This window comes from Pseudomonas taetrolens (assembly GCF_900475285.1).
Lineage (GTDB): Bacteria > Pseudomonadota > Gammaproteobacteria > Pseudomonadales > Pseudomonadaceae > Aquipseudomonas > Aquipseudomonas taetrolens.
The window spans coordinates 1945329-2868074 of record NZ_LS483370.1 but is presented as its reverse complement, the minus strand read 5'-3'; the positions used below and the strand labels follow the sequence as shown (position 1 = coordinate 2868074).

At 59.3% G+C, this 922746-nt stretch carries 773 protein-coding genes, 7 tRNA genes, 18 pseudogenes and 3 riboswitches (2 of these 801 running past the window's edge); of the genes and pseudogenes, 383 read left to right on the top strand and 415 right to left on the bottom strand.

Annotation, left to right across the window (positions count from 1 at the left end):
* Both DQN55_RS13060 and DQN55_RS13055 read right to left on the bottom strand, forming a co-directional pair.
* Positions 1-285, bottom strand: partial view of a TIM barrel protein gene (locus tag DQN55_RS13060; protein ID WP_048382074.1) — the start only. Its footprint begins 504 nt before the window's first position; 285 of the gene's 789 nt are visible here — the first part of the coding sequence; its start codon is at positions 283-285; its stop codon lies beyond the left edge, outside the window.
* Positions 286-296: 11 nt separating this feature from the next.
* Positions 297-1304 carry a Gfo/Idh/MocA family oxidoreductase gene (locus DQN55_RS13055; RefSeq protein WP_048382075.1) on the bottom strand — a complete coding sequence of 336 codons (1008 nt, stop codon included), beginning with the start codon at positions 1302-1304 and terminating at the stop codon, positions 297-299.
* 202 nt (positions 1305-1506) lie between these two features.
* Between DQN55_RS13055 and DQN55_RS13050 the strand changes: the two genes are divergently transcribed.
* Positions 1507-3513, top strand: a complete 2007-nt coding sequence (locus tag DQN55_RS13050) for a sigma-54-dependent Fis family transcriptional regulator (RefSeq protein WP_048382076.1) — start codon at positions 1507-1509, stop codon at positions 3511-3513.
* A gap of 18 nt (positions 3514-3531) precedes the next feature.
* On the opposite strand, the gene DQN55_RS13045 is transcribed toward DQN55_RS13050, so the two are convergent.
* Positions 3532-4002, bottom strand: coding sequence for a hypothetical protein (locus DQN55_RS13045; protein WP_048382077.1), 471 nt, complete (start codon positions 4000-4002; stop codon positions 3532-3534).
* Positions 4003-4559: 557 nt separating this feature from the next.
* On the opposite strand from DQN55_RS13045, the gene DQN55_RS13040 reads away from it, so the two are divergent.
* Positions 4560-5939, top strand: a complete 1380-nt coding sequence (locus DQN55_RS13040) for an NAD(P)-binding domain-containing protein (RefSeq protein ID WP_048382078.1) — start codon at positions 4560-4562, stop codon at positions 5937-5939.
* Positions 5940-6064: 125 nt separating this feature from the next.
* On the top strand, positions 6065-6949 hold the full coding sequence (gene yghX / locus DQN55_RS13035) for a YghX family hydrolase (RefSeq protein ID WP_048382079.1): 885 nt from the start codon (positions 6065-6067) through the stop codon (positions 6947-6949).
* Between the two features lie 5 nt (positions 6950-6954).
* Here the strand turns inward: yghX and DQN55_RS13030 are convergent, their stop codons facing one another.
* Together DQN55_RS13030 and DQN55_RS13025 are read right to left on the bottom strand one after the other, a co-directional pair.
* Positions 6955-7137: a DUF1289 domain-containing protein gene (locus DQN55_RS13030; protein WP_048382080.1), complete on the bottom strand. Its 183-nt coding sequence runs from the start codon at positions 7135-7137 to the stop codon at positions 6955-6957.
* Positions 7138-7497, bottom strand: coding sequence for a hypothetical protein (locus tag DQN55_RS13025; RefSeq protein ID WP_048382081.1), 360 nt, complete (start codon positions 7495-7497; stop codon positions 7138-7140).
* A gap of 623 nt (positions 7498-8120) precedes the next feature.
* Between DQN55_RS13025 and mqo the strand changes: the two genes are divergently transcribed.
* Positions 8121-9767, top strand: a complete 1647-nt coding sequence (gene mqo / locus DQN55_RS13020; protein ID WP_048382244.1) for a malate dehydrogenase (quinone) — start codon at positions 8121-8123, stop codon at positions 9765-9767.
* 58 nt (positions 9768-9825) lie between these two features.
* Here mqo and DQN55_RS13015 read toward each other — a convergent pair whose 3' ends face one another.
* The 6 genes from DQN55_RS13015 to DQN55_RS12990 all read right to left on the bottom strand — a co-directional run bounded on the left by DQN55_RS13015 (position 9826) and on the right by DQN55_RS12990 (position 13585).
* Positions 9826-10662 (bottom strand): CAP domain-containing protein, encoded by an 837-nt coding sequence (locus tag DQN55_RS13015; protein ID WP_048382245.1) that lies wholly within the window; start codon positions 10660-10662, stop codon positions 9826-9828.
* A gap of 139 nt (positions 10663-10801) precedes the next feature.
* A complete protein-coding gene (locus DQN55_RS13010) occupies positions 10802-11482 on the bottom strand; it encodes an N-acetyltransferase (protein ID WP_048382082.1) in 681 nt (226 codons plus the stop codon).
* 80 nt (positions 11483-11562) lie between these two features.
* Positions 11563-12117, bottom strand: a complete 555-nt coding sequence (locus DQN55_RS13005) for a UPF0149 family protein (protein WP_048382083.1) — start codon at positions 12115-12117, stop codon at positions 11563-11565.
* A gap of 121 nt (positions 12118-12238) precedes the next feature.
* On the bottom strand, positions 12239-12577 hold the full coding sequence (locus tag DQN55_RS13000) for a hypothetical protein (protein WP_048382084.1): 339 nt from the start codon (positions 12575-12577) through the stop codon (positions 12239-12241).
* Between the two features lie 124 nt (positions 12578-12701).
* A complete protein-coding gene (locus DQN55_RS12995) occupies positions 12702-13103 on the bottom strand; it encodes a hypothetical protein (protein ID WP_048382085.1) in 402 nt (133 codons plus the stop codon).
* A gap of 26 nt (positions 13104-13129) precedes the next feature.
* Complete coding sequence (locus tag DQN55_RS12990; RefSeq protein ID WP_048382086.1) at positions 13130-13585, bottom strand: GNAT family N-acetyltransferase; 456 nt, start codon at positions 13583-13585, stop codon at positions 13130-13132.
* 154 nt (positions 13586-13739) lie between these two features.
* On the opposite strand from DQN55_RS12990, the gene DQN55_RS12985 reads away from it, so the two are divergent.
* Positions 13740-13964 (top strand): hypothetical protein, encoded by a 225-nt coding sequence (locus tag DQN55_RS12985; protein WP_048382087.1) that lies wholly within the window; start codon positions 13740-13742, stop codon positions 13962-13964.
* 17 nt (positions 13965-13981) lie between these two features.
* On the opposite strand, the gene DQN55_RS12980 is transcribed toward DQN55_RS12985, so the two are convergent.
* The 4 genes from DQN55_RS12980 to DQN55_RS12965 all read right to left on the bottom strand — a co-directional run bounded on the left by DQN55_RS12980 (position 13982) and on the right by DQN55_RS12965 (position 16658).
* Entirely contained in the window at positions 13982-14668 is a 687-nt protein-coding gene (locus DQN55_RS12980) for an RES family NAD+ phosphorylase (RefSeq protein WP_048382088.1), read from the bottom strand.
* Positions 14668-15069, bottom strand: coding sequence for an MbcA/ParS/Xre antitoxin family protein (locus DQN55_RS12975; RefSeq protein WP_048382089.1), 402 nt, complete (start codon positions 15067-15069; stop codon positions 14668-14670). The genes DQN55_RS12980 and DQN55_RS12975 overlap by 1 nt, the downstream gene beginning before the upstream one ends.
* A gap of 95 nt (positions 15070-15164) precedes the next feature.
* The gene (locus DQN55_RS12970) at positions 15165-16277 is read right to left on the bottom strand and encodes a DUF1615 domain-containing protein (protein ID WP_126514211.1); all 1113 of its coding nucleotides are present in this window, start codon (positions 16275-16277) and stop codon (positions 15165-15167) included.
* Positions 16278-16316: 39 nt separating this feature from the next.
* Complete coding sequence (locus DQN55_RS12965; protein ID WP_048382090.1) at positions 16317-16658, bottom strand: FKBP-type peptidyl-prolyl cis-trans isomerase; 342 nt, start codon at positions 16656-16658, stop codon at positions 16317-16319.
* A gap of 215 nt (positions 16659-16873) precedes the next feature.
* Between DQN55_RS12965 and DQN55_RS12960 the strand changes: the two genes are divergently transcribed.
* From DQN55_RS12960 to DQN55_RS12950, 3 genes are read left to right on the top strand one after another with little or no spacing between them, the layout of a single operon-like run.
* Positions 16874-17164 carry a hypothetical protein gene (locus DQN55_RS12960; RefSeq protein ID WP_048382247.1) on the top strand — a complete coding sequence of 97 codons (291 nt, stop codon included), beginning with the start codon at positions 16874-16876 and terminating at the stop codon, positions 17162-17164.
* Positions 17161-18711, top strand: a complete 1551-nt coding sequence (locus DQN55_RS12955; protein WP_048382091.1) for a PepSY-associated TM helix domain-containing protein — start codon at positions 17161-17163, stop codon at positions 18709-18711. The genes DQN55_RS12960 and DQN55_RS12955 overlap by 4 nt, the downstream gene beginning before the upstream one ends.
* Positions 18701-19042: a DUF3325 domain-containing protein gene (locus tag DQN55_RS12950; protein WP_048382092.1), complete on the top strand. Its 342-nt coding sequence runs from the start codon at positions 18701-18703 to the stop codon at positions 19040-19042. The genes DQN55_RS12955 and DQN55_RS12950 overlap by 11 nt, the downstream gene beginning before the upstream one ends.
* A gap of 12 nt (positions 19043-19054) precedes the next feature.
* On the opposite strand, the gene DQN55_RS12945 is transcribed toward DQN55_RS12950, so the two are convergent.
* The 5 genes from DQN55_RS12945 to DQN55_RS12925 form a co-directional block, all read right to left on the bottom strand.
* Positions 19055-19744 carry an amino acid ABC transporter permease gene (locus DQN55_RS12945; RefSeq protein ID WP_048382093.1) on the bottom strand — a complete coding sequence of 230 codons (690 nt, stop codon included), beginning with the start codon at positions 19742-19744 and terminating at the stop codon, positions 19055-19057.
* Positions 19745-19747: 3 nt separating this feature from the next.
* Positions 19748-20476: an amino acid ABC transporter permease gene (locus DQN55_RS12940; protein WP_048382094.1), complete on the bottom strand. Its 729-nt coding sequence runs from the start codon at positions 20474-20476 to the stop codon at positions 19748-19750.
* A 74-nt stretch (positions 20477-20550) separates the two neighbouring features.
* Positions 20551-21357: an ABC transporter substrate-binding protein gene (locus DQN55_RS12935; RefSeq protein ID WP_048382095.1), complete on the bottom strand. Its 807-nt coding sequence runs from the start codon at positions 21355-21357 to the stop codon at positions 20551-20553.
* A 137-nt stretch (positions 21358-21494) separates the two neighbouring features.
* On the bottom strand, positions 21495-22883 hold the full coding sequence (locus DQN55_RS12930; RefSeq protein WP_048382096.1) for a sensor histidine kinase: 1389 nt from the start codon (positions 22881-22883) through the stop codon (positions 21495-21497).
* Positions 22861-23544, bottom strand: coding sequence for a response regulator transcription factor (locus DQN55_RS12925; protein ID WP_048382097.1), 684 nt, complete (start codon positions 23542-23544; stop codon positions 22861-22863). Before DQN55_RS12925 ends, DQN55_RS12930 begins: the two co-directional genes overlap by 23 nt.
* Positions 23545-23715: 171 nt before the next feature.
* On the opposite strand from DQN55_RS12925, the gene DQN55_RS22440 reads away from it, so the two are divergent.
* From DQN55_RS22440 to DQN55_RS12910, 3 genes are all read left to right on the top strand, one after another.
* Positions 23716-24048, top strand: a complete 333-nt coding sequence (locus tag DQN55_RS22440) for a YdcA family protein (RefSeq protein WP_053070930.1) — start codon at positions 23716-23718, stop codon at positions 24046-24048.
* A 123-nt stretch (positions 24049-24171) separates the two neighbouring features.
* A complete protein-coding gene (locus DQN55_RS12915) occupies positions 24172-24918 on the top strand; it encodes an SDR family oxidoreductase (RefSeq protein ID WP_048382098.1) in 747 nt (248 codons plus the stop codon).
* A 794-nt stretch (positions 24919-25712) separates the two neighbouring features.
* A complete protein-coding gene (locus DQN55_RS12910; RefSeq protein WP_048382099.1) occupies positions 25713-25979 on the top strand; it encodes a FecR/PupR family sigma factor regulator in 267 nt (88 codons plus the stop codon).
* Positions 25980-25982: 3 nt separating this feature from the next.
* On the opposite strand, the gene DQN55_RS12905 is transcribed toward DQN55_RS12910, so the two are convergent.
* The 6 genes from DQN55_RS12905 to pvdM all read right to left on the bottom strand — a co-directional run bounded on the left by DQN55_RS12905 (position 25983) and on the right by pvdM (position 35067).
* The gene (locus DQN55_RS12905) at positions 25983-27227 is read right to left on the bottom strand and encodes a D-mannose isomerase (protein WP_048382100.1); all 1245 of its coding nucleotides are present in this window, start codon (positions 27225-27227) and stop codon (positions 25983-25985) included.
* Positions 27228-27320: 93 nt separating this feature from the next.
* The gene (locus tag DQN55_RS12900; protein WP_048382101.1) at positions 27321-28184 is read right to left on the bottom strand and encodes a LysR family transcriptional regulator; all 864 of its coding nucleotides are present in this window, start codon (positions 28182-28184) and stop codon (positions 27321-27323) included.
* Positions 28185-28342: 158 nt separating this feature from the next.
* The gene (locus DQN55_RS12895) at positions 28343-30817 is read right to left on the bottom strand and encodes a TonB-dependent siderophore receptor (protein ID WP_048382102.1); all 2475 of its coding nucleotides are present in this window, start codon (positions 30815-30817) and stop codon (positions 28343-28345) included.
* A gap of 202 nt (positions 30818-31019) precedes the next feature.
* A complete protein-coding gene (locus DQN55_RS12890) occupies positions 31020-32684 on the bottom strand; it encodes a cyclic peptide export ABC transporter (RefSeq protein ID WP_269460139.1) in 1665 nt (554 codons plus the stop codon).
* Between the two features lie 133 nt (positions 32685-32817).
* Positions 32818-33702 carry a dihydropyoverdine dehydrogenase gene (gene pvdO / locus DQN55_RS12885; RefSeq protein ID WP_048382103.1) on the bottom strand — a complete coding sequence of 295 codons (885 nt, stop codon included), beginning with the start codon at positions 33700-33702 and terminating at the stop codon, positions 32818-32820.
* 15 nt (positions 33703-33717) lie between these two features.
* Positions 33718-35067, bottom strand: a complete 1350-nt coding sequence (gene pvdM / locus DQN55_RS12880; RefSeq protein WP_048382104.1) for a pyoverdine-tailoring dipeptidase-like protein PvdM — start codon at positions 35065-35067, stop codon at positions 33718-33720.
* Positions 35068-35278: 211 nt separating this feature from the next.
* Between pvdM and DQN55_RS12875 the strand changes: the two genes are divergently transcribed.
* Positions 35279-36145 carry a pirin family protein gene (locus tag DQN55_RS12875; protein WP_048382105.1) on the top strand — a complete coding sequence of 289 codons (867 nt, stop codon included), beginning with the start codon at positions 35279-35281 and terminating at the stop codon, positions 36143-36145.
* Positions 36146-36229: 84 nt separating this feature from the next.
* Here the strand turns inward: DQN55_RS12875 and DQN55_RS12870 are convergent, their stop codons facing one another.
* From DQN55_RS12870 to DQN55_RS12860, 3 genes are all read right to left on the bottom strand, one after another.
* The gene (locus DQN55_RS12870; RefSeq protein WP_048382106.1) at positions 36230-37411 is read right to left on the bottom strand and encodes an acetyl-CoA C-acyltransferase family protein; all 1182 of its coding nucleotides are present in this window, start codon (positions 37409-37411) and stop codon (positions 36230-36232) included.
* 161 nt (positions 37412-37572) lie between these two features.
* Positions 37573-40047 (bottom strand): sensor domain-containing protein, encoded by a 2475-nt coding sequence (locus tag DQN55_RS12865; RefSeq protein WP_074702951.1) that lies wholly within the window; start codon positions 40045-40047, stop codon positions 37573-37575.
* 34 nt (positions 40048-40081) lie between these two features.
* A complete protein-coding gene (locus DQN55_RS12860) occupies positions 40082-40987 on the bottom strand; it encodes a LysR family transcriptional regulator (RefSeq protein ID WP_048382107.1) in 906 nt (301 codons plus the stop codon).
* A 131-nt stretch (positions 40988-41118) separates the two neighbouring features.
* Between DQN55_RS12860 and leuC the strand changes: the two genes are divergently transcribed.
* The 25 genes and pseudogenes from leuC to DQN55_RS12735 all read left to right on the top strand — a co-directional run bounded on the left by leuC (position 41119) and on the right by DQN55_RS12735 (position 71147).
* The gene (gene leuC / locus DQN55_RS12855) at positions 41119-42537 is read left to right on the top strand and encodes a 3-isopropylmalate dehydratase large subunit (protein WP_048382108.1); all 1419 of its coding nucleotides are present in this window, start codon (positions 41119-41121) and stop codon (positions 42535-42537) included.
* Between the two features lie 10 nt (positions 42538-42547).
* A complete protein-coding gene (gene leuD / locus DQN55_RS12850; protein WP_048382109.1) occupies positions 42548-43192 on the top strand; it encodes a 3-isopropylmalate dehydratase small subunit in 645 nt (214 codons plus the stop codon).
* A gap of 27 nt (positions 43193-43219) precedes the next feature.
* Complete coding sequence (locus tag DQN55_RS12845) at positions 43220-43987, top strand: class I SAM-dependent methyltransferase (RefSeq protein WP_048382110.1); 768 nt, start codon at positions 43220-43222, stop codon at positions 43985-43987.
* Positions 43988-44048: 61 nt separating this feature from the next.
* Positions 44049-45131, top strand: coding sequence for a 3-isopropylmalate dehydrogenase (gene leuB, locus DQN55_RS12840; protein WP_048382111.1), 1083 nt, complete (start codon positions 44049-44051; stop codon positions 45129-45131).
* Between the two features lie 68 nt (positions 45132-45199).
* Positions 45200-46312 (top strand): aspartate-semialdehyde dehydrogenase, encoded by a 1113-nt coding sequence (gene asd / locus DQN55_RS12835; RefSeq protein WP_048382112.1) that lies wholly within the window; start codon positions 45200-45202, stop codon positions 46310-46312.
* A 147-nt stretch (positions 46313-46459) separates the two neighbouring features.
* Positions 46460-51148 carry a dermonecrotic toxin domain-containing protein gene (locus tag DQN55_RS12830; protein WP_048382113.1) on the top strand — a complete coding sequence of 1563 codons (4689 nt, stop codon included), beginning with the start codon at positions 46460-46462 and terminating at the stop codon, positions 51146-51148.
* Between the two features lie 198 nt (positions 51149-51346).
* Positions 51347-52357, top strand: a complete 1011-nt coding sequence (locus DQN55_RS12825; protein ID WP_048382114.1) for an aspartate-semialdehyde dehydrogenase — start codon at positions 51347-51349, stop codon at positions 52355-52357.
* Positions 52358-52518: 161 nt separating this feature from the next.
* Positions 52519-54963 (top strand): motility hub landmark protein FimV, encoded by a 2445-nt coding sequence (locus DQN55_RS12820; protein ID WP_048382115.1) that lies wholly within the window; start codon positions 52519-52521, stop codon positions 54961-54963.
* A 185-nt stretch (positions 54964-55148) separates the two neighbouring features.
* The gene (gene truA, locus DQN55_RS12815) at positions 55149-55973 is read left to right on the top strand and encodes a tRNA pseudouridine(38-40) synthase TruA (RefSeq protein WP_048382116.1); all 825 of its coding nucleotides are present in this window, start codon (positions 55149-55151) and stop codon (positions 55971-55973) included.
* 63 nt (positions 55974-56036) lie between these two features.
* Positions 56037-56660, top strand: a complete 624-nt coding sequence (locus DQN55_RS12810) for a phosphoribosylanthranilate isomerase (protein ID WP_048382117.1) — start codon at positions 56037-56039, stop codon at positions 56658-56660.
* A gap of 272 nt (positions 56661-56932) precedes the next feature.
* Positions 56933-57853: an acetyl-CoA carboxylase, carboxyltransferase subunit beta gene (accD, locus tag DQN55_RS12805; RefSeq protein ID WP_048382118.1), complete on the top strand. Its 921-nt coding sequence runs from the start codon at positions 56933-56935 to the stop codon at positions 57851-57853.
* On the top strand, positions 57850-59157 hold the full coding sequence (gene folC / locus DQN55_RS12800; RefSeq protein ID WP_048382119.1) for a bifunctional tetrahydrofolate synthase/dihydrofolate synthase: 1308 nt from the start codon (positions 57850-57852) through the stop codon (positions 59155-59157). The genes accD and folC overlap by 4 nt, the downstream gene beginning before the upstream one ends.
* On the top strand, positions 59141-59767 hold the full coding sequence (locus DQN55_RS12795) for an SPOR domain-containing protein (protein ID WP_048382120.1): 627 nt from the start codon (positions 59141-59143) through the stop codon (positions 59765-59767). Before folC ends, DQN55_RS12795 begins: the two co-directional genes overlap by 17 nt.
* Positions 59768-59873: 106 nt before the next feature.
* Positions 59874-60431 carry a CvpA family protein gene (locus DQN55_RS12790; protein WP_048382121.1) on the top strand — a complete coding sequence of 186 codons (558 nt, stop codon included), beginning with the start codon at positions 59874-59876 and terminating at the stop codon, positions 60429-60431.
* Positions 60432-60472: 41 nt separating this feature from the next.
* The gene (gene purF / locus DQN55_RS12785; RefSeq protein WP_048382122.1) at positions 60473-61978 is read left to right on the top strand and encodes an amidophosphoribosyltransferase; all 1506 of its coding nucleotides are present in this window, start codon (positions 60473-60475) and stop codon (positions 61976-61978) included.
* Positions 61979-62058: 80 nt separating this feature from the next.
* Positions 62059-63270, top strand: a complete 1212-nt coding sequence (locus tag DQN55_RS12780) for an O-succinylhomoserine sulfhydrylase (RefSeq protein WP_048382123.1) — start codon at positions 62059-62061, stop codon at positions 63268-63270.
* The gene (locus DQN55_RS12775) at positions 63267-64046 is read left to right on the top strand and encodes an SDR family oxidoreductase (RefSeq protein WP_048382124.1); all 780 of its coding nucleotides are present in this window, start codon (positions 63267-63269) and stop codon (positions 64044-64046) included. The genes DQN55_RS12780 and DQN55_RS12775 overlap by 4 nt, the downstream gene beginning before the upstream one ends.
* A gap of 144 nt (positions 64047-64190) precedes the next feature.
* Positions 64191-64266: transfer RNA gene (locus tag DQN55_RS12770), tRNA-Val, on the top strand.
* 55 nt (positions 64267-64321) lie between these two features.
* Positions 64322-64398: transfer RNA gene (locus DQN55_RS12765), tRNA-Asp, on the top strand.
* A gap of 101 nt (positions 64399-64499) precedes the next feature.
* Positions 64500-64576: transfer RNA gene (locus DQN55_RS12760), tRNA-Asp, on the top strand.
* 421 nt (positions 64577-64997) lie between these two features.
* A complete protein-coding gene (locus tag DQN55_RS12755) occupies positions 64998-65738 on the top strand; it encodes an AraC family transcriptional regulator (protein WP_048382125.1) in 741 nt (246 codons plus the stop codon).
* 191 nt (positions 65739-65929) lie between these two features.
* Positions 65930-67432 (top strand): efflux transporter outer membrane subunit, encoded by a 1503-nt coding sequence (locus tag DQN55_RS12750; RefSeq protein WP_048382126.1) that lies wholly within the window; start codon positions 65930-65932, stop codon positions 67430-67432.
* A pseudogene (locus tag DQN55_RS12745) lies at positions 67429-68579 on the top strand (HlyD family secretion protein). The gene DQN55_RS12750 and the pseudogene DQN55_RS12745 overlap by 4 nt, the downstream one beginning before the upstream one ends.
* On the top strand, positions 68572-70116 hold the full coding sequence (locus DQN55_RS12740) for an MDR family MFS transporter (protein WP_048382128.1): 1545 nt from the start codon (positions 68572-68574) through the stop codon (positions 70114-70116). The pseudogene DQN55_RS12745 and the gene DQN55_RS12740 overlap by 8 nt, the downstream one beginning before the upstream one ends.
* Positions 70117-70277: 161 nt before the next feature.
* A complete protein-coding gene (locus DQN55_RS12735) occupies positions 70278-71147 on the top strand; it encodes a DUF2242 domain-containing protein (RefSeq protein ID WP_048382129.1) in 870 nt (289 codons plus the stop codon).
* A gap of 253 nt (positions 71148-71400) precedes the next feature.
* Here DQN55_RS12735 and DQN55_RS12730 read toward each other — a convergent pair whose 3' ends face one another.
* Together DQN55_RS12730 and DQN55_RS12725 are read right to left on the bottom strand one after the other, a co-directional pair.
* A complete protein-coding gene (locus tag DQN55_RS12730; protein WP_048382130.1) occupies positions 71401-72441 on the bottom strand; it encodes an AraC family transcriptional regulator in 1041 nt (346 codons plus the stop codon).
* 4 nt (positions 72442-72445) lie between these two features.
* Positions 72446-73576, bottom strand: coding sequence for a carbon-nitrogen hydrolase family protein (locus DQN55_RS12725; RefSeq protein ID WP_048382131.1), 1131 nt, complete (start codon positions 73574-73576; stop codon positions 72446-72448).
* A 212-nt stretch (positions 73577-73788) separates the two neighbouring features.
* Here DQN55_RS12725 and DQN55_RS12720 point away from each other — a divergent pair, with 212 nt between their 5' ends.
* On the top strand, positions 73789-75825 hold the full coding sequence (locus DQN55_RS12720; RefSeq protein ID WP_048382132.1) for an NADPH-dependent 2,4-dienoyl-CoA reductase: 2037 nt from the start codon (positions 73789-73791) through the stop codon (positions 75823-75825).
* 48 nt (positions 75826-75873) lie between these two features.
* Here the strand turns inward: DQN55_RS12720 and DQN55_RS12715 are convergent, their stop codons facing one another.
* From DQN55_RS12715 to DQN55_RS12690, 6 genes and pseudogenes are all read right to left on the bottom strand, one after another.
* Positions 75874-76599, bottom strand: a complete 726-nt coding sequence (locus DQN55_RS12715; RefSeq protein ID WP_082150755.1) for an amino acid ABC transporter ATP-binding protein — start codon at positions 76597-76599, stop codon at positions 75874-75876.
* A 79-nt stretch (positions 76600-76678) separates the two neighbouring features.
* Positions 76679-77920, bottom strand: coding sequence for an FAD-dependent oxidoreductase (locus tag DQN55_RS12710; protein WP_048382134.1), 1242 nt, complete (start codon positions 77918-77920; stop codon positions 76679-76681).
* A gap of 49 nt (positions 77921-77969) precedes the next feature.
* On the bottom strand, positions 77970-78680 hold the full coding sequence (locus DQN55_RS12705) for an ABC transporter permease (RefSeq protein ID WP_048382135.1): 711 nt from the start codon (positions 78678-78680) through the stop codon (positions 77970-77972).
* Positions 78677-79396 (bottom strand): ABC transporter permease, encoded by a 720-nt coding sequence (locus DQN55_RS12700; protein WP_048382136.1) that lies wholly within the window; start codon positions 79394-79396, stop codon positions 78677-78679. Before DQN55_RS12700 ends, DQN55_RS12705 begins: the two co-directional genes overlap by 4 nt.
* 111 nt (positions 79397-79507) lie before the next feature.
* Positions 79508-80263, bottom strand: coding sequence for a transporter substrate-binding domain-containing protein (locus DQN55_RS12695; protein WP_048382137.1), 756 nt, complete (start codon positions 80261-80263; stop codon positions 79508-79510).
* Between the two features lie 13 nt (positions 80264-80276).
* Positions 80277-81151 (bottom strand): annotated as a pseudogene (locus DQN55_RS12690) (MurR/RpiR family transcriptional regulator).
* Between the two features lie 147 nt (positions 81152-81298).
* On the opposite strand from DQN55_RS12690, the gene DQN55_RS12685 reads away from it, so the two are divergent.
* The gene (locus DQN55_RS12685) at positions 81299-82327 is read left to right on the top strand and encodes an Ldh family oxidoreductase (protein ID WP_048382138.1); all 1029 of its coding nucleotides are present in this window, start codon (positions 81299-81301) and stop codon (positions 82325-82327) included.
* Positions 82328-82448: 121 nt separating this feature from the next.
* Here DQN55_RS12685 and DQN55_RS12680 read toward each other — a convergent pair whose 3' ends face one another.
* A complete protein-coding gene (locus tag DQN55_RS12680; protein WP_048382139.1) occupies positions 82449-83483 on the bottom strand; it encodes an AraC family transcriptional regulator in 1035 nt (344 codons plus the stop codon).
* Positions 83480-84400, bottom strand: a complete 921-nt coding sequence (locus DQN55_RS12675; RefSeq protein ID WP_048382140.1) for a GGDEF domain-containing protein — start codon at positions 84398-84400, stop codon at positions 83480-83482. The genes DQN55_RS12680 and DQN55_RS12675 overlap by 4 nt, the downstream gene beginning before the upstream one ends.
* Before the next feature lie 433 nt (positions 84401-84833).
* Here DQN55_RS12675 and DQN55_RS12670 point away from each other — a divergent pair, with 433 nt between their 5' ends.
* The 5 genes from DQN55_RS12670 (at position 84834) to DQN55_RS12650 (ending at position 91393) form a co-directional block, all read left to right on the top strand.
* Positions 84834-87368: a TonB-dependent receptor gene (locus tag DQN55_RS12670; protein WP_048382141.1), complete on the top strand. Its 2535-nt coding sequence runs from the start codon at positions 84834-84836 to the stop codon at positions 87366-87368.
* A gap of 45 nt (positions 87369-87413) precedes the next feature.
* Complete coding sequence (locus DQN55_RS12665) at positions 87414-89330, top strand: phytase (RefSeq protein ID WP_048382142.1); 1917 nt, start codon at positions 87414-87416, stop codon at positions 89328-89330.
* Between the two features lie 88 nt (positions 89331-89418).
* Positions 89419-90129: a protein TolQ gene (tolQ, locus tag DQN55_RS12660; protein ID WP_048382143.1), complete on the top strand. Its 711-nt coding sequence runs from the start codon at positions 89419-89421 to the stop codon at positions 90127-90129.
* A gap of 14 nt (positions 90130-90143) precedes the next feature.
* The gene (tolR, locus tag DQN55_RS12655) at positions 90144-90590 is read left to right on the top strand and encodes a protein TolR (RefSeq protein ID WP_048382144.1); all 447 of its coding nucleotides are present in this window, start codon (positions 90144-90146) and stop codon (positions 90588-90590) included.
* A complete protein-coding gene (locus tag DQN55_RS12650; RefSeq protein ID WP_048382145.1) occupies positions 90587-91393 on the top strand; it encodes a TonB family protein in 807 nt (268 codons plus the stop codon). Before tolR ends, DQN55_RS12650 begins: the two co-directional genes overlap by 4 nt.
* A gap of 119 nt (positions 91394-91512) precedes the next feature.
* On the opposite strand, the gene DQN55_RS12645 is transcribed toward DQN55_RS12650, so the two are convergent.
* The 7 genes from DQN55_RS12645 to DQN55_RS12615 form a co-directional block, all read right to left on the bottom strand.
* On the bottom strand, positions 91513-91884 hold the full coding sequence (locus tag DQN55_RS12645; RefSeq protein WP_048382146.1) for a Na+/H+ antiporter subunit G: 372 nt from the start codon (positions 91882-91884) through the stop codon (positions 91513-91515).
* Positions 91881-92159 carry a K+/H+ antiporter subunit F gene (locus tag DQN55_RS12640; RefSeq protein ID WP_016780538.1) on the bottom strand — a complete coding sequence of 93 codons (279 nt, stop codon included), beginning with the start codon at positions 92157-92159 and terminating at the stop codon, positions 91881-91883. Before DQN55_RS12640 ends, DQN55_RS12645 begins: the two co-directional genes overlap by 4 nt.
* Entirely contained in the window at positions 92156-92644 is a 489-nt protein-coding gene (locus DQN55_RS12635; RefSeq protein ID WP_048382147.1) for a Na+/H+ antiporter subunit E, read from the bottom strand. The genes DQN55_RS12640 and DQN55_RS12635 overlap by 4 nt, the downstream gene beginning before the upstream one ends.
* Complete coding sequence (locus DQN55_RS12630; protein WP_048382148.1) at positions 92641-94326, bottom strand: monovalent cation/H+ antiporter subunit D; 1686 nt, start codon at positions 94324-94326, stop codon at positions 92641-92643. The genes DQN55_RS12635 and DQN55_RS12630 overlap by 4 nt, the downstream gene beginning before the upstream one ends.
* A complete protein-coding gene (locus DQN55_RS12625; RefSeq protein ID WP_019829081.1) occupies positions 94323-94667 on the bottom strand; it encodes a Na+/H+ antiporter subunit C in 345 nt (114 codons plus the stop codon). Before DQN55_RS12625 ends, DQN55_RS12630 begins: the two co-directional genes overlap by 4 nt.
* The gene (locus tag DQN55_RS12620; RefSeq protein ID WP_048382149.1) at positions 94667-97573 is read right to left on the bottom strand and encodes a monovalent cation/H+ antiporter subunit A; all 2907 of its coding nucleotides are present in this window, start codon (positions 97571-97573) and stop codon (positions 94667-94669) included. The genes DQN55_RS12625 and DQN55_RS12620 overlap by 1 nt, the downstream gene beginning before the upstream one ends.
* Before the next feature lie 179 nt (positions 97574-97752).
* Entirely contained in the window at positions 97753-98610 is an 858-nt protein-coding gene (locus DQN55_RS12615) for a DMT family transporter (RefSeq protein WP_408634595.1), read from the bottom strand.
* A gap of 165 nt (positions 98611-98775) precedes the next feature.
* On the opposite strand from DQN55_RS12615, the gene DQN55_RS12610 reads away from it, so the two are divergent.
* Positions 98776-99339 carry a helix-turn-helix domain-containing protein gene (locus DQN55_RS12610; RefSeq protein WP_048382151.1) on the top strand — a complete coding sequence of 188 codons (564 nt, stop codon included), beginning with the start codon at positions 98776-98778 and terminating at the stop codon, positions 99337-99339.
* A 159-nt stretch (positions 99340-99498) separates the two neighbouring features.
* Here the strand turns inward: DQN55_RS12610 and DQN55_RS12605 are convergent, their stop codons facing one another.
* Positions 99499-99930 carry a hypothetical protein gene (locus tag DQN55_RS12605; protein WP_048382152.1) on the bottom strand — a complete coding sequence of 144 codons (432 nt, stop codon included), beginning with the start codon at positions 99928-99930 and terminating at the stop codon, positions 99499-99501.
* A 369-nt stretch (positions 99931-100299) separates the two neighbouring features.
* Here DQN55_RS12605 and DQN55_RS12600 point away from each other — a divergent pair.
* The 3 genes from DQN55_RS12600 (at position 100300) to DQN55_RS12590 (ending at position 109643) form a co-directional block, all read left to right on the top strand.
* Positions 100300-100373: transfer RNA gene (locus tag DQN55_RS12600), tRNA-Cys, on the top strand.
* A gap of 382 nt (positions 100374-100755) precedes the next feature.
* Positions 100756-108267 (top strand): type I polyketide synthase, encoded by a 7512-nt coding sequence (locus tag DQN55_RS12595; RefSeq protein ID WP_048382251.1) that lies wholly within the window; start codon positions 100756-100758, stop codon positions 108265-108267.
* Positions 108268-108287: 20 nt separating this feature from the next.
* The gene (locus DQN55_RS12590; protein WP_048382252.1) at positions 108288-109643 is read left to right on the top strand and encodes an aminotransferase class I/II-fold pyridoxal phosphate-dependent enzyme; all 1356 of its coding nucleotides are present in this window, start codon (positions 108288-108290) and stop codon (positions 109641-109643) included.
* 61 nt (positions 109644-109704) lie between these two features.
* Here DQN55_RS12590 and DQN55_RS12585 read toward each other — a convergent pair whose 3' ends face one another.
* The 8 genes from DQN55_RS12585 to DQN55_RS12550 all read right to left on the bottom strand — a co-directional run bounded on the left by DQN55_RS12585 (position 109705) and on the right by DQN55_RS12550 (position 120234).
* On the bottom strand, positions 109705-110748 hold the full coding sequence (locus DQN55_RS12585) for a phytanoyl-CoA dioxygenase family protein (protein ID WP_048382153.1): 1044 nt from the start codon (positions 110746-110748) through the stop codon (positions 109705-109707).
* A gap of 3 nt (positions 110749-110751) precedes the next feature.
* Positions 110752-112878 (bottom strand): capsular polysaccharide biosynthesis protein, encoded by a 2127-nt coding sequence (locus DQN55_RS12580; RefSeq protein WP_048382154.1) that lies wholly within the window; start codon positions 112876-112878, stop codon positions 110752-110754.
* Entirely contained in the window at positions 112875-113453 is a 579-nt protein-coding gene (locus DQN55_RS12575) for a GNAT family N-acetyltransferase (protein WP_048382155.1), read from the bottom strand. Before DQN55_RS12575 ends, DQN55_RS12580 begins: the two co-directional genes overlap by 4 nt.
* 3 nt (positions 113454-113456) lie before the next feature.
* Positions 113457-114956 (bottom strand): LTA synthase family protein, encoded by a 1500-nt coding sequence (locus DQN55_RS12570; RefSeq protein WP_172601057.1) that lies wholly within the window; start codon positions 114954-114956, stop codon positions 113457-113459.
* A gap of 7 nt (positions 114957-114963) precedes the next feature.
* Positions 114964-115740, bottom strand: coding sequence for an SDR family NAD(P)-dependent oxidoreductase (locus tag DQN55_RS12565; RefSeq protein WP_048382157.1), 777 nt, complete (start codon positions 115738-115740; stop codon positions 114964-114966).
* A complete protein-coding gene (locus tag DQN55_RS12560; protein WP_082150752.1) occupies positions 115737-117050 on the bottom strand; it encodes a capsule biosynthesis protein in 1314 nt (437 codons plus the stop codon). Before DQN55_RS12560 ends, DQN55_RS12565 begins: the two co-directional genes overlap by 4 nt.
* On the bottom strand, positions 116990-119011 hold the full coding sequence (locus DQN55_RS12555; protein ID WP_048382158.1) for a capsular polysaccharide biosynthesis protein: 2022 nt from the start codon (positions 119009-119011) through the stop codon (positions 116990-116992). The genes DQN55_RS12560 and DQN55_RS12555 overlap by 61 nt, the downstream gene beginning before the upstream one ends.
* Before the next feature lie 146 nt (positions 119012-119157).
* The gene (locus tag DQN55_RS12550) at positions 119158-120234 is read right to left on the bottom strand and encodes a phosphotransferase (protein WP_231995582.1); all 1077 of its coding nucleotides are present in this window, start codon (positions 120232-120234) and stop codon (positions 119158-119160) included.
* Positions 120235-120476: 242 nt separating this feature from the next.
* On the opposite strand from DQN55_RS12550, the gene DQN55_RS12545 reads away from it, so the two are divergent.
* Complete coding sequence (locus DQN55_RS12545) at positions 120477-121409, top strand: KpsF/GutQ family sugar-phosphate isomerase (RefSeq protein ID WP_048382159.1); 933 nt, start codon at positions 120477-120479, stop codon at positions 121407-121409.
* 276 nt (positions 121410-121685) lie between these two features.
* Here the strand turns inward: DQN55_RS12545 and DQN55_RS22725 are convergent, their stop codons facing one another.
* The 7 genes and pseudogenes from DQN55_RS22725 to DQN55_RS22645 form a co-directional block, all read right to left on the bottom strand.
* On the bottom strand, positions 121686-122249 hold the full coding sequence (locus tag DQN55_RS22725) for a KdsC family phosphatase (RefSeq protein WP_306768564.1): 564 nt from the start codon (positions 122247-122249) through the stop codon (positions 121686-121688).
* Positions 122247-122972 (bottom strand): annotated as a pseudogene (kdsB, locus tag DQN55_RS22720) (3-deoxy-manno-octulosonate cytidylyltransferase); the annotation flags it as partial. The gene DQN55_RS22725 and the pseudogene kdsB, both read right to left, overlap by 3 nt.
* 30 nt (positions 122973-123002) lie before the next feature.
* Positions 123003-123845, bottom strand: coding sequence for a 3-deoxy-8-phosphooctulonate synthase (gene kdsA, locus DQN55_RS12535; RefSeq protein ID WP_048382160.1), 843 nt, complete (start codon positions 123843-123845; stop codon positions 123003-123005).
* 126 nt (positions 123846-123971) lie between these two features.
* Positions 123972-126221, bottom strand: a complete 2250-nt coding sequence (locus DQN55_RS12530; protein ID WP_048382161.1) for a capsular polysaccharide export protein, LipB/KpsS family — start codon at positions 126219-126221, stop codon at positions 123972-123974.
* A complete protein-coding gene (locus tag DQN55_RS12525; protein ID WP_231995581.1) occupies positions 126221-127243 on the bottom strand; it encodes a CDP-glycerol glycerophosphotransferase family protein in 1023 nt (340 codons plus the stop codon). The genes DQN55_RS12530 and DQN55_RS12525 overlap by 1 nt, the downstream gene beginning before the upstream one ends.
* 103 nt (positions 127244-127346) lie before the next feature.
* Positions 127347-127742 carry an FAD synthase family protein gene (locus tag DQN55_RS12520; RefSeq protein WP_003446016.1) on the bottom strand — a complete coding sequence of 132 codons (396 nt, stop codon included), beginning with the start codon at positions 127740-127742 and terminating at the stop codon, positions 127347-127349.
* Between the two features lie 249 nt (positions 127743-127991).
* Positions 127992-129005, bottom strand: coding sequence for a CatB-related O-acetyltransferase (locus tag DQN55_RS22645; protein ID WP_169755324.1), 1014 nt, complete (start codon positions 129003-129005; stop codon positions 127992-127994).
* A 390-nt stretch (positions 129006-129395) separates the two neighbouring features.
* Between DQN55_RS22645 and DQN55_RS12510 the strand changes: the two genes are divergently transcribed.
* Positions 129396-131063, top strand: a complete 1668-nt coding sequence (locus tag DQN55_RS12510; RefSeq protein ID WP_157314787.1) for a glycosyltransferase — start codon at positions 129396-129398, stop codon at positions 131061-131063.
* Between the two features lie 180 nt (positions 131064-131243).
* Here the strand turns inward: DQN55_RS12510 and DQN55_RS12505 are convergent, their stop codons facing one another.
* The gene (locus tag DQN55_RS12505; RefSeq protein ID WP_082150753.1) at positions 131244-132074 is read right to left on the bottom strand and encodes a CatB-related O-acetyltransferase; all 831 of its coding nucleotides are present in this window, start codon (positions 132072-132074) and stop codon (positions 131244-131246) included.
* A gap of 724 nt (positions 132075-132798) precedes the next feature.
* Between DQN55_RS12505 and DQN55_RS12500 the strand changes: the two genes are divergently transcribed.
* Both DQN55_RS12500 and DQN55_RS12495 read left to right on the top strand, forming a co-directional pair.
* Positions 132799-133902: a NosD domain-containing protein gene (locus DQN55_RS12500; protein WP_053070923.1), complete on the top strand. Its 1104-nt coding sequence runs from the start codon at positions 132799-132801 to the stop codon at positions 133900-133902.
* A 184-nt stretch (positions 133903-134086) separates the two neighbouring features.
* The gene (locus DQN55_RS12495) at positions 134087-135220 is read left to right on the top strand and encodes an alpha/beta fold hydrolase (protein ID WP_048382164.1); all 1134 of its coding nucleotides are present in this window, start codon (positions 134087-134089) and stop codon (positions 135218-135220) included.
* Between the two features lie 112 nt (positions 135221-135332).
* On the opposite strand, the gene DQN55_RS12490 is transcribed toward DQN55_RS12495, so the two are convergent.
* From DQN55_RS12490 to DQN55_RS12475, 4 genes are all read right to left on the bottom strand, one after another.
* The gene (locus tag DQN55_RS12490; RefSeq protein ID WP_048382165.1) at positions 135333-136421 is read right to left on the bottom strand and encodes a polysaccharide biosynthesis/export family protein; all 1089 of its coding nucleotides are present in this window, start codon (positions 136419-136421) and stop codon (positions 135333-135335) included.
* A complete protein-coding gene (locus DQN55_RS12485; protein WP_048382166.1) occupies positions 136414-137520 on the bottom strand; it encodes a KpsE/RkpR family capsule polysaccharide export protein in 1107 nt (368 codons plus the stop codon). The genes DQN55_RS12490 and DQN55_RS12485 overlap by 8 nt, the downstream gene beginning before the upstream one ends.
* A 54-nt stretch (positions 137521-137574) precedes the next feature.
* Positions 137575-138171, bottom strand: a complete 597-nt coding sequence (locus tag DQN55_RS12480; protein ID WP_231995580.1) for an ABC transporter ATP-binding protein — start codon at positions 138169-138171, stop codon at positions 137575-137577.
* Between the two features lie 69 nt (positions 138172-138240).
* Positions 138241-139032 carry an ABC transporter permease gene (locus DQN55_RS12475; protein ID WP_074702945.1) on the bottom strand — a complete coding sequence of 264 codons (792 nt, stop codon included), beginning with the start codon at positions 139030-139032 and terminating at the stop codon, positions 138241-138243.
* 750 nt (positions 139033-139782) lie between these two features.
* Between DQN55_RS12475 and DQN55_RS12470 the strand changes: the two genes are divergently transcribed.
* Entirely contained in the window at positions 139783-139977 is a 195-nt protein-coding gene (locus tag DQN55_RS12470) for a DUF3649 domain-containing protein (protein WP_053070924.1), read from the top strand.
* A pseudogene (locus DQN55_RS22640) lies at positions 139974-140273 on the top strand (PepSY domain-containing protein); the annotation flags it as partial. The gene DQN55_RS12470 and the pseudogene DQN55_RS22640, both read left to right, overlap by 4 nt.
* A gap of 580 nt (positions 140274-140853) precedes the next feature.
* On the opposite strand, the gene DQN55_RS12455 reads toward DQN55_RS22640, so the two are convergent.
* Positions 140854-141756: a LysR family transcriptional regulator gene (locus tag DQN55_RS12455; protein WP_048382170.1), complete on the bottom strand. Its 903-nt coding sequence runs from the start codon at positions 141754-141756 to the stop codon at positions 140854-140856.
* Positions 141757-141864: 108 nt separating this feature from the next.
* Here DQN55_RS12455 and DQN55_RS12450 point away from each other — a divergent pair, with 108 nt between their 5' ends.
* Both DQN55_RS12450 and DQN55_RS12445 read left to right on the top strand, forming a co-directional pair.
* The gene (locus DQN55_RS12450; protein ID WP_048382171.1) at positions 141865-143259 is read left to right on the top strand and encodes an MFS transporter; all 1395 of its coding nucleotides are present in this window, start codon (positions 141865-141867) and stop codon (positions 143257-143259) included.
* On the top strand, positions 143256-144530 hold the full coding sequence (locus tag DQN55_RS12445; protein ID WP_048382172.1) for a glucarate dehydratase family protein: 1275 nt from the start codon (positions 143256-143258) through the stop codon (positions 144528-144530). The genes DQN55_RS12450 and DQN55_RS12445 overlap by 4 nt, the downstream gene beginning before the upstream one ends.
* 41 nt (positions 144531-144571) lie before the next feature.
* On the opposite strand, the gene DQN55_RS12440 is transcribed toward DQN55_RS12445, so the two are convergent.
* From DQN55_RS12440 to DQN55_RS12425, 5 genes are all read right to left on the bottom strand, one after another.
* Entirely contained in the window at positions 144572-145933 is a 1362-nt protein-coding gene (locus DQN55_RS12440) for a purine-cytosine permease family protein (RefSeq protein WP_048382173.1), read from the bottom strand.
* A gap of 5 nt (positions 145934-145938) precedes the next feature.
* The gene (locus tag DQN55_RS12435) at positions 145939-146616 is read right to left on the bottom strand and encodes a cysteine hydrolase family protein (RefSeq protein WP_048382174.1); all 678 of its coding nucleotides are present in this window, start codon (positions 146614-146616) and stop codon (positions 145939-145941) included.
* A gap of 91 nt (positions 146617-146707) precedes the next feature.
* On the bottom strand, positions 146708-146860 hold the full coding sequence (locus DQN55_RS22295) for a hypothetical protein (protein WP_162837535.1): 153 nt from the start codon (positions 146858-146860) through the stop codon (positions 146708-146710).
* Between the two features lie 59 nt (positions 146861-146919).
* Entirely contained in the window at positions 146920-147963 is a 1044-nt protein-coding gene (locus tag DQN55_RS12430; protein WP_048382175.1) for an LLM class flavin-dependent oxidoreductase, read from the bottom strand.
* Between the two features lie 171 nt (positions 147964-148134).
* Positions 148135-148620, bottom strand: a complete 486-nt coding sequence (locus tag DQN55_RS12425; RefSeq protein WP_048382176.1) for a flavin reductase family protein — start codon at positions 148618-148620, stop codon at positions 148135-148137.
* A gap of 322 nt (positions 148621-148942) precedes the next feature.
* Between DQN55_RS12425 and DQN55_RS12420 the strand changes: the two genes are divergently transcribed.
* Positions 148943-150349 carry a purine-cytosine permease family protein gene (locus DQN55_RS12420; protein WP_048382177.1) on the top strand — a complete coding sequence of 469 codons (1407 nt, stop codon included), beginning with the start codon at positions 148943-148945 and terminating at the stop codon, positions 150347-150349.
* Between the two features lie 91 nt (positions 150350-150440).
* Here the strand turns inward: DQN55_RS12420 and DQN55_RS12415 are convergent, their stop codons facing one another.
* From DQN55_RS12415 to ribBA, 5 genes are all read right to left on the bottom strand, one after another.
* A complete protein-coding gene (locus DQN55_RS12415) occupies positions 150441-151595 on the bottom strand; it encodes an ABC transporter ATP-binding protein (protein ID WP_048382178.1) in 1155 nt (384 codons plus the stop codon).
* 17 nt (positions 151596-151612) lie between these two features.
* On the bottom strand, positions 151613-152422 hold the full coding sequence (locus DQN55_RS12410; protein WP_048382179.1) for an ABC transporter permease: 810 nt from the start codon (positions 152420-152422) through the stop codon (positions 151613-151615).
* A 6-nt stretch (positions 152423-152428) separates the two neighbouring features.
* Positions 152429-153373, bottom strand: coding sequence for an ABC transporter permease (locus tag DQN55_RS12405; protein WP_048382180.1), 945 nt, complete (start codon positions 153371-153373; stop codon positions 152429-152431).
* Complete coding sequence (locus DQN55_RS12400) at positions 153370-154395, bottom strand: ABC transporter substrate-binding protein (protein ID WP_048382181.1); 1026 nt, start codon at positions 154393-154395, stop codon at positions 153370-153372. The genes DQN55_RS12405 and DQN55_RS12400 overlap by 4 nt, the downstream gene beginning before the upstream one ends.
* 263 nt (positions 154396-154658) lie before the next feature.
* Positions 154659-155768 (bottom strand): bifunctional 3,4-dihydroxy-2-butanone-4-phosphate synthase/GTP cyclohydrolase II, encoded by a 1110-nt coding sequence (gene ribBA / locus DQN55_RS12395; protein ID WP_048382182.1) that lies wholly within the window; start codon positions 155766-155768, stop codon positions 154659-154661.
* Between the two features lie 69 nt (positions 155769-155837).
* On the opposite strand from ribBA, the gene DQN55_RS12390 reads away from it, so the two are divergent.
* Positions 155838-156131, top strand: a complete 294-nt coding sequence (locus DQN55_RS12390; protein ID WP_048382183.1) for a DUF1330 domain-containing protein — start codon at positions 155838-155840, stop codon at positions 156129-156131.
* Positions 156132-156175: 44 nt separating this feature from the next.
* Here DQN55_RS12390 and DQN55_RS12385 read toward each other — a convergent pair whose 3' ends face one another.
* From DQN55_RS12385 to DQN55_RS12350, 8 genes are all read right to left on the bottom strand, one after another.
* Positions 156176-156739, bottom strand: coding sequence for an NUDIX hydrolase (locus DQN55_RS12385; RefSeq protein WP_048382184.1), 564 nt, complete (start codon positions 156737-156739; stop codon positions 156176-156178).
* Between the two features lie 2 nt (positions 156740-156741).
* A complete protein-coding gene (locus DQN55_RS12380; protein WP_048382185.1) occupies positions 156742-157494 on the bottom strand; it encodes a GntR family transcriptional regulator in 753 nt (250 codons plus the stop codon).
* A gap of 92 nt (positions 157495-157586) precedes the next feature.
* Positions 157587-157976 carry a 4-carboxymuconolactone decarboxylase gene (gene pcaC / locus DQN55_RS12375; protein WP_048382186.1) on the bottom strand — a complete coding sequence of 130 codons (390 nt, stop codon included), beginning with the start codon at positions 157974-157976 and terminating at the stop codon, positions 157587-157589.
* A complete protein-coding gene (locus tag DQN55_RS12370) occupies positions 157973-159448 on the bottom strand; it encodes an NAD-dependent succinate-semialdehyde dehydrogenase (RefSeq protein ID WP_048382187.1) in 1476 nt (491 codons plus the stop codon). The genes pcaC and DQN55_RS12370 overlap by 4 nt, the downstream gene beginning before the upstream one ends.
* Positions 159449-159553: 105 nt before the next feature.
* On the bottom strand, positions 159554-160039 hold the full coding sequence (locus tag DQN55_RS12365) for a flavin reductase family protein (RefSeq protein ID WP_048382188.1): 486 nt from the start codon (positions 160037-160039) through the stop codon (positions 159554-159556).
* 12 nt (positions 160040-160051) lie between these two features.
* Positions 160052-161533: an aldehyde dehydrogenase gene (locus DQN55_RS12360; RefSeq protein ID WP_048382189.1), complete on the bottom strand. Its 1482-nt coding sequence runs from the start codon at positions 161531-161533 to the stop codon at positions 160052-160054.
* The gene (locus DQN55_RS12355; RefSeq protein ID WP_048382260.1) at positions 161530-162363 is read right to left on the bottom strand and encodes an alpha/beta fold hydrolase; all 834 of its coding nucleotides are present in this window, start codon (positions 162361-162363) and stop codon (positions 161530-161532) included. The genes DQN55_RS12360 and DQN55_RS12355 overlap by 4 nt, the downstream gene beginning before the upstream one ends.
* Positions 162364-162409: 46 nt before the next feature.
* Positions 162410-163000, bottom strand: coding sequence for an amino acid synthesis family protein (locus DQN55_RS12350; RefSeq protein ID WP_048382190.1), 591 nt, complete (start codon positions 162998-163000; stop codon positions 162410-162412).
* A 372-nt stretch (positions 163001-163372) separates the two neighbouring features.
* Between DQN55_RS12350 and DQN55_RS12345 the strand changes: the two genes are divergently transcribed.
* The 3 genes from DQN55_RS12345 (at position 163373) to DQN55_RS12335 (ending at position 169459) form a co-directional block, all read left to right on the top strand.
* The gene (locus tag DQN55_RS12345; protein ID WP_048382191.1) at positions 163373-165370 is read left to right on the top strand and encodes a hypothetical protein; all 1998 of its coding nucleotides are present in this window, start codon (positions 163373-163375) and stop codon (positions 165368-165370) included.
* Positions 165371-165618: 248 nt separating this feature from the next.
* Positions 165619-167811: an autotransporter outer membrane beta-barrel domain-containing protein gene (locus tag DQN55_RS12340; RefSeq protein ID WP_048382192.1), complete on the top strand. Its 2193-nt coding sequence runs from the start codon at positions 165619-165621 to the stop codon at positions 167809-167811.
* A gap of 214 nt (positions 167812-168025) precedes the next feature.
* Positions 168026-169459 (top strand): hypothetical protein, encoded by a 1434-nt coding sequence (locus DQN55_RS12335; RefSeq protein WP_048382193.1) that lies wholly within the window; start codon positions 168026-168028, stop codon positions 169457-169459.
* A gap of 49 nt (positions 169460-169508) precedes the next feature.
* On the opposite strand, the gene DQN55_RS12330 is transcribed toward DQN55_RS12335, so the two are convergent.
* The 6 genes from DQN55_RS12330 to DQN55_RS12305 form a co-directional block, all read right to left on the bottom strand.
* Positions 169509-170591, bottom strand: a complete 1083-nt coding sequence (locus DQN55_RS12330) for a fimbrial protein (protein ID WP_053070925.1) — start codon at positions 170589-170591, stop codon at positions 169509-169511.
* Positions 170592-170655: 64 nt separating this feature from the next.
* Positions 170656-173166 carry a fimbria/pilus outer membrane usher protein gene (locus DQN55_RS12325; RefSeq protein WP_048382194.1) on the bottom strand — a complete coding sequence of 837 codons (2511 nt, stop codon included), beginning with the start codon at positions 173164-173166 and terminating at the stop codon, positions 170656-170658.
* A gap of 34 nt (positions 173167-173200) precedes the next feature.
* Complete coding sequence (locus DQN55_RS12320) at positions 173201-173953, bottom strand: fimbrial biogenesis chaperone (RefSeq protein ID WP_048382195.1); 753 nt, start codon at positions 173951-173953, stop codon at positions 173201-173203.
* An 83-nt stretch (positions 173954-174036) separates the two neighbouring features.
* The gene (locus tag DQN55_RS12315) at positions 174037-174594 is read right to left on the bottom strand and encodes a fimbrial protein (RefSeq protein WP_048382196.1); all 558 of its coding nucleotides are present in this window, start codon (positions 174592-174594) and stop codon (positions 174037-174039) included.
* Between the two features lie 269 nt (positions 174595-174863).
* Positions 174864-179891, bottom strand: coding sequence for an RHS repeat domain-containing protein (locus tag DQN55_RS12310; RefSeq protein WP_053070926.1), 5028 nt, complete (start codon positions 179889-179891; stop codon positions 174864-174866).
* 51 nt (positions 179892-179942) lie between these two features.
* Positions 179943-180395 carry a hypothetical protein gene (locus DQN55_RS12305; protein WP_048382197.1) on the bottom strand — a complete coding sequence of 151 codons (453 nt, stop codon included), beginning with the start codon at positions 180393-180395 and terminating at the stop codon, positions 179943-179945.
* A gap of 202 nt (positions 180396-180597) precedes the next feature.
* On the opposite strand from DQN55_RS12305, the gene DQN55_RS12300 reads away from it, so the two are divergent.
* The 4 genes from DQN55_RS12300 to DQN55_RS12285 all read left to right on the top strand — a co-directional run bounded on the left by DQN55_RS12300 (position 180598) and on the right by DQN55_RS12285 (position 191579).
* Positions 180598-182403: a hypothetical protein gene (locus DQN55_RS12300; RefSeq protein WP_053070927.1), complete on the top strand. Its 1806-nt coding sequence runs from the start codon at positions 180598-180600 to the stop codon at positions 182401-182403.
* Positions 182404-182479: 76 nt separating this feature from the next.
* A complete protein-coding gene (locus DQN55_RS12295) occupies positions 182480-184885 on the top strand; it encodes a carboxypeptidase-like regulatory domain-containing protein (protein ID WP_048382198.1) in 2406 nt (801 codons plus the stop codon).
* A gap of 96 nt (positions 184886-184981) precedes the next feature.
* Positions 184982-187795 (top strand): hypothetical protein, encoded by a 2814-nt coding sequence (locus tag DQN55_RS12290; RefSeq protein WP_048382199.1) that lies wholly within the window; start codon positions 184982-184984, stop codon positions 187793-187795.
* Between the two features lie 73 nt (positions 187796-187868).
* Positions 187869-191579 (top strand): RHS repeat domain-containing protein, encoded by a 3711-nt coding sequence (locus DQN55_RS12285; RefSeq protein ID WP_053070928.1) that lies wholly within the window; start codon positions 187869-187871, stop codon positions 191577-191579.
* A gap of 25 nt (positions 191580-191604) precedes the next feature.
* Here the strand turns inward: DQN55_RS12285 and DQN55_RS12280 are convergent, their stop codons facing one another.
* Positions 191605-192303, bottom strand: a complete 699-nt coding sequence (locus DQN55_RS12280; RefSeq protein WP_048382200.1) for a response regulator — start codon at positions 192301-192303, stop codon at positions 191605-191607.
* Positions 192304-192343: 40 nt separating this feature from the next.
* The gene (locus tag DQN55_RS12275; RefSeq protein WP_048382201.1) at positions 192344-192628 is read right to left on the bottom strand and encodes a response regulator transcription factor; all 285 of its coding nucleotides are present in this window, start codon (positions 192626-192628) and stop codon (positions 192344-192346) included.
* A 444-nt stretch (positions 192629-193072) separates the two neighbouring features.
* On the opposite strand from DQN55_RS12275, the gene DQN55_RS12270 reads away from it, so the two are divergent.
* Entirely contained in the window at positions 193073-194473 is a 1401-nt protein-coding gene (locus DQN55_RS12270) for a fibronectin type III domain-containing protein (RefSeq protein ID WP_048382202.1), read from the top strand.
* A gap of 10 nt (positions 194474-194483) precedes the next feature.
* On the opposite strand, the gene DQN55_RS12265 is transcribed toward DQN55_RS12270, so the two are convergent.
* Entirely contained in the window at positions 194484-195689 is a 1206-nt protein-coding gene (locus tag DQN55_RS12265; protein ID WP_048382203.1) for an NAD(P)/FAD-dependent oxidoreductase, read from the bottom strand.
* 346 nt (positions 195690-196035) lie between these two features.
* Here DQN55_RS12265 and DQN55_RS12260 point away from each other — a divergent pair, with 346 nt between their 5' ends.
* From DQN55_RS12260 to DQN55_RS12240, 5 genes are all read left to right on the top strand, one after another.
* Positions 196036-196605, top strand: a complete 570-nt coding sequence (locus DQN55_RS12260; protein ID WP_048382204.1) for an RrF2 family transcriptional regulator — start codon at positions 196036-196038, stop codon at positions 196603-196605.
* A gap of 147 nt (positions 196606-196752) precedes the next feature.
* A complete protein-coding gene (locus DQN55_RS12255) occupies positions 196753-197262 on the top strand; it encodes a sigma-70 family RNA polymerase sigma factor (protein WP_048382205.1) in 510 nt (169 codons plus the stop codon).
* Positions 197259-198209: a FecR domain-containing protein gene (locus tag DQN55_RS12250; protein ID WP_048382206.1), complete on the top strand. Its 951-nt coding sequence runs from the start codon at positions 197259-197261 to the stop codon at positions 198207-198209. The genes DQN55_RS12255 and DQN55_RS12250 overlap by 4 nt, the downstream gene beginning before the upstream one ends.
* 68 nt (positions 198210-198277) lie before the next feature.
* The gene (locus DQN55_RS12245; RefSeq protein WP_048382207.1) at positions 198278-200683 is read left to right on the top strand and encodes a TonB-dependent receptor; all 2406 of its coding nucleotides are present in this window, start codon (positions 198278-198280) and stop codon (positions 200681-200683) included.
* Between the two features lie 276 nt (positions 200684-200959).
* Positions 200960-201046: transfer RNA gene (locus tag DQN55_RS12240), tRNA-Leu, on the top strand.
* An 80-nt stretch (positions 201047-201126) separates the two neighbouring features.
* On the opposite strand, the pseudogene DQN55_RS12235 reads toward DQN55_RS12240, so the two are convergent.
* A pseudogene (locus DQN55_RS12235) lies at positions 201127-202044 on the bottom strand (site-specific integrase).
* A complete protein-coding gene (locus DQN55_RS12230) occupies positions 202045-202254 on the bottom strand; it encodes a DUF4224 domain-containing protein (protein WP_074702943.1) in 210 nt (69 codons plus the stop codon).
* A gap of 264 nt (positions 202255-202518) precedes the next feature.
* On the opposite strand from DQN55_RS12230, the gene DQN55_RS12225 reads away from it, so the two are divergent.
* Complete coding sequence (locus DQN55_RS12225) at positions 202519-202764, top strand: hypothetical protein (protein ID WP_048382208.1); 246 nt, start codon at positions 202519-202521, stop codon at positions 202762-202764.
* A gap of 39 nt (positions 202765-202803) precedes the next feature.
* Here the strand turns inward: DQN55_RS12225 and DQN55_RS12220 are convergent.
* Positions 202804-203325, bottom strand: a pseudogene (locus DQN55_RS12220) (DNA cytosine methyltransferase); the annotation flags it as partial.
* A 350-nt stretch (positions 203326-203675) separates the two neighbouring features.
* Between DQN55_RS12220 and DQN55_RS12210 the strand changes: the two are divergent.
* The gene (locus DQN55_RS12210; RefSeq protein WP_048382209.1) at positions 203676-203879 is read left to right on the top strand and encodes a hypothetical protein; all 204 of its coding nucleotides are present in this window, start codon (positions 203676-203678) and stop codon (positions 203877-203879) included.
* On the opposite strand, the gene DQN55_RS12205 is transcribed toward DQN55_RS12210, so the two are convergent.
* The 6 genes and pseudogenes from DQN55_RS12205 to DQN55_RS12180 all read right to left on the bottom strand — a co-directional run bounded on the left by DQN55_RS12205 (position 203880) and on the right by DQN55_RS12180 (position 207824).
* Entirely contained in the window at positions 203880-204191 is a 312-nt protein-coding gene (locus DQN55_RS12205) for a hypothetical protein (RefSeq protein WP_048382210.1), read from the bottom strand.
* 78 nt (positions 204192-204269) lie between these two features.
* Positions 204270-204461 (bottom strand): annotated as a pseudogene (locus DQN55_RS22435) (hypothetical protein); the annotation flags it as partial.
* A 78-nt stretch (positions 204462-204539) separates the two neighbouring features.
* On the bottom strand, positions 204540-204983 hold the full coding sequence (locus DQN55_RS12195; protein ID WP_048382211.1) for a nuclear transport factor 2 family protein: 444 nt from the start codon (positions 204981-204983) through the stop codon (positions 204540-204542).
* A 908-nt stretch (positions 204984-205891) separates the two neighbouring features.
* Positions 205892-206209: a DUF1634 domain-containing protein gene (locus DQN55_RS12190; RefSeq protein ID WP_048382212.1), complete on the bottom strand. Its 318-nt coding sequence runs from the start codon at positions 206207-206209 to the stop codon at positions 205892-205894.
* On the bottom strand, positions 206206-207054 hold the full coding sequence (locus tag DQN55_RS12185) for a sulfite exporter TauE/SafE family protein (RefSeq protein ID WP_088500029.1): 849 nt from the start codon (positions 207052-207054) through the stop codon (positions 206206-206208). The genes DQN55_RS12190 and DQN55_RS12185 overlap by 4 nt, the downstream gene beginning before the upstream one ends.
* A gap of 26 nt (positions 207055-207080) precedes the next feature.
* Complete coding sequence (locus DQN55_RS12180) at positions 207081-207824, bottom strand: GntR family transcriptional regulator (RefSeq protein ID WP_048382214.1); 744 nt, start codon at positions 207822-207824, stop codon at positions 207081-207083.
* A gap of 1036 nt (positions 207825-208860) precedes the next feature.
* Between DQN55_RS12180 and DQN55_RS22290 the strand changes: the two genes are divergently transcribed.
* Entirely contained in the window at positions 208861-209031 is a 171-nt protein-coding gene (locus DQN55_RS22290) for a hypothetical protein (protein WP_157314789.1), read from the top strand.
* Between the two features lie 1800 nt (positions 209032-210831).
* Here the strand turns inward: DQN55_RS22290 and DQN55_RS12170 are convergent.
* On the bottom strand, positions 210832-211209 hold the full coding sequence (locus DQN55_RS12170; protein ID WP_197714152.1) for a winged helix-turn-helix transcriptional regulator: 378 nt from the start codon (positions 211207-211209) through the stop codon (positions 210832-210834).
* A gap of 48 nt (positions 211210-211257) precedes the next feature.
* Here DQN55_RS12170 and DQN55_RS12165 point away from each other — a divergent pair, with 48 nt between their 5' ends.
* Positions 211258-212073 carry an SDR family NAD(P)-dependent oxidoreductase gene (locus DQN55_RS12165; RefSeq protein ID WP_048382216.1) on the top strand — a complete coding sequence of 272 codons (816 nt, stop codon included), beginning with the start codon at positions 211258-211260 and terminating at the stop codon, positions 212071-212073.
* A gap of 26 nt (positions 212074-212099) precedes the next feature.
* Here DQN55_RS12165 and DQN55_RS12160 read toward each other — a convergent pair.
* A pseudogene (locus tag DQN55_RS12160) lies at positions 212100-212434 on the bottom strand (IS66 family transposase); the annotation flags it as partial.
* Between DQN55_RS12160 and DQN55_RS12155 the strand changes: the two are divergent.
* From DQN55_RS12155 to DQN55_RS12125, 7 genes and pseudogenes are all read left to right on the top strand, one after another.
* Positions 212425-212829, top strand: a complete 405-nt coding sequence (locus tag DQN55_RS12155; RefSeq protein WP_053070929.1) for a hypothetical protein — start codon at positions 212425-212427, stop codon at positions 212827-212829. The pseudogene DQN55_RS12160 and the gene DQN55_RS12155 overlap by 10 nt on opposite strands.
* Before the next feature lie 303 nt (positions 212830-213132).
* A pseudogene (locus DQN55_RS12150) lies at positions 213133-213653 on the top strand (glycoside hydrolase family 19 protein).
* 114 nt (positions 213654-213767) lie between these two features.
* On the top strand, positions 213768-214031 hold the full coding sequence (locus tag DQN55_RS12145) for a lipoprotein (protein WP_048382217.1): 264 nt from the start codon (positions 213768-213770) through the stop codon (positions 214029-214031).
* Positions 214032-214707: 676 nt separating this feature from the next.
* Positions 214708-217119 carry a glucose/quinate/shikimate family membrane-bound PQQ-dependent dehydrogenase gene (locus tag DQN55_RS12140; RefSeq protein WP_074702941.1) on the top strand — a complete coding sequence of 804 codons (2412 nt, stop codon included), beginning with the start codon at positions 214708-214710 and terminating at the stop codon, positions 217117-217119.
* A 137-nt stretch (positions 217120-217256) separates the two neighbouring features.
* A pseudogene (locus DQN55_RS22630) lies at positions 217257-217408 on the top strand (carbonic anhydrase); the annotation flags it as partial.
* Between the two features lie 6 nt (positions 217409-217414).
* Positions 217415-217686, top strand: a pseudogene (locus tag DQN55_RS22625) (DUF4113 domain-containing protein); the annotation flags it as partial.
* 260 nt (positions 217687-217946) lie between these two features.
* Entirely contained in the window at positions 217947-218267 is a 321-nt protein-coding gene (locus tag DQN55_RS12125) for a hypothetical protein (RefSeq protein WP_048379592.1), read from the top strand.
* Between the two features lie 1583 nt (positions 218268-219850).
* On the opposite strand, the gene DQN55_RS12120 is transcribed toward DQN55_RS12125, so the two are convergent.
* Complete coding sequence (locus DQN55_RS12120) at positions 219851-220240, bottom strand: MerR family transcriptional regulator (protein ID WP_048379594.1); 390 nt, start codon at positions 220238-220240, stop codon at positions 219851-219853.
* 74 nt (positions 220241-220314) lie between these two features.
* On the opposite strand from DQN55_RS12120, the gene DQN55_RS12115 reads away from it, so the two are divergent.
* Complete coding sequence (locus DQN55_RS12115; protein WP_048379596.1) at positions 220315-221394, top strand: SDR family oxidoreductase; 1080 nt, start codon at positions 220315-220317, stop codon at positions 221392-221394.
* A 136-nt stretch (positions 221395-221530) separates the two neighbouring features.
* Positions 221531-222430: a DMT family transporter gene (locus tag DQN55_RS12105; protein ID WP_048379598.1), complete on the top strand. Its 900-nt coding sequence runs from the start codon at positions 221531-221533 to the stop codon at positions 222428-222430.
* Positions 222431-222627: 197 nt separating this feature from the next.
* Here the strand turns inward: DQN55_RS12105 and tcuC are convergent, their stop codons facing one another.
* The 8 genes from tcuC to DQN55_RS12065 all read right to left on the bottom strand — a co-directional run bounded on the left by tcuC (position 222628) and on the right by DQN55_RS12065 (position 231318).
* The gene (tcuC, locus tag DQN55_RS12100) at positions 222628-223929 is read right to left on the bottom strand and encodes an MFS transporter (protein ID WP_048379600.1); all 1302 of its coding nucleotides are present in this window, start codon (positions 223927-223929) and stop codon (positions 222628-222630) included.
* Between the two features lie 47 nt (positions 223930-223976).
* Positions 223977-225134: a tricarballylate utilization 4Fe-4S protein TcuB gene (tcuB, locus tag DQN55_RS12095; protein ID WP_048379602.1), complete on the bottom strand. Its 1158-nt coding sequence runs from the start codon at positions 225132-225134 to the stop codon at positions 223977-223979.
* Complete coding sequence (tcuA, locus tag DQN55_RS12090) at positions 225121-226575, bottom strand: FAD-dependent tricarballylate dehydrogenase TcuA (RefSeq protein ID WP_048379604.1); 1455 nt, start codon at positions 226573-226575, stop codon at positions 225121-225123. Before tcuA ends, tcuB begins: the two co-directional genes overlap by 14 nt.
* A 171-nt stretch (positions 226576-226746) precedes the next feature.
* Positions 226747-227682 (bottom strand): LysR family transcriptional regulator, encoded by a 936-nt coding sequence (locus DQN55_RS12085; protein ID WP_048379606.1) that lies wholly within the window; start codon positions 227680-227682, stop codon positions 226747-226749.
* Positions 227683-227884: 202 nt separating this feature from the next.
* Entirely contained in the window at positions 227885-229177 is a 1293-nt protein-coding gene (locus tag DQN55_RS12080; RefSeq protein ID WP_048379607.1) for a PQQ-dependent sugar dehydrogenase, read from the bottom strand.
* Positions 229174-229602 (bottom strand): DUF2231 domain-containing protein, encoded by a 429-nt coding sequence (locus DQN55_RS12075; RefSeq protein WP_048379609.1) that lies wholly within the window; start codon positions 229600-229602, stop codon positions 229174-229176. Before DQN55_RS12075 ends, DQN55_RS12080 begins: the two co-directional genes overlap by 4 nt.
* Positions 229603-229752: 150 nt before the next feature.
* Entirely contained in the window at positions 229753-230145 is a 393-nt protein-coding gene (locus DQN55_RS12070; RefSeq protein ID WP_048379611.1) for a helical membrane plugin domain-containing protein, read from the bottom strand.
* 27 nt (positions 230146-230172) lie between these two features.
* Complete coding sequence (locus tag DQN55_RS12065) at positions 230173-231318, bottom strand: NAD(P)/FAD-dependent oxidoreductase (RefSeq protein WP_231995689.1); 1146 nt, start codon at positions 231316-231318, stop codon at positions 230173-230175.
* 489 nt (positions 231319-231807) lie between these two features.
* Here DQN55_RS12065 and DQN55_RS12060 point away from each other — a divergent pair, with 489 nt between their 5' ends.
* Positions 231808-233481 (top strand): glycosyltransferase, encoded by a 1674-nt coding sequence (locus DQN55_RS12060; RefSeq protein WP_231995579.1) that lies wholly within the window; start codon positions 231808-231810, stop codon positions 233479-233481.
* A gap of 295 nt (positions 233482-233776) precedes the next feature.
* Here the strand turns inward: DQN55_RS12060 and DQN55_RS12055 are convergent, their stop codons facing one another.
* The 3 genes from DQN55_RS12055 to DQN55_RS12045 form a co-directional block, all read right to left on the bottom strand.
* Positions 233777-234364, bottom strand: a complete 588-nt coding sequence (locus DQN55_RS12055; RefSeq protein WP_048379615.1) for a hypothetical protein — start codon at positions 234362-234364, stop codon at positions 233777-233779.
* Positions 234365-234499: 135 nt separating this feature from the next.
* Positions 234500-235183, bottom strand: coding sequence for a DUF899 domain-containing protein (locus DQN55_RS12050; RefSeq protein WP_048380610.1), 684 nt, complete (start codon positions 235181-235183; stop codon positions 234500-234502).
* Between the two features lie 237 nt (positions 235184-235420).
* Positions 235421-236332, bottom strand: a complete 912-nt coding sequence (locus DQN55_RS12045) for a LysR family transcriptional regulator (RefSeq protein ID WP_048379617.1) — start codon at positions 236330-236332, stop codon at positions 235421-235423.
* Positions 236333-236517: 185 nt separating this feature from the next.
* On the opposite strand from DQN55_RS12045, the gene DQN55_RS12040 reads away from it, so the two are divergent.
* The 3 genes from DQN55_RS12040 (at position 236518) to DQN55_RS12030 (ending at position 240158) form a co-directional block, all read left to right on the top strand.
* Positions 236518-237393: an alpha/beta fold hydrolase gene (locus DQN55_RS12040; RefSeq protein WP_048380612.1), complete on the top strand. Its 876-nt coding sequence runs from the start codon at positions 236518-236520 to the stop codon at positions 237391-237393.
* 852 nt (positions 237394-238245) lie between these two features.
* Positions 238246-239079, top strand: a complete 834-nt coding sequence (locus DQN55_RS12035; RefSeq protein WP_048379618.1) for a hypothetical protein — start codon at positions 238246-238248, stop codon at positions 239077-239079.
* A gap of 23 nt (positions 239080-239102) precedes the next feature.
* On the top strand, positions 239103-240158 hold the full coding sequence (locus DQN55_RS12030; protein WP_048379621.1) for a linear amide C-N hydrolase: 1056 nt from the start codon (positions 239103-239105) through the stop codon (positions 240156-240158).
* Between the two features lie 107 nt (positions 240159-240265).
* On the opposite strand, the gene DQN55_RS12025 is transcribed toward DQN55_RS12030, so the two are convergent.
* On the bottom strand, positions 240266-241663 hold the full coding sequence (locus tag DQN55_RS12025) for a glutamate decarboxylase (RefSeq protein ID WP_048379622.1): 1398 nt from the start codon (positions 241661-241663) through the stop codon (positions 240266-240268).
* 169 nt (positions 241664-241832) lie between these two features.
* On the opposite strand from DQN55_RS12025, the gene glsA reads away from it, so the two are divergent.
* Positions 241833-242777, top strand: a complete 945-nt coding sequence (gene glsA, locus DQN55_RS12020; protein ID WP_048379624.1) for a glutaminase A — start codon at positions 241833-241835, stop codon at positions 242775-242777.
* Between the two features lie 33 nt (positions 242778-242810).
* Positions 242811-244337, top strand: coding sequence for an amino acid permease (locus tag DQN55_RS12015; protein WP_231995577.1), 1527 nt, complete (start codon positions 242811-242813; stop codon positions 244335-244337).
* A 175-nt stretch (positions 244338-244512) separates the two neighbouring features.
* Here the strand turns inward: DQN55_RS12015 and DQN55_RS12010 are convergent, their stop codons facing one another.
* Positions 244513-245415: a sterol desaturase family protein gene (locus DQN55_RS12010; RefSeq protein WP_048379625.1), complete on the bottom strand. Its 903-nt coding sequence runs from the start codon at positions 245413-245415 to the stop codon at positions 244513-244515.
* Positions 245416-245483: 68 nt separating this feature from the next.
* Here DQN55_RS12010 and DQN55_RS12005 point away from each other — a divergent pair, with 68 nt between their 5' ends.
* On the top strand, positions 245484-246572 hold the full coding sequence (locus DQN55_RS12005) for an AraC family transcriptional regulator (RefSeq protein ID WP_197714151.1): 1089 nt from the start codon (positions 245484-245486) through the stop codon (positions 246570-246572).
* A gap of 60 nt (positions 246573-246632) precedes the next feature.
* Here DQN55_RS12005 and DQN55_RS12000 read toward each other — a convergent pair whose 3' ends face one another.
* Complete coding sequence (locus tag DQN55_RS12000; protein WP_048379627.1) at positions 246633-246842, bottom strand: hypothetical protein; 210 nt, start codon at positions 246840-246842, stop codon at positions 246633-246635.
* 188 nt (positions 246843-247030) lie between these two features.
* On the opposite strand from DQN55_RS12000, the gene DQN55_RS11995 reads away from it, so the two are divergent.
* From DQN55_RS11995 to DQN55_RS11940, 12 genes are all read left to right on the top strand, one after another.
* Positions 247031-247585 carry a DsrE family protein gene (locus DQN55_RS11995; protein ID WP_048379630.1) on the top strand — a complete coding sequence of 185 codons (555 nt, stop codon included), beginning with the start codon at positions 247031-247033 and terminating at the stop codon, positions 247583-247585.
* A 161-nt stretch (positions 247586-247746) separates the two neighbouring features.
* Entirely contained in the window at positions 247747-248232 is a 486-nt protein-coding gene (locus tag DQN55_RS11990) for a hypothetical protein (RefSeq protein WP_126514209.1), read from the top strand.
* A 142-nt stretch (positions 248233-248374) separates the two neighbouring features.
* Positions 248375-248704, top strand: coding sequence for a hypothetical protein (locus DQN55_RS11985; protein ID WP_048379634.1), 330 nt, complete (start codon positions 248375-248377; stop codon positions 248702-248704).
* Between the two features lie 68 nt (positions 248705-248772).
* Positions 248773-249546, top strand: a complete 774-nt coding sequence (locus tag DQN55_RS11980; protein ID WP_048379636.1) for a ParA family protein — start codon at positions 248773-248775, stop codon at positions 249544-249546.
* A gap of 102 nt (positions 249547-249648) precedes the next feature.
* On the top strand, positions 249649-249909 hold the full coding sequence (locus tag DQN55_RS11975; protein ID WP_048379638.1) for a hypothetical protein: 261 nt from the start codon (positions 249649-249651) through the stop codon (positions 249907-249909).
* A gap of 166 nt (positions 249910-250075) precedes the next feature.
* Positions 250076-250321 carry a DUF6021 family protein gene (locus tag DQN55_RS22425; protein WP_074702937.1) on the top strand — a complete coding sequence of 82 codons (246 nt, stop codon included), beginning with the start codon at positions 250076-250078 and terminating at the stop codon, positions 250319-250321.
* A 142-nt stretch (positions 250322-250463) separates the two neighbouring features.
* Positions 250464-250655 carry a hypothetical protein gene (locus DQN55_RS22420; RefSeq protein WP_048379640.1) on the top strand — a complete coding sequence of 64 codons (192 nt, stop codon included), beginning with the start codon at positions 250464-250466 and terminating at the stop codon, positions 250653-250655.
* 250 nt (positions 250656-250905) lie between these two features.
* Complete coding sequence (locus tag DQN55_RS11960; protein WP_231995575.1) at positions 250906-251310, top strand: Ivy family c-type lysozyme inhibitor; 405 nt, start codon at positions 250906-250908, stop codon at positions 251308-251310.
* Between the two features lie 73 nt (positions 251311-251383).
* The gene (locus DQN55_RS11955; RefSeq protein WP_048379642.1) at positions 251384-252430 is read left to right on the top strand and encodes a DMT family transporter; all 1047 of its coding nucleotides are present in this window, start codon (positions 251384-251386) and stop codon (positions 252428-252430) included.
* A 52-nt stretch (positions 252431-252482) separates the two neighbouring features.
* Positions 252483-253070, top strand: coding sequence for a DedA family protein (locus DQN55_RS11950; RefSeq protein ID WP_048379644.1), 588 nt, complete (start codon positions 252483-252485; stop codon positions 253068-253070).
* A 195-nt stretch (positions 253071-253265) separates the two neighbouring features.
* Positions 253266-253814: a DUF4174 domain-containing protein gene (locus tag DQN55_RS11945; RefSeq protein ID WP_048379646.1), complete on the top strand. Its 549-nt coding sequence runs from the start codon at positions 253266-253268 to the stop codon at positions 253812-253814.
* Positions 253815-254043: 229 nt separating this feature from the next.
* Entirely contained in the window at positions 254044-254652 is a 609-nt protein-coding gene (locus DQN55_RS11940; protein WP_048379648.1) for a LysE family translocator, read from the top strand.
* On the opposite strand, the gene punR is transcribed toward DQN55_RS11940, so the two are convergent.
* The gene (punR, locus tag DQN55_RS11935; RefSeq protein WP_048379650.1) at positions 254649-255569 is read right to left on the bottom strand and encodes a DNA-binding transcriptional activator PunR; all 921 of its coding nucleotides are present in this window, start codon (positions 255567-255569) and stop codon (positions 254649-254651) included. The two genes, DQN55_RS11940 and punR, sit on opposite strands and share 4 nt — an antisense overlap.
* Positions 255570-255687: 118 nt before the next feature.
* Between punR and punC the strand changes: the two genes are divergently transcribed.
* Positions 255688-256869, top strand: a complete 1182-nt coding sequence (gene punC, locus DQN55_RS11930; RefSeq protein WP_048380616.1) for a purine nucleoside transporter PunC — start codon at positions 255688-255690, stop codon at positions 256867-256869.
* Positions 256870-256937: 68 nt separating this feature from the next.
* On the opposite strand, the gene DQN55_RS11925 is transcribed toward punC, so the two are convergent.
* Entirely contained in the window at positions 256938-257633 is a 696-nt protein-coding gene (locus DQN55_RS11925) for a pirin family protein (RefSeq protein ID WP_048379652.1), read from the bottom strand.
* A gap of 266 nt (positions 257634-257899) precedes the next feature.
* Between DQN55_RS11925 and DQN55_RS11920 the strand changes: the two genes are divergently transcribed.
* On the top strand, positions 257900-260386 hold the full coding sequence (locus DQN55_RS11920; protein WP_048379654.1) for a UvrD-helicase domain-containing protein: 2487 nt from the start codon (positions 257900-257902) through the stop codon (positions 260384-260386).
* Positions 260387-260528: 142 nt separating this feature from the next.
* Here DQN55_RS11920 and DQN55_RS11915 read toward each other — a convergent pair whose 3' ends face one another.
* Positions 260529-260807 carry a DUF1652 domain-containing protein gene (locus DQN55_RS11915; protein WP_048379657.1) on the bottom strand — a complete coding sequence of 93 codons (279 nt, stop codon included), beginning with the start codon at positions 260805-260807 and terminating at the stop codon, positions 260529-260531.
* Positions 260808-261061: 254 nt separating this feature from the next.
* Here DQN55_RS11915 and DQN55_RS11910 point away from each other — a divergent pair, with 254 nt between their 5' ends.
* The 4 genes from DQN55_RS11910 to DQN55_RS11895 are packed head-to-tail and all read left to right on the top strand — an operon-like array spanning position 261062 to position 264845.
* Complete coding sequence (locus DQN55_RS11910) at positions 261062-261880, top strand: helix-turn-helix domain-containing protein (RefSeq protein WP_048379659.1); 819 nt, start codon at positions 261062-261064, stop codon at positions 261878-261880.
* 49 nt (positions 261881-261929) lie between these two features.
* Entirely contained in the window at positions 261930-263336 is a 1407-nt protein-coding gene (locus DQN55_RS11905) for an NAD(P)/FAD-dependent oxidoreductase (protein ID WP_048379661.1), read from the top strand.
* Positions 263337-263369: 33 nt separating this feature from the next.
* Positions 263370-263711 (top strand): cupin domain-containing protein, encoded by a 342-nt coding sequence (locus tag DQN55_RS11900; RefSeq protein ID WP_048379663.1) that lies wholly within the window; start codon positions 263370-263372, stop codon positions 263709-263711.
* A gap of 54 nt (positions 263712-263765) precedes the next feature.
* Positions 263766-264845, top strand: a complete 1080-nt coding sequence (locus tag DQN55_RS11895; protein WP_048379665.1) for a polyamine ABC transporter substrate-binding protein — start codon at positions 263766-263768, stop codon at positions 264843-264845.
* Here DQN55_RS11895 and DQN55_RS11890 read toward each other — a convergent pair whose 3' ends face one another.
* The 5 genes from DQN55_RS11890 to DQN55_RS11870 all read right to left on the bottom strand — a co-directional run bounded on the left by DQN55_RS11890 (position 264846) and on the right by DQN55_RS11870 (position 270046).
* A complete protein-coding gene (locus DQN55_RS11890; protein ID WP_162199349.1) occupies positions 264846-265826 on the bottom strand; it encodes a 2-hydroxyacid dehydrogenase in 981 nt (326 codons plus the stop codon).
* Positions 265827-265840: 14 nt separating this feature from the next.
* The gene (locus DQN55_RS11885; RefSeq protein ID WP_048379666.1) at positions 265841-267136 is read right to left on the bottom strand and encodes an MFS transporter; all 1296 of its coding nucleotides are present in this window, start codon (positions 267134-267136) and stop codon (positions 265841-265843) included.
* A gap of 54 nt (positions 267137-267190) precedes the next feature.
* A complete protein-coding gene (locus tag DQN55_RS11880; protein WP_048379668.1) occupies positions 267191-268153 on the bottom strand; it encodes a sugar kinase in 963 nt (320 codons plus the stop codon).
* Positions 268146-268928: a sugar phosphate isomerase/epimerase family protein gene (locus tag DQN55_RS11875; protein ID WP_048379670.1), complete on the bottom strand. Its 783-nt coding sequence runs from the start codon at positions 268926-268928 to the stop codon at positions 268146-268148. Before DQN55_RS11875 ends, DQN55_RS11880 begins: the two co-directional genes overlap by 8 nt.
* A 92-nt stretch (positions 268929-269020) precedes the next feature.
* Positions 269021-270046 carry a LacI family DNA-binding transcriptional regulator gene (locus tag DQN55_RS11870; protein WP_048379672.1) on the bottom strand — a complete coding sequence of 342 codons (1026 nt, stop codon included), beginning with the start codon at positions 270044-270046 and terminating at the stop codon, positions 269021-269023.
* Between the two features lie 229 nt (positions 270047-270275).
* Here DQN55_RS11870 and DQN55_RS11865 point away from each other — a divergent pair, with 229 nt between their 5' ends.
* Positions 270276-277082, top strand: coding sequence for a TcdA/TcdB pore-forming domain-containing protein (locus DQN55_RS11865; protein ID WP_053070898.1), 6807 nt, complete (start codon positions 270276-270278; stop codon positions 277080-277082).
* Positions 277083-277115: 33 nt separating this feature from the next.
* Here DQN55_RS11865 and DQN55_RS11860 read toward each other — a convergent pair whose 3' ends face one another.
* Positions 277116-278750, bottom strand: a complete 1635-nt coding sequence (locus DQN55_RS11860; protein WP_048379674.1) for a methyl-accepting chemotaxis protein — start codon at positions 278748-278750, stop codon at positions 277116-277118.
* A 293-nt stretch (positions 278751-279043) separates the two neighbouring features.
* Here DQN55_RS11860 and DQN55_RS11855 point away from each other — a divergent pair, with 293 nt between their 5' ends.
* Both DQN55_RS11855 and DQN55_RS11850 read left to right on the top strand, forming a co-directional pair.
* Entirely contained in the window at positions 279044-279874 is an 831-nt protein-coding gene (locus DQN55_RS11855; RefSeq protein ID WP_048379676.1) for an undecaprenyl-diphosphate phosphatase, read from the top strand.
* Positions 279875-279954: 80 nt separating this feature from the next.
* Complete coding sequence (locus DQN55_RS11850) at positions 279955-280320, top strand: DUF1294 domain-containing protein (RefSeq protein ID WP_048380622.1); 366 nt, start codon at positions 279955-279957, stop codon at positions 280318-280320.
* A gap of 4 nt (positions 280321-280324) precedes the next feature.
* Here the strand turns inward: DQN55_RS11850 and DQN55_RS11845 are convergent, their stop codons facing one another.
* Together DQN55_RS11845 and DQN55_RS11840 are read right to left on the bottom strand one after the other, a co-directional pair.
* The gene (locus tag DQN55_RS11845; RefSeq protein ID WP_172601056.1) at positions 280325-280684 is read right to left on the bottom strand and encodes an MmcQ/YjbR family DNA-binding protein; all 360 of its coding nucleotides are present in this window, start codon (positions 280682-280684) and stop codon (positions 280325-280327) included.
* Positions 280685-280695: 11 nt separating this feature from the next.
* Entirely contained in the window at positions 280696-281604 is a 909-nt protein-coding gene (locus DQN55_RS11840) for a LysR substrate-binding domain-containing protein (RefSeq protein ID WP_048379678.1), read from the bottom strand.
* 130 nt (positions 281605-281734) lie between these two features.
* Between DQN55_RS11840 and DQN55_RS11835 the strand changes: the two genes are divergently transcribed.
* Positions 281735-282346, top strand: coding sequence for an FMN-dependent NADH-azoreductase (locus DQN55_RS11835; protein ID WP_048379680.1), 612 nt, complete (start codon positions 281735-281737; stop codon positions 282344-282346).
* Between the two features lie 88 nt (positions 282347-282434).
* Here DQN55_RS11835 and DQN55_RS11830 read toward each other — a convergent pair whose 3' ends face one another.
* The 3 genes and pseudogenes from DQN55_RS11830 to DQN55_RS22415 form a co-directional block, all read right to left on the bottom strand.
* Positions 282435-283622 (bottom strand): MFS transporter, encoded by a 1188-nt coding sequence (locus DQN55_RS11830; RefSeq protein WP_048379681.1) that lies wholly within the window; start codon positions 283620-283622, stop codon positions 282435-282437.
* Positions 283623-283782: 160 nt separating this feature from the next.
* Complete coding sequence (locus DQN55_RS11825) at positions 283783-285369, bottom strand: ABC-F family ATPase (RefSeq protein ID WP_074702935.1); 1587 nt, start codon at positions 285367-285369, stop codon at positions 283783-283785.
* Between the two features lie 12 nt (positions 285370-285381).
* Positions 285382-285615, bottom strand: a pseudogene (locus tag DQN55_RS22415) (hypothetical protein); the annotation flags it as partial.
* 69 nt (positions 285616-285684) lie between these two features.
* Between DQN55_RS22415 and DQN55_RS11815 the strand changes: the two are divergent.
* Complete coding sequence (locus DQN55_RS11815) at positions 285685-286248, top strand: AAA family ATPase (protein ID WP_048379685.1); 564 nt, start codon at positions 285685-285687, stop codon at positions 286246-286248.
* 14 nt (positions 286249-286262) lie between these two features.
* On the opposite strand, the gene DQN55_RS11810 is transcribed toward DQN55_RS11815, so the two are convergent.
* A complete protein-coding gene (locus tag DQN55_RS11810) occupies positions 286263-287207 on the bottom strand; it encodes a LysR family transcriptional regulator (RefSeq protein WP_048379687.1) in 945 nt (314 codons plus the stop codon).
* Positions 287208-287325: 118 nt separating this feature from the next.
* Here DQN55_RS11810 and DQN55_RS11805 point away from each other — a divergent pair, with 118 nt between their 5' ends.
* From DQN55_RS11805 to DQN55_RS11775, 6 genes are all read left to right on the top strand, one after another.
* Entirely contained in the window at positions 287326-287589 is a 264-nt protein-coding gene (locus DQN55_RS11805) for a DUF2798 domain-containing protein (protein WP_048379689.1), read from the top strand.
* Between the two features lie 498 nt (positions 287590-288087).
* Positions 288088-288504 (top strand): COG3650 family protein, encoded by a 417-nt coding sequence (locus DQN55_RS11800; RefSeq protein WP_053070899.1) that lies wholly within the window; start codon positions 288088-288090, stop codon positions 288502-288504.
* A gap of 500 nt (positions 288505-289004) precedes the next feature.
* Positions 289005-289547 (top strand): anti-virulence regulator CigR family protein, encoded by a 543-nt coding sequence (locus tag DQN55_RS11795; protein WP_048379692.1) that lies wholly within the window; start codon positions 289005-289007, stop codon positions 289545-289547.
* A gap of 326 nt (positions 289548-289873) precedes the next feature.
* A complete protein-coding gene (hdeA, locus tag DQN55_RS11790; RefSeq protein WP_048379695.1) occupies positions 289874-290191 on the top strand; it encodes an acid-activated periplasmic chaperone HdeA in 318 nt (105 codons plus the stop codon).
* A 248-nt stretch (positions 290192-290439) separates the two neighbouring features.
* Entirely contained in the window at positions 290440-290898 is a 459-nt protein-coding gene (locus DQN55_RS11785) for a hypothetical protein (protein ID WP_231995573.1), read from the top strand.
* Positions 290899-291465: 567 nt separating this feature from the next.
* Positions 291466-292617, top strand: a complete 1152-nt coding sequence (locus DQN55_RS11775) for a PQQ-dependent sugar dehydrogenase (protein WP_048379699.1) — start codon at positions 291466-291468, stop codon at positions 292615-292617.
* 43 nt (positions 292618-292660) lie between these two features.
* On the opposite strand, the gene DQN55_RS11770 is transcribed toward DQN55_RS11775, so the two are convergent.
* The gene (locus DQN55_RS11770) at positions 292661-292984 is read right to left on the bottom strand and encodes a DUF2834 domain-containing protein (RefSeq protein WP_048380629.1); all 324 of its coding nucleotides are present in this window, start codon (positions 292982-292984) and stop codon (positions 292661-292663) included.
* Positions 292985-293048: 64 nt separating this feature from the next.
* On the bottom strand, positions 293049-293531 hold the full coding sequence (eco, locus tag DQN55_RS11765) for a serine protease inhibitor ecotin (RefSeq protein WP_048379701.1): 483 nt from the start codon (positions 293529-293531) through the stop codon (positions 293049-293051).
* 261 nt (positions 293532-293792) lie between these two features.
* On the opposite strand from eco, the gene pgm reads away from it, so the two are divergent.
* Positions 293793-295433, top strand: coding sequence for a phosphoglucomutase (alpha-D-glucose-1,6-bisphosphate-dependent) (pgm, locus tag DQN55_RS11760; protein ID WP_048379703.1), 1641 nt, complete (start codon positions 293793-293795; stop codon positions 295431-295433).
* Between the two features lie 73 nt (positions 295434-295506).
* On the opposite strand, the gene DQN55_RS11755 is transcribed toward pgm, so the two are convergent.
* The 3 genes from DQN55_RS11755 to DQN55_RS11745 form a co-directional block, all read right to left on the bottom strand.
* On the bottom strand, positions 295507-295986 hold the full coding sequence (locus tag DQN55_RS11755) for a YbaK/EbsC family protein (protein ID WP_048379705.1): 480 nt from the start codon (positions 295984-295986) through the stop codon (positions 295507-295509).
* 80 nt (positions 295987-296066) lie between these two features.
* Positions 296067-297077, bottom strand: a complete 1011-nt coding sequence (locus DQN55_RS11750; protein WP_048379708.1) for a zinc-dependent alcohol dehydrogenase family protein — start codon at positions 297075-297077, stop codon at positions 296067-296069.
* 54 nt (positions 297078-297131) lie between these two features.
* Entirely contained in the window at positions 297132-297428 is a 297-nt protein-coding gene (locus DQN55_RS11745) for an ArsR/SmtB family transcription factor (protein WP_048379709.1), read from the bottom strand.
* Between the two features lie 233 nt (positions 297429-297661).
* Here DQN55_RS11745 and hemB point away from each other — a divergent pair, with 233 nt between their 5' ends.
* On the top strand, positions 297662-298636 hold the full coding sequence (hemB, locus tag DQN55_RS11740) for a porphobilinogen synthase (protein WP_048379711.1): 975 nt from the start codon (positions 297662-297664) through the stop codon (positions 298634-298636).
* A gap of 32 nt (positions 298637-298668) precedes the next feature.
* On the opposite strand, the gene DQN55_RS11735 is transcribed toward hemB, so the two are convergent.
* Positions 298669-299604: a LysR family transcriptional regulator gene (locus tag DQN55_RS11735; RefSeq protein WP_048379713.1), complete on the bottom strand. Its 936-nt coding sequence runs from the start codon at positions 299602-299604 to the stop codon at positions 298669-298671.
* Positions 299605-300030: 426 nt separating this feature from the next.
* Here DQN55_RS11735 and DQN55_RS11730 point away from each other — a divergent pair, with 426 nt between their 5' ends.
* A complete protein-coding gene (locus tag DQN55_RS11730; protein WP_048379714.1) occupies positions 300031-301320 on the top strand; it encodes a Wzz/FepE/Etk N-terminal domain-containing protein in 1290 nt (429 codons plus the stop codon).
* On the opposite strand, the gene modC is transcribed toward DQN55_RS11730, so the two are convergent.
* The 6 genes from modC to DQN55_RS11700 form a co-directional block, all read right to left on the bottom strand.
* Positions 301317-302405 (bottom strand): molybdenum ABC transporter ATP-binding protein, encoded by a 1089-nt coding sequence (modC, locus tag DQN55_RS11725; protein ID WP_048379716.1) that lies wholly within the window; start codon positions 302403-302405, stop codon positions 301317-301319. The genes DQN55_RS11730 and modC overlap by 4 nt on opposite strands.
* A 2-nt stretch (positions 302406-302407) precedes the next feature.
* Positions 302408-303088, bottom strand: a complete 681-nt coding sequence (modB, locus tag DQN55_RS11720) for a molybdate ABC transporter permease subunit (RefSeq protein ID WP_048379719.1) — start codon at positions 303086-303088, stop codon at positions 302408-302410.
* A complete protein-coding gene (modA, locus tag DQN55_RS11715) occupies positions 303089-303856 on the bottom strand; it encodes a molybdate ABC transporter substrate-binding protein (RefSeq protein WP_048379722.1) in 768 nt (255 codons plus the stop codon).
* A 140-nt stretch (positions 303857-303996) separates the two neighbouring features.
* A complete protein-coding gene (alkB, locus tag DQN55_RS11710) occupies positions 303997-304653 on the bottom strand; it encodes a DNA oxidative demethylase AlkB (RefSeq protein ID WP_048379724.1) in 657 nt (218 codons plus the stop codon).
* A 6-nt stretch (positions 304654-304659) separates the two neighbouring features.
* The gene (locus tag DQN55_RS11705) at positions 304660-304842 is read right to left on the bottom strand and encodes a hypothetical protein (RefSeq protein WP_048379726.1); all 183 of its coding nucleotides are present in this window, start codon (positions 304840-304842) and stop codon (positions 304660-304662) included.
* 36 nt (positions 304843-304878) lie between these two features.
* Positions 304879-305181, bottom strand: a complete 303-nt coding sequence (locus DQN55_RS11700; RefSeq protein WP_048379727.1) for a DUF1883 domain-containing protein — start codon at positions 305179-305181, stop codon at positions 304879-304881.
* Between the two features lie 201 nt (positions 305182-305382).
* Between DQN55_RS11700 and DQN55_RS11695 the strand changes: the two genes are divergently transcribed.
* Positions 305383-305733 (top strand): hypothetical protein, encoded by a 351-nt coding sequence (locus DQN55_RS11695; RefSeq protein WP_048379729.1) that lies wholly within the window; start codon positions 305383-305385, stop codon positions 305731-305733.
* Between the two features lie 78 nt (positions 305734-305811).
* On the opposite strand, the gene DQN55_RS11690 is transcribed toward DQN55_RS11695, so the two are convergent.
* The gene (locus DQN55_RS11690) at positions 305812-306093 is read right to left on the bottom strand and encodes a hypothetical protein (RefSeq protein ID WP_048379731.1); all 282 of its coding nucleotides are present in this window, start codon (positions 306091-306093) and stop codon (positions 305812-305814) included.
* A 23-nt stretch (positions 306094-306116) separates the two neighbouring features.
* Positions 306117-306305 (bottom strand): hypothetical protein, encoded by a 189-nt coding sequence (locus tag DQN55_RS11685; RefSeq protein ID WP_048379733.1) that lies wholly within the window; start codon positions 306303-306305, stop codon positions 306117-306119.
* A 275-nt stretch (positions 306306-306580) separates the two neighbouring features.
* Between DQN55_RS11685 and galU the strand changes: the two genes are divergently transcribed.
* Positions 306581-307420: a UTP--glucose-1-phosphate uridylyltransferase GalU gene (gene galU / locus DQN55_RS11680; protein WP_048379735.1), complete on the top strand. Its 840-nt coding sequence runs from the start codon at positions 306581-306583 to the stop codon at positions 307418-307420.
* A 133-nt stretch (positions 307421-307553) separates the two neighbouring features.
* Positions 307554-308912 (top strand): glutathione-disulfide reductase, encoded by a 1359-nt coding sequence (gene gorA / locus DQN55_RS11675; RefSeq protein ID WP_048379738.1) that lies wholly within the window; start codon positions 307554-307556, stop codon positions 308910-308912.
* A 247-nt stretch (positions 308913-309159) separates the two neighbouring features.
* Here gorA and bcsC read toward each other — a convergent pair whose 3' ends face one another.
* From bcsC to bcsE, 10 genes are read right to left on the bottom strand one after another with little or no spacing between them, the layout of a single operon-like run.
* Positions 309160-312417: a cellulose synthase complex outer membrane protein BcsC gene (gene bcsC / locus DQN55_RS11670; protein WP_408634594.1), complete on the bottom strand. Its 3258-nt coding sequence runs from the start codon at positions 312415-312417 to the stop codon at positions 309160-309162.
* Positions 312418-312451: 34 nt separating this feature from the next.
* Positions 312452-312691 carry a hypothetical protein gene (locus DQN55_RS22620; RefSeq protein WP_408634575.1) on the bottom strand — a complete coding sequence of 80 codons (240 nt, stop codon included), beginning with the start codon at positions 312689-312691 and terminating at the stop codon, positions 312452-312454.
* Entirely contained in the window at positions 312679-313791 is a 1113-nt protein-coding gene (gene bcsZ, locus DQN55_RS11665; protein WP_048379744.1) for a cellulose synthase complex periplasmic endoglucanase BcsZ, read from the bottom strand. The genes DQN55_RS22620 and bcsZ overlap by 13 nt, the downstream gene beginning before the upstream one ends.
* A gap of 4 nt (positions 313792-313795) precedes the next feature.
* Positions 313796-316117 carry a cellulose biosynthesis cyclic di-GMP-binding regulatory protein BcsB gene (gene bcsB / locus DQN55_RS11660; protein ID WP_048379746.1) on the bottom strand — a complete coding sequence of 774 codons (2322 nt, stop codon included), beginning with the start codon at positions 316115-316117 and terminating at the stop codon, positions 313796-313798.
* The gene (gene bcsA, locus DQN55_RS11655; protein ID WP_053070900.1) at positions 316114-318717 is read right to left on the bottom strand and encodes a UDP-forming cellulose synthase catalytic subunit; all 2604 of its coding nucleotides are present in this window, start codon (positions 318715-318717) and stop codon (positions 316114-316116) included. Before bcsA ends, bcsB begins: the two co-directional genes overlap by 4 nt.
* The gene (gene bcsQ / locus DQN55_RS11650) at positions 318714-319433 is read right to left on the bottom strand and encodes a cellulose biosynthesis protein BcsQ (RefSeq protein WP_048379748.1); all 720 of its coding nucleotides are present in this window, start codon (positions 319431-319433) and stop codon (positions 318714-318716) included. Before bcsQ ends, bcsA begins: the two co-directional genes overlap by 4 nt.
* Complete coding sequence (gene bcsR / locus DQN55_RS11645; protein WP_048379751.1) at positions 319430-319669, bottom strand: cellulose biosynthesis protein BcsR; 240 nt, start codon at positions 319667-319669, stop codon at positions 319430-319432. Before bcsR ends, bcsQ begins: the two co-directional genes overlap by 4 nt.
* Positions 319639-321282 (bottom strand): cellulose biosynthesis protein BcsG, encoded by a 1644-nt coding sequence (gene bcsG, locus DQN55_RS11640; protein WP_048379754.1) that lies wholly within the window; start codon positions 321280-321282, stop codon positions 319639-319641. Before bcsG ends, bcsR begins: the two co-directional genes overlap by 31 nt.
* Positions 321269-321469: a cellulose biosynthesis protein BcsF gene (bcsF, locus tag DQN55_RS11635; RefSeq protein ID WP_048379756.1), complete on the bottom strand. Its 201-nt coding sequence runs from the start codon at positions 321467-321469 to the stop codon at positions 321269-321271. Before bcsF ends, bcsG begins: the two co-directional genes overlap by 14 nt.
* Positions 321466-323019: a cellulose biosynthesis protein BcsE gene (gene bcsE / locus DQN55_RS11630; protein WP_231995571.1), complete on the bottom strand. Its 1554-nt coding sequence runs from the start codon at positions 323017-323019 to the stop codon at positions 321466-321468. The genes bcsF and bcsE overlap by 4 nt, the downstream gene beginning before the upstream one ends.
* Before the next feature lie 539 nt (positions 323020-323558).
* Here bcsE and DQN55_RS11625 point away from each other — a divergent pair.
* Positions 323559-323795 carry a YdcH family protein gene (locus DQN55_RS11625; protein WP_048379757.1) on the top strand — a complete coding sequence of 79 codons (237 nt, stop codon included), beginning with the start codon at positions 323559-323561 and terminating at the stop codon, positions 323793-323795.
* A gap of 26 nt (positions 323796-323821) precedes the next feature.
* The gene (locus DQN55_RS11620) at positions 323822-324118 is read left to right on the top strand and encodes a putative quinol monooxygenase (protein WP_048379759.1); all 297 of its coding nucleotides are present in this window, start codon (positions 323822-323824) and stop codon (positions 324116-324118) included.
* 65 nt (positions 324119-324183) lie between these two features.
* On the opposite strand, the gene DQN55_RS11615 is transcribed toward DQN55_RS11620, so the two are convergent.
* Positions 324184-325956, bottom strand: coding sequence for an acyl-CoA dehydrogenase C-terminal domain-containing protein (locus tag DQN55_RS11615; RefSeq protein ID WP_048379761.1), 1773 nt, complete (start codon positions 325954-325956; stop codon positions 324184-324186).
* A gap of 47 nt (positions 325957-326003) precedes the next feature.
* Positions 326004-327626 carry an acyl-CoA synthetase gene (locus DQN55_RS11610; RefSeq protein WP_048380635.1) on the bottom strand — a complete coding sequence of 541 codons (1623 nt, stop codon included), beginning with the start codon at positions 327624-327626 and terminating at the stop codon, positions 326004-326006.
* 179 nt (positions 327627-327805) lie between these two features.
* Between DQN55_RS11610 and DQN55_RS11605 the strand changes: the two genes are divergently transcribed.
* The gene (locus tag DQN55_RS11605) at positions 327806-329617 is read left to right on the top strand and encodes a PAS domain-containing sensor histidine kinase (RefSeq protein ID WP_048379763.1); all 1812 of its coding nucleotides are present in this window, start codon (positions 327806-327808) and stop codon (positions 329615-329617) included.
* Positions 329618-329620: 3 nt separating this feature from the next.
* On the top strand, positions 329621-330256 hold the full coding sequence (locus DQN55_RS11600) for a response regulator transcription factor (RefSeq protein ID WP_048379765.1): 636 nt from the start codon (positions 329621-329623) through the stop codon (positions 330254-330256).
* On the opposite strand, the gene DQN55_RS11595 is transcribed toward DQN55_RS11600, so the two are convergent.
* Positions 330253-331644 carry an aminotransferase-like domain-containing protein gene (locus DQN55_RS11595; protein ID WP_048379767.1) on the bottom strand — a complete coding sequence of 464 codons (1392 nt, stop codon included), beginning with the start codon at positions 331642-331644 and terminating at the stop codon, positions 330253-330255. The genes DQN55_RS11600 and DQN55_RS11595 overlap by 4 nt on opposite strands.
* Before the next feature lie 147 nt (positions 331645-331791).
* On the opposite strand from DQN55_RS11595, the gene DQN55_RS11590 reads away from it, so the two are divergent.
* From DQN55_RS11590 to DQN55_RS11575, 4 genes are all read left to right on the top strand, one after another.
* Positions 331792-332424 (top strand): LysE family translocator, encoded by a 633-nt coding sequence (locus DQN55_RS11590; protein ID WP_048379769.1) that lies wholly within the window; start codon positions 331792-331794, stop codon positions 332422-332424.
* A gap of 201 nt (positions 332425-332625) precedes the next feature.
* A complete protein-coding gene (locus DQN55_RS11585) occupies positions 332626-333471 on the top strand; it encodes a site-specific integrase (RefSeq protein WP_048379771.1) in 846 nt (281 codons plus the stop codon).
* A 90-nt stretch (positions 333472-333561) separates the two neighbouring features.
* Positions 333562-333759, top strand: a complete 198-nt coding sequence (locus DQN55_RS11580; RefSeq protein WP_048379774.1) for a PLD nuclease N-terminal domain-containing protein — start codon at positions 333562-333564, stop codon at positions 333757-333759.
* A gap of 450 nt (positions 333760-334209) precedes the next feature.
* On the top strand, positions 334210-335757 hold the full coding sequence (locus tag DQN55_RS11575; RefSeq protein WP_048379776.1) for a TerC family protein: 1548 nt from the start codon (positions 334210-334212) through the stop codon (positions 335755-335757).
* An 85-nt stretch (positions 335758-335842) separates the two neighbouring features.
* On the opposite strand, the gene DQN55_RS11570 is transcribed toward DQN55_RS11575, so the two are convergent.
* The 4 genes from DQN55_RS11570 to DQN55_RS11555 all read right to left on the bottom strand — a co-directional run bounded on the left by DQN55_RS11570 (position 335843) and on the right by DQN55_RS11555 (position 342169).
* Positions 335843-338266: a glucose/quinate/shikimate family membrane-bound PQQ-dependent dehydrogenase gene (locus tag DQN55_RS11570; RefSeq protein ID WP_048379779.1), complete on the bottom strand. Its 2424-nt coding sequence runs from the start codon at positions 338264-338266 to the stop codon at positions 335843-335845.
* Between the two features lie 401 nt (positions 338267-338667).
* Positions 338668-339420 (bottom strand): enoyl-CoA hydratase, encoded by a 753-nt coding sequence (locus DQN55_RS11565; protein WP_048379781.1) that lies wholly within the window; start codon positions 339418-339420, stop codon positions 338668-338670.
* 67 nt (positions 339421-339487) lie between these two features.
* Positions 339488-340105 carry a cupin domain-containing protein gene (locus tag DQN55_RS11560; RefSeq protein ID WP_088500012.1) on the bottom strand — a complete coding sequence of 206 codons (618 nt, stop codon included), beginning with the start codon at positions 340103-340105 and terminating at the stop codon, positions 339488-339490.
* Positions 340106-340207: 102 nt separating this feature from the next.
* Positions 340208-342169 carry an oxidoreductase gene (locus tag DQN55_RS11555; protein WP_048379782.1) on the bottom strand — a complete coding sequence of 654 codons (1962 nt, stop codon included), beginning with the start codon at positions 342167-342169 and terminating at the stop codon, positions 340208-340210.
* Between the two features lie 213 nt (positions 342170-342382).
* Here DQN55_RS11555 and DQN55_RS11550 point away from each other — a divergent pair, with 213 nt between their 5' ends.
* The 14 genes from DQN55_RS11550 (at position 342383) to DQN55_RS11485 (ending at position 359989) form a co-directional block, all read left to right on the top strand.
* The gene (locus tag DQN55_RS11550) at positions 342383-343432 is read left to right on the top strand and encodes an ABC transporter substrate-binding protein (RefSeq protein WP_048379783.1); all 1050 of its coding nucleotides are present in this window, start codon (positions 342383-342385) and stop codon (positions 343430-343432) included.
* A 44-nt stretch (positions 343433-343476) separates the two neighbouring features.
* Positions 343477-344265 carry a class II aldolase/adducin family protein gene (locus DQN55_RS11545; protein ID WP_048379785.1) on the top strand — a complete coding sequence of 263 codons (789 nt, stop codon included), beginning with the start codon at positions 343477-343479 and terminating at the stop codon, positions 344263-344265.
* 137 nt (positions 344266-344402) lie between these two features.
* On the top strand, positions 344403-345050 hold the full coding sequence (locus DQN55_RS11540; protein ID WP_048379787.1) for a TetR family transcriptional regulator C-terminal domain-containing protein: 648 nt from the start codon (positions 344403-344405) through the stop codon (positions 345048-345050).
* A gap of 91 nt (positions 345051-345141) precedes the next feature.
* Positions 345142-345861 carry a response regulator transcription factor gene (locus DQN55_RS11535; RefSeq protein ID WP_048379789.1) on the top strand — a complete coding sequence of 240 codons (720 nt, stop codon included), beginning with the start codon at positions 345142-345144 and terminating at the stop codon, positions 345859-345861.
* A 5-nt stretch (positions 345862-345866) separates the two neighbouring features.
* On the top strand, positions 345867-346643 hold the full coding sequence (locus DQN55_RS11530; protein WP_048379791.1) for a substrate-binding periplasmic protein: 777 nt from the start codon (positions 345867-345869) through the stop codon (positions 346641-346643).
* Positions 346640-348904, top strand: coding sequence for an ATP-binding protein (locus DQN55_RS11525; protein WP_048379793.1), 2265 nt, complete (start codon positions 346640-346642; stop codon positions 348902-348904). The genes DQN55_RS11530 and DQN55_RS11525 overlap by 4 nt, the downstream gene beginning before the upstream one ends.
* 210 nt (positions 348905-349114) lie before the next feature.
* A complete protein-coding gene (locus tag DQN55_RS11520; protein ID WP_048379795.1) occupies positions 349115-350527 on the top strand; it encodes an amino acid permease in 1413 nt (470 codons plus the stop codon).
* 318 nt (positions 350528-350845) lie between these two features.
* Positions 350846-351637, top strand: a complete 792-nt coding sequence (locus DQN55_RS11515; RefSeq protein WP_048379797.1) for an enoyl-CoA hydratase/isomerase family protein — start codon at positions 350846-350848, stop codon at positions 351635-351637.
* 60 nt (positions 351638-351697) lie between these two features.
* Entirely contained in the window at positions 351698-352858 is a 1161-nt protein-coding gene (locus tag DQN55_RS11510) for an acyl-CoA dehydrogenase family protein (RefSeq protein ID WP_048379799.1), read from the top strand.
* Between the two features lie 13 nt (positions 352859-352871).
* Positions 352872-354971 (top strand): acetate--CoA ligase family protein, encoded by a 2100-nt coding sequence (locus tag DQN55_RS11505; protein WP_048379801.1) that lies wholly within the window; start codon positions 352872-352874, stop codon positions 354969-354971.
* Between the two features lie 10 nt (positions 354972-354981).
* Positions 354982-356595: a 5-guanidino-2-oxopentanoate decarboxylase gene (locus DQN55_RS11500; protein WP_048379804.1), complete on the top strand. Its 1614-nt coding sequence runs from the start codon at positions 354982-354984 to the stop codon at positions 356593-356595.
* 24 nt (positions 356596-356619) lie between these two features.
* Positions 356620-357810, top strand: a complete 1191-nt coding sequence (locus DQN55_RS11495; RefSeq protein ID WP_048379806.1) for a pyridoxal phosphate-dependent aminotransferase — start codon at positions 356620-356622, stop codon at positions 357808-357810.
* A complete protein-coding gene (locus DQN55_RS11490; RefSeq protein ID WP_048379808.1) occupies positions 357803-359218 on the top strand; it encodes an aldehyde dehydrogenase family protein in 1416 nt (471 codons plus the stop codon). Before DQN55_RS11495 ends, DQN55_RS11490 begins: the two co-directional genes overlap by 8 nt.
* A gap of 60 nt (positions 359219-359278) precedes the next feature.
* Positions 359279-359989, top strand: a complete 711-nt coding sequence (locus tag DQN55_RS11485; RefSeq protein WP_048379809.1) for an NAD(P)H-dependent oxidoreductase — start codon at positions 359279-359281, stop codon at positions 359987-359989.
* A 205-nt stretch (positions 359990-360194) separates the two neighbouring features.
* Here the strand turns inward: DQN55_RS11485 and DQN55_RS11480 are convergent, their stop codons facing one another.
* From DQN55_RS11480 to yddG, 7 genes are all read right to left on the bottom strand, one after another.
* On the bottom strand, positions 360195-360716 hold the full coding sequence (locus DQN55_RS11480) for a MepB family protein (protein ID WP_048379811.1): 522 nt from the start codon (positions 360714-360716) through the stop codon (positions 360195-360197).
* A 647-nt stretch (positions 360717-361363) separates the two neighbouring features.
* On the bottom strand, positions 361364-361489 hold the full coding sequence (locus DQN55_RS22530) for a hypothetical protein (RefSeq protein ID WP_268876081.1): 126 nt from the start codon (positions 361487-361489) through the stop codon (positions 361364-361366).
* A 24-nt stretch (positions 361490-361513) separates the two neighbouring features.
* Positions 361514-362800 (bottom strand): beta-ketoacyl-ACP synthase II, encoded by a 1287-nt coding sequence (fabF, locus tag DQN55_RS11470; RefSeq protein ID WP_048379813.1) that lies wholly within the window; start codon positions 362798-362800, stop codon positions 361514-361516.
* A gap of 111 nt (positions 362801-362911) precedes the next feature.
* Complete coding sequence (locus DQN55_RS11465; RefSeq protein ID WP_048379816.1) at positions 362912-365989, bottom strand: efflux RND transporter permease subunit; 3078 nt, start codon at positions 365987-365989, stop codon at positions 362912-362914.
* Entirely contained in the window at positions 365986-367095 is a 1110-nt protein-coding gene (locus tag DQN55_RS11460; RefSeq protein ID WP_048379818.1) for an efflux RND transporter periplasmic adaptor subunit, read from the bottom strand. The genes DQN55_RS11465 and DQN55_RS11460 overlap by 4 nt, the downstream gene beginning before the upstream one ends.
* A 357-nt stretch (positions 367096-367452) precedes the next feature.
* Positions 367453-368079, bottom strand: coding sequence for a TetR/AcrR family transcriptional regulator (locus DQN55_RS11455; protein ID WP_048379819.1), 627 nt, complete (start codon positions 368077-368079; stop codon positions 367453-367455).
* Positions 368080-368161: 82 nt separating this feature from the next.
* The gene (yddG, locus tag DQN55_RS11450; RefSeq protein WP_048380639.1) at positions 368162-369100 is read right to left on the bottom strand and encodes an aromatic amino acid DMT transporter YddG; all 939 of its coding nucleotides are present in this window, start codon (positions 369098-369100) and stop codon (positions 368162-368164) included.
* A gap of 383 nt (positions 369101-369483) precedes the next feature.
* On the opposite strand from yddG, the gene DQN55_RS11445 reads away from it, so the two are divergent.
* The 10 genes from DQN55_RS11445 (at position 369484) to DQN55_RS11400 (ending at position 379165) form a co-directional block, all read left to right on the top strand.
* A complete protein-coding gene (locus DQN55_RS11445; RefSeq protein WP_048379821.1) occupies positions 369484-370773 on the top strand; it encodes an MFS transporter in 1290 nt (429 codons plus the stop codon).
* 143 nt (positions 370774-370916) lie between these two features.
* On the top strand, positions 370917-371885 hold the full coding sequence (locus DQN55_RS11440; RefSeq protein ID WP_048379823.1) for a LysR substrate-binding domain-containing protein: 969 nt from the start codon (positions 370917-370919) through the stop codon (positions 371883-371885).
* A 113-nt stretch (positions 371886-371998) separates the two neighbouring features.
* Entirely contained in the window at positions 371999-373465 is a 1467-nt protein-coding gene (locus tag DQN55_RS11435) for a 2-hydroxymuconic semialdehyde dehydrogenase (RefSeq protein WP_048379826.1), read from the top strand.
* A 17-nt stretch (positions 373466-373482) separates the two neighbouring features.
* Complete coding sequence (locus tag DQN55_RS11430) at positions 373483-374295, top strand: fumarylacetoacetate hydrolase family protein (RefSeq protein WP_048379828.1); 813 nt, start codon at positions 373483-373485, stop codon at positions 374293-374295.
* A 14-nt stretch (positions 374296-374309) separates the two neighbouring features.
* Positions 374310-375248, top strand: coding sequence for an acetaldehyde dehydrogenase (acetylating) (locus tag DQN55_RS11425; protein ID WP_048379830.1), 939 nt, complete (start codon positions 374310-374312; stop codon positions 375246-375248).
* Positions 375249-375259: 11 nt separating this feature from the next.
* Positions 375260-376279, top strand: coding sequence for a 4-hydroxy-2-oxovalerate aldolase (dmpG, locus tag DQN55_RS11420; RefSeq protein ID WP_048379832.1), 1020 nt, complete (start codon positions 375260-375262; stop codon positions 376277-376279).
* A 109-nt stretch (positions 376280-376388) separates the two neighbouring features.
* Entirely contained in the window at positions 376389-377174 is a 786-nt protein-coding gene (locus DQN55_RS11415) for a 2-keto-4-pentenoate hydratase (RefSeq protein WP_048379834.1), read from the top strand.
* The gene (locus DQN55_RS11410; RefSeq protein ID WP_088500013.1) at positions 377174-377599 is read left to right on the top strand and encodes a RidA family protein; all 426 of its coding nucleotides are present in this window, start codon (positions 377174-377176) and stop codon (positions 377597-377599) included. Before DQN55_RS11415 ends, DQN55_RS11410 begins: the two co-directional genes overlap by 1 nt.
* Before the next feature lie 10 nt (positions 377600-377609).
* Positions 377610-378182 (top strand): 3-hydroxyanthranilate 3,4-dioxygenase, encoded by a 573-nt coding sequence (locus DQN55_RS11405; RefSeq protein WP_048379838.1) that lies wholly within the window; start codon positions 377610-377612, stop codon positions 378180-378182.
* Positions 378179-379165 carry an amidohydrolase family protein gene (locus DQN55_RS11400; RefSeq protein ID WP_048379840.1) on the top strand — a complete coding sequence of 329 codons (987 nt, stop codon included), beginning with the start codon at positions 378179-378181 and terminating at the stop codon, positions 379163-379165. Before DQN55_RS11405 ends, DQN55_RS11400 begins: the two co-directional genes overlap by 4 nt.
* A gap of 162 nt (positions 379166-379327) precedes the next feature.
* Here the strand turns inward: DQN55_RS11400 and DQN55_RS11395 are convergent, their stop codons facing one another.
* The 6 genes from DQN55_RS11395 to DQN55_RS11370 form a co-directional block, all read right to left on the bottom strand.
* Positions 379328-380353, bottom strand: a complete 1026-nt coding sequence (locus DQN55_RS11395; protein WP_048379841.1) for a porin — start codon at positions 380351-380353, stop codon at positions 379328-379330.
* Positions 380354-380457: 104 nt separating this feature from the next.
* Complete coding sequence (locus DQN55_RS11390) at positions 380458-382212, bottom strand: LVIVD repeat-containing protein (protein ID WP_197714149.1); 1755 nt, start codon at positions 382210-382212, stop codon at positions 380458-380460.
* A 94-nt stretch (positions 382213-382306) separates the two neighbouring features.
* Entirely contained in the window at positions 382307-383632 is a 1326-nt protein-coding gene (locus tag DQN55_RS11385; RefSeq protein WP_053070909.1) for an OprD family porin, read from the bottom strand.
* Between the two features lie 131 nt (positions 383633-383763).
* Positions 383764-385179, bottom strand: coding sequence for an amino acid permease (locus DQN55_RS11380; RefSeq protein WP_048379843.1), 1416 nt, complete (start codon positions 385177-385179; stop codon positions 383764-383766).
* Between the two features lie 31 nt (positions 385180-385210).
* Positions 385211-386455, bottom strand: coding sequence for a kynureninase (gene kynU, locus DQN55_RS11375; protein WP_048379845.1), 1245 nt, complete (start codon positions 386453-386455; stop codon positions 385211-385213).
* A gap of 346 nt (positions 386456-386801) precedes the next feature.
* Entirely contained in the window at positions 386802-387707 is a 906-nt protein-coding gene (locus DQN55_RS11370) for a LysR family transcriptional regulator (protein WP_048379847.1), read from the bottom strand.
* A 119-nt stretch (positions 387708-387826) separates the two neighbouring features.
* On the opposite strand from DQN55_RS11370, the gene DQN55_RS11365 reads away from it, so the two are divergent.
* Positions 387827-388669: a type 1 glutamine amidotransferase domain-containing protein gene (locus DQN55_RS11365; protein ID WP_048379849.1), complete on the top strand. Its 843-nt coding sequence runs from the start codon at positions 387827-387829 to the stop codon at positions 388667-388669.
* 102 nt (positions 388670-388771) lie between these two features.
* Here DQN55_RS11365 and DQN55_RS11360 read toward each other — a convergent pair whose 3' ends face one another.
* Positions 388772-389419, bottom strand: a complete 648-nt coding sequence (locus tag DQN55_RS11360; RefSeq protein WP_048379851.1) for a dTMP kinase — start codon at positions 389417-389419, stop codon at positions 388772-388774.
* 103 nt (positions 389420-389522) lie between these two features.
* Complete coding sequence (locus tag DQN55_RS11355) at positions 389523-389858, bottom strand: ArsR/SmtB family transcription factor (RefSeq protein WP_048379853.1); 336 nt, start codon at positions 389856-389858, stop codon at positions 389523-389525.
* A gap of 48 nt (positions 389859-389906) precedes the next feature.
* On the opposite strand from DQN55_RS11355, the gene DQN55_RS11350 reads away from it, so the two are divergent.
* The gene (locus DQN55_RS11350; RefSeq protein WP_048379855.1) at positions 389907-390998 is read left to right on the top strand and encodes an NADH:flavin oxidoreductase/NADH oxidase; all 1092 of its coding nucleotides are present in this window, start codon (positions 389907-389909) and stop codon (positions 390996-390998) included.
* A 45-nt stretch (positions 390999-391043) separates the two neighbouring features.
* On the opposite strand, the gene DQN55_RS11345 is transcribed toward DQN55_RS11350, so the two are convergent.
* Positions 391044-392393 carry an ATP-binding protein gene (locus DQN55_RS11345; RefSeq protein WP_172601027.1) on the bottom strand — a complete coding sequence of 450 codons (1350 nt, stop codon included), beginning with the start codon at positions 392391-392393 and terminating at the stop codon, positions 391044-391046.
* Entirely contained in the window at positions 392390-393100 is a 711-nt protein-coding gene (locus tag DQN55_RS11340) for a response regulator (RefSeq protein WP_048379857.1), read from the bottom strand. The genes DQN55_RS11345 and DQN55_RS11340 overlap by 4 nt, the downstream gene beginning before the upstream one ends.
* 162 nt (positions 393101-393262) lie before the next feature.
* Between DQN55_RS11340 and DQN55_RS11335 the strand changes: the two genes are divergently transcribed.
* Both DQN55_RS11335 and DQN55_RS11330 read left to right on the top strand, forming a co-directional pair.
* A complete protein-coding gene (locus DQN55_RS11335; protein WP_048379859.1) occupies positions 393263-393547 on the top strand; it encodes a hypothetical protein in 285 nt (94 codons plus the stop codon).
* Between the two features lie 50 nt (positions 393548-393597).
* Positions 393598-394230, top strand: coding sequence for a DUF3313 domain-containing protein (locus DQN55_RS11330; RefSeq protein WP_048379861.1), 633 nt, complete (start codon positions 393598-393600; stop codon positions 394228-394230).
* 33 nt (positions 394231-394263) lie between these two features.
* On the opposite strand, the gene DQN55_RS11325 is transcribed toward DQN55_RS11330, so the two are convergent.
* The 13 genes from DQN55_RS11325 to DQN55_RS11265 form a co-directional block, all read right to left on the bottom strand.
* On the bottom strand, positions 394264-395712 hold the full coding sequence (locus tag DQN55_RS11325) for an efflux transporter outer membrane subunit (protein ID WP_048379864.1): 1449 nt from the start codon (positions 395710-395712) through the stop codon (positions 394264-394266).
* Complete coding sequence (locus DQN55_RS11320) at positions 395709-398888, bottom strand: efflux RND transporter permease subunit (RefSeq protein WP_048379866.1); 3180 nt, start codon at positions 398886-398888, stop codon at positions 395709-395711. The genes DQN55_RS11325 and DQN55_RS11320 overlap by 4 nt, the downstream gene beginning before the upstream one ends.
* Positions 398885-400051 carry an efflux RND transporter periplasmic adaptor subunit gene (locus tag DQN55_RS11315; RefSeq protein ID WP_048379868.1) on the bottom strand — a complete coding sequence of 389 codons (1167 nt, stop codon included), beginning with the start codon at positions 400049-400051 and terminating at the stop codon, positions 398885-398887. Before DQN55_RS11315 ends, DQN55_RS11320 begins: the two co-directional genes overlap by 4 nt.
* A 161-nt stretch (positions 400052-400212) precedes the next feature.
* Positions 400213-400743 carry an HvfA family oxazolone/thioamide-modified RiPP metallophore gene (locus DQN55_RS11310; protein WP_048379870.1) on the bottom strand — a complete coding sequence of 177 codons (531 nt, stop codon included), beginning with the start codon at positions 400741-400743 and terminating at the stop codon, positions 400213-400215.
* Positions 400744-401028: 285 nt separating this feature from the next.
* A complete protein-coding gene (locus DQN55_RS11305) occupies positions 401029-401799 on the bottom strand; it encodes an HvfC family RiPP maturation protein (RefSeq protein WP_048379873.1) in 771 nt (256 codons plus the stop codon).
* On the bottom strand, positions 401792-402652 hold the full coding sequence (locus DQN55_RS11300; protein WP_048379875.1) for an HvfB family MNIO-type RiPP peptide maturase: 861 nt from the start codon (positions 402650-402652) through the stop codon (positions 401792-401794). Before DQN55_RS11300 ends, DQN55_RS11305 begins: the two co-directional genes overlap by 8 nt.
* A gap of 53 nt (positions 402653-402705) precedes the next feature.
* Positions 402706-403230 (bottom strand): HvfX family Cu-binding RiPP maturation protein, encoded by a 525-nt coding sequence (locus DQN55_RS11295; protein WP_048379877.1) that lies wholly within the window; start codon positions 403228-403230, stop codon positions 402706-402708.
* 33 nt (positions 403231-403263) lie between these two features.
* On the bottom strand, positions 403264-403887 hold the full coding sequence (locus tag DQN55_RS11290) for a ferric reductase-like transmembrane domain-containing protein (RefSeq protein ID WP_048379879.1): 624 nt from the start codon (positions 403885-403887) through the stop codon (positions 403264-403266).
* A gap of 172 nt (positions 403888-404059) precedes the next feature.
* Entirely contained in the window at positions 404060-405367 is a 1308-nt protein-coding gene (locus DQN55_RS11285) for a sensor histidine kinase (RefSeq protein WP_048379881.1), read from the bottom strand.
* On the bottom strand, positions 405364-406104 hold the full coding sequence (locus DQN55_RS11280; RefSeq protein ID WP_048379883.1) for a response regulator: 741 nt from the start codon (positions 406102-406104) through the stop codon (positions 405364-405366). The genes DQN55_RS11285 and DQN55_RS11280 overlap by 4 nt, the downstream gene beginning before the upstream one ends.
* Before the next feature lie 170 nt (positions 406105-406274).
* Complete coding sequence (locus DQN55_RS11275) at positions 406275-407525, bottom strand: cytochrome c biogenesis protein DipZ (RefSeq protein WP_048380647.1); 1251 nt, start codon at positions 407523-407525, stop codon at positions 406275-406277.
* 82 nt (positions 407526-407607) lie between these two features.
* Entirely contained in the window at positions 407608-407871 is a 264-nt protein-coding gene (locus tag DQN55_RS11270; RefSeq protein ID WP_048379884.1) for a DUF2790 domain-containing protein, read from the bottom strand.
* A gap of 242 nt (positions 407872-408113) precedes the next feature.
* Complete coding sequence (locus tag DQN55_RS11265) at positions 408114-409484, bottom strand: aminotransferase-like domain-containing protein (protein ID WP_048379887.1); 1371 nt, start codon at positions 409482-409484, stop codon at positions 408114-408116.
* A gap of 136 nt (positions 409485-409620) precedes the next feature.
* Between DQN55_RS11265 and DQN55_RS11260 the strand changes: the two genes are divergently transcribed.
* From DQN55_RS11260 to DQN55_RS11250, 3 genes are all read left to right on the top strand, one after another.
* On the top strand, positions 409621-410907 hold the full coding sequence (locus tag DQN55_RS11260; RefSeq protein WP_048379889.1) for a hydroxymethylglutaryl-CoA reductase, degradative: 1287 nt from the start codon (positions 409621-409623) through the stop codon (positions 410905-410907).
* Between the two features lie 112 nt (positions 410908-411019).
* Positions 411020-411493 (top strand): hypothetical protein, encoded by a 474-nt coding sequence (locus tag DQN55_RS11255; RefSeq protein ID WP_048379890.1) that lies wholly within the window; start codon positions 411020-411022, stop codon positions 411491-411493.
* Positions 411490-412878 carry a tripartite tricarboxylate transporter permease gene (locus tag DQN55_RS11250; protein WP_088500014.1) on the top strand — a complete coding sequence of 463 codons (1389 nt, stop codon included), beginning with the start codon at positions 411490-411492 and terminating at the stop codon, positions 412876-412878. Before DQN55_RS11255 ends, DQN55_RS11250 begins: the two co-directional genes overlap by 4 nt.
* Before the next feature lie 95 nt (positions 412879-412973).
* Here DQN55_RS11250 and DQN55_RS11245 read toward each other — a convergent pair whose 3' ends face one another.
* The 3 genes and pseudogenes from DQN55_RS11245 to DQN55_RS22525 form a co-directional block, all read right to left on the bottom strand.
* On the bottom strand, positions 412974-414104 hold the full coding sequence (locus tag DQN55_RS11245) for a carboxylate-amine ligase (RefSeq protein ID WP_048380650.1): 1131 nt from the start codon (positions 414102-414104) through the stop codon (positions 412974-412976).
* A 103-nt stretch (positions 414105-414207) separates the two neighbouring features.
* A pseudogene (locus DQN55_RS11240) lies at positions 414208-414360 on the bottom strand (SAM-dependent methyltransferase); the annotation flags it as partial.
* A gap of 18 nt (positions 414361-414378) precedes the next feature.
* Positions 414379-414513 carry a hypothetical protein gene (locus DQN55_RS22525; protein ID WP_268876080.1) on the bottom strand — a complete coding sequence of 45 codons (135 nt, stop codon included), beginning with the start codon at positions 414511-414513 and terminating at the stop codon, positions 414379-414381.
* Positions 414514-414846: 333 nt separating this feature from the next.
* On the opposite strand from DQN55_RS22525, the gene DQN55_RS11235 reads away from it, so the two are divergent.
* Both DQN55_RS11235 and DQN55_RS11230 read left to right on the top strand, forming a co-directional pair.
* Positions 414847-415461 (top strand): Yip1 family protein, encoded by a 615-nt coding sequence (locus tag DQN55_RS11235; RefSeq protein WP_048379892.1) that lies wholly within the window; start codon positions 414847-414849, stop codon positions 415459-415461.
* A 38-nt stretch (positions 415462-415499) separates the two neighbouring features.
* A complete protein-coding gene (locus DQN55_RS11230) occupies positions 415500-415757 on the top strand; it encodes a hypothetical protein (protein WP_048379894.1) in 258 nt (85 codons plus the stop codon).
* A 142-nt stretch (positions 415758-415899) separates the two neighbouring features.
* On the opposite strand, the gene DQN55_RS11225 is transcribed toward DQN55_RS11230, so the two are convergent.
* From DQN55_RS11225 to DQN55_RS11190, 7 genes are all read right to left on the bottom strand, one after another.
* Entirely contained in the window at positions 415900-416346 is a 447-nt protein-coding gene (locus tag DQN55_RS11225) for a YybH family protein (RefSeq protein ID WP_048379895.1), read from the bottom strand.
* A gap of 507 nt (positions 416347-416853) precedes the next feature.
* Positions 416854-417189, bottom strand: a complete 336-nt coding sequence (locus DQN55_RS22410) for an RcnB family protein (RefSeq protein WP_048379896.1) — start codon at positions 417187-417189, stop codon at positions 416854-416856.
* Between the two features lie 200 nt (positions 417190-417389).
* Complete coding sequence (locus DQN55_RS11210) at positions 417390-418364, bottom strand: 5-oxoprolinase subunit C family protein (protein WP_048379897.1); 975 nt, start codon at positions 418362-418364, stop codon at positions 417390-417392.
* On the bottom strand, positions 418361-419233 hold the full coding sequence (locus DQN55_RS11205; RefSeq protein ID WP_048379898.1) for a 5-oxoprolinase subunit B family protein: 873 nt from the start codon (positions 419231-419233) through the stop codon (positions 418361-418363). The genes DQN55_RS11210 and DQN55_RS11205 overlap by 4 nt, the downstream gene beginning before the upstream one ends.
* Positions 419230-420603 carry an acetyl-CoA carboxylase biotin carboxylase subunit gene (locus DQN55_RS11200; protein WP_048379900.1) on the bottom strand — a complete coding sequence of 458 codons (1374 nt, stop codon included), beginning with the start codon at positions 420601-420603 and terminating at the stop codon, positions 419230-419232. The genes DQN55_RS11205 and DQN55_RS11200 overlap by 4 nt, the downstream gene beginning before the upstream one ends.
* A 10-nt stretch (positions 420604-420613) precedes the next feature.
* Positions 420614-420859 (bottom strand): acetyl-CoA carboxylase, encoded by a 246-nt coding sequence (locus DQN55_RS11195; RefSeq protein ID WP_048379902.1) that lies wholly within the window; start codon positions 420857-420859, stop codon positions 420614-420616.
* Positions 420860-420951: 92 nt separating this feature from the next.
* On the bottom strand, positions 420952-421710 hold the full coding sequence (locus DQN55_RS11190) for a 5-oxoprolinase subunit PxpA (protein WP_048379910.1): 759 nt from the start codon (positions 421708-421710) through the stop codon (positions 420952-420954).
* Positions 421711-421835: 125 nt separating this feature from the next.
* Here DQN55_RS11190 and DQN55_RS11185 point away from each other — a divergent pair, with 125 nt between their 5' ends.
* From DQN55_RS11185 to DQN55_RS11160, 6 genes are all read left to right on the top strand, one after another.
* Positions 421836-422753 carry a LysR family transcriptional regulator gene (locus tag DQN55_RS11185; protein ID WP_048379912.1) on the top strand — a complete coding sequence of 306 codons (918 nt, stop codon included), beginning with the start codon at positions 421836-421838 and terminating at the stop codon, positions 422751-422753.
* A 191-nt stretch (positions 422754-422944) separates the two neighbouring features.
* The gene (locus DQN55_RS11180; protein WP_048379914.1) at positions 422945-424363 is read left to right on the top strand and encodes an FAD-binding oxidoreductase; all 1419 of its coding nucleotides are present in this window, start codon (positions 422945-422947) and stop codon (positions 424361-424363) included.
* 53 nt (positions 424364-424416) lie between these two features.
* Positions 424417-425355, top strand: coding sequence for a LysR family transcriptional regulator (locus DQN55_RS11175; RefSeq protein WP_048379915.1), 939 nt, complete (start codon positions 424417-424419; stop codon positions 425353-425355).
* Between the two features lie 54 nt (positions 425356-425409).
* Complete coding sequence (locus DQN55_RS11170; protein ID WP_048379916.1) at positions 425410-426738, top strand: MFS transporter; 1329 nt, start codon at positions 425410-425412, stop codon at positions 426736-426738.
* 323 nt (positions 426739-427061) lie between these two features.
* On the top strand, positions 427062-428726 hold the full coding sequence (locus DQN55_RS11165; protein ID WP_048379917.1) for an MFS transporter: 1665 nt from the start codon (positions 427062-427064) through the stop codon (positions 428724-428726).
* Positions 428723-429874, top strand: a complete 1152-nt coding sequence (locus DQN55_RS11160) for an HlyD family secretion protein (RefSeq protein WP_048379918.1) — start codon at positions 428723-428725, stop codon at positions 429872-429874. Before DQN55_RS11165 ends, DQN55_RS11160 begins: the two co-directional genes overlap by 4 nt.
* Positions 429875-429911: 37 nt before the next feature.
* Here the strand turns inward: DQN55_RS11160 and DQN55_RS11155 are convergent, their stop codons facing one another.
* The 8 genes from DQN55_RS11155 to DQN55_RS11120 all read right to left on the bottom strand — a co-directional run bounded on the left by DQN55_RS11155 (position 429912) and on the right by DQN55_RS11120 (position 439527).
* Positions 429912-430289 carry a VOC family protein gene (locus DQN55_RS11155; RefSeq protein ID WP_088500019.1) on the bottom strand — a complete coding sequence of 126 codons (378 nt, stop codon included), beginning with the start codon at positions 430287-430289 and terminating at the stop codon, positions 429912-429914.
* Positions 430290-430358: 69 nt separating this feature from the next.
* A complete protein-coding gene (betT, locus tag DQN55_RS11150) occupies positions 430359-432587 on the bottom strand; it encodes a choline BCCT transporter BetT (protein WP_048379925.1) in 2229 nt (742 codons plus the stop codon).
* A 179-nt stretch (positions 432588-432766) separates the two neighbouring features.
* The gene (locus DQN55_RS11145; protein WP_048379927.1) at positions 432767-433456 is read right to left on the bottom strand and encodes an HAD-IA family hydrolase; all 690 of its coding nucleotides are present in this window, start codon (positions 433454-433456) and stop codon (positions 432767-432769) included.
* A 184-nt stretch (positions 433457-433640) separates the two neighbouring features.
* Positions 433641-434606 carry a c-type cytochrome gene (locus DQN55_RS11140; protein ID WP_048379929.1) on the bottom strand — a complete coding sequence of 322 codons (966 nt, stop codon included), beginning with the start codon at positions 434604-434606 and terminating at the stop codon, positions 433641-433643.
* Entirely contained in the window at positions 434603-435268 is a 666-nt protein-coding gene (locus DQN55_RS11135) for a c-type cytochrome (RefSeq protein WP_048379931.1), read from the bottom strand. The genes DQN55_RS11140 and DQN55_RS11135 overlap by 4 nt, the downstream gene beginning before the upstream one ends.
* A gap of 189 nt (positions 435269-435457) precedes the next feature.
* A complete protein-coding gene (locus DQN55_RS11130) occupies positions 435458-436654 on the bottom strand; it encodes a benzoate/H(+) symporter BenE family transporter (protein ID WP_048379933.1) in 1197 nt (398 codons plus the stop codon).
* 75 nt (positions 436655-436729) lie between these two features.
* Positions 436730-438070 carry an MFS transporter gene (locus tag DQN55_RS11125; RefSeq protein WP_048379935.1) on the bottom strand — a complete coding sequence of 447 codons (1341 nt, stop codon included), beginning with the start codon at positions 438068-438070 and terminating at the stop codon, positions 436730-436732.
* A 92-nt stretch (positions 438071-438162) separates the two neighbouring features.
* Entirely contained in the window at positions 438163-439527 is a 1365-nt protein-coding gene (locus tag DQN55_RS11120) for an OprD family porin (protein ID WP_082150729.1), read from the bottom strand.
* Positions 439528-439774: 247 nt separating this feature from the next.
* Here DQN55_RS11120 and DQN55_RS11115 point away from each other — a divergent pair, with 247 nt between their 5' ends.
* The 6 genes from DQN55_RS11115 (at position 439775) to DQN55_RS11090 (ending at position 445926) form a co-directional block, all read left to right on the top strand.
* Positions 439775-440947: an acetyltransferase domain-containing protein gene (locus DQN55_RS11115; RefSeq protein ID WP_048380654.1), complete on the top strand. Its 1173-nt coding sequence runs from the start codon at positions 439775-439777 to the stop codon at positions 440945-440947.
* A gap of 23 nt (positions 440948-440970) precedes the next feature.
* Positions 440971-441165, top strand: a riboswitch (cobalamin riboswitch).
* A 143-nt stretch (positions 441166-441308) separates the two neighbouring features.
* A complete protein-coding gene (locus DQN55_RS11110) occupies positions 441309-442322 on the top strand; it encodes an ABC transporter substrate-binding protein (protein ID WP_048379938.1) in 1014 nt (337 codons plus the stop codon).
* Positions 442323-442330: 8 nt separating this feature from the next.
* Positions 442331-443335, top strand: coding sequence for a FecCD family ABC transporter permease (locus DQN55_RS11105; RefSeq protein WP_408634593.1), 1005 nt, complete (start codon positions 442331-442333; stop codon positions 443333-443335).
* The gene (locus tag DQN55_RS11100) at positions 443332-444123 is read left to right on the top strand and encodes an ABC transporter ATP-binding protein (RefSeq protein WP_048379941.1); all 792 of its coding nucleotides are present in this window, start codon (positions 443332-443334) and stop codon (positions 444121-444123) included. The genes DQN55_RS11105 and DQN55_RS11100 overlap by 4 nt, the downstream gene beginning before the upstream one ends.
* 22 nt (positions 444124-444145) lie before the next feature.
* Positions 444146-444586: a pseudoazurin gene (locus DQN55_RS11095; RefSeq protein WP_048379942.1), complete on the top strand. Its 441-nt coding sequence runs from the start codon at positions 444146-444148 to the stop codon at positions 444584-444586.
* Positions 444583-445926: an OprD family porin gene (locus tag DQN55_RS11090; protein ID WP_048379944.1), complete on the top strand. Its 1344-nt coding sequence runs from the start codon at positions 444583-444585 to the stop codon at positions 445924-445926. Before DQN55_RS11095 ends, DQN55_RS11090 begins: the two co-directional genes overlap by 4 nt.
* Before the next feature lie 4 nt (positions 445927-445930).
* Here the strand turns inward: DQN55_RS11090 and DQN55_RS11085 are convergent, their stop codons facing one another.
* From DQN55_RS11085 to DQN55_RS11060, 6 genes are all read right to left on the bottom strand, one after another.
* On the bottom strand, positions 445931-446434 hold the full coding sequence (locus DQN55_RS11085; RefSeq protein ID WP_048379946.1) for a GNAT family N-acetyltransferase: 504 nt from the start codon (positions 446432-446434) through the stop codon (positions 445931-445933).
* A 14-nt stretch (positions 446435-446448) separates the two neighbouring features.
* Complete coding sequence (locus DQN55_RS11080) at positions 446449-446916, bottom strand: copper chaperone PCu(A)C (protein ID WP_048379948.1); 468 nt, start codon at positions 446914-446916, stop codon at positions 446449-446451.
* A 29-nt stretch (positions 446917-446945) separates the two neighbouring features.
* On the bottom strand, positions 446946-447551 hold the full coding sequence (locus DQN55_RS11075; protein ID WP_048379949.1) for an SCO family protein: 606 nt from the start codon (positions 447549-447551) through the stop codon (positions 446946-446948).
* 296 nt (positions 447552-447847) lie between these two features.
* Positions 447848-449191 (bottom strand): CDP-diacylglycerol--serine O-phosphatidyltransferase, encoded by a 1344-nt coding sequence (pssA, locus tag DQN55_RS11070; protein WP_048379952.1) that lies wholly within the window; start codon positions 449189-449191, stop codon positions 447848-447850.
* A 113-nt stretch (positions 449192-449304) separates the two neighbouring features.
* Positions 449305-450459, bottom strand: a complete 1155-nt coding sequence (locus DQN55_RS11065; protein ID WP_048379961.1) for a glycerate kinase — start codon at positions 450457-450459, stop codon at positions 449305-449307.
* A 176-nt stretch (positions 450460-450635) separates the two neighbouring features.
* Entirely contained in the window at positions 450636-451736 is a 1101-nt protein-coding gene (locus tag DQN55_RS11060; RefSeq protein WP_048379962.1) for a sugar diacid recognition domain-containing protein, read from the bottom strand.
* Between the two features lie 158 nt (positions 451737-451894).
* Between DQN55_RS11060 and DQN55_RS11055 the strand changes: the two genes are divergently transcribed.
* The 3 genes from DQN55_RS11055 to rarD (DQN55_RS11045) all read left to right on the top strand — a co-directional run bounded on the left by DQN55_RS11055 (position 451895) and on the right by rarD (DQN55_RS11045) (position 455494).
* A complete protein-coding gene (locus tag DQN55_RS11055; protein ID WP_048379967.1) occupies positions 451895-453208 on the top strand; it encodes an MFS transporter in 1314 nt (437 codons plus the stop codon).
* A 234-nt stretch (positions 453209-453442) separates the two neighbouring features.
* Positions 453443-454327 carry an EamA family transporter RarD gene (gene rarD / locus DQN55_RS11050; RefSeq protein ID WP_048379969.1) on the top strand — a complete coding sequence of 295 codons (885 nt, stop codon included), beginning with the start codon at positions 453443-453445 and terminating at the stop codon, positions 454325-454327.
* A gap of 285 nt (positions 454328-454612) precedes the next feature.
* Positions 454613-455494 carry an EamA family transporter RarD gene (gene rarD / locus DQN55_RS11045; RefSeq protein ID WP_048379971.1) on the top strand — a complete coding sequence of 294 codons (882 nt, stop codon included), beginning with the start codon at positions 454613-454615 and terminating at the stop codon, positions 455492-455494.
* Position 455495: 1 nt separating this feature from the next.
* Here the strand turns inward: rarD (DQN55_RS11045) and DQN55_RS11040 are convergent, their stop codons facing one another.
* Positions 455496-456791, bottom strand: coding sequence for an ATP-binding protein (locus DQN55_RS11040; protein WP_048379973.1), 1296 nt, complete (start codon positions 456789-456791; stop codon positions 455496-455498).
* A 4-nt stretch (positions 456792-456795) separates the two neighbouring features.
* Entirely contained in the window at positions 456796-457497 is a 702-nt protein-coding gene (locus DQN55_RS11035) for a response regulator (RefSeq protein ID WP_048379975.1), read from the bottom strand.
* A gap of 177 nt (positions 457498-457674) precedes the next feature.
* Here DQN55_RS11035 and DQN55_RS11030 point away from each other — a divergent pair, with 177 nt between their 5' ends.
* Genes DQN55_RS11030 through DQN55_RS11020 form a run of 3 tightly spaced genes read left to right on the top strand, consistent with a single transcriptional unit; the run spans position 457675 to position 462620 of the window.
* A complete protein-coding gene (locus DQN55_RS11030; RefSeq protein WP_048379977.1) occupies positions 457675-458829 on the top strand; it encodes an efflux RND transporter periplasmic adaptor subunit in 1155 nt (384 codons plus the stop codon).
* A 2-nt stretch (positions 458830-458831) separates the two neighbouring features.
* Positions 458832-461930: an efflux RND transporter permease subunit gene (locus DQN55_RS11025; RefSeq protein WP_048379979.1), complete on the top strand. Its 3099-nt coding sequence runs from the start codon at positions 458832-458834 to the stop codon at positions 461928-461930.
* 54 nt (positions 461931-461984) lie between these two features.
* Positions 461985-462620: a DUF1345 domain-containing protein gene (locus tag DQN55_RS11020; protein WP_048379981.1), complete on the top strand. Its 636-nt coding sequence runs from the start codon at positions 461985-461987 to the stop codon at positions 462618-462620.
* 51 nt (positions 462621-462671) lie between these two features.
* Here the strand turns inward: DQN55_RS11020 and hppD are convergent, their stop codons facing one another.
* The gene (gene hppD, locus DQN55_RS11015) at positions 462672-463748 is read right to left on the bottom strand and encodes a 4-hydroxyphenylpyruvate dioxygenase (RefSeq protein WP_048379983.1); all 1077 of its coding nucleotides are present in this window, start codon (positions 463746-463748) and stop codon (positions 462672-462674) included.
* A 326-nt stretch (positions 463749-464074) separates the two neighbouring features.
* Here hppD and DQN55_RS11010 point away from each other — a divergent pair, with 326 nt between their 5' ends.
* From DQN55_RS11010 to gloA, 3 genes are all read left to right on the top strand, one after another.
* Complete coding sequence (locus tag DQN55_RS11010) at positions 464075-465631, top strand: EAL domain-containing protein (protein WP_048379985.1); 1557 nt, start codon at positions 464075-464077, stop codon at positions 465629-465631.
* 245 nt (positions 465632-465876) lie between these two features.
* The gene (locus DQN55_RS11005; protein WP_048380656.1) at positions 465877-466236 is read left to right on the top strand and encodes a histone-like nucleoid-structuring protein, MvaT/MvaU family; all 360 of its coding nucleotides are present in this window, start codon (positions 465877-465879) and stop codon (positions 466234-466236) included.
* Positions 466237-466747: 511 nt separating this feature from the next.
* Positions 466748-467269, top strand: a complete 522-nt coding sequence (gene gloA, locus DQN55_RS11000) for a lactoylglutathione lyase (protein WP_048379987.1) — start codon at positions 466748-466750, stop codon at positions 467267-467269.
* 57 nt (positions 467270-467326) lie between these two features.
* Here gloA and ahpF read toward each other — a convergent pair whose 3' ends face one another.
* From ahpF to DQN55_RS10985, 3 genes are all read right to left on the bottom strand, one after another.
* Positions 467327-468889: an alkyl hydroperoxide reductase subunit F gene (gene ahpF, locus DQN55_RS10995; RefSeq protein WP_048379991.1), complete on the bottom strand. Its 1563-nt coding sequence runs from the start codon at positions 468887-468889 to the stop codon at positions 467327-467329.
* A gap of 128 nt (positions 468890-469017) precedes the next feature.
* Positions 469018-469581 carry an alkyl hydroperoxide reductase subunit C gene (gene ahpC, locus DQN55_RS10990; RefSeq protein ID WP_016780891.1) on the bottom strand — a complete coding sequence of 188 codons (564 nt, stop codon included), beginning with the start codon at positions 469579-469581 and terminating at the stop codon, positions 469018-469020.
* Positions 469582-469753: 172 nt separating this feature from the next.
* A complete protein-coding gene (locus DQN55_RS10985) occupies positions 469754-470692 on the bottom strand; it encodes a site-specific integrase (protein ID WP_048379992.1) in 939 nt (312 codons plus the stop codon).
* Between the two features lie 180 nt (positions 470693-470872).
* On the opposite strand from DQN55_RS10985, the gene DQN55_RS10980 reads away from it, so the two are divergent.
* The 12 genes from DQN55_RS10980 to DQN55_RS10920 all read left to right on the top strand — a co-directional run bounded on the left by DQN55_RS10980 (position 470873) and on the right by DQN55_RS10920 (position 482471).
* The gene (locus DQN55_RS10980) at positions 470873-471874 is read left to right on the top strand and encodes a DNA-binding protein (RefSeq protein ID WP_048379993.1); all 1002 of its coding nucleotides are present in this window, start codon (positions 470873-470875) and stop codon (positions 471872-471874) included.
* A gap of 441 nt (positions 471875-472315) precedes the next feature.
* The gene (gene arnC / locus DQN55_RS10975; RefSeq protein ID WP_048379995.1) at positions 472316-473326 is read left to right on the top strand and encodes an undecaprenyl-phosphate 4-deoxy-4-formamido-L-arabinose transferase; all 1011 of its coding nucleotides are present in this window, start codon (positions 472316-472318) and stop codon (positions 473324-473326) included.
* A complete protein-coding gene (arnA, locus tag DQN55_RS10970; protein ID WP_048379998.1) occupies positions 473323-475314 on the top strand; it encodes a bifunctional UDP-4-amino-4-deoxy-L-arabinose formyltransferase/UDP-glucuronic acid oxidase ArnA in 1992 nt (663 codons plus the stop codon). Before arnC ends, arnA begins: the two co-directional genes overlap by 4 nt.
* On the top strand, positions 475314-476198 hold the full coding sequence (gene arnD, locus DQN55_RS10965; RefSeq protein WP_048380000.1) for a 4-deoxy-4-formamido-L-arabinose-phosphoundecaprenol deformylase: 885 nt from the start codon (positions 475314-475316) through the stop codon (positions 476196-476198). Before arnA ends, arnD begins: the two co-directional genes overlap by 1 nt.
* Positions 476195-477844 carry a lipid IV(A) 4-amino-4-deoxy-L-arabinosyltransferase gene (gene arnT / locus DQN55_RS10960; protein WP_048380003.1) on the top strand — a complete coding sequence of 550 codons (1650 nt, stop codon included), beginning with the start codon at positions 476195-476197 and terminating at the stop codon, positions 477842-477844. Before arnD ends, arnT begins: the two co-directional genes overlap by 4 nt.
* Complete coding sequence (arnE, locus tag DQN55_RS10955; RefSeq protein ID WP_048380005.1) at positions 477841-478185, top strand: 4-amino-4-deoxy-L-arabinose-phosphoundecaprenol flippase subunit ArnE; 345 nt, start codon at positions 477841-477843, stop codon at positions 478183-478185. Before arnT ends, arnE begins: the two co-directional genes overlap by 4 nt.
* Positions 478182-478589 (top strand): 4-amino-4-deoxy-L-arabinose-phosphoundecaprenol flippase subunit ArnF, encoded by a 408-nt coding sequence (gene arnF / locus DQN55_RS10950; protein WP_048380007.1) that lies wholly within the window; start codon positions 478182-478184, stop codon positions 478587-478589. The genes arnE and arnF overlap by 4 nt, the downstream gene beginning before the upstream one ends.
* Positions 478586-479947: a UDP-glucose dehydrogenase family protein gene (locus DQN55_RS10945; protein WP_048380009.1), complete on the top strand. Its 1362-nt coding sequence runs from the start codon at positions 478586-478588 to the stop codon at positions 479945-479947. The genes arnF and DQN55_RS10945 overlap by 4 nt, the downstream gene beginning before the upstream one ends.
* A 108-nt stretch (positions 479948-480055) precedes the next feature.
* The gene (locus DQN55_RS10940) at positions 480056-480823 is read left to right on the top strand and encodes a sulfite exporter TauE/SafE family protein (protein WP_048380010.1); all 768 of its coding nucleotides are present in this window, start codon (positions 480056-480058) and stop codon (positions 480821-480823) included.
* Between the two features lie 125 nt (positions 480824-480948).
* The gene (pnuC, locus tag DQN55_RS10935; RefSeq protein ID WP_048380012.1) at positions 480949-481512 is read left to right on the top strand and encodes a nicotinamide riboside transporter PnuC; all 564 of its coding nucleotides are present in this window, start codon (positions 480949-480951) and stop codon (positions 481510-481512) included.
* Positions 481509-482033: an AAA family ATPase gene (locus DQN55_RS10930; protein ID WP_048380013.1), complete on the top strand. Its 525-nt coding sequence runs from the start codon at positions 481509-481511 to the stop codon at positions 482031-482033. Before pnuC ends, DQN55_RS10930 begins: the two co-directional genes overlap by 4 nt.
* 171 nt (positions 482034-482204) lie before the next feature.
* Complete coding sequence (locus DQN55_RS10920) at positions 482205-482471, top strand: hypothetical protein (protein WP_048380015.1); 267 nt, start codon at positions 482205-482207, stop codon at positions 482469-482471.
* A 98-nt stretch (positions 482472-482569) separates the two neighbouring features.
* On the opposite strand, the gene DQN55_RS10915 is transcribed toward DQN55_RS10920, so the two are convergent.
* From DQN55_RS10915 to cobW, 4 genes are read right to left on the bottom strand one after another with little or no spacing between them, the layout of a single operon-like run.
* Complete coding sequence (locus DQN55_RS10915) at positions 482570-483301, bottom strand: vWA domain-containing protein (protein ID WP_074702925.1); 732 nt, start codon at positions 483299-483301, stop codon at positions 482570-482572.
* Positions 483226-484227, bottom strand: coding sequence for an ATP-binding protein (locus DQN55_RS10910; RefSeq protein WP_048380017.1), 1002 nt, complete (start codon positions 484225-484227; stop codon positions 483226-483228). Before DQN55_RS10910 ends, DQN55_RS10915 begins: the two co-directional genes overlap by 76 nt.
* 47 nt (positions 484228-484274) lie before the next feature.
* Positions 484275-488045, bottom strand: a complete 3771-nt coding sequence (gene cobN, locus DQN55_RS10905; RefSeq protein ID WP_048380019.1) for a cobaltochelatase subunit CobN — start codon at positions 488043-488045, stop codon at positions 484275-484277.
* Between the two features lie 3 nt (positions 488046-488048).
* Complete coding sequence (cobW, locus tag DQN55_RS10900; protein ID WP_048380021.1) at positions 488049-489119, bottom strand: cobalamin biosynthesis protein CobW; 1071 nt, start codon at positions 489117-489119, stop codon at positions 488049-488051.
* A 93-nt stretch (positions 489120-489212) separates the two neighbouring features.
* Positions 489213-489410: riboswitch (cobalamin riboswitch) on the bottom strand.
* Positions 489411-489650: 240 nt separating this feature from the next.
* Here cobW and DQN55_RS10895 point away from each other — a divergent pair.
* On the top strand, positions 489651-490943 hold the full coding sequence (locus tag DQN55_RS10895) for a glycosyltransferase (protein ID WP_048380024.1): 1293 nt from the start codon (positions 489651-489653) through the stop codon (positions 490941-490943).
* Between the two features lie 144 nt (positions 490944-491087).
* Positions 491088-492257, top strand: coding sequence for a glycoside hydrolase family 5 protein (locus tag DQN55_RS10890; protein WP_088500020.1), 1170 nt, complete (start codon positions 491088-491090; stop codon positions 492255-492257).
* A gap of 4 nt (positions 492258-492261) precedes the next feature.
* Here the strand turns inward: DQN55_RS10890 and cobF are convergent, their stop codons facing one another.
* The gene (gene cobF, locus DQN55_RS10885; protein ID WP_048380028.1) at positions 492262-493017 is read right to left on the bottom strand and encodes a precorrin-6A synthase (deacetylating); all 756 of its coding nucleotides are present in this window, start codon (positions 493015-493017) and stop codon (positions 492262-492264) included.
* Positions 493018-493119: 102 nt separating this feature from the next.
* Between cobF and DQN55_RS10880 the strand changes: the two genes are divergently transcribed.
* From DQN55_RS10880 to DQN55_RS10845, 8 genes and pseudogenes are all read left to right on the top strand, one after another.
* Positions 493120-494055, top strand: coding sequence for an AraC family transcriptional regulator (locus DQN55_RS10880; RefSeq protein ID WP_048380030.1), 936 nt, complete (start codon positions 493120-493122; stop codon positions 494053-494055).
* 140 nt (positions 494056-494195) lie between these two features.
* On the top strand, positions 494196-495506 hold the full coding sequence (locus DQN55_RS10875) for an ABC transporter substrate-binding protein (protein ID WP_048380032.1): 1311 nt from the start codon (positions 494196-494198) through the stop codon (positions 495504-495506).
* 87 nt (positions 495507-495593) lie between these two features.
* On the top strand, positions 495594-496520 hold the full coding sequence (locus DQN55_RS10870; RefSeq protein ID WP_048380033.1) for a carbohydrate ABC transporter permease: 927 nt from the start codon (positions 495594-495596) through the stop codon (positions 496518-496520).
* A 10-nt stretch (positions 496521-496530) separates the two neighbouring features.
* Positions 496531-497361, top strand: a complete 831-nt coding sequence (locus tag DQN55_RS10865) for a carbohydrate ABC transporter permease (RefSeq protein WP_048380035.1) — start codon at positions 496531-496533, stop codon at positions 497359-497361.
* Positions 497362-497401: 40 nt separating this feature from the next.
* A pseudogene (locus tag DQN55_RS10860) lies at positions 497402-498506 on the top strand (ABC transporter ATP-binding protein).
* A 30-nt stretch (positions 498507-498536) separates the two neighbouring features.
* Positions 498537-500012, top strand: coding sequence for a mannitol dehydrogenase family protein (locus DQN55_RS10855; RefSeq protein WP_048380039.1), 1476 nt, complete (start codon positions 498537-498539; stop codon positions 500010-500012).
* Between the two features lie 96 nt (positions 500013-500108).
* On the top strand, positions 500109-501590 hold the full coding sequence (gene xylB / locus DQN55_RS10850) for a xylulokinase (RefSeq protein ID WP_048380042.1): 1482 nt from the start codon (positions 500109-500111) through the stop codon (positions 501588-501590).
* Between the two features lie 5 nt (positions 501591-501595).
* On the top strand, positions 501596-502534 hold the full coding sequence (locus tag DQN55_RS10845) for a carbohydrate kinase family protein (RefSeq protein WP_048380044.1): 939 nt from the start codon (positions 501596-501598) through the stop codon (positions 502532-502534).
* 111 nt (positions 502535-502645) lie between these two features.
* Here DQN55_RS10845 and DQN55_RS10840 read toward each other — a convergent pair whose 3' ends face one another.
* Positions 502646-503947, bottom strand: coding sequence for an OprD family porin (locus DQN55_RS10840; protein ID WP_048380046.1), 1302 nt, complete (start codon positions 503945-503947; stop codon positions 502646-502648).
* Between the two features lie 240 nt (positions 503948-504187).
* On the opposite strand from DQN55_RS10840, the gene DQN55_RS10835 reads away from it, so the two are divergent.
* Both DQN55_RS10835 and DQN55_RS10830 read left to right on the top strand, forming a co-directional pair.
* Positions 504188-506356 (top strand): ATP-binding protein, encoded by a 2169-nt coding sequence (locus DQN55_RS10835; protein ID WP_048380048.1) that lies wholly within the window; start codon positions 504188-504190, stop codon positions 506354-506356.
* Positions 506357-506401: 45 nt separating this feature from the next.
* Positions 506402-506677 (top strand): peptidylprolyl isomerase, encoded by a 276-nt coding sequence (locus tag DQN55_RS10830; protein WP_003445327.1) that lies wholly within the window; start codon positions 506402-506404, stop codon positions 506675-506677.
* Positions 506678-506906: 229 nt separating this feature from the next.
* Here DQN55_RS10830 and DQN55_RS10825 read toward each other — a convergent pair whose 3' ends face one another.
* The 6 genes from DQN55_RS10825 to DQN55_RS10800 form a co-directional block, all read right to left on the bottom strand.
* Positions 506907-508118: an amino acid deaminase gene (locus DQN55_RS10825; protein ID WP_048380050.1), complete on the bottom strand. Its 1212-nt coding sequence runs from the start codon at positions 508116-508118 to the stop codon at positions 506907-506909.
* Between the two features lie 45 nt (positions 508119-508163).
* Positions 508164-508553, bottom strand: coding sequence for a RidA family protein (locus DQN55_RS10820; RefSeq protein ID WP_048380052.1), 390 nt, complete (start codon positions 508551-508553; stop codon positions 508164-508166).
* 58 nt (positions 508554-508611) lie between these two features.
* On the bottom strand, positions 508612-510864 hold the full coding sequence (locus DQN55_RS10815; RefSeq protein WP_048380054.1) for an ATP-dependent DNA helicase: 2253 nt from the start codon (positions 510862-510864) through the stop codon (positions 508612-508614).
* Positions 510861-512510: a VRR-NUC domain-containing protein gene (locus DQN55_RS10810; RefSeq protein ID WP_048380056.1), complete on the bottom strand. Its 1650-nt coding sequence runs from the start codon at positions 512508-512510 to the stop codon at positions 510861-510863. Before DQN55_RS10810 ends, DQN55_RS10815 begins: the two co-directional genes overlap by 4 nt.
* Before the next feature lie 137 nt (positions 512511-512647).
* Positions 512648-514117 carry a hypothetical protein gene (locus DQN55_RS10805; protein ID WP_053070901.1) on the bottom strand — a complete coding sequence of 490 codons (1470 nt, stop codon included), beginning with the start codon at positions 514115-514117 and terminating at the stop codon, positions 512648-512650.
* A 325-nt stretch (positions 514118-514442) separates the two neighbouring features.
* On the bottom strand, positions 514443-515465 hold the full coding sequence (locus tag DQN55_RS10800) for a zinc-dependent alcohol dehydrogenase family protein (protein WP_048380059.1): 1023 nt from the start codon (positions 515463-515465) through the stop codon (positions 514443-514445).
* Positions 515466-515700: 235 nt separating this feature from the next.
* Between DQN55_RS10800 and DQN55_RS10795 the strand changes: the two genes are divergently transcribed.
* From DQN55_RS10795 to DQN55_RS10750, 9 genes are all read left to right on the top strand, one after another.
* Positions 515701-516615: a LysR family transcriptional regulator gene (locus tag DQN55_RS10795; RefSeq protein ID WP_048380061.1), complete on the top strand. Its 915-nt coding sequence runs from the start codon at positions 515701-515703 to the stop codon at positions 516613-516615.
* A gap of 345 nt (positions 516616-516960) precedes the next feature.
* Positions 516961-517260 (top strand): His-Xaa-Ser system protein HxsD, encoded by a 300-nt coding sequence (gene hxsD / locus DQN55_RS10790; protein ID WP_048380063.1) that lies wholly within the window; start codon positions 516961-516963, stop codon positions 517258-517260.
* Positions 517257-518744, top strand: coding sequence for a His-Xaa-Ser system radical SAM maturase HxsB (gene hxsB / locus DQN55_RS10785; RefSeq protein ID WP_048380065.1), 1488 nt, complete (start codon positions 517257-517259; stop codon positions 518742-518744). Before hxsD ends, hxsB begins: the two co-directional genes overlap by 4 nt.
* The gene (hxsC, locus tag DQN55_RS10780; RefSeq protein ID WP_048380066.1) at positions 518744-519979 is read left to right on the top strand and encodes a His-Xaa-Ser system radical SAM maturase HxsC; all 1236 of its coding nucleotides are present in this window, start codon (positions 518744-518746) and stop codon (positions 519977-519979) included. Before hxsB ends, hxsC begins: the two co-directional genes overlap by 1 nt.
* Positions 519976-520584, top strand: a complete 609-nt coding sequence (gene hxsA / locus DQN55_RS10775) for a His-Xaa-Ser repeat protein HxsA (RefSeq protein WP_048380068.1) — start codon at positions 519976-519978, stop codon at positions 520582-520584. The genes hxsC and hxsA overlap by 4 nt, the downstream gene beginning before the upstream one ends.
* Before the next feature lie 316 nt (positions 520585-520900).
* Positions 520901-522676 carry an SIR2 family protein gene (locus DQN55_RS10770; RefSeq protein WP_048380070.1) on the top strand — a complete coding sequence of 592 codons (1776 nt, stop codon included), beginning with the start codon at positions 520901-520903 and terminating at the stop codon, positions 522674-522676.
* A 46-nt stretch (positions 522677-522722) separates the two neighbouring features.
* Positions 522723-523079, top strand: a complete 357-nt coding sequence (locus DQN55_RS10765; protein ID WP_126514208.1) for a hypothetical protein — start codon at positions 522723-522725, stop codon at positions 523077-523079.
* Positions 523080-524003: 924 nt separating this feature from the next.
* On the top strand, positions 524004-524972 hold the full coding sequence (locus tag DQN55_RS10755; protein WP_048380073.1) for a toll/interleukin-1 receptor domain-containing protein: 969 nt from the start codon (positions 524004-524006) through the stop codon (positions 524970-524972).
* Positions 524973-525073: 101 nt separating this feature from the next.
* Positions 525074-525448 carry a hypothetical protein gene (locus DQN55_RS10750; RefSeq protein WP_048380074.1) on the top strand — a complete coding sequence of 125 codons (375 nt, stop codon included), beginning with the start codon at positions 525074-525076 and terminating at the stop codon, positions 525446-525448.
* A gap of 504 nt (positions 525449-525952) precedes the next feature.
* On the opposite strand, the gene DQN55_RS10745 is transcribed toward DQN55_RS10750, so the two are convergent.
* The gene (locus tag DQN55_RS10745; protein ID WP_048380075.1) at positions 525953-526876 is read right to left on the bottom strand and encodes an alpha/beta hydrolase; all 924 of its coding nucleotides are present in this window, start codon (positions 526874-526876) and stop codon (positions 525953-525955) included.
* A gap of 241 nt (positions 526877-527117) precedes the next feature.
* Here DQN55_RS10745 and DQN55_RS10740 point away from each other — a divergent pair, with 241 nt between their 5' ends.
* From DQN55_RS10740 to DQN55_RS10700, 9 genes are all read left to right on the top strand, one after another.
* Positions 527118-527921, top strand: a complete 804-nt coding sequence (locus DQN55_RS10740; RefSeq protein WP_048380076.1) for an RraA family protein — start codon at positions 527118-527120, stop codon at positions 527919-527921.
* Positions 527922-527923: 2 nt separating this feature from the next.
* The gene (locus DQN55_RS10735) at positions 527924-528370 is read left to right on the top strand and encodes a nuclear transport factor 2 family protein (RefSeq protein WP_048380077.1); all 447 of its coding nucleotides are present in this window, start codon (positions 527924-527926) and stop codon (positions 528368-528370) included.
* A gap of 1 nt (position 528371) precedes the next feature.
* On the top strand, positions 528372-529763 hold the full coding sequence (locus tag DQN55_RS10730; RefSeq protein ID WP_048380078.1) for an aldehyde dehydrogenase (NADP(+)): 1392 nt from the start codon (positions 528372-528374) through the stop codon (positions 529761-529763).
* Positions 529764-529776: 13 nt separating this feature from the next.
* Entirely contained in the window at positions 529777-530070 is a 294-nt protein-coding gene (locus tag DQN55_RS10725) for a Dabb family protein (protein WP_048380080.1), read from the top strand.
* 55 nt (positions 530071-530125) lie between these two features.
* The gene (locus tag DQN55_RS10720; protein ID WP_048380081.1) at positions 530126-531412 is read left to right on the top strand and encodes an MFS transporter; all 1287 of its coding nucleotides are present in this window, start codon (positions 530126-530128) and stop codon (positions 531410-531412) included.
* Positions 531413-531464: 52 nt separating this feature from the next.
* The gene (locus tag DQN55_RS10715) at positions 531465-532277 is read left to right on the top strand and encodes an NAD-dependent epimerase/dehydratase family protein (RefSeq protein WP_048380082.1); all 813 of its coding nucleotides are present in this window, start codon (positions 531465-531467) and stop codon (positions 532275-532277) included.
* Positions 532274-533365, top strand: coding sequence for a mandelate racemase/muconate lactonizing enzyme family protein (locus tag DQN55_RS10710; protein WP_048380083.1), 1092 nt, complete (start codon positions 532274-532276; stop codon positions 533363-533365). The genes DQN55_RS10715 and DQN55_RS10710 overlap by 4 nt, the downstream gene beginning before the upstream one ends.
* Positions 533366-533448: 83 nt before the next feature.
* Positions 533449-534318, top strand: a complete 870-nt coding sequence (locus tag DQN55_RS10705; protein WP_048380084.1) for an aldose epimerase family protein — start codon at positions 533449-533451, stop codon at positions 534316-534318.
* Between the two features lie 35 nt (positions 534319-534353).
* A complete protein-coding gene (locus DQN55_RS10700) occupies positions 534354-535607 on the top strand; it encodes an OprD family outer membrane porin (RefSeq protein ID WP_048380085.1) in 1254 nt (417 codons plus the stop codon).
* Between the two features lie 3 nt (positions 535608-535610).
* Here the strand turns inward: DQN55_RS10700 and DQN55_RS10695 are convergent, their stop codons facing one another.
* Positions 535611-537215 carry an IclR family transcriptional regulator domain-containing protein gene (locus DQN55_RS10695; protein ID WP_048380087.1) on the bottom strand — a complete coding sequence of 535 codons (1605 nt, stop codon included), beginning with the start codon at positions 537213-537215 and terminating at the stop codon, positions 535611-535613.
* 149 nt (positions 537216-537364) lie between these two features.
* Positions 537365-538060 carry a B3/B4 domain-containing protein gene (locus DQN55_RS10690; protein ID WP_048380089.1) on the bottom strand — a complete coding sequence of 232 codons (696 nt, stop codon included), beginning with the start codon at positions 538058-538060 and terminating at the stop codon, positions 537365-537367.
* Positions 538061-538221: 161 nt separating this feature from the next.
* Here DQN55_RS10690 and DQN55_RS10685 point away from each other — a divergent pair, with 161 nt between their 5' ends.
* A complete protein-coding gene (locus DQN55_RS10685; RefSeq protein WP_048380092.1) occupies positions 538222-538824 on the top strand; it encodes a helix-turn-helix domain-containing protein in 603 nt (200 codons plus the stop codon).
* Positions 538825-539090: 266 nt separating this feature from the next.
* On the opposite strand, the gene DQN55_RS10680 is transcribed toward DQN55_RS10685, so the two are convergent.
* Positions 539091-539984: a LysR family transcriptional regulator gene (locus tag DQN55_RS10680; protein WP_048380094.1), complete on the bottom strand. Its 894-nt coding sequence runs from the start codon at positions 539982-539984 to the stop codon at positions 539091-539093.
* Positions 539985-540084: 100 nt separating this feature from the next.
* Between DQN55_RS10680 and DQN55_RS10675 the strand changes: the two genes are divergently transcribed.
* Both DQN55_RS10675 and dctA read left to right on the top strand, forming a co-directional pair.
* On the top strand, positions 540085-541254 hold the full coding sequence (locus tag DQN55_RS10675; protein ID WP_048380096.1) for a mandelate racemase/muconate lactonizing enzyme family protein: 1170 nt from the start codon (positions 540085-540087) through the stop codon (positions 541252-541254).
* Between the two features lie 102 nt (positions 541255-541356).
* Positions 541357-542664, top strand: coding sequence for a C4-dicarboxylate transporter DctA (gene dctA, locus DQN55_RS10670; protein ID WP_048380098.1), 1308 nt, complete (start codon positions 541357-541359; stop codon positions 542662-542664).
* Between the two features lie 441 nt (positions 542665-543105).
* On the opposite strand, the gene DQN55_RS10665 is transcribed toward dctA, so the two are convergent.
* The gene (locus DQN55_RS10665; RefSeq protein WP_048380100.1) at positions 543106-544320 is read right to left on the bottom strand and encodes an aldose 1-epimerase family protein; all 1215 of its coding nucleotides are present in this window, start codon (positions 544318-544320) and stop codon (positions 543106-543108) included.
* Between the two features lie 475 nt (positions 544321-544795).
* Between DQN55_RS10665 and DQN55_RS10660 the strand changes: the two genes are divergently transcribed.
* From DQN55_RS10660 to DQN55_RS10640, 5 genes are all read left to right on the top strand, one after another.
* A complete protein-coding gene (locus tag DQN55_RS10660; protein WP_048380102.1) occupies positions 544796-545053 on the top strand; it encodes a hypothetical protein in 258 nt (85 codons plus the stop codon).
* A 133-nt stretch (positions 545054-545186) separates the two neighbouring features.
* Entirely contained in the window at positions 545187-545702 is a 516-nt protein-coding gene (locus DQN55_RS10655; protein ID WP_048380104.1) for a DUF4142 domain-containing protein, read from the top strand.
* 553 nt (positions 545703-546255) lie between these two features.
* Entirely contained in the window at positions 546256-546423 is a 168-nt protein-coding gene (locus tag DQN55_RS10650; RefSeq protein ID WP_074702923.1) for a KGG domain-containing protein, read from the top strand.
* 55 nt (positions 546424-546478) lie between these two features.
* Positions 546479-547036, top strand: coding sequence for an ATP-dependent Clp protease proteolytic subunit (locus DQN55_RS10645; protein ID WP_048380105.1), 558 nt, complete (start codon positions 546479-546481; stop codon positions 547034-547036).
* 177 nt (positions 547037-547213) lie between these two features.
* Positions 547214-548131: a LysR substrate-binding domain-containing protein gene (locus tag DQN55_RS10640; RefSeq protein WP_048380107.1), complete on the top strand. Its 918-nt coding sequence runs from the start codon at positions 547214-547216 to the stop codon at positions 548129-548131.
* A 41-nt stretch (positions 548132-548172) separates the two neighbouring features.
* Here the strand turns inward: DQN55_RS10640 and DQN55_RS10635 are convergent, their stop codons facing one another.
* Positions 548173-549849: a BCCT family transporter gene (locus DQN55_RS10635; protein WP_048380109.1), complete on the bottom strand. Its 1677-nt coding sequence runs from the start codon at positions 549847-549849 to the stop codon at positions 548173-548175.
* A 318-nt stretch (positions 549850-550167) separates the two neighbouring features.
* Here DQN55_RS10635 and DQN55_RS10630 point away from each other — a divergent pair, with 318 nt between their 5' ends.
* The 17 genes and pseudogenes from DQN55_RS10630 to DQN55_RS10555 all read left to right on the top strand — a co-directional run bounded on the left by DQN55_RS10630 (position 550168) and on the right by DQN55_RS10555 (position 566626).
* The gene (locus tag DQN55_RS10630; RefSeq protein ID WP_048380111.1) at positions 550168-551367 is read left to right on the top strand and encodes an aromatic ring-hydroxylating oxygenase subunit alpha; all 1200 of its coding nucleotides are present in this window, start codon (positions 550168-550170) and stop codon (positions 551365-551367) included.
* Entirely contained in the window at positions 551364-552803 is a 1440-nt protein-coding gene (locus DQN55_RS10625; RefSeq protein ID WP_048380112.1) for an aldehyde dehydrogenase family protein, read from the top strand. Before DQN55_RS10630 ends, DQN55_RS10625 begins: the two co-directional genes overlap by 4 nt.
* Before the next feature lie 10 nt (positions 552804-552813).
* Positions 552814-552975: pseudogene (locus tag DQN55_RS22405) on the top strand (rubredoxin); the annotation flags it as partial.
* On the top strand, positions 552964-554229 hold the full coding sequence (locus DQN55_RS10620; RefSeq protein WP_231995685.1) for an FAD-dependent oxidoreductase: 1266 nt from the start codon (positions 552964-552966) through the stop codon (positions 554227-554229). The pseudogene DQN55_RS22405 and the gene DQN55_RS10620, both read left to right, overlap by 12 nt.
* Positions 554230-554239: 10 nt before the next feature.
* Positions 554240-555571 carry an NAD(P)/FAD-dependent oxidoreductase gene (locus DQN55_RS10615; RefSeq protein ID WP_048380115.1) on the top strand — a complete coding sequence of 444 codons (1332 nt, stop codon included), beginning with the start codon at positions 554240-554242 and terminating at the stop codon, positions 555569-555571.
* Positions 555568-555936, top strand: a complete 369-nt coding sequence (locus DQN55_RS10610) for a cupin domain-containing protein (protein ID WP_172601026.1) — start codon at positions 555568-555570, stop codon at positions 555934-555936. The genes DQN55_RS10615 and DQN55_RS10610 overlap by 4 nt, the downstream gene beginning before the upstream one ends.
* A gap of 259 nt (positions 555937-556195) precedes the next feature.
* A complete protein-coding gene (locus DQN55_RS10605; RefSeq protein ID WP_048380119.1) occupies positions 556196-557896 on the top strand; it encodes an FAD-dependent monooxygenase in 1701 nt (566 codons plus the stop codon).
* Between the two features lie 4 nt (positions 557897-557900).
* Positions 557901-558095: a DUF2783 domain-containing protein gene (locus DQN55_RS10600; RefSeq protein ID WP_231995673.1), complete on the top strand. Its 195-nt coding sequence runs from the start codon at positions 557901-557903 to the stop codon at positions 558093-558095.
* An 83-nt stretch (positions 558096-558178) separates the two neighbouring features.
* Positions 558179-559525, top strand: a complete 1347-nt coding sequence (locus DQN55_RS10595; RefSeq protein ID WP_048380120.1) for an MFS transporter — start codon at positions 558179-558181, stop codon at positions 559523-559525.
* 98 nt (positions 559526-559623) lie between these two features.
* Complete coding sequence (locus tag DQN55_RS10590) at positions 559624-560433, top strand: response regulator transcription factor (protein WP_048380121.1); 810 nt, start codon at positions 559624-559626, stop codon at positions 560431-560433.
* A 103-nt stretch (positions 560434-560536) separates the two neighbouring features.
* Positions 560537-561091, top strand: coding sequence for a nucleotidyltransferase family protein (locus tag DQN55_RS10585; RefSeq protein ID WP_048380123.1), 555 nt, complete (start codon positions 560537-560539; stop codon positions 561089-561091).
* 213 nt (positions 561092-561304) lie between these two features.
* The gene (locus DQN55_RS10580) at positions 561305-562090 is read left to right on the top strand and encodes an endonuclease/exonuclease/phosphatase family protein (protein WP_048380125.1); all 786 of its coding nucleotides are present in this window, start codon (positions 561305-561307) and stop codon (positions 562088-562090) included.
* The gene (gene clsB / locus DQN55_RS10575) at positions 562087-563292 is read left to right on the top strand and encodes a cardiolipin synthase ClsB (RefSeq protein ID WP_048380127.1); all 1206 of its coding nucleotides are present in this window, start codon (positions 562087-562089) and stop codon (positions 563290-563292) included. The genes DQN55_RS10580 and clsB overlap by 4 nt, the downstream gene beginning before the upstream one ends.
* Positions 563289-564230, top strand: coding sequence for a lysylphosphatidylglycerol synthase domain-containing protein (locus tag DQN55_RS10570; RefSeq protein WP_048380129.1), 942 nt, complete (start codon positions 563289-563291; stop codon positions 564228-564230). The genes clsB and DQN55_RS10570 overlap by 4 nt, the downstream gene beginning before the upstream one ends.
* Positions 564231-564340: 110 nt before the next feature.
* Complete coding sequence (locus DQN55_RS10565) at positions 564341-564721, top strand: hypothetical protein (protein WP_048380131.1); 381 nt, start codon at positions 564341-564343, stop codon at positions 564719-564721.
* A 53-nt stretch (positions 564722-564774) separates the two neighbouring features.
* Positions 564775-565872: a DUF3182 family protein gene (locus DQN55_RS10560; protein ID WP_048380133.1), complete on the top strand. Its 1098-nt coding sequence runs from the start codon at positions 564775-564777 to the stop codon at positions 565870-565872.
* Positions 565856-566626 (top strand): alpha/beta hydrolase family protein, encoded by a 771-nt coding sequence (locus DQN55_RS10555; protein ID WP_048380135.1) that lies wholly within the window; start codon positions 565856-565858, stop codon positions 566624-566626. Before DQN55_RS10560 ends, DQN55_RS10555 begins: the two co-directional genes overlap by 17 nt.
* Here DQN55_RS10555 and mtlD read toward each other — a convergent pair.
* Positions 566605-568779 carry a bifunctional mannitol-1-phosphate dehydrogenase/phosphatase gene (gene mtlD, locus DQN55_RS10550; protein ID WP_048380137.1) on the bottom strand — a complete coding sequence of 725 codons (2175 nt, stop codon included), beginning with the start codon at positions 568777-568779 and terminating at the stop codon, positions 566605-566607. The genes DQN55_RS10555 and mtlD overlap by 22 nt on opposite strands.
* Positions 568780-569380: 601 nt before the next feature.
* Entirely contained in the window at positions 569381-570373 is a 993-nt protein-coding gene (locus DQN55_RS10545) for an alpha/beta fold hydrolase (RefSeq protein WP_088500015.1), read from the bottom strand.
* Between the two features lie 179 nt (positions 570374-570552).
* Between DQN55_RS10545 and DQN55_RS10540 the strand changes: the two genes are divergently transcribed.
* The 7 genes from DQN55_RS10540 to DQN55_RS10505 all read left to right on the top strand — a co-directional run bounded on the left by DQN55_RS10540 (position 570553) and on the right by DQN55_RS10505 (position 582876).
* Positions 570553-572742, top strand: a complete 2190-nt coding sequence (locus DQN55_RS10540) for a TonB-dependent siderophore receptor (RefSeq protein ID WP_048380140.1) — start codon at positions 570553-570555, stop codon at positions 572740-572742.
* A 220-nt stretch (positions 572743-572962) separates the two neighbouring features.
* Entirely contained in the window at positions 572963-574207 is a 1245-nt protein-coding gene (gene mexE / locus DQN55_RS10535) for a multidrug efflux RND transporter periplasmic adaptor subunit MexE (RefSeq protein ID WP_048380142.1), read from the top strand.
* Between the two features lie 15 nt (positions 574208-574222).
* The gene (locus DQN55_RS10530; RefSeq protein ID WP_048380144.1) at positions 574223-577402 is read left to right on the top strand and encodes an efflux RND transporter permease subunit; all 3180 of its coding nucleotides are present in this window, start codon (positions 574223-574225) and stop codon (positions 577400-577402) included.
* Complete coding sequence (locus tag DQN55_RS10525) at positions 577399-578808, top strand: efflux transporter outer membrane subunit (protein WP_048380145.1); 1410 nt, start codon at positions 577399-577401, stop codon at positions 578806-578808. The genes DQN55_RS10530 and DQN55_RS10525 overlap by 4 nt, the downstream gene beginning before the upstream one ends.
* A 317-nt stretch (positions 578809-579125) precedes the next feature.
* Complete coding sequence (locus DQN55_RS10520) at positions 579126-579380, top strand: DUF2790 domain-containing protein (RefSeq protein ID WP_048380147.1); 255 nt, start codon at positions 579126-579128, stop codon at positions 579378-579380.
* Positions 579381-579986: 606 nt separating this feature from the next.
* Positions 579987-581042 carry a tetratricopeptide repeat protein gene (locus DQN55_RS10510; protein WP_048380150.1) on the top strand — a complete coding sequence of 352 codons (1056 nt, stop codon included), beginning with the start codon at positions 579987-579989 and terminating at the stop codon, positions 581040-581042.
* A gap of 160 nt (positions 581043-581202) precedes the next feature.
* The gene (locus tag DQN55_RS10505; RefSeq protein WP_048380153.1) at positions 581203-582876 is read left to right on the top strand and encodes an ATP-binding protein; all 1674 of its coding nucleotides are present in this window, start codon (positions 581203-581205) and stop codon (positions 582874-582876) included.
* Between the two features lie 2 nt (positions 582877-582878).
* Here DQN55_RS10505 and DQN55_RS10500 read toward each other — a convergent pair whose 3' ends face one another.
* The 5 genes from DQN55_RS10500 to DQN55_RS10480 are packed head-to-tail and all read right to left on the bottom strand — an operon-like array spanning position 582879 to position 589407.
* Positions 582879-583256 (bottom strand): response regulator, encoded by a 378-nt coding sequence (locus DQN55_RS10500; protein WP_048380155.1) that lies wholly within the window; start codon positions 583254-583256, stop codon positions 582879-582881.
* Between the two features lie 9 nt (positions 583257-583265).
* Positions 583266-584510, bottom strand: coding sequence for a hybrid sensor histidine kinase/response regulator (locus DQN55_RS10495; RefSeq protein ID WP_048380157.1), 1245 nt, complete (start codon positions 584508-584510; stop codon positions 583266-583268).
* Positions 584501-585100, bottom strand: a complete 600-nt coding sequence (locus DQN55_RS10490; protein WP_048380159.1) for a chemotaxis protein CheB — start codon at positions 585098-585100, stop codon at positions 584501-584503. The genes DQN55_RS10495 and DQN55_RS10490 overlap by 10 nt, the downstream gene beginning before the upstream one ends.
* Entirely contained in the window at positions 585097-585912 is an 816-nt protein-coding gene (locus tag DQN55_RS10485; protein WP_048380161.1) for a CheR family methyltransferase, read from the bottom strand. The genes DQN55_RS10490 and DQN55_RS10485 overlap by 4 nt, the downstream gene beginning before the upstream one ends.
* Positions 585913-589407, bottom strand: coding sequence for a response regulator (locus DQN55_RS10480; protein WP_048380665.1), 3495 nt, complete (start codon positions 589405-589407; stop codon positions 585913-585915).
* Positions 589408-589665: 258 nt separating this feature from the next.
* Here DQN55_RS10480 and DQN55_RS10475 point away from each other — a divergent pair, with 258 nt between their 5' ends.
* The 5 genes from DQN55_RS10475 (at position 589666) to cobM (ending at position 592525) form a co-directional block, all read left to right on the top strand.
* On the top strand, positions 589666-590028 hold the full coding sequence (locus tag DQN55_RS10475; protein WP_048380163.1) for a response regulator: 363 nt from the start codon (positions 589666-589668) through the stop codon (positions 590026-590028).
* A gap of 52 nt (positions 590029-590080) precedes the next feature.
* A riboswitch (cobalamin riboswitch) is annotated at positions 590081-590294 on the top strand.
* Between the two features lie 93 nt (positions 590295-590387).
* Positions 590388-590579 (top strand): CbtB domain-containing protein, encoded by a 192-nt coding sequence (locus DQN55_RS10470; protein ID WP_074702919.1) that lies wholly within the window; start codon positions 590388-590390, stop codon positions 590577-590579.
* Positions 590580-590590: 11 nt separating this feature from the next.
* Positions 590591-591292 (top strand): CbtA family protein, encoded by a 702-nt coding sequence (locus DQN55_RS10465; RefSeq protein ID WP_048380166.1) that lies wholly within the window; start codon positions 590591-590593, stop codon positions 591290-591292.
* Positions 591289-591702: a cobalamin biosynthesis protein gene (locus DQN55_RS10460; protein ID WP_048380168.1), complete on the top strand. Its 414-nt coding sequence runs from the start codon at positions 591289-591291 to the stop codon at positions 591700-591702. The genes DQN55_RS10465 and DQN55_RS10460 overlap by 4 nt, the downstream gene beginning before the upstream one ends.
* A gap of 76 nt (positions 591703-591778) precedes the next feature.
* Positions 591779-592525 carry a precorrin-4 C(11)-methyltransferase gene (gene cobM / locus DQN55_RS10455; RefSeq protein WP_048380170.1) on the top strand — a complete coding sequence of 249 codons (747 nt, stop codon included), beginning with the start codon at positions 591779-591781 and terminating at the stop codon, positions 592523-592525.
* A 107-nt stretch (positions 592526-592632) separates the two neighbouring features.
* On the opposite strand, the gene nfuA is transcribed toward cobM, so the two are convergent.
* Both nfuA and DQN55_RS10445 read right to left on the bottom strand, forming a co-directional pair.
* Positions 592633-593217 carry a Fe-S biogenesis protein NfuA gene (gene nfuA, locus DQN55_RS10450; protein ID WP_048380172.1) on the bottom strand — a complete coding sequence of 195 codons (585 nt, stop codon included), beginning with the start codon at positions 593215-593217 and terminating at the stop codon, positions 592633-592635.
* A 111-nt stretch (positions 593218-593328) separates the two neighbouring features.
* Complete coding sequence (locus DQN55_RS10445) at positions 593329-595626, bottom strand: fatty acid cis/trans isomerase (protein ID WP_048380174.1); 2298 nt, start codon at positions 595624-595626, stop codon at positions 593329-593331.
* A 152-nt stretch (positions 595627-595778) separates the two neighbouring features.
* On the opposite strand from DQN55_RS10445, the gene metH reads away from it, so the two are divergent.
* Positions 595779-599489 carry a methionine synthase gene (gene metH / locus DQN55_RS10440; RefSeq protein ID WP_048380176.1) on the top strand — a complete coding sequence of 1237 codons (3711 nt, stop codon included), beginning with the start codon at positions 595779-595781 and terminating at the stop codon, positions 599487-599489.
* A gap of 57 nt (positions 599490-599546) precedes the next feature.
* On the opposite strand, the gene DQN55_RS10435 is transcribed toward metH, so the two are convergent.
* A complete protein-coding gene (locus tag DQN55_RS10435) occupies positions 599547-606503 on the bottom strand; it encodes an NEL-type E3 ubiquitin ligase domain-containing protein (RefSeq protein ID WP_048380178.1) in 6957 nt (2318 codons plus the stop codon).
* Between the two features lie 160 nt (positions 606504-606663).
* Here DQN55_RS10435 and DQN55_RS10430 point away from each other — a divergent pair, with 160 nt between their 5' ends.
* The 3 genes from DQN55_RS10430 to DQN55_RS10420 all read left to right on the top strand — a co-directional run bounded on the left by DQN55_RS10430 (position 606664) and on the right by DQN55_RS10420 (position 609471).
* Positions 606664-606879: a DUF2970 domain-containing protein gene (locus tag DQN55_RS10430; RefSeq protein WP_048380180.1), complete on the top strand. Its 216-nt coding sequence runs from the start codon at positions 606664-606666 to the stop codon at positions 606877-606879.
* A 455-nt stretch (positions 606880-607334) separates the two neighbouring features.
* Positions 607335-608993, top strand: coding sequence for a nitrite/sulfite reductase (locus DQN55_RS10425; RefSeq protein WP_048380182.1), 1659 nt, complete (start codon positions 607335-607337; stop codon positions 608991-608993).
* Positions 608977-609471 (top strand): DUF934 domain-containing protein, encoded by a 495-nt coding sequence (locus tag DQN55_RS10420; RefSeq protein ID WP_048380184.1) that lies wholly within the window; start codon positions 608977-608979, stop codon positions 609469-609471. Before DQN55_RS10425 ends, DQN55_RS10420 begins: the two co-directional genes overlap by 17 nt.
* Positions 609472-609538: 67 nt before the next feature.
* On the opposite strand, the gene DQN55_RS10415 is transcribed toward DQN55_RS10420, so the two are convergent.
* Together DQN55_RS10415 and sohB are read right to left on the bottom strand one after the other, a co-directional pair.
* Complete coding sequence (locus DQN55_RS10415; protein ID WP_053070902.1) at positions 609539-614653, bottom strand: NEL-type E3 ubiquitin ligase domain-containing protein; 5115 nt, start codon at positions 614651-614653, stop codon at positions 609539-609541.
* Between the two features lie 246 nt (positions 614654-614899).
* Positions 614900-615922 (bottom strand): protease SohB, encoded by a 1023-nt coding sequence (gene sohB, locus DQN55_RS10410; RefSeq protein ID WP_048380186.1) that lies wholly within the window; start codon positions 615920-615922, stop codon positions 614900-614902.
* Between the two features lie 206 nt (positions 615923-616128).
* Here sohB and DQN55_RS10405 point away from each other — a divergent pair, with 206 nt between their 5' ends.
* The 5 genes from DQN55_RS10405 (at position 616129) to DQN55_RS10385 (ending at position 620482) form a co-directional block, all read left to right on the top strand.
* A complete protein-coding gene (locus DQN55_RS10405) occupies positions 616129-616839 on the top strand; it encodes a histidine phosphatase family protein (RefSeq protein ID WP_048380188.1) in 711 nt (236 codons plus the stop codon).
* A 56-nt stretch (positions 616840-616895) separates the two neighbouring features.
* Positions 616896-617210 (top strand): SCP2 sterol-binding domain-containing protein, encoded by a 315-nt coding sequence (locus DQN55_RS10400; RefSeq protein WP_048380190.1) that lies wholly within the window; start codon positions 616896-616898, stop codon positions 617208-617210.
* A gap of 197 nt (positions 617211-617407) precedes the next feature.
* Entirely contained in the window at positions 617408-618466 is a 1059-nt protein-coding gene (locus DQN55_RS10395; protein WP_048380191.1) for a phosphotransferase family protein, read from the top strand.
* Positions 618467-618488: 22 nt separating this feature from the next.
* Positions 618489-619256, top strand: a complete 768-nt coding sequence (locus tag DQN55_RS10390; protein ID WP_048380192.1) for an SDR family oxidoreductase — start codon at positions 618489-618491, stop codon at positions 619254-619256.
* 119 nt (positions 619257-619375) lie between these two features.
* Positions 619376-620482 carry a Gfo/Idh/MocA family protein gene (locus DQN55_RS10385; RefSeq protein WP_048380194.1) on the top strand — a complete coding sequence of 369 codons (1107 nt, stop codon included), beginning with the start codon at positions 619376-619378 and terminating at the stop codon, positions 620480-620482.
* A 51-nt stretch (positions 620483-620533) separates the two neighbouring features.
* On the opposite strand, the gene DQN55_RS10380 is transcribed toward DQN55_RS10385, so the two are convergent.
* From DQN55_RS10380 to DQN55_RS10315, 14 genes are all read right to left on the bottom strand, one after another.
* Positions 620534-621607, bottom strand: a complete 1074-nt coding sequence (locus DQN55_RS10380; protein WP_048380196.1) for an NAD(P)H-dependent flavin oxidoreductase — start codon at positions 621605-621607, stop codon at positions 620534-620536.
* Positions 621604-622509 (bottom strand): enoyl-CoA hydratase, encoded by a 906-nt coding sequence (locus DQN55_RS10375; protein ID WP_048380198.1) that lies wholly within the window; start codon positions 622507-622509, stop codon positions 621604-621606. The genes DQN55_RS10380 and DQN55_RS10375 overlap by 4 nt, the downstream gene beginning before the upstream one ends.
* 14 nt (positions 622510-622523) lie before the next feature.
* Positions 622524-623321: a CoA-transferase subunit beta gene (locus tag DQN55_RS10370; RefSeq protein ID WP_048380200.1), complete on the bottom strand. Its 798-nt coding sequence runs from the start codon at positions 623319-623321 to the stop codon at positions 622524-622526.
* 11 nt (positions 623322-623332) lie between these two features.
* Positions 623333-624208: a CoA transferase subunit A gene (locus tag DQN55_RS10365; protein WP_048380202.1), complete on the bottom strand. Its 876-nt coding sequence runs from the start codon at positions 624206-624208 to the stop codon at positions 623333-623335.
* Between the two features lie 37 nt (positions 624209-624245).
* Positions 624246-625136 (bottom strand): VOC family protein, encoded by an 891-nt coding sequence (locus DQN55_RS10360; RefSeq protein WP_048380203.1) that lies wholly within the window; start codon positions 625134-625136, stop codon positions 624246-624248.
* A gap of 552 nt (positions 625137-625688) precedes the next feature.
* On the bottom strand, positions 625689-626633 hold the full coding sequence (locus DQN55_RS10355; protein ID WP_048380205.1) for a bifunctional OB-fold nucleic acid binding domain-containing protein/MaoC family dehydratase: 945 nt from the start codon (positions 626631-626633) through the stop codon (positions 625689-625691).
* 5 nt (positions 626634-626638) lie between these two features.
* Positions 626639-627850 carry a thiolase family protein gene (locus tag DQN55_RS10350; RefSeq protein WP_048380207.1) on the bottom strand — a complete coding sequence of 404 codons (1212 nt, stop codon included), beginning with the start codon at positions 627848-627850 and terminating at the stop codon, positions 626639-626641.
* 101 nt (positions 627851-627951) lie between these two features.
* Positions 627952-629619: a DUF1302 domain-containing protein gene (locus DQN55_RS10345; RefSeq protein WP_048380209.1), complete on the bottom strand. Its 1668-nt coding sequence runs from the start codon at positions 629617-629619 to the stop codon at positions 627952-627954.
* Positions 629620-629704: 85 nt separating this feature from the next.
* On the bottom strand, positions 629705-630790 hold the full coding sequence (locus DQN55_RS10340; RefSeq protein ID WP_048380211.1) for an MBL fold metallo-hydrolase: 1086 nt from the start codon (positions 630788-630790) through the stop codon (positions 629705-629707).
* The gene (locus tag DQN55_RS10335) at positions 630783-632645 is read right to left on the bottom strand and encodes a long-chain-acyl-CoA synthetase (RefSeq protein WP_048380213.1); all 1863 of its coding nucleotides are present in this window, start codon (positions 632643-632645) and stop codon (positions 630783-630785) included. The genes DQN55_RS10340 and DQN55_RS10335 overlap by 8 nt, the downstream gene beginning before the upstream one ends.
* Entirely contained in the window at positions 632642-633715 is a 1074-nt protein-coding gene (locus tag DQN55_RS10330) for an alkene reductase (protein ID WP_048380215.1), read from the bottom strand. The genes DQN55_RS10335 and DQN55_RS10330 overlap by 4 nt, the downstream gene beginning before the upstream one ends.
* Before the next feature lie 9 nt (positions 633716-633724).
* Complete coding sequence (locus DQN55_RS10325; RefSeq protein ID WP_048380217.1) at positions 633725-634354, bottom strand: nuclear transport factor 2 family protein; 630 nt, start codon at positions 634352-634354, stop codon at positions 633725-633727.
* 77 nt (positions 634355-634431) lie between these two features.
* A complete protein-coding gene (locus DQN55_RS10320) occupies positions 634432-635205 on the bottom strand; it encodes an SDR family NAD(P)-dependent oxidoreductase (RefSeq protein ID WP_048380219.1) in 774 nt (257 codons plus the stop codon).
* Positions 635206-635234: 29 nt separating this feature from the next.
* Complete coding sequence (locus tag DQN55_RS10315) at positions 635235-635969, bottom strand: SDR family NAD(P)-dependent oxidoreductase (RefSeq protein WP_048380221.1); 735 nt, start codon at positions 635967-635969, stop codon at positions 635235-635237.
* A gap of 324 nt (positions 635970-636293) precedes the next feature.
* Here DQN55_RS10315 and DQN55_RS10310 point away from each other — a divergent pair, with 324 nt between their 5' ends.
* From DQN55_RS10310 to DQN55_RS10295, 4 genes are all read left to right on the top strand, one after another.
* Positions 636294-637625, top strand: coding sequence for a spinster family MFS transporter (locus DQN55_RS10310; protein ID WP_048380223.1), 1332 nt, complete (start codon positions 636294-636296; stop codon positions 637623-637625).
* Positions 637626-637642: 17 nt separating this feature from the next.
* Complete coding sequence (locus tag DQN55_RS10305) at positions 637643-638470, top strand: alpha/beta fold hydrolase (RefSeq protein ID WP_048380224.1); 828 nt, start codon at positions 637643-637645, stop codon at positions 638468-638470.
* Between the two features lie 84 nt (positions 638471-638554).
* Complete coding sequence (locus DQN55_RS10300; protein WP_048380227.1) at positions 638555-640684, top strand: oxidoreductase; 2130 nt, start codon at positions 638555-638557, stop codon at positions 640682-640684.
* Between the two features lie 108 nt (positions 640685-640792).
* Positions 640793-641158 carry a VOC family protein gene (locus tag DQN55_RS10295; protein WP_082150731.1) on the top strand — a complete coding sequence of 122 codons (366 nt, stop codon included), beginning with the start codon at positions 640793-640795 and terminating at the stop codon, positions 641156-641158.
* Positions 641159-641849: 691 nt separating this feature from the next.
* Here DQN55_RS10295 and DQN55_RS10290 read toward each other — a convergent pair.
* The 10 genes from DQN55_RS10290 to DQN55_RS10245 all read right to left on the bottom strand — a co-directional run bounded on the left by DQN55_RS10290 (position 641850) and on the right by DQN55_RS10245 (position 653270).
* The gene (locus DQN55_RS10290; RefSeq protein ID WP_408634587.1) at positions 641850-643232 is read right to left on the bottom strand and encodes a DUF1329 domain-containing protein; all 1383 of its coding nucleotides are present in this window, start codon (positions 643230-643232) and stop codon (positions 641850-641852) included.
* 87 nt (positions 643233-643319) lie between these two features.
* Positions 643320-645008, bottom strand: a complete 1689-nt coding sequence (locus DQN55_RS10285) for a class I adenylate-forming enzyme family protein (RefSeq protein ID WP_048380232.1) — start codon at positions 645006-645008, stop codon at positions 643320-643322.
* A 37-nt stretch (positions 645009-645045) separates the two neighbouring features.
* On the bottom strand, positions 645046-646200 hold the full coding sequence (locus DQN55_RS10280) for an acyl-CoA dehydrogenase family protein (protein ID WP_048380234.1): 1155 nt from the start codon (positions 646198-646200) through the stop codon (positions 645046-645048).
* 11 nt (positions 646201-646211) lie between these two features.
* Complete coding sequence (locus tag DQN55_RS10275) at positions 646212-647402, bottom strand: acyl-CoA dehydrogenase family protein (protein WP_048380236.1); 1191 nt, start codon at positions 647400-647402, stop codon at positions 646212-646214.
* A gap of 139 nt (positions 647403-647541) precedes the next feature.
* Complete coding sequence (locus tag DQN55_RS10270) at positions 647542-648711, bottom strand: acyl-CoA dehydrogenase family protein (RefSeq protein WP_048380239.1); 1170 nt, start codon at positions 648709-648711, stop codon at positions 647542-647544.
* A 10-nt stretch (positions 648712-648721) separates the two neighbouring features.
* On the bottom strand, positions 648722-649900 hold the full coding sequence (locus DQN55_RS10265) for a lipid-transfer protein (protein WP_048380241.1): 1179 nt from the start codon (positions 649898-649900) through the stop codon (positions 648722-648724).
* An 18-nt stretch (positions 649901-649918) separates the two neighbouring features.
* Complete coding sequence (locus tag DQN55_RS10260) at positions 649919-650338, bottom strand: MaoC family dehydratase (RefSeq protein ID WP_048380243.1); 420 nt, start codon at positions 650336-650338, stop codon at positions 649919-649921.
* Complete coding sequence (locus tag DQN55_RS10255) at positions 650310-651443, bottom strand: acyl-CoA dehydrogenase family protein (protein WP_048380245.1); 1134 nt, start codon at positions 651441-651443, stop codon at positions 650310-650312. The genes DQN55_RS10260 and DQN55_RS10255 overlap by 29 nt, the downstream gene beginning before the upstream one ends.
* A gap of 9 nt (positions 651444-651452) precedes the next feature.
* Positions 651453-652430: a bifunctional MaoC family dehydratase N-terminal/OB-fold nucleic acid binding domain-containing protein gene (locus DQN55_RS10250; RefSeq protein ID WP_048380247.1), complete on the bottom strand. Its 978-nt coding sequence runs from the start codon at positions 652428-652430 to the stop codon at positions 651453-651455.
* Between the two features lie 54 nt (positions 652431-652484).
* Positions 652485-653270 (bottom strand): SDR family oxidoreductase, encoded by a 786-nt coding sequence (locus DQN55_RS10245; RefSeq protein ID WP_048380249.1) that lies wholly within the window; start codon positions 653268-653270, stop codon positions 652485-652487.
* Positions 653271-653413: 143 nt separating this feature from the next.
* On the opposite strand from DQN55_RS10245, the gene DQN55_RS10240 reads away from it, so the two are divergent.
* Positions 653414-654199, top strand: a complete 786-nt coding sequence (locus DQN55_RS10240) for an enoyl-CoA hydratase (protein ID WP_172601025.1) — start codon at positions 653414-653416, stop codon at positions 654197-654199.
* Between the two features lie 51 nt (positions 654200-654250).
* Here DQN55_RS10240 and DQN55_RS10235 read toward each other — a convergent pair whose 3' ends face one another.
* From DQN55_RS10235 to DQN55_RS10200, 8 genes are all read right to left on the bottom strand, one after another.
* Positions 654251-655855, bottom strand: a complete 1605-nt coding sequence (locus DQN55_RS10235; RefSeq protein ID WP_048380253.1) for a FadD3 family acyl-CoA ligase — start codon at positions 655853-655855, stop codon at positions 654251-654253.
* A gap of 19 nt (positions 655856-655874) precedes the next feature.
* Positions 655875-656906: a ferredoxin--NADP reductase gene (locus DQN55_RS10230; protein WP_048380255.1), complete on the bottom strand. Its 1032-nt coding sequence runs from the start codon at positions 656904-656906 to the stop codon at positions 655875-655877.
* A gap of 1 nt (position 656907) precedes the next feature.
* Entirely contained in the window at positions 656908-657669 is a 762-nt protein-coding gene (locus DQN55_RS10225; protein ID WP_048380257.1) for an SDR family oxidoreductase, read from the bottom strand.
* Between the two features lie 12 nt (positions 657670-657681).
* A complete protein-coding gene (locus DQN55_RS10220; RefSeq protein WP_048380258.1) occupies positions 657682-659376 on the bottom strand; it encodes an FAD-binding protein in 1695 nt (564 codons plus the stop codon).
* A complete protein-coding gene (locus DQN55_RS10215) occupies positions 659373-661118 on the bottom strand; it encodes an FAD-binding protein (RefSeq protein ID WP_048380260.1) in 1746 nt (581 codons plus the stop codon). Before DQN55_RS10215 ends, DQN55_RS10220 begins: the two co-directional genes overlap by 4 nt.
* 137 nt (positions 661119-661255) lie before the next feature.
* The gene (locus tag DQN55_RS10210) at positions 661256-662443 is read right to left on the bottom strand and encodes an acyl-CoA dehydrogenase family protein (protein ID WP_048380262.1); all 1188 of its coding nucleotides are present in this window, start codon (positions 662441-662443) and stop codon (positions 661256-661258) included.
* A 183-nt stretch (positions 662444-662626) separates the two neighbouring features.
* A complete protein-coding gene (locus tag DQN55_RS10205) occupies positions 662627-664201 on the bottom strand; it encodes an amidase (protein WP_048380264.1) in 1575 nt (524 codons plus the stop codon).
* A gap of 80 nt (positions 664202-664281) precedes the next feature.
* Positions 664282-665718 carry a coniferyl aldehyde dehydrogenase gene (locus DQN55_RS10200; RefSeq protein ID WP_048380265.1) on the bottom strand — a complete coding sequence of 479 codons (1437 nt, stop codon included), beginning with the start codon at positions 665716-665718 and terminating at the stop codon, positions 664282-664284.
* Between the two features lie 173 nt (positions 665719-665891).
* Between DQN55_RS10200 and DQN55_RS10195 the strand changes: the two genes are divergently transcribed.
* The 6 genes from DQN55_RS10195 to DQN55_RS10170 all read left to right on the top strand — a co-directional run bounded on the left by DQN55_RS10195 (position 665892) and on the right by DQN55_RS10170 (position 671954).
* A complete protein-coding gene (locus DQN55_RS10195; protein ID WP_048380267.1) occupies positions 665892-666872 on the top strand; it encodes a flavin reductase in 981 nt (326 codons plus the stop codon).
* Positions 666873-666922: 50 nt separating this feature from the next.
* Positions 666923-667696, top strand: a complete 774-nt coding sequence (locus DQN55_RS10190) for a glucose 1-dehydrogenase (protein ID WP_048380270.1) — start codon at positions 666923-666925, stop codon at positions 667694-667696.
* 75 nt (positions 667697-667771) lie between these two features.
* A complete protein-coding gene (locus DQN55_RS10185; protein WP_048380272.1) occupies positions 667772-668563 on the top strand; it encodes a fumarylacetoacetate hydrolase family protein in 792 nt (263 codons plus the stop codon).
* A gap of 22 nt (positions 668564-668585) precedes the next feature.
* Complete coding sequence (locus DQN55_RS10180; RefSeq protein ID WP_048380274.1) at positions 668586-669515, top strand: acetaldehyde dehydrogenase (acetylating); 930 nt, start codon at positions 668586-668588, stop codon at positions 669513-669515.
* 27 nt (positions 669516-669542) lie between these two features.
* On the top strand, positions 669543-670565 hold the full coding sequence (gene dmpG, locus DQN55_RS10175) for a 4-hydroxy-2-oxovalerate aldolase (protein WP_048380275.1): 1023 nt from the start codon (positions 669543-669545) through the stop codon (positions 670563-670565).
* A gap of 75 nt (positions 670566-670640) precedes the next feature.
* Complete coding sequence (locus tag DQN55_RS10170; protein WP_048380277.1) at positions 670641-671954, top strand: spinster family MFS transporter; 1314 nt, start codon at positions 670641-670643, stop codon at positions 671952-671954.
* Here DQN55_RS10170 and DQN55_RS10165 read toward each other — a convergent pair.
* Both DQN55_RS10165 and DQN55_RS10160 read right to left on the bottom strand, forming a co-directional pair.
* Positions 671927-673012: an NAD(P)H-dependent flavin oxidoreductase gene (locus tag DQN55_RS10165; protein WP_048380279.1), complete on the bottom strand. Its 1086-nt coding sequence runs from the start codon at positions 673010-673012 to the stop codon at positions 671927-671929. The two genes, DQN55_RS10170 and DQN55_RS10165, sit on opposite strands and share 28 nt — an antisense overlap.
* Positions 673013-673076: 64 nt before the next feature.
* The gene (locus tag DQN55_RS10160) at positions 673077-674636 is read right to left on the bottom strand and encodes a L,D-transpeptidase family protein (RefSeq protein ID WP_048380281.1); all 1560 of its coding nucleotides are present in this window, start codon (positions 674634-674636) and stop codon (positions 673077-673079) included.
* Between the two features lie 129 nt (positions 674637-674765).
* Between DQN55_RS10160 and DQN55_RS10155 the strand changes: the two genes are divergently transcribed.
* Positions 674766-675479, top strand: coding sequence for a murein L,D-transpeptidase catalytic domain family protein (locus DQN55_RS10155; RefSeq protein ID WP_048380282.1), 714 nt, complete (start codon positions 674766-674768; stop codon positions 675477-675479).
* 174 nt (positions 675480-675653) lie between these two features.
* Here the strand turns inward: DQN55_RS10155 and DQN55_RS10150 are convergent.
* Positions 675654-675728: transfer RNA gene (locus tag DQN55_RS10150), tRNA-Gln, on the bottom strand.
* A 339-nt stretch (positions 675729-676067) separates the two neighbouring features.
* Here DQN55_RS10150 and DQN55_RS10145 point away from each other — a divergent pair.
* Complete coding sequence (locus DQN55_RS10145) at positions 676068-676286, top strand: DUF6555 family protein (protein WP_048380284.1); 219 nt, start codon at positions 676068-676070, stop codon at positions 676284-676286.
* A 36-nt stretch (positions 676287-676322) separates the two neighbouring features.
* The gene (locus DQN55_RS10140) at positions 676323-676604 is read left to right on the top strand and encodes a hypothetical protein (protein ID WP_074702917.1); all 282 of its coding nucleotides are present in this window, start codon (positions 676323-676325) and stop codon (positions 676602-676604) included.
* Positions 676605-677035: 431 nt separating this feature from the next.
* On the opposite strand, the gene DQN55_RS10130 is transcribed toward DQN55_RS10140, so the two are convergent.
* The gene (locus tag DQN55_RS10130; RefSeq protein ID WP_048380289.1) at positions 677036-677377 is read right to left on the bottom strand and encodes a carboxymuconolactone decarboxylase family protein; all 342 of its coding nucleotides are present in this window, start codon (positions 677375-677377) and stop codon (positions 677036-677038) included.
* A 108-nt stretch (positions 677378-677485) separates the two neighbouring features.
* On the opposite strand from DQN55_RS10130, the gene DQN55_RS10125 reads away from it, so the two are divergent.
* The 3 genes and pseudogenes from DQN55_RS10125 to DQN55_RS22570 all read left to right on the top strand — a co-directional run.
* On the top strand, positions 677486-678397 hold the full coding sequence (locus tag DQN55_RS10125) for an AraC family transcriptional regulator (RefSeq protein WP_048380291.1): 912 nt from the start codon (positions 677486-677488) through the stop codon (positions 678395-678397).
* 234 nt (positions 678398-678631) lie between these two features.
* Positions 678632-678985, top strand: a complete 354-nt coding sequence (locus DQN55_RS10120; RefSeq protein WP_231995671.1) for a hypothetical protein — start codon at positions 678632-678634, stop codon at positions 678983-678985.
* A pseudogene (locus DQN55_RS22570) lies at positions 678972-679130 on the top strand (spermidine/putrescine ABC transporter substrate-binding protein PotF); the annotation flags it as partial. The gene DQN55_RS10120 and the pseudogene DQN55_RS22570, both read left to right, overlap by 14 nt.
* A gap of 258 nt (positions 679131-679388) precedes the next feature.
* Here the strand turns inward: DQN55_RS22570 and DQN55_RS10110 are convergent.
* Entirely contained in the window at positions 679389-680219 is an 831-nt protein-coding gene (locus tag DQN55_RS10110) for an alpha/beta fold hydrolase (protein WP_048380293.1), read from the bottom strand.
* 440 nt (positions 680220-680659) lie between these two features.
* Between DQN55_RS10110 and sodC the strand changes: the two genes are divergently transcribed.
* Positions 680660-681181 (top strand): superoxide dismutase family protein, encoded by a 522-nt coding sequence (sodC, locus tag DQN55_RS10105; RefSeq protein WP_048380295.1) that lies wholly within the window; start codon positions 680660-680662, stop codon positions 681179-681181.
* Between the two features lie 196 nt (positions 681182-681377).
* On the opposite strand, the gene DQN55_RS22245 is transcribed toward sodC, so the two are convergent.
* Entirely contained in the window at positions 681378-681578 is a 201-nt protein-coding gene (locus DQN55_RS22245) for a hypothetical protein (RefSeq protein ID WP_126514207.1), read from the bottom strand.
* Between the two features lie 42 nt (positions 681579-681620).
* Between DQN55_RS22245 and DQN55_RS10100 the strand changes: the two genes are divergently transcribed.
* The 4 genes from DQN55_RS10100 to DQN55_RS10090 are packed head-to-tail and all read left to right on the top strand — an operon-like array spanning position 681621 to position 684566.
* A complete protein-coding gene (locus tag DQN55_RS10100) occupies positions 681621-682055 on the top strand; it encodes a hypothetical protein (protein ID WP_231995669.1) in 435 nt (144 codons plus the stop codon).
* Positions 682052-683533 (top strand): ATPase domain-containing protein, encoded by a 1482-nt coding sequence (locus tag DQN55_RS10095; protein WP_048380297.1) that lies wholly within the window; start codon positions 682052-682054, stop codon positions 683531-683533. Before DQN55_RS10100 ends, DQN55_RS10095 begins: the two co-directional genes overlap by 4 nt.
* A 9-nt stretch (positions 683534-683542) precedes the next feature.
* Positions 683543-683821, top strand: a complete 279-nt coding sequence (locus DQN55_RS22395) for a hypothetical protein (RefSeq protein ID WP_231995667.1) — start codon at positions 683543-683545, stop codon at positions 683819-683821.
* Positions 683796-684566 carry a sensor histidine kinase gene (locus tag DQN55_RS10090; protein ID WP_231995665.1) on the top strand — a complete coding sequence of 257 codons (771 nt, stop codon included), beginning with the start codon at positions 683796-683798 and terminating at the stop codon, positions 684564-684566. The genes DQN55_RS22395 and DQN55_RS10090 overlap by 26 nt, the downstream gene beginning before the upstream one ends.
* Positions 684567-685092: 526 nt before the next feature.
* On the opposite strand, the gene DQN55_RS10085 is transcribed toward DQN55_RS10090, so the two are convergent.
* On the bottom strand, positions 685093-685962 hold the full coding sequence (locus tag DQN55_RS10085; protein WP_048380299.1) for a LysR family transcriptional regulator: 870 nt from the start codon (positions 685960-685962) through the stop codon (positions 685093-685095).
* Positions 685963-686095: 133 nt separating this feature from the next.
* Here DQN55_RS10085 and DQN55_RS10080 point away from each other — a divergent pair, with 133 nt between their 5' ends.
* The gene (locus DQN55_RS10080) at positions 686096-687118 is read left to right on the top strand and encodes a zinc-binding dehydrogenase (protein ID WP_197714163.1); all 1023 of its coding nucleotides are present in this window, start codon (positions 686096-686098) and stop codon (positions 687116-687118) included.
* A 403-nt stretch (positions 687119-687521) separates the two neighbouring features.
* Positions 687522-688532, top strand: coding sequence for a tRNA dihydrouridine(20/20a) synthase DusA (gene dusA, locus DQN55_RS10075; protein ID WP_048380301.1), 1011 nt, complete (start codon positions 687522-687524; stop codon positions 688530-688532).
* A 164-nt stretch (positions 688533-688696) separates the two neighbouring features.
* On the opposite strand, the gene rssC is transcribed toward dusA, so the two are convergent.
* From rssC to DQN55_RS10055, 3 genes are all read right to left on the bottom strand, one after another.
* Positions 688697-689179, bottom strand: coding sequence for an anti-sigma factor antagonist RssC (gene rssC, locus DQN55_RS10070; RefSeq protein ID WP_048380303.1), 483 nt, complete (start codon positions 689177-689179; stop codon positions 688697-688699).
* The gene (rssB, locus tag DQN55_RS10065) at positions 689176-690360 is read right to left on the bottom strand and encodes a two-component system response regulator RssB (protein ID WP_048380305.1); all 1185 of its coding nucleotides are present in this window, start codon (positions 690358-690360) and stop codon (positions 689176-689178) included. Before rssB ends, rssC begins: the two co-directional genes overlap by 4 nt.
* A gap of 344 nt (positions 690361-690704) precedes the next feature.
* Positions 690705-691394 (bottom strand): MlaA family lipoprotein, encoded by a 690-nt coding sequence (locus tag DQN55_RS10055; protein ID WP_048380306.1) that lies wholly within the window; start codon positions 691392-691394, stop codon positions 690705-690707.
* A 317-nt stretch (positions 691395-691711) separates the two neighbouring features.
* Between DQN55_RS10055 and DQN55_RS10050 the strand changes: the two genes are divergently transcribed.
* Positions 691712-691975, top strand: a complete 264-nt coding sequence (locus DQN55_RS10050; RefSeq protein WP_048380307.1) for a DUF4404 family protein — start codon at positions 691712-691714, stop codon at positions 691973-691975.
* A 52-nt stretch (positions 691976-692027) separates the two neighbouring features.
* On the opposite strand, the gene DQN55_RS10045 is transcribed toward DQN55_RS10050, so the two are convergent.
* Positions 692028-696884: an NAD-glutamate dehydrogenase gene (locus tag DQN55_RS10045; RefSeq protein ID WP_048380309.1), complete on the bottom strand. Its 4857-nt coding sequence runs from the start codon at positions 696882-696884 to the stop codon at positions 692028-692030.
* Positions 696885-697381: 497 nt separating this feature from the next.
* Between DQN55_RS10045 and DQN55_RS10040 the strand changes: the two genes are divergently transcribed.
* From DQN55_RS10040 to DQN55_RS09990, 11 genes are all read left to right on the top strand, one after another.
* A complete protein-coding gene (locus tag DQN55_RS10040) occupies positions 697382-697738 on the top strand; it encodes a hypothetical protein (RefSeq protein WP_048380311.1) in 357 nt (118 codons plus the stop codon).
* 19 nt (positions 697739-697757) lie between these two features.
* Positions 697758-698513, top strand: coding sequence for an amidohydrolase family protein (locus DQN55_RS10035; RefSeq protein WP_048380313.1), 756 nt, complete (start codon positions 697758-697760; stop codon positions 698511-698513).
* A 178-nt stretch (positions 698514-698691) separates the two neighbouring features.
* Positions 698692-699651 (top strand): AAA family ATPase, encoded by a 960-nt coding sequence (locus DQN55_RS10030; RefSeq protein ID WP_003444726.1) that lies wholly within the window; start codon positions 698692-698694, stop codon positions 699649-699651.
* A 3-nt stretch (positions 699652-699654) separates the two neighbouring features.
* Positions 699655-700599 (top strand): DUF58 domain-containing protein, encoded by a 945-nt coding sequence (locus DQN55_RS10025; RefSeq protein ID WP_048380316.1) that lies wholly within the window; start codon positions 699655-699657, stop codon positions 700597-700599.
* Positions 700596-701090, top strand: coding sequence for a DUF4381 domain-containing protein (locus tag DQN55_RS10020; protein ID WP_048380319.1), 495 nt, complete (start codon positions 700596-700598; stop codon positions 701088-701090). Before DQN55_RS10025 ends, DQN55_RS10020 begins: the two co-directional genes overlap by 4 nt.
* On the top strand, positions 701083-702159 hold the full coding sequence (locus DQN55_RS10015) for a vWA domain-containing protein (RefSeq protein WP_048380321.1): 1077 nt from the start codon (positions 701083-701085) through the stop codon (positions 702157-702159). Before DQN55_RS10020 ends, DQN55_RS10015 begins: the two co-directional genes overlap by 8 nt.
* Positions 702156-703895 (top strand): VWA domain-containing protein, encoded by a 1740-nt coding sequence (locus tag DQN55_RS10010; RefSeq protein ID WP_048380323.1) that lies wholly within the window; start codon positions 702156-702158, stop codon positions 703893-703895. Before DQN55_RS10015 ends, DQN55_RS10010 begins: the two co-directional genes overlap by 4 nt.
* Entirely contained in the window at positions 703892-705520 is a 1629-nt protein-coding gene (locus tag DQN55_RS10005; RefSeq protein WP_048380324.1) for a BatD family protein, read from the top strand. Before DQN55_RS10010 ends, DQN55_RS10005 begins: the two co-directional genes overlap by 4 nt.
* 97 nt (positions 705521-705617) lie before the next feature.
* The gene (locus DQN55_RS10000; protein ID WP_048380326.1) at positions 705618-706862 is read left to right on the top strand and encodes an exonuclease SbcCD subunit D C-terminal domain-containing protein; all 1245 of its coding nucleotides are present in this window, start codon (positions 705618-705620) and stop codon (positions 706860-706862) included.
* A complete protein-coding gene (locus tag DQN55_RS09995; RefSeq protein WP_048380329.1) occupies positions 706859-710500 on the top strand; it encodes an AAA family ATPase in 3642 nt (1213 codons plus the stop codon). Before DQN55_RS10000 ends, DQN55_RS09995 begins: the two co-directional genes overlap by 4 nt.
* Positions 710497-711105 carry a glutathione S-transferase gene (locus DQN55_RS09990; RefSeq protein ID WP_048380330.1) on the top strand — a complete coding sequence of 203 codons (609 nt, stop codon included), beginning with the start codon at positions 710497-710499 and terminating at the stop codon, positions 711103-711105. The genes DQN55_RS09995 and DQN55_RS09990 overlap by 4 nt, the downstream gene beginning before the upstream one ends.
* 51 nt (positions 711106-711156) lie before the next feature.
* Here DQN55_RS09990 and DQN55_RS09985 read toward each other — a convergent pair whose 3' ends face one another.
* Together DQN55_RS09985 and DQN55_RS09980 are read right to left on the bottom strand one after the other, a co-directional pair.
* Complete coding sequence (locus DQN55_RS09985; protein WP_048380332.1) at positions 711157-711696, bottom strand: cytochrome b; 540 nt, start codon at positions 711694-711696, stop codon at positions 711157-711159.
* On the bottom strand, positions 711693-712775 hold the full coding sequence (locus tag DQN55_RS09980; RefSeq protein WP_048380334.1) for a catalase family peroxidase: 1083 nt from the start codon (positions 712773-712775) through the stop codon (positions 711693-711695). The genes DQN55_RS09985 and DQN55_RS09980 overlap by 4 nt, the downstream gene beginning before the upstream one ends.
* A 185-nt stretch (positions 712776-712960) precedes the next feature.
* Between DQN55_RS09980 and DQN55_RS09975 the strand changes: the two genes are divergently transcribed.
* Positions 712961-713470, top strand: coding sequence for an RNA polymerase sigma factor (locus DQN55_RS09975; protein ID WP_048380336.1), 510 nt, complete (start codon positions 712961-712963; stop codon positions 713468-713470).
* Positions 713467-714231: an anti-sigma factor family protein gene (locus DQN55_RS09970; protein WP_048380338.1), complete on the top strand. Its 765-nt coding sequence runs from the start codon at positions 713467-713469 to the stop codon at positions 714229-714231. The genes DQN55_RS09975 and DQN55_RS09970 overlap by 4 nt, the downstream gene beginning before the upstream one ends.
* Positions 714232-714243: 12 nt before the next feature.
* On the opposite strand, the gene DQN55_RS09965 is transcribed toward DQN55_RS09970, so the two are convergent.
* From DQN55_RS09965 to DQN55_RS09925, 9 genes are all read right to left on the bottom strand, one after another.
* A complete protein-coding gene (locus tag DQN55_RS09965; RefSeq protein WP_048380676.1) occupies positions 714244-714423 on the bottom strand; it encodes a hypothetical protein in 180 nt (59 codons plus the stop codon).
* A 141-nt stretch (positions 714424-714564) separates the two neighbouring features.
* Positions 714565-715737, bottom strand: coding sequence for a lactonase family protein (locus tag DQN55_RS09960; protein ID WP_082150732.1), 1173 nt, complete (start codon positions 715735-715737; stop codon positions 714565-714567).
* Positions 715727-716026 (bottom strand): DUF5629 family protein, encoded by a 300-nt coding sequence (locus DQN55_RS09955; protein WP_048380340.1) that lies wholly within the window; start codon positions 716024-716026, stop codon positions 715727-715729. Before DQN55_RS09955 ends, DQN55_RS09960 begins: the two co-directional genes overlap by 11 nt.
* 73 nt (positions 716027-716099) lie before the next feature.
* Complete coding sequence (locus tag DQN55_RS09950; protein WP_048380342.1) at positions 716100-720833, bottom strand: dermonecrotic toxin domain-containing protein; 4734 nt, start codon at positions 720831-720833, stop codon at positions 716100-716102.
* A 113-nt stretch (positions 720834-720946) separates the two neighbouring features.
* The gene (locus DQN55_RS09945) at positions 720947-721912 is read right to left on the bottom strand and encodes a 2-hydroxyacid dehydrogenase (protein WP_048380344.1); all 966 of its coding nucleotides are present in this window, start codon (positions 721910-721912) and stop codon (positions 720947-720949) included.
* A 20-nt stretch (positions 721913-721932) separates the two neighbouring features.
* Positions 721933-723249 carry an MFS transporter gene (locus DQN55_RS09940; protein WP_048380346.1) on the bottom strand — a complete coding sequence of 439 codons (1317 nt, stop codon included), beginning with the start codon at positions 723247-723249 and terminating at the stop codon, positions 721933-721935.
* A 98-nt stretch (positions 723250-723347) separates the two neighbouring features.
* Positions 723348-724931, bottom strand: coding sequence for an aldehyde dehydrogenase (NADP(+)) (locus DQN55_RS09935; RefSeq protein ID WP_048380348.1), 1584 nt, complete (start codon positions 724929-724931; stop codon positions 723348-723350).
* A gap of 13 nt (positions 724932-724944) precedes the next feature.
* Positions 724945-725937 carry an AraD1 family protein gene (araD1, locus tag DQN55_RS09930; RefSeq protein WP_048380349.1) on the bottom strand — a complete coding sequence of 331 codons (993 nt, stop codon included), beginning with the start codon at positions 725935-725937 and terminating at the stop codon, positions 724945-724947.
* A 121-nt stretch (positions 725938-726058) separates the two neighbouring features.
* Positions 726059-727381, bottom strand: a complete 1323-nt coding sequence (locus DQN55_RS09925; RefSeq protein WP_048380351.1) for an MFS transporter — start codon at positions 727379-727381, stop codon at positions 726059-726061.
* A gap of 190 nt (positions 727382-727571) precedes the next feature.
* Between DQN55_RS09925 and DQN55_RS09920 the strand changes: the two genes are divergently transcribed.
* Positions 727572-729308 (top strand): IlvD/Edd family dehydratase, encoded by a 1737-nt coding sequence (locus DQN55_RS09920; RefSeq protein WP_048380352.1) that lies wholly within the window; start codon positions 727572-727574, stop codon positions 729306-729308.
* Between the two features lie 45 nt (positions 729309-729353).
* Here the strand turns inward: DQN55_RS09920 and DQN55_RS09915 are convergent, their stop codons facing one another.
* From DQN55_RS09915 to DQN55_RS09900, 4 genes are all read right to left on the bottom strand, one after another.
* Positions 729354-729833 (bottom strand): hypothetical protein, encoded by a 480-nt coding sequence (locus tag DQN55_RS09915; RefSeq protein WP_053070904.1) that lies wholly within the window; start codon positions 729831-729833, stop codon positions 729354-729356.
* Positions 729830-730336: an Hcp family type VI secretion system effector gene (locus tag DQN55_RS09910; protein ID WP_048380354.1), complete on the bottom strand. Its 507-nt coding sequence runs from the start codon at positions 730334-730336 to the stop codon at positions 729830-729832. Before DQN55_RS09910 ends, DQN55_RS09915 begins: the two co-directional genes overlap by 4 nt.
* Positions 730337-730471: 135 nt before the next feature.
* On the bottom strand, positions 730472-731089 hold the full coding sequence (locus DQN55_RS09905) for a hypothetical protein (RefSeq protein ID WP_048380356.1): 618 nt from the start codon (positions 731087-731089) through the stop codon (positions 730472-730474).
* Positions 731086-732234, bottom strand: a complete 1149-nt coding sequence (locus DQN55_RS09900; protein WP_048380358.1) for a DUF2515 family protein — start codon at positions 732232-732234, stop codon at positions 731086-731088. The genes DQN55_RS09905 and DQN55_RS09900 overlap by 4 nt, the downstream gene beginning before the upstream one ends.
* 263 nt (positions 732235-732497) lie before the next feature.
* Between DQN55_RS09900 and DQN55_RS09895 the strand changes: the two genes are divergently transcribed.
* Positions 732498-733214 carry a FadR/GntR family transcriptional regulator gene (locus DQN55_RS09895; RefSeq protein ID WP_048380360.1) on the top strand — a complete coding sequence of 239 codons (717 nt, stop codon included), beginning with the start codon at positions 732498-732500 and terminating at the stop codon, positions 733212-733214.
* Positions 733215-733317: 103 nt separating this feature from the next.
* Here DQN55_RS09895 and pepN read toward each other — a convergent pair whose 3' ends face one another.
* From pepN to DQN55_RS09865, 6 genes are all read right to left on the bottom strand, one after another.
* Positions 733318-735975, bottom strand: coding sequence for an aminopeptidase N (gene pepN / locus DQN55_RS09890; protein WP_048380362.1), 2658 nt, complete (start codon positions 735973-735975; stop codon positions 733318-733320).
* Positions 735976-735987: 12 nt separating this feature from the next.
* Positions 735988-736818 (bottom strand): DUF2797 domain-containing protein, encoded by an 831-nt coding sequence (locus DQN55_RS09885; protein WP_048380364.1) that lies wholly within the window; start codon positions 736816-736818, stop codon positions 735988-735990.
* Entirely contained in the window at positions 736815-737075 is a 261-nt protein-coding gene (locus tag DQN55_RS09880; protein ID WP_016780738.1) for a YeaC family protein, read from the bottom strand. Before DQN55_RS09880 ends, DQN55_RS09885 begins: the two co-directional genes overlap by 4 nt.
* Positions 737076-737197: 122 nt before the next feature.
* The gene (locus DQN55_RS09875; RefSeq protein WP_048380366.1) at positions 737198-738070 is read right to left on the bottom strand and encodes a rhomboid family intramembrane serine protease; all 873 of its coding nucleotides are present in this window, start codon (positions 738068-738070) and stop codon (positions 737198-737200) included.
* Positions 738067-739038 (bottom strand): metallophosphoesterase, encoded by a 972-nt coding sequence (locus DQN55_RS09870; RefSeq protein WP_048380368.1) that lies wholly within the window; start codon positions 739036-739038, stop codon positions 738067-738069. The genes DQN55_RS09875 and DQN55_RS09870 overlap by 4 nt, the downstream gene beginning before the upstream one ends.
* Positions 739038-739928: an NAD(+) kinase gene (locus DQN55_RS09865; RefSeq protein ID WP_048380370.1), complete on the bottom strand. Its 891-nt coding sequence runs from the start codon at positions 739926-739928 to the stop codon at positions 739038-739040. Before DQN55_RS09865 ends, DQN55_RS09870 begins: the two co-directional genes overlap by 1 nt.
* A gap of 103 nt (positions 739929-740031) precedes the next feature.
* Here DQN55_RS09865 and DQN55_RS09860 point away from each other — a divergent pair, with 103 nt between their 5' ends.
* Both DQN55_RS09860 and DQN55_RS09855 read left to right on the top strand, forming a co-directional pair.
* Positions 740032-740985, top strand: coding sequence for a DUF1853 family protein (locus tag DQN55_RS09860; RefSeq protein ID WP_048380372.1), 954 nt, complete (start codon positions 740032-740034; stop codon positions 740983-740985).
* Positions 740986-741092: 107 nt separating this feature from the next.
* Positions 741093-741641, top strand: a complete 549-nt coding sequence (locus tag DQN55_RS09855) for a cytochrome b (RefSeq protein WP_048380374.1) — start codon at positions 741093-741095, stop codon at positions 741639-741641.
* On the opposite strand, the gene DQN55_RS09850 is transcribed toward DQN55_RS09855, so the two are convergent.
* Positions 741638-742561: a 1-aminocyclopropane-1-carboxylate deaminase/D-cysteine desulfhydrase gene (locus DQN55_RS09850; protein WP_048380377.1), complete on the bottom strand. Its 924-nt coding sequence runs from the start codon at positions 742559-742561 to the stop codon at positions 741638-741640. The two genes, DQN55_RS09855 and DQN55_RS09850, sit on opposite strands and share 4 nt — an antisense overlap.
* A gap of 193 nt (positions 742562-742754) precedes the next feature.
* Between DQN55_RS09850 and mrdA the strand changes: the two genes are divergently transcribed.
* The 3 genes from mrdA to DQN55_RS09835 all read left to right on the top strand — a co-directional run bounded on the left by mrdA (position 742755) and on the right by DQN55_RS09835 (position 746955).
* Positions 742755-744647, top strand: a complete 1893-nt coding sequence (gene mrdA, locus DQN55_RS09845) for a penicillin-binding protein 2 (protein WP_048380378.1) — start codon at positions 742755-742757, stop codon at positions 744645-744647.
* A gap of 166 nt (positions 744648-744813) precedes the next feature.
* The gene (tauA, locus tag DQN55_RS09840; RefSeq protein WP_048380380.1) at positions 744814-745794 is read left to right on the top strand and encodes a taurine ABC transporter substrate-binding protein; all 981 of its coding nucleotides are present in this window, start codon (positions 744814-744816) and stop codon (positions 745792-745794) included.
* A 165-nt stretch (positions 745795-745959) separates the two neighbouring features.
* On the top strand, positions 745960-746955 hold the full coding sequence (locus tag DQN55_RS09835) for a GlxA family transcriptional regulator (RefSeq protein WP_048380382.1): 996 nt from the start codon (positions 745960-745962) through the stop codon (positions 746953-746955).
* 86 nt (positions 746956-747041) lie between these two features.
* On the opposite strand, the gene DQN55_RS09830 is transcribed toward DQN55_RS09835, so the two are convergent.
* Together DQN55_RS09830 and DQN55_RS09825 are read right to left on the bottom strand one after the other, a co-directional pair.
* Entirely contained in the window at positions 747042-748361 is a 1320-nt protein-coding gene (locus tag DQN55_RS09830; protein ID WP_172601054.1) for an MFS transporter, read from the bottom strand.
* Between the two features lie 230 nt (positions 748362-748591).
* On the bottom strand, positions 748592-749803 hold the full coding sequence (locus DQN55_RS09825; RefSeq protein ID WP_048380387.1) for a M24 family metallopeptidase: 1212 nt from the start codon (positions 749801-749803) through the stop codon (positions 748592-748594).
* A 250-nt stretch (positions 749804-750053) separates the two neighbouring features.
* On the opposite strand from DQN55_RS09825, the gene DQN55_RS09820 reads away from it, so the two are divergent.
* Both DQN55_RS09820 and DQN55_RS09815 read left to right on the top strand, forming a co-directional pair.
* Positions 750054-750491, top strand: a complete 438-nt coding sequence (locus DQN55_RS09820) for a YqaA family protein (protein ID WP_048380389.1) — start codon at positions 750054-750056, stop codon at positions 750489-750491.
* A gap of 140 nt (positions 750492-750631) precedes the next feature.
* Positions 750632-755887: a dermonecrotic toxin domain-containing protein gene (locus DQN55_RS09815; RefSeq protein ID WP_048380390.1), complete on the top strand. Its 5256-nt coding sequence runs from the start codon at positions 750632-750634 to the stop codon at positions 755885-755887.
* 18 nt (positions 755888-755905) lie between these two features.
* Here DQN55_RS09815 and DQN55_RS09810 read toward each other — a convergent pair whose 3' ends face one another.
* From DQN55_RS09810 to DQN55_RS09790, 5 genes are read right to left on the bottom strand one after another with little or no spacing between them, the layout of a single operon-like run.
* Positions 755906-756817 carry an SMP-30/gluconolactonase/LRE family protein gene (locus DQN55_RS09810; protein WP_048380392.1) on the bottom strand — a complete coding sequence of 304 codons (912 nt, stop codon included), beginning with the start codon at positions 756815-756817 and terminating at the stop codon, positions 755906-755908.
* 14 nt (positions 756818-756831) lie between these two features.
* Entirely contained in the window at positions 756832-757794 is a 963-nt protein-coding gene (locus DQN55_RS09805) for an ABC transporter permease (RefSeq protein WP_048380393.1), read from the bottom strand.
* Positions 757791-758795, bottom strand: a complete 1005-nt coding sequence (locus DQN55_RS09800; RefSeq protein WP_048380395.1) for an ABC transporter permease — start codon at positions 758793-758795, stop codon at positions 757791-757793. The genes DQN55_RS09805 and DQN55_RS09800 overlap by 4 nt, the downstream gene beginning before the upstream one ends.
* Positions 758792-760246, bottom strand: coding sequence for a sugar ABC transporter ATP-binding protein (locus DQN55_RS09795; protein ID WP_048380397.1), 1455 nt, complete (start codon positions 760244-760246; stop codon positions 758792-758794). Before DQN55_RS09795 ends, DQN55_RS09800 begins: the two co-directional genes overlap by 4 nt.
* Before the next feature lie 24 nt (positions 760247-760270).
* Positions 760271-761293 (bottom strand): ABC transporter substrate-binding protein, encoded by a 1023-nt coding sequence (locus DQN55_RS09790; RefSeq protein WP_048380399.1) that lies wholly within the window; start codon positions 761291-761293, stop codon positions 760271-760273.
* Positions 761294-761675: 382 nt separating this feature from the next.
* Between DQN55_RS09790 and DQN55_RS09785 the strand changes: the two genes are divergently transcribed.
* Together DQN55_RS09785 and DQN55_RS09780 are read left to right on the top strand one after the other, a co-directional pair.
* On the top strand, positions 761676-762911 hold the full coding sequence (locus DQN55_RS09785; RefSeq protein ID WP_048380401.1) for a GAF domain-containing sensor histidine kinase: 1236 nt from the start codon (positions 761676-761678) through the stop codon (positions 762909-762911).
* Between the two features lie 19 nt (positions 762912-762930).
* Entirely contained in the window at positions 762931-763674 is a 744-nt protein-coding gene (locus DQN55_RS09780; RefSeq protein WP_048380403.1) for a response regulator transcription factor, read from the top strand.
* Between the two features lie 32 nt (positions 763675-763706).
* Here DQN55_RS09780 and DQN55_RS09775 read toward each other — a convergent pair whose 3' ends face one another.
* Together DQN55_RS09775 and DQN55_RS09770 are read right to left on the bottom strand one after the other, a co-directional pair.
* Positions 763707-764891 (bottom strand): sugar transporter, encoded by a 1185-nt coding sequence (locus DQN55_RS09775; protein WP_048380405.1) that lies wholly within the window; start codon positions 764889-764891, stop codon positions 763707-763709.
* Between the two features lie 215 nt (positions 764892-765106).
* Complete coding sequence (locus tag DQN55_RS09770; RefSeq protein WP_048380683.1) at positions 765107-766237, bottom strand: metallophosphoesterase; 1131 nt, start codon at positions 766235-766237, stop codon at positions 765107-765109.
* Between the two features lie 362 nt (positions 766238-766599).
* Between DQN55_RS09770 and DQN55_RS09765 the strand changes: the two genes are divergently transcribed.
* Positions 766600-767838, top strand: a complete 1239-nt coding sequence (locus DQN55_RS09765) for an MFS transporter (protein WP_048380407.1) — start codon at positions 766600-766602, stop codon at positions 767836-767838.
* Here the strand turns inward: DQN55_RS09765 and DQN55_RS09760 are convergent.
* From DQN55_RS09760 to DQN55_RS09745, 4 genes are read right to left on the bottom strand one after another with little or no spacing between them, the layout of a single operon-like run.
* Positions 767756-768625 (bottom strand): sugar phosphate isomerase/epimerase family protein, encoded by an 870-nt coding sequence (locus DQN55_RS09760; protein WP_074702913.1) that lies wholly within the window; start codon positions 768623-768625, stop codon positions 767756-767758. The two genes, DQN55_RS09765 and DQN55_RS09760, sit on opposite strands and share 83 nt — an antisense overlap.
* 1 nt (position 768626) lies before the next feature.
* Positions 768627-769868: an NAD(P)/FAD-dependent oxidoreductase gene (locus tag DQN55_RS09755; protein WP_048380411.1), complete on the bottom strand. Its 1242-nt coding sequence runs from the start codon at positions 769866-769868 to the stop codon at positions 768627-768629.
* A gap of 17 nt (positions 769869-769885) precedes the next feature.
* Complete coding sequence (locus tag DQN55_RS09750) at positions 769886-770206, bottom strand: MocE family 2Fe-2S type ferredoxin (protein ID WP_048380413.1); 321 nt, start codon at positions 770204-770206, stop codon at positions 769886-769888.
* 37 nt (positions 770207-770243) lie between these two features.
* The gene (locus tag DQN55_RS09745; protein WP_048380415.1) at positions 770244-771350 is read right to left on the bottom strand and encodes a fatty acid desaturase family protein; all 1107 of its coding nucleotides are present in this window, start codon (positions 771348-771350) and stop codon (positions 770244-770246) included.
* Between the two features lie 180 nt (positions 771351-771530).
* Between DQN55_RS09745 and DQN55_RS09735 the strand changes: the two genes are divergently transcribed.
* Complete coding sequence (locus DQN55_RS09735) at positions 771531-772577, top strand: substrate-binding domain-containing protein (RefSeq protein ID WP_048380416.1); 1047 nt, start codon at positions 771531-771533, stop codon at positions 772575-772577.
* A gap of 30 nt (positions 772578-772607) precedes the next feature.
* Here DQN55_RS09735 and DQN55_RS09730 read toward each other — a convergent pair whose 3' ends face one another.
* Positions 772608-773639: a LacI family DNA-binding transcriptional regulator gene (locus DQN55_RS09730; protein ID WP_048380418.1), complete on the bottom strand. Its 1032-nt coding sequence runs from the start codon at positions 773637-773639 to the stop codon at positions 772608-772610.
* 159 nt (positions 773640-773798) lie between these two features.
* Between DQN55_RS09730 and DQN55_RS09725 the strand changes: the two genes are divergently transcribed.
* From DQN55_RS09725 to DQN55_RS09715, 3 genes are read left to right on the top strand one after another with little or no spacing between them, the layout of a single operon-like run.
* Positions 773799-774665, top strand: a complete 867-nt coding sequence (locus tag DQN55_RS09725) for an SDR family oxidoreductase (RefSeq protein WP_048380420.1) — start codon at positions 773799-773801, stop codon at positions 774663-774665.
* Positions 774662-775834: a phytanoyl-CoA dioxygenase family protein gene (locus DQN55_RS09720; RefSeq protein WP_082150733.1), complete on the top strand. Its 1173-nt coding sequence runs from the start codon at positions 774662-774664 to the stop codon at positions 775832-775834. The genes DQN55_RS09725 and DQN55_RS09720 overlap by 4 nt, the downstream gene beginning before the upstream one ends.
* Positions 775835-775894: 60 nt before the next feature.
* Complete coding sequence (locus tag DQN55_RS09715; RefSeq protein WP_048380422.1) at positions 775895-776818, top strand: substrate-binding domain-containing protein; 924 nt, start codon at positions 775895-775897, stop codon at positions 776816-776818.
* Here DQN55_RS09715 and nikR read toward each other — a convergent pair.
* A complete protein-coding gene (gene nikR, locus DQN55_RS09710; RefSeq protein WP_048380423.1) occupies positions 776797-777222 on the bottom strand; it encodes a nickel-responsive transcriptional regulator NikR in 426 nt (141 codons plus the stop codon). The genes DQN55_RS09715 and nikR overlap by 22 nt on opposite strands.
* A gap of 90 nt (positions 777223-777312) precedes the next feature.
* Here nikR and nikA point away from each other — a divergent pair, with 90 nt between their 5' ends.
* The 5 genes from nikA to DQN55_RS09685 are packed head-to-tail and all read left to right on the top strand — an operon-like array spanning position 777313 to position 782274.
* On the top strand, positions 777313-778902 hold the full coding sequence (nikA, locus tag DQN55_RS09705) for a nickel ABC transporter substrate-binding protein (protein WP_048380425.1): 1590 nt from the start codon (positions 777313-777315) through the stop codon (positions 778900-778902).
* A gap of 3 nt (positions 778903-778905) precedes the next feature.
* Positions 778906-779847: a nickel ABC transporter permease subunit NikB gene (nikB, locus tag DQN55_RS09700; protein WP_048380426.1), complete on the top strand. Its 942-nt coding sequence runs from the start codon at positions 778906-778908 to the stop codon at positions 779845-779847.
* On the top strand, positions 779844-780689 hold the full coding sequence (gene nikC, locus DQN55_RS09695; RefSeq protein ID WP_048380428.1) for a nickel ABC transporter permease subunit NikC: 846 nt from the start codon (positions 779844-779846) through the stop codon (positions 780687-780689). Before nikB ends, nikC begins: the two co-directional genes overlap by 4 nt.
* The gene (locus tag DQN55_RS09690; RefSeq protein WP_048380429.1) at positions 780686-781459 is read left to right on the top strand and encodes an ATP-binding cassette domain-containing protein; all 774 of its coding nucleotides are present in this window, start codon (positions 780686-780688) and stop codon (positions 781457-781459) included. The genes nikC and DQN55_RS09690 overlap by 4 nt, the downstream gene beginning before the upstream one ends.
* Positions 781456-782274: an ATP-binding cassette domain-containing protein gene (locus tag DQN55_RS09685; protein WP_048380431.1), complete on the top strand. Its 819-nt coding sequence runs from the start codon at positions 781456-781458 to the stop codon at positions 782272-782274. The genes DQN55_RS09690 and DQN55_RS09685 overlap by 4 nt, the downstream gene beginning before the upstream one ends.
* 127 nt (positions 782275-782401) lie before the next feature.
* Here DQN55_RS09685 and DQN55_RS09680 read toward each other — a convergent pair whose 3' ends face one another.
* The 8 genes from DQN55_RS09680 to DQN55_RS09645 form a co-directional block, all read right to left on the bottom strand.
* Positions 782402-783619 carry a fumarylacetoacetate hydrolase family protein gene (locus DQN55_RS09680; protein WP_048380686.1) on the bottom strand — a complete coding sequence of 406 codons (1218 nt, stop codon included), beginning with the start codon at positions 783617-783619 and terminating at the stop codon, positions 782402-782404.
* 125 nt (positions 783620-783744) lie between these two features.
* Positions 783745-785328, bottom strand: coding sequence for an aldehyde dehydrogenase (NADP(+)) (locus tag DQN55_RS09675; RefSeq protein ID WP_408634586.1), 1584 nt, complete (start codon positions 785326-785328; stop codon positions 783745-783747).
* 36 nt (positions 785329-785364) lie between these two features.
* Positions 785365-786906 carry a UxaA family hydrolase gene (locus DQN55_RS09670; protein WP_048380435.1) on the bottom strand — a complete coding sequence of 514 codons (1542 nt, stop codon included), beginning with the start codon at positions 786904-786906 and terminating at the stop codon, positions 785365-785367.
* Between the two features lie 435 nt (positions 786907-787341).
* On the bottom strand, positions 787342-788310 hold the full coding sequence (locus DQN55_RS09665) for a LysR family transcriptional regulator (protein WP_048380437.1): 969 nt from the start codon (positions 788308-788310) through the stop codon (positions 787342-787344).
* 199 nt (positions 788311-788509) lie between these two features.
* The gene (locus DQN55_RS09660; protein WP_048380439.1) at positions 788510-789205 is read right to left on the bottom strand and encodes a hypothetical protein; all 696 of its coding nucleotides are present in this window, start codon (positions 789203-789205) and stop codon (positions 788510-788512) included.
* 20 nt (positions 789206-789225) lie between these two features.
* Positions 789226-790119: a fumarylacetoacetate hydrolase family protein gene (locus DQN55_RS09655; RefSeq protein WP_048380441.1), complete on the bottom strand. Its 894-nt coding sequence runs from the start codon at positions 790117-790119 to the stop codon at positions 789226-789228.
* Between the two features lie 3 nt (positions 790120-790122).
* The gene (locus DQN55_RS09650; RefSeq protein ID WP_048380443.1) at positions 790123-790917 is read right to left on the bottom strand and encodes a 2-keto-4-pentenoate hydratase; all 795 of its coding nucleotides are present in this window, start codon (positions 790915-790917) and stop codon (positions 790123-790125) included.
* A gap of 5 nt (positions 790918-790922) precedes the next feature.
* Positions 790923-791717, bottom strand: a complete 795-nt coding sequence (locus DQN55_RS09645; protein ID WP_048380445.1) for an IclR family transcriptional regulator — start codon at positions 791715-791717, stop codon at positions 790923-790925.
* Positions 791718-792092: 375 nt separating this feature from the next.
* On the opposite strand from DQN55_RS09645, the gene DQN55_RS09640 reads away from it, so the two are divergent.
* The 4 genes from DQN55_RS09640 (at position 792093) to mgrA (ending at position 796814) form a co-directional block, all read left to right on the top strand.
* Positions 792093-793520, top strand: coding sequence for an MFS transporter (locus DQN55_RS09640; protein ID WP_048380447.1), 1428 nt, complete (start codon positions 792093-792095; stop codon positions 793518-793520).
* 225 nt (positions 793521-793745) lie between these two features.
* On the top strand, positions 793746-794495 hold the full coding sequence (locus DQN55_RS09635) for a shikimate dehydrogenase family protein (RefSeq protein ID WP_231995662.1): 750 nt from the start codon (positions 793746-793748) through the stop codon (positions 794493-794495).
* Positions 794496-794609: 114 nt separating this feature from the next.
* Complete coding sequence (locus DQN55_RS09630; RefSeq protein ID WP_048380451.1) at positions 794610-795608, top strand: Gfo/Idh/MocA family protein; 999 nt, start codon at positions 794610-794612, stop codon at positions 795606-795608.
* Positions 795609-795776: 168 nt separating this feature from the next.
* A complete protein-coding gene (gene mgrA, locus DQN55_RS09625) occupies positions 795777-796814 on the top strand; it encodes an L-glyceraldehyde 3-phosphate reductase (protein WP_048380453.1) in 1038 nt (345 codons plus the stop codon).
* Positions 796815-796881: 67 nt separating this feature from the next.
* Here the strand turns inward: mgrA and DQN55_RS09620 are convergent, their stop codons facing one another.
* Positions 796882-798315, bottom strand: a complete 1434-nt coding sequence (locus DQN55_RS09620) for an FAD/NAD(P)-binding protein (RefSeq protein WP_048380454.1) — start codon at positions 798313-798315, stop codon at positions 796882-796884.
* Positions 798316-798609: 294 nt separating this feature from the next.
* On the opposite strand from DQN55_RS09620, the gene DQN55_RS09615 reads away from it, so the two are divergent.
* From DQN55_RS09615 to DQN55_RS09600, 4 genes and pseudogenes are all read left to right on the top strand, one after another.
* The gene (locus tag DQN55_RS09615; RefSeq protein ID WP_048380455.1) at positions 798610-799506 is read left to right on the top strand and encodes a TauD/TfdA dioxygenase family protein; all 897 of its coding nucleotides are present in this window, start codon (positions 798610-798612) and stop codon (positions 799504-799506) included.
* A 35-nt stretch (positions 799507-799541) separates the two neighbouring features.
* A complete protein-coding gene (locus DQN55_RS09610) occupies positions 799542-800561 on the top strand; it encodes an ABC transporter substrate-binding protein (protein ID WP_048380457.1) in 1020 nt (339 codons plus the stop codon).
* A 6-nt stretch (positions 800562-800567) separates the two neighbouring features.
* Positions 800568-801428, top strand: coding sequence for an ABC transporter ATP-binding protein (locus tag DQN55_RS09605; protein ID WP_048380459.1), 861 nt, complete (start codon positions 800568-800570; stop codon positions 801426-801428).
* A gap of 17 nt (positions 801429-801445) precedes the next feature.
* Positions 801446-802311, top strand: a pseudogene (locus DQN55_RS09600) (ABC transporter permease).
* A gap of 69 nt (positions 802312-802380) precedes the next feature.
* On the opposite strand, the gene DQN55_RS09595 reads toward DQN55_RS09600, so the two are convergent.
* Entirely contained in the window at positions 802381-803154 is a 774-nt protein-coding gene (locus DQN55_RS09595) for an IclR family transcriptional regulator domain-containing protein (protein ID WP_048380463.1), read from the bottom strand.
* Between the two features lie 146 nt (positions 803155-803300).
* Here DQN55_RS09595 and DQN55_RS09590 point away from each other — a divergent pair, with 146 nt between their 5' ends.
* The 5 genes from DQN55_RS09590 (at position 803301) to DQN55_RS09570 (ending at position 809361) form a co-directional block, all read left to right on the top strand.
* Positions 803301-804116 (top strand): shikimate dehydrogenase family protein, encoded by an 816-nt coding sequence (locus DQN55_RS09590; protein ID WP_082150734.1) that lies wholly within the window; start codon positions 803301-803303, stop codon positions 804114-804116.
* A gap of 33 nt (positions 804117-804149) precedes the next feature.
* Positions 804150-805928 carry an FAD-dependent oxidoreductase gene (locus DQN55_RS09585; protein WP_048380465.1) on the top strand — a complete coding sequence of 593 codons (1779 nt, stop codon included), beginning with the start codon at positions 804150-804152 and terminating at the stop codon, positions 805926-805928.
* Positions 805897-806217, top strand: a complete 321-nt coding sequence (locus DQN55_RS09580; RefSeq protein ID WP_048380467.1) for an NIPSNAP family protein — start codon at positions 805897-805899, stop codon at positions 806215-806217. Before DQN55_RS09585 ends, DQN55_RS09580 begins: the two co-directional genes overlap by 32 nt.
* A gap of 73 nt (positions 806218-806290) precedes the next feature.
* Entirely contained in the window at positions 806291-807649 is a 1359-nt protein-coding gene (locus DQN55_RS09575; RefSeq protein WP_048380469.1) for an MFS transporter, read from the top strand.
* Between the two features lie 5 nt (positions 807650-807654).
* Positions 807655-809361, top strand: coding sequence for an FAD-dependent oxidoreductase (locus DQN55_RS09570; protein ID WP_048380472.1), 1707 nt, complete (start codon positions 807655-807657; stop codon positions 809359-809361).
* Between the two features lie 39 nt (positions 809362-809400).
* On the opposite strand, the gene DQN55_RS09565 is transcribed toward DQN55_RS09570, so the two are convergent.
* Positions 809401-810300, bottom strand: coding sequence for a LysR family transcriptional regulator (locus tag DQN55_RS09565; protein WP_048380474.1), 900 nt, complete (start codon positions 810298-810300; stop codon positions 809401-809403).
* Between the two features lie 128 nt (positions 810301-810428).
* Between DQN55_RS09565 and DQN55_RS09560 the strand changes: the two genes are divergently transcribed.
* The 9 genes from DQN55_RS09560 to DQN55_RS09520 all read left to right on the top strand — a co-directional run bounded on the left by DQN55_RS09560 (position 810429) and on the right by DQN55_RS09520 (position 821413).
* Entirely contained in the window at positions 810429-811268 is an 840-nt protein-coding gene (locus DQN55_RS09560; RefSeq protein ID WP_048380476.1) for an HTD2 family dehydratase, read from the top strand.
* Between the two features lie 69 nt (positions 811269-811337).
* Positions 811338-812501: an acyl-CoA dehydrogenase family protein gene (locus DQN55_RS09555; protein ID WP_048380478.1), complete on the top strand. Its 1164-nt coding sequence runs from the start codon at positions 811338-811340 to the stop codon at positions 812499-812501.
* Between the two features lie 10 nt (positions 812502-812511).
* Positions 812512-813861 carry an MmgE/PrpD family protein gene (locus DQN55_RS09550; protein ID WP_048380480.1) on the top strand — a complete coding sequence of 450 codons (1350 nt, stop codon included), beginning with the start codon at positions 812512-812514 and terminating at the stop codon, positions 813859-813861.
* Between the two features lie 80 nt (positions 813862-813941).
* Positions 813942-815141, top strand: coding sequence for a CaiB/BaiF CoA transferase family protein (locus DQN55_RS09545; protein WP_048380482.1), 1200 nt, complete (start codon positions 813942-813944; stop codon positions 815139-815141).
* A 103-nt stretch (positions 815142-815244) separates the two neighbouring features.
* Positions 815245-816069: an HpcH/HpaI aldolase/citrate lyase family protein gene (locus tag DQN55_RS09540; protein WP_048380484.1), complete on the top strand. Its 825-nt coding sequence runs from the start codon at positions 815245-815247 to the stop codon at positions 816067-816069.
* A 208-nt stretch (positions 816070-816277) separates the two neighbouring features.
* Positions 816278-817276, top strand: a complete 999-nt coding sequence (locus DQN55_RS09535) for a TRAP transporter substrate-binding protein (RefSeq protein ID WP_048380486.1) — start codon at positions 816278-816280, stop codon at positions 817274-817276.
* A gap of 102 nt (positions 817277-817378) precedes the next feature.
* Positions 817379-818011, top strand: coding sequence for a TRAP transporter small permease (locus DQN55_RS09530; protein ID WP_048380488.1), 633 nt, complete (start codon positions 817379-817381; stop codon positions 818009-818011).
* Positions 818011-819294 carry a C4-dicarboxylate TRAP transporter large permease protein DctM gene (gene dctM / locus DQN55_RS09525; RefSeq protein ID WP_048380490.1) on the top strand — a complete coding sequence of 428 codons (1284 nt, stop codon included), beginning with the start codon at positions 818011-818013 and terminating at the stop codon, positions 819292-819294. The genes DQN55_RS09530 and dctM overlap by 1 nt, the downstream gene beginning before the upstream one ends.
* A gap of 169 nt (positions 819295-819463) precedes the next feature.
* On the top strand, positions 819464-821413 hold the full coding sequence (locus DQN55_RS09520; RefSeq protein WP_048380491.1) for a sigma-54-dependent Fis family transcriptional regulator: 1950 nt from the start codon (positions 819464-819466) through the stop codon (positions 821411-821413).
* A 71-nt stretch (positions 821414-821484) separates the two neighbouring features.
* Here DQN55_RS09520 and aldA read toward each other — a convergent pair whose 3' ends face one another.
* Both aldA and DQN55_RS09510 read right to left on the bottom strand, forming a co-directional pair.
* Positions 821485-822921, bottom strand: a complete 1437-nt coding sequence (aldA, locus tag DQN55_RS09515; RefSeq protein WP_048380492.1) for an aldehyde dehydrogenase — start codon at positions 822919-822921, stop codon at positions 821485-821487.
* Between the two features lie 65 nt (positions 822922-822986).
* Positions 822987-825167, bottom strand: coding sequence for a PQQ-dependent dehydrogenase, methanol/ethanol family (locus tag DQN55_RS09510; RefSeq protein ID WP_048380494.1), 2181 nt, complete (start codon positions 825165-825167; stop codon positions 822987-822989).
* A 455-nt stretch (positions 825168-825622) separates the two neighbouring features.
* On the opposite strand from DQN55_RS09510, the gene glcD reads away from it, so the two are divergent.
* From glcD to DQN55_RS09485, 5 genes are read left to right on the top strand one after another with little or no spacing between them, the layout of a single operon-like run.
* On the top strand, positions 825623-827122 hold the full coding sequence (glcD, locus tag DQN55_RS09505; protein WP_048380495.1) for a glycolate oxidase subunit GlcD: 1500 nt from the start codon (positions 825623-825625) through the stop codon (positions 827120-827122).
* Positions 827122-828186: a glycolate oxidase subunit GlcE gene (gene glcE, locus DQN55_RS09500; RefSeq protein ID WP_048380497.1), complete on the top strand. Its 1065-nt coding sequence runs from the start codon at positions 827122-827124 to the stop codon at positions 828184-828186. The genes glcD and glcE overlap by 1 nt, the downstream gene beginning before the upstream one ends.
* A 3-nt stretch (positions 828187-828189) precedes the next feature.
* The gene (gene glcF, locus DQN55_RS09495) at positions 828190-829407 is read left to right on the top strand and encodes a glycolate oxidase subunit GlcF (protein WP_048380499.1); all 1218 of its coding nucleotides are present in this window, start codon (positions 828190-828192) and stop codon (positions 829405-829407) included.
* A 19-nt stretch (positions 829408-829426) separates the two neighbouring features.
* Complete coding sequence (locus tag DQN55_RS09490) at positions 829427-829828, top strand: heme-binding protein (RefSeq protein WP_048380500.1); 402 nt, start codon at positions 829427-829429, stop codon at positions 829826-829828.
* A gap of 46 nt (positions 829829-829874) precedes the next feature.
* Entirely contained in the window at positions 829875-832055 is a 2181-nt protein-coding gene (locus tag DQN55_RS09485) for a malate synthase G (protein ID WP_048380503.1), read from the top strand.
* A 66-nt stretch (positions 832056-832121) separates the two neighbouring features.
* Here DQN55_RS09485 and DQN55_RS09480 read toward each other — a convergent pair whose 3' ends face one another.
* Genes DQN55_RS09480 through nirB form a run of 3 tightly spaced genes read right to left on the bottom strand, consistent with a single transcriptional unit; the run spans position 832122 to position 835558 of the window.
* The gene (locus tag DQN55_RS09480; RefSeq protein WP_048380505.1) at positions 832122-832562 is read right to left on the bottom strand and encodes a CBS domain-containing protein; all 441 of its coding nucleotides are present in this window, start codon (positions 832560-832562) and stop codon (positions 832122-832124) included.
* Between the two features lie 57 nt (positions 832563-832619).
* On the bottom strand, positions 832620-832997 hold the full coding sequence (nirD, locus tag DQN55_RS09475; RefSeq protein WP_048380506.1) for a nitrite reductase small subunit NirD: 378 nt from the start codon (positions 832995-832997) through the stop codon (positions 832620-832622).
* A complete protein-coding gene (gene nirB / locus DQN55_RS09470; RefSeq protein ID WP_048380689.1) occupies positions 832994-835558 on the bottom strand; it encodes a nitrite reductase large subunit NirB in 2565 nt (854 codons plus the stop codon). Before nirB ends, nirD begins: the two co-directional genes overlap by 4 nt.
* A 752-nt stretch (positions 835559-836310) precedes the next feature.
* On the opposite strand from nirB, the gene DQN55_RS09465 reads away from it, so the two are divergent.
* Entirely contained in the window at positions 836311-837624 is a 1314-nt protein-coding gene (locus DQN55_RS09465) for an MFS transporter (RefSeq protein WP_088500016.1), read from the top strand.
* Between the two features lie 54 nt (positions 837625-837678).
* On the opposite strand, the gene DQN55_RS09460 is transcribed toward DQN55_RS09465, so the two are convergent.
* From DQN55_RS09460 to DQN55_RS09415, 10 genes are all read right to left on the bottom strand, one after another.
* On the bottom strand, positions 837679-838404 hold the full coding sequence (locus DQN55_RS09460) for a maleate cis-trans isomerase family protein (RefSeq protein ID WP_048380510.1): 726 nt from the start codon (positions 838402-838404) through the stop codon (positions 837679-837681).
* A 99-nt stretch (positions 838405-838503) separates the two neighbouring features.
* Positions 838504-839736, bottom strand: coding sequence for an OprD family porin (locus DQN55_RS09455; protein ID WP_048380512.1), 1233 nt, complete (start codon positions 839734-839736; stop codon positions 838504-838506).
* A 168-nt stretch (positions 839737-839904) separates the two neighbouring features.
* Positions 839905-840912 carry an asparaginase gene (locus DQN55_RS09450; RefSeq protein WP_048380514.1) on the bottom strand — a complete coding sequence of 336 codons (1008 nt, stop codon included), beginning with the start codon at positions 840910-840912 and terminating at the stop codon, positions 839905-839907.
* 3 nt (positions 840913-840915) lie between these two features.
* On the bottom strand, positions 840916-841284 hold the full coding sequence (locus tag DQN55_RS09445; protein ID WP_048380516.1) for a non-heme iron oxygenase ferredoxin subunit: 369 nt from the start codon (positions 841282-841284) through the stop codon (positions 840916-840918).
* 19 nt (positions 841285-841303) lie between these two features.
* The gene (locus tag DQN55_RS09440) at positions 841304-841861 is read right to left on the bottom strand and encodes a nuclear transport factor 2 family protein (RefSeq protein WP_048380519.1); all 558 of its coding nucleotides are present in this window, start codon (positions 841859-841861) and stop codon (positions 841304-841306) included.
* Complete coding sequence (locus DQN55_RS09435; protein ID WP_048380521.1) at positions 841858-843093, bottom strand: NAD(P)/FAD-dependent oxidoreductase; 1236 nt, start codon at positions 843091-843093, stop codon at positions 841858-841860. Before DQN55_RS09435 ends, DQN55_RS09440 begins: the two co-directional genes overlap by 4 nt.
* Positions 843090-843416 carry a hypothetical protein gene (locus DQN55_RS09430; RefSeq protein WP_197714161.1) on the bottom strand — a complete coding sequence of 109 codons (327 nt, stop codon included), beginning with the start codon at positions 843414-843416 and terminating at the stop codon, positions 843090-843092. Before DQN55_RS09430 ends, DQN55_RS09435 begins: the two co-directional genes overlap by 4 nt.
* Complete coding sequence (locus DQN55_RS09425; protein WP_048380523.1) at positions 843413-843829, bottom strand: hypothetical protein; 417 nt, start codon at positions 843827-843829, stop codon at positions 843413-843415. The genes DQN55_RS09430 and DQN55_RS09425 overlap by 4 nt, the downstream gene beginning before the upstream one ends.
* A 14-nt stretch (positions 843830-843843) precedes the next feature.
* On the bottom strand, positions 843844-844227 hold the full coding sequence (locus tag DQN55_RS09420) for a hypothetical protein (protein ID WP_048380525.1): 384 nt from the start codon (positions 844225-844227) through the stop codon (positions 843844-843846).
* 5 nt (positions 844228-844232) lie between these two features.
* Positions 844233-845519: an aromatic ring-hydroxylating oxygenase subunit alpha gene (locus DQN55_RS09415; RefSeq protein ID WP_048380527.1), complete on the bottom strand. Its 1287-nt coding sequence runs from the start codon at positions 845517-845519 to the stop codon at positions 844233-844235.
* Between the two features lie 238 nt (positions 845520-845757).
* On the opposite strand from DQN55_RS09415, the gene DQN55_RS09410 reads away from it, so the two are divergent.
* Positions 845758-846330, top strand: coding sequence for a TetR/AcrR family transcriptional regulator (locus DQN55_RS09410; RefSeq protein ID WP_048380529.1), 573 nt, complete (start codon positions 845758-845760; stop codon positions 846328-846330).
* 43 nt (positions 846331-846373) lie between these two features.
* Here DQN55_RS09410 and catA read toward each other — a convergent pair whose 3' ends face one another.
* From catA to DQN55_RS09395, 3 genes are read right to left on the bottom strand one after another with little or no spacing between them, the layout of a single operon-like run.
* A complete protein-coding gene (gene catA, locus DQN55_RS09405; protein ID WP_048380531.1) occupies positions 846374-847303 on the bottom strand; it encodes a catechol 1,2-dioxygenase in 930 nt (309 codons plus the stop codon).
* A 55-nt stretch (positions 847304-847358) separates the two neighbouring features.
* On the bottom strand, positions 847359-847649 hold the full coding sequence (catC, locus tag DQN55_RS09400) for a muconolactone Delta-isomerase (protein WP_048380533.1): 291 nt from the start codon (positions 847647-847649) through the stop codon (positions 847359-847361).
* A 37-nt stretch (positions 847650-847686) separates the two neighbouring features.
* On the bottom strand, positions 847687-848808 hold the full coding sequence (locus DQN55_RS09395) for a muconate cycloisomerase family protein (protein WP_048380535.1): 1122 nt from the start codon (positions 848806-848808) through the stop codon (positions 847687-847689).
* Between the two features lie 123 nt (positions 848809-848931).
* On the opposite strand from DQN55_RS09395, the gene DQN55_RS09390 reads away from it, so the two are divergent.
* On the top strand, positions 848932-849825 hold the full coding sequence (locus tag DQN55_RS09390) for a LysR family transcriptional regulator (RefSeq protein ID WP_048380538.1): 894 nt from the start codon (positions 848932-848934) through the stop codon (positions 849823-849825).
* A 308-nt stretch (positions 849826-850133) separates the two neighbouring features.
* On the top strand, positions 850134-850676 hold the full coding sequence (locus DQN55_RS09385; protein WP_048380540.1) for a DUF1523 family protein: 543 nt from the start codon (positions 850134-850136) through the stop codon (positions 850674-850676).
* A gap of 79 nt (positions 850677-850755) precedes the next feature.
* On the opposite strand, the gene DQN55_RS09380 is transcribed toward DQN55_RS09385, so the two are convergent.
* Positions 850756-851682, bottom strand: coding sequence for a LysR family transcriptional regulator (locus DQN55_RS09380; protein WP_048380542.1), 927 nt, complete (start codon positions 851680-851682; stop codon positions 850756-850758).
* Positions 851683-851815: 133 nt separating this feature from the next.
* Between DQN55_RS09380 and DQN55_RS09375 the strand changes: the two genes are divergently transcribed.
* The 3 genes from DQN55_RS09375 to DQN55_RS09365 are packed head-to-tail and all read left to right on the top strand — an operon-like array spanning position 851816 to position 854423.
* Positions 851816-852514 carry a CoA transferase subunit A gene (locus DQN55_RS09375; RefSeq protein WP_048380544.1) on the top strand — a complete coding sequence of 233 codons (699 nt, stop codon included), beginning with the start codon at positions 851816-851818 and terminating at the stop codon, positions 852512-852514.
* Positions 852515-852557: 43 nt separating this feature from the next.
* The gene (locus DQN55_RS09370; protein WP_048380546.1) at positions 852558-853217 is read left to right on the top strand and encodes a CoA transferase subunit B; all 660 of its coding nucleotides are present in this window, start codon (positions 852558-852560) and stop codon (positions 853215-853217) included.
* A gap of 24 nt (positions 853218-853241) precedes the next feature.
* Complete coding sequence (locus DQN55_RS09365; protein WP_048380548.1) at positions 853242-854423, top strand: acetyl-CoA C-acetyltransferase; 1182 nt, start codon at positions 853242-853244, stop codon at positions 854421-854423.
* A 116-nt stretch (positions 854424-854539) separates the two neighbouring features.
* Here DQN55_RS09365 and DQN55_RS09360 read toward each other — a convergent pair whose 3' ends face one another.
* The 14 genes and pseudogenes from DQN55_RS09360 to DQN55_RS09295 all read right to left on the bottom strand — a co-directional run bounded on the left by DQN55_RS09360 (position 854540) and on the right by DQN55_RS09295 (position 870489).
* The gene (locus tag DQN55_RS09360; RefSeq protein ID WP_053070906.1) at positions 854540-855826 is read right to left on the bottom strand and encodes an OprD family porin; all 1287 of its coding nucleotides are present in this window, start codon (positions 855824-855826) and stop codon (positions 854540-854542) included.
* Between the two features lie 54 nt (positions 855827-855880).
* Positions 855881-857197 carry an MFS transporter gene (locus DQN55_RS09355; RefSeq protein WP_048380550.1) on the bottom strand — a complete coding sequence of 439 codons (1317 nt, stop codon included), beginning with the start codon at positions 857195-857197 and terminating at the stop codon, positions 855881-855883.
* A 66-nt stretch (positions 857198-857263) separates the two neighbouring features.
* Positions 857264-857788 (bottom strand): gamma carbonic anhydrase family protein, encoded by a 525-nt coding sequence (locus DQN55_RS09350; protein WP_048380552.1) that lies wholly within the window; start codon positions 857786-857788, stop codon positions 857264-857266.
* A gap of 12 nt (positions 857789-857800) precedes the next feature.
* On the bottom strand, positions 857801-858991 hold the full coding sequence (locus tag DQN55_RS09345; RefSeq protein ID WP_048380554.1) for a CaiB/BaiF CoA transferase family protein: 1191 nt from the start codon (positions 858989-858991) through the stop codon (positions 857801-857803).
* Positions 858992-859016: 25 nt separating this feature from the next.
* Entirely contained in the window at positions 859017-859946 is a 930-nt protein-coding gene (locus tag DQN55_RS09340) for a hydroxymethylglutaryl-CoA lyase (protein WP_048380555.1), read from the bottom strand.
* Between the two features lie 105 nt (positions 859947-860051).
* On the bottom strand, positions 860052-860966 hold the full coding sequence (locus tag DQN55_RS09335; protein WP_048380557.1) for a LysR family transcriptional regulator: 915 nt from the start codon (positions 860964-860966) through the stop codon (positions 860052-860054).
* Positions 860963-861730, bottom strand: coding sequence for a transcriptional regulator GlcC (gene glcC / locus DQN55_RS09330; RefSeq protein WP_048380559.1), 768 nt, complete (start codon positions 861728-861730; stop codon positions 860963-860965). The genes DQN55_RS09335 and glcC overlap by 4 nt, the downstream gene beginning before the upstream one ends.
* A 348-nt stretch (positions 861731-862078) precedes the next feature.
* Entirely contained in the window at positions 862079-864205 is a 2127-nt protein-coding gene (locus DQN55_RS09325; protein WP_048380562.1) for a TonB-dependent siderophore receptor, read from the bottom strand.
* 195 nt (positions 864206-864400) lie between these two features.
* Positions 864401-865807 (bottom strand): GABA permease, encoded by a 1407-nt coding sequence (gene gabP, locus DQN55_RS09320; RefSeq protein WP_048380564.1) that lies wholly within the window; start codon positions 865805-865807, stop codon positions 864401-864403.
* 993 nt (positions 865808-866800) lie between these two features.
* A tRNA-Gly gene (locus DQN55_RS09315) sits at positions 866801-866876 on the bottom strand.
* A gap of 66 nt (positions 866877-866942) precedes the next feature.
* Positions 866943-867500, bottom strand: a complete 558-nt coding sequence (gene pgsA / locus DQN55_RS09310) for a CDP-diacylglycerol--glycerol-3-phosphate 3-phosphatidyltransferase (RefSeq protein WP_048380566.1) — start codon at positions 867498-867500, stop codon at positions 866943-866945.
* A gap of 32 nt (positions 867501-867532) precedes the next feature.
* Positions 867533-869355 (bottom strand): annotated as a pseudogene (gene uvrC, locus DQN55_RS09305) (excinuclease ABC subunit UvrC).
* Between the two features lie 3 nt (positions 869356-869358).
* Complete coding sequence (gene gacA, locus DQN55_RS09300; RefSeq protein ID WP_074703008.1) at positions 869359-869997, bottom strand: response regulator transcription factor GacA; 639 nt, start codon at positions 869995-869997, stop codon at positions 869359-869361.
* A gap of 132 nt (positions 869998-870129) precedes the next feature.
* Positions 870130-870489 (bottom strand): helix-turn-helix domain-containing protein, encoded by a 360-nt coding sequence (locus DQN55_RS09295; protein WP_048380572.1) that lies wholly within the window; start codon positions 870487-870489, stop codon positions 870130-870132.
* A gap of 81 nt (positions 870490-870570) precedes the next feature.
* On the opposite strand from DQN55_RS09295, the gene DQN55_RS09290 reads away from it, so the two are divergent.
* The 6 genes from DQN55_RS09290 to DQN55_RS09265 all read left to right on the top strand — a co-directional run bounded on the left by DQN55_RS09290 (position 870571) and on the right by DQN55_RS09265 (position 876233).
* Positions 870571-870813 (top strand): DNA-binding protein, encoded by a 243-nt coding sequence (locus DQN55_RS09290; protein ID WP_048380574.1) that lies wholly within the window; start codon positions 870571-870573, stop codon positions 870811-870813.
* A 619-nt stretch (positions 870814-871432) separates the two neighbouring features.
* Positions 871433-872521, top strand: coding sequence for a 3-deoxy-7-phosphoheptulonate synthase (locus tag DQN55_RS09285; protein ID WP_048380576.1), 1089 nt, complete (start codon positions 871433-871435; stop codon positions 872519-872521).
* 128 nt (positions 872522-872649) lie between these two features.
* Positions 872650-872931, top strand: coding sequence for a peptidylprolyl isomerase (locus DQN55_RS09280; RefSeq protein ID WP_048380578.1), 282 nt, complete (start codon positions 872650-872652; stop codon positions 872929-872931).
* A 121-nt stretch (positions 872932-873052) separates the two neighbouring features.
* Entirely contained in the window at positions 873053-873823 is a 771-nt protein-coding gene (locus tag DQN55_RS09275; RefSeq protein WP_082150735.1) for a 3-hydroxybutyrate dehydrogenase, read from the top strand.
* A 148-nt stretch (positions 873824-873971) separates the two neighbouring features.
* Complete coding sequence (locus tag DQN55_RS09270; protein ID WP_048380582.1) at positions 873972-875078, top strand: enoyl-CoA hydratase/isomerase family protein; 1107 nt, start codon at positions 873972-873974, stop codon at positions 875076-875078.
* Positions 875079-875081: 3 nt separating this feature from the next.
* Positions 875082-876233, top strand: coding sequence for an acyl-CoA dehydrogenase family protein (locus DQN55_RS09265; RefSeq protein ID WP_048380585.1), 1152 nt, complete (start codon positions 875082-875084; stop codon positions 876231-876233).
* Positions 876234-876345: 112 nt separating this feature from the next.
* Here the strand turns inward: DQN55_RS09265 and DQN55_RS09260 are convergent, their stop codons facing one another.
* The 7 genes from DQN55_RS09260 to selD form a co-directional block, all read right to left on the bottom strand.
* Complete coding sequence (locus DQN55_RS09260; RefSeq protein WP_048380587.1) at positions 876346-877119, bottom strand: enoyl-CoA hydratase; 774 nt, start codon at positions 877117-877119, stop codon at positions 876346-876348.
* Between the two features lie 16 nt (positions 877120-877135).
* A complete protein-coding gene (locus DQN55_RS09255) occupies positions 877136-878263 on the bottom strand; it encodes an acyl-CoA dehydrogenase (RefSeq protein ID WP_048380589.1) in 1128 nt (375 codons plus the stop codon).
* Positions 878264-878272: 9 nt separating this feature from the next.
* The gene (locus DQN55_RS09250; RefSeq protein ID WP_048380590.1) at positions 878273-879466 is read right to left on the bottom strand and encodes an acetyl-CoA C-acyltransferase; all 1194 of its coding nucleotides are present in this window, start codon (positions 879464-879466) and stop codon (positions 878273-878275) included.
* 10 nt (positions 879467-879476) lie between these two features.
* On the bottom strand, positions 879477-880244 hold the full coding sequence (locus DQN55_RS09245; protein WP_048380592.1) for an SDR family NAD(P)-dependent oxidoreductase: 768 nt from the start codon (positions 880242-880244) through the stop codon (positions 879477-879479).
* Positions 880245-880272: 28 nt separating this feature from the next.
* On the bottom strand, positions 880273-881937 hold the full coding sequence (locus tag DQN55_RS09240) for an AMP-binding protein (RefSeq protein WP_048380594.1): 1665 nt from the start codon (positions 881935-881937) through the stop codon (positions 880273-880275).
* A 202-nt stretch (positions 881938-882139) separates the two neighbouring features.
* A complete protein-coding gene (mnmH, locus tag DQN55_RS09235) occupies positions 882140-883231 on the bottom strand; it encodes a tRNA 2-selenouridine(34) synthase MnmH (RefSeq protein WP_048380695.1) in 1092 nt (363 codons plus the stop codon).
* A complete protein-coding gene (gene selD, locus DQN55_RS09230; RefSeq protein ID WP_048380596.1) occupies positions 883231-884265 on the bottom strand; it encodes a selenide, water dikinase SelD in 1035 nt (344 codons plus the stop codon). The genes mnmH and selD overlap by 1 nt, the downstream gene beginning before the upstream one ends.
* 658 nt (positions 884266-884923) lie before the next feature.
* Between selD and DQN55_RS09225 the strand changes: the two genes are divergently transcribed.
* Positions 884924-885253 carry a hypothetical protein gene (locus DQN55_RS09225; RefSeq protein WP_048380598.1) on the top strand — a complete coding sequence of 110 codons (330 nt, stop codon included), beginning with the start codon at positions 884924-884926 and terminating at the stop codon, positions 885251-885253.
* Positions 885254-885449: 196 nt separating this feature from the next.
* Here the strand turns inward: DQN55_RS09225 and DQN55_RS09220 are convergent, their stop codons facing one another.
* From DQN55_RS09220 to DQN55_RS09210, 3 genes are all read right to left on the bottom strand, one after another.
* Entirely contained in the window at positions 885450-886505 is a 1056-nt protein-coding gene (locus tag DQN55_RS09220; protein ID WP_048380600.1) for a YkvI family membrane protein, read from the bottom strand.
* Positions 886506-886602: 97 nt separating this feature from the next.
* Complete coding sequence (locus DQN55_RS09215; protein WP_048380603.1) at positions 886603-886980, bottom strand: RidA family protein; 378 nt, start codon at positions 886978-886980, stop codon at positions 886603-886605.
* Positions 886981-887009: 29 nt separating this feature from the next.
* Positions 887010-888146 (bottom strand): NAD(P)/FAD-dependent oxidoreductase, encoded by a 1137-nt coding sequence (locus DQN55_RS09210; protein ID WP_048380605.1) that lies wholly within the window; start codon positions 888144-888146, stop codon positions 887010-887012.
* Positions 888147-888324: 178 nt separating this feature from the next.
* On the opposite strand from DQN55_RS09210, the gene DQN55_RS09205 reads away from it, so the two are divergent.
* Positions 888325-888948 (top strand): helix-turn-helix domain-containing protein, encoded by a 624-nt coding sequence (locus tag DQN55_RS09205; protein ID WP_048380606.1) that lies wholly within the window; start codon positions 888325-888327, stop codon positions 888946-888948.
* 302 nt (positions 888949-889250) lie between these two features.
* Here DQN55_RS09205 and DQN55_RS09200 read toward each other — a convergent pair whose 3' ends face one another.
* The 8 genes from DQN55_RS09200 to DQN55_RS09165 form a co-directional block, all read right to left on the bottom strand.
* A complete protein-coding gene (locus tag DQN55_RS09200; RefSeq protein WP_074702911.1) occupies positions 889251-890180 on the bottom strand; it encodes an electron transfer flavoprotein subunit alpha/FixB family protein in 930 nt (309 codons plus the stop codon).
* A gap of 2 nt (positions 890181-890182) precedes the next feature.
* Positions 890183-890932 carry an electron transfer flavoprotein subunit beta/FixA family protein gene (locus DQN55_RS09195; protein ID WP_074702909.1) on the bottom strand — a complete coding sequence of 250 codons (750 nt, stop codon included), beginning with the start codon at positions 890930-890932 and terminating at the stop codon, positions 890183-890185.
* A gap of 83 nt (positions 890933-891015) precedes the next feature.
* A complete protein-coding gene (locus DQN55_RS09190) occupies positions 891016-892443 on the bottom strand; it encodes a purine-cytosine permease family protein (protein ID WP_048384174.1) in 1428 nt (475 codons plus the stop codon).
* 127 nt (positions 892444-892570) lie between these two features.
* Positions 892571-893713, bottom strand: a complete 1143-nt coding sequence (locus DQN55_RS09185) for an acyl-CoA dehydrogenase family protein (protein ID WP_048384172.1) — start codon at positions 893711-893713, stop codon at positions 892571-892573.
* Positions 893710-894870 carry a CaiB/BaiF CoA transferase family protein gene (locus DQN55_RS09180; protein ID WP_048384170.1) on the bottom strand — a complete coding sequence of 387 codons (1161 nt, stop codon included), beginning with the start codon at positions 894868-894870 and terminating at the stop codon, positions 893710-893712. The genes DQN55_RS09185 and DQN55_RS09180 overlap by 4 nt, the downstream gene beginning before the upstream one ends.
* Before the next feature lie 44 nt (positions 894871-894914).
* The gene (hutU, locus tag DQN55_RS09175; RefSeq protein ID WP_074702907.1) at positions 894915-896591 is read right to left on the bottom strand and encodes a urocanate hydratase; all 1677 of its coding nucleotides are present in this window, start codon (positions 896589-896591) and stop codon (positions 894915-894917) included.
* Between the two features lie 315 nt (positions 896592-896906).
* Positions 896907-897659: a histidine utilization repressor gene (hutC, locus tag DQN55_RS09170; RefSeq protein WP_048383421.1), complete on the bottom strand. Its 753-nt coding sequence runs from the start codon at positions 897657-897659 to the stop codon at positions 896907-896909.
* A gap of 161 nt (positions 897660-897820) precedes the next feature.
* The gene (locus DQN55_RS09165; RefSeq protein ID WP_048383419.1) at positions 897821-898528 is read right to left on the bottom strand and encodes a YoaK family protein; all 708 of its coding nucleotides are present in this window, start codon (positions 898526-898528) and stop codon (positions 897821-897823) included.
* Positions 898529-898789: 261 nt separating this feature from the next.
* Here DQN55_RS09165 and DQN55_RS09160 point away from each other — a divergent pair, with 261 nt between their 5' ends.
* Positions 898790-899461, top strand: a complete 672-nt coding sequence (locus tag DQN55_RS09160) for a hypothetical protein (RefSeq protein WP_048383417.1) — start codon at positions 898790-898792, stop codon at positions 899459-899461.
* Positions 899462-899639: 178 nt separating this feature from the next.
* Positions 899640-899864, top strand: coding sequence for a YgdI/YgdR family lipoprotein (locus tag DQN55_RS09155; protein WP_048383415.1), 225 nt, complete (start codon positions 899640-899642; stop codon positions 899862-899864).
* A gap of 26 nt (positions 899865-899890) precedes the next feature.
* Here the strand turns inward: DQN55_RS09155 and DQN55_RS09150 are convergent, their stop codons facing one another.
* From DQN55_RS09150 to DQN55_RS09140, 3 genes are all read right to left on the bottom strand, one after another.
* On the bottom strand, positions 899891-901180 hold the full coding sequence (locus tag DQN55_RS09150) for an NAD(P)/FAD-dependent oxidoreductase (RefSeq protein WP_048383413.1): 1290 nt from the start codon (positions 901178-901180) through the stop codon (positions 899891-899893).
* Positions 901181-901247: 67 nt separating this feature from the next.
* On the bottom strand, positions 901248-901901 hold the full coding sequence (locus DQN55_RS09145) for an amino acid ABC transporter permease (RefSeq protein ID WP_048383412.1): 654 nt from the start codon (positions 901899-901901) through the stop codon (positions 901248-901250).
* A gap of 60 nt (positions 901902-901961) precedes the next feature.
* Positions 901962-902723, bottom strand: a complete 762-nt coding sequence (locus tag DQN55_RS09140) for an ABC transporter substrate-binding protein (RefSeq protein ID WP_048383410.1) — start codon at positions 902721-902723, stop codon at positions 901962-901964.
* 173 nt (positions 902724-902896) lie between these two features.
* Between DQN55_RS09140 and DQN55_RS09135 the strand changes: the two genes are divergently transcribed.
* The 4 genes from DQN55_RS09135 to DQN55_RS09120 all read left to right on the top strand — a co-directional run bounded on the left by DQN55_RS09135 (position 902897) and on the right by DQN55_RS09120 (position 907390).
* The gene (locus DQN55_RS09135) at positions 902897-903673 is read left to right on the top strand and encodes an IclR family transcriptional regulator (RefSeq protein ID WP_048383409.1); all 777 of its coding nucleotides are present in this window, start codon (positions 902897-902899) and stop codon (positions 903671-903673) included.
* Between the two features lie 134 nt (positions 903674-903807).
* A complete protein-coding gene (locus DQN55_RS09130) occupies positions 903808-904863 on the top strand; it encodes a permease (protein ID WP_048383408.1) in 1056 nt (351 codons plus the stop codon).
* Positions 904864-905037: 174 nt separating this feature from the next.
* Positions 905038-905766, top strand: coding sequence for a carbonic anhydrase (locus DQN55_RS09125; protein WP_048383445.1), 729 nt, complete (start codon positions 905038-905040; stop codon positions 905764-905766).
* Between the two features lie 82 nt (positions 905767-905848).
* On the top strand, positions 905849-907390 hold the full coding sequence (locus DQN55_RS09120) for a SulP family inorganic anion transporter (protein ID WP_048383407.1): 1542 nt from the start codon (positions 905849-905851) through the stop codon (positions 907388-907390).
* 114 nt (positions 907391-907504) lie between these two features.
* Here the strand turns inward: DQN55_RS09120 and DQN55_RS09115 are convergent, their stop codons facing one another.
* The 13 genes from DQN55_RS09115 to DQN55_RS09055 all read right to left on the bottom strand — a co-directional run.
* Positions 907505-908518, bottom strand: coding sequence for an AraC family transcriptional regulator (locus DQN55_RS09115; RefSeq protein ID WP_048383406.1), 1014 nt, complete (start codon positions 908516-908518; stop codon positions 907505-907507).
* 80 nt (positions 908519-908598) lie between these two features.
* A complete protein-coding gene (locus DQN55_RS09110; protein ID WP_048383405.1) occupies positions 908599-909789 on the bottom strand; it encodes an MFS transporter in 1191 nt (396 codons plus the stop codon).
* A gap of 34 nt (positions 909790-909823) precedes the next feature.
* Positions 909824-910861, bottom strand: a complete 1038-nt coding sequence (locus DQN55_RS09105; RefSeq protein ID WP_048383404.1) for a Rieske 2Fe-2S domain-containing protein — start codon at positions 910859-910861, stop codon at positions 909824-909826.
* 177 nt (positions 910862-911038) lie between these two features.
* Positions 911039-911872: an SDR family NAD(P)-dependent oxidoreductase gene (locus DQN55_RS09100; RefSeq protein WP_048383403.1), complete on the bottom strand. Its 834-nt coding sequence runs from the start codon at positions 911870-911872 to the stop codon at positions 911039-911041.
* Between the two features lie 33 nt (positions 911873-911905).
* On the bottom strand, positions 911906-912673 hold the full coding sequence (locus DQN55_RS09095) for an SDR family oxidoreductase (protein WP_048383402.1): 768 nt from the start codon (positions 912671-912673) through the stop codon (positions 911906-911908).
* 101 nt (positions 912674-912774) lie between these two features.
* Complete coding sequence (locus DQN55_RS09090; RefSeq protein WP_048383401.1) at positions 912775-914019, bottom strand: helix-turn-helix transcriptional regulator; 1245 nt, start codon at positions 914017-914019, stop codon at positions 912775-912777.
* Positions 914020-914194: 175 nt separating this feature from the next.
* Complete coding sequence (locus tag DQN55_RS09085) at positions 914195-916612, bottom strand: efflux RND transporter permease subunit (protein WP_048383400.1); 2418 nt, start codon at positions 916610-916612, stop codon at positions 914195-914197.
* Positions 916613-916623: 11 nt separating this feature from the next.
* Complete coding sequence (locus DQN55_RS09080; RefSeq protein ID WP_048383399.1) at positions 916624-917598, bottom strand: WD40/YVTN/BNR-like repeat-containing protein; 975 nt, start codon at positions 917596-917598, stop codon at positions 916624-916626.
* A 306-nt stretch (positions 917599-917904) separates the two neighbouring features.
* Entirely contained in the window at positions 917905-919260 is a 1356-nt protein-coding gene (locus DQN55_RS09075; protein WP_048383398.1) for an MATE family efflux transporter, read from the bottom strand.
* Positions 919261-919339: 79 nt separating this feature from the next.
* Positions 919340-920548 carry an acetyl-CoA C-acyltransferase gene (locus tag DQN55_RS09070; RefSeq protein WP_048383397.1) on the bottom strand — a complete coding sequence of 403 codons (1209 nt, stop codon included), beginning with the start codon at positions 920546-920548 and terminating at the stop codon, positions 919340-919342.
* Between the two features lie 9 nt (positions 920549-920557).
* Entirely contained in the window at positions 920558-921028 is a 471-nt protein-coding gene (locus DQN55_RS09065) for a MaoC family dehydratase (RefSeq protein ID WP_048383396.1), read from the bottom strand.
* A gap of 9 nt (positions 921029-921037) precedes the next feature.
* Positions 921038-921823 carry an SDR family oxidoreductase gene (locus DQN55_RS09060; protein WP_048383395.1) on the bottom strand — a complete coding sequence of 262 codons (786 nt, stop codon included), beginning with the start codon at positions 921821-921823 and terminating at the stop codon, positions 921038-921040.
* Positions 921824-921898: 75 nt separating this feature from the next.
* Positions 921899-922746: the 3' portion of an SDR family oxidoreductase gene (locus DQN55_RS09055; RefSeq protein WP_048383394.1), read on the bottom strand. Its footprint extends 31 nt past the window's final position; only the last 848 of its 879 coding nucleotides appear in the window; the start codon falls outside the window, past its right edge; it ends in the stop codon at positions 921899-921901.

Sequence of the window (922746 nt, the reverse complement as noted above, 5' to 3'; positions counted from 1 at the left end):
GTTGAGGCTCGGGCAGTTCAATCGGGCGGCCACTGCCAGTGATTCCCGAGCGCTGTCGAGCAATTGCCGGATGCCGTCGGGCTCGGTCAGGTTGCCCGAGATGTATCCGGTCATGGAGGTAAAGTCGGCGCCTGTAGCCGCCAGCGCGGTAACGTCCTTGCAGGTCCAGTCCCATATTTCAGCACTGAAGCCCAGGGCATGGATGCGTTTGACGCGTTCGATGAAAGGCAGGTCGAGGAACACCATTTCTGCACTGATGGCCAGTTTGAACGGGCTAAAACTCATGGCGTTATTCCTCACAGACGGACAGGTGCGCCCCGTTGGACAGATTCGATGCAGGCGCGGGCAATGGCCAGTGCGGCGCGGGCGTCTTCACCGCTGGCGAGCGGTTTTTTACCGGTGCGCAGGCAATCGACGAAGTGAGTCAGTTCGGCAATGTACGCATCGCGCAGCAGGTCGGTGTCCATGCGCTGGGTGTCGGCCTGGATGCCATCCGCGAGGTAGCGGACCATGGACGAGCGGGTGATGCTGCCCAGCGTCAGCATGCCCGCGCTGCCGAAGACTTCGCCGCGAACATCGTAGCCGTACACCGCCTGGAAATTGGCCTCGGCCGTTGCAATCGCACCGTTATCGAAGCGGATCGTCACGACGGCAGTGTCCAGCAGGCCTTTGCTCTTGTAGGCCGGTGCCACCAGCGCATCGGCCATGACAAACACTTCAACGGCCTCGGCCCCCGGGTTCAAGTAGCGCAGGGTGTCAAAGTCATGAATCAGGGTTTCCAGAAAAATCGTCCACTGAGGCACGCCTGCCGGATTGCTCAGGCCGGGGTCGCGGGTCAGTGAACGCAGCAGTTGAGGCGTGCCGATACGCCCCTCCACCACGTCCAGGTGCGCTTCGCGAAAGCCGCTGACAAAGCGCCGGTTGAAGCCGACCTGGAGCGTCACATTGGCGCTGGCGGCAGCGGCGATGGCGCGGTCGGCCTCATCGAGGGTGATGGCCATGGGTTTTTCGCAAAAGATGCTTTTGCCGGCCTCGGCGGCGCTGATCACCAGTTCGGCGTGGCTGCGGGCAGGTGCGGCAATCAATATCCCGTCCACTTCAGGGTCGTCGAGCAGTTGTTGCGGATCGGTGTATACCCGCTGCACGCCCAGCGCGTCGGCCAGTCGCGCTGCCTGGCCCGGTGTCGGGTCCGCGATAGCCACCAGGCTGGCGCCGGGAATATGCCGGGCTGCGGTTTGACCATGAAAGCTGCCCATGCGGCCAGCGCCGATCAGACCGAGGCGGATGGTTTTAAGCGTACCCATGACGTAACTCCTTTTTATTGTGGTTCGCACGTGGATGACCATTGGAAGGAAGGTGTGCGCAATACGGCAGGAGCAAGGCCTGTGCCAATTTATAACGTGTTGATTTATATGGATTAAAAATATTATTTCAGCGTGGCTATGTGCATTTTGATGACATGTCTATGCTGACATGTCTAAAACATAGACATGGCAGTGCTGCCCCATGACAGTTGATCCATTGATGACCTTTAGCCCCGAAGACCTCAATTACATTTCGGCCCTGGGCCCCGCGTCGTTGAGTGGGGGGCCAATTGCCGATCTGGAACACGCGTGGCAGGCGTGCCTGAATGGCAGCGTGGTCCGACCCGAGTGTGTGCGGCAGGTAATATGGGACTCATGGCAGCGCAGCATGGCTGCGGGGATCGACCCTGACGACGGCGAATACCGGTTTATATCCCCGCAGGATCTGGCCTCCAGGCGTGCGCTCAATCGGCCGTTGATCGGTGCGGCGGCGCAAGTCATGACTGGCTTGCTGGCCTACAACCCGCGAGGACATATCAACCTCACCGATGCCGAAGGCGTCACGCTGCATTATTGCGGCCTGGATTTGACGCCGATCGGCAGTCGCTTGCTGGAGTCGGTACAAGGCACCAACTGCACAGGGCTGGCGATTGCCGAAGACCGTTTGGTGTACGTGCTGGCCGAGGAAAACTTCGCCGAAGGCCTGCGCAAGCGCCGCATGCATTGTGCTGCGGCGCCGATCCGTGATGCGCAGGGCAAAACCCTGGGTTTGCTGACCCTGACGGCTGAGCCGGGGTGGTTCCATTTTCATACGCTGGGCACGGTACAGGCGGCGGCCGAAGCCGTGTCGCGGCAACTGGCGCTGCAAGCCCTGCTGGAAGAGCAAAAAACCGTGCTCGAAGTGCTCAACGAAGGCTTGGTGGTGCTGGATGGCCAAGGCCGCATCAAGGCGCTGAATCATTACGCCCGGCAGTTGTTCCGGGTAGGCCTTGAGTTGCTAGGCTGCCCGTTCCAGCGTCTGGGGCAGAGCGAGTTGAGCGACGACATCATGCAGCATGCAGGGGAAGGTTTGCGTGATCTGGATTGCACTTTCGTGCTGCATGATCGTAGTCATCTGGCGTGTCTGGTGTCGGTCTGCTCCCTCGAGCAAGGTGGGCGAATTGTTTCGTTGCGTGAGAATCGGCGAATTCGCGAAATAACCCGGCGCATCATCGGCACCCAGGCGACCTACACCTTCGACACGATCCAGGGCCATTCACGTGCCATTCAGGACGCGTTGCATCTGGGGCGAATTGCCAGTCGCAGTGACTCAACCACGTTGATTCTCGGGGAAAGCGGCACCGGTAAAGAGCTGTTCGCACAGGCCATCCACAATGCGAGCGAGCGTGCCAACGGCGCATTTGTGGCGGTCAACTGCGGGGCCATTCCCCGTGAGCTGGTGCAAAGCGAACTGTTTGGGCATGTCGAAGGGGCCTTTACCGGATCGGCGCGAGGCGGGTCGGCCGGCAAGTTCGAACTGGCAGACGGCGGTACGATCTTTCTGGATGAAATCGGCGACATGTCATTCGACGCCCAGGTCAGCCTGTTGCGCGTGTTGCAGGAGGGTGAGGTGACCCGGGTCGGAGCGAAAAAATCGCAGCGGGTGGATGTGCGCATCATAGCGGCGACCCATCGCAATCTGAGTCAGGCGGTGGCTGATGGCACGTTTCGCGAGGACCTCTATTATCGGCTCAACGTATTGAACCTCACGGTGCCACCGTTGCGCATGCGCCGTGAAGACATTGCCCTGTTGGCGCAACACTTTCTGGTGCGTTGCGCCCGCTCGCTGCGCAAGGTGGTACAGGGCATATCTGCGCAGGCGTTGGCGATGCTCTTGGAACACACCTGGCCCGGCAACGTACGCGAGCTGGAAAACGTGATTGAGCGGGCTGCGAACCTGGCGACGACAAGCTGGCTTGAACCGCGAGATCTGCCGCTGGAGTTTGCCCCCGGCGCCCGTAGCCCGGCACCGGCAGCCCTGCAGATCGGCAACGGGGCGCTGGATCTGGGCACTCATGAAGCGAACGCGATCAGTGCGGCTCTGCGTAATACCCAAGGCAACATCCGGCTGGCGGCGCAGCAGCTACAGGTCTCTCGAGGTGGCCTGTACAACAAGATGAAGCGCTTTGGGCTCAGTGTGGATGCCTTCCGCAGCGGGACAGATTTATGACATGACCGAGCCCCGGCTTCACTCTGTCGGCAGTTTGGCCAGCGCTTCGCGCAGCTCGTCAGCATTGGAATACTCTTTTTCAGCGACCCATGTGCCGTTATCCAGTTGCAACCACAGCACCTTGTCTTCGGCACCAGGGTACTGGGCGACAATTTTGCCATCGCGGTCGAGCACCACGCGGTAGCTGTAGTCACGCATGGCCGGAATCGCGAAGAGCTTGCCGATCAACGATGGCATGCGCTGGATATCGGCGACGAATACGGCCTTGCGCGCTTCCAGGTAGCCTTTGGGCTGGTCTTGCAGGGCGGCCTTGATCAGTTTGGCGCCATCCATGTTGCGTGCCACCAGCAAGGTCTGGGTCCGGGTGTCCAGGGTGTAGGGCTGGTCATGCTGGTCGAGCAGGGTCCAGGGCGTCAGGCGCTCACCGACCTCGGCCGCCTGGGCCAGCATGGGCAGTGCGCTCAACAGCAATACACAGGCAATTCTCACCGTTCAATTCCTCCGGGTTCAGTGTGGGTGTCGACGTACTTCGACCCGGCAGAGGCCAGGCTCGCGGCGCATGGTAGCCCATCGCGCCTTTCAGCGGTGCGGGGCCCCGGTCCATTGCCAGGGCTGTTGCGGTGTGATGGCCCACCTGACGGCGGTCATGGATCTGCGGAGCCTGTTCCAGCTCAAACTTGTAATCCAAATCCCTATCCGTTATAGGTAAAAGGTAAATTCATAACCAATAAGAGGCTAAATAAGCTCGATGAATGAGACCACACGTATCTTTTGCCCTTCGGGCCTGCCTTCTGCGCAACGCAGTGAGGGCTACGGGCCGAGTCATAAACCCCCAGCTGCAACCCTTCTTTCTTCCGCGTCAATGCTGCCCACGCGTTTATATGCGGCACCGACAGCGCTACGTGATGCCCTCGTCACGGGCAAACGCAACCGTCCGGTCCCTCCGCCAGCTTTTTGATTTCTGAATGTTTTTCTCACCGCCGAGCCGTTGCTGTCAGGCGGGTGGGGGTCTGTTTTTTCAGTTTTCAATCTGTTGAGGGAATTCTATGTCTATTCGTGTCGCAATCATCGGTGCCGGTCCTTCCGGCCTCGCGCAACTGCGTGCCTTTCAATCCGCTCACGCCAAGGGTGCGCCCATGCCCCATGTGGTCTGCTTCGAGAAGCAGGCTGACTGGGGAGGCATGTGGAACTACACGTGGCGTACGGGTCTGGATGAGCATGGTGAGCCGGTTCACGGGAGCATGTACCGTTACCTCTGGTCGAATGGACCCAAAGAATGCCTGGAGTTTGCGGACTACAGTTTTGACGAGCATTTTGGTCGGCCGATTTCGTCGTATCCGCCGCGTGAGGTGCTTTGGGACTATATCCAGGGACGCGTGAGCAAGGCGGGCGTTCGCGATTACATTCGCTTCAATACGGCGGTCAAACAGGTCAGTTTCGATGCCGATACGCGGGAATTTACCGTCACTGCCCATGACTACGGGCTCCAGCAAAGTGTGAGCCAGGTATTCGATTACGTGATCGTGGCCAGCGGCCACTTTTCAACGCCGCATGTGCCGGAGTTTGAAGGCTTTGAGCGTTTTTCGGGGCGCATCATGCACGCCCATGACTTTCGTGAGGCCACCGAACTCAAGGGCAAGGATCTGCTGATTGTCGGCAGCAGCTATTCGGCCGAAGACATTGGCTCGCAATGCTACAAATATGGCGCCCGCTCGATTACCAGCACGTACCGCACCCAACCCATGGGTTACAAATGGCCCAAGGGATGGGAAGAGCGTCCGCTGTTGAGCCGGGTTGAGGGCGATATGGCCTACTTTGGCGACGGATCAAGCAAGCGGGTCGATGCGATCATTCTGTGTACCGGTTACCAGCACCACTTTCCTTTCCTGCCGGACGACCTGACCCTCAAGACGGCTAATCGCCTTTGGCCGCTGGGTCTCTATCAAGGCGTGGTCTGGGAGCAGAACCCGCAGTTGATCTACCTTGGCATGCAGGACCTCTGGTACAGCTTCAACCTGTTTGATGCCCAGGCCTGGTTTGTTCGTGACTACCTATTGGGGCGTATCACCTTGCCTGAAACGTCTGCAATGCAGGCCGACAGTGCGCGCTGGAGAGCCAGGGAAGACAGCCTGGAGTCCACGGCCTCGATGTATGAGTTCCAGGGCAGCTATATCAAACACCTGATCGAACAGACCGATTACCCGAGTTTTGATATCGACGCGGTGAATCAGATTTTCCTCAAATGGAAGACCGATAAAAAGCGCGACATCATGGGTTACCGCGACAAGTCCTATCGTTCGGTGATCACCGGTACTGCGGCCGTGCCTCACCACACGCGCTGGTTACAGGCGCTGGATGACTCGATGGAAGAATACCTGCGTGAAACGTCCGGCCAGGCCGGGGTTGATGCGCTGGCTCAACGCTAACTGCACGCCGGCAGCCTGGCAGGAGGGCGCCCCGCAGGCTGCCATTGAGCCATTTTCCCGTCGCTGTGCCGCGGGTTGTTCTATGGTTAGACGTCAACGCGAACAGCCCTGAAGGAAGCGCACAGATGACGCGTCTCACAGCGAAAGACTTTGCCCCTGAACTGCTGGAGCTCTATGACTTCTATGTCCATGGCAAGATCAACCGACGTGAGTTTCTAGATCGCGCCGCGGTGTTTACCCTGGGCGCGAGTGCGCTCTCGGTTCTGGGCGCACTGAGCCCCAATTACGCCCTCGCCGAACAGGTCGCGGTGACAGATCCCGATATCAAGGGTGAGTACATCGAGTACCCGTCCCCCAATGGGCATGGCCAGGTGCGCGGCTATCTGGTGCGTCCGGCCCACGCCCGGGGCAAGTTGCCGGCGGTGGTGGTGGCCCATGAAAATCGAGGTCTTAACCCCTACATTGAAGATGTCGCCCGGCGGTTGGCCAAGGCGGGCTTCATCGCCCTGGCGCCCGATGGTTTATCGTCAGTGGGCGGTTACCCCGGTAACGATGACAAAGGCCGGGAGCTTCAGCAAACCGTCGACCCTGAAAAGCTGCTGAACGACTTCTTCGCGGCCATTGAATGGCTGATGACCCACGATGCAACGACGGGAAAGGTCGGGATCATCGGTTTTTGTTATGGCGGCGGCGTGGTCAATGCGGCGGCTGTGGCTTATCCGGAACTGGCGGCGGCAGTGTCGTTTTACGGGCGTCAGCCGGATGCAGGGGATGTCAGTCGGATCAAGGCGCCGGTGATGCTGCACTTTGGTGAGCTGGACACGCGTATCAATGAGGGGTGGCCCGCCTACGAGCAAGCGTTGAAGGCCAATGGCAAGACCTTTGAAGCCTATATCTATCCTGGGGCTAACCACGGCTTTCATAACGATTCGACGCCTCGTTACGATGAAGCCGCGGCAACCCTGGCCTGGAGCAGGACGCTGGACTGGTTGCGCCACTACCTGAGCTAGCGGCGTCAGCTGTTCTTTTTTTGCAGGCTCTTCAAGCGCGTGCTGGCGCGCTGCACGGCGGCCATTTTTTCTGGCCGCTTCATGCGCTTCCACTTGCGGATATCGTCCTTGGTCCGGCCACAGCTTACGCACAGATCACCGCTTAACTGGCACACGGCGATGCACGGATTCTCTATGTCCTTGGCCATTTAGCGTTTGTGGGCCAAACGTTTTGGCCAGTTGCCGCCATTGGCGCGCTGGCACTCTTCTTCCGAGTCGAAGTACACGTGGTCGGCGACCTTGCGCACTTTGATGCCTGCGTCCTCGAAGGCCCTGGTCGTCAGTTCGACCATATAGCCTGCCTCACCATCCGCCAGGGCAAAGTCTTTACTGACCTGGGTGTCGAATACCCAGACTACCTTCAGGCTGACCGGGAAAGCTTCATAGTTGACGGCATGGGTCAGCCAGACAAAACCCGGGATTTGCCCTTTGGCCGTCTCGCAGACATCGGTCAGGGATTTGATCAGGCGGCGTTCGAACTGCGCCTGATGGCGATTGCTTAAAGACATGGTGAATCCTGTTGGAGAGCGGAGCAAAGCAGCAATGATAAGTCACAGTGGCCTGTGCCGGCATGCCCTTTCATGCAAGACCTGCATTCGGGAGGGCGGCAGCGGTCAAACAGGCTGTTTGCGGGGGCACGTTACACGCGTACTGGCGACAGGGTGCAAGGTGTAATGCCGCACAGTCACCCAATCGTTTCAGTCGGGCTAAAAACCCTATGAAAGATGCGTTTTTGCCCATGCCGGCACCTGAGGTAGAATGTCGCGGCTTAAAGGCTGGCCGCCCAGGATTTTCAAGTCTGTGCAGGTTCCCGGGAAGGAACCTTCAAGTGGCCAGAGACCGATGGAGTGGCAACAAAGTGGGCGGCGTGAAGGAGCTGGGCAGATCCAATCTGTCATGGGCCACGACTGTTACACACAACATAAATGTCACCCAAGTTGCTGAAGCCAAAACCAATAAGAGATCAGCGTCCAAGGTACATATCAGTGAGGTCTATAGTGAACATAGGCCTTATATATCTGCCCGCAAAAGGCCTGATGGCTGTTTGATCCCAGGCGACCTGCCTGGAATGAGTCGATTCAGTCATGGGTCGTATACCGGGCGGATGGCGTTTTATCTTAGGTACGACAAAATGTTAAAAAAGATGAACAAGGGGCTACTGGGCCTGGCACTGAGCATGGGGCTTTCGTCCGTGCAGGCTGCCGAGACCAAACACGTGGATGTTGTGCTTATTGGCGGCGGCATCATGAGCACCACGCTGGGCGTTTGGCTCAACGAGCTGGAACCTGGCATGTCGATGGAGATGATCGAACGTCTCGACGGCGTGGCACAGGAAAGCTCCAACGGCTGGAACAACGCCGGCACCGGTCACTCGGCCTTGGCTGAACTGAACTACACGCCGGAAGACAAGAACGGCAACGTTGAAATCCCGAAGGCCATTGATATCAATGAAGCTTTTCAGGTGTCGCGTCAGTTCTGGTCCTGGCAGGTCAAGAACGGTGTACTGAAAGACCCGCGCTCGTTCATCAACTCCACGCCGCACATGAGCTTTGTGTGGGGCGACGACAACATCAAGTTCTTGAAGAAGCGCTACGAAGCGCTGCAGGCGAGCCCGCTGTTCGCTGGCATGCAGTACTCCGAAGACCCGGTTCAAATCAAGAAGTGGGTTCCGCTGATGATGGAAGAGCGTGACCCGAACCAGAAAATCGCGGCCACCTGGTCCCCATTGGGTACCGACGTGAACTTCGGCGAAATTACGCGCCAGTTTGCGGCTCACCTGCAAACCCTGCCTAACTTCTCGCTGAAGCTGTCGAGCGAAGTCCAGGACATCAAGCGTAACGAAGACGGTTCGTGGCGTGTGGTGTACAAAAACCTGAAAGACGGTTCCGAAGCCCAGACCGACGCCAAATTCGTGTTCATCGGCGCGGGTGGTGGTGCACTGCACCTGCTGCAGAAGTCCGGCATTCCTGAAGCCAAGGAATACGCAGGCTTCCCGGTTGGTGGTTCGTTCCTGGTCACCGAGAACCCGACCATTGCTGAGCAGCATCTGGCCAAGGCGTACGGCAAGGCTTCGGTAGGCGCGCCTCCGATGTCGGTTCCGCACCTGGACACCCGCGTGCTGGATGGCAAGCGCGTTATCCTGTTTGGCCCGTTCGCGACGTTCTCGACCAAGTTCCTGAAAGAAGGCTCGTACTTCGACCTGCTGACCAGCACCACGACCCACAACATCTGGCCAATGGCCAAGGTGGGAGTCGAGCAGTACCCGCTGGTTGAGTACCTGGCCGGTCAACTGATGTTGTCCGACGAAGACCGCATGAACGCACTGAAAGAATACTTCCCGAATGCCAAGTCGCAAGACTGGCGCCTGTGGCAAGCCGGCCAGCGTGTTCAGATCATCAAGCGTGACGAAGAGAAGGGCGGCGTGCTGAAACTCGGCACCGAGATCGTCAGCGCGAAAGACGGCAGCATTGCCGGCCTGCTGGGTGCATCGCCCGGTGCGTCGACTGCAGCCCCGATCATGCTGACCGTGCTTGAAACCGTGTTCAAGGACAAGGTAGCGAGCCCTGAGTGGCAAGCCAAGCTGCACCAGATCGTTCCGAGCTACGGCACCAAGCTCAACGGTTCGCCTGAGCGCGTTGCTCAGGAGTGGGCATACACCAGCGAAGTCCTGCAACTGACTCCGCCACCGGCTATCCCGGCTGCAACCGCGACACAAGCAGCACCTGCTGCGCCGGCCACGCCTGCGCCAAGCAATCCAGCGGCTGACATGGCGCTGTAAAAAAAACGGCCCCGCCCGACAGGATCGGGTGGGGCTGCTTCCTCGCAGGTCAACGCATTCACTGCGTTCCGAGCAACGCCGTCCAGTAAATCCCCGCGTCACTTTTAGGGTCCACCGCATAGGCGGCGCCCAACTCCTTGAACCCCGGGTTCATCACGTTCGCACAATGTCCGGGACTGGCCAGCCAGCCTGCAACCACGGTGTTCGGCGTGTCTTGTCCGGCGGCGATGTTTTCACCGACCTGCTGCCCGATGTAGCCGGACAACTCTGCACGATCTCCCGGAGTGCTTCCCTCGCGACTCTTGTGATCGAAGTAGTTGTTATTGGCCATGTCCCGGGCATGGGCTTCGGCTGCGCTCGCCAGGGTGGCATTCCAGGTCAGCGCAGTGGCGGCGGCAAAGGCCTGGCTACCGCATTGACGTGGCTGGGTGCGCGCGATATTGATCAGCTCCAGTACTTTCTGACCCTCGACCTGCCAGTCACCCAGTTTCCCGGTCAACAGCGGGCGGGCCAGTACAATTTTCCAGTTGCGTTGGTCGCGACTGACACCGATATCGACAAATTGCGGGTCGAGCACAACTTTGCAGAAGCTTTCCTGCACCGCCTTCATGGCAGCTTGCGCATCCCGTGGCCCGGACAGGGTGATGGCCTGCACCGTGACCATCGGATAGCCGGCACGGCCGAGTGCGCCTTGCAAATCACCATAACTATTGGGCGCCAGCACCAGGCGCGGGTCGGCTGCCAGGGGGGGCAACTCCTGAGACACTTGCCCGGCGCAGTGCTGGACCTGGCTACGCCAGGCGTTGATCGACTCGACCAACTGCGTTTCCTCAGTGGCCAGGGCTGAAGTGGTGAACACCAGTCCCAGGGTTAACAGGGTGAATTGAACGCGCATGAAGGTTTCCTCTGGACGCAGGGGGCCCATGATGCGTTATTTTCCGGGCTGCGGGCCACTCACAAACGTACAGGCACCTTGGCCGCGCAGCCGATCGCCTTCGCGCTGGTGCCTGTCGCGTTGACCGGGTGCAGCGGTTTTACGCCAGGCGTTGAGCCACAAAGGCCCGGGCTTTGGCGGTCAGTTGATCGATCTGGCGGTCGCGTTTTTTCTCTGCCTCGAGCATGGCTTTCTTGCCGTTGCGCTGCAGCAGATAGGTATGAATCTGGCGTACTTCCGTCGAGCTGTAGATGGCGGCGACGTCGAGGATGCCCATCAAGCCGTCCGTGCTGTGATCACGGGTATTCATCAGCACTTGCGGGCCACGGGTGCCGATGACTTGAAAGCCCATGCCCTCGAGCGCCGGGACCTTGCTGACGCTGCAGGTCAGTTCGGTGTGGGGGTAACGGCGCACTACCTCCTGCAGCATGGCCCGGTTCACGCCCAGATGCCGGTGACTGGCCCGTTCAGCCATATAAGCAATGCCGCAGGCCTGTGGATCATCTTTGACTGGTAAATACAGGGCAAAGCCGATGACGGTGTCCGGGTCTTGTTCGTCCGTTGCAACAATCAACTCAACGGCGATCCCTTTTGCGCCACCGAGTGCCTCCAGATACAGATGCACTTCATAGCCGATTGCATACTGATAGACGCTGTACAGCAGATTGCTCGGGGCGATTTCCATCGCGCTGATGTCGCTGAGATGATCAACGACGAGTTGAAGGATCTGGCTGTTGATCGGCTCGCTGCACGGGGTGTCAAAGTGGGTGAGGGTGATCATGGGGCCTGTGTCCTGGCGAATGACTTAAGTAGGCACTGCCGCCGCGGCAGTGCCTGCAGAGTGTGAGTGCGCCTGCGAATTCAGCGCTGGCTCAGCCAGTAGTCATGCAATGCACGTACTGCAGGCGCAATGGCCGCCACACGTTGCTGGTGCGCAACCACGTCCAGGTCTTGCGGCAATTCGAAGTTGTCCTGCTCGGCGCAGTCGGAGATAGCCTGCAGCAATGTAGCCTGGATGGCCGGCAGTGGTGTCCAGTTGGCGACGGCCACGCCGCGCAGGTAACCGAAGCACCATTCTTCAGCCAGGGTCACGTCGTGTCCCAGGTGTTCCGTCTGTTCGAAGCGCGGCGCGAAGGCGGCGCTGTCTTCTGCCAGCTGGCGGGCCAGGGTATTGATGTGGCGCACACTCAGTTCGATGAACTGCTTGGCTTCATCAGGGGTTTCCCAGGCCGGATTTTGCCCGCCCCAGATTCCCGGAAACCATTCGGCAATATCCACTTGCTCAGGGCTGGACACCAGGGCAGTGAAATAACCGTCGAGTTCTGAAGGGTTAAGGACCGAATGGTCGTCGCCATATTTAAGCAGGGTGCTTTCGATGGCGTCGAAGTCGGCGGCGTTCAGGGGCTGGTCTTGCATGGACAGATTCCTTGGCTGGATACGCTCGGCAGGGAGCGACGGCTGCGCATTAAAAAGTCGCGGAGGATGCCCTGTACGGCGACGTTTAGCCAGATCCAATTATCCGGCGGCACCTGAAACCTTAGTCCACGGTGACGATGGACTCGACCACAAAATATTTGAAGCCGGCTTTGGCCAAGGCTTTTTTGGCTTCCTGCTCGGCATCGAACCGACTCAGGGTCTTGGCATCATGGACAAACAGGGTTTCTTCTCCGTCGTATACCTTGCTCACCTGCAACGTCACACGCAGCATCGGCCCACGGCGCTTTACCGGCGTACGGGGTATCGCCTTGGGCGGTGCTGTCACGGGTATGGAGGCTGCGGGTTCGATTTTGGGTTCGGCGTGGGGGGCAATAGCGGGTGCTGGTGTGTCAAGGCCGAGCGCTCTGCGCATTTCGTCCTCGGTGAATCCGGTGCTCATGTTAAGACTCTATTGAATTAAAAGACGCGCTTATAGGGTAGCTATCAAGGCGATAGCAAGTGAATTCATTGTAACGCCATAAAAAAGCCTGCTGCTATGGCTGTATGCGGGTTTCAGGGTTGATTCAGGTATCGCGCAGCAAGTCGTGACCGTCCAGTAGCTTGTAGGCGATTTCCGGGCGTTTCTCCAGGGCCCGGCGGATAGCAGCCGGGATCGACTGGCGGGTTTTTCGGCACAGCCCGGGTTGTTCAGCAATGCGGATGCTGATACCGCGCATGGTGCGCACCTCATTGAAACCAGGTTCGATCTGCACCTGGATGCCCAGTTGCTCGTACATCCGGCGCTGCATGTGTTCGAGGTCGCTCAGGCTTTGAACATTTTCCAGCCGCTCCAGCAGGATTTTTTCGGCCTGGCGGGTCAGGCTGAAGATCCGCAGATTGCCTTCGGACGTCGTCAACAGCTGCTCCCGCTCGCAAATGCAGGCGCCGGGAGGACAGGGTGAGCGCAACGCTACTGAGGGAATCATCGGCCTCAGCATAGTCGTGAGACGGTTTAAGCGTCCAGACGCAGGTGCATGATCACGGTGCGTTCCTCACCGTGGAATTCATCGCGGACCTTGCGAAAGCCCAGTCGGGCATAGAAAGACTCTGCAGTCAGCGAAGAGGGGACATGCAGTTCATCGAGATGTGCCGCCAGGGCGGCGTCCTTGAGACGTGCCATCAAGCGCTGGCCGATGCCAAGGCGCTGGCAATCCGGACGGATGAACACACTGCGTACCACAGCCTGATCAAGGCTGGCGGTGCCGACGACGTCTTGCCCGATGACGGCGACGTACATCTGGCGCTTGCCCATCAGTGACAGGATCGAGGTCGGGCAAAAGTGCTGCTCGACGTCGGCGATGATCTGCGGCGAATAGTCCCGCGCATTGGACTCACGCAACGTGGTGATGATGACCGCGCTGATGGCGGGCGCATCGGCCGGGATAGCCGGTCGGATCTGACACTGCATGGACACTCCCTCGATTCTGTAGCCGCTCTTGAAAGCCCTACGGCCCTTTTCGCAGCCTGCGGCAGCGGCTACAAAGGTAATCGTCAACGGCTACGGCTGCGCAGCGTCGTAAGGTAATCTGTCCCTTTTTACCCGGACCGAACAAGGCAATTCCATGCGCAGAGAAATAGGTTACTGGCACCGCGAAGGCCGCGAGCTGTTTTATTACCTGGAGTTCAAGCCCGAGACTGCCGAGTTTTACCTGACCTGTGAGCACACCCCGAGCGAAGGAGAAGGCAGTGTGCGCTCAGTGTTGCTCAGCGAAGCCCGGGGCGAGCGCTATTACGAAGACGCGTTATTGATTATCAAGGAAGAGCTGTTCAAGCACTACACCGTTTGACCCCCGACTGAACGGGTTTACCCGGCGGGTTTGAAAGCCACTTCACTGACTTGCAGCACCCATGCGATGTCCTGCGCCTTTTCGTCCCAGACATACCGCAAGTGCGGCCCCTGCACAGGGATGGACAGCGCCGGTGGACGGAACGCTGCAACGCATTCATGACCACTCAGGCGCACACTGTTGTAGAGCAGGCCCCAGGCGCCTTGTTCCCGATGGGGACGGGCGAAGGCCTGGGACACCGCGTAACCGGCCGTTGATGGCTGATGCAGGCTGGCGTCGTCGCGCACATCGATCATGGGCTTGAGCACCTTGTTGATGTAAGTGCGCAGGGTGATCTCAATGCTGGCTTCCTGCGTGGCGCGCCAGAATTGCGCCTGATGAAAGCAGGTTTCGGCAATCGCAGCTTCAAGGCTGCTGGCACAGTAATAAACGCCATAACTGCCATCAGTAAAGCGGCTGGCTCGACCGATATGAGTGAAGGCGGCCATAACCGGTGTCGAGCCCTCGCCGGACAGGCGATCCTCGGGCCTGACCCGGTCCAGCAGGCCGGCCTGGTCGCGCAAGCGGTCGTTGGTCAGGCTCTCAAGGGCATAGGCGATCTCCAGATCTGCCGGATCTACGGTGTCCTCAAACACCGAGATTGGCGGAAATGCGCTGTTGATCAGGCGGTAGGCCTTGTTCCAGCCCGGCAACCGCGCCGGCATCAGCCGCGTACCCCATCCAGATAACGACGCACGTCAGCCAAGTCGACGACCCGCCCGGCGAGCATGTACGCCATGGCACTGCGCCCGTTGAACGGCGGGGCGGCATTGGCCTTGTGCACCCATTCATAGGCGCGCTCAGGCTGATTGCTGAACAGAATGCGCAATGCCTTGTGCACACCCATCAGGTACGAAATACGCTCCAGCGTGTCGTGGGGCAACCGTACATTGGGCAGCTTTTTGTATTTGAAATAGGTGGTGTTGCCGATCGATCCCAGCAGCGTGCACTGCTGCTCCTTGCTGCAACCCCAATGTTCCATCAGGTTGAAGAAAAAAGTCAGGGCCACGCGACCTGCATCACCACTGGTGATGTCGGCTTCGGCATGACGGGCAGGGAGACCCATGGCGCGCTCCTTGGATGAGGTTAAGTTCTACGATACTCCGCATGCGGATTATTTCAAGCACCCAGTTCGGATCTGAACTGGGTGCTACGTTTGTTTCAGGGCTTGGGCAGCGTCTTTGCCCGGCTCATGCACCGCTGTCGACGATCATCCACCCGCTTGGCAAACCACGCAGTGGTCAGGTTGCGGGTGATTTTCGGGCTTTGCAGGGTGATCCCCGGCAGCATGGCGCGGGGTAGGGGCTTGCCTTGCTGGCGCTCTGCCAGGGCATAGACCCGCTGATAGACATCAGTTTCGTTGAAGTCCAGGCTGTCGCTCTTTTCCAGCTGGCGGCGGATGGCGTTGTCGCTGAGATCCAGTTGCGTGCGCAGCGCCCGGACCGCGCGTTCGGTCGAGCCCAGTTTGTAAGAACCGGGAATGGTCAGGTCGCCATCCAGCGTCAACGGGATGCCGGAGGCCAGGCTCACAGCATTCTGGAAAGCGGCGTTGCGGCTGGCATACCAGCCTGCGTTGAAATCGGCAAACCGGTACAGCGATTGGGTGTAATCGACCGGATAACCCAGCAAATGGGCGCTGCCGAAATACAGGCCGCCGCGTCGGGTAAACACTTCCTGGCGGATCGAGTGGGCCACCGGGTACGGGTAGTCCCGCGCCTGTTTCTCGGCGAAGGCGATGCTGACCTGCATCGGGCCGCCGGTGTGCACCGGGTTCAGGCTGCCAAACAGGCTTTTACCCAAGGGCACCATGCCAATGAAGTCATCGAAGATCGCGCTCAATTGCCCTTCGGTACGGGCGGCATCCAGGCGTTGGTTGTAGGTTTTGCCCGTGGGCGAGGTGATGTCGAGTGCACTGCGCACGAGGAAGGCAGGGATGTGCAGTTGGCTGGCACGACGGTTGATCTCGGTGCGTGCGATTTTGGGCAGGCCCGGCACGGGTGGGTCAGCCTGGAAGGTCGATTCCTGTTCGGTCACGGCCAGCACGGAACACAGGTTCTCGTCACTGGCCGCGAGCCCTTGTGCGGAAAGCGCTGCATAGAGATCAGTGGCCCAGCCCTGGCGATCCGGGGTTTTGGCCGGCATTAACTGCACAATGCGGGTGCGGGCTTGCTCCGGCGTCAGGTTAGGCAGGGGCTGGGTGTTCTGGCTGCTACAGCCCGCCAGTACGATCAGCGGTAGCACTGATAAAAAATGCCGGGTCACTTGATTAAGCACCGTTCAACTCCCTTGAAAATACAATAGCCGGCCAAGACCTCAGTCATCGCGTGTCAGCACTTCCAGCAGTTCGATCTCAAACGTCAGGTTTGAATTCGGCGTGATATGCGCGCCCATGCTTCTTTCACCATAGGCCAGGTGTGCCGGGACCTGCAGTCTGCGCTTGCCGCCCACCAGCATGCCAATGACCCCCAGATCCCAGCCCTTGATCACGCGCCCGGTGCCAATCACGCACTGAAAAGGCTTGCCGCGCTCGAATGACGAGTCGAACACCGTGCCGTCTTCGAGCCAGCCGGTGTAGTGGGTGGTGATCAGCGCGCCTTTGACTGCGGCTTTGCCGTCGCCTGGTACGAGGTCGGTGATCTGCAGTTCGTGAGTCATGATGCAAGTCCGGATAAATGAAGTAGAACAACGATTTCGCGCGGAGTTTCTCTCAAGTTGTGACGGATTATGCAAACACTTTGATTTATTTTTCCCGCAGCAAGCCCGCAAACAGGCCTGCAGTCACGGCAGAGAATAACAATGAGTGTCATATAGCCTTTACTCTTAAATGAGAGTGTTTATCATCGGCGTCCTGGGAGTCGAGGATGGACATCATGAAACTCGTTACATCGGCCTGGGTGCAGATCCTGTCGCGCACACTGGCTGCAGTGATCGGCGGCTATGCCTTTACCTACGCGTTTACCGCAGCACTGGCGCGCCTGTTGCCGCTGGACGACGTCGACTCGGTGATTGTCGCCGGGTTGTTGTCCTTCGTGATCTACACCTTCGCCATCCTGTGGGCGTTTGCAGCACGTCATCAATGGTCGGCGTGGATGGGGGCGGCCCTGGCGCTGCCTTTGGCCGCCATTGGTTTTTGGCCTCAATTGCTGGAGCGCCTGGGATGAAACAGACCCTGACCCAATCGATGGCCTGGCTGCACACGTGGGGCGGCCTGATTGTCGGCTGGTTGTTGTTCATGATTTTTTTGACCGGCAGCCTGGCTGTGTTCGATCAGGAGATCGACAACTGGTTGCACCCCGAACTGCCCGCGCATCACCTCACCGATGAGCAGGCTGTGCAACGTGGACTGGCGTACCTGCAGGCTCACGAGCCGGACGCCGGGCAGTGGGGCATCAGCCTGCCCACTGCGCGCACGCCGGAGTTGCAGGCTTCGACCGGCGGGCGCCGCGATGGTGTTTCGGTAACTCTTGACCCCGGCACGGGGGAGGTATTGCCGGTGCGTGAAACGGCGGGCGGCCGATTCTTTTTCCTGTTCCACTTCACCTTGCACATGCCCGGCATGATCGGGATCTACCTGGTGGGGCTTATGGCGATGGGCATGCTTGCGGCACTGGTCAGCGGCATTGTGATTCACAAGAAGTTCTTCAAGGAGTTCTTCACTTTTCGTCCCGCCAAAGGCCAGCGCTCCTGGCTCGATGCGCACAATGCCAGCGCCGTGCTGCTGTTGCCGTTTCACCTGATGATCACTTACACCGGGCTGGCGATTTTTTTGGTGATCTACATGCCTGCAGCCATGGACGCGATATTCGACGGCAACCGCGAGGCCTTCTTCAAAGCCCAGGATGGCGCGCCGCCGGTGCTCGAGGCCAGGCGTTCGGTGACCACCGAGCCGGCACCTCTGGTCGCACTGGAGCCTCTGCTGGTCAAGGCGCGCGAGGTAATGGGCCCGCTGAGGGGCGTGAGCATCACCAATCCGGGCAAGGACAATGCCGAAATCCAGATCCGGGCGCTGCTGGGCAACCGGATTGCCTTGACCAAGGGCTCGGGCATGCGCTTTGACGGTGTGACGGGCGAGCAATTGTCCGGGCCTCGCGAGATGCGCAACAGCGTCCTCACGCACCAGGTCATTTCCGGCATGCACTTCGCTCAGTTCGGCGGGTATTCGATGCGCTGGGTCTACTTCATTTGCGGGCTGGTCAGCAGCGCCATGATCGCCAGCGGGCTGGTGCTGTTCACCGTCAAGCGGCGACGCAAATACGCCAGTGAAAGCCGGGTTGCACAGGCGCTGTATCGCGGCGTCGAAGCCATCAACATTGCGGTCATGGCCGGTCTGAGCCTGGCCTGCATCGGTTTGCTGTGGGGCAACCGCCTGCTGCCGGTCGACATGGCACAACGTGCGGATGCCGAATTGAATGTGTTTTTTGGTGCATGGGCGTTGAGCCTGCTGCATGCCGTACTCCGCCCGCACATGAAGGCTTGGCGCGAACAGTTGGGGCTGGCCGGCGTGATGTGCCTGGGCTTGCCGCTGCTCAGCCTGTTGACGGTGGATCAACCCTGGGCGCTGCCTGGACGTTTGTGCCTGGAGCTGGTGACGATGGGATTGGGGGGCTTGCTGTTATGGGCGGCGTGGAAGGTATCGCAACCCGCAGTTGCACGGGCGCCTCGTAAAAAGACCGCTGCACTGGCCGAGGTGAACGGACATGCTGGCTGATTATTTTCTCGCCTGGGCATTTGCCTACGTGGGCATGCTCGCGCTCTGCCAGGGGCTGGAGCGGCACTACAAACAGGTCTGGCACACAGCGCCGTCAACCCGCTTGCGCCGCCTGTTTCGCGCAACCGGCTGGATCAGCCTGGGGTTGAGCGGGTATTTCTGCGGGCAGGCCTGGGGGTGGGGCATGGGCGCCATCGGCTGGTTTGGCCTGATCTCGCTGAGCGGCTTCGCACTGCTGATGCTGCTGCCTTACCGGCCACGGCTGGCGGTCTGGTTGCCGTTAGGCTTTGTACCGGTGTGGGCTGTGGTGCAGGCGTTCCTTTCAGCCTGAAGGGCGCCGACATTACCGCTGTCCGGGCACGTTCCTGGACTTGACCCAGCGATTGGCGATCAGGTCCAGGCTGCTGCAAAACACGAAATACACCACCGCCACAAACAGGAAAATCTCGGTCGGGTGCACCATCACCCGATTGCTGACCTGTGTCGCGACAAACGACAGTTCACCGACGCCGATCACATAGGCCAGCGAGGTGTCCTTGATCAACGAGATCCATTGATTGAGGAAAGAGGGCAGCATCATGGGCAATGCTTGCGGCAGGATGATCAGCCGCAGTACCTGCCATGGGCTCAGCCCCAACGCCTTGCCTGCTGCCCATTGCCCGGGCGGCAAGCTGCTGATGCCGGCATGTACCGAGTGCGCCAGGTAGGCGCCGCCAATCAGCGACAGGGCACACACCACGGTGGCGAGGGCTGGCACATCGACCTTGAACACGATGGGCAGCAGGAAGTAGCTCCAGAAAATCAACATCACCACCGGGATGGCCCGCAAAAAGCCGAGCACGCCGAGCAACACCCAGCGACTCCAGCCGCGCAGCATCACCAGTGAGATGCCCAGCAGCAGCCCCAGCAACGCCGAAATCACCCCTGACAACACGCTCAGCACCAGGGTCAGCGCGGCGCCTCCCAGCGGGCCGTTGGGGTAAGCGCCGATCAGGAAATACGACAGATTGTCGCTAATGACCGAAAAGTCCATGGGTTACACCACGCCCTGGCGATACCACTTGCTGCGTGCAATCAATTGGCCGACCACTTCGATCAGGGCAATGCTCAGCACGTACAACAGGGTTGCAAAACCGAATGCCTGGAAGGTCTTGAAGGTTTGCGTCTCGACCTGACGCGAGGCGTAAGACAGTTCGGCCAAACCGATGGCCATGGTCAGCGAGGAGTTTTTCAGCGCGTTCATGTATTGCCCCAGGAGCGGCCCGAGTGCGGTGCGCAGGGCTTGCGGGAACACAATGTAGCGCCACACCTGAGCCGGCCTGAACCCCAACGCCAGACCGGCGGTTCGCTGCTCAATGCGTACAGAGCTGACCCCGGCGCGGAACTCTTCGCTGATAAACGCGCTGGTGTAGAGCGTCAGCCCCCAGAATCCGGCAATGAACTCAAACGATGGCCATTCTATCTCCAGCCGCCCCAGCGACAGGCTGCGGGGCTGGTTCAGCCACATCACCAAGCCTTCGGGCAGCATCGCGGTGACCGCGAAATACCAGAAAAACAGCTGCACCAGCAGCGGAGTATTGCGGAACACGGCCAGATAGGCGCGTGCCGGCCATGACCAGAGACGGGTTGAAGAGATGCGCGCCAGGCACAACAAAAAACCGAGCCCGGTGGCCACCAGGCAGGTCAGGAGCGAGAGGATCAGGGTCAGGACAAAACCATCGAGCAGCCAGTGCAGGTAGAGCGGGCCAAGCAGTTCACCGAACATAAAACAGCGTCCATCCAGAAACGAACAAACCCGTCCGGTTAACCGGAACGGGCTTCAAGGTGCGGTGCGGGTGATCAGCTCTTGTCGCCAATCTTGTACAGGCGAGTCAGCGGGGTCTTGGTGGCTGGACCGAACCAGGTGTCATAAATGGCTTGTGCCTGACCTTTGCTTTCCAGTTCGGCGAGGGTCTGGTTAACCACTTCCGTCAGCGCGGTTTCACCTTTTGGAATACCCACGCCAATCAGGTCGTTGGAGATGGTGAACGGTGGCACTTCGTATTTGTCCTTGTCCGGCACGTTGGCCAGCAGACCAATCAGTTTTGGGCCGTCCTGGGTGATGGCCTGGACATTGCCGTTGCGCAGGGCGGTGAAGGCAAAAGGCGTGTCATCGTAGGCCACCACTTTGGCACCCGGGTATTTGGCGCGCAGGACACCTTCGTTCACCGTGCCTTTGTCGACGCCAACGCGCCATTTGTTCAGCTCTTCAGGGTTGTTCAAGGTGCCTTTCTTGACGATGAACTGCTGACCGGATGCGAAGTACGGGATGCTGAAGTTCACCTGCTCGGCCCGCTCCGGGGTGATGGTGAAGTTGGCCAGTACCAGATCCACCTTGTTGGCCACCAGCAGCGGTACGCGGTTGGCCGGATTGGTCGGTTGCAACTGCAGTTTTACCCCCAGCTTGTCGGCAATGGCCTTGGCGTAATCCACGTCCAGGCCCTCGATTTGCTTGCTGTTGGCATCTACAAAACCAAACGGCGGGTTGCTGTCAAACGCGGCCACGCGCAGCACACCGGATTTTTTGATGTCATCCAGACGATCGGCGTGGGCCAGGCCGGACAAAACGGCCAGGGTCAGAGCGGTGAGGGCAGTGATTTTTTTCATTTCGTTCTCATCATGAGTTGGAAGCGGTATGACGAGAGTCTTGCAGGTAAATTAACTTTTAAAAAAGAATATAAAACGATTTATATATTTCCTTTTAGAATAAAAATTGGCGGCATAATCCGTGCTGCGAACAGGGTTCAATTGACCTTGATCAGGCGTTGCCGGCAATGCAATGTCAGCCAGGCCCCTGAAGTCTCCCGGTTGCGTACATCCAGCGTAAAACCATGCAGATTGACGATGGCCGCGACGATGGACAGGCCCAGTCCGAAACCTCCGTGTTGGTCATCACAGCGATAAAAGCGCTGAAACACCGCCTCGCGTTCGGCTTCAGGAATACCGGGGCCGGTATCGAGCACTTCAATGCACGGGCTGGTGCACTCGCTGGCTGCACGCAGAATGACCTCACCACCGGGCGGGGTGAACTTGATCGAGTTACTGAGCAGATTGGCCAGCGCCTCAAACAACAAGGCCCGGTCGCCGTTGAGGCTGGGCAAGGTATTTGGTACGTCCAGCGTTAGCGTGACCTGGCCTTCCTCTGCCAGAGGCAGGTAAAAATCGTACAGTTCTTGAAGCAGCGGTAGCGGATCGAGTTGAAGGAAACCTGAGCGTCGTTGCTGGTCTTCGAGTTCAGAGATCCGTAACAGGCCGCGAAAGCGTGCCATCAAGGTGTCGGTTTCGCCGATGACCTGATCCAGCTGCAGCGCTTCGGGAGAGCCTTCGCCCGCTTGCTGCTGAATCCGGTACAGCTGAGCGCGCAAGCGGGTGAGCGGGGTGCGCAGGTCATGGGCGATGTTGTCGCATACACCTTTGACCTCGTGCATCAGCCGTTCGATACGGTCGAGCATGGCATTCACGATGGCGGCCAGCATGTCCAGCTCGTCACGTCGATTGGACAGCGGCAAGCGGTACGTCAGATCCCCTGCGACGATGGCTTCGGCACTGGCCTGGATCGCTCGAATGCGCTGGAGCGGGCGCCGGCGCAGCAAGTGCCAGCCTGCAATGCCGGGGATGATGGTCAGTGACAGCCCCCAGAACAAGGCATGCAAAATAATCCGTGTTACGGCAAACAGCGAACCGTTATCGCGTACAAGGATCAGCCAGCGACCATCGCCGGTACGCGTGGCCACCGCATCGCAGCTGTCTTGCGGCAGATTTGGATCGTCGGCAGTGATGCAGGTGCTCAGTTCGTGGATTTTGCCATCCAGTGGCAGGTCGTCGGGAATGGCCTGAATCGGCCCGCTCAGCGGTTTTAGTTGTGCATCGAACAGGCCGTAGGCATCTACGGTCCGCAAGTCAAAGGTCATGCTGGTGGCGAGCGCTTCGTCCAGCTGGGCGCCTTCGAAGCGTGCAAACAAGTGCTGGCGTTGCATGAGCGAGTGCTTGGCCAAATCAGCCAGATAAACCGATACCTCGTGGTACAGCACCCCCATCAGGATGCAGCTCCAGGCCACGAACAGAAAACTGTACAGCGCCAGCAACCGGCTGCTGGAAGAACGCCAGCCCTTAGAGGGGTTCAGCAATGACATAACCCGAGCCTCGAACGGTGCGAATCAGGGGAACCTGGCCCGGAGGATCGATTTTTTTGCGCAGGCGGCCAATGTGCACATCGATCAGATTCGTGCCCGGATCGAAGTGATAACCCCAGACTTCTTCGAAAATCATCATGCGCGAGAGGATCTGCCCGGTGTTGCGCATCAGAAATTCCAGCAATTTGTATTCGGTGGGCAACAGGCTCAATTGCTGTTCGGCGCGGCTAGCCTCGCGGCTGATCAGGTTAAGCTCGAGATCGGCCACGCGCAGCGAGGTTTCGTGCTTGTCAGTCGGGCTCTTACGGCGCAGCAAGACTTCGACCCGAGCAGCCATTTCGTCACTGGCGAAAGGCTTGGTCAGGTAATCATCCCCACCAGCCCGCAGGCCCCGTACGCGCTCATCGACATCGGACAGCGCGCTGATCATCAGAATCGGCGTGCTGACACCGATGGTGCGCAAGGTGGTGACAATCGCCAGCCCGTCCAGCTCGGGGAGCATGCGATCCAGGGTAATCAGGTCGTAATCGCCACTGACCGCGCGCACCAGACCTTCGCGGCCATTGGCAACCCAGTCTACTTCCAGGCCATGGCTACTCAACTCAGCCACAATCTCTTGCGCTGTTACGGCATCGTCTTCGATGGTCAAAATGCGGGTCATACCGTCACCTGATAAGCCTTCTCAGCAGTGAGCACATTTTGCTACGAAAAAGCTGAAACGTTTCTTAATAATGTTTCATGTTCAGCTTGGCGTCAGGAAAAAGTCATGGGTGGGGATCGAGCTGATAGCATGAGGCCACTACTTGAGGCTCACGTAATGAATCAGACAGCCATGATTATGGGCTTGAAGTCCCTGGTGTTGATTTGCGCAATGCTGTTCGGCGTCGTGTCGATGGCCGCCAATCAGCCGTGTTCGGGGAGAAAAGGCGGGATAGCGGGCTGCGATGGCGAGACGTTTGTGTGCAATGACGGGTCGATCAGTGCTTCCCGGAAAAGCTGCAGCAGGGTTATGGGGACACGCAATTCGCCCTCTGCGACGCAACGCCAGCCACTGTTGAACGCAGATCAGGACTGTTCGTGCGGCAGCGGTGGTTATTGCACGGGGCCGCGGGGCGGGGTGTATTGCCTCACGCCAAGTGGAAAGAAGAGCTACAAACGCAAATAAGCGTTCTGTCCTTTTCTGCTCTGAAACGGCCTGGGTCACGCCTTGACATAGGCCTGACAAAGCCGACCCTTCGCGGTTATTCTGGGCGTCAGTCTTACACCGATGAATGGGGAACGCGGATTTATGGATAAAGTGATCGTGATCACCGGTGGCAGCCGAGGGATCGGTGCAGCCACTGCCGTGCTGGCGGCGCGGCAGGGTTATCGTATTTGTATCAACTACCTGGCGGATGATGCGGCTGCCCATGAAGTGCTGGAGCAGGTGCGTGCATTGGGTGCTCAGGCGATCACCGTGCAAGCCGATGTCAGCGACGAAGATGAAGTCAACAGCCTGTTTGCCCGGGTTGACCTGGAGTTGGGGCCGGTGACGGCGCTGGTCAACAATGCCGGGACGGTGGGGCACAAGTCGCGCCTGGACGAGATGTCCGAGCTGCGCATCATGCATACCCTCAAAACCAATGTGCTGGGCCCGATCCTGTGCGCCAAGCATGCGGTATTGCGCATGTCGCCCCGATACGGTGGCCAGGGCGGCAATATTGTCAACGTGTCTTCGGTGGCGGCCCGCTTGGGTTCGCCTGGCGAATACGTTGATTACGCGGCCTCCAAGGGGGCGCTGGATACCTTCACCCTGGGGTTGTCCAAGGAGCTGGCAGGCGAAGGGATTCGGGTCAACGCGGTGCGGCCGGGTTATATCTTCACCGATTTCCATGCTTTGAGCGGTGATCCCGGGCGGGTCAGCAAACTTGAGTCGAACATCCCCATGGGCCGTGGCGGTCGTCCCGAAGAAGTTGCCGAAGCCATTGTCTGGCTCCTCTCCGACAAGGCCTCGTACGCCACCGGCACCTTTATCGACCTGGGCGGCGGTCGCTAAAACGCATGGGCTTTTTCACCGCAGCCCCCATCGCAGCCTTCGGCAGCGACTACAGAAGACCCTCAACTCTGTAGCCGTTGACGAGTGGAACGAGGCTACGTCGTTCTACGACTGCTGCGCAGCCGGACGCGGCCTCGCTCGGCTCGACCGCTGCTACGAATGGCTTTTTCGCCGCAGCCCCATCGCAGCCTTCGGCAGCGGCTACAAGATGCCCTCAACTCCGTAGCCGTTGACGAGTGGAACGAGGCTACGTCGCTCTACGACTGCTGCGCAGCCGGACGCGGCCTCGCTCGGCTCGACCGCTACTACGGATGGCTTTTTCGCCGCAGCCCCATCGCAGCCTTCGTCAACGACTACAGAAGACCCTCAACTCCGTAGCCGTTGACGAGTGGAACGAGGCTACGTCGTTCTACGACTGCTGCGCAGCCGGACGCGGCCTCGCTCGGCTCGACCGTTGCTATGAATGGCATTTTCGCTGCAGCCCCATCGCAGCCTTCGGCAGCGACTACAAGATGCCCTCAAATCCGTAGCCGTTGACGAGTGGAACGAGGCTACGTCGTTCTACGACTGCTGCGCAGCCGGACGCGGCCTCGCTCGGCTCGACCGCTGCTACGAATGGCATTTTCGCTGCAGCCCCCATCGCAGCCTTCGTCAACGACTACAGAAGACCCTCAACTCCGTAGCAGTTGACGAGTGGAACGAGGCTACGTTCAAGCTGGTAGCAGATCGCGATTGCAATTTTCGCTGCGTTGTCGATAATGCGACTTATTGTCATTTAAGTCTGGTTATCTATCGTGTCCAAGCCTACTCGTGTCGATGACGTTACCCGGGCAGCGGTTCGCTGGTTGCTGCGGCTGGAGTCAGGTCATGCCTGCGCGTCGGAGCGTCAGGTATTCAAGGCGTGGCTGGCAGAAAGCCCGAACCACCTGGCGGCCTGGAGGCAGGTGGCCGCAAGGGGGAACGAGGTACAGCGCGCCAGCAGCGTGCAATGGCTCAGAAGAACCCTCCCCATCGGCCTTGCGGCAGTGTTGCTGGGTCTGGCGCTGTGTTTCGCCACTTAAAGGCTAACGCCGCAGTTTAAGTGCGCTGGCCAGGCTGATCGCCAGCGGCAGGCGCGGTAACAGCGTGGCCTGGTAGGCATGGTAAAGATCAGGCTTGCCGGGCCAGATGGTTTCAGACGGCAGATTGTCCGGGCCCAGTTCATGGTGCCAACTGCCATCACGGCGATCGATCATGTGCAGGTCGATGTAATCCCAGAACCGTTGATACCAGTCTTCATAACCCAGCTCGCCGGTACGTTGCACCAGCGCGGCGGCGGCTGCTGCGGCTTCGGCCAGGGTCCAGTGCAGGCGCTCGCGCACCACCGGCCGGTTGTCCCAGTCCAGGGTGTAGACAATCCCGGTATTGCCATCGACATTCCAGCCATAGGTGCACGCGCTGTGGAACAGGTGCCGGGCATCCTCCAGCAGCCAGTCGGGGCAGGGCAGTCCCCGTTGCTTGCGTGCAGCTTCAAGGTGCAAGAGCAGGCGCGCCCATTCAAAGGCATGCCCCGGTGTTTTGCCGAAAGGGCGAAAACCATCGGCCGGGTTGTCTCGGTTGTAGTCGGGCAGGGGTTGCCACAGGGCATCGAAATGCTCAACCGGCAGGTAATCGGATTGAGCCGCCTGCTGGTGGATCACACGCTCGGCGATCCGCAGGGCACGATCGAGCCACAGGTCTTCGTCCAGCACGTCGGCCAGCGACAGAAAGGCTTCGGTGCCGTGCATGTTGCTGTTGGCTCCGCGATACGCTTCGCAGTCACTCCAGTCGTTGGCAAAAGACTCCAGCAAGGCGCCTTCCTCCTCTGACCAGAAATGCGCTTCGAGCACTTCTACCGCATCACCCAGCAAGTTTGCCGAGCCGCCACGCCCGGCCACGGCCGCCGAGCCGGCTGCCAGGGCCACAAACGCATGCAGATACGCGGCTTTGCGGGTGTTGCCGTCTTGAGCCCGGGGAGCGGCGAACCAGCCGCCATGTTCGGCATCGCGCAATGGCCCGTCGAGCGCCGCCAGCCCGTGATCGATCAGCGGCGCGCAGCCTGGCAGCCCCTGGATATGGGCGAGGGCGAAGCTGTGAACCATGCGCGCGGTGGTCACGGTATCTGCAGGGGCGTCATTTGGACGTTGGCCGAATCGGTCCAGGCTGGCAAAACCGTCAGGCACGCGGGAGGCCTTGGCGAAGTCCAGTAGCGCCTGGCCCTGGTCCTGCAGCCATTGTTGATGGGATACGGAGCTTAGCCAGCTGTCGCGGGCATGGGGGAGATCGGTCATGGGCCACCTGTGCGGTTGAACAGCCTTGTTGATCCAGCGTTCGCAGCCTAAGGGATTGGCTGCAAAGTGAAAAGCTGAAAGCTTTAATCCCGCTTAAATCTCCGGTCCCCAGCGCTGCGACCAGTCGCCGTCTTCCTTGACCATTTCCCGCAGCAGCTCAATGGCCTGTTGCAAGGCGGCGCTGTCGCGTTCGCGGGAGTACACCAGATAGGTCGGATAGCTGAACTCCGGGGCCTTGGGTACGCGTTCGAGCACGCCGCTGTCCAGGTAGCTCTTGACCACGCGTGTACGGAAATAGCCACTGCCGCCGTTTTCCAGAATGTAGTGCAGGGCTACCGGTCCCAGATTGAAACTGATGGCCGCCCGTGACTTGTCGGGCAGGGCCGCGTCGTGCCGCAGACGAAAGTCTTCACCCCAGTCCACATACACATAAGGCTCGGGCAGAGCAGGTCGGCGAATCTGGATCAGTTTTTCTTCGAGCAACTGCTCGACCTGCACCCCGGGCCAATAGGTCGGCTGGTACACCAGCGCGGCGTCCAGCAGGCCCATTTCAACCTGTCGCAGCAACTGCTCGCCGTCACGGATCTGCACTCGCAAGGCGTGGGTGGCGAGGTGTTGACGCAAAGCTTTGGCCCAGCTCAGGATCAGTGGATTGCACAGGCTGACTTCACCGCCGATATGCAACATCTGGTGCATTCCTTCGGGGCGGGGAAGATCACGTCGCGCGGCTTCCCAGGTGTGCAACAGTTGATTGGCATACACCACGAAGGCTTCACCGTCGGAAGTCAGGCGGGCGCCGGCCCGGTTACGCACAAACAGTGTTACGCCGAGCAAGGCTTCGAGTTTTTGCACCCGCGCGGTTACGGCCGTCTGGGTGACATGGAGTTTCTCTGCGGCGCCCGCGAGGCTGCCGTAGCGAACGATTTCGAGGAAGGTACGGGCCAGGTCGAGGTCCATGATCGCGCCAGTGTGCAAGGGGCCATCAGTGTAAGGGCTGGAGGACGGCGCGGCACGTATTGACCCGCTAATAAGTTGCGCAGCGCGAGTGCTTGAGGGCCCAAACGCCAAAGCCCGGGGCAAATGACCCGGGGCTTTGGCTGGAAGCGGACGAACGCTTAGAAGGTGTATTTGGTGGTGAGCATCAAGCTGCGTGGCTCGCCGTAGTAGGTGGTGTTGAAGTTGCCCAGGCCGGACAGGTACTTCTTGTCGAAGACGTTGTTGGCATTGAGGTTGAAGGCCAGATGTTCGTTGTACTCGTAGCGGGTCATCAGGTTAACCAGCGCATAGCTGTGCTGTTCGATGATGTCGTAGTCGCCTTTCGCATCGTTGTAGATCTTGCCGTAGAACGGGCTCTGCCAGTTCACGCCACCGCCGACGGTGACTTTGTTCAGCATGCCCGGCAGGCGATAGGTGGTGAACACCCGCGCCACGTTTTCCGGCTTGGTGGTTTCCAGCGGGTAGCCATACAGACGATCGCCATCAGCGGTTTTGGTCTGGGCATAGGTGTAGCCGGCCATGACGTTCCAGTCCGGCAGCAGCTCACCGGCCAGTTCAAATTCGACGCCCTTGGTGGTGGCACCGTCAATGCTCTCGTAGATGCCTTCGTTGGTGTTGACGTTGGTGCCGATCTGCACTGGCAGTTTTTTCTGATCGGTACGGAACACCGCCGCGCTGGCATTCAGGCGGCCGTCGAAGTACGCCGCCTTCAAGCCGATTTCGTAGCTGTTGCCTTCAGTGGGGGCGAGGGTGGTGCCGGAAGCGCTTTTTTCGGTGACCGGTTTGTAGATCGAGGTGTAGCTGCTGTAGAGCGAGTAGGTGTCGTTCAGGTCGTACACCACACCGGCGTAAGGCGTCACTCGGCCGTGTTGCTTGGAGCTGGTGCGGTTGTCCTGGAAGGTAGAGGTTTGTACGTAATAGCTGTAAGTGTTGTCGTACTTGAAGTCGCTCAGACGGCTGCCCAGGATCAGCGACAAGTCGTCAGTAGGCTTGAAGCGGGCCGCAAGGTAGGCGCTGTTCTGCCGTTCGTTGGTTTCATACTTGCCGTTTTTCGGGAAGTCCGGCTGCGGGTAGTGGCCGGTCCAGTCAAAGATGCTGCCAGGTACCAGGCCGAATTGGGAGCCGTCAAAGGTTGCCCCGGTTTGTCTGGAGGCTTGCGAGGTGTAACCCACCACCAGTTCATGTTCACGGCCAAACAGGCTGAACGGGCCGCTGGCATTGATATCGGCGGTGTTCTGTACGCGATGGCCTTCCCACTTGCCCCAGTAGAAGAACATGCCTTCACCGGTCACCGGATCAGGTCGTCCGCCGCTGGCCGAGCCCAGTTGGGTGTCATGGTCATTGGTCTGCTGGGTCAGGGTGCCTTTGACTTTCCAGTCGTTGGCAAAGCGGTGCTCAAGGGAGGCGAAAACGGTTTGGGCTTTTACGTCACGGCGGCTCCAGTCGGTGGACGGGTTGAACGAGCGGCTGAAGTCCGTTTTGCTGTAGTCGGAAAAATAATACGGATTGCCGGTCCAGGATGAGCCGCGCGGCTTGATGTTCTGGTAGTCCATGCCGAAGGTGAACAGTGTGTCGGGGGTGATGTCGGCTTCAACAATGCCGTAGAACACCTCGTTCTTTTTCGAGTAGTGGTCGAGGTACGAATCGGCATCCTGATAGGCTGCCACCAGTCGCCCGCGCACGCTGCCATCGTCATTCAACGAACCGGAAATATCGCCTTCGGTACGGTAGTTGTCCCATGAACCGACGCTGCCGGTGATCGAAGCCTTGAACTCGCGGGTCGGTTTTTTGCGGATCAGGTTGACGGTGGCAGAAGGGTCGCCGGAGCCGGACAGCAGGCCGGTCGCGCCCTTGACGATATCGACGCGGTCATACAACGCCATGTCGACCTTGGTCGCGCCTTCATCGAACACGCCGTCATACAAGGAGTTGACACCGTCGTACTGGAAATTGGTGATGGCATAGCCGCGCGCCGAGAACTCCATGCGGTCGCTGTCGTAGGCCTGCGTGGAAATCCCCGGCGCATTGCGCAACACATCGCTGATGCTCTGCGCACCTTGATCGTCCATGTTCTGGCGGGTGATCACGGTCACGGTCTGCGGTGTTTCGCGGATCGACAGCGGCAGTTTGGTCGAGCTGTTGCTGGCACCGGTGGTGTATGAACCGGTGTCTTCAGTGGTCAGCGCTGTTCCAAGCCCTTGTCCGGAAATGGTTGTGGCACCCAGCTCCAGACCATTGCCTTGCCTGGCCTCGAGAGTCACCGTGTCACCATTGAGCTGGTAGGAGATGCCGCTGCCTTGCAGCAGGGTTTCCAGGGCCTTGACCGGCTCCAGCGAACCCGACACCGAGCGCGAGTTGATACCCTGAACCTGATCCGGGCTGTACAGAATTTGCAGATTGGCCTGTTTACCCAGTTCATGCAGGGCGCTGCTCAACGATTGCGCCGGAATATTCACGTTCACCGCAGCCGCCTGGGCAATGGATGATCCCAGCAATACAGACGCCATCAGGGCACTGGACAACAGAGTACGGCGCAGGCGCTGAGGCTGCGTGGCGATCGAAAGGGGGGTCCGGCTCAAGTGTGGTCGTTGCATTGCGTGCCTAGGCTCCAGGAAAGGAAAATTCTTTTTTGTTAATGGGAATAGTTATTAGACGCAGCACGATTGATAAACCGGAAACAGTTCCGCGAATACTTGATTTTTTTTGCAAGACGCCCCGAAACCCCGGTGGCAATGAGCATGCTCACGACGCAATACGGTCGTGTTCAGCACAACCGTATTGCGTCTGCGGGAGGGCTCAGGCGATGTCGAGCGCGGTGCTGACCTTGCCGCTGTCCATGCGCACCAGTTGGTCGGCCACATCGAAGTAGCGGTCGTCGTGGGAGATCACGATGATGGTTTTGCCCATCCGCTTGAGGTCCGGCAGCAGCTCGGTGTAGAAAATCCGGCGGAAGGTCGGGTCCTGATCGGCGGCCCACTCATCGAACACCAGCACCGGGCGCTCTTCGAGCCAGGCATTGATCAGTGCCAGGCGTTTGCGCTGTCCGGTAGAGAGGTCGGTGGTACTGAACTGTCCGTCGGTAATACTGACCTTGTGCGCAATTTCCAGGCGCTTGAGGTATTGCTCGGCATCCTGGGGGATGCGCATGTCGCCTTGCACCACGTCGTCGAACAGGTAGTAATCGGCAAACACCGTGGTGAATAGCTGGCGATAGTCATCGCGTGTTTCGGCGGTCACGGGCTGCCCGTCAAGGCGGATTTCACCCTGTTGCGGTGCATACAGCCCCAGCAGCAATTTGATCAGGGTGGTTTTGCCGCAGCCGTTTTCGCCGACGATAAACACGATGTCGCCCTGATTGATCGTAAGGTTTACCGGCCCGAGCCGGAACGGCGCGCTGCCATCCACCGCCGGGAAACTGTAATTAACGTCGACCAGCGCCAGGTTCTGCACCGTTTTGCCCTGGGCACCTTGCTCATTGAGCAGCAAGTGCGGTTCGGGGGAGTTGAACTGTTCGGACAAGTCCGCAATGCGCCGGAACGCGATTTGTGCCCGGCTGATGATCGGCAGGGTGCTGATCAAATGCTCCAGCGGGCCTTTCATGTACAACAACACAAGCACAAAGCCGCTGATGACCCCCGGGTTGGCGCTGGGCCACAGTGACTGCATGGCCAGCGCGAGGCCGATGACCACGAAAAACAGCATCGAGCCCAGGCTTTTGGCGATCACAAAGGTGTTGATCGAGCGCACCTGGATGTCACAGATTTTTTGCGCGGTGCGCTGAATTCCCGAGACAAACATGCGTTGGCGGCGAGGGCGGTGGATGCGCAGCTCCTTGGCACCCTCGGCAATCGCGTTGTAATGCTTTTGCAGTTCGTCTTCGGCTTCCCGGGCTTCGGAGAAACCGTTCAGGCCATAACCGCGGGCGATGTACTGAATGACCGTGCCGATCACGATGGCCACCAGCATCATTAAAAACATCGGCCACGAGAGCATGGCCAGGTACCCCATGCAGCCGAGGGTTACAGTCAGTGAGATGGCCAGTGGCGCGAACGCAAAGGCAAAGTCGCTGATGGTGTCGACGTCATGGGTCAGCACCGGGATCAGCCGATGGCTGCGATAACGCTCGATTTGCGAGATCGGGGCCGAAAGCACTTTTTCGCCGAGCGTTTTGCGCAACCGGGCGATGATGTGCTGGCCCACATAGTTGCTGCCGATGTCCGAGCAAATGCTGCTGAGCAAGGCCAGTACGCACAGCCCGGCAAACAGCGCGACAACCTGTGAGGTCAGACCGCTTTCGGCATGCAGGGCGCTGTTGATGGTTGCAAGCAGCACCGTCACGCTCAACCCGCCGATCATCCCCAGCAGGACGGACAGGCTGACAATGAGCCGGAACGGCTTGAGCAGGGTCAACAGTTCTCTCAGAACCCCGGGCGAGGTCCGGGGCATAGCGGGCTGGCTCATAAACAAGAGTTCCTTGGATCAAGGGAAGGGCAGTCTCTTGTGAACGAGTGGTTGGCGCGGGGATTTAGCGCAGCAATGCGGTTGGCCTGCCGCTGCGACCAGGGTCGCGGCGGCAGGCATTGTTCAGCGGGACTTAAAGATCACGTTCAACCCGGAAGCCGATCCAGTCGCCACGGGTGTGCGGATAAATGTCGTTGCGGTTGCCCGAGCGTGAGAATACCGGTGCTTCGCCCCAGTCATTGCCGCGGATCTGGCGCAGTTCGCAGGTACTGCCGGTGATCCAGGCGCTGCCATCCACCGGGGCCCCGACGTAATCAGGGTGTTTGCAGTCCGCCAGCCATTCGTAGACGTTGCCATGCATGTCGTACACACCGAATGCATTGGGCGGGTAGCTGCCCGCCGGAGAGCTGTAGCTGTAGCCATCCGTCGGGCCATAAGTGTTGGCGTGCCGGGCAATGCTGTAGGTCTCGCCCGGGTCCATCGGGAACGGGAACGGCCCTCTCGAACCTGCCCGGGCGGCATACTCGCGTGTGGCTTCGCTGACCATGCGATACGGTTTGCCGGTCTTTTTCGAGATCCAGGCTACGTAGTTCTCGACATCGGCAAAGTCCATGCATACTGCGGGTTGACGAGGGCCTTGGGGGTAGCGTGGTTTTCCGGCAATGCATGCGCGCCCCGGCCGGTCGTCACCGTCGGCGATCCTGACGCCGGTCTCCTTGATATAGGCGTCAAACTCCCCGGCAGTGACCTGGAAGCGGCTGATGGCCACGGGTTTGCTGAAGGTCACGGTGTGCATAGGCCCTTCATCGGGCTCACGACCGACTTCATCGTCCGGGGTGCCCATCACGAAACTGCCCGTCGGCAGGACCACCATTGGCGGGCAGTCCTTGCAGTCCTGGAACACGGTACCCGGTTTGGCATCGACGCTGACCGGGGCATTGGCGTGGGCGATGGAGGGCAGCAGGCTGGCGAAAGCAAAGGCGAAAGGCAGGCGAAACAAAGCAGGTAACGTTGGCATGGTTGGCGGCTTCACTTAATGAGTAGGTGTCGGCTTGGCGGCTTTTTGCACGGTGTCCCACACCCGCAAGAAGTTGCCGCCCCAAAGTTTGGCAATATCGGCCTCTGAATAGCCGCGCTGCAGCAACTCAGCGGTGACGTTGCGGGTCTGGCTGACATCCTTCCAGCCCTCCAGGCCGCCGCCATCGTTAAAGTCGGAACTGATGCCGACATGATCGATGCCGATTTTCTTGACGGCGTAATCAATGGCGTCGCCGTAATCCTTGAGCGTGGCTTTGGGCTCTTCCTCGACGATCCCATACAGACCGCTGGCGTATTCGCCGAAGCGCTGCTCGGGCCACACGGTGATGATCGCATCGCCAGGCATCAGGGCCATTTCCAGGCTGCGCAAAGGCTGCAGGTCAAACTGGCTGCGCAGGCTGTTGAGCTTGTCCTGGCTGGGCTGGCTCAAGGGTCGCAGGTAGGTGGGGAAACCCACGATCTGCACCACGCCGCCGCTGTCCTTGATCAGTTGCATCTCCTTGTCGCTCAGATTGCGCGGGATATCCACCAGGGCACGGGGGGCCGAATGCGAAGCCACCATCGGCGTGCGGCTGAGCTGGCTGACTTGCTCCAGGGCTTTGCTCGACATTTGTGACACGTCGATGATCACTCCCAGGTCGTTCAGGCGCTGAACGGCCTGTTTGCCAGTGTCGGACAACCCGTTGAGTGCATCCGGCGTGTCATTGAAAAACGGCAGCGGGCGTGATGAATCGGCCCAGTCGTTATTGCCTACGTAGCTGAAACCGAACATGCGCATGCCGCGCGCGGCCCACAGGTCGAGCTGGTTGAGGTCGTTGCCTAACGGATAGGCATTGAGCATGCTGATAAACACCGCGAACTTGCCTTCGCCATGCAGGCGCCGGAAGTCATCCGGGGTGTAGGCGATCCCGACCCGCTCAGGAAAATCGCGCACCATGCCGGTGATGATGGTGTAGCGCGCTTGCTGCTCGTTGCGTGCGGCCTCGACAAAGCCAGCGGTCGGACGATGGGGGGCATTGGGGCCGTTCCAGATTTCCGGCCAGCCAAAGACGGTCAGCGCGGCACCCGACAAGCGTCCCTTGGCCGCTTTGACCAGATCGAACTGACCGGGGCCATCCTTGTCGGCTTCATTGCCGGCAGTGCCGAACTCAAGGGGCACGGTGATATGGCTGTCGAACGAAAGAATACGGTCCTGCAACGCATCGGCCTGCTTGATGACCTTGAGCGGATAGCCCGCATTGCCCTTGTAAAAGGTCTCCCAGATTAGAAAACCGCCACCGATGGCAGCCGCCAGAGCCAGGAGAAGTCCGATCACCAAGGCTTTTTTTACACGTGGTTTAGTCATTGCCATCTCAATAGAAATTCGCCGTCAAGGGCTGGAGCGGGGCCTTTGCTATCAGGGAAGAACGAGGGGCTGGAAGAGGAATTTAGGCCGATACTTCACCCAGCGTCGGCATGAGCTGTTCTATATGTGGAACGAACAGTGCTGAAAATGCCATCTAGTGCGATAGATGGGTCGAATCTATGATGGCGTCATGACTTACAGGAGGTGCAACATGAAAAGCATTCTTGGCATTTACACGGCGCCACGTCCGCATTGGGTCGGCGACGGCTTTCCGGTCCGCACATTGTTCTCCTACGACAGCATGGGCAAGCACATCAGCCCGTTCCTGTTGCTCGATTACGCGGGCCCGGAAGAGTTCACCCCAACCTCGGCGCGTCGTGGCGTGGGGCAACACCCGCACCGGGGTTTTGAAACCGTGACCATCGTCTACAAAGGCGAGGTCGAACACCGTGACTCCACCGGTAATGGCGGGGTGATCGGGCCTGGTGATGTGCAATGGATGACCGCCGCATCAGGGATCCTGCATGAAGAGTTTCACTCAGAGGCGTTTGCCCGAAGTGGTGGCACTCTGGAAATGGTGCAGCTGTGGGTTAACTTGCCGGCCCGGGACAAAATGTCCGAGCCCGGTTACCAGGGCATTGTCGATCGCGAGATTCCTGATCTGGCGCTCAAGGATGAGGCCGGTCGCTTGCGACTGATCGCCGGCGAGTTCGATGGCCAGCGTGGCCCGGCACGGACCTTCACTGAGATCGACGTCTGGGATATCCGTTTGAACGCTGGAAAATCGGCTGAGTTCAAGCTTCGCGAAGGCCGTAATACGGCACTGGTGGTGCTGCACGGAGCGGTTGAAGTCAATGGTCAGGAAGTCGTGCGCGAAGGGCAGTTGGCGCTGTTCGAGCGCGACGGCACCCAGGTGCGACTCGAAGCCAGTGGCGATGCGGTGCTGTTGATCCTGAGCGGTGAGCCGATTGACGAACCGATCGTGGGGCACGGCCCGTTCGTGATGAATACAGAAGCCGAAATTCATCAGGCTTTTGTGGACTTCCAGTCAGGCCGGTTTGGCAGGATGCCAACCTAGTCTCGAGAGGGGGTAACCTTGGAAACCCGGCCATGAACGTTCATGGCCGGTTTTTTTGTGCCCGCTCAAAACAGCAAACCCGCGTCACACCCGCTCGAAAATCACCGCAATCCCTTGTCCGCCGCCAATGCACATGGTTGCCAGGGCATAACGGCCCTGTATCCGGTGCAATTCGTGGATGGCTTTAGTGGCGATGATTGCACCCGTGGCACCGACCGGATGCCCCAGGGCGATCCCGGAACCATTCGGGTTGACCTTGGCCGGGTCCATGTCCAGTTCTTGCATCACGGCACAGGCTTGTGCCGCGAAGGCGATATTGGCTTCGATGACGTCCATGTCCGCCATGCTCAGACCGGCCCGTTTGAGCGCCAGACGCGTGGCCGGGATCGGCCCCAGGCCCATCAGTTCCGGTTCAACCCCGGCATGTGCATACGCCACCAGACGCGCCATGGGCGCGAGATGGTTGGCATGTACAGCCGCGCCGCTGGCCAGGACCAGGGCCGCCGCACCGTCATTGAGCCCCGACGCATTGCCCGCAGTCACGCTGCCGTCTTTTTTGAACGCAGGTTTCATCTGCGCCAGTTGCTCCAGGCTGGCCGCACGCGGATGTTCGTCGATGTTGAACAGGCTGCTGCCTTTACGGCTACGGACTTTAACCGCTGCTATCTGGCGATCGAAATAACCCTCGGCGATGGCCCGGGCGGCCCGCTGCTGGTCTTCAAATGCCAGGGCGTCCTGGGTTTCGCGGCTGATGTTATTGCGCCGGGCAATGTTCTCGGCAGTGATACCCATATGGATGCCGTGGAACGGGTCGTGAAGGATCCCGAGCATGTAGTCCAGCACCTGCGCATCGCCCATGCGCGCGCCCCAGCGGGCCGCAGGGAGCAGATAGGGACCGCGGCTCATGGCCTCGGCACCGGCGCCGATGGCGAACTCGGCATCACCGAGCATCAAGGTGTGGGCGGCAGAGATGATTGCCTGCAGGCCCGATCCGCACAGACGATTGACGTTGTAGGCCGGTGTTTCCTTGGGGATCCCGGCGTTGATCGCTGCGACCCGGGCCAGGTAGGCATCCTGGGGTTCGGTGGGAATCACGTTGCCCATCACCACATGGCCGATGCGCGCTGGCTCGACCTGGCTGTCAAGCAGCGCGGCCTTGACCGCAGTGGTAGCCAGGTCGCACAGGGGCACATCTTTCAGCGCCCCGCCAAAGGTGCCGATGGCGGTACGTTTGGCACTGAGGACGAAAATCTCGGAGGTTGGCATGGTGGATCCTTATTATTCTGATGAGCCAAAATCTATTGGATTATTCCATGATGGCTGGAGGAATGGAGTAGTCCGTATGAAGGAATAAACACTTCACTCAGGTCGATCCCCCGTGCCGACGGTGTCGCGAAACACACTGCGCGGACAGCCGCGGGCTGTGTCTACTTTGTCAGCAATGCCCGGAATTCGGCCAGCGGCAGGGGCTCACTGTGCAGGAAACCCTGGTAAACATGGCAGTCCAGGCTCTGTAAAAAGGCGAGTTGTGCCGGTTGTTCGACACCTTCGGCCACGACCTTGAGCTTGAGGCTGAGGGCCATTGCGACAATGGCGCGGATGATTTCCGCATCGTTTGGGTCGTGAATGGCATCGCGGACAAATGACTGGTCGATCTTGAGGGCATCCACCGGCAGGCGCTTGAGGTGCGTCAGCGAGGAGTAACCGGTGCCGAAGTCATCCATCGCAAAGCTCACCCCCAAGGCCGTCAGCTGGTGCATTTTGGCGATGGTATCTTCCAGGTTCTGAATCATGATGCCTTCGGTGATTTCCAGCTTGAGCATCGAGAAGGGCACCTGATGCGTCAGCAGGCTGCGCTGCACGTGTTCAACAAAATGAGTTTGTCGAAACTGCCGTGGGCTGATGTTCACGCACAAGCTGAAATGTCCGGGGTCGATCAGGCCTTCGCGCAACAACGGGCCGAACGCACGGCATGCCTCATCCAGAATCCAGCCGCCTACCTCGACAATCAGGCCACTCTCTTCGAGGATCTTGATGAAGTCGGAGGGGCATTGTTGCCCGCGTTGCGGGTGCTGCCAGCGCACCAGGGCCTCCGCGCCGACAATGCGATTGTTCCGGGCATCGACCTGCGCCTGGAAGCACAGGCTGAATTCGTGGCGTGCCAGGGCCGTCCGCAGGTCGCTTTCCATTCGCATGCGTTCGCTGGCGGCAGTTTGCATGTCTATATGAAACAGTTGAGTGGTGTTGCGCCCGAAATCCTTAGCCCGATACAGCGCGATATCGGCCCGTTTTAGCAGGTCGGCGGGGTTCGATCCGTGATCCGGAATCAGGGCGATACCGATACTGGGTGTCACTTGCAGGCGCTGGCCATCGAGAAACATGGGTTCTGCCAGCAGCTCGCGCAGCGTATCGGCGGTATGCCGCACGGCGCGGGTGACGGCTTCGAGCGAACCTTTGAGCCCGGTCAGCAGCACCACGAACTCGTCCCCTCCAAGGCGCGCCACGGTATCTTCGTGGCGTACGCTGGCTTCCAGGCGTGCGGTGATGACCTTCAGTACCGAATCGCCCACCGGATGGCCCAGGGAATCGTTGATGTGTTTGAAATGGTCGAGGTCTAAAAACAACAGCGCCCCACGCAGGTCATGACGCTGCAGCAATGAGGTCAGCTGACTCAGGCGGTCCATCAGCAAGGCGCGGTTGGGCAGGTTGGTCAGGGGATCATGGTAGGCCAGGTGCCTGATCTGGGCCTGTGCAGCCTTGAGCTGGCTCAAGTCGCGAGCGGTAAGCAACAGGCAGGCGGTGTCATTCAGGGTAATGGGCTCGATCGACACTTCAACGTTGAGCAAATCCCCCCGGCGTGAGCGCCCCAGCATTTCGCGGTGGCTGATGCGTCCCTTTTCGGCCAGTTCCTCCAGCAGCGCCCTGCGCTGAGCACGGTCACCCCAAATCCCCAGTTCATAAGCGCTGCGGCCAATGACTTCGCTGCTGCTGTAACCGGTCAACCGGCAGAACCCGTCATTGACTTCAAGGTAGTGACCGGTGGTGAACTCGCAAATGGTGATGGCGTCGGGGCTGGAGTGGAACGCCTTGGCGAATTTTTCTTCACTGGCTTTAAGCGCCGCTTCAGCTCGCTGCTGCTGCGTAATGTCGAGCAGTGTCCCGGCCATGCGCAGGGGCTCACCCTCCGTATCGCGGTACAGGCGGGCCCGACTTTCGAGGTAGCGTGAGGTGCCGTTTTCAAGCGGCATGCGGTAGGTCAGCCGGCAATTGCCGGCGAGGTCTTCACGCAGCATGCGATAGGCATTGCGCATGTGGTGACGCTCTTCTTCAGGCACCCCTTCAAAAAACGCATCGAATGAGTCATTGAAGGGCACGGGCTGCAGGCCGTGTAACTGCGCGGCGCGGGCCGAGCCGTAGAACCGGCCGCTGGGAATATGCCAGTCCCAGGTGCCCAATTGTGCGGAGTCGAGTGCCAGGTCCAGACGCTCCTGGCTGTCGATCAGTGCCTGTTCGGCTTCCTTGCGCGTGCTGGTGTCAAGGAAGTGGCTGATCAGGTAAGCCTCGCCCTCCAGCTCGACTTTCTGGGCGCTGAGGATACCGTCATGAAGCTGGCCGTCACGACCGCGCAATTGCACCTCCATATGTACCGGGGCACTGTTGTTGCGGACCGCCTTGATCAGGCGCGTGCGCTGCCGCGGATCAGGCCACAGGCCCAGCTCCAGCGTGGTACGGCCGATGACTTGCGCCGTCGGCCAACCCAGCAGGCGCTCGAAAAATTGGTTGGCCTCACTGATCAGCCCGTCTTCGAGCCGTACCAGCAGCACCAGGTGCGGGGACAGATGGAAAAGCGTGGAAAAGCGCTTCTCCGAGCTGTTGAGCGCTGTGTCTGTCGTCGTTGGCATGGACTACGATCCTTGAGCAGGGCTCCGGAAACTGTCAGGTGGACGCTTGGGAGGCCTCAGTGTGCGGCGTATCAACTTGAGCATCCAGCAGGGTCATGAAGGCATGCGCGGCATTCGACAATGTCCGTTCGGTATGCGCGATGTAGCCTAGCTGGCGCGTCAGTTGAATGCCCGGCAAGGTGATCGAGGCCACCTGTTCATCAAGCATGGTGCGCGGTAATACACTCCACGCCAGGCCAATGGAAACCATCATTTTGATGGTTTCAAGGTAGTTGGTACTCATGGCGATGTTGGGCGTCAGGCCCTGGGCTTCAAACAAATGCTGCACGATATGGTGAGTAAACGTATTGCCGCCGGGAAACACCGCCGGATGGTGCGCAATGTCGGCCAGGCTGATCGGGCCCTGGCGAGTGAGGTCATGCTCGGGTGCCACGACAAAATCCAGCGGGTCATTCCAGACCGGCACAGCGCGTATCAGAGAGTGCGGGTCGGGAGCGAGAGTGATGACCGCCAGTTCGGCACGGCCATGAAGGATTTCTTCGTAGGCCACCTCTGAATCCAGAAACTGAATATCCAGCGCAACCTTGGGGTAGGTGCGGGTGAACTCGCGCAGCAGAGGCGGCAAGCGGTGCAGGCCAATATGGTGGCTGGTTGCCAGAGTCAGGCGGCCGCTGACCTCGCCGTTGAGATTGTTCAGTGCCCGGCGTGTGTCATCCAGTACGTTGAGGATCTGATACGCCCGGGGTAACAGGGCACGGCCCGCTTCAGTCAGGCTGACTTCACGACCCAGCCGATCGAACAGCCGCAGCTTGAGTTGCTGCTCGATACTGGCGATGCGTTTGCTGATGGCGGGCTGGGTCAAGAACAGCCGTTCGGCGGCCCCTGAGAAGCTTCCGGTTTCGGCAATCGCGATAAAGGCATTGAGATTCGCGAGATCCATCTTTTGAATTCCTATTGGTTATCCAAAGCATAAAAATTATGAATTTGAGTTATTAACTGTAACCCCATAGGATCGACCTCACAAGCCAAGTGGTTATTGGCACAGAAAGTAGCTGATGAGGAAACCGTCTGATGGCCGGCAAAACGCTCTACGACAAACTCTGGGACTCGCATTTGGTCAAGCAGCGCGACGATGGCTCGGCGCTGATCTACATCGACCGTCACATCATTCATGAAGTGACGTCGCCGCAGGCCTTCGAAGGCCTGCGTCTGGCCGGGCGCAAGCCTTGGCGCATCGATGCCAACATCGCGACCCCGGACCACAACGTACCCACCACGCCAGAGCGCAAGGGCGGGATCGAAGCGATTGCTGACCAGGTTTCCCGCCTGCAGGTGCAAACCCTCGACGACAACTGCGACGAGTACGGCATCACTGAATTCAAGATGAACGACGTGCGTCAGGGCATCGTTCATGTGATCGGCCCGGAGCAGGGCGCGACCTTGCCCGGCATGACGGTGGTCTGTGGCGATTCGCACACATCGACTCACGGTGCATTTGGCGCACTGGCCCACGGCATCGGCACCTCTGAAGTCGAGCACGTGCTCGCGACGCAGTGCCTGGTGGCGAAAAAAATGAAGAACATGCTGGTGTCGGTGGAAGGTCAATTGCCATTTGGCGTGACCGCCAAGGACATCGTGCTGGCGGTCATCGGCAAGATCGGTACCGCGGGCGGCAATGGGCACGCCATTGAGTTTGCCGGTAGCGCGATTCGCGACTTGTCCGTCGAAGGCCGCATGACCATTTGCAACATGTCGATCGAGGCGGGTGCCCGTGTGGGGCTGGTTGCTGCAGACGAAAAGACCGTGGCTTACGTAAAAGGGCGTCCGTTTGCGCCGAAAGGCGCTGAATGGGAGCTGGCAGTCGAAGCCTGGAAAGACCTGGTGTCCGATGCCGACGCGCAGTTCGACACCGTGATCGAGCTCGACGCGACGCAGATCAAGCCGCAGGTCAGCTGGGGTACCTCGCCGGAAATGGTGCTGGCCGTTGATCAAAACGTGCCTGACCCGGCGCAAGAGGCCGATCTGGTCAAGCGCGGTTCAATCGAACGTGCCCTGAAATACATGGGCTTGAACGCCAATCAGGCGATCACCGACATTCAGCTGGACCGTGTGTTCATTGGTTCCTGCACCAACTCGCGGATCGAAGACCTGCGCGCTGCCGCGGTGATTGCCAAGGGCCGCAAAGTGGCTTCGACCATCAAGCAAGCAATCGTTGTTCCGGGCTCGGGCCTGGTGAAAGCCCAGGCCGAATCGGAGGGTCTGGACAAGATTTTCCTTGAGGCTGGCTTTGAATGGCGCGAGCCAGGTTGCTCGATGTGTCTGGCGATGAACCCGGACCGCCTGGAGTCGGGCGAGCATTGCGCATCGACCTCCAACCGCAACTTCGAAGGTCGCCAGGGTGCCGGTGGACGTACTCACCTGGTCAGCCCGGCCATGGCCGCCGCCGCCGCGGTGACCGGTCGTTTCGTCGACGTCCGTGAATTGATTTAAGGAGCGCAGCATGAAAGCTTTTACTCAGCACACTGGGCTTGTCGCGCCTTTGGACCGTGCCAACGTTGACACAGACCAGATCATTCCCAAGCAGTTCTTGAAGTCAATCAAGCGCACCGGTTTCGGGCCGAACCTGTTTGACGAGTGGCGCTATCTGGATGTGGGGCAGCCGTATCAGGACAACTCCAAGCGCCCGCTGAACAAGGATTTTGTGCTCAATGCCGAGCGCTATCAGGGTGCCAGCGTGTTGTTGGCCCGTGAGAACTTCGGTTGCGGCTCCAGCCGTGAACACGCGCCCTGGGCGCTCGAAGAGTACGGATTTCGCAGCATCATCGCGCCGAGCTATGCCGATATCTTCTTCAACAACAGCTTCAAGAATGGCCTGTTGCCGATCATTTTGAGCGACGCCGAGGTGGATGAGCTGTTTGCCCAGGTGGAAGCCGAGCCGGGTTACCAGCTCACGGTCGACCTTGAGGCCCAGACCGTGACACGTCCTGACGGCAAGGTGCTGAACTTTGAAATCGATGCGTTTCGCAAGCATTGCCTGCTCAATGGCCTGGACGATATCGGCCTGACCTTGCAGGACCATGAAGCGATTGCCACGTTCGAAAGCAAGCATCGCGCAAGCCAGCCATGGTTGTTTCGCGACGCATAAGCAGCCCGTCAGACAAAGGAAACCAGCATGACCAGCTCCGCGCGCCACACTCAGGTTGTACAAAAGCAATTCGGTGAGCAGGCCTCTGCCTATCTGAGCAGCACGGTGCATGCTCAGGGCGTGGAGTTCGATCTGCTGAAAGCCGAGCTGGCAGGCCAGCAGCAGGCGCGGGTGCTGGATCTGGGCTGTGGTGCCGGGCATGTCAGCTTTCACGTGGCTGCCCTGGTCAATGACGTGGTGGCCTATGACTTGTCGCAGGCCATGCTCGATGTGGTCAGTGCCGCCGCTGATGAACGTGGCCTGGGCAATATCCGTACGGTTCGGGGGGCTGCCGAGTGCCTGCCGTTTGCCGAGGGCGAGTTTGATTATGTGCTGAGCCGTTATTCGGCTCACCACTGGAGCGACCTGGGCCTCGCGTTGCGAGAAGTGCGTCGGGTACTCAAGCCCGGCGGTGTTGCCGCGTTTATCGACGTGACGTCACCGGGCAGCCCGTTGCTCGACACCTACCTGCAAAGTGTCGAAGTCCTGCGGGACACCAGCCATGTGCGCGATTACGCCACGGGCGAGTGGCTGCGCCAGGTCAGCGAGGCCGGCTTGCATACGCGCAGCACACAGCGCCAGCGTTTGCGTTTAGAGTTCAGCTCCTGGATCGAGCGCATGCGTACGCCGCCTGTCATGAGCGCAGCCATTCGTGAGCTGCAGCAGTCGATGGGGGCAGAAGTCCGCGATTACTTTGAAATTGAAGCCGATGGCTCGTTCAGCACTGATGTCGTGGTGCTGTGGTGTGAAAAATAACAGCTCGACCCCATTTTCGGATGCGCCTGCGGGGGCATCGACAGACAAGACAGAGGAACCCATGAGCAAGCAGATTCTGATTCTCCCAGGCGACGGTATTGGTCCGGAAATCATGGCCGAAGCGGTCAAGGTGCTGGAATTGGCCAACGACAAGTTCAACCTGAACTTCGAGCTGACCCATGACTTGATCGGTGGTGCAGCCATCGACCAGCATGGCGTGCCCCTGGCGGATGAAACCCTGGAGCGTGCCCGCGCCGCCGACGCGGTATTGCTCGGTGCTGTAGGTGGACCGAAGTGGGACAAGATCGAGCGTGACATTCGCCCGGAGCGCGGTCTGCTGAAAATTCGTGCGCAACTGGGCCTGTTCGGGAATCTGCGCCCGGCTATTCTGTATCCGCAACTGGCTGATGCTTCGAGCCTCAAACCGGAAATCGTTTCGGGGCTGGATATCCTGATCGTTCGTGAACTGACAGGCGGTATCTACTTCGGCGCACCACGCGGGACTCGCGAGTTGGAAAACGGCGAGCGCCAGGCGTATGACACGCTGCCCTACAGCGAAAGCGAAATCCGTCGCATCGCTCGTGTAGGCTTCGACATGGCCCGTGTGCGTGGTAAAAAGCTGTGCTCGGTAGACAAGGCCAACGTGCTGGCTTCCAGCCAGCTGTGGCGTGAAGTGGTCGAGCAGGTTGCCAAGGACTACCCGGACGTCGAGCTGAGCCACATGTACGTCGACAACGCCGCGATGCAACTGGTGCGTGCGCCTAAGCAGTTCGATGTGATCGTGACCGAGAACATGTTCGGCGATATCCTCTCCGATCAGGCTTCGATGCTCACCGGGTCTATTGGCATGCTGCCGTCGGCGTCCCTGGATACCCACAACAAGGGCATGTACGAGCCGTGCCACGGCTCGGCGCCGGACATCGCGGGGCAGGGTATTGCCAACCCGCTGGCGACCATCCTCTCGGTCTCGATGATGCTGCGCTACAGCTTCAATCAGAGCGCTGCGGCCGACGCCATCGAGCAGGCAGTAAGCCTGGTTCTGGACCAGGGATTGCGTACCGGTGATATCTGGTCGCAGGGCTGTACCCGTGTCGGTACACAGGAAATGGGCAATGCAGTAGTCGCGGCGCTGCAGAATCTGTAATCTCTCGGGCCCGTTACTTCCTGTTGGTGGAAGTAACGACCCCACTTTTTGTTAAAGGTGTAGTTGCGATGAAACGTGTAGGTCTGGTCGGTTGGCGCGGTATGGTCGGTTCCGTGCTCATGCAGCGGATGCTGGAAGAGCAGGATTTCGATCTTATCGAGCCGGTGTTTTTCACTACTTCCAATGTCGGTGGACAGGGTCCGTCAGTGGGCAAGGATATTGCCCCGCTCAAGGATGCTTACAACATTGAAGAGCTGAAAACCCTCGATGTGATCCTGACCTGCCAGGGCGGCGACTACACCAGCGAGGTGTTCCCCAAGCTGCGTGAAGCGGGCTGGCAAGGTTACTGGATCGATGCGGCGTCGAGCCTGCGCATGCAGGATGACGCGGTCATTATTCTGGACCCGGTCAACCGCAGGGTGATCGACCAGCAGCTGGATGCGGGCACCAAGAACTACATTGGTGGCAACTGCACCGTCAGCCTGATGCTGATGGGCCTCGGTGGCCTGTTTGAAGCGGGTCTGGTGGAGTGGATGAGCGCCATGACCTATCAGGCGGCATCGGGTGCCGGCGCCCAGAACATGCGCGAGCTGATCAAGCAAATGGGCGCGACCCATGCGGCAGTTGCAGATCAACTGGCGGATCCGGCCAGCGCCATCCTCGATATCGACCGTCGTGTGGCCGAAGCCATGCGCAGCGATGCCTACCCGACCGAGAACTTCGGCGTACCGCTGGCCGGCAGCCTGATCCCGTGGATCGACAAGGAACTGCCAAACGGCCAGAGCCGTGAAGAATGGAAGGCCCAGGCAGAAACCAACAAGGTATTGGGTCGCTTCAAGAACCCGATTCCGGTGGATGGCATCTGCGTGCGTATCGGTGCGATGCGTTGCCACAGCCAGGCATTGACCATCAAGCTGAACAAGGATGTGCCAATGGCTGATATCGAAGGGCTGATCAGCCAGCACAACCCGTGGGTCAAACTGGTGCCGAACCAGCGTGAAATCAGCATGCAAGAGCTGAGTCCGACCAAAGTGACGGGCACCCTGAATGTGCCGGTGGGACGTCTGCGCAAGCTGAACATGGGCTCGCAGTTCCTCGGTGCATTCACTGTAGGTGACCAGCTGTTGTGGGGCGCAGCTGAACCGTTGCGCCGCATGCTGCGGATCCTGCTGGAACGTTGATTCGCTGATGTATCGAAAAATCCCGCGCCTTGAATGAGGCGCGGGATTTTTTTTGCCCGGCATATTTAACTACCGCTCGATGTCGAGGATTCCTGGCGTAAATGCGCTACCGGTCATATGACCCACTGCGGTTTAAAAGGAATGCTCATGTCTGATCCGACCTCAACCTTGATACGAGTGCCTACGGTAAGCGCCGTCAGGGCACAGTTTGCCAGCCGTCCAACCCTGGAAAACGCTACCCGGCAAGCACTGGCATCAGCCATTGCCGAAAAATACCCCACACTGGTGATCGATGTGTCCCGCGTCCGGCTGGCCACGCCGGACTCGGACGGGACCTGGAGCTTGTCGCCATTGATGCCGCGGGTGCTGGATTACCTGGCCAGCGGTACGAAGCTGGACCTGCGTCCGCGTTTCAACCGGTCTTTCTACCTGTCCAGCGAAACCGGTGACTGGCTGGCTCCTGCCGACGGCAGTGTGGACATGCAGGTCATTGAAGCACTGATCGAAGAATTGCCCTGGCGCTTGCCCATCGTCCTGCAGAGTGCCTTGAGTGATTACTGGAGTGAAGCGTCGGATGCCGGCGTCAGCCGTTGGCGCTGGTTCAGCGATGTGCTCAAGGACACGCTGAGCATCTGCGCTGTTCGCCAGCAGGATCTAGGGGGCGGGGCACGGGAAATGATCGACCAGATCACCCAGTGCCCCGAACGCGCCGAACGCATGCGCCGCTACAGCGTTGATGCAACCTTTGCCTATTGCCTTGAAACCACGTTGGGCGGCAAGGGCGTGTCCAGTACCCGCTTGAGTACGACACTGGTGCTTGCCAGGGCAAAACAGGTTCTGCTGTGTCAGCCAGACGGCCAGATCAGGTCTTTCCCTTTTCTGGATGAAGCCATGCGCTATGAGACGCAGCGCATCAGCCAGAAATTCGCACTCGAGCAGATTGTCATCAGGCGTTACGAACCCGACGGCAACCTCTTCGATACCCTGGCTGCAATCATTCTTGACCGGCAGCTGGAGCGCCTGGGTACCCTTCAACTGCCCGCCCGTGTCGGGTTGCCAGCCTTGCAAGCGGTGTACACGGAGTTGACCGATCCTGCGCAGGCGCTACTCGATGCTCCTCAGGTCAGCGCGCAAGTGCTCGATACGCTCAGGGCGGCGGTGCCCGACTGGCTACAGCAGGCTCCGCTCGCCGATCAGGCCAGCTACCGGCGCTACAGCCTTGAGTTGGCCCTGGCGAAAAAAAGCAGCCGGGGCCAGACCTTCCTCTCCGGTATTGCAGATATCCACCAATTCACCGTCGAAGCCCTGACACGGCAGATGCAGCAGGATCAGGCGCGACTGGAGACGCACCTGCTGGAGCACATACCCGGCGCGATGTACCACCCGGACGATATTGAACTGACGTTCCAGAGCGTCATCGGCTCACCCGGCAGGTTCGGCAATCCAAGCCCGGTCGGCATCGTCGAGCGGGTGAGCATGAGCCTGACGGAGCTGGCGCTGAAAAACCTGTCGGGCAGGCCGCAGGGGCATATGACCCTGCGCCATCGCCTCGGTCTGGCCCTGCCGGCCTGGCTGACCCCGGAATACATCACGCGCCGCGGTGGCTTGATCGAACAGGTCGATATCGGTCGGGTATACCCGCAGCAGCTGCAGACAATGCTGCTGGGCGATACGCCGGATGCGCTCAGGCGCGAACAGTTTTTTTCCGATCAGGTCAGTGTGCAGTTGCCCTTGCAGGCACTGGAATTCAGCCTCAAGGGTGAAAACGGCCTGACCCCGCTTGGCGCGCGCTACGTCGCCGCACTGATGCATCCTGAAGCGCAAGGACGCGAGGTTGAGGGTGTGCCAGTCGTCATTCGCCATTTGGCCCTGCTGCGCAAGCCCGATGCGCGTGCGGACGTGGTCAGCAACATGTTTGTGATTGAACCGGCAGACCAGACTGTCGGGCCTCACCTGTTGTATCGCCCGCTGTATTCCCCCTCGCTGCACGAATTCAGTTCCCGCGCAGCATTACTGGATGCCATTGCCACGCCAGGGGCGTTGCAAACCAGCGTGTTGATCTGGTTGAGCGACCTCGCTCGGCCCATTTATGCCAATGGTGGTTTTCAAGAGCCGCATTACGTACGTTTTGGTCAGGGCAGCGATTTCTCTACGCTGGAAGCACCGCTGCCAGCCAGCCTGGCCATTGACGGTAGCAGCGATGAGTTATTGCAGTCGCTGCAGTACGGCAAGTTGCTGGAATACCTCTACGGCAGCAACGCCCGGGCCCTGGTAGATCAGGCGAACAGGGAGTCCGTGTCCAACAGTGAAAGCCGCTGGGAGGTCCTGCTCGAAGGGGGAGGCCTGATTTTCAATACCTTGTTGCTGCCCGTCCTGCGGGGGCCGGCAATGCTCACAGGCTGGTTGCTCAGTCTGATAGCGTCTGCCGTGCGGGACATTCCGGCTCTGCACAGCACTGACCCGATCCAGCGAGAACTGGCCATGGTCGACCTGCTGCTCAACCTGGGCATGCTGTTGTTTCAAATGGCGCCGGGCGGGCATGGGGCGGCCTTGCCATTGGATCGCGGTGTCAGGGAGCAGGTGGTGCGTAGCCGGGTGTCTGAACGTGTCACCGAACAATGGCCGGTTCCTCCATCACCGAGCGTCATTGACGGGACCGTTGCCCTGGCAGGTGAATTGCCCCGGCCGGAAGCCACCACCCTGGATTTCAGCTTTGTCAGTGCCCGCCAGCGACTGACCCCAAGCCAGCGCACCAGGTTGTCACGTCTTCAGGTACAGCCTTCCGGAGCTTTGCCCGCGCCGTCACCTGACGGGATCTACCTCATGAACCAGAAGCGGCATGTCCAGGTGGAGGGCAATCTGTACCGGGTTGAAAGTGAAGAGGGTGGAGGACTTGTGATCGTCGACCCGAATGACATCAATCTCCGCGGTCCCGGTCTGCAGTGGGCAAACGGTCAATGGACGCTGGACTTGGGGTTGCGTCTGAGAGGGGGCATGCCGCCCAAGCGACTGGCCGCCCTGCGCCAGCAAAAAGCGGAGCGTAAACACCAGCTGCAAGTCGAGTATGACCAGTTCCTTGCGCAGCAGGTGACACAGCAGCAAGAGATCGACATTGCACAATCGGTCATGGAGCGTGCCGCTGAAGACCCTAGGTTCACTGCCGAACAACGTGCCACTTTCCGGCAGCGGTTCGACAACCTCCTGCAGAAACAGACGGCCGTTTACCAGCAGTTGCTGGAGAGTCATCAAGAGCGTACCGAGCTGCAGATCCCGATTCCCGTTGCGACGCGGGCGATTTTGATGGAAAACCTGATCAACAATGTACGCAAATTGGTGGTCATCTCGGAGCTGGATCGCAAGGCTCACTATGAAAAAGGGGCCTCTTTCAACGGTCGCGGTCCAGAGCTTGAAAAAGCCATCGCGGCCCATCACGAGCAATACCCGGAGTACGTCAAGGAACTGGTAGAAATCAATGAGCGCTCCATCCATTGGCTGGAGGTGAAGGATCGCTGGCTCGCGGAGTTGTTTGAGCTGGGTGAAGCGGGGGGCGAGCGCTATGCGCGCCTGACCAGCGACCGTCCGGTCGAAGAAATGAGTGCGCTGTGCGTCAAGGGCATGCAGCTGCATGCAATCGTCTTGCCTTGCATCAAGGTGTGGGAGCGGACGCTGCCGGAGAGCCTGAATGCCTTGCTTGAACCCATGCAAGAACAGGTGCGCACGCACACCGATCTCGATGCGCTGGATTTTACGACCAGCGAACGGCTGGAGGTATTGAGCAGTCTGGTGGAGCGCTACGGTCGGGTGCTGGATGCCTTGCAGGGTATTGCCATCGTCAATGTCGACGAGCTGGACCACGCCTACTTCAACCGGCTGCTCAAGCTGGTGGAGGATCTGTACCAGAATGTGGCCCGGCAACTGGAGGTGGCAATGAAACCTGCTGTCGAAACCCGCAGGCACGCCCCCAGGCGGACACCGCATCCCGTCGGCGCACCGCACAAGCGTGTGATCAGGACCCGTCACCGCGGCAGATTGATCGGCCAGACGCGATTGCCAACCAGAGACTGGCCGCTCGAAGTGGTCGAAATCCGCTCTGAATACAACAACGAATTGCTGGCTACGTACTCAAGGCATGGAGACGTATGGGATGAAGTTCAAGGCCTCAAGCCCGACGAGGTTCGCCCGCCCGCGCGCCCGCTCGACCAGATCAAGGGCGAGGCGCGCAAGCTTTTCAGTCAGCTCGACAATCATGTGAAGCGGGCTGACAGTTACAGCAAGATTTCCAGATACCCCCAAGAGCTGGAAGAGGTGCTCGCTCACGAGGCGGAGCGCCTGGAACATATGGCGACGGAACTTGAACAGGCGATCCAGGCTACCGCGCATAGCTCACGTCAGGAAGCTGATCTGGCACTGGTGAGCGACATGCGTGCGGGTGCTGCCCGTCTGGCCGGCAAGGGGCGTGAACTGCGGACCCAGGCCAGCCTGGACTTGCCCCCTACCCATGGCAACCTGCAGCATTTGCTCGAACATGATCTGGTGCAAATTGCCCGCTTGGGCGAGCGTATAGCCCTGCGCGGAGAACGTCGCGATTTCATTCAGGAGTACGCCGTGAACCACAAGGGCGGCGCGCCCCTGTGGTATGCCCATTTTCATTACACGGCGGCTGACACGCCCAAGCAGAACTACACGGTGGCGCACCTGAAAACCGCTGCTCAACGCAAGCAGAGCTACTACACGCTGCTGTCCGACGCTCAAAGCTCGCAAGCAGCTGTCAACGTTCACCGCGGGCAGATCGGCAAGGGCCTGGCGCAACGCTGGTTCTTGCCGTTGGCGCCCTGATTCAGCAGCATGAGGGCGAACCAGGCTCGCCCTCATGTTTGAGCGGCAGGTAGCGTCAGGTTGAATCCGGCGCTGCAGATCGCCCCTCCAGCCATTACGCAATCACCGTCAAGGCTGCGTCTTGCATGCCGCTTAAATTGCCTGACTCTTCTCGGACGGTTAAAGTGCGCCTCCCCACGTTTCGCCTGAGGTAGATCCATGAGCCAGTCCTTTGATATCGCCGTCGTCGGCGCCACCGGCACTGTCGGCGAAACCCTTGTACAAATACTCGAAGAGCGCAGTTTTCCGGTGGCTGACTTGCACTTGCTGGCCAGCAGTGAATCCGCCGGGCATTCGGTGCCTTTTCGAGGCAAAAACGTAAGAGTGCGTGAAGTCGACGAATTCGATTTCAGCAAGGTCAAGCTGGTGTTCTTCGCGGCAGGTCCTGCCGTTACCTTGAGTTTTGCATCCAAGGCCAGCTCTGCCGGTTGCGCAATAATCGACTTGTCGGGTGCGTTGCCGGCGGGCCAGGCACCGCAGATCGTGCCTGAAGCCAATGCACAGGTGTTGGCAGGCTTGGAAAAACCGATTCAGGTCAGCAGCCCGAGCCCGTCAGCCACGGCTCTGGCAGTTGTACTCGCGCCATTGCGTGGTGTGCTGGATATTCAGCGGGTCAATGTGACCGCATGTCTGGCGGTGTCTGCCCAGGGCCGTGAAGCAGTGTCCGAACTGGCGCGTCAAACCGCCGAACTGTTGAACTTGCGCCCGTTGGAGTCCACGTTCTTTGACCGGCAGATGGCGTTCAATCTGCTGGCTCAGGTCGGCAAGCCTGATGCACAGGGTCACGTGCCTCTGGAAAAACGCCTGGTGACCGAATTGCGCCAGTTGCTGGGAATGCCAGCATTGAAAGTATCGGTGACCTGCATTCAAGCGCCGGTATTTTTTGGCGATAGCTTTAGTGTGTCACTGCAACTGGCGGCACCGGTGGATCTGGCTGCAGTCAATGCAGCGCTCGAAGCGGGCGACAGTATCGAACTGGTGGAGGCGGGCGATTATCCGACTGCGGTCGGTGATGCTGTGGGTCAGGACGTGGTGTATGTCGGCCGTGTTCGTCAGGGAGTGGACGACGCTTCTGAACTTAATCTGTGGCTGGCGTCAGATAACGTACGCAAAGGGGCCGCACTGAACGCCGTTCAACTGGCTGAGTTGTTGATAAAAGACCAGCTGTAAAAGATACTTGGCGTCAATTTGCAGAATGGTTCTAGGCTGCTGTCGGGGCTTAAAAGTGTAACAGGGCAAAATACCTGGCCTTCAATACAGCAGGTACCTGCCTTCAGGCAGCAGCCACACAGGTCTCGGGGGACGGGACTTGCACCAAAAAGGAAGAGGCTATGGTTCAGGTTCGCAAATTAGTGTTAGCAATAGCCGCCGCATCGGCGCTTTCGTCCGGCCTGGCACAGGCGCTTGGGCTCGGTGAGCTGACCCTTAAGTCGACTCAGAACCAGCCACTGCTGGCTGAAATCGAGTTGCTGGATGTCAAGGACCTGACCGCCGCTGAAGTGGTGCCGAGCCTCGCACCGGAGCCAGAATTCGCCAAGGCCGGGGTGCCACGCCCAGCGTTCCTTGATGATCTGCGCTTTACTCCGGTGATCAACGCCGATGGCAAGAGTGTGCTGCGCGTCACCTCCAGCCAGCCGTTGTCCGAACCTTTCGTCAAATTCCTGGTGCAGGTCATGTGGCCAAGCGGGCGTCTGCTGCGTGACTACAGCGTACTGCTCGATCCGGCCAAGTTTTCGCCCCAGACCGCTGCGGCGGCTTCGGCTTCGGCCGCTTCCTCGGCAGCCTCTACGCACACCACCACGGCGCGTGACACGCTGTGGGAAATTGCCGCCAAGGCGCGCAACGGTGGCTCGGTCCAGCAGACCATGCTGGCGATTCAAGCGCTTAATCCCGATGCCTTTATCAACGGCAACATCAATCGTTTGAAAACCGGTCAGGTATTGCGCTTGCCGGATGCCACGCAAAGCGCCCAGTTGCCCCAGGCTAAAGCTATCGCCGAGGTCGCTTCGCAGAATGCCGACTGGCGCAGCGGTCGTCGCACGGTGCCACTGGCCCAGCAGTTGGACGCTACCGGTCGTGCAGCGGAGGCTGCTCCCGCAGTGGCCAGGCCGGCAACGGATGGCCTGAGCCTGGTGTCAGGCCAGGCAGCCAAGGCCTCCGCTGAGGGGGCGGCCGGGGACGCGAAGAATTTGAGTGACAAGCTGTCGATGGCCCAGGAAGGACTGGATTCCAGTCGTCGAGAAAATGCCGAGCTGCAAAGCCGGATGAATGATTTGCAAAGCCAGCTGGATAAGCTGCAACGCTTGATCGAGTTGAAAAACGATCAGTTGGCCAAGCTGCAGGCTGATGGCGCAACGGCTGCTGACCCGGCGGTGTCGATCCCGGCCCAGTTGGCCGGACAGGCGCCGGATGCGCCTGAAGCCGATATTGCCCCGGCGGCGGAGGGTGTGCCGGCGACGGCAGTGCCACCATCTCCGGCGCAGGACGAGGAGGGTGCGAGGAGCGCCGAGCAACAACTTCAGGATTTGCTGGGTAGTCCGCTGTTTTGGGGGCTGGTCGGTGGTGCTGCTGTATTGCTGCTGCTTTTGTTGTTGCTACTGGTGCGCCGTCGCAAAGCGCTGCAAGCGGCAGAGCGGCATGCGCGAATGGCGCGGGAGCTCGAAGATGAGACCGGTTTTCCGGAAGATCTCGACCTGCCGCAAAGCAGCTTCGAGGGGCTTGAAGTGCCGGCGCCGACCGTCAAGCTCGAACCTGCACCTGCACCTGCACCTGCACCTGCACCTGCACCTGCAGCGGTTGCTGCACCGGTGGTGGCGACAGCGGTTGCCGTTGCAGCCCCTGCAGCGGTGTCGCTGGTCAAAACACCGGCAGATGCCCTGATTCAGGCCGAGCACTTGATCGAGCAGGGCCAGTTCAATGAGGCGTCCGAGTTGCTCAAGGCTGCTATCGAGCAAGCGCCTCAGCGCAGTGACCTGCGTCTGAAGTTGATGCAAGTCCATGGTGAGCTGGGGGAGCGTGAGGCCTTTATTGGCCAGGAGCGCCAGTTGGTCGCCAACGGCAAGAACTTCGCCGAAGTCGAGCAGCTTAAAAGCCGTTATCCTTCCATGGCAGCCGCCGCTACCGGGATTGCTACTGCAGCCGTTGCCGCTCAGCTGGAGGCGCAGTTCGTCAAGGACATGCTGCGTGACGAGTCGCCGGCAAAACCTTACACCGATAAATTCGATCACGACTTCGACCTGAGTCTTGATGAGCTGGAGTCGGTGTCGCCTGCCGAGTTGTCCTCCAGTCCGGCGTCCGCCCCATCGACGACCGACAATGCCCAGAGCTTCGAAGCCGTCCTCAAACAACAGGCCGAAGCCGAAGCCGCGGGCGAAGACCCGTCGACATTCGATCTCGACCAGCCGGCAGACTTCGATTTGTCACTGGCCGACAAGGAGGTGCCACCTGCGGCAGCACCCGACAGCTTTTCTATCGAGCTGGAGAAGGTGAATGCCGAGCTGCGACGCCTGTCGAAAAGCTTCGAGCAGCCGCCGATCGCCCAACCCTTTGCCGATACGGCCAGGTTTGACGCCGACGATGCGGTGGAGCAAGGTGATGAACCTGAGTTCGACTACCTGGCGGGGAGCGATGAAGCCGCCACCAAGCTTGACCTGGCCCAGGCCTACATCGACATGGGTGACAGTGATGGCGCCCGGGACATCCTGGCTGAAGTCATGGCCGAGGGTAATCCGGAGCAACAGGCTGAAGCCCGGGAAATGCTGGCCCGCCTGAATTAGAAAGGACGCGTAGCCTCCAGCGGCAGCCATCAGGGCTGCCGTTGTCGTTTGTGGGGATTGCTGCTTGCGGGTAATTCCAGAAACGAGCGTGCCTCGCTTGTGCAGGAATTACCCTATAATGCCCGCCTTTGCGTTTATGAGCAGGCTGTAAGTCCTTGGCAAATATAGATAACGCAGCCGCTGAAATGGCTGCTGAAGGTTTTTCCCGCATTGCATTGGGTGTGGAGTACAAAGGCTCGCGTTACTGCGGCTGGCAGCGTCAGGCCAGCGGTGTGCTAACGGTTCAGGAAACCCTGGAAAATGCCTTGTCGAAGGTTGCCGCCTCGCCGGTCAGCTTGCTGTGCGCCGGGCGTACCGATGCCGGGGTGCATGCCTGCGGGCAAGTGGTGCACTTTGATACCCGGGCCGAGCGCTCCCTTAAAGCCTGGGTGATGGGCGCCAATATCAACCTGCCCCATGACATCAGTGTCAGTTGGGCCAAGGTCATGCCCGCGCACTTTCATGCGCGCTTCAAGGCCATTGCCCGGCGTTACCGTTATGTGATCTACAACGATCAGATCCGGCCGGCGCACCTGAACCAGGAAGTGACCTGGAATCATCGCCCGCTGGACGTCGAAAAGATGGCCGAAGCCGCCCGGTACTTGCTGGGCGTACATGATTTCAGTGCCTTTCGCGCCGGGCAGTGTCAGGCCAAATCGCCGATCAAGGAAATGCACCATCTGCGGGTGACCCGCCACGGGCAGATGATCGTGCTGGATATCCGCGCCAGCGCGTTCCTGCATCACATGGTGCGCAACATCGCCGGGGTACTGATGACCATCGGTGCCGGCGAACGACCGGTGGAGTGGATCAAGGAAGTGCTGGAGAGTCGAGCCCGCCGTTCGGGGGGTGTGACGGCCCATCCTTATGGCTTGTATCTGGTGCAGGTCGAATACCGCGATGAGTTCGAGTTGCCGCAACGTTACATCGGCCCGCACTTCTTGACCGGTTTTACCGAACTGGACGGCTGACGCCCGGATAAGCATTTGTTACCATCCGGGGCTTTCGCATTTAAGCCTTGGGGTGCAACTGACATGTCAGCCGTTCGCAGCAAGATCTGCGGTATTACCCGCATGGACGATGCGCTGGCAGCGGTTGCTGCCGGGGCTGACGCGCTTGGTTTTGTGTTCTACGAAAAAAGCCCGCGGGCCGTAACGGCGCAGCAGGCGCGAGCAATCATTGCGGGCTTGCCACCATTTGTGACAACGGTGGGGTTGTTCGTCAATGCCAGTGCCTGTGAGTTGAATGAAACACTCGATGCCGTACCGCTGGACATGCTGCAGTTTCATGGTGACGAGACCCCGGAGCAGTGCGAAGGGTATCACCGGCCGTACATCAAGGCCTTGCGGGTCAAGGCCGGGGATGACATCGCTGCAGCCTGCAAGGCCTATGCCGGTGCCAGCGGTATTTTGCTGGATGCCTATGTAGAAGGTGTGCCCGGGGGAACCGGTCAGGCATTTGACTGGTCTTTGATACCTCAAGGCCTGAGCAAGCCGATCATTCTGGCGGGCGGCCTGTCTGCCGGGAACGTCAGGCAGGCCATTGACCGGGTTCAACCTTACGCAGTGGATGTAAGCGGGGGCGTCGAAAAGAGCAAAGGCATCAAGGATCACGATAAGATTCGTGCCTTTATGCAGGCGGTACGTGCAACAAACTGATGCGCGATGTGACGGTTGGCAGTCTGCCACCGTCCATCATTACCGCTGTACAAAGCAGGCGGGCCCGGTGGTTTGACGGGCAGAAATTAAAGCGGCGGCCGCTCTGGGGCGTGTTGTCGGGAAGGCTGAGGGTTTCGGGGGGGTACGCTGGTTTGCTGTGTGCTGACCGCTGCGCCCGATAACCATCGCCATACACCTAATAAATTTAGCTCAAGGGCATACACGGGGCTTGGACCTGAGGGTTCGAGTCACCGGTACTGGAGAAAGAAAGCATGAGCAACTGGTTGGTAGACAAGCTGATTCCTTCGATCATGCGTTCCGAGGTCAAAAAGAGCTCGGTACCTGAAGGCCTGTGGCACAAATGCCCGTCTTGCGAGGCTGTGCTTTATCGTCCAGAGCTGGAAAAGACCCTGGACGTTTGCCCCAAGTGCAACCATCACATGCGCATTGGTGCGCGTGCCCGTATTGATATCTTCCTGGACGCCGAAGGCCGTGCCGAGCTGGGTGCCGATCTGGAGCCGGTTGACCGTCTGAAATTCCGCGACAGCAAGAAGTACAAGGACCGTCTGGTTGGTGCGCAAAAGCAAACCGGCGAGAAGGACGCACTGATCTCCATGAGCGGCAAGCTGCTGGGCATGCCGGTGGTGGTGTCTGCGTTTGAGTTTTCGTTCATGGGGGGGTCGATGGGCGCCATTGTGGGCGAGCGATTCGTTCGTGCGGCCGACTATGCACTGGAAAATCGCTGCCCGATGATCTGCTTCGCAGCCTCCGGTGGCGCGCGGATGCAGGAAGCCCTGATCTCCCTGATGCAAATGGCCAAAACCTCCGCGGTACTGGCGCGTCTGCGTGAAGAGGGCATTCCGTTCATCTCGGTGCTGACCGATCCGGTCTACGGTGGTGTTTCGGCCAGCCTGGCGATGCTCGGCGATGTGATCGTGGCTGAGCCCAAGGCGTTGATCGGCTTCGCCGGTCCGCGGGTTATCGAGCAAACCGTACGTGAAAAACTGCCGGAAGGTTTCCAGCGCAGCGAGTTCCTGCTGGAGCATGGCGCAATCGATTTGATCATTGCCCGTCAGGAGTTGCGTCCACGCCTGGGCAACCTGCTGGCTCAAATGATGGGGCTGCCGACACCTGTATTCATCGCGGCACCCGTAGAGCCGATCGTTGTTCCGCCGGTACCCGCAAACATATGACTCAGCGCACCCTTGGCGAGTGGCTCGCCTATCTTGAACAGTTGCATCCAGCGGCTATCGACATGGGCCTGGATCGCTCGCGAGAGGTGACGAACCGCATGCGGCTGCAAAAGCCTGCGCCTCGGGTGATCACGGTCACCGGCACCAATGGCAAAGGTTCGACCTGTGCGTTTGTAGCTGCTTTGCTACGGGCGCAAGGGCTCAAGGTCGGGGTCTACAACTCTCCCCATCTGGTGCGTTACAACGAGCGCGTGCAGATCGACGGTGCCGAGGTTTCGGATGCGCAGTTGTGCGAGGCCTTTGCCGCGGTTGATGCCGGGCGCGGTGAGACATCCCTGACCTACTTCGAGATGGGCACGCTGGCCGCGTTCTGGCTGTTCGAGCGCGCGCAACTGGATGCCGTGGTGCTCGAAGTTGGGCTTGGCGGGCGTCTGGATGCGGTCAACCTGGTTGATCCCGACCTGGCGCTGGTCACCAGCATCGGGGTCGACCACGTTGAATACCTGGGCAATACCCGCGAATCTGTCGGCTTTGAGAAGGCCGGTATTTTCCGTGCTGGCAAGCCCGCCCTCTGTGGTGATTTGAACCCTCCTCAAACATTGCTCGACAAGGCCCGGGAACTGGACTGCCCGCTGTTTGTCCGTGGTCGCGACTTCGATCTGGCCAGTACCGACCAGGCCTGGCACTGGCGGGGCAGGGATGGGCAAGGGCAAGTCGTAGAGCTACGTGGCTTGCCCTTGCTGGACTTGCCCATGGAGAATGCCGCCCTGGCCTTGCAGGCCTACGCGCTTATGGATCTGCCGTGGCTGCCAGAGCAGATCGTCAGCGTGTTGTCGGCAACTCGTGTCATCGGTCGTCTGGACCGGCGCCAATTCAACTGGCGGGGCAAACCCTTGAATATACTGCTGGATGTGGGTCACAACCCGCATGCGGCTGAGTACCTGGCGCGGCGTCTGGCGCAGCGTCCGGTGGCGGGCAAGCGTCTGGCCGTGTTCGGACTGCTGGCCGACAAGGACCTGAATGGCGTAGTGTCACAGCTTGTGGGGGCGGTTGAGTGCTGGGCCGTCGCCCCGCTGAATACCGGGCGTACACGTCCGGCGGCGGAGATTCAGGCGGTACTGCAAGGTCTTGGGGCATCCGTTGCCAGTCATGACTGTGTGGCGGCCGCGCTCGAAGCGCAATGCGAACGGGCCACGCCTGAGGACGAAATTCTGTTGTTCGGATCATTTTATTGTGTCGCTGAAGCGCTCGAGTGGCTGGAGCGGCGTGCCACGGAGGAGACTGCAAATGGCTTTGCTGGATAAGGTGTTCAAGCAGCGGATGGTCGGTGCTCTGGTCTTGGTGGCCCTCGCCGTGATTTTTCTGCCGATGCTGTTTTCGCGTGAAGACGAGCAGCGTCAGATCCAGGTTGATGCACCGACCGCTCCGCAGGTGCCGGTCATGCCTCGGGTTCAGGTCGAGCCTGTGGCTGTGCCTGAACCGCAAGTTATCCCGGAAGAGCCAGCTCCGGCCGGGCAGGAAGTTGTTGTGCAGCAGGAACCGGCTCTGGTCGCGCCTCCCGTGGTGAAACCGGCCGCACCTGTGGCCAAGCCGCCAGCCGTTGCGCCGGCACAGACGGTCGCACAAGCACCTGCCAAGCTGGATACCACGCAAAAGCGGATAGATCCCAACGGTCTGCCTGTCAGTTGGTCGATTCAGTTGGTGAGCCTGTCCAATCGGGCCAGTGCTGACAATCTGCTAAAAACCCTTCGTAATCAAGGGTATAACGCTTATGTGCGGACGTCGGGCGGGATGAATCGGGTTTTTGTCGGCCCATTGCTTGAACGTGCCGAAGCCGATCGCTTGCGTGATTTGCTCGGCAAGCAGCAAAATCTCAAGGGTTTTGTGGTGCGCTTCCAGCCTGAGCGGGGCTGAGACTGTAAAAAGGTTCAATCTGATTGCCAAAGCGCTGATAAATCGCCTTACCTGAGCGGCAGCGCTCTGCTAAAATGCGCCGCCTTATCTGTCTGTAGGCTGAACTGTGCCATTTACCTGGGTTGACTGGGCGATCGTTGTCATTATCGCCATCTCCGCTTTGATCAGCTTGAAGCGCGGCTTTGTTAAAGAGGCCCTGTCGCTGTGCACCTGGATCATTGCCGGGATCGTTGCCTGGATGTTCGGTGGTTCACTGTCTCAATACCTCATCCAATACATCGAAACACCTTCCGCCCGTGTCATCGTCGGGTGCACCATCATGTTTGTCGCCACCTTGCTGGTAGGCGCAATGATCAATTTTCTTATCGGCGAACTGATTCGCGTCACCGGGTTGTCCGGGACCGATCGTTTTCTCGGCATGGCTTTCGGCGGTGCGCGTGGCGCGCTGCTGGTGGTCGTGGCGGTCGGGCTGCTCAGCCTGGGGCCGGTACAGCAAGACTCATGGTGGCAAGAGTCGCGGCTCGTGCCACAATTTCTATTGGTTGCCGACTGGTCCAAAAACCTCATTCTGGGGTGGAGCAGTCAGTGGCTGGCCAGCGGAATCAGCGTATCCGCTGATATTCCGTTCAAGGAGCATCTCTTGCCGGCTACCCAGCCCAAGTGAGCGGTGTTCAGTTCAGATCCATTAAGTAGGGGTTGCGTCGCATGTGTGGCATCGTCGGTATCGTCGGTAAGTCGAACGTCAATCAGGCGCTGTATGACGCGCTAACCGTCCTCCAGCACCGCGGCCAGGATGCTGCCGGTATTGTGACCAGTCATAATGGCCGGTTATTCCTGCGCAAGGACAACGGGCTGGTTCGCGATGTATTTCATCAGCGACACATGCAGCGCCTGGTCGGGCACATGGGCATTGGCCATGTGCGTTATCCGACCGCGGGCAGCTCGACTTCAGCTGAAGCCCAGCCGTTTTATGTCAACTCGCCATACGGCATCACCCTGGCGCATAACGGTAACCTGACCAACGTTGAACAGCTGGCCAAGGAGATTTACGAATCTGACTTGCGTCACGTCAACACCAATTCCGATTCGGAAGTATTGCTCAACGTCTTCGCCCATGAGCTGGCTCAGCGCGGCAAGTTGCAGCCGACTGAAGAAGACGTGTTCGCGGCAGTCACCGACGTGCACAACCGTTGCCGTGGCGGCTACGCCGTGGTGGCGATGATCACCGGTTACGGCATCGTCGGTTTCCGCGACCCTAACGGCATTCGCCCGATTGTCTTCGGTCAGCGTCACACCGATGAAGGCGTCGAGTACATGATCGCCTCCGAAAGCGTGTCGCTGGACGTGCTGGGCTTCACGCTGATTCGCGACCTGGCACCGGGCGAAGCGGTTTACATCACGGATGATGGCAAGCTGTACACCCGTCAGTGCGCCGTCAATCCTCAGCTCACTCCGTGCATCTTCGAGCACGTGTATCTGGCACGTCCGGATTCGATCATCGATGGTATTTCGGTGTACAAGGCACGTCTGCGCATGGGCGAAAAGCTCGCCGAGAAGATCCTGCGCGAGCGTCCGGATCACGACATCGATGTGGTAATCCCGATTCCGGACACCAGCCGCTGCGCTGCGCTGGAACTGGCCAACCACTTGGGCGTCAAGTTCCGCGAAGGTTTCGTCAAGAACCGCTACATCGGCCGTACCTTCATCATGCCCGGCCAGGCCGCACGTAAAAAGTCCGTGCGCCAGAAGCTCAACGCCATTGATCTTGAGTTCCGCGGCAAGAACGTGATGCTGGTGGACGACTCGATCGTGCGTGGTACCACGTGCAAGCAGATCATTCAGATGGCCCGCGAAGCCGGGGCGAAGAATGTTTACTTCTGCTCGGCGGCGCCGGCTGTGCGCTACCCGAACGTGTATGGCATTGACATGCCGAGCGCGCATGAGCTGATTGCTCATAATCGCAGCACCCAGGAAGTGGCTGAGTTGATCGGCGCCGACTGGCTTGTTTACCAGGACTTGCCTGACTTGCTCGAAGCGGTCGGTGGCGGCAAGATCAAGATCGACAAGTTTGACTGTGCAGTGTTCGACGGCAAGTACGTCACCGGTGATATTGACGAAAACTACCTGGAACGTATCGAGCGTGCGCGCAACGATGCCTCCAAGGTGGTTGCTCAAGGTGTAGGCGCAACCATAGGCCTGTACAACAATTAAGTCTTCACCCAACCGGCCCTGATGGGCCGGTTTGCATTTTCTTATACAAAGCGACCAATACACAGCAAGGAGTGGGCAGCATGAGTCAGGATTGGGATGCCGGTCGGCTGGACAGCGACCTGGAAGGTGTAGCGTTCGACACCTTGGCAGTGCGTGCCGGGCAGCACCGTACGCCGGAAGGCGAGCACGGTGATGCAATGTTCCTCACCTCCAGCTATGTGTTCCGCACGGCGGCCGATGCCGCAGCGCGGTTCTCGGGTGAGGTCGCGGGCAATGTTTATTCGCGTTACACCAACCCCACTGTACGGGCCTTTGAAGAGCGTATTGCTGCGCTGGAAGGTGCCGAGCAAGCCGTGGCGACCGCTACGGGCATGGCGGCCATCCTGTCGGTGGTGATGAGCCTGTGCAGTGCCGGTGATCATATTCTGGTGTCACGCAGCGTTTTCGGCTCGACCATCAGCTTGTTCGAGAAGTACTTCAAGCGGTTTGGTGTTCAGGTCGATTACGTCCCGCTGGCCGAACTGGCCGGGTGGGATGCGGCGATCAAGCCCAACACCCGGTTGCTGTTTGTCGAATCCCCATCCAATCCCCTGGCCGAACTGGTCGATATCGCCGCTCTGGCGGAAATCGCCCACGCCAAGGGCGCCATGCTGGTGGTCGATAATTGCTTCTGCACCCCGGCGCTGCAGCAGCCATTGAAGCTGGGTGCGGACATCGTGGTGCATTCGGCGACCAAGTTCATCGACGGCCAGGGTCGTTGCATGGGCGGTGTGGTGGCCGGTCGCGGCGAGCAGATGAAAGAAGTCGTTGGTTTTCTGCGCACTGCCGGGCCGACGCTCAGCCCATTCAATGCCTGGATATTCCTCAAGGGGCTGGAGACCCTGAACCTGCGTATGCGAGCCCATTGTGCCAGCGCCTTGGCGCTGGCCGAATGGCTGGAGCAGCAGGAGGGCGTTGAGAAGGTCCACTATGCCGGCCTGCAAAGCCATCCGCAGTATGAGCTGGCCCAGCGTCAGCAGCGTGGCTTTGGTGCAGTGGTCAGTTTTGAAGTCTCTGGCGGCAAAGAGGGCGCCTGGCGCTTTATCGATGCCACGCGCCTGATCTCGATCACGGCCAACCTGGGTGACAGCAAAACCACCATCACCCATCCGGCGACCACGTCCCATGGTCGATTGGCACCTCAGGAGCGCGAAGCTGCCGGCATTCGCGACAGTTTGATCCGTATTGCGGTCGGCCTGGAAGACGTGACTGACCTGCAGGCTGACCTGGCGCGAGGCTTGGCGGCGCTGTGACCGACTGGACGCTTCAGGCGCCGGTAGCCGGTAATGGCCGTGTAGCGCTGGTGACAGGCGCTGCACGTGGCATTGGTCTGGGTATCGCGGCATGGCTGGTCAGTGAAGGCTGGCAAGTGGTGCTGAGTGATATTGACCGGGCCCGTGGCTCGAAGGTGGCCAAGGCATTGGGTGACAGTGCCTGGTTCGTGGCCATGGACGTTGCGATCGAGACGGATGTCACACAGTGCGTGGCTCAGGTGCTCGGTCAGTTCGGGCGGCTGGATGCGCTGGTGTGCAACGCTGCAATCGCAGATCCGCGCAACATCACCCTTGAAAGCCTTGATCTGGAACACTGGAACCGGGTCATGGCGGTCAACCTGACCGGGCCCATGTTGCTGGCCAAGCATTGCGCGCCTTATTTGCGTGCGCATTGTGGTTCGATCGTGAACCTGACCTCTACCCGGGCCCGTCAGTCAGAGCCCGACACCGAGGCTTATGTGGCGAGCAAGGGCGGTTTGCTGGCCTTGACCCATGCGCTGGCCATCAGTCTCGGGCCGGAAATCAGGGTCAATGCGGTGAGCCCGGGCTGGATCGACGCACGTGACGCTTCTGCGCGGCGTGCCGAGCCATTGACCGACGCCGATCACGCCCAGCATCCTGCGGGTCGTGCCGGAACCGTGGAGGACGTTGCCTCCATGGTTGCCTGGCTGCTGTCGCGCAACGCCGGGTTTGTGACCGGGCAGGAATTTGTGGTGGACGGCGGCATGAGCAAGAAAATGGTGTACGAAGAGTAGGGGATGAGTCATCCGTGTGTTTGCGCGCGGATTGCTCGCTATTGTCAGGGCTTATCGGGTTTTGCTTATTTTAAAAAAAGTTCAATCTTGTCCTTGACTTAGCTTCGATAGGTGCGTAAATTTCGCGGCCTCAACGAAGTAAAAGGGTGATTAGCTCAGCTGGGAGAGCATCTGCCTTACAAGCAGAGGGTCGGCGGTTCGATCCCGTCATCACCCACCACTTCTTGAGTTTCTCGAAAGAGAAGGGTGTTCTGAAAAGAACAGCCAACCGACGCGCAGCGGTAGTTCAGTCGGTTAGAATACCGGCCTGTCACGCCGGGGGTCGCGGGTTCGAGTCCCGTCCGCTGCGCCATATTTGTACAAGTCAGGTTTTCCTGGCTTGCGATTGAAAGGCACCGAAGCCCTTCAGTCACAGGTTTAAAAGTTTCAAACGGACGCAAGTCCGAGCGATACGCAGCGGTAGTTCAGTCGGTTAGAATACCGGCCTGTCACGCCGGGGGTCGCGGGTTCGAGTCCCGTCCGCTGCGCCATATTTGCTTCAGAGCCCTTGAACTCTCTGAAGCTACAAAGAAAGCGACCTTAGGGTCGCTTTTTTTGTGCCCGGAATTTGGTTCGCCTCCTGCTGCTCGGCAATCGCAGCCAGGTGTAGCCGCGAGAGAATCCTCCCTGGTGCGTAGCAGCCGTCGTAAAGCCCGGTATCCGATAAGGCGTGCTGTAAATCACCAAAAAATCCAGCCAGACGCGATTATGGGTGATTACCGAGACGTCCAATGCCGGATTACGCAAGAGGTTGCCACCTTATTTCGTTTAATATTGGATCCAGTCTTCAGCCGGGCAGCGTCTTCCCGGCTGGCCGCAGCCGAAAAAAGAGAACCGTCATGTGCTTAAGGGTCCTGCACGCCACTGTCCTTATCTCATACGAATGGCCGGCCGTTCCGGTGCCTTCTTGAGATGAATGCCCATACCGCCCTGGCGGCACTTGCCGGCAACTACGCTCACGGCGACATCGTGGCTGCGCATCGGCATGCGGAAGGTCAGCTGGTCTACGCCATTAATGGTGTGATGCTGGTGTCGGTGGCCGGGACAACATGGGTGGTGCCTTCCGGGCATGCGCTCTGGGTTCCTTCGGGTGTGGAGCATCAGATCCGCATGACGGGCGAAGTGCGCATGCGCACCTTGTTGATCACCCCGGGTGCGCCCTGTGCTCTGACCGGGGAATGTCATGTCATCAAGGTTTCACCGCTGCTGCGTGAGTTGATCGTCGCGGCGGCCGATGAGTCCGACAGCGAATCGGCCCTGGTGCGGCACATACAAATCGTCGCACTGATCTTCTCGGAGCTCGGCAGGGCGCCGCGGGTTCTGGCCCACGTTCCGCTGCCTGACGAGCCGCGACTCAAGTCGTTGTGTGCCGACTTTATCGACAACCCCTCGCAGGAATCGAAACTGGAGAGTTGGGCGGTGAAACTCAACATGAGTTCGCGCACGCTGGCCCGGCTGTTCCAGAAAGAACTGGGCATGAGCTACGGCGAATGGCGCAAGCGTACCCGGCTGCTGCTCTGTATCCAGCGACTGGCCTGCGGCGTATCCATTCTGGAAGTGGCACTGGAGCACGGTTACCAAAGCCCCAGCGCCTTTAGCGCCATGTTCAAGCGCACGATGGGTTACACCCCAAGCACCTGCCGTCAGGCCTGATTGCGCGCAATGCATCCTCCCAAGCTCTCGAATACGCTCTGCCTGCGCCTGCGGGGCACCTTGGGCTGTGCTCAAGACCGCGGCTGAGGCTACGTTGTCCCAATCGAAACGATGGTTGTCTGGAACTCGGGAGAAGCGCAGTCCGGCGTTCTTTTACGCTGCGCTTCTCCTTGGCACTCTGGATTCCTGTGATGTGTTCGCTTTCTTTTTCCGCGTGGCCCGGCCGTCTTTCGTTTCTGGGCGGGGCGCTCGTCTTGTTGGCCGGTTGCTCCGCATGGGTGACTCATCCTTCGGCCCGACCACATCTGCAGCCAGCCGATGCATTGAGTCGCCTGCCGCAAGGTGTTTCAGCCCGGGCTTTGCCCGAGCGCTGGTGGCAGTTGTACAACGATCCTGAGCTCGATGAGCTGGTGCAGCAGGCGTTGGCGCATAACCGTGACCTTGCGGCGGCTCAGGCCCATGTGCAAGCGATGCTGGCCGGTATCATGCAGGCCGATGCCGAACGCTGGCCGTCGACTCGGGCGTCGCTGGGCGCTGCTTATGGCAGGACCGCCGACGATCAGACCCTGGCCGAGGCGACCGAGCGTCAGGCCCCGTCACAGTGGGCGTTCAACCCAGGCTTTGAACTGGCCTACCAAGTGGACGTTTGGGGCCAGGTGCAACGTACCCTCGAGCGGTCTCAGGTGCAGGCGGCAGCGGCACAGGATGCCGAAGACCTGTTGCGCGTCACGGTGGTGGCGCAAACCACCCGGGCCTACGTGAACGCGTGTGCCCTGGGGGCGCGGGCGAAGGTCCAGCGCCATTCCCTGCAAGTGGTCGGGCAAAGCCTGGCGTTGACCGACCGCCAGCGCCGCGCCGGTGTGGCCACGGATCTTGAGTACCGCCGAATGCAAGCATTGCAAGGCGAAACCCGGGCCCTGCTGCCCATGCTTGAGGCGCGTCGGCAAGCGGCGCTTTACGAGCTGGCGATGTTGACCGGGGTGGCTGATCTGGAGCAGGGCACCGGCGTTGCTGCTTGTGACGTTGTGCCACAACTCAACGCTGAACTGCCGGTGGGCGATGGATGGCAGCTGTTGGCGCGCCGTCCGGATATTCGCAAGGCCGAGCGAGTGCTGCAGGCAGCTTCGTTACAAGTGGATATCGCCCAGGCCGATCTGTACCCGAAGGTGACCTTTGGCGCTTCGGTGTCTGCATCCAGTCACAGGCCCCATGAGTTGGGGGACAGCAGCGCGGTGATGTTCGGCATTGGTCCGCTGATGACCTGGCAGTTTCCCAACTGGCGTGCCAATCGTGCGCGGGTTAACCAGGCCCGGGCACTGGAGCAGGTCGAGGTGGCGCAATTCGAGGCCAGTGTCCTTAACGCCCTGAAGGAGGTGCGTCAGGCTCTGGCGTTGTATGACGGCGAGCGGCAACACCATGCGGCCTTGAGCCAGGCCCTCGACAGCAGTCGCCAGGCCTGGACATTGGCACAGATCAATTACAACGCCGGGTCTATCGGCTTTCTTGACGTGCTGGACAGCGAACGCGAACTGGTTCGTCTGCAAGCCGCACGCGCCGATGCCGATGGCCAGTTGCTGCAACGCCAGATCGCCCTGTTCCGGGCGCTGGGTGGGGGCTGGCAGTCCTCTTCGGTCGCTGCCCCGGTCGATTCGTTCTCACACGCTAGCGTCACTTTTTCCGGTACCCGTCCATGAATATTGCCGTTGATGAAAAAACCGTTCTCCAGGACGAGCAAGCGCATGCGCGCAAGCAGCGCCGCAAGCGGCACTTGATCCTGCTCGCAGGTGCTGCACTGTTGCTCGGGGCGGTGGCGTTCGGGGTGTACTGGATGACCGTCGGCCGCTACCTGGAGCAGACCGATGATGCCTATGTGCGCGCTGACTGGATCCCGATCAGTCCACGGGTGTCCGGATACGTGGCCCAAGTGCTGGTGGAGGATGATCAGCCGGTCAAGGCTGGGGATGTATTGGTGCGTATTGAGGATCGTGATTATCAGGCCCGGCTGGAACAGGCGCGTGCTGAATTGGCTGAAACCGAGGCATCTGTCGCAGCCCGACAGGCGAACCTGCATGTCACCGACAGCCTGATTGCCCAGCAGAAGGCCGCTGTTGCCCAGGCGGATGCCCATGTCCGTGGCGCGAACGCAGAGAGACGTCGGGCGGCCCTCGATCAGCGCCGTTACGAAGGCTTGGCCCGCGAGCACGCCGCCAGTACCCAGCGCCTGGAAAGTGCTGCCGCCAGCTACACCCAGGCCAATGCTGCGGTGGACAGTGCGCAGGCGATGCAGCGAGAGCAGAAAACCCGGCTGAGTGTCGCGGTCACCCGGCGCCAATTGGCGGAAGCTTCGCTCAAACAACAGATTGCCCGGCGGCGCCAGGCGCAGGCCCGGTTGAACCTGGCGGTCCACGCACTGGACGATACGTTGATCCGCTCACCGATAGACGGCGTCGTGGGGCAGCGCAAAGTGCGGATTCGCCAATATGTCGTGCCGGGTTTGCCGCTCTTGGCGGTGGTCCCGTGCAGCAGGCCTACGTGGTGGCCAATTACAAGGAAACACAGCTGCGTGACATGCGCGCCGGGCAGGCGGTGGACATCAGTATCGACAGCTATTCGGGGCGCAAGCTCAAAGGTCATGTCGTGAGTTTCTCGCCCGGTTCGGGGGCGGTGTTCGCCCTGTTGCCGTCGGACAATGCCACCGGCAACTTCACCAAGATCGTGCAGCGTTTTGCGGTGAAGGTTGAAATTGATCAGCATGATGAAGGCGGCCCCATTTTGCCGGGCATGTCGGTGATTACTCGCGTGGATACCCGGCCACAGATGCAGGGCGCCGCCCATGAGTGAGGCAGGTGAAAAGGCCGTCTCCATGCGTGCCTGGGTTGCGGTCATCGGCGGGCTGTTCGGCTGCTTCATGGCGGGCATGAACGTGCATGTGACGAGTGCTGCGCTGCCGGAAATCGAAGGTTCCCTGGGCGCAACCTTCGAGGAGGGATCGTGGATTTCAACCGCGTACCTGGTCGCGGAAATCGTGATGATCCCGTTGACCGCCTGGCTAGTCCAGGTGTTCTCCCTGCGCCGGGTGATGCTCATGGGGTCATTTGTTTTCCTGGTGGCATCCGTAGCCTGCTCCTGGGCGCCGAACCTGCAGGTGATGATTATAATCCGGGTGATCCAGGGGGCGGCCGGTGCGGTGCTGATCCCCCTGTCGTTCCAGCTGATCATCACTGAATTTCCACCCAGCAAGATCGCCATGGGCATGGCGTTGTTCGCCTTGTCCAACAGTGTCGCCCAGGCCGCCGGCCCGTCCATTGGCGGGTGGCTTACCGACGCCTACTCCTGGCGCTGGATTTTCTATCTGCAATTGGCGCCGGGCATTCTCCTGCTGATGGCGGTCGCCTGGTCCATCGATGCCAAACCCATGCAGTTGAGCCTGCTCCGGCGCGGGGACTGGGGTGGCATTGCCGCCATGATCGTGGGCTTGGGCGGCTTGCAGATCGTTCTGGAAGAAGGGGGGCGCAAGGACTGGTTCGGCTCCGGGTTCATTGTCTGGATGTCGGTGATTGCAGGCATTGCCCTGGTGTATTTCGTGCTGTCACAGCTGTATGGTCGGCGGTCCTTCATCAACTTGCGTCTGCTCAAAAGCTATAACTTCGGAGTGGCCAGCGCTGCGATGTTCATTTTTGGCGGCGCCACCTTCGGTCTGGTGTTTCTGGTGCCCAACTACCTCTCCCAATTGCAGGGGTATAACGCACGGGAAATCGGCGTCAGCCTGATTGCCTACGGTATGGTGCAACTGGTACTGGCGCCGTTCATGCCGCGCCTGATGAAATGGCTCAACCCGAAGCTGATGGTTGCCAGCGGTTTTTTCATCATGGCGCTGGGGTGCTATCTGGGCGCGCACCTGAATGTCGATAGCGCCGCCAACGTGATTATTCCTTCCACGGTGGTGCGAGGCATCGGGCAGCCGCTGATTATGGTGGCGCTGTCAGTGCTGGCGGTCTCCGGGCTGGCCAAAGACGAGGCCGGCTCTGCCTCCGCCTTGTTTTCCATGTTGCGCAACCTCGGCGGTGCCGTGGGCACGGCGGGGTTGACCCAGGTGGTGGCGATACGCGAGCGTTTTCACTCGGAACGGGTGGGGGAGTCCATCACCCTGTTTTCCCCTTCGTTGCAGGAGCGCCTGCGCGCCGGGGTGGCTGGCAGCGAGGATTTTGTCTTCAATCAATTATTGCCCGCTCAACAGCTTGTGATCGAAAGCCTGATGCACACCGTGCGCCGCGAGGCTTACCTGATGGCATACAGCGATGCGTTCTACGTTTCCTGTGTTGCGTTGATTGTGTGTGGCATGGCCGCTTTGGCATTACGCCAGCAAGCCAGGAGCTGAGCACGGTTCCAAAGGCGTGGGGCGCAGCAGTGATCGAGGGGAGCGAGGCCGCGTCCGGCGGTGCGGCCGTCGTAGGCAGTAAGCGGTATGGAATCAAACCGCGCGCGAGCCTCTCGAACTGATGCACAATACGCCTCGCACCGTTCTCTTCAGGATGTTCAATGTCTATGCCATTCCACTTGCGTACCACGCTTGTCGCCCTAGTGCTGACGGGACTCGCAGGTTGCTCATCGCAGAAAACCGCGATTTACGAGCATGAAAACTTCGATGACTCTGGTACGTTCTCGCGCAATTACCCGGTTACCGACAAGGCCTCGTGCGAGGCTGCGCGCCGTGCCTTGCTCAGTCAGGGCTACATCATCACCAGTAATGACCCGACCATGATCAGCGGCCACAAAAGCTTCCAGCAAACTGGTGAAAGCCATCTGGAAATCAGCTTCAACGTGGTATGTGCCGTGGACGGCGGGACAGAACACCATTCAACAATGTTTGCCAATGCGCTTCAGGACCGTTATGCGCTGAAGAAAGTGAATAACTCGGCCAGTCTTGGCGTGGGTGTATTGGGTTCGGTGTCGATGCCGATCGGTTCTTCCGATGATTCGATGGTTAAAGTCGCCAGCGAAACCGTGTCCTCACCGCAGTTCTATGAGCGTTACTTCACCCTGGTAGAAGTCTTCCTGCCCAAGGAAGTGAAAAAGACTGCCCACATCCCTGAAAAGCCCAAGGCTGACCTGGGTGTTCCTGAGCCTGCACCCGTTGACGTCGATGCGGCCCCTGCGCCCAGGACGCTGGCACCGGTACCGGCAGCACCTGAACCGGCTCCGGTGCCTGCCAGCGAGGCAGTAGTCGAGCCTGCCGGCTCACAGCCGGTGGTGCCACCCGCAGCCGCAGAGCCCATCATTCCAATCGAGGTTCAGCCTGTGCCGGACACTGCGCCTCCGGCCGCTGCGCAACCTGCGTCGGATGCCTCGGCGCCTGAAGCTGTACAGCCCTCTGCACCCGCCAGCACAGAGCCTGCGCCGGCGCAATAAAGGTGCGCTAAATCCGAAGCGATCTGCTACGTTTTACTGTGAGTACCGGAGGCCGATGAAGCTGTCATTTTTTCTTCATGCGGGCACTTTATGCTGGCGCTCACTGTCATTGAACAATGATCAAAACCACCAGACGATGAGGATGTAGCCATGGATGACTATCAGGAAGAGTTGCTCGAGTATCAGGCATTTGAACTGGACCCGCTGGAACCTGCTGACGACGCCACCGAGCTTTGACTCGGCGGCGTTGCATTCACGCCGAATGACGCTGGCGACGTCGGAACTCTCCCGGAGTTTCGGCGTTCCAGCGTTTGAATGCCCGTTGAAACGCCTCGGCTGAGGCAAACCCCAACAGATAGGCAATTTCGCCAAAGGCCAGCTCCGTGTCACGGATATAGGTCATGGCCAGGTCGCGGCGCGTGTCGTTGAGAATGGCGCGAAATTGAGTGCCTTCTTCGCTGAGCTTGCGCCGCAGCGTCCAGGTCGGCAGCTTCAGACGTGCCGCCACTTCTTCCAGGTCGGGCTCCCGACCGCCATTGAGCAAAGGTCCCAGCAATTGAGTGATGCGCTCGCGCAGGCTGCGGGTGCGGGTCAATTGCTCCAGTTCACGCTCGCACAATTGCAGCAGGTAGGCCCAGGTGCTCGGGCAGTGCTGGGGATTGCGCAGGTCGAGGGTGGCATGGTTCAGGCGCAGTTGATTGGTGTCGGCGCGAAAGTGCACCGGTACCTGGCACAGCGAGGCGTAATGCCCGGCATAGTCAGGTTCGCTGAATTCAATGTCGATCTGTTCGCAGCTCAGGGGTTGGTCTGCGACGGATGACAGCTGCTGCAGCCATCCGGCAATGATCGAGTCCACCACAAAGCGGTTATAGGCGTTGTACGGGCTGATGGAATAGAAGCGCAGCCACGCGCCCCGGGCGTCCTCGTGCAGGCTCGACTGGCCGCGATAATTGGAACCATACAGGGGCTCGAAGCGAATCAGGGTGCGGGCTGCTTCTCGTACGGTCGGGGCCTGGGCGGCGGTGACACCGGCGAGTCCGAGCTGGCTCAGGCGACTGAGACGGCCCATGCACAAACCCAGGGCCGGGTTACCGGTCAATGCAATGGCTGCATGACCCAGGCGCATGTAACGCGGGATCGACAACCGTGCCAGTGGCTGGGCGAGACGGGCAGGATCAAGGCCGAACTGTTCGAGCAGCGGCCGGGGATCCTGACCGCAGCTGATCACCGCGTCCGCGAGGGTTTGCACAAACCCCACCGACAGGTCCCCCAGGCGCATCGGCAGCGGTTTCATCGCCTTACAGCCAGAGGTTCAGCAGTCGGGCACCGGTCGCCGGCATGTCCGGGCTGGTCTGGCCATTACGACTGATAAAGCCTTGGCCGGCACTGTGTTTGTCCCAGAACTTGCCCCGCAGGAACACCGTGACACCGGCTTCGGCCGAGCTGGTGGGCAGGCTGCTGATCAGGGTCAGGCGGTGCCAGGCTGCGCCTTCGCTGACCTCTCCGGGGCGCAGGCTGATTTCGCTGGGCGTGGAGACGCTTTTGTAGCCGCCCCAGGGATTTTCCCACGTGTTCTTGCCCACAATGAACGCCGGTACGGCGATCAATTGTGCCCCTTGTTCATTCAGGGACCGGTAGTTTTCGGGGTACCAGCTGTCGCTGCCCACCAGGATGCCCAATCGGCCGGCGGGGGTGTCGATGACACTCAGCTGATGATCCGGGCTGGGCATGATGTAGCTTTGTTCTTCGTACGTTGGCAACAGCTGGCGTTGCGGCTTGCCGAGCGGTGCACCGTCGCGGCCAAACACGATGCTGCTGTTGTACAGCGGACCCGAGCCGGGGAGTAGCTTGCCGTGCTCGATCCGTGGTGCCGGCAACGCAATGCTCCCGGCCACCATGGTCACGCCAAATTCCTTGGCCAGGCCGCCAAACAGCGTCTGGTAATCGGCAGCCATGCTGTCGGCTTTCATGCGCAGGTGCGCATCATTGACCCGGCTTTCGCCATCAGCCCGCAACCATGCGCCAGCAAAATCCAGCGGGTTGCTCAGCGCCAGCCAGCGCATGGCTTCGTTCAGGTTGGCAGCCTGGTACAGCTCATTCTTTTCGCCCTTGAACATCAGCCAGGTGCCGATGTGCTCAGGCAATACCACGATGGTTTTGTCATTGAGCAACCCGGCGTCGCGGGCAGCATTAAGGTAGGCGGCGAGTTTCAGGTGCACCAGGGCCAGGCTTTGAAAGTCGCGCGGTGACAAGTCGGGCTCGATACCGAGCAGATTGCCCCGCTGATTGTCAGCCCCATCATTGATGGCCAGATTGACACGTAAATCCGACAGGTAATGGCCGACATCACGTTGAGTGGTCCAGTACCCGTAAGCACCGGCAGCGGCGACAAGGGCGGTCAGTAAGGTGCAGCCAATGAGTTTACGCATGGGAAATAGAGCAGGCAGCCGTATTCAGGATTCGGCCTCTAGGGTAGGTGGCCCATGCCTGCTTGCCAAGGGGGGCTGCGCATTTGGGTTAATAATTTGTAATTTTGGGTCATTGAGTGGGGGGGGATGAGCCTTTACTGTGCCTGACATCCAACGACGGGAGCCGCAGAGCATCCCGCGTTCCGTGATTCAGACTGTTGTGGAGCTCCCCGATGACCACCTCTCACTACCCGAATTTAATGGCCCCGCTGGACCTGGGTTTTACCACCTTGCGCAACCGCAGCCTCATGGGCTCGATGCACACGGGCCTGGAAGAGCAGCCCGGTGGCTTTGAACGCATGGCCGCCTACTTCGCCGAGCGCGCCCGGGGCGGTGTGGGCTTGATGGTGACCGGCGGCATTGCGCCCAACGACGAAGGCGGAGTCTACAGCGGAGCCGCCAAGCTCAGCACCGCCGAAGAGGCCGAAAAACATGTGGTCGTGACCCGGGCGGTGCATGAGGCCGGTGGCAAGATCTGCCTGCAGATCCTGCATGCCGGGCGTTATGCCTACAGCCCGCGGCAAGTGGCGCCGAGCGCGATTCAGGCGCCGATCAACCCGTTTACGCCAACAGCGCTGGATGAAGACGGCATCGAGAAGCAGATCAGCGACTTTGTGACCTGCGCCAAACTGGCCCAGAGCGCCGGGTACGACGGTGTCGAGATCATGGGCTCGGAAGGGTATCTGATTAACCAGTTCCTCGCCGCGCACACTAACCAGCGCACAGACCGCTGGGGCGGCAGTTACGAAAACCGCATGCGCCTGCCGATCGAGATCGTGCGCCGTGTGCGCGAAGCCGTTGGTACGGACTTCATCATTATCTATCGCCTGTCGATGCTCGATCTGGTGGCGCAGGGCAGTGTCTGGGAAGAGATCGTCCAGTTGGCCAAGGCTGTCGAACAGGCCGGAGCAACCCTGATCAACACCGGTATCGGCTGGCATGAAGCGCGTATCCCGACCATCGCCACCAAGGTTCCACGCGGTGCGTTCAGCAAGGTCACGGCCAAGCTGCGGGGCTCGGTCAACGTGCCGTTGATCACCACCAACCGTATCAATACACCGGACATCGCTGAACAGATTCTGGCCGAGGGCGATGCTGACATGGTGTCGATGGCGCGTCCGTTCCTGGCCGACCCGGATTTCGTCAACAAGGCGGCCGCCGGCCGCAGTGACGAGATCAACACCTGTATCGGTTGCAACCAGGCGTGTCTGGATCACACCTTCAGCGGCAAGCTCACCAGTTGCCTGGTCAACCCGCGGGCTTGCCACGAAACCGAACTCAACTACCTGCCGACCATTGCCGTGAAGAAAATCGCCGTGGTCGGTGCCGGCCCTGCGGGGCTTGCTGCTGCAACCGTGGCGGCCGAGCGCGGGCATCAGGTGATGCTGTTTGACGCTGCGAGCGAGATCGGTGGCCAGTTCAATGTCGCCAAGCGCGTGCCGGGCAAGGAGGAGTTCTTTGAAACCCTGCGTTACTTCAAGCGCAAGCTGCAAACCACCGGGGTCGAGCTGTGCCTGAACACCCGCGTGGACGTAGCGCAACTGGTAGCCGGCCAGTTTGACGAAATCATTCTGGCCACCGGGATTGCCCCGCGTACTCCGGCGATCCCGGGTGTCGAGCATCCCAAAGTGTTGAGCTACATGGACGTGATTCTCCAGCGCAAGCCGGTGGGCACCAAGGTGGCAGTCATTGGCGCCGGCGGGATCGGGTTTGATGTGTCCGAGTTCCTGGTGCATCAGGGCGAAGCGTCCAGTCAGGACCGCGACGCTTTCTGGCGTGAGTGGGGCATTGATACGCAGTTGGAGGCCCGTGGTGGTGTTGCCGGAATCACGCCGCAGGTGCCGGCCCCGGCACGTCAGGTTTACCTGCTGCAACGCAAGGCATCAAAGGTCGGTAATGGGCTGGGCAAAACCACGGGCTGGATTCACCGTGCGGGGCTGAAGAACAAGCGCGTGCAGATGCTCAGCGGTGTGGAATACCTGAGCATTGATGACGCCGGGTTGCACATCCGGGTGGGCGAGGGCGAGCCGCAGCTGCTGGCGGTGGACAACATCGTGATCTGCGCCGGGCAGGATCCGTTGCGCGAGTTGCAGGACGGGCTGCTGGCAGCGGGTCAGAACGTGCACTTGATTGGCGGCGCTGACGTTGCGGCCGAACTGGACGCCAAGCGCGCGATCAATCAGGGCTCGCGTCTGGCGGCGCAGCTGTAACAGCCCTGTTGAACGGTAGGCGCGAGCAGGTACGCGCCTACCGGGTTCTCAATGCACGATCTGCGCAAGGAATGCCTTGGCCCGCGGGCTTTTCGGCGCATTGAAGAAGTCGTTCGGCGGTGAGTCTTCGATGATCATGCCGCCATCCAGAAACAGCACGCGCTCCGCCACTTGTCGGGCAAAACCCATTTCGTGGGTGACGCAGAGCATGGTCATGCCGCTGCCTGCCAGGTTGACCATCACGTCCAGCACTTCGCTGACCATTTCCGGGTCAAGCGCCGAAGTGGGCTCATCGAACAGCATGATTTTCGGCTCCATGCACAAGGCCCGGGCAATGGCCACGCGCTGCTGCTGGCCGCCGGAGAGCTGGCTCGGGTATTTGTCGGCCTGGCTGGCGATGCCGACCTTGTTCAAGAAGTGCTGCGCCAGCTCGATGGCCTTTTTACGCGACAAACCCCGTACCGACATCGGCGCCAGAATGCAGTTGTCGAGCACGCTCATGTGGGGGAACAGGTTGAAATGCTGAAACACCATGCCGATTTCGCTGCGCACCTTGGCCGCTTCGCGGGTGGTCTGCGACAGGTCGGTGTTGTTGATCAGGATGCTGCCTTTTTCGGCAATTTCCAGGCGATTGATACAGCGGATCAGGGTCGACTTGCCTGAGCCGGACGGCCCGCACAGAACGATGCGTTCACCTTCGCGTACTTTGAGGTCGATGCCCTTTAGAACGTGAAAAGCGCTGTAGTACTTGTTCAGACCGGCGATATCCACCACCACCTTGCGAGTGTCAGTGACTGGCGACACATGGCTGTGAACCTGGGCAGTTTGAGCGTGCATAGTGTGTCTCCAATGATCAGTTAAAGCGCTCGGCGCTGTAGGGAGTCGGGTCGGTGAAAGGTGTTTCGCCGGTCATCATCTCGGCCAGCAGGCGCCCGCTGACCGGACCCAGCGTCAGGCCGTGATGAGCGTGGCCAAAGTTGAACCACAAGCCCTTGTGGCGACTGGCCGGGCCGATCACCGGGCACATGTCCGGCAGGCAAGGACGACGACCGAGCCACGGTTCGGCATCCACGCGTTTGCCCAGGGGGTACAGGCGTTGGGCATGGGCTTCGCAGCGACGCAGCTGGATTTCGTTGATCGGGTCATCGCTGTCAGCAAATTCGATACCGGTGGTCAGGCGAATGCCGCCCACCATCGGGGCCAGGACGTAGCCGCCCACCGAGTCGAGAATAGGATGCTGCATGGTCTGGCCATCCCGTGCGGCGTAATGCATGTGGTAGCCGCGCTTGATTGCCAGGGGAATCGGGTACCCCAACGGCTCGAAAATCTCACGGGCCTGTGGGCCGAGTGCGATCACCGCTTCATTGGCCACGATCAGGCCTTTCTGGCTTTCGACCTGCCACTGGCCGGCCGTTGAGCGCAGGCGAGTGGCATCACCGATCACGAAGTGGCCGCCACGCTTGATAAACAGTTCGGCGTAGCCGCGGGTCAGGCCGCCGGGATCGCTGACGGTCTTGGGGTCGAGCCAGTGAATGCCGCCGATGACATCGGAGTGCAGGCCCGGCTCCAGTGCGTGGACTTGCTGCTGATCCAGCACCCGGTAGTTGAGCTTGTACTCAGCCAGGGCGGCGGCATCGCGCTGGGCTTTGTCGAAGTCGGCCAGGGTGCGGTACACCTCGATCCAGCCGCTGTCTTGAATCAGGCCGCCCATGCCGGCTGGCTCGGACAGCAGGTCATGTTCGCTGACGCACTTTTCAATCAGGGGCAGCATCGCTTGCGTGGCTTTGGCCAGCCCTGAGGGGCCGGACTCGCGCCAGTAGTGCATCAGCCACCGGCCGGCCTTGGGCAGGTGCTTGAGGCTGTAGCGCACATCGGATTGTTGATTGAGGCCATAGCGCAGCAGCCGGGCGATTTCCCGGGGGAACGAGTAGGGAATAACACTGGCGCGCTCGATCAGCCCGGCGTTGCCATGGCTGGTTCCTGTACCGGGTTGGGCGCGGTCGATCAGCACCACGTTGCGGCCTCGGGCCTGGAGTTGCAGCGCGGTACTGACGCCGACGATGCCGGCCCCCAGAACGATAGTGTCGCAATGCATAAACAAATCCTTAACGCAGAGGGCCGTGTTTGCAGCCCGAATAATGGGCTTACTGCACGTGACGTCCGAGGCGGCCTTCGATCAGCTTCAGGCTGCGGCGCACCACTTCCACGATTAACAGGTACAGCACGGCGGCCCACAGGTAGACCTGGAAGTCGAAGCTGCGGGAAAAGGCCATTTTGGTGACGCCCATCAAATCGTAGATGGTCACCAGCGAGGCGATGGCGCTGGCCTTGATCATCAGGATCAATTCATTGCCCAACGGGCCGATGGCCACCAGCAGTGATTGCGGCAGGATGATTTTGCGGAATGTGGTCCAGCGCGACAGGTTCAGCGCCTTGCAGGCTTCGCGTTGGCCCTGGGCCACCGACAGGATGCTGCCGCGCAGAATTTCGGCTTGATAAGCCGCGGTGTTCAAGGTGAAGGCGAGCAGGGTGCAGAACCAGGCATCGCGGAAAAACCACCACAAGCCGACGTCTTGCCAAAAGCCTTTGAACGAGCCCAGGCCGTAATACAGCAGGAACAATTGCGCCAGCAGCGGCGAGCCGCGGAAGAAGTAGACGTAGGCGCCGGTGAAGCTGCGCAAAAAACGGTTGCTGGACAAGCGCCCGAGGGCAATCAGCAAGCCGAGCAATGCGCCCAGGGTGAACGAAATCGCCACCAGCTTGCCGGTCACCAACAGCCCGTCGATAAAGCGCGGGCCATAGCGTTCCAGCAGGTCAGGGCTGAGAAACATGTTTTGCAGGTCAGTCAGGCTCATGGGCGCACGCTCCGTTGGTGGCGGCTGAAGTAGCGTTCAAGGAAGCTGAACAGCCGCCCGGAAATAGCCGAGAAAAACAGATAGCCCAGGCAGGCGACGCTGTAGAACAGCATCGGTTCTTTGGTCACGCTGACCGCCAGATTGGTCTGGCGCATCAGGTCCACCAGCGAGATGGTCGACACCAGAGAGGTGTCCTTGAGCAGCGAAAGCCAGTTGTTAGACAGGCCGGGCAGAGCGATGCGTGCCAGCTGTGGCAGCACCACCTTGCGGAATGTGGTGAATCGGGACAGACCCAGTGCAGACGCCGCTTCGAACTGGCCCTTGGGAATGGTTTTGAACGCCCCCAGCCAGATTTCGCTGGAAAATGCGGCGAATACCAGGCTGAACGCAACCATGGCGGCCACAAAGGTATTGATCGTGACCTGCACGTCGTAGCCCATCAGGGCCAGGACTTTTTGCGCAGCAATCTGGCAGCCGTAGTAAATAATCAGCAGTGTGAGCAATTCGGGCAAGCCGCGAAACACCGTGGAAAACGTGGTGGCCCAGGCGCGCGCCCAGCGGTTTTTCGAGCGTGCCGCCACGGCCACCAGCAGCCCCAGGGGCAAACCGATGGGCAGGCAGCTTAGCGCCAGGGCAATGGTCACCAAGGCCCCGGCGAGCAGCGCCGAACCCCAGCCACCACTGGCGAAAGAGAGAAGTGAGAGTTGATCGAGCATGCTCGAATCCCCGGGCAGAATTGGGCCGACATTCAACCGCTGCGTACGGCGTGTACGCAGGGCAAGGTAATTGGGCAGGGAGGCCCTCAGCCTTGGCCGAGGGCGGGCGACTTAATAAATATCGAAGTCAAAGTACTGGCTGGAGATCTTTTTATAGGTGCCATCGGCGACGATTTCGTCGAGCGCCTTGTTAAAGCGTTCGCGCAGCGCGTTGTCTTCCTGGCGCACGGCAATCGAGGCGTCCGCCATGGTGCCGTCGACATCTCCGATGATCTTGCAGCAGTCATCGCTGGACTTGTTGATCCACTCCAGCAACGGAAACTTGTCGGCAATCACTGCATCGACCCGACCTGATTTCAACTCGCTGTTGGCTTCGTCCAGTGTCGGGTAGAGGTTTAACTTGGCGCCGGCCTTTTCGTAGTGATCTTCGGCGTAGATGCCTTGGGTGGCTGCGCCCTGGGCGCCGATGGTTCGGCCCTTGAAGTTGGTCTGGGCATCGGTGATGTCCGAATCCTTGGGCACGGCGATTGACAGCGGTGTGCGGTAGTAATGATTGGTAAACGCGATTTTCTTTTTGCGCTCATCGGTCACAATCATCGAGGCCACGATAGCGTCGTACTTTTTCGCCATCAGCCCGGGAATGATGCCGTCCCAATCCTGCGCCACGATCGTGCACTGGGCATTCATGCGTTCGCACAAGGCCTTGGTGATATCCACGTCAAATCCGGACACCGTACCGTCTGAGTTAATGGTGTTGAACGGAGGGTAAGCGCCTTCCGTGGCGATTGTCAGCGTGTCTGCGTGCGCATTGGACGCGACGGCAACAACCATGGCACAGGCACTGGCAAAGCGAATGACGTTTTTCATCTGGCACCTCGTTTTATTGTTTTGATCCGGGTGAGGATGTGTAGCCCACGAACTCATTGTGTAAGGCCGCGGTTGCCTCAAGACGTTTTTCCACGTCCGGTCCCAGTTGTTTGACACTTCGTTGATCAGCAGATGCACCAGCGACAGCATGGCTGCCGTGGATTCCCAGAACAGATTGAATTCGGTGGGCACTCGGAAGACTTCATCGGCGACCGAGTCTGCCCAGTCGCAAAACGTATCGGTAATCAGCGTGACCGGGATCCCGGCTTCGCGCGCCTTGCGGCATAAGTGCTGAGCATGGCGTGAATAGCGCCGCGCTTCGAACACCACCAGCGCGCAGTCTTCTGCCGGGCACAGCAGTACGTCGGCGTAATGCCCGGCCGAGCCATCGACCAAGTGCACGCCGTCGCGCAGGTATTGCAGTAAATGCACCATTGAGGCGGCGATCCCGCGCTCGGTTTGAAAGCCGGCCACAAACACCTTGCGCCGGGTGGCCAGACGCTGGCTGACCGTTTGCCATTCAGGGGTCAGGCTGTATTCATAGACCTTGACCAGCGCCCCGACTTCCAGCTCAAAACTGCGCGGCAGGCCTTGCGGGCTCTGGCTCGACTGCTGGCGAAATTCCTGCAGGCGATCACCGACCAGCCACGGGCCATCACCCAGGTCTTCCTTGAGGTCGTTTTTCAGGTCCTTGAAATGGCTGTAGCCCAATGCGCGACAAAAACGCCCGACGCTGGATTCGCTGACCCCCAGCTTGCTGGCGATGTCGGCGGCGGTCTGAAAGGGCAGTTCGTAGAGATTGGCCAGCATGTAGCTGGCAATCGCCCGGCCCGAAGGGGCGGCGGTTGACAGACTGCTCTCGAGGCGTTGCTTGATGGGCTGGCTCACAACTGTATTTCCTGTTTTTATTTTCAGCGCGGGACAGAAAGTGAATGTTTTCTGTCATTAAGTCAACAATTGACAGATAACTGTCATCGCAGGATAGTTGGCCCCACCATTGCACATCGACAATAACAACTAGATTGGAGCGCCCGCATGTCTCAGACCCCTGCCACTCAGCCCGTAGAGTCGTTGTCCCTCAGCGAACTGACTGCCTTGCTGCAACGCATTTTCGAACGTCACGGTACTTCAGCGGCTGTTGCTCAAGTACTGGCTGACAACTGCGCCCGGGCCCAGCGCGATGGTTCTTACAGTCACGGGGTGTTTCGTATTGCGGGGTATCTATCGTCGTTGGCCAGCCATTGGGTCGACGGTCAGGCGACGCCTGTGGTTGAAGACGTGGCGTCGGGCTTTATTCGTGTCGATGCGGCCAATGGCTTTGCGCAACCGGCGTTGGCCGCGGCCCGCCAGTTGCTGATCGAAAAGGCCCGGAGTGCCGGGATTGCCGTACTGGCGATTCGTAACTCGCACCATTTTGCCGCGTTGTGGCCCGATGTTGAGCCGTTTGCGGAGGAAGGCCTGGTGGCCTTGAGCGTGGTCAACAGCATGACCTGCGTGGTGCCCCACGGTGCACAAAAACCCTTGTTCGGTACCAACCCGATCGCCTTTGCTGCGCCGTGTGCGGACGGCCACCCGATCGTATTCGACCTGGCCACCAGCGCCATTGCCCACGGCGATGTACAAATTGCTGCCCGCAAGGGGCATTCGTTGCCCGCCGGTATGGGCGTCGACAAGCTCGGTGCACCGACCGAAGATCCGAAAGCCATCCTTGAGGGCGGTGCCTTGCTGCCCTTTGGCGGGCACAAGGGGTCGGCCTTGTCGATGATGGTCGAACTGCTGGCGGCCGCGCTGACCGGGGGCAACTTCTCATTCGAGTTCGACTGGTCCAAGCACCCGGGTGCACAAACCCCGTGGACCGGGCAATTGCTGATCGTGGTCGATCCGACTAAATCCGGTGGCAACAGCTTCGCCCAGCGCAGCGCGGAACTCGTTCGACAAATGCACGCCGTCGGCCTGGAGCGCCTGCCCGGCGATCGTCGATTCAACCAGCGGGCCAAATCCCTGGAAGACGGTATCCCGCTGGCGGCCGATGAACTGGCTAAATTGCGGGCGTTGGCAGGGTAAGGTCCCGCTCGAAACCCGTAGCCGCTGACACGCTGAGTGATGAGGCTTTACGTCTGCTGCGCAGCCAGTCGCGGCCTCGTTCTACTCGTCCACTGCTACGTAATGGCGGGATGCCCCAGGGTTACAACGACAAGAACTGGCGAATCAGGTTCGGTGTACACCCGGTCCAGCGCTTGAGGGCGCGCCTGAAGTTGGCCGGGTCATTGAAGTTGAGGTACTCGGCGACCGCTTCGTTGCTCATGCCCTTGATCTGATACAGATACAGCGCCATGTGTTTGCGCGCCTGATCCTGCTGGGCCTGGAAATGGGTGCCGTGCTTGTTCAGTTTGCGCTTGAGTGTCGCCTGGCTCATCGCAAAGTGCTGCGCCGCCTGCTCCAGCCCCGGTGCCTGTTGCGCGCTGTTGCGCAAATACACATATAAACGGTCGAGCAGGCTGGCACTGAAACCCAGACTATGCAGCTGCTCCCGGGCCTGTTGCAGCGCGACCTGGCGTGCTATCGCCGAGGCATTGGGCCAGGGCCGGGTCAGGTATTCGCGGGGGATGCGCATCATGTCGAGCTGGCTGGCGAATTGGGTGTTTTCACCTAGGTGCACCCAGTACTGCTCCACATAGCGCGGTTCTGCATGGCTGAAGCAGCACTCCCACGGCAGGCGTTCGCCGCTGAGCCACTGACTCATGGCCATTAATGCTGTCATGCTGGCCTCCAGCACAAAGCGCAAGTGCTCTTGTGCGCCGCAACTGTCGAGCCAGTATACGTAGGCGTACTTCTCATCCAGCAGCAAGCGCGGTGTCAGCCACGGGCTGAGCAAGGCCCGGTGGTGGACTACGGTTTCCAGAGCCTGATGCAGGTTCTGCGCCTGTTGCAGGGCATGGCTGGCCGGGCCGTAGTGTCCTGGCAGCAAGCGCTGGCCGAACAGAAAGCTGCTGTCATCGGCCTCGAGCAAACGCTGGGTATTACCGATCAGGCTGAAGCACTGCTGGGGGCTGAGACGCGTGTGGCCGGCCACAATATCTTCGTAAAACAGCCCGGTGCCCCGCAGCAGTCGATGACTGTCGATACCTCGCGATAACGCCAGATCAATCAGCGTTGCCGGCTGGTAATGCCCGGCGATAAAACGGCTGTCAGTTTCGTACCACGTGGTTTTAAGCGTCATGCGCGCTTGATCCGCAGGGGTTTGGCACGTGCCAGGGCCAGATTAAGGCGTTTGAGCAGCGCGTCGGGCGCTTCATCCATGGCCATGACCACCGCTGTACTTGCCGCCAGGTGCACGCGCTCGCCATGTTGGCGGGTTTTGTGCGCCAGGCTCTGCACCGCTTGTTCCAGCTCCAGTGCCAGCAGGCGCGCCTGACTTTCGCCGGTGTTGGGCAGCAGGACCACAAAGCGGTCGCCGGCCAATCGGCACAACAGATCGTGACGCCGCAGGTTGAGCAGCAATAACTGGCTGAGGGCTTGCAGCACGGCGTCGCCTTCGGCATGCCCGTATTGCCGGTTGATGGCCGCGAAATGGTCAAGATCCAGCGCCAGCAACGACAGCGGTTGTTGCTGCTCAAGGCTATGGGCCAGACAGTCGCTGACCTGATGTTTGAGATAATCGGCACCGCCCAGCGGCGTGAGTTTGTCGAACAGCCGATGCTCGCGAAACACGCGCTCGCGCTTCTCCATCTGCTGGCTGATTGCCAGTTGTTCGCGGTGCCAGTGGTACAGGCCGATGGTCAGCAGCACCATGCCGACAGGCATCGGTCCGGATTCCAGCCAGTGATCCCAGTGAATGTGCTCGGGCAGGCGAATGAACTCGTCGAGCAGGTCCATCCACCACGAGAAAAACAGGCAGCACAGACCCAGCGCCAGGTAGTTGGTGACGCGCCCGGTTGGACGGCTTTTAAGTACCAGCGCCAGCCACAGCAGGATAAACAGCGCAGTACCGCCTTCGCCGACCATGTCCAGCCATTGCCATTCAGTGAGCGCTTTATGGGCACCAAAGGCGATGTTGAGCCACAGCCCGATATTGGCGGCCACTATCAGCAGAGCAAGTTTCCAGCGATGGTGCTTAAGCACGTTGAGCCAGGTCATGACGGTTCTACCAAAACGTATTGCCGCCCAGCAGAGCAGAGCCATGTGACAAGGGTGTTACGGGGTATGCAGGTCGAATCAGCTCACCGTAAATGTTTAAAGCCGCGAAGGAATTTCATGTCCTGACCGTAGCCATTGAGGAGCGGAGCGAGGCGACGCCCAGCCGTTGATCCTGAACAGGGAAGCAGGGCACGACGACTGCTGCGCAGCGGGCGCGGCCTCGTTCGGCCCGACCGCTGTTACGGGCAGCGGTTACGGCCGGGGTTTTAAGGTCAATTCAGCTCACTTTGCGCGTAATTACCGCGAAAACACCTCTGTTCCGGTGCTTCCGGGAATGACTGTCACAGCACTGTCATTCACCGACCCTAGGTTTCGCTTCCAGGTTGTCGGGCCATTTGCCCGGCCTGAAACGGGATTCTGGGGGAGAACAAGCATGTACAAGTGTCGGAGCAGGGCGCAGTGGGTCGGCTTTACCGTGAGTGCGCTGGCCATGGCGATTGCCAGCGAACGCCTGAGCGCTGCGGAGCCGGTGGCCATTGGCGCCACTGAGCACGTTGAGGTGGTAGGCCAGGCCGCCAGCCTTGATCAGGCACTCAAGCAGCAACGCAACTCAGACTCGGTCGAAAGCGTGGTGCATGCGGACGGTGTTGCCCAGTTGCTGGATGCCAACGTCGCTGAAGCCGTGCAGCGTTTGCCGGGCATCAGCATCGAGCGCGACCAGGGTGAGGGGCGTTTCGTCAGCGTGCGAGGCCTGGGTCCGGACCTCAACAGCGTGACCATCAACGGCACGCTGGTGCCATCTCCGGAAAGTGCCCGCCGGGCCGTGGCCCTGGATGTGCTGCCATCCGAGCTGGTGCAATCATTGTCGGTGATCAAAACCCTGACCCCGGACATGGACGCCAACTCCCTGGGCGGCACCGTGGACGTGCGTAGCCTGTCGGCTTTTGACCATGAAGGCCTGTTTTATACCGGTAGTACCGAAGCCGGTTACAACAAGAACACCGATCAAACCAGCCCCAAGGTTTCGGGTGCCATCAGCGACCGCTTCAGCCTCGGAGACGGCATCGACAACTTCGGTGTGGCGGCCGCCTTGAGCTGGAATAAACGTGATTTCGGCTCGGACAACGTCGAAACCGGCGGTGACTGGGATTTCACCGACGGCGCGCGCCTGAACAGTTTCGAGCAGCGGGTATACGACATCACCCGTGAGCGGACCGGTGGCGGGTTGAACTTCGACTACAAGCCCGACGACGACACCAGCCTTTACCTGCGCACGCTCTACAGCCGCTATAAAGACAGCGAAACCCGCAACTCCACCAGCCTTGAATTCGACCCGGGGCTAGCGGCAGGCGAGCGGGGCAAAGCCAAGGCCAAGCGCAAGCTCAAGCAGCGCGAAGAGACCCAGGAAATCCAGTCCTATGTGTTCGGCGGTGAGCGGATGATGGGGCTGTGGACCCTGAGCGGCCAGGCTGGCTACAGCAAGTCCAGCGAAGACAGCCCGGGACATATCGCCGGGGCTACGTTCAAGGGTAATTCCAGTTTTGCCGACAGCGGCTTTTACGACACCGAAAAGCCGCGTCCGATCATCGGCCCGGGTTTTTATGACCCGACCCGTTTCACCCTCGACAAAGTGGACTGGGAAGAGCAGCACACCCAGGACACCGAGAAGAACATCCGTCTCGACCTGGCCCGTGATTACGACGTGCAGGGCTATGCCTCACAGGCCAAATTCGGCGGCAAAGTCAGCCGTCGCAAAAAAGACAACGACCTCAATGCCTGGGTGTACGAAGACTTTTCTGATCTGGGCTACAGCGACGCACAGCTCAACCTCGACCAATTCAACAAGGGCAATGTGCACTACTCGCTGGGACAGTTCGGCCCTGGCATTAGCGGCAGCGCGATCAAGGACCTGATTGGCGGGCTGAACCCCGGCGCTTACTACGATGAAGAAGAGTCGCGGGCCAATGACTTCACCCTGCACGAAGACATCAATGCCGCCTACGTGATGAACACGGTCGATATAGACGACTGGCGCTTTATCGCCGGGATGCGCTACGAGGGCACGAAATTTGAAGCCAAGGGCACCGGCGTACGCGATGGTGCGTTCGAGGCCCAGGACACTCGGCGCGATTACCATCATTGGTTACCGGGGCTGCACGCGCGTTACCAATTGGATAAAAACACCCAGGTACGCGCCGCCTGGACCAACTCTGTGGTGCGCCCGACTTTTGGCCAATTGGCGCCGGGCTTTGTCATCGATGATGACGTGGCGGAGTTCGGCAACCCGAACCTCAAACCACTGGAGTCGAGCAACTTCGACCTCGGGATCGAACACTTCATGGGGCATGCCGGGACGGTCTCGGCGTTCCTCTTCTACAAAGACATCAAGAACTTCGTCTACAACAACGATCTGGCCGGCAGCGGTGTGTGGGCGGACTTCACTGAAGCGCACACCTACGCCAATGGCGACAGCGCCAAGCTGTACGGGCTCGAACTGGCCTACTCCCAAAAATTCGACTGGCTACCAGCACCGTGGAACGGCGTCATCCTGGGCGCCAACACCACGTTCAGCCGTTCAAAGGCCAGCATCGAAGGGTTTGATGCCGCCTCGGGCGGGACGCGCAAGCGTGATATCGACTTGCCAAACCAATCCGATACCGTCGGCAACCTGATGCTCGGCTGGGAGGACGACACGCTGAGCCTGCGCCTGTCGGCCAACTACAAGTCGGACTACCTGTACGAGTTGGCCGGGATCAACGACAAGGCCCATGACCTGCATGTCGACTCCCAGACCTTTGTCGACTTCAGCGCCCGCTATTCGCTCAGCAAAAACCTGCAAGTCACCTTTGATGCACAGAACCTCACCGATCAGCCGTACTTCGTCTACAGCGGTAACAGCCGCTTCAACAATCAGTACGAAGAGTACGGCCCGACCTATTCGCTGGGTCTGACCTTTACCCACTTTTAAGCACGCTTGCGCGCCCGGCGAGGGCGCGAGAAGGATGAACGACGCATGACTTTTTTGTTTAAGCGCAAACCCCGGTTGTTGCCTTTGCTGGTGTGCCTGACGGCAGGCAGCGTGCAGGCGGCCGTAGAGATCAGCCCGCCGCTGCTGCGATCGTGGACCGCCAGCAAGGCTCAGGCCCTGAGTTATCTGCCTGCCGGAACCGCCGATGAGCGCCTGGCCGCCAGCAAGCGTGAAGGCCTGTTGTTGCTCGACAAACAGGGCAAAACCTTAAGTCGGGCAACGGGTTCGTTTGTCGGGCTGGACAGCCGGGCATTGGGCGATCAGGTACTGGTCGCCAGTCACGATGAGAAGAAACAACAGGTAGCGCTGTTCAGTGTTAATCCGCAGAGCCATGAATGGCAGTCGCCCATCTACCTGCCGGCGCGGGACTATGCGGTCAATGGCGTGTGCCTGTATCGCGATGAGGCGAACACTATTTACCTGTTCACGGTCGGTGAAGAAGGCAAGGGCGAGCAATGGCTGGTGGCCGCAGACAGCCAGCGCCTGAATGAGCCACGGCTGGTCCGCAGTTTGCCGTTACCGCCGAATGCTGAGTTCTGCCAGGTCGATGACGCGACACAACAGCTTTTCGTCAACGAAGAAAATGTGGGCTGGTGGGCGTATCCGGCTCACGCTGAAGCCGAGGCGTCACGTGTCCCGGTGGCGATGATCGAACCCTTCGGCGAGATCAAGCAAGCCGCAGGTGCCATGGCGCTGGTGCCGGGCGGGTTGCTCGGGCTGGACCCTGAAGCGGCGCAGCTGCACCTGTATCAGCAGCAGGGCAAACGCTGGGTGCCGGTAGCCGGCTTGTCCTTGAAAGGCCTGGTAGAGCCCGAACATCTGGCCCTGCGCCAAACGCCACAGGGCTTGCAGGTGCTGGTACAGGATGGTGACAACAACCAGCTGTTCGAAGGCGCACTGGACTGGAAAGTCACCCCGGTTGCCGTCCCTGCGGCCCTCCCGGTGGTCAGGCCCATCGTACAGACTGACCCGGTTGTCAGCCAGGGTGATGCTGCCGATGACCCGGCGATTTGGTTGCACCCCCAGCAACCGGAGCTGAGCCGGGTGCTGGGCACCAACAAGAAAAACGGTCTGGAAGTCTATGACCTGCAAGGGCACCGCGTGCAGCACCTGCCCGTGGGACGTTTGAATAATGTGGATGTGCGCCCGGGCTTTGCATTGGGGGGCCGCACTGTAGATCTGGCGGTGGCCACCCATCGCGATCACAACAGCTTGAGTGTGTTCAGCATCGACCGTGCCAGTGGTGAAGTGCGGGAGGTGGGTGAGATCGCCACCTCACTCAAGGACATCTACGGCCTGTGCCTGTTCAAGGCGCCTTCGGGCGATATCTACAGCTTTGCCAACGACCAGGACGGGACCTTTGTGCAGCATCGCCTGTTCGCTAAAGGTAGCCGGGTTGAAGGTGAGCAGGTGCGCCAGCTCAAGGTGCCGACTCAACCTGAAGGCTGCGTGGCGGACGACCGGCGCCAGCGGCTGTTCCTCGGTGAAGAGGATGTAGCGGTGTGGGCCGTCGATGCCCGTCCGGACCAGCCTGCCACGTTGAGCAGTGTGATCAAGGTGGGGGACAGGGTGCATGACGACATTGAGGGTCTGGCGCTGTATCAGGGGCAAGGGCACGACTACCTGGTGATTTCCAGCCAGGGCAATGACAGCTATGTGGTGCTGGATGCCGAGCCGCCCTATGCCGTGCGCGGGGTATTCCGGGTGGGGGTGAATGCCGTGGCCGGGATTGATGGTGCTTCGGAAACCGATGGTCTGGAAGTGACTTCGGCCAACCTCGGTGGCCCCTGGAGCCAAGGGATGCTGGTGGTGCAGGACGGCCGCAAGCGCATGCCCGAACAAAGCCAGAACTACAAATTCATCCCGTGGGCCGAAGTCGCCAAGGCATTGCAGTTGCCTTGACCCGGTCATCAAGCGGTCACTCGAATCGATTTCAATTCTTTAACGGCGCCCACCCTTGGCGGGCGCCGCTTTCAGCCAGGAGCGCAGCATGCACGCAACCATGGAACACATGACGATCTGGGGCCTGATCAGCGACGCGAGTTTGCTGGTGAAGGCGGTAATGCTGACCTTGCTGATGGCTTCGATGCTCAGCTGGTTTTTGATTGTGCGCCGCAGCGCCATCCTGCGCCGCAGTGAGCGCGACATTGAGAGCTTCGCCCAGCGTTTCCGTGCCCCTGGCGAGTTGAATAGCCTGTACCGCGATAGCCGTGAGGCAGGCAACGAAGACGCGGGCGCCGAGCAGGTATTTACTGCGGCCTACAACGAGTATGCGCAGCTCAAGCAGCAACCGGGTGTGGATGCAGAAGGTGTGATGCAAGGGGTGGAGCGGGCACTGTATGTCGCCATCAGCGAGCAGGAAATCCGTCTGGAAAAGGGCCTGCAGTTTCTCGCCACCGTAGGTTCGGTCAGCCCCTACATCGGCCTGTTCGGCACTGTCTGGGGGATCATGAACTCTTTCATCGGTTTGTCCCAGGTTCAGCAGGCGACCCTGTCGACCGTGGCCCCGGGCATTGCTGAAGCGTTGATCGCTACGGCCATTGGCCTGTTTGCGGCGATTCCGGCAGTGATTGCCTACAACCGTTTTTCGGCCCGCAGCCAGACCTTGCTGACCCGCTATTACAGCCTCGGCAATGAAGTCCAGATGCGCCTGTACCGCAACCTGCATGCCGGCTCGCGGAACATGGCTGCTGCCGCTTAACAGGGAGTTTGAACATGCTAGCTCGACCGCAGCGCAAACATGGGCCCAAGGCCGAAATGAACGTAGTGCCTTACATCGACGTGATGCTGGTGCTGTTGGTGATCTTCATGGTGACCGCGCCGATGCTGACTCAAGGGGTCAAGATCGAGCTGCCCAAAGTCGCCAGTGAAGCGTTGGTCAATGACAGCCAGCAACAAATCCTGACGTTGTCAGTCAAAGCCGAGGGTGGGTATTACTGGAACCTGGGCAGTGAGCTGGATACCCGGAACCAGACCGACAGCGCACTCAACCTTGAAGAGCTGCAGGCCAAGATCGCGCAGGTGGTGGCGCAGAACAGTGATACCCAAGTGTACATTCGCGCCGACAATGAAGCGGGTTATGGCAGCGTGGTCAAGGCCATGGCGGCCTTGCAGCAAGGGGGAGTCAGCAACCTGGGGCTGGTGACCGAGGCCCCGCAATGAGTACGGCGCTGATGCACATCTCCTCACCGCCCGGGCAACCGTTACGCTGGGCCACGCTGTGGCGCAACGGTCAGGCCCTGGGATTGACCGTGGCTTTGCACGGCGCGGTGGTGGCCTTGCTGGTGCTGGGCTGGAGTGTCGAACACGCTCCGGATCCGGCTGCACCTTCGACGCTGAAGACTCGGCTGGTCATGATGCCCGCCGAGCCCCGGGTGGTTACGCCACCCGCTGATCCTTTACCCGTCGTGCCATCGCCGTCGGAGAGGGAGGCCAGGCCCGAAGTGGTAAAGCCCAGCGTTGACCCACAGCTTCAGGCCCGTCAACTGGAACAGGCCGCCCTGGCCCGCAAGCGGGTTGCGCAGCAAAAACAACGGCGAGAAACGCAACAGCTCGAACAACAGAAAATGGCCCGGCAGCGCGCAGAGCAGCTTGAGGCCCAGCGTCAGCAAGCACAGGCTGACGCGGCGGCCCTGCAGGCGCGTGCTGCCGCTGATAACGCCCGGCGTGCTCAGCAGGCCGCGGCGGCGCTGGACACCCGTCAATACTTGCCTATCAGCAAACAGGCCCCTGACTACCCGCAGCGCGCACTGGACAAAGGCATACAAGGTGACTGTACCGTTGAGTATTCGGTGACACCGCAGGGAAAAGTCGAGAATCCCAAGGTGGTGGGCAGCTGCCACCCGGCCTTTATCCGGCCGTCCTTGATAGCTGCAGCGACCTTCCGCTACCAACCGCGCGTAGTGGATGGCCAGCCGGTCAGCGTGCCGGGGGTACGCAACACCTTTCACTACAAGATTCAGTGAGGGGGAGCCGTTTTCGAGCGGTAAAGAATGGGTGTGAAGCGTTCGACTGGCGTCTGCCCCTCAGCCAGCCCTCTCCCGGAGAGCGTGCTGGCTGAGGGCGTTTGTTTTCTGTGCTCGTGTCAGCTGCCACCTTCGCTGCGTCCGCCGCTGCTGACTTCAGCCGGTACGTCTTCGCCCGCCATGCGTTTGCGGAACAGTGAGGTACGCGCCAGCAAAAGGGTGGTCACCGGCACGGTGATGGACAGCAGGATTGGAATCAGCCATGCGTGAAGCACGAGCGTCGATTTAAGGGCCGAGAAGTACAGGATCGAGGCCAGTGCCACGCCCCAGGCGCCGAGGGTGGAGGCCAGAGCCGGTGGGTGCATGCGCTCAAAGAAGTCTTTTAGGCGTAACAGACCGATCGCGCCGCACAGGGCAAACAGGCTGCTCAGTACCAGTAGCAGCGCCACCGGAATTTCAATCCAGAGAGAGAGCTCGCTGACGGAATTCATTCGATCACCTCGCCACGCAACAGGAATTTGGCCAGCGCAAACGAGCCGACAAAACCGAACAGGGCTATCAGCAATGCACCTTCAAAGTAGGTGTCACTGGCGTAGCGGATCCCCAGCACCAGCATCATCAGCATGGCCAGGATGTACAGGTAGTCCAGCGCCAGAACCCGGTCCTGGGCAGACGGCCCCTTGAAGAGCCGGATCACGGTCAGGACCATGGCCAGGCTGAAGATGAACAGGCTGAGCAGGATCGCATTGGAGAGCAGGGCACTCATTCAAAGATCTCCATCAGAGGGCGTTCGTAGGTGGCCTTGAAGTGCTCAATAAACTGCGCTTCGTCATCCAGGTCGAACACGTGCAGCAGCAGGATGCTGCGGTCCAGCGCCAGTTCCGACCAGATGGTGCCGGGCACCACGGTGGTGATCATTGACAGGGCAGCCAGGCCGTTGGCGTCGTGCAGGTCCAGGGGGATCTTGATGAACCGCGAGCGTGGCGGCTTTTTGCCGGCATTGAGCACGCCCCAGGCGACGGCAATGTTGGAAATCACCACGTCACGACCGACCAGAAAGAACAGCTTGAGAATCACCCCGGGACGTCGAATGCGAATCGGCAATGGTCGCAGCGGGGCCATCATCAGCGGGGCCGCAAAGGCCAGCGCGGCGCCCAGCAGCAGGTTGCCGGCGCTCAACGAAAGGTTGAGCAACAGCCACAGCAGCCACAGCGCAAGGGACAGCCAGGGAGCCGGAAACAGGCGCTTCATGGTTGCACCTCCTGCAGAGCGGCCCTGGCTTCAGGGCTGGGTACCGGGCGCGTGCCAAGTACCGCCATCACATAACGCTCGGGGGTGTTCAGGGTGTCGGCGGCGGCCTGAGTGTAACGCAGCACGGGCTCTGCCTTGAAGGTCAGCACCACGCACAGGCCAAGCAGGATCACGATGGGGATGCATTCGAAACGACGCAGTAGCGGCGAAGGGCGCTCAAGGGGTGTCCAGAAGCGTTGAATGCCCATGCGTGAAAAGGCGATCAGCGATGCCAGGCCCGAGAGGATCAACAGCACCAACAGGCTCCAGGCGCTGCCGGAGATCGGTGCTCCGGTGTCGTTACCCAGGCCCATCGGATTGAGCAGGGCATTGAGCAGGCTCAGTTTGCCAATGAACCCGGACAACGGCGGCATACCGATAATCAACAGGGCGCAGGCGATAAAACTCAGCCCCAGGAACGCCATCGTCCACGGAATGATCAGACCGACCACGGCTTTCTGTTCGTCATCCAGGTTGGTGCCGCGCGGTGGGTTCAATGATTCCATCAGGCTGGGCAGGGGTTCTGCATCGTCTTCAAGGATCGGTTCGTTGGAGGAGCGCGAACGCTCGATCAGCTCGCCCAGCATGAACAATGCGCTCAGGGCCAGCGTCGAGCTGACCAGATAGAACAGGGCGGCAGCGGTCAGGTTGGGTTGGGCGAAACCGACCGCCGACAGCAGGATCCCGGCCGAGACCAGGATGCTCAGGCTGGCCATGCGCTCAAGACGCTGGGCGGCGAGGATGGCGATGGCGGCGCAGACGATGGTCGCCATGCCGCCGTAGATCAGCCAGTCGCTGGCAAAGTAGGCCGAGGCCCCGGCCTGACCGGAAAACAGCAAGGTCCATAACCGCAGCACGGTGTAGATCCCGACTTTGGTCATGATCGCGAACAGCGCGGCAACTGGTGCGCTGGCCGACGAATAGGCCGGTACCAGCCAGAAGTTCAGCGGCCACATGCCGGCCTTGGCCAGGAAGGCGATGGCGAGAATGGCGGCACCGGCGTGCAGCAAGCCGCGATCAGCTTCCGGCACCAGGGGGATTTTCAAGGCCAGGTCGGCCATGTTCAGGGTTCCGGTGACACCGTAGATCAAGGCCGCACCAATCAGGAACAGGGACGAAGCCAGCAGGTTGATCGAGATGTAGTGCAACCCCGCCGAAACCCGCGCCTTGCCCGAGCCGTGGAGCATCAGCCCGTAGGAAGCGGCCAGCAGCACTTCGAAGAACACAAACAGGTTGAACAGGTCGGCTGTCAGGAAGGCCCCGTACAGGCCCATCAGCTGGATCTGGAACAGGGCGTGAAAGCTGGCCCCGGCACGGTCCCAGCGGGCCATGGCGAACAGCAGGGCGCAGCTGGCGATGATGCCGGTCAGGACCAGCATCAGCGCAGCCAGAGGATCGACCACCAGGGCAATCCCGAAGGGCACTTGCCAGTTGCTGGGCAGGTACACGCCAATGGCTGCCGGTGTGCTCTGCTGCTGGGTCCACACCAGCAGCAACACGGCAATGCCGAGGCCGAGCAGGGTCGAGACCAGATTGATCCGAGCTTTCAGCGGTCGGTGTTTTTCCCCCAGCAACAGCATGCAGGCGGCGGTCAGCAGCGGTAACAGAATGGGCGCGACGATCAGATGCGGCATCAAATTCATTCTTTAGGCTCCCGGCCATCTACGTGGTCGGTACCGGTCAGGCCCCGGGAGGCCAGCAAGACCACTAGAAACAGCGCGGTCATGGCGAAACTGATGACGATGGCGGTCAGAACGAGCGCCTGGGGCAGCGGATCGGTGTAATTGAGCAGGTCCTGAGGCACGCCGTTCTTGATCACCGGCTCCTTGCCGATAAACAGGCTGCCCATGCTGAAAATGAACAGGTTGACCCCGTACGACAGCAGGCACAGGCCCATGACTACCTGAAAGGTCCGTGGACGCAATACCAGCCAGGTGCCTGAAGCGGCCAGAACGCCGATAGCGATAGCGATGACTTCTTCCATCAGGAGGCTCCAGTCTTGTTTTGAAGAGCGGGTCGATGGGCGCGCACGGACTGGTGAGCCAGTGCAGTCAGGATGAGCAGGGTGGCACCGACGACCACCGCGAAGACGCCAATGTCGAAGAACAGGGCGCTGGCGACATGAATATCGCCCAGCAACGGCAGGCTGAAGTGTGCGGTGTGAGTGGTCAGGAACGGATAACCCAAGGGAATCGCGCCCAGGCCGGTGAGTGTGGCGCACAACAAACCGGTGCCCATCCAGCGCAAGGGACGCAGGCTCATCTGGGCTTCAACCCACTGTGTACCGGCAACCATGTATTGCAGGATGAACGCCACCGACATCACCAGGCCGGCAACAAATCCGCCGCCCGGCTGGTTGTGACCGCGCATGAACAGGTACATCGATACGATGAAGGCCACTGGCAGCAGCAGGCGCACCAGCACCGCCGGCACCATCATGAATCCCAGTGCGGTATCGCTGGCGCTGCGCGGGTTGACCAGATCGGTGACCACGTCCTTGGCCAGCAGGCGCTGCTGGGCCGGTAGCTCCATGCTTTCCTTGGGCGGGCGGAAGCGGCGCAGCAGGGCAAATACAGTCAGTGCCACGGCGGCCAGTACGGTGATTTCACCCAATGTGTCGAAACCCCGGAAATCCACCAGCATCACATTCACCACATTGCTGCCGCCGCCTTCCGGCAGGGCACGGCTGAGGTAGAACGAAGAGATGTCGTTGGGAGTCTGACGAGTCAGCATTGCGTAGGACAGCAACGCCATGCCGCCGCCGACGGCAAAGGACAGCAGCAAGTCGCGCAGGCGACGGGTCCGTGCCTTGCGCAAGGTGCCGGGCAAGGGCGAGACGTCTTCGATCCGGCGTGGTAGCCAGCGCAGGCCCAGCAGGATCAGCACGGTGGTCACGACTTCGACCACCAGTTGAGTCAGGGCCAGGTCAGGTGCCGAGAACCAGACAAAGGTCACGCAGGTCATCAGGCCGCACACGCTGACCATGGTCAGGGCCGCAAGCCGGTGATATTTCGCTTGCCAGGCGGCACCCAGCGCACAGGCAATCGCCAGTAGCCAAAGGGTGACGAATACGATCGACCCTGGGATTTTCGGCCGGTCGCCCCAGGTGAGAACGCTGTAGAGCATCGGGATCAGACCGGCAATCACGGCGGCCAGGATCAACAGGAACAGCTGGGTTTGCAGGCGCTGAGTACTGATGCGTCGCTCGATCCGGCGCGCGCCGCGCATGATCACCACCAGGCTGCGCTCGAAAAAGCGCTTGCCGTCGAAGTAGCGGGTCAGCGGCGGCCGCGGGAAGCGCCCGAGCTTGAGCTGCTTGCGCAGCAGGACATAGAGCACGATGCCGCCCGACATGGCGATCAGGCTCATGATCATCGGTGCATTCAAGCCGTGCCAGATGGCCAGGCTGTATTCCGGCAACTCGCCACCCACCACCGGTTGCGCGGCGGCCGCCAGCAACGGACCGATGGTGTGTGCCGGGAAGATACCTACCATCAGGCAGGTGAACACCAGCAGTTCAACCGGTGCGCGCATCCAGCGCGGCGGCTCGTGCGGGGTATGCGGCAGGTTGGTCGCGGGTGGACCGAAGAAGACGTCCACAGTAAAGCGCAAGGCATAGGCCACGCTGAATGTGCCGGCGATGGTCGCGATCACGGGCAGGGCGATTTCAACCCAGGCCGTGGAGTTGATGAACACGGTTTCGGCAAAGAACATCTCTTTGGACAGGAAACCGTTGAGCAGCGGCACCCCGGCCATCGAAGCGCTGGCGACCATGGCCAGGGTTGCGGTGTAGGGCATGAGCTTGAACAGGCCGCTGAGCTTGCGGATATCCCGGGTGCCGCTTTCGTGGTCGATGATGCCCGCGGCCATGAACAGGGACGCTTTGAAGGTTGCATGGTTGAGGATGTGGAACACCGCGGCGACCGCGGCCAATGGGCTGTTGAGACCCAGCAGCAGGGTAATCAGGCCGAGATGGCTGATGGTCGAATAGGCCAGCAGGCCTTTGAGGTCATTTTGAAACATCGCGCAGTACGCGCCGAGTACCAGGGTGCAGGCGCCGGCACCGCTGACAATCCAGAACCACTCTTCACTGCCGGACAATGAGGGCCACAACCTGGCCAGCAAGAAGACCCCGGCCTTGACCATGGTTGCCGAGTGCAAGTAAGCCGATACGGGCGTTGGTGCGGCCATCGCGTGGGGCAGCCAGAAGTGAAACGGAAACTGCGCGCTTTTGCTCAGGGCGCCGATCAGGATAAGGGGGAGCAAAATCGGATACAGGCTGTGTGCGCGGATTTGATCGCCGGCCGCGAGCACTGTATCCAGATCATAGCTGCCGACGACATGGCCGAGCAGCATGACCCCCGCCAGCAGACACAACCCCCCGGCGCCCGTGACCATCAGCGCCATATAAGCGCCGCGTCGAGCGTCCGAACGGTGGTGCCAATAACCAATCAGCAAGAATGAAAAGAGGCTGGTGAGCTCCCAGAAGAAAACGATCTGAATCAAATTGCCTGAAAGCACGAGGCCAAGCATGGCCCCCATGAACGCCAGGAAAAACGCGAAGAACCGCGGCACCGGGTCTTCGGGTGACATGTAATAGCGCGCGTACAGCGACACCAGCGTGCCGATGCCAAGCACCAGTATGGAGAACAGCCAGGCGAATCCGTCCAGGCGCAGGACGAAATTCAAGCCGAGACTGGGCAGCCACATGAACTCTTCGCGAATCACGCCGCCATGGGCTATTTGCGGGTAGAGCAGGGCTACTTGAACGGTACCGATCAGTGCAATCAGACCGGCCAACAGTGATTCACTGTTGCGGGCGTTGTGCGGCAAAACAGCCGCCAGACAGCTGCCGATAAAGGGCAGAAGCAGTAGAACTATCAGGGACATAGGCTTCTAATCTGCAGGAGTTTGTGAGCGATCATACGTGGCCGTTAGTGGATCACCAACAACGAGTCTGCAGAGGAATCCTACAAAATGTGTGCAACCCGTTGCTGCGTGTTCCGGTTTCGTCCTTGTATGAACGCTCCTGAATATGATTTTTCACATGGCAGGTCAGGGCAGTGGCTTTAGTCGCTGGCTTCGTCGCCTAGCCTTTCCTGATCGGCGGCGAGGGGCTTACCCTTGGTTTTTAACTCACTGACGATCACCGCTGCAACAATCAAGGCCGCCCCGAGCAAGGCAATCCCTGGCAGCCGCTCGCCCGCCAGACGCCCGGCGATGCCGGCCCATACCGGCTCACCTGCGTAAATCAGCGTGGCCCGAGTGGGGGATACGCTTTTTTGCGCCCAGTTCATGGCAACTTGAATCACCGCACTGGCGGCACCCAGCCCTACCGCACTGGCTAACAATAGCCATGAAAAGTCGGGTATGGCTTCTTGTGTCGGCACAATCATCAAAAAAGCCAGAATCGAGGCCGTACTCAGTTGCACCACGGTGACCCTGCGCACATCCACCTGGCCGGCATAGGCGCTGATCAGAATGATTTCTGCGGCGATGGCAATGGCGCTGACCAGCGTGGCGATTTCACCCGGGCTGAACTTCAGCGACGCGCCGCCAGGCCCGGATAACAGCATCAGCCCGGTAAACGCCAGAATAATGCCCAGGCTTGGCATCAAACCGGGGCGTCGCCCCAGGACCAGCCATTGCAGCAACGGTACAAAGGGGACGTAAAGCGCAGTAATAAAAGCAGACTGGCTGCTTGGGATGGTTTGCAAGCCAATGGTTTGCAGCCCGTAACCGAGCATGATCGAGACACCGATGAACATCCCGGCCTTTAACTCGAGCAGCGTAATGCCACGCAAACTGCGCATCGAAAAAAGCGCGACGATACAGGCCGCCGCGGCAAAGCGAAGGCCGACAAAGAACATTGGCCCGCTGGCCGTCAGCGCATGTTGCACCAGCAAAAAGGTGATGCCCCACACCATGGTGATCAGCACCAGTACGCATTCCGCTTTGCTGAGGCGGGAACTCAAAGACAACAGTCTGGAAAATTTCAAGGGCGTCGCAACCTTGCGCACTGGGTTAAGGGGGACGCACAATGCGCCAAAGCTGAGCAGTATACTGCGCAGTCCCATAAGGTGAGCAATATAGTGCCCAAAGAAAATTCACAACGCGCCTCGGTCTTGCAGCATGTCAGCCAGAACGTCCGGCGCTTGAGGCAAGCGGCGCAACTCAGTCAAAGCGCTCTGTCCGAATTGTCCGGTGTCAGTCGGCGGATGCTGGTGGCGATCGAGGCGGGTGAAAAGAATGTCAGCCTGAGCACGCTGGACCGGGTCGCCGAGGCCCTCAATGTCGCGTTCAGTGATTTGATCCAGGCGCCAGGTTCGCCTGATCCCAGCCGGATCAATGAAGTGGCGTGGACGGGTGCCATTGCCGGGAGCAAGGCCGTGTTGCTGGCCAAAGCCGTCGCTTGTCGCGAGGTTGAGCTTTGGGAGTGGACGCTGCAGCCGGGCGAGACTTATTTCTCGCAAGCGGATGCCGAGGGCTGGAATGAGCAGCTCTACGTGTTTGACGGTTGCTTGACGTTAGTGATCGACGATCAGGTACTGACATTCAGCGCGGGCGAATTCTATATGTACGCCAGTGACAGGCCGCATGCTTACCGCAATGACGGCGAGCGTGCGGTACGCTTCATTCGCAATGTGGTGATTTGACGGCAGGTGGCGGGACACGCGTCCCGCCGAACCCGCTGGGCGATCAATCGGTCGCTCGTAACCCTGGCAAATCATCAGGGCTTTGCCAGGGCAGGGCATGTGCTGACTGGGGAATCAGCCCGAGCGACCTCAGGCGTGCCGCCGGGTCAACGATTCGACTTAGCGAATGGTCTTGATCGTACCTTTGCTACCGGTCACGGTCACATTGACCTTCTTGAAGATGAAGTAGTCTTCAACTGAAACGGCGTAGCGTGGAGCGACGATCAGATCCGAGCCCGAGCTCTTGACTGCTTTATAGGCAGCGGCAGCCTTGGTCGCCGATACCGGATCCGGCAAGCTGAAGGCGGGTGCCGGGCCGCCGTAAGTCACGCCGTCCGCGAACTCGCTGTCGCCGCTGATCTTCAGCACGCCAAACAAGATATTCGAGGACGATTGCCCGGTAATTTCGCTGCCCACTTCAATGTTGGCTTTCAGATCAGCAGTCACCGTGCCGGCGATCGGAGCATTGGGCTGGCTTACGTTGTGGCTCATGCAGCCGCTGGTTGCCAAAACTACTGCAGCGACAGCGGCAGTCTTCCATATCGTTTTCATCATAAAGCTCCAATAAGTTCGTCAGTCCGTTCGTTAACGGCGGCGAGACTGTACGTGAGCATCTCTGGCGAAGAAGTCGGCCAAATCTTCTGATGGCGAGGGCATAAGTAGCACAAGCGGTAGGACGCTTGATTGCTTGGCGAAGGATAGTGCTCTAGCGCAGACAGGCCGGAGCATTCAGCGGCCCTCGGCATTCACTAAAAATTATTAGAATTCAGGGGGTTGCCAGCTTCCATGATCTAGTACATAATGCGCGCCATCAGCCCGGGCAGCCACCTGAAGTGCTGATGAATCAAAGGCTTGCAGCGATAGAGTCGCCGAGCAAAGTTTCTTGTTTTTGATGTTTCTAATGAAGCCTCAAGCACAATTGGCCGAATAGCAAAATGGTTATGCAGCGGATTGCAAATCCGCCCACGCCGGTTCGATTCCGGCTTCGGCCTCCACATTCAAAGCCCCGCAGATTAACGTCTGCGGGGCTTTTTTGTGGGCGCGGGAAAGTCAGGGGGCCACGCTTCAGCGGGTGGAGTCTCGTGTCCAGGGGGGCTTTCGTCACTCTGTAGCGTGTCACTGGGCAGTAAGTCGCCGTGTGGCGCTCAAGACATTTTGCCTCATGGCCTAGATCGCGTATTATTCCGACACTAAATATAGGCATTTCCTAAGACAATTCGGCAATAGACCTTATTCGTCACGTGTACGCAGCAAGTCAGTCGCAGATACATCGACAACCTCCAGGTGACGCTTAACAACTTGCCAGCATTTAACCCGCTCGGCATGCAGCCATCGACAGGATGGGATGGTGGTCATGAGTATTTTTAAGGAATGGTTTTGACAAAACGTAGACAGGTAGCAATTGTTGGTAATTCTTTCCGTTTTCCCGGTTCCACGGCCAGCAGCTTCTGGCAGAACCTGATGGAGGGGCGCGACCTGGTGACTCAGGTCGATGCCTCGCGCTGGGAACATGCCGAGTTTCTACACCCTGACAAAGCCAGTCCGGCCACCACGTATACCTTCGCCTCGGGCTCTCTGGGCGATATAACCGCTTTTGATGCGGGTTTTTTCAGTATTTCGCCGCGCGAAGCCATGATGATGGATCCGCAACAGCGCATGCTGCTCGAAATGTGCTGGGAAACCTTCGAAAACGCCGGGGTTAAACCGTCCAGCCTGCGCGGCAGCAACTGTGGCGTTTACTTGGGTATTGCCAGCGTCGAGCAGGCCTACCGTGTGGTCGATGACATGGCGTCCATCGACGCGGCCACGGCCACCGGCAATACCATGAGTATTGCCGCCAATCGTCTGTCCTTCTTTTACGATCTGCGTGGCCCCAGCATGGCCATCGACACCGCGTGTTCGTCCTCACTGGTGGCCTTCCATCAGGCGTGTCAGGCGATTCTCAGCGGTGATATCGATCAGGCCGTGACCGGCGGCATTAGCCTGCACATGCATCCGTTCGGTTTCATGATTTTTGCCAAGGCCTCGATGTTGTCGCGTACCGGGCGTTGCCAGTCGTTTGACCAGAACGGTGATGGCTATGCGCGTTCGGAGGGCGGTGGACTGTTCCTGCTCAAGGACTACGATCAGGCGCTGGCGGACGGCAACCCGATTTTGGCCGTGGTAGCGGCCAGTGCGGTCAATACCGATGGCCGCAAGTCGAGCCTGACGCTGCCCAGCGCTGAAGCGCAGGCGGCGCTGCTCAAAGGCATCTACGCCAAGGTCGGTATCGACCCCTCGCAGCTGGACTACCTCGAAGCCCATGGCACAGGCACCGCAGTGGGTGACCCCATTGAGAGTCGTGCCATTGGTGAATCATTGGGTCAGGCCCGCGGGGCGGGTAACCCGCTGCCGATAGGGTCTGTCAAAAGCAACATGGGGCATCTCGAGGCGGCATCGGGCGTGGCGGGGTTGATGAAGGCCCTCAATTGCCTGAGTGAGCGGATGGTACCTGCGACCATCGGCGGCGATGCACTCAACCCGACGATTCCGTTTGCCGACCTCAACCTGCAGGTGGTTACCGCCAATCAGCCGCTCAAGGCTGAAGGGCAACTGACTGTCGGTATCAACTCTTTCGGGTTTGGTGGCGCCAACGCTCACGTTATTTTGCAAAGCGCCGAGCCGCTGGCCGTCTCGCGCGCGTCAACACCTGGCCGCCGTCTGCCGTTGATGCTCAGCGCCAAAGACGCCGACGGCCTGCGTGCAACCGCTCAGGATTACGCTGAATATCTGGCGTCCAGGCCGGAAGCCGATTTTTACGACGTGGCCTATCAGGCCCTGTTTCGCCGTGATGCCCACAGCCATCGCTTGCTGCTGATTGGCTCCGATTGTGCCGAAGCTGCGCAAGCGCTGGCCGACTACGCCCAAGATCCGAGCCTCAGCGAATTGAGCTCCGTGGTCGAAGCCGGTCAGGCGCTGGACAACGCTCAGGGCCCGGTCTTTGTCTACTCGGGCAACGGTTCGCAATGGCAAGGCATGGGCCGGGCGATGCTCGGCGACCCGGTGTTTGAAGCGGCCGTGGCCGAAGTCGATGCACTGTTCCAGCCGTTGGCCGGTTATTCGCTGCGGGCTGAACTGTCGGGCGAAAACGGCGACGACCGTTATGTGCGTACCGAGATTGCGCAACCTGCGCTGTTTGCCTTGCAAGTTGCAGTCACCCGCGTGCTGGTGGCGCAAGGTTTTCATCCATCCGCGGTGATCGGGCACAGCGTCGGCGAAGTCGCGGCCGCCTGGGCCAGCGGCGCCCTGAGCCTCGAAGACGCGACCCAAGTGATTTTCCATCGCAGTCGTCTGCAAGGGCTGACCCGGGGTACTGGCCGTATGGCCGCCGTCGGCCTCTGCGCCGAAGCGACCTCGGCAGTGCTGGTGGAACTGGGGCTGGAGCAGTTACTGGTGATCGCGGGCGAAAACAGCTCCCGTGGCGCCACGGTGGCCGGTCCGCTTGAAGCGTTGACTCAACTGGAGCAAGTGTTGAGCGAGCGCCAGGTGTTTATCCGCTTGCTGGACCTGGACTACGCGTTCCATTCCCCGAGCATGAACCCTATAGAGCAGCAAGTGATTGCTGATCTGGCGCACATCCGTCCGCGCAGTACCACATTGCCGTTTTATTCCACTGTGGTCGGCGCCCAGCTGGAGGGTGAGCGTCTGGACGGCCACTACTGGTGGCAGAACATTCGCATGCCGGTGTTGTTCCAGGGTGCGATGGATGCACTGGTGGCGCAGGGCTTCAACCTGTTTGTCGAGGTGGGCCCGCACCCGATCCTGCGCTCCTATGTCACGGATGCACTGACCAGCGCCGAGCGCTCCGGCCAAGTGATTGCGACACTGTTGCGCATGGATAACAGCGTTTTCCTGCTGGAGCGCAGCGTTGCCAAACTGCTGATTGCCGGTGCGCAACCACAGTGGCAAACGCACTTTCCGGTCACCGGGCGCCATGTAAAGCTGCCGAACTACAGCTGGCAGCGCGAACACTTCTATCTGCCGGTCAGCGCCGAGTCGCTCGGGGTGCTGCAACGCAAGCGCGTGCACCCGTTGTTGGGCCACTTGCTGCCTGATCGTGCACTGACCTGGGAAAACCGCCTCGATACCCAGGTGTTCCCTAGCCTGGGCGATCACAAGGTCGGTGAAGCGGTACTGTTTCCGGGCGCTGGCTTTAGCGAGCTGGCACTGGCGGCGGCCTTGCAGCATCAGCCGGGTGAGTTCGTCGACATCGAAGAACTGGAAATTCACAACCCGCTGCTGCTCAGCCATGACGGCAGTAAAAAAATCCGGATCAATATCGAACCGGCTGATGGCACTTTGCATATTGCTTCCCGTGGCCTGGCCCAGCACGAAGAATGGGTACAGCACGTGGTGGCGCGGCTGCCCGGTGAAGCTCGAGGCGTGATGCTGGGCGGGCGTGCACCGGCTTTGCCGTCGCGTCCGGCGGACTTTACCGGTGCGCAACATTTGGCGCTGACCTGTGCGGTGGGCCTGAACTACGGCCCGGCTTATCAAACCGTCGCGGCAGTGTGGGTCGAGCCGGCGCGCATCCTTGCGCAATTGAGCGTTCCCGAGGTCATCCGCCCTGAAATGGACGACCTGTATGTGCACCCGGCGTTGCTGGATGGCGCGTTCCAGCTGATTACCGAATTGCTGGTGGGCCAGCCCGGCACGAACAAGGGGCTGGCGTTTATTCCGGTGAAACTGGGACGCATCGCCTACGCCAGGGCGGGCGGCGTGCCATGCCTGGCGGAAGTGCGCCAACTCAAGCGTACCGAGCATTCATTGCTGGTGGATTTCACCCTGTTCGACGCCACTGGCGCTGCCGTGTTGTCGATAAAGGACGCGCGCTTTCGCGGTGTGCGTCTGCAGCGTGATCGCAACGGCGATATCAAACACATGGCACATGTGGGCCTGGCTGCTCCCGGTCAGGTCACCCCCGTGCAGCGTGAAGCCATCGGCAGCACGCCGCTGCTGCCGCATTTCCAGACGCTGGCCGATGAGCCTGTGCAGTTGTGCTACCTGAACGAAGTCGAGCCGTTGCTGGATGTGTTGTGCACAAGCTTTGTGCAGGACCTGATCGAGCAAGCGGGCGGTCAACTGAGTGCAGAGCAAATTGACCTCTGGTCGCAACAGGAGGGCGTTTCCAGCCACTACCTCAGCACCTTGCTGCGTCTGGGCCTGGAAGACGGCAGCCTGAGCCGCGATGCCAATGGCTGCGTGAGCGTTGTCGATGCTGCTGAGCGTCCTTCCAGCCAAGCCATTTGGCAAGAGCTGTTCCAGAGCTACCCGGAACATTTCCAGCTGATTCATTCGGTGGGCCGCATCGGCCGCCATTTGCAGGCATTGCTTAACGGGGAACAAACCCTTGAGCAACTGCTGCCCCGCGAAACCAGTGGCGCCAACCTGGTGCGTCTGGTGCTGGGTGCAGTGGGCCAGCAACGTTTGTTGGCCGGTGTGCGCGATACCCTTGCGCAGCGTTTGGCAGCGTTGCCTGACGGCCAGCGCCTTCGGGTGCTGGAACTGGGTCTGGGCGGGCCGTCGTTTGCCGAGTCGCTGTACGCCGGGATCGATTTTGATCGCGTCGATTACACCTATTGCGTAGCGGAGCCGGAGTTGGCGCAGATGCTGCGCGTTGATTGCCCGGCGCTGAACCTGATTGATTTCGCGCAACTGAGTGCTGCCGGCAACTTTGACTGGGTGCTGGTGCCCAGCGATCTGGCGGCTCTGGATACCGTGGGCGAAGCACTGCGCCAGGCCGGTAGCCATCTCAACCCGCATGGCGAAGTGGCGCTGCTGGCCCAGCACCCTGCGCGCTGGGCCGACTTTGTGTTCGGTGCCCAGAGTGACTGGTGGCTGGCAGGTCCGGAACAGGCATTGTCGCGCCAACAGCGCCCGTCGTTCTGGCAGGTAGAGCTGCAACGCCACGGTCTGAACCTGACCCATACCCTTGAGGCCTTGCCGGGCAATGCCTGTGGCAGTTATCTGTTGCTGGCCGGCAAGCTCGACAACACGGGCAGCGTTGCACCTGAAGTCACCGTGCAGCACTGGGCGTTGCTGGCGCAAGCTCAGCACGCGGGCGCAGAGCAACTGGCCTACGCCTTGCGCGAGCAAGGGCAGACGGTGAGCCTGCTGGTGCCGGGGGATGTTCAGGCGGTGGCGCAGCAATTGCTGGCGCTGGATCAAGCCCCTGATCATGTCGTGCATATGGCCGGTCTTGATGCGGCACACGGTCTGGACGCACAGGGTGCCCGCTGCATGCAGGCGGCTGCGTTGGTCCAGGCGTGCGAATCGTTGGGCATGGCCCCGACGTGCTGGCTGCTCAGCCGTGGTGCGGCGGGTCACTGGTACGGTGCCGAACCTGCGACGGATGTGGATGCCATTGCCGATGCGGCCTTCTGGGGCTTTGGCCGAACCCTGGCCAATGAATCCGCCAACTGCCGCATCCGCCTGCTGGATCTGGCACTCAACGCACCTTTAGTCAGTCTGATCCCGGCGCTGTTGCATGCCGATGCCGAGACCGAGATGGCCATCACGGCTGACGGTCAACGCTATGTGCCGCGTCTGCGGGTGCTGGCGGAACGGGCCCAGCCAGTTGACGCCAAGGACAGCCGAATCAGCCTGGGCTTTGACCTGCCGGGTCAATTGCGCAACCTGCGTTGGGAAGTGCGCGATCCAAGTGTGCCGGCGGTAGATGAACTGGACATTGCCGTACGCGCCACGGGCCTCAACTTCCGCGACGTGATGTTTGCACTGGGGCTGTTGTCCGATGAAGCCATCGAGAACGGTTTCTCTGGCCCGACTCTGGGTTTCGAATTTTCCGGTGTGGTGCAAGGCAAGGGCGCTGAAGTCTTGGGCGATTTTGCCCCCGGCGACCGGGTCGTAGGCTTTGGCCCCTGCAGTTTTGCCAACCGTCTGGTGACCAACGCCAACGCCGTGGCGAAAATCCCGACTGGGATGTCGTTCGAAGCGGCCGCGACTATTCCGAGTACGTTCTTCACCGTGTACTACGCGTTGCATTATTTGGCGCGTCTGGAGCCGGGCGAGAAAGTCCTGATCCACGGTGCTGCGGGCGGTGTCGGTATTGCCGCAATTCAAATCGCCAAATGGTGCGGTGCCGAGATCTATGCCACCGCTGGCAGTGACGAGAAACGCGATTTCCTGCGCCTGCTGGGTGTTGAGCACATCTTCGATTCCCGCTCGCTGGCGTACGCCGATGAAGTGCTGGAGGTGACTGGCGGACGGGGTGTCGACGTGGTGCTCAACTCGCTGGCAGGTGAGGCGATCAACCGTAACCTGCGAGTCCTTAAACCGTTCGGCCGCTTCCTGGAGTTGGGCAAGCGCGACTTCTACCAGAACACCCGTATTGGTTTGCGGCCGTTTCGCAATAACATCAGTTATTTCGGCATCGACGCCGACCAGTTGATGAGCGAGCGCCCGGACCTGACCCGACGTTTGTTCGGGAACATGATGGAGCTGTTCGAACAAGGCATCCTGCACCCGCTGCCGTTCCGCGAATTCGACGCCAACCAGGTGGTCGAAGCGTTCCGCTACATGCAGCAGGCCCGTCAGATCGGCAAGATCGTCGTGACCTATGGCAACCCCATCGAGCACTTGGTGGAAACCCGTGTCCAGCCAGAAAAGGCGCTGCAACTCAGTGGCGAAGCGACTTACCTGGTCACGGGCGGGGTGGGTGGCTTTGGCTTGCGTACCGCGCAGTGGCTGGTGGACAAGGGCGCACGGCACCTGGTGCTGCTGGGTCGCCGTGGCGCGGCCAGTCTTGAGGTTCAACCAAGCCTTGCCGTGTGGCACGCGCAAGGTATTGATGTGCAAGCAGTGGCGTGTGACATCACTGATGAAGTGCAACTGCGCGGTGTCTTTGAGCGCATCGCCGCCAGTCCGTACCCGCTACGGGGCTTGGTGCACGCGGCCACCGTCATCGACGACAGCCTGATCCGCAATCTCGACGCCGAGCAATTGCAACGGGTGCTGGAACCCAAGGCCAAAGGTGCACAATACCTGCACCAACTGACCCGTGAGCTGGCGCTGGACTTCTTTGTGATGTTCTCTTCGGCCACCACACTGTTCGGTAACCCTGGACAGGCCAACTACGTGGCGGCCAACCATTGGCTTGAAGCGCTGGCGCGATATCGCCGTGCTCAAGGGCTGGCGGCAACCGCCGTGCTGTGGGGCGCGATTGACGATGTCGGCTTTCTGGCCCGCAACGAACAGATCAAGGATGCGCTGCAAAGCCGTATGGGCGGCGCTGCGTTGCGAGCCGAAGTCGCGTTGTCGCACCTGGAGCAGATGTTGCTCAACGGCGATGACGGTACCGGCGTGCTGGAGCTGGAATGGAAAGCCTTGTCGCGTTTCCTGCCAAGCGCCGCGTCCCCGCGTTTCCTGGAGTTGGTGCGCGCTCACGGCGGAGATCAGGAAGACGACAACGACGCCGAAGACATTCAACGCATGCTCGTCGAGCTGGACGATGACCAGCTGCTGGAGCGTTTTGCTGAACTGCTCAAGCACGAGGTGTGTGAAATTCTGCGCCTGCCGGCATCGCGCCTGGATACACAGCGGCCGTTGCAGGAGCTGGGGCTGGACTCATTGATGAGTGTCGAGCTGATCGTGGCCCTGGAAGAGCGCTTTGGCGTTCGCCTGCCGGTCATGGAACTCAGCGAAAGCTCCAGCATTGACAAGCTAAGCGTGCGTATTTTGAGCCTGTTGCGTGGTGAGGCGTCGGCCAACGAGTCGTCGGCACCTGCAGCGATGGCTGAAAGTGTCCTGGCTCGTCACGGCACGCACATGACCCAGGAACAAGTGGCCGAGCTGACCGAAAGTGTCGCAACACCTAACCGTTTGATTCAGTGAGTGATACCTGCTTGAGTGAGATAAGTGCAAAAACCCCCGGCGGTCTGAGTGGGGGTATCAAGCAACGGTTGATCCAGCAAGCACTGGAGCGCCGTCGCAGCGGTGCAGAAGCAGCAGACAACAATGGCGCGACCCTTGAGCAGGCGCAGCAGGCGGCACTGAAAGTACCCGAGGCGTTTTACCGGTTCGATCAGTATCCCGGCTATCAGCAGATGCAGTTCATGCAGCAAAGTGCTGCGCGCATGGGGTTGGGCAACCCGTTTTTCCGTTTGCATGACGGACTGGCGGGGGCTGAAACCTGCATTGGCGGTCGGGACTACGTGAACTTTGCCAGTTACAACTACCTGGGCTACTCCGGGCATCCGGCCGTGGCCCAGGCGGCCAAGGACGCGATAGATCGTTACGGCACCTCGGTATCGGCCAGTCGCGTGGTGTCCGGTGATCGACCGTTGCACCGTGAGCTGGAGCGCGAGTTGGCCAGCTTTTACCAAGTGGATGACGCGGTTGTGTTCGTCAGCGGTCATGCCACGAACGTCACCACCATCGGCTATCTGTTCGGCCCTCGGGATTTAGTGCTGCATGATGAGTTGGTACATAACAGTGTGTTGCAGGGCATTCAGCTCTCGGGTGCCCGTCGCCTGAGCTTTGCTCACAACGACTGGCAAGCGCTGGACCGGATTCTGGGTGAGCAGCGCCAGTATTTTGAGCGAGTGCTGGTGGTGGTCGAAGGCATTTACAGCATGGATGGCGACTATCCGGACTTGCCGCGATTCGTCGAACTCAAGCGCAAGCACAAAATCTTCCTGATGGACGATGAGGCTCATTCCCTGGGCGTCATGGGTGTGACAGGCAAGGGTATACGTGAACACTTCGGCCTGGCCGGGGATGACGTCGATATATGGATGGGGACCCTGAGCAAGACCCTCGCCAGCTGCGGTGGCTACATTGCGGGTAATACGGCGCTGGTGGAGCATTTGAAGTTTCTGGCGCCGGGTTTTCTCTACAGTGTGGGTATGCCGCCGTCCGTCACGGCATCAGCTTTGGCGGCACTGCGCTGCCTGGTCAATGACCATGAGCGAGTGCAGACCGTCCAGGCTCGTGGCGAGCAGTTTTTGCGATTGGCCAAGGCGGCCGGGCTGGATACGGCAACCAGTACCGGGCTGGCCGTGATACCGGTGATTACCGGCAGCTCGCTCAAGGCGGGACGGCTGTCCAGCGCCTTGTTTGAGCGCGGGATCAACGCTCAGCCGATCCTCTACCCGGCAGTACCGGAGCAAGCCGCGCGGGTGCGCTTTTTTGTGTCGTGTGAACACACCGAAGAGCAGATCAGCCGGACCGTGGCCATCGTGGCCGAAGAAATGGCGCGACTGGGCTGAACCGCCAACTCGGCGCCTTCAAAAAATTTGAAGGCGCCGGGCTTGCTTGCTGCCTGAAATTTTAGATAAACGGCTTTTCGTAGGCATTGAGCTGTTCGATGAACCGCCAATGAGTGCGTTTATCAAACCCCATCATGCGCTTGAGACGAATGTCCCAGCGCATGTGGTGGTTGGCGATCCATGGCAGGGCGAACAGGTGGGCGCCGCGCCAGGGGATAAACGGGTTGCGGCGCAGGCTTGCGTAGATTTCCACGCGGTGGCTCGGGCGCAAACTCGGGCAACGGGCGTGGAATCCCGATGTGTCGGCCACCACCAGCGTATTGGCGGGAACCGAGAAACGCCGCGGCGGCGGTAAACCCAGCCCGGCCAATTCATGCTCATAAATCCGGAACGAACCCTCGCGGTGCATTTGCTCGGGTGAGCGGGCTGCACCCAGGCTCTGGCGATACTCCCAGGCTAACCGCTCGGGCGTCAGGCGATGAGACCCTGGCACATAGCTGAACGGCCCCTGATCGTCGGCCACGTCATCCAGAAACAACCAGGCCTTGGCGGTCGGGTGGAACGTGTCAGCGTGCAGGCGGGTTTGCGGGTCTTCGTCGGCATTGACCGCGTCGATCACGATTGACTGCAATTGATAGGTGATGCCGCCCGTGTTCGATGACGCATAGGAAATCAGATCACGCACGCCGCGGTCAGCGATGAAGGCAGCGGTGGCCGGGTTTTGCGCCAGCACGTCCTGGTCCAGGCTTACGCGCCGGGTCACAGCCTTGCCCTGACGCATTTCCCAGCCAGTGCTGCGCAAATCACCCAGTTCGGCACGCAAGGCCGCAAATTGTTCGGCGGGCAGGGCATTTTCGCGCACGAAGAATCCCTGCTCCTCGAAGCTTGCCAGTTCGGCCGGGTTCAGCTTCGACGCCAGTGCCCGGCGGCGCATTGCTGCCATGCTCATCGCCATTTGGCGACGCTGCACGTGCAAGCCCATGGCATTGAGGCGGGCGCTGCCCAACACCGGGTTGTTCTCAAACGATTTAGCGTGGGTCAGCAGTTGCAGGCAATGCCATGGCAGCGCTGCATAACGGCCCAGATCCTTCAATGAAGCAGACATGGACTAATCCTTTAGCGGAGCCACTGCTCGGCGAAATCCGAGCATGGTCCGGGTGTAATTGAGCAATGCCCGAACGCGCGGCCGGTGGCTCAGGCGTGGCGGGCGAGGGTTCGACAGGCATGTTAGCGCATGCCACGCATCGCAGGGCAGCGCGGTGTGGGGGTCGTTATAGCGTGCATAGCGCAACAGGACACCGGCGACCAATTCATCCAGGCTAAGACGCCGGGTACGGTGGGTCAACGGCTGCTGGTCCTGAGTCAGACCCCAGCCGGCATAAAACGGGGTGCCATAGGTGACGACGGTCAAATTGCGCAGCAAGGCTTCGAAGCCGGCAGTCGAACTGAGGGTATGCACTTCATCGACCTGGGCGTAGAGCCGGGTGATATCGGTACTGGGCAACACTTGGTCGGCCAGTCCGTGCAACTCGGCGTCGCTCACGCGGCCACAACGTTTGCCTGCTTCGACATCCGGGTGCGGCTTGTACACGATCCAGGCATCCGGCGCAGTGCTGCGAACATGCCTGAGCAGCGCCAGATTGTCGTGCAGGGCAGTAATACTGCAGCGCAGTGAGGCGTCATCTTCCACTTGGCCGGGTATCAGAATCCGGCGCTGGCCTGGTCGTGCCCGTACGCGGTGATCGGCGTCACTTTTGAGGTTGAACTTGCTGGCGCCCAGAGCCACGATCCGCTCGCGCAGTCGGGCGGCTTCTGCCAGCGTAGCAGCGTCAAAGTCGCCGTGTTCGAGCAGGGTTTCCAGGTCAGAAGGTGCGCCGGCATCGTAGTGGATGCCGCTGCGGTCGAGTACCAGCGACACTGCCGGGGCATTGAGCGAGCCCAGCCCGCTGGAACGCAAAAAGCCATCTTCGATACGCCATACCGGCACGTTCGCGGCCTGAGCGCGGGCCTTGAGGCTGGCCGGTTCACGGGCTGCCCACACCAGCAAGGTGCCGCGCTTGGTGGCCAGGTTCTCCAGGAGCGCCGGGCTGTCTGTGGTGAACGTCAACTGACCCCAGCGGCTGCTGAAAAAACGCCGCAGGTTGTGCTGTTTATGCCGTTTGATCCCGAGCACCGTGATGTTCCCGGCAAACTCGGCATCTTGTGCTTTCTGTCGGGCCAACTGACGCGCGATGGTCAGGGCATCGGTCGGCAGACTGGTGAGTGGATCGACATAGCGGCTGTAGCGTATGTAAGCGGCTGCCACCAGTTGCACCAGGTCCGGTCGGGCCTGGCGCCGTGGGATGGGCATGCGGTCGTCCGTGAGGCCCCAGCCTGCATAGAAAGGCAGGCCAAAGCAGGTCACGGGCACGCCTTGAATCAGGGCTTCAAGCCCCGCCTGACTGGTACCGATGTAGACCCGGCGCGCACGCCGCGCCAACGAAGCCCAGGACACCGGCCGGCTTTCCAGCGGGACACCCCGTGCAGTTGCGGCGGCGAGCAGGCAACTGGGCTTTTGCCCGCCAATGCAGTCCGGATGAATGCGCACACGGACGTCGGCGTCCGGGTTTTCGGCGATTGCCACGTCAAGCATGCGCACATAATCGGCTTCGCACAGCCCGCCACCCGGAATCGAATAATCGCCGGCGGTCTGATCCACCACCAGTATTAACGGCTGCTCGCGGCCCAGCGGGTCGGCGGGGTCAAGGTCGGGCGCGTTGTTGTATTTGCCGATACCGGTACGACGCATCAAATCGATCAGTTGGCGGGCACTTTGAAGTTCATCAGGATGAAGGCTGTCGGGGTTCTGAAGAATATTTTCCAGCAGGGAAGGGCGATCAGCCAGGTAGTGGATACCCACCGGGTCGACCACCATCGACATCGGCGTGTCACCTTCGATACCCAGTGACGAAGAGCGCAGAAAACCGTCTTCCAGTGCGATGTAGGTCAAGCCCCAGCGCTGGCACAGTACCCGCGCGTGAGCCGATGACTGTTTGTAGCCAATCCCGGCGATCGCTTTCAGGTCTTTGGGCGCATGCCGCCCGCGCTGCCACAACCAGAATGGCTCGCCTTCCGGGCCGAGAAACTGCGGCAAATGCAGCACCTTCCACGCTACCCATTGCGACATGATGCCGATCCAGCCGGGCCCTTCAACCAGCGGCTGCAAAGGGCTGACGGGGGTGTCGAGACCGCTCATGGCTGAGCCTCCACGTCGCGGCGCATGCTGCGCACCGGCGGCCACGGCACCCAGCGCTTGCGCAGCAGGCTAAAACCGTTTTGCAGGTACAGATGGCGTGCGCGGTCATTGGCCAGCGGCACTTCCAGATAAACAGCTGTAAATCCACAGGCCGCTGCCTGTTTGCTGCACGCCTGCAGCAGCGCGCTGGCGATGCCGTGATTGCGCGCCGATTTGCGGACCCGCAAGCCATACAGCAAGAACGGGTAACGCCATTCGCGCCACTCGCTCAAGCAGAACGCGGCAAACCGCAGGGTGCCGCTGAGCCAGCCAAATTCGTGAACAAACGGTTGGATGCGCAACGCAAACGGTCCGCGCATCCGGTACTTGAGCGCGGCATAGCCCACGGCGTGTCCGTCTTCGAAGGCCAGCAGTATACGGTCCCAGTGAATGCTGGCGCTCAACAGGCGCTGGCGTGAGGCAGCATTGCCGAGGATAAAGGACAGCGACCCCCGGCCATCGGTCACCAGGCGTGACAGCTTGGGATCGGCGAGCAGGTCGGGCGTCAGGCTCGATCCCGGCACGATGGCAACCATGCTTCATTCGGCTCCGCTGATGGGGCGTGTTTGAGCAGCACAGGCCAGTAAACGACTGGCCAGCGCATCGACCCGCAGCGGGCTTGGGGTGACGTTGAACGGGCGGCGGTTGGACCAGATCAGGTAATCGGTATCGCCTGCGGGCTCGCCAACGGCCTGATAAACATTGGGCAGGATGGGCACATGGTCGCCAAAGAAACACAGCAGCGTTTCGTTGGCTTGTTCCTGGAGGGTCGTGCGCAGCTTGCCGAGCATCAGGTCGGCATTGGCGATATGTCGCAAGTAGGGGGCCAGATCGTCCATGCCTGGCAGCAGAGGCTGGTCAAACCAGGTGGGCAGTTGCGCCGCATCAACCTGTTCAAGGTGCAGCGGCCCATGGTTTTCCATGGTCACGGCGTGGATGAACAGGGGTTGAGTGCGGGTCGGGTCTTGCAGCAGTTCGCGGATTTTGTCCGCCACGGCGCAATCACCGATAAAGGGTCCGGCTTTCTGCGACTCATCAAAGCTGCGCACGTCGATGAACTCGTCGAAACCCAGGGCGGGCAACACCTTGTTGCGTCCATAAAAGCTGCCATGGAACGGGTGAATACAGACCGTGCGGTAGCCTTGCGCCCTGAGGTGGCTGGCAATACTCGGCAAGCCCTTGCGCGCCAGTACACGGTATGGATTAAAGCGGTGAACCCCTAAGCGTTCGCCGGGAATGCCCGTCAGGTAAGCGAATTCGGTGCGCACGGTATTGGCACCCCACGCGGCTACCTGCAGCTTGCCACGTGCCAGAGCTTCTTCTGCGAGGCGGTCGTACTCGGTCAATACCTGAGGTTTGACACCGGACCACAGTTCGCGCACGTCAAAAAAAGACTCGCTCTGCACCGACACCAGGTCGGGTAATGGCGCGGTAGACGCTGCGATGTTGCCCTGATCGAAAGGCGAGGCCAGGGTCGCCGGATCAACCGGTGCACGGGCGGCCCAAAAATAGCGCCACAGGCTGGCTGCCAGCCCCCAGCGCTGCACATCGGCACGCGCATCAAAGCTCGGTACATCGCGACGATGGCCCAGCTTCAGCAGGATCACCCCGGCCAGGCCCAGCCATAGCGCATCAAGCCGGCCCCCGGCCACTTGTGGTTCAAAGGTCAGCCCTGCCCAGAGGTAGATGACAAAGCCGATGGCCAGCAGGGCGGCTTTACCGATGCCGAAAAATGGCAGGTACAGTCGCGGGAAACGTACGGCGTCGCTGAAGTACTCGAAATCGGCGCATACGAACGGCTCGCGCAGCGAGTGGTACTTGGCGTTGCTGACCATCACAATCAACAACCAGCCCAGTACCACATTGATCCCGCTGAACAGCGGGCGCGCGGTCAAACCGTACAGCAGCGCCAGGCTGACGCACCAGATACCCGCGTGCAGCGACCAGCAGCTCAAGGGGCGGCGCAGCTCAGGCCGCGGAATCAGCAGGCGTTCGAGCAAAACGGTGATCAGCAGGCCAACAATACTGATGTGCAGAATGGAAAACTCACTCACTGTAATTCAGACCGCGCAAGATAAACGAAGAAAGGCGCTGCGGAATCACCCCCAGCAGCCAGGTGCCAAGGTTCAGCGGAAAGGGGAAGCTGATACGCGCCTGGTTTGCCGCCAGACCGCGCTTGATGCGATTGGCCGCTTTTTCAGCGGTCCATAGAAAAGGCTTGGGCCCAGGCATTTCAAAACACATTTTCGACTCGACATAACCGGGCACGATCACATTGATCTTCACGCCTTCGGGGGCCAGCCAGTCGCGAATGGCTTCGCCATACACGCGGATCGCAGCCTTGCTCGCGCTGTAGCTCGGCGTCACCGGTAATCCGCGCCACCCGGCCAGCGAGCTGAACAGCGCAATTTGTCCATGACCACGGGCGCGCATGGCAGGCAAGGCGGCCTCCACCGTGGCGAACGCGGCCATCACGTTGATTTCCAGTAGGGCGCGGGTTTCATCCCACTGCTCACCTTGACCCTGAGGGCCGATGTCGATGTTGATGCCGGCACCTATCACGACCAGATCGGGTTGTTCGGCGTCACTGATGCGTCGCACCATGGCGCGCAATTCGTCGAGTTCGCGTACATCAATCGGTTCAAGCAAGACACGGGCACCGCGAGCGCGGCACTCGGCGGCCATTTCTTCCAGGCGGTCCAGGCGACGGCCTTGCAGGATCAGGGTCACCCCTGGTGCAGCATAGGCCGGAGCCAGTGCGCCGCCGATTCCGCCAGTCGCACCAGTGATGAAAATACAGCGGGGCGTAGAGCGTTGGGTCATAGGAAGCTTTCAATTCTCGATGTTTTTGCCATCAGCACGTCCAGGCATTGGTTTACGGCCAGGTCGATACCACTGCGGGAATAAAAACCGCCATTGATCTGTGTGGTGTGAATCACCGTGTTGCGGAAATGATGAAACAGAGCCATGTCCGGTTCGATCGGGTGTGCCCAGAAATCGTCAAGACTGCCGGGTTGTGTCAGGCCGTGCAGGGCGTAGATCGGGTTGGCCAGGGCGAAGGTCGGGCGCTTGTGCAGCAGCGCCGAAGCGCCGGCAGTACTGTTGACCGTGATCATCCCGGCAATGTGCGACAACAGCGTAGGCATATGCCCGCTGTCGAGAAAGTCCACCCGGTCGACTACGTCATAGTGTCTGGCGAGGGTCTTGGTGATGCGCTGATAGTTCACCAGCCCCGGTGTCAGCGGATGATCCTTGACCACTAACCGTGCGTCGCCCGGCGCATGCGCGGCAAACGAAGCCAGCACATGGTCGATCACTTCGGACATGTTGTTGAAGGGGGAGTGATCCTTGATCTGTGCATCGCTGTCCAATTGCAGCGGCAACAGGAACGTTGGGTTGCGCTCGCGCGCGACTTGCGCCACCAGAGCATCATCGCGAGCCCCTGAAAGCAACAGGCGCGCACCACGGCGAATATACCCGACGTACTCAGTGGCGGCCGTAAAGGGGGCGTGGGTGCGGTAGTTCGGAAAGCACAGCTTGTTCAGCGCGCCGCCGCAGTGATACAGCACGTCATGGGTGGCCCGGGTCAGAAACGACTGCTTGAAGGCCGTACCATTGTCGTAGCGCGGAATGAACTTGCCGACTTCCCGATACCAGTCCGGGTCATTCGGCAGTTGCGAGTTGTTATTGACGCCGTCGCGCTCCAGGGTGATCCAGTACGGACGGAAATAGCCTTCTTCAAACACGTGGACCCGAATGCCCAGGCGCCGGGCCAGTGCGATGGCGGGGAGATGCACGGGGCGACAGTCGCCGAACAGCACCAGGTCGGTGACATCAAGCTGGTGGAACGTACGGCTATAAAATGCTTCCAGTTCCCCGGCGTGCGCCGAACAAAACGTGCGTGCGCCAGGGCTGTACAGCACGTCGCCCACATTGAAGTTGACGCATTGCACTTGTTGACCGATTTCGCGCAGCGATTTGGTAAGCCGCGCGAAGAACGGGGAGCTGACGCCTTGCAGGAACAGAAAGCTGTGAGAAACCGGAGTAAGTGAGGGATTTGGTGCCCGCGCTTTCAGTTTCTCAGGCGCATTTTGCCCAACAAACTGTTCAAGCGCTGTATCAAATCCTGCCATTTGGTGGTTGCTCCAGGCTGCGGTGATGCACGCCAGTGTTGTAGTTCGTGAAGAGTCTGCTCAGCGGTGGTAAAGCAATCTGTGATGCGGCTGACGTAGGTGGGGTACAACAGCAATGTGCCCGCCACCAGTTGATCCAGGTTCAAGGTGCGTGTGCGTCGCGCTCGCACCCCGGGGTGCAGGTCTTCGTCCTGGGTCAAGCCCCAGCCGGCATAGAACGGCTGGCCATACGTGGTCACAGGGACTCCGCGAAGCAAGGCTTCAAAACCGGACTGGGAGGTCAGTACGTGCACCTCATCCACGGTGTCCAACAGGTGTTGCAGCGGCGTGTTACCGATCACTTCGTCACACCATTCCACCGTTTGCTCTTCGTCCGGGCCACGGGCGCGGGTGCCGGCGAGTACTTCAGGGTGCGGCTTGTACAGAACCCAGGCATCGGGATGACGTTCGCGCACCGCCTGCAGTAATTGCAGGTTGCTGCGGATGCGATTGGCCCCAAAGCGGATCGACGCATCGTCTTCCACTTGTCCTGTGACCAGAATCACCCGTTTTGCTTCAGCGGGTCGCAGCCACGGATTGCCGGGCAAGTTGTACTTGGTGACCCCTGTACGGCAAATAGCCTCGCGCAGGGCCTGCGCCCGCATCTGCAATGGAGCCTCAAAGGGATCTTCAAGCAAGATGCGTTCCAGGCGCGACGGGCGGGTGGCGTCGTAGTAGATCCCCAGATCATCCACGACCCAGGACAGCGGCCTGGTCTTGCCTGCGCCGAGGCCGACCGAGCGCAGGAAACCGTCTTCAACCCGGCTCACCGGGTGAGGGTGCGCCATGAGTTCGGTGTCGTGTTTACAGCCCCAGGACACCGTAGGCAGAAGCGGATCCAGCGGCAGCTCGGGTTTGACGAACTGAATGGATGAGCCCTTGAAAAACAGCATGACCAGCGGTTCTTTCCAGCGGCTGAAACCCATCATTTGCACCGACGCTGGCAGCGCACTGCGATGGCGGCGCTGCAGACCCAGCCAGTGCATCAGCACCTCTGGCGTGCACGGCTGCCCGGTTTCGGGGCTGACATAACGCGTATAGCGCACGAGGCTGGCATGTACCAGTTGCTCAAGGCTGACCGGGTGGCGACGGGGCGGAGGCGGCAAGCGATCCTGTGTCAGCCCCCAACCGGCATAAAACGGCATACCCCAGGTATGCACGGGCACATTCCACATCAGGGCATCGAAGCCCAGCTGCGAGGTCATGACATACACGGCCCGCATGCGCGGCAGTAATTCGGCCGGATGAACAGGGCTCGCCAGCACCTGCACCCGAGGGTGGGTGGCCAGCGCCGCCAGATCAAAATGCCCTTGCTTGCGACCCGCGACTACATCCGGGTGAACCTTGAGCAGCACAGTGCTGGTGGGATAATGCGCCAGGGCCGCGTCGAGCATGGCGTTGAACGCTTGCGGGTCAGCACCTTGCAGTGATGCATCGCCAAAGGTTTGATCCGCCAGCAACACACAATCATCCGGCAGATCAGGGTGTTCGATCCGTGCGTCGTTGTATTTGGACACGCGCTGCTGCTGCCACAGTTGTTGCAGCGCCTGGGCGCGACTGGTTTCGTCCGGGCTCAGTGGGGTGCCAATCAATTGCTCCAGGCGCGAAGGCGCGCTGGCGTCGTAATAAACACCGATGTCATCGACAATCAGCGACAGCGGCGGCTCATCAGCGCCCAAACCCATGGAGCGTAAAAAACCGTCTTCCAGGGTGACGACCGGCAAATTGGCCTGCGAGGCGATCGCCATGGCTTTGATTGCGCTCGGCTTGCGTCCCCAGGCCATCATGCAATCGGCTTTGCGCACGTCGGCCACGGTGCCGTTTCGCAGCACGTAATCGGGCAGCAGCGAGGGCAGGGTGGGTATGCACTGAGCACCTTTGGACAGGATCAATAAGCGCGGTAGAGGAGTGGCTTCATCCATAAACGTGGAGCAATAATCCGTTTGAAGTATCGTGCGGAATAAGCCGCCAAGCAGAGCTGGACGACTAAATATTAGGCGCGAATATTAATACAGATTAAGGATGGGAAGCCTGATTTTTCGCAACTATATGTAGGGAAATCCTTAAATTAGACGGAATGCGTAATGGCAGTCTGCCTTTGATCATCCAGCAAGCCAAGCAGATAATCGTACTTCTGTCGCAGCAATGGCATGCGTTTCTTCTCCTGGTACTCGCTGATGGTTTCCGGGCGCAGGCAGTGAAACAAAGCATTAAGCAGGAACATGTAGTGAAGGTTGCAGAGCGCTTCATCAGGGTCGAAGTGCGCCGGCAGCGCTTGGCGATAAGTGTCTATAAATTGCTGTTGGGCTTTGAGGAACAGCGGCATATCCTTTCGTCGGAATAGCGCGCTCAAGTAAGCCCCACCATCAAATCCCACGCGGCCGACCTTGACCTCACTCCAGTCGATCAACAACAGTTGGCCTTTGTCGACAAACAGGTTCTTGCGCAGGTAATCCATATGGCTGATGCACTTGGGGCTGCGGCGCGCAGCCCGGGCCAGGCGTGCCAGTACTGGGGTAAAGGCCTTGAATTTATCCACCAGCCCGCTGAAGCGTTCATCGCTGCGTCCGAGCCGCTCAAGTTCGGGCAGACAGCGCGCAAAGTTGAACCGCGGGCGCAGTAGAAACCACGGGCGATAAAAGTCCATGCTCCAGAACAGGGGGGCCTTGTGTGCAGGCTGGCGGCTTAAGTAGTCGTGGCTCAGGGTTTCCTGTTCGGCAATGGCAAGGGCCAGTTGTGGTGCGATGCTTGGCATTCGCGGCGGCTTGCCGCGCACAAAGTCAGTGAAGATCAGGCTTTCCCACGGTGTTTCAATCACCCCCAGGCAAGCCGGGTACTGAAACTGCGTGCTGGCGCCGAGCATGTCCAGCTGTCGATAAAAGCGCGCTTCCTGGCTGCCAATAAAAAATACCTTGCGGATGGACTTTTCAACCAGTTCCACGGTCAGACCCGTGCAGGGATCAGTTATTTGATGATGGCGCACGTAGTTGACGAATGAGGCGTTGGAGTCCAGATCCTGGCTAACGACTGTCAGTGGGTGTTCCCGCCATTGCGGCAACAGTGCGCGCAAATGGTCCTGCAACTGGCCGTGCTGCCAGCGGTAAAGTGTTCTGCGACCCTGCAGAGGATGTAGATCCGAATTCATGGTTTCAACTTAGGCGAGTGCCGTACGTCCGACTCGTTGCGGTATGGGGAGCAATATGCTGAGTGATAGAGAACACAGGTACAACGAAAAGTTTGCTCATCAGGCCGTTTTTTATGGCCTGGACAGAAATCCAGCCAATAAAAGTCAATGGGTGTATGTGACGTGAGTTTGCTAATTGTTTCAAAGAGCTTAAAATTCCTTGCCCCATCCTTTCCATCTCTTCAAGGACGAAAGTCAAAAAGATGAATCACCTCGCTATCGCAAAAGAAGCCCTCATCGCCCAGGCACAAGCGGTCACCCAAATGGCCGAGCGTCTTAATGGTGAATTTCAGAGCGCTGTCGAACTGCTCCTCGGTTGTAAAGGACGCACCGTGGTCTGCGGCATGGGCAAGTCAGGCTTGATCGGTCAAAAAATGGTTGCGACCTTCGCTTCCACGGGCACCCCGAGTTTCTTCCTGCACCCGGCTGAAGCCTTCCACGGCGATCTGGGCATGCTCAAGCCAATCGACGTGCTGATTCTGATCAGCTACAGCGGTGAAACCGAAGAACTGATCAAGCTGATCCCGAGCTTGAAATCCTTTGGCAACAAAATCATTGCCATGACCGGGAATGGTAAATCCACCCTGGCCAAGCATGCTGACATCTGGCTCGACATTTCCGTCGAACGTGAAGTGTGTCCGAACAACCTGGCACCGACCACTTCAACACTGGCCACCATGGCTATGGGTGATGCACTGGCCGTCGCCATCATCGCAGCCATTCAGTTCAAGCCGATGGACTTCGCCCGTTACCATCCGGGCGGCAGCCTGGGCCGTAAATTGCTGACTCGCGTCAGTGATGTGATGCACTCTCCGGCGCCTATCGTGTCCCCGTCCACCAGCTTTCACGATTGCCTGCTTGCCATGACCGAGAGCCGCATGGGTCTGACCGTGGTTCTGGACGAGGGTGTACTGGTAGGTATCGTCACTGACGGCGACCTGCGTCGCGCACTGCTGCAGAACCAGGGTGTCACCGGCAGCACGGTTGATCGGTTCATGACGCGCAACCCGCACACCATTGAGGAAAGCTCGCAGCTGTCCGAGGCCGAAACCTACATGATAGATAACAAAATCCGCGCCCTGGCCGTGACCAATCACGCCAATGCCATCGTGGGTGTGGTTGAAATTTTCGACTGATTCGCCACGGCCAATACTGGGGGCAGTTGTAGCTGCTGCCGAGGCGCGAAGGCTGCGATCGGTAATTGATAGCCGTTACGCAGCTGGACGCGGCCCGCTTGCTCGTCCGCTGTGCCGGAAGGACTCACGGTCCAGCGCCTGAGGCAAATGAAAAACGCGCCTGCCTGATGGCAGGCGCGTGCTGTTTTCATAGCGCGATCAACTGGCGCCTTACGCTGAATAAAAAAACGGGGCCTGCTAGAGGCCCCGTTTTTTATTCAGGCGCAAGTCGTCGACTTATTGCGCCATCTTGGCCATGACCTGCGCATAACCTGCCGCAGTGCCCAATACCGCGTCCTTGCCCTGGGCAAACAAAATACTGTCTGCCACTTCGCGGAAAGCACCCGTGCCACCTGCTGCCGTGAGTACGTGAGTAGCGGCTGCTTTTACGTACACAGGAGCATCTGCGACCGCAAACGACAGGGCGCATGCTGCGAAAGCAGGCAGATCGATGCAGTCATCACCGATGCACGCTGTATTGGCAGCGCTGACACCGGCTTCGGCCATCAACTGATTGCATGCAGTCAGTTTATCCTTCACCCCAAACTGGCACAGGGTGATGCCCAGATCCGCAACGCGCTTGCGCAGCGTTGGCGAATCACGACCGGACAACACCGCCACGCGCACACCGTTTTCTTCCAGCAAGCGCATACCCATGCCATCACGCACATGGAAACGCTTCAGGCATTCGCCAGTTGCGTCGTAGTAGATGCCGCCATCGGTCAGCACGCCATCCACATCGGTAATCACTAGGCGAATGTCGTTCAGTGTGGTGCGAGGAGCCGGTGTTTTCCCGCTCATCAGGGCGCGTACCTGCTCCAGGCATTCAGGCGTATCAACGCCCGGCCCGGTGGGTTCAACCACGTAGGCCCGAATGCACACACCGGCAGCCATCAGCCGCAGTTGCTCAAGTTTCTCGGCGTTTTCCAGCATCGCTTGCGGCAGGCCGCTGTAGTCCGCCAACACGTCGCGACGATAACCGTACACGCCGACATGCTTGAGGTAAGTGGCTGCTTCGCCATCCCGCGGGTACGGGATGGGCGAGCGGCTGAAGTAGAGCGCATTGCCATTATTGGCCAATACCACTTTCACGGTGTTGGGATTGGCGGCTTCATGAGCATCGATAACATGGCACAGCGTACCGACTTTTACCTGTGCGTCGGCCAGCATGCCGGTAGCGAGGGCTTCGATATCTGCCGGGCGAACCAGCGGCTCGTCGCCTTGCAAGTTGATGTAAATATCTGCATCAACTTTCGCCATGACTTCTGCCAGACGATCCGTGCCTGACGGGTGATCCGGCGAGGTCATGATGTATTGACCGCCAAACGCCTCTACGGCTTGCGCTACGCGCTCGTCGTCAGTTGCGACAACGACCACGTCAGCGTTTACCACTTCCAGCGCGCGTTCGTACACGTGCTGCACCATAGGTTTTCCGCAGATGTCCGCCAGCGGTTTGCCCGGCAAACGAGTCGAGCCGTAGCGGGCCGGAATAACAATCGCGACCCGTTGTTCTGTGCGTGCCATGTTCAGAATCCTTGCTTCAAAAGGCCGGGCTTAACCAATGTTCAGCGCTGGGAACGACTTGACCAGATCATCCAGTGCTTTGATCTGAGCCAGGAACGGCTCCAGTTGATCCAGTGGCAGGGCGCTTGGGCCGTCGCACTTGGCTTGATCCGGGTTCGGGTGAGCTTCCAGGAACAGGCCGGCCAGGCCGACGCCCATGCCTGCACGTGCCAGTTCAACCACTTGCTCACGACGACCGCCGGACGCTGCACCCGATGGATCGCGCTGCTGCAGGGCGTGGGTCACGTCGAAAATGATCGGCAGGTTGTCACAGGTGCGCTTCATTACGCCAAAACCGAGCATGTCGACCACCAGGTTGTCGTAACCCAGGCAGGTGCCGCGGTCGCACAGGATCAACTGATCGTTACCGGCTTCCTTGAACTTGTGCACGATGTTCTGCATCTGCGACGGGCTCAGGAACTGAGGCTTTTTGATGTTGACCGGCTTGCCGGTTTTGGCCAGCGCCACTACCAGGTCAGTCTGGCGGGCCAGAAACGCAGGCAGTTGCAGCACATCGACCACTTCGGCGACAGGCGCGCACTGATAGATTTCGTGGATGTCAGTGATGACCGGCACGCCGAACGCCGCTTTGACGTCCTGGAAAATACGCAGGCCTTCTTCCATGCCCGGGCCACGGTACGAGTGAATGGACGAGCGGTTAGCCTTGTCGAAGCTGGCCTTGAACACATACGGAATGCCCAGCTTGTCGGTCACGCGCACGTATTCTTCGCAGGCGCGCATGGCCAGATCGCGGGATTCCAGTACGTTGATGCCACCGAACAGAACGAAAGGGGCATTGTTGGAGCATTCGATTGCAGGGGTGATTTTGATCATGGTTACAAGTCCATTTTGAAAATGATGAAAAAGGTCAAGCAATGCACGGATGTCAGATCACAACAGGTGTGACTGACATCCGGCGCGGGTATAAAAAAGCACGACCGGGCCTGGCATCAATCGCGCTCAACCGTTTAGCCAGCGGGCGAGATTGTTGTGAATGCCGGCTTCGTCATTGGCGGCCATCGAATACGCATTAACGTAGTGATGAAGAAGCTTTTGGGTGCGCTGCGCGTCATAGACGAGCTCGCTGTCGAGGCGCGTCTTCAGCTCATCAATGCTGCGCGGGTATGCAGCAACGGCGTAGGAGTAGTCGCATTCACCGGTCACAACAACGGGGCGGCGATGCAGCAGCGCTTCCAGTCCAACGCCGGAGTTAACGGTAAAGACGGCTTTCGCACCCGATATGAGGTCGTGGACCGAGGCGTCCGACATCTCGATGGCTCCACGGCTTGAAAGGGCTTCGAGTGTTTTCTGTACCGTCATGCTGTTGCAGTAGGGGTGGCGCTTGACCCGCACTTTTGTGGTCGTGCCCGCGTAGTACTCGGCGACGGTACGCACCAAATCTGCGCCTGTGATTTCTGCAAGGGCGGCAACAGTATCGGTGGGTATCTGCAGGGCGACGAAAACGTACTCATCTGTGTACGTGATGCGCTCTGCGCTCTGCGCATACTTGGAGACGTTGTTATGGATATACGCTTCGCGCAACGCCTCTTCATTCGCCGCCAGCACCTCGGCCGTGACCTCGGTCGTCGATTGCTCAATCGGAGCATGGATCGTGGCGAGAGAGGAGTAACCTGCAAACCCCTGGTGGTCCATGCTGCAACGACCGGCTAGCGGAACTTCCTGGATGTGCAGGTGGTTGTCGCTCAGAGGGGCATTGGTGTGGTAGCTGACAATGCGGGCGCCTGGAATTCGAGGGTCACAGTTCCTCCAGTTCCATTGGTGGCGTGGTACCAGAATCAGGTCTTTACGAGACAGAAGGTATCCGTACACGTTTGACAGGAATTCGCGAACAGTCGCGTAGCTTGGTTTTTCTTCGTTGGGAGCAGCGAAAAATACCGTTGGAATGAAGACTTCGACGACCTTCGAAAGATCCATGGTGCTGGGTTCGATGTCAACGATCGTGCCATTGCTCCAGCCGTACAGATGCTGAGACACCTCGTTGGTATTGGCGATTTCAGCAAGTACTCGGGACTTGCCCAGGTTTCGGATCACGGCATCCAGCCAGGCCTGATTTTCCTCGGAAACGGGTTGGGTGCCGCCTTTGTTCCGGTTGATGATCAGCTGCGCTTCGTGTAGCCAGCGGCATTTCACCGCGACCTTGACCTGGTCGTTCGGGTTGATGCCTTTCTTGCCTTTTTCCGCAGAAAGCAGCGACTGTGCGAGATTCCGCGCCGCTTGGGTTTTTTCGTACAAATCAGGAAAGAAAGGCGTTGCGCGGTTAATCATGGGCATGAACTTCATCAGCGTTTCGCGAGGAAAGCTCAAAATGCCCAATAATGTGTTGCGCGCATCATCGTACAGCGCGTGATCAATCTCGAAAGACAGGCGCTTGACTGATCCAAAGGCCGGATAACAGGCTTGGGCGCCACACAGATAAGAATAGGCTCGGGCGACCTGAGCATCGTCACGCAACATATCGCTGATTCGCATCAGCAGTTTGCGTTCAGAAGGGTAGTTGACTTGTGCCGCCAGCAGCACATCCAGTGCCGCTTCTTGATTGCGTGCCATTTGATAGGCTTTGGACAGCATCAGGCGGTAGTTAAGTGTCGATGATACGTGCTCGGGAAACGAGTTAATCGTCTCAATCAGTGCTTCATGCTGATTCAGCTGGCTGTATACGCGCGTCAGAATACTGAAGTTGGTCAGGTTCAGTGGGTCAGACTTGATGGCTTGACGCGCTTGGGTGGCGATGATGTTGAGCCACGATTCGTCGTTCCCGGCCAGCAGGAATGACTTTTCCAGGTCGCTGGTCGAGACCAGCGGCTTGGGCTTGGTAAAGGTTTCTTTTGTTTGCTGTGCAAACAGCGGCGAGCGATAAAGTGCCAGCATTTCGGAAACCTGGCTGCACGAGGGTGCTCGCTTCAGTATTTCGATGGCTTCTTCTTCGTCGCCGCGACCGCCCAGGATCTTGGCTTTTTCGATGTAGCCAAACGAGTTGGACGGGTACTTTTCAATCGCGCTGTTTGCATAACGCAGTGCCGACGCCTGATTGTTATGCAAGTTGGCAGTGACAACCGCCTGGCGCAATTGGCTCAGGGAAACATTCAGCCGGAGCAATCTGTCAGTGCAAGCCAGACTGGCACGATGTGCCCCCATTTTTGAAAGCAGGAAGATTGCCTTAACAATGATGTGTCGCTGGATGGATATCATTATTTTTTCACGCTCTGCTTTTTCTTGGCGATCGCCAGCTGCCGCTTGGTTTTGTAGAACTCTTTCAATTCCTTGCGCACATAGGATTGAGGTTGAGTCGGTGTGAACTCACCTTTCCACAGTTTTATCAGCGCATCGCGAGCCAGACTCAATGAGTCTTTGGTATCAGTGAAGAGAGAGCTGCGCAGCGGTTCATACAGCTGGACATACTTGTCAGCGTTCTCGGCCAGCTCGGTGATGCCGGCTGCCAACGCTTCGGGTGTCTGGATGGTCAGACCCAGTTCGCTCCGGCGCGAGTACTCAAGGCTGTACCCGTCAATTTTTTTACCGCCCATCTGCTCGGACAGGTCGGTATCCAGCAGCGCAATGGGCTTCTTGCAATACATCGCGTCGAAGATCGCGCCGCTGTAATCGGAAATGACGACATCGCAGATGGACAGCAACTCCAGAAGGTCATCATTCGCTCCGAAATGGCAAATGGCTCCCATGTCCATCTTGTCTTTGCGAGCGCTTTCGAGCAGTTCGGTGTTGTGGTGCATTTTCATCAAAACGTTGAAGTTATCAGCCAGCTCGTAAATAGAGCTCACGAACTGGTCAACGCTGGACAGATCGCCCCAGGTTGGCAGATACAACACTGTTTTTTTGTTCGGGTTCAGTTTGGCTGCGTGTTTTGATTTGGCGGCCTGATGAAAACTCTCCAGATGCCAATCATCGTAACGAGGATTGCCAACGGAAGCCGTTGGACTGAAATAATCGATACGCTCTGACGCATAAGGGCCGTAAGTCAGACACAGATCTGCAAATGCACGCCATGGGCCGTAGTTATGCGGCTCTTTGGCATAGCCATACTGGATCATGGCGATCTTTGATTTTTCAAACGCTTCGATACGTGAAAAAGGTGTCTGGCATACGATGATGTCAAAGACGCCATCGAGTGTGGCCATTTGTGCGCGATCCCACACCATAATTGGGGTGTGGGGGTTTTTCAGGATGTCATCGCTGAATTCAGCGATGAAATCCATTCGCTTTTCAATCACAAAGCATGCGCCAGGGAAGGTGCTGGCCAGCTTTTGAATGTGAAGGAATTGAAACGGGTTCCACCCAACGAAACCGATTCTGGGTGACTTACCCATACTTTTTGATCTCTGCGATCAATTGGGTCGTGGAGATACCTTCGGTGCGCGGCAGGTAGATAACTTCGCACAGCGACTTGAATTCATCGAAACGGCCTTCCCAGTCATTGCCCATGACCAAAGCGTGAGCGCCGAACTCTTTGATGTACTCACCCTTGAGCTCAAGAGACTCTTCGATGAAAACTTCGTCCACGCATCCGAGTGAGGCGATGATGTCGCGACGCTCGCCTTCGGGGTAAACCGGGTTGCGTTGCTTTTTCGAGAAGTTCAACGCATCCGAAGAGATACCCACAACTAGCCGATCCCCTTGGGCGCGGGCGCGCTGCAGGATTTTTACGTGACCGATGTGCAGCACGTCGAAGGTACCGAAGGTGATGATAGTTCTCATATATATCCTTATCGCGTTGGCGGTTGCGTCGCATGTAACGGGGTGGAAAGGGTAGCTTTCGGGCTGTTGTCTCGAGGTTCAGCTTGTCGGTAAGGTGATCTCGTTGTTTCTCAGAGAGGCTGCAGGTTTCGTGATACCGGGTGTAAATCCTGTGGCGTCTGCGCATGCCTCACCTTTCAAAGGTGGGGCATGATGCGTTCACAAAAGCCCGCCATTGTACCGGGGGCTTTTGTGGTTCGGATACGGGTTTTATTCCGCGTTGCCGCGCGGTTGGGTCGTACCGAGTTTGAAACTGAATTTTTTGCGAGCCAGTTTTCCTTTGAACGGCTTGCCATCCACCAGGAAAGTCAGGCGATACCAGCCACGCTTGGCGTCGAACGACGTGCTCTGGATCGGATAAACGCCAGGTGCAACCAAAGCCGAGGTGCTGTCTTTTCCTGGTTCGTGCGAAATGACTTCGATCGAGGTAAAGCGATCCAGGGCATTCATGTCTGCATAGGCAGTAGGTGTTGAGATCCAGACAATGCCGGAGCTTGTACCGCTCGCGGAGTTGTCGACAGTGCCGGCCAGCACGCTGCGGTTTTTCAGGCCCATGTGAAGCTTGATCGCACCGATCTTTTCGAGCGCTTCGGGCACGTTCGTGAAGTCGACGTCAACCATGTCTTTAGGTTCAAGGTCCCACCACTGGCTGGCCAATAGCCGCTCAATGGTCGTTTCGTCGAAACGATAGCGGATCACTTGAGCGGGAATACCGCCCACGATTGCATAAGGAGGTACGTCTTTTGTAACCACCGCTCCACCAGCAATGACGGCACCAGTGCCGACGGTTACGCCTTGGCAAATCATTACGCCGGCACCAATCCATACGTCGTGACCAATCACTGCCGGGTTAGCAGTCGGGCCCTTGACGCGCTGATGAGCCGAGTAGTCTTTAAAGTCAGTGAAATGATTGTTGTTGTACTGGAAGGGGTGGCAGCTCAGATAATCAGTCGGATGATTGATAGGGCTAATTTCTGCGTTGCGTGCTATGGAACAGAAATTCCCGATAGTAACGCCTCGACCAACATAGCCTCCGTTGCCAATGTAAGTGTATTTGCCTATCTGGGCTTTCGCATTGACAGTGACAGCGCCATAAAGTTTCACTGGGTCCATTAAAATAGCGTCCGGTGAAATATTGGCAAGTTTCGATATCAATGTGCTTTCCAAAATCAATGCGCTCCGTAGTATTGCAGTGCCATCACTTAGGTGTTTTAGTGCCACCATGTGACTATCAAGAGATATTCATATGGCGCGTCTTAAATGCCTTGATGCCGGGTTGGGAAACTGGGGATCTTATCGGCGAGCCATGCTTGTGTCAAGATGTGTAGCGAGTGGATATGGTAATGGCCAACTGAACTGTAATTGCAGTCGTCAACTCTGTGCTGCTGCAATACAGGGCGGTCAATATGCGGAGATTTCTGTTCAGGTAATGTATTGCTTTGATAACTACAGGATTGGAAGCCGGTAGATCCGAAACCTTGAATATGAGTACTATCGTGCCATGTAGGTGGCGTGTTCATTAACGGTGCAGCCTGCCAGGCTGGCGGGTAGTTTTGGTGCGGATGCTCATAGGTAGGTATGATGTCCAGAAAGTTCGGGTCAAGGGGGTTTGCCGTGCAGCAAGTAATATCTGTCTTGTATGAGTTGGCGGAGCAGGGTGGGGGAGTAACACGTGTTTCGCTAGGCAGAACAGCTGCACTGGTCGAGGCGGGAGTGAATGCGCGCATAGCCGTATTGGACTTTGATGAGCGGCTTGATACAACGATCAGGAACCTTGTTGATCAGGGGCGTATTCCTGAGACGGTTAAAGTCTTGAATTTCTATAAGTGGTTTGCCTGCAAGGCTTTGGAAGTTATAAGTCCGGGTGTTGCAGGTGGTATTGATTCGAATATTGAGCATTTGCAAGTTAAGGTCGGCAGGCGTATTGATCATATCAATGGCGCGAATGTCAGTGTTGTTCGCTATATAACGATCAAGGGCTATGTGTATTTAGAGGAATTCCAGAATCACCTGACGGGTGGTGTGATGGTTGTGATTTCCATGCCCGGCAAGAGGCCGCTCAAGTTCAACTCGCTCGACGCGGCCCATGCTTACTGGTTGAAGTGCCTGTCAGTCGAGTGCTTGCCCAGCTTTATCGTTGCGGATTCCATTGGTGCTGCGGATGCAGTATGTAGTGTAGAGGGCGATGATATTTACAGAGTGCTGATGATGCACAGTAATCATTTGCTTAAGCCGTACCGTGTCGGTGGTGCTATTGCGCCTAAATACCACGGTGTTATCAGGGGTCTTCCTCACTGTGACCGGCTGGTTCTTTTGACCCGTGGACAGCTTCACGACATGCAACAGCAGTTTCCGTCAGGGCGATATTCAGTGATCGGCAACCTGGTCACCCTTGAGTCGCAGGATGAGCCGGTTCTGCGTGAGGCTAATCTCGCTGTTATCGTGTCGCGGCTTCACGGTGTCAAGCGTATCAAGTCGATGGTCAGTGCATTCGCCAAAGTAGTGGCGATAAATCCTGATGCGCGCCTGGAGATCTGGGGCTCGGGAGATCAGGAGGAAGAGATAAAGGCATTGATTCTCAAGCTCGGCATGCAGGACTCCATTCAGGTGATGGGTTTTGCAACGAGCGTATCCCGCATTTTCAGGCGAGCCAGTGTCAGTCTGGGCATGTCGGCCACTGAAGGCTTTGGCATCAGCTTTGCTGAGTCCTTGGGGTATGGCACTCCGCTTGTGTCCATGCGTACCAACTATGGGCCCCAGGAAATTGTGGCTGATGGTGAGGACGGCTTTATCGTAGATGCCGAAGATGAGTTTGTAGAGAAGATCTGCCTGTTGCTCGGTGATAGCGCTCTGGTTTCGTCCATGGGCAGTAAGGGCGCGCTCAGTGCGCGAAGGTTCACGTCTCAGTCGATCGTTAAGCTCTGGCTCGATCTGTTTGATGGCTTGGCTGGTGGGTCGACTGGGCGCGAAGCTCATGCCAGGCCCGAAGGAGAGGTTCTCCAGAATCGGGTGTCGAGTAAAGTTGGCTGGATTTATCTGCCGGAAGCGGCCAGTGAGCAAAGTGCCGAATGCTATCGATCGGCCAAGAAGGCCTGGGTGCTGGAGGTCTCTGCTGAGCGTGAGTTTATGGGGGAAATTGCCAGGGTGCAGCCCGGGGCGTACGAAGTCGACGAAATGGTCTTCGATGAGGTTAAAGGAAGGTACCGTTTTCGCTTAATGAAGGAGGGGGTGTCTTTTCGGGGGGCTATTGCAAGTCGGGCGATAAAATTTATGCTTTCTTGAGGGCGGGGCTGGTCTCTTGAGTGAAAGGGCATCATTTCTTATTTGAGGTGATGACACTATCGAAGCGGGCGCCCCGCCCCCTGGAGCTGGTTAATGCCCGGCTGAAGGGGTGGGGCTTTGTTTTCGCGGGTACTGGTCATTGCAGTCCATGGAGTGACTGCATTTCAGCGTGTACTGAAGTCAGCCTTTGGTTGGCAGATCATTGATTGTTCTGAAGGTGAACGTCACGGTCCCTTTTGGGATGGTTTTTGGAGCGCCATCGATTTTCAAGGCGAAATGATTTTTCTCTGGGTTGTGCCAGGCCTTTTCAATCTTGAAATTCCCTGAACCGAAGGCTGACTCGATGATGTTCACGCTGTCAAAGTCTTTCAGGATTTCAGGTTCTGCATATGACTTTTCGATGTCAAACCAGATGACACCATTTTTGCTGGTGGACGAATTCTTGAGGGTGGTGAGCAGTGTCTGGTTTATCAAGTTCTTGTAATCGGCTCGGCGGGCTTCTATCTCGTTGAGCGCTGCATCAATGTCATTAAAGTCGACGCCGTTCATGTCGGTAGGGTCAAGTTCCCACCAGCGCGACTCTAGCAGGCGTGAAACGGTCTCCTCATCAAAGCGCATTCTTATTTCTTTTGCTGGCGCTCCGGCAACAATGGCGTAGGGTCGAACGTCTTTTGTTACGACTGAGCTCGAGCCAATCACTGCGCCATGACCAATGGTGACCCCGCCGCGGATAACAGATTTTGTTCCGATCCAGACGTCGCTGCCAATTTCAGTCACATGATCCCGCTTGCGAGGCTGTTTTACCTTGGTTATCTGGTATTCAGGCTGATTGGCGAAGTGGTTGTTATTGTATTGGAATGAATGTGAAGACAGCATGGTGAGTGGGTGAGCTTTGGCACCAATTTCAATGTCTCGGGCTATTGAGCAATAGTTTCCGATATGGGTATGTTGTACGTAAGTGCTCGTTCCGATGTATGTGTATTTGCCAATGCTCGAGGTTTTATCTACCACAACTACGCCATAGAGTCGTACGGGTGCAACGAGGGTGGCTTCTTCCGAGATTCTGCAGCCGGGCCCTATTATGTTTCTGCTTTTATGTCTGGAACTGTTCAAATCTAACTCCGGAGGACTTATGGTTGGAGAGTCTTTGGTGTGCAACTAAGTATTCTTCAGTTGTGGTTCAATGCTTTCAATGTCGCTCGATGTTATTTTATTTTCGGAAAAAATTCCAGAATTATGGAGTCGAAAGCATGGAGTCCTTCATTGCGTATTACTCATTCTGTGACCGAGGTCCGGTAGAGTTGGGTTGTTGGGAATGGGGGGGTGGGCGGAAGGGTGTGAAGGCGCTGGATGGTTTGTTCGTTTTGGTAGGGTTTGACAGGTATTTCTGTGGTCGGTATTGCTGTTCGGAGTCGACAAAAGGATCTTGGTCAATAAGTGGGGGGTGAGGGTGGTGGGGTGTTGAGTCTGTTAGTGGGAGTCCTGACATCAACTCGCAGACCTGTTTCTGATTGAAAAGTTCCGTGAGTTTTCGTCTGTGCTATTCGGGCATGCTAAGTAGCTGCTGTTCAATCTGTCCCTGGTGATGCGAGTCAGGATGGCGCCTGCGTCGGAGTGATGGTCAGGCACTTCATCGTATGGAGGTATTCTACAGTCAAATTTCTATGCCTGAGCGGTACGACTTTGCTTTCAGCGTGTATTCTAGGATCTCCATATGAGGCAGTGAGCGGAGACAATGAAGATGAATAAAAGTTCTGGATTGAAACGAGGTCTGAACTGTTTTTTTTCGTTATTAGTCACTTGCCCGGTTGTGGTCTTTGCCGCAGAGGGCGGGACTTGCAAGCTGCCGGCGCAGAGTGCTTTGAGCGGCAAGGTCGAACTGGACGGTTCTTGTACCTATACTCAGTCTCTCCGGCTCCCCAACAGTAATACGCATCTGGATTGCAAGGGTGCAACGCTGGATGGTGGTAATAAAATTCCTATCGGTATTGTTGTGGGTGGGGGTAAAAAGAAGATCGAGAATGTGACGGTTGAAAACTGCCGTATTCAAAATTTTAAAAACCGTGGCATAAGTATTACTTCCGGTTTTCATATTAAAGACCTTTCCGCCGACAGGGATGCTAACTACAAAATGGCACCCAGCCATATTGTGATCGATAATGTCACGGTGTCTAACAGCGGCCGGGGCGGTGTGTATTTTGACAGCTACACGACGGAATCAACGCTGAAAAACTCCACTGTTCAAGGTTCGGGTAACGTCGGTGTCTATCTGGAGCAGGGGACGCAGCGCCTGAATATTGTCAACAATACCATTCAGGGCAATGGTAAGGCGGGAGGGCGTGAAGGACTGTCCGTCGATTCCTCTGCGCACAATACAATTGAAGGGAATCGGTTTATAGGGAACACCCGTGGCGGCGTGCTGATGTACAAGAATTGCGGGGAGCACTATCGGGCTGGGAAGTCTGCACTCCGTTGGCAGTCGAGCGACTTTAACACCATCAGGAATAATACCTTCACCAATGAGCGTGTCGGTGTCTGGATTGCCTCGCGTCAAGGCAAGGACTTGAGCACGTGGGGATGTGGCGATCCTGCGGTGGACCCGAACGGGAAGTACTACAAGGATTACGCCAATAATAATATTGTCGAGGGTAATCAGTTTTGCAATACCAAGACGGCTGTTCGCGTTGAGGGTGACAACAATAAAATCATGAGAAATCGAATTGATAGCAGGAGTCGGGAGTCAGTGCTCGAGCCTTACAAGCATGCGAAAAAGCCTGATGGCCAGAACACAAAGGGCAACACGGTCGAAAGCAATGACAAGGTAGAGTGCTCGCGCTGAAGGCACGGGGTGGTGGTGGAGAAATCTCCCATTTTGATGTAAAAAGACAGGCCTTCTCAGGGTGTCGGCAGGAAGATCTCCCTTTTCTGGGGTGAGATCAGGTGCCGACACTCCTGTGTGTTGCTTGTGCGTATGTGAGACGCATTCCAGGTCTCGACTTTTATCAAATAATAGGTTTGTTGTTATGGACACGTTTTCGGAGATGGAAGGCAAGCATTTCAAGATCGTTGAACGTGCTGGCTCCAAGCGTCTCATGGTTTTTTTGGCGGGCACTGATAAAACCGATGGTAAATTCGATTTTTGGCACGTGGCGAATGCTCAGGCGTCTCACTTGCTGTTCTTTAACAATGGTCGAAACGAATGGTACCAACAGGGTATTCCTGGTTTTGGTGACAGCCATGAAGGGACTGTCGAAAAGCTCAAGTCGCTTGTTCAATATTTACAAGTTGATGAGGTGTTTTTTGTCGGCGTCAGTATGGGCGGCTATGGCGCTGTCTTATATGGCGCAGCGTTGGACGCAAAAGTACTTGCTTTTGGTTATGACACCAAACTGAAGATTAAGGGCAGTCGCAGTCAGAAGCGAATGCCTAAAAATGTGCCCCTTGCATTTCCCGATCTGCGCCCAGTGATTGAAGCCTCGAAAGTTGAAGTTTTGCAAATCGCCGGAGAGTGTGACTCTCTTGATTTGCTTGCAGCTGCGCACATTCAGGACATGAAGCAAGTCAAGACCATCACTTTAACGGGGGTGGGTCATGGTGGTGCACCTTTTATTAAAGATCACTACGGTTTGTCTGAATTCATCACGCTATGGGCTGACGGTCAGCCGCTTCCGGACATTATCGAGTCCGGTGCCTCGGTGACGAATGGGCCGCTTGTCAGGGCGCTGTATAAAACGTATCTGGCTTTTCAGGAAAAGGATTGGTCAAAGGTTGAGCTCGAAGCCGCCATTGCACTTGAACTTGATCCGCGGCATGAGTATTCAAACTACCTGCTTGGCACCAGTCTGTTAGAGGTTAAGCGGATAGCAGAGGCTCAAGCGCCATTGCTTATGTCCGTTGGCTCGGCGCCGCATTACATGGGTGCGCGCTATCGTCTCGGTCGTGCACTGATGCTTAATAAGCGTCATTCGTATGCGAAAGTGCACTTTATGGCCTATCTGAAGCGCAATCCAGCGGCTCACACTGTGTTGATGATGCTGTCGGATATTTATGCGAGAGAGGGCGATCTTCAGCGTGCAAGGCAGTACCTGCTCGATGCTCTTGAGCATGGTGGGAATGCCGAGAAGATAGAGCCTCGCCTGGCCAGGCTGGCAGCTTGATCCTTGGGCCATCGTGAGAGATAAGTGTTCAGGGTTGTAAAGGGTTTCCGCAAACAAAAACGCCAAGACGTAGTGTCTTGGCGTTTTTGGTTTAACGGTAATATTTCGCCGCTTACTGAATACCTGCCACTCGGCCCACCATCATCGTCTGTACAACAGGGCTGATGATTTTTTGCCATTCATGCACAGCCGCGTTGGTGACATAGATGGTGTCATCCGGCTTGATCACGACCTGGCGAGCGTAGAAGATCGCGGCCGGGTCGCGCATGTCGAGGCGCAGAACGGTAGGTTTTGCCTGGTCGCCTTCGCCCATGCGGAACACGAACACGCCTTCAGGGTTGGCGCTGCCTTCTCTCAGTCCGCCGACACTGCTCAGGGCATCCAGCAAACTGGTGTTTTGCGCTGGCAGATCTTTCAGTCCCGGCTCACCGACGGCGCCCATGGCCACGAAGCGCTGACGGGCGCGTTCGAGTACGACTTCCGAGTTCGGGCGCAGCACCATGTTGTTGCCGGCCAGGATGTCTTCGTAGTTGAACTGTTGAACCTGGTTGCCGGTACGCACGGTAACGTTGACCAGGTGCGGCTCCATTACTGGACCGCCTGCCTGGTTGACGGCGTCGAGCAGGGTCAAAGGCCCTTGCAGGGTGCTGAAGCGCCCCGGGGATTTGACCGCGCCCGCGACCAGTACCGAGCCTGACAGGTCGCCAACCAGTTCGACGTGGGTCTGTACGTCGGTGGTCATGCCTTTGAGTTGCTTGACGATCAGTGCCTCAACCTGGCTGAGGGTCATGCCTGCCACAAACGGCTGACCAACGTAGGGCAACGAAATCTTGCCTTGGTCGTTGATGCGGGTTTTAAGCTGAGTGCCACCAGTTGACAGCGGGGCAAACAGCGCCGAGCCCTCGGGGGCGTTGTCTGTGATCAGGATGCTCAGGACGTCGCCGGGCATCAGTCGCGCCGAAGGGGCGACGGGTTTGGCGATGCTGGCTTGCATCGGGCGCGCGGCACTGCGCATATAAGGTGCGATCGTGTTGGCGTTGATCTCGACCAGATTGTAGGTCGTGTTCTCGGACTCGATGGCACCCTTGTAAGGGCCTGCGCCGGATATGACGCCACTGCAGCCCGAGAGGCCGAGGATCGCCAAGGCCACTGTTGCCAGTTTCAGATGGAACGAGTGGGAGACAGTAAGGGATTTAATCACGATGATCCTCGATCGAAGCCAGGATGAAGCGGGTAATGCCATACAGCATGAGCAGGCCAAGCAAGATAGTTGCCAGGTTATACAGGCGCTCCGGGTACAGTGCCAGTTGCGGGGTGTTCGGGCTGACGACCGTCACCAGGGTGCGGATCTTTTTGCTGGCTTCAATCCGTGCATTGTCCAGTGCAGCCACCGCTGTTTTGTAGCTGGCTTCAGCGATGCCTGCATCCAGTGTCAGTTGCTGGAAAGCAGAGGCGACTACGTTCAGCTGGGAGCCGTCAGTTGACGACACCAGCAGGCGTTTTTCCTTGGCCAGTTGCTGGGCAATGGCGTTAACCCTTTGCTTTTGCTGTTTCACTTGCGGCGAATCGGCGCGCAGTTTGAACTGCATCTCGGTCAATACGGCCTGTTCTTTGGTGTGCTGGCCTTCGAGGTCGGCAATGATGGTGGCACGGCTTTGTGCGGTGTTTGCACCATCGAGTACTTTGTTGGTGTTCTGGAAGTCGATCAGTTCAGCTTTGCGATCCGCGTATTGAACCCGGGCAGTTGCCAGTTCGCTTTTGGCGAAGGTCATTTGTTCGCGGGCAATGCTGTGGCTGACTTCGTTAACGAAGTTCTCGCTGGCGGACAGTATGGTGCGCAGCATTTGTTCAGAAAGCTCGGGGGTGAAGGCTTGTACTTCAACCCGCAACAGGCCGGTAGTTTCGTCGTAATGGGCCGTTACCATGCGCTGGTAGTATTTGAGCAGGTCCTCGCGTGGGGCATCCTTGTTGATCCAGAAGAACATGTCGCTGTGCTGGTCGGCGTATTGCTCGATCCAGTGCAGGCGCTCTTCGAGCAATAGCATCATGTCCATGGACCCGATGTATTCGCGCAGGTAGAGGGTCTCTTCCCGGGACGCGGGGTTGGTACCGGTCAGCAGGGTCGAGAGGCCTGGCATGGCGGCGGCCTGGTTGCCACCGTCCTGGCGGACGACGACCTGCGCACTGCTGACATAGCGATCGGTGGCGAAAATGCCGTAGTAAATGGTCGCCAGAACCATTGGCAAAATCACCAGGCCGATAGCCAGGCGCCAGCGTCTGAGTTTACCCTTGCTGCTCATATATGATGCATCCTTGAAGTCGAACGGTTCTGCTTTATAAAAGAGAGTATGAAGTCAGGAGTTGTAGGCTTTGATGCCTTCGGCGACGTCTTCGTAAACCTGGATCTCGCCATTGCGAACCAGCAGGACGATGTCGCAGATCTTTTGAACTTCATTCATGTTGTGGGTCACCAGCACGACTTTTGACTGCTGTAATTTTTCCTGGAATACGTCGGCACATTTACGTTTGAACTGTGCGTCGCCGACGGACATCACTTCGTCGATCAGGTAGTAATCAAAATCGAAGGCCATGCTCAGGCCGAAGGCCACCCGCGAGCGCATCCCGGAGGAGTAAGTCTTGATGGGCTCATCAATCCAGTCGCCGATTTCAGCAAATTCCTGAACGTAGCGAATTTTTTCGCGCATGTCGTCACCCACTGCGCCGTAGACGCGGCAGACAAACTTGATGTTTTCGCGGCCGGTCATGCTGCCTTGAAAACCGCCCGTCAAACCGACCGGCCAGGAAATGCTTTTGTCTGTGACGACTGAGCCGGAGTCAGGAATGTCGGCAGCGCCGAGCAGGCGCATCAAGGTCGATTTGCCTGCACCGTTGCGCCCGATAAGGCCAATATTCTTGCCTGGCGGAATCGACAGCGACAGGTTGCGGAACACATACCGACGTCCCTTTGGAGTCAGGTAGGATTTGGTAACGTTTCTAAGCTCGAACACGTTGGCCTGTACTCATCCGTTCTTCGTGGAAACAAGGTGCAAGCGGCGTGCGCGGTAGCTACCCATGGCAATAAACAGCAACACCGTGGTCAGGACTATCACGTAGCCCTCCGACACACCGTCCACAGGGGTGTAGTGCGGCAAAACCTGAGCGCGGATCAGCTCGACAATGTGCAGGAAAGGGTTGAGCAGCAACACCGGCATCATCGCTTGCGGCAGGTATGCAGCAGGTACCAGTACGCCGGAAATGAAATACAGCGGGAAAAAGGCCATGCGAATGACCACTTTCAGGCTGGGCAGGGCATGGGTAATCAATGCCAGCACCATGCCCAGGCTGAACGCGAACAACAATCCCAAGGCCAGTGTCACCACCCACATCAACGGGTTGGCTACCGACATGTCGAAGCCGTACCACGCGAAACCAAATACCAGGATCGCGTACACCGTGGCACTGATACAGGCTTCCACCAGCACTCGGGCGACATAGGTGTCCAGGGGCTTGATCTGCTTGTAGCCGAACAGCGAGCGGTTTTCCCGCAGACTGTCCATCAGGCGCAAGGCGGTATTGCGGTAGAGCAGGAAAGGAGCCATCGCGACCAGGACAAATACCGGGTACTCGACGTCAGAGACCGTACGTCCACGAATGACCGCGAATAAAATACTGAAGATAAGCAAGTGGCAAATGGGCTCGACCAGAGTCCATACGGCGCCCATGCGGCGCGCGCCAAAGCGTGCTCGGGCTTCGCGCAGGATAAGGGCGAAGATCACCGATTTTTGAATCTGGAGCGAGGAACGAGGCTTCAATATGTTTACCGCAAGCAGAGCCGCGCAAATGAATGCGCCGGGGAATTCATTTTCAGGAAATGCATAATCCCGCGCGGTAAAGCCGGGACTCGATAGTATTCCATGTTCTAGGGGCAGGAAGACTAATCGTTTCGTGGCATAAGCGTCAATGAAGAAGTCCTGCCTTCTGTAGGGCAACTCCTGAATTTTTAGAGAAGATCGTATCTTAAAACGTCGGGGATTTTTCGAGGAATAAGGAATTATAAGGTGTTGAGTGCAATATCCAAAAGCCACCACCTGTAGGGGAGCGGAGTTGTTTTTTTTTGGAGTTTTATCGGGGGGCATCACCTCTTTGCAGGAAAAGAGGCCAGTACTGAGGGGGTGCTGCTAGAAACGGCGGTGCGGTTTGCTTCAAATCAAACAAGCGGTATTTCGGCTGTGGTCTTACCTGCGGTCGCAGTTGTCACGAGCGCCTGCTTGTCCATCAATGAAGTTCCAGGTTTTTATTGAGGTGGATCCGCCAGGCATTTATCAGAGCGCCAAGAAGAGTGACGATTACGACAGTGCAGATAACGGTGATCCAGATCATTTTTGGATTCCTTTTGCTGTACTACCCGTATAACCCTCGAAAGTTACAAACTCGCGACGGTCTCTGCGCCTTTACATTCACTGACCATAGCCCGGTCTGCCGCTATTGTTGCGGTTTCAGAAAATATAGCCCGCAGGCCCCATGTTCCGGCACATGGAGCCCTTCGGGCGAGGCGCTTTTGATTGGGACGCCTGTTGCCGCTGGACAAGGTCGATGCCCTGATAACGGCCACGTTGTTGTCATTTGTGGTGTACCCGCTGTTCATTCTCTGGGTGTTCTGCTGTCACAGCGTGTGGCGTGCGTGGGCCGGGCTGTCGTTAGCGCTGCCCTTGGGTGTGATCGGCCTCTGGCCGCAGTTGCTGGAGACGCTGACATGAAACAAAAGCCCCTGACCCAGTCACTGTCCTGGTTGCACACCTGGGATGGCCTGGTGTTCGGCTGGATTCTGTTTTCGATTTTCCTGACCGGAACCCTGGCGGTCTTCGACAAGGAAATCGACGGCTGGATGCGCCCCGAGATTCCTGCGCACTCATTGGACAAAGCGCAAAGTGCGCAGCGCGCACTGGATTACCTGCAGCACCAGCACCCCGATGCCAGCGCCTGGAATATCGGCTTGGCCACTGAGCGTTCACCGAGCCTGACGGTGTCTGCGGGCGAGCAACGGCGTGGCGGCTGGGAAGTCCGGGTATTTTTTGCGGTATGGCTGCTGAGTTTGGGGTATGCCGTGATTCGCCCTTGGCTCGATGCCTGGCGCGAGCAACTGGGCCTGACTGCGCTGCTGTGTATCGGGTTGCCAGCCCTGAATCTGCTGGGAGGCAATCGTGGCGATCATGTTTACCTGGAGGTGACCACAGTGCTCATGGGGCTCCTGCTGGCGTGGACATGCTGGAAACTATCGCAGCCCAAGCAAGAGCGTGATGCTCTGGGGGTGGGCCATGGGGCCGGTGGCATGGTTCGGACTGATCTCCCTGGCGGGACTGGGGGTGGCTTTTGTGCTGCCCTATGCCGCCGCGGTGGCGTGGTGGTGCTAGGAGGAGCCTGGGTGTTGTTGGGGCTCATGTACCTCCTTGGACCCTGATTCCGGGGGATTACTGCGAAAAAGGCCGAAGGACCTTCAGGCCGGGGGCTCTGCGCAACCCATCGCAGCCTGCGGCAGCGGCTACAAAGGTTGTAGCAGCCGTCGTAAGCCCGGCGTACCTGTTTCCGGAAAGGGCGGGAGGATCGAAAACCCGAACGCAGCCTCGCTCCGCTCGTCAACCGTCCCAGCCCTCACGCACCGCCCGGCGTATGGCTTCGAGCAACATGGCAAATGCCGGGTTGTCATTGTTCTCGCGCCAGATCAGGTGCAGTTCGCTCTGCACCCCCTCGCCCAGATCAATGTCCCGAAACACCACGTTCTTGAACACCACGCTGGACGCGCAACGCGGTACCAGCGCCAGGCCCATGCCGGCATTGACCAGCGCCAGAATGGTCAGTGAAGAACCCAGCCATTGCACGTATTCCGGGGCCACGCGGGCGGAGCGGAGCATGCCGGTGAGCAGTTCGTTGAAGGGAGGATAGGCGGCATGGGAGTACATCAGGAACGGCTGCGCATCGAGATCCCCGACTGACAGGCGGGTGGCACTGGCTAGTCGATGCTGGCTGGGGACGGCCAGCACAAACGGTTCACGCACCAGGCATTCAGTGGCATAGCCAGGTTCGAGCAGGGGCGCGCGGGCGATCCCGAGGTCGACCCGCCGCGCGCGCAACGCTTCATGCTGCTGGTAGGTGTTCATCTCCGACAGGTCGATTCTGACATGGGGCTGCTTGAGCCTGGCTTCGGCGATGACCTTGGGTAAAAACTCGTACACCGCGCTGCCGACGAAACCGATATTGACCGAGCCGATGTCGCCCTCTGCAAAGCGCCGGGCCGTGGTAGCCGCTTGCTGTGCGCGCTCCAGCAGGTTTTGGGCCTCGACAAAGAAAGCCCGGCCGGCGGCTGTCAGCGCCACGCTGCGGGTAGTGCGGGTCAGCAACTCGACACCGAGGTGATGCTCCAGCAATTGAATCTGCCGGCTGAGAGGCGGTTGCGTCATGTTCAGCCGTTCGGCGGCACGGCGAAAGTTGAGTTCCGTCGCCACGGTGGTGAAACAACGCAGTTGAGTCAGCTCGAACATTGATCTAATCCAGGTATCAATCGAATGCCAAGTTAGATTAGACGGGAACAATGTGCGCGTCCATGATCGGTTCGTCCCTAAAAACAACAATGATCGGGAGTTCCGCCTGTGAACACACTCCACCTTTCACCCGACCCCACGGTACTTGCCCGTGCGGCGTCCAAGGTCAAGCGCCATGTGCTGCCCTTGTTTGTGGTGATGTTCATCGTCAACTACATCGACCGGGTCAACATTGGTTTTGTCCGCAGCCATCTGGAAACCGACCTGGGCATTGGTGCTGCCGCCTACGGGCTCGGTGCCGGGCTGTTTTTCATCGGTTATGCGATTTTTGAAGTGCCCTCCAACCTGCTGTTGCAGCGTTACGGCGCCCGGGCCTGGCTGACGCGCATCATGTTCACTTGGGGCGCCGCGGCAATGGCCATGGCGTTCGTGCGCGGCGAAACCAGCTTTTATGTGCTGCGTTTTATTCTGGGGGCCGCTGAAGCGGGCTTCTTCCCCGGGATCATTTACTACTTCACCCAGTGGCTGCCGTCGACCGAGCGGGGCAAGGCCATAGCGATCTTTCTCAGCGGCTCGGCCATTGCCTCGGTCATTTCCGGGCCGGTGTCCGGGGCGCTGCTGCACGTCAGTGGCATGAGCCTGCATGGCTGGCAGTGGATGTTCCTGATTGAAGGATTTGCCTCGATCGTGCTCTGCGGGTTTGTCTGGTTCTGGCTGCAATCGCATCCCCGTGAAGCGAAATGGCTGAGCGAAGAAGAGAAGGGCGCGCTGATCGCGGCCATCGCCCAGGAACAGCAGGCCCGCGAAGCGGTGCAGACGGTCAAACCGTCGATGTTCAAGCTGCTGGCCGACAAGCAGATTGCGCTGTTCTGTTTTATCTACTTCTCCATCGCGCTGACCATTTACGGTGCGACCTTCTGGCTGCCGAGCATGATCAAGAAGATGGGCAGTTTCGGTGATTTTCAGGTGGGGCTGTTCAACTCGATCCCCTGGCTGATCTCGATTGTTGCGATGTACGGTTTTGCCGCCATGGCCGGCAAGTGGAAGCACCAGCAAGCCTGGGTGGCGCTGACGCTGGTGATCGCATCCGTGGGCATGTTCATGTCCACCACCGGTGGCCCGGTATTCGCCTTTGTTGCCATCTGCTTTGCCGCTATCGGCTTCAAGGCCGCGTCGGCCTTGTTCTGGCCGATTCCTCAGGGCTATCTGGATGCGCGCATCGCCGCGGCGGTGATTGCCCTGATCAACTCCATCGGCAACCTTGGCGGTTTCGTCGCGCCCACGGCGTTCGGTTTTCTGGAACAGACCACCGGCTCGATCGAGGGTGGCCTTTACGGGCTAGCCGCCACCTCGCTGCTGGCGGCCGTGGTGATCTTTTTCGTGCGCACCACCCCTCGCAGCCAGACGTCGCCGGCAGGCCAGCAGCCCGATGCCGCGATCGTCCGATCTTCGTCAACCCATCATCACGCCTTGAAACCTGGTCCAACGGGAGCCGCCTCTTGAAAATCAAACGAGTCACCGTCACCCCCATTGCGTTCCGTGATCCGCCGCTGCTGAATGCCAGCGGCATCCACGAACCGTTTGCCTTGCGTTCGATCATCGAGATCGAAAGCGACAATGGCTACATTGGCCTGGGTGAAAGCTACGGCGATGCTCCGGCGCTGGCGATCCAACAACAACTGCAAACACAACTGATCGGCCTCGACCCGTTCAACCTCAATCAGCTGCGGGCCATCGTTCAGGCCACCGTAGCCGCCTGCAAACCGCAGAGCATTGCCGGTGCCGAGCTGGCGCCCGGGTCCCATGCCAGCAAAGCCGTGAGCAATGCCTATTCGGCGTTCGAAGTGGCGTTTCTCGATCTGCAGGCACACGCCCTGAACGTTCCTCTGGTGGACCTGCTGGGCGGGGCAGTGCGCGATGAAATACCGTTCAGCGCCTACCTGTTCTTCAAATACGCACGGCACATCGACTCGCCATACCCGGCCGACTCCTGGGGCGAAGCCCTGAACGAAGAACAGATCGTCGCCCAGGCGCGGCGCATGATTGAGGCCTACGGCTTTAAAAGCATCAAGCTCAAGGCCGGGACGCTGCCTCCCGAGCACGAAGTGTCTTGTATCAAGGCGCTGAAGAAGGCCTTTCCCGGCTACCCGCTGCGGATCGACCCGAATGGCAACTGGTCACTTGAAACCTCGATCCGGATGGCCGAGTTACTGGGCGATGATCTGCAATATTACGAGGACCCGACCCCGGGCCTCGAGGGTATGTCCGAACTGCACAAGCGCACCGGTCTGCCGCTGGCGACCAACATGGTGGTCACCGATTTCGAGGAGTTTCGTCGCAGTGTCGCGCTCGACAGCGTGCAGATCGTGCTGGCGGATCATCACTATTGGGGTGGCCTGCGCGACACCCAGACGCTGGCCAAAATGTGTCAGACCTTTGGCCTGGGGGTGTCCATGCACTCCAACTCGCATTTGGGCATCAGCCTGATGGCCATGGCCCATGTCGCCGCCGCAGTCCCTAATCTGGACTTTGCCTGCGACACGCATTACCCGTGGCAGGAGCCGGATGAAGAAGTGATAAAGGGCGGAAAGCTGCCCATTGTCGACGGGTGTGTGAAAGTCACCCGGGCACCGGGATTGGGACTTGAGCTGGATTACGAGCAATTGGCCAAATTGAACGACCAATACCTGAGCTGCGGCATTCGCCAGCGCGACGACGTGAAGCAGATGCAGCGCTACAAACCGGACTGGAAAGCCCTCAAGCCGCGCTTCTGAAGGCCTGGCCCTCTCCCGGGAGAGGGCCAGGCTGAGGAGGGTCACGACAGGCCGGCGACGCCGTGGGTGCGCTTGTCGAGTTTCATCAGCCAGTAATAGCTCAGCGCAGGTACCAGCAAGCCAACCAGCCAGGCCAGGTCTACGCCGTCCAGTGCCGTGGCGACCGGGCCAATGTACAAGGTGGTGTTCATGAAGGGGATTTCGAGGGCGATCGCCAGTACAAAACAGCCGCAGGCAATCCAGTTGATGCGTCCGTACATCCCGTTCATGTCGAAGATATCGTCAATCCGGTACTGACCTTTGCGCAGGCAGTAGTAGTCCACCAGATTGATCGCCGTCCATGGGATCAGGAAGTAGCTCATGAAGAAGATGAAATTGAGGAAAAAGTTGATGAAGTTGTCCTGGCTGATGGTGCACAAGGCTGTCGCCACCAGGCTGATCACCAGCATGAACAGGCCACGCACCCGTGGCGTCACCTTGAGCCGGGCAAAGGGTTCGATGACGGTGATGGTCGACATGAACGCGCCATACAGATTGAAGACGTTGATCGACACCTGACCGTACAGGATGAACGCGAACAGCAGCCATGCGCCGCCGCCAAACAACCCGACAACATGCCCACCGACATTGCTCGAAAAGTCACCGATACCCACGCTGAGCATGGCGCCCAGAATCATCATCCAGGCGCCACCGCTGACCGTGCCGGCATAGCTGTACCAAAATACTTTCGCCGACGAGGTGTTGCTCGGCAGGTAGCGCGAATAGTCAGCGACATACGGTGCGTACGACAGCTGCCAGGTCACGGCAATGCTCACCGCGACCAGAAACTTCGACAGCACGAAGCCCGTCGGCAGCCATTGTTCGGGTGCTATCGGGAGCTGCAAAGCGAGCAACGTGGCGGCCGCGAAGATCAGCAGCGACAGCAGAGACAGCAGCTTCTGCAGACGATGAATCAGGCGATAGCCATACAGCGCGACGACGAAGCACAGCGCGCCGATCAGGTAGATGTTGCCGGTGGCCGGCAACGGGCTGACGGACTCCAGCGCCTGGGCGGCGAGCAGGGTGTTGCTGACAAAGAACCCCAGGTAAATCAGCATCACGAACAACAACGGCAACACCGCACCCAGCACGCCGAATTGCGCCCGGCTCTGGATCATTTGCGGGATTCCCAGCTTCGGGCCCTGTGCCGAGTGAGAGGCCATGAAGATTGCCCCCACCAGCGAACCGATAATGATCGCCAGAGCACTCCAGAACAGGTTCAGCCCCATCACCACCGGTAGCACGCCGGAAGCGATGGTGGTGATGTTCATGTTGGCGCCAAACCAGATAAAGAACAGCGAGCCGGGATGACCGTGACGCTCGGATTCAGGGACGAAATCGATGCTTCTTTTTTCGACTTGCATGGCGATTACTCCTGAGTCCGGGTGAGGTGCGCCTGCAGGCGGGCGATGGTGCTTTCGAACGCGTGAGGCGGGTGGGCGAACTCATCCGGCCCTTCGGTGATCAGACTCAGGTGAGCAAGCCCTTGCAGCGCGCGCTGGCATTGGTCGGTGGTGAGGATTTCGAGGGCATACACCCAATTAGCCATTATCAACAGCGCCGCATAGTGGCCAGCCAGCGTGGTGGTGGTGCAGGCGTCGCTGACCAGGCGAATGCGATAACCCAGGGCGAAGGCATCGAATACGCTGCTGAGCACGCAGACATCGGTCAGCACGCCGCTGATAATCAGGGTATCAACCCTGAGAGTCTTGAGCCGGGCATCCAGGTCGGTGCGGTGGAAGGCACTGTAACGACCCTTGTCGATGACGCATTCATCCGGCAGAGGTGCCAGATGCTCGATGATTTCCACTTGACGGGTGCCGGCGCGGTAGCCACTCGGTCCTCCGTCGGCGTCGCGGGGTTCGCCATGAGGCATGTCACTGCCGTCAGCCTGATTGACATGACGGGTATAAATGACCGGGATCCGCTGGCTGCGGGCGGTCTCGAGCAAGGCGGCGGTGTTGGCCTGCACCGCCTCGAAGTTTTTGAGGACGAAACCGTCCTCCTGTTGCATGTCGATGATCAACAGCGCGTTGTTATTGTTCATTGGGCAAACCTGATCATGAGCCGAAGCGCAATGCACGGGCACGCCGGTTGAGGGCGCGGCGTGGCGTGCGTTTATGTTAGTTCGGGTCGGCTCAGTGAACTATTTGCCAGAAACCATTCTGCTTGGCTGCAACGCTGGCGCGCAGGCGTTTGAGGCGGATGTGTGAAGCGGTCCATTCACCGCGCAGGTAAACCTGCTCGGCACTGCAGGGAAGGGTGAGCAATGGGAGGCGGTGAGTGATCATGGCTTCGACCCTGCAGGTCAGTTACCCCCGGCCTGCATGTCCGGGGCTGGTCAGTGGTTTCAGCGAAACGCTGGAACCACGTGTTTGATAAACAGTTCCAGGGACTTTTTCTTTTCCGCGTGGGGCAAGCTGTTGTCACACCAGAAGCTGAACTCGTCCACACCCAGTTCCTGATAGTGCTTGATGCGCGGAATTATTTCTTCGGCGGTGCCGATCATCGCGGTTTTGCGGATGTTTTCCAGTTGGAATTCCGGGCGCTCGGCGAACTTATCCTCCGGGCTGGGTGCCAGGAAACCATTGACCGGCACTTGCTTGTTGCCGAACCAGGCATCGAAAGTGCGGTAAAAACGCGAAATGGCCCGGGCCCCGATTTTCCAGCCTTCGGTATCGTCCGGCGCGTGAACGTGGGTGTGACGCAGCACCATCAGTTGCGGGCGCGGGACGTCCGGATTGTTGTCGAGCGCGGCCTGAAACTTGTTCTTCAGGTCGAGGACTTCTTCGTCGCCTTTCATCAGCGGCGTGACCATCACGTTGCAGCCATTGGCGACGGCGAAGTTGTGGGAATCCGGGTCGCGCGCGGCGATCCACATCGGCGGGTTAGGCTTCTGGATCGGCTTCGGTACGCTGGTGGACGTCGGGAATTTCCAGATATCGCCATCGTGGGCGTAGTCGCCTTGCCACAGCGCACGCACCACCGGGACCATTTCGCGCAAGGCCTGACCGCCGGACGAAGCCGGCATGCCACCGGCCATCCGGTCGAACTCCACCTGATAGGCGCCACGGGCCAGACCGACTTCCATGCGTCCGTTGCTGATCACGTCGAGCAGCGCACACTCACCGGCCACTCGCAGCGGATGCCAGAAGGGCGCGATGATGGTGCCGGCGCCAAGGTGAATGGTGGTGGTTTTGCCCGCGAGGTACGCCAGCAGCGGCATGGGACTCGGTGAAATGGTGTACTCCATGGCGTGGTGTTCGCCAATCCATACTGTGCTGAAGCCAGCGGCTTCTGCCATCAGGGTCAATTCGGTCAGGTCTTCGAACAGCTGACGATGGCTGATGCTTTCGTCCCAGCGCTCCATGTGTACGAACAGGGAAAACTTCATGACGCTTACCTCAAATCTTTTATTGGCGGCCTGTCGACTGCAGACCTGTTTTCTGGAAGGAGCGCTGGACGCTCCCGGGTGTTCTGGCTGCTTGAGGCGCTCGGCGCAAGAGCGTAGAGCGGCTGCGGGTTTTGCGGTATTCCATAATACGTAAAGGCCACGGTCTTGCCATCAGGCGAGGGCGGGCAGGGCACCCATCTTGCCGTGGCAATAGACCAACGGTCCGGCGTTGTGCCGGGGCACGATCAGGTTCTTCACCGAGCCGACCATGATGGCGTGATCGCCTCCTTCATATTCGCGCCACAGCTCGCATTCGATGACCGCCGTGGCATTGGCCAGGATCGGGTTGCCCAGCGCGCTCAGTGTCCATTCCAGGCCTTGAGCCTTGTCTTTGCCCTTGCGTGCAAAGGCATAGGCCTCATTTTGCTGGCCGCCGGAAAGGACGTGGATGGCAAAGCGTTTATTTTTGATCAGTACCGGGTAGGAATCCGAGCTGTAGTTGGGGCAGAACAGTACCAGTGCCGGATCCATCGACAGCGAGCTGAAAGCGCTGGCAGTCAGGCCGACGACCTGGCCGTCGTCATCCAGGGTGGTGATGACGGTGACCCCGGACGGAAACGAACCCATTACTTGTTTGTAGATGGCGGCATCAATCATGGGACGGTCCTCGAACGGTGGGGCTGGTTTTTATGATTTGTAGGTCTGATGGTATACCGTAATACGTTCTTTGCAAGGTCTTTTTTAGTGAAACGATAAACGTACACCATCGGTCTTAAAGTCAATGTTAACGGGGGTTTTAACTGGAAGATCCCGGCATTGATGCGTCAGGATTGCGGATCAGATGAGCGCTCAGGGACCGGATCAGTCTTGTTTTAAGTTTGGAATACCATAATATGGTACTCATCTGAGGGGTTGCCAGAGAGCACCTCCGGTTTGGCTTCATACAACTATAAGATCAGACAAACTTGAGTTCATTCCTATGTCCCAGATGTCCCGGCAAGACCCCCTGATCGAGAACCACACGGTCGACTACGTCCCACTCGCGGAACGCCATGGGAAGGCCCGCGACCTGTTCACCCTATGGTTCAGTACCAATATTGCGCCCCTGCCCATCGTGACGGGCGCAATGGTGGTGCAAGTGTTCCACCTCGACCTGTTTTGGGGCCTGCTGGCGATTGCCTTGGGGCACATGGTCGGTGGCCTCGTGATTGCCCTGGCGTCAGCCCAGGGGCCGCGCATGGGGATCCCGCAAATGGTCCAGAGCCGTGGCCAGTTCGGCCGCTATGGTGCGCTGTTGATCGTCTGTTTTGCGGCGATCATTTATGTCGGCTTTTTCATCTCCAATATCGTACTGGCCGGCAAATCCATTGTCGGGATTGTCCCGTCGGTACCGGTGCCTGCGAGCATTCTGATCGGTGCCTTGAGCGCAACAGCGATTGGCGTGATCGGTTACCGTTTCATTCATACCCTCAATCGCATTGGCACCTGGGTCATGGGCAGCGCCTTGCTGGCCGGCTTTCTGTACATATTCGCCCATGACTTGCCGGCCGACTTCCTGACCCGTGGCGGTTTCAACCTTTCCGGATGGCTGGCAACGGTGTCACTGGGGATCATCTGGCAGATCAGCTTCTCGCCGTATGTCTCGGACTATTCGCGGTACCTGCCGGCCGACATCGGCTTTGCCAAACCATTCTTTGCTACTTACCTGGGGGCGACCCTGGGCACGATACTGTCCTTTTCGTTCGGCGCGGTCGCGGTACTGGCGACCCCCGAAGGGACTGAGGCAATGGTCGCGGTCAAGCAGTCGACGGGCTGGCTTGGGCCGATTCTGATGGTGCTGTTCCTGCTCAATATCATCAGTCACAACGCGTTGAATCTGTACGGTGCGGTGCTGTCGATCATCACCTCGATCCAGACGTTCGCCAGCCAGTGGACACCCAGCATCAAGGTGCGGGTGGTGTTGTCGGCTATTGTGCTGAGCGGTTGCTGCCTGGTTGCCCTGAGCGCCTCGGCGGACTTCATTTCGCAGTTCATCGGCCTGATCCTGGCGCTGTTGCTGGTGCTGGTGCCCTGGGCTTCGATCAATCTGATCGACTTCTATGTGATCAAGCGCGGCAACTACGACATTGCCTCGATTTTCAGTGCGGATGGCGGGATCTACGGGCGCTATAACCTGTACGCAATCGTGGCGTATTTCATCGGCATCATTGTGCAACTGCCGTTTGCCAACACCTCGCTGTATGTTGGCCCGTATGCCAACCTGGTGGAAGGTGCTGACCTGTCGTGGCTGGTCGGGCTGGTGGTTACATGCCCGCTGTACTACTGCCTGGCGACGCGTGGACAGGCACAGGGCGTCAAATCCGCAACGCTGGTCTACAGCGACTAGAAACTTATCAGCCACGCCTGAACCCGACACAAAAACGCCCGGCAAATGCCGGGCGTTTTTGTGGGTGTGCAGTCGCTGGTCTTGGCGGGGTTCAGGAGTGAGCGGCGGCTTTGTTCAGATCGCTTTCCGCCCAGTCGGTGTATACGCAGGCGTCAGCCGTGGCCCAGCGTACTTGCACCGGGTCGCCGGCCTTGAGCGGCATGCCGGCGGCAGACAGCGCCTTGACGGTCATTGCCGTGCCGCCGGCCGTAACGACGCTGCAGGTCTGGCTTTCGCCCAGAAACAGTACTTCCAGCACTTTCGCCGATACGGCGTTCCAGCCGCTGGCCAAAGGCTCCTGGTGAGCTTGCTGCAAGCTCAGAGCCTGGGCCTTTTCCGGACGGACCATCAGTAACACATCCTGATCGTTGTGCAGGCCGGCGGTGAGGCGAATCGACAACGGCTGGCCTTCAAAGCTTGCAGCACCACTGCCCCGGGCCTTGAGCCTGAGGAAGTTAGAGTTGCCGAGGAACGACGCGACAAAGGCGTTGGGCGGGTTCTGGTAAAGGTCGTACCCACTGCCCAGGCCGACAATCTTGCCGTGACTGAAAATGGCGATGCGCTGGGACAGGCGCATGGCTTCTTCCTGGTCGTGGGTGACGTAGACGATGGTGATGCCCAGACGTCGATGCAGTTGGCGCAGCTCGTCCTGCAAGTCTTCGCGCAGCTTTTTGTCGAGGGCCCCCAGGGGCTCATCCATCAGCAGAATGCGTGGTTCATAGACCAGCGCCCGGGCGATGGCCACGCGTTGCTGCTGGCCACCGGAGAGTTGGGACGGACGGCGATGGGCGAACGTATCCAGTTGGACCAGTTTGAGCATGGCGTCGACCCGGCGGTCGCGCTCGGCACTGGACAGCTTGCGAATCGCCAGCGGGAACGCGATGTTGTCGCGCACTGACAAGTGCGGGAACAGTGAGTAGCGCTGAAACACCATGCCGATGTCGCGCTTGTGGGGCGGCACGTTGACCAGCGATTGGCCGTTGACCAGAATCTCGCCGCTGCTCGGTGTTTCGAAGCCGGCAAGCATCGACAGGGTGGTGCTTTTACCTGACCCGCTGGACCCGAGGAAGGTGAGGAATTCACCCTCCTTGATGTCCAGCGAGATGTTGTCCACGGCAGCAAAATCGCCGTAGTGCCTGTTCAGGTTACGCAGGCTGACAAGGGGCAGGTCGGTGGGTTGTTCGAGGTTTTTGATCACAGCACTCATGTCGTTCTCCTGGGCGCTTAAGCGCTGATTGGGTTGCGTCTGCGAAGGGCGGCGGCGATCACCATGACCAGCACCGAAAGGCCGATCAGCAGCGTTGAGGCCACAGCAATAACGGGGGTCAGGTCCTGCCGCAGCGTGGTCCACATTTTGACCGGCAAGGTTTGCAGGGTCGGGCTGGCCATCATTACGCTCAGCACCACTTCATCCCACGACACCAGAAATGCGAACAGGGCGCCGGCAATCATGCCGGGGCGAATCGCCGGAAAGGTCACTTTGAACACGGCTTGCAAGCGTGACGCACCACAAATCACCGCCGCATCCTCGATCGATTGATCGAACAGCTTCAGAGAGTTGATGATCGAGATGATGGTGAACGGTAACGCCACAATGACGTGGCTGACCACGAAAGCGAACAGGGTGCCGGTGTAACCCAGCTTGAGAAACAGCGCGTAGACCGCCACCGCGATAATCACCAGTGGCACGATCATCGGCAGGGTAAACAACCCGTAGAGCATTTCGCGTCCCGGGAAGCGCCCGCGCACCAGTGCAAACGCGGTGGGCAGGCCCAGCGCCACGGCGAAAACGGTGGTCAGCAGTGCGACCTTGAGGCTGGCCAGCGCCGCATTCATCCAGTCGGCATTGGAGAAGAACTGGCCATACCATTTCAGTGTCCAGCCAGGGGGCGGGAACACCAGCCATTGGGATGAACCAAATGAAAGCAGGACGATGAACACGATGGGCAGCAGCAGGAACAGCGCGATCAGCCCGGTGGTGGAATAGAGTCCGAAACGCATGCGTCGGCTCATCGCATTGGGGGTCAGCAGCATGATGGCTTACCTCGCGTTACTGGCGCCAACCGGGGATTCCGGCTGGAGCTTCAGGTAGAAGTAGAACAGCACCAGAGTGATGGCGATCAGCAATGCGGCGCCGGCACTTGCCAGGCCCCAATTGAGGAACGACTGCACCTGCTGAATGATGAACTCGGGCAGCATCATGTTTTGCGCGCCGCCCAGCAGGGCCGGGGTCACGTAGTAACCGAGAGACATCACGAACACCATCAGGCCGCCCGAGAACAGTCCCGGCCGGCACAGCGGCAGGAACACCCGGAAGAAGTTGCTCCAGGGGCTGGCGCCGCAGATCGATCCGGCCTGCAGGATCATCGGGTCGATGGCCTGCATGGTGGCCTGCAGCGGCAGGACGATAAACGGGATCATGATGTAGCTCATGCCGATCACCACGCCAGTCAGGTTGTGCACCATTTCCAGCGGCTGATCGATAATGCCCATGGCCATCAATGCCTTGTTGATGACGCCGGAGGCCTGCAACAGCACCAGCCAGGAGTACGTCCGCGCCAGGAGGCTGGTCCACATCGACAGCAGCACAATGTTGAGGATCCAGCGCCCCCAGCCACGGGGTACCAGGGTGATTGCCCAGGCAAGCGGAAACCCCAGCAGCAGACTGAACAGGGTCACCAGCCCGGCGACAGAGAACGTATTGAGCAACACCCGGCCATAGGCCGAATTGGCAAACAATTGTTCGTAGTTGCCCAGGCCCGGTGTCGGCTCAAGCACACCGCGCAGCAGCAGGCCGATCAGAGGCGCCAAAAAGAACAGGCCAAGGAACAGCAGCGCGGGCACCAGGTTGCCGGCCCCTCGCCAGCGCTGAGCCAGCGAAGAGGATGACTTGAGCATGGTACGCGTGACAGGAGGCGAGCCGGTGACGCCCGAGGCTCCACCGCTTGCTGTGGACGAGTTGGATGCGGGGGCTGTCATTTTCATTTCACCAGCCATTCGTTCCACCGCGTCGCGATGGCCGAACCGTTTTTGGCCCAGTAGGCGAAGTCGAGGGTAATTTGATCGTTGGCATACGCCGTTGGCAGGTTAGGCGCGAGCCCGGTGTCCAAAAGCGCCACGCTGTCCAGGTTCACCGGCGCATAGGCGGTCAGGTTGGAGAAGTCAGCCTGGCCCCGGGCGCTGCTGGCATTGGCCAGGAACTTCATTGCAGCGGCTTTGTTTTTCGCGCCTTTGGGGATGACCAGAATATCGGCCATGACCAGGTTCTGTTTCCAGCTCACCCCGACCGGAGCGCCATCTTGCTGCAGGGCATGCACCCGGCCGTTCCACAGTTGGCCCATGCTGACCTCGCCTGAAGCCAGCAGCTGCTGCGACTGAGCACCGCCGCCCCACCAGACAATATCTTTCTTGATGGTGTCGAGCTTCTTGAACGCGCGATCGAGGTCCAGCGGATAGAGTGTCTCGGCAGGTACGCCATCGGCCAGCAGCGCCAGCTCCAGTACGCCGGGGCTTGGCCATTTGTAGAGCGCACGCTTGCCGGGATAGGTTTTGGTGTCGAACAGAGCGCTCCAGTCCTGTGGCTTGGCCGTGCCGAGGCGGTTTTCGTTATAGCCGAGCACGAACGAGAAGAAGAACGAGCCCACGCCATGATCCGAGACAAATCGCGGGTCGATTCTGTCGCGCGGGATCACCGAAAAATCGAGGGGTTCGAGCAGGCCTTCAGCGGCGGCGCGCAGGGCGAAGTCGGCTTCGACGTCGACCACGTCCCACTGCACGTTGCCGCTTTCGACCATGGCCTTGAGCTTTCCGTAGTCGGTCGGCCCGTCCTGGACCACGGTGATGCCGCTGGCCTTGCTGAAAGGTTCGGCCCAGGCCTGCTTTTGCGCATCCTGGGTACTGCCGCCCCAGCTGACGAAATTCAAACTCTCGGCTGCTACGGCCATGTGACTGACGGTGGTCAGGAAACCTGCAAGCAGGACTGCGGTTGCACGTGTATTCAACGCCATTTTTACGCCCTCATTTGTTGTGTTTTTGAGCGGGCTTTGCAGTGCCCGCCTATCGGGAGCATCAGGTCCATCTGGCCGTTAAAGGTGGCCGGGCCTCGGGGTTTTATTGTTGTTATGCAGGCGCGGCACCGGGGGAGAGGTGCTCGGCCTATGGGATGTCATATTATGGTATTCCAAACTTTCTACAAGTCTTTTGCCTGACCGGCCATCCGCCGGGAATGGCCTGTGGGCAGTGAAATTCTGCCTGCCGGTCAGTCTCGGGCTCAGCCGGTAAAGGCAATGCTCTCCACCACTTCGAGGTCATATCCGGTCAAGCCGGCGTACTTGAGCGGGGGACCGAGATGACGCAGCTTGCCCACGCCGAGGTCCTGAAGGATTTGCGCCCCGGTGCCCACTTCTGAATAAATTCGCGATTGCGAGCGATTGAACTGACGAGGAGGCTGGGTCAATTGCGGCACGCGCTCAAGCAGCGCCTGGGACGATTCATGGTTGGCCAGCACCACCACCACACCCCGGCCTTCTTCAGCCACTCGCTGCAGTGCGGCCCACAGCGTCCAGTTCGAAGGGCCGCTGTATGCAGCACCGACCAGATCGCGCAACGGATCGATTACATGCACCCGCACCAGAGTCGGATCGTCCCGGTGCAAGGTGCCCATGACCATTGCCATGTGCACGCCGCCTTCAATGCGATCTTCAAAGGTGATCAGGCGGAAGTTGCCATGCACGGTGGGCAGTTCTCGTTCGCCGATGCGTACCACGGTGCGTTCGGTGCTGAGACGGTAGTGAATCAGGTCGGCAATGGTGCCGATCTTGATGCCATGCTTGCGGGCGAAGACTTCCAGATCAGGTCGACGGGCCATGGTGCCGTCATCATTCATGACTTCGACAATCACCGAGGCCGGGGTAAAACCGGCAAGGCGCGCCAGGTCGCAGCCGGTTTCAGTGTGGCCGGCGCGGGTCAATACGCCGCCTTCCTTGGCCCGCAACGGGAAAATGTGCCCGGGCTGCACCAGGTCGGCTGGCCCGGCATTGACGTTCACGGCTGCGGCCACAGTGCGCGCACGGTCAGCGGCGGAAATGCCGGTGGTCACACCCGTCGCGGCTTCGATGGACACGGTGAAGGCGGTACTGAAGACACTGCCATTGCTGGGGACCATCTGCTCCAGGCCCAGGCGCTGGCAATGTTCGTCGGTCAGGGTCAGGCAAATCAGACCACGGGCTTCCCGGGCCATAAAGCTGATGGCCTCAGCGTTGCAACAGTCGGCAGCCAGCAGCAGGTCGCCTTCGTTTTCCCGATCTTCGTCGTCTACCATGAGCACCATTCTGCCGAGCTTATAGTCGGCGATGATTTCTTCGATGCTGTTGAAGGCCATGCTGGATTCTCCGGATATGATGCGCCTGAATATGGTATACCATAATACAAAATAACCCGAGAGGTCACTATGAAGGCGTATTGGATTGCACACGTGGATATCACCGACCCCGAGCAATACAGTCACTACACTCAGAGGGCACCGGCGGCCTTTGCGTTGCATGGCGGACGTATCCTCGCCCGGGGCGGGCGCAGTCAGGCCATGGAAGGCCGGCCAACCCCGCAGCGCAGTGTGGTGATCGAATTCGACTCCTACGAACAGGCACTGGCCTGCTACGAATCCGAGTTGTATCAAGACGCGAAAGGGCACCGCGAGGGCGTGGCCCGGGCCGAGGTGATTATTGTCGAAGGCGTGGCGCCCTAGCGCGGCGGGAGATGCCGCAGGCCGCGAACATCCGGGCTTGCGGCTTAGCGGATGAAGTGGATCTTGCCGGTGTCGTCGTTGCCGGTATAGAGGCCATAGACACCGGCCTGACGTTCCTCGATATAACGCTCGAGGATCTGCCGGATCGCAGGGTAGTAGATGCTGTCCCAGGGGATGTCCTGAGGCGCGAAGAACTGGCAGGCGAGGGTTTCAGGTCCGAACTGGCCGGTGATTTCCAGGGCGACGGCGCGGAAAATGATATACACCTCGCTGATCGTCGGCACACTGAAGATCGAATAGGGCGAGAGGATTTCAGCGCGTACGCCGCTTTCTTCCCAGACCTCGCGCAGTGCAGCCTGCTCGGTGGTTTCGCCACCTTCCATAAAGCCCGCCGGCAGCGTCCAGGTACCGGGACGCGGGGCGATGGCGCGCTGGCAAAGCAGGTATTTACCGTCCTGCTCGATGATGCAGCCCGTGATGATTTTTGGATTCAGGTAATGGATGTAGCCGCAACCGCGGCACATCAGGCGCTCGTGCGTATCGCCCGGCGGAAGCTGAGACTTGAGGTCCTGGCAGCCGCACTGTGGACAAAAGCTCGGGCTGAACATGTTCAGCGACCTATGCGCGGTTCTTTAAGCGCGATCGGCAGCGTGATCTGAGGGATCTCGCCGGTTTCTTCCTGCTTGCGCTTGAGGTATTCCAGAGCCACGGTTGCCGCAGCACGGACGTGTTCGACACAGGCCTGGTGAGCCGCCAGGGGATCACCGCTCTTGATCGCATCGACGATGCGTTCCATTTCCTGATTACTCGCGCCGCGGCGGTTTTCCTGAGACACCGAAGTTGCCCGCAAATAACTGATGCGTGCTTGCAATTGACGCAACTGAGTGGCCGCCACATGGTTGCCGGAACCTTCGAGCAGCACGTCATAAAACCCCTGAACCGAGTCGATGACCTGTTGCAGCTCGCCATCCTTGAGGGCCTTGCGGTTTTCCTCGAGGGCTTTTTCCAGGGCCTTGATGTCCTTGGCCTTGGCACGCAAGGTGAAGAGCTGGACGATCAGGCCTTCAAGCACGCAACGCAGCTCATAAATGTCGCCGGCATCGGCCAGGGTAATGATCGCAACCCGTGGCCCCTTGGCGTCGGCAAATTCCACCAGACCTTCGGACTCCAGGTGACGCAAGGCTTCGCGAACCGAGGTGCGGCTGACGCCAAGCCGGTCGCACAGGTCGCGCTCGACCAGGCGATCTCCCGGCAGGAGCTGGAAGTTCATGATGGCGCTTCGTAGTTTATCCAGCACGATTTCGCGCAGGGTAACGGGGTTGCGATTGACCTTGAAGCTGTCGTCGAGGGGCAGACGTTTCATGGGGGGCTGCTCTGAGTGTGGCTGTCCATTGCAAAAAGAGCACTTCGATCATTCAGATCATCCGTGCTCCGGTCAGATCAAACAGCCAAGGGTTAACTGGAGGCCTCGGCATCGGCTTCGGCAAACGCTTCACGGGCAAGCCGGAAACTGTCTACGGCAGCGGGTACACCGCAGTAAATGCCGACCTGAAGCAGAATTTCGCGTATTTGTTCACGACTCAGGCCGTTACGCAAGGCACCACGTACATGCAGCTTGAGTTCGTGTGGCCGGTTGAGGGCCGAAATCATTGCCAAGTTTATCATGCTGCGCTCTTTAAGCGACAAGCCATCACGGCCCCAGACGTGGCCCCAGCAGTACTCAGTGACCATTTCCTGAAGCGGGCGGGTGAAGTCGTCTGCGTTCTCGATAGAGCGATTGACGTAGGCTTCACCCAGGACCTGAGTGCGGATTTTCAGCCCTTGTTCATACTTTTCATGACTCATTGCGGTGTGCTCCCAAAGTCATCCAACCCACCCATCAAGGTGTATTTGAGTTCCAGGTAATCCTCAATTCCGTACTTGGAGCCTTCACGGCCCAGGCCGGAAGACTTGATCCCTCCGAAAGGGGCCACTTCGGTGGAAATCAGCCCTTCGTTGATCCCGACCATGCCGTACTCCAAGGCCTCGCTCATGCGCCAGGCACGACCCAGGTCGCGGGTGTAGCAATAGGCCGCAAGCCCGAATTCCGTGTCATTGGCCATATGGATCGCCTGGGCTTCGGTCTCAAAGCGGAAGACGGCGGCCAGCGGACCAAAGGTTTCTTCTTTGGCCACTTTCATCGAGGCGGTAATGCCGGCCAGAACCGTAGGCTGGAAAAAACCGTGGCCCAGGGCATGGCGCTCGCCGCCGCACAGCAACCGGGCGCCGTGGGCGAGGGCGTCTTGCACATGGTCTTCGACCTTGGCCACCGCCCGTTCGTTGATCAACGGGCCCTGGGTGCTGCTTGCCTCGAAACCGCTGCCCACCTGCAGTTGGGCGACACGCTCGGCCAGGCGTGCAACAAAGGCGTCATGAATACCGGCCTGTACCAGGAAACGGTTGACGCAGACGCAGGTTTGTCCGGCATTGCGAAATTTGGCAATCAGCGCGCCTTCGACCGCACGCTCCAGGTTGGCGTCGTCGAACACGATGAAGGGGGCATTGCCGCCCAGCTCCAGCGAAACTTTTTTCAGGGTCGGCGCGCACTGTGCCATCAATAGTTTGCCGATGGCGGTAGACCCCGTGAACGACAGTTTGCGTACCAGCGGGCTGGCTGTCAGCTCAGCGCCAATGGCGATGGCGTCGCCGGTGATGACGTTGAAAATGCCCGGCGGAATACCGGCCTGTTCCGCCAGTGCAGCCATGGCCAGTGCCGAGAACGGTGTTTCGGGAGCCGGTTTGACGATGCACGGGCAACCGGCGGCCAACGCCGGGCCGGCCTTGCGGGTGATCATCGCCGCCGGGAAGTTCCACGGGGTGATGGCCGCGACCACGCCGATCGGCTCCTTGCTGACAACGATGCGCGCATCGCCTTTATGGCTGGGAATGGTGTCACCGTAGACCCGCTTCGCCTCTTCGGCGAACCACTCGATAAAGCTTGCGGCGTAGAGGATTTCGCCTTTGGCCTCGGCCAGTGGCTTGCCCTGTTCGAGGGTGAGGATGGCGGCCAGTTCATCGGCGTGTTCCAGCATCAGTGCGTGCCAGCATTTGAGCAGGCGGCTGCGCTCTTTGGCGGTCAGTGCACGCCACGCCGGCCAGGCTTTGTTGGCCGCGGTGATGGCGGCGCGCGCGTGTATTGCGCCAAGCGCGGGAACCTGGCCGATGCGCTCGCCGGTAGCCGGGTTGAAAATCTCCTGATACGCGCCGTCTGGCGCATCCAGCCATTGGCCGTCGATATAGGCCTGCTGGCGAAACAGTTGCGTGGCTGCAGGGGGCATGGGGGCTCCAAAAGAAAAAAGTGTTCGTGAGGCCTGGCCATTCAGGTTTTGCGAGGGCGGCGATCATCGATCGCAGTCCTCGCACGCCCGACAGCGGCGACCGTGCTACGCGAGGGTGGGCAGAGGGCCTAGCTTGCCTTTGTGGTAGATCATCGGCGTGACGGGTTGCTCGGGCAGAATCAGGTTCTTAACCGCACCGACGATGATCGCGTGATCGCCACCGTCGTATTCGCGCCACAGTTCGCACTCGATGATGGCCGTGGCTTCGTTCAGCAACGGATTGCCCAGAGCACTCAGTTGCCACTCGATGCCTTTGGCCTTCTCCTTGCCTTTACTGGCAAACGCGTAGGCTTCGGCGGTCTGCCCGGCGGACAGCAAATGAATCGCGAATTGCTTGCTGTCACGCAGGATCGGGTAGGTGTCGGAGGCGTAGTTCGGGCAAAACAGCACCAGCGCCGGGTCAATCGACAGCGCACTGAATGCGCTGGCCGTGATGCCCACGATGCCACCGTCAGGGTCCAGGGTGGTGACCACCGTCACACCGGACGGGAACGAGCTCATGACGTCTTTGTAAATGCCGGGTTCGATCATGTCGGTTGCCTCCTAGCGCATCACGAACGGATCAGGCATGGGGGCCTGGGAGAGGTTGATCCATACCGTTTTGAGTTCGGTATAGGCCAGCACCGAATCGATGCCGCTCTCGCGTCCATAGCCGCTGTTTTTGAAACCGCCGATGGGTGCCATGGCTGACACGGCGCGGTAAGTATTGACCCAAATGATGCCCGAACGTACATCCCGGGCCAGTCGATGGGCGCGTCCCAGGTCTCGGGTCCAGATACCGGCGGCGAGACCGAACTGTGAGTCGTTGGCAATCGCCAGTGCCTCGGCCTCGTCCTTGAATCGAATCACGGAGGCCACCGGGCCGAACACTTCTTCCTGCATGATCTTCATCGAGTTGCTGTCGCATTCGAACAGCGTCGGCTCGTAGAACCAGCCGTCGCCCAGGTTCTGTGGCCGTTTACCGCCAAGCCGCAAGTGCGCACCTTCGGCGATGGCATCGGCCACCAGTCCTTCGACCACGGCCAGTTGCTGGGCGGTGGCCATGGGGCCCATTTCGCTGGCGTCATCTTGCGGGTTGCCAATGCGGATACGCTTGGCGCGCTCGACCAGACGTTCGACAAACTCATCGTAGATTTCGTCTTGCACCAGCAGCCGCGAACCGGAGACGCAGCTCTGGCCCGATGCCGCGTAAATGCCGGCAATAGCCCCGTTGATGGCGCTGTCGAGGTCTGCATCGGCAAAAATGATATTGGGTGACTTGCCGCCTAGTTCCAGCGACAGTTTGGCGAAATTCTCGGCGCTGCTGCGCACCACATGCCGGGCAGTGGCGGCGCCGCCGGTGAAGGCGATTTTGCGCACCAGCGGATGACGGGTCAGCGCCGCGCCGGTACTCGGGCCGTAGCCGGTGACCACGTTGACGACACCCGCCGGGATGCCGGCTTCGAGCGCCAGGCGTGCCAGTTCGAGAATGGTCGCGGAGGCATGCTCCGATGGTTTGATCACGATGGTGTTGCCAGCGGCAAGCGCCGGTGCCATCTTGATTGCGGTCAGGTACAACGGGCTGTTCCAGGGGATGATCGCGGCGACCACGCCCATGGCTTCGTGCACCGTGTAGGCAAACAGGTCGGGCTTGTCCAGCGGCAGGGTGCCGCCTTCAAGCTTGTCGGCAAGGCCTGCGGTGTAGTGGAAAAACTCTGGCAGATAACTGACCTGGCCGCGGGTTTCGCGAATCAGCTTGCCGTTATCGCGGCTTTCCAGCTGCGCCAGGTGCTCCTTGTTCTCGGCGATCAAGTCACCCAGGCGGCGCAGCAGCTTGCCGCGCGCGGTGGCCGTCAGGTTGCGCCAGGCCGGGCTGTCGAAGGCGCGCTGGGCGGCCTGGACGGCACGCTCCACATCGTTTTCGTCGGCATCCGGCAGTTGCGCCCAAGGTTGGGCCAGAGCCGGGTTAAGGCTGTCAAAGGTCTTGCCGGATAGGGCATCGACCCATTCGCCGTCGATGCACATCTGGAAACGTTCGAGTGTCATGCAACAATCCCCTTTATTAGATTTTGTCGGGAGTGCGTTGTGTCGAGAAATTCCAGCAACAGCTGGTTGACCAGACGCGGCGATTCAACGGGCATCATATGCCGTTGCTCGGGGAGCACAGCAACGCGTGCGCCGGGAATGCGCTCGGCCAATTGCATGGCCATTTGCGGGGTTGAACCCGGGTCCAGCTCGCCGGTCGCGATCAGCGTCGGCACTTGAATATGGTTCAAGTCATCGGCGCGGTACATGTCCTGGGTTGCGAACAACTCATAGGTGGTCAGGTAACCCTGTGGGTCGTTATTGGCCAGGGTCTGACGCAAAGCCGCGATCTGGGCCGGGTTGGCCGCCTGGTACTCGCGGCTGAACCAACGTGACAGTGCGGCTTCGGCGTTGGCATCCGGACCATGTTCGGCCGCTTGCGCGGTTCGGGCGATAACGCCTGCACGCTGTTCCGGGCTGCGGTTGAATACGCTGTTGAGTACCACCAGGCCATGCAAACGCTGCGGGTAATGCAGGGCAAACGCCCGTGCTACCAGCCCGCCCATGGAAAACCCGATCACCGTTGCCTGGGGCAATTGCAAATGATCGAGCAGTTCCAGCAACTGGTCAGCATAGCCAACCAGCGGTGTGCCACTTTCAGGGCGAGGGCTGGCACCATGACCCAACATGTCATAAGCAATGACGCGGTACTTCGTGGCCAGGCCAACGACCTGGCCACCCCACATTTCTTTATTCAGGCCCACGCCGTGGATCAATACCACGGGCTGGCCCTGGCCGGTCGCCAGGTAACTGGTACCCGCCGGTGTGTGTTCAGCGGTGAGCCGAATCATGGAGCGCTCCTGCATGCCTTTTTTGTTGTAGTAACGCACATCGACATTACTGGGCTTTTTCGGCTGCCAGTTCTTCCAGGTCGATGTAGCGGTTGCCAATGCGCGGGTGCAGACGGCCGCCGTCGGCACAGCCCAGGACCACAACGATTTCGTCGGCACGGGGTGCGTCTTCGATTTGCATTTCCAGGGTGATGTAGTGCGAACGCAGGCCCTCATCATCCTTGTGCATCATTGGGATCTGGATCGAGGTACCAGGGCCGCCGCGCTTGTTGGTAAAGCTCAGATAGCTCTTGGCTTTAACGGCTTCGCGGTAGTGGTTGCCAAAGCGCAGGGTGTGAATGACGGCAGAGGCGTGCTCGATTTCGCCATCGGCACCGACTACCGCGGCCTTGCCGTAGGCTTCGATTTTCTCGGCACCGCCAATGAGCTTCACCAGGCGCTCTACCATCATGGCGCCGAGGTCGGAGCAGTTGGCACGGATTTGCGGTTTCAGGTCTTCGACAAAGCCATTGCCAACCCAAGGGTTCTTCATCACTACAGCCAGGCCGACCATGGTCACGGGGGTGTCGGTAGCCTTGCCGCCTTCAATGAGGGTTTCTTCAACATAGCTGACGATCTTGCGGATTTCGAAACTCATGAGCTGCTCCTTGAGGGGGTGAAAAGCGTTTGTGCGTCTTATGGTATACCATAATACACAAGTCGCAAGCCCCCGCATGCGTTTCTGTCCGATGAACCTGGAAAGTGCAGGGCGGGCGCGTGTGTCAGCCGTTGAGCAGCGCGTCCGAAGATCCCTGTCCCGTGTCAACCTGTGCCCGGCCGGACTGCCCGCGCACTGTCAACTTTGACAGTATCGGGGTTGTGAAAACTGTTGCTTAATTCTTCCAAGGTCATGTGGTGCAGAGCTTTGGGCATGATCCTTAGGTCGCCCTTGCAGTGTTCAAACCGCCGCACAGCCTCGATAGCCACCGCCGTTCTCACGGCTACTATTGATCGCGTGGAGAGTGAAAACATGGCAACCCTGGATTCCCGCAACCGCTCAAAGGAGGCGCGTGATGCGTACCGCAAGGTTCGTACCCAGCGTCATCTGACCCATGCGGCCAAGCTCGACGACCCGCTGCCTACGGCGACATTTGCCGCGATACTCGACCCGGTCGACGGACTGCTCAATGGTCCGCTGATCAAGCTCAACGGCCTGGATACGGTGATTCCGATCTGGTCCAACACCGGCAGTACGCCGGGTGACACTCAAGATCTGGAGCTGTTCATCGCGCCTGGTCATGTCACCGATCCGCAGGCCCCGTCGTTCGTCCGGGTCTTGAGCCAACAGTTTGTCTACCCGTTCGCCGATACCTGGACCGGGGATTTCAATATCCCGCTCAATCACCTGCAGCCGGACGGCGCCTTTACGTTCAAGCATGAAGTGATTCAGTACACCGGCCAGGTGTCCACCAGTGCCCTGGTCAATCTGACCAGCGACACCACCGCACCCAATGAACGTTCTGCGACTCCTGAGCCGGGGGCCATGGTGTTCAACACCAGCGAGCTGGATGACAGCAATATCGGCAGCGTCACCGGGGTTATCCCCGACTACCTCGACAAGGCCGCGGGCGATTCTGTGGTGTATTGGTACGCCAAAGACCCGTTGCCGGATGACCCGACCACGCTTCCTCCGGTGGAGGCTGCGCGGGAAGTGCCGGCCAATAACCAGATCACCATCCCCCAGGCGTATATCGAGACCCGGCAGGACGGCATTTTTTATGTGCTGTATACCTTGTTCGACCGGGCGCTGAATCGTAGTCGCCTTTCGGGTTACAAGCGCTTTACCGTCACCCTAGGCGCCTTGCCGAATGTGGTGGCCAAGCCTGAGGTACCGGTCGGAGCCAATGGCGCCGTGATCGATCTGGAAACAGCGGCCGGGGGTGTTTTTGTCGAGATCCCGACGTACACCGGCTGGAAGTCCGGGGACATGATCCGCGCCACCTGGGGCGGGCTGGATTTGCCCGCGGTGATTGCGCTGGAAAACACCGTCACCGAGATTCCCGTCCCGGCGCAGACACTGCGCACGGCCTATGTCGGCGCTACCGGGCAAAAGACCACGACGGTCAGCTACGTGGTCGATCGGCAAGGGCGCGTATTTGGCCCGCAGCAGGACGATTTTCTGGTTGATTTCAGCGTCATTGGCCCACCGTTGCCTGATCCCGATCCGGACTTTCCAGATCCGACCAATCCGGTGTTGCTGGCCGGGGTGGTCAAAGGAGGTGGCGGCGATAACCTCCTTGACATCACGGATGCGAATAAACCGGCTGATTTCGAATTCACGATCTACGACCCGGTGAACGCCGGTGAAACCCTGGAGTTCTGGTGGGAAAACACCCGGGTGACGGAAGCGACTTTCACCATCACCACAGAAACCGCCGGCTCTACCAAAACCATCCAGATTCCCTGGGACTATATCCTGGCCACGGACAACGGCCCGGGCAAGCAGGTCTATTACACCATTGGCGACCCTACGGTGACGCCTAACCGGCAAAAGTCGCAGGTCACTTTGGTGGATGTAGTGGATGCCATTGTCATTGAACCCAATCCGGCGACTTTCCCCCATATGACCAGTCGGGGCTGGCTGGTGTGCTCTTCATTGCAGGCACCGGACAACGCCATTGTGGTGAGCGTGCCTGATCTATCGGCCTGGCTGGCGCCGGGGGATACGGTGGAGATGTCGTGGAGGCTGTTTCAGGACCGGACCGGCACCACCGAGATTACTTCCGCGGCGTTGATCGACACCGTCACCCTGGGCGATGCGTCGAGCCCATTCCCGGTGACCGGGTTCAATTGGCGGGTCCAGCCATACGTGACTCATATTGCCCCGGCCTATAACCCGCCCGACCATCCGGAGGCCAATACGGTGGTGACGTATTCGTTCACCTACAAGGGTAAACGCGTCACCTCTTTGCCGGCCCCGGCCCCGGTGGGCATGTTCATGGGCAGTGGTGGTTGCATCATTCCTTGAATACGGCTTGATCCATGCGATGAACACTCCGGGGGCTGATTGCCGGAGTGTTCATCATTACGGCTGTGACAAGTGCGGGTTAACGTTCCAACACTTGCTTATCAACAATTCCCTGTTTGATTTGGGCTTTTTCCTACATTCAATACGGAGGGTTAAAAGTAGCATCCGCACCTTTGTAAGTTTCGGCCTATTTCCAAGTAAGAGGATGGGCGTTAACAACGGTTAGTGAACCAAGGGTGAACCACAATATGTCAGCTACCAATCTGTTTAACTTGACCCCTCTAGCCAGCGCGATGAAGTACATCGTACTGGCTCAGTTTCTGGTGATCGCCCAACAAGCGGTTGCGGGCCCTATTATCAACGACGATGTCGTGATTGATCAGAACACCCCGCCTGACAGTTACACACTCAATACCCAAGCCACGTTAACTGCCAATAACGCCTCTACCTGGAATATCCGGGCCCAGAACGGGTCCACAGTCAATCTCAATTCCAGTTCGGTCACGACCAATGGCTCGGGCACTGCACTGGAGCTGTTCAACAGTTCGGGTGTCATCAACAACAGCCGTATATCCGGTGCCACCGCCGGCATGTTGCTGGGTTTCACTGCCACCGGCACCGGCTCAACGGCCGAGGTCAATAACAGTGTGATCAGCGGTGGCAGCCGGGGCGTGCATATCAGTGCACGCAGCAACCTGACGTTAAACAACAGTGATGTGGTGGGCACCGATGCCAATGGTATCGGCCTGCTCATGTTTGATGGTACGGCCAGCGCCACGGGTGGCAGCATTGTCGGAGGCATGACCGGGATTGTGGTCCGCGACGATCCGAGCGAGGCGGGCGGTTCGCGTCTTGAACTCAATGGCACACGGGTTGAAGGCCAGGAGGGCTCGGCCATTCTCGTTCAGGGCGGTGCTGCTGACATTTTCGTGGGCAATGGCGCGAGCCTGACCGGGGGTAACGGCGCACTGCTGGAGGTCAAGAGCAACGGCTCCGCCAACTTCACCGCCAGCGACAGCGCTACGCAACTGGTGGGGGACGTGATCGTTGAAAACGGCAGCACGGCAGACGTGACGCTGACCCGCGGCGCCAGCCTGACCGGTCGCCTGGAAAACCTCAGTGCACTGGCGGTCAACGACAGTGCCAAATGGGTGATGGTCGGCAACGGCGAGGTGGCCAACCTGGCCATGGACGGCGGAGCGATCCAGTTTGGCAGCCCGAGCGAGTTTTATCAGTTGTCCGTGGGCAACCTGTCGGGCAGCGGCACATTCATCATGGATGCCGATTTCACCACTGGCCAGGTGGACACCCTGAATGTCACCGGTACCGCTACCGGGGCGCATAAGGTCTTGATGGGCAGCAGCGGCGCCGACCCAACGGCTGACGGGCAGGTTCCGGTGATTCATATTGCTGCCGGTGATGCCACGTTTTCGCTGTTGAACGGTGCGGTTGACCTGGGGGCGTACTCCTATGACCTGATCCAGCAGGGCAACAATGACTGGTACCTGAACACGGCCAGCCGCGTTATCAGCCCCGGCACGCAGTCGGTCATGGCGCTGTTCAATGCAGCCCCCAGCGTCTGGTACGGTGAACTCAGCACCCTGCGCAGCCGCATGGGCGAAGTGCGTATGGATCATGGCAAAGCGGGGGCCTGGAGCCGTGCCTATGGCAACAAGTTCGACGTGAGTGCGAGCTCCGGTCTGGCGTATCAACAAACCCAGCAAGGCCTGTCATTGGGTGCCGACGCGCCGTTGCCGGTGGGGGACGGGCAATGGCTGGTTGGTCTCATGGCCGGCTACAGCACCTCAGACCTGGACATGAGCCGTGGCACCAGCGGCACTGTCGACAGCTACTATGCCGGCGCATACACCACCTGGATGGATGAGCAGAGCGGCTACTACCTGGACGGCGTGCTCAAGTTCAACCGGTTCCAGAACGAGTCCAGGGTCCAGCTCAGCGATGGCCAGCAAACCAAGGGCAGCTTCGACAACAATGGTATCGGCGCGTCTCTGGAAGTCGGCCGCCATATCAAGCTGGACGATGGCTACTTTGTCGAGCCTTACACGCAACTGTCCGGCGTGATCATACAGGGCAAAGACTACGATCTGGACAACGGCCTGAAGGCTGAAGGTGATCGCACGCGCTCCTTGCTGGGCAAGGTCGGGGCCACCGCCGGGCGCAACTTTACGCTGGACGATGGCACAGTGCTGCAACCTTACGTGAGGGCGGCCTATGTGCATGAGTTCGCCAATAACAATGAAGTGCAGGTCAACAGCAATGTCTTCAACAACGACCTCTCCGGTTCCCGTGGCGAACTGGGCGCCGGCCTGGCGATGACACTGACCGACAAGGTCTCGGTGCATGCCGACTTTGACTACAGCAACGGCGACAAGATCGAGCAACCGTGGGGTGCGAATATCGGCATGCGTTACAGCTGGTAATCACGCGTCCAGCTCATGTCAAAAGCGAAGAAAGCGCGGGCCACCGGTGTGGCCCGCGCTTTTTTTGGGCTGTCGAAATCCATGCTTTGCGGGGTTTACCTGTCAGGTTTGACAGTATACGAGCGCGGGGGGCTGGGCATTAATAGTCACTTCATGCACCGGGGCGGGTCAGCTGTCGAGCTTGCTCGCCACGGGCCCCAGGAGGAGATCAGAAATGTCCAGAACCACGCGTTTTATCGATCAGAATATCCGTCGCATTCGCCCCAAGCCGTTCACCCTGGCGATGTTGCAAGACATCCCCGGCGGGCAGGTCGGCTTGCTACCGGCCAACATTCAGGGCAAACCGTTGAAAGTCGAATTTGCCCCTTGGGACAACAGCAATCCAACCCCGGAAAATCCCGAGAGCGTAGAGCTGTTCTGGAATGACGTATCGGTCGGGATCAAGTCCTGGAGCAGCCGAATCGAACCGGACGATTTTTTCATTGAGGTGCCCGCCCTGAATTTGAGCCAGGGCCGGCATGAGGTGGATTACCAGCTGATTCTGGCCACCGGGCAGGCCGAACCCTCGGACATCCGGGTCTTGACCATTGATTTGCAAGCCCCGGCGCTGAATAACCCCAGCGAACTGCTGTTTCCCGCAGAGGTCCTGACCGCAGGTGTCACCAAGGACTATCTCGCGGCGTACGGCGACAGCGTAAAGGTCAATGTGCCGTTCCATAAGGTCGCCGCGCCGGGTGACGTGATCGTGGGTGAGTGGAAAAACCTCAGCAACGGGGTGTCCCACTCTTTTCGCAGCCAGCCATTGACAGAAGACGACTATGAGGATCGGGTGCAACTGACGTTCAGCGGTGATTTCTTTCGCGACACGGTCAAGGACGGCCAATGGCAGGTGACTTACCGGGCCGAGGACCGGGCCGGCAATTCGAGCCCGGTATCGACGCCGGTCCCGATAACGATTGCGGTCCTCAGGCCACCGCGTGTAGCGCCTTCCCCATGGGTTGTTGAAATCGGCGACACGCCAGCCGAAAGCGGTGTGCTTAAAGCATTGAGTGCGCTGGACGGAGCCACAGTGCGCATCCCTGAAGAGGCGGTGTACTTTGATGACGACACCGTTGAACTGCAGTTTGGCGAGCCGGGCAGCCACGGGGCCATCAGCGTGCCGGTCAGTGCCCAGTCACGGGATGTACATATTCCCAAAGAGAACATTGCCGCCTGGATGAAAAAGACCTTGCCGGTGTATTACACCATTCACTTGCCCGATGGCTCCAGCGTGCCCTCGACACCGCTGACGCTGACCATCAGTGAAGTGGACAAATACAGTTACCCGGTTCCGCAACTGGCGGCTCCCTTTTCGGACCCGGTGTCGAGCGGGGCCATCCCCGGGACGGGGCTGCCGATTTCGCAACGCAAGTGGGCGTTCATCAGCACCGACTGCCTGATCAGCATCAGCGTGGAAGGCATCGGGATCATGGACAAGCACCGTGTGACTGCGGCGCAAACCGAGGCCGGGGTGGTGGTGACGGCGCCGAAAAGCCTGATGTCTGGCTTGCCCGTCAACCAGCGATTCATCGTGCAGACCGAGGTCAGTTTTGACGATGGCGCCACCTGGTTCTCTTTCGTTGAGCTGCGACCCATGCTCAAGCCCTGAGGATGTCGAGCCCCGGGTTCAAGCCCCTGTTGCAAGGGGCTTGAATGACTCACTGATAGGTGAGGGTGAACGCCAGGGCGCCTTCAGCGTTGCCGCCGTTGATCTCGCTGCGTTCTGCGGTCTGGTAAAACCGGGCGGTGAAGCCCAGAGTTTTGTCTTTATTGTTCTCAATCGTACCGAATGACACGTCGGCGCCCAATGGCACCGGGGTAACCCCGTCCTCGTGCAGAATTTGTATCCCCATGCCGGCAGCCGCCGAGCCATTGCTCAGGCTGAATACCCCGTCGCTGCCATCACCGACCGGCTGCGAGCCGTTGGCGCCGTCGAGCCGGATGTACGCGGTGGCCTGATCGGTGTCGGTCGGATCTGCCTCGCAGCTCGACAAGGTGATCGAGAAGCGCGTGGGGGCCGTGGTGAAACCGGGATGGGTGAAGTCCGACGTGTTCCAGTCGCCCAGCGGCACCGGGTCGACACTGACCGGGTTAGCGCCCACGGCGCATTGCGACTGGATAATGGTGCCATGCAGGCCATAGCGAAGGCCCAGGCCCAGACCGGTAAAAAAGCCGTCGAATAATTGCCGGTTCAGGGTATGGGCTCCCGGAGCAATGGGCCCGGTCTTCACCAGCGTGACTTTGTTGCGCAGGCGCCACAGCAGGAACGGGCTAATCATGCGTCGGATCGTTACCGCGTCGAATGGCACGGTGGGTACGCCGTTGACCGGGTAGAAGGTCGTGCTCCCGGTGCCGTTGAACGGAAACTCCAGGGTGATGCAGACACCCACGCCATCAATGTTGGTTTGAAAGATCTTTGTCGGGTCGGTACAGGCATTGATCCCGCTGACCATGGGCGAGGTCGCCCGTGCATTGAATTCCAGTACTACGCTGCCGTCGGTGCTGCAGCGGATTTCTGCGCTGTTCTGGCTGTTGGTGAACAGCAGTCTTTCTTTGGGCCCGAAGATACTGCCGATGGCGGCGTCGCGGGGTACATAGACGTTGCCAACATCGGCCTGGAAGTCCATTGGCCCCGGTGGGGTGTTGTCCCAGCTGCAGGTGTTCGCCACAGCGGGCAGGGCCAGTTGCCATCCGAGCAGAATGCCCAGCAAGCTGAGCCCGCGTCGCAATAATGATGTCATGGGTGTAGTCCTTCAAAAACGAAGTGGCGCGCCGCGGGCGTCGGCGCCACGAGATGGGGTGGTTTCACTGGCAGACCAGGGTTTGCACGCGGTAGCCCCGATTCTGGGCCATGCTGTGCGGATCGACCTGCAGTCGGCATTGCTCGGTGCTCTCATCCCCCCAGCGCACGTCAAGTGTCTGGGGACGGTCATGGGTGCTGAGCAGGATCTGGCCGCCCTGGCCGACAACCCCGATTTGTGCACCTTCGACGTCGATCACCTGGGCACCGAAAGGCAAGGGCTGGTCGTTGAAACGGGCACTGATGAGCAGGCGTCGCACCGAGCGTGCGTTGAACGTGGTTTTGACCACCGCGCCGCGCCGGGGCACAACCTGGGCGGTGCCGTTGTCGATGTCGATTTCGGGGCCCAACTGGTCGGTTTCGAGTTCGATCTGATTGACCCGATAAGGGCGCAGATAGGGCATCAGGGCATAGCCGCGGGCATTGGTGCGAACCCCCGGAACGTTACTCACACCGACGCCCTTGACGTCAGGCACATGGACCAGGCCGGCGGTTTCCCCCAGATAAGGGCCGAGCTCAATACCCTCAGCGTGCAGCAACACGGCGCCATTGGCGCTGAGCGAGCGGCTGCTGTAGCCCGACCCCTGGCTCAACCCGGCGCTGAAGTTGCCGTAAGGGGTCTGGTAGCCCGCCGAGAACTCGGCTGATTTTTGCTTTCCGTTGTCATTGGCCAGTGCCGCGCGGTAACTCAGGCGATGCTGATCGAGGCTGCCACTGAGGCTGCTGCGCTGACTGAACGAGTCACCGTTGTGTTGCATGTCGAAGGTCGCCGAGGCGCTGTGGGCGAAGTCCAGCGGCACCGAAATGCTCAGCCCGAACTGGCGGTCGATGCGCTCGCTGCGGGTGCTCAGGGACTGGCTGGCGAACAGGGTGTAGGTGACATCCCGGTAGCGGGTATTGAAGTTGAATTGAAACTGGCGCCGCTCGTAATCACTGCGCCAGAAGTCTTCCTGGGAAAAGGTCAGATTAAGGGAACTGCGCGTGCCGATATTCTGGTAGACCGCCGCCTCGAGCCGGCTGCGGCGACTGCCGTAAAAACGCACGTCCTGGGCGCGCTGGCGCACCGCTTCATCGAAGTCACGGTAGCCCTCGGTGGAGTAACGATACCCGGCAAAGCGCAGGCTGGTACGGGTCGGGAAGGTCTTGCCGTATTTGATGGCGTAACTCATGCCCTGCACCGAGTCCAGGCCGGGGATGCCCAGTTCGGCATCGGAGCGGGTCACGTCCAGGGCCATTGCTCCGATGGCACCCAGATCCTTGGCCACGCCGAGGCTCACGGCCTGATAAAAGTCAGCGCTTAACAGGCCGCCATACAGGGTCGAGCCCCAGCGGGTACCCACGCTGAGGGTGCCTTGCCACAAAAGCGGATCTTCCGTGTCGCTGGCGGCGTTGTATCGACCAAGGGCGGCGCTGTAGCGCCAGGTGCCCTCGCGCAACAGATTGCTCAGGGTGGCATAGGGCTGGCTGAAGCGGCGGACCTGCCCGTCGGCTTCGGTCAGCACTACTTCCAGCTCACCGCCACCGCCGCCGGTACTCAGATCATCGATTTCATAGGGGCCGGCGCTGACGTAGGTGGAGTAGATCGGGTAACCGTTTTGCAGCACTTCGAGCCGTGCCCAGCTCAACGCGACCCCGCGGATGACCGGTGCATAGCCTTGCATCGCATCGGGCAGCATCCCCGCGTCCGAGCTGACCAGTGCCCCCTTGAGCGGGAGGCTTTTGAATACTTCACCACCGGTGAAGGCTTCGCCCAGGGTCAGGTTGGCGTTCATCCCCGGCAAGTCGCGCTGGGCATAGGTGTAGGCGCGGGTCCATTGACGCGCGCCTCTGGTGCCCTGGCGCCCGCTCTGGTTGGTGCGCAAACGCCAGGGGCCGAGATTGATCCCGGCATTCAGATACAGATCCTGGTTGTCGTTTTTTCCGCCATACCGGCTGGAGCCTTGTTGCGCTGACACCTGATAGCTGAGGAAGGCCGCGTTGATCCCGTGATCCCAGCGGGCCGGGTCGACATAGCCGACCACGTCACGGTGCATGGCAATCTGCGGGATGGAGACCGACAGCTGCAATTCGCCGCCATTCAGGGTGGTGCTGGCACCGGGGATCAGCGAACTCAGGTTGACGCACTGATTGTTCAGTTGTTCGGGCTCGGCGATAGCGTTGAGACGCACACCGAACTGCTCGAGCAGGGTCGCCGTCAAACACGGGGTCAACCCTGTGGAATCGTCCTGGATGAATTCGATTTCATGTGGCCCCAGGTAGTCCTGGTTGACCCGGACCTCGACTCGATAACGCCCGGGGCCGAGGTCGGGGGTATCGGCCAGCGCCTGCAGCGCCAGTCGCCCGGCATCGGCTGGCTGACCGGCACTCTGAAGCATGAAACCGGGCTGGAACGCCAGGCCGGGACTCGCCTGTGCCGGTACCGGCGCGATGCACACAGCACCGCCGCTGCCGATCAGCAGCCAGTGGCCAAGGCGCAGGCGAGCAGGCGAGCGCCATCGTCCTGAAAAAAGGATCATGGTGAGGTTCCTGGCAAACGGAGTGAGTGGGCGATCAGGGGGCCGACTGAACCGGCACGGTCATCTGCGCGGTGGTTCCGCCGTAATCGTTGATCGTGGTGAAGACCACTTGCAGGCCGGGGCCTGGGGGGAGGTTGTCCAGCGCATAGACGGTGCGCTCCAGCGGGGCGGCCATCACCGGCCGTTCAATGCGCCGTGGCTGGCCGTCGACCATGAGCTGCAGCTGCTTGAAGGTGTAGTGAAAGGGCGTCGGGTTGTTCAGCACCAGATGGGTCTTGCCGTCACGGCGTTGTATCGACCATTGCAGGTCCTTGAGCCGGGCCTGAGGTTTGTCCTTGAGCTGGCTGGGGCGATAGAAGAACTTGATTCGGGTGCGAATCGCTATGTTCAGGACGTTGCTCTGCCGATTATCGACCTGGGGGATTTCCTGGGCATTGAAGTAAAACAATGACTCGCGATCGGTCGGCAGCGTATGGGGCAAGCCATTGATCTGGACTTGCTGTTCTTTGCCCGGATTGACCCGGAACAAGGGCGGCGAGGCCATGAACGGTACGGCGGTAGTCGTGTCGTCGGCCTCGGTGTTGACCCAGGTCTGCACCGCGTAGACTTTATCGCTGGGGTTGGCGATCACCAGGGACACGCTGCGCTTGTCACCGTCGAACACCACACGGCTGCTGCTCAGGGTCAATGAGGCCTGGCTCAAGGGTGCGTAGACGGACAGAAACAGCGCGCCCACGGCGCCGATGCGCACCGTGCGGCGACGTAACGCATTGATGGATTCGAACATGAACATTCCTTGGGGCGACACCTGCGGGTGCGCAGAGCCGGGCGCGCCTTTTGAGTGCGTGGCCGCACTCAAAAGGCCGGGGTTTACGGGAGGGCGACGACGAAGTTGATGTTGGCGATCACCGGCCCGCCGACGACGTTTGCCGTGGTAGAGCGGTATTTGGCGTTGAACACCATTCGGGTTTCGCCGGTCTCGTTGAGCGGGTACGCCTTGGAGTCGGTGCCGTGATCGACGTGGGTGCTGTCGTTGTCCTTGATCGCCAGCGCCACACCTTCGGCCCCGCCGGTCTGGATGCCGTAGTACTTGCCGTCGGTACCAGCATTGCCGTGAGTGCTGGTGAACTGGACGGTGGCGGTTTCACCGGCGGTAAACCCGCAGGCCGCGCCGTCTTTGATCCGCAGGGCAAATTCGCGCCCGCCGGCTTCCTGGTCGGCGTTGCCGCCGAAGTCGGCAACGGCTACATCGCCCATAAAGATCGGCCCGGGTGCACCGGTGCTGGGATCGATCGGGTCAATCGGACAGGTGTTGGTGTTGATGTTGCCGGTGAAGTTGATTTGCCCGGTGCTTGGCGCTGCAACGGCTGAAGTGCCCGCCAGGCCTGCAGCCAGCCCAAGGGTCAGCGCAAGTAAAGACTTCGTCATGTTACGTATCCTTGAATAGTTGACCGGCACGCCGAGGTCGAGACGGCGCCGGTGTGACACTCCGATAAAGTGCCGACGACATTGAGGGGTTGGTACGGTGTCTCGACGCGGGAATGTTAAAAGCGGCAGGCAGGGGGATATATGAGAGAACTCTCAGTTATCGAGGGCGCAAGGGGGATGCGGTTCGGGGAGGGCAGGCAGCCAGTGGCCGGGCACACCTTTGCGGTGTACCCGGCCATTTCAATCATCATCGGTCATGCAGCGCACGCTTAAATCACGGGCAGCACTCTGGGTTTGTGCACATTCTGCCGGCCCCGGAAATAATCCTGGCCTTTCAAGACTGTATTGTCCGGCACATACCGTTCGAGGGCGGGTGTCGGGCTGGGCGGGGCAACGGCTTTCTCGCCCAGTGAAGCCAAAATACCTTCCTGCATGGACTTGCTCGGCGTGTGCGCCGGGAGCCCGTAAGTTCGTGGCGCCTGGACACCTCCGGATTTCGCTGCTGCCGCCAACCGCCAATTGCTCTGCACAACACCACTCATTGCTCCGGTGATATCGCTTTCTGTCAGGAAACCGAAGGTGCGCGAGGTATCGGTGCCACTGGATGACGAACGGATACTGCCGCTGCTGGAGGCGCTTGAGACACTGGCGCTGGAAGCGCTGCTGCGCAGGATCGGGGCCGGGCTGGCCGAGTGGATCACTGGTTTGGGTGCCGGGGGTTTGAAGGCCTTGAAGTTCGGTAATGCAATCGCACTGAGGCCTAAGCCGATCCAGCCGAGGGTCTCGCGGGTGCGTTGGTCCCGGGTGAACATGGCGACGCCTTCGACGCCCATCGCTGCCGCCGTTGCGCCCCAGGTGATCGCTGCCGGTGCAGCGGTGACTGCGGCAGTAGCCACTGCCCCGGCCATGGCCGCGACGCTGGCACTGGCGCCCAGAGCCAGGGCTGTGGTGGTCGCGGTTGACGCTGCGGAGGCGATGACCGCGCTGATCAGGGGGCCGGGATTCCACGTCACGATCGACAACACAATCCCCAACACCGTGGTCGCGGCCGCGACGCCGGCATTGAACCAGGGGTTATTGATGATTTGACTGCGGCCGGTGGGGTCGCTGAAGGCGATGGGGTTGCCGGTGCAATACATGTAGCAATTGATCCCGCCAGCGCCAAAGGGACTCAGCGAGTCCGGGCTGTGAAAGCGCATAAGTCCGGGGTTGTAGGCGCGGTAGCCACGACCGAGCAAATACCAACCGCTGGCCGGGTCGCGCACCTCGCCGTTGAACCCTGGGAGGCTGTTCAATGGTTCATCGCTGCTGCGTTCGCCATAGGCGCTGTAGACGGCCGTGCGCAGGTCGGTGCCCTCGAGTTCACCGATCACGCTGTGTTTGGCGTCGGTGAGCAACAACAGGGTTTTAGAGGGGTCGCCGGGGGTCTGTTGCCCCAGTGGCTGGGTACCGTGGTAGAGCCACTGCGTGTGGTGGCCGTCTTGCACGGTGTGGCTGACGTTGTCTGCCTGATAGAAGCGCAAGGCTTCAGCGCTGCCTAGCGCGGTGACCCCCAACAGATGGTTGTGCGCGTCATAACGGTAGGTGCTGAGCGCTTGACCGGCGGCGGTTTTCACCGCCAGCAGACGGCCCTGGCTGTCGTAGTTCAATTGCTGGCCAAGCTCGTCAAGCGCCAGGTTGCCGTCGGCATCGTAGGCGTAGTCGCTGCGCAAGGCCTGATAGCTGGGATGGCTGTGGCTGGCGCTCACCAGTTGGCAGGGATCTGCGCTGGCAAAACCGAACTCGGCGATGTCCTGGCTGCCGTCGGCGAAATCGGTACGGGTGTAGATGATGTTGTCCAGCGCATCGAATTCGTAGAACTGCCTGACGATGGCATTGGCGAAACGGTCTTCGGGCAATTCGGTGCCGGCGCATTCATACAGTTCGAGCCGCCCGCGCAGGTCGTAATGGTAGGTTTCCAGCAGCACCGTCTGGCCCGCGATCTGCCGATGACAGGTGGCCAGGTTGCCGTCGGCCAGGTACGTCAGGTCTATCTGCTGTTCGGGTTGCAGCGGTTGGCCCTGACGGTCGCTCAGGGTCAGCGTGCGCCGGGTTTCGCGACCGATATCATCGAAGTCCAGTGCCGTGGTCAGGGTATTGCCAGTGCCCAGGTCGGTGCGGGTGGTGCGATGCAGGCGCCCGCAGGTGTCGTACTCAAAGTCCCCTTGCAGTTGGCCTTGGTTAATGCGCAACAGCCGCCCAGTGTTTGCGCTGACGTCGTATTCGGCAACGGTGGTCTGCCCGGCGATGTCGGTGCAGGACAATTGCCGGCCCTTCAATGAACTGATGTAGCGGGTGTGCCACGTCGTCTTGCCCGGCTCGGTCCAGGTTTCATCAGTCAGATGGCCGGTTGCACTGTAGGTGAACGCATAACTGCCCTGAGTATTGCTCGACCGGTCGAGATTGCCGTTGGCCGGGTCATAGTTGAACGTGGCGTTCTCATCCGGTGCTTCGATCACGGTGGGTTCGGTGGTCAGGCCGTGCCGGTATTGGTAGGTGAGCTGTTTGCCGCTCGGTGTTTGCCGTCGGCTGGGTTGCAGGCGTGCGCCTTCATACTCCAGTTGCTCCACGCGATCCCCGACGGTGAGCCGGGTCAGACGGGAGAGGCCGTCGAAGCGCTGCTCGCCCACCGTGACGGCCGGGCGCAGCTTGTTGCCGGGTTTGACCGCCAGCGAGGTGGCCAGCGCGGCAGTGCTGTGGGGCGCGTAGGTATGGTTGATAACGGTCAGGTCGGGCAGCGTGCTGCTGAGCAGACGCCCCCAGCTGTCGTAGCGATGGCGGCTGACCCGGCCGAGCGGGTCGATCTCTTCCGTGCAATTGCCCAGCCCGTCGTAACGGTACCGCTGCAGGCTGAGGCGGTTCCCGGCCAGGTCCTGTTGTTCGGTACTCAGTGGTTTGTCAAAACGATTGTTCAGGGTAATGGTCTTGCCCATGCCCTCGGTCCATTGTTCGTGGATAAAGGTCAGCGGGTTGTTGTGGCTATGGCGGGTAATGCCATCAGCTCCGGTCACGCTGGCCTGCTGCCCCCACAGGTCGTAGCTGAAGCGGCGGGTCAGGCGCAGGTCGGTTTTTTCCAGCCAGTCGATCTCGGTTTCTTCGCTCAATTGCCCGAGGGCATCGTATTGCGCGGTGTAGATGTCCCGGTAGACCGGCGGGTTGCCATCGGCATTGTCGTGGTCTTGCAGGGCTTCGCGCACGGCGCGGCTGAGGCCGTCGAACCAGGTTTGCGTCCTGACACCCTTGACGTCCTTCAGCTCCTGGCCGGGGAGATCGGTCACCGGTGTCTCACCGCGGCCCGCCGGGCGGATCAGGCGATAACGAAAGGTGCGGGTGGCGGCGTACTCGGTGTCGGGGGCTTCCGTCTCGGTGAGCACCCGGCCCAATGCATCGTAGGTGAAGCGCAATTGCTCATCCTGGTCGCTCAGGAGCAGGGGTTCGCCGTTGAGCAACGAACGCTCCTCGGTGGTGTGTTTACTGACGTTATCGAAAAGGCTGCTCAGGGTCTGCTCGGTGACCAGCACCGTCTCACCGTCGACAGTGGCATGGGTCGGTTTTTTTTTGCTGTAGCGATAGTCCGTGACCAGTGTGTGGTCAGGGTTATCGGCGAAGGTCAGGGCTTGCTGTTGACGCCTGCCGTGGCTCAGCGGATCGGCGGGGGTGTTGAAGTAGCGATAGGCGCAACGTTGCAGCAGGCGTGCTTGCGCGCTGTCGAGTTCCTGCAACTGCTCTTCGGCCAGTGCCACCCACGGTGTCTGGCTGGCACTGGCCGCGATGGCCGGTTGCGAGATGTAACGGTAGAGGGTCTGCAAGATTGGCGCACCGTCTTGCAGTTCAGGGATCAGCGTCGCGTCGCTGGCGGGGAACACCGTGCGGCTCTGCAGGTGCCGCACAAACCCGTACGGATCGGGCGGACAGTCACCAGGCAGACCGTCGGCCGGGTACCAGCTGGAGACTTCACGAATGCCGTTGGCTTGCACCTTGAGGGTCTGGTTACCGTGAATGTCGTACTCGTTCAGCTCTTTGTCATGCCGCCAGGTTCGCGGATCATCGGTGAGGTCCCACAGGGTGGCGACCCGTTTGGGTAACTGACATTGGCGCACCTGATTGTCAAAGGTGTCTGTGTCGTTGGCGTAATAGGTGGTGGTGACGGTTTTTCGGTGGTTGCCCTGGGTCGTGAGGAGCGAGGTCTGCAAATGGAAGCGGTTGAAGGTATGGGTCGTGGTGCGCACCGCGAGCTGATTGACCATCAGGCGTTCAGTGACTTCATAGGTGTAGTCGCCGATGACCTTGTACAGGTTGTCGAGGCCATCGTCGGTCCAGTCGATCGGTGAGTTGTAACCGAGGAAATTGTTGCTGCTGTAGGTGTAGTCCACCGTGGCGACAGGCTGGCCGGCGCCGGGGTCGGTGACGTGGCGGGTGACCCGGGCCACGTTCTGTTGTCCGCCGTCGCCGGGGAACGCATGGCCTGCATCGCCATATTGCAGGGTTTCACGGCCGCCCATGGGGGTCCACACATCCTTGATGCACAGCAGCTCGCGTACGGGTTCGTAGTCGAAGCGCCAGCCGGCATCGTTGTTGGTGGGCAAGGTGATTCTGCTGACCCGGTCACCTTCCAGGTGCATCAGCACGCGTTCCGAGGGTTCTCCGCCGACCGCCGGGAGGTGGAACTCAACGGTTTTTGCCGTCGTATTGCGGATCACCGCCAGTAGCTGGCGCTGATCGTCTCTGACGGTGCGTAGCATCCGTGGCAAGTTGCCCTCGCCGTAGCTCAAGGTCACGCCGTGCCCCTGGGGTGAATACTGATGAACCGGCATGGCAATTTGCGGAGTGGGGCCCATGAGCTTGAGGATTTCTACCAGGCCGGATTTGTGCACCACCTTGAAGTCGCCCCGGGGGTCGCCACTGATGTCGTAGAGCTGAAAGTTTTCGATCTTTTGCTCTTTCATCAGCATGCGTGCAGGGTTGCCCGGGGCGCGTGAAGTGACCTTGAAACTTTCCCCCGAATGCACCGATAGCACCTGATTGCTCGGCGTGTATTGGGTCAAGGCCAGGTTCCAGCCCAGGCCAAAACCGCTGTCGAGGGTATTGAGCGGGTTGAAGGTGAGTGTCAGCGGGACGGCCGGGCCGCTAAGGTCGTTGGTTTTGACTTCGGGCAACGACACGCTGACGGTATATAACCCGGTGCGCGGATCGACGCCCGTTTGCACAAAACTCAGAAAATTGAACGCGTTGGAGTGAACAGCCGTCGCGGCAGTCATAGGGGCAAACCTCGATTACTTTAAACACAGTCGCCGTTAAATTACAGGTACTTACTTGCGCTCTATTCGAATGCACGAAAGATGCCCGTGAATAGTGCCGCCTGAAAGGAATCGGACTTTGCGAACCCCCGGCACAACAATTTCGCCATTGGGCACGCCGGCCAGCGCTTCAATATTCAAGTATTCCAGGGGCGGTGTCGTCGTGGGTTGTTTAATGGTCAGTATTTCAATTTCCCAGCCTTGGTTATCTAAACAGCCACTTGAACTTTTATCATCGAAGTACGTAATGCTCAGGGCAGAGTCCACATTCAACAGGCGCGTGGTATAGGCCTGGTCATTGGTGCAGCCGTAGTTGCTCACTACATGATCGCCCACGGTGGCCGGAATCGCACATTCCACGCTGACGTCTTTTTCCCTGACGTAAATACTGCCTGCGGCTTCCACCGTCAGGGTAATACCCAGGCTGATTAAAAGACTGGCAGACAGAGTGCTTGAGAGATTCATAGTAAACTCCTGAATGTTTACGGGGACAGGTACAGGGGCCGCATGGCGGCATGGGAATAAACACTAACAGCCTTTTCAGCGACGCAAACCTAGCAGTTCTGCTAGTACCCAAGTGCGGACTTGAGGGGTAAAAATTGTGCTCACTGAACGCGCCTCGTTTATTACGCCGGAGGCGACTATTTGAATGCAGAGAACCTTCCTCATGATTGAATTGAATCCTGTCCCGACAATTCCCGCATTAGAGGCTGACAATGCAATTGATCTGGTGAAGTTGGGGCATTCAGCACTCCAGACTTATATTTGTTATCCGGGCATTGAAACCGGTGAAGGCGATTTGATTAATTTGAATTGGCGCGGCTGTGCCCACGATGGCGCGGTGGTGGATGAACTGATTGCGCCGATTGAAGTAAAAGTGGTCGATTTGACCCCTGAGGGGGTGTTGGCCCAGATCGAAAACAAAACGCTGACCGATCTGGATCAGGGCTGGGTGTTTTATTCGTACAGCGTCAAAAAAGCCGCTGAGCCGGATTACGGCGACGAGTCACGGCGGCTGTTTTTCTATGTCGGCAAGCGGCCAAGGATCAGTGCGGATTTGCCAGTGTTGCAGATCAAGGAATCCCATGACCTGCACTATGACTTGAACACCGGCTCGCGGGCCCAGCCTACTGTCATGCTGGTGCCTTACCAGGCGATGGCGGCAGGCGATGTGGTGACCTTGCACTGCCGGCGCTTCAATGCCGACGGCAGGGAGCTCCTGCCGCCGATTGCCAAGGACACATCGGTGAAGGCCGTGCACGTCGGCAAGCCGCTGGCCTTGCCGCTCACGCGTTCGGATCTGCTGCGTGTCGACGGGGGGCGGGTCGAGATCAGCTACGGCATCCAGTACGCCGACACCTCGCTGGAAAAGACCGTATCTGCTTCCCAGACCCTGCAATTGCTGCCGCCGCCCACGGCGTTGCTGCCGGCATTGACGATTGTCGGCCATGGCGGTGGGCCGATTAATCCGGTGCACTTCCCCGAGGGCTTGCCGGTGCGCATCGAAGGTTACCCCGGCATGAGCATGGGTGATGACGTGCTGTGCCACGTTCACTCCGATGCCTCGGCCGTCGAGCCGCTGGTGCTGCCGATAAGGGTTGATGCCTCGACCCTCGACAAGGGCTTTATTGACAGCCGGATTGACCCGCAATGGCTGCTCGCCAATAACGGTCAGGTCATCAGCTTGCAGTATCAGTTTGCCTGGATCGGCAGTGCAGGTTCTTCACTCGAACACGCGGTGACCATCCGCGAGCCCCTTGAACTGGAGATGCCCATCGTGGCGGGTGCGCGTCCGGGGCAAGAGCCGGTGGAAGGCGAAGGCGAACTGGAGGTGCTGAACCTCAGTGTCACGGGGGTCGATGTGCGCATCGATTCCCGTTACGGAGCCAACGACAAGGTCGAAGTGTTCTGGGCCGGGTATGGCACCACGGGTTATGCACGGGTTGATACGCCGACGGCGCCGGACAGCAAGACATTCAATATCGCGCCGCAGTTCATCCCGGCCAACCTCGGAAAAACCGTGCAGGTGTACTACTGCGTGACCCCGGCGGGAGAGAGCGTGGCAATCAAGTCACCGGTGTACGGGCTGAGGGTGCTGGCCATAGCGCTGGATTACTACCTGAGCATTCAGTCCAGGCAGGCGCAACAGACCAACGGCCGGATCCTGCTGAGCAAGATCCCTGCTGAAGGTGAGCTGTTCTCCCTCAGGGCCTGGGTCTATATGCGTGAAGGGCACACGGTCAACGCAATGATGACCGGCAAGGACATCAACAACCAGCCCCTGACATTGCCCCTGTTTAACGACTACCGCGTCACCGCCGCCGATGTCGCCAACAAGCAAGTGTCGACCCATGTCAGCGCGGCCATCCTGCGGCAGTTTCAAACGGGGCCGGTCACGGTGCAGGTCAGCGTGATCTATGAGCCAGGGGCTGAAACCAACTACCGCGAAGCGCGTTTCACACTGGAAGCATGAGGCTGAGGGATCAAGAGGTGTCCGGGCACACGGTGTTCGGCTTACGACGTCATTTCATACGATGAGGGGCAATGACATGCCTGCGAAGCGAGTTACCCAACGTGAATATCTGAACTGGATGGCATTGTCGCCACGCACGAACAAGTGGAGTGCGTTCGTGGCCTATGACCGCGACAAGTGCAATCAGCTGCTGATGCAGGAGTACATCGAGAAGTTCGACAACGACTCTTATTTGCCACCGATCGATGAACCTTACGCCACCGGGGAAACCACTTGGCATTGGCAGCTGGATTACGTCACCGATGTCCCGCGGTTAAGCTTTGAAAATAACTCCAACGATGATACGTCCGCTGAAGTCAACATGAGCATGGCCGTGGTCGGTGGCACCCAGGTGTACCTCAATGATGCGGGGGGCACGCCGGAAGTGACCATGATCAGTTCATTCGATCCGCTCGATCATCCGGAACTCCAGGCCAACCGGGTGGCGTTGAAGGACGTCAAGGGTGAAGTGAACGGTGCCGGCAGCGTGACCCTGGACCTGGGTGACCCGGACGTCCAGAAGTACATCTGGGAAGTCAGCGGGTCGAGGATCGAGCATGAACGGCGCGTGGCCGGTGCGTTTTTCAAACGCAAGTTCCGCGAAGCCGAACCCAAGCGCAGATCGTTCAAGCTGGGCACGCTGGCCTACACCGAGCAGGAGTTCTTGAAACCGGCGGTGTTCAAGATCCGCACGGTGATGGAGGAGGGTGCGCAGAATATCTCTGCGGCCAACTTTGGCAGCGGTGCGGTTGAACTGCGGATTGCCATGAAAGACGAACTGGAAGGCGGGTTGCCCGGTGCAGACTGGTTGTATCCGATCCCCAACGATATGCCCGGGATCAACTCATCCCTGATGTTCAGTCATGAGCAACTGATGCTGAATATTATCGGCCAAGGGACGGCGCTGGCGTTTGGTGCGAGTGAACCGAGGTTCGATACGGTCAAAAACGTAGAGGGATTTGTCGAAGTCATTAAAGTGAAAAGTGGCACCTCGGGGTATTTCAGGCTGCCCCCTCAAGAGCATGTCATCCCGATAGGTGAGGGCGTTCGCATTAGCCTCGGTGAAATTCGCATCCCTATTTATATTGATGAAGATGAGCGCTTGACCGTGAGTCATGTCGGGAATGGCCGTTTTCGAGTGGGCATGGGTTCTAGCATCCCGTCTCACCCTGTCGATTGCACAATTGACGGTCGTGCGCTTAACGCAAAAGTGTCCTTGGCGCTGAATGCGGACTGTGCGTTCACCGTCGATCTGGAGCAGCGAAAAATTGTATATGAACTGCAAGACCTGAAAGCTCCGATGTTACTTTCAAGTCCGGATATTGAAGGTCAGGAATGGCTATACAGGCTGTTGTTGCTTTCGGAATTTACAAGATTAGTCAAGGAAGAAGCCCGCAAGACCGCCGAATCTTTTTTCGGCCATCTCCAGTCCATCGATGCCTTTGTGTTGAACAGCCTGTTGTTCAACAGCACCGATGCGGTGCAATTGAAGAGCGTGGACACGCCCGGCGACCTGGTCAGTTTTGGCTCGATCAGCCCCAGGCTCACCACGTTTGCCATTTCGCCCATGGAGCACCTGATGGGGTATGGCGAAAGTTACAGTTTTACGGTGAACCCGGCACAGTCCTCGATCACCTGGAGCGTGGCTAACCTCGACGGTTCCAGTGCCGGTGCCGGTACCATTGACGCCAGCGGCCGATATACCGCGCCGGGCCTGAGTGAGATTCCGGGTACCTATAAACGGGTCAAGGTCACGGCCACCAGCGGCGAGCATGTCAGCAGAGCCCTGGTCACGGTCGCCGCCCGGGCCATTACCCTTAATCCTCTGGTTCAGACGTGCCCGGCCTCAACCGAGGGCAGTCCGGTGCAGACCCGGAAATTGACCGCCAATGCCCTGAGTGGTGGCTTGCGCTGGTCGGTGAAAGGCGATGGCAGCGTTCCGCCTGAAGCGAGTCCGGATCGCAGCAATGTCTACAGCGCCCCCCTGAGACAGGAGGTCGGGACGATTAAAAAGACCTTCACCATTGATGAAGTCATCGTCACCAACACCGGCACCTCCCAGACCCAGAACTCACTGGTGGTAGTCACTCATGGCAAACAGACCGTGGCAATGGAGGTCGTTATGGTGGGTGACAAGGCACAGTTCTCGGCCACCTCCAATGGGCAGGATTTACCACCGGGGACTGAGAAGTGGGGTTGTATTCCCGCAACGGGTGCGGGATCGATTGATCAGCAAGGTCTCTATACCCCTGACCCGAACAGCCAATACCAATTCGTGATCATCACGATCAAGGGCGAGATAGATATACCTGAAAGGGACCCATATTTTTTGGGCGACGCCTTTTACATTCAACCGCTGCCGCTCATTGCGTTACCGCCCAAGCCACAGCCCGAGGAGCCTCAAGGTTTTTTTGAAGAAACCCCAGGCGAGTTCCAGCTTTAACCCAAGGTGTTGCCCCTTTAAAAAACCGTGCCGACGTTTGGCTGCCGGGTGCAGAAACGTCGGTGCGTTCCCTGACTGTCGCCTAGGAGAAAGCCAATGGCCAGTAATTCCCTTGCCAGTATTCTGGAAAAAATGAAGTCGGGCTCCATTACTGAAAAATGGGGTGCCGTGTGTGCCTTTGACCGCGAACGGTTGAATCGGGTCCTGCAACAACAATGGATCGAGATATATGACGGCACACAGTATCTGCCAGTGTTTTCCGGTCAGATGGACTTGAACGAGTCGCGCACTGAATTCGGCGTTTTAAAAGATGTGTTGCTGGGCAAGCCTCTGTTGTCGTTTGAACCGGCAGCCCTGGACAACTCGCGGGCGGTGTTGACCCTGAGCATTCTGGGCGGCACGTTTACCGCCAACGAAATAGACGCAGGTGTGCTGTACAGCTACACCATCACCGAAGCGCAGGGTTACACGCTGAAGGTGGTGCTGGATTTGTCGCTGGTGGTCGGGGTCGTCGATCGCCTGGGGCGGGTCACCCTGGACCTGTCCAAGGGCACACAGTTCATGTGCAACCTGGCCGGGCCGGCGGCGAGCCAGAAAAAACTCGGTGAGTTTTTCAATCAGTGCTTCCAGGAACTGCCGCTTGAGCGGCAGGTGTACGAGCTGGGGATTCTGGACCTCAAGGGCGGCAGCGATCTGACGCCCACCAATTTTATTGTGCTGACCCAACGAGCCCCCGGCGCCGAGCTGGCCGGTGCTGCGAACTCGGCAGACGGTGCCGTGGTGGTACTGGTGCAGCTCAGGGGCAGCCCTTTGGGGGGAGACATCCCGTCCAAGGATTACTTCCCGTACCTGATCCCGGATGACGAGGAAAATGGTGTCAAAAAATATTCGGCCACCCTGGTCCTGGCCAGGGAATATGTGTCGCGTTCCGATGACGAAAAACTGGAGCTGATCCGCAGCCTGTTGTTTCCGGGCGAGAAAAACGTGTTTGTCGAGCATTCGCGCCACGTTCCCTATGACATGGTGAGTTTCGGCAGCCTGGATCCTTCACGTACGACGATCACGATTGAACCGTGGATTCACAGCCTCAAGGCCGGCGCTGAACCTTTGCAGTACAGGGCTTTGCGCGATGGCATGCCTGTCACGGGAGTAACCTGGAGCGTCAGCAGCCTGAATACCAACGGCTCATCCGGCCAGATCGACCCGGGCAGTGGTTTGTATCGCCCGGTCTCTGCGCAGGCGATCGGCAAGGACTCGGTGCGCAATATTGTCACCGCCAGCTACGTCGACCCGGTCAACAACCAGACACATCGGGTGTCGGCCTTGCTGCTGGTCACTCCCGAAGCCATGACCGTCTCACCCGGGTATGTGTCCCGCCATTTGGGGGACGATGACAAGGTCACGTTCGTGGCGACGGCCCTCAGTGGCAGCACATTGACCTGGAGCACCCCGGAGTACGGAAGCCTGGTGGCCACTGGCAATACGGCGGTCTACACGCCGCCGGCGAAAGAGGCTCCGTTTCCGGACAATTTTGTGCTGCAGACAATTGAAGTACGGGATCAGACCGGCGAAACCGTTCAGGCCTGCGTGATGCTGTCGAAGTTTGACGCGACCCTGGCCATCGATCCTCCCTTTGTCAGCTCCCTGGCCCGTTCCGCGACGGTCACACTGAAGGACCTCAGCGATGATGTCCCGGTCGAGTTTGAGCGCCGCTGGCAGGTACTGGGTGAGGGAAGCGTCGTAGACGGCGTATTTACCGCGCCGGCAAATCCCATCCGAGCGTTCAGTGCGGTGAAGTGCGAAATCTGGTGGGGTACTTATCTGGTCAAAACCGGCTTCAGCGTGGTCCGGCTCTCGAATATCGATGTGGAGGCGAGCTGGACTGAACTGACCCGTTTCTCATTGTCTGCCCTGCGTTCAACCAAGGCATTCGCCAACGGCTATCAGCAACTGCCGCTGGAAGCACGGATCGAAACCGATGGCGCGCGCCTGACAAAGGATGAGGAAAATTCGCTGAAGCTGGTCTATGTCGGGTCCAACCAGGAAGTGGAGGCTGTGCCGGCGCTCCAGCTAGGCATCGAGTACGACCCGGGGGGATTGGTGCGATGGGCGCAAACGCGCGAGGAAAACCGCTTCAAGCCTTTTCCGGGGGTGGCGGCGCAGGCTGAACCGGATGAGGAGGCACGTGCCGAGCTGCCGAACAGGGTCAACCTGTTTGTGGTGACGCGAGCGTCTCAACCCGAAAAATTCTATGCGCAGTTTACACGGGCCGATGGCGTTCCCAAGCGCTCGGATGTTCACCCCGGGGCCGAGGACGGCATTATCGAACTGGTGCCGGAACCCGCCCCGACACCGGTCCTCGAGGATTACACCCTGAGCCGCCGACGGGTTGCGGGAGGCTCCGGGCCCGGCGGGCCGGACACCAACGATGACTTCGACTGGCACCTGAACACCACCGATTATTGGGACTTGTCGTATAAGCGTGGCGGAACGGTCGGCGTAACCTTTGAAACTGCCGATGTTGCAGGCTTGAATTCAATCGTCCAGTGGGAAAGCACGTTCGAGAACGAACGAATGTTCAGTTACACCGGCTTTGCCTATAACAATCTGCTTCTGCCCGGCGATCAGAACCTGATGAAGTACGACTTCACGCTCACCACCCAGGCCGGGATGGCACCGTCGTTCCTGCTCAAGACGGATCTGGAACAACCGTTGGCCGAAGGCCGTTTTCTGATCGGTTTGTTTCGCCGGGATGATGTACTGCAGAGCGCGAAATCCGGGCTGACATCACTGAAAAGATCGCCGATGCGGGTGGTGCTGACCGACAACGAAGGCAACCGGCATGCCCTGGCCGTCAGGTTCGAGAGTTCGGACCGCAACCGGCTAAAGCTCGGCTTTCTGGATGAGTAACTGAGCGTCCTGTGCAATGGGCCCGGTGGCGTATTGCACAGGCGGATCCACTTGAACACTCGAGGTTGCAGACATGACCGTTTCTACATCTGTGCATTCCAATGCGTTCAACTTTCTCAGTTTCGTGCAGTCCGGGGTCGATCCGCGTACTGGACTTAATACCGTCGGCCTGGCCCTGGACGAAGTGCTGAGCAACGACCTGCGAGGGCCGGCCGTACCGCTGGCTTTGAGCTATAACCCGCTCAACACCCTCGACAGTGGCTACGGCCTGGGCTGGGACCTTGCCTTGACCCAGTACACGCCGAGCAATCAAGTCGTGTCGTTGCACTCGGGTGAACGTTTCAAGGTCACCGGGCGCGACCCGGGCAACCCCGCGCGCATGCTGATGAAAGAACAAAAGATTGAAGGCTTTCAGCTGTACGACATCAGCGGTGATCCACGGGGCGACTATAAGGTGGTGCACAAGTCGGGCGAGGTCGAGATTCTCAAACTCATGGGCGCGACCCCGCAAGTGGCCATGCCGGTCAAACTGTATTCGCCCCAGGGCCATGGGGTGAGCCTCGCCTACCGTGCCGATGGGGGCGACGGGCGAATGCTCGGCAGCGTCAGCGACAGCCAGGGGACGCTGCTGGAAGTGGTTCCGGACACGGCCGCCAAGACACTGGAAATACGCTTGAAACCAGTCAATGGCGTGGCCTCGGCGGTGTTTGTCCTGCACCTGAGCGGTGGCCGGGTGACGCGCATTGCTTTACCCACCGACAATGCTGCCGGTTGGCGTTTTGAGTACGAAACGCTGCGCGGGCTGTTGTGCATCAAAGACGTGTGGACCCCGCTCGGAGGCCATGAAACGTTGCAGTACCTCGATGAGGGCCATGGTTTTCCGGGAAGCAGCGGGCATCAGAACATTCCGCGGGTCACCGATCACGTCCTCGACCCTGGCGCTGGCCAGCCGCCGATCATTGTGAAATACAGCTACAGCAGCAATAACTTCCTGGGCTACAACGCACCGATCACCTGGACGGACGATGGCCTGGACAACCTGTACAAAGTCATCGGTGCCTACACCTACGAATCCACCGAAAGCTTGATGGTCAATGACATTGCGGTACGCAGCGTGAACCGCCGCTTCAACCGTTTCCACTTGCTGACGGCGCAAACCACCACCCGGGGCACGCATCGGCAAACGGTGACTACCACCTATTACGCCAACGACACTGACACCTTCGACAATCAGGTGCGCCAATGCCAGTTGCCGAAGCAGGCGGTCACGCGTTGGGAATTGACCGATGACCCTCGCCAGTGGCGCGAGGATCAGGTGCTGAGTGAGTATGATATTTACGGCAACCTGACCCGCAGCGTCCAGGCCAACGGCATTGCTGAAACCACCCTGTATTACCCGGCCGAAGGCGTGCCCGGCGACTGCCCGCCAGACCCTTATGGCTTCGTTCGCCACAAACGGGAAAGCACCGTGACGCCGAGTGCCGATCCGGACAAGGTGGCCGATCTGCAAGGCGATGCGCCGACGTTAAGTACCCGTTACCGGTATGTCATACAACAGCCGCTTACGGGCGGCGATGCACCGTGGGTGGCGCTGGTCGAAGAACAGTTGCTGGACATCAGCGGCGGCGCCGGGCAAGTGCTGGAATGCAGTGTCTATCGTCTCTACGACGAACCGGGCAACCCGCTGATCCACGGCTTGCGTGAGCAAGAAGCGCTGACGCTGGGCACGGCTCCGGGCCGCACACTTTTCACGGACTACACCTACAGTAAACCGGCTGCCACCTACGCGACCTTTGCCGGTGAAACCGTGTTGCGCACGCAACAGGTGCTGAGCACCGATTTCGATGCGGTCAGCCAGAGCATCACCGAAGAACGTTCGTTGCTCAACGGCGAACCGCTGCTTGCCCGGGACCAGGATGTCGATATCCGCTACATCTACGATGCGCTGGGCCGGGTACTGAGTGAAACCGTGGCGCCGGACACGCCGAACGCGGCCACCCGCACTTATCGCTACAGCTTGGTCCGCCCGGCAGGTCCGGGGGAGCCACCTCCCGGCGAACTGGCCAGCCAGACCCTGGAAAACGTCAAGCAGGAGCGCACCCGAACCTGGTTCGACGGGCTCAACCGTGCCGTCAGGGAAGCCCGGCACGACGTCGACAACGCCGAGGGCAACCCGGCGATGTACCGCGATATTTACGCTGCCCGCTACGATGCCTTGGGGCAACTGACCGAGGAAACCGAGATCGACTGGCTGGAAAAAGCCGACCTGACACTCACAAGCCAGTTCACCTACGACCTGTGGGGTCAGCAAGCCAGCGTCACCGGCCCGGACGGGGTCACGCGGCATACCCACGACAATCCCGTGACGTTTACGCGGGCGGAGTGGAGCGAGGGCATGGGCAAGACCATCACCCTGAGCAATCGCTTCGAGAAGCCAGTGACCGTGGAGCGGCTGGACCTGGATGGCGAATCGCGCCTCAGCCTGCATCGCTATCGTTATGACGGGCTGGGTCGCACCACCTACGAGCAAAACGCGGCGGATTACGAAACGCTGTATACCTACGACGTTTATGACCGTTTGATTGAAACCGGCTTGCCCGACGGCAGCAGCGTGGTGCGCGAATATGCAGGGCACAGTCGCGAAGACTTGCCGACCCTGATCAGCGTCAATGGCATTGAACTGGGTACCCAGGCGTTCGATGGCCTGGACCGCAGGATCGAGTCGACCACCGGAGGGCGCACCACCACCTATGTCTACGACACCAGCCAGCAGCAGCCGGATCGGGTGATCCAGCCGGACGGCAGTGTGATTGCATATGCCTACATGCCCGAATTGACCGACGAACCGGTCAGCCGCAGCGTCGTCCCCGCTACGTCCTCACAGGCGCCGATTGAGGCCACCTACGCCTACGACCCGCACAATGCACGGTTGCTGGAGACCGCCGAGCCCGGCATCACCCTGGCCCGGCGCTACAACAGCAATGGCGAGGTGGTCAGCGAAACCCGCACCGGGGCCGATGACCAACCCCGTGAGATGACGTCGCTCTACAGCCGTCAAGGTCGGTTATTGCGCTACACCGACGTCCTCGGTCAGGTACAGCGTTACGTGTATGACGACGCAGGCCGCTTGCATACCACTGCGCTGGGTCTGCCCGGGCAGGTCGATGCGATCAAGACTGACTTTACCTACACGGCGCAGGGGCAAATGGCGAGTATCGACACCGTGGATGTCACGACCGGGCAGCATGTAGCGGTCAGGCTTGAATATGACGCACAGGGTCGCGAGTCCCGGCGAGTGTTTGACCTCAATGGCACGCTGTCGACCCTGACCCAGTACTGGACCGGCGTCGACCAGCTGGAAAGAAGGCTGTTGACCGAAGGTGAAGGAGAGGGCGGGGCGCTGTTGCGCGACGAAAGCTATTACTACGATCCTCGCGGACGGCTGGAGGAGTATCTGTGCGAGGGGCCTCAGTCCCCTGTTGATCCGTACGGTAAAACCCTCGTCGGGCAACGCTTCTTCTTTGATGCACTGGACAACCACGAAGAGGTGAAGACCTACTTCGGGCCGGACTCCAGGGCCGATGTCAACACCGCAACCTTTGAGTACGATCCTCTGGACCCGGTGCAGTTGAGGCGTATCAATAACAGCCACGTCGATTATCCGCCCGTTGTCGAGCTGAGCTATGACGCCAACGGCAATCTGCTCCAGGATGAAGCAGGGCGCACGCTGAGCTATGACAGCCTGGGGCGGCTGGACAGTGTCGGTGCTCCGAGCGGCAGCTAGACGCCGACATGCAGCGTGCCCGGTATCAACTCGATGCCGGGCACGTCGTCGAGCAGGTGGCCGAAGGATGATCGTGGCTCAACCCGTTGATCAGGGCAAACTCCACCAGCTCGCTGTCATGAATCACCCCCAGCTTGTCCATGGCGGTGCGCTTTTGTCGGCTGATGGTTTTTTCGCTGCGGTTGAGTTGCCCTGCGATCTGGCGGCCTGAGAGTCCCTGGACGAACAGGCGCACCACTTCGATTTCGCGCTTGGTCAGGTAGACCTGCGCCGCGGCATCAGGGGCACAGGCGAGCGTTCGGGCCTGAAGAATACCGGCGAAAGAAGGACTGAGGTAAACACGGCCCTTGTTCACGGTTTGCACCGCCCGAACCAGCTCGCCCAGCGGGCTTCGTTTGTCGAATATGCCGCATACGCCCCCGTGGAGCAGGGCTTGCAACAAGGACGGGTGGCGCAACATGGTCATCACGATCACCTGTACCTGAGCGAAATGCCGTTTGAGGTAACCGGTCAGGGCCAGGCCGTCAGGGAAGCGTCCATAAGGCATTGAGTAATCGGTGATCAGGATGTCACAGGGCGTACATTCCAGCTGTTCGATCAACTCATCGGCAGTGTGCGCTTGTGCGACGATCGTGTAAGGGGCCAGGGCCATTTTGGCCCCCATCAACACCACCGGGTGGTCGTCAGCGAGGATAATGCGCAGTGGCGTGGGGGAGGCGCTCATGGGCAGTCCACCACGCGGTACGTCACTGCGCCCGACCGGCTCAGGGCAGATGAATCAAGCCTTGTTCCAGGGCCCTGATCACGGCAGTCCAGCGTGAGCTGACGCCGAATTTGCGGCGAATGTTGCAGAAGTGATAATTGACGCCGGCCTCGCTGCAACAGCAGATCTGGCCGATTTCCCAGGACGATTTGCCCCGGGCACTCCATTGCAGGACTTCTTTTTCGCGTTTGGTGAGTGTGATGCCTTGCAGGTCCTCGTTGGTCGTTACCTGAAATGACGACCGGGCTGTGGCGGATCTGTCGGCGATCTGATTCGAACGGTGCATGAGAAGCTCTCCCGTTTATCACTCTATGATGTGGGCGCAGCGGATCCTTCCTGTCTCAAGTGGGCGTGGTTCGCGCGACCTTGCTTACAGATGCGTATGTCTGTGTTGTAGGGACGGGCCATTTATAACGCTATATTTCGATCTTGAAACCTGTAAGAAATAACAGGTGCAGCACTTTAATTCGCTCCGGCTGGATGTTTATGTCATCTGTGCGGGCTCAAACATGTAGGCATATTCGCTGCATAGGCGCGACAAAGTACCGTTCGCGGATGTGGCTCTAACACGGGTTCATGGCGCTGAACCGTTGGTCATTTTCGTTTGTCTGCAGCATTCGTCCAAGGGCCATACGCGCGCCGTACACCCCGCGCAACTAGCAGTTCTGTGAGGTGCGTGAACCTGCAAAGGAGGGTAAAAAAGCGTTGCCAACGATACGGAGCGCGCCCCATGACCCAACTTTCCAAGCCCCCCGTGCAACTCCGTCCCATTTGCAGCCCCGGGAACCTGCAAGGCACCAGAGCCGGCCTGACGTCCCTCACGCTGACCTGGGATGAGCCTTATGCAACCTGCAAGCTGTGCCCGAATGCCTCGCACTACCGGATAACAGGCCCTGATATTTATGTGGAGGTCACACGACCGCCTTATACCCTCACCGGGCTACACCCGGATCAGGACACCCTGATCGAGGTCCGTGCGGTCACGGCCGAAGGCGTCAGCTCCGGGCCGGAGTCGTTTCGTCTGTTGCGGTTGCCGCCTCCGGGCAAACCCGGGGTTCCCGAGTTGAGTGACATCACGGATACGTCGGCCACTGTGTCCTGGACGCCCGCGAGCGGTATCGACATAGCGCTCAGGTACAGCATTACGCTGTATGGAACGCTCGTCGGGTATACCCGGGACTGCCACTTCACGCTCACCGGGCTGGAGAATCATGCGCAGCATCGTGTTGAAGTGCGTGCGGAGTATGAGGACAGCGGGTTGGTGTCCGAGATCTCGCAGGCCTGGTTCAAAACCTTGTTGAGCCCGCCCGCCGGGCTGACTTTTAGCCAGCACAACGGCCTCTGCCGACTGGCCTGGGACAGCAACCCTGCCGGCCCGTGGTACGAGGTGTGGATCAATGGCCAGATTGTCACCGATCAGGCGTATTTCAGTTACAGCTTCGAGCTGATAGATCAGTCATCCGGTCCGGGGCCGCATGTCTTCAATTTTAAGGTTCGGGCCTACGTGGAGGTTGAGTACTCAGCGGTCAGCGAGCTGCAGGCAACGGTGCTGGACGGGGTGCGCCCGACGCAGCCCGGGACGCCAGTGGTCACCGATATCAGCGAAACGTCTGCGCAGTTGCGGTGGGCGCCGTCGAGCGATGAAGACCGCGTGGGCGGCTACCGGGTGCTGGTGAATGGCTTGCGCATGCTCGAAGTGCAGGAACCCGCCCTGGCGCTCACCGGGTTGACCGGGGGCAGCCTGCATTACATAGACGTACGGGCCTGGGACAGTGCGGGAAACGTCTCGACTCCCGCCACCACCACGTTCAAAACCCAGGGGCCGGCGCCTTCACCTCCGCCTTGTGCACCATATGTAGAATTGCTCGCGTACTCCGCCACGTCGATCTTGCTGAAGTGGACTTTCGTCGACGATGAGTCAGCCGGGGCCGGGGTGAAAGTCATGCTGGACGGGCACCACAATCAAACGATCTTTATTTATCCCATAACCTATGTGGCTAACCTGAAAGTCAACGTGGAGTACACCCTTGAGGTGTTTGCATTTGATGTGTACGGGCAGTTGTCCGAGCCGACGGTTCTGGTCTTTACCCACACCGGGACTGATCCTCGCGTGGGTAAAGACCAGGCATGAGGATTTCGACTTATGCGACCACCGGAATCAATGGATCGGCCGCAGCCAGCGCTGAAACCCGCTCGGCTGCCGGCGGATAGATCCAGACCGAGTTGATCGTGGTTTTCAATTGCTTGGCTTCCTCCCGGATCAGTTTCACCTGACGGTCCCAGCCTTCGGTGTACACCGCGCCCCATTCCCCGAGGTCGAGGCACGTGACGTACTTGAGCTGGCTGTAAGGGATGGGCGCTTCACCCAGCAGGTCGGCGGCGACGTTGTTACCGGCGGAGCGGCCCAGGGCGATCGCATGCTGACAGGTCATCATGGCGAAGTTGCCCAGGTCATCCGTAGCAGCGTAGGCCGTATCACCCGTGGCGTAGACGTCTTGCTGGCCGATCACCTTGAGGGTGCGGTCCACGTGCAGGCGTCCGTAGCTGTCACGTTCACCGGGTACTTGTTCAGTCAGGGCGCTGGCACGCACACCGACAGTCCAGACCACCGTGTGGGCGGCGATACGTTGCCCGTCGGCAAGGGTGACGCCCTGCGGATCAACGGCCACCACCGATGCGCCCAGTTGCCATTCGATGCCCAGTGCCTGACTGGCTTCGACGATTGAAGGGCTGATGTTTTCACCCAGGGCTGCACCAATTTTGGTGCCGCGGTCGACCACGATGACCCGCACCTTCGCCGTGTTGCCAAGGGCAGCCCGTAGACGGGCCGGCATTTCTGTTGCCGTCTCGATTCCGGTGAAACCGCCGCCCGCCACCACGACGGTATTGCGCGCCGCAGACTCAGGTTGTTGAGCGAGGCTCTTGAGATGATTTTCGAGGCGGCTCGCTTCGGCGATCAGGTCAACGTCGAATGCATGCTCGACACCGCTCACCGCGGCAGGGCGAACCACGCGGCTGCCAGCGGCCAGTACCAGCTTGTCGTAGTTGAACACGGACGCGCTGCCATTGGCGTCGGTGAAACCGACCGTTTTCCCTGCCACATCGATGGTGTCGGCTACGCCGCGGATGAAGTTCACCCCGACCGAGTCGAACAGCGGACCCAGTTCAGCTTTCATCGTGTGCACGTCCGGCTCATAGAAGCGCGGCCGTACGGCAAGGCTGGCCTCAGGCGCAAGCACGGTGATCTGTACGTCCTCACGTTCATGTTTATCGAGCAGTCGCGCCGAACTCAGCGCACTCCACATACCGCCAAAGCCCGCACCGACGATCAGGATTTGTTTTTTCATTGTGTGCTCCAAAGCAGTCATTTCAGGTTGGGTAAACAGTGGCGGGCATCGTGATGCGGGCCATGGCTGGATCGTTTCGTTCGGAGTTGCGGAGCGCGCCGAACAACTACGACTCTATTGGTCGTAGATTGTTTGTGCAAGAATTTTTTATCAACCGGCCGGTCCCGTTGCCGGGAAAATCTGTGGAATAGTGCTCAAACGCCCAGACCACGGCGTGGTTACGGTCGTCGTGCAGCGTTCTGAACCGATTGACTTGCTGCAGGAAAGCTTCGGTTTTCAGCGAGTCCTTGCTACGGCTGCAGGTAAGCGGTTAACTGTGAGGCGAATACATAAGTCGGAGATGCAGATGGCTCTTTACAGTGCCGGGGTTGAGTACGGCATTCATTGCCTGTTGCTGCTGCTGGATGAGCGGGGCGAGAGTCGTGAGGCCAGCGTGCGCGACCTGGCTGAATTGCAGGGTGTCCCGCTGGAGTACCTGGCAAAAGTCTTTACCAAGCTGGCAAAAGCCAAGCTGGTGCTGGCCACCGAAGGGGTACGCGGCGGTTTCAAACTGGGCCGGCCCTCGGACGAAATCACCCTGCTGGACATCGTCAATGCCATTGACGGTCCCAAGCAGATATTCGACTGTCGGGAAATTCGCGGGCGTTGCGCGGTGTTCGGCGGTTCGGCCCCGCAGTGGGCGCTGGAGGGCATGTGCGGTATCAATGCGGCAATGATGACCGCTCAAAAACGCATGGAAGAAGCCCTTGCACAGCAAACCATTCTCGACCTGGGACGGCGCACCGGGCGCAAGGCTCCTCCCGAGTTCAGCACGCAGATCAATGGCTGGCTCAATGATCGCCGCGACCACAAGGCTCCCGGGACCATAGCCCTGGTCGATGTCAGCGGGTCTGCGCTGTCCTCAACGGACGAATAATCAGCGGCGTGATGCCAGAGGCAGGAGGGGAGTGGCGCGGTTCAGGGGCGGAGGGGCGTAACGCGTCGAAAAAGAGCGTGGTCAAGTGGTGGAGTACTAATTAGAATCAGTCTCATTTACCGCCGCTTTCCCACAGGGTCTCTTGAAATGACTGACGCATCGACGCCAACGGAGCAGACCCTGCATGCCCTGTACCGCGATCACAGCAGTTGGCTGGAAAACTGGCTGCGACGACGCATGGGCAATGCCTGGGATGCGGCAGACCTTAGCCAGGACACCTTTGTGCGGGTACTTGCCAGCTCCCGGCAACTGTCAGATCTGCGTGAACCGCGGGCTTACCTGCTGACGGTCGGCAAACGTCTGCTCAGCAATTTTTACACGCGCCGAAGCCTGGAACGGGCCTATCTGGAGGCCCTGGCGCAGTTGCCTGAAGACTGTGTGCCGTCTGCGGAGCAGCGTTGGGTGCTGCTGGAAACCCTGCAGGCCCTGGACGAATTGCTCGATGGCATGCCGGCGGCGGTACGTCGTGCGTTTCTCTGGAGCCAGCTCGAAGGGCTTGGCTACCGCGAAATCGCTGAACGGTTGCAAGTCTCGGAGCGTACGGTCAAACGCTACATGGCGCAGGCCTACGAGCATTGCCTGCTGGTGGACTGTTGAACGCTGGCGGCCACTCGCCCGAAGCCCGCAAAGTGGCGCGGGAGGCTGCGCAATGGCTGGCGTTGCTGGAGTCGGGCGCGGCCCGTGAGCAGGATCACCTGCAGTTGCAACGCTGGCGCGACAGCCACGGCGCCCACGAGTCTGCCTGGCAGAAGGTTCAGTTGTTACGCCAGCGTTTTCGTGGCCTGCCCTTGGCGCTGGCGATGGCTACCCTGGATCGTCCGGATCCGGGACGGCGCAAAATCCTCAAACAGGCCTTGTGTGTGTCGGCCCTGGTGCCGACCGCCTGGTTGCTGGGGCGCCAGTTGCCGCTGGAGGTCTGGCAGGCTGACCTGCACACCGCCACCGGTGAACACACGCGCTCATCGCTGGCCGATGGCAGCACGCTGCAGCTCAATACCGACAGTGCAGTGAATGTCGATTTGCGTTCCCGGCTCATCACGCTGGTTCGCGGAGAAATCGCCCTCAAGGTTCCAGGCTCGGCCGCGTTGACCGTCCAGGCGCCCTATGGGCGTTTCACGCTCAGCCGTGGCGAAGTCTGCGTACGTCTTGATCGTGAGGATTGCCAGGTCTCGGTGGTCAGTGGCACGGCGCAGTTACAGCCCCTGCAAGGGCCGCCGTTGCTGTTGCCGGAGGGCCGGCAGGTGAGCCTGCGGGCGAGCGGGGCAGGCCCGGTGAGTGCCTTCGATGCCTCGCTGCCGGGCTGGCGTGAGCGGGTGCTGATGGCGCAGAACCAGCCCCTCGGGGATTTTCTTCGTGAGCTGGGCCGTTATCGCCCCGGCGTGCTGCGTTGGGATCCGGCCCTCGAAGCGCTGCGCGTCACGGGCAGCTTTCGACTGGACGATACCGATCGCATTCTTGCACTGCTGGCTGCCAGCCTGCCATTGCAGGTGCAGACACGCACCCGTTTCTGGGTCAGCCTGGTGCCGCGACATAAAAGTGTGTGAAGTCTGTCCCTTTTATTCACTTCACCGGTCATTCCACCTAAGTGAATAAAATACGAGAGCTTCCTCCCATGCCTGCAGTACCGTCTTTGCGCGTGCACCCGTTGTTGCGATTTGGTCTTGTGTTGACCCTCAGTTCCAGCCCTTTATTGATCTCACCCACATGGGCCGACACCGGCGAGCGCCGCAGCTATCAGGTGCCGGCCGGTAGCCTGGGCGCCGCATTGACGCGCTTTGCCGGGTTGGCGGGGGTCAATCTGGCGGTGGACCCGGCGTTGGTCAGTGGCCGCAACAGCAACGGGTTGTCCGGGGAATATGCGGTGGAAGAGGGCTTCGACCGATTACTGCAGGGCTCCGGCCTGCAACTGTTGCCTGCGGGCAGTGAGGCCTACACGCTGACGCGGGTGGCCGCCGACAGCGGCAGCGTGCAATTACCCACGACCTCGGTACTGGGTGCCGACGGTGCAGCGGGTGCCGAGGTCTTTGCCGGCGGGCAGGTCGCACGCCGGGGGACGCAGGGCTTGCTCGGTTCCCGAGATTTCATGGAAACCCCGTTCAGCATGACCACATACACCCAGGAAGTGGTCAAGAATCAGCAGGCCCGGACCCTGGGTGACCTGATCGCCAATGACCCCTCCGTTCGGGTGACCAATCCGGCCGGAGGCCGCTACGAGCAGTTCACCATTCGCGGCTTTAGCCTGTTCAACAGCGATGTCTCTTACAACGGCCTTTACGGCATCCTGCCGACCTATACGATCGATATGGAAATGGTCGATCGGGTAGATATCCTCAAGGGCCCCAGCCAGCTCATCAATGGCATCTCGCCCCGCGGCAGTGTCGGCGGGGGGATCAACGTCGTGCCCAAGCGCGCTACCGACCAGCCGATCACCGAATTCACCGGCAGCTACGCCTCCAATAGTCAGGTCGGCGGCGCCGTGGATGTCGGGCGTCGGTTCGGTGACGAGAACCAGTTCGGGATACGCTTCAATGGCGTAAAGCAGTCGGGTGACACCGAGTGGGACCATCAGAGCGTCGACCGTGAGATGGCGGTCGTGGGGCTGGACTTTCGTGGCGAACGCTTGCGGCTTTCGACTGATATCGGGCACACCGAACGCGATACCGATGCCCCTCAGGAGCGGGTGCAGGTCGGTCCGAACGCCAAGGTCCCGAATGCCAATGATGTGCGCCATAACTACGCTCAGGCCTGGAGCAAGGCCCGCACCCGGGACACCTTCGGCACGTTGAACGCTGAATATGACGTCAGTGATTCGACCCTGCTATACGGCGCAGTGGGCGTGCGTAAAAGCAACCACGATTTCCTCCGCCATGCCGTGTCGGTCACCAACGATGCAGGGGATTTCAGCGTGCAGCCGCGGGACTTCACCCGTGACGAAAATGTCAGGACAGCCACCGCCGGGGTACGTACCTGGTTCCACACCGGGCCGGTGAGCCATGAAGTCAATCTGGCGGCCAACGACTTCTACATGGACTTTGAAAATGGCGGTGCTCGCTATGCCCCATCATCCAGCAATCTCTATCACCCAGTACAAACACCCAAGCCCGACACACCGACGCGAATTGACCCTAAGGTTTATACCGAGAACCGCTTCAGTGGCGTGGCTCTTTCCGACACTCTCGGTTTCTTTGGTGACAGGCTGCTTCTGACACTGGGCACGCGCTGGCAGCGGGTCAAGGTGGATGACTGGAGCAATGGCATCAAAGGTGCCACAGCCTATGACGAAGAAAAGGTCTCGCCCTCGGGCGGCATCCTCTACAAGGTGACCGACGAACTGTCGCTGTATGCCAATTACATGGAAGGCCTCAGCCAGGGCAAGATCGCCCCGTCGACAGCGGTCAACGAAGACCAGATATTCCCGCCTTTTGTCAGCCGTCAGGTCGAGGTGGGCGCCAAGTATGACCTGGGCTCGCTGGCGATCACCGCCAGTGCGTTCCGCATCAAGCAGCCTGCTTACGAGACCAACGCCACGACGCGGGTGTTTGGCCCTAGCGGCAAGCGGCAGAACAGCGGCGTGGAACTGAGTGTCTTTGGCGAACCCCTGAGCGGATTCCGCGTTCTCGGCGGCGTGATGTACATCGACAGCAAACTGACCGACACCACCGGTGGCGCCTTCAACGGCAACCAAGCGCCTGCCACGCCGAAGTACAACGTCAACCTGGGGGCCGAATGGGATGTGCCTGCCGTCCAGGGGCTGACCTTGAACGGGCGGGGCATCTACACCAGTTCGCAGTACCTGGACCAGGCCAACACCAAGGAAATCGATGCCTGGGAACGCTTTGACGTGGGCGCGCGCTATGCCTTCAAGGTCGACAGCACCGCCGTAACACTGCGCGCCAACATCGAGAACGTCCTCGACAAACGATACTGGAGCTCGGCCGGCGCCTCGGATGACAGCGAACCGGGCCTGACCCTCTCAACACCCAGAACCTACCTGCTTTCAGCCACCGTGGGCTTCTAACGGCGACTCAAATACAGCAGCGACAAGGATCGTCGCTTAAGCAAAAGACATGCAAGGAGGCAGCCGGATTCGGCTCGAAAACTCGCAGCCCGGACCATAGCCCTATGATTTTTCGAGTGTTTTATCCTGGGACTGAATAAAAAAATCTCCATGAATGAGCACTAACCAACTTGCCTCATTGGCGCAGGCTCTATATATTCACCCACCTGTCACGCAGGCGCTTGAGCACACAGATTGCAAAAGCCACGTCTGCCTGACCCGCTTCACAGCGCTACCGCCCGAATGGCGAAACTGGTAGACGCATGGGACTTAAAATCCCCCGCTCGTAAGGGCGTCCCGGTTCGATTCCGGGTTCGGGCACCATCTATATCAAGGGCTTGCAGGCGATCCGCGTGCAGGCCCTTGTTGTTTTCCGGGCCGCAATTATTTATCTGGGCCGCAATTCACTTTGTCGGCGTGACCTTTTTGCCAATTCGCTTGCGGATATAGTTCTCGGTCATTACGACAGTTGTGTGTCCCAGTTGATCTCGCGCTTGCAGGATATCTCCGCTCGATTCTGCCTTGTCGGTACCGGCCTTTGCGCGCAGGTCCCGCATCTGGAAGTCAGATTTTTCAACCCCCGCAGCTTCACGAGCACTATCTAATCTCCCACGCAACATGCTGCTGGTCATTGGTTGTCCGTTGTCCATCACGATCAGCTTGCTGGTTCGGATTTTGTGGCCGGCTTTCCTGGCTAGTATCCGGTCAATTACGACCTTCAATTCTCCCACAACCTATATTCGTCGCTTGGTCCTGGTTTTTCCTTGCTGAACGGCCAGCTGGTTGTCTCTGATGTCGCGCTCGTCCATTTTGAGTGTGTCAGCGATACGCTGGCCCGTTAGATAAAACAGGTCGAGAGCGTCCTTTAGAGGCTGGTCGGCGTGCATGTAAACCATCGCAAGCATTTCATCTTCGACATAGATGTCACGGCCGCTTTCTTTGTTTCCTTTAACGCCTGCACATGGGTTTGCCAAGGCTGTGTAACCGCTGGTTCTGGCAAAATTCCAGATTGCACTGAGTAATGCCTTCTCTCTATTCGCACGAACAGGTGCAGTTTTCCCGCGATGGCGTAAATACTGACCAACATGCTGTGGCTCGATAGCTTCAAGAGGGGCGGGCGGGTCATTGAAGAAGCTCAATAGCTGTTTCAATTCTCGGGCATTGCCTTTCTGCGTCGCAGGTGCTTTTGTCGGAACAACTTCCTGCATGTACTTTCCTTGCGAGGAGTTCCGCCAGTGTCATAAAGGTAATACGTTGTGGCGCCGCGCTTTCTTTCGCGTAGCCGGGGAATGCTCCCCCGGCCTAGTTGGCTTTCTTCCCATCTATCCCACCAGCCGAGGCTGCCATTTAGGTTTCTCTGTTGCTGTAACGGTCTCGCCGATCAGTGCAGATGCGATGACGCATGGCCAACCACTGCGCTTAATAGTGTGGCGTATGCCGTTCCTCTTAAGTACTAACACCTGACCAGCCTTTGTCTTTGCGCCGGTGAGCGTGCATACCTCTTCACGTGACAGAAAATGTATTCCGTTCATACTCTCTCCCGGGCGCGCCGCTCAGCCGCTTCGGCCTGGCGCAACTTGCTGTATTTGGTGTGGTTGCCGTGGGCACGCGATCTGTCGCACTTGTAGCAGATCGTTTGCAGGTCGAGCGCCTGTATGGGCGCACCGCGAATCTTTACGGTTCGGCGGAGGGCGGTCATGGGGTGTCCTTGGCCGGGTCATGCTAGGGCGGTGGATAGTGAGATTTGAAGGCGGCTTGGAGTACACTCCCGGACTTCAAACAAAGGGAGTTGAACTATGTTTTCGAGAATTATTGTCGGTGTGCTAATAGGCGTTGCCGCGGCGTTTATTTTCAACGGAAGGCTGTCGATTGACCCCAAGACACTGCAAATCCTTCAAGGATTTGTAGGAGTGGTAGCGATAGGCTTTATCGCCGCATCCTTTATGTTTGGAGCAGTATTTGGGTTGATGGCCGTCGGCGAGATCGCTATTGGCTATTTCGCTTATACGAAGCTGTTTCAAAGCGGCTCCACGAGATCCTGAAAGCACCGGGGGTCAGGCTGCTAAACGCTGATATAGCTTGATGATGTCTGGCACCTGCACGACCTCGGCCAGCGCGACCCGATCTTTCGTCGGTAGGGTATGCATCGGCTCGGTGAGCGAAATGCCGTCCTTCTCGTTTCCGTAGTACTTCACCAGGTACGCGTTGACTAGGCGCTGATTGGAACCTGACTGGCAAATGGTCGAGATTGGGTCAAAAGCTGATCGGCCGTCCCCTTTGTAGAACCCACCGTTTGTTTGTTCGAAGAACGCAGCCGATACCGCGTGATGCCCGGTACTGGTGGCAACTACTCCGAGCGGGCCTGCAACTGCTGCGCCAACCGAGCCCTTCCGCAATGTCACCATGTTCGCCGCAACCATGGCGAAGTGGCCGCCTTTCACCTGTGCCACCTGCGTGCGCAAGGGCTCCTGTACATCGAAATTGCGCTGCGATGATCCATTGGCGCACTCGGTTAGGAACGGAGCTGTCACTGGCTGCACAAGCGCGTGGTGAGTTCCGCCGGCACTGATGGTCGACAGTGCCTCGTCTACGCCGTGAGTGCTGGCGCTGTAGCTCCACTTTTCTCCTGTGCCATTGCATTTAGCGCAACCGGACACCCAATACCACGCGTCATCGATACGCTCTGCGTACAGACCGGCTTCCGGTGGCTCTAACCGAACCTCAGCTAAACCGTTGACGTGAGGTCTACCATGAATGGCGTGATTCCAGATGTTGGTTTTTCCGGAGCGAGTGCGGTCAACCCAATCGCCGGGGATTTCTGGGATCAGGATCTTTGTGTTCTTGTCCATGGATTCTCTACAGTCAGGGGCCGCCCTCCGTGGCTAATGGTGGCAATTTGGCATCATTTGGGGTATTACTGATGGCGGCATGTAGCCGGATCAAGGAGAAATGCGTGAATAAAAATGAAGCAAATTTGGCTGACGCTGCGGTAGCAATAATTCTGGCTGCCAGAAAACAGCACATTGATTTAAATTTGCTGGAAATTGATGCGGAATCAGTCGTCATGGATAGTGGCCGGATGGCCGTGAGCCACGATGATATTAAGGATGTCCACGCAATAATTAGACAAGTGATGGAAGAAGCAAAAAAACGCTAATTAGTCATGGCGACCAATCCTCAAAGCCTCACGCTGGTAGGCCAGCTCCAATTTCCGCGACACGTTTTCGCTAATCGCGGTTTTGTGTCGCGGTGGCTTTAGGAATTGCGCAGATCCAGCAGGACCGAGGGCATGTAGGTGATGAATCATCAAGGTCATTGCCTCGCCTTGCTCATCAATCCCGTTCCAGGCCATCAGCTCAGACAAGGCTATTCGCGTGCCTTCCAGGGCATGAAGCCGTAATTCCTCCTCGCCGCGGGCCTTTCGCCTCGCAGCAGTCTTTGCTGATCGTTCTTTCTGCTGGGCAGCCATGGCCTACTTCTTCAATTCCGCTGGCCCGCAGTGCCAGCCATGTTTGACGTTTGCGTTGCTGGATGCGGGATATGCGTTTCATGCCGCAACCTTTTGCTGGCTCCAGGCGCCGACTGCTTCAAAGATCCGCGCTGCGTGATCTTCATCGAGCGATATCGACTCTGGAATAGCGATCCACCCCGAAGCCACCATCTGGTTGTGGTTGGCTGACTTGCGTAGCTCTGTGTAGCAATGCTCGATCACATCTTCTAGGTGGTCGGAGAGATAGATGGACTGCCCCCCGCATCATAGACATCTCCAGCCTATGCTTGGACTGCGACGACATCAATCGGCCGAGTACGTGGGGATCTAGCCCTTATAGCCTTTTAGATGAAATCTCATGTCGCCTGTGAACTCCAGCAGTGAATAATCGCGAAAGGAGAAACGCCACGTCTGGCCGACACACTCGAATTCGTCGTGGTAACGGCCTGCAGCGATTGGCTGAAGGGAGAGTTCGGTGGTTTCCTGAAGGACTGTGTAGTAAGAGCGTATCGTCGCCTTGCCTGAGGCCTCATCGATTTCGATTATCGGATTACTGATGACATGTTTTGTCCGTGGAGTCCCGCAAGGATAAATTTTTATGTGTTGCTTCCAGATGAGCAGCATTGCAGCCGAATCAAGAAAATCTTCGCAACTCGTGACTTTGATTTGCGCATGTCGGAAGAGAGCGGCGGCACCCTCCAAGTCACCCCCGTCCATTCTTTCGGCATAAAGGTAGAGCAGATTGGTAATTTCGATAGCGCTGTCGCTCATCACTAATCCTTGCTCACGAATGGATACTGGGTTTGGTAGGCAGGGGCACTCGATTAGGCCTGATGCGGAATGAACACTTAGGCAGCATCAAATACACAGTGAAACGCTACATCGTCCTTTTGGACGATCTTTCGGCGAACTCATCGGGTGTTTTTGCCTCCAGTTCCGCTAGATCTGGTTCTGGGATCACTCCTCAAGTGACAGCCACAAAAAAGCCCGCCTGTGGGGGGCAGGCGGGCCAGTACCGAGAGGGTGGAGCCTCAACCCGGCGTTTGGAGTCTAGGCGGGGGAGGGGGATTGCAAAGACGCCAGATACAAGAAGCCTGCGCTGGTCTTAGTCTGCTTCTGGGGTTAGTGCCCACCCAGCGACATATAGGGCGTGATAGGACTGATTGTTTTCGAGGGGCTGCGTGTGTGAGTCTATCCTAACTTGGTCGCGACGTACTTTTTGAGTTGGGGGCAGAATGCTGTCGATGCCCAGGCCAATTTTGGGTTCGGCCAAGCGTTCTTTCGCCTTCACTTCAATGGACGACTCATATACGCGCTGGTAGGGAGTCGAGCCGAGTCGTCTTGATCGATTTCTATCTTTGCGCTGGAGCTTTCTCGCAAGTTTTTGTGACAGTGAATGCCTTGGGTCAGACACTCGTAGTTTTTGGTAAAAGTTTAGATAGCTGTCAAGGCGGCTGGTCAGGACTTCAAGGCCTTCGCTATTCTTTAGCTCTCGCATTGAGGCGTATAAGGCGTAGCCTGAAAGCAGTCGTTTTGAAAATGTTCTGAGTTGCGCCTAACGCTCCCTGGCTTGATCCAGAAACTCTGCCCAGACCTGTGCAGGGATGTCTAGGTCGCGCTTTAGGTCTTGGTTGGGCTGGATTATGCGGCCGCTCAGGAGGAGCTTTGATTTGCTTCCGTTAAAGTCCAATTACGATTCCGGCCGCGATAGTTACCAAGACTAGCGCTGAAATTGCCGCGTAAGCAAAATCACGCTCGCGCAAAAAAATCGCCAGCATCAACACCACACGCGCCACTGGCAAAAGAATGAATAGCGCCACACCAATTTTCACGATGTTATAGCTGCTAAAACATGCGCTAAGCGAGACCTCGAGCGGCCGAAGGGCATTCAAGGCCATACCAATAGCAATAATGACCGATGCAAGCCAAGTACCATACCAGAGCAACGTGGCGATGATTTCTTCACTGCGTTCTAAATTGTCGATTGGGGATTTCATGCGGATCCTCCTGGTACATGCACGCCCAAAGCGCTCAGAAGCATTTGAACAGCGAGTAACACCAAGATAATGACAAAGAAAATACGCAGCTTGTCAGCGGGTAGCCAAATCAACAGGCGCGCTCCCAGTAGTGCCCCTGCTACGGAGCCCAAGGCGACAGGGCCTGCAATGCCGATATCAATGTCTCCCCGCACGAAGTAGGCCCCAGCGCTCGCCGCAGCTGTCACGCCGATCATGAAATTCGACGTAGCAGATGAAACCTTGATAGGCAGCCGCAAGGCAGTGTCCATCGCAGGGATTTTGAGTACGCCGGAGCCGATGCCGAGCAATGCCGAGATTAGGCCCGCGCCATACATCAGCGATAAGCCGAGCGGCACGCGACCGACTTGATACGGTACGTCTCGATCAAGGACTCGGTCGGGAAAGCTCGAATGCAGGCGCAGCACCGTACCCCAACTCTTTACATTGGGCGCACTGGTATCAATCATCTCACAACGGCGCGAAAGCATTTGTTTTGCGGAGACAGCCAGAATGACGGCAAACAGGCCATAGAGGAAGGGCGTTGAGGCAATACCGATCAGGAGCACACCGGTCACTGCTCCAAGAGTGGTGGCCGTTTCTAGAACGATAGCGAGCCGAATGTTGGTCAGGCGCCCTTTCAAAAATGGAGCTGCACTACCACACGAACAAGCGATGACTGAGATGATGCTCGCACCAATGGCCACGTGAATATCCACGCCAAATAGCAGCGTAAGAATCGGCACAATAAAAATGCCACTTGCCATGCCCAGCACGCCCCCCAAGGCACTCGCGCCGAAGGCAGCCACGAATAGCCAGAGAGTCATTGAGTTTTCCATTCCTGCGATTCCAGTCACGTGCGCGTGCGCGTACGCCTGGACAACCGAGTGGAAAACCGGATCAGATCGCCACGGTAGTAAAGCCTTTCGTAATCGATTGGGCGATCCCCCTCGGTGTAGGACGTGCGTTCGATAAGGAAAATCGGACTTCCGACCTCGATTCCTAATGCATGAGCGACATGCTCGTTTGCTTTGGCGGCTTCGAGTTGATACTGGGCTTCGATCAGGGGCAGCTCGTACTTGTTCTCCAGAAGGTCAAAGATAGGCTCTGCCTCCAGATCGTTACTGACTATCTTCTCGCCAATATCGAGCGGCAAATAAGTCTCATCGAACGACATGGCCACGCCATCAGCCAAACGAACACGCTGGATTCGGTATACCTGTGTGCCGGGTGTGACGCTTAAGTGCTGCGCGACCTTTTTTGTGGCGGGCAGAGGGCGTTTGTCTAAGAGTCGAGCGGTAGGGTGGCGGCCGAGCGCCACCATATCTTCAACGAATCCGCTTAACTCATTCAATTCTTGGGTGAGCTTCGGCTCCGTGACGAAAGTGCCTTTGCCCCGTCGGATCTCAACAAGCCCACGAGCCACTAAATTCTCAATCGCTTTTCGCACTGTTGTTCGGCTGACCTCAAAGCGCTCAACTAGGCGGTTTTCAGAGGGAAGCTGGCTGCCGCAAGGTAGGATAGCCGTAGCAATATCTGCAGCGATTGCTATCTCGACTTTAGAGTAAAGAGGTGAGTTTTCAAGTTCAAAGTTCATCTATACATCGTGAGGTAATGACATCATGATGTCAAACGATGTGATGTCTCGTAAACGGTCGATATAGTTGAGCTTTCGAGCCGCCGAGAATGGGCTTCACGGTTTTAAAGAAATCGAAGGTCTTGGTTGGATAGGCGCCGAGATGATCAGAATGAAGCTCGATTACAGCGCGTGCCCTCCGGATATCGAGGATGCACTCGCTGACTTAGTTGGGCATTACGGATTTCAGGCCATGAAACTCTCAGAACGAAATATTCGATACCTAGTGAGGACTTGGTCCTGAAAATGAGAGGAAGGGTTGTAAATACCGCACTGGAGTCTGCTTCTGACAAGGTTCGGAAAACTTTAGTGACAGTCGATTGACTTCCCGCACGGCTGGCGGCATCGTTTCGCCATAGTTAGTATTTTGCCTAAGGCAACTTGCTCTGAAAGCCCGGCCATTGCGTCGGGTTTTTTATTGCCCAAAGAAAACCGATCCACTGCAGCCAGAGCAGCCGGCGGGACGTCTGGACACAGATAAGCCGGTAGTGCAGAGCTACTGAGCCTGATGAAAATTGCCGCTCCTCAAGCGAGGTTAGTTTTGCAAAAGTCAGACTCTACAATTTCTTGGGCTTTAGTCGGCCAATCGGCATTAGGGGTATCAGGAGTACCCATTATCTCTTCTGTCGCTTGGTTGGTTATATTGGTCAGTTCTTTATAGGTTCTTTCGATTCCGTGTCTATGCATGTAATTGAATATCACTTTTTCGGACCGGGCGAGGACTGATGGGTCGGAGTTTGCATCCAAACTAGCTGCCACTCCGCACCGTGCTAGCTGGAATATGTGATCATGCTTGCTTTCGCATCCCAGAAGGAGCAGGCAGGTTACAGCGGCCAAGGCCGAGCAAGATTTATTCACCTTCATTTTTTACCCTTGTGTTCTGAAGCGTTCCCATTCGATTTTATACTGCGACGGTTCGAGTCCGCACCTATTCATAGCCTCAGCAGTTGCTGGGGCTTTTTCGTTTCTAGCTCCCTGAGCAGGGGAGGAACCCGAGATGCCACACATACCAGAGAAAGACCCTTCATTCTGCGTGTTGGTAATAACAAAAGGTGAGGTCACCGTATTCGGGCTGGGACCTAAGTGCGACGACTTGCAGTGCTTGGGCGCTATGCGCCTGGGTGAGCAGAAGCTGATCGATGTGCTGCTGGATGGCGGGGAAGGCTGAATCAGTTGCTCAGTGTATTGCAGGGTTTTTAGTACACAGGTAGAGCTGCGCTGCTATGACCCGCATGCGAGTAAGCTCGTGCTTTTCCTTCAGCTCGTAGTAATCAGCGTTTGCTACAAAGCCTGAGCTTCTGATTTGTTCGCAGAGTACAAGGTATCTCTCTGACTCTTGACGCGTGAGGCCCACTAAAAGCTCTCTACCATTTGCGTCGGTGTAGAGGGAGAGAATTTTTTTTAGATATGTCCTGTCCCCAGCGGAGAGGTTAAGCATTGCAACTGGCAGCCACAGCCGCACTCCTTGGAGCAGAGGTCGCGCTCTAGAATGGTGGCAAATTGCCATTATCGTTCCTGCCGCAGGAACGATATAGATAATTTGTGACAGTTTTGTTATCTGGCTGGGAGGTAGGATAATCAGCCCCTCTCTCCATCATCCCTGGTAGAGCTATCCGACCTCACCATTCATCTGACCCCAGCTATTGAGGTATGGGAATGTCTTCAAGACGAATAAGTAGAGTCCCGAGATGGGTATTAGTTCGGTAAGGCAGAAGAGTTGATCGCTAAGCGCCATTCAGTACGCTAATGATCCGCAGGGCAGAGGGCAGAGGGCAGGCGTGCCGCAGGTGAGTGCGGCATATCAAACCACTGGTTTTCTAGCCTAGCTCTCTTTGCAATGCTTCCCTGTAACAAACAAGGTCAGACGATCGTTGATTCGCCTTGTACGTCACTTGGTAATGATCAGCACTTTGATCGCAGTTATAACCAGGATTGCCCCCGAGCTCTCGTTCAAGAGCCTTTTGATAGCAGACGAAGTCGCCAGCTCGCATTGTCGACTCGTAGCGCTCTTGGTATGACTGAGCGCGTTCGGAGCAAGAACCGTAAGGCGTATTGGCAGCGAAGGATGCAGTGCTTGCAAGGGCGAGTGCGCAAACAACAAACAAGGATTTGAGCGAGATCATCCATGAGTCTCCGTGTAGGTATGGCTTACCAATACCGACAACTCGCTATTATTTCAAGCTTAAGGTGAACCATGGACAGGCCATACCCTCCATCGTCATTGCTTGAGCTGTCCGAGCTTTCCTACTTAGGCATCCGCCTGACCCCTTCGCCAGAAATACGGTAAGCGGCACAGTATTCTCTGTGCCGTCCAAGCTGGCTCTATCGCCCGATCCATTCAAGTACATTGATATGTACTTGAATAACGGAGGAACACCGTTACTGCTAGGCTCATATCCTTCGATGGAGCGGGTTAATCAGGTACAGGACAGCACCCAGTTCGCTATCGAAAATGCTATCCCGAAGAACTTGTCAGATACGCACCCTTGGGCGCTCTGATAAAGGGTGAGCCATGGCTGCCAACGGCCTGTGTAGAGGCCGTGCGTTCTGATACGAAAGTTCTTCTGCGATTTAACGTGCCTGAAGGCCCGCTGGCGATTGATACCGTAAACGTCTTGGACCCCGGCTTCTGGGGGCTACGCTGGATCGATAGCACTGACAGCGCCACGATCACAGCTGTTCAACTGACCGGCTTTAACACCCTCGAGGTGACGCTGAGCAACGCGCCAACCGGTGCGCAGCCAATGATCGGTGTCGCTGGTAATCGCGCAGGACCTAACACTGATCCCCGTACTTGCATCCGCGACAGTAGCTCTTTGTTGGACTGCTCCGGGCTACCTGTCTTCAACTGGGCGTGCCATCAGCGCATCGCAGTCACTACTATTTAAATGGAAAAGCTCATGCAAATGCGCGGTCAGCTCATTGTTCGTAAGCGTCTGCGGATCACACCTTGCTTTTTGATTGCAGTTTAGGACAGGTGGCTTACCGAAAACTTTCGCATAGCTATGAGCACGGGTAGAAGCTGCCTACCCATTTCCGAGAGCTGATATTCGACCCTGCGAGGCAACTCGCCGAAATCAATCCGCTCAATCAAACCATCATTGGCTAGCTGCCGCAGTTGTTCCGTTAGTACTTTTTGCGTAACGCCTGGCAAGTCGCGCTTTAGCTTCAAAGTACGCATTGAGGGATCGGCGTAGAGCCTGAAAAGAATGGGCAACTTCCAGCGCCCCTGGATCATGCGGATCACACGCGTCACGTGCGCTACCGAACCATTGGCCCCAAGGCAGATCTCGCGCTCCTCATGAGGGATAGGCACAAAAAGGTGCGTACTGGTTTTGTCCATCATCTCGCCCTACCTTGGGAAGTTAACGGCATTGTAAAAGAGGAACGGCACGTGGACTTGAGTTTGAGCGGTAAGAATGCACTGATAACCGGCAGCAGCAAAGGGATTGGCGAAGCAATTGCCAAGAAACTCGCCCTTGAAAAAACCACTGTCATTGTCCATGGTCGCGACGCGGCTCAGGTGGAAAAAGTGGCCAATGAGATCATTGCCTCAGGCGGATGTGCCCATACAGTGGTGGGTGATCTGACGCACGATGACCAGGTGCAGCAGTTGATCGAGGCCGCGCAAAAGCTCGTTGGATCGATAGATATATTGATAAATAACGCTGGTGGCTCAGGTGGCGCAAAAGAGAGCTGGTTGGATACACAGCCTGCCTCATGGGCATCGGCATATGACCGAAATGTTCTTGCGGCCCTCAGGGTCACCACACATCTACTGCCCCGAATGCAGAAAGCGAAATGGGGCCGGGTGATCAATATCTCCAGCCTTGCGGCAACGATGCCGCCGCCCACTGCGCCAGATTATTCCGCCTGTAAAGCGGCGATCAACGCAATGACTGCATCCATGGCCAAAGCAGTCGCGGCTGACGGGGTGACCGTCAATGCCATCTCTCCTGGCACCATACACAGTTCGACCCTTGACGCACGTTTTCGCGAGGTGGCCGAGGAGCGAGGCCTGTGCAGCAAAGATGCGCCATGGGAAGAGATCGAACGCCATGTCCTGCCACTGTTTGCCCAGGTTCCTGTAGGTCGGGTAGGTCAGTTGGAGGAAATCGCAGCAGCCGTGGCATTCCTTGCGAGCCCGATTGCGGGGTACATCACGGGCACCAATCTAAGGATCGATGGTGGCCTTTCTCCAGTTCTCTAGTTCTCTAGTATTGCTGCTAGACGATGTTAAGCGGGCGCCCACTTATGCGGCAGCAATTTCTCGATCTCACTTGCCCGCTGCGTCGGCAACCGCGTCAGCGCTACCCAGCGTTTAAGACTGAAACCAAGACCTTAGCCGTGGCGCACCCTCGGGCACAAGTTCGCGTTGAGCCAGCATCCACTCATGCAGTTTTTCAGAGATGGGTACCGCTGTTTCCTGGCGTAAGCCAATGGTCTTCGTCGCTCATCTCCTTGGCGTGTCGTTCGACTTCGTACAGCCCGCCAATCGAGTGAAGCGCCTGCTCCGCCAACTGGCTTTTATTGGCTACATGCAGGTCGGAGAAATTGCGCCATGCAGCCGCCGATCGCGACAGTGCTGCGTTACGACGTCATGGTAGGCTTTCCAGAAGTGAAAAGACTGTTGTCATATGGTGGGAGCAATACGCCTCCTGTTACCGAAACCCCAGTAACAGCGGGCGTCTGGGCGGTAGTCGTGGCCGACGACGATAAGACGCGAAAGGTGTCCCTTGCGGTCAACCAGGTTGATACATTTGCCGAAATAGTTAAATCCGCAAATCACCTGGTTGAGCCTACAGGGTACTTCGAGATCGGCTACCACACCTCCGGCAACAGCTTGCGCCTGGCAAAGGTAGGGGACACCTACTTGTTCAGTGAGTCTCTGCGCACTAGCCCGGACGGCTTGGCGAAGCTGGGCCAGTTGGTGGCAGCACTGAAAGCCGAGTATGGGATCGCCTGATCCTAAGTCGCAGAACCATTGACCGCCTAGAGCGTTTTTTTTGTGCTTGTGATTAGGCCCCAGCAGGGTTTAGTGGAGCTCCTCGTTTTTTTTGAGGTGAACTCTCCAAGCATTTATCACTGCGCCAAGGAAGGCGACGGTTGTGGCGGTGCAGATAATGGCGATCCAGATCATGTTGACTCCTTCAGCGACCGAGTGCGTATGTATCACCATAGTTGCACATTGCCATCTCGTCTCTACTTATTGAGGTTGTTTACTGAGACCCCCCCCTAGTACGGGCTTTTGATCGCCTGGAGAAAAGTAATGCCCATCACCGCGCAGCAACTGCTGCAGATTCTCCCGAACGCCGGCAAATCCGCCGGCGTTTTTGTGTCCGCATTAAACACCGCCATGAACCACTACCAGATCGTTGGCCTGAAGCGCGTGGCGGCGTTCATCGCGCAGGCCGGTCATGAGTCTGGCCAGCTCAAGTACGTGAAAGAGATCTGGTGTCCAACCAAGGCCCAGGCCAAATACAAGGGCAGGGCAGACCTGGGCAATAGCGTTCCGGGAGACGGCTCCAAATATCGCGGCCGTGGCCTGATCCAGATCACTGGCCGTGCCAACTACGCCGAGTGCGGCGAAGCCCTGGGCCTTACCCTGAGCTGTTGGAGAAGCCTCAGCACTCCTTTATGTCTGCCGCGTGGTTCTGGTCGAGCAGAGGCCTGAACGCTTTTGCCGATGCGGGCAAGTTCGACACGATCACTCGGCGCATCAACGGCGGTCTGAACGGCGCAGCGGATCGGCGGGCACTGTACGTCCGGGCGCTGAGAGTGTTGGCATGAGCTTGCTTGCAGCGAAGGCTGCACGTATTTCATACCGACCCTATTGCTGCAGGAACTGACTGGCGGTGATCCTGCTCAGCCTGCTGAGGAGATCATTGATCAGGAGTTGGGGTTATGAAGTTGCTGCTGATTGGGATGGCGGTGATTCTGGCGGGCTGTGCAGGGCGTGAGCCTGAAGTGCGTACCGTGAGAATTGAGGTTCCAGTGTTGGTGTCGTGCTATACGCCGGAGGTGGAGGTGGAGGTGCCTCATTGGACAGCAGCCAGCCTGAAGAAATCCGATTCGCTGGAGGTGAAGGTGAGGGCGCTGCTGGCCGAGCGCCGGCAGCGGATGGGGTACGAGCGGGAGCTGGTTGCAGCGTCGACGGCCTGCCGTTGAATCAGGGCGCTAATTTTGGTACCTACATTTGTGGTCGTAAAAATTAGCACGACCTCATTTTCATGTAGGAAAAATGGAATAGGTGGCCTGCTCGGAGCGAATCCCGTTATTTGGAATTCGTGGCGGAAAATCCCGTTTTGGCTGGTTCGGCCTTTTGTCACCCTGACTTCATTGCGGCTTAGCTGATCTGTCAACCATGCGTACAACTAAATGTCCGGCCGAAATATCCTGAATGCCTTTATTGGCTTTCAAGGCATTTCTGTTCAGCTTGAGTAAATATTGGGTCAATTATAGTCGGGGAAATTTGTTGTTGATCGGTGTGGACAATGTTTGGATTACAGCTGCCTGAGCTATTGGGCGTGCTTGGGGTTATCTGGATCGGAGTCGTGGCGGCGCTGATTGTATGCTTGCGAAAATAGCTAAAAGCAAAGCCCCGGGGTTTCGCGGCTCCAGGGCTTCTATTTTCGCCTCCATCCCGAAATGTCTGGCGAACGTGGCGCCGCTGTACGCAGCCGCGAAACTGGGTTGTCTCGTTTTCATGGGGCCGTAGTGCGGCCTCTATACTTCGATAACACAAAAACCTAGCACTGGGTGCTGATGGTCTAATATTCACATAGATTTTACCTCGGTACTATTGAGAGAGACCTAACTGTATTAGGTCTTGGAGGATAAATTTGTGAGTACGCAAGCGAAAGGCTCAGGATTCAGGATTTTCACAGTAGTGATAACGACCATTTTTTCGCTTGTTTTATTGATAGGCGGTATATGGCTGGCATCATTGGGTGGTTCTTTGTATTACATCATCGCCGGCATTGTGCTGCTCATTTGTGCGGTCTTGCTTTGGCGACGATCCGCAGCGGCGATCTGGCTTTACGGGGTGCTGATGCTGGCGACCGCCTTATGGGGGCTATGGGAGGCCGGCTCGGATTTCTGGGCATTAGTACCTCGTTTCGATATTCTCGGCCTCCTGGGTATCTGGCTGCTGATTCCGGCAGTGACGCGCGGCATCGATGCGCGTTTGAAAGCCAGCAAAATGTTTTTGTCGGCCACGCTGGCTTTCGCGATCGCTGTTTTGGTCTACTCGATCTTCAACGATCCTCAGGAGATCAACGGCAGTCTGACTGCGGCCCAACCTGCGCAAGCCCAACCGGTTGACGGTATTGCCCCAGCCGACTGGCCTGCCTATGGCAGAAGCCAGGCAGGAACCCGTTATTCGCCACTTAACCAGATCAACGACAGTAATGTGAAAGACCTCGAGGTCGCGTGGACTTTCCACACTGGTGAGTTCAAAACTGAAAATGACTCGGGTGAAACCACTAACGAAGTGACGCCGATTAAGATCGGCGACAACATGTATATCTGCACTACCCACCAAATACTGGTGGCGCTTGATCCAGCGACCGGTAAGGAGAAGTGGAGATTCGATCCGAAACTCATCTCCGACCCCTCGTTTCAGCATCTAACTTGCCGTGGTGTTGCGTATTACGACCAGGCTAACACGAAGGAATTTGCCACCAGCTTGAAAGGTGTCGCCCAGGTCCAAACCAGCTGTCCGCGTAAAGTGCTGCTCCCGGTCAACGATGCTCGCCTGTTCGCAATCAATGCCGACAATGGCCAGCGCTGTTCAGACTTCGCGGAAAATGGCGAGCTGGACCTCAAAAAAATGCAGCCCTATACCTTTCCGGGCGCTTTGATGCCGACGTCTCCACCTGTGGTGACTGGAACAACTATTGTTATCGGCGGCTCTACCACCGATAACTATTCCGTACATGAGCCTTCTGGCGCCATTCGCGGTTATGACGTCAACAGCGGTGCTTTGAAATGGGTGTTCGATACCGGCGCAGAGGATCCAAACGCAATTCCTGGCCCTGGTCAGACACTGGTCCACAACTCGCCTAACGCTTGGCCTCCACTGGCTTACGATGCCAAGATCGATATGGTCTACGTCCCGACCGGGAACCCTACTCCTGACATCTGGGGCGGCAACCGTACCCCTGTGATGGAGCGTTATGCTAGTGCGATTGTGGCGTTGAATGCTTCAACAGGTAAGTTGGCTTGGAGCTTCCAGACTACCCACCATGATCTGTGGGATATGGACGTACCGTCGCAACCGACCTTGGCGGATGTGAAAACTCCGGCGGGTGACACCGTTCCTGCGATATATGTGCCTACTAAAGCGGGCAACATGTTCGTTTTCGATCGTCGTGACGGCAAGCCAATCGTACCTATCACTGAAATGCCAGTGCCTGCGGGTGAGGCAGCTCCTGGCGATTGGGTCAGTCCGACACAGCCACGCTCCGCACTGAACCTTACCCCGATCCAGACATTGACCGACAAGGACATGTGGGGCGGCACAATGTTTGATCAGTTGATGTGCCGAGTGATCTTCAAGCGGCTCAACTATAACGGCCAGTACACGCCTCCCTCAGAAAATGGCACGCTGGTTTTCCCAGGTAATCTCGGTGTATTTGAATGGGGCGGTATTTCGGTCAACGCTGATCGCCAGATAGCGCTAATGAATCCGATGGCGCTGCCTTTCGTATCCAAACTGATTCCACGTGGGCCCAACAACCCGCTGTGGCCTAAAGAAGGAGCGACCGGATCTGGCACTGAAATGGGTATTCAACCTCAGTATGGCGTGCCGTATGGGGTTGAGATCAATGCATTTCTCTCGCCGTTGGGGCTGCCTTGCAAAGCGCCTGCATGGGGTTACGTTGCTGGTGTGGATCTGAAAACCCACGAGGTCGTGTGGCGTAAGCGTATAGGTACGGTGCGGGACAGCCTTAAGGGAATCCAGTTGCCGCCGATGAAGATTGGCGTGCCAATGTTGGGCGGCCCGATTTCGACTGCCGGCAACCTCATGTTTATCGCGGGCACTCAGGACAACTACCTGCGCGCTTATGACGTCACCAATGGCGATCTGCTTTGGCAGGCCCGTTTGCCCGCTGGTGGTCAGGCGACACCGATGACCTATGAGTCTAACGGTAAACAGTACGTTGTGATCATGGCCGGCGGCCATGGCTCGTTCGGTACGAAGATGGGCGACTCGCTGATCGCTTACGCGCTGCCCGATTCTAAAGAGAAATGATGTAGGCCCAATCGCTGATACAAACTAGAGACCTCTGGGTGGCCAGTTGTGTAGACCACAACTGGCCACTTTGGGGTCTTCTAGTTGGAGTCACGATAATCTTCATTGCTCTGTCCCGCATGCAGAAGTTGAGTAAGGCGAAATACAGCTCGATGGTGCGCGAAAATTTGCTCGCACAACTGGCGAACATGCAGATCCATCCGAGCGTTCGGAGGGCACAAGAAAAGGTTTACTGAGTCTACGCGGCTGGGTGTACGACATTGACACCGGTTCGATTGGTGCGCTGAATCATGTCTCCCAACCCGGGTTCAAATACAGCAAGGCGGAGGTCTTGCTGTTGGATCTTCGTCAGCCAGGTGAGTTTTCGGATGATCTGTTTACAGTTATCCAGCCTGCAGAAGTTTCAAGGGTGATGGCGGTTCTGGATGAGATTAATGGGCGCGGGGGAAGAGGCACCCTGCGTGCCGCAAGCGTGCCGAGCAAACCGGACTGGGGTATGCGTCGGGAAATATGAGCCAAAGCTACACTGCTCGCCTGGATCAGTTATGGCGGGTTACATGTCACTAAGAAAAGAGAGTGTCGGGTCCAGCGTCCTAGTCCGAAACCATAGATTTTTGCCATCCTCGAAGGGCAGTAACCGGCCAGAAGCAGTCATTCTTCTTTCATTTCCGACGATTAGCACACTGTTTCTCCTCGCTATAGGAGACACCGGCCGCAGATCGTTGTCGTAGCACCTGCAGGCACACCGTTACTATCAAGACGCTGATACGGTGGCTACGGGAAAGCTTGGCCTGCCGCGAAGTGTCTTTTATTGCAGAGGTGGTGAGATGAGCGTGAGACCCATGCTTGGTATGTGGGTGGTGGCTGCAATTGGCTCAGTCATGTTGACGCCAGCGTCAGCGGATCACTGGCGAGGTGAGCGCGAGGGTGGCGAATGGAAGGACGAGTACAGGGACGGCCCATGCAAGGTAAAGATCGAATCCAAAGACGATGAATACAAGGAAGAGATCAAATGCCCGAATGGCCGCGGCGCCAGTTGGCGTCGCGGCGAGTGGAAAGACGAATTCCGGGAGCACGGCTGCAAGGTCAAGATCGAAGCCAAGCGAGATGAGTACAAGAAAGAGATCAAGTGCGATGGCGATGATTGACCGGTTGCTCGGGCAGCGCGTGAAACGGCGTAGGCTGCCTTTCGCGATGGGCAGCTATGGGTTGATTGCCGTCCTTTTCTGTTCACTCCGGCGGCATGATGGCGGCTTCAAGGTCGAGCTGGTTTTCGTAGATCTTCGATAGCAGGGAAGGGAGCAAGTCTGAATTTAGCATCGCGAATCCTCCGTAGAGTATTCAGCGTTGCAGCAGGGATTGGGGGTTGTGTACGTTGGCAGGACGCCTGGGGAGGGGAAAAGGTGCTGCGTGACTTTTGCGTGGCATTCTCACGAACCTATATGCATCTATGGCTATTCGATTGCAGCGAGCACCAGAGATAGCGGCCATGTTTAAAGGGTTTGCAATGCCACTGCGGGCAAGGGGTGCTAGGGGTTGGGCTTCTGTCGGCAACACGGCATAAATTTCCCAGTCACGATAAAATAGTACATGGAAAAGTACATCAGGCTCGTAATTGTTCGGTTTAACCAAGTAGATACTGTGGCCTTTATCGTTAATTAGGTTCCGGGTTGGGGCACCATCTATATCAAGGGCTTGCAGGCGATTCGCGTGCAGGCCCTTGTGGTTTTCGATCCGCAAATGCCAAGACCGCTACGCAACTCACTTGGTAGGCGTGATTTTTTTCCTATCCGTTTTCGGATGCAGTTCTCGGTCATCACTCCAGTGGTTTGCCCAAATTGATCCTGTCACGGTTTCGCCGATCAACGCTGAAGCTATGACGCAGGGCCATCCACTGCGTTTAGTCGCAGAGGTCACGCTTATAGCGTGTTGTCGCCGTCGATGCTTAGCCCGCGGCGCCGGAGCGCACTGACCACCTCATTTCTATCGAGGCTTTGATCCTCGAGGACAATGCATATTCGGCGGGATCTTCGTCGCTCATTTCAGCCAGTACTTTGCGGGATCCCCTTCATTCGTCGCGGCTACATCGTCCAGATCACCGACCTGGTAGCACTTCAAAACAGTTTGCTCAGGCATGACTTCGTCCTTGCCGCTATAGCGGCCGGCTTTAGAGTGGAGCGGGGTATTACTTAAGGATTGTCCTACAGACGAAGGTCCCCTAAGCCGTCAAGCTTGTCAGGTCAGCCCACTCAGCAGGGGGCTGCACACAGGAGTTGGCTGAGTGGACGGGCATCTATTTTTAGCTTGGTCGGTAGCCAACTCATGGCTTCACCGTGCTCAGTCTGGTGACTTCCAAATCTGGCTTATTTGCCAAAGCGCAGGACTGAGCTGCCCCCCTTTTTGATCAACTTAAGGATATCCCCATGGGAAGGCTACTGATCACCTGCATCAGTATTGTCATTGTGCTTCTGGTTTGTGTGGCTGTTCCGCTGTGGGCTTTTGTGCGGCATGTAGAAGCGTGTGAAGAGTGATCGCCATGAAGTGGAGCCATTCACGCGGATCAGGATTGTGGTTTGCAATCCTTTACGTTCTCAAACGAGAAGCTTACGACCGCAGAAACATTTGGTTCTTCGCCCTGAAACTCAGCTGAAATCTCGGCAAGGTTTTACAAATGCCTGAGTGACGGATTTGAAAATGGCAGGCGCCAGCTTGCGTTTCCCCGATGCTGAGTTCAGGTGGAAGCGTTGCGCTGTTGCTCAAGCGCAAGTTGCTTGGCAGCACTGGCTTCGAGGGTTGCACGCTCTTCATCCAGATAGCGATAAATGCTTTGGAGGTTGGCGATTTTCTGTTTGATTTCTGACATCTTCTTTTCAATCAGCTTCGCGCCGTCAGCACAATCGATCAGCTTGTTCCGCTGCGCATCCAGAATCTCGCCTATTTCCCCCAGAGAAAAACCCATGCTTTGCGCGCGCTGGATAAAGTCCAGATCCTGCAGCGTTTGCACTGTGTAAACGCGATAGTTGTTAGTTTGCCGCAGCGGTGAGATCAGGCCGATTTGCTCGTAGTAACGCAGGGTATGGCGGCTGGCGCCGCTGCGGGCCTCGAGTTCGCCGATTTTCATGAAAACACCGCTTGACTATAGAGTTGGGTCGATAGTTTACGCTTGATTTTTCACCTTAAACAAGGAACAGGGAAATGAGCGTGGAGTGCTTTGTCACAGGGGGTACCGGCTTCATCGGTCAACATTTGGTGGCGTACCTGAGTGCAAAAGGTCACACCATTCGAGTGTTGATGCGCCGCCCGGAGCGACTGGCTGCACTGCGGGAGCAAGTCGATAATTTGGGAGGGTGTGCAACCCGGGTATTTGCTGTAGCGGGCGATCTGGTACAGAACAACCTCGGGCTGAGTCTTGCTGACCGAGACGTGTTAAAGCACGCCAGCGTCATATTCCACCTGGGCGCCCACTTCGCATGGGGGCTTTCAATGGAGCAATCTCGTGCGGTGAATGTGGAAGGGGCAAAGAGCGTGGCGCTGTTGGCAGCTGAACAAAAAAGCCGTTTAGTGATGATTGGCGGCTACATGTTGAAAAATCATGAACATCTGCAACGCATCGGAATTGACCCTCATCATCCGGAGCTGACGAATTGGCCTGCCGTCTACCGGCATGTCGGTGGTTACGAGGGAAGCAAACTGGAGGCGCATTTTGCGACCCTGGAGGTCATGTCCGCCAAGGGCGGGGAGGTTACCGTTGTTCACCCTGCGACTGTCTGTGGCCATAGCCGCACGGGGCATATCCTGGATGGTCAGCCGCTGGTGGCACTGATACGCAACCTTGTGCAGGGAAAGCTGACTGCAGTGCCCGGTACCGCCAAGCACTGGCTGCCACTGGTTACCGTGGATTACCTGGTTGAACTGGTGGCAGTTTGCGCTTTTGATCCTGCCATGGAGGGCCGGGAACTGCTGGCGCTTGACGACCAAACGCCAAACTTGCGAGAACTCCTGGCACAGGTGGCACAACCTTTGGGCTTAAAGTCTCCCAAACATCACATTTCACTTCGATTGCTGAAGTTGCTACTGAGTATTCCTCCGATCGCGTGGTTTTTGAATACAAAACCCGAAGCCTTGGACTTTATCCAGACCACTCGTTTTAATACAACGGCGGTCGAGCAATTTGCCAGCATGCATGGAATAGCCAAACCGGATATACGCCAGTCTTTGCAGCACACTGCAACCTTCGTCAACTCATATTACCTGGCCAAGGGCCAGGCAATATGAGTTCTCCGTGGGTGCTGACATAAAGGCGAATAGCACCCTACTGGGGTTGGTGGGAGCTTCTTATCCTCAAACTTTGCGCCGTCGATACCGGGCGGCATTCTATCGAACGACAATTCAGCGACAGGGATCGTCATCAATGCAATCCACTTTCAGCAAAGGCGTCATATTTGCACTCTGCGCTGCGGCACTGAACGCAACGATCGGTGTGCTCAGCAAAATACTCATGAGTAATGGTTTCACCGCTAGCAGTGTTGCTGTCATCAAGACCGTACTGGGTTGCGTGCTGCTCTCGATCTTATTGTTTTTTCTCAAGCGCTCTACGACGTCGACCAAATGGACTCAGGCAGCCATCTGCGCATTCCTTGGCATCTTTGTGCTGTTCCATTTCGAAACGTCGGCCTATCGACACTACGCTGCCGCAGGTGTGGTGGTGGTGCTGATGGCCAGTGCCTCAATTTCCTCGATCATTCTGGGGCGCATTTTCCTCAAGGATGCCATCACCGCGAACGCAACCGTGGGTGCCGCATTGGCGATCGCCGGTATCTCGGTGATCTTCGGCGGCGATCTGCAGCAGGGCTTTACCCTGCAAGGTGCTGCACTCGCCTGCGTGGCCGGCTCCGGCTATGGGGCCTTTTCGGTTGCCATGAAGCATATGGGGGTGTCGGGGGGGCTGCACTTCACCCGACAATTGTTGTTCTTTGGCAGCCTGTACTTGCTGATGCCGGCTGCGGCCGATGGTTTCGCGGTAGGCGAGCTGACGCCGCTGGCGATCGCCGCGCTGTTGGCGCTGGCCACGCTGCCGACAATCCTGGGCTTTTTCTGCACCACCAAGGCCATCGAGTACCTCAAACCGTCCCAAGTGCAAGCACTGGAGCTGACCGAGCCACTGTTCGCCGCGCTTCTGGCGTTTGTGGCGCTCAACGAAGTTCCGCGCGAAAGCCTGTACGCGGGAGCGGCACTGATCATCGTCGGCTTGTGTTTCTCCAATGAACTGATCCGCCTGGGCAGCAAAGCGTCCGTCTCTTCTACCGAGTGAGCTATTGCGGATTTTGGCACTCTACACATCAAGGGCTTGCAGGCGATTCGCGTGCAGGCCCTTTTTGTATTCCGCTGCGCAACTCACTGTGTTGGGGTGATCTTTTTGCGTGTCCGAACACGGTGGGGAATATTGGAAAAGCCCTGGCGGTGCAGGGCTTGGATGAGTGATTCCGGCTGGTGGTGATCGAGCCGGAACTAGACGAGTTTGACCGCTAATTTTTTCTTCTGACGATATAGAATCGTTGTCGCCGTGAAGCCGCACGCCGCCGCGAACATAAGCCAGTAGGCTGGCGATGCTTTATCCCCTGTGGCCTGGACAAGCAGGGTTGAGATTGCCGGAGTGAAACCGCCAAACACAGCCGTTGCCAGACTGAACGCCAGCGAGAAGCCAACCACCCGTACGTTCTGAGGCATCACCTCAGTTAATGCAGCAACCATAGCGCCATTGTAAATACCGAAAAAGAATGAGAAGTAGAGCAGGACGGCCAGCAGTCGTTCGAAACTGGCCGCCTCTGCCAGCCAGTGCATAGCGGGGTACGAAGTGAAAATGCACAACAAGGAGATTGCGAGCAGCAGGGGGCGACGGCCTATGCGATCGGAAAGCGCACCGCCGATTGGCAACCACAAAAAGTTACTGACACCGACCAGCAATGTGACCACCAGGCTATCGGTGGTGCTCAGGTTCAGTACGGTTCTGCCAAACGTCGGTGTGTAGACCGTAATCAAGTAGAACGTGGTGGTGGTCATGGAGGCAAGCAGTCCACCCGCCAGCACGGTGCGCCAGTTGTCACGCATCGAACGGAAAACTTCACGAGTTGTAGGACGGTGCTGACGTGCGGTAAATGCCGCGGTTTCTTCAAGTGAGTGGCGGATAACGAAAATGAACGGGATGATCACGCAGCCAATGAAGAAAGGAATACGCCAGCCCCAATCGGCGATTTCAGCGGCTTGCATCGTCGCGTTGATGGTGTATCCCAAGGCGGCCGCGACGACGATTGCAACCTGCTGGCTGGCCGATTGCCAACTGGTATAGAAACCGGTGTGCCCGGGCGTCGAAATTTCCGCAAGATACACGGAAACACCACCCATCTCTGCGCCGGCGGAGAAGCCTTGCAGCAGCCTGCCCAACAACACCAGAATCGGGGCCGCTATGCCGATGCTGGCATAGCCCGGCACCAGGGCGATCAACACCGTGCCTGCGGCCATTATCGACAGGGTCACGATCAGCCCCTTACGACGGCCAACCTTGTCGATGTATGCCCCAAGTACAATCGCACCCAACGGACGCATCAGGAATCCAGAGCCGAACACCGCAAAGGTCATCATCAGCGAAGCAAATTCGCTGGTGGCTGGAAAGAAGGTCTGCGAGATGTAGGTTGCGTAGAACCCGAAAAGAAAGAAATCGAACTGCTCCAGGAAATTGCCGCTGGTGACCCGAAAAATGGCCCCTAGCTTGGATCCCTTGGACCGGGTTGTTGCCGTTGTGGTTTTCATCATGGCTACCGTTATGCTCACTATTGTTTTTGGAATGAGTGTTTAAAACGTTATTCGCTGCCGGCGTTGATCGGATTGGGTTGGCGTTTTTCGATGGCGTGTTTGAGCAGAGCTGCGCTGCGGAAGAACCCATGAGCGAACTTGCTATAAGGCATGGTCAGGAAGAACGCCATGACCAGGCCGAGATGAATAGCCAGCATCAAACCCAGGGCGCTGGTTTCACGGAGCGCCAGCAGCGCCAGGCCGCTTGAGCTGACCAAAAACAGCAAAGCGATGAAACCGCGATCCATAGGTTTCTGGTTCTCATCGCCGTGTGCAGGGTTGCGGCGCAGGTTCAGCCAGAGCAGGCCTGCAGGACCGATCAGCAGACCGATACCGCCGACAACGCCCAGCATCACCGGCAAACTGAAAATCGGATAAGGTGCCGACCAATTCAGCAGGTAGTGAAACAGCGTGGCCACACCCGTGGCGGCGAAGCACAGCATGAAGCCGTAGAAGGTGAGGTGGTGGAAACGACGCCGCCAGAGGGTAAATTGATCGTCGGCATTGTTGCAGCCCTTGCCATGACCACCATCGAGATACTTGAGTTTCGCGACGCTGGCCGTCGCTTCCAGTGCTGCGGACGTTTTTACCGGCAGAGAGGCTGCAGCGGGTGAAACATTGCGCCAGAAGCGCCGCACGCCCATGGTCAGGGCCATCACCGCAAAACCGAACACTGCACCGAACATCAGCGCCAGAGTGTTATGCGGGAAAATTTTGTAGAAGTCCCCACCCGGAATGACGGTGAACAGGTTTCCCATAAGTATCAGGGTCAAGCAAAGAAACAATGCCAGGCCAGCCCCAGAAGCCAGCGCCAGAGTCAATCCGTTGCGTTGATATAACTTGCCCATCACCTGTGGCCATGCGTATTCGGCGTAGGTATCAAGGCGTACCTTGGCCATTGCCTTGGGTACATTGACCCCGAATTCATGGGGGGCGGCGTACTGGCAGGCGTGCAGACATGCACCGCAGTTGTGGCAAAGGTTCGCCAGGTAATGGATGTCCGCCTGAGTGAACTCCAGGCGCCGGGTCATCGCCGGAAATACCGCACAGAAACCTTCGCAATAACGACAGGCATTGCAGATGGTCATCTGTCGCTCGACTTCACTTTCGTCAAGATTCAGCACCGGGATCAAGTCGCCCGAGGCCTTGGGATCAAACAGTTGCATGCGAAGACTCCGTATTCACAGATGAAGCGCCAAAGCCCACTGCGGCGGCGGCTTGTACACCGGCTATGCGGCCGAACGCTGTACCAATGGCCATGCCGATACCCGCGGTATAGCCCTTGCCCAGCACATTACCGGCCATCATTTCTCCGGCTACGAACAGGTTAGGGCTCGCCTTGCCATTGAAGTGCACGGCGGCGGTTTCATCGGTGGCTAGGCCGAGGTAGGTGAACGTGACACCCGGTTTAAGCGGGTAGGCGTAGAAAGGCGGTTTCACCAGTGGCCGTGCCCAATGGGTTTTGGCCGGGGTCAGTCCTTGGGTGTGGCAGTCGTCCAGTGCTGTGTGATCGAACGTGCCGACGCGGCAGGCGCTGTTGTAGTTCTCAACAGTCTCGACGAATTGTTTTTCTGGCAACTTCAATTGCTGTGCGAGTTCTTGCAGGGTGTTGGCGGTAGTCCCGGGAAAAACGGGCGGCATGAAACGACCGATGGCTTGTTGATCGATGATCGAGTAGGCCTGCTGACCTGGTTGTCCGGCGACCAGGCGCCCCCAGATTGCATAACGTTTCGGCCAAAAATCCTCACCTTCGTCGTAGAACCGTTCGCCGTCACGATTGACCACTACACCCAGCGATACGCAGTCGATTCGCGTACAGATGCCGCCGTCATAGAGCGGCGCGCGGGCATCGATCGCCACCATGTGTGCTTGGGTCGGGTCGCCGATCACGTCAGCTCCGAGATCAAGCATGCGACGCAGCAAAATACCGGTGTTGAATCGGGTGCCGCGGATCAGGAAATTATCGGACGGCCACTCACCGCGCTCGTTTTGGCCCCAGGCTTCGCGTAACCATTCACGATTGGACTCGAAACCACCCGCTGCCAACACGCAGGCCCGGGCTTCAATGCGTTCTGCGGCGATGCGCTGACCGTCCACCTCATGCTCGCCAATGTGGGCCGCGACGAATTTTCCATCGTCCAGTTCAATGTCGGTGACCTGGGCGTTGTAGCGGATTTTCACACCTAACTGTTCGGCGCTGCGGAAGTACGCATTGACCAGCGCCTTGCCGCCACCCATGAAAAAAGCATTGGTACGCGCTACATGCAGTGCACCGGACAGAGGCGGCTGAAAATGCACCCCATGTGAACGCATCCAGTCGCGGCAAGAAGACGATGCCCGAATGGCAATGCGTGCAAGCTTTTCATCAGTGAGACCACCGGTGACCTTCAACAAATCTTGCCAGTATTCTTCTTCCGGATAGGCGTCGATCAATACGTCTTGCGGTTGGTCGTGCATGCACCGCAGGTTACGGGTGTGTTGGGAGTTGCCACCGCGCCAGATTTTTGGAGAGGCTTCCAGCAGCATCACGCTGGCGCCAGCCTCTCTCGCCATCAGAGCGGCACATAAGGCTGCGTTGCCGCCCCCTATAATTAATACATCGATCATCATCGCTCCTCGATCTGCAAGGAGGCTGTAACCGGGTGCTCCTTGCGAGTGGGGGAACGATAGAGAGGGAGGTCGAGCGTCGAAAGGCTGCTTTTGACACGAGGTGTTTATTTTTTCTAAACACTTTGGGTGCACGAAGCGCGTGTTTTTGTGATTGAGCGCACGCTATGACTACAGGTCTGGCTCTTCAATCCATGTCGCGCCTGGCCACTGCTTGTCGAGAACCAGTTGGCGTGCGACATCGACGATGACCAACCGGGTTGCCAGTGCCGCCGGAGACAACTCGTCATCAGCCAACGTAGCCAGCAGATTACGCCGGCCCACATGGGGGTCGGCAATTTTGACCAGTGAAAGTCCTGACTCGTCCTTCAATGCAGCTGCTGCCCCCGGTTGTATCGTTGCAGCATGACCGGCCCGCACGGCGTTCATCAGCACGGCGAGACCATCCACTTCCATGATGACATTGGGCGTCAACCCGACCCGCTCGAACGCACTCATCAATGCCGAGCGTAAACCATGCTGAGCACTGGGCATCACCAGCGGCAAGCCGCCCAGCTCGGTTAACAGCACATTGTCGCCACGAGGCGCTTGTGACAGGTTTGGCGAGGCAATAACAAACAGTTTTTCATCCAGCAGAGGGGTCACGCTCCAGCGTTTACCGCCTTCGAGCTGAAACAGAATTGCCAGGTCAATCTGTCTGGCATTGAGCTGGGCAGCCAGGTGCCCGGAGAGCATTTCTACCAAGTGGAGTTGAATGTCCGGATAACGGGCACGCATTGCGTTGATCAACGGCAGAGCGAGCACTGTCGCGGTGGTAGGTGGCAGGCCGACACTGACATAACCACTCATTCGCCCGCGATGGGCGGCCATGATGGCGTTTTCAGATTGGCGCAGGGTCAGTTGGGCATGGTGTAAAAATGCAAATCCGGCGCTGGTAGGTGTCACGCCCGTGGTACTGCGATTCAGGAGGCGAGTGCACAACTCGCTTTCGAGTTTGGAAATCTGCTGACTGAGGGCTGATACGCCTACGTCCAGTTCAAGTGCCGCCCGGCCCAGGCTGCCATGTTCAATGATTTTTACAAAATAACGCAGTTGTCTTAATTCCAATGTTGTCGCTTCCCGCCAAATGGTTAATCGGAACCTGAAGGTGGCCACACACTACGCAGCGACAAACAAGGCGGCAGTTGTTCCTTCCTGCAGACGTCACAAAGCCCCGGAGGGTCGCGGCTCCAGGGCTTGTATTCTTATCTCCAACCGCTGGTGTCTGGCGAACGTGGCGCCGAGATTATCAGCGCCCGCGTCTCCTGCTTCATTGGTTGCGCGTTACCCGCCACACGGTGTTTGCGAGGTCGTCCGCGATGAGAAGGGCACCGCGTGGGTCGACGGTTACACCGACCGGCCGCCCGCGGGTTTTGCCGTCTTCACCCCTGAAGCCGGTCGCGAAATCGACGGCCTCACCGGCTGGCTGGCCGTTGCTGAATGGCACGAAAATCACCTTGTAGCCCACTGGGTCGGGGCGGTTCCAGCTACCGTGTTCACCCACAAACACGCCTTCGGCAAATGTCGCCCCCATGGCAGGGACGGAGAAGTCGACGCCAAGCGCCGCCACGTGCGCACCCAGGCTGTAATCGGGCTTGATTGCAGCGGCTACTTTCTCCGGGTTCTGTGGCTGCGCGCGTGAATCGACGTTTTGTCCCCAATAGCTATAGGGCCAGCCGTAGAACCCGCCTTCGCGAACCGAGGTCAAGTAGTCTGGCACCAGGTCTGGTCCCAGCTCGTCGCGCTCGTTGACCACCGCCCACAACTGCCCGGAATCAGGCTGAATCGTCAACGCTGTCGGGTTACGCAGGCCGGTTGCGTACGGCTTGTGGGCGCCAGTCCGGGCATCAACCTGCCACACCTGAGCCCGATCAACCTCAGCGTCCATGCCGCGTTCGGTAATGTTGCTGTTGGAACCTATGGCGACATACAGCTGACGGCCATCGGGGCTGATGGTCAGCGCCTTGGTCCAGTGGTGGTTTATCTGCGAAGGCAAGTCGAGGACTTTGACCGGTGCAGCGCTAGCCTTGGTTTGGCCGTCTTCATATGCGAAGCGCACAATGGCATCCTGGTTGGCCACGTACAGATTGCCATCCGCGTAGGCCAGGCCATAAGGCGCGTTAAGGTTTTCGGCAAATACCGTCTGCAACTCGTAGCTGCCATCACCGTCGGCATCTCGCAGCAAGGTCAGGCGGTTGCCACCTTTGACCTTGGTGTTGCCCTGAGCCTTGATGTAACCAGCGATCACATCCTTGGGCTTGAGCTTGGCGGCGCTGCCGCCACGACCTTCAGCCACGAGAATATCGCCATTGGGGAGCACCAGGGTCTGACGCGGAATCCCCAGACCGGTGGCAATCGCCGTGATGCTGTAGCCCTGCGGCACAGTCGGTTTGCGGTCACCCCACTCAGCAGGCTCGGCAATCTTCATCGTGGGCACGAGACCACGATGCTGTTCCGGCAGCTTAGGGTCGGGACCGAGAGACAGATCGCCGTTTCTTTCGCTGTCACAGGCACTCAACAGCAAGGCCAGGCTAAGGGGTGTCAATGCGCTGGAATATTTCACTTCACATCCTCCGAACGCAGATTGGTCAGGCCTGTCCAGGCTGCAACGATAGCCAGCAAGGTGACGATAACTGACAGGACCAGGCCTGTGGGCATGATTGCGAAAGCATCTTTGGCATGCTCAAAGGCATTGATCAGTCCCAGTACCCAGCTCGCTAACAACAACAGTAAATACACCACAGGCCTGCCAGCCTTGCGCTTGGCCTGGAACAGATTGGCCAGCGCGAACAGCAGAGCAAACCCGGAGAACACCAACCCGCCGACGATCAGCCAGGAAGCGAAGTTGCTCCATTGAATCTGGAAGGTCCTGAAATAGGTGATGTCACTCAGCAAGGCGCCGAGGAACAGAGGGATGGCTCCAGCCAGAAAAATCGCATGAAGGGGACTTGGCGTACATCGGTAGGCAGAGGAGGTGATAGAGGTCACAGCAGGCTCCTTAGGGCTTAGTGAGCCTCTACTGTAGCCCGATGCCAACACAAAGGGCCAACAGACTCGCACCGACAATGTGCCCTCCGGCATAGCAGACAGTGTCCAGCCTCGCACTGAGGCTGGATGTGGCAGGTCAAACTATTCAGCTCACAGTTGCCTTCCGAGAACGTTCAGCGTTCTGAGTATCAGTGCCGCACCGCGGCGGGTATCCGTTTCGCGGAGCAGTGACAGCAGTCCATAGAGGCTGGGTGGAACCGCCTGTGCTCTGGTTTCGGTCGCGGCCATGCGCAGCGCATTGCCAAGACTCCAGGAAGCCGCCGTGGCCTCTTCAAACAACCCGGCCAGCTTTTCCACCATGGCAGGGTCCAGCAGGTCTACGAGGTCGGAAATCAACGCCAGTACATCGATGATATTGTCCATGCGACCGCCGTCCAGCAGCGGTTGCAGCTTGCCAAGCAGCGCTTCGAGCCCCGCATTGTGGCCAGGTGAGGGAGCATTGGCGTCCGGGCTGATTGTTGACGACACTTCTGGGGTATCCATATGGCGTTCACTCCTCCTTAAGCAGGGTCAAAGCATGCCTCGAGCCATGGCCCAATACAGTCCGCGGTTGAATCCATTGCGCAACAGCCCTCCCAGCTTGCTCGGCGGGGTAGGCAACACATCGTGGGTGTAGTCGTACCACAACGGCATTCCCGCATTGAGCCCCATTTGCGCCACCGCTTGGACGCGACCGTCATACATCGCGTTAGGTGCCCCCAGACGGATTTCGGCTGTGATGTTATTGGCGATGACAGGGGCCTGATTGTGGCAGGCTCCTCCTGCCTTGCTGACAGGAAGATCGACCGTATCACCCATCACATAAACGCCGTCGAGCCCATAGACCTGCAGCGTTTCATGATTGGTTGGCAACCATCCTTCACGATTCTCGGCCTGTGAAGCGCCACTCTCCAGAACCACATCCACTGCACGAATGGGAGGTGTTGCCATCAGAATATCGAAGGGTTGCGCGTCACCCTCTTCGGAGTAGGCAATGCGCCGATCCGGATCGACCTTGTTCAAGGTAAAGCCGCGCTGAAAACGAATGTTTTTCTGCTCAAAGATACTGGGAAGAATCTCGCCGGTAGGCCGCTGCAAGAACAAGCAGTTTCGCAACAGCTGGGCAGTAGTGGGGTAGGTATAAATGATTTCAACCTGCTCCCGCACACCACGACGCCGCAGAAAATCGTCCAGCATCAAGGTTGTTTCCACCGGAGCGATACCGCATTGATGCGGCACGTTGGGTGTTTTGGGAAAGGACACGGTGATGAAAATCCGGCCCTTTTTTATAGTGCTCAGTCGCTGGGCCAATTGCCGGGCCGCCTGATATTGATAGAAGTGATCACCGGCCTCTTTCAGGCCTTCAATCCGCTCGGGAGCCGGGACGCAACCTGTGGCAATGACAAGAAAATCATAGCCATGACGTTTGCCGCTGCGGGTCTGCACATGTTGTCCAGAGAAGTCGAAGCGAGTGACTTCGTCCACCTGGAAGTCAATTTCCGGGCGCAACAATGAACGCTCCGGACGCTTCAGTTCCTCTTCAAAAAACTGATTGAAAGCCACGTACATGAACGCCGGTTTATAAAAGTGATCAGGCGAATTCGACAGGAGAGTAATGCGTACTTCACCACGCTGGATCTCCGGATAGAGTTTCTTGACCAACTGGTTAGCGAGCATCGTGCCGCCAACACCTCCACCGACAATAATTATTCGCGTGCTCAATTTTTACCTTCCTTGGTCCGGGTGAGTTCCACTGCTTGGAACCTAGTCGGGATTGGAGGGCAGGTCAGAACTAAACGCGATAACGACGACATCGTTAATCACGAGGTGGCCGTGAAGGGGCTGAGCCCATTTTTCAGGGAGGAAGGGCAGGGAGGGCTACATATGACCTGATATTTTGTAGGTAATCGATGAGCGAACAGTGCGTAAACCACCTGCGTCGTCAAGATGCTCTCCAATCTATCAGGTGAGCGGTGATTAAAGTAAAAGAGCAAGAGTGTCTATGGCCTGATGCTTCAAAGCAGAGGGATTATCACTTGAAGTGATGGTTTTGGAAGGGCTTACTATGAGGGCGCTATCAGGGGGATTTTCCGGGCCACTATTGCCCCTGTGATCCCAATCTCGCCATAATGCCTGCTAAATCACCTTATTCAGGGATGAACTTAAGTGTCCGGTTTCTTTTTCAAACGCAAAAAAAACATTCAAATAATATCTGTTTTAAATAAGCTCTCCTCGCAGTCGGGAGGCGTTACCCGTGTCTCCTTGGCCAGGGCGAAGTCACTGGCTGAGCGCGGTTTTCGCTCGATCATCGCCACCGTAGAATATGATCCTCTATTGCTTGATTCGATCAAAGCACTACGCAGTGATGAGCGATTGGGTGACGCGGTCGGGATCATGAATTTTTTCATTTACTTTGCAAAACTCTCCAGGGCCAGTGCAGGCGCGGGGTCTATTTCAGACTATTTTGCTGACCCGGAAGTGGTAGAGCTTGCAAGGCGTTCCAGGTATGTAGGGATTTCTGGGCTTCGCTCAAATGAGTACTTGAACTCGGAAGGTCGGGTATTTGCACGGGAAATCGTTGATTTAACGGGTGAAATAGTCAGTATTCAGCTAGATATCCCCGGCAGGGAAACAGTTAACTTTTTGACAAGAGATGACGCTTATAGCTATTGGCTTGACGAAGTGTCGGGTTATGGGAAATTCACTGTTTTCATAGCAGATGCCTCAAGCCGGGCTGAGGTTGTGTCCAAGCTGACAGCAGTCAATGCACGGACCGTTTTAACGTTGCATGGCAATCATTTTGCCAGACCTTTTGTGTTTGGCAGCAACGTGACAGGTATCAGCGGGAAGATTATTGATAATGCCAGGTTTTGTGATTCGTTGGTTGTTTTGACTAACGCCCAGAAAGCGGATTTGGTTAAACAGTTTCCATCCTTGAATCATCTGGAAGTGATACCTAACTCGGTGAGCAGGGATGTTCCGCCATCGCTGGCTCGCTCAGGCAACAAATTTGTGGTCGTTTCACGTCTGGAATCCGTTAAAAACATAGATATGGTGGTCAGGGCATTCAAGATTGCATTGGCCGAAAATGATAGCCTCTGCCTTGATATATGGGGGCATGGCAGCAGGGGAGGCCATATTCAGGCGCTAATCGATGCTAACGGCATGACTGGGCGTGTCGTTCTACGAGGTTATGCAAACCCGGTGTCTGAAGTTTTTATTCAGGCGAGGGCGTCGCTATCCGCTTCGGTTTCTGAGGGTTTTGGTCTAAGTATCCTTGAGTCAATGGCGTTTGGCTGTCCCGTCATATCGCTATCTTCGAATTATGGCCCTGTTGAACTCATTAAAAATGATGTAAATGGCTATTTGGTACACGATGAGCGGGAGATGGCTGAAAAAATTCTTCGCCTGGCAAAAGACGATGTCAGTCATGCGTCAATGTCTTCAGGTGGAGTTAAAACTGCGGATGAACATAGCCCGTCAAAAGTGGCGGACAAGTGGGTTCGCTTGATAAATAAATTGACGGCGCCTGGATGGGTATCGAAAACCGCGAGAAGTTCTGTCAGTCTTCGTAATGCCTCTCCAAGTATTGGTGGAAATATTATAATTAAATCGTATACCCAGGAAGAGTTGTCTGTTTACAGACGGCTTCAGGTCATGCGGGTTGATCGATCGAAAAAGATCGGCGGCGTGGCGTGCCTGATCGAGTCGGGCATATATGATATTCATCATATGCAATTTGAAGAGGATGGGCGCGTACTACTAAAGTTTTCTCAGGGGGCCAATGTTTATAAGGGTGTTGTTCCACGAGATTCGGTCGAATTCAGGCTTCTATCCTGATATTTCCCGCTCGCTGGCCAGCCTCAGCCTCAGTCCCCGCTCCGCAGCATGCTCCAGTCGGCTCATTGAACAGGAGTAACAGAGCAGGGCGCGACTGTAATAAAAGTGGCGCTCTTGACCCTTCAGCTGGGGAAATATAGTCATCGGCCACATAAGGGTTTTGCAGGTGATTTACCTGCAGGCCCTTGCTTGTTTACGTGTTGTAATTATCAATCATGTTCATCACTCACTGGTCAGACGATATCTTTTTGCCCATTCGTTAACGGATGGTTTCATGGATGTGTGCGTGAGCCCATCAAAGAATGACATACAGTCTCAAGATCCAGCTGACCTGATAGCTAATGGCGGCGAGCACCAGGATCATCTGGAGTTTCTTTGATGTGATCAGTACTGCGGCGATGGAAAGAACAACGAACGCGACCTGGCGGATCAGGTATTCGGTCCCGAGTGATTGCAGGTAGTCGTCACCCTTGATGAGGGTATCGCCAATATCGAGCAGGAACGCGAGGGCGAGGAGGCCGAAGAACCAGCGTTTGCGCTGCTCGAAGTAGTCCTCGAATCCCTTGTATTCATACATGTGGTCGGGAAACAGCAGGGCGGTGAGTGCGGCGAATACCATTGCGTAGAAGAGCAGGAATCCATAGAGCGGGAAGGTCCAGACGGAGATCCTGGATAAATGGAATTCGTACCACCAAAAGTGCACGATCGTGATGAAAAGGAAGATGACCCAGCCCAGGTGGACAGGGTAAATCTTAATGGTTCCGGGGTGTTGTACGAAGCGTGTCAGGCCATTGACCAATCTGGCAAGACTCAGGCCCAAGACCATGCCGATAATCGTGCGCACATGCGCAAAGTACTCTGGATGACCCGCTGTCACGTCCATTGATAATTCCATCCTGTCGACCTTTGTTATGCGCAATATTCATGGGGGGAGATGGAATCGCTGCAGGGAACGGCGCCCGTGCCTGCGGGGCGCCTCAATGACCATTTGTCCCGGATATGTCAGGTGCGGCAGCTCTCAGTCGTCATATTCGTCATGCCGGCGCAGCCAGGTGTAAGGCTCGGTTTGCGGCCATCCTTTGGGAGAGTCCTCCCAGTTCTCCTGGCGGCCCCAGGGCGTGAGGTCCAGGTAAGTCCAGTGGCTTCCCAGGTGCTCGACGCCGCGGGCGCCTGTGAAGTAGGTGCGGTAGAGCTCGCCACCGTCGCGCAACAGTATGCTGACGCCATGCTTTTCGCCCTGTTCGGTGGTCACGCCAAAGTCGGCATTGAAGCTGCTGTCGAAGGACGAATACCAGGGCAGGTCCCAGCCCATGCGTTTTTCATAAGCCGCAAGTTTTTCCAGTGGCGCCCTGGAGACCAGGACCAGGGACGTATTGCGTGCATGCAGATGGGCCGGGTGAGACATGGCATCCACAACCCAGGAGCAGCCCGTGCAGCCCTGGGACCAGTCCGGGGCGAACATGAAGTGGTAGATGATCAGTTGCCGGCGGCCCTCGAACAGATCGAGCAGGCTTACCGGACCCGTTTTTCCGGCGAGGGTATAAGCCTTGTCGATCTTGACCATTGGCAGACGGCGGCGCTCGGCGTTGAGCGCATCGTGGGCGCGGGTCAGGGCTTTTTCCTTGATCAACTGTTGATCGAGCGCGGCCTGCCATTGTTCGGCAGAAACGATTTCAGGGAGTGCCTGATTAGAGGTTTTCATCATCGAGCCCTCTTTTTTAGGGTGACGACAAGAATAGTCAAAGATCCGGGGCTTCGCGTCGTCGAATAACTGAGGCGCAGGTCGGTGCCAGCCTTCAAACGCTCAAACGCGGAGATTCCAGCCCTTCGTAACCGGTAGCCGTTGGCTCAAAATTGATATCGGGTCGTTATGTTCATCAGGCAAAGCCATTGTCCACGGTGGGAGCTGTTGACGCATTCTGATGGCCACTCAACAATGTTAAGCACTGTTTTTTTCGACATGTAGATCGTGCCTCAGGGCATTGACACAGAAGTCCACAAAGGATCGTACTTTGGCGGAAGCACGGCGGCCTTCCGAGTAGACAACGTGAACCGGCTCAGCTGCGATTTCAAAAGTTTCGAGTACGCATTTAAGTCTCTGGGCCTGCAAGTGCTCCCGTATTTGGTAGTGCGGCACTTGAGTCAGCCCCCAATTTTGAATCGCTGCATTGATTGCCGCCTGGAAGGACGTCATGGTAAGCCTTGAGCCCACGTTGACGGAGCAGGCTTGCCCATGGATTTGAAACGCCCACTGAGGTGGGCGTTCTGACGCAGAGGTTGAGATTGTTGCGTGCTGCCTGAGATCGTTTGGATGCTGTGGAACGCCATGCGCCTCCAGGTATGCAGTAGATGCACATACCATACGCCGCACGCTGCCCACAGGAATAGCCGTGAGCGATGAATCGGGCAGTGCGCCAATTCGCACTGCCACATCGACCCCTTCGTCGAGCATCGATATGACTCGATCCACGAAGATGGCGCGAATTTCTACAGATGGGTATTGGCTGAGAAAACTCGTCAACACAGGCGTGACATGCAATGCGCCAAACATCTGAGGAGCCGTTACCGTTAATAATCCGCCTGGAACTGCATGCAAACCGCCGGCTGCATTTTCGGCGGCTTCGAGTTCTGCAAGTAATCGGCGGGAATCAATCGCGAACCGTTGTCCTGCTTCGGTAAGGCGCATATTGCGTGTAGTGCGCACGACCAACAGAACACCTAAACGATTCTCCAGGCTGGCAACTGCACGAGTCACTGTGGCGGTGGACAAGCCAAAATCGCGGGCTACGCTGGCGAGGCTAGTATGTTCGGCCAAGGCCGCAAAAAGTGTCATCTCTTGAATTCGGTCCATCGTGCGTCTACGTCGTATTCGGGCCAGGGGGTGTCCGGGACTTTACCAGCATTGCAAAAATAGAAATGGTGATTTGAGTTTCTTGGTTATTCCCGGTGTTTGGCGCAACGAATAGGATTGAGGTGAATTCATACAGTCCTGGTCCCGATATGAACAGTTCCGATCCAGCCAATACCAAATACCTGATGACTTTCGATAATGCTTCCCGTGTCACGTTCCATACTCAGAGCGTCGGTGATGTGGAGGTTTTCTATCGCGAAGCCGGCCCTAAGGATGCGCCGGTACTCCTGCTGCTTCACGGCTTCCCGACATCCAGCCATATGTTCCGTGACCTGATGCCTTTATTGGCCAGCCAGTACCGCCTGATTGCGCCTGACTTGCCCGGTTTCGGTCACACTAAAGCACCGCCGCGCGGACAACTCGATTACACATTTGAAAACCTCTATAAGGTGATCGAGGGGTTTACCGAGGCGTTGGCCTTGAAGAAATATGCCTTGTACATATTCGATTACGGCGCGCCCGTCGGCTTGCGACTTGCCGCCGCGAACCCGGAAAACGTGACGGCAATCATCACCCAGAACGGTAATGCCTACGTGGAAGGTTTCAGCGATCAATGGGGTCCATGGCAAACCTATTGGGGCAACCCTTCGGTGGCCAATCGCGAGCGTTGCCGCGCTTCGTTGGCGCCGGAGACGATTCGTGACTGGCAGTACGGCACGGGGGCCGATCCTGAGAGGCTTTCGCCTGACGGCTACAACCTGGACATTCTGTACATGGCGCGGCCAGGTGCAGATGAAATACAGCTGGATCTGATTCTGGATTACCACACTAACGTAGCGGCGTATCCCGCATTCCAAGCGTATTTACGTAAATACCAACCGCCTTTACTCGCCGTATGGGGCAGACATGACCCCGCCTTTATCCCGCCAGGTGCGCTGGCGTTTCGCAAAGACATTCCGACAGCTGAAGTGCATCTTCTGGATGCAGGCCACTTCGCTTTGGAAACGCATGCGCCAGAGGTGGCGCAGTACATCCGCGAATTCCTTTCGCGAAGATTATAAAATCAGGGCGCCTGGATACTCAGTTGGCACTCACTCCACAACGCCGTGCATCCAGGCTGTGCTGCTCGTCGATGCGGTAGCCGTTTTTCGCTCTTGCCGGTCCGCTGCGTAACTCTCGCCGAGAATGAGGTTAAGTATAAGGGCGACTCAGCTCGTCATCATCAAATAGGGCAGTGAACCGTAGCGTTGAGAATGAGTTGATCACAAAGATATTATTTTGCTTTCGGCTTACGGAACTCTATAAATCAAGGGCTTGTTCGAGAATGCAGTACGCGCCTTGTTTGTTCGCGGGGCACAATTTATTGTGTTGGCGATACTGTTTGCCGTTGCGTTTTTGGAGGTGCGCTTCGGTCATCACTTGGCTATCTGTCGACGTCGATCTCTGGTCTGTGACGGGGCCGTACTTGGTTTGCAGTGGAGTGGGCCGTGGCTATTGCATGCGCCTTGTTTTTTTGATTAAGTCGATAACTCATGAGCCGTCATAGTGTAGTTTTCAAGGAGGAAACATGAAAAATAGAATAAATAAAAAACACGTCATAACGTTTCTCTTGGTGGGGTTTGCCGTCTTTAGCTTTCTAATGACTAACGGGGATCAATCATTGTGATCGGTATTTGATGCCGTGCGGTCAGGAGGCAACGCTTCATTGCCGTGGCTGCGACAGGCCACGCCCATCACCAGAGCCTGTCAAAATGCTTAACGATATCTACGGTGATCGGGTGACTCTGTGCCGTGTGGCGTAAAATACGCCCTGGAAAATGTGTGTGGTCTACCCCAGCAGGCAACCGTTCGTAAACCGGCTATCCTCTTTTTGACTTTGGATGTGTTACTTGTCACCCAGGACGACTCAATCAATGTTACTGAATCCAGTTTCAGTTAGGCCGTTTGTAATAATTCTACTGTCAGTGGGCTCATTATCAGGGCTTGCTCAACCTGTTATTGCCCAAGAGACTGTACTTAAGCCAACGCCTGAAAGAGATGAATGGTTGGTACTGGTGAGTCCATTTGTTTGGGCTCCGAGCATGAAGGGGCACGTTGAGCTCGGTGGCGTTCGCACAAAAGCGGATGTTGGTTTTAACGACGTCTTTCATGATCTGGACTCTGTCTTTATGGGCAACCTTGAGGTGACGAATCGCACCGTGGGTTTTTTCGTCGATGGGGTTTACGCAAAGACAAGCCAGTCTGAACGGGTCTTTGGGCGCAAGGTAGGCCTCGATATCACTCAAACCACCTTGGCAATAGGTGGCTATTATCGTGCCTTTGAATATTCACTGGACGGCACCACTCTATTTAATGAACCCCGCACCTGGCGTGTAGAGCCCATGTTAGGCGTGCGCTGGACAAAACTTTCGACCACTGTGGATATTGATGCTCTGGGGTTCAGCACGAAGAAAAAAACCCATTGGACTGACCCGTTTATCGGGTTGCGCACGCAGATTGACTTGACCGATCACTGGACGCTGTCGGGCACGGCAGATACAGGTGGCTTCGATACCTCATCCAAGAAAACTTACAACGCCCAAGCATATCTCGGATACCGACTGTACCTGATGGATAACCCGACGATAGTTCGTGTCGGTTATCGTGTGCTGGCGCAGGACTACCGTACCAAAGACTTCACCGGTAATGAGTTTAAATACGATGTTACTCAACGAGGCCCCGTACTCGGACTGTCCATGCGTTTTTAACGTGTATTGAAAGGAACAATGGAATGAAAAAACAACACACGAAAACCCTTGGTCTGGTACTTGCGGGGCTTCTCTGCTCTGTGCCGATTGCTCATGCCTGCACACGACTGGTTTACCTCGGAGACAATCAGAACGTGATCACGGCGAGGTCCATGGACTGGAAGTCAGATGTGGGGACCAACTTGTGGGTTTTCCCTCAAGGCATGCAGCGCAATGGCGAGGTGGGCGCCGACTCTATCAAGTGGACATCCAGATATGGCAGCGTAATCGCCACCGGCTACGATATTTCCACCACGGACGGGGTAAATGAAGCCGGGCTGTCTGCAAACCTGCTGTGGTTGGTGGAGTCCGAATACCCAACGTTTACCAAAGGCAAACCCGGCTTGAGTATTGCTGCGTGGGCCCAATATGTGCTCGACAACTTCAGCACGGTCGCTGAAGCTGTCGAGGTTCTTAAAACTGAGCCTTTTAATGTAGTGACTGCAGCGGTACCGGGTGAAAGCCGTTTGGCTACGTTACATCTTTCAATGTCGGATGCGTCCGGTGATAGTGCGATTATTGAATATATTGATGGCAAGCAAGTTATTCACCACGATCGCTCTTATCAGGTGATGACTAACTCGCCGGCGTTCGATGCGCAGCTAGCCATGAACGCCTACTGGCAGTCCATTGGTGGAACCGTGATGCTTCCAGGTACGAATCGCTCAGCGGATCGCTTCGCTCGAGCGTCTTTTTATGTGAACGCCGTACCTCAATCACAGGACCCGCGCCAGTCACTGGCCAGTGTGTTCAGTGTCATTCGCAACGTCTCTGTACCCTATGGAATCACGACACCCGGTGAGCCAAATATTTCTTCGACACGATGGCGCTCGGTCATTGATCACAAACAGCGACTGTACTTCTTCGAGTCTGCCATAACGCCCAACACCTTTTGGGTCGATCTTAAGAAACTGGATTTTTCAAAAAATACGGGCGCGATCAAGAAACTGGATCTGGGACCGAATCAAAGCACGATTTTCTCAGGAGAGGTGTCGAGTCAATTTGAAGTGGCTCCCGCTTTTCAATTCGAAGGTGCATAAGGCCAGTTGAAGGGATGAGCGATTTTCCCAATGAAAACCTTTAGTCTGCCCTTGTTACTGCGTTCGGTTATATCACCGGGGCAGTAACAAGGGCAGGGGGAGGGCAATTATCGTCCGCCGTGATTTCCAGCCTCAGCCTCACGGCCTTTAAAGCCGTGAGGCGTATGCTCGTCGAAGAATTTGATATCCCGCTCAAAGTCTGCCAAGAGCAATTTTGCCATGTCGATGGACATTCCCTGCCTTACCAGAATTCGCTGTACCACGATATTTTCCACATTGGCAGGCAAGCTATAAGCAGGTACTAACCAGCCGCGAATGCGCAGTCGATCAGCCAGGTCATAGAGTGAGTAACTGGTATTCGCATCTGGTTTCAAACGCCATGTCAGCGCTGGAATACCCAATTGCGGGTCGCCGTTGTAGAGCATTTCGAAAGGCCCCACCTTGATCAGCTCCCTGGCCAAAAACTGCGCTGTTTCGTAGCATGCTGAATGAATACGCTCATATCCTTCACGGCCAAGCCGCAGAAAATTATAGTATTGCGCAATGATTTGCCCGGCCGGACGGGAGAAGTTCAAGGCGAAGGTTGGCATGTCTCCACCCAGATAGTTCACATGGAAGATCAACCCTTCGGGTAGCTCCTTCGCATCGCGCCATACAACCCAGCCTGCACCCAGCGGGGCAAGCCCGAATTTGTGCCCGGATGTACTTATGGATTTAACTCGCGGTACTCGGAAGTCCCAAAGCACATCGGGCGCACAAAACGGTGCGAGCATCGCACCACTTGCGCCGTCGACGTGAATATCCACACTCAGGCCCGTGCTTTTTTCCAGATTGTCCAGCGCATCCGAGAGCGGTTTTACCGTTTCATACAAACCGGTGAAAGTTTGTCCGAAAGTGGGCACCACCACGATGGTGTTCTCATCGACTCGCTCAAGCATATCTTCAGGGGACATGAACCAATGCCCTTCAGACATAGGCACTTCACGGATTTCTACGTCCCAATAACGGGCAAATTTATGCCAGCAGACTTGCACCGGGCCGCACACCATGTTCGGTGTTGAGGTTGGTTTACCAGCCGCTTTGCGCACGGCACGCCAGCGCCACAACGCAGCCAGACCTCCGAGCATGCAGGCTTCGCTGGAACCTACGGTCGATGTGCCTAGCGTGCTGGATGCATCAGGCGAGTGCCACAGGTCGGCCAACATATGAATACATCTATTTTCCAACTCTGCTGACTGAGGGTATTCATCCTTGTCGATCATGTTCTTGTCGATGGACAAGTCCATGAGTTTATGGACTTCATCCTCTTCCCACGTTTGGCAAAAGGTCGCGAGATTCTGGCGAGAATTACCATCTAGATACAACTCATCGTGAACCAGTTGAAAAACGTCTCGTGCGGATTGCTCAGCCTCGGGAAAACGCTTAGTGACAGCAGCGTGCGCCAGAGTAGAAGAACCAAATACGGGATCCGTGCTCGTGTTGCGTGTCACGCGGTGCAGTGCCATATGAACTCTCCTGGACAAATGGACAACAGCGAAGCCTAACTTCCTTCCTTTACTTCGCTTTGACCAAGCCAGCATAGCCAAGTATTTTGAATGTGCGCCCCCATTTTTAATGGGTGCTCTTTTTCGATCTATAGTCTCTGTTCCTGAACGTATTCATGGAGGAATCGAGATGCAGCAAAAACCCACTACCGTCGACGATGTGGTGAAGCAGGTTTTAAACGAAAGTCACCAACGCTTTTCTGCTAATCACCATGGTAAGAATGCCAGTTACATTCCTTATCTGGCTTCAGTTCCCTCCCATCTTTTTGGTCTCAGCATTATGTTCTGTGATGGCAGTCATGCTGAAATTGGACACAGCGATTACCCCTTTGCTATTGAGTCGATCTCCAAGGTTTTTACCCTTGCCCAAGCGATGGAAGAAGTTGGCCCGCAGACTCTGCGCAGCAAGATTGGGTGCGATCCGACTGGTGAACCATTCAACTCGGTTGTCGCGCTGGAACTGCATAAAGGTCGGCCTCTCAATCCTTTTGTAAACGCCGGCGCTATGGCAACTGTCAGCCTGCTCAATGCTCAAACCTCCCAAGCACGCTGGGATAAAATTCATGCGATTTACAACGCCTTTGCCGGGCGTGAACTTAGCGTCAACGAAGAGGTTTATCAGTCTGAGGCCAGCAGCAATCAGCACAATCGAGGCATCGCCTGGCTACTTAAGAGTTACGGTTATATGTATGCGGAGCCGATGGAAGTGTGTGATGTCTACACCCGACAATGCTCCATTGAAATAACTTGTAATGATTTGGTCTGCATGGGCGTGACATTAGCTAACGGAGGCGTGAACCCAGTCAGCGGAGCGCGAGTCATGGAAGCTAAAAACGTGCCGCAGATTCTTGCCGAAATGATGATGAACGGCTTGTACGACACGACGGGGGACTGGCTGTACAAGGTTGGCTTGCCAGGAAAAAGCGGAGTCGGTGGCGGGATTCTGGCCGTGGTCCCCGGCGTATGTGCCATCGCTGCCTTTTCTCCGCCTTTGGACCCTGCGGGTAATAGCGTGCGCGGTCAGTTGGCTGCCGAACATCTCAGTCGCACGCTCAATCTGAGCCTGCTTCATTAATACGAGTTTGAACCGCTAAGCATGGAGGCAATTATGTCTGGGAATAACGCTAAGACTTATATGTCCTGGCTGACCATTTGTTTCATGATGGTTGCTGCTGTCGCAAGTATCCGCTCACTGCCGAGCATGGCTGTTTATGGGTTAGGCTCGGTTTTTCTTTATGTGATTCCAGCGCTGTTGTTCTTCATTCCTGTTTCCCTTGTCGCGTCTGAGTTGGGAACCGGTTGGAATGGGGGCATTTATGGCTGGGTCCGTCAGGCTTATGGTGATCGTTCCGGTTTCTTCATCATGTGGTTCATGTGGGTCCAGGTGGTGGTTTGGTATCCCATCGTGCTCGGCTTTGGCGCAAGTACGATGGCGTATCTGATTAACCCCGAACTGGCCAAGAGCGGTGTGTTTACCGCTGCTGTGATCATCGTACTCTATTGGTTATCGACGTTTGTGGCTCTGAACGGGCTGAACACCCTGTCCAAGCTGACGTCCTGGTTCATGTTGCTGGGCACTGCCTTGCCTGCTGCACTCTTGGTCCTGCTGGGAGTGGCCTGGTTGGTATTGGGTCATAAGTCTGCGACGCCTCTGACATGGGATGCCCTGATCCCGACGATTTTCGATACACACACCACTGCCAAAGTAGGTTCGCACAACTTGCACCCGGACTTGTGGCGGGAGTTTACTGGGGCGATTACCGGTTTAGTGTTGATTGTCAGTAATTTTCTGGCCTTCGCCGGTATCGAGATGAACGCCATTCACGCCCGCGAATTGCGTAATCCGCAAAAAGAAATGCCGCGCGCCATCCTTCTGGCATTTTTCATGATCCTGTTGGTGTTCATTCCACCCACTGTAGCAATCTCACTGGTGGTGCCAGCAGACTCCACAAGCCTCACTGCCGGAGTAATCCAGGCCTATGCCGCTTTCTTCGAAGGTTTTGGGATGCCGTGGGCAACGCCCATCATGGCCATTCTGCTGATTATCGGCGCTTTGGGTGGGGTTCTGGCATGGACGGCCGGCCCTTCAACAGGGCTTCTGTTCGTCGGTAAGGCCGGTATGCTGCCGCCAGTTTTGCAAAAAGTTAACGCCAAAGGTGTACAGAAGAATATTTTGTACTTGCAGGCCGTGATCGTTACTTTGCTGTCGAGCATCTACATTTTTCTCGACAATGTCTCGAATGCGTTCTGGATGATCAGTGCCATGGCTGCGCTGATGTACCTGATCATTTACGTGTTTATGTTTATGGCCGCAATGAAGTTGCGCAAGACACAACCCGACGTCAAGCGTGGCTATGTGCTCAAAGGGCTGCATGGCTGGTGTTGCCTGGGGCTGTTCTCGACATGTGTGGCGCTGATTTTCGGTTTCATCCCACCGAACAATTTTAGCAGCATGCCTTTTTATGAGTACGCAGGGGTCTTGTTATTGGGGTTGGTCGTGGCTGGTGTACCGCCTTTTATCTTCTACGCCGCGCGCAAACCTTCATGGCAAATGGTGCCCAAGGCTGAGTCGGATCAGTACTCAGCAGCACTTCAAGACCTGCAAAACGCGGACACTAACTCACCGGCGGGGTAATTCCGGGGTGTTGGCGTTCGATTCACTCAATGCTCGGTGCGACGCACTTTGATACGTTCCAATACAGCGATGGTCAATAATCTTCCAAGCCTTGCTCAAGGCTTGGAAGTACCTGCAATACTTGGGATCGATGCATTCGGGGAACTGTTGCAGCATCAATAGGCACTTGGCGGCGTCAAGCCGGGTCACGTTCAGACCTGACCTCACGCTCATGTTCCGGCGGTGCCCACAGGTGTTTCAAGCGTTGCATCACGCTTCCCGGCTGCGCCACGTCGCGCCACATCGCAAGGAATTCGTGGAAGTTGAGGGTCAGCGGATTGTGGCTGTAGACCTGACGCTTGATGCCGTAATCCACGGTTTCCCGTTCTTCCACGTAGGTGCCGAACAGACGGTCGAAGATGATCAGCACACCGCCATAGTTCCTGTCGATATAGCAGTCGTTGCGGCCATGGTGGGCGCGGTGATTACTCGGGGTGTCGAACAGGTACTCCAGCACCGGATGCAGCTTGCCGACGCTCTCGGTGTGGATGAAGAACTGATACACCAGGTTGCAGGCATACAGGATAAACACCACCGCCGGATGTACGCCCAGCAATACCAGCGGCATGAAAAACAGCCACCAGCCGGTGATGGAGTAGAGCATTGACTGGCGCATGGCGGTCGTCATGTTCATGTGCTCGCCGCTGTGGTGCACGACATGAGCGGTCCAGAACCAGCGCACGCGATGGCTGCAGCGATGGAACCAGTAGTAGCAGAACTCGACGCCGAGAAAAATGGGCAGCAGGGTCCAGCCGTTGACGGGAATCGTAAAAAAGCGCTGGTCCCAGAACCAGAATACGGCGGCGCCCACGAATATCACATGGGCTGCCAGTTCGAACAGTTGGTAGCTGCTGCCCAGAGTGAGGTTGGTGAGGATGTCTTTCCAGTAGAACTGCTGGCGCGCCCCGCGTTTGCGCATGATCTGCCATTCAATGGCAAATCCCACCAGAAACAGCGGTGTCATGCCGATCAGCACCACTTGTTTCCACTCGATATGAGCGCCAAACGTGGCTTCCATCCAGACAATCAGATCATTCATGACGCAGCGCTCCAGACACTTGGCCGATACGCTGGATGTTGCCCGCGGCAAAATTGAAAGGCTTGACCGTGTCAGACAATCATTTAACACTTCTCGCCATGCACCCAACTATTGCGCAACAGTCACCCCGGGGCGTTGTCCCCAGCACCTATGTGCGGCTGCTGTATGAATACCTTGAACATCAGGGGGTGGCCGCTGCGGCCTTGCTCGGCGTTGCCGCGCCGCAAACAACGGATCGCGACGCGATGCGTTACCCGGTGTCGGCCTGGCGTGCCCTGCTGGAGCGCGCTGCCGAGTACTTGCAGGACCCTTTGCTGGGGTTGCATCTGGGCCAGACCATCACGCCGGCCCATTTTGGCGTCATGGGTTATGTGTTGCTGGCCTGCCCGAGTCTCGGCGCGGGGCTGGCCCGTGCCTTGCAATATCAACGCCTGCTGTATGACGTCAATCCAATGCGCAGCACTCTGGAGGGCAACGATCTGCTGCTGGAATGGGGGGCGGATCAGGGGCGTCCCGGACCACTGGTGGACGAGTGCGCCATTACGGCGTTGCTGCAACTGACGCGCAACATGACGGGCCGACCTATCGTTGCCAGCGAAATCCGCTTCCTGAACCCGGCCCCGGATGACATTCAGCCTTATCGGGACTGGTTTGGCTGCCCCGTCCTGTTCGACCAGCCGCAAACATCCATCCGTTTTGCCCGGGCACTGCTGGCTTTGCCATTGCGACAGCCGGATCAAGTGCTGTTGAGTATCCTGGAAAGACAAGCTGATGACTTGCTGGCGCAATTACCGTCCAGCGACGATTTCGAGCAGGCGGTTCGGCGCAGCATCGCCCGATTGGTGCGAGAAGGCCAACCGGAGCTGGAGCAAGTCGCTCGTGAGTTGCACGTGTCGGCGCGCACGTTGCATCGTCGACTGGCTGCCGGCGGCATCAATTTCAGAGAGCTGCGCGAGAGCATACGTCAGCGTCAGGCCGAGTACTATCTGGCCGATCCGCGCCTGCAACTGGCTGAAATCGCCCAATTGCTGGGCTACTCCGAGCAAAGTGCATTTACCCGGGCATTCCGACGCTGGAGCGGGCAGACGCCCTATGCTTATCGTCAGCATGTGCTCAGGCCCACCCCAGAATCAGAGGCATCATGCGACAAGGCTTGAGGGGAGGGGGCAGACGTACAGCGGTGTCCGGCTCCGGGCTTAACCGATTCCAGGCAATCGTCAGTGAAGGGTGACAACTCGGCGATTTTCGCCGATGCGGATCCTGTCCAGCGCGCGGTTCAGGGCATCCAGGGCATCGAGCAGGGCTTTCGCTTCAGCTTCTCTTCCCTCTCCCCATAACCGTTCAGCCATCTTGTTCAAGGCCTGAATGGATCGTTCTATATCAGCAGCTGTCGCGGTGGTGGCCTGTGCAGGCGGCTTCTCGGGCATTGTTGAACCTTTTGCGGTACCGGATGGGGAGGCACGCATGGCATGCCTGCCCATTATCCGCGTGACTCTAGAGGATGCAGCGTCCGCGAGCAAATCTGGCAGGTTTATCAGTTTGCCGGGCAACGCCAAGGCTGCACACCTGGATTTCGCTTAACCTAAGTCACTCAATTTGCCAGAGGAATATGTCCATGCATCGTGCAGTAAAAATGCTCTCCTTCGCACTCCTGACCCTGACAAGCAGCCAGTTACTGGCCGAAACCGTTCCCGGATTCTGGACAACGCCCACCATACAAGGCTATGGCAAGATTCATTCGTTGCCCGATGCGGCCTATCAACCCGACAAGGCCGCCACCTATAAAATCGTCTTTGCTCTCACCAAGGGCTCCAAAACCCCGGCAGACGTCAATCCGTCTCTGGATCACGTCGCCCGGACCGTCAATCTTTATGTGGCATCGGGTGTACCGTTGTCCCAGTTGAAGTTTGTCGCCGTCGCCTCAGGTGAAGCCACCACTCTCGCGCTGAATGATGAAGCCTATCGCTCGAGGTATGGCAGTGCCAACCCGAACCTGCCACTGATCGCGGCTTTGCGGCGTGCCGGTGTGGATATCGCTGTTTGTGGTCAGGCTGTTGCAGAACGCCAGTTTGCCTACAGCGAAGTTGATAAGTCTGTCACGACGGCACTCTCGGCGCTGACCACCATCACCACCCTGGAACACAAGGGTTATAGCCTGATGCCGATGTGAAACAGCGCTGACCAGATTTGCCAGCACCCTGTTTCCTTGCCTTGGCATACGGTGCAGAGGAGCTGGCTTGAATATCAGGTGGACACATGGATACACGGCGTTTGGTCTCTGTTTACGGATGGTGGTAAATTGCCATCACTGGACGAGATTGGTGTTGAAAATTGAACAAAATCATTATGTTAGCGCTTACTTCTGTGGCGCTTTCTGGGTGCGATGAAGCAAGGCAAGGCACAGGACCTTTTGGTACGGCCAAAGGAATGAGGGCTCAGGGCTTGCGGCACTTTGCTGTGCTTGAGCATTTATCGACCAAGGATGGCAGGACCACCTACTTATCAAGCCAGGCTCCCGACACTTCAGGGTATGCAGACAGTTACTACTACGTGATCGGTAGCACGACTGGCCTGTGCGCTGTTTCGGCAGCCGTGAATAATGTGAGGACCTCACCAGGCTCAATTTTGCATACGCTGACGGAGAAGTACGGACTGCCTGTAAAGGATGAATCCACGCCCTGGGGTGTTATTTGGTCAGCTGACCAGTACACGCTCGACGAAGACCTGGAGTCGATTCGCGTCGTGTTTTCAGGTGCCGAACCTGAAGTTGGCATCATGATTCAGGCAAATTACATCAGTGCGCAGAGCTGCCGCTGAATGACACCGTCAATCGCTCAGCGCCCGCAGGATCCTTGAGCGAATACCTGAAACATGAGCCTGGCAGGCATTTTGCTGGCCCCCGGAGTTTCATTTGGCTGGCACAGTCGCCGGCTTATCAGAAACTTAGGTAACGGGGTGTATGAGAATCGTCGTCTGCTCACTGGCATCGATACTATTAACGGGCTTTACGCTTTCGGCTCAGGCACGGCACTTGAGTGAAAGTGAGCGCTATATGTGCAGTTGGGGATCAGGAGTCGCCGGGAAGGCGCAATCCAGCAAGTTGTCCGGTGTGTCGCGCTACGCGGTACGCAAACAACTGCAAGCCCAACGATTTCCCAAACAGTGGATGCGCAGGATGGCCCTGGGGATTGCCGAGCAAACCTATGACAGTGAATCGCGTATGAAACCTGAGCGGGTGAAGAGGGTTTATTACGATGATTGCATCCAGCACGAACTGGCGCGTAGATGATGCGATGGACTGTCACAAAAGCTTAACCTGAGCATCGCAAGATACCTGTTTTCCCGGCAGGTATTTCCGTGCGTCGAGCAGTGTTTAATCAGAAGGGCGGTGTCGGTAAATCCAGCATCGCCTGTAACCTTGCCGCCATCAGCGCCGCCGAGGGCTACCGGACACTCTTAGTGGACCTTGATGCCCAAGCCAACTCGACCTGTTATCTGACGGGGCTATCGGGCAATGACACGCCGATGGGGATCGCCGATTTTTTCAAGCTCACCTTGTCCAGTGGCCCGGCCAGCAAGCAAAACCGGGTGAATATCGTAGAAACGGCCTATGACAATTTGCACCTGATTACCGCCAGTGCGGAGCTTTCAGGCTTGCAGTCCAGGCTTGAATCCAAATTTAAAATCAACAAACTTCGTCGCTTGCTGGTTGAACTCTCGGAAGATTACGAGCGCATCTATATCGATACACCGCCGGCGATAAACTTCTATTCCTTGAGTGCGCTGATTGCCGCTGAACGGGTGCTGATTCCTTTTGATTGCGACAGTTTTTCCCGTCAGGCGATTTATAGCGTCATTGCCCAGGTCGCCGAACTGCAGCAGGATCACAACGAGTCGCTGGTCATCGAAGGCATTGTGGTCAATCAGTTCTTGAGCCGGACTCGTTTGCACAGGCAGCTCGTCGAGGAGTTGATTGCTCAGGCGTTACCGGTGCTGCCGGTGTACTTGAACCGCTCCGTGAAGATGCGGGAGTCTCATCAGGCGTTTTCTCCGCTTATCCATCTGGAGCCGCGACACAGGTTGACGTTGCAGTTTGTGGAGCTCTTCAACGCACTGGAGCAAGCGGCTTGACGGGATAATAGAGTCCCCAGCCTTCATCCGGCGCTGCTCGTGTGTGCGTCAAGCAATCCGGGTCTATAGTGAAATTCCCCTGCCTTAGAAAGCGAGAGCACTATGAAACGGTCAGTGATGTTCCTTCTAGCGAGCCTGGTCGCCACTCCACTATTTGCTGCCGATGATTTGTGTACCGTTAACCTGAAAAAGCTGTCTGATTACAAAGCAACTGCCAGCACGCTGGGGCAGCCGCTGCTCGACCAGATCCGCGATACGAGAATCGAGGCACAAAAAGCTCAGGCTGCAGGTGATACCCAGAAGTGCATCAGCCTGACAAACAAAGCGCTGCAGGATGTCGTGAACTCACAAAAGGGTCATTAACATTCGGAGCGGAGCGGCAGCGTCGCTCTGCTCACCCTTTACGCCGGGCATCGTTCAGTGATTCAGGAGGCGATGGTGTCCCATTCGTCGATTGCCCTGCACGATTCAGGTGAAAAGGGCTCCATATTTCGGGAGAGAGGTTTCAAACCAAAATGTGGAGGTGAACATGAGTTCCAAGACCCCGCAAGGGCCACGATCAACGGACCATGGCACGGGGAAGAATGATTCGGGATTCGATCCTGACTCGCCGGATCTCGCAGATCCCCGGCTCGATCCGGCCGGGCCTGCCGTTGCACCTCACAAACCCAGGCCTGATCCTGAGGCCAAAGAGAATGCCTACAGTCCGGATTTCAAATCCCGCCCTGAGCCTAAGCCCCATCACGACGCAGACATCGATACCCCAAGCGGCTGAGTGGAGGCGGGGCAGCAGCGTGTAACCGCGAGCTGTCTGCGGATCAACCACCTGCCATGCGACACTCGGTTCGCACAACGTCGAAAAGCAGGTGTAAGGTGAATCGGACATCCCTGGATTATCTCTACGAAAGGAGATGACTATGAGTGTTCCAGCCCTGACTAAAATGCACATCAATGGCTATGACGTGCTGAAAGTGAATAACGGGCCCTGGAGGGTCTGCACCCATGCTGACCGTCTCGGTTCCTTTGGTTCCCGAGATGAGGCTTTTGCCTACGCTGCATCCCTTCCCACGAGAGTGATACGGGCTGACCGGCCCAGCAATACCCAGTAACGGGTGACAAAACGCTCCTGGCCTCGGCAATTGCCGAGGCTTTTTTATGTCCAGGGTATCGTTACGCGGCTTGCTCATTTACGGCAGGTCCCCGGCGCGGTTTCGGAGCGTTATTTATCGCTTTTCAGGATGATGGTCTATGGTTTCGCTCTTGAGAGCGAGTCACGGGTCAAGGTGAGTGACACGCTTTAAGCAGGGCACTGGCCAGGCATTACGCGTATTTTTTCAAGGAGCAGGGGACATGAGGACAATGGGTTTTTCAAAATCAGGTGCTTTTCTGCTGTTGGTTGCAACCACCGCGTCAGCTGAATCCTACCTATATGAAATAGCCAAGCAGGAACCCTACAAAACAGCCTACAAAGAGATGCTCAGTTTCCCAGAGTGGGTCAGCAACGCTCAAGGGACGTCGACGCCCATCGAGCGTGTAACGGCAGATGGAAAGCGCTACATGCTGGGACACATGTGTAAACCCCACGACTGTGCAGATCATCAGCTAAGTGTCGTGTTCAGCGCAGACGGCAAGCAGTCCTGGGGGCTTCTGGCAACGCGCTCGGCAGATGGAAAAACCTTCTATAAGCAGTTGCTGGGGCATCCCGACCGCGCTGTGGAGGCACTGCTGAACACGTCATTTGCGGATAACAACCCCGAAGACTGATCAACCCGCATCAGCGCGCGTGTTTCGCAGGCTGGGCTAGGCTGCTTGCACGTGCGATACAGAAGTGGGTGAGATGAATACGAGCGTCATTTACGCATTGACGGCCGCTGCGCTGTTTGGTGCAAGTACACCGCTGGCCAAGTTGCTGGGGGCTGAAATCCCTCCTGTGATGCTGGCCGGGTTGCTGTATTTGGGCAGTGGCGTGGGATTGCTGATGGTGCGCTGTATCCGGGATCGTGGCTGGAAAGCTTCCGGATTGCAGGCCAGCGAATGGCCTTGGCTGATGGGTGCGATTGTCTTTGGCGGGGTGCTCGGCCCCGTCGCCCTGATGGCCGGCCTGAGCTTGACCAGTGGCGCGACGGCCTCGCTGATGCTGAACCTCGAACCTGTGCTGACAGCGCTGCTGGCCTGGGTGGTGTTCAAGGAAAATGCTGACCGCAGGATTGTGCTCGGGATGCTGGCGATCATCGTTGGGGGCGTTGTGTTGTCATGGCCGTCGGGGCAGGCGTCGAATGGGTCGCAGTCCTGGCTTGGACCGCTGGCGGTGGCGTTTGCCTGCTTGTGCTGGGCGGTGGACAACAACCTGACCCGCAAGGTGTCGGCTTCGGATGCTCTGTATATCGCAGGTGCCAAAGGGCTGTTCGCCGGGCTGGTGAATTGCACCATAGCCTGGGGGATGGGAGCCGGTTCTGTAAGGCTCGAAGTCTTGAGCCCGACGCTGCTGATTGGTTTTCTCGGCTACGGCGTGAGCCTGGTGCTGTTCGTGCTGGCACTGCGCGGGCTGGGCGCGGCGCGAACTGGCGCGTACTTCTCGACAGCGCCTTTTTTGGGGGCTGCCATTTCCATCATGGTACTGGGCGAATCCGTTTCGCTGCTGTTCTGGCTGGCGGCGGCATTCATGTTGCTTGGGGTATGGCTGCACCTGACCGAGCAGCATGAACACAGTCACCGGCATGTAGCGCAGGAGCACACCCATCGCCACACGCACGATGAACACCACCGGCATGAACATGCAGAGGGTGTAGCCCCAGGCGAACCTCATAGCCACACACACCAGCATCTGCCCATTCAGCATAGTCACCCGCATTTTCCGGATATACATCATCGACACCGGCACTGAAAGCAAATCCGGCACCGGATAATGTCACCTCACAGGGAGCGACAGAGCGCGCATGTTTGAACACATCGACTTCACCCACTTGTTGGCGACCTATGGCTACCTGGCCATATTTGTCGGCTGTTTACTGGAAGGTGAAACCATCCTGATTCTGGGGGGCATGGCGGCTCATCAGCATGTACTCAAACTTCTGCCAGTCATCGGCTACGCGAGCCTGGCAGGCATGCTGGGGGATCAGTTGCTGTTCTGGACTGGCCGTTACTCTGGCGCACGGCTTTTACCAAAGCTGCATAAACAACAGGCCACCATTGACCGCGTCACTCAACTGATCAATCAGCACCCGACGGTGTCGATTTTCTCGGTGCGCTTTTTGTATGGCATGCGCCTGCTTGGCCCGATGGTGATTGGTGCGTCCGGGGTTTCACCCCTGAAATTTGCCAGCATCAATTTTTTGGGCGCCGTCACCTGGGCCACATTGTTTGCCAGCGCAGGCTATTGGTCCGGAGAGTTTCTGGAGGGCATCCTGGGGGACCTTAAACCTTATCGTCTGTCGATCGCGCTGGGGGTTGTCGGGCTAATGCTGGTGCTGGCACTGGTTCGCCACTTCAGGGTGAAAACACGGGCAGCGCTCAAACACCCTTGACGGTCTGGCCATGCCGGCCAGCGACATTTCGACCCGGACGCGGTTGCAAAACATAAACGTGAAAGGCAAAGTCCGGGTACCCGGTTGCATGATGAAACCCTTGGCCTACGCTCTAAATGGCAGGCCTGAGCACAGGATTTCAAGGCGTAGGTATACGCCCAGTGACCTGGCCCGATGATAAAAAAGGAGGTCTGGATGTTTATCCGTTTGTTGATCCTCGCCAGTGTGCTGGTCTGTGGCACGGTGCAGGCTGTTGAAGTTCCAAGCCCTCTCGAACAGGATCGCGGCAAGTTTCGCCCGTTAGTGGTTTTCGCCCGTGCAGACAGTGACCAGACATTGTCCAGCTTGAAAAAAGCCCTGGAAGACCCGGCCAATCGACAGGGGTTCGAAGCACGCAACATGGTGCTTTATACGATTGTCGGCATTACCGGCAAGCGTGATGGCAAAGACCTTGAGCCGCAATCGACCATGTCGCTGATTCGTGGGCTCAAGCCGGGGATGATCATTGATAACAAGGCCAAAGTGATTCTGATCGGCAAGGATGGCGAGAAGAAAAACGAGACAGTGGGCGAGGCCGATCTCAACGCGTTGTTTAAAACCATTGATGAAATGCCGGTGGCTGAGAAAGAAGCCCAGGCCTCCGCAACGGTTGAAACGCCAGACAAGGCCTCTGCGCCAGGCAAAGCAGCTGCGTCAGGCAAGTCAGCCAGGCCCGTGAAACCGGCCAAGCCACTGGAAGACTGACGGCTGCTGAGCGCCGCCCAAAAAAAGGCCCGCTGGGGAGCGGGCCAAATGGGATTCACTAAAGGAGTGGGTTCAATCTAGGCTCATTGATGTGAAAGTGACGTGAAAAGCATGTCGTGAAAACGCAACCCTTCCAATGTGTGCGGTAAAAATAACGCCCAGCTGTAGTGCAATGCCGACGTGGCAATCCGATAGGGTGGATCGATTGCTCCTACAGGCCACACTCCCCATGCCATTCTCCCTCGAATTACTTTCTGCATTTGCGCTGTTTGCGTTTGTCTCCTCCATCACCCCGGGGCCGAACAACACGATGCTGCTGGCCTCGGGCGTCAACTTCGGATTTCGCCGCACCATTCCCCATGCGCTGGGGATCAGCGTCGGTTTCATGTTTCTGGTATTGGCGGTCGGCTTGGGACTGGGCGGGGTATTCAAGGCGGTACCCATGGCCTATACGGTTTTGCGCTATTTGGGGGCGGCCTATTTGTTGTACCTGGCCTGGAAAGTCGCCACCTCAGGACCTGTTTCGCAGTCTGATACCGCAACTGGTGTGCCCCTGGGATTCTGGGGGGCAGCGGCCTTTCAATGGGTCAACCCCAAGGCCTGGGTCATGGCCGTTGGTGCCATCACTACCTACACGCCGTCTCAGGGGTATATCGCCAATGTGTTCATCATTGCGCTGGTGTTTGCCCTGATCAACCTGCCCAGCGTCTGTGTCTGGGCAGGTTGTGGCAGCGCATTGCGCAACGTACTGACCAAACCCAGGTGGTTGCTGGCGTTCAACCTGTCTATGGCGTTACTGCTGGTGGTGTCGCTGTACCCGATCCTGTTCGAGCACTAATCCTCGACGTCACTTTCATTGAGCCATTCCTGGCTCAGGGTCGGCGTATCCCCCAGATACTCCAGCAGCCAGCTCATGGCCGGCGAATGATGGTTCTGGGCCCAGGCGATACACGAAGGGCTGGCCGGGAAGGGCCGTTGCAAGTGCAGCGCCACCAGTTGCCCTTGTGCAATCAAGGGCTGGGCCAAGTGTGCGGGCACCATGCCCACGCACAGGCCGTCACTCAGGCATCCCAGCCCGGTTGACCAGTCGGGTACCATCATTCGCCGTTGATTATCCAGGGTCCAGGTGTCGCGCTTGGGCAGGCTGCGGGAGGTGTCGTCCATGCACAAGGACGGGTAGGGGCGCAGTTGTTCATCGCTCAGCAACCCTTCAATCGATGCCAGCGGATGCTGCGGGCTGGCGACGCACAGCCAGTGCAGGAAGCCCATGTCGCGAAAGGCAAAGCTGCCCGCCACCGGCACCGCGCGGGTAGCGCCGATAGCGATATCGGTGCGGCCGTCGACCAGTGCATCCCAAACGCCGTTGTACACCTCGTAGTGAACGATCAGTTCCACGTCCGGGAAGTGCCGATAGAAATCGATCACCATCTGCTGGCAGCGTGGCTGCTTGATGATGGAGTCCACCGCGACCCGCAACTGGCCGCTCCAGCCATTGGCCACTTGCTGGCACAAACGCCGTGTGCCGAGCATTTTTTTCATGACATCCCGGGCTTCCTTGACAAACATTTTGCCGGCCGGGGTCAGTTCGACGTCTCGATGACGGCGTACAAACAGCGGTACGGCGAGCCACTGTTCGAGTTGGCGCACGGTATAGCTGACGGCTGAAGGCACGCGGTGCAGCTCTTGCGCGGCGCCACTGAAGCTGCCGTGCCGGGCGACGGCATCAATCACATCCAGGGAGTATTCTGACCACATGTACTTGCCTTCAAAATATTTGATGCCAGTCGGCAATTATTATCGCTTCACAAGCAAATGGTCAGCTGGATAATGCACGCCAGTCAACAAATTGTTTGATGGCAAGTTTTGGATGACCATGAAGAACTCTTTTGGATTTACCTGTTATCTCGCCGGGCTCAGCATGCTGGGCTACCTGGCGATGGATATGTATTTGCCCGCTTTCGGTACCTTACGCAGTGAATTGCAGCTCTCGGCCGGTGCTGTGGGGGCAAGCCTGAGCATCTTTCTGGCGGGTTTTGCATTTGGACAGTTGTTGTGGGGCCCGTTGTCGGACCGTCTGGGCCGCAAGCCGGTCTTGCTGGCAGGCCTGTCGCTGTTTGCGCTGGGTTGCCTGGGGATGCTGTGGGTCGAGAGCACCGCGCTGCTCCTGAGCTTGCGGTTTATTCAGGCGATTGGCATTTGCGCCGCGGCCGTCACATGGCAGGCACTGGTGATTGACCGTTATCCGGCGGACAAGGCAAACCGGGTGTTCGCCGGCATCATGCCGTTGATGGGCCTGTCACCTGCACTGGCGCCGCTACTCGGTGCCGTGGTGCTGAGCCATTTTGGCTGGCAGGGCATATTCGCGGTACTGCTGGGGCTGGCGGTCATGCTGATCGTGCCCACGCTGTTGCTTAAAGAAAAAGCCCGTGTGACGCCTTTGCGGGTGAAGAGCGGGGTGACTTACTGGCAATTGCTGCGCACTGCCAGTTTCAGCGGCAATGTGATGATCTTTGCCGCTTGCTCGGCGAGCTTTTTCGCCTGGCTGACCGCTTCACCCTTCATTCTCGGTGATATGGGCTACAGCCCGAGCGATATCGGTCTGAGCTACGCGTTTCCGACCCTGGCCTTCATGCTGGGCGGTTATGGTTGCCGCAGCGCCTTGCAGTACATCAAGGGTCGCAAGCTCTTGCCCTGGCTGCTGCTGGCTTACTGCGCAAGCATGGCGGGGTTGTACTGGGTCGCCACACAAACCGAGCCGACGCTGGCCACTTTGTTGATTCCGTTTTGCCTGATGGCGCTGGTTAACGGGGCGAGCTATCCGATTGTGGTAGCAAATGCACTGATGCCGTTCGCGGAGAATTCCGGCAAGGCTGCGGCGCTGCAAAACACCTTGCAGTTGGGGTTGTGCTTTCTCGGTAGCCTGCTGGTGTCGAGTTATATCAGCCAGCCCTTGCAAATCACCGTGGAGGTGATGCTGGCCACGGCGCCGCTGGCAGTGCTGGGTTATCTGATACAACGTCGTCAGGCCCGCCGGGAAGCACTTGCTACCCGTTGAGCCTGTTTTGCCGTTGACATGAAAAGGCCGGTCACCCTTGAGGTGACCGGCCTTTTTAGTGCCTTGCTTCAGGCGACATCCACCAGCACGATCTCGCTGTCTTCGATCGCGGTGACCCGCAGCACCGCTTCATCGACGATGGCCACACCGTCCCGGGCGCTGGCCCGCAGGCCATTGATCTCGATCACTCCGGTGGCGGGCACCAGATAGGCACGACGGCCGCTGTCCAGTCGATACTCCGCGCTTTCGCCGGCCTTGAGGTTGGCTGCCACCAGTCGCGCATCGGCGCGAATTCGCAGGCTTTCGTCGTCACCTTGCTTGCCGCTGGCCAGGGTCACAAAGCCTCCGCGTCCGTCTTTTGGGAAGGGTTTGGCGCCCCAGGCAGGTACATCACCCTGCTGATTGGGAATGATCCATATCTGAAAGATCTTGGTAGGGATCGGCTCGAGGTTGTACTCGCTGTGGGCAATCCCGGTGCCTGCGCTCATGACCTGCACGTCACCGGCTTCGGTACGGCCTTTATTGCCGAGGTTGTCCTCATGGCTGATCGCGCCTTCACGAACGTAAGTAATGATCTCCATGTCACGGTGCGGGTGTTTTGGAAAACCGGTTCCCGGGGCGATGACATCATCGTTCCACACGCGCAGGTTGCCCCAGTTCATGCGTTGTGGGTCGTAGTACTCAGCGAACGAAAAGTGGTGATGGGCGTCCAACCAGCCATGGTTTGCACCGCCCAGGGTGCTGAAAGGTCTGAGCTCAAGCATGATTCTTCTCCGGTTCAGGTCAGCCGTACGGTTGAACGGTGGCCAGTGGTTGATGGAGTGATTTTGCATCAAGGATATATCGATAAAAAGGTTAAAAAATGCTTCAAAGCAATCGATTAAATAGATGGTTATGCAGCGCTAGCAAAGCTGAATCACCTTTGGTTCAGCGCCTAAACAGCTGATGCCTAAGCAATTAGCTAGATATCCTCGCCCATTGCGGCGACCATAGCCCATCCTCCCGAACAACCTCACACCCTGGAGTCAGCGTGCCGCAACACACCCCCGAACTGCCTGTCGAACTTGCCCCTGTCACTCAACTGCCATTGCTCAAGCGCCTGGCCGCACGATTGTTTGGCAGCGGCCTTAACCGTTTGCGCGCGCAACATGCGGCGTCCTGGTTGCAAGGTCAGGCGGACGGGTTTCGCAGCGGCCACAGCGCAGGGATTGATTACGGCTTCCAGGAGGGACATGCCGAGGGGCTGGAAGAGGGCCGCCAGGTGCTGTTTATCAGTGACACCCGTGCACAGGAGCTGCGAGCCCCCGGCATCGACGACAACCTCTTCGACGACTGGCGCTTGCCGCTGACCCCCGAACTGAAAAAGCAGATCAAGGCCGATGTGGCCGCGCTGCTGCCTGCCCATGCCCAGCCCAGTGCAGCCCAATGGAAGATGATCTTCAGTGATACACCGTCAACCTCCGTCGTGGCCGGGGCCGGGGCGGGCAAATCGACGTCACTGGTGCTGCGGATTCTATTGCTGACGCATTACCTGGGGTTTGAGCTCGGGTCGATGACGGTCGTGACCTTCACCCGTGAGTCGCGCAAGGATTTCATCAGCAAGTTGCAAGAGGTTTTTGCCCTGTGGGGCAGGAACCTGAGCCTTAAAGAGGCGCGGGAGGTGGTCCGTACCTTCCACTCGCGTATTTTGCCCCTGGTGCGCAGCCTGCCTGGTTACGGGCAGTTGCAGGCCTTCGAGACGCTCAATAGCCGCAGCCTGTTCAACGATGACGACACCGACAGCAACCCCTTTGACTTGCGTATCAATGATGCGCAGCGTCAGCAGCTCAATGCGTGCTATCACGGGCTGTATACCCGGGATGAGCGTTTTCGCCAGGCGCTTGCACCGTTGTGCCGGCATGCCCTGCAGCTCAAGGAACTGGAGCGCGATCACCCGGACGTGCAAAAGCGCATGGCAGTGACTGAGCTGGCCGCCAAGCGCGACGAAGAGTTGTGCGACACCCTTGAAGACCTGTGGTTTGCTGCAGGCGCCTGGCCCATCAAGGGCATCGAACCCAACCGCGAAACCCTGGAAATCAACGGTTCGCACTTCCACTGTCACGGCTATATCCCGCAACTGGATGCCTGGGTCGTGCTGGGCTTCGACCCGCAGGAAAACCCGCAGATCTGCCGCCCAGGCGCCAAGCTGAGTGTGCGGGCAGAGTGGGCGGTCAAGCGCACACTGTTTCGAGCTTTCTGTAACAAGCCTTTGATCTGGTTGGAAAACTATGACGCTGCTAAGCGCGTCATTGCCTCGCTGGCGGGGGATGCGAGCGCCGGGCCGGGGTTCGACTACAAGCTCAAGGGGGAACTGAGCTCGGCCCCCTTGCTCGACTCGTTTGTATCCGCGGCGAGCTTTATCGAGAACCTGGGGCTTGATGTGGCGGCAGCAGTCGGTGACATGCGCTTTGCCAAGGACGATCCGGACCGTTTCTTTTTCGAGGCCCTGAGTCTTTACTGGCGCGCTCTGGAAGATCACCTGTTGGCCCAAACCCCGCCGGTCATGACCTACAACCGCATGTTCTCGTTGTTTGGCGAGAACACGCCACAAAACTTCAAGCTCTTGAGTCACGAGCAGTTGCGGCCGTTGTCGCACTTGATGATCGATGAATTCCAGGACGTTTCGCCACAAATCGTGTCGTGGTTGCGGGCCAGTCTGCGGGAGATTCGCAGCCGGGGCCCTGCGATGCATGTCGGGCGGGGAGCCCAGCGTTCGTCATTGCTGTGCGTGGGGGATGACTGGCAGTCAATCTACGGCTGGCGTGGCAGCTCGCCGAAATATTTCATGGCGTTCAACAAAGAGTTCCCGTCGCCCGCCACGACCCGGGTCATGCTCAGCGACAACTTCCGCAGCCACCAGCACATCATTGATGCAGCCGAACATATCGTGCGCGCTGCGCCCTCGATTGCCGGAAAACGGGCCAAAGCCAGCGGCGAACCCAAGGAACTGGTGCCGGTGACGGTCTTGCCGCGTGACGAGCAGGATCTCGCCACACGCTTGATCGAGCATTACCATGCCGGTGATCGGATCTTAATGTTGTATCGAAAAAGCAGCGATAAAACATTGATTGAAAAGGAAATTCAATCTGTAGTTAATGTTGATTCTAGATTGACGCCTGAAGACCGCCGGCTCAAGCAACTGACGTATCACAGCGCCAAGGGCTTGCAGGCGGATGCAGTTTTCCTGCTGGGCGACTGCCAGCACCTGACATCTTCGCCGTACAAGAACCAGGTGTACCGGATGGCAGGTCTGGGCAAAGATGGCGATCCTGATCCGTACGATAACGCGCAAAAAGACGAAGTATTGCGCCTCGCTTATGTCGGCATCACACGGGCAGTCAAACATTGTTACTGGTACCTGGAGAAGCAGGATGCCCAAGGCCCCAACATCCCCAAGGCCTCTGATCGTATTCCCGCCGGCAAGGCATTTTTCGAGGATTTACGAGGGGTGGATACACCTCTTTTGGCGAACCCTTAACGTAGCGGTGGACGAGTCGCACGAGGCCGCGTCCCGGCTGCCCAGTCGGGCGTAGCCCGCTGTGCTCGCAACGACTACTGCCTGTAGCCGCTGCCGAGGCACGAAAGCTGCGCAGCGAGACACCTGTTGCTCGGCAGCGCTATCAAGCCAGCGCCTGCCATGCCCGGGGTGGCACGAAACTTTCGAGCTCGTCCTCCACCGCCTGGATGATCCGGGCCACTTCGCCGGTATTCATGACGGTTGCACAAGGGATACCGGCAATGGCGATCAGGGTTTCGCCGCTGGCACGGTCAAACAGCCGGGCAATCATGCTGCGCGGGGCGTCCATGCTGGCTTCGAAGCCCATGGGGTGGAAATGCCAGCGCATCAGTTGGCAGGCGTTGGGAAAAGAAACTTTGTTGACACTGTTTGATGTGTTCATAGAGCGATTCCTTTTGCTCTGGGCAAGTACGGCACGGGTAACCCGGCCGCGCCATGTTTACGATTGTTTCGTGTTCAAAGCTATCATCCCGAAGTAGTGGCGATAAGCCTTTTTTTAACCGAAGCCCACTTGTTTCAACAGGTTTTGATGCACGTCATGGGCTGAAGCGGTTTTTCTGCAGTTGTCGGGCATCCGATGAGTGTTGAAGCCGGGCCCCTGACGCGGCACTCTCATGTTTTGTTTTCGAGCATCTTATGTCAGCCCCAGACGACTGCCCTGAGCAGACCCGCGCCACTGGCGAAACCGTGTTGCGTTATCACCTGTGCTGGAAACACCGGGACTTGGAAGGGGTGATGGCGCTGTACCACCCGGACGTGCGCTATCACGACTTTTTCCAGAACCGCATGATGGTACTCGATGAGCTGCGCGAGTACGTGCAATTGTCCATGCCCAGAGAACCCGACGAGGCGCTGGAGCATAGCGACCGCATTCGTCTGGATGGCGACACCGCATTCATTCAGTACCGCATGACCCTGCGAGGCAGCCAGGGTCTGGTGTCGTTCCGCGCCAGCGAAGCGATCACGGTGCGCGACGGGTTGATCTGGTGCGTGAATGAATATGCCTCTCTGGTCCACGAGGAGGCGCAAAATACCGTACGCCCGCCGTCGCTACGGCCTGCGGCAAGTCGATTGGGGCTGTCGGCACGGCAATTGAGTTTTATGGCTCAGGACCTGCAAACTTATTTTGAACAGCAACAACCCTTTCTCGATCCCGATCTGGACCTGCAGCAAGTGGCCAAGGCCTGCGGTTACACGCGTAACCAGATGTCGTATTTGCTGAACCAGGTGCTCGGACAAAGCTTTTACCGGTATGTGAACCAGGCACGATTGCGCCATGTGCTGGCGGCGATGGACGCGGCCCGGTCTCCGGTCAAAGTCGATGACGTGGCCTTCGCGGCGGGGTTCAATTCCCTGTCGGCGTTTTACAGCTGTTTCCGTCAGCACACCGGGCAGTCGCCCAAGGCCTACGCCAGGCAAATTTCTCTGCGGGTACGCGCGCAAGACTCGCCCTGAGGCCCGGAGATAGGATCGACCCATTCTTGATCAAGGTTTGGAGTCGGCAATGCCTGCATGGCGCACTATCAGCCTGTGGATGGACCAGCTTGGGGACGATCTGGCACCACGGCCTTCGCTGGCCCATGACCTGGATGTCGATGTACTGATCATCGGCGCCGGTTATACCGGACTCTGGACCGCGTATTACCTCAAGCAGCACGCCCCTGAGCTGAGCGTTGCCATCGTCGAGGCACAAACAGCCGGGTTTGGTGCTTCGGGGCGTAACGGCGGCTGGTTGATGGGGAACTTGCTGGGTGAGGACCGGCTATTGGCAGGGCTTTCTCCTCAGCAGCGGCGTGAATCATTCGGCTTGCTGCATGGCATTATCGATGAAGTGCAGCGCGTTACTGAACGGGAAGGCATCGACTGCGATTTGCGCAAGGGGGGCGCGCTCTATTGCGCCGCGCGCTATCCCGAGCAAGAGGCCAGCTTGCGCAGTTATCTGGCTTCGCTCTACGCCCAGGGATTGAGCGAAACGGATTATCACTGGTTGAACCCGGCGCAACTGGCGCAGCAGATTCGTGTCGCACGGCCCTATGGCGGCATTTTTACCCCGCATGTGGCCACCCTTCATCCGGCCAGACTGGTGCGCGGCCTGGCACGTGCCGTTGAGCGGCTTGGGGTCACCATCTTTGAACAAAGCCCGGTTCTCGAGTGGCGCTCCGGTCATGCCCGTACGGCCAGGGCCGACGTCCGCTGCCGCTGGGTGGTGCCCGCGGTAGAAGGGTATGCCAACACGCTGCCGCCCTTGGGGCGTTATCAACTGCCGGTGCAAAGCCTGCTGGTGGCCACTGAACCGTTGTCCGAGAGCCAGTGGAGCGATATTGGCCTGTCGCAGGGGCAAGCCTTCAGCGAGAGCAGCCGACAAGTCACCTATGGCCAGCGTACGGTCGATAACAGGCTGGTGTTTGGCGCCCGGGGTGGCTATCAGTTTGCCGGACGCTTGCGGCACAACTTCGACCTGACTCAAAGTGAAATCGACCTGCGCCGCTACCTGTTTGGCGAACTGTTTCCGCAGCTCAAAGACGTACGCATCAGTCACGCCTGGGGCGGCAACCTGGGCATGTCCCGGCGTTTTCAGCCGCACATGCTGTGCGACCGGCAGCACGGTATTGCGCTGGCCGGTGGCTATGGCGGTGAGGGCGTGGGCGCGAGCCATCTGGGCGGGCGAACCCTGGCGGACTTGATCCTGCAACGCGACACCCTTGAGGTCCGGCAGCCCTGGGTGTTGACCGGTGGCGGCCTCGGAGCACTCAAGGCATGGGAACCGGAACCCTGCCGCTGGTTGGGTTACAACGCGATTATTCGTAGTTTTGTGTACGAAGACCAAACCTTGGCCAACCCGAACAGCTCGCCCTGGCGTCGGCAACTGGCCAGCCGTTTGGCCGGGTTTATGGAAGGTTTCATGCAGTAACCCCCTTGGCCTTTATCTGATCAGGAAACACCCATGAGCATTACTCACTTTAAAAATACCGCCCACATGACGCTGGACGCGTCCTCACCCGTGGCGGTGCCGCTGGGCACCCCGGTGGCCGTGACTTCGGTGACCTGTGTCGAGTGTCATGACGGCGTCGAAACAGGCATCTGGGCGTGCACGCCCGGGCGCTGGCGCCGCCAGATCGTGCAGCAGGAGTTTTGTCACTTTATTCAGGGGCGCTGCACCTTCACCCCCGATGACGGTGAAACCCTGACGATAGAAGCGGGCGATGCACTGATGTTGCCTGCCAACAGCACCGGGATCTGGGATATCCAGGAAACCGTGCGCAAGACCTATGTATTGATCCTTTGATCACCGAAACCTGCCAATAAAAACAGCTGCTTAAAAACTGCAAGGAATCGAATCATGATCCGCATGGCCCTGTTGCCCCTCATGCTTGCCGGTACGCTGTGTCAGGCTGGCGAGACAGTGAAAATCTACAATTGGTCGAGCTATATCGCGCCGGATACGCTGAAAAACTTTCAGCGCGACACCGGCGTGGCTTCCAGTTATGACGTCTATGACAGCAATGAAACCCTGGACGGCAAGTTGATGACCGGCAACTCGGGCTACGACGTGGTGTTTCCGTCCAACCACTTCATGGCGCGACAGATCCAGGGGGGCGCGTTGAAGAAACTGGACAAGAGCCAGTTGCCTAACTGGAAGAACCTCAACCCGGTGCTGCTCAAGGCGCTGGAGGTCAATGATCCTGGCAACCAGCATGGCTTCCCGTATCTGTGGGGCAGCACGGGTATCGGCTACAACATAGACAAGGTCAGGGCGGTGCTGGGAGAGGACGCGCCCCTGGATTCGTGGGACCTGATTTTCAAGCCGCAGTATATGGAGAAGCTCGCCAAATGCGGGGTGGCGATTCTTGATAATGGCCCGGAACTGTTGCCTGTCGCCCTGAACTATCTCGGGTTGCCCCACCACAGCAAGGACCCGGAAGATTACAAAAAAGCCGAGGCATTGCTGCTAAAAGTCCGGCCGTATATCAACTACTTCCACTCATCCAAGTACACCGGTGACCTGGCCAACGGCAATATCTGCGTGGCTGTCGGGTTCTCCGGGGATATTTTGCAAGCCGACAGCCGCGCAAAAGAGGCTAAAAATGGCATCAATATCGGGTATTCGGTACCCAAGGAAGGTTCACCCATCTGGTTCGACATGGTGGCCATGCCCGTGGATGCGCCGGACGAGAAGGCAGCCTACAGCTATATGAACTACTTGCTGCGCCCCGAGGCAATGGCAGAAATCACGAACTACGTGCATTACGCCAATGGCAATCAGCAGGCGGATGCCTTGGTCAACCCGCAGATCAAGGCCGACACCAAGGTGTATCCAACCCCCGCGATGATGGACACCCTGTTTGCGCTGCAAGCCATGCCCTTGAAAGTCGATCGGGTCCGCACGCGGGTGTGGACCCGAATCAAGGCCGGTGGCTGATTAACGGATAGCGTGCGGGTTAACCAGGTTGGCCGGGCGTTCACCCGCCAGTGCGGCCAACAGGTTATCCACGGCACAGCGCGCCATGGCTTCACGGGTTTCAAAGGTGGCCGAGCCAATGTGGGGCGTGGCCACAACGTTATCCAGTTGCAGCAGCGGCGATGCCGGGTCCACAGGCTCACGTTCAAACACATCAAGCCCTGCGCCGCGAATCTGACCGTCTTGCAAGGCCTGAATCAACGCCGCTTCGTCAACCACTTTGCCCCGGGAGATATTGATAAAGATGCTCTCGGGGCGCATCAGGGCAAATTGTTCGGCGCCGATCAAGCCTTCCGTTTGCGCCGTCAGCGGCAAGGTCAGGCAGATAAAATCCGCTTGCTGCAGCAGTTGTTCCAGGCTGCGGTACTGCGCATTGAAACGCGCTTCAACAGCCGGTTTTGGTGAGTTGCTGTGATAGATCACCGGCATGCCGAAGCCAAAGTGTCCGCGCTGTGCAAGGGCTTCGCCAATGCGGCCCATGCCGATAATGCCCAGGGTCTTGCCATGCACGTCGGTGCCGAAATGCTCGGGGCCGACGTTTTTTTGCCAGAGCCCGTTACGCACCCGATTGGCCAGTTCCACTACACGCCGGGCGCTGGCCAGAATCAGCGCAAAACCGGTGTCTGCTGTGGTTTCGGTCAGCACGTCCGGAGTGTTGCTCAGGAGGATCTTTCGTTCGGTCAGGTAGTCGATGTCGTAGTTGTCGACACCGACGGACACGCTGGCGATGGCTTCGAGCTGCGGGGCCAGGTCCAGAAACTGTGCATCCAGCTTCAGGCTTGCGCCCAGCAAACCGTGGGCTTGGGGCAGGGCAGCCCGCAGCTGGTTCAGGCCTTCAGCATCAAGGCGCTCGATCAGCGTGACCCGGGCATTGGCCTCAAGACGTTGCATCAATGGCTCGGACAGTTTCTTGTACAGCACGACATTCTTTTTCAAGGTCATCACTCACATTGCAATCAGGAATGGGCCAGACGTTGCTGGGCATTGAAAGTCGGTGTCACCGGGTCTTTGGTCGTGGGCTTGAGCATCAAGGTCAACAGCACGGAGATCAGCAATGCACCGCTCATCAACAAGTAAGACGCGCCCGGCGAGCCGGTTTCGCTGTTCAGGTAGCCCACCAGATACGAACCGCCGAAGGAACCCAGCGCGCCCATGCTGTTAATCAGCGCCATGGCACCGCCTGCCACGTTGGACGGCAGGATTTCCGGAATGATGGCGAAGAACGGGCCATAAGGTGCATACATGCAGGCACCGGCAATCACCAGTAGCGCATAGGACCACCAGAAGTGTTCGGCCCCCAGTGCGTAGGAACCATAGAAGGCGACTGATGCGATCAGCAGCGGCGGCCAGACAAAGCGTTTGCGCTTTTGCAGCTTGTCCGAGCCCCAGGACACCGCCAGCATCGCGATCACGGCAGCCAGATACGGCAGGGCCGACAGCCAGCCGGCTTCGATCATGTCCATCTGCGCGCCTTGCTTGAGAATCGAAGGCAGCCACAACACAAACCCGTAGACCCCGATGCTCCAGCAAAAGAACTGCAGGGCCAGCAGGATGACTTTTGGCGAACGGAAGGCGGCAGCGTAGTTCTTCACCGGTTTCATCCCGACCTGCTCGGCATCCAGCGCACTTTGCAGGTCTTGTTTCTCCTGACCAGTGAGCCATTTGGCATCACTTGGACGATCATCGGCCAGACGCCACCAGATGAATGCCCACAATACGGCTGGCAGGCCTTCGACGATGAACATCCAGCGCCAGCTGTAATGCTGCACCAGGTAGCCCGAGACCACCGACATCCAGAGCATGGTCACCGGGTTGCCGAGGATCAGGAAAGTGTTGGCGCGCGAGCGTTCGGCGCGGGTGAACCAATGGCACAGGTATACCAGCATGGCCGGCATGACGGCGGCTTCAACCACTCCGAGCATGAACCGGATAACCACCAGCCACCACGCGTTGGAAACCACGCCAGTCAGGGTTGCCAGGCTGCCCCAGAGTATGAGGCTGACAAAAATCAGTTTTTTAACGCTGTTGCGCTGGGCGTAAATCGCTCCTGGCACCTGGAAAAAGAAATACCCGAGGAAGAACAGCGCCCCCAGCAACGACGAAAGCCCCGGGGTGATGTTGAGGTCCTCGGCCATCCCGGACGCCGCCGCAAAGCCATAGTTGGCGCGATCCAGATAGGCCAGGCTGTAGGTGATGAACACGATGGGCATGATGTACCACCACCGACGGGCGGCGAGTTTTAGCGAGTGCATAGTGGTGCTCCTGATCTTGTTGTTTTTGTCGCAGCAGGTAACAGGTCAAGCTGATCACGGTGTGGGAACAGGTTCGGCGTGTGTGGTGTGGCGCGTCAGTTCGGCGCGGGTCGGCAGACCTTCCATATCGCCCCGGCTTTGCACGGCCCGGCTGCCAATCCAGTTGCCGCGTTGTACTGCTTGGGCAAACCCGAGGTTTTCCAGCAAGGCGCTGATTACGCCTACGGCAAACCCGTCACCCGCGCCGACGGTGTCAATCACACGGCTTACCGGTACAGCGGGAATGAACTCTTCGGTCCGCGCAGTGCGATAAAACGCACCCTTGGCGCCCAGTTTGATCACGACGGCTTCCGCGCCTTGATCGAGATAGAACGCGGCAATGTCGGACGGATCGTCGTAACCGGTCAGTAGCTGGCCTTCGCTCAACCCCGGCAAGACCCAATGGGCATGGGCGGCGAGGGCGTTGATGTCACGGATCATTTTTTGCTCGCTGGCCCACAGGGAAGGCCGCAGATTCGGGTCGAACGACACACTGTTGCCGGCGGCGCGCATCGACTTCATCAGCTCGAAGGACAATGCGTTGCAACTGTCCGACAGGGCAGGCGGGATCCCGGTGGCATGTAAATGGCGGGCGCTGAGCAGGGGAGCGCTGAGCGCGTCAAGGCTCAGGTGGCTGGCGGCAGAGCCACGGCGGAAGTATTCGACCTGCGGGTCGCTGCCATCGTCGACTCGGGACTTGAGCTGGAAGCCTGTCGGGTGCTGCGGGTCGATTTCGACATGCTGGCAGTCCAACCCTTCAGTTTGCAGGGTGTTGAGTACAAAGCGGCCAAAGGAGTCCGCGCCGACACGGCTTAGCCAGGCCACGTTGAAACCGAGCCGAGCCAGGCCAATGGCGACGTTGCTGTCAGCACCGGCAATGCGCTTGTGGAATTGCCCGACCTGAGCCAGCTCGCCCGTGTGTTCGGCCACCAGCATGGCCATGGTTTCGCCAAACGACAGCACATCAGGCTTAGACATGGCTCAGCTCCTGTTGCTTTTGGCTCAAGCGGGCCAGAGCGGCCACGTGTTCCTGGGTCAGGCCGTCCAGGTCGGTACCCTGCAGCGGGTACTCGATGGCGCGCGTCAGGCCGTGGCGCATATGACTCATGAGGTGCTCCCAGCTGTTCAGGTCGGCAGCCGTCGGCGGGGTGGCGACCAACTTGCCGTCCGGACGGCGTACAACGCCTTTGCAGTGCAGGTAAGTGACATGGCGACCCAGCAGGCGGGCGGCGGTGCTGGCCGATTGGTCTTGCCACTGCCAGTTGCCAATGTCGAAGGTCATGTGGATTGGCGCTTGCTGCTGCTCGACTTTGTCGAAGAAACGCTGCATCGGTTCGATACGTCCGCCCTGGCAGGTCTGGTCGTTCTCGACCAGCAAGTGCACCGGCTGCTGGTTGAGGCAGGCGGCAAGGGTTTGCAGATCGCAGTGTTCGGTGAAATAGCCGAGTGACACTTTCAGCCATTTGGCGCCAAAGGCGTGAGCCCTGTGCAAGGTGGTGAGCAACTGCGGGTTAGGCCGCGATTGCCCGGCTTCCCACAGTTCCAGAGGCGAAGAAAATACGCACTCGAGACCGTGTAGCTGTACCGCCTCACTAAAGGCAACGGGCTCTTCGTGGGTCAGCAGCTCTTCACGCAACTCGATGCGCGATGCTCCGGCGTTGGCCAGAAGCTCGATAAAACTACCTTGCCCGCGCTGGCGTACCAGCTCGGCGCCATAGCTCGACAGGCTGATGGATACGGGGAATGTTGTCATTATTGTTAACCTCTGAAACCGGTTTCATTTTTTATTGAAAGTGTTGTGTAACAGGCAGGACACCCATCTGCGGGTGTCCTGCCGGTAAAGCGTCAGGCAGTAATGGTCTGGGTGGAGCCGCGAACGATCAGCTGCGCCGCAAAGTCCAGCGCCCGTGCCGGTGCTTTATCGCCGCTCAGGCGTTGCAGCAGGCAATTAAAGGCATTGGCGCCGATCTGTTGCGTCGGTTGGGCGAGAGCGGTAATGCCGCTACCGACCAGGGGGAACCATTCCAGATCATCCAGCGCAATCAGGCCCACGTCGTCGAACAGGCGGCAATTCAACGCACGCAACACCTGCATGCATGCCAGCGCGGCAATGCCGTTGGCGCAGAACAGCGCTTTGGGGCCGGCCCCGGGGGTATGCAGGAAGGTTTTGATCTGGTCATGCAACTGGCTGCCGGTCTGAGCCACAGCGCCTTTCAGGGCCGGGCGTGCCGCCAGTTGCGCGGTAAAACTGTTGATACGCTCGACGCGGGAGCTGGTGCCATCGACCGGCTCGCTGACCATCAGCAACTCGCGGTAACCCTGCTGCTGAAGATGCTCCAGGGCCATGCGTACCGCCCCCGCATTGTCCAGGCCCACCAGATCGGCGTGCAGTTGTTCGACTTTGCGGTCGATCAACACGATGGGCATTTCCTGATGCAGCGCTTGCAGTGCGTCAGGATGATGGCCAAGGGTATTGAGGATCAGACCTTCGATGTTGTAGGAGCGCAGGGCGGCGAGGTGTTGATGTTCTTGCTCGTCATTGCGGTCGGTGTTGCACACCACCAGGTTGTAGCCGTGCTGGCGGCAGGCAGTTTCGACGCCATGCATGACCGCGATGGAGTAGGGGTTGCGGATGTCGGCCACCAGCATACCGATCAACCGCGTGCGCCCGCGCTTGAGGCCGCGGGCCATTTGATTCGGGCGATAACCCAGGTCGTCGATGGCGCGCTCGATACGAAGCGCCGTGGCCTCGGAGAGCAAGGCGCGGTCTTCGCCAATAAAGCGCGACACGCTGGCCTTGGACACGCCGGCACGTTGGGCAACATCAAGCATGGTCACGCGGGAGCGCTGGGCAGCAGAAAAACTGTTCACGGCCTGAAACCTTTTATTTGAGTTATCGCAGGCGATTGAGTGCATTGCACTGAAACCGGTTTCAGGAAAACTCAAATCACCCGTCGGCGTCAAGTGCCGTTTATAAACTGGTGTTTAAAAAGCGCCTGCTGCACCTGTGCAAAGGCTTCGTTCCGATAAACGATATCTATCTACTCCCGGGCAGGCGACCCGAATCCGCATCATCAGGTCTTTGTTCCAGGCCTCAGTCATGCCCAACGTCCCGCAAAGCGACAGTTACCGTTCTCTTCTCGAATTCGCCCGCCAGGTGTTTAACCGCGTGTGCAACACGCCCGGCATCAAGGCCTTGGTCCTCGCGCTGAAAAAGCCCGCCGATACCCCGTGGACGGCCCCGGACATTGCCGATTACCGGAGCCTCGAGCAGCGGTTGGCGCGCGCGGCCTACGCGCACTACTGCAACGCCGGGGCGGCAGGCAGTGACGCGGCCGCGGGTGAAAAACGCCAGTACTTCGATTACCTGCTGGCACTGGATGCTCACACCGCCACGATCGAGATCCGCGAATACGGGGCAGAGGACAGGCCGCTGCATTCACTTCTGCCGGATGCGTGGGATACGCCACGGGATCTGGTCATGACGCCCAGGCGTACCGGCGATCAGCCTGTGCGTTCCAGTACGGGGGCGCAACTGACCCTCAAGGTCGACCCGCTGTACATCAACACACTGGCCCTGGCCCTAGCTCACATGTTCAGCGAGGACGCCCAAGGCTGGCTGGTACAGGCCCGGATTCCCGGGCCTGTACGCTTGGGCAGGGGGGACGTGTACGCCGTTGTCGATCTGTCGGTTGCCGGAAGCGGGCAGGTGTCAGCCGTCGCAGCAGGGTTCGCCGGGCGCTTGCCCGAGACAATGCGCGTCGATCATGCGCCGCCCGGCATGTATCGCGTGGCAAAAGGGATTTTCTATGCCGAGACGATCGAGAGCGGGTCCGGCAGTTACGGCCAGGCCCTTGCGGGGCGGGTTGCCACGGCCTGCGCCCGGGCGATGCTGACCAACTCGCCGATTGAACAGACCTTGCCCTATGCCTTGCTCGTGCGCGGTTATGACGTACACACCCCGGCAGTGCTGGCCCAAGCGGTATGGGACCGGCAACTCAAAGGCGGGCTGATACCCACGAGTGGCGGGTACGCATCCCGCCCGGGCAGCGACGATATTCATCGTTTCATTGCGGACCCTGTGGCGTTTGCCGGTGCCAATGTGTTCAGCGCCGAAAGCCTGGGCAGGTCGGTGCGAAGGCTGCCGGCCGAAGGGCACGCGCAACTGGTGAAGGTCGGGCCCCGGTTGTACGAAGTTGAACCGGCCACGTCCGGGTCTGCTGCCAATAGCGTGCCGGCGTATTTTCTCGGGTACGAGGGCGCCAACCAGGATAATGCGCAGCCTGCTTATGTCGATATTCCCCGCCAGGCGCCAGCCGGCAGTCTTGTGTTTACCGGGACGCTGTCCGGCTGTTCGGTGGTGGTCACCCGGCTGAGCCCCACGATGTACCGGGTTTACCACGACGGCCGGGTCAACAGCTCGCTGCTGTATGACGATGTGGTGTGTGCCGTCGATTATCTGGACTACCAGGTGCCGGGTACGGCAGAAGGCCTGGCGTCGGTCTTTATGCATTACACCCAGGGTGACTGGCAGTTGGTACTTCAGCGTCAGGCGTATCAGCGCGTCGGCGATCATGTCTGGCCGATGCTGCGCAGTAACGGGTCGACCGTGTCGGTTCATGGGCCAGAGCCCCGCGTGCTGCAGCGCAAACAGCTTGAGTTCACTGCTTACCGCGAGCAGGTTCATCGTCAGTTGAGGCGCTTGGCCGGCAAGTTTCAACTGCCAGTGCCTGCGGCCATCGAGGGGGTGTACAGCGGTGGCGCGTTCAGCCCCGAGCATCCGGCGCTGGCGGGCTGGAATGCTTTGCGCAGCGAGCTGTACGGCAGGCTCGATACTGACCTGCAAGGGGTGCTCGCCAAGCGTCAAAGCCTGTATGCCGAGCGCCCGGGGTCAGGCCGAAAGGGTTTCGTCGACGAGCAGATCAGCCGGCTGAACGACACGATCGATTACTACCAGGCGTATTTCTATACCGTGCTGGGGGAGGCGCAGAGTGTCGAAAAAACCTGGTTGTGGCAGCAGATCAAGGCCAGCGGTGGCCTGTCAGCCGTGTTGTTGAGTGATGACAGGTCGCTGCAGAGTGCAGGACGGGTACCCGCTGACCGCCAGGCTGACTATCTCGAACAGGTGCTCCGGCAGTCGGCTGTGTTGTGCGAGCATTTTCAGCAGGCCGGGAGTCGTTTCGAGCGTCTTGTGCCGCAGGATATTTACCTGTCGCGTGTGGGCGACCCTTTCGGAGGCCGTTGCTATCCCTTGGTGAGGGCCATGGCTGTTGCGCTGGCGATCGGCGGTGAAACTGGCGCGGACGCCCTGGTGCAAAAGCTGTTCCTGGCCGCCGCCGATCCGACGGGGGGCAGCGCCACGTTGTTCAAATACAGCCTGCAAACGCTGCATGCCAATCTGGCGGCGGTTCAAGCGTCCAGCAGCACCGGTACCTTCACCTTGCCCGAGGTGGCGTCACGGTTCAAAGCCGCCGGCAGCACCACGATGTTTGCGCTCAATACCCGCACTCACTCGATGCTGCTGGGCTGTGTGGTGGGGGCAGGTGTGCGCCGTGACTACTTCTATGACCCCAACCTCGGGGTTTTCGCATTCGATGAGACCGAGCGCCTGTTCCAGGCCTTGCAGCAGCACTTGCTGGAGGCCGGGCTGGCGGGTTTGTATGCCGCTTACGGCAGCCTTCCGCAGCCCGGCTTCAGGCTGGTCGAAATCGATACGCGCAAGATGGCCTCCATTCCGTTGGGCTATGGCTTGCAGGTCGCTGATCTGAGCCGGCCGGATGAACTGGCCGATATCGTCGGACAGCGGCAACAGGTCGACACTGCAGTCGCCGCGCATGTCCGACTGGCCGAGGATCTGCCCATGCGCAGGGCGCTGGCGATGCTGGAGGCAGAGCGTTGGGGGGCGCGTTTTCATGCGGCCAGCAGTCGGTTGAAGCACGAAGCGGGCCTGGACCACCGCTGGTTCCCCGTGCTCGATAACACCGAGCATCACGGCGAAGACCGCTACCGGGTGCAGTTTATCGACAGTGAATACCCCGGCCGGACCCGTTGGGTGAACAGCGAAGCGTCAGTCTTTGCCGAATTTTGCCGTTACCTCGATACGCAGATGCGCCGTCTGCGCCCGCCTTCCGGTACAGCCGTGTCACGGAACATGACCGATGCGCACGTTGACGGTCTGAATGCCGGGTTTGCGATCAAGGCGCTGATTCAATGGTTTGCCGATAAGAAACGCCAAGGGCCAGTGCAGCCCTTCGTTTCATCGGAGCGCGCAGCACTGCTCAAGATTCACAGCTATTTCACGGCGGTGCAGATGGCACAGGGCGCCGCGCAGGATGCAATCCGTGTGCTGGAGCTGGCACGTACCGCCTTGCGTGAGGACGTGCTGAGTACCGGGGAATCACTCAAGGGCGTGGCCGCGCTCCTGGCTCGGACAAATGAAGAGGTCAGCCTGGTCTTCGCAGAAGTCATGGTCGGCCTGGACATCTACGAGCTGGCTTATGCCGGAAATGAGCTGCAACGGGCGGTTCACGGCACTCTGCTGGCGTTCGATTCGGCAAGCCTGGTCACTGGCGTCGCCGGGGTTACCAGCGGCTTGATGGGCGCCTCCACGGCCTCTGCGGTGTTGGGTAGCACAGTGACGATCCTGGGCGGACTGTCGGTGGGATTTGTGGCGCTGGCACAGGCATTTGGCGCTGTGGCAGACGATGCCAGAGCGGTGGGTCGCTATTTCCTGCAGGTCGACAGCGCCTACAAGGCCAGGGGTTATCGCTATGACGACACGCGCCAGGTACTGGTGCCGCTGGCGGGCGCGGTGATCAGCCGCCTTGACCTGGTTGAGGGGAGTGTGACCTTTGGCAGCCAGTACATCTACAGCACGCAATCTGCCTGGATCGGCGACCTGCCACAGATTGACCTTGACCGTGAGCATGCCATCGAGGTGCGCAGCGGCATTGGGTATGTCGCCAGCCGGCAGCCCTTGGCGTATAGCGATGCCCGGTCGATCATCCTGCCGGCGACCCCCATGTCGTGGATCGCTCACGACTACGGGCTGCTGCCTTTTGCCACTTTTCGTGATGATCCGGGCTTCGAGGTGATTCGCAGGCTTGAAAGCGAGCGGTTCGCTTACGACTTTTATGTCTTCCCGGGCGAGCAGATCATTCGCCGGATACGCCAGGAATATGTACCGACCACGGTCGATGTGATCCTTGGCCCGGGTCCCCGGCACCTGCTGGTGCCCGAGCTGCCCGAAGCGTTGCAGGGTTACCTGACCTATTCCTTTACGGGTGCGGGTGATACAGGTGACTACCTGCTTGAACTCCGGGAGGGTGTGAGCGTGCGACTGGTCAGTGGTCTGCCCTCGGAGTGGCTGATCGATACCCGCCAGTTGCACAGTGATGAACTCCTGTTCCTGGCGCCTCAACTGCAAGCCGACGGTGTGAGTGTCCGTCAGTACCGGCTGGTGGCAGGCGGGGTACTTATCGAGCTGGATCCTGTACATGCCTGTTGTCTGCGGGTGCTCAAGCATAACCGTGAAGGTCATCGCCTCAACTGCATGACTCAAACCAGCGAAGTGGAGAGCCTGGATGCCGCTCAGTGGGGCGCACAGGGCACGCGCTTCGAGCAGCACCTGCAGGCCCTGGCAAGTGCCCACCAACTGCACGGGCAATATGTGCAGGTTGAGAACTACCAGCATCAAGGGCGGCCTGTAGGCCGGGGGTTTTACGACGTGAGCAAGGCGCGAATGCTGTTCACCGACAGCCCGCAGGCAGTGACCCGGGATGCCTGGCTGGGTGCTGTCACCGATAAGCATGCCTATTTCCATAGTGCTCAGGCCGGGATCGCCTGGCGGGTCGATGTCGCCAGCGGACAGTTGCGCGGGCAATTCCATCCCCAGAGCCGGTTGCACGGCGCGCAGGCGATCCGGCTCTGGCAGGAGGGCGACAAGGTCTACCTCACGCAGCGCCAGCCACCTTCAGGCACCCCGGAAACCGAGCTGATCTACCAGATCCAGGGCCCTGAAATGGCGCTAGTACGCATGAAGGGGGATGACCATCTGCTCAAGCAACTGGCGCTGCGTTCGCAGTATTCGGCCATCCTCAGTGGATACCGGCACAGTCCGCCGGGGCAAACCCTCGACCGCTTGATTGAGCCGGCCATTGCGCCGCTGGTGCTGGTATATGGCACAGATGCCGAAAGTGTTGATCATCGGTACTGGCTACGCACTGCGGACAGTGTGCTGATCAAGCCCAACCTTGAACCCCCGGCAGGTCATGCCGGGCACCAGAGCGCAAGCCAGCAGCCCCGCAGCGCGTGGCCGATCCCGTCTGATCTGGTGCTCGCGGGCAATCTGACCCGCTCCGGCGGTGGCGAGGTGTTTTTCTTTTACAGCAAGGCAGAGCAGGTGCTTTTCCGCCAGGTCGGGCCTGGCGCGGAACGCCTTGATGCCAACCTGCCCAGTACAAGGCGGATCATCTGTCCGCCGTTGGCGAATTTGCTGCAGGCAGACGGCAATTTGATTGCCATCACCGCAGACGGGCGAGTGGCCCGTGTCGATGAATGGGGCCGGCTGCACACTGAAGCGGTCAATCCACATTGGCTCAAGGGGCAGGCCTGCTGGTGGGAAGCGCTTGATACCGTCACGGACGCTAGTGCCACGCTTGCGGTATTCGGTGTACAGGCTGCCGAGGGCATGCAGGTGCTGCCGGTGTGGTACCACAAGGGCCAACTGGTCGTGGCCGCGCCGCCCCTGCAAGACAAGGCGCTGCAGTTCCTCGGATTCGAAGCGGACGGCAGCAGTGCCCGCCTGTTTGAACCCGAGAGCGGCACGTTGTATTTTCAGCCGCCGCTGCCTCTGGATGACAGGGCAAAAGCTTTTGGAGCCGGCACGGTCCTTAAAGCCGGTGTACACCTTCCTGCGCCCCGTGAGTTAGTGCCGTCATTGCGGTTGAAAGCGGTCCAGCAGGTTGACGCCGGGTTGCGGCTGACCACGCGCCAGGGCGAAATTGTCGTGCGTACCCGCAGCGGCGAGCTGCAACTGACAGGGGTCGACCAAGCCTGGCAGTACGAGGCCGTTGAGCCAGGGCGGCGAGGGCAGGCATACGATGCCGAATGGCAGCAGGCCAACTTGCCCGACTTGTCAGAGGCACTCGTGGCACTTGCCCGACGTTGGCGATGTACGGGCGTGCTCACCTTGCAGGGCACTGGCCGCTGGTTTGAAGCGGGTAGCGGTTTGCTGGTTTCGGCGGGGGGGATTCCCCATGCAGACACTCTGCAATTTGTCGGGGCGGGAATCAGCAACAAGGACGCCTACGTGTACAGTCCCGTTGCTGCGGCGCTGTATCACATCGACGGGAACGGCACGGTACAGCACGTGAGTCGCTTTGGTCGTGTCCAGCGCGTGGGGGCGGTGTTGTTGCTTCAAGGTGCTGGCCCCGGAAGCATCAAGCCCTTGAAGTTGAGAGGGGTCGACAGCGTGGTGATCGGTGCTGGCAGTCATGGCGATACATTTTTCTTCAGCAAGAGCGCCTGGGCGCATTACCGTACGCTGGTGATCGAGTACACGCCGCAGGTTCAGCACCTGCACCGTCTGAGCCTGCCAGTGGATGATCCCGGAAAGATCCGGGTCAGTCGTCATGACGACGATCTGGTCTTGATGGATGCCACAGCGCAGACCTTGCTCGTGGTGCGCCAGGCATTTCATCGTCAGGCAGGCGACCTGTTGATCGAGCTGCCTGACCCCGGGTTTGTCGTGCCGCTCAGTCAGCTGCTTAAAAACATGCTCAAGTATGCGGGGCAGCGTGACGGGCACGTTGACTCGGGAGCCAGTCGGCAATGGCGGGGGGTGGCCAGTGCCGTCGACCGTTCCCGAGGCCCCAGCCTGGCGGCGTTGAGCGGGGCTGTGGAATGAGTGCCAGCAGCGGGCTGGCACGGGCGCAAGCGTTTACGCTTTGAATTGACGCAGCAACCCGCTGAGCTCGGCACTCAACCCCTTGAGATGAAGGCTGGCGGTACTCGATTGCTCGGCGGCCAGCGCGGTACTCTGCGAGAGCCCGGCCGCCCGGGTGACATTTTGATTGATGTCTTCCACGACATGGGCCTGTTGCAGCGTGGCGCTGGCAATCGAAGCGTTCAGTCCATTCAAAGTGCTCAGGGCCTGGCCAATGCGGGTCAGGCTGTCTCCGGCCCGGGACGCTTGCTCAATGGTTATTTGCGAAGCTCGATTGCTGCTGCCGATCACATCGACTGCCGCCTCGGAATGAGCCTGCAAGCCCTCGATCATGGTCTGGATTTCGGCGGTCGATTTTTGCGTGCGCTGTGCCAGCAGGCGCACTTCATCGGCCACGACGGCAAATCCCCGGCCTTGCTCGCCGGCACGTGCTGCCTCTATCGCCGCATTGAGCGCCAGCAGGTTGGTTTGTTCGGCAATGGAGCGGATCACCTCCAGCACGCTGCCAATTTCGCTGCTTTGGCTCGCCAGTGTACGAATGACCTCCACGGCTTGGCCGATGGTGCCTGACAATTGATTGATCTGCTGCAGGCTGCTGTCGATGTTCTGTTGGCCTTGCTCCGCCTGGCTTTGGGCTCCGCGCATTTCGCTGGCGGCGTGCTCGGCATTCCTGGCCACTTCTTGCACGGCGTACGTCACTTCATTGATCGCGGTCGCAACCTGATCCATTTCCAGGGCTTGCTGCTGGCTGCGTTGTTGCGCGTCCGTGGCGTCGCTGCCCAGCGTGGTTGAAGACTGGTCCAGTGCAATGGCGGTGGCTTGCAGCTGGCTGACCACGCGGCGCAGCTTGGCGACAAAATCATTGAAGTGCCGGGCCAGTGCCGTGACCTCATCCTCCCCATGGGTATCGAGGTTGCGGGTCAGGTCGCTTTCACCGCTGGCGATATTGGCCATGGCATGGACGGCCTCTTGCAGGGGGCGCACGATGCTGCGGGCGATGACCGTCACCAGTGCTGCCATGATCAGCGCAATCCCCAGGCCCGCCCAGCAGGCCTTCCACACCTGGGCCCGGAATTCGGCCTGCATGTCGTCGATATACACGCCAGAGCCGATGACCCAACCCCAGGGCTCAAACAATTGCACGTAAGAAGTTTTTTGTACCGGGGCTTCAGCGCCAGGCTTGGGCCAGCGGTAATCGACCATGCCACCGCCCTTGGTCTGGGCGAGCCTGGCCATTTCATTGAAAATTGCAAAGCCGTCAGGGTCTTTGATCGCGGACAGGTCTTTACCGTCGAGCGTGGGGTTGGTGGGATGCATGACCATGAAGGGACGCAGGTCGTTGATCCAGAAATAGTCGTCGTGGTCGTAACGCAATTGGCTGATTGTGGTCAGTGCCTGCTGCTGCGCCGCAGCCCGTGTCAGCGTGCCGGTACTTTCCAGTCCCTGATAGTAGGTGAGTATACCGCTGGCGGCTTGCACCACATTCCGGGTCTGTTGTGCCTTGCCTTGATAGAGATCGTCATGGAGCTGTTTGAGCATCAACAAACCCAACGCCAACAACATGGCCATTGCCACGATCAAAATCAGCCACAGCCGCTGGCTGATGGACAGTCTGCGTAAGGTATTCATAAAGCAGTCACCCCTGTTTTTTATTCTTGTTGTCATCCATGAGCAGGTACCCGGCAGTCAACGACAGAACCCGTCATGAAAATTGCGTCATGTGTCATAGCAGCGAAAGTGCAACGTGTCTGATAGGATCTCGGCCGCAATTCGTAAAGCTGCATCTTTATTGATAATCCGACGGTTTTTCACTCTGCTCGGGTGAAAACGTACACCTGCAGGCACGATCCCTGTGGCAGCGGTTGCACACACCTATTTCTGACTAAGCAGCTCGGCATGATGCTGAGCTTTATGGGGGGACGATGGATCTTTGGACAGCCGTACAGGCATTGATACTCGGTATCGTTGAGGGCCTGACGGAATTTTTGCCAATCTCGAGTACCGGTCACCAAATCATTGTCGCGGACTTGTTGAACTTTGGCGGCGAGCGCGCCATGGCGTTCAACATCATCATTCAACTGGGTGCGATTCTGGCGGTGGTCTGGGAGTTTCGCCGCAAGATCATCGACGTTGTCGTCGGTTTGCCGACTCAACCCCAGGCACGTCGCTTTACCGTCAACCTGATCATCGCGGTGCTGCCGGCTGTCGTGCTGGGGGTGATTTTCGCCGACATGATCCATGAATACCTGTTCAACCCGATCACCGTTGCCACTGCACTGGTTATTGGTGGGGTCATCATGTTGTGGGCCGAACGCCGTCAACATGTCATCCGCACCGAAACAGTGGATGAGATGAACTGGAAAGATGCGGTGAAGATCGGTTTTGCGCAATGCCTGGCCATGATTCCCGGCACTTCGCGTTCGGGTTCGACCATCATCGGCGGTTTGCTGTTCGGTTTGTCCCGCAAGGCGGCCACCGAGTTTTCCTTCTTTCTGGCGATGCCGACCATGGTGGGCGCCGCGGTGTACTCGGGCTACAAGTACCGTGACCTGTTCCAGCCTGACGATCTGCCAGTGTTCGCGATTGGTTTTGTGACCTCGTTCATTTTCGCGATGATTGCCGTACGGGGCTTGCTCAAGTTCATTTCCAACCACAGCTATGCGTTGTTTGCCTGGTACCGCATCGGCTTTGGCCTGCTGATTCTGGCCACCTGGCAGTTTGGCTGGATTGACTGGACAGCGGCCGCAGCGTGAAAAAAACCGTCAATGAAAACCCGGGGCAACGCCGGGAGCGTACGGGCAAACCGGCACAACGGAGCTCGCAGGTTCGCGGGCTGAAGTTCAAGTTGCCGCTGTTCGCACTGTTGTGCGCGTTACCGATAGGCGGCGCGCTGAGCCTCTGGCTTAACGGTGTTACCCGGGTTCCTCTGTTGGCTTATGGAATCGCCAGCGGCGTTGCGTTCGGCCTGTATTGGTACGACAAGCATCAGGCAAGTACCGGTCAATGGCGTACCCCGGAAAAGGTCCTGCATGCGGTTGAGCTGCTGGGGGGCTGGCCGGGCGCCCTGGTGGCGCAGCAGCTATTGCGCCACAAGACTCGCAAGGTGTCTTATCAGGTGATGTTCTGGCTGATAGTGACCGTGCACCTGGTGGTCTGGATTGACGTCCTGTTCTTGAAGACGGCCTTTTCCGGGCTGTAGCAGTTTAGAGCAGCAAGCCGATCTGGCGCTTTTTCGGCAGCTTGCTCACCACCAGTTGATGAGAGCGGCGTAGTAAATCCTGCAGCTCTTCAGCACCCATGGGGTAGGGTGCCTGCATGTTGATCCAGTACGCCCGCGCCAGATACGGCGACGGGCGTATGCCCGGGCGATCGACATAGCCCAGGAACAGATCTTTTTCGACCTTGAACGACAAACCGTCGGTGTTCAGGTTGAACAGGGCAAACATCTTGCTCTGGTCGATAAAGAACACCTCGACGCCGCCCCATTTCACATCCTCTTGCACACCCGGCAAACTGCGGCAGAACTCGGCCACGTCTTGTTTGCTCATGCTTGCCTGTTTAATCGGAGCGCGGGTCATAGCAATTTGTCTCCACAGCGTTCGAATGACACGACCAAATGTTCGATCCAGGCCCGTACGGCAGGCATTACCCCGCGTCGATGCGGGTATACCGCATGCAGCCAGCCACCCGGCAATGACCATTTGGGCAACAGTTGTACCAGTTGACCCTCCTGCAGTTCCTGCTCGCAGTACATCATGGGTAATACCGTGAACCCGATTCCTGACAAGGTACAGGCCTTGCGCACAATAAAGTCATCGATACCCAACCGTGCTTCCAGTACCAGGTCGCTTGGCTTGCCCTGTTCGTCGAGCATGCGCAGATGAACCATGCGGTCGGCTTCCAGTGCCCCCAGCAGTGGAACATTCTTCAGGTCTTCGGGGCTATTGATCGGCCATTGCCGGGCAAATTCCGGGGTGGCGACCATGACAGTCTGGGCCTGGCGCAAGCGCCGTGTCACCAGTAACGGGTCTTCATCCCCCAGTTCACGCACACGCAGGGCTACGTCAATGCCTTCGGTGATCAGGTCGACCCGCCGGTTCAGCAGGCTGACGTCCAGTTGCACGTGCGGGTAGGCCTGCAGAAAAGAGCTGATGACCCCGGGCATGATTTCATGGGCCAGGCCCACAGGGCAGGAGACGCGCAAGCGACCTCGGGGTTCACTCGACATGCTGGCAACGGCCTCATCGGCCATTTCGGCTTCAAGCAGCATCGCCTGGCAATGGCGCAAGTAGCGTTCGCCTACCGCCGTCAGTTTCAGTTGGCGCGTGGTGCGCTGTAGCAAGCGGGTACCTAGACGCTCTTCGAGTTCTGCAACACGGCGTGACAAGCGGGATTTTGGAATGCCGAGTACACGGCCGGCGGCGGCGAATCCACCGGCTTCGACAACCTTGGCGAAGTAGTACAGGTCGTTAAGGTCTTGCATGGGGGTTTGGCTCACTGTCCTGCAGATAGGACGAACTATCGCATATTGGCTGACTTATCGTCGATTGGATTCGCCGGTAGTATCACCTCCACTTGATCGCCGGCGGCGATCCTCACCTCTGGAGATCACCATGAAACTTTTGCATATCGATTCAAGCATCCTGGGCGATAACTCTGCTTCGCGTCAGTTGAGCAGCGAAGTAGTCAAGGCATGGCAGGCCGCAGAGCCAGGCGTTGAGGTCAGCTACCGTGACCTGGCGGCCGAAGCCATTGAACACTTCTCGGCCGCCACGCTGGTCGCTGCAGGTACCCCGGCTGAATTGCGTGACGCGGCACAGAAGCATGAAGCCGATGTCAGTGCCCAGACGCTTGCGCAGTTTCTGGCTGCCGATGCACTGGTCATTGCGGCGCCCATGTACAACTTCACCATTGCGACCCAGCTCAAAGCCTGGATTGACCGTGTGGCTGTCGCTGGCCAGACCTTCCGCTATACCGAAGCCGGCCCGGAAGGCCTGTGCGGCAACAAGAAGGTGATCGTGGTGTCGACCGCTGGCGGGATGCATGTTGGCCAGGCCACTGGTGTGGCCCACGAAGACTACCTGAAGGTGATGTTGGGCTTCATGGGCATCACTGACATCGAGTTCGTCCGCGCCCACGGCCTGGCGTATGGCGATGAAGTCCGCAGCAAGGCGATGAACGATGCCCAGGCGCAGATCAGCCAGGACTTGTTCCGCGCCGCCTAAGCAGCCAGCACCGTTACGTGCATCAAGCCCTGTATTCCCGAGACTTTAAACGGCTCGGGATGCAGGGCTTTTTTGCGTCTGTCCTGAGTCAGGCGCGCGACCGGCGGGACAGCCCCAGCGTTAGCAGCAGTCCCAGGCAGCACAGAAGCGCGGCAACGAAGAAGATCCACGAGTAACCCATGTTCAAGGCAATGGCGCCCATGACGGGCCCCGCAATGGCCAGCGCCAGATCAAAAAACACTGCATAAGCGCTCAGCCCGGCACCGCGGCTGGGGGTAGGGACCTGCTTGACCGCTTCAACCCCAAGCGCCGGGTACACCAGCGACAGGCCAAAGCCCGCCAGGCCTGCCCCGACAAGGGCAAACGCAGTCGATGGCGCCAGCCACAGTAGCGTCAGGCCAATAGCCTCAATGGCCATACAGGCAATGGCCACGGTATAGCCGCCCAGGTGGTTGATGCTATTGGTGAAGATCAAGCGGGCGAGGATAAAGCACACGCCAAATACCGTCAGGCAATAAGCGGCCCCGACCCAGCCACGATCGAGATAAAACAGGGTAATAAACGTGGTCAGCGTGCCGTAACCGATGGAGGCCAGTGTCAGGCTGATACCGTAGGGCGCGATAAGGCCGAATACGGACCAAAAAGGCAGGCGTTCGCCGCGAATCACCGGGACCGAAGGCTTTTTGCGGATCAGCAGCAGCGCCAGCAACGCCAGCAGCAACAGGGTCACGCCCAGACTTAAGAACCCCAGCCTGTCGACCATCACGACCCCCAGCGGTGCGCCAATGGCAATGGCGCCATAGGAAGCGATACCGTTCCAGCCGATAGCACGGGCGGTATGTTCGGAGCCGACCTGCGCAATTCCCCAACTGATCGTCCCTACACCTATCAGTCCTTGGGCGATGCCGAGGAAAATCCGTCCGCTGATCAGGATCAACAGGCTCAGTAATGGCCAGTCTTCAAGTGCAACCGCCAGGAAGGTGAGCACGCCGCTGATGGCGATACCGATCAGGCCGTAGACGATGGCGGGTTTGGTCCCGAGGTTGTCGACCAGGCGCCCGGCAGAGGGACGACTGAGGAGGGTAGCCAGGTACTGGGACGCAATGGTCAGCCCCGCGACCACGGCACTGAAGCCCAGTTGGTCATGCACGTAGCCGGGCAATACCGCAATCGGCAGCCCGATACAGATAAAGGCAATGAAGGTATAGAACACGATCGACAGGATTTGCAGGGTGACCGAGAAGGAGCTTGCACGGGAAGGGTGTTGCGCAGGCATAAACGGAGCGTCCGGCTGACAATCGATGAACGCATGATGGCGCGGGCGCGCCGTAAAAGGAAGCAGGCTAACGAATGTGAAGGGAACAGGCATGAAAAACCCCGTCACCAGGACGGGGTTTTCAGTATGACGTCTTGCTCAGCTCACGCCGTGTCTGAAATCAGAACACAACGCCCTGGCTGCGCAGGTAGTCATCGTACGTACCGCTGAAGTCGATAACACCGCTTGGGCTCAGCTCGATGATACGAGTGGCCAGCGAGGACACGAACTCACGGTCATGGCTGACGAAGACCAGGGTGCCCGGATAGTTTTCGAGGGCCAGGTTCAGCGCTTCGATGGATTCCATGTCCAAGTGGTTGGTCGGTTCGTCCATGATCAGTACGTTCGGCTTCTGCAGGATCAGCTTGCCGAACAGCATGCGGCCTTGCTCACCACCGGAAATGACCTTGACCGACTTGAGAATGTCGTCGTTGGAGAACAGCATGCGGCCCAAAGTGCCGCGAATCATTTGCTCGCCTTGAGTCCACTGGCCCATCCAGTCGAACAGGGTGTAGTCATCTTCGAAGTCGTGCGCGTGATCCTGGGCGTAGTAGCCCAGCTCGGCGGCTTCAGTCCACTTGACCGTACCGGCATCCGGTGTCAGTTCGTTGACCAGCGTACGCAGCAGGGTGGTTTTACCGATACCGTTCGGGCCAATGATCGCCACGCGCTCACCGGCCTCAATGGTAAAGCTGAAGTCTTTGAACAGCGTCTTGCCATCAAAGCCTTTAGCCATATGCTCGACGATCACCGCCTGGCGGTGCAGCTTTTTGGTCTGCTCGAAACGGATGAACGGGCTGACACGGCTAGAAGGCTTGACCTCGGCCAGGGTGATCTTGTCGATCGCCTTGGCGCGGGAGCTGGCCTGCTTGGATTTCGAGGCGTTGGCCGAGAAGCGGCTGACGAACGCTTGCAGTTCGTTGATCTGGGCTTTCTTCTTGGCGTTTTCCGACAGCAGTTGCTCGCGCGACTGGGTCGCAACGGTCATGTACTCGTCATAGTTGCCCGGGAACAGGCGCAGTTCGCCGTAATCCAGGTCAGCCATGTGGGTGCAGACGCTGTTCAGGAAGTGCCTGTCGTGAGAGATGATGATCATCAGGCTGTTACGCTGGGTCAGCACGTTTTCCAGCCAGCGGATGGTGTTGATGTCCAGGTGGTTGGTCGGTTCGTCGAGCAACAGGACTTCCGGATCGGAAAACAGCGCCTGCGCCAGCAATACGCGCAACTTCCAGCCAGGCGAGACTTCACTCATCGGGCCGTTGTGTTGCTCGATGCCGATACCCAGGCCCAGCAGCAGTTCACCGGCACGGGATTCAGCGGTATAACCGTCCATTTCAGCGAACTCGGTTTCGAGTTCGGCTACGGCCATGCCGTCTGCTTCGGTCATTTCCGGCAGCGAGTAGATACGATCGCGCTCAGCCTTGACCTTCCACAGCTCTTCGTGACCCATGATCACAGTGTCGATCACGGTGAATTGTTCGTAGGCGAACTGGTCCTGACGCAGCTTACCCAGACGTACGTTCGGCTCCAGCATGACCTGACCGCCGGACGGATCGAGATCCCCGCCGAGGATTTTCATGAAGGTGGACTTGCCGCAACCGTTGGCGCCGATCAGGCCATAACGGTTACCTGCGCCAAACTTTACTGAAACGTTCTCGAATAGCGGCTTTGCGCCGAACTGCATCGTGATGTTAGCTGTGGAGATCAATTACTTTACCTATCAATAGCTTAGAGTTCGCTGGTTTAAGCCGATACCAATGTGTGATACCAAGTCGGAGCTTTCCAGCTCGCTCCAATCTGAGCTTGAGTTGATCCAGCGCGCATACGTCGACAGCAACTTTTGGGCGCTACGGCCAAGCTGCTGGGAAATGAAGGCGGGATTCAAACCGGACATTGAGCGTATTGTCGCATAGGTGTGACGACAGTTGTATGGTGGTCTGTGCCGTATCTTCAGGCGCTGATGGTCGGCAGGGCTGTTTCTCCCGGGGCAAGCCCCTCGATAACTCCGACGGTTCAACGTGAAATGACCCAAGACACGGCCCGTAAAATCCTGATTACAGGTGCCGCAGGCACCGGTACCACGACCTTGGCGCAGGCTTTGGCAGCGGCGTTGGGCGCAACGCACCTGGAAGCGGATGACTTCCTGTGGTTACCAACCCGTCCGCCGTATCAACATCTGGCAGACAAGGCTCAGCGCGACAAACGCCTGCTGCAGACAATACGCTCCGTTGGCCACGCGGTAGTTGCGGGCTCCGTCATGGGATGGGGGCAGGCGCTTGAGGATGAATTTGATCTGGTGGTGTTTCTTTATCTGCCTGTCGAACTCAGGCTGCAAAGGCTTGAACGACGGGAAATACAACACTTCGGTAGTGCCCGGCCGGAGTTCCTGGCCTGGGCGGCTCAATATGACGCTGGAAACGATGCCGGGCGGAGCTTGGGCAAACATCAACAGTGGCTGTCTGAACGCGCTTGCCCTGTGCTCAGGCTGGAAGGGGACATGTCCATCGCGAAGCGGTTGCGCCACATACTGGATGCCGTTGAAGGCCTGGGCCCTCAACGTGACCCGCGAATCGATAGCGTGACGTAATCGTCCTGGTTGCCCTACGTCCCTGGTCGTAGCAGGGCCCTGGCCTGAGGTTCGCGTTGCAACTCATGCTCAAGAAAGTCGATAAACGCGCGCACCTTCGCATTCAATGCCGAGTGCTCGGTCACGCAGGCATAGATATTCATTGGCTCGGGTTCAGGAGCGGCGGCGTTACTGTTGCTTGAGTTGAACAATGGCAGCAGTCGGCCGCTTTCGATGAGGGGCTGAGCGATGAAGCTGGCGAGTCGTGCGATCCCGCCACCGTTGACTGCGATCTGGGCGATGATATCAATGTCATCGCAGACGAAGCCCGGTCTCAGCTTGACCTCGAAGCGCTGGCCGTTGTGCACAAAACCCCATGGCAGAAAGCGACCATCCGTTGGATACCGAAAAACCAGGCAGGCGTGCTGTTCGAGCTCTTGCGGTGTGGCAGGTGTTCCCGCGCGCTCCAGGTACGCTGGCGATGCGCAGATGACGAACGGGCGCGAGGCGACAGGACGGGCGATCAGTTGATCGTTCAGCTGCGCTTCGATCCGAATACTGACATCAACGCCCTCCAGCCGATGGTCAACTCGACGGTCAGTGCTGATCAGCTCAATCTCGATGCGTGGGTAAGTGTCTTTAAACGCGGGCATTAGCGGTGCAAGTACGTGACGACCAAATGCCGCCGTAGTGGCAATGCAGAGAGGTCCCTGCGGCTGGGTTGCCACAGCAGCGGATTGCGACGCGAGCTCGATATCGCGGGGGATGTGCCGCACTTTCTCGAAATAACGCTTGCCGCTTTCGGTGAGCGCCATGCTGCGGGTTGTGCGCGAAAGCAAGCGCACACCCAGGTGTGCTTCGAGTCGCTTGATGCTCTGACTCACAGCGGCTGCGCTCATGCCGTGGGCACGGGCTGCTGCGGCAATGCTGCCGTTTTCGACGACGCGAATATAGGTATTGATCAAGCCCAGAATGTCCATTCGAGTCCCGGTACACGATTCGTAAGATTTACTTAAGGATGTTTCAAGTGTAACGCGTCTACCGACGTGCAGGAGCGCTTGCTAGGTTAGTTGCTCTTTCTCCCCCAAGGACTTGTCGATGACCGAGAGAACAGCCGGAAACACGCCCCTGCGTTTGTTTCCAAAGCATGCTGCACCCTACGTTTCTGCTTTTTACATGGCGACCATCATGGCGTTTCTGATGTGCCTGGTGATCACTGTCGCCGAGTTCGGCGTGAATGACCGTTACATGGAAAATGTGATGAATGCGTATCGCGTGGCTATGCCGGCGGCCTTTGCCTGCGTACTCGTCGTACGGCCGATTGTTGCCCGGCTCGTTGCGTGGACAGTCCATCGCCACTGAGGCAGCCTTCAGCGGTAAAGCAGTCCCCTGTTTCGCCTGTCACAGACGAAACAGGGCAATCAGTCAGTGGGATGCGTTCAGGCGTGCAACATGTTCACGCACCGAGAGGCACCCGTTACTCTTCGCAGGTTTAATCTTCGGAAGAAGCAGTCTGTTTCTTCCTGTTTTTTGAATGGCTTGTCACGGACTCTTGATCCTTGAACATCACCAGATAAGCTCTTACCCCAAGACCTATAAAACAAAAGATCATGCCGGTTAGAAATTGAAAGGTAGTCATATCGGCTCTCCTAAACAATCAACCGTCAACTTTCTCATTTATAGCATATATAAGCAAGTTATAAGGTCTGCCGGAGAGCGTTGCGAGTTGTCATGTGCGCAAAAGAGAACATGTTTTGAGTGTGCTCTGAGCGGCGTATATACTGGTCGCCCAGTATGGGTTATTTCCTCCGGAATTAAATTATTTTGCCGGGTTATTATTAAAGTCAAAGGAGCCGCCTCATGAACAGGCCTGTATTTTCATTGTCGGGCATTATTTTATTAGGGCTGGCTGTCACGGCCTGCAGCCAGTCAAGGCCTGACGTCTCGTCGGCGTCAAAAGCCGTAAAGTCGGCGGTTGACGGGGGCGGGGTGCACTTTGTGGCAAGAGGTAATGAGCCGTTCTGGACAATCAAAACCAGCCAGTCCACGTTAACCTGGATAACCCCTGAGCATTTACAGGGCAAGCAGCTCAACGTGGATCAGGTCATTGCGAACGGTGATGTTAAATACAGTGGTGTAGACGGGGATAAAGCATTCACGTTAATCATCACGCCAGCACCGTGTACCGACACCATGTCGGGAGAGACTTTCGGGCATACGTCTGTCTGGACGTATGCAGGAGAGTCCAATACAGGGTGCGCGACAGGCGGCAACTGAGCTGCACAGGGTGCCATGAACAAGGCAACCACCTTGACGTGACAGGGTGCGTGCGATGCTGGCCTTGTCGGTTCATCAGAACAAAAAAAAGCCCGCAAGGGCGGGCTTGAAATGCTGATGAAACAGCTTGCCTGAATCAAAGCTCGGCGCCTCTCCGGCGCTCAATAACACTGCCAAATCCTTCTGGCTGATCCCACTCTCTCTGATGGGTATTGCTGAATGATGACAGGCCAATAAAAAAGCCTGCCTGTTGGGGCAGGCAGGCCAGTACCGAGGGAAGGAGCCTCACTTCGGCGGTTCGAGTTTAGGTAGCCTGTGAGGGATTGCAAGCCTGAAAAGATGTGCCCCTGCCCCCGTGCTGACATGCTCTTTTGTGGCTTCTAGCGTGTTCACATGCTGTTTTGGACGAGTGGCGAATAGACGGCTGTCCCGGATCACGGAACTATAATTGACTTTAACCTCTATATTTAAGGGAGCATTCCCTTTCTGAGAGTACGGCCATGTCCAAATCACGTATTTTGGTAACCGCTATCACTTGTCTGGCATTGGCTGCGGGTTCTGCGCCGGCTCTGGCAGATCCGGGCGGTGGGAACGGCAAGGATCAGGGTAATTGGAAAGGGAATTCTCAAGGCGGAAAAGCCAATGTAGGCCAGGGCAAGCAAGGTCATCAAGGTAAGAGTCAGGGCAATCAGGGTCACCAGGGTAATCAGGGTCACCAGGGCAATCAGGGCAATCAGGGCAATATGTCGGGTGACAGTGACTGGAGGCACGGCCCCAGTATTGATCGAGGCATCATTCTCGGGGTGCTGGGTGGTTATCGGGACTACTGGAATCCAGGCCCGGCATTGCCGCCCGGCATACAAAAAAACCTGGCGCGGGGCAAGCCGCTGCCACCTGGCATCGCCAAGAAGCTGGACAGCCGTCTACTTGGCAGGCTGCCCCATTATGATGGTTATGAATGGCGTCAGGCCGGCACCGATCTGATATTGGTTGCGATCGTGACCGGGATTATTTACGAGGTGCTGAACGGGGCGCTTGATTGACGCATATGCAAAGCCTGCCTGGCGGTGTATCAGGGGCTGATATACCGCCAGGCGAGTGACAGCTGAAAACTTAAATATTGCTCATTGAATCGTTCACTTTAAAAGACTCACTCCATAAAGGCCGTCTATCAGCCTTGGTGGGCGAGTGCAAGATTTAATGAGTTACATGTTTTTGTATTGAATTGACCGTTGTCAATCTTTTGAAGCTCGCGCGAGCGTCGGGCTATTCTCTGGTGGCCATTTCTTTGACAGAACAGACTTCTCCAACTATGTTTTTTTCCGGCACACGAAAAGTAACGTTAACTCGAGTATAAGGAAATATTCTCATGAAAAAACATTGCTTGATGATGGCAGCAGTAAGTTTGGCTGCACTTTCTACTTTGGCTCAGGCTGCCGACACTAAACAGCCTGTTTCACAGTGGACCTGCGAAGATTTCCTGGCCGTTGATGACAGTTTCAAACCGACAGCTGTCGGCTTGGGTGAAGTCGTTAACAAGAGCGGCAAGGTTGAAGATGCAGTGCTGGATGTGGATGGCGTCGAAAAAATCACCCCTCTCATCGTAACCGCGTGCGAGAAGGATCAAAAAACCAGTTTTGTACAAAAACTCAAGGAAGAGTGGTCTAAAGTCAAAAAAGACGCCTAACCCTTCGTTCAATGGCCTGTACTTGAGCAAAGTACAGGCTCAACCTGGGTCCTTGCCACGTTGTGGCGAAAAATCTACTGCCCCCTTTCTGAATTTCCTGCCCGGTTAGTCCTCTACATGGAGCAGACCTGTCTTTTTGGTCTGCAGGCCATAGTAGACTGCGTTGGTTTTATCTCTATCTGTCGGGGAATCTTATGTTAATCAGGTCATTAGCCGAGCTTGATCGCATTCGTGACGAGTGCAGGACCATGGTCACCAAACGTTCGGCCGTGTCGGCGGGGGCTGCTGCAATCCCGTTGCCCGGGCTGGATATTGGCACCGATGTGGCACTGTTGGTCGAGATGCTCCCGGCCATCAACAGCAAGTTCGGTTTGACGCCCCAGCAAATCGAGCAATTGGACACACGCTCCAAGCGTTTGATTGTGGTCGCGGTGACCAGCATTGGCAGTGAGGTGATCGGTAAGTTCATCAGCCGTACTCTGGTCATGTCGTTGTTGCGCAAGATGGGAACCAAGGTCGCGACCAAATCGGTGGTACGTTTTGTGCCATTCGTAGGGCAGGCCGTCGCGGCAACCATTAGCTTCGGGGTGATGAAAATGGTCGGTAACGGTCATATCGAAGACTGTTATCAAGTCTGTCGCCAGGCCCTTCTGGAAGAGGCCCGGCAGTCGACAGTGATCGAGATCGGGCCTGAAGTCGCGGAGTGACAGCCAGTACCCGTTCTGCCAGTGCATGCAGGCGGGTTTAAGGCGCTCTGGTGCCAAATGCCAGTGATCGCGTAACACCACGTCACATTTCAATTCGTGTACATGCCCCTGGTTTGGCCGTAAAACCGAACCTGCTGGCCAATACCTCGTCAAAGGTGGACGACCTGTCAGCATGCGGAGGGCATCATGAATATTGCCGGATCCAGTCTTTTTTTGCTTTTGCTGGGAAGTGTGAGTGCCTCCCCGCTACTGGCGCAGCCTCATGCCCGTGAGGACTTGCAGCCTTTGGGCCAGACCCTTCAGGTCGCCCGGAATACACTCCCCACCGATTCCCGGCCCGGGAACGATACGATCCGTCGTATCAACCCCAACAGCCGACAAGGCTCCGTTCCCGTCACGCCCCCCGTGAGAGGCCCCTCGACGGCTCCCACGCAGCGCCAGCCCTCCATCGAGAACGGTGCCATCGGCAACGGTTATCCCCGTAACCCGCCATTGCCCGAAACGCTCAAGCCAACCGCGCCCTCGCTACAACCCAGGGACAAACGTTAATTGCAGAAGGAATCGCACATGTTGAAAAAAAACATGCTGGCCACGTTGTGCGCCACCTCGTTGCTCACTGCGGCTATCGGTGCCCATGCAGCCTCTGGGGAGTCCGCTCCAGTCTTGCCCGCTTCAGTCAGTGTCGACAAGGTGGTTGAAGACCTGGATCACCCATGGGCGCTGGCGTTCTTGCCCAACAAGCAGGGCATGCTGGTAACCGAGCGCTCGGGCAATCTGCGAGTGGTCAGTCCGGGAGGCAAGCTGTCGGCGCCTTTATCAGGCGTGCCGCAGGTCTGGGCCAAGGGGCAGGGTGGTCTGCTGGATGTGGTGTTGTCCCCCACTTTTGACAAGGACCGGCTGGTGTACCTGTCATATGCAGAGGGTGATAAAGAGGGCGACAAGGCCGGTACAGCAGTCGGACGTGGTCGTTTATCTGCGGACATGACCAAACTCGGTAACTTTGAAGTGATTTTCCGTCAGGAGCCGAAGCTTTCTACCGGCAACCACTTTGGCTCACGTCTGGTGTTTGATCGTGAGGGTTATCTGTTTATCGCCCTGGGAGAAAACAATCAGCGCCCGACGTCTCAGGACCTCGACAAGCTGCAGGGCAAAATCGTGCGTATTTACCCTGATGGCCGTGTCCCGACCGACAACCCGTTTGTGGGGCAGCAGGGCGTCCGTCCGGAGATCTGGTCGTACGGGCACCGCAACCAGCAAGGGGCGGCGTTGAACCCCTGGACAGGAACGCTGTGGACCCATGAGCACGGGCCGAAGGGCGGGGACGAAGTCAATGTGATCACAGGCGGCAAAAATTACGGTTGGCCTTTGGCAACTCATGGCGTTGATTATTCATCGCTGCCCATTTCCGAAGCGAGGGGCAAGACCCTGGAAGGTACGGTCGTACCGCACCACGTCTGGGAGAAGTCTCCCGGCATCAGCGGCATGGCCTTCTACGATGCAGAGCGCTTCAAACCGTGGCAGCACAGTCTCTTTGTGGGATCGCTGGTCGATAAATCGCTGATTCGCCTGCAACTGGATGGCGGTAAGGTGGTGCAGGAGGAGCGTTTGCTGGGCGATCTGGGTGAGCGAATTCGTGATGTGCGCCAGGGCCCGGATGGCTATGTGTATGTATTGACCGATGAGGATGACGGCGCGGTGTATCGGGTGGGTTTGAAGTAAGCCGATGAGAACCGGCCGGGGCACTCCCGGCCGGTCCGTGTCATTAAAGCGAGCGGGCTGCCTTGTGCTCTTGCAGACCACGCACCACCAGATACAACAATGGCCCCATGGAAACGAATAGCGCAGTGATCAACCAGTACGGGATCACTGATGCCATGGTCTTCCCGCGGCCGCGGGCATCCTTGTACATCCAGATACAGGCCAGGGCCGCGAGCAGGTAAAGGTCGATGACCACTTGTGCGGTATCCGGTTTCGACATCAGTCGAATGCCGAAGTCGAGCAGGGATTCCTGTGCCTGGAGCATGACGCTGAAGGTATAGGCGGCAAAAATGATCAGGGCCAGCAATGGCAGAAAGATACGTTTCAAGTTGAACATTCCTTGTCCGGGGCGGGAGATACCGGGGTGCGGTGTGCGAGAGCGCTAAACGGTCTTATTCGCTGCTGGCCTGCCGGATCTGTTTGGAGGCTGACCAGATCCGATAACGCACTTCGATGTCGTTGGGCACATACACCACGATAGGGAGTTTGCTGTTGTAACGCAGCATGAAGCCGTCACCGACCACGGGCACGAATTCAGGATGGGATTTGCCTTGCGGGCAGGCCATCAAGGTGCTCATGGGGCCGCTGACCTTGCTCAGGCGATACATCGGGTAACCCCAGCCTTGCAGCGTTTGCTCCTCCAGCTTGCCGCCCAGGCGCTGTTTATTGCAGTCGACCTGCAAGGTCTTGCCGGCGATGACCTGAACTTTGTAGTCGTCTTCGTTCTTCTGCTTTGGCAGGTGGATGACCTGGCGGCTAAAGCCTTTTTCGGCTTGAGGATAGGGCGCCACATCTTCCAGTTTGGCGGCGCTTGCCACGCTGCAAAGCGTACTCAACGAGATGAGTAACGCCGCGCTGATAACGAGTGGTTTCATGCTGCTTCCTTATTTCAGGGCTGAATATAAGCATCCGGATAAAATCGGTGCATTGGCATAGTTTGGCTGCGCGCAAGGGCTGGATGCAAACACCTTGGGTGTCGGGTCTGCTTGAAGTATGCAAAATCCTCCGGCACCGAGCCCAATTGTCTGTTTAAGTGCAAAACAGACGACCCGGCGGGGATAGATTGCTTCACGCCATGGTCTTACTGCCAGTAAGCTGCGTTTTTTCTTCGTATTACTTATTTCCAGAGGTTTTGCATGACACTCAGTCCTCTTGCGGGCAAGCCGGCTCCGACTCAGTTGCTGGTCGATGTTGCGCGACTGGTGACCGCCTACTACACCGGTCAACCTGATGCCGCCATTGCCAACCAGCGCGTGGCCTTTGGTACTTCAGGGCATCGAGGCAGCTCGTTTGAGCTGAGCTTCAATGAGTGGCATGTGCTGGCCATCAGTCAGGCCATTTGCCTCTATCGCCAGGCACAGGGCATCAACGGCCCGTTGTTTGTCGGCATCGATACTCACGCCCTGTCCACCCCGGCAGGCGCCAGTGCGCTTGAAGTGTTTGCGGCCAATGGCGTCGAAACCATGATTGCAGCGGGCGACGAGTACACGCCGACCCCGGCCATTTCGCACGCGATCATTTGCTACAACCGCGGTCGTACATCAGGCCTGGCCGATGGCGTAGTGATTACGCCGTCGCATAACCCGCCCGAAAGCGGTGGCTTCAAGTACAACCCGCCCAATGGCGGTCCGGCCGATACCGATGTCACCAAATGGATCGAAGCCAAGGCCAACGAATTGCTGGCCGCCAGGCTTGCGGGCGTGAAGCGTGTCAGCTATGAGCAGGCGTTGAAAGCTGGTACCACCCACCGCCACGACTACCTCAACACCTATGTCGCGGACCTGAAAAACGTCATCGACATGGATCTTCTGCGCGACTCCAATCTGCGCCTTGGTGTTGATCCATTGGGTGGTGCGGGCGTGCGCTACTGGTCTGCGATTGGTGAGCATTACGGCTTGAATCTTGAGGTAGTCAACACGGCGGTCGATCCGACGTTCCGCTTCATGTGCGTGGATTGGGATGGCCGGATCCGCATGGACCCGTCCTCCAGCTACGCCATGCAAGGACTGATCGGGCTCAAGGAGCGCTTCGACGTCGCTTTCGCCTGTGATCCGGATCACGACCGCCACGGCATTGTCACCCCGTCGGGCGGCTTGCTGGCCCCCAACAACTACCTGGCCGTATCCATTGATTATCTGTTCCAGAACCGGCCGCAATGGCGGGCAGACGCCGCAGTCGGTAAAACCGTAGTCAGCAGCGGCTTGATCGATCGCGTCAGTGCGCGCCTCGGCCGCCGCTTGTACGAAGTGCCGGTAGGCTTCAAATGGTTTGCCGATGGCTTGTTTGAAGGTTCTCTGGGGTTTGGCGGCGAAGAGAGCGCAGGGGCTTCATTCTTGCGTCGTGACGGCACTGTCTGGTCGACCGACAAGGACGGCCTGATTCCTTCGCTGCTGGCCGCCGAGATGACCGCGCGCACCGGCCGTGATCCTTCCCGGCTGTACCAGGCCATGACCGAAGAGTTGGGCCAGCCGTTCTCGACGCGGGTCGATGCCAAGGCCACCGCGCAGCAAAAGGCTCAATTGAGCAAGCTGTCGCCTGAGCAGGTCACGTCGACGACCCTCGCCGGCGAATCCATCACCGGGATTCTCAGCCATGCGCCAGGCAACAATCAGGCCATTGGCGGGCTGAAAGTCATGACTGAGAACGGCTGGTTCGCTGCACGTCCTTCGGGCACTGAAGACATCTACAAAATCTACGCCGAAAGCTTCATTGGCGATGAGCACCTCAGCCGTCTGGTCGAGGAAGCCCAGGTGCTGGTGGATAACGCCATCGCTTGATTTCGTGAGCACTGAACAGGGCCTGACGCTCAATCCTGATTGAGCGTCAGGCTTTTTTATTGCCCGGAACCGCTCAGGCGCAGGCGGTTTCGGTGGGCTGGCACACATCGACCCATTGAGCATTGACCAGTTCAGCCATGCGTGTGGGGCAGATGCGCACGGCTGTATGCGTCGCGCCGGCTGCGGGCATGACTTCAGTGAAGGCCTGCAGGGAAATATCACAATACACAGCAAGATCCGTCGCCAACCCAAACGGGCAAACCCCGCCGACCGGATGGCTGGTGAGGGCTACGACAGTTTCGGCATCCAGCATTTTGGCTTTGCTGCCGAGCGCATGTTTGATCTTCTTGTTGTCGATGCGGGCGTCGCCGCGGGCTACCAGCAGCACATTGCGTTCACCGACCCGAAAAGCGAGGGTCTTGGCGATCTGGCCGGGTTCGACCCCGTGGGCTTGTGCCGCCAGTGCCACGGTCGCCGTACTGGTGGCCAGTTCGATGATGTGCAGGTCTGGGGCGTTTGCGGTGAAGAAAGCGCGTACGGATTCAAGGCTCATCAGGCTCGACTCTTTGGGCAAAAGCCTGAATCTAGAGAAGCTCCGAGCGCATTGTCAATGCGCCCGGAGGCTGTTGCAGCTTAGATGTCCAGGCAGATCTTGCCGAAGTGCTGATTGGTTTCCTGGTATTTGAAGGCTTCGACGATCTCGCTCAGCGGGAAGTGACGATCGATCACCGGGCGCATGCCATTGGCATTGATGGCGCGGATCATGGCTTGTTGCTGGCTGCGGCTGCCCACCAACACGCCTTGCAAGCGCACTTGCTTGATCAGGGCCGGGACGAAGTTCATCTCGCCGCTGACACCGCTCAAAATACCGATGATCGAAATATGCCCTGCGACCCGCACGGCAATCATCGACTGTTCAAGCGTCGAAGGGCCGCCAACCTCGATGACGTGATCGACACCGCGGCCGCCGGTCAGGGCGCGGGCAGTCTCGCCCCATTGCGTATCCTTGCGGTAATTGATCACGTGATCCGCACCCATAGCCTTCAGACGCTCGAGTTTTTCGTCGCTGGAGGAGGTGGCAATCACCGTAGCACCGGCCATCTTGGCGAATTGCAGGGCGAATATCGACACCCCGCCGGTACCTTGCAGCAGCACCGTGTCCCCCGGCTTGAGCGAGTCATCGACCATCAGGGCGCGCCAGGCTGTCAGGCCTGCCGTGGTCAGGGTCGAGGCCTGGGCATGGCTCCAGCCCGCAGGGGCGAGGGTGAACGAAGTGGCCTTCGCCGTGACCTGTTCGCGGGCATAACCATCGATGCCGTCACCGGGTACAGTGCCGAAACCTTCAACCAGCGGCGTGCCGTCAATCCATTCCGGGAAGAAGGTGCTGACCACCGAATCGCCTACCTTGAATTCGCTGACATCAGTACCGACGGCAATGACTTCACCGGCACCGTCTGCCATGGGAATGCGGGGTTCAGTAGGCCCCCACATGCCGCTAACGACTGCAAAGTCATGGTAATTCAATGAGTTGGCATACAAACGTACAGTGATTTCTCCGCTGGCCGGTGCACGCACTTCGCGTTCGCCGATGACGACATTGTCATATCCGCCGCCAGGTTGGACGATGATGGTTCTGGTGCTCATGGGAGGTCCTCATGTTTTCACATTACGTAAAATAACGAAATGTAAGGTTAAAAATTACAACTCGTGTTTCAGCTTAACTGCAAATTCATCGATCGCCTGTTCATTACGTCGGTAATACGTCCATTTGCCAATGCGTGTCGTCAGCACAAAGCCGGCGCGCTGCAAAATGGCCAGGTGGGCGGAAGCGGCAGAAGGGCTCAGGCCAGCCTTGTGTTGCAAATGGGTCACGCACACACCGATAGCAGGGTCGCCGTGACCCTGAGGCGGGAAATTATTGGTCGGGTCTTTGAGCCACTCCATCATTTGCATGCGGGTGTCATTGCCCAGCGCTTTAAGCTGTTCGAGAATCATGGGCGCAACGATACGCCTTTTTACGAAATGTTCAATAATTAGCCTGGGAGCGGTGTAACGCAAGCACGCCATCGGCTGTTTTTTGTAGCATCGAAGCCACCGGTAAACGGGCCGTGGCAAGAGGCCGCAGGCGTCCGGAGTTTTGCAATTGTAGAATCAATCCTGTATTTGTTGCGCCATTGAGCCTTGGCCAAGGCTCGTTTGTATTATGAACTTGCCCATCAGGAACCATGATGCCTAACCAGTTTCCCTCCGTACGTCCCCGTCGCTTGCGCCGTTCACAGACCTTGCGCGATGTGTTTCAGGAAACCGAATTCAGTCTGAACGACCTGGTGTTGCCGATTTTTGTCGAAGAAGAAATCGATGACTTCGTGCCGATCAGCAGCATGCCGGGTGTGATGCGTATCCCCGAGTCGAAACTGGCGGGCGAAATTGAGCGGTATGCCCGTGCCGGGATCAAATCAGTGATGACCTTCGGTGTGTCGCATCATTTGGATGCCACCGGCAGCGACGCCATGCGTGAAGACGGCCTGGTATCGCGCATGGCGCGTATCTGCAAGGACGCCGCGCCTGAAATGATTGTCATGAGCGATACCTGCTTTTGTGAGTACACCTCGCACGGTCATTGCGGCGTGATGCATGACCACGGTGTCGACAATGACGCAACGCTGATCAACCTGGGCAAGCAGGCGGTGGCCGCTGCCGCAGCAGGCGCTGACTTTATTTCACCTTCGGCCGCAATGGATGGCCAGGTCCAGGCGATCCGCAGCGCGCTGGATGGCGCGGGCTTTTCCGACACGGCGATCATGGCCTATTCGACCAAGTTTGCATCTGCCCTTTATGGCCCGTTCCGTGAAGCCGGTGGCAGCGCACTGAAAGGCGACCGCAAGTCATACCAGATGAATCCGATGAACCGGCGTGAGGCCATTCGCGAGTCGCTGCTGGACGAGCAGGAAGGTGCTGACGTACTGATGGTCAAGCCGGCAGGTGCTTACCTGGACATTATTCGCGATATACGCGAAGCCACGCACTTGCCATTGGCGGCGTATCAGGTCAGCGGTGAGTACGCGATGATCAAGTTCGGTGCTCAGGCGGGCGCCATCGATGAAGCGCGCGTGGTCCGTGAAAGCCTGGGCTCGATCAAGCGTGCCGGTGCCAACATGATCCTGACCTACTTCGCCATGGACCTTGCCTTGCAAGGGATTTGAGCCAGGCGCGGGTTCCCGCGCTTACTTAACCGTTACGCCCAATGCGCCGGGTCATCCACGATGGCCTGGTGCCCTTCGAGGACTTTCGGGATTTCGAGCTTCAAGAACTCGACCCAGGTCTTGACCTTCGCATCCAGAAAACGTCGTGAAGGGTAGAGCGCATAAATGCTTTTCTCATGCAGGCGATACTGCGGCAGCACACGTACCAGCGCGCCACTCCGATAAGAGCCCACCGCGACATAATCCGGTAGCAGACACACGCCTAGCCCGGCCTCGGCCGCTTGCGCCATGGCTTCGGCCACATTGACCTGAAACACGTTGCCAGGGCGGATCGACTGCTCGCCGTGTTCATCATGGAAGGTCCAGCTGTCGGTAAACAAGGGATCTACCAGGTGCAGACAGCGGTGATCGTTGAGATCGCTGGGGGTTTGCGGGATGCCCTGGCTCTTGAGGTAGGAGGGAGCAGCACTGATGACGCTGAAAATGCTTCCCAGCGGTTGCCCGATCATTTCCGAGTCAGGCAGGCTGCCCGACAGCGTGATGACTACGTCATGGCCTTCTTCAAGCAAGTCAGGCTGGCGCTGGGACAAGGTCAAGTCGACATTGACCTGCGGATAGAGCTCGGCGTAACGGGCCACCAGCGGTGCCAGCAGTTGGATGCCAAGCCCGGTAGTGGACTGTACCCGCAAGTGGCCACGGGGAATCAGGTGTGCACCGGCGGCTTCGGCATTGGCATCCTCGATCTCGCCGAGGATCATGCGGCAGCGTTCCAGATAGCGCATGCCGACTTCGGTCAGCGCCAGGCGGCGCGTGCTGCGCTGCAACAGGCGGGCTTGCAACGAGGCTTCCAGCTCGGACAGCAAGCGTGAAGTTTGTGCCGTCGAGTAGCCCAGCGCCTGAGCGGCTGCAGTAAAACTCCCGGTCTCGACTACACGGACAAACACCCGCATTGCCTGATAAATGTCCATGTTGATTCTTACCCCACACGTAAGCGTGCTTTTTTGTGGCGGTAATAATTACACAGACTGTCGGAAAAATATCCTGTGTTGAAAGCTGTCGACTGGCTGCGCGCCCCCTTGTAAGCAGGCCTCGGCAGACAAAACGGGCATGGCACGGCCAAATATAAATACGAATTGTATATTCGTGTACGGGCGAAGGTTACGTTTTATGCAAGAAACGTATTTCAGCAGCGAATCGACAATGTTTATTTGAAAATGTGAATGGTGTCTCTTTGTCATCACTTGCTTTTGTGAAGCTATGTGCTTGATTCTTATGGACGGGAATTATATTTGTAATAGTCTGTCACAGCGTTACCTTAATTCTGGGTAGAGTGCCCGTGTTTAAACCGTCAGCGGTGAACTTGCCAAAAAGTTTTGCTCACAAGGTGCCTATTTTTGAAAGCTATTGAACCTCCGCCAGCTGCAACTTCACACGCTGATATTGACCTGTTTGACCTGTTCCACTCGTACTGGAAACAAAAAAAGCTGATTGCTGCCACCACGGTTGTAGCGGGTGGGGTTGCTTTGGCCTATGCATTGCTCGCGCAGCCGGTCTACCTGGCGAGCAGCGTTCTGCGTCCCGCTGCAATCAACGAACTCGATGCTCTCAATCGATCGGAGGTCTATAAGCTGCCGCCGAAAGAGGCCTTGCTTAAAGTGGGGTCTGCGCTTGAGTCGTATGACACGCGCTTGAACTTTTTCCGTGACCATCAGGAATTGTTCAAACCGCTTGAAAAAGACGGTATCTCGCTTGAACAGAGTTTTGAGATATTTAACCGTGATGCCATCCACTTGACTCAGCCAGATCCGAAAAAGGCTGATTCGTTGAGCCCTTTCATACGGCTTGAGCTGACTTATCCAGACACGGTCAATGGCGTACAAATTCTCAATGGTTTTGTGGAATACGCGATCAACAACCAGCGGGAACAGATCAGCGCCGACCTGAAAGTCATCATCAATAACCGTCTCAGAGAGCTCGAAGAGAAAATCAACGCTGCCCGCTCGGGTTATCACGCGGATAAAGAGGGCAAGATTGCAACTCTGGTCGAGGCTGACACGTTGCAACGGGCAAAACTGAAAGATGAGTTGAAGGCCTTGCGCCTGCAACTCAGAACCGAGCGCGACGACCGCATTGCACAACTCAATGAAGCGATTTCCATTGCCAGTTCTTTGGGTATTGTGCATCCGACCACACCTTCAGCGATGGCAGATGCGGCCCAGGGTTCGTCTTCCAGCGTGATGCGGACCGAAATCACGTCACAGAGCATCCCGTTATATTTCATGGGCACCAAGGCCCTTCAGGCTGAGCGTGCGGCACTGCTCAAACGCACGTCTGACGACTTCACCGACAAGAAGATATCGGACATCGGCAGGCAGTTGCAGCTGCTGGAAGTCAACCGCCAGGTAGAGATGCTTACCAAGCGCTCGAACGAAGACCTGTTTCTGAAGAACATTGAACCTTTACGGGCCGAAGTGGTGCGGTTGGGCAACCTGAGGACTGATATGAGCCATCTGGGGTTGGTCAATATTGACCGCAAGGCCCAGACGCCGATCAGTCCGATCAAGCCGAAAAAAGCCATTATTGTCATCCTGGGCTTGTTCCTGGGCGGCTTGCTGGGCATGGGCATTGCCACAGCCCGTTATTTCCAGGGACGTCGCCGGCAAAGCCTAAAGTCGTCGGTTTAAGCCAGGACAGCAACCGATTTGATATTGGCCCAGAGCACTTGTCCGGGGTACAGGCCAAGCTGATCGCGTGAGTAGCGGGTAATACGTGCCAGTAAGGCGCTGCCCGCCAACTCAAGGCGCACCAGTACATGGGCCTGGTTGTCGGCTTCGGCTTCTTCGATAACCGTCACCTGCAAGCTGTTCAGTATGCTGCTGTGCTCCCCTTGGGACAGGCTCAAGCTGACATCACGGGCTTGCACCCGCACATGCAGCGTGTTGCCGATTGCCATTGGCGTGTGCGCGACTCGCAGGCGCTGCCCCCCCGGCATCAATTGCAAGGACAGCAAATGGTAGTGGGGGTCGTAATCACAGACTTTGCCGATGATGACGACCCCGGCGTCATCACCTTGTGCCAAAGGCAGGTCTAGCCTGGCAAGGGTTTCGCTGATCGGGCCACTGGCCAGCGCCTTGCCATCGCTCAACAGCACAATATGGTCTGCCAGCCGCGCAACTTCGTCCTGGGAGTGACTGATATAAAGCACCGGAATCTCAAGTTCAGCGTGCAGGCGCTCCAGATACGGCAAGATTTCGCGTTTGCGCGCGTTGTCCAGAGCGGCAAGCGGCTCATCCATCAATAAAAGCCTGGGGCTAGTCAGAAGTGCGCGGGCAATGCCGACCCGCTGGCGTTCGCCTCCTGACAAATGATTGGGCATACGCGCCAGCAAGTGCGAGATGCCCAGCAATTGGCTGGCATGTGCCAGCTCGACATGCCGGTCCTTGGGGGCAACACGCTTCAAACCGAACTCAAGGTTTGCCCGCACCGTTAAATGAGCAAACAGGCTTGCCTCTTGAAAAATGTACCCCAGCGCACGCTTGTGTACCGGGACAAACACGTTGTTGCGGGTATCCTGCCAGACTTCATTATTGATCTGTACGAAGGCTTGGCTGGCACGTTCCAGGCCGGCGATACAGCGCAGGCAGGTGGTTTTCCCCGAGCCGGAGTGCCCGTAAAGCGCTGTCACCCCCTTGCCAGGCAGTTGCAGGTCCAGGTCCAGGGTAAACCCGGGATAACGGTGTTGCAGGCGCAGCGTGATCGGTGTCGCCATGTTCAGCTCCAGCTGGTTTGAGCCTTGCGGCTGGAATACAAGGCCAGTAGCACCAGGAACGAGAACACCACCATGGCACCTGCCAGCCAGTGGGCCTGGGCATATTCCAGCGCTTCCACATGGTCGTAGATCTGAACGGAGACGACGCGTGTCTTCTCGGGGATATTGCCCCCGATCATCAGCACCACGCCAAACTCACCGACGGTATGAGCGAAGCCTAAAATGGCCGCCGTGATAAACCCCGGTCTGGCCAGCGGCAGGACGACGCTGAAAAAGGTGTCCCAGGGGTTGGCGCGCAAGGTAGCGGCAACTTCAAGCGGCCTTGGGCCAATGGCCATGAACGCGTTCTGCAAAGGCTGTACGACAAAGGGCAGGGAGTAAATCACCGATCCGATCACCAGCCCGGCAAAGCTGAAGGTCAGCGTGCCCAGGCCCAGTGCTTGAGTGAGCTGGCCGACATACCCGTGCGGGCCCATGGCTAGCAGTAAATAGAAGCCGATGACCGTGGGCGGCAATACCAGAGGAAGGGCAACGATCGCCCCGATGGGCCCGCGCCAGCGCGAGCGGGTATGGGCAAGCCACAGGGCGATGGGAGTGCCGAGCAAAAGCAAAATGAATGTCGTCACTGACGCCAGTTTCAAGGTCAGCCAGATTGCAGAAAAGTCAGCACTCGAGAGCGGCATTTAGAGTTGGTAACCGTAGGATTTGATGATGGCTGTGGCTTTCGGGCTTTTCAGGTAATCAGCCAGGGCTTTGGCGGCCGGGTTGTTCTTGCCCTTTTTGAGGATCACCGCCTCTTGCCGGATTGGGTCATGCAGCGCAGCTGGGACAATCCAGGTCGAGCCGCTGCTGACTTTGCCGTCTTTGTAGATCTGCGACAAGGCCACGAACCCCAGTTCGGCATTACCGGTAGAAACGAACTGGTAGGCCTGGGTAATGTTCTGGCCTTCGACAATCTTGCCTTTGACGCTGTCGGTCAAGCCCATCCCGGCCAGCACCTGGGTCGCCGCCAAGCCGTAGGGGGCGGCTTTAGGGTTGGCAATGGCCAGGTGGTTGAAGGTGTTTTCTGTCAATACCTTGCCGTGATCATCGACATAACCTTCTTTGGCGGACCACAGGGCCAGCGTGCCAACGGCATAGGTAAAGCGTGAGCCAGGGACAATCTCGCCTTCTTTTTCGAGTGTTTTTGGCGTGCTTTCATCCGCAGCCAAAAACATTTCAAAGGGAGCGCCGTTTTTAATCTGCGTATAAAACTGCCCGGTAGCGCCGTAGGCGGCGATCAGCGTGTGCCCGGTGTCTTTTTCAAAATCGCGGGCAATGGCCTGGATCGGCGCGGTGAAATTGGCAGCCACTGCCACCTGCACCTCATCGGCTTGCACGGAGCCCAGCGCAAAGCAACCGGTCAATGCGGTGATCAAAGACAAAACCTGGGAACGCGCACAAACATTCATGACCAAACTCCGTTAACGCTAGGGGCCCCCTTATCCATGAGGGGCGGACATGAGGAAGATAATCGGTATATAAATAAATATATAGCGCTTTATGCGCAAGCTGATCGGGTCAGAGGCGGGGCTGCAGGGGCTGCAGGGGCTTAGCGGGCTTTGCGCAACGTGAGGTTGATCCGTTGTTCGCCGAGCAATGGATGATGCCCGGGCTGAATCGGCAGCACACCGTGATAGCGCAAGCGGTCGACACCGCCCCAGACCACAATGTCGCCATGAAACAGCGAGACGCGTTGTGCGGGGGCATTGCGCTGAAATCCGCCGAACTGGAACACCGCAGGCAACCCCAGCGAAACTGAAACAATCGGTGCGGTGCAGGAGCGTTCGTCCTTATCCTGGTGCAATGACATTTTGGCGCCCGGCGCATAGGCGTTGATCAGGCAGGCATCCGGGACAAAATCTTCAAACCCTGCCGTGCTGGCCGCCGCCCTGGCCAGCGCCAGGAAGGCCACTGGCATCGCCGGCCAAGGCTGGGCAGTCAATGGATCAGTAGCGCTATAACGGTAGCCATTGCGGTCGGTGTACCAGCCCCAGTCACCGCAACTGCTCAAGCGTGCAGACAGGGCGAACCCTGCGGGCGTCTGCATCTGGCGCAGGGGGGCGCAGTTCAGAATGTTCGCCAGCGCGGTCAGCAGCTCATCAACCTGGGGCAGGGCGTGTCCGCGCAACACAAACGCCTGCTCACTGATCCTCTCGACCCGGGTCGGTTGTTGCAGGTCGTCTTCGGCAAACAGGTCAAGAGACATTGGGGCTTAGAGCGCCTTGCTCGCCTTGATGTCGGTGATGACATCGTCCGCATCGCCGTGGATGCGTTCAAGGGCGGAGCGCGCTTCCTCTTCAGAGCCGGTTTGCAGCTGAGCAAACTCAAAACGACGTTCGCCGTTCAGTTTGTACTTGATGACGAACTTGGTGGTGTCGTGACGGGTGGTATCCACGGTATTTCCTGTCTTTGAAGGCTATGGGTGTCAGGCTTAGCGGAGTTTCGAGCTTGAGCGACGCACGATCTTGATGGTCGGTTTGAAGCTAGGCTTACGGGTCACACTGATTGCCCGGCTGGTGACGGTGTCAATGGTGATATTCCAGAAGCCGGTGCTCGGTGCGGTAATGCGTGCCGGGAAGTCCTTGAAGGCACCGCCGTGGTAGGAATGACGACCGCCGTTCTTGAAACTGCGAAAGTGCGCATCACTCATCAGGCGGATGTTGCAGGGTTGGGAGCACTCAATAACGACGATGTCATCTTCGTTAAGGTGCTCACGCTGGTGAATAAATTTCATGGGGGCTCCAGAATGGGGGCTTTTGCTGAAAAATCAGCACGATAACATGTGCTTTAGTCCAAGCAGGGGGCCAAAGACGCTTATTATGACGCGATGCAGGTGAGTCTGACGTAAAACTCTGATAAATCGCCACAATTGACGCAGGCCCCGGGGATAAATTCTGAATATCCATTGTCGTAGGGTCTTTAACGGAGGTTTTGTATGAAGTGGGGCGTATTGGTGGCCGTGCTGGCGTTGGGGGGCTGTGCATCAGTCACGGACATAGAGCAGACATTGCCGACAATGAGTGTAATCTCGGGCAAGAAGCCGCAAGCTTATGCGGAGTGTCTGGTGCAGCAACTCGAAAGTACTCGCAAGCCTCCTCAGATTGAGCCGCACAAAGAGGGGCTGCGGATTATCATCCCGCAAAAAATGACATCCGGGCCGACTGCGGTCGTTGATATTGAAGAACGCTCAGGCGGCAGCAGCATCAAGGTTTATGAAAGCATGGCCAACGTTCCGGTACGTCCCAGCGATATCCGTAACGCAGCAACACACTGCATTTCCGGTTGAATGCGGTCACAAGCGATCTGACCGCCTCACCCCCTCAAACCTGACGAACGCTCGCTGCGGCGTCAGGTTTTTTAACGCCTACTTGCAGGTCACCACGATATTGCGGGCGTTGAAATTGCCCACGTCAACCCCCAGCGTCTTGTCGCGCTCTTGCACGGCCGGCGTTCCGTCCGTGCCGACGATGTCATAGCCGGTGCCCGCGCAGGATGCATCGGCCTTCTCGTAGCATTTGGCCCATGACATGGCTTCGCCCGAACAGTCGATGCTCAATCCTTGTTTGCCATTCGCCAGGTAAGTGCTGGACGTTGTAGCGCAACCGCCCAGTGATGCCAGTGCAAGTAATGTCAGAAGTTTATTCATTGAAGGGGTCATCAAGAGTAGGGTTAGTCTTTCTTGGCGCGTCGGCGTGCGGGAGGTGCAGGCTGATCCTGGAATACCGATGCAATTTCAACGGCCGCCTGTTCGCTCGCAAAAGGGCCCGCGACCTGTTCGTTTGCCCCATCGAGCATCCACCACTCGCCGGAATCGTTCTGCTGGATCGTGTAGCCGTTGACACTGTTTGCTGTGGACATCGAATAACTGCCTTTTAAACTCAAATAATGGCGATATGATAACGCCTGTCGTGGATTTGGCATTCAGGTATTTTTTACGGCTTCAAGCAGGCAGGGAAGGTGTTTGGCGGGTTCCAGTCGCGTTTCCAGGTGTCGAAAAACACCGTTAAGGGAACTTACCGGAACAAATTTCCTCTATGTTGGCATCAGTTTGCTACCGCAGGCATTGTAACGTCGATGTCGCCTGATTAGACTGCGCCAAAAATTCGAACGTAAAGCCCTTTGTAAGGACTCATATGATCAAGAAATGCTTGTTCCCAGCAGCCGGTTACGGCACTCGCTTTTTGCCCGCGACTAAAGCCATGCCTAAAGAAATGCTGCCGGTGGTGAACAAGCCACTGATCCAGTACGGGGTTGAAGAAGCACTGGATGCGGGGTTGACCGAAATCTCCATCGTGACGGGCCGCGGCAAGCGTGCGCTGGAAGACCACTTCGATATCAGCTATGAACTGGAAAACCAGATCAAGGGCACCGATAAAGAAAAGTACCTGGTCGGTATCCGTCGCCTGTTGAGCGAGTGCTCGTTCTCTTACACGCGTCAGACCGAAATGAAAGGCCTGGGCCATGCGATTCTGACTGGCCGCCCGCTGATCGGTGACGAACCGTTTGCTGTTGTTCTGGCAGACGACCTGTGCGTCAACCTGGAAGGCGACGGCGTCCTGACGCAAATGGTCAAACTGTACAACCAGTACCGTTGCACCATTATCGCGATCCAGGAAGTCGATCCTCAGGAAACCAACAAGTATGGCGTTATTGCCGGTGACCTGATTGGTGACGACCTGTACCGCGTGCGCAACATGGTTGAAAAACCGGCGCCGGAAGATGCACCGTCGAACCTGGCGATCATCGGTCGCTACATCCTGACCCCGGACATCTTCGAGCTGATCAAGCAGACCGAGCCGGGCAAGGGGGGCGAGATCCAGATTACCGATGCCCTGATGAAGCAGGCGCAGAACGGTTGTGTGATCGCCTACAAATTCAAAGGTCAGCGTTTCGACTGCGGTGGCGCTGAGGGTTATATCGAAGCGACCAACTTCTGCTTCGAAAACTTCTACAAAACAGGCAAGGCTTACTGACAGGGCCTGTTTGTAGCACGCTTCAAGACAAAGCCACCCTCGGGTGGCTTTTTCGTATTTTTGTTTTCAGCGAACCCGGCGCTGGTCAATCGCGCCGTAGCGATTATGCTGATGGGCTGCCAAGGAGAAAGAAATGGCCTACGAATTTGATTTGTTTGTGATTGGTGCGGGTTCCGGCGGTGTGCGTGCGGCACGCTTTGCGGCGGGTTTTGGCGCAAAAGTAGCGGTGGCTGAAAGCCGTTACCTGGGGGGAACCTGCGTGAACGTAGGGTGTGTCCCGAAAAAGTTGCTGGTCTATGGGGCGCACTTTGCCGAAGACTTCGAGCAGGCTTCGGGGTTTGGCTGGAGCCTGGGGGAAGCGAACTTTGACTGGGCGACCCTGATCGCCAATAAAGATCGCGAGATCAATCGCCTCAACGGCATTTACCGCAATCTGCTCCTGAACAGCGGCGTCACCCTGATGGAAGGCCACGCCAAACTGACCGGGCCGAACGAAGTCGAGGTGAATGGTCAGCGCTACACTGCCAAACACATTTTGATCGCCACCGGTGGCTGGCCGCAGATTCCAGAAATCCCTGGCCATGAGCACGCCATCAGCTCCAACGAAGCGTTCTTCCTCAAAGCGCTGCCAAAGCGGGTACTGGTGGTGGGCGGGGGTTATATCGCGGTTGAGTTCGCCGGGATCTTCCAGGGCCTGGGCGCCGAGACATCGCTGTTGTATCGCGGCGAAATGTTCTTGCGCGGGTTTGACGGCGCGGTGCGCAAGCACCTGCACGAAGAACTGACCAAGCGCGGCATGGACGTGCAGTTCAATGCCGATATTGCGCGCATCGACAAGCAGGCTGACGGCAGTCTCAAGGCGACACTCAAGGATGGTCGAGAGCTGATTGCCGATTGCGTGTTCTACGCCACGGGCCGCCGTCCGATGCTGGACAACCTGGGCCTGGAAACCACCGGCGTGAAGCTCGACAAACGCGGGTTTGTTGAGGTCGATGAACTGTACCAGAGCGCCGAGCCTTCAATTCTGGCCATTGGCGACGTCATTGGTCGCGTGCAACTGACGCCTGTGGCATTGGCCGAGGGCATGGCGGTTGCACGTCGCCTGTTCAAACCTGAGCAGTATCGCCCGGTGGATTACAAGATGATCCCGACCGCGGTCTTCAGCTTGCCCAATATCGGCACCGTGGGCTTGAGCGAAGAGCAGGCGATTGAAGACGGGCACACGGTGCAGATCTTCGAGAGCAGCTTCCGCCCGATGAAGCTGACGCTCACCGAATGCCAAGAGCGCACGCTGATGAAGTTGGTGGTCGATGCCGACACCGACAAGGTTTTGGGTTGCCACATGGTAGGGCCGGAAGCAGGGGAGATCGTGCAGGGGTTGGCGATTGCCTTGAAGGCCGGGGCTATCAAGCAGCATTTCGACGAAACCATCGGGGTTCACCCGACCGCCGCCGAAGAGTTTGTGACCATGCGCACCCCGGTAAAGCGCTGATCGGTAGAGCCAGAAAGCCCTTCTAGGCGTGAGCTTGCTCGCCATGGTCGTTAACGATAACGCGCGTGTGCTGGGTAAACGCGGCGTTTTCGAAAGCATCGCGAGCGAGCTCGCTCCTACAGGTTTTGATGGGGATTTGTGCGCCAAAGCCCTTGCTCGCGATGGTCGTTAACGATAACGCGCGTGTGCTGGATAAACGCGGCGTTTTCGAGAGCCTCGCGAGCAAGCTCGCTCCTGCAGGTTTTGATCATCTGAAGTCGGCGTATGGCACCAGTGGTTGTACCGGCAACGGCAAGTTGCCTTGCCAGGTGTCGAAGGTGTAGCGCAGGTAGAGCATGGCCCGGCTCGGGGCGTAGCCTTCACTGTGCTGGAAGAGCACGCCACCACCCAGCACCAGGTTGTCTGACAGCCTGCGCTCTACCAGCCCTTGCAGGCGCACGCCGATACCACTGCTGCTGCCTCCTGAAGTCTGCCCCAGCCCGTCAGCCAGCTTGAAGCCGGCATCGTCGACGGCACTGAGGATTTTGTCGTTCAGGCCACTGAGCGGGTACAGGTCATTGGACTTGGTTTTGGCATATGACCAACCGACCGAGCTTTCCAGTGCCACCGACCAATTGGCCGTGCGCCAGGCATAGTTGAGAGGCACGCCCACCGAGAAGTACTGCTGGGGGCTGTAATAACCGCCCTGGCCCAGGGTGTACTCGCTCAAGTCTTTGTCATACCCCCAATACATCACGGTCAGGCCGGTCCGCATGCGTTCGTCGGCTCGTTCGACCAGACGATAGTAATAACCGGCCATGGCGGTGTTCTTGTGGTTGTCCTCTACGTTCTTGCCCCGCAACCAGTGCTGCCCGAAGCTGGCCCAAACCCCGTCCACGCCACCTTCGTCGTGACTCAGGCTGAGGGTCACGCCGTTGGACGTCACGCCGCCCCAGGTCACGCCGGTATTGGGATCGACCGCCCCGGAATAGGACAGGATCGAGTTGCTCAAGGGGCGACGCGAGCCGGTCAAGGTCCAGCCCAGGGAACCAAAGTTGCTGCTATAGGCAACACCGCCCAACCAGTTGGAGACTTTGAAGGTTTCGGGTGTGCGACCGATATCTACATTCCATGTCTCGTTCTTCCAGCCAGCCGCCAGGGTGGTGCCGCGAGCGGATTGAGAGCTGTCGGCACAACCTGAGAAGTCAGGGCCGTCGGTGCCCTTGCGATTGACCGCAACCGCACAGGTGCCGTATTGCTCACGCACCAGGCCATCCGGGTCGGCATCGAAGTGCCCGGCATCCATGTTGATTTGCTCGGCCCGGATGAAACCCGTGCCATCGGCAACGGGCAAATCCAGCTGCAGGATCGTGGTCCGGGTATCGGTATCAGACGTGCCTTGCGATGCGCTGTCGGAGCGCCACCCGTAGTCGGTGTACAGGTGCAGCGCCGGGTTTTGGCGTTGGTACAGCTCATCCACGTCGCTGCGCAGACTGCTGGCGAGCCAGTCGTCGTTGTCCTTCTCGCGGCTGGCCAGGGTCATGGCGCGGTTGTCCCGCGGCGCGGCCTGTTCGGGCGTGAGCAAACCAGCGGCGGCCATGCTTTTGGCGTAGGTGTCCAGCGCCTGCTGCGGTTGTTTGGGCGCCATCAGGCGCGCCGCATCGCGGTAGATCAACGGGTCGGTCTGCGGCGTTTTCAACAACTCGGAGTACAGGGCTGTGGCTTTTTCCGGTTCGCCTGCTGCTGCCCAGGCATTGGCGACACGGCGCTGATCGGATGCGGTCAGTGGTGTGTCGCTGCCAGGCTTGAAGCGGCCAAGGGCCTGGCGAGCGGCCTCAAGCTGTTGCAAGGCGATCAGGGTTTCGATGTGCCCCAGTTGGGCCTGCGTGTTGTCGGGCTGTCTTTGCAGCACCAGGTCATACAGGCGCTGCGCTTCGCGGTGGTCATCACGCTCCTGGGCCCAGCCGGCCAGGGTCAGCCAATCTTCAGGAGTGGCTTTTTGCAACAACACGGCAATGGCCTCGGGTTCCTGACCGGCTTTTCGCAAGCTTTCAGCCCGTGCTACCCGCACGTTGCGCTGCAGGCGCGTATCGAGCTCGCGCATGTCGTCGCTCCATTGCGCCGCCGGCAGTTGCTCCAGAACGCCCAGGGCACTGGCGTCACGATCGGTGCCCGACAGGTAGAGCGCATACGCATACAGCGCTTGCGGATTCTGTCCCTGGAGCTGCATCAGTTGCTTGAAGCTGTCGTCGGCGGCGCCGGGCCGATTGATCTCGCGTTGAGCATTGGCCAGGCGGTAGGTCAGCCAGGGCTCGTCGGGGGTCAGGCTGCGGATTTTGCTTAGCAGGGCCACCACCTGTGGCCAGTCCTTGCGGGTACTGGCCGCATCGGCCTGCTGATTCAATTTGTCGAGCTCCAGGCTTTGGCGCAGTCCGGCGAACTCTTTTTGGCTGGAAGCGGGCAGGTTATTGAGGAACGCCTTGGCCTTGTCCGGGGATTGCGCCGTGTATAGGCGCACCAGTGCGCGCACGGCGCTGGTATTGCCGGGCTCCAGTCTGCGGGCCTGCAACAGCAGGGCTTCGGCCTGGATGTCATCGTGTTCGGCACGGGCCACGCTGGCCAGGCCGATCAGCGCATCGGCATCGCCCGGTTTGGCTTTGCGTGCCTGCTGATAGGCGCTGCGGGCAACGGCAAGCTCCTTGCGTTCCAGTGCCTTGTCGCCTTTGGCCAACAGCATTCGGTAATGACTGGACGCCATCAGGTCTTGCCAGCGACTGATGGAGGAGGTGTCCTGCTCTTTGCTACGGGCGGTGCTGAACGAGGCATAGGCTGCGTCATAGCGGCTCTGGCGCATTTGGGCCAGCCCCAGTGCGCCGTACAGGCTCGCATCATCGGGGTAACGGGTAATGGCGCGGCGCAACAGGGCTTCGGCGGCGGCAGGATGGCGCGACTGCTCGATCATCTGCTTGCCTCGAGCGCCCGCGACCCAGCTCGGGTCATTGAGCAGACGTTGCTGGGCTTGCAGATTTTTATTGGCTTCGATGGTTGTCGGTGAACCCGGGTAGCGTTTGATGAACGCCTGCCAGGCTTGCTCTGTGCGGCGATCCACCGGCAACGTGTTGAGGTACTCGTATTCGCGGTTGGCCGCCGCGTTGCTGGCTTGCGGGTCGCTCGCCAGTTGTTGCAAGACCGCCAGGGCTTCAGGTGCCCGTTGCTCTCTGAACAGCAAGTCAGCCAGGGTTTGGCGCAGACCAATATTGCCGGGGTACTCGGCATCCAGTGCTTTTAGCTGCTGGATCGCTTTGGGGCGCTGGCCGGGGATGTTACTGCGGATACGCAGGTATTCCAGGGCGGTGGCGAAATCCGGAGCGTCGTTGCCGAACAGCCTTTCAAAAATCACCGCAGACTCTTCGGGCCGGCCTGCGGCTGCAAGCAGTCGGGCCTGCTGCAAGTCTTTCTGACTTTGTGGGTCTTGCAGCTTCATCAGGCTGCGGGCCTGGCGCAGCGCGGCGGAATCAGGGGCCAGGGTCTGAAGCTGGGCAAGACGCTGTTGCGCCAGTTCAGGTTTTTTTTTCCAGTAACGCCTGACGAATCGATGCGGCGAGGGCTTGCGGGTTATTCGGTGCGATCAGCTGCAAGCGTGCCAGCGAGTCACGTACCAGGTCTTCGCGGTACAAGGCCTCACCGATGCGCACCTGCTCCAGCAGCCACTGTTGCTGCTCCTGCACGTTGACGGGTTGTGCGATGGCCGTCGAGGACAAACCGCCGAGCAAAAATGCCCATGTCGTTAGTTTTTGCATGTGTTTGCCCACGCCGGTAGCAGTTGCCCATCCTTGTCAAAGCGATAGCGTTGGTCAGCCCAGCCTTTGCCGAACAGCAGCAGGGACTGGTTGTAATAAGCATCGGCCGCAGGCGGTTCCTGCTGCACGCGCGCCTGCTGGACGGCGAGTGCGGGTGAATCGGCACTGGCGAGCAATGGCAGCATGGCTGCGGAGAAGCCCGCAGGCCCGGTGCCGCTGTACTTCCCGGTCAGTGCATCCACGGTTTCTGGCGGATGGCCCAGGGTCTGGGTGAGGCTGACCATCGGCGCAAAGTGCTTCTGCAGCGACTGGGCGTTGACCGCCTCTTTGGCCAACATGCCAACCCACAGGTAGACACGAATCGCGTCATAGTCTCCGGCGCTACCGTCCTGGGTGTCGGGGGCCCAGCCAGATGCGGACTTCCAGAGCAGCCAGTCAGGGGCAAAGCCTTTGGGTGAACCTTCGATCAACACGCGCTGCTGGTTGGCCGCCAGTTCAGCCCAGACCGGTGAAATCCCGGCAAAACGCGCCAGCAGTTGAGGCGGCAGGTAGCTGGGGTTCAAGCGCCAGCCTTCAGGGCTGTCGAACCCGACATCGCCGGGCAACAGCATCAGGCCCAGCCCGGGCAATTTGCGCAGGCTTTGCGCGGCACTGCGCCAGAGCATGTTTTGGCCCAGTGCCAGATACGCCGGCTGTTGCCAGAGCCGTCCGGCCTCGAGCAGGCTGTAGGCAATCCACAGGTCTGCGTCGGTGGCGTTGTTGGTGTCAAGCACCTGCCATTTGCCCGATTCGGAACGGCCCCAGAGCCAGGCGGGCAAATGCGCTTCAAGGTTGCCTTCGGCCAGGTTGTTGCGGGTCCAGTCGAGAATCCGCGCGAAGCTTTGCTTGTCATTGCCCAGCAGCGCAAAGAACAGTCCGTAGCTCTGCCCCTCCGAAGTGGTGATCAGCTTTGGCGATGAGCGATCGATGATGCGCCCGTCGTCACTCATCATTGCCTGCTTGTAGCTGTCCCAGGCGGGCCAGCTGCAGGTGGCAGCGCTCGCCAGCAAGGGGAGGCTGCCAAGGGACAAGGACAAGGTCAGTGCTGCAAGGCGTCGCATGGCGTCAGTCATCCTTGTGCAGACGACGATTGGCTGCCCAGCTCAAGGCACGCCACAGCAGGAACGCAGTCAGCAGGACGCTGATCACAGCCAGCACGGCCAGCAGGACCGGGTGCTCTGATAGTTGGTACCACAACAGCAAGTACCACGGCAGGTTGCCCACGAAGTACTGATCGCCCACCAGCTGGCTGTAGACACCGCTGCTGCGAATCAAGGCCACGGAGCCTGCAATCGCTTCCAGCTTGCCACTGTCGCCCAGCGTTTCGCGCAGCAGGCTGTAGTCGGCATCGTCATTGCCCAGCAGGGCCACGATGCTGCGCTGATTATGGGTGGGGGACTGCATGCCGACGATAGCGGCAATCGGAGCCTGAGCGGTCACTTCGACACGGTTGGCCGGCAGGTTGCGGCCATCAGCAGACGGGCCGCGGCGATTGTTGGCATCGATGCGGGTAGTGCCCACGGGCTGTACCAACATGTCGCGCTGGCGTTGCAACAGGACGCTGAGGTCAGGGTTGTCGCGCAGCTCAGGTGCCATCTCTCCCAGCAACAGCAGGTCGGCATCTTCTTGCGAGGCGGTTTTCCAGTCGTCGCTCAAGCGCAGGCCGAAGGCCGGATAGCCGGAGCGGGCGGAAATACCGGCGACCGCTTCGAGCAAGGTGCTGATTTGAGTCGGGGAGCTTTTGCCGGGTACCACCACGATGGATTCGGACATGTCGGCCATGCGGCTGAACGGGAAACCGCTGCGGGCAAAGGCCTTGAGGTCGGGCATGCTGATGTAGTGGTGATAGCCGGAAAGATCAATGGTGGAGTCTTCGTCAATGATCGCCTGGGTGTTGGCCGGCAGAATGGTCTGGCAGCGATCGCGCTGGGCACTGCTCAGGGTGCTGGCAAAGTTGAAGTCAAAGCGCAGACGGTTGCGGTCGCCAATTTTCAGCGAGGGCACGATCAGTTTGTCATTGGCGTTTGCCGAGTCGTTGGACAGCACCGCGAGCCGCAGTTCTTCCAGGCTGCTGGTGTCCTTGCGCAGCAAGGGCAGGCTGGTCATGAACTGGTCGTTGAGGCTGATGTTCAGGCGGGAATCATCGTTGCTCGACGGGGCGGTGTAGCGAAACTGGGTGCGCAGCGGAATGCCCTGGTTGCGCCAGACAAACAGGTCGGGCGGCAGGTTCACGTCGAGGATGATCGGACGTGGTTGCAAGCCATTGACCTGCAGTTGCTGCGGGTAGGCGATCAGCTCGGCAAAGCGCACGGGGCGATCGGTGCGCATCCAGGCCGGGGCATCGTAGGGCTTGCGCGGTTGCAGTGTTTCAACCTTGTCGATGGTTGCCCGCGAGCCACGCAACAGATGTCCACCCAGGGCAAGGGCCTTGGCTGCGACGGCGAGGTCTTCATCGTTGCGGCCCATCACCAGCAGGATCTTGCTGTAAGGCGCATCCGGATGGTCGATCATCTCGACCAGGGGCGCAGTCACGGCGGGGAATTTCTCCAGGTCGCTCATAAAGGCCGGACGGTGATCGTTGGTCGCGAACACCACCGTTGGCTGGATCGCTTCTTTGCTTTGCACGGCCGGCAGGGTATCGAACAGCACCGGGAAGTTCGCTCCGCGCCAGTTGGCCTGGCTGCCGAAGTACGAGGCCAGGATCGCCGCGGCTTTTTGTTCTCCCAGGGTCGGGTTGGCGGCGAACACGAACGGCAGCTCCAGCTTGCCGCTGTTGCGCGGGTCAAAAAACGGCAGCGGGAAAAACGCCAGGTCGTTTTGCAGGCTCAAGGCTTGCTCTTGCACGGTAATTCCGCTGGAGCGGCTGATATTGACCCACAACGTGCTGTTGGCCGGGTCTTCGCAGATATCGGTGTAATGCCCGATAAATTCCAGGCGAACCCGGTTGAAGTCAGAAATCAGCCGTGGATCAAGCGCCAGTTTTTGCGTGGTGGTCCGCCCCAGTTGGTCTTTTTCGATGGGCAGCACCCCCATCAGCACATCATTGAGGTAAACCCGTAGATGAGAGAGGGTCGGGGTCAGCGAAGGCGAGGCGGTATACGACAGTTGCAGGCTGGCATCACTGGCGATCCGGTCGCGACGCAGATTGAACTCCACTTGCTCAGTGTTGTTGATGCCCAGCAGCAGGGTGTCTGAGTCGCGCCCCAGTTGTTTGAACGTGTAATTCACCGGCCAGCTGGGCAGTGCCTGTTCCGTTTGCTCAAGGGCAGGTTTTGGCAGTGGCGCAGACGTGCTGCCCGGTAAAGGCAACGGAGCCGACATCAGCTGTGAAGCGAAGGTCATCAGCGCAAGGCTGGCGAATATTTTGTTTTTCGATGAACGACTCATGACTTGCTCACTGGCCGGGAGATAAGAGGGGTGGACGCTTTGGGCATGCGCGGCAAATAGCTGCCCAGCCACTGAAAGACGCTAACGATCGGATGCGCTATCTGGCGTATCCATTCAGGCAAGTATTCGTAAAGGCGGTAATAGCCCTTGACCCCCAGCGCGAGAATTTCCTTCAGGCTCTGGATCGGTTTGTCGGCTTCGAACCCGCTGTTATGGTCGAGCCAGGCATCGGCGCGACCGAAGGTGCATTGAACGAATTCGATTTTTTGTTCTGGCGGCAACTGGGCAAAGCTCAGGCCCATGAACAGCTCATTGGAGCGTGTCAGGATCCCTGGGAACACAAACTCGCGGGTGCCGCGCTGGAGAATCAGCGACACCGGTGTCCCCACGGAGAGCTGCAGCGCCTGGCTGACTTGCAGGCCAACCCCGCCATCGGAGTAATCCACCAGTTCACAGGGGTAGCTGTGCCCGTTGGCCAATTTGATGGCGCCGGGCAAGCGGGTCTGCACGCGATGAGTGTGGCGAACCTGGCGCACTTCCGCCGCGACCGCCACGGCTGCACCGATGATCAGCAGGTTGTAAATCACCCATAGCACGCTGACCAGAATGGTGATGATTTCATCCTTGGGCCCGGTAAATATTCGCCAGACAGCAAAACCCAGTCCGAGCACATTGAGCACCGACAACACCAGGTACGGTTTGGCTGTCTGCCAGTCGAACTGGTTTTCTTCCATCATGCCGCCTTTGGCCGTCACGTTGAATTTGCCCCGTGACGGGCTGAACAGCGCCACTGTGGTCGGGCGCGCGATGTACCAGGCCAGTACCGTTTCATACACTTCGCCCCAGAATGTCTGGCGGTAGGCGCCTTGCATCCGTGAGTTGGTCAGGCTGGCATGGATCATGTGCGGCAACACGTACAGCAGAATCATCACGGCCGGGGCATAGATGATGTAAGCGTGCAGCAGCAGGAAGGCCAGCGGCGCCGTGAGGAACACCAGGCGAGGCAGTCCCACCAGAAAGTGCATCATGGCGTTGGTGTAGCAAATGCGTTGAAAGATGGTCAGTCCCTTGCCCAGCAACGGGTTGTCGGTGCGGAAGATCTGCACCATGCCGCGTGCCCAGCGGATGCGCTGGCCGATATGCGCAGAAAGGCTTTCCGTGGCGAGGCCCGCGGCCTGCGGGATGCGCAGGTACGCCGAGTTCCAGCCATTGCGGTGCAAGCGCAGTGCCGTGTGGGCGTCCTCGGTGACGGTTTCGACGGCAAACCCGCCAATTTCGTCAATGGCGCTGCGTCGTACGATGGCGCATGAGCCGCAGAAGAACGCCGCGTTCCACATATCGTTACCGTCCTGCACCAGGCCGTAGAACAGCTCGCCTTCGTTGGGTCGATTGCGGAAGGTACCCAGATTGCGCTCGAAAGGGTCCGGCGACAGAAAATGGTGCGGCGTTTGCACCAGGGCCAGCTTCGGGTCACGCAGGAACCAGCCCACTGTCAACTGCAGGAAAGAACGCGCGGGCATGTGGTCGCAGTCAAAAATCGCCACCAGGTCGCCGTCAATCAATGTAAGCGCATGGTTGAGGTTGCCGGCCTTGGCGTGGCGGTTGTCGGTGCGGGCGATGTAGTTGATGCCCACTTCCTCGGCGAACGTCTTGAAGCTGGGGCGGTTGCCATCATCGAGCAAATGGATGCGCAGCTTGTCTTTCGGCCAGTCGATGCCCAGCGCAGCGTAGACCGTGCCCCGGGTTACCGAGAGCTCCTCGTTGTACGTCGGAATCAGCAGGTCGACCACCGGCCATTCGCGGGTATCGGCGGGGAGTTGGGCCGGACGCCGGTTCAATGGCCAGGAGGTCTGGATATAACCCAGGATCAGCACCATCCAGGAATACGTCTCGGCCAGCAGCAAAATCAGGCCGCAGACCAGATCCAGGGTGTTGTTCCAGTTCAGGGTTGAGGTGTAGCGCCACCACAGATAACGGCACGAGACGATGACCGACAGGGCGATCAGCAGCAAGGTCGGAAAACGCCCCGGCATGCGCCGGACCAGCATTGCTATGGCCCACAACAGCACCACGAACACCAACTGTGCAAGATAGCCGAACGGCTCGGTCACGCAGATGAAAATCAGCACGGCGGCCAGCACGCCGATGGCGATGTACAGGACCTTGCGCAGAGGCCATTGCACCGCGCTCCACCAGCGTGAACCCTGGGTGACCTGCGGGCCGATGGCGGCGGGCAAGTGCTCGAAGGAGTTGGACAGCAACTCCCACGGGCGCAGCACCACATTGAGCATGGCCTGCACATGGCTGCGCAGGCGTCGGCGCCTGCGCAAACGGCGGGTCGGATCAGCCTCGATCGGACGGACCAGCAGTAGCCAGACGGTCTGGATCACATAGCGCAGAGGGTCGCCGATGGTCGGACGCTTGTCGATCAGGTGCGGATACAAGCGTCGCCGCTGTGCACGCAAGGCTTTCCAGTTGGGTGACTCGAGGCGCAGGCATACCCAGCCCAGGGCTTGAATCACTGCCAGGATGAAAGCCGTAAAGCGGGTGCAGTTCTGCTCGCGTCGCAAATACGTATAAGGGAACCAGCGCTCGCTCATTCAGGCCTCCTGCCGCGCAGCAGGCACCAGCTGGCAAGGCTGATGACATCCTGGGCAATCAGGCTGCCCGGTGCATAGCGGCCCACGGGCTCGCGTCGGGCCAGGGCTTCGTTCATGGCTTCGTCGGCATGCAGGCTGATGGGGACCAGCGTTTGCGCATAGCGATGTTGCCAGATCAGCACCAGATCCCGTTGCAACTGGCAGGCGACGTCGTAGCGATTGATCAGCAGCGGCATCGGTTCAGGTTGGCGCTGCAGCAACACATGACAAGCAGCATCCGCGTTCACCACCGTGATGGAAAAGTCGCATCGCGGGTTTGCGGCGTGGCCGGGCAAGCGTTGCGGCAGGTCAAACAGTATCCAGTCAAACCCCTCGGTCAGCGCCACCTGACGCTGGCTCCACAGCTGCGGCTGTGTCAGCAGCAGCGCATCAAGCCGGTCTTGCTCATGGGCATGTAGTTCACCGTAAGGCAGCACGCACAGTCCCGATTCGATGCTCCAGGCCGATTGATGCCAGGGTTGTTGATCGAGGGTCGCGCGGGCCCAGCCCGCGTGTTGCGCAAAATCCAGATTGAAATGCAGGCCCAGGGCGTTCTCCGGGCACATGTCGACTACCAGCACTCTTTGACCCAGTGCATGCAGGGCAAAGGCCAGGCCGGCCAGGGTTGAACTGGTTCCCACACCGCCGCGTACCCCCCGCAGACTCAACGCAATCATGGGGCTTCCTCAAGGCTTTGTTGCGCGTCGGGCCGAGGCGGGCGCGACTGCATCTTGAGGTGCGCCAGTAGCGGCCAGCGCTCAAAGGCCTGTAACAGCTCCATGTGTGCCGAGACATCGACGTACCCGAGTTCGGGTAAATCCATCATCGACTTGAGTCGTGCGATGTCATCGGCCCGCTCATTGCGCGAAAGGATATCGGCACTTATTTGAAACGCTGTGGGTAAGGTAGCCATCCACCGTCCTCCTTGATTCGCACGTAAGGCTTGCCGTTGTAGTCGAGCACGACGGTTCCGGAGTTCTCCGAAACTTTTTGTGTTTGCGGCAGATCCGTCAGCAGCTTCGACCAATCCATGCTCTGGCCATCGCTCAAGGCCGGGTCGGCATACAGCCGCGCAATGATTTCTGCGACAGCCAGATAGCTGCTGGGCTGGGTGATATGCACCGGTGCTGCCTGGCCGTTGCCGCCCATGTTGATCAGCTTGATGCCCACCGGGACATGGGTGATGGACTCGCTCGGGATTTCACGCATGCCGGAAATCTGCATCCGGTCACCGTGCAGTGCAGCGCCATGCTCGGGCACGATCGCCACGACCACTCGGCGGCCACTCTTTTCCAGTTCCTTGATGAAGGCGTTGAGGTCATCGAGCAGCACCTGCGCCCGGCTGCTGTAATCAGCCGGTTTGGTGCCGCCATCGCGCTGCACCTGGCGATTGCCGTCATGCAGGCTGGTGGTGTTATAGAACAGCGCCATGTTGGGCTTGTCTTCGCTCAGGCGGTGTTGCCACCACTTGCTCAGCACGTCGCGGTCGCGCCAGATCGGTGAACCGTCAAAGCCCACATAGGTGCGTGGCAGGGCCGAAGGCACAACGCCCAGTGCAGGCGGTGGCAACTGGCCCTGATCACGGACTTCCTGGAGGAAGCCATCGAACTCGCCGGTGTGGTTGAGCATTAGCTCGTCCGAAAAGCCCAGTTTGCGCAGGTCGTCAAACAGGAAGCACTGATCCGGCGCCGGCTTGTACAACTGTGTGTGGGCTGTCTGGCCACAGCTGGCGCGCAACAGGCGGATGGCCGCCGGGCCGCTGTAAGCCGTGGCCGAGTTGAAGTTGTCGAAGATCACGTCCATCTGGCTGAACAGCGAGTTTTCACGCAAGCCCACGGCATCCAGGTCATCCCAGGCCATGGAGCAGATGTTGATCACCAGCAAGTCAAAGGGTGGCGGTGTGACAGCTGCCGTCTTGAATTCGACTTGACGTTGCGCCTCTGTTTTGTAAAAAGTTTCAAGGTAGCTATTGAGGGTGGCGTCGTCCGGCTCACCGGCATTGCCTTGTGTCACCGCGCCGGTTTGAGTGCCGGCCACCAGCGGGGCCGCTGCCGGTGGCAGCAGCCATTGCAGGTTGCCCATGCTGAGCCAGGCAAAACCGACAACGGTGAGTGTGGTCAGGCGCAGCCATTGATTGACGAAGGCATAGCCAACAATTAACAACAGCAGCAAGGCGCACACTTGCCAGTCGATGAAACGCCCCAGCAGTTCAACCACGTAGTCGAACGAGAAATCCAGCACCCCCGGCTGTGCCAGCAAGCGGCTGAATGGCGGGAACCAGGTGTCCTGGTACAACAGCGCGACCGCCACAGGGATGGCGATCAGCGTGCGAAGGCGGGACCAGACGGGACGCCCGAGAGGAATCAGCAGCGCCACGGCGAAGATCAGGTTGGGCAGTACCTGGAAATTCAGGTGGCCGGTCCAGGTCAGCAGGAACTTGCCCAGAAAATACAGGTTCCAGGCGCCCAGGCCTTGCCAGGCACCGGCAATTTTGTAGGCCGGTGAGGCGGGCTTAAACAGACTCATCAGGCGCTCTCAATGAAGGACTGGCAGGCGCACGGCGTCGCACGCCGCAGGATTTCAGATACCGGGGCGACAGGTATTGCTCCAGATGGCTTTTCACAAACGCCCGTATGCGCTGCCAGAACAGCGTTAACAGTACGGTGACGACGCCAGTCAAAACGATGACATCGATCAGTTCCAGGAACGTCATGGCTGTGGCTCACGCAGGGGTAAAGTGATGGGTTGAGGTTTGAGCGGTGTGCGGCTGTTGCTCCCGGGGGAGGGAGTGACGAAGCTCTCGACGGGAATATGCCAATGTGCAGCCCCCGGCGGAGCTTGCATGAGGGCGTCTTCGGACAGGTCGGCGATACCGCTCAGCACCTGTCGCTCAACAAACAGATCATGCCAGGGCAGGCGACAGATATTGCCCAGGGCAGGGTCCAGACCATCGGCGCGGCAGGCGAACAGGAACAGGTACAAGTCGCCGTTCAGCAGGCACGCGATGTCGCCAAAGCGTCGAAGGCACATCTGGTTCAGGAACACGTCTTCGTCCAGGCCCTGTACGGGCTGGAACTTGACCAACTGGTGGGTGACTTCACCCAGGCTGTCGGCATAGATCTGTTCGACGGTCTCATAGAACTCGCGGGGATTGACCAGGCCACGGATCTGCGGCGGGCGCTGGCGTTCGAGCAGCGTGGCGAAGTCGCTGTTGCGGGTATGTTGCCAACGCTGACCCTGGACGCTCTCGATCAGGCTCAGAAACCGCGAGAGCAGAGTGCCGTCGGGAACAATGATATTGGCGCCGCAGGCGAGCAGCAGACGCTCATCGCGATAGCGCACGGCGGGCTCCATTTCGCGCACGACAATTTTCAGTGCAGGTCCACAGCGCTCTCGCAAGTCGTGCAGTTGCTGCGCCAGTTCGAGTAATTGGTGGCTATTGTCTATACCCACGATGATGGTCGCCGCGCGTGCAGTCCGGGCTTGTTCAAGCAACGCTTCACGACTTTCAAACAGGTACCAGTGCCTGGACAGCGAGGGCGTGCCCTCCAGCACGGCGCGTTCAGCCAGGTAGACATGCTGGTCGTCGGCCACGCGAGGCTGGGTGTCGACAGCCGTTTGCGGAATCAGGGTCAGGGTCTTGTCCTGAATCGACAGTTTGAACTCCTGGCCGGCGCTGACACCCATAGCGTTGTGCCAGAAGTGCAGCTGGTAACGAATGTCGCCATTGTGGCGATACAGCCGGCTCAAGCCGGACAGGGTTTCGTTGAGTTGCAACAGGCTGGCATGCAATGGGGAGGCTTCGCCGTGGGCGATCACCAGCAATGTTGCATCGCGAGCCTTCAACCATGGGCGCAGGCGTTCGCACCAGCGTTGCAAGTGGCTGACGGATACAGTGTCGGCCCAGCTATTCGAGGGGGCCACCAGTGCTATCTGGCAGCCCTGTTCAATGCCTGTCCGGGCCAGATCTCGCGGCAGTGTCGCCAGCCCCTGTTCGATGACCTTTGGGGCGATCTCGAACAACCTGAGCTTGTCGGGGCCACGATCAGGGGCAAGATCGCTGATGAGAGGCTGCACAGAGCCAGCACCACAGACCAGTGTGGCGGGTACGTGTTCGGGTATGGCTTCAAGAAACTGCCTGACGAGCAGACGTGCATCGGCCGATTGATCGATCGTTACCCAAAAAATCCCGCCCGTACGTAATGCAATCTGTTGATCCAGCAATCCCTGGATACCCAAGCTGATATGAGCCAAGCGATACATCCCCCCCGGGAAATTGATGTGGTCAGGCGCTAAAGACGGGCAGGCAAAAAAGTTCGCTTGGCACGCATCGAGTATTGCCTTGCGGCAGCAGCTTTTTATGGCGTCAATAATGTGACGCTGAATTTGATGTGCAGCTGGCCTTAACCTGAATCCTTTAGGTTTAGCATCCGGACAGATTGCGATTAGCGTAGCTGCTTGTAAAAAGGATGTCGGAATTTGTACATACTATCACCGGGAAATGCCGGCAGCCCATGATTTTGAGCTGGAAATGTCAAAAAAATATCATATACATGATTGAGGTCATTAAATTGACATGCCTATTGAGGCGGTAACGATTCAGCTGTTTAACAGCCTGTTTATTCAATAAACAGGGATTAAATCGGCCCGGAGAGAAGAGGGTGGATGAGTAAACTTCACGCATGGGTTTCTGAGTGACCCAATGCATGCTATTGGTTAGTAGGGTGTACGTGTGACATGCGTACCCCGATCGGACTCGTCCTCGGAGTCTGACCCTTCACCCTAACGAATGAGGTGCAGATATGCCCGTTAAGCACGACTTGTTACAGGATTTGGGTCTCACTAAGGAAGCTGTCAGCCAGTCTCGTAGCGCAGATCCTCATCTCGACAAGCTATTTGTGCAGTACAACGAGAAGGATGCCGAAGTGGTTGAGGCTGAGGCGAATGACGCTATCGGTGTTTCAGATGATGTGTTGCGCAAGCTCAAGGAGCAGCGGCTTCAGATCAAAGATAAAATCGCGCAACGCTTGAGCGTTTAAGTCACCGCAAGATTCAGGAAGTTGAAATGTCCAACGTCATCAAAATTGTCGCCACGTTGCGTGCCAAGCCAGGTCACGGGCATACCGTCGAACAGGCCTTGCGTGCCTGTGTCCCGGGATCACGCGCTGAAGCCGGTTGCCTGTTCTACGACTTGCACGTGGATCGTACCGACCCTGAGCGCTTTGTATTTATCGAAGGCTGGGCGGACATGGAGGCCATAGAGCAGCACAAGACCACTGCACACTATGTGACGATGGTTCAGGCCGTTGGCGAACTGCTGGCGCACCGTGAAGTATTGCTGCTGGATGAAGTCAGCATTTGAGCGTCAATTAAACCGTGCAGCATGACGCGGCGGCCCTGAACAGGCCGCCGCATTTGTTTCAGCGTCTAAAAACTGGCGGTTTCAAGACCGTACAGCGATTCACTGCCGGCCCGGATCGATTGTTCCAGGCTCAATGTGCGCGGTAGCAGACGGCTGAAGTAGAACTGCGCCGTTGCCAGCTTGGCGCGGTAAAAGTCAGGATCGGCGTTCAGCGAATCTTGCGCGACATCGGCCATGCGTGCCCACAGCCATGCGTAGGCGACATAACCAAACAGATGCAGGTATTCGACTGACGCGGCACCGATCTCGTTGGGGTTGAGGCGCGCCTGCCCTTGCAGCCAGTCACTCACGTCTTCAAGACGCTGTACGGCATTCAGCAGTTCACCGGCATAAGGTTTGCCAGGTTCGGCGGCAAAGGCGCGGATCTGGGATGTGAATAGACGCAAGGCCACGCCGCGGTTGGCGATGACCTTGCGCCCCAGCAAATCCAGCGCCTGGATTCCGTTGGTGCCTTCATAGATCTGGGCAATCCGCACATCCCGCACCCACTGTTCCTGTCCCCACTCCCGGATGTATCCATGGCCCCCGAACACTTGTTGGCCCAGTACGCAGCTGTCAAAGCCGGTGTCGGTGAAGAACGCCTTGGCCACAGGGGTGAGCAGGGCGACCAGCTCGCTGGCGGTTTGTTGTTCATGCGCGTCGGTGGAGAACTTGGCCAGGTCCAGTTGCTGGCCGACGAAGCTGGCGAAGGCCCGGCCGCCTTCGGTCATGGCTTTCATGCTCAGTAGCATGCGGCGCACATCGGGATGAACAATGATTGGGTCAGCGACCTTGTCGATGGCGACCGCGCCGGTCGGCGCACGACTTTGCAGGCGTTCGCGCGCATAGGTACGGGCATTCTGGTAGGAGGTCTCGGCGCTGCCGATACCCTGGATGCCGATCGACAAGCGCTCGTAGTTCATCATAGTGAACATTGCCGCCAGCCCTTTGTTCGGCTCGCCAATCAGCCAGCCGCAAGCGCCATCGAAGTTCATCACGCAGGTGGCTGAAGCCTTTATCCCCATCTTGTGCTCAATCGAACCACAGCTCACGGCATTGCTTGCACCTAGCGAACCATCGGCATTGACCTGGATTTTCGGCACCAGAAACAATGAAATGCCCCGTGGTCCGGCGGGTGCATCGGGCAATTTGGCCAGCACCAGATGAATGATGTTCTCGGTCAGGTCCTGCTCGCCGCCGGTAATGAACATTTTGCTGCCGCTGATGCTGAAACTGCCATCTGCCCGGGGTTCGGCCCGGGTACGGATCAACCCCAGATCGGTGCCGGAATGGGCTTCGGTCAAGCACATGGATCCGGCCCAGCGTCCTTCATACATGGGCGGCAGGAAGGTGTTTTTGAGTGCTTCGCTGGCGTGGGCATCAATGGCCAGGCAGGCACCGGACGTCAATGCCGAATACAGTGCGAAGCTGGAGTTGGCGGCATAGAGCATTTCTTCAAACTGCACGGCCAGCATCTTGGGCATGCCCAGTCCGCCAAATTCGGGGTTGCCCGACAGGCCTACCCAGCCGCCCTGAATGTACGTGTCATAGGCGGACTTGAAGCCCCGGGGCGTACTGACGTTTCCGGCCTCCCACTGCGCGCCTTCCTCGTCGCCACTGCGGTTGAGCGGTGCAAGCAGCTGGCCGGTGACTTTGGCGGCTTCTTCGAGAATCGCATCGGCGGTGTCGGCGTCCACCTGACCGGCCAGGGCGGGCAAGCGCGCCCACAGGGCTGGCGCTTCAAACACTTCGTGCAGTACAAAACGCATGTCGCGCAGCGGTGCATTGAATTCAGGCATCACAAAACCTCATTGTTGTTATAGGTGCATGGATCGTGCGCGATGATTTACAGGGCCTTGGCCATGTCGCGCAGCACGTATTTCTGAACCTTGCCCGTCGAGGTCTTGGGTAGCACGGTGAACACCACCGTACGCGGGACTTTGAACCCGGCCAGATGCTCGCGACAGAAGGCGATGATTTCACTCTCGCGCAGTTGCCGGTGATCCGCTTTGAGGGTGACGAAAGCACAAGGGGTTTCGCCCCACTTTTCATCCGGTCGGGCGACCACGGCGGCTTCCATGACGCCGGGGTGGCGATACAGCACGCCTTCGACCTCAATGGTCGAGATATTCTCGCCGCCGGAAATAATGATGTCTTTGAGGCGGTCACGTATTTCAACATAGCCGTCGGGGTGGCACACCGCCAGATCACCGGTATGGAACCAGCCGCCCTCGAACGCCTCGGCGGTGGCGCTGGGGTTCTTCAAGTAGCCTTTCATCACGGTGTTGCCGCGCATGAAAATCTCGCCCATGGTTTCGCCGTCCCATGGTGTAGGGCGCAGGGTTTTCGGGTCAGCCACCATGACGCCTTCCAGTGTGGGGTAGCGCACGCCCTGGCGGGATTTGATCCGGGCACGCTCGGCCAGCGGTTGATCGTTCCATTTGTCGTGCCAGGCACAAATGGTTACCGGGCCATAGACCTCGGTAAGGCCGTACACATGGGTGACCTTGATACCCATTTCTTCAACCGCGCCGATCACTTTGGCCGGAGGCGCCGCACCGGCGACCATGGCATGCACCGGATGATCGATGGCGGCCTTGGCAGATTCCGGCATATTGACCAGCGCATTGAGCACAATCGGCGCACCGCACAGGTGGGTCACCTGGTGTTCGCGAATCAGGGTCAGGATTTTTTGCGGGTCCACCCGACGCAGAAACACGTGCACCCCTGCCAGGGCGGTGATGATCCACGGGTAACACCAGCCGTTGCAGTGAAACATCGGCAAGGTCCATAGATACACCGGGTGGTTACCGATGGCCCAGACCATCTGGTTGCCCAGCGAGTTCAGGTAAGCCCCGCGATGGTGATAGACCACGCCTTTGGGGTTGCCTGTGGTGCCCGAGGTGTAGTTGAGGGCAATGGCTTGCCACTCATCCGCTGGCCATTGCCAGTCAAACTCCGGGTCGCCCTCGGCCAGTAGCGCTTCATAATCCAGTGAGCTGACAGGAAGGCCTTCGCCGTATTCGGGGTCATCGACGTCAATGATCAGCGGCGGATGATCAAGCATGGCCACCGCGGCATGAACCACATCATGGAATTCGCGGTCGGCGATCAGTACCTTGGCTTCGCCATGGGCCAGCATGAATGCAATCGCCTCGGCATCGAGGCGTACGTTCAGGGCGTTGAGCACGGCACCGATCATCGGCACCGCAAAATGAGCTTCCAGCATGGCCGGGATATTGGGCAGCATGACGGCCACGGTATCGTTCTTGCCAATGCCGCGTCCCGCCAGGGCGCAGGCCAGGCGCCGGCATCGGCTGTAGGTCTCGGCCCAGGTCCGGCGGATGGAGCCGTGGATCACGGCGGGGTAGTCGGGGTAGACGCTGGCGGTGCGCTCGATGAAACTCAAGGGGGAAAGGGCAATATGGTTGACAGCAGAAGGCTCCAGGCCTTGCTCAAAAATCGACATGATGGTCATTCCGGTGGCTGATTGTTAGCTCTATGGCTGCCTGTTCTACCTGGGGTGAACGGGCAGTTTGATGTCCGGTCTGATTTATAGCCCACTCCGGGTTTGATATGGAAGTAATACCTAAGCAATATAGTATATGTTCTATATCTCAATGCTTTGTTCACCCGCCAGGAACGCGTATGCCTGTTTCCCTGATGACTCACGACCCTCAACCGTCTGTTGTGCTGGGCGCAGACGCATCGCCGCGGGGGGCCAATCCTGCCTTTTCCCGCCTGCTGGCCGGCGGGCCCTTGAGCAGTGTCCGCGCATGGCTGCCGGGCAATTTGTCGGCGCTGGTACGCGCGTGTCTGCAACAGGCTCGGGCGATTGAGCAGGTGGAAGCTCACTACAACGATCAGGTATGGCTCTGGACATTGATCCCTGACCTGGACAATCAATGCGTCGTGGCTCGCGGGCGTGAGGCAAGTGCTGAACTGCTGGCAGAGCGCGAGGCGGTCAGAGCCCGGCGTCTATATCGATTGATCACCGAAAACACCACGGATCTGATCTCGCGGCACACCCCTGACGGGCGCTTTCTGGATGCGTCCCCGGCCTCCTGGACCCTTCTCGGGTATTGGCCCGAAGCGCTGCGCGGCACCCTGGCGCAACGTCTGTTCCATCGCAATGATCTGGCCTGCGTGATGCGCCAGGCCCGGGATGCGCTGGAGCTCGACGGTTATCACACCATGACTTACCGCATTCGCCATCAGGCCGGGCATTACCTGTGGTTTGAGACGGCCAGCCGGGCGATCCGTGAAACCTACACCGGGGCAGTGGTCGAGGTGATCAGCGTGTCGCGTGACATCACCGCACGGGTTCAGGCCGAAGAGAACAAGCGGCGCCTGGCCGAAGTGGTGGAGGCCAATCCGGATCCCGTGTTGTTTATCGACCCGGAAGGAGGTGTGTCTTACCTGAATCCGGCGGCCCGGCGCATGCTCGGGGTACCGGCGACGGCCGTCATGCCCGCGCTGGCGGCGTTTTTGAATTCACATGACCTGGCTCGCCTGGAAACCATCGGCTGGCGCCACGCGGAACAAGAAGGCCTGTGGACCACCGAGACGCGCCTGCAACCCTTGAACGGCGAGCCCTCCGTACCGGTGTCATTACTGCTGCTGGCGCATCGTTCCACCGCAGGCGAACGGTTTTTCTCGCTGGTGGTCCGTGACATGCGTGAGCGCGAGTTACGTGAAGCCGAGCAGCGTCATCATCAGGATGAAATGGCCCATACAGCGCGGCTGGTCACCCTGGGTGAGCTGGCCTCGGGAATTGCTCATGAAATCAATCAGCCGCTGGCAGCCGTGGTGAATTACGCCAATGCCAGTCAGCGTTATTTGCAAACTCTGGGCAGTAATCCCGACGCTGTCGAGCGGGTTGCCCAGGGGTTGGCGAGGATTAACCTGCATGCCAACCATGCCTCGGAAGTGATCAAGCGCCTGCGTGGTTTTCTGCGCAAGGGGCGCCGTCATCTGCAAGCGCTGGATGTCAGCGCGGTGGCACGCCAGGCCGTGAACCTGTGTGCCTGGGAGGCGCGTGAGCAGCAGGTCAGCATTGACCTGCAATGGCCGGAAAACCTGCCCCGGGTGTATGCCGATCGGGTATTGCTAGAGCAGGTGTTGCTCAACCTGTTGCGCAATGCCATTGACGCCAACGCTGAGCAACATCCCGGGCAACCTTCGCGTATTGCATTGCAGGTCCAGCCACTCGCCACTGGCAGGTTGCAGATCCGCGTGCAGGATCAAGGCCCCGGCGTCAGTGCCGACCAGCTTGAGCAACTCTTCACGCCGTTTTACACCAGCAAACCGCAAGGGCTGGGGCTGGGGTTGTCGATGAGCCGCAGTATCATCGAAGGCTTTGGCGGCGAACTCGAGGCCTGCCCACAGTCCGGCGGCTTGTTGATGTGCTGCAGCTTGCCGCTGATGATTTCACTCAACTCACAGGAAGAAGGTCTCTAACCCATGGCAATCCCGATGCAACCAGTGGTGTATGTGGTCGACGACGATCAGGGCATGCTCGACTCGACCGTCTGGCTGCTGGAATCTGTGGGGCTGGCTGCGCAGCCATTCACCAGCGGGCAGGCGTTTCTGGAAGCCTGCGATCCGGTACGCAGTGCCTGCGTGGTGCTGGATATCCGCATGCCGGGCATGGGCGGGCTGAATGTGCAGCAGGCTTTGCGCGAGCGCGGCATCACCATGCCGGTGATTTTTGTCAGCGGGCATGCCGATGTGCCTATCGTGGTTCGCGCCTTCAAGACGGGTGCCTATGACTTTATCGAAAAACCCTACAACCAGCAGTTACTGCTCGACAGCGTGCAGCAGGCGCTGAGCGGCGGTAACGCCCGGCAGTCTGCAGGTCAGGAGCACGCCGAGCTTGACGCGCGCCTGCACAGCCTGACACCCCGCGAGCGGGACGTGCTCTTGCCGCTGGTCAAGGGCTACACCACCCGTGAAATGGCTGAGCTTTTGGGGGTAAGCCCCAAGACCATCGACCTGTACCGGGCCCGGGTCATGACCCGCATGCAGGCCCGGCACTTGCCGGATCTGGTGGGCATGGCAATCGCTGCAGGGCTTGTCGATCCGCTCAACCTGGGTTAGGCGAGCAAGGCCTCTACAGCAGCCATGACCTGTGGGTTGTCGGTGTAGGCCACGTTAAAGCGCAGCGACTGCCGCAGCGCCGGCTCAAAGCCGAACAGGCTGCCGGGGGCGAGTACCACATCCCGGGTCAGCGCTTTGCGAGCCAGCTCCTCTGCATCAAACCCCGGGGGCAGCGTGGCCCAGATAAACAACCCGCCCTGATAGGGGCCACTCAACTCGAACCCCAGCCCCTGCAACCATTCGGCCACTCGCGGACCGGCGGCCTGCAGGCCTTGCATCACCCGTTTGCGGTGCTTGTGATAACTGCCATCGTTGAGCATCGAGGTGACCACCTGTTCAAGCATTTGCGAGGTAATGCCACCGCACATCAGCTTCATTTGCGTGAGGTTGGCCGCCACTTGCGGTGCAGCGACCACAAAGCTCAGGCGCAGATTGGCACTCAGGGTTTTGGAGAAACCGCTGAGGTATGTCACCTGTTCTGTACCGGCCAGGGCTGCGAGGCGCGGAGGCGGATTGGGGTGCAAGTCGCCATAGAGGTCATCTTCGATGATGTGGCAGTCATGGCGCTTGAGCAGCTCCAGCAGCCCGTAGGCCTGGCTTGGGGTGAACGAGTGCCCGGTCGGGTTGTGCAGCAGGCTGGTGGTTACGTACAGGCACGGGCGCTGTGCAATCAGCAACTGTTCCAGCGCTTGCAGGTCGAGCCCTTGTGCGCTGCGCTCAAGGGTGACTACACGGGCACCATGTAATGCCAGATTGGCGTGAAAGTTGAAGTAACAGGGGGCATCGAGCAGCACGCAATCCCCGGGTCGCAGACGCAACCGCAGAAGCATGTCCAGGGCATGCACGGTATTGGCGGTGGTGATGATCTGCTCCACGGGTACTTCGATGCCTTGCCCTGCCAGCTTGTGTTGCAGGGCCTGGCGCAAGGGCAAGTAACCGCTCGGGTCGCCATAACCCGTCAGTTGCAAGGCGGCAGAGCCGGCAATTTGACGCACGCTGGCGCGCATGGAACTGGACTCCAGCCAGCTTTCAGGCAAATGCCCGCCACCTGGTCGCATGCCACCGCTGGCGCCAATCAGTGAACGGCGCAAGATGCTGGTCAGGTCTTGCGGCAGCAGGTCAAGTCCGGTGGTCTGCGGCTGCACCGGCCTGGCCGCGACAAAGTAGCCAAGGCCCTGGCTCGAGGTGATGCGATTTTGTCCGCGCAGGCGGTCCAGCGCTTCAATCAAGGTGAATTTGCTCACGCCCCAGGCCTGCGTCATTTCCCGGGCGGAGGGCAGTTTGCTGCCGGGGCCCAGCAGGCCTTGGTCGATAGCATCGTTCAAGCATTCGACAATCTGTTGAACCTTGGATTTGCCAGGCTGGAACAGCAGGGTGGGTATGTGCATGCAGGACCTCGTACTTGACCGGTCATGCTACCAGTAAAGGTCGGTCAAGTCGGTGTGTGCTTGATCTGCCAAGGCTGAGACCTGCTGGCTAGACTGCGTGACCGCTCGCGTGTGTTCGAGCGATCAGATCAGGATGTACGGCGCGCCATGACCACCCAACTGACACTTGCTTCGTTTACTTACTTTTTGCTGTTCTGCGCCACGATGACCTTTAGTCCAGGCCCCATGACCCTGTTGTTGATGGGGCTGGGCATGCAGGAGGGTCTGAAGCGCTCGATGCCTGTACAACTCGGCGCGAGCGTGGCGTACCTGGTTTCGATCCTGATTTTTGCTGTCGGTTTCGCTGAGCTGGTGAAGGGCAATCCACTGATCAGCCGGGCCATTCAGTACATCGGCGTGGCTTACCTGCTGTACCTGGCCTACCGGCAGTGGACCAGCCCGGGTCTGGCGCTTGATAACCCTGCTACCGCAGTCCAGGACAGTTTCAAGGGGCGTTTTGGCAAAGGCTTGCTGACCGGTTTTTCCAACCCGAAAACCATCGTCATGTTCAGCGCGGTGTTTCCACAGTTTGCCGGGCAGGGTGGGGATACCCGGACGCTGGATGTGGCGCTGCTGGGACTGGCCTTTCTGTTGTTGCAATTTGTCAGTGGCTGCCTCTACTGCTATTTCGGCCAGCGCATTCGCCGCGTCCTGCAAAGCCCGGCCCGCCAGGTGTTATTGCGCAGGGCCACAGCGGTGATGTTGCTGGGCGTCGCGTTGATGCTGGCGCGGGGATTTTGATCGGGGTTCAGTCAAAACGCTTTAAGTGCACGGGAAACAGGCTGTCATAGGTTATATTGAGACCTGTTTCTGCCCGTATCGAGATTGGTTTTGTCGAGTCATCACTCCGTCGCCCCGCAGCCTTCAACTGTCCAGCTACATCAGGTCCAGGCACCTGTTGCGCTCTATCTTGAGCGACTTGCGCCCTCAAGCCGTCAGACCATGCGCTACGTACTCCAGGATGCAGCGGATCGACTGGGCGTCGAAGATGTGGCGATCGATGAGTTTCCCTGGCACGAACTGCAGCCGGGGCATATCACGGCCCTGGTGGCTACGCTGCGCACTGACGGTTACGCCCCCAACACCTCATCGTTGTATGTGAACGCCATTCGCGGTGTGATGAATCAGGCCTGGCAGCAAAGCCTGATCACCCAGGATCACCTGCTGAAAATCCGTGCGGTGAAGGCGGGCGGCGGGACGCGCCTTTCCAAGGGCCGCAACCTGCGCCGCACCCTGATTCGGGAACTGATGGATGTCTGTGCCGCAGACCCGCGGCCGCAGGGGCTCAGAGATGCTGCGATCATTGCCATCCTGTATGGCTCCGGGATGCGCAAGTCCGAATCGGTGAACATGGACCTGAGCCAGGTCAATGTTGCAGAACGCAGCTTGCAAGTGCTGGGCAAGGGCAACAAGGAGCTGATCAAGTTTGCCCCGGCCTGGGCCTTTGAGAAGCTCGAAGCGTGGCTGACCTTCCGCCGGGATAATCTCCCGCAAGGGGTCAGCGATGACGACTTCTTGTTCAATCGCATCCGCCGCGGCAATCACATCACCCGTGAGCGCATCACCAAGCATGCGATTTACTACATCGCCAAACAGCGGGGCAAGCAGGTCGGAGTCAATATCATGCCCCACGACTTCCGGCGCTCGTTCATTACGCGGGTGATCGAGGAGTACGACGTGTCGATTGCACAAAAGCTGGCGCACCACGCCAACATCGCCACCACCGTCAGCTATGACATGCGTGATGACAACGAGCGGCGCAATGCAACTGATCGTTTTATATTGTGATCGGTGTCTGCCCGGCGGGTTACCGGTCAAAACTTACTGAACCCTCACGCCATGACCTCACCTAAAGCTTTACAACTTTGGAGGTGAAGCATGCAAACCGAATACATCTGGATCGCACTCGCAGTCATTCTGTTGCTGGCCGAATTCTGGGCCATCCGCAGTGTCCTCAGGAGCGGTGCGTCGAAGAACAGTCGTTGCATGTGGATGGCGGTGATCATATTCGCGCCGCTGTTCGGCATGCTGGCGTGGTGGGTGGCAGGCCCCAAGCCCGAGACTCAAACCTCGTGATCCAGTGCCCCGCTTGTGCGGGGCAAGCAGTTCCCAGGTATTCATGACAGGCCCCAGCAGTGATCGTCGCCCGGGTGTGGCGGTCACGGGCATGACCGCTGGCCGAAGCGCCTATTCATCGCAGGGGGCCTTGTGGATGTAAAACCTTGTAATAACTATCCTTGTTTAGCCGGGTAAAAATCGAAGTAGGATTGCATCCCCAATCTACTAAAGGTTTGTATGAACACCCTCCTGGAACCTCCCAGTCGCGGCTACCTACCAGTTGCCACGCTTCGCTTGATCGCCGTTATCGAGCCTGTGTCACGCTTCCCAAGCCTGATATCCCCCGACGTACCCTTGTCCATTTCGCCGAATACCATGCCCCTGAATCGAATGCCTTCGAGTCGGGAAATGTTCGCTTGCGCGTGGCAAACGTTCGGCCTGAACCCGCGAGAGAGCGAATAATTATCTATGGAATGGATTGCTGATCCCACGGCCTGGCTTGGCCTGCTGACCCTGATTGTGCTGGAGCTGGTGCTCGGCATCGATAACCTGGTGTTTATTGCCATCCTGGCGGACAAACTGCCGCCCGAGCAACGTGACCGTGCCCGCGTCATTGGTCTGTCCCTGGCGTTGATCATGCGTCTGGGCCTGCTGGCCAGTATTTCCTGGATGGTGACCCTGACTCAGCCTCTGATCGAGGTGTTTGACAAGGTGTTCTCGGGACGAGACCTGATCATGCTCTTCGGTGGTCTGTTTTTGCTGTTCAAAGCCACCATGGAACTGCATGAGCGACTCGAAGGCCATGTGACCGAGCGTACGGGCTCGATGGGCTATGCCATGTTCTGGCCGATCGTTGCGCAAATCGTGGTACTGGACGCAGTGTTTTCGCTGGACGCGGTCATTACTGCCGTGGGCATGGTCGAACACCTGTCGGTGATGATGATTGCGGTGGTGTTCTCCATCGGCCTGATGATCCTGGCCAGCAAGCCGTTGACGCGCTTTGTGAACAGTCACCCGACCGTGATCATGCTTTGCCTGGGCTTCCTGATGATGATTGGCTTCAGCCTCACGGCTGAGGGGCTGGGCTTCCATATTCCGAAGGGCTACCTGTATGCGGCCATCGGCTTCTCGATCCTGATCGAGTTGCTTAACCAGCTTGCCCGCCTGCGCCGCAAGAAAAGCCTGCAGGGGCTGCGCCCGATGCGCGAACGCACGGCTCATGCGGTCATGCGCTTGCTGGGCGGTCGCCAGTTGAATACGGATGAAGTCGGCGAAGACATTGCCGACCTGATGGAGGGTGGCGAAGAGGAGCAGGTTTTCCATCGCCGCGAACGCATCATGATCAGCGGTGTTCTGCAACTGGCGGAGCGGCCGATTCGCGGTGTCATGACCCCGCGGGGCGAGGTGGACTACATCGACCTGTCGGATCCTGCAGAGGTGATTCGCGAGAAGCTGATGCATTCCTCCTATTCCAGATTGCCGTTGATTCGGGAAGGGGGCATTGATGAACCGCTGGGCTTTGTTCACAAAAAAGAACTGTTGAAAGAGCTGTTGGCGGGTCATGAACCGGATCTGGAAGCCATGGCGCGCAAGCCTCTCAACCTGCTGGAGAGTTTCACGATCCTCAATGCCCTGGAACAGATGCGCAAGGAGTCGACGCACATTGCGTTCGTGGTCAACGAGTTTGGAGACTTTATCGGTGTCCTGACCATGACCGACATCCTGGAGTCCATCGCGGGCGAGTTGCCGGATGCCAGTGAGATCGAGGGCCCGAACATTGTGTCCCGGGAAGACGGCTACCTGGTAAGCGGTGCCCTGAACCTGAGTCAGGTGCGCCAGCAGACCGATTTTCCGGCCAGGGCCACGGATGACTACCAGACCCTCGGCGGGATGGTCATGAGCCTGCTGGATCGGCTGCCGACCATTGGTGACACGCTGATCTGGGAAGGCTGGCGCCTGACAGTGACCGAAGTCGAGGAGCGTCGGGTGAAGAGGGTGCTGCTGTCTGCGTTGTAATCCCTGCGCAGTGAAGGACAAAAAAAGACCCGCTGTTACCGTAAAGGTGACAGCGGGTCTTTTTTATTGCAGGTGTTAAGGGCTGTTACTGGCTGTCAGGCAGCGCGTAAGCAATCACATAATCACCCCGATCAGCGGACTGGCGAGCACCACCGGCGGTGATGACCACGTATTGCTTGCCGGTTTTAGGCGAAACATAGGTCATGGGACCGCCTTGGCTGCCCACAGGCAAACGGGCTTTCCAGGCTTCTTCACCGTTGGCCGAGTTGAACGCACGCAGGTAGTAGTCCTGAGTCCCGGCGATAAACACCAGCCCGCCTTGTGTCGACAGCGTGCCTCCCAGGGTTGGCATGCCGATCGGCAACGGCAGGTGCATTTTGACACCCAGCGGGCCGGTGTCCTGGACCGTACCGACCGGAACCTGCCAGGCGATTTTTTGGGTTTTCATGTCGATTGCGGTCAAGGTGCCGAAAGGCGGGGCCTGACACGGAATACCGGCGATCGACAGGAAGCGGTTCTTGTTGACCGCATACGGCGTACCTTTGAGCGGTACTGCGCCCATGCCCGTGTTCAGCGCTTCGCCACCCGAAGAGGCCTTGGCATCTTTTTCCTGCGGCACCATCTGGACCCACAGACCCAGGCGCATGTCGTTGACAAAGATGAAGCCGTGGACCGGATCCGTCGACAGGCTGCCCCAGTTCATTCCGCCCAGCGAGCCAGGGAAGCTCAAGGACACGTCAGTGCCCGGTGCGGTGTACAAACCTTCGTAGCGCATTTTTTTGAACGAGATGCGGCACAGCATCTGGTCGAACGGCGTCGCGCCCCACATGTCCGATTCGGTCAGTGTTTGCGCACCGATCTGCGGCATGCCGACAGATTTTGGCTGGGTCGGCGAGTACGGTTCATTGGGAATATTGGACGCTTTGACCGGCACTTCTTCAACGGTGGTCAATGGCTGGCCGGTGTGACGATCGAGCACAAAAATCTGCCCGGCCTTGGTGCCGATAACAATGGCAGGCACGGTGTTGCCGTCAGATTTGGTGAAGTCGATCAGGCTGGGTTGCATCGGCAGGTCGAAGTCCCACAGATCGTTGTGCACGGTCTGGTAAACCCACTTTTCCTCACCGGTGGTGGCGTTCAGGGCCAGGATCGAAGCCCCGTATTTGTGGTCGAGTGCAGTCCGGTCTACGCCGTAGATGTCCGTGGACGAGCTGCCCATGGGCAAGAACACGGTGTTCATCAGCGGGTCATAAGACATCGGTGCCCAGCTGTTAGGCGTGCTGCGTACGTAGGTCTTGTCGCCGGTTGGCGCTTGTTTGTCTTGCGGGTTACCCGGGTCAAAGGCCCAGCGCATGGCACCCGTGACCACGTCGAAACCACGGATCACGCCACCCGGCATATCGCTCTGAACGTTATCGGCGACGCGGCCACCCACCACGACCGTGGTACCCGCCATCAGCGGTGCCGACGACAACTGGTAGTAGGAGTCTGGGACATTGCCCAGACCGGCTTTCAGGTCGACCTGGCCGTTGTTGCCAAAGTCTTCGCAGAACTTGCCGGTGTCAGCATCGACAGCAATCAGGCGGGCATCAATGGTGTTGGTCAGCAGCCGACGCTGGCAAGCAGCACCGGGTGCAACCGTCACTGCTGCGGCAGGAAGGCTGCCATCAGTGGGCGCAGCGATGGGCGCCGAGGCGTCAAAGTAGGCCAGGCCGCGGCAACGTTGCCATACCGCAGATTTGGCGTTGATCTGGTTTTTCCACAGCTCTTTGCCGGTGTCGGCGTCCAGCGCGATGAGATTGTTGTGCGGTGTGCAGATAAAGACCTTATCGCCCACTTGCAGCGGGGTCAGTTGGTCTTCCGCGCCATTGCCGTCGCTCAGGGCAATGTCACCGGTCTGGTAAGTCCAGGCAGGCACCAGCGTGGAAACGTTTTCGCGGTTGATTTGATCCAGCGCGGCAAAGCGGCTGCCACCTTCGTCATTGCCATAGTGCGCCCAGTCTTTCTGCGCATTAGCCGGATCAACCTTGGTCAGGCCAGGGCCATCACCGGTTGCCGAAACGGTGGCGTGAGGCTGGAACATGCCCCAGACACCCGCGGCCATCGCCACGGCGAGCACCGCGCTCAGGGCATATCCACCCATGCCGGGCTTCAAGCCGTTTGCCTTGCGCAGCGTCGGATAAACCAGCGCCACCAGCAGACTCAATACGCCCAAGGCGAACAGGCGAGAGACCAGCGGCCAGAAGACCAGGCCGGCATCGACCAAGGCCCAGAGGACGGAGGCAAGCATGACGGCTGCAAATAGCCAGGCGCCCGACACGCGCTGTTTGAAGAGCAGTATGGCGGAGGCAATCATGGCCAGGCCCGCGAGCAGGAAGTACAGACTGCCTCCGAGCGTCGCCAGATAACCGCCACCAGCGGTGAAGAGCAATCCGAATACCAGCACGCCCAAGGCGGTGACCCAAACGGGCCAGCGGCTTGCAGATGCCGAAGGTTGAGAGTTAATCATGGTGCGTGACCCTACTGATGCATGAACGTTGTGGGGAGGTTGCAGGCAAACAGACTTGATCCTGAATCAGGTATAGCTGTTTCCCGGACAGAACGAGAAGGGTGGCTGGGTCGCTGGAGTCCGTCTTAACGGGAAAACGGATGATCGTCAGCACGCAGTCACATTGTTAACTAAATGGTTAGTTTTGCCAGAATATCAAAAAAAGAACGGCTGCGACAAATTGTCCGCCGACAGGGGGCAGGAAGGACTTTTGTGGCAGCCGTAATAATCCAGACTGCAAACCCGTGACGGGTTTATCAGCGGGACAAGGGAATGGCGAGAATCGAGAAGGCCGGCAGGGGCGACTCAAGTGCAATGACGGGCCTGGAAGTCATGCGTCCGGCCCGGCTATATCTGCCCCGTCACTGGATACGTTGCAGCATGGCGTTCAGTGCCGTTTTGGCCTCGTGGCTGTTCAGACGCTCGATAAACAGCAAGTTTTCCCTGCGAAGGGTGTCTTCCAGCTCTTTCATCACGGGCTGTTTAAGCAAACGCTTGGTCTGCAACAGGGCCTCATTCGGCAGGGCCAGCAGTCGCTCGGCCATATGCTGTGCGGCAGCCAGGCATTGTTCGCCGTCGTCCAGCACTTCATTGGCCAAGCCCAGGGCCACCGCTTGGGTGCCGTCCAGGGCGTCGCCCCACAGCAGCAACCGTGCCGCTCTGGCATGACCCAGCAGGCGCGGTAGCAGAAGACTGGCACCGAATTCCGGGCACAATCCAAGGTGTACGAAAGGCATGCGCAGCTTGGCATTACGGGTGATCAGCACCTGATCGCAATGCAGCAGCAGGGTGGTGCCGATGCCAATGGCGGCGCCGCAGACCGCTGCAATCAGCGGTTTTTCCAGATGGATGACCGCCTGCATGAGACGGAACGCCGGGCTGCCCAGATGGGTCGGCGGGTGCTGGAGAAAGTCCTGCAGGTCATTGCCACTGGTGAAGCACTGTTCGCCCCCGGTGATGATGATCGCGCGGACATCGGGATCTTCGTCAGCGGCAAGCAGCAGGTCGGCCAGACGGGTGTACATGCTGTTGCTCAGGGCATTGAGCTTGTCCGGGCGGTTGAGGGTCAGGGTCAACACGGCGTCGCTTTGAGTGCTCAGGATCACAGGGTTCATCGGGCTGCCTTTTCTGGATTCACTGGCCGGACACCGGGTTCCGGCAGTTTTTTTATTGTTGTGCAGGTCAAAAGGTCGGCGGTGTGATGATCCAGATCACCACGGCATCGACCTCGCCGGGATTGCCGTAACGGTGCGGTTCCTGGCTGGAAAAACTGAAACTGTCGCCTTCATTGAGCTGGAAATGACGGTCGCTGACCCACAGTTCAAAACTGCCAGTGAGCAGGTACCCGGCTTCTTCACCCTCATGGCTGTAGCTTTGTTGACTGTAAGTGCCGGGCGGGAACCGCGAGTGCAGGATTTCCAGCTGACGATTGGGCTGCGGGGTCAGTAACTGGTCAACGATACCGTCCTCGTAATGCACGCTCATGCGGCTGTTCTTGCGCACCACGTAGCCACTGTCCTCGGGCGCTGAGCCTGCTTCGCTGGCGAAAAACCATTGAATGGTGACCCCCAGGCTTCGGGCGATATTGAACAGTGCCGGAATGGAGGGATAGGCCAGATTGCGTTCAAGCTGGCTGATATAACCCGCCGTCAGTTCGCTCATTTCTGCCAGGGCGGTCAATGTCATGCCCCTGCGCTTGCGCAAACCGCGAATCCGCGTGCCGAGGAAGTGCGGCTCTGTTGCGCCGCCCTGTTTGACGGGCGCGGTGCAGCCCGGCGGCAGTTTGCTGCTATTGCTCATTGCGTGCTCCGAACCGAGTCTGGGCTGAACGCGTTGAAGCGGTCAGCCTGAAGAGGGTATGTCTGCGACGATGCTGACAAAGGCCCGGAGTATAAAGCAGCGTCAAAGCTCCCAGGCAACCTTCAATCCTTCATAAATGGCTTCTTCGACGGTACGCGGTGCGAGGCAGTCGCCGATGCGGCGAAACTCCACCAGCCCCTGCAGCTCCGCGCCCAGGGTATCCACGGGCTGGTGGCCCTGGCACAGGACTAGCGTGTCGATTTGCTCAAACAGCATCGGCTCGCCACTGGCGGTGTGTTGCATGTACACCGTGCTGTCGTCGCAACCGTAAAGACGCGCATAAGGCGTGACTGGAATCCCCAGTCGATGCAGCTCGCCCGCCAGTTGATCACGCACGTACAGCGGCAGATTTTCCCCGCAATGGGTGCCGTTGACGGCCAGTTGCACCTGATGGCCGGCGCGCATCAGGCGTTCGGCGATGCCGGGGCCTATCCAGTCACAGCGCCAATCGACCACGAGCACTGAGCGGCCGGGTTTGACCTCGTCGCGCAGTACCTGCCAGGCATCCACCACTTGAAGTTCGCCGCCGCGTTCAAAGGCCGGCCAGTAGGGCTCTGCACCGGTTGCCACGATGACCAGATCCGGTCTTTCGCGCTCGACCAGCGCGCGATCCACGCGTGTGTTGCGCACAACACGTACGCCGGCCAGTTGCATTTCCCGCTGCAAATTGGTGCTGGCTCCGCCGAACTCACTGCGCCGGGGCAGCAGTTGTGCCAGCAAGACTTGCCCACCCAGTTGCGAACTGGCTTCGTAGAGTGTGACGTCATGCCCGCGTTCGGCGGCGATGGCTGCCGCCTTCATCCCGGCGGGCCCGCCACCTGCGATCATGATGCGTTTACGCTGTACGGTCGGCTGTACTGAGCCGAATATCAACTCCCGACCCGTTTCCGGGTGCTGGATACAGGAGATTGGCAGGCCTTTGTGGAAATGCCCGATGCACGCCTGATTGCAGGCAATACACGCCCGCACATCTTCGCTGCGCCCGGCATCGGTCTTGTTCGGCATTTGCGGATCGCAGATCAGCGCGCGGGTCATGCCGCACACATCGGCCTGACCGCGGGCAATGATCAGTTCGGCTTCCTGTGGCTGGTTGATCCGTCCCGTGACAAACAATGGAATCGACAGGCTGGCCTTGAAGGTTCCGGCTTCCTTGGCCAGATAAGCCGGTTCGATGGCCATTGGCGGTACGATGTGCACGGCACCGGCCAGGGAGGCCGAGGTGCCCGCGACGATGTGGATGTAATCCAGCTGTTGTTGCAATGATTTCACCGCCGCCAGCGACTCGTCTTCAGTCAGGCCTTCGGCATCGCGTTCGTCGGCGGAGATGCGCATGCCGATGATGAACTGGTCATCGGTGTTGGCACGCACTGCTGCGATGACCTCACGCAAAAACCGCAGGCGCTGTTCCAGGTCACCGTTGTAACCGTCGGTGCGTTGATTGATCCGCGGGTTGATGAACTGCGCGGGCAGATAACCATGACTGGCGACCACTTCCACACCGTCCAGGCCGGCTTGATGCAAACGCCTGGCGGCTGCGCCGTAGCCTTCGACGATGTCGTCGATCATGGCCTGATCCAGCGCGCGCGGCATGACGTGAAAGCGCTCGTTGGGGACGGCTGAAGACGAGTAGGCAACCGCCAGCAGGCCATCGCTGGACTCCATGATTTCCCGCCCGGGATGGAAAATCTGCGAAAGCACCAGCGTGCCGTGGGCATGACAGGTGTCAGCCAGTTTCCTGTAGCCCTCGATGCACGCGTCGTCGGTGGCCATCAACACATGGGAGGTATACCGCGCGCTGTCATGCACCCCGGCCACCTGCAGCACGATCAGCCCCGCCCCCCCTTCGGCACGCGCCCGGTGATAGGCGATCAATTGTTCATTGACCAGATTGTCGGTGGGCATCGACGTGTCGTGACCGCTGGACATGATGCGGTTCTTGAGGCGCTTGCCACGAATCTGCAGCGGCTCGAAGAGGTTCGCAAACCCGTGGTTTGAAGTCGGCATGGTGCGGTACTCCAGGCTGGCCGAGCCATTTACAGGGTGTTCGGCGTTGTTATTATTACCCTATAGAAATTTACCCTCAGTAAAAAATCAACTTGTTTTTTTAATATCGCTTGAGTAGCTTCAGTTCATACCCGGCCCTCGGGTTAACCTCACCAACAATAAAAAAGGGTCATGACAGCGGCCGCTGATCAGTACCCGCATGAGGAACCACTGATGAAGTCGAATACACTCAAGCATGGTTTTTTCCCATTGATCCTTACCTTTGCCTTGGGCTCGGGTGGCGCCCAAGCCGCGCCGGACATGGTTGTCGTGGGCTATGGTGGCGCCGGTCAGAAAGCCCAGGACGTGGCCTTCTTTCAGCCGTTCAGTGCGGCAGACGGCAGCAAGTTGATCCAGAGTGAATACAACGGTGAGATGGCCCGGATCAAGGTGATGGTCGACACCGGCAGCGTCGATTGGGATGTGGTCCAGATCGAAGGCCCGGACCTGATGCGCGGGTGCGATGAGGGCATGTACGAGCGACTGGCCTGGAAGACCATCGGCAACGCGGATCAACTGATTCCCGATGCGGTTCAGGACTGTGGTTCAGCAGCTCTGGTCTGGAGCGTGGCCATTGCTTATGACACCGATAAGCTCGCGCAGGCACCTGCCTCCTGGGCAGACTTTTGGGATGTCAAAAAAATCCCCGGCAAGCGCGGGCTGCGCAAACGTGCGGTGTATAACCTCGAATTTGCTTTGCTCGCGGATGGGGTGAAAGTCGAAGACGTGTATTCGGTATTGAGCACACCGGCGGGTGTCGACCGTGCGTTCGCCAAACTGACGGAGCTCAAGCCTTACATCCAGTGGTGGGAAGCAGGCGCGCAACCGGCGCAATGGCTGGCGTCAGGTGATGTGGTCATGACCTCAACCTACAGCGGCCGCATCGCCGCCGCGGTGCAGAATGGCAGTCGTCTCGGAGTGGTCTGGCCGGGCAGCCTGTATGGCATGGACTATTGGGCAATCATCAGAGGCTCCAGGCATGTCGATCAGGCGCAACGTTTCATTGCCTTTACCAACCAGCCCGATGCGCAAGTAAAGTACGTCGAGCAGATCCCTTACGGCCCTACCAATACCCTGGCCGCAGCGCGACTGGACTCCAAACTGGCCGGGTGGGTGCCGACCTCGCCACAGAACCTGATGGGTGCGTTACCGATGAATGTGCCGTTCTGGGTTGATCACGGTGAAGAACTCGAAGAGCGCTTCAACGCGTGGGCATCCAGGTAGGCGCGATTGTCCGCGCAACCCCCTGAGCAATAGGAGCCAACACCATGAATGAGATTGCACCCCCGGTCACTGCCGAGCAGGCCATGACGGAACAGCGCCTGCGTGAAGAGCTGGCCGCCTGTTATCGACTGATCGCGCACTTTCGCATGAGCGACCTGATTTTCACCCACATCTCGGTGCGCCTGCCCGGACCGGAGCATCATTTTCTGATCAACCCGTACGGGCTGATGTTTGATGAAATTACGGCGTCCAGTCTGGTCAAGATCAACCTGGAGGGACACAAGGTGGAGTCGTCGCCTCACCCGGTCAATCCGGCAGGGTTTGTGATTCACAGCGCGATTCACAGCGCTCGTGAAGATGCGCAGTGCGTGTTGCATACCCACACGAAAGCTGGCTGTGCAGTGGCCGCATTGAAGTGCGGGTTGTTACCGGTCAATCAGATTTCCCTGGAGTTCTATGGCAGGGTTGCTTATCACGACTATGAAGGTATTGCGCTGGATCTGGACGAGCAGAAGCGGCTGGTACACGACTTTGGCGACAAATCAGTATTAATGCTGCGCAACCACGGCTTGCTCACTGTCGGTGAAACTCCAGGGCAGGCTTTCATGCGTATGTACTACCTGGAAAAGGCCTGTGAGATCCAACTGGCTGCACAAGCCTGCGGTGAACTCATTCTGCCACCTGCAGCTGTCTGTGAGCACACCGAGCGACAGTTCAACGACCCCGGACGTCCGTTGCAGGAGGGTGAATTGAATGACCCGGATGCCATGCAGTTAGCGTGGGCAGCCTTGCTCCGGTTGCTGGAGCGCGTGGCGCCTGACTACCGGAGTTGAGTTGCTTGCCGCGATCTGTGTCCAGAGACGGGAGATTGAGCTGAAGACGCTGGCAGCGCTCTTGTTGTACAGTCGTTCAGCGCTGCCAGACAGGTCGCGAGCTCAGCCCCAAGACTGAATCCAGGAGATTGACCGCAATGACTCAGGAAACCCGTTTTTCCCGAATGGAGCCGGAGTTGCGTAAGGCCAACTTGATCGAGGCGACGCTGGTATGCCTCAAGCGCGATGGCTTTCAGGGCGCTTCGATTCGCAAAATATCGGCTGAGGCGGGGGTTTCGGTAGGGCTGATCAGCCATCACTACTCAGGTAAGGATGAACTGGTCGCCGAAGCCTATATGGCGATCACCGGCAGGGTCATGAGCTTGCTGCGCGATGCAATGGAACAGGCCGCACCCAATGCCCGCGAACGGTTTTCGGCGTTTTTTCGTGCATCGTTTTCCCCTGAGATGCTTGACCCGCAATTGCTGGAGGCCTGGCTAGCGTTCTGGGGGGCGATGAAAACCGCTGAGGCGATCAATCTTGCCCATGAGCACTCTTACGGCGAATACCGTGCCGAGTTGCGCAAGATCCTCAACCAGTTGGCGCAAGAGGAGGGCTGGGAGGGATTTGATGCCGATCTGGCCGCCATCGGCTTGAGCGCCTTGCTCGACGGCTTGTGGCTGGAGTCAGGGCTCAACCCGGGCACCTTTACGCCAGATAATGGCATCCAGATCTGCGAGGCCTGGGTCGATGGCTTGCAAGCCGGCGGCCGCCGTCGTTTCCGGCTGCAGACGGAGGGCTGTTGATCGATCGTTCAGCGATGGATACTCTCTGGCACTGATGCACCCATAACTCTAATAAGAAACGCGCCTTCGGGCACATGCAGGACATCAAGCGATGACACCTCGGGTACTGATCGTCGATGACGATCCGCTGATTCGCGAACTTCTACACGCTTATCTTTCGCAGGAAGGCTATGAAGTGCACTGCGCCGCCACGGCGGAGCTGGCCGAAACCTTCCTGGCTTCGCAGGCTGTCGATCTGGTGATGCTCGACATCCGCCTTCCGGGCAAGGACGGTCTGACCCTGACTCGCGAACTGCGTGTACGTTCGGAAGTCGGCATTATTCTGATTACCGGGCGCAACGACGAAATTGATCGTATCGTCGGCCTTGAGTGCGGCGCCGATGATTACGTCATAAAGCCCCTGAGCCCACGGGAGCTGGTGTCCCGGGCGAAAAACCTGGTGCGCCGGGTTCGCCATGCGCCCTTGCAGGAGCCCACAGCGTCATTGCCCCGCCAGCAAGTCAAACAGTTCGCAGACTGGGCACTGGACACCGACCGTCGGCGCCTGATCGACCAGGCGGGTGGCGAAACGCTGCTGACCCATGGTGAGTACCAGTTGCTCAATGTGTTTCTGCGCAACAGTGGCCATACCTTGAGCCGCGACCAGTTGATGGATCAAATACGCAATCGCGAATGGGTGCCCAGTGACCGTTCCATCGATGTCCTGGTCGGGCGCTTGCGGCGCAAGCTGCATGACGACCCCGCCAAGCCGCACTTGATCATCACCATCCATGGCGCCGGTTATCTGTTCACCGCCAGCGTAGCGGCCTGATTGGCATGCTGCGGCTGCTCTGGCTGTTATGGGCGCTGGCCGCCGGCACTGGAACCGTGGCGGCCGAACGCATTCGCTATTGCGATTATCCGGTCTACCCGCCGATCTCCTGGAGCGATGGAAAACAGGTGCGCGGCCTGGCACCCACCGTGGTGAAGCACCTGTTTGCCCGTCTCGGGTATGAGGTCGATATTGTCGTGCTCGGCAACTGGAAACGCTGTTTGCTGGACGCCGCCGAAGGCCGTGTCGATGTAGTGCTGGCCTACAGCACGGCGCAGCGTGAGCAGAGCATGCATTTTTCGACCGTGCCGGTGTTGCGTGAAGAAGTGGCCGTGTTCATCAATCGCAAGCACCCCGTGAAGTTCGAGCAGCTTGAAGACCTCGGCCACTATCGTGGCGGCCTGTTGTTCGGCGAGAGTTATGGGCCGGACTTCGATCGCTTCGTTATTCAGCACAACAATATTGAGTGGGTGTCTGACAGTCGACAGAACTTCGGCAAGCTGATCCGTGGGCGTATCGATTTCATTACTCAGGAGCGGCGCACCGGGGAGCTTTACGTCGAGCACCTCCCGGGGGCAGACAGTATTACGGCGCTGCCTCGCTCGTTGAGCGTGGACTACTTGCGCGTTGCCGTGTCACGTCATTCGGCCCTGGCCGAGCGCATGCCGCAAATCGATACCGAGCTGCAACGCATGGTCGACGCCGGCGAGATTGAACGCTGGTTGAACGAAAGCGAAGCCACCTACCGGGACATGATCAACCTGCCGGTGAATACCCGATGAAACGCGCGGGCCACAATGGTTTGGTGCGCCGTTTGCTGCTGTTCATTCTGTTGTTCAGCCTGTGTTTCACCGTACTGGCCAGTTGCGTGCAGTTGTATTTCGAGTACCGCCGGGAAATGCGCGATATCGACTCACGGATGGAACTGGTTCGTGCCGGGTTTCTCGGAAGTCTGGAGCGCAGCCTATGGGACCTGAACCAGGAGCAACTGAATGTGCAGTTGCGCGGACTGGTGGATTTTTCCGATGTGGCCCGGGTGCGCTTGAGCAGTACCGACTTTGAACTGATACAAGGTGAACCCTCACCGCTCGGACCTTTACGTATCGAGCGCTTCGAGCTGACGTATCAACCCCCCGGTGGCGAGCTTCGACATCTGGGTGAGCTGGAGGTCAGTATCGATCTGGGGGCGGTTCATCAGCGGTTATACGCCACCGGGCTGGCCAGCGTGTTGTGGATGAGCGTGTTCCTGTGCGGTCTTGCCGTCACGCTTTCAGTGTTGTTCTACCGTCTGGTGACCCGACATCTGCAGGTCATGGCCGATTTTGCCCGGCGAGTGGCTGCCGGTGACTGGCACGAGCCTCTGCGGCTGGACAAAAACCGCAGCGGCACCGAGGACGAAATCGATACCGTGGCCCATGCGCTGGATGACATGCGTGAGGCAATCCTCACTGATATTGACCGGCGCGAAGTCGATCGCCTGGCATTGCAGGACAATCGTGACGAACTGCAAAAAATGGTCGAGCGGCGCACGGCCAGCCTGTTGCGTGCCAAGGAGGAGGCTGAGGCAGCGAACCTCGCCAAATCACGCTTCCTGGCCACCATGAGTCATGAGCTGCGTACGCCACTCAACGGCATCCTGGGCATGGCCGAATTGCTACGCGGCGCCCGCCTTGAAGCGCTCGACGGTAAGCGCCTGGAGGCGTTGCACAAGGCGGGCGAAGGTTTGCTGACGATTCTGAATGAAGTCCTGTATTTCGCACGCCTGGAAGAAGGTGAAAGCCATCCGGAGCAGGTCGATTTCTCTGTCAGGCAACTGATCGATGAGGTGTTGACGCTGCTGGAGCCCCTGGCCCTGAGCAATGGTAATGAACTGCTTGCCCGGATTGATCCGCAGATCGCACAACGCTGCCAGGGTGCCGAACAGTTTTTGCGTCAGGTGTTGAGCAATCTGGTGGCGAATGCCATCAAGTTCACCCAGGCGGGGCAGATCACGGTCGAAGTCGCGCTGTTGGCCACTGACGCCGAACCCCCGGGGCAGCGCCTGCGGTTCAGCGTGACCGACAATGGCATCGGTATCTCGCCGGCGGTTCAGGCAAAGATTTTCGAACGCTTCACACAAGCCAGTGAAGACGTGAGGCAGCGTTATGGGGGCACGGGACTCGGCTTGGCGATCAGCAAGCATCTGGTGGAAGTCCTTGGGGGGTGTATTGGCGTCGACAGTCAGGAGGGGCAGGGCAGCCGCTTCTGGTTCGAACTGACCCTGAAGCCAGCCACCCACGTTATTGCCAATGCCCCGATCGCCAGCTTGCCGGGCCACGGGCTGAGTGTTCTGGTGGTCGAAGATGTGGCGTTGAATCGCGAAGTGGTCAGGGGCTTGCTTGAACGCGACGGGCATCAGGTCTGCCTTTGTGAAGAGGCTGAGCAGGCAATGGAGATCTGCCGCAGGCAAACCTTTGACTTGATACTGCTCGATGTGTACCTCCCGGGAATGAGTGGCGTCGAATTGTGTCGACTGATCCGTAAAACCTCCGGGCCCAATCAACACAGCCGTGTTTTTGCCCTGACCGCGAGTGTGCAACCGGCGTTGGTCCGCACTTATCTGGACGCGGGCATGCAAGGTATTCTCGCCAAGCCGCTGAAGCTCGACAGCCTGCGGCGGATTCTGGCCGGGCAATCGCCGATCCCTGGATCCGCCGGAACAGATGAATTGATGGACTGGCAATTGCTGCACACCCATCGCACCTTGCTCGGTGAGCAGAAGCTGAAAGGTTTGCTTGGCGTGTTGCGTGACTCAATCGCTCAGCACCATTCGGCGCTGATTGAAGCCATTGAAGCGGGTGACCATACGGAAGTCAGTCATCTGTCCCATCGCCTCGCCGGGAGCAGCGACTCGCTGGGGTTCAGCGCCCTGGCTGAAGCCTTGCGAGGTTTTGAGTCCGCAGCGCTGATCAACGATAGCGCTGCAATACAGGCGTTATTACCGCACTTCCAGCGCGTATTGCAGCGTTCGCGGGCGGTGCTGGAAGACACGCTGAGCAGCTGACATACAACTTTGTTACGACTTCGTACATCTTTGATCCTGGTGTACAACGCGAACTTACATGGCTTTCCAATAATCGGGATAACCGCGCTGGCCGCGGTCTTCGAAGCTTATTGGAGATAATAATAATGAACTGCCGTAAAGCTGATCTTTCCCCGCGTGATGACATCCTGTTATCCGTCCTGCACCTCTCCCGATACTAAGAGGTGCGCCATGAGCGAATCAATCGAACGTAAAGGCATACACCTCACCCGCGCCTTGAAAAGCCGGCACATTTTCATGCTGTCGCTGGGCGGGGTTATCGGCACCGGTCTGTTCATGGGATCGGGGGTCACCATCAACCAGGGAGGGCCTTTGGGGGCAGTTTTGGCCTATCTGGTGGCCGGTTTCCTGATGTACCTGGTGATGGTCTGTCTGGGCGAGCTGTCCGTGGAAATGCCGGTGTCCGGCTCGTTCCAGACGCATGCAACCAAATACATCGGGCCTGCCACCGGCTTTATGATCGGCTGGGTTTACTGGATGAGCTGGGCGACCACTGTCGGCCTTGAGTTCACCGCCGCCGGCATGTTGATGGTGCGCTGGTTCCCGAGTGTCCCGATCTGGTACTGGTCAGCCCTCTTTGTGGTGGTGCTGTTTGGTTTGAACGCCTTGGCAACCCGGGCCTTCGGTGAGGCGGAGTACTGGTTTTCCGGGATCAAGGTGGCGGCGATCCTGGGCTTTATCATCGTCGGTGTACTGGTGATCTTCGGTGCATTGCCGCTGGCCAATGGCGATCCTGCCCCCATGATGAGCAACCTGATCGGCGACTCCCTGTTTCCCAACGGCCTGTCGGCAGTGTTCGCGATGATGATGACCGTCGTGTATGCCTTTCAGGGCTGCGAAATCATGGGCGTGGCGGCTGGCGAAACCGATCAGCCGGAGAAGAGCATCCCCAAGGCGGTGCGCAACGTGGTGTTCCGCGTATTGATCTTCTATGTGCTGGCGATTGTGGTGCTGTCCGCCATCGTGCCCTGGGAGCAGGCCGGGTTGATGGAAAGCCCGTTTGTGCAGATGTTTGACATGGTCGGCATTCCTTATGCCGCTGACCTGATGAACTTCGTGATCCTGACGGCGATTCTCTCGGTCGGTAACTCGGGTCTATACGCCTCTACGCGAATCCTGTGGGCGATGTCGAAAACCGGGATGGCGCCGAAAGTGCTGTCGCCACTGAGCTCTCGCGGTGTGCCCTTGCGCGCCTTGAGCATCACGCTGTGCTTTGCCCTGGTGTCGCTGATGACCAGCTTCATCGCCGCTGACACCCTGTTTATGGTGTTAATGGCCGTGAGCGGCATGTCCGGCACTGTGACCTGGATTGTGATTGCCCTGGCGCAGTACAAATTCCGTCGGGCCTACATCAAGGCTGGCGGCAAGGTCAGCGATCTCAAGTACCGTGCCCCGTGGTACCCGTTCTTGCCGCTGCTATGCATCGCCATGTGCTGCTCACTCTTCGTGTTTCTGGCCCTGGATGAGACCCAGCGTCCGTCGCTGTATTGGGGCTTTGGTTTTATTGCCATTTGCTACGGCGCTTACTTCCTGACCCATCGCAAACGTCAGGCGGATCTGGCGCAGGCGCTGCAGACCGTTTGACCCTTCACCCAAAGCAGGCGCGGGCGGGTTCGCGACACGCACATATCGCGAACTCGCCCGTCACCACTTTGAGTCAATACGCTTCAGCGACTTTTTCCGGACAAACAAACACGCTCGTAGTCAGTTGTTCAAAGATGTAACAGCGCTTCAGGGAATGAAGCGCGCCATTGTTTTTTCTTCATACAAATCAATCAATTAGAAAAAGTTTAACGCTGTTACAGGCGATCGGCCCCAGGATTGCCGCCTTACTGAACGGTCGTTTAGTATGGCGCCATGTCGGTCCCACCTCATGACAAACACAACAATCAGAGGACTCATATGACTACTCAAATGTCTCTGCTCAGCCAGGTTGAAGCAGGCGTTGCATGGATCACGCTTAACCGCGTGCCGCAGCGTAATGCGCTGGATATCCCAACCCTGAAAAACCTTCACGCGTTGCTCGATCAGTTCAATCTCGATCCTTCTGTGCGCGCTGTGGTTTTGACTGGGTCCGGTCGCAGCTTTTGCGCGGGTGCCGACCTTGCCGAATGGGCCGAAGCCGAGTCTCGCGGAGCGCTGGAAACCTATGGCTGGACCGAAACCGCCCATGCCTTGATGAGCTGCCTGTACCACTTTGATAAACCGACCGTCGCGGCCATCAATGGCACCGCCGTGGGCGCCGGTATGGACTTGACGCTGTGTTGCGATTTTCGCCTTGCGGCCCAGTCCGCCCGATTCAAGGCCGGTTACACCAGCATGGCGTACTCGCCTGATGCCGGTGCCAGCTGGCATCTGCCGCGCCTGATAGGAACCGAGCAGGCCAAGCGTCTGCTGTTTCTCGATGAGCTCTGGGGCGCCGACCGGGCCCTGGCGGCCGGTCTGGTCAGCGAAGTGTGTGCCGATGAGCAACTGTTGGCCGCGGCGGCTGAGCTGGCGTCGCGCCTGGCTAGCGGCCCGACGTTCGCCTTTGCCCAAACTAAAAAACTGATGCGCGAAGGCGCTCAACGCAGCTTGCCGGAACAACTGGACGCAGAACGGGCTGCCGGTTTGCTCTGCGGGCGCAGTCGAGACGGCGCTGAAGCCTTGCGGGCGGCCATGGAGAAACGCGCCCCGGTCTTTTCAGGCAATTAAACACGGCACCCACGACTCAACAGCCCCAGAACACTCGGTTATCGAAGAGCAGGTAGCGCAATGAATTTCCAGCTGACCCAAGAACAAGAAATGTTGGTGGATGCCGTACGCAGTTTTGTTGCCAAAGAACTGCTGCCACATGAAGAAGCGGTAGATCGCGCCGATGAGGTCTGCCCTGAACTCGCCGCACAGATTCGTGGCAAGGCCCTGGCAGCAGGCTTCTATGCCTTCAATATGCCGGAAGAAGTAGGCGGCGGCGGGCTCGACTACCTGTCCCAGGCGCTGATCGAACGCGAACTGTCCAAAGTGTCGTGGGCTCTGCATGTGTTTGTCGCACGACCGTCGAAGATTCTCATGGCCTGTACCGGCCAGCAGATCCAGGACTACCTGCTGCCGTGCATTCAGGGTGAAAAAACCGACTGCTTCGCACTCACCGAGCCCGGCGCCGGGTCTGATGCCAATGCGATCAAAACCCGAGCGGTACGAGAGGGCGATGACTTTGTGCTGAACGGCAGCAAGCACTTTATCAGCCATGCCGGGCACGCTGACTTCGCCATTGTGTTCGCGGTGACCGATACCTACGTACACAACGGGCGCACGCGTAATGCCGTGACCGCCTTTCTGGTCGACCGCGACACGCCGGGCATGACCATCCGCCGTGGCCCGAAATGCGTCAGCAACCGCGGCTATCACACTTACGAAATGTTCTTCGACGATTGCCGTGTGCCGGCCTCCAAAGTGCTCGGTGAAGTCGGCAAGGGTTGGGACGTGGCGAATGCCTGGTTAACGGCCGGGCGGGTGATGGTGGCTGCCAACTGCGTGGGTCAGGCCCAGCGGGCGCTGGACGTTTCGCTGCAATGGGCGGCGGATCGCAAGCAGTTCGGTCAACCCATCGGGACCTTCCAGGGGGTGTCGTTCAAGCTGGCCGACATGGCCACGCAAATCCGGGCGGCGGAACTGATGACCCTGCACACCGCCTGGAAAATGGATCAAGGCAGCATGACTGACGGCGAAGCCGGCATGGCCAAGTTGTTCGCCAGTGAAGTGCTGGGGCGTGTGGCGGATGAGGCGGTGCAGATTTTCGGGGGCATGGGCTTGATGGACGAAGGCCCGGTGGAGCGCATTTGGCGCAATGCCCGGATCGAGCGGATCTGGGAGGGGACCTCCGAAATCCAGCGTCACATCATTTCACGCGAACTGCTGCGGCCGCTGCTGCGCTGACCGGAGAACGCACATGTCTCAACACATTCGTGACAACTTCAAGCGCCTGCTCGCACCGCGCCATGTGGCGTTTATCGGCGGGCGCAGCATGGCCCGCGCGCTTCAGCGTTGCGCAGAGGGCGGCTACCTGGGGCAGATGTGGCTGGTCAATCCGCAGCATGACAGCCTCGAAGGCGTGCCATGTGTGCGCAGCGTCGCAGAGCTGCCATGTGGGCCGGACGCGGTATTCATTGCCACCAATCGTGATCTGACCTTGATCTGCGTCGCCGAGCTGGCGGCCAAAGGCGCAGGCGGCGCGATCTGCTATGCCTCCGGTTTTGCCGAGATCGGACCGCAAGGCCAGGCCTTGCAAGATCAGTTGCTTCAGGCCGCCGGCGACATGGCCTTGCTCGGCCCCAACTGTTACGGCGTGCTCGACTACCTGCACAGCTGCGCATTATGGCCGGTCGCCCATGGCGGCAAGACGGTGGAGAAGGGCGTGGCAGTGCTGACCCAGAGCGGTAACTTCGCCTATAACCTTTCCATGAGTGATCGCTCGCTGCCTGTGGCCTACATGGTTTCAGTCGGCAATCAGGCGCAACTGGGCATCGCCGAATTGATGGATGTGCTGCTCGATGAGCCGCGTGTCACGGCGATCGGTTTGCACCTTGAAGGGCTGAAGAACGTTCCGGGATTCGCCCGCGCTGCGCACAAGGCGCTGGAGAAAGGGATTCCGATCATTGCCCTGAAAACCGGTGTGTCGCAAATCGGTGCAGAACTGGCGCTGAGCCACACCAGTTCGCTGGCCGGCTCCGATGCGCTGTACGACAGTTTGTTCGACCGCCTCGGGGTCATTCGGGTCAGTGGTCCGGTGAGTTTTGTTGAAACACTCAAAGCCGCTGCCTGCGGCAACTTGCCAGCGGGCAAGAGCCTGATCGCCCTGGCGTGCTCGGGTGGCGATGCCGGGCTGATTGCCGACTACGCCGAACGCAATGATTTGAGCCTGCCACCCCTGGACGAGGGGCAGCGCCTCGAACTGGATAAAGTCCTGCCGAGTTACGCCAACCTGGTCAATCCTCTGGACTTCACCACAGCGATTTGGGGGGAACGCAACGCTCTGGAACAGATGCTCGACAGTGCCCTGCGCACCGAAGCAGACGCCGCGGTGCTGGTACTGGATTACCCCTCTGAGGCGACCGGAGAACGCAAGGAATGCGACCTGCTGCTGGAGCTGTACTGCTCGGCGCTGAGCCGTCATGGCAAGACCGGTTTTGTCTCCTCGGCCTTCCCTGAATTGCTGCCGGCCAGTGCCCGTGAGCGCCTGCATGCCCACGGCGTAGCGGCGCTGCAAGGGGTTGAGGATGGGTTCGCCGCGTGGGGTGCCATTGCCGGTTACCAGCAACGACGCCAGGCATTGCTGGCACTCGGTGAGTCTGCGTTGCTGCCGCTTGCGCCACACGCGCTGGAAGGCAACGGGCAGTTGCTGGATGAGTGGCAGTCGAAGCAGGCCCTGCAAGCCTTTGGCTTGCCGACCCCGCGAGGGGTATTGACGACACCCAGCGAGGCTCTGGATGCGGCGAACACGCTGGGTTATCCCTTGGCGCTCAAGGCGGTCAGCGCCCGATTGCCGCACAAGACCGAAGCCGGTGCGGTGGCATTGAATCTGCGAGATGCCCAGGCCTTGAGTGCCGCCCTGGAACAGATGCGCGGGCGGATTGCCGACTACGCGCCGGGGGTGCCGTTCGACCAGGTGTTGCTGGAAAGCATGGCGTCGCCACCACTGGCTGAGCTGATTGTAGGGGTCAAGCGTGAAACCGGCTTTGGCCTGGCGCTGGTCATTGGCACCGGCGGGATTCTGGTTGAATTGCTCAAGGACAGCCGCAGCCTGTTGCTGCCGACCACCGATAACGCCATTCGCGGCGCAGTGCTGAGCCTGCGCAGTGCCCCGTTGCTGCAAGGTTTTCGCGGCCGCGAAGCCGCGGACATGGACGCGCTGGTCGCCGCCATCCGGGCGGTGGCGGACTACGCCTGCGAAAACGCCGGGCAATTGCTCGAACTTGATGTAAACCCATTATTGGTCGGTGCCCAAGGCACGACTGCGGTCGATGCGTTAATTCGTCTCGGCCACGCCTGAGGACATGAGCATGCAAAGCAAAACCTTGACCGGTGGCCAGGCGTTGGTGCGTCTATTGGCAAATTACAACGTCGACACCGTGTTCGGCATTCCCGGAGTGCATACCCTGGAGTTGTATCGCGGCTTGCCTGGCAGCGGCATTCGCCATGTCCTGACCCGGCACGAGCAGGGCGCCGGGTTCATGGCGGACGGCTATGCGCGCGTCAGCGGCAAACCGGGCGTGTGCTTCATCATTACCGGCCCCGGCGTGACCAACGCGGCTACGGCTATCGGCCAAGCGTACGCCGACTCGATTCCGATGCTGGTGATTTCCAGCGTTAACCACACGGAGAGTCTTGGCAAAGGGTGGGGGTGCTTGCACGAGACCCAGGATCAACGTGCCATGACCGCACCCATCACCGCGTTTTCAGCGGTGGCATTGACTGCCGAGGACATCCCGCAGCTGATTGCCCGGGCTTACGCGGTGTTCGACAGTGAGCGGCCGCGTCCGGTGCACATTTCGCTGCCGCTGGATGTGCTGGCTGCGCCAGTGGCCCGCGACTGGAGTCATGAGGTGGTGCGCCGTCCCGGACGCGGTGTCCCGTCGAGCGAGGTGCTGGATCAGGCCGTGGCGAAACTGAAGGCTGCACGACGACCGATGATCATTGCCGGCGGTGGCGCCTTGCAGGCGGCTCAAACGCTGCAAGCCCTGAGCACGCGCCTGGCTGCACCGTTTTTCAGTAGCGTCGCCGGCAAGGGATTGTTGCCGCCGAACGCGCCATTGAATGCGGGCGCAACGTTGTGTATTGAGCCCGGTTGGCAGCTGATTGCCGAAGCGGATGTGGTACTGGCCGTTGGCACGGAGATGGCGGATACCGATTATTGGCGTGAGCGTCTGCCACTGAATGCCGAACTGCTGCGGGTGGATATCGATCCGCGCAAGTTCAATGACTTCTACCCCTGTGCCGTGGCGTTGCAGGGCGATGCCCAGCAGACCGTGGCTGCGTTGTTGGCGCGCCTGCCCGAGGCGGCACGTGATGCCAGCGCGGCCATTCAAACCGTCAGTACGTTGCGTCAGGCCGTCAAGGCCGGGCATGGCGCTTTGCAGTCGATTCACCAGGCGATTCTCGACCGGGTTTCAGCAGAGCTGCCGGCCAACGCCTTTGTCAGCAGCGACATGACTCAGCTGGCCTACACCGGTAACTACGCGTTCAGCAGTCATGCGCCGCGCAGCTGGTTGCATCCGACAGGCTACGGCACCCTGGGCTACGGTCTGCCGGCGGGTATCGGTGGCAAATTCGGCGCGCCGGACCGGCCCGGGTTGGTGCTGGTCGGCGACGGCGGTTTTCTCTACACCGCACAAGAGCTGGCAACCGCGGTAGAAGAGTTGGACAGTCCATTGGTGATTCTGCTCTGGAACAATGACGCGTTGGGGCAGATCCGTGATGACATGATCGGCCTGGATATCGAGCCGATTGGTGTGCTGCCGCGCAACCCCGACTTCGCTGCGCTGGCCCGTGCCTTTGGTTGCACCGTGACCCAGCCGCAGAACCTGAATGAATTGCAAATGGACCTGCGTGCAGGATTTAGCCGAAACGGCGTCACCCTGATCGAACTCAAGCACGCGTGCGCGCTGGTCGGTTAACCCCACTATAAGGAACAAACCATCATGCGTTTTTCCGATCTGACTCAACGTATCGCCGGTGACGGCGCGGCAGCCTGGGACATTCACTACCGCGCCATCGCACTTCAGGAGCAGGGCCACGACATTCTGCTGCTATCGGTAGGCGATCCGGATTTCGATACCCCGGCCCCCATCGTGCAAGCGGCAATCGACAGCCTGCTCACAGGCAATACCCATTACGCCGAAGTCCGCGGCAAGCGTGCCTTGCGTGAAAGCATTGCCCGGCGCCATCAGCAACGCAGTGGCCAACAGGTCGATGCCGATCACGTCGTGGTGCTGTCCGGTGCGCAATGTGCGTTGTTCAGCGTTGTGCAGTGCGTGCTCAACCCGGGTGATGAAGTGATTGTCGCCGAGCCGATGTACGTCACCTATGAAGCTGTGTTCGGGGCCTGTGGTGCGGTGGTCATTCCGGTGCCGGTGCGCTCCGAAAATGGCTTTAGGGTATTGCCCGAAGACGTCGCTGCGCGCATTACACCGCGCACCCGGGCGCTTGCACTTAACAGCCCGCATAACCCCTCCGGTGCCAGTTTGTCCCGCTCCACCTGGGAGGCGCTGGCCGAGCTGTGCATTGCCCATGATCTATGGCTGATCTCCGATGAGGTCTACAGCGAATTGCTGTTCGAGGGCGAGCACATCAGCCCGGCCAGTTTGCCTGGCATGGCGCAGCGCACGGCGACCCTGAACAGCCTCTCGAAATCTCACGCCATGACGGGCTGGCGTGTTGGCTGGGTGGTTGCACCGCAGGCACTCGCCGGGCATTTGGAGAACCTCGCGTTGTGCATGCTTTATGGCTCTCCGGATTTCATTCAGGACGCGGCAGTGGTCGCGCTGGAAGCGGAGCTGCCGGAGCTTGAAGCCATGCGTCAGGCCTATCGCCAGCGCAGGGATCTGGTGTGCGAAAGCCTGTCTGCGTGCCCGGGGCTGCGTGCCTTGAGACCGGATGGCGGCATGTTCGTGATGGTTGATATCCGTGAAACCGGGCTTAGCGCCCAGGCCTTCGCGGACCGTTTGCTGGACAGGCATGGTGTTTCCGTTCTGGCCGGTGAAGCATTTGGCCCGAGCGCGGCCGGGCATATTCGTCTGGGCCTGGTGCTGGGTGCGGCGCAGTTGCGTGATGCCTGCCAACGTATCGCCCGGTGTGCCCATGAGCTGATGGAGGAGCGGGTCGATGCGTAACTACACGGCTTTATTCATCAACGGTAAGTGGCAGGCACCTGCCGGCCAGGGCATGGCTGAAGTGATCAATCCGGCAACGGAGCAGGTCGCAGGGCGAGTGCCCATGGGCGACGAACGTGATGTCGACCGGGCCGTGGCCGCCGCGCGACAGGCCTTTGGCCCGTGGTCGCGAACGTCATCCGCCGAGCGCGCAGGTTATATCCGGGCTTTGGCAGAACAGCTGCGTGCAAGAGCAGACGAGATGGCGGGCGTCATCACGGCCGAACTGGGCATGCCGGTGCAATGGTGCCGCTCGGTACAAGTCGAAGGGCCGATTACCGGGCTTGAGCAGTACATCGAAATCGCCGGGCTTATGGATGAAGTGCGCGAGGTCGGCAGTTCATTAGTGGTCCGTGAACCGGTTGGCGTTTGCGCGTTCATTAACCCTTGGAATTACCCGCTGCATCAGTTGATAGGCAAATTGGCCCCGGCACTGGCCGCAGGTTGTACCGTCGTGGTCAAACCGAGTCAGGAAACCCCGCTTCACGCGTTCTTGCTGGCTGAAATGATCGAAGCCATCGGTTTGCCTGCCGGGGTCTTCAATCTGGTCAGCGGGCCGGGCTCGAAGGTCGGTGAGGCACTGGCCAGGCACCGTGACGTGGACATGGTCTCGTTTACGGGGTCTACCGGTGCGGGCATTCGTGTGGCGCAGGCCGCAGCGCCGTCGGTCAAGCGGGTCTGCCTTGAACTGGGTGGCAAATCCCCGTTGCTGATCGGTGAGGATGCCGACCTGGCTGCCGCCGTGCGTTATGGCGTGCAAGACGTGATGATCAACTCCGGGCAGACCTGCACGGCGCTGACGCGCATGCTATTGCCTGCCAACCGCTATGCCGAAGCACTGGAGTTGGCCGTGGCCGAGACTCAAAGCCTGCGCCTGGGCGATCCGCTCGACCCGCAGAGTTTCTTGGGGCCGATGTGTTCGGCCGCGCAGCGGCGTACCGTACGTGACTACATAAACGTCGGCCAGGAGGAGGGCGCTCGCCTGTTATGTGGCGGCGGTACGGCAGAGGAGTTTGAGCGCGGTTTCTACGTCAAGCCAACGCTGTTTGCCGATGTCGACAACCGGATGCGTATCGCTCAAGAGGAAATCTTCGGGCCGGTGTTGTGCCTGATCCCCTATACCCACGAGGCCGAGGCCATACACATCGCCAACGACTCACCGTTCGGCCTGTCCAGTGGCGTATGGGCCGGTAGCCGAGAACGGGCTGTCGACCTGGGTCGGCAGCTCCGTGCTGGCCAGTGCTTTATCAACGGCGGAGCGTTCAACTACCAGGCTCCGTTTGGCGGCTACAAACAGTCCGGCAATGGCCGCGAGTGGGGCGAAGAAGGGCTGGCCGAATTCGTCGAAGTGAAAGCGTTGCAACTGTGATCCTGACCTGACGCCGTCCGTTCTTCGCCTCAAACACTTGAAAGCATCCAGGGAATTACCATGAACGTATTGATCGTCCACGCACATCCTGAACCCAACTCTTTCACCGCAGCCTTGCGCGACCAAGCGGTTGAAACCCTCAAAACCCAAGGGCATGAAGTGCAAGTCAGTGATTTGTATGCCATGAACTGGAACCCGGTAGCCAGTGCCAATGATTTCTCAGCGCGTGAAAACCCGGACTACCTGGTTTATGCACTGGAGCAGCGCCTGGGGGTCAAAAAACAAGCACTGGCAGCGGATATCCAGCAAGAACTGGACAAGCTGCTGTGGGCCGATTTGCTGATCCTGAATTTTCCGATTTTCTGGTTCTCGGCACCGGCGATACTCAAAGGCTGGATTGACCGGGTATTGGTATCCGGCATTTGTTACGGCGGCAAACGCTTCTACGACCAGGGCGGACTCAGCGGCAAGAAGGCGTTGGTGACGGTGACCCTGGGCGGGCGCGAGCACATGTTCGGTGAAGGTGCCATTCACGGCCCGCTGCAAGACATGCTGCGGCCGATTCTGCGTGGCACTTTGGCTTATGTCGGCTGCGAAGTGCTGGAACCGTTTGTGGCCTGGCATGTGCCATACATCACTGACGAGGCCCGTGCGGATTTTCTGCGCAGTTACCAGCAGCGTCTCATTCATATCGCCGACGATCAGCCCATAGTGTTTCCTTGCCTGTCGCAGTTCGATGAAGCGCTTTATCCGTTGGCGGGGAATCGCTGAGCCGGTGATCGGGCCGCGGCGGGCGATTTATACCGGGCTGAGGGCAGGGAGCAGAACGGTGGGGATGGGGGATGTATCAGCGTCGAAACGGCGTGGCCGAACCTCACTGTGGATCTGTTTTGCTATAACTCAACTAAACAGACATTTAGTTGAGTTATAACTTGAGGTTATTAGCCGCTTTTTTTAGCCTGTCAGTCGAGTACTGTCACCCGCACTTGAATAACACCTTGGCGCGCAGTACTGAGGCCTCGTCAAAGGGCTCAATCGCCAGAAAATACGCCATTTGCCAGCGTTGAGTCTGTAACGCTGGCCTGGATGCAGGCTGGCTCCACGGAGGGTAAACACGCATGGCACGCTTACCGCCGACACCGTTTATGGACGTCACGCCGTGGGCCAACAGTGCATCACGGTCAAAAACAAATTGGCCACTCTGCGAGGCGCTGGCCACATTGACCACCACAAAGTCGATGCCATCTGCGTGATCCAGAGGCGCAATAACACTGTCGATACAGGGGCGTTTCCATAATGTAACGAACTGTCCAACCTTGGTCGGCGTCGTTTTGGCAACACGGAACAGTACTCGACGACCCGCCAGATTGAATTGGCAGCCTCCGTATTCGCGAGCCTCAGCGTGTGGCGAAATATCGCTCGGGCTTTTCAAACCGGCAGGCAGATAAATCGCATCAACCGCAGTGAGTAAAGCGCGAGGCAAAACAGATATGGGCATCTGAAGATCGATCCTTGATCAGAGGCAAGCGCTGCGAGTGTAATGAGTCGCCATCAGCATTGCATCAAACCCGTGGCTGAAACCCGGCAGCGTTTGATTTCAGAGACAGCATCTCCAATCTGTGATGACCCATACACGATGCACCAGATGAAATTGTTGCGCGTAAAGCATCGCAGCGCACAGAAAATGAAAACCTGCAGACCGCAGCGTGATGTGGACGAACAGTCGCCAGTAGATTGTCTCCGTTGTGGGGGCCAAGGCCGGTACCTGGTGACTGCGGTGTAAAATGCCTTCATGTGGAGCTTGAAATCTGACCTCCACTGACCCTGACACTCCAATACGAAGGTTCGCATAATGTATATTATGTTAAATCATGTGCTAGGTCAGAGACTCATCTGGCGTCCAATCTCTCAACGGGCCATGTCCTTCGTGTTCATGGCGCGTCATTGAATGAGGTGGCTGCCGATGAAGCTGATTCAGTGCCGTTTCTCTTCAGGTCAGCGTGTACCGCTGCTCGTGCTGACTGGAGATGCGGCGCCATTGCCCATGCTTGTTCCATTCATCTACGTTCAACTCCTGGTGTGTCACCCGATACATCCCGCGCGCTCGTCAAAATTCAACCACCCTGGCTAACATCGAAGTTGTATTTACAAGATGTCGCCGACGTCATTGAACGGCGCTTTGAGATCCACATCATCAACGTTCGGCCGGACCGTGCTCGTTACCGCAGCCTGACGGTCACGCCATGAGCCAGGGCGACGGTCCTGGCTCATGGGTGCTCAAGGCTGCACACGGGATTAATCATGCCAGCGTCTGAATAGAAGGCTGGCGTTAACGCCACCGAAGCCGAAGCCATTGGAAAGTGCGTAGTCAATTGGCAGGTTGCGTGGCTGCAGAGCAACGAGGCTAAGCCCGCTGGCCGCTTCATCGGGGTTCATCAGGTTGAGGGTCGGGGGCGCGATCTGGTCACGAAGCGCCAGTACCGTGAAGATGGCCTCGACGCCTCCGGCGGCTCCCAGAAGATGCCCGGTGGCGGATTTGGTGGCGCTGATCGCTACGCCGGAGTCAGCCCCGAACAACGAGTGAATGGCTGCCAGCTCTCCTCTGTCACCGACCGGGGTGGAGGTGGCGTGGGCGTTGATATGCTGCACGTCGGCGGGGCTCACAGCCGCCTGGCGCAACGCCAGTTCCATGGCGCGTCGTGCACCGCTGCCGTCCGCAGGCCCCGCGGTCAGGTGGTAAGCATCGGCGCTGGTGCCATAGCCGACCAGTTCCGCCAGAGGCTTGGCTCCCCGCGCGAGGGCGTGCTCGAGTGTCTCGATCACCAGCAACCCGGCACCTTCGGACATCACAAAACCGTCGCGATCACGATCAAAAGGGCGTGAGGCCTGCTGCGGGTGCTCGGCAAACCCGGTCGACAGCGCGCGGGCCGCCGCAAAGCAGCCCAGAGTCACTCGATCTATCGCCGCTTCGGTCCCGCCGCAGATGGCGATGTCTGCCTCACCGCTTCGGATGATTCGCGCCGCATCACCGATGGCCTGCACGCCAGCGGCACAGGCGGTTACCGGTGCGCCGAGCGGGCCTTTGAAGCCGTAGCGGAGGGATAGGTGCCCTGCCGCCATATTGGCGAGGAAAGACGGCGCAGTGAACGGCGACAACCGACGGGGGCCGCGTGTGTCAGTGGTTCGTACCGCATCGGCAATTGCGCCAAACCCGCCCACGCCCGAGGCGATGACCGTTGCGGTTCGCTCCTGCTCTGCGGCGGTTGTTGGCCGCCAGCCAGCCTGCTCCAGCGCTTCATGGGCGGCCACCAGCGCAAACTCGATGAAGCGGTCCATCTTCTTGCGGTCCTTGGCCGAAATGACGCGTTCCGGATCGTAGCCGGCAATGGCGTCCTCCTCCAGAGACGGCACTTGACCTCCTGCGCTAACCCCTGTGTCCTGGGTGATATCGCCTGGCAAGTGACGGATGCCGGAACGTCCAGACAGCAATCTGTTCCAGACTTCTTCTGCTCCGCATCCCAGAGGCCCGACTATTCCGACGCCTGTCACTACGATTCGCTTTTGACCTTCAAGATTAATCATTGGAACCTCTTCATTTATCAATCGACGCCCCTGAAAAGCAGCGTACTTAAACCCGGGGCCATACCTTTATGGCGAGAGGACGCAGGCGCCCTCTCCACCAGGTTCGTGTGATCAGGTTGACGTGTTGCCCGCGGTGTCAGGGCGGATCCTGAACCAGATGGCGTACATCGCCGGCAGGAACACCAATGTCATGATGGTCCCCACGAACGTTCCCCCGATCAGGGTGTAGGCCAGCGTCCCCCAGAACACGGAGTGCGTCAGGGGGATGAACGCCAGGATGGCCGCCAGCGCTGTCAGCAGTACCGGGCGGGCCCGCTGTACCGTGGCCTCGACCACTGCGTGAAACGGATCCAGCCCTTGTTGTGCGTTTTGATGGATTTGCCCGATCAGAATCAGCGTATTGCGCATCAAAATGCCCGATAGCGCGATCAGCCCGACCAGCGCATTGATGCCAAACGGCTGCTGGAAGATCAGCAGCGTCGGCACCACGCCAATCAAGCCCAGTGGCGAGGTGAGAAAGACCATGACCATCGCCGAAATAGAGCGGACCTGCACAATGATGATCAGCAGCGTCAAGGCAATCATGATCGGGAAGAGTGGCAACATCGCTTTGCCAGCCTTGCCCGACTCCTCGATGGCCCCCGCCTGCTCGATCCGGTATCCGTCAGGCAATTGATCGATCACCGGCTGCAATGCCTTGATGATCACGCTCGATACGTCTGGTGGCTGCAGGCCTTCGGCGATGTCGCCGCGCACGGTGATGGTCGGCGTACGGTCACGACGCCTCAGGAGCGGATCCTCCATTCGCACATCGACCTCTCCCACCTGGGACAGCGGAATCCGCTGCCCCGCCGTGCCTGCCAACGTAAAACCTTCTATCTTGGCGGGATCGAGCCTGACAGAACCCGCTGCGCGCCCCACCACCTGCACTGCGCGAATGTCCTCACGCACGGTGGTGATCGGTACGCCGGTCAGCAGGAACTGCAGTTGCTGTGCAACTGAAGCAGACGTTAGGCCCACCGCCTGCAGGCGATCTTGATCGAGAGTGAAATGCAGCGTCGGCGTCAGCGGTCCCCAGTCGGTATTGACGGTTCTCATCAGCGGGCTCGACTGCAATACATCCTGCACCTGCCCCGCTATTTCACGCAGTTTTGAAGGATCTGGCCCCATTACCCGGTAGGCAACAGGAAATGGTGAATAGGGACCAAACACCAGTTGCGTCACCCTGATCCGCGCTTGCGGGGCAAGCCCTTCAGCGGCAGCCTCTCGAAGACGCACCTTGAGTGCCTCGCGCTGCTCTTGGCTATCGGTCAGCACCACAATTTTGGCGAACGATGGATCAGGCAGTTCCGGAGCCATCGCCAGATAGAAGCGGGGGGCGCCCTGGCCGATGTAAGACGTGATGATTTTTGCCTCATCCTGCTTTTGCAGCCAGGCCTCCAGGGTCGCAGCGGTCGCGCTGGTCTGCTCGATGGCGGTCCCATACGGCATTTGCACTTCAACCAAGACTTCTGGACGGTCAGAGGTCGGGAAGAACTGCTTTTTAACCAGGCTCATGCCCAGGACCGCTGCGACAAAAGACACAACAACAGCCCCGGCTACCAGCCATTTGCGCGCGATAACCTGCGCCAATACCTGGCGAAATCGATTGTAGTTAGGGGTGTTGTAGATGGCCGCGTGACCGCCCTCGACCTTCTTGATATCCGGCAACATCTTCACCCCCAGATAGGGGGTAAACACGACCGCAACCACCCAGGAGGCAATCAGGGCGATGCCTACGATCCAGAACATGTTGCTGGTGTATTCGCCCGCGGTTGATTGCGCGAAGCCGTTGGGCATAAAGCCAATTGCCGTCACCAGCGTACCGGACAACATCGGCGCGGCCGTGTGACTCCAGGCGTACGCGCAAGCCTTGAGGCGGTCGTAGCCCTCCTCCATTTTTACTACCATCATTTCGATGGCAATAATGGCGTCATCGACCAGCAGGCCAAGTGCCAGAATCAGCGAGCCGAGGGTGATACGGTCAAAGTTCTTGCCGGTGGCGGCCATCACCACAAACACCACGGCCAGCGTTAGCGGAACAGCCGCCGCGACCACAAAACCCACACGCCAGCCCATGCTGAGGAAGCACACCAGCATCACCACCAGCAGCGCAACGAAGAACTTGACCATGAACTCGCCGACAGCCGAATCAATATTCACAGATTGGTCGGTGACCTTGGAGAGCGTCATGCCCAAAGGCATGTCTTGGTTGATCTTGAGCGTTTGCGCGTCCAGTGCCTTGCCGAGGTCAAGGCCATTCCAGCCCTCACGCATCACAATCCCCAGCAGCAGCGCGTCTTCACCGTTGTTACGCACGAGGAAGGTTGCGGGGTCCTCATAGCCGCGTTCGATGGTCGCCACATCAGAGAGCTTGAGCGTCCGCCCCTGAACCGTAATGGCGGTGTCCCGGATTTTTTGCAGTGTGTCGAAGGCGCCATCCAGTCGAAGGAACACCTGCGGCCCTGCGGTATCGATCGAACCGGCAGGTGTGAGCACGTTCTGGTCATTCAGAGCAGCAAAGATAGCCTGAGGGGATACGCCCAGGGTGGCCAGCCGGTCATGGGCAAAGGATACAAAGATACGCTCGGGTTGCTCCCCTATGATATTGACCTTCTTCACCCCCGGGACATGCAAAAGGCGCTGGCGTAGCAACTCGGCATCACGCACCAGCAGCCGCTGCGGCTCGCCCTTGGCTTTCAGGGCAAGAAGCGCAAATGTCACGTCCGAAAACTCGTCGTTGACCATTGGCCCGATAACACCCGGCGGTAGCTTTTTGGCTTCATCGTCGAGCTTTTTGCGCGCCTGATAGAACTCTTCCTGCACCTCAGCCGGTGGCGTGCTATCGAGCAGTGACAGCATCGTGAAGGCAAGACCGGGACGGGTGTAGGTTTCCGAGCGGTCGTACCACTTCAATTCTTGCAGGCGTTTTTCCAGTGGCTCGGCGACCTGATCCTGCATTTCCTGCGCAGTAGCCCCCGGCCAGGCAGTAATGACCGTCATCTGCTTGACCGTAAACGGAGGGTCTTCTGCTCTACCCAGCTGGAAGAACGACAGGATCCCTGCAACGGCAATCAGGAAGATCAGAAATACCGTGATTGAGCGCTCGCGAACGGCAATCGCGGACAGATTAAAACGCCCCTCGCTCATGGACGACTCCCGGCAGCGTTGGCGTGTTCTTGTTGAGGCACTCTCACCGCCTCCCCCTCGTGCAGCAGATGTGCGCCCAGCGCAACGATCTGCTCACCCACCTTGAGATCACCCGCGACTTGCGCAACGTCGTCGCTCAGGCCCAACACCTGAACGGGTCTCCAGCTCACTTTCGCCGGTGTTCCGGCGATAACCCACAGGCCAGTGCCCTGGCCGGGGTCATAAACAGCGGTGATCGACACTTGCATCGTTGGCCGTTGCACGGCGCCTTCAGCGATCCGGAGGGTAACGGTCGAGCCTATGGGTGCATTGGCCAGCGCCCCCTCAAGCACATACCGCGCCTCGAAGGTGCGGGTCATTCGGTCGGCCGAATCGGACAGCAGCCTCAGCTTCGCGGTAACAGCCCCGGTCGTATTGCCATAAAGCGTCGCCTGCGCGGTGGAGCCTGCTGCGGGACGCAATGTCTCGGGCAAGTGCACGATGGCTTCGCGCTGGCCTGCACGTGCCAGACGCAGCACGGGCTGCCCGGGGCTGACGACTTGTCCGGGCTCGGCGAGCGTCTCCACCACAACGCCATCGGCATCCGCCAACAGCACCGCATAACCAGAAGCATTGCTCGCTACATCGGCCTGCGCTTGTGCGGCGCTAAGCTGCGCCTTGGCGGTATCCGCTGCGGCTTTGATCTGGTCATAGGTCGATGCAGAAATAGCACCTGCGGCGACCAGATTGCGATATCGGGCCTCGTCATCCGCTGTCTGTTTGGCTCGGGCCCTGATGGCGATGACTGACGCGTGCTGCGCTTGCGCCTGCAACCTCAGGTCGATGGGGTCCAGGCGCATGAGGGGCTGACCCCGTTCAACGCTCTGGCCGGTGTCAACCAGACGCTCGAGCACTTTGCCTGATACACGAAAACCCAGATCGCCCTGGACACGGGCAGCCACCACTCCGGTGAAAGAACGTGAGACGTCGGAGGCTCCCTGAACAGCCGCGGACCTGACCAGGGGAGCATGCGTGCGCGGATCATCAACGCTGGATGAGTCGCCACATGCCGTCAGGACAAGAGGCAGCAAGCAAGCGGCAATGGGGAAAGGTCGAAGCCGGCGCATAGGTTCCCTTACTGAAATATAGGACGAGCGCCATATTCTCAGCATAGTGACCAATTGTGTCAATGGTCACCAGTCGTAAAACGTTCAGCTTCTCGGTATCGACTAAAAAGCAATAAATGCTCAAGTTATGGCGGTTGAGAGGGTGTGACTTATGCTTGATATGGTCACGTGTGCGCCTGCCGAAGGACACGCAATGTCTCCGCCCTTCCCTCGCTTTTATCGGCCCGGACGACCATCGTCCAGAGGCTCCGCTTGCGGATCGTGACTGGGGGCAGCGTTCTGTCGCACAGCATCATGACGCGACGCCCAGACGCGGGCCGGGCGGATAATGGAAGAAGAAAAAACGCAGCCCAACAGTCAGGGCATAAGGCTGCGCAAGATCAGATTGGTGGTCAGGGTGGGGGCTTCGTCGACAAAATCGAGGTTGTACTGCAACTGCAAAGGGTTAACGAATGGCCGCAGCGCTAAGTGTATAGCGTCGACAGTCTCGTCCAAGGGTGTCTTGCGCTCAAACTCACCTGCCTCTCGCCCTTCCCGTACTATTTGCAGCACGAAGCGCTTGATCTGTGCCTCATACGCCTGGGAGACGGGCCAGCTTTCCGACGCTGCAAATGCTGCGATGTCATAGAGCTTTCTATCGTTGAAGAACAGGTCAACACCGGTCGAGATCAAGGTCTTGACCAAACGTCGAAAGCGCTCGGTAGGCGACAGGTTTGCAACATTGATCGCTTGATCCACTGCCGCGACGATTTGAGCCAGACAGTTTGCGCAGATGGCCTCACCTATCGCCTGTTTGGAATCAAAAAACTTGTAAATGTAAGCCTTGGAAAATCCAATGGCCCTGGCCAGTTCGGAAACCGTGGTTTTACCGTAGCCGTACTGGCTAAAGTGCTGGTTGGCAGCCGCGACAATCTGATCTCGAATGTCGTGATCGGCTGGACCACGGGCGCTGGTTGAAGATGAAAATAGGGATGACTGACTCATCGGATCAGCTTACTCACCCTGGCGACAACTGACAACGTGTGACCACCGGAGATACCGTCGTGTATTTACGTCTGTAGCCTGTTCAGCGCGGGTTTTCGTCAGCACAGACCTGTATCGGTAGCGGCTCAAGAGCCGCCCGCTGCCGGGTTGCGTGCCAACACAGCAGCGATCCCGCCGTCACAAGCACTGCACCTTGCCAGAACTGTGCCTGCAGACTGACGCCCAGCCATGCCGCAGCGAACGCCGATGACAGCACGGGGGCTGAATAGGATGAGGTCGCCAGCAGCGTCAGATTCCCCCGCAGGATGCCGATATTCCATAGTGCGTAACCACCCGCCATGGCGACTCCGGCAGCCAATAGCTCAAGGGAGTTGGCCCACCTGAAGGCCGGGAACTGTTCGTCGCTCACAAACCACTTCAGCCACAGCACCGCGGCCGCCAGTACAAAAAACAGGACCACCAGATTCTGCCCGCCCGCATAGCGGCGGGTGACATTGCAATACAGCGCAAACGTGATCGCACAGGTCAGTGCCAGGCTGTAGCTGAGCGGATTCGACTGCACGTTGCGCACAATGCCCGGCAGGGATAAGCCGTCACCACTGACCACCCACAAGATGCCGAACAGCGCGAGGGCGGAGCCCGGAACGATGAACCAGCGGGTTTTCTGACCATTCATGAAAATCGCCAGCACCACGGTCAGGCAAGGCCACAGGTAATTCACCACGCCCAGTTCGATGGCTTGCTGACGATCACTGGCAAACCCCAGCGCCAACGACAGGCACACTTCGTAAGCGACAAACAAGGCGCTGCCGAGCAGCAGGTAGAGCGTTGATGTCGAGCGGATTCGCGGGCGCCCCAGCAACACGAGCAGCATCAGGGCACCCAACGAATAAATCAGCGCGGCGCCACCCAGCGGGCCGAAATGTTCGCTGACACCCCTGATCAATCCGGCGGCAGTGCTCCACAACACAATCGCTACCAGACCACACGCTGTGGCCGCCCGCTCACCCCTGATCTGCATCATGACCCCATGTTCAAAATGGTAACTCGACCGCGCAGGCTAACCAGCGGGAGAGGCGGGATAAAGCGATATTTTCAGTGAGCTAACGATGACCTGTCGTTATGTGAGGGGCCAGGGCTCGCCTGCGTCGTAACGTCGCAGCAGACAGCTATTGGAAAATCCTGCACAAGCCTTAGAATCCCGCGCTCATTTGCAACCGCCTGAGCCCTGAGTGGGCGCGGCAGTGACCCAAGCGCGTCGCTCAATGGCTGGCCACACCTCGTCGACGTGTGCCCGACTCAACCGCCCTGCCCGTACGGTGGGCATTAGCACAACACACTCTTCGGCTTGGCAATCGCATGCGCAGAGGCGCACGGTCCGCTGTTCGATTTCCAGAGGTTTATATGTCTCCGCGTTTGCTGGCCCTGGCGCTGGCGCCCCTGCTCGGGCTGTTCATTGTTGCATTGGGCAACGGCTTTCTTTCATCCCTGACTACCCTGCGCCTGGATGCTGCCGGCACGTCGGCCACGATGATCGGGGTCGTTTCATCAGCCTATTTCATCGGGTTGACCCTGGGCGCCGTCTTTAATGATCGCTTGATTCTGCGCATCGGTCATATCCGCGCCTACGGCAGTTTTGCCTCGCTGATCGCCGTGACCATTCTGCTCCAGGGCCTGATCTACGACACATGGGGCTGGTTCGTGCTGCGTCTGATCAACGGCTGGGCCACGGTCGGCGTATTCCTGGTGATCGAAAGCTGGTTGCTGCTGGCAGGCGACGCCAAGATTCGCGGGCGCTTGCTCGCGCTGTACATGATCGTGCTGTATGGCGCCGGAGTGCTGGGTCAGGCAGCGTTGGGAACAATCACTGGCTTGAGCGACAGTGCGCCCTTCATGGTGGCCGGCATGCTCGCTTCGTTGTCGGTCCTGCCGATTGTGATCCTGCCACGGGTGTCGCCACTGCTGGACCAGGTTGAGCCACACAAGCCCCGGCAACTGCTGGGCGTGACGCCCACCGGGCTGATCGGGTGTTTCGGCTCGGGTGTCAGCATCGCCGCGATTTACACTTTGCTGCCGCTGTACCTGCAACGCGCGGGCCTGGACGTCGGTGAAGTCGGCAGCATGATGGCCTGGACGATCCTCGGCGCCATGCTCCTGCAATACCCCGTTGGACGCTGGTCCGACCACAAGGATCGCTTGCAGGTGCTGACCCTTCTGGCAGTGGCTTGCACCGTATTGTCGCTGCTGATCGTGCTGCTGCCCTTGTCTTCGACACTGCTGGCCGCGCTGCTGTTCCTGCTCGGCGGCGCGGTGTTTGCGCTATACCCGGTTGCCGTCAGCCATGCCGCCGACCGCGCCCCTGCCGAAGCGTTGGTCCCAATGATCCAGGGCCTGCTGCTGATCAACTCGCTGGGCTCGGCGATCAGTCCGATGATGATCTCGCCGGTGATGAATTCGTTCGGCGCAAACGGCCTGTTCTGGGTCTTCGCGTTGGTTAACCTGTGCATGGTCACGTTCTTCTTCTGGCGCCGTGGCAAGCGCCCGGTACCGGCCAATCCCGCGCCTTTTGCGGCAGCCGCCACCTTCTCCCCGACCGGCGCCGAGCTGCGGGTTACCGAGGATTTGCGCCAGGCGGCTCAGGATCATCCGGCCATGGTCGATGCGTTGAGTGGAGAGCCTGCGCCGCTGAATTAAACCGATGAGGGGCATTTCTAAAAGTAGAAATGCCCTGAATCCACCGTCATACCCCCCTCTTCCCTCCAGATCGTGATTACTATAGCGTCCACCGCCCAGGGTTCAGAAAGCCCGCTGTACCCGAGCCTGAGTTGAGACTCCGAATGAAGTTCACCACGATTTCTGTTGCGCGAAAGCTCAAGTTTTACCAATTGGTAGTGTTCGATCAGGTGCTGCAAAGTGGCTCGCTGGTGCGTGCTGCGCATGCACTCAACCTGACTCAGCCAGCGGTGACGAAGATTATTCATGAGCTGGAGTCGTACTTCGATGCGCCTTTGCTGATTCGTGGCAATCGCGGCGTGACGGCCACTGAGCTGGGGGAATTGGTGGTTCGGCGGGCCAAGTCATTGTTGGCGGAGTTGCGCTCGCTGACGGACGAGGTCAATGCCTTTCAGGAAGGTACTTCCGGGCATGTCATGGTGGGCACCTTGATTTCAGCTTCAACCTCGTTGCTGCCAAGGGCCATGCAGTTGCTCAAGCAACAAGCCCCCGGTGTGCTGGTGTCGCTGCGAGTCGGGCAGATGGACCAACTGTTTCCGGCACTGGCAGTCGGTGAAGTCGATCTGGTGGTGGGCCGCGTGCCTGACGATTGGCGCTGGCGCAATGAGTCACCCATGCTCGATGTCGAGGTGTTGTATGCCGAAGAGTTGAGCGTGGTTGCTGGAGCCGGTCATCCATTACACGGGCGCTCGCCGATCAGTCTCGCCGATTTGCTTGAGTACCCGTGGGTGCTGCCGACCCGTGATTCGCTGCTGCGGCGTACTGCCGACGAACTGTTCGCCGAGGCTGATCTTGCCCCGCCGGGCAATGTGGTCGAGTCGCTGTCGATCCTTACCAACATCACCCTGATGCAAGATCAGCAAACCGTTGCGCTGATGCCGTTCGAAGCCGCGCAACAGTTTGTCAGCGCCGGTTTGCTCAAGGCGTTTGACCTCGGTAAGCCGCTGCAGTTTGGCGATATTGGCTGCTTCTTCTCCAATACGCGGGCGTTGGGGCCTGCGGCACGATTATTTCGCGAGTGCCTGAATCAGGCCCGCTGCGAGTCCAGTGAACGCCTTCCCTCCAAGGCTTGAGGTGCCCATTCAGGTATTCCGATTCAGCATAGCAAGGCGCGACTTTTTTATTATTCACTAATATCCGTTCTCCCTACACTTCCTCCGACTACCCCAATTTTCCGGAGGCTGATGTGTCTGCACCCTTGCCGTTGCTGCGTAATTACATCTCGGGCGAATTCGTCGCTTGCGAGCAGACCTTCCCCAATATTTCGCCCATTGATGGCCGTACGCTCAGCCATGTCTGCGAAGCCGACAACGCGCTGGTCGACCGTGCTGTCGCGGCTGCAAAAGCCGCACAGTACGGGCCTTGGAGTGAGTACAGCGCCAGTCAACGGGCTGCGCTGTTACAGCGTATTGCCGATATTATCGAGCGCCGTTTCGAAGAGTTTGTCGCCGCCGAAGTGTCCGATACCGGACGCCCGGTGCAACAGGCGCGCACCCTGGATATCGCCCGCGGGATTCACAACTTTCGCACTTTCGCCGAGCTGATCAATCAGGCCGGCAGTGAATGTTTTGAGATGCGAACTGCCGATGGCAGTGATGTGTTCAGTTACTCGGTGCGCAAGCCCCACGGTGTGGTGGCAATCATCTCGCCGTGGAATCTGCCGATGCTGTTGATGACCTGGAAAGTGGCCCCGGCATTGGCGTGTGGCAACTCAGTGGTGATCAAACCGTCGGAGGACTCACCGTCCACCGCGACCCTGCTCGCCGAAGTCATGCACGAAGCGGGGTTGCCTGCAGGCGTGTTTAACCTGGTGCACGGCTTCGGGCCGGGGTCGGCCGGCGAGTTTCTGATCCGTAACCCGGATGTGGATGCCATCACCTTTACCGGCGAGTCGCGCACCGGCGAAACCATCATGAAGGTCGCCGCCGAAGGCGTGCGTGATGTGTCGTTCGAACTGGGCGGCAAGAACGCAGCCGTCGTGTTTGCCGACTGTGATTTCGACGCCGCGGTGGCCGGTGTTTTGCGCTCCAGCTTCACCAATGCCGGTCAGGTGTGCCTGTGCTCGGAGCGGGTGTATGTCGAGCGGCCGATCTATGAGCGCTTTGTGGCGGCCATGAAAGCCGGTGCCGAAGCATTGAAAATCGGCTACCCGGATGAAGATGGCGTGAACATGGGGTCGCTGATTTCGCATAAGCATCGCGACAAGGTATTGGGTTACTTCGAATTGGCCCGCAACGAAGGTGCAACCGTCGTCACTGGTGGCGGCGTGCCGTGTTTTGGTGACGAGCGCGATAACGGTGCCTACGTGCAACCGACCATCTGGACGGGCCTCAACGATGACGCGCGGTGTGTGCGTGAAGAGGTATTCGGTCCGGTTTGCCACATTGCCCCGTTCGACGCGGACGATGAAGTCGTGCGACGCGTCAACGATTCGCCTTACGGCCTGGCCACTGCCTTGTGGACCCGCGACTTGAAGCGCGCGCATACGGTCTCGCGGCGGTTCAAGGTCGGCATGGTGTGGGTCAACACCTGGTTCCTGCGCGATCTGCGCACCCCGTTTGGCGGTACGCGCCTGTCAGGCCTGGGCCGTGAAGGCGGCCGCCATTCGCTGGATTTCTACTCGCAAATCACCACCATCTGCGTCAACCCTTGAGCCTCGGAGTTTCGCCCATGCATGCAGCTCTTATAGAAGCGGCCCGTCGGCTGCGCCAGGCCGAACGCGACGGGAAACCGTGCGCTCCGGTGCGCGAACTGATCGCCAGCGCCCTCGCCGCAGACCCTTCAATCGATCCGGTCGCCCTCGCCTACGCCGTGCAGCAGTACAACAATACGGCCGCCATCGAGGCTGGCCAGCGTCCGGTCGGGCGCAAAGTCGGCCTGACTTCACGTGCGGTCCAGCAACAGTTGGGCGTCGATCAACCGGACTTTGGCCAATTGTTCGCCAGTATGGCCCGTGGTGACGATCAGCCGATTGCCTGGAGCGACACCCGGCAACCAAAGGTCGAGGCGGAAATCGCCCTGGTGCTGGAACACGACCTGTGCCACGAGCGCCATACCGTCGCCGATCTGATTCGCGCGACCGCATTCGCCTTGCCTGCCATCGAAGTGGTCGGCAGCCGGATCGCCCAGTGGGATATCCAGCTGGTCGACACCATTGCCGATAATGCCTCCTCAGGCCTGTTTGTGCTGGGCACTCGTCCGGTGCAGCTGTCGCGGCTGGATCTGGTGCGCTGCGGCATGAGCATGACTTTGGGCGCAGAGCCGGTATCGGTTGGCGCCGGTGCCGCCTGCCTGGGCAACCCGTTGAACGCCGCCGTATGGCTGGCCGACACCCTGGCGCGGCTGGGGACGCCATTGCGCGCTGGCGACATTCTGCTGACCGGTGCCCTCGGCCCGATGGTGGCGGCGCGGCCGGGCAATGTGTTCACCGCCCATATCCAGGGGCTGGGCAGCGTCACCGCTGCCTTCGACCTGCAATCGTGATCGTGGAGCCCTGCATGAATCAGAAACTGAATATCGCCATCGTCGGTTCCGGCAACATCGGTACCGACCTGATGATCAAGGTATTGCGCAACGCCCGGTATTTGCAGATGGCGGTCATGGTCGGTATCGACGAGCATTCCGACGGCCTGGCCCGTGCCCGGCGCATGGGCGTGGCGACCACCCATCAGGGTGTCGAAGGGTTGATTGAAATGGCGCAGTTTGCCGACATCGATTTCGTCTTCGACGCCACATCGGCTACTGCCCACGTGCACAACGCGGCCTTGTTGCGCAAAGCCAGGCCGGGCATCCGCCTGATTGACCTGACACCGGCGGCTATCGGCCCGTACTGTGTGCCCGTGGTGAACCTGGATCAGATCATGGATCAGCTCAATGTCAACATGGTCACCTGCGGCGGGCAGGCCACTATCCCGATGGTGGCCGCGGTATCGCGCGTCGCCAAAGTGCATTACGCCGAGATCATCGCCTCGATTGCCAGTAAATCTGCCGGCCCCGGCACCCGCGCCAACATCGATGAATTCACCGAAACCACTTCGCGGGCAATTGAGGTGATCGGCGGCGCAGCCAAGGGCAAGGCGATCATCGTGATGAACCCAGCCGAGCCGCCGTTGATGATGCGCGACACCGTGTATGTGCTGTCCGAGGCTGCCGATCAGGCCAGCGTCGAGGCGTCCATCGAGCGCATGGCGCAAGCGGTACAGGCTTACGTGCCGGGGTATCGCCTTAAACAAAAAGTCCAGTTCGACGTGATCAGTGCCGACGCGCCGCTGCTGATTCCCGGCCACGGGCATTTCAGCGGGCTGAAGACGACGGTGTTCCTCGAAGTTGAAGGCGCTGCCCACTATTTGCCTGCTTATGCCGGCAACCTCGACATCATGACCTCCGCTGCCTTGGCCACCGCCGAGCGTATGGCGCAGTCGATGCTTAACGCCTGAGGAGATTTGCGATGACGTTCAACCCCGGCAAAAAGCTCTACATTTCCGATGTCACCCTACGCGACGGCATGCATGCGATCCGGCACCAGTACTCACTGAGCCAGGTGCAGGCCATCGCCCGTGCGCTGGATCAGGCACGTGTTGATTCGATCGAAGTCGCCCACGGTGACGGTTTGCAGGGTTCAAGCTTCAACTATGGCTTTGGCGCCCATACCGATCTGCAATGGATAGAAGCCGTGAGTGATGTGCTGACTCACGCCAAAGTCGCAACACTCTTGCTGCCTGGCATTGGCACCCTGCATGACCTCAAAAATGCGTATCAGGCCGGAGCGCGCATTGTGCGGGTGGCCACCCATTGCACCGAAGGCGATGTCTCGCGCCAGCACATCGAGTATGCCCGCACGCTGGGTATGGACACTGTCGGTTTTCTGATGATGAGCCACATGATCAGCCCGCAGCAATTGTCCGCTCAGGCATTGTTGATGGAGGGCTATGGCGCCACCTGCATCTACGTGGTCGACTCCGGTGGCGCGATGGGCATGCAGGATATTCGTGAGCGTTTCCAGGCCCTCAAAGCCGTGCTCAAGCCCGAGACCCAGACCGGTGTGCATGCCCACCATAACCTGAGCCTGGGTGTGGCCAATTCTATTGTTGCGGTTGAGGAAGGCTGTGACCGCATCGATGCCAGCCTTGCCGGCATGGGCGCGGGTGCCGGCAATGCGCCGCTTGAAGTGTTTATTGCCGCTGCGCAGCGCATGGGCTGGAACCACGGCACCGACCTCTACACCTTGATGGACGCCGCCGACGATATCGTGCGCCCACTACAGGATCGCCCGGTACGCGTTGACCGCGAGACCTTGGCCCTTGGCTACGCCGGGGTGTACTCCAGTTTCCTGCGCCACGCCGAAGTTGCCGCGCACAAATACGGCCTCAAAACCGTGGATATCCTCGTCGAGCTTGGCAAACGGCGCATGGTCGGCGGCCAGGAAGACATGATCGTCGATGTCGCTCTGGATCTGCTGAAACGCTAACCCGATACCCCCTGGCGCAGCGGACGTGATCGCGATCAATCGCGAGCATGCCCGCTCCTGCCCGGAACATCGCGCTGGACCCTCTGAAATCGTGCAAGGAGCTACACCCATGAGCACCGATATCGCTCACATCGCCAAGGCCCTGGACCAGGCAGCCCGTAAAGCCGAAGCCGTGGCGCAATTCAGTACCCATACACCGTTTAGCCTCGACGAGGCCTACCTGATCCAGCGTGCCTCGATGCAACACCGCTACGCTGCCGGCGAGCGCCAGATCGGCCTCAAACTGGGCTTTACCAGCCGCGCGAAGATGATGCAGATGGGCGTCGACAGCCTGATCTGGGGCTGGCTCACCGACGCCATGCTCGAAGAGGATGGCGGTGTCGTCGACCTGCAGCGCTTCATCCACCCGCGGGTTGAACCGGAGGTGTGCTTTATCACTCGGCGTACCATCGACCGACCGCTGACCGCACTGGAAGCGGTCGACTACCTGGAAGCCGTAGCGCCTGCGATCGAGATCATCGACTCACGTTACCAAGCGTTCAAGTTCAGCCTTGAAGACGTGGTCGCTGACAACTGCTCTTCATCCGGCCTCGTGGTTGGCGCCTGGTCCAGAGACTTCGCCCAGTTGAACAACGCCGGGGTGCTGATGCGCATCAATGGCCGAGTGGTTCAGGCCGGCTCAACCGCCGCCATCCTCGGGCATCCGCTACGCAGCCTGGTGCAGGCTTCGCAGTTGCTGGCCCGGGCAGAAATCGCCCTGCCCGCCGGCAGTTTGATTATGGCCGGTGCCGCGACCGCTGCAGAGGCCTTGAGTCCTGGTGCGTGTGTCAGCGTGGAAGTTGCCGGCTTCGGCGAGTGCGGTTTCAGCGTGGCAGCCAAACAAGGAGAGGCATGATGAACATTAACCGATCCACCGTTGTGCCCGGAAAAGCCACACCTCGCGGGCGCTTTCCACATATCAGGCGTGCCGGTGACTTCCTCTACGTGTCAGGCACTAGTTCGCGCCGTCCGGACAATAGTTTCGAAGGCGTGGAAGTCGACGCCATGGGCACGACACGCCTGGATATTCGCGCGCAAACCCGGGCCGTGATCGAGAACATCCGCGACATTCTCGAGAGCGAAGGTGCAGGCCTTGGCGACCTGGTCGAGATCAGCAGTTTTCTCGTCGACATGAACGACTTTGACGGATACAACCAGGTCTACGCGCAGTACTTTGACGAGACCGGTCCCACCCGCACCACCGTAGCCGTGCACCAATTGCCACACCCGCACTTGCGCATCGAAATCAAAGCCGTGGCCTACGCCCCCCTCAACGCTTAAGGACAATTCAATGGACAAGCATCATTTCAGTCCACCCCTGAACTTCAATCGCTGGATCGAAGAGTACGCGCACCTCCTCAAGCCACCGGTGGGCAATCGTCAGCTGTGGAAAGACAGCGACACCATGGTCACAGTGGTCGGTGGCCCTAACCAGCGCACGGACTTTCATGACGACCCGGTGGAAGAGTTCTTCTATCAGTTCAAAGGCAATGCCTACCTCAATATCTGGGACCGCGGTCAATACGAGCGCATTGATTTGCGTGAGGGCGACATGTACCTAATGGCCCCGCATGTCATCCATTCGCCCCAGCGGCCTGAGCCCGGCAGCCTCTGCCTGGTAATCGAAAAAGCCCGGCCTGAGGGTCAGTTCGACGCCCTGCAATGGTCTTGCGCCCACTGTGGCACGCTGGTCAAACGCTATGAGTTACAGCTGCAGAGCATCGTCAACGATCTGCCGCCCGTCTATGAACAGTTCTACGCCACCAGCGACGCTGAACGACGCTGCAACGGCTGCGGTGAAATCCACCCGGGTCGTGACTGGCAGACGTGGCACCGCACCCTCGAAGCGGTAAAACGCCCATGAAAATCGACATGCATTCACACTTTTTCCCCACCATCAACCAAGCCGAAGCCGCTCGTTTGAGCCGTGATCGCGGGCCGTGGTTACACACCAGTGGGCGCACCGGCCAGATCATGATCGGCGATAAGCCGTTTCGTCCGGTGCACGACGTGCTGTGGGACATGAACCGCAGGATAGAGCACCTCGACGAGCAAAACCTGGACGCACAGATCATGTGCGCTACGCCGGTGATGTTCGCCTACGATGCGCCCATTGAACGTGCCCTGCCCTGGGCGCAATTGATGAATGACCGTGCACTGGAAATGACTGCTGTGGCACCGGACCGGCTCAAGGTGCTGGCTCAAGTGCCCTTGCAGGATATCGACGCCGCGTGCCGCGAAGCCAGCCGTGCCAAAGCTGCCGGCCACGTGGGCGTACAAATCGGCAACCACGTCGGCAATCAGGACCTGGACCACGAAGGCCTGGTGACGTTCTTTACCCACTGCGCCCTGGATGGTATTCCGGTGCTGGTGCACCCGTGGGACATGATGGGCGGCGAGCGCATGCGCAAGTGGATGCTGCCGTGGCTGGTAGCGATGCCAGCGGAAACCCAGTTGGGCATCCTGTCGCTGATCTTGTCGGGAGCCTTTGAACGTATTCCAGCCTCACTGCGGCTGTGCTTTGCCCACGGCGGTGGCGGTTTTGCGTTCCTGCTGGGCCGTGTGGACAACGCCTGGAAACACCGCGATATCGTGCGTGAGGACTGTCCTGAACTGCCGTCGAGTTACGTCAAACGCTTCTTCGTCGACTCCGCCGTGTTCGATCCGCGCTCACTGAAGTTGCTGGTGGACGTGATGGGCAGCGACCGTGTGATGCTCGGCTCTGACTCACCCTTTCCGCTGGGCGAGCAACGTATCGGTTCCGGTGTGATCGAGCATCCGGAACTGACCCCGCAGTCCAAGTCGCTTATTCTGGGAAGCAACGCGCAGGCGTTCTTCGGGCTCTGAGGCGATTCAAGCGGCACCAAGCCCTGCTGCGAGTGATCGCAGCAGGGCTTTTTACGCGGTGATTCGGGGGGAAGTCGCTGGCGGGAAAATCGGGGGCGGGAATCGAGGCGGCTCAGTCAAGTGCCTCTGCCTCTCACTTGACTGAGCCGAAACAGCAAACCATCAGAACCTGTAGCGCACGCCCATTTGCAATCCTTCGGGGTTTTCGTTGCGCAGCGGGCTTTCCAGGTTCCAACTGACCGGGTAGCGCACCTCGGAATCACGGTTATGGTGAACGTACCCATACACGGCGTAGAGGTCAGTCTGTTTGTTGAGGTTATAGATGTAGGCCAGGTTGATACCGCTTGCGTCGCTCAATGCTTCGTTCTTGCGGTCATCCTTGTAGACCACGCTGAACGCAACGTTCTGGTTGCCCCAGAAGTTGTGGCGGATGCCCAACTGCAGGTCGCTTCCGTTGGACTCGAAATCGACCCAGGGGGCATAGGCGTAGTAACCGGTATAACGATGATAGACCGCCGTCAGGTCTGTGGTGCCCATGGTGTAGACCAGCGTGAAGTAGGCATCGGTCGCCTGCTCCATGGTGTGGTTATCCCACAGGTTGCGCTGGTATTTGCGGTCCACGGCGGCGGCGAAATACCACGGGCTGTCCGCCCAGTAATCGATGCTGGTGCTGTAGACCACGCCGTCGCGGCTGCCGTCGTTTTCGCCCAGGGTGGCCATGCCGCGAAATTGAAAACCCTCGTACCGCGGGCTGATGTACATCAGCGAGTTGTCCTCTCGCCACGGTGCATAAAACACCTGGACGTTATTGATCAGGCTGTAGTCGTTGCCGTACAACGGGTCGGCGTAGCCGTAGCTGTTGGCTGACGGCGTGTCCTGGCGACCCGCGCTCAGCGTCCCCCAACGTTCGGAAATGATCTGGTAATAGACTTCGCGTTTGCCGGTCGAGTCGTCGGAATGAGGGTTGTACATGGCTTCGTAGACAGCATTGAGCTTGATGTCATCGTTCACCGCCTGGGTCCACTTGAACTGAATGCGGTTGGCGCTGAGCCCCGCACCTGTCAACCGGTCCACGGTATCGCCTCCCGAATGTGCCACTTCATACGTCAGGTCAACCACCCCGGACACCTTGAACTCCGCGTAGCAAGCACCACTCAGCAAAGGAATGACGAACAATAGTTTACGCATGAAAAACTCCGGACACGACGAAAGTGCTGGTCGGTGGCTTGTCGCCAAGCCACCGCCAGACTTTTCTTAATTATTTTTATGTTGAGGCGTCAGTTACGGCGTGTTCAGTCTCGGGCCGGCCACGGTTTGCTCGGCGCGGTGAAGCTCGGCGTGCCCAGCAACGGCGTCGACAATGCGTAGAAACCATGATTGGTGAAGACCCAGATCAAATTGCGGTCGTACTCGGTGTAGGTCCCGTGGGTCAGGTTGCCCATGGCGTAACTCGCCACGTTCTTGGTATCGAACGGCGGCACGAAGTACGCACCGATGGTCGGCTTGCCGGGTTCGCGCACATCAAATACCTGCACCCCAGCGTTGTAGAACGCGTAGGGCAGGATCCCCTCCCGCGAGATCCCCGGCTGGGTGTAGTAACCCGAACGCTTGGGCCCAAAGCTGCCTTTGCGCTGGCAATAATCGGTGAACGCAGCGTCTTTAGGTGGCATCGGGCGGGGCAGTACAGACTCTATGACCGGTTTTTTCGGGTCGCTGACGTTGACCGCGAAAATGTCTTTTTTGGCCTCGAAGCAATCTTCCGACAGCGGGTAACCACTGAAATAGAGGATGCCGGTCTTCTCCACTTGCGAGACGTCAATGCTGTCGCCTTCGGTGCCCGCTACGCTTACCGGAAACTCCAGATGGCTGACCACTTTCATGTTGTCGGCCTGGGTAATGTCCACCACATAGAGCCCCATCCCGCCCATTGCCGCATAGCCATACTTGCCGCCCTGCTCGACGGGTGTCGGAATGAACAGCGACATGCGTGCGCCCATCCATGAAGCCCGGTTGCCGGCACGCGGGTTGGCCTTGAACACGGCTTCGTGCTGTGGATCGCCGACGATTTGCCCTGGCACGGTGAGCATCTGCAACAGTTTCGGGTTGCTTGGGTCCGACATGTCCCAGGACTGGTAACCGGCGTTGTACAAGTCGTTGGGGTATTCGGTCAGCGCATATTTATCGCTGGGTGCGGCGGCCACGTACATGACGTCGCCACCGAAGTAAGCCGGGATGTCGCGTACACCGGAGCCCTGTTGCTCGCCAATCGGTGCATCGGGATGCTCGATGTCGCTGGTGCGGGTGGCGATCAGTTTCCAGTCGTTGGGCAGCGGTCCGTTCATCTCATAGACCTTGAAGCCCTTGAGGTGCCTGGATTTGCGGATGGCTTCGACTTTGTCCGGTTCGCGGTATTTATCATTCAGTACGCCAAAACGCCGTACTTCGAAGGACTGGACCATGATGTTTTTGCCCAGTTTCTTGTTCCACTGCACCGTTGCTGCACCAAACATATCGTCGGGGGCGTAGGGGTTTTCTTCGGCACTCGGGCCTTCAGGGCCCCAGGTCGAACCCTTGGTGAACACCAGCTTCACGTCCTTGGGATGAGTGATATCGAAGATCTTCAGATTGCGCCGAACGTACTGGTAGAGGTAACGCTTGCCGTCGAAGTCGACGATATTCTGCCAGGTGTGGAACGGCTCGACCGTGATCGGGTAGTACGCCTCGACGGTCATGTTCTTGATGTAGCTCTTGGTGTCCCAGTAATCCAGCTCACCGGCAAACGGCTCGCCTTCGTGACTGAATGGCGTCGCCACAGGGTGGGTGAACTTGCCCGTCGCTTTGTCCATGCCATAGCTGCCGGGTGCGGGCATGGCCGGGATCTTGTCCACGGACAACGCCGTCTGCTGTTTGACGAACGGATCGGTGATGTTGACCGGGGCCGAACTGTCAGCGTGGGCTGTGGACCAGAGCGCCAACATCACACATGTGGTCAGCGTGCCTTTGAGGAATGGCGCACTGGATTTGAGGGGGAGTCGCATTGTTTTCATTATTCACTCCAGGGGGTGGTGCCCGGTTGGGCCTTACAGGTCATTGCCAAGGGTGGTGGGTTGAAAAAACACAGGCCGGTGCCGCGCACCGTCCTCACAAAATGTCGATGGGGTAATCGGTAATCAGCCGGAAGTCGTCGAGGTTGCCCGAGCCCTGGTCGCTGTTCGCCCGATGCCAGGCTTGGCGCGCCCGCACACTCAAACCTTTGGCGGGGCCGGACTGGACGATGTAGCGCACTTCCAGATTGGTTTCGTGATGTTTGCCATCGTCGCCGTAGCGCCCGGAATAAGGGCCTGTGGCGGCAATGTGGCTGCCATCGATGCCCCACCCGCGCACGTAGCGGCTCATGAAGGTCAGGCCGGGCACGCCGTAAGTCGCCAGCGACACGTCGTAACGCACCTGCCAGGATTTCTCCTGCGGGCCGTTGAAGTCGGAAAATTGCGCAGCGTTGGGCAACTGAATCGAGGCCCCCTGATCGTTGCCGTTACGACCATTGCGGTCGTTGTCGCCCACGCCCAGGTAATCGAACGGCGTGTCGCCATCGATTTTCTGCAAGCCCAACAGCCAGCGGTGTGCGCCATGGCGCCAGAAGGTCGACAGACCGACACTGGTGTTGTCGATCTCACCGGCCCTGGCCCGCCCCGTATCCAGGGTGCGATACGCGCTAAGGCCTAGCCCGAACTGATTCAGCGTGTCGATATCGGTACGGCTTTCGAGGTTGACGTAGTACTGGTTCCAGATGTCCTCGAAACGCGAGCCGTACAGGCTGACGCTGACCTGCGGCGTCAATTGATAGCTGCCGCCCAGGTAGTCTGCGGTTGGCGTCGTCACGCCGGCCATGACAGCCCACAGATCACCATCGGCATGGGTGGTGACGGGGCTGGTAGCAGCAGTGAAGTGCCCGGCCTGAACTTCAAGCCCTTCGACTTCGCGACTGATCAGTGACAAACCAGTGGCGGTCTGCGGCACGATTCGAAAATGGCTGACGCCAAACACCGGTGTCTGCGGTCGTTGTTCGCCCACCTTCAGAACGCTGTTGGACAAACGCAGCTTGAGCGCAGCGCCGACTTTGGAATAGTTGTCCGCCGGTTGGCCATCATCATGCACGGGCAAGTTGCCCGTGCCGGATTTGTCGGCGGGTGCATCCAGCTTCAAGCCCAGGTACGCAAACGCTTCTACGCCAACCCCAAGGGTGCCTTGGGTAAAGCCGGAGTTGAAGTGGCCGAGTACGCCCTGGGTCCAGTCGCGAGCGTCACGGCGACCGTCTTCCTTGCTGCGATTGAAGTAGGAGTTGCGCAGCAATACTTCGACATCACTGCCTGCGATAAACCCGTCCCCAGGTGCCGTTAGCTCAGCGCCGAATGCAGGCAGCGCGCAGGCGCTGGCCAACAACAGAACAAGGGCTCTGGTGTTATTCATGACAATCCCCAAGGTGGAAGGCGCGCCGAAACCTGATTTATCGGCACGCGCAATCGACCAGGGCAAGCCGGTGCCCGGTCAATGCATCAGCAGAAGAAAGTGCCGGACCGTCCGTGGTCAGGCATAGCCACTCAGCGTTGCAGTGGCAACGGCTTGGGCGCGTCGGTCAGTACGAGGTTTTTTTGCCGAAAGCGCAGGAAGTAGATCAGCAGGATCACCGCCAGGAACGGCACGCCGCAGAGCAAGGTCGGGGCAAACTCTTCAGTGAAAAGCGTGGTGATCATGACTGCCAGCATCAACAACAACCCGCCAAGGCTGGTCCATGGGTAGCCCCACAGTTTGAAAGCCAAAGGCTGGCCAGCCTGACGCCGACGGAAGAACAAGTGCGTGAGGAAAATCCCGGCCCAGGTGAACATTGCACCGAACATCGCAATGGACATCATCAAGGTGAAGGCTTTTTCCGGGTAGGCCAGGTACAGCAGCGTAGCCAGACCGATCCCTACCGAGGACAACAACAGTGCCGGCAGCGGTACACCTTTACTGTTCACGCGGCCAAATACCGAGGGCGCCTGACCGGCCCGCGACAAGCTGAACATCAATCGCGTGGTGATGTAGAGCTGGCTGTTCATCGCTGACAGCGCCGCGATCAGAATCACCGCGTTAAACACTGCTCCTGCATAAGGCACGCCGGTCGCTGCCATCACCGTCACGAACGGGCTCTGGCCCCCGCTGTTCTGGCCCCAGGGCACAATCGCCAATACCAGCGCGATGGTCAGCAGGTAAAACACGACCAGGCGCACCACGGTGATCCGGAACGCACGCGTGACTGCGCGTTGCGGATCCTTGGCCTCGCCCGCCGCCACCGCGATCATCTCGATGCTCAGGTAACTGAAGAACGCCACAATCACCGCCACCCAGGTACCCCACCAGCCGTTCGGGAAAAATCCGCGGTCATTGGTGTAATTGGCAAAACCGATGCCGGTATCGGCCGGAGCGCCGTATACCACATAAGCCCCCAACAGAATGAACACCACAATCGCGCACAGCTTGATCAGCGAAAACACGTATTCAATGGCGCCAAACACCTTGACGCTGAAGGCGTTGGCGATGATCAGTGCCATGGAAAACGCAACCATCCAGTAACCGCCCGGCACGTCCGGATACCAGTACTTCATGTACATCGCCGCGGCGGTGATTTCGGTACCCACGGCGAATACAATCGACGACCAATAGGCGTAGCGAATCGCGAACCCGAACCAGGGCGCCACGTAAAACTCGGCGAACGAACCAAACGAACCCGACGTGGGATGGCGCACGGTCATCTCCGCCAGACAGCCCATCAACAACAGGGCAATCAGGGCGCCGATGCCATAGCTGACCAGCACACTGGGGCCGGCAAAACCAATGGCAAATCCGCTGCCCAGAAACAGCCCGGTGCCGATGGCGCCACCAATGGCGATCATCGACAACTGGCCGCTGGTAAGGCTTTGTTTCAAGCCTTTTTCACGATCCATCAAGTGTTCGAAGGTGCTAGTTGTTTTTGTCATTGCACAATTGCTCCGAATCGGTGGGAGGGGCTCAGGTCACTGACTTGCGGGCCAGAAACTCAGGGCGATCCCATTCTTTTTGTTCGAGGATTTCTCGCAAGGCGACCACGCTGTCCCAAATGTCCACATAGCGGATGTACAGCGGTGCAAAACCAAACCGCAGGATGTCGGGCGCACGGAAGTCGCCAACGATGCCGCGGGCGATCAATGCCTGCATCACGGCGTAAGCCTGTTCATGGGCCAGCGACACTTGGCTGCCACGCTGTTCGCCGTCGCGCGGAGAGCGCAACTCGACGCCCAGGCCGGCCAACTGCTGATCGCACAGCGAAATGAACAGGTCGCCCAAAGCCACGCTTTTTTGTCGAAGCGCATTGAGGTCGACGTCATCGAATACCTCCAGCGCCGCTTCCAGTGCCAATACACCCAGTTGCGGCGCAGTGCCTGCGAGCATGCGGCCGATGCTGGGGTGAGGCCGGAAGTGATGATCGAAATCGAACGGTTTGGCATGTCCATGCCAGCCCGTGATCGGTTGGCGCATATGGGGAATATGACGCTCGGCAACGAACACAAATGCCGGAGCACCCGGACCGCCATTGAGGTATTTGTAGCCGCAACCCACGGCGAAGTCGGCATTGACCTCGTTCAGCGCAATGGGCATGGCACCGGCCGAGTGGCACAAGTCCCATACCACCAGCGCGCCGACCGCATGGGCCCGCTCAGTGATGCGCGCCATGTCGTAGCGCTTGCCGGATTTGAAGTTGACATGTGTCAGCGACACAATCGCAACCTCTTCATCCAAGGCATCAAGGATGTCGTCCGGCTCGACGCAGCGTAATTGGTTGCCCGTCAATTCGGCCACACCATCGGCAATGTAAACGTCAGTCGGAAAGTTGCCGCGTTCGGCCAGAATCACCCGACGGCCAGGCCGCAAGCGGGTGGCGGCGACCAGCACTTTAAACAGATTGATCGAGGTCGAGTCGGCAACAATGACTTCGTGGCCTTGTGCGCCAATCAACCCGGCAATTTTCGCCCCGGTACGCTGGGGTGCCGGGTACCAGTCGGCATCATTCCAGGAACGAATCAGGCCATGAGCCCATTCCTGCTTGATCACTTTCTCAATCCGCGCCGGAATGTGCGCAGGCATTGCGCCCAACGAGTTGCCATCGAGGTAGATTTCGCCCTCAGGCAAGTCGAAACGCTCACGGGAGCTGCGCAACTCATCCCTCTGATCAAGGTATTCAAAGTCCGCTCGGGTGCCGGGGGTGGACGTGGACATAAACGCTCCTTCTCAATTGTTCTTATACGGGTGGGGCTAACGGGCCGCTTGCTGATCGGGCCCGCAACGGGCAGCGATCCTCCTTGCACTGCAAACCGGTAGACAGGCCGCTGCGAAGTGGCTTGATGCTAACCGCACATGCCATTACCCGAAAATAGAAAAGCCTGCGCCAAGTATTCTGGACTGTTATAGCTGGCGATCATCAACCGCCCCTGCGCCACGCGTTGGCTCTGATCGTCAGTTTTGTCGCGGCAGATTCTGGCCCTGGCTCGGGCATTGATGCGCAGGTCAGTCGGGGGCTACGGGATAACTCCTGCGCGGCGCAGGCGCGTGTCATCCAGCACGGTCAGGACGGGGTGTTGTCGAGGATGAACTCAATCAATGCTCGGGATGCGGCCGACAATTGTCGGTGAGGCGGGTAAATGATCGAGAATGGCCGGCTGCGCCCGCTCAGGGCTGGAAGAATTTCCACCAGTTGCCCGCTCTGCACTTTACTGCGCACGATGAAGTCATAGGTCTGGCAAATGCCCAGACCGCTTTCGGCCAGGGAAACAATACCCAGGACATCATCCGACACTTGTACATTGGCCTGCGGTAGCCATTCGATATTTTTCCCGTCAAGGCAGAACAGCCAGGGCCCGATCTTGCCACTGCTGGGCATGATGAACGGCAGGCAAACGTGCTTGCGTAACGTTTCAAGCGTGGTGGGAACGCCGGCACGCGCCAGGTATGCAGGTGAAGCGACCAGGCATAGCCGTGCATCTTCCAGCTTGCGGCCCACCAGACCGCTGTCCGGCAAATGTCCAAGACGAATTGCCAGATCGTAGCCTTCGGCGACCAGGTCGACATTACGGTTAGTGATGCTCAGCTCAACCCGCACCGCCGGGAATTGTCGGGTGAATGCACTGAGCATCGGCGGCAAACGATGATGACCGTAAGTGGTCGGCACACTGAGCCTGACGCCCCCGCTTAACTCGCCTTCCTGGCCGCGGATGTTGCGCTCGGCTTCTTCAATCCGGGTAAAGGCAGAGCGCATTTGTTCCAGGTACAGCTTGCCGGCATCGGTCAGGCTGAGCTTGCGGGTGGTGCGTCGCAATAATTGCACGCCAAGACGTGATTCAAGCCGGCTCAATGCACGGCTGAGCACCGAAGGCGTGGTTGCCAGGGCCACGGCAGCAGCACTGACAGTGCCCTGTTCAACCACACGAATAAAGACTTCCACATCCCCAAGATGGTCGAATCTGCGTGACATTATTATTGCTTCCAAAGTCCAAATGAATTGCATTGGCGGTTGTTTATCGCCATCTGACACATCAATAGAGTATCCGGGCAGCGGCGGCAACTGTTCGCCCGATTAACTCTGGAACCGACATGAAAACACTGACCCGTATCGCCCTGGCCGCAGCCCTCGCCAGCACCAGCCTGGGCGCCAGCGCCGGCAACGTACTTGTGGTGCTTTCCGATTCGCCGAAGCTCGATTTGAAGGACGGTAAGGTGTTTGCGACCGGTTTCTACCTGAACGAGCTTTTGCAACCGGTGAAGCTGCTGCTTGACGCTGGCCATCACGTCACCTTTGCGACTCCCAACGGCAATGCCCCGACGGTGGACAAAACGTCCATCGATAAAATGTACTTCAACAACGATGAAGCCGAACTTCAGACGTATAAGGACTTGCTTGCTCAACTGAAATTGAACCTGCCGGAACAATCACCGGTCATCAGCCTTTCCCGTGTAGAGCAGCTCGGTTATGCGCATTTCGACGCGGTGTACATTCCCGGCGGGCATGCCCCCATGCAGGATCTGCTCCACAGCCGCCCACTGGGGCGTTTGTTGAAGGACTTCCATGAGCAGGGCAAGACCACTGCGCTCGTTTGTCATGGCCCGATTGCCCTGCTGTCGACCTTGCCGGATGCCGAGAACTTCACGCGCCAACTCCAGCGTGCGAAACCGGTCAAAGGCAGTGCCGACTGGATTTATGCGGGTTACAAGATGACCGTGATCAGCAACAAGGAGGAGGAAGAAGCCAAAGGGCTGCTCAACGGTGGCGCGATGAAGTTTTACCCGCAGACCGCGCTGGAACAGGCCGGGGGGCTTTACCGCAGCAACGCTTCGAACTGGACCCCTTATGTGGTCATCGATCGCGAATTGATCACGGGCCAGAACCCGTCCTCGGCCAATCAGGTCGGCAAGGCATTGCTTGATCGGCTGAAATGACCCACCTGCGGTGACAAGCCGGTTTCGCGTCTGAATACACGGCTGAAGTGCGACTGTGCGAGTGGCGCCTCCCGTTAAAAGAGGCGCTGTAGCCGTTGATCGTCAGGCAGGCGAACGCTCACCGTCACCTGGATCCTGGCATTGAAGGGCCCTGTTGATCTCAGAAACGACCTGGCTCGTGGCGTCTTCGAGGGTTCCTTCATTACGGCATAACACCCAGCCGTGATCTGCAACCGCTCGCTCGAACGCGGTGCTGCACGCGGCATGTTCTTCCAGCGTATGCAGTACCGTGCTGCTCAGACCGCGGGTTCGTGCCGCTGCCCTCGCCCATGAAATCTCAGGGCTCGTGACAACCCCGACATGCAGGTCTGGCACCTGCACGTGTCGGTCCATGTTCAACTGCAGAATGTCTGCAAACGGGACAATCCGGCGAAACGCAGCATCCGACGGGTACCAGCGATCGATCAGGATGATGCAGCCGGGCGGCTGTTTAGCCAGCACGTGTCGGGTCATCCAGGCACGGCTATCCGCCAGGCGTTCACACACCTGCCACTCCAGTTCCGGTGCGGGGTTTCTCACAAGCCTGTTGACGAGGGCCATTGTTTCAGCCCTGTAGGGATCGCTTTTTTTCTCGCAAAGCCGGATCACTTTGTTGTTGCCAGCCCTCAGTACTTTCGTAACGGCTTCCAACAGTGTGGTTTTACCGGTGCCTTTGGGCCCATCCAGGGAAACAAACAGCGGACGATTCATGCTTCCCTTAACGATTGATTGACGATTTTTATGCCCGGACCGTTCGCTGGAGGCGCTGGGTGTGACCCAGCGAATCGAGTGGATGCAGGGGGCTTTGGGGAACTTACGCTTGGGAAAGGATGCAATCCAGCAAACCCGGGAAACGCAGGTTCAGTTCCTCTGCCCGCAGTGAGTTCATATGGGTCGTTCCCACGTTTCGCGTGTGAACCAGCCCGGCATCGCGCAATACCCGGAAGTGATGGGACATGCTGGATTTGGGCCGGCCGCCGTCGAGCTCGCCACACGATGCTTCATTGACCCCCGCGAGATACCGAACAATCTCCATGCGTACAGGGTCGCTCAAGGCGTAAAGCAAACGCTCGAGGATGAAATCGGATGGGAGGGGATGTTTGAAGGCTCGCATGAGCGGATGATAACGAAGGGTTTCAATGAGCGCCATATTTCGATTACTATCGAACAAGCGAATCAACCTATGAGGAACTTACCGATGTCAGCCCTGTTCGAGCCATTCACTCTGAAGGACGTCACCTTAAGAAACCGTATCGCCATTCCGCCGATGTGTCAGTACATGGCAGATGACGGCATGGTCAATGACTGGCACCTCGTCCACTTGGCAAGTCTGGCACGAGGTGGCGCAGGTCTGGTCGTTGTTGAGGCAACAGCCGTCTCCCCTGAGGGACGCATCACACCCGGATGTGCAGGTATCTGGAGCGACGCCCATGCCCAGGCATTTGTGCCCGCCGTCAAAGCGATCAAGGCTGCTGGCTCCGTGCCTGGTATTCAAATTGCTCATGCCGGACGCAAGGCGAGCGCTAACCGTCCCTGGGAAGGCGATGACCACATCGCAGATGGCAACCCGAATGGCTGGGACACGATTGGCCCCTCCCCCATAGCGTTCGGCGCCAACCTGCCGAAGGTTCCCCAGGAAATGACCCTGGAAGACATCGCCCGCGTTCGCCAGGACTTCGTTGATGCTGCGCGCCGGGCTCGCGAAGCGGGTTTTGAATGGATCGAGCTGCATTTTGCGCACGGGTATTTGGGCCAGAGTTTCTTCTCCGAGCATTCCAATCAGCGCACCGATGCATACGGTGGCAGCTTTGAAAACCGCAGCCGGTTCCTGCTGGAGACGTTGGCCGCCGTGCGTGAAGTGTGGCCAGAGAACCTGCCGCTCACTGCCCGCTTTGGCGTCATCGAGTATGACGGCCGCGACGAGCAAACCCTGACCGAGTCGATTGAACTGGCGCGGCGTTTCAAGGACGGCGGGCTTGACCTGTTGAGCGTCAGTGTCGGGTTCACCATCCCGGATACCCATATTCCCTGGGGCCCGGCCTTTATGGGCCCTATCGCCGAGCGCGTGCGTCGGGAGACGGGTTTGCCCGTGACTTCTGCATGGGGTTTCGGTACTCCGCAGCTGGCACACGCCGCCATCGAGTCTCGCCAGCTGGACTTGGTGTCCGTAGGACGGGCTCACCTGGCTGATCCACACTGGCCGTACTTTGCCGCCAAAGAGCTGGGCGTTGACAGGGCATCCTGGACACTCCCGGCGCCGTACGCCCATTGGCTTGAGCGCTACCGATAACTTGACCCGAAGATTGCCGCGCTGTGGGCGGCAATCTTTGACACTTCAGGATGGCTTCAACGGCGCATGCGGCAACTCGATCTGTGCGAAGAGCCCGCCGCCCTTGCGGTTTTGCAAGAGCAGGTCTCCGCCGTGCTTGCGTGCGATTGCCCGCGCGGAGGACAGGCCAAGCCCTACGCCACCGGTATTACGGTTGCGTGAGGGTTCCAGGCGGAAGAACGGGACGAATACATTCTCCAGCTCCGACTCGGGAATCCCCGGCCCTTCATCGCTGACTTCGATGCGCACCGTGCGTAGGTCATTGATCAATTCAATGCGCGGATGCCGGGCATACTTCACGGCATTTTCCAGCACGTTGGCGGTGATTCTTTTGATGTCTACCGGGCGGCCGAAATACACCAGGTGGGCGGGCCCTGAAAAATCGACGACGATGCCCTGATCGCTGTAGTCATCGATCACCGTTTGCAGCAATTCAGAGAGGTCGAAGGTGGTGGCGGGCTCCTGACGGGCCTCATCGCGAAAAAAGCCCAGCGCGTAGTTGATCATCGATTGCATTTCATCGGTGTCGCGGATCAGCTTGCGTTGTTGATCGATGTCCTCGAGGAATTCACATCGCAGACGTATGCGGGTCAGTGGCGCCCGCAAGTCATGGGAAATGGACGCCAGCATGTGCGTGCGTTCGGCAATGAACTGCTGGATTTTCGCCTGCATGGTGTTGTAGGCAATGATCGCCTGGCGAATTTCATGGGGCCCTTCGACTTCAATGGCCGGTGCGTTCAAGTCAGTACCAAAGCGTTGCACGGCATTGGTAAAGCGCTGAAGGGGGTCAGCCAGTTGCCGTGTGGCGAACCAGGCAACCAGCCAGGTGGCCACCAGACCCAGGGCAATCACCACCGCAAAGCGCAACGCTGAGCTCATTCCCCAGCTCCGTTGCGGAGGGGTAAACGACAACCAGCTGTTGTCGCTCAATTGCAACAGCATGACATAGCGCGCCTGCGGGCTTTCGGCGGGCCAGTTGGCGGGCTGAAAAACTTCTATCTTGTGCTGGGCGCCCTCCAGCAACTCATGCAGAACCGGCGAGTTGTTCAGGTCTATCGAGGTGCCCGGCCCCGGAAGCTCGAAATCACCTCGGTGCTGGCTCCAGAACACACCCAGGGTGGGGTTGCTCGCAGCGGCGGCCAATTGTGGCCGTATGTGCGCCGGGGCCGCCTGGATGATGCGTGTCGTGGCCGCGACCTGATCCAGCAAGCCGATTTGATCGACGGGCGGTTTTGCCCAGACTCCCGCGACCTGGACAAACAGGGCATAGAGCAAGAGCGAAGCCAGCATCGCCGTGACAATGGTCAGGGCAATCCGGCGTCGAAGCGTGTCAACGTGGGGAATCAGCCTCATCATGTTCGCGTCACCTTGGCGTCAAACATGTACCCGCCATTGCGCACGGTCCGAATCAGGTCCGGGCGCTTGCTGTCCGACTCTATTTTTCGTCTCAGGCGGCTGACCTGCACGTCAATGCTGCGATCAAAGGCTTCGTGGTTCTGCCCGCGGGTCAGATCGATCAATTGTTCCCGGGTGAGGATGCGTTCGGGGTGCTCAAGGAAGACCACCAGCAGATCGAACTCACCGCCGGAGAGCGGAATCATGACATCGGCAGACGAGCGCAACTCGCGACGGGTAACGTCCAGTTGCCAGCCCGCAAAGTGGATCACCAGACGTGCGTCTTCATTGCGCGGAACGACCGGATCGCTGGCCCGACGCAGTACAGCCCGCAGCCTGGCCAGTAATTCGCGAGGATCAAAAGGTTTGGTCAGGTAGTCATCGGCACCCAGCTCCAGGCCTACGATGCGGTCACTCAACTCGCCCATGGCGGTCAGCATCACAATCGGGATGCCGGTGTTGAGGCGTAGTTTCTGGCACAGGCTGAGCCCGCCTTCGCCGGGAAGCATGAGGTCGAGAATGATCAGGTCCGGCCGCTGACGCCCAATGGCCGCCCACATGGCTTCGCCGTGGGTGGCCAGTTCGACGTCATAAGCATGCAAAAGAAAGAACTTCTCCAGCAGCAATAGGATTTCTACATCGTCGTCGACGATCAGTAACCTGCTCACATTCAGCGGTCCATGGGCAAAAGGGAGGGTATCTAAAACCATTCTGCAGCCAAGGTCATATATTTCAATCGAGAAATATCTTTGCCCGGCGGACATCAACCAGACATCTCCCGGCAAAACCGCTCATGCACACTGCAGGCACTTCATTGCGGGATGCTCTCGATGCCGACCTTTAGCGACAAGGCCCAAAGCGCTGATGCTTTTATTCTGAACCAGCGTACCAGCAACGTCTGTGGCACCGGCCCGGTACTTTTCCAGGAGTCTCGCCTGGCGCTTTCCAGCGACCTGGACCGTATCGTTCTGGTCCGCTACATCGAGCACTACAGCCCGGAGTGCGAACAGTGGGTGGAGTACTCCCATTCGGTATCCGTTGCCGAACTTACCCAATGGTTAATGGCCAACGGTCAATTGAACGTCGTCAGTTCTGATGGCAGCGCAGGCGCTTGAGTACTGCGAACAACACCCATGACACCCCTCCTCTCAGGAATGCCGATTACATGCCAAGAAACCGCTCACTGCCGCTACTGATGGCCCTGGCGATGTCGCTCACCGCGTGTGCGAACAAAACCGTTGCTCCCGAAGAATATTCGGGGTTTTTGCAGGATTACAGCAAGCTCACCGAGAAACAGGTGGCGTCAGGGCAAAGCGTACTGTCCTGGGTAGACCCGACGCTTGATATCAAACACTACACCCGTGTGTATATCGAGCCGAGCCAGCTTCATACGCAGCAACAGCCCACTGAACGGCGTTCAAAGGCCATGCTTGCGGACATTCGTCATTATTACGATGCCGCGCTCAAGCACGAGTTAGGCAAAGTCATGACGGTTGTCACCACCCCGGGGCCCAACACATTGATCGTCAAACCCGCCATTATCTCGGTGTCGGCCTCCACCCAGAGTTTGCGGTTTTATGAGTGGTTGCCCGTGACCCTGCTCGCCGCCGGAGTCAGTACCGCCACCGAAGTCGCGGTGCTGGATGCCACCAATCAAGTCGTTGTCGCGCAGGTAATCCGCAAAGGAACCGGGTTGACGCTGCCAAATGACAAGCAGGCGATGACCCTGGATGATTTCAAACCGGTACTCGACGGCTGGGCCTGCGACATGCGCCTGGCCTATTTGTCCGGCAAGTAATCGATCCAGAGCCAGCCTGACCTCAGCCGTCCATCATCGTGGCTGGCAATCTTGACCCTCCCGTGTACACATCTCCCAGCCACCGCCCAATGCTTTGTAGAGGCTGACGATGGCAAGCCGCTGGTTGGTGCGCGCGATGGTCAGGGCGCGGCGGCTGGTAAAGTCGGATCGTTCGGCTTCGAGCACATCCAGGTAAACACCCTCGCCTTCGGAAAACTGTAAACGGGCAAGTCGTGCCGCCTCACGGTTCGCCGTTGATGCCTGCAGCCGCAGCTTCAGTGTGCTGCCCGCGGCGCTATTGGCCTTGAAGGCGTTATCGGTTTCCTGCAGGGCACGCAAGACCGTCTGGTCGTAGACGATCAATGCTTCCTGGGCCCGCGACTCACTGGCGGCGATCCGGGCGCGCACGCGGCCAATATCGAGCAGGTTCCAGCGAATCATCGGGGCGATGAAGCTGGACTGCGTGCCCCCGCTCCCCAAGGCATCGAGACTTCCCGCTACAAAGCCAATCGAACCTTGTACCTGGATCTCGGGGTACAGACCCGCGGTTTCAACCCCGATCCGGGCTGTCGCCGCCGCAAGCGCCCGTTCGGCGGCGGCAATATCGGATCGGCGGGCGAGCAGTCCGGCAGGATTGTCCACCGCGATCGTACGGATGGTCAGCGCTTCACGCTGCGGTGGGGTGGCAGGCAGCTTGAACAGTTGCGGGGCTTCCCCAAGCAGAATGGCCAGGGCGTTGACCGAGGTCGCCCGACGCCGCTCCAGTTCGGGCGCTACCGCCTCGACACTGCGCAACAACGACTCGGCGCGGAGCCGGTCGAGTTCGGTGGCAGATTGCGCGCTCACCCGACGCTCGACCATCTCCAGGCTCTCTCGCTGGCTACGGCTGATGTCGTTCACCACGGCCAGTTCAGCCTCAAGACCACGCAGTTCAAACCAGGTGGCGGCCACCTCGGCAGCGACGCCCGCTTGTACACCGCGCAACAGCGCTTCGCGAGAGCCCGCGTGGGCCCTGCCCGCTTCCACGGACCTTCTGACCCGCCCGAAGAGATCGATTTCCCAGGAGGCATCGAGTGCGCTGCGGTAGGTTTCGTTCTGCCGAGACTGGCCTGGCGACGTTTCGACGTCACTGCCACGGCGGTTCTCATAGCCCAGCGCGGGCCCCCCGCGAGGCAGAAAACCCTGTCGGCTTTCGCGCAACATGGCCTGTGCCTCTTCTAGCCGTACGGCAGCGATGCCGATGTCGAGATTTGCCACCAGCGCCCGCTGGATCAACGCCGTGAGCGCGGGTTCGTCGAAGACCCGCCACCACTCGACCTCGACATTCCCTGGAGCCAGCCCCGCCGGGAGCTCGCCAAAGCTCGCCGGAAACTGCGACGACGGCTGCGAAGGCGGTGTGTAGTCGGGCCCCACGCTCATGCATCCAGCCAGCAGGATCAGCGCACTTAGCGGGAGCATTACCGTTCGATAGGTGTTCTTCATGATGCGCTCTCCGCCCTGCGGGTCGCCGTTGTTGTTGACCTGTGCTGCGCGAAGCGTGCTGCCAGGCCGCGTACCACCCCATAAAACACCGGTGTCAGGAACAACCCGAACAGCGTCACGCCGAGCATGCCGGCGAAGACAGCAATGCCCATGGCATGGCGCATCTCCGCCCCGGCGCCACTGGCCAACACCAGCGGTACAACGCCGGCAACGAACGCCAGTGAGGTCATCAGGATCGGTCGCAGCCGCAGTCGACACGCCTCGATAACGGCCTCCAGTGCGGTTGCGCCTTCGGCTTCACGGCTTCGCGCAAACTCGACAATGAGGATGGCATTCTTGGCGGCCAGACCGACCAGCACAATCAACCCGATCTGGACGAACACGTTGTTGTCGCCGCCCACCAGCCACACGCCAATGATCGCGCTCAGCAGACACATCGGGACGATCAGCATGACCACCAGAGGCAGCAACCAGCTGTTGTATTGCGCGGCAAGGATCAGATAAGCGAGCAGTACGCACAGCGGGAAAATGAACAGCGCCGAGTCTCCGGCGAGCTTTTGCTGATACGTCAGGTCGGTCCACTCGAAGCTCATGTCTTCAGGCAGCACTTCCTGCGCCAGGCGCTCCATGGCAGCCACCGCCTGCCCCGAACTGATGCCCGGCATCGCGCCGCCCGTGATATCGGCCGAAGGATAGCCGTTGTAGCGAATCACCCGGTCCGGTCCTGAGCCTGGCGTGACCGTGACAAACGAGGATAAAGGCAGCATGTCCCCGGCAGCGTTGCGCACCTGCAAGCGGGTAATGGCTTCGGCTTGCATTCGATGCTCGGTATCCGCCTGGGCCATCACTTTGTAGGTGCGGCCGAAGCGGTTGAAGTCGTTGACATACAACGAGCCCAGATAGACCTGGAGCGCTTCGAATACATCTGCCAGCAGGACACCCTGGCTTTTGACCCGGGTCCGGTCGATAACCACGTCGAGTTGCGGGGCATTGACATCAAAACTGGTCATGAGGCCGGCCACCAGTCCTGATTCAGAGGCTTTGGTCATCAGGATATGGGTCTGTTGGACCAGGGCTTCGAGCCCGGCCCCGCCGCGGTCTTCAATCTGCATTTTGAAGCCGCCGGTGGCTCCAAGACCGGGCACCGGGGGTGGCGGGAACACGCCGAGAAAGCCGTCCGGGAGGCTGCTGAATTGCGCTTGCAGACGGCCCGTGATCGCGCTCGCGGACAGATCGGGCGTCGTTCGAGCTTTGAACGGATCAAGCATGATGAACATCACCGCCGCGTTGGGCACATTGACGAAACCGTTGATCGACAGCCCCGGGAAGGCGACAACGCTTTCGACACCCGGTTCGGCCAGCGCGATCCGGGTCATCTGCTTGACGACTTCTTCGGTTCGATCCAGCGATGCCGCATTGGGTAACTGGGCGATCGCCACCAGGTAATATTTGTCCTGCATCGGCACGAACCCCGGGGGCACCGACTGGAACACGAAGAAGGTCAGCACGAGCAGTCCGCCATAAACCACCAGCGCCCCGCCCCGGCGTCGCAAAACCTTGCGTACCGTCTTGCTGTAAGCGTCAGGCGCACGCTGGAAGGGTCGGCTCAGGGCTTGCAACACACGATCAGCGCGCCCTCGCAGACTATTCGGATCAAGCTCGACAGCGTCGAGACGGGGTCGCAACAGCATGCCGGCCAGCGCCGGACTGAGGGTGAGCGAGTTAACCGCCGACAGGAGGGTCGAGATCGCGATGGTCAAGGCGAACTGACGATAGAACTCACCCTGCAGACCGCTCAGGAACGCGGTCGGAATGAAAACGGCGGCCAGCACCGAGGTGATCGCAATGATCGGGCCGGTGACCTCCGCCATCGCGCGCTTGGCAGCTTGCGTGGGCTCCTCGCCATTGTCGATGTGACGCTCTACGTTCTCGACCACCACGATGGCGTCGTCCACCACGATCCCGATCGACAGCACCAAGCCAAACAGCGACAACGTGTTGAGCGAAAAACCCAGCAGATGCATGACCGCAAAGGTCCCGACCAATGACACCGGCACCGCCATCAGGGGGATAAGCGAAGCCCGCCAGTTACGCAGGAACACCACGACCACGATCACCACCAGCAGAATCGCTTCCAGCAGTGTGATCGCAACCGACTCGAGGGACGCCTGGACGAAGACTGTCGGGTCATAGGCGATGCGCGAGACAAGTCCTTCCGGGAAGTGGGTTTCAAGCCGCTGCATGGTGTCGCGTACCGCCCGGGAAACATCCAGTGCGTTGGCGCCTGGACTCTGAATGATCTGCAGCGCAACGGCCGGTTCGCCGTCAAGCAGGCTGCGCAGTGCGTAACCATCAGCGCCCATTTCGATGCGGGCGACATCGCGTAAACGCGTGACCTGCCCTTCGCTGCCCGTACGAATGATGATGTCGCCGAACTGCTCCTCGTCGGTCAACCGCCCGAGCGTGTTCACCGTCACCTGGAATGCCGCACTGGAATTGGGCGCCTGGCCCACGGAACCGGCGGCGACTTGCACGTTCTGTTCGCGCACGGCGGCAATCACGTTGCCGGCCGTCAGCCCGCGTGCGGCGATCAGATCCGGATCGAGCCAGAGCCGCATGCTGTATTCGCCGGCGCCCCAAACCAGGACGTCGCTGATGCCCGGGATGCGTGACAACTCATCGCGCACCTGGAGGTAGGCGTAATTGGAAATGAACAGCGGGTCGAAGCGCTTGTCGGGCGACAACAGGTGAACCACCATCAGAATGTCCGGCGAGGTTTTCTTCGTGACGATGCCCTGGCGCTGTACCTCTTCAGGCAAACGCGAGAGCACGCGCGAGACCCTGTTTTGCACCTGGATCTGAGCCATATCGGCATCGGTGCCCTGTGCGAAGGTGACCGTCAGGGTCATCTGGCCATCCGTTGCCGACTGCGACGACATGTACAGCATGCCCTCGACCCCGGTAATCGCCTGTTCCAGTGGTGCTGCCACCGTGTCAGCAATGACCTTGGGGTTGGCGCCCGGGTAGGCGGCGGTCACTTGCACGGTGGGCGGGGTGACTGCCGGATATTCGCTGAGCGGCAACTGAAAAAACGCAACGATTCCAGCGATCATCATCAAAATCGAAAGGACGATGGCAAACACCGGGCGATCAATAAAGAAGCGTGGAAAATTCATTTCGCGGCCCCCACGGTTTGCTGCACCGCAACGGGTGTACCGTCAATCGCGACAGGCTGCGGCGTGACGTGCATGCCCGGACGCACCAGCCCCTTGACGACGATGCGTTCGCCCGGCTGCAGGCCGTGCTCGATCACGCGCAAACCGTCGAGCATGTTGCCGGTTTCGACGGCGCGGTATTGGGTCGTATCGTCCTTGTCGACCACCAGCACATAACGGCTGCCCTGGTGGGTACCGATCGACTGATCGGACACCAGCACCCTGGTTTGCGGCGCCCCGGTCTCCAGTTTGACCCTGACAAACAGTCCGGGGGTCAATTGCCCGTCGGGGTTATCGACTACCGCGCGGACCCGCATGGTTCCGGTCCCGCGGTCCGCGGTGTTGGAGATGAAGTCGAGGTGAGCGGTCCGTGAATACGTCTCGTCGGTGAGCAGCGCTACCCTGACGTTTGCCGGCCGGGCCCCATAGGGCTTGGCGTTGCTCCGGCCTTGGGCAAGGGAGTGTAGATAGGTGCGTTCATCGACATCGAAATAAACATGCAGGGGATTGTTCGACACGATGGTCGTGAGCGGTGTCACACCACTGGCGACGTAATTGCCCTCGGTGACGAGGGTTTGGCCCACACGGCCACTGATCGGGGCCGTGATACGGGTGAAACTCAGGTCCAGTTGTGCAGCCTCCAGTGCGGCCTTTGCGGCGTCGACCTGTGCTCTGCTGGCATTGAGGGAGGCTGTTGCGGTGTCGAGCCGATCACGGGCGACGACCTTTTGAGCGAACAGCCGTTCGGCCCGCGCGTATTGCGCCTGCGCAAGCCTGGATGCCGCTTTGGTTTCACGCAGGTGAGCCGCAGCGGCGTTTGTCGCGGCCTGAAACTCCCGGGGGTCGATGACAAAAAGCCTGTCCCCTTTCTTGACAAAGCGGCCCTCCGGAACGCTGACATCCTGAAGATAGCCGGCGACCCGCGGACGCAGCTCAACCCGCTTGATCGCTGTCAATGAACCGGTGAACTCAAAAAAGGGTGTCACGGGGCGAACGCTCACCGTGGCTACCGGCACGCTCGGTGGCTGCACAGGAGTGGCGGTAGACACCGTCTCCCTGCATCCGGTCATAGTGAGCGCGACGCTTATCGCCGCAGTGATCAGGATGACGGGTTTTACTTTCATTGTTTTGCCCTTCGCACGGGAGTCGACATGGTTTGCATGTACTTATCCGACTTCCCACTCTTGGAAGGTCAAGCAATTTTTCAGTCTCAACGGCGGGGCAGAAAACTAACCGCCCTCCCCATCTGTAACCGCAGAAAGGGAGAGCGGTGCACGTGCCGGGATCAGCTCCGGGCTTTGCTCAGACGGGTGAACAGTTCGGTGGGGACTTTTTTGCCGTTGGCGGTGTACTGGTTGCTCCTGAACGAGTAGACCTCGGCTTCGGAGAGGTAACCATCGTTGTTCGTGTCAATCGCTTTGAATTCCTCAGCGCCTTTCGGGGCTACGGTGAGGAGTTCCTTGAGCGAAACCCGGCCATCACCGTTGGTGTCGGTACGGGTGAAGGACGCGTCGCCGCATTTGCCTTCCCCGCACTTGCCTTCAGCCGCGGCGGACTTGCCACTGGCTTCGCTGGCCCCGCATTTGCCTTCTCCGCACTTGCCTTCGGTGGTAGCGGCCTTGTCAGTGGCTTCACTGGCACCACATTTGCCCTCACCACACTTGCCCTCCCCGGTTTTGTCCGCTGCGGCCAATTGATAGCCCTGAGGCAGGGGGGCTGCAGCAAAGGCTGCAGATGACGCCAGGCTCATGCCCCCGGCTAACGCGATAGCGGCAAGGCCGAGGGATTTTTTATTCGATAACGGGATACGGTACATAGTGTTTCTCCAGAAGCTGTGTGCGGCCAGGCCGCGGGTCGTGCCACAAGGGCTGGGCTGCCTCAGGGAAGCACCCGGCGAAGAGGTAAACCGGGAGTTGCGCAGCGACATGCGCGCAAACAACCTTCACCTCGATCGGGCAACTTCATTCGGGCAAGACCATTTAGCCGCAGCCATGTATCCCTGATGTATCCCGTGGCAAACGCATTTGTAAGCCAACCCCGGGATACGTCCCGCCGATACACCGCGATACAAAGGCAGGGCCGCGCTTGATAGAAGGCACGGTCACGCCTCCACCACGCCGACGACGGCCTGCTCATGCAGCTGGTCCAGGAGCACCCGTGCATCGGCCATGAAGCGGGGCAAATCTGTCGCGCCGGCCTCCCCGGCCAAACCCTGCAACTGCGCCTGACCATTCAGTTCAGGGAATTGCTCGATTCGCTGCAGCAGACGCCATGCCAGCGGACTGAGTTCGCAGAACCGCACCTGCCCTGCCGGCAAGCGCCGGATCAACAGTAAGGTTGGCTGTTCCGGCGCTACGTCCGGCAGGTGCCCGGGCCCGAGGCGGTGTACGGCCCAGGTGTAGGCCAGCGGCCAGGCGAGCGGTGATAGCCTGAGCGGGCGATCAAGCATGTGCTCGATATCGCCCCCCTGAAACGGCGGCGCTTCGAACTGTTGCAAGGCCATCTCCACCCACTCGTAATGGGCGAGCTCAGGCAGGAACGGATACCCGGGTTGTGCTTGATCTGACGACACCTCCAGGCAGGCGACAAATGCCACAAACTCCTGCGCGATTTCACCGAAATACGGTGTTTTCGCCCGGTGCTCACGCAGGAATCGTCGTATCAGGTCACGCCAGCCAGCCTCACCCAGCACTGCAATCAGCACCGGAAATGTTCCGCCCAGCACGCCCGACAGATTGTTGAATACCAGGTCGAGGTAGATGCTCGCCCTCGCGGCATCCATCCCCGCAGGCGGTGCATGGCGGTCCGGGTCGCGCAGGTAACGGGTCAACGCAAGCTGCTGGCTGTGCAAGTCCGGCGAGATGTCAACCATTGTGGGCCTCCCGCACCAGTGCGTTTGCCTCGCCTTGCAGCCGCCGGATGGTATCCAGCTCGGCGACCAGCGCTGCGTAAGGAGGGAAATTGAAATCGCGTTCAAGCAGTGTCGGCTTCGTACCAAACAGCCCATAGGCTTGCGCCAGCAGCGACCAGACCACGGGTTTCACCGCAGCGCCATGACTGTCGATGATCAAGTCGTCGGCTTCATCATAATGACCGGCCACATGCATGGCGATCACCCGGCCGGGTTCCACGCCCGCCAGAAAAGCCTTAGGGTCAAACCCGTGATTCACCGAGTTAACGTACACATTATTGACGTCGAGCAAGAGGTCGCAGTCGGCTTCGCGCAGTACCGCATTGGTGAAGGCCAGTTCATCCATGTCCTGATGGGCTGCAGCGTAGTAGGAGACGTTCTCCACCGCCAACCGTCGCCCGAGGATGTCCTGTGCGCAACGGATCCGCGCCGCGACATGAAAAACCGCCTCTTCGGTGAATGGCAAAGGCAACAGGTCGTACAGATGCCCGTCGTCGCTGCAGTAGCTCAGGTGCTCGCTGTAAAACGGCACGTTGAAACGGTCGAGAAATCCGCGAATCTGCTGCAAAAAGTCTGTGTCGAGCGCAGCACTGCCCCCGAGCGACAGGGACAGGCCGTGGCACGACAGCGGGTAGCGTTCGGCAAGCGACTGCAGGGCGTCACCGTGAGCGCCACCGATGCCGATCCAGTTTTCCGGGGCCACTTCCAGAAAGTCGAAATCACCGCTGGGGGCGTCACGCAGCATATTCAGCAGTGCACGGCGTAGTCCGAGCCCTGCGCCTGCCGGCATGGATGGTGAGAGAGTTGTTCGCATACGTTGAATGCTCCGATTCTGTATCAGGAAAATGAGCTTCCGAGCCCCCAGAGTTACTTCGCGCCCAAGGTCGTCGCCAATCTGAAATATCGTGCGATGAGCGCGTCCAGGCTCAGCTTTCCTGCGCCGGTAAAGAGCAGCGGCACGAGCGCCACAAGGTAAATCAGAGGCAGTTTGTAGTTGCCGTAGCCTGTGTTGCTGATGGCGTAGCCCCGGGCCAGTTCGCTGAATGTCGACCAATCGGCTGGCCAGTGGACGGTTGCGGTCGCCACGAGCGTGACCACGATCAGGATAAAGGCCGAGAGACGTGTTCCCAGGCCTGCAAACAAGGCAATGGCGCAGAGCAGTTCGGCCCACATCGAGAGCTGCCAGTTCAGCGTCGCCGGGACATGGTTGAATGGAAAAGGAAAAGCGGACTGGATGTCCTGGAACCAATTTTCGCCGTTCCACTTTTGCAGGCCAGCCTCGAAAAACTCCCACGCCAGGAACACTCGCAGGCTGAGGGGGGCAACCCAGCCTGCGGCGCGATCAAGGTTCAGGTGAAGCCACTTCAGGGCGGATGTAGGGGTTGCGTGCATGGTTTGATCCTCTGTGATCGGTTCGGATTCGGGCTAGGCTGCAGCCCTTGCGGGTTGCTGGCGGCGCTTGTTGGCCTGGGCCAACTTGCCCACCAGGCGAATGGCGACCGCGGCACAGACCATGCCGAACGGCAGGATGTACCAGGCACTCATGGGGATGCGTTTGAAGTTGGCGTAGGCGAACACGGCAACGATGATCCACAGGCCGGTGGTATGCAGGGTCTTCCAGGCTTTTGCTCCCAGCAGTTGTGCCGGACCTTTGAACGAGGTGATCGCCATGAGCAGAATGAATCCATAGGCGACCGTGCCCGGGGTGTTGTCGATGAGCGAGCGCATCGGCCAGAACCCGGTGTTCAGTTGCCCGTAGGCATAGATCAATACGGCATGAACGGCATGGGAAAAGGCGAAGGCCAGCCCGATAAAACGTCGCTCGCGCACCAGGGCTTTAGTGACAGGCGAAGGGATCAGGACAGCAAAGGCGGAGGCGGTAAAAGCCGTGAGAAACAGGACAAAGGATGAGCGTGCAGTGGCGCGAATGGCGCTGCGCAGTCCCTCGATCAGGTCTGGCTGCAGCGCCACGGCCAGCGCGCTCATTATCAGGATGAACACTGCAAGCAGGCTGAACAGAGGCCAGCCTTTGAAGGGTTGGGGCGTCATGGCAAAACTCCTGTGGCAATGGCCTTGGCCATCCGGGGCGTCCGGATGGCCAGCCGACCGTTGGGAGTCTTGCAAGTGCGTGTATGTCCGTGATGTCTGAAACCCGCCGTTGTGCAATGTTGTGTGTGCACGGCAGTGGTCGATACAGTGCCATACAAAAGCCGCTGATGTATTACCGGGCCGTCAGACGCAACGTCACGCAGAGCCCCCCGCCTTCGCGGTTGCTCAGGGTCAGCGAGCCACCAATGGCCTCGGCCAATTGCTGAGCGATGGCCAGCCCCAGGCCGGTACCGCCGGTACTGCGGTTGCGGGAGTTCTCTACGCGATAGAACGGTTTGAGGACTTCGTGCAACACGTCCTCGGAAATCCCCGGGCCACGATCCAGTACCTTGATCGACAGGCCGGCAGGGCTCTGCCCTTCCACCCGCACTTCGGCGGCACCGGAGAACTTCACCGCGTTGTCCACCAGATTGACCAGAATCCGTCGCAGGGCATGGGGGCGGGTGTCGATGATTGCGCCACTTTTCCCGGCCAGGGTCACGGCCTTGCCGGTGTCCTGATAGTCAAACACCAGGCTGTCGAGGAACGAATCAAGATTGATCCGGCAACTGGCCTCGGTCGCTCCATGAATGCTCCGCGCATAGGCAATGCCTTCACGCACCAGGTGTTCTATTTCGTTGAGGTCATGGACCAGTTTGTCCTTCTCGATTGAATCGTCGGCGAACTCCGCGCGCAGCTTCATGCGGGTAATCGGCGTTTGCAGGTCATGGGAGATGGCCGCGAGCAGTTGCATGCGTTCCTTGAGGTAGGCCGCGATACGTTCCTGCATGGTGTTAAAGGCCTTGGCCGCATGTGCCACTTCGGTGGGGCCGCTTTCATCCAGGCGCACCGGATGCGCATTGGGGTCGAGCTTTTCGACCGCCTCGCTCAGCCGGGTCAGTGGCCGAACGGCAATTCTGACGGCGAGCCAGGTGCAGCCAATCATCAGGACGAACTGACCGAACAGGGCAATGGGTAACCATGGCGACAGTGGCATCATCGCGGGCCAGACGTCGAGGGTGACAGGGTTGCCGTCGCTCAGCTGCAACTGCGCCTGGAAATGTTGTCGGGGACCGGGAATTTCCTCGAACGTCAACTCATAGTCATGGCCGAGGGCGTCTTTGATCGAGTGTACGGCGATCGGCAGATTGTCCCGGTCCATGGGCACGCCGGGGTCGCGCTCTTTCAACAGATAGCCGTAGTTAGTGCGTTGCAGGCGCTCGAGCCAGCCCGGGCGCTCAGCCGCGGGCAAACGGTCGAGAATGGCGATGGAGGTCGAGACGTCGGTTTCGAGGTTACCCAGCATCATCGACTTCGCGCTCTCGTAGCGCTCGTAATACTGGGCTCCGAATGACAGGGCCTGCGCGAGAATCAGGCCGACAAGAAAGATCAAGGACAGGCGTGAGGCCAGCGTGCGCGGCCAGTGCAGCACGCGATTCATGGTTGCTCCGGCAGGATTTCGACGGCAAAGGTGAACACGTACCCCTCACTGCGCACCGTCTTGATGTAGGCCGGGTCACGGGCGTCATCCAGCAAGCGCTGACGCAGACGGCTGACCAGCAGGTCGATGGAGCGATCGAACAAGTCGGCGTCGCGACCCTGGGTCAGATTGAGCAATTGATCGCGACTGAGTACCCGTTGTGCGTGATCGAGGAAAACCCGCAGCAGACGGTATTCGGCCCCGCTCAGGGCGACCAGGGTGTCGTCCTGGTCAAGCAGGTGGCGAGCGGTGGTATCGAGACGCCAGCGACCGAACCCCAACAGCCGGCCGCTCTCGCTGACCACCAGATTGGGCGGCAGCATTCGCGTGCGCCGGAGTACGGCGTTGATTCGTGCGAGTAACTCACGGGCAGAGAACGGCTTGCTCAGGTAGTCATCGGCGCCCATCTCCAGGCCGATGATGCGGTCGGTTTCATCGTTGCGCGCGGTCAGCATCAACACCGGCGTCTTCTTGTGCTTGCCGGCCCGCAGTTCGCGGCACAGCAAGAGACCGTCATCGCCCGGCATCATGATGTCGAGCACGATCAGGTCAACCTGATTGGCGTCCAGAAAAGCGCGCATCTGGCGGCCGTCTGCCACCACCGTGGTGCGCAATCCGTTTTTCGTCAGGTAGTTGCCCACCAGTTCTCTGATCTCGCGATCATCATCGACGATTAACACATGATCGATGTGTTCCATCCCTTCAACCTCTCAGTGTGTGCAGTTTCCCAGCATACCGAGGCACGAGGCATCTGCCCGCCGGGCTTTGTATTGCAGTGTATCGAGCGCCGCATGGATACACGCAGATGCAAATCCCGGGCTGATCGTTTTGCTAAAGCCTTCGCCCCGGGTGCCGTGAAACACACCATTCACCGATGGGGCTGCGACGGGCTGGCATCCGGCATCTGAGTAGTGTTCCCGGATTTCGCCTCCGCCAGTAATGTCTGAATCTGCTTCTCCTGAGTGTCATAGCCCCCTTCACCGAAGTGGGTGTAACGCACCTGCCCCGTGGCGTCGATCAGGTAGTGAGCAGGCCAGTACTGGTTACCATAGTTATTCCAGATCGCGTAGTTATTATCGATGGCCACCGGATAGGTGATGTCGAGCTTCCTGACCTGATCCTTGACGTTGTCAATGATCCGTTCATAGCCGTATTCCGGGGTATGGACGCCGATGACCACGAGACCGTCCTTCTCGTACTTTCTCGCCCAGCCTTTCACGTAAGGCAGCGTGCGCTGGCAATTGATGCAATCGTAAGTCCAGAAATCCACCAGCACCACTTTGCCCTTGAGCGACTCACTGCTCAGTGCTGGCGAGTTGAGCCAATCGACCGCGCCGGATAACGACGGCATCGCGCGCTGTGCAGGAGCAAGGCGCATGTCGGCCCTGCCCTTGCTGACCAGGTAATCGAGCATTTTCGGTACGGCACTCAGTACCCTGTTCTCGATACGGCTGACGCTTTCGGATGAGGTGCCGGCCAGCAAGGTTTTGTCGGCTCCGGTGAACATCACCGATACCGCAGCCAGTACCGCGACTCCGGCCCCGCGACGTAACACGCCAGTGATCGGGATTGACGCTTTCAGACGATTGACCAGGCCGCGACCGGCGAAGATCAAGGTTCCAAGAGACAACGCGCTGCCCAGGCCATAGGCCACCAACCACAGGCTGGTGTGTACATTGGCACCTTGCAGCATGGCCCCCGTGAGGATGACCCCTAGGATCGGACCAGCGCACGGCGCCCACAGCAGCCCCGTGGCGATACCGATCAGCACTGACCTCAGCGGGGCGGACATCGTGCGCGTGTCGGGCGAGATCCGGTTGCCCAGCCATACGAATGGCCGGGCCAGCCAGCCGCCGATACGCGCCGAAAGCAATGACAAGGCGAACAACGCCATCACGACCAGAGCGACCTGACGGCCGCTGTGACTGGCGTGCACCACCCACTCACTGCTCACCACCGCCAGGCTCGAGATCAGGGCGAAGGTCAAGACCATGCCGCCCAGAGTCAGCAGGATCGAGGCGCGAGAGCGGTCAACACCCGCGAACAGGAACGGCACGACGGGCAGGATGCAGGGGCTGAGAACGGTCAATATGCCGCCCAGAAACGCGATAAGTAGCATGCGGGTCACCGTGTAAAACAGGTGAGGCTGTTCATGAGTGGCTTCCTGTATCAAAAGGCAGTGTCGGCAGGTCAACCAAGACTCAGTTTTCCCCGATGCAGCCGTCAGCAAATGTTCGGTAGCTCATAACCTGGACCTTGTCGTGAGAATCCAGGTAGGTCATGCGGGCATCGACAATGCCGCAGCCCGTTGTGGCCTCTTGCTTGAGCGACAGCACTTTCTTGATGTCCAGCTGCGAGCCGTAGCTGTAGGGCTTCGGGGTGACACTGGTTTCGGCCCGGGCTGAAAGCGTGCACAGGCTCAGGGCGGCAAACAGGAAGGTGGCGTAGATGGCTTTGGTGTTCATGGCGGTTCCCTCAAGGCTTCAATAGGCAGTTCGTTGGGTTGAACCGAGGCGGTGCAGATTGGCCTCGATGAACCTATTAAAAGCCTGCGAGGTATCTTGTCTGTGTCGAGAACACGCACGTGTAAATCGCCACGTATCAGAGCCGCCTGCTGATACGTAGCGATACAAACCGCGTCGTTGAATACAGAAACCCTGGCAGTCTCAGCAAAAATCACAGCCGCCGGGTCCGTATCGGCCAACCCTCACCTGGAAAGCGCCGCCTTCAACAACGGGTTGTTCAGATAGGCGACATTCAGTCTCGTCCATGGGTTAACGTCTGATTGCACAGGCGAAAAAATATGCCCGGGGGCAATCATGAAACCTTTGGGCAGCAGCTTTCGCGTCAGCTCTCTTGCATCATCAAACGATGGGAATCTTGCCCACAGGTAAAGGCTTTGTTCGGGGCGGGCAAAAACCTCGGCGCCGATGTCGTCAAGTAACTGCAAGCTCTGGGCCGTCGCTGTTCTGGCGCGTTCCTGCAAGCGCATCAGATGTCGCAGGAAATGCCCCTCGCCAAGGATGACATCCACTGCGCGTTCGCAGAACTCCGATGAGCTGGTGTGCAAGAGCATCTTCAAGTCACCCAGTTCATCAATCACCTCTTTGTTGCCGGCAATGAAGCCTACGCGCAATGCCGCTGATATCGACTTGGAAAAACTGCCGACATAGAGCGTGCGCTTGAGCTGATCCAGTGCCGACACCCTGATTGCCGAGGTCGGTTTGTAGTCGGCGAGCGCATCGTCGTCGACCAGTATCAGTTGGTGCTCTTCAGCAATTTGCACCAACTGATGGGCCTTGCTGGGGGAAATATCCGAAGCGGTTGGGTTATGCCCGACCGACTGAATGAAAAAGAGCTTGGGCCGCTGTGTTTTCAGCACGTGTCTGAGCACATCGATGTCTGGCCCGTCGGCCAGCCGCGGAACGGCCAGCATGCGTGCGCCCTGCAATTGCAATTTGCCAAACAACGGGTAGTAACCCGGGTTTTCAACCAGTACGCAGTCGCCGGGGGCCACGAAACGGCGAATGATCAAATCCAGCGCGTGGTTGGCACCATGGGTCGTGACAATCTGCCGGGGTGTGGCTGCGATGGTGTAGCCGGCAAGCTTTTGCACCAGATGCTGACGTAGCCCGGGGTTGCCCAGGCGATTGCCGTAGCGAAACAGGGTGGTGACACCGGTGCGCATGATCTGTCGGGTAAACCGGTCCAGGCGCATGTCCATCAGCCATTCGACCGGCGGAAAGCCTTCGCCCAACGGGGAATGTCCCGGCTCGCGGACAAATTGCTGGCGCATTAACCAAATCGTGTCCATGGCTCGCGCATAGGGCGGCGGATCTTCGGGTTCGGCGCTTTTTGCCGTCCCGGTTTTGACGAAAAAGCCCTGACCGTGCCGGGCCTCGACATAGCCTTGGGTCGTCAGCAACTCATAAGCGTTGATCACTGTGTTCTTGGAGTATCCGTGCAGGCGCATGCACTCGCGAAGGGACGGCAAGCGGTCGCCGATGCGATAGGTGCCGTTGACGATCTGCTCGACAAACGTGGCTGAAAAACGCTGGGCAAGGGTTTGATGCGCCATGACGCAAGCTCCGCGATTCGAAAGACAGTTGAGGGTACAGCTTGGGTACTGTCTGTCAAAACTGTACCTTCTTTGTCGACGAGAGGCGGTTTAAGTTAGGTTCATCAACAATAAGAACCGCTACAGGACCTCTTTCATGACTATCGATTCCCGCCTCCCGATGTTCCGGGGCATGTCCCCTTCTTCGCGCCTGGATCACTTGCAAACAGTACTGAACCTGCCGGAAGCCGATGTCGCGTTGCTGCGTGATCCGGGGGCGCTGTCACTGGAAATCGCCGACGGCATGATTGAAAACGTGATTGGCACATTCGAGTTGCCGTATGCCGTGGCCAGTAACTTTCAAATCAATGGGCGCGACGTGATCGTACCGCTGGTGGTCGAGGAACCCTCGGTGGTGGCGGCGGCGTCGTTTATGGCCAAGCTGGCCCGCGACGCCGGCGGTTTCCAGACTTCCAGCAGTTTGCCGCTGATGCGCGCCCAGGTGCAGATCGTCGAGGTGTCGGATCCGTACAACGCGCGCTTGAGCCTGTTGCGCCGCAAAGATGAAATCATCGAACTGGCTAATCGCAAGGATCAACTGTTGAACACGCTGGGCGGAGGCTGTCGTGACATTGAAGTCCACACCTTCGCCCAAAGTCCTCGCGGCCCGATGCTGGTGGCACATCTGATCGTCGACGTCCGGGATGCCATGGGCGCGAACACGGTCAACACGATGGCAGAAGCCGTGGCACCGCTGATTGAAGAAATCACTGGCGGCAAAGTACGCCTGCGCATCCTCTCCAACCTTGCCGATCTGCGTCTGGCCCGCGCACAAATCCGGATTGCACCTGCCCTTCTCACCACGCCCGAGTTCAAGGGTGAGGACGTGATTGAGGGCATTCTCGATGCCTACAATTTTGCCGTGATTGACCCGTACCGTGCGGCGACCCACAACAAAGGCATCATGAACGGCATCGATCCATTGATCGTCGCCACAGGCAACGACTGGCGCGCTGTCGAGGCCGGCGCACATGCCTACGCCTGCCGCGAAGGGCATTACGGTTCACTGACCACCTGGGAAAAGGATGGCCAGGGGCATCTCGTCGGCACACTTGAAATGCCGATGCCGGTTGGACTGGTCGGTGGCGCGACCAAAACCCATCCGCTGGCTCAACTGTCGTTGCGTATTCTCGGGGTAAAAACGGCCCAGGAACTGGCAGAAATCGCAGTAGCGGTAGGCCTCGCACAAAATCTCGGCGCGTTGCGTGCGCTGTCCACCGAAGGTATCCAGCGTGGCCACATGGCGTTGCATGCCCGTAATATCGCGCTCTCTGCCGGTGCTCGTGGCGACGAAGTGGATTGGCTGGTCAAGCGCATGGTGCAAGCACGGGATGTTCGTGCCGATCACGCCAGCGAACTGCTGAAAGAAAAACGGGCGCAGTGACGGGGGCACCCAGGGCGAACGCCGCGCCGAACGGAGGTCGGTGCGCGGGGCTGAGGCTTGTCTCTTCACGTTTATAACAACAACAGCCCATAAGGGCAGTGGGAGAATTACTTTGAAGGCCGATCTATATGAAGTATGGGGCGACACGGTCAATAGTCGTCACCTGGTGTGCGCCATCCTCATTGGTGCTGTCATCAGCCTCGGCGCATTTTTCCTGGCGCAGCATATCCTCCTCGGCCTGGTTGCTTCAGCCCAGATGGCCCGGGCGTATGCAATGCTGATCGGCATCCTGGGATGCCTGGCAGGAGGCGCTGTCAGTGCTGCGCTGTTCAAGCCCAAGCGTATTGTGGTTGAGCACCAAGCCGATCCCGCCTGGCGGGCCGAAGTGTTGATGGACTTGCAGCGGGAGTTCGGCGACCTCGGCAAGATCTCCGATTTGCCACCCCAGGTGGTCGCCGAGCTACGTGAAATGGATCTGCTGGACCTGTTCGTCGATCACGAAAAAGCCCAGCACACCGCAGCGGTCACTCCGCGGCCTGTGCCAGAGTCTGTCCCCGGGGTGTTTGGCAAAGGAGCCCGGCAATGATGGCCGTGCTGATGGATCAGGTTCTGATCGCCTTGGGCATGGGCGTTCTCGGTGCCGTGATTTTTGCCGGCATCGGCCTGATTTCGGGCAGTGACGAAACCACTACCCTCGCCCCGCTTACTCTGCTGGTGGTGTTGCTGGGCGTGCCAGCGCCGGGAGTGTTGACGTTTTTCCTTGCCGGCGCTGTCGCCAAGCACATGACCCACGCCGTACCGACGGCATTGCTGGGCATTCCCGGTGACACCATGGCAACACCGTTGATGCGCGAAGCCAACTTTTTGCGCAACCTGGGGGTGCCGCACATTGCACTGCGCAAGATGATCTCGGGAGCCGTGATTGCAGCGTTGATCGCTGTACCGATGGCCGTGCTGTTCGCAGTGCTGCTGGCACCGTTCGGCGATGTGATCAAGCACGCTGCACCGTGGGTCTTCCTTGCTGCCGCCATCGCCATCGCCTACTTCTCTGCCGGGCGCTGGGCCGCGGTGCTGACCCTGATTCCGTTTGTCATGGTGATTGTCGGCTTGCAAAGCTTTACCGGGCAATACGGAGTCAAACTCAGCGTCAGCTATTTTCTGGGGATCGCGATAGGCCCGTTGATCGCCGCCCTGTTTTCGATGCTCGCGCCCGCTGAACGGGCAAAAATGCGTCGCGATCAGGTTCGTACCTTCTCTCTTTCATCTGATGTCAAAAGCTGGGGCGGTTTTTTCCCTAATCCACTCAAAGTACTCGACCGCCAGCAAAGCACCTGGACGGCCATTACCGCAGTGATTTCCAGTGCAACGTTTGTCTTCAGTCCCGTGGCCATGACTGTGATCATGGGCGAGATTGTCGGGGCCCGGATCAAGCACGTTTACCACCGCCTGACCACGGTCATTACCGCGCGCAATGGTGTGACCGAGTCGACTTACATTGCTGAAGCGCTGATCCCGTTGATTGCCTTTGGCTTGCCTCTGAGCCCGGTTGCGGCAGGCCCCGCCGCACCGCTGTTCAATGCCCCACCGCGCTTCAGCGTCGACAGTGCAACAGGCCAGGTGCACAACCTCCACTCACTGCTCAGTACCTGGGAGTTTCTGGGCTATGGGATGCTGGCCGTGGTGGTTGCCATCCTGATCGCCTACCCCTTCACCATGAATTACGCCCACCGCGCGGCGTCTTATGTCTCGCGCAAAATCAGCCATGAAGCGGTCATCGCCACGTTTGTCGGGTTGATCCTGGTGATCGGCATTTGGGAAGGTGGCGCGCTTGGTTTGTTGGTGATCATTACCGTGGGACTGCTCGGAGGTTTTCTGTCGCGCTTCCTCGGTTTCAACATCGGCGTGCAATTCATGGGGTTCTATACTGCGGTGCTGACCGTACCGGCGATGATTGCGCTGCTGAGCGTCTGACCCCCTCTGCATGTCACAACGAACGAGTGCCCTAGACGTTACAACCCTACGGCCATGGCACTCGCGCCCCTCCTTCGCGGCTCGTGCCCCTGCTTTCAACCCTCTGCGCTCTCTTCGAGCAAAAGATCAACCACCGCTTGCCGACGCACCAGCGCTGAAGTGTGTGGCCTGTCGAAGCACCGCACTTGACGCTCGGCACTGGTGCCGACCTGCAATATTTGCCGGGCCTGGTCAAAAACACCGTCTTCACCCAGTATTCGGGCCGTTGCAGCAAAGGTCTGCTGAGCCCGATCGAGCCATTGCGCCAACGACATTGGTGTCGTATCGGGCAGCAGCACGAAGCGCCCATAAGGGCCCCAACGCCGGGCCTGAATGCGGTTTTCCTTGAGCATCCAATGACTTTCGGGACGGTAATGGCTACCGGGGGCCGGCAACAGGCATGCGTGCTTGACCATCACCCGGTACAAGCTGGCGAGCATCAGGGCGTCGATCAGCCGTGGACAGGCATCGGTCATGCGTAACTCCAGCGTGGGGTAACGCAGCGAAGGCCGACAGCCCCACCACACATCGACTTCCTTGTCCGCCGCGCGGGTCTGATGCAGCAACGCGAGGTAGTGCTCAAAAGCCTGATCGTCGGGCAAATACTCAGGAACGCCCATGCGTGGCCACTCATCACATGCCACTTGTCGATAACTGAAGTAGCCGGTTAATTGCCCTTGCCAGAAAGGCGAGGAAACACTCAGCGCCAGCAGCATGGGGAGCCATGGCAACACTTCGTTCATGACCGCAACCCGATCGACTCCGCTCGGGATCTCTGCATGCACATGCAGGCCGCACACCACGCTGCGTCGAGCGACGATTTCGTACTCTCCAAGCAACTGCTGATAGTGCGACTGGACCGTGATGCGCTGGGCTTTCCACTCAGCCAGCGGGTGCGAACCGCTGCAGATAACGCCCAGGCCATGCTCGGCCAGCGTCTGATTAAGGTCACGCCTCACCCGGCTCAAATAGGCTGTTGCTTGAGCCGCACTGTCAAAGATCGGCGATGCCACCTCGATTTGCCCCTGGAGCAATTCGTAGGCGAACCCTTGCCCGATGGCCTCTCGGCAAGCATCAAGCACCCAGGCAGACGGTTCGGCGACCATACGCCGGCTGCGCAGGTCGGTGATGAAATACTCTTCTTCGATGCCGAAGCGTTGCAGGCAAGGGTCATTTGAAAGCGGCATGTTGATCATGGGCGATCACTTCAGGCAGGTGACGGTAAGGAGCACCACGGCAATTCGCTCAACCTGTTCATAACCGGGGTTTTCCAGTTCTTTCATGGCCGGTACGTGCATTGACGCGTTGATGGGTCAAGGGCGTCGGCGTGATAAAACGATAGCCGTCAGCCTGCAGGCGTCGGCCCAGATGCAACAGCGCCTGATCCGCGCGGGGCAGCGTTGCAGGCAAGGGTGCCGGAGAAGAGAGCGTCGAGTCGACCATGACGGGTTTCCTTTCAAGTCAGCGCAAGCAGCCGCGCAGTTCAATGAAACGTCGGGTGGCGAACAGACCGGCCGGTCGGTGATACAGGCTGCGCAGTGGACCGCCGTCCTGCCTGCGCGCGGGTATGCCTCGCAAGGACTCGAACACACTCATGGCGTCCACCGCCGGATATACGTACGGGACAGGTGCGGATGGCCAACGACTGAGTTGTCAGGGGGGACTCGGGATAAAAACACAGGGTAAACATTCAGTACTGGCATGACAGGCTCCGACCACGAATACGTGTGAGGCATCAGGCGCTTCTATCCGGAAGAGCCGGCCAGAGACAAATAATTCCATTCTTTTGCTTCAGGCCCGGACCAGTGGCAGTGCTTCGCAAGGCTTTGAACGGCGCAGTGAACGCGCCGTATAAAACTTGAACCTCTTGTGGCACGGCCTCCTCCATATGTGCAGGGCCCTTGCGATATTCGCGAACTGGAGGCAGCCATGAGAACGCACATCGTAAAACTCCTGACCCACCCGGATCATGCCTGGGTCGATATCCGTACCGAAGAGGATCAGCAGCCCCGGCACTATCTTCCCCATTTGTTGCTCTGGGCCTTGCTGCCCAGTGTGTGCCTGTATATCGGGGTTACCTGGCTTGGCTGGAGCCTGGCCGGCGAAGAGCGGGTTCGGCTCAGCCCCGTCAGCGCCCTGCAACTGAGCGTATTGCTGTACCTGACGACCCTGATTGGCACGCTGTTGATGGGCGGATTCATTCGCTGGATGTCGCGCTCCTTCGAGGCCCGCCCCACCCTGAACCAGTGCATCGGCTTTGCGGCCTACACCGCCACCCCGTATTTCCTTGCCGGAATCACCGGGCTCTACCCCAGCCGCTGGCTGGCCGTGGCGGCCTTGATTGCGGCGGGGGCCTACGCCACGTTTCTGTTGTTTGTGGGCTTGCCGAAGTTCATGCGCCTGACTCAAGACCGAGGCTTGCTGTACGCGGCTTCGGTTTGGGGGGTTGGCGTACTGGTGCTCGTTTCCGTTCTGGTGTGCATGATTCTGTTCTGGCTCAACGGGTTGACGCCGGAGTACATGCGTCCGCTGACAGTGCCCTAGCCCACCCGAGGCGTAATCGGGACCTGGAGGATCAGCCAATGATTGTAGGTGCGCACTTGAGTTACTTGCGTGACACTCTTTTTGGGCCGGTTGCCCACAGTATTGATTGCGACGTGATCATCACATTCATCAGTGCTGAAACTTTTCAAGTGCAGGTGTTATCCCCCGTCACACAGGATCTGCACAAGGCTCACGCCTTGAACATGACTCTTTCTTCGGGGGAACACTTGAACGGAAGGGTTGTTCATGTGCCTGCCAAGGACAATAAACGTGTGGTGTTACAGGTTGACACTTAAGTCGCTGCGATAGCGATACACGATGAAGTACTTGGGCGCTGAGGTGAATAAATATAAGCACGCGGCCGAATAGAGGTAAGCGTCTGGCAGACACACCTTGCTGATCGCTAAACTGCCGCCTTTCGTTTGTGGGTGATGGAGCCTACTTGCAGGAGGTAGGCACTACCCTTTTGATGTCCTGCGATCCGACGACGCTATCAAGTAGCGTCGTCCCATAGGAGTTGTCCACTACGCATAGCCACTTTTCCGAGATTTGTCGAAACACGTAGGTCGCCCTGCGCGAAATCTCAATTTTCACACCGGCCTTATCCGTGGCCTGTAGCAAGGTCTCCATGATAACGAGAGCTACATCACCTCCTTGTATAACTTGGATCTCACCCTGTGTGACAACGATGCTGTTATTGAAATGATCCGCAATGGCGACAAAAGCTCGGCGGATGCTCTCTTTGCCTGAGACGGTCAATCCTGGTTTGACCACGAGACTGGCGTCATCCGCATAAAACTTCATCAGTTCGTCGAAGTCTTCGGCTGTGATAGCGCGATCAGCGGCTTCGATTGTCTCTTTGAGAGTTCGGGTAAGTGCGTCCATTCCTGTGCTCCTGTATGAGCCTCAGAAGCAGGAATGAAAAACCCCGCTTTTGAGGCGGGGTTCGGCAGATCGTACGCAGCCCCACCACCTATGTGAAGGCGATAATAATTGAACTTGCGCAACGGAAACTGTAATTGTTCATGGCATGAATCTGCCGCATAAAGCCAAGAAAATCAATTGATACAATCCTGTATGGACACACCGTTTGCCACTATACCGGTCTCCACTGATGCGGCAGCTCCGCCCCGGCCATCGGCTCCCCAGCGTGTGGAGCCCACGCTCAAAAATGATGCGAAAAACCTTAACGACACGGATGTGCCGACCCACCCTTCGATGGACCCGCGTATTCAGGGAAATGATGCAGGCCGTCAAGGCGGCATGAACACGGATGGCAATGGGCCTCAAAACAGGGACGACAGCACCACGACCCTGCCTGGGCCTCAACCGGATACGCCTGAACCCTGAACGCCAGAGGCTGTCCAGGCTGCGGGACCTAGACAGCCTCTATCAGTGGGTCAAGACCTTGGCGTTCGGGGTACGGATTTCCTTGATCACGGAATTCGCGCGATTGACCAGCACATAGTGCCCGCTCATTTCGACCCATTGCGTATGTTCATCCGGCTGCGGCAGGCCTTTGGACTTCCAGTTTTTGATCGCCATCTCTTCACGGATAAATTGATCCGGTGCCTTGTCGCCGTTTCCATAGCAACTGGTCAGGTCCATGGAATCGGCCAGTATTTGCCCTGGCTTGCAGTCACTGGCCACTTCGTCGGCGGCTTGCGAGGCCAAAGGCACCGCGCACAACAAGCCGGCAATAATTGATGCTGATAGTAGATTGCGCATGTTTACCTCAATGTGGATGACCCCGTGAATCCTGTCGCGGGGGAATCAGATGACAGGTAGTGAGAGGTTCACAGTCAGGCAGGAGTTCCGTCTGTTTCGCGGACGGTCGGGTTGCAGGCATCCTGTGCAAGCACACAGGCCGCTGCAGTGACGTGCAACGGCCTGTCGATTGAAGCGGCCCGCGGGAGGCTCGGGCAGAATCAGGAAGGAAACAGCGTGCTCAGGCAACTGAGCTTTTTCTTGTAGGAACGCCGTGCTTCCAGCGCCTCTTCTAGGGTGACGGCCACAAACCGGGCCTTTTGGTTGGGTTGCATCTGGCCGACCAGGTCGAGGTCGGCACTGATCACGGTGCCGATCATCGCGTAGCCACCACCGGACACCGCGTCACGCAGTAACACGATGGGCTCGAGCCCGGCCGGAACCTGGATTGAACCGATCGGGTAGCAGCTGTCGACGATGTTCGACGGATCAGAGCCGGCGCCAAAGGGTTGTTCACGGGGTTGAAAGTCCAGCGGGCTGCCACCCTTGACACGATAGCCGATGCGATCGGCTTCCGAGCCGACGGTCCAGGACTCGGCGAAGAAGCTCTTGGCTGCCGATTCGGTCAAGCGGTGGTAGTACAGGCCCGGCACGACGCGCAGCGTGATCTCACCACCCAGAGATTGTCGCAGCGCCATGGGCAGGCTGGCGCCTGCACGGCCCTTGCCACTGGCAACGCCGATCGGCAGTTCATCACCTGCGACCAGCCTGCGTCCCTGATAGCCACCCAGTGCGCCCAAGGCATACGTGGAGCGACTGCCAAGCACCACAGGCACATCGATCCCGCCGGCCACGGCTATATAAGTGCGTGCGCCCGCCTTGGGGAAGTCAAAGCGCAGCACTTGCCCGGCTTTCACCGAAAATGCGGTGTCGTGGTGCATTTCTGCGCCGTCGAGCCGTGGTGTCATGTGCGCGCCACAAATTGCCACCAGGGCGTCCTGCTGAAACTCCAGTTCAGGCCCCAGCAACGTGCATTCCAGCGCCGCCAGGCCGGCCGGGTTGCCGACCAGTTGATTGGCTGCACTCAGGGCATACTGATCAAGGGCACCGGAAGGCGGAATCCCCAAGTGGTAATAGCCTTCGCGGCCCAGATCCTGTACCGAGGTGGCGAGACCTGGCTTGATAACCTTGATCATGGCAATACCTCCTGCAGCGATTTGGGGTAGCCGACCGGGTCGGCCAGAAACGCATCCAGCGAAAACTCCACCGGGCGAATCCGCAGGTCGAAGCGCCCCGCTTCCACTTCGGCCACGGCGTGGTCATAGGCCTCACGGTCCATGGGTTTGAACTGCACGATGTCACCTGGGCGAAAAAACACCATGTGTTCCTTCAGGTAGGCCAGGTTCTGTTCCGGGTCGTAGATCGGTGCCGGAGTAACGCCAAACATCTGATAGCCGCCGGCGCCGCGCACCGAGTAAATGCAACCAAAACAACCGCCGTGACCCAAGGTCAATTTCGGCGTGTCGGTGCGGGGGCGCAGGTACTTGGGCACCTGCAACTGACGTTCACGCTCGACCATCTGGAACATGAATGGCAAACCCGCGACGAAACCGACCATCGAAACAAACCACGGGGCCCCGCTATGGGCTGCAATGAATGCCTCGACATCCGCCAGGCCGTTGATCCGCGCAGCGTATTCCAGGTCGGTGGCGTCCGGATCCTGATGACGGTCGCGAAAGCGCATCAGGGTTTCGTGGGTCCAGGGATCGTTGTAGAGCACCGGGATTTCGATGATCCGGGTCTGCAAGGTGCGCTCTGCCACCGCCTCGGCTTCAGCACCTTTGACGGCTTCGAGCAAGGTATGGGGAGCAATGCGGTCCGGGTCAAAACGAATCTGGAACGACGCATTGGCCAGGCACACATCGAGGACGCCATCCAGCGCCAGACGCTCCACCGCACGGGTAACGGCCAACCCCTTGAAAAACGCATCCAGGGACATGCTGTCGCTGACTTCGGCGAACAAATGTTCATCGGCGCCAAAGCTGTAGCGGATGGGTTCGCTCATGCTTCACCTCCAGCGCGGCGCTCGGCCAGCCAGGTTTCCAGGGTGCCCGTGTTGAAGTCGGCGCTCTGCAACCACGGTTGCTCCAGCAGTTCGCCGTGCAACGCCAGGGTGCTGGCCATGCCGGTCAGCGTGGTTTGCTCTACAGCGATTCGTGCTCGGGCCAGAGCTTCGGCGCGATCAGCGCCGTGAACGATCAGCTTGGCCAATAGCGAGTCATAGTAAGGCGGCACGCGGTAGCCTTGATACAGATGGGTGTCGACGCGAATCCCATCGCCTTGGGGCCAGTTCAGCGACTCGACGGTGCCCGGGCTGGGGAAAAAATCCCGGGCCGGGTCTTCGGCATTCAGCCGCATTTGCAAGGCTGCGCCGTTGAGTTGAATGTCGCGTTGCGTGTAGCCCAGCGGCTCGCCGCCAGCAATGCGCAACATCTCCTGCACCAGGTCGACGCCCGTGATCAATTCGCTGACGGGGTGCTCGACCTGAATCCGGGTGTTCATCTCGATAAAGAAAAACTCGCCTGTCGCGTCGTCGTACAGGTATTCCAGGGTTCCGGCACCCTTGTAATTCAGGGATTCGGTGAGGCGCACGGCGCTGGCGCAGAGCGTTTCGCGCTGTTGCTGGCTGAGGACCGGCGATGGTGCCTCCTCAAAGATTTTCTGTCGACGCCGTTGCAGCGAGCACTCGCGCTCGAAGAGATGCACCGCGTGCTGGCCATCCCCCAATACCTGGACTTCGATGTGCCGCGCCTTGCTGATAAAACGCTCCAGGTAGACGGCGCCATTGCCGAACGCTGCCTGGGCTTCGCGTTGTGAACGAGGAAACTCTTCAGCCAGCTGTTGAGCGTTTTCTGCCAAGCGAATACCACGCCCCCCACCACCGGCAGAGGCTTTGATCAGCAAGGGGAAACCCACCGACTCAGCCGCTTTTAACGCAGCACTGACGTCAAACAGTTCACCGGGGGAGCCTGGTACCACGGGGACCCCCGCCGCTTGCGCGGTACGCCGTGCCTCGGCTTTATCACCCATGCGGCGGATCGTATCGGGGTCTGGGCCGACGAAAATCGCTCCGGCGGCCATCACCGCTTCCGCAAAGTCGGCATTCTCCGAGAGAAAACCATAACCGGGGTGTACGGCATTGGCGCCAGTGGCTTTCAAGGCAGCCAGCAACGCCTCGACGTTCAGGTAGCTTTTATCCGCACGGGCCGGGCCCAGCAGGTGAACTTCGTCCGCGATCCGTGCCGCCAGAGAGTCAAGGTCCGCCTCACTGCAGGCCGCGACGGTAGGAATGCCCAGTGCTTTGGCTGCATGAATAATGCGCACGGCAATCTCGCCACGGTTGGCGACCAGCAATTTATGAATGGCTTGAGTCATGATCGCCCCCTCATATCAAATCGAGTGAAGCAACAACCTGGCCCGGTTCAACCGGATCACCGTCTTCGACCAGGAAGGCGTTGAGGCGACCGGAGGCCCCGGCGGTCAATTCGGAAAACTGCTTCATGACTTCGATCAGGCCAATAACTGTATCGGCGCCGACCTGGTCCCCCGCTTCGACGAAGTTCGCCGATTCCGGAGTGGCTTTACGGTAGAAGGTCCCGGGCAACGGGGTAATGACGTTATGTTCGGCCATGTCAGTTCCTTTTTGGAATACTTGTAGAAAGGCAGGCAAAAAATGAAGAGCTGTTCAACGGCGGGTATCTGCGTACCCGTCTTTCTTGGGTATCAGCGTGGTGCGCGCACCTTGATCCCGGCATTATCCAGCGCATGACGCGTGGCTTCGACCAGCGCCAGAGCCCCCGGCGTGTCGCTGTGCAAACAGATGGAATCGAATTCAATGCTCAGGTCTTCGCCTTCGACCGTGCGCACCACGCCCTCCTGACAGGCGCGCAGCACCCGTGCGGCCACGGTGGCCGGATCGAGGGCGCGTACATGACGGGTGAACACGATGGAGCCGCTGAGGTCGTACTCACGGTCGGCATAGAACTCGCGAATCACGGGCTGGCCGAGCGCTTGGGCGACCCGGCAGATCACTGACCCCGGCATGCAATACAGCAGTAACCCGGGTTCCAGGCGCTGGAGGTTTTCCACCAGTAATCGGGCCGCTTCTTCATCCCGGGCCAGGTGCATGTAAAGCGCACCGTGGGGCTTGATATGTTGCAGGGAGACACCTTGTGCCCGGGCGATTTCACGCAGGGCACCCAACTGATAAAGAATGTCGTCGACCAGTTCCTGCGCAGGCGCATTGATGTGCCGACGGCCAAAGCCGACCAGATCTCTGAACCCCGGATGGGCGCCGACAGCCACCCCCAGGCGCCTGGCCTGCTCGACGGTGCGGCGCATGGTGCCAGGGTCGCCGGCGTGAAAGCCAGTGGCGATATTGGCTGAACTGATAAAGGCCATCAGCTCATCGTCAACACCGTCACCGATGGTCCATGGGCCGAAGCCTTCGCCCATGTCCGAATTGAAATCTACTGCTTGCATGCTGCTTGCTCCTGACGCTTGTGACTTCATGCAGGCCACGTTAGATTCCTGCTTGCCCCTTGGGAAGATCTATTAACAGATAGGGTATCTTCTGAAAAACAGATACCTTGTCGGCCGGAGTCCTCATGTCACTCACCTTGCGCCAGGTCCGCTATTTCGTTGCCACTGCCGAGGTCGGGCAAATTTCTCAAGCAGCCCTGCACCTGAACATTTCACAATCGGCGGTCACCACTGCGATCAAGGAGCTGGAAGCCTTGCTTGGCACGCTGTTATTTCAGCGTTCGGCCCAGGGTATGAACCTGACCGATGCCGGTCGGCACTTTCTGAATCGGGCCTACGTGATTTTGCGCAGCGTCGATGACGCGCTGAACAGCCCGCTGCCGGATATACGCGCCAGTGGCCTGTTGCGGTTGGCGGCCAGTTACACCGTCATCGGTTATTTCTTGCCGCATCATCTGCAACGGCTGGAGCACTGGCACCCGGATGTGGCGATCGAAGTCCATGAGCAAGAACGCAGCGCCATCGAGCAAGGCCTGCTGGAGGGCCGATTCGACATGGCGGTTGTGCTCACCGCCAACCTGACGCACCCGGATATCATCTCGGAGACCCTTTTCAACTCCGAACGCCGATTATGGCTGCCCAGCCATCACCCTCTGTGTGAGCGTACCGCGGTCAGCCTCGATGACGTGGCGAAAGAGCCCTACATTCTGCTGACGGTCGACGAAGCCGAACAAAGCGCCATGCGTTATTGGGAGCATGCCCAGCGTCAACCCAACGTGCGCGTGCGTACCAGCTCGGTGGAAGCGGTTCGCAGCATGGTTGCCAATGGCAGCGGCGTGGCGATCCTGTCGGACCTGGTGCACCGGCCTTGGTCACTGGAAGGCAAACGCATCGAAACCCTGACCATCACCGACGAGGTAACGCCTATGAGCGTGGGGCTGGCCTGGCACCGCGAGCGTGAGTTCAGCCCGGCCATGCAGGCGTTTCGTAACTACTTCCACGATGCATTTCTGGCGCCGCAACAACTCTCTGCCCGGCGCTGAACACCCACTCCGGCGGAATACGCACCGAGGTGCATGCCCGGTCATTTTTGACATTAATGGCCATCTCTTTTCCAGATGGCTCCATCTGAAATCAGCACTACGAGTGTTGACCCAAGGCTGCCTAAGATGAGCGATAACTCCCTACAAATGCCGCAGGCTTTACGCCGCGAACAATAACCGGAGATTGCTCGATGACCTTCCCTGCTGCTTGTGACCGCCCGGCCCTCCCGCAATCATTGCGCGATGAGCTGTGCCAATTGCTCGGCACACGATTTTCTACCGCGGCCAGCGTGCGTGAGCACCATGGCAGCGATATTTCCGCACTCGACCCCATGCCGCCGGACGCCGTGGCGTACGCCAACAGCCTTGACGATATCGTCGACATCAGCGCCGCCTGCTATCGCAACGATGTCCCCATGATTGCCTATGGCAGCGGCACGTCCCTGGAGGGCTGGTTGCAGGCATCACACGGCGGTGTGAGCATTGATGTTTCGGGCATGAACCGAATTCTCGAGATCCGTGTCGACGACATGGACGCCACCGTGCAACCCGGCGTGACCCGCAAGCAGTTGAACGCCGCATTGCATGGCACAGGACTGTTCTTCCCGATCGATCCGGGCGCAGATGCCTCCCTGGGCGGTATGGCGGCGACTCGGGCCTCCGGAACCAACGCCGTGCGCTACGGCACGATGCGCGAAAACGTGCTGGGCATGACCGCCGTGCTGGCTGATGGCCGGGTGATCAATACCGGCGGACGGGCACGCAAGTCCTCGGCCGGCTACGACTTGACGCATTTGCTGGTGGGCTCAGGCGGTACGCTGGCGACCATCGCCGAGCTGACCGTCAAGTTGCACCCGATTCCCGAAGCGATCTCGGCGGCCGTCTGCCGATTTCCAAGTGTTGATCTTGCTGTCCGCGCGGTCATTCAGACGATTCAGCTCGGCGTGCCCATTGCCCGTATCGAACTGCTCGACGCGTTGACCATGGGCGCACTCAATGCCTACAGCAAAACACAACTGCGCGAGGCGCCCTCGCTGTTCTTCGAATTGCACGGCTCTGAAGCAGGGGTAAAGGAACAGATCGAGACGGTGCGGATGGTGGCCGACGAGCATCAGGGGCTGGACTTTGAGTGGGCAGTGCACCCGGAAGACCGCAGCCGTTTGTGGCAAGCACGGCACGACGCTTATTTCGCGGCCCTGGCCCTGCGTCCCGGTTGCCGCGCCCTGACCACCGATGCCGTGGTGCCGATTTCGCGGCTTGCCGACTGTATCGAGGCCACTGCCGCCGACCTTGCCGAAAATGGCCTGCTCGCTCCGATTTTCGGTCACGTGGGTGATGGCAACTTCCATGCGTTGATTCTGGTTGATCCCGAGGATCAGGGTGAAGTCCAGCGCGCCGAAGCGGTGGCTCATCGGCTGGCCGAGCGTGCGATTGCCATGCACGGCAGTTGCACGGGCGAACACGGGATCGGGTTGACCAAACAGCACTACATGGCCGTTGAACACGGCGAGAATGCCGTGGACGTCATGAAAGCGATCAAGGCGGCCCTCGACCCGAAACAACTGATGAACCCCGGGAAGATCTTTCCTCGCGGGCACTCGAAAGGCTGACGCGCTGTACCATCACCGGCCCCGTATGTACGAGCCCTGCAGGAAGCGCCCCCATGGAAATCCGCCAGATCAAATATTTTGTCGCCGTGATCGACTGCGGCAGTCTGTCCCGGGCCGCTCGCCAGGTGCATGTGGCGCAATCGGCATTGAGCAAGCAGATGTCCGCGCTGGAAGACGAACTGGGTGTGCAGTTGTTTCATCGCAGCCACAACGGGGTGACTCCCAGTGAGGCCGGCAAGGTCTTTTATGAATATGCCCTGGGCATGCTCAAACATCTGGTCGATGCCCGCGCCGCCGTCAGCAGCAGCCCGGAGTTGGTCAGCGGATCGATCATTGTTGCGCTGCCGCAAAGTGTTGCAACCCTTCTCGCCATGCCATTGCTGCGCGCGGTGGCTGCGCGTTACCCGCAGGTGTCATTCCATCTCAACGAAGAGTTGACCGGTAATGTCATGGATCAACTGACTCGTGGTCGCGTAGACCTGGCACTGTTTTCCTCTCTCGATTTGCCACCGCAGGTGCTGTTCAGTCCGTTGATCGAAGAGGATTTTTACCTCATCCACCGGGCCAATGCCCCCGACGCACCTGCTGCGGGCGAGGTTTCGCTGGCGCAAGCGCTGGCCCGGCCGCTGGTGTTCCCCAGCCAGGCCCATGGCCACTGCACGCGCACCCTCGTCGAGCGTGCGGTGAAAGAGCGCGGATTGGCAGCGGGTGATATCGCCATGGAGGTCAACTCGGTACACATTCTCAAAAGTGCGGTCGAAGCCGGCATTGGCCACACCATCATGCCGTTGAATCTGGCCATGCGTGAAATCGAAGACGGGCGCCTGGTTGCGCACCGGATAGCCGTGGACGGATTTTCCAGAACCCTGGGTATCTGCAGCTGTGCCTCGATGCCCGCCAGCCCGCTTAAAACACTGATCAGTGAGTTGATCCGCGAAGTCGTGCGCAGCATGTGCGAATGCGGTGACTGGCCGGGAGGCCGCGCCCTCTGAGGTGAGCCCTGCCATTTCAGGAACGCCCCTACAACAACAAGAAAGAGGCTCGAGATGAACACGTTATCGCCGCAACCCGGTGACATGCCGGACCATGCCCTGCAATCGGCCTACCGAAAAACCGCGTGGCGGGTCATACCGCTACTGATCGTCTGCTATCTGGTGGCTTACCTCGACCGGGTGAATGTCGGCTTTGCCAAATTGCAGATGCTCGATGACTTGAAGTTCAGCGATGCCGTTTACGGGTTAGGCGCCGGTGTGTTTTTTGTCGGTTACCTGATGTTCGAGATCCCCAGCAATATTGCACTGCACCGGTTTGGCGCCCGGCGCTGGATCGCACGGATCATGATGACCTGGGGCCTGCTCTCGGCCGCCATGATGTTTATCGAAACGCCGATGAGTTTTTACGTGCTGCGCTTTCTGATTGGCGTCGCCGAAGCCGGTTTCTTCCCCGGGATTATTTTCTACCTCACCACCTGGTTCCCGAGTCATCGGCGCGGGGTGATGATTTCATTGTTCATCGCTGCCCTGCCGATCTCGAGCATGCTCGGCTCGCTGATTTCCGGGCTGATCATGCAGTCGCTCGATGGCGTCGCAGGTTATGCCGGCTGGCAATGGCTGTTCGTGATTGAAGGCCTGCCGGCAGTGGCGCTGGGGGCTGCAGTGTTCTTCCTGCTGCGTGACCGCATCGCCGATGCCCCCTGGCTCAGCCCCGAAGAAAAGCGCGGGATGCAGGCGGCCCTGGACCGCGAAGCCATGGATAAGCCCCGAAATTCGGTGCGCGACGGTTTATTGAATCCGAAAATCTGGCTGCTGGGCGCGGTTTATTTCTGCCTGGTCTTGGGGCAGTACGTGATCAGCTTCTGGATGCCGACCATCATCCGCAACAGCGGCGTGGCCGAACCGTGGGCCATCGGTGTACTGACTGCAATCCCCTACTCCGTGGCGACCCTGAGCATGGTACTGGTGGGACGCAGCTCCGACCGCCATCGCGAATATCGCTGGCACCTCGGTGTCTGCGCCTTTATCGGCGCTGGCGGCGTCGTGTTCGGCACCTTGTTCGGCGACAGCCTGTTGCTGTCGATGATCGGTCTGACCATCGGCACCGCAGCCATGATCAGCAGCTTGCCCGTGTTCTGGGGCATGCCCACGGCTGTGGTCGGCGGCGCTGCGGCGGCGGCCGGGATTGCGTTGATCAACTCACTGGGGAATGTCGCAGGGTTCTTCAGCACGATTGTGGTCGGCTGGTTGACGCAGCTCACCGGCAACACCCAGGCGGCCATGTACTTCATGGCAGGGGCACTGGTGATCGGCGGACTTCTGGGGCTGAGCGTGTCGCGCCCGCGAAATCCCCAGCTTGCGGACATGAAAACGGTGGCATGAAAAAGTAACAACCCGGACTCGACCCGCTTATGCGTGATACCGCACCGCCTTGGCCGGCCCTTTGCCAGCCGAAACGCTGCAAGCGAGAAATTTGTTGGGTATCGTGCGTTTCACGCCAGTGCATTGAACCATTTGGCCCGCGCTGCTTTTTACGACCGGTGCCTGGCTGCTGCGTGCCGTCTACGTCGTGCACATCTGGCGACGGCACAGCCGTTGAGGCAATATCGGGCATGGTGCAATCCTTGGCGATAATCATGAGAAGATAGTGCCACTGAGCCCGGCTGTCGCGCTCATGAGTCCAGCCGTGTTTTTAAGGCCTTTGAATGAAAGACTACACCCCGCGTGACTGGCTGCCCCATGAAAAGCCGTCCCTTCCGGGCTCGCCTTCAACGCCTGAACACCCATCCTTAAAACGTTTGGCCTTTGCGCTGGTAGGTTTACTGGTGGCGTTGACCGGTGGCCTGGGTAACTCGCTGGTGATTGCCAACCTGCCTTATCTGCAGGGTTCACTCGGCGCAACCACTGCGGAAATGGCCTGGCTGCCGGCCGCGTATGTCATGACCAACGTCTCGATGAACCTGCTGCTGGTCAAGTTTCGCCAGCAGTTTGGCCTGAGGGCATTCACTGAGGTGTTTCTGGTGCTCTATGCGCTGGTCACCTTCGCTCACTTGTTCGTCAACGACCTCAACTCGGCGATTGCCGTACGGGCGGCCCATGGCATGGTGGGTGCGGCACTGACCTCGCTGGGCCTGTACTACATGATCCAGGCGTTCCCGAGCAAGTGGCGGCTGAAGGCGCTGGTGCTGGGCCTGGGGGCTTCGCAGTTGGCCTTGCCGCTGGCCCGGTTGTTCTCTGAAGATCTGCTGCAGATTGCCGAGTGGCGCGGGCTCTACCTGTTTGAGCTGGGTATGGCGCTGCTGTCGCTGGGCTGTGTGTTCCTGCTCAAGCTGCCACCGGGCGATCGCTTCAAGACCTTCGAGGCCCTTGATTTTCTCACCTTCACATTATTGGCCAGCGGCGTGGCCCTGCTGTGTGCCGTGCTGTCCCTGGGGCGCATCGACTGGTGGCTCGAGGCAACCTGGATCGGTTATGCGTCGGTGGGGTCAATAGTGCTGATCATGGCGGGGCTGGCCATCGAGCATAACCGCGACAATCCCATGTTGATGACCCGCTGGCTGGGCAGCGGGACCATGATCCGTCTGGGCCTGTCAGTGATTCTGATCCGCATGGTGCTGTCGGAGCAGTCCACCGGAGCGGTTGGCTTCATGCAGACGCTGAACATGAGCAGCCAGCAGTTGCACAGCCTGTATGTGGTCATGCTGCTGGGCAGCGTGGCCGGTCTCGTCATCAGCGCGCTGACGATCAACCCGAAACACCTGTACCTGCCCGTGATCATTTCGTTGGCGCTGATGGCCACCGGTTCAGTGATGGACAGCTACTCCAACAACCTGACGCGCCCGGGAAACCTCTATATCAGCCAGTTTCTCCTGGCTTTCGGCGGGACATTTTTCCTCGGCCCGACCATGATCTATGGCATGGGCAATGTATTGAGCAACCCGCGCAACCTGATCAGTTTCTCGGTGCTGTTCGGGATCTGCCAGAACCTGGGCGGCCTGATCGGTGCAGCGCTGCTGGGGACGTTCCAGATCGTGCGCGAGAAATTTCACTCCAGTCACATCGTCGAGCACCTGACCTTGCTCGATCCTCGTGTCGAAGCGCGGGTGCAGAGCGGCGGTTCGGCCGTCGGTTCATTGATCGCCGACCCAAGTCTGCGCAACCTGCAGGGCATCCGCAGTCTGGCCGCGGCCGCCACCCGTGAGGCCAATGTGCTGGCCTATAACGATGTGTTCATGCTGATTGCCGTCATAGCCATACTGACCATGATCTGGATCTCCATTCGTGCGTTATGGTTGAGGTGCACCACCAAGGCTGTCGCCCCGACTCCCGCCATTCCTTCCGTACAACCCAGCGGTGCCACCTCTACATGACCGAACCGACGACCACAACCACCAACGCCATTGCCGCCACGCCTGAGGGCTCCGAGCCGCCGCCCACTGCGAACACTGAACCTCGTTCTCGGCCTGTGCGCATTATGTCCAGCCTGGGTTTTGCGGGTGTTGCCCTGGCCGGGGTGCTGGTGGTGTTGTACGCCTGGCAATTGCCGCCGTTCAGCAGCTCGATCGAAACCACGGAAAACGCCCTCGTGCGCGGTCAGGTGACCATCATCGGCCCGCAGCTGAGCGGCTATGTATACGAAGTGCCGGTGCAGGACTTTCAGTTCGTGAAAGCCGGTGACCTGCTGGTGCGCCTCGACGACCGGATCTACAGGCAGCGCCTTGATCAGTCCCTGGCGCAACTGGCAGTGCAAAAAGCCGCGCTGGCCAACGTGGTGCAGCAACGCAACAGTGCCGAAGCTACGATCAAGCTGCGCCAGGCCGGTGTTGCCGATGCGCAGGCGCAGGCGCGTAAAAGCGCGGCCGATCTGCGACGTAACCAGGCGCTGGTCGATGACGGCTCCGTGTCCCGGCGCGAGCTCGACGTTACGCTGGCCGCGAACGCTCAGGCCATAGCCGCGGTGGCCCAGGCCCAGGCAAACCTGGAAATTGCGCGACAGGACCTGCAAACCGTCATCGTTAACCGGGGCTCGCTGGAGGCCGCCGTGGCCAGTGCGGAAGCGGCCGTTCAACTGGCCCGGATCGATTTGTCCAACACCCGCATCATCGCGCCAAAGGACGGCCAGCTTGGACAAATCGGTGTGCGTCTGGGGGGCTATGTGAACTCCGGTGCGCAGTTGATGGCATTGGTGCCCAACCAGTTCTGGGTGATTGCCAACATGAAGGAAACCCAGATGGACAACGTGAAGGTCGGCCAGCCGGCGAGCTTCACTGTGGATGCGCTGGGTCACCGCAAATTCCAGGGCCGGGTGCAGCGTATCTCACCGGCAACCGGGTCGGAGTTCAGCCTGTTGCAGGCGGACAACGCCACCGGCAACTTCGTCAAGATTTCACAGCGGGTGCCGGTGCGTATCACCGTGGATGAAGGCCAGGAGCAGAGCGAGCGGCTGCGTCCGGGCATGTCGGTGGTGGTAAGTATCGATACGGCTGCGCAAGAAGATGCCGCTGACAAGCCTCAGTGACAGCCTGGGTTGACGTCGAGGCGCACGAGGCTCGACGTCAGGCCTTTTCGGCAATCTCGATCAGGTTCAGGTCCGGATCTCTCAGGTACACCGAACGAATGGGGCCTGTGGCCCCGGTTCGCGGTACAGGCCCCTCCAGAATGGGCCAGCGCTGTTCATTCAAATGCGCGATCACACGATCCAGCCCTTCACTGGCGATGAAGCAGAGATCCAGCGAACCGGGGACGGGTAAATGGGCTTTGGGGTTTATCTCATGTCCACGCTCGTGGACGTTGATTTTCTGCTCGCCGAAATGGAACGCCAAACGACCGCTGCCAAAGGTCTCGGCACGCATGCCCAGGACCCGGGTATAGAAATCCTTGCAGGCGTCGACGTCGCAGGTCGTCAATACCAGGTGGTCAAGATGGTCGATCAACATACAGGCTCCAGTGATTGGTAAGGGCTGCTTGCACAGCAGGTAGCCGTTCGGGGACAAGTTGCCAGCTTAAGACCCGGCTTGTTCCCCTGCCCCCTTCGGCGGTGTCAGGACGGATGCAGTATCGGTCTGCGAGGAGAAAGTGAGGAATGCAAGGTGTGCCTCGTATCGCTCGAGGACGTCGTCAATGATCTGCTGTTTGGTCAGGCCCATCAGGTCATAGCCTCCAGAGCCGGTCTGGGTGTAAACCTCCAGCCGGTAGTAGACATCGGTTTCACGCGACATTCGGCCACTGAACATCGGTACCGGCGCTTCGACAACGGCGACGTGGTAGTAAAAATCGCGAAAAGCGTCCATGGACACTCGCAGCAGGGGTTCCTCGATACCGTTCACATTGGTAGTCGTGTCCTGCTCGATGTTGTAGCCCTGATTCCGGAACTCCGCAGCGACTTCGTCGAGCGCCGGGCGTACGGTTCGATCAAGGAACTGAGTCACCTGGCGCAGCGACGGGTAGGCGCGCAGCTGTTCAAGCCGCTGCTTCCACGACCTTTCCGGGACATGCCCACCGATTGGCGCTATCGAAGGTCTGCGCAGCACCCGCCCTTCACGTTCGGCCCGCTCCATTCTCAGCACCTTGTAGAACGATGCCATCACCAGATAGGCAACAATCGTCACCGGAAGCGCGAAAATCAGCGTCGCGTACTCCATGGTTGTGACTCCGCCGGCGAACAGCATCGCGATTGTCAGCACCGCCGTGAGGATTGCCCAGAAGATACGTAGCCAACTGGGTCCGTCGTGCGACGGATCCGGAATTGAGGCCGAGAAGTTGGACATCACCATTGCCCCCGAGTTTGCGCTGGTGAGGTAGAACAACAGCCCCGAGAGCGTTGCCAGCCAAATCAGGAAAGTCGAGCCGGGAAACATCCCCAGGAGTGCGTACCAGCCTTGCTCTGGACTCTGGACCGCAAGCTCGGCAAATGCCGTGTTGCCCTGCAGCACCTCGAACAGCGCCGAGTTGCCGAACAGCGAGACGATAATGAAGTCGCACAGGACCGGGGCAGTGATTGCTGCAATCACGAATTCGCGCAGCGTCCGCCCGCGCGAAATACGGGCGAGGAAAACGCCAACAAAGGGCCCCCACGCAAGCCAGAACGCCCAGAAGAATAGCGTCCATCCGCCCATCCACTCGGCACCCTCAGGCTCATAGGCGAAGGTTTGCAGCGTGCGCGCGGGGAACGTGACAATGAACTGGCCGATGTTTTCGACCAGAGCGTTCAGGAGAAATGCCGTTTGCCCGGTGAAAAGGATGTAAAGCATCATCGCCACCGCGCTCCAGAGGTTCAGCTCGGCGATCCAGCGGATGCCGCGATCGACACCGGAGGTGGTGGCGGCGATGGTCAGGATCACAGCGCCGATGACCAGCGCGATTTGCAGCGTGAGGCCCTGTTCAAAGCCGAAAATCAGCGAGAACCCGACGCTTAGCAACACGACGCCGATGCCCATTGATGTCGCCACACCGAACACGGTGCCCACCAGCGCAATGATGCTGATGCCGTCGCCCAAGGGGCCACGTACACGTTTGCCGAGCAGCGGATAGAGAGCCGCACGGATCGACAACGGCATGTCCCAGCGATAGGCGAAATACCCCATGGCCATACCGAGTAATGCATACATTGCCCAGCCTGCGATGCCGTAGTGGAACATGGTCCAGACCACTGCATCCTGCCTTGCTGCCGATGTACTGCCCTCGCCGGAGGGTGGGTAAAGGTACTGCACCACCGGCCCTGTAACTGAGTAGAAGAGCATGTCGATCCCGACACCGGCAGCAAACAGCATCGCGACCCAGGTCACGAGCTTGTACTGCGGCCGTGAGTGGTCGGGGCCGATTCGCACATCGCCCTCCTTGGAGAACGCCACCCAAAGTACGAAGCCGATCACTAAGGTGATCGTGACCACGTAGTACCAACCGAGGTTGATCGCAATCCAGTCGACGGCTGTTTTCATCGTCGTGCGTGCTTCATCGGGCATGACAATGGCCCAGATCGAGAACGCCAGGATCACCAGTGACGAGATCAGCAGAACGCTCCAGTTGATATGTGCTTCGCGGTCCTCAAGCACTTCCTCAGGGCCTTTGCTGAGGTCACTGCGTGACACGGGTGCGTCGTCTTCGTCCGGGCGCTCATGGCGACGTTGCGTACCGCCGAACCGGCTGCGTTCAAGTGGCGCAGGTATCTTGACGGTTTGCTGCCCGTCCGGAGCGGCTGTGGTGTTTTTGTTGTCGGATGGCTCGATCGGCATGGGTTTGCTCCTGCATTACAAGGGCATCAGACTTCAGTAGTTGCGCGGTCAATCTTGAACAGAGGAGCAACGCTAATCCACTATAGAAGAGCACCGGGGGAAATGCGTATGACGTCATCTCCCCAGCGCTGACGGTTACTTCTCTGAGCTGGCAACAGGTGCCGCTGCATCAGTGGCCCTTATGCCTGCGCCGGCAGTCCGTAGGAGGCCAGGTTGAAGTCGGCCAGCTTGCGAATGACCTGGTCGGCATGGAGGTACTTGCTGTCGGCCATGGCTTCGTCCGGCACGGCGATAGCGGTCATGTGCGCCGCTTTGGCGGCGGTGACGCCGAAGGGTGAGTCTTCGAAAACCAGGCAGTCTTCGGGCGCTACGCCCAATCGGCGGGCGGCGGTGAGGAAGATATCGGGTGCCGGCTTGGCCGCCCCGACCTCGGGATCATCGGCGGTGACAATAGTGTCGAACAGGTCAAACCATTCACGGTGCAAGGTGGTCTTGTGAGCGAATGAGTGGCTCGATGAACTGGTGCCCACGGCGATCGGAATATTGTGCGCTTTGAGATGCCGCACCAGGGCTTCAGCGCCCGGCATGCCCAATGCCTTGGGGAAACGCTCGCTGATCAGCGGTTCGCGGATTTCCAGGAACTCGCTGGCCGTGATCGGTAACTCCAGCGCCGTGACGATGTACTCGGCCAGATCCATGGCCCCACGGCCAATGATGTGCTGCTTGATTTCCCAGTCGTAGGTACGGCCATAACGTTCGGCAATGATCCGCGTGACTTCGGTGTAGATACCTTCCGTGTCCAGTAACAAGCCGTCCATATCGAAAATCACGGCCTTGATTGGGCTATTAGCAGTTCGCGGTGCATTCATCAACAGATCCGTAGGTGCAGCAAGGCACCGGTGACGTGGAGGACTAAAAGGATTCAGCCAGAGAGTCGCCCTAGACTATAAGCAACGGATAAGTCACGGCAATGGCGCGTGGGAAATTCCCACAATCAGCAGCACCTGCAGGAGCGCGCTCCTGCAGGGCTATTAGTCGCTTACCGTCAGGAGGTCAATCAGTGCCCTGCCCCAGCAGTACGCCGTTGACGGACTCGCCATACAAGTTCACGCCATCGCCTTCATGGAACTTTTTACGGGTCTTTTCAACGGAGCCGTCGACAAGGCGCGGGTCCTGAGGCCTTTCATGGCTGTTGACATAGGCAGCCACGTGCCAGGCCTCTTCATCGCTCAGGGTATTGCCCTTACCGAGGGGCATGTTTTGCTTGATGAAGCCGGCTGCCGTATTGATGCGGTGCATCCCGGCGCCCCAGTTGTAAGAGTCTTTGCCCCAGAGCGGCGGGAAGACAAATTTGCCTGCGGACTTTTGCCCCTGCCCTTCATCGCCATGACAGATCGCACATTGCTCAGCGTAGATCTGTTTGCCTTTGGCCAGATCGTAGCCTTTTTCAGGCGCGGGAATCACAGGGTAAAGACGGCCAGGAAGGCTCTCACCGATGGGGGCCTGAGTCGCCAGCCAATACGCATACGTGCTCAACGCCTTCATGACGTGGCTGTCACTGGACGGTGCCTTGCCATTCATACTGAACTCAAAGCAGCCTTGCATCCGTTCGGTAAAGGTATTGACCTTGTCGTTCTTTTTTCGATAGGCCGGGTACATGCCATAAGCCCCCCACAGGGGAGCGGAATCCGCCTTACGGCCCTGGTCAAGGTGGCAGTTACTGCAGCTAAGCCCGTTACCGACGAATTCGGCAGCATTTTGCGGTGTGTTGACGAAAATATTTCGCCCCTGCAGCGCCAGTTCGCCAAAGGCATTATCCGGCAGTTGAGACTCATCCGGCGGTGTAAAAACCCCGCTGGACGGTTTTGCCGAGGGCGCTGGCGTGTCTGCAGCCACGGTCGGCTGCACCGCTGAAGGCGCCGGGAGCGGTTTCATATCCCGCTCTTCGTAGTACGTTTTGGCCGCGAGCAGTGGCACCGCAATCCCGACAGTCAGCAACACTTTCACTGGGAAATTCATTGGCTCGCCTCCCCGTTCAGGCTGTCGAAATACGTGGCGATGTCTTTCACCTCAGTGTCGCTCAGCGAGCGGGCGACATGCCCCATCAGGTCATTGGGGTCATTTTTGCGGGTGCCGCTGCGCCAGGCATTCAACTGTGCCGCGAGGTAAACACCGGATTGCCCCATCAACGGCGGGAAGCTGCTGCCCACACCGGTATTGCCCTCTCCATGGCAGGCGACGCAGGCAGGAATGTTCCGGCTCCAGTCGCCTTGCTTCACGATTTTTTCTACCGCGCTGGTGACAGGTCCTGTCGGGTCGAGTGCCGTGCTCGCAGCACCGGGGCTCATCCCCGCCATATAGGTGGCAACAGCATCGACTTCGGCATCGCCAAGGGCAACGGCGATGGGTTGCATCACGCCATTGGCCCGCTTGCCAGAGCGAAAATCCTCAATCTGCTTGGACATGTAGCCGGCGGGCAGACCTGCCAGGCGCGGAAACCCGGCGCTGGCGGTACCCATACCGTTGGCACCATGGCAGGCAGCGCAAGCCATAGCGGCCGGCGACGCTCCTCCCTGGGTGTAGATTTTCTGTCCTGAAGTTTCGGCATGGGCGGGTATCGACAGCATCAAAACAGCGGTGCTCACACTCGCGGTGAGGCTGAATCTCTTTGCAAGATTCATATTTCTTATCTCCTTCGGCTAATGGCAGCGTCAATGGCCATCATGTCCCTGAGGACAGACAGGCATTTGGCCATGTGCTGCTTTTATGGAATAAACTTATACCGAAAGGTTATATTGTCAAATGGTTTGTCCGGTTTGGAGACAGAGGGTATTTGCGGGCAGGCGCAGGGCTGAACGTCGCGGGCGGTATCAGTTTTGTGGGGAGCAGGCAGCGGTCACCGGTCGCCGGGCAACGATCAAAAAGTGGGCGAGCAAACCAAACATCAGCCCCCAGAACGCGGCCGACATTCCAAGAAAAGACACGCCCGACGCGGTGACCAGAAAGGTGAACAACCCGGCGTCGCGCTCCTTGGGCTCAGCCAGGCTACGCACCAGTGCATCACTGATGGCACCGTAGAGCGCCAACCCCGCCAGCGCTGCGATCAAGGCGGCCGGGAATGCGGCGAACAGCGATACCAGCGTAGCCCCCGCAATACCGAACACCAGGTAAGTCGCACTCCCCGACAGCGCGGCGATATAGCGCCGCTTTGGGTTCTCGTGGGCTTCCTTGCCCGCACACAGGCTGGCAGTTACCGCTGCCAGATTCAGGCCATGGCAGCCAAAGGGTGCCAGCAGCATTGCGCCAAGGGCGCTGGCGCTGATGATCGGGCTGGCCGGCGTGTTGAAACCTGCATTGCGCAACACCGCCATGCCCGGCATGAATTGCCCTGTCAGCGCCACGAGGACAAGGGGTAGCGACAGATTCAGGATGGCCGCAAGACTGAATTCGGGGGTGATCCACTGGGGAGTCGCCAAGGCGAACACCAGCGCTTCGCTGCGCAAATGCCCGCCCAGCAGGGTGATCGCGCCGCCCACCAGCAGCACTGCCGCCACCGCATAGCGTGGCCATGCCCGGCGCATCACGATGTAGGTCACGAACATCGACAGCACCAGCATGGGCTGCACCGGCAAGGCACGGAACACCTCGGTGCCGAATGAGAACAGGATGCCGGCTTGCATGCCGGCAGCAATTGAACCGGGCAAGCGCGCAATGATCCGGTCGAAGGCACCACTGAGACCGATAAGCAGCAAGATCAGGTTGGCCACCAGATAAGCGCCTATCGCCTGGTTCAGCCCTGTGTGTGGCAGAGCCGTGACCAGAAGCGCCGATCCCGGGATTGACCAGGCAATCACCACCGGTACACGCCAGCGCAAACTCAGTACTGCCCCGAGCACGCCGCTGCCGATGGAAATCGCCCAGACCCAGGATGAAAGTGTTTCAGGAGACAAGGAGGCGCTTTGCGCGGCATGAAAGATGATAACCAGTGGGCCGGCATAGGAGATGAAGGTGGCGATCATCCCGGCCACAACAGCCGATAACGAACAATCTTTGAGCAGGTTTTTCATGATGACTCGCACAAGGCAGTGGGCAATGACAGGTCGTAAGCGCCCTGCTCCCACGCGGGAGCAAGGCGCCAGGGGCTACGACTTGGCGGTGATCAGGACGCTCGACACGGCCTGGTGACGGTGACTGCTGAGGATAAACAGCGCCATGGCCAATGCGGCCACCGCGCCAGGGACGGCGAAGGCGATGAAGTTCAATTGCAGGGGCAGGTTCATGCCCATCAGCGCACCGCCCAGCAACGGCCCGAGGATGGCGCCGTTACGGCCGATACCGGACGCCCAGCCCAGGCCTGTCGAGCGTATCGACAGACCGTAGAACTGAGCCGTACCGGCATAGAGCAGGATCTGGGTACCGATGGTGGTAGCGCCCGCGACGAAGATCAGCAGGTACAGCACCACCGGTGCACTTTTGAAGCCCAGCAGGCTGATGGACAGCGCCGCGGCAATGAAGAACACGCCCATAACCTTGCCCAGATTCAAGCGGTCACCCAGCCAGCCGCCCAGAATCGCGCCGGCCATGCCGCCGAAATTCAGTACCAGCAGAAACGACAGACTCGAGCCCAGGCTGTATCCCGCGCTGGCCATCAGTTTCGGCAGCCAGGAGCTCAGGGCGTACACCATCAGCAGACAGCAAAAGAATGCGACCCACAGGCACAGTGTGCGGGTTGCGCGACCGTCGCGGAACAGTTCCAGTACGGCCACCCCGCGGCCTTTGGTGTCGGCCATGTGCAGCGTGTCGGTTGCATCCAGCGCCAGCATTGGATCGATCCTGTCGAGGATCAGCCTGGCCTTGGCAGTCTGCCCTTCACGCACCAGAAAGCCGACCGACTCAGGCAGCCACCAGAGAATCAGCGGCAGGAGCAGCAAGGGGACGGCGGCGGCAAAAAACATGGATTGCCAGCCGAACGTTGGCAGCATGTAAATCCCTACACCCGCCGCGAGCATGCCACCCAGCGAGTAGCCACTGAACATCACGGCCACCAGGGTGCTGCGCAGGCGTTTTGGGGCATATTCACTCATCAATGCCACCGCATTAGGCATTAATCCTCCGCACCCCAGGCCGGCAATGAATCGGCAAATGCCGAATTCGGTGGGGTTGCTGGCGAAACCGTTGACCAGGGTCGCCGCCGAAAACAGCGTGAAGCAAATGGCGATACCTTTCTTGCGGCCTATCTTGTCCGCCAGCGTGCCGAATGTCAGCGCACCGAACATCATGCCAAACAGCGCATAACTGCCCAGGGCCCCCGCCTGCAAAGGGGTCAGCCCCCATTCCTGCATGATTGCCGGCAGTACTACGCCGAAAATGAAAAGGTCATAACCGTCGAAGATCAGCAGCAGTGCGCAGAGGGCTACGACCGTCCAGTGGAATCGGCTGAAGCGTGCGTTATCAATGATTGGGTGAACGTCTATTGCTCGCATGGCATCGTTACTCTTGTTTTTATCGTCGAATCTGCGTGCTCAGGCGCTTGCCTGGGCAGCAGACCTCTTTTCATGGCGGGCGGGCACCACGGTCACCAGAATTTCCAGGTGTACGTGGTGATCAGGCGGTTTTCAGTGAAATCGGCGCCGTAGCGGGACTTGACCTGGATGTTGCGTGCGTCGAAGCCAAGCCCTTGCAAGGGTCCGCTTTGCACGACGTAGTTGAGGTAAATATTGCGCTCGCTCTCAATGTTGTTCTGCTGCCCTGCTCCGCGATCGATATCAGTGCCGCGCAGGTAACGGGTCATGAACTTCAGCCCGGGCACCCCCATGGCGACGAAGTCGTAGTCATAGCGCAACTGCCATGAGCGTTCGCCTGCCTTGTAAAAGGCAACGGCGGACCAGTTGACCAGGTAAGGTTGCGGCGCATAGCCGTTGAGCAAGGGAAAGGCGTCGTCACCACTCATGTGCTGGTAGCCGACGGTGAAGGTATGTGCGCCTTTGCGCAGAGCGGTCATGAGGCCCAGCGCCTGGTTGTCGAAATCGCCGGAGAGCCTGGCGCCCTCCTCGCGGGTGTTGTAATAGCGAACATCGGTTTTAAGGCTGTAGCCCTCACCAAACTGGGTGGTGTGGGCCGCAGCCAGATAGTGCTGGCGATAGATGTCTTCGAGTTGGGCTATATAGTAAGTAGCGTTGAGTGTCGGGCTGAAGTCATAGCGGGCGCCGGCAAAGTTGAGTCCGTCGCTGCTTTGTTGCGGTGTATCGCCGAACAGATAGATATCCTCGCGATTGCTGGACTCGCGGGTCGCTATTTTCCAGAAGCGCCCCGCATTGAGTGTCCACCCGGCCCAGTCCTTTGATTCCAGGGTCGCGCCTTCATAGGTGGTGACCAACTGCCGGGAGTCGTCGGTGTATGCCACCGGCAGCGTGGGTCGATGCTCACCGACACGGACCTCGGTGTTGGCGAACCTGAGCTTGCCGGTCACGCCGGCTCGACCGTAATCGGTTACCGGTCGGCCCTTGCTGTCGTCGTAAGGCAGGACGGCATCCGGGCCTCGTCCGCCGCCACCATCCAGGCGGTAGGCATACTGACCGGAAGCATCCAGCCCCCACTGCACCGGTCCTTCGGTGAACCCGGACCTGAATACCAGATCGAAGCCCTGGCTCCAGCTGCCCACCCGGGATTTGGGGGCATCATTCTGCTTGAAGTCGCGGTCCAGATAGAAATTGCGCAGGCCGAGGCTTAGATGACTGTCCTCCACAAAATCGGCCTGTGCCGGAAAGCTGATGGCCAGTACCAGTGAAGCGCCTGCTATGTTGATTTTTTCGGCACGTCCGCGCCTTGATTGTGGTGCGAGAGCTGTCGTCTGGCGGTGTGTGCAGTCATTCCTGAGTGCTGGCCAGAAATCGGCAAAACGAGGGGTACAGCGGACCGCATGAACGTCTACTTCTCGCATGGCATCGTTACTCTTATTTTTATTGTCGAAACTGCTTTTTCAGCCTTAGTCAGACTAGGGAGACGGATTTATGGGGAATAGCCGAATCCTGCAGATCGATATCCATTTCCTGCGAAGCGTTCTGTTAACGAGATCTGCGCCTCGCACACCACCAGCTCATTTACCGCGTTCAGCCTCTGGCGCTGAAGAATAGAAACGTTATAAGATAACGAAATACTGTTAAATGCCCTCTGCCAGCGATCCTTCCATGACTTCCGTTCTCCACGCTTCCGCCGCTCCTCCAGCCAGCCAGCGCCTGTTGTCCATTGATGCCCTGCGGGGTTTGGTGATCATCTTCATGTTGCTGGACCATGTGCGCGAAACCTTCTTTCTGCACCGTCAGGTGGTCGATCCGATGAGCATCGACGCCACCGATCCTTCTCTGTTTTTCAGCCGCACGCTTGCGCACCTTTGCGCACCGGTATTCGTGCTGCTCACTGGGCTTTCGGCATTTTTGTACGGCGAAAAATATCAGGGCAAACGCGATGTATCGGCGTTTCTGTTCAAGCGGGGCCTGTTCCTGGTCGTGCTGGAATTCACCCTGGTCAATTTTGCCTGGACCTTCCAGTTCCCGCCGACGGTGATCTACCTGCAAGTGATCTGGGCGATTGGCATCAGCATGATCGCCCTGGCTGCGCTGGTGTGGCTGCCGCGACCGTTGCTGCTGGTACTGGGGGTTGCAATCATTGCCGGGCATAACCTGCTGGACAGCCTGCACTTTGCACCCGGATCAGTGATGCATGTGCCGTGGGCGATACTGCATGACCGTGGCTGGATCGAATTTTCGGACAGCTTGCGCCTGCGCACGTCCTATCCGGTATTGCCATGGATCGGCGTGATTGCCTTGGGGTATTGCATGGGGCCCTGGTTTGCCCGGGCTGCCAGTGCAACCACCCGCCAGCGCTGTTTATTGCTCGCCGCTGCAGGTGCGCTGTCGGGCTTTGTCGCCTTGCGCCTGCTCAATGGTTACGGCGAGGCGCAGTGGTTCACCCATGCCCATGCCATCCAGACCCTGATGAGCTTTTTCAACATCACTAAATACCCGCCGTCCTTGCTGTTCCTTGCCCTGACGCTGGGCGTGGGCCTGCTGCTGTTGCTGGGTTTTGAACGCGCCGGGCAACGCAAGTGGATAAGCATCCTGGCGGTATTTGGCGCCGCGCCGATGTTCTTCTATTTGTTGCACCTGTATGTGCTCAAGTTGCTGTACCTGGCGAGTGTTGCGCTGTTCGGGCTCAACCATGGCGACTATTTCGGCTTTGACAGCATCGGGCCGGTCTGGCTGACCTCGGTGTTACTGGCGGCTGCGCTGTATGTGCCGGTGCGCTGGTTTGCCGGACTGAAGGCCCGCCGCCGGGATATCCAATGGCTGAAATACTTCTGATGCGGACACCCGGCTGTGTGTTCGTTTAACATGCCGCCGCCGGTCCCCGCATGGGATTAAAAGGGAATCCGAGGTGCTCGCAGAGCATCAACCGGAACTGCCCCCGCAACTGTAGGTGCTGAGCCTGCTCCTTGATTGCCACTGGGATAACCCCCGGGAAGGCTGGAGCCAGGCGATGACGCATCAGTCAGGAGACCTGCCGGCGAACACAAAAACTAACCGGCGGGGTGTCCGGGGAGGACATCCTTGCTGCGTGGCACTTCGGTGACCGGCCTTGCACTGCCTTCGTTGCAGTGCTCGATGATGTGTTTCCAGGCTGTACACCCCCCTGTTCTGTGTACGATCAAATGGAGATTGCATCATGCTGTTGCCTCGCCTTGTCACCCTCATCAGCGGTCTGGGTTTATCCGCTCTCGCCCAAGCAGCCCCGACGCATTACCCCCTGACAGTCGAAAACTGCGGTACTCCCCTCACCTTTCAGCACGCACCGAGCCGGATCGTGACCATCGGCCAGGCCGACAGCGAAATGTTCTATGCCCTGGGCCTGGGTGACAAACTGGTCGGCACTTCACTGTGGTTCAACGATGTACTGCCGAAGTACAAGGCCCAGAACGACAAGGTTGAACGCCTGGCTGATAACGACCCGAGCTTTGAGGCCGTGATCGGCAAGCGCCCGGAACTGGTGACGGCGCAACTGGAATGGATGGTGGGCCCGCAGGGTGTGGTGGGTACTCGTGAGCAATTTCAGGAACTGAATATCCCCACCTACCTGATGCCTTCCGACTGTGAGGGCAAAGACAACCTGGTGGGCGCCGATGGCACCCGCTTGCAGCCCTTCACGCTTGATACGGTCTACAAGAGCATCAACCAGCTGGCCGAAATCTTTGATGTCCAGGCCCGGGGCGAACAGCTCAATGCGGAACTCAAGGCTCGTGTGGCAACGTCGACCGCAGCGCTGAACCGTGACGCCCTCAAGCACACCAGCGCGCTGTTCTGGTTTTCCAGTGCCGACCTGGACATCGACCCCTATGTTGCCGGCCGCAAAGGCATCCCCGATTTCATGCTCAACACCCTGGGGGTACGCAATGTCGTGGCGTCCGACGAAGAATGGCCAACCGTAGGCTGGGAAACCATCGCCAAGGCCAACCCTACGTTCCTGATCATTGCGCGCATGGATCGCCGTCGCTTCCCGGCTGATGATTACCAGAAGAAACTCGAATTCCTGCGTACCGACCCTGTGACCCGCAACATGGATGCGGTCCGACACAACCGCATCATTATCCTCGACGCCCACGCCATGCAGGCCAGCCTGCGGATGTTCGACGGCCTTGAAACGCTCGCGACAGCGATCAACCGCTTCGACCTGCCGAAATGACGGCACGGCTGATCCACACCCTGTTGGCCGGCGCTACGCTGTTGTGCATGCTGCTCGCCGGTGTCGCCATCGGTGAAACCGCCATTGAGCCGCGTGTGGTCTTGCAGGTGCTGGCCAACAAGCTGTGGAGCGCCGGGCATGTGCTGGACCCGATTGACGAAGGCATCGTCTGGAACTACCGGCTGACCCGGGCACTGGTGGCTGCGGCCTGCGGTGCGGGCCTCGCCACGTGCGGGGTGATCCTGCAGTCGTTGCTGCGTAATCCGCTGGCCGATCCTTATCTGTTGGGTATCTCCGCCGGGGCTTCGACCGGCGCGGTGCTGGTGGCGCTGCTGGGTTTGGGGGCCGGGGCGATCTCGCTGTCTGTGGGGGCCTTTGCCGGTGCCCTCGCCGCCTTCGGCCTGGTGATATTGCTGGCCCGTGTCAGCGGGCCGGCCAGCGGCACCGGGCAGATCATTCTCGCGGGTATTGCAGCCTCACAGCTGTTCAATGCCATCACCGCCTTCTTGATTACCAAATCGGCTAGCGCCGAACAGGCCCGCGGCATCATGTTCTGGCTGCTGGGCAATCTCAGTGGCGTGCGTTGGCCCTCCGTAGGGCTGGCGGTGCCTGTCGCGCTGTTCGGCCTGGCGGTTTGCCTGTGGCACCGACGTGCACTGGATGCCTTCACCTTCGGTGCGGACTCCGCGGCTTCGCTGGGCATCCCGGTACGGCGGGTGCAGTTCACGTTGATCAGCTGTGCGGCATTGGTCGCCGCCGTGATGGTTTCGATCGTCGGCTCGATTGGTTTTGTCGGGCTGGTCATCCCCCATGCCGCCAGACTGTTGCTGGGTACCGGCCACGCGCGTTTGCTGCCTGCCAGCGCCCTGGGCGGGGCTTTGTTCCTGATCGCCGCCGATATCCTGTCGCGCACCCTGATCAAGGGTCAGGTGATTCCGGTTGGCGTGGTGACGGCACTGGTGGGCGCCCCGGTATTTGCCTTGATCCTGATTGGCCGGAGGCCTGCCCGATGAATGCCATCGCGTCCCTGGTTGGTGAAGCTGTGCTGAGTTGCCGAAACCTGGGGTACCGGGTTCGAGATGTTGAACTGCTGCACGGCATCGACCTGAATGTCCGGCGCGGCGAGACGCTGGGAATCGTCGGGCCGAACGGTGCGGGCAAGTCCACCCTGCTCAAGTTGCTGGCCGGTTTGCGTGCGGCCAGCCACGGCAGCGTCCAGATGCAGGGGCAATCGTTCAAGCATCTGTCCCGACGCAGCATTGCGCAAATGCTCGCGGTGGTTGAGCAACAGGCCGACACCCATGATTCGATCAGTGTCTTCGACGCGGTTGCCCTGGGCCGCACGCCCTGGCTCTCGGCGCTGAGCCCGTGGTCGCGCAATGACGATGCCATTGTGCAGCAAGCACTGAGTGATGTGGATGCCACACATTTGCGCAGTCGCACCTGGGGCAGCCTCTCGGGGGGCGAGCGCCAGCGTGTACATATCGCCCGGGCACTGGCCCAGCGTCCACAAATCCTGTTGCTGGATGAACCCGCCAACCACCTGGATATCCAGCATCAGTTGGCCATTCTCAAAGGCGTCCAGGCCCTGCCGGTTACCACATTGATTGCGTTGCATGACCTCAATCAGGCATTGAGCTGTGATCGACTGGCAATCCTCGACCGGGGCCGGCTGGTGGCCCTGGGCGAACCACTGGCCGTGCTGACGCCACAGCGGTTGCTGACCACGTTCGGCGTGCAGGCGCATTACCTGACCGACCCTTTTGACGGTGCGCAGATTCTGCGATTTCGTTCCTCTTGATCGTTTTTATGGATGGCGACACATGCGAATTTCTTCTCTGACACTATTACTGGCCTCGGCCGTTCTTTGCTCGTCTGCGCTCGGACAAGTCCATGAAGTCAAGATGCTCACCCGCAGTGCTCACGCGGGCATGGTGTATGAGCCGGACTACCTGCAGATTGCCCCCGGTGATACGGTCAAATTCATCCCGACCCAGAGCGGTCACAACGCCGCCAGCCTGCCGGACGTGCTGCCTGAAGGCGCACAGGCGTTCAAGGGCCAGATCAACCAGGAGACAGAGCAGACCTTTGCCGTCCCGGGCCTCTACGGCATCCAGTGCATTCCACACCTGGCAATGGGCATGGTGATGTTGATCCAGGTCGGCGCACCTTCAGCGACAGCCCCTGTGTTGCCTGCCACGCTGCCCAAGCGTACGCTGGATCGCCTGAACCTTGCCCTTCAGTCCCGCCAGGTCGCGAAATGACTGCCGTTGCCAGCCGTTCCGCGCTGTTGATTGCTCTTGTCAGCCCGATGGTCATGGCCGACTCCGACCAGTCCAGCGCCAACGGTTTTATCGAAGACAGCACCTGGAGCGTGCTCAATCGCACGGTCTACGACAGTCGTAAATATCGCCACGGCGACCGTAACGGTGCTGCACGCAATGCTTACAAGCCTCGCTCAGAGCGCAATGACGCCGCCGAAGAATGGGCCTACGGCCTGATGGGCACCTGGCAGTCGGGTTTTACCCAGGGCTTGATCGGGGCAGGCGTCGATGCCCACGCCTACCTCGGGCTCAAGCTGGACAGCGGTGGTGGCCGGGCCGGCAAAGCGCGCTTGCTCAGTCTGGATAATGACGGTCACCCCAAGGACAATTACAGCCGAGGGGGCGCCGCGTTAAAGCTGCGCATCTCTTCAACCGTTGTCTCTTACGGCGAACAGCGGGTGAAAACACCGGTGTTCAGCTCATCTGACAGCCGATTACTGCCAGAAACAGCGACCGGTGTGTTCCTCACCAGCAACGAGTTCAACCACCTGAAGATGGTTGCCGGGCATTTCACCGAGAGCACCGACCGCAACGCCAGCAGCCATAACCAGGGCTTTGCGGTGAACTACTCGAATGCGCTCAAGGGCGATGCATTCGACCTTGCCGGGCTGGTGTACACCCCTGACAAGCACCTCAGCGCCAGCCTTTATAGCTCGCGCTATGAAGACACCTGGAACCAGCATTACCTGGGCGGCACCTTCAGCCACGCCATTGACGATAACCGTTCACTGACATTCAACCTCAACCTTTATCGCACCACGGATGAAGGCAAGGCACTGTCAGGACGCATCGACAACACCACCTGGAGTTTGCTGAGCACCTATGCCCAAGGCCCGCACAGCTTCAGCCTGGGTTATCAGAAAGTTCACGGTGACACCCCGTTCGACTACGTGACCCGCGGCGCCATTTTCATCAGTAACGCACTGCAATTGTCTGACTTCAACGCACCCAACGAGCAATCGTGGCAAGCACGCTACGACCTTGCAATGACGCCCTGGGGCATGCCGGGCCTGATCTTGAGCGCGGCTTATGTGCGCGGCAGCCAGATTGACGGCAGCCATGTGGACCCACGGGGCGGTTATGCCTATCTGGGTTACGGAAAAGGAGGCAAGCACTGGGAGCGGGATCTGGAAGCGCGCTATGTGGTACAGAGCGGTGCCGCCAAGGGCGCGGTCGTGTCGTTGCGACACAACGTACATCGGGGGAACACAGCTCAGGCAGAGCTGGACACGGATCAGATCCGCCTGGCCGTCGAATACCCGTTGAGTGGACGGTTCTGACCTGTCAGGCGACTGGCAGGCGGTATTCCATGTGGGTGGTTTGCCATACCGGATCGGTTTCCACATCAACCACCGTAAACCCCTGCCGCCCCCAGAACTCAATGGCGCCGGGCAGAAACGGATGAGTGTGCAGATACATCACTTCAACCCCGATGTCGGCAGCCAGCGCTTGCACTGCACGGTACAGCGCTCGCGCCAACCCCGCACGACGGTATTCGGGCAGCACAAACAGGCGTACGACCTCCACCACCCTGGCGCCACGATAATCGAGCTGCGCAAAGCGCCGGTCGTAGGGTAGATAGCCGATAGAGCCGATTATCCGGCTGTTTTCAACGGCGATCAGAAAACGCCCCTCGCCCTCCAGGTACACCTGGCGAAAATCAGCCAGGTCAGCCGGCAAGCCCCCGGCGCTTAGCGCCGGGAACAGTCCGGCCCGGGCCTGCATGACAAAGTCCAGAACATCAGGAACCTCGGCAGCCGTCACTGCACGGATAGTGTGCAGGCCCATGTCCGGTTGACCGGTCAGTGCATGGCACCGTGGTCATGGTGGTGCATGGGCATGCTGTTGAGGGCACGGGCCTTGGCCGTGACTTCGATCGACTCTTTCTCGCCCTTGGCATTTTCCACCACCAGCGTCAGCGGCACATCCTGGCCATCCTTGATCTGCCCGACCAGGTCCATCAACATCACGTGATAACCCTCAGGGTCAATGTTGACGGTCTTGCCGGCCGGCAACGCCACGGAGGCCACTGACTTCATGCTCATGACGTCGTTTTCCATGGTTGATTGATGGATTTGCACCGTTCCGGCAACCGGGGATTTGACGTCGATCAGCTTGCTGTCGGTGGTCGAGGTGATGTGCATGAACGCACCGCTCGAGGGCTGTCCGGCGACCGTTGCACGGACCCAGGCATCCTCTACCACTGTTTGTGCAGAAACCTGCAGGCTCATGCCCAGCAACGACAGCAACAGGTATTTAACAGGCTTCATGGTTTTGTCTCTCGCAAGGTAGGCGTTGATTAGCAGACCGACATCACGGTCAGCAGGTCTTCGGTGCACTGTTTGGCCGAGAGCGAGGGCGAGAGGCCCAGGCGCAACACACCGCGGGAATCAAAGACGAAACTGGTCGCGGTGTGGGACATCGTGTACGAGGACCCGGTCGGGATCTTTTCGTAGAACACCTTGAACTCTTTAGCCGTTGCCGCGGTTTCTTCCAATGTACCGGACAGGGCAATAAAGCTCGGGTCGAAGGCTTTGACGTAGGCATCGAGCATGGCCGGCTTGTCGCGTTCAGGATCGACGGTGATAAACACCACCTGCAGCCGGTCACCGTCCGGGCCCATCATCTTCTTGATCTGCGCGGCACGGGCCAGCGCCGTCGGACACACGGCCGGGCACTGGGTGAAACCGAAGAAAATCATCGGCATCATGCCGCGGAAGCTGCCAAGCATCATTTCGTTGCCTTCGGCATCCCTGAGCTTGAACTTGCGGCCCAGGATTTCGTTGCTCAAATCTTTACCGTACTTGTACGACAAACCACTGCTTGGATCGCAACCGGCGAGCAGACCGAGACTGAGCAAGCCAAGACCTGCCACGACGTGGCGGCGAGTCAGTAATTCATTCATGGAAGGTTCCTTTAAGCGGCCCTGCTCCGAAGAGAAAGCCTTTGCCCTGCGCACTGTGTGGCAGGTGTGTACGTGTCTTGATCAATGGCTGGCCATTTCAAGAACGCACGATTGCTGTGGGGTCACGCGTTTCATGGGCGCTGAATTTACCACTCTCCCCCCGTGTGCGCACGGCGAGTGCGCCCCAAACCAGTGCGCTTATAGGCGGTCAGCCAGTAAAACCGGGCGACACAGCGCCGCTGCGACAAATTGCCTCAGCCCGGTGTTGCAATGGAGGGCGTCCTGAAACAGGCAGATCAGAGGATCCGGTACAACAGTCGCTCGATGCGAACCCGGCTGACCCGTCGCAAGAACCTGGCCACTGCTGGCGGATAGTCGACCAGTGTTTCCAGATCCTTGAAACTGCTGATGCGCTGGGTATGGACAAAAATGGCCTCCAGCTCCTTGCTCCGCGGCTCCAGCAGTTCACGCCGCGGGTCATCGATCAACAGACCGTTTTCCAGATCAAGCCGGAAGGCCCGCGGATTCAGGTTGTTGCCGGTCAATAACGTGTAGCGATCATCCACCCACATACCTTTAAGGTGATAGGTGTTGTCGCCGTCACGCCACAGGTGCAGGTTCAGCAAACCGCTGTCGATCATGCGCTGATGACGTTTGGCAAAACGGCGCAAGCTCAGCTCATACAGATACGGCAACGCCGCGATCACTTTGAAGGGTTCGCTCGGCGGGATGTAGAAGTCATTGGCCGTCTTGTCACCGACCACGATATCGATTTTCACCCCGCGTTCCAGGGCCCGATTGATCTCACGGGTCACCGGTAACGGCAGGTTGAAGTACGGCGTGCAAATGGTCAGTTGTTGCTGGGCACTGGCAATCAGCTCACAAATCACCCGGCTCAGCGGGTTGTTCTTGCCCACGCCCAACAGCGGGCTGACTGACAGGCCAAAGTGCCCAACCGTACCGCCGTGGGTGTCATAGCTGGCTTTTTTCAGGCGGCTGCGCAAATCGCCGATGGCACTGCGCAAGCTGCGGGTGCTGGGCAGCGAAGGCAGATCAAGGCGGTGCACAGCCTTGGTGGCGAGCAGGTTTTCCTGGATGAAACCCTGCATCGAATCCGCCAGCGCCTTGTTTTGCAGCACGTGGTAGCGGTCGAAACGGTATTTGTCGAACTTGTGCAGGTACACGTTGTTCAGGCTGGCACCGCTGTAGATGACGCAATCGTCAACGATAAAGCCTTTAAGGTGCAGCACCCCGAACAGTTCCCGGGTTTGCACCGGCACGCCATAGATCGGCACTTCGGTATCGTGGGCTGCGGTTTGCGCCTGGTACCAGGCCGCGTTGCCCGGCTGTTTGCCAGCACCGATCAACCCGCGCTGGGCGCGCAGCCAGTCAACCAGTACAACGATTTCCAGTTCAGGTCGTGCTGCCTTGGCCGCGTGCAGGGCATCGAGGATTTCCTGCCCGGCTTCGTCCTGTTGCAGATACAAAGCCACCAGCGTGATGCGATGACGGGCACCGGCAATTTTTTCCAGCAGGCAACGACGGAACTCGGCCGCACCGGACAAGATGCCAAAGGCATCGGCGGACAACGGAAAGCTGCGTAATTTGGGCAACAAGGAACGCTTGAAGAACGACGGCATAGGGCTCGCTAAGGGTCGAATGCGAAGAGCCCGAAAGCTTACACGATTTTTGCGCGGGCTTGCTCGTGATGAAGGTTGCGCGGCAACCATGCTGTCACGAGCAGGCGCGAGGTTTACAGTGGCGCTGAGCCTGCCGCCGGGCTCAACGCCCACACACGGGCGATATCCCGCGCCCGATCAGTGAGCAATTGCGCGGTCCGGATACAGGCTTCTTCGAGGGTCATCGGGCCACTGGTCAAGGCAAACGCTGCATTGACCCCGTGTTCGTACATGCTTTGATAGCCCTCACCGAGCGTGCCGGCCAGGACGATAACCGGTACGCCCTGCTGCTGTGCAATCCGCGCCACCCCAAAAGGCGTTTTACCGCGCAGGGTTTGCGCGTCGAATCGTCCTTCGCCGGTGATCACCAGATCGGCCCCTTTGACGGCGTCCGCCAGCCCGACCAGTTCGGCAACCACCTCCACACCCGCCCGGAATTGCGCACCAAAAAACGCCTTCGCAGCAAAACCGAGGCCTCCGGCGGCACCCGATCCCGGCTCTTGACGTACATCCCTGGGTAAAACCCGCGCACAGTGATCGGCAAAGTGACCCAGCGCTCGGTCGAGCTCAAGCACCTGCTCGGGAGACGCGCCTTTTTGCGGACCGAAAATCGCCGAAGCACCGTGGTCGCCACACAGCGGGTTGTTGACGTCGGCGGCGATTTCAAAGCGTACGTCGGCCAAGCGCGTATCCAGGCCTGCCAGTTCAATGCGCGCCACCTTGGCCAGGGCCAGGCCACCACGCGCCAGGGCGTTGCCTTGATCATCGAACAGCCCCAGGCCCAGCGCCTGCAGCGCACCCGCGCCAGCATCGTTGGTGGCACTGCCGCCGATGGCCAGGATAATGCGTTGCGCGCCTTCGTCGAGCGCCGCCTTGATCAACTGGCCGGTTCCGAATGTGCTGCTGGTGCACGCATCACGCTGCCCCGGGGCCACCAGTTGCAAGCCGCTGGCTTCAGCCATTTCGATGATGGCTGTGCGGCTGTCAGGCAACCAGCCCCAATGCGCGTCAACCGGAGTGCCCAGTGGCCCCTGCACCTGATGACGGCGCAGTTGGCCATTTCCCGCGGTGACAATTGCCTCGACCGTGCCTTCGCCGCCATCGGCCATCGGACATTTGACCAGGTGCGCACCGGGCAATGCTTCGGCCAATCCTTCAGCAATGGCATCGGCCACCTTTAGGGCGCTCAGGCTGTCTTTGAACGAGTCGGGGGCAATCACGATTTTCATGGGCGAGTCTCCAGTTCTTATGCTGTCCATGCTGCCAGTAACCACCGCCAAACACGCCAGTCTGGTGCACAAGCATTCACGGGGTTTGTTGTTCATTGTTACAAGACTGCCGGACTGAAGGGCTCCGACGCCTCCCCCTGTTCGCCCAAAGCCCGAAACTGCGGACTTAATGGGTTCTACGGCTGCATGGGCAACAACTGCACCCCCAGGTACAACGCGAGCATGCCATTGAGGCTCAGCGGATCGACGCCACTTAACTCAGCGATACGTTCCATGCGGTAACGCAGGCTGTTGCGATGAATACCCAGGGCATCGGCGCAGGCCTGACTTTGACCATCGTGTTCACACCAGCTGCGCAGGGTTGCGATCAATTGGCCGTTGCTGTCCTTGGCCACGACTTTGTGCAAGGGCCCGAGCAACTCTTCAAGCGCATCATCATTGCGATGGCGCCACAGCATCACGGGCAACCGGTAGCGATCGAGGGGCAGCAGGCGTGCCTGGGGCAACACATCTCGACCATAGGCCAGCAAGTCTCCAACCCGCCGATAGCAACGGCGCAAACCTTTAAGGGCATCGGCCTGCCCGCCCGCGGCAATACGCAACACGTGCCAGCCCTGCGCATCCAGCTTTTCGAGCAAGCGCAGATCGTCAAGGGCGGCAGTTGCAGGTCGACACCAGAGCAATGAAGCGGTCGCCGGGGTCACGCACCAACTGTCCGGATAGCGCGATTGCAGCCAGGTACTCAAGGCTTCGGCACTGTGCCCCTTGCCCAACTCAAACAGGTACGGAATCCGTGACAGCTGCGGCTTGAGCCCCAGCTGCTGGGCTTCGTCGATCAGCCGCGGGGAATCCCCGCCTTCGCTCAGCAACAAGGCCACCAGATCGTCGCAGCGTTGTCGCCGCCACTGTTGTTCGGCCTGCTGATAACGCTGCCCGACCAGCATTTCTGCGGTCATGCGCACCAGTTCGGCGTAAGTGCGCAGCGCTTCGGGATCGCCGGTGAGCCCCAGCACGCCAATCAACCGCTGATCGAGGAGCAGCGGCAAGTTGATGCCGGGCTGCACGCCTTTCAGGCATTTGGCGGTCTGTACGTCGATCTCCACCACCCGCCCGTTGCTCAGCACCAACTGCGCCCCCTCATGCCGGGTGTTGATGCGGTCGGGCTCACCGCTGCCCAGAATCAAGCCCTGGCTGTCCATGACATTCACGTTGTACGGCAAGATGGCCATCGCGCGATCAACGATGTCCTGCGCCAAATCATGATCCAGTTCAAACATAGGGTGTCTATCCTTGGAGGCATTTGTTCACGAGCACAGGCAACCCGGGCAAAAGCTGTGCAGCAGCACAAAGACAGCAGCGCCGGTGTGACCGAGACTCACGCAGCGATCAACGTTAACTCCGGATCGCCAGAAAACATAATAAAGAGAGACATAGAATGTCACATAGCGCGAACACGCCACTGATAAGCGATGACGATAAAAACGCCATCTACAAGCGCATCACCCTTCGATTGATCCCCTTCATTTTCATCTGCTATCTGTTTAATTACCTTGACCGGGTAAACGTTGGCTTCGCCAAGCTACAGATGCTCGACGCGTTGAAATTCAGCGAAACCGTCTATGGCCTGGGTGCCGGAATTTTCTTCATCGGTTACGTGCTGTGCGGCGTGCCGAGCAATCTGGCGCTGACCCGATTCGGCCCGCGACGCTGGATCGCGGTGATGATGATCACCTGGGGCCTACTGTCGACCTGCCTGATGTTCGTCACGACACCCACTCAGTTCTATACCTTGCGCCTGCTGACCGGCGCGGCCGAAGCCGGTTTCTTTCCGGGTGTGGTGCTGTATCTCTCGCAGTGGTTCCCGACGTTCCGTCGCGGTCGCATCATGGCGCTGTTCATGTCGGCCATTCCAGTGTCTGGACTGATCGGCGGCCCATTCTCTGGCTGGATCCTCAATCACTTTGCCGCAGGCCAGGGTGGCCTTGCGGGCTGGCAGTGGATGTTTTTGCTGCAGGGTCTGCCCACAGTCCTGCTGGGTGGCCTGGCGATCTTCTTGCTCAGCGATAATTTTGCCAACGCCAAATGGCTCGGCGCGCATGAGCGTGCCGTGCTGGAAGCCGATCACCGGCTGGATACCGACCGCAAGCCGGCAACCACCAGCGACTCGCTGGGGGCGGTGTTCACAAATCCGGCGATCTGGGCGTTTGGCCTGATCTATTTCTGCATCCAGAGCGGCGTGTACGCGATCAACTTCTGGCTGCCATCGATCATCAAGAACCTGGGTTTCAGCGATAACCTGGTGATTGGCTGGATCAGCGCGATCCCCTATTTGCTGGCAGCGGTGTTCATGTTGCTGGTGGGGCGTTCAGCAGACTTGCGTAAAGAACGCCGTTGGCATTTGGTGGTACCGATGTTGATGGGCGCCGCGGGCCTGGTGATTGCCGTGAACTTCGCCACCCAGCCGGCCATCGCGATCATGGGGCTGACCCTGGCCACCATGGGCGCGCTGACAGGCTTGCCGATGTTCTGGCCAGTCCCGACCGCCATGCTCAGCGCCGGTGCGGCTGCAGGCGGCCTGGCAATCATCAATTCAATGGGGCAAATGGCCGGCTTCCTGAGCCCGTATCTGGTGGGTTTTGTGAAAGACGCTACCGGCTCGACCGACGTGGCCCTGTACATGTTGGCCGGTGTCATTGTCGGCGGCAGCCTGTTGGCATTGCACATGACCAAGGGCATCCGCCACGCATGAGGTGACACACGCTCATCGTCGTTTCCGCAAGCGACGTCCGATTGCCAGACACGCGCAAGTCCCGGGCCTTCGTTTCATCTGAAACGCTTTGCCATGGGACTTTGCGCAGGCTGCGCTGCCGGACGTAGCCTTCGGCAACATCTACGCGCTACACATTCCGATTTGCCCTACAGCACTCTGAGCCTCAAGCTACGCACTTCTAATAATCAAAATGCGTGTTTCAACGAGGCTGTTGTGTCTAAAGGTATTGTCTTATCGGTTCTGGCATCGAGCCTGTTCGGTGTCATGTATTACTTCACATCCCTGCTCTGGCCCTTGAGTGGTGAAGAGATCTTCGGCTGGCGGATGCTTCTGACCTTGCCCTGCATGACCCTGTTCATGTGTTTCTCAGGCGACTGGCGACGGGTACCCGTGATTTTCTCCCGTGTGCGTCAGCAACCCGCCCTGTGCGGCGTGCTGATCGTGTCCAGTGCGCTGGTCGGGGTGCAACTGTGGCTGTTCCTGTGGGCGCCGCTCAACGGGCACAGCCTCGATGTATCGCTGGGGTATTTTCTGTTGCCGCTGACCATGCTCGTGACCGGGCGCCTGGTGTATGGCGAACATTTGTCCCATCTGCAAAAAATCGCCGCAACGCTGGCCATCCTCGGCGTCGCTAACGAGGTCTATCGGGTCGCAGGCTTCTCCTGGACCACGCTGGTCGTCGCCATCGGCTATCCCCTGTATTTCGTACTGCGCAAGCGGGCAAGCACTGACAACCTGGGCGGACTATGGATCGACATGCTGTTATTGCTGCCGATTGCCTGGTGGTTTGTGCAAAGTGGCGAGCAAGGGTTTGATGTGGCCAGCCATCGACCTGCGTTATACGCGTTGATTCCGTTGTTGGGCGCCATCAGCGCGCTGGCCTTGATCAGCTACATCCTGGCCAGCCGGATGCTGGCATTCAGCCTGTTCGGCTTGCTGAGCTATGTCGAGCCGGTATTGCTGGTCTTTGTGGCATTGCTGTTGGGCGAAAGTATCAGCGCGGGCCAATGGCTGACCTATCTTCCTATCTGGCTGGCGGTAATGGTGCTGGCGTTTGAGGGATTCAAACACCTGGTACGTCAACGCCGACCTGTATAGCGCTGCGCTGAAACAGAATGTGCAGCAGGCGCTGAGCGGCTTCGCCCCCCGCTCCCGCCCTTGCAGCCTCCTGCGGAGCTACCGTTGATCTTTTTTTCATCCAGCACGAACGCCTGTTTAAAACGGCTTTGGCCCAGTATTTGCTAGGAGAATTTAAGGCTGATGGTTTTTGCCAAGAGTTTAGGCCAACTAATTGGTTTAAAAGACATTTGCCAACGACCCCCAAGAGCCTCAAGCTATGTACCCACTCTAAATGAGTAACGTAGTAGATCCATTGAGGTTGTCGTGTCTAAAGGCATTGTTCTATCGATTTTAGCTTCCTGCTTGTTCGGCGTTCTGTATTACTTCACTTCCCTTCTTTGGCCCCTTGATGGCCAGGAAATCTTCGGCTGGCGAATACTCATTTCGCTGCCCTTCATGACACTCTTTATCTTTCTTTCAGGCGACTGGAAATGGGTCCCCCTCATATTTCAGCGTTTGCGCCAAACCCCCCTCTTGATCCCGTGCGTCATGCTCACCAGCTTTCTGGTCGGCCTGCAGCTGTGGATGTTTATGTGGGGACCGCTGAACGGGCATGGTCTTGATGTGTCGCTGGGTTACTTCCTGCTGCCACTGACGATGATTCTTACCGGTCGTATCGTTTACGGCGAACACCTGTCGCACCTGCAGAAAATAGCCACCGCACTCGCCGTCATCGGTGTAGCAAACGAACTGTATCGCACAGGCGGTTTCTCCTGGACCACGCTGGTCGTCGCCATTGGTTATCCAATGTACTTCGTACTGCGCAAAAAGATCGGCATCGACAATCTGGGCGGCCTGTGGCTGGACATGCTGTTGATGGTGCCAGTGGCCTTGCTGTTCGTACTGGCAGGCGGTCACAACAACCTGGGTGAACAGCGCGAAGCTTTGTACGCGCTGGTACCATTGATGGGCATCATCAGTGCGGCTGCGGGCTTTGCCTATATCCTGGCCAGTCGCCTGCTGCCGTTCAGCCTGTTCGGTCTGCTCAGCTACGTGGAGCCCGTGCTGTTGGTAGCCGTCGCCCTGTTACTGGGCGACAGCCTCGAAGAAGGCCAGTGGCTGACCTACGGCCCGATCTGGCTCGCCGTTGGCGTGCTGGTCATCGAAGGCTTGAAGCATGTAAGCCGTCAACGCCGCTCGATGTGATTCAAGCCGGTAACCACAGTCTGAAACGAGCACCGCCCAAAGGTGACTGCTCAATATTCAAGGTGCCGCCCTGGGCTTCCAGGGCGCGTCGACTGATAGCCAGTCCCAGCCCAAAGCCTCCTGTCGCCCGGTCGCGACTGCGGTCCAGCCGATAGAACGGCTCGAAGACGCGCTCGCGCTCTTGCTCGGGAATGCCGATACCATCGTCATCCACGCACACCTCACACCCCTGCGCGGTGACCTTGACTTCCACCTGGATGCGCCGCTCGCAGTAACGCATGGCATTGCGCAGCAAGTTTTGCAGGGCGCGGGCAGTCAGCCGCGGGTCCAGGGCAAAACGTTGCTGGGCGCCCTCCAGTCGCACGTCGAGCACGATCTCCGGGGCTTCGAGCTCTTCATCAAAACTGCCGAGGATACTGTCGACAAATTCGTCCAGTGCCACCTCTACCCGATCAGGAACCAACGCCGGGTTTTGCAGGCGACTGAACGAAAGCAACTCAAGCACCAGTTCATCCAGTTCTCGAATATGTCCGACCAGCACCTGCAAGCGCTCACGACTGGCCTCGGGCAAGTCGTCGCACATGACCAGTGCCAGGCCAAAATCCAGTCGGGTCAGAGGGGTACGCAGTTCGTGGGATACCGCATTGAGCAAGTCACGCTGCTGATTGAGCAGGTTTTCAACGTCTTGCGCCATGGTGTCAAACACCGTAGCCAGCCCGTGGATGTTGGAACTGCGCGGTATCTGGGTCCGCACACTCAGCTCTCCATGCCCGATCCGTTCGGCCGTGCGCTTGAGTCGCTCCAGATCCCGCCAGTGCGGGCGCAACCACAGCAACAGACCACCCAGCAAGGCTGCACCGATCAGTACGTTGATACTCCAGTACAGCACGTTCATGTCGAACGGGTCAGGCGGCATGACCAGCTCAATGGCCTGATTCCCGTCAAGCGGCGATACCACCCGCGTCCGCCAGCCCCATTCGCCGATGCGTAATACACCCTGCCCTTGCTGTAACTGGCGCTGCTCATCGGCCGTGAACCTGGGATCGGCAATGGGCAACAAATTAACCCGCAACGGCGAGAACTGAGCGTCGAGATCCCGCGCAAGGCCGGGCCACTGCTCGGCCGGCAACGGCTGGAACTGTTTCACCAGCAGGGTCTGCATCCCGCGGGACATGTCGACGTTGTAGCTCATGAAGCGGTCGTGGAACAGGGCCACAATCAACTCGGGAACCACATAAATGGCGGCACCAAAGGTGACTATCGTGACCAGATACAGTCGAATCAGTAGCTTGAACATGGGGCTAGCATTCCCATTCCGAGCGACTGAACAGGTAACCCTTGCCCCACACGGTCTTGATCTTGCGCGCTTCGCCGGCGCAGTCATCGAATTTGCGCCGCAACTTGGAGATCGCCACGTCTACCGAGCGGTCGGTACCATTGAACTCAATACCGCGCAATCGCTGCAGGATCTGATCGCGGCTCAACACTTCACCGGCATGCCGGGCCAGTACCACCAGCAGGTTGTACTCACCGCTGGACAATTCGATGGCTTGTCCGCGCCAGGTCACGGTACGTTCCGACAGGTCGATGCACAGGTTGCCGATCAGGATCCTGTCGCTGGCCACTTGCGGTTCACTGAGGCTGCTGCGGCGCAACAAGGTGCGAACGCGGGCTAACAGCACCCGTGGATCGCAAGGTTTTGTCACATAATCATCGGCCCCCATCTCTAGCCCCAGCACCTGATCATGACTATCGTCGCGTGCAGTCAACATCAGGATCGGCAGGCTTGCAGAGTCGGCCCGCAAAAGCCTGCAGACTTGCAAACCATCCAGTCCTGGCAACATCAGGTCAAGAATCACCAGGTCCGGCGGGGTGTTTCGTGCCCTGTCCCGTACCTGATCACCCCGGGCTATCACGCTCACTTGATAGCCATTGCGCTCCAGGTAGCTGGCAATCAGTTCCGAAAGTGCGACGTCATCTTCGACCAGCAAAATAGTGGGCATAATAAATGGTTACAACCGGGGGAAAACCCGAAGGATATACAACCTGATGCGAATAGGAGCGCATCCTTCACACTTTTTAACATACCTCCTACATAGCTTCACAACGCCTCTTGCGTGCTGCGCTTAGCATGCCAAGAACTTTTAAGAAACAACCTGCATATTCAGAAGGCATGATCGTTGAAAAAGCTCTTCGCCCCGCTATGTCTTACAGCGTTGGCACTGACCATCAGTGCCTGCGACAAAAGCCCCGTGGCTGAAACCAAGCCTCCCTTGGTCAAGGTCCGAACCGAAGTGGTTGCCTCCGCCCCCGTGTCCATCAGCAATGAGTTGAGCGGGCGGGTCGTCGCACCTCGGGTCGCGCAAGTCAGTGCACGGGTCGCGGGTGTCGTCCTCAAGCGCGTGTTTGCCGAAGGCAGCGAAGTCAAACAAGGCGATGTGCTGTTTTTGATCGATCCCGCCCCCCTCAAGGCTGAGCTGGACAGTTCGCTGGCTGCACTGCGCAAGGCGCAGGCGCTGGCAAAGCAGGCCAGGCTGCAAGACCAGCGCTATGGCGAGCTGATTCAAATCAACGCGATCAGCCGTCAGGAGTACGACAACGCACGCGCTGTCGCTCAGCAAACCAGCGCCGATGTCGCCGCCAACGAGGCTGAGGTTCAACGGGCACGCCTGAACCTAGGCTATGCCACCGTTACCGCCCCCATCTCCGGGCGTATCGGCCGGGCGCTGGTCACAGAAGGTGCGCTGGTCGGCCAGGGTGAAGTGACCGCATTGGCGCGGATCCAGCAACTGGACCCCATTCATGTCGACCTGACGCAGTCCACCCGTGACCTGGATAACCTGCGCGAATCATTCCGTGCCGGCGAGTTGCAGCAAGTGGGTAAAAATCAGGCCAAGGCCACGTTGATCCGTGACAACGGCAACCTCTATCCGCTGCCCGGCAAGCTTCTGTTCACGGATATCAGTGTGGACCCGAGCACCGGCCAGATCATCGTGCGCAGTGAATTCCCCAATCCCGACTATGACTTGCTGCCTGGCAGCTTTGTGCGTGTACGTGTGGAACAGGCCCTCAATAAACAGGGGATCACCGTGCCGCAACGGGCGATCTTGCGCGACAGCGCGGGCATCGCCCAGGTGCTGTTGCTCGATGCCGAGAACCGGGTCAAGCAACAGCCGGTGCAACTGGGCAACGTGTTGAATGACCGCTGGATCGTCAATGCAGGGCTGAAGGCCGGCGACCGCATCGTTGTCGAGGGCCTGCAGCACGCTCGCCCCGGTGAATACGTGCAGATCGATGACCCGACCCTTCCCCTCGCACATTCCACGGATCAGTGAGCATGCCGCAGTTCTTTATCGACCGCCCGATCTTCGCCTGGGTCGTTGCACTATTCATTCTGCTGGCGGGAGCATTGGCTATCCCGCAGTTGCCAGTGGCCAAATATCCGGTGGTTGCACCGCCACAAGTTGAAATCTACGCCGTCTACCCCGGCGCATCCGCACAGACCCTGGATGAAAGCGTTGTCAGCCTGATCGAGCAAGAGCTCAACGGCACCGATGGCCTGCTGTACTTTGAATCCCAGAGCAGCCTTGGCAGCGCCACCATCACCGCCACCTTCAAACCGGGCATCGATCCCGAAATGGCCCAGGTCGATGTGCAGAACCGCCTTAAAACCGTGGAATCGCGCCTGCCCCAAGCGGTCATGCAGCAAGGTTTGCAGGTCGAGAAAGTGTCGTCGGGCTTCTTGATGCTGGTGACCCTGACGGCCAATGACAGCCCGCTCGATGAAACTGCACTCAGCGATTACCTTGCGCGCAATGTCATGAATGAGATCAAACGCATCGAAGGTGTCGGCAAGGCGCAATTGTATGGCGCCGAACGTGCGATGCGGATCTGGATCAATCCACAGAAGCTGATTGGTTTCAACCTGACACCCGCCGACGTCAGCCAGGCCATTGCCAGTCAAAACGCCCAGGTCTCCGCAGGCAGCATCGGCGACTTGCCGGGGCGCCCGACCCAGGAAATTACCGCTACCGTCCTGGTCAAAGGCCAGCTTTCGACGCCGCAAGAGTTTGCCGAAATTGTCCTGCGTGCCAACCCGGATGGTTCCACAGTGCGCATTGGCGACGTGGCACGGGTCGAAATCGGCAGTCAGGAATACCAGTACGGCACACGCCTGAATGGCAAGGCGGCCAGTGCTTTCAGTGTCAAGCTGGCCCCCGAGGCGAATGCCTTGAGCACGGGCAACCTGATCCGCGCCAAAATGGATGAGCTGAGCCGCTACTTCCCGTCGGGGGTTGAATACAGCATCCCTTACGACACAACACCTTTCGTCAAAGTCTCCATCACCAAGGTGATCTACACCCTGGTCGAAGCCATGGTGCTGGTATTTGCCGTCATGTTCCTGTTCTTGCAGAACGTGCGCTACACCCTGATCCCGACCCTGGTGGTGCCGGTTGCCCTGATGGGAACCTTTGCGGTCATGTTGGTGCTGGGGTTCTCAATCAACGTGCTGACCATGTTCGGCATGGTGCTGGCCATCGGGATTCTGGTGGACGATGCCATTGTGGTGGTGGAGAACGTCGAGCGGATCATGGTTGCCGAGGGGCTTTCTCCCCGTGAAGCCACGCGCAAAGCGATGACCCAGATCAGTGGCGCAATCATCGGCATTACCTTGGTGCTGGTGGCCGTATTTATTCCGATGGCCTTTATGCCCGGCTCGGTCGGGGTGATTTATCAGCAGTTCTCGCTGTCGATGGCCACTTCGATTCTGTTCTCGGCATTCCTCGCGCTGTCGCTGACCCCGGCGCTGTGCGCCACCCTGCTCAAGCCCATCGCCAAAGGCGAACATCATGCCAAGGGCGGCTTTTTTGGCTGGTTCAACCAGCGCTTCGAGCAACTCTCGCAAGGCTATGAGCACTGGGTGGTGCACCTGATCAAGCGCAGCGGGCGTTACCTGCTGGTGTACGGAGTGTTGCTGCTGATACTGGTGCTGTGCTTTGCCCGTCTGCCCTCCTCCTTCTTGCCGGTGGAAGACCAGGGTTACACCATCACCGACATTCAGTTGCCGCCCGGAGCCAGCCAGGCACGCACCATCAAGGTGGCCGAGCAGATCGAGGCACACAATGCCGCTGAACCCGGTGTCGGCAACACCACGATGATTCTCGGCTTCAGCTTTTCGGGGAACGGGCAAAACGCCGCGCTGGCCTTTACCACCCTTAAGGACTGGTCGGATCGTGGCGCAAAAGACTCGGCCTCAGCCATTGCTGAACGGGCCAATACGGCCTTTGGCGAGCTCAAGGACGCGATTGCCTTTGCCATCCTGCCGCCCCCGGTCAGCGGCCTGGGTACCTCCAGCGGATTTGAGTTCCGCTTGCAGGACCGTGGCAGCGTTGGCTATGACGCGCTGATGCAGGCCCGCACCGAATTGCTGGCCCTGGCCGAGAAAAGCCCGGTCCTGGCCAATGTGCGTGAAAGTGCACTGGCCGAAAGCCCGCAAGTACAGCTCGAAGTGGATCGCAAGCGCGCCAATGCATTGGGCGTTTCGTTTGCCGACATCGGAAATGTACTGTCCACCGCCGTGGGTTCGGCCTATGTGAATGACTTCCCGAACCTGGGGCGCATGCAGCGGGTCGTGGTCCAGGCCGAGGGGGATCAGCGCAGTCAGGTCGAAGACTTGCTGAAGATCAATGTGCGCAACAACCTTGGAAAAATGGTACCGCTGTCGGCCTTTGTCGAAGCCCGCTGGATTCAAGGTCCGTCACAGCTTTCACGCTATAACGGCTATCCTGCGATCAGCATCTCCGGTGAGTCGGCGCCCGGCCATAGCACCGGCGAGGCCATGATTGAAGTGCAGCGCCTGGTCGATCAATTGCCGGCCGGCCTGGGCCTTGAATGGACCGGTCTCTCGCTGCAGGAAAAACTCTCGGGGGCGCAGGCGCCGATTCTGCTGGGCCTGTCGCTGCTGATTGTGTTCCTGTGCCTCGCAGCACTCTATGAGAGCTGGTCAATCCCTACGGCGGTATTGCTTGTCGTTCCGCTGGGGGTGCTGGGTGCTGTGCTGGCCGTGACGTTCCGCGGTATGCCCAACGATGTGTTCTTCAAGGTAGGACTGATTACCATTATCGGGTTGTCGGCGAAGAACGCCATTCTGATCATCGAATTCGCCAAGACCCTTTACGACGAAGGTCATGATCTGGTGGACGCCACGGTACAGGCGGCGCGCTTGCGTCTACGGCCCATTGTGATGACATCCCTGGCCTTCATTCTCGGCGTATTGCCGCTGGCCATGGCCACTGGCGCCAGCTCGGCCAGCCAGCAAGCCATCGGTACCGGCGTGATCGGAGGCATGATCGTCGCCACCCTGGCCGTCGTGTTTGTGCCTGTGTTCTTTGTCGTGGTGATGAGACTGGTGAACAGACCATCGCCAAAGCCATGAGCCGTTGTTGTAGATGCTAAGGTTCTGTAGACCTTTTCTTTACAGGAACTGTTTATGCCGCACCTTGCTCGTACTCATCCGCGCCTGACGGTCGCCACCCTGCTGGGGGTGGCAATCGGGGTCTTTGCGCCCGCTGCGACGCTCACCACCAAGTTTTTGCTGGGATGGAACGCAGGTGTCTGGCTGTACCTGATACTCACCCTGTGGCTGGTGATGCGATCCAAGGCCTGCGACGTCAAGCGCACCGCTGAAATAGAGGATGAAAATGCCGGCCTGGTGCTGTTTACCGTCAGCATTGCGGCGATTGCCAGCCTCGCAGCCATCATGCTCGAGCTGTCCGCAGGGAAGCTCAATGCTGGCGACCGCTTGGTGCATTACAGCTTTACCGGCCTGACCGTCGTGGGATCGTGGCTGATGATCGGGGTTATTTTCGGCCTGCACTATGCGCGGCTGTTCTATAACAACCCGGGTACGGAGCCGGCCTTGCGCTTTCCGGAGGGGGAACTTGATCCGAACTATTGGGATTTCATGTACTTCTCATTCACCTTGAGCGTTGCGGTGCAAACCTCGGATGTCTGTATCGCCACCCGCGAGCTGCGCAAAGTGGTGCTGGCGCATTCGTTATTGGGGTTTTTATTCAATACCGCGGTGCTGGGGTTCTCGATCAATATCGCCGCAGGCTTGTTTTAGGCCAAAAAAAACGGCAACCCGAGGGTTGCCGTTTTTTTTGTACTGCCAGGCTTAATCGGTGCTCAGCACACCACGACGAACCTGGTCACGCTCAATGGATTCGAACAGCGCCTTGAAGTTGCCTTCGCCAAAGCCGTCATCGCCCTTGCGCTGGATAAACTCGAAGAATACCGGCCCCATAAGGGTTTCCGAGAAGATCTGCAACAGCAAGCGCTTGTCACCGGACTCGGAAGAACCGTCCAGCAGAATGCCACGAGACTGAAGCTCGCCCACCGGCTCACCGTGATTGGGCAGGCGGCCTTCAAGCATTTCATAGTAGGTGTCTGGTGGCGCGGTCATGAAACGCATGCCGATTTTCTTCAGCGCGTCCCAGGTCTTGAGCAAGTCATCACTGAGGAACGCAACGTGCTGGATGCCTTCGCCGTTGAACTGCATCAGGAACTCTTCGATCTGCCCTGCACCCTTCGACGACTCTTCGTTCAAGGGAATTCGGATCATGCCATCCGGGGCGGTCATCGCCTTGGATGTCAGACCCGTGTACTCGCCCTTGATATCGAAATAACGAATCTCGCGGAAGTTGAACAGTTTTTCGTAGAAGTTGGCCCAATAGGCCATACGTCCGCGATACACGTTATGCGTCAGGTGGTCGATGATCTTCAAGCCTGCGCCCACCGGGTGGCGATCGACACCCTCGATAAACACAAAGTCGATGTCGTAGATCGAGCTGCCTTCGCCGTAACGGTCAATCAAGTACAGCGGCGCGCCGCCAATGCCCTTGATGGCTGGCAGATTGAGTTCCATCGGACCGGTCGGAATTTCAATCGGTTGTGCGCCCAGCTCCAGTGCACGGGAATAGGCCTGTTGTGCGTTGCGCACGCGAAAGGCCATGCCGCACACAGACGGGCCGTGTTCCGCTGCAAAATAAGAAGCGACGCTGTTCGGCTCGTTATTGAGGATCAGATTGATCTCGCCCTGACGGTAAAGATGCACGTCTTTGGAGCGATGGGTGGCAACCTTGGTGAAACCCATTATTTCAAAAATAGGTTCAAGGGTATTGGGTACAGGGGACGCGAATTCGATGAATTCAAAGCCCATCAGGCCCATAGGGTTTTCGTATAGATCGGCCATTTTGGCGCCTCATCATGGTCATTTTTAGAGTTAACAGACGGTTACTTGCTAAGAATGCCGAGGCTTGCGGGCGGCGCGCAGGAAATCCCGCGTACACTGCGCGCAAGGAAATCGCCGTAGATCAATTGGAACCCGAATATCTTCATTTCGACCCATCTCGTACGCGGTGGGGCTTCTGCTTGCAGAAGTCATTATTCTTGTATGCGTAAGCCGATTCTACATGGCGTAATCATGTTTGTCTCAGCACCGTGTGAAATAGCCTGTCCCGATGCTAGCCTTGCATGACCCTTTTGCTGAAGCCCTCTCTTGCATGGTCAGGATCCTGAATGCCTCTCACGTTAAAAATGAGCCGTAAATTGACTGATCGCTACGCATTGATCGTGCTTAGCGGGTTACTGCCAATCGTGCTGGGCATCTTCATTCTTTATTGGCAAGCCAACCGTTCCCTCGAATCAGTGGCCACCCGAACCGCCGAAGAGGCCGTTCGACAATTTGATTTGATGTTAAACAATGCCGTGCTGTCTGCCGACATCGTCTTGCCAATGGCAGGCCAGGATTGCCATCAGGTTGAGCTGGCCTTGCGTGACCAGGTAACACGCAGACCTTTCGTTCGCTCAGTCAACCTGGTGTGGGACAACCAGATTTACTGCACCTCCCTGTTCGGAGAGTTTAAAGAAGCGGTCAACCCGAAGAATTACACCAACGGTACCTTGTGGCTGATGGAAGGCAATACGGTCACACCCGACGAACCGTTGCTGGTTTACCGCAAGCAAAAGGGCAAGAGCAGCGTGCTGGTCAGCCTTTATGGCTTTCACCTGGTAAACGTTCTGGGTCTGATCAACCAGAAAACCCGGTTATTGATTCAAGTGGGAGATGCCTGGGTTGATCGATACGGCAAAGTGCAGAACGTTCCGCTGCCGCACTATCCGGTTGGCCAAAGTTCCGTGGCCTCGCCTCAATTTCCTTACCGTGTTGTAGCGGGTTTTGGCAAGGATGAAGTCTGGCGCTCTATCTGGTTTGAATACCCCGGATTACTGGGGTTGCTGGTATTCCTGGGCTTAATGTCCGCGACGACTGTCCATTGGCTTAAAAAGCGTTCCTCTTCACCGACCCATGAATTACAGCGCGGTCTGGACGCAGGCGAGTTTATTCCCTACTTCCAGCCGGTCGTGCTGAGTGAAACCAAACAATGGGCGGGAGCCGAAGTATTGATGCGCTGGCAACACCCTAAAGAAGGGCTGGTGCGCCCGGACTTGTTTATTCCTTTCGCAGAACATTCGGGATTGATCGTGCCCATGACACGGTCGCTCATGGCGCAAACGGCCCTGTTGCTGGCGCCTCACGCCAACAGCATGGAGCCCGGTTTTCACATGGCCTTCAATATCACGGCCCGTCATTGTCAAAGTCTTGAACTGGTGGAAGATTGCCGGGACTTTTTACAGGCATTCCCGCCAGGGCATATCCGTCTTGTACTGGAACTCACCGAGCGCGAATTAATCGTGCCAAGTGCGGCCACCCATGCCCTGTTTGCAGCGCTGCACGGCCTGGGCGTCATGATTGCCATAGATGACTTCGGTACGGGCCATTCAAGCTTGAGTTACTTGCGCGAATTTAACGTCGATTATTTGAAAATCGATAAAAGCTTCGTCGCCATGATCGGTGTCGATGCGCTGTCCCGGCATATTCTAGACAGCATCATCGAGCTCAGTGCCAAGCTGGACCTGGGCATCGTGGCTGAAGGTGTGGAGACCGAGGAGCAAAGCCGCTACCTGACGCTGCAAGGGGTCAAGTTTTTACAAGGTTATCTATTTGCCCGTCCTTTAACCGCAACCGACTTCATCACCTCATTACAGGCGCGCCCGGCAACCGCCGATCACCTATAAACGGAATACAGGTTTGTATCGACGTAAAACGGATGTTTTTTAACATCGGTGAGTGGCCCGACATTGGCAATACGGTATTTAGCTATTACAATTTTTTTGACTGTTTGGCCATGCCTGAATATTGTGTATAAGAAACCTTCGTGTGGGCTGAACGCATTAACTGTCGCACTGTCTATTGCGTGTAATTCAATCATCGCTAATTCGCTTCGGTTCCGACAACCAAGCCTACGAATGGAGTAATGACTTTGTCCAGACTTGCTGAATTTCGTGCTGCTGAGAAAGCGCTTCAAGAACAGATGGCACAGCTGGAAGCGCTGAAAAATGACGCGGGCTTGAAAAAGGAAATCGAGTTCGAACAAAAACTGCAAGGACTGATGAAATCCTATGGCAAGAACCTGAGGGATATTATTGCCATTCTGGATCCAAAGCCCACTGCCTCGAAGATGACGGCCGCCCCAAAACAGCGCAAGGCGCGGGTATTGAAGGTTTACCAGAATCCTCACACCGGTGAACTAATCGAAACTAAAGGTGGTAATCACCGCGGCTTGAAAGCCTGGAAAGAAGAGTACGGCGCTCAGACAGTAGATACTTGGCTACGCCGCTGAAACAGCACCGCTAAAAGCCCTGGCTCTGCCGGGCTTTTTTAGCGGTGAAGTTGCACTCGATGCAGTCTCTGCGCACAGGCATAACGGCGCAAACTGATATAACAGCATTCACTGGTGTTATCCGTTCCCTCGCTCCCGCCTGAAATCCGCGGTAACGGCGGACAGCCTGTTTATACAGCCGTCCGGCATTTTCGATTAAGACCAGGCCCGGCTTGCCCGCCATTATTAACCTCTCGGCGGAAACACCACTGGGACGGCACGGATTCACATATTTTTCACACGCCAGGTAACAGGATGAATGCAGCTAAAGGACTAGCGCCCCATGCCCGCTTCGGCGGGCTTCTTTTTGCCTGTAATTTGACACAAACCCCACAGTGTCAAATATCGGTCAGCCACCATCCATCCCCGCTGATTGGAAAAACAGGTTTGGCGCCGGGCGCCGGGTTCCGTATCATTCTTCCATCACGCTCATTGCAGCGATTGACCACACACTTGTCATTTCGGAGGGGCCATGAGCCTGCAGGATCTGAATACATTCCCCGGTGTTACTGCTGAACCAGATAGCGCTACCCAAAATTTCGTCTTCAACCACACCATGTTGCGCGTCAAGGACATCACCAAGTCCCTGGACTTTTACACACGGGTGCTGGGCTTTTCGCTGGTAGAAAAGCGCGACTTCCCTGACGCCGAGTTCAGCCTGTACTTCCTGGCCCTGGTCGACAAGGCGCAAATCCCGGCAGACGACGCCGCTCGCACTCTATGGATGAAGTCGATTCCAGGCATCCTTGAGCTGACCCATAACCATGGTTCGGAAACTGACGACAGCGTGGTCTACCACAACGGCAACACCGACCCGCGCGGCTTTGGTCACATCTGCATTTCGGTACCGGACATTCGTGCTGCCTGCGAACGCTTTGAAGCACTGGGCGTTGATTTCCAGAAGCGCTTAAACGATGGCCGCATGAAGTCGTTGGCCTTTGTCAAAGATCCTGATGGTTACTGGGTCGAAATCATTCAGCCGCAACCGATGTAAAAATCGAACGCGAAAAAAACCCCATGATCACTCATGGGGTTTTTTGTTTCAGGCCGGTTATTCCGGTGCTGAAGTGCGGATCAGGTGATCGAATGCGCTCAACGAAGCTTTAGCGCCCTCACCCACTGCAATCACGATCTGCTTGTAAGGCACGGTAGTGACGTCGCCGGCAGCGAAGATGCCCGGGATCGACGTCTCACCGCGTGAATCGACAACAATCTCGCCTCGTGGCGAAAGCTCGATCGTGCCCTTGAGCCAATCGGTGTTTGGCAGCAGGCCGATTTGCACAAAGATGCCTTCCAGCTCAACGTCACGCACATCACCCGACTGACGATCCTTGTAACGCAGGCCGTTGACCTTCTGCCCGTCACCCGTCACTTCGGTGGTCTGAGCGTTGGTAATGATGGTCACGTTCGCCAGGCTGTGAAGCTTGCGCTGCAGCACTGCATCGGCACGCAGATGCGTATCGAACTCAAGCAGGGTCACGTGAGACACGATCCCGGCCAGGTCGATGGCCGCCTCAACGCCGGAGTTGCCGCCGCCGATGACCGCAACGCGCTTGCCTTTGAACAGTGGGCCGTCGCAGTGCGGGCAGTATGCCACGCCACGGTTGCGGTATTCCTGCTCACCGGGAACGTTCATCTCGCGCCAGCGGGCACCGGTGGCCAGGATTACGGTCTTGGCCTTGAGTGAGGCACCACTGGCAAACTTCACCTCGTGCAACTCGCCTGCCTTGCCTGCAATCAACTGGTCGGCACGCTGCAGATTCATGATATCCACGTCGTATTGCTTGACGTGCTCTTCAAGAGCCGTGGCCAGTTTCGGCCCTTCTGTTTCCTGAACCGAGATAAAGTTCTCGATCGCCATGGTGTCAAGCACCTGGCCGCCGAAACGTTCGGCTGCAACACCGGTGCGGATACCTTTACGTGCAGCATAAATGGCTGCCGCTGCACCGGCCGGGCCGCCACCGATCACCAGCACGTCAAAGGCTTCTTTGGCGCTGATTTTTTCGGCTTGGCGCTCAATGGCGCTGGTGTCCAGCTTGCCAAGGATTTCTTCCAGGCCCATGCGGCCCTGACCGAAATTCACACCGTTCAGGTAGACGCTAGGTACCGCCATCACTTGGCGTTCAGTGACTTCATCCTGGAACAGGGCGCCGTCGATGGCCACGTGGCGAATGTTCGGGTTCAGTACCGCCATCAGGTTCAGCGCCTGAACCACATCAGGGCAGTTCTGGCAGGACAGCGAGAAATAGGTTTCGAAGTTGAACTCACCTTTCAATGAACGGATCTGCTCAATCACTTCGGCACTGGCTTTCGATGGGTGGCCGCCGACTTGCAGCAATGCCAGCACCAGCGAAGTAAATTCGTGGCCCATTGGGATGCCTGCAAAGCGCAGGCTGATATCGCCGCCCGGGCGGTTCAACGAGAACGATGGCTTGCGCGCATCGGTGCCGTTGTCCAGCAAGGTGATCTGGCTGGAAAGGCTGGCGATCTCTTTCAACAAATCAAGCATTTCACGGGATTTCGCACCGTCGTCGAGAGACGCAACGATCTCGATCGGCTGTGTGACCCGCTCCAGGTATGACTTCAACTGTGCTTTTAGATTGGCGTCCAACATACGGGGCGATCTCCTTTAAAGATTAATGCCGTGTAAAAAAAACGCCCGAGCGAAGGTCGCCCGGGCGTTTTGAGGGCGATGATGCAGCAATTCAGGTGCGGATCACCGCCCTTGGCTGGTTCACAGGCTTAGATCTTGCCAACCAGGTCCAGCGACGGAGCCAAGGTGGACTCACCTTCTTTCCATTTAGCCGGGCAAACTTCGCCTGGGTGGGCAGCAACGTATTGAGCAGCCTTGATTTTGCGCAGCAGCTCGGAAGCGTCACGGCCAACACCGCCATCGTTCAGTTCAACGATTTTGATCTGACCTTCTGGGTTGATCACGAACGTACCGCGGTCAGCCAGACCTGCTTCTTCGATCAGAACGTCGAAGTTGCGGGAGATGGTCAGCGTAGGGTCGCCGATCATGGTGTACTGGATTTTGCCGATGGCTGGCGAAGTGTTGTGCCAGGCAGCGTGAGCAAAGTGGGTGTCGGTCGACACGCTGTAGATTTCAACGCCGAGTTTCTTGAACTCTTCGTAGTTGTCAGCGAGGTCTTCCAGTTCGGTAGGGCAAACGAAAGTGAAGTCAGCCGGGTAGAAGAACACGACAGACCATTTGCCTTTCAGGTCGGCGTCCGACACTTCTACGAAGCTGCCGTTTTTGTAAGCGGTTGCTTTGAAAGGTTTTACTTGGCTGTTGATGATAGGCATCGTTGTCTCTCCGTCAGGGGTGAAAAGTTGATGGGGTGAATCTTAACAACACATTTCGTATCTGGCTCATTGGCAAAGCTGATGCCGCTGATTAGTTTTAGCTATCAGACGACACTATAAATAGCAGAAATCTAAATATGGGTCACCTGCCAGACTTTCAACCTGATGCAAGTCAATGGCCGATGGGCTTTTCGCGTGTGAGGCTCATCCCGGTAAACGGGGAAGCTTCAACATAGCGCATGGCGGATTTGATGTCTTTCCAGCCGACGTAATTCATCAGCGACTTCAAGTCCCAACCACTTTGATGGGCCCATGTTGCAAAACCGCGACGCAGTGAGTGACTGGTGTAATGTTCTGCGGCAATTCCGGCGCGTTCCAGCGCCTGGCGCAATAGCGGGATGATGCTGTTGGCATGCAACCCCTCTTCCCCCAGATTGCCCCAGCGGTCGATTCCGCGGAACACCGGCCCGCGCACCAGCGCTGAAACCTTGAGCCATTCACTGTAGGCGCGTACTGGGCACAAGCGCTGCAAGGCCGGGGTCTGGTATGTCTTGCCGAGGTTGTCGCGGTCACTTTTGCTGCGCGGCAAATACAAGGTAATCCCTGAACCCTCAACCGCTTGGACGTGCTCGATTTGCAAGCGGCACAGTTCATCGCTGCGAAACCCTCGCCAGAAACCCAGCAGGATCAGCGACGCATCACGCCTGGCGCGCAATAAGCCGGGCTGGTCGGCGCTGGCTTGTGCGGCCAGGGCTTCGCCCTCAAGCCAGTCGATCACTTGCTCCAGGTGCTGCAATTGCAGTGGCTCGGCCTGCTTCTCTTGCGCCGGGTGCAGCGCGCGAATGCCCTTGAACACTTTGCGCACCACCGGTGCCTTGGTCGGGTCGGCGAACCCCTGGCTGTTGTGCCACTGGGCAATCGCCGACAGCCGCAGCTTCAAGGTGTTGATCGAAAGCTGCCCGGCATGCGCAACCAGATAACGCGCCACGCTATCGCTCGTCGCCGGAAGGAATCCACCCCAGGTCACTTCAAAGTGCTCGATGGCTGCCCGGTAGCTGCGGCGGGTGTTGTCGCGGGTCGCGGCGCTTAAGTAGCGATCCAGCTCGCTCATTGCGGCAGTTCTCTTGATTGGCGTACTGAAAACAGGCCTTAAAAGCAGTTTTAAGGCTCTGGCACGGGATAATACCAGTATATCCCGCATGTTTCTAAACCTATAAAGACAAATAAATCCAACCAATGTAGTATGTAAATACATGATACATACCACAGTACATAATCGTAGGAGAGAGCCATGGCTCGGGGCGGCGTAAACAAGGCGGTGGTTCAAATTGCACGCACGGCAATCCTGGCTCGTGGAGAACACCCGAGCATTGATGCCGTACGTATCGAGATGGGCAATACCGGGTCAAAAACCACGATCCATCGGTATCTGAAGGAGCTGGATGAAGCGGACACCCGCCGTGGCACCCCTCAAGAGCAGATCAGCGACGAGCTGACCGATCTGGTCGCCCGCCTTGCTCAACGCTTGCAAGAACAGGCGCAAGAGCCAATCGACCGTGCAGAAGCCCATTACCGCCAGCTGCAGAATGAACTTCAGGGGCAACTGGAGCTGGCCGGGCAGACCCAGCTGCAGCTGCAGCAACAACTTGAGATCCAGACCACTGCCTTGAACCAGGAAAGTGCCAGCCTTGAATCCACCCGTTCGATGCTACAAGCCGAACAGACCCGCAATGCTGCCCTGAATCAGGCGTGCAGCGATTTCGAACTGCGGCTCCAGGACCGTGACGAGCAGATACGCTCACTGGAAGAAAAACACCTGCACGCCCGAGAAGCGCTTGAGCACTACCGTAGCGCGGTGAAAGAACAGCGCGAGCAGGATCAGCGCCGTCACGAAGGCCAGCTGCAGCAGGTGCAGATGGAGCTGCGTCAGGCACAACAGAGTGCGCTGGTGCGCCAGGATGAAATCACCCAGCTGCACCGCGATAACGAACGGGTACTCAGCGAGAGTCGAAGTCTGGGCAAAGAACTGAATCAGGCCAAAGACCAGCAGCACGCACTCAATAACCTTAATACCCAGTTGAACCGCCAATTGAGCCAGCTCGAAAGCGAACGCACCCTGCTCCAGGAGCGCCTGAGGGTCGCGACGCAAGAAAGTGAAGGCTTGAAACAGGCCAACAGCGAAGCCCGTGAAAGCAACACGGCGCTGGCCTTGCGGGCCATCAGAGCCGAGACGGCGCTGGAGAGCCTCAAAGCGGTGCAGAGCGACGACGAGACGACGCCCGACAAGACCTGACCCTGCACGCATCAGGCCGTGGTGATTGCAGGCCGGACTTGAGTCACAACAGGGCTTTTATTGCCTGATTGCATGGCGGGCTGACAGCCAGGCCGATTAACCATCGGCCAAAAGCTGCACAGGCTCAAAAAAGTCGCGCACGCAGATGAAGTTTCAAGCCGCGTACAACTTTCCTGAATCCCGCCTGTCTAGCGCTCGGAAAACACGGCTCCTTCACCTGTCTTTCATAGGCATTTCATCAAACAGCGTTTACCGTACGCACAGCCTTGATGGAGAGCCCAAAGACTTTGCTGAAAAATCATGCAGATAACGGCGTCTGGCAGCTTTACCTTTATCCGCAATGGTCTTTAATCCCACCGAGAACATGCCGTCACCGCGGCCGAGCAGATAGACGTTAAGGCGCAATGTCTTGTGCCATTGAAACTGACTGGAACAACTACTTTGAAACCCTACCCTATTCAGTGCGTGTCGATCGTCATTCCGGTCTTCAACGAAGAAGAAAGCTTGCCCGAACTGCTGCGCCGCACCGAAGCGGCCTGCGCACAGTTGACCCAATCTTATGAAATCGTCCTCGTCGATGACGGCAGTCGCGATGCTTCTGCGCAGATCCTGGAAGAAGCGGCCGCGCGTGAAGGCAGCCCGGTAGTCGCGGTGATCCTCAATCGCAACTACGGGCAGCATGCCGCCATCATGGCCGGCTTTGAACACTCCAAGGGGGATGTCGTCATTACCCTTGACGCCGACCTGCAGAATCCGCCTGAAGAAATTCCGCGACTGGTTGCACAGGCCGCCCTGGGCTACGACGTGGTCGGCAGCGTACGCAACAATCGTCAGGATTCGGCCTGGAGGCGCTGGCCATCACGGGTGATCAACCTGGCGGTGCAGCGCTCCACCGGCGTCGCCATGAGCGACTACGGCTGCATGCTGCGGGCTTATCGCCGCACGATCGTCGACGCCATGCTCAACTGCCGTGAGCGCAGCACCTTCATTCCGATTCTGGCCAACAGCTTTGCCCGGCACACCACGGAAGTGCAGGTCGAACATGCTGAGCGGGAGCATGGTGATTCCAAATACAGCGCGATGCGGTTGATCAACCTCATGTTTGATCTGGTGACCTGCATGACCACCACTCCATTGCGGCTGCTGAGCATCATCGGCTTCAGCATGGCGGTTCTGGGCGTGAGTTTCGCCATTGTCCTGGTCGTGCTGCGCCTGATATTCGGCGCTACCTGGGCCGGCCATGGCACTTTTGTGCTGTTTGCCGTGCTGTTCGTGTTCACCGGCGGCCAATTTATCGGCATGGGGCTGCTGGGTGAATACCTGGGCCGCATGTACAGCGATGTGCGAGCCCGCCCGCGCTTTTTTATTGAAAAGATCGTGCGTGCCGAACCCGCCACCGCAACGTCTTCACCTTCACCTTCACCTTCTACGTCGACACAGGTTCAATCATGAGTTTGAAAGCCATTGTTTTCGCCTATCACGATATTGGTTGCACAGGCATCGAAGCCTTGCTCAATGCAGGCTATGAAATTACCGCCGTGTTCACCCATGCCGACGACCCGAAGGAAAATAACTTTTACGGTTCTGTGGCCCAGTTGTGCGCGCGCAAAGGCATCCCGGTGCATGCGCCGGAAGACGCCAACCATCCACTGTGGGTTGAGCGCATTCGCAAACTGAACGCCGACTACATTTTCTCGTTCTACTATCGCCACCTGTTGGGCGAAGAGCTGCTGGCCAGCGTCAGCCAGGGCGCGTTCAACCTGCACGGCTCGTTGCTGCCGCGCTATCGTGGCCGCGCCCCGGCGAACTGGGTGTTGGTCAATGGCGAAACCGAAACCGGCGTGACCCTGCACCGCATGGTCAAGCGTGCCGATGCGGGCGCCATTCTGGCCCAGCAAAAAATCAGCATTGAGCGCTCCGACACCGCCCTGAGCCTGCACGCCAAGTTGCGCGAAACCGCAGCCAGACTGTTGGCCGAAACCTTGCCGCTGCTGCCTGAAGGCACGCTCAAAGAAACCCCGCAAGACGAATCCAAAGCCACGGTTTTCGGACGCCGCACCCCGGCCGATGGCCTGTTGCAGTGGGCACGCCCCGCTGAAGAACTGTTCAATCTGGTGCGTGCGGTTACCCAGCCATACCCAGGCGCTTTCTGCGCAGTGGGCGAGCACAAACTGATTGTCTGGGGCGCCGAGGTGATCGCTGGCAATCAGGGGCAGGCGCCCGGCCAAGTGATTAGCTGTGATCCGCTGCGCATTGCTTGCGGGCAGGATTCCCTGGTCATTACCGCCGGCCAACGTAACGACAACGGGCTGTACCTGAGCGGCCCGCAATTGGCCAATGAGCTGGGCCTGGTGGAGGGTTCGCGCCTGCGCGGCAGCGAATCCGGTCGTCCGGCACGCCGCACTCGCGTACTGATCCTGGGGGTTAACGGCTTTATCGGTAACCACTTGTCCGAGCGTCTGCTGCAAGACGACCGCTACGAGGTGTACGGTCTGGACATTGGCTCCGACGCCATCGATCGCCTGCGCAGCCACCCGAACTTCCACTTCGTGGAAGGCGATATCAGCATCCACACCGAGTGGATCGAGTACCACATTAAAAAATGCGACGTCATCCTGCCGCTGGTGGCCATTGCAACACCGATCGAATACACCCGTAACCCGTTGCGCGTGTTCGAGCTGGACTTTGAAGAGAACCTCAAGCTGGTGCGGTACTGCGTCAAGTTCAACAAGCGCGTGATTTTCCCCTCGACCTCCGAAGTGTATGGCATGTGCCAGGACAAAAACTTCGATGAAGACACCTCCAACCTGGTGGTCGGGCCGATCAACAAACAGCGCTGGATTTACTCGGTGTCCAAGCAATTGCTTGACCGTGTGATCTGGGCCTATGGCCAGAAAGGCCTGAAGTTCACCCTGTTCCGCCCGTTCAACTGGATGGGCCCACGCCTTGACCGTCTGGACTCGGCACGGGTCGGCAGCTCGCGCGCCATCACTCAGTTGATCCTGCACCTGGTGGAAGGTACTCCGATCCGCCTTGTGGACGGTGGCGAGCAAAAGCGTTGCTTTACCGATGTCGACGATGGCATCGAAGCCCTGGCGCGAATCATTGAAAACCGTGACGGCAAATGCGACGGGCAGATCATCAACATTGGCAACCCGGACAACGAAGCCAGTATTCGTGAGCTGGGCCAGGAGCTGCTGCGTCAGTTTGAAGCGCATCCGCTGCGTGACAACTTTCCGCCGTTCGCCGGTTTCCGCGATGTTGAAAGCCAGTCGTTCTACGGCACCGGTTACCAGGATGTCAGCCATCGCAAGCCGAGCATTGAAAACGCTCGCCGCCTGATCGACTGGACGCCGAGCATCGAACTGAGTGAAACCATTGGCAAGACCCTGGACTTCTTCCTGCGCGAAGCCATGATCGAAATTGCGGAAAAACGCTAATGCAAGCAGGCCTGCGCATTGACGTCGACACGTACCGGGGCACCCGTGAGGGGGTGCCCCGGTTACTCGAACTGCTCGACGAAGCTCAGATCAAAGCCACCTTTTTCTTCAGTGTCGGTCCGGACAACATGGGCCGCCATCTGTGGCGGCTGGCCAAGCCCCGGTTCTTCTGGAAGATGATGCGCTCCAAAGCCGCCAGTCTGTACGGCTGGGATATTTTGCTGGCCGGCACCGCCTGGCCCGGCAAACCCATCGGTCAGGACCTGGGGCACTTGATGCGCCAGACCCTGGCCGCCGGCCACGAGGTGGGCTTGCACGCCTGGGATCATCATGGCTGGCAGGCCAATGCCGGGCGCTGGAGCGAAGCACAGTTGATCGAACAGATCCGCAAAGGCGTCGACACCCTCAGCGACATCACCGGGCAAGCGGTCGAGTGCTCAGCCGCCGCGGGCTGGCGGGCCGATGAACGTGTGGTTCAAGCCAAGCAAACTTTTGGCTTTCGCTACAACAGCGACTGCCGCGGGCACAGCCTGTTCAGGCCCCGCCTGACTGACGGCAGCCCGGGGACCGCGCAAATCCCCGTGGACCTGCCCACGTTCGATGAAGTGGTCGGGCCAGCGCTGAGTGCCGCCGATTTCAATGCCTACATTCTTGATCGCTTCAGCCCGCAAAAGCTGAATGCGTACACCATTCACGCAGAGGTAGAAGGGATTCTGATGGCCAACGATTTCCGACAATTACTGGCAGAGGCGCACAGCCGAGGCATTCACTTCGGCCCATTACGCGACTTGTTGCCCCCTGACCTCGACAGCCTGCCCGTCGGGCAATTGAGCCGTGGCGTGCTGGACGGCCGCGAAGGCTGGCTGGGAGTGCAGCAACCATGACTCAACGCTGGGCACTGCCGCTGCTGATCCTGGCCTTTATCGCTTTTTACCTGGTGCCGCTGGGCACCCATGGACTGTGGATTCCCGATGAAGCGCGCTATGCGCAAATCAGTCAGCAAATTCTGATCGATGGCAATTGGGTCACGCCACACTTCATGGATTTGCGTTACTTCGAAAAACCGATTGCCGGCTACTGGATGATTGCCATCGGCCAGGCCATTTTTGGTGAAAACCTGTTTGGCGTGCGCATCGCGTCGGCTATCGCCACCGGCTTGAGTGTGTTTTTGGCCTATGCCGTAGCCCGGCGTTTGTGGAATGACCCGCGCAAGAGTTTTGCCTGCGCGCTGGTGTACATGACGTTTTTCCTGATTGCGAGCCTGGCGGGCTATTCGAACCTTGATCCGCAGTTCACCTTCTGGGTCAACCTCAGCCTGGCAGCCTTATGGTTTGCCATCGACAGCCCGTCGCAACGTCAACGCCTGATGAGTTGGGTGGTGCTGGGCTTTGCCTGCGGCATGGGTTTCATGACCAAAGGGTTTCTGGCGCTGCTGCTGCCGGTCCTGATCGCCCTGCCCTACATGATCTGGCAAAAGCGTTTCCGCGAGTTGGTCAAGTACGGGCTGGTGGCAATCCTGGTCGCCACCGTGGTGTCGTTGCCCTGGGTCCTGGCGGTGCATGCCCAGGAACCCGACTATTGGCGGTTTTTCTTCTGGCACGAGCATATCCGTCGCTTTGCCGGAGCAGACGCCCAACACGGCGAGCCGTGGTGGTTCTACCTGCCGCTGATGGTGGTCGCCAGTTTGCCATGGGCCGCACTGCTGCCTGTGACCTTCAAGGACGCCTGGCGCAACCGGCGAGAGGTCGGTGTGGTGTTCCTGCTGTTGTGGCTGCTGCTGCCGCTGGCCTTGTTCAGCCTCAGCAAAGGCAAGTTGCCGACCTACATCCTGCCTTGTCTGCTGCCGCTGGCCTTGTTGCTGGGGCACGCCCTGATGCAGCGGGTCGAACGTGCCAGCACCACGGCATTGCGCAGCAACGGGCTGGTCAATCTGCTGCTGGGCAGCGCCGGATTGCTGGCCCTGGTTTACTTGCAGAACAAAAAACCGCTCTATCACGACGAACCCTGGCACATGACGCTACTGATCGTGGTGCTGCTGACCTGGATTGCCTGCAATGCGCTGCTTGTGTGGCGGCCACTCAAGCTGTGGAGTCTGCCGGCACTGGGCATGGGCGTGGCGGTGATGCTGGTGCCGGCCAGCCTGCCCAACAGCGTGGTCTACAACAAGATGCCCGATCAGTTTGTCCTTGAGCACCTCCAGGAACTGTCGCAGGTCAACACCTTGCTGAGCAATGACCTGGGGGCGGCTTCTGCCCTGTCCTGGCGTCTGCGCCGCCCCGATATCACGCTGTACAACACCTCGGGAGAGGTTGCCTACGGTCTGGCCCATGCTGACGCCGAGGGCAAAAGCATCACCCTTGCGCAGATCGGACAATGGATGACCGAGGCGCGTCGCAAAGGCTCCGTGGGGGTACTGATGCGGGTCAAAGACAGTGATGAGAGTCACGAAATGGATCTGCTGCCCCAGGATGCCCGGCGCTATGACGAAGGCAACATGGTAATCCTGATCATCCCGCAGAGCGCGCCATGACCCTGGCGCTGTTGCTGATGGCGTGCGTGCTGACCTGCGTCGGTCAAATCGCCCAGAAATACGCCGTCGAAAGCTGGCGTGGAACAGCCCCTGGCTTGATACAGGTACTGCGCACTCCCTGTCTGTGGCTGGCGTTGGCATGCCTTGGCCTGGGTTTGCTGGTGTGGCTGTTCGTGCTGCAAAGGCTGGAGGTCGGGATTGCGTATCCGATGCTCAGCCTGAACGTTGTCCTGATCACCCTGGTCGCGCGTTATCTGTTCAAAGAAACCATCGACCTGCGCCATTGGTGTGGCGTGGGCCTGGTGATTGCGGGTGTGGTGTTGCTGGGGTCGAACGCATGAGCCTCAAACGTGGACTGGGCTTTGCCGCGGGCAGCGTATTGCTGGTCAGCACAGCTCAATTGGGCATGCGCTGGAGCATGACGCGCTTGCCCGAACCGGCCCAATGGCTGGACGCATTCCACCAGGGCGACGTATCCCTGTCAGCGCTGGCGGTGGTGGCAAGCGCCATTGTTCTTTACGCACTGTCGATGGGGGCCTGGCTGCTCGCCTTGCGCGACGTGCCACTGGGACGGGCGTATTCATTGCTCAGCATCAGCTATGCAGCGGTGTACCTGCTGGCGGCCAGCCTGCCGATATTCAACGAGAGCTTCACCCTTTCGAAAACCCTCGGGGTGACACTGGTCATTCTCGGCGTGTTGACGATCAATTTACGACGTACCCCAGGTTCCAGGAACTGCGCATGAAAATCAGTGTATTTGGTAGTGGTTATGTAGGCCTGGTGCAGGCGACGGTGCTGGCCGAGGTCGGTCACGACGTGATCTGCATGGACATCGACCAAAACAAGGTCGAGTCACTGCAGCAGGGGCATATCAGCATTTTTGAACCGGGGCTGGCTAACCTGGTACGCGACAACCTTGAAACCGGGCGCCTGCGTTTTACCAGCGATGAAAAGCAGGCCGTGGAGCACGGCCAGGTGCTGTTTATTGCCGTGGGCACCCCGCCGAGCGACGACGGTTCGGCGGACCTCAGCGCCGTGTTTGCCGTGGGTGATGCCGTCGCCCGGCACCGGGAAGAACCCTTGATCCTGGCGGAGAAATCCACGGTTCCGGTGGGCACCGGTGATGCCCTGACGCTGCATATCAACAACGCCCTGAACGCGAGCGGGCGCTCGCTGCAGTTTGATGTGGTCTCCAACCCCGAGTTTCTCAAGGAGGGTTCGGCGGTCACCGATTGCCGGCGTCCGGACCGCATCATCATCGGCTGTGAGCGCGATGAAGTGCGCGAAACCATGCGCGACCTGTACGCGCCCTTTAACCGCAACCATGACCGCATCATTTTCATGGACCGGCGCAGTGCCGAGCTGACCAAGTACGCTGCCAACGGCATGCTTGCGACCAAGATCAGCTTCATCAACCAGATCGCCGAGCTGGCCGAACACCTGGGCGCAGACATCGAAGCGATCCGCCTGGGAATCGGCGCCGATGCGCGCATTGGCTATCACTTTATCTACCCGGGCTGCGGCTATGGCGGCTCGTGCTTCCCCAAAGACATGCGCGCATTGATCCACAGCGCCCAGCAGGTCAACTGCTCCAGCGATTTGCTGCAGGCGGTCGAGGCCATCAACGAACGCCAGAAACACAAGCTGTTCGATCGCATCAATGCGTTTTACAACGGCGATCTCAAAGGCAAAACCTTTGCCCTCTGGGGGCTGGCCTTCAAACCCAACACCGATGACATGCGCGACGCACCCAGTCGCGTGCTGATGGAAGCCCTGTGGGCAGCCGGTGCCCATGTCCGCGCCTTCGACCCGGAAGCCATGCAGGAAACCCAGCGCTTATACGCGGACGAAGCACACCTGAGCCTGATGGGCACGCCTGAATCAACCCTTAACGGTGCCGATGCCCTGGTGGTGTGTACCGAGTGGCAGCAATTCAAGGCGCCGGACTTCGACCTGATCAAACAGCGCCTGAAAAACCCGGTCATTTTTGACGGACGCAACCTGTACGACAGCGAACGCCTGGCCCGCAAAGGCCTGCAATACTTCCCGATGGGACGCGGAGAGTCCTGCAACCTGCCGGTCTCACAAGGCTCAACGCACTGAGCGATGCCTGTCCTGTGACGCCCTGAACACGCCGCCTTTGCCCACAATGGCGGCATTGTTTTGTGCGCTCTATGATGACCACTGATACAACCCGCATGGATGCTCTTTATGGATTTTGATACCGCTCTGGTGACCTTGGGTTTTTTTGCGTTTTGTGGCGGTCTGATTGATGCAGCCGTGGGCGGAGGTGGGCTTGTACAAGTGCCAGCACTCTTGCACGCCTTACCACAGCACAGCCTGGCAACAGTGTTTGGCACAAACAAGCTGGCCGTTCTGGCTGGCAATATGTCTTCTATTTTTCGCTACCTGAAAAGAATAAAAATCGTCTGGAAGCTTATGCTGCCAACGGTTGTTTCCGCCTTTTTATTTGCCTTCCTCGGGGCTTTTTCTGTTTCGCTCGTTCCCAGGGAGATGATGGAATATGTGGTTTTCTTCGTCCTGATCGCGATGGCCGGTTATACATTCGCCAAAAAAGATCTGGGGCTGGTGCATTCACACATTCAATGCGGCACAAAAGAGATGCTGCTGGGTATATTTTTCGGCGGTCTGATCGGGTTCTACGACGGGGTGTTTGGACCTGGAAGCGGAAGCCTCCTGCTTTTTATTTTTGTTAAATACTTCGGCTTTGACTTTTTGAATGCATCGGCGTCAGCAAAGCTGGTGAACCTGGGCACGTTCAGCGCGGCCCTGCTGTTTTTCATCCCTTCGGGCCATGTGCTCTGGACAATTGGCGGGGTGGTGGCCGCCTGCAATATTGCAGGTTCACTCACCGGTGTGTTCCTGGCATTGCGTTTTGGCAGCGGTTTTATTCGCGTGTTTTTCTTGATTCTGTTGTTGTTTCTGATTGGCCGAATGGGGTTTTCCATCTTCTTTTGAGAGGCTTGATCCTGTCCGTTGTGAACACCCTGGCACCCGCCAAACCTGCGCAGGGCATGCTTGGGTAGCTGCTGCTCACGGCTGCGGTTACAATCCCGGCCCTTTCACCTTTCCAAGGAATCCCAATGTCAGGGCTTGAGCTGTTCGCCGCCGCACTCGGCGTGATCGCCGTCTGGTTGACAGTCAAACAAAACCCCTGGTGCTGGCCTATCGGGTTGGTGATGGTGTTGCTGTATAGCTGGATATTCTTCGAGGTGAAGCTGTACTCCGACATGCTGCTGCAAGGGGTATACGCCGTACTGCAAATCTATGGCTGGTGGCAGTGGACCCGCGCCGGGGCCTTGCATGAAGGACGTCAGGTAACATCGCTCACCCCTCACGAAATCAGCACCGGCCTGGCTTACGGCGCGGTCGGCAGCGTAGTGCTCGGCGCGCTCATGGCGCACTGGACCGACGCGGCACAGCCGTGGCTCGATGCCGCCCTGACCGGCTTCAGCCTTGTTGCTCAGTGGTGGATGGCACAAAAACGGTTGCAGTGCTGGGCCTTGTGGTTTGTCGTCGATGTGATTTTCGTCGGTTTGTTCGTCTACAAGGGCTTGTACCTGACCGCCGGTTTGTACGCCCTGTTCACCGTGATTGCGATTCAAGGCTGGCGTGACTGGCGGGCCGATCCGGCGCTGCGCACATGAAAGTAGTCGTACTGGCCGGGCCAGAGTCGAGTGGCAAGAGCTGGTTGTCGGCTCAATTGCAGCAGCAGTTTGGCGGGATTCTGGTGGGTGAATATGTGCGTCATTTCATCGAACAGAACCCTCGCGACACCTGTCTGGCCGACATTCCGCAGATCGCTCGCGGGCAATTGGCCCAGGAAGATGCCGCCCGCGCCCTGCAGCCGGAATTGCTGATTCTGGACACCCATTTATTGAGCAACATGCTCTGGAGTCAAACCCTGTTCGGTGATTGCCCTGACTGGCTTGAGGCTGAGCTGTTGCGCCGCCATTACGACTTGCACCTGCTGTTGTCGCCCGACAATGTCGAATGGACGCCGGACGGTCAGCGCTGCCAGCCCTCGCTGAGCGAGCGTCAGGCTTTTTTCAGCGCCAGCCGGCAATGGCTTGAACAGCATCACCAGCCCACGCAAGTGATCACGGGCGACTGGCAAGCACGTCAGCAACAGGCCTTTGCCGCAGTCGAGCATCTGCTCGGGCGCTGATTGCAGCACCTTTTAAAGTTGATCTGGATCAGGTCCATAAAAAAATCTTTAAAAATTTTCTCAGTATGTGTGACCTGGAGCGGGTCTGAAGTCATCAGTACAAGTAACCAACCGAACGGTAAGCCCAGCCGACGGTTAATCACTTGATGGGCATATTTGAGAGACGACCTTATGAACGCCCCGCTCCGTTTCAACGAAGCACTTTTGATTGCCGGCCACGCTTTTGAACCCTTCCAGTGCGTTGCCTGGGCAGCCCAGGACGGTCACGGCGAGTTGAGCCTGACGGTCATTGACCGCACCAGCACGCCTATTGGCCACAAACAGATCCCGCGCAGCGTCTGCGCTGATGCCGCCCAACTGGAAAACCTGCTGGCCCAGGCCCGCGCCGAGTTGAGCCGCGAAGGCTACGCCCTGCAGCCTTGGGTCATGCCAGCCTGAAGTCCGTTGGGGTAAACACCTCGACGCGATGACTGCGATCTTTTGATGCGCCCGGCAATCGCCGCAAAAGATCGCAGCCAGCCCTTGCTCCAGCCGTATCACGCCCCATCGATGTGCCGATAATCGGCATTCAGTTCTGCCGCCAGTTGCCGCGCCCGGCCAAGGCGTATCGGGCCGCGCTCGATGTCGATCAGTACGCTGGGGCATTCAACCTGCGGCAATATCCCCCATGCTTTCAGGCGGCCATCGGTCAGTACCAGCAAGCGTTGCTGCTCATCTGGAAAGCGCTGGCGACGCGCGCTCAACCACCCTGCCATCTCTTCCAGCGCCTGCAGCAGCGGCGTGCCGCCACCGGCGCCCAGTGTTGCCAGCCAGTCATTCAACGCCGTGGACACCTTGCTCCCGCTGACGTGCCATTCCGGCGCGTTGCCACTGGCGGTCATGACCGCCACACGTGCACGCTGCCGGTAAGCATCCTCGAACAGCTGTGCCAGCAATCCCTTGGCATCACCCAGTGCCTGATGGCGGCGAGTTGAAGCCGAAGCGTCCACCACCACCATCCACAACTCCTGAGCCGTCCGCTGTCGGGTTTTGAACGCCAGGTCTTTGCGCTCGCGGGGCCGCCCGCGCAACAAGGTCGCCACCCAGTCCACTGCACCCCGACCGGCCGGGCGACTGGCGCCCTGTTTGCCATGGCTGAGCGGGCCTGCCTCGGGTTTGGCATCCGCCCCCTCGGCCGATCGGGGGCGAATGCCTAAGGCTTTTTTGGCCAGCTCGGCACTTCCCGTCGCTCGCCCGTGGCCTGAGGTTGTGCGGGCATTTCGCCCCATTGACCTTGCCCGGCACCGGACGAAGCCGAGCCGGATGGCGCTTGCGGCTGATCCGGCGTTGGGGCTTGCGCCGACTGTTCACGGCGTCGGTGACGCAGGGCAAATTCGGCCACAGCCTCGATATCTTCCGCACTGATTGCCTGCACCCCGCGCCATGCTGCATGGGCTCGCGCCGCCCGCAGCCACACAAGGTCAGCGCGCATGCCGTCGACGGCGGCCGCAAAACAGCGTTCGCTGATGGCGGCCAATGAGACGTCATCCAGCGCAATCTGGGGCAATAACTCGCGGGCCCGTTGGCAACGTTGTCGCAAGCGGTCCTGCTCATCTGCCCAGCGGGCACAAAACCCCTGGGGATCGGCATCAAAATCCAGTCGCCGACGAATGATGTCGCTGCGCTCGGCCGGTAGCGGCTGCCCGCTCATGGCCACATTCAGGCCAAAACGGTCGAGCAGTTGTGGGCGCAACTCCCCTTCTTCAGGGTTCATCGTGCCAATCAGCACAAAGCGTGCGGCATGCCGATGGGAGATACCATCGCGCTCAACCACGTTGGTGCCGCTGGCGGCCACATCCAGCAGCACGTCTACCAAATGGTCCGCCAGCAGGTTCACTTCATCGACATACAGCACGCCGCCATCGGCTTTGGCCAGTACCCCCGGCGAGAACTGAGCCTTGCCCTGCCCCAGCGCCGCGTCGAGATCCAGTGTGCCCAGCAGTCGCTCTTCGGTGGCGCCCAGCGGCAAGGTGACGAACTGGCCACTGGCAAGCAGATCCGCCAGGCCACGGGCCAGGGTCGACTTGGCCATGCCGCGCGGGCCTTCGATGAGCACACCGCCAATTTTCGGGTCGATCGCCGTCAGGTACAGCGCCAGCTTCAACGCGTGCGCGCCGACCACCGCCGATAACGGGAAATGCGGGGTGTCAGTCATGTTTTAGGGTTCCAAATGGCAGAATGTTGATCACTTCAAAAAGCCCGTCACTCTTCTTCTATGTCCAGCAGCAGGTTTTCCAGCGCTTCGCGGTATTCGCCCGGCTCGCTCCACAACCCGCGCTGCTGAGCTTCAAGCAGGCGTTCGGTCATGTCGCGCAGGGCATGCGGGTTATGCTCGCGGACAAACTCGCGGGTGTCCGGATCCAGCACATAGGCATCAGCCAGCAAGGCGTATTGATGGTCGTCGATCAACTGGGTGGTCGCATCGAACGCGAACAGGTTGTCGAGGGTCGCGGCCATTTCGAACGCGCCTTTATAACCATGGCGCTTGACCCCTTCGATCCACTTCGGATTGGCTGCCCGGGAGCGTATGACCCGGTTCAGTTCTTCCTTGAGCGTACGGATTTTCGGCAGGTCCGGCTGGCTATGGTCACCATGATAGCTTGCGGCTTGCTGGCCACTGAGGCTTTCGACAGCCGCCAGCATGCCACCCTGGAATTGATAGTAATCATTGGAGTCGAGCACATCGTGTTCGCGGTTGTCCTGGTTCTGCACCACCGCCTGCACCTGGCTCAAGCGCCGGGCGAACTGGCCACGGGCCGCGGTGCCTTCATCGGCAGCGCCATAGGCATAACCGCCCCAGTTGAGGTACACCTCGGCCAGATCATCACGGCTTTCCCACAAACGCCCGTCAATCGCGCCTTGCACGCCTGCGCCATAGGCGCCGGGTTTGGCCCCGAACACACGCCAACCCGCCTGCCGCGCCGCGGCCTCGGGTGTCAGCCCTTCACGTTCCAGTTGCTCGCGCTCACTGCGTACCTTGGCGGCCAGTGGATTCAGTTCGTCCGGTTCATCCAGCGCTGCCACGGCCTGTACCGCCGCATCAAACAGGCGGATCAGGTTGGCAAAGGCATCGCGGAAGAACCCCGAAACCCGTAGCGTGACGTCAACCCGAGGGCGATCCAGCAGGCTGACCGGAAGGATTTCGAAGTCATCCACCCGCTGACTGCCCGTGGCCCACACCGGGCGCACGCCCATCAGCGCCATGGCCTGCGCGATATCATCGCCGCCGGTGCGCATGGTTGCGGTTCCCCACACCGACAAGCCCAGCTGAAGCAAATGCTCGCCGTGATCTTGCAAGTGCCGCTCAAGGATCAGGGTGGCCGACTGAAAACCGATGCGCCAGGCAGTGGTGGTGGGCAGGTTGCGCACATCTACCGAGAAGAAATTGCGCCCGGTCGGCAGTACGTCAAGCCGCCCGCGACTCGGCGCACCGCTGGGCCCGGCAGGTACAAACCGCCCGCTCAGGGCATCCAGCAAACCTTGCATTTCAGCCGGGCCGCAAGCATCCAGTCGCGGTGCCACACCGGCCAGCAGTTCGGCAAAAATGGCCCGCACATCGGCCCATTGTTCGCTCTCGGGCAAACACAGCGTTCCGTTCAGGGCCTGTTCAATCAGCTGTGCGGCATACAACTCCAGGCGTTCACGGGTATCGCCGGCGGTGCGCCACACTTCGTCGTTGAGCCGCTGCAGTTCACGGGGCTGGTGCGCCGTCCAAGGCTCGGCCAGCGCACAGTCCAGCGGGTCGAAACACAGCTCGAACGCGTTGGCCAGCGCCCGCAAGACACTCGATTGGGCGCCGCGCCCGTCGCCACGGGGAATTCGCAACAAGGCCTGCAACGTATCGATGCGCAAGCGCCCGGCTGGCGATTCGCCGAAAATATGCAGGCCGTCGCGGATTTGCGACTCTTTGAGGTCGCACAAGTAAGTGTCCAGGCGAGGCAGCCAAATGGCTGCATCTGCGTCACTGCCCAGCGACTCATCCAACTGCAACTCACGGTCGATACGGGTTTCGCGCACCAGTTTGAGAATGTCCCGTTGCAGCTCCTGCGCTCGACGCGGATCAAGCAATTGCGCTTCGTAATATTCGTCGGCCAGCAACTCCAGATCGCGCAGCGGGCCATAGGTTTCGGCACGGGTCAGCGGTGGCATCAAATGGTCGATGATCACCGCCTGTGTGCGGCGTTTGGCCTGAGCGCCCTCGCCCGGATCGTTGACGATAAACGGATACACGTTGGGCATCGGGCCGAGAATGGCGTCAGGCCAGCAATGCTCCGACAGCCCGACGCCCTTGCCGGGCAGCCATTCCAGATTGCCGTGCTTGCCGACGTGCACCACGGCGTGGGCGCCATAGGTGTTGCGCAGCCAGAAGTAGAACGCCAGATAGGCGTGTGGCGGCACGAGGTCCGGGTCGTGGTACACCGCGCTGGCATCGACCTGATAGCCGCGGGCCGGCTGAATGCCGACAAAGGTCAGGCCAAAGCGCAAACCGGCGATCATCAGGCGACCATTGCGGAACATCGGATCGTTTTCCGGTCCGCCCCAGCGCTCAAGCACCGCCTGGCGATTGACTTCGGGCAAGCGCTGAAACATCGCCCAGTAGTCATCCAGGGCCAGGCTTTGCTGGCAAGGCCGCAGATCCAGGGTATCCAGGTCATTACTGACGCCGCCCAACAAGGCTTGAATCAGCGCCGTGCCGGTTTCGGGCAACTCCGCGTCCAGCGGATAACCCTCCGCCTGCAAGGCCCGCAGGATATTCAGCGCGGCTGCCGGGGTGTCGAGTCCCACGCCATTGCCAATTCGACCATCGCGGGTCGGGTAGTTGGCCAGAATCAGGGCGATGCGCTTTTGCGGGTTCGGGAGGCGGGCCAGCTCGATCCAGCGGTGTGCCAGCTCAGCGACAAAGTCCATGCGTTCGGGGTGGGCGCGGTAGCACACCACATCCGACTGGCTGCGTTCGCTGCGCCATGCCAGGTCCTTGAAGCTGATCGGGCGGCTGATGATCCGGCCATCCAGCTCGGGCAAGGCAATGTGCATGGCCAGGTCACGGGGCCCCAGGCCCTGCTCGCTGGCTTCCCAGCCGGGCTGATTGTCCTGGGCGCAGATCGCCTGGATCACCGGGATATTGCGTCGAAACGGTCGAAGATGCGGCGCTTCGGGGCTCGACTGGGCAAACCCGGTGGTGTTCAGAATCACCCCGGCCTCGACCTCGTCGAGCACATCCTGAACCATGTTCAGACAACCCGGTTCTTTCAGGCTGGCCACGGCAATCGGCAAGGGATTGAGCCCGGCTGCCAGTAAACGCTGGCAAAACACATCGACAAAAGCGGTGTTGGCTGCTTGCAAGTGCGAGCGATAAAACAGCAGTGCTGCCACGGGTTGCCCGGCGTGCCAGTCGGCCTGCCAGTCCTGGAGCCCAGGGCTGGTGTGTACCGGATGATAAATCGCCGTACGCGGCAACGTGCGCGGCTCCTCCCACGGATAATCCCGGCCCAGCCATTGGCTGGCCAGGCACCGATAGAGTTGCAGCGCGTTGTGTCGTCCGCCCTGGCGTAAAAAGTGCCAGAGCCGCTCGGCGTGCTCGGCCGGCACCGTACTCAGGGCGCTGAGCTCCGGGTCGGGACGATCGTCGCCCGGCACCAGGATCAGCGTCACTCCGCGCTCGGCCAACTGCACCAACCGTTCGATGCCGTAACGCCAGTAGCCAATACCGCCATGCAACGACAGCACAATCACTTTGGCGTGCTGCAGCACCTCATCGACATACAAGTCGACCGAGCCATGGTTTTGCACCTGCATCGGGTTGGCCAGACGCAGGCTTGGATAATCTTCAGGCAACTGCTGCGCAGCGTCTGCGAGCAGTGCCAGGCTTGAATCACCGCTGCACAGGATCACCAGCTCGGCGGGGGTCTGGCCGAGGTCGGCAATATTGTCGTCCGCTACAAAGCCACCGGGCTGGGTCCTGAGCAAATGCATGGTTTAAGCACTCAACGCTGTGCGCAAGGTGGACTCAAGCAACGCCGCGTCCAGGTCTTGACCGATCAGCACCAGTTTGGTGGTACGCGGCTCGTCTGGCGCCCAGGCGCGGTCAAAGTGCTTGTCAAAACGCGTGCCCACCCCCTGGATCAGCAAGCGCATCGACTTGCCCGGAATGGCGGCAAAGCCTTTGACCCGCAGAATGCCGTGGGCGACCACCAATTGGCTCAGGGCCTGCATCAGTGCGCGCTCTTCAGCCTGCGGCAGTTCGATGGAAATCGAGTCGAACGCATCGTGATCGTGATCGTCGTGGTCATCATCGCCATCGTGGTGATGGTCGTGGTGACTGTGGCGGGCGTCGATATGGTCTTCCGAACCGGCATCCAGGCCCAGCAGCACGTCCAGCGGCAGCCGTCCGCTGCTGGCTTCGATAACTTTCACGGCTGGCGGCAGCTCTTCAGCGACTTCAGCACGAACCTTTTCCAGGTCGGCCGGGCTGATCAGGTCGGTTTTGTTCAGAATCACCAGGTCGGCGCTGGCCAGTTGGTCAGCGAACAGCTCATGCAGCGGCGATTCGTGGTCCAGGTTGGGATCGAGCTTGCGCTGGGCATCGACCTGATCCGGGAACGCGGCGAACGTCCCGGCAGCAACGGCCGGGCTGTCGACCACGGTGATCACCGCATCCACCGTGCAGGCGCTGCGAATTTCCGGCCACTGGAAGGCTTGAACCAACGGCTTGGGCAAGGCCAGGCCCGAAGTTTCGATCAGGATATGATCGATATCGCCACGGCGCGCCACCAGCTCGCGCATTACCGGAAAGAACTCTTCCTGCACGGTGCAGCACAAGCAGCCATTGGCCAGCTCGTAGACACGACCGTTGGCTTCTTCTTCCGTGCAACCGATGGCGCATTGCTTGAGGATTTCGCCATCGATACCCAGCTCGCCGAATTCATTGACGATGATCGCAATGCGACGGCCCTGTGCGTTATCGAGGATATGACGCAGCAAGGTAGTTTTGCCCGAACCGAGAAAACCGGTAACGATGGTGACGGGGGTTTTGGCCAGTGTTTTCATCGGATGCCCTTTGGCAAAGCGGCGGGCATACGGGACGACGACCGCACGTGCACGCGGTCAGTCTTCGCCACCGGATCACCCCGCCCGGTTGAAGTAAGAATCTGTCACGAGGCAGGTCTCCTGGCTTACGGCTGGGCATCAACCTGGGCTGACACCGGCCCTGCGCCTTCCCGCTGGTTCAGCAGTGGCCTGGCAGGGCAATTGACCGTTTACAGTTGCGGGGGCAGCCGCGGCTTACCGCGTTCCCTTCTTAGCTTCGCATCGCGAAGAACCTCGAACGCGCAAGGCTACGCAGTGCTTTGTAACAGGTCAATGGGTGGCGGACGCGGCCTCACGCCACTCGACCGCTGCTGCCCATGATCTTTGCAGCCGCTGCCGCAGACGGCGAAAAGGGCCGAAGGGCCTTCAAGAAGCGAGTGACTGTGCCCCCTCTCGCAGCCAGCGGCAGCGGCTACAGCACATACAAACCCGTAGTACATATGTGTTTTAATTGCCGCTTTTTTTCAGCCTCAGCGCTTCAAGGATCTGTTCATGTCGTCCACTCGCCCTACCCGTGTCCTGATTATCGGTTACGTGTGGCCCGAGCCGCGCTCTTCGGCCGCTGGCGGGCACATGATGCAAATCATCGAGAGCTTTTTGCAGTGCGGCTGGCAGATCACCTTCAGCAGCCCGGCCGGGGTTGGCGAACACAAGGCTGATTTGGCAGCGCTGGGTATCGATGAAGTCACGATCGAGCTGAATAACAGCAGTTTTGACGGGTTCATTCGCGAACTGGCGCCGGACATCGTCCTGTTCGACCGCTTCATGATGGAAGAGCAGTTCGGCTGGCGCGTCGAAAAGCACTGCCCGAACGCCTTGCGCGTGCTGGAAACCTCGGATTTGCAGAGCCTGCGCGACGCCCGCCAGCAGCAGCTCAAGGCACGGCTCAAGCACACCCCCGACCAGGACGACTTCAGTAGTCTGTTCGCCCCGGCCCGGGGCGAAACCTTTGAGCAGATGGCCGGCACTGACCTGGCGCAACGGGAAATTGCCGCGATCTACCGCAGTGACCTGAACCTGATGATTTCCGAATACGAAATCGAGCTGCTGACCGAGCAATTCCAGGTGCCCAAGGCCCTGCTGCACTGGTGTCCGCTGATGGTTGACAGCGTCCCCGAAACATTCGTGCCCTATGACCAGCGCCAGCACTTTCTGAGCATCGGCAATTTCCGCCATGCCCCCAACTGGGACTCCGTGCTGTGGATGAAGACCAGCATCTGGCCGCTGATCCGCCAGCAACTGCCCGGTGCGCAGTTGCATGTGTATGGCGCCTATACCCCGCCCAAAGCCACCGCGCTGCATAACCCGGCTCAAGGCTTTCATGTCCTCAACTGGGCCGAAGACGCCCTGGCGGTGATGAGTAACGCCCGAATCTGCCTGGCGCCCCTGCGTTTTGGCGCGGGCATTAAAGGCAAGATCGCCGACGCCATGCTCTGCGGCACCCCCAATGTCACCACCCCCGTGGGTGCTGAAGGCATGCACGGCGACCTGCCGTGGGCCGGTGCCATCGAGCAAAGCGCGGGCGCCATTGCAGCCCGCGCCGTCGAGCTGTACCAAAACCCCCAGGCCTGGCATCAGGCCCAGCAGCACGGCCGGACCCTGTTGACCGAGCGCTACCTGCAAGCGACTCATGGTCCGGCACTGGTACAACGCATCGAAGCCTGTCGCGCCCACCTTGAGCAGCACCGGCGCAACAACTTCACCGGGGCCATGCTGCGTCATCACCAGCACAAAAGTACGCAGTACATGTCGCAATGGATCGAAGCCAAAAACCGTACGGTTTGAACCTGCACAAACACGTGGCCAGCGTTGAAGTTTCGGACGCGACTGACAGACACTTTACCTGCAACTGACTAAGTTCGACCCCTGGACCGTCTTCTCAGGAGTCACGTCATGCTTAGAACCTTGCAGGTGTCAGCACTCGCTCTGATGCTGCTGAACAGTAACGCCCTGGCCGGTGAAACCATCGATTTCTGGAACACACCGCAACACGGCGGCAACAGTTTCAATCGCCTGCCGCCTTCACTGGACTATTTCCAGGCCCTGAAAGGCTATGGCGCCACCTGGGTCCGACTGTCCTATGACAAATGGCAACCACAGCAGCGCGACTTCCTGCTGGGCACGGCAGACCGCTATACCGGGCTGATGCCCGCGGATCTGGCAACGCTCAAGGCCACGCTGGACCGGGCCCAGGCGGCGGGGCTCAAGGTCGTGGTCACGCCGTTGTCGCTGCCGGGCATGCGCTGGCGGCAAAACAACGGCGACCGTTTCGATGACCGGCTGTGGCAAGACAAAACCTATTGGGATCAATCGGCGCAATTTTGGACGGATCTGGCCCGCGCCCTAAAGGACCACCCGGCCGTGGCCGCCTACAATCTGGTGAACGAGCCGGCACCTGAACGCCAGGCCCGGCTACCGGAACATGCGTCGCCCGCGGCCATGCGCACCTGGTATGCCCGCCACCAACAGACCGCACGCAACCTGCCGGCCTTCTATAACCAGGTCATCCGCGCGATTCGCCGGGTGGATTCGCGCACGCCGATCATGGTCGATGCCGGCTGGTACGCCGCAGCTGACGCCTTTGCATACTGGCCCGGCCTGCTCGACGATACGCACGTGCTGTACAGCGTGCACATGTACGAACCCTATGCCGCCACCAGTGCGCCCAACATCAACCGTCCGATTCCTTACCGCTACCCCGGAAGAGTCGAATTTGCAGGCAAGCAACGTCTTTGGAACAAAGCACGCGTCGCCTCGTATCTGCAGGTGCCGGTGCAATGGGCCGAAAAGCACCGGTTGCCCGTCAACCGGCTGGTGGTTGGCGAGTTCGGTTGCATGCGCAGGCTCCCGGACTGCCGGCAGTACCTGGAAGACGTCCTCAGTGTGCTGGACGAGACCCGATTGCATTGGGCCTTCTACAGCTTTCGCGAAGACACCTGGGATGGCATGGATTACGAGCTGGGCACAGCCAAGGTGCCCTGGGCCTATTGGGAGGCCATCGAACGCCGGCAACCCGATCCTGTGCCACGTCGGGCCACCGGTGTGTTCGAGCCCATCCGTGCGCGGTTGGCAGCACGTCCGGCATCCTCTGCCGAGTAATGCGCTATGCCGAAGGCCGCCTGCGTAACAGGTAAGTGTCCATCACCCAGCCTTTGCGCAGTCTGGCCGCCTTGCGCAGCTGCTTGATCGGTTCGCACACATCGGCCAGCTTGCCCGCCATCAGCAGCTCGTCAGGGATACCCAGGTAGGCGCCCCAATAGATATCGACGTTTTCATCGATAAACGCCTCGAACGCGCAGTGGGCATCGAGCATGACCACTACATTGTCCAGGTCTTCGGCCACCAGGCGCCGGCCGGTGGTGATGCGAATCGGTTGGCCGATCAGGTTCAGGGGGATGCGATGCCGGGCGGCAAGTGCCTGGACGCTGCTGATGCCGGGGATCACTTGATAGTCGAAGTCGTCGCAGCCCTTGGCCCGCACCCGATCGAGGATACGCAAGGTGCTGTCATACAACGTCGGCTCGCCCCACAACAGAAAGGCCCCGCACTCGCCGTCGGCCAGTTGCTCTGCAATCAGCTGCGCGAACACCTCCGCCCGTTGAACGTGCCAGTCCTCAACCCCTGCGGCATACGACGCTGATGCGCTGTTGCGCTGCGGGTCGTCAACCTGGACCAGCCGATAACCCGGCGTACGGATGTAACGTTCGCAGATCTCCAGGCGCAGCCGGACCAGATCTTCGGTGAGCGGGCCTTTGTCCAGCACAAACAATACCGATGCACGATTCAGCGCATTGATGGCCTGCACGGTGATCTGCTCCGGGTCACCCGCGCCCATGCCGATCAATAACAGTGTTTTCATGGGGTCTTATCCTCGAACAAGCAGGAAGTTTAGTCGTAGCTGGTAGGAATATTGAGAAGGCGGCATGATCAGCCGTACAAGAACAGCACAAGTGCCCGGATCATGACGCGACTCGCCAGAGCTACAGACCCGTCTTACGAACTGATGGACGACCACAATGGCCTGTCGATCATCTATCGTGAGCATGGTTTCCCCTGCCCGCTGGTGCGCTGGCACTTTCACAAGGAATACGAACTGCACTTGATTGTGGCCAGCAGCGGCAAAGTCTTTGTGGGTGACTATATCGGTAACTTCCACCCCGAAACGCTGTTTCTCACCGGCCCCAACCTGCCCCACAACTGGATCAGCCAGGTGGCTGACGATGAAGTGGTGCCCACCCGCGACATGCTGGTGAATTTCACCGATGAGTTGCTGGGCAGTGCGAGCTCGGTGTTTACCGAACTCAAAAGCCTGGCCCCGATGCTGGAGCGGGCGCATTACGGCATTGAGTTTCGCTGTAAACGCACGATTCGCCAGGCCACGGACCTGATGCAGGCCATTGCCGGGTCGACAGGCGTTACCCGGCTCGGGCATTTTCTGATCTTGCTGCAGTTGCTGGCCGACTGCGATGACTATCAATTGTTGTCCGGGGTGACCGCGGTGCAACTGGCCGACGAGCAGACAATTGACCGTACCAACCGGGCCGTGGATTACATTTTCAGCCATTACGCACGGGAGTTGTCGCTGGAAGAAGTGGCCGAACACATGGGCATGAAACCTACGTACTTTTCCAGGGTGTTCAAACAAGCCACCGGGCGCAGTTTCGTCGAGTTCGTCAATCGTTTGCGCATCAGCAAATCCTGCGAATTGCTGGTCGATGGCCGCAAGCATGTCACTGACGTGTGTTTTGAATCCGGGTTCAACAATATTTCCAACTTCAACCGGCGTTTTCAACAACTTAAAGGCATGACCCCGTCGCACTATCGGCGCCTGGCCGTACAGCGTTTGACCGAGCAAAACATAGCGCTGAAAAGCCCCGGCACGAGCAGTGCAAAATAGTATCGATTTGAGTGTTGCCAGTGATTTGTCACGGCGGAGATTGAGGGCTGTAATCGGCCCACGAGCTTGCTCCAGGCAAGCAGCTATAAAAACAATAACCGTCCTTCAGACGCCGCGAGGCCGACGAAGAGGAGTGCTCAATGAACAGGCCTGTCAAAGCGCTGGGTATTGCCGCGTGCATGACCCTCAGCAGCATCAGTTACGGCGCGCAAACCTTGACCATCGCTACGGTCAACAACAGCGACATGATCCGCATGCAAAAACTCGCGAAGATCTTCGAGAGTGAACATCCCGACATCAAGCTCAACTGGGTGGTACTGGAAGAGAATGTGCTACGGCAACGCTTGACCACTGATATCGCCACCCAGGGCGGCCAATTCGATGTGCTGACCATTGGCATGTACGAAGCTGCACTCTGGGGGGCAAAGGGCTGGTTGGAACCGATGACCGATTTGCCCGCCAGCTACGCGATTGACGATGTATTCCCCGCCGTGCGTGAAGGTTTGTCGGCCAAGGGCACGCTGTATGCGCTGCCGTTTTACGCCGAAAGCTCGATGACCTATTACCGCACCGACCTGTTCAAGGACGCCGGGCTGAGCATGCCCGAGCGCCCGACCTGGGAACAGATCGCCGGGTTCGCCAAGCAACTGCATCATCCCGAAAAAGAGCAGTACGGCATTTGTCTGCGTGGCAAAGCCGGCTGGGGTGAAAATATGGCGTTGATTACCACCATTGCCAATGCCTATGGCGCCCGCTGGTTCAACGAGCAGTGGCAACCCGAGTTCACCGGCCCCGAGTGGAAGAACGCCCTGGACTTCTACGTGCAAACCCTTAAGGACTCCGGCCCGCCGGGCGCCACCAGCAATGGCTTCAACGAAAACCTGGCGCTGTTCAACAGTGGCAAATGTGCGATCTGGGTCGATGCCAGTGTCGCCGGCTCGTTTGTCACCGACAGCCGTCAAAGCAAGGTGGCTGAGCATGTGGGCTTTACCTTTGCGCCTCATCAGGTCACCGACAAGGGCAGTGCCTGGCTGTATTCGTGGGCGCTGGCCATTCCAACCAGTTCCAAAGCCAAGGACGCAGCCAGAACCTTCAGCACCTGGGCCACATCCACCGAATATGCTGCACTGGTCGCTGAAAAAGACGGAGTCGCCAACGTGCCGCCAGGCACCCGCGCGTCAACCTACAGCGACGCTTATCTCAAAGCCGCACCCTTCGCCAAAATCACCCTCGAATCGCTGAAGGTGGCGAACCCGAAAGACCCAAGCCTCAAGCCCGTGCCTTATGTCGGTATTCAGCTGGTGACCATCCCTGAGTTCCAGGCCGTGGGCACACAGGTCGGCAAGTTGTTCAGCGCGGCCCTGATCGGCCAGACCAGCGTCGATCAGGCACTCAGTGCCGCCCAACAAACCACCGAGCGTGAAATGAAACGGGCCGGTTACCCCAAATAACATCAGCCCCTGCAGGAGCAACGCGGCCCAGCTGTTGGGTACGCCCGCTCCTGCTGTCAGATCTGAGCCTATTTCCAGGTACTTACCATGACGACTTCGACTGTTATTGCAGCGAATGACGCCCCGCTGCCGGTGCGCAAATCTCGGCTGTCCAACCCCGGCTGGTTTCTGGTATCGCCTTCAGTGGCGTTACTGCTGCTATGGATGATCGTACCGCTGGGCATGACCCTGTACTTCTCGCTGATTCGCTACAACCTGCTGTACCCCGGTGAAAACCAGTTCGTGGGGCTGGAAAACTTCACCTACTTCATCACCGACTCCGGGTTCCTGCCCGGTGCTACCAATACCCTGTTGCTGGTGGGCAGCGTGCTGCTGATCAGCGTCGTGCTCGGGGTGTTGATCAGTGCCTTGCTGGAAGCCAGTGAATTCATGGGCCGGGGCATTGTGCGGGTGCTGCTGATCTCGCCATTTTTCATCATGCCTACCGTGGGCGCACTGATCTGGAAAAACCTGATCTTTCACCCGGTGTCCGGCGTACTGGCTGCCGTCTGGAAACTGTTCGGCGCCCAACCCGTCGACTGGCTGGCCCATTACCCGCTGCTGTCGATCATCATCATTGTGTCGTGGCAATGGCTGCCCTTCGCCATTTTGATCCTGATGACCGCCATGCAGTCACTGGACCAGGAACAGAAAGAAGCCGCCAGGCTCGACGGTGCCGGGCCCATTGCGATTTTCTGGCACCTGACCCTACCGCATCTGGCACGGCCGATAGCCGTGGTGGTCATGATCGAAACCATCTTTTTGCTGTCGGTGTTCGCCGAGATCTTCACCACCACCAACGGTGGCCCCGGTTACGCCTCCACCAACCTCGCCTACCTGATCTACAACCAGGCACTGGTGCAATTCGACGTGGGCATGGCCTCCGCGGGTGGTTTGATTGCCGTGGTCATCGCCAACATTGCCGCCATCATTCTGGTGCGCATGCTGGGCAAAAACCTGACAGACAAGCCGTGAGGGCCGCGCCATGACACTCAATCAATCTCGTCGCCTGCAAAGCCTGCTGCTCGGCACCCTGGCCTGGGCCATCGCGATCCTGATTTTCTTCCCGATCTTCTGGATGGTGCTGACCAGTTTCAAAACCGAAATCGACGCGTTTGCCACGCCACCGCAGTTCATCTTCACCCCGACCCTGGAAAACTACCTGCACATTGAAGATCGCAGCGGTTATTTCCATTTCGCCTGGAACTCGGTGGTGATCTCATTCACCGCCACCGCACTGTGCATGCTGATTGCGATCCCGGCGGCGTACTCGATGGCGTTCTACGAAACCAAACGCACCAAAGGTACGCTGCTGTGGATGCTCTCCACCAAGATGCTGCCACCGGTGGGCGTGCTGATGCCGATTTATCTGCTGGCCAAGAGCTTTGGCCTGCTCGATACCCGTACGGCATTGATCATCATCTACACCCTGATCAACCTGCCGATCGTGGTCTGGATGATTTACACCTACTTCAAGGACATTCCCCGGGACATCCTTGAAGCCGCGCGGCTGGACGGTGCCAGCCTGTGGCAGGAGATGGTCCGGGTGTTGCTGCCCATCAGCAAGGGCGGGCTGGCATCGACCCTGCTGCTGTCGTTGATCCTGTGCTGGAACGAGGCCTTCTGGTCGCTGAACCTGACGTCTTCCAGCGCCGCGCCATTGACTGCGCTGATCGCCTCGTACTCCAGCCCTGAAGGTTTGTTCTGGGCCAAGTTGTCTGCCGTCTCCACCCTCGCCTGTGCGCCGATCCTGATTTTCGGCTGGATCAGCCAGAAACAACTGGTACGTGGTTTGTCTTTCGGGGCGGTCAAGTAACCCGCGCTCACTTCATGAACACAACGATTGGAGGCCCACCATGGCCAACCTGAAGATCAAGAATTTGCAAAAGGGTTTTGAAGGCTTTTCGATCATCAAAGGGATCGACCTTGAAGTGAATGACCGCGAGTTCGTGGTATTTGTCGGGCCGTCGGGCTGCGGCAAGTCCACGCTGCTGCGGCTGATCGCCGGGCTCGAAGAAGTCAGCGACGGCACCATTGAGCTGGACGGTCGCGACATCACCGAGGTCAGCCCGGCCAAACGCGACCTGGCGATGGTGTTTCAGACTTACGCCTTGTACCCGCACATGAGCGTGCGCAAAAACATGTCGTTTGCCCTCGACCTGGCGGGCGTCCCAAAAGTCGAGATCGAGAAAAAGGTCAACGAAGCGGCGCGGATTCTTGAGCTGGCGCCGCTGCTGGAGCGCAAACCCAAGCATTTGTCCGGCGGACAGCGTCAGCGTGTAGCCATTGGCCGGGCCATTGTACGCAACCCGAAAATTTTCCTGTTCGACGAACCGCTGTCCAACCTCGATGCTGCGCTGCGGGTACAAATGCGCCTGGAACTGGCGCGCCTGCACAAAGAGCTGCAAGCGACGATGATCTACGTGACCCATGACCAGGTAGAAGCCATGACCCTGGCCGACAAGGTGGTGGTGCTCAATGCCGGCAAAGTCGAACAGGTCGGCTCCCCGCTGGAGCTGTATCACCAGCCGGCCAACCTGTTTGTCGCGGGCTTTTCTCGGCACGCCGAAAATGGGTTTCCTCAAAGGCAAGGTCAGCCGCCTCGATACCCTGGGCTGCGAAGTCGAACTGGACGCAGGGACCCGCATTCAACTGCCCCTGAGCGGCGCCTCGCTGAGCCTCGGCAGCGCCGTGACCCTGGGCATTCGTCCCGAGCACCTGAACCTGGCCAGGCCAGGGGACTGCACCCTGGCCGTCACCGCCGATGTTGGTGAGCGCCTGGGCAGCGACACCTTTTGCCATGTGATCACCGCCAGCGGTGAACCCCTGACCCTGCGGATCCGTGGCGACATGGCCAGCCAGTATGGCGAACAGCTGCAATTGCATCTGGACCCTGAACACTGCCATTTATTTGATGCACAAGGACTGGCCATCACCCGTCCACTGCGCGCTGCAGCCTGACGCATACGATCGTTTCCTGAGAGCGAAACCATGAAGTTAAATCGCCATAACCTCGACAACCTGACGGACAAAGTGGCCAAACCCGCCTACCTTGCGCGCGATACCCGCCACGGGATTGCCCACATCGGTGTAGGCGGGTTCCATCGCGCTCACCAGGCGTACTACACCGACGCTCTGCTGAATCAGGGACGCGATCTGGACTGGAGTATCTGCGGAATCGGCCTGCGGCCAGAAGACCGCAAGGTCCGCGATGACCTGGCGGAGCAGGATTATCTCTACACCTTGTTTGAACTGGACGACGGAGACGACAGCCAAAGCCGCATCATTGGCTCGCTCACGGACATGCTGTTGGTGGAGGAAGGGATTCAGAGGGTGATCGACACACTCGCCAGCCCCGGGATTCGTATTGTCTCGCTGACCATCACCGAAGGTGGCTACTGCATCGAAGACAGCAGCGGCGAATTCATGGCTCATCTGCCCACCATCCAGTACGATCTGGCGCACCCGAGGACACCAAGGACGGTATTTGGCGTGCTCTGTGCTGCCCTCGCCCAGCGCCGGGCTTCGGGCACCCCCGCCTTCACCGTAATGTCCTGCGATAACCTGCCACATAACGGTCGCGTGGCGCGCAAAGCCTTGCTCGCCTACGCCGCGTTGAGCGATGCGCACCTGTATGACTGGATTGCAGACCATGTCAGCTTCCCCAACGCCATGGTCGACCGCATCACCCCCATGACCAGCAACGCCCATCGCCTGCAGCTGCACGACCAATTCGGGATCGACGATGCATGGCCGGTGGTGTGCGAGCCATTTGTTCAATGGGTGCTGGAAGACAACTTCGTCAATGGCCGCCCCGCCTGGGAGCTGGTGGGCGTACAGCTGACCGATGACGTTACGCCCTATGAAGAGATGAAAATCAAACTGCTCAATGGCAGTCATCTGGCGCTGACGTACCTGGGTTTCCTCAAAGGCTACCGCTTCGTCCACGAAACCATGAACGACCCGTTGTTTGTGGCGTACATGCGGGCCTACATGGACATCGATGTCACACCGCAACTGGCAGCGGTCCCCGGCATTGACCTCACGGCATATAAAAACACTCTGGTGCAGCGCTTCTCCAATCAGGCGATTGCCGACCAGTTGGAACGGGTATGCTCCGACGGCTCATCGAAGTTCCCCAAATTCACGGTGCCGACCCTCAATCGCCTGATTACTGAAGGCCGCGAATTGAAACGCGCTGCCCTGGTCGTGGCAGCCTGGGCGCTGTACCTCAAAGGGGTGGATGAAAATGGCCAGACCTACGCCATCCCCGACCCCAGGGCCGCGTTCTGTCAGGCGCTGGTGGCCGACGACAGCCTGATCGTTCAGCGCCTGTTGGCAGTCGAAGCCATCTTCGGCACTCTCATTCCGCAATCGGCCGAGTTCGTCGCCGCATTCGAGTGGTGCCTGAACAGCCTGCGCGAAACCGGTGTCAGTGGCACTCTGGAAAAACTGGCGAGCCTGTAACCCGCTCTGCACGCCCCCCCGAGCGGCCCCTTCTCGCGCCAGAAGCGGGTTCGCTGAGGGGGATTTTGATGTTGATTTGAATAAGGCTGACTCCTGATGAGTAACCTGTTCCTCGGTATCGATTGCGGCACTCAGGGCACTAAGGCCCTGGTGCTCGACAGCCAGTCCGGACACGTTCTGGGACTGGGCTCGGCCCCGCACACGTTGATCCAGGGCGATCACGGTCGCCGCGAACAAGAGCCCGAGCAATGGCTGCAAGCCCTGAAGCTGGCCACGGCACAAGCGCTGGCGCAGGCCGGGGTCAGCGGCCAGCAGATCCGCGGCGTAGGGGTTTGCGCCCAGCAGCACGGGCTGGTGCTGCTGGATGAACACGGTGAAGTGCTGCGTCCGGCCAAGCTGTGGTGCGATACCGAGTCCACCCCGCAAAACCGGCAACTGCTGGACTGGCTGGGCGGTGAAGCCGGTTCACTGGAACGCCTGGGGCTGGTGATCGCTCCGGGCTACACCGTGTCCAAGCTGCTCTGGACCCGACAGCAGCATCCCCAGGTATTCGAGCAAGTCGCGCATATCCTGCTGCCCCATGACTATCTCAATTACTGGCTGACCGGCCGTTACTGCAGCGAATACGGCGATGCGTCCGGCACCGGTTATTTCAATGTCCGGACCCGCCAGTGGGACCTCGACATCCTGCGCCATATCGACCCTGCCGGACACCTTGAACGGGCGCTCCCGGGCCTGATCGAAGCCCACGCTGCGGTCGGTACGCTGCGTCCGGAGGTTGCCCGCCTGCTGGATCTGAATCCCGGGGCCGTGGTGTCCAGCGGAGGGGGTGACAATATGCTGGGGGCCATCGGCACCGGCAATATCGAGCCGGGGATCATCACCATGAGCCTGGGCTCCTCGGGAACGCTGTATGCCTTCGAGCCGCAGCCACACGTCAGCCCCGACCCTGCGGTGGCCAGTTTCTGCTCGTCCAGTGGCGGTTGGTTGCCCTTGATCTGTACCCTAAACCTGACCAATGTCACGGGCGCCGTGCGGGAACTGTTCGGGCTGTCGCTGGAGGTCTTCAACCAGTTGGCCAGCCAGGCCCCGATCGGGGCTGAAGGGGTGAGCCTGCTGCCGTTTCTCAATGGTGAACGGGTGCCCCCCTTGCCTGCGGCCACTGGCAGCTTTCAGGGCCTGACACTGGGCAATCTGACTCAGGCCAACCTGTGCCGGGCGACGCTTGAAGGCACTACGTTCGGCTTGCGCTACGGTCTGGACCTGCTGCGTCGCAATGGTTTGCAAAGCCACACCATCCGCCTGGTGGGCGGCGGTTCGAAAAGCCCGTTATGGCGCCAGATGGTGGCGGATATCATGAACACCCCGGTCATCTGCACCGAACAAAGCGAAGCCGCCGCATTGGGCGCGGCGATCCAGGCCGCATGGTGTGTCAGCGGCCAGCCCCTGACGGAACTCAGTCAGCGCTGTGTGCGGCTCGATCCGAGCAGTGAAACCCGGCCCGATGCCAACCATGTCACGGCCTATGAAGCGGCCTATCACCGCTACCGTCAACAGGTCGCGGCCTTAACCGAGTGAGTGCTATGTATCTGGTATGTGGAGAAGCATTGTTTGATTTTTTTGCCCCGGCCAACTGCAACGGCCAAGGCAACCAAGTGGACTTCAAGGCGCTTGCCGGAGGCTCGCCGTTCAATGTGGCAGTGGGTTTGCGTCGGCTGGGGGTCGAGACGGCGCTGTTTGCCGGACTGTCCACCGACTACCTGGGCAGGCGCCTGAAGCAGGTACTGGCCGATGAAGGTGTCAGTGACCGCTACCAGCTGGACGTCGATGCGCCCACGACCCTGGCCATGGTCGCGCTGGACGCCAGCGGCTCACCGGCCTACAGCTTTCGGGGCGAAGGCTGTGCCGACCGGCAACTGCAGCCCCATCACATCCCGGAGCTTGGCCCCGAGGTACGCGGAATCCATGTCGGGTCTTTTTCGTTGGTGGTCCAGCCGATTGCCGATACGTTGCTGGCATTGGTCAAGCGGGAAAGCGGACATCGACTGATCAGCCTCGACCCCAATGTACGCCTCAACCCTGAGCCGGATATCGAGGTGTGGCGCCAGCGGATCAATCAGTTGATCCCTTATGCCGATGTGATCAAGGTCAGCGATGAAGACCTTGAGCTGCTGTACCCGGAGCAGGACCCGCAGCAGATTGCCCGATCCTGGTTAAGCCAGCGTTGCCAACTGGTGTTCTTGACGCAAGGTGCTCAGGGCGTACAGGTGTTCAGCCGGGCGCACGGCCAGTGGTCGGTGGCGGCACAGCCAGTGAAGGTCGCCGACACCGTGGGCGCGGGCGATACCTTTCAGGCGGCGCTGATCGCCTGGCTGACGGAACAGGGCCTGGACTCCATCGACGGTTTGCAACAGCTGAGCAAATCCGGAATAGACGCCCTGCTCGATTTCGCCACCCGCGCCGCAGCGCTCACCTGCAGCAAAACCGGCCCGGATCTGCCCTACCGCCAGCAATTGCTCTAAAGGCACCATAGCTGCCCTGTAGCCTCGGCTGCAGGCAGCGAGGGGTTACGTAGCGACCCTGTTTCTGATATCGCAGCCTGCGGCAGCGGCTACAGGGTTAACGGAGCAGCCTTACCAAATCGACAGGTTGTAGCTGACGATCAGGCGGGTTTCATCGACATCTCGGGCGAATTTCTCGTAGTTGGTGCGGTAGGTCGCGTTACGGAAACGCAGGCTGACATCCTTGAACGTGCCGCTTTGCACGATGTATTTGACCTCGCTGTCACGTTCCCACTCTTTGCCTTCTTCGGCGCTGCCTGCCACTTTGATGTGATCACCGTTCACGTAGCGGGTCATGAAGGACAAGCCGTCAATGCCCATGGCCTTGAAGTCATAGTCGTAACGCAGCTGCCATGAACGCTCCTGGGCGTTGGCAAAGTCGTTGACCTGCAGGTAGTTCACCAGATAAGGGTTGCTGCCATCCAGGTAAGGCATGGACGTGTCGCCGTTCATGCGCTGCCAGCCGGCGCTGACCTTGTGGCCGCCCAAGGAGTAGGCAAGCATGGCGCCCAGCGCGCGGTTATCAATGGCATTGGCCTTGGCCGAGCCGGCGTCATCACTTTTCAGCACGCGTACATCGGCCGAGAGCTTGCCCGGGCCGACCGGGTGACTGGCCAGCAGACCGACGAATTGCTGGCGGTAGATGTCTTCCAGTTCGGCGTAGTGATACTGCGCGGTCAGGTGTTCATTCACCTTGTAGTCCAGGCCATACAGGTTGAACTGATCCGAGGTGATATTGCAGGCATAACGCTTGTTCTTGCAGTTCAGGCGCAGGTCCTGGGAGTCGGTGGAGTCCCGGGCGGTGTAGCGGTCAAGGCGCGAGGCGGTGAACGTCAGGTCCTTGATTTCCCTGGACACCAACAGGGCGCCATTGAACATGTTCGGCAACAAACGACCGTCGTTGTATTTGAGCAGCGGCAGGTCGGGCAGCAACGCGCCGTACTTGAGCACCGTGTCGGACACGCGCATTTTTGCGGTCAGGCCAAACTTGGCGTATTGATCCTTGGAACGACGCGGGTCACTGCCCGTCGAAGGCAGCAGGCCGCTGTTGCTGTCGGCAGGACTGGAGTCCAGTTTCAGGCCGAGCATGCCCAGCGCATCGAGCCCGAACCCGACGGTGCCTTCGGTGTAACCCGATTGCAGGTTGAGGATAAACCCCTGGGCCGTCTCATCGCGCTTGGAGGCGCCTTGCGGACTCGAACTGCTGCCATCCCGGAAGTCGCGATTGAAGTACACCGTACGCGCTTCCAGCTTGGCACTGCTGTCTTCAATAAAGCCGCCAGCCTGTGACTGTGCGGCAAACCCGCCACACATTACCAGCGCACTGAAGTGCGCGATCCGGCGCCGGGACAGCCGCGAAAAAGGAACAACCATGAACAAGCTCCAGCAGCGAATCATTGGCGAATCTAAACCGACTGAAGGTTCGTCCCAGGCTAAACACGCAAGGGCGTACCTTCAGATCAAAAAGGGCCGCAATTGTACGAAAGGCTAAGCTTGTGCCTCATTCGACCTTAGTCGCAGGCAAGCGACGGTCGGTGAAACATCATTGATAACCTTGCAACTGCATCCGGCCTTAAATAGCCTCACGCGTTGATTCACACTCAGGACACCCCCATGAGCGCTGCATTTTCCACCGAATCGTTCGCCACGCTGGCCCAGCGCCTGGACTGGAAACGCAACCCCTTGGGCGAAATGGCGCACTGGCCACAGAGTTTGCGCACCTGCGCGCAAGTGGTCATGAACTCACCCATGCCCATGTTGCTGCTGTGGGGAGCACAACTGACCCAGCTGTATAACGACGGCTTTGCCCGCCTGGCAGGTGACAAGCACCCGGCCGCGTTCGGTCAGAGCGTGCACGAGTGCTGGCCCGAGTACCGCGAGTTCATCGAGCCCATTCTCAAGGACGTGTTCCAGGGCCAAAGCCATACCTATATCGATCAGTATTTCCTGCTCCCGGATCAGCAGCATGCGACCGAGCTATGGCTCGACCTGACCTTCTCCCCGGTGTGCGACGAACAAGGCCGGGTAGCCGGCCTGTTGATGATGGCGGTCAAGACTTCACGGCGCAGGCGCACGGCAATCAAGTTGCGTCAGCGTTCACTTGCCAGCCGCAGGGCCCAGCATGATTCCGAGGAACGCCTGCAACTGGCGCTCACCGCCACCAACGGCCTCGGCACCTGGGACTGGAACATCGACCAGGACCTGTTTGTCACCGACAATCGCTTTGCCCAAATGCATGGCATCGCCCCACAGCTCTCCGGGCAACTGCCCATCAGCGCCTACATGCAGAGCGTCCACCCCGAAGACCGTGCGCTGCTGATCCATGCCATCAAGGGCTGTGTCAGCCGCAATGCCGAGTTCTCTCACGAATACCGCCTCCTGGGGGCCGATAACCGGCTGCGCTGGATTTTCGCCCACGGGCGTTGCTTCTCGGCCCAGGACGGTCGGGCTCAGCGTTTCATGGGGGCGGCGCTGGACATTACCGAACGCAAAAAAACCGAACAGGCCTTGTTACACCTCAACGAAACCCTGGAAGAGCGTGTCGCTGAGCGCACCCAGGCACTGGCCGAAGCCAACCAGCAGTTGCAGTGCGAAATGCTCGAGCGCGAACGCGCCGAAGACGCTCTGCGCCATGCCCAGAAGATGGAGGCCGTGGGCCAGTTGACCGGGGGCATTGCCCATGATTTCAACAACATGTTGACGGGCATCATCGGCAGCCTCGACCTGATGAAACGCTATATCGCCGCCGGGCGCAGCGCCGAGGTGGGCCGTTTTACCGATGCGGCGGTCTCTTCCGCGCAACGGGCGGCCGCCCTGACCCACCGTTTACTGGCGTTCTCCCGGCGTCAGTCACTGGATCGCAAGCCGCTGGACCCTAATCACCTGGTGAGTTCCCTGGAGGAGCTGTTCAGGCGCACCAAGGGCGCGCACATCGAACTGTGCGTTGAACTGGGCAAGGACATCTGGACCGTCAACACCGATACCAGCCAGCTGGAAAGCGCCCTGCTCAACCTGATCATCAACGCCCGGGATGCCATGCCCGAAGGCGGAAAACTGGTGGTCCGAACCGAAAACAGCTACCTCGACGGCAGTGATATCAGCACCCTGGAACCGGTCAGGGCCGGTGACTACGTGATGCTGGAGGTGCGGGACAATGGCGCGGGCATGACCCCGCAAATCCTGGCTAAAGCCTTTGACCCCTTTTTCACCACCAAGCCCATCGGCCAGGGCACCGGCCTGGGGCTGTCAATGATTTACGGGTTTGCCCAGCAGTCCGGCGGGCATGTCAGCATCAGCAGTGAAAGCGGCAGAGGTACCTGCGTGCGACTGTACCTGCCGCGGCATCACAGCCTGGAGCAAGTGGCGCGCAAACCTTCCCCCAGCGTGGATGCCCCGTGCGCCATTGCCGGCGAATGTGTGTTGCTGGTCGAGGATGACCCGACGGTTCGGGCCCTGGTGCTCAATGTGCTCGATGAGCTGGGTTATACCGCGCATCAGGCGGGCGATGCGAAAACCGCCTTGCCGTTGCTGGAGTCTTCGCTGCGTATCGACTTGCTGGTGACGGACGTGGGCCTGCCGGGCATGAACGGTCGGCAACTGGCCGAAATCGCTCGTCAGCATCGTCCGGGGCTGAGCGTGTTGTTCATGACCGGCTACACCGAAAATGCCGCTGAGCGACAGGGGTTTCTGGATGACGGCATGGACATGATCGGCAAGCCGTTTTCCATCGAAAGACTGGCCACCATGATTCGCAACATGATCACAGTCAAAACTCAGGCATAATCCGCGCCCTCGCACTGCGCCCCACAGTTCCAAGGTAAAGGTCCCATGAAAGCTCAAGCGCGCCATATTCTGGTGAAAACCGCCGAAGAAGCCGAATCACTCAAGCAACGCATCGCCAAGGGCGAAGCCTTCGATGTGCTGGCCAAAAAATTCTCCACCTGCCCTTCGGGCAAGCGCGGAGGCGATCTGGGTGAAGTACGCCCGGGTCAGATGGTTGGCGTGATCGATCAGATCATCTTCAAAAAACCGCTGCGGGTGGTACACGGCCCGATCAAAAGCAAGTTTGGTTATCACCTGGTTCAAGTGTTCTACCGCGACTGACCGGCTGCCAGGAACCGGAAGCCGCCGTAAATCCTTGTGTACATATCCGTTGGACGCGGCCTCGCTTCGCTCGACCGCTGCTACAGATGGTGGGGGCTCCTTGTAGCAGCGGTCGAGTAGCACGAGGCCGCGTCCGGCGGCGCAGCCGTCGTAAAACCGGGTGTACATGTCCGTTGGACGCGGCCTCGCTTCGCTCGACCGCTGCTACGGATTTGGGGCGGTTCCTGGGTCAGAACTCGATGTCCAGGCGTTCCACGACGTTGAACTGTTCATCGACCAGGCAGCCGGTGCGCCATTTGTCGAAGGTCAGGCAAGGGTGCGATGTGCCAAAGCTGATGACGTCGCCAATCTGCAGCTCACAGCCCGGAGCGAGGGTCATGAAGGCATGCTGATCCATCACCGCCGTTACCGTACAGCCGCTGACATCATCGCCCACCGCAGGCAGCACGCCTTCACGGTAGCGTTTTAGCGGTATGGGCAGACCGGCATCGTAGGCCACGTCGCGCTTGCCCATGGCGATGACGGCAAACCCCGGCTCAGGCAGCGATTGCACCTGGGCCCAGACTTCCAGGGCCGGACGCAGGCCTTCGTGCAAGTCCGTGCGTCGATCCAGCACGCAACACTGCGCTGCTTTGTAAATGCCATGGTCGTGAACCACGTAACTGCCCGGGCGCAATACGCTCAAAAACCGCCCGCTGGCCGCTTCGGCTTCGAACGCCTCGGCAATCAGGTCGTACCAGGCCGACCCCGAGGCCGTCACAATCGGCCTGTCCCGCTCAAACGCGCCGTCGCGTTGCAATTCAAGCGCCAGGCGAACCAGCGAAGCTGCAAACTCGCGAATCCCGTCAACCGCCCGCTCACCGTGGATTACCCCTTCGTAGCCTTCAATACCGGTCAGGGCCAGGGCCGGGTGCGCCTTGATCGCCAGGGCCAGGTCTCGCACCTGTTGTTCGGTTCGGCAGCCACAACGTCCACCAGGCACACCGTATTCGATCATCACGTTCAGGCGCTGGCCGCGCCCGGCAAAAAACGCCCCCAACGCGGCGACGTTGTCCGGGTGATCGACCATGCAGTAGAACTCGAAGCCGGGGTCGGTCTGCAACTCGGCAATCAGCGCCATATTGGCTTGCCCTACCAACTGATTGGCCATCAATACCCGACGCACACCGCCCGCGTAGGCCGCACGGGTTTGCACAGCGGTGGCCAGCGTCATGCCCCAGGCGCCCTGCGCCAATTGACGGCGAAACAGCGCCGGGGCCATGCTGGTTTTGCCATGGGGCGCCAACTGCGCACCGCTGCGGGTGGCGAAGGCCTGCATCCAGGCGATATTGTGTTCAAGCGGCTCCCGATGAATCACCAGCGCGGGCAGGCTCACATCCCGCAGCAGGTTATCGGCGGGGTTCGCGGCACCCTTCTGTACCAGGGCGTTGTTCAACGTCATCGCCACACTCCTCTCCTTTTGACCCGCACGGGTCGTGACAGCGGTTTAGCCCTTGGCTTTGTAGGCGATACAGTCGATCTCGACCTTGCAGTCGACCATCATCATGGCCTGAACACAGGCACGGGCCGGGGCGTGCTCACTTTTGAAGTACGAGGCAAAAACCTTGTTGAAGCTCCAGAAATCCCGCGGGTCTTGCAGCCACACGCCGGCGCGGACCACGTCTTCAAGGCCGTAACCGGCTTCTTCGAGGATCGCGATCAGGTTTTGCATGGTTTTGTGGGTTTGCTCGACGATACCACCGTTGATGATTTCGCCATTTTCCATCGCCACCTGACCCGAAACATGCAGCCAGCCATCGGCTTCGACCGCACGGGCGAATGGCAAGGGTTGGCCACCAGCGCCGACGGCACCGGTACCGAAACGTTTGATACTCATAGGAAAGTCTCCATGCTGAACAGATACAGGTCAGGCAGTGTGACACAACCCGGTTCTTTCAACCCAGGTGCCACCAGCGTGGCAACAGCTGTTGCACCTTGCTTTCGGCAAAGCGGTCATCGATCAAGAACAGCGTGCCTTGATCGGTCTGTGTGCGGATCACCCTGCCCGCAGCCTGCACCACTTTTTGCACGCCTGGGTACAGGTAGGTGTAGTCATATCCGGCACCAAACAGCTCAGCCATCCGCAGCTTGATCTGCTCGTTGACCGGGTTGAACTGCGCCAGTCCAAGTGTGGCGACAAAGGCCCCGATCAAGCGTGCGCCGGGCAAGTCGATACCCTCGCCAAAGGCACCACCCAGCACGGCAAAGCCGATGCCCTGGCTCGACATCGTGAAGCGGTCGAGAAACTCCTGGCGTGCGGCTTCGTCCATACGCCGCGATTGTAGCCACTGGGTGATCTGCGGATGCTCCTCGGCAAGCCGCCCGGCGACTTGCTGCAGGTAGTCAAAACTGCTGAAAAACGCCAGGTAATTGCCTGGTCGTTGCTCGAACTGGCGGGCCATCAGTTCCACGATCGGCCCCAACGAGGCCTGGCGGTGAGCAAAGCGGGTGGAGATCCGGCTGGCCACATGCACGCTCAGCTGCCGGGCCTGAAACGGCGACTCGACATCGATCCAGACCGCGTCCGTCGGCAGCCCCAGCAGGTTGGTGTAATAAGTGCGGGGGCTGAGCGTGGCCGAAAACAGCACGTTGCTCTGTGCACACGCCAGGCGCGGCCCGATAAACCCGGCGGGGACAATATTGCGCAGGTTGAGGCAGGATATGCGCCGCTTGCCGGATTCGCGCAGACTGACGTCGAATAAATAGTGCTGATCGAACAACTCGGCCACCCGGCTGAACTGCAGGGCCTCGAAGTAGAACGCTTGCAGGTCAACGCTCAGCCCCTGCGGATGATCGTTGAGGTAGTCACCGATGGCGGTGATGCAGGCGGTCAGCGCATTCAGCCATTTACCCGGCAGCTGCGGGTGAACGTCATAAGGTCCGATTTGCGCCTTGTGCAGGGCGTTCCACTCGCGGTTCAGGCGCTTGAGCGGTTTGTCGAGGGCAGCAGGCGCTGAATGACGCAGGCTGCTCAGGCTGTGCTGGTCAAGGCTCGCGCTGTACATCTGGCGTGCACGTTCGACCAGGTTGTGGGCTTCGTCCACCAGCGTCGCGAGCCGCCACTGGTTGGCCTGGGCGAGCCCAAAAAGCAAGGCACTGAAGTCGAAGTAGTAGTTGTAATCGGCAATCACCACGTCAGCCCAGCGGGCCATTTCCTGGCTCAGGTAATAGGGACAAACCTGATGCGCCAACGCAACCGCCCGCAGGGTTTGCTGGTCGAGGGGCGACTGCACAATCGCGGCCTGACGCGCCGCGGGCAAGCGGTCGTAAAAGCCTTTGGCCAGTGAGCAGCTGTCACCATGACAGGCGTTTTGCGGGTACTCACAGGCCTTGTCCCGTGCCACCAGCTCCAGCACCCGCAACGACACCGCCGGGCTGCGCGGATAGAGCACCTGCACCGCATCCAGCGCCAGTTTTCGGCCGGGGGTCTTGGCCGTCAGAAACAGGACTTTATCCAGTGCCTGAGCTGGCATGGCCTTGAGCATCGGAAACAGGGTGCCGACGGTTTTGCCAATCCCGGTGGGCGCCTGGGCCACCAGGCAACGGCCGGTGCTGGCGGTCTTGTACACCGCTTCGGCCAGTGCCCGTTGCCCGATGCGAAATTGCACATGGGGGAACATCAGCGTACGTGCGGCCTGATCCCGGCCTTCGCGGTGAGCCATCTCCTGCTCGGCCCATGCCAGAAACAACGCGCATTGCTGATTAAAAAAATGCTGCAAGTCGGTGGCCGCCCAGACCTCCTGCACCCGGGTTTCCTGCTCAGTGGCGATATCGAAGTACACCAGTGCCAGATTCACTTCTGGCAATTGCAAGCGTTGGCACAACAACCAGCCGTAGATCCTGGCCTGCGCCCAGTGCAATTGCCGATGATTGGCCGGGATGGCGGAGAAGTCGCCCCGGTAGGTTTTCACCTCTTCGAGCACATTGCCGGCCGGGTCGTAGCCGTCTGCCCGACCGCGCACCGTCAGGCCGGCATACTGCCCTTCCAGGCTCAACTCCGGCAGATACCCTGCACTGCGTCGCGAAGCCACCGTGCGGTGTCCGACAATACCTTGCTGTGCAGTGGGCGAAGGGGTGAAGCGCAGGTCCAGATCACCGGCCTTGGCCGTGAACTCACACAGGGCGCGCACTGCAATGCGATAGGTCACGCGTCCGGCTCCTGCCATTGCACGTAACACACTGTCACGGGCATTTGATGCTGCTCGCAGAACGCCAGCCAGCGCAGCTGGTTGTCTTGCAGGCGATCACCCGGGCCTTTGACCTCGATCATGCGGTAGGTGTTTTGCGCCGGCCAAAACTGGATCAGGTCCGGCATGCCGGTGCGGTTGGCTTTAATGTCTTGCAGCAAACGCCGGAACCACAGGTTCAAATGCGCAGGCGGCAGGCACAGCAGCGCTTCTTCGAGCAGCGACTCGCTGAGATAACTCCAGGCGACAAAAGGCGACTGCACCCCGTACCGGCTGGCATACACCGCGCGAATGGTGGTCTGGTAGCGCCCGTCTTCCAGCTGCGCCAGGCAGTCTTCGAAGATAGCGGCCCGGCGCTGATAGAAATCGTCTTCCAGCAAATCAGCCGGCCCGCTCTGGTACGGGTGGAAAAACGCCCCGGGCAGCGCGGCAAAAATCGCAGGCCAGCACAACAAACCGAACAGCCCGTTGATCAGGGTGTTTTCAACGTAATGCACGGGCGCTTCAGCACGATGCAGGTGCGCAACCACCTTGAGTTCGACCGGGGTCGACTCTTCGCGGGCTAGCGTCAGCTCCAGGCGCTCGGGCGGTCTGGCCCGGGGCCTCGCGAGCGCAGCCAGACCGACCTTGCGCCGCAGCCGCGGAATGCTGCGCAACAACTGCTGATGCTCGGCGTCGGCAAGCGGGGCCTGTTCGGCAGCCTCGGCCAGTGCCAGGGCCTGGGTGCAATCGCCCAGCAACTCCAATACCCGGATCACCCGCAACCGTGCTTCGGGATACTGGCTCTGTCGGTACACGTTCAGGGCCTGGCTCAACTCCCCTGCCCGTTCAAGGTGCTGGCCCAGCTGAAACAGCAGGCGCGCCCGACGTCGTTGCAGCCAGCGGTTATCTGCCGCGTAGTCAAGCACCTGCTGCAGCACTTCGCCCACCTCGGCACCGGCCTCGAACTGCTCGCGGCAAGCATACAGATGCAGATAGCCGTCAATGTCCGCCCGACAACGCAAGGCACGTGATTGCGGGTTGAAATCCACTTTTTCGTAGGTGAACAGCCCCAGATCTGCCAGCACCAGATCTGACCAGCTCTGGCTGAGGTTGCCAAAAAACATCAGCCGCAGACGATCGCCCAGCGCCCTGTTGTTCAGGGTGTAAAGCACGTCACTCAATGCAGGGTGCCAATCGGCGAAGCTTTGCGGCTGGGGGAAATCGCCGGCAAGGCCGTCCAGCCACGCTGATTTCCTGGCCTTGGGCAACACGATATTCGCGCCAAAGCGGGTCAGAATTTCAGGCTTTTGCAAGACATCGAACAGCTCGGCCAGGGTTAACGGCGCCCGGTCATCGATCCAGCCTTGCGCCACCAGAGGCGCAGCGGCCTGCAGCGGATCACCGATTTCCGGGTAATTGAGCTTGCTGGCCCTGAAATGCCGGCCCTTGCGCATCAGCATACGGACCCACAGCGCTTGCGAGGGCCCGGGCAACCGGGCAAAACCGCTGATGAACTGCTGCTCCTCGACACTCAAGACATCGTCATAGCGAGCAGCGATCCAGTCGAGCACGTGCTGGAAGTTTTTCAGGTAATAAAACGGGTCTTCAAGGGGATTGGAAATCACAAGCAGAACAAACCATCGGTATCGGACACTGGATATGCGTACAGATAGCAGTTAGCCCACTGCCCTGGCAAATCTTATTGGATGAGCGGTTCGCCCGCGCCAGTGCACGGCATTCGCCACAAGCACACGGCAACCTGCTACACCTGACCTGCAAGCCTGGCCTGCGGCGCAGGTTTGCAGGGATCGTAGGCCCACAAGGTGCCTATCAGGGAACTGTCACGATCGAAGTCGATGTCCGACATCTGGTACAGCGCCTGAAGCGACACCAACGGCAGCCCGCTGACCGCTTCGAGCCATGACGCCAGATCCGCCTGAGAGGCCGTCGCCTGATCCATCAATACCTGCCGCAGCTCGATGATCGAATGCAGCTTGTCCGGGTAGCGATGCTTCAAGAAGGTTTCAAGGCCACGGCCCTTATTCACAAAGGGGGAATAGATAAAACAGCCCAACTGCTCATCGTTGACACCGTGCAACTGTCCCAGGTAACGGGTTGCCAGCCCCCGCAATTTGTCGATCCTTTTCGGTGTATTAAAAGCCGCTGCCAATTGCTGTATCAACTGACCTTTGTAGCCGCTGCGGGCTTTGTATTTTGACGCGATACCTTGCCAGAACGCGTCCACTCCTGCGCTGTAGTCCAGCCCCTGCCGATAGGCACCCTGCAAGCCGTTCAAGTGCGCATTGACTAACACCGCGGCGGTCAAAGGCTCTTCGATATCCAGCGAGGGGGTACTCCTTGTCCCCTCCATGAACAACAGCACCTGAGACTGAACGATGTCCATGTCCCGTGACAGGCAATCAAACACGTTGATGATACTGATGTCATTGCTGCTGCAGATCACCGAGGCCAACGGCGCGGAAGACGCTGACAGGCGCAGCAGTTGCCGGTAATCCTCATGCAGCCGCGAACACAATTTGACGGCCGTTTCGAAGCTTTCCCGATGCGTACCATTCAGCGCATAGCCCTGCCGGAAGGCCACCCTGCGTATCCAGGCCGAGTATTGATCCAGGCAAGCCGGTGGACGACGGTCAATCAACGCATTCACCGCGCCACCCCACGTGCAGGCACTGCGGTACAAGGTGGCTCGCGACAACAGATCGGTATAAAAGAACGTGGCCCGGGCATCACCCCGGGTCAGATGCCCCGACATCAGCACCTGGGTGCGGTCAAGAAACGACGACCGTTGCGCAACCGGTAGCGGCTTATGCTGGCGGCTAATCCCCTCGTCATTCACCAGCAGTAACTCCACACGCGGGTCATCGTACATAAACAGTTCGGCGCACTGAGTCTGAATACGCGCCATGACATTGGCCGTCACCCGTGGCTGGCATAACACCGCGACACGCAAGACAAATGTATCGGGAGAGCGCCCGGCAATACTGAGTTGAGCGGCGCGCAAAAATGCCAGGGTGTAGGCGCATTCTTTACCGCCTTCATGCACGAGCAGTACCCGGAAATGCGCGATGCGCTCAATGCCCCCGGCGGCCACTAATAAACGCTGAATCAACAGTTGCAACGCGATGCGTTCGGGGCGACTGAAAAAACCCAGTAGCCGGTGCAGCACTTGCTGATAAACAAAACTCATGGCTTGTTCATGGAAGTTGCTCATGGGGAATCCCTCCGGTTCGAGCGAGGTATTATCAGCAGCGCTTTTTTACACGCCACAGTTACCGTTACTCTTTGGCCCATAACAGACGGGGCTTACACGCTCACAAGAGAAATCCTACAAAAACACACTCAATAAAATACCAAACGTAATTAACGCCATTCGTATGGATGCCGCTCATAGCTTGAGCTTTCTTGATCCGTTCACACTGCAGGGCGACGTATGGGCCCCTGTCGACGCGGTCAAATCAGGCCCATGCAAAAACGCCCCTGAACAGAGCGTTCAGAGGCGTGTTTAACATCGGTCAGTCATGTTTACTGCAGCGGCATCAGGTCGGGGACAATTGCAGCGCCACGCGTCCACGGCACGGGCAGCTGTCCATGTAGCGGTGCGCTTCGACAAACGCCTCAAACGGGAACACCCGCACTTCCAGAGGCAACAGCACACGATCAGCCGTCAGCTGGTTGATCTCGCGCAGGGCACGCTGCATTGCTTCTTCGTCCTGGGCAATCCCCAGCTCCGGCTTGCCGGTGAAGTTGCCAATGCAGTGCACAAAGAACTGGATGTTCTTCTGGAAGGCTGCACACGCAGGAAACGGCGTTTGATTACCGCCCTGCAAGCCGTACAGCACCAGGCTGCCACGGGGGGCCAGGACGTCACCGAGCACTGACATCTGCGGGCCACCAAGGCCGTCAAGCACGATATCCACGCCTTTGTTCTGGGTGATCTTGTTGACCTGCATCAGCAAGTCCTGTTCCTCGGTCACGATCACCTTGTCAGCCCCCAGGGCCAGCAGGCAGTCGCGCTCTTCAGGGTCTTTGGTCGCGGCAATGACCGTGGCGCCCAAGGCCTTGCCCAGCTGTACAAATGAGGGCCCGGCACAGTGACTGGCATCGGTGATCAGCACCGTTTGCCCCGGTTTGAGCCGCGCCAGGTCGACATACGCAAAGTAGGCCATCAACAACGGTGTGTAGTGCACGCTGGCTTCAACCGGCGTCAGCACATCCGGGTAACGAGTGAGGACAGAGCGCGGCATCACGATCATCTCACCGTAGGTGGGGTAATCGTTGGCACTTTGACCGGGGAAGCTGGCAACCTTGTCACCGACGGCAAGGTCATGCACGCCTTCCCCGAGCGCAGTCACAATGCCGGCCATTTCATGGCCGATACCCGCTGGCAGCCGCGCCTGGCTAGGGGCAAGGTTCTGCCGCCACAGCACGTCATACCAGCTGATACCAATGGATTCGACACGCACCTGCACCTCGCCGGGCGCAGGCGCAGCGACCTCGTGCTCTTCGCACTGGAGCACCTCGGCCGGGCCAAACTTGTGAAAACGGATCGTGCGCGACATCGCAAACCTCGCCAAATTAATCGCTAATACCACGGGACTTTATCCGGGCTTTGTGTACAAGACTAACAGACAGCATTAATAGTCGACATGCCTGACATTGATCCTTCGGCAGATTGATTGCTGAATCGTCTCGCCCGCTGACGTAAGAAAGCTAATCTACCGAGTGACGATTAATCTGCTTTGCCAGTAAGATCCATTACCTCACTACAGCTGACCCGCCTGTGATGCCTGCCAGATGAATCGTAACGACTTGCGCCGCGTCGATCTGAATTTGCTGATCGTCTTTGAAACCCTGATGCATGAACGCAGTGTGACCCGTGCCGCCGAGAAGCTGTTTCTCGGGCAGCCGGCCATCAGTGCTGCACTGTCACGCCTGCGCAATTTGTTCGACGACCCTCTGTTCGTGCGTACGGGTCGCAGCATGGAGCCCACGGCCCGGGCTATTGAAATCTTTGCACTGTTGTCGCCCGCGCTGGATTCGATTTCCACCGCAGTGAGCCGTGCTGCCGAGTTCAACCCGGCCACCAGCACCTCGGTGTTTCGCATCGGTTTGTCGGACGACGTTGAATTTGCCTTGCTGCCCATGTTGCTCAAGCGCTTGCGCGCAGAAGCACCGGGTATCGTGCTGGTGGTGCGCCGGGTCAACTACATCCTGATGCCACCGTTGCTGGCCTCTGGCGAGATTTCGGTGGGCGTCAGCTACACCAGCGACCTGCCGGCCAACGCCAAGCGCAAAGTATTGCGCCGCAGCAAACCCAAACTGCTACGTGCCGACACCATGCCCGGCCCGCTGAGCCTGGATGACTTCTGCGCCCGCCCCCATGCCCTGGTGTCGTTTGCCGGGGACCTGAGCGGCTTTATCGACACCCAGCTGGAAACCCTCGGGCGCAAGCGTCATGTGGTACTCGCCGTGCCTCAGTTCAATGGCTTGAGCACCCTGCTGGCCGGCACCGACATCATCGCCACCGTCCCCGACTACACCGCCGAAGCCCTCACCGCCGCCGGCGGCGTACGGGCCGAAGACCCGCCGCTGGACGTCAACAGCTTTGAACTGCACATGGCCTGGCGCGGCGCCCAGGACAATGACCCCGGCGAACGCTGGCTGCGCTCGCGGATCCAGATGTTCTTCGGCGATCCTGACAGTCTTTAGGGATCGTCTGGCAGGCTGTTTAGCTGAGCATTTCTGGCTTTCCACAACCATGGAGCTCCATCCACTTCCCGTGGATTGCTACATTGGGGGCACAGCTAGGAGCATTCTTTGGATAGTTTGAAAAGGATGCCCCCTGCCTGAGGCCAAGCAAGCTATTGATGAGGATGGGTGGACTAAGGGAGATATGAACCCTCGGCCCTACCCCGTATCAATGGCCGAGCCGTAGTGAGCGCACCACCCACCACGCTGGACAAATGCGTGCAAATGTAAAAAATTATGATGGCATAATGCCTTGACAACCTGCAAAATCCACACGTTTCCAACGGATTTGAAGGAGCGGTTCCGATGACATGGCCAGTTACGCTGAAACTCGACAGCGCAGCCTACCCGCTCAGCGTGGTGCAACGCGCCGCTTATTCCCTGGCCGACACTGTCGCGGTCCAGGTCGGTATTGAAACCAATCAGATAAGCCTCACGGCCCACCCCGCTGAAGCAAGGCTAACGCTTTCCCCGGAGCAGGCTCACTCGCTGATCCTCCAGCATCTGAACGACTTCGCCCTACGCGACCATATCAACCGCGAAACAGCAGGGTTGCGCGAAGTCCTGGCCCGAGCCGCGCTCGCTGGATGTGGAGTTTCGCAGTGACGCTGATAGCGACAGACGCAAAGCACTACCGCTTGCTGCCTTTTCGATTCATGCGCATGAACACGGGACATGACTGTGACATCCTACTCACCTCCGATACCGGTGAGTACATGCACGTGAACGACGCGCAATTACGAGCCCTCAGTTACTTCGACGTTCAAGCAAGTACGCCTTTTTACAAGGACCTGCTGGCCCGCCACTTCATCTACGAACCAGGCCGCCACGACCCGTTCCCGGAAATGGCCGCGCAGTATCGCAGCCGCAAGGACTTCCTCTTCCAGGGCCCAGCACTGCACTTGTTCGTAGTGACATTGCGCTGCAACCACACCTGCCAGTACTGCCAGGTGTCGCGTGCCCCTCTGGGAGGATCCGGCCACGACCTGTCGGAAGCGGATGCACAGGCGGCGGTCGATCGCCTGTTCGAATCGAACGCTCCCGCCCTGACTGTGGAGTTTCAGGGTGGCGAGCCGCTTCTGGCCTTCGAGCGCGTCCGCCAGATTGTCGAATGGATCGTTGAACGAAACGTGGTCGAACAACGGGATATCCAGTTCGTCATCACCACCACGCTGCACCACCTGACGGAGGAAATACTCGACTTCGCAGAACAAAATCGCATCCAGTTTTCGACCTCGCTCGATGGGCCGGCGCCCTTGCACAATGCCAACCGCCCTACCCCGTCACGAGACTCCTACGAACGCACTGTAAAAGGCATCCAGTGGGTCCGTGAACGCCTTGGCCATGATGCAGTTTCCGCGCTGACCACGCTGACTTCAAGAAGCCTCGAACAACCTGAAGCGATCATCGATGAGTATGTAAGCCAGGAATTTTCCAGCATCTCGCTTCGGCCTCTGAGCCCTTATGGGTTTGCCACCAAGATTGCTCATCGACTTGATTACCCTATTGAGCGATACCTGGCCTTCTACAAGAAGGCACTGACCTATTTGCTGCATATCAACCAACAGGACGTATTCCTCTCAGAGAGTTATACGAGCCTGTTGCTGAAGAATATCCTGACACCCTTCTCCTCCGGCTATGTAGACCTGCGCTCCCCCGCTGGCGCAGGCACTGCGGCGCTGGTCTACAACTATGACGGTTACGTCTATCCCTCGGACGAAGCCCGAATGTTGCTGGAGATGGGTGAAGACGGCTTGAGGCTCGGCACCGTGCAGCAACCCTTGTCTGAATTGCTCGCATCGCCCGTTATGAATGCGTTGCTCGCCAGTGGTGTAGCAGAGGCGCTGCCGGGCTGCTCCGATTGCGCACTTGTCCCGTACTGCGGTGCTGACCCCATCGAACACTACGCCCGCCAAGCTGACCCGATCGGACACCGAGTGTTCAGCAGCTTCTGCAAGAAGAACATGGGGCTGCTGAAGCATCTTTTCGGCCTGCTTTGCGATGGCGACGACAACGTACAGAGAGTGCTGCTGTCTTGGTTGAACAGGCGCTCTTACAACGATATTCGATTTCCGGGTTACAGGGGCTGATGGCGATGCTGCGCAAAGATACCCGCTTCGAAATCCATCACCTGAATGAGCCGAAACTGCTCAAAGTCATCACTCTGGATGAATTCATCGAACAAGGCCTGGCTGTTTGTGCCGGAAGCGCTGAATTCGGTGACCTGCTGCTTTGGCTGCCAAACGAAGAACGGCTACGGAGCCCGCATCTGCTCTCATTACCAGTGGGTGGATTCCTGATCCCGGAGCCATTGATCGGCGACTTCGACTGCGCGCGGCCATACCTGCACACCCCCAAAGATGCGGATGTCGTGCAGCCCGGCGATGTCATTGCCATCACACCAGGCAACGCGTTGGTGCGAGTGCTCTATCGACGAGGCTCAGACAGCAACCTGCTGTTCATGACCGATCGTTGCAACAGCCTCTGCCTGATGTGCTCGCAGCCGCCCAAAGATATCGATGACCGCTGGCACATCGAGGAGAACCTACGGCTGATCGGCCTGATGGACCCGGGCGAAGAAAATCTGGGAATCAGCGGTGGAGAACCAACGCTTTATCGCGACGGCCTGCTGGAAATCCTGGCCAAGTGCAAAGCCGTTTTGCCACAGAAATCCATTCATGTACTCAGCAACGGGCGTCTGTTCCAAGACCCGAGCTGGATCGCAGCGCTCTCTGCAATCGGCCACCCTCAGTTGAGCTGGGGCATCCCCCTGTATGCCGACAATGCCGAAGACCATGACCATGTGGTGCAGGCTCCAGGCGCGTTCAGCGAAACCCTGCAAGGTCTTTACAACCTGGCGCGCGCCAACCAGATCATCGAGATACGCGTGGTACTCAATCGCCTGACCACGCCACGCTTGCCCGAGCTCGCCCACTACGTGTTCAGGAACCTGCCCTTCGTGCGGCATGTTGCGCTGATGGGTATCGAAAGCACCGGCCTAGCCAGGAAAAACTACGAAGAACTGTGGATTGACCCGCTGGACTATCAGGAGTCGTTGAGCCAGGCCGTGTATTTCCTGTTCAACCGCGGAGTGCCGGTTTCGATCTACAACTTGCCCCTGTGCCTGATCCCGGCCCACCTCTCGCGTTTCACCCGCCAGAGCATCTCGGACTGGAAGAATCTGTTCATCGATAACTGCCAACAATGCGCTGCCGTTAAACATTGCTCTGGCTTCTTCAAATCCCACACCGACCGCTGGCAGAGCCGCGGCGTGCAACTACTATCGACCGAGGCCTTTAGTGCCTATGCAAGGAGTGCACAGTGAAATTGCTCGACCGCTGGAAAGTCCTGATCAGTGGAATCAGCTTGCTGCCAATGGCAGGTACCACCCTGGCACAGGCGGGCCATCTGTCGCTCGCCGATGCGAACTGGCAACCCAACGACAAGCTACAGCCCCCGGTATTTGCCGATACGCTCAATGCGCCAAACACCGTCAACATCTATGCGGCGCATCGCTCGCACAGTTCTCATCGGTCCCACAGCTCGCACAGTTCTCACTACAGCGGCTCGGGTGGCTATAGCGCACCTCGCTACTACAGCCCACCCGCTACTAGTACCCGAAGCTACAGCGCGCCGAGTGCTTCGAGCAGTCCTCCAAGCAGCAACAGCCTTTATCAGTCGTCTGGCACTACCAGCGGGACAAGTTCGAGCACTTCTAAGAGCCGCGCGACCAATGAGCAGAAAAGCAACATGGTCACCCGTGTGCAGACCGCGCTGATGGTGCGCCAGTATTACCAAGGCGCCATTGATGGGGTGATGGGCAAAGCAACACGTGGTGCGTTGATGGCCTTTCAGATGGACAGTGGGCTGACCGTGAATGGCCGGATGGATACGGCATCGCTGAATGCGTTGGGGATCAAGATTCCATAAGTTGTTGGCGCTGATGCGATTTTTGACGCCGGCTACCGAAACTCATTGACCCACCCGAGTACTCAAGAAATGATTACCTTGCGGGTGATTTCGGAGGCAGCGTGTGGGTCAGTCAAAATCAGCAACCTAGGTCAAAATCGCATCAGCGCCGACAATCATGGGCTTATCTTGCACCGCAATTAGGTCATTGGCTGGAGATGCAGCAAGTCGTCACCAGCCACCGTCGCTGCCACCGACCGACACGGATCTGACTACTCTTAGATAAGCCGATGCTCGCGCAGAAACCTCACCTCCCCGCTGAAATTTAGGAATGTGCATGACTGCTGCCATCAGTGATTCAACAGCCCAAATCGCGTTTTCAATGTTTGAAAACAAAGGCGTCTACGCAGTGCTTCTTGGCTCGGGGGTATCACGCTCGGCGGGAATACCGACCGGCTGGGAAATCACCATGGAGCTGGTGAAACGATGGGGCATAGCGTCTGGTGCCGGCGAACAGGAAGATTGGCTCGCATGGTACGTAGGTCAAACAGGAGAGCAGCCCAATTACTCCACGTTGCTCGAACGCCTGGCGACAACCCAGACTGAGCGGCGAGCGATCATTCAAGGCTTTCTGGAACCTAGCGAAGGCGAGTTAGAGGATGGCCTTAAACTGCCTACCCCCGCACATCGAGCGATCGCTGCGATGGTCAAAGCGGGTTATGTGCGCGTGATCATCACGACGAACTTCGACCGACTCATGGAAAATGCGCTGCGCGATGTCGGCGTTGAGCCAACTGTCGTCAGCTCAGAAGACACCCTCGCAGGAGCGGAGCCACTCACTCATGCGTCCTGCTACATCCTGAAGATCCATGGTGATTACAAGGATGCCAGGATCCTCAATACCGATGGGGAGCTGGGCAAGTACCCGCCAGCGTTCAATACGTTGCTTGACCGCATCATCGATGAGTTTGGGCTGATCGTCGCGGGCTGGTCAGGTGAGTGGGATCATGCGCTGAGGGCGGCGTTTTTGAGGGCGCCCTCCCGTCGCTACCCGACCTACTGGCTTTCGCGAGGAAAATTGAGCGAGCGTGGCCAAGAGCTCATCACTCAGCGGCGCGCCAACGTCGTGACGGGCCTGGATGCCGACACCTTCTTCGATGGGCTGAACCTCAAACTGGAAACCATCCAGCAATCCCGCCTGCAGAACCCTGCCGGCATCGAGCTGACTCTCGCTATGGCCAAACGCTTTATGGCCAGACCCGAACACAGGATTCAGCTCGATGATTTAGTGACCAGCCAGGCTCATCAAGCGATCAGCCATCTGGCTCCTCTCTTCGCAGAACGACCTCAGGGCAGCACGTCCAAGGATTTTACCGACCTGGTTGAGATCTACGAAGCGGCCATCGAGCCACTAGCACGCCTTTGTGCAGTGCTAGGGCGATGGGGTGCAGGTGTTGAGCATACGATCGTTTTGGATGCGATCAAGGGCCTGCACGCTGCGTCTCAGGTCGAGCAGTCAGGGTGGGTAGCTGGACTTGCATTGAAGAGTTACCCGATAGCACTTGTTACCTATGCGTATGGCATGGGACTTGTGCGGGCCAATCGCCTGAGCGAGCTAAACGAGCTGTTTAACACGACACTTATCAACCGGCGCGAAATGCCTTTCCCTGTGGGACTTGATCTATCACCGTTCTACGTTGAGGGAGCCAATGGCCTGTTTGAATTATGGAAGAGCTTCGAAGACCAAAGTAGAGCTCTTACCCCCTTGTGCAACCGACTCCATGACCGTCTTACGCCTCGGTGGGCGCCTGACTTCGCAGGTCTGCAGGATCACGGGCTGCTTTACGAACGGTTTGAGTTTTTCAGTTTCCTGTTCTTCTGCGAGCAACGCGGAGTCAGTGAAGAATCACTCGCGGATGCGGTGAAAAACCACGGTTTCAAGAAAATCGCATTGGGCCGGCTTTCCTGGCATTCAGAGACCATCAACCGCTTCGCTCACGAATATGCGACCGAAGAGTACAGGGCCCCGCTGCTGGCAGCAGGGTTCGCACTTGGGTCGCAAAGCTACCTGGAGCAAATGCTTGAAGGACTGAAGCGGCTGTCCAGGTACTGACGCCTCACGCATTCCAATTAATGCAAATACGATTCAAATGGGGTACATGCGTTTGCTGGTGAAAACCCAGGACAAGTTTGGATTCTGGCAGCGGGCATCGAGGGAGGTGATTTACGCGTTCTTCATCGGGTCACTGCCACTCCTGGCCACCACCTCACCAGAAGAGGTGAGCGTTTTGGTGACCGCGCTACTGACCGCACCCGAGCTCATGGCTTACTACGTGTACCTGCTCATAGCATTCGCTATCGTCAGCATCTTCACGCTTAGGGTGACGTTTCGATCCTTTCACCTCATTGGAAGGTCGCGGGAAGTGCACACGTTCTTTATCAACGTAGGAGGTAGCTTGCTGACTGCCTGTAAGGCTGCGTTGGGGGCGATGATTGGTGATCTGCTTGTATGGTGATACCGAGCAGTTGATGACGTGAGTGCAGGAGGAGTACATGCAGTGATCAACTACGCCTCCTTGACCCTGATGTTCTGCATTGGCCTTGCGTGGACAGATGAGACCCTCAGAGACCCGCATACCGTTAGTAGCTACAAATGATGGTGGCTGCCAGCAACTCCAGCACAAATGCCTGGCGCGCGGTCATCACGTGGGTTAACCCAACGGCAGACTGAGAAGCTCTGATGACCAAAAACCTCTGTCCCTGCAAGCCCGAGTTTTCGGCCAATGGCTACTGTTTGGCCTGCGACGGTACCAAAATCAAGAATGCTAACAGAGAGAAAACGCTGAATAGCAATCTGCTCCGGCGCATTCCTAGCTGGGAGGAATACCTGAGCTTTGATGGCGCCCATTGCCACCAGCTATGGGCGAAGCTTGATGATCATTGGCGATGCCCGTGCTGCGAACGGATACGATACCAATTGCTACGTTGGACGATGCTTTACCCGAACAAACCGCATAGGCGAGAAGGCTGGGCTGTAGGTCTCCATACTCACCATGACCATGGAACCGACCTTTACGTACGAAATCCGCGTCCTGGAGAACATCATCGGATCACCACATTTGCTCCCGCCATCATCTGCGAGCAATGCAACAGTGCTGACGGCGCGGTTAAGAGACGCCTAGGCCTTCCACCTTCCTTTACATTTGCGCCACTTGAGATCCGTCAGTTCGTGTGGCCAACGCCTCACGGCAAGCACATCATTCATTACGAGCGAGCCCAAATGATCTACCACCATGTTACGACTCGAGCACCGTTGTTTTTTGGCTGACCGGTTCAACTGAAGGGCATCCAAACAGCAGTCAAGCCAGCCCACGTCTGTACTTCGCAGCCAAGCTGCCCGTAAGATCGACATCGCACCTATCCGAGTAGGAGTGACCCTTTTGCCGAACGTGTTCTTTTCTTATTGCCATGCTGACGAGGCGCTGCGCGACCAGTTGGAAAAGCAGCTTTCGATGCTCAAGCGCCAAGGCGTCATTGAGACTTGGCACGACCGCAGAATCGGAGCAGGCCAAGAGATCGATGCTGCCATTGATGATCACATCAACAGCGACGAAATTATCCTGTTGCTGGTAAGCCCGGATTTCATCGCTTCCGACTATTGCTACAACATCGAGATGGCTCGCGCGATGGAGCGCCATGCCGCTAAAGAAGCGACTGTCATTCCTGTGATTCTTCGCCCATGCGATTGGCATCATGCCCCCTTCGGCAAGCTGCTTGGTACGCCCCAAGATGGTAAGCCAGTGACCCTTTGGCCTGATCGGGACGAAGCATTCTTGCAGGTTGCGAAGGAGGTTCGGAAGGCCGCCGAGCGACGCAGCCGTGGCCAACAGAACACTGCTCCGCGAGCCGAACGCAACGATTTCAATGGAGGTTCAGCGCCCTCCCTTATCGCCCCGGATGGCCCTAGGTCGAGTAACCTTCGAATGGCTAAGAGCTTCACCCAGCTGGACAAAGACCGCTTCTTGCTCGACAGCTTCGAGTACATCGCCCGTTATTTTGAGAACTCGTTGCTGGAGCTCCAAGCGCGCAACTCAGGGTATGAAGGGGTGTTCCGTCGAATAGACGCAAATCGCTTTTCTGCGAATATCTACAAGGACGGCCACGACGTTGCAAAAGCGGCAGTGTTCACCGGCGGCCAGATGGGCGCCGGTATCTACTACAGCCATGGAGACTCGTTTGGCGGCGGCTCGTACAACGAGGCGCTCACCGTAAATACGGACGACCAATCCATGTACCTGAAGACCTTCGGCATGGCGTTCCAGACTCGGCAAGACCAGAAGCTTTCCCAAGAAGGCGGCGCCGAGACGCTTTGGGGCCTTCTCATCGCACCGCTACAACGCAATCGGTAAATCATTGTTGGGTGCGAATTAGAAAGAACCCAGAGGGGGCACTTGGCCTTGACGCTGCCCCCTACGACAAAGAAGTAAGACTCACATAGAAGGTTCAGACCATGGAAGTAGTCCTGCTCGCCCACATCACATTTAACCGAATAGGCTCGGCCAGTGGCGGAGGCTTTCAAAGCCAACGCCAGGTCAAGTTTTCCGCAGAGCTACCAGACACCGACCAATCGGCCTTAAGGGAATTGGTGATCGAGATCGCCGAGGCAAATGGTGAAGCGGCGGGAGCCTTGAGAGAATTGAGGTACGAGCGAAGCGACGGAGGGGAATTGGTACTCAACATCCAAGGCCCGAGCACCTCATACGGCACCACTTATGCCCAATGTCGCATCATCCATGCGCTGAAAGCCAAAGGGCAGTACTTCAAGCTTCAGGCGGTAGAATACAGAGACGTCACACCATATGTCTCATCTCGGTGGGCTAAGTAGTTCGCATATCGACTCATCGAACCACCAGGGATTTGCCGGATTCGGGTTGGTCATCCAGTATACGGAGGCGCACTGAATACCTGTCACGTCCACCCCGCCCCGCTTCAGAAATCGCCGTTCGCGATCGCTTGAACACCCGATGCGAATGGGGGCAAAAATGGGGGCATAATTTTATTTTTTCTAGCTGAAAGCATCGTCCTAGAGCTAAGTCAAAATGTTTTTTGGCGATCCTGACAGTCTTTAGGGATCGTCTGGCAGGCTGTTTAGCTGAGCATTTCTGGCTTTCCACAACCATGGAGCTCCATCCACTTCCCGTGGATTGCTACATTGGGGGCACATCTGAGGGCATGCTTTGGATGGTTTGAAAAGGATGCCCCCAGCCCGAGGTTCGGCAGTCCCATTCTCGAAAAAGTCACTCTGGTGGTGGGATTGTTGGGCCATACCCGGCTGAGGATTTTGCCGTGCCAGCGTCTCACTCAGTGAGACTCTCCCAAGTGTAGAACCTTATAACAATGCAGCGCGCAAGGCGGCGGCAACTGCGTCATAGAAACTCTCCACTGCCGCAACCCCACTCGCACGCAGGCTAGCGTGCACTAGCCCTTCACCGACGTACAGTTCGGCAGGCACCTGGGCCTGCCTTAACATCGCCACGTAGGCCCGGCCTTGATCACAGAGCGGATCCCACTGCGCCACGCCAACAAATGCCGGAGCCAGTCCAGTGGCGGCCTCCTGCTCCAGTGCCAAGGCCTGGGGGTCGCGCTGACTAGACTCGTCTGGCACATATCCGGCAAGCGACGCCATCAGCCCTTGCGTGGTGAGCATCGGGGCGCAGGCATGTTCGTGCATGGAGGCGAACTGCTGATGTGCACTGAGTACCGGGTACACCAATGCCTGCAGGTACGGCTGGGCTAAGCCTCGCTCACGCAGCGCAACACATAACCCTGCCGCCAAGGTCCCACCGGCGCTGTCTCCTGCCACTGCCAGGCGCTCAGAAGAAAGTCCGGCCAACCGTCCTTCGCGCAAGTGCAACCACACCATTAACGCATCCTCCAATGGCGCGGGAAACGGATGCTCCGGCGCCAGTCGGTAGTCCACGGCCACCAGTGCTACCTGCAGGCGCCGGGCCAGGGCGAAGGCAAACCAGTCATGGGTGTCGTGCGCACCCATGCTCCAGCCGCCGCCGTGCAGGTACAACACCGCGGGCCAGCCGCCGTGAGGTACATCACCCGCCGGGAAATAGATTCTCACCTGCCGCCCGCCCACACACTGATCGTCAATCAGCAGGTGCGCCGGGGCAGGCGGTGTGAAATGCCGACAGGCCTCGGCAAACGCTGTGCGTCGCGCAGAAAGCGTGTCGTTGCGGGGAGTGAAACTGGCACTGGTATCAACATAGGCCTGCAAGGAGGGATCAAGCGGGTACAGGGGCATCGGGGCAATCCTTGGGAAAGACACCGGCCCAGACTACCGCGCAGCGGCGTTGCCCTCGCATGACGCCGTTCGGCTGCGCCGAGGCGAGTCCCGCGATGTGAGACAGCAAGCCCTCAGCATACGCCGCGGCGTTTTGCCACGGCCGAGGTTGCGCCTAGCATCGGCCCATCGCTCGCCTCGCCAGATGATTGTCACCGCGAGCAGAACTTACCCCGTCGTCACGGGATGCCAGGAGAACCGAATGGCTATTCACCAATACGCTGAAGCAAACGAAAACACGGCCAAGCGCGACGTAACCGTCAGCGAGCAGACACTGGAAAAACTGGCCCGTTGCTCCAGCGGTTCGTTGACCACCCAACTGTTCAAGCGCGGCTATCGTCAGCCGGCATTTGTCGGCCTCAAGGCCATGAGCCGCACCGCAAAGCCGTTCGCTGGGCGTGCTTTCACCATGCGTTTTATCCCGGCCCGTGAGGACATCGACACCTACGGCACCATGACCACCAAACCCAACGGCGACAACCTGCAATGGCAAGGTGTGGAGCAGATCCAGCCGGGCGACGTGCTGGTGATCGACAGCCGCAATGACGCCGCTGCCGCGTCCGCTGGTAACATTTTGGTGACCCGCCTGCTCGCTCGCGGTGCCCGTGGCATCGTGACCGACGGCGCATTGCGCGACGGCAGCGAGATCGCTGAACTGCCACTGCCCGCCTACGCTCGCGAGATTGTCGCCACCACGCGTATTTCCTATCACCACGTGGCTGACCTGCAAGTGCCGATTGGTTGCGCCGGTATCGCCGTGTATCCCGGCGATGTGATTGTCGGCGACGCCGATGGCCTGACCCTGGTCCCCGCGCACCTGGCTGAAGAACTGGCCGAGGTGTGCCTGGAACAGGACGACATCGAAAACTACCTGGCCATGCGCATCGCCGCCGGTGAAGCACTGTGGGGCGTGTACCCGCCAAACCCCGAGGCCGTCGCGGCCTACCAGGATTGGGTAGCCTCCGGTCGCCCACACATCCCGTCAATTATCGACACAGGCGTTTGATCATGGCCGAGCACAAACACGCCCAAACCATCCGGCGCTACTTCGACGCGTGCAATGCAGCGGACTACGACGCACTGGTCAGCTGCTTCACCCCGGACGCCGTGCATTATTTCCCCGATGGTTTGCCGGAAATCCCGTGGCGCACCGCCGACACCATCGCGCGCAAGTGGCAGTGGTGCGTGGCAAACCTGGGGTCGCAGTGGACCATCGAGAAGATCCTGGTGAGCCACGACAGCGATGAAGCGGTGATTGAGTGGACCCACTGGAAAAGCAAGCTGGGCACCGCCCTGCGTGGAGACGAGTGGTACATCTTCGACAAGGACACCGGCCTGATCAGCGAGATCCGCGCCTATTACGCCTCCCCTGCCAAGCAGGACGTGACCATCAACGAACTGGTGGCCTTTGACTACGAAGGTCGTGGCTATCACTTAAACCCCCTGGAGGCTTGAGATGAGCGAATATTCCGTAGTCGACGCCGCCGTTGCCCAAGCTCACGCTGCCGCACCGCTATGGGCGCAAGCCAGCGCAACGGTACGTGCCTCATTGCTGCGCGGCCTGGCTGAAGCCTTGGAGGCGCAAAAGGACAGTCTGATTGCCTTGGCCGACGAAGAAACCCACCTGGGTGCCGGACGCCTGGGCGGTGAAATTGCGCGCACAGCTTTCCAATTGCGCGGGTTTGCCGATGGCCTTTCCAGCGGGCCCGCCTATACCCGCGTTGTTGACGAAGCCGTGGCCGGCACACCGCCTGCCGGTCGTCCGCAACTGACTCGTGTACTGCGCCCACTGGGCCCAGTAGCAATGTTCTCAGCGAGCAACTTCCCCTTCGCGTTTTCCGTACTCGGCGGCGACACCGCATCGGCCCTGGCGGCAGGATGCCCGGTGGTGGTCAAGGCCCACTCCGGTCATCCGCGCCTGTCCCAGGTCGTGTTAGATCTGGCCCGTGAGGTGGTGCGTGCCCAAGGCTTGCCTGAAGGTTTGCTGACCTTGGTGGATAACGCCAGCCGTGGCGCCGGTGGCTATCTGGTGCAACACCCGGACATCGCCGCCGTGGCATTCACCGGTTCATTCCAAGGCGGTACCGCGTTGTGGAAACTGGCCAACGAGCGCTCACGCCCGGTGCCGTTTTTTGGCGAGCTGGGTTCCATCAACCCGCTGGTGGCCTTGCCTGCCGCGCTGGAGCAAAACAGCGCCGAACTGGCCAACACACTCGCCACCTCGATCACCATGGGGTGCGGTCAGTTCTGCACCAGCCCGGGCTTGATTGTGGTGCTTGATAGCACGACCAGCGAGCGTTTCATCGGGCAACTCTGTGAAGCACTGGCGCCGATCCAACCTCACGCCATGCTCACCCCAGGCATGCGCCAGGGTTTTGAGGCGGCCAGCGCCCATGTGGCGGGCCATGCTACCACTCTGCTAGCCCCCGGCCCGGATGCACACGGCCCTGCACCACGGGTGTACGCCACCGATGCGGTGACCTTTATTCAGAACCCGGCGCTGCGCGAAGAAATGTTCGGCCCCGGCGCACTGGTCGTGAAGGCGCGTGATCAGGCGCAGGTCCACCAGGTCTTGCAGGCCGTCGGCGGCACGTTGACTACCACGTTGTGGGGGGCCAACGAAGACACCCCAGCCAACCGCGCATTGGTACAGGTCGCTGAAGCGGTGTCGGGGCGCGTGCTATTCACCGGCGTGCCTACCGGTGTGGCGGTTTGCGCCGCTCAGCAGCATGGAGGTCCATGGCCGAGTTCCACCACACCACAGACCACCTCGGTCGGCTACGCCGCCATCGAGCGGTTCCTGCGCCCGGTGGCCCTGCAAGACGCACCGGCCTGGGCCCAGGCATAAGGAGGCCAGCGCCATGATGCGTCATCTCGTGATGTTCCGCCGCCTGCCTGAGGTGGCTTTGAACAGGGATCTGGAACAGCAACTGGTGCAGCGTATGCAGCACCTGCCGGAACAGATCGACTTCATCCGCGACTGGACCGTCGCGGCCAATGAGCTGGATCGTCCTATTTGCTGGGACTACCTGCTTGACTCAAGCTTCGACGATGCTGACGCGGTGGAGCGTTACCTGCCCCACCCGGCCCACCAGGCGCTCGTCAAGGACCTGAAGCAGTACTTCGAATGGGTTGCTGTGGACTACACCTGCTGAAACCCGCTCGACCACAACAATAGGCGCGCCCCAACGAGGGCGCGTGGAGACAGCGATGAATAACAACAAACCCTATCGTTGGGTGATCTTGACGATGCTGTTCCTGGCCATGGTCATCAACTACGTTGACCGTGCTGCACTGTCGATTGCAATGCCCTTCATCACCCAGGATTACCACCTGACACCGTCGGAGAAGGGCCTGATCTTCTCCAGTTTCTTCTTTGGTTATGCGTTGTTCTGTTTTGTCGGGGGCTACCTGGCCGACCGTTTCGGACCCAAGCGTGTGCTTACCTGGTCGATGGGGTTCTGGTCGGTACTCTGCGGTTGCACGGCCCTGGCGTTTAACTTCTGGTCGTTGCTGATCGTGCGCGCATTGTTTGGCGTGGGCGAAGGCCCGGTCAGTACCACGGCCAACAAAGCCATCAACAGTTGGTTCCCCATCAAAGAACGTGCCCGCGCCATTGGTTTTGCCCAAGCTGGCGGCCCGTTGGGTGGTGCACTGGCGGGGCCGATCGTTGGTTTCCTGGCCCTGTGGTTGGGCTGGCGCGTCGCATTCGTGGTGATTGCCAGCATCGGTATCCTGTGGGCAATCGCCTGGTTCCGCATGGCTGCTTCCACGCCCAAGGAACACCCCAAGGTAGGCCCCCAGGAACTGGCCTTGATCAACGCCGACCGTGAAGTGCCAGTGCAGGCGACGGCAGATGCGCCCCGCACACCCGTGATGCAGATCATCATGCAACGCGCGGTGCTGGTCACCGGTGTCTCACTGTTTTGCTACAACTACATCCTGTACTTTTTCATGACCTGGTTTCCCAGCTACCTGATCGACGCTAAGGGCATCGACCTCAAGTCCATGAGCATCGTCACCGCCCTGCCGTGGTTTGTCGGCACCCTCGGCTTTATCGCGGGCGGGGTGTTGATCGACTGGGTCTTCAAGCGCACAGGCCGCCGGTTGTTCTCGCGCAAGGTAGTGCTGGTAACTTGCTTGCTGATCGCTTCGTGCTGCATCGGTATCACAGGGCAACTGGAGAGCGTGACATCGACCGTGGTGGTGATGACCGCAGCGATTGGTTTCCTGATGCTTTCGGCGCCGGCCTACTGGTCGTTGATCCAGGACGCGGTGCCGGATCATCAGGTGGGCACCGCCGGTGGCTTCATGCACGGCCTGGCCAACCTGTCCGGTATCGTCGCGCCGACCCTCACCGGGATAATCATTCAGAGCACCGGCACCTTTGCCAGCGGTTTTGGCCTGGCGGGTATCCTTGGCATCTTCGGTGCCTTGATCGTGGCGTTCTTCGTGACCGCCCCCAAAGCCCCGCTGGCTGTCGCAGCAACCGTCTGATTTTTTCGCTGCCCGTGCGCGGGCGGCTCTGACAAGCATTCGAGTATTGGCTATGCAAACACTTCTGATCACAGGTGCCGCCGGCATCGTCGGCACCGCCCTGCGTCCTTACTTGCGCCAGAAATACCAGCTGCGCTTGCTCGACCGTCAACCGATCCTTGGTCTTGAAGCAGGCGAAACCGCATTGGCGGGTGATCTGACCGACCCGGCCTTTGTCAATCAGGCCGTCGTCGGCAGCCATGCGGTGCTGCACCTGGCGTGCGCCCACGGCACCGGGATCGCCTTTGGCAGCACCGTGGAGCCGAACTATCACGCCACCCTTTACCTGCTCGAAGCGGCAGAACGCCATGGTGTGCAACGTTTCATCTTTACCAGCAGCCACCATGTGCTCGGTCAGTACCGCACTGACGCTGCCGAGACCTTCGACGATATGCCGGCTGCCGCCGACAGCTACTACGCCTTGAGCAAAGTGTTCGGTGAAGCCGCCTGCGCCGCCTGGACCCTACGGTATAAGCTGCCAACCTTTGTGATCCGTATTGGCAACGCTGATGCCAAGGTCAGCGATGCCCGCCGCGTGCGCCTATGGACCAGCGCACGCGACTTGGCACAACTGGTACGCATCGGCCTGGAGCATCCACAGGTCAACCACGAAATTGTCTACGGTGTGTCTGAGTGCCCTGATGCATTGTTCAGCAATGCCCGTGCCCGCGCGCTGGGTTATGCACCTCAGGATAACGCCGCCGACCACCTGGCCGCCGACTTCCTGCCCTACGACGCAATGGACCCTGTTCACTCCGGACGTGACCACGTCGGCGGCAGCTACGCCGGTGCTGCGCTGACGGCCTTGCTGGGGGCTCGCTCATGAAAATCACCCGACTGGACACTTACATTGTCGAGATACCCTTCACCGATGGTGGCAAAGGGCACGATGTCACTCCGACCACTTGGAACACTCTGGAAAACGTGCTGGTCCGGATAGAAGACGAATGCGGCAACGTAGGCTGGGGTGAGGCATTCGGTTACTTCGTCGCCGATGCTACCCGCGCACTGATCCAGCGCTTGTTCATGCCGTTGCTGGTCGGACGCGACGTGCATGACATCGCCCAGTGGAACCTGGACACCCAACTGGCGCTGCATCTGTTTGGTCGCTATGGCGTCACCACCTTTGCGCTCTCGGGCGTGGACATGGCGCTGTGGGACCTCAAGGCACGCCGTGAAGGCGTACCTCTGCATCGCTTGCTGGGCGAAGCAACCCGCACCTCGATTCCCGCCTATGCCAGCCTGGTGCGCTACGGTGAGAACAGCGTGGCGCCCATGATTTGCCAAAAAGCGCTGGAGCAAGGCTTCAAGACCATCAAGCTGCATGAAGTGAGCATCGACGAAATCGCCCGTTGTCGTGACGCCATAGGTGCCGATACACCGTTGGCCACTGACGTGAACTGCGCCTGGAAGGAGGAGGATGTACACACTTGGTTGCCGCGCCTGGCAGGCCTGAAACTGGCGTGGCTGGAAGAGCCGATTTTCCCGCCGGAAGACTTCGCTACCCTGGCCAGCCTCCGCGGCGCCGGCGTGCCGATCTCAGCAGGCGAGAATTGGTGCACCGCGTACCAATTCGAACAGGCCCTCAAGAAGGGCGCAGTGGATTCGATCCAGCCAAGTGTGACCAAGGTCGGCGGCATTACCGAATGCCTGCGCATCGCCGAGTTGGCCAGCCTGCACGACACTGTGGTATTGCCGCATACCCCGTATTTCGGACCGGGCCTGATCGCCACTTTGCATCTGGCAGCAGTCCAGCCAACGGTACCCCAGGTGGAGTACCTGTATGTGCAACCACAAGGCTGGCTCTATGACGTGCCCGGCCTGCTGCATGACGGTGAACTGAGCGTGCCGCAGGGCCCCGGGCTTGGCCTGGACATGGACATGAACGTGTTCGAGCGCTTCCAGCGCAACTGACCCAACCCTTGACGCACTAGCCCTCTCCGGCGCCTTCGGGCCGCCGGCCAGGCTTCTGCATGCCTGAAAAATACGGAGCGACCATGCATACCCTGGCACTGCACAACGAAGTCTGGTCCCTGACTTTATTACCACAATGGGGCGGCCGCATAGCCAGCCTCAAGGTCGGCGAGCTGGATGTGTTCACTCCGCTCCATGCCGGCAGCTTTGATCCGCTGAATTGGCCGCGAGGTGGCGCCTACCCGCTTCTGCCCTACTCCAACCGCCTGCGCAATGCGCGTCTGAAGCACGCGGGCCTGGTCCATGCGTTGCCGGCACACCCCGCCGCTCGCCCGCACACGCTGCATGGTGTCAGCCACACCCTGACCTGGGATGTGATCGAACACAGCGCCACCTACGCCCTGCTGACAGTGGACTATAGCGGCGAACACTGGCCATGGCCGGTGCGTTTCCAACAACGCTTCGAACTCCACGGCGACGGTGTGCGGCTGCAACTGTCGGTCACCAACCTGGGTCACACCTCAATGCCGGCGGGTCTAGGCCTGCACCCATACTTCCAGCGCCACCCCGGCATGACCGTACGGTTCGCCCCCGCCCTGGCTTGGGACATCGACGCAGACTACCTGCCCTGCGGTAGCGTGCGCGAACTGATCGAGCCGCTACTGCTGCCAGCCGATGTCGCCCATGAAGTGGCGGTGTACGGCTCACGCTGGGACGGACGCCTGCAACTCGACTACCCCCAGGGCCAGGTGCTGCTGACGGCGGAGATGCCGTTGAGTCACCTGGTGGTTTTTGCCCCAGCCGGTGCGCCCTACCTGTGCCTGGAACCGGTATCGCACCTGGCGGACGCCTTCAACACGCCATCCGCGCAATGGCCCGAGCAAGGCACCCAAGTGCTTGAGGCTGGGCAAACACTGAGCGCTGCGCTTTCACTCACCTGGACCCCTGCCTGACCCGATCAGACCCACACCGAAGGACAACATTAACAATGAACTTCTATCGCTCCCTGCCTATTTTCAGCCTGGGTCTTGCTCCCGTCGTGGCCCATGCCGACCTCATCGATGACGGCAAAGCTTCGCTGACCCTGCGCAACTTCTACTACAACCACGACCTGCGCGACACCAAGGCGCCGGCGCAGTCGAAAATCGAAGAGTGGGCCCAAGGCTTTATCTTCAAGGCCCAATCAGGCTACACCGACACGCCCATCGGCGTTGGCGTGGACGTCTATGCCGGGCTTGGCCTCAAGCTCGACTCCTCGCCCGCCCGCAGCGGCAGCGAGCTACTACCCGGTTTTACCAAGCGACTGGGTGCCCCGCGCGACAGTGACCCGCGCTCGGTCAATGAGTATTCCGAAGGTACCGCTGCGCTGAAATTGAAGTATTCCAAGACCGAACTGAAGATCGGCGGGCTATTTCCCAAGACTCCACTGGTGTACGCCGGCGACTCACGCTTGCTACCGCAGTTCTTCGAAGGGGTGATGATCGACAGCCAGGAGGTCGAGCATTTCACTTTCAGCCTCGGGCAGATGCGCCAGACCAACTATCGCGGGTTCTCCCATTCCACCGACATGCAGACCGGTAACTACCTGAACGTCAGCAGTGACCGCTTCAACTACTTGGGCACTACCTGGGCCCCGGTGCAGTCGTTCAGCCTGGGCGTGTGGGCCGGCGAATTGGACGACGTTTATCAGCAGAAACTGATCACCGCCTCGAAGTTTGTGGATGTGGGCGCCTGGCGCCTGGCGGGCACCCTGAGCCATACGGATACGGGCGAAGCCGGATCAGCCCGCGCCGGTGCCCTTGACAGTCGCCTGACCTCGGCCCTGGCCAGCGCCGCCTACGGCATGCACAAAGTCACCGTGGGTTACCAGTACAACGCCGGCGACAGCGCGCTGCCGTTTCTGCAGGAAACCGATCTACCCGGCGTGGGCAACGCAATCCAGGTGATGCGATTCGACCGCGCCCAGGAACGGTCGTGGCAAGGGCGCTACGACATCAACTTCGCCGGCTGGGGCGTGCCGGGGCTGACCGCGTTTGCGCGTTATGTGTATGGAGACAACTTCGAGGTCAACGGCCAACCGGGCAAGGAGTGGGAGCGCAACATCGACCTGAGCTACGTGATCCAGTCGGGCACGTTCAAGGACCTGGCGCTGCGCTTTCGCAATGTCGAGATCCAGGGCGACGCCACCGGACGGCGCGATGAAAACCGCGTCATTCTGTCCTATACCTTCGCCTTGAAATAACCCTTAGGCCGGGCCACGGGTCAGCGGGGCCGGTGCGCCTTGGCTGCCGGCCGGCGTACTCATGACGGTCCCCGACCATGGGGCATTCTTGAGCGCCTGCCGGCTGACCGCCTGGCGCGATGAGGTGACAAACAGCGTACGCCCATCGACCGCCCCAAAGCACAGGTCGGTGGGCGACGCGACCGGTACACCGAGCATGCGCTCCAGATTGCCCTCGTGGTCGAACTTGACGATGCTCCAGCCGCCAGACAATGCCGTCCATACGCTGCCATCCGCATCCACTGCCAGGCCACTGAGTTGGCCCGAGCCTTTAGGCATGCTGGTAAAACGGCGCACTTCGCCGCCGGTACGCAGCCGATACACACTGCCCGACTCCGGCGCCAGCGCGAACAACTGTTGACGCGGCGAATCCCAGCATAATGCGCCGATGGCCTCACTGATCTGCCAATGGCTGGTGAGTGTCCCATCGCGGGAGACTTCGCCGACCTTCCACTGGCCGCTGCCCATTCGGATCGCCGCCCAGACCCGCCCGTCACGATCACAACACAGGCAGGTCGGTGTACCAAAACCCCAAGAGGTACGATGCCGCACCTCACCTTTGTCGAAGAAAAAGTATTCGTCCTCCAGCGCCACAAACAGCCCGTTCGGTGTGAGTTCCAGGCCCATGATCGGTTTTTCGGTGCGCAGGATCCGCTTGGTACCCTCGCCGCCGTGGCGAAAGACCGCCGGGCCGAGTTTATCCGCCCAGTACAAGCATTTTTCACTGGTACTCCAACGCGGGTGCCCACCTAAAAACGCCCATTGGCTACTCACCGGCTGCAATTCATCTGGACGCGCCTCAGCCTGCTTCACCGCCAGTTGGCTGCCCACCCGCTGTGCTGACGCCGTCACTTCCGGACCGAGCAACGTCAGGCGCTCAAGGGTCAGTCGATAGGCTGGGCCGGCGATGCTCAGCGCACCGCGTACCTGGCCCGCGCTGTCCACCACCGGCGCGGCTACGCAACGCACACCGAGCACAATTTCTTCGTCATCGACGGCATAGCCGCGCACGCGTGTGACATCCAATTCGGTCATCAAGCGGTTGCGGTCGGTGATAGTCAGCGGTGTCAGGGCAGTAAGGGCCATGTTCTTGACCAGCTCACGCCGCTCTTCATCCGCCAATGCACTGAGGATCGCCTTACCCTGCCCCGTGCAGTACATGGCCTTGCGCTGGCCCATCGAGGCGGCGGAACGTCGGCTGTGGGCGCCATCGCAACGCTCCAGTGATAGCACCTGGTCGCCGTCGCGAATCGCCAGATAGGTAGTTTCCCCAGTCAAGTCACGCAAGGCTCGTAGCTCAAAACTGGCAGCGGCGATCAGGTCCGGTTCCATCCAGGCCCCACGCACCAACTCCAGATAACGAAAGCCCAAGCGGTAGCATTTATTGTTGGCGTCACGGCGCACCATGCCGCGTTCAATCAAAAGGGCCAGTAGGCGATAAAGCGTGGCACGAGGGAGGTTCAACTGTGCGGCGAGTTGCTGATTATCCAGGCCGTCAGTGGAGAGTCCGATGGCTTCAAGAATGTCGAAGGTTTTGTCGAGAACGGCGGTTCCCTTGGCTCGGTCCATGCTGACCTCTTTGCAGTTTTCTCAGATGTATCACGTGCCAGGAAATTGCTGATGAAAAAAACGCCAATTATCCACACCCGGTCCCATGATGTGAGAATTCTGTCTGTTATGTATAAACATCGTCATCACTCCTTGCAGCGGTCTATCGACTATTTGGCCCCAGGACCAATCAGTGAGCTTTCGATCTGGACGCCTGGCATCATTTGCTGCAACCCTTCGATGAGTTTGTCCCCCGCTTCCGTCAAGGCTTCAAGCGGCATCGCCGGCAGACTCTCCAGAATGAACCACATGCTCTTCGCGTCAGCAGCGAGACGGGTCCTGACACCTTGCCGCCAATTCCAGCGACGGCAAGTCACGCCGTTGTCATCGCGCCAGACAACCTCGCCGGCATCCGGATACTCGAGAGCAGGAACACCCTCTTTCATCGTGTCAAAAGGCTCGGTGCCATCAGCGACTACGAGCTGTGGGGAGCCCACATAGGCTTCAATGTTTTCCCCGCCAACCGGGATGGCGTACTCAATGCTGATTGCGTTGTAGAGATCGACGATGGGATCCAGGCCAGGCAAGCTGCCGTCACGTAAAACTCGTTTACGCAGCGCTTCAGCTGAACAAGGCGTGCGCTGCGGCTTGGCCCCAAACTTTCGGAAGGTCTCAGCCCATGCGGCCAAATGGGCTTCTCCCCAGCTTGGCCCACCTTCCTGAACGGCCTTGCAAGCACGGTCCAGCGCGGCCTGAGCCACCTCAGGATGAGCCAGTGGCGCAGCTCCCACCACGATGCTCAGGGCCCTGAACTCCGGCGCCAGCTCGGCAACGGCTTGATCGATTAACGGCAGTACGGGCAGCATCAAAAACCTCCAGGAACCTAAATGTCATTTCATGCTAGTCAGCGGCGACCAATAAAGTCAATATAATGACCAATATCATCTACTATAACGGCTGATCCGATTGACGGAGCTACTGATAACAGTCGAGAATCCCAGCATATTTTTTCTCATGACCCTCATCAATGACCACCAATACCAGCCTGTCGACTACCCCTGGCGCTGATGCCCAAGCCGTCAGCCTGGCTGTTGCGCGCACGCTAAAACAGGCGCGTAAAGCCCAGAAGATCACGTTGGATGAGCTTTCCCGCCGCGCTGGCGTGAGCAAAGGAATGGTCGTCGAAATAGAGAAATGTACGGCGAATCCCAGCATCGGCATCCTTTGCAAAATCGCCGCCGCGCTGGGCCTGTCCGTTGCAGATATCGTCAATGTGACCGAAGCCCCATCTGCCCATATCATCGACAGCCAAGACATACCCACGCTCTGGACCGGTGAACTGGGAGGAACGGCGCGCCTTCTGGCTGGAACGTCCGGCCCAGATATGATTGAGCTGTGGCGTTGGGAAATGCACCCAGGCGAATCTTTCGCTTCACAGGGGCATCCTCAGGGCACGCTTGAACTGTTTCATGTGGAGAAAGGCACGCTGAAATGCGTGGTAGGGGAAACGGAGTTAGTCATCCCTGCGGGGAGCTCAGCAGTGGCCAAAACCGATGTCCCCCATTCCTATTCCAACGCTGGAAGATCCAAGCTGGTATTCACTATGTCTGTGACGGAGATGCACCAGTAGGTACCGGCAGACTGGCAGCCAGTGAGCATCTGCAAAGTGGACGAACCAGCCAATTTCAAAGGGTCTGTGCCGCCGAAAGCCATCAAGCCCTACGCAGGATCACCACCAGGGCGTGCGCTCGCCATTGCTCGAGCATCACATGCAGCTGGGGGCAAAACTGGGGGCATATTTGAAATTTTTCTACCTGAAAGCACCGCCCTAGAGCCTAGTAAAATGTTTTCGGCAACCCTGAGAGTCTCTGCATCAAACCGGAGCAGCGCAACGCGTCATGTGGAAGGCTGCGGATCACTACCCGCCCTCCTCCAGAAATCTTCGGCAGACTGACTGAGGATTGCTTTCGGGCGGGTCAGATGAATTTCCAGAGGTATATCCCAGCTTTCGTCGAGCGCTCTGACTAAGCGCCCATCTAGGATTTCTTGTTCGGTAAGGCTCTTAGGCAACCACGCCACTCCTTTGCTTTCCAGAGCCATGGACATGAGTACCGCTGCAAGGTGGCTGCTGAAGAGTGGCTTGAGGTGAAGGTAGTCTTCCTTGCCACGCAGTCTGTGGGCGACGATTCGCCCCAGTCCAGACTCATGGGTGTAGGCGAGGTATGGCAACGCTGCAGGCGAGGTACCGAAGTTAGTGGATGCACTCGCAAGCGGTACGAGGACGTCCTCCCCCACCTTTTTGCTGATGAATTGATCAGGCGCCAGTAAAGGCGGAACGTCGGGATGGCGGTGGCAGAGCAGAAACTGAACCTGACCATGTATCAGCATCTGCTCACAGACCGCCATGCTGTCAGAGTGTAGCTTCACGGCCTCAATGGGAGCACCGTTTTCTGAGCTTCGAAGCCACTTGGGAAAAAATGTAAACGACAGGGAATGAGTTGCCGCGAATTGCAGCGATTTGGCGGCTATTCCTGCTACCTCTTGAGCCTCGCTACGCATCCTGTACAAATGCCGGGCAGCTTCCTGAGCACTGGGCAAAATTTGCCTTCCTGCCTCGGTAAGGGTTGCTCCTTGTGGTGTGCGCACAAATAACTCGACGCCCATCCAATTCTCCAGAGATCGTACTCTTCGACTGAAGGCTGGCTGAGTAACATGGCGTGCCTCAGCAGCACGGACAAAACTGCCGTACTCCGCAAGCGCTGAAAGATCTTCGAGCCAAACGAGTTCCAAGGGGCCATGCCTCCTGTGCATAGGGTGCGGCATTAATAGCATTGGGAGGGTGACATCGCAAAGCATAACGTGGGGCCACAAACAACAAGAGGAACCCGTCATGCGTATCGTAGACATCCGTGAAAAAACAGTTTCTATTGCCTCCCCAATTGCCAACGCCTATATCGACTTTTCCAAAATGACCTGCTCGGTCGTCGCTGTCATCACGGATGTGATTCGCGATGGCAAACCTGTCATCGGCTACGGTTTCAACTCCAATGGTCGCTATGGTCAAGGCGCCCTGATGCGTGATCGTTTCCTGGCGCGTATCACCGAAGCGGATCCAGACACGCTGGTCGACCATGAAAACAACAACCTGGATCCGTTCGCCATCTGGAAAGCCCTGATGACCAACGAAAAGCCAGGCGGCCACGGCGAGCGCTCGGTCGCGGTTGGCACCATCGACATGGCTGTATGGGATGCCGTCGCCAAGATTGAAGGCAAACCACTCTATCGCTTGCTGGCTGATCGTTACCGTGACGGCGTGGCCGATGACAAGGTCTGGGTCTATGCAGCAGGTGGCTACTACTACCCTGGCAAAGACCAGACCAAGCTCAAAGCAGAAATGCAGAGCTATCTGGATCGTGGCTACGACGTCGTCAAGATGAAGATTGGTGCTGTACCGCTGGACGAAGATATCCGTCGCATCGAAGCGGTACTCGAAGTGGTGGGAGATGGCCGTCGACTGGCGGTCGATGCCAACGGTCGTTTCGACCTTCAGACCGGTATTGCTTACGCGGAAGCCATCAAGAAGTACAACCTCTTCTGGTATGAGGAGATCGGCGACCCGCTCGATTACGCACTCCAGGCTGAACTTGCCAATCACTATGAACTGCCCATGGCGACCGGTGAAAACCTGTTCTCCCACCAAGACGCCCGTAACCTGCTGCGTCACGGCGGCATGCGCCCGGATCGCGACTTCCTGCAGTTCGACTGTGCGCTGTCCTACGGGCTCGTGGAGTACATGCGCACCCTGAAAGTGATGGAAGAAATGGGTTGGTCTTCCCGTCGCGTAGTTCCGCACGGCGGTCACCAGATGTCCCTGAACATCGCAGCCGGTCTGCACCTGGGCGGCAATGAATCTTACCCCGACGTGTTCCAGCCTTTCGGCGGCTTCGCTGACGGGATCAAGGTGGAAAATGGTTATGTCGGTCTGCCAGATATTCCAGGTGTTGGCTTCGAAGCCAAGTCCGCCTTGTACGCAGTAATGCGTGAGTTGGGCGAAGGCTGATCAACCTCGATCTGCGGCCCCTTTGAAAGAGGCCGCAGATTCAGGCGTCACCCACTGACGCCAAGCCACATGCCCATCACAAAAATAAAATGAGGTGCTTCCGTGGAAATCTCCAAATCCCGTTGGTATAGCCAGCTGTATGTGCAAGTGCTGATCGGCATCGTGATCGGTGCAGCTATCGGTTACTTCGTACCCGATATCGGAGCCAAGCTCCAACCCTTTGCCGATGGTTTCATCAAACTGATCAAAATGCTGTTGGCGCCCATTATTTTCGGTACGGTCGTTGTAGGTATCGCGAAGATGGGCAGTATCAAAGAAGTCGGGCGGATTGGCGTAAAAGCGCTGATCTACTTTGAGATTCTATCTACCATCGCCCTAGTTGTCGGCCTTATCGTGGTCAACATCGTCAAGCCTGGTGTCGGTATGAACATTAACGTCAGTGCGCTTGATGGAAGTGCTATCAGCAAGTACAGCCAGGCTGCCAGCGAACAGGGCGGCACCATTGATTTCTTCCTCAATATCATCCCCCACACGTTCCTCGGCGCATTCTCCAATGGCGTCATGCTGCAGGTCATTCTGCTTTCGGTTTTGATGGGTGTTGCCTTGGTTCAGATGGGCGAAACCAGCAAGCCGCTGATCAACACCATTGATCTGTTCCTGCAAGGCTTGTTCAAGATCGTTGCAATGGTCATGCGCTTGGCGCCGATTGGTGCGGGTGCCGGGATGGCGTTCACTATCGGCAAGTACGGGATTGGCACCTTGCTGTCACTCGGTCAGTTGCTGATCGCGCTCTACATCACAACCTTGATTTTCATCGTGGTGGTGCTGGGTACGGTGGCCAGATGGTCGGGCATGCCGCTCATGCAATTCCTTCGTTACTTCAAAGATGAAATTCTCATCACGCTTGGCACCTGTTCAACCGAAGCCGTGCTGCCACGAATGATGGTGAAACTTGAAAAGCTTGGCTGCAAAAAGTCGGTAGTGGGCATGGTGTTGCCAACGGGGTACACCTTCAATGCGGACGGCACCTGCATCTATCTCACCATGGCCGCCATCTTCATCGCCCAGGCGACCAATACGCCACTGACGTTTGTGGATCAGATGATTCTGCTGGGCGTATTCCTGCTGACTTCCAAAGGCTCGGCTGGCGTGGCAGGTGCGGGGTTTGTGACGTTGGCCGCAACGCTCACAACTATCCACTCCATTCCTCTGGTTGGGCTCGTTTTGCTCTTGGGCATTGACCGGTTCCTGAACGAGGCGCGGGCCGTGACCAACCTGATCGGTAACGGCATCGGCACCATTGCCATTGCCAAGTGGGACAACTCGTTCGATGTCGAGGCCTGTGAGCGTGAAATTGCCGCCATGAAACATGAAAAGGCGGAAAGGAAGGCATTGCTGGCGCAGAAATAATCCGCAAAGCGATCCGGTCATTCCACGTCAGAAACGGTTATGACCGGTAGTGCTTTCTGAATAGCCCCGGGGTTCATAGACACCTCTTTACCTTAAATATAGGCCGTGCGCAGAACCGATACGAATTCCTGTGGCACTACGCGCACCTGAGCGCACGTGTTGTCAGCCGACTTGGTGGCCAATTGAAGCGGGAGGTTCTGGGGCCAACCTGGCTATCGAGACCCATGTCCAGAATCACTATGTTCAACATGGGACATGCGCAAATAAAAGCCGCTAGAACGCATGTTCCAGCGGCATCGGCAAATGCTCTTGGGGAATCCCGACAGGCTTTGATGCGCGCCATGTTTGATACCTGGCCTGGCCCACGCTGAAAAGGTCGGGCCAGGCCAGTCAATCACTGCGCACACCTGACGGTTGCAGGCGCCCTCTTCTAGGTACTGATCACTCTTTACTCAAGTCCACCAACGGCGTCTGCCGCACTTCTGTGGCACGTCCGTCCTGGATCGATTTGACCTGTTGCAACGCCTTGCTCACCGCCGGTTCATCGGTCAGCAAGGTGTAGCTGATGCGGAACTGGCGCTGTTGTTTAGGGCCAATGGTCGGCACCAGATTCAATGGTCTCTGGTAGCGGCGGTTGTAGGAAAAGCTGGTGCCTGGCTCAAGCCCGGTGACGTAGCCCTGGCCTCGTGTATCGGTGTTTTTCCACAGTGAGAACACCGGCAATTGCTGCACGTTGAAGCCAACCGCGACGCCGAGGCTGGCGGCTTTGTTATGCAGCACGGTCAAGGTGTTGCCTTTGGCGTCGCCGTAAGGCACCACGTTGTACACGGTTTCGTCGTAGTCCGGTGTCGGTGCCCGGTAAGTCTGCCAGTCGCCCAGGTCAGCCCTGGCTTTGTCGTTGAAAGGCGACACTTGTTTGACCGGTGCCGCAAAGCGGGCGCCCTCCTCCAGAAACGGCGTGCTGAAGTTGCTGTGGTACAGCGCCTGGTATTCTTTCGGGTAATCGCCGTTGTTGGTCAGCGTGTCATTAAGCACAAAGTGCGCCGCACCCGGTTCGGTGACCAGCTCGGTTTGCACGCTGAAGTCGACTTTTTTGAATGCCTGCTCTTTCAACTCGCCACGCACGTGGATGGCATACGGCGGAGTTTCGTCGATATGCACGGTCACCCGGCTGGCCGGGATGTTCGCCGCGCGACCATGCAAGGTCAGCAACTCGCCGTTGTCCATGCCCGGATGGCCGACCCACTCGTAACCACACCGGGTGACCAGTTCGTTGAAGCCTTCGAGCCAGCCCAGGCCGCCGCGACCGTTCAACTCGATGAACGCCGGGTTGACCACTTCCTTCACCGGCGAATCCCACCCCATCCGCACACTGCCGACCTGGGCACTGAGTACGTTCATGCCACGGGTCGGCACCACCGTCAGTTTCATCGTGCCGTTATCGATATCGATCAGACTCACGCCTTCCTGACGACCGCCGTGCAGGGTGCGCATGCTGACTGAAAAGGGTTTGTCGACTTTGAGCCCCAACTGCTCGCTGGTTATACGCAGGTTACTGGCGGGCTTGTCGCTGTCGAGCAACACAAAGTCCCAAGCGTAAGCGTGAGAGCCAAAGGACAACGCTGCAAGGGCGCAGGTGACGGGAAGCAGTTTCATGGCGGATCCTTTCTTGGAATTATGATTGGCCGACTAGATGAATCGTTTCAGCCAGAAAGCCAGTCTAGCTCCATTTTCTGCGGCGGAGTAGCCACCGAAAGCCAAGGATTCGTTCAATCCATCCAACAGGGCGTAGGGTTAATGCTGCCCTGGTGAAGTGTTCTTCGAGGCCCCGCCTCCCCTGAAGACCGAGTAACAGCGCAGCGGCTGTGACCCGGACAACCATTAGCCAACGGGCTGGCGATTCAACCTGTCCCCCCGGCAGCACGGACGCTGCCTGAACCGGGTAACTGGACGGATGGCAGGGCACACGGGCTGATGGATGCGAGAAAGGCGCTATTCTCGTATAGGGCAAGTGTAATGACGGTCAAACAACATCGGCTCACTGACCCGCAACACGGTTATTAGCCGCCCCTCTTGTAGTCATTACATCTTATAAGTCCATCTTTTTTGCCACCCACTCTTAGGCGACTCCATGGATACCCTAAGCAAGCGTGAAATCGAGACCGCTCTCTCGCAGCGGTTACCCCATTGCATCGTCACGTGCGGTATCAATCCTGATGCCAGCTTGTCGATCGAGATTCTGGCACCGGGCTCCAACCAGTTCACCATTGCAAACATTGACCGGACCCAATACCCCGGCACGTGCGGGATGAATAAGCTGATCCGGGAAATACTGGAGGAAATGGTCATCTCCAGACAGTCCTCTCACCTTCTACGTGCGCAAGGATAAAACCTCGAGATCTCTGCAAGGCATTGCCGAAGGGTTCAATGTTGAAAATTCAATGAAAAAAAATAAACCATTCGCTTCGCCTCGGCTCAACCGTTAAACGACGCCTTCGTCGTCTGAAATCGAGGAGAACGAAATGATCACCACACGCATGGCTCAGATAGGGTTGATGGTGTTGCTGACGGCAGGTTCCGTGTCTGCAGTGATGGCTGGCTCCCCCAATGACTTTGTCGAAAAAGCGGCGCAAGGCGGTATCGCAGAAATCGAAAGCAGTAAAGTGGCACTGGAAAAAAGCAGCGCTGCGGACGTCAAAGCCTTCGCCCAGCACATGATCGATGACCACACCCGGGCCAATCAGGACCTGATGGGGCTGGCCAAGAAGCTCGATATCGATCTACCCGATGTCGCCACATTGACGGCCCAGGCCAATACCGAGGCAAAAAAAATGGCTCTGGACGTACGCCCGGAGCTCTTCGATAAAACCTATGCGGACAAGCAGGTCAAAGCTCACGAAAAAGCCTTGCTCTTGTTCAAGGAAAAGGCCGCAGCAACCGTTGATACACCGCTCAAGGTCTTCGCCGAGAAGACGCTGCCTACGCTGGAAATGCACCTGGACATGGCCAAAAAACTTCAGAGCCAGCACGCACGCTAATCCTCCGGCTCTTTCCAAAAAGCCGGGACCAATGCGAAATCCGTTTGACCCCGGCCAGGCCGTCGCAGCACATGCTGATCCGAGCAGGCGGTCTTGCGCCACGGCAAGGCGATCGTTGGCCGACCACCCTCCTCGCGCTGTCATCTGGTCAAGCCCAACTGCTTGCGCATCGCAGTGGTAATGGACTGCCGGGTGGCTTCGACCATGGATTTCCACGGTCTGGCGGCGTGATTGTCGAACACGAAAGACCGACAAACGGCCCTGGCTGGTTAACATTCACCGTTGATGAATAGTGTTGTATCGGGACCTTGAATGTTTCACCCGGTGAACAATCTCCGCCGTGAGCTGGATCGATAACCCGCATTAGCTATTTCCGCTGACTTTCCACCGTTTGCTTAGATGGAAAAGTTTGAACAAACCCTATCAGCTCACAGCATTTGACCGCTGATCGCACGGGGTCGAACTTTGTAAAACTTCCAAAAGCCAACTCAACTCCTAATTAATGCTTGCTTCCATGGCGAGCAAAATTCAATGAACCAAGAGGTATCGAATCATGGCTAACACCGGACGTTCTAACCCCGGGAATTTTGCGAACGATCGAGAGAAAGCATCTGAAGCCGGGAAAAAGGGCGGTCATGCCTCAGGCGCTAATAATGACCGGAACAAAACGCCCTCTCAGGGCAAAAAAGGCGGACAACCCGGCGGCGCAGGCCGCAGCTGATTGTTGAGCAACAGGGCAAGGGCTTCGGCCCTTGTCCTCGACAGGAGGTGATTCAATGTCCGAGCACATCGTGCACTTTCATTGCCAGATCGATCAGGGCACCACGGAACGCTTCCGTGACAGCTGCCTTGAAGCCCTGGAGCAAGGCGCCAGCTCGCTGCTGCTGAACCTCTCTACCACAGGCGGCAGCACCAATTTCGGCTTTACCCTGTACACCTTTATCAAATCGTTACCGGTGCCGATTTGCGCGATTAACGCGGGGAATATCGAGTCCATGGGCATCATCATGTTTCTCGCGGCTCAACAGCGGATCACAACGCCTCACTCGCGCTTTCTTATCCATCCCATGAACTGGTATTTCAATCAAAGCTCTGTAGACCATCAGCGTCTGCGCGAGTACCTGTCGAGCCTGGACAACGACCTGGCGCGCTATGTCAAAATCTACGAGATCGAGACCGCTAATGCCGCGACCCGACTGGATATATTCAAATGCCTGTCAGCCGAAGAAAAAGTCATAGCCGCCCAGGACTCACTGGTCTACGGGATTGCCCACGAAGTGAAGCAAGTGGTCTTCGGCGATGACATCAAACACTGGAAAGTCAGCGGTGGTTGAGGGGCTGATTCCACACCCGAAACACTCGGGCGGCTGTATCAAACAGTGAATGGATTAAAGATATTTATATCTCTAGAGAAAATCCGCATAAGGATTCCTTTAAAAGGCTAGCCACTGTTCACGGCCTTCTGCACACTCTGCGCACGCGACACAAAAATTATAAAAAGTGATGAACTGATGAAACTGCAACCCTTGCCGCCGCTTAACAGCCTGGTGGTATTCGAGGCCGCTGCCCGTCATATGAGCTTCACTCTGGCCGCGCGCGAACTGAATGTCACTCAAGGTGCAATCAGCCGCCAGATTCGTGTGCTTGAAGACTATCTGGGCACTGCTCTGTTTGTACGAACCACTCGGGAAATCAACCTGACCGCCACTGGCAATCAGTATTGTGAAACCGTGCGTGAAACGCTCCAGCAACTGGCCCATGCCACCGCCGGAGTTCGCCACTGGCGTGGAGCCCAGCAGGTCACGGTGGTCACCAGTACCGCCATGGCATCTCTGTGGCTGCTGCCATTGGTCTCAGAATTCCAGCGCCAGAATGAAGAGATTGACCTGCGCATCATCGCCACGGACCAGGTCAATGACTTCTCGCGCCTGGATTGTGATCTGGCGCTTTATTACTGCAGTTCGCCCCCCAAAAACATGCAGGTCACGCCGCTGTTCAGCGAAGAAATGTTCCCGGTATGCAGTCCACAATACCTGGCGCAGAACCCGGGCATCACTGCGTTGGAGCGCCTTGGTGAATGCACGTGGCTATGGCTTGAGGACCCGCAACGGGACTGGATTGGCTGGCGGGAGTGGTTCGAGCGGCTGGGCCAGCGCCCTCCGGAGCCCCGGCGACGCATCAATATCAATAGCTATTCGATGCTGATCCAGTCAGCCCTCGCAGGCCAGGGGATCGCCCTGGCCTGGTCAAACCTGCTGAGCGACCACTTACAGACCGGCAAACTGGTGCGTCCGACCGGGACGTACTTGCGCACGGATGCCCAGTTCTGCCTGCTGGAACCCCAAGGCCGGGCCGCCAATCGACAAAGCGTCAACCGCTTTCGCCAATGGTTGTTAACCCATCTGGCGGAGACGATTGACGCTGAGTGAAGGCTATCGGCCAAGGAAGGCCGATGCCGGAGGCTGTGTCATCAGGCGAGTTCGCCGGGAGGCCTCAGCATTGCCATCCTTTCAGAGACGGCTTCCTCGGGATGATTCAGTGAGTCATTGGCGGTCGCGGGCATCATCCAACCCTCGGCGGTAGCCTGGGTATCGGCACGCAAACTGCGTAACAGGCTGAAGCAGGTCACCAGCAGAAAGAAGGCAATAGGCAGGCCGATGATGATGCTTGCCATCTGGATCGCCACCAGTCCGCCCGCCAGTAGTAAACCGGCGGCAATCGCGCCTTCCAGAAAGCACCAAAGCACCCGGATCCAGTTGGGCGGATTGATGCTGCCCACGGAGTTGAGCATGCACAGCACCTGCGTCCCGGCATCGGCGGCCGTCACAAAGTGCACGGCCAGCAGCAAACAGACAATGAGGCACAATACCCCACCGATGGCGGGACCATCCAGGCGCTGAAGCAAGGTAAACATGGCAGCCGTGGTTTCTTTCTGGGTGGCCTGAAGCACAGCTCCTCCCACAAACGGTGCGGCCACAACCTGTTCGGCGACAGGCAGTTGTGCATGGGCGTGACGGGCTTGCTGCTCGTCCTTGAGTGCCGCCCCGCCAAACACCGACATCCACAAGATGGTTACCAGCGTCGGCACGGCAAGGGCTCCGACGATCAGTTCACGAATGGTTCGACCGCGGGAAATGCGCGCAATGAACAAGCCCACGAAGGGGCCCCAGGTCATCCACCAGGGCCAGTAAAAGGCCGTCCAGCTATTTTGCCATTCACTGTCGCCCTGAGTGTCTGTCCAGAAACTCAGACCAACGATGTGCTGCACATAATCACCGGTGGCTTCGAAGAAAAAATTGAGTATGTAGCGGGTCGGTCCCAACCACAGCACCACCAGCATCAGTCCAAAAGACAGCCACATGTTCAGTGTCGAAAGCCGCTTCATGCCCTTGGACAACCCGGCCACCAGCGAAACCGCCGCAATAAGGCTGACGAAGGCGATGATCGATAGCTGCAGACCGATACTGACCGGTACCTGGAACACCTGATTCAGACCGGTATTGATCTGCACCACCCCCAACCCCAACGATTGTGATACGCCAAAGGCGGTAATCGCCACCCCAAGAATGTCTACCACATGGCCGATAGGCCCGTAGATACGATTACCGATCAGGGGATAGAGAATTGAACGCAAGGCCAGCGGCAGGCCTTTGCAATACGCGAAGTAGGCCAGGCTGACGCCGATCATGGTGAAAATGGCCCAGGGATGCAGGCCCCAATGAAACAGCGTGAGCCGCATCGCGACCGTGGCCGCCTCGTCCGTCAGGCCCGGTGCGAACGGGTTATTGGCATAGTGCAGGACCGGCTCGGCGACCGACCAGAAGATCAGGCCAATGCCCATGCCGGCACTGAACAACATAGCGATCCAGGCACCGAAACTGAATTCAGGTGTGTCCTGCGCCCGACCCAGCTTGAGCGCTCCGTAAGGGCTCCATGCCAGCATCAGCAGCACACACAACAGGCCGCTCACCAGGGCCAGGTAAAACCATTTGAAGTTATGCAGGATGGCGTCGGAAGCAGTCTTGAACACCAACGTGGCCTGGTCGCCCTTAAAGGCGCAGAGCAAGACGAAAGCGAGGACCAGGGCGACCGACACCACTGTCACGGTTGGATTGAGGCCTTTGAAAAGGCCACTTTTAGCACGCATCGGCTATCTCCCTTGTTGTTGTAGTACAGCGCTATACGGGATTTTTTTGTTATGCAATGCAGTGATTGCGCGGCTCACAATGAGTGAGCGCCCTGTTCTCAACAAACCATTTAATCTCATGAATTAATGAGTTAAAGGAATGTGTCCCCCCCGTAAAGACAGGGGAATTGCCTGCCGAGGGCGATGCACCTCATGAATGACTTTTTCTCATCAATCGACGTCGAAATATGGTTTGTCCCACCTCATCCCCACCCTGAAGAATCACTCCAGCCAAAGGCCAACAAGGCCGACCAACCGTGCGATCTGGAGACAACAATAATGGGCATCGCCAACCTTATCCCCGTACACATTCTGGAAACCGTGCTGGCTCCTATCGAGCAAGCCCATGGCCTGACCAATGATTTTTACACCGAGCAGCCCTACTTCGAGCTGGACCGCGACCAGATCATGGGCCGCAACTGGGCGTGCATTGGTTTTGCCTCCGACCTGCCCACCAACGCCTACGTCAAACCGGTGGACTTCATGGGGCTGCCGCTGTTGATCATGCGCAACCGTGAAGGCCAGGTGCAGGTGTTCCATAACGTGTGCAGCCATCGCGGGGTCAAGTTGGTGCAGGAAGCCGGCGCCATTCAGGGCATGATCCGTTGCCCTTACCATTCCTGGACTTACGACCTGAACGGTGCGCTGCGCGGCACGCCCCATGTCGGGGGTATCAACCAGCACAAAGACGAGCGCTTCGCCTGCGAAAAGCACGGTTTGAAACCACTGCGCAGTGCCATCTGGATGGACATGGTGTTCATCAACTTGTCGGGTGATGCCCCGGCACTGGAAGACGCTCTGGCTCCGTTAACCCAGCGCTGGACGCAATTTCTGGGACATGACGGCATGTCATTGCTGCGTCGTGAATCCAACAGCGGTGCGATGGCCATTGAGGTCAACTGCAACTGGAAGCTGGCGGTCGAGAACTACTGCGAGGCTTATCACCTGCCCTGGATTCACCCAAGCCTGAACAGTTATTCCAAGCTGGAAGACCACTACAACATTCTTTTTGACCAATTCGCCGGGCAAGGCAGTTACGCCTACAACCTGTCTGACGTTGCCGGCACCCATCTGCCGACATTCCCGTCCTGGCCGGCTGATCGCATGCGCACCGCTGAATATGTGTCGTTCTTCCCCAACGTGTTGCTGGGGATACAGGCCGACCATGCCTTCGCCATGATGCTGGAGCCGGTCGCACCTGGGAAAACCATTGAGCACCTGCGGTTGTTCTATGTCGGTGACGAAGCCCTCGACCCGCTCTACGATGCCGCTCGCAAGGCTGTCATGGAATCCTGGCGCGTGGTATTTGCCGAGGACATTGCCTCGGTGGAAGGCATGCAAAAAGGCCGCAGTTCACCAGGCTACAGAGGCGGCGCTTTTTCTCCGGAAATGGACTTGCCGACGCACTACTTCCACAAGTGGGCAGCCCGGGAGTTGCTCGACAGTGTCGATCAGGCCCACGGTGGAGAAACCGTATGAGCCTTGTTCATTGGCGAAACCACATAAATGGTCAATGGGTCGACAGTGATCAGCACCTGACCATCCTCAACCCGGCCAGCAATCAACCGGTGGCGACCATCGCGCAGGCCTGCATTGCCGATGCCGAATGCGCCCTGCAAGCCGCACGACGCTGTGCGGACAGCGGCGAATTGATCGCTGTACGCCCTGCCCGGCGCGTGACCTGGCTGCTGGAAATAGCACGACAGATCCGCCTGGTTGCCGATGACGGCGCCCACCTGCTCTGCGCGGAGAACGGTAAGACCTTCAACGATGCCCGAGACGAGTTCATCGAAGCGGCGAGGTATTTCGAGTACTACGCCGGCATGGCGGACAAGATTGAAGGCATTTCCGTGCCGCTGGGCAACGGTTACATGGACTTCACGCTGTATGAACCCATGGGCGTGTCCCTGCAGATAGTGCCCTGGAACTTCCCGGTCTCCATCTGCGCCCGCTCCCTGGCCCCGGCACTCGCTGCCGGCAACGCCGTCGTGATCAAGTCCCCGGAGTTGTCGCCGCTGGGTCTATGCATCCTGATGCAGGCCATCGAACGCGCTGGCCTGCCAACCGGTGCGGTCAATTTGCTGTGCGGCCGCGGGCGTGAGGTCGGCGCCTATCTGGCGGGCCATAAACACGTTGATCAGATTGTTTTCACCGGCTCTGTGCCAACCGGGCAAAGCATCTTGCGCGCTGCCGCCGAAAACGCCGTGCCCAGCGTGATGGAGCTTGGTGGCAAATCCGCGGCACTGGTCTTCGCTGATGCCGACCGGGAGCAACTGCTGTCCAGCGTGCGCAGCGGCATCTTTTTCAATGCCGGGCAAGTGTGTTCGGCGTTGTCGAGGCTGCTGGTAGAGCGCTCGATCTACGACGAAGTGGTCGAACAGGTGGCCAGCCTGGCGAACAGCCTGCACATCGGCCCCGGGGCGGAGAATGCCGAGTTGACCCCGGTGATATCTGCCGGCCAATTGCACGGTATCCAGGCGATGTGTCGACGAGCCCAGGAACAAGGTGCGCGCGTAGTCGCAGGTGGCGACGCCGTGAGCGGCCTGAGCGGCAATTACATGCAGCCGACAGTTTTCTGTGATGTGACCCCGGAGATGGAAATTGCCAGCCAGGAAGTATTTGGCCCGGTGCTGGCCATTTTGCCTTTCGACACGGAAGAACAGGCCATTGGCCTGGCCAATGGCACCGACTTCGGCCTGGTAGCGGGTGTCTTCACTCAGGATTTGAATCGCGCCCTGCGCTGTGCCCGCCGACTGCGGGCCGGCCAGGTCTTCGTCAACGAGTGGTTCGCCGGCGGGATCGAGACACCGTTTGGGGGAGTCGGCCTGTCTGGTTATGGCCGTGAAAAGGGTCAGGAAGCGCTGTACAGCTATGTGCGCACCAAAAACCTGGCTGTGCGAATTCAAGGCGAGTGAGGCTGACTCCATGAAAAAGTGGCTATGCATTATTTGTGGTTTGATCTACGACGAAGCCTTGGGCTGGCCCGACGACGGAATAGCCGCCGGCACCCGCTGGGAAGATGTACCACAGGATTGGTTGTGCCCGGAATGCAAGGTCGGCAAAGGGGATTTCGAAATGATCGAAATCAGCGAGCCGCAGACCGCCGCACCGGTGGTGTGCATCGTCAGCGTCGCTCCGACTGGAGCGGGTGTTCCGGTGGTTGCACCTGAGCCGACCAGTACAGCCGTCGGCCCGGTGGTGATTATTGGCAGCGGTCACGCTGGCTATGGCCTGGCCCAGGCACTGCGCAAACAGGATCCACTGCGCGAGATTTACGTGCTGACGCGAGAAAGCGGGCATGTCTACTCCAAACCTGCCCTGTCCATCGCCCTGGCCCAGGGGCGCAGCGCTGCGGTGCTGGTCAATGAAACCCCGCTGGCCATCGAGCAACGGTTGGGTATTCGGGTCTATCCGCATTGTCAGGTAGAGCGCATTGATGCCCAGAACCGGCGCCTCCACACCAGCCTCGGTGAAATGCCCTACGGTCAACTGGTGCTGGCCAGCGGTGCAACCCCGGTACGCGTACCCGTCGAGGGGTGTGCCGAGGCACTGGTGAGCGTTAACAACCTGTCGGACTACCAGGCCTTTCGCACCCAACTGGAAGGCAAGCGTCGCATCGCAATCCTGGGCGACGGCTTGATTGGCTGCGAATTTGCCAACGACCTGGCCAGCAGCGGTTACCAGGTTCAGGTTATCGGCCTGGGCGCCTGGCCTATGGAGCGACTGTTACCCGAGCCTGCCGGGCAGCACCTTCAAGCGGCTCTCACAGAGCTGGGAGTGAGCTGGAGCTTGCAAACTACTCTGCAGAGGATCGAGCGCAGCGCCGAGGGATTCGACTTGACGCTCGCCAACGGTGAACAGCATCAGGCCGATCTGGTGCTCTCGGCCATCGGCCTGCGCCCGGATCAGGTGCTGGCCCTGTCCTGCGGATTGGAGTGTGGCCGTGGCATCCAGGTCAATGAGTGCCTGCAGACGTCCATCCCCAGCATTTTTGCACTGGGTGACTGCATCGAAATCAATGGTCAACTGATGCCTTATCTGGCACCGATCAACCAGGGAATTGAAGCGTTGGCGCGCACGCTTTCGGGCTACCCGACGGCCGTGCAATACCCGCTGATGCCGATCACCGTCAAGACCCCGGCAGCCCCGTTATGCCTGTTGCCCGCGCCATTCGGGTGCAGTGGCCAGTGGCAGATCGAACCTACAGCCGACGGACTCTGCGCGGCGTTCAACGATACCTCCGGTGTCTTGCGCGGCTTCGCCCTGATCGGCCGTCAGGCCCAGCAAAAACGCGGCGTCTGGCTGCAGAACTGTCAGCCCCTTCAAACCCACGTGGCTTAAGAAGAACCTTATGAACAATCGCGCTATTCATTTGCCGCACGATGATCAGGACTGCGGCTGGTATGCCGCCCTGCCCCCCGCCGTAGCCCCTCGACGCCTGGTGGGCCGACACCAGGTTGACTATGCGGTGATTGGTGCCGGCTTTGCCGGTCTGGCAGCCGCCCGCCGCCTGGCCGAACATCATCCCCATGCACGCATCGCGCTGATCGATGCGCAAAGGGTTGGGGAAGGCGCCTCTGGCCGCAACTCGGGTTTTGTCATAGACCTGCCCCACAAAATGGCTCTTGAGCATCCTGATGCAGCACACAAACAACGCCTGCTCGGCTTGAATCGCTCAGCCATCGACCAACTGCAACGACTGATCGGTCAACACCGGATCGACTGCCAGTGGTCCCCTGCCGGGAAGTATCAGGGCGCAGTGGGGCCTCGGGGACTGGCGTATCTGGAACATTTTGAAGGGTTGCTGCGGGACTTGGGCGAACCTTTTCGCAGTGTCGAAGGCGACGAACTGGCCAACGTACTCGGAACCCGCCATTACAGCCGCGCCGTGTTCACTCAGGGCTCGTGGTTGATGCAGCCGGCGGCGCTGGTGCGCGGTCTGGCCGACTCGCTGCCGGAAAACGTCGAACTGCTCGAACAGTCGCCGATTCAAGGCCTGCAGCGCGACAGTCAGGGTCAATGGTTACTGCAAGGCACTGAAGGTCAGGTACGCACGCCACAGCTGCTGCTGGGCACCAGCATTTTTACCCAGGAATTCGGTTACCTGCGCAGCCGTCTGCTACCGGTAATGACCTTCGCCAGCTGGACCCGTCCATTGGCGCAGGCAGAAATGCAGACCCTCGGCATCCAGTCCGACTGGGGGCTGACCCCGGCAGACCATGCCGGCACCACCGTGCGCATGACCCAGGATAACCGCCTGATGATTCGCAACACCTACAAGCACGTGCCGCGCTATGGCAAGAGCGTCAACGACAACACACGCCGGGACATTCGCGCGGGTCATCGCAAGGCCCTCCTGGCACGCTATCCGCAACTGGAGAACGTTGAGTTCACCCACACCTGGGGTGGCGTTTATGCGATCTCGCGCAACTTCACCAATTTCTTTGGTGAGTTGGAGAGCGGTGTCTATGCCACCGCTTGCGACAATGGGGTCGGCGCAGCCTGGGGCACTGTGTCCGGGACATTGCTGGCCGACATGGCCACAGGTGCCGATTCACAGCACTTGCAGGATATCCGCGCCGTCACCGGTATGCCCTCACGCAACCCGCCCGAGCCGTTGCTGGGGCTCGGGGTGCGCACGCGGATTCGACTGGCGTCCTGGAACAGCAGAGGTGAATTATGAAGCGGATCTACGGCAAAGGACCGGTGCGTCTGGTCGACCACCGGGATCTTGAGTTTGTCCATCGAGGTGGCCCGCCCGGCGGAGCCTCTGTTGCCCGCGCGTTGAGCAATGAAGTATCACCCCATCTGGGTGTTGGCTTCGCTCGCTGGGAAGGTGCCGAAGTGAGCTGGACCCTGCTCTATGACGAAGTCATCTTCGTCATAGAGGGGTGTTTCGAGCTTAAGGCCAACGGTAACCTGTACAAGGTTGAACCTGGCCAGATGCTGTGGATTCCCGAAGGAACCGAACTGGTTTACGCCGGCCATGCATTGTTTGGCTATGTGGTCTACCCCGGTGACTGGAAGCAACGCCACGGCCTGGGCTGACACGCGAGCGTTCAAGCGCCACTCCCCTCCGCCCCCCTCACATGAAGTCCGGGCCCGGGCGTTCACGGCCTGAGCCCGGGCCAGCACATCGCTCATCCCTGCACCTGAAGTGTCGCGCCTCACCTGCCCTTCATCTCGCCAATCCCGCTGCAAGTTGTCCCCATAAGGGGACATCCCTTTGTCGCGGGCGCCTTAAAGTCGACCTCTGCGAACCGGCCCAGGCCAATAACCATAAAAACGTTTCCGGAGACGCCTTGCGATGCACACACCGCTCGCTGAACCCCGTCGCTCAATTTATTTCAACTATCAGGTCTACCCTGCCCATACCGCCAGCGTGGGGGCCAGCGCGGTCAAACGCCACCCGGTGGTGATTGTCGGCGCCGGCCCCATTGGCCTGACCACCGCTCTGGACCTGGCCCGATACGGCATCGCCTCTATCGTGCTTGAGTCCGAACGCCAGGTCAGCGAGGGCAGCCGCGCCATTGTCTTCACCCGGCGCTCGCTGGAAATCCTGCAGCAGGTCGGGGTGGCCGACCGCGTCACTGCGGCGGGTCTGAGTTGGCGCTTTGGCAACTCCTTCTACCGTAACCAACGGGTCTTTCGCATGGAGGCACCCCATGACCCGGATGACCGTTTTGCGCCGATGACCAATTTGCAGCAGCCGTGCCTGGAGCAATTCCTGGTAGATGCCTGCCAGGCCAATCCGCTGATCGAGCTGCGTTGGGGCAATAAGGTGGAACAACTGGCCCAGGCCGAGGATCACGCCACCCTGACCGTAGACACCCCTCAGGGTGACTATCAATTGCAAGCCAACTGGGTGGTGGCCGCAGACGGTGCACGCTCGGCAATTCGCAGCCTGCTGGAGCTGAAACTTGAAGGCGCCTCCTATGAGGGTCGCTTCGTGATTGCCGATATCAAGATCGATCTTGATTTGCCCACCGAGCGCCTGGCTTACTTCGACCCGCACTGGAACCCCGGCAATACCGTGCTGATGCATCGGGAACCGGGCAATATCTGGCGGATCGACTACCAGTTGCCACGGGATGAAACCCCCGAGCAGGCCCTGTCGGCCGAATCCTTGCGCGAGCGGATCAATGCGCAACTGGCGATTGTCGGGGTCGACAACCCCCAATGGCAGCTGGACTGGTGCTCGGTGTACTCGGCACGGGCCTTGACCCTGCCTGACTACATCCACGGTCGAGTGATTTTCACCGGCGACGCGGCTCACCTGCTGCCGATCTTTGGGGTGCGCGGGGCCAATACCGGCTTCCAGGACTGCCACGATCTGGGCTGGAAGCTGGCCCTGACCCTCAAGGGCGTGGCAGGCCCGGGCCTGCTCGGTTCGTATACTGCGGAGCGGGTGGCGGCAGCCCGTGAGATCATCGCCGAAGCCGGTAAAAGCACGCGGTTCATGACGCCGCCCACCCCCGGGCATTGCCTGGTGCGCGATGCGGTGCTGTCGCTGTCACTGACTCAGGCGTTCGTCCGCCCGCTCTATCACTGGCGCACGTCCCGGGCTCATGACTACGTCAACTCCTCCTTGAACTGCCCGGGCGACGACAACGCCCTCTTCACCTGCGGGCCGCGCCAGGGAGCGCCGTTGTTGAACATCAAGCTGGGCGAGGACCAATTTCTGTTCGACAGGCTGGGCGCATCGTTCTACCTGCTGTATTTCACCGATGCCGCTGAGGTGCCCGACGCAATCCAGGCCCGGGTACAGGCGTTGCATGAACGAGGTGTGCCGCTGCGTGTCCTGGCCATCAGCGCTCAGCCGCGAACCCGCATCAGCGGCGCAGACGAACTGATCGACGACAGCAACGGCCATTTGCACAGCAAATACGGCGCCGTCAGCGGCAGTGCCTACCTTGTGCGACCGGATCAGCATGTCTGTGCACGCTGGCAGCAACTCAGCGGCCCGGCTCTGGGCTGCGCCATCGAAACAGCCTTGGGCAATGAGTGAGGGCATGACCATGACACACAAGCAACTGACCACCTGCGAACTTGAGCAGGTCTACGACCGGCTGGCTGATGCCCTGGATCAGGCCATGGCGGACAAGCGCGAATTATTCCTGGTAAAACTGGCCCTGCTCTGCGCCCAGGAGCTAGGGGATCCCGGGCAATTCCACATGTTGAGCGACAACGCCTTAAAGGACCTGTAACGCCGTACCCTGCATGCAGCTTGCCGTCGGCCTGCGGTAACAGGCCGGCGAGCCTTCCTATAACAATAATCAGGAAGTCCCCGATGACTCCAAACACCCCTGCCAGTGCAACCATCACGGTGGCTGCATGGTCTCAGGACAGCTATCAGCGCGTGTGCAACAAAGTCTCCAGGCGACTGATCGGCTTCTTGTTCGTCTGCTTTGTGCTGTCGTTCCTTGATCGCATCAACATCGGTTTCGCCGGACTGACCATGATGGCCGACCTAGGCCTGAGCGGGACCCAGTTCGGCCTGGCGTCTACCTTCTTTTACATTGCCTACATCGCCTGCGGCATTCCCAGCAATATCGCCCTGGCGCGTGTCGGTGCCCGGCGCTGGATCGGCAGCCTGATGATTGCATGGGGGCTGGCCTCGACGTGCACCCTGTTCGCCACGGATGCCAATTCCCTGTACCTGCTGCGGATCCTGGTGGGGATTACCGAGGCGGGCTTCTTGCCCGGTGTGTTGTTGTACATGACCTTCTGGTTTCCCACGGCCTACCGTGCGCGGGCCAACGCCCTGTTCATGATCGCTATGCCCTTTACCGCCGGCTTCAGTTCGGCACTGTCCGGGCTTATTCTGGGGCTGGATGGCCTGTGGGGACTCAAGGGCTGGCAATGGCTGTTTCTGCTCGAAGGTCTGCCCTCGGTGCTCATGGGATTCGTGGTGTTCTATTACCTGGATGATCGCCCGCAACAGGCCAGGTGGCTGAACCACGATGAACAGGCCCTGCTCCAGCAGGCCCTCGATGCGGAAGCCGCGAGCGGCCAGGCGCCCGCCAGCGAGCAACGTCGCGGCCTGCTGACCGAGCTGGTCTCTCCGCGCATTCTGTTGTTCTGCCTGGTCTACTTTTGCCTGGTCAATACCCTGGCGATGATCGCGGTCTGGACCCCGCTGATCGTGAAAAGCTTCAACAGCACCGACAGTAACCAGTCCATCGGCTTGCTGGCCGCCATCCCGCAAGTCTGCACCATTGTCCTGATGATCGTCTGGGGCCTGCATTCGGATCGCACCCGCGAGCGGCGCTGGCATTTGGTGCTGCCCATGATGCTGGCCGCCTGCGGCTGGATACTCACGGCGCTCTCGAACCATGCCGCGCTGCAACTGATGGGCGTGTGCATGGCCGCAAGCGGCTCCTACAGCGCCATGTCGATATTCTGGACCCTGCCCGACCAGTCCTTGAGCTTTGGCGCCCGTGCCGTGGGCATTGCCGTCATCAACGCGGTGGGCAATATCGGTTCGGCGCTCAATCCGCTGGTCATCGGCTGGCTGAAAGACCTGACACACGGCTTCGGTTCCGGCTTTGCCTATGCCGCGGTCCTGATGATCGTCGGCGCGCTTCTGGCACTGCGCCTGCCCACTCCGGAGCGTTCTGTCGGCGCTGCCCCATAGTCCGCTCAGAGCCCGCCGATTGAATGCTGGAGTGGCGGGCTCCTGCCGTGGCATTCTCGACAAAACAACAACAGCCCGGCACCCAGAAGGAATTCGCCATGCAGTACTGGCCCTTGCGTTCCTGCCGTAGTGAACACAGCCTCAATATTGCCCACACCGCCAACCTGCTGGCCAGGATTGGTCATAATCGCAGCAAGTACCTGGCGGCCGACCTGTTGCAGGTTATCGGGCCCGGCGTGCCTCTGGCCCAATGCACCATCTTCGCCTACCCGCAACGGCGCAACCCGCAGGTTTTTTCCTTCGCGGACCGGGCCCGGGACGTCTCACTGCCGGCAATTTCCAACACCTATATCCAGCGTTTCCATGATCAGGACGGTAACCGGCAGGCCATGAACAAGGCCGCCGTTGGCGAAAGCACGATCGTCCATCGCCAGTCCATCGACGACATTACCCATAACGATTACCGGCGCATTTGCTATGAGCAGCCGCAAATTTCCGAACGTGTGGCGTTACTGACCCACTGCGAAAGCAATTGCTGGCTATCGGTGAATTTTTACCGTGGCCGAGAACACGGGCATTTTTCGGAAACAGAGATGAATTTCCTGGAAACCGTTGCCCCGCTGCTGATCCAGGCGGTGCGCCTGCACTACCACGCCTACTTGCAAGCCAACGAAATGCCCTTGCTGCTGACCGAGCGGGTTATCAGGCAACAACACATTGAGCTGACCCTGCGTGAGCAGGAACTGCTGCGCCTGATCATGACCGGTCACGGGGTGGAAGAGATTGCCGAACGGCTGGGGGTGCGTCCGCTGAGTGCGGCCACCTATGTCAAACGCCTGTACCGAAAGCTCGGTATCAACGGGCTGCGCGAGCTGTTCGGGCTGGCCACCCGGGCGGAATGGGCATGATCCGCTTCACCTTGCCAATCGCTCGCACCCTGAATGGCAGGGTGCGCGGCGTTATGGCAGCTACAACAGCGTACATTAAGCCCTTCTGCAGCAAGGTGCGCCCATGAGCGAAACCCATGATCCGGTCGTCATCCTCCTGACTGCCGGCCGCTCAAGCCGTTTTCTGGCCTCCGGAGGGCCGTGCCACAAGCTTGAAATGCCCCTTTGCGGGCTGCCGGTGCTCGAACATGTGATCCGTGCGGTCCAGGCCTGCGGGTTGCCGTGGCACGTGGTGCGCTCCGCGGAGGGCGATGGCATGGGCGACTCCATTGCCGCAGGCGTACGGGCCACTCCGAACGCTTCGGGCTGGCTGGTGCTACCCGGCGACCTGCCCCTCATCACGGCCGACAGCCTGCGCAAGGTGGCCCAGGCACTGGCCTGGGCAGCAATCGTGGTGCCCACCTGGCACCGGCAAAAAGGCCATCCGGTAGGCTTCGCTGCCCAGTGTTTCAATGACCTGCTGCAACTGACCGGAGAGCATGGCGCGGCGAGTATTGTCGCGGCGCAGGATGCGTGCGGCAATGTGCTCAGGCTGGCGCTCGATGACCAGGGCATTGTCCAGGATGTCGACACCCTCGACGACCTGAAATACGTCGAGACACTGATGTCGCAAAGGTGAAGGATTGGCTTCACCCGCGTGGGCCTTGCCCCAGCCGCAGGGGGATGCCGATGGCCTCAGGCTTGAACCGGACCACACCGCAAATAACCTGAACCCTGCGCCGCCCTCTCAGTCGGATCTAGTAGGCCCCTGGAATCGGGCCCTCTTTGTCTCCACCGATGCCGGCAATCATGATGACTGCCAGCCCGGGGTTCGACGGCAAGGTGCTCATTGATGGTGACTGTCCGCGATACCGATGCTCCCCCCACCGGGGCACCTGCAGTCCATTCGCTGCATGTGCTGACGGTGAACACCCACAAGGGGTTTACCGCGCTGAACCGGCGTTTCATTCTCCCTGAGCTGCGCGAAGCCGTGCGTGAGGCCAGCGCCGACGTGGTGTTTCTGCAGGAGGTGCTCGGTGCGCATAAAGGACATGCCCGACGCTTCAGTAATTGGCCGCAGGTTCCGCAGTATGAGTTTCTCGCCGAGAGCATGTGGCCGCAGTTCGCCTATGGCCGCAACGCGCTGTATCCCGAGGGCGAGCACGGCAATGCACTGCTGTCGAAGTACTCGATCCGCGAGCACGCCAATTACGATGTGTCCCTGAGCGGCACTGAAAAGCGCGGCCTGTTGTACGCCATCCTCGATGTGCCCGGCCCGCATGCAGTACACGTGATCTGCGTTCATCTGGGGTTGGCCGAAGACCATCGTCGACGCCAATTGCATCTGCTCTGCGAGCTGCTCGGAGGGATTGACGATGCAGCCCCGGTGATCGTCGCCGGGGACTTCAACGACTGGCGCCTGCGGGCCGATGCCAAGCTTCTGACTCAAGCCATGGGCGAAGTATTCACCGGTGCGTACGGAAAACCGGCGCGCAGCTTTCCGGCATTCTGGCCACTGTTGCGCCTGGACCGTATCTACCTGCGCAACGCAATGGCCAAGGCGCCACGGGTGCTGTCCATGCGTCCATGGTCGCACCTCTCCGACCATGTGCCGTTAGCCGTGGAGGTGCTGCTATGAACTACCCATGGCGTGACGGGAACCGCGTGAACTTGCTGATCAACGGCGAGGACTATTACCCCCGCGTGTTCAAGGCGGTGCGTGCAGCACGCAGGGAGATCCTGATCGAAACCTTCATCATTTTCGAGGACAAGGTGGGCCGCGCCTTCAAGAATGTACTGGTTGCCGCTGCCCGCCGTGGTGTGCATATCGAGCTGACCGTGGACGGTTACGGTACGGCAGAACTCAGCCCCCGGTACATCGGTGAACTGACCGAAGCCGGGATCAACATCCACGTCTTCGACCCGGCGCGGCGGGTGTTCGGCCTGCGCTCCAACCTGTTTCGCCGCATGCATCGCAAGATTCTGCTGATCGATGGCGAGTGCGCGTTCATCGGAGGCATCAACTACTCAGCCGACCACCTGGGCGACTACGGCCCCATGGCCAAACAGGATTACGCCCTTGAAGTACAGGGTCCGGTGGTTGCCGATATCCATCGCGACGTACTGCGCATGCTCAAGCCTGTGATCAAAGCGCCAAGCGATGTGTGTCCGGGCCGGTGCCGGGTCGGCGACGCTCGCCTGTTGCTGTCGATACGCGACAACGCAGACCACAGTACCGATATCGAAGAGCAATACCTGCTCGCCATCCGGGCCGCGGTCCATCGGCTGGTGATTGCCAATGCTTATTTCTTTCCCGGCTATCGCCTGCTGCGCGAGTTGCGCAATGCGTCCCGGCGCGGGGTCGAAGTGACCCTGATCCTTCAGGGTGAGCCGGATATGCCCTGGGTTCGCTCCGCGTCCCGGCTGTTGTACAACTACCTGCTGCGCGACGGGGTCAGGATTTTCGAGTATTGCCAGCGACCGTTCCACGGCAAAGTGGCATTGATGGACCATGAGTGGTCGACCGTGGGTTCGAGCAACCTTGACCCGTTGAGCCTGGCATTGAACCTGGAAGCCAACCTGTTCATCCGCGACCGCGCCCTCAACCGGCAATTGCATGATCACTTGCTGGGCCTGGCCACCGAGCACTGCACGCGCATCACCCTGGCCCGGGTGACCCGCGGTTACTGGTGGCGTGCGCCATTGATCTTCATCGGTTTTCACCTTACCCGCCGTTTTCCGGCGATTGCCGGTTTGTTGCCCGCCCATACCCCCCGTTTGAGATCGTTGCGCACACTGGATGACGGTGAGTTGAGCTATGACCAGGAGAACACCCCATGATCAATCGCCTGGTGACCCTGTTTTTCTTCATCCTGGTGTCGGTGCTGCTGTTCTTACTGGTCAAGAATCTGGACTGGCAGGACGTCAGCCACGCATTGCTCGCCTACAAAGGCACGACGCTTGCCCTTGGCGGTGGCGTGGCACTGGCCAGTTATGCCGTGTATGTCGGCTTCGACCTGCTCGGTCGGCGCTATACCGGGCATCAATTACCCGTGCGCCAGGTGGTGCCGGTGACCTTCGTCTGCTACGCCTTCACCCTTAACCTCAGCGCCTGGGTGGGGGGCATCGCCTTGCGTTTTCGCCTGTACTCGCGACTTGGCCTGGACCTGCCCACCATTACCCGCATCCTCACCCTGAGCCTGATCACCAATTGGCTGGGCTACATGCTGCTCGCCGGAGGGGTGTTCTCGTTGCGCCTGATCCGCTTGCCCCCAACCTGGGAAATCGGCACCACCACCTTGCAGTGGATCGGTTTCGGGCTGCTGGCAGCCGCGTGTACCTACCTGCTTGCCTGTCGTTTCTGCAAACGCCGCGAGTGGCGCTGGCGCGAGCAGGAAATCATCCTGCCCGGGCCGAAGATAGCCTTGGCGCAAGCCGTCCTGGGCGTCTTGAACTGGTCGCTGATGGCGTTGCTGATCTTCCTCCTGCTCCCGGAAAAAGCCTTTTACCCGTCAATCCTGGGCGTATTGCTGATTAGCGCAATCGCCGGTGTCATCACCCACATACCGGCCGGACTCGGTGTGCTCGAAGCGGTCTTCATCGCCCTGTTGCAGCACCAGTTCAGCCACGGCACTCTGGTGGCGGCGCTGATCAGCTACCGGGTCATCTACTTTCTGATTCCTCTGCTGCTGGCTTGCGCGGTCTATGTCGTGCTGGAAAAGCAGGCCAGGACATTGCGCCAAGGCACAGAAAAGGACGTTGCCAGGCAAAAGACCTGAGCCCAAAAAACCTCATGCGCAGTGGCGCGCGACCATTCATCAGCCAGCCTGAACCCGGCAAAGCACCCGTGACTCACACGTTCAAGAGCCACCAAACAGGAGTGCTTGTCATGACGCGAGGCAGCAAAGACAAATACACCCTCAAACAAAAACGCCAGGCCGAACACATAGAAGCCTCTTATGAGGAAAAAGGCCTGTCCCCCGAAGAAGCGGAAGCCCGTGCCTGGGCGACGGTGAACAAGCAATCGGGTGGCGGTGAGCGTGCTGGTGGCTCGGGACAGGATAAATCCCCCGCCGACAAGGCCAGTTCGCGCAGGAGTTCTGCCCGGCGAGCGGTGGCCAGCAAGCATGGCCTTGCGCGTTCATCACGCGAATCCCTGGCCACAGAAACCAAGGCCGAGCTGATGAAAATGGCCCGGGCGAACAATATCCCGGGGCGCTCGACCATGCACAAACATGAGCTGGTCGAAGCCTTGAGCAGCGTGTCCTGACCCAGACGGTTGCCCCTGACAGGAAGCCCTTGCCCGCATTCAAGGAGTTGCACATGCCCCCTAAAACCGGCGTTGTCTTGCTTCCGGCCACTCCCCCACCGCCCTCGCACGAGCAGGCCAGTCACAGGGTGATCGCAACGATGCTTGCCGAGGTGCTGGGTATCGGTTTTCTGGGTGATTACCCGCCTCAGGACCGCAGAGCGCTGTATTTCGTCCCCACCGATACCCTCATCGGTGATGAGTCAAAGGCGCTCGGCATCACGGGCATCAACGACTTGTTCGGCGGTGCAGTGGGTCATCCGTTCATGGCCACCAAAGCGATCACCCACGGCTTGCTCACGGCCGGTACCACTGCCCCTGCGGGATGGTGTTCGCTGTTCGCCGAACAGGTACACGGGGCGGTATTGACGGGCTTTACCGTGTTCGACGTCGAGGATGCGCTGAATGCCGGGTGCCTGTTGCTCGAGCTCGGAGATATCCGCCTGAAACCGGTGCGGGGCAAAGCCGGGCGCGGCCAGGTCATGATCCGCAACCGCAAGGCGCTGGAACGCTACCTCGCCGACGTTGATCGCGCTGAACTGGCTGTGTGGGGCCTGGTGCTGGAAGAAAACCTGACCTCGGTCGTCACCTGCAGTGTGGGCCAGGTCAGGGTGGCGGACCTGATTGTGAGTTACTACGGCACCCAGCGCCTGACACATGACAACAACGGCGAAGAGGTGTACGGCGGCTCTGACCTGACGCTGGTGCGCGGCGACTATGAGAGCCTCGACCGCCTGCCACTGGATGATCGGGCGCGCCTGGCCGTGAAGCAGGCGAAGAGTTACGAGTCGGCGGCCTGCTATGCCTACCCGTCGCTGTTCGCGTCGCGGCGCAACTACGATGTTGCCCAAGGCACCGATAGCCGCGGGCACTTCCGCTCTGGGGTACTGGAGCAGTCCTGGCGCATTGGCGGCGCCAGCGGTGCCGAAGTACTTGCCCTGCGTGCCTTTGCTGGTGACGCAGCGCTGCAATGTGTCGTCGCTTGCACCCTCGAAACCTATGGCGAAAGCGAATTGCCCCACGACGCCACCCTGCTCTTCCAAGGACACGATGAAGATGTCGGTTTTATCAATAAATGCGCGAGAATTTTGGCCTATGACTGCGCGCAGTGAACTGATCGAGATTGAGGTCAGCGAGGAGCGTTTGGCCGGGACCGTGCTGACACCGGGCGCGAAAATGCCGGGCATTCTGTTTGTCCATGGCTGGGGGGGCAGCCAGCACCGGGACCTTGCACGGGCCAAGGGCCTTGCCGGGCTGGGCTGTGTTTGTCTGACCTTTGACCTGCGCGGACATGAGAAAACCCTGTCCCAGCGTGATCACATCACCCGCAAGCACAACCTGGACGATATCATCGCCGCCTACGACCGGCTGGTGAGCCATCCCTCCACCGACACCGATGCCATCGCGGTGATCGGCAGCAGTTACGGGGGTTACCTTGCGACCATCCTGACCCAGCAGCGTGCCGTGCGCTGGTTGGCATTACGCGTGCCAGCGCTGTACTGGGACCAGGACTGGGAACTGCCCAAGACGCAACTCGACCGCAACCGCCTGAGCCAGTATCGCCACGCGCTGCAGAGCCCGGACAGCAACCGGGCGCTGGCGGCCTGCAGCACGTTTACAGGCGATGTACTGCTGGTCGAGTCAGAGCATGACGACTATGTCCCGCATACCACCATCATGAGTTACCGGCATGCCTTCATGCGCTCGCACTCCCTGAGCCATCGCATTATCGACGGCGCGGATCACGCGCTGTCGACGGACAGCCAGCAAGAGGCCTATACCGCCCTGATCAATGCCTGGGTGGGTGAAATGGTGATTGGCGCGCGGATTGGCGACTACCCCCATCACCCCATTCGACGCGCCTGACCAGGTTGAACGCCCTGCGCTTGCAAAGGCCAGTCCCAATGGTTTGAGTCCGGGTCCTGCAAACGCTCAAAGTGCCCGCCAATGTCCTCGATCAACTGCGCATCCTTGATCGGGTCCAGCCCCGGATACGGTTGGGCGTTGTAGCTCCCCGCATACGTCAGCACCTCTTCGATGCGGCCACCCTCCTGGTACAGCGTTCGGATCAGGCGTGATTCCTGGTCCTTGCTGTCTTTGGAGCGCAGCGCGTAGTGCAGTGCCAGGGCAATGCCGAACGCCAGGACGTCGCCGTCTATCCCGTGTTTTTGTGCCAGATCAATGCTGCGCAGAATGCGCTCATTGCGTTGCAGCTTGCGCAACGGATCACGCCCGACACGGGCACAAGGGTCCTTGAACGAGGTGTTGCAACGCTCCAGAAATGTCTTCGAAAAGTCGACGACGGCTTCTGCCATGTGCGGGTGCTCGGCTACCAGCGCCGGACCGACCGTCTGGCGGATCAAGCGTTCGGCCAGGGCACTGACCCGCGGATCGCCCATGCCCTGCCCCAACCAGGAATAACCCAACAGGCTGGCGTACCAGGCAATGATCGCGTGCGGGCCGTTCCACAGCAGGTTCTTCATCACTTGGGTCTGAGTGATGTCATCCACCGTTTTGACCTGGCGCAGACGCTCCAGAAGATGGCTGCTGCGTTCGGCATACAACGGCATGTCCGATTCGCTGTTGAACAGGATCAAGTGCAATTGACTCAGGGCGTTGCTGGACTGGGCAAAGGGCCGAAATCGGGAAATAAGGCGCTCATATTCGGGCGTCGGAATCCTGGGGGATCGGGGCGGTGCGACGATTTCATCGTCCAGACTGTTCTGGAAAATCTTCGACTTGATCCGCAACTGGCGCACCAGCGCTTCATTGGAAATCTTCGAGACAATACGGCTGACCACCGTTTCGACGAAGTGGGTATTGTCCAGGATTTTCTGGCACAGCGCTGGCGCTACCCTCTGTTCAAGCTGCGCCTGCACATGCCGCCGTACAAAGTCCGCACCGCCAACTTTGTTCAACACAATGAGAATCGTCAGCTCGCGACCGCGCCGCTGATAACGACGGATGAGGCCCTCGGCAATGACATCCGCCTGCTTGCGGATCGCTGGCTCCGGGAGGCTCAGCCCGACGATTTCGGCCACGTCATACATCTTGATGACCGCTTCAGCGTCGTCCATGTCGATCATTCTGAGGTTTTCAATGGTCTGATCGAACGAGATGGCCCCATAGCGCACGCTGAACCTGCCGAATGCTTCCACCGTGTCGCGCAGCATGCGCGAACGGGTCGCGGCAATAATCTCGCAGGGCCGGGTGTAGCCATCCCAGTGAGAAAAAATCTGCGTCAGGTACCCGCCGCCCATCGCACCAAACCCATGGATGCCCACGCTGAATTGATTGAGTGCCTGAGGAAAGCTCTCGGTCAGTTCAGGGGTGCCGAGGTCAGGCATGCACTCGTTCAGATCGCCCAGAAACTCATGCATGTTCTGGTAGGCTTTCAGTGCCCCGGCCTTGACCTCGGGCGCCGGAGCCTTGATGTCTTCAATCAGGATCGGCTGCCCCTCGGCGCGGATCGCCGACAGCAAACCGTTTTCCGAGTCTTCGAGCATCAGGCAATGCTGTGGCAGGCAGTTCAAGGCACTTGCCGCCGCGAGGAAGATTTCGGGATGCGGTTTGCCCTGAGTGACCTCGTCACCACAGACAGTGATGTCGAAATATTTGAGCACATTGGCGTTGATCAAATATTCCTCGGCAATGGCCCGGCGGCTCGAGGTCGCTACGGCCATGGTCAGACCGTACTTGCGCAAACGCTCCAGTACTTCCAGCAAGCCATCCTTGATCGGCACCCCATGATTGCGTACATGCAGCAGCTCCAGTTCGTCAGCCCGCTGCCTGACCTGGGCATAAGGGAAGTCTTCGCCGTGATTGGCCTTCGCCAGCGCCTCGGCTTTCTTGGCACTCAGCCCCAATGAGCCCATGAGCGTTTCTTCGCTCAGCGGTGTGCCGAAAATCTCGAGCGCAGCCTGCTTGAGGGTTTTAAAACGCAGGCGTTCGGTATCAAACATGGTGCCATCCATGTCGAAGATGGCACTGAGTATTCTTTTACCCTGGAAATAGATCATGGGTGCAGCTCCTTGTACCGCGAGCATCAGGTCGCACCATCGTGTTCAGGCGAGCTGACGCTATCGTAACTTGACGCTGATCGGCCGTTCGCGTGGTGCGAGGCCGCTCGGAGTGTGTCGAGTCAGAATGTGAAGAGATCAAATAAAAATACCGGGCAACACCAGCCACCGTTAAACACGGGAGCGGACAGGCCGGTTCGGCTAGAGATCAGAAAAAATCAGGCGGGGGGACGTAGCAATGGCGCCAGTCGGCGCAGCGGCCTGGCAAACAAAGTCGCAGGCGGGATAAAGCGAAGTGAACAAAAAAGCTGGCAACAAACCCTGTAGCTGCGTGATCGCAGTGTTTGACGTGAGGCCCACACTGCGCAATCAGGGATGCGAAGCGTGAGCCGACCGGGCGATTGATACGTGTGATTCCATCCATAGTGCGTTGGTATTTCCTGTGCAGTGACGGGTTTCCTTTTTAGCTATACCGCACACAAAGCGTCTGAATCAAGGCTTGGACGGGCACAAGGCCGACATAATCGACCGCCGGGCCCGCCCAAAGACCTTGCCGCTGGCAGTCGAAAGCCCTGCCCTGTACGCGTTTCAGAGCGGTTCTTCAGCCCCCGTTCAATTGCTCGATCAAGACCTTGTTGAAGCCTGGCGGATCTTCCATTTGCGGTGCGTGGCCCATGCCCGGAAACTCCACAAGGGTAGCCCCGGGAATCAGCTTGGCAGCCTGTTTGCCCAGTACCGTGTAATCGCCGATCCGGGCTTTGACTTCGGGAGAGGCAATATCGCTGCCGATGGCCGTGGTATCGGCATCACCAATCAGCAACACCGTCGGCACCTTGAGCGCCGGTAGCTCATAGAACACTGGCTGGGTAAAAATCATGTCGTAGATCAAGGCCGAGTTCCAGGCCACACGCTTGTGCCCGGGGCCCTTGTTCAGCCCGGCCAGCATATCGACCCAGCGATCGTATTCAGGCTTCCAGCGCCCGCCGTAATAGGTGCTCTGTTCGTACTTGCGAATGCCTTCGGCGCTCAACTTGAGCTCGCGTTCGTACCATTGATCGATCGTGCGCCAAGGTACGCCCAGGGCTTTCCAGTCCTCCAGGCCAATCGGGTTGACCAGCACCAGTTTTTCGGTCTCTGGCGCGTACATCAAGGCGTAACGGGTGGCCAGCATGCCGCCCGTGGAGTGACCCACGACACTGGCCTTGTCAATGCCAAGACTTGTCAGCAACGCGTGGGTATTGTCGGCCAATTGCTGGAAACTGTACTGATAATACTCAGGTTTGCTTGAGGTACAAAAACCGATCTGATCGGCCGCCACCACGCGATATCCCGCTGCACTCAAGGCCTTGATGCTGTCCCCCCATGTGGCGGCACAGAAATTTTTTCCGTGCATCAACACGGCCGTGCGGCCATTGGCCTTACCGCTGGGTGAAATGTCCATATAGCCCATCTGCACGGGTTGCCCCTGGGAGTTGAACTCAAACCGATGCAGCGGATACGGATACTCAAAGCCTTGAAGCTCCTCACCATAAACCGGGCCAGGGGCTGAAGGCGCGGCGACTGCCAGCAAGGGCAAGGTGCAGGCCAGGGCCATGCATGAACGCAGGCATCTAGAAAAAGCCATGAATCACTCCTCAATAGTCCGAGTGCTCATAGTGCACTATTCACTCAAGGTAAGCGGTCAGCATGCCCGGTCAACTGTATGATGGCGCACTTGAAAAACAGGCCACGGTTTAAAGCCAGCCCGGGTCGGCCATCGTTTAGGAGCTTTGCATGAACATGCTTTACCGGACTCTCAGCACGGGAACGTCCGCCCCGAGGTTCGCGCTCAATTCACTGACCCTCGGCCTGTTGCTGGCCAGCGCAGTACCCGATGCCCTGGCCGCCTCCACCGAGCTGCCCGCCACCGCCGTGACCGCCGACGACAGCACCGGCTACCGGGCTGACAGCGCCTGGGTGGGCGGCTTCGGCCCGGCCCCCTTACTCGACACGCCGGCCTCGGTGTCAGTGTTTACCGAAGCGCTGCTCAAGGACCAACAGGCCCGCCTGCTCAGCGAAGTGCTCAGAAACGACGCGTCGGTGGGTGAAAGTTATGCGCCAATTGGCTACTACGAAAACTTTGTGGTGCGCGGTTTTTCGCTGAACTCGGCCAGCAGCTACAAGATCAATGGCCGCACCGTGACCGGCGAGCAAAATGTCGGCCTCGAAAACAAACAGCAGGTAGAACTGCTCAAAGGTCTGTCGGGCCTGCAAAGCGGCGTCTCGGAGCCGGGCGGTGTGGTCAATTACGTGACCAAGCGCGCCGCCGATGTCCGCTCCGTCACGGTCTCCACCGATGACCGGGGCAGCGGCTACCTGGCCACCGATGTCGGAGGCTGGTTCGGCAGCGAACAACAGTTCGGGTTGCGCGCCAACTTCGCCCATGAAGACATTCACTCCTATGTCGAGCATGCCAATGGCCAGCGCGATTTCGCCGCGGTGGCCTTCGACTGGAACATCAGCCCCGATGCACTCCTGCAACTGGACGTTGAATACCAGAACAAGGAACAGCGCTCGGTGCCGGGCTATCAGTTGCTCGGCGGTACGCAGCTGCCACACCACGCTTCACCGAAAAAACTGTTGGCGCACCAGAGCGGCTCCAAACCGGTGACCATTGATGCACTGAATATCAACGGCAACTTCGAGTACCGGTTCAGCGACACCTGGAAAGGCAACCTCAGCGCTTCCCGCAGCCGGGTCGTGATCGATGATTACAGCTCGTTTGCCTGGGGCTGTTACGCTGCCTCCGGTTGCGCTGGCACCGCGGTGCCCAACTATTTCAGCCCTGACGGCGAGTACGACATCTATGACTTTCGCAGCCCTGACGACACCCGGCGCAACGACGAAGTGCAGGCTGCGCTCAACGGCCAGTTCGATACCGCCGGTCTTGGCCACGAACTGACGGTGGGCACCAGCGCCTTTCGCCGTGTGGTGGACCAGCGCGAGTTGATCAACGCGTGGATCGGCAGCGGCACTATCGACCGTGAGCCGCCAGACTTTACGCGCTACGACGGCCCGGTCAACGACAGCTATCGCCGACTCGACAGCCGTCAGTACGGGCTGTTTTTCAGCGACCGCATCACCTTCAACGAGCAGTGGCAAACCGTGCTCGGTGGCCGTGAAGTGCGGTTGGATGAAAAGACCTTCGACGATCAGCACGCCACCACCCGCCACACCCAGCGCTACGAGTTCCTGCCCCAGGCCGCGCTGATCTACAAACCGGTGCCCGACCTGACGCTCTACACCTCGTACAGCAAGGGCCTGTCCCTGGGCGGCGAGGCGCCGTGGTTTGCCGATAATGCCTTTGAGATCCTCGCGCCCACCGTGTCGCGCCAGATCGAGGCCGGGATCAAGTACGACTGGCAACGCATGACCTACAGCGCCACGCTGTTCCAGATTCGCCAGGCGTACCAGTACAGCCGCCCGAATGACGATGGCTCATTCACCTTCGCGCAACAGGGCGAGCAGAAAAACACCGGGCTCGAACTCGCGGCCAACGGCTGGGCCACCCAGCGCCTGCAGGTATCCGCCAGTGTCGCGGCGATCCGGGCGCGGGTCAGCGGCAGCGGCACGCCGGCCTATGAGGACCACCAGACCCTCAACGTGCCCACTGTGCGCGCCAGTCTCTATGGCGACTACGCCCTGCCCTGGTTCGACGGTCTGGCCGTGCTGGGCGGGGTGCAATACAGCGGTAAAAAGTATGCCAACCAGCAGGGCGAAGTTGAGGTCGGCTCATACGCCATCTTCAACATCGGCAGCCGCTATTCCACCCGTATCGATGGCTACGACACAGTGTTTCGCCTGAGCGTCGACAACCTGTTCGACAAGCGTTACTGGCGTGACGCGGGGGAATACATGGGCGACAACTACCTGTTCCAGGGCGCGCCGCTGACCGCACGACTGAGCGCTTCCATCAATTTTTGACCCTCCCCTGCCTGCAGGCGCCCGTGCGCTTGCAGGTACACACCTTCGATCCGGCCGAAGCAGAATTTAATTGATAGCTCCCTAACAAAGGTGCAGGCTAGAGGGCTTGGCCCGGCTTTCTATCATTCTTGATGATAATGACCTTCGCTGGGTTCGATTCGTGCGCCAGCACGCACGCCAGCATTATCCGCCCATCTCAATAGATTGGCGGACTCCCCCCATGGAACAGTCACTTAAACATTTGCGCTTCCCACTGGCGGCTTTGGCCATCGTGGTGATGAGTGCATGCGGCAAAACTCCAGAAGCGACTGCTCAGGCGCCCGCCGCAAAAGTCAGCGTTGCCAAAGTGCTTGAACAGCCGGTCAATGAATGGGACGAATTCACAGGGCGTCTCGAAGCGCCGGAAACCGTGGAGATCCGTCCTCGCGTGTCGGGCCAGATTGATCAGGTCGCCTTTACCGAGGGCGCCCTGGTGAAAAAGGGCGACATCCTGTTCCAGATCGACCCGCGTCCATTCCAGGCCGAGGTCCGACGCCTTGAGGCCCAGGTCCAACAAGCCCGCGCCAATGCGACCCGCAGCGAAAACGAAGCACGCCGTGGTGAGCGCCTGCGCCAGAGCAACGCCATTTCCGCTGAACTGGCCGATTCGCGCAGCACCGCCTCGCAGCAAGCCCGCGCTGCCGTGGCGGCGATGCAGGCCGAACTGGACCTGGCCAAGCTCAACCTGAGCTTTACCCGCGTGACCTCGCCCATCAGTGGTCGCGTCAGCCGTGCGGAAATCACCGCGGGCAACATCGTCACCGCCGATATCACGCCGCTGACCAGCGTGGTCTCGACCGACAAGGTTTATGCCTACTTCGATGCCGATGAACGGGTCTACCTCAAGTACACCCAACTGGCTCGCCAGGGCCAGCGCGGTCAAACCACACCGGTTTACCTCGGTCTGTCCAACGAAGACGGCAACCCGCACCTGGGGCACATGAACTTCGTCGACAACCAGGTCAATCCGAAAACCGGCACCATCCGTGGCCGCGCGGTCTTTGACAACGCCGATGGCAGCTTCACCCCGGGGCTTTACGCCCGCTTGAAGCTGGTGGGCAGCGGCACCTACTCCGCCGTGCTGATCAATGACGAAGCGGTCGGCACCGATCTGGGCAAGAAGTTCGTGCTGGTGATGGGCCCGGACAACACGTCGGTGTATCGCGCGGTGGATCTGGGGCCGAAAATCGAAGGCCTGCGCATTGTCCGCAAAGGCCTGAACAAGGACGACACCATTATCGTCAAGGGCTTGCAGCGGGTTCGTCCGGGTTCGCCGGTCACCCCTGAAGTGATCCCGATGGCCAGCGAACAAACGCTGGCCGCACTGGCACAACAACGACAAGCCCTCGAAGCCAACAACACGCCTCAGGACAAGCCTGCTGCCGGCGCGCCGAAACTGGCCAGCGTCGCGGCTCCGCGCGGTTAAGGGACGATAACTCCGATGAATTTTTCCCAGTTCTTCATTCAGCGGCCGATTTTCGCCGCCGTGCTTTCGTTATTGATCCTGATTGCGGGCAGCATTTCGCTGTTCCAATTGCCGATCAGCGAATACCCCGAAGTCGTGCCGCCCACCGTAGTGGTGCGTGCCAACTTCCCGGGTGCCAACCCCAAAGTGATCGGCGAAACCGTCGCCGCGCCGCTGGAACAGGCCATCACCGGTGTCGAAAACATGCTGTACATGTCTTCGCAGTCCACCGCTGACGGCAAAATCACCCTGACCATCACCTTTGCTCTGGGTACCGACCTGGACAACGCACAGGTTCAGGTGCAAAACCGTGTCACCCGGACCCAGCCCAAGCTGCCGGAAGAGGTGACGCGCATCGGCATTACCGTGGACAAGGCCTCCCCCGACCTGACCATGGTGGTGCACTTGACCTCGCCGGATCAGCGCTACGACATGCTGTACCTGTCGAACTACGCCATTCTCAACATCAAGGATGAACTGGCGCGACTCGGTGGCGTGGGCGACGTGCAGCTGTTCGGCATGGGCGACTACTCGCTGCGGGTATGGCTCGATCCAAACAAAACCGCTTCACGCAACCTGACCGCAACCGATGTGGTCACCGCCATTCGCGAGCAGAACCGTCAGGTGGCTGCCGGTGCCCTGGGCGCCCCGCCTGCCCCCAGCGCCACCAGCTTCCAGTTGTCAGTGAACACCCAAGGCCGCCTGGTTTCTGAAGAGGAATTTGAAAACATCATCATCCGCTCCGGGGATGATGGCCAGATCACTCGCCTCAAGGACATCGCCCGGGTGGAGCTGGGGTCCAGCCAATACGCACTGCGCTCCTTGCTCAACAATCAGCCGGCCGTGGCGATCCCGATCTTCCAGCGTCCGGGCTCCAATGCCATCGACATCTCCAACGATGTCCGGGCAAAAATGACCGAGCTTAAGCAGAGCTTCCCGGAAGGCATGGATTTCGAGATCGTCTATGACCCGACCATCTTTGTCCGGGGCTCGATCGAAGCGGTCATTCATACCCTGTTTGAAGCACTGATCCTGGTGGTACTGGTTGTCATCCTGTTCCTGCAGACCTGGCGTGCCTCGATCATTCCGTTGGTTGCGGTTCCGGTTTCGCTGATCGGTACGTTTGCCGTGATGCACATGTTCGGTTTCTCGCTCAATGCCCTGTCGTTGTTCGGCCTGGTGCTGGCCATCGGGATCGTGGTCGACGATGCGATCGTGGTGGTGGAAAACGTCGAGCGGAACATCGAACTGGGACTCAACCCGGTGGATGCCACCAAGCGGGCAATGCGGGAAGTGACCGGGCCGATCATCGCCACGGCGCTGGTGCTGTGCGCCGTATTTATTCCGGCGGCCTTCATCTCGGGCCTCACCGGGCAGTTCTATAAGCAGTTCGCGCTGACCATTGCCATTTCCACCGTGATTTCAGCGTTCAACTCGCTGACCTTGTCCCCGGCACTGGCAGCCGTCCTGCTCAAAGGCCATCATGCGCCCAAGGACCGTTTCACCCGCCTGCTCGATCGCTTGTTCGGCGGCTGGTTGTTCCGCCCGTTCAACCGCTTCTTCGAAAAGGCCAGCCACGGCTATGTCGGTGCAGTTCGCCGGATCATTCGCGGCAGCGGCATCGCCATGCTGCTGTACGCGGGCTTAATGGCCCTGACCTGGCTCGGCTTTGCCAACACCCCGACCGGTTTCGTGCCACCCCAGGACAAGCAATACCTGGTGGCCTTTGCCCAACTGCCGGACGCCGCAAGCCTGGACCGCAGCGAAGACGTGATCAAGCGCATGTCCGAGCTCGCCCTCAAGCAACCGGGGGTGGCCAACTCCATCGCTTTCCCGGGGCTGTCGATCAACGGTTTCACCAACAGCCCGAACAGCGGCATCGTGTTCGTGGCCCTCAAGGACTTCGATCAGCGTAAAGACCCGAGCCAGTCTGCCGCGGCGATTGCGGCCACGCTGAATGCCCAGTACGCGGACATTCAGGAAGCCTACATCGCGATCTTCCCGCCACCGCCGGTACAAGGCCTGGGCACCATTGGCGGTTTCCGCCTGCAGGTCGAAGACCGGGCCGGCCTGGGTTATGACGCCCTGTACAAAGAAGTGCAGAACGTCATCGCCAAGAGCCACAACGTGCCGGAACTGGCCGGGTTGTTCACCAGCTATCAGGTCAACGTGCCTCAGGTCGATGCCGCTATCGACCGTGAAAAGGCCAAGACCCACGGCGTCGCAATCAGTGACATCTTCGACACCCTGCAGATCTACCTGGGTTCGCTGTATGCCAACGATTTCAACCGCTTCGGGCGTACTTATCAGGTCAATGTTCAAGCCGAGCAGCAGTTCCGTCTGGAGCCTGAGCAGATTGGCCAACTGAAAGTGCGCAACAACAAGGGCGAGATGATCCCGCTGGCCACCTTTATCAAGATCAGCGACACCGCCGGTCCGGATCGGGTGATGCATTACAACGGCTTCGTGACCGCTGAAATCAACGGTGCCGCAGCACCGGGCTACAGCTCGGGCCAGGCAGAAGCCGCCATTGAAAAACTGCTGAAGGAAGAGCTGCCCAACGGCATGACCTACGAGTGGACGGAGCTGACGTACCAGCAAATCCTCTCGGGCAACACTGCGCTGTTCGTGTTCCCGCTGTGCGTGCTGCTGGCATTCCTGGTACTGGCGGCTCAATACGAGAGCTGGAGCCTGCCGCTGGCGGTCATCCTGATCGTACCGATGACTCTGTTGTCGGCGATTACCGGGGTCATCCTGTCGGGGGGAGACAACAACATCTTCACCCAGATCGGCTTGATCGTACTGGTGGGGTTGGCGTGCAAGAACGCGATTTTGATTGTCGAGTTCGCCAAGGATAAACAAGAGGAAGGCCTCGACCCGCTGGCAGCGGTGTTGGAAGCCTGCCGCCTGCGTCTGCGGCCGATCCTGATGACCTCCTTCGCCTTCATCATGGGCGTGGTCCCTCTGGTGTTCTCCAGCGGTGCCGGTGCTGAAATGCGCCATGCGATGGGTGTTGCGGTGTTCTCCGGGATGCTCGGGGTGACCTTTTTCGGCCTGATGCTGACCCCGGTGTTCTATGTATTGATCCGCCGCTACGTGGAGCGCAACGAAGCCCGCAAAGCGGCCAGGCACTTGAAGTTGGAGTCGCAGCAATGATCCCTAAAGTCTTCCTCCCGAGCCTGTTGGTGCTGGCCTTGAGTGCCTGCGTCGTCGGCCCGGACTACACAACGCCCAAGACGGAACCGGCGCAGATCAGTGCCGACAACCTCAAGGGCTTTGACCGGGCGCATTTTGAAGGGATCTGGTGGCAGCAGTTCGACGACCCGACCCTCAACCAGCTGGTGACCCGTTCGCTGACCGGTAACCGCGAATTGCGTGTGGCCTTTGCCCGTCTGCGGGCTGCCCGGGCAATTCGCGACGACGTCAGCAATGACCTCATGCCGACCATTACCAGCCGTGCCAGCAGCGATGTGGGCAAGGGCCAGATTCCGGGCCAGACCGAACAGCGTGTCAACAGTGAGCGCTACGATCTGGGCCTGGACATGGCATGGGAAATCGACCTGTTCGGCCGTATCCAGCGCCAACTGGAAGCCAGCGACGCCGATGAGCAGGTGGCTGCAGCGGATTTGTACCAACTGCAAGTCACGATGATTGCCGAACTGGTGGATGCCTACGGTGAACTGCGGGGTGCGCAATTGCGCGAGCAGATTGCCCTGGCCAACCTGAAAAACCAGCAAGACTCCAAAACCATCACCGAAAGCCTGCGTGATGCGGGCGTCGGCGATCAATTGGATGTGATGCGGGCGGATGCTCGCCTGGCTGCCGTTGAAGCCAGCGTGCCGCAACTGCAAGCGGTACAGGTCCGCCAGCGCAACCGCATCGCCACCTTACTCGGTGAGCGTCCCGAAAAACTGAGCGTGGACTTGAGCCCGGCTCAACTGCCGGCCATCGCCAAGGCATTGAATATCGGTAACCCGGGTGACTTGCTGCAACGGCGTCCGGACATCCTGAGCGCCGAACGCAAACTGGCTGCAGCCACCGCGCGCATCGGGGTGGCCAAAGCCGACTTGTTCCCTCGGGTCAGCCTCAGCGGCTTCCTTGGTTTCACTGCCGGACGCGGCTCACAAATCGGTTCGGCTGCGGCCAATGCCTGGGCTCTCGGCCCGCGCATCACCTGGCCGGCGTTCGACCTGGGCAGCGTTCGTGCACGTCTGCGTGGGGCTGATGCCGAGGCTGAAGGCGCATTGGCCAGTTACGAGCAGCAGGTATTGCTGGCCCTTGAAGAGTCGGAGAACGCCTTCAGTGACTATGGCAAACGCCAGCAACGACTGGTTTCGTTGATCCGCCAAAGTGAATCAAGCCGCACGGCGGCCGATTTGGCGGCTATCCGCTACCGCGAGGGCACGGTGGACTTTCTGGTCCTGCTTGATGCCCAGCGCGAGCGCCTGGCGGCCGAAGACAGTCAGGCCCAGGCCGAGGTCGAGCTGTATCGCGGCGTCGTCGCCATCTACAAAGCCTTGGGCGGCGGCTGGCAGCCTGAGGCGGTAGCCATCGCCCATTGATGTAAAGAGCTCCTTTGGTTGGCCGCAACCAACCATTTTTAGCCCCGCGCTCATTCGGTCGCGGGGCTTTTTTTATTGCGCTCACCCGCTCTTGCCCTGCCAACAGCGCGCATTGTTACCAATCCGGAAAGACTGCTTGGCGATCTTTTGACTTTAATCAATGTTTCAGAGGGGTATTCTATGTTCATCCCTCGCTACTGCATTGAAACAGGGCACGGTACTTCGTGTTGCACTACAGCACCCAACAGTGCAACAACTTCTCCCGCCCGTCCGGCAATTGAAGTCAGTGATTCGTGATTGTTTTAAGGTTATCCAAGATGAAATGTTTGATTGCACTTGCATTGATTGGTTTCTCAACACTGGCCGCTGCCGATGAACTTAAAGTTGCCCAGCAACTTGAAGTTGAACACTACACTTACGCCACTGACCTCGACATTGCCAAAGTCATCAGCGTGTCACCGGCTGCCGATGTATGCGACGTGGTACCAGCACAAATGACCTATGAAGACCACCAAGGCCAGCGCCACATACTCGAATACCGCGTCATGGGCAACGGCTGCTCCAACGGCTAAGACCCGACCCGGCAGCAACGCCCGCGCCAGGCCCTCGTTTAACGAGGGCTTTTTTATATAAACCCATGACGACGGTTCAAACAATCAAGGGGGTGCTGAGGTGATCGAGGTCAGTCTTGATATTGACGTTTAGAAAACTGCACTCGCGCTACTATCGTTCCCCCCCTGACTTCTCAATCCCCCCCAACAACCCCCTTAAATACGCCTGCGCTATAACCATCTTAAACTTGACTGACGCCGGGCGTTTGTCAACATCATGGATACTGAGTTTTCCGTTCTCGAGACAAGAACTTTGACTCTGTAAAGCCCCCTGAAATTCCGCCCATTCATGTATCTTTAAGACCCTTCCGGCAACGAAAAAGCCTTGTGTCTTTCGTGGAAAAACCCTAGCAAGGACAACCGCCAGAGACATGTTCTTCCCCCCTTTCATCAAATCTTCGAAGTCGAGATTGCCAGCGTGTTTTGCGGTAATCCATGAAGCGCTTTTATGGGGCGTGCTGTCTGTACCGCGTCAGGGGTGACACTCACCGCGTACATAGGGCTTGCTTCAACCTTCCCGCTGGTCGAAGCTTGCAGCCTTTAGGCTCGCCTGTTTCTGGATATTGCATGACCCAGCCTCGCCGCTATCTGGTTCTAAGTCTTCTGTCTGCGCTGGTCGCGGCTGGCCTGTGGTATGGGATGCGGCCAGCCCCTTCAGTCACCTCCCCGACCGTCAGCTACAACTATGCCCAGGCCCTGGAGCTCGCGCACAACGGCCAGCCAGGGGCTGCCCGCGTGCTGTATCAGCAACTGGCACGCACTGATCTTTCCGACAGTCGCCGGGCCGGCCTGCATGCAGAGCTGCCCAATTATCCGAGCCCGCAGGCGCTGAAACTGGCGGATGCCGATTTACTGCACCCCTCGCCGCTGGTACGTGAAGCCGCCATTCAGAGCATTGTCGGCCTGGTGCCCAACGCTCAGCGCACGCTGCTGCTGGGGCCATTGCTCGATGATGCCGAACAACGCGTACGCTTTGCCGCCGCCAACGCCTTGCTGGGGCTTTCCCCTGATGAACAAGGGCTTTATTTCGCCCCCTTGCAGCAGGTGATCGATGAATACGAACGCGCGCTGATCACCCAGCCGGACAACCCTCAGGCACAAGGTCAGCTCGCTCGCCTGTATCTGCATGAAGGTCAGCTGGACAAGGCCCAGGACGCCCTGGAGAAGGTCACGGCCCTGGAACCGGACAACCTCAAAGCGGTGGTGGCTCAGGTCGAACTGCTGGAAAAGCGCGGCCAGTCCGATCAAGCGCGCCAATTACTGGCCAGGCAACTGGAGAAACATCCGGACTCGGCTTATCTACAACACGCACTCGGTATCTGGCTGCTTAACCATGACCAAACAGAATATGCATTGCTGGGGTTGGCCAAAGCCGTCGAGCTGGAACCCGATAACAGTGACTATCGCTACAAACTGGCTGTCGCACTGCATGACCTCGAACAACTGGAAGCCGCTCAGCGCCAACTGGAAGAGCTGCTGCTGCGTCAGCCTGCCAATCGCAAGGCCCGGGTGTTGTTGATCAACTACTGGAAACAAGCCGGGCAGCTGCAAAATGTCCAGGTGTTGCTGGCGCAACTGGAACAACAGAATCCGGATGACCCTGCCTTGCAACAAGGGCTTTAGCCGGCCTTACGTACTCAAAAAAGTATTCAATAAGGCCTTTCACAGCCATTTGAATATTTTTCAGAACAGGTTGAACCGCTGCCTGGCCCCACGGTCAAGACCTATAACCACGTGTGCGTGGCTTCAGGTTATAAACCCGTGACAAAAGGCGGTAGATTCTGTGATTGCATGTGGCCCTATCGAAGAGCGCGCGCTGGTGTTTGCGCCTCCTGGCCCGGACAGTGCCGTTCATCTGCAATGGCTCGAAGCGGCCGGTGAGAGCAGCCATTGCGTGACGGGCATGGAGCCCTTGCTCCACGAACTCCGCATCGGCGCGGGCGTTCTGGTCATCGCCGTGATGCCGGCTCAGGCCTCCCTGCTTGACCCACTGCTCACCTTCCTCAATCAGCAGCCCCCTTGGTCAGATCTGCCTGTCATCGTGCTCGCCCCGCAACAAGGTCTAAGCCCCTCCCAAGTCCAGGCATTAAGTGAGCAACTGGGTAACCTGACCATCATTGAAGCGCCATGGTCCCGAACAACCTTCAGCAGTCTGGTGCAGAACGCAGTGCGCGCTCGTCGCAGGCAATATGCGTCCAGAGACTGTTCCATGGTGCTGACCGAACATCAAAACCAGCTTAACAATATGCTGCAAGCCATTGATAAAAAAGAAAGTACCCCATTAGATTTGACACAAAGGCAGGATGAAAATCTGCTGCATACCCATTTGGAAGCAGTCGGTCAGCTTGCAGGCGGCATCGCCCATGATTTCAATAACATGCTGGCAGGAATCATCGGCAGCCTTGAATTGTTGCGCAGACGCTTGGCCCGGGGGAAAACCGATGACCTCGACAAGTTGATCGATTTGGGCATCACTTCCGCCAACCGGGCGGCGGGTTTGACTCATCGCCTGCTGGCATTTGCTCGGAACCAGCCACTGGATTCCAAGCCAGTGGCCATGAATGACTGGCTGCAGGGCATGCGTGTGCCCCTGCAGAATCATCTGGCAGACAATATCGAGTTGTGTCTGGGGAGCACCGAGTGTCTGTGGACGGCCGAAATTGACCCGCTGCAACTTGAAAACGCGTTGCTGCACCTTGTGTCGAACGCCTGTGATGCGATGCCGCACGGTGGGCAATTCACGATCACAGCGTCCAATCAACACCTGGACCCTGCCTTTTGCGAGAGCCGCGCGCACCTCACCCCTGGCGACTACGTTGTGCTGAACGTGTCAGACAATGGTCATGGCATGCCACAGAATGTCCTCAAGCACGCTTTTGACCCCTTTTTCACCACAAAAGGCATCGGTCAGGGGACAGGGCTCGGGCTGTCGATGATTTACGGGTTCTGCAAGCAATCACGTGGCCATGTCAGCATCGAAAGCCAGGAATCGTTGGGGACGACGGTCATGCTGTATCTGCCAAGGCTCAAGACTGCTCCACAACACAGCGAGGCGGACAGTACGCTGCCAGCACCACCGGCCCTCGGTGCCGAAAAAACAGTGCTGCTGGTCGAAGACGATGCGGCCGTGCGAGAAGTGGTGACGCAAGTGCTGTGCGATCAGGGATTCAAGGTGTTCAGCGCCATGGATGCCGACAGCGCACTGCCTGTGATCGAGTCGGCTCAGCCGATTGACCTGATGATCAGCGATGTCGGCCTGCCCGGAATCAGCGGCCGACAGCTGGCCGATATGAGCCGCCAGGTTCGGCCGGATCTGACCATCCTTTTCATCACCGGCTACGCGCGGCAAGCCACCGTGCACAGCGGGTTCCTGGCGCCTGGCATGCATTTGCTGAGCAAGCCGTTCACCCTCGAGCGACTCACGGCCAAGGTCAACGAAATGCTCCCCCGCCAATGACCTCAGGCCAGTAGTTTGCGGATCTTCGCTTGCAGGGTATCGAGATCGAAAGGCTTGGCCAGAATAGGTGCGGTGAGGGTAATGGGGCTACCGGTGTCGCGAATTTCTGCGGGGTAGCCACTGATAAAAATCACCTTCAGATCGGGCCGCAGCTTCAGCGCGGGTTCAGCGATCTGCACCCCGGAAATACCTCCGGGCAATCGAAAATCAGTGATCATCAAGTCCAGATGCGGCTTGCTCGCCAGGATCTCGAACGCCTGCTCACCGTTTTCAGCCTGTAGAACCCTGTAGCCTTCACCTGCCAGGTAGGCGCTCAATACCATCAGGATCGAGGGGTCGTCTTCGACAATCAGAACAACATCTTGTGCATCTTCACTCATGGGAAAACCTTAATCGGTATCATTGCTGCCCATACGACCGCGGTCGTCGTCATAGGTTGCGCTCGTTTGTACCAGAGGCAGACACACTTTGAACAGCGCGCCCTCACCCAGGGCGCTCTGCACAGAAATCGTTCCGCTGTGAGCGGCAATGATCTGCTCGGAGATAAACAGCCCCAGCCCTAGCCCGGCGGTCACATGACTGGCTGAAACCCGCTCGAACTGCTGAAAGACCCGCTGCTGGTTCTCTTCGCTGATGCCGATGCCTTGGTCGCGGACAGTGATCACGGCGCAATCTCCTTCGGCATATACCGACACTTCGATTGGCTTGTTCGCACCATAACGCAAGGCATTGGTAAGCAGGTTCGACACCACCTGCTCGATGCGGAACTCGTCCCAGTGCCCGATCACCGGCTGTTCGGCCGTAAAGTTGACGCTGGAGTGCGCCGCACTGATCTGCGGGGCAAAGCTTTCCAGCAAGTTACCTATCGCACGCGACAAGTCAAATTCGACCGGGCGGATAGACAGTTTACCGGTACGAATGCGTGACACGTCGAGCATGTCTTCGATCAAGCGGATCAGGCTCTGGATCTGGCGTTCGTCGCGATCGACCATCGCCTGCATCTTGTCCAGGGTAAAAGCAGCCGCGTTGTCCCGCGCCAGGTGCATCTTGCGCAGCTGCGTTTCCAGGATCAGCCCGTTGAGCGGCGTGCGGACTTCATGGGAGACAATCGACATGAAGTCGTCGCGCATGCGGATTGCATGCTCGAGCTCACCCTGGGTCACCTGCAATTGCGCAAGCAGGGTTTCCTGCTCTCGGCGGCTTTGTTCCAGAGCCTCGAGCTGTTGCTTCAAGGCCTTGCTCTGCCGATAAAGGTCGACGAACACATTGACCTTGCTCTTGACCGCATGGATATCCAGGGGCTTGTGCAAAAAGTCGACGGCGCCGCTTTCATAGCCCTTGAAGGCATAGTTCATCTCACGCCCGGCAGCGCTGACAAAAACGATCGGGATGTTTTTGGTTTTTTCCGTGCCGCGCATCAGTTCGGCCAGCTCAAAGCCATTCATCCCCGGCATTTGCACGTCAAGAATGGCGATCGCGAACTCGTGTTGCAGCAGCAATGACAATGCCTCGTCCGCAGACAACGCCTTGTAGACCGTACGATCCTCGCGCTTGATCAACGCTTCGAGCGCCAGCAGGTTCTCTGGCAGATCATCAACGATCAATAGCTTGGCTTGAATATCACTTAGTAGCATTCGATTCGTTCCAGCTCGACTAGCAGACGGCCGATGCCGTGCAAAGGAAGGATGTAATCCGGCTTGAGGCGCGCCAGTGCCGCATTCGGCATGGTCGAAACCAGTGCTTCGTCAGGGTCCTGGACGATCGTCAGGCCGCCTTGCTGGCTGACCATTTCCAATCCGTGAGCCCCATCCTGATTGGCTCCTGTCAGCAAGATTGCGGCCAGGGCATGTTGGTACACATCAGCGGCAGACTCGAACAGGTAATCAATCGAGGGGCGTGAGTAATGCACGCGCTCCTCACGGCTTAACGAAAAACTGCGGTCCCGTTCCACCGATACATGATAGCCGGGTGCTGCGAAATACAAGGTGCCCTGCAATATCGGCTCCTTGTCGTCCACTTCTTTGACCGGGAGGCTGATTCGCCGGGAAAAGACCTCAGCCAATTGACTGCGGCGCTCATCCGGTACGTGCAAGACCACGATGATCGGCAGCCTGAAGCCCGTCTTCAATCCGGTAAATATGCTCAGCAGCGCCTCAACGCCCCCCGCAGAAGCGCCAACAACAATGGCCTGCACTGGACGCAGACTAGCGGTATCTGCCTTCATAGTTTGCGGTAGATCCGTTCATGTTTGAGTAAGGGCGTGAACTGCTTGCTGTAGTCCGAGAAATCCAGGGTTTCCTTACTGCCCAGCATCAGGAAACCGCGGTGGCACAGCGACTCGTGAAACAAGCCAAAGGTCCTGTTTTGCAGGTTTTTATTGAAATAAATCAATACGTTACGACATGAAATTAAATGAGTCTCTGAAAATACGCTGTCCGTCGCCAGGCTGTGATCGGCGAAGGTCACGTTCTCGCACAGGGACTTGTCAAAAATCGCGTAATCGTAGGCCGCCGTGTAGTAATCCGAGAAAGCGCGTTGCCCGCCTGATTTCTGGTAGTTCAGGGTATAGGCCCGGATATTCTCCATCGAGAAAATGCCTTGCTTGGCTTTTTCCAGTGAGCGCGGGTTGATATCAGTGGCGTAGATGATGGTGCGATCCAGCAAGCCCTCTTCGCGCAGGAGGATAGCCATCGAATAGACTTCCTCGCCGGTGCTGCAGCCCGCGATCCAGATCTTGAGCGACGGATAGGTCTTGAGAAACGGCACCACCTCCTGGCGGATCGCCAGAAAGTGCTCAGGATCACGAAACATCTCACTGACCGGAATCGTCAGGTACTGCAGCAACTGCATGAAGGCTGTCGGGTCATGCAGCACCCGCTCCTGGAGGGCCGAGATGGTGCTGCACTCGAACTGGCGCATGGCATGGTGTACCCGGCGCTTCACCGACGCGCCGGAGTAGTCACGAAAGTCGTAGCTGTATTTGAGGTAAATCGCCTCGATCAACAGCCGCAACTCGATGTCTGTGCTTCGTTGCACTTATATACGTTCCATTTTCGGTAGCCACACCCGGATCAACGAAAACAACCGATCCAGATCAATGGGTTTTGCCAGGTAATCGTTAGTGCCTGCCTGCAGGCACCGCTCCTGGTCGTCCTTCATGGCCTTGGCCGTGACCGCAATGATCGGTAGCTTGCGCCAGCGCGGGTTCTTGCGGATTTCAATGGTGGCTTCATAGCCATCCATTTCCGGCATCATCACATCCATCAGCACCAGATCGATGTCCTCGACCTCGTTCAGCCGTTCAATGGCCTCACGGCCGTTGCGCCCGATCACGACAATCGCGCCCTTTTGCTCAAGGGCACTGGTGAGGGCGAAGATATTGCGAACGTCGTCGTCCACCAACAGAATCTTGCGCCCTTCAAACACCTTGTCGCGGCTGCGGGCGGTCTTGAGCATCGTTTGCCGCTCATGGGACAGCTGAGATTCGACTTTGTGCAGAAATAATGTCACTTCATCCAGCAAGCGCTCAGGCGAGCGGGCGCCCTTGATAATGATCGAGCGCGAGTACTTGCGCAGCTCGGCCTCTTCATCGCGGGTCAGGTTGCGCCCGGTATAGACGATCACCGGCGGGAACGAGCAGATGTCCTCGGTGGACATGCGCTTGAGCAAGTCATTGCCCAGCATGTCCGGCAACTTGAGGTCGATGATCATGCAGTCGTAAATATTCGTGCGCAGCAGTTCGAGTGCCTCATGGGCAAAGCCCACGGCGGTAATCTCGATGTCTTCATCGCCGATCAGGCGCGCAATGCTATCGCGCTGCAGGTCATCATCCTCGACCAGCAACACGCGTTTGACCTTCTGCGCAAGCTTGGCCTCGAGGCGTGCGAACACGGTTTTCAATTCTTCACGGGATGTCGGTTTGATTGCGTAACCGATGGCGCCCATGTGCATTGCGGCTTCGATGCGGTCTTCCACCGAGATCACGTGCACCGGGATGTGCCGGGTGGGGGCCAATGCCTTGAGCCGCTGCAACACGGTCAGGCCGGATTGGTCCGGCAGGCGCATGTCGAGCAGAATGGCATCAGGCAGGAATTGCGCCGCGAGGTTGAAACCTTCGTCCGCCCCATGGGCCACCAGGCAGTGATATCCCAGTTCATGCGCCAGATCGAAGAGGATGTGCGCAAAGTTGGGCTCATCTTCGATCACCAGAATGCAACGCGTGGCGAACGGGGCCTTTTCCCGGTCATCCATGAATCGCGGTATCTCGACCACCGGCACGGCTATCGGCGCAGGCACGGGCCTTGGCATCACCGGAGCCACCCGCACCGGCGCACTGAGCGGAATCGGTGGCTGTTGGTCATCGTGCTCAACGAATTGTTCAGGCAACACCAGGGTAAACGTACTGCCCTGCCCCGGCTCGCTGACAACGCTGATGTTCCCACCGAGCAAGTTCGCCAGATCACGGGAAATCGACAACCCCAGGCCAGTACCGCCATAGCGCCGGTTGGTGGTGCCATCCGCCTGACGGAAGGCCTCGAAGATGCTTTCCTGTTGCTCTGGAGCGATGCCGATACCCGAGTCGCGCACGGCAAAGACAATGCCGTGGCCCGGCTGGCTCGCTACGGTCAGGCTGACCTGACCTTTCTCGGTGAATTTGATCGCATTCGACAGCAGGTTTTTCAGGATCTGCTCCAGTCGCTGGCTGTCGGTATAAATCATCGCCGGCGTGCCGGGCTGCAACTCAACCCGCAAGTTCAGGGATTTGTCCGCGGCCAGCGGCTCGAACATACCGCGCAGACCTTCCACCACCCGTGCCACACCGGTATTTTCGGGGCGGACTTCGAGCTTGCCCGCTTCCACTTTGGAAATATCCAGGATGTCGTTGATCAGGTTGAGCAAGTCATTACCGGCGGAGTAGATCGATTCGGAAAACTTGACCTGCTCGGGCGAAAGGTTGCCCTGCGGGTTTTCCGACAGGAGTTTGGCCAGGATCAATGAGCTATTGAGCGGCGTCCTCAGCTCGTGAGACATGTTGGCCAGGAATTCGGACTTGTACTTGCTGGAGCGCAGCAACTCGTCGGCCCGCTCCTCGAGCTGGATCTGGGCCCGATTCAGTTCATTGTTCTTCTGGTCCATCGCATCACGCTGACCGGCCAGCGCAAGTGCCTGGTCTGCCAGTTGCTCGTTGGTCTGTTCCAGCTCTGCCTGCTGGGTTTCGAGGTGGGTCTGCGACTCCTTGAGGATGCGCGACTGCTCTTCCAGCTCTTCATTGGCGGTCTTGAGCTCTTCCTGCTGCACTTGCAGCTCTTCATTCAACTGCTGGGTCTCGGCCAGCACTTCCTGCAGGCGCTGGCGATAGCGCGCGGCTTCGATGGACATGCCGATATTGTCGGCAATCAACTCGAACAGTTCGATATCGCGCTGAACCAGCGGCCGCAGAAAACCCAGTTCGACAACCCCGTTAACCCGGTCATCGTCACTGGTCGGCACGATAATCACGCTACCCGGCGTGCCTTCGCCCAGCCCTGAACTGACCTTGAAATAATCCGCCGGAACATTGTCCAGACGGATCAGTTGATCCTGTTGCGCGGCCTGACCGACCAGGCCTTCATCGTTATGGATCAACTGGTCCCGGGCTTCCTGCTCCCTGGAAAACCCGTAGCTGGCCACACGCTTCAGACCGCCATGGTCTTCACGCACATAAATGGCGCCGACCACCGCGCCCAGGTACTGGGCGCAAAACTGCAGAATGTTGCGCCCCAGCATGTTGAGGGTCAGGCGGCCCAGCACCTGTTCCGCCAGTTCGGTTTGCCCGTTACGCAGCCAGCCCTGATGCTCCAGGCGTTTGGCCGTCTGCAGCTGCGACGCCAACGTCGCGCTGTAACTGCTTGATAGATTGAGCAAATCACGGCGACCAATGTAGGCGAGAAGACCACTGACACCCAGGACAAAGATCAAATACAGACCGATGCTGATAAACGTCGTGCGGCTCACGTCCGTGCTGCGCGCCACACGCAACTGCTGCTCCATCGCAATGAAGTTGTCGAATTCCTTACGCACCTGATCACTCAGTTGCTTGCCGCGCCCGGCCTGAACGGCAGCGCTGTAGTCACCGTGATTACGGCGCATGTCAATCATCGACTGGGCGTACTCACTCCAGTCCAACTGCAAGGTTTCCAGGCGCTTGAGGCGATCGACCTGCTGCGGGTTATCACTGACCATGTTTTGCAGAGTCAGCAGTTGAGCCTTGATTTGCGGTTTGGCCACTTCATACGGGTCAAGGAAATGCTCATCACCGGTAATCAGATAACCGCGCATGCCGGTTTCCAGATCGACTGCCAGTCTGACGGCCTCATTGGCATTGCTGATCACCCGGTCGGTGTGCTCGAGCCACTGCATCACGGTCAACAAGTAGCTGATCATCGCCACAAACAGCACGGCGCTAAGCACGCCCACACCCAAGGGCAAACCGACGTTGCGACTCAGGAGCTTGCGGAAGCTTTTCTCATCAACTGCTGCAGGTGATTTCATTTTTTCTGGCCCGTGGACAGTCATAAAAAACCGCAAGTTTGCCGGATAACCCCCGGTACAAGCTATTTTCTTACGCGAAATCGCTAAATTTCTTACATAAATCTGCCTACACCTATCGCTAAGCGCTATTCTGGCAGAACTTGTACAGACGTAATTTTTGTACAGGCGCGGATACATGTCCGGGCTACATCTTGGCACTGCCTGCCAGCACTCCCTGGCCCCTTCACCCGCGCTCAATATTTTCTTGGGGTAACCACTATGCCTGCAACACCCTCCACCATCCTGGTGGTCGAAGACGACGACATCGTGCGCATGCTGATTGTCGACGTACTACAAGAGCTGGGTTTCAGCGTGCTTGAGGCTGACGGCAGCGCGCGGGCAATTGAATTGCTTGAAGATACAAATCAGCGTATTGATCTGCTGATGACCGACGTCGGACTACCAGGCATGGACGGTCGGGCGCTGGCACAAAAAGCCCGTGAGCTGCGCCAGTCACTGCCCATCCTGTTTGCCAGTGGCTACGCGGATACCGTTGAGGTTGAGGAAGGCATGGCGATAATTGGCAAACCGTTCTCGATTGATCAGTTACGGGACAAGGTCAAAAGCATGCTGGGGATCTGACCCGGCTTTTTGCAGGCCATGGCGAATTGACGGTGGCTTGCCGCTGTGCTCTCCTACACATCTTGTATCAGGTGCCCTTCACTGGGTGAAACGGGAAACCGGTGCGTCAGGCGTTAATCGCCCTGACAAGTCCGGCGCTGCCCCCGCAACGGTAAGCGAGAGAAACATCTAATCCACTGTGCTCAGGCATGGGAAGGTGATGTTGCAGGCTCAGATGGCATGAGCCCCTCGCAAGCCCGGAGACCGGCCTGGTCACGTAAATAACAAACCCGCGGTGGGCGGGCGCTGTTGAACCCTGCGAGCTTCGTTCGCGGGTTTGTTGCGCTCTGATGCCCGCTGCCTGACCCGAGGCCAGCGCCATGTCCATCAGCACCCGCCACACGCACTCAGCCACCGCCGCCACGTCCACCCGTAGCCAGCGCCTTGCCGTCGCCATCGGTGCCACGGTGCTGGGAGCTTTCCTCGTCTACTTTGCAGGCTTCTCGCATATCGAGGCCGTTCACAACGCAGCGCATGACACCCGTCACAGCGCGGCCTTTCCGTGCCATTGAGACTGCCTGCCATGATCAAGCGTATTGCTCAAACCGCCGGGTTCACCGGCTTGCTGGCCGCGTTGTTGCTGACGGTGCTGCAAAGCCTGTGGGTCTCCCCGCTGATTCTCCAGGCAGAAACCTACGAAACACCGGCTGCCAGCGAAGTACATGAACATGCAAACAGCAGCGTAGCCGGCCATGCCCACGACGCTGAAGCCTGGGAACCGGAAGATGGCTGGCAGCGCGTGCTGTCGACCACAGGTGGCAATCTGGTGGTTGCGGTGGGTTTTGCCCTGATGCTCGCCGGCCTGTACACCTTGCGCAGACCCACGCGCACCTCTCAGGGTTTGCTCTGGGGCCTGGCCGGTTATGCCACGTTCTGCCTGGCGCCAACCCTGGGCCTACCACCCGAGTTGCCAGGCACGGCGGCGGCTGACTTGCTGCAACGGCAGATCTGGTGGATCACTACGGCCGCCTCGACCGCTGTCGGCATTGCACTGCTGGCCTTTGGCAAACATTGGGCGTTGAAGCTACTGGCGGTGGCCATCGTGCTGGTACCCCACGTCTTTGGCGCGCCTCAACCGCTGGTGCATTCCAGTCTGGCCCCGCAAGAACTGGAATCACAGTTCAAGATCGCCTCGCAATTGACCAACCTGGCGTTCTGGCTGGCCCTGGGTGTTATCAGCACCTGGTTGTTCCGGCGTAATCCGCAGGATCAATACCCGGCATGATGAGGCCCGCCTCGGCGCCCGTCCTGGTGATGGGCCTAGGCTGCCGCCAGGGTTGCAGTGCTGATGATTTATGGGCACTGATCGAAGCGTCACTCAGGGAGGCCGGGATTGCCCTGAGCGCGATCTGCGGCCTGGCCAGTATCGAACACAAACGCGGGGAGCCGGGGCTGATCGAGCTGGAGGCACGGCTCGCCTTGCCATTGACCTTGTTCAATGCCGAGCGGCTAGCGCCTTATGCATCACAGCTCAGCCAGCGCTCGGCCATTGCATTCGAGCAAACCGGTTGCTTTGGCGTTGCGGAAAGTTCAGCCCTGGCGCTGGCCGGGCAACTGGCTGGCACCCCGGCACGCCTGTTGATCACCCGCAAGCATTCGCCGGTGGCAACCTTTGCATTGGCCTGCGCCGGGTAAAAACCGGGATAATCCCCTGCCTCACTATGAGCGTTGTTCAAGAACAGCTCTATCTCGACCTTTTCCAGAGACTGCCATGACTGTTTATTTCATCGGTGCCGGGCCCGGCGATCCAGAGCTGATTACCGTCAAGGGCCAGCGCCTGATCCGCAGCTGCCCGGTGATCATTTACGCGGGCTCGCTGGTGCCGGCCGCAGTACTTGAAGGCCATCAGGCTGAACAGGTGATCAATAGCGCCGAGTTGCACCTTGAGCAAATCATCGCCCTGATCAAGGCCGCAGACGCCAAGGGCCAGGATGTAGCCCGGGTACACTCCGGCGATCCTTCGCTGTATGGCGCGATTGGCGAGCAGATTCGCTGCCTGCGTGAGCTGGGTATCGCCTTCGAGATCATTCCCGGGGTCACCGCCACCGCCGCCTGCGCCGCGATACTCGGCGCAGAATTGACTCTTCCGGATATCTCGCAGACTGTGATCCTGACCCGCTACGCGGAAAAAACCGTGATGCCGGCAGGCGAAGAACTGGCCAGCCTGGCACAGCACAAGGCAACCATGGCGATTCATCTGGGGGTGAAGAACCTTGAGGCGATCGTCGCCGAACTGACGCCACACTACGGCAGCGACTGCCCGATTGCCGTCATCCACCGTGCCAGCTGGCCCGATCAGGACTGGGTACAAGGCACTCTGGTAGACATTCTGGCGAAGGTTCAAGCCAAGGGTTTCAAACGTACAGCGTTGATTCTGGTGGGACGGGTACTGGCCAACGACAGCTTCTCGGCTTCTTCGCTGTACCGCGCAGGCCATGCGCATCTGTACCGGCCCTGAATCACCCCACACGACACAGCCGCCCTGTGTCGTGGGCATAAAAAAACGGTGCTCACGGGGCACCGTTTTTTCATCTGCCTTGCAGCGAACACCCTGTTACCGATGACTCAGTAGTAGGCGTTTTCTTTCTGCGAGTGGTCGGTCACATCACGTACACCCTTGAGCTCCGGGACTCGCTCAAGCAGGGTACGCTCGATGCCTTCACGCAGGGTAACGTCCGCCTGGCCGCAGCCCTGGCAACCGCCACCGAACTTGAGCACCGCAATACCGTCTTCAACCACTTCGATCAGGCTGACCTGACCGCCGTGACTGGCCAGGCCCGGGTTGATCTCGGTTTGCAGGTAGTAGTTGATGCGCTCGTTGATCGGGCTGTCGGCATTGACCATCGGCACTTTGGCGTTTGGTGCCTTGATGGTCAGCTGGCCACCCATGCGATCGGTGGCGTAATCCACCACGGCATCGTCAAGGAACGGTTCGCTGAACGAATCGATCCAGGCCGTAAAGGTTTTCAGGCCAATGGCCGTATCTTCAGGTTTGACTTCAGCCGGCTTGCAGTAGGCAATACAGGTTTCAGCGTACTGGGTGCCGGGCTGGGTGATAAAGACGCGGATGCCGATGCCCGGGGTGTTCTGCTTGGACAGCAGATCAGCCAGGTAATCGTGGGCGGCGTCGGTAATCGTTATGGCGCTCATGGAATCTCCTCGCAGACATGGGGCGCAGTTTACGCCAATCGGCGCGCCTGACAAAGTCCTAGTATTTTTGTCAGGAAAGCAGCACCCCAGGTATTCAAAATAACCGGGCCTTTACAGGTTCTCGTAGCGGTTCATGTCCAGCACGCCCGCCTCGACCGGGTCGGTTTCATTAATGTACTCGCCAATATCATGGAAGTACTGCCAGAACTGCGGGTGGCTGCGGCGAACGCCCCAGCGCTCGACGATGGCGTCGAAGCTTGCCTGATCACGGGATTTCTCCATCGCCTCAACGAACGCTTCAACCTCTGCCGCCGGAATGTTGAACATGAAGTTCGGGTAACTGCTGAGCACGCCCGGATACAGGGTCAAGGTGTCCAGCCCGGGTTGCAGACGGTACTCCTCGCCCATCATGAAGGCCACGTTGGTGTGCGCCCGATTGCGCAGCGCGCTGTAAAACATCCGTTTGCCGCTGGCACCTTCGACCCTCAACATGCTCGCTTCAGGCATGCGGTTGATCACTGCCAGCCCGGCCGCAGGACGTGATGCCAGACGGCTCAGGGCCTGCTCGGCGTACTGGAACTCCTGATCAATGCCCGGGCGAGAACAATACGCTCCCGTGCAACGGTTGATCGGATCGGGACGCGCATTCAAGGTACCGGTACGCTCGATCAGCTTGAGCGCAAAGTCACGCTTCGGATCGGCTGGATCGAGCTTGATCCCGGTCGGGGTATCGGCATCGATTTTCTGGTAGTCCATCCACATTTTCAGCTTGCCGCTGTTCTGGTACCAGTCCCCCAGAATCCCGGCTCTCTGCCCGGCAGGCATCAGGCGCAAGAAGTTGACCTCGGCGCCGTTGCGGATCAAGTCAAAGTACAGGCGGGTCTGGGCCTGATGGGCAACGTTGCCGTACACATCGAAATTGACCGCCAGCTGATAATAGGTCCGCTCCAGCAACGGGTAATCGAACAACCACATCGTCTGCGGTACATCTCCGATCAGGCCCTTGCTGACGCTGGCGCTGTCGAAGTGACGGAAGATCGTCAACAAGGCGTTGTCGTTGCCCGCCCACAGGGTTGACCAACTGGGCGGCGGCATGTCGGCATAGGCGTCCTGACGCAACTGTTCGTAGTCATTACGCTTGTCCCGGTAGTTGTGCCACAGGGAAATGATGCTGCCCACATTGTCGATCTGCCCGGGCATTGCCAGCAATGGGGTGGCTTCGCCGCGGTAAGCCGCATCGGTCACGTAACGGTCGTGCGCCGGCTCCTGGAACACGGCCCAGAAGTTATCGCGAATCACGTCAGTAGCAATCTGCCCACGGCAGACGGGGCCGCGAATAAAGGTGCGCACGAAGTATTCGGCGTTGTCGAGCATGAACTGATAACGCGCCACTGCCGGGATGGCTTCGAACGTCTCGAACGGATTGGCCCGGCTACGCGGGCCATAACCCGGCAACCGCGTGGCGTGCCAGTCCCCGCTGTAAAACAATTGTTTGACCCGGGCCAGCTTGCGCGCGCCCATCGGATAGGTGATGTGGGTTTTATGCACGATCACGCCTTGCACCGGCATCATCCGGTAGTAAACCTCGGTACCCGGGTCATCGTTCGGACGCCGGGTTGCGATCAGGTCGATGGGCTGCCCGCTGGGCGTGCGCGAACGCACCCATTGAAAGAAATGCCCCGGCACGCCATTGTCGAAATAGGCGTGAGCCAGGAACAGATGCTCATACAACCAGCGGCCGACAAGCGCCTCGGTGGAGCCCGGGCGGTTGAGCAGCGCCTCCCACTCTGCAATCTGCGCGGCTTCGACAGGGCTGGGCTTGATTGCGTTTTGATCCACCGGCGCGCCTTGCGCCAGCCAGGTTTGCACCGTCAGGTATTGCTCGTCGGTCAGCCCGGTGACCGCCAGCGGCATGCCTTCCTTGGGGTGGCGCTGGGCGTAGGCGTTGAATTCGCCAGGGGCCGGGCAGGAATTCTCACGGTTGAGCCCCAACACAATCTCTTCCGGCAACTTGGCGTTGGGGGTCAGCGGGGCGCTGTGCCCCAGCTCCAGCATCCGTGCCATCAAGGCCGCTTGACCACCCTGAGCATCGAGCACCGAATAAAACCCTTTGCGCTGCCATGCCTGTGGACCGCTGGCATCGTAGAAGATCCGTGTCGGTTGCACTGCCGTAGTGCGGTCGCCCTTGTAGACAGGCACTTTGCTGGCACCGCGGGTTGCACCTTCGGCGCTACCGAGATTGAGCTGGCAGGCCGCATCGTTGCACGCATGGCAAGCAACACACTTTTCGGTAAGGATCGGCTGGATGTCCCGCGTGTAAGAGATCGCGGAACTGACCAGCGGAGTTTGACCCTGTGCTGTACTGCACACCACCAGCGTCACGGCGCTGGCGAGGAGGCGAAAAAACATGTGCCATTGTCCTGATATTAAATATGTCGCAATTCTACCCATGGAACGACTGCCAGAACATGAATGAAATTCATGTAAAACGACAAACGATCAAATCCCACGCAGGTTTGTTATGATTTGCCATCTTTTGCATGGCTCTAACAGGTAGTCCTATGTCTGACCGCAGCGCTCGTCTCCAAGCACTTCAGCACGCCCTCAAAGAGCGCATTCTGATTCTCGATGGCGGCATGGGCACTATGATCCAAAGCTACCGCCTAGAGGAACACGACTATCGTGGCACACGCTTCGCCGACTGGCCGAGCGATGTCAAAGGCAACAACGACCTTTTGATCCTCAGCCGCCCCGATGTCATCGGTGCCATTGAGAAGGCGTATCTGGATGCCGGTGCCGATATTCTCGAAACCAACACCTTCAACGCCACCCAGGTTTCCCAGGCCGACTACGGCATGCAATCGCTTGCCTACGAACTCAACGTAGAAGGCGCACGCCTGGCCCGCAAGGTGGCCGACGCCAAAACCCTGGAAACCCCGGACAAGCCGCGTTTTGTCGCCGGCGTGCTCGGCCCGACCAGCCGCACCTGCTCGTTGTCACCGGATGTGAACAACCCGGGCTATCGCAACGTCACGTTCGATGAACTGGTGGACAACTACACCGAAGCCACCAAAGGCCTCATCGAAGGCGGCGCCGACCTGATCCTGATCGAAACCATTTTCGATACGCTCAACGCCAAGGCCGCCATTTTCGCGGTGCAGGGCGTATTTGAAGCGCTGGGTGTCGAGTTGCCGATCATGATCTCCGGCACCATTACCGATGCTTCCGGCCGCACACTGTCGGGCCAGACCACCGAAGCCTTCTGGAACTCCATCGCCCACGCCAAACCGATCTCGGTCGGCCTGAACTGCGCCCTCGGTGCCCGGGAGTTGCGTCCCTACCTCGAAGAGCTGTCGAACAAGGCCAGCACCTACGTGTCGGCTCACCCCAACGCGGGCCTGCCGAACGAGTTTGGCGAATACGACGAACTGCCTGCCGAAACCGCCAAGGTCATTGAAGAGTTCGCCCAAAGCGGCTTCCTGAATATCGTCGGTGGCTGCTGCGGCACCACGCCAGGCCACATCGAGGCCATTGCCAAGGCCGTGGCCGGTTATGCACCGCGCCAGATCCCGGATATCCCCAAGGCCTGCCGTCTTTCGGGCCTGGAACCGTTCACCATCGATCGTTCGTCACTGTTCGTTAACGTCGGTGAACGTACCAACATCACAGGTTCGGCGCGTTTTGCCCGCCTGATCCGTGAGGACAACTACACCGAAGCCCTTGAAGTCGCGTTGCAACAGGTTGAAGCCGGTGCGCAAATCATCGACATCAACATGGACGAGGGCATGCTCGACTCGAAGAAGGCCATGGTCACCTTCCTCAACCTGATTGCCGGCGAACCGGACATCTCCCGGGTGCCGATCATGATCGACTCCTCCAAGTGGGAAGTGATCGAAGCCGGCCTCAAGTGCATTCAGGGCAAGGGCATCGTCAACTCGATCAGCATGAAAGAAGGCGTCGAGCAGTTCATCTATCACGCCAAACTGTGCAAGCGCTATGGCGCTGCGGTGGTGGTGATGGCCTTCGACGAAGCCGGCCAGGCCGACACCGAAGCGCGCAAAAAAGAAATCTGCAAACGCTCGTACGACATTCTGGTCAACGAAGTGGGCTTCCCCCCGGAAGACATCATCTTCGACCCGAACATCTTCGCCGTGGCCACCGGCATTGAAGAGCACAACAACTACGCTGTGGACTTCATCAACGCGTGTGCCTACATCCGCAAAGAGCTGCCGTATGCCCTGACGTCGGGTGGCGTGTCCAACGTGTCGTTCTCGTTCCGCGGCAACAACCCGGTGCGCGAAGCGATCCACTCGGTGTTTTTGCTGTATGCGATCCGCAATGGCCTGACCATGGGTATCGTTAACGCCGGCCAGCTGGAAATTTACGACCAGATCCCCGCCGAACTGCGCGATGCCGTGGAAGACGTGGTGCTCAACCGCACCCCGGACGCCACCGACAACCTGCTGGCCATTGCCGACAAGTACAAGGGCGACGGCAGCGTCAAGGAAGCGGAGACCGAAGAGTGGCGTGGCTGGGAAGTCAACAAACGCCTGGAGCATGCTCTGGTCAAGGGCATCACCACCCATATCGTTGAAGACACCGAAGAATCGCGCCTGTCTTTCGCCCGCCCGATCGAAGTGATCGAAGGGCCGCTGATGGCGGGCATGAACATCGTCGGCGACCTGTTTGGTGCCGGCAAAATGTTCCTGCCGCAGGTGGTGAAATCCGCCCGCGTGATGAAACAGGCCGTGGCCCACCTGATTCCGTTCATCGAACTGGAAAAAGGCGACAAGCCGGAAGCTAAAGGCAAGATCCTGATGGCCACGGTCAAAGGCGACGTGCACGACATCGGCAAGAACATCGTCGGCGTGGTGCTCGGCTGTAATGGCTACGACATCGTTGACCTCGGCGTGATGGTCCCGGCGGAAAAAATCCTCCAGGTCGCCAAGGAGCAAAAGTGCGACATCATCGGCCTGTCAGGCCTGATTACACCCTCGCTGGATGAAATGGTGCATGTCGCCCGCGAAATGCAGCGTCAGGACTTCCACCTGCCCTTGATGATCGGTGGCGCAACCACGTCCAAGGCCCACACGGCGGTCAAGATCGAACCCAAGTACCAGAACGATGCCGTGATCTACGTCACCGACGCCTCGCGCGCCGTGGGGGTTGCCACGCAGTTGCTGTCCAAAGAGCTGAAGGCCGGCTTCGTCGAGAAAACCCGCCTTGAGTACATTGAAGTCCGCGAGCGTACCGCCAACCGCAGCGCCCGCACCGAGCGCTTGAGCTACGCGGCTGCGGTAGCGAAAAAACCGCAGTTCGACTGGAACACCTACCAGCCGGTCAAGCCGACCTTCACTGGGGCCAAGGTGCTGGACAATATCGACCTCAAGGTATTGGCCGAATACATCGACTGGACGCCGTTCTTCATCTCGTGGGACCTGGCGGGCAAATTCCCGCGCATTCTCACCGACGAAGTGGTGGGTGAAGCCGCCACGGCGCTGTATGCCGATGCCCGGGAAATGCTCGCCAAACTGATCGACGAGAAGCTGATCAGTGCCCGCGCAGTCTTCGGTTTCTGGCCGGCCAATCAGGTCAACCATGACGATCTGGAGCTGTACGGGGATGATGGCCAACCATTGGCCAAACTGCATCACCTGCGCCAGCAAATCATCAAGACCGATGGCAAGCCGAACTTCTCGCTGGCCGACTTTGTGGCACCAAAAGACAGCGGCGTGACCGATTACGTGGGGGGCTTTATCACCACCGCCGGGATCGGTGCCGAAGAAGTGGCCAAGGCCTATCAGGATGCCGGCGACGATTACAACTCGATCATGGTCAAGGCCCTGGCCGACCGTCTGGCTGAAGCCTGTGCCGAGTGGCTGCACCAGCAAGTCCGTACGCAGTACTGGGGCTACGCCAAAGACGAGCAGTTGGGCAATGAAGAACTGATCAAGGAGCAATACAGCGGTATCCGCCCTGCCCCGGGCTACCCGGCCTGTCCGGATCACACCGAAAAGGGCACGCTGTTCAAGCTGCTCGACCCCGAAGCCGAAGAAATGCGTGCCGGCAAAAGCGGCGTGTTCCTGACCGAACACTACGCCATGTTCCCGGCCGCAGCCGTCAGCGGCTGGTACTTTGCTCACCCGCAAGCGCAATACTTTGCAGTGGGCAAGGTCGACAAGGACCAGATCGACAGCTACACGGCACGCAAGGGCCAGGACCTGAGCGTCACCGAACGCTGGCTGGCCCCGAATCTGGGTTACGACAACTAAACCGCGGACTGCGGGTTTGTGTGCACGCGCACACAAACCCGCGCTTCGTTTCAGTCTTTAGATACCAATCTCGGCGCGCTCCCTCTGTGAAAGCGTCAGCACCAGTTGCCCTTCCTCGGCAGTGGTTTCTTGCTTGAGCGCTGTCAGCGCATTGAAATGCCCTTCATCGAACTCCGGATGCCGTGCTTCCAGGGCTTCGAACTTCACATCCCGACGCCGCTGCACCGCTTCAAACTGCGCGGGGTATTTTCGCTTCAGGTACCTCACCCAATACTCCCGGTCCAGCAGCTGAGTCATGAAATCGGGCGCGTGCTCGGCTTCGATCACTTCAGCATAAGCCGCGTTGATGTCTTCCGGCATGACCCGCGACAGGTTCTGGTACAGCATGTCGGCGGGCTGACCGGGCAATTCAAGGCGCTCGGTCAAGCCGATGCGATACGCCAGACGAATCTCCGCCGGGTCAACCCTCGGGTTGCGCCGGCTCGCAGCCAAGGCAATCTCTTCGACCTTGCCCAGACGAAACATGCCGCGCGCCAGTTTCAACAGTTCTCGACCTTGCTCCTCCTTCGGGGCTGCCTTCAAGGCGTTGAACTCAAGCACCTTGACCTCCAGATCACTGAACAACAGGATGCGCCCGTCGCCGCAGGTGTAGCCCGAACGGGCGCGGATAAACAGCTCTTTGCGCAGTTGTTCATCGCTACCAGCAGCTTCGATCACTTTCCAGACACGTCGTGTCAGGTCATCCCGCGCCACGGCAAAGTCCTGGGTGACTTGCAGTTGCGAGAGCAAGTGGAAAAATGCCCGGCTGTCGTCCTGTGCCTTGAGCGCATTCCACTGGGCCGTTTTTTCAGCCAGGTCCACTTCCTTGCCGGACAACCACAGGCCGGGGTGTTCTTCACTGAGCCCTTCTTCGTCGCCCGAAGTATCGAGGTCTTCATCAGAGGAAATCTCCCCTTCGGACGACGTCCAGACATTCAGGTCCAGTTCATCCTGCCGATAACCCAGGTTGATGTCGGCGTCGATCAATACGTTGCGCATTGCCACAAACGACGCTTGGGTCAAAGGGTTATCGGACAGATCAATGGCCTGCGCCCGGATCCGGGTTTCATTGGCCCATAGGATTTCTTCGTGGATCGTGGTGAAGCGGTTCCCCGACAGGTTCAGGGTCTTGAGGGTCGTCGACTGCAAGGCACCGACGGGCCAGTCAGTCAGGTTGTTGCTCTTCAGGTCAAGGCTCTCGAGCCGGGACAGGGCGCGCACATCCAGTGCGTTCAAGGCGTTGTCCGACAAATTGAGGGAGATAAGACCGGACAGGCTGTCGAGCTGCTGCTGCAAGGCCTCGCTCATCAGCAGCTCATTGCCGCTGGCTTCGAGTTGCTCAAGGCGCTGCATACCATTAATGGCGGCAGGCAAGCTGTCGAGATTGTTCTTGTCGAGCACCAGCCGCCGCACTGCCGGAAACGCACTGATAAACCCATCGGAGCCCTGCTCGCTCAGTTTCACTGCGCGCAGGTTCAAGGTGCCTACCTGATTGAACACCCAGGGCAAGGCTGGCAAGTCCCCCAACGGCATATCGGCCAGATCGAGCACATCCCCGGCCTCGGGCAGCCCGGCGCGAATGTCCTGCCGCCAACAACCCAGAATGGCGTCTGCGGCACGTCGGCGACTCAGCGCCGAAACCCTGACGCCCGCGACGTCGTGGGCATTGGTCAGGATCCATTGATTGAGCGTACCGGTCAGGGCCTCATGCGCTTCGCGCCAGGCGCTGAGCTGTGCCTCGATACCTGCCGCGTCCAGGCCCTGCCCCCGCAACCTGTCGATGATACCGGTCGCCTCCTCCCGGCCCATGACGGGGTCAAGTTCGCTCAAACGCTCAATGGCCGTCAGGGCTTGCCCCGGCTCCGGCTTGGGCAATGCCGGCAGCAGATGCGACTCGATCATCGACTCGCTGTCGACGGGGGCGTAATACTGTGGCGTTCCCCAGTTGCTTCGATCGGACGCAAGCGACCTGCCATAGTAACGCTCAAGGATTTGCTGGCGGTGCATGAACGCGTCCTCTGTCAGCGGGCAGCCGCGCAGACTGGTCATGGCCACCAAAGCGTCATGCCCGCTGCGCAGCGCCGGCGGAATCGAGGTAATCGAACTGCGCTCCAGGTCGAGCCGGCGCAGCGATGACAGCCCTTCAACACCCGCAGGCCATTCGTGCAAGGCCGTGGCCCCGAGATCCAGTACCCGCAGGCGGGTCATCGTACTGACGTCGAGTTGTTCAAGCGGATTGCCGCGCAAGCCCAGTACTTCAAGCGAGTTCAGCTGGCTCAAGCGTGCCTGCAGGACCGGGGTGTAGCGCAACTCATTGACGTTCACGAACAGCTCGGTCAGTTGGGGCAACTCATCGATGACCGACGGCAGCTCAACCAGCCCGTTAAAGTCCAGATTCAGCTGCCGAAGCTGTGGGAAGTTACGCAAAAAGGCGCTGAGTACGGGCTCCGCTACCCGCGCACCGGACAGTTCCAGGTGCCGGATATGCGAATACGTCGCCACGGACAGCTCGGGCAGATCTCCCAGCCGCCCTCCTGACAGGTACAGCCTGCTCCGTAACGCAGTCTGCGTCGACAGCTCCTGCTCCGGACCAAAGCGCAGGCGGATGCCATCACGCCAAGCGCCCAGAAGACGATTGGCAACTTCAAGACGGTGCTCAATGTCGACTCGCTGGCGATCAACCCGAACCTCTCGAGGCCACCACTCGGTCAGCTGCCGTATCAATGCCTGTTTTTCCTCACGCAGCTGCCGGACGCGCTCGAGCATCGCCTCTGTGGATACCCCCTCGTCCAGAGCACGCGGGGCAAACCCTTCTACTACTCGGGTTCTGGGACGACTGAAAAACACTTGATCGAGCTGGTCGGGTTCCAGTACCAGATTTTTCAATACATTTTGCCAATAAGTCTGCGCCACCTGCTCAATGTCAGCCAGGTGCGCAGGATTACCGCGCAAGAAGCGATAAGCCGACAGGAACGATTGGTGATCCAGCCTTGCCCAGTCCATCGTCAGCCCCCGCCAGACACGCTCGTGACCGCCGAGCAAGGGTTCCGGCAGCGTGCTGATCGGGCTGCCGCGCAGATCCAGATTTTGCAGGTGCTCCAATTGCAGAACCCCGTCCGGCCACTGCATCAGATGCTTGAGCGTCAGGCTACGCAGTTGAGGTAGAGCGCTCACATCGAGGGCCTCCATCCGAGCGCTGATGCTGAGCGTTTCCAGGTGCGGCATGGCACTCAATGAAGCCTGCAACGCTGGCGAGAACATGCCTTCGAGCCGCAGCTCGGTGATATGGCGCTGGCCCGTGATCGATTCGGACAACGCCATGTCAGGGCCCATCCACAGATCGAGGCGGCTGGCCTCGGGAAATTGTCGTAGCAGCCCGGCCACTGAAGGTTCGGTCAGTTCGGCGAGGTTCAGCTTAAGGGCCCTGACATGGGAAAAGTCTGCCGCCAGCGGCGTCAGGCCCTCGGCGCCGGACAGATCAAGAGATGTTGCAGATGGCCGCCCTCGCCACGGAGTCGAACGCCAGCAGTCGATCAGCCTGCTGGCCAGTGCGCGACGCGATGCCTGCGACCGTCCCGAGGCGGCCACCCATGTATCGAGTGTGTCGCTCAGCGCCTGCAGTTCACGGGCCCGGTTGTTTAAAAGGGTGTACACCTGCTGATCGGTTTTGCCTGAAAGAAACTGATCATGCACAAATTCGGTGGCCACCGCGTCACTCAGGTTCGGGTAAGTGTCCCGTACCCTGGCAACCAGCGATGCATCCAGTCGCGGCACCCCACTGCCCCGACCGCTGAGCAAGTAGCCCGTATACCCCGGCTGTGGCGCCCTGAAGCGGGGCTTGATCGGTTGCTGGCCCAACACCCGTGACATTTCAGTACGGTGCCCGATGGCATAATCGCCCACGGCGACCTGCAACTCCGCCGCCTGGCCCACATGAGGAAACGCCAAACCCTGGCGGACATCATCGGGCAAGGCGTGCATCACCGATGCGAACAGATTTCGACCTGTGCGTGGCACGCTGTTCAGTGTGTTGCCGTCATCATCATAAGCCTGGAACTGATTGCCGCGCCTGACCAGGTATTTGCGGGCAGGCGCGGTTTCGCTGCCGATGCTGTCAAGCAAACGTCCGCCCACATGCCCTTCACGCACCTCAACACGCAGACTGCCTGACCAGCCCGGCAGTTTTTCCAGAGCATGCAGCACCAATCGGTCGCTATCGGCCGAGCCCAGGCTGTCCAGGTACAAGCCCGCACAGGCCCGGCTCAATCGCCCCTGCTGCACCAGCACACGGGCCTCTTCAGCCAGACGCAACGGTATGCGCCGGTGATCGCGCAGGCTCGCCCGCTCGATGTCCGAAGCGTCGTTCAGCAGTGTCTGGGCAGCGTCGACGCACAGCCCGGGCATGTTGCGACGCAGTACGCTCATCTCCGGTATTGAAGGCTCCGTACCCAAATGAATACTGTCGAAAATCGAAGCTTTTTGAGTCTGCAGGAAATCCGCGATGTGCGCCCTGAAAACTGCAACACGCTCGCTGTCGACCCGAGCCCCCTCGTCCCCGAGCAAACGGATGATTTCCTGCTCGTCCAGCGCCGTCAAAATCAGCTGGGGCAACTGGCTGCTGGCAACCTGGGCCCTTGTCACCCTGATGGCAGGCCTGACCAGGCCTGGTGCCACGCCGTACTGATCGAGCTTGACCGTCAGGGCCGCGTCCTCGAAGACCTCGATGACCCGCCCGAAGGGCCAGCCCGGCATGTCGATCACCATGGGCAGGACATAGTTGTAACGGTTATCCGGTACCGGCTCTCCAGCTCGAGCCTGCTCGATCAACTGGTTGACCTGCCGATCGGTCTTGAACAAGCGGAACGCTTCCGCCAGCAATGGCGGCGGCGCCTCATGGTCAACGTGCATCTTGCGCAGAGCGTCCTCATCGATCCCGCTGATATCGGCGATTTGCTCCAGCTCCGGGTCGGTAAAAGGCTCTGCCACAGGCCCCATACGCCGCAGCAAGGTCGGACGATCCCATTCCAGAGGGCGCTCGAACGCATGACGCCAGGCACCGGCCTGATTGTGCTTCAGCACCGGCTGGTATGCAGTCGGATCGGTCGGGTGTTTGATCCGCCACGCTTCAATGCTCGGATCCCAAGTCTTTTCGTAAACCTGACCCTCCTGGCGGATAAACACCCTGCCCTCGATTTCGTACTGCCCCTGGGCATTGGGGACGCGACTTTCGTCCAGCACCACATCGCTGCGATAAGGCGTCAGGTCTGGCTTCCAGAGCCGTGACTGGCCGTTGGGCAGTTCAACCCGGACAAAACGGTTGACCAGGCTGTCGGGCTTGATTGCCGGTGCTCTTGTCGCGGCCCCCGCCCCGGCCAACGCAGCCATAAAGGCCGCGTTGAGCATGAACGATTCCAGGTAGCCCCAGGCCTGTGCGGCATCCCCGACCTGCCAGGCCTGAATGCCGTGATAGACCTCAAGCGACAGCTGCACTGCCGTCACTCCCAGCATCACCTCCCCTAGCCCCGGGACGAAGAAGGCCGCTACATTCAGCACGTTCAGGCCCCACTGGGCAAAATGTTCAAGCCGTGCGATCCAGGCCTTGTGGTCGACTTCAGCCACAGGCACCGCCAGCAAGCGCGCATTGGCTTTCATTCGGGACAGGTGGCGGTCGTAGACTTCATGGAAGGCTTCGGTGCTCAGAAAGTTCTCAACGGCCCGCAAATCGACCTGAGGGTTCCAGACCTCTTCATAGATCCCGCCCGCAAACGCGTCCGGGTTGTAGGGCGGGCCGGGATACACCGGGCTGGGGTTCCATTGCCGGACCTTGAGCTGCCCCTTGAGCCGACGAAAAAAGTCAGCCGATTGATCGTGCGCTACAAACCCGGAGAAAAACCGCTGATAGTCCGCAGTGCGCAAATTACGCGACAGGTCCGCGACAAAGGCACTGAGTGAGGCATGCTCCTTGACCGGGCTCACGGGATCGCCCGGGATATAGACGATGATCCGCGTATCAAAGCCGTTTTGCCCGACAAAGGGCGCAGGCAACGGCAGCGCCAGGGTTCCCAGGTCATACCACAGCGTTTCCAGATTGCGCACCGACGGACCGATGATCAGGATCTCGCTCAAGTCCGATCCCAATAGTTGCAACTGGCTGTAGACCACCGGGTGACCATCGAGCGTGGGCGCCGGAGTGCCATCGAGAATAGACAGCAAGGTGGCGCAAGCCGAATCGCTGATGTTCGACTTGATGTGCGCCAAGTGTGTCTGGACCCGCAGATTGTCCTTGTATGCCGCCACCATCTGCTCGCGCACACGGTCGGCAGTGTCGGGAGCCTCGAACACACTGCGCAAATGATCCTGGTACTGGCGCCCCAGATCCAGCTCGCGGCACAGCTGCGCAAAGGCGCCGGGATCGATTGGCAGCTTGTCGCGAATGCGGTAGCGCACCGGCCCGGTACCGGAGCGGTCAGGTTCACCGAGGTAATGTTTTTCCAGGGCACCGGCAGGTGCCAACGCACTGGTTTCCTGCAGGGCGACTTCATCGAAGCGCTCACCGGCCTCAAAATTACGCAATGCGGCCTGCAGCAGGGTCTGCTCTTCTTTACGGTTGGGCGCATGCAGGTGATACAGCCGGGTCTGATTGACATCCACATCCAGGCCGAACTTTTTTCGCAAGGCCTCGATCAGCAATGGTCTTGCAAACTCGCTTATCCCCTTGAACGCCTGGAGTGTCGCTGCCAGCGTGTGATGGGAAGCCTGACGGCGGGCCTGACTGTCGAGCAAGGCCTGGCGCAACTCGGGTGCGGCCCGGGCAAACAGCTCGGGATTGGCTGCCGTGAAGCTCTGCACAGGATCACGTCCGCGGCTCATCGCCTTGATATGCGGTGCCGCAAGGTGTTCCACCCAGCCGGGCAACCGCTGCTTGATAAAGGTGGCATGGAGCCCCTGGTGAGAGGCTCGGGAGGGTTCCGACATGATGCATGTTCCTTATGACATGAGAAGGAACACCAATTCATCATGATTGGAGGTGCGAAAAGAGGTACTGGGTTATCGCAGACAGAGGATGCGGCAGCACCGCCCGAAAAATTGACTATCCTGAGGAGACCCTCGTTCCGGCACAAGGCTCAAGCGCTCCATGGACGATCCAGAGAACAAGCCGCCTACGTTCTGGCAAATGCTCCACAGCGTGGTGGCCGCTGCGTTTGGTGTGCAAAGCGCGAAAAACCGTACCCGCGATTTTACACACGGAAAACCCGGCCACTTCCTGATCCTGGGGCTTGTGTTCACGACCATTTTCGCGTTGACACTGTTCGCCATCGTCAAGCTGATCCTGCACCTGGCGGGCGTATAAACGCTTTGCTGCGGGCACGCGAAACAACCCGCAGGATGCAGGTCAGTGCCTGATTCCCCGGGAAACCCGGTTATCTGTGAATCAGGCGGTCATGAGAGAGTTATTGATGGCTGACCCAAAACACCGCAGTCGACACCACCAGAATGATCAGTAAAAGGATGGCCCATGCATCGACCTTGCTGTCGCTTTTACGCGCCTTGACGGGAGTACTCATCGCATCGCCTCTTTTCGGTTTTATGGGTGATTGCTTGAAGACTTCAAACCAGTAAAGTCCAGCAATGACCTTTCGACAAGTAAGTGTTTGAGTCACCTGGTTTTTTAGTCGTTTTTGTTCTTTGCATATGCTTAAACATCACTTTTGCGCATAACTACAAACTGGTATCGTGCCTTGCTCCGTGGGGAGTGCGCGGCCGTGCGCGCAGATAAGCTGTTAGCAGCCTGAGAACAGGACCTATATGTACGTATATGACGAGTACGATCAGCGGATCATCGAGGACCGCGTCAAGCAGTTCCGGGATCAGACCCGACGCTATCTGGCCGGTGAGCTGAGCGAAGAAGAGTTCCGCCCCCTGCGCCTGCAAAATGGCCTTTATGTCCAGCGCTTTGCGCCCATGCTGCGCGTGGCTGTGCCTTATGGTCAGTTGACCTCGCGCCAGGCGCGAATGATGGCAAAGATCGCTCGCGATTATGACAAGGGCTATGCCCACATCAGTACCCGCCAGAACGTGCAATTCAACTGGCCGGCACTGGAAGACATTCCGGACATCCTGGAAGAATTGGCGACCGTGCAGATGCACGCCATTCAAACCAGCGGCAACTGCCTGCGCAACGTCACCACCGACCAGTTCGCGGGCGTTGCAGCCGATGAAGCGATCGACTCGCGCCCTTGGTGCGAAATCGTCCGTCAATGGACTACCTTCCACCCCGAGTTCGCCTACCTGCCTCGCAAATTCAAAATCGCGATCAACGGTTCTTCCTCTGACCGCGCCGCCATTGAAGTGCATGACATCGGCCTGGAGCCGGTGCACAACGAAGCCGGCGAGCTGGGCTTCCGCGTCCTGGTCGGTGGCGGTCTGGGCCGTACCCCGGTCATCGGCGCTTTCATCAATGAATTCCTGCCGTGGCAAGACTTGCTGAGCTACCTCGAAGCCATCCTGCGGGTTTACAACCGCTACGGCCGCCGGGACAACAAGTACAAGGCGCGGATCAAGATTCTGGTCAAGGCATTGACGCCTGAAGTGTTCGCCGAGCGTGTCGAATCCGAGATGGTTCACTTGCGCGGCGGCTCGAACACACTGACCGAAGCCGAAGTCCAGCGTATTGCCCGGCACTTCGTCGACCCGGACTACAAGACCCTGCCGGATTTCAGCGCTGAACTGGCTGAGCTCGACCAGCAGCACCCGGGCTTTGCCCGCTGGCGCACGCGCAATACCCTGGCCCACAAAAAGCCGGGCTATGTCGCTGTTACCCTGTCGCTCAAGCCGACTGGCGTAGCGCCAGGCGATGTGACCGACAAGCAATGGGACGGCATCGCCGACATGGCCGATCGCTACAGTTTTGGCCAGTTACGCACCTCCCACGAGCAAAACATCATCCTGGCCGATGTTGAGCAAAGCCAGCTGTTCGCCATGTGGGGCGAGCTGCGCGAGCAAGGATTTGCCACGCCCAACATCGGTTTGCTGACGGACATCATCTGCTGCCCCGGCGGCGACTTCTGCTCCCTGGCCAACGCCAAGTCGATTCCGATTGCCGAATCGATCCAGCGCCGCTTCGACGACCTCGACTACCTGTTCGACATCGGCGAACTGGACCTGAACATTTCCGGTTGCATGAACGCCTGTGGTCACCACCACGTCGGGCATATCGGTATTCTGGGCGTCGACAAAAAAGGCGCCGAGTTCTATCAGGTTTCCCTGGGCGGCAGCGCCAGTCGCGATGCCAGCCTGGGCAAGATTCTCGGTCCTTCGTTCGCACAGGATGCGATGCCGGATGTGATTGAAAAGCTGATTGATGTCTACGTTGAAAAACGTATCGAAAACGAGCGTTTCATCGACACCTATCAACGTATTGGCATCGATCCCTTCAAGGAGCGCGTCTATGCAGCGAATAATTAAGAACAACGAAGTCATCGACGAAACCTGGCACTTGCTGCCAAAAGACGCGAGCTTTGACGAAATCTCCAACTGCGACGACCTGATCGTGCCGCTGGTACTGTGGCGTGAACACGGGCATGCACTCAAAGCCCGTGATGGTGGCCTTGGCGTATGGCTGGACAGCGATGAAGAAGCCGAAGAAATTGGCGACGACGTGGCCAGTTTCCAGGTGATCGCCTTGAATTTCCCGGCCTTCACCGACGGCCGCAGCTACTCCAATGCCCGCCTGCTGCGTGACCGCTACGGTTACAAAGGCGAACTGCGGGCCATTGGCGACGTCCTGCGCGATCAACTGTTCTACCTGCACCGCTGTGGCTTCGATGCATTTGCCATTCGTCCCGACAAGGACCCGTATGAGGCCTTGCAGGGTCTGAAAGACTTTTCAGTGACCTATCAATCGTCATCTGACGAGCCTATGCCACTGTTCCGTCGGCGATAAGCCGGTGCTCTGAGTCCTGGGCCGCACCGTTGTGCGTGACTCAGGGCTCAGCCCGGTGCTACGGGGATCAGGTGTCCCTTGACGTAGACGGCCTGGGTTCGGCCAGGGCAAAAGGATGCTGCTCGAGCTCCTGTCGTGTCAGTTCACTCACGACCAGATCCATCGCGCGTTCGCGACTCTCGACAACCGTACTGATTTTCTCCATGTACTCCTCATCGGTCCCCTCGCCGCGCTCCGAATACACCGTGTCCATGCGGTTCTGGTGATTGGTCGACATGCCGTTAAAAGCTTCCGGGTATTTCTTTCGCAAGTACTCTCCCCAAAACACTTGCTTCTCAATGAAGGCCTGCAACGCCGGCTGTGTTTCTTGCTGCAGCACATACTGCCTGGCCACTGACAACTCCTGCGGGGTCACTTCGGCCACGTTCCCGAATTGCATGCTCTTGGGCCGCGCGGGCAACTCAAGCACACGCGCCAGGTTGACCTGATAAAACATTTGCACCTCCAGCGGATCAAGCCGTGCAACCTCTTGCTGCACCCAGAGCGGGCTCAGGTAACTCGCCAGTCGCGTGGCCTCCGGCGAGCCCAGACGATAAGCCACGCCCTGTTGGTCCACAGGCGCCATTTCACTTACAGGCCTGGTCGCGACACCGGGGTGCTCGTCGGCCAGTACCTGCAGCCGCTGCACATAATCCTGTTGTTTGCTCATGATGCGGATGATCCGGTCATCGAGCACCCTCGACACATACGCATTGAGCTTTTCGATGCGGAACAACCCTCGGGCCAGATTCAGCAGTTGCTGCTCGGTGTTGAGCGAAGATTCGGCCTGGAAAATGCTGTAGTTCAACTCCATGTCGGCAAACACCATGGCAATGCCATCGGCGCAGGTACGCTGATGTCCGGCCATGGCGAACAGTCGCTCGCGCACCTCCTGGTTGTCATGTGCAGCGCCTATCAACTTCCAGACGCGTTGCGTCAGGTCTTGTCGGGTATGGGTGAACTGTGACGAAGCGCTCAGGTCTTCCAGGACCCGGAAGAAGTCACCGGACTCTCCATGCTCGCTAAGGGCCTGCCATTGACGTGTTTGCTCGCGGCTGGGGGACACCGCCCAGTGGTAAATGCCGCCTTCCTCGGCAACATGCTGGCGCTGGGCAGAGATACCGAAGTTAATCCCGTGCTCGCGACGATACAGCTCAAGGCGGCGTAACGAGTCAGGATCCAGCGGGTTGTCATGCAATGACGTCACCCGGTTGATTGCGTACCGCTCCGGCGTCAGGACCTGTGCCGGTACCTGGGTGATCGCGTTGTTGCGAAGATCCATCAGGCGCATTTGCGTAAGCCTCTCCACCCCTTCGGGCCATGCGCTGAGCCCCGTGTACCGCAGCATCAAGTGCTGAAGATTACCCATTTGGCGGACTGAAAACGTACGCCCCAGAGGATTACCGGTCAGGTTCAAGGACCTGAGACGGGTCAAGCCCGACAGAATCCCGCTCGTTGTACCACTCAGCACGATCTGATTGCCTTGCAGGTTCAGGTCGATCAGATCGGGCATCGCTGACAGTGCAGCGGGTACTTCGGTCAGGCCATTATCGATCAGTGACAACACCCGCAGGCCCGGAAAATTTTCCAGAAATGTCGATGAGATACCACCGGTGGCATGGGCCAAATGCAAGGCACTGACATGGCTGAAGTCGGCGTTCAGGGTCGGCAGGCTGTCCACCGGCCAGCCATTGAGATTGAGCTCATGGCCGATGTGATTGTCCACGGTCAGCGTCGGCGTCTGTCTGCGCCAGGCGCTGATGATGGCCTGTTTCATCTGCTGTTTGTGGGCGGTTGATACCTTGACCCGTGCACCGGACAGTGACTGAGTCCATGACGGCGACGCCTCCCAGTCGTCCAGCACGCGACGCAACTTATCCAGCTCGGCCTTGCGCCTGACAAGCTCACGCGTCGCCTGCGCCGACGGCTGTCGAAAGCTCAGCAATAAACGCTCTGTTTCAGCCTCGGACAGCAATGGATACAGTTCGTGTACCAAATCTTTGAGCAGACGCGGGTCATTTTCACTGGGCAAACGCCCGACACGCCCTCCCATGGGATACCCCAGACGCCCCTCAGCCAGGCGCATCGGTGATTTGAACCAGGGCTTTATCTTTTGCATCCCCAACCCTTGGGCGGACGCGGCGCGTTGCTGTGCCGCGAGGCGGCACAGGCGACTGCGCAACACCGACACGCCCTCGTCCAAAGGCAGGTCCAGTGCGTAGCGCTGAGTCAAATTCAATGCCTTGTACAGCACGGGCAAGAGATCGGGGTCAGTGACCGCTTCACCACTGCGGCCATCCACCGCCTCATACGCGTTTTCCGTTTTGTACAGCTTGGCGCTGTACCCCGACGGGTCACCGATGACGCCGCCCAGCTTCTTGCCCGTGACGGTGCTGTACAACTCAAGGTTGGACTGGGCCGACCATCCACGCAGCAAAGGCAATGTGTGCCACACCAGGCTGTGGCTGTCCGCATTGCTCAATACGGGATAGAACAACCCTTCCAGTGCGCGATTCAAGCGCAGCATTTGCCTGTAGACCCGTCCCTCCTCCAGGATGCGCAGCGGCAATCGTCCGTTTTCGGCTAATGTCTGCGCTTCCCGGGGTGTCAGGTGACTGGAAAGTTCTTCGAGCACCCTCACCGGCAAGCTTGGCAAAGCATGCTGGATGCCCATCAGTTCCGGCCGGGCCTTTTCACTCAGGGTGTAGAGCCGTGAGACAAGCTGCGCCTGCTCTGCCTCGGCCGCCTCGCCTATCAGGCGTGCCAACGCCTGCCGCTGCGGCACAAGCCCGGTCACCGGCTCGCCGAGCAAGTGTTCGATTTGAGCCTGGGACAAGCTCTCAAGCGTGACCTTGAGCAGATCGCCCTTCCTGATTTGCGCTTCGGCAATTTGCAAGCGAGGCCCGGATGCAATCTGCAGGTACCCATACTCCCGGACTATCCCACCCCGCTTGTCCACCACGCGCAACACCCGGTCGGCAGGCCAGCTGGGCAATCGTGTCAACACTTCCAGTTGCAGGGGCGCAAACTCCGCACGTCCATCCATCCCGGCTTTCATGTGGGCGACAAAGGATTCGACCTGATCGACCAGACTCACCCGTGTGAGACAGTCAGCCAGCAACGCGGGCATCGGCAGAAGGTCCATGTGCACTTTGCGCAAAATGTCGTCGGAGGTGCCGGTGATCTGCAGCACGTGTTCTGCGTTCACATCGGACAACGCCTCGGCAGCCGGCCCCAGCCGCCGGAACAATTGCAGCCGCGGCCAGCGCAGGGGATCTTCAAGTTCGTGAGCCCATTGCCCGCCTGAATTGCCACGCACTTTGGGGGTATAGGCCGACGGATCGTCAGGGTGCAAAATGACACCTTGCCCGGTGCTCCGGTCCGCCTTGATCCGGTACACCGCAGAATCGAGACGTATGTACGCTTTGTCATCACGGCTGTAGATACCCTGCGCATCGGGCTCAAGCCCCCACAAACGTGCGGGGTCTTCCTGGTACGGGGTGAGGTCGGGTTTCCATAAACGCTTTTCGCCGTTGCTCAGAGTCACCCTGACCAGCTTGTCGACCACCGGTTCGGGGGATGAGCGCAAGCCCTTGGCTGCTGCCGGTACAGCCACCAGAGCAAGGTTCTGGGCCACATCGAACAAATAGTCGAGGGCTTTCAGGCGATCATTGCGTTGCCAGGCCTGAATGCCCTTGAACACATTCAGTCCCACCTGGATCAGGCTGAAGGCCAGCAGGATCTCACCCAGCACGGGTACAAAACCCAGCACCAGTGTCAGCACACTCAAACCGGCATTCAAATATTCGACCTGGCGCTTTAGCCGGCTCTTCGAGTCTTCATCGGCGGTCGGCACGGCCAATAGCCGTGCATCGTCCATGATCTGCGCTCGCTGCAATTGCCAGGCAACTTCGAAGGGATTGCCGGACTGATCGACATGGCGCGTCTCGACCATAATGACCGACTCGGTAATGACTTGCGGGCTCAACAGCAGCAGCGAATCCCAGGCGACATGTCTTATATCGCTGCGTTGCATGAACTGAGCACGATGGCGCAACGGCACACGCTGGACAAAATACCGGGAAAATTCCGGCGTCTTCAACCAGTCGCGCAACTGCTCCTTGAACAGGTCGAAACGCTGAAACTCGTTGAACACCTTGTAGGGCGACTGCGGCAAATACACCACGCAAGGCGAATGCGTCCTGGAGGTTGTTCGCTCGGGCCAAAGCACCATGATTCCTGGTACTTCAAAGCCCATCACTTCGAGCGTGCTGTGGCCTGCTGTCACGTCCTGCCCTGCCTTGCCAGGCCAGACCCCTTGCAGAATGGCGTGGTAGTTCGCATAGGAGAGTTGCCCTTTCATGTATGCCATGTGCAATTCAGCGATGAACTCATGCTGTTTGTTCGCAATGAAACTGGCGTTGATCTGGTATGCCCTGGAGCGGGGATCTTCAGGTTCATAAACATCGTCGGGAGGGTTGAACAGGTTACTGAGATGCGCCTGGTACTGTTCACCCAGATTCAGGTTACGGCTGATGGCGGCAAACGTTTCCGGGGGTAACTCCGGGTGCTCGATCAGCCGGTTGTTCTGCAGACTGAAAATGGCCGTGCCCGTCTCGAAGCCTCCTGGTTGTGTTTCGGCGCCCTCAAAGTTCTGCAGTGCGGCATGCAACAGGCTGTGTTGACTGATACTGGAAATCAGATCTATTTCAAAAGATTCCGGAACCACAATATCGGGCAACGTTTGACGCACCAAGGTATCGACAATCTTGAGTTGCTGATTGGTGATGAATATCAATGCATTCTGTAACAGACGAATCTGTTTCAAACCATAAGCGTGGGGGTCAACATGACCCCAGCCGTATGCGGCCAGGGCAGCCTGCAAGCGCTGTTCGGCAAATTGCCTGATCGGCTGCATACGGGCAAAAACATCAGCGACTACGGTTTGTGTGCGGTGCCACTGATCAAGGGTTTCGCGCAACGCGTCGCGCACACCGAGAGGCGCCTCTTTGAACCAGGCGGGCAACTGTGTGGCAATCAGATCATCGTGAAGGTACTCGGCCGCTGTCGTAGGCAACAACGGTGGGTGTTCGGTCGACACCTGCCCATTAACAGGAGTCGGTAAGTCCGTGAAAAGTGTCATGACTAAAACCTGAATAATGTCGAGGCTTTAGCGTATACGCAGCGTTCAAAGAGATTTAATTGAATACCCGATCAAGTCAGCGTGCAACTCACCTGTAATCAAAGGCAATCGCATATATAAGTAACACCAGACTTTAAACATGCCATCCGAACAACTTTTAATCGCCGTTATCCATTAGCAAGTTGCCTCGATAACAACGTCAATCGGCGCCCTTGCGTCAAGTGTCGCAAGGGCGCCGATCATGGATCACCAGAAGCGCTGTTGGGTCAAACGGCTCCACAACGAGTCCGCCACCCGTTCGGCAGACTGGCTGGCAGCCAGCCCTACCCGCTCCTGCAGGCTTTTACGCTGGGCATAGTGCAAGTGGAACAGTTGAGCGTCCCTGGCCCGTTCAGCCAGATACTCGTCGCTGGTTTTCAACTCATCAACCAGTTTCATGTCAACGGCAGCAACCCCCAGCCAGACTTCTCCGGTGGCCACTTCATCAATGGCTAGCTGGGGACGGTACTTGGCCACGAAGTTTTTGAACAACTGGTGAGTGATGTCCAGATCCTGTTGAAACTTCTCGCGGCCTTTCTCGGTGTTTTCGCCAAACACCGTCAAGGTGCGTTTGTATTCACCCGCCGTGAGCACTTCGTAATCGATGTCGTGTTTCTTCAGCAAGCGGTTAACGTTGGGCAACTGCGCCACGACCCCGATAGAACCCAGAATGGCAAAAGGTGCGCTGATAATCTTTTGGCCGATGCACGCCATCATGTAACCGCCGCTGGCAGCCACTTTATCGATGCACACCGTCAGCGGGATACCGGCCTGGCGAATACGTGCCAGTTGTGACGACGCGAGGCCGTAGCTGTGGACCATGCCGCCACCGCTTTCGAGACGCAGCACCACTTCATCCGCCGGGGTGGCCAGGGTCAGCAGGCTGGTGATTTCGTGCCGCAGGCTCTCGGTCGCCGAAGCCTTGATATCACCGTCGAAGTCCAGCACGAATACCCGTGGCTTTTCTTCGGGTTGTTTCTTCAGCTTCTTGTCAGCCTTGGCGGTTTGCTTGCGCAGTGTCTTGAGCTGATCCTTGCTCAGCAGTGATTGCTCCAGACGTTCGCGCAGGCCTTTGTAGAAGTCATTCAGGTTGCTGATCTGCAATTGCCCCGCAGAGCGGCGACGCCCTTTGCCGCGCAAGGCCGCAAGGGTCACCAGCACCACCAGGATAGCGACCACAAGGGTCACGGTTTTGGCCAAAAAACTGGCGTACTCGGCAAGAAATTCCACACCCTCTCCTTCGAACGTAAGCAACCCCCGGGACAGGGCTGCGCAATGGCCTCAAGCATACCGGCGCGACCCGCTGCCGGCCAGCCGGCAAACACCTGCGCACAAGGGCATCGGCACAATTCAAACAAGCGTATGTTTTTTCATTGACAGTACCTTGCCATCCTCCTAACCTCGCCAGACTTTCAACGTACCGGGATGAAGCGGACGTGGGTAGCATCTATCTGATAAGACATGGCCAGGCCTCCTTCGGTGCAGACGACTACGATGTGTTGTCGCCGCTGGGTGTGCGCCAGGCGCAAGTCGTGGGCCAGCATCTGCTGGATCTTGGCCTGAACTTCGATCGCTGCCTGTCCGGCGACCTGTCGCGCCAACAGGACACCGCGCGACATGCCATGGCCCGATTCAGTGCCGCAGGCCTGGCCACTCCCGGGCTGGAAGTCGATGCAGCCTTCAATGAATTTGACGCCTATGGCGTGCTTGAAGGACTGCTGCCGGGGTTGTTGCCGGATGAGCCCGAAGCCCTGACGGCCATGAGCAATGCCGTTCACAATCCGGTGGAGTTCCAGCGCATCTTTGAACTGATCATCGCTCGCTGGATCAGCGGCAACTGGGACACGCCCGGGCTGGAAAGCTGGGCAGGATTTGTCGAGCGGGTACAGGCCGGGCTCACACGTCTTCTCAAGCAGGCTGATACCGGGCAATCCATCGCTGTATTCACCTCCGGCGGCACCATCACTGCCCTGCTTCATCTGTTGACCCGAATTCCCGCCAGCGAAGCCTTCAAGCTGACCTGGCAGATCGCAAACACCTCGCTCAGCCACCTCAAGTACCACGGCGACGAGGTCACCCTGGCTTCCTTCAACAGTCATTTGCATCTGCAGCTGTTGAAGACGCCATCACTGATCACCTACCGATAAGCGATGGCAAACGCGCCCTTCGGGTCGCTGTAACTCACCCTATAAAGGATCGAACCATGACTTCTGTAGCTGATGCCGTTCAAGCAATGAAAGCCAAATTCAACCCAGCCGCTGCTGCGGGCCTGGACCTGGTATTCGGTTTTCGCATCGATGACTCCAAGCACTTCTCGCTGATCGTCAAAGACAACACCTGCGAACTGCAAGAAGGTGAAAACCCGGACGCTCAAGTGACTCTGGTCATGGACGGCGACACCCTGAAAGACATCGTCAGCGGCGAGACTGACGGCATGCAGGCCTTCATGGGCGGCAAACTGCGCGCTGAAGGCGACATGATGCTGGCAATGAAGCTGAGCGACCTGTTCCCGGCCTAAGCCACACGCGGCACCCAAAACCGAGGCCCACGCGCTTCGGTTTTTTTTTGCCTGCGCTTCACTGAGGGGCTATCAAGGAGGTTGATCGACCACTAACACCCCGGCCTATTAAGGCCGTCGCCGGCTTGTCGAGGTTCGGGAGGCCCATTAGATTAGCGAATGTTCTCAGGCCCCAAGAATAAGCAGAAGAGATAGACATGGCGCTTACCGATTCGTCCACCCACATCCGCACAGGTGAAGAGCTTGACGCCGCCCGGATAGATGCATACCTCAAGGCCCACATCCCGATGCTGGCGGGCAAGCCCGTGATCAGCCAGTTCCCCGGCGGTGCATCCAACCTGACCTACCTGCTTGAATACCCGGATCGTGAACTGGTGCTGCGCCGCCCGCCCTTTGGCCATAAAGCCAGGTCGGCCCACGACATGGGCCGCGAGTTCCGCATTCTCAATCAACTCAAGCAGGCGTTCCCCTACTGCCCGCAGGCCTACCTCCATTGCACCGATGACACCCTGATCGGCAGCGAGTTCTATGTCATGGAGCGGGTCAAAGGCATTATCTTGCGCGCCGACCTGCCGCCCGAACTTGACCTCGGGCCCGCAGCTACCCGCGATCTGTGCCGGGGATTTATCGACACCCTGGTTGAGCTGCATCAAGTTGACTACCACGCCTGCGGCCTGGGCGACCTGGGCAAGCCCCAAGGCTATGTGCAACGCCAGATCAATGGCTGGTGCGAGCGCTATGAACAGGCCCGGACTCCGGATGCGCCTCATTGGGAAGCCGTTAAGGACTGGCTCAGGTCGAATATGCCGGCCGACCACCCGAAATCCGCCCTGGTGCACAACGATTACCGCTTCGATAACGTGATCCTGGACCCGCAGGACCCGATGCGCATCATCGGGGTCCTGGACTGGGAGCTGACCACCCTGGGCGACCCGCTGATGGATCTGGGCAACACCCTCGCCTACTGGGTCGAGGCAGACGACCCGGCTCCGTTCCAGCAATTGCGGCGTCAACCGAGCAATGCTCCGGGCATGTTGACCCGCCGTGAATTCGTCGACTATTACGCCGAACGTTCAGGCAACAGGATCGACAACTACGACTTTTATTACACCTACGGCCTGTTCCGCCTGGCCGGTATCGTTCAGCAAATCTACTACCGCTTCTACCACGGCCAGACCCGGGATCCGCGCTTCGCATCGTTCGTGCAGATGAACGCGCTGCTGGAGCAGATGAGCCTCAAGGTCATTCGCCGTTAAACCCGTTCACCCAGGAGTCAGCATGTCCAAGACCCAACTGTTCGATCTGGAAGGCAAAATTGCCTTGGTTTCCGGTGCCAGTCGCGGTATCGGCGAAGCCATCGCCAAACTGCTGGCCCAGCAAGGTGCCCATGTCATTGTCTCCAGCCGCAAGCTCGAAGGCTGCCAGGCCGTGGCCGACGCCATCATCGCCGAAGGTGGAAAAGCCACGGCCATTGCTTGCCATATCGGCGAAATGGAACACATCACCCAGGCCTTTTCGCGGATTCGCCAGGACTTCGGCCGCCTCGATATTCTGGTCAATAACGCCGCCACCAACCCGCAGTTCTGTAACGTACTGGACACTGATCCCGGCGCATTCCAGAAGACCGTGGATGTGAACATTCGCGGCTATTTCTTTATGTCCGTCGAAGCCGGCAAGCTGATGCGTGAACATCAGGGCGGCAGCATCATCAACGTGGCCTCGATCAACGGCGTTTCACCCGGGGAGTTTCAGGGCGTGTACTCGATGACCAAGGCTGCGGTCATCAACATGACCAAAGTGTTTGCCAAGGAATGCGCGCCCTTCGGTATCCGCTGCAACGCTTTGCTTCCGGGCCTGACCGACACCCGATTCGCCTCGGCGCTGGTCAAGAATGACGCCATCCTCAATGCCGCGCTGCAACACATCCCGCTGAAACGCGTCGCCGCCCCCGAAGAAATGGCCGGTGCGGTGTTGTACCTGGCCAGCGATGCGTCAAGCTATACCACTGGCGTTTCGTTGAATGTGGACGGCGGATACCTCTCCTGATCCGGCAATCTGCGGCAGTGACCCGGCCCCGATGAATATTAATTTCCAGGCATTGCAAATACGGAATATTTATTCCATAAATAGCCTTCCTGAAAATAATAATCCAAAGGATCCTGGCGATGCGTCAACTTGGAATAGGCTTGATTGGCACCGGCTTTATGGGCCGTGCCCACGCGCTGGCGTTTCGCAACGTCAGCGCGGCATTCGAACTCCCGGTGCAGTTGCATCTGGCGGCGGTGTCCGATGCCGATGCTGAACGTGCCCGGCACTGCGCGACCGCCTGGGGTTTTGAGCGCGCCCACAATGACTGGCAACAGCTGATTACCGACCCCAAGGTTGATCTGGTCGCCATCACCACCCCCAATCACCTGCACTTCCCCATGGCCATGGCGGCCATCGCGGCGGGCAAGGCCGTGTACTGTGAAAAACCCCTGGCCGTAAGCCTTGAGCAGGCCGATCAGATGCGTCTGGCGGCCCGAACCGCAGGCGTGGTCACCCGGGTCGGCTACAACTACCAGCACAACCCGATGCTGGTACTGGCGCAGCAGATGATCGAACGCGGCGATCTGGGTCGCATCATCAGCTTTCAGGGTGAGTTCAGCGAAGACTTCATGGCCGATGCGAACCTGCCCTGGTCATGGCGCTGCGAGCCCGGTCACGCCGGGGGAGCATTGGCGGATCTGGGCAGCCACTTGCTGGCCATGGCGCGTTATCTGGTGGGCGATATTGAAGCCGTGTGCGCCGATAGCCAGACCGTTCACCCGCAACGCCCAGCCACCCTCAACAGCAGCGAGCTGCGCGACATTGCAGTGGATGATCAGACCCACGCCCTGTTGCGTTTTAGCAATGGCGCACGCGGCACGTTCAGCAGCAGCTGGCTCAAGCACGGCTACAAAAATCATTTGAGCTTTGAAATCAGCGGCACCCTGGGCACCCTGAAATTCGACCAGGAACGCTTGAATGAGCTGCAACTGTGCAAACAGGGGCAAGGCGGATTCGAGCGGCTGCTGGCGGGGCCGGCATTGCCCGGTTATGCCGCTTTCAGTCCGGCCGCAGGCCATCAACTGGGCTACAACGAACTGAAAACCCTGGAAGTCCATGCGGTAATCCAGGCCTGTACCGGTCAACCGGCTCCAGGCCCTGACTTTGAAGAGGCCTGGCAGGTCGAACGCCTGGCCAGCGCCATTCGCGTAGCGGCGCAGGAGCAGCGCTGGGTAACGCTGTAACCTGGCCTTGGCTCGCGGTGACGGCGCGTCATCGCGAGCATGCTGAGGGCGCTACACGGCGTGGCGGGCAGCGACCGCCCGCAAACACCGTTCAGCCTCTTGCACCATGTCTTCGATCAGTGCCTGGCAGCTTTTCAGTTCGCCAATCGCCGCCGCCACCTGGCCGCAAGGCAAAATCCCTTCGTCAGGGACACCGTCCACCATCGAACGCTGTAATAACACCGGCTGGTTGGCCGCCATTACGGTCTGCGACAACGCCCCCGGATCTTCCTTCACCGACTGCGCAAACACGCTGAGCATGTGGCCCAGGCTCATGCCGGTCTGTTGCTTCCATTGCCAGGCACTCCCCAGGGCGATGCGCAGGCGGCCAAAGGCGCTGGCTTTTTCCAGGCGATTGATAAACGCGTTCTCGATCATTCGGTGGCGCATGCCATCCACCGCTGTGGTCACCCGGATCTGCTGCGGGTCGGCGACCTTTACGTAACGCTCCAGTGTCGCAAGGGGCGTGGGCGATTCGCGGGTCATCAAGAACCGCGTCCCCATGGCAATCCCGGCAGCCCCCGTGGCCAACGCCCCGGCCAGACCACGGCCAGTGGAATAACCACCGGCCGCGATCACCGGGACGCCTACGGCATCCAGCACCTGCGGCAGCAAAATGGTGCTCGGTACGCCGCCGGTATGGCCGCCCCCTTCGCCCCCCTGCACGGTGATCATGTCGGCCCCCAGCTCAACCGCCTTGACCGCATGCTTGACCGCGCCCACGGTCGGAATACACAGCACCCCGGCCTTTTTAAAGCGGTCGATGGTCTGACGATCCGGGCCGCGGCCATAACTCACGGCACGCAAACGGTATTCAATGGCCAGGTCGACGCATTGCGCCGCGTTCTCCTGAAACATATGAAAATTCAGGCCGAAGTTGCTGCCGCCGGTGGCTTCAATCACGCGCTGGATTTCTGCCTCCAGCGCATCGGTAGCAATCGTGGCTCCGGCCAAAAAGCCAAAGGCTCCGGCCCGCGTGCTGGCGACCACCAGATTGGCATCCGCCACCCAACCCATCGCGGTTTGCACGATGGGATAGCGGCAACCCAGCGCCTCGGTCAGCGCTGTTTGTAAATATTCGCTCATCCACGTTCTCCCGCAGCCGCCTTGTTGGCCTCGGCCATGCCCTTGGCGTCATAGCCGCCAAGCTTGTCACCCGAGAGCAACTCGTTATGGCTATGGGCAAAGTGATGCCAGGCAAATACCGCGTCCATCGCTGTCCGCTTGCCCTGCAAGTCCTCGACATGATTGATCGCCTGCTTGGTCAGGGCCAACCCCATGCGTGGCTGTTTGGCAATCGCTGCCGCCAGCGCATAGGTCCCCGCCTCCAGCTCGTCCCGGGCAAACAGACGGTTGACCATGCCCATTTGATAAGCGCGCCCAGCGCTCATCCGGTCTCCGGTGAACAGGAATTCCTTGGCAATGCGCGGGTTGAGTTCGTAGGGGTGAGCAAAGTACTCAACCCCCGGTATCCCCATGCGCACCACCGGGTCCTGGAAAAACGCATCGTCGCTGGCGACGATCAGATCGCACACCCAGGCCAGCATCAGCCCCCCGGCAATACAGGCACCCTGAACCATGGCGATGGTCGGCTTGGGCACTTCGCGCCAGCGCCGGCACATGCCCAGGTACACCTCTTGCTCACGGGCATACAGGTATTCCCCCCCCGGCTTGTTGGTGTGATCCCACCACAAATGCGCCCGGTCGAACGACTTGTTGATGTCGCGTCCCGGTGTGCCGATGTCATGCCCTGCCGAAAAGTGCTTGCCATTGCCGCGCAACACGATGACTTTCACCTCATCGTCATTCACCGCCCGGCGAAAGGCATCATCCAGCGCATAGGTCATTTGCGAGTTCTGGGCATTGTTGACCGTGGGCCGATTGAGGGTCAGCGAGGCAATGCCATCGGCCACCGCATACAGCACCGGTTCTTCGGTTTCGTACACAGCGGTATCAGCCCGCTGCACAAATTCGCTGTCGCTGTTCATCTGGAGTCCTTGCCTTAGGCCTGACGAATGCCGGGCGGGTTGCCCTTGAGCGCGGCGGCGCGGTAGTCATGCGGATCCAGCCGGCGAATGAGTGCCAGTTGCTCCAGTGTGGGCGCCACGGTTTGCTTGAGGTCAGCGGCCTTGAGCAGCTCAAAGCCGGTCTTTTCCTGCACCTCTTCAAACGTCACACCCGGGTGCAACGAACGCACCTGCGGCGCACGGTCCGGGCCACCGAAGTCCATGACGCACAAGTCGGTGACGACCAGTCGAATGTCCATCAGGTCACGACGCATGCCCTCTTTCCAGCGCTCAGCGTTGAAACCGACTCCCGAGACCATGTCCACTTCCCCCGCGACAAACGCACGGGTGTTATGGGACGGGACGAACAGCGAGTTGATGTGGTTGATGCTGTTGCCCGGCAAGCCACGCACGCCGAGCATCGCGACCTTGGGCTTTTGGTAATCGCCAATGCATGAGAGGTTGGTCTGGCCCCAGCGATCGACCTGGGTCGGCCCGATCATCGCGTGGCGGCGTCCGCCCCAGACACACTCGAATACCCGCTCAAACGACAGGTAGCCCGAGTAGCGCGGCACATAATCGCCACGCGGGCCCAACGGAATCGGCTCTTCCACCAGAAACGCTTCGCTGTCGGTCATCAACAGTTCAGGGCTATGGGTCATCTTGGCCAGGCTTGCACCCAGGCGCGGGATGACACCCAGGCCGGAGGCGATGACTTCGCCGTTATCGCGCCAGGCTTCGCTGGCGGCCACGATCAACAGTTCAGCCAGGGTGAATTCACAAGTAGCAGTCATGCTCATACTCCTTAAAACACTGGCAGCGGCAAAGCGCCCAGGCGTTCGGTACCGCCATTGCTGGCCTGATAGGCGGTTTCGCCAGGGGTCACAAATTCCGCGACGTAGGCATCCCAGCCGCCGTCTTCTGCAGCACTGGCGCTGTAGCGCTTGAGGTGGCTCATGTCCCAGCCGTAATCGGACGGGCACGATGTCGGATGCGCACCAAACGGCGCATGCACCACACCGCTAACCAGATAGCGCTCGAAAGTGTTGAAGCGGGCCTGGGTGGCATCGAGATTCAAACGCTCTTCAATGCGCTCGCATGACACGAAGCACTGCTTCGCCGCACGAGCGTAAAGATGATCAAAATACGGATCCGGCCCGGTCACCAACGTATTGCCCAGACGATCGGCGACGTTGACGTGCAAAAAGGCGATGTCCAGGTTCAGCGCGGGCATGGCCAGCAGCACCTCGCCATCGGCATAAGGCGATTGCACCTGCTTGATCTCGGGGTTCAGGCGGCTGACATCTGTCGCCAGACCGCAGCGTGTCGGCAAAAACGGCAACCGCATGCCTGCGGCACGCAGGCCCCACTGCAGCATGCCCTCGTCCAGTTCCATAAGCTCCAGCCCGCCGGCTTCACGTGCCTTGCGAAAGTGGGCTTCCAGCGGGATCGCATCCAGAGTGGCAAAGCCGAATATCAGCTTTTTGACCTTGCCGGCCGCGCACAGCATGCCGACTTCCGGGCCGCCATACGCGACCACCGTCAGGTCCTTGACGTCCGAACGCAGGATCTCGCGCACAATTGCCATCGGCTTGCGCCGAGGCCCCCAGCCGCCGAAGCCGATGGTCATGCCGTCACGCAATTGGCCGACCACGTCCGCCGCTGTCATTTGCTTGTTCATGTGTTGCTCCTTACTGCTGAACCATCGAGGCTGAGCCCTATGGCTGGCCAACGGAAAAGTCGTGTCCCCACAGGCTCACCCGGGTGAACTCAAATGCGCTGTGCGCTTGCCAGTCCACCAGCAAGCCGCCATAGCCGTACTCCAGGTCGAAGCCCGAAGGGGTTTTCATGTAGAACGAAGTCATGCGGTCGTTCAGGTGCTGGCCGAGCGTGGCGGACAGCTGGACGTTATGGGCAATGTGACGATCGTGGGCGCGGCCCACTTCGGTCATGGACTCGACCTCGACCATTACGTGAACGCAGCCTGACGGCACCGGATACTCGGCCAGCGCCAGGCTGTGATGGCGACTGTTTTTGCAATGCAAAAAGTGGATGCGGATTGGCGGTGCCGAGGGGTCGGGGCGGAAGTTGAAAATGTCCGACAGCTCAAACCCGAGTACGTCTTTGGCAAAGGCCAGGGTGGCATCAAAGTTCGGCGCAGGCAGCACGGTGTGCCCCAACCCCATGTCACCGGTGACAAACCCCGGCACGCCTTGTGGCGACACAAATGGCTGGCAATCGGAACGATGGCCCCAGCTCAGCTCATGGCGATTGCCCGACGGATCGGTCACGTGCACCAGTGCTTGTACCCCGCGCTGATCACATTGTTCGGGCGTGCCCGGACGCCAACTGACATCAGCCTGCTCCAGGGTTTCGATGGCCGCGTTGAAAGCACCTTCGCTGGCCAGCTCCCAGCCGGAAGCCAGATAACGCGACTCACCGCCAGGCACGATCAACATCCGGAACGGACGCTCATCCATCTTCACGTACAAACCGCCAGCGGGTGCCTCACAGACCATCATTCCGAGCACGTCTTCGGCATAACGCTGCCATTGAACCGGATCGGCGGACTCTGCAACGAAGTAGCTCAAACCACGAATGTCGATCATGTGCCTGCTCCTCTAATGCCTGTATTTATTGGCTGAGGGCAGTATGGGAAGGTTGGTTGCGGGACTCATCGTCCGTTGAGACTAAGACCGTGGGGCACTGCGCATCCGTAGCAACTGTCGAGTGCAACGAGGCGACGTCCAGCGATAGATGGGGTCACCGACTTTACGACGGCTCCACCGCCGGACGCGGCCTCGCTCCGCTCGACAGCTGCTACGGGTTGCAGAAAACCGGGGCGGCTGCGGCTACAGAATCCCCACGACCTGCAGCCTTTGTAGCCGCTGCCGCAGGCTGCGATAAGGCCCGAAGGGCCTTCAAAACCAGGCAATGCAGCTACGCCCTGGGGTTGCTTGACCCGCGCACGGGGATGGATCTAAGACGGCTGCACCGCCGGACGCGGCCTCGTTCCGCTCGACGGCTGCTACGGGTTGCGGAAAACCGGGGCGGCTGCGGCTACAGAATCCCCACGACCTGCAGCCTTTGTAGCCGCTGCCGCAGGCTGCGATAAGGCCCGAAGGGCCTTCAAAGCCAGGAAATGCAGCTACGCCCTGGGGTTACATATACAAAATCACCAGTTCATTGATCACGGACGGCCGTTCGCTGCCCAGCACGTGGGTGTTGAGCTCCAGGGTCAGTTGAGTGCCGCTTTTGACCCGCTCTACACGCTTGACCCGGGCCCGGGCATGGATCGTGGCGCCGGCGGGCACCGCCGAGGGGAAGCGCAGGCGGTCCGAACCGTAGTTGATCATGTTGCTGAAACCGGTGATCTCATACCCCAGGTTGAGCTTCATGCGTGATTGCAGAATCTGCACCAGCGCACCGTGGGCGATGGTGCCGCCAAACGGGCTTTGCTTTCGTGCACGCTCAGGATCGGTGTGAATCCAGTAATCGTCCCCTGACAACTGGGCAAAACTGTCGATCAGCGCCTGATCCACCACCACCTGGTTGCTCCATGGGCTGAAGGTTTCGCTCACCAGAGACTGCAGCGCCGCTTCGTCGTCCAGTGCGACCTGACGTACCGCGGCAACCTCAGCCACCGGCACCGCAGGTTGCTGCTCGGTACGCAGGGTTTTCAGCCGGGCCGGGTCTTTATCCAGCCCGGTAAAGCGCAATAGCCGGTTCCCCTTGGCGTCGACCTCGGCAAACACCGGTTGCAGACGCATGCCGATCTTCACTTCGGACTCATCCAGCCCCACCAGATTGCTGTTGATGCGCACCCCTTGATCGAGCTCGATCACGGCCAGCATTTGCGGCATTTCATCGGCGAAGTCCGGCAAGGTGGCGATGCGTGTGACAGTAAAGCTGTACAGCGTCGCCCCGCCGCTGACTTCGTGCCAGCTCAGGTCATGGGCAAAACATTGCGGGCAGTGGCGACGCGGGTAGAACACCCAGTCGTTGCATTGATTGCACTGCTGGATCAGCAGCCGCTCAGCCTTCAGGCCTTCCCAGAACGGTGCTGAAATCTCGGTCGGAACCGGCATTGGTTTGTTATTCGACATTGGATTCATGCTCCCTGAAGTATCAACGCGCCCTGCTCACTCATCACGCCACCCGTGCCTGAAACGTACACGGTGTCGCAACGCTTGAGCTGACGTTCACCGGCCTCTCCGGCAATTTGCGTCACGGCCTCGATCACCTGGGACATCCCGCCCGCCGAGCCGGCCTGGCCGAAACTGAGCTGGCCGCCGTGGGTGTTCATCGGGAAGTCGCCACGCCAGGTAAGGTCGTGCTCGCGGACAAAGCTCATGCCCTCGCCTTTGGCGCAGAAGCCTGCGTCTTCCAGGGTCAGCAATGCCGTGATGGTGTAGCAGTCGTAAATCTGGGCGGCATCGACATCGGCCGGTTTGAGCCCGGCCATGTCGAACGCCCGGCTGGAGGCAGGGCCAATCGGGGTGTGCAGCATGTCGGCGGCATACGACGGCGACTTGAAGGCCAGGTGTTCGCCAAACCCGGTGATCCATGACGGGCGCTTGCGGGCCCTGGCTGCGACCTCTTTGGAAGCGATGATCATCGCCGCGCCCCCGGCCACAGGCATCACGATTTCCAGCACATGCAGCGGGTCGGCGACTTTTTTACTCGCCAGCACTTGCTCGATGGTCAACGGCTGACCGTAAAACATCGCCTGCGGGTTGTATTGCGCGTTGGTGCGCTGATCCACGGCAATCTTGGCCATCGCTCGCGGGTCGTAGCCATATTGCGCGGCATAGCGCTGGGCAATCATCGCGTAACCGGTGTTCTGGCCCATGTGACCGTACGGCAGGTCGAACTCGGCTTCCGGGGCGCCGAAGGCGGTGCTGTGCCCGCCAAAACGCATGGCGCGCGCCATCCAGCTCTGGTCTTCGTCCGGTCCAAATGGCGCCATCCGCGCCGGCAGTACACACAGCACGGCCTGGCACAGTCCCAATTCGATGGCCGCGGCAGCCCGCCAGACCATCCCCACCGAGGTGCAGCCACCGAGGTCGACCACCTCGGCAAAGTTCAGGCGCAAGCCCAGGTATTCGGCCGCCATCGCGGGCACGAATACCGAAGCCTCATGAAACTGCGGGCCATTGATCACCAGCCCATCGAGATCCGAAGCCTGCAAGCCTGCATCACGCAACGCCTGGGCAGCCAGGTCCGCGACTTGTTCCAGGTGGAACATGCGCGGGGCCGTGGCATATTTTTCCGGTTTGTACTGCGCGCTGCCAACAATGGCCGCATGACCTTTAAGACCCATAGCTATCTCTCTTTAATCAGTTGCACCGTTAAGGCGTGTTGCGCCGGCCCCGGCGACCTCGGCATCAGGTCACAGCAGCGGCCGGCGGCGACAGCCTTCACTCAGAAGGTGTATTTCATGGAGAACGTGGCGTAGTCACGGTCTGCCAGCGGACGCTTGATCGGATCAGCCGAGCCCAGGTAACCGATGTACTTGAGCGACACTTCAAAGTTGCTCAGGTACTTGAAGGTGGTCCCGGCACTCAGGCGCCGGTCACCGGCAACCCCGGCAATGCTCCCGGCCATGGGCGCGGCACCGCTGAACACGTTGGAGAAGGTAAACGGAACCTCCAGGTCCCAGCCCTGGAACACGCCCGGGTAACTGAACGACGCGCCGAGGGTGTAAGCGCTGGAGGAGCGCGTACGCCATGCAGACGAAGTTTTGTAAGCGTAATCGTTGGACGGCTCGACGGACGGCGCCAGCGACGGCAACAACGGCAAGCCCTGCAGGTTCGGCGCACCGGAGGTTTCATCCGCGTGGTCGGCCCGTACGGTGACAATTTCACCGGTCAACGTGGTCTGGCTGGCCCACGGGCGGTCACCCAGAATGCGCATCGCCGACAATTGGAACTGCTGCCCGCGACCTTTGGCCGGCACCGCGCCCAGTCCGGTATTGACCATGACCGGAGCACCGTCACGGTACGACCATTCAGCCCCGATCTGGGTCTCGCCCAGCTTGGTGGTGGCGCTGATCCCCGTCAGTTTGATGTCTTCAAAATACTTGATGCGGTAACCATTGCTCTTGAATGCATACTGACCATTGCCCACGGGCAGCGGGTCGTAGCCCACCAGGCCGGTGGCCGGGTTTTTGTCGTGGTAAACCACATGGAACAGCGACATTTCCAGCTCAGGCATTGGGCGGAAGCGGATCTGGGCGCCCCACTGCCCGCTGTCGCGTGGCTCGTCGGTGCCGCGATACGGAATGTTTCCCGTCGGACTGATGATGAAGTCGCGGCCCGGGCCGATCACGTCAGTGGTTGACAGGTAGCTGCCTACTGGCGGCAACTCGGTGCCTTTCCACTCGTACTGTACGTATGCACCCAGGGTGATTTGCGGGTTGATACGGTAAGACGCCGAGAACTGTCCTACCGGCAGCAGCACTTCCTTGACCTCTACCCCTGGCTGCGCAGCCTTTACCGCATCGGACGGGTTCTGCACGCCGTTAACACCGGGGTAATACAGGCTCTCGCCCCATGACTCGATGTGACGTCCGGCCTTGACGTCGAGCATGGTGTTGTTGTCAAAGCGCCAGCCGCCAAAGACATAGGCGTCCAGCAAGCGCGTGCGGCCACCGCTGAATTTGCGGGTGTCGCTGGTGAACTCGTCATTGCTCCCGTACTTGTTGACGGTTGAAGGGGAGTCGTTGTCGTTGGAACGGTGGTAAATGTCGTCATAGAAGGTACTGGCGCGTACCACGGCGCCGTAGTTGTCCTTGCGCAAAATCATCTCGCCCAGCGCACCCACACGGTTTGTGGTGAGGCTGTGGCGGTCAAAGTTGCGGTTGGCATCGTCGGCGTTTACCTCCATTAACTTATCGCTGGGATCGCCCAGGCGCATGCCGATGCCGTAGCTGGTGGTGACCGACCAATCGATGGTCGCTCCGTTATCGAACTCGATGGTTTCCCCCGCCCACACCGGGCTGGACATCAGCGCGACGGCAGCGGCCAGGCCGGTGACCTGAAAGTTGTGCGGTCGTGGTCCCAGACATTTATTGTTGTTTTTATTGATCACTCTGCCTCTCCTGGTTCGCGACCCTTTGGCCGCATCGATGGGTTCAAGCGTCATTGCGTTCTACCGGCTGCGCGCAGGGCTGCGCTCAGAACTGCTCGAGCGGATTGAACTTCGAGACTCCTGTCCGGGGCCGTCGATAACGGTGCAGCCCTCCTTGTTCCTCACGAACGAGCGCCCCCTCGGCCATGAGGTAATTGGCGTGAGCCAACGTTTCGCCAACGGCCATCAGCTCGTCAAAACGACCTGACAGTTTCTTGAACAGCACCGCCATCATTTCCAGCGCCGTGCGCGGTTCCTCGCAAGCCTCCAGCAGTTGCTGCAAGTGGGCCCGGTGGTGGTCGCGCAATTGATCGAGGCGCAGGTGCAAATTGAAAAACGGTCGCTCGTGCGCCGGCAGCACCAGCACGCTGTCGGGGATCACCCGCAGGCGTTCGATGGAGTCCAGCCAGTCGCGCAACGGGTTGGCTTCAGGCTCGATGACGTACACCGCAATGGTCGACGTGATACGCGGCAACACCTGATCGCCCGAAATCAGCAGGCCATCGTCGGCGGCATACAAGCATGCATGCTCCGGCGAATGCCCGTTGCCGGTCACGACCTGCCAGTGGCGGCCGCCAATGATCAGTTCGCTGCCGTTTGCCAACCGGGTGAAGCCCGCCGCGGTCTGCGGCCGAAAGTGTTCACCCTGGATCAACGGCAGCAAGGACGTGGCACGCTCCACGCTGAAGCCGGCCTTTTGATAAAAATCGAGAAAGGCCCAATCCGGTGATGCAGCCCTCGGCGGTCCATGATGCAGCGCGTCGAACTCGCCGAGCGTCATCAGCACCGGACACCGAAAACGCTCGGCCAGCCACCCCACCACACCGGTATGGTCACTGTGAAAATGCGTGCAAATCACCGCTTTCAGCGGCAAGCCGGCCATGACCTCGACAAAAACCTGCTCCCATACGTCCCGGCATTGGTCGCTGTTGAGGCCGGTATCGACCGCCACCCAACCGTCGCCATGGCGCAACAGATACAGATTGATATGATCCAGACCGAACGGCAGCGGCATCCGCAGCCATAACACGCCCTCGGCCACTTCCTGCACCTGACCATTAGCCGGAGCCAGCGGCCAGGGATATCGCAGACCGTCACGCCATTCGTGACCCCGGGCGTCGAATTCACTCATGGCCGGGGCTCACAAAGGGCGGCAAACCGGCACGGGCCAACACCTGCAACGAATACGGCTGATAGGTGCGCGTGCTTTCGTCCCGCACAAACAGCGGATCGGCAAACAGCCCCGGCGCGTAGCCCTGGCGCTGTAAATCAACCTTGCGCAGCTTGAACGTACTGGTCAGGTCTGCTGCTGCCGAGACCCGGACAAACATCGGCGCCGCATATCGCGGCAAGCGGGCTTCGGTCAGGTCATAGAACGCCTTGGGATCAAAGTTCTGCCCCGGCTGCATCAGTATGGCCGCCATACCGGCCCGGCCTTCGTGTTCCGGCACTTGCACGCCGTAGACGTTGATCAGTTCAAGCCCCGGCAAATCACTCAGGGTGTCCGCCACTTCCAGGGTGGAGACGTTTTCGCTTTTCCAGCGGAAGGTGTCACCGATACGGTCTACGAAATAGAAATAGCCATCGTCGTCATAGCGCAGCAGGTCACCCGAACTCCAGTAGGCATCGCCGGGCTGGAAGACATCGCGGCGGATCTTGCTTTCAGTCGCGGCGTCGCTGGTATAGCCCTCAAAACGCCCGCCACCCATCTGCGGATGATTGACGATAAAGCCCATGGCTTCCCCCACTTCCCCCGGTTGGCAGAGCTGGTAAAAGCCCTGTTCATCCCGTGGATGGGTGTCGCTCTCGACGTCGTAACGCACCAGCCGCAGGTTGGTGCGGCTCCAGTCCGGTACACGCCCGCACGAGCCAACATAATTGTCGACGTTGATCAGGTTGGCATTGGCCTCGGTCGCTCCCCATCCCTCGAACACCTGGATCGGCCCGAAACGTTCCAGCCAGCGTTGCCAGGACTCGGGCGTCAACCCGGCCCCGAGCATGTAGCGCAAGCTGTGCTCGCGCTCCCCGGCCACCGGCGGCTGATTAAGCAAGTAACGGCAGATTTCACCGATGTACTGAAAAACCGTGATCTGGTTGCGCCGCACGTCCTGCCAGAACTCGCGCACGCTGAACTTGCGGCGCACCACAATACTGGCCCCGACGCGCAAGGCGGTGGACGTCACCGAGGTGGCCGCGGCACCGTGATACAGCGGCAGACAGCAATAAAACACGTCGTCGCAGGTGGCCCCCAGGGTGACTTCCATCACGTCACCCGACGACATCCAGCGCATATGGCTGTAGCGGGCAGCCTTGGGCAGGCCGGTTGTACCCGAGGTAAAAATCAGCAAGGTCGTGCTTTCTGCCGTGACCGCTGCCCGGACCTCCCGCGGGAACGGCGTGGCCGGGGCCTGGGCAAGCTGCGCAGCAAAGCCGCCATCGACGCAGGTCGGCAGTTCACCATCCCAGGGGTTTTCAAGGTCTGGAATCAGCCACCACGGCACGTCCGGCACGTCGTCGGTGGCCCGCAGATTAGCCAGGCACTCTTCGCCGACCACCACGGCTTTGGCGGCAGTGGATTCCAGGGCATGCACCAGCGGCTTGCCGCTGACCTGGGTATTGATAAACGCCACCACGACACCCAGCTTCACCAGGCCGAACCAACTGAAGAAAAACCCCGGGCGGTTCTCCATGGCGATCGCACAAACATCACCGGGTCGCAAGCCCTTGCTGTAAAACACGTGGGCCATGCGGTGAGCCTGGGCATCCACTTCGCCATAGCTGAACGTCTGCGTGCCATAGATCAAGAACGTACGTTCGGGGGCGCTTTGCGCCTGAGCCTCAAGGCGATCCGCCAAGGTGTACAAGTCAGCCGGTTTGATCTGGGCACTGGCCGCAGAACGCAGGTCCAGCAAGGCCTGGGTCTGCTCGCGCGGCACCGGCTGTTGTCGAGACGCCACTGGGACGTTGATCCGGGACATATCGTTCATTGCGCCACCGCCTCGCACAGCGGGTAATCGCTGTAGCCTTCCGGACCAGGGGAATACAGGGTTTTGCGGTCAAAGCGTGCCAGTGGCAAGCCGCGTCGCAGACGCTCGACCAGATCCGGGTTGGCGATAAAGTGCCGCGCAAACGACACTGCCTCGCCCTGCCCGGCCTGCAGCGCGGCTTCAGCACCGGCACCGTCAAAACCGTCATTGAGGATCAGGCCGCTGCTGCAATGACGCTGCGCCAGAGCAAACGCATCGAGCTCGGCCAGCGGCGAACGCATGATGTGCACATAGGCCAGATCCAGCGGCTCGGCCGCCTTGCACAAGGCCTCGGCCGTTGCCAGCGGATCGTCATCCTGAATGTCGTTGAACGGGTTGCCCGGGCACAGGCGCATCCCGACCCGACCGGCGCCAATGGCCTGCGCCATGGCGCTGAGAACCTCCACCGGGAAGCGCACGCGGTTCTCGACACTGCCGCCATAACGGTCAGTGCGCAGGTTGCTGCCCGAGGCCATGAACTGCATGGGCAAATAGCCGCTGGTGCAGTGCAACTCCACGCCGTCGAATCCTGCCTCGCGGGCATTCAACGCCGCTTGGCGATACTCTTCGATCACCTGCGCAATGTCGTCCAGCGACAGGGCCTGCGGCTCATCGGTGTCGACCATGCCGGCGGCATCGGTAAACAGTTGGGTGCGCGCGCGCAAGGCTGACGGGGCGACCGTTGCCGCACCTGCCGGCTTGTTAAAGACACTCGATGCCCGACCCACGTGCATCAGTTGCAGCACGATCAGGCCGCCTTCGGCATGCACGGCATCGGTTACGGCTTTCCAGGCAGTGATCTGTTCGGCGCTATAGATGGCCGGGGTGCGGCAATAACCGAGGCCATCGGCCGAGGGCGCCGTGCCTTCCGCGACGATCAACCCCGCTGACGCCCGTTGCCGGTAATACTCAACCATTTCGGTGGTCGGCACGCCCTGCTGATCGGCCCGGCTACGGGTCATGGGTGCCATGACAATACGGTTGGCCAGTTCCAGCTCGCCCAACCGCACAGGTTCAAACAAAATGCTCATAGTGGCTCCTCAGCGCACGCGAATTTTCGGAGCGCCGGCCCCGCGGCGCAGGGTGGCCAGAAAGCGTTCGACCGGTGCAGCTGCCGCGACCTGTGGCAAGTGCTCTTTATCCGGACGACTTGCCCAAAACTCGGCCCAGGACGGAAACAAATCGTGGAAGGTGCCTGCGTAGGGTTCGCGTCCCGGCCAGCGCATCTTTTGCGTGCCGATCGGCGGTTTGTTGAGATCACTGGCGTACCAGTAGCACGGCAGGCGACGGCGGAAATACCAGCGGCCCTGCATGCGCTCATAGTCATCCCAATAGAGCATTTGCATGTTCACCCACTCAGGGCCGGTTTCATGCTCGTTCTTGGAATACACCACCCCGACCGCATGATCCGGGTCGGTGAACTCGATCAAGTGCTGGCCCAGGTGATGCGAGGTGCCATGAAACTGATCGCGCAGGGTGTCATCGACCCAGGCCTTAAGGTGTGCACGCCCGACTTTTTCACGCCCGACACGAATATCTTCAGCAAACAAATTGACGTGGGCATCCAGGTCGCGCATGTCCAGCGACAATGAGTATTTGCCGGCCAGTTGACGAATTTCTTCAATCGACTCCAGCCGATCAAGACGGGCAAGCAAGGCGTTCTGTTCCATAAGCGGTGTCCTTAAACAATCTCTGACGGTCTGTTCCCGAGCGGCCACAGCCGCCCCGGCCCCTGCGATACGTGGGGTTATTCCAGTACGGTGTACAGTTCGCTGCTGCGGCCACCGTCGACCGGCAAGCTCGCACCGGTGATGTAAGACGCTTCGTCGCTGGCCAGGAACAGAATGGCGTTGGCCACTTCTACCGGCAGGCCCACGCGTTTGAGGGGAATCAGTTTTTCGGTGTTGAGACGGGTCTTGTCGTCAGTCAGCATGCCCGCGGTGGCCGGGGTCGCTACCACGCCCGGGATCACCACGTTGCAGCGGATGTTATGGCTCGCCCCTTCGCTGGCCGCTGCACGACTGAAGTTGATGACTGCCGCCTTGGCCGCTGAGTAGCCGGCCATCCACGGTGTGCCGAACAGGCCGCAGATCGAGGCGATATTGATGATCGAGCCGCTGCCCTGTGCACGCATCAGGCTCATGGCCGTGCGCGTGCCCCAGAACGTACCGTCCACCGTAGTGGCGAAGTTCGAGTGCCAGTCAGCTGTCGAGGTGCTGTCAATCGCGCCCCAGCTGTAGGCCATGGCGTTGTTCACCAGAATGTCCAGTCGCCCGTTGCGCTTGGCAGCCGCTTCAATGGCGCCGACATAAGCCGCTTCATTGCTGACATCGGCCACCGCACATTCGGCACGCCCCCCGACATCACGAATCTGTGCCGCCACCGCTTCCAGCGGTTCGATACGGCGACCGCACAGCACCACCAGCGCGCCCTCCTCAGCAAACCGCAGCGCCGTGGCGGCACCGATGCCCGATCCGGCGCCGGTGATGAATGCGACTTTGCCCTGTAAACGAATGCTCATATTCTGTTCCCCCATCCAGTGCCCAACGATTAGATAAACGCCATGCCGCCGTTGACCGCGAGGTTTTGCCCGGTGATAAACGCCGCGTCATCACTGGCCAGGAAGGCCGCGACCCGTGCAATTTCATCGGTTTCGCCCATGCGGCCCAGTGGGATGGCCTTGAGCATGCTTTGCATCCAGTCGTCGGGGATGTCAGCCATCATTGGTGTGTTGGTCGGGCCAGGGACGATGGTGTTGACGCGAATGCCATTGGCCGCCAATTCGCGCGCCATGCTGCGGGTCAGTCCCATCACGCCGGCTTTGGCGGCGCAGTAATGGCTTGGACCTTCACCGGTCAGAGCTGAAGTACTGGAGATATTGATCACCACACCCGGGGTGCCGGCAGCGAGCATCAACTTCACGGCCTCGCGGCTGCAGAAGAAAGTGCCGGTCAGGTTGACGCCGATCACCCGTTGCCAGTGTTCGTCCGGGGTTTGTGCGAAAGCATCGATCGAGCCGATCCCGGCGTTATTGACCAGCACATCGAAACGACCGAAGCGTGCTTGCACGGCTGCCATTGCCGTCGCTACAGAGTCGCTGTCGGCCACGTTGCAACTGACGGCCAACGCCTTGTCACCCAGACCCTCAATCGTTTCCCGAGCTGCCTCAAGGTTGATGTCAGCCGCCACCACCCATGCACCTTGCTCGGCGAAATGACGAACGATTGCCCGTCCCATGCCTTGGCCTGCACCCGTTACAAACGCAACCTTGTTCATCAATTTCATAGAGCCTCCCGCCTGCCAGAATGACGCCCGACTGCAGCACTGAAGGCTGACGGCGGGATACGGGAACCATCATTGACTGCACGAAAAAGCAGAACATCGTCCGATGGGACTAAGCCCTCTCGCGACTGAAGACAATCATCAGGGCACACCGGAAAACAGCTCGGCCAGCGCAAAACTCGACATCCACAAAAAATGCTGTAGATACCTCTATCCCTGGCTGAAGGTTATCGATGGAGTGCTGACCTGCTGGTCTAAACGGACGATGTAGACCCTGCGCGCCTATGGAATAACACTCTCACTAGAACAAAACCGGGAGAACCCGTCGTGTCCATACCCTCGCGTCCCACCTGGCGAACCCATTACGCATTGGGCGTACTGGCAGCCATTTATGTCTTCAACTACATCGACCGTCTGTTGATGGCGATTCTGATCGAACCGGTGAAGGCCGAATTCGGAATTTCCGACACCGGCATCGGCCTGCTTTCAGGCGTGACCTTCGCGGTGTTTTACACCCTGTTCGGCTTTCCACTGGGTCGCCTGTCCGACCGTATAGGACGCAAGACCGTCATCGGTCTGAGTTGTATCGCCTGGAGCGTGATGACCATGTTCTGCGGGCTTGCGGCCAGCTTCTCGATGCTGGTGGTGGCTCGTATCGGGGTGGCCATTGGTGAGGCCGGCGGCACCGCGCCATCCATGGCGATGGTGTCTGACCTGTATCCACCGGAGCGCCGCTCGACCGCCCTCTCGGTACTGATGCTCGGCTCAAGCCTGGGGGCGATATTCGGCCTGGGCCTGGGTGGCTGGATCGCCCAGCATTACGGCTGGCGTTTCGCCTTTTTGATCATCGGCGCCCCCGGGATTTTTCTCGGTCTGTTGCTGATGCTGACCGTGCGCGCACCGAAGCCCGCGCAGTTGGTCAAAGCCGCTGACCTGATCCAGGACCATTGGGCGGTCACTGTGCGCCAGCTGTTTCAAACACCGTCCTTTCTGTGGCTGGTGCTGACCGGCGGTTCCGCCGCGATTGCCGGGTACGCCATCGGAACCTGGAGCCCAAGCTTCCTGATCCGCTCCCATGGCCTGAGCCTGCAGGACGCGGGGCTGCTGGCAGGTGTGGCCGGAGGTGTCGGCGCAACCCTGGGCACCCTCACCTGCGGCATGTTGTGTGATCGCATGGTGCGTCGTGACAAGGGCTGGCAAATTGGCGTGCCACTGCTGGGGACGCTTATCAGCATCCCTTTTGCACTCGCCTACTTCCTGATGCCCACCGGCACCGCGTTTTACGTCGGCAGCACGCCGGTGCCCACCGCGTTCCTGTTTTATTCGGTGTTCAGTTTCTTCGGCACCTGGTGGGCAACACCGTGCCTGGGCGCTATCTCGCACCTGTTCCCGGCCACACGCCTGGCCCAGGCCACAGCGATATTCGTGATGTCCATGACCTTGCTCGGTGTCGGTGTCGGCCCCTTGCTCATCGGCATGCTCAGTGACGGTTTTGCTCATAGCCTGGGCAACGAGGGGCTGCGCTATGCCCTGGCCTCCTGCGTATCGCTGCTGGTGCTGGCATCGGTGTTCCTGGCCATGGCCTTGCCGCGCTACCGCCACTACCTCACCCAACCAACCCTAGCCGCAACGCCTTCGGCCAAAGCGGTCACTGCCTGATTTTCGGAGACTGAGTGATGACAGAACAAGACCTTCCGCTGCCTATCGGCCATTTCGTGACCCTGGACAGCGGACTGCGCCTGCACTTTCTCGACGAGGGCAGCGGCCCGGTGGTGCTGTGGCTGCACGGCAGTGGGCCGGGCGCCAGCGGCTTCAGCAACTTCAAGGGCAACTACCCACAGTTTGCAGCCTCCGGGTTCCGTAACCTGGTGGTGGATTTGCCGGGGTTCGGCCGCTCCGACAAGCCCGAAGACGCGCAGTACAACCTGGACTTCTTCGTCAGCGCCATGTCGGGTTTCCTCAAGGCCGTGGGCGTCAAGCGCGTCACCCTGCTGGGCAACTCGCTGGGGGGCGCCATTGCGCTGGGCATGGCGCTGGCCGAACCCGAGCGTGTCGAAAAACTGATCCTGATGGCACCCGGCGGCGTTGAAGATCGCGAAACCTATTTCAAGATGATCGGCATTCAGCGCATGGTCGAGCTGTACAACGCAGGCCCGCTGGGTATCGAACAAATGCGCCGGATCATGAGCCTGCAACTGTTCGACAGCTCACAACTGGATGACAAGCTGCTGGCCGAACGTGTGGCCGTGGCCGTGCATCAACCGCGAAATCTGTTTACCACCATGATGGTCCCGAACATGACCGAGCGCCTTGAAGAACTGCGGGCGCCGATCCTTGGTTTTTGGGGTACCGACGACAACTTCAACCCGGCCAGCGGCGCACTGAAAGTGCTGACCCATGCACCCGATGCACGCTTCATCATGCTCAACCGCTGCGGCCATTGGGTTCAGGTGGAACACCGCGAGCTGTTCAACAAGGCGTGCCTGGAGTTCTTGAAAGCCTGAGTCCGCCACGCGTCAACGCATGACCGACGGCTGCCTGCGGGCGGCCGTTTCCCCTTCTGAATTCCCGCTCGGGCTGAAATAACAATGACAAAATTTCCTCAATTACTGGCCCCCGGCCGTATCGGCTCACTTGAGCTGCGCAACCGCATCGTCATGGCGCCCATGGGCTCTAACTTCGCAGAAGCGGACGGCCAGTGCGGCGAACGGATTCAAGCCTATTACGAAGCCCGCGCCCGGGGTGGCGCCGGCCTGCTGATCATGGGTGTGTGCTCGATTGCCTTTCCCGCCGGTACCGCCGAACCGTTCCAGGTCGGTGTGTCCAGCGATGACTTTATTCCCGGCCTGAGCCGCCTCGCCGAACGCGTCCACCGCCATGGCGCCAAAATCGCCATGCAATTGCAGCATGCCGGCAAGACCTCCGTGCGGGACATGGCCGAAGGTCGGCAACTCTGGGTGCCCTCCGTACCACCTGTGCTGCAGAGCGACATGATGAGCGCGCTGACGCCCGAGGAACTGTCCAACTTCGTCAGTTCCATGAAGCGCCGTGCCGAAGGGGCGCCGATCCGGGTGATGGACAGCGCAGACATCGCACAGATGACCGACTGGTTCGCCTGCGCCGCCGACCGCGCCAAACGCGCCGGTTTCGACGGGGTGGAACTGCACGCGGCCCACGGCTACATCATCGCCGGTTTCCTGTCGTCCTATTACAACCACCGCGAAGACGCCTATGGGGGCAACCTGGAAAACCGGGCCCGGCTGCTGCTGGAGATTATCGCCGCGGTACGGGCCAGGGTCGGCCGCGAGTTTCCTGTATGGCTGCGCCTTGACGCCGAAGAGCTGCACACCCCGGGCGGCATCAGCCTTGACGATGCCATCGCCGTGGCGCGCATGGCCGAGGCGGCCGGAGTCGACGCCGTCAGTGTTTCGGCCAGTGCCCGCATCATCAGCGGCGTGGTGTTTACCGAGGCGCCCCTGGTGCACAAACCCGGTGGATTTATGGAGTGGACCGCCGCATTCAAACGCAGCGTGAATCTGCCCGTGATCGCGGTGGGTCGCATCGAGCCCGACGTCGGTGAAAACGCCTTGAAACGCGGCGACTGCGATTTCATTGCCATGGGCCGCAAGCTTCTGGCCGATCCGGATCTGCCGAATAAACTGCTCAACGAGCAGGAGTCGAGTATTCGGCCCTGCATCTACTGCTACGTCTGTGTCAGTCAGATCTTCGTCAACGAGCGCGTCAAATGCGCGGTCAACCCCATGACCGGCCACGAGTTCGAATACGTCATCACCCCGGCCGTCACCGCGAAACACATCGTGGTGGTCGGCGCAGGCCCTGCCGGCATGGAAGCGGCCCGGGTGGCTGCCCTGCGCGGGCATCGCGTCACCCTGCTGGAACGCAGCGACCGCCTCGGCGGCACGTTGTTCTTCGCCGGTTTGGCCTATGCCGAAAACGCCCGCCTGCTGGACAATCTGCGGGTACAGGTGCAGCAATCGGCAATTGATATTCGCTTGAACACCGAGGCCAGCCCTGCCCTGCTGCGTGACCTGGGTGCCGATCAAGTGCTGGTGGCCGTCGGCGCCGAGCGCGCAGCGCCAGCCATCCCTGGTGCGGATCAGGATCATGTCTGGAGCGGCGACGAACTGCGCCGCCTGATGACCGGCGACCGCGCCGACGAAGTCGCCAAGCGCAAGTTGTCATTCACCCAGCGCACATTGATGAAAGCCGGCAGCCTGGCGGGCATCACGGACAGCAGCGAAGCCATGCAAAAACTGTCGCGGGTCTGGATGCCCCTGGGCAAGCGCGTCACCATCATCGGAGGGGGACTGGTAGGCCTGGAGCTGGCGGAATTCCTCATCGCCCGTGGCCGCCAGGTATGCGTCCTGGAAAGCGGCACCCATCTGGGCCGCGAACTGGCCATCGTGCGCCGCTGGCGCGTGCTGCATGAGATTCGCGTACTCGGAGGCGAGTTGATCACCGGTGCCAGCGTGACCGCCATTGACGGCCAGCGCGTGCACTACCAACTGGCCGACGGCCAGGTGGGTGAAAGCCAGGCGGACTCGGTGGTCCTGGCCATCGGCGCCCAGCCCAACACCGACCTGCTCGACGCCTTGACCCTTGCCGGCGTCAACGCCATCAGCCTGGGTGATTGCCACAGCATCGGTTACATCGAAGGCGCCATCAGTGCAGGGCACAAGGCCGGGCGCGAAGCCTGACACTCCCTTGAAAACAGGGCGTGGCCTGCAACGGCACGCCCTGTGAAGCTGGTGCATTGGCGATCACGGAGCCGCTTGACTATATTTCACGCACATCAGGAGATCCTCGTGAAAACAGACCAGCGCCACTTCAAAATCGACAACATCGAATTCAACGTCAGCGACATCGGCCGCAGCAAGGCTTTCTTCGGCGCTGTATTTGGCTGGACATTCACTGACTATGGCCCGACCTACAGCGAGTTCAGCGACGGCCAACTGACCGGCGGTTTCACCACCTGCGAACCGGTCCGTTCCGGCGGGCCACTGATCATCATCTACGCCAACAACCTGAAACCGGTAGCACACGCGATTACCAACGCTGGCGGACAGATCATCCGCCCGGAATTCTCCTTCCCCGGCGGAACACGCTTTCACTTTACCGACCTCGACGGATACGAATGGGCCGTCTGGACCGAACCGCAGACCTCCGACTAACCCCCATCGCCCACACACACCTTCAAAACCCGTAGCAGCTGACGAGCGGAGCGAGGCTGCGTCAGCCGCCGGACGCGGCCTCGTGCTACTCGACCGCTGCTACAGAAACACCCCCAAACCCGTAGCCGCTGCCGCAGGCTGCGAAAAGGCAACCACCCCAACCCCGTAGCAGCTGACGAGCGAAGCGAGGCTGCGTCAGCCGCCGGACGCGGCCTCGTGCTACTCGACCGCTGCTACAGAAACACCCCAAACCTGTAGCCGCTGCCGCAGGCTGCGAAAAGGCAACCACCCCCCCCCCGTAGCAGCTGACGAGCGGAGCGAGGCTGCGTCAGCCGCCGGACGCGGCCTCGTGCTACTCGACCGCTGCTACAGGAAAACCCAACCTGTAACCGCTGCCGCAGGCTGCGATAAGACAACCACCCCAACCCCGTAGCAGCTGACGAGCGGAGCGAGGCTGCGTCAGCCGCAGGACGCGGCCTCGTGCTACTCGACCGCTGCTACAGAAACACCCCAAACCTGTAACCGCTGCCGCAGGCTGCGATAAGGCAACCACCCCACCCCCCGTAGCAGCTGACGAGCGGAGCGAGGCTGCGTCCGCCGCTGCTGCACCCATCGCAGCCTTCACCAGTGGCGACAAAAAAAGCCCCGTCGTTGGCCGACGGGGCTTCGGGTCAAACTCGGTTTGAAACGCTTAGCGCCCCTTCGCCCTTGCAGCATCGGCGGTGTACTGATCCGGGGTGAATGTGCCTTCGTTCAGGATCGGGCCTTTTTTCGCTTCGTTGGTCATGCCGTAACCGGTGTATTGCCCCGAGTTCAAGTCCATGAAGAACTGGGAACCCGCTTGCCAGGCACTCATGTCCGGGTGGTAGTAATAGTTGACCATCGCGTGCTTCCACAACTGCCCACGGGCATCGTAGTTGTCCGCCATCACGGTGTGCCAGGTGTCTTCGTCAATGAACATTACGCGTTTGCCGTAGACGTGGCGGTAGCCTTCCTTGAGATCAGCTTCCAGCACCCACACCCGACGCAGTTCATAACGCATCAAATCCGGGTTCGGGTGGTTCGGGGTCAGCATGTCGGCATATTTGACCGTGCCGGCGTTCGCCTTGTAGGTGTTGGCCGGAATGTAGATTTCACGCTTGCCCACCAGTTTCCAGGAAAACCGTTCCGGTGAACCGTTGAACAAACGGTCTTCGTCCACGGTCATGGTGCCGTTGGTACCGATCATCGGCTGGTCATAGCCGTACCCCGGCAACAGCCGCACACGACGGGTCGAAGGGCTGTAGCTCCAGGCCTGACGCGGGTTGGTCAGGAAGTTGTAGGGTTCGTGCGAAATGCTGATCACACCGTTGTCACGGGCCGGTTTAAGCGTGGTGTTGTTGCCCATGGCCTGGATTTTGTCTTCGGTTTTTGGCTCGACCGTCGGCGAGTTGGCTTGTGACAGGCCTCGCCCATAAGCGCGGCCCCAGCCAATGCTGCCATTGGGCAGTACCGACGCCAGATCGCTGGTTTTCTCTTCGGTCCAGGCGCGTGCCGGCAACTGGTGGTTCCACAGCAGTTCCATACCGTTTTTCGGAATCGGGAACGGCACCTGGCCCAACCCTTCAACGCCCATGCCATCGTCGACCAATTTGGCGTTCAAGGCGTTGCTCATCGCCCGTTTGCACACGTAATCGGGGTAGCGGTAATCACGGTGCCCCGGATAGATGTTCATCTTGTAGGTGGTTGGATAGCGCTTGAGCAGCGCTTTCTGCCCTTCTGTGAGTTTATCTGCGTGCTCAGCCATGTTTTGCGCGGTGATGACCAGAATCGGCTTTTCAGCGGCGTAAGGATCCACCGGCTGATCGCCCGAGAACTTGACGTGATTCCAGCCCGGGACTTCGCCGAGGTATTTGCCGGTGTACGGCGGGATGGTGCCCGCGGCGTTACCCGCCTGTTCAGCGCCCACACAGGTCAGCTCTTTGCCCAGTTTGGCCGCTTCTGCGGGAGATACCTGAGCGGATACCGTACTGACTGCAACGACATTGACGGCCAGAGCGGTGACGAGCATTACGCCTGTTCTTGTTATTTTCATGTATTGCCTCCTACGCGAATAAGGCTAGCTGGGGGATGTGTCCATTCTTCGCCATCTACCGGCGAGTACATCGTCCACAAAGACTAATCAGGCCGTTAGCAACACGTCCTTGAGCACATTTTTAAGCATCTTGCCGGAGGCATTGCGCACGAAAGGCGTGTGCTGGACATGGATCTGCGCCGGCACCTTGAAGCTCGCCAGGCGCTGGCCAATAAAGGTGCGCACCGCCTCGCTGTCCGGGGTATCGCCCGGGTTGCCGCGGACCACGAGATACACCACCTCGCCCAGTACGTCGTCAGGCATGGCGAAGGCCGCGGCCTCGATCACGCCCGGCATTTCACAGGCACAGGATTCAACTTCGGCAGCGGAAATTTTTTCGCCACCCCGGTTGATCAGGTCCTTGGCCCGGTCAGTGATGTAGAGAAAGCCTTCTTCATCCAGATGACCAATGTCACCGGTGTCGAGCCAACCGTCGCGCAAGGTCTGGCTGCTGGCTTCAGGCAGGTTCCAGTAGCCACTCATCAGGGTCGGCGAACGCAACCAGATCAGCCCGCTGACACCGCTGGCCACCGGCCGATGGGGATCATCGCCAATGCGCACATCAACGATGGGCAAGGGCCAACCGGCCGATGCCGGTTTGTAGACGAACTGGTCACCGCCGATGGCCGCGCAAATGCCGTTGCTTTCGGTCAGGCCATAACCGCTGCCACCGATGGCTTCCGGTTTGCGTTGCGTCAGGTGCGCCAGCAAGCTGCTGGAGGGCGCCGCCCCGCCAAGCCCCAAGCCGAACAGGCTTACGGTGTCGGCCGTACCAAAGCGCGGTGAAGTCAGCAGTTGCTGCATCATCACGGGCGCGCCGTTGAATTGCGTGCACTGCTCGTCGCGGATCATGTCGAAGGCTTTTTCAACATCCCACTTGTACATCAGCAACAAGCGGCGGCCGCTGCGCAGGGCCAGCAAGAATTGCGCATGCAAACCGCTGACATGGAACAGCGGCACCGCCATCAAGGTGGTCGGTGCATAGCCGCTGTTGATCACCACGCTGATGCGCTCCGGTGAGCTGACCGCGCAAAATGCGCCTTGAAACTCCAGGGCCGCCAGGGCCTGACACACCGCACCATGGGTCGACAGCACGCCTTTGGCCAGGTTGGTGGTGCCAGAGGTGTAGAGAATCATCGCCGGGTCGTCTGCGCTGACGTTCAATTGCGGGGCACTCAGCGCAGGCGCGGCCAGCAGGTCTTCCAGGCGCTGGCAATGCTCATCCAGCGGCTGATCCGCAGCCATGCCGACGACGATGGTTGCCAGGCCTTTGGCGTGCAGGTCATTGCTCAGCAATTGCAGGCGCGGTTCGTCACACAGCAACAAGCGCGCACCGCTGTCCTGCAGGCCGTGGAACAACTCGTCGCGCAGCCCCCAGCTGTTCAGCGGTACACACACACCGGCGCAACGCTGAATGGCCGCAAATGCCACCAGCCAGGACGGCTGGTTGCGCATGGCAATGGCCACGCGATCACCTTTGCGCACACCGAAACGCTGTACCAGTTGCCCGGCCAGGCGATCCACCTGGTCAAAAAACTCGGTGAAGGTGAGACGCTGCTGCTCCCAGACCAGAAACTCCCGATCGCCGTGTACGCGACCACTGTCAATTGCCGCCCACACACTCGGCGCACAATGCCGGAAGTGCTTCGGCCCGCCATCGGCTGGCGTCAGCACTTCAAAAGGCGAACCGGCACCAATCAGTTGTTGCCAGGCACTCTGCCATTGCTCAAGTTTCATCTTGTTATTCTCCTGACCCAAACCATTCGCAACAGGCTCAAGCGTGCGCGAGCTCAAGGGCGCCATAGCGCTCGCAGTGGTAATCGGTATCGCCGAGACACGCTTGCGCCACCCGAATACGCTTGAGATACAGGCCGACATCCAGCTCGTCGGTGACGCCGATGCCGCCGTGCATTTGCACCGCTTCGTTGGCCACTTTGAGCGCCATGCCGCCCGCCTTCCATTTCGCCAGACTGGCCAGGCGCTGACGCTCAGCCTCACTCAGGCTGGCATCGTCGAGCGCCGCCAACCCGGCCATGACTGCACTGCGCGCCAGAGCCAGCTCCACATAGAGCTGGGCCGCCCGGTGTTGCAGTGACTGAAAGGTGCCGATGGCCACATCGAACTGGACACGGGTCTTGAGGTAGTCGAGGGTCATGTCGAACAGTCTTTCAGCCATGCCCAGCATTTCTGCCGCCAGGCACACGCGCGCGCGATCCAGCGCCGTATTCAAGGCAGGCCAGGCAGAACCGGCCTCTCCCAGCAACGCGTCGGAACCGACCTGCACCTGGTCCAGTTTCAAGCGCGCATGATTGCGCGAGTCAATCAGCGGCAAATCACTGACAGTCAGGCCTTGGGCATCGGCGGGTATCAGGAACAGGCTGATGCCCGTTTCGGATTGCTGGGTCGACGAGGTGCGCGCAGCCACCAGATAAGCGTCGGCCCCCATGCCGTCGATGACAAAAAACTTCTCTCCGCTCAGGCTGTAGCCCGAGGCATTGGGTACGGCCTGCAAGGCCAGATTCGTCGGCGCATGCCGGGGCTGCTCGTCAAGGGCCAATGCCAGCCGCTGTTCGCCACTGATGGTGGCCGACAACCAGCGGTCCTGTTGCTGTGCGTTGCCTTGCAGGTGCAACAGCGACCCGCTGAGAACCACGCTCGACAACAACGGCGAGGCGCTCAGGTTGCTGCCGATGGACTCAAAAACAGGGCCCAGGCCCATGCAGCCGAAGTCCAGCCCGCCAAGGTTCTCCGGAAATGGAATCGCGCTCCAGCCCAACGCCACCGCGTCTTGCCACAGCTGGCGGTCAAAACCGTTCGCCGCGTGCTCATCACGCAAAGCGCGTTGACGGGACACCGGGCTGCGCGCCGCCAGGAACTCGCGGGCGCTGTCGGCCAACAGCCGTTGTTCTTCGCTATAAAGCAGGTTCATGGTGAGGTTCCTTACTTCGCTTCAGGCAGGCCGAGGACCCGCTTGGCGATGACATTGAGCTGGATTTCCGACGCGCCGCCGGAAATCGTCAGGGCAAAACTGTTCAGCCAGCCACGGGTAATGGCTTGCTCCCGGGAGCTGAAAGCTTCCTTGCCCCAGCCCAGCGCGTGGTAACCCATGACGTCCAGCAGCACTTCGAACTTGTCGCGTTCCTGTTCGGTATGCACCAGTTTCATGATCGACATCAGCCCGCTGACGTCCTGCCCGGCACGGGCTTCTTCGCCCATGCGCTGCACGGTCAGGTTGTAGGCCTGCTCATTCATTGCGCTGGCCACGGCACGCGCCACCAGCGCCGATTCACCCGCACCGGCCGGTTCAGGCAAGAACTCTTGAACCAGCGGCAACAGATGGAAGTGCGTCGGCAAACTGAACTCACCGAACTTGGACATGGCTTTGCGTTCGTGCTGCAACAGGCGCTTGGCCAGGTTCCAGCCGCCATGCAGCGGGCCGATCAACTGGCTTTTCGGCACTTTGACGCCATCAAAAAACACCTGGCAAAAGGCCGATTTTCCGCTGATCAAATCAATCGGTGCCACGCTCACACCCGGGCTGTTCATGTCGAGCACAATCAGGCTGATACCTGCGTGTTTGCTGGCCTTGGGATCGGTGCGCACCAGCGCGTACATCCAGTCGGACTTGTCGCCGTAGGAGGTCCAGATCTTGCTGCCGTCCACGACAAAATGATCGCCGGCATCGCGGGCTGAGGTTTTCAGGCTGGCCAGGTCAGAACCGGCATTGGGCTCGGAGAACCCCTGGCACCAGCGCACTTCGCCACGGGTCATGGGGGTCAGCAGGTTTTTTTTCTGCTCTTCGGTGCCGAATTCCAGCAGAACCGGGCCCAGCATCCAGATTCCCAGGTTGATTTGTGGCGGACGGCATTTGAGGCGACGCAGCTCGCTTTCCAGCACCGCGTTGTGCTCCGCGCTCAACCCTGCACCGCCATAGGCTTGCGGCCAGTCCGGGCAAAACCAGCCCTTGTCACGCATACGCTCGAACCACAGCCGGGCGTCCGCACTTGGAAACTCAACAGCGCTCGCTCCCCAGACCAACTCGCCTTCCGGAATGGCCTTGCGCTGCGACGGCGGGCAGTTGGCCTCGAGCCAGCTGCGGGTTTGCTCTCTGAACGAATCAGTCGTGCTCATGTTCTTTCACCTGTCGGTTCGTGTAGCCGCTGCCGAGGCACGAGGCTGCGATGGGCTGCGAAGCGGCCCCCGGGTTTGAAGGGCCTGCGGCCCTTATCGCAGACTCGTACCTCGGCAGCGGCGACCGTATTCAGCGTTATCAGCGTTGTGTACGGGGCATACCCAGGCCGAACTGGGCAATCAGCTCGCGCTGGATTTCGTTGGTCCCGCCACCAAAGGTCAATGTCACCGAAGCGCGCACTTCGTACTCCAGATCGCCTTGCAGCAATGACGCCGCCGAACCGCCGCGTACCAGCCCGTTGGCACCGACAATAGTGCTCAGTACCCGCAGGATCTCGATCGCCGACTCAGAGCCGTAAACCTTGGTGGTCGAGGCCAGCGCCACGTCCATGCGCTCGCGCTCCAGGTCGGCGGCGATGCGCAAGTTGATCAGGCGCATGGCTTCCAGCCGGGCGTAACACTGCGCCAGACCTGCACGCACCCAGGCTTTGTCAGTGGCACGAACCCCGTGTTCATCCGCTTCACGGGCCCACAGCAAAACCCGCCGGAACAGCCCGACCACTTTGTCCGACCAGGCACCCAGGCCCAGCCGCTCATGGTTGAGTTGCGCGGTGATCAGCTTCCAGCCAGCGTTCAACTCACCCACCAGCATCTCTGCAGGTACGCGCACGTTGTCGTAGTAAGTGGCCGCTGTCGGGTTGCTGGTGGTCGGGATGACCGTGGTCGAGAAACCTTCGGAGCGGGTATCCAGAATCAGGATCGACACGCCCTTGTGCCGAGGTCGCTCCTGATCGGTACGCGCGGCCAGCCAGATGTAATCGGCGGACTCCGCGCCGGAGGTCCAGAGTTTGTTGCCATTGACCACAAAGTGATCGCCTTCGGGCCGGGCTGTGGTTTTCAGAACCGCCAGGTCGCTACCGGCATCAGGCTCGGAATAGCCAATGGCGAAGATGATTTCACCGGCAGCAATGCCTGGCAGGAACTTGGCCTTTTGCAGTTCGGTGCCGTAGGCCATCAGAGCCGGCCCCACGGTGCTGATCGTCACAAATGGCAGCGGAGCACCGGCAATATTGGCCTCTTCAAAGAAGATGAACTGCTCGGTCGGGCCGTAACCCTGGCCCCCGTACTCCTTGGGCCAACCCACGGCCAGCCAGCCATCGCGTCCCATCTGGCGAATGGTGTCGCGATAGAGTTCGCCGCCCTCTTTACCGCGCAATTGTTCACGCAGCTGCGGGGTCATCAGGTTTTGGAAATAGTCCCGCACCTTATGGCGCAGGGCATGTTGTTCGGGTGTGAGGTCGACGAACATGGGAATCCCCTCAGGCTGTGCCAAGAATCAGGCCGCTGGTAGGTACACCAGTGCCGGCGGTTACCAGAACGTTTTCCACGTTGTCGACCTGGTTGACCGCCGTGCCACGTACCTGGCGCACCGCTTCAGCCACACCGTTCATGCCGTGGATATAGGCCTCGCCCAATTGCCCGCCGTGGGTATTGATCGGGAACTTGCCGCCCCGCGCGTGATGCCCGGCGCGAATGAATTCCTTGGCTTCTCCGCGCTCGCACAAGCCGAACTCTTCCAGTTGCGGCAGGACAAACGGTGTGAAGTGGTCATAGATGATCGCCGTCTGCAGGGCTTGCGGGCCCAGGCCCGACTGGCGATACAGTTCTTTGGCCACCACGCCCATCTCCGGCAAGCCGGTGATATCGTCGCGGTAGAACGAGGTCATGATTTGCTGACCCGAGGTGATGCCCTGGGAACCGGCCTTGATCGTCACCGGCTTTTGGCGCAGGTCCTTGGCGCGTTCGGCCGAGGTAATCACCATGGCCACTGCGCCGTCGGATTCCTGGCAGCAATCGAGCAGGTGCAAGGGCTCACAGATCCAGCGCGAAGCCTGATGTTCTTCCAGAGTGATCGGCTTGCCGTAGAAGAACGCCGCCGGGTTGGTGGCGGCAAAGTCCCGCACGGCCACGGCAACACGGCCGAAGTCTTCGGACGTAGCGCCGTAGGTGTGCATGTAGCGCTGGGCGAACATGCCGACCCAGGATGCCGGTGTATGCAGGCCGTGCGGCATGTACCAGCCGTAGTTGACGTTCTCGAAAATCGGCGTGGAGGCAAAGCCATAGCTGCCGCTGCCGAAGCGATACCACGAGCGTTCGTTCATGGCGCGGTACACCACCACGACTTTGGCCACGCCCGTGGCGACGGCCATTGCCGCATGCATGATCGGAGCACAGGCAGCACCGCCGCCGTGGGGCACCTGGGAGAAGAACTTGACGTCCTTGCAGCCCAGCAAGCGAGCGATCTCATACTCCGGGACTTTGTCCACGGAGTAAGAGCTGAAGCCTTCGACTTCGGACGGATCGATGCCGGCATCCTTGAGAGCCGCCAGCGTAGCTTCCAGCGCCAGGCGAAGTTCGGTGCGCCCGGAGTTTTTCGAAAATTCGGTCGCGCCCAGGCCAACAATGGCGGCACTGCCGGAAAGTGACGATTGCGTCATGTGTGCTGTCTCCCGCTATCAGGGCAGAACCAGCGCGACCGTACCGGTCACGTGGTTGCCCATCGAATTTTTGCCGCTGAGGGTTATTTCCACCGTGCGGGTGGCAGGATCCTGATGGGTGACGGCGCCATTGAACGTCATGCAGTCACCCGGGTAGTTCGGTGCGCCGAGCTTGATCTTCAGCGAAGCAAATCGCGCTTCAGGGCCGGCCCATGCTTCGACATACCGTTGCACCAGCCCGTTGGTGGTGAGGATGTTCATGAAGATGTGCGGCGAGCCGAGGGCCTGGGCAGCGTTCAGATCATGGTGGCCCGGAAAATAATCACGGGTGGCAATCGCCCCGCCTGTCACCAGGCCCACGGTAATCGGGATCGCAAGCGCCGGCAGGGTTTCGCCGGGGCGCACGTCATCAAAGCGCTTGGTGTTCTTCGAGGTCATATTTCCATCCCAGCTTGTCGTTGTCGCTCAGCCAATCGCCGAGGCGTTCCAGGCTTGCTGCCGAACCGCCCAAGGCACTGCCCAGGGCGCGGCTCCAATAGAGATAGCGATGCATCGGGTATGTCAGGTCGACACCGATACCGCCGTGTACGTGCTGGGCGTTATGCCCGATCAAGTGGCCCGCTTCACAGGCCTGCCACGCCGTGGCCAATGCCTCGGAGGGCGCAGGCAATCCGGCATCCAGGCGATAGCACAACTGCCACAGGCAACTGCGCAAGGCTTCGAGCGCGATATGGGCGTTGGCCATGCTCATCTGCACCGCCTGGAAACTGCCGATGCTGCGATCGAACTGGCGGCGGTCGGTGACGTATTCCACGGTGCGGCGAATCTGCTCGGTGCTGACGCCCAGTTGCAGGGCGGCCAGGGCCGCGATGCTGCGCGGCTCAAGCCAGCTCAGGGCCGTTGGCGCCAGCAAATGGCTGGAGGGAACGTGCAGGCCATCAATGTGCACATCAGCGATCGCTTCGCCGTGAGTCATCCTTCCTGGCACGCAAGTGATCGCTTTTGCCGCCAGTTCGACCAGCGCCAAACGCGGCTGACCGTCAACGCTGACCAACAGCAAGGCCGCTTGCGATTCCTCGGCCAGCGCCAATGCCGCCACCCGCCCGTCCAGTTGCCAGCCGCCCTCGTGGGCCGTGGCGTGCAGCTCGATACCCCGGGCGCTGCTCAAACCATTGAGGTCCAGGGTCAACAGCGCATTCCCTGCCGCCGCCTCGCTCGCCCACGCCAGCAATGCCGGGTCGGCACCGTGCGCCAAAGTGGCCGCTGCCAGTTGATGCCGCCACAGCGGCACCTGACCCAGCGCCCCGCCCTGTGCCTGCAATACCTGCATCAGCTCAGTCATGCCCAGCCCGCTGCCACCCTGTGCTTGCGGGATGGCCAGGGCTTGCAGACCAGTCTCCACGCACAGTTGCCACAGCGGCTGCATAAATGCCGCATCGCTGGTATCAAACTGGCGCAGGCGATCATCCGTGCAATAGTCGGCAAACACGCTGCCGGCCATTTGCGCGATGGCGCTCTGATCCTCGGTCAATTCAAAGTCCATGCTGCCCCCTTACTCGGCTGCAGGCCGGAACATTGGCAAGGTCAACTCACCGTCGAAAGTCTGGAACTCAAGCTGCAGGGGCTGACCGATACTCAACGCCTCGCGCTCGATCCCCACTAGCCCGGCCACCAGACGTACGCCCTCCTCCAGCTCGATCAGGCCGATCGGGTTGGGGTGATCGAACGGTGCCACTTCGGGGTAATGCATGATCACGAACGAATACAAACTGGCACGCCCGCTGGCCTCGACCGTGTCCCAATCGAAGGAATGGCAGTCGATGCAGACCGGCGCCGGAGGATGGCGCAGGGTCTGGCATTGCGTGCAGCGCTGGATCAGCAACTTGCCGGCATCGCAGCCATCCCAGAAGAAACGGGTGTCATCGCTGATGCCCGGCTTGGGCCGCTTGACGACAGGTGCTGCCTCGACCTTGGCCGGCGCCGCTTCCACCCCGTGCCGAGTAGCCGGACGGAACTTGAACACGCGAAACAACAGTTCCCCGACCGCTTCGTCGCCACTTTTGTGCTCGACGAAGTAGCTCATCACCAGCGTGACAAAGAACCCGGTGCCGAGCCCCGTGGTTTTCTCGTCGCCCACCGAGTCCAGGCGCGTGGTGTAGTAGAGCTTTTCACCGGGACGCAGGTTGCGGTTGAAAGTCAGCTCGGAGTTGACCGCGACCACTGAGGCATAGCCGTACGACTCAATCAGCTTGAGCACTTCGTAAGGGTTTTCGGCGGTTGAGCCCGGCGGGTAGTTGTTCGCGTGGAAACCTTCCATGCACCACACCTGCAACATCGATGCGGGTGCGACCAGACCGTCCTGCGGGCTGTTGGCGGCAAAAGCCGGATCTGTGTACAGCGGATTGTCCACGCCCATGATCTCGCACCACTGGCGAATCATCGGGGCGTTGACTTCGTCCCAGGCGTACACGCGACCATATTCACGCCCCACCAGGGCGCGTACGTCGGTTAGCAATTGAGAATCAGCCAAGTTCGTCTCCTGCGTCTTGAGAGCGGCAACCCACTGGTCGCCGCTGAAGGTCGATCAGTGCCCTGCGCTCTGCGCCGCACCCAGAAATGCCGGGCGTTCACCGCCACCGTGTAACAACAAATTGCAGCCGCTGGCATAACCCGCCATCGGTGAAGCGATAAACAGGCAGGCGTTGCCGATGTCCTCCGGCAGCGCCATACGGCCAGCCGGAATCCCTGCGCTGACCGCCGCAACCCCGTGTTCGTCGCCGTAATGCAGGTGCGACTGTTCGGTACGGACCAACCCGGGGCTGACCGCAACCACACGCACCTTGGGTGCCCACTCAACGGCCAGTGATTGCACCAGCGCCAGCACGCCGGCCTTGGCCGCGCCGTACGCCGCCGTACCGGGCGATGCACGCAAGGCGCTGATGCTGCCGATAAACACAATGCAGCCGCCTTCGACCTGTTGCTGCATCAAGGCGTTGGCCTGCTGCGCGACGTTCAAGGGGGCAATCAGATTGAGGCGGATAATGCCTTCATGAAACCGGGGTGAAGCGCTGCCAGCCTCGGCCGCAGGGCTGCCTCCCGCATTGTTGATCAGCACATCGAGGCGACCGAAGTCAGCACGAATGCCATCGAACAACGCCTTGAGCGAATCCAGGTCACGCACATCCGCAGCCATGAACACGGCCTGCGCCGAACCCGCCCGGGGTAATACTTCAGGTGCCGTCCTGCCGCACACGATCACCTGTGCCCCGGCTTCCAGAAAACTGCAGGCAATACCTGCACCGATGCCTTTGGTACCGCCGGTGACCAGCACCACCTTGCCGCTGTAGTCCAGCCCTGAGAGTTGCCCCATGACGTGCTCCTTTTCTACTGATGGAGCCACTCTAGGGACATTCCCGGGGCTGCTCGTCGTCTGAATGGACGATGAAGCACTGACGTACCAACGCAACAATCCAGCGCACGCTGTGGTGACAGCCCCTGTTAATGAGGAACCCCATGTCAGACCCATCTGCCGCGCCGGTATTGCTTGAATTCCCGACCCCGGGCGTGGCCCTGCTGCGCCTTAACCGCCCCCAGGCGACCAATGCCCTGAGCCTTGAATTACAGGCGCTGTTGTCGCGCTATTTCGTTGAACTGGCGCAAAACCCCGAGGTTCGTTGCATCCTGCTTACGGGCGGCGACAAGGTGTTTGCCGCCGGGGGAGACATCAACAGCATGGCGGGGGTCGGCCCGATCGACATCTACCAGCGGCATACCGAGCGGGTCTGGGCACCGATCCAGCATTGCCCCAAGCCAGTGATTGCCGCAGTGTGCGGTTACGCCTATGGCGGTGGCTGTGAGCTCGCGATGCTGGCCGACATCATCGTGGCCGGGCACAGCGCCAAATTTTGCCAGCCGGAGATCCGGATCGGGATCATGCCCGGCATCGGCGGCACCCAACGTCTGGTCCGCGCCGTCGGCAAGGCCAAGGCCATGCGCATGGCCCTGACCGGGCAGCCGATTACCGCTGAAGAAGCGTGGGTGGCCGGGCTGGTGAGCGACGTTGTGGCCGATGAAAAAGTCCAGGCGCACGCCCTGGAAATGGCCAGCCTGATTGCCGCCATGCCACCGCTCGCCGCTGAGCAGATCAAGGAAGTGATACTGGCCGGGGTGGACGCCCCCCTCGAAACGGGCCTGGCCCTGGAACGCAAAGCCAATGCCCTGTTGTTTGCGTCCCGCGATCAGAAAGAAGGGATGCTGGCATTCATCGAAAAACGCCCGGCCGTGTTTGAAGGGCACTGAGCCCCAGCAAGTAAAAGCCCCTCACCGTCCGGGAGGGGCTTTTCGGGTGGGTTACACCACGCTCGCGCGCAGTTCGTTCTTCGCCACTTTGTTTGAGGCATTCACCGGCAAAGCGTCATAGAACCGCACCCGACGCGGCACTTTGTAGTTGGCCATGTGCTCGCGTGCCCATTGAATCAATCCGGCTTCGTCCAGTTGCTGGTCATGACGCAAGACCACGCACGCACACCCCACCTCACCCATGCGCTCGTCAGGCACACCGATCACGGCCACTTGGGCAATGGCCGGGTGCTCGATCAAGCCGGCTTCAATTTCGGCCGGATAGCAATTGAAGCCCCCGACGATGAACATGTCTTTCAGGCGATCCGTGATCCGCAGGTTTCCCGCTGCGTCCAGTTCGCCAATGTCGCCGGTGTGCAGCCAGCCATCACTGTCGATGGTTTCAGCAGTGGCGGCGGGATCTTCGAAGTACCCTTTCATCACATGAAAACCGCGCAGGCAGATCTCGCCGGTCATGCCCGCTGCCAACGCGCGGTTTTGCGGATCGCGAATGCTCACTTCTGTACCCGGGATCGCTCGTCCACTGGTACCGGCGATGGTGGTGGCCGGGTCGGCCGGGTCGCAGATAGTCGCCAGGCCACCGCATTCGGTCAGGCCGTAGGCGGTTGTCACCACCGAGAACCCCAGTTCCTGGCGCATGCGCTCGATCAGGATCGGCGGAATGGTCGCCGCCCCCGTGACCGCAATCCGCAGGCTCGACAGGTCGGTTTCAGCCAGTTTCGGGTGAGCCAGCATCGACAGGTAAAGGGTCGGCGGCCCCGGCAGCACATTGATGCGCTCGGCAGCAATGCGCTGGAACACAGCTTCGGCATCGAACACCGGATGCGGCAAGATCGTCGCGCCGGCCAACAGGCAGGTCAGCCAGCCGGCCTTGTAGCCGAAGGCATGAAAAAACGGGTTGATCACCAGATAGCGATCGCCAGCCTCCAGCCCGATGACATTGACGTACTCGCTGAAGGCCCGGATGTTTTGCCCGTGAGCGCTCATCACGCCTTTAGGCTTGCCCGTGGTGCCGGAGGTAAACAGCAGATCACTGAGGTCATCAGCGCCCACACCGGCGGCACGTTGGCGGGCAGCCGCTTCACTGATAACGCTGCCCTGGGCCAGAAATTCATCCCAGACCATGTCCGCCGAGTCGTGGCCTGACACCCCGCCCAGCAGCACCTGATGCTCAAGGCTGGCCGGGCGATGCGGCGCCAGTAACGCCAGGTAGTCGGTCCCCAGGAATGTCGGCTGCACGAACAGTAAACGCGCGCCGCTACGCAGCAGGATGTCTGCCGCCTCGATGCCCTTCATGCGGGTATTGATCGGAACCATCACCGCCCCTGCACAGTGGATACCCAGGGCGGCGATGATCCATGCCCGGCCATTGGGTGCCCAGATTGCCACCCGGTCACCCTTGCCAATGCCCCGGGCCATCAGGCTACGGGTCACGGCCAGCGCCAGTAGCGGCAAATCCCGGTAGTCGGTGCACTCGCCATTTTCTTCAATCGCTGTACGCCCGGCATGTTGCTGCGCGGCGCTGAGCAGCAGGTCGGGAATCGAACGCGGCAGGTTGAGGGCCGCGCGGGGCATTGCTTGCAGGCTGGAAGTCATCGGTCGCTCGTCTGGCTGATTATTCGGGAAAACACACGCGCAGGTGTTCACTGTTGGGCACCGATTGGCACGCCAGCACCCAGCCGTCATTCAGTTCCTGCTGGTCCAGGGCATCGTTGCGCAGCATCTCGACACTGCCCCGCTCCACGGTACACATGCAGGTGGCGCAAGAGCCCACCAGGCATGAACTGGGCGGTTTCAGACCGGCACGCTGCATGGCGTTGAGCAGGGTTTCACCTTCGGCGCACGGCACTTCGAACTCCTCGCCATCGAGACGTACCGACAGCTGGCTGCCGATGACATCTGTATCGACGGCGGCAGGCGCTGCCACGCTGCCTTCTTCGGGCAACGAGACGAAACGCTCGACGTGGATCCGTCCATGTTCCATGCCGATCAGATGCAAGGCGCTGACGGCCGCGTCCATGAACGGCCCGGGGCCACAGATGAACGCCTGGGCCCGGGTAAACGGCCGGGCCAGCTCCGCCAGTTGTGCAACGGCCGGAATCCCCTGTACCGAATCCAGCCAGTGAATGATTTGCAGGCGTTGCGGGTAGGCGCTGGCCAGGGTTTTAAGCTCGCTGGCAAAGATCACCGAAGCCTCATCGCGGTTGGCGTAAATCAACAGGATGCGGCCAGTGCCGGCGATCAAGGCCGAGCGCAGGATCGACAGCACCGGCGTCACCCCGCTGCCACCGCCAAACAACACGAAATCATCGTCAAAATGCCGGGGCACAAACACCCCAGCCGGGGCCAGCACCTCAAGCCGGTCACCCTCGCGCAACTGCTCGCACAACCAATTGGAAGCACGACCGTCGCGTACCTGCTTGATCGTGACCCGTAGTGGCTCGTTCTCCAGCGGGGTGCTGGACAGCGAGTAACACCGCGGCAACCAGCCACTCTCAAAGGGCACGCGCAAGGTCAGGAATTGACCGCTCTTGTAAGAAAACTGTTCGCGCAATGCCTCGGGAACCTCGAACACCAGGGATTTGGCATCCGCGGTTTCCGTGACGATCTGCGCCACTCGCAGAGAAATATAGGCCGGTTGGTTCATCTCAAATACTCATCACAAACTGACCACTGTCGATCCGCAATTCGATGCCGTTGATGGCCCGTGACTCGTCACTGGCCAAAAACAACACGCTGGCGGCCACATCTTCGGGCAAGCACATGCGCCCCATGGGGTCGGCATCGATGCTCAGGCTCCAGGGATCGACCCCGGCCGGTAACGTCGATGTGGTCATGGGGGTGAGGATGCCGTCCGGGTGCAAGGAGTTGCAGCGGATCCGGTATTTGCGTCGACGGCACAACGCCGCCACCGAACGGGTCAATGCCGCAACCGCCCCTTTCGAGGCGCTGTAGGCCACGTAATCGTCACGGCCGGCAACCCCGGCAATGGAAGACATATTGATGATCGAACCGCCCTCGCCCTCTTTCATCAGGCTGATGGCGGCGCGACACCCCAGGAACACGCTGTCGGAGTTGACCCGTTGCACCCGCTGCCAGTCGGCATAGTCCGTGTCTTCAATGCCGCCCTTGAGCAAGATCCCGGCGTTGTTGAACACGATGTCCAGGCGCCCGTAGTCCTGACGGATGCGCTCGATGACCCGCGCCCAATCTGCTTCGCTGGCGGCATCGTGCTCAATGAACAGCGCCTGGGAACCGATCTCCTCGACCAGGGCCAACCCGGCGGCCACATCAATGTCGCTGATGACCACCCGGGCACCTTCTCGCGCCAGCAGCATGGCGCTGGCCCGGCCGACACCACTGGCGCCACCAGTGATCAAAGCCACTTTGCCTGCAACCCGTGCACTCATGTCGTCGTCCTTTTAAAGAGGCTCAAGGGCCAGGTTTTCAGAAACCGGTGCTGTCGCCGCACTCACCGCATACCCGGCACGGCGTCCGGAAAACACGCAGTCAGCCAGTGACAGACCGCTGATGTAGAGATGGGAAGCCACGCCAATGGCGGTACGCCCGGCACTGAACAGACCGGCAACGGGTTCGCCGTTGTCATCCAGTACGGCACCGTCGTCTTCATTCACCTTAAGGCCACCCAGGGTCAGTGCCCCCAGCGGAAAGACCGGATTGCCGACGCTGATGTCACAGGCGTAGAACGGACCCTGATCAAGCACCTGGCGACTGCCTGTAGATTTGCCAAAGGCATCTTCCGCGACGCCACGGGCCCCGGCGTTGTATGCCTGCAACGCCGCACTCAGCTCGGCAGGTTGCATGCCGCAGGTACTCGCCAATTGTTCAGGTGTTTGTCCCTTGCGAACCTTGAGCAGCATCAGCGCCAAGGCCGGCACGCTCTGGAACCACCAGTAGCCACCAAACAGCGCCTGGCGAATGGCCTGCTTGCGCAGCCGCGCATCCAGGATCAGCCAGGCCTTGCCGCCCTGCTCTTCACACAAAGGCTGCCCCAGGGTGGCCCCGTAGACTTCTTCATTGCAAAACCGCTGGCCATCGGTGTTGACCACAATGCCTTTGGGCCAGCAATACGGTGGATTGATAAAACGCCAGGCCGACACCCGGCTCAGCCGTTCGCTGCAGGCCCCGACCGACTGCCCCAGGCGCAGGCCGCTACCGTCACAACCGGTGGCACCGACCTTGAAATTACGGCGGAATTTCGGCGCGTGATCCTGGATCAGCTCGCGGTTGAAGATGAAACCGCCCGTACTGAGAATGACCCCGCGTCGCGCCCGCACCAGGGTCGGCCGGGCGTGGTCATGTTCCAGTTGAGTGATTTTCTGGCGCAAGCGGTCGCAGTAACCCGGCGCAAAATTTTGCAGGCGCTCTGCCCGGGCGGCCAGGCGCGCATGCAGGATCGCCTCGCGACTGCCCGCGGGCAGGCACCAGAGTTCGGCGCCAATCACCCGTCCGCTGGCATCGATCACCAGGCGCCGGGCGGCAGATTGCAATAACGGCTGAACCCCGGCCTTCAGGCAGGCGTCCTTCAAATGACGGTAAAGCACTGCGCCGCACTGGCCCTTGCCCACGGTGCGATGCCCTCGCGGGGCCGGCGCCTGCTCACCGGCATGGGAAGGCACCAGCTCGTTACCCGAGTAATACAGAAAGTAGCCATCAGATGGATAAGAGGTTTTGCCCCCGGGCGGCACACTGTGGGCGTAACGCGCACCGTGGCCTTCCAGCCAGCTCAGGTTGCTCACGCTGTCAGCACAAAACTTGCGCAAAGTCGCATCGCTGACCACGCCCTGGGTTTCGTGCTTGAGGTAGTCAAACATAGCCTGCGGACTGTCACTGAAACCGGCCGCCTGCTGCTGCCGTGTGCCGCCACCGGCATACACCACGCCGCCACTTCTGGCACTGGCGCCACCGCCGTTGAAACGGTCGGCAATGATCACCTGTGCGCCATGACTGCGGGCTTCCAGAGCCGCACAGGCACCCGCCGCCCCCCAGCCAATCACCAGCACGTCACAAGTGTCACTCCACGTCCGGTCGCCCAGTTGTTCTTCTACCAACGGCGCAAGAATCGGTGTGTTGCTGTCGCGACGGGGCCGGCTCATACCAAGGCCTCCTGCTGGACGCTGGACGCTACCGGCGCTTGAGTCGCAATGTGATTGGCCGCGATGTAACCAAAGGTCATCGCAGGCCCCAGTGTGCCGCCCGCGCCCGGGTAGCTGGTGCCCATCACCGACGCCGAGCAATTGCCGATGGCATACAGGCCGCTGATGGGCTGCCCGTCCTCGCGAACCACTTGCGCATGCTGGTTGGTCAGCAGACCGCCTTTGGTGCCGATGTCGCCGGCATCCAGGCGCATGGCGTAGTACGGCCCTTTGCGCAGCGGGGCCAGGCAGGGGTTGGGCTTGATATTGCAGTCGCCGTAATAGCGGTCAAACACGTTGCCGCCACGATCAAACTCCAGATCGACACCGGTCTGCGCATACTCATTCATTTTCTGCACGGTGCCGTTCAGCCCCTGGGCATCAACGCCGATTTGCGCCGCCAGAGCGTCAAGGCTGTCAGCCTTCCAGTACACGGTGTTGAGCCATTCCTTGCGCAAACGGCTGTCAGGGGCGACCTGCGCCGGCATGAGCGGGCCCATGGCGTAATGGAAGCGGAAATGACCGTCGAAGATCACCCACGATGGCACCGACTGACCGCCGGTTTTCTGGTTGTCACGGTACATGGCGTCGACGAACTCCAGGTACGGCGCCGCCTCGTTGACGAAACGCCGGCCCTGGCCATTCACCACGATGGCGCCCGGAAACGCCCGTTCGGCAAAGACACCGCGGGGTTTTTCTTCACCAGGCACGGCTATGGTCGGTGCCCACCACGCCCAGTCCATCAGCGCCGTGGCGGCGCCGATTTTGAGCCCGGCTTCCAGCGCAGCTCCGGTGTTGTTGCCCGGTGGAGTCGCGCTCCAACTGGCGCGGGTCGGTTGCGGCAGGAATTTTTCACGCAGAGTCTGGTTCTGCTCAAAGCCGCCAGCGCTAAAAATCACCCCGCGCCGGGCCTTGAGTTCGAGCACTTTGCCGCCGGTGGCGACCTTGATCCCGCACACCCGATCATCGTCGAGCAGCACGTCCTGAAAATCGGTGTTGAGCCACAGCGGCACATTGCGGTCCATCAACGAGCGGCGCAAGGACGCCACCAGCGAGCTGCCGAGGGCGGCCCGGCGGTCGTACTTGCTTTTGCGCCGCCATTTGAAGTCCAGTTTGTAGCGGGCCATCAGTTTGAAAATCAGCCATTGCCAGCCGAAACTGCGGGCCATGGCCTTATGCGCATCGCGGGCAGTCCACGCAATGCGCCCCATGAGCAAGGTCGAAGGTGACGGCTTGCGCAGGTTGGGCAATTCTTCAGCCAGCAGGCTGGTGTCGAACAATTCGGGGTCGAGGGTGCGACCTCCGGCCAGTGCACCTGGCAGTTGCGGGTAGTAATCCGGGTATTTGGCGGCCACGGCATAGCGCACACGACTGCTGTCGGTCAGCTTTTTGATCATCGGTGCAGCATTGTCCAGATAGGCTTGCAAGCGCACCGGATCACCGTGCTCGCCCGTGGCGGCCTTGAGGTACTGCATCGACAACTCAGGGCTGTCCTGCCCACCCATGGCCGCGAAGTAATGGTTGTTCGGGATCCAGATCCCGCCGCCGGAAATCGCCGAGGTACCGCCGTACTTGTCGCTTTTTTCGACGATAAGCACCGACAGGCCCTGATCGGCAGCAAACAGGGCCGAGGTCATGGCTCCGGCACCGGAGCCGACCACGATAACGTCATAGCTGGACTGAGACTGAACGTGAGTTGTCATTATTGTTATGCCATCCGTTGAGGTCAGAAATTTGGCCCGACAGAACGGCCAACGGTGCGCGCAGCCTTCTGTCGTTAAACAGCTGCGAACACCGTGTGGCGCTATTCGATCAACGCCGCTTGATCACTGTTACCTGATCAAACAAAAGGGTCTGCGTTGGGCAGGCCCAGCTGTACGAGCCCGTAGCTGCGGCGGTAGGCCGCTTCGTTGTTGGCGATGTGTCCGCGTGCCTGGTGCAGGTCACGGAAGTAACGCGCCACCGGATTGGTGTTGTACAAGCCCGAGGCCGCCATGCAGCGCAACAGGTCGCTGACCCGGTCCGCGCAGACATTGGTCACGTGGGATGACTGGTAGCGATACAGCAAGCGGGTTTCGACATCCGGGTATTCACCGGCGCTGGCCAGGGCCAGCAGGTTCCCGTAGTTGCGCATCAACACCAGCTTGAGGGCATCGACGGTGATGATGGCTTCGGCAACGGCTGCCTGGGCCGCCGGGTCTTCGGCAGTTTTGGCACCGTGCTTGCCAATGTGCTTGGCAGCGTTGTCGCAGAACTCATTGATCGCCCCTTGCAACGCACCGATGGCCGACGTCGACACGGCACGGGCAAACACCTGGGCAAACGGGATCGAATACATCGGGTTGGTGTTGGTCAGGCGCCCCGGCGTGGCTTCGATGCTGTAGTTGTTGGTGCGCTGTACGCGATGCGCCGGCACAAACACATCCTCGACAATGATGTCGTGGCTACCGCTGCCGCGAAGGCCCAATACGTCCCAGTTCTGTTCGATCCGGTAATCACTGGCCGGGATCAGGAAGGTGCCGTGCTCGGTCGGGCCCATTTCGTCCTGCGGCACAATACCGCCGAGCAGGCACCATTGCGCATGCTGGCTGCCACTGGAGAAGCCCCAGCGACCGCTGACCTGATAGCCGCCCTTGACCGGCGTAACCCTGGCCACCGGCATGTACGTCGAGGCCACCAGCACCGAGCTGTCCTCTCCCCATACATCACGCTGGGCTTCAACCGGATAGCGCGCCAATTGCCAGGGGTGAACCCCGACCACGCCGAACACCCAGGCGGTGGACATGCAGCCTTCGGCCAGGGTCATCTGAATTTCAAAGAAAGTCCGCAGGTCGACTTCATGCCCGCCCCACATCTTGGGTTGCAAGGCGCGCAGCAAGCCGGCTTGCTGCAGGTCGCGAACTGTTTCATCGGGGAGTTTGCAGTCTTTGTCCGCCTGCGCCGAGCGGCTTTTCAGCGCCGGTATCAGGTCCCGTGCGCGCTGCAGCAGCTCAAGTTCTATCGGACTTTTCTCTCGTATCTGATCCATCCGTCTGTTCTCCGTCAGTCTCTCGCTGCGCGAATGCGCGGGCGGTGTATGACGAATAATCCCGTCTGGAAGGCTGCGTATCATCGTCAAAGCGGACTAGTCGGTGTCCGGCAATCAACCCCACAGAGGCGGATCAAGCCCGCGATCTTCAGCACCTGCCGAAGATCGCGGCTTGCGCGGGACCTACACCGTTGGCAGGCCGGCCCACGCACGGTCTTGCTCGAGTTGCGCAGCCAGTCGCAGCAACACGTCCTCGCCCCCCAGCGGGCCGGTGAACATCATGCCGATCGGCAGGCCGCTATCGCTCATGCCAATCGGCAACGAAATGGCCGGCTGCCCGCTGACGTTGGCCAGCACGGTAAACCCAGCACTGCCCATGGCGTTGTGGGCATAGCTTTCCCAAGGCTGGTTCAGGGTCAGCAGCCCCAGCTCAGGCGTGACGTTGGCGGTGACCGGAGACAGGATCACGTCATAGTTGTCGAACTGCTGCTCCATGTAGCCACCAATGCTTTCAAACGATTGTCGCGCCCGGTACAAGCCCTCCCCCGTGACTTTCCGGGCATTGCCCAGCACCACCTGGGTGATGCGCTCGAAGTCTTCAGGGGTGCCGCTGCGACCCAGGACTTGTTCACGGTCGTGCACCAGAGTCAGCAAAGCGTCGCCAATCACCGCGCCGTGGGCACCAAACAGTTGGCGCGGATCAATATTCAGGCGCAGCTCTTCAACGTTATGCCCCAGCCCGCTCAAACGCCTGGCCGTCTCGTCCAGCACCTTGGCCACCGCCGGATCCAGTGGCGAGCCGGTCAGCGAATCTCGCACCAGGCCGATCCGCAAGCGTCCGGGGGCCGCATTCAACTCGTCCACATACGGGCGCACCAGTGGCTTGGTCCAGTACGGACTGCCAGCCTCATGCCCCTGGCCCACATCCATGAACAACGCCATGTCCCGCACATTGCGCGACACCACATTGCCCACGCTGGCACCAAACCAGCCCTCGTATTTTCCAGGTCCGCTCGGGGTGCGATAGCGGCTGGGCTTGAGCCCGACCAGACCGCAATAGGACGCCGGGATCCGGATGGAACCGCCACCGTCCGTGGCATGCGCCACCGGTACGATCCCCGCCGCCACCGCTGCAGCGGCCCCGCCGGACGATCCTCCAGCGCTCATCGCCAGGTTCCACGGGTTGCGGGTCTGGCCCCACAACAGGGACTCGGTGGTTGTGGTCAGACCGAATTCCGGGCAGGTGGTTTTGCCGAACGGCACGGCACCTGCCGCCTGATAACGGGCAATCAAGGTGCTGGTGTGAGGCGCTGGCGGTGCATCTTTGAACAGGCGGCAGCCATTGGAGGTCGGCGTGCCTTCAAGGTAGGTGTTGAGGTCCTTGATCAGGATCGGCACCCCGGCCAATACACCGGACGCCGATGCCCCCTGCGCCCGGCGGGCCTTGAGCAGCGCATCGGCATACGCGTCATGGCGCATGTTGACCGCCTTGACCTTGGGGTTGACTGCATCACAGCGGGCCATGGCAGCCGCCAGCAGGTTTTCCGGGCTGAGTTCGCCTTTGCGCACGGCCGTGGCCATGTCCCAGGCATCCATTTTCAGGTACTCGTCAGGCGTTACGCCATTAACGCTCGCCGCACTGGCAAAGCGCCCCAGCAAGCCGGCACCGACCGCCAGGGCGCCTGCCTTGAGGACATGGCGACGCGGCCAGCCAGCCGGGGTTTGCGATTCTTCAGGTGTAACGACAGGGCTTTGCAAAATCAATCTCCAGTCAAATCTTGTTTTTATTGACGCAACGCCCTCTACAACAACTCGCGCCTACGGAGGGCGGGCGAAGATCAGTCGGCGGTGACCATGGCCTGCATGGCGGGCAGGAAATGCTCGCCATAAGGCGGTAGCAGGCCCCATTCGCGGCGCGGATCATGGGCAGGCGCCTTGAATACAGTGCGCAGATGACTGAATTCAAGGAAGCCTTCGCGGCCGTGATAATGCCCCATGCCGGATGCCCCGACACCACCGAACGGCGCGTCGTGCAAAGCGGCATGCATCATCACGTCGTTGATGGTCACCCCGCCGGAAATCGTGTGTTGCAGCACATGGCGCTGCTCTTCTTCATTCTGGCCAAAGTAGTACAGCGCCAGTGGCCGCTCACGGGAATGGATATCGGCCAGCGCCTGATCCAGCGCATCATAAGGCAGCAGCACCAGCGCCGGCCCAAAGATTTCCTCGTGCAGAATCTGGCTTTCGCGAGGCGGGTTGACCACCACCTGCAGCGGACGGCGGCGCGCCTGGTCGTCGGCCGGCAGCGCCTGAGGAAAGCTCTCGACCCGGGCCCCGCGGGCGCGGGCGTCCTGCACATAACCTTCAATGCGCTGCAAGTGCCGGGCATTGACTACGGCCACCACATCCGGGTTGCCCTCAATGCTCGGGAACAGCTCGCCATAGGCCGCCCCCAATACCCCGATAAAGTCTTCAAGTTGTTCGCGAGGCACGTACACCACGTCCGGGTTAATACAAATCTGCCCGCCGTTATTGCCTTTGGCCGCGGCAATGCTGAATGCCGTCTTGGCCAGGTCTGCGCTGCGGGAAACAATCACCGGCGACTTGCCGCCCAGCTCCAGGGTCAACGGCACCAGGTTTTCGGCGGCATTGCGCATCACCGAGCGGGCGACTGCGGTGCTGCCGGTGAATACCAGGTGGTCAAACGGTTGCGCGGTAAAGACCTGGGCCAGGTCAGCCTCACCGGTGACCACCGCCACTTCCAGTGGATCGAACAGTTCGGCAAAGGCTTGCGCCACGACCTGTGCGGTACGCGGCACCACCTCCGAAGGCTTGAGAATTGCCCGGTTGCCGGCAGCCAGCGCACAGGCCAATGGGCTCAGCAGGGTAAACAGCGGCGCATTCCAGGTACCGATGATGCCGATCGAGCCTTTGGGCTGATACATGATCCAGGCCTTGCCACCCAACTGGTCATAAGGCGCGAATACTTCACGGGGTTCGTCCGCGACCCAGTGCGCCAGGTGATCACGTGCATATTTGAGCGATGCCAGCGAACCCAGTACATCGTTCATCAGCGAGAAACCCTGCGGCCTGCCGCCAAAGTCCGCATCCATCGCCTCCACCAACGGTTGCTGGTAGCGCACCAACAGCTCAATCACACGCTGGATGCGCTCGCGGCGCTGCTCGGCACTCACCGGGCCAGCTTCGATGAAAGCTTGTTTTTGCGCCTGCAACAGGCTGGACAACTGTTCTGGAGCAGTGCTGCTGAACGTCATGGATGAGTCCTCTGATACACCGGTTCGATGAGCCGACGCTAGCGAATAGCACAGCCGATTACCTCGTCCAATCGGACGATAATCGGCCGAATCCGTTAGTCCATTAAGACGATGTAGCGCGCTTTGCGGAGGCGAATACTGCCAGCACGAAAATTCAATCCATGAGGTTCGTCATGGCAATGCAAAGCAGTTTTGATCCGCAGGCATTCCGTACCGCGCTGGGCACCTTCACCACCGGGGTGACGATCATCACCACCCAGGCTGAAGACGGCTCGCCGATCGGGATCACCGCCAACAGTTTCAACTCAGTGTCGCTCAACCCGCCACTGGTACTCTGGAGTCTGGCCAAGTCGGCCCGCAGCCTGCCTGTGTTCAGCTCGGGCAAGCACTGGAACGTGCACGTGCTGTCGACCGAACAGGAGCCTCTGTCCGGCCGCTTTGCCATGCAGGGCGAAAATAAGTTCGCCGAAATCGAGCTCGACAACGGCATCAGTGAAGCCCCGCTGTTGCAGGACTGCACCGCTCGGTTCCAGTGCCGCACGGCGTTCCAGTATGAAGGGGGCGATCACGTCATTTTTGTCGGTGAGGTGCTCGCATTCGATCACAGCGACCGGGCGCCGCTGGCGTTCCAGAGCGGGCAATACGCACTGGCCACCCGCAAGCCGCGCAGTGAACTGCGCCTGGCAACCACCCCGCCACCACCCGAGTGCAGCTACACCGAAGACCTGCTCGGGTATTTGCTGGGCCGGGCCCATTACCAGCTGCTGGATGCCTTGCATCGCCTGCTGAGCAATCAGCAATTGGACGAGCACGCGTTTTTCATCCTGTCCGTGCTGTGTATCCGCGACAACATGACCCTCAACGAAATCAACACGTTCGTGAGCTACACCGGGCATGTGGTGACGGTCGCCAGCATGCGCTTTCTGGAAAAACAGAACCTGGTGGCACTGGAAGGCAACAGCCATGCACCGCGCTATGTGCTGACCGCAACCGGCCGCGAAGCATCCTTGCAGCAGCTGGCCCTGGCCAAGGCTGTGGAAGAGAACGTGTCGGCCAAACTGGGGCCGGGCGATGCCCAGGCCCTTAAAGTCCTGCTCAAGCGCCTGATTGCCGCCAGCGATCCGGGCCTGCCTGATCTGTGGGCGCCGCGCTAACGCTGCGCTAAAGCCCGAGGTTATTAACGACTACAAGGAACAGTCTGTTTATGAACATTATTCAGCGCTTCAATCTGACCGGCAGCGTGGCGGTGATCACCGGCGGTGGCCGGGGCATCGGTCGCGGCATTGCGTTGGCCTATGCCGAAGCGGGCGCCGACGTGGTGCTGGCTGCACGCACCCTCAGCGATGTCGAAGCGGTGGCTGTAGAAGTGCGTGGCCTGGGGCGTCGTGCGCTCGCCGTGACCTGTGACGTGAATGATGCCGAACAGCGTACAGCGCTGATCACCCAGGCCCGTGAGCACATGGGCCGCATCACCCACCTGGTGAACAACGCCGGTGGCGCGGGGCCGAATGATCCCTTGACCCTGAGCGTCGAACGCTTTGAAGAAATCCTGCGTTTCAACGTGTCTTCGGCCTACCACTTGTGCCAGCTGAGTGTGCCGCACATGCGTGAAGCCGGGACAGGCAACATCATGAATATCACCTCGGGCGCCGCACGCTACGCACAAACCCAGTTCAGCGCCTATGGCAGCGCCAAAGCTGCGTTGAGCCACCTGACCCGGCTGCTGGCCCAGGACTTTGCCCCGCTGGTGCGCGTCAACGCGATTGCTCCCGGCCCGATCCTCACCGATGCCCTGAACCGGGTGCTGCCGGTGGCCATGCGCGAGGGCATGATCAAGGCCACACCGCTGCAAAGCCTGGGCGAGACCGAGGACATTGCGGCGGCAGCGCTGTACCTCGCCACCCCCGCCTCGCGTTGGGTCACCGGCAAGATCCTCGAAGTCGACGGCGGCGCTGAATCCAGCGTGTGGCCGGGCTGATCCGGCACACGCAAAGGCTGTAGCCGCTGCCAGTAACCGCGGCTACAACGGTATTTCTGGCTTATGGAGTTGTTTATGGACACACAGTTGATTGAAGCCCTGGGCGACGAGCTGTTTCATGCCCTGCTTGAGCGCCGCAGCCTGCAACCGCTGACCCAGCGTTATCCGGACTTGACCCTGGATATGGCCTATCAGATCTCGCTGCGTTTTTTGCAGCGGCGCCAGGCGCTGGGCGAACAGGTAATCGGTAAGAAAATCGGCGTTACCAGCCGTGCCGTTCAAGACATGCTCGATGTGCATCAACCGGATTTCGGTTTTCTGACCAACCGCATGCAAGTGGCCGATAACAGCGATGTGAGCTTTAGCGCCCATCATCTGGTTCAGCCCCGGGCCGAAGGCGAAATTGCCTTTATTCTCGGCGAGGATCTGCATGGACCGGGCATCACGGCCGAAGACGTCATGGCCGCCAGCCAATGGGTGGTGCCGTGCTTCGAGATTGTCGATTCGCGCATCGCCGACTGGCAAATCCGCATTCAGGACACCGTAGCCGACAACGCCTCATGCGGAGTGTTCGCCCTCGGCGAGCAGCGCATCGACCCGCGCACACTGGACCTGGCCAAGGTGGAGTTGCACCTGCAGAAAAACGGCCAGCCCGCCGGCCATGGTTTCGGCTCGGCCGTTCAGGGCCATCCGTGTGAAGCGGTGGCATGGCTGGCCAACACCCTGGGCAAGTTCGACATTCCGTTTCGCAAGGGCGAAATCATTCTTTCCGGAGCGCTGGCGCCGCTGGTGCCGGTACAACCTGGCGATGAAGTCAGCCTGAGCCTCAGCGGCCTGGGTACTGCCCGCCTGCGCTTTGTGTCCTAACCCCCCGTTCGAGAACCTACCCATGAGCAAAAAGATTAAATGCGCCCTGATCGGGCCGGGCAATATCGGCACCGACCTGCTCTACAAACTGTTGCGCAGCGAAGTGCTGGAGCCGGTCTGGATGGTGGGGATCGATGCCACTTCCGAAGGCCTGAGCCGCGCCCGCGAGATGGGCCTGAAAACCACCAGTGACGGCGTCGACGGGCTGCTGGAGCACGTGCTGGCCGACAACATCCAGATCGCTTTCGATGCCACCTCGGCCTACGTACACGCCGAAAACAGCCGCAAACTCAATGCGCTCGGCGTGCTGATGATCGACCTGACCCCGGCCGCCATCGGCCCGTATTGCGTGCCTCCGGTCAACCTCAAGGCCAACCTCAAGCGCGGCGCCATGAACGTCAATATGGTCACCTGCGGTGGCCAGGCGACCATCCCGCTGGTCGCGGCCGTGTCCAGCGTGCAGCCCGTGGCCTACGCCGAGATCGTGGCGACGGCAGCGTCCAAGTCAGTCGGCCCCGGCACGCGCAAGAACATCGATGAATTCACCCGCACCACAGCCAGTGCCATCGAGCAGGTGGGCGGCGCGAAAAAGGGCAAGGCGATCATCATCGTCAACCCGGCCGAGCCACCGCTGATCATGCGCGACACCGTGCACTGCCTGACGGAAACCGAGCCGGATCAAGCGGCGATCAGCCTGGCCATCGCCAACATGATCGAGCAGGTACAGCAGTACGTACCGGGCTACAAGCTGGTCAACGGCCCGGTGTTCGATGGCAACCGGGTGTCGATTTTCATGGAAGTCGAAGGCCTGGGCGACTACTTGCCCAAGTATGCCGGCAACCTCGACATCATGACCGCCGCGGCAGCACGCACGGCGGAAATGTTTGCCGAGGAAATCCTCAAGGGCGAGCTGCAACTCAAGGCCAGCACCCCACAACCTGCCCTCGCTTAAGCCTTGCCTTTCATTTAGGAGCTATCCATGGACCTTCGCGGCAAAAAAATTACCGTGCATGACATGTGCCTGCGCGACGGCATGCACCCCAAGCGTCACCAGATCAGCCTGCAACAGATGAAAGACATCGCCTGCGGCCTGGATGCAGCCGGCGTACCACTGATTGAAGTGACCCACGGTGATGGCCTGGGCGGCAGCTCGGTGAACTATGGCTTCCCGGCACACACCGACGAGCAGTACCTGTCGGCGGTCATTCCGATGATGAAACAGGCCAGGGTGTCTGCCCTGCTATTGCCTGGCATCGGCACCGTGGATCATCTGCAGATGGCCCACGAACTGGGGGTCAACACCATTCGCGTCGCCACCCATTGCACTGAAGCCGACGTCTCGGAACAGCACATTTCCTATGCCCGCAAGCTGGGCATGGACACCGTGGGCTTCCTGATGATGGCGCACATGAACAGCCCTGAAGGGCTGGTCAAGCAAGGCAAGCTGATGGAGAGCTACGGCGCGAATTGCATCTACCTCACCGATTCGGCGGGCTACATGCTGCCCCACGATATCAAGGCGCGGGTGGCGGCGATGCGTGCGGCGCTGCATCCGGACACCGAAATCGGTTTTCACGGTCACCACAACCTGTCGATGGGCGTGTCCAACTCCATCGCCGCCATCGAAGCCGGCGCCACCCGGATTGATGCGGCAGCCGCGGGCCTGGGTGCGGGCGCGGGCAATACACCGATGGAAATCCTGGTGGCGGTGTGTGACCGCATGGGCATCGACACCGGGGTCAGCGTATTCGGGATTCAGGACGTGGCCGAAGACCTGGTCGTGCCGATCATGGACTTCCCGATCCGCAGCGACCGCGATGCCCTGACCATGGGTTACGCCGGGGTGTATGGCTCGTTCCTGCTGTTCGCCAAGCGCGCCGAGAAGAAATACGGCGTACCGGCACGGGAAATCCTCGTGGAAATGGGTCGCCGCGGCATGGTCGGCGGCCAGGAAGACATGATTGAAGACACCGCCATGACCCTGGCCCGCCAGCGGGCCTGAGGCGTGTACTGATCAAAGGCGCGGTCGCGTGATGCGTTCGCGTCTTTGTCGTTCTTACCGGATTGGGAATCGACTATGTCCAACACTCACGTCGGCTGGCGCAGCCACGGTTTGCTGTTATTGCTGGCTGCAGTGTTTGCCGACAACTTTGTCGGGCGTCAGATCCTGGCGGTGATGATCGAGCCGATCAAACGCGAATTCGGGGTCGGCGATACCGCCATGGGACTGATTTCCGGTCTGGCGTTTGCCGGGGTCTACGCCCTGCTCGCCCTGCCTGCCGGACGCCTGGCCGATCGCATGTCACGCACCCGTTTACTGGCGATGGCCTGCCTGCTGTGGGCCGTCGCCACCATGCTGTGCGGCCTGGCCACCAGCTTCTGGATACTGGCGGTCGCACGCATGGCCGTCGCGGTGAGTGAATCACCCACCACCTCGGCTTCGATGTCGATCATTGCCGATCTGTATCCGCCCCATCGCCGCTCGTTTGCCATCAGTTGCTTCACCGCTGCCCCGACCTTCTCCGCCGTCATCGGCCTGAGCCTCGGCGCCTGGGTGGTTGAGCAGTATGGCTGGCGCAGCGCATTTATCCTGATCGGTATGCCGGCCTTGCTGTTTTCTACACTCCTGGCCTTCCTGGTCAAGGACCCGGTCCGCGGCCGATGGGACCTGGCCCCTGCGCATGCCGCGCATCCCCTGCAAAGCCTGGGCAGTGAAGCACGCAAACTCTGGGCGCTCCCGGCCTATCGCTGCTTGATATTGGCCGGTGGCCTGACCACGCTCAGCTCCTATGCCATCGCGATGTGGAACACCAGTTTTCTGGTGCGCTCCCATGGCATGTCACTGCAACATGCCGGGCTGCTGGCCGGTTTTATCTGTGGCGGTGTGGCCGGGATCGGCGCGTTGTTCAGCGGCTGGCTCAGCGACCACCTGACTCCGCGCAACCCGCACTGGCAAGTGGGCATTCCGGTCATCGGCCACCTGGCAGCCCTCTGTGCGCTGTTCGCCTATCTGTTATGGCCGCAAACCGTGTGGATGCACCTGGGCGATGTGCCGGTCCCCAGCGCGATGCTGTGGTGCGCGCTCTACAGTTTTTTTGCGGTGTGGTGGGTGGCGCCATCGTATAACCTGGTCACGCAGTTGGTGCCGGCCAACCGTCGCGGAACCGCGATGGCCTTGCAGACCATCCTGTCGACCCTGCTGGGTGTCGGTGCCGGGCCCTTGCTGGCCGGTCTGTTCAGCGATGCCCTGCAACCGGCCTATGGTATTGAGTCTTTGCGCTATGCGTTGCTGCTGGTGAGCTTGCCGGTGGCAGGTGCGGTCATCTTACTGATCCGCACCTCAGGCTATGCCGCGCAAACACGCTATGCGCATGTGGAACGGGCGATGTAATCATCGATCCAGTGCCGGGTCAGCGCATAGGCCGACAGTTCGGCCGTGCGCCCCGGACTCAGGGCAAACCCCTGCCCCGCCCACAGGTTGATGAAGTCACCGGAGCCGGCGGGCTCGGTCAGGGCCTTCAGCGGTAACAGCACGCCGCCGGCCAACGGGAAGGCCGGCGCCTGGGGGTTGATCGGTCCCAGCTCGCGCATCACCCGATTGACGATGCCCCGGGCCGGGCGGCCGGTAAACAGGTTGGTCAGCGCGGTGTCACTGGAACTGGCCTCACGCAATGCCTGGCGGTGGGCCTGTGCCAGCTTTGCCTGCGGGCAAAACAGATACGCGGTGCCGATTTGCACCGCGCTCGCGCCTAACGCAAACGCTGCGGCGATACCCCGCGCATCGGCAATGCCGCCTGCGGCAATCACCGGCACCGACACCGCATCGACTATTTGCGGCACCAGGGCAAACGTACCGATCTGGGTGGTCAGTTCACGGCTCAAAAACATCGCCCGATGACCACCGGCCTCATAGCCCATGGCAATGATCGCATCGCAGCCGTGGCGTTCCAGCCACTGCGCTTCTTCTACCGTCGTGGCCGAGCTGAGTACCTTGGCACCACAGGCCTTGACTCGGGCCAGCAACGCAGCGTCGGGCAAACCGAAATGAAAACTGACCACCTGTGGGCGCAGTTCCTCAACCAGCGCGCAGGTCGCCTCGTCAAACGGCGCACGGCTGGAGACCGGCGTCGGTGCATCGTAGTCGGCACCCAGCTCGTCGTAGTAAGGCTTGAACAGGGCCTTCCACTGCTGCGCACGGGCCTCGTCGGGCTCGGCGGGCTGATGGCAGAAAAAATTCAGGTTCAATGGCTGATCGCACTGGGCACGAAAGGCCGCCACTTCGCTGCGGATCGACGCCAGACTCAGCGTGGCGCAAGCCAGCGAGCCGAGTCCGCCTGCCCTGGCAACGCCCACCATCATCTCCGCCCCCGCGCCAAGCATCGGCGCCTGGATGATGGGAGCGGTGATACCCAACAGATCAATAATGCGTGAATCCGGCCAATGGTTCATTCAGGGCTCTCTCGACAGTCAATAATCGGAGTGAATCGTAAATCGTCCCCACCTCACGCCGGCTTCAGCGTTTGCCGGTCAATGCCGCGATCAGGGCGGGGTCGAAGTTGTAAATATCCGGGGCATACACCACCCGCCCTTCTTTGTCTGCTTGTGCAGTCCAGTAAGTGAGCAGGATCGGCATGGGCGAGGACAATCTGAATTCGTGGGTCAATCCTGTACTCAGCAGCTCTTCGGTGCGCGCTTTCTCGGCGGGAGTCACCAGCAGGTCGCGCAACTGAAAGACTGCCTCGACCCTTACGCAACCCGAACTGAACGCCCGCGGCCCCTTGCTGAACAGCGCCTGGCTGGGCGTGTCGTGCAGGTACACGGCGAAGGGGTTGGCAAAGCGGATGACGATGCGGCCCAGCGGGTTTCTCGGCCCGGCACCCTGACGCAGGAGAATGTTGCCCGGGCGATCCCAGTCGATGTCCTGCGCCGCCAGCGGATGTCCGCTGCTGTCGAGTACCTGCAGGTCATGGCGGCTCAGGAACGACTGATCGCGACGGATCTGCGGCAGTTTGTCTTCTTTGAAGATGGTCGGCGGGATGGTCCAGGTCGGATTGAGTGTCAGGCGCGTCACTCGGGATTTCAGCAACGGCGTCTGGCGCTCGGCACGCCCTACCTGGGTGCGGGTCTGCCACACCGGCTCGCCATTTTGATAAACGATCAGCAAGGCCGCCGGTACGTTGATCAACAGGCTGGTGGGCTCGAAATCCCGGGCCATCCAGCGAAAACGTTCGAGGTTGATCCGCAGTTGCTCACGGCGCGTCGCCGGGCTGACGTTGAACTCCTTCAAGGTGCCTGCACCCACCACCCCGTCGCTTTGCAACGAGTGATCAAGCTGGAAGCTCTTGACGGCCGCCACCAGGGCGTCGTTGTAGGTGTTGTCAGGGGTCACCGGAAGCTGGCTCAGGTAGCCCTCACTGAGCAGACGCTGCGCCAGAGCGGGCACCCGCGCATCCTGCATGCCAGGTCGCAGCAGCGGCCCTTCGACAATGGGCTGCCACTGCGGCAATGGCAACAGGCGCTGACGGGCGTATACCCGGCGCAGGTTCTGGTAGGGCTCGAACGCGGGACGCGCGCGGGCAAAGGCCTCTTCGATGTTGTGCAGGCCGGGGCCGGCGATCGCCAGCAATGGGGCCTGGCGGTCAGGGGCGACCGAGTCGGCATGCCACACCGGTTCGAAGCGCTCCTGCGACAGCCGGCCGTCGTGCAGATCGTGCAGGGCCTGCAGGTACTGATGGCTGATCTCGATGTCGGCACACAGCCCTTCAGCGGCCGGTAACGGATAATTCTGCGGATCCAGCCCGTCATCGGCCAGCGTGGGCAATACACCCTGCAGTTGGCGCAAACGCGCGTGATCGGCCCACACCGGCTGGTAAGCCTGGCCCTGATAAAACGCCTGCAAAAGCGTCTGGGCCGGGGCGCTCAAGTGAGCGGCCAGCGCCGGGCACGCCTGCGGCAACTGGGCCAGGGTCACCTGCAAGGGCGGTATAGCGTCGACCAAAGGCTCATCAGCCAGCACGACCAATGGCGCTGCGAACAAGGCCATGCTCAAGTAATATGCGTGTTTTTTGATCAACTGCTTTACTCCAATCCATGGTCGTCGCGTTGAAGGGCACCCTATCACCCCTCAGCCAACATCTAAACAGGACCGCCATGGATCGACGGAACGTCTGGAGCCAACTCAATTAGTGGAAACTCTTTATCTATGCTGAAATTCTTGCGACGGCTTTGTCTGGCCGCCGCGACCCTGGGCACACTGTGCAGCCCTGCGTTCGCCGCCAGCTCTTCCCAACCGGTGCTGTTCAACAGCCTCGCCCACGCGGCCCCGGAACTCAATCCCCAAGCGTTAAAAAGTGCCCTGAGTGCCATGCAATGCGCCGTCAACAATGGCGCCAGTCAAGCCCGGCACCTGGCCGTCATCGACTACTCGCAACCCTCGACGGCCCGACGCCTGTGGATTTTCGACCTGCGTAAAAAGTCCCTGGTACTGCGCGACCTGGTCGCCCACGGGCAAAAGTCCGGTGAAAATTTCGCCACCCAATTCTCCAACACTGAAGGCAGTCATCAGTCCAGCCTGGGCCTGTTCCGTACCCAGGAAAGCTATCAGGGCGCCCACGGTTACTCGTTGCGCATGGATGGCCTGGAGCCGGGCATCAATGACAGTGCCCGTGACCGGGCCATCGTGATTCATGCGGCCAGCTATGTGAATCCGTTGTGGAGCGAGCGTCAGGGTCGCATCGGCAGAAGCCAGGGTTGCCCTGCCGTCCGCCCGCAGGTGGCACGTCAGGTGGTCGACAAACTCAAGGATGGGCAATTCATGTTCGCCTGGTACCCCGACCAGCGCTGGCTGCAATCTTCGGCCTACCTCAACTGCCAGCCACGCCAGGTGGCGAGCATCGTGTCGGCCAAGGCTGGCTGAACAGGAGCAGGGGTTTACCCGGCAGTGTGCGCGGAAATGCAGAGGTGTCTGGAAGCTGGCGACTGACGCAGGAAGCGTCAGGCCGGACGGGCCAGAGCAGGCGCTCTGACCAAATCACTCATCCATGACAACGGCCGCTTGCGGCTTTATATCAACGGGATGAGATCTGGAAAATGGCAGGGGCGGCTGGATTCGAACCAACGCATGGCAGGATCAAAACCTGCTGCCTTACCGCTTGGCGACGCCCCTGTAGCTGTTGCGATCCTGCTGACTTCGAATAGGTTGATTCGTAGCGGCCAACGGGGTGGCCTGTGCAGGAATGCGCGGAAATATATCAACATTATTTCAACTTGGGAACCCCGAGTCTGAAATAAATTTATTTAAAAACAGCGAGTTAGTGATTGACTGCAACAACCCGTGGTTGATTCCCCGGCGCCCTTCCCGCCCTCACCGCTGAACAGCGCTTCCTTGCCGCTCGAAAATGCGCCACCGAAAAATGAATGAATTTTGCCAACCACGGTTTGTCTGACGTTTTGAGAGCCTTCAATAAACATCTGCCTTGAAAGGCAGCAAGGAGCCATAACAGACATGAGTCAGCAAAACCTCTTTACCATCGAGTACAAACTGCATGGTGCTCCGAAGAAACTCACGGTTCGAGCGGCACGGATGAGCACTGAGGACGCCTGGCAGTGGGCGGGCTGTGACGCGGGGGCGACCCCCATTCCAAAACCCGGCAAACCGCCACTCAAATTGTTCTCCAGGCCAATGGCTGAAAAATACGGCATCACCGACGTTCAGTGGCGCTGAAATGGCTATGCCGAGGAGCGGCACGAGTCAATCATCATGAACATTTCACGCTGTAGATCCGCTGGCAACGAATACTGGAATGCACAACTCATCCTGAACGCGGGCCTGTTCTTCGAAGCAGACCGACTCGATGCAGCAGCCTGCATAATCATCGCCAATGGCTTTGATGATCCGGGTGTATGGCGACGTTTTACCCAACTCAAACGCTCTGCAGATGCTCAGCGCGAGGTTGCCTGCCTGGATTGGCTATGCATTCGGCACGCCCGGGCTTTATCTGCTGCGCACAAAAAAGCCCGATACGGTGGCCGGGCTTTTTGACTGCCAGTCGCTCGCCTCATGATTCAGGATGCTCACTCGCTACCGAGTCGGCTGCCCCCACGTCCGTCATGTCTTCTTCATGAGGCGCCTTGTTTTTCCCGGGCACTGGAACTTCACGCTTCCCCGGCCTCGGATCGAGCCCTGCTTCGTTGTCCGTACCACTCGTTACCCCCTGCTGAGAGAGGTTCCCGGGCGCGCTTTTGTCGATGTCCATGCTGACTCTCCATTGCTGAAGCGCGGGATATCCGTGCCTGTCTGTAAGAGTTTAATTTCAGCGGCAAGTGCCGAACTTTGGACGAACGGATGCCCCGCAGCCATTCCGGACGTGCCGGAGGACAACATTGCGGTATTGCCGTGCTGAATATCGAGGGTGCAATAAAAAGCCCCGGTACACTGAAGTGCCCGGGGCCGTTGCCGTCATGTGCGATGCGTTATTTTTTCAAGGTGTCGTATGCTTCAAGTGCACGCAGCGAGTAGATATAGGCTGCGCCGGCATTCAGCGAAATCGCGGTGGCCAGAGTCGCGGCAACCTCTTCACGGCTCGCACCAGCCTTGATCGCGGCATCAGTGTGAGCGGCAATACACCCGTCGCAGCGGGTGGTGACGGCAACAGCTATCGAAATCAATTCGCGGGTCTTGGCATCCAGTACATCGTTTTCGGCAGAGGCTTCACCAAGGGCCATATAAGCCTTGACCATTTTGGGGTTGCTCTTGCCCAGCGCACCGAAAGCTTTCTGAATATTGGGCAGCAGTTCGGACCAGTTTTTGAACATTACGTTAACTCCTGAGCAGGTGGTGATCATGTTTCGACTCATTGAGTGTATGCAATGTCCCGCAACGGGCTTGTTCGATAGGCTGAGTTTTTTCTCCGATACGCTCAAATGAACCCGATCGATAAACTCATCAGCCTTGCCAACGTTCGCGGCAGCCTGGATGTACGCTGTCAATTTCAGGGTGACTGGGCGCTGCAACATGAACAGGAAGCCTTGGGTACCGCGCCTTACCACATCGTACTGGCCGGTGAGTGCCAAGTAGAGCTCCCGGGCGGCCAGCGTCTGCCCATGCGTGCCGGAGACATCCTGTTGCTGGCTGGTGGCTTGCCACATGTCATGCATAGCCTCGGCAAAATCGTTGCCCCCACATCGCCGAAACCTGTCTCGGATGGAGGTTTACCCGTTCAGCGCATTGGCGGTTCGAGTGTGGATCTGGACATGCTCTGCGGCAGCTTTTACTACAACCGGGCTTCACTGCTGTTTGCTTCGTTGCCGGAATATCTGGTGATCCCCCGAGGTGCTTTTGCGGCAAACGGCTCTTTGCCTGCCCTGATCGAAATACTCCGCGCAGAGGCCGACTCCGATCAGGCAGGTGCCCGTTTTTTGCTCGACGCCCTGTCTCAGGCGCTATTCACCCTCATCCTTCGCGCCCATTTAGCCACCCACGGCCAAGAGACCGGCATGCTCGCCTTGCTCAGCGATAAGCGCCTGGGGCCCGTTTGGCAGGCGATGCTGGCTGACCCTGCCCAGCCATGGACGATTGAAACCCTGGCCAAAACCGCCAACATGTCCCGTGCGACCTTTATGCGGACCTTCGTTCGCGTGTCGGGTGTGTCTCCCTGGGTATTGCTCACGCAAGTCCGGATGGAATTGGCATTCAGCCTGCTTAGCCATTCTCACCTGGGATTGAGCGATATTGCGTTGCAGGCGGGTTACCAATCCCAGGCGGCATTCAGCAAAAAATTCAAGGAAGTCTATGGCGCGCCACCGGGGAAAGTGCGGCGTGGCATCTGGCGCTGACGCAACAGACCTGCAGCGGCTGTTGAGCGCAATTACCGCCAGGGTCATTGCACTTCAATCGAGCCCTGCCAGGTCGATGAGTGTCAGATTGGCCATGCGCGATCAATGCGCCCAATGATCAGCGACGAAGGTTCCACAATGCCCATCCGCCCTGCTCTCTCCGACCCGGTCCATGTGTATCCCGCACACCTACGCGCTCAGGTCGAGGCAGCTCCCCGCGCTCCCGGGGTGTACATGTTTTACGCCGAGGGCGACTCGATACCGCCCTACATCGGAAAAAGTATCGATATTCGCAGCCGACTGCTGGCGCACCTCCGAACACCTGAAGAAGCCCGGATGCTGCGCCAGGCACAACGCATCGAATACCAGCAAACTGCCGGGGAAATCGGCGCCTTATTGCTGGAGTCGCGGCTGATCAAAGAGCTGCAACCGTTGAAGAACAAGCGGCTGCGGCGCCAGCAACGACTGTGCTCCCTGCGCATCCGCGACGGCCTGCTGGGCCTCGAACAATCGACAGGCCGCAGCTGCTTCAGGGCTCAAATTGGAAAATGCGCCGGCACCTACAGGGGCGAAAATTGCGGCGGATGAATACGTCATTCCGTCCGTGAAGCAGGACCTGGCGATTTACCCGCCTAAAAGTGTAATGGACAAGTTATTCACCGTTGAGGATCTCCCGGCTGCCATCGCACGGCTTGGTACTCGCTTGTGGACGAAGTTGAAAACCAATACATAACGACATTTGCACAGGCCGTGGTAGGCGTTTCAGTGGGCACGGCCCAAAGGAAGGGTTTCTAGCTACAGCGTAGCGTGTGGTTCTTGATCAGTGACCGATTCTGGCCGATAGCAGCCTGTCACAAAGGGCAGCTTTCGGCTAAAACCGGTCGCTCAACGCTGCTTACTGGAGCGTTGGTGTGAAAAAAGGGATAGATCTATTTTCATCGAAAACAAATCGGTCCCCATATCTTGTGCAGCCGCCGTCACGGCGCATTGCTCAACCGCGAATAAACGCCAACAAATCAGCATTGATCTGATCCGCGTTGGTCGTCGGCATTCCGTGAGGAAAGCCCGGGTACGTCTTGAGCGTGGAATGCTTCAAGAGTTTGGCCGAAAGCGGCGCAGAATCTGCAAACGGCACGATCTGATCGTCCTCGCCATGCATAACCAGCGTCGGCACCTGAATCGCCTTTAAATCTTCGGTAAAATCGGTTTCAGAAAACGCCTTGATGCAGTCGTAATGAGCTTTTGCGCCGCCCATCATGCCTTGACGCCACCAGTTGTCGATGACGCCTTGCGAGACCTTGGCCCCGGGTCGATTAAAGCCGTAGAACGGCCCCGCCGGCACGTCCACGTAAAACTGCGCACGACTGGCAACCAATGCCGAACGGAACCCGTCGAAAACTTCCAGAGGTAAGCCTCCAGGATTCTTTTCCGACTTGACCATGATGGGTGGAACCGCGCTGATCAGTACGGCCTTGGCAACACGTCCCGGTTTGGCTCGCGCGGCGTAGCGTGCGACTTCACCACCCCCGGTCGAGTGGCCGACATGGATCGCCCCCTTGAGGTCGAGCACATCGGTCAGCTCGATGACATCGGCGGTGTAGGTATCCATTTCGTTGCCCTCCCACGTCTGGGTCGAGCGCCCGTGTCCGCGGCGGTCATGCGCGATCACCCGGTAGCCTTTGAGCAAGAAGAACATCATCTGGTTGTCCCAGTCATCAGCGCTCAACGGCCAACCGTGGTGAAACACGATGGGCGACGCGTCTTTCGGCCCCCAATCCTTGTAGAAAATCCTGGTGCCGTCTTTGGTCGTAATTGCGTTCATGGCGTGTGTCCCCTCGCGATCTGGTTGGTGTGGGGTTGCAGGGTGATTATCAGCGCCTGCGTCAACCCACAAAGGCTGGAAAGCGTTACCGGCAACGTGCAAAGACAGTGGACCCGATGTCGTGACCAACGGGTCACTTGCGAGCTTCGTCAGTGTAGAAGACGCACAGGAAGCAACACTTTCAAACGATAGATGGAGCTTGCCAGTTACAAACCGGCCATTAATGACAGGCAACTATCGGCCATAAGCTGCCTCTCGAAAGTTTCTACGAAACTTGGGGCTATTCACATTCATATGAAACTTCTGAATTGCCCACCAACTCTCATGTTTATGCTAGCGAGTCATTGTGCGTCGTCACAATCCACTTCATCGGCAGTTAATTGCTTACCGTCTAAGAGTTCGCTCTCTCAAAAATCGCTCATACAATTCAGGAGTCAACTATGAAAAACTCACTGTGGTTTGGTTTGATCGGTACCCTCGCAATAGGCACGTCCCACGCAGCTTCCCAAGATATACCCATAAATATGGTGAGCGCCGACGGTGCGCCACAAGCTATCGGCGCGATAACGATTACTGAGACGCCCTATGGCCTGCTGTTCACGCCGAATCTCAAATCACTGCCGGTGGGTGTGCATGGTTTCCATCTGCACGAAAACGGCAGTTGCGAAGCGGGTGAGAAGGATGGTGTCAAAGGTGCTGCGCTGGCGGCAGGTGGGCATTTCGATCCGCAGAAAACCGGCAAGCATCTTGGGCCGTATGCCGACGGGCACCTGGGGGATTTGCCGGCGGTGTACGTGACCGCCGACGGCATGGCCACCTACCCGGTGCTAGCTCCGCGACTAAAGAGCATCTCAGAGATCAAAGGCCACGCGCTGATGATCCATGCCGGTGGCGATAACCATTCGGATATGCCCAAGCCGTTGGGTGGTGGTGGTGACCGCGTGGCATGCGGCGTGATCTGATTCCCACACGGTCAATGTAGGCGCTGATGCAACTTGCTATTTTTTAGCGCCTATCGCCTGAACCGATCCACCTTTCTGTTCGTTATTCGTAACGCGGCGGGCTTACTGGCTGTCGCAGTTCCACACGTAGCGGCCCGCCTGCAACCGCTGCAAGCGGTATTCGGTGCGCCCGGTGCCACCCTAATATCTACGAAAATCAGCTTGCCCTTGAAGCTGCCATCATGGAGCTCACGAACTGGGTGAAGATGCGCGGGTCGGTCGATGTTGCCTGAGTGAACAGAAAAGGACAGCAATCGACCAGGCGCGGTTGATCAAACTGCATGCAAAAACTCATTCTGCCACTGTAATTGATATCAATTGCAATGCTGCGTTCGATTGAAGCTCGATAGATAGCCATAGGGTGTACCATCAAGCTCTGTCCATCAGATACCAGTCAGTCATGTCCACGCTTAGCGAAGAGAGCAGCCAGATCGTAGCTTCTCTGGCGCACCTTGTTGGTTCCAATGCTGATGCTGAAAGGATCGCCCAAGCGATCATTTCAACCTTGCAGGATATGGACGAAGCCCTCACGCCCATCATCGGCCAGCAAGGCGTTGCCGCGCTTTATCGCCGCAGCCTCCACCTGTGCACCTCCACTAATCCACGTTTGGCCAACACCTTTGACAGAGTGCAGCCCGGCATGGATCTGACTGCCCTCAAGTCCGTAATCGCTGAGCAAAGCGAAACCGATGCGCTGTTTTTCGGTGAAGTGTTGCTGACTACCTTTTACGAGCTGCTGACCACGCTGATCGGGCCCTCGCTCACCGCACGTTTGCTTCGTGGCGTGTGGAAACCTTCTTTGAGCGACACCCTTTCGCAGGAAACTTCACCATGAACACCAAAGTGACTATCAACCGCTTGGCCACCGGCGTGCCAGGACTTGACGAGGTGCTGGGTGGAGGACTGCCGGAATTTTCGTTCAACCTGATCGCAGGCCCGCCTGGCTGCGGCAAAACCACCTTGGCGCATCAGATGATGTTTGCCCTGGCGACGCCCGAACGCCCTGCTCTGTTTTTTACAGTACTCGGCGAGCCACCGCTGAAGATGCTGCGTTATCAGCAGCAATTCGATTTTTTCGACAGCGAAGCGATCAACCAGTCAATCCGCTACATTAACTTGGCCGACGACACCCTGGCCGGGGATCTGGACGAGGTGCTACGGCGAATCGTAAGCGAGGTAGAGGCTTACTCTCCGTCGCTGGTATTTGTCGACTCGTTCCGCTCCGTGGTACTGGCGAGCCAGACTCAAGACAATCCCAACAACAACCTGCCGCAATTTGTTCAGCAATTAGGCATGTTGATGACCACCTGGCAAGCAACGACCTTCCTAATTGGTGAATATTTCACCGAAACCGACACCAATCCGATTTTCACCGTAGCCGACGGCCTGATCTGGCTGCGTCAGAGCGTTCAGCGCAACTCGATGGTGCGCAAAATGGAAATCATGAAGATGCGCGGACAACCGACATTGCCGGGGCTGCACACCTTTCGTATCGCCACATCCGGGATCAAGGTCTTTGCACCCGCCGCCCTCAATCAGGTTGAAGTTGAAGCACCGCTAGAATTTCCCATCAAACGCCTGACAATGGGCGTGCCACAGCTCGACGAGATGCTCGGCGGGGGGCTGCCTCGCGGTTATTCCTTGCTAGTGGCCGGGCCGTCGGGTTCGGGCAAAAGCATTCTGGCGGCGACCTTCTTGGCCGAAGGCGCGCGCAATGGCGAAACCGGTGTGATCGCTGTGTTCGAACAACGCCCCAACCACTCGCAAAATGCCACGTTGGCAAGCCTGATCCAAAGCGGTCAGGTCGGTTTGGTGGATAGCCGTGCGCCAGACCTATCTATCGACGAAATCGTCCATTTGCTGCTCAGCGAGATCCGCCGACTAAAAGCCACGAGGGTGGTCATCGATTCGTTGTCCGGCTTCGAGCTGGCGCTGGCTCCGACCTTTCGCGAAGACTTCCGCGAGTCGCTGTCGCGCATGGTCACCGCGTTGACCCGTGCTGGGGTCAGCGTCTTGATGACCTCGGAGTTGGAAGACCGCTACACCGATCTGCGTTTTAGTCCTTATGGCACGGCGTTTCTGACCGACGCAATCATCGTTCAACGCTATATTGAAGTAGAGAGTCGCTTGTTGCGTATCATGGCCGTGGTCAAGGTGCGAGCCAGCGCCCATTCCGATGAGTTGCGTCAATACCACATCGACGATAACGGCCTTCATATTGGCGAAATGCTGCCAGATCAGGAAGGCTTGCTCGGTGGGCGACCGACAAAACAGAATTCAGGAGCCTTACGCGCAGGAGAGAAAAATGTTTGAGTTCGACTCATGAGTATTGCCGGTGGCAAGAATGAGCGAGAGATAGCCAATGCTGCTCACGAACTCTTCCTGCTTGGTCAAAAAACTGTTGAAGCTCGCGCCGTATTAGCAGCACTACAAAAACAATTGAGCGACGCAAGTAGCCGGCTGGTGGATACCCAGCAGGTCGAACAAGTAATTGAGGCCAATCAACAGTTAGTGTTGGCGATTCTATTGGCACAATCAGATGCTGCAGCCCCCCCCTCACTTGGAGGAGCAGAGTTTGTTTCAAGAGCTGCGCGAGGCTAACGCGCAGTTGGTCATAGCTGCGCTCAGTGCTCAAGACCTTCAGGCTGCCGCCGAGCGCGCGCTGAGTCAGCAGAAAAGCGTACTTGCATTGGTGGCCCATGAGCTGCGAAATCCATTAACACCCATTAGCATGATTGCAGAGCGTATGGTCCGGCTGCCTAGTGATCAGCTACCGCGAATGTGTGAGTTGATTGAGAGCCAAGTACAGCGTATTTCACGACTGGTTGACGATCTGCTTGATGTCTCCCGCATGAGCACGGGCAAATTGCGAATCGATCGCCGCGATGTAGATATGCTGCAAGTTCTGAATGACGCTGTTGACGCGTGCGCACCTGTGATGACCAAGCGAAATCAGCATTTTGACGCCACTCTTCCCGTTGGTATCTTGATGGTGAGCGGAGACCCGGGACGTCTCGCTCAGATTCTCAATAATCTACTGGCAAATGCTGCCAAATACACTCCGGCCGACGGTTGTATCAAGCTGTCTGTGACAGTAGATACTGATGTTTTGAAGATAAGTGTTTCCGACAATGGAATTGGTGTTTCAGCCAAAGCATTGCCTTTTATTTTTGATCCTTACGTTCAGGACGAACATGCGATAGGTTTCAACGGAGCTGGCTTGGGCATTGGGTTGACTGTAGTTCGGGAGCTGGTGGAAGCACACGGCGGCAAGGTTGTCGCTACAAGCGAGGGAAATGGGAAGGGAAGTGAGTTCGTGGTGACGCTACCGTTGGTAAATCATTAGCTTCTTATTAGCGTAACTGGTTGAGATCCGAAAACTGGAGTTCGAGTTTTCGGTGAGTGATTTCCAGAAGCATTTGCCTGTGTTCGAAGAGCAAGGACTATCTCGGAAAGCTTAATGGGTAGAACTCATCGTGTAAGTGAGAGCCCTTTGCTCGAGATCCTGAATTATTATCCACTCAGGCCTTACAGTTCAGTCATGAAAGAAAACCTCTTTGTCGTCTTGTATATATGTCTTTGTATTACATGGATCGCGACAGTCATTTCGGTGATCTATTGGTACATCCCTGTAATAAATTGATCGAAACTATCTAGCGTCCTTAGTTGACTTCCTCCCCCTGCTGCAAACGACGGCTAATGGCCGAAAGCGGAAATAACCTGTGCACACGAACAGGCCATGATCATTCAGTCTCCGCAATCGATAACGCCTAGAAAACCAGGCACTGACGATGCCTAAAGTGACTTAGCCGACATCCTGCTCTTATCTAGTAAGTTTGAGTTTTACTTACTCAAACCGCGCAGATCAGGTGTCACAGGATATTCTGGCGCAAATGCTCGAGCAAGCGTTCTGCCCTGGCCGAAAGCGCCCATTCAGCGCGATGTAGCAGCCAAAGGGTATCAACTACCCTCGCTCCGCTTTCAATCACCTGAATGGCTTCCGGCCTAGCGAACGCCAGCCGCGCATAGCGTGGAATAACGGTGAAACCTATTCCACGTGCGACAGATTCGAGGATCAGGGTGATTTGGTTAGTGTAACCACTGACGGATAGACTGCCCACACCGGGCGCATCTGGAAAGTATCTGCTGAGCAGTCGTCCCGCCATGGCCTGGCCGTCGGGATGGTCCATAAAGCCGAGGCGTTCCAAGTCTGACCAATCATTGACACCCGCTCCTGCAGGCGCAACTAATTCAAGTGGTTCTTCGGCGAAAAGGCTGACTCTCAATCGCCGGTCATCAGGCCGCAAGGTAACTAGGCCGAGTTCGAAGCGGTTCTCTAGTACCGCACTCAGCACCTCACTGTCTGGGGCAAAACGGTGCCGAACACTGAGACCAGGGTACACCTGCTGCCAATCCAAGATATGTGGATACAAAGCCAATCCGATACTCCCAGGGCTGATCAGGCTGATTTCACCGTGCTCATCATCCTTTGCGGATAAGCGTTGGTGCAGGCGCTGGTCGGCAGCCAGCAGTTCAGCGCAATAGATCAATAGCGCATCGCCGGCTGGCGTAAGCTCAACGCGGCGCGGACGTCTAATGAGCAGTGGGCCGAGTTGCGCTTCAAGACGCTGAACATGTTGGCTGACTGCGGCTTGAGTCAAGTCCAGACATTCGGCAGCACGGGTAAAAGTACCTTCCCTAGAAAGCATGACGAAAGTGCGAAGCCATTGCGGGTTTAGCATAAATATCTCTTATCGAAACCATAATCCGGCCGTTATTTTAATTATAGTTTCACCCGCCTATATTTACTTTATGGATGTATCCCTGTCAGTAATTTACTCAATCGACGTCCCTTAGCTCGCTCTGGAGAAAATCGTGAATAACGATCCCCTGCCGACACCCGTCCCAATGCGCGCCATCGTCTGCGACGCCGTGGATATAACGCTGTCTTCTCTGCATCTTCGAGACGTCCCCGCGCCAATACCGCTGATGGGACAAGTGCGGGTAAGCGTTCATGCGGCGTCGTTGAATCCTGTGGACTGGAAGCTGGCCGACGGCACCGTACCGTGGCTGAATGCACCGCAGATCTTGGGTCTAGATGGCGCGGGCGTCATCGATCAGATCGGTGAAGGAGTCGAAGGATGGGCAATTGGAGATCGCGTGGCATGGCACGGTAATCTGCGCGAACAAGGCGTGTTTGCCGAATACGCACTGGTACCCGTTCACGTGCTGGCACGCGTGCCTGAGTCGGTGAGTTTTCAGAGTGCCGCCGCCCTTCCCTGCGCAGGTATGACTGCGTATCAAGCGCTCATTCGCAAAGCACATCTGCAACCGGGTCAAACAGTATTGGTACAAGGGGCGAGCGGCGCGGTTGGCGGATTCGCAGTGCAGATCGCAAATGCAGTAGGTGCAACAGTTATTGCTCTAGCTCGCACCTCTCAGGCCCGCCGTGTACGCGCGCTGGGTGCTGACCATATCTTCGAACGGGATGATCCTGAGCTGAAAGAGAAAGTGCATGCCCTTACCGGCGGCTATGGGGTAGATATATTCTTGGAGGTTTCTAACCCGCAGGATGCCCGGAAGTCCCTCGATCTGATTCGCTACAACGGCCAGTTGCTGTGCATTGATCCAATGCCTGATCTGAGCCGTGTACCGCCGTACACGTATGCAGCGTCGTTTCATGAGGTCGCCTTGGGCGGAGCCTATTCTTCTGGTCACCTGCCGACCCAGGAGGATTTCGCGAAGATGCTCAACTCATTGCTCTCGCTGGTGGCCGAAGGACAACTGAATCCGATGATGGAAACGATAATTGGTCTTGAGCAGGTGCCTGAACATCTTGTCGCGCTGAGAGAAGGTCGCTTGCCAGGTAAAACTATTGTCACTATCCGCGAAGGCTAACGACCGTGCGTTGGATACGCCACTGGAGTGCCCACGATGAGAGCATCCGACTTGCCTTTGGCTCTGTTGAAGAAAATCGCTTGGCGTCAGTGTCGAAGGTGAGCCAGCCCTTTTTCTAACCCTCGCGTAGATGAACTTTGCCCGTTCAACTAGCTCGGCTTCACGCTTGCTTACTCACGGTTGAACCACCTGTTTCCAGGCGAAACCCCGGCGCTCTTGGTAGACTTGCGCCCTTTCACGATTAATCCGGATTTGAGCAGTGCCGCTGGCCGGGCCACGCGCTCTTTGGGCTCTGATCGTCGCCATCAGTGGTACACACCAGATTTCGATTGGTACAGTGTGCTGACGACCGGGTACAAACGCCCAAACATGCCTGAAAACGGTACAAAACACGCAGATCAAAATGTCATTAAATACAGCTTCAAACCCGCTATATATCAAGCCTGAGCCCTCCCGCCGCTTTAGCGTCGCGCCGATGATGGACTGGACTGACCGGCATTGCCGGTTTTTCCTGCGGCTGTTGTCCCGTCATACGTTGCTTTACACCGAGATGGTGACGACCGGGGCGTTGCTGAATGGCGATGCCGAGCGTTTTTTACGGCATGACGAGGCTGAGCATCCTTTGGCGTTGCAGCTGGGCGGCAGTACGCCGGCTGATTTGGCGGCATGCGCGCGGATGGCGGAGGCGGCTGGCTATGATGAGGTGAATCTTAATGTCGGTTGCCCGAGTGATCGGGTGCAGAACAATATGATTGGCGCCTGCCTCATGGCGCATCCGGCGTTAGTGGCCGAGTGCGTGAAGGCGATGCGCGATGCGGTGTCGATTCCGGTCACGGTCAAGCACCGGATCGGGATTAACGGCCGCGACAGTTATGCCGAGCTCTGCGATTTTGTGGGGACGGTGAAGGATGCGGGATGCCAGAGCTTTACGGTGCATGCGCGCATTGCGATTCTTGAGGGGCTGTCGCCGAAGGAGAATCGCGATATTCCTCCGTTGCGCTATGACGTCGCCGCGCAGTTGAAAGCCGACTTCCCGGAGCTGGAGATCATTCTCAATGGCGGGATCAAGACGCTGGAGCAATGCCAGGCGCATTTGCAGGTGTTTGACGGTGTGATGCTGGGCCGCGAGGCGTACCACAATCCGTATGTGCTGGCCGAGGTGGATCAGCAGCTGTTCGGCAGCACCGCGCCGGTGATTTCCCGTGCGCAGGCGCTTGCAGCGCTGCGCCCTTATATTGCGGCGCATATTGCTGCTGGCGGCGCGATGCATCACATCACGCGTCACATTTTGGGCTTGGGTCAGGGTTTTCCGGGCGCCCGTCGCTTCCGTCAGTTGCTGTCGGTGGATATTCACAAGGCCAAGGATCCCCTGGCCTTGCTGGATCAAGCCGGTGAGCTGCTGGAAGGTCGCTGAGCGCGCATGGATGGCTGCAGGGCCGTATCAGACTGCGCCCGACGACGCAGCCGTGGTTACGTCAGGCCCTGCGGTGCATCTGTGAAGACTGACAACCCGCAATCACGTTGGCGGCGCAATCGGGCGTAGCCAACGGCTACGAGACCTGATTGCGCTGCCGGGGCTCAGTGACGCTCGAGGGCGTTCACCAGATCATGGAAGGCTTCGCGGTTGGAGTCGTTGAGGCCCATCAGGATCTTGTGCGCTTCGAGCACCTTGACCCGCACCACTTCTTCCGACTGGTCCTGGGACGGCAAGTCTGTCAGGCACTCAGGGCACGGGATTGGCGTGCCGATAATGTTGAACACCTGATCGAAGCCCATCGACTGCAATAACCGTGTGATGTCTTCATGGGTGGTGACCACCGTCGGTAACAGGCCGACTTTCTGACGCGACAGGATCGACAACTTGGCCAGCAGGCCCAAGGTGGTGCTGTCGATGCTGCAGGTTTCGGTCAGGTCAATCACAATCGCCGAGAAATTAAGCGCCGTGAAGATCCTGTCGATGGTTGCATCCAGTGATGAACACAACGTCAGGCGCACCTCACCCACAAACTTCAGGACGAACGTGCCGTCCTGTTCGGCGAACTGAATTCTACCGGTAGTCATTTAAGATTCCTGCTCAACACCAACAAGGCGATATCATCCGGCATCTCCCCAAGCGTGGCCAATCCAAAAACCCGACGCAGGCCATCCAGGCTGCCGCCCGCTGCTTTTACCCGTTGTGGCAAGGCAGCCTCTTTCTCTTTGAGTGTCTGCTCGGCCAAAAGATCCAATATTCCATCGGACATCAGTGTGAGACTGAAGGTGCTCGGCAGTTTTATGACGTGGTCTTCATAGGTGGCTTCGTTGAACAACCCTACTGGCAGGCCGCGACCTTCCAGGTAGCCAACGCTGTCGGGGGTATAAAGCACCGGAAGCGGCAAATGGCCACCGATGCTATAGGTCAACAGACCGGTTTCTTCATCTATTACGCCGCCGACCATGGTCACATGCTTGCCCAGCTTGCAGTTGATCAGGCCACGGTTGATATGCCCCAGCACTTCGGACGGCTTGAACTCTGGCAAGGTGCCATTGCGCTTGGACTCAAACAGCAAGCGCGTGGTCATGAACTTCAGCAGCACCGTGACGAACGCGGACGATGCTCCATGACCCGAAACGTCGGCCAGGTAGAACGCGACCCGGCGCTCATCCACCCTGAAGTAGTCGACGAAGTCGCCGGACAAGTACAGGGATGGAATGATCTGGTGCGCAAAGTTGAAGTCATCGATCGACCAGGGGCTGACCGGGAGCATGTTCATCTGAACCTGCCGGCCTGCGTTCTGGTCTTCCTGCAGGAGGTGCAGGCTGGCCTCAAGCTCGCGGTTGGCAGATTCCAGCTTGTCCCGGTAGCGCTGGTTATCATGCACCAGGCGCGCACGGTCCAGCGCCCGATGAACGGAATGCTCCAGAACGGCGAGATCTTCAAGAGGCTTGATGAGGTAGTCGGCAGCGCCCAGGCGCAAGGCTTCGACCACGTCACTCATCACGCCCGCACCCGAGATGACGATCACCGGTGTCTGCAGCGAGCGCAGCGAGAGCTGGCGGATGAGCTCCAGACCACTCATTTGCGGCATACGCAGGTCGCAGATCACTAAGTCTGGCTGCTCTTGCTCGAACACCTGAAGACCTTGCACGCCATTGCTGGCCTGCAGGACCCTGAAACCGCTGTCTTCCAAGTAGGCCGCCAGACTGGCGCGTACTACTTCGTCGTCATCAATGATCAGCAGCGTGGCACTGGTTTTTTGCATGTGGGCAAACGGCGCCAGAATTAGGTTGTCGCATGCGTCCGAACAGCTCGGGCTTAACGACGGAATTGGCTTATGAACATCCCTGATTCAAATCGATTGTATGACTCGATCCTACAAAGGTGCCCGTGTAAGGCGCAGACGGTACTCCCATCCGCGGGGGGTTTCAAGCTCAGGCCGATGGCGGCGCCAGACGTACGCAAGGATAAATTCCTGCGGGTTATAAGAACCTCGCCAACGGCAACTAAAACCAAGGGTCAGGGGGCTTCACACCCTGCCATTTTCGTGCCTGACAATATAAAAAACGGCCACTCGGGCCGTTTTTTGCGGGAGGGGTGTCGAACGGCTTAAAAGTCGTCTTCAACCTGCCCGTCTTTAACCTTGAACTCACGGTTTTGCAGATACGCATTGCGAATGAAGACGTAGCGGTCACCGGTGATCAGCTTTTCAGCAGACAACAGGCTGGCACGGGTATCGATGATATCGAGGCCCATGGTCGTGTTGCGTGCGGGGACATCGTGCATGTAACGGTACGGCTGGGTGAACGAGTCCGGGTAGATGCCGGCGGTGTCACGAACGGTGCTTGGCCCCAAGAGCGGCAGTACGACGTAAGGACCGCTTGGTACGCCCCAGCGACCCAGGGTCTGGCCGAAGTCTTCCTGATTGCGCTGCAGGCCCATTTTGGTGCCGACATCAAAAAAGCCTGCCAGGCCAAGGGTGGTGTTCAACAGCACGCGGGCGGTGTCTACACCGGCAGCGTGGGGCTTGGCTTGCAGCACGTCGTTGGCCAGGTTGCGGACATCACCGAAGTTTCGGTACATGTTGTGGATGCCGTCTTCCAGGAATTGCGGCGTGATGAACTGGTAGCCTTGTGCGAGTGGCTTCAGGGCATATTTGTCAACGGTGTCGTTGAATGAGAAAACGGCCCGGTTAACCCCTTCCCACGGATCATCTTCCGTTGCCGCACTGGCCGCATACGGGACCATCGCCACACCGGCACAGACACAAAGTTGAGCGAGACGATCAGTCCAGCGCATAGCAAACACTCCTGGTAAGTACTTAACACTTGGGCGCTGCGCCCCGAGTCAGGCGCTGAGTATAACGGGATTTATCTCTTTGGTAGCCCCAAGAAACATCCTACACAGACTTCCTCAGTTGCAGGATGTTCCACAATCGGCTGCACCCGTTGCACTATGAGGCTGCCGCGAACAAGCGCCGCGGCACAATTCCCGGCCTCGAACGTGATAGAGATCATGCACGCGCAACCCGGGTGGATTAATCTAAGCGTCCGTTCATAGACCTTTTGCCCGTACGGGCGGTCTATACCAGAGCCTATCAATAAAGGATGAATGCTATGCCTGCCCGCGACCTGCAAGAACAACTCGACTCCCTGCGCGAGCAACTCGACAAAAATCCGCCGCTGTCCCTTGAGCAGCGTGCTGAACTGAATGCCCTGGCCGAGCGAATCGAGGCCCAGATCAAGGTTGAGCAAGCCACTCAAAACACCAGTCTCTCGGACGACGTGAACCTTGCCATAGAGCGTTTTGAGATCGACCACCCGACCCTCGCCGGTACGCTGCGCAATATCGTGCAAACCCTGGGCAACATGGGAATCTGACCAGAAACGACAAAGCCCCGGAATCCGGGGCTTTGTTGTGTTGCTCAGGCTATCAGAGCCCTGATTGACCGCTCATAGCGAGGTCAAGCAACTCACGGTTGGCCACCGCATACATCGCGTAGTCCGTACCACCGGCAGCACGCAAGTCCACCAGCATGGCGCGCCAGCGCTCTACCATCACCTGATTCTGCTCAAGCCACAACGCCAGACGTGCTTCGATATTGTCCGGGGCATCTGCCATTTGCAGAACCGATACCGTAATCGCTCGCTGCTGCCAGTCGATGTCGTCACGGAACGCCTCGCGGGCCAGCGCCTGCCAGTTGTTCTCCACTGGCAGATTGCTGATTTGCTGCAAGTACCAGGTCAGGTCCAGCTCACTGCCCACGGCGAAGTACGCCTTGGCCACGTCTGCTGCATTCTGGCCGGTCACATCCGATGCTTCGATGATCGGCAGCAAGGTGTACAGATGCGTGGTACCGGCCACCATGCGTGCCAGCAGTTCCGGTACGCCAGCCTTGACGTAGGCCTGGTAGCGGGTCTGCCAGCCTTCGCGGGTCTGACCTTCCAGCAGTTCGTCGAGCTTGAGCCCGAGCGCCGCCAGATGCGGACCGAAATGCGCCACATCGCGTGCCGCGTCCAGTTCGTTGCGACGGCTGCGCAGGAACCAGCGCGTGGCACGGCGTCCCAGGCGCATCAGCTCGTCCATCAACGCCATCTGAATCTCGGCCGGAACCTGGTAGTCCAGGGCTTCGATCTGACGGAACCAGTGCGGGAGGTGGAAGATGTCGCGCACGATCACATAAGCACCCGCCACGTTGGCGGCACTCATGCCAGTCGACTCTTTCAGGCGCTCCACAAAGGTGATGCCCATGTGGTTGACCAGATCGTTGGCGATCTGAGTGCTGACGATTTCGCGCTTGAGGCGGTGACGGCGCATGGCTTCCGCGAACTTGTTGACCAGCATCGGTGGAAACGCGGTTTCCATGTCGCGGGTCAGGTAGGCGTCATCCGGCACCTGGGAGTTGAGCAAGGCTTCCTTGAGGTCGATCTTGCTGTACGAGATCAGAACCGACAGTTCGGCACGGGTCAGGCCATGGCCAGCGGCAATGCGTTCGTTAAGCTGCTCTTCGGTCGGCAGGAACTCAATGGCACGGTCCAGCTTGCCACGGGCTTCCAGGTCGCTCATCAGGCGCTTGTATTCCGCAATACGCTCATAAGCGCGACGGGCAGCCAACGAGATAGCCTGCGTCTGTTTATAGTTGTTGCCCAGCACCAGCGCGCCGACCTCATTGGTCATGCTGCCCAGCAACTGGTTGCGCTGCTTCTCGGTCATGTCACCGGCCTGCACCACTTCGTTGAGCAGGATCTTGATGTTCACTTCGTGGTCGGAGCAGTCCACACCACCGGCGTTGTCGATGAAGTCGGTGTTGGAACCGCCGCCGTTGAGGCCAAACTCCACGCGACCCAGCTGGGTCATGCCCAGGTTACCGCCCTCGCCCACGACTTTGCAGCGCAGTTCGTTGCCATTGACGCGCAACGCATCGTTGGCTTTGTCGCCTACGTCGGCGTGGCTTTCGCTGCTGGCCTTGACGTAAGTACCGATACCGCCGTTCCACAGCAGGTCCACCGGTGCCTTGAGCAAGGCATTCAGCAGCTCGGTCGGGGTCAGCTTGTCCGCGGTGATCGCAAAGCGTTCTTTCATTTGCTCAGAGATGGCGATGCTTTTCGCGCTACGGGAGAAGATCCCGCCGCCGGCAGACATCAGGTCGGTGTTGTAGTCCGACCACGCCGAGCGTGGCAGATCGAACAGACGCTGACGTTCGGCAAAGCTGCTGGCCGGTTCAGGGTTAGGGTCGATAAAGATGTGCAGGTGGTTAAAGGCAGCGACCAGTTGCAGCTTGTCGGACATCAACAAGCCGTTACCGAACACGTCACCGGCCATGTCGCCCACGCCGACCACACTGATGCTGTCTTGCTGAACGTTGATTCCGCGCTCTTTAAAGTGGCGCTGCACGCCGACCCAGGCGCCTTTGGCGGTAATGCCCATTTTTTTGTGGTCATAACCGGCCGAGCCGCCCGAAGCGAACGCATCGCCCAGCCAGAAGCCGTAATCGATGGCAATGCCGTTGGCGATATCGGAGAAGGTTGCGGTGCCTTTGTCGGCCGCCACTACCAGGTACGGGTCATCCTCATCGTGGCGCACCACGTTCTGCGGAGGCACCAGCGCACCGTCTTTCAGGTTGTCGGTGATGTCCAGCAGGCCGGAAATAAAGATCCGGTAGCAGGCAATCGCTTCTGCCTGGATCTCGTCACGCCCCCCGCCCAGCGGCAACCGGCGCGGTACGAAGCCGCCCTTGGCGCCTACCGGTACGATGACCGAGTTCTTCACTTGCTGGGCTTTTACCAGGCCCAGCACTTCGGTACGGAAGTCTTCTTCACGGTCCGACCAGCGCAAGCCGCCACGGGCCACGTTGCCAAAGCGCAAGTGCACGCCTTCAACCCGCGGCGAATAGACGAAGATTTCAAACTTCGGCACCGGTTTTGGCAGTTCGGGAATCAGGTGCGGGTCGAACTTGAAGCTGAAGTACGAACGGTTGTGGCCGTGAGCATCCGGCTGGTAGAAGTTGGTACGCAGGGTGGCCTTGATCAGGTCCAGGTAGCGACGCAGGATGCGGTCTTCGTTGAGCACCTGAACATCGTCAAGGGCCGTCAGGATCGCCTGTTCCAGACGCAACTGCTTGTCGTCGAGGTCTTCTGCGGTCAACTTGCGGGCCAGGTAGAAGCGAGTCTTGAACAACCGGGTCAACTCGCGGGCGATGTCGGTGTGGTTGTTCAGGGTGCTGGCGATATACCCCAGGTCGAAGCCCAGGCGGATCTGTTTCAGGTAACGGGCATAAGCACGCAGCAATGCCACATCGCGCCACGGCAGCCCGGCAGTCAGCACCAGGCGGTTGAAGGCGTCGTTTTCTGCATCGCCGCGCACGATATGCACGAAGGCATCCTGCAGGGTGTCGTTCAGTTGCTGGATGTCCAGGTTCAGACCTTCGCCGGCGGTAAAGGCGAAGTCATGGATCCAGAACTCACGGCCATTGGCGTGGCGCAGGCGATACGGGAACTCACCCAGCACTCGCAGACCGAGGTTTTCCAGGATTGGCAGCACGTCGGACAACGCCAGCGGCGTGTCGGCGTGATAAAGCTTGCAGTGCAGCTCCTGACCGGCGCTCTGCCCCAGCGGCTGATAGAAGCTCATCACCAGCGGATTTTTGTCGCTCAGGCTCATCAGGTGCTGCATGTCGACCACGGCCGAGTGCGCCGCGAAACGCTCGCGGTAGCCGGCGGGAAAACCTTTCGGGAAGTCAGCCAGCACTTTGGTGCCGTTGGCCTCGCCGAAGCTTTCGACCACCAGGTTGCTGTAGTCGTCCTGCCAGCTGCGGCAGGCCTGAACCACTTCTTTTTCCAGCAGCAGCGGGTCGATGTCGATCCGGTTTTTTGGATCGACCCGCAGAATCAACTGCACGCGGGCCAGTACCGATTCCGAGAAGAACGTCCAGAACTCACAGTCCGAAGCCTGCAGGCGCTCCATCAGGACCTGCTGGATTTTCTGCCGGACTTCGGTGGAGTACACATCGCGCGGCACATAGGCCAGGCAATAGCAGAAGCGGCCATACGGATCTTTGCGCAGGAACACGCGGATCTTGTTGCGCTCCTGGATTTGCACGATCGACATCACGGTGGTGAACAGCTCGTCCACCGGGGTCTGGAACAGGTCGTCGCGGGGCAGAACCTCAACGACCTGGGCCAGTTCCTTGCCCAAGTGCGCCTTGGGCTGGAAGCCGGAACGGCGTTCGATTTCCGCCACCTTGCGGCGAATGTATGGGATGACCCGTACGCTTTCGCCATACACCGAAGAGGTGTACAGGCCCATGAAGCGGCATTCCTTGATGACCTTGCCGTCGGCATCGATCTGGCGGATCGATACGTAGTCAGGGTAAGCCGGGCGATGTACGCGGCTTGGGTGAGCGGCCTTGGCAAACGACAGCAGGGTCGGTTCGCGCAGGTAGCTGACGGCGTAGTCTTCGATCCGCAGGTCTTCAGCAGTCAGGCCGGCGCGCAGCAGCTTGGTCAGACCGAGGAACGACTGCGGGTCATATTCGATATGACCGCCATCTGCCTCGTCACGTACCACAAACTCTTCGTAGCCCAGGAACGTGAAGTGGTTGCCCACCAGCCACTCCAGAAAGTTCTTGATCTCGGCTTTTTCGTCAGCATCGACGGCATACTGGCAACTGTCGATGCTCTCCAGCAGTTCCTGAACCTTGGCCTTCATCGGCTCAAAGTCAGCCACAGCAACCCGCACTTCACCAAGAACCTGTTCCAGTTCCTTGCTCAGCACATTCAGTTCGGCGGCATTCGCGCAGCGATCGATTTCCAGGTACATGAGCGACTCTTGCGAGACGCCTTCACCGCTCGTGCCCTTGGGCAGGATTTCCAGCAACTCGCCCTTGGCCCCGCGGCGAACGCTCAATACCGTGGTTTGCAGGGTGTGGATGCTGTAACCACGGCGGTTCAGCTCGGTACGCACCGAGTCCACCAGGAACGGCAAATCATGGTGCAGCACTTCAACGGCAGTGTGCGTCGACTGCCAGCCATGGCGTTCGTAATCCGGGTTGTAGACCCGTACTTGCGGGTGGGCCGGGTCAAAGCGATCGAGCAGGCGCCAGGCCGACAGCGTACAGCCGGCGAGATCGGACATGCGCCGTTGCGTGAGTTCATCCAGAGAAATGATGCCGAAGAATTGTTCAGCGAACAGCGCCACTTGTGGCAGTGCCTGTTCACTGATGTGCTGGGCCAGTGCCGCTTGCAGTTGATGCTGGAAGTCGGCTTTGCTGGCTGCGGTGAAGAACGCCATCTGTGGTACTCCGCTTGGGCTTGTTATTGAGAGAAGCGTCGCATGTTATTCCCGCGTAGGGAGCCGTCACTACTGCGCAGGTTATACCCTCAAAACGCAGCATGACCGGGAGGTGAAGCTGGCCACGAGCCAAGAGTCACATTCACACTCCCGGACCGGTATCTACAAAAACGACTGCCCGATAAACGGGCTGTGTCTTTAGAGATAACAGTCCGGGATGCAGCTTAACGATTGATCTACCCGGCCTGCTTGCGGTGCAGCGACATATTCGGTCATGGGCACGCAACCCCGGAGCCTGACCATGAACAACCCTAGCATCCAAAAGCAGTCTGCATTCTTGAATGCGCTCATTTGTCCGTCACTCGTTTCGGAAATGACTGACATTCAAGGGTTGATCGTTTTTCAGGAAAGCGCATTCAAACCAGCATAAATCTGCCCGGGCTGGCAAAATCGGCCTTTGTTCGACCGACCCGCGCCCAGAGCGCCAGGAATTACCCATGCAAATGACCACCTCCCTGCTGATCGTCAACCCGTGCGATGACGAAGAAGACAACATGGCCATGCTGTGTTGCCACAGCGATAAAGGCGAAATGTTCCTGATGACCCGCTACCCCGACGAGGACGAGCTGGAGATCACCCTCGATGACGAGCCTTCGACGCTGGACGGGATCAAAGTCACCTTGAGCCCTACCCGGCTGCTGATCGAAATCGGCGCCGGCGATACCGACGTGCTCAAGGGCGATGACCACCTGGAAATCCTGCACAACTCGGATGCAGCAGACCTGGCTGAAATCGAACAGACCTTGCAGAACATCCTCGACGGTACCGGCACTTACATCCGCGAACCGGCCTGATCGCCCCCAGGAGTCTGCCATGCGCCCGATCTTCGACGCCCACTGCCATATCATCGACAGCGCTTTCCCTCTGATTGCCAATAATGTCTATCTGCCGCAGCCTTTTACGGTTGATGATTACCAGAGACGCACCCAGCCTTTGGGCATTGCAGGTGGCGCAGTGGTGTCGGGATCCTTTCAGGGGTTTGACCAGACTTACCTGATTGCCGCGCTAAAGCGCCTTGGTCCCGGCTTTGTGGGCGTCACCCAATTGCCGGCCAGTGTCACCGATGCCGAACTGCAAACCCTGCACCGGCACCGGGTACGTGCTCTGCGCTTTAACCTGCGACGCGGCGGTTCGGAGCAACTCGACCAGCTCGAATTCCTGGCCAAACGCGTCCATGAGCAACTGGGCTGGCATTCAGAGCTGTACATCGATGCACGGGAACTGCCCTCGCTGGAGGCCCGCCTGTTGCGCTTGCCCGCCCTGAGCATCGACCACCTGGGCTTGCACCAGGACGGTCTGCCCAGCCTGCTGCGCCTGGCCGGGCACGGCGTCCGGATCAAGGCCTGCGGCTTTGGCCGGGTCGACTTTGACGTGCCTCAAGCCTTGCGGCACATCCACAGTGCCAATCCTCAGGCGTTGATGTTTGGCACGGACTTGCCCTCCACCCGAGCCCCCCGGGCATTTGCCGACAGCGACATTCACCTGCTGATCGATGCGCTGGGTGAAAACGCGGCTGAAAACGCGCTGTGGCATAACGCCCGGACGTTTTATCGCCTTGTTCAACCCTGAAACGGCGTTTTGAGCCCGCCGCAGATAAGCACCATTCTCAACAACCGCTGAGTTTTCGGATTTTTCCATAAAAAGCCGCCCCGCCATTAGTCCGCAGCACCTTCAATGGATTAAAGTAATGCCCCCAGCCCCGGCGTAACTCTTGCGCCGTCGGTGTCCTTTTCAGGAACAGTCATCGATGGAACATCGTGAAGCGCTGCTAGCGCTGCGAACCTTTCTCTCAACGCAGATTCTCGGTCAGGAAAAACTCATTGACCGCCTGCTGATCGCATTACTGGCCGACGGCCACATGCTGGTCGAGGGTGCGCCCGGCCTTGCCAAAACCAAGGCGATCAAAGAGCTGGCCGAAGGTATCGAGGCACAGTTCCATCGAATTCAGTTCACCCCGGACCTGCTGCCGGCCGACATCACCGGCACCGAGATCTACCGCCCTGAAACCGGCAGTTTTGTGTTCCAGCAAGGCCCGATCTTCCACAACCTGGTGTTGGCGGATGAAATCAACCGGGCTCCGGCCAAGGTTCAATCGGCCCTGCTCGAAGCCATGGCCGAGCGTCAGGTCAGCGTCGGGCGCAGCACCTACGAGCTGTCACCGCTGTTTCTGGTGATGGCCACGCAGAACCCCATCGAGCAGGAAGGTACGTACCCGTTGCCCGAAGCCCAGCTCGACCGTTTTCTGATGCATGTCAAAATCGGCTTCCCGGACGCAGCCGTCGAACGCCGCATCCTCCAGCAGGCCCGTGGCGAAGCCCTGAATGGCGAGACCAAGCCCGAGCGCCGGGTCAGCCAGCAGGCGATTTTCGCAGCACGCAAGGAGATCCTCGGCCTGTACATGGCCGACGCCGTAGAGGAATACCTGGTGCAACTGGTAATGGCGACCCGAACCCCCGGCAAGTTCGACCCCGAGATGGCCGACTGGATCGCTTACGGCGCCAGCCCGCGTGGCTCGATTGCCCTGGATCGCTGCGCACGGGCTCACGCCTGGCTGGCCGGGCGCGACTTCGTCAGCCCTGAAGACATCCAGGCCGTCCTGTTCGACGTGCTGCGCCATCGCATCATCCTGTCGTTCGAAGCCGAGGCCGCAGGGATTGACCAGGACCGTGTGGTGCAGCGCATTCTCGACGTCGTTGCCGTTGCCTGACCGATGAACAACCCTCTGCCCGCCGAACCCGGCATTCGCGTCACCCTTGCCGAGCTGATCGAGATGCGGCATCGGGTGCGTGAAGTGCAATTGTTCTCCTCCCCCAGCCAGCGCAGCCCGCTGGTGGGCTTGCACCACTCGAAATTGCGCGGGCGCGGGGTCGATTTCGATCAGGTCCGGGTGTACCAGGCCGGGGACGATGTGCGCACCATTGACTGGCGTGTCACGGCCCGGACCCAGGAACCGCACACCAAGATGTTCCATGAGGAGCGCGAGCGGCCGATCTTCATCCTGGCTGAACAAAGCCGCCGACTGTTTTTCGGTTCCGGGCGCATGTTCAAATCGGTGCTCGCCGCCCAGGCGGCCAGCCTGATTGGCTGGGCCGCCCTCGGCCACAACGACCGGGTCGGCGGACTGGTGTTTGGCGATCACGAGCATTACGAAATCAAACCCCGGCGCAGCAAGCAGAGCCTGCTGCAATTGCTCAACCGGTTGGTGCGAGTCAATCAATCGCTGCACACCGAGGTGCAATCCGACCGTGATGCCCTGGGCATGGCGCTGATTCGGGCCCGCGAAGTGCTGCGCCCCGGCAGTCTGGTGATCGTGATCTGCGATGAGCGGGCCCTGACTGACGCCGCTGAACAACAGCTGAGCCTGCTGGCCCGTCATTGCGACCTGATGCTGCTGCCCTTGTCCGATCCGCTGGACCACGCGCTGCCCGCCGCCGGGCTGCTGCGCTTTGCCGAACGGGGCGCCCGGATCGAGCTCGACACGCTCAATTACGACCTGCGCCAGGCCTACCGGGCCCAGGCCGAAGCACGTATCGCCCGCTGGGAGCTGCTGGCGCAAAAGCTGCGCGTGCTGTTGATGCCGCTGAGTACCCAAAGCGAAATGGTCGAGCAGTTGCGTGAATACCTGAACGCCAAACGCCCTGGCAAAGCCTCATGAAAGAACTTGAGCAACTGCAGCCCCTGATCCCGCCACCGGCCATTGGCTATTGGCCGCCTGCGCCCGGCTGGTGGCTGCTGCTGATCGTACTGGCAGCGCTTGCCTGGGGTGCGTGGCGTTTGCGCCATTACTTGCCCGCCAAACGCCAGGCGCGCGCAGTCGAGCAGCCGCTGGACCCGGTACGACTGGCGGCCCTCGAAGAGCTGGCGAACTTTCCCAAACCTTACGACGGTGCACCCGCCGGCGCCTGGCTGCAGCAGCTTAACGGCCTGCTTAAACGCCTGTGCCGCAACCACTACCCGTACAGCCAGAGCCACACCCTCAATGGCCGAAAATGGCTGGCCTTCCTCGACAACCGCTGCCCGGCTGCCGGCCTGACGCGCTGGATGGTACTGGTCGAAGGCGCCTACAAACCTGAATGCAAGCTCGATGACAAAGCCATCGCCGGGCTCAATCAAGCGGTTGAAACCTGGATTCGCAAACATGTTTGAGTTCGCCTGGCCGTGGCTTTTCGCCTTGCTTCCGCTGCCGTGGTTGATGCGGCGCCTGTTGCCGGCCGCCGACAGTGGCGAGCCGGTACTTGAAGTCAGCTTCCTGGCCGACCTCGAAGAACTGGCACGCCGCAAGGCACGAACCAGAATGCCGTCCTGGCGTCAGCAAACACCCTACTGGCTGCTGTGGCTGTTGCTGCTGACTGCCGCCGCCCGCCCGCAATGGCTGGGCGAGCCGTTACCGATTGCCGCCAGCGGACGCGATCTGCTGGTGGCGGTGGACGTGTCGGGGTCGATGGACTTCCCGGACATGCAATGGCAAAACGAAGACCTTACCCGCCTTGACCTGGTTAAAAGCCTGCTGGGGGATTTTCTGGAGAACCGTGAAGGTGACCGGGTTGGTTTGATCCTCTTTGGCAGCCAGGCCTATCTGCAGGCACCGCTGACGTTCGACCGCCATACCGTGCGCACCTGGCTCGACGAAGCACGGATCGGCATCGCCGGTAAAAACACCGCCATCGGCGATGCCATCGGCCTCGCGCTCAAGCGCCTGCGCCAGCGTCCTGCCCAAAGCCGGGTACTGATACTGGTCACCGACGGTGCCAACAACGGTGGCCAGATCGATCCGCTGACCGCTGCGCGCCTGGCCGCCGAGGAAGGCGTAAAAATCTACCCGATCGGTATTGGCGCCGACCCTGAAGACACCAGCAGCAAAGGCACCTTCGGTATCAACCCGGGGGTCGACCTCGATGAGCCTGCATTGAAAGAAATCGCGGCCGTCACCGGCGGCCAGTATTTCCGTGCCCGCGACGGACGCGAGCTGAGCGCAATCAAGGACTCCCTTGATCAACTCGAACCCGTCACCCAGCAGCCGACCCAGGCGCGACCGGCGCAGGCGCTTTATAGCTGGCCGTTGGCGGGTGCCCTGCTGCTGAGCGTATTGCTGGTCATCCGTGAACTATGGCCAAACAACCCGCTGCAGCGTTTACTGAGTAAGGAACATTTTCTGCAACAACAGGCTGAATGGCGTCAACGGCTCAAACGCCTGCGCCTGCGGAGACGCCGATGAGCGCACTCTGGCCACACTGGTTGCGCCCTGACTGGCTGCTGATAGTGCCCCTGCTCTGCTGGCTGCTATGGAAACTCTGGCATCGGCAGAAACGCGTCGGGCGCTGGCAAATGATCCTGCCTGTGGCCTTTCACCGGGTGCTGCTCAGCGGGGGCAATGGCCGCAACAGCAAACTGCCGTGGATTGCCCTTGGGCTGGCCTGGCTGCTGGCGCTCCTGGCGCTGCTGGGCCCTGGCTGGCAACGTGTCGAGCATTCGACTCAGAAACCTGCGGATCCGCTGGTGGTGATGCTCGAACTCACGCCCGAGATGCTCGCCACCGACAAATCGCCCAACCGGCTGGAACAGGCTCGGCGCAAGCTGTATGACCTGCTGCAGAGCCGCAGCGATGCGCAAACCGCAGTCATTGTCTACGCCGGCAGCGCCCACACCCTGGTGCCGCTGTCCGACGATCTGGCCACCAGCCATAACCTGCTCGACGCTCTCAAGCCTTCGCTCATGCCGCAACCCGGGCATCGGGCTGACCTGGCCGTTGTCAAAGCCCTGAAACTGCTCGATCAGGGCGCATTGGGCCAGGGCCGCCTGCTGCTGATCACCTCCTCCCTCAGTGAGGAGGAACGCTTCGGTATTCGCCAGGCCCTGGACGGCCACACCCCGCAGTTGCTGATGCTCGGTGTCGGCAGTCGCGAGGGGGCACCGGTGGTGGATGAAAGCGGCCAGTTCCTCAAGGATGATCAGGGCGCGATTCTCATGCCGCGCCTCGACAGCCAGAGCCTGCGGGCGTTCGCCCTGGATGTGGGCGGCCGCTACCGTCAGGCGCGACTGGACGACAACGACCTGCGCGGTCTGGGCCTGCTGGACGGCCCTCAACACCTGCGTGAGGACGGGCAAACGCTGCACCTGGATACCTGGGCCGACCAGGGTTACTGGCTGTTGTTGCCGCTGTTGCTGCTGGCCGCCTGTGCCGGGCGTCGTGGCTGGCTGTTCTGCTTGCCCCTGTTGCTCATGGTGCCCCAGCCCGGCTATGCCATGAGTTTCACTGACCTCTGGTTGCGCCCCGATCAGCAAGGTCAGCGGCTGCTGGAGAAAAACCGGCCGATGCAAGCCGTCGAGCACTTCAAGGACCCGCAGTGGCAGGGCCTGGCGCTGTATCAGGCCGGTGATTATGCCGGCGCGGCTCTGCGATTCGCCGAGCTCAATAGCGCCAGCGCGCACTATAATCGCGGCAATGCACTGGCCATGGACGGTGCGCTCGAAGCCGCCATCGATGCTTATGAGCAGGCGCTGGAATTGCAGCCGGACCTGCAAGCCGCCGAGCACAATAAAGCGGTGATCGAACGACTGCTCGAGCAAAAAAATGCCGAGCCTCCAGCGCCCGAAAAGCCGCCCGAGACCGCCGCCGAATCACCTGAACCCGAAACGCCGATCAGCTCCAGTTCGCCCGGTACTTCCGGAGCCAGCGCGACACATCAGGAAAACAGCTCGACCGCGACGCCCTCCAGTGAGGCCAACCCGGATGAGTCGCTCGATGCCGAACCCGATCCGGACACCGGTACTGACGCCGAAGCTGGCGATGAGCAGACCACGCGCCCGCCGGCCCCGGCCAGTAGCCAGCTTGACGAAGAACATCGCCAGGCCCTGGAGCAATGGCTCAAGCAGATCCCCGACAACCCCGGAGAACTGTTGCGACGAAAGTTTTGGTACGAACAGCAGCAACATCAGGACACGCCTCAATGAACCGCTTTGCCTTGCTTCTCTTGCTGTGTTGCTGGATCTTGCCGGCCCATGCGCTGGGACTGGTGGCCAGTGTCGACCGCGACCAGCTCAATTCCGGCGAAACCGTGGAGCTGACCCTTGAGTCCGACGACGCCACGCTGTTCGGCAAACCCGACCTGACGCCGCTGGAGGCGTTGTTTGACGTGCGCGGTACGCGCCAGGTCAACCAGCTCACCACCCTCAGTGACGATGAGAAAGCCTCGACCCGCTGGATCGTCACCTTGCAGCCCAGGCACACCGGCACTGTGATCATTCCGTCACTGCAAGTCGGCCAGTATCACAGCCAGCCCATTAGCCTGACCGTCACCCCGAGCGTCGCCAGCGACAGTCAGCTGGCTCCGGTGTTTATCGAGGCCAGCCTCGATCAGTCCAGCGTTTACGTGCAGGCCCAGGCGATATTGACCCTGCGCATCTACCACTCGGTGCCGCTGTATGACGACAGCAGCCTGACCCCCCTGCACCTGGCAGACGCCATCGTCGAACAGCTGGGTGAATCACGCACTTATGAGAAGTTGATCAATGGCGTACGCCATGGCGTGATCGAGGTGCGTTACGGCCTTTACCCCCAGCACAGTGGTCAACTGCTGATCCCGGCCCTGACCTTCAGTGCCACTCTGGTCGACAACCAACAGGCCAGCGCGCCTGCACCCTTGGGCCCAAAACCCGGAAAACTGGTGCATGTGCGCTCCACCGACATTTCGCTGGCGGTCAAATCCAAGCCAGCGGACTACCCCGCCATCGCCCCCTGGCTGCCTGCCCGCAGCTTGAGCATGAGCGAAACCTGGCACCCGGAGCCTGATCACGCTCAGGTCGGCGACTCCCTGACCCGGATCCTGACGCTCAAGGCCGAGGGCCTGTCCAGCGCCCAGTTGCCCGCCTTGCCCATGACGGATGTCAGCGGCTTGCGCGGCTACCCGGATCAACCGCAACTCAACAATCAAATCACCGAACACGGCCTGATCGGCAGCCGCGAAGAGCGTGAGGCCCTGGTCCCGACCCGGGCCGGCCAAATTGACCTGCCCGCCGTTGAAGTCGTGTGGTGGAACACTCACGAAGACCGCCTTGAACGCAGCTATCTGCCCGCACGAGCCTTGCAGGTGGTCGCCAATCCGAACCTGGTCGTCGACACGCCCGCCAGCCTCCCCAGCGAGCTGAACGAAAGCTCCTCGTTGTGGATCTGGCAACTCGCCACGCTCTTGCTGGCCTGTAGCACCCTCGCCGGTTTTGGCCTGTGGTGGCACGCGCGCTCGCAGCCGGCCGTGCTACGTGCCGCGCAAACCGGGCCCAGCCCGCGCACACTGCTCGATGACCTCAAGCGCGCCTGCCTGGCCAACGACCCGCAGGCCACGCGCCAGGCACTGGATGCCTGGGCACGGCAACAACCGGAAACCCTGGCCGAAATGGCCGCCCGCTTTGTGCTGTTGTCGGATGCGCTGGACGGCCTCAACGGCGCGCTTTACAGCGAAACCGGTCAATACTGGCAGGGTGATGAACTGTGGAAGGCGATTCGCAGCATTCCTGCCGCCGAGCGCGAGCAGGACGCGAGTACCGAACCCAGCAGCCTGCCACCGCTCTACCCCAAATAATTTCAGCACCTCCCCCTGTAGGAGCGAGCTTGCTCGCGATGCACACAACGCGGCGTAATGCTTACGCCGCAGCGAGCCTTTTTAAACGGATTCTGTTATGCGCCTGTTTCACACTTCCGATTGGCACCTGGGGCAAAACCTCCACGGCCAGGAACGCGATTTTGAACACGCTTGCTTTTTAACCTGGCTGCTCGCCCGACTGGCCAGCGACCACCCTGACGTTCTATTGATTGCCGGTGACATCTTCGACACCGTCAACCCGCCGGTCAAAGCCCAGGAACGGCTCTACGACTTCATCGTCAGCGCCCATGAACAACACCCCGAACTGACCATCGTCATGATCGCCGGCAATCACGACTCCGGCTCGCGGATTGAACTCCCCGCGCCGTTGATGCGCCGTCTGCGAACCCACGCCCTGGGCCGGGTCCTGTGGCTCGACGATGGCCAGCTGGATGCCGAGCGGCTGCTGATCCCGTTGCCCGATGCGACCGGCAATATCGCGGCCTGGTGCCTGGCGCTGCCTTTTCTGCGGCCGGCAGAAGTGACCGGTGCCCACCTGGGCGACGACTACCTGCGGGGCATCGGCCACGTGCATGAACGGCTGATCGAAGCCGCCAATGCCAAGCGCAAGCCCGGACAAGCCCTGGTCGCCATCAGCCATGCGCACATGGCCGGCGGTTCGGTCTCGGAAGACTCCGAGCGCAGCCTGATCATCGGTAACGCCGAAGCCCTGCCCGCCAGCCTGTTTGGCCCAAGCCTCAGCTATGTTGCGCTGGGCCATCTGCACAAGCCGCAACGGGTCAACAGCGAAGACCGGATCCGTTACTGCGGCTCCCCTATCCCGCTGTCATTTTCGGAAATCAGCTACCCGCATCAGATCCTCGATGTGCAGCTCGAAGGGGAAACCCTGGTCAGCGTCACTCCCCGACTGATCCCGCGCGCCGTCAACCTGCAGCGCGTGGGCCCGGCGCCGCTGGCCGAGATCCTCGCCCAACTGGCCGATCTGCCGAATATCGACTTGCTGGCCGATATTCAGCGCCAGCCCTGGCTCGAAGTACGGGTCACGCTTGACGAGCCGCAGCCCGACTTGCGCCAGCAGATCGAAACCGCCTTGCAGGGCAAGTCGGTGCGTCTGGTGCGCATCTCCGCCGAGTATGCCGGTAACGGCAGCCGGGCCGGCGATGAGGACGCCAGCCGTCTGATCGAGCTCGACCAGCTCACCCCCCAGGAGCTGTTCAGCCGCGCCTGGCAGGAAAACTACGGCAGCGAAGCCGACGAGCAAACTCTCAAAGACTTTGCGGTGTTGCTGCAAGAAGTACAGCAGGAAGGTGAACAGCCATGAAAATCCTCGCCATTCGCCTGAAAAACCTGGCATCGCTGGCCGGACCTTTTGAGCTGGACTTCACCGCCGAACCCTTGGCCAGCGCCGGCCTGTTTGCGATTACCGGGCCCACCGGCGCTGGCAAAAGCACCTTGCTCGATGCGCTGTGCCTGGCGCTGTTTGGTGCCGTGCCACGCCTCAACAACACCGGGCGCGATGCCAAGGTGCCGGATGCCGACGGTGAAATCGCCACCGGCGACCCGCGCACCCTGCTGCGTCGGGGGACGGGCGAGGGTTATGCCGAGGTCGACTTTCTGGGCATCGATGGCCGTCGTTACCGTGCCCGCTGGGAAACCAACCGCGCCCGCGAAAAAGCCACCGGCAAACTGCAGGCCAGCCGCCAGAGCCTGCGCGACCTGGACAGCGATCAACTGCTGGCCAGCCAGAAAGGCGATTACAAGCTCCAGCTGGAGGCGCGCCTGGGCTTGAACTTCGAGCAGTTCACCCGCGCCGTGATGCTGGCCCAAAGCGAATTCAGTGCGTTCCTCAAGGCCGATGACAACGAGCGCAGCGAGCTGCTGGAAAAGCTCACCGATACCGCGCTCTACACACGCCTGGGCAAGCGTGCCTTCGACAAGGCCAAAGAGGCCCGCGACGCCCATAAACAGCTGCAAGACCAGGCCGTCGGCGTCACCCCGCTGACGCCCAAGGCCAGAGCCGAGCTGGATCAGGCGTTTGAAGCGGCCCAGCAGCAACTCAAGACCCAACAGGGCCAGCTCAAACAGCTGGAGCAGCAACACACCTGGCTCAAAACCCTGCGCGAACTGCAAGAACAGCAACACAGTGCCGCCGAGCAGTTGCAACAGGCCCAGGCCCACTGGGAAGCGCAGGCCGCCCAGCGCCAGACCCTGCACTGGCTGGAACAACTAGCTCCGCAACGCCATCAGTTTGCCCGACTGGCTGAACTGCACAGCCAATTGACGCCACTGGCCGAGCAGATCGCTGCGCACCTGCAGCAGCAAACCGGGCTCAGCCAGCAACAGGCCGTGCTGCAGCAAACCCTGCAAGCGGCGCAAGAAGCGGCAACCCGGGCGCAGACCGAACAACGCGAGAACACCCCCCGCTTGCAACAGGCCCATCTTGAGCAGGCCAACCTGCTGCGCCTGAGCCAGGCCCTTGGCGAGCAGCAAGCCCTGCAGCAACAAGCCGAGCAGGCGTGCGCCGAAGGCCGGCAGGCGCTGAATACACTGCTTGAACGCCAGCAACACAGTGCAGAACACCTGGCGCACATTGCCACCCGCCTCGAACACAGCAACGAACTCGCTCCCCTGGCCAGCGCCTGGGAGGGCTACCGCCCACAGCTACAAAAACTGGTTCAGTTGAGCAACACCCTGAGCAAGGGCCGTGACGAGCTACCCGTTCTTGAGCAACGTGCCCAGCTTGCCGCACAGCAGCTGACCGACGTGCGCAACAGCCTGGAAATCCTGTTCCAGGAAGCCGGGGCCGAGCCACAGGCGGTCAACGAGCAAATCCAGACCCTGGGCAGCCTGCTCGATGAAAGCCGCAAGCAGCAGCGCGACTTCGAAGATTTGCAGCGCTTGTGCCACAGCCAGCAGGCGCTCGATACCCGCCTGCATGAACTGCAAGCCAAGCAGCACAGCGTACAGCTCGAACGCGACCGTCTCAGCCAGCAAGGGATTCAGACCAAAACCGAACTGGCCCAGGCCGAACAAACCCTGGACGTCACCCGCCAACTGCTGGAACGCCAGCGTCTGGCACGCAGCGCCAGTGTCGAAGAACTGCGCGGGCAATTGCAGGATGACCAGCCGTGCCCGGTGTGTGGCAGCCACGAGCATCCTTATCATCAGCCCGAGGCGTTGTTGCAGAGCCTGAGCCGCCACGACGAGCAGGAAGAAGCCAACGCCCGCAGCATGGTTGAAGGGCTCAAGGAAACCCTGGTCCAGCTGCGTGAAAAAGTCGGTGGCCTGATCGCCCGGCAGAAGGAGTTTTTGCTCCAGCAAGAACGTATCCATCAAGAGCAAGAGGCCCTGACCCCAAGCCTTGAAGCTCACCCGCACTGCCCGCAATGGCAGGCACAAGAGCCGGCCAGGCGCGAACAGTGGCTGAGCCAACGCCTCAGCCAGCTGCAACAGAGCATCAACCAGGATCAGCAGCGCCAGAACACCCTGCTCGCCCTGCAAAAAGAAGCGGCCCACCTGCAGCAGCACCTGCAGCGCTGCACCGAAGCCAGCCAGCTCGCCAGTCAGCAACTAAACGCGCAGCTAGAACACATCAACGCCGACACCTTGCGCCTTGAGGGTGAGCTGGCCGACTTTGCCAGCCTGCTGCCCGCTGCAACCCTGATGGCGCTGCGCGACAACCCGTCGGCCTGCTTTATGGCCCTCGACCAGCAAGTGGCTGATCGCCTGGCGCAACTCGATCAGCAGCGCGACGAACAGACCGAGCAGACTGAACGCGCTGGCAACATCGAGCGTGAACAGTATCAACACGCCAATCGCAGCAAAGAACTGGAAGCCCTGCAACGCAGCGTTGAGGCCCTGACCGTGCAACAACAGGCCAGCGAGCACAGCCTGCGGGACTTGTTGGGTGACCATGTCAGCGCCGAGGCGTGGCAGCAACAGCTGGAACAGGCGCTGGAGCAGGCCCGGAGCGCGCAGCTTCAGGCCAGCGAAGCCTTGCAAGCCACCGGCAACCAGTTGATTGAGCTGGCCGCCGAACTCAAGGCACAACAGGCGCGCCTGCAGGCAGTGCAGCACGAGCACGGCACCCTGAGTGCCCAGCTCGAACACTGGCGTGAACAGCATCGCGAGCTGGATGAAGCGCGGCTGCAGCAACTGCTGGCGTATGACGACGCACATCTGCGCGACCTGCGCCAGCAATTGCAAAGCAGCGAAAAAGCCGTGGAGCAGGCCCGGGTTCTGGTGCAGGAGCGCGAGCAGCGCCTGGGCCAGCATCAGGCGCAAGCCAATGGCAATCTCGACGCTGTTGCACTGGACACCGCCCTCGACGAGCTGCACACACAGCTGGAGGCCAGTGAACAGCGCTGCGCCGAGCTGCGCGCGCAACAGAGTGAAGATCAGCGGCGCCAGGAAGCCAATCAGGCACTGGCGCAGCGTATCGCCCAGGCATACGAACAATGGCAGCGCTGGGCCCGGCTCAATGCATTGATCGGCTCGGCCACCGGCGACACGTTCCGCAAGATTGCCCAGGCTTACAACCTCGACCTGCTGGTGCATCACGCCAACGCACAGCTGCGCCAGCTGGTCCGGCGTTATCGCCTCAAACGTGGCGGCAGCATGCTCGGTTTGCTGGTCATGGACACCGAGATGGGCGATGAGCTGCGTTCGGTGCACTCTTTGTCAGGCGGGGAAACCTTCCTCGTGTCACTGGCGCTGGCCCTCGGCCTGGCCTCAATGGCGTCCAGTACACTGAAAATCGAATCGCTGTTCATTGATGAAGGCTTTGGCAGCCTTGATCCCGAATCGCTGCAATTGGCGATGGACGCTCTGGACGGATTGCAGGCCCAGGGCCGCAAGGTCGGGGTCATCTCCCACGTCCAGGAAATGCACGAACGCATACCGGTGCAGATCCAGGTCCGGCGTCAGGGCAATGGCTTGAGCACCGTGGAGGTTAAATGACCGGGCATGTGCTGTATTCCTTCCGCCGCTGCCCGTACGCGATGCGGGCGCGCATGGCCTTGCGCTACAGCGGGGTGCCGCTGTCGATCATCGAGGTCAGCCTTAAAGCCAAGCCGGCCGAGATGCTCGCCTGCTCCCCCAAAGGCACCGTACCGGTACTGGTCTGCGCTGATGGCCAGGTAATTGAGCAAAGCCTGGAGATCATGCACTGGGCGCTCGACCACGCTGATCCGGATAACTGGCAACAGACGGGTAACATGGCCAACCGGCAATTGATCGCAGCGCTGATCGAGGAGAACGACACCGTTTTCAAGGCCCGGCTGGATCGCTACAAGTACGCCATACGCTACCCGGAGCGCCCGATGGAAGCTTATCGGGCCGAAGGGGCGGAGTTTCTGCAGCGACTGGAAAGCCTGCTGGAACAGAACGCCTGCCTGGTAGCGTCGAACCTCAGTCTGGCCGACATGGCATTGGCGCCGTTCGTGCGCCAGTTTGCCCATGTTGACCGGCAATGGTTTGAACAGACGCCCTATCCATTACTCAAGCAGTGGCTCGAACGTTTTCTTAACTCTGCATTGTTTATCGGGGTGATGGCTAAAGGCTGATCCGCCGCCCCGCCAGCGCGTGCGCGCGTCGGCGGGGCAGATGTTGCGGCCTCAGTCCTTGCCCCGCAGCATGCTTTCCAGTACGCCGTCGCGGCGAACCCAGCCGTGCAGCAATGCCGCAGCGATGTGCAGCAACACCGTAAAGAACAGCAAATAGGCCAAGTAGGTATGGGCCTTGCGCAGGAAGGCGAAGAGCTCGGGATTGGCCGGCATGATCCCGGGCAATTGCAATGAACGGCCAAGCATCACCGGATCCCCTGCCGCCGAAATCATTGCCCAGCCCACGATTGGCATCAGCAACATCAAGGCGTACAGCAACACGTGCGACATCCTGGCCGCCAGCACCTGTACAGCAGGCAAGTCAGCCGGCAACGGCGGTTGCCGGGTCGAGAAACGCACAACGAGCCGGATCACCACCAGCAGCAAAATGGCGATGCCCAAGGGTTTGTGCAGGTTCAACAGCCAGGCATGCCGTTCGGATACGGAAGCAACCATCCCCGCCCCCACAAACAGCATCGTCATGATCATCAAGGCCATCAGCCAGTGCAGCAGGCGCGCCAAAGGTGCGAAATGCGAAGTGGGTGTATTCATGGCCGTGTCTCCCGGGGCAATTGATCGACTTCAGCGGTACGCCGTTGGTAAGAGCTGGCGTAAGCCGCCGAACGGGCAGCGATCAAAGGATCGTCCGAGGCCTCGATGCCGCTGGGCAAGATCAGCGGGTCGTAGTTGATGTCACGGCATTCGCCGCTGTCCTGCGACTCGGCCTGTTGCAGCACCAGGGTCCCCGCAGTGACCACTTTGCGCCCCGCGGGCCAGGTTTTACTGGCGTCACCGATCGGGTCGCCCGCCTCAGCCAGCGTCAGCTTCAGTTGCCATTTCAACGGCCCGCTGGACAAGCGTTGAGTCAAATCCTGCGCGAGGTAATTCCCATCGTTCGCTGCCGTGGCCGGGCCAGTGTCCGTTGCCTCGGGGACAACGCCCCAGCGCACCGCCTGACGTTGCCCCGCAGCATTGACCAGATAGAACGCGTTGATCCCGTTGTAGCCTTCGGTGGCAAAGCTGGCCGAGGGTTTCGCGGTTTTGACCCATTGCAGGAACGCTGCCGTTTCCGGATGAGCGGCAAAAAAATCGGCCATGGCACCGGGTTTGGGTTTCCCTGTCGCCGGGTCGGGAGCCCCCGCTTGCAGCATTTGATAGAACGCTTGAGGCGTGGCCACCGGAAAAACCGGCATGCTGTTCATGCCAGTTCGCCATTGCTGGCCATTGCCCTGGGTAAAGCGCAAGGCCAGGCTGCGGATCGGCACGCTGCTGTCAGGCGCGTAAGGATTACCGCCGGGCAAGGCAAAGCGCCCCACCACCGGCGTCCGCCCGGCCTCGAACAGCTGTGCCCGTGACAGACCTTGTGCCTCACCGTTACTCTCGAAATAACCTACGACACAGATGCCCTTGGCGTGATTACGCCGAAAACCCGGGTGTACGCCACTGTTCTGCTCCAGCGCATTCACCAGGTTGTCAGGGCGCAAGCGCTGTGAATCCAGGGTGCCGTTGACGTAATAAAACGCCCCGGCGATGGCGGCGACTACGCCCCCGATGCCAGCCAGGCGCAGCAGCACACTGGACTTACTCAACGGGGGTGCACCGGGCCGTACAGGCGGCAATTGATCTACCATGCATAACTCCGAGGCCACGGGGCCATCAGGTGGGTGGTCTATGAGACGCAGGCCAATCAGGCTTATTCCCGTGAGCGGAGAATTATTTATCAAACTTTTATTTTCATCTGCGTGGGAATAACTCTTGATCCCGGACGTCCTCCTCGCACTCCCCCGATTGATGGGTCACTGTGTGCAGGTCCCCGATGAACTCATTTGACGCGCAACTGCGCGAACTGATGCCGCGCCTGCGACGGTTTGCGCTCTCATTGACGCGTCATTCCAGTAACGCCGACGATCTGGTGCAAGCCTGTCTGGAACGTGCGCTGGGCACCGCTGCCGGCAAGCGGCCCGAAGGCGACTTGCGGGCCTGGCTGTTTACCATTCTGTATCGACAGTTCATCGACACCCATCGCCGGTCCCGGCGTTATGCACGCATGCTTGAATTCTTTACCGGCCGCGAAGACACCGCCCAGCCATCCACCGAGCGCACGGTGATTGCGCAATCGACGCTGGCCGCGTTCGAACAACTGAGCCCTGAACAACGGGCGTTGATGCTATGGGTCAGCGTCGAGGGTTTGAGCTACCAGGAAGTGGCCGAGATTCTCGAGGTGCCCATTGGCACTGTCATGTCGCGCTTGTCCCGTGCCCGCCAAGCCTTGCGCCTGCTCAGCGAAGGTGAAATCACCCGCCCTGCCCTGCGGAGACTTAAATGATCACCACCCCACCCAGCGAACGCGATCTGCATGCCTATGTCGATCATGCGCTGAACGAAACCGAGCGTCAGCAGATCGACCTTTACCTGCAGGCCCACCCCGAAGTAGCCGCACGGGTTCACGCCTGGCAGCAAGATGCCCAGGCATTGCGCACCGCGTTGCAGGCCTCCCTGCAGCAGCCCTCCAACCCGGCACTCGACCCGGCGGCCATACGCCAACGGATCCAGCACCGGACACGCCAGCACTGGGCCAGCGTTGCATTATTGGTCCTGGCGGTGGGTATTGGTGGGCTGGGCGGCTGGCAGGCGCGGCAAATGACGCTGGGGGCTGAACCCTTGGCCAGCAGCGCCTTGCCCATGACCGATGCCCTGGTGGCGCATCGCATGTTTGCTCAAGAGGGCTTTTTACCGGCCGACTACAGTGGGCAACAGAAAAATGATGTGCAGGACTGGGTTGATCGTTATTTCAGGCAGGCCGAACGCTTGCCGGACTTGAGCGCAGCCGGGTTTCAGCCCGTCAGTTGCCGTTTGCTCGCAACCGATCAGGGGGCAGCCGCCATGGTGATGTACGAAGATGGGCAAGGACAGCGCATCAGTTTCTATATCCGCCCGCCCGGCCCCCACAACACGCTCCTGGCGAAAGGCAGTCGTCGGCAGGGGGATTTGCAAGCGCTCTACTGGTCGGGCCCGGGCTACAACTACGCGATGGTCGGTACTACGGACGCCCCGACCACCCGGTTGCTGAACACCCTCAGGTTCTGAGCCGCTCCGGCATCAGGTCCGGGACTTGTGATCCAGCGCGGCATAGAAGTTCGCGCTTTGTTGCAGGTATTTGGGGGTGTAGCTGTGGCTGACGGTTTTAGTGTCTCTGACGACCCCGCTGGCATTGGCCGGAAGGGCTACAGTGGCGGAGATGGCGGAAGCGGCAATCACGGAGAAAAGATTGAAGTTCATGCGCGTAACCCTCGACGATTCAGTTGGCTTGCCTGCCTTTGCAGGCCGTGAAACCAACTTAACGCCAAGGGTCATCGCACAAAAATTCATTGCAGCACTAGCGTCTATCAGCGCCATTGATAGACGGCTGCACGCCCGGTGTTACGGGCGATTGATGAATTTCACATCCGACGGTGCGTCCATCGGCAGCTTTTGCAGGGTCTTGCCCAGCTTGCCAGTGCTGCGGTCGCGCTCCAGTACCACGATCTCATTGCTCATCTGGTTGGCAATCAGCAGGAACTTGCCATTGGGGCTCAAGGCAAACTCACGCGGGTGATCACCTTCAACCGAACGGCGCTGGACCTCGGTCAGCTCGCCATTACCGGGATTGATCGCGAACACCAGAATTTCATTGGCCTTGCCGCGGTTGCTGACATACAGGAACTTACCATCCGGCGCCGCATGCACGGCGCCGGCTGCACGATGTGGCGCAGGCTTGCCCTGCGCCAGTTCAACTACCTGGCGCTGTTTGAGCTGCCCGTCGGCATAATCGAACACAAACACCTGAGCACTCATTTCAGTGGTCAGGTAAGCGTGCTTGCCGTCTGCCGAGAACAACAGATGGCGCGGACCGCTGCCCGCAGGCAGTTCGACTGCCGCGGGCTCCGCGGCTACCAGCGGGTGCTCGGGGTTGGCCGCCGGGTCATAGCGATAGGCGAAAACCTTGTCTGCACCCAGGTCGCTGGCAAAGACAAACTTGCCGTCTGGCGCCGGGACGACCGAGTGCACATGGGCCGATGCCTGGCGCTCCGGGTTGACCCGACTCGCTGAATGGCTGCTCATCTGGGTCACGGGTTGCAACTGGCCTTCGGCATTGATCGGCAACACCGCAAGGCTGCCGCCCGGATCGGCGTGCACACTGTAGTTGGCCACGAACAGGTAGCGTTCGTCAGTGCTCAGGCTGGAGTGTGTGGGCTCTTCGCCCAGGGTTTTGACCTGATTGACCAGAGTCAGCTGATTGGATTTGGGATCGATGGCAATACTGCTGACACGACCGACAACATCCGCCTGCCCCTTGCCGTTCTCATTGACCACAAACAACCGCTGCTGGTCTTTGGAAAGCGTCAGCCACGACGGGTTGGCCGCCTTGAACACCTGCAACGGTTCAGGGGTGAGCTTGCCGCTGTCGCTGTCAAACTGCAGGCGGTAAATACCCTGGCTCTTGCCTTGGGTGTACGAGCCGACCAGCAGTTCGACTTCGTCATTGGACGCGGCCTGCGCCGACATTGCGCCGACGCTCGAGGCCATCAGCAGGGGCAACCATTTAAGCTTCATCAGCGACCTCGGATTCATCGTCATCATTGTTTGCGCTCACGGCGCTGAGGCAAACCAGGCGATGTTCACCCGAGTCACCGGTGAGGGTCCAGCTTTGCAACGTCTCATCAAACACCGCGGCATCGACCTGTGCCGCGGTGAACTGCCAGCGTTTTTCGGCACGTCCGTCCATGCACTTGATGAGCAATTGCACATCATCCAGAGAAAAGTCCCAGGCGTGCAGCCCGTCAATCACCAGCATGTCACTGGTTTCAAGGGCTGCGCGCAGGGTCTGGTTTGAATCGCTCATTAATCAATCACCTGTTGGAAAGGTGCAATGATAGGTCAATTTCATGTTTGAACCCATGTCCGGCGATGAGGGATCAGTCGCTCAAGGACAAAAAGCGCCTGGCCAGCATCCTGGCGCTGATTTTGCCGTAATGCACCCGCTCGGCTTTCACCCCCGGCCTGGCCTTGGCATCCAGGCTGGCCTGGCTGACCCTGCGCTGGGACTTGAGTTTGAAATGCGCGACGTTCGGGGTGTCTGCCGGGTCCGTCAGGCTGTGGTAATGCACATGGGCGTACCACTGAACCTGCCCGAGCCGGTTACGAATCTCATATTCCTGGACAAAGTCCTGACGCTCCCCTTGCATCTGGATCCTGGGCCCCGTCTTGACGATATGCACCTCGCCCTTTTCCAGCAGATACTCGACCACAGGCTCGGTGGGCGGCAACGACTTGAGAATCCACAGCGCCTGTTCACGCAGTTTGCGCGCCCCCTCGCGCAAGCGCTTGTGCAACGATTGAGGCGTGCCGGGCCGGGGTTTGTCCTGCACCGGTTCGAGTTCAAAGCCGGCCTCGATTTCGCGGCTCAGCGCATCCAGCTTCAGCGCTTCGCGCTCAAGGATTTCTTCCAGCTCCAAGGCAAACCTGGAGTGCCTGGCGTAACCCCTGACCCGCTGAATCTTCTCGTCGACCTTGCCCAGCAGCTCATTGCAGCGGTTTCTGATGGTGGCCAGCGGCCGCGCCGTACCCGCCTCGACGGGACGCTCTACAGCCTCCCAACGGTCAGCTTCCGACTGCCTGAAGGTCAGGGTCGGCAAGCCTGACTCCGCAGTCCCGGGCTGCGTCTGCGTGCTGCCGGCCGCCGGCTCGCCCACATCGACAATCAACGGCTCACGTTCTGAGGCTCGCGCCCTGGCGACACCAATCAAAATCCCTTGCTTGCGCGTGCGGATGATCCTTTTTGAACCCTGGCTTTTGCGCGATGGCCGAGGTTGCTCGGGCAGCCATTGGTTTTCCAGGCGGGCTTCTTCTGCCAGTTGCTGTTCGAGCCGGGTAACGAGTTGCTCCAGCACCCCCATGAGACGCTGGTAATCGGCCGGATTCAGCTGATCGCCCAGCTCCATGTTCAAAATGCTCAACGCGTCCTGGGCCCCGGCGTATCGCTGGCCAATGTCTTCGAGTACCTCCATGCGCTCGTCGTGGCTGAACAGTTCTGTGTCGACCAGTTCAGCGTGGGCACTGGCCGTGTAGGTCAACGGGGAAATGATATCGGCCAGGTTGTGCCAGGTTTCGCTGAACACGGTCTTGGGGGTGAGGTCCAGCAGCAGCCCGAGCTGCAGGTTGAGGAAGTCGATGTCCGAAGTACGTCGCACGGCACCATCATCGCGCGAGCTGGTGGCGGCGGATGTTTCCAGTTCGCGGGCCAGCCGGTGCCCTACCCGCGGCACCCCGCGCATGGCTTCGAGGTTGCGGGTTTGCGCCTGAAAATCGTTGAAGAAGGTCTGCTGGTGAGCCAGCAACGCACGTTTGAAGGTGATATAGCGTTCGGCATCCACCGTACTCATCTCTTTATGCTCGACTACGGCAAACTCCGGGTACAGGCTCTTGATGCCTTGTATCAACTGGGTCTGCACATACAACAGGTCGACCGAATGCCTGAACAGCAGGTTATAGAAGCGGCTGAGCACCACATGATCATTGGGGCGTGGCTGCAAGGCATGGCGCTCGATGAAATGATCGAGCTCCACCTGGTATTCGGCACTGGCCTTTTCCACCAGGGTGCGTAAACGCTTGAGCCGCAGGGTTTTCTCCAGGTAGGAAAAGCGCTGGCTGGCTTCCCCTTGGAGCGCCTCGTACAGCCTGAGGCGCTCATCGGTCAGCTGCTGGAACAACTCGGATTCACGCTCGCCCAAGGCGGCGAAAGCGGCATCCAGCTCCTTGATCCGCTGCTTGCGCTGCTCGGCCCGCGCCTGTGCCTCCTGGCGTTTTTTCGGGCCGCCGCCGCGCAACCTCAGACCCGTATCGAAGTCCCAGTTTCCGTCTGCGTCATGCCGCAGCCACGGGCCGGTATCCCGCTCATCCTGCGGGCTGACCACCACTACCCCATCGTCCTCCAGTGATACCTGATAACTGAAACCTCTGACTAGGGCATGCCACTTGCCATTGACCACATACAACCCCCGGTAAGGGCCGTATGCCACAGGCAATGCCGGGCCGAGTGCCGAGCCGCGATTACGGTCCAGCCAGGTGAGTTGAAATTCGCTGAAGTCGATGCGCGGGGTGCTGAACCAGGAGAAATCCAGCTCGGTGTGTTGATTGCCGACCGCCACTCCGGGGAAATAAACCGCACCCTCGCTGACCGCCAGCGCTGCAGGTGCCGGCTCATCATCTGGGGCACGCAGTGGAGGCCCTGCGTCGACAGGGATCAAGGGGGCCAACGACTCATCCGCGACCTGTTCGCAGGCCGGTGTTTGTGTACCCATTTGCCCGCCATGCAACAGCACCACGGCGATGTTGAACAGCACATCGATGATCGCCGGGGCCTTGAGCCGCTCATCATCGCCGCGCAAGGCCGCGATGTCGTTTTTCAGCGCGGACACGGTTAACAGCAGCCAGCCGAAGATGGCAACCGGGCCCCGGATCAAGGGCAACACGGTGTTCAACAGAAGCCAGCCGCCTTGCTTGAGGGTGGCCCAACGGCTCTCGGCATTGGACACCGATTGTCGGTCTGCCAGTTGCACCAGGGTCATTGCGCTCTCCCTGAACAGATCATGTTCGAAATGCCGGTGCAGGGGTTGCGCGAACAACAATGCGCTGCTCGCCGTCAAATGATTCGACGGGTTCATCACACCCTGGGCGTACACGCTCTTGAGATCGCCCGGCAGCCATTCCAGTACGCTGTCGCGTAATTCCCCTGCCTGTATCAGGCCTTGCACCAGGGCCAGGGCCGAAGGGAACTCAATGAGCATCTCCTTGAGCAAAGGCCGGTACAGCACGCAAGGCCCTTCAAGATCATCGACGGGCCCGATCACATACATATTGCGCACGAAGTCCGGCACCGAGCGCGGCGTCTGCACCAGCCCCAGGGCCCGTATTCCCACGCGCTGACCGTCAAGCAGGCGGGCTGCAGGGTCTCGCTGCATCAGGGCCGCCAGGCAGCGGTAACCCCATTGCGTGATCGAACCCCGGCCCTGGAGCTTCATCTCCAGGGCCCGCATCGGCAGCGTCACGCGCAGCTGCTCGGCGTACAGCACCTCCCGGCGCTGTGCCTCCTGAGGATCATCCAGCAACCATTGCTTGATCAGGGCCGGGTACGCCTCACCGATGTTCACGCGCTGGATCAGTGACTTGATGTACTCAGGGGTCAGCCACCAGTCCTGTATCAACTGATTGCGGGTATGACGCAAGGTCATGCGCGCGCTCGGAAAACCGATCAGATTTTCCAGGGCCAGTTCGGTCAGGCTGTAAGTCCGGGTCTGCACAGTACCGATGGTGCCCAAGGGGCCTGATGCCACCTTGAATTGCAGTTCGATTTCGTCCGGGTCATAACCCGGAGCCTGGGGCTGGTCCTCGCGCATCTGCCGATGCAGGGCCTGTGCCGCATAGGTGTGGAGATCCGGAATGCCTTCATTGAAGGTTCGGCCGCGGGCATGGCGGGTGACGTCCGCCAGGGCGATCACATGGCGTCGGTAAGCGGCCCGATCTGTCTGACTGGCGTGCTTCAGCCAGTCCGGCAACGCATTGAACACCGGCAGCAGATGCCCGGAGGGCGCGGCCTGGAAAGTCTCGAAGAGTGAGACCGGGTCGGTGACGGCACGCACATGCCGTTCGAGCCGGGCCAGGCTCCGGCCGTCTCCCGGCATGGCTTGGCGGATCGCCGCAAGCGCTTCCAGCTGGGTGTTGAGCACGATCATGGCCTGGACGTGCAGCGCATCGACCATCGGCTCAAAGCGCTTGCAGGTCACGGCATCAATCACATAGCGCTGGTTGAGTTCATGACCCAACTGACGGGTCAGGGCCTCCACCGTCGCAAAGGCCGTTATCTGCCCTGAAGGCGTGCACCGCAACAGCTGTTCGCTGCCGTTGCGGGAATAAGACACCAGCAGATCCGCCACCGCGTGGCGATGCAACCATTTACCGGACCTGACCTCCAGCTGGGCAAAATACACCCGGGGCTGTTCGCTCGGCGCATACCCCTGAAGCCGGTCAACCAGTACCGGGTAATTCAGCACTTTGCGCACGGCCTCGATCTGTTCAGGATCAAGCCCGGCGGTGGTATTGACCGCTACCCGGAGGTTGTCGGCCAAAAACACCTGAAGCCAGTGCACCCGGCTCCGGTAGCCCGTCACCGGTTGATTCCAGTAAGCAATCAGTGCCTCCTGGAAGGCTCGGGGCCATTGCCGCTGGACGTCGCGCATCGACATTTCGACGGCCCGCATGGACGCCAGGGACGCCAGGGACGCCAGGGACGCCCAGCTGCCCGCAGGCGTTGCGCCTTCGGCCAGCAGCGCCAAAAAGCATTGCTCAGGTTCGTAGTACCCGTAATTCAGCGGCGTGCCCAGTGCAATATGCTCAAGCATGGCGTCGAGCAGCAAGCGGTAACGCGGTGGGGTCAGGGGCTGTTCGGCGGCGTCGATGGTCCAGACGATGTACACGCGGTCCAGATCCAGCGGGCTGCCCGGGTCGGGCAGTGTCTTTTTCAGGGCGCCGTTCAACTGCTCGCTGACCACGTGGTACAGCGTGGGGCGCGTGGCAAATTGCCGGGTGAGGGTTTGTCGCAGCAGGTCGGAGCGGTCAAAGACCGGCGCAGGTACAACAGCAGGTGTGGTCATCGGGCGTTTACTTCCAGGGGCACGGGATCGACACGGGACGTGCCGATCACAAACCCCCATCTAAAAGTAAACACACCGGCTGCCTGCGGTAGCCGGTTATCACCGCGCTGGGCTTACACCACGCAGTCAGGCGGCAGATGCCCGAGCAGTGCGTATTTCAGGTTGTCGGCCGCCGTGCGCGCCATCAGTTCCCGGGCTTCGACGGTAGCCGAGCCGATGTGCGGCAGTGCCAGCACCTGTTTCAACGCCAGTAGCGGTGAGTCGGCCGGCAACGGCTCCCGGGCGAACACATCGAGCCCCGCAGCCCGGATACTGCCACGTTGCAACACATCGATCAGCGCGGCCTCGTCCACCACCGGCCCGCGTGAGACATTGAGAAAGATGGTCTGCGGTCGCATCAATGCAAATTCAGGCGCGCCAATGAGCTGGCGGGTCTTGTCCGACAGCGGTACGCAGACGCAGATGAAGTCAGCCTCGGCCAGCAGTTGCTGCAGCTCCACCCGTTGCGCACCCAGTGTTTGCTCCAGGTGCGGCTTGTCGCTCTGGCCGCTGTAAAGGATCGACATGCCAAAACCAAAATGCCCGCGCCGGGCGATGGCCGCGCCAATCCGGCCCAACCCGATGATCCCCAGCCGCTTGCCGTGTACATCGGTGCCAAACAGCGATTCAGGAATGTTTTTTTCCTGCCAGTGCCCCTGCCGCACCAGATCGGCCATTTCCAGCGCACGGCGTGCCGCCATCATCAACAACAGAAAGGCCGTGTCGGCGGTGGTTTCGGTGACTGCATCCGGGGTGTTGGTCAGGCGAATGCCGCGTTCACGCAGGTAATCGAGATCGTAGTTGTCGTAACCGGCTGAAACGCTGGCAATGACTTTCAGCTTCGGTGCTCGCTCCAGCAGGCTGCGATCCAGCTTGAGGCTGGCCCCCATCATGGCCTCGGCGTCGCTCAAGGCAGCAAAGAAGCGGGTTTCATCCGCCCCCAGGGGGTCCGGGCAGTAGGTCACGTTGCACAGCGTATCGAGCTCGGCCATCACCGCTGGCGAGGACACACGGCTGAAAATCAACAGATTGGGTTTCATGTTCTCTCCGATTGAATCGCTCATGGCTTGACCCGGTAGTAGCGGGCCGGGATACCCCAGATCACCAGCGCGGTGGCCAGCACACATACTGCACTCAGCACATACAGGGCCGGTGTGGCGCTGCCACTCTGGTCTTTGATCCAGCCCACCATGAACGGCCCGACCACCCCGCCCAACTGGCCCAGGGAGTTGATCAGGGCAATCCCTGCTGCGGCCGCCAGACCGGTAAGAAAGCGCGGCGGGATCGTCCAGAAAATCGGCATCCAGGCAATGATCCCGGTCATCACCATGCTCATGCCGACCATCAACGGCAACAGTTGACCCGGGAACCAGGCGCACAGCAGATAGCCGGCAGCCGTCAGCAACGCACAACCGGCCATGTGCCAACGCCGCTCGCCGCGCTTGTCAGAGCTGTTGCCGATCAACAGATTGCCCACGGCCGCAATCAGATAAGGGACCATCGTCAACAAACCAATGTCAAAGGTGTCCGCGACGCCAGCGCTTTTGATCAACTGCGGCATCCAGAACAGCAAACCGGTCAGGGCCATCACCAGGCACAGGTAAATGGCCGACATCACGTAGGTCGTCGGTTGCTTCCAGACGTCGGCAAAACGGCTGGAAGACTCCGGTTTGGGTTCGCTGGCCATGCGCGCCAGCAGCACCTGTTTTTCTTCTGCCGAAAGCCATGGCGCATCTTCAATCTTGTCACTCAGCAGCCACAGCACGACAAAGCCCAGCAGCACCGATGGCAAGCCTTCCAGCAAGAACAGCCATTTCCACCCCGCCATGCCGTACAGCCCGTCAAAGTGCCCGAGGATGAAGCCGGCCAGCGGGCCACCGACGATCCCGCACAGGCAGATGGAACTCTTGAAATAGGCATTGACCCGGGCCCGGCGGTTACCGGGATACCACTGGGTAAAGAAGTACAGCACCCCCGGGACGAAACCGGCCTCCATCACCCCGATCAGAAACCGCAGGGTGTAGAACCAGAATTCACTTTGCACAAACATCATGCACGCCGAGGTAATGCCCCAGGTCACCATGATCCGGGCGATCCACACCCGCGCGCCGATCTTGTGCAGCAAGATATTGCTCGGCACTTCAAACAGGAAATAGCCGACAAAAAACAGGCTGGCACCCAGGCCATACACGGTTTCGCTGAACCCCAGATCACTTTGCATCTGCAATTTGGCGAAACTGATATTGACCCGGTCCAGGTAGGCAAACAGAAAACACACGATAAACAGCGGAATGATCCGCCAGTTCACTTTTCGATACAGCGCATCGTCCAGCGATTGGGCGTGCGATTGCACGGCCGTGAGGGTTTCAGCAGTCATGGCTCACCTGTTGATTATTGTTTTAAGGCGTTGCACAGCGCATATAGGAGCGCCTGCCGCTGCCTTCCCCGGGCAGCGGCAGGTTTCAGGCGTGGCGATCAGCCAAGCGTGCGGTCAGAGATCTGGCCATCGATCAAACGTTGAATACCCAGCGGGTTGGCGTTTTTCAATGCGTCTGGCAGCAGGCTGTCGGGGTAGTTCTGGAAGCACACCGGACGCAGAAAGCGATCGATCGCCAACGTCCCGACCGAAGTGCCCCGTGCATCGGAGGTCGCCGGGTATGGACCGCCATGGACCATCGAATCACACACTTCTACACCGGTCGGGTAACCGTTGAGCAGGATGCGACCGACCTTTTGCTCCAGCAGCGGGGTCAATTCGCTGAACTGTTCGAAATCGGCCATCTCGCCAATCAGCGTCGCGGTGAGTTGACCGTGCAGACCGTGGATCGCAGCACTCAGTTGCGCCTGGTCCGCCACTTCGATGACCACGGTGGTCGGCCCGAAGACTTCTTCCTGCAGCACTTCGTCACCCTCAAGCAACAGGCTGACATCGGCCTTGAACAGCTGCGGCTGGGCCTGATTGCCCTGCTGCGCGGTGCCGGCCACATGCTCGATGCCCTTATGGGCAAGCAATTTGTCCAGGCCTTTGACGTAGCTGCGCAAGGTGCCGGCGTTGAGCATGGTTTGTGCCGACTGCTCGTTGATCTGTCCCGCCAGTTGCTCGATAAAAGCGCTGAAGGCCGCTGAGCGTACGCCGATCACCAGGCCCGGGTTGGTGCAGAACTGACCACAGCCTTGCACCACCGAAGCAGCCAGTTCACGGGCAATGGTTGCGCTGCGTGCGGCCAGGGCCTGAGGCAGGACGATGACCGGGTTGATGCTCGACATCTCGGCAAATACCGGAATCGGCTGTGGGCGTGCCGCGGCCATGTCGCACAAGGCGCGTCCGCCCTGCAACGAACCAGTGAAGCCCACGGCCTGGATTGCCGGGTGCTTGACCAGTGCTTCACCGACGCCTGAACCGTAAATCATGTTGAAGACACCGGCCGGCATGCCCGTGCGCTCGGCGGCGCGGATCAGCGCGTCCGCGACCCACTCGGCTGTGGCCATGTGTCCGCTGTGCGCCTTGAACACCACCGGGCAGCCGGCGGCCAGTGCCGAGGCGGTATCGCCACCTGCAGTGGAAAACGCCAACGGGAAATTGCTGGCTCCGAAGACGGCAACCGGGCCCAGGCCAATACGGTACTGACGCAGATCCGGGCGTGGCAGCGGAGCGCGGTCAGGCAGAGCCTGGTCAATCCGCGCGCCATAAAAGTCACCCCGGCGCAGCACCTTGGCGAACAGGCGCATTTGCCCGCTGGTACGTCCGCGCTCACCCTGAATGCGGCCTGCCGGCAGTGCGGTTTCGCGGCACACAATGGCGACGAACTCATCGCCCAGTGCATCCAGTTCATCTGCGATGGCCTCCAGAAACTCGGCGCGACGCTCTGCACTCAAGGCGCGGAAGGCTGGGTAGGCGCTGGCGGCGGCGCGCGCAGCGCGATCGACTTCGCCGAGGGTGGCCTGGTGAAAATCATGGACTAGGGTTTCACCGGTGCTGGCATCAACGCTTTTTACGATGACGCTGCCTTCGGCGCTGCGCTGACCGCCGATGTAGTTGTGGCCGAGGATCTGAGTCATGGGTGCTGTCCTTTTAAAGTGTACCGATAGAGCCGGGTTCGAATACGGCGGCAACAGGCTCAATGCCATTGATCAATGGCGCGCCGAATTCGGCCTGGCTGATTTCAAAACGGTCGCCCGGTCGGGTACGAATGCCGTCACCGAATGACAGGGTCGCGGTGCCGAAAAAGTGGATGTGCACATCGCCCGGACGCAGGAACTGGCTGTATTTGAAGTGGTGGTATTCGAGGTTTTCCAGGCTGTGGCACATGTTGGCTTCACCACTGAGGAATTCGTTTTCCCACAGCACTTCGCCGTCACGGATGATCCGGCTGCTGCCAGCCAGATGTTGCGGCAATTCACCGACCCGCAGTTCCGGGCCGAACGAGCAACTGCGCAGTTTGGAATGTGCGAGGTACAGGTAATTCTTGCGCTCCATCACGTGGTCGGAGAACTCGTTGCCCACCGCAAACCCCAGGCGATACGGTTTGCCGTCATGGCCGATGACATACAGGCCGCCGATTTCCGGTTCTTCGCCGGCATCTTCGGCAAACGGAGGCAACGGGAATGCAGCGCCCGGGCGTACGACGATGCTGCCATCGCCTTTGTAGAACCACTCGGGTTGTACCCCCGGCTGTCCCGCCGCTGGCTTACCGCCCTCCACACCCCATTTGAAGATGCGCATGGTGTCCGTCAGGGTGGCTTCGTCGCCCGCCTGCTGGTGCATTTTGTCGCGGGCCGACGCGCTGCCCAAGTGGGTCAGGCCTGTACCGCTGATCAACATGTGCGCCGGATCCGGGTGATCCAGTGGCGGCAGAATGCGCAACTCGGCCAGCAATTGCGGGTAGTCGTGGCTGGCACCCAGCCCTTGGGAGTCGACTTGCTGCGCCAGGCTTATGCCCGCGTCAATCGCCGCCAGCGCCAGATCGCGGACGCTGGTTGCAGCCTGTACTTCACGCACCAGAGTGCCATCGACCAGACCGACGCGGCGCTCGCCGCTGTTCAATTCAAACTGTACTAAACGCATATTGAGTCTCACTTGTGCCGCGTCGTTCACGACACGGGGATCTACACATCGTCAAGGACTGGCCGCAGGCTGCGCTTTGAACCGGCAAAGATCGCAGCCTTCGGCGTTGGGTCCCTATGCTTTATGGATGGGTGGCCGGCTGGGCGCTGGCGGCGAACTCGCTCTGCTTGAGCGCGTGCTTGCGCTCCAGCAAGCGATACACCACGCCTGTGAGGATCAGGCCAAACACCATGACGCCTGACAGGAAGTACAGGCCCGAGGCCAGGTTGCCGGTGTATTCCTTGAGCGCGCCGATCACGAACGGACCGATATAACCGCCCAGGTTGCCCACCGAGTTGATCAAGGCAATCCCGGCCGCGGCACTGGCGCCGGCAAAGAAACGTCCCGGCAGGGTCCAGAAAATCGCCGTGCAGGAAAACAAGGCAAACGCCACCAGACACAAGGCTGCCAGTTGCAGGACCGGCACCGTCAGCCAGGCGCTGAAGAACAGGCCGATGGCGCCCAGCACATAGAGCAGCGCCAAATGGCCATAACGGTCATTCAGACGATCGGAACTGCGGGGGATGATCAGCAAACCGATGATGCCGAAGATGTAAGGCACCGATGACACAAAGCCGGTGGTCAGGTCACTGCCGCCAAACTGTTTGATCAGCGTCGGCAACCACAGGCCCAGGCCATAGATGCTCAATGTCACCGGCAGGTAGAACAGCGCCAGCAGCAATACGCGCTTGTCTTTCAGGGCGTGCAACGGGTTGCCGTGACGGGTCTGGCCAAAGGTTTTCAAGTCTTTTTCCAGCTCGCCCACCAGCCAGTCCTTCTCGCGCTGGTCCATCCATTTGACCTGTTGCGGGCCATCCGGCAGGTAGCGCAGCACCGGCCATGTCAGCAGGATCGCCGGCATGCCGATAACGATGAACAGCCACTGCCAGCCATGCAGGCCGAGCACGCCGTCCATGCCCAGCAGACCACCGGACACGGGGCCGGTAATCATCATGGCGATGGGTTGCGAAAGGATGAACAGCCCCAGAATCTTGCCGCGATGGCGCACCGGAAACCATTGGGTGATGTAGTAGAGGACGCCCGGGAAGAAGCCTGCTTCAGCGACGCCTAGCAAAAAGCGCATCACATAAAAGCTGTGCGGGCCCTGCACGAAGGCCATGCCGATGGTGATGCTGCCCCAGGTGATCATGATCCGGGCGAACCAGCGACGGGCGCCAAAGCGCTCAAGCATCAGGTTGCTGGGGATCTCCATCAGGAAGTAACCGATGAAAAACAACCCCGCACCCAGGCCATAGGCTGCATCACCAATACCAATGTCGGCGCCCATGTGCAGCTTGGCAAAGCCCACGGCAGAACGGTCTACATAAGCAATCAGGTACAGCAGGATCAGAAACGGTATGAGTTTGAATGTAATGCGACGAATAAGCCCGAGTTCCTGGCTCATGAGACGGTCTCCCATTGTTTTTGTTATGGCACCTCTGGAGTGACCTCAGGCGGGGAAACGCCAGGATCAGCTCTCAGTTGGAAGCGACTATATAGTAATACTATTTACCCAACAACTCTTCCATCGAAGCAGATTTGAGGATAACTTAGGCGCATCGAAACCAATTAGTCATACAATAAGAGAAACCGCCATGTCTGATAAAACCCCTCCACTGCGTTCCGCCCAATGGTTTGGCAGCGCAGATAAAAACGGTTTTATGTACCGCAGCTGGATGAAGAACCAAGGCATTGCCGACCATCAGTTCCAGGGCAAGCCGATCATCGGCATCTGCAACACCTGGTCGGAACTCACCCCGTGCAACGCGCATTTCCGCACGATTGCCGAACACGTTAAACGCGGTGTGATTGAAGCTGGCGGCTTCCCTGTGGAATTCCCGGTGTTTTCCAATGGCGAGTCGAACCTGCGCCCGACTGCCATGTTGACCCGCAACCTGGCCAGCATGGATGTAGAAGAAGCGATCCGCGGCAACCCGATTGATGGTGTTGTACTGCTGACCGGTTGCGACAAAACCACCCCGGCCTTGTTGATGGGCGCCGCCAGCTGTGATGTACCGGCCATCGTCGTCACCGGCGGGCCGATGCTCAACGGCAAGCATAAAGGCAAGGACATCGGCGCCGGGACGATCGTCTGGCAGATGCACGAGTCCTACAAGGCCGGCGCCATCAGCCTCGATGAATTCCTGTCGGCTGAAGCCGGCATGTCGCGTTCGGCAGGTACCTGCAACACCATGGGCACGGCCTCCACCATGGCCTGCATGGCTGAAGCACTGGGCACTTCGTTGCCGCACAACGCTGCGATTCCGGCCGTGGATTCGCGCCGTTACGTGCTCGCCCACATGTCCGGCATGCGCGCCGTAGAAATGGTTCGCGAAGACTTGCGCCTGTCCAAAGTGCTGACCAAGGAAGCCTTTGAAAACGCCATTCGGGTCAATGCTGCGATTGGCGGCTCGACCAACGCCGTGATCCACCTCAAGGCCATCGCCGGCCGTATCGGGGTTGATCTGGAGCTCGACGACTGGACCCGTATCGGCCGCGGCACTCCGACGCTGGTCGACCTGCAGCCTTCGGGGCGCTTCCTGATGGAAGAGTTCTACTACGCCGGTGGCCTGCCGGCGGTTCTGCGCCGCCTGGGTGAGAACAACCTGATCCCGCACCCGAACGCCTTGACCGTCAACGGCCAAAGCCTGTGGGAGAACGTGAAGAATTCGCCTATTTATGGCGACGACGAAGTCATCCGCGCCATCGAGAACCCGCTGGTGGCTGACGGCGGCATTTGCGTCCTGCGCGGCAACCTCGCCCCCCTGGGTGCCGTGCTCAAACCGTCAGCCGCCACCCCGGCGCTGATGAAACACCGTGGCCGCGCGGTGGTCTTTGAAAACTTCGACATGTACAAAGCGCGGATCAACGACCCTGAGCTGGACGTCACCGCCGACTCGATCCTGGTCATGAAGAACTGCGGGCCCAAAGGCTACCCGGGCATGGCCGAGGTCGGCAACATGGGCCTGCCCGCCAAACTTCTGGCTCAGGGCGTGACCGACATGGTGCGGATCTCGGATGCGCGCATGAGCGGTACGGCCTACGGCACCGTGGTTCTGCACGTAGCGCCGGAAGCCGCTGCCGGCGGTCCCTTGGCCGCCGTGCAAGAAGGTGACTGGATTGAACTGGACTGCGCCAGCGGGCGTCTGCACCTGGACATTTCCGATGCCGAACTGGCTGCACGCCTGGCCGATATCGAGCCGCCGCAAAAACTGTTGATCGGTGGCTACCGCCAGCTGTACATCGATCACGTGATGCAAGCTGACCAAGGCTGTGATTTTGACTTCCTGGTCGGTTGCCGCGGCTCAGAAGTGCCGCGTCACTCGCACTGATCGGTTGAAAGCACGCTATCGCTGACTGACCCGGCCCGAGCCGGGTCAGTTCGCAAAGAGCCGCAATTCGATATTCGCGCCCTTGCCGGGCTCGGGCAGATGGGTAATCCCCAATCCGTCGGTCCTGCGACGCCCCTGCTCCCCCTCCACCGTGGTGACACACCGCCGATTGACCAGCCACTCAGCAGTTTCACTGTCTACCACCCGCACTACCCGGACTGCTTTTTCAGGCTGAGGCGGCGGCGAATGGATCAAGGCCATGGCACGCTGCTCGCGCATGGACGGTTCGAACTGGCCCCAATCGAAGCAATACACTTCGGGCTTGAGCAACAACCACTCTCCACTCTCGACCTGCTGCAGTGCCTCACCCCCAAGGTGGAGCCTCAGAAAGCGCCCGGGCTGGCCCGGACTTTCAATGAGCGGCCCCAACCCTGACTGCTGCCGGATCCAGGTCATGGCCTCCTGACTGGAAAAAGCCTGCTGACGCTCCCGCGACGAGGCGTACCGGGCACTGATCAGCTTCATCCCAGACGTTCTCCCTGCCAAATATCCCAACCTGAGGTGCCGGCAATTTCGTGCTGCCAGGTGATGGACTCGTAGGCAAAGTGCACGGTTTCCAACTGGGTGAAATGCGCGGTCTCCATGTTCTGGCAATGCGGCATGCTCAGGTCGACACCAATGATCACCGCCCGTTTCAGCCTCATGGTGTAGAAGTGCTCCTGAGTCGCGCTGCCTGAGGTGCGGTACCACTTCACTTCGCACAGGGTGAGTTCTTCGCCGGTGCACAATGCGGTATTGATCAACGGTGACGATTTGTCGATCACCTTGGTGATGATCAACGGCTTATGCATGCGCTGCCCCGACTGAGCCCCCCCGGGAACCACAATCCCATGACTGAGCGCTTGCACCAGAATCTCGTCCTCCCGGCCCTGCTGCCAGGCATTGCCGACCGACTCTCGAGCCAGTGCACCACTGCTGATCAAACCCTGTGTAACGCCAATGATCTTCAAATAAGCGGGTGTGGGCATAGCAAAACTCCGTTCATGCTTTTTAGGAGAAACAGGTTGTAGCCCCGGGACCGGGTGACACCTCTGTTCGGGGAGCCATAAGCACCATGCACAGCCTTCGAGGCCAGCTGCGCCCAGGCTTATCGAACACCTTCCTCATAGGCGGGCCCTGGCGAGCTCTAGGCTAATAAGGTAACGTTCTTCGTCGGGGTGTCTGTAGTCCTTGAAACGGTTCACGTTCAGCATGATTTGATATTTATCACCGGCTCGCCAAAAGGTTCTGCCGCCCAGGTTACTTCGCACTCGAGCACGCCCTTGAAGCGTGTCGGCAATCGCGGGATCACTCTCTGGGTCGGAGACAAACCAGCCTTGTCGACGCCATTGCTCCTGCAGATCCAATACGACTTTGAGCGCGTCATCCAACAGCAACGGTTCGATTTGCGGAGACATGCGGATGTTGTCCACGCGCTCATTGTGGAAATTGATCGTGAAAAAGCGGGCCAAGGGCGTTGTGAAACCGTATTGCGGGTCGATAAAGCGTAATCGCGCGTCTGATTCGGGCATATGGAACCAAAGCTCATCAGGAATCGCAGGGGGAATCGAGGCGCTGGAACGCTGGCGCATGTCTTCCCATGGCTCCCCGAAGACAAGCGCGATTTCCGGTTCATCGGCCAGCTGTTGCACCACCCAGCGCACGCTCGCCACCACGAGAAACACCATAAGCACCATGCACAGCCTTCGAGGCCAGCTGCTGACTTTCAGACGCCGGATCATGGCGCTGCACCTGCGGCAATATGCTTGATCGAGTGCTCCAGTGCATGACGGTTTTCGTCGTGCAGCATCTGGTCAAAACGCCTGGCGGCCTCAAGCACAAAGGCCATGCGCTGCTTAAGGTCGGCCAGGTTTGCCAACACGCTGCGGTCAAAACTGATCGTGCGTCCATCGTCGACCGGTTGGCACTGGCTGGTAAGGGTCAGTTCGATGGCCTGGGCGACCCCTGAAGGGAAACCGGTGACGTACGACACATGATTGCTGCGCAACAGCCAGACCATCCGGGGTTCTTCGTACAGGGTCGGTTGCAGGATGTTTTTTTGTTCGTGAGTGGCAAAGAACCTCACGCTCAGGGCTATATCTCCGTTTTCTAGCGCCTCGAACGCCTGCAGGATTTCGTCATGAGCCCGGCCGAAAGTCACCTTTTCCTGCTCAACCGGCCACAGCACCGGAAACTTCGGATGCCCATGAATTATCGGGCGATTCTTCAGGCAGGTTTTCAGCGCCTCAAAACCCCGTTTTTTGTAAAACGCATGCAGTGGAAAGATATCTAAAAACAGCGTGGTATTGCCCAACGCCAGCATGTCGTACACATAGTTGAACTGTTGCTGGATCTGGCCCAACTCATCTCCTTCAAAACGCAGGTCGAAGGGGATGGGGTTGTTGGCATTGGCGACCCGATAACTCGCCAGATTTTTTTGCAACAACTGCACGGTGTCGTTACTGATCAGCGGCTGTGGCCCGCTGAAGCCTCGCGTCAGTGCTTCCATTGCCGCGGTCTCTGCATGGATTTTCTCAATCGAGTCCGCCGCATGCAGCAGCCCGCACCCCACCTGCTTTGAGGCAAACGCTGCGAGCCCGGCCCATTGGAAGCGTGGGTCTTCCAGCCACATGCGGGCATAGGTGGCGTTGATCGCGCGGTTACGCGCTTGGGGGTCGGCAATCAGGATGCCGCCGGGGGCGACGATTTCTTCGGCTGCCCGCTGGTATATTCGCCACAGCCCTTCGCAGGTCAGAACGGGCACTTCGGTGACCGCGGTCATGCAGTCGTAGAGCTCGATGACGCGGGTTTCGCATTCGGAAACAGGCAAGGTGTTGTGAAACAGGCGCTGAGTGTCGCTGGGATGGTCTTTGAAGCACTGAGTCATGGGCGGGCTCCAGGTCGAATGCCGCGACCCTAACAGCCCACACCCTGGTGTAGATCATCGCCAAAGAAATCCGGACGTGTCCTACCGATACCAGCCCGCAGTCCCGCAGAAAACAGCCGCACATCCTTCTACCGATCGGTTTATTTTCCTTTTAGCCACCTGTGACGACGACGATAAAAGACGGGTGAAGCACTCTGCGCGTAAAACCCCCGCGGCCCCTGTTATGATCAGTGCTTTTCACCGACAGGATCGACCCGCGGCCAATGGATTATCGTCAGCCTTCCGAACGCAAGAGCATGCATGCGCGCATCGTCCAGGAACTCGGCATGCAGATCGTTTCCGGACGTTTTAAACCCGATGACAAGCTGCCCGCCGAAGCGCTGCTGTGCGAAGAATATGCCGTCAGCCGCCCGGTGCTTCGCGAGGCCACGCGCGTATTGCTGGCCAAAGGGCTGGTGTACTCCAAGCCCCGTGTTGGCACGGTGGTCAAACCGCGCCGTGAGTGGCACATGCTTGATCCGGACGTGCTGCACTGGCTGATGCAAAGCTCGCCGCAAAACGAATTTTTTGCGCTGCTGACCAGCGTGCGCAGCATTATCGAACCCGCCGTGGCCGCCCTCGCCGCCCAGCATGCGACCGATGAGGACGTGGCGTCGATCCGTGAGGCCTATGAGCGCATGGAGACGGCCACAACGCCCGAGGCCCTGTTACAGCCGGACCTGGATTTTCACAGCCGGATTGCCGACGCGACCCACAACGACCTCCTGGCCAACCTGTGCAACATGCTCTCGCTGGCTTTGCGCGAAGCCTTGAAACACTCCAATCGCCGTCCCAACCTGCACGAACTGGCCCTGCCCCGGCACAAGGCCATTTTGACGGCCATCGAGAATCACGATGCCCTCAGCGCCCGTCACGCCACGCTGGTGCAGCTTGATGACGCGCGCACCGCACTGGATACAGTGCTTAACCCTCAGCACTAGGCTGGCGCGGAGCTCGGCAGCGACGACACCCGGCCCCGTAATGGAAGGCACAAAAAAGGCGCTAACCGATCACCCGGTTAGCGCCTTTTATTTGCCTGCGGGTTTACGCCAGGCTTTTGCTCACGACTTCAAACACGTCGCTGGACAATTCACCCGAGTTGCGGATGCGTTCCAGTTCGGCCTTCATCAGCGCCTGACGGGCGCTGTCATATTTGCGCCAGCGGGTCAGCGGTGCCAGTTGCCGCGAGGCAATCTGCGGGTTGAACCCGTTGAGTTCGATCACCAGATCAGCCAGGAAGCGATAGCCCGAACCGTCCGCCGCATGGAAGTTGATCAGGTTCTGCCCGGCAAAGGCCCCGACCAGTGCCCGCACCTTGTTCGGGTTCTTGATGTTGAAAGCCGGGTGCTGCATCAACTCCCGCACCCGCTGCAGTCCACCCGGCAAACCACTGGCCGCCTGCACGCTGAACCACTGATCCATGACCAGCGGGTTGTCCTTGAAGTGCTCGGCAAAGCTGGCAAGGGCCTTGGCCTTGTCTTCGGCAAATGGCGAGTTCACCAGCACTGCCAGCGCGGTCAGGCGCTCGGTCATGTTGTCGCTGTGTTCGAACTGTTCCAGCGTGGCCGCCAGCACCTGTGGCTGGCCGCTGAGCATCAGGTATGAGAGCGCGATATTTTGCAGGCTGCGACGGGCGAAATGCTCGGCGGCGGCCACATACGGGGTCACTCTGGAGATTTCGCGATTGGCCTGGTAGCGCGTCCACAGCCCGTCAAACAAGCTGTCGGCCAGTTGCTTGCGGGTAAACTCGCGCGCCGCGTGAATGGCCTCGACATCAGCCACTTCACTGATCTCAGTCAGGTAGGCTTCGCCCGGAAGCGAGAGCATTTCAGCCACCATCGCCTGATCCAGTTGCTGGTTGCCCAACACACTGCGCAAGGCCTCAACCAGTCGCTGATCCATGACCAGCGGCTCGCCGCGCTGGTGCTGGCCAATCAGTTCCTGCAGCACCTGCACCGACAGTTGCTGCCCGGCCTCCCAACGGTTGAAACCGTCAGTGTCGTGCTGCATCAAAAACATCAACTGGTCACGGCTGTAGGCAAAGCTCAGCTTCACCGGCGCCGAAAAGCCACGCAGCAATGAAGGCAACGGCTTTTCGGCCACGCCCACGAACGTGAACGTCTGCTCGGATTCAGTCACCGACAGCACGCGAGTGGTGCCGCTGGCGGCAGCTTCGTCCGCCAGTTGCAACGGGATTTCAGCCCCCTGGGCATTCAACAGGCCCAACTCGACAGGGATCACGAACGGCAGTTTTTCAACCTTGTCCGGGGTGGCCGGGCAGCTTTGAGCAAAGGTCAGGCTGTAGGTTTTCAGGACCGCGTCATATTGCTCGCTGACCGCCAGCCGGGGCGTACCGGCCTGGCTGTACCAACGCTTGAACTGGGTCAGGTCAACGCCGTTGGCGTCTTCCATGGCCTTGATGAAGTCATCGCAGGTGACGGCCTGGCCGTCATGACGCTCAAAATACAGGTCGCTGCCCTTGCGGAAGCCTTCGGCCCCCAGCAGGGTGTGGATCATGCGCACGACTTCAGAACCCTTTTCATAAACGGTCAGGGTGTAGAAGTTGGAGATTTCGATAAAGCTGTCTGGCCGCACGGCATGGGCCATGGGGCCGGCATCTTCGGCAAACTGGTGGGTACGCAGGAAGGCCACGTCCTCGATGCGCTTGACCGTGCGTGAGTTCATGTCGGCCGAGAATTCGGAGTCACGGAACACCGTGAAGCCTTCCTTGAGCGACAGCTGGAACCAGTCACGGCAGGTCACGCGGTTGCCCGACCAATTGTGGAAGTATTCGTGGGCAACCACCGCCTCAACCCGCTGGTGCGCAGCGTCGGTGGCGGTTTCGGCGCGGGCCAGGACGCAGCTGGAGTTGAAGATGTTGAGGCCCTTGTTCTCCATCGCGCCCATGTTGAAGTCGTTCACGGCCACGATCATGAAGATGTCCAGGTCGTATTCGCGACCGTAGACCTCTTCGTCCCAGCGCATCGACTTCTTCAGGCTGTTCATCGCGTGCTGGCACTTGTCGATGTTTTCCGGCTCGACATAAATACGCAGCGCCACGGTCCGATCGGTCATGGTGGTGAACGTGTCTTCGACGCACCACAGGTCGCCGGCCACCAGCGCAAACAGGTAAGCCGGTTTCATGAACGGGTCTTCCCAGGTTGCCCAGTGCCGCCCGTCTTCATCGGGACCACTGGCAATCGGGTTGCCGTTGGACAGCAGAATCGGGTAGCGGTGCTGCTCGGCCACCACCGTGGTAGTGAATGTGCTCATCACGTCAGGACGATCGAGGTAATACGTGATTTTGCGGAAGCCTTCGGCTTCGCATTGAGTGCAGAACATCCCGCCGGACTTGTACAGGCCTTCCAGCGCGGTGTTGGATTCGGGGTGGATCTTGACGCTGGTATCGACCACGAACTGCGCAGTGGTCGGCTGCAGGACCAGATGGCTGTCCGTCAGTTGATAGTCGCCTGGCACCAGGTCGGCATCATCGAGCTTGACCGAGAGCAGCTCCAGTTGCTGGCCATCCAGCTCCAGGGCCGGGAGTCCGGCGCCACGGGCCGGATTGCGGCGCATCACCAGTTGCGCATGGACCAGCGTATGGTCCTCGAACAACTCAAAGGTCAGGTGCGTCTCGTCGATCAGGTACTCGGGCGCCTGGTAGTCCTTCAGGTAGATCATTTGCGGTTGTTCGGTGCGCATTCTGGAGTCCTTTTACTGATGCACGGCCAATTGATAGGCCGTGTACTTGCGGATATTGATAACGCCGGTATCGAAGATCAAATACTGCCCCTTGATCCCCATCAGCGTGCCTTCAACGATCGGATTCTTGTCCAGATTAAAACTGACAATCTTGGTCGGGTAGCGTTCGACCGGATAACGAATCTCGACAGGCTCAACGTCCAGCAAGGGCTGGACGGCCTGCAGGCCGAAGCGCGCCTGCAACTCATTCATGCCTTCGGCGCAGCTCTCGAACAGCTGGTCACGCACCGCCAGCAGGTCGACCGGCTCGGCATCGCCCTTGAGCAGGGCACGCCAATTGGTCCGGTCGGCCACTTGGGTGCGCAACAGGTCTTCGACAAAACCCGATTGCTGGCGTGTGGCAACCCGCACGATCGGCAACGCCTGGCTCGCGCCCTGGTCGAGCCAGCGCGTCGGCAACTGGGTGGCACGGGTGATGCCGACCTTGACTCCGGACGAGTTGGCCAGATACACCACGTGATCGGTCATGCAAAACTGCTCGCCCCAGGATGGATCACGGCAGGTGCCGGCGTCGTAATGGCAGCGCTCCGGGCTCATGATGCAGACATCGCATTGCGCCAGCTTGGTCATGCACGGGTAGCAGTAACCCTGACTGAAGCTGGTTTTGGTCTTGCGCCCGCAGTGGGTGCAGTGAATCGCCCCCAGGTATTCCAGACGCAACGTGCTGCCGATCAACGGGTTGACCGGCACCTCGGTATCACCCAGACGAAACGCATATTGCACGGTCGGCGTTTCAAGGCTCGCCGCCATTTTGCTGATTGCACCGCGACCAATTTCAATCAATGGATTGCATCCGACTTGAACAGAATGTTGGGCACCGGTGCCGACTTGGAGCTGCACTCTTGAGGGCCCATGTAGCCGGTACGCTGGTCTTCGGGCAGGTTTTGAACCTCCCAGGCAATCATTGCCTGCAATGACAGCTCGCGCTGTTCCGCGGTGAGTTTGTTGCCATCGGCCCACTTGCCGATTTCGACCGCCAGTTTCAGGCTCTGGTAGATCTCGGGGGTGATGTTTTGAATCATTTCGTTGAAAGAGGACATGGTTCTTTTCCACTCTTTAAAGAATAAACAAGCCTGTAGCCGCTGCCGCAGGCTGCGATGGGCAGCGCAGCGGCCCTGCTTTTTCGCGGGCCTTATCGCCGCCTTCGGCAGCAGCTACAGCATTAAGCAACCTGTTTGCGTCGCGCCCAAAGACCGCCGAGCAAACCGGTCAGGCATCCGATCAACAAGCCGCCGACATGGGCCGCGTTGGCGATCTGGCCAAACCCCATCATCGACACCAGCCCCGACATGCACAGCGCCAGCCAGACCAGCATCATCACCAGTACGCCGCGAGGCATGTGATACATCGGGTTGGGTGCCATCCGCTGGTAAATCCAGACATGCCCGAGCAAGCCATACAACACCCCGGACAATCCGCCAAACAGGCTTGGGCCGCCAAACAGGTATTGGGCCACGTTGGACACCACGCTGAACAACAGGCTCAGGCCGATCAGGTTGATGCTGCCCTGACGCATTTCAATGCGCCGCCCCAGCTCCCAATACCACATGCCGTTCATGGCGATGTGCAGGAAGCCGAAGTGAATCAGCATCGGCGTGAATAAACGCCACCACTGCCCCGCCGCCAGGCTATCGGCCAGCGGCGTGAACTGGATGTACTGGCCGTGAATGCTGAAATCAAGGAATGTCAGCGCGCTGAGGGCTGACAAGTTGTCACCCAACTGCGTCAGCGCAGCGACAATCACGCACAGCAGCAAAATCGCAGCGGTCGCCGGGCTGTCACGCAATTGTCGGGCGAAGCCTGGGCGGCCCATGGCAGGCGGGCGTTCGACGATGGGCAATGCGTGATCGGGATCACCCACCGGGAAACGCTGATACAGGCTGCGCACATCGTCGGCAATGGTTTCGGGTGCCCACAGCACCTGTTCACCGGCTTCTTCGCTGACCCGATGCGGCACTTGCATGCGCTTGAGTAAACTCACAAACCCGCTCAGGTCGGTGGACAGCGGCAAGCGTAAAACAGCGACGGCACTCATTGCACGGCCTCCGGGCGTTCAACATCCACCCACACGAACTTGGCCGGATCGAGGCGTGTTTCCTGATCCAGGCGATAAGCAACCAGTTTCCCGTAGAGCACGGCACTGTAATCAAGACAGGCCAGGTTCGGCCGGATCGGTGCCGGCTGGCCGCTGCGCCAGTAATGGCCCACAAACAACAGCGGCTCATCACTGCCATAGCGCAGCAGCGCACCTTTTTCAGTGGTCGATAACGGTTTTTTTGCAACGAGCTCAGGCAGAGCGTCAGGTTGGAACACGATATCTCCGTAGGTCTTGGGGTCATCTTCCCAGAACTTGGTGCGAAAAAACGCCCGGGTCAGGCCATCGCCACCGGTCAGGGTCATGCCGTCCGGCAGGCGCATGTCAGTGCCGCGCAACAAACGGTTGAAGGCCATGCTGGCAAAGCTTTCCGGCACCGCAGCGGCTTGCAGGAAAGGCCGGTCGATACAGCCATCGGGGTACTTCGCACGCAGTGCGGCGATCACATCGGCATCCCAGCAGGCGTGTACGACCCGAAAACGACCGGCGTCGACAAACAGCGGCATGTCATAAAACCACTGCACGAAGTCGTGCCAGTCGCCAGGGTACTGTGCGAACTGTTCAAGGGTCTCGTGGATCAGCCTGGCGTGGCGCGGGGTGTGCTCACGCACGAAATGCTTGCCCGTGCCGGCCGGTGCCGGGGTGCACCAGCCCAGCGCGTTGAATTCATGGTTGCCCATCAGGCACAGCGCCTGACCGGCTTGAACCATGTCGTAAACAATATGCAGTGCCTCGCGAATACGCGGGCCACGATCAATGATGTCGCCCAGGAACACCGCCATCCGTTGCGGGTGTCGCCAGGTACCGGCGTGTTTGCGATAGCCCAGACGCTCCAGGAGGTGCTCAAGAGTATGAGCACAACCATGCACGTCACCGATCAAATCGTAACTGCGCGCTGGATCGAGCATCAGTCAGCCCTACCGCCCAGTCGGCTACCCCAGCCAAGCTTGGTCCGACACACTTCATAGTAGTTGTGGTCCAGCGGGTGAATCAGGCGCAGCTTCTGCGCTTTTTTACTGACAGTGATGGTGTCGCCCGGCGCACAGGTGAAATGGTTCTGACCATCACACGACACTTGCGGGTAGATCTGCATGTCCTTGGCCACCACGATCTTCAGCTCGCTGTTGCCATCGACCACAATCGGCCGACTGCTGAGGGTATGCGGGTACATCGGGACGATGACGATCGCATCGAGTTTGGGGTGCATGATCGGCCCTCCGGCAGACATGGCATAGGCCGTGGAGCCGGTCGGTGTGGCGACAATCAGGCCGTCGGCCTTTTGGCTGCACACGAACTGGCCGTCGATATGCAGCTCGAACTCGATCATTCGCGTGGATTTGCCAGGGTGCAGCACCACGTCATTCAGGGCATCGCCCTGCCCGATCGCCTCGCCGTGGCGGCGAACCTCGGCCTGCAGCAAAAAGCGGTTTTCAACCAGGTAGTGCCCGTCCAGCACCTCGGCGACCTTGACTTCAAGTTCGTCCGGCCGGATATCGGTCAAAAAGCCCAGGCTGCCGCGGTTGATGCCCAGTACCGGAACATTGTGCCGCGCCAGTGCACGGGCAGCCCCCAGCAAACTGCCATCGCCGCCCACCACGATCACCATGTCGCAGACTTCACCGAGCATTTTTCGCGAAGAGGTTTGCAGGCCATGACCGGGCAAAACCTCGGCAATGGTGTCTTCAAGGATCACGTGCAGGTGTCGCCCAAGCAGGAATTTTTTCAGTCGGCGAACCGTGTCGAGCACCTGAGAACTGCCCAAACGACCAATGATGCCGATATTACGAAATTGCTCCATGAGGCTCCTGCGGGGTTGTTGACAGGTGAAAACAACGATTATGGGCGAAAGACCACAATAGACAAAACCCTTTCAGCGCCTGACAAACAGCTATGCTCGCAGAATGATCCTCTTCCCCGACTTGCTTAACCTGCCCCGTCAATTGCGCCACCCCGAGGTGCGGGACCTGGCGTGGGTGATTCTCGCCCCGCCCATGCTCAGCCAGACGCCCTGGCCTCAGCGCCACCCGCTGACCGGCAGCGACTGGGTACAGGCCCCCGACCAACTGGAGCGTTGGCTGCGAGAGCTCGACCGCCACAACGAACCGCTGCAGCAGTGGCTGGCACAGGCCACCACCCGCCGATTGGGGCGCTACTACGAACGGCTTTGGCAATTTGCCATCGACCAGGCGCCCGGTGTCGAGTTGTTGGCCGCCAACCTGCCGATCCGTGTGGGCGGCCATACGCTGGGTGAACTGGACATGCTGCTGCGTGACCGTGACGGTGTGCATCATCTGGAACTGGCGATAAAACTCTATCTCGGCCCGCAAGACGCGGATGGCCACGATCCGACGCACTGGCTCGGCCCCGGCAGCAATGACCGGCTCGACCGCAAGCTCAAGCATTTCACCCAGCATCAATTGCCCATGTCCAGCCGCCCGGAAAGCCGTGAGATTCTCGCGCAGATGGATGTGCATCACTTCGATGCCCATCTGTGGCTCGGCGGCTACCTGCTGTATCCATGGCCCGGCCATTCGCTGCCACCGGCCGGCGCTCACCCCGGTCACTTGCGAGGCCGCTGGCTGCATCAACGGGACTGGCCGGCGTTCATTCGCCAGAGTGCCGCCGGTTGCTGGCAGCCCTTGCCCCGGCATGCCTGGCTTGCGCCTGCGCACTCCGGCTCCGATGGGCTATGGTCTGAACAACAATTGGAGGTCTGGTTGTCAGAACTGCACCCCCTGGCTCCCGCCCAGCTGTTGGTGCGTCTGGCCGAAAACGGCGGTGGCGACTGGGAGGAAGCCGAGCGCCTGTTCCTGGTTTCCGACCTTTGGCCCAAAGTCCCGGGCAACCCTGGTTGAAATAAATCTGACCTGCCTCAAGTACGAAGTAACACAGGCCTATTAAAGTAAAGGCACTCCGTCGTACAAGAACGGAGGCTTACCGATATGAACCGTGAGGAAAAGCCATGTCCTGGAAAAGCTCCGCCGACCGTTACAGCCGAATGTCCATTGCCTTGCACTGGTTCATGGTGCTGCTGTTCGTACTGATATATGCCTCGATCGAGTTTCGCGGAATATTCCCGAAAGACAGCGACGGTCGTAACTTGATGAAAGATGCGCACTTTATGCTCGGCCTGACCGTCTTCACCCTGGTCTGGTTGCGGCTGCTGGCCCGCACCCTGGGGGTAGCGCCGAAAATCACCCCCACCCCGCCAGCCTGGCAAACCGCTCTGGCGACGCTGATGCACTGGGCGCTGTATATATTCATGATCGGCATGCCGCTGCTGGGCTATCTGATTCTTAGCTACAACGACAAATCGGTGTTCTTCTACGGCTTCGACCTGCCCGCTTTAACCGTCAAAGACCCGGAATTCGCCAAACAGATCAAAAGCTGGCACGAACTGGGCGGTTCCATCGGCTATTGGCTGATCGGCTTGCACGCGCTGGCGGGTCTGGCGCATCACTATGTGATCAAGGACAACACCCTGTTGCGCATGCTGCCCAAGCGCAGCTAGGTTTTCGCTGCAACCCCCCGGCGGCCTTGCAAGCCGCCGGTGTGGACAAAAACCAGACGTTTACCACGCTCGATGCCTCCTTCTTCGACCGCCTGCTTGAGCGCCATCAGCGCCTTGCCGGTGTACAACGGCTCCAGCGGCACACCTGCCGCCTGTTCGCTGGCCTGAATGAACGCCAGCAACGCCTCGTCAACCCGGGCGAAACCAGCGCGGCTGGCCTCGATCAAGTCAAAGGCCGCCGAGGCACTCCCCGCCTGTTGCAGAATGGCCTCGACCTGCGGCGCCACCCCATGATCCTGCGGCACCGCCAGTGCACCATATACCGGACGTTCGCCAGCTTCGGCCAGCACCAGACCAGCCAGCGTCGTGCCGGTACCGGCGGCCAGCCACCAACCGTCGTAGTCATCCCAGCCCACAGCACCCAGTTGTCCGCGCACCAGACTCACCAGCGGCCTGCACCCCAGGGCACCCGCCAGGCTGCCGCCGCCTTCGGGTACCGGGTACAACTGCGGGTACAGGGCTTGCCAGGGCGCCCAGAAACCCGGCTCGTGACGTGCCCGGTAACCGCCAAAACCCAGCCAGTGCAGCTGCATGCCAAAGCGTTCGAGGTCCTGCGTGGTGGGGGTTTGCTGCGCATGCCCGCGCAACAGCCCCACCGTAGCGAAACCAAAACGCTTGCCGGCGGCTGCCAGCGCATGCAGATGATTGGAATGCGCCCCGCCCAGACTGATCAGCCCGTCAGCGCCACCAGCATGCGCCGCACGCAGGTGTTCGGTGAGTTTGAACCACTTGTTGCCGCTGATCAGCGGATCGATCAGGTCAAGGCGCAGCACCGCGACCTCAACCCCGGCCTGTTGCAGCCAATTAATGTGTAAACGCTGCAATGGCGCATGGGGCCGCCAGTCAATCAAGGGCAACATCGGGATCGCTTCCGCTGAAAAGAGCAGAGTCTACAACAGCCCGCTGCCTGCGCAGCCCGTCGAGTTTCATGTTTAAAACGGCCTTTATGCCCACTCCGCCCCAGGCTTATTGGTAAGGTGTGCGCCGACTTTCGTCGCCCCCAGGTCATTGCCCGGGCGACTGCACTTCTGTTTACCGATACGAGCCCCCGATATGCCCGAGCCGATCCATCTCAAAGACCACGAATCCGAAAAGCGGCTGGTCAATAAAAGACTGATTGCGTGCGCAGCGCTGGTGCTGGCAATCAGTTGCGCCCTGATTGGCCGGATGTACTTTTTGCAAGTGACCGAATTTGCTTACAACTCGACCGTGTCCGAAAACAATCGCGTACACGTCTTGCCGATCCCGCCGGAGCGCGGTTTTATCTATGATCGCAACGGCGTGCTGCTGGCCGATAACCAGCCCAGCTTCAACATGACCATTACCCGCGAGCGCGCCGTAGATACTGCCAAGGTGCTGGACACGGTGTTCGGCATCCTGCACCTGCCTGACGAGGACCATGCCGTTTTCGCCAAGGCCATGAAACAGGCGCGTCACCCCTTCGACCCCTCGACCTTGCTCTACGACCTGAGCGAAGAGCAAATCGCCCTGCTGGCAGTCAATCAGTTCCGCCTGCCGGGCATCGATGTCGAGGCGCAGTTCGTCCGCCACTACCCTCAGGGCGACCATTTCGCACATTCGGTGGGCTATGTCGGCCGGATCAATGAAAAAGAGGCCAAACAGCTCGACAGCACGCAATACCGGGGTACGCAGTCCATCGGCAAAACCGGGATTGAACGTTTTTACGAGCACGAGCTGCATGGCAAGGTCGGCTTTGAAGAGGTCGAGACCAACGCCCAGGGGCGGGTAATGCGCGTGCTGCGGCACACCGATGCGGTGGCCGGCAAAAACATCGTGCTGAGCCTCGACATCAAACTGCAGGAAGCCGCTGAAGATGCCCTCGGGGATCGGCGCGGCTCGATCATCGCCCTCGACCCGAAAACCGGTGAAGTCCTGGCGATGGTCAGTAAGCCCAGCTTTGACCCGAACCTGTTCGTGACCGGCATCAGTACCCGGGACTACTCGGGACTGCGCGACTCCATCGACAAACCGTTGTTCAACCGGGCACTGCGCGGGCTGTATGCCCCGGGCTCGACCATCAAACCCGAAGTGGCCATTGCCGGACTCGACAGCGGGGTGATATCCGCTTCGACCCGGGTGTTTGACCCCGGTTATTTCCAGTTGCCCAACGTCGAACACAAGTACCGCAACTGGAACCACAGTGGTGATGGCTGGGTCGACTTGAACGCCGCGATCATGCGCTCCAACGATACCTACTTCTATGACCTGGCCTCCAAGCTGGGCATTGACCGCATGCATGACTACATGGCGGAGTTCGGGCTGGGGCAAAAAGTCTCGCTGGACATGTTCGAGGAGTCGCCCGGTTTGATGCCATCCCGCGAATGGAAGCGCATTACCCGTCGACAGACCTGGTTCCCCGGCGAAACGGTGATTCTGGGGATTGGCCAGGGTTATATGCAGGTCACCCCGTTGCAACTGGCCCAGGCCACTGCGCTGATCGCCAACAAGGGGGTGTGGAATCGCCCGCATCTGGCACGCACCATTGACGGCACGCCGCCGGTGGATGAGCACCCGATAGCCAATATCGTGCTGCACGATCCCCGGGAATGGGAGCAGGTCAACCATGCCATGCAGTTGGTCATGCATGATCCGCGGGGCATTGCCCGGGCATCTGCCCAGGGTGCGCAATACCGCATCGCCGGGAAAAGCGGCACCGCGCAAGTGGTCGCCATCAAACAAGGCGAACGCTATAACCGCCTGAAAACCGCAGAGCGCAATCGCGATAACGCCTTGTTTGTCGGGTTTGCCCCGGCTGAAGACCCGCAGATCGTGATTTCGGTGATGATCGAAAACGGCGAAGCCGGTGGCCGGGTGGCCGGACCTGTGGTGCGCAAAGTGATGGACGCCTGGTTGCTGGACAATCAAGGCGCCCTTAAACCGCAATACGCCAGCCCGCAGCTCAAGCATGGCGCGCCCCACGTCTAAACCCTGCAAGCCCTTGAACCTGACCCTCTGCCTGGAGAGGGCCAGGCTCTAAGCTAGTTCCAAAACGGTATTTTCCCCTTTCATTTAAAGCACTTAGATTCCCCTCACCGGACCGCCGGACCTCCCTTGCACTCTCTCGTTTTCTCATCAGAACAAGGTCCAGCCCATGTCCGTGCGCACACTGTTGATTGCCCTTTCCCTCTCACTCGCGGGACTTAGCCCCGGCACACAAGCGGCTGAGGTGACGATTGGCTACATCACCGGCATCGACCCGACCAAACTGGCCCAGGCCGAAGGCACCTACGACCAGGCCATTGGCCAGAAAATCGACTGGCGCCGTTTCGACTCAGGCCCCGCCGTCGTGGCGGCACTGGCCTCGGGGGATGTACAGATCGGTAATCTGGGATCAAGCCCGCTGGCAGCTGCCGCCTCGCGAAAGGTGCCACTGGTGACCTTTATCGTCACTGCACAAATCAAAGGTTCAGAGGCCCTGGTGGTACGTGATGGCAGCGGTATTACCTCACCGCAGGACTTGATCGGCAAGACGCTGGCCACACCGTTCGTGTCCACCTCGCACTACAGCCTGCTGGGGGCACTGAAACACTGGAACCTGTCGCCGCAACAGGTAAAAGTGGTGAACCTCAGCCCTGCGCAAATCACCGCGGCCTGGAAGCGCGGCGACATCGACGGCGCCTTCACCTGGTCTCCCGCCCTGGGAGAAATCCGCAAGACCGGCAGGATACTCACCGATGCCGGTCAAGTCAGTGAATGGGGCGCACCAACCTTTGAAGTGTGGGTCGCGCGCAAGGACTTTGCCGACAAACACCCCGAAGTGGTCGCGCAGTTCGCCAGGGTCAGCCTTGAGGCCATCGCCAATTATCAGGCCCATCGGGCTGACTGGACTGCCGACTCGCCCCAGGTGCAGAAAATCGCCTCGCTCACCGGGGCCAATGCTGCCGATATTCCCGAGTTATTGCAGGGGGCGCACTTCCCTTCGGCCGATGAGCAAAAAAGCCCTCAGTTGCTTGGCGGCGGTACGGCCAGGGACATTGCCCGAACCGCGCTGTTCCTGAAGGATCAGGGCAAAATCGAAAGCGTACTGCCTGACTATTCTGTGTATGTCAGCGACAGGTTTTTGCCACGATAAAGAACCTTCCCGGCCAGAGCGTTCACTGGCATAACAAATGCTTCTTTACACTCAAAAATACAGGGCACGACATTCCTTGAACGCTCATTCACGGCGCAATGGATCCCGTGCCCTGTGTGAACCCCGACGCTAGACGCGTCCCGGATCAAAAAAAGGAGCGTAAGGATGGCAACGCCTGTTACAGGGTCACCGCACACCCAGCACTCGGTAAAGACCGTGGGCTTTCTGGTGATACCAAACTTCACGACCATCGGTTTTGCCTCGGCTATTGAAACCCTGCGCATGGCCAACATGGCGGCACGCCGCGAGATGTTTCGCCCGGTGATCATCGCCCCCAGCCTGGACCCGGTAACCGCCAGCAATGGCATGCGCATACTGCCCGACTATGTGGTGGGCAATGCACCAAAACTGGACATCTTGCTGGTGGTCGGTTCAAACCCGATCGTCTCTCACCTCAGCAGTCGCCCGGTTCTCAACTGGCTGCGCAAGCTGGCACACGAACAGGTCGCGCTGGGCGGGATCTGCACCGGCAGTTACTGGCTGGCGCGCGCGGGGTTGCTCAAAGGCTATCGCTGCACCATTCACTGGGAAGATATCGAAAGCCTGAAGGATCACTTTCCGGGGATCATCATTTCCAACCAGCTCTTCGAACTGGACCGGGATCGCTACACCTGCTCCGGCGGCGTGGCATCCATGGACATGACCCTGCAGCTGATTGCACGCGAGCCCGGTGGTCGTGAAATTGCCGCCCATGCCGCCGAACTGCTGCTGTGCGACCGCGCACGCGGCGCGCAAGAACAACAGCGGGTCCCCCTGCGACAAAAACTGGGAACTTCGCAGCCCAAGCTCAGCCAGGTGGTGGCCATCATGGAAGCCAATCTCGAGGAGCCGGTGAGCCTTGAAGAGCTGGCACGCTTGAACGAAGTGTCCGTGCGTCAACTTGAACGTCTGTTCCACAAGCATCTGCAACGAACCCCCAGCCAGTATTACCTCGAGTTGCGCCTGGCCAGGGCACGCAATCTGTTGCTGCGCAGCGAATCGCAGGTGCGCGATATCGCCCTCGCCTGCGGCTTTGTCTCAGCGGCGCACTTCTCCAAGTGCTACAGCCGCCTGTTCGGCGTGTCGCCCATCGGTCAGCGTAAACAGGTGGCCTTGCACTAAGTAGCAACGGGATCCCATCCCATACAGCAAAAACGGCGAAGGCGCATCACTGCGCCTTCGCCGTTTCCTTTCAGACCTGCACTGGGTCAGTCCTGCAATGCCTTATGCGCGGTCTCGCGGCTGGCCAGCATGGCAACCAGCGCGACGGCGGCGGCCGCGAGCAAATACCAGGCCGGGGCCATTTTGTTGCCGGTCAGCTGAATCAGCCACGTCGCAATAAACGGTGCTGTGCCGCCGAACAGCGCATTGGCAATATTGAAGCTAAAGGCAAAGCCGCTGAAACGTACCCGGGTCGGGAAAATCTCCGCGAGAAAGCACGGCAAGGTGCCGTCGTTCATCGCCAGGATCGCGCCAAAAGCAATCTGGATCATGAGGATAACGGCCAGTGAAGTATTGCCAAGCATGCCGAACAACGGGAAGGTCAGCGCCAGAAAGAGTATGGAGGCTGTGACCAGCATGGTCTTGCGCCCGAAACGGTCCGACAGCTTGCCCATCAGGAATATCAGGCCGATGTAGGTCGCCAGTGACACTGTTGACGCAATGAATGAATCACGCTCACTCAGGCCCATTTCAGTGGACAGGTAGGTCGGCATGTAGCTGAGCAGCAGGTAAAACGCTACGGCATTCAGGCAAGTGACGCCGATCCCGATCATTACCGCACGTCGGTGCACGGTAAGCAGTTCACGAACAGGTGCATGGGTCGCACATTCCTTGGCTTCCAGGCGCTGCTCCATCTCCAGGAACTTGGGCGAGTCCTGCAGGCTGACGCGGATATAACGTCCCACCAGGCCAAAAGGTGCCGCCAACAGGAACGGCAAGCGCCAGCCCCAGTCATGCAGGTCTTCTATCGTCATGAAGGCATGCATGGCCGCCACAAACAACGCGCCAAACAACAGGCCTGCAGCGGTACTGGCCGGCACGATGCTGGTGTAGAAGCCCCGCTTGCCTTCGGGAGCGTATTCGGCGAGAAACGCCGAAGCCCCGGCGTATTCGCCCGAAGCGGAAAAGCCCTGCACCAGCCGGATCAACAGCAGCAACGCCGGCGCCCACAGGCCGATGTGGTTGTAGCCGGGCAGAATACCGATGCAAAACGTTGAAACCGTCATGATCAGGATCGACCACGACAAAGCGCTGCGACGTCCGTACTTGTCACCAAAATGGCCCCAGACCAACCCACCGATCGGGCGCACGATAAACGACAGGGCAAACACCGCGAACGTCGCCAGCAACCCACTGGCGGCATCGGTCTGCGGGAAGAACGTGAGGGCGATGACCGTAGCCAGATACCCATAGGCAGCGTAGTCGAACCACTCGACAAAGTTGCCCATGAAACTGGCGGTGGCCGCACGGCGTAACGCCTTGCGTTCACTGATACGCTCGTGGAGCTGTTCTGTACTCAGGGGCATGGCGAGATTTGCGCTTGGGACGCTCATCGAGCACCTCCAGTGTGTGAGGTGCGGGGTTGAACGACAGGGACCGACGTTGAGACGTTAGGCATGACTAATACCCTCATTCTGTTCTTTTTGGCAGGGGTAATGGGTCAGAACACACCGCGTATCTGCGCACGCATGTGTGGGTGTCTGGAGCGACCAGCTCAACTGAAAACGCCGCACAGGGAGACTGTGCGGCGCTGATATTACTGCTTGATAATGTTGTGCTGCGGGCCATACGGGAATTTAGTGATGTTCTCGCCGCCGTGTTCGTTGACGATCAGAATATCGTGTTCACGGTAACCGCCCGCTCCCGGCCGCCCTTCGGGAATCATGATCATTGGCTCGATGGAAACCACCATGCCGGGCTCCAGCACGGTGTCGATGTCTTCGCGCAATTCGAGCCCGGCTTCGCGGCCATAGTAATGGCTCAGGGTACCGAACGAGTGACCATAGCCAAACGTGCGGTATTGCAGCAGGTCGTGCTCCAGGAAGATCTCGTTGAGTTGCAGTGCAATATCCGAGCAGCGCATGCCTGGCTTGATCAGTTTGAGTCCGGCTTCATGCACCTTGACGTTGACTTCCCAGAGCCGCAGATGCTCGTCGGAGCAATGGTCCAGAAACAGCGTACGTTCCAGCGCGGTGTAATAACCGGCAATCATCGGGAAGCAGTTGAGGCTCAGAATATCGCCCTTGTTCACCTTGCGGCTGGTCACCGGGTTGTGTGCGCCGTCGGTATTGAGCCCCGATTGAAACCAGGTCCAGGTATCCATCAGCTCGGCGTCCGGGAAAGTGCGGGCAATTTCACGCACCATCGCCTGGGTCGCATGCAGCGCAACTTCATACTCGGGCACCTGGTCGCGCAGGGCTTCGATGATCGCTGCACCGCCAATGTCGGCAATGCGTGCGCCGTGACGGATGATGGCGTGTTCTTCAGCCGACTTGATCATGCGCATGCGCATGCACGGGGCGGCTATGTCCACCAGTTCGGCCTGCGGATAGCGGCTGGCCAGCTTGTCGCGATTGAGCAGGTTGAGGTGGTCATACTCGATACCGACACGTCCGGCAGCAGGCAGCGCCTGTTGAATCGCTACAAAAAAGTTATCGCGCTGCCAGTCGGTGTACACAATGTTTTCGGTGCCCACCGTCCGGCGCCAAGGTTGGCCACCGTCAATGTTGGCGCTGATGGTCACGGCCTTGTCCTGGGTCACGACCAGCGCGTAATTGCGGCCAAAGGAGCAATACAGGAAATCGCTGTAGTAGTTGATGTTGTGGTACGAGGTAAACACCGCCGCGTCGATATTGTTCTGCGCCATATAAGCTCGCAGCCTGGCCTGGCGATTGGCGTACTCCTGGGCCGAGAACGTTGGAGTGACCTTTTCACCGTTCTTGATCTGGATGGTTTTCGGCATTTGCATGTCATTTACCCTTGTCTGTGATCGCGCTTGAGAGGCCGCCAGCGGGCGGGTCGTTGAGGATCATTCGAACAGATACAAGGCTGACTTTTTTGCGCGAATCCGACCTGTAGTTGATCAGATCCGCTGTACGGGCACATCGCTCAGACGCCTCAGGTGGTGATGGGCCGTTATGAATTGTCTGTACACTGGACCGGCCATTTTTACCGCGTACCCCGCCGCCCCTTCCAACCGTCTGCAAGGCATCCTTTGAGTGTTTGAACTCTCCAGTTACTTAGGGCTGTTTCTCGCGGCCTTCGGCGCCGCCTCAATACTGCCGATGCAGTCTGAAGCGGTGCTGGTGGCAATGCTGCTGTCGGATCGTTACGTCGCGGCCACCCTGCTGACGGTGGCGACCCTGGGCAATGTGCTGGGCTCGGCCCTCAACTGGCTGCTGGGGCGTTCGCTTGAACGATTCCGGCACAAACGCTGGTTTCCGGTCAGTACAGACAAACTCGAAAAAGCCCAGCGTTTCTATCTGCGCTACGGGCGCTGGTCACTGCTGTTGAGCTGGGTACCCATCATTGGTGACCCGCTGACCGTCATCGCCGGTGTCATGCGTGAACCGCTGTGGCGTTTTTTGCTGATCGTGACGCTGGCCAAGGGTATGCGCTATCTGCTGCTGGCCACGGTCACACTGGGCTGGACATAGCCCAGCGCCCTACAAGATTGCACCTGCACCCGGTATGACTATATGCACCACCTTGCCTGCCGATAAGCCACCTAGCCTGTGCGCTTTATCAACGACGTCCTGGCTGGTTCAGCCAGGCAACGGCAGCCAGGGAACACTCCATGAACGATCACGACTTACCCTATTATTTTGCTGAGGCATTTGAACCCCGGCCCCATCCCAGCGCCCGCGAAATGGCGCGAGGGTTCGATGAACCCGTGAGAGCATGGCTCCACACGGTGCGCTCCACCACAGCCCAGGCGCGCTTGAATCACCAGCGGCCGATGCAGGTTGAAAAGGTTGTACTGACATTCACCGATCAACCCGCGATTGAACTGGCGAGCGCGTTTCTCATGACCGCCCCGCTCCCGCCTTGCTCCGTGCTGTACACCCCTGCTTTCGGGCTTGAATATTTTTCAAGCCGGGGCGAAGTTGAACAGCGACTGACTGCACGCCTTGGCGCACCGGTGCTCCGCGACGAACTGATGGCACTTGTGGATTGCGCACAGCGCAAGGCTGTCACGACGTGGGCCGACCCGCAGTTTTCATATGCGCTCATTAATGGCGATGTGTTCATGGAGGTTGCGGCCACGGTTGAGGCCAACCAGCACCGCAACCTGCAGACCCTCCATGCCGAACTGCTCCAGCTGCCCACGTTGCCCCTCTTGCTGGATCAGGTGCTCCAGGTCGAGCTGGAGTCCCTGGCTCTGGGCTGGGACAGGTCCACGACCCGGCTCATTACTTATCGCGCCGAGAATACCCTTGACGGGATGGGCCAGCCCACGAGCCTGAACCGGCAGATCGCTTCGCAAACGCTGGCGCAGGCCGTATTGATGTACTTTCGGCGTCAGCACTGGCCAGCGGAACATACCTATCAGGTGATCGATCCCGGCCATGGCGAAGCGCCTTATCACGCCAGCGCCCTGGAAAATCAGCAATGGCTGGATGTGATCTCGGCGCTGGGGAGAAACCTGCCCAACCGCTTGCAGGCACAGCTGGAGCGTTACTGGAACACGGTGTCGGAGCCGGGCCTGACCCGAATGGACGTCTTTGCCCGGATACTCAAGGACGGCTACCAGGCTGGGTTATTCAAAGGGCTGGAGTCTGCAGAGATATCCCCGGAGGACTATCAGTGGCTTAAACCCCTCAACGAAGGCCTGTCCCTGCAAGTGGAGAAACTCCGGTTAAGCAGCGAGCAAAAGCCGTTCATGGAACTGGCCGGGTATTTGATGCTCAACAACCCCCGGCGTCCCGGCAGCCCCCTCTTTCTGTATCAGCCCTGCGCCAGCATCAGGGCGTTCGGCTCCGCTGCCGGTTTGCACAGTCACTTGCTGAGCCCGCTGAACACGGCGTCTGTTCCGGAACCGCTGATCAACGCTTTGGCCTTAAAGGAACGCCAGGTCATGGTTGCTTACCATTCCCCAGACATCCTCAGCATTCCCGTTCCGGGGCCGATGATGCTCAGCGTCATGCAGACCATCGCCGACAAGCAGGCGCATAACCTGAACCACGTGATGAATCTGTACCGCACTCTCCCGCAGGTCTTCGACCTGGCGGCCGTAATCGACTCGGTGCTGGATGTGCGCCATCTGATCGACCCGGCGCTGTTAACTTTCGATACTCAAGGGCGCTGGAGCACTCATCTGAACCTGCAGTCCCTGGAAGCGCACCCTCCCCGGCCTGACATGCCGACGCCGCTTTCGCCCGAAGAAGCACTGGAGCAGCAAATACCGTTGCTCGAAGGGCTGCGCCATTCCTGCCAGCACGAAATGCACATCTGCCCCGCGCTGTACGCCGTGGCTCAATCGGCCTTGAACGATGCCTTGCGCGATGCCCGGCTAACTTCATTGAACGCTGGCGAAATTGTCCTGAACCAGTACAGCTCACCGCCCTCGAGCAACGAATCGCGCCCGCCATTGTTGTCACAAGACCTGGTCGATCACTTTATCGAACGTTTCAACGGCTTTGCCGCGCCCCTGTCAGCGCCGGAACACTGGGGCGCTTACAGCCGTCGCGTCGAAGGCATCAGCCAGATGATTCCCGAACTCGGCTGGCGTGCCCTCAATGCATTGATCGACACCGCACTTACCGGATTCTCGACGTTTTTCTTTCATCAGCACCGGGATTTCTATACCCGCCTGATGCCCTTCCTCAGCAACACGCAGCAAGCAGCCTTGCGCAATGAACTGATCATCAAGGCACGTAACTACCCTCAGATACAGCGCAAGCAAGACGTCTTGCTGCGGGCCCTCGATAACCCTGTACAAGCACTGCGCAAAGGCTTGAACGGATTTATTCCGCAAGTCTTCGGCATGTCCGTGGTGCTGCCCGGAAACCCCGCACCGCTCGAACTGCAGCATGCGTTCCTGATCACTGAGCATGGCGGTCTGGACCCTGAGCACTCAGGTTGTGCCCTATTCTGGACCCCGGTGGCTGGCCTGGAGCTCGCCACTAGCCTGAGCCTGGCGCTCAACTGCCTGAACGACCGGCTGGCAATCCCCCATTTGCATGAAATGTTCCAGGGCCTGCAAAGCTACCCTGATCGTCTGACGCCGTGGCAACACGACTCAGGCAGTTCGGACATCCCGCCCCGCATACAACTACGGCTGATCGAGGCAAATTTCATCGAGGCCTTCAACCACGCCCAAATCGCCTCGTTGACCCGGGAAATACAGCATGCTGTCGCCCAACCCTTACCCGCTCACCAGACCCAGGACTGGGTCAAGTACAGCCAGACCCATCAGCGCTTCAACCTGTATCTGGAGCACACGCTGAACCTCGCACGCAACGCACAGCTTCTGCTGTCTGCACCCCATTGGCTGGCGACTGCACCCGAGCAGCACCTGCTGACGTATGCCGGGTGGGTTGAGCAACATCACCAGCAAACTCCGGAGAGTCACGACTTTCTCAATGGCAACCTGCCCGACCTGGCGGCTTTCGCCCACGTCCGACTGGTGGCCCAGATAGAAGCGGACCACCCCGGGCACGGCCTCGACCTTGAGCATTACAGTGTTGACGTGCAGCCTCACTCCGAGGAACCGACCACCCTACCCCCTGCAAGCAAGTACTCACTGACCGATTTGATGCTGAGCCATGGCAGCTACCTGGAAAACCATAACCTCACCCTGACGTCGACCCACACAGGTCCAGTGCCTGAGTGGCTGACCGTCGACTACCTGAAACAGCTCCACAGGCGGCTCGACATCGGCCGTAATTTCCAGACCATCATGCGCCCCCGTTTTGAGCCTCATCGGGCCGGCGACGAGGAACGCTGCCGATTGTTCAGCCAGCACGCGCCATGGCAACTTCTCGGCCAGGCCATGTCCCTTCACTTGCAAGGCCAACTGTCCTCGACCGCGTTGAACCTGGTCGAGCAACTGATGGAAATGCCCGATCACCTGGCGCGCACGCCGGTCAACGGGCACAAGGCGGTGCTGCGTGAAGTTCACCTGCGGCACATGCCAAACGCAACACCGACCAGGCTGGAAGGCCTGCACTGGATACAGCGCGAGCACGCGCACCAGGGTCCCTGGGTGCTGCTGACACTGATCAATGACGTGTTCCACCTCAATGAATACGCCCACGGTGAAGCTTTTCTCACGGCGCTGCGTCACTCAAACAGCCTGCAATCACTGGTACTTGAGCGCTTGCCAGAGCCTGCCCGGGCCCTGTACTCGGTTGGGCACTTCTTGACGGCGCAGCTTGGCTCCGCGATGGGCGGGGCGTTATACACGGGCAATGTGCTGAAAAAACTCTATCGCGACACCTGCCATGTGGTGCTGAACCTGCTTGGCCATCAGCACAGCTCCTTTGGACAAACCGCCTGGCACATTGCCAAATCCATGTTTAGCGCCGCAGAACGGTTGGGCTCGGTCTTGTTGCTCGGCAAGCAACGCCTGCCGCTGATCGCCTGGCAACTCCTGCCGCAACTGCTCAAGGCCGCCAAACTGGCCTGGCAAGGCGAATGGAAAAGCTCAATGAGCGAGTGCGCCCAAATCCTTCTGCAACTGGCTCTGGCCAAAATATCCCCCGTTGTTCCAGCGACACAGACAGCACCGGTTCCCGCCGCGCTCACCCTCGCCAGCTCCGGGGCTACCCTGCACGACGGAACGTCGCCCGAGACCCTTGGCTTGTGGCACAACCGCTTGCAACTGACGCCCGCCCAGGAGCACCGGTTGCGCAGCTACGAAGTCAAACACCTGGAATTGAGCAGCCTGAACCACAATGCCGCAACCGGGTTGTATGCCGATCCCCTGACACAAAAACAATACGCTCCGGTCACCGGCAAGATTTTCCAGGTCGAACAACAGGGTCAACGTTGGCGCATCGTGGGTGCACACGAAAAAGGGCCCTTTCTGGTTAAAGATGCTCAACAACAGTGGCAACTGGACCTAAAAGGCTATTTGCGGGGCGGCGGTGCAATCCTCGGCAAATCAGGGGAGAACCCGCAAGCCAGTCTCCTGATCCGCACCGCTTATAAAATCGAAGCGACAGGGATGAAAAAAATCCAACAGCTTTACCCTGCCAAAGCGGCCATTATCCAAAACGCCCACGAGCGGGCGCTGGACTATTTGGCCAACAGCCAGATCAGCTTGTGGCGGTCAGAGCCTAATGTATTCACCCATCCCAGAAACAGTGAGTTCTTCAAGAAGATCTTCGGCGATAACAACATTACTTCGGCGCTCAGACACAGGCTGTTAACTTCAATGTCTATCTTGCGCTCAGACCTGCTGAGCGAAGCCATGTCGCCAATCGACTCCGAACGTTATGTGGTGGGTACGCTAAGGGAAGGGAGAACAAACTCGTATGGTTTTGTCTACCCAAAAGAACAGCCGATGAAAATTTACCTGACCGATTTATATTTTAATCCGCCCCTTGGAAGACTCATACGGGTTACCCGGGAACCCTTTGAGGTTCTGGCGAATGCACAAGCCCTTACCCTGATTCACGAGCAGACACACATCAGTCTCAATACGATCGACATTGCCTATGTAGATGCCATTCTGCCGCTGTACGACCTGATCGAAACCCATACCGAAAATGGACGCAGGATTTACAGCAACCTCTATGACGGCCAGACCAAGGGCTTGACCACACTGACCCCGGTGCAGCAGCTGTTCAAGGTATGGGACTCAGAGAGTTCCCTGTGGGTGGACCCTGAACCTTCAGCGGCGGCAGGTATTATCCGCTTGACGGCAACCCACAACCTTGAAACTGCCAGGGATCTCTTTATCCATAACGACAGCATTCGACTAAAGGTCATTTTGAACAATGCCGACTCAATGACCCTGGTTGTCGCCATTCTCAATCGCAAGCTGGAAATCCTGCCGGCTCAACCGGTTCTCCCGGTTGAACCGCCGGAAATACTCGTGGGTTGACCTCCCTGTTCAATGTGCTCAAGGCAACTGCGCACCCGCAACAGCCACATGAATCATGTACAGCGACGTATTGGCCGTGATGAACAGCCGGTTGCGCCGTGGCCCGCCAAACGTAAGATTGGCCACCTTTTCAGGGAGGCGGATTTTACCCAACAGCACACCGCTGGAATCGAAGCACTGAATACCGTCTCCGGCGCTGGTCCAGATATTGCCCTGAACATCGACTCGCAAGCCATCGGGGATGCCGGGCTCTATCTGGGCCAGGATCGTCGACGCACCCAATCGGCAGTTGTCGATCACCTGAAGGGCGCGAATGTGGTGGGCGGCCTCCGGGTCATGGGAGCGCGCGGAGTCAGCCACGTAGAGGGTTTGGCCATCCGGGGAGAAGGCCAGGCCATTGGGCTGTTCAAAGTCGTCGGCCACACAGGCGAGTTCACCGGTGTAAGGGTCGATGCGAAACACATTGCGCCCGCTCTGCTCCGGCTCGGCCTGGTAGCCTTCGTAATCACTGAGAATGCCGTAGGTCGGGTCGGTGAACCAGATGCCGCCATCCCGGTGAACGACCACATCGTTGGGCGAATTGAGCCGTTTGCCTTCGAACCGGTCGGCCAGCACGGTGATGCTGCCGTCCGGTTCGGTACGGGTGACGCTGCGCGTGCCGTGCTCACAGGTCACCAGCCGTCCTTGCAGGTCCCGGGTGTTGCCATTGGCAAAATTCGACGCCGGGCGAAACACCGACACGCCCTGCTCCGGAGTCCAGCGCAGAATGCGCTGGTTGGGGATATCGCTCCACAGCAGGTAGCCGCCGTCGTTGAACCAGACCGGGCCCTCAGCCCACCGGCATTGATCGTAAAGCCGCTCCAGCTGGGTGTTCGGCAGGGTCAGGCTGCGAAAGCGCTTGTCGATGAACTGGTAAATATCGTCATTCATGGAAGGGTCCTTGCTTAAAGACTGCGCAATGTCTTGCGCCCGCTAACGGCGGCAATCACCGCGATAATAATCACACCGGTCAGAATCAGCCGCACACCGGCGCTCGCGCCAAAGGTGTTGAGCATGCTCACCAGCAAATACAGAAACAGTGCCGCCCCCCACAGACCGGGGACATTGGAAAACCCGCCGGCCACCGACGTGCCGCCAATCACCACCACAGCGATGGAAGCCAGCAAGTACTCATCACCCATGCTGAGGGACGCGCCACCGGAAAAACCGGCGAGCAACACGCCGCAGACGCTGGCGAATACGGCACTCAAGACGTAGGTGGCACAGCGCACCCGCTCCACCCGCACCCCGGCCAGCTCGGCAGCACGCATGTTCTGCCCCAGCGCCAGGGTCCAGCGCCCATAAAGCGTGCGGCTCAACACATAGCCGGCCACCACCGTGAGCAAGCCAACGGCCAGAGCCAGATAAGGAATGCCTGCGATATGTCCGGTAGAGAACTGGTAGAACCACTCCGGCGGGGCAATGCGCACGCTGCGGCCATAGGCAATCGCCATCGATTGCAGCAGAAAGCTGGCCGACAACGTGGCGATAATCGGCGGGATCCGCAGCACCCGGATCAGCGCGTAGTTGGCGCAACCGATCAGAACTCCCAGGCCCAGTACCCCGGCGACACCCAGAGCGATCAGGCCGTCCTGCCCGTCCATCAGCTTCATCCCCACCGCGCCGCTCAAGGCGATATTGGCCGGAATCGACAGATCGATGTTGCCGGGCCCGGTGGTGATGACGAACATCTGCCCCACGCCGACGATCACGAAAAAAGCCGAGAACGACAGCGCGCCTGAGGTCAGGGCGCCAGCGCCCTCGCCTCGAGTGAACGTCAGGGTGGCGAGCCACACCAGCAACGCGGCCAAAAATGACCACAACCAGGGTTTGCTGCGCAGAGTCGATACATACGTGGAAAGGTTCATGCCGGGCGGACCTCAAGACGGTTGACGGCAGTGCGCAGGGCCAGCACCAGGATCAGAATCGCGCCCTGGGCGCCGATCTGCCAGTCGGGGGAAATACGGATAAACGACAGCAGTGAGCCCGCCAGCACCAGGGTCAACGCCCCCAGCACCGCACCGATAGGCGATACCCGCCCGCTGGTGAATTCACCGCCACCCAAGATCACGCCGGCAATCGACAGCAAGGTGTAGCGCAAAGCCATGTTGGCATCCGCCGAGGTCGTCAGGCCCACCAGGAACAGGCCCGAAAGCACCCCGAAACTGCCGGCCAGCGCATACAGCGTGACCTTTATTTTCAGCAACGACCAACCGGCCTTGGCGATCGCCAGCGGATTGCCCCCGGCACCGCGCAACACCACACCCAGCCGCGAACGCATCAAAAACAGATGCACCGCCACTGCCAGTCCCACACAGACCACAATGGCAAACGGCAGCAGCGGCGTCTTGATCTTGACCAGCGCCTGCAACCATTGCGGCGCACTGCCACCGGGAGCTGGCAGCAACAACACTGCGCCACCGATCCAGATAAACGACATGCCCAGCGTCACCACGATCGCCGGCAACTGGCGGATATGGATCAGTGCCCCCAGCAACGCGTAGACAGCAATGCACCCGATCAGGGCCAGACACCCCAACAGCGGATGCTCGTTGAGCAACGTGGCGGCCACGCAGGCGACAAAACTGATAAAGCTGCCCAGGGACAGGTCCAGATCATTCACGGTAATGATCAGCATCTGCGCAATGGTGGCCAGCGCGATCGGTACCGCCAGATTGAGCATCAGGTTCATGCCCATGTAGCTCATGGCCCGTGGCTGCATGATAAAGATCGTGGCCAACAGCACGATCAGCGACAGGGCCGGTAAAGCGCTGCGCAGCAAACGTGCACGATTGAACGTGCCTGTACCTGCAGGCGTAAAACCTGTGGCGGGTATTTTTTTCAAGGTCATGGGTTGAGGCGCGTTCATGCCACCTCCTCCTGAAAGGAGCTGCGCAGCACTTGCGCTTCGCTCAGTTCGTCCCGCGGCATGTCGGCCACAGCCTGCCCGTTGCGGAACACGTAAATGTGATCACAGTGATCCAGTTCTTCAAGTTCAGTGGTGTACCAGATGAACGTCCGCCCGCGAGCGGCCTCTTCCTTGATGATCGCGTAGACCTCGCGCTTGGTCCCTACATCCACCCCGCGCATCGGATCGTCCATCAGAATCAGGTCACTGTCACAGGCCAGCGCGCGGGCAAACAGGGCTTTTTGCTGATTGCCACCGGAAAGCGACAGAATCGGGTTGTTCATGTCCGGCGTGCGTATCCCCATGCGCTGTTGCCATTCAGCGGCCATTGCCTGCTCCGCCTGCGGATCGATCAGGGCACCGCGCCTTAGCGCCGCCAATGAGCTGATGGTGATGTTCTCGGCGATGGACCACAGGTTGAAAACCCCGTCGGTCTGCCGGTCTCCGGCCACCAGGGCCACACGCTTGCCCCGGGCGATGCGCTCGCGCAAAAGTTGCACCAACAACTGGCTTTGCCCCTGCCCGGCCAGCCCGGCCAGCCCGACAATCTCCCCCGGATACGCCGCGACAGTAGCGCTGTTTTGTTGTCGGGCAGGTCGTTGATCCACCACTGGCGTCTGTGCGCTGCGTTTTGAGGTGAAGACATGAGCATTGTCGTGGGGCTTCGCCACGGTGCCCATCGATTCGACCAGAGAAGCATGGGTAAACGCACTCGCGGCACGCACGTCGACCACACAGCCGTCACTCATCACCGCGATCCGGTCGCAGGTTGCGAGCATTTCGCCAAGGATGTGACTGATCAGCACCACGCAGCCGCCACTCTCGACGTAACGCCGCACGTGGCGCAACAGTTGCTCGGCGACCCGCGCATCCAGGGACGAAGTCGGTTCGTCGAGAATCACCAACGCCAGGTGTTCGTCGACACAGGTAAAGGCCCGGGCGATTTCCACCATCTGCCGCTGACCAATCGGCAGGTCGGCAATCACGTCACCAGGGCTGATACCGTGCCCTGGAAAGATAGTCTCCAGGCTCGCCCCAATCAGCGCTCCGGCTTTGCGTCTCCAGCCAAAGCCACGCAGCCTGGGGCACATCAGGCGGGTATTCTCCGCCACGCTCAGGTTAGGGCACAGCGACAGCTCCTGGAACACGCAACGGATCCCGTGCTGGCGCGCCACTTGCACCGAATAGCCACTGCGTACATCCACGCCGGCCATCATCAAGGCGCCCTCATCGGCACGCAAAGTGCCCGCCAGAATATGCATCAGGGTCGACTTGCCCGCACCGTTATGGCCAATCAGGCCCAGGCACTCACCCGCCCTGAATCCCAGGTTTACATCATTCAATGCGCGCACGGCGCCAAAACGCTTGCCGACCCCCTTGAGGTCCACCAGCGGTACGTGAGTCTCTGTCATTACGCGTTCCTCGAACGACCGGGCTTATTGAGGTGAAGGGCTTTTAAGCTCGGCCACGTCGTTGACGCTGTAGACATGGCTGACAATGCCGCCCTTCTCCACCCCGGCGAGCGAAGCTTCGAGGGTGTCCTGAGTCACGCTGATGGCGGGCGACAACAGGTCATGGGGCAACTGCTTGCCGTCCAGCAACTGCTGGGCGACCCAGAAGGCCAGGCTGGAGATACTCGGCGCACTGGAGATCGAGAACGACTCATAACCGTTGCTGTCTTTCTGTTTTTTCCACCAAGACAACTCTTCCTCCCGGTTACCGAAGATGATCACCGGCAGAGGTCGCCCAGCGGCCGTGAACGCCTGGGCCACGCCATACCCGTCATCGCCCTGGGTCACCACTGCATCGATTTTCGGCAGGCTCGGCAGGATCCCGGCCACGGCTTTCTGCGCAGCGGTCTGGGACCAGTTGCCATTGACCGAGCCGACGATTTTCAGCTGCGGGTACTGACTGGCGCCGGCCATCACCCCGGCATGGATCATCTCGTCCACCGAGACTCCGGCCAGGCCCCGGACCTGCAATACATTGGCCCCTTCCGGGAAGCGCTTGGCCAGATACGCCATGCCGTCCAGGCCGCTTTGCTTGAAGTCCATGGAAATCCGGTAGGCACAGGGCTCCGTCACCACCCCGTCAAAGGACACCACGATAATCCCGGCATCACAGGCCTGCTTCACCGCACCGTTCAAGGCCGTCGGCGAGGCCGCGTCAATCACGATAGCGTTGTAACCCTGAAGGATCAGGTTCTGGATCTGGGCCGCTTGCTCGGTGGCCTGGTTTTCCCCGGTGGTAAAGGAATCCGCCGAGGCAATCACCCCGTCCTTGACCGCCTGATCGGTGGTTTGCTGCCAACTGGTGAGCATGCTCTGACGCCACGAGTTACCGGCGTAATTGTTTGACAGCGCGATGGTTTTGTCGGCCGTATCGGCCTGAACAGACATGAAGGGCGTCAGCAGTAATGCAGTAGACAACAAGGCGCGACGAAGCGTGAAACGTTCCATGACAAGACCCTTTTTATTATTGTGGGCATTCGGTCGCCGATTGATTCGGTCGTACCTGAAACTGAACGCCTCCAGTCTGATCTGAGCACCCGGCCCATGTCTGGAGCGTTACTGCACACTTGATACTCTTTACGCGCAAATAAACTGCGGGATCCCGCAAAAGAAACGCGCACATCTGCAGACATTCGGTGGCGACGATGACGGTTCGTGCATTTTTGCAGGCATTGCTGCAGGCTGCGGTGGGTTGTCTGGTTGAAGGGCCTGCAGCCCTTGTCGCAGCCTTCGGCAGCGGCTGCAGGATCCCCCGTCGCGACGTTCAACGACTGCTGTGCAGCCGGCCGGGGCATACTCCGGCCTCGTGCCTCACTACGGATCTCCAGTCATGGTGCAAAGAGTCCCCATCGCCGCTGAACACGTGCTGCACCATTTTCTCGGGATTTCCCGTGCGCTCGCCGGACGCCTGGACTTCCAGTCGATGATCGAGGCGGTGTCCGAGGAGATCCGCTTTATCCTGCCCCATGATCACCTCGACGTCAGCCTGCTGCTGGATGACGACAGTCACCTGTCCGCTTACGAGACAGGCCTGCACACGTCCTGGAGCGATTTTGCGTTCCACCCGCTGGCCATCGCACGCAGCCCGATCCGCACGGTGCTGCTGGGCGAAGCGCCGTACCTGCTCAGCGATGACGCCATGAACGATGAGCGCTTTCAGTTCCCTGGCGCGCTCAACCATCCGATCTTCGACGCCCGCTTGCGCAGTCGCCTGCATGTGCCGCTGCGGGCACGGGGGGAAGTGATCGGCGCGCTCAGTTGCTCCAGCCACGCTGCCAATTACTACACCCTGGACGACGTGCGCCACACCCAACATGTGGCTGACCTGCTGGCTTCCTACCTGTATGCCCTGCGCCAGACCGAGCAGGCCAAGCAACTGGCGATCGCCGAGGCACAGATCCGGGCCCGCGAAGAAGGCCTGCGCCTGGGGGTGCTGCGCCTCACCGAAGAGCTGGAGAATGAACGTCAGAGGATCGGCATGGACCTGCACGACCAGACCCTGGCAGATATGACCCGCCTGCACCGACGCATCGGCCGCCTGCAGTCGCTCGACGCGGTGCCGGCCACCGAGCTGGCGCCCATCGGCCAGGCCCTGCATGAAAGCATGCAGGAATTGCGGCTGATCATCGATGCGGTGAAACCGACGATCTTGCAGTTGTTCGGTTTTGTCGAAGGCCTGGAAGACCTGTTGCTGCGCAGCGTTCGCAACAGCGGGCTGGCAATCAGCACCCAGTTGCGTGATAACACCGGCGGGCTGGCCAACGCCCTGGCCGAACCGCAAAAAATCGCCCTGTTCCGAATCATTCAGGAGGCCGTCAACAACGCCATCAAACATGCCGCACCGCTCGCCATCACGGTCGAGATCACCGCCTCGGACAGCCATTTGCAACTGACCATCATTGACGACGGTGTGGGTCTGGACAGCGCCAGTCGCCTTGAAACCGGCGGGCTCAAGAACATGCAAGTCCGTGCGCAGCTACTCAGCGCACACGTCAATATCGACAAGGGGCCGCACGGCAAAGGTACCTGCGTGCAGGTCAGCCTGCCGCTGCCGGCACAGGCCTGAAACTCTCAGGGAGAACACTATGGAAATCCTGTTAATCGAAGACGACCCGGTGCACAGGGCTTTTTTCAAGGAGGTTATCGACGGTGCGCTGCCCGAATGCGAGCGCCTGTATGAAGCCGAGGACGGGCTGGCGGGCGAACGCCTGGCACAGGAATTTGCCATCACCTCGGTGGTCATGGACCTGCAGATGCCCCGGCGCACCGGGGTCGAAGCCGCGCGGTCGATCTGGCGCGAACGCCCGCACACCTCGATCATGTTCTGGTCCAACTACGCCGACGAAGCCTATGTTCGAGGGATTTCGCGCATTGTTCCCGAGGGCGCGGCCTACGGCTATATCCTCAAGACCGCCTCCGAAGACCGGCTACGCCTTGCATTGCGCAGCCTGTTCATCGAGCAGCAATGCGTGATTGATCGCGAGGTTCGCGGCGTACAGCAAAAAAGCCAGAACCAGTTGCTGGGCCTGACCGATACCGAGTACGAAGTGCTGCAAGATATCGCCCTGGGCCTGACGGATCGGGTTATTGCCCGACGACGCAACCTGTCGTTGCGCAGTGTACAAAACCGTCTGCAGCAGCTGTACGAGAAGCTCGGCGTGCGCCAACCCAGCGATGATGGCGACAGCGTCCCGGCCTTTAACTTGCGCGCCAGAGCGGTGAATGTCGCGCTATTGCGCAAACTGCTGAACCGGACCGCGCTGGAACAGGCCGAAATCGAATTGCAGGAATGGCTCAAGGATCCGCGCTTCAAGACTCTTCGCGACTGAGCGCCTGCGAACAGGCGCACGGCTTCAGCGCATCAGGCGTTCTGCCCGGAATGGCGAAGCAGGTACACCGACCAACCGTAGAACGCCAGCGCCAGGCCTGCCAGCAGCCCCCCCGCCAGACCAATCCAGGCAAACCCGAAATGGCCACCGACCCAACTCCCGAGCAGTGCACCGCCGCCGATGCCAATATTGTAGATACCCGAAAACATCGCCATGGCCACATCGGTCGCATCCGGTGCCAGTGACAGCACCCGGGACTGCAAGGCCAGCCCGAAGCCCATGATCGCCATGCCCCAGATCACACTCAGGACACCCAGGGATTCAATCGCACCACTCGCCGGCAACAACAGCAACAGGCACAGCGTGAGCAGACTCACGGCGGTCAGCAAAAACCGCTGAGGGCTGTATTTGTGAAACCAGCTGAAGCACAGCGAACCGATGATCCCCGCACCGCCAAACAACAGCAGCACCAGCGTTACAGCGCCGCCACTCATGCCGGCGACACCTTGCACAAACGGCTCAATGTAGCTGTAGGCGGTAAATTGCGCGGTCACTACCGCAGCCGTCAGCACATAAATCAGCACCAGCGCCGGGCGCTTGAACAAGATGGGCAGGCTTCTGAGGGAGCCTGAGTTCTGGCTTGGCAGCAATGGCAAGGTCTTGGTCAGCCATAACACCAGTAACGCGGCCAGGCCGCCAATCACCAGAAAGGTGGTACGCCAGCCCATGGCCTCACCCAGCAAGCGCCCAAGCGGCACACCCAGCACCATCGCCAGCGAGGTGCCGGTTGCCAGCAGGCCAAGCGCTTGCACCTGTTTGCCCGGTGGTGCAAGACGCACCGCCAGCGAGGCCGTAATGGACCAGAACAGTGCATGGGACAACGCTACCCCGACCCTGCTCAGCAGCAACAGGCCGAAGTTGGTTGCCAGGCTCGACAGCGCGTGGCTCACGATAAACAGGCCGAACAGCACCAGCAGCAGCTTGCGCCGCTCAACGTTACGGGTCAGCAGCATGATTGGCAGCGAGGCCAGCGAGACGATCCACGCATAAAGCGTGAGCATCAGCCCGACACGCGATGTCGGCAGATCAAAGCTGGCGCCAATGGCTGTCAACAGGCCGACAGGGACGAATTCAGTGGTATTGAACACAAAAGCGGCCAACGCCAGGGCGATGACCGGTTGCCAATTTGCGTTAGGTGTCGCAGTGGGGGTGTTCATTTAAAAGTCGGACTACTCGCTATCGATGATCAAACAGGTCCTTGACTCGACCGCCCTTGTCGCCATGTGTTGCATACACAACACGTGCCACTTGGAAACCTTTCGAACCCGAACCCCATTGGGCGGCATTCTATAGGCTTCTCAAACGGCTGTTGATGAACATCGATAGAGGCCCCCGAGACATTTCGCCGCATGCCCCCCGCCATACGCCCGGACTAGCTGGCGGGTGCCCGCAACACAATCTCGGTGATTTCCGAAGGGCGGCCGAGCCTGATCGGGAATCCGTTCCACAGACCGGAACCATTGCTGACATACAAGCGCATGCCCGCCACCTCATACAGGCCCGAGACAAAGCCTTCATTGGCCCATTGTGCAAGCAGGTGCGGACCGAGAATCTGCCCGCCATGGGTGTGCCCGGACAATTGTAGATCAACCCCCAGACTTGCATTGGCGACAGCGCCGACCGGGCGATGGCTGAGCAAAATGACCGGAGCCCCCTCAGGTGCCCCTTCCAGGGCCGCGGCGACATCCGGCAAGGGCAGTTCAAAGGGCAATGCGGCTTTGTCTGTGATCCCGGCCAGCACCAGTTCGCGTCCCTGGTGAGTAATCAGCGCATGCTGATTAAGCAACATGTGCAGCCCCAGACGATCAAACGCGGGTAACCAATTGAGGTAGTCAATGTAATACTCGTGATTGCCCGGTATCGCGAATACGCCATAACGCGCCTTGAGCGCCTGCAAGGGGCGGATATCATCCGCCCGGGCCTGCGGCGAACCATCAGTCAAATCGCCGGTGATCACGACCAGATCGGGGCGTAGTGCGTTGGCCCGGGTGACCACCGCTTGCATCCACGGCGCCTGCAGCAGTCGGCTGGCATGCAGGTCCGTCAGCTGTACAAGGCGAAAGCCGTCAAATGCAGCCGGCAAACGCGGCAATACGATTTCCACGGTTTTGACCTGCGGCACACGGACCGCTTGCCAGACACCCAGCGCGGACAGCCCCGCACTCAAGACACCCAAGGTAATCCCCAGGCGCGCCTGAACCAGTAAAGCGCGCCCTGCCTGACGGGATACCCCAAAGAGCAGAATCCCGAGTACGTCCCGAATCAGCAACAACAATGCCAGCAGTACCAGCGTACCGAATGCCCAGCCCAGCACCATCAACACCGGCCCCGGAATCTCGGGCGAAGCCATACTGCCAAAAAAGGTTCGGGTAAGCAGATGATGTTCGGCAGCTAACAGCAGAAGCGCACCCAGCAACCCTTTACTTGTTTTGCTCAATGACAGCGGCCAGACAAAACGCCAGCTCACATACACAGCGATGAGTGCGGTGATGATATGGAACATGTATTCCCCTGCCAAAGCTTCAAGGTTCATTCCCCTGCGTTTATTGCATGGGAAACAGGTTTAATCCGAGGGCGACCGGGCAATCTACTCAACGTGACCGCTCATGAATAGAGGGGGAAATCCTTGAACACCCATGCGCACCGCTCAGCAATGGCCATGGTGGGTCCGTGCGCGCAAAAAAAACAGACCTGTGATTTTTCTGCGTCTGTTCGGTTTGTCGCAGAGGCTGCAAGGGGGCAGGTACTGCGTTTGTTTAGACACCCGCGATGTCAGGATTCAAAGGTTTGAACCCGCCCACTGTTTTTACCTGCTATCAAGAAGTGCACTACTCACAACAAAAAAGCGATCCAAGGAACCGTTACATGCCGCCTGCCGCGTCTTCCTCCTCTTCTACAAAAGGCCTGTTCGGACTTTTCTGCCTGAGCAGTTACCTGCTGTCTGTCTCTTATGGCTGTACATTTTTGCTGGCCGTGATGCTCAGGACCCACGGCGGCAGCGAGTCCGACGCCGGTACTGTGATTTCTGCCGCCATGTTCAGCACCTTTATGGCAGTGATTTTTTCCGGGCATCTGACCGATAAGTTCGGTGCCACCAAAACCATTGCGGCGGCAGCACTGCTATTGGCCGCTGCGAGCGCAGGTTTTGCAGCAGTTCCGGCGTTCGGGGCTGCGATGCTGGGTTTCGGCCTGCTGCTGGGCTTTGGCTGGGGGCTGTTCTACACCCTCGGCCCGATTGTTGTGTCGATGCTCATCGAGCCCGCCAGGCGAGTGAAATACTTCGCCCTGCTCTCGGGCAGCATGATGAGCGGGATCGGGACCGGCCCCTTGCTCGGGCGTGCCGCCGAAGCCCTGGGGTATCCGCTGGAATCGGCATTTGTGCTGGCGGCGATCGCCAGCCTGGTGGGCGGTGTGCTGTTTGCTCTGATCGGCCCCCGGGTTCAGCACCAGCAGGCCATGCAAGGCTCCGTCAGTGTGTGCAGAATCACCCTTCGGGCCACCCGTTTGGTGCTGCGCTCCAAAGCGGTGTTCGCCATTATGATGGTCGGCCTGGGCGGGGCGATTTTCGGCGGGCTGTCGAGCTTCCAGACAACTTACGCCGCCCTCAAGCACTTGGATTACTCGTTGTTCTTTCTAGGTTTCATGTGCGCCGTGATCACATGCCGACTGTTGGTTGCCGGATTTATCGTCAAGCGCGACCCCTATGTGACCGCCTGTACCCTGACCGCACTGATCGTGGCCTCGGTGCTGATGCTGATGTTCTTGGTCAGTTCCAGCGCGACCTATTTGATGGCCGCGGTGACCTTAGGTGTCGGCTATGGCCTCACCTACTCGGTGATCAACGGGCTGGCGGCCAACGAGGCCCCGGCCGGGTACACGGCGCAGGCCTTGGTGTTATTCAGCCTGGCGTACTTTATCGGCGTGTTCGGGTTTCCGTGGTTCGCCGGGCAAATTATCGTCAACTATGGCATCCCTGCCCTGCTTTCAGTCATCCTGGTCATCGCCCTGTGCAACTGGCTGATTACCCTCGGCCGTGTGCTGTGGCGGCGGGCGCGCCAGGATGATTCCGACAATCCTTCCAGACCTCTTGTATCAGCGCCTTGAGCATCAGCGCTTCTGCCCAGCGGTCGGTAATGTCCCGACCGTCGGCACCGGTGATGGCGTACGGGGGTGGTCCCAGCTCACAGGTAAAGGACAAACTCCCGGGGGCATCGGTACGGCTCAGCCAATCCTCAATCCCGTACTTCCACCACCCCGAAAAACGCTCCAGCCACGGCCGGTTCTGGGCAAAACTGATGGGCACCTGAACCTGCCCGCTGCTGGCGACGCGTCCGTGAAATCCCCAGCTGTGGCGCAGAATGGTCTGGATCTGCTCATCGTCTTCAACCACAGCCGGCTCTGGCAATTCACGACTCACAACGTAGTGGGACAAGTCGGCCAACAGCTTCAGATCCGGCATTTCAGCCAGCAGATCAAGGGTGAACAACAGGTCGTTGGTAAGCCGATATCGATGGGTTTCCAGCAGCACCGGGAAATCCACCTGCTCGGCCAGTCGTTGCCAGCCCTCGACCAGTTGTATGGCCTGCGCCAGGCTGCGCGGACGGACGTCGGCCTGCAGCGTGAGATGGTGGCAATCGTAGCGCGAAGCAACGTCGAGCACCGCGCCCAGATCCTCCACGGTACGCGGGAAGGCCTGGCCCTCAATCTGCAAACCATGGGTTTTCGCCGCCCGGTAAAGACGTTCGGCAGGCTGTGGCAACCAAAAATGGTCCGTAACACCGTCAAAACCGGCAGCGGCTATTTTCTCCAGCTGTGCGTGCATGGGCAGATCGCACAGCCCCCGATGATCCTGCATCGCCCACAGCGACTGAAACACCACAAGTTCGCGCATATCATCCCCTTAGTACCTGTTTGAGTGACACATCGGCATCCGCCAGAACCTGCGCCACTAACGGATTGCCCTGGACGATCAGTCGTTCACAGAGCTTGATGTCTCTCGCAATGCTGTTGCCCTGCCCCCAGCCGCAAGCACCTTGCAAACGGTGCTGGGCGTCTAGCCAGAACATCAGAAAGCCGCCACCCGGAATTGATCGACTGGCCGCGGGTTCGGTGTTGTCGAGCACGCCCACCGTTTGCAAGCTCCAGTCATAATGATCGGACCAAAAGCCGGGAACAGCCTCAAAAGGCAGGTCTGCCCCCAACAGGTTCAGCGCCGCATGACGGCCTTGCTGTTCAGCGTTGCGCCAGGTTTCCTGGCGCTGGAATGCCCCCTGCGGGTGCAGTTGAAACTCACAGACATCACCCGCCGCAAAAATATCGGCGGCGCTGGTACGCAGGCGAGCATCCACGCGAATGCCCTGCCCGACATCAAGCCCGGCTGCCGCCGCCAGTTCGATGTTGGGTTGCATGCCAATCCCGACCACCACCAGATCGCAGCCAAGCCGTTCACCGTCGACCAGTTGCACGCTGTCTGCCACATCGCGGCCCAGGACCGCTTCGACTTCGACATTAAGCCGCACATCCACGCCCTGGCTGCGGTGCAAGGCCAGCAATACGCTGGACAGCCGCTCCGGCAGGACACGACCTGCCAGGCGCGGCCCGGCTTCAAGCACTATCACGCTGCAACCGAGATCCCGTGCCGTCGCTGCTACTTCAAGCCCGATAAAGCCGCCTCCGATGATCACCACTCGCGCACCGGGCCGTAACACCGTGCGCAAGGCCAGGGCCTCATCATGGGTGCGCAGGTACAACACATTGCCCAGCGCTGCAGGCACATTGGCCAGCCGCCGTGCACGACCGCCCGTGGTCAGCAATAAACCCGCGTAAGGCAACCAGCTGCCATCTGCCAACTGCACGCGATGCCCCGCAGGATCGATGCGCTGCACCGGATTATCGACCCAGTGTTCGATCTGTAGCCCGGCCAGCCCGACGCTGTCGCACAGGCCGCAGCCCGCCAGATCCGTCGTGCCGCGCAACAGCCCCTTGGACAACGGTGGCCGCTCATAAGGCGCATGGGGTTCATCACCCAGCAGGATCAGACGGCCGCTATAACCCTCGGCGCGCAGGGTCAGGGCGGCACGGCCGCCTGCATGGCCGGCACCGACAATCACCAATGGAGCATTGAGTGAATTCATGACCTGACTCCGCATCGTCAATTCGGGACAGCAAGCTGCAAGCGCCCGGCCTCGACCCGCACCGGATAGGTCTTGAGGTTCACACACACCGGAGCCCCCAGGGCTTTGCCGGAACGGTAATCAAAACGCCCGTTATGCTTGGGACACTCGATGACATGCTCCATGACCAGTCCATCGGCCAGGTGGATCGATTCGTGGGTACATAATCCGGCCGTGGCGTAAAACTCACTGTCAGCCGAGCGGTAGACGGCATAGGTCTGCTGGCCATGGTCAAAGCGCATGACATCTTCTTCATCTATATCGTCCACGGCGCAAACATCGATCCAGAGTTCGGTCATGAGAGTTCTCTCTTTTTGTTGTAGAGGCAGACAGTGATCAGCTGGCGGTGGCCTGGGATTGCGCCGGAGCGACTGACTCGGCTGCTTGTCTCACCGGGCGACGCACAAACCAGGCCGGGTCTTTTTGCTGCTTCAGGATCGTCGGAATGATTTCCTTGAAGGCTGCAAACAAGCTCGGATAAGGCGGTGGGCAATCGCTGCGGATTTCTTCATGCAACTGCGCCAGCGCGTGATAAGGCACCATCGGAAACATGTGATGTTCAAGGTGATAGTTCATGTTCATGTAGACAAAACGCAGCAATGGATTCATGTAAATCGTGCGGCAGTTGGTGCGATGGTCCAGTGAGTCCTCGGCCAGGCCGACATGCTGTGACAGGCCGAACAGGTAGGACAACCACTCGCCATAGAGACTCGGCAAACCGATAAACATCAACGGCAGCCAGCTCTGCAGGTACAGCGACAGCCCGATCACAGCGGCGTATATCGCCAGCCAGATGCGCGCCGTGCGTATCACTTTCGGCCATTCGGACTCGGGAATATAGGTCTTCTCTTCCTCATCCATGCGTCCCGCAGCATGGATAAAGACCGCGCGCAAGGTGTTGCAGGTGTTCGGCAGTTTTACCAGGCTCATTGCCATGCGCAGCAGGCTTGGCGGACGCGGCTCGACGATCTCGGGGTCACTGCCCACCACAATGGTGTCTGTGTGGTGGCGGGTGTGGCTCCAGCGTTTGACATGGGGCTCGAACAGGCACATGAAACTGGCGACCTGATACACCACCTCGTTCATCCAGCGGGTCTTGAAAGCCGTACCGTGACCCATTTCATGCCAAAGGGCATTGGACATCGTGCCGTACAGCACACCGTACACCAGGAAGAAGGGAACACAGGCCCAGGAGCCCCAGAACCAGTAACCGCCAAAGCCGGTCACGGCCAGCGCGGCGAGCCAGAGTGCCGTATCCCGCAGGGCCGGTCCGTCGCGACGTTGCATCAGTTCTTTGAGACGTTTACGGGAAATCGGGCATTGATACCACTGGCCTGAAACCAGGCCTTTTTCCAGGGCTTTGGCGGCCTCTGGCCCCGTCAGTGAATAGTCCCGGCGCCGGGCCGAAGATGGCATGTCGTGAGCGGCATTTGATTGGGGCATACAACGTTCTCCGCAAGCTGATTGTTGTTGGAACTTGCTTCGATGCAGGAACACATCGCTGGGAAAAATATAGGGAGCACGGCCTCTGCCCTCAAGGCCTTGATTAGATTCACTATCAAGCTATCATCCAGCCCCAGCGCGGCTTGAGAGTTTTCTATCAAGCGCTTCAAGGGGCTCACCATGAACAAGAACAAACGCCCGACCATTGCTACTGTCGCCGCCCAGGCAGGACTGAGTGTCGCCACCGTAGACCGGGTGCTCAATGCCCGCGCACCGGTCAATCCCGACACGGCCGAGCAGGTCTTTCAGGCCGCCGAAAAGGTCGGCTATTTTGCAGCTCGCCTGATCGGCCAGCGCATCCGCGAACGACGCCCCTCCTACCGCTTCGGCATCCTGTTGCTGGGAACTGCCCAGGCGTTCTACGGCAACCTGGCCACGGCCATTACGGCTGCCGCGCAGCGTCACGCCGGGGCCAATCTGAGCTGCCATTACGCGTATGTTTTTGACCGCACACCCAGTGCCATCGTCGCGCAAATCGAGCAATTGGCCGTGCAATACGATGGGCTGGCCGTGGTCAGTTTTTCGCACCCGCTGATCAATGCCGCCATTGCCCAGATCCGCGAAGCCGGGGTGCCGGTAGTGGCGCTGCTGTCCGACATCCACGAGCAAGGTCTTGAACCTTATGTCGGCCAGGACAATCACCAGGTCGGCCGTACCATGGGCTGGCTGCTGGCCCATACCAGCAACCCGCGCAAGGGTTGCGTCGGGGTCTTGCTGGGCGGCCATCGTTTTCTGGGGCATCAGGCCCGACTTGAAGGGTTGCGCAGTTATCTGGCGCAGCACGCGCCGGGGTTGCGACTGCTCGATGCCATGATCAATCTCGACAACAACGATGTGACCGAGGAAGCCGCATTGGAACTGCTGGCCCGCTACACAGACTTGCGCGGCCTGTGTGTGGTGGGTGGCGGTGGCGACGGGATCATCAGCGCATTGGCGCAACTGCCCGAGCGGCCCGGGCTGTGCAGCATCCTGCTGGAGTCGACGGCTCTGTCGCATCAAGCGCTGAAACAAGGGCTGATCAGCCTGGTCGTGGACTCTCAGCCGACGTTGATCGCGGTCGCGCTAATCGATTTGATGGTTGAACTGCAAACCTCCCCGGACTTCGACCCCGCCCGGCATCGAATCCATATCCCCTTGCAGATCGTCACTTGTGAGAACGCGGTCTGACGTGCCCTGCACAGAGAGGGCAACCGCCTGCTACTCGTGTTGCGGCAGGTTAAACGGCGTCACGATTTGCACCGGGGATGAAGGAATCGGACCAGGTTTCCAAAGCCGATGAAACTGCAAGATGTGCAAGAACACATGCCGGGCATCGACGTTGAGGTTGTGGTCGATGATCGCGGCGATTTTTTCTTCGACCAGCAATTGACGGTTTTCCTGATCCAGGTCGTGGCCGATAAAAACCTCCAGAGGCCGATTCAAGGCTGCGAAGGCATCGACAATCGCCCGATTGCCACCGCCCACGCTGTACACCGCTTTCAGACCCGGGTGTGCCTCGAGCGCCTGGGACACACGCTCAAAGGTCGGTTCATACACCCCAAGCCCTTCGCTGATGTCGAGTACCCGCAGGTGCGGCGCTCGTAACCGCAACCACATGCGAAACCCCATTTCACGCTCCTCTTCACCGCGAAAGCGTTCACTGCTGATGACCACCGCAACCTCTTGTGCTGCCGGATCCAGCCAGCGCGAGAGCAGGTACGCCGCAGTTTGCCCGGCGTTACGGTTGTCCATGCCAACGTAAGCGATGCGCTCACTCTGAGGTAGATCGGTGACCAGAGTCACCACCGGAATCCCTGCCGCCATCAACTGGTTGACCGCCCGATTGATCTGCGGCTCATCCGCTGCCTTGAGCACAACTCCCTGGCTGCCTTTTTCGGCGCACCGTACAAGCACGTCGTGCATCTGTTGCGGCTCGATGTTTTCGAACAAATGGAAGCGCGGAGAAATCCGGAACGGCGCCATGCTTCCCAACTGCGCCGTAATCGCGGCCTGCACGGCCTGACTGAAACGTCGGGGCGTGTGCATGATCACGTCGACATGGAACGTACGCCCCACAGCCAGACCATTTTTCTCCTGGGTTTCCAACTCGTCCAGTGCCTGCTCGATGCGCCGCCGGGTCTGGTAGTGAACACTGCCGCGCTGATGCAACACGCGATCCACCGTGGCTTTACTGACCCCTGCCTGAGTGGCGATTTGCTTGATCGAAAAATGCTTGGCACGAGTCAGCATAAAAATTATGGCACCTGGAAAGTTGAGTCGCGGACTGAGGTTTTCTTGAGGTCTTTTTGGGCCTTCTTGAGGTTTTTGCAATGCTAGTCTCGGTCTCACGCGCTGTATAGCCGAACCCTTCAGCCCCCCACACAACAATAAAAACCGCAGGAGAGTCTTATGTCCGAAGCCGATATCGCAGCCTCGTTCACCGGTCAATATTTCGTCGTCACCGGCAGCACCCAAGGCCTGGGCGCGGCCGTGGCGCACACCCTTGCGCGGCGTGGAGCCGCTGGCCTGATTATCTGCGGGCGCAGCCGCGACAAAGGCGCGGATCAGGTTCGGCAATTGCAGCAACTCGATTGCCAGGCCTTTTTTGTCGAAGCCGACATGGAACGTGTCGAAGACTGCCGCGCAGTGATCGATGCCGCCCGCCAGCATTTCGGCACGCTGCACGGTCTGGTCAACTGCGCTGGCATGTCCGACCGCGGCACCATTCTCGACACGTCCCCGGAACTGTTCGACCGTCTCTTCGCAGTCAACGTCCGGGCGCCGTTTTTTTTGATCCAGGAAGCACTCAAGTTGATGATCAGCCAGGACGTGGAAGGCGCGATCGTCAATATCCAGAGCATCACGGCTCATGGCGGGCAATCGTTTCTTTCGGCTTATGCCGCCTCCAAGGGGGCGTTGGCGATCCTGACCAGAAACGTCGCGTTCAGCACTCTGCGCAATCGTATTCGGGTCAACGGGTTGAACATCGGCTGGATGGACACGCCCCACGAAGACCAGATCCAGCGTCAGTACCACGACGCACAGGATGGCTGGCTTGCCACCACGGAACAGGCTCAGCCTTTCGGGCGCCTGCTCAAGCCGGAAGAAGTCGCGCGCAGCGTGGCGTTCTTGCTGTCCCGCGAATCCGGAATGATGACCGGCACGGTAATTGACCTGGAGCAAGGCGTCATCGGTTGCGGTGACGGCACCGCTCCGCGACCGGATGCAGCACTGAGCCTGACCGGTGCGGAAGTCAGCTCGGGAGCACGGCCATGAATCTGCAGACCTCCATGGCTTGCACGTTTACCCGGGAAAGCGCTGTAGCACTGGCTGACTTTGCCGCACTCTGTGAACAAACGGTCAACGCAACGGATTACCCGCATTGCACTGAAGTGCAGCGCAATGTAGTGATTTATCATGCTGACTCCCTGCATGAAGCCTTGCGCAGTGACCCCAGACCACTGATGGCCGAACTGCACCAATTGTTCCGCCAGGGTCCGGGGGTGATGGTGGTGCGTCAGGGTTACAGTGACCCGGACGTGGTCGATCGGCACAGTCAGGTGTTCAATGCCATTTTTGCCCAGCAAGACCAGGCCGGTCATGCCGCTGACCACTTCGCCAGGGCCGGAACCAATGGCCGCATCTGGAACTCGCTGCAAAAGGCGGCGGTGCACTCCCCCGAGTCGTTTATCGAGTACTACGCCAATCCGCTGATCGGGCTGATTGCCGAGTCCTGGCTGGGTCCCCACTTCCAGACCACGGCTCAAGTCAATGTGGTGCATCCTGGCGGGCGCGCACAGCAACCCCACCGCGACTACCCTCTTGGCTTCCAGACGGTGGATGAGGTGGAACGCTTTCCGCTGCCATTGCACGTGCTGTCGCAATACCTGACCCTGCAGGGCGCAGTGGCCCATACCGACATGCCGCTGGAGACCGGACCGACTTTACTGCTGCCGTTTTCACAGCAGTACGACCTGGGTTATCTGGCCTGGCGCCGTACCGAATTCATCGACTACTTCCATCAACACGCCGTGCAACTGCCTCTGCACAAGGGTGACTTGCTGTTTTTCAACCCGGCGCTGTTTCATGCCGCGGGCAATAACATCACCCCTGATCAGCACCGCATGGCCAACCTGCTGCAAATCTCTTCGGCATTTGGCAAACCGATGGAAAGCCTGGATCGCGACCGCATGATGCAAGCGCTCTATCCGGTACTGCTCAAGCGGCTGGCGCACAACGAGCTGGATGCTCAAGGACTGGCAGCAGTGATTGCCACGGCGGCTGACGGCTATTCCTTTCCTACCAACCTCGACACCGACCCGCCCTTGCAGGGCCTGGCACCGCAGACCGGGCAGCAGTTGATGCTCGAAGCCCTGGCCCAACGCTGGCCATTCGAAACCTTTGTCCAGCACGTGAACCTGATGCGCCGCAAGCGTCAGGCCTGACAGCTGCACCCTTCATGTTCCAACGGTTAACCAGAACAACAACAAAACAGGACTGAAACCATGAAGAAAACACTGTATGCCTTGCTTCTGAGTGCCGTTATCGCCCCTTGGGCAATGGCGGATGTTCGTATCGGTGTCAGCATTGCCCAGGTCGATGATGTGTTCCTGGCGCAAATGCGCGAATACATGGCAGCCCATGCCAAGCAACTGCAGGGCGTCAACCTGCAGTTCGAGGACGCTCAGGGTGATGTGGTGCGCCAGTTGAATCAGGTGCAGAACTTCACCAGCCAGGGGGTTGACGCGATCATCGTCAACCCGGTGGACACGGCCGCCACGCAAAAAATCACTTACGACGCTCTGAGCGCGAAGATCCCGCTGGTGTATGTCAATCGTCGTCCCGACCAGCCCGAGCTGCCTCAAGGCATCGGCTATGTCGGGTCCGATGAGGTCAAGGCGGGAGAAATGCAGATGCAATACCTGGCCGAAAAAATGGGTGGCAAGGGCAACCTGGCAATCATGCTCGGCCTGCTCTCCAACAACGCCACCCACAATCGCACCCTGGGTGTGAAAACAGTGCTGAAAAACTACCCGGACATCAAGGTGGTCGAAGAGCAAACCGCCGAGTGGCAACGCAGCAAGGCCATGGACCTGATGAATAACTGGATTTTGTCCGGCAAGAAAATCGATGCTGTGGCGGCCAATGCCGATGAAATGGCCATTGGTGCGGCAATGGCTATCGCCCAGTCCGGAATGACCCCGGGCAAGGACATCCTGATTGGCGGCAGCGATGGTGGTCCGGCGGGACTGGAGGCCGTCAAGAAGGACCAGTTGCTGGTCACCGTGTATCAGGACAACAAAGCCCAGGCCGTCGGCTCCATTGATCTGGCATTGAAAATGATCAAGAAAGAGCCCTACACCGCTGAGGTCACCATTCCTTACCAACTGATCACCAAGGACAACTATCAGGCGTTCTTGAACCCTTGAGCCGCACCATCCAGCGGGATGATCTGCGCGTTGCCATGCCGGACCCCGCGTTCGGCCATCACGTGACGCGCCAGTTCCGACACCTCACCGACGGTGCCCTTGAGCACCGACACCTCCATGCACTTGCCCTGATCGAGATGCACATGCAGTGTCGACAGGGTCAGGTCATGGTGTTCGTGGAAGGCCGTATTCAAGCGTTTGGACAACTCCCGAGTGCCGTGGTCATAGACATAGCTCAAGGTGGCGACGCAGCTGCCATCGGGATCGCCCTGCTCAGGCTCCAGCAGCCCGGTCCGCAATAAATCGCGGATGGCCTCGGAGCGGCCCTGATAGCCATGGAGCCCCACGCGCTCGTCAATCGCCGCCAGCAACGCCTCGTCCAGCGAAATTGTGACCCTCTGCATCTCATCCGCCTCGCAGTTATGAACTTTTGACATAGACTTCATACCCACGACCTGAATAGGCCAATAGCCATCAATCGCGGGGACCGCAGTGTGAAGCACTCAAGGACGAAAAAACAGCTCGCCTCATGGATGATTGGAGCCTGCCTCAGTGCCGGCATTTCCACAGCCCATTGCGCCGAGGCGGTGCCGCCGACTGAAGACCCTGTCCTCACCTACTCCTGGCCGACCAATGCCGGACCGCTGGATCCCCGGGGGTATTCACCCAATCAGATGTACGCCCAGGCCATGGTCTATGAACCGTTGGTGCGCTACACCGCCGAGGGTTCGTTGCAACCCTGGCTCGCCACCCAATGGGACGTGTCGCCGGATGGCAAGACTTACACGTTCACCTTGCGCGATGGCGTGACCTTCAGCGATGGCAGCCCTTTCAATGCTGCTGCGGCCAAGGCCAATCTTGACGCTGTACTGGCCAACAGCAAGCGCCACCAATGGATGGAGCTGGTCTCCACGCTGGAGCGTATTGAAGCACCGGACGCACGCACACTGCGGCTGGTGCTGAAACATCCTTATTACCCGACCCTGATGGAGCTGGCACAAGTCCGGCCATTGCGTTTCGGGGCCCCCGATGCCAAACCTGGCGCCCCTGCAGGAACCGGCCCCTGGAAACTGGTGCAAACCCGTCGGGGCGAATACGACCGTTTCGAACGCAACGAGCAGTACTGGGGCCCCAAACCGGCCTACGGTTCAGTGCTGGTGAAGGTCATTTCCGATCCGGACAGCCGTGCCATTGCCTTGCAAACCGGCGAGCTGGACCTGATCCAGGGCGCTGACGGTGAAATATCACCCGGCACTTTTGTTCGCCTGCGTGACTCGGGCTTCAAGACCGCCATCTCGGCGCCCCTGGCCACTCGGCTGGTGGCCATGAACACGGATCTGGCCCCGACCCGCGAGCTGGCTGTGCGTCAGGCAATCAATCAGGCCGTCGACAAGGACACCCTTATCGCCAAAGTCCTGCATGGCCTGGAGCCGCGAGCCGATACGTTGTTTGCCAACAACCTGCCGTATACCGACCTGGGCCTCAAGGCGTTGCCCTTCGACCCCGAGCACGCCCGACAAACTCTTGATGCGGCTGGCTGGAAAACCCCCTCAGGCAATGGCATCCGTCACAAGGACGGCCAGCCACTGCGCATCGAACTGGTGTTTCTGGGTACCAGTGCGCTGCAGAAAAACCTGGCCGAAATCCTCCAGGGTGAACTGGCCAAAGTCGGTATCGACGTGAGGTTGCGGGCCGAGGAAGACGGGGGCCTGGTGCAACGCCAGCGTGAGGGGCGTTTCGGCATGATCTTCGCGGATACCTGGGGGGCACCATATGATCCACACTCGTTTGTCAGCTCCATGCGCTATGCCGGGCATGCCGATTACATGGCCCAGCGCGGGCTGCCGATGAAAGAGGCCATCGACCGCAAGATCGCCGACGTGCTGGCCCAGACTGACGAATCACAGCGCGCCGAAGGTTACCGAGAGATCCTCACCACCCTGCACGAGCAGGCGGTGTACCTGCCGATTTCCCACCTGACAGCCATCAGTGTCAGCCGCCCGGGCGTCGATAACGTTCAGTTCGGCAGCACGCTGTTCGATGTGCCGTTTGAAGTCATGCGACCTGCCAACGGGAAACCCTGAGCCATGCTTCGATATATTGCTTTGCGTCTGATCCTGTTGATCCCGGTCCTGCTTGGGGTGTCGCTGATCGTGTTCATCCTGTTGCACCTGGGCAATGGCGACCCCGCGCTGGACTACCTGCGCCTGTCGCAGATCCCGCCGACTGACGCCGCGCTGGCCGAGGCGCGGCATGCGCTGGGGCTTGATCGGCCCCTGCCCGAGCAGTATGTGACCTGGCTCTGGAACGCCATGCACCTGGACTTTGGCACTTCATACGTGACAGGCCGCCCGGTACTGGACGACCTGCTGTATTACTTGCCCGCCACGCTGCAGTTGGGCGCTCTGGCACTCCTCGCCACCTTGTTGTTCAGCATCCCGCTGGGCCTGGCCGCCGCACGCTGGAAAGGTCGCTGGCCCGACCAAGTGGTGCGTTTCATCACCTTTATCGGGGTGTCGATGCCCAATTTCTGGCTGGCGTTTCTCCTGATCGCCCTGTTCTCCCTGTGGCTGGGCTGGTTGCCGCCCATGGGCCGTGGGGGTGCATCGCATTGGGTGATGCCGGTCCTGGCCATCGCACTGATGTCGATGTCGATCAATGCCCGCCTGCTGCGGGCCAGTCTGCTGGACGTGCGTCAGCACCGGCATGTGTTCTATGCCAGGGCCCGAGGCCTGAATGAACGGAGGGTATGGCGCGACCATATCCTGCGCAACGCCTGGATGCCACTGGTCACCGCGACCGGCATGCACATCGGCGAGTTGCTGGGAGGCGCACTGGTGATCGAAACCATATTCGCCTGGCCCGGTATCGGTCGCTTTGCCGTCAGCGCGGTACTCAACCGCGACTTCCCGGTGATGCAGTGCTTTACCTTGCTGCTCACCACACTGCTGGTGCTGTGCAACCTGGTGGTGGACATCTGCTACGCCTGGCTTGATCCACGTACACGTCTCTCGGGGGTGATGGCATGACTGTCTTGACTGCGGCCAGACCGGCCGCATTGCGCGGGCTGCGCATTGGTTATGTGCTGGTCGGCCTGCTGCTGGTGCTGGCTCTGTTCGGCCCTTGGCTCGCCCCTTATGACGCAACGCTGGTCAACCTGAATGAACGCCTGTTGCCCGCCAGTGCCGCCCACTGGCTGGGTACCGACCACCTGGGGCGAGATGTGCTTTCACGCCTGATCGTCGGCACTCAATTGTCACTGGGCAGTGTCGTGCTGGTGCTGGGGCTGGTATTGGTGCTGGGAGTCGTCATTGGCGGCATTGCCGGGATCATCGGCGGTAAGGTCGACATGCTCCTGATGCGCCTGTGCGACATGTTCCTGACCTTCCCCACGCTGGTGCTGGCGTTTTTCCTGATTGCCCTGCTGGGAACCGGCCTGACCAACGTCATCATCGCCATCGCACTGTCGCACTGGGCCTGGTACGCACGAATGGTCCGCGGCATGGTCCTCGCGCAGCGCAACCGTGATTATGTGCTGGCTTCCCGGCTGGCCGGCGCATCCCGCCTGACCCGCCTGCGCCATCACGTCATGCCCAGCGTCGTCGGGCAATTGCTGGTACTGGCATCGATGGATATCGGCCACATGATGCTGCACGTCTCGGGACTGTCCTTCCTCGGCCTTGGCGTGAGTCCGCCCACCCCCGAGTGGGGTGTGATGATCAACGATGCCAAGGAATTCATCTGGACACAGCCACAGCTATTGCTGTGGCCCGGCTTGATGATTTTTATCTCGGTCATGGCTTTCAACCTGCTGGGCGACGCCTTGCGCGACCGGCTGGACCCCAGTGTACTGGCGGAGATCAAGGAATGAAGCAAACACTGAGCATCCAGGGCCTGAGTCTAAAACATCAGCACCACATCCTCGTCGACCGGCTAGACCTGACCGTCCGTGCCGGTCAGGTGCATGCACTGGTGGGCGCCAGCGGCTCGGGGAAGTCCCTGAGTTGCCTGGGCATACTCGACCTGTTGCCACCCGGTGTTCACTGCAGTGCAGGTACGTTATTGCTCGACGGGCAACCGGTTCAACCCGCTCGACTGCGGGGCCGCGAAGTGGCACTGGTACTGCAAAACCCGCGCAGCGCATTCAACCCGGTGCGCTCACTGCGCCAGCATGCCCTCGAGACACTTGAGACGCGGGGTGTGCGAGGAGCCCAAGCCCACGCGTTGATTGCCGCCACCTTGCACGAAGTCGGCCTCCACGACGCACAACGAATCCTCGATTCCTTTGCTTTCCAGCTCAGCGGCGGGATGCTGCAACGGTTGATGATTGCGCTTGCCCTGCTCGCCGACAGCCACTTTTTGCTGGCCGACGAACCCACCAGCGACCTGGACGTTGTAGCTCAGGCACGCTTTCTCGATCTGCTGGAGCGGCTGGTAAAACAACGTCATTTGGGTGTGTTGCTGATCACCCATGACATGGGCGTCGTCGCACGCTGCGCCGATCAGGTGAGCGTCATGGCCCAGGGCCGAATCGTTGAACAGACCGATGTGCATACCCTGTTCAACTCGCCGCGCAGCCAAGAGGCACACACGCTTCTGGCTGCGCACCACGCCTTGACCCGAGAGGTCTGCACGCCATGAGCCTTATTCAAGTCAGTAACCTCAGCCACGGTTATGCCGCGGGTGGGCTGTTCAGTAAACGGCATCGAGTACAGGTACTGCGGCATTTGAGTCTCGAGCTGCATGCCGGTCAAAGCCTCGGCCTGCTGGGAGGCAGCGGCAGCGGTAAAAGCACTCTGGCCCGTCTGCTGATGGGGCTTGAGACCGCCGACGAGGGCAGCATTCATTTCAACGGGCACGTTTTGCAGGGCCTTAACCCCCTGTTTTTGCAACAGGTGCAGATGGTCTTCCAGGACGCCATCAGCGCCTTCAATCCCCAGCGCAGCATTGGCTGGAGCATTGCCGAACCCTTGCGCCACCTCTCGCAGCTGAATGCAGAGTCGTGCAAAGCCCGGGTTGAACAGCTGCTGCAGCAGGTCAGCCTCGTGGCCAGCGACATCGACAAACTGCCAGCACAACTCAGCGGCGGCCAACTGCAACGAGCCGGGATCGCCAGAGCTCTGGCCGTCGGCCCGCAACTGATTATTCTCGATGAGGCTTTATCCAACCTTGATCGCGTGCTGCAGGTTCAGATCCTTGATCTCCTGGCGGACGTGCGACGTGAGTCCGGCACGGCATTCTTATTGATTACCCATGACTTGAGCCTTGTACAACGCTTTTGCCAGCGAGTGGTGGTTTTGGCTGATGGCAGCCTGGTGGAAGACCAGGCAGTAACCGCGCAGATGCGCTTCACACACCCGACGGCGCGAGCGCTTCAAGACGCCATGCTACCGGCCATGCCCAAAGCCCGTCCCCCTCGGTCCGCTCAACAAAGCGCCGTGCACAGCGAAGCTTGAAACTGCCGGAGCAGTCCTGGCCGACTGCTCCTTTAACCCAGTCAACGAGGCTCATCCCGGCACACTTCAGCAAACACTTCCGTGATGGGTTTGCGCGGGAAGCGTTTTCCCTGGCGCAGCGACCGGTTCAGGGCTGGCGCGCAGCTGTTGCAACTTCCAGCAGACCGCGGCGGCCGAGACTATCGATCAGCGAACGCAAACCAAACGCCCACTGTGACGCCTGATCGCTGGTGGTAACGCGGTTGCACAGAGTACCCAGCAGCGAGTTGCTGATGCTCACTACATCGCCCAGCTTATGGGTAAAGCCGTTGCCGGGCTGGTCGCGGTCCTGATTGGGAGCGAACAGGGTACCGAGAAACAACACCAGTCCGTCTGGGTATTGATGATTTTCGTTGATCGTTTGCTGCACCAGGTCCTGGGGGTCACGGCTGATCTGTCGCATGGAACTGCGGCCGGAGAGAATGAAACCGTCCTCGCCTTCAACCTTCAGGTCTACCTCCGCGTTGCGTACATCCTGCAGGCAGAAGCTTTCGTCGAACAAGCGAAGCAACGGGCCTAACGCAGTAGACGCGTTATTGTCCTTGGCCTTCGACAACAGCAAGGCGCTGCGACCTTCGAAGTCGCGCAGGTTGACGTCGTTACCGAGCATGGCGCCCTTGATTCGGCCATCGCTCGACACCGCCAGCACCACTTCCGGCTCAGGATTGTTCCAGCTCGACTTGGGGTGTAGACCGATGTCCGCACCGTAGCCCACTGCCGACAGCGGCTGGGCTTTAGTGAACACCTCGGCATCGGGGCCAATACCGACTTCCAGGTATTGGGACCACAATCCCTGTTCAACCAGAACCTTACGCAGCGCTTCAGCCTGGGCTGAGCCTGGTACGATCTGCGATAGGTCCGCGCCAATACGCTTGGCCAGTGACTCACGGACAGCATCGGCTTTGGCAGGATCACCCTTGGCCTGCTCTTCCACCACACGTTCCAGCAAACTGGTGGCGAAAGTCACACCGGCAGCCTTCACTGCTTGAAGGTCGATGGGAGCCAGCAGCCACGGCTGGCGGGGGTCGCGCTGAACCGGATCGCTATTGTTCAACAACCTCGGCAGCCCGATCAACGGCTCGGCCAGCGGCAAGCCCTGCAGGTAGGCCACCGGGTCGGCCACTTCCAGCAGGGCCGAAACGGTCGCCACATGGCTGCTGATATCGTGTACAGCGCCGGCCCTCACGAATACCACCGCAGGTCCCAGGTCCGGTAGCCAGACCCGCCCTACCCAGCTGCCAGTGTCGAATATGCTTGCATCGTAGTTCAATTGCAGCGGTGAATTGGAGTTCGATCGTTCAGTCATCTGGGTACCCTTACTGTCATTCATTGGAAACTGCCGGCAACTTCAACTGCCATGCGAGAGACGGAGGGCTGCCAGCGTCACGGCACGGGCCGATGGTGCTGGGAGCCATACTCACGTCAATCAGCTCAGGGCTGCAGTGCTGCAGTGCTGGGGATACCGTCGATCAAACGCGGGAGATCCAGTGGGTTGGCGTTCTTCAGCGCGTCAGGCAGCAGCGCGTCGGGTACGTTCTGGTAGCACACCGGGCGCAGAAAACGGTCGATGGCCAGGGTGCCAACCGACGTGCCGCGTGCATCGGAGGTTGCCGGGTACGGGCCGCCATGCACCATCGCATCGCACACCTCCACGCCGGTAGGGTAACCGTTGACCAGCACCCGGCCGACCTTCCCTTCCAACACTTCTAACAGTTGGGCAAAAGTCGGCAGATCCTGCTCATCGGCCAGCAATGTCGCCGTCAGCTGGCCGCGCAGGGCACTCACGGCGCGCAGCAGTTCGGCGTCGTCCGCCACCTGGATGACAACGGTGCACGGGCCGAACACTTCCTCCTGCAACAGCTCGTCCTGTTCCAGCAGCAGACTCACGTCGGCGCCGAATAGTTGCGGTTGCGCCTGGTTGCCGGTCTGAGCCTGGCCGCTCAAGTGCTGGATGCCCGGATGCGCGAGCAACGCTTGCAGACCCTTGCTATAGCTGGTCAGGGTACCGGCATTGAGCATGGTCTGCGGTGCCTGCTCAGCCAGGTGCCCGCCCAGTTGCTCGATGAATGCAGTGAAGGTTGCTGAGCGGATACCCAGCACCAGGCCCGGGTTGGTGCAGAACTGGCCACAGCCCTGCACCACCGACCCTGCCAGCTCTTTGGCGATTTGCGTGCCACGGTTCGCCAGCGCCTGGGGCAGTACCAGCACCGGATTGATGCTCGACATTTCGGCGAACACCGGAATCGGTTGCGGCCGTGCGGCGGCCATATCGCACAGTGCACGCCCGCCCTTGAGCGAGCCGGTGAAGCCTACGGCTTGAATGCCAGGGTGTTTGACCAGTGCCTCGCCGACACCGGCACCAAAGATCATGTTGAACACACCAGCCGGCATCTCGGTTTTTTCAGCAGCGCGGTGCAGGGCTTCAGCTACTTTTTCTGCCGTAGCCATGTGCCCGCTGTGGGCCTTGAACACCACCGGACAACCCGCTGCCAGGGCCGCTGCGGTATCGCCACCTGCCGTGGAAAAGGCTAGCGGGAAGTTGCTGGCGCCAAACACGGCCACAGGCCCTACACCAATGCGGTACTGGCGCAGGTCCGGGCGCGGCAGCGGCGTACGCGCAGGCATTGCCTGATCGATGCGCGCCCCGTAAAAGTCGCCCCGGCGCAGCACCTTGGCAAACAGACGCATCTGCCCGCTGGTACGACCGCGCTCACCCTGGATGCGCGCACTTGGCAACGCGGTTTCCTGGCAGGTTAAAGCGACGAACGCATCGCCCAGGCCGTCCAGTTCGTCGGCAATAGCCTCGAGAAACTCGGCACGACGCACCGCAGGCAAGTTGCGATACGTTGGGAACGCCGCCGTTGCAGCGCTCACTGCCTGGTCGACCTCGGCCAACGTCGCCTGATGGAAACCACCCGGCAGGCGTTCGCCAGTGTGTGCATCGACGCTATAGACCAGTGTGTCGCCCAGTGCGCTGCGCTGACCAGCGATAAAGTTGTATCCGGAAAGTGGCATGTGCATATCGCCTCGAAAAAGGGTGGGAAGGTTCGATTAGGTCACGGCGCCAATCTGCCAGGGCACGAACTCGTTCTGCCCATAGCCGTGTTGTTCGCTCTTGCTGCGCTCGCCTGAGGCGATGCGCAGCATCTCTTCAAAGATGTAGGCACCGCATTGCTCGATGCTGATGCTGCCGTCGGCAATCCCGCCGCAGTTCACGTCCATGTCTTCCTGCTGGTGCTCGAACACGCGGTTGTTGGTGGCCAGCTTGATCGAGGGGGCCGGCGCGCAGCCGTAGGCTGAGCCGCGCCCAGTAGTGAAAGCGATCAGGTTGGCGCCACCGGCAACCTGACCGGTGGCCGAGACAGGGTCGTAGCCGGGGGTGTCCATGAACACCAAGCCCTTTGCAGTCACTGCCTGGGCATATTCGTACACGTCCACCAGGTTGCTGGAGCCGGCCTTGGCCACGGCGCCCAGCGATTTTTCCAGGATGGTGGTGAGGCCACCGGCCTTGTTGCCCGCCGACGGGTTGTTGTTCAGTTCGGCATTCATGCGCTGGCAGTAGGCTTCCCACCAGTGGATCCGGGCAATGAGCTTTTCGCCCACTGCCTGGTTGACTGCACGGCGCGTCAACAGGTGCTCGGCGCCGTAGATTTCCGGGGTCTCGGACAGGATCGCAGTACCTCCCGCCGCTACTAGGCGGTCCACCGCATTACCCAGTGCGGGGTTGGCGGTGATACCCGAGTAGCCGTCGGAGCCGCCGCATTGCAGGCCGACGACAAGATGCCGTGCGCTAACCGTCTCGCGCTGCACCTGGTTGGCCTGGGTCAGCAAGGCCTTGACCTGCTCGATCCCCGCCGCGATGGTCTTGGAGGTGCCGCCCACTTCCTGAATGCTGAAGGTGCGCAGCTGTGCGCTTGCCGTGAGGCCTTGAGTTTGCAGCAGGCTTTCGATCTGGTTGGTCTCGCAACCCAGACCGATGATCAGCACCGCAGCAAAATTGGGGTGCACCGCATAGCCGCCTAGAGTGCGGCGTAACAGGCCCAGCGACTCACCCGCCGGGTCGACCGCGCAACCGGCACCATGGGTCAGCGCCACCACGCCATCCACATTGGGGAAGGCAGCGAGAGCGTCAGGGTGGATGTCACGGCGAAAATGATCGGCAACGGCACGGGCCACGGTAGCCGAGCAGTTCACCGAGGTGAGAATGCCCACATAGTTACGCGTCGCCACTCGCCCGTCGGCACGCACGATGCCTTGAAAGAAGGCCTCGCTGGCGGGACTGGCGTGCACATCGGTACCAAAGGCGTAGTCACGGGTGAAGTCGCCCATCTGTACGTTGTGCACATGCACATGCTCGCCGATCTCAATGGCCTGCGAGGCAAAACCGATGATCTGCCCGTAGCGGCGCAAGGGCTGGCCTTGTTCTACCCGTTCGGTGGCAACCTTGTGGCCCGATGGGATCGGCTGGCGTACGGTGATACCATCGACGTCCAAGTACTGGCCTTCCGCCAGGGCCTCCCGGGCAATGACCACGTTGTCCTGCAGGTTGAGACGGATGACGGCAGGGCCGCCAGATTTGGCTATCAGTTGCATAGAACCTCTCAGGGCGTCGCGGCTGATTTTTTGTTATGTCGTGCCTGGCACATTGCAGGGCGAACTTACGACTACTTTAAGAAGTCATGCAAAACATTCCCAATGATATAATTTGATCGCCCGATAACTTTAACGCATTAAAAAAAACATTAAGATCCGCTTCCATCCACCATAAAACCTTACTCCAAAAAAACGACATACCCACCTGACTGGAGTTATCACACAGCACTAATACAAGCGTGTAAAACTTCAATTACCACTCAGCCTTTAATATTAAACAACGCTCAGTAGCACTGCGCAGGCGCAGACAATATAAAGACTGGGCAACAGGAAAAAGCCAAGGTTCCAATCCCCGTAAAACTTACTTGGCTGTAGACGCTTGCAAGCACCGTCCTGTTATTACCGATATGAAACAAGCACAGGCCTGGCACACAATCATCGACCCTCTGCCGTGCTTTGCTCTTCGCGCCGGTTCCAGACGCCTTCCCGTAAAATATCAACGAACGCTCGGGCTGGGGCACTCAGCGACTCATCCTTACGGGTGACCACGCCATACTCCAGCGCCGGGAGGTACAAAGGGCTGTGCAAAGCCTTGAGTTGACCGCTGGCCAGCTGGGTAGCAACCATCGAACGCGGCAACATGGCGATCATCGGCGCCGATTGCAGCAGTTGCAGAAACATCGGCATCGAGATGGTTTCTACACTGTCGGCAGGCGTGGATATTCCGGCAACTCGGAACGCCTGCTCCAGGCGGTCACGAATCGGCGTGCCTACCGGGTACAGTACCCACGGCCAATCGCCCAGCGTCGACAGTGGTGTACTGACCAACTGGCTCAGCGGGTGGTCGTTGTTAACTACCAGACAGAATGGTTCGGGTTCAAGTGGCTGGTAGTTAAACATCTGGCTGAAGCGATCCTCAGTAAAGCGGCCAATCATGATGTCGAGCCTGTTCTGCTCCAGCATGGTCAGCAGGTGATCGCTAGAGTGCTCCACCACTTCGATCGACAGCAACGGACTGCGAGCCTTGATGGCAGCAATGGCCTGCGGCAGCACCAATGCAGTAGCGGCAAAAATTCCACCGACACGTATAAGGCCGTGCCCGCCCTTGCGCAGGCGGTTTACCTGATCAACGAACTGTTGTGATTCTGCCAGCACACTCTGGGCGTAACGCACCACATAGTCACCCAACTCGGTGGGCGGCATACTACGGGACAGGCGCTCGAACAAGGCAAACCCGAACTGATCCTCGAGGTCTCGCAGCATCTTGCTCAACGCTGGCTGACTGAGGCTCATACTCGTGGCGGCGGTGTGCATGTTGCGGGTGCGTGCCAGGGTATCGATCAGCACCAAATGCTTATAGCGAATCCCGTTGCAAAAATTGGAATGGGTCATGTCCGGTGGCATCAGCAACAGCTCTCTGGTAGATGAAAGAACGAGTGGCACTGTGCCGACAAGTTACGCACCAACCTGGTAAAGATAGCGTCGCGCATGGTCGAGAAATGCAAGCGCGCTTGAAGCCAAACCCGTGAGGCTTGGCAAAGCGCACTCGGATTAAAAACGCCCAGGCATTGCTTGCGTTATCAATACAGGCCAGCGCCACCCATCAACCCGCGCTGACAGATGTCTTGCAGCGGGTATATTCCAGTTGATAAAGCGTGGTGCCGAGCGGCTGCAAAGGGTTGCCCAGCAGATTGCCAAGCTCCGCCACCAGGCGCTCTCTGGCATGTCCTACATAATCAGCGGCGCAGCCTTCGACCATGATGACCCAGGACGGAATTTCAGTGCCTTGCGATCGAGCCTTCTTCTCCGCAGTCTCGACCTTGCTGACAGCTTCATCTGCCGTACAGAAATGGACACCCGTGATCCCTTGTGCTTCGGTCAGCGGCGGCAACACTCGATCGCGCAACGCTTGCACAACCTCCGTGTAGCGCTCGGCGGTGACATCGAAGCGGACGGTCACCAGGTAAGCACCATGGCCTACGCCAGCGGTGTAATGCACATCACAAATCGATCGGGCGACATTTCGGTATGACTGTACGACCTTCTGTGTCCAAGCTGTTGGAGCGTTGAGGCGAGCCAGATAATCCGGTCCTCCTAGCACATGGACAGAGTCGGCCTCGTAGAGGTTGAAATAGACAGGCCCTGTATCCAGCGCTATGTACCGCCGTCCACGCTGGAAGCCTGGAATACCCAAGCGTTCGGGCATGTGCTCACGATTATGCCACTCATAAAACTCATCCCGCGCCTCGGGGAGAAGATCATGCCAAATTGCAACGACACCCGTTCCTGCAAAACTCATACGTCTTCCTCCAGTCGGCATCAATCAACGTTAGGGTAACGACCAGCAGCCCAGGCTGCGCCCATTTCCGGGACATAAGGCACTACCATCTGAGACTGCTCTCCCAGGCCCGCGCCCCCAACGCGCATGACGTCCCCCGCCTTGAGAAACACATGCGGGTTCTGGCCCAGTCCGACGCCCGGCGGTGTCCCAGTGATAATTACGTCGCCCGGCAGGAGCGGCATGAAACGGCTCAGATAAGAGACGATGTGCGCAACGCTGAAGATCATCGTCCGGGTGTTACCGTTCTGAAAGCGCTTGCCGTTGACTTCAAGCCAAAGATCGAGATTCTGCGGATCGGCAATTTCATCGCGGGTCACCAGCCAGGGGCCCAGCGGCGCAAAGGAAAAACCGCTCTTGCCCTTGGTCCACTGACCTTCGTACTCAAGTTGATAGGCCCTTTCGGAAACATCGTTGGCCAGGCAGTAACCGGCAACGTGATCCAGCGCCCTGCTCTCCTCGATGTGCCAGGCCGGAGAACCGATCACAATGGCCAGCTCAACTTCCCAGTCGAGTTTCTTCGCATCGCCTGGCAGGATTACAGGGTCGTTGGCACCACTGATGGATCCAGTGTGCTTGTTGAACACCACGGGCTGACTCGGTATGGGCGTGTTGGTTTCAGCGGCGTGGTCAGAATAGTTGAGGCCAATACAGATCAGGTTCGGGACATTGCCTACACACGGGCCCAGACGTGTTCCAGGCACCACCAGCGGCAGACTCTCAGTGTCGATGCCACGCAGTTTCTCGATACTGGCCGGCGACAGCGCCGCCGCGTCAATATCATCGACGATGCCAGAGAGATCCCTGACCCGTCCTTGAGCATCCAAAATTCCAGGCAGCTCTTGTCCTGGCAGACCGAAACGAACCAAGCGCATATGTTACTCCTCAAGAGTTGAGAAAAAGACAGGCAATGATCCTGCCTCGCCGAACTGAATATCCAGCGGCTGGTGAGTGGGAACTTCTAGAACACCTGCATACGAGCCCGTGATCACGACCTGATCTGCTTGCAGATCGATTCCACGTGCAGAAAGAAAATTCGCGAGCCAGACGATTGGCAACACGGGGTCCTGATCCGGATGAGCTCCGCAAATGCTCACAGGCTCGACACCGGGATGCCTCAGCGTCACTTCGAGACAAACGGGCAGATTGTTTGAGCCCAGCGAAATGGCCTGAGGGCCCAGGACAAGACCATGGTTGAAAAGCCCATCAGCCAGTAGTTGCTCGAACGTAACCTTGTGAGGATCGGTATAACGACAGTCGATTACCTCAAGTGAAAGGTGTACCTGACTGATCGAGCGAAGAATGTCGTCGGCCGTATAAGGCGCCGAGCGTGCAGGCAGATCCGATCCTAGTACGCAAGCGAGCTCAGGCTCGATTCGCACGGTAGAGGTCGCAAAGTTCAGCGGGTAGTGATTGGAGCGCACGATGTCGTCGATGTAGATCGGTGCGACTATCCACTTGCCAGGCTTGGGCAGTGCGCATTTCCAGCCGCCCACTTTCTTCCCGGCCAGCAAGCCTACCTGTTGCTGTATCTCAAAGCCTTGCTCCAGACTCAACAAATCATCACATGACAGAGCGTCTAACCGACTGCCCGTTTGACGCGCACGCACGAGTTCAGCGGCGGCTTGCATGATGGTTGATTCAGCCATACCGGCGAATGGGGTCTGATCCATCACAGTCACCCCTGGACACTCGCTTGTCGAGGCCATACCGTGCCGAGCTTGTTCGCAGCATCATTTAGCAGTGCGTGCAATTCGGCGTAGCGATCCGGATGCATGCGCATGACCGGCCCTGCAATACTCATGGTTCCGACCACGGCGCCGGACGAAATCAATTTCACCGGCACCGCAATGGCCCAGACCCCGGCCTCGGCCTCTTCCACTACCAGTCCATAACCGCGCGCTCTGGTCGCTGCCAGTTCAGGCAACAAGCGTTCAATACTATTGATAGCTCGCGGACCTTTTCCGGCACCCTGGTCTTTACCCAAGCCACTGCGTATAGCAATCTCGACGGCTTGCTCATCAGGCATCGATGCAAGCCAGGCCTTGCCGTTGGCCGTTGTATAGAGATTGATGGGCTGATCCATGGCTGGCGAATACATCAACCCTGGCGCGGCGCCTTGGGCCGAAGCAAGCCATGACAGACCGTTCTCGCATACGACAGTCAGACGTACCAGCTCGTGGGATATAGAAGCTACATTTTCAATGATGGGCTGAACCAGCTCAGGCAAACCAATGCCATTCAGATAGCGTTGCCCCAGAAGCGCCAGCTTGAGTGTCAGACGGTACTGGGATGTCGCTTCATCCTGCTCGATCCACCCTTGCTCCACCAACTGAGCAAGCACACGGTGTGCCGGCCCTTTCTCCATGCCCAGCTCAGCGGCAATATCGGACATTCGCATCCAGCGGGCTTCTCGGGCCAATAATTCAATGGCCTCCAGGCAGCGGTCAACAGCACCTTTAACGACTCTCATGGGATTTTTCTCGACTGGTAATCAACAGCGGCACATGTTTGGTTACGCCGTTCTACTTGGAACACAGTTACAATAGTAAGCACTCCGTGAACGTCAAGTCAACGCAAGAGCAACCAATTACTGTCATCCACGACCGCTTGCCCAGAGCTGGCTGACTGAAAAGCGCTATACGTCAAGCCATCCGGATGGCCGCTGGCTTTACCATGTTGCTCGATTCAGATAGTGCGTCGGGACGGTTCCAGCATCTGCATACGTACGGATTGTTCTGCGTCGCTGCCGGGCATCAGCCGGCCATACTCCTTGACAAAGCCATAATCATGGGAACAACATTACAACTGGAACGCCGTTACAATAATAAAATTCCGGAGACATCTCATGAGCCAAAGCATTCAGGCCGATCCAGATTCTAAGCGTCAGTCAAAGAAGGCCGCAGCGAGCGGCTGGATCGGCTCCGCCTTGGAGTATTACGACTTTTTCATCTACGCCACCGCCGCGGCTTTGCTTTTCCCGCAGCTGTTTTTCCCGACAGAGAACCCGACCGTCGGAATCATCGTTTCGCTGGCAAGCTTCGGCGTCGGATACATCGCTCGCCCAATCGGAGCCGTGGTATTAGGGCACCTGGGCGACCGACATGGGCGCAAGACCGTACTGGTCTACTGCATGTTCTTGATGGGTTTTTCGACCGTGAGCATCGGACTGCTACCTACCTTCGAGCAGATCGGTGTCTGGGCCCCTGCACTGTTGATCTTTTTGCGTCTGATTCAAGGATTTGCTGTCGCAGGAGAGATGTCATGTGCAAGCTCCATGATCCTGGAGCACGCGCCTGATGGACGTCGAGGTTACTTCGCAAGCTTTACACTTCAAGGCGTACAAGCAGGACAACTTCTAGCGGCTGCGGTTTTCCTGCCGCTTGCCCATTTCATGCCCGCCGATCAATTTGCTGCCTGGGGCTGGCGAATACCGTTTCTGCTCAGCGTCTTTGTGCTGATTGCCGGGTGGATCATCCGCCGTGAAGTTCATGAAGCCCCAGTATTCACCGAGGCGCTGACCCAAGCCGAGACCCGCAAATTACCCGTGGTCGAAGTGATCACACAGAGCTGGCGAGATGTGTTGCGAGTGGTTGGCATGGCGCTCTCCGGGATCCTTGCCATCGTCGCCTCAGTATTCGGAGCAACCTATGCAGTACAACCTGCCTATGGCATTGGCTTTCCTTCCGGCGTGTTCATGTGGATACCGGTTTTAGGCAATTTGTGCGCGGTCATACTTATCCCCTTCGTGGGTAAGCTCTCTGACAGGATTGGCCGTCGACCTCCGGTAATTGTGGGTGTTCTTTGCGGCGGACTCTTGTCATTTGCGTATCTCTATGCAATCAGCATTCACAATCTATGGCTTTCGGTGATTTTCTCGCTGCTCATGTGGGGTGTGGCTTACCAAGGTTTTAATGGTGTATTCCCAAGCCTGTTCCCAGAACTGTTCCGTACACGCGTCCGTGTTACCGGCATGGCCATTGGTCAGAATATCGGTGTGGCATGCACAGCATTTCTGCCAGCCCTTTTCGTATCGGTTGCACCTCCCGGAACCGAGAATATTCCTCTTAAAATCGGAGCGTTGACTTTTGGTATCTGCTTAATCTCAGCGATTGCTGCTTTTACTACCCGCGAAACATACCGGATTCGCCTGAAGGATCTCGGTGACCCTAATGCAGTCCCAATGTCGAAAGAGGAATATGAACGCGTGCAAGAACAGTCCATTTCCGGGCTGCAAGCAAATGCAGTCCAATCAGCACCAGCGATACGCTCTTAAAAGCCAGCCCGATTAACACTAATGCGCTGTTCCATTTATCAGCACAGCGCTTAGAACAATATGGCAGTGAGTTTGCACACTTAGTGAGTAGTGAGTTTCAGCACCCTCCTACTGACAATGACTTACCACTGCCCACACCAGTAGGTTGACATGTATCCACGTATTATCGGCACCACTCGTATATATGGATTAATTGGCACTCCCCTCAGGAGTGCCAAGTCCCCAGTGCTACTGAACACGTTGTTTGCCGAGGCACAGTCTGATGCCGTCTGCATTCCACTGGAGGTCGGTACAGGAGACCTGTCCGGGTTTGTTAGTGGTATACGAACGGTGAGCAACCTTGCTGGGCTTCTCGTCACCATGCCGCACAAGCAGAGCATGCTTGATCTCGTGGACGTTCTTCACCCTACCGCGCGTCAGATCGGCGCAATCAACGTCATTCGCTGTGACAGCGACGGGCGCTGGGTGGGTGCGGTGTTTGACGGGCTTGGCTGCGTGCTGGGCATGCAGCGTCAAGGCGTTACCCTGCTCGGAAAATCGGTTCTGCTTGTCGGTGCAGGCGGCTCGGGAAGGGCAATCGCGTTTGCCGTGGCCGCTGCTGGCGCCCGATCGCTAATCATTTCAGACCTGGACCCGCACCGCGCCTTAGACCTAGCGCAATGTGTCGCAAAACAGGGGGCGTGCGTTGTGCATGCAGGCCCAGCAGACCCAGCGGGTCATGACATCGTGATCAATGCCACTCCGCTCGGCATGAACCCTGCTGACCCGATGCCGATAGACGCAGAGCGGTTGTCCCCAACTACGGTGGTGGTCGACATCATCACCAGATCCGAGCCGACTGCGTTGCTGCTCAAGGCGCAATCGCTCGGCTGTCAAACCCTGGATGGCCACCCTATGCACCTGGGCCAAGCTCTGTTGGCACTCAGTTTTCTAGGTTTCGAAGATATCGAACGTCGCTACTCAAGCGGATTGTAAGCCCCCTGTTCAACCTCGCAAGCGTGGCTCGAACGCTGCTATTTTTATGCTTGAACCGCAATCCCTCATGCACCGGCAAGCTTGTCAAACACACTTTTAATAAGGAATGAATGTTTGAAAGTCGTACTTCTGGAAGTAAGCCACTGGCACACCCCTCTCTACCTTGATGCCCTTGAGCGGCTGCCTGATGTGACTGTCACGGCGGTATCCGACGCCACAGGTTCGCGTGGCCCTGCCCTCGCTCAGCGCTTCGGAGCGCAGCGCTACGATCACTGGAAAACCCTGCTGGATAACGAAGCGTTTGATTTTGCGTTCGTCTTTGGTCCGCACGATGAGCTGTATGCCATGGGCAAAACATTGATCGAGCGAAACATTCCATTCGCGATGGAGAAGCCTTGCGGGCTCAACCGTCACGAAGTGCTGGATCTGCATCAACGTGCCGAAGCCGCAGGTCTGTTCGTGGCGGTACCATTGGTTTGGAGGCACAGTGAATTACTGAACCGCCTCAAACAAACGGCGCTTAAGAGCGGTGCAAAATGGAGAACTCAGTCGTTTCGATTTAATGCCGGGCCACCCGAACGCTACCTGATGAACAACTGCTCTTGGATGCTTGACCCGAAACGCTCGGGTGGCGGTTGCACGATCAACCTGGCCGCTCACTTCATCGATCTGGCTCGGGAAATTTCCGGAGAGAGCATACGCAGCGTATCTGCAGTGATGTATCGAGACCCGCAACTGACAGCGGTAGAGATCGGCTCAATGATGACCCTCGTAACCGAGAGCGGCTGCATCTGCACCATCGAAACTGGCTACAACTACCCGGCGAATACTCCCGAGCAACGGGAGTACTCATTTTCATTGTCTACCGATCAGTTCTACGCGCGCTCGACCCCGGATGGCATGCGTCTGATCGACGCTGCTGGGCAGGCAAGTGACCTTCACATGAGCCTGAACTCAGACGTTTATTACGACAACTTCGTAACCGACGTTCTCGCGCCTGGCCGTGAGACTGCATATGCAGGAGCCGGACTTGCAACGATGCACAGCGTCATGAGTATCATCGAGGCTGCTTATGAGTCAGATCGCCTCGGTGGCACTCCCATAAAACTCTAGCCCCCGTTGTGAGGTTGGCTTGCCACGGCAAGCTGCATAGTGAGCGCATCGCCCCGACAACACGACCCCGAACGAATGCTTAATCTGTATATCTGAAGTCCAGCAGGGGGACTACGCTTGCTCGTCAACGGCTTGCCGAATGCCGACCTACCTGATCGAGAGGATTCGATGACTTATACCGCTGCCGAAAATCGCTACGACACTCTTCCCTACCGCCGCGTGGGCCGCAGCGGGCTGGTGCTGCCGGCACTGTCACTGGGGCTCTGGCACAACTTCGGTGACAGTACGCCGATCGATACTCAACGTGCCTTGTTGCGCACCGCATTCGACCTGGGCATCAACCACTTTGACCTGGCCAACAATTACGGCCCGCCGTATGGCAGTGCCGAGACCAACTTCGGTCGGTTGCTGCGCGAAGACTTCAAGGCATACCGCGATGAGCTGATCATCTCCAGCAAAGCCGGTTGGGACATGTGGCCCGGGCCCTACGGACAAGGGGGCGGCTCGCGCAAATACGTACTGGCCAGCCTTGATCAAAGCTTGCAACGCCTGGGGCTGGACTACGTCGACATCTTTTACTCTCACCGCTTCGATGCCGAAACCCCGCTGGAGGAAACTGCCAGCGCCCTCGCCTCTGCCGTGCAACAAGGCAAGGCACTGTACATCGGCATCTCCTCTTACTCGGGGGTAAAAACCCGGGAAATGGCCGCGCTGCTCAATGAATGGAAGGTCCCGCTGCTGATCCACCAGCCGGCTTACAACCTGCTCAACCGCTGGGTGGAAAAGGACTTGCTGGACACCACCCACGAGCTCGGTGCCGGTGTGATCGCTTTCACCCCGCTGGCCCAAGGGTTGTTGACTGACAAATACCTCAACGGCGTGCCGGCGGATGCGCGGGTCAATCGTCCGGGGGGCGGTTCGTTGCAGTCCTCGCACTTGTCCGATGCCAACATTGCCCACGTGCGGGCGCTTAACGAAATTGCCCGGCGGCGGGGACAAAGCCTGGCTCAAATGGCGTTGGCCTGGACCCTGCGGGACCCTCGCGTCACATCGGCGCTGATCGGCGCCAGTCGCCCGGAACAGATCATTGAAAACGTCGCGGCGTTACAGAACCTGAGTTTCAGCGCAAAGGAACTGGCAGAAATCGATCGCTTCGCTCAGGAAGGCGGAATCAACCTCTGGGAAAAACCGTCAACGGCAGAGTAACGCCCGCGCCGCTGGCCCCGTGCGAAATTGAAAGCGCGCGAGGCCAGCACCGACAGCAAGCGTGCTCCTAGAGCAAACGTTCCAGGCGCGCGGCCAGCGCTTTGGCCTGCAGGGCGACGTCGGTGACGGCAGTGCTCTCCCACCATTGGCCGCGCAAGGGTGGGCCCATGGCAAACAACCGTTGCGCCGGCACAGACTCGGCATTCAACACCGCACCGCTGATATCGGCCGCGATTCCCAGGCCCAGGTTGCCAGGCTGGATCAGCCCGCGCTGCAGCAGGTTTCTGGGCAAGGCCTTATCCACCCGGCGCCAGTCGTACTCGATACCGGTGGAGTTGATCAACCCATCGCCTTCAACCACGCTCACCTGTGCCTGCCCGCGATAGCGCAGGCGGATCCGGGGCAGCCCGCTTTCGGAACGTTCCACCCCTTGCAACGATGCGGCGCGGATACTCAGACGCCCTTCACTCAACAACCGCTGCAGCAAGCTATGGCCCTGGGGTGGCGAACGGTGGTGATGGCTTTCCCACCACGGGCGCACATGCCGCACGAACTGCCGGCGCTGCACGTCGGTGGCCTGGCTCCAGAGCCGAGCGATATGAACCCGTACCGTGTCCAGCGGTGCCTGCCAGTCAACCCCGGCCGCCTCGGCCAGTCGGCACTGGCGCCGCAGTTCACGCATCAGCTGCAAGGGGCTGCGCAGGTGCGGTGACCGATCCAGAAAGTCCTCCCAGGCGGGTGGCTGACGGCGCACATGCGGTAACAGCCCGTGCCGCGAGTACACCTCGATCGGTCCGCGATGACCGGCCTGGTTCAGGGTTTCCAGCGCGTCGACCATCGTCAGCCCGGAGCCGATGATCAACACCCGTGCGTCCACCGGCAGTGCCCGCAAGGCTTCGACATCCCACGGATCCAGGGCCATAGTATTGAGTCCGCTGGATTGACGCTGGGCCGTGCGCGCGGCCGGGAACATACCCGTGGCCAACACCACCGCACCGGCTTGCCATTGCTCACCGCCCTTGAGGGTCACGCTGACCCGCTGTGCATGGGGTTGCATATCGACCGCTTCATCCCGCACATGTGTCAGGCTTGAGCCCCGAGCCGAGCCGATCACCAGCGCTTCGGACAACCGTTGCCGGGCGTACGTTCCGAACAGTCCGCGCGGTGGAAACAGCTGCGCAACCGGCACTGATTGTGCGGCGGACTCAGGCCATCCGCCGTGGGCAATGTGCGCCTCCAGCCAGCGGGTCAGGTCGTCTGGATCGTCCGGTTCGACGCTCATCCGCGCCGCGTTACCGTTCAGGGTGTGGCCCGGTTCGGTCGCACTGTAGGCTTCTCCGCGACCCAGTTCAGCCCGGGGTTCCACCACCACAATGCGCCGGGAACCCACCAAGCGCAGCAGTTGCATGGCCAGCAGGTTGCCGCTCAGGCCACCGCCAATAATCAGGACATCGGCCTCGCGGATGCCAGGGCTTGCCTGTCCGGTCAAGGGCTCGCGCATGGTGACTGCCTCACTCGTCGATAGGACGGGCCCGCTCAGCCAGGCCCGGTTCAATGGAGCGCAGATCCTGCGACGAACCCCCCTCCGCTGTCCAGCCCTGAGTCACGGCCTCCGATCCCGACCATATCGTTATTCCTTAACGATATTTAAAATAAATTCCTTATGCTTATATATTCATTCCCCTGCGTACAGGCCGACCAATCGGCGCGCCGCACGAAATGAACCCGCACGGGCTATCCGTGAGTTTCTGATCGACATGCGCGCCACTGAGCGCGCTCTGCGTGGGAGTGATTTATGTCTGTACCGTCTGCCTCTGCGATCGCCGCGAGCATCGCCCCCCAATCGTTCGAAGTCCGCCCGTTCAATGGCGCGGTGGGTGCCGAAATCATCGGCCTTGATCTGGCGTTGCCGATCAACGACCAGGACTTCGCCCGCCTTCATCGGGCCCACCTGGAGCATCACGTGGTGGTGTTTCGTGATCAACACATTACCCCGCAACAACAGATTGCCTTCAGCCGCCGCTTCGGCGTGTTGCAGATCCACGTGCTCAAGCAGTTTTTGCTGAGCGGCCACCCGGAAATCCTCATCGTCTCCAACATCATCGAGAACGGCCAATCCATCGGCCTGGGCGATGCCGGCAAGTTCTGGCACTCCGACCTCTCGTACAAGGAGCTGCCGAGTCTGGGCTCAATGCTGCACGCCCAGGAGCTGCCTTCCGAGGGTGGCGACACCTTGTTCGCTGACATGCACAAAGCCTGGGACACCCTGCCGCAAGCACTGCGCACGGCGGTCGAAGACCGATCCGCCGCGCACTCCTACACTGCGCGTTACAGCGAGACCCGGTTCGAAGGCAACTGGCGTCCGACCTTGACCCCGGAACAACTCGCCGAAGTCAGGGAAGTGGTTCACCCCATCGTTCGCACCCACCCGGAAAACGCCCGCAAAGCACTGTTCGTCAGCGAAGGCTTCACCACCCGCATCGTCGGTCTGCCCGAGGATGAAAGCCGGCAATTGCTGGCGCAACTCTATGCCCACAGCGTCCAGCCGGAACATATCTATCGCCATGCCTGGCAGCCCGGCGACCTCGTCTTCTGGGACAACCGCTCGCTGATCCACCTCGCGGCAGGATGCCCGAGTCATCTGCGGCGCAAGCTCTATCGCACCACCATTCAGGGCGACGCCCCTTACTGATCGGCCACGTCATGTCCATGACCAGGAGCACTCACATGTCCAAACGCATTAACGCTGTGGCAACCCGTATCGGCCTGGGCCTCAGCCTGCTCACCAGCAGCCTGTTTGCCCCCGGCATGGCCCAAGCCGAGGGTGAGATCCGCATCGCCGAACAGTTCGGGATCGTTTACCTGCTGCTCAATGTGGTGCGCGATCAGCATCTGATCGAAAAATATGGCAAGGAAGAAGGTATCGACATCAAGGTCGACTGGACGCAACTGTCCGGCGGTGCAGCCGTCAACGATGCGCTGCTCTCAGGCTCGATTGATATCGCGGGCGCCGGGGTTGGCCCGCTGCTGACCATCTGGGACCGCACCCGCGGCAAACAGAACGTCAAGGCCGTGGCGTCTCTGGGAAATTTCCCGTACTACCTGGTGAGCAATAACCCCAAGGTCAAAACCATCGCTGACTTTACTGAGAAAGACCGCATAGCCGTGCCCGCCGTCGGCGTTTCCGTGCAATCGCGCTTCCTGCAGTACGCCGCGGCCAAACAATGGGGAGACAAGGATTTCAACCGTCTCGACAAATACACCCTCGCCGTCCCGCACCCGGATGCTACCGCCGCATTGATCGCCGGCGGCACCGAATTGACCGGGCATTTTTCCAACCCGCCGTTCCAGGATCAGGCGCTGAAAAACCCGAATGTGCATGTCGTACTCAATACCTACGACCTGCTGGGACCAAACTCGCCCACTGTGCTGTTCGCGACCGAGAAATTTCGCAACGAGAACCCGAAAACCTATAAAGCCTTCGTTGATGCCCTGACGGAAGCTGCCACGTTTGCACAGAACGACAAAGGCGCGGCGGCGGACACTTACATCCGGGTCACCAAGGCCAAAATCGACCGCGCCGACTTACTGAAAATCATCGACAACCCGCAATTCGAATTCAGCGTCACGCCAAAAAACACCTATCCCCTGGCCGAATTTCTTTATCGCGTGGGTGCCATTAAACACAAACCTGAATCCTGGAAAGACTACTTCTTCCAGGATGCAAAACCGTTGCAAGGGAGCTGACAGAACATGAACGCGCATGTGCAAGGCCACGCGGCCAGCAACCCCATCGCAACCGCTCCGGCCCTGCTGTCGGTTGACCAGGTCAGCCTCGAATACCGAACGGCGCAGCGCGTGGTCCGGGCCACTCACCGGGTCAGTTTCGAGGTGGATCCGGGTGACCGTTTTGTACTGCTCGGCCCTTCTGGCTGCGGTAAATCGACATTGCTCAAGGCCGTGGCCGGGTTTATCCAGCCCTGCGAAGGGCAGATCCGACTGCAAGGGCAAACGGTCGCCGCGCCAGGGCCGGACCGGATCGTGGTGTTTCAGGAGTTCGATCAGTTGCCGCCCTGGAAGACCGTCAAGCAGAACGTCATGTTCCCGTTGCTCGCCTCAAAAACCCTTAAGCGTCGCGAAGCCGAGGAGCGAGCACTGCACTATCTGGATAAAGTCGGCCTGGCCGCGTTTGCAGATGCCTACCCGCATACGCTGTCCGGGGGCATGAAGGCTCGCGTGGCGATTGCCCGGGCGTTGGCCATGCAACCCAAGATCCTGTTGATGGACGAACCCTTTGCGGCCCTCGACGCCCTGACCCGACGCAAGATGCAGGAGGAATTGCTGCTGCTCTGGGAAGAAGTCCGTTTCACCCTGCTGTTTGTCACGCACTCCATCGAAGAGGCCCTGGTAATCGGTAACCGGATCTTGCTGCTGTCGCCGCATCCGGGGCGGGTACGGGCCGAGATCCACAGTCATCAGTACGGTTTGCACAGCCTTGCAGGCGTTGAATTCCAGCAGTCGGCGCGGCGCATCCATCAGCTGTTGTTTGATGAGGGACAGGTTCAGGACACCGAGCCAGAACTGGATTTCGCCGATATCCGCATCGCCTATTAAGCATGGAGAAGCACCCGATGAGCCATTCATCCTCTGCACGCCAGGAATACGAAGTGGTGCTTGAGCCGCTCCTGGCCGTTCCGCTGGAACGAGAACTCCCCCTGGCACAACGCCTGTGGCAGCAAGGTTGGTTACGCAAAAGCCTGATCCTGATTCTGCTGGCGGTCCTCTGGGAACTGGTCGCCCGCTATCAGAATAACGACCTGCTGCTACCCGGTTTCATGCAAACCGCCAGCGCCCTGTACGACGGGCTGCTCAGTGGCGAGCTTTTCGACAAGGTGGGGATTTCGCTGGTGGTGCTGCTCAAGGGTTACCTGATCGGCATCGCCCTGGCGTTCGCCTTGACCACCCTGGCGGTCTCGACCCAGTTTGGTCGCGACCTGCTGAGCACCCTGACCTCAATGTTCAACCCGTTGCCGGCGATCGCACTGCTGCCACTGGCCCTGCTGTGGTTCGGCCTGGGCCAGAACAGCCTGATTTTCGTACTGGTGCATTCGGTGCTTTGGGCCCTGGCCTTGAACACCTACGCAGGCTTTCGCGGCGTCTCGGAAACCCTGCGCATGGCCGGGCGTAACTACGGTTTGAAAGGCATTCGTTTCGTGCTGTTCATCCTGATTCCCGCCGCACTGCCCTCTATCCTTGCCGGACTGAAAATAGGCTGGGCATTCGCCTGGCGCACCCTGATCGCCGCCGAACTGGTGTTCGGTGCGACCAGCGGCAAGGGGGGCTGGGCTGGTACATCTTCCAGAACCGCAATGAGCTGTACACCGACAAGGTCTTTGCCGGGCTGGCCGTGGTGATCATTATTGGTTTGCTGGTTGAAAACCTGGTGTTCGATACGCTGGAGCGAGTGACCGTAAAGCGCTGGGGAATGCAGCGCTGATCAAATGGCTGACGGTTCAACCGTGCTTGAACCGTCAGGCCGAGCCTCGTACCAAGCTGGCGCTGAAGCTCAGAGTGTCATGATCGGTCTCAGCAACGCCTGACCTTCATACAGGGCTGAAAGATAACGTTCACGCATCTCAGTTATGGTCATGCGCGAGGCATGTGTGGTGAGAGTCAAGCTCGCCTGAAGCTGTCCTTCCCGATTGATCAGCGGCACACTCAACACCCGCATGCCGACTTCAAACTCCTGATCCACCACTGCATAACCACGCTCGGCCGAAACGACTATCTCATGACGGATCTGCGCTGCATCCGTGAGGGTGTAAGGCGTAATCGCTCGTGGCGTATTCCGTGAAAAATACGCATCGAGCGCCTCTGCTGACAGGCTCGCCAGCCAGAGTCGACCGCTACCCGTGCAATACATGGGTACTCGTGAGCCGGGCCGGATAGACATCGAAGTGATATGGCTGTAACGACTGCGCACGATATGCACAATGTCATCTCCGTCACGAACGCCCACTGAGACATGCTCCTGTGTAGTCCGTGCCACCTGCTCGACGATCGGGCGCAACATCCGCGGCAATACTGCAGAATCAACATATGCCTGACCAATGCGCAAAGCCCTGGCAGTGAGCCAGTAATAACGGCCATCTGTCTGCACAAAGTCATCATGCACCAGCGTCAGCAGAAACCGCCGGGCAGCACTTTGAGTCATGCTGGTCAACCTCGCCGCCTCCGGCACGCTCAGCCGAGGGTGCTCCTGAGAAAAAACCTGCAACAGCGCCAGCCCCTTTTGCAAACCTACGATCAAGTCTCGTGAGTGAATAGTCGGCTGCTTCATAGGTTCTGGCACTTTATCGACAAATGAATGCGATTATCGCACTGCCAGTGCGATTATCAACAACTTCCCCTTTCTGTTTCATTGCCCGGCCAAGTCCCCCGCTTGCAGTATCAGCCCACAACACAGCCAATAAGCGGGAGCTCCACATGATTCAAGGTTCGACTGAACTGGTCGCCATCGTCGGCTCACCCATTGCACAGGTGAAGTCACCGGAAAACTTCAACCGCTGGTTCGCCGAGCACCAGCCCAATATCGCCATGCTCGCCATTGATCTGCAGCAGGACGTGCTGGATGACTTCATCCGGACCCTGCGCGGGTGGCAGAACCTGCGCGGTTGCGTGGTCACTGTCCCTTACAAACAACTGCTCGCCAGCCGCCTTGACCTCCTCAGCGAACGTTCGAATGCCCTGCGCTCGATCAATGTAATCCGTCGCGAGGCCGATGGGCGTCTGGTGGGTGACATCGTGGACGGCGAAGGTTTTCTCAATGCCGCACGCCAGCAGGGTTTCAATGCCCGCGACACACAAGTGATGTTGATTGGTACCGGTGGCGTCGGCAGCGCGATTGCTTATTCGCTGTGCCAGGCCGGGGCCAGCCATATCGTTATAAGCGACCTCAGCCAGGAGCGCGTCAAGGCACTCGAAGATCTGCTGCGTGACGCCTTTCCCAAAGTTGTCATCGGCACCTACCCGATCACGCTGGCCCACTTCGACCTGGTGGTCAACGCTTCACCAGTCGGCATGGGCGCCACAGATAACGGCCCCATGCCGCTTCCGGGCGACCTGATGGAAACCCTGAGCGCCACGACGCTGGTGGCTGATGTAGTGACCTCTCCCTCCATCACACCGTTTCTTGCCTTCGCTCAACGCATGGGCTGCCCGATTCAGACTGGTCCGGAGATGGCCTTGGCCCAACTAGGCAACCTCGGTCATTTCATGGGCGTGACTCCACTGGAAATCTGAGCCTCCGGCCATGTCTTAAACAGGCGATAGACAATGAACACGACCCTTCCCTCCTCTTTGAAAAATGCCAGTCCGGGATACGATGTAATCGTCCTGGGCAGCGGTGCCGCAGGTTTCGCGGCGGCAGTGACCGCCAGCAGCCGAGGTCTCAAGGTCCTGCTGGTGGAAAAAACCGAGACCTTCGGCGGCACTTCGGCCATTTCCGGTGGCGCCGTATGGTTGCACGATACCGACCAGGCCCGCGCAGCAGGGCTTCACCTCCCCCCCGAGCAGATGCGCCTTTATCTGCAGGAAGTTATCGGTGCCGGCTACAACCCGGAATTGATCGAAGCGTTTATCCAACAAGGACGTGAAGCCCTGCGTTACCTGGAAGCTCACAGTGAGCTCAAGTACAGCTTGCGTCCCCTGTCGCCTGACTACTACCCGGATCTGCCCGGCGGAACGCTGACCGGCCGCGCGCTTGAAATCGACGAGTACGACGGACGTCGACTGGGCGAGCATTTCAAGGATCTGAAACGCCCGCCTGACGGCATGCTGTTGTTTGGTGGCATGATGGTCAATCGTGTCGATATCCAGCACTTTCTCAGTATCAAGCGCTCGTCAAAGTCCTTCTGGCACTGCCTGAAACTGATGGGTCGTTATGCGTTCGATCGCCTCGGCCATCCACGTGGCACACGCTTGACCGTGGGCAATGCACTCATTGCCCGATTGGCCAGCACTGCATTGGCCAACGGTGTAGATCTGTGGCTGGAGACAACGCCTGAGTCGCTGCTCGTCGAGCACGGCAGGGTCTGCGGTGTCCGGGTTACTCGGCATGGCCAGACCCATTCGCTGCTCGCTCGAGGTGGCGTAGTACTGGCCATGGGTGGCTTTGCGGCCAGCCCGCAGGCCGCAGAACAGCGACCGGCCACCGCTTCGGAACACTGGACCATGTCGCCACCCGGCAACATGGGTGACGGACAGCAACTTGCCGCGTCAGTCAACGCGGCAATTGGCGAAAACCTCGCAGCAAACTTCTTTTGGGCGCCGGTCTCAGTACTGCGCAAGGCCGACGGCAGCCTGGAACGGTTCCCGCACCTTGTGACCGACCGAGCCAAGCCCGGGGTGATCGCAGTTAACCTCTACGGCCGGCGCTTCGTCAATGAGTCCGACTCCTATCACTGCTTCGTCGAAGCCATGTTTGCCAACGGCGGTGCCAATGCGCCCTGCTGGCTGATCTGCGATGCCCATGCTCTGAACACATACGGTTTGGGCCTGGCACGCCCCCGGCCCGTCGACAACCAGGCGCTGATCGAGGCCGGTTACCTGCTACGCGCCGACAGCCTGACCGAACTGGCCCACATCACCGGCATTGATAGCGTCAATCTGCAACAGACCCTGCGGCAGTACAACGCCGACGCAGAACAAGGCGTAGACCGTCAATTCGGCAAAGGCAGCACCGCCTACAACCGATATATGGGTGACCCTTTACACCACCCCAATCCATGTCTTAGACCGCTGTCCAAAGCCCCCTACTACGCCATCCGGCTATTCACCGGTGATCTCGGTTCAGCCCGGGGGCTGGTCACCAACGGCCAGGCCAACGTACTGAATCGACACGGAGCTCCTATTCCCGGGCTCTACGCCGCCGGCAATGAAATGAACTCGATCATGAACGGCACCTACCCTGGCCCCGGTATCACCCTTGGCCCCGGCATCACGTTTGGCTACCTGGCGGCGAGCCATATCGCCCATCAGCTCGATGAAACCGCTTCCCCCCAATCCCACACTGGAGAGAACCATGTACTACGAACTACGCACCTACACGCTTAAGCCCACCAAGCTGGGTGACTGGCTGGCCCTGTATAAAAGTGCCGCACTGCCCGTCCAGGAAGAGTACCTGGGAAACCTGATCGGCTTCTTCAGCACCGAATTTGGTGAAGCCAATCAAGTGGTACACATCTGGGCCTATGCCAGCCTCGATGACCGCATTGCCCGACGAACAGCCATGGCGGCCGACCCGCGCTGGCAGGCTTTCTCACGGCAGAACAAAGAGCTGGATGCCATCGTAAGCCTGCACTCGAAACTGCTGCGACCGACTGACTTTTCACCGCTGAAATAACCCCGTATCCGAAGCCGCTTCTGCCCGGGAGCGGCCAATCCAGCACTCATAAAAATAATAAATGGAGGCCGCCATGAGCGCCTTGCTGTCGATCAATGTCGACCAATTCATCAACACTCAACCCATGAGTCGTCTGCAATGGCGAATGGTGATGCTATGTTTCCTAGTCATTGCACTGGATGGTTTCGATACTGCCATCATGGGCTTCATCGCCCCCGAGCTGATCCGCGAATGGGCCGTCAGCACACTCAGCCTGGGCCCGGTCATGAGCGCTGCATTGATAGGGGTGGCTATGGGAGCCCTGATTGCCGGCCCATTGGCTGACCGGCTGGGGCGCAAACCGGTACTGATCAGCGCTGTGGCATTTTTCGGTACCCTCACGCTCGCCTCGGCCTTCGCCCCAAACCTCGAGTGGATGGTCATCCTGCGGCTGCTGGCCGGTCTTGGGCTGGGTGCGGCCATGCCCAATGCCAGCACCATTGTCAGTGAGTACACACCGCTCCATCAGCGCTCGATACTGATAACCGTCGTGCTGAGCGGTTTCACTTTCGGCGCTGCAGCCGGTGGATTCATCTCGGCATTCATGATTCCTCTTTTCGGCTGGCAAAGCGTGCTGCTGGTGGGAGGACTGTTGCCTCTGCTGGCATTGCCTCTGTTAATCGTCAGCGTACCGGAATCTTTACGCTGGCTCGTTGCCCGGCGCCCCGCGCACCACCGCCAACGCAGTGCCCGGATCGTGCAGCGTTTGGCACCAGGTATCTCGAACGAGCACACACGTTTCACTGCTGACGAGGTAGAGCACCCTCTCTCCAGCCCGGTCAGCCGGATACTCTCCAAGGGGTTTTTCTCTGGAACCCTGCTGCTATGGTTGACCTATTTCATGGGGCTGTTTCTGGTCTACCTACTCGGGAGCTGGTTGCCCACGCTGATTAAAAACAATGGCCTGAGTGTCAGCAACGCCGCGCTGATCACAGCCCTGTTCCAGTTTGGCGGGACCTTCGGCTCCCTGTTTCTCGGGTGGTTCATTGACCGTAGCAACCCGCACCGCACCCTGGCCATCGCTTACCTTCTGGGAGGACTAGCTATTTACCTGATCGGTACCGCCAGCCACGGCTTTGCCCTATTTGCCCTGCTGGCGGCGGCAGCCGGGTTTTGCATGAACGGTGCCAATGCTTGTATGTATGCGCTAGCAGCCAACTTCTACCCCACACAAGCTCGTGCCACAGGCGTCAGCTGGATGCGTGGCATAGGAGGGCTCGGTTCCATAGCCAGCGGCTTCGCCGGGGCTCATATGCTCAGTGCCGGATGGACATTCGCAACCGTCTTCTCGGCTCTGGCGGTACCGGCCCTGATCGCCGGTATCGCGGTGTTCCTCAAGGGCTGCCTGACCTCTCCCGCCAGCCTGGCCCAACCCCACACTCTCACTCGGTAATCCCCATGCACAACAATGAATACATGCAGTGTGATGTCCTGGTAGTGGGTTCTGGTGCCTCAGGCCTGGCAACGGCAGTCACCGCCGCCGAACTCGGTCTTGATGTGATTGTGGTTGAAAAAGAGCCCGTACTCGGAGGCACCAGCGCTTGGTCGGGCGGCTGGTTATGGATCCCCCGAAACCCGCTGGCGGTAACCGAAGGGATAGTTGAAGAGCTCGAGCAATCTCGAACGTATCTGCGCAACGAACTGCACTGCGATGTGCTCGACCCTCGGGTAGAGGCCTTCCTTGAACAGGGTCCAAAGATGGTCGAGTTTTTTCAGCATCGCACAGAAGTTCAGTTTTTTTCCGGCAGCAGGATGCCTGACTTCCACACGAGCGAAGGTTTCGCCAAAGGTGGTCGTTCGGTTTGCGCCCAACCCTACGATGGTCGACGGCTCGGCCCCTGGATCAAAAAGCTGCGACGACCACTGGATATCATTAGCCTGCGCGGAATGGGCATTGCCGGCGGGGCTGACCTCAATCATCTTCTCAATGCCCGCCGCTCTGCGAGCTCCATGCTGTACGCCAGCAAGCGCCTGTTGCGTCATACCCGTGACATGCTCTGCCATAGCAGGGGCATGCATTTGGTAAACGGTAATGCTCTGATAGCCCGGCTGCTAAAAAGTGCAGTGGACCGCCAGGTTCGACTGCTGACCGATACACCAGTACGAAAGCTGCTTCGCGAAGGTGAGCGTGTAATCGGGGCGCAGGTGGAGCGAACAGCCCAGGTGATAGAAATCCGCGCACGAAGGGGGGTCGTATTGGCCTGTGGCGGGTTCCCCCACGATCAGCAGCGTATTGCCAGCCTGTTTCCCCATGCTCCGAATGGCACCGAACACTTGAGCGCGGCGCCTAAGGGCAATACAGGCGATGGCTTGCGCCTGGGCGAAAGTGTCGGAGCCTGTATTCCATCCGACATGCCGCATGCCGCCGCCTGGGCTCCGGTCTCTCGTGTGCCACGAGAAGATGGTGGTTTCAGCGGCTTTCCACATTTGATGGAACGGGCAAAACCGGGTTTCCTCGCGGTGCGTCGGAACGGCCAACGGTTTGTCAACGAAGCCGACTCTTACCACGACTATATGTGTGCCCTGTTCAAGGCCACCGGCCCGGGAGAAGCACCTGCGTCATGGCTAATCTGCGACCACCGCGCACAACGTCGCTACGGCTTGGGCTGGTCCAGGCCATTGCCGTTTCCAACAGTGCCCTATGTACGTGCAGGCTATTTGTACAAGGCGCCGAGCCTGGCCGAACTGGCTCACCAATGCGGGATTGATGCGCAACAATTGGCACTCACGGTCAGCACCTTTAATCAGGCCGCCGAAAAAGGCTTCGATCCTCTATTCCATCGGGGTGAGTCGTTGTATAACAAAGCGCAAGGGGACAGCCTCCATGCGCCCAACCCGTCCCTTGGCAGCCTGCGCCAGGCACCGTTTTATGCAGTAAAGTTGGTTCTTGGTAGCCTGGGTACGTTCACCGGGTTGCACACCGATGTCAGTGCCCGAGTATTGAACCTGCATCAGCAGCCCATTCCCGGGTTATTCGCGGTAGGCAACGACATGAACAGCATCATGAACGGGTACTACCCAAGCGGAGGCATCACCCTCGGCCCGGGAATGACCTTTGGTTACATCGCGGGACAGACACTTGCCTGCCAACCCGAGGAAGCCTAAGGATCCGTAGTTTCGGGTCACTGACTCTGGATAATCGATTCAAGGCGCCCCGGAGCGCTCGGGCATCAACGTTGCGATCAACGCCCGTACGGTGCCCGGCAATGCATCGAGTTCACGCACCAGGATGCTGCGTTCGCGCACGGCCCAGGGTTCGTCGAGTTCAATGGTGACCAGTTGCATGGTCCGACTGTGGCGCATGGCCGCCGATTCAGGGAGGACACCGATGCCAACCCCGGCTTCCACCATGCGGCAGATCGCTTCGAAGCTGGAGACCTGGATCCTCAATGACAGGCTCAGACCGAGCCGTTCAACGTGGTCGCGCAGGAAGCTCAGCAAGGTGCTGCCTTCATGCAAGCCGATGTGCTGAAACGCCAGGGTTTCTTTCAGTGTGACTTTCTTGTGGGTCGCCAGCTCATGCCCCACGGGCACGGTGAGCACCAGACGGTCGGTGCTGAAGTGAATCACCTGCAAACCGGTCGCCTCGACCGGGCCGGCAATGATCCCCATGTCGGTGCTGCCATCCAGCACGCCGCGCACGATATCCCGGGACAAACGTTCTTGCAGGTCCACCGTCACGCCGGGTCGTTTGGCGAGAAAGCCCGCCAGCACCTCCGGCAGAAACTCGGTCACTGCCGTGGTATTGGCAAAAATGCGAATGTGCCCGGCCGAATCAGTGCCGAAATGAGTGAACTCGGCTTTCAGGTAGTCCACCTGACTCATGATCAAGCGTGCATGCCTGAGCAGCTTCTGCCCCGCCGGCGTAAGTTCCACGCCTCGACTGTCGCGGTAGAGCAGGCGGGTGCCGAGCTGGCCTTCAAGTGCCTTGATCCGGGCGCTGGCGGCAGCCGGTGAGAGAAACGCGCGGCGAGCCCCCTGAGTCAGGCTCGGCGACTCACCGATATGAATGAAAAGACGCAAATCAGCCAGGTCGAAGTGCATGGTTGTGTCCGGACATCCCAAGGAGCGTTCAGCATACCTGAACGCCGGTTTATGCAAATGCAAATTCTCAGAATGCCGGGCGGCTTCCATGATCCGTACATAACAACAAATGCAGAGGGTGCCTGGATATGACAGTTTCAGCTTCACCGACGGATTTCAGTGCCTGGATCGGCCGCACGGAAGAGGCCTATGACGTGCTGAGCCGCAACCTGGTCAAACGCATCGCCGCGACCTTCGGCGAAACCACGCCCGCCGATGGCGAGCCGTTGCCGCCGCTGTGGCAGTGGTGTTTTTTCCAGGAACCGGTGTTTGAAACACTACTGGGCGGCGATGGTCATCCGGCACGGGGCGGCTTCCTGCCCCCCGCCGACACCCGCAATCGCATGTGGGCCGGTGGCCGGGTCGAGTTCATCGAGCCGCTCAGGGTCGGTGCCGACGCCCACCGCTTGTCGACCATCCTGCAGATCGAGGAAAAACACGGCCGTACCGGTTCGCTGTTGTTCGTCACGGTCCGGCACGACTACTCGCAGCAGGGCCAGCTGTGCGTGCGCGAAGAACAGGACATCGTCTACCGCGAACCCAACCCGCCCAAGCTCAACAGCGGCGCTGCCCCGGCACCCGGCGACTGGAGTGAAACCATCGCACCGACGCCCACCCTGCTGTTTCGCTACTCTGCCGTGACCTTCAATGGCCACCGCATTCATTACGACTATCCCTATGCCACGGGGACCGAGGGCTACCCGGACCTGGTGGTGCACGGACCGATGATCGCCACCTTCAATCTGCGCGCCTTCATCCGCGCCAACCCCGGCAAACGCGTACGGCATTTCGCTTATCGAGGCGTACGTCCGCTGAACGTGCCGACGCCCTTCCAGGTCGGCGGCCGTCTCGTCGAGGCAGGCAAAGCGCAATTGTGGGCGGGCAACGCGGCAGGCGTGGCCCAGAGCGCCGAGGTCGTTTTCGACTGAAACCCTTTTCCGTGAACACGCTGCCTGACCAGAGGCAGCACACGGCCGACCGATCTTGAGAGAACAGCCATGAACCCCAATAACAACGAAGACCTCAATGCCATCCGCGAAGGCGTGCGCGCCCTGTGCGCCGAGTTCGATGCGGCCTACTGGCGCAAGATCGACGAAGAAAAAGGCTTTCCCGAAGCCTTCGTCAAAGCCCTGACCGATGCCGGCTGGTTGTCGGCCATGATCCCGGTCGAATATGGCGGCTCGGGCCTGGGGCTGGCAGAAGCCTCGGTCATTCTTGAAGAAGTGAATGCCTGCGGGGGCAATTCCGGCACGGTCCACGGCCAGATGTACAACATGTTCACCCTGCTGCGTCACGGCAGCGAAGCGCAGAAACGCTATTACCTGCCGAAACTGGCCAGCGGTGAGCTGCGCCTGCAATCGATGGGCGTGACCGAGCCCACCACCGGCACCGACACCACCAAAATCAAGACCACCGCCGTCAGGCAGGGTGACAAGTACGTGATCAACGGCCAGAAGGTCTGGATCTCGCGGGTTCAACACTCCGACCTGATGATCCTTCTGGCGCGCACCACGCCGCTGGCCGAGGTCAAGAAAAAATCCGAAGGCATGTCGATTTTCCTGGTCGACCTGCGCGATGCCATCGGCAAAGGGCTGACCGTGCAACCCATCGCCAACATGGTCAACCATGAAACCAACGAACTGTTCTTCGACAACCTCGAACTGCCGGCCGACAGCCTGATCGGAGAAGAAGGAAAAGGCTTCAGGTACATCCTCGATGGCCTCAACGCCGAACGGACACTGATCGCCGCCGAGTGCATCGGTGACGGTCGCTGGTTCATCGAAAAAGCCAGCGCCTATGCCCGCGACCGCGTGGTATTCGGCCGCCCGATCGGGCAAAACCAGGGCGTGCAATTCCCTATCGCTGAAGCGCATATCGAGATCGAGGCCGCCGACCTGATGCGCTGGCGCGCCTGCGAGGAATACGACAGCGGGATCAATGCCGGGGCCAGCGCCAACATGGCCAAATACCTGGCGGCCAAGGCCTCGTGGGAAGCGGCCAATGCCTGCCTGCAAACCCACGGCGGCTTCGGTTTTGCCTGCGAATACGACGTGGAGCGCAAATTCCGCGAGACCCGTCTGTACCAGGTGGCACCGATCTCCACCAACCTGATCCTGTCTTATGTCGCCGAGCACTTGCTCGAACTGCCGCGCAGCTTCTGAGGGCCTGTCCATGAGTCATACCTACGCTTTGGCCTCGTTCCTGGCCGACCTGCACTACGATCAGGTGCCCGACGCCGTACTGGCCCGCACCGAAGACCTGTTCCTCGACTGGATCGGCTCAGCGCTGGCCAGCCAGGGCGCACGACCGGTGCCGCTGTTTGAACGCTATGCCGAGCGCATGGGACCGGCCGACGGGGCCGCCAGGATCCTGGTCAGCGGACGTGGCACTTCTGCCCACTTCGCAGCGTTCGTCAACGGCGCCTCTTCGCACCTGGTGGAACAGGATGACCTGCACAACAGTTCAGTGCTGCACCCGGCAACGGTGGTGTTCTCGGCAGTCCTGGCAGCCGCCCAGGACCTCGGCAAATCCGGCAAGGACCTGCTCCTGGCGTCGGTCGCCGGCTACGAGGCCGGAATTCGTATCGGCGAGTTCCTCGGGCGTTCGCACTACCGGATCTTCCATACCACCGCCACGGTCGGCACCCTGGCCGCTGCCGTGGGCGTAGGCAAGCTACTGGATTTTGACAAAGAGCAGTTCATCAACCTGCTGGGCAGCGCAGGGACCCAGGCCGCCGGCCTGTGGGAGTTCCTGCGCGATGCCGCCGACTCCAAGCAATTGCATACCGCCAAGGCCGCTGCCGACGGCCTGCTTGCCGCCTACATGACCGAAGACGGGCTGACCGGTGCGCGCAACATCCTGGAAGGCGAGCAAGGCATGGCGGCGGGCATGTCGACCGATGCGCAGCCGGCCAAATTGTCGCAAGGCCTGGGCACGCGCTGGGCGCTGGTAGAAACCTCGTTCAAGTTCCACGCCTCGTGCCGCCATACGCACCCCGCCGCCGATGCCTTGCTGCTCCTGATGCAACGCGAAGGCCTGCGCCATGAGCAGATTGAGCGGGTCGTCACACAGGTCCACCAGGGCGCGATTGACGTGCTCGGCCGGGTCGTGAAGCCGACCACCGTGCACCAGGCCAAGTTTTCCATGGGCACCGTGCTGGGGCTGATCGCGGTGCATGGCAGCGCCCAATTGACCGAGTTCCGCGACTTTGCCCTGACCGATGCCGACGTCGACGCCTTTCGCGAGAAAGTCAGCATGACACTGGACCCTGAAGTCGATGCGGCTTACCCGGGGCGCTGGCTGGGCCGCGTGACCGTCACCACGACGGACGGCCGAACCCTGCGCGCGGCCATCGACGAACCCAAAGGCGACCCGGGCAACACGCTGTCGCGGCCGGAGCTGGAGGCCAAATTTCAGCGCCTGCTGGCGTACTCCGGGGCGCGGACCGAAGCGCAAGGCAAGGCACTGATCGAAAAGGTCTGGCATCTGCGTGATGCACAGGCGCTGACGGATCTGATTTAGCAGGTGGCGCACGTTCCTTGCCGGCGCACAGTCCGCGACGGCAAGCGAAGGTGCACGGCTCGAGCACATAGGTGAACACAATGACTCAACTCACTCCTCGTCCGCTGGACGGCATCACCGTCATCAGCCTGGAACACGCCATTGCGGCGCCCTTCTGTACCCGGCAACTGGCGGACCTGGGCGCCCGCGTGGTGAAGGTCGAGCGCCCCGGCAGCGGCGATTTCGCCCGCGGCTACGATCAGCGTGTCGACGGCCTGGCCTCGCACTTTGTCTGGACCAACCGCTCCAAGGAAAGCCTGACCCTGGACCTGAAACAGGACGCCGCAGGCGGCATTCTTGAATCACTGCTCGGCATGGCCGACGTGCTGGTGCAAAACCTGGCGCCGGGCGCCGCTTCGCGCATGGGGTTGTCGTTCGAGGCGCTGCACAAACGCTTCCCCCGGCTTATCGTTTGCGATATCTCCGGCTACGGCGAAGGCGGGCCGTATGAAAAGAAAAAGGCCTACGACCTGCTGATCCAGAGCGAAGGCGGCTTTCTTTCGGTCACTGGCGGCCCGGGCGAAGACGAAATGGCCAAGGCCGGTTGCTCCATCGCCGACATCGCGGCGGGCATGTACGCCTACACCGGCATCCTGTCAGCGCTGATGCTGCGCGAAAAAACCGGTATTGGCAGCCGCATCGATGTGTCGATGCTGGAAAGCCTGGTGGAGTGGATGGGCTACCCGATGTACTACGCCTACAACGGCGCGCCGCCACCGGCACGGGCCGGGGCGTCACACTCGACCATTTATCCCTATGGGCCGTTCCCCACCGGCGGTGGTGGCACCATCATGCTGGGCCTGCAAAACGAGCGTGAATGGGCGCTGTTCTGCGAAAAGGTATTGCTCGACACCTCGTTGGCCACAGACGAGCGTTTCTCTGCGAACTTCAAGCGCTCGGAAAACCGCGAGGCACTGAGGCAGATCATTGTCGACCGTTTCGCCCCGCTGTCGGTCGACGACGTTGTTGCGCGGCTCGAAGATGCGCAAATCGCCAATGCACGGGTCAATGACATGCAGGGCGTTTGGGATCACCCCCAGCTCAAGGCTCGCGACCGCTGGCGCGAAGTGGACAGCCCCAGCGGCAAATTGCCGTCGTTGCTGCCCCCCGGGCGCAATACCGCCTTCACGCCGCGAATGGGTGCCGTGCCGGGCCTGGGGCAGCACACCCACGGAATTCTGGATGAACTGGGGTTTTCTGCGGATGAACAGGCCCGATTCGCCGCAGACGGCGTGGTCTGAAGCCTTTATCCGCATACGCATCCCGACCGTGGCCAGTACGGGCTCACGGTGGGCTCTGCCCGACACCGAACCTGCTCGACCCAGGAAGCGAGGAACCCGCATCATGTCCAGATCCATTGTCCGCACTGCACTGTTTGTACCCGGCAGTCGACCCGAACGTTTTGCCAAGGCACTGGCCGCTGGCGCCGATGCGGTCATTGTCGATTTCGAGGATGCCGTTGAGGAAGTGTTTAAACCCCAGGCGCGCCTGAACCTGGCGGCCTTTCTGCAGCAGGCGCCGCAGGTATCGGTCTGGGTGCGCGTCAACGCACCGGACCACCACGAGCACGCGGCCGACCTGGCGTTCTGCACGCAACAGCCCGGGGTGGCGGGCGTCCTGCTGCCCAAGGTGGAAAGTGCGGCTCAAGTGCGTGCCGTCCGGCATACCGGCAAACCCGTGTGGCCTATCATTGAAACCGCCAAAGGCTTGCTGGCGCTGGAGCAGATTGCCCATGCCGAGGGCGTGGAACGTCTGTCGTTCGGCAGCCTCGACCTCGCCCTGGACCTGAACCTGAACACCGGCACGGAAGCGGCCGGGCTCTTTCTCGATCAGGCGCGCATGTCGGTGCAACTTCATTCCCGTGGCGCCAACCTGCTTGCGCCCCTGGACGGCGTGTTTCCGGCCATCGGCGACCTTGAAGGACTGCAACGGGCTGTTCGACACGCTTATGACATGGGGTATGGTGGTGCCCTGTGCATTCATCCGAAGCAGGTGGCCGTCATTCATGGTGCCCTTGCCCCCAGCCCGGACGATCTGGAATGGGCGCACAGAGTGGTCGAAGCGAGTTCGGCCGCGAACGGTGCCGGTGCCTTCCAGCTGGATGGGCAGATGGTGGATGCCCCGGTGTTGCTGCGGGCTCAGCGGCTTTTGGCTCAGATCGCCGGCTGACAACGACGGGCAACCGCTATGCTGAAGATCAAGCCCAAAAGATGGCGTTCAGCTCAGCCGAACGCAGGGTTATACAAAAGCTGATTCTCGAAACGCGATCGACTGGGCCATCTTACGATTGGAAACGCCTTGAAGAAGCCTCGCACGCAGTGACCTGCAACGGTTCGCAGAGGCTGAACACTCTTACAACAATAAAAAGGTGATATCGATGTTGAAGCTGACCAAGGCGCTGTTCTGCGCCGCCGCAGTCTCCATGGCAGGCCTGGCTCAGGCGGCCGACCCCATTGTCATCAAGTTCGCCCATGTGGTGGCGGAGAACACGCCCAAGGGACAAGGCGCCTTGATGTTCCAGAAACGAGTGGCTGCCGACCCCAAGCTGAAGGATAAAATCAAGGTCGAGGTGTACCCGAACTCGTCATTGTTTGGCGACGGCAAGGAGATGGAAGCCTTGTTGCTGGGTGATGTGCAGATGCTGGCGCCGTCCCTCGCGAAATTCGAGCACTACAACAAACAGGTGCAAATCTTCGACCTGCCCTTCCTGTTCAACGACCTGGCGGCTGTCGACCGCTTCCAGCAAGGTCCGCAGGGTAAAGCGTTGCTGACCTCGATGGATGACAAGGGCATCCACGGCCTGGCTTACTGGCATAACGGCCTCAAGCAACTGTCGGCCAACAAGAAAGTGATCCTGCCCAAGGATGCGCGTGGCCTGAAGTTCCGCGTCCAGGCCTCCAGCGTGCTTGAAGAGCAATTCAAGGCCATCCGTGCCAACCCGCGCAAAATGAGCTTTGCCGAGGTTTATCAGGGCCTGCAGACCGGCACGGTCAATGGTACCGAGAACACCTGGTCCAACTACGAAAGCCAGAAGGTCCACGAAGTACAGCCATTTTTCACCGAGACCAACCATGGCCTGATCGATTACATGGTCATCACCAACGCCAAGTTCTGGAACAGCTTGCCGGAAGATGTTCGCGGTGAACTGCAAGCGATCATGGATCAAGTGACCGTTGAAGTGAACAAGCAGGCTGAAGCGCTGAACCAGACCGCGAAACAGAAAATCATCGACGCCAAGACCAGCGAAATCGACACGCTGACAGCTGAGCAACGACAGCAATGGCGCGAAGCCATGCGCCCGGTCTGGGACAAGTTTTCCAACGACATCGGCGCGGACCTGATCAAGGCCGCGGACGGCGCCAACAAGGATTCGTAAGGGCCCGCCCTTCACTGATCCAGGCCACAGCCTGTCAGGCCGTGATGTGTGCGTGGCTACCCGGCCCGAGGTAGCCACCCTCTCTATGTTCGGAGAATGCTTATGCAAACGCTCAGGCGAGTCTGGGAGCATTTCGAGGAAGGGATGATTGCCTTCCTCCTGGCTGCCATGACGCTGGTGACGTTCGTCTACGTCATGTTGAATAACTTATATACGTTGTTTTATACGCTCAGCGATCGATGGGCGTTCAGCAGCGATTTTTTCGCGGCAATCGGCGACCACTTGATGGGATACGCCCAGGAAATGACCTGGAGCGTCGCCTTGACCAAGGCCCTGTTTGGCTGGCTGATTTTTTTCGGTATTTCCTATGGGGTGCGCACGGCGGGCCATCTGGGTGTCGACGTGCTGGTCAAGAAAACCGGCAAAGCGACACAACGGGTGCTGGCCATGATTGCCTGCGCCTGCTGTCTGGCCTACGCCGGCCTGTTCCTGGTGGCGAGCGTCAAATGGGTCTCGGCCCTGCTGGTTGCCGGCATCGGTGCCGAAGACCTCGATCGCTATGGCATCCAGATCGGCCACATCGCGATCATCGTGCCCATCGGTTTCGCTCTGATCATCGTGCGTTACCTGGAAATCCTGTACCGCATCTATACCCATCGTCAGCTCGGCCTGGGGCTGGCAGACGAAGCGGCGGAAGCCAGCAAACTGGCGAATCCCGGTGAGGAGCACCACTGATGACTGTTATCTGTCTGTTCCTCCTGTTGTTCGTCTTCATGTTCCTGGGCGTGCCCGTTGCGATTTCATTGGGCCTGTCAGGAGCGGTGTCGATCCTGCTGTTCAGTCCGGACTCCTTGAGTTCACTGGCCATCAAACTGTTCGAGACCTCTGACAGCTATACCTTCCTGGCCATCCCGTTCTTCCTGCTGTCCGGCGCCTTCATGACCACCGGGGGCGTGGCCCAGCGCCTGATCGACTTTGCCAACGCCTGCGTCGGCCATATCCGTGGCGGTCTGGCCATTGCAGCGGTGCTGGCGTGCATGCTGTTCGCAGCACTGTCGGGCTCGTCACCGGCGACCGTAGCTGCCGTGGGTTCGATTGCCGTTGCAGGCATGGTGCGCTCCGGTTATCCGAAGGAGTTCGGCGCGGGCATCATCTGTAACGCCGGCACCCTGGGCATCCTGATTCCACCTTCGATCGTGATGGTGGTGTATTCGGCGGCGACCGAGACATCCGTGGGCAAGCTGTTCATGGCCGGTGTCATACCCGGCCTGTTGCTGGGTGTGATCCTGATGGTGGTGATTTACATCGTCGCCCGGGTCAAGAACCTGCCGGCCCAGCCGCGCGCAACATTCCGCGAGTGGTTGCACACCGCCCAGCGTGCCTTCTGGGGCCTGCTGTTGCTGGTGATTATCCTCGGCGGGATCTACAGCGGCCTGTTCACTCCGACTGAAGCGGCGGCGGTGGCCGCAGTGTACTCGGCGTTCATTGCCTTGTTCGTTTACAAGGACATGAGCCTCAAGGAGTGCCCTAAAGTCCTGCTGGAATCAGGCAGGCTGACGATCATGCTGCTGTTCATCATCGCCAACGCGATGCTGTTCGCCCATGTCCTGACCACTGAGCAGATCCCTCAGCAAATTACCAACTGGGTGCTCTCAGAGGGCCTGACACCCCTCGGTTTCCTGATCATGGTCAATATCGTCCTGCTGATTGCCGGCAGCTTCATGGAGCCCTCGGCGATCATCCTGATCCTGGCACCGATCTTCTTCCCGATCGCCATGAAGCTGGGCATTGACCCGATCCACCTGGGCATCGTCATGGTGGTCAACATGGAGATTGGCCTGGTACATCCGCCGGTGGGCCTGAACCTGTTCGTTACCTCCGCCGTGACCGGTCTGACCCTGGGCCAGACCATCCGTGCCGCTATGCCGTGGCTGTCCATCCTGCTGCTGTTCCTGCTCCTGGTAACGTACGTACCCTTTATCTCCCTTGCGTTGCCTACCTGGCTGGGCATGCCCTAGTCCTGCCCTGCCCGCTGCCCCGGCCTCCCTCGATGCAAGTCGATGGAGGCTTTTTACATCACGCACGTCAGCGTTTATGGTAGTCAACTGACAGCCTCGGCTGCCCCTCAATAACAACAAGATCGCCGTGAATGCCGTTCGCGGGCTTCACGTCTGATGGGAGCACTCCATGACCCGGCCCAGCGCCCAGACCACACCCGGCGAGCTCGCGGCATTCGTCAACGACCATTTTTCCGGACGCGGCATCAGTCCGGACGGGGTGATCGCCCAGTCCTGGTACCGCAGCGTTGTGGAGCATCGCCTCGATCCTGGTGCCGCCAGCCGCGAGAACATCCTCAGCGCCGAGGATATCCGCCGTCATCAGCAGCAACATCAACACTACCTCGCCATCGCCAGCCAGGGTGTCAGCGGCCTGGCCAAGCGCGTGGCGCCAGCCGGTTTCGCCGTGCTGCTCAGTGACGAGCACGGTATTACCCTCGACTCTCGACTGCCCAGCCAGCCCGATGACTACACCCGCTCAGGGCTGGTGATCGGCGCCCGCTGGGACGAGTCACTGGTCGGCACCAACGGGATCGGCACCACCCTGGCGGCAGCTCAGCCGCTGATCATCCACCGTGAAGAACACTTCCTGACGTCCAACTTCCGCCTGAGCTGCTCGGTGGCGCCGATCTTTGATGCCCAGGGCCTGTTGCGTGGCTGCCTGAATGCCACCTGCCTGAACAGCGATGGCCCCCGGGAAAGCCAGTACCTGACGCTGCAACTGGTCATCCTCTACGCCCGGCTGATCGAGAACGCGCATTTTCGCCAGAGCTACCGCGATCGTCTGACGCTGTCCCTCAAGCCCATCGATGACATCGCCGACCTGGCCAATGAACAACTGCTCGCACTGGATGAAGGCGGACGTGTCATCGGCGCCAACCGCGCCGCGTTTGTTGCCATGAACCACGCGGCCCGGCAAACGCTGGTAGGACTGCCCATCGACAGCCTGCTGCCGGTCACGGTGAGTGAGTTGCTCCGGCTCACTCAGGGCGGCGCGCGAGGCGTGCGACTGCGTGCCCTGCATGACGAAGCCTTGCTGGACGTCGGCCTACGAATTCCCTCCGAACAGCACCGCCAGCCCCCGCCCGTGGTGGCACGGCCGGCCCCCCTTGCCCACCCGGATCTGCAACAACTCGCCGGCGCGGACGTCCGGCTGCAACAGAGCGTGCGCCACGTGCGCAAGGTGATCGACAAAGGCATTACGATACTCATCACCGGCGAGACAGGTACCGGCAAGGAAGCCTTCGCCCGTGCCATTCACCATGCCAGCAGCCGGCGCGACGCGCCCTTTATTGCCTTGAACTGCGCGGCAATCCCCGAAACGCTGATCGAAAGCGAACTCTTCGGCTACCGCGCAGGCAGCTTCACCGGCGCCAGCAAGAAAGGCATGAAAGGCAAGCTGGAGCTGGCAAACGGCGGCACCTTGTTTCTCGACGAAATCGGCGACATGCCGGCCCACCTGCAGACCCGTCTGCTGCGGGTGCTGGCGGAGCGTGAAATTTCCCCGCTGGGCGCCGAGGTGCCCGTCGCTCTGGATGTTCAGGTGGTCGCCGCGACCCACCAGGACCTGCACACCATGGTCCGCGAGAAACACTTTCGCGAAGACCTGTTCTACCGCCTGGCAGGCATGAACCTGACGCTCCCGGCCTTGCGTGAACGCAGTGACCGCGCCGAGTTGATCGACCGCCTGCTCGCCGTTCAACAAGATGCCCAAGGCGTGCGACTGGCCCCCGAGGCCCGCCAGTACCTGCTGGATCACCCATGGCCCGGCAATATCCGCCAACTGCTGAACTGCCTGCGGTATGCCGTGGCCCTGGCTGAAGGTGGGGTCATCGATCTGGAGTGCCTGCCAGCAGAAGTGCTGGCGCCCCCGCCAGCCTCCTTGCCGAGCACCGACAGGCCATGGGCTGGCAGCCTGAGCGAGCAACTGAGCGACGACGAAGCCCGGCGATTGCATGCGACGCTGCGTCGGCACCGCTGGAACATCAGCGCCGCCGCAACGGATCTGGGCATCTCGCGCTCAACCCTGTACCGCAAGATGAAAAAACAGGGCGTTATCCCGCCTAACAACCAACCCTGACACACACCTTCGCCCATGAAAAATGCCGGCGCCCATGATGGTAGCCGGCATTTTTTACCTCAGGCCATCCCTCAAATCTGGATGTACACCACATGCGTGTGGGTGTATTCGTACAAGCCGTGTTTGCCGTCAGCCCCACCGATGCCGGACTTGCGCGTCCCCGCATGGAAACCCTGCATCGCCTCGAAGTTCTCTCGGTTGATATACGTTTCACCGAAGTCCAGACCATTACTGGCGCGCATGGCCGCACTCAGGCTGCGGGTATAGATCGATGAGGTCAGGCCGTACTCGCTGTCGTTGGCCAGGGCGATGGCTTCCTCCAGGTCGTCGACAATCTGGATCGGCAGCACCGGACCAAATATTTCTTCGCGCATGATCGCCATGTTGCTGTCACACCCGGCCAATACCGTAGGTTGATAGTGGAACCCCTGCCCCTTGTCGGCCACCGCCCCGCCCGTCACCACTTGAGCGCCCTGTGCGCTGGCGGTCTTGACCATCTGCTCCACTTTATTCAACGCGGCCTGGTTGATCAGCGGCCCCATGTCCAGGTCGGCCTCGGCCAACGGGTCGCCATAACGGGTCGCCGCCATCGACGCGGCAATCCGCTCGATAAACGGCTCGGCCACCTTGCGCTCGACATACACCCGCTCTGCGCAGTTGCACACTTGCCCGGTATTGATGACCCGAGAAGCCGTGATCGCCTTGACCGCCAGTTCCAGGTCCGCGTCCGCCAGCACGATGGCCGGGGCCTTGCCACCCAGTTCCAGGTTGAGTTTGGTGATGTTCGGCGCCGCTGCCGCCATGATCCGGGAACCGGTGCCCACGCTGCCGGTGAAGCTGATCAAATCGATACCGGCATGGCTCGTCAGCGTGTGTCCAACCGTCGCCCCCGTGCCGCTGACAACGTTGAACACCCCGGTCGGCAGATCGGTTTCGGCCACCAGTCGGGCGAACTCGAAACAGTTGATCGGGGTTTCTTCGCTGGGCTTGATCACGATGGTGTTGCCGGTGATCAGAGCCGGCGCCATCTTGCGAGCGATCAGGAAAAACGGGAAGTTCCACGGCAGAATGCCGGCGACCACCCCCAGCGGTTTGCGCAGCAGGAAGATACTCTCGCCGACCCTATCGCTGGTCAGTACCTCCCCTTCAAGACGGCGAGCCCATTCGGCCATGTAGTCCAGGTAATCGGCGGTGAAGTTCACCTCCACCCGCGCAAGGCTCAGCACCTTGCCTTGCTCGGCGGTGATGATATGCGCAAGGTGTTCGGCGTTGTCACGGACCTTGGTGGCGATCTTGCGCAGGTAACCGGCACGCTCGATGGCCGGGCGCGCCGCCCAGCCCTTTTGCGCCCGGCGCGCTGCGGTGATGGCCGCTTCGACCTGTTCCTCGCTGGCCTGGGGCACGCGGGCCAGCAACCGGGCATTGGCCGGGTTGCGCACCTCAATGTGCTGCTCGCTGGCAACAAAAGCGTTGGCAATGAAGTTCTGGTAATCGATCAGCTCAGTCATGTGTGTTCTCTCGCAGACAGTGTCGAAAAAAAAGGCAGAGGCCACCCGGACCTCTGCTTTGCGGGCTATTGCTGGGCGCTGAAGGTTTTCCAGACACCACCTTCCTGCTGCAGGTCGTGGCTACGTTTGATCAGGTATTGATGGACCTGATCCACCTGCTCCGGGGTGAAGGCGTCAGCAAACGACGGCATGCCATCGGGCACCCGGCCGCCATAGAGAATGCCGAGGAACATCTGGTGTTTTTCTTCCGTGAGCTTGCGCAGGTCCGGCAGCACACCACCGCTGACGGCATGGATCCCGTGACACTGCGAGCAGTAGCCGTCATAAAGCTTCGCACCGGCTTCCACTGCGGCGGTGTCAGCGCTCAGCGGTGGGGGTTTCGGAGTATCGGCGGGCGGTGCGGGCTCGTTAAGCCGGGCGGTCCCCCCCAGTTTGTAGGTCAGCACCTGAGAAAAAGGCTGTACCCCGGCCCGCTGCGACAAGGCGCCGGCAAAGGTCGAAAAGGCACCGCCCCAGCCTGCCATGAAGGTGACGTATTGCTCACCGTCGACGCTGTAGGTAATCGGTGCAGCCATGACACCGCTGGCCGCCGGTTGCTCCCAGAGTTTCTTTCCGGTGTCCGCCGCATAAGCGATGACCCGGCCGTCGGCACTGCCTTCAAACACCAGGTTGCCGGCCGTGCTCAGCGTGCCACCGTTGAAAATAGTGACGTAGGGCACTTCCCAGGCAGGTTGCTGCTTGACCGGGTCCCAGGCAATCAGCTTGCCCGTCCAGCCTTTGGCCATTTCCAGCAGCCCTTCTGCATGCTCAGGCATCATCCCGGTGCGCACGCCCAGTTGGTACATGCTCTTGAACGGATTGCGCTTCGGTGCCTCGGGAATGTGTTCGTAATAGGCCGACATGATGTGCGCCGGGATATACACCAGCCCGGTATTCGGGTTGTAAGACATCGGCTGCCAGTCGTGGGCGCCCCAGAACGCCGGGGTGACCAACTTGCGCTTGCCGTCCTTCCAGTAGGCGGCGTTTTCGTCATCCACGATCGGGCGCCCGGTTTTCATGTCCATGCCTTTGGTCCAGCTCTGCGGCACGATGCCCTTGGCCGACAGCAACTCGCCCGTGGCCCGGTCGATCACGTAGAAGAATCCGTTCTTCGGCGCCTGCATCAGCACCTTGCGTGGCTTGCCGTCAATCGGCAGCTCGGCGAGGATCATGTGTTGGGTGGCGGTGTAGTCCCAGGCATCGCCCGGTGTGGTCTGGTAGTGCCAGACGTATTCACCCGTGTCGGCATTGACCGCGACAATCGAGGACAGGAACAGGTTGTCGCCCTTGGCCTGGCTACGCCACTTCGGATCCCACATCGAGCCGTTGCCCACGCCGATGTACAGCAGGTTCAAGTCCGGGTCGAAGGCGAAGGAGTCCCAGGCGGTGCCGCCACCGCCCTGCTCGACGAACGCATCGCCGTGCCAGGTCTTGGCGGCAATGGCCATGGCCTTGTTTTCAGGTGGCAGCTTGGGGTCGCCCGGCACCGTGTAAAAGCGCCAGGCCTGCTTGCCGGTTTCAGCGTCATAGGCCGTCACATAACCGCGCACGCCAAACTCGGCACCGCCGTTGCCGATCACCACCTTGCCGTTGACCACCCGCGGCGCACCGGTGATGGTGTAGCTGCGTGTGTGGTCGGACCGGGTGTCCACCGACCAGACACGCTGGCCGGTCTTGGCATCAATGGCTTCCAGACGGCCATCCAGGACCCCGACATACACCTTGCCCTTCCACACCGCCACGCCACGGTTCACCGCATCGCAGCAGGCCTCACCCGCACGGTTGCGGTCAGACTGGGGGTCATATTTCCAGATCAACTTGCCGTCACGCGCGTCCAGCGCGTAGACCACCGAAAAGGGCCCGGTGGTGTACATGACGCCGTCGACCACGATGGGCGTGGCTTCAACGCCGCGGTCCAGGTCGAGCTTGTAGCTCCATGCCAACCCGAGCTGATCGACGTTCTGGTCGCTGATGTTCTTCAGCGGGCTATAACGCTGTTCGTCGTAGGTGCGACCGGTACTCATCCAGTTACCGGGCTCTTTATCGGCGGCAATGATGCGCTGACCATCGACGTTGGCCGGCATGTCCTGCGCCCAGGCCGGCGCACTGCTCAGGGAGAGGGCCAATGCGACCCATAGGGCTTTAAGGGGGACGCCCAGAGGCGCGGTCCGGGAAACCAGAGGCACGGCAAGGCCAATCTGTGACATGGGAGACTCCTGATTCTTATTAGTAGCGAAGCCATTGCGCTCGCCACTGGAACAGAGCAAACCCCATGCCAGCGCTTAAATACCCGCTGCTGCCCTTGTGATACGTGGCTTGCAGCCAAAACCCGAGACTGCGTCAGCGTGCGACAGGTGTCGCATCCGGCGCGACAGCTGCGTCACACGTGACACACCGCGACAGATCACTTCGCCCCCGTGTCGACCATCGCTCCCACAACTGGTATGACCAGCGGCACGATAAAAATCAGACCCATTCAAACGCAGCTCCAAGCTGATGCTTTACAAGGTTTTTTTTATAAACAAAGAAAAACTGAACATAAAGAACTGGTTCGACCAGCCCGGCTGCACATAGACAGCAGAGCGCCCCGGGCCAATCATGCAGCGAGCGTTATCCGGATAGCAGACCTCTAATAAAAACAACCGAGTGCCGTGAACCGCCTATGAACATCCTCTACGATGAACGCGTCGACGGTGTGTTGCCTGATGTCGACAGGCGCGTACTGCTCCAGACATTGCAAACACGATTGCCGGACCTGGAAGTTCTGCACCAGCGTGAAGAACTCAAACCGTACGAGTGCGACGGACTTTCCGCCTACCGTACGACGCCCATGCTGGTGGTGCTGCCACGTCACCTCGACGAAGTACAAGGCATACTGCAAATTTGCCATGAGCTGCAGGTCCCGGTGGTCGCCCGCGGTGCCGGTACCGGTTTGTCCGGCGGAGCATTGCCCCTGGAAAAAGGCGTCCTGCTGGTCATGGCGCGCTTCAACCACATCCTCCATATCGATCCCGACGCCCGTACCGCACGGGTCCAGCCGGGGGTGCGCAATCTGGCGATCTCCCAGGCGGCAGCACCGTTCGGTCTGTATTACGCCCCCGACCCTTCTTCACAGATTGCCTGCTCCATCGGCGGCAACGTGGCCGAAAATGCCGGGGGCGTGCATTGCCTGAAATACGGGCTGACCGTGCACAATCTGCTCAAGGTCGACATCCTCACCGTTGAAGGCGAGCACCTGAGCCTGGGTTCGAACAGCCTCGACTCGCCCGGCTTCGATCTGCTGGCCTTGTTCACCGGCTCCGAAGGCATGCTCGGAGTCATTACCGAAGTCACGGTCAAGCTGCTGCCCAAACCACAAACCGCTAAAGTGCTGCTGGCCGCCTTCGATTGCGTTGAAAAGGCCGGGCGCGCCGTGGGCGACATCATTGCCGCCGGCATCATCCCGGGCGGACTGGAAATGATGGACAACCTGGCCATCCGCGCCGCCGAGGACTTTATCCATGCCGGGTACCCGGTGGATGCCGAAGCGATTCTGCTCTGCGAACTCGATGGGGTTGAAGCCGACGTCCACGACGACTGCAACCGCGTGCGCCAGGTTCTGGAGCAGGCCGGGGCCACCGAAGTACGCCAGGCCAGGGATGAAGCCGAACGGGTGCGCTTCTGGGCCGGGCGCAAGAATGCCTTCCCGGCGGTGGGCCGTCTTTCTCCGGATTACTACTGCATGGACGGGACGATCCCGCGCCGCGAACTGCCCGGCGTGCTGCACGCCATCTCGGCGTTGTCGGCCGAGTACGACTTGCGGGTGGCCAACGTTTTTCACGCCGGCGACGGCAACATGCACCCGCTGATTCTGTTCGATGCCAATCAACCGGGCGAGCTCGACCGCGCCGAGGCCCTGGGCGGCAAGATCCTTGAATTGTGCGTGAAGGTCGGCGGCAGTATTACCGGTGAGCACGGTGTGGGCCGCGAGAAGATCAATCAGATGTGCGCCCAGTTCAACAGCGATGAGCTGACCCTGTTCCATGCGGTGAAGGCCGCCTTCGATCCGAGCGGTCTGCTCAACCCCGGCAAGAATATTCCGACGCTGCACCGCTGCGCCGAATTCGGCGCCATGCACGTTCATCTGGGGCAGATGCCCTTCCCTGAGCTGGAGCGTTTCTGATGCGCAGTGAACACGATATGGATGACAGCGCAGCACTGCTGGAGCAAGTCAGCCAGGCGCTGCAAAACGCCACGCCGCTGCGCATCCAGGGCTCCAACAGCAAGGCCTTCCTGGGGCGCATTGTCGCCGGCGAAGTGCTCGACACCCGCTCGCACCGGGGCATCGTCAGCTACGACCCGACTGAACTGGTGATCACCGCCCGCTGCGGCACGCCCCTGTCCGAGCTGGCCGAGGCACTGGACCAGGCGCAACAAATGCTGCCCTGCGAGCCGCCCTCCTTCGGCGACGACGCCACGGTAGGCGGCATGATCGCCAGCGGGCTGTCGGGACCACGCCGCCCGTGGGCCGGTTCGGTCCGGGACTTCGTGCTCGGCACCCGAGTGATCACCGGCCATGGCAAGCATTTGCGCTTCGGCGGCGAAGTCATGAAAAACGTCGCCGGCTATGACCTGTCGCGCCTGATGGCCGGCAGCTACGGTGCCCTCGGGGTGATCACCGAGGTATCACTCAAGGTGCTGCCCAAGCCCCGGCAATGCCTGAGCATCAGCCTGGAAATGGACAGCGACCGGGCCTTGCTGCGGTTGGCGCAATGGGGTCAGCAACCGCTGCCGATCAGCGCCGCCTGCCATGACGGAGAGCGTCTGCACCTGCGGCTTGAGGGCGGCGAAGGCTCAGTGGCAGCTGCCCATGACCGGCTGGGTGGAGAGCTGCTGGAAGCTTCGTACTGGACAGACCTCAACGAGCAGCGCTTGCGGTTTTTCGATGAGGACCAACCGATCTGGCGTGTGTCCGTGCCCAACAACACCCCTGGCTTGTCCCTGCCCGGCAGGCAACTGATCGATTGGGGCGGCGCACAACGCTGGCTCAAATCCGACGCAGATGCGTCGTTCATCCGCGCAATCGTCAATGCGGTCGGCGGGCATGTGACCTGCTACAGCCATGGCCTGTGCGACAGCCCGTTTCAGCCGCTGCCAGAGACACTGCTGCGCTACCACCGCAGCCTGAAGCAGCAGCTCGACCCCCGGGGCATCTTCAACCCCGGCCGCCTGTACCCGGAGCTTTGACCCATGCAGACCACCTTGAGCGAACACGCCCGCCAACTGCCCCGGGCCGAAGAAGCCGAAAGCATCCTGCGCAGCTGTGTGCATTGCGGCTTCTGCAATGCCACCTGCCCGACCTATCAACTGCTTGGCGATGAACTGGATGGCCCACGCGGACGCATCTACCTGATCAAACAGGTGCTGGAAGGCAACGAAGTCACGCAAAAGACCCAGCAACACCTGGATCGCTGCCTGTCCTGCCGCAACTGCGAAACCACCTGCCCTTCGGGCGTCGACTACCATAACTTGCTGGACATCGGCCGCGCCGTGGTCGACGCCGCCGTGCCGCGCCCTGCCGGGCAACGCCTGTTGCGCGAAGGGTTGCGCAACGTCGTGCCCAACCCGGGGCGCTTCAAAGTACTGCTCAACAGCGGCCAGGCATTGCGCGCGCTGTTGCCCGCCCCCTTGCAGGCCAAGTTGCCGCGACGGATCGAGCCTGCCAGGCCGCGCCCCGTCACCCGCCATGAACGCCAGGTGCTGATGCTCGAAGGCTGCGTGCAGCCGAGCCTGTCACCCAATACCAACGCGGCGGCGGCTCGCGTCCTGGATCGCTTGGGGATCAGCGTGACAGCGGCCTGCGAGGCCGGATGCTGCGGCGCCGTGGATTATCACCTCGACGCCCAGGCTGCCGGCCTCGATCGTGCCCGACGCAACATCGACGCCTGGTGGCCGAGCCTTGAGAACGGAGCCGAAGCGATCGTGCAAACCGCCAGCGGTTGCGGTGCGTTCATCAAAGAGTACGGGCACCTGCTCAGCGCTGACCCGGACTATGCCGAAAAAGCGCGCAAGGTCAGCGCCCTGGCCAAGGACCTGGTGGAGATCCTGCGTGACGAGCCTCTGGAACAGCTCGGCGTGCACAGCGACCAACGCCTGGCCTTCCATTGCCCCTGCACCTTGCAGCATGCGCAAAAGCTCGGAGGAACCGTCGAGACGGTCCTGACCCGCCTGGGCTTCAGCCTCACGCCCGTACCCGACAGTCATCTGTGTTGTGGCTCGGCGGGCACCTATTCATTGACCCAGCCCGAGCTGTCCCGACAACTGCGCGACAACAAGCTCAACGCCCTGGAAAGCGGCCACCCCGATGTCATTGTCACGGCCAATATCGGCTGCCAGTCCCACCTCGACGGTGCGGGCCGCACCTCTGTCAGGCACTGGATCGAACTGATCGACGCCGCCTTACCTTAACCCGACACTGGAGATCCCCATGAAAACCAAACCCGTACTGAGCCAGGCTGAAGTCAGCAAAATCCTCATCGCTGCCCGCACTGAAGCGCAGAGCAACCAATGGGCCGTGAGCATCGCGATCGTCGACGACGGTGGGCATCCGCTGGCACTCGAACGCCTCGACGGTTGCCCGCCGATCGGTGCCTATATCGCCACCGAAAAAGCCCGCACCTCGGCCTTGGGCCGACGTGAATCCAAAGGCTATGAAGAGATGGTCAACGCCGGGCGCTACGCGTTTCTGTCAGCTCCGTTGCTCACGTCTCTGGAAGGGGGCGTACCGATTATTGTCGATGGCCAGGTCATCGGTGCAGTCGGGGTATCCGGGGTCAAGGGCGATCAGGATGCGCAGGTGGCCAAAGCCGGGGCGCAATGCCTGAACTGAACCGGGCGAGCATGCCCGATCAATACTGTGTGATGGAGATACAAACGTGACCGATTTCGTGAACTGCCAAGGCCTCAAGATTGCGCCCGTCCTGCACCGTTTCGTTGAGCAGGACGTGTTGCCAGGCACCGGCCTGGCCCCGCACGCATTCTGGAGCGGGTTCGCCGCCCTGGTGCATGAACTGGCACCACACAACCGCGCGCTGCTGGCCGAACGGGATCGCCTGCAGACCGCGCTGGACACCTGGCACCGCGCCCACCCCGGGCCTGTCAAGGACATGCCGGCCTATCGCGACTTCCTCAGCGGTATCGGTTACCTGCAAGCCCAGCCTCAAGACGTCAAGGTCAGCACGACCAACGTCGACACGGAAATCAGCCTGCAGGCCGGACCGCAACTGGTTGTCCCGGCCGTCAATGCGCGTTACGCACTGAATGCCGCCAATGCCCGCTGGGGATCACTGTACGATGCGCTCTACGGCACCGACGTGATCCCTTATGACGACGGCGCAGCGCCAGGCCGCGGCTACGATCCCGTGCGCGGGGCGAAAGTCATCGCCTTTGCCCGGGCCTTCCTCGACCAAACGTTCCCCCTGGCCAGTGGCTCCCATGCCGCAGTCGCCCGCTACCGGGTCGAAAACGGCTTGCTGCAGGCCACTCTGAACGATGGCAGCCAGACCGGCCTGAGCAACGCTGCCCAGTACATCGGCTTTCAGGGCCCGCTCGCCGACCCCGTGGCCATTCTGCTGAAGAACAACGACCTGCACGTGGAAATCCAGATCGACCGGCGGAGCCCGATCGGCCAGGTCGACGCTGCCGGGGTCAAGGACCTGCTGCTGGAGGCCGCGCTTTCGACCATCATCGATTGCGAAGACTCGGTGGCGGCGGTCGATGCCGACGATAAGGTGCAGGTCTACCGCAACTGGCTGGGCCTGATGAAGGGCAACCTGCAAGAAGACCTGGAAAAAAACGGCAAGACCATCACCCGCCGCCTGAACCCGGACCGTCTCTACACGACCGCCGAGGGCGCGGCATTGACGCTGCACGGACGCTCATTGCTGTTCATCCGTAACGTCGGGCACCTGATGACCAACCCGGCCGTGCTCGACCAGGACGGCCTGGAGATTGCGGAAGGTATCCTCGACGGTGTCATCACCAGCCTGATTGCCTTGCATGACCTGCAACGCCGCGGCAACTCCCGGACCGGCAGCGTCTACATCGTCAAGCCGAAAATGCATGGCCCCGCCGAAGTGGCCTTTGCCGAACAGCTGTTCAGCCGTATCGAAGACCTGCTCCAGCTCGAACGCCACACCCTGAAAATGGGCATCATGGACGAAGAGCGGCGCACCAGCGTCAACCTCAAGGCTTGTATTGCAGCCGCGTCCTCCCGGGTCGCATTCATCAACACCGGGTTCCTCGACCGTACCGGGGATGAGATGCACAGCGCCATGACCGCGGGCCCCATGTTGCGCAAGGGCGACATGAAAAACACGCCGTGGATCAAGGCCTATGAGCGCAACAACGTACTGGTCGGGCTGGACTGCAACCTGCGGGGCCGGGCTCAGATCGGCAAAGGCATGTGGGCCATGCCGGACCGCATGGCCGACATGCTGGCACAGAAAATCGCCCACCCTGAAGCCGGCGCGAACACGGCGTGGGTGCCCTCGCCGACCGCCGCGACCTTGCATGCGCTGCATTACCATCAGGTCAACGTGCGCTCGGTGCAACAATCCCTTGAACATACCTGCACCCACGCGATCAGTCAGGAACTGCTGGATGACTTGCTCAGCGTGCCCGTCGTGACGGACGCCCCCTGGTCAGCAGACGACATACGCCAGGAGGTGGAAAACAATGCGCAAGGCTTATTGGGCTATGTGGTGCGCTGGGTTGAACAAGGCATCGGCTGTTCGAAAGTGCCCGACATCCACAACGTGGGGTTGATGGAAGATCGCGCGACCCTGCGCATTTCGAGCCAGCACATGGCCAACTGGCTGCAACACGGGGTGATCAGCAAGGAGCAGACCCTCGAAATACTGCAACGCATGGCACGTATCGTTGACACGCAAAATGCTGACGATCCGCTCTACACACCCATGGCCGCGGACTTCGGAAAATCGCTGGCCTTCCAGGCTGCCTGTGCCCTCGTATTTGAAGGCATCGCGCAACCCAATGGTTATACCGAACCGCTGCTTCACACGTTCCGCCAGGCCTTCAAGCGCAGTACTCTCTGATCCAGGCCACCGCCCTGGCGCCCGATGCCCGACATCGGGCGCCTCTCCCGGGCGCACACGTACCCGTCAGTCCCCGCGAATGTAATGTTCAAGCTGGCGAATCAATTGGGCTTGCTCAACGAGGGCTTCCTTGACCAGGTCGCCAATCGACAGCAGACCAATCAGCTTGCCGTCTTGCACAACTGGCAGGTGACGCAAATGACTGTCAGTCATGACCTCCATACAGCGCTCGACGCTCTGCTGGCTGTCGGCTGTCACCACCGGCGAACTCATGATGGCCCTGACCGGTGTTCCCACTGAAGAGCGCCCCTGCAAGACGACCTTGCGTGCATAGTCGCGCTCGCTGATGACGCCAATGACCTGCGTGTTTTCAATCACCGCCAGCGCACCTACGTTCTTGTCGGCCATGATCTTCAGGGCCTCCATCACCATGGCATCTGGTGCGATGCTATGCACCTGCTGGTTTTGCAGGTCTTTTAGCTTGAGCAACTGTGCAGCTGTTTTCATAACCGTCTCCTGGAACCAGTCAATGCGTACATGACGATGTGTCCGAAAGGATCATAATCAACCTCGACCGACTTCCACCATCCCCTCACGCAGGCGCACAGGCCATACCCGCAGTCGTTGTCGCGGATACTCCAGGCAAGTGCCGTTTTCAAGACGGAAATGCTGTTTGTAGATCGGCGAAGCCACCACCAGATCGCCCTTGATACTGCCCACCAGCCCGCGACCGATGACATTGGCTCCGGATTGCGGGTCATGATTGTCGATCGCATAAAGGGTCTTGCCCTCGGCCCCCGGTAGATAGAACAGCGCTACTTGTGCGCCGTCGTGCCACACCACCACACCGGAGTTGCACACCAGATCCTGCTGCTCGCACACCACGCGCCAGGCATCGGTGCTTGCCAGGGCGTCGCTGCGTTGGGTACTGGACGGATTCATTGGGTGACCTCCTCGATGACCGGAATAAGATGAAGTTCTGCTGCCATGATCGGGCGCCGTTGGCCCCGCTCTTGAACGAAGTGGATGTCCGGATCCGGACGCTTGTCGTTGACGAAGGTACGGAAGCGCTTGAGCTTTTCCGGGTCTTTGAGCGCGTTGGCCCATTCACACTCGTAGCGGTTGACCACCAGTTGCATCTGCGATTCGAGTTCATCGGCCAACCCGAGGCTGTCGCTGATGACCACATCCTTGAGATATTCCAGGCCACCCTCCAGGCTTTCACGCCAGACCGAGGTGCGTTGCAACTTGTCGGCGGTGCGGATGTAGAACATCAGAAAACGGTCGATGTAACGGATCAGGGTTTCATCGTCCAGGTCGGTGGCGAACAGCTCGGCATGGCGCGGGCGCATACCGCCGTTACCGGCGATGTAGAGGTTCCAGCCCTTCTCGGTGGCGATCACGCCCACGTCCTTGCTTTGCGCCTCGGCGCATTCGCGGGTGCAACCGGACACGGCGAACTTGAGCTTGTGCGGCGCACGCAGCCCCTTGTAGCGGTCCTCGATAAGCAAGGCCATTTTCACGCTGTCCTGTACGCCATACCGGCACCAGGTGCTGCCGACACAGGACTTCACCGTCCGGGTCGATTTGCCGTATGCGTGTCCTGTTTCAAAACCGGCCGCTATCAGCTCGCCCCAAATGTCGGGCAGCTCATGCAACTGAGCGCCGAACAGGTCAATTCGCTGCCCCCCGGTAATTTTGGTGTAGAGGTCGTATTTCTTCGCCACCACCCCGATCGCAATCAGTTTGTCAGCCGTGATTTCACCGCCGGGGATGCGGGGCACCACTGAGTAGGTCCCGTTTTTCTGCATGTTGGCCATGAACGTATCGTTGGTGTCCTGCAGCGGCACCAGCGATGCGTCCATGATTGGCTGGTTCCAGCACGAAGCAAGGATCGAACCCACGGCCGGCTTGCAGATATCGCAACCGGTGTGGCCGCGACCGTGTCTGGCCAACAGTTCTTCGAACGTGATCACACCTTCCACCCGCACCAGCCCGTACAGTTCCTGTCGGGTATAGGCAAAGTGTTCGCACAGGCTCTTGTCGACACTGACGCCGCGGGCAACCAGTTCATGCTCGAAAACTTGCTTGAGCAGGCCGGCACAACCGCCGCAACCGGTGCAGGCCTTGGTCTGCGACTTGAGCAGGCCGAGGTCGGTGCAACCACCGTCGATGGCCGAGCAGATCGCGCCCTTGGTCACGTTATGACACGAGCACACCGTCGCAGCCTCGGGCAACGCCCCTGGCCCCAGGGTCGGAGCCCCTTCGGATGACGGCAGAATCAGGCCGGCCGGCTCGGACGGCAACGCAATGGCGTTCTGCATGTACTGCAACAACGTGTCGTAATAACTGTTGTCGCCGACCAGCACCGCCCCCAGGACGTGCTTGCCGCTGCCGTCCACCACCAGCCGTCGGTAACTGGCGCTCGCTTCGTCAATGAATTGGTAACTGCGCGCGCCGGGTGTCAGGGCATGCGCATCACCGATAGAACCGACATCGACCCCCAGCAGTTTAAGCTTGGTCGACATGTCCGCACCCATGAACGGCTCGGCGGTTTCGTGGCACAACTGTGCGGCCACACCACGAGCCATCTGATACCCCGGCGCGACCAGACCAAACAGGCTGCCCTTCCACGAGGCGCACTCGCCAATGGCATAAATGTCCGGGTCGCTGCTCAGGCACTGGTCGTCAACCACCACACCGCCGCGAGGGCCGATCTCCAGCGCGCAATGGCGAGCCAGCGCATCCTGCGCCCGGATACCGGCCGAGAACACGATCAGGTCGGTTTCAAGGAACGCCTCATTGGCAAAGTTCATCCGATAGCGGTAATCCTCGCCTGCACTGATCGATTGCGTGGCGCAGGACAGGTGCACACCGACACCCAGCCTTTCGATTTGCGACTTCAGCGCAAGGCCCCCCAGGTCGTCCAGCTGCACGGGCATCAGGCGCGGGGCAAACTCCACGACATGAGCTTCAAGGCCCAGGCTTTTCAAGGCATTGGCTGCCTCGAGCCCCAACAAGCCACCGCCGACCACCACACCGCGCCGGGCATTGAGCGCTGCACCACGAATAGCGTCGAGGTCTTCCAGGGTGCGATACACCAGACGCGAGTTGCCTTCGGCCCCTTCGATTGGCGGCACAAACGGGAAGGACCCGGTGGCCAGGACCAATTTGTCGTATGCGACGCGGCCCTGCGCAGTGATCACCTGACGACCCACGCGGTCGATTTCCAGTACCGGCACCCCCAAATGCAGCGTGACACCGGGTGTCTGGTAGAGCGACGCGTCAGACAGCGCCAGCGACTCGGCATCACGTCCCGAAAAATACTCGGAAAGATGCACGCGGTCATAGGCGCGCATCGGCTCCTCACTGAACACGTGCAACCGATAGCGACCCAGCGCTCCGCGCTCGATCAACTGTTCGACGCAATGGTGTCCGACCATGCCATTGCCAATCACGATCAGTGTTTGCAATGTGTTCAACGCGGCAACATTGGAATTCATAAGCAGCACCCATCCCAGCCCATCACGGTTCATAAAGCAAAAAAAAAACGCCTGGAACCTTTCGGTTCCAGGCGTCTTTGCCTGTTCTTTTGCGGTGATAACACCAGACGTCTATGCCTGATCCACCGGTATTGCCCACGACCTGTGCGGCCAATCGATCGTCGTTGATCGAGGGGGCTGTCCACTCGAATGAGTTTCAGGTGGACACTGAGGCTATGCAGCCTTTGTGCCAGGCCATCACCCAGCGGCTCAGCCCATGGACAAAACGAGGCTCTGGGCAGCGTTCTAGGCTGCCCGCGGGTTTAGCGGCAACGTGAAGTGAGAAGATCCCAGCCCCCCCTCTCGCCTCTGACTGGTGCGCAGCGCCAGACACCGTGCTTTATAAACGTGCACCGGGCACTTCCGCAGGTCGCTCGCACATCGTCACTAGCAGACACCGCACACGGCGGCTACCCCCCGCACAAATCCGCGTCTCCCGGCCCGTTTGATGCACCCGAAAAGGAAGACCGACCGCCGAGCGATTTCATCTGCTTTTTTCAATGCAGGGGCTGACGCCGCAAAAACGAATGATGTATTCTTTTAACGTCTCTGCAGATGACAAAAAAACAATAATAGCTAATGAGCACTGGATTATTAATTCAGGATTGATAACCAAAACTCATCAATAACGATCATAGTATTTTTTTAGCCACCCTGTATTAGGGAACTGGCTAAGCCTTGCCTAATAAGAACATTACCCAAAGGATAAATACGTGCACATTACTGAGACGAGCCATGCCGGGGCGGCAGTCCACCCCCCTCTTCCCACCATGCTTCTGGTATTAGGCCTGTGCTGGGCCGCCATTCTGTCGGAGGGTTATGACATCGGCGTCATGGGCACCATCGTGCCAGCCTTGCTTAGCGATCCTCAATGGAATCTAACGCCGCTGGAAATCGGCGCCATGAGCAGCTCCGCACTGTTCGGCACCCTGATTGGCGCCTACTTCATCAGCCCCTGGAGCGACATCATCGGGCGCAAGCCCCTGATCATCCTCTGCATCGCGCTGTTCTCGGGCTCGATGCTGGCTGCGGCCTGGGCCCCTACCCCGCAGATTTTCTCGCTGGTCAGAGGCATTGGCGGACTGGGACTGGGGGGCGTTATCCCGGTAGCCGCCGCCTTGACGATCGAGTACTCGCCACCGCACCGGCGCAACCTGAACTTCGCCCTCATGTACTCCGGCTATCCGCTCGGCGCCCTGCTTTCGGCCTGGGTCGGCATGACATTCATGCCGGAACATGGCTGGCGTGCAGTGGTCGGAGCAGGCGCCATCGCACTGCTGCTGATTCCGGTCATGCTGCTGTGGCTACCTGAATCTCTCGAGTTTCTGGTGGCGAAAAAGCGCATCCGCCAGGCCCAAAAACTTGCTGCACGACTGGGCATCAACCAACTGCCTGCAGCCCCCGCCACCAAGGGCCCGGCTCAACAGTCCGCCTTCCGGGAAATCCTTGCCGAAGTGTTTTCCAGACGAAACCGCCGAGGCACGCTGTGCCTGTGGATAGCCCAATGCACAGCTGTCATGGTGGTTTACGGGCTTGGCACATGGCTGCCGCAGTATATGCGCCACAACGGCTACGATCTGGGATCGGCACTCATGTTTTTCGCCATTTTCAACCTGGCCGCAGCTCTCGGAGGCATCGTCATAGGACGGATTGCCGATCGCTTTGGCGCACGGCGCACGCTCGCTCTCGGATTTACCTTCGGAGCCTGCGCCATTGCCGCGCTGTCGCTGAAAAACTCTCTCATGATGAACTACGTACTGGTCGCCTGCGCGGGCTTTGGCAGCGTGGCCGTCGCCCTGGTCCAACTGGGTTATATCGCCAACTACTACGCACCTCACGCACGTGCGTCAGCGACAGGCTGGGCGGTCGGCATCGGACGTTTCGGCGCCATGGGCGGGCCGATTCTCGGCGGTTTCGTTGCCGGGCTTCAGCTCGAGAGCTACTGGAATTTTATGGTCTTTGCAGCGGCGGCCATTGCTGCAGCCATCGCGATCGTCATGACGCCCGCTCCAGCCCACGAAAGATAATGCCTGCGACTCACCGGCGAGCCTGCGCTTGCCGGTGAGCCGCAGCGTCAAACCTTACGCAAGACCAGCAAGAGTCTTTGAGAACAATGAACCAAAGCCCTGCACCTGAGGTTCGATACGCAACTGTTGCAAGCACATCCACACCAGCGCCTGATTACTGCTGACCACCGGCAAATTCAGCTGCGCTTCGATAGTCGCCAGCACCTCGGCCACCTGAATCCCCGCACAGCTGATCAACACACCATCCAGCGCCATGCCGCGAAATCCTTGGGCCAACTCCAGCCAGACCGCTGACGGCAAGCTGCCCTGTTCCACCGGGGTGGTGCAAGGCTGGCCCAACGCACTGACCACCTCAATGCCAAGACCGGCAAAATACTCGCGCTCGACGTCAATCACTTCCTGCGGGTAAGGCGTCAACAAACCGATGCGGTGCATGCCCTGCGCCCGACAACCCGCAACAACAGCCTCGATAGTGGTCACACTGTTGAGTCCCGTCGCATCGAACAGGCGTTTGCGTAAACGCTCGGGCCCGGCCAGCAAGGTCGCAGCAGTGCAATTGATGGCCAGCAAGTCGACACCGGCATCGACGAGCAGCTGCGCGTGCCCCTCCAACCCTTCGGCAAACTTGCGATCAGCCTCTAGGGACGTTTGCCGAAACGGCACGCGGGTCGTGACAAAGCGTACCCCCTCGGGGGCCATCAATTGAGGTTCATGGTCGCAGAGGCCACCCGATGGATAGAGCTGGCCTATACGCGCCAAAGTACCGATTCCTGGGTTCACGGGACTTTCCTTTTATAGAGAGTGGATTGCACACGCTTGAAAACAGAAAAACCTCCGGAGACCGCCAGGGCCCCCGAAGGTCAATAACCCTCGCGCTGACTACCAGAGCGCCAGGGTGTACCCGACAATCAATCGATTCTCATCGACATCGGTGGTCAGACCGTCGCCCGAACGAAAGGTGACGTTGCGCCAGCGTATGCTCACACCTTTCAATGGGCCCTCCTGCACAACGTAGGCCAGATCGGTGTCTCGCTCCCACTCACGCCCGTCCTTAACGGTTGCAGTCTTGACGTTGCGCCCATCCACATAACGCGTCATGAACGTCAGGCCGGGCACACCCCAAGCGGCGAAGTCATAGTCGTAACGCAGTTGCCATGAATCCTCTTGCGCACGGGTAAACAGGTTATAGGTCACCAGGTTGGCCACAAAGGGTTCAGCACCGTTGAGGAACGGAAAATCACCATCCCCCGACAAATACTGCCAGGCGGTGGTCAATCGATGGGCCTTGTATTCCAGGCCAATCATCCCGTTGAAGTTACGGTTATCGATGCGACCGGCCAGCTTGCGACCTTCGTCACGGCTATCAAAATAACGAATATCGCTTTTCAACACGACACCTTCAGCCAATGGCCAACGGTGTGTCAGGCCTACGAATTGCTGGCGGTAAATGTCCTGCAGGCTCGCGCCGTAATAACTCAGGCCCAACTGCGGAGTCAGCGCATAATTGGCACCGGCAAAATCGAAGTGATCGCTGGATGCCGCGCCATAGCCGATATCTTCAGTGCTGGAGGCGTCACGCAGGCTGGCCCGGGTCAATCGCCCCGCATTGAACGACAGACCCTGGATGTCCTGCGAATTCAACACACCACCACGAAATGACGAGCCCAGCAACCGCGTGTCGTTGTACATCACCACCGGTAGCGTCGGTTGCAGCGTCCCGAGATTCAACACGGTCTTGCCGACACGCGCCTTGGCCGTCAGCCCCAACTTGCTGTAACTGTCGGCGGCCCGCCCGCTATCGCCAGCAGGCAGCAACCCCGAACCCCGCCGGTCCGGGCTGGAGTCAAGCTTGATACCCAGTTGCCCCAGCGCATCGACACCGAAGCCCACAGTGCCTTCGGTAAAACCCGAGACCAGCCGCCCCGTAACACCCTGCGCCCATTCGTCGGTCCTGGACTGTGGTGCGTTGCCCTGGCGAAAATCACGATTCAAGTAGAAGTTGCGCAGCTCCACACTGGCTTTGCTGTCTTCGACAAAGCCCGCCAGGGCGTAGTTGGCCAGAGAAGTACCGATGGAAAACAGCAAAGGTGCGGCAAAGCAAGGTCGGTTCATTATTATTATCCAATCTCTATTAACGCCGGGACGACCGGCAACCGGACACGCGCCTGGAGACACGCATCCATTCACTGAGCGGCAGACCAAGGAAAACCATCGGCGCCCGTGACCGGGCACCCATACGCTGTATTTATTGTTGTGTTGTGCCGTGACGAGATGCCGTCGCTACGCCATGAGAATGCAATCCTGCAACTGCGACCCCGAAAGCCCCTGGGTCAAAGCCAGCATCAGCAATATGCGCAACTTGTGCGGACTCAGATCCCCCCCCGCGAGAACACCGTCGCGCAGGAGAAACGCCTGTTCCGGGACAATCCCGCGCTGCGCCCGGGTCGCCTGAACCACGATGACCCCGGCGGCGGTTGCTCGCCTGATCGCCGCCACCTCGCCTGACGCCGGGCGGCCAGGGGCCAGCCCGGCACTGATGATCGCCCGACTGCCCGCAGCAACCAGTGCATCAATGACCACGCCATCTCCCCCCGCATAAGAGGTGGCAATATCAACCCGCGCCAGCGTGCTCACGCCTTCAAATTGAAAACGTGCATGCCAACCATTCACAGGCAAACTGCGTCGCCAATGCACCTGAGCCAGGGCGCCCACCTGCGCCAGCGGCCCGTAAGGAATGGCCTCGAATGCATTGAGATCAAAGCTCGAACCCTTGCTCACATCCCGGGCGGCGTAAGCCTTGTTATCCATGACCACCAGTGCACCGCACTCTTTGGCTTGGGCACTGGTCGCCACGGCCAGAGCGGCGCGCAGATTGGCCAGCACATCACTGCCGGCGGTATTGACCGGACGCTGGGCACCGGTCAATACCAGCCCCGCATCAAGGTCCAGGGCCAGGTCGAGGAAGTAAGCCGTCTCCTCCATGGTGGCCGTGCCATGGGTGATGACGAACCCTTCGATATCCGGACGCTCGCTTGCGGTGCGCTCGATCAGGCGCGCCAGTTCCAGCCAGTCAACCGGGGTAATTGCCGTACTGCCCAACGCCCGGAACGGCACCGGGATGCACTCGATATGAGGGGCCACTTCCCCCAGCTGCTCAAGCAGATGATCAATCGGCAAGACCACGCCACTTTCGCTGTATTCCACCCAATCGAACAGATCTCGGGCCTGCATGGCGAACGTGCCGCCGGTACCGATGACGGCAATCTTGGGACGGTACTGAGTCGTCATCGATCAGGCCTCCGGGCTTGCAAGCTGGACGAACACGCAATCGTCTTCGATTTTTACCGAATGGCACCGGGTGTTTTTCAACAGCGGACTGCACAGCGCCTTGCCACTGCGCAGGTCGAAAGCTCCCGCATGCAGCGGACATTCGATTTCATAACCGTCCAGATCACCGTCGCTTAGCAGCGCGTTGCCATGGGTGCAAATATCATCAATGGCAAACACCTCGCCGTTGACCTTGAACAGGCCCACCTTGCGGCCACTGATCTGGACACCTGCACATTCTTCCTGGCCGAACAGTTCGGCCAGCGTCCCTACAGCAATCCATTGCCCACTCTGCGCCTGCTCAGGAAATATCAATGCTTGCGATGCAGTCATGAAAATATCGCTCAATCAATTAGTACGCAGTGCGCACCGGAAAAGGGGTTCGCGCACGCAAGGCCTCAAGCCCAGGCGCCAATGGCAAGGCTCCAGCCCCCAGCGCCGTCACTTGCACGTCGCAAAAACGCATCGAATCGATCAGCCAGCCTTGCGCTTCGGTATGCAGGTACGTCTCCTCGGTGCGCCCCATCAACAACACCGCTTCAGTGCTGTCGGCACACAGCGCCAATTGCCACAGGCGCCAGTTTGCCCGGGCCTGCCTGCCGTCGACGTCGATGTCCGCACCGAGGTAATAATGCGCGGCAAAGCACCAGGGCGACTGTTCAAACCACTCGGCCAGCGCTTCCCGCCCGACCCTGTCGCCACCGAACTCGGCGCCATACCAGACCGCCTGCGGGGTAAAGCACCCGGCCTGCTCCCTGGCCACTTCCTTCAGACGTACAGGCTCCTGCCGGCGATAGTCGGCGGTGTATTTGGCGTCGGCCAAGGCCGCGTAACGGGCCTTGAGCTGCCGAATGGCCTCACAGGCTTCCAGCCGGTGCAAGCGCTCGGCCAAACGTGAAAAGTCGTTCATGCCGCCACCGCCTTCAGGGACACTGACACGTCCCCCAGCAGCGCCCGGTCGACAACCCGGCGATCCCGGATCAACCCTTCCAGCGCCTTGCGCTCCTTGCCCTGATTGATCATCACCGCCGCCACCACCCGCTGCTCGCGAAACAGCACCAGAGTCGCCTTGCCCTGGGCCAGATCGCCGCGCCAGACATGTTCGTCGGCGTCATCGATCAAGCCGACAACCTGAATGTTGTGCCCAAGCTGGTCAGTCCACATCCAGGGAATTTCAGCATAAGGCTGCGCACTCCCGGCAATCTGCTGCGCGACAGCCAGCGCCTGGTTTTCCGCGTTGCGCCAGGTCTCCTGGCGCAACGATCGGCCGTAGAAGGCGTTATCGCAGTTGGCAACATCGCCCACGGCATAGCACCACGGAGCATCCGGACTGCGGCAGAACCCGTCGACCAGCACCCCGTTGCGACACGTGATGCCCGCCTCCCGGAGAAATTCGGTGTCGCAGTCAATACCAATGGCGAGCAGCACCTGCTCGGCCTCCAGTACCTCCAGCGCGCCCTCAGGGCCTTGCACCTGGACCTGATAAACCGCACCGTCATGGGTGATTGACTGCACGCCAACCTGCGACTTGAACGCGACACCCGCCTGCTGATGCTGGGTCGCCAGCCACTGCGAAACGGGGGCTGGCAGGCAGCGCCGCATAATCTGATCGGAGACATCCAGCACTGTCACCGCGACCCCCAGCCCCGATGCCGTTGCAGCCACTTCCATACCGATAACGCCTGCTCCGACCACCAGCAGCCGCGAGCCGGCGACCAGAGTCGCGCTCAGTTTCTCGCAGTCGCCAATCCCTCTGAGTACATGCAACCCGGGCAAATCGCTCCCCGGCACATTCAATTGGCGCGCCGCGCCGCCAGTGGCCACCACCAACTCGTCGAAATCGAGCTGACGTCCGTCATCAAGACTCAATCGACGACGTTCACTGTCCAGTCCGATCACCCGCGCAGTAATACGCTCCAGCCGGGGATTACTGCTCCAGAACTCGTCTGCGGCCAGCATCAGCTCGCCCCACGCCTGCTCACCCGCCAGTACAGCCTTGGACAACGCCGGGCGCTCATAAGGCGCATACGGCTCATCGCCGATCAGCAGCACCTGGCAAGTGCTGTCCAGTGCCACCAAGTGCTGGGCTACACGCCCGCCGGCGTGCCCGGCGCCGATAATCGCAACGCGTCGGACACTCATGACACCCCCTCCTGCACCGTCCCCATGCGCACGATCACGCGATACAGCAGCCCTGCGGCCGACGTACAGACCCAGCGTCGCGGTTCATGCGGCGGAATGATGATCGCCTCACCAGCACTGAGGCTGTAGCACTCGTCAGCGGCGAACACATCAAAGCTGCCCTCAACGACCGCGCCAACCTCCTCGCCCAGGTCGCCGACACCCCCCATGACCGACTCACCCAAGGCAAACGGGCGCAGCTGCAGGTCAAATGCATCGCCGTGCACACTGCTGCCTTCAACCGGGTCCAGTGGCGGAGTAACAAGACACTGCTGAGAATTCATGAGCGTTCCACCCGATTCTTGAGCGGGTAATAGGGCACGCTGTCTTCCGGCCCGAACTCCGGCCGCGGCGGCGTGACCACGTTCAGGCGCATGCTCACACCCTGGGCCCCAAAGTGGTTGCTGCCGTAGTGACTCAGTTGTGCAGGAATGATCATGGCGCTGTGCGCCGCCATGGGTACGGCAGCATCACCCTCCTGGCCCAGCCCCTCAAATACCGTGCACCCGCCGACCAGCTGCAACGATGCTTCTTCGCCGTGGACGTGCGCCTTGGCGGGCAAGTCATGCCCGACTTTCTCAACGAACTTCACCACTGACACACTGATCTGTTTGCCAAACAGGTGCTTCATATACAGCCCGTCGGCCACGACCTCCTTGAGGCCGTCATCGATACCAAAAACTCTGCACTTGGTCATAGACACCTCCGCACTCAATACACGGGCTTGAGAGAAAAATCTTCTTCTGCCACAAAGCGGCGAGGATCGAAGCCGTACACCACTTCCTGCTGGTTGTAGCACTCGATCGTCGGGGCGATTTCAGCCAGCGACAGCAGCAGCTTGAGCAGAATGGTGTCCACCTCGTCCAGTTCGGCCAAAGGCTTGCGGTTGACGAACACAAGCAGCTCGTCGATCTGCGCCATCATGGCGTCCTTGAAAGCAATGATGCTGGGCATCGACTGGCGATGACGCTGGATATTGCGTTCAGTTTCGGTCGCCAGCGCCCAAACGCCGACATAAGCCTGCAGGGCCTGAAAAGCCTCAGGCAGCAGTACGTTTACAGGGTGATCGGTCTGGGAGGTTGCAATCATATTCATGGTGTTTACTCCGCAGCGGCTTGAGCAGCATTGCGTTCCAGCATGCGCTCGACAGCGTGATAGTTGTGACGCACGAGTACTTCGTTGTCCTGCAGGAACATGAAACGCTTGGCGCCAGTCTCGGCGGCCTTTTGCGTGCGCTCCACGGTGCTCATGTCCTCGAGCAGCACATCGCGTAAAGCGACTTTCATGTACTCCACGAAAAAGCGCCCGCCGGCCGTGGTCATCTGCGGGTAGAACACCCGGCACTCGACACGCGTGCGGTTGTAGGCCGTAGGGCGGAAGGTGTAGCACTGGAAGTAATTGGGTCGCAGGGACAAATACAGGTCCGGGAACACGACGTTGATATCGAATAACCAGTTGGGGCTCTTGGTCCAGTTCATGCCCTCGGGCAATGCCTCGACAGGGAAATCATAGGTGGCACTCCCTACTGCGCCGCGTAGCGCCGCCGCCGAGATCGGCTTGGACTTGCTCGCTTCAATCAACGCCTCTTCAAAGGCCTGACCGCCTTCGGTCATAGCCTTGGGGTTGCCATAGACTGACTTCTGGTTACCCGACAGAGACAACCGACGGTGGTACTCGCCACACAGGGCCCCCAGGGGCGGCATGGCACCACTTGCGTCCTTCTCGACCGCATCGGCGATCGACAGGCCGTGAATGTAGGCGACATGGTAAGCCTCCTGAAAGGCATCCAGCGCCAGCTTCCAGTTGCATTCCACCTCACTGACCCAGGAGAAGCCCGAGGTCAGTTTTTCAAACGGATAGCCCTCGATCGAACCGAACATGGGCTTGAGGTAATCCTCGAGAGACTGCTGCGGTTTCAGCTGCATGTTGATGAAGATGAAACCTTGCCAGACTTCGCAGGAGACTCGCGTCAGGCCATTGGCGGACTTATCCAGATCAAAGAAGCACTCTTCTTCCGGCACGCCGGTCAGGTTGCCATCCAGATCAAACGCCCAACCGTGGAATTTGCAGGAGAACTTGCGGGTGGTCCCGCATTTTTCATAGGCGATCTGATTGACCCGGTGCGAACAGGCGTTGTGCATCGCGTTGATTTGCCCCTTTTTGTTGCGCACAACGATGATCGACGCATCGGCACATTCCAGGTCCTTGACCATGTAATCCCCGGCGTTGGGGATTTCTTCAACCCGCCCTACTTCAAGCCAGGTCTTCTTGAAGATGTGCTCTTTTTCACGCTCGTAATACTCAGCAGAGATGTAGGGCTCGGTCGGCACCGGGCCTTTACCCAGCTCGGGATAGTCATCAGTGATAAAGGTGCGCTTAGTGCTCATTATTTTTCTCCAACCCCATCAGTTCGCCTAATTAACGAATACCATTCTGTATTCGATCTTTAGCTCCTGTCAACACCTCAGAATAAAGGTGTTTTTATGGGGTAAGTCGACGAATAAAACGATCGCCAATCGTTTAACAGGCGATTTGGCGCGAAGGTTTGGGGACCGTAAGGGCCCTAACTGGTATGATCCGCCTCCATTGCACGAGCGTGCGAGAGCGATCCAACAGGAGTAGTGCGTGGCTCAAATCAAAAAAATGGAAATCCGCGATGCCATCGTCGAATCCGCATTCACCTTGTTCAAACACAAGGGGTACACGGCGACCACGATGAGCAGCATCGCTCGCGAAGCTGGAGTGACGGTATCGAACCTGTACGTCTACTTCGATTCCAAGTTCCTGATCCTCTATGCGATTTATACGCCCTGGTTTCAGGACCAGGTGGTCCGTCTCAAAGACTCGGTCAGCCGCTTGCGCCAGCCACGGGCACGGCTGAAACGAATACTGATTGGCGTTTGGTCAGAGCTGCCCATGGCCGACCAGGCCTTTGCCAACTGCATGATCGAAGCCCTGGCCAGCGCCCCTCGCCAACAGAGCAAACCCAATGATCTGCTCAAGTGGGCAGAGGCCCAGATCAGCGAGATGATGCTCGAAACCCTGCCCCAGGAGCGCCATCACCTGCTTGACGACGGCCTCCTGGCACACATTCTGTGGATGGCATTTGACGGCTTTGTCATCAACCAGCGCGTGGGCGATTGCCGCGACATGGAAAAGATTGCCGACCTGTTCACGGACATGCTCCTGCCCGACTGAACGAAGCAGTGTCTCGATTAACGCTCGGCAATCACGCGAGTCATCAACCCTCGAGTGCGCGAACCCGTTCTTGGCGTTGTTGCTCTTGCGGCTGCGCAGAAGACTGCAAGGTGAAGTCGAACTCGATTTCGGCAAATCGTCCACTGACCCCACGCTCTTCGGCGCGGCGCTGATCATCGCTAAAGCTGATTCTGGCAATCAGCTCGTCACGTGTGGCGTAAGCGAAATCGTCATGCAGGTACTGATCACCGTCGAGGTTGATCTGGGTCGTCAGGTGACGATGATCCGGCGCTGAAATGAAGAAGTGTACATGCGCAGGACGCTGGCCATGACGGCCCAATTGATCGAGCAGATGCTGGGTCGGCCCGTCCGGAGCGCATCCATAGCCTGACGGCACGATACTGCGAAAGCGATAGCGGCCCTCGGCATCGGTAACGATACGGCGCCGCAGGTTGAAGGCCGATTGAGCGGTATCGAAATAGGAGTAGGTGCCGCCGGTGTTGGCGTGCCAGACGTCTACCACTGCGCCGGCCAGCGGCTCACCTGCCGTGTTTTTGACCTGCCCTTGCATGAACAGCGGTACCCCCGGATCGACGCCGTCATCCAGTCGCGCCTCACCCTCGGAAAGTGGCGCACCTGCAACGTACAGCGGTCCTTCAATGGTCCGCGGTGTGCCACCGGACTTGCCGGCCAGCTCATCTTCGGCATCCATCAACAGGTCGAGGTAATGCTCCAGACCGAGACCGGCCACCAGCAAGCCGGCTTCCTGTCGGGCGCCCAGCACGTTGAGATAGTTGACCGCCTTCCAGAACTCCTCCGATGTCACCGCTAGGTCTTCGATGATGCTCACCGAGTCACGCAGAATACGATGGATCAAGGCTTTGACACGCGGGTTGCCAGCCTCGTTGAGAAGCCCGCTGGCCTCTTTGAGAAAGTCCTGGGTACTGGCCATGTGGGAGATCTTGACGCTCATGATGGTTCCTCATCTTGTAATTATTAGTGCAGCGAACTAAACAGGCTGGCCGGATTTAACGGTCGTCTTCACGGATGGAAGAAGGATGGCGGCACAGTGCATTGACCTCGATCGCCATGTACGGATACAACGGCAACTGCATCAGCAGATCATGCAGCTCCTGGACGCTGTCGACATCGAACACGCTGTAATTGGCATAGAGGCCGGCAATTCGCCACAGATGACGCCACTTGCCCTTCTCTTGCAGGCGTCGAGCCAGAGCTTTTTCGTCAGCCTTTAGCCGGGCGGCGGCTTCAGGACACATATCGACCGGCAGGTTCACGGTCATTTTTACGTGAAACAGCATGATGCTCTCCTTGGACGTGATGATTGACAGGGGGAATCTAGGCGCGACGGAAAAATGCCAGGCGATCCTCATCGAGGCACAGGCCCAGGCCCGGTGTTTTCGGTACAAGAAGCTCAAAATCGCGATACACCAGCGGTTCGCCGAGAATATCTTCAGTCAGCAACAGCGGGCCAAACAACTCAGTACCCCACGCCAGTTTATTCAGCGTGACAAAGGCATGAGCTGATGCCAGGGTGCCGATCCCTCCCTCAAGCATCGTGCCGCCATACAGGGCAATACCGGCCGCTTCAGCGATGGTCGCCGCTCGCAACATCGCTCGCGGGCCTCCGTTCTTGGCAATTTTCAGTGCAAATACCGAGGCCGCACCTTCTCGCGCCAGAGTGAACGCATCCTCTACGCATTCGATGGATTCGTCGGCCATGATCGGAGCAAGGTTCATGGCGTTCAGTCGCACCATTCCCGTCCGGTTATGGCGCGAAATCGGTTGTTCGATCAGGTCAATGCCGTTGTCTGCCAGGATGCGGCAGGCACGCAACGCGACCGCCTCATCCCAGCCCTGGTTGACATCAACCCGCACGCTGACCTGATCCCCCAAAGCAGCCTTGATCGCAATCACGTGAGCCAGGTCACGGCTGACTTCACCGGCCCCGATTTTCAGTTTGAAGATCCGGTGACGGCGCAGATCGAGCATCTTTTGTGCTTCGCCGATGTCTTGTTCAGTGTTACCACTGGCGAGGGTCCAGGCCACTGGCAACGTATCGCGGACGCGCCCGCCCAGCAGCTCACTGACCGGCAGACCTAGCCGCTTGCCCTGTGCATCGAGCAGCGCGGTTTCGATACCTGATTTGGCAAACGTGTTGCCGCGAATGCTGCGCTCCACACGCAACATCGCGGCATTGATATTGCTGCTGTCCTGGCCCAGCAGCAGGGGGGCGAAGTGTTTATCGATATTGGTCTTGATGCTTTCAGGACTTTCGTTGCCATAAGCCAGGCCACCAATGGTGGTGGACTCACCAATGCCTTCGATGCCATCAGCGCAACGCAGACGGATGATGACCAGAGTCTGGTTCTGCATCGTATGCATGGCCAATGTGTGCGGGCGAATGGTCGGCAAGTCGACAATGACCGTCTCGATCGATTCAATGGCTGTTTCAAGCATGTCGATACCCGTCAGGTTTTAAAAATTACGGGATCGATTCTGGTACGACTTTTTTCGCGATACCAATATAGAATTGGTCTCACTTGATACCTTTAAGGTATTAAACCTGTTGCTGGAGGCTTCATGGAACTGCGTCATCTACGGTATTTCCAGGTGCTGGCTCAAACCCTCAATTTCACTCGGGCGGCCGAACTGTTGCATATCGCCCAGCCACCGCTAAGCCGGCAGATCAAGCAGCTGGAAGACGAACTCGGGGTGTTGTTGCTGGAACGTGGCCGGCCGCTGAAACTCACCGATGCCGGACGATTTTTCCATGAACATTCCAGCGCCCTGCTCGAACAGTTGAGCAAGGTCAGCGACAACACACGACGCATCGGTCTCGGCGAAAAAACCTGGCTGGGCATCGGGTTTGCGCCATCGACACTCTATGGCGTGCTACCGGAGCTGATTCGCCGCTTGCGCAGCGGCAACTCTCTGGAGCTGGAGTTGGGGCTTTCGGAAATGACCACCCTGCAGCAGGTACAAGCGCTCAAGTCCGGGCGTATTGATATCGGCTTCGGCCGTATGCGCATCGACGACACGGCCATCATCCAAACTGTCCTGACCCAGGACCGGCTGGTGGCTGCCCTCCCCGTCGGCCACCCCCTGCTTGCCAGGCCAATCAGCCTTCGTGAACTGGCGAAAGAACCTTTCGTACTCTATCCGGGCAACCCACGACCGAGCTATGCCGACCATGTGATTGCGCTCTTCGAATCCTATGGTTCAAGCATCCAGGTGGCGCAATGGACCAACGAACTGCAAACCGCCATCGGCCTGGTGGCGGCGGGTATCGGCGTCACGCTGGTGCCGGCATCCGTACAATTGCTGCACCGCGACGATATTGGCTTTACACCCATTGTGGAAGATAACGCGACCTCGCCCATCATCCTGAGCCGCCGCGCGGGCGATGTATCACCGGGGCTCAATCACTGCTTGCAGATCATTGAGGCGCTGCTGAGCCGCCCCCTGCACTCATAGCGTCAGCAATCTGTAACGAGGCCAGCACTTGAGGCACAGCTGCCCCGTGTTTCACTCACCCCAGCCATGCGTTTCAGGGCGTTTAGCACTAAACTGCTACAAATCATGTAGGCCGCGTATTCGGAACTTGTAGTCCTCGACGTAGGCTGCGATAAGTTCCGCCGTGATTTTCAGGTTTAAAAATCAGCGAATCCTTCACGCTAGACGGCGGCCTGACCAGTGGCTGAAAGGCTGGTCAAGCAACGCTTGCGGCGTCATGAGTTCAATCAACATCAGTCAGGAATTATCGATATGTGCGTGGTGTTTTCATGAAGTGGCTCAAGGGCGTCATTCTGGGTGTGGCCTTGCTTGCTGTGGGCGCTGTAGCGCTTGGGCTGTTTTACTTTCTCCCTCAACACGATGTGGTGCTGGTGACGGGCGTTGAGGTCAAACGGGTCGATCACGATGGCGTTATCAATGCCGAGAACCCTGCCGACGGCCCGACCCGGGATGTGTACTTCATCAACACCGAAGACCCGGTCACCAAGGAGGTCATGGTTTACCGCAACGAGGACACGGGCTGGTCTTTCCCTTGGTACTTCAAGTTCGACTCAGCCGATATCCAGGCCAAGGCCCAAGGGTATTCCCGCGATTCCCAGCAGTTGGCACTCGTTCGTTACTACGGATGGCGCATCAAAATTTTCTCGGTATTCCCGAACATCACCGCGATCGAAGCCACCAATAGCCGCACCGAGCCGTTCCCCTGGTTCAACACGGTGTTCTTCTGCGTGCTGGGGCTGGTCGTGATTTTCGTTGCCGTGTTTATCAAGCGTCGCCTGAAACGGCGTCCGCAAATGCCGGTCAATCAATAAAAATCCCGGCATGACTCCCTGAACCTGCAGGAGCGAGCACGCTCGCTCCTGCAGAGACCTTTTTGCCGACTGACGGGGCTTAAACCGAAGGTCCTGCTTTTCCTATCGCTGGCCCCCTTCCCGACGCCGCCGCCATGACCAACAGGCTGTCAAACATCGCCTGGGCCGCCGCCGACAACTCATGACCCGGTTTGGTCAGCACCCCGATGGCTCGCTCCACCACAGGGTTATGCAGGGTGATGCAGCACGCGCCCAGTTCTTGCATTTGCTCGGCGCACAGGGCCGGTACCGCGCTGACCCCAAGCCCGCTGGCGACCATGCGCCCGACCGTGGCCAGTTGATGACTTTCGAACTCCACCGGCAAGGTCATTTGCCGCGCCTGCAAATGCTCTTCAAGCATCACGCGCACGGCGGAGGGTCGTTGCAACGTGATGAACGGCTGTTCGAGCAGAGTTTTCCAGTCAATGTCCCCACGCCCGGCCAGCGCTGAATCCCTGGGCACCACGGCGACGAAACGGTCGAGATACAAGGGGGTAAAGGTCAACGATGCCCCTGACATCGGCTCGAAGGCCACGCCCAATTCCACATGGCGATCGCGAACCATCTCCAGCACTTGCTCATTGATCACGTCATTAATCGTGACGTTGAGCTTGGGGTAACGCATGCGAAAGCTTTTAAGGATCGGCGGCAACAGGTTGCAGGAGAACGACGGTATGGCCGCCAACGTTACCCGCCCACGCTGCAGGGTAAACAGTTGCCGCAACTCATCCTCGGCGTTGTCCCAGTCGGCGATCAGCCGGCGCGCCAGGGGTAACAGCGACTCGCCTTCCGGTGTCAGGGCTACATTGCGTGTGGTGCGGCTGAACAGCCTGCCGCCAAGCCCCTCTTCCAGCGCCTTGATGGTCAGGCTCAAGGCCGACTGTGACAAATGCAGGCGTTCGCAGGCTGTGGCAAAGCTGAGGTATTGAGCCACCGCGAGAAAGGCACGGATCTGTTTCACGGTCATGGCGTTGGCCTCCAGGTTGATTAGTTTGTTTTATCTATTAATCAATCTTAAAAATCAACTTAACAAATCAATGGGACGACGTGACACTCACTGCATACGGTTAACCACCGACTCCTAAAAACAAGAGGTGCATATGGCAGGTTTCGACAAGCGTGTGGCGTCCTACGAGGAGGCCCTGGCCGGTCTCAAAGATGGCATGACCGTCATCTCCGGTGGCTTTGGTCTGTGCGGCATCCCCGAGAACCTGATCAATGAGATCAAGCGTCAAGGCATCCGTGACCTGACGGTGGTCTCGAATAACTGTGGCGTCGACGGCTTCGGCCTTGGCGTACTGCTCGAAGACCGGCAGATCAGCAAGGTGATCGCGTCTTATGTCGGTGAAAATGCCCTGTTCGAGAAGCAGTTGCTGAGCGGAGAAATTGAAGTCGAACTGACCCCTCAAGGCACCCTCGCCGAGAAAATGCGTGCCGGCGGTGCCGGTATCCCGGCCTTTTTCACCGCCACCGGCGTCGGCACGCCCGTAGCCGACGGCAAGGAAACCCGCGAATTCAAGGGGCGCGCCTATCTGATGGAAGAGTCCATCACCGGCGATTTCGCCATCGTCAAAGGCTGGAAGGCCGATCACTTTGGCAACGTGATCTACCGCCACACGGCGCAGAACTTCAATCCGCTGGCCGCCACCGCGGGCAAGATCACGGTGGTTGAAGTCGAAGAAATCGTCGAACCCGGCGAGCTGGATCCGACGCAGATTCACACCCCGGGGATCTACGTCGACCGGATCATTTGCGGCACCTTCGAAAAACGCATCGAGCAACGCACTGTCCGCTCCTGATCCCCTGCCCTTAGCTCTTGAAAATCGAGCACGGAGAATAACAATGGCTCTTTCCCGCGAACAAATGGCTCAGCGCGTCGCCCGTGAAATGCAAGACGGCTTTTACGTGAACCTCGGTATCGGCATCCCGACCCTGGTCGCCAACTACATCCCCGAGGGCATGGAAGTCATGCTGCAATCGGAAAACGGCTTGCTCGGCATGGGGGCGTTTCCCCGCACCGATGAAGTCGACGCCGACATGATCAACGCCGGCAAACAAACCGTTACCGCCCGCACAGGCGCGTCGATCTTCTCTTCCGCCGAGTCGTTCGCGATGATTCGCGGCGGCCACATTGACCTCACCGTGCTCGGCGCCTTTGAAGTCGACGTACAGGGCAACATCGCCTCCTGGATGATCCCCGGCAAAATGGTCAAGGGCATGGGCGGCGCGATGGACCTGGTGGCGGGCGCAGAAAACATCATTGTCACCATGACCCATGCGTCCAAAGACGGCGAATCAAAATTGCTGTCGCGCTGCAGCCTGCCGTTGACCGGCGCGGGTTGCATCAAACGTGTACTGACTGACCTGGCCTACCTGGAAATCCACGACGGTGCATTCGTCCTCAAAGAGCGCGCCCCGGGCGTCACCGTTGAGGAAATCGTCAGCAAAACCGCCGGCAAGCTGATCGTTCCGGAGCATGTTCCGGAAATGCAATTCGCCTGAAGCCCCCAGACAAGGAGAGATTTGATGCAAGACGTCGTCATTGTCGCCGCCACACGCACCGCCATTGGCAGTTTTCAGGGATCGTTGGCCAATATTCCGGCAACCGAGCTCGGCGCTGCCGTCATTCGTCAACTGCTGATCAGCACCGGTCTGCGCGGTGACCAGGTCGATGAAGTGATCCTCGGCCAGGTACTCACGGCAGGCTGCGGGCAAAACCCTGCACGCCAGGCCTCGATTCTCGCCGGCCTGCCCCATTCGGTACCGGCGCTGACCCTCAACAAACTCTGCGGCTCCGGCCTCAAGGCCCTGCACCTCGCGGCTCAGGCCATTCGTTGCGGGGACGCCGAGGTGATCATCGCCGGCGGCATGGAAAACATGAGCCTGGCACCGTACGTTCTGCCCGCCGCGCGCACCGGCTTGCGCATGGGGCACGCCAAGATGCTCGACAGCCTGCTCCATGACGGTCTGATCGACGCTTTCAACGACTACCACATGGGCATCACTGCCGAGAACCTGGTGGACCAGTACCAGCTCAGCCGCGAAGAACAGGATGCTTTCGCCGCCGCTTCCCAGCGCAAAGCCTGTGCGGCCATCGAGTCCGGGCGCTTCACTGACGAGATCACGCCGATCCTGATTCCCCAGCGCAAGGGTGATCCACTGTCCTTTGCGGTCGACGAACAGCCGCGTGCCGGCAACACCACCGAATCCCTGGCCAAGCTCAAGCCTGCCTTCAAGAAAGACGGCAGCGTCACCGCTGGCAATGCCTCGACCATCAATGACGGTGCAGCGGCAGTCGTGCTGATGAGCGCCGACAAAGCCAAAGCCCTGGGCCTGCCCGTGCTGGCACGCATTGCGGGCTACGCCAGCGCCGGCGTCGACCCCGCGATCATGGGCATCGGCCCGGTAGCGGCGACTCGCGGCTGTCTGGCGAAAGCCGGCTGGCACCTCGACGAGTTGGACCTGATCGAAGCCAACGAGGCCTTCGCTGCCCAGTCACTGGCAGTGGGCAAAGCACTGGAATGGGATACCAACAAGGTCAATGTCAATGGCGGTGCCATTGCGCTGGGCCACCCGATCGGCGCCTCAGGCTGCCGTGTACTGGTGTCGCTGCTGCACGAAATGATAAAGCGTGATGCGAAAAAAGGCCTCGCGACGCTGTGTATCGGTGGCGGTCAGGGTGTCGCCCTGGCGATCGAGCGCGGATAAACCACCAAGCGTTCCAACAGCCGGCGTTTGGGTCCACGACATCCATGCGCTGGCTGGCACCCTCCCCGGCGTGACTTCGGTCACGCCGGGGCTTTTCTCAACCGGGCGCCGGCGGACTAGAACGCGAAGGTGTAACCCAAGATGACCCGGTTCTCATCTGCCGCATCCGCGAAATTCGAACGCATCGTTGCGTTGCGCCAGCGCAGCGAGACATTCTTCAACGTACCGGACTGGACCACATAGCTGAGGTCGGTCGTGCGCTCCCACTCTTCACCCTCTGCGCCTGCAGCATTCAGGGCGCGGCCTTTAACGCTGCTGATACGCTGCGGATCGACCTGATCGCCCTTTACATAACGTACGTTGAAGGTCAGCCCGGGAATGCCGAGCGCTGCAAAGTCGTAGTCATACCGCATCATCCAGGCTCTCTCATTGGCCAGAGCAAACGTGCTGATCTGCTGTTCGCTGAACAAATAGGTATCGGTGCCGCCCACGTAGGCGTAGGCCGTATCTCCGCTGACTTTCTGGTAGCCGCCACTGAGCGTATGTCCCTTGATCGAATAGCCAAAATGGGTGCTCAAGGTCCGGTTGTCGACGTTGCCAAGTAAGTCACGCCCTTGCTCACGCGCGGAAAAATAACGCCACTCGGTGAACACCTCGCCGGTGCCCATCCCCCGCCTGTATTTGAACCCGGCGAAATCGCGCTGGAATAGGTCTTTCAACTGGCTGGTGTGCAAGCTCAGCGTCAGACTCTTCAGCGGTTGGTAATCAACCCCCACGTAATACAACCGATCGCTGGAGACGGTCGCAGAATATGCGCCCTGCTGTGCCATCGCCGTCAGGTCTTCGAAATTCGTGGAGTCACGCAACTGGGTGGAATCGACCTCCAGCAAGGTAAAAGTAAACCGGTCCAGATCCTTGCTGATCACTTGGGTGCCATTGAACCACTGCGGGAACAGCCGGCTGTTATTGGACGCCAGCAACGGCAACTGAGGGCTCAGACCGCCTACTCGTGCCTCTGTTTCCGAGAACCGGGCCTTGAGCGTACCGACAGCCTTTGAATAGTCATCGACGGCACGCTTGTCTGCCCCGCGTGGCAAGAGCCCGCTTCCCGACCGGTCGGGACTGGAGTCGAGCTTGATCCCCAGCATACCGACGGCATCCATGCCAACGCCCAGCGCCCCCGGAGTAAACCCCGATTGCAACTTCAGCATGAAGCCCTGGGCCCACTCGCCACGCCGGGACTGGGTGGCCGAGTCACCGTGAAAATCACGATCGAAATAGAAGTTGCGCAGCTCGATGCTGCCTTTTCCATCGTCAACAAAACCCGCCTGCGTCGCCGATTGAAAGGCACAGCAAAGCGTCGCGAGCATCAGCGATGCCCGCTGGGTGGTGAATGTAGTCATGGCTGGGTCTTTTTTATTGTTGTTATCGGGAACAAGGTTGTTGCAACAACCGGGTCAGGCCTTCGGATTTTTGACGAAGCACACGACCACAATGCAGGCAATCAGAATCATCGGTGCAATGGACAGCATGCCCATGTAGCTGGTCCCGGAAACATCATTGATCTTGCCAACCATAACCGGCGCTACCATGCCGCTCAGTTGGCCGATGGAGTTGATGGCCGCCGTGCCGCTGGCAATCGCCAACCCGGAGAAGGTCGATTGTGGAATGGTCCAGAAGATCGGGATCGCTATAAAAGTGCCCGCAGTGGCCAGTACCAGCGCCATCATCATGGCCCAAGAAGAACCGGAGAGCAGGCAGGCCAGCAAGTAACCCACCGCAGCAAGCGCCAGGCACATCACCAGGTACTTCTTGCGCTCGCCAGTGCGATCCGAAAGACGGGTCAGCCAGATCATGCCGATGCACGCGACAATGTAGGGCAGCGATGACAGCATGCCAACCCAGAATACGCTTTGCACACCGGACGATTTGATCAGGTGCGGCATCCAGAAATTGATGCCGTATGAGGCCATTTTGATCACGAAGTAGATCAGCGCCATGATCGCCACTTCCCGGGTCAGCAACACCCGCCACAGCGAGGCATGCACCGGTTTGGCTTTGGCCCGGTCCTGTTCGAGGTTGGCAGCCAGCAGGTCTTTCTCGCCCCGGCTCAGCCACTTGGCAGACTCGATATCGCGGTCCAGCTTCCACAGCACCAGTAGGCCCAGCACCACGCAGGGCAATCCGGACATCAGGAACAGCCAGTGCCAGCCGGCAAGGCCGAGCACACCGTCCATCGTGCCCAACAGAAACCCGGCCGCCGGGCCGCCCAGTGCCCCCGCCAGCGGCACCGACAAAAACCACAATCCGTTCATCTTCGCCAGATGCTTTTTCGGGAACCAGCATGCCAGGTAGAACAGGATGGCCGGGCCGAATCCGGCTTCCATGACACCGATCAGAAAGCGCAGAAAGTAGAGCGTGTATTGGGTGTAGGCGAACATTAAAGCCGCCGTGGCCAAGCCCCAGGAAATCATGATCCGGCAGATCCAGGCCGGCGCTCCGTAACGTTTAAGCCCCAGACTGCTGGGCACTTCAAACAGCACGTAACCAATAAAAAACATGCTTGCCGCCAGACCATAGGCCGCGTCCGACAAGCCAAGCTCCTGCTGCATCTGAGCTTTGGCGAAGCTGATATTGATCCGGTCAAAATAGGAAAACAGAAAGCAAATGATGGCCAGCGGCATGATGCGCCAGGCCACACGCCGATAGAGCATTAGCTCGTTGATCGCTTCTTCGTTGCGCGCAAGCGCCATTTCGCCAGTCATGGCAACCATGGTGTTTCTCCGTTTTTGTAATTATTGGAGAGAGGTCAAGTCCTGCGGGACATTGCTCTACGGTGTTTAACTGATACGAATCAATTTGTCCTTGTAGGCCTGCCCCTTGCACACATAGTCCCGGGCATTGTCCTGCATGCCAGTGATGGCTTCAGGCGTCAGCGCTCGCACGACTTTGGCCGGCGCCCCCAATATCAGCGAGTTGTCGGGGAATACTTTGCCCTCCGTGACAATCGCACCAGCACCCACCAGGCAGTTCTTGCCGATCACGGCGCCATTGAGCACCACCGCCTGAATGCCGATCAACGTACCGTCGCCAATGGTACAGCCATGCAACATGGCCTGATGACCGATGGTTACGCCCTCACCCACCGTCAGCGCAAAGCCCGGGTCAGCGTGCAACACCGCCCCTTCCTGCACGTTACTGTGCTGGCCAATATGAATGGACTCGTTGTCACCGCGCAGCACGGCCTGGGGCCAGACGCTGACACCTTGCTCGAGCGTGACATTGCCAATCACCGTAGCGTCTTCGGCAACGAAGGTTTCGGCATGGATGGCAGGGATCAGCGTGTCGTATTGATAAATCGCCATGGCAGCGCTTCCTCAGGCCTGAGCGTCAGTTTTAAGCACGCCGGCAGCGCACAGTTCGGCAATGTGCTCGTCGCTGTAGCCCAGTTCGCGCATGACCTTGTGGGTGTGCTCACCGATGCGCGGAATCGAGCGACGGGGTTGCAGTCGCGCACCGTCCAGGGACAACGGCAGCAATGGCATGGCTGTGAACGACCCGTCTTCGAGCTCGAGATTCGCCAGGCCGCCACTTTGTATCAGGTGCGGATCATCGAACAACGCTTCTGGACGACGGATCGGTGCAAACGGAATGCTGTGCGCCTCCAACTCCAGAGCCAGCGTCTGGGCATCCATCGTGGCAAAGACTTCGGCCAGATGCGCCAGCAACCGAGGGCGCTGCAACACCCGGTCGTTATTGGTGGCCAGGGTCTGGTCGTCGAGCAGTGCGGTCTGACCCAGCACCTGACACAAGGCATTCCACTGCCCTTCACCAGTAGCCGCCACGAACATTTGCTCACCGCCGGCGAACTCGAACACGTCGTAGATTGCCCAGGCACTGATGCGGTTCGGCATTGGCGCGGCAGCCTGCCCGGTTACAGCGTATTGCTGCATGTGCTGGGCGGCGAGCAAGACGCAGTTTTCGTAAAGCGCGCTCTGCACCTCACGCCCGACGCCGGTGACATTGCGGTCATTGATCGCTGCGAGCACGCCGATGGCACCGAACATTCCGCCCATGATGTCGTTCACCGAACTGCCCGCGCGCAAAGGCCTGCCGACAGGACCGGTCATGTAGGCCAGACCGGCCATCATCTGCACCACTTCATCCAGGGCCAGGCGATTGTCATACGGCCCCTTGAGAAAGCCTTTGTGCGACGCATAGATCAGACCCGGGTTACGCTGGCGAAGCACCTCGTAACCAAAGCCCAGTTCGTTCATGCGCCCCGGTTTGAAGTTCTCGATGAACACGTCAGCGGTGTCGATGAGTTCCAGCACGGCATCGCGCCCTTGCACCGTGTTGACATCGATGGCGATGCACTGCTTGTTGCGGTTGAAAGTGCGAAAGAATCCGGCACCGGCGCCGAGCAGGCGGCGCGTGCCATCCCCGCGGGTAGGCTCGATCTTGATCACTTCGGCCCCGAGATCACCGAGGATCATCCCGCAGGTCGGCCCCATCACCATATGGGAAATTTCGACGACACGAATGCCATCCAATGGAAGTCTGGACATTATTGTTTTCCTTGATCGCAGTCGTTCAAGCGTGGCGGACGGGCGGGGTGTAATTGAGCGGCAGGCCGGCACGGGCAATACAGCCGTAAAGGGTTTCGTCAGGCAAGGCGGCGCGCACTATGTCCCGTGAAGCAATCAGCGCGGCCAGATCGATGCCCGTGTCGTACCCCATGCTTTGCAGCATGAACACCAGGTCTTCGGTCACGGTATTGCCGGATGCACCCGGCGCGAACGGGCAGCCCCCGAGCCCCGCCAGGGACGAATCGAGTTCGGTGATGCCTTGCTGTACGGCCACCAGGCTGTTGGCAAGCGCCAGACCACGCGTATCATGAAAGTGCGCCGCCCTGAGCTTGTCACCGGCGATCGCACGAATGGCCTGCAACGTAGTCGCTACCTGACCTGGATTGGCGTAACCGGTGGTATCGCCAAGGGAGACCAGATCACAGCCGGCTTCGAGCACATGAGCGGTCAGCTCGCACAGATCGCTCAATGGCACATCGCCCTGGCGGGTGCAGCCGAACGCGACGGACATCCCTGCAATCAGCTGAACGTTGTGCAAACCCAGTTCAGTACGCAGCTGGCACATCCGCGCCAGCTCCTCGACCATTTCCAGCGGTTTGCGCCGCACGTTGGCCAAGCTATGGGCCGCGCTGGCCGAGATCGGAGCAATGATCCGGTGGGCGCCAGATTCAAGTGCGTCGCGGCAGCCGCGCAGGTTGGGCGCCAGGACCGAAACCAGCAGATCCGGATAACTCAGGGCGTGGGCGACCACTTCCCTGGCATCGGCCATTTGCGGCAGCAGTTTGGCGGGGACGAAGGACGCGACTTCCATATGCCGTACGCCAGCGGCATAGGCTGCATCGATCCATTGGCGCTTGGCGACGGTGGGCATGATGGCCTGAAGGCTTTGCAAGCCATCGCGCATACCGACTTCGTTGATCGTTATTGTTGTCATGAAGTTCTCTCACAGGCTGAAGCACAGGCTTAGACTAGAGAGACAGCGTGGGGCCGAAAAGACGTGATTCACGGCTTGATCCATCGTGAACGGCGATGGATGGAGCTACACCATGGTTTGTCGCGTCGGCGCCCGCAACAGCAGGTGATCCAGCAGCCGACGGGCTGAAAGCGACAGTGCATCACGATCCCGCACACAAATCACAAACTCCCCCAGCGCCCAGTCATCGGTCAGGGGGATGATGCGCAGGTCGAAGAGCTGCCTGTAACGCGCTACGGCTTCCAGCGGGAACACCGCCAGCCCGAGCCCGAACTGCACCAAGCGGAACGCGGCGTCGAATGACGATACATAGGAGCGGAAACGCAATTCCCGGCCGTGCGTTTGCGCATCTTCACGCATGAAGGTATTGAGCGTGGCGAAAGCCGACAATCCCAGGTGATCAAAGTCCAGCGTGTCCTCGAACGCGATACGGGTCCTGTCCGCCAGAGGATGACTCGCACTGACCACAACGGCGAGATGGTCCTGGCGGTAAGGCAGAAATGCCAGATTGCCCACGGCCATCGAACGTCGGCAGATGCCCAGGTCAGCATTGCCCTCCATGACTCCACGCACTACATCAGGGCTAAACCGCTCCTCGATGTCGACCTGAATCCTCGGGTTGTCCAACATGAAATCGGACAGTTCTTCAGGCAGGAACTCCATGATCGAAGAGACGTTAGCCAAGACCCGAACATGGCCGCGTGCGCCCTCGGCATACTCGCTGAGTTCGCTGTCGAGCCTTTCCATGGCCCGGGTCAGTGATCGCGCATGACGCAGCAGCGCCTGCCCCGCAGGTGTCGGCTCAACCCCGCGCTTGCTGCGTTTGAGCAGCGGCGTCCCGAATCGCGCCTCGATATCAGAGATGCGCTTGCTGACGGCTGACGGCGCTATAAAGGCCCGCTCACCTGCCCGAGCGATCGTTCCTTCATCGCAGACCAGGATGAACAGGTACAAGGACAAGTGATCCAGGGGCTGCGTCATGCCCACCCCTCAAGTCGCAGTGTGGCACGGACCAGCCGCTGCTCTTCACTTTCGATTTCCTTGAGGTTTTCACAAATGCTCTGGATGTGCGCGATGGCCGCCTTGCGTGCCTGATCCGGCATGCGGCTGGTCACGGCGTTGTAGAGCCGCGCATGATGACGGTCGATCTGACGCTTTTGGGGTTCGCGGTGATAAAGGTTGTTGACCGAGGCGAACACCGTATTGAGCAGCAGGTCCGTCAGCGAGCGCAGGGTCTGAACCAGCACCGGGTTGTGCGAGGCCTCGCAGATCGCCAGGTGAAAGGCATGATCGAGCCTGGCATGGGCCGACGCATCCAGCGAACGGCTGTGGGCATCGCACAATGCCTCATAGGCCCGTGTGATCAGAACGAAATCGGCGTCGGTACCCCGCAAGGCGGCAAGGCGCGCAGACTCGCCCTCCAGCAGGCTGCGGACTTCGAACAGGTCATAGAGCGTGCGAGGCTGTGAGCTGAACAAATGCATCAGCGGTGACGTGGCCGCATCACCGGACAGATCCGCCACGAATGAACCCTTGCCCTGCTCGGTATTGATAATCCCGCGAGCACGCAACAGCTTCAGCCCTTCGCGAAGTGCGGTACGGGAAACACCGAGTTTTTCCGTCAGGCGCCGCTCCGACGGCAACAGCTGCCCGGTCTTGAGCACTCCATCGACGATAAGCCGTTCTATGCGCTCGCAGACGACATCTGCGACTTGGGGAGTACGGGGCATGCCTGTGTTGCTCATCAAACCTCCAACGCTATGACCAACCTCTGCGCCAGTCTCAAACGCTCTGAAACAGGCGAATATCTTATTGTTTTGTATAAATTTCTTCATGACATCAAAAACGGGCGAAACAGCATTTCGCCCTTTCAACCGACTTGCAGACAGTAGGCTGTCCCGAAGCCATGTTGCAAGTTGGGGTTAGCCACCAGCAAAAACAATCGAGCGCCCTGCACCGATCCACTTGAACGGAGTGTGCTGCGTTTCAGTGATTTTCAGCGGAACGAAAAAAGACGCCGAAGCGTCTGTTTCCTGTCATTCACACGGTTTCAAGTGCAACACCAAGCGATATCAAGGCGGGCAATTGAAGGCCTACAAGGTATAGGCAATACCGACCTGGACGGTTCGTGGCTCACCCGGGTAGACATAGACATTGCCGAAGGCACCCTCTTCATAATCACGGTCGAAGAGGTTTTTCACATCGAGGTTCAGCCTGACATTGTCGTTGATCTTGTAGAAGCCGAGCAGGTCCATGACGGTGTAGCTGCCCATCGAAGAGCCCGTGTTGGCGGTCTGGATCGCCCGTTTATCGACATACTTGCCGCCGATCCCCAGACCCAGCCCTTGCAGATGACCGTCCTGGAATTCGTACACATTGAGCAGGCTGAAGCTGTTCTTCGGAATATTCATCAGCCGGGTGCCCGAGCGGATGACGCTGTCTTTGGTGACCTCGGCGTCGACATAGGCATAGCCGCCTATCACCCGCCACTCCGGGGTCAGATTACCGGCCACGTTCAGATCAAAGCCACGGCTGCGGACTTCGCCAGCGGCCACGCTGAATGTTGAATCCACAGGGTCGGTGGTGAGGACGTTGCGTTTTTCAATCTGATAGATCGCCGCGTCCACATTCAACTGGCGATCCAGAGCTTCCCACTTGATGCCCGCCTCATAGGAGGTGCCCTTTTCCGGCGCAAACCCGCCCCCCTGACGACTGGCCCCGATATTGGGCTTGAACGAGCGCGCGGTGTTGGCATAAACCGCCACGGTATCGGTCAGGTCATACAGTACGCCAAGACGCGGCGTCACTGCATTGTCGCTCGCTTGCCAGCTTCTGCCGCCTGGCACGAAGGTATCGTAATCATGCTCGAAGCGCTCAAAACGCGCCCCTGCCAAAACCTTCAAGCGCTCGGTCAATGCCACCTGATCCTGGACGAAAGCCGCGTAGGTCTTGAGGTTTTCCTTGTCATGAGTCGGCGTGCGGGTCAACGCCGGCCGTGGCTGGCCATACACCGGGTTGAAGATATCGATCGGGTAGGCACTGACATCACCGCTGGAACGCTGGATGATGGACTTGTAGTCGTAATCCTCGTATTCGATACCGGTCAACAGCGTGTGGTCGATACTCCCCGTAGAGAAATTCCCGGTCAGGTTCAATTGAGTGTCCTTGTCCGTCCACTCCAGCTTGCGGTAGTTGAAGTTGCGGCCCAGGGTGCGCCCGTCAGCAGCGATACCGTTGCCTTCAATGGCATTACCTTTCAGCGAGCCATCAAGCCATTGGAATCCACCACCCAATGTCCAGTTATCACTCAGGAAGTGCTCGAACCGCAGTTGTGCCATGTTGTTGTCGTTGTGCAATTTACCGACGTCTTTTTCTCCGAAGAACGTGTCTCGGGACGCCGTGCCCACTTGATTCGGATAACGTGTCAGGCCGCGATCCAACGGGTGATTGTTGCGCATGAAATCGCCCTCGAAGATCACCTTGGTATCGTCAGTGGCCTGCCAGGAAATCACCGGTGTCACACCGTAACGTTCGGTTTCGACATGATCGCGAAAAGACTCACCGCCCTCACCCACCACGTTCAGGCGATAAGCCAGGCGCCCCTCGTCGTCCAGCGGACCGGAGGCATCCAGCGTGCCGCGCTTCATCCCCTGATCGTCGAGCTGGCTGCCCAGTGTCACCGTGCGTTCCGCCAACGGTTGCTTGGAGACGACGTTGAACGTACCGCCGGGGTCGCCTCGCCCGTAGAGCGTGGTCGCCGGGCCACGCAGCACTTCCAGCCGCTCGATGGTGTCCGCATCAGGCATGTTCGGGTAACCGCGATTGATCGGAAAACCGTTGCGATAGAACTCGCCGGTGCTAAAACCGCGCACGGTGAAGGTGGTCAGCCCCTGGCCGCCGAAGTTGTTCGCCCGGCCGGCACCCCCGGCATAATCAAGCGCATCCTGAAGCCGTGTCGCCCCGATGTCTTCCACCACATCCCGGGGCACAACGCTGATGGATTGCGGCGTTTCATGGATTGATGTGTCGGTGCGCGTCGCGCTGGCAGAACGTGTGGCACGGTAGCCCGTCACTGGCCCTTGTGCCGTTTCATACTCAGACGAACCAACAATGTCGGTCGCTTGCAACTCAAGGCTGTTTGGAGCGGTTGCAGCTTGCTCGGCCCAGGAAGGAGCAGAAAACGCCTGAAGCACACAGATAGAAACCAGAGTACGACGCATCGAGTAAACCTTGAGGAAATAGCCAGAGGGGATGGCAAACGTGCCAGTAACGCGAGTTGGCGCGCATGGTATTTCATTGCGTTAGCTTTTGATATGCGTTCGCATTCACACGTTAGACAAAAAAATATGGCTCGGGCAGCGCAGGCCGCCCGGCCATCATTGATGCTCTGTCACGCTTGCAAACAAGGGGCCTGCTTATGCATCCCTTAACGAAAACTTGCTCTCTGGCTGGCGGTGCTGACGCGATGTCACCAGACCGATGAAGGAAATCATCAGCGCCAGGCCAATCGTCGCAGACACTTCCGTACGATGCTCCGGGGTCACCATCATCACCGCCAACGCTGCGCAGATGAAGACGATGACCAACCAGGTGAGCCAGGGAAACAACCACATCTGGAAGGTGAGCTCGACCTTTTGCCGCCGCAGGATCTTGCGCATACGCAACTGCGACACGGCGATAACCAGATAGACCAATAAGGCGATGGCGCCTGAGCTCGCGAGCAGGAACTGGAACAAACCCGCGGGCATGAAATAACTGAACAGCGTCACACCCGCACCGATCACCGTACTCGCCACCACGGCAGCCCTTGGCACACCCGCCAACGACGTCACCTTCAGCGGCTTGGGCGCATCGCCCCTGCGGCCAAGCGAGAACAACATCCGCGAGGAAATGTAGATGGACGAATTCATGCAACTGGCCACCGCGATCAGCACCACGATATCGACCAGCAACTTGGCGTGAGGAATATTCATCAGCTCCAGCGCCCGCTGGTAAGACCCCACGGATGCCAGCAACGGGTCGTTCCACGGCACCACGGAAATGACCACAAAAATGGACAACAGGTAGAACACGCCAATACGCCAGATCACTGAACGTGTTGCTCTGGCAATGTTTTGCGCCGGGTTGCTGGATTCAGCGGCCGCAATGGTGACGGCTTCTGTACCGATGAAGCTGAACATGATGGTGATGAATGCCCCGACCACCGCTGACAGGCCGTTGGGCGCAAACCCGCCATGTTCCTCCATCAACCGCCCTAACCCGCTGGCTTCGCGCTCGGGTATCCACCCCATCAAGACTGCAAAACCAAGACCGATAAAGCCGATGATCGCCACGACCTTGGCCATCGCGAACCAGAACTCGAACTCGCCGTACTTGGAAACACTGAACAGATTGGTGATGACCAGCAAAATGATCGATACCAGTGCAAACAGCCAGGTATCGATCTGCGGAAACCACTGATTGAGCACATGCCCAGCAGCAAGCGCCTCAATCGGAATCACCAGTACCCAGAACCACCAGTAGAGCCAGCCAATCGTAAAACCCGCCCAACGCCCGATCGCTTGATCGGCATAGGTCGAAAATGAACCGGTGTCCGGGTTGGCCACCGCCATTTCACCCAGCATCCGCATCACCAGCACGACCAAAAGGCCGGAGAACAGATACGCCAGCAACACTGCCGGACCGGCAGCAGCGATCGCATGACCCGACCCGACAAACAAACCCGCACCAATTATCCCCGCGATAGACAGCATAGTGACGTGACGCGGCTTGAAGCCCTGCGCCAACTGACCATTCGATTCTTTAGAACACAGGCTATTCATTGTTTATTTTTATTCTCTGGTGATCGACGTTAGGCGTACTGACCCAGGGTCAGGCGATCATCATTTCTTGATGTGTCGCTCAATGAAAGCGTTACACATCAAACGCTTCTGCGTTTCCAAAGCGCTCATATCACAGGGACGACGATGAAATGATGCGCCACCTTACGCGCCTCTCCTTTTGCAGGAGTAGCCTGAAAGCGCCTTTTTTATGTCTGATTTCGACATGCACCTCTGGATGCCATGACCGTTTTGCTTGTTGGCGGAATACCTGGGTGTCCTTTGCTTGAAATGGATCGCGGCGGAACGAAAAAAGACGCCTGGGCGTCTTTTTTCTGTCACACACATCATTGAAGAGCATTCTGCAAGTTTGATATTTGGAGCGGGAGCCGAGACTCGCATCCAGCATCCTGGACCAGGACTCTCAGCCGAAAGAATGTGAACCAATAGTTAATCAGTATTCATGAGGGCAATATTCCGATCCTCTACCCTAGGGATTCAAACATTGTGACATACAGGAGTAACCCACCATGTTTTCACACGAAAGTATCCCGCTGATTTCACTCTTCGTTGTGATGCTGCTTTGCGGACTTGCAGCCATCGCTCATCCTCTACACGCCTTCTCGACCTGGATTACACAACGCAGAAGCAGATCCTCTCTCAAACGCAATCAGCACGCGAAAAAACTCTACTCACGCTAACCGTTATACGGCGAGGCCTGGTGTAATGGCCAACTAACCTCAGACACTGGGTTAGTTGTTTTCTCGGCCTCAGCCGCCGCGGTGCTTCATGCGATTGCGCAAGGCCGCTGGTGCCCTCTGTGCGCGTTTAAAAGACGCGCCGAGGGGTGAGCACAGAACCCGTCGTCAACCGGGGCTGCATCATCGGCAGGTCTTGATGGAATTCTCCAGACGAAAAAAAAACGACCCTAAGGTCGCTTTTTCAAGTTGCTGCGCACATCACTGGATTTCAGCGGATGCACTCGGCACCATAATTTGGAGCGGGAAACGAGACTCGAACTCGCGACCCCGACCTTGGCAAGGTCGTGCTCTACCAACTGAGCTATTCCCGCGTCTTGGTGCTGGGCATTCTACAGAAATGAAAGTGTGCGTCAAGCCCTTGATTCAAAAAGTTTTATTTATTTTGTGGAGGTGGTCTTCAAATGCGGCCAGGCGGCCCGCAAGTATTGAAGCATCGACCACAGGGTCAGCCCCGCCGCCACCAGCAACAGCGCATAACCCACCAGCACCCAGAAGCTGAAGTCCGAGGGGTTGGCCAGCAAAATAATCAGGGCCAGCATCTGCGCCGCGGTTTTCCATTTGCCCATGTTCGATACGGCAACCTGTGCCCGGGCGCCCAGTTCAGCCATCCATTCACGCAGGGCCGAAATGACGATCTCACGGCCGATGATCACGGCGGCAGGCAGCGTTAGCCATACGTTGTGATGCTCCTGCACCAGCAGAACCAGGGCAACCGCTACCATCAACTTGTCGGCGACCGGGTCGAGAAAAGCGCCAAACGGCGTACTTTGCTCCAGTCGCCTGGCCAGGTATCCGTCGAGCCAGTCCGTCGCCGCCGCAAATGCGAAGACTGAGCTGGAGGCAACATAACTCCAGCTGTAGGGAAGGTAGAACAGCAGAATGAAGAAAGGAATCAGTAGAACGCGTAGTACGGTGATCAAATTAGGGATATTCATCGGCACAACTGGCTACGAGGTGAAGGGGCATTCTACTCGCTGTGCAGGTTTGCATAAATCAACTCAGCGAGCTTTTTACTGATCCCGGGTGCTTTGGCGATCTCGTCGATGCTTGCACGAGTCAGCTCCTGTAATCCACCAAAATGTTTCAACAAATCACGCCGCCGTGTCGGCCCTACCCCTGCAATGCCTTCCAGGGTTGACGTTCGCCGGGTTTTTCCGCGTCGCGCCCGGTGCCCGGTAATGGCAAATCGGTGAGCTTCATCACGGATCTGCTGGATCAGATGCAAGGCCGGCGAGTCGCCTTTCAAGGTGAACTCATGGGCCGCATCGTTCAGGTAGAGGGTTTCAAAACCCGCCTTGCGGGTTGCCCCCTTGGCGACACCCAGCAGGATAAGGTCCGGGATCGCCAGTTCATTGAGCACATCCCGCGCCATGGACAGCTGCCCTTTGCCACCATCGACCAGCAGGATGTCCGGCAGCTTGCCCTCCCCTCCTTGAGCCGGCTGAAGCGGCGCATCAGTGCCTGATGCATGGCAGCGTAGTCATCGCCCGGAGTGACACCCTCGATGTTGAAGCGTCGATAGTCCGACTTGATCGGACCTTCAGGGCCAAACACCACGCAGGAGGCAACCGTTGCCTCGCCACTGGAGTGACTGATGTCATAGCACTCAAGGCGCTGGGGGACTTCATCGAGCTTCAGCACCTGCGCCAGGGCCTCAAAACGGGCGGCCACGTGCAGTCGATTGGTGAGGCGAGCCCCCAGGGCCTGCTCGGCATTGGTGACCGCCAGTTGCTGCCAGCGGGCCCGGGTGCCGCGCACGCGATAGCTGATGGCCATTTCCCGCCCGCGCAAAGCCTCAATCGCGTCAATGATCGCCCCAAAGCTTTCGTGCTCCACGTTGACGATCAACTCGCTCGGCAGGTCGCGCTCGGGACTGCTGATGTAGTACTGCCCGAGAAAGGCCGCCATGACTTCGGCCACGTCTTCCTCAATGCCCACTTGCGGGAAGAAGTTCTTGCTGCCCAACACCCGCCCGCCGCGCACATTGATCAAATGCACGCACGCGCCGCCGGGGTTTACAAAAGCCGCGATGACGTCGACATCTCCGGTACCTCCTTCCATGCTCTGCTGATCCTGGACCCGCCGCAGTAACGAGATCTGGTCGCGCACCTCGGCAGCACGTTCAAAATCGAGGGTACTGGCTGCCTGCTCCATTTCTGCATTGAGCTCATCGGTCAGGGCACTGCTGCGCCCCTCAAGGAACATGACCGAGTGACGCACATCCTCGGCGTACACCTGAGGATCCACCAGCCCGACACACGGCCCCTTGCAGCGCTTGATCTGGTACTGCAAGCACGGGCGGGTGCGGTTCTTGAAGTAGCTGTCATCGCACTGGCGGACGAGAAAGGTTTTCTGCAGCAGGCTGAGGCTTTCCCGGATGGCCCCTGCGCTGGGATAGGGCCCGAAATACTTGCCCTTCAGCTTCTTGGCGCCGCGGTGAATACTCAGCCGCGGGTAGTCCCCATCGGACAAAAACACATAAGGATAGGACTTGTCGTCCCGCAACAGGATGTTGTACGGCGGGCGCCACTCTTTGATCAGGGTCTGCTCGAGCAGCAGCGCCTCGGTCTCATTGGCGGTGATGGTGGTTTCAATTTGCGCGATACGCCCCACCAGCGCAGCGGTTTTCGGCGCCAGGCCGGTTTTACGGAAGTAGCTGGCCAAGCGTTTTTTAAGGTTCTTGGCCTTGCCCACGTACAACAGCCGCGCATCGCCATCAAACATGCGGTACACGCCAGGGCGACCGCTGCAGGTCGACAGGAAAGCACTGGAATCAAACACGTCAGTCATGTTTCAACCGGCATCGACCATGCCGTGACGGACTGCCAGCAAGGCCAGCTCAACGTCACTCTTGACTGAAAGCTTCTCGAAAATCCGATAGCGGTAAATGTTCACGGTCTTGGGGGACAAACACAGTTTGTCCGAGATCACCTGGACCTTCTGGCAGCCGACAATCATCAGCGCGATCTGGATTTCGCGTTCAGACAAGGCATCGAAAGGGGAATCACTGGCCGGCTGAAAGGACTTCAGGGCCAACTGTTGTGCCACTTGCGGGCTGATATAGCGCTGACCGGCAAACACATGGCGTATTGCGTGGACCATTTCAGCCAGGCCTGCCCCCTTGGTCATGTATCCCGCAGCGCCCGCTTGCAGCAGGCGCGTCGGAAAGGGGTCTTCTTCACAGACAGTGACGGCAACCACCTTGATGTCGGGATGGCTGCGCATCATTTTACGTGTGGCCTCAAGGCCACCGATGCCCGGCATCTTCACATCCATCAAGACCACATCGGGCTTGAGCTCGCGAGCCTTGAGCAATGACTCTTCACCGGACTCGGCCTGACCGACCACCAGCAGGCCTTCGATATCAGCCAGCATACGAGTGATGCCTGTACGCACAAGATCGTGATCATCGACCACTAGAACCCGAATCAAGTCGACACCTCGCAATTGGTCTTGGTTGAAAGTCGACACCTTAACAAGAAACCATTCAACCAACCTACCTACCTGCGTCAACTCATTCACTGATAATCAAAAACACATCAAATGATCGGTACCCGATCAACTTTAACCCATTTCACTGCTACCTTTGACCAGGCTGGGTACCGAAAGCTCGGCCAGGGTCACGGTCAACCGGCGGATGGCATCCTGATCTTCCTTGTGCAACACCCTATAACTGACGAGCACTTTCTCTTCAATCTGGCTGAGGTTATCGAGCTGGGTCGGCGTGTGACAGCCGGTCAGTACATAAAGGACATCTACACCCCGCTCTGCGACACGAGACAAATAATCTGCCTTTGGCGCACGATCACCATTCTCATACTTGCCTTGGGCGTTTGCCTCAACACCACCGATTTCACCAAAAGATTTCTGCGACAATCCAAGGCGCTCTCTCTCTTGCCGCAACCGCGAACCAATTCCACTCATTTGGATGTAAGATCCCATTTTAAACACCCACAAGGATGGTATAATCGATAAATATCAAACAATTTTGAACGGTTTTGAACTATGACCGGAATTCGTACTGCCGCACAAGCCAAGGCATGGCTGGATCATCAGGGAAAGTCCGTTCAAGAGTTTGCTCGAGAGCATGGCGTCGACCCGGCCACCACTTATCAAGTGCTCGCTGGGCGTAAAAAGGGAAGGCGCGGTGAGGCCCACAAAGTAGCGGTTCTTTTGGGCATGAAAGACGGCATCATCCCTGCACGGGCTTCAGCATCAGAAGAAGCCGAACGTGACGATCTGCATTGAGTATGCGCTTAATTCAGCTCGATGCCGGATTAACTGCCTACTGCAACACATCCCCTGCACAGACGGTCAGGGAACGTAAGGGCACGGGACACACTCAGTTCATTTTTCTATTGAATCCCCCGGCTCGGCTCGCGTAAGCTGCGTACCACTCAGTGGAGATAACTCATGTTGCATCACGTTAATACAGATTGCACGTCCGCAGGCGCCCAGCGTCCGGCTGCTGCTGTGTGCGCGAACGACACGCTCTCTGCTGCACGATTTTATTTTGGGTATTGGTTTAGCCACTGGCGCGCCTGACACCCAACCGGCGCCCACTTTTACGGGTCGCCTACCAGAGAATTCTCACCCCCGGTCGGCCTCCCGACCGGGGGTTTTGTTTTTTCAGGCCCCGACATTTTATTAATTTGAGGAATCACCCCATGAACTACGTCACTTATTACCGCTTCGACCTTTGCACTGCATGGCGATTTATCAGCCGTCGTTCGGGACAGTCTGCCGCCTCCGAACGGACCCACATCGGTGGCACGCATGCACTCACAGCCAGCCCGGCCAATTGTCGAACACCCCACTAGGGCCGAGCGCGCGGGAAAACCCGCCGTCTGCCCAGGAAGCCCACACCATGAACGCATCCGTATCCGCTCTGCCCGCTACACATAACGCCGTCAAAACAGTATTGAGCCAGCGCCTGCCCAGCACTTCGCAGCTCAAACAACAGCTGCCCCTCAGCGACACGCTGAGCGCCCGGGTCCATGACCAGCGTCAGGCCATCCGCGCCATTCTGAACGGTGACGACTCCCGCTTGCTGATTGTCGTCGGCCCCTGCTCGATCCATGATCCTCAGTCCGCCCTTGAATACGCCAGCAACCTGGCCGCTCTGTCACACGAGCTGCGTGATGACATGCTGCTGGTCATGCGCGCCTATGTCGAAAAGCCACGAACCACTGTCGGCTGGAAAGGCCTGGCCTACGACCCGCACCTGGACGGCACGGACGACATGGCCCACGGCCTTGCCCTGTCACGTGAACTGATGCTTGAAATGCTACGCATGGGCCTGCCCGTTGCGACCGAGCTGCTACAACCGATTGCTGCCGGATACTTCGACGACCTGCTGGGCTGGGTCGCCATCGGCGCGCGCACCACCGAGTCGCAGATCCACCGCGAAATGGCCAGCGGCCTGGGCATGCCAGTGGGCTTCAAAAACGGTACGGATGGCGGTGTGGCCATTGCCTGTGATGCCATGCGCTCTGCAGCCCACAGTCATCGCCATTTCGGTGTGGACGAACAGGGTCACCCGGCAATCCTTCTGACCCCGGGCAACCCTGACACCCATTTAGTGCTGCGCGGCGGCCACAGCGGCCCTAACTACGACCGCGCCAGTGTCGCCAAGGCGCGTGCAGGCCTGGAAAAAAACGGCATACCGAGCCGTGTGATGGTTGACTGCAGCCACGCCAACAGCAGCAAAGACCCGCTGCGCCAACCGGCCGTGTTCGACGATGTGCTCCAGCAGCGGCTGGCGGGCGATGACTCACTGATTGGCATGATGCTCGAAAGCCACCTCTTCGAGGGTTGCCAGCCGCTGGGCCCAAACATGCGCTACGGGGTGTCCGTGACCGATGGTTGCCTGGGATGGGATGCCACCGAGCGCATGCTGCGCACTGGCGCCGCCCGACTGCAGGCACAGCGCAACGCGACCAAGGCCATCGCCTGAACCGTTGCCCGGCAGACAGCAATGTAACCGGGAGGCTGCATGGCCTCCCGTTGCGCAAAGGAACTTTGCCGAGAAAAAAACGACTGAATCCGGTAGGCTCAGCACTTTCTTGAAAGGAGTACTCTCTCATGGCCAAAGCCACTGCCCGTCACATCCTTGTTGCCAGCGAAGACAAGTGCAACGAACTGAAAGCACAAATCGAAGCCGGTGCTGATTTCGCCGAAGTCGCAAAAGCCAACTCCTCTTGCCCGTCCAGCCGTCAAGGTGGTGATCTCGGTTCTTTCGGTCCGGGTCAAATGGTTAAAGAATTCGACACCGTCGTCTTCAGCGCGCCCATCAACGTGGTGCAAGGCCCGGTTAAAACCCAGTTCGGCTACCACCTGCTGGAAGTCACCAGCCGCCAGGACTAATCTCCCAGGCTCTGTGTGAAAACGGCCCACCTTTTGGTGGGCCGTTTCGTATCCGCAGTACCCACCTCGTGCTACGTTTCTTCATTCACGCACCCATCGTGCGTCACCTGAGGAATGGATCATGAGCCTTGAGGGTAAAACTGCCTTGGTAACCGGTTCCACCAGCGGCATCGGCCTGGGCATCGCGCAAAGCCTGGCCAAAGCCGGGGCCAACCTGATACTCAACGGGTTTGGCGATGCCAGCAAAGTAATTGCCGAGCTGAAGCAATTCGGCACCCAGGTGGGCCACCACCCTGCAGACGTCAGTGATCCTGCACAGATCGCCGACATGATCAGCTACGCCGAGCGCGAATTCGGCGGTATCGATATCCTGGTCAATAACGCCGGAATCCAGCACGTTGCCAGCGTCGAGGAATTTCCGGTCGAACGCTGGGATGCCATCATCGCGATCAACCTGTCTTCCGTGTTCCACAGTACGCGACTGGCGTTGCCTGGCATGCGCAAACGCGGCTGGGGCCGGATCGTCAACATCGCCTCCGTGCACGGACAAGTGGGATCGGTCAGCAAAGCCGCCTATGTCGCCGCCAAGCATGGCGTGATTGGCCTGACCAAGGTCGTCGGGCTTGAGACCGCCACCAGCAACATCACCTGCAACGCCATCTGCCCGGGCTGGGTATTGACCCCGCTGGTCCAGCAACAAATTGACCAGCGCATCCAGCAAGGCATTGATCCCTACCAGGCGCAACACGACTTGCTGGCCGAAAAACAACCCTCGCTGGAGTTCGTCACTCCGCCCCAGCTGGGCGAACTGGTGCTGTTTTTATGCAGTGACGCCGGCAGTCAGGTGCGCGGCGCGGCATGGAATGTGGACGGCGGTTGGCTGGCGCAATAATAGCGCCCGCTTGTGCCTGCCAGACATGCAAATTTGCACACCAAGCCTGCACTTATCCGGGTTGTAATGGGCAAATTTGCACTGTTAGCATCGACCATCGTTCGCGCGCGAACACACTCTAAAAACAAGATAAAGCAGGGAGTTAGCGATGACTGCTCAGGTTTCAACCTCACCGGCACAGGATGTCGAAACCAATCAGGGCGAGATCCTGGCCGACGTGCGCAACCATATCGGCCACCTGACCCTGAACCGCCCTGGCGGCCTGAATGCCATCAACCTGAACATGGTCCGTGAACTGCAGCGCCATCTCGATGCCTGGGCGGCAGACCCCAGCGTCAAAGCGGTAGTGCTGCGTGGTGCAGGCGAAAAAGCCTTCTGTGCCGGCGGCGATATCCGCTCGCTGTACGACAGCTATCAAAGCAACGATACACTGCACACGATCTTCTTCGAGGAGGAATACGCCCTCGACCTGACACTGCATCGCTATTCCAAACCGCTTATTGCCTTGATGGACGGTTTTGTCCTGGGCGGCGGCATGGGTCTGGTGCAAGGCGCTGACCTGCGCCTGGTGACCGAACGCAGCAAACTGGCCATGCCGGAAGTGGCCATCGGTTATTTCCCGGACGTTGGCGGCAGCTACTTTCTGACCCGCACGCCCGGCCAGCTCGGTACGTACCTGGGCGTCACCGGGGTCCAGGTGCGCGCCAGCGATGCGCTGTATTGCGGCCTCGCCGATGGCTTTATCGAGAGCGGCAAGCTGGCCGAACTGGATCAATGCCTCAACACCCTTGCCTGGAAAACAACACCCCTCGAAGACCTGCAAACGCTGATTGGCACTTTCACTGTGAGCTCATTGCCGGAGCCACCACTGGCCAAAGTCCGCGCCCGAATCGATGAGATTTTCGCCCGGCCAGACATGCCGGGCATTGTCGCCGGATTGCACGCTGTCAGCGACGAGCACACCCGGGACTGGGCCAATGACACGCTCAGCCAGCTGCAGACCCGCTCACCGCTGGCGATGGCCGTCACCCTTGAAATGCTCCGCCGTGGCCGCGAGCTGCCCCTTGAGCAGTGCTTCGCGCTGGAGTTGCACCTTGATCGCCAGTGGTTCGACCGCGGCGATCTGATGGAAGGTGTGCGGGCGCTGATCATCGACAAAGATAAAACGCCTCACTGGAATCCACCCAGCCTTGATGCCCTGGATGCGGCTCATGTCGCCAGTTTTTTCACCGATTTCAAAGCGACGGGAGCTTGAGCCATGCAGGACATCGAACTGAGCGAAGAACAAATCATGATCCGCGACATGGCCCGCGACTTTGCCCGCCGCGAGATCGCACCCCATGCCCAGGCCTGGGAAAAAGCCGGCTGGATCGACGATGCGCTGGTGTCAAAGATGGGCGAACTGGGCCTGCTCGGCATGATCGTGCCTGAAGAGTGGGGCGGCACCTACGTCGATTACGTCGCCTATGCGCTGGCCGTCGAAGAAATTTCAGCCGGGGACGGCGCCACCGGAGCGCTGATGAGCATTCACAACTCCGTCGGCTGCGGTCCGATTCTCAAGTACGGCACGCAAGCACAGAAAGAGACCTGGCTGGCGGAACTTGCCAGCGGCCAGGCCATCGGCTGCTTTTGCCTGACCGAGCCGCAGGCCGGCTCTGAGGCCCACAATCTGCGCACCCGCGCAGAACTGCGGGACGGACAATGGGTGATCAACGGCGCCAAGCAATTTGTCAGCAATGGCAAACGCGCCAAACTGGCCATCGTGTTTGCCGTCACCGATCCGGAACTGGGTAAAAAAGGCCTCTCGGCGTTTTTGGTCCCCACCGATACCCCGGGGTTTATCGTCGACCGCACGGAACACAAAATGGGCATCCGCGCCTCGGACACCTGCGCGGTGACCTTGAGCAACTGCAGCGTGCCGCAAGCCAACCTGCTGGGCGAGCGCGGTAAAGGCCTGGCCATCGCCCTGTCCAACCTTGAAGGGGGGCGCATCGGGATTGCCGCCCAGGCATTGGGCATCGCCCGGGCCGCCTTTGAAGCCGCACTGGGTTATGCCCGTGACCGGGTGCAATTCGACAAGGCAATCATCGAGCACCAAAGTGTGGCCAACATGCTGGCCGACATGCAGACCCGCCTCAATGCCGCCCGGCTGCTGATCCTGCATGCGGCGCGCCTGCGTACGGCAGGCAAGCCTTGCCTGTCGGAAGCCTCGCAGGCCAAGCTGTTCGCCTCGGAAATAGCTGAATTCGTGTGCTCCAAAGCCATCCAGATACATGGTGGCTACGGTTACCTCGAAGACTATCCGGTGGAACGTTATTACCGCGACGCGCGCATCACCCAGATCTATGAGGGATCCAGCGAAATCCAGCGGATGGTGATCGCACGGGAGCTGAAACATTACCTGGTGTAAAAAAAAGCCTTCCTGTGGAGCAAGGCCGATCAGTTAAGCGAAAAGACCCCTGCAGGAGCGAGCTTGCTCACTCCTGCAGGGGCCTTTTCGCATCAGGATCCGGAACGGGTAATTACTGATTCTTGAACTGCGCTTCGCGCTTGCCGACAAACGCCGCCATGCCTTCTTTCTGGTCTTGCGTGGCGAACAGCGAGTGAAATACGCGACGCTCGAAACGCACGCCTTCAGACAAACTGACTTCAAACGCACGGTTCACGCTTTCCTTGGTCAGCATCAACACCGGCAGGGATTTTTTAGCGATCTGGGCCGCGACTTTCAGCGCTTCTTCAAGCAACTCATCCACCGGCACCACGCGGGCCACCAACCCTGAACGCTCGGCTTCCACCGCATCCATCAAACGCCCGCTCAGGCACATTTCCATGGCCTTGGCCTTGCCTACTGCGCGGGTCAGACGCTGGGTGCCGCCCATGCCCGGCAAGACGCCGAGGTTGATTTCCGGCTGACCAAAACGGGCATTGTCACCGGCCAGGATAAAGTCGCACATCATCGCCAGCTCACAGCCGCCGCCCAGGGCAAAACCCGCCACCGCCGCAATGATCGGCTTGCGCCGCGAGGCCACGCGATCGCTGTCCGAGAACAAGTCTTCCAGGTAAATCTGCGGGTAAGCCAGCTCTGCCATTTCCTTGATGTCTGCACCGGCAGCAAAAGCCTTTTTCGAGCCGGTGAGGACGATGCAACCAATGGCGCTGTCGGCTTCGAGCCGGTCCAGCGCATGGTTCACTTCGCTGACCAATTGCGCGTTCAGGGCATTCAGCGCCTGTGGCCGATTCAACGTAATCAGGCCGACCTGTCCGTGAATGTCCAGCAGAATGGTTTCGTAATTCATGGTTAACGTCCTCGATTCAAAGATTGCGCGAAATGACCATGCGCTGAATATCGCTGGTGCCTTCGTAGATCTGGCACACCCGCACATCGCGATAGATCCGCTCCAGCGGGAAGTCGCTCAAATAGCCATAACCGCCCAGTGTTTGCAACGCTTTGGAGCACACGCGCTCGGCCATCTCCGAAGCGAACAGCTTGGCCTGGGACGCTTCGACCAATGCCGATTGCCCACTGTCACGCAGCGCGGCGGCATAGCTGACCATCTGCCGGGCGACGGCAATTTCAGTCGACATGTCCGCCAGGCGAAACGCCACGGCCTGATGCTCAATCAACGGCTGGCCAAAGGTCACGCGCTCACGGGCGTAGTCACGGGCCGCTTCGAACGCCGCACGGGCCATGCCCACCGCCTGGGACGCGATACCGATGCGGCCGCCTTCCAGGTTACCCAGCGCAATCCTGTAGCCCTGCCCTTCTTCACCCAGGCGATTGGCCACCGGGACTTTGACGTCAGTAAACAGAATCTGGCAGGTGTCCGAGGCATGCTGCCCCAGCTTGTCTTCAACCCGTGCCACGCTGTAGCCCGGCGAGTCAGTGGGCACGATAAACGCGCTGATGCCCCGTTTGCCGGCCGCCGGATCGGTCACTGCGAACACAATCACCAACCCGGCATTTTGCCCCGAGGTGATGAATTGTTTGCAGCCATTGAGCACGTAATGATCGCCCTCGCGGCGGGCACGGGTTTTCAGGTCGCTGGCATCCGAACCGGCCTGTGGTTCGGTCAGCGCAAATGCACCAAGCATTGCACCGCTGGCCAGGGGCGTCAGGAACTCGCGTTTTTGCTGTTCGGTGCCGTAGGTCAAAATCGGTACGCACCCCACCGAGTTGTGCACGCTCATGATCGTGGAGCACGATCCGTCGCCTGCAGCGATTTCTTCGAGGGCCATGGCGTAGGCTTGATAACCCGTGTCGCAACCGCCCCACGCGTCTGGCACCAGCATGCCGAAGAAACCCAGTTCGGCCATTTCATCGATAGCCTCGCGCGGGAAGCGATGCTGCTTGTCCCATTCAGCGGCAAAAGGCTTCAGGCGCTCCTGAGCAAACTGGCGTGCCGCTTCACGAATTTGTAAGTGTTCGGATGTGGGCAGCATAAAAATTCCTTAGTACAGACATTCCACGGCAATGGCCGTGGCTTCACCGCCGCCGATGCAGATCGCGGCAACCCCGCGTTTCTGATGGCGCTGGCGCAGCGCCGAAATCAGCGTCACCAGAATCCGCGCTCCCGAAGCACCGATCGGATGCCCCAGGGCACAGGCACCGCCAAAGATGTTGACCTTGTCGTGGGGGATGTCCAGCTCACTCATGGTCACCAGCGTCACCACCGCAAAAGCCTCGTTGATCTCGAACAGGTCGACGTCAGCCAGGTTCCAGCCGGTCTTGCCCATCAAACGCTTGATCGCCCCCACCGGTGCGGTCGGGAACAGCCCGGGCTCATCGGCAAACGCTGCATGCCCGTGAATCACTGCCAGTGGTGTCAGCCCACGTTTGTGTGCCTCGGAGCGACGCATCAAAACCAGCGCTGCCGCGCCATCCGAGATGGAACTGGAGTTGGCCGCGGTCACCGTGCCGCCTTCGCGAAAGGCCGGTTTCAGGGTGGGGATTTTCCCCAGGTTGGCCTTGGGCGGCTGCTCGTCATCACTGATCAGGCGCTGCTCCTTGCCCACCATCACCGGCACCGGCACGATCTCGGCACTGAAGCTGCCCTCTTTGATCGCCTGCTGCGCACGGGTCAGTGACGCCACGGCAAAATCATCTTGCGCCTCGCGGCTGAAACCGTGGGCCTGGGCACAATCTTCCGCGAACGTGCCCATCAAGCGGCCACGGTCGTAAGCGTCTTCAAGGCCATCCAGGAACATGTGGTCCAGCACCCTGCCATGCCCCATGCGGTAGCCGCTGCGCGCGCGGTCCAGCAAGTACGGCGCGTTGGACATACTCTCCATGCCGCCCGCCACTGCCACATCGACACTACCGGTCAGCAACCGGTCGTGGGCCAGAATCGTGGCTTCCATGCCCGAACCGCACATTTTGTTCAGCGTGGTGCAGCGTGTGCCCTTGTCGAGCCCCGCCCCCAGCGCTGCCTGACGCGCAGGGGCCTGGCCGAGGCCGGCCGAGAGCACACAACCAAACAGCACTTCTTCGACACCATCTGCCGGCACACCGGCCCGCTCCACCGCCGCACGGATTGCCGCAGCGCCCAGCTGTGGCGCCGTCAGCCCCTTGAAGTCACCCTGAAAACCGCCCATGGGCGTACGCGCAACACTCACAATTACAACGGGATCATTGGCAATAGTCATTTCAAACCTCCTATTTGGCGGCCATGCGCAAGGCACCGTCGAGACGGATCACCTCACCATTGAGCATGCTGTTTTCAAGGATATGCCGCACCAGTGATGCGTACTCGGCAGGCTTGCCAAGACGCGGCGGGAACGGCACACCGGCAGCCAGCGAGTCACGTACTTCAGGCGTCATGCCGGCCATCATCGGCGTTTCAAAAATACCGGGAGCAATGGTCATCACCCGAATCCCGAAGCGCGCCAGCTCGCGGGCTGCGGGCAAGGTCAGGCTGGCGATGGCGCCTTTGGAAGCAGCGTATGCCGCCTGGCCGATCTGGCCATCAAAGGCGGCAACCGAAGCCGTATTGATGATAACGCCGCGTTCGCCATCGGCGTCAGCGGTGGTTTCAGCGATGGCCGCAGCGGCCAGACGCAGCATGTTGAAGCTGCCCACCAGGTTGACATTTATCACCTGGCTGAAACTCTCCAGGGCGTGCGGACCGTTTTTGCCGAGAATCTTTTCGCCGCGCACAATGCCCGCGCAATTGACCAGCCCGTTCACCCCGCCAAATGCTGCTACCGTGGCGTCAACGGCCGCCTGGGCCGCCTGCGCCTGACTGATATCGGCGACCGCGCTGCAGGCATGATCCCCCAGCCTGGCGGCCTGAGCCGCCACCGCCTCAGCATTCATGTCGACCAGCATCACCCGGGCGCCAGCCTTGATCAACATCTCGGCCGTGGCAGCGCCCAGTCCCGAAGCACCACCTGTGACGATAAACACCTTGTTTTCAATTTGCATGAGGGTTCCTGAACTCTAATCCTGACAATTAAGCCGTGACGTTGGCGTTTGCAGCCAGTTCGGCCTTGGCGATTTCCTGATTGCGCAAAATAAAGCGCTGCAGCTTTCCGCTCGGGGTTTTCGGCAGCTCGCTGACAAATTCGATTTCACGCGGATAGGCATGCGCCGCGAGACGCTGGCGCACATGCAGGCGCAGGGTTTCAGCCAGTTGCGCATCCCCGAGGTAGTGCGGGCTCAGCACCACAAAAGCTTTGACCAGTTCGGTGCGCTCGGGGTCCGGCTTGCCGACTACGGCAGCCTCGACCACGGCCGGGTGCTCGATCAAAGCGCTTTCCACATCAAAGGGCCCTACCCGGTAACCGGAGGTCGTGATCACATCATCACTGCGTCCGACAAAGCTGATGCTGCCGTCGACGTTCAGCTCCACGGTATCGCCGCTCAAGTAGTAATCGCCGACAAAAGCCTTGGTGTTGAAACCTTCATAGCCATTGAACCAGCACATCGGTGACTGGCTGCGATCGACGGCCAGAATCCCTGGCTGACCCACCGGCAGTTCCTGATGGTTGTCGTCGAGCACCACGATCCGGTGACCCGGCGAGGCGAAGCCGGCAGCCCCCATGTGCACCGGATGCGCCAGCCCGTGGTGATTGCACAGCACCATGCCGATTTCGGTCTGGCCATAGTGGTCATGGATGGTGACGTCCAGCTGCTCGGCGAACCAGCGGATCACTTCCGGGTTCAACGGCTCGCCGGCACTGCTCACCGCGCGCAGGCGGCCTTTGATTTTGCCGGCAAACCCCTCCCCGGCGGCGATCAGCATGCGATACGCCGTTGGCGAGCCGGTCAGGTTGGTAATGCTGTACTTGTTGATCACCCGACAGGTGCTTTCAACCGTGAACGGGCCATCGTAGAACGTAATCGGATGCCCCATGGACAACGGCCCGGCGATGCCGAAATAAATGCCATAGGCCCAGCCCGGATCAGCCAGGTTCCAGAACGCGTCTTCCGGGCGCAAATCCACGGCATCGCGGGTATAACTCTGAAAGGCGACAATGGCCTTGAGCGGCACCAGCAGCGGCTTGGCCGGGCCCGTCGTGCCCGAGGTGAACATCAGCAGAAACGGATCTTCGCCAGTCAGCATGACGGGTTCACAGATCGCCGAATAGTTGTCCAGTTCAGCCCAGAAACTGAAATCACCGCGCACCAGGCCCTGCCCTTTGGCGCCCGCTACGGTGACGATCGCAGGGCAGGCGTTGACCTCACTGAGTTTGGGGCGGTTGACCGCATCGGTGACCACCAGCGCCGCGCCTGAACTGTTAAGCCGATGTTCGATGGCTTTGGGACCAAACGCCGTGAACAGCGGCTGGTAGATGGCACCGATACGCCAGGCGGCCAAGGCGACCACCAGCAACTCGACATTGCGCGGCAGCAAGCCCGCCACTTTGTCACCACGCTTGATGCCCTGGGCGAGCAGGAAATTGGCAAAGCGTGCGGCCTTGCCCTGCAAGTCAGTGAAGGTGTAGGTCGCGCTACTGGCATCGCGGCCTTCCCAGAACAACGCAATACGCCCTGGCAAGGCGTGTCGGTCGCAGCATTCGATACAGGCATTGAGTGCCGCCAAATGGCCGTCCAGTGCGCTGGCCACCGTACGCGGGTAGTCAAAGTCGGTCATCTCGGTCAGATAATCGCGCATCAGCAGAATCCCTCGGTCTTTTTTTAGGATGGGAACCGTTGAAAAATCCTGCTGATAATCGCCCTGCGAAGGCTCTGCAACAATGGTCAAACCGCGCAAGCTGGCTGACTGTTTTGGCCAATGGCCGACAGGCCGGTTAACTGCAGGCCAGCATGCGCCTGCACAAGCGCCGGGACGGGCGCCCGAACCTGCCTGTTGCGGGTCAGCCCTGCTGACGCAGATACGCCAGCACCGCGGCCTGATCGCCGGCAAAGGCGATGCGCGCGCCTTTCTTCTCGCGCTGAAAGGCGTACATCGGATCGTAATATTCGCGCAGCAAGGCTTCGATCCAGACCCGGTGCAAGTCCACCGAACCGCAGCTGGCCTGCTCACCCAGTGCGGCTTCCATCACCGCCTGCAGACGCTGGTAACGTTCACCGCCAAGGCGGCGCTGAATATTCGACAGGCTGTCGAGCAACCGACGGGAAAACAGCGCGAAACCGTGCTCCCCGTTCTTGTCGATGAACTCGGCGTTCAACTCCACCACGTAATCTCGCAGGATGCGCTCAACGCGGCTTTCAAGGCTGTCTTCAAGCCACACCATCGGTGCGTTCTGCATGCGTTGATAGAGCGGCAACGGCAACGCGCAACTGCCCACGGTACGGCTCTCGTCCTCAAGCACAAATTGCTGGTGACCGTTGGCGCGTTTTTTCAGGACATCAATGGCCAGCCGGTTCTCAAAGTCGATGTTCGTCGGCTGCCCGGTCGCCCGTTTGCCGAAACTCGACCCCCGGTGATTGGCATGACCTTCCAGGTCCAGTGCATTGTCGAGCTGCACCAGCACGTCGGTTTTTCCGGTGCCGGTCATCCCGCCGAGCACGAGTAAATCGCACTGCTCGACCGCGTCGTCGACGGTTTGAATCAGAAACGTACGCAGCGCCTTATAGCCGCCGGTAACACGCGGGTAGTCGATGCCGGCGTCCTGTTTGAGCCACTGCTGGACGATTTGCGAGCGCATGCCGCCACGAAAGCAGTACAGGCATCCCTCGGGGTTGGCCCGGGCAAAATCGGCCCAGGCCTGAAGACGCTCGGCCCTGGTCTGGCCCGACACCAGTTGATGCCCCAGGATCACCGCAGCCTGCTGCCCTTGCTGCTTGTAGCAGGTACCCACGCGCTCGCGCTCGTGGTCGGTCATCAGCGGCAGGTTGAGCACGCCGGGGAATGCGCCTTTGAGGAATTCAATCGGCGCACGGGTATCCATCATGGGCCGATCATTGAGGAACAGTTCGCGGAAGTCGGTGATGTCATGAACCATCATGAAACCTCAACCGCGTGTGTCTGTCGCTCAACCAGTTGACCAATCGGCTCAAGGTTCAAGCCATGCTCAGCGGCCACTTTCAGGAACGCCTCGTTGCCCTCCGGCGTGACGGCAACCAGCAGGCCACCGCTGGTTTGCGGGTCACACAGCACCAGTTTGTGCAGCGGTTGCAGTGGCGACAGCTTGCTCGCGTAACTGTCAAAGTTGCGCAACGTACCCCCGGGCACACAGCCTTGCTCCAGGTAGTACTCAACCGAGGCCAGTTGCGGCACCCGGGCATATTCGATACGCGCCGTGAGGCCGCTGCCGTCTGCCATTTCCACCAGGTGGCCAAGCAGACCGAAGCCGGTGACGTCGGTCATCGCGGTGATGCCCTCCAGCTTGGCAAACTGGCTGCCGATCTTGTTCAGGGTGCACATCCAGTCCCGCGCCACGCCCACGTCTTCGGTGCGCAGCTTGCCTTTCTTCTCGGCGGTGGTGAGCACGCCGATGCCCAAGGGCTTGGTCAGGTACAGCAAGCAGCCGGCGGTGGCAGTGTCGTTGCGTTTCATCTGTCGCTTGTTGACCACCCCCGTGACGGCCAGACCGAAGATCGGCTCCGGTGTGTCAATCGAGTGGCCGCCCGCCAGGGGAATACCGGCCTCATCGCACACGGCGCGGCCACCGCGGATCACTTCACGGGCGACTTCCGGCGCCAGCAAATGTACTGGCCAGCCCAAAATGGCAATGGCCATCAACGGATCACCGCCCATGGCGTAGATATCACTGATGGCATTGGTGGCGGCAATGCGCCCGAAATCATAAGGATCATCGACGATCGGCATGAAGAAGTCCGTGGTCGACACCACGCCCCGCTCCTCGTCCAGCGCATACACGGCCGCGTCATCGCGCGATGCATTGCCGACCCAGAGCTTAGGGTCAAGATTCTGCGCGCCGCTGCCGGCAAGAATCACTTCCAGCACCTGAGGTGAGATCTTGCAGCCGCAACCTGCTCCGTGGCTGTACTGGGTCAGGCGAATCGGCTCGCTCATGGTGCACCTCTTGGTCAATTTCAAAGCCCGGATATTAACAGAGCGAGCGCCTGCCCATGGATTTGTCCTGCGGGGCCAACTGCCAGCTGCCAGGCATCAACCTGCGGGCGAAAGGACACGCTTAAAAACGACCCGATAACACACGACCAACACCTGTGTTCTCAAGGCGCTGCGGGCGTCCCGAGGGATGACCGGCATGCTGAAAAGCGACCCGCTGGTCACATATGTAGTGAGCAAAAATAAACACTACATATGTGTTGACGGGGTGAATTTCACCCAGCATTATGCAGACGTCTTCCCCACCGGAAGCACTGGAAAGGGTTGTTGCATGCATGCTCGACGAGCTGTCGGGCTGTTCCGGGATAGGTACTGCCCACAAGGCAGAATTGATGAAGCCGAACTGGCTTGTTCGTCCGGGTTTAGGGCGAGAGAGGCTGGCGAAACGTCCTCAAGAGGCTTGTGGCTGATGCGTCATGTCACCCAAGGCATCCTGGTTCACGCGGCTCCCCTCGCTTCACGCTTTGAATGTAGTGCCTGATTTTACGACTACATGTGACGAACTCAAGGCCGGATCTGCTTTAGATGGACACTACGTAGCGCTGCATCTGCAGTTGCGCGAATCAATTAGACAGATCAATACATGGTCAAGGAGTTAACGATGAACCTGAATAACCAACCGACTGTTAATGAGCTGGCTCGACTGTTCGCCGCCCAGAAAGACACGCTTGATGACCACATTCTGTGGATCAGCGAAGCCGGTGATGTTCGGATCGATACTGTGACATCTTGCAAGGAAGAAACCCCATTCGAGAAGGACCGCCCACAAATGCGTGCCCATCTCAAAATGTACCGTCGTGGCCAGGGCTACGTGGGCAAGAAAGCTGCCGCCGATACCGATTACATGGCGCGTGTGCTGCAAACCTTGACCCTGACCTGGGAGAAGGCCAAATCCGAGCCGTCTCTGGTCAAAGTTAACAGCTACAGCTGATAACCCCCGCCATATGAACAAGCCCCGGACAATCTCCGGGGCTTAATGAAATGGTCACCCCGCACCCTGCGAGAGCTACGTTTTCGCAGGGTGTTCTGTTTTCGAAGTCCAGGTAGACAACAATCGTCGAACCAACTTTGCCGTTATCGGCACTGATCGTCCTGATCGCTTTTTGGGCTCAATACGTCAATATCAATCAGGCTTGAGCCAAGCGCCCTATGCGTAACCAACCAATCACCACAGCGCCAATCAACAAAAAGCCCAAGTAGCCAAAGAGCGGATAAACCTGGCCGACCAGACTGATAAACCCGACCAAACTACCGACGAAGGCCAGTGCGCCAGCGGCGACTGAGCCAAGGCGGAATTTACGGGTGCCCGCAGGCAGCAGCCGAGCCGAAAAGGAATACAAGGTGCCGACGGCCGTGTTGAGAATCATCAAGAAAATGATCAACGCCATCAACAGCCCAAGGACCGGCGAGATTTCCGTGGCGATGGACAACATCGGCATTGGCAGGTCAGCCACACTGTCCAGGCGTGACAATAACCCCAGGCTCATCACCAACATCAGCAGCCCCAGTATCGCCCCCCCCAAAATACCGCCCCAGATAGCCTGTTTCTCGGATTTCGCAGCCCCGCCCATAATTGCCAGAATCGGCACTCCGGCCACGATGTTGTAAGACACGTACAAAAACGCCCCCAGCAGCCAATGACTCGCCCCGGCACTTTGCTGGCTGGCCAGTTGATTCAGTTCGCCGAAACTCAAGTCCCGGGTAGCGACTCCATATACGGCCACGGCTACCGCCGTCAGGATCAAAAGCGGAGTGACTGCGCTGATCAGACCAATGACCTTGTGCACATCCAGGCACACAATGGCGACCACAATCAGGGTCACCGCTACGCTACCGGATATGGCAGGGATACCGAACTGTTGCTCCAGCAAGGCGCCGCCACCGGCCAACATAACCACGGTCACCGCAAACATGAAAAAAGTGATCATCAGGTCGACAAAGCTGCCCAAGTAGCGTCCGCACAGGGCATACACCACGTCCTTATGGGACTTTGCCCGAAGTCTGCTGCCCATGCCCGCCAACACCATCCCGAGAAAAGTGAAGAGCGCAGCGCTGATCACTGCTCCAAGCAGTCCCCAGACGCCAAAATCCACGAACATCAGCAACAGTTCCCGACCAGAGGCAAATCCTGCGCCGACGATAACACCGACAAATGCACCGGCTATTTTCAGACTTTCTTTCATGAGGATTTGCCTCGAGTTATTTTTGTTATGGGTACTGAGGGGGCCACCCTTCACATCCCGGCCAGGACATAACGATGGCAAAACGGACTGACGTGGGTTAGTCGGCGCCGACCCAGGCCTGAACTTCAATTTCCACATCAACCCCCAGCGCCAATTGGGCGCTGACGGTAGAGCGCACCGGGAATCCGTTCTGGAAGTGGCGCTTGTACACCTCATTGAAACCGGCAAAATGTTGCATATCGGTCAACCAAACCGTTGCTTTCACCACCTGATCAAAACCTGCGCCACATTCGGCCAGGGTCTCGCCGATACGCGCCATCGCAGCCTCGGTTTGCTCTCGGATATCGCCGTGTACCACCTCCCCCTCGGGATTCATCGGTATTTGCCCGGAAAGAAACAAGAATCCCCCCACCCGAATGGCTTTTGAAAACGGGTAAGGCAGATGGCTGGGGTATCGCTGAAGACTGTCAGTCATGGCACGGGCCTCTTCTTTAGAATGAATGATTAACGCAAACGACCAGGGGATAAGCGCTGTGGATCTACACCGTGGCTGCGCAACGCTTCGGGCAAAGGCTGATCCAGCAGTTGGGCGCAGGCAAGTTGCGAAACACCTGCCGCAGACTGGATGCCATACCCCCCCTGAGCGGCGAGCCAAAAGAAACCTTCGCACTGGTCGTCCCAACCAACCACCAGATCGCCATCGCTCACGAACGAGCGCAACCCCGCCCACGTGTGGCGTGGGCGCCGGATGGTTAAGGTGGTAGCAGCTTCGATGTGATAAATCCCGGTGGCTATATCCAGTTCTTCGGGCATCACGTCTTGCGCCGGGACAGGGTCAGCGTTAGCTGGAGAACCTAAGAGTTGACCGGCATCCGGCTTGAAGTAAAAACTTTCGTCGATTCCTATCACCGCAGGCCAGCGTGAAAAATCTACGCCCTCAGGGCCGTCGAAAGTAAATGCGGTACGCCGGCAGGGTTGCAACCCAATCGTCTTCACCCCGCATTGCTGCGCCACCTGGTCGGCCCAGGCACCTGCAGCGTTCACTAGATTGTGTGCCCGCAATTGACGACCGTCGGCCAGCGTCAGTTTCCAGTGCCCTCCCTCACGAGTGGCACTGCTTAGCTGGGCATCGCACTGCAGAATCCCACCCGCACGGCGCATTGCTCGCAAAAAACCTTGATGCAGTGCGTGCACGTCCAGGTCACGGGCTTCGGTTTCGAGCATCGCCCCGGCAATTGCATCTGGCCTCAGACACGGCACCAAGGCCAGCGCATGCGCGGTGTCTATCAAGGCAACATTGCCCGCCTGTGCCTGGCTGACCTCGAACGTTTTTTTCAACAAGGACTGTTGATCGGCGCCGGCTACGTATAGGCAGCCACGGGGCTCCAGCAGAGCATGTTCGGTAAAATCGGCTGGAGGATGTTCATAAAACGCCCGACTGGCGCGTGTCAACGCCTGGATCTGTGGGGTTCCATAGCTCTCCATGAACATGGCTGCGGACCGCCCAGTGGAGTGATAACCAGGCTGACTCTCACGTTCTAGAACTACAACGCTGGCTTGCCCAACCAAGCGATAGGCCAGAGAGGCCCCTGCAATACCGCCGCCGATGATGGCGAAATCGAAACATTCGCTGCCGTGCATGCCGAAAACCTCCTGCCTGTCGCCGCAAGGAAGAAGGACTCTTCCATTGGCTCTTATAATTCTCACATAAGAGAAATGTAAGATATGAGAATTACCCCGTCAACCCATCACCATGAGGTAATATTCCATTCCTTGCTTCAGCCCTAGACATCGCTTTTCCGCACGATAGAGAATCCGCATGAGTTCTGACCGAATCTCGCCAGCTTCGGCCCCCCAAGCCCCTCCTCTGATGGATCGCGCCCAAGTAGGTGCACGCTTGCGCGTTATCCGTAAAAAACAGAAGCTGACACTCAAGCAGCTGTCTGAACGTTCAGGTGTAGCCCTGTCGACCTTGTCGAAGATGGAACTAGCGCAAGTGTCCGTAAGTTACGAAAAACTCGCAGCAGCGGCCCACGCGCTGCGCGTAGACATCGCTCAGCTTTTCAGTCCCTCAACGGAAAATACAGGTGCTGTGCAGCCTACGGCGGTCAGCTCTGCCATCGATAACGCAGCGGGCTATAGCACTGGCAATTACGAATATCATCCGATGGCGGGAGATTTCCCCGGGCGCAATATGACGCCCATGTACGCGCGGATATTTGCGCGCGAACTGAGTCAGTTCGAAGATTATATTCGTCACCCCGGACAAGAGTTCGCCGTAGTCCTATCAGGTCGTGTACGTATTCAATTCGAAACGGGCGAGTCCCTCAGTATCGGTTGCCGCGAAACAGCCTATTTCAACAGTGCTATTGGCCATATTTATCTGGCTGAAAGCAAGGATGGCGCCGATGCCGAAGTCATGGTGGTGATGTCAAATAACTGAGGCTAAAAAACGCGAATGGGAAATCAGGCTTTCCCTGGTGGATCACTGCCCTTCCCTTCATCAGCATTGGTACGTCACTGGCCTTAAAAAGGTGAGTTGCTCCCTAGAACGGTGGTCGGCGAAGACTTCAAAGCGAGAGAGCGGCGCCCCGGAACAATCCGGTTCAGACTTAAATCCTGAGCAGCAGGCATAAAAACCCGGAGTCTAAACCAGACTCCGGATTTTCCGGCTGACGACAATCCTTGAGCGAACAGCATTGCGGCCCATTTCCGGGGCCTTTTGAGGCCTGTGCGGCTCTCACATCAGACTGCGAGCTCCAGCTCCGGCACTGCTTCGAACAAGTCCGCTACCAGGCCGTAATCCGCTACCTGGAAGATCGGGGCTTCTTCGTCCTTGTTGATCGCGACGATCACTTTGGAGTCTTTCATGCCCGCCAGATGCTGGATCGCGCCGGAAATACCAACCGCGATGTACAGCTGTGGCGCAACAATTTTGCCGGTCTGACCAACCTGCATGTCGTTCGGCACAAAACCGGCGTCGACCGCAGCACGCGAAGCGCCAACAGCAGCGCCCAGCTTGTCGGCCAGAGCGTACAGGTGTTTGAAGTTGTCGCCGTTCTGCATGCCACGACCGCCGGAAACGACGATTTTGGCAGCGGTCAGCTCAGGACGGTCAGACTTGGCCAGTTCCTCACCAACAAACGACGAAGTGCCTGCATCGTGAACCGCTGCAACCGCTTCAACCGCTGCCGAACCGCCTTCTGCAGCAACCGGATCGAAACCGGTGGCACGTACGGTGATGACTTTGACCGGCGCTGTGGATTGCACGGTAGCAATGGCGTTACCGGCGTAGATCGGGCGCTTGAAGGTGTCAGCGCTTTCAACCGAGATGATCTCGGAGATCTGATCGACGTCCAGCTGCGCGGCGACGCGCGGCAGGATGTTTTTGCCGTTGGAGGTCGCGGCGGCCAGGATGTGGCTGTAGCCGGCACCCAGCTCTGCAACCAGGGGCGCTACGTTTTCTGGCAACTGATGCGCATAAGCGGCGTTATCGGCCACCAGCACTTTGGCCACACCAGCGATTTTTGCCGCAGCTTCAGCCACGGAACCGATGCCCTGGCCTGCAACCAGAACGTTGATATCGCCGCCGATTTTGGCAGCGGCGGCTACGGTGTTCAGCGTGGCCGGAGCCAGCACCTTGCCGTCGTGTTCTGCGATTACCAAGATAGTCATGATTAGATTACCTTCGCTTCGTTTTTCAGTTTCTCGACCAGTTCAGCCACCGACTTGACCTTGATGCCAGCGCTGCGTGCTGCCGGCGCTTCAACTTTCACAGTCGAGTGGGTCGAAGCTGTGGAAACGCCCAACGCGTCTGGCGTCAGCACTTCAAGCGGCTTCTTTTTGGCTTTCATGATGTTTGGCAAGGACGCATAACGCGGCTCGTTCAAACGCAGGTCGGTGGTGATGATGGCCGGCAAACTCAGCGAAACCGTTTGTGCGCCGCCGTCGATTTCACGGGTGACAGCAACCTTGTCGCCCGCCACTTCAACGTTCGAAGCAAAGGTGCCCTGACCGTAACCGGTCAGCGCCGCCAGCATCTGGCCGGTCTGGTTGTTGTCGCTGTCGATGGCTTGTTTGCCCAGGATCACCAGCTGTGGCTGCTCCTTGTCGACCACCGCCTTGAGCAGCTTGGCCACGGCCAGCGAGGTCAGGTCTTCGGCAGATTCGACGAGGATGGCACGATCGGCACCCAGAGCCAGCGCAGTACGCAGCTGTTCCTGAGCCGTGGTCGGACCGATGGAGACGACGACGATTTCAGTCGCAACGCCCTTCTCTTTCAGGCGTACGGCTTCTTCCACTGCGATTTCGCAGAAGGGGTTCATCGACATCTTGACGTTGGCGAGGTCAACGCCGGAGTTGTCCGCTTTGACGCGAACCTTAACGTTGTAATCGACCACTCGTTTGATACAGGCCAGCACCTTCATTGCTTCTCCCTCAATGGCTATACATTGCCTTGGGCATGGCGCCGGCTCGTACCGGCGCCCTCCACCAGTGTTGATTGAAACCCTTAAACCGCCGACGGCTCGACTGGCAAAATAAGCCGGTCCGGAACTGTTTGCCCCGAATGGCGGGCCACGAAGTAGTACACCAGCGCGGGTAGCGTCAGGCCGATGATCCAGGAGATATCGGTACCGCCCAGATGTTCGACCAATGGTCCAGTGTAGAAACTGGTGGCAATAAAAGGCAGCTGGATCACTACCCCAAAGGCATACACGAGAATACCGCGCAGGTTCCAGCGTCCGTATCGGCCATTTGGGTTAGACAGTGCCGGCACGTCGTAGCGCTCTTTGCTTATCAGATAGAAGTCCACCAGGTTGATGGCGCTCCACGGCGTGAAAAACGCGAGCAGAAACAGAATGAATGCCGAAAAATCGTGCAGGAACGAGTGCTGCCCCAACAACGCCAGCAAGGTGGCCAGCCCCACCATGATCAGGATGTAGACAAGGCGCAGGCTTCTGGAAATCTCGTGATTGCCGCGAAACCCGCTGACAATGGTCGCCAGCGACATGAAACTGCCATAGGCATTGAGCGTAGTGATCGTCACTTTGCCGAATACCACGCAGAAATACAGCACCGCGGCCATCGCCCCGGTCGAGCTCAGCCCTACGATGTACGACACTTCATGGCCGGCGAATTTGTCTCCCGCCAGCGCCGCCACAAACACCCCGAAGACCATCGATATCTGCGACCCCACCACCGAACCCAGGCCGACCGCCAGAAAGGTTTTCACCGACGAGGTTTTGCCCGGCAAGTAACGCGAGTAGTCGGCAACATACGGCCCAAACGCGATCTGCCATGACGCCGAGAGCGAGATGGCCAGCAAAAAACTGCTCAGCGAGAAGTGCCGGTTGCTCAGCAGCACCGCGACATCATTTTGCGACAGCAAGGTGTAGAACAAATAGAAGAACGCCAGGACGCCGACCACGCTCGCCACCCGTCCAATCATATGAATGGTGCGATAGCCGAGGATGGTCAGCAGCACGATCAACGCGGCAAAAATCAGAATGCCCCACGAATCACTGACACCCGCCAGTTGCCCGACAGCCTGCCCGGCCAGTACCGAACCGCTGGCCGAAAAGCCCACGTACATCAGGCACACCAGTACGATCGGTATCACCGCGCCATAAACACCGAACTGTACCCGGCTGGAGATCATCTGCGGCAAGCCCAGCTTGGGGCCTTGCGCCGCATGCAGCGCCATGATTGCACCACCCAGTACTTGTCCAATCAACAGGCCGATCAGCGACCAGAACACATCGCCGCCCAGAACCACGGCCAGTGCCCCGGTGACAATCGCCGTCACTTGCAAGTTCGCCCCGAACCACAAGGTAAACTGACTGAACAGGCGGCCATGGCGTTCGGATTCCGGGATGTAATCAATTGAGCGCTGTTCAACCAGCGCGGCCCGCGGTGAATCTTCATTGTGCGTGGACATAAGCAGTTCCTTGAGGTCGTCACCGTGGGTGCGCCCGTTGTTTTGGGAAAGACTTTTCCAATCCTTGACCGTACCGCTACGCATCCCTGCAGCCGCTGGCAGGAGCCGTGCTCCTGCCGCAAACCGATTACTTGCAGGCGTCGAGCAAGGCACGGGAAATGATGATTTTCTGCACCTCTGAGGTGCCTTCAAAAATCCTCAGGATCCGCGCGTCGCGTACATAGCGCTCAAGGGGCAAGTCGCGAACGTAGCCATAGCCTCCATGCAATTGCAGCGCCGCATCGGTGACAAAACCGGCACATTCGGCAGCCACCAGTTTGGCCGTGGCCGAATCCAGACTGAAACGTTCGCCACTGTCACGCCGTGCCGCAGCTTTCATGGTCAGCAGACGGGCGCTCTCAAGCTGCGCATACATATCCGCCAGCCGCCATTGCGTTCCTTGATAGGCGGCCAGCGGCTTGGGCCCGATCTGCCGTTCACGCACCCAGTTCAGACTGGCTTGCAAGGCCGCATTGGCGATACCCAGCGACATCGCCGCCACTTCGACCCGTCCGCGATCCAGTACCGCCATCGCAGTATTAAAGCCCTGCCCTTCAACACCCAGCAATGCCGATGCCGGCAACCAGCAATCGAGCGCCAACTCGTAAATCGTGCTGCCACGCAAGCCCATGGTTTTTTCCGGGCTGGAGAAATCGATCCCGGGCGTGCCACGGGGCACCATAAAAGCGCTAATGCCCTTGTGCCCTGCTTCAGCATCCGTCTTGACGTAAAGAACGATGAAATCGGCTTCTTTGGCGTTGGTGATGTAATGCTTGCTGCCGCGTACGCGCCAGCCACCGTCTTCACGCACGGCACGACTGCGCATGTCGGCAGGGTTTGAACCTGCGGCCGGTTCGGTCAGGGCGAATGCGCCCAGCAGTTCGCCACTTGCAGCACGTGGCAGCCACTCCTGCTTCTGCTCCTCGGTCCCGCCCAGCAGAATCGAGTCCGTCGCCAGGAAATGTGCGGTCATGGCCGATGCCGTTGAGGCACACGCACCTGCCACAGCCTCCACCACACGGCTCATGGCCAGACTGCCGATCCCCAACCCACCGTAAGTCTCAGGCAAGTTGATCCCCATGCACCCCAGGTCACCCAAGGCCTTGATGCTGTCGGCGCAGAATGTTTCGGTTTCGTCGTAATGCCGGGCCAGCGGTTGAATCACTTCGCGTGCGACCTGCTCGGCACTTTCAATCACCGCCAGTTCTTCTGCATTCAATTCAAAGTTCATGCGTGCTCTCCTGATTTGCTCAGGCCAAACAGCCTGTTGTCGGCGCCCAATTGCGGGGCGCGAGTGGTTGCGTGTGGTTTCTGGCCATTGAAAAACACCGGTTGCGGCACCAGCGGTAAGGCCCCGCCCTCAGGCAGAACCTGCAACTGACGCACTCGGGCATGTTCGCTGCCTGCGGCCTCGGCCAGGTTCCAGACCGGTGACGAGGGCACTCCCGCGTCCAGCAAGCCGTCACACAAATGCTCGACGCTGTGCTGTGCCGTCCAACCTTCGATGGCTGCGCGCAACGCCGGCTCGTTCAGCGTGCGCCGGGTGTCATCGATAAACCGTGGATCAGTGGCCAGTTCCGGTTGCCCCATGCAGTGACACAAGCGCTCGAACAAACGATTGCTGGCCACGGCAATCACCACCAGACCATCGGCAGCGCGGTAGGTGTCGAACGGTGTCGAGACCGGATGCCGGTTACCCACCAGCCCCGGCGCAACACCGTTGGCGTAAAGGTTGGACAGACCGGTCATTTGCAAACTGAACAGCACATCAAACATGGCCACGTCGATGTACTGCGCACCCGGAGCATGACGCTCACGGGCAAACAGCGCCGAGCTGATTGCCCAGGCCGCGTACACCCCTGCGCACAGGTCGCCTATGGCCTCGCCGCTGCGGGTCGGCCCGGTGGATGCAAATCCGGTCACGCTCATCAGGCCGGACATGGCCTGGGCCACGATGTCGTAGGCCGGACGGCTGGACAGCGGACCATCCTGGCCAAAGCCCGAAATGCTGGCGTAGATCAGCTGCGGGTTGTGCTGTTTGAGGGTATCGAAATCAATGCCCAGCCGTTGGGTAACCCCGGGACGGAAGTTCTCGACCACCACATCCGCATCGGCCACCAACTCATAAAAACGCTGACGATCCGCCGGGTCCTTGAAATCGATTTCAACGCTGCGCTTGCCCCGGTTAATCAACCCGAAATACACGCTCTCGCCATCCAGAAACGGCCCCAGGTGCCGGGCATCATCGCCCTCTTGCGGCACTTCGAACTTGATGACGTCGGCCCCCAGATCCGCGAGCATCGCCGTGCAATGCGGCCCTGCCAGCACGCGACTGATGTCCAGCACGCGCACGCCTTGCAGTTGTCGGGTAAATGGACTGCTGTTCATTTTTATCACCTCGGAGTCTTGATGCCCTGCCGGGCTGGCGTCTATCAGCCGTTAACCATCGGCAGGTTCAGGCCCTGCTCGTTGGCGCAGTCAATGGCGATGTCGTAGCCGGCATCGGCATGGCGCATCACCCCGGTGGCCGGGTCGTTGTGCAGGACGCGGGCGATGCGTTCGGCCGCTTCGTCGGTGCCGTCACACACGATCACCATCCCCGAATGCTGCGAGAAGCCCATACCAACGCCACCGCCGTGGTGCAGCGAAACCCAGGTCGCGCCGCTCGCGGTGTTGAGCAAGGCGTTGAGCAGCGGCCAGTCGGAGACTGCATCCGAGCCATCCTTCATCGATTCGGTTTCGCGGTTCGGGCTGGACACCGAACCCGAATCCAGGTGGTCGCGACCGATCACGATCGGTGCTTTCAACTCACCGCTGCGTACCATTTCGTTGAACGCCAGGCCGAGCTTGGCGCGCTGACCCAGGCCAACCCAGCAGATACGTGCCGGCAGACCCTGGAAGCTGATGCGCTCGCGGGCCATGTCCAGCCAGTTGTGCAGGTGGGCGTCGTCGGCAATCAGTTCTTTGACCTTGGCGTCGGTTTTGTAAATGTCTTCCGGATCACCCGACAGCGCAACCCAGCGGAACGGGCCTACGCCACGGCAGAACAAGGGACGGATATAAGCCGGTACAAAACCCGGGAAGTCGAAGGCGTTTTCGACGCCGACTTCCTTGGCCATCTGACGGATGTTGTTACCGTAGTCGAAGGTCGGAATACCGGCTTTCTGGAACGCCAGCATGGCTTCGACGTGTTCGCCCATGGAGGCTTTGGCGGCTTTGACCACGGCAGCCGGATCGGTCACGGCGCGGTCGCGGTACTGTTCCCAGGTCCAGCCTTTGGGCAGGTAGCCGTTAAGCGGGTCGTGAGCGCTGGTCTGGTCGGTGACCATGTCCGGACGTACGCCACGGCGGACCATTTCTGGCAGCAGTTCGGCGGCATTCCCGCACAGGGCGATAGAAATGGCTTTGCCTTCAGCGGTGTATTTCGCGATACGCGCCAGCGCGTCATCCAGGTCCACGGCTTGTTCGTCGACATAACGGGTCGCCAGACGGAAATCGATGCGACTCTGCTGGCATTCGATGTTCAGCGAGCAGGCACCGGCCAGAGTGGCAGCCAGAGGCTGCGCACCGCCCATGCCACCCAGGCCGGCGGTGAGTACCCATTTGCCCACCAGGCTGCCGTTGTAATGCTGGCGCCCGGCTTCAACGAAGGTCTCGTACGTGCCCTGAACGATGCCTTGGCTACCGATGTAGATCCAGCTGCCGGCGGTCATCTGCCCATACATGGCCAGGCCCTTGGCGTCGAGTTCGTTGAAGTGCTCCCACGTGGCCCAGTGTGGCACCAGGTTGGAGTTGGCGATCAGTACACGGGGCGCGTTGCTGTGGGTTTTGAACACACCGACCGGCTTGCCCGACTGCACCAGCAGGGTTTCGTCATCGTTGAGGTTGGTCAGGCTCTCGACAATCTTGTCGTAGCACTCCCAGTTACGCGCCGCGCGACCAATACCGCCATACACCACCAGCTCGGTCGGGTTCTCGGCCACTTGCGGGTCGAGGTTGTTCATCAGCATCCGCAACGGGGCTTCGGTCATCCAGCTCTTGGCGGTGAGCTGGGTGCCGCGTGCTGCACGGATTTCACCGTCACGGTGGCGGTCAGGGGCAGTGGTCATGGTTCATCCTCATCAAATGGCTTCAATGTCATACGGTGTCATGTGCTACCAGAGCACTTATACCAACCTGTATGTACAAGTGAATGCAAGTGAAGGGCCAACCTGAGCACCTGAATAGGCATCTCTATCTGATCCATCTATAAATTTACTTTTAAATCATTAAGTTAGAATCTAATGATTTTTTGGAAAGTATTTTTCATGCAGCAGATAGCCACAATAAATTGCCGCAACTTGGTGCGATTCAGGGCAGGAAGGTAACGGAATTGCACCAAAAGTAACGCGGGTAACACTGTGTTCCCGCGTAAAACTGCGTCCTCAATTACCGCATTGACCTTGCAAGCGGTAACGTGAGCCGGGGTAGACCAGACGTGCGCTGCCCACCAGCCCCTGGGCCGACCAGGTGCGCCGGCGAATCAACAGGCAGGGTTCGTTGCGCTTGATCTGCAGTAAGCGGCACTCTGCCGATTTGGCATGGATGGCTTCGACGACATGCTCCCCTCCGGTGAGGGGTGCCAGCTGCATCAGATAGGCATAGGCGGTGGTCCGGGTGAAATCCTGCAGCAAGTAATCGGGGGCAATCGCGGCATTGACGAACCGCTCTTCTATTTGCACGGGCATGTCGTTTTCGTGATGCACCATCACGGAATGAAACACCCGCTTGATACCGTCCAGGGCAAACGGCAAGGCCAATGAGGACTTCGGTGCAAGCTCTTCGAGAAGAATGACTTCACAGCGATGGGCATGACCGCGCTCCGAAATTTCCTGGGCAATATTACGAATCTCGAATAAAGCCGATTGCCCTTTTGGCACAGCCACAAACGTGCCGACGCCTTGCATGCGTACCAGCAGGCCTTCAATGGTCAATTCACGTAGCGCACGGTTGATAGTCATGCGGCTCACGCCCAGCAGGTTGAGCAATTCGCTTTCCGAGGGCAATTTTGAGTTGGGCAGCCAGGCGCCTGAACGGATTTTCTGCGCGATGGCCTGCTTGACGCGTGCGTACAGCGGCGAAGGACTCTCGATGGAAAACGACTCAAGGGATGAATGGTCATCAACAGACTGGGACACGACGGCTCCTGTTACGGGTTTGGGCATGCATGGGCACGTTGCCAGTCTACCTCTAGCGCGCCTTCAGCAATACGGGCGCTTGATGCCACACGCCAAGGGCCGCCAACAGCACAGTCAGGATTGACGACGATGGGCACCGACTTGAGTCATCCGACCCGGGCTCACTTGCGCGGCATGTAGTCGCGCTGCCAGCGCCGGGGAATTTTCAATGACACCAGGCCCAGCACCACGGAGAACCCGGCGCTGAAGAGCAATGCCATGATGCCGAAGCGCGCTTCCAGCAGCGCACCGATAACCGCACCCGATAACATGCCCGTCCACGGCACCAACTGTACTCGCCAGCCACTGGGCCGCTCGCCCAATAACCAACGGCCCAGCCCGCGCCCGAAACGCGAGAGCGCGCCCGTCACATAGGTCAGCCCAACCGGCAAACCGTTAACCTGCTCCACTGCCGCATTGAGCATGCCCATCGCCACAATGGCCGCCAGCATCGCAGGGGCGCGTGAGTCGAAGGGCACCAGGGCGGCGGCGCATAAAAGTCCGGCGATCCATAGCATCAGTGGCAGCGCGCGCTGGCCACCCCAGCGTCCGATCATGATACCCAGGGCATTGCCGACCACGAACGCCAGCACTGCACCCACCAAACGCACCACGCTCTGCAGATTACCCTCGCCGATGGCCACGGCCAGCCGCGTGGTATTGCCACTCATGAACGAAATAAAGTCACCCGTGGCCAAAAAGCCAATGGCATCGGTCATGCCCGCCAGTACCGAAAGGCTTGCTACCAACCCCAGCCCCACTCGCCCACGCCAGGCGCGAACACGCAGGTGCACAGCGTTGCCAGATTTCCTGAACGGTACTGGAAGCATCGAAAACGACCTTATGAAGGTGAAAAAGCAGGTTAGACAAAAAATCTTGTCACATAAAAACCCTAAACTTAAGGTCTATGTAGGATGAATCAGAATCAATTGTAGGTAGTATCGAACCAATTTCGAAAAACGCGTCTAATAAATACTTTGCTCAAGGACGAGAAGCATAGGACGCACATAAACGACAAGGATATACACGCGGATCTACTGACTGCTGTGACCAGGTTGGTCAGCCTTAATGGATGTAATCAGAAGAGCCTCATGACCCAGTCCGTTTTAAAATCCCGATTCAAGCCCTACGCGCTGGCAGCGATCCCGCTGTTGATGATTGCCGCTGCCGTCACCCTCACATCCCACGCGGACAAAGTATTTGCAGAGCCGGTTGACGGCGTGCAAACACTGGTGTTCATGCGTCATGCCGAGAAACCTGCCGATGGCCTTGGCCAACTGACCTGCCAGGGACTGAACCGCGCCATCGATTTGGCGACACTGCTGCCACTGAAGTACGGTAATGCCAACTATGTATTTGCCGCGGACCCGTCGCGGCGAGTTGAAGAAGGCGCCGACGATGATGCCTACAGTTACGTGCGACCGCTGATGACCATCAACCCCAGCGCCATCAAACTAGGATTGCCGATCAATCTGGAGTTTTCGGCCAATGACACGCGCCAACTGGCCCGGGAATTGACCAAAGACAAATACCACAACGCGACGATCTACACCGCCTGGTCTCATGGCTATTTGCCAGAACTGATCAACAGCGTCGCGGGCGAAGCCCTGGGCAAGAAGACCACACTGACAGAAGACTGGCCATCCCATGACTTCGACACGCTCTATGTACTGACCGTGACCTGGCATGACGGCAAGGCAACGCTGCTCAGCCGCGTTGACAAGCAAGAACTGAACAACGGCACCAAAGCCTGCCCGACCTGATCAGCCCGTAACAGTCAAAGGCCGCATCGGAGCGCTGCCAGCGCACTGTCCCTCGAAGTCAGTGCGCAGCACTATCGGCAAAAAACGTTGTCAGATAAAGCAACCACCTTCCAGCGCTGGCTGCCAAACCAGGCCGGTGCGATCCACTCCTGACTTGCGAAGAGCTCAAGGTACAAGCATGAAGATTAACGTTATCGGTTTACCTCTGGTCATCGTCGCCATGCTGGGGCTTGCGGGCTGCTCAACACCCAGCGTGGTGACCCTGCAAAACGGCACGCAATACTTGACCAAAGACATGCCGAAAACCAAGACCAAAGACGGCTTCTATGAGTTTGAAGACATCGCAGGCAAACGTATCAAGGTCAGGGCTGACGAGGTCGGCACCATCAGGAAGGCCGACTGACCGCCCTGCGCAAAGGGCGGCCGTGATCAATGCAGCGCGTCGAGCAGCCGGTAGTAACTGATACCGGCTGCCAGATACAGGCGCTGCAAACGGTGGAAAGGAATCTGGCGAATCGGTGTCACCGGAAACGGAAAGTCATCACTGGTACCCGCCATGCGCGCCGCGAGGTGCTTGCCCAGCATGGCCGACATCGCAACCCCGCGCCCGTTGTAGCCAAGCAGAATCGACAGCCCCGGTTGCGGCTCATGCAGTTGCGGCAACACGCTCTGGTTGAGCGCAACACGACCACTCCAGCGGTACTCGATCGCCACCCCCGCCAACTGCGCAAACACGTTGACCAACGAACGCTCCAGATGCGCCCAGTCACCCGCACGGCAGGGCTCGGCAAACGGCCCTCGACCGCCCAGCAGAACCCGCCCTTGGGCATCCTGCTTGAAGTACAGCAGCAAACGCCGCGCGTCCGAGCACACTTCCCCGCCGGGCAGCACGGTTTTACGCAGCTCGGGTGACAGCGGGCGCGTGGCAATGATAAAGCTGTTAGCTGCCAGCACGGTCTGGCGCAGGCCTGGCCATAAGTCATCGGTGTAGCCGTTGGTCGCCAGCAACACCCGTTCGGCCATCACGGTATGGCCTTGCGCCGTAGTCAGTTGCCACTTCGGGCCAATCCGGCGTAAATCCGTGACCCGGCTATCGCTGTGAATGGTCACGCCACGGCCCAACGCCGATTTGGCCAGTCCCCGCGCATAGTTGAGTGGATGCAGGCTGCCGGCACGCGGATCAACCCATCCCCCCATGTAGTTCCGTGAACCGATACGTTGACAGACCGCCTCACGGTCCAGCAGCTCAACCGGTACTCCGCGCTGCTCCCATTGCCGGGCGCGATGCTCCAGTGCCTTGAGTGACGTCGCAGAGTTGGCGGGCTGGATCCAGCCTTTGCGGCTGGCATCGCAGGCAATGCTGTACTCGCGGATCAATGAAAAGACTTCATCCGCCGCACCGCCGCAGGCCTCAATGATCGTCTCGCCGCGCTGCGACCCGAAGCGTTCGATCAACTGATCCGGGTCATATTTAAGCCCGGGAATCACCTGTCCACCGTTACGGCCGGAGGCTCCCCAACCCGGCTCGGCCGCGTCCAGTACGCACACGCTGATGCCCGCCTCTGCCAGGCGCAGTGCGGTGACCAGCCCGGTGTAGCCCGCGCCGACAATCGCCACGTCCACCTGCTTGTTTTCACTCAAGGCAGGGGTCAATGCCGCAGGGCGAGCGGTGGCCGTCCAGAGCGACGGCGGTAATGTCCTGATTGACGACGATTTCATCCCTGCGCCTCCCCAACCTGCTCCATGTCGGACACTGCAAGACCGCCAGCCCCCTTGAGTTCAATCATTACTTTCTCCGCAGTGCAAAACGCGCTTCCAGACGGCGCAAGCCAAAGGACAGCGGCAAGCTCATAGACAGGTACAACAACGCAACCAGGGTGTACACCGTCATGTTTTCAAAGGTCGACGAGGCAATCAGCTGCCCTTGCCGTGTCATTTCGGCCACGGTAATGGTCGACACCAGCGAAGAATCCTTGAGCATCATCACCAGGGTGTTGCCGTAAGGCGGCAAGGCAATGCGGAACGCCTGGGGCAGCACGATCCGGCGCATGATCATCAGGCCACGCATGCCGACCGACTGCGCCGCCTCGATCTGGCCATGGTCAATGGCCTGAATTCCGGCGCGGAAGTTCTCGGCCTGGTAGGCCGAATAAGCGATCCCCAACCCGATCACACCGGCCTGCATGGCGCTGAGCTGGATACCGAAGTCGGGTAATACGAAATAGATGTAAAACAGCTGCACGATAATCGGCAGCCCGCGTATCACGTTGACCACGCCGATGGCGAACAACGCGATGGCACGAATTTTCGAGACCATCATCAAGGCAAACAACAGACCGATCAGCGAGCTCAGTACGAACGATCCCGCCGTGACCTGTACAGTGACCACCGCCCCTTTCAACAGAATGGGCAGAAAGTCCAACGCATCCTGGACAAACATAAAGCTACCTGCGAAACACCACATAAAGCGGCACCCGGACCTGCCAGGGCCGCAGGACCATCAATTCAGTTTCCACTTCTCGATGATGCGTTGCAGCGAGCCGTCAGCCTTGATCGCCGCGATGCCGCGATTGACCTGCGCCAGCTTCTCGCTGTCACCCTGGCGCATGACCAGGCACACATCGCCCATGACCACCGGCACATAGGTGTCTGACAGTTTTACGTCCTGGTTTTTACCTTGAGCCAGCTGATAGGCAATGATCGGGCGATCGCCAAAGGCGGCTTTGATCCGGCCCAGTGACAAGTCGCGCATCATGTCGGGAATGGAGTCGTAGCTGCGCACTTCCTTGAACCCGCCGTGCTTGTTAAGCGCATCGAGGAACACGGTGCCCACTTGGGCGCCGACCACTTCACCGGCCAGGTCATCCATGCTCTTGTAGGGTTTTGCGTCGTCAGCCTTCACGATCAGGCCTTCGCCGTAGCTGAAGATCGGGTCGGAATATTTCACGACCTTTTCCCGCTCAGGGGTCTTCAACATGGCCGCCGAGATCAGGTCGATCTTGCTTGAGGTCAACGATGGGATCAGAGCCGCGAAGGTGGTCTGCTGGATCTCGGTATCAAACCCCCCGGCCTTGCCGACGGCTTCTACCGCGTCAACCATCATGCCCTGGATGTTTCCGCTCTTGATGTCTAGGAACGTAAACGGAATACCTGTGGCGGTAGCACCGACTTTGTAGACGGGTGCAGCTGTGACACTGGCGGACACCATCAAACCGGTGGCCATTGCGCACATAAGCGTGAGCACTTGAAATGGTTTTTGCATGGCGAATCTCCCTGTGATCGCTTTTATTATTCCTGATGACGCCTCTAAAAAACCGTCGCGCCCTGTGGTACAAAAAGCGTGCTTCGACTATAACCAATTCGCTCAAATCGTAAAGAGATTTATAAATATCGCTTATCGATATTCACTGCCCGTACAAAAGCCAAGGAAACACCATGAGTGATCACAACAACCCTCTTTTCAATCAATCTCTGGAAAAGGGGCTGGCCGTGCTTCGCGGGTTTGGCGCAGCGCGGCGCACCATGAACCTGGCTGATATTGCACAGGTGGCGGGCATCAGCAAAAGCTCGGCGCAGCGCATGATCCATACCCTTGAAGAGCTCGGCTACGTGCGCAAACACCCGCAAAGCCGGCGCTTCCAGCTAACGCCAAAAGTCATGGAGATTGGCTACAACTACCTGGCGGCCGACATTCTGGTCGACGTTGCCAACCCCTACCTGGCCGAACTCAATCAGATCACCGGCGAGACGGTCAACCTGACGGAGCCGGACGGACTGGATATGGTTTATGTGGCCCGTTTCGTCGCACCAAAATTCATCCCGGTGCACATGCCGATCGGTAGCCGGATCCCCATGTACTGCAGTGGCGCCGGACGCGCTTACCTCAGCGTGCTGGGAGATGACGAGATCCATGCCATGCTCGAATCCAGCGACCGGGTGACGTTCACCCAATACACCCAGACCGACATCTCGAGCATTTTCAAACGCATCCAGAACAGCCGCGCACAAGGTTATGCCACCAACCAGGAAGAAATGTTCCTCGGCGACATGACCATCGCTGCGCCTGTCATCAACAGCCATGGGCTACCCGTGGCCTCCGTACATTTGGCCGTGCCCTGCAGCCGCTGGACCCTGCCCGACGCCGAACAGAAACTGGCCTCCTCCGTTATCCAGTGTGCGCGCTCGATCAGCAACTCGATCCGGACGTTGTAAGGCGTTGTTGAGCGACCCGGTCTTATCGCAGCCTTCGGCAGCGACTACAGGGGCATATATGCACCGGGCTACGTTCGGCATCGGCAGGATTGGCGTATGATGCGCGGCAATTTCCTTACGTTCGGTAACTCTTTATGCCCAGTCTTTCCTCAGCCAAACCCATACGCGGCTGGTCATTCTGGTGGAAGCCTCTGCTGTTCCTGCTGGTCGCCGGTATTGGCCTGTACTACGTAAAATGGTCGCCCTACTACTTCAAGGCGTTTGTCGCCGCAGACAATCACAGCATTGGCGCTTCGATCCTCAATGACAACCAGGGCGAGCCCATCGCCGCGGCTCTGGCCTATGCCAAGGTGTATTTCCTGGCCATTTGGAAAGCTGCCGTACTGGCGGTGATTCTTGGCTCGCTGATTCAGGTCCTGATTCCCCGTGACTGGCTGCTGCGCCTGTTCGGCAAAGCCGGCCTGGGTTCAACCCTGCGCGGCGGCCTGTTCGCTTTGCCGGGCATGATGTGCACCTGCTGTGCCGCACCGGTGGCGGCCGGCATGCGTCGACAAAACGTCTCGGTGGGTGCCGCACTGGCCTTCTGGATCGCCAACCCGGTGCTCAATCCGGCCACGCTGGTATTTATGGGGTTTGTCCTGGGCTGGGGCTTCAGTGCCTTGCGTCTGGTGGCCGGCCTGGTACTGGTGATTGGGGTGTCGCTGATCGCGCAACGCATCTCGCGTCCTGAAACCATTCCTGAAGCTGCGCTGGAAGCCGTGTCCGAAGCGAGCGTGATCAATCAGCAAAGCTTTTTCAGCCGCTGGGGCCGCACTTTGTGGCAGCTGTTCTGGAACACGATTCCGGTGTATCTGCTGGCGGTGTTGCTGCTGGGCGCGGCACGGGTCTGGTTGTTCCCCCATGTAGACGGTGCCATGAGCGACAACCTGATGTGGTTGGTGCCGCTGGCCATTATCGGGACATTGTTTGTCATTCCGACGGCTGCTGAAATCCCGATTGTGCAGACCATGATGGCACTGGGCATGGGCACGGCACCGGCCGTAGCCCTGCTCATGACCTTACCCAGCGTGAGTCTGCCGTCGCTACTGATGCTGCGCAAAGACTTCGACGCTCGGGTGCTGGTCAGCGTTGCGCTGATGACCATGCTGGTCGGAGTCATCAGCGGGCTCGTGGGGCTGTGGTTGCTCTGACAGCATGCAGCGGAACCTGTAGACGGAATGCCTTTTGCCATCACCAAAGGTCCGTGTTAGAGCGTCCAATTAAGGTTTGGTTAAGTTTAGGTCAGTAACGTGACCAGCGGGTCACAAAAGGCCCGCCCTGAACTTAACAGGCTATTGGCCTGGCACTGGCAAAGAGGACGAATGATGAGTACCAAGGACAACCAGCCTTTGGCTGCAGCTACTGCCTGTCACGATACGGAACATGCCGATGCAGCGCTGCAGCACATAGTTGAAGGTTTTATGCATTTCCATCATGAGGTCTTTCCGCAACAGAAAGACCTGTTCAAAAGGCTTGCCACCGCCCAACGACCACGGGCAATGTTCATTGCCTGCGCAGACTCGCGAATCGTTCCTGAACTGATCACCCAAAGCGCACCCGGCGACTTGTTCGTGACCCGTAATGTCGGCAACGTCGTACCACCTTACGGGCAGATGAACGGCGGGGTGTCCACGGCCATTGAATACGCCAACCTGGCCCTGGGCGTACAACACATCATCATCTGCGGGCACTCCGATTGCGGAGCGATGCGGGCCGTGCTCAACCCGGCAAGCCTGGAGAGAATGCCCACGGTCAAAGCCTGGCTACGCCACGCCGAGGTCGCTAAGACCATGGTGCAAGAGAACTGCGATTGCGCCAACGAAACCGAAGGCATGCACATTCTGACCGAAGAAAATGTGATCGCGCAGTTGCAGCACCTGCGCACTCATCCGTCGGTGGCCTCACGCATCGCCAACGGCCAGTTGTTTATCCACGGCTGGATCTACAACATCGAGACCAGTCAAATCAAAGCCTACGATGCAGAACAGGGATGTTTCCTGCCCCTGGACAATCCCCTGGCAATCCCTTGCGCGACACCTAAAGCGCGCTTCTAAACCGTCATCATCGAGTAACGCTGTGGCTGCTCAAAAGCAGTCAGGCCTTACCCTGTCTCACGATTTTCCAGGGAGAGTCATCATGCGTGCTGCGCAATTAAAAGCGGTTTTTCCACGGGAGCTTTTGGCTTCCGTGGTGGTGTTTCTGGTCGCCCTGCCTCTGTGCATGGGTATCGCCATCGCCTCCGGGATGCCACCAGCCAAAGGCCTGATCACGGGCATCATCGGTGGTCTGGTGGTCGGCTGGCTGGCGGGGTCCCCGCTGCAAGTCAGCGGCCCGGCAGCCGGGCTGGCGGTATTGGTCTTCGAACTGGTCCGCCAGCATGGCGTGGCCATGCTCGGTCCAATCCTGCTCCTGGCAGGTTTTCTACAACTGGTGGCCGGGCGCTTGCGGCTGGGCTGCTGGTTTCGTGTCACCGCCCCGGCTGTGGTCTACGGCATGCTCGCGGGGATCGGGGTACTGATCGTGCTGTCGCAAGTGCACGTCATGCTCGACGGTGCTCCCAAGCCCTCGGGGCTGGATAACCTGACAGGCTTCCCTGGAGCACTGGCCGAGGCCATGCCGACCCTGGGAGGCGGACTGGGCTGGCAGGCCGGGTTGCTCGGCCTCGCGACAATGCTGGTGATGTGGTTGTGGGACAAGTTCCGGCCGCGAACCCTGCGGTTTATCCCCGGCGCCCTACTCGGTGTAGGCTTGACCACCGTGGTCAGCCTGGCACTGGCCTTACAGGTCAAACGGGTGAACGTTCCGGAAAACCTGGCTGACGCAATCGACTGGTTGCGCCCTGCCGACCTGTTGAACCTGGCCGACCCCAACCTGCTGATCGCCGCCTTCGCGGTCGCCTTTATCGCCAGCGCCGAAACCTTGTTGTCAGCGGCAGCGGTTGACCGCATGCACAGTGGGCAACGCTCGGATTTTGACAAGGAGCTGTCCGCCCAAGGGGTTGGCAATATGCTCTGCGGCTTGCTCGGTGCGCTGCCCATGACCGGCGTGATCGTGCGCAGTTCGGCCAACGTCCAGGCCGGGGCCACCACGCGCTATTCAGCGATATTCCATGGCCTGTGGCTGCTGGCGTTTGTGCTGCTGCTATCCAGTGTGCTGCAAAGCATCCCGGTGGCGAGCCTGGCGGGCGTGCTGGTCTATACCGGGATCAAGCTGGTGGATCTCAAGGCCTTTCGTGGCCTGGGGCGTTACGGGCGAATGCCTATGTTTACCTATGCGGCAACGGCCCTGGCCATCATCTTTACCGACTTGCTGACCGGTGTGCTGGTAGGGTTCGGCCTGACACTGGTCAAGCTGGCATGGAAAGCGTCGCGACTGAAAATCAGCGTGGTCGAGCTGCCCGGAACCGGTGAGATGGAGTTGCGCCTGAGCGGCGCGGCAACGTTCCTCAAGGTGCCGGCGTTGACTCAAGTGTTGTCACGCGTACCCGCCGGTAGCACGGTGCATGTGCCGCTCAATAACCTGAGCTACATCGATCACTCGTGCCTTGAATTGCTCGAAGAGTGGGCGCGGGCGAATGCGGCCAACGGCTCGAAGCTGTTGATCGAGCCTCGCGGCTTGAAACGGCGTCTGGAGGGACGTACCCGCATGACCACCGGCATCGGATCGGCACCTGCCTGATCACGGCTTGTAGCCGCTGCCGCAGGCTGCGAAAAGGGCCGAAGGACCTTCAAAACAAGGCTACTGCGCCCCCATCGCAGCCTTCGGCAGCAGCTACAGAGCTTGTTAAACCGCTCACCCACCGCCCACGATCAAGCTGCGGTAATGCCCCGGGTTGGTACCGGACCATTTGCGAAAGGCTTTGTAGAAGGAGCTGGTGTCGGCAAAACCCAGGTTCAAGGCGATGTCGGCGAAGCTCAGGTCGGGTTCGGCCAGCCAGCCAATCGCCAACTCCTTGCGTACGCCATCCTTGAGTCCCTGGTAGGTCTGTCCTTCTTCGGCCAGACGACGGCGCAAGGTCGAGGCGGACATGCACAGCCCTTGGGCCAGGCCTTGTGTTTCTGGCCATTGAGCGGCAGGCAATTGGCGCAATGAGTGCTTGATCTGACTCGCCAGGCTTTGCGGATCGCGGTATTTAACCAGAATATTGGCCGGTGCCTGGGCCAAAAACCGTTGCAGCTCCTGAGGGCTGCGCTTGATCGGCAGATCCAGACAATCCGCAGCAAAAATCATCCGCGTCCGCGGGCGATCAAAGCGCAGGTTCTCCGAAAACATCACTGCGTAGTCTTCGCAGTAGTCGGGCGCGGTACAGCGCAACTCAATCGCCAGAATCGGAATCCGCCGGCCGGCCAGCCAGCATGCTACACCGTGCACAATCATCCAATAGGTGAAGTAAGCGAACCCCCGGTTCGATTCACCTTCGGGTTCCAGCAGGACAATTTCCGCCAGGCTTTGCTGACGCACCAGACGTGCCGGCAGGCGCTCCAGCATCAGCGACAGAAATTCCAGCGCCAGCTCCAGCCCCTGTGCCAGGGTGGGCTGGGCCATTGCGGCACGGCACATGAACGCCAGGCTGCCTGATCTGAGCTTGCGCGGATCCATCCCAAAAAACTCATCATCCAGACGCTGCGCCAGCAGCCGCCACAACCGCGCATAGACCGTGGCCGGCACTCGCGCATCCACTTCGCTCAGCAACCCGGGGGCGATGCCGACCTTGTTCAGGACGTCCTGCATGGCGTGGCCCGGCGCACAGCTCTGCAACAGCGCTTCGCGCACCAGGTGGATAGAGATCGTGTCTTTGTTCAACATTGGCCCAGATCCAAGCCCGATGGTTTTTATATGTCGGCCATCTTAAGCAGCGTGGATCAAAAAGCCAGCAGGGTTTGATCTCATGCGGCTGAATCGGCGGTGCTCAACAGCACCGGGCGCAACGCCAACCGACGGGCCAGCAGCCCGGCAAACGCTACCACCGGCACCACCGCTGTGGCCAAAGCCAGCCACAGTAGACCGGCAAAGCCGCCTGCCACCAGTTGTCCGGCGAGCGCAGGGCCGACCATAGAACTCAGGGCAAAGGCAGCAGGAATAAACATGATTGCGCGTCCACTCGGATCAAGCCGGGCTACGGCAGAAGTCTGGTAGATGCAGCCCCAGCAGAAACCTACCTCCCAAATCCAGGCGCCCAGTGCGTACAAGGCAAAACCCTGCGCCTTGGCCAATAACAACAGGCCGGTACTGATCACCCCCAGCACCAGCACATGGGGCCAGCGAGGACCCAGTCGGTCACCGATCAGGGCCAGTGCAAGCGCTGCTGCGCCACCCAGCAATTTGAGCACCGCAAATACGATGCCCATTTGTGCAGGCTCAACAGCCAGCCCGTGCCCCAGACGCTCAAGAAACGCCCACAGGCCTATCTGTCCGGCGCCAAACACAAAGAAAAACCCCAGTGCCCAATACGCGGGCACCGGGAAGCGAAAACGGCCTTGAAGGGAACTGTCTTTCGCCAGATCAACCTTTTCCGAAAACTCGCTGCGCCGAGGCAATGCAAAAGCACTCAGGCTCAGTAACAAAATCATTGCCGCCAGCACCAGCGCGCCACCGGCGTACTGAAAATGGGCAATCACCATCGAAGGCAAAACAAACAGCACCAGCGCCACCAACCCGAGCTCAATCCCCTGGCGCATGCCGAATGCCCGCTCTTTGTTGGGCATTTGCGCCATGATCCGCAGGCCCAGACACGTCATCATTGCAGCAAAAAAACCAATCAAGGCCCACAACGGCAACTGCGCGGCTGCAGGCAATCGCGCAGATGCCAGCAAGGCCAAAGCCGAGCCCGCGGCACAGGTAAACGTCAGTGCGCGCCAGTTGCAACGGTCGATAAAGCCCACGGCTACCAGTGTTCCCACCAGATAGCCGGTAAAGCACACCGAACCGAGTAAACCGATGTGTGTCGGCTCAAAGCCAAAACTGTCTGCCAATGAACCCAGCAGGATGGGCAGCGTATTGAAGGGCAAGCCGCCAATGGTCGATGCCAGGCTCGCCGCCAGCATCCATATCAGCACGTTGCGTTGATTCACCGTCATTGGCACTGCCCTTCCCCTTGGCTCAAATCATCGTTCAGCGATGATCGACCGTGGTGATTTCGCGGCGTTCGGCCATGCTCGCCGGCACGCTGGTCTCATCCGTGAAAAACTGCTGATACCACTCGCGCAGCTGATACACCGGGCCGTCGCCCTCCGCCAATACCGGGTTGTTGACCCGGATCTTGTGGGTCCAGATATCGACGTCCTGGTAGAACGACTCGCGGTTGCGCTGCACGTAATCCAGCGCCAGTGCTTCGTTCTGGGCCTCGCTCCAGCCCGGAACCTTCTTCACCATGCAACCAAAGCGCAGTTCAAAACTGTTGGGACCGATAGGCACATGGCAGTTCAGCAGGATGGACTTGATTTCCTGGCCATCAAACACGGCGCTCATGCGGGTCAGGTGTGTAGCCGGGCCATAGTAGGCCGACTCGGCCACCAGATCTCCGCCCAGGCGCTCGGAATCACCGTGGAAAATCTGCTGGGCAATGTGTCCTTCGAAAACGTTGTGGAAGTATTTGGTTGGCGTGCCGTGGACCGGGCCGAAATGCTGGGCATCCACCAGGTTGTCGACCAGCTCGCGCGGGTTGGTGTTGATGATCAGCTTGTCCATGTGCCAGGAGTGCAGCCATTCATCGCTGTCCATTTCCGGCAAATGCGGGATCACCACACCTTCGGCAGGGGGCTTGCCCTCAGGGTTGTTCCAGACAAACAGCAGCTGGTTGACTTCACAGGTCTGCCAGGTACGGGTTTTGGCCTTGGGCGGAATGCGTTTGCAATAAGGGATTTCCACGCACTTGCCACTGGCATCGAATTGCCAATGGTGGAAGGCGCAAACGACGCGATCGTTTTCAAGCGTGCCCTGGGACAGGTCGGCGCCCATGTGCGGACAGTGGGCATCCATGACGCTGATATCACCTTTCGAGGTGGCATAAGCCAGCAATCGTGTGCCAAACACATTCAGGGTGTGCAGTTTGCCATCACGAAACTCATCCGCTTCACCCAAGCAATGCCAACCACGACCAAAACGTGGCGATAACGCATTCTCGACGTGGATTTCTGCGAGTTTAGTCATTTTTATTATTCCTCAGGTTAAGGGCCAGGGCATGAACCCGGTTGATCTTCACCGAGGTACCCGGAGGCCTCATCGTTCACTTGGACTAGACGCCCCTCTGTGCGGACCCTCCCCGCAGGCGCTGCCACTCAGGCCGTGACCTCAGAGCCGGCTGCGGCTGCGGTGAATCAGCGACATTCAGCGCCAATCGGCCACAATCCCGTGCTCACGGGCAAAAGGCTGGCAGTGCAGGGTCTTGCACTGGTGATCGACCGCTGCCTCATGGGTGGCCAGCCAGAGCATCACCGCCGCCGGCACGTCGGGCGGAGCAGAGCCGGCACGCAAGGCAATCACCCCTTTGTCGCCAATCGTGGCGCGCAAGGCATCGGTGGTCACCACCCCCGGGTTGAGGGTGTAGGCACGGATGCCGCGATCGCCGAACTCCACCGACAGGATCCCGGACAACCGCGACACGGCAGCCTTGCCCGCCCCGTAGGCGTAGCCCCAGCCGCCCTTCCCGGCCGCGACAGGCGGATCGGTTTCTCCGGCGCCGGACGTGACATTGATCACCACACCGCCGCCCTGCTCCAGCATGTGGCTAACCACGGCGCGGGTCAGCAGGAAAGGCGTCATCACATAGCCTTGGAAGACCCGTTCAAGGGTTTCGGGCTGCAAGTCCATGAACGGTGCGTTGAGATCACTGCCCTGGTAAATCGCGTTATTGACCAGCACATCGACCCGGCCATATTCAGCGAAGACTGCCTCACTGGCGGCGTGTACCGAGGCGCTGTCGAGCAGGTCCATGCGCACGACAAGCGCCTTGCGCCCCAGCTCGCGAATGGCGGCTGCCGTCGCGTTCAAACTGCCCGGTAGTGCAGTGCCATCCGGGTTACGCAAACCGTGGGTATGGCTTTCGCCTTCTTCCAGGCTGCGGGCGCTGATGGCCAGATCAAAACCGGCGCGGGCAAATGCCAGCGCGGTTTCACGGCCAATGCCACGGCTGGCGCCGGTAATAAATGCCACTTTATTCATGGGTTTTCCTCAGGGGTTAACTACCCGCACAGATCAAAAGCGCTGAGCGCGCACCATGGCGTCCATTCCGCCATCGACAAAGATCACGCTGCCCGTCACGAAGCTGGCCTGGCTTGATTGCAGGAACGCCACCACTTGGGCGATCTCTTCGGGATGTCCGGCGCGTCCCAAAGGTGCGACAAACTCACTGACCGATTTGCCGTAACGCGCATCGTCCTTGGCCGCCTGATGCAAGGGGGTTTCCACTGCACCCGGCGCCACCACGTTCAGACGAATGCCCTGGGCTGCCCAAGGCACCGACTTGCGTCGTGCCTCACAGGTCACGGCGTATTTGGAACAGGCATAAGCCACATGGGGTTGCCCCAAGTCGTTGGCCAGCGTCAGTGACCTGGCTTCGTCCCCCGCCAGCAAGGCTTCAACCATCGGTTGTTGATCGGCACCCGGCTGCGTGGCCGCGACCGAACCGATCACCAGCGCGGCCGGGTTTTCGCCCTTGGCCAGAGCATCGACCAGACCGTCCAGTAATTGGCTGACGCCGAAATAGTTCACCGCCAGCAATAGGCTGCTGGAGGGAGCTGTTACCCCCAGCCCCGCACAGCACACCAACCCGTCCAGCACACCGCCCGACTGCTCGAGCACCTGCGCCACTGCAGCCTGACGGCCTTCTGCGCTGGACAGGTCGGCGATCACCTCGGCATTCGCCCGGTCAATCCCGATGATGCGGTGACCCGCAGCACGTAATACCGCACACACGGCGGCGCCGATTCCGGAAGCGGAACCGCTGACAGCTGTAACTGGCATATGATTTTCCTTTGAAGATGCAGGCGACCGGCGCCTGGTTGACGATCAATGGACAGCAGCGGCAACCGCCGCTGTCATTGCAAGCAAGATCCCGCGTGCCCTCAAGCGCTCTGGCGAATCGGCCGCGCCAGCTGTGGTGCCGGCACGATCACGGCATCAGCCGCTCGCAAGGCGCTCTTGGGCTTTCCCAACGCGACCACGCTGTTCAACAGAATCCTCACCAGCTCGGTCTGGCGGCGCACCCCGGTCTTGGAGAAGATCGAACGCAGGTGTGCCCTGGCCGTGTTGCGCCGGATATTCAGGTTCTCGGCCGCCTCTTCCAATGACAAACCGTTAGCCAGCTCCATCGCCAGCGCGGTTTCAGCCTTGGTCAGGTTGAACAACTGTTTGGTCACCACCTCACTGGCCAGAGACTTGCCCACCGAGTCGCGAATGTAGATCACCGCCGCCGGCTTGCTCTTGCCTTCGGCCCATTCCAGTGAAGGAATCGCTTCAACCACCAGGCCCAGACTGACCTGCCCTGAAGGCCGGGTCACGGACATGGCGTCCGCCGTCACCCCGCCTTCGCGTACTTCCTGGCTGAACGCGTGTTTGACCAGGCGCTGCAGTTCGCGGTTGTCACTGGGGTAAGTGGCTTCCAGGCGGCCGCCGACCACTTTCAGGCCGTCGGCACTTTTGAGGATTTCTTCGGCGACCGGATTGAGGCTCAACACCTTGCCGGTTTCGTCGAGCACAATCGTCGCCACCGACAAGCGGCTGATGGCTTGCGCATACAACTCGCTCATGGACTCACTGCGGTCCAGCAGGTTGTGCAGGTGCAAGGCCCGGCGCAAGTGCGGCAGGAACATGCTGCACAGCGCCCGTTCGCCAGCCGAAAACTGCGGGGCGTTTTTCGGTCGGGTCAAGCGAAAACGCAGCTTGCCGCCCTCCGGGGTCGAGATGTCGGCACCCATCACATGGTAAACATTCTGTTGCGCGCAATACGCTTTGAAGTACGCCGAGTTGACCCATTCCGACTCGCTCATCAGGTCTTCAACGGTGAACACCTCATCCAGTGCCTGGCCGACAAAGGGGGTATTGGTTTGCGGGTAGGTCTGGTAAGTCAGCTCGCCCTCGCCTTCGATGTCCCCGGCAACAATCATCAGGCACATGTCCGGCTGATCCGGTACCCGCAGGATCAACGTCGCGTAATTGGCCTTGAACATGTCGCGCACCGAGCACAACGTGCGCCCCATGACCTTCGGATCCAGCGCGCCATCATAGAAGCTGCCGACCATTTGATCGTAATCGGCCAATTCGAGCCCCAGACTGGCCAGGGTTTGGTGATTCAAGGTCACTGTATCCACGGATTTTTCCTCGCATCGGGCAAGGTTCAAAGACCTGCCCTTTTTATTGTTCTTATAACCAGCGGCTTGCCTCTGCGCGCCTGCATCATTGATTGAAACAATGGCGCGCAAACACCTCAGTGTGGCTTTATGTTCATCGCCATACAAGCCCGTCCAGCCCTCTATTTCAGTGGTTTCAGGCGTCCTTGGCGGCCACGCTCTGCTTGAGCGGGTAATGCCCCGCCGAAGCCGCAGCACAATGCACACGGGACTTGACCAGCGGCCGTCCCAGGTTGAACCAGGCAGCCAGCGCCGGCAGCAGGAAAATCGCCCCCAGGACGTTCACCAGGAACATGAACGACAGCAGGATCCCCATGTCCGCCTGGAATTTGAGCGGTGCAAACGCCCAGGTACAGACCCCGATGGACATGGTCAGCGCGGTAAATACCGCCGCCGTACCCCGTTGGCACATGGCAAGGTAAAAGGCGTTGCGCAAATCTTTGCCGTCAGCCATTTCATGCTGAATGCGCTCGTACAGATAGATTCCGTAATCGACCCCGACCCCGACCCCCAGCGCCATCACCGGTAACGTCGCGACCTTCAGACCGATCCCCAACGTCGCCATCAAGGCGTTGCACAGAATGGCCACAATCGCCAGTGGCACCAGAATGCACAGCACCGCCCGCAATGAACCAAAGGTCATCCAGCAAAACAGTGCCACCGAGCCAAACAGCGCGGCCAGCATCACCACCTCGGCTTGCTTGACCGCTTCGTTGGAGGCCGCCATTACGCCGACGTTGCCGCCCGCCATCAAAAACTGCACCTCAGGCGTCTGCAGCCCGGCAATAATGCGCTGGGTTTCATTGACCACATGGGCCACGGTCGGGCCTTCATGGTCGGTGAGGAACACCAGGATCTGCATGCGCTGGCAGCCTTCCGTGACCAGTCCGTCGTCAGGCATGTAAGCCCGGGCGCCCTGGCTCAGGCCTCGCTCTGAACCGGGAATCGCCGACCAGCGCGGATTGCCCTCGTTATTGCCGGCAATCACGTTCTTGCCCATCCCGGCGACGCTTTGGACTGACTGCACGCCTTCTACACTGCGCACCTGAAAGTCGAACGACTCCACCGCACGCATCACCTGGGGTGCCAGGCAGCCTTCCTCAATGCCGTTCAGTTGCACAAACACCGACATCACATCCAGGCCAATGGAATAGCTGTTGATGATCTTCTGGTTGTCCTGGTTGTAGCGCGAATCGGCACGCAGCTCCGGCGCCCCGACACCGATATCGCCGACGGCCAGGTCCCGGGCCTTGTAAGCGCCCAGCCCCAACAGCAACAGGCTGATGGCAAACACCGCCAGCGCCGGTTTAGGCTCGGCCAGTGCCGAGAGCTTCCACCAGAGTTGGTGTTTGCCCCGGGCTTGAAGCCCCTTGGCCATGGCGCTGCGTTCAAGGTTCAAATACGACAGGATGATCGGCAGCATCAGCTTGTTGGTGATGATCATCAGCATCACCCCGATGCAGGCCGTGACCCCCAGCTCATGCACGATAGGAATGTCGATCAGCATGATCACGCCAAACCCGAGGGCGTTCATCAGCAGGGCCAGCGAGCCGGGAATGAAAATCTTGCAGAAGGCACTGTGCGCAGCCTCGACCGACGGGCTGCCGGCCAGCACGTCCTGTTTCCAGGCGTTGGTCATCTGCACCGCATGGGACACGCCGATCGAGAAGATCAAGAACGGCACCAGAATCGACATCGGGTCGATGCCCAGCCCCAATAACGGCAACAGGCCCAGCAACCAGACCACGGGCAACAGCGCGACCACCAGGGCCACCACTGTCAGGCGCCATGAGCGCGAATACAGCCACAGCAACAGCCCGGTGATAACAAAGGCAATCACAAAGAAACCGATCACCGTGTTCAGGCCATCCACCACATCGCCCACCAGCTTGGCAAAGCCGACGATATTGATTTCGATATTGTCGTTGCTGTACTTGGCGCGAATATCTTCAAGGCGCTGGGCTACTTCGGCATAGGACACCGGCTTGCCGGTCTGCGGATCCATGTCCTGCAGGTCCGCGCGCACCATCGAGGACTTCAGGTCATTGGCCACCAGACGGCCAACCTGGCCCGAACGGGCGACGTTACTGCGCACCTGCCCGAGGTCATCGGTGGAACCGGTGAAACGCGGCGGTACGACCACATCACCAAAAAAGCCGTCTTCCGTGATTTCGATGTAACGCACGTTGGCGGTAAACAGCGAGGTCACACTGGAGCGGCTGACCCCGTTGATAAAGAACACATCATCGGTGACTTTATTCAGGGTTTCGAGGAATTCGCGGTTATAGATGTCACCTTCACCCTTCCAGTTCACGCTGACCAGAAAGCGGTTGGCGCCGGTGAAGTACTGGCTGAAGTTGAGGAAATTGACCATGAACGCATTGCGCACCGGGATCTGTTTATTGAACCCCGGGTCCAGTTGGGTATGCGTCGCGCTATAGCCCAGGGCAAGCGTCAACAGCACGAACAACGCCAGCAACCCCTTGCGCCAGCGGATCAACAGGTCGGCAGTACGCTCGACCATTCGATTGATTGAAGATTGCGGAGCGTTCATTTTTGCGCCTCTCATTGGCCAAGCGCAGCAACGCTGCCATCAGTACCCTGGAATACACCCCGTTCGCCGCCGACCAGAAGGCGCTGCGAACCGACCAATACCGCCGAAGTCAGTGTTCCCAAACCCGCCAGGCGTGTTGCGCTGACGAGATGACCCTGTGCATCCAGACGGACCATCGAGCTACCCGCACCGACGATCAACAACCCGCCGCCATTGGGCAGCACTGCATGACCGTAGAGTGGCGACTGGTTGCCCACCGGCACTTGTTTCCAGCTGCGGCCAAAGTCCTGGCTGACAAACACATGACCGCGCATGCCGTAGGTCACCCAACGATCCGGCGTGAGGCGCACCACACCAAAGAGTGAACCGTTGTAGAAGGGTTCGAGCTTCTGCCAATGGCGCCCGCCATCGTCACTGCGCATGACCAGGCCTTGCTCACCCACCAGCATCCGCCGGCCATCCGAAGCGCCGTCCATGCCATTCAGGTGCGCGCTGTCGACTTCAAGCTCCCCCGGCTGCCAGGTCAGGCCGCCGTCCAGCGACTGATAAAACTTGCCGAAACTGCCAAAGGCCAGCACTTCAGTGCCGCCTGCGTTCCAGACACCCAGCAGGGGTTCGGCCACTTCACTGTCGTGGCGTACTTCGCGCCAGCTCGAGCCTTCATCCTCGGAGCGCAAAATCCAGCCGTCATGCCCGACCGCCAACAGACTTTTGTCTGCCAGTGCCACCAGCGCCGTGAGGGTCAAATCACGCTGCGGTTCGACCTTGGCCGACTGCCAGCTCACGCCCTGATCATCGCTGAGCAAAATAGTGCCGCGCTCGCCGACGGCCACCACACGCTTGTCGAGGTACAGCATGCCGTTGATCTGCAAGCGATCGGTGCGCAATTCTGCCGGGGCAACATCAGCGGGTTTATGGGGAGTGAAAGTAAACGCGATGGTCACCGCGACAATCAGGCAAACCAGGTAGCCGATCATTGCACGCATGGTCGATACCTCGCTGCAGAACGCAGTTGCTGGGCGGATTTCATGCGGCCAGTCCTCTTCTTTTTATAGTCGTGGGTGCTCTGGCGAACTCACCGGCGAGGCCGCTAGAACCTGGCTTGGATCATCGGACTGGCGGGTCACAGACACATCGTCCAAACGGCCTAGCCGGTATGGAGGAGTCTTTCGAGACATTTCAGGGAAGGGGTAAACGGGCGGCACCCCGCAGAGAGGTGCCTGCAACATGGCAGGAGCCGTCAGTCGACGGTTCGAGTGCTCGCGATGACCGTGATCATCGCGAGCACAGGGTTATATCAGGCGCTGGATCTGCTTGTGACGCCATACCAAGCGGTAATAGACAGTTTGCAGGATCAGCATCGCGAGGTAGGTCACCGGGAAGGCCATCCACACCCCTTCCAGCCCAAAATGCGCGTCCAGGGCATAGGCCACCGGGAGTTCGATGCACAGCACGCAGAACACCGTGATCCCCATCGGCACCATGACCACCCCGCTGGCGCGCATGATGCCGCCGATCACTGCCTGGAAGCCGAACACCAGAATGCTCCAGAGCATGATGTGCAGCAGGTGCTCGGCCCTGATCCGGGCGTCAACGTCGGTGATGAACAAACCCAGCAGCCAGTGCGACATGACGTACCCGAGCACGATCAGGGCCCCGGTCAGGCACAGGTTGATCAACAGGCCTGTGCGCAGGATCGGCCCGATTTGCTCCAGCCTCCCGCCACCAATGGCCTGAGCGCCCAGGATCGAGGCCGTGATGGCGATCGACAACGCCGGGAACTGCACGTAGTTGACGATTTGTGTCACCGCGCCATAAGCCGCTGTGGCCTGGGATCCATGACTGTTGACCAACGCCAGAATCACCAGCTCCGAGACTGACAGCACCACCATTTGCAGGCCGGTGGGCAGGCCAATGCGCAAGACTTTTCCCAGAATCACCCGGTTCAGGCGCAGCGCGGCCCACAGTTCGCGGTCAGGTGCCATCACATGCTTTTTGTGACGCAAACGCAGCACCAAAAACAGCATGGCCAGAGTGTTGCCCACCAGACCTGCATAGGCCGCACTTTGAATGCCCAACTGCGGCAAGCCTGCCCAGCCCAGAATCAACGCAGGCGTCAACAGCAGACCCACCAGCGTCGACACCATCAAGGCCAGCAACGGCGACACGGTGTCGCTCACCCCCCGCAGCAATTGCGTGAACAAAATGAACACCAGCAGCAGCGGCATGATCAGCATCATGACCCGCGCATAGCCCACTGCATCGTCCAGCACATCCGCCGGTGTTCCCAGCGCCTGCATGGCCGGCCGGGCAAACACACTGCCCAACACGGCGGCCAGCAAACCGATCAGGGCGCCCAGGGTCAGGGTGGCCCCCGTGATCTGCTTGACCATCGCCGTCTCGCGCGCACCCCAGGCCTGACCGATCAGCACCGAAGCACCTGCACCCAGGCCAATCACCAGGGCGATAAAGAAAAACACGATGGGGAACATGCCCGACACTGCGGCCAACGCCTGGGTGCCGAGCATTTGCCCGACATATATCCCGTTGAGGGTGCCGGAGAAACTTTGCAGGAAGTTGGACAGCACCATTGGCGCCAGGAAGATCAGGTAGATCAACCACAGCGGCCGCTGTGACGGGGTTTGCATAACGGAGTGACCTCAATAAAAGCTATGAGGGGTTATACCGTAAATGGCCCCGTCAGCGGCTACCGTGCGCTTCTTTACCTTAATTCAACTCAAACAGACCGGCCGCACCCATGCCACCGCCAATGCACATGGCGACCACCACAAAGCGCGCACCCCGGCGACGGCCTTCCAGCAGACTGTGGCCAACCATCCGCGCCCCGGACATGCCAAACGGGTGGCCGATGGAAATCGCCCCGCCGTTCACGTTCAGCCGATCGTTGGGGATCTCGAGGAAGTCACGGCAGTACACCACCTGACAGGCGAAGGCCTCGTTGATCTCCCACAGGTCGATGTCTGATACCCTCAAACCAAAACGCTTGAGCAGCTTGGGAATCGCAAACACCGGGCCGATGCCCATCTCTTCCGGCGCACAGCCGCTCACTGCAATCCCGCGGTACACACCCAGCGCTTCAATCCCCCGCTGCTGTGCTTCGGCGCGGCTCATCAGCAGCACAGCCGAAGCGCCATCGGAAAACTGCGAGGCGTTGCCAGCCGTGATGAATTCCCCCTGCTGCACCCACTTGCCGTCTTTCCACACCGGCTTGAGCGCGGCCAGGTCTTCAAGGGTGGTGGAGGGACGGTTGCACTCGTCACGGTCGGCGATCACTTCCTGATAACCGCTGGGCTTGCCCTCCTTGTCGAAGAGCAGTTTGCGCGCCGCCAGGGGCACGATTTCGTCGGCAAACAAACCGGCGGCCTGGGCCGCAGCGGTGCGTTGCTGGCTTTGCAGGGCGTACTGATCCTGCACTTCGCGGCTGATGTTGTAGCGACGGGCCACGATTTCAGCGGTTTCCAGCATCGGAATATAGGCCGTTGGCATGCATTCGATGACCGCTTCGGACTGCGCGCGGTAGGTGTTTTTGTATTTGTTCTGGGTCAGGGACAGCGACTCGACGCCGCCCGCGACGGCAATCGACATTTCCCCGGTCATGATGCCTTTGGCTGCCACGCCGATGCTCATCAGGCCCGAGGCGCACATACGGTCAATCGCCATGCCCGGCACGGTGTTGGGCAAGCCGCCGGTGTTGGCGCACAGTCGGCCGATGTTGTAGCCCTGGGTGCCCTGTTGCGCAGCAGCGCCCATGATCACGTCTTCTACCGAGCCGGGCTCGATGCCGGCCCGCTCCACCACGGCCCGCACCACGTGCCCGCCCAGTACCGGCGCTTCGGTGTCGTTGAAAGACCCGCGAAAGGATTTGCTCAGCGCGGTTCGCGCCGTGGATACGATCACTACGTCATTAAGCGTCATGTAAGGGGCTCACTGCTCAAGAGGGTTGAAGGTGTAACGGCTGATGGTGTCCACCACGCAGCCGGGGCGATCGCTGCCCTCGATTTCGACACTGATCCGGACCACCACCTGCAAGGCCTGACCCATGACTTCGACCTTCAGGATCTCGCCATGCCCACGCACTCGGGAACCGACCTTGACCGCTGCCGGAAAACGCAACCGGTCGCTCCCGTAATTGACGCCCATGGCCAGATTGTCGAACTGCATCAGTTGCGGCATGAACAGGTTGGCCAGCGCGAGCGTCAGGTAGCCGTGGGCGATGCAGGCCCCAAACGGCCCCCGGGCGGCGCGCTCGGGATCCACATGAATCCACTGGTGATCGCCGGTGGCCTCTGCAAACAGGTTGATCCGCTGCTGGGTGACCACCAGCCAGTCGGTGCGACCCAGATCCTGCCCCTGGGACGCCAGTAATTGGTCAGCACTGCTGAAAAGCGTACTCATCGTGCGTCCTCAGGCCTGTTGCGAACTGACCGGCAGCACTTCGCCGACCATGTACGAGGCATAGTCACTGGCCAGAAACACCATGACGTTGGCCACTTCCCAGACTTCCGCCGCGCGGCCAAAGGCTTCGCGACTGCTCAGTTGTTCAAGCAGTTCGTTGCTGGAGGCTTTTTTCAGAAAGTCATGCAAGGCAATCGAGGGTGCCACCGCGTTGATGCGCACTCCGCTCTCGGCGGCTTCGAGGGCACTGCAGCGGGTCAGCGCCATGACACCGGCCTTGGCTGCGGCGTAATGCGCCTGCTCTTTCTGTGCACGCCAACCCAGCACCGAGGCGTTGTTGACAATGGCACCCGCCCCGCGACGCTCCATGTGCGGGAGCATGGCGCGGGTCATGCGCATGGTGCCGGTCAGCGTGATATCGAGCACGGACGACCATTGCTGATCGGTCATTTCGGTAAGACGCACCTGACCGCCAAGCCCGGCGTTGTTGATCAACACATCAACCCCGTCCAGCGCCTCTTCGGCGGCGGCGACCAACGCCTGCACCTCGGCTTCGACCGTGACGTTGCACAGTTGGCCGTAGACCTTTTTCAAGCCGGTTTCGGCCTTGAGGCGCTCTACCGCTTCTTCAAGACGGCGCGGATGAATATCAGAAATCATCAAGGCACGGCAGCCTTCTTCGGCACAGCGCTTGGCGGCGGCGTATCCAATCCCGGCTCCTGCTGCGGCCGTGATCAAGATCGATTTCCCGGCCAGCAATTGATGACCCGGTACGTACGGAGGCGCTTGTTTCATGCGTGAATTCTCTATTGAAAATAGACCGCCCCCTGCGCGAGCGAGCGTGCTCGCGATTCAGGGGGCATCGTTGTTTCAGCTGCCCCAGACCCGCTGCGGCGCAGGGGCTTCGGCCAGGATCTGGCTCATGGCGACACCGATTTCTTCCGGTTGCCATTGCCCGCCCTTGTCACGGGTCACGCCCGTGCGCCAGCCATCGCCCAGGGACAAGCGTCCGCCCTGGCTCTCGATGATGTGTCCGGTCACATGGCTCGACAGCTCGCTGCCCAGCCACACCACCAGCGGCGCGACGTTTTCCGGGGCCCAGGCATCAAAACCGCCGTCTTCGGGTTTTTTCACCACATCGGGCATCGCGCTTTCGGTCATCGAGGTCCGTGCGGCCGGGGCCAGGGCGTTGGCGGTCACGCCATAACGCCCCAGCTCTGCAGCTTGCACCAGGGTCAAGGCCGCAATCCCGCCCTTGGCCGCGCTGTAGTTGGACTGGCCGACCGAACCTTGCAGGCCCGCACCGGAACTGGTGTTGATGATCCGTGCGGCCACCGGCTGCCCCGCTTTGGCCTGATCGCGCCAGCGCTTGCCGAGAATATTGGCCAGGCAGAAATGGCCCTTGAGGTGAACCCGCATCACCGCATCCCAATCTTCTTCGCTGAGGCTGATAAACATGCGGTCGCGCAAAATGCCTGCGTTGTTGACCAGCACGTGGACTTCCCCAAAGGCTTCGAGTGCGACATCGACGATGCGCTGTGCCGTCGCAACGCTGGTGATGTCATCGGCATTGGCGATGGCTTGGGCACCCAGCTCGCGGATTTCAGCGACTACGGCTTCAGCGGCCTCGCGACGAATGTCGTTGACCACCACGTTGGCACCCTGTGCGGCGAAGGCCAGCGCGTAGGCCCGCCCCAATCCGCCGCCTGCGCCGGTAA

Excerpts from the sequence above, each read along its gene's own strand:
- DQN55_RS13055 (WP_048382075.1), bottom strand. The coding sequence starts at position 1,304 with ATGGGTACGCTTAAAACCATCCGCCTCGGTCTGATCGGCGCTGGCCGC.
- DQN55_RS13050 (WP_048382076.1), top strand. The coding sequence starts at position 1,507 with ATGACAGTTGATCCATTGATGACCTTTAGCCCCGAAGACCTCAATTAC.
- DQN55_RS13040 (WP_048382078.1), top strand. The coding sequence starts at position 4,560 with ATGTCTATTCGTGTCGCAATCATCGGTGCCGGTCCTTCCGGCCTCGCG.
- yghX (WP_048382079.1), top strand. The coding sequence starts at position 6,065 with ATGACGCGTCTCACAGCGAAAGACTTTGCCCCTGAACTGCTGGAGCTC.
- DQN55_RS13030 (WP_048382080.1), bottom strand. The coding sequence starts at position 7,137 with ATGGCCAAGGACATAGAGAATCCGTGCATCGCCGTGTGCCAGTTAAGC.
- DQN55_RS13025 (WP_048382081.1), bottom strand. The coding sequence starts at position 7,497 with ATGTCTTTAAGCAATCGCCATCAGGCGCAGTTCGAACGCCGCCTGATC.
- mqo (WP_048382244.1), top strand. The coding sequence starts at position 8,121 with ATGTTAAAAAAGATGAACAAGGGGCTACTGGGCCTGGCACTGAGCATG.
- DQN55_RS13015 (WP_048382245.1), bottom strand. The coding sequence starts at position 10,662 with ATGCGCGTTCAATTCACCCTGTTAACCCTGGGACTGGTGTTCACCACT.
- DQN55_RS13010 (WP_048382082.1), bottom strand. The coding sequence starts at position 11,482 with ATGATCACCCTCACCCACTTTGACACCCCGTGCAGCGAGCCGATCAAC.
- DQN55_RS13005 (WP_048382083.1), bottom strand. The coding sequence starts at position 12,117 with ATGCAAGACCAGCCCCTGAACGCCGCCGACTTCGACGCCATCGAAAGC.
- DQN55_RS13000 (WP_048382084.1), bottom strand. The coding sequence starts at position 12,577 with ATGAGCACCGGATTCACCGAGGACGAAATGCGCAGAGCGCTCGGCCTT.
- DQN55_RS12995 (WP_048382085.1), bottom strand. The coding sequence starts at position 13,103 with ATGATTCCCTCAGTAGCGTTGCGCTCACCCTGTCCTCCCGGCGCCTGC.
- DQN55_RS12990 (WP_048382086.1), bottom strand. The coding sequence starts at position 13,585 with ATGCAGTGTCAGATCCGACCGGCTATCCCGGCCGATGCGCCCGCCATC.
- DQN55_RS12985 (WP_048382087.1), top strand. The coding sequence starts at position 13,740 with ATGCGCAGAGAAATAGGTTACTGGCACCGCGAAGGCCGCGAGCTGTTT.
- DQN55_RS12980 (WP_048382088.1), bottom strand. The coding sequence starts at position 14,668 with ATGCCGGCGCGGTTGCCGGGCTGGAACAAGGCCTACCGCCTGATCAAC.
- DQN55_RS12975 (WP_048382089.1), bottom strand. The coding sequence starts at position 15,069 with ATGGGTCTCCCTGCCCGTCATGCCGAAGCCGACATCACCAGTGGTGAT.
- DQN55_RS12965 (WP_048382090.1), bottom strand. The coding sequence starts at position 16,658 with ATGACTCACGAACTGCAGATCACCGACCTCGTACCAGGCGACGGCAAA.
- DQN55_RS12960 (WP_048382247.1), top strand. The coding sequence starts at position 16,874 with ATGAAACTCGTTACATCGGCCTGGGTGCAGATCCTGTCGCGCACACTG.
- DQN55_RS12955 (WP_048382091.1), top strand. The coding sequence starts at position 17,161 with ATGAAACAGACCCTGACCCAATCGATGGCCTGGCTGCACACGTGGGGC.
- DQN55_RS12950 (WP_048382092.1), top strand. The coding sequence starts at position 18,701 with ATGCTGGCTGATTATTTTCTCGCCTGGGCATTTGCCTACGTGGGCATG.
- DQN55_RS12945 (WP_048382093.1), bottom strand. The coding sequence starts at position 19,744 with ATGGACTTTTCGGTCATTAGCGACAATCTGTCGTATTTCCTGATCGGC.
- DQN55_RS12940 (WP_048382094.1), bottom strand. The coding sequence starts at position 20,476 with ATGTTCGGTGAACTGCTTGGCCCGCTCTACCTGCACTGGCTGCTCGAT.
- DQN55_RS12935 (WP_048382095.1), bottom strand. The coding sequence starts at position 21,357 with ATGAAAAAAATCACTGCCCTCACCGCTCTGACCCTGGCCGTTTTGTCC.
- DQN55_RS12930 (WP_048382096.1), bottom strand. The coding sequence starts at position 22,883 with ATGTCATTGCTGAACCCCTCTAAGGGCTGGCGTTCTTCCAGCAGCCGG.
- DQN55_RS12925 (WP_048382097.1), bottom strand. The coding sequence starts at position 23,544 with ATGACCCGCATTTTGACCATCGAAGACGATGCCGTAACAGCGCAAGAG.
- DQN55_RS22440 (WP_053070930.1), top strand. The coding sequence starts at position 23,716 with ATGATTATGGGCTTGAAGTCCCTGGTGTTGATTTGCGCAATGCTGTTC.
- DQN55_RS12915 (WP_048382098.1), top strand. The coding sequence starts at position 24,172 with ATGGATAAAGTGATCGTGATCACCGGTGGCAGCCGAGGGATCGGTGCA.
- DQN55_RS12905 (WP_048382100.1), bottom strand. The coding sequence starts at position 27,227 with ATGACCGATCTCCCCCATGCCCGCGACAGCTGGCTAAGCTCCGTATCC.
- DQN55_RS12900 (WP_048382101.1), bottom strand. The coding sequence starts at position 28,184 with ATGGACCTCGACCTGGCCCGTACCTTCCTCGAAATCGTTCGCTACGGC.
- DQN55_RS12895 (WP_048382102.1), bottom strand. The coding sequence starts at position 30,817 with ATGCAACGACCACACTTGAGCCGGACCCCCCTTTCGATCGCCACGCAG.
- DQN55_RS12890 (WP_269460139.1), bottom strand. The coding sequence starts at position 32,684 with ATGAGCCAGCCCGCTATGCCCCGGACCTCGCCCGGGGTTCTGAGAGAA.
- pvdO (WP_048382103.1), bottom strand. The coding sequence starts at position 33,702 with ATGCCAACGTTACCTGCTTTGTTTCGCCTGCCTTTCGCCTTTGCTTTC.
- pvdM (WP_048382104.1), bottom strand. The coding sequence starts at position 35,067 with ATGACTAAACCACGTGTAAAAAAAGCCTTGGTGATCGGACTTCTCCTG.
- DQN55_RS12875 (WP_048382105.1), top strand. The coding sequence starts at position 35,279 with ATGAAAAGCATTCTTGGCATTTACACGGCGCCACGTCCGCATTGGGTC.
- DQN55_RS12870 (WP_048382106.1), bottom strand. The coding sequence starts at position 37,411 with ATGCCAACCTCCGAGATTTTCGTCCTCAGTGCCAAACGTACCGCCATC.
- DQN55_RS12865 (WP_074702951.1), bottom strand. The coding sequence starts at position 40,047 with ATGCCAACGACGACAGACACAGCGCTCAACAGCTCGGAGAAGCGCTTT.
- DQN55_RS12860 (WP_048382107.1), bottom strand. The coding sequence starts at position 40,987 with ATGGATCTCGCGAATCTCAATGCCTTTATCGCGATTGCCGAAACCGGA.
- leuC (WP_048382108.1), top strand. The coding sequence starts at position 41,119 with ATGGCCGGCAAAACGCTCTACGACAAACTCTGGGACTCGCATTTGGTC.
- leuD (WP_048382109.1), top strand. The coding sequence starts at position 42,548 with ATGAAAGCTTTTACTCAGCACACTGGGCTTGTCGCGCCTTTGGACCGT.
- DQN55_RS12845 (WP_048382110.1), top strand. The coding sequence starts at position 43,220 with ATGACCAGCTCCGCGCGCCACACTCAGGTTGTACAAAAGCAATTCGGT.
- leuB (WP_048382111.1), top strand. The coding sequence starts at position 44,049 with ATGAGCAAGCAGATTCTGATTCTCCCAGGCGACGGTATTGGTCCGGAA.
- asd (WP_048382112.1), top strand. The coding sequence starts at position 45,200 with ATGAAACGTGTAGGTCTGGTCGGTTGGCGCGGTATGGTCGGTTCCGTG.
- DQN55_RS12830 (WP_048382113.1), top strand. The coding sequence starts at position 46,460 with ATGTCTGATCCGACCTCAACCTTGATACGAGTGCCTACGGTAAGCGCC.
- DQN55_RS12825 (WP_048382114.1), top strand. The coding sequence starts at position 51,347 with ATGAGCCAGTCCTTTGATATCGCCGTCGTCGGCGCCACCGGCACTGTC.
- DQN55_RS12820 (WP_048382115.1), top strand. The coding sequence starts at position 52,519 with ATGGTTCAGGTTCGCAAATTAGTGTTAGCAATAGCCGCCGCATCGGCG.
- truA (WP_048382116.1), top strand. The coding sequence starts at position 55,149 with ATGGCTGCTGAAGGTTTTTCCCGCATTGCATTGGGTGTGGAGTACAAA.
- DQN55_RS12810 (WP_048382117.1), top strand. The coding sequence starts at position 56,037 with ATGTCAGCCGTTCGCAGCAAGATCTGCGGTATTACCCGCATGGACGAT.
- accD (WP_048382118.1), top strand. The coding sequence starts at position 56,933 with ATGAGCAACTGGTTGGTAGACAAGCTGATTCCTTCGATCATGCGTTCC.
- folC (WP_048382119.1), top strand. The coding sequence starts at position 57,850 with ATGACTCAGCGCACCCTTGGCGAGTGGCTCGCCTATCTTGAACAGTTG.
- DQN55_RS12795 (WP_048382120.1), top strand. The coding sequence starts at position 59,141 with ATGGCTTTGCTGGATAAGGTGTTCAAGCAGCGGATGGTCGGTGCTCTG.
- purF (WP_048382122.1), top strand. The coding sequence starts at position 60,473 with ATGTGTGGCATCGTCGGTATCGTCGGTAAGTCGAACGTCAATCAGGCG.
- DQN55_RS12780 (WP_048382123.1), top strand. The coding sequence starts at position 62,059 with ATGAGTCAGGATTGGGATGCCGGTCGGCTGGACAGCGACCTGGAAGGT.
- DQN55_RS12755 (WP_048382125.1), top strand. The coding sequence starts at position 64,998 with ATGAATGCCCATACCGCCCTGGCGGCACTTGCCGGCAACTACGCTCAC.
- DQN55_RS12750 (WP_048382126.1), top strand. The coding sequence starts at position 65,930 with ATGTGTTCGCTTTCTTTTTCCGCGTGGCCCGGCCGTCTTTCGTTTCTG.
- DQN55_RS12740 (WP_048382128.1), top strand. The coding sequence starts at position 68,572 with ATGAGTGAGGCAGGTGAAAAGGCCGTCTCCATGCGTGCCTGGGTTGCG.
- DQN55_RS12735 (WP_048382129.1), top strand. The coding sequence starts at position 70,278 with ATGTCTATGCCATTCCACTTGCGTACCACGCTTGTCGCCCTAGTGCTG.
- DQN55_RS12730 (WP_048382130.1), bottom strand. The coding sequence starts at position 72,441 with ATGAAACCGCTGCCGATGCGCCTGGGGGACCTGTCGGTGGGGTTTGTG.
- DQN55_RS12725 (WP_048382131.1), bottom strand. The coding sequence starts at position 73,576 with ATGCGTAAACTCATTGGCTGCACCTTACTGACCGCCCTTGTCGCCGCT.
- DQN55_RS12720 (WP_048382132.1), top strand. The coding sequence starts at position 73,789 with ATGACCACCTCTCACTACCCGAATTTAATGGCCCCGCTGGACCTGGGT.
- DQN55_RS12710 (WP_048382134.1), bottom strand. The coding sequence starts at position 77,920 with ATGCATTGCGACACTATCGTTCTGGGGGCCGGCATCGTCGGCGTCAGT.
- DQN55_RS12705 (WP_048382135.1), bottom strand. The coding sequence starts at position 78,680 with ATGAGCCTGACTGACCTGCAAAACATGTTTCTCAGCCCTGACCTGCTG.
- DQN55_RS12700 (WP_048382136.1), bottom strand. The coding sequence starts at position 79,396 with ATGCTCGATCAACTCTCACTTCTCTCTTTCGCCAGTGGTGGCTGGGGT.
- DQN55_RS12695 (WP_048382137.1), bottom strand. The coding sequence starts at position 80,263 with ATGAAAAACGTCATTCGCTTTGCCAGTGCCTGTGCCATGGTTGTTGCC.
- DQN55_RS12685 (WP_048382138.1), top strand. The coding sequence starts at position 81,299 with ATGTCTCAGACCCCTGCCACTCAGCCCGTAGAGTCGTTGTCCCTCAGC.
- DQN55_RS12680 (WP_048382139.1), bottom strand. The coding sequence starts at position 83,483 with ATGACGCTTAAAACCACGTGGTACGAAACTGACAGCCGTTTTATCGCC.
- DQN55_RS12675 (WP_048382140.1), bottom strand. The coding sequence starts at position 84,400 with ATGACCTGGCTCAACGTGCTTAAGCACCATCGCTGGAAACTTGCTCTG.
- DQN55_RS12670 (WP_048382141.1), top strand. The coding sequence starts at position 84,834 with ATGTACAAGTGTCGGAGCAGGGCGCAGTGGGTCGGCTTTACCGTGAGT.
- DQN55_RS12665 (WP_048382142.1), top strand. The coding sequence starts at position 87,414 with ATGACTTTTTTGTTTAAGCGCAAACCCCGGTTGTTGCCTTTGCTGGTG.
- tolQ (WP_048382143.1), top strand. The coding sequence starts at position 89,419 with ATGCACGCAACCATGGAACACATGACGATCTGGGGCCTGATCAGCGAC.
- tolR (WP_048382144.1), top strand. The coding sequence starts at position 90,144 with ATGCTAGCTCGACCGCAGCGCAAACATGGGCCCAAGGCCGAAATGAAC.
- DQN55_RS12650 (WP_048382145.1), top strand. The coding sequence starts at position 90,587 with ATGAGTACGGCGCTGATGCACATCTCCTCACCGCCCGGGCAACCGTTA.
- DQN55_RS12645 (WP_048382146.1), bottom strand. The coding sequence starts at position 91,884 with ATGAATTCCGTCAGCGAGCTCTCTCTCTGGATTGAAATTCCGGTGGCG.
- DQN55_RS12640 (WP_016780538.1), bottom strand. The coding sequence starts at position 92,159 with ATGAGTGCCCTGCTCTCCAATGCGATCCTGCTCAGCCTGTTCATCTTC.
- DQN55_RS12635 (WP_048382147.1), bottom strand. The coding sequence starts at position 92,644 with ATGAAGCGCCTGTTTCCGGCTCCCTGGCTGTCCCTTGCGCTGTGGCTG.
- DQN55_RS12630 (WP_048382148.1), bottom strand. The coding sequence starts at position 94,326 with ATGAATTTGATGCCGCATCTGATCGTCGCGCCCATTCTGTTACCGCTG.
- DQN55_RS12625 (WP_019829081.1), bottom strand. The coding sequence starts at position 94,667 with ATGGAAGAAGTCATCGCTATCGCTATCGGCGTTCTGGCCGCTTCAGGC.
- DQN55_RS12620 (WP_048382149.1), bottom strand. The coding sequence starts at position 97,573 with ATGTCCCTGATAGTTCTACTGCTTCTGCCCTTTATCGGCAGCTGTCTG.
- DQN55_RS12615 (WP_408634595.1), bottom strand. The coding sequence starts at position 98,610 with ATGGTGTGGGGCATCACCTTTTTGCTGGTGCAACATGCGCTGACGGCC.
- DQN55_RS12605 (WP_048382152.1), bottom strand. The coding sequence starts at position 99,930 with ATGAAAACGATATGGAAGACTGCCGCTGTCGCTGCAGTAGTTTTGGCA.
- DQN55_RS12585 (WP_048382153.1), bottom strand. The coding sequence starts at position 110,748 with ATGTCTGCTTCATTGAAGGATCTGGGCCGTTATGCAGCGCTGCCATGG.
- DQN55_RS12580 (WP_048382154.1), bottom strand. The coding sequence starts at position 112,878 with ATGAGCGGTCTCGACACCCCCGTCAGCCCTTTGCAGCCGCTGGTTGAA.
- DQN55_RS12575 (WP_048382155.1), bottom strand. The coding sequence starts at position 113,453 with ATGGTTGCCATCGTGCCGGGATCGAGCCTGACGCCCGACCTGCTCGCC.
- DQN55_RS12565 (WP_048382157.1), bottom strand. The coding sequence starts at position 115,740 with ATGACCCAACGCTCTACGCCCCGCTGTATTTTCATCACTGGTGCGACT.
- DQN55_RS12560 (WP_082150752.1), bottom strand. The coding sequence starts at position 117,050 with ATGGCAGGATTTGATACAGCGCTTGAACAGTTTGTTGGGCAAAATGCG.
- DQN55_RS12555 (WP_048382158.1), bottom strand. The coding sequence starts at position 119,011 with ATGGATGAAGCCACTCCTCTACCGCGCTTATTGATCCTGTCCAAAGGT.
- DQN55_RS12550 (WP_231995582.1), bottom strand. The coding sequence starts at position 120,234 with ATGAATTCGGATCTACATCCTCTGCAGGGTCGCAGAACACTTTACCGC.
- DQN55_RS12545 (WP_048382159.1), top strand. The coding sequence starts at position 120,477 with ATGAATCACCTCGCTATCGCAAAAGAAGCCCTCATCGCCCAGGCACAA.
- DQN55_RS22725 (WP_306768564.1), bottom strand. The coding sequence starts at position 122,249 with ATGAGCGGGAAAACACCGGCTCCTCGCACCACACTGAACGACATTCGC.
- kdsA (WP_048382160.1), bottom strand. The coding sequence starts at position 123,845 with ATGATCAAAATCACCCCTGCAATCGAATGCTCCAACAATGCCCCTTTC.
- DQN55_RS12530 (WP_048382161.1), bottom strand. The coding sequence starts at position 126,221 with ATGATATCCATCCAGCGACACATCATTGTTAAGGCAATCTTCCTGCTT.
- DQN55_RS12525 (WP_231995581.1), bottom strand. The coding sequence starts at position 127,243 with ATGGATTTCATCGCTGAATTCAGCGATGACATCCTGAAAAACCCCCAC.
- DQN55_RS12520 (WP_003446016.1), bottom strand. The coding sequence starts at position 127,742 with ATGAGAACTATCATCACCTTCGGTACCTTCGACGTGCTGCACATCGGT.
- DQN55_RS22645 (WP_169755324.1), bottom strand. The coding sequence starts at position 129,005 with ATGGTGGCACTAAAACACCTAAGTGATGGCACTGCAATACTACGGAGC.
- DQN55_RS12500 (WP_053070923.1), top strand. The coding sequence starts at position 132,799 with ATGAAGATGAATAAAAGTTCTGGATTGAAACGAGGTCTGAACTGTTTT.
- DQN55_RS12495 (WP_048382164.1), top strand. The coding sequence starts at position 134,087 with ATGGACACGTTTTCGGAGATGGAAGGCAAGCATTTCAAGATCGTTGAA.
- DQN55_RS12485 (WP_048382166.1), bottom strand. The coding sequence starts at position 137,520 with ATGAGCAGCAAGGGTAAACTCAGACGCTGGCGCCTGGCTATCGGCCTG.
- DQN55_RS12455 (WP_048382170.1), bottom strand. The coding sequence starts at position 141,756 with ATGTTCGAGCTGACTCAACTGCGTTGTTTCACCACCGTGGCGACGGAA.
- DQN55_RS12440 (WP_048382173.1), bottom strand. The coding sequence starts at position 145,933 with ATGCAAGTCGAAAAAAGAAGCATCGATTTCGTCCCTGAATCCGAGCGT.
- DQN55_RS12435 (WP_048382174.1), bottom strand. The coding sequence starts at position 146,616 with ATGAACAATAACAACGCGCTGTTGATCATCGACATGCAACAGGAGGAC.
- DQN55_RS22295 (WP_162837535.1), bottom strand. The coding sequence starts at position 146,860 with ATGATCACTCACCGCCTCCCATTGCTCACCCTTCCCTGCAGTGCCGAG.
- DQN55_RS12430 (WP_048382175.1), bottom strand. The coding sequence starts at position 147,963 with ATGAAGTTTTCCCTGTTCGTACACATGGAGCGCTGGGACGAAAGCATC.
- DQN55_RS12425 (WP_048382176.1), bottom strand. The coding sequence starts at position 148,620 with ATGATTGATGCCGCCATCTACAAACAAGTAATGGGTTCGTTTCCGTCC.
- DQN55_RS12420 (WP_048382177.1), top strand. The coding sequence starts at position 148,943 with ATGTCCCAGATGTCCCGGCAAGACCCCCTGATCGAGAACCACACGGTC.
- DQN55_RS12415 (WP_048382178.1), bottom strand. The coding sequence starts at position 151,595 with ATGAGTGCTGTGATCAAAAACCTCGAACAACCCACCGACCTGCCCCTT.
- DQN55_RS12410 (WP_048382179.1), bottom strand. The coding sequence starts at position 152,422 with ATGCTGCTGACCCCCAATGCGATGAGCCGACGCATGCGTTTCGGACTC.
- DQN55_RS12405 (WP_048382180.1), bottom strand. The coding sequence starts at position 153,373 with ATGAAAATGACAGCCCCCGCATCCAACTCGTCCACAGCAAGCGGTGGA.
- DQN55_RS12400 (WP_048382181.1), bottom strand. The coding sequence starts at position 154,395 with ATGGCGTTGAATACACGTGCAACCGCAGTCCTGCTTGCAGGTTTCCTG.
- ribBA (WP_048382182.1), bottom strand. The coding sequence starts at position 155,768 with ATGGCCTTCAACAGCATCGAAGAAATCATCGCCGACTATAAGCTCGGC.
- DQN55_RS12390 (WP_048382183.1), top strand. The coding sequence starts at position 155,838 with ATGAAGGCGTATTGGATTGCACACGTGGATATCACCGACCCCGAGCAA.
- DQN55_RS12385 (WP_048382184.1), bottom strand. The coding sequence starts at position 156,739 with ATGTTCAGCCCGAGCTTTTGTCCACAGTGCGGCTGCCAGGACCTCAAG.
- DQN55_RS12380 (WP_048382185.1), bottom strand. The coding sequence starts at position 157,494 with ATGAAACGTCTGCCCCTCGACGACAGCTTCAAGGTCAATCGCAACCCC.
- pcaC (WP_048382186.1), bottom strand. The coding sequence starts at position 157,976 with ATGAGTCATGAAAAGTATGAACAAGGGCTGAAAATCCGCACTCAGGTC.
- DQN55_RS12370 (WP_048382187.1), bottom strand. The coding sequence starts at position 159,448 with ATGCCCCCTGCAGCCACGCAACTGTTTCGCCAGCAGGCCTATATCGAC.
- DQN55_RS12365 (WP_048382188.1), bottom strand. The coding sequence starts at position 160,039 with ATGATCGAACCCGGCATTTACAAAGACGTCATGAGCTCGTTCCCGTCC.
- DQN55_RS12360 (WP_048382189.1), bottom strand. The coding sequence starts at position 161,533 with ATGACACTCGAACGTTTCCAGATGTGCATCGACGGCGAATGGGTCGAT.
- DQN55_RS12355 (WP_048382260.1), bottom strand. The coding sequence starts at position 162,363 with ATGATTCGGCTCACCGCTGAACACACACCGGCGGGTACCAGTTACCTG.
- DQN55_RS12350 (WP_048382190.1), bottom strand. The coding sequence starts at position 163,000 with ATGAGTTTCGAAATCCGCAAGATCGTCAGCTATGTTGAAGAAACCCTC.
- DQN55_RS12345 (WP_048382191.1), top strand. The coding sequence starts at position 163,373 with ATGGCAACCCTGGATTCCCGCAACCGCTCAAAGGAGGCGCGTGATGCG.
- DQN55_RS12340 (WP_048382192.1), top strand. The coding sequence starts at position 165,619 with ATGTCAGCTACCAATCTGTTTAACTTGACCCCTCTAGCCAGCGCGATG.
- DQN55_RS12335 (WP_048382193.1), top strand. The coding sequence starts at position 168,026 with ATGTCCAGAACCACGCGTTTTATCGATCAGAATATCCGTCGCATTCGC.
- DQN55_RS12330 (WP_053070925.1), bottom strand. The coding sequence starts at position 170,591 with ATGACATCATTATTGCGACGCGGGCTCAGCTTGCTGGGCATTCTGCTC.
- DQN55_RS12325 (WP_048382194.1), bottom strand. The coding sequence starts at position 173,166 with ATGATCCTTTTTTCAGGACGATGGCGCTCGCCTGCTCGCCTGCGCCTT.
- DQN55_RS12320 (WP_048382195.1), bottom strand. The coding sequence starts at position 173,953 with ATGTTCGAATCCATCAATGCGTTACGTCGCCGCACGGTGCGCATCGGC.
- DQN55_RS12315 (WP_048382196.1), bottom strand. The coding sequence starts at position 174,594 with ATGACGAAGTCTTTACTTGCGCTGACCCTTGGGCTGGCTGCAGGCCTG.
- DQN55_RS12310 (WP_053070926.1), bottom strand. The coding sequence starts at position 179,891 with ATGACTGCCGCGACGGCTGTTCACTCCAACGCGTTCAATTTTCTGAGT.
- DQN55_RS12305 (WP_048382197.1), bottom strand. The coding sequence starts at position 180,395 with ATGAATCTCTCAAGCACTCTGTCTGCCAGTCTTTTAATCAGCCTGGGT.
- DQN55_RS12300 (WP_053070927.1), top strand. The coding sequence starts at position 180,598 with ATGATTGAATTGAATCCTGTCCCGACAATTCCCGCATTAGAGGCTGAC.
- DQN55_RS12295 (WP_048382198.1), top strand. The coding sequence starts at position 182,480 with ATGCCTGCGAAGCGAGTTACCCAACGTGAATATCTGAACTGGATGGCA.
- DQN55_RS12290 (WP_048382199.1), top strand. The coding sequence starts at position 184,982 with ATGGCCAGTAATTCCCTTGCCAGTATTCTGGAAAAAATGAAGTCGGGC.
- DQN55_RS12285 (WP_053070928.1), top strand. The coding sequence starts at position 187,869 with ATGACCGTTTCTACATCTGTGCATTCCAATGCGTTCAACTTTCTCAGT.
- DQN55_RS12280 (WP_048382200.1), bottom strand. The coding sequence starts at position 192,303 with ATGAGCGCCTCCCCCACGCCACTGCGCATTATCCTCGCTGACGACCAC.
- DQN55_RS12275 (WP_048382201.1), bottom strand. The coding sequence starts at position 192,628 with ATGCACCGTTCGAATCAGATCGCCGACAGATCCGCCACAGCCCGGTCG.
- DQN55_RS12270 (WP_048382202.1), top strand. The coding sequence starts at position 193,073 with ATGACCCAACTTTCCAAGCCCCCCGTGCAACTCCGTCCCATTTGCAGC.
- DQN55_RS12265 (WP_048382203.1), bottom strand. The coding sequence starts at position 195,689 with ATGAAAAAACAAATCCTGATCGTCGGTGCGGGCTTTGGCGGTATGTGG.
- DQN55_RS12260 (WP_048382204.1), top strand. The coding sequence starts at position 196,036 with ATGGCTCTTTACAGTGCCGGGGTTGAGTACGGCATTCATTGCCTGTTG.
- DQN55_RS12255 (WP_048382205.1), top strand. The coding sequence starts at position 196,753 with ATGACTGACGCATCGACGCCAACGGAGCAGACCCTGCATGCCCTGTAC.
- DQN55_RS12245 (WP_048382207.1), top strand. The coding sequence starts at position 198,278 with ATGCCTGCAGTACCGTCTTTGCGCGTGCACCCGTTGTTGCGATTTGGT.
- DQN55_RS12230 (WP_074702943.1), bottom strand. The coding sequence starts at position 202,254 with ATGAACGGAATACATTTTCTGTCACGTGAAGAGGTATGCACGCTCACC.
- DQN55_RS12225 (WP_048382208.1), top strand. The coding sequence starts at position 202,519 with ATGTTTTCGAGAATTATTGTCGGTGTGCTAATAGGCGTTGCCGCGGCG.
- DQN55_RS12205 (WP_048382210.1), bottom strand. The coding sequence starts at position 204,191 with ATGGCTGCCCAGCAGAAAGAACGATCAGCAAAGACTGCTGCGAGGCGA.
- DQN55_RS12195 (WP_048382211.1), bottom strand. The coding sequence starts at position 204,983 with ATGAGCGACAGCGCTATCGAAATTACCAATCTGCTCTACCTTTATGCC.
- DQN55_RS12190 (WP_048382212.1), bottom strand. The coding sequence starts at position 206,209 with ATGAAATCCCCAATCGACAATTTAGAACGCAGTGAAGAAATCATCGCC.
- DQN55_RS12185 (WP_088500029.1), bottom strand. The coding sequence starts at position 207,054 with ATGACTCTCTGGCTATTCGTGGCTGCCTTCGGCGCGAGTGCCTTGGGG.
- DQN55_RS12180 (WP_048382214.1), bottom strand. The coding sequence starts at position 207,824 with ATGAACTTTGAACTTGAAAACTCACCTCTTTACTCTAAAGTCGAGATA.
- DQN55_RS22290 (WP_157314789.1), top strand. The coding sequence starts at position 208,861 with ATGCCACACATACCAGAGAAAGACCCTTCATTCTGCGTGTTGGTAATA.
- DQN55_RS12170 (WP_197714152.1), bottom strand. The coding sequence starts at position 211,209 with ATGATGGACAAAACCAGTACGCACCTTTTTGTGCCTATCCCTCATGAG.
- DQN55_RS12155 (WP_053070929.1), top strand. The coding sequence starts at position 212,425 with ATGCAGCCGCCGATCGCGACAGTGCTGCGTTACGACGTCATGGTAGGC.
- DQN55_RS12145 (WP_048382217.1), top strand. The coding sequence starts at position 213,768 with ATGAAGTTGCTGCTGATTGGGATGGCGGTGATTCTGGCGGGCTGTGCA.
- DQN55_RS12125 (WP_048379592.1), top strand. The coding sequence starts at position 217,947 with ATGAGCGTGAGACCCATGCTTGGTATGTGGGTGGTGGCTGCAATTGGC.
- DQN55_RS12120 (WP_048379594.1), bottom strand. The coding sequence starts at position 220,240 with ATGAAAATCGGCGAACTCGAGGCCCGCAGCGGCGCCAGCCGCCATACC.
- DQN55_RS12115 (WP_048379596.1), top strand. The coding sequence starts at position 220,315 with ATGAGCGTGGAGTGCTTTGTCACAGGGGGTACCGGCTTCATCGGTCAA.
- DQN55_RS12105 (WP_048379598.1), top strand. The coding sequence starts at position 221,531 with ATGCAATCCACTTTCAGCAAAGGCGTCATATTTGCACTCTGCGCTGCG.
- tcuC (WP_048379600.1), bottom strand. The coding sequence starts at position 223,929 with ATGATGAAAACCACAACGGCAACAACCCGGTCCAAGGGATCCAAGCTA.
- tcuB (WP_048379602.1), bottom strand. The coding sequence starts at position 225,134 with ATGCAACTGTTTGATCCCAAGGCCTCGGGCGACTTGATCCCGGTGCTG.
- tcuA (WP_048379604.1), bottom strand. The coding sequence starts at position 226,575 with ATGATCGATGTATTAATTATAGGGGGCGGCAACGCAGCCTTATGTGCC.
- DQN55_RS12070 (WP_048379611.1), bottom strand. The coding sequence starts at position 230,145 with ATGGATACCCCAGAAGTGTCGTCAACAATCAGCCCGGACGCCAATGCT.
- DQN55_RS12065 (WP_231995689.1), bottom strand. The coding sequence starts at position 231,318 with ATGCTCGCTAACCAGTTGGTCAAGAAACTCTATCCGGAGATCCAGCGT.
- DQN55_RS12055 (WP_048379615.1), bottom strand. The coding sequence starts at position 234,364 with ATGGACGTGACAGCGGGTCATCCAGAGTACTTTGCGCATGTGCGCACG.
- DQN55_RS12050 (WP_048380610.1), bottom strand. The coding sequence starts at position 235,183 with ATGAAAACCTCTAATCAGGCACTCCCTGAAATCGTTTCTGCCGAACAA.
- DQN55_RS12045 (WP_048379617.1), bottom strand. The coding sequence starts at position 236,332 with ATGGACCGAATTCAAGAGATGACACTTTTTGCGGCCTTGGCCGAACAT.
- DQN55_RS12040 (WP_048380612.1), top strand. The coding sequence starts at position 236,518 with ATGACTTTCGATAATGCTTCCCGTGTCACGTTCCATACTCAGAGCGTC.
- DQN55_RS12035 (WP_048379618.1), top strand. The coding sequence starts at position 238,246 with ATGTTACTGAATCCAGTTTCAGTTAGGCCGTTTGTAATAATTCTACTG.
- DQN55_RS12030 (WP_048379621.1), top strand. The coding sequence starts at position 239,103 with ATGAAAAAACAACACACGAAAACCCTTGGTCTGGTACTTGCGGGGCTT.
- DQN55_RS12025 (WP_048379622.1), bottom strand. The coding sequence starts at position 241,663 with ATGGCACTGCACCGCGTGACACGCAACACGAGCACGGATCCCGTATTT.
- glsA (WP_048379624.1), top strand. The coding sequence starts at position 241,833 with ATGCAGCAAAAACCCACTACCGTCGACGATGTGGTGAAGCAGGTTTTA.
- DQN55_RS12015 (WP_231995577.1), top strand. The coding sequence starts at position 242,811 with ATGTCTGGGAATAACGCTAAGACTTATATGTCCTGGCTGACCATTTGT.
- DQN55_RS12010 (WP_048379625.1), bottom strand. The coding sequence starts at position 245,415 with ATGAATGATCTGATTGTCTGGATGGAAGCCACGTTTGGCGCTCATATC.
- DQN55_RS12000 (WP_048379627.1), bottom strand. The coding sequence starts at position 246,842 with ATGCCCGAGAAGCCGCCTGCACAGGCCACCACCGCGACAGCTGCTGAT.
- DQN55_RS11995 (WP_048379630.1), top strand. The coding sequence starts at position 247,031 with ATGCATCGTGCAGTAAAAATGCTCTCCTTCGCACTCCTGACCCTGACA.
- DQN55_RS11985 (WP_048379634.1), top strand. The coding sequence starts at position 248,375 with ATGAGAATCGTCGTCTGCTCACTGGCATCGATACTATTAACGGGCTTT.
- DQN55_RS11975 (WP_048379638.1), top strand. The coding sequence starts at position 249,649 with ATGAAACGGTCAGTGATGTTCCTTCTAGCGAGCCTGGTCGCCACTCCA.
- DQN55_RS22425 (WP_074702937.1), top strand. The coding sequence starts at position 250,076 with ATGAGTTCCAAGACCCCGCAAGGGCCACGATCAACGGACCATGGCACG.
- DQN55_RS22420 (WP_048379640.1), top strand. The coding sequence starts at position 250,464 with ATGAGTGTTCCAGCCCTGACTAAAATGCACATCAATGGCTATGACGTG.
- DQN55_RS11960 (WP_231995575.1), top strand. The coding sequence starts at position 250,906 with ATGGGTTTTTCAAAATCAGGTGCTTTTCTGCTGTTGGTTGCAACCACC.
- DQN55_RS11955 (WP_048379642.1), top strand. The coding sequence starts at position 251,384 with ATGAATACGAGCGTCATTTACGCATTGACGGCCGCTGCGCTGTTTGGT.
- DQN55_RS11950 (WP_048379644.1), top strand. The coding sequence starts at position 252,483 with ATGTTTGAACACATCGACTTCACCCACTTGTTGGCGACCTATGGCTAC.
- DQN55_RS11945 (WP_048379646.1), top strand. The coding sequence starts at position 253,266 with ATGTTTATCCGTTTGTTGATCCTCGCCAGTGTGCTGGTCTGTGGCACG.
- DQN55_RS11940 (WP_048379648.1), top strand. The coding sequence starts at position 254,044 with ATGCCATTCTCCCTCGAATTACTTTCTGCATTTGCGCTGTTTGCGTTT.
- punR (WP_048379650.1), bottom strand. The coding sequence starts at position 255,569 with ATGTGGTCAGAATACTCCCTGGATGTGATTGATGCCGTCGCCCGGCAC.
- punC (WP_048380616.1), top strand. The coding sequence starts at position 255,688 with ATGAAGAACTCTTTTGGATTTACCTGTTATCTCGCCGGGCTCAGCATG.
- DQN55_RS11925 (WP_048379652.1), bottom strand. The coding sequence starts at position 257,633 with ATGCTTGAGCTCAGACCTTTCAGCACCCTGGGCGGTGCAAACCATGGC.
- DQN55_RS11915 (WP_048379657.1), bottom strand. The coding sequence starts at position 260,807 with ATGAACACATCAAACAGTGTCAACAAAGTTTCTTTTCCCAACGCCTGC.
- DQN55_RS11910 (WP_048379659.1), top strand. The coding sequence starts at position 261,062 with ATGTCAGCCCCAGACGACTGCCCTGAGCAGACCCGCGCCACTGGCGAA.
- DQN55_RS11905 (WP_048379661.1), top strand. The coding sequence starts at position 261,930 with ATGCCTGCATGGCGCACTATCAGCCTGTGGATGGACCAGCTTGGGGAC.
- DQN55_RS11900 (WP_048379663.1), top strand. The coding sequence starts at position 263,370 with ATGAGCATTACTCACTTTAAAAATACCGCCCACATGACGCTGGACGCG.
- DQN55_RS11895 (WP_048379665.1), top strand. The coding sequence starts at position 263,766 with ATGATCCGCATGGCCCTGTTGCCCCTCATGCTTGCCGGTACGCTGTGT.
- DQN55_RS11890 (WP_162199349.1), bottom strand. The coding sequence starts at position 265,826 with ATGACCTTGAAAAAGAATGTCGTGCTGTACAAGAAACTGTCCGAGCCA.
- DQN55_RS11885 (WP_048379666.1), bottom strand. The coding sequence starts at position 267,136 with ATGCACTCGCTAAAACTCGCCGCCCGTCGGTGGTGGTACATCATGCCC.
- DQN55_RS11880 (WP_048379668.1), bottom strand. The coding sequence starts at position 268,153 with ATGTCTAAGCCTGATGTGCTGTCGTTTGGCGAAACCATGGCCATGCTG.
- DQN55_RS11875 (WP_048379670.1), bottom strand. The coding sequence starts at position 268,928 with ATGACAACATTCCCCGTATCCATCAGCCTGTCGAGCTATGGCGCCGAG.
- DQN55_RS11865 (WP_053070898.1), top strand. The coding sequence starts at position 270,276 with ATGCCCAACGTCCCGCAAAGCGACAGTTACCGTTCTCTTCTCGAATTC.
- DQN55_RS11860 (WP_048379674.1), bottom strand. The coding sequence starts at position 278,750 with ATGAATACCTTACGCAGACTGTCCATCAGCCAGCGGCTGTGGCTGATT.
- DQN55_RS11855 (WP_048379676.1), top strand. The coding sequence starts at position 279,044 with ATGGATCTTTGGACAGCCGTACAGGCATTGATACTCGGTATCGTTGAG.
- DQN55_RS11840 (WP_048379678.1), bottom strand. The coding sequence starts at position 281,604 with ATGCAAGACCTTAACGACCTGTACTACTTCGCCAAGGTTGTCGAAGCC.
- DQN55_RS11835 (WP_048379680.1), top strand. The coding sequence starts at position 281,735 with ATGAAACTTTTGCATATCGATTCAAGCATCCTGGGCGATAACTCTGCT.
- DQN55_RS11830 (WP_048379681.1), bottom strand. The coding sequence starts at position 283,622 with ATGCCTGCGCAACACCCTTCCCGTGCAAGCTCCTTCTCGGTCACCCTG.
- DQN55_RS11815 (WP_048379685.1), top strand. The coding sequence starts at position 285,685 with ATGACCCAAGACACGGCCCGTAAAATCCTGATTACAGGTGCCGCAGGC.
- DQN55_RS11810 (WP_048379687.1), bottom strand. The coding sequence starts at position 287,207 with ATGGACATTCTGGGCTTGATCAATACCTATATTCGCGTCGTCGAAAAC.
- DQN55_RS11805 (WP_048379689.1), top strand. The coding sequence starts at position 287,326 with ATGACCGAGAGAACAGCCGGAAACACGCCCCTGCGTTTGTTTCCAAAG.
- DQN55_RS11800 (WP_053070899.1), top strand. The coding sequence starts at position 288,088 with ATGAACAGGCCTGTATTTTCATTGTCGGGCATTATTTTATTAGGGCTG.
- DQN55_RS11795 (WP_048379692.1), top strand. The coding sequence starts at position 289,005 with ATGTCCAAATCACGTATTTTGGTAACCGCTATCACTTGTCTGGCATTG.
- hdeA (WP_048379695.1), top strand. The coding sequence starts at position 289,874 with ATGAAAAAACATTGCTTGATGATGGCAGCAGTAAGTTTGGCTGCACTT.
- DQN55_RS11785 (WP_231995573.1), top strand. The coding sequence starts at position 290,440 with ATGGTCACCAAACGTTCGGCCGTGTCGGCGGGGGCTGCTGCAATCCCG.
- DQN55_RS11775 (WP_048379699.1), top strand. The coding sequence starts at position 291,466 with ATGTTGAAAAAAAACATGCTGGCCACGTTGTGCGCCACCTCGTTGCTC.
- eco (WP_048379701.1), bottom strand. The coding sequence starts at position 293,531 with ATGAAACCACTCGTTATCAGCGCGGCGTTACTCATCTCGTTGAGTACG.
- pgm (WP_048379703.1), top strand. The coding sequence starts at position 293,793 with ATGACACTCAGTCCTCTTGCGGGCAAGCCGGCTCCGACTCAGTTGCTG.
- DQN55_RS11755 (WP_048379705.1), bottom strand. The coding sequence starts at position 295,986 with ATGAGCCTTGAATCCGTACGCGCTTTCTTCACCGCAAACGCCCCAGAC.
- DQN55_RS11750 (WP_048379708.1), bottom strand. The coding sequence starts at position 297,077 with ATGAGCACCAGAACCATCATCGTCCAACCTGGCGGCGGATATGACAAT.
- DQN55_RS11745 (WP_048379709.1), bottom strand. The coding sequence starts at position 297,428 with ATGATTCTCGAACAGCTTAAAGCGCTGGGCAATGACACCCGCATGCAA.
- hemB (WP_048379711.1), top strand. The coding sequence starts at position 297,662 with ATGCCTAACCAGTTTCCCTCCGTACGTCCCCGTCGCTTGCGCCGTTCA.
- DQN55_RS11735 (WP_048379713.1), bottom strand. The coding sequence starts at position 299,604 with ATGGACATTTATCAGGCAATGCGGGTGTTTGTCCGTGTAGTCGAGACC.
- modC (WP_048379716.1), bottom strand. The coding sequence starts at position 302,405 with ATGGCGACACCGATCACGCTGCGCCTGCAACACCGTTATCCCGGGTTT.
- modB (WP_048379719.1), bottom strand. The coding sequence starts at position 303,088 with ATGCCGCTCTCGAGTGCTGACTTTTCTGCAATCTGGCTGACCTTGAAA.
- modA (WP_048379722.1), bottom strand. The coding sequence starts at position 303,856 with ATGAATGTTTGTGCGCGTTCCCAGGTTTTGTCTTTGATCACCGCATTG.
- alkB (WP_048379724.1), bottom strand. The coding sequence starts at position 304,653 with ATGTCTCTTGACCTGTTTGCCGAAGACGACCTGCAACAACCGACCCGG.
- DQN55_RS11700 (WP_048379727.1), bottom strand. The coding sequence starts at position 305,181 with ATGAAATTTATTCACCAGCGTGAGCACCTTAACGAAGATGACATCGTC.
- DQN55_RS11695 (WP_048379729.1), top strand. The coding sequence starts at position 305,383 with ATGAAGTGGGGCGTATTGGTGGCCGTGCTGGCGTTGGGGGGCTGTGCA.
- DQN55_RS11690 (WP_048379731.1), bottom strand. The coding sequence starts at position 306,093 with ATGAATAAACTTCTGACATTACTTGCACTGGCATCACTGGGCGGTTGC.
- DQN55_RS11685 (WP_048379733.1), bottom strand. The coding sequence starts at position 306,305 with ATGTCCACAGCAAACAGTGTCAACGGCTACACGATCCAGCAGAACGAT.
- galU (WP_048379735.1), top strand. The coding sequence starts at position 306,581 with ATGATCAAGAAATGCTTGTTCCCAGCAGCCGGTTACGGCACTCGCTTT.
- gorA (WP_048379738.1), top strand. The coding sequence starts at position 307,554 with ATGGCCTACGAATTTGATTTGTTTGTGATTGGTGCGGGTTCCGGCGGT.
- DQN55_RS22620 (WP_408634575.1), bottom strand. The coding sequence starts at position 312,691 with ATGCAAAAACTAACGACATGGGCATTTTTGCTCGGCGGTTTGTCCTCG.
- bcsZ (WP_048379744.1), bottom strand. The coding sequence starts at position 313,791 with ATGCGACGCCTTGCAGCACTGACCTTGTCCTTGTCCCTTGGCAGCCTC.
- bcsB (WP_048379746.1), bottom strand. The coding sequence starts at position 316,117 with ATGAGTCGTTCATCGAAAAACAAAATATTCGCCAGCCTTGCGCTGATG.
- bcsA (WP_053070900.1), bottom strand. The coding sequence starts at position 318,717 with ATGAGCGAGCGCTGGTTCCCTTATACGTATTTGCGACGCGAGCAGAAC.
- bcsQ (WP_048379748.1), bottom strand. The coding sequence starts at position 319,433 with ATGATTGCGTTGAGTCTGCGGGGGGTACGCGGCGGTGTGGGAACCAGT.
- bcsR (WP_048379751.1), bottom strand. The coding sequence starts at position 319,669 with ATGGCTACCTTACCCACAGCGTTTCAAATAAGTGCCGATATCCTTTCG.
- bcsG (WP_048379754.1), bottom strand. The coding sequence starts at position 321,282 with ATGAGTCTGTTTAAGCCCGCCTCACCGGCCTACAAAATTGCCGGTGCC.
- bcsF (WP_048379756.1), bottom strand. The coding sequence starts at position 321,469 with ATGACGTTCCTGGAACTGATCGATGTCATCGTTTTGACTGGCGTCGTC.
- bcsE (WP_231995571.1), bottom strand. The coding sequence starts at position 323,019 with ATGTATCGCTTGGCTCATATCAGCTTGGGTATCCAGGGATTGCTGGAT.
- DQN55_RS11625 (WP_048379757.1), top strand. The coding sequence starts at position 323,559 with ATGCCCGTTAAGCACGACTTGTTACAGGATTTGGGTCTCACTAAGGAA.
- DQN55_RS11620 (WP_048379759.1), top strand. The coding sequence starts at position 323,822 with ATGTCCAACGTCATCAAAATTGTCGCCACGTTGCGTGCCAAGCCAGGT.
- DQN55_RS11615 (WP_048379761.1), bottom strand. The coding sequence starts at position 325,956 with ATGCCTGAATTCAATGCACCGCTGCGCGACATGCGTTTTGTACTGCAC.
- DQN55_RS11610 (WP_048380635.1), bottom strand. The coding sequence starts at position 327,626 with ATGTCGATTTTTGAGCAAGGCCTGGAGCCTTCTGCTGTCAACCATATT.
- DQN55_RS11605 (WP_048379763.1), top strand. The coding sequence starts at position 327,806 with ATGCCTGTTTCCCTGATGACTCACGACCCTCAACCGTCTGTTGTGCTG.
- DQN55_RS11600 (WP_048379765.1), top strand. The coding sequence starts at position 329,621 with ATGGCAATCCCGATGCAACCAGTGGTGTATGTGGTCGACGACGATCAG.
- DQN55_RS11595 (WP_048379767.1), bottom strand. The coding sequence starts at position 331,644 with ATGCACATACCCACCCTGCTGTTCCAGCCTGGCAAATCCAAGGTTCAA.
- DQN55_RS11590 (WP_048379769.1), top strand. The coding sequence starts at position 331,792 with ATGACCACCCAACTGACACTTGCTTCGTTTACTTACTTTTTGCTGTTC.
- DQN55_RS11585 (WP_048379771.1), top strand. The coding sequence starts at position 332,626 with ATGCGCTACGTACTCCAGGATGCAGCGGATCGACTGGGCGTCGAAGAT.
- DQN55_RS11580 (WP_048379774.1), top strand. The coding sequence starts at position 333,562 with ATGCAAACCGAATACATCTGGATCGCACTCGCAGTCATTCTGTTGCTG.
- DQN55_RS11575 (WP_048379776.1), top strand. The coding sequence starts at position 334,210 with ATGGAATGGATTGCTGATCCCACGGCCTGGCTTGGCCTGCTGACCCTG.
- DQN55_RS11570 (WP_048379779.1), bottom strand. The coding sequence starts at position 338,266 with ATGATTAACTCTCAACCTTCGGCATCTGCAAGCCGCTGGCCCGTTTGG.
- DQN55_RS11565 (WP_048379781.1), bottom strand. The coding sequence starts at position 339,420 with ATGAACCCTGTGATCCTGAGCACTCAAAGCGACGCCGTGTTGACCCTG.
- DQN55_RS11560 (WP_088500012.1), bottom strand. The coding sequence starts at position 340,105 with ATGAGCAATAGCAGCAAACTGCCGCCGGGCTGCACCGCGCCCGTCAAA.
- DQN55_RS11555 (WP_048379782.1), bottom strand. The coding sequence starts at position 342,169 with ATGCCGACTTCAAACCACGGGTTTGCGAACCTCTTCGAGCCGCTGCAG.
- DQN55_RS11550 (WP_048379783.1), top strand. The coding sequence starts at position 342,383 with ATGAAGTCGAATACACTCAAGCATGGTTTTTTCCCATTGATCCTTACC.
- DQN55_RS11545 (WP_048379785.1), top strand. The coding sequence starts at position 343,477 with ATGAATGAGATTGCACCCCCGGTCACTGCCGAGCAGGCCATGACGGAA.
- DQN55_RS11540 (WP_048379787.1), top strand. The coding sequence starts at position 344,403 with ATGACTCAGGAAACCCGTTTTTCCCGAATGGAGCCGGAGTTGCGTAAG.
- DQN55_RS11535 (WP_048379789.1), top strand. The coding sequence starts at position 345,142 with ATGACACCTCGGGTACTGATCGTCGATGACGATCCGCTGATTCGCGAA.
- DQN55_RS11530 (WP_048379791.1), top strand. The coding sequence starts at position 345,867 with ATGCTGCGGCTGCTCTGGCTGTTATGGGCGCTGGCCGCCGGCACTGGA.
- DQN55_RS11525 (WP_048379793.1), top strand. The coding sequence starts at position 346,640 with ATGAAACGCGCGGGCCACAATGGTTTGGTGCGCCGTTTGCTGCTGTTC.
- DQN55_RS11520 (WP_048379795.1), top strand. The coding sequence starts at position 349,115 with ATGAGCGAATCAATCGAACGTAAAGGCATACACCTCACCCGCGCCTTG.
- DQN55_RS11515 (WP_048379797.1), top strand. The coding sequence starts at position 350,846 with ATGACTACTCAAATGTCTCTGCTCAGCCAGGTTGAAGCAGGCGTTGCA.
- DQN55_RS11510 (WP_048379799.1), top strand. The coding sequence starts at position 351,698 with ATGAATTTCCAGCTGACCCAAGAACAAGAAATGTTGGTGGATGCCGTA.
- DQN55_RS11505 (WP_048379801.1), top strand. The coding sequence starts at position 352,872 with ATGTCTCAACACATTCGTGACAACTTCAAGCGCCTGCTCGCACCGCGC.
- DQN55_RS11500 (WP_048379804.1), top strand. The coding sequence starts at position 354,982 with ATGCAAAGCAAAACCTTGACCGGTGGCCAGGCGTTGGTGCGTCTATTG.
- DQN55_RS11495 (WP_048379806.1), top strand. The coding sequence starts at position 356,620 with ATGCGTTTTTCCGATCTGACTCAACGTATCGCCGGTGACGGCGCGGCA.
- DQN55_RS11490 (WP_048379808.1), top strand. The coding sequence starts at position 357,803 with ATGCGTAACTACACGGCTTTATTCATCAACGGTAAGTGGCAGGCACCT.
- DQN55_RS11485 (WP_048379809.1), top strand. The coding sequence starts at position 359,279 with ATGAACGTATTGATCGTCCACGCACATCCTGAACCCAACTCTTTCACC.
- DQN55_RS11480 (WP_048379811.1), bottom strand. The coding sequence starts at position 360,716 with ATGCCCATATCTGTTTTGCCTCGCGCTTTACTCACTGCGGTTGATGCG.
- DQN55_RS22530 (WP_268876081.1), bottom strand. The coding sequence starts at position 361,489 with ATGAGCCAGGACCGTCGCCCTGGCTCATGGCGTGACCGTCAGGCTGCG.
- fabF (WP_048379813.1), bottom strand. The coding sequence starts at position 362,800 with ATGATTAATCTTGAAGGTCAAAAGCGAATCGTAGTGACAGGCGTCGGA.
- DQN55_RS11465 (WP_048379816.1), bottom strand. The coding sequence starts at position 365,989 with ATGAGCGAGGGGCGTTTTAATCTGTCCGCGATTGCCGTTCGCGAGCGC.
- DQN55_RS11460 (WP_048379818.1), bottom strand. The coding sequence starts at position 367,095 with ATGCGCCGGCTTCGACCTTTCCCCATTGCCGCTTGCTTGCTGCCTCTT.
- DQN55_RS11455 (WP_048379819.1), bottom strand. The coding sequence starts at position 368,079 with ATGAGTCAGTCATCCCTATTTTCATCTTCAACCAGCGCCCGTGGTCCA.
- yddG (WP_048380639.1), bottom strand. The coding sequence starts at position 369,100 with ATGCAGATCAGGGGTGAGCGGGCGGCCACAGCGTGTGGTCTGGTAGCG.
- DQN55_RS11445 (WP_048379821.1), top strand. The coding sequence starts at position 369,484 with ATGTCTCCGCGTTTGCTGGCCCTGGCGCTGGCGCCCCTGCTCGGGCTG.
- DQN55_RS11440 (WP_048379823.1), top strand. The coding sequence starts at position 370,917 with ATGAAGTTCACCACGATTTCTGTTGCGCGAAAGCTCAAGTTTTACCAA.
- DQN55_RS11430 (WP_048379828.1), top strand. The coding sequence starts at position 373,483 with ATGCATGCAGCTCTTATAGAAGCGGCCCGTCGGCTGCGCCAGGCCGAA.
- DQN55_RS11425 (WP_048379830.1), top strand. The coding sequence starts at position 374,310 with ATGAATCAGAAACTGAATATCGCCATCGTCGGTTCCGGCAACATCGGT.
- dmpG (WP_048379832.1), top strand. The coding sequence starts at position 375,260 with ATGACGTTCAACCCCGGCAAAAAGCTCTACATTTCCGATGTCACCCTA.
- DQN55_RS11415 (WP_048379834.1), top strand. The coding sequence starts at position 376,389 with ATGAGCACCGATATCGCTCACATCGCCAAGGCCCTGGACCAGGCAGCC.
- DQN55_RS11410 (WP_088500013.1), top strand. The coding sequence starts at position 377,174 with ATGAACATTAACCGATCCACCGTTGTGCCCGGAAAAGCCACACCTCGC.
- DQN55_RS11405 (WP_048379838.1), top strand. The coding sequence starts at position 377,610 with ATGGACAAGCATCATTTCAGTCCACCCCTGAACTTCAATCGCTGGATC.
- DQN55_RS11400 (WP_048379840.1), top strand. The coding sequence starts at position 378,179 with ATGAAAATCGACATGCATTCACACTTTTTCCCCACCATCAACCAAGCC.
- DQN55_RS11395 (WP_048379841.1), bottom strand. The coding sequence starts at position 380,353 with ATGCGTAAACTATTGTTCGTCATTCCTTTGCTGAGTGGTGCTTGCTAC.
- DQN55_RS11390 (WP_197714149.1), bottom strand. The coding sequence starts at position 382,212 with ATGAAAACAATGCGACTCCCCCTCAAATCCAGTGCGCCATTCCTCAAA.
- DQN55_RS11385 (WP_053070909.1), bottom strand. The coding sequence starts at position 383,632 with ATGAATAACACCAGAGCCCTTGTTCTGTTGTTGGCCAGCGCCTGCGCG.
- DQN55_RS11380 (WP_048379843.1), bottom strand. The coding sequence starts at position 385,179 with ATGACAAAAACAACTAGCACCTTCGAACACTTGATGGATCGTGAAAAA.
- kynU (WP_048379845.1), bottom strand. The coding sequence starts at position 386,455 with ATGTCCACGTCCACCCCCGGCACCCGAGCGGACTTTGAATACCTTGAT.
- DQN55_RS11370 (WP_048379847.1), bottom strand. The coding sequence starts at position 387,707 with ATGTCACGCAGATTCGACCATCTTGGGGATGTGGAAGTCTTTATTCGT.
- DQN55_RS11365 (WP_048379849.1), top strand. The coding sequence starts at position 387,827 with ATGAAAACACTGACCCGTATCGCCCTGGCCGCAGCCCTCGCCAGCACC.
- DQN55_RS11360 (WP_048379851.1), bottom strand. The coding sequence starts at position 389,419 with ATGAATCGTCCGCTGTTTGTTTCCCTGGATGGGCCCAAAGGCACCGGT.
- DQN55_RS11355 (WP_048379853.1), bottom strand. The coding sequence starts at position 389,858 with ATGGCGCTCATTGAAACCCTTCGTTATCATCCGCTCATGCGAGCCTTC.
- DQN55_RS11350 (WP_048379855.1), top strand. The coding sequence starts at position 389,907 with ATGTCAGCCCTGTTCGAGCCATTCACTCTGAAGGACGTCACCTTAAGA.
- DQN55_RS11345 (WP_172601027.1), bottom strand. The coding sequence starts at position 392,393 with ATGATGAGGCTGATTCCCCACGTTGACACGCTTCGACGCCGGATTGCC.
- DQN55_RS11335 (WP_048379859.1), top strand. The coding sequence starts at position 393,263 with ATGCCGACCTTTAGCGACAAGGCCCAAAGCGCTGATGCTTTTATTCTG.
- DQN55_RS11330 (WP_048379861.1), top strand. The coding sequence starts at position 393,598 with ATGCCAAGAAACCGCTCACTGCCGCTACTGATGGCCCTGGCGATGTCG.
- DQN55_RS11325 (WP_048379864.1), bottom strand. The coding sequence starts at position 395,712 with ATGAAGAACACCTATCGAACGGTAATGCTCCCGCTAAGTGCGCTGATC.
- DQN55_RS11320 (WP_048379866.1), bottom strand. The coding sequence starts at position 398,888 with ATGAATTTTCCACGCTTCTTTATTGATCGCCCGGTGTTTGCCATCGTC.
- DQN55_RS11315 (WP_048379868.1), bottom strand. The coding sequence starts at position 400,051 with ATGAAAGTAAAACCCGTCATCCTGATCACTGCGGCGATAAGCGTCGCG.
- DQN55_RS11310 (WP_048379870.1), bottom strand. The coding sequence starts at position 400,743 with ATGTACCGTATCCCGTTATCGAATAAAAAATCCCTCGGCCTTGCCGCT.
- DQN55_RS11305 (WP_048379873.1), bottom strand. The coding sequence starts at position 401,799 with ATGGTTGACATCTCGCCGGACTTGCACAGCCAGCAGCTTGCGTTGACC.
- DQN55_RS11300 (WP_048379875.1), bottom strand. The coding sequence starts at position 402,652 with ATGCGAACAACTCTCTCACCATCCATGCCGGCAGGCGCAGGGCTCGGA.
- DQN55_RS11295 (WP_048379877.1), bottom strand. The coding sequence starts at position 403,230 with ATGCACGCAACCCCTACATCCGCCCTGAAGTGGCTTCACCTGAACCTT.
- DQN55_RS11290 (WP_048379879.1), bottom strand. The coding sequence starts at position 403,887 with ATGACGCCCCAACCCTTCAAAGGCTGGCCTCTGTTCAGCCTGCTTGCA.
- DQN55_RS11285 (WP_048379881.1), bottom strand. The coding sequence starts at position 405,367 with ATGAATCGCGTGCTGCACTGGCCGCGCACGCTGGCCTCACGCCTGTCC.
- DQN55_RS11280 (WP_048379883.1), bottom strand. The coding sequence starts at position 406,104 with ATGGAACACATCGATCATGTGTTAATCGTCGATGATGATCGCGAGATC.
- DQN55_RS11275 (WP_048380647.1), bottom strand. The coding sequence starts at position 407,525 with ATGCTACTTATCGCGTTTCTGGGCGGCATATTGACCGTTCTCAGCCCC.
- DQN55_RS11270 (WP_048379884.1), bottom strand. The coding sequence starts at position 407,871 with ATGAACACCAAAGCCATCTACGCCACCTTCCTGTTTGCCGCCCTGAGC.
- DQN55_RS11265 (WP_048379887.1), bottom strand. The coding sequence starts at position 409,484 with ATGGCGCATCAAACCCTTGCCCAGCGTTTTTCAGCCACGTTTGTCGAG.
- DQN55_RS11260 (WP_048379889.1), top strand. The coding sequence starts at position 409,621 with ATGACTATCGATTCCCGCCTCCCGATGTTCCGGGGCATGTCCCCTTCT.
- DQN55_RS11250 (WP_088500014.1), top strand. The coding sequence starts at position 411,490 with ATGATGGCCGTGCTGATGGATCAGGTTCTGATCGCCTTGGGCATGGGC.
- DQN55_RS11245 (WP_048380650.1), bottom strand. The coding sequence starts at position 414,104 with ATGCCGCTTTCAAATGACCCTTGCCTGCAACGCTTCGGCATCGAAGAA.
- DQN55_RS22525 (WP_268876080.1), bottom strand. The coding sequence starts at position 414,513 with ATGAGTGTGTTCGAGTCCTTGCGAGGCATACCCGCGCGCAGGCAGGAC.
- DQN55_RS11235 (WP_048379892.1), top strand. The coding sequence starts at position 414,847 with ATGAGAACGCACATCGTAAAACTCCTGACCCACCCGGATCATGCCTGG.
- DQN55_RS11230 (WP_048379894.1), top strand. The coding sequence starts at position 415,500 with ATGATTGTAGGTGCGCACTTGAGTTACTTGCGTGACACTCTTTTTGGG.
- DQN55_RS11225 (WP_048379895.1), bottom strand. The coding sequence starts at position 416,346 with ATGGACGCACTTACCCGAACTCTCAAAGAGACAATCGAAGCCGCTGAT.
- DQN55_RS22410 (WP_048379896.1), bottom strand. The coding sequence starts at position 417,189 with ATGCGCAATCTACTATCAGCATCAATTATTGCCGGCTTGTTGTGCGCG.
- DQN55_RS11210 (WP_048379897.1), bottom strand. The coding sequence starts at position 418,364 with ATGATCAAGGTTATCAAGCCAGGTCTCGCCACCTCGGTACAGGATCTG.
- DQN55_RS11205 (WP_048379898.1), bottom strand. The coding sequence starts at position 419,233 with ATGAGCGAACCCATCCGCTACAGCTTTGGCGCCGATGAACATTTGTTC.
- DQN55_RS11200 (WP_048379900.1), bottom strand. The coding sequence starts at position 420,603 with ATGACTCAAGCCATTCATAAATTGCTGGTCGCCAACCGTGGCGAGATT.
- DQN55_RS11195 (WP_048379902.1), bottom strand. The coding sequence starts at position 420,859 with ATGGCCGAACATAACGTCATTACCCCGTTGCCCGGGACCTTCTACCGT.
- DQN55_RS11190 (WP_048379910.1), bottom strand. The coding sequence starts at position 421,710 with ATGCAAGCAGTAGATTTCAATTCGGACATGGGCGAAGGCTTCGGCCCA.
- DQN55_RS11185 (WP_048379912.1), top strand. The coding sequence starts at position 421,836 with ATGTCACTCACCTTGCGCCAGGTCCGCTATTTCGTTGCCACTGCCGAG.
- DQN55_RS11180 (WP_048379914.1), top strand. The coding sequence starts at position 422,945 with ATGACCTTCCCTGCTGCTTGTGACCGCCCGGCCCTCCCGCAATCATTG.
- DQN55_RS11175 (WP_048379915.1), top strand. The coding sequence starts at position 424,417 with ATGGAAATCCGCCAGATCAAATATTTTGTCGCCGTGATCGACTGCGGC.
- DQN55_RS11170 (WP_048379916.1), top strand. The coding sequence starts at position 425,410 with ATGAACACGTTATCGCCGCAACCCGGTGACATGCCGGACCATGCCCTG.
- DQN55_RS11165 (WP_048379917.1), top strand. The coding sequence starts at position 427,062 with ATGAAAGACTACACCCCGCGTGACTGGCTGCCCCATGAAAAGCCGTCC.
- DQN55_RS11160 (WP_048379918.1), top strand. The coding sequence starts at position 428,723 with ATGACCGAACCGACGACCACAACCACCAACGCCATTGCCGCCACGCCT.
- betT (WP_048379925.1), bottom strand. The coding sequence starts at position 432,587 with ATGCCGATCGAGCCATCCGACAACAAAAACACCACAGCCGCTCCGGAC.
- DQN55_RS11145 (WP_048379927.1), bottom strand. The coding sequence starts at position 433,456 with ATGAATGCACCGCGAACTGCTAATAGCCCAATCAAGGCCGTGATTTTC.
- DQN55_RS11140 (WP_048379929.1), bottom strand. The coding sequence starts at position 434,606 with ATGAATTTCCCAGTGAAAGTGTTGCTGACTGTCGGGATTGCGGTGCCA.
- DQN55_RS11135 (WP_048379931.1), bottom strand. The coding sequence starts at position 435,268 with ATGAATCTTGCAAAGAGATTCAGCCTCACCGCGAGTGTGAGCACCGCT.
- DQN55_RS11130 (WP_048379933.1), bottom strand. The coding sequence starts at position 436,654 with ATGAAAAACCTGCTCAAAGATTGTTCGTTATCGGCTGTTGTGGCCGGG.
- DQN55_RS11125 (WP_048379935.1), bottom strand. The coding sequence starts at position 438,070 with ATGCGAGCAATAGACGTTCACCCAATCATTGATAACGCACGCTTCAGC.
- DQN55_RS11120 (WP_082150729.1), bottom strand. The coding sequence starts at position 439,527 with ATGCGAGAAGTAGACGTTCATGCGGTCCGCTGTACCCCTCGTTTTGCC.
- DQN55_RS11115 (WP_048380654.1), top strand. The coding sequence starts at position 439,775 with ATGACTTCCGTTCTCCACGCTTCCGCCGCTCCTCCAGCCAGCCAGCGC.
- DQN55_RS11110 (WP_048379938.1), top strand. The coding sequence starts at position 441,309 with ATGCTGTTGCCTCGCCTTGTCACCCTCATCAGCGGTCTGGGTTTATCC.
- DQN55_RS11100 (WP_048379941.1), top strand. The coding sequence starts at position 443,332 with ATGAATGCCATCGCGTCCCTGGTTGGTGAAGCTGTGCTGAGTTGCCGA.
- DQN55_RS11095 (WP_048379942.1), top strand. The coding sequence starts at position 444,146 with ATGCGAATTTCTTCTCTGACACTATTACTGGCCTCGGCCGTTCTTTGC.
- DQN55_RS11090 (WP_048379944.1), top strand. The coding sequence starts at position 444,583 with ATGACTGCCGTTGCCAGCCGTTCCGCGCTGTTGATTGCTCTTGTCAGC.
- DQN55_RS11085 (WP_048379946.1), bottom strand. The coding sequence starts at position 446,434 with ATGGGCCTGCACACTATCCGTGCAGTGACGGCTGCCGAGGTTCCTGAT.
- DQN55_RS11080 (WP_048379948.1), bottom strand. The coding sequence starts at position 446,916 with ATGAAGCCTGTTAAATACCTGTTGCTGTCGTTGCTGGGCATGAGCCTG.
- DQN55_RS11075 (WP_048379949.1), bottom strand. The coding sequence starts at position 447,551 with ATGAATGAATTACTGACTCGCCGCCACGTCGTGGCAGGTCTTGGCTTG.
- pssA (WP_048379952.1), bottom strand. The coding sequence starts at position 449,191 with ATGCCGTCGTTCTTCAAGCGTTCCTTGTTGCCCAAATTACGCAGCTTT.
- DQN55_RS11065 (WP_048379961.1), bottom strand. The coding sequence starts at position 450,459 with ATGAAAATCGTGATTGCCCCCGACTCGTTCAAAGACAGCCTGAGCGCC.
- DQN55_RS11060 (WP_048379962.1), bottom strand. The coding sequence starts at position 451,736 with ATGTTTGAACTGGATCATGATTTGGCGCAGGACATCGTTGATCGCGCG.
- DQN55_RS11055 (WP_048379967.1), top strand. The coding sequence starts at position 451,895 with ATGTCACATAGCGCGAACACGCCACTGATAAGCGATGACGATAAAAAC.
- DQN55_RS11040 (WP_048379973.1), bottom strand. The coding sequence starts at position 456,791 with ATGTTCAAGCTACTGATTCGACTGTATCTGGTCACGATAGTCACCTTT.
- DQN55_RS11035 (WP_048379975.1), bottom strand. The coding sequence starts at position 457,497 with ATGCCCACTATTTTGCTGGTCGAAGATGACGTCGCACTTTCGGAACTG.
- DQN55_RS11025 (WP_048379979.1), top strand. The coding sequence starts at position 458,832 with ATGCCGCAGTTCTTTATCGACCGCCCGATCTTCGCCTGGGTCGTTGCA.
- DQN55_RS11020 (WP_048379981.1), top strand. The coding sequence starts at position 461,985 with ATGCCGCACCTTGCTCGTACTCATCCGCGCCTGACGGTCGCCACCCTG.
- hppD (WP_048379983.1), bottom strand. The coding sequence starts at position 463,748 with ATGGCCGATCTATACGAAAACCCTATGGGCCTGATGGGCTTTGAATTC.
- DQN55_RS11010 (WP_048379985.1), top strand. The coding sequence starts at position 464,075 with ATGCCTCTCACGTTAAAAATGAGCCGTAAATTGACTGATCGCTACGCA.
- gloA (WP_048379987.1), top strand. The coding sequence starts at position 466,748 with ATGAGCCTGCAGGATCTGAATACATTCCCCGGTGTTACTGCTGAACCA.
- ahpF (WP_048379991.1), bottom strand. The coding sequence starts at position 468,889 with ATGTTGGACGCCAATCTAAAAGCACAGTTGAAGTCATACCTGGAGCGG.
- ahpC (WP_016780891.1), bottom strand. The coding sequence starts at position 469,581 with ATGCCTATCATCAACAGCCAAGTAAAACCTTTCAAAGCAACCGCTTAC.
- DQN55_RS10985 (WP_048379992.1), bottom strand. The coding sequence starts at position 470,692 with ATGAGCGAGCTGGATCGCTACTTAAGCGCCGCGACCCGCGACAACACC.
- DQN55_RS10980 (WP_048379993.1), top strand. The coding sequence starts at position 470,873 with ATGGCTCGGGGCGGCGTAAACAAGGCGGTGGTTCAAATTGCACGCACG.
- arnA (WP_048379998.1), top strand. The coding sequence starts at position 473,323 with ATGAGTTTGAAAGCCATTGTTTTCGCCTATCACGATATTGGTTGCACA.
- arnD (WP_048380000.1), top strand. The coding sequence starts at position 475,314 with ATGCAAGCAGGCCTGCGCATTGACGTCGACACGTACCGGGGCACCCGT.
- arnT (WP_048380003.1), top strand. The coding sequence starts at position 476,195 with ATGACTCAACGCTGGGCACTGCCGCTGCTGATCCTGGCCTTTATCGCT.
- arnE (WP_048380005.1), top strand. The coding sequence starts at position 477,841 with ATGACCCTGGCGCTGTTGCTGATGGCGTGCGTGCTGACCTGCGTCGGT.
- arnF (WP_048380007.1), top strand. The coding sequence starts at position 478,182 with ATGAGCCTCAAACGTGGACTGGGCTTTGCCGCGGGCAGCGTATTGCTG.
- DQN55_RS10945 (WP_048380009.1), top strand. The coding sequence starts at position 478,586 with ATGAAAATCAGTGTATTTGGTAGTGGTTATGTAGGCCTGGTGCAGGCG.
- DQN55_RS10940 (WP_048380010.1), top strand. The coding sequence starts at position 480,056 with ATGGATTTTGATACCGCTCTGGTGACCTTGGGTTTTTTTGCGTTTTGT.
- pnuC (WP_048380012.1), top strand. The coding sequence starts at position 480,949 with ATGTCAGGGCTTGAGCTGTTCGCCGCCGCACTCGGCGTGATCGCCGTC.
- DQN55_RS10930 (WP_048380013.1), top strand. The coding sequence starts at position 481,509 with ATGAAAGTAGTCGTACTGGCCGGGCCAGAGTCGAGTGGCAAGAGCTGG.
- DQN55_RS10920 (WP_048380015.1), top strand. The coding sequence starts at position 482,205 with ATGAACGCCCCGCTCCGTTTCAACGAAGCACTTTTGATTGCCGGCCAC.
- DQN55_RS10915 (WP_074702925.1), bottom strand. The coding sequence starts at position 483,301 with ATGGGGCGAAATGCCCGCACAACCTCAGGCCACGGGCGAGCGACGGGA.
- DQN55_RS10910 (WP_048380017.1), bottom strand. The coding sequence starts at position 484,227 with ATGACTGACACCCCGCATTTCCCGTTATCGGCGGTGGTCGGCGCGCAC.
- cobN (WP_048380019.1), bottom strand. The coding sequence starts at position 488,045 with ATGCATTTGCTCAGGACCCAGCCCGGTGGCTTTGTAGCGGACGACAAT.
- cobW (WP_048380021.1), bottom strand. The coding sequence starts at position 489,119 with ATGAAAACACTGGCCAAAACCCCCGTCACCATCGTTACCGGTTTTCTC.
- DQN55_RS10895 (WP_048380024.1), top strand. The coding sequence starts at position 489,651 with ATGTCGTCCACTCGCCCTACCCGTGTCCTGATTATCGGTTACGTGTGG.
- DQN55_RS10890 (WP_088500020.1), top strand. The coding sequence starts at position 491,088 with ATGCTGCTGAACAGTAACGCCCTGGCCGGTGAAACCATCGATTTCTGG.
- cobF (WP_048380028.1), bottom strand. The coding sequence starts at position 493,017 with ATGAAAACACTGTTATTGATCGGCATGGGCGCGGGTGACCCGGAGCAG.
- DQN55_RS10880 (WP_048380030.1), top strand. The coding sequence starts at position 493,120 with ATGACGCGACTCGCCAGAGCTACAGACCCGTCTTACGAACTGATGGAC.
- DQN55_RS10875 (WP_048380032.1), top strand. The coding sequence starts at position 494,196 with ATGAACAGGCCTGTCAAAGCGCTGGGTATTGCCGCGTGCATGACCCTC.
- DQN55_RS10870 (WP_048380033.1), top strand. The coding sequence starts at position 495,594 with ATGACGACTTCGACTGTTATTGCAGCGAATGACGCCCCGCTGCCGGTG.
- DQN55_RS10865 (WP_048380035.1), top strand. The coding sequence starts at position 496,531 with ATGACACTCAATCAATCTCGTCGCCTGCAAAGCCTGCTGCTCGGCACC.
- DQN55_RS10855 (WP_048380039.1), top strand. The coding sequence starts at position 498,537 with ATGAAGTTAAATCGCCATAACCTCGACAACCTGACGGACAAAGTGGCC.
- xylB (WP_048380042.1), top strand. The coding sequence starts at position 500,109 with ATGAGTAACCTGTTCCTCGGTATCGATTGCGGCACTCAGGGCACTAAG.
- DQN55_RS10845 (WP_048380044.1), top strand. The coding sequence starts at position 501,596 with ATGTATCTGGTATGTGGAGAAGCATTGTTTGATTTTTTTGCCCCGGCC.
- DQN55_RS10840 (WP_048380046.1), bottom strand. The coding sequence starts at position 503,947 with ATGGTTGTTCCTTTTTCGCGGCTGTCCCGGCGCCGGATCGCGCACTTC.
- DQN55_RS10835 (WP_048380048.1), top strand. The coding sequence starts at position 504,188 with ATGAGCGCTGCATTTTCCACCGAATCGTTCGCCACGCTGGCCCAGCGC.
- DQN55_RS10830 (WP_003445327.1), top strand. The coding sequence starts at position 506,402 with ATGAAAGCTCAAGCGCGCCATATTCTGGTGAAAACCGCCGAAGAAGCC.
- DQN55_RS10825 (WP_048380050.1), bottom strand. The coding sequence starts at position 508,118 with ATGACGTTGAACAACGCCCTGGTACAGAAGGGTGCCGCGAACCCCGCC.
- DQN55_RS10820 (WP_048380052.1), bottom strand. The coding sequence starts at position 508,553 with ATGAGTATCAAACGTTTCGGTACCGGTGCCGTCGGCGCTGGTGGCCAA.
- DQN55_RS10805 (WP_053070901.1), bottom strand. The coding sequence starts at position 514,117 with ATGAGCAACTTCCATGAACAAGCCATGAGTTTTGTTTATCAGCAAGTG.
- DQN55_RS10800 (WP_048380059.1), bottom strand. The coding sequence starts at position 515,465 with ATGTCGCGCACGATCCGTTTTCACAAGTTTGGCCCGGCCGAGGTGCTC.
- DQN55_RS10795 (WP_048380061.1), top strand. The coding sequence starts at position 515,701 with ATGAATCGTAACGACTTGCGCCGCGTCGATCTGAATTTGCTGATCGTC.
- hxsD (WP_048380063.1), top strand. The coding sequence starts at position 516,961 with ATGACATGGCCAGTTACGCTGAAACTCGACAGCGCAGCCTACCCGCTC.
- hxsC (WP_048380066.1), top strand. The coding sequence starts at position 518,744 with ATGGCGATGCTGCGCAAAGATACCCGCTTCGAAATCCATCACCTGAAT.
- DQN55_RS10770 (WP_048380070.1), top strand. The coding sequence starts at position 520,901 with ATGACTGCTGCCATCAGTGATTCAACAGCCCAAATCGCGTTTTCAATG.
- DQN55_RS10765 (WP_126514208.1), top strand. The coding sequence starts at position 522,723 with ATGCGTTTGCTGGTGAAAACCCAGGACAAGTTTGGATTCTGGCAGCGG.
- DQN55_RS10750 (WP_048380074.1), top strand. The coding sequence starts at position 525,074 with ATGGAAGTAGTCCTGCTCGCCCACATCACATTTAACCGAATAGGCTCG.
- DQN55_RS10745 (WP_048380075.1), bottom strand. The coding sequence starts at position 526,876 with ATGCCCCTGTACCCGCTTGATCCCTCCTTGCAGGCCTATGTTGATACC.
- DQN55_RS10740 (WP_048380076.1), top strand. The coding sequence starts at position 527,118 with ATGGCTATTCACCAATACGCTGAAGCAAACGAAAACACGGCCAAGCGC.
- DQN55_RS10735 (WP_048380077.1), top strand. The coding sequence starts at position 527,924 with ATGGCCGAGCACAAACACGCCCAAACCATCCGGCGCTACTTCGACGCG.
- DQN55_RS10730 (WP_048380078.1), top strand. The coding sequence starts at position 528,372 with ATGAGCGAATATTCCGTAGTCGACGCCGCCGTTGCCCAAGCTCACGCT.
- DQN55_RS10725 (WP_048380080.1), top strand. The coding sequence starts at position 529,777 with ATGATGCGTCATCTCGTGATGTTCCGCCGCCTGCCTGAGGTGGCTTTG.
- DQN55_RS10720 (WP_048380081.1), top strand. The coding sequence starts at position 530,126 with ATGAATAACAACAAACCCTATCGTTGGGTGATCTTGACGATGCTGTTC.
- DQN55_RS10715 (WP_048380082.1), top strand. The coding sequence starts at position 531,465 with ATGCAAACACTTCTGATCACAGGTGCCGCCGGCATCGTCGGCACCGCC.
- DQN55_RS10710 (WP_048380083.1), top strand. The coding sequence starts at position 532,274 with ATGAAAATCACCCGACTGGACACTTACATTGTCGAGATACCCTTCACC.
- DQN55_RS10705 (WP_048380084.1), top strand. The coding sequence starts at position 533,449 with ATGCATACCCTGGCACTGCACAACGAAGTCTGGTCCCTGACTTTATTA.
- DQN55_RS10700 (WP_048380085.1), top strand. The coding sequence starts at position 534,354 with ATGAACTTCTATCGCTCCCTGCCTATTTTCAGCCTGGGTCTTGCTCCC.
- DQN55_RS10695 (WP_048380087.1), bottom strand. The coding sequence starts at position 537,215 with ATGGACCGAGCCAAGGGAACCGCCGTTCTCGACAAAACCTTCGACATT.
- DQN55_RS10690 (WP_048380089.1), bottom strand. The coding sequence starts at position 538,060 with ATGCTGCCCGTACTGCCGTTAATCGATCAAGCCGTTGCCGAGCTGGCG.
- DQN55_RS10685 (WP_048380092.1), top strand. The coding sequence starts at position 538,222 with ATGACCACCAATACCAGCCTGTCGACTACCCCTGGCGCTGATGCCCAA.
- DQN55_RS10675 (WP_048380096.1), top strand. The coding sequence starts at position 540,085 with ATGCGTATCGTAGACATCCGTGAAAAAACAGTTTCTATTGCCTCCCCA.
- DQN55_RS10665 (WP_048380100.1), bottom strand. The coding sequence starts at position 544,320 with ATGAAACTGCTTCCCGTCACCTGCGCCCTTGCAGCGTTGTCCTTTGGC.
- DQN55_RS10660 (WP_048380102.1), top strand. The coding sequence starts at position 544,796 with ATGGATACCCTAAGCAAGCGTGAAATCGAGACCGCTCTCTCGCAGCGG.
- DQN55_RS10655 (WP_048380104.1), top strand. The coding sequence starts at position 545,187 with ATGATCACCACACGCATGGCTCAGATAGGGTTGATGGTGTTGCTGACG.
- DQN55_RS10650 (WP_074702923.1), top strand. The coding sequence starts at position 546,256 with ATGGCTAACACCGGACGTTCTAACCCCGGGAATTTTGCGAACGATCGA.
- DQN55_RS10645 (WP_048380105.1), top strand. The coding sequence starts at position 546,479 with ATGTCCGAGCACATCGTGCACTTTCATTGCCAGATCGATCAGGGCACC.
- DQN55_RS10640 (WP_048380107.1), top strand. The coding sequence starts at position 547,214 with ATGAAACTGCAACCCTTGCCGCCGCTTAACAGCCTGGTGGTATTCGAG.
- DQN55_RS10635 (WP_048380109.1), bottom strand. The coding sequence starts at position 549,849 with ATGCGTGCTAAAAGTGGCCTTTTCAAAGGCCTCAATCCAACCGTGACA.
- DQN55_RS10630 (WP_048380111.1), top strand. The coding sequence starts at position 550,168 with ATGGGCATCGCCAACCTTATCCCCGTACACATTCTGGAAACCGTGCTG.
- DQN55_RS10625 (WP_048380112.1), top strand. The coding sequence starts at position 551,364 with ATGAGCCTTGTTCATTGGCGAAACCACATAAATGGTCAATGGGTCGAC.
- DQN55_RS10620 (WP_231995685.1), top strand. The coding sequence starts at position 552,964 with ATGATCGAAATCAGCGAGCCGCAGACCGCCGCACCGGTGGTGTGCATC.
- DQN55_RS10615 (WP_048380115.1), top strand. The coding sequence starts at position 554,240 with ATGAACAATCGCGCTATTCATTTGCCGCACGATGATCAGGACTGCGGC.
- DQN55_RS10610 (WP_172601026.1), top strand. The coding sequence starts at position 555,568 with ATGAAGCGGATCTACGGCAAAGGACCGGTGCGTCTGGTCGACCACCGG.
- DQN55_RS10605 (WP_048380119.1), top strand. The coding sequence starts at position 556,196 with ATGCACACACCGCTCGCTGAACCCCGTCGCTCAATTTATTTCAACTAT.
- DQN55_RS10600 (WP_231995673.1), top strand. The coding sequence starts at position 557,901 with ATGACCATGACACACAAGCAACTGACCACCTGCGAACTTGAGCAGGTC.
- DQN55_RS10595 (WP_048380120.1), top strand. The coding sequence starts at position 558,179 with ATGACTCCAAACACCCCTGCCAGTGCAACCATCACGGTGGCTGCATGG.
- DQN55_RS10590 (WP_048380121.1), top strand. The coding sequence starts at position 559,624 with ATGCAGTACTGGCCCTTGCGTTCCTGCCGTAGTGAACACAGCCTCAAT.
- DQN55_RS10585 (WP_048380123.1), top strand. The coding sequence starts at position 560,537 with ATGAGCGAAACCCATGATCCGGTCGTCATCCTCCTGACTGCCGGCCGC.
- DQN55_RS10580 (WP_048380125.1), top strand. The coding sequence starts at position 561,305 with ATGGTGACTGTCCGCGATACCGATGCTCCCCCCACCGGGGCACCTGCA.
- clsB (WP_048380127.1), top strand. The coding sequence starts at position 562,087 with ATGAACTACCCATGGCGTGACGGGAACCGCGTGAACTTGCTGATCAAC.
- DQN55_RS10570 (WP_048380129.1), top strand. The coding sequence starts at position 563,289 with ATGATCAATCGCCTGGTGACCCTGTTTTTCTTCATCCTGGTGTCGGTG.
- DQN55_RS10565 (WP_048380131.1), top strand. The coding sequence starts at position 564,341 with ATGACGCGAGGCAGCAAAGACAAATACACCCTCAAACAAAAACGCCAG.
- DQN55_RS10560 (WP_048380133.1), top strand. The coding sequence starts at position 564,775 with ATGCCCCCTAAAACCGGCGTTGTCTTGCTTCCGGCCACTCCCCCACCG.
- DQN55_RS10555 (WP_048380135.1), top strand. The coding sequence starts at position 565,856 with ATGACTGCGCGCAGTGAACTGATCGAGATTGAGGTCAGCGAGGAGCGT.
- mtlD (WP_048380137.1), bottom strand. The coding sequence starts at position 568,779 with ATGATCTATTTCCAGGGTAAAAGAATACTCAGTGCCATCTTCGACATG.
- DQN55_RS10545 (WP_088500015.1), bottom strand. The coding sequence starts at position 570,373 with ATGGCCCTGGCCTGCACCTTGCCCTTGCTGGCAGTCGCCGCGCCTTCA.
- DQN55_RS10540 (WP_048380140.1), top strand. The coding sequence starts at position 570,553 with ATGAACATGCTTTACCGGACTCTCAGCACGGGAACGTCCGCCCCGAGG.
- mexE (WP_048380142.1), top strand. The coding sequence starts at position 572,963 with ATGGAACAGTCACTTAAACATTTGCGCTTCCCACTGGCGGCTTTGGCC.
- DQN55_RS10530 (WP_048380144.1), top strand. The coding sequence starts at position 574,223 with ATGAATTTTTCCCAGTTCTTCATTCAGCGGCCGATTTTCGCCGCCGTG.
- DQN55_RS10525 (WP_048380145.1), top strand. The coding sequence starts at position 577,399 with ATGATCCCTAAAGTCTTCCTCCCGAGCCTGTTGGTGCTGGCCTTGAGT.
- DQN55_RS10520 (WP_048380147.1), top strand. The coding sequence starts at position 579,126 with ATGAAATGTTTGATTGCACTTGCATTGATTGGTTTCTCAACACTGGCC.
- DQN55_RS10510 (WP_048380150.1), top strand. The coding sequence starts at position 579,987 with ATGACCCAGCCTCGCCGCTATCTGGTTCTAAGTCTTCTGTCTGCGCTG.
- DQN55_RS10500 (WP_048380155.1), bottom strand. The coding sequence starts at position 583,256 with ATGAGTGAAGATGCACAAGATGTTGTTCTGATTGTCGAAGACGACCCC.
- DQN55_RS10495 (WP_048380157.1), bottom strand. The coding sequence starts at position 584,510 with ATGCTACTAAGTGATATTCAAGCCAAGCTATTGATCGTTGATGATCTG.
- DQN55_RS10490 (WP_048380159.1), bottom strand. The coding sequence starts at position 585,100 with ATGAAGGCAGATACCGCTAGTCTGCGTCCAGTGCAGGCCATTGTTGTT.
- DQN55_RS10480 (WP_048380665.1), bottom strand. The coding sequence starts at position 589,407 with ATGAAATCACCTGCAGCAGTTGATGAGAAAAGCTTCCGCAAGCTCCTG.
- DQN55_RS10475 (WP_048380163.1), top strand. The coding sequence starts at position 589,666 with ATGCCTGCAACACCCTCCACCATCCTGGTGGTCGAAGACGACGACATC.
- DQN55_RS10470 (WP_074702919.1), top strand. The coding sequence starts at position 590,388 with ATGTCCATCAGCACCCGCCACACGCACTCAGCCACCGCCGCCACGTCC.
- DQN55_RS10465 (WP_048380166.1), top strand. The coding sequence starts at position 590,591 with ATGATCAAGCGTATTGCTCAAACCGCCGGGTTCACCGGCTTGCTGGCC.
- DQN55_RS10460 (WP_048380168.1), top strand. The coding sequence starts at position 591,289 with ATGATGAGGCCCGCCTCGGCGCCCGTCCTGGTGATGGGCCTAGGCTGC.
- cobM (WP_048380170.1), top strand. The coding sequence starts at position 591,779 with ATGACTGTTTATTTCATCGGTGCCGGGCCCGGCGATCCAGAGCTGATT.
- nfuA (WP_048380172.1), bottom strand. The coding sequence starts at position 593,217 with ATGAGCGCCATAACGATTACCGACGCCGCCCACGATTACCTGGCTGAT.
- DQN55_RS10445 (WP_048380174.1), bottom strand. The coding sequence starts at position 595,626 with ATGTTTTTTCGCCTCCTCGCCAGCGCCGTGACGCTGGTGGTGTGCAGT.
- metH (WP_048380176.1), top strand. The coding sequence starts at position 595,779 with ATGTCTGACCGCAGCGCTCGTCTCCAAGCACTTCAGCACGCCCTCAAA.
- DQN55_RS10435 (WP_048380178.1), bottom strand. The coding sequence starts at position 606,503 with ATGTCGGAACCCTCCCGAGCCTCTCACCAGGGGCTCCATGCCACCTTT.
- DQN55_RS10430 (WP_048380180.1), top strand. The coding sequence starts at position 606,664 with ATGGACGATCCAGAGAACAAGCCGCCTACGTTCTGGCAAATGCTCCAC.
- DQN55_RS10425 (WP_048380182.1), top strand. The coding sequence starts at position 607,335 with ATGTACGTATATGACGAGTACGATCAGCGGATCATCGAGGACCGCGTC.
- DQN55_RS10420 (WP_048380184.1), top strand. The coding sequence starts at position 608,977 with ATGCAGCGAATAATTAAGAACAACGAAGTCATCGACGAAACCTGGCAC.
- DQN55_RS10415 (WP_053070902.1), bottom strand. The coding sequence starts at position 614,653 with ATGACACTTTTCACGGACTTACCGACTCCTGTTAATGGGCAGGTGTCG.
- DQN55_RS10400 (WP_048380190.1), top strand. The coding sequence starts at position 616,896 with ATGACTTCTGTAGCTGATGCCGTTCAAGCAATGAAAGCCAAATTCAAC.
- DQN55_RS10395 (WP_048380191.1), top strand. The coding sequence starts at position 617,408 with ATGGCGCTTACCGATTCGTCCACCCACATCCGCACAGGTGAAGAGCTT.
- DQN55_RS10390 (WP_048380192.1), top strand. The coding sequence starts at position 618,489 with ATGTCCAAGACCCAACTGTTCGATCTGGAAGGCAAAATTGCCTTGGTT.
- DQN55_RS10385 (WP_048380194.1), top strand. The coding sequence starts at position 619,376 with ATGCGTCAACTTGGAATAGGCTTGATTGGCACCGGCTTTATGGGCCGT.
- DQN55_RS10380 (WP_048380196.1), bottom strand. The coding sequence starts at position 621,607 with ATGAGCGAATATTTACAAACAGCGCTGACCGAGGCGCTGGGTTGCCGC.
- DQN55_RS10375 (WP_048380198.1), bottom strand. The coding sequence starts at position 622,509 with ATGAACAGCGACAGCGAATTTGTGCAGCGGGCTGATACCGCTGTGTAC.
- DQN55_RS10370 (WP_048380200.1), bottom strand. The coding sequence starts at position 623,321 with ATGACTGCTACTTGTGAATTCACCCTGGCTGAACTGTTGATCGTGGCC.
- DQN55_RS10365 (WP_048380202.1), bottom strand. The coding sequence starts at position 624,208 with ATGAACAAGCAAATGACAGCGGCGGACGTGGTCGGCCAATTGCGTGAC.
- DQN55_RS10360 (WP_048380203.1), bottom strand. The coding sequence starts at position 625,136 with ATGATCGACATTCGTGGTTTGAGCTACTTCGTTGCAGAGTCCGCCGAT.
- DQN55_RS10355 (WP_048380205.1), bottom strand. The coding sequence starts at position 626,633 with ATGTCGAATAACAAACCAATGCCGGTTCCGACCGAGATTTCAGCACCG.
- DQN55_RS10350 (WP_048380207.1), bottom strand. The coding sequence starts at position 627,850 with ATGGGTCTTAAAGGTCATGCGGCCATTGTTGGCAGCGCGCAGTACAAA.
- DQN55_RS10340 (WP_048380211.1), bottom strand. The coding sequence starts at position 630,790 with ATGAGTGAATTCGACGCCCGGGGTCACGAATGGCGTGACGGTCTGCGA.
- DQN55_RS10335 (WP_048380213.1), bottom strand. The coding sequence starts at position 632,645 with ATGAACGATATGTCCCGGATCAACGTCCCAGTGGCGTCTCGACAACAG.
- DQN55_RS10330 (WP_048380215.1), bottom strand. The coding sequence starts at position 633,715 with ATGAGCATTTTGTTTGAACCTGTGCGGTTGGGCGAGCTGGAACTGGCC.
- DQN55_RS10325 (WP_048380217.1), bottom strand. The coding sequence starts at position 634,354 with ATGGAACAGAACGCCTTGCTTGCCCGTCTTGATCGGCTGGAGTCGATT.
- DQN55_RS10320 (WP_048380219.1), bottom strand. The coding sequence starts at position 635,205 with ATGAGCATTCGTTTACAGGGCAAAGTCGCATTCATCACCGGCGCCGGA.
- DQN55_RS10315 (WP_048380221.1), bottom strand. The coding sequence starts at position 635,969 with ATGAAATTGATGAACAAGGTTGCGTTTGTAACGGGTGCAGGCCAAGGC.
- DQN55_RS10305 (WP_048380224.1), top strand. The coding sequence starts at position 637,643 with ATGACAGAACAAGACCTTCCGCTGCCTATCGGCCATTTCGTGACCCTG.
- DQN55_RS10300 (WP_048380227.1), top strand. The coding sequence starts at position 638,555 with ATGACAAAATTTCCTCAATTACTGGCCCCCGGCCGTATCGGCTCACTT.
- DQN55_RS10290 (WP_408634587.1), bottom strand. The coding sequence starts at position 643,232 with ATGAAAATAACAAGAACAGGCGTAATGCTCGTCACCGCTCTGGCCGTC.
- DQN55_RS10285 (WP_048380232.1), bottom strand. The coding sequence starts at position 645,008 with ATGAAACTTGAGCAATGGCAGAGTGCCTGGCAACAACTGATTGGTGCC.
- DQN55_RS10280 (WP_048380234.1), bottom strand. The coding sequence starts at position 646,200 with ATGAACCTGCTTTATAGCGAAGAACAACGGCTGTTGGCCGACAGCGCC.
- DQN55_RS10275 (WP_048380236.1), bottom strand. The coding sequence starts at position 647,402 with ATGAGCACGACTGATTCGTTCAGAGAGCAAACCCGCAGCTGGCTCGAG.
- DQN55_RS10270 (WP_048380239.1), bottom strand. The coding sequence starts at position 648,711 with ATGTTCGTCGACCTCACACCCGAACAACATGCCCTGCGCCATAAGGTG.
- DQN55_RS10265 (WP_048380241.1), bottom strand. The coding sequence starts at position 649,900 with ATGACGCAATCGTCACTTTCCGGCAGTGCCGCCATTGTTGGCCTGGGC.
- DQN55_RS10260 (WP_048380243.1), bottom strand. The coding sequence starts at position 650,338 with ATGACCTCGAAGAACACCAAGCGCTTTGATGACGTGCGCCCCGGCGAA.
- DQN55_RS10255 (WP_048380245.1), bottom strand. The coding sequence starts at position 651,443 with ATGGACTTTGAATTGACCGAGGATCAGAGCGCCATCGCGCAAATGGCC.
- DQN55_RS10245 (WP_048380249.1), bottom strand. The coding sequence starts at position 653,270 with ATGGGGCAACTCTCAGGGCTGGACTACAGCGGCAAGGTGGTGCTGGTC.
- DQN55_RS10240 (WP_172601025.1), top strand. The coding sequence starts at position 653,414 with ATGTCAGACCCATCTGCCGCGCCGGTATTGCTTGAATTCCCGACCCCG.
- DQN55_RS10235 (WP_048380253.1), bottom strand. The coding sequence starts at position 655,855 with ATGACTTCCAGCCTGCAAGCAATGCCCCGCGCGGCCCTCAACCTGCCG.
- DQN55_RS10230 (WP_048380255.1), bottom strand. The coding sequence starts at position 656,906 with ATGAACCAACCGGCCTATATTTCTCTGCGAGTGGCGCAGATCGTCACG.
- DQN55_RS10225 (WP_048380257.1), bottom strand. The coding sequence starts at position 657,669 with ATGAGTGCACGGGTTGCAGGCAAAGTGGCTTTGATCACTGGTGGCGCC.
- DQN55_RS10220 (WP_048380258.1), bottom strand. The coding sequence starts at position 659,376 with ATGAGCCGGCCCCGTCGCGACAGCAACACACCGATTCTTGCGCCGTTG.
- DQN55_RS10215 (WP_048380260.1), bottom strand. The coding sequence starts at position 661,118 with ATGACAACTCACGTTCAGTCTCAGTCCAGCTATGACGTTATCGTGGTC.
- DQN55_RS10210 (WP_048380262.1), bottom strand. The coding sequence starts at position 662,443 with ATGGATCAGATACGAGAGAAAAGTCCGATAGAACTTGAGCTGCTGCAG.
- DQN55_RS10200 (WP_048380265.1), bottom strand. The coding sequence starts at position 665,718 with ATGACGTTCAGCAGCACTGCTCCAGAACAGTTGTCCAGCCTGTTGCAG.
- DQN55_RS10195 (WP_048380267.1), top strand. The coding sequence starts at position 665,892 with ATGGCAATGCAAAGCAGTTTTGATCCGCAGGCATTCCGTACCGCGCTG.
- DQN55_RS10190 (WP_048380270.1), top strand. The coding sequence starts at position 666,923 with ATGAACATTATTCAGCGCTTCAATCTGACCGGCAGCGTGGCGGTGATC.
- DQN55_RS10185 (WP_048380272.1), top strand. The coding sequence starts at position 667,772 with ATGGACACACAGTTGATTGAAGCCCTGGGCGACGAGCTGTTTCATGCC.
- DQN55_RS10180 (WP_048380274.1), top strand. The coding sequence starts at position 668,586 with ATGAGCAAAAAGATTAAATGCGCCCTGATCGGGCCGGGCAATATCGGC.
- dmpG (WP_048380275.1), top strand. The coding sequence starts at position 669,543 with ATGGACCTTCGCGGCAAAAAAATTACCGTGCATGACATGTGCCTGCGC.
- DQN55_RS10170 (WP_048380277.1), top strand. The coding sequence starts at position 670,641 with ATGTCCAACACTCACGTCGGCTGGCGCAGCCACGGTTTGCTGTTATTG.
- DQN55_RS10165 (WP_048380279.1), bottom strand. The coding sequence starts at position 673,012 with ATGAACCATTGGCCGGATTCACGCATTATTGATCTGTTGGGTATCACC.
- DQN55_RS10155 (WP_048380282.1), top strand. The coding sequence starts at position 674,766 with ATGCTGAAATTCTTGCGACGGCTTTGTCTGGCCGCCGCGACCCTGGGC.
- DQN55_RS10145 (WP_048380284.1), top strand. The coding sequence starts at position 676,068 with ATGAGTCAGCAAAACCTCTTTACCATCGAGTACAAACTGCATGGTGCT.
- DQN55_RS10140 (WP_074702917.1), top strand. The coding sequence starts at position 676,323 with ATGAACATTTCACGCTGTAGATCCGCTGGCAACGAATACTGGAATGCA.
- DQN55_RS10130 (WP_048380289.1), bottom strand. The coding sequence starts at position 677,377 with ATGTTCAAAAACTGGTCCGAACTGCTGCCCAATATTCAGAAAGCTTTC.
- DQN55_RS10125 (WP_048380291.1), top strand. The coding sequence starts at position 677,486 with ATGAACCCGATCGATAAACTCATCAGCCTTGCCAACGTTCGCGGCAGC.
- DQN55_RS10120 (WP_231995671.1), top strand. The coding sequence starts at position 678,632 with ATGTTTTACGCCGAGGGCGACTCGATACCGCCCTACATCGGAAAAAGT.
- DQN55_RS10110 (WP_048380293.1), bottom strand. The coding sequence starts at position 680,219 with ATGAACGCAATTACGACCAAAGACGGCACCAGGATTTTCTACAAGGAT.
- sodC (WP_048380295.1), top strand. The coding sequence starts at position 680,660 with ATGAAAAACTCACTGTGGTTTGGTTTGATCGGTACCCTCGCAATAGGC.
- DQN55_RS22245 (WP_126514207.1), bottom strand. The coding sequence starts at position 681,578 with ATGGCTATCTATCGAGCTTCAATCGAACGCAGCATTGCAATTGATATC.
- DQN55_RS10100 (WP_231995669.1), top strand. The coding sequence starts at position 681,621 with ATGTCCACGCTTAGCGAAGAGAGCAGCCAGATCGTAGCTTCTCTGGCG.
- DQN55_RS10095 (WP_048380297.1), top strand. The coding sequence starts at position 682,052 with ATGAACACCAAAGTGACTATCAACCGCTTGGCCACCGGCGTGCCAGGA.
- DQN55_RS22395 (WP_231995667.1), top strand. The coding sequence starts at position 683,543 with ATGAGTATTGCCGGTGGCAAGAATGAGCGAGAGATAGCCAATGCTGCT.
- DQN55_RS10085 (WP_048380299.1), bottom strand. The coding sequence starts at position 685,962 with ATGCTAAACCCGCAATGGCTTCGCACTTTCGTCATGCTTTCTAGGGAA.
- dusA (WP_048380301.1), top strand. The coding sequence starts at position 687,522 with ATGTCATTAAATACAGCTTCAAACCCGCTATATATCAAGCCTGAGCCC.
- rssC (WP_048380303.1), bottom strand. The coding sequence starts at position 689,179 with ATGACTACCGGTAGAATTCAGTTCGCCGAACAGGACGGCACGTTCGTC.
- rssB (WP_048380305.1), bottom strand. The coding sequence starts at position 690,360 with ATGCAAAAAACCAGTGCCACGCTGCTGATCATTGATGACGACGAAGTA.
- DQN55_RS10055 (WP_048380306.1), bottom strand. The coding sequence starts at position 691,394 with ATGCGCTGGACTGATCGTCTCGCTCAACTTTGTGTCTGTGCCGGTGTG.
- DQN55_RS10050 (WP_048380307.1), top strand. The coding sequence starts at position 691,712 with ATGCCTGCCCGCGACCTGCAAGAACAACTCGACTCCCTGCGCGAGCAA.
- DQN55_RS10045 (WP_048380309.1), bottom strand. The coding sequence starts at position 696,884 with ATGGCGTTCTTCACCGCAGCCAGCAAAGCCGACTTCCAGCATCAACTG.
- DQN55_RS10040 (WP_048380311.1), top strand. The coding sequence starts at position 697,382 with ATGCAAATGACCACCTCCCTGCTGATCGTCAACCCGTGCGATGACGAA.
- DQN55_RS10035 (WP_048380313.1), top strand. The coding sequence starts at position 697,758 with ATGCGCCCGATCTTCGACGCCCACTGCCATATCATCGACAGCGCTTTC.
- DQN55_RS10030 (WP_003444726.1), top strand. The coding sequence starts at position 698,692 with ATGGAACATCGTGAAGCGCTGCTAGCGCTGCGAACCTTTCTCTCAACG.
- DQN55_RS10025 (WP_048380316.1), top strand. The coding sequence starts at position 699,655 with ATGAACAACCCTCTGCCCGCCGAACCCGGCATTCGCGTCACCCTTGCC.
- DQN55_RS10020 (WP_048380319.1), top strand. The coding sequence starts at position 700,596 with ATGAAAGAACTTGAGCAACTGCAGCCCCTGATCCCGCCACCGGCCATT.
- DQN55_RS10015 (WP_048380321.1), top strand. The coding sequence starts at position 701,083 with ATGTTTGAGTTCGCCTGGCCGTGGCTTTTCGCCTTGCTTCCGCTGCCG.
- DQN55_RS10010 (WP_048380323.1), top strand. The coding sequence starts at position 702,156 with ATGAGCGCACTCTGGCCACACTGGTTGCGCCCTGACTGGCTGCTGATA.
- DQN55_RS10005 (WP_048380324.1), top strand. The coding sequence starts at position 703,892 with ATGAACCGCTTTGCCTTGCTTCTCTTGCTGTGTTGCTGGATCTTGCCG.
- DQN55_RS10000 (WP_048380326.1), top strand. The coding sequence starts at position 705,618 with ATGCGCCTGTTTCACACTTCCGATTGGCACCTGGGGCAAAACCTCCAC.
- DQN55_RS09995 (WP_048380329.1), top strand. The coding sequence starts at position 706,859 with ATGAAAATCCTCGCCATTCGCCTGAAAAACCTGGCATCGCTGGCCGGA.
- DQN55_RS09990 (WP_048380330.1), top strand. The coding sequence starts at position 710,497 with ATGACCGGGCATGTGCTGTATTCCTTCCGCCGCTGCCCGTACGCGATG.
- DQN55_RS09985 (WP_048380332.1), bottom strand. The coding sequence starts at position 711,696 with ATGAATACACCCACTTCGCATTTCGCACCTTTGGCGCGCCTGCTGCAC.
- DQN55_RS09980 (WP_048380334.1), bottom strand. The coding sequence starts at position 712,775 with ATGGTAGATCAATTGCCGCCTGTACGGCCCGGTGCACCCCCGTTGAGT.
- DQN55_RS09975 (WP_048380336.1), top strand. The coding sequence starts at position 712,961 with ATGAACTCATTTGACGCGCAACTGCGCGAACTGATGCCGCGCCTGCGA.
- DQN55_RS09970 (WP_048380338.1), top strand. The coding sequence starts at position 713,467 with ATGATCACCACCCCACCCAGCGAACGCGATCTGCATGCCTATGTCGAT.
- DQN55_RS09965 (WP_048380676.1), bottom strand. The coding sequence starts at position 714,423 with ATGAACTTCAATCTTTTCTCCGTGATTGCCGCTTCCGCCATCTCCGCC.
- DQN55_RS09960 (WP_082150732.1), bottom strand. The coding sequence starts at position 715,737 with ATGAAGCTTAAATGGTTGCCCCTGCTGATGGCCTCGAGCGTCGGCGCA.
- DQN55_RS09955 (WP_048380340.1), bottom strand. The coding sequence starts at position 716,026 with ATGAGCGATTCAAACCAGACCCTGCGCGCAGCCCTTGAAACCAGTGAC.
- DQN55_RS09950 (WP_048380342.1), bottom strand. The coding sequence starts at position 720,833 with ATGACCACACCTGCTGTTGTACCTGCGCCGGTCTTTGACCGCTCCGAC.
- DQN55_RS09945 (WP_048380344.1), bottom strand. The coding sequence starts at position 721,912 with ATGAAACCCAATCTGTTGATTTTCAGCCGTGTGTCCTCGCCAGCGGTG.
- DQN55_RS09940 (WP_048380346.1), bottom strand. The coding sequence starts at position 723,249 with ATGACTGCTGAAACCCTCACGGCCGTGCAATCGCACGCCCAATCGCTG.
- DQN55_RS09935 (WP_048380348.1), bottom strand. The coding sequence starts at position 724,931 with ATGACTCAGATCCTCGGCCACAACTACATCGGCGGTCAGCGCAGCGCC.
- araD1 (WP_048380349.1), bottom strand. The coding sequence starts at position 725,937 with ATGCGTTTAGTACAGTTTGAATTGAACAGCGGCGAGCGCCGCGTCGGT.
- DQN55_RS09925 (WP_048380351.1), bottom strand. The coding sequence starts at position 727,381 with ATGAGCCAGGAACTCGGGCTTATTCGTCGCATTACATTCAAACTCATA.
- DQN55_RS09920 (WP_048380352.1), top strand. The coding sequence starts at position 727,572 with ATGTCTGATAAAACCCCTCCACTGCGTTCCGCCCAATGGTTTGGCAGC.
- DQN55_RS09915 (WP_053070904.1), bottom strand. The coding sequence starts at position 729,833 with ATGAAGCTGATCAGTGCCCGGTACGCCTCGTCGCGGGAGCGTCAGCAG.
- DQN55_RS09910 (WP_048380354.1), bottom strand. The coding sequence starts at position 730,336 with ATGCCCACACCCGCTTATTTGAAGATCATTGGCGTTACACAGGGTTTG.
- DQN55_RS09905 (WP_048380356.1), bottom strand. The coding sequence starts at position 731,089 with ATGATCCGGCGTCTGAAAGTCAGCAGCTGGCCTCGAAGGCTGTGCATG.
- DQN55_RS09900 (WP_048380358.1), bottom strand. The coding sequence starts at position 732,234 with ATGACTCAGTGCTTCAAAGACCATCCCAGCGACACTCAGCGCCTGTTT.
- DQN55_RS09895 (WP_048380360.1), top strand. The coding sequence starts at position 732,498 with ATGGATTATCGTCAGCCTTCCGAACGCAAGAGCATGCATGCGCGCATC.
- pepN (WP_048380362.1), bottom strand. The coding sequence starts at position 735,975 with ATGCGCACCGAACAACCGCAAATGATCTACCTGAAGGACTACCAGGCG.
- DQN55_RS09880 (WP_016780738.1), bottom strand. The coding sequence starts at position 737,075 with ATGTCCTCTTTCAACGAAATGATTCAAAACATCACCCCCGAGATCTAC.
- DQN55_RS09875 (WP_048380366.1), bottom strand. The coding sequence starts at position 738,070 with ATGAGTGCCGTCGCTGTTTTACGCTTGCCGCTGTCCACCGACCTGAGC.
- DQN55_RS09870 (WP_048380368.1), bottom strand. The coding sequence starts at position 739,038 with ATGCTCGATCCAGCGCGCAGTTACGATTTGATCGGTGACGTGCATGGT.
- DQN55_RS09865 (WP_048380370.1), bottom strand. The coding sequence starts at position 739,928 with ATGGAGCAATTTCGTAATATCGGCATCATTGGTCGTTTGGGCAGTTCT.
- DQN55_RS09860 (WP_048380372.1), top strand. The coding sequence starts at position 740,032 with ATGATCCTCTTCCCCGACTTGCTTAACCTGCCCCGTCAATTGCGCCAC.
- DQN55_RS09855 (WP_048380374.1), top strand. The coding sequence starts at position 741,093 with ATGTCCTGGAAAAGCTCCGCCGACCGTTACAGCCGAATGTCCATTGCC.
- DQN55_RS09850 (WP_048380377.1), bottom strand. The coding sequence starts at position 742,561 with ATGTTGCCCTTGATTGACTGGCGGCCCCATGCGCCATTGCAGCGTTTA.
- mrdA (WP_048380378.1), top strand. The coding sequence starts at position 742,755 with ATGCCCGAGCCGATCCATCTCAAAGACCACGAATCCGAAAAGCGGCTG.
- tauA (WP_048380380.1), top strand. The coding sequence starts at position 744,814 with ATGTCCGTGCGCACACTGTTGATTGCCCTTTCCCTCTCACTCGCGGGA.
- DQN55_RS09835 (WP_048380382.1), top strand. The coding sequence starts at position 745,960 with ATGGCAACGCCTGTTACAGGGTCACCGCACACCCAGCACTCGGTAAAG.
- DQN55_RS09830 (WP_172601054.1), bottom strand. The coding sequence starts at position 748,361 with ATGCCCCTGAGTACAGAACAGCTCCACGAGCGTATCAGTGAACGCAAG.
- DQN55_RS09825 (WP_048380387.1), bottom strand. The coding sequence starts at position 749,803 with ATGCAAATGCCGAAAACCATCCAGATCAAGAACGGTGAAAAGGTCACT.
- DQN55_RS09815 (WP_048380390.1), top strand. The coding sequence starts at position 750,632 with ATGAACGATCACGACTTACCCTATTATTTTGCTGAGGCATTTGAACCC.
- DQN55_RS09810 (WP_048380392.1), bottom strand. The coding sequence starts at position 756,817 with ATGAATGACGATATTTACCAGTTCATCGACAAGCGCTTTCGCAGCCTG.
- DQN55_RS09805 (WP_048380393.1), bottom strand. The coding sequence starts at position 757,794 with ATGAACCTTTCCACGTATGTATCGACTCTGCGCAGCAAACCCTGGTTG.
- DQN55_RS09800 (WP_048380395.1), bottom strand. The coding sequence starts at position 758,795 with ATGAACGCGCCTCAACCCATGACCTTGAAAAAAATACCCGCCACAGGT.
- DQN55_RS09795 (WP_048380397.1), bottom strand. The coding sequence starts at position 760,246 with ATGACAGAGACTCACGTACCGCTGGTGGACCTCAAGGGGGTCGGCAAG.
- DQN55_RS09790 (WP_048380399.1), bottom strand. The coding sequence starts at position 761,293 with ATGGAACGTTTCACGCTTCGTCGCGCCTTGTTGTCTACTGCATTACTG.
- DQN55_RS09785 (WP_048380401.1), top strand. The coding sequence starts at position 761,676 with ATGGTGCAAAGAGTCCCCATCGCCGCTGAACACGTGCTGCACCATTTT.
- DQN55_RS09780 (WP_048380403.1), top strand. The coding sequence starts at position 762,931 with ATGGAAATCCTGTTAATCGAAGACGACCCGGTGCACAGGGCTTTTTTC.
- DQN55_RS09775 (WP_048380405.1), bottom strand. The coding sequence starts at position 764,891 with ATGAACACCCCCACTGCGACACCTAACGCAAATTGGCAACCGGTCATC.
- DQN55_RS09770 (WP_048380683.1), bottom strand. The coding sequence starts at position 766,237 with ATGTTCCATATCATCACCGCACTCATCGCTGTGTATGTGAGCTGGCGT.
- DQN55_RS09765 (WP_048380407.1), top strand. The coding sequence starts at position 766,600 with ATGCCGCCTGCCGCGTCTTCCTCCTCTTCTACAAAAGGCCTGTTCGGA.
- DQN55_RS09760 (WP_074702913.1), bottom strand. The coding sequence starts at position 768,625 with ATGCGCGAACTTGTGGTGTTTCAGTCGCTGTGGGCGATGCAGGATCAT.
- DQN55_RS09755 (WP_048380411.1), bottom strand. The coding sequence starts at position 769,868 with ATGAATTCACTCAATGCTCCATTGGTGATTGTCGGTGCCGGCCATGCA.
- DQN55_RS09750 (WP_048380413.1), bottom strand. The coding sequence starts at position 770,206 with ATGACCGAACTCTGGATCGATGTTTGCGCCGTGGACGATATAGATGAA.
- DQN55_RS09745 (WP_048380415.1), bottom strand. The coding sequence starts at position 771,350 with ATGCCCCAATCAAATGCCGCTCACGACATGCCATCTTCGGCCCGGCGC.
- DQN55_RS09735 (WP_048380416.1), top strand. The coding sequence starts at position 771,531 with ATGAACAAGAACAAACGCCCGACCATTGCTACTGTCGCCGCCCAGGCA.
- DQN55_RS09730 (WP_048380418.1), bottom strand. The coding sequence starts at position 773,639 with ATGCTGACTCGTGCCAAGCATTTTTCGATCAAGCAAATCGCCACTCAG.
- DQN55_RS09725 (WP_048380420.1), top strand. The coding sequence starts at position 773,799 with ATGTCCGAAGCCGATATCGCAGCCTCGTTCACCGGTCAATATTTCGTC.
- DQN55_RS09720 (WP_082150733.1), top strand. The coding sequence starts at position 774,662 with ATGAATCTGCAGACCTCCATGGCTTGCACGTTTACCCGGGAAAGCGCT.
- DQN55_RS09715 (WP_048380422.1), top strand. The coding sequence starts at position 775,895 with ATGAAGAAAACACTGTATGCCTTGCTTCTGAGTGCCGTTATCGCCCCT.
- nikR (WP_048380423.1), bottom strand. The coding sequence starts at position 777,222 with ATGCAGAGGGTCACAATTTCGCTGGACGAGGCGTTGCTGGCGGCGATT.
- nikB (WP_048380426.1), top strand. The coding sequence starts at position 778,906 with ATGCTTCGATATATTGCTTTGCGTCTGATCCTGTTGATCCCGGTCCTG.
- nikC (WP_048380428.1), top strand. The coding sequence starts at position 779,844 with ATGACTGTCTTGACTGCGGCCAGACCGGCCGCATTGCGCGGGCTGCGC.
- DQN55_RS09690 (WP_048380429.1), top strand. The coding sequence starts at position 780,686 with ATGAAGCAAACACTGAGCATCCAGGGCCTGAGTCTAAAACATCAGCAC.
- DQN55_RS09685 (WP_048380431.1), top strand. The coding sequence starts at position 781,456 with ATGAGCCTTATTCAAGTCAGTAACCTCAGCCACGGTTATGCCGCGGGT.
- DQN55_RS09680 (WP_048380686.1), bottom strand. The coding sequence starts at position 783,619 with ATGACTGAACGATCGAACTCCAATTCACCGCTGCAATTGAACTACGAT.
- DQN55_RS09675 (WP_408634586.1), bottom strand. The coding sequence starts at position 785,328 with ATGCCACTTTCCGGATACAACTTTATCGCTGGTCAGCGCAGCGCACTG.
- DQN55_RS09670 (WP_048380435.1), bottom strand. The coding sequence starts at position 786,906 with ATGCAACTGATAGCCAAATCTGGCGGCCCTGCCGTCATCCGTCTCAAC.
- DQN55_RS09665 (WP_048380437.1), bottom strand. The coding sequence starts at position 788,310 with ATGCCACCGGACATGACCCATTCCAATTTTTGCAACGGGATTCGCTAT.
- DQN55_RS09660 (WP_048380439.1), bottom strand. The coding sequence starts at position 789,205 with ATGAGTTTTGCAGGAACGGGTGTCGTTGCAATTTGGCATGATCTTCTC.
- DQN55_RS09655 (WP_048380441.1), bottom strand. The coding sequence starts at position 790,119 with ATGCGCTTGGTTCGTTTCGGTCTGCCAGGACAAGAGCTGCCTGGAATT.
- DQN55_RS09650 (WP_048380443.1), bottom strand. The coding sequence starts at position 790,917 with ATGGATCAGACCCCATTCGCCGGTATGGCTGAATCAACCATCATGCAA.
- DQN55_RS09645 (WP_048380445.1), bottom strand. The coding sequence starts at position 791,717 with ATGAGAGTCGTTAAAGGTGCTGTTGACCGCTGCCTGGAGGCCATTGAA.
- DQN55_RS09640 (WP_048380447.1), top strand. The coding sequence starts at position 792,093 with ATGAGCCAAAGCATTCAGGCCGATCCAGATTCTAAGCGTCAGTCAAAG.
- mgrA (WP_048380453.1), top strand. The coding sequence starts at position 795,777 with ATGACTTATACCGCTGCCGAAAATCGCTACGACACTCTTCCCTACCGC.
- DQN55_RS09620 (WP_048380454.1), bottom strand. The coding sequence starts at position 798,315 with ATGCGCGAGCCCTTGACCGGACAGGCAAGCCCTGGCATCCGCGAGGCC.
- DQN55_RS09615 (WP_048380455.1), top strand. The coding sequence starts at position 798,610 with ATGTCTGTACCGTCTGCCTCTGCGATCGCCGCGAGCATCGCCCCCCAA.
- DQN55_RS09610 (WP_048380457.1), top strand. The coding sequence starts at position 799,542 with ATGTCCAAACGCATTAACGCTGTGGCAACCCGTATCGGCCTGGGCCTC.
- DQN55_RS09605 (WP_048380459.1), top strand. The coding sequence starts at position 800,568 with ATGAACGCGCATGTGCAAGGCCACGCGGCCAGCAACCCCATCGCAACC.
- DQN55_RS09595 (WP_048380463.1), bottom strand. The coding sequence starts at position 803,154 with ATGAAGCAGCCGACTATTCACTCACGAGACTTGATCGTAGGTTTGCAA.
- DQN55_RS09590 (WP_082150734.1), top strand. The coding sequence starts at position 803,301 with ATGATTCAAGGTTCGACTGAACTGGTCGCCATCGTCGGCTCACCCATT.
- DQN55_RS09585 (WP_048380465.1), top strand. The coding sequence starts at position 804,150 with ATGAACACGACCCTTCCCTCCTCTTTGAAAAATGCCAGTCCGGGATAC.
- DQN55_RS09580 (WP_048380467.1), top strand. The coding sequence starts at position 805,897 with ATGTACTACGAACTACGCACCTACACGCTTAAGCCCACCAAGCTGGGT.
- DQN55_RS09575 (WP_048380469.1), top strand. The coding sequence starts at position 806,291 with ATGAGCGCCTTGCTGTCGATCAATGTCGACCAATTCATCAACACTCAA.
- DQN55_RS09570 (WP_048380472.1), top strand. The coding sequence starts at position 807,655 with ATGCACAACAATGAATACATGCAGTGTGATGTCCTGGTAGTGGGTTCT.
- DQN55_RS09565 (WP_048380474.1), bottom strand. The coding sequence starts at position 810,300 with ATGCACTTCGACCTGGCTGATTTGCGTCTTTTCATTCATATCGGTGAG.
- DQN55_RS09560 (WP_048380476.1), top strand. The coding sequence starts at position 810,429 with ATGACAGTTTCAGCTTCACCGACGGATTTCAGTGCCTGGATCGGCCGC.
- DQN55_RS09555 (WP_048380478.1), top strand. The coding sequence starts at position 811,338 with ATGAACCCCAATAACAACGAAGACCTCAATGCCATCCGCGAAGGCGTG.
- DQN55_RS09550 (WP_048380480.1), top strand. The coding sequence starts at position 812,512 with ATGAGTCATACCTACGCTTTGGCCTCGTTCCTGGCCGACCTGCACTAC.
- DQN55_RS09545 (WP_048380482.1), top strand. The coding sequence starts at position 813,942 with ATGACTCAACTCACTCCTCGTCCGCTGGACGGCATCACCGTCATCAGC.
- DQN55_RS09540 (WP_048380484.1), top strand. The coding sequence starts at position 815,245 with ATGTCCAGATCCATTGTCCGCACTGCACTGTTTGTACCCGGCAGTCGA.
- DQN55_RS09535 (WP_048380486.1), top strand. The coding sequence starts at position 816,278 with ATGTTGAAGCTGACCAAGGCGCTGTTCTGCGCCGCCGCAGTCTCCATG.
- DQN55_RS09530 (WP_048380488.1), top strand. The coding sequence starts at position 817,379 with ATGCAAACGCTCAGGCGAGTCTGGGAGCATTTCGAGGAAGGGATGATT.
- dctM (WP_048380490.1), top strand. The coding sequence starts at position 818,011 with ATGACTGTTATCTGTCTGTTCCTCCTGTTGTTCGTCTTCATGTTCCTG.
- DQN55_RS09520 (WP_048380491.1), top strand. The coding sequence starts at position 819,464 with ATGACCCGGCCCAGCGCCCAGACCACACCCGGCGAGCTCGCGGCATTC.
- aldA (WP_048380492.1), bottom strand. The coding sequence starts at position 822,921 with ATGACTGAGCTGATCGATTACCAGAACTTCATTGCCAACGCTTTTGTT.
- DQN55_RS09510 (WP_048380494.1), bottom strand. The coding sequence starts at position 825,167 with ATGTCACAGATTGGCCTTGCCGTGCCTCTGGTTTCCCGGACCGCGCCT.
- glcD (WP_048380495.1), top strand. The coding sequence starts at position 825,623 with ATGAACATCCTCTACGATGAACGCGTCGACGGTGTGTTGCCTGATGTC.
- glcE (WP_048380497.1), top strand. The coding sequence starts at position 827,122 with ATGCGCAGTGAACACGATATGGATGACAGCGCAGCACTGCTGGAGCAA.
- glcF (WP_048380499.1), top strand. The coding sequence starts at position 828,190 with ATGCAGACCACCTTGAGCGAACACGCCCGCCAACTGCCCCGGGCCGAA.
- DQN55_RS09490 (WP_048380500.1), top strand. The coding sequence starts at position 829,427 with ATGAAAACCAAACCCGTACTGAGCCAGGCTGAAGTCAGCAAAATCCTC.
- DQN55_RS09480 (WP_048380505.1), bottom strand. The coding sequence starts at position 832,562 with ATGAAAACAGCTGCACAGTTGCTCAAGCTAAAAGACCTGCAAAACCAG.
- nirD (WP_048380506.1), bottom strand. The coding sequence starts at position 832,997 with ATGAATCCGTCCAGTACCCAACGCAGCGACGCCCTGGCAAGCACCGAT.
- nirB (WP_048380689.1), bottom strand. The coding sequence starts at position 835,558 with ATGAATTCCAATGTTGCCGCGTTGAACACATTGCAAACACTGATCGTG.
- DQN55_RS09455 (WP_048380512.1), bottom strand. The coding sequence starts at position 839,736 with ATGAACCGACCTTGCTTTGCCGCACCTTTGCTGTTTTCCATCGGTACT.
- DQN55_RS09450 (WP_048380514.1), bottom strand. The coding sequence starts at position 840,912 with ATGACGACTCAGTACCGTCCCAAGATTGCCGTCATCGGTACCGGCGGC.
- DQN55_RS09445 (WP_048380516.1), bottom strand. The coding sequence starts at position 841,284 with ATGACTGCATCGCAAGCATTGATATTTCCTGAGCAGGCGCAGAGTGGG.
- DQN55_RS09440 (WP_048380519.1), bottom strand. The coding sequence starts at position 841,861 with ATGAACGACTTTTCACGTTTGGCCGAGCGCTTGCACCGGCTGGAAGCC.
- DQN55_RS09435 (WP_048380521.1), bottom strand. The coding sequence starts at position 843,093 with ATGAGTGTCCGACGCGTTGCGATTATCGGCGCCGGGCACGCCGGCGGG.
- DQN55_RS09430 (WP_197714161.1), bottom strand. The coding sequence starts at position 843,416 with ATGAATTCTCAGCAGTGTCTTGTTACTCCGCCACTGGACCCGGTTGAA.
- DQN55_RS09425 (WP_048380523.1), bottom strand. The coding sequence starts at position 843,829 with ATGACCAAGTGCAGAGTTTTTGGTATCGATGACGGCCTCAAGGAGGTC.
- DQN55_RS09420 (WP_048380525.1), bottom strand. The coding sequence starts at position 844,227 with ATGAATATGATTGCAACCTCCCAGACCGATCACCCTGTAAACGTACTG.
- DQN55_RS09415 (WP_048380527.1), bottom strand. The coding sequence starts at position 845,519 with ATGAGCACTAAGCGCACCTTTATCACTGATGACTATCCCGAGCTGGGT.
- catA (WP_048380531.1), bottom strand. The coding sequence starts at position 847,303 with ATGAGCGTCAAGATCTCCCACATGGCCAGTACCCAGGACTTTCTCAAA.
- catC (WP_048380533.1), bottom strand. The coding sequence starts at position 847,649 with ATGCTGTTTCACGTAAAAATGACCGTGAACCTGCCGGTCGATATGTGT.
- DQN55_RS09395 (WP_048380535.1), bottom strand. The coding sequence starts at position 848,808 with ATGCTTGAAACAGCCATTGAATCGATCGAGACGGTCATTGTCGACTTG.
- DQN55_RS09390 (WP_048380538.1), top strand. The coding sequence starts at position 848,932 with ATGGAACTGCGTCATCTACGGTATTTCCAGGTGCTGGCTCAAACCCTC.
- DQN55_RS09385 (WP_048380540.1), top strand. The coding sequence starts at position 850,134 with ATGAAGTGGCTCAAGGGCGTCATTCTGGGTGTGGCCTTGCTTGCTGTG.
- DQN55_RS09380 (WP_048380542.1), bottom strand. The coding sequence starts at position 851,682 with ATGACCGTGAAACAGATCCGTGCCTTTCTCGCGGTGGCTCAATACCTC.
- DQN55_RS09375 (WP_048380544.1), top strand. The coding sequence starts at position 851,816 with ATGGCAGGTTTCGACAAGCGTGTGGCGTCCTACGAGGAGGCCCTGGCC.
- DQN55_RS09370 (WP_048380546.1), top strand. The coding sequence starts at position 852,558 with ATGGCTCTTTCCCGCGAACAAATGGCTCAGCGCGTCGCCCGTGAAATG.
- DQN55_RS09365 (WP_048380548.1), top strand. The coding sequence starts at position 853,242 with ATGCAAGACGTCGTCATTGTCGCCGCCACACGCACCGCCATTGGCAGT.
- DQN55_RS09360 (WP_053070906.1), bottom strand. The coding sequence starts at position 855,826 with ATGACTACATTCACCACCCAGCGGGCATCGCTGATGCTCGCGACGCTT.
- DQN55_RS09355 (WP_048380550.1), bottom strand. The coding sequence starts at position 857,197 with ATGGTTGCCATGACTGGCGAAATGGCGCTTGCGCGCAACGAAGAAGCG.
- DQN55_RS09350 (WP_048380552.1), bottom strand. The coding sequence starts at position 857,788 with ATGGCGATTTATCAATACGACACGCTGATCCCTGCCATCCATGCCGAA.
- DQN55_RS09345 (WP_048380554.1), bottom strand. The coding sequence starts at position 858,991 with ATGTCCAGACTTCCATTGGATGGCATTCGTGTCGTCGAAATTTCCCAT.
- DQN55_RS09340 (WP_048380555.1), bottom strand. The coding sequence starts at position 859,946 with ATGACAACAATAACGATCAACGAAGTCGGTATGCGCGATGGCTTGCAA.
- DQN55_RS09335 (WP_048380557.1), bottom strand. The coding sequence starts at position 860,966 with ATGACGCAGCCCCTGGATCACTTGTCCTTGTACCTGTTCATCCTGGTC.
- glcC (WP_048380559.1), bottom strand. The coding sequence starts at position 861,730 with ATGAGCAACACAGGCATGCCCCGTACTCCCCAAGTCGCAGATGTCGTC.
- DQN55_RS09325 (WP_048380562.1), bottom strand. The coding sequence starts at position 864,205 with ATGCGTCGTACTCTGGTTTCTATCTGTGTGCTTCAGGCGTTTTCTGCT.
- gabP (WP_048380564.1), bottom strand. The coding sequence starts at position 865,807 with ATGAATAGCCTGTGTTCTAAAGAATCGAATGGTCAGTTGGCGCAGGGC.
- pgsA (WP_048380566.1), bottom strand. The coding sequence starts at position 867,500 with ATGAATATCCCTAATTTGATCACCGTACTACGCGTTCTACTGATTCCT.
- DQN55_RS09295 (WP_048380572.1), bottom strand. The coding sequence starts at position 870,489 with ATGAGTGGAATTGGTTCGCGGTTGCGGCAAGAGAGAGAGCGCCTTGGA.
- DQN55_RS09290 (WP_048380574.1), top strand. The coding sequence starts at position 870,571 with ATGACCGGAATTCGTACTGCCGCACAAGCCAAGGCATGGCTGGATCAT.
- DQN55_RS09285 (WP_048380576.1), top strand. The coding sequence starts at position 871,433 with ATGAACGCATCCGTATCCGCTCTGCCCGCTACACATAACGCCGTCAAA.
- DQN55_RS09280 (WP_048380578.1), top strand. The coding sequence starts at position 872,650 with ATGGCCAAAGCCACTGCCCGTCACATCCTTGTTGCCAGCGAAGACAAG.
- DQN55_RS09275 (WP_082150735.1), top strand. The coding sequence starts at position 873,053 with ATGAGCCTTGAGGGTAAAACTGCCTTGGTAACCGGTTCCACCAGCGGC.
- DQN55_RS09270 (WP_048380582.1), top strand. The coding sequence starts at position 873,972 with ATGACTGCTCAGGTTTCAACCTCACCGGCACAGGATGTCGAAACCAAT.
- DQN55_RS09265 (WP_048380585.1), top strand. The coding sequence starts at position 875,082 with ATGCAGGACATCGAACTGAGCGAAGAACAAATCATGATCCGCGACATG.
- DQN55_RS09260 (WP_048380587.1), bottom strand. The coding sequence starts at position 877,119 with ATGAATTACGAAACCATTCTGCTGGACATTCACGGACAGGTCGGCCTG.
- DQN55_RS09255 (WP_048380589.1), bottom strand. The coding sequence starts at position 878,263 with ATGCTGCCCACATCCGAACACTTACAAATTCGTGAAGCGGCACGCCAG.
- DQN55_RS09250 (WP_048380590.1), bottom strand. The coding sequence starts at position 879,466 with ATGACTATTGCCAATGATCCCGTTGTAATTGTGAGTGTTGCGCGTACG.
- DQN55_RS09245 (WP_048380592.1), bottom strand. The coding sequence starts at position 880,244 with ATGCAAATTGAAAACAAGGTGTTTATCGTCACAGGTGGTGCTTCGGGA.
- DQN55_RS09240 (WP_048380594.1), bottom strand. The coding sequence starts at position 881,937 with ATGCGCGATTATCTGACCGAGATGACCGACTTTGACTACCCGCGTACG.
- mnmH (WP_048380695.1), bottom strand. The coding sequence starts at position 883,231 with ATGGTTCATGACATCACCGACTTCCGCGAACTGTTCCTCAATGATCGG.
- selD (WP_048380596.1), bottom strand. The coding sequence starts at position 884,265 with ATGAGCGAGCCGATTCGCCTGACCCAGTACAGCCACGGAGCAGGTTGC.
- DQN55_RS09225 (WP_048380598.1), top strand. The coding sequence starts at position 884,924 with ATGAACCTGAATAACCAACCGACTGTTAATGAGCTGGCTCGACTGTTC.
- DQN55_RS09220 (WP_048380600.1), bottom strand. The coding sequence starts at position 886,505 with ATGAAAGAAAGTCTGAAAATAGCCGGTGCATTTGTCGGTGTTATCGTC.
- DQN55_RS09215 (WP_048380603.1), bottom strand. The coding sequence starts at position 886,980 with ATGACTGACAGTCTTCAGCGATACCCCAGCCATCTGCCTTACCCGTTT.
- DQN55_RS09210 (WP_048380605.1), bottom strand. The coding sequence starts at position 888,146 with ATGCACGGCAGCGAATGTTTCGATTTCGCCATCATCGGCGGCGGTATT.
- DQN55_RS09205 (WP_048380606.1), top strand. The coding sequence starts at position 888,325 with ATGAGTTCTGACCGAATCTCGCCAGCTTCGGCCCCCCAAGCCCCTCCT.
- DQN55_RS09200 (WP_074702911.1), bottom strand. The coding sequence starts at position 890,180 with ATGACTATCTTGGTAATCGCAGAACACGACGGCAAGGTGCTGGCTCCG.
- DQN55_RS09195 (WP_074702909.1), bottom strand. The coding sequence starts at position 890,932 with ATGAAGGTGCTGGCCTGTATCAAACGAGTGGTCGATTACAACGTTAAG.
- DQN55_RS09190 (WP_048384174.1), bottom strand. The coding sequence starts at position 892,443 with ATGTCCACGCACAATGAAGATTCACCGCGGGCCGCGCTGGTTGAACAG.
- DQN55_RS09185 (WP_048384172.1), bottom strand. The coding sequence starts at position 893,713 with ATGAACTTTGAATTGAATGCAGAAGAACTGGCGGTGATTGAAAGTGCC.
- DQN55_RS09180 (WP_048384170.1), bottom strand. The coding sequence starts at position 894,870 with ATGAACAGCAGTCCATTTACCCGACAACTGCAAGGCGTGCGCGTGCTG.
- hutU (WP_074702907.1), bottom strand. The coding sequence starts at position 896,591 with ATGACCACTGCCCCTGACCGCCACCGTGACGGTGAAATCCGTGCAGCA.
- DQN55_RS09165 (WP_048383419.1), bottom strand. The coding sequence starts at position 898,528 with ATGCTTCCAGTACCGTTCAGGAAATCTGGCAACGCTGTGCACCTGCGT.
- DQN55_RS09160 (WP_048383417.1), top strand. The coding sequence starts at position 898,790 with ATGACCCAGTCCGTTTTAAAATCCCGATTCAAGCCCTACGCGCTGGCA.
- DQN55_RS09155 (WP_048383415.1), top strand. The coding sequence starts at position 899,640 with ATGAAGATTAACGTTATCGGTTTACCTCTGGTCATCGTCGCCATGCTG.
- DQN55_RS09150 (WP_048383413.1), bottom strand. The coding sequence starts at position 901,180 with ATGAAATCGTCGTCAATCAGGACATTACCGCCGTCGCTCTGGACGGCC.
- DQN55_RS09145 (WP_048383412.1), bottom strand. The coding sequence starts at position 901,901 with ATGTTTGTCCAGGATGCGTTGGACTTTCTGCCCATTCTGTTGAAAGGG.
- DQN55_RS09140 (WP_048383410.1), bottom strand. The coding sequence starts at position 902,723 with ATGCAAAAACCATTTCAAGTGCTCACGCTTATGTGCGCAATGGCCACC.
- DQN55_RS09135 (WP_048383409.1), top strand. The coding sequence starts at position 902,897 with ATGAGTGATCACAACAACCCTCTTTTCAATCAATCTCTGGAAAAGGGG.
- DQN55_RS09130 (WP_048383408.1), top strand. The coding sequence starts at position 903,808 with ATGCCCAGTCTTTCCTCAGCCAAACCCATACGCGGCTGGTCATTCTGG.
- DQN55_RS09125 (WP_048383445.1), top strand. The coding sequence starts at position 905,038 with ATGAGTACCAAGGACAACCAGCCTTTGGCTGCAGCTACTGCCTGTCAC.
- DQN55_RS09120 (WP_048383407.1), top strand. The coding sequence starts at position 905,849 with ATGCGTGCTGCGCAATTAAAAGCGGTTTTTCCACGGGAGCTTTTGGCT.
- DQN55_RS09115 (WP_048383406.1), bottom strand. The coding sequence starts at position 908,518 with ATGTTGAACAAAGACACGATCTCTATCCACCTGGTGCGCGAAGCGCTG.
- DQN55_RS09110 (WP_048383405.1), bottom strand. The coding sequence starts at position 909,789 with ATGACGGTGAATCAACGCAACGTGCTGATATGGATGCTGGCGGCGAGC.
- DQN55_RS09105 (WP_048383404.1), bottom strand. The coding sequence starts at position 910,861 with ATGACTAAACTCGCAGAAATCCACGTCGAGAATGCGTTATCGCCACGT.
- DQN55_RS09100 (WP_048383403.1), bottom strand. The coding sequence starts at position 911,872 with ATGAATAAAGTGGCATTTATTACCGGCGCCAGCCGTGGCATTGGCCGT.
- DQN55_RS09095 (WP_048383402.1), bottom strand. The coding sequence starts at position 912,673 with ATGCCAGTTACAGCTGTCAGCGGTTCCGCTTCCGGAATCGGCGCCGCC.
- DQN55_RS09085 (WP_048383400.1), bottom strand. The coding sequence starts at position 916,612 with ATGAACGCTCCGCAATCTTCAATCAATCGAATGGTCGAGCGTACTGCC.
- DQN55_RS09080 (WP_048383399.1), bottom strand. The coding sequence starts at position 917,598 with ATGCGTGCAATGATCGGCTACCTGGTTTGCCTGATTGTCGCGGTGACC.
- DQN55_RS09075 (WP_048383398.1), bottom strand. The coding sequence starts at position 919,260 with ATGCAAACCCCGTCACAGCGGCCGCTGTGGTTGATCTACCTGATCTTC.
- DQN55_RS09070 (WP_048383397.1), bottom strand. The coding sequence starts at position 920,548 with ATGACGCTTAATGACGTAGTGATCGTATCCACGGCGCGAACCGCGCTG.
- DQN55_RS09065 (WP_048383396.1), bottom strand. The coding sequence starts at position 921,028 with ATGAGTACGCTTTTCAGCAGTGCTGACCAATTACTGGCGTCCCAGGGG.
- DQN55_RS09060 (WP_048383395.1), bottom strand. The coding sequence starts at position 921,823 with ATGAAACAAGCGCCTCCGTACGTACCGGGTCATCAATTGCTGGCCGGG.